Consider the following 922,746-nt stretch of genomic DNA (forward strand, 5'->3'; position numbering starts at 1 on the left):
GTACCCGCGCATCGGCTTCGAGCCGAACTCACCGATCCACTTCTACAACGTGGCGGAGTAAGCCGTCGAGGTGGTGCCCCCGCAACCGGGGGCTCGGGTTGGATCACGGCGCAGACACCGTCCGGGCCGGGCGGGAGCCGTGGGGGCCCGCGGCGGATGCCCTCCGTACGTCAGATCTGGTTCTCACCTCCGTCGACGTACAGGTTCGCGCCGAGGATGAAGCTGCTCTGGTCGGAGGCGAGGAACGCCACCAGTCCGGCGACCTCCTCCGGGCGTCCCATCCGGCCGAGCGCCGCGGTCCGGGCGAGCTGCGCCCGGGCCTCGGCCGCGTCCTCCTCGCCGAAGAGGCTGGTGATGCCGGGGGTGTCGATCGGGCCGGGTGAGATCGCGTTGACCCGGATGCCGCGGTCCTTGAGGGTGTTGGCCCAGGTCCGCGCGAAGGAGCGGACGGCGGCCTTGGACGCCGCGTACAGGGTGAACGCCTCCCTGCCGTGGTCGGCGGCGGTGGAGGCGTTCAGGACGACCGAGGCACCGTCGTTGAGCAGCGGCAGCGCCTTCTGCACGGTGAACAGCGTGCCGCGCACGTTGATCCCGAAGACGTGCTCGAAGTCCTCCTCGGTGATCTGTCCGAGGGTCCCCAGCGAGGCGGTCGCCGCGTTCGCGAACAGCACGTCCAGCCCCTGGCCCCGGGCGCGGACGGCGTCGTACAGCCGGTCCAGGTCGGCCGGGTCCGCGATGTCGCCCGCCACCGCGGTGGCCCGGGTCGAGCCGATGGTCTCGACGGCCGCGTCCAGCTCGGCCTTGCGTCGGCCGGTGATGAAGACATGCGCGCCTTCTTCGGCCAGCCGTACGGCGGCGGCCAGACCGATCCCGGTGCCGCCGCCGGTGACAACGGCGGTCCTGCCCTCCAGCTGTCCCATGTGAATGACCTCCCTCTATTTAAGTACCGATCGGTACTGAACGAGACCGTAGCACTTCCGCACCGGTCGGTACAGAAGAGGTAGGATCAAGGGCATGGAGACGCAGCGGAGGGCGGAGACGCAGCGGAGGGCGCCGGTCGGCCGCCCGAGGGGATTCGACGCCGACGAGGCCCTCGAACGGGCCATGCGGGTCTTCTGGGAGCGGGGCTACGAAGGCGCCGGCCTCACCGACCTGACCAGCGCCATGGGCATCACCCGCACCAGCATGTACGCGGCGTTCGGCAACAAGGAGGACCTGTTCCGCAAGGCCCTGGAGCGCTACTCGGAAGGCCCCGCCTCGTACGGGGCGCGGGCCCTGCGGGAGCCGACCGCCCAGCAGGTGGCCACCGCGTTCCTCGACGGCTCCGTCCGCGCCACCACCCGCCCCGGCTGCCCGGCCGGGTGCTTCGGCGTCCAGGCCTCGCTCGCCGCCGGCGGCGCCGCGCGCGCTGCCCGGGACGCCCTCACCGCCTGGCGCAACGAGGGCACCGCCCAGCTCCGCGACCGGTTCCGGCGAGCCGTCGACGAAGGCGACCTGCCTCCGGACTCCGATCCCGGGGTGCTCGCCCGCTACATCATGACCGTGGCGAACGGCCTCGCCGTCCAGGCCGCCAGCGGCGCCACCCGCGACGAACTCCAGCAGGTCGCCGACGCGGCCCTGCGGAACTGGCCGCCCGCCTGAGGGGGCAGGTCACCGGAGAAACCACGGGCCCTGTGAGAACGGACAACGGACGCGCACCTTCCTGTGAGGATCAGCCGAACAAGCGGGTGCTTCCACAGGGCACTCTGGGCTGTCCGGGCAGCGGCCCGGCCGAGTCGGTTCGATGCGGTGAGGAGCACCTGTGGACGCCTGCACGCTCGGCGACCTGATCGACGCCGTGGGCAGCCCGCCCCTGCGGCTGCTCACCGCGCCCAGCGGGACCGCCGTCCCGGTCACCGAAGCGCTCCTGTACGACGCGCACGCCCCCCTGCCCCATGCGTCCGGCGCCCTGCTGCTCGCGGTCGGCGTGCGGGCGGCCGCGGCCGGGCCGCTGGTGCGGGCCGCGGCGGAGGCCGGGATGGCCGGGGTCGTGGTGCGGGGTGCGGACGGGCCGCCGGCCGGCGAGGCCGAGGCGTACGGCATGGCGCTGCTCACCGTCGACGAGGACGCGGCCTGGCACCACGTGCACCTGATGCTGGCCTCGGCGATCGGCGCGCGGGCCGCTCAGGGCGGCGGACTCGCCGACCTGTTCGCGCTGGCCGACGCGATCGCGGCGGCGACCGGCGGGGCGACGGCCGTGGAGGACCCCCACCAGCGGATCCTGGCCTACTCCACCGTGCCCGGTCAGCCGGTCGACGAGGACCGCCGCCAAGGCATCCTCGGCCTCCAGGTCCCGGGCAGCGTGGACAACACCGAACAGGTCCGGCGGGTGGTGGCCGCGGACGGGCCGGTACGGCTGCCCCCGCTCACGGCGGGCGGGCTGCCGCGGCTCGCCGTCGCGGTACGGGCCGGCGGCGAAACCCTCGGATCGGTCTGGGTGGTCGACGGCGGCACGCTCGCTCCGGACGCCGAACAGACCCTCGCCCAGGGCGCGTCCACGGCGGCGCTGCTCCTGCTGCGCGCCCGCGCGGCGAGGGAACTGGCCCGCCGTCAGAACACCGATCTGGTGCGCCGGCTGCTGGACGGTTCGGCGGACGCTCCGACGGCAGCGCACCGCCTGGGGCTGGACGCGGTCCGCGTGGCCGCGTTCACACTGGACTTCGCGGCGAGCGCGCCGGACGCCGAGCGGGCCTGCCTCAGGCTGCTGGACGTCGTACGTCTCCAGTGCGAGGCACGTTACGGGCGGCAGGCGTGCGTGCTTCTGGACGGGGTGGTGTACGCGCTGCTGCCCGCGGCCGGGGAGAACGGCGGGGCAGCGCGCGCGGCGCAGGAGCGCAAGTCGGTCCACCAGCGGCACCGGCAGCTGGCCGAGGACATCGTCCGCCAGGCCGGGCAGTCGCTGCGCGCGCCGGTACGGGCGGCGCTCGGCGAGGTGACGCCGGACCTCGGCGGGGTGGCGGACTCGCGCGCGGACGCGGATGTGGTCCTGCGCCTGCTGCACGACGCGCTGCCGGTGGCCACGATCGACGAGGTACGTCCCCGGGCGACGCTGCTGCGGCTTGCCGAGGTGGTGCAGGGCCGGCGGGAGTTGCGGGCGGGCGCCTGGCAGCGGGTCCTGGCGGCGGACGCCGAGCAGGGCACCGACTACGCCCGCACGCTGGTGTCCTGGTTCGACGCGGGCTGCGATGTGGCGGGCGCGGCGAAACTGCTCTCCGTCCATCCCAACACCTGCCGCTACCGGCTCAAACAGGCCGGGCGGCAGCTGGGGATCGATCTGGAGGATCCGGATGAACGGCTTGTGCTCTGGTTGCAGTTGAGGGTGTTGGCGGGGGTCGGGGGCGCGGACGGTCGTCGCAATTCTTGAGGCTTACCGTCGGCGTCATCCCCCCGCCCGCGTGGTGTGCGGGGCGCCGGATTTTCGGACCGTGCCCGGGGGCACGGTGGAATTCCGCCGTGCCCCCGGGCAGCACCGCCGTCCTGCCCGGAAACCGTTCCGTTTCCGGTCAGCGTAGGTCGCGGATGAGGTCGCCGATGATGGCGTCCACCCGGTCCGAGTCGAACGTTTCCGAGCCGATCAGCAGGGTCACGGCCCGTCGGCCGTCCTCGGTGACGGCATTCCGGAATTTGTGGCCGCTTTCCATATGGCCGCTGTGTCCCCAGGTGACGAAACCCGGCACGCGCTCGTAGCGCTCGACTCCCAGGCCGTACCCTTCACCCGACGAGACGTCCGGGACGGTCTTCTTCAACTCCGCGAGCTCGGCCGGGGCCAGCAGTTTCCCGGTCATCAGCGCGGTCCAGAAAGTGGTCGCGTCGGCTCCGGTGGAGACCAGTGCCCCCGACGCGTCGGCCCCGGAGGTGTTCCATTCCGTCCTGTCCCGCAACGCCCCGTTCCGCTCCGCGTAGCCTCGCAGGTCCGGCTTGGGGAGCTCGGTCCGGTCACCGGGCCAGTAGGTCTCGCGCAGCCCGAGGGGCTCGATGATCCGCTGTTCGATCTCGGTGCCGATGTCGCGGCCGGTGACCGCGGTGACGATCAGGCCGGCCAGGTTGTAATTGGTGTTGGAGTAGGAGAAGCCGGATGGAGTCCGGTCGTCGGGCGGGGGCAGCGTGAGCGCCTGCTCGACCGTCTGCAAGGGTTCCACGTGATCCCAGCGGCGTGCGTCCAGGTCGTGCCAGAACGGCGCGTCCAGGTAATCGGGCAGGCCGCTGGTGTGCTGCAGGAGCTGCCGGACCGTTATCTTGCGTCCATCGTGGTGACCGGTGCGGATGAGGCCGGGCAGATAGTGGTCCACGGTGTCGTCGAGCTTGATGCGGCCTTCGCCGACGAGTTGCAGCACGACCGTCGCCGTCCAGGTTTTGGTGTTGCTGGCGATACGGCTGTGCTCATTGCCGACGACCTGACGGCCCGTCTTCAGGTCGGCGAGACCGACACCGCCGTTCCAGACACCGCAGCGGGGGCTTTTCACCGTCACGCTGATACCCGAGGCGCCGACTTCCTTCAGCGCCTTGAGCGCTGTCCGGATCGGCTTGCTGTCACACCGCGGTGTCCCGGCCGAGGCGGCGGGCGCCGTGGCGGACACCATCGCCAAGGAGGCGGTAACGGCCAAGGCCGCGAGAATACTCGTCCTGCATCGCATGCTTTCTCCTTCGCAGAATGGATTGGGGGCTTACAGCGGGGGCTTACAGCGCGATCCATTCGCTGGAGGTGGTGACCTCCTTGAGTACGTCGGACAGCGGCTCGACACCGAGGCCTGGCCCGGTGGGTACCTGAAGGTGGCCGTCGGCCAGGACGAACGGCTCCGTGATGTCGGTGGCGAAGTAGCGGCTGGAGCCGGAGGTGTCGCCGGGAAGGGTGAAGCCGGGCAGGGCGGCCAAGGCGACGTTGGCGGCGCGGCCGATGCCGGTCTCCAGCATGCCGCCGCACCAGACGGGAATGCCGTGGGCGCGGGCGAGGTCGTGGATGCGACGTGCTTCGAGGTAGCCACCGACACGGGGCGGCTTGACGTTGATGACCGAGCAGGCGCCGAGGGAGACGGCCGCCGCGGCGTCGGCGGCGGATTCGATGGACTCGTCCAGGCAGATGGGGGTGCGCAGCAGCTTGGCCAGTGCGGCGTGCTGGACCATGTCGTCGTTGGCCAGCGGCTGTTCGATCAGCAGCAGGCCGAAGTCGTCGAGCTTGGTGAGCTGCCGGGCGTCCGCCAGGGTGTAGGCGGCGTTGGCGTCGACCTGGAGGAGCAGCTCGTCACCGTAGCGCTCGCGGACGGCGCGTACGGGCTCGACGTCCCAGCCCGGCTCGATCTTCAGCTTGATCCGGACGTAGCCCTCGGCGAGATAGGCGGCCACGGCGTCGAGGAGTTCGGGTACGGAGCCCATGATGCCGACCGAGACGCCGCACGGAACCCGGTCCCGCGCGGCGCCCAGACAGGAACCGAAGGACTCGCCCGCGCCGCGGAGCTGGGCGTCCAGCACCGCCGTCTCCAGCGCGGCCTTGGCCATGCGGTGGCCGGTGAAGGGCTGTAGGACGCGCCCCACCTCGTGCACGTCCACGCCGTCCTTCGGCAAGGCCGGTACGAGGAACCTGCGCAGGACGTCCTGAGCGCCGTCGACGTACTCGGAGCAGTAGCGGGGCTCGGACATGGCCGCGCACTCGGCCCACCCCTCCCCCTCGGAAGTGACGACGCGGACCAGCAGCACATCGCGGCTGGTCTCCACGCCGAAGGAAGTGCGGAACGGGGCGACGAGCGGCATCGCTATCCGACGCAGCTCGACACCGGTGATCTTCGTGCTCACGGCTGGTGGCTCCTCTTGGGGTGGGGTGAGGTGGGGGTGGGGTGAGGTGGGTGGGACCGGTCAGGCGGGGGGCGGGGTGGTCGGGTCGGTCAGGCGGGGGTGGAGGTGCGTTGGATCACGTAGCGGCGGCGTTCGTGGAGGCCCACGACGCGGGCGCCTTCGGTGAGCAGGCCGCCCAGCGATTCCCGCACGGCCAGCCGCCAGGCCCGGGCGGCGCCGGGATCGGTGCGGCGCAGGACCTCGATGTCGTCGGGCAGGTCGACGAGCACGGTCTCGGCGTCGGTCTCGGCGACCTCCGGACGGCCTTCACGGTTCCGGACGCCGTGCGCGGCGCCGGCGGGAAGCTCGACCACCTCAAGCGGCGAAGGCGCGGGTTCGAGCGGAGCGGGTGCGGTTTCGGGTGGGACGGGTGCGGTTTCGGGTGGGACGGGCGTAGGGCCTGGCGGGAAGGGCGTTGTGCCCGGCGGGGCGGGCGCGGTCCCGCAGGGGGTGGGCGCGGTCCCGCAGGGGGTGGGCGCGGTCCCGCACGGAGTGGGCGCGGTGAGGTCCCAGGCGGCCAGCACCCGGTCCGACTCGTCGCCGCCGTTGATGGCGTCGTCCATCGCGCCGTAGAAGGAGGTCAGGTACTCCTCCGGGCGAGCGCCGAGTTTGACCAGGTTGAAGTAGGCGTTGCGGCGGATGAGCGGATCGTAGGTCCAGGTGATGCGCGTCAGCCGGCGGGCTAGCGCCCACTGCCGCTGGTGCGACTTGAGGGCGAGGCCCACGCCACGTCCCATGACGGCGCCGGTGATGTGGGAGTGCAGACCGGTGCCGATGGGGTCGCCGAGGAAGGCGACGGACGCCCCCACCAGGCGGCCGCCCTCGTACGCTCCGGCCACGTAGTTGCCGGCGTGCGAGAGGGCCCGCATGACCTCGGCGGAGATCGGCGAGCTGCCGGGCTCGCTCCCCCAGATGCCGGCGTAGAGAAGGCTGACGGCCTCGAAGTCCTCCATGCGGTGGAGTTCCCGGACGGTCGTCCCCTTCACCGCAGTGCTCCGACGAGCTGGGCCAGCAGCCGGGCGCGGGCCGGCATGGTGGCGGTGACGACGTGTTCGTGGTCGGCGTGCGCGCCGTCGCCCACCGCGCCGAGGCCGTCGAGCGTGGGGCAGCCGGCCCCGGCGGTGTAGTTGCCGTCGGAGGCACCGCCGACGGCCGCCTGCCGCAGCGGTCCGAGGCCGAGCCGTACGGCCTGCTCGGTGGCCAGGGCGAACAGCTCCCGGGAGGCGTCGGGGTCCAGGGGCGGCCGGTTGGGACCACCGTCGACCTGGATGCGGGCACCGGGGACCCGCGGCTCAAGAGCCCTGATGAGCTGGTCGGCCGCCTCCTGCGCGGCGGCGTTCGGCACCCGGACGTCCACGCTCAGCCCGGCCCGCGCGGGCACGGTGTTGTTGGAGGTGCCGGCCCTCATCAGGGTGGGCGTCACGCTCGTCCCGGGCCCGGTGGAGGCGGTGACGGTGTCGGCGACGCCCTCCAGGGCGAGGAGCTGGTGGGCGAGTTCGGTGGCCGCGTTGACGCCCTTCTCCGGTTCCAGCCCGGAGTGGGCGGCGCGCCCGTGGACGGTGATGTCGTAGAGGGACACGCCTTTCCGGCTGGTCTTCAAGGCCCCGCCGGGCGCCGAAGGCTCCAGGACGAGCGTGGCCGAGCACTGGCGCGCGAGGTCCTCGATGAGCGCGCGGGAGGTGGCCGAGCCGGTCTCCTCGTCGCCGGTGACGAGCACGCACAGCCCGTCGAGAGAGGGCAGTGAGGCGAGGGCGTGGAACATCTGGACCAGACCGGCCTTCATGTCGAACACGCCGGGGCCGCGGGCGATGCCCTGCTCCACCGACCAGGGGTGGGTCCTGAGGGAGCCGATCGGCCAGACGGTGTCGTGATGGCCCAGCAGGAGAATGCGCGGGGTACCGAAGGCCCACTGCACGTGGGTGACGCCCTCGACGACCAGCGTCCGGGGCGCGGCGCCGAGCAGCCTGTGGCCCTGCGCGGCGACCACCTGGCCGCTGCGGGCCACGGCCGCGTGGTCGTCCGAGAAGGACTCGTGGGAGACGAGTTCTTCGAGGTCGGCGAGCATGGTGTCCAGGGACGGGGTGGGTGGGGTGGGAAGGGCGGACGGGGCGGACGGGGCACGGTCCGCGGTCGGAGCGGGGTGGTGTGGCACGGGTGAGCTCTCCGGGGAGTGAGGTGTTCAGGCGCAGTGGTTCGGCGGGGCGGTGAGGTGGTGGGGTGCTGGGGCGGTGGGGCAGAGGGACGGAGGGGCGGAGGGGCGGAGGGGCGGAGGGACGTCGCAGGAGCACACGTACGTCTCACAAGGCCGCGTACTCGCTCATCAGCCCACGTGCTCGCTGGCTTCAGCCCGCGTGCTCGCTTGCTTCAGCCCACGTGCTCGCATCCCCAGCCCACGTGCTCGCTGGCTTAGGGCCCCATGTACTTGCTCACCAGCCGCCGCATGTTCCCGCCGAGTACCGCCAGGATGTCCTCCTCGGGCAGCCCCCGGCGGACCATCGCCTCGGTGACCAGCGGCATACCGGCCGGACCCGCCAGCCCGGGGAAGTCGAACAGAGGGTCCTCGTCGTCGGCGTTCTCGCAGCAGGGCGGGGTGACGTCCGCCGTGACCTCGCGGATGAAGTCCGAGCCGAGGCCGACGTGGCCGATGCCTGCCACGGAGATGATGTGTTCGATGTGGTCGACGACCAGGTCGACGCTCACCTTGGCCTGGTCGTCGGTGAGAAAGTCCGGGACGAAGTTCACGCACACCATGCCGCCGGTGCCGGCCACACCCCGGATCTGGTCGTCGGTGAGGTTGCGGTGGTGGTCCCGCAGGGCGCGGGCGCAGGAGTGGGTGGCGATCAGCGGGCGGGTGGCGAGCTCCAGGACGTGGGAGACGCCGCTCGCCGACAGGTGGGAGATGTCGAAAAGCATGCCCAGGCGTTCCATTTCCCGCAGCGCCCGGACACCGGGGGCGGTCAGCCGGCTGCCGGTCGCGTCCTCCCGGCTGCCGTCCGCGAGCGGAGTACGTCCCCAATGGGCGATCGAGGCGATCCGCACGCCGAGCCGGTACAGGGTGGAGAACAGTTCGACGGAGGCGTCGATGCCCGGCGCGCTCTCCAGAGCGAGCACCAGGGCGATCTTGTTCTCGGCGAGGGCCGCGTCGATGTCGGCACCGTTGCGGCACAGAGCCACCTGATCGGCGTTGGCCTCGGCAAGGACGTGGGCGCACTCGATCATGCGGAGGGTCTGCCGGAGCGCCCCCTCGGGCCGGTACTGATCGTCGATGAACACCGGCAGGACCTGGATGTCGATGCCGCCCTCGCGCAGCTGTGGCAGCCACCGCGCCCGGAAGAAGCGGCCCCAACGCGCCGGGGGGGCGGGCGGCAACGGCCATGAGGAGGTCGTTGTGGGCATCGGCGACGATGGCGCGGTGGTGCAGGTCCACGGACACGACGAAGCCTTTCGCGTGGAAGTGGGCAAGTGTGGGCAGATGTGGGGCAGGTATGGGCAGGTGTGGCCCGGCGGCTCGCCCGGGTACGAAACCCGTGCCGCACGGGAAGGGGCTTCAGGCGGGGCAGGGAGACAGGGGGTCGAACCGGAACGCTGACTTCCGGGCGACTCGGTGAACTGCGTCGCAGCGTATGCAGAGCTGACCCCGGGTACTTGGTCCGAGGGAACGAACTTGCAGGCCACCCTTTGGCCATACGGACAAGGCCGACCCGCGGCCCGCGGTCCGCGGGGCGGCCGTCGGTGCTGACTCTTCCGATGCCGACGCGGCAGCAGCCGAGTTCGGACAGGACCGATCATCAGGGGCGCCGAGCGCCGTCAACGCGGGCCGGACCTACGGTGTATCAACCGCCGGACTCGGACTCGCGGCGGTTCAACCGCCAGACCACGCGGATGCCGCTGCCCGAGGGAGCCACCGGCGGCGCCGCCCGTTCCCGCCGGATCTCGGTGAAGCCCAGACGGCGCGGTATGGCGGCGCTGGACGTGTTGGCCAGGTCGTGCGCGATTTCCACATACGCCACGTCCGGCAGGGCGAACATTTCGGTGACCAAGGCCGTTGTCGCTCGCGTGGCGATGCCCTGGCCGGTGGCGTCAGGGTGCAGCCAGTACCCCATGCGCCGGCCCTGGGGCTCGGGCCCGCGGTAGGTCTGGCACATACCGATGAGCGTGCCGTTCTTCGCGATGGCGTAGTTGTACACGTCTCCGCTTGCCCATTGCGCCCCGGTTTTCGCGAGGAACGACCGGGTGCTCTCTTCGCTGTGCCCGGCGGCCCACGGCTCCCAGGGGCGCAAGTGGTCCAGAGACTCCTCGATCAGCCTGAACGCCGGAGCGAAATCCGCCTGCCCCCGCCAGCGCCGCAGGACGAAGTCTCCGCATGCGATGTGCTGCCTCGGTCGCGCCATGACGGCATGATCGGCCGCACCACGACCCGCTGCAACGGGTCCGGCGTGCACGAGGACTTCTTCGTGGGACGCCAGGGCCGCCTGCGGGGCCTCCTTCGTGCCGTGGACCTACTTCTCGTACCCGCCCTCGGCCGCGCCGAGTACAGCCGGGTCTTGTGCTCCTGTACCGCTTCGGTCACGAGCGGGTGGCGCTCGTGACCGTGCCCGCCGAGCGATGAGGTCGTCTCGGCCGAAGAAGCGGTCCTGGTCACCTGTTTCGTGGCGTGCCGGCCCCGGATACGGCGCCTGGTCGGCGGTGTTTCGGACCATCACGGTGGCGGAATCGAAGGGCGCGTAATCTTCCCGCCGTGCGACCGTGATGCTTCGATACCTGATAGCGGCTGGGCGAAGCCGTGCGGGAGTGACGACGCTCCGAAGGGGGACCGCGTGCCGGGATTCGACTTCGTCATCGTGGGCGCGGGGACGGCCGGCTGTGTGCTGGCGGCGAGGTTGTCGCAGGACGTGAACACGCATGTCCTGCTGATCGAGGCGGGTGGCTCGAAGGTGCTGCCCGCGCAGGCCTCGCCCCCCGCATGGCCGACCCTGCTCCAGACGCCCGCGAACTGGGGAGACTTCACCGTCGAGCAGTCGGCCACCGGCACATCCATACAACTGCCGCGAGGGCGCGGGCTCGGCGGATCCTCGGCGATCAACGGCATGGTCTTCGCCCGCGGCCACCACTGCGGCTACGACCGGTGGCCCGGCCAGGGCGCCAAGGGCTGGGGCTTCGACGACCTGCTGCCGTACTTCCGGCGCAGTGAGACCGCGGTGGGCCGCGATCCGGCACTGCGCGGGATCGACGGCCCCCTGACCGTGGGGCCCGCCAACCCGCCGCATCCGGTCATCGAAGCGTGCCTGGAAGCGGCCGCGGAGACGGGGTACGCCAGGGCCGCCGACATCAGCGGCGGCCTGGAGGAGGGCTTCGGACTGACGGACCTCAACATCGTCGACGGCAGGCGACAGAGCGCCGCCGACGCCTATCTCGCGCCGGCCCTGGAGCGGCCCAACCTGAGCGTGGTGACCAACGCCCTGGTGCGGCGGCTGCGCATCAGCGGCGGGCGCTGTGTCGGCGTGGAGTACCGCACCGGCAGCGACGAGGTGACCGTCGACTGCGCGGGGGAAGTCGTCCTGACTGCCGGTGCCATCGGCTCCGCGCAGCTGCTGCTCCTGTCGGGGGTCGGCCCGCAGGCCCATCTGGCCGAGGTGGGCATCACGACCGTCCTCGACCTGCCGGGCGTCGGCGCCCGGCTCCACGACCATCCGATCGTCAGCGTCACATCGAGCGCGGCCCGCCCGCTGCCGCCACGGCGCAACAACCACGGCGAAGCCATCGGTCTCATACGCAGCGATCCCGCTGTCGAAGAGCCGGACCTCCAGGTCGTCTTCGTCGACTTGCCTTCCCATCTGGCCTCGGCCAACCCCGAGGACGGCTACACCATCGCTGTCTCCGCGATCCGCCCGTACAGCCGCGGCACGCTGCGGCTGGCAAGCGGCGATCCCGGTGCGGCGCCGGTGCTCGATCCGGGTTTCTACACCGACGAGCGCGACCTGGCGGCGGTCGTCGCCGGTGTGCGGCTCGTCCGGGAGATCGGCCACGCCCCGGCGCTCGCGCCGTGGCGTGGCCGGGAGGTGGTTCCCGGGCCGGACGCGGACGACGACGATGCCGTGCGCGGGTTTGTGCGCCGGACCCTCACCTCGTACTCCCATCCGGTGGGCACCTGCCGGATGGGGGCCGATCCCCTCGCTGTCACCGGGCCCGACCTGCGGGTCCACGGCATCGACGGACTCCGGGTCGCCGACGCCTCGGTGTTCCCGTCCATTCCGTCGGCGAATACGGTCGCCACGGTGTACGCCGTGGCCGAACGAGCCGCGGACCTGCTGCGCGGCACCGACTCCAGGAGGACATCGTCATAAGCGCGCTGTCCACCCGGCTGACGGAGCGGTTCGCCGTCCCCCCACCCGTACGAGCCGTCACCGCACCGCCTGCCTGCCTGCCTGCCGCCGGATACCTTCCTGGGCGGACCGCGTCGGGCCGGGTGCGCGGCCACCCACCGGGCCGCGCACCTTGTTGGCCCGCAGGACGGAGATGAACTGTGGGCTGTCGGCGGCCTGCCCGGGGTGAGCACGAAGGCCAGCGGACGGCAGCGCCGTTCGGCCGCCAGGTGCACCTTGCTGGTCAGCCCACCCCGCGAGCGCCCCAGGGCGACGGCGCATCACCCTCTCCGCGCCCTCACCACCCCACCGGTATCCCGGCCGCCATGATCGCCATACGGTTCGGGTGCCAGGGGACCTCGGCCGGTGGCACCGCCAGGTGGATGCCGGGCAGGCGGTCGAGGAGGACGCGGAAGGCGACGTCGGACTGGCGGCGGACCAGGTGGGCGCCGGGGCAGTGGTGCCGGCCGTAGCCGAAGCGCAGGTGGGGGTTGGGCGAACGGGCGGGGTCGAAGGTCTTCGGGTCGGGGAACGCGGCGGAGTCGTAGTTGACCGCGTCCAGGGAGAGCAGGACCATGTCGCCCTTCTTGACCTGGGCCGGGCCGATCCGCGCGTCGGCGGTGACGAAGCGGGGGATCGCGTTGCCCAGGACGACGCTGCACCGCAGCAGCTCCTCCACGCACTGCGGCATGGTCTCCGGCTCGGCGCGCACCGCGCGGATGGTCTCGGGGTGCTGGAGCAGATTGAAGGCCGCGACGCCCAGGAAGCTGGCGAAGTCCTCGTAACCGCTGACGAAGAGGACGGACACGATGTTCGACAGCTGCCGCTCCGTCAGCCCTCGGTGCGGGGCGTTGAGGTCGGCGAGGCGGTCCACGAGGCCGCGGGGCTCACCGGGGCGGCGGGCGGCCATGTGCGCGGCCATGTAGCCGCGGATCTCCTCCCAGTTGCGGGCTATGTCCTCGGGGGTGGGGGTGACCATGGTCAGGTCCAGGTCGGCCCGTACGGCGAGCCAGTCGCGGTCCTCGAAGGGCAGGCCGAGGAGCCGGCACATGCACTGGGCGGCGACCCACTCCGCGAAGTGGCGCTGGAGGTCGCCGGGGGCGCCTTCGCGGACCATCGCGTCCAGCCCTTCGCCGGTGACCCGCGCGACCCAGTCGGCGGGCAGGTCGGGCTGGTCGCGGCCGAGCGAGCGGAGCACTTCGGCGCGCAGTCCGGCCCGGTGGAGGTGGTTCATGGCGTCGAGCAGTTCCGGCGCGAGGATCGGGACGTCCTGGGTGGGGCTGTCGGCCTCGGCCAGCACGGAGCGGGCGAACGCGCGGTCCCGCAGGATGTGCTGGGCCAGCCCGTAGTCGGTCACCAGCCACGCCTGTTCACCGGAGTTGGTGCTGACCCGGGCCACGGGGCAGCGGCCGCGCAGCTCGTCGAGTTCGGGGGCGAGCCGGTCGCCCCGGGTGCTGAAGGGGTAGTGCGGAAGGGGCTCGCCGTGCGGGGCTCCGTCGGACGCGGGCGCTTGGGGCTGCGCGGTGTGGTTCTCGGCGGTCACGTGGTGCGGTCCTCGTTCCTGAGTCGCTGAAGTCGCTGAATTCTCTGGAGTCGGTGGAGTCACCGGAATGGCCGGGGCCGCCGGTGGACGGCCGGCCGTACGGGGCCTACCAGCGCACGGGGAGCCGGGCCGGTGCGCGCAGCGGGGTGGACTCGTCCCAGGGGATGGTCTCCGCCGCGACGGCCAGTTCGATGCCGGGCAGCCGTTCCAGCAGCACCTGAATGGCGATACCGAGCTGCATGCGGGTCAGGTGTCCGCCGGTGCACGCATGGGGGCCGTGCCCGAACGCGATGTGCGCGTTGGGGGTCCGTGTCAGGTCGAGGCGGTCGGGTTCGGCGAAGGCTTCCGGGTCGCGGTTGGCGGACGCCGGTACGGGAACGACCGCGTCCCCGGCCCGGATGTGCTGCCCGTGGAGGGTGAGGTCCTCGGTGGCGACGAGGATGTTGATGGCGTTCATCAGCGGGACGTACCGCAGCAGTTCCTCCACCGCGGTGCCCGTCCGCTCGGGCGCCTCGCGCAGCGTCTTCAGCTGTTCGGGGTGGGTGAGCAGTGCGAGCAGGGCGTTGCCCGTGTGCTGGATGTTGGTCTTGTAGCCGGCCATGAGCATGGTGACGACGAAGCTGACGACGTCGTCGCGGGTGATCTCGCTGTCCGGCCGGCGGGCCTCCGCCAGCAGCAGCCGGATGTAGTCCTCGTCCTCGCCGCCCGCCTCCTTCCCTCCGTCCGTCCGCTCCTTGCGGGAGATGAGGTCGCTCGCATAATCCTGCAACGCGTACAGGGCCGCGAGTACCTCCTCCATCGTCAGGCCGGAGGCGCCCAGGAGCGCGAGGGTGTGCGGCAGGTAGATCTCGCGGTCCTCGTAGGGCAGGCCGACGGTCGCGCACAGCACCCGCAGCGGCAGCGGCTCGGCGTAGGAGGCGACGAGGTCCGCCACTCCCCCGTCGGCCCCGGCCACCATCGTGTCGAGGAGTTCCTCCGCCATCGTCCGGACGCGGGGTTCCATGAAGGCGAGCCGCCGCCTGCCGAACAGCGGCAGAACGGTACGGCGCACCCGTTCGTGGTGGGCGCCGGTCATCTCCAGGAAGGTCGGCAGGCACGGCGGCGGGGCGTCGCTGCCCTCGCGGGGCGGCCAGGCCGACAGCAGCGGCCGTACGAGCCGGGGGTCGGCGAACGCGGCCCGCGCGTCCTCGTATCGGCTGATCAGCCAGCCGGTCTCGCCGTTGGGCAGCCGCGCCTTGACCACCGGCGCCTCGGTCCGCAGGCGGGCGTAGGCGCACGGCGGTCCCGCGGTGCCGGGCTCGACCTCGGGAACCGGGATGAGGGCTTCGGCGTGGCTCATGCGGTGTGCTCCGATCCCGGTGTGTCGGTGTGGGACGCGGTGTACGACTTGCCGTGGACCGGCGCGGGCTCCGGACGTGTGAGGTAGCCGGAGGTGAAGAAGTACTCCAGGTACCGGTCCAGCAGTGTGGCGTCGACCGGCGGGCAGTGCAGTCCGCTGCCGGCCAGCGCCTCCTCGGCGTTGCGCCGCCCCAGGGCCGGGAAGGTGCCCGCGAGGTACATCTCCTTGACGGACATGTCGGCGTTGCGGCTGCGGTCCACGCACAGGGACACGAAGGGCGCCGTGGCGCTCGTCGGGTTCTCGGCGACGTGCCGCACCAGCTCGCCGACCCACTGGTCGTACGGGAGTACGCGCAGGCCGAAGCCCGCGGCGCGCATCCGGTCGAGGACGTCGGACAGCATGGCCGGGCGGGGGTTGGTCAGGTGGTACACCCGGCCGTCGGCGAGGCGGCGGGTGGCGATGTGCACCACGGACTCGGCGAGGTGGTCGACGGGGACGAAGTCCATCGGCAGCTCGATGTCGGGCGCCAGCCCGGTCTCGGCGATCATCTTGATCAGCGAGCAGATGGCCGTCTCGGTGTTGCACGCGCCGTGCGTGCGGTCGCCCGTCACCTCGTACGGCCGGTACACGGCCACCGGCAGTCCCTGCGCCGACGCGTGGCGCAGCACCCCTTCGCCGACCCACTTGCTCTCCGCGTAGCCCATCGTCAGCCCGTCGGCGTGGTCGAGCGGCAGGTCCTCGTCCACCTCGGTCACCCCGGCGGTGCCGAAGCCGGCGACGACGGCGACGGTGGAGATGAAGTGCACCGGCACCCGGCGGGGCGCCGCGATCCGGATGACCTCGCGGGTGCCGTCGACGTTGGCCGGGCGCAGCTGCTCGTAGGGGTAGAGGAAGTTGACCCGCGCGCCGTTGTGCACGATCAGGTCCAGGTCGCGGGCCAGGGTCTCGGCGTGGTCGGCGCCGAGACCGAGCCGCGGCTGGGTCAGGTCGCCGGGGAAGCACTCCACGCGCTGCCAGTCGGCCTCGTCGAGGTGCAGCCCGTAGCGGGCGAGCGCGGTGTGCACCCGCTGCCGGGCGTGGGCCGGGGTCGTCGCCCGTACGGGGCAGTGGACGCGGGCGGCCGTCGCGCGCAGCAGTTGGTGCAGCAGGAAGCCGCCGACGAACCCCGAAGCGCCGGTGAGCAGGACGTTCTTCGGGTCGTGCGGGTGCGGTTCGGGGCCTTGGGCGGGCGGGAGGGCGAAGCCGAGTTCGCTTTCCCGGACGAAGTCGACGGCCGGTCGCCCGTCCGCTGTCCCGCCGGAGCCGCCCCGGGCCTCGTCCACGGCGGCGGCGAAGCTTTCGAGTGTGGGTGCGGCCAGCAGGGCCCTGATGAGCGAGGAGCCGAGGGCGGCGTCGAGGCCGAGCACGGCGAGGGTGCGGGTGACGGTCTCCGAGGCGAGCAGGGAGTCGCCGCCGAGGAGGAAGAAGTCGTCCTGGGGCGTGGGCCGTACGCGCAGTACCCGCTGCCACACTTCGGTCAGGACGCCGAGCAGTCCCTCGGCCTTCGGCTCGTCCGTGGCCTGCGCCGCCACGGCGCCGCTGCCCGGGACCGGGCGTGGTGCGGCGGACTTCAGGCGGGCCCGGTCGATCTTTCCGCCGCTGGCCACCGGGAAGCGGTCCAAGGGCACCAGCTCGGGGACGGCCTGCGGGGGCAGCCACTGGGCGCAGTACGCGCGCACGGCGGACAGGGGCAGCAGGCCGCCGGGGGCGGTGGCGGTGAGGTACGCGGTCAGGGCGCCGGCTTCGGCCTCGACGGCCGCTTCGCCCACCTCGGGGTGGGCTCGTAATCGGGCTTCCACCTCGTCGAGTTCGATGCGTACGCCGCGCAGCTTGACCTGCCGGTCGGTGCGGCCGCGGTACTCCAGCCGCCCGTCGGCGTGCCGTACGGCGCGGTCGCCGGTCCGGTACAGCGGGCCGTCCGGCTCCACGGCGGGGAGGGATATGAACCGTTCGGCGGTCAGCTTCGGGTCGCCGAGGTAGCCCAGGGCCAGCCCGTCGCCGCCCACGTACAGCTCCCCCTCCTCCCCCGGTCGTGCGACCGAGCCGTCGGGGCGCACGACGTGGCAGGTTGAGGCGCCGAAGGGGCGCCCCAGGGGGACGTGCGCCGCGTCGTCGGGCAGGAGGCCGAGCACGTGGGCGGTGGAGACGACGGCGTTCTCGGTCGGCCCGTAGAAGTTGACGACGGTGGTGCCGGGGCACGCCGCGAGGACGGCGTTCGCCAGGCGCGGGTCCATCGCCTCGCCGCCCGCGGAGACGAAGCGCAGCCGGGCCAGGGCCTCGGGGCGGGTCCGGGCCACCAGGTGGAAGACGCTCGTCGTCAGGTACGCCACGGTGACGCCGTGCTCATGGATCAGCCGCTCCAGGGCGGCAGGCGAGAGCAGTTCCTCCCGGTCGGCGAGGACCAGGCAGGCGCCGGTGAGCAGTGCGCCCCAGATCTCGATCGTCGAGGCGTCGGAGGACAGGCCGTAGGCGTGCAGCACCCCGTCCCCCGGGGCGGGCGGGGAGAGTTCGGCGTCGGACAGGACCAGGCGGACCACACCCCGGTGGGAGATCGCGACGGGCTTGGGGCGGCCGGTCGTACCGGAGGTGAACGCCACGTAGGCGCAGTCGGTGGCGGAACCGGGGCGGGGCGCTTCGGTGCCGGGCGGAGGGCCGCCGGCGGGCCGGTCGAGGGTGCCGGCCTCGACCGACGCGCGTAGCCCGCGTACCCGGCGGGTGCTGCCCGGCAAGGTGACCGCGACCCGCAGTCCCGCGTCCTCGGCCATGGCCCGCAGGCGGGCCGGGGGCAGGTCCTCGTCCAGCGGTACGTACGCGCAGCCGGCCTTGAGGATGCCCACCAGCGCCACCAGCGCTTCCAGCGAGCGGCTGCCGCACACGCCGATCAGGTCACCGGGCCGGGCTCCGCAGGCGGTCAGGCGCGCCGCCAAGGCGTCGGCGTGGGCGTCGAGCTGCCCGTAGGTCACGGTGCGCTCCCCGTGCCGGGCCGCCGGGGCGTGCGGCCGAGCCGCCGCCTGCGCCTCGAACAGCTCCTGGATACGGCTGTTCCGCGGGTAGCCGGACGCGGACGTGCCGGCGGCCGCCGGTGCCGCGGGCCGGAACAGCGGGCGTATCGGAGCGTAGACGTCGGTCATCAAGTCCCTCTCGCTTCCAGACTTTCGTACGGTGCGTACGGTGCGGCGACGCGCGGGCGGGCGCGCTCAGCCCGCGGCGCCGCTGCCGCCGGGGCCCTCGGCGGCGGCCCCCTCGGCGAAGTCCGCCGCGAAGGCGGCGAAGTCGGCGCTGCGCCAGCGCTCCGGGCGCATACGGAAGAGGACGTCGTCCTTGAGCTGGTCCGCGGTCGCCGTCAGGTAGGCGCGCGCCTCCTCGGCGTCCAGGTACCGGTGGGCCAGGGCCTCGCGCACGGCCGGGTCCACCGGGTCCTCCGCCGTGATGGGGCCCTCGACGCTGACGTACCGGTACGGACGCCCCTCGTCCTGCGCGCACAGGCTGAACCGCCCGGCGGAGCGCAGCAGCCGGGCCTTGACGGTCCCGCGGCCCGTCTCCACCACGACCTCGCCGCCGGGCTCGTAGCCGTACCAGACCGGCACGATCAGGGGCGCCCGGTCCCCGCTTCTGGTGTCGGCGACACCCAGGACGCCGACGCGCGGTTCGGCGAGGAAGCGTTCACGGTCGTGGCGCGCCATGGCGGGCAGCATGGAAGGGCTCCTCCGAGTCGGGAAGTGCGGCCGAAGTGGTCCTGTTGCGAGGGGACCGCCGCGAGAACAATCTTGAGAACGAGGAGATCACTCCCCGACCGAATAGCCGCCAAACATACGCTTTGGACGGTTTCAAGCCGCTTCGCGGGGGCGCCGCGGGAGGGCCGCGCGGGGCGCCGAGCGGCCGGAAATCGCGGCTTCGGAAGTGCCGCGATCACCCCGTCCGGCGCGGGTGTTACCGACGGTGCGGCCCCGTCCCGCACGAGGCGGGAAAGTCATCGGACCGGCGGACGGCGCGTCGAACGGCGGAGCGGTCGGGGCCGAAACGCGTGCCCGGCGCGGTCCCGCCGAGCGCGCCGAGGACGGCTCGATCGGTGCCGTCGGGGGACGTGAGAGGCGTCACGCCGGATACGGGCCGAACCGCCCCCACCCGTCGGTGCGGCCTGCGTGGCCCCGTAGCCCTGAAGTCCCGTAGCTCCGTACCTCCTGTAACCCTGTTACCGCGTAACCCCGTACCCCCCGACCCCCGTAACCCCGTAACCCCGTAGCCACCCGTAGTACACCGCCCACAACGCGGCGCCCCCCCGTAGCGCTCAACTCGCGGAGCAGGCGGGGCAGGCGGCCCGGTCCGGGTTGCGCCGACGGCGTCGGCAGGCGCACCAGGGCCAGTCGAGGCATTCGGGACACTGCGTGTGCGGCGGTGCGACGGGCCGTCCGCAAGTGCCGCCACGGCCGGCGCATTCCTGGATCGGGGGCCGGTAGCCGACGGCGTCGGCGAGCGAACGCGCCGCGGCCGGCCGCGGCCCGTCCCCTCGTCGTCCGCGTCCCGCTCGTCGCGCCGGGCGGACAGCAGCCACCCGCCCCGGCAGACCGGGCACGGTTCGTCGTCGCGGTCGGGCCGCTCCGGCGGAGCCGGCAGCCAGCCGTCCTCACACGGCCGTTGCAGGCGGCCGGGGTCAGCAGCCACACCGCGACGTCGTCGGGCCCGTAGCCGTCGCGGCGCGCGTCACCGTCGCGCCGGAGCGGACGACCGGCCCAGCTCCGCCACCAGCGCCGCTCGACGCGGGCCGCGATCCGGGCGGCGGGATACCGCTGCAGCTCGTCGTGGATGAGGTCGACGACGCGGGCGGGACGCCGCCCCCGCAGGCGAGCACGAGCTTGTCGGGCAGCGCGGCCAGCACCGCCCGCAGCGGATCCTTCGCACTCGCCGCGGTCTGGCACGCGTCGCACTGGTCCCGGTCCCAGGAGCGGGGAAAGTAGGTGCGCGCCCACTTGCGGCGGCGGTCCTTGCGCTTCCCGGGCTCGACATGCGTGATGCCGGAGGCGTACTCGGGACGCTGCGGCAACGGCCCGGCACAGGTACGGCAACGGTCCCGGCAGGCGCGGCAGCGCTCGCCGTCGGAGGTGGGCGCCTGGCAGCCGGGGCACTCCCTGCGGCACACCGCGCACAGGTGGTCCTCGGGATGGGGCAGGGCCAGCCACCGGTGCTCGCCCTGGCAGCGTACGCAGCGGCGGGTGTCGGTCTCCTCCCGGTGGGTGGACAGGACGGGCCGCCCGGACACTGGTCGCAGCGGATGACGGCCCGGTCGGCGGACGGACGCAAGAACGTGCTCATGCGGCACTCCCGGCATCGGAGTGGGCGAATTGACCAGCGTAGCGGGTGGTGGGGCGGGCGACGGTGGGCGGGCGCGGGTTGCGGCGCGCGGGCGCGGGTTGCGGTGTACGGGGGCGGGTTGCGGTGTACGGGGGCGGACAAGGGCGCGCGGGCTGCGGGCTGCGGGCTGCGGGCTGCGGGCTGCGGGCTGCGGGCTGCGGGCTGCGGGCTGCGGGCTGCGGTACACGGGCGCGGGCTGGGGCGCGGTTACGGCCGGAAGTCGGCGGCTGTTCACGTACGGATCGGGAAGTGCGCCGGGAGCCGGGGGGCGAGTCCCACCATCGCGAGAGGGCCGGCCTCCGCCGTGCCACGAACACCCCGAACCGGCCGCTCGACCGCCGCGATCGTGTCCGGGAGGAGCGCGCCGCGGCGCAGCGGCTCAAGAAGCGCCCGGAGTTCCGGTGTCCCCGCTGGTCCGTCCGTGGCGCCGAGCCCCGCACCGCGAGTCGACCGTCGGCTCACGGGACCGAGGCACCGGGAGCCCACAAGCACCGGCCCCACCGCTTCCGCTGACAGCGGAACGGGGAGCGAAGGGCGAGCCCGTGGCGTTGTCGCGGCAGTACCACGGCCACCCCACCAGTCCTGGCCACCGTCCCGCACACGAGACGTGACAAGGAGTCACATGACCGCGCCCACCGCCCTCCCCGCGACCCACCGCGAGGTCCACCTCACCGCGCGCCCCTCGGGCACCCCCTCCGAGGAGCACTTCACGCTCGTCACGGCTCCGGTGCCCGTGCCCGGCCCCGGGCAGGTGCTGATCCGTACCACGGTGCTGGGTGTGCCCGTCGTGCTCAGCGAACTGGTCCGCGGCCGCGACGACCTGCCGATGCCGCCGTTCGACCTGGGTGCCTGTGTGCCGGGGCCCAGCATCGGCGAGGTCGTCGACCCGGGCGGCAGCGGTCTGCGGGTGGGAGACCTCGTCAGCACCCGGACGGGCGGCTGGCGGGAGTACGCCGCGCTGGGCACCGACGCCGTCCAGCGCCTGGACCTCGACGCGCTGCCCGACCCGGCCGCTCATCTGACGCAGGGCGCCGCCGCCTACCTGGGCGTCGTGCGCGCCGGTGAAGTCCGCGCGGGCGACACCGTGTTCGTGACCAGCGCGGCCGGGGCGGTGGGCTCGCTGGCCGGGCAGATCGCCAGGCTGCGCGGCGCGGGGCGGGTCATCGGCTCCACCGGTTCGCAGCGCAAGGCCGACACCCTGACCAAGGAACTCGGCTACGACGCCGCGGTCCTGCGCGGTGCCGGACCGGTCGAGGAGCAGCTGCGCGCGGCGGCGCCCGACGGGGTCGACGTGGTGATCGACCAGGTGGCCGGCGACCAGCTGAAGGCGGCCGTGGCCGTGGCCCGGAGCGGGGCGCGGATCGCGCTGATCGGGGCCCTGGCCGGACAGCTCGGTGACACGCCCACCATCGACCTCGACCCCGTGGCCCTGATCACGCGCAGCATCACCCTGCGCGGCGCGACCCTGTTCGACCACCTCGACATCGTCCCCGAGTGGACCGAGTTCTTCGGGCGTGGGCTGCGCGACGGCACCCTCACCTTCCCCCGTACCGTGCTGAAGGGTCTCGACCAGGCCCCGCGCGCCCTCCGCGAGCTGATAGCGGGCCGGCACACCGGCACCGTCCACGTCGAGCTGTGAGCGGCGGCCACCAGTCGGCCGACAAGCCTCCTCAGTCCCGGTCAGGCTCGCTCGGTCCCGGCCGGACCCGGGTCAGGCCCGGGTGAGGATCAGTACGGCGTTCTGCCCGCCGAAGCCGAAGGAGTTGCTCAGCACCGCTTCCACGCCCTGCGGACGGGGCGTACCGGCCACGACGTCGAGGTCGATACGCGGATCGAGGCGCGTGAGGTTCGCCACCGGCGGGATCAGCTGGTGCTGCAGGGTCAGCACGCCGCACGCGGCCTCGATGGCGCCGGCGGCACCGATCCCGTGGCCCAGCGCGCCCTTGTTCGCGGTGACCGGCGGCGGCCGGTCGAAGACCCGGTTCAGGGTGCGGGCTTCGAACAGGTCGTTGAAGTCGGTGGCGGAGCCGTGGGCGTTGACGTGGTCGATGTCGCCGGTCCGCAGGCCGGCCTCGGTCAGCGCGGCGTCGATGGCGGCCGCGGCGCCCTTGCCCTGCGGGTCGGGCGTGGTGGGGTGGTGGGCGTCGGCGGAAGCACCGTAGCCCGCCAGCCAGGCCTGTACGCCGGCCCGGCGGGCGCGGGCGTGCCCGGCCTTCTCCAGTACGAGGACCGCCGCGCCCTCCCCCAGCACGAACCCGTCCCGGTCCGCGTCGAAGGGCCGGGAGGCGCGCCCTGGGTCCTGGCACCGCCGGGACAGCACCGACATCCGGGAGAAGCACAGGGCCACCATCTTCGACGCCCTGGGGGATTCGGCCCCGCCGGCCAGCACCACATCGCAGCGGTCGGCGGCCAGCAGGTCCTTGGCCACGCCGAGCGCGCTGGCTCCCGAGGCGCACGCGGTGGAGACGGTCAGGTTGGGGCCGGTCACCCCCAGGTCCAGGGCGACCTCTCCGGCGGCCATGTTGGGGATGGAACGCGGCAGCGCCAGCGGGGAGACGCCACGCAGCCGCCCTTGGAGCAGCTTCTCGCTCTCGCCGGGCCAGTGCTCCATGCTGGCGGCGCCGACCCCCAGCACGACGCCGATGCGGCGCCGGTCCCACCGTTCCGGCGTCAGCGCGGCGTCGGCGACCGCCATCCGGGCGGCCACCACCGCCAGCTGGATGAAACGGTTCGTACGCCATGCGATGGCCTTCACACCGGCCGGGTCGAAGCCGGGCACCCGGCAGGAGAAGTCGACCGGCATGTCCTTGAGGGCGGGGTCGGTCGCCGCGGTGGACCGGCCCTGGCACAGGCATTCCCACATCGCCCGGCCTCCGGCGCCGGCCGGTGTGAGCAGGCCCATCCCGGTCACGGCCACGGGCTCGCTCATGACGGCGTGCCCCCGGTGGGCCGGGGCGTCCGGTGTTCGTCGGGCAGTGCCTGTTCGAGTACGGCGCAGATGTCGGCGAGCGTCGACGTGGTGCCCAGCCGGCCGTCGGCCGTGTCGGGCAGCTCGGCGCCGTGCTCGTCCTCGTAACGCACCACCAGTTCCATCAGCGCCAGCGAGTCCAGGCCCAGCGCTTCGATCGTGGTCTCGGGCGTGGCGGCCGCACGGTCGATGCCGAAGGCCTGCTCCAGCTCGCTGGCCAGGTGCGGAAAGAGGCGGCTGGTCATGTGATGCTCCTTTGCGTGTGGGGGACGGGGCACGACGGCTCGGCGCAGGTGGCCGTGCCGCCGGCCGGAAGGTGCGGGGGCCGGTCCACGGGCCGGTCCGGCCGGGTGACCGGCACGCTGCGCAGACCGCGTACGACGACGCCTTCGCCGTATATGCGGGGCGCGTCGTGCAGCCTGGGCGGGCAGGTGGCAGGTCCGGACAGCACGCTGCGGTCGGTCAGCCGGGCCAGGGCCGCCCCCCGTCAGAAATGCGCGACCGCTCCGAAAGCCGAATGCCGCGCCGGTGCTTCTCCTTGGGCGGCCGAGGCAAAACAGCGCCGGGGCCGGAAGGTGTGCGGACTGTCGAAAGCGTCCGGGTAGTGGTTGGCCGCTCTCGGCAGAGGCAGCACGATCGTGCCGCGGGTCACCGGCCTTCCGTGCAGGGCAGTGTGGTGCACCGGTCAGCTAGAAAAGATGGATTCCTCGGCGCCCCCGCCGAGCGACCGTGCCCTTTCCACCGTCGCCAGACGGATCGGCTCATCGAGGTGTATCGACTCATCAATGTGTGCAGCCACAAGCCTCCTTGGTCGCGCTCCGCAGGGATGACGTTTCCGCGCCGCGGGCAGCTTCCGGCAGCCGGCACCGGCCCGGCGTCCCGCCGTGGAAATCGCACGCCCTCGTCGGCGGCACGGATACGCCATTCGCGCAGCACAGGCGCTGTCCGCGTGCGGGACACCACGCGCCGAAGGCCCCGTCTGCTCCATACCGCGCAGCGGACCGTTCTGACGGATTACCTGGCGACCCCGGACTCGCCGGGCGGGGAATCGCCGTCCGGTCCGGGCGCGTCAGCCGAAATGCCGGTGCGGGGAAGGGAATGAGCCGTAACTCGATCGCTGTTTCCGGGCCCGGGGCGGAACACCCCTGCACCAAGAAGCATTTCCATTTTCCACGTCATCATGACATTCCCGGAGACGCGCACCCCAACGTGTCATCCGTAGAACAGGGAGCCGATCCGGCTGTCGGCCGGACAGTTCCAGCGGCGGAGGGCAGTGACCGTTCACGCTGACGGTCGCCCGTCCCACAGTTCCCGCAGGGCCGCGTTGACCGCGGCAGGTTCCTGGGTGTGCGGGTAGTAGCCGGGCACGCGCAGGAGCCGGGCGCCGACCGCGTCGGCCACGGCCTCGGCGCAGGCGGTCAGCGCTTCGCCCACGTACGTGCGGTACAGCTCCGGCGCATGCTGCCAGGTCCCGCAGATCACCAGGGTCGGCCACGGTGCGGCCCGCAACGGTTCCAGGGGCACCGTCGCTTCCCACACCGGACGTTCGCGCATCGAGGTGGCCACGGCACGGAGGCGCTGCGGCGTGGGGTCGGGCATGGGCATGCCGATGCCCTCCGTGGAAGCACGCAGATACTGCTCCGCCGTCACCGATTCCGGCACTCCGGCGCTGCCCCGCACCCGTTCCAGCATGGCCTCGATGGCCGGGTGGCCGGCGGCCGCGGAGAACGCGGAGGGCTGGATCAGCGTCAGGGACCGTACGAGGTCGGGACGGCGTCCGGCGGCGAGCATGGCCGCCAGGCCACCGTTGCCATGGCCGACCAGATGCGCGCCTCCGTCCTGCCGCGCCAGCAGGTCCACCAAGTCGTCGGCGTCGGTGTCGAAGTCGCTGCGGGGCGTGTCGGGGCTGCGGCCGTAGCCACGGCGGTCCACCAGCAGCAGGCGGTAGCGGTCGGCCAGCGGCCGCTGGGCCGCGAACCCGTACGTCTCGTCGCTCCCCCACGTGAAGATGTTGTGCACGAAGACCGCCGGGGCCCCCTTGCCGCCGGTCTCGTCCCACACCGTCATGTGTATCGCGGTCATCGGCGATCCATCCTCTCCCCCAGGTCCATCCTTTCCCCCGGCGATGTCCGTTGTCCCGGACCTCACCGGCCCTCAACATACTCATCGGGCGTGACAGACCGGCGTGGCCACCTCACCCGCCCCGTTCCACCCGGGAAGGTGACATCGGTACGTAACGCCGCGCGGCCTCCCTCCCCGGAGCTATCAAGGCGGCGACGGCGCACCCGCCCACGGACCGACGTACCGCTGACGCGTCGCGTGGCCGGAGCGCCGGGATACCGCGCAGCCCACGCCCGGGAGGACCGAATGGAAACCGCGCTGATCGGGCGGGAGCACAGCGTACGGATGCTGCGGTCCCGTCTGGAGCGGGCGCGTGCCAGTCATGGCGGCCTGGTGCTGGTCACGGGTGAGGCGGGCATCGGCAAGACGTCCTTGGTGCGCAGTGCGGTGGACGAGGCGCGGGAGTCCGGCGGCATGCTGGTGGTGCACGGAACTTGCTGGGACTCCGACAGCACGCCCGGTTTCTGGCCGTGGACGCAGGCCGTACGGAGCTTGCGGCGCGGCGCGTCGGCCGCAGAGTGGGAGGCGGCGGCGACAGCAGCCGGTGGAGCGCTCTCCGTACTCCTGGGTGAGGGCGCGAGCGCCGGGGAAGCGCTGCGGTTCGAGCTGTTCGACGCGGTGACGACGCTGCTGACCGTCATGTCGCAGAGTCGCCCGGTGACCGTGGTGCTGGAGGACCTGCACTGGGCGGACGCCGCGTCGCTGAGCCTGCTGGAGTTCACGGCGCAGCACACCTGGTACGAGCGGCTGCTGGTGATCGGGACGTACCGCGACGTGGAGGTGCAGCGCCCCGACCATCCCCTGCGGCCGTTGCTGCCGCGACTGGCGGCGAAGGCCACCACACTCGCGTTGACGGGTCTGACCCCGCCGCAGGTCGCGGAGTTGGCCGCGCGTACGGTCGGTGTCCGTCCGGACGCCGCCACGACCGCGGGGATGTGCGAACGCACCGGCGGCAATCCGTACTTCGTGGAGGAGACGGCCCGCCTGTGGTCGGCCGGGCAGCCCGTGGCCGCGGTGGCGCCCGGCGTGCGCGCCGTGGTGCACCGGCGGCTGGCACTGCTCGGCGAGCCCACCGTGCGGCTGCTCGGCGCCGCCGCCGTGCTGGGCCGCCGGTTCGGGCGGAGAACGCTGGCCCGTACGGCCGGGTCGACGGAGCCCCAGACCACCGGTCTGCTCGGGGAGGCGGTCGCGGCCGGGCTGCTGGAGCCGTCGGCGGCGGACGCGTACGTCTTCACCCACGACCTGGTACGGGAGACCCTGTACGACGGGCTGGCCGAGGACCGGCGCCGCCACCTGCACGCCGCCGCCGTACGCGCCCTGCGGGACACCGCAGGCGCCGGGGACCGGGCGCGGCCGACCGATCTGGCCCGGCACGCGTACTTCGCGGGCCCGGACCTCGACGCCGACGAGGCGGTGGACATCCTGGTGGCCGCGGGCCGGCACGCGGTGAGCAGGCTGGCGAGCGAGGAGGCCGTGGCGCACTACCGGCGCGCGCTGGAACGGCTCGGGACCGCCGACCCACGCCGCCACGTGCTGCTCGCCCTCGACCTCGGTGCCGAACTCCAGCTCCTGGGCGAACACGAACGCTCCTGGCTGGTGTACGAGGACGCCGCCACGCTGGCGTCCGGCACGGGCGACGCCGGGCTCGTGGGCCGGGTGGCGCTCACGCTGCACCACGCGGACGGCCGGGGCGACGGGACGGGGCTCAAGACCCGGGCCCTGCGCGAGGCGCACCGCGCGTTGGTTCCGGGGCCTCGCCCCGCCGCCGACGGCCCCGGCAACCCTGACGCGGGCCCGGTGGACGAGGTGGCCCGCCGCGTCGTGGCAGCCGCCCGCGCCGCCGGGGACGACGACGCCCTCCACTTGGGGCTGTGGGCGCGCCTGCACGCGGTGTGGGCACCCGGCACGGCCGAACAGCGGGTCCGGGTGGCCGGGGAGCTGATGGAGGTGTCCCGCCGCCGGGCCGATGTGTGGATGGAGCATCTGGCGGCGTCGATGCGCTGGGTCGCCCTGCTGGAACTGGACGACCCCGGCTTTCTGCGGCAGTTCTCCGACACGGTGGCCGGAGCGGACGCCTGCGGGCTACCCCGGACCAGCATGATCTCGGTTATCGACCGCAGCGTCGTGTACGCGTTCATGGGCCGCTTCCCCGAGGCCGACGACCTGCTCGCGCAGACGCTGGCCCTCAGCGGCACCCACGCCAACTACTACCAGTACTTCGTCGGCCACCACCGCTGGGCGCTGGCCGTCCTCCGGGGCAGCTTCCCGGAAGCGGAGCAGGCATACCGCGCGATGCGCGGACAGGACCACCTGTACACCGAGGTGCTGGCGGGCATCACCGCATTGGAACGGGGCACCGCCCCGCACGGCCCGGTGCCATGGCCCGGGGGCGGCCCGTGCGACGACAGCGTGCTGGAACGCGGCATCGCTCCCCTGCGGGTCCGGCTCCAGGCGCAGAGCGCGGCGGCGTCCCGGGACCCGGCGCGCTGCGGGCAGGCGCACGCCGTCCTGGCGCCGTACCGGGGGCAGTGGCTGGTCTCCTTGTTCGGCTGGGACATCAGCGGCCCGGCAGCCCTGTGGTCGGGCCTGCTGCACACCGCCGAGGAGCAGTGGGACGCGGCGGTACGGGACCTCACCACGGCCGCGCGCTCCGCCGACCGGCTGCACGCCCGCCCCTGGTCGGTACGCGCCCGTACGGAACTGGCCCGCGCCTTGCTCGCCCGGGCGGGCCACGACGACACGAACCGGGCCGCCGCTCTCCTTCACGAGACGGAAGCGGAGGCCCGCGAACTGGGCATGCCACACCTTGCCGAACGGGCTCGAAGCCTCGCCCCCTCCCCCGCCCCGCACCCTGGCCGCCAACTCGACCATCCGGAGCGGGAGTTCGTACGCAACGGAGCCGTGTGGCGCCTTCGCTACGCGGGCCGCACCGTCCACGTACCCGACGCCAAAGGACTCGCCGACCTGCACACGCTGCTCGGCCTCCCGGGCCAGGACATCCCGGCCGTCCGCCTGCTGTACCCGGACAGCGCGCCCCTGGCAGCGGCTGCGGGCGCCCTCGGAAGCGACCTGGTCCTGGACGAGGAGGCGAAGACCCGCTACCGGCAGCGTCTGGAACTGCTCGACGACGAGATCGACAGGGCGGCCGTACGCGGCGACGGCCACACGGTCGCGGAGTACGACAGCGAGCGGAAGGCCCTGCTCGCCGAACTCCGCAAGGCTTCCGGCCTGGCGGGGCGCTCCCGCCGCCTCGGCGACGAGACCGACCGCGCCCGCAAGAACGTCACCGCCCGCATCCGGGACACCCTGCGCCGCCTGAAAGAGCACCACCCCGAACTCGCCTCCCATCTACAGGCGACCGTGTCGACCGGCGCGATGTGCCGCTACGCACCGGACTGTGAGGTGCGGTGGCGCCTGTGAGCGCCGGACGGCTGCTCGCCCTGCCCCGCCATGGGCTCCGAACGGCCGCCCCGCACCCCCGTTGCAAGCGGGGCGGCCGTCCGGCGGTGCCGGCGGTCAGGCCGGCGCCGGGGAGGTGGCTGGTGTGGTGATCCCGGCCTCGGGCGGGTCGCCGGTCAGGTTGCCCTCCATGTCGGCCCAGGTGTCGTGCCACGCGTAACCCTGCTCGGGGCCGCGCTGCCAGGTGTGGGTGACACGGCCGTCCGGCCCGCGGCCGAAGACGGAAAGAGTGCCGTGCGGGTTGAGGACCACGGCCGGGTCATGGGTGAGACGCCCGTGGAGCGGCGTCCAGACCGACCACGGCCCACCGGTCCCGGTCTGCCAGCGGTGGTGGAGGGCGTCGTCCGTACCGCGCCCGAACAACACCATCCCGCCGTCCCGACCGACGACCACCGCGGGCCGCCCCCGGACCGAACCTCCCATGTCCACCCAGGTGTCGTTCCAGGCGTACCCCTGCTCGGGCCCGCGCTGCCACGTATGCGTCACCCGGCCCGCCGGATCCCTGCCGAAGACCGACAACGCGCCGTGCGGGCTCAGCACGACCGCCGGATCACCGGCCAGCCGTCCGTGCAGCGGCGTCCAGGCGGACCACGGCCCACCCGTACCCGTCTGCCAACGATGATGAAGACCGCCGTCCGTGCCGCGCGCGAACAACACCATCCCGCCGTCCCGACCGACGACCACCGCGGGCCGCCCCCCGACCGAACCTTCCATGTCGGCCCAGCCGTCATTCCAGGCGTACCCCTGCTCCGGCCCCCGCTGCCACGTATGCGTCACCCGGCCTTCCGGCCCCCGGGCGAACACGGACAGCGCACCATTCGGGCTCAGCACCACCGCCGGATCACCGGCCAACCGCCCACCCAGCGAAACCCACTCGGGCGCCCACTCCCCCGCCTCCGACTGCCAGGTATGCCACAGCGCGCCGTCGTCACCACGAACGAACACCGCCAACTTGCCGTACCGGCCCACCAAAGCCCACGGCCGCCCCACCGCGCCCCCCGCAGGACGCCCCAGCCCCGTCCACGCCGACCACGCCCCACCAGGCGCGTTCTGCCAGCGATGCGTGATCCCGCCGGACGCCTCGACACCAAGGACCACCATCCCCGAACCGGTGTCCACCACCGACGGCACCCCCACGCTCACCCGGGGGTTGGTCCTGGGGGCCGCGCCCGTCCACCAGGTGGTCTCCTTGCGGGCGCCGGGCCAGGAGAAGCTGAAGTGGATGTGGTTGGTGTGCGGGTTGCTGCCTCGGTAGGGCTGCCAGCCGGCGTCCGGGCGGTTCGCCATCCAGATGCGGCGGTTCCAGATCATGTACATGATGCCCAAGCGGCGGGCCGGCGCATGGGGGTTGCCGTGCCGGTCGGTGGCGTGCAGCCAGTTGATCAGGTCGTCCGCCAGGTGGGCCTGGCCGTTGACCTCGACGCCCCAGTCCCAGGCCCGGCCTTCCTTGTGTTCGCTCTGGCCGCCGCTGCCGCAGGACCGGCTGATGCCGAGGTCCCGGGTGCCCGGGTAGGCGGCGAAAACAAGGTCGCGGAAGCCGGCCACGCCGGGCTTGGCGGCGGGGTCGCAGTCGCGCTGCGGGTCGTACGGCGCGTACGGGTCGATGCGCGGTCCGAAGTCGGGTGTGGGCGGTGCCATGGGGCCTCCCCCGGCCTGGCCGCCTCCTCGTGAGGCGGCTCCGTCCTTGAAGCGCGCGCTGCGAACTGGCGGGTGCCAGAAACGATCGCGCGCCTTCGAGAGAAACGGCGTTTCGGCCCGATGCGTGTGCGATGCGTAGCCCAGAAGGGTGGCCGCCTGGAAGACGGCTGGGGCGCACGTATCCGCATGGCCGTCACCGCCGTTGCCGTGTCGTCGGTGAGAGGAGAACAGGCCATGGGGATGCGGAGAGGGCGGAGGAAGCTGGCCGGCGCCACGGTGGCGCTGGCGTTCCTGAGTGCGGGCGCCGCCGCCTCGCCGGTGCCCGCCGGGGTACGGCCGGGTGACGACGGCGCGACGGCGGAACGGGTGACCGTACGGACCGACGCCGGTCTGGTGCGCGGCGTACGGTCCGCGCGGCACCGGATCTTTCAGGGCGTTCCGTATGCCGGGGCGCCCGAGGGCGCTTACCGGTGGGCGGCCCCGCGGCCGGTGCGGCCGTGGAAGGGGGTGCGGGACGCCACCGTGCCGGGCGCGCTGTGCCCGCAGGTGCCGTCCCCGTACGCGCAGGTCTCCAGCGAGGAGGAGGACTGCCTGTTCCTGAACGTCACCGCGCCCGCGGCCGTACGGCACCGCCCGGCCCCCGTACTGGTGTGGATCCACGGTGACGGGTCGGTCGGCGCGGGCAGCTTCTTCGACGCGCGCCGGCTCGCCGACCGCGGCGTCGTGGTCGTCACCGTCAACTACCGGCTGGGGATCTTCGGCGGCTTCGCCCACCCGGGCCTGAAAGGGTCGGGGACCTTCGGGCTCCAGGACCAGCAGGCCGCGTTGCGCTGGGTGCGGCGCAACGCGGCGGCGTTCGGCGGTGACGCGGGGAACGTGACCGTGGCGGGCTCCTCGTTCGGCGCCGCGGCCATCACGGGGCATCTCACCTCACCCGGGGCGCGCGGCCTGTTCCACCGGGCCGTCCTGTCGAGCGGCGAGGGCATGATGGACCTGCCGGCCGGGACGATGGGCCCGGACGTGCCCGGTTACCCGTGGTTCGTCTGGCGGACGGCCCGGGAGACCGAGGACATCAGCGCGGAGATGACCTCGTCGCTGGGCTGTACGGCGCCCGACCCGGCGCGGACGCTGCGGTGTCTGCGCGCCCTGCCGGTCAAGCGGATCCTGAAGGTCCCGTACATCATGAACGCCTTCCAGGTCTTCGCCTACGGCAACGAGACGCTGCCGCGGCTGCCGGCCAAGGCTTTGCGCGCGGGGCGATTCCACCGTGTGCCGGTGCTCTCGGGGGCGACCCGCGACGAACACCGTACGTTCGTGGGCATGTTGTACGACGCCGTCGGCAAGCCGTTCACCGGCGACGATTACGGCCGGGCGCTCACGAAGGCGTTCGGCGGCCGGGCGGACGCGGTGCGCGCGCGGTACCCGCTGACGCAGTTCCCGTCCCCGGCCATCGCCTGGTCGGCCGTCGTCACGGACCGGCTGTGGGCCCGGGGCACCCAGGCGCAGCACGTGGCGCTCGCACGGCACGTACCGACGTACGCCTACGAGTTCGCCGACCGGAACGCGCCCATGTACCTCCCGCTGCCGGGCCGCTTCGACTTCGGCGCCTACCACGCGGGCGACACGCCCTACCTGTTCGAGGAGCCGGAGGTGAGCAAGCGCTTCACGGCGGCGCAGCGGTGGCTGTCGGACACCATGACGGACCAGTGGGCCGCCTTCGCCCGTACCGGTACGCCCAACGGGTCCCGTCTGCCGGTCTGGCGCCCGTACCGGTCCGCGGACGACCGTCCGTTCACCCAGTCGCTGGCACCGGACCGGATCGCCCCGGTCGACTACGCCCGTGAGCACGCCCTCGACTTCTGGCGCCGGTTCCCGTGAGGGTGCGCGGTACGGGGAGTGGCGGGGCCGCGTCGAGCGCGCGAAGTGCTCGGCGAGACCGGGCGTGCCTGCTCAGCGGAGGTTTCCGGCGGTGGACGCCAGGGCCGGATCTTGCAGGTACGTGCCGAAGCCGTGGGTGGCGCGGGCGTCCGTACGGCCGGAGGTGAGGACGGGGCAGCGGTCCGTTCTGAGGATGCGGGCGCCGACGCGTTCCCGTGCGGCCGCCAGCGCGTGGTCCTCGCTCCCCGCCCATGGATCTCTTATACGACGATCTCGCCGGACCGGTTCCGGAGCCTGGGGCGCGCGACGCCCCTCCTGGCCTGCATCCCTTGCTCTCCCATCACAGCTGGTTATAGCTTCTAACTCAAGCGAGATGCCCTATCTCGCCATCCCGCTATCCGGCTATTCCGCCGGAGCGCGCGACGCACCTCCGCCACGCCCGCGCCCGCTGACTGTTCGTCACGCCGCCTCACCCAGCACCCAGCACCCAGCACCCAGCACCCCAAGGAGAACGCCATGTCCGCCATTCGCAGCACCAGCACCCGCGCCGCCCTGCTCGCCCTCCCGCTCGTCATCGGCCTCCTCGGCACCGCCGCCGCACCCGCCGGAGCCACTCCCCGTCACCCCGCCGAGTCCCTGACCTGCCGCGGCAAGGGCGTCGATCCCGACGCCCGCATACGGCAGAAGACCGAGACCGTGATCCATGCGCCGCTGAGCACCATTTGGAAGCTCCAGACCGACGTGGAGCGCTGGCCGTCCTGGCAGTCCCCTGTCGAAACCGCGGAACGCCTCGACCACGGCCCCCTGCGACAGGGCTCGGCCTTCCGCTGGGCGACTCCGGCGCCCGCCACTCCCACCACTCCCGCCACCACGCTGGAGATCACGTCGACCGTCGAGCAGCTCAAGCGCAACTCCTGCATCCGCTGGACCGGTCCCGCGATCGGTGACGGACTGCGCATCGACAGGGGCGTCCACGTGTGGAACTTCACCAAGGTCGACGGCGGCGTCCGCGTGAGCACCGAAGAGACCCACCGCGGCGCCCAGGTCGAATCCAATGTCCCCCTCGCCACGGAAATCCTCCGCAGGGGCCTCGAACAATGGCTGAGCGAACTCAAGGCCGCCGCCGAGGCCTGCGCCCACGGCCGGACGCACTGATTCACGACGCCTTCGGCGGCCACGACGGCCACAGCGGCGGTCAGAGATATCGAGGGCGCGGCGCACTTCCCCGCCGCGCCCTTCAGCCGATGCCGCATCAGGCGTCCGCTGCTTCGGTGTTCAACCAAGCCTCGGCCGCTGCCGGTTGCAGGAATTGCCGTACGGCGCTCCGTCCCCCACTCGCCGCGAGAGACCGCCGACGGCCCCGACACACCAGACGGAACTACCCCAAGTGAGGATCATCATTTCTTCCGGTGACGCCTCGGGGTAACCTTTCACGAATTTGCCGTACGGCAAGGTCATGAGGGGCCGGCCCGGGACACGGGTGTGTGTGCCTCCGGCGGCGGAAACCATAGCGCCGCCGCGCCTTGCGCTGGCAGTCTGTTCAGGGGAACGAGGGTGGGTCATGGCTGCTGGAACGGCGGGCGAAAAGGCGCGTCCGGTGTCGCGCACGAGGACGCCGCGCACCGAGGTGAAAGTCGGGGAGCCGGAGCTGCGGCAGTTGCTCGCGGGGCTCACGGCCGTACGTGACGGGAATTTCGGGACGCGTCTGCCGGGCGACGCCGACGGGCTGCTCGGCGAGATCGCGACCGTCTTCAACGGCATGGTCGACCAGCTGTCCCTGTTCACCTCGGAAGTGACCCGGGTGGCCCGCGAGGTCGGCAGCGAGGGCCGGCTCGGCGGGCAGGCGCAGGTGCCGGGCGTCTCGGGCACCTGGGCGGATCTGACCGACTCGGTGAACGCCATGGCCGGCAACCTCACCTCCCAGGTGCGCGACATCGCGCAGGTGGCCACCGCCGTCGCGAAGGGCGATCTCTCGCAGAAGATCGATGTCGATGCCCAGGGCGAGATCCTGGAGCTGAAGAACACGGTGAACACGATGGTGGACCAGCTGTCCGCCTTCGCCGACGAGGTCACCCGCGTCGCCCGCGAAGTCGGCAGCGAAGGGCGGCTGGGCGGACAGGCCCAGGTGCCCGGAGTAGGCGGAACCTGGCGCGACCTGACCGACTCCGTCAACTTCATGGCCGGCAACCTCACGTCCCAGGTACGCAATATCGCGCAGGTCACCACCGCGGTCGCCAAGGGCGACCTGTCGCAGAAGATCACCGTGGATGCCCGGGGCGAGATCCTGGAGCTCAAGACCACGGTGAACACGATGGTGGACCAGCTCTCCGCCTTCGCCGACGAAGTCACCCGCGTCGCCCGCGAAGTCGGCACCGAGGGGCGGCTGGGCGGACAGGCCCAGGTGCCCGGAGTAGGCGGAACCTGGCGCGACCTGACCGACTCCGTCAACTTCATGGCCGGGAACCTGACCTCGCAGGTGCGCTCCATCGCGGCGGTCGCCACCTCGGTGGCGCAGGGCGATCTGTCGCAGAAGATCACGGTGGACGCCCGCGGTGAGATCCTGGAGCTGAAGAACACCATCAACACGATGGTGGACCAGCTCTCCGCCTTCGCCGACGAGGTCACCCGCGTCGCCCGCGAGGTCGGCACCGAGGGCAATCTCGGCGGTCAGGCCACCGTGCGGGGCGTGTCGGGCACCTGGAAGGACCTGACCGACAACGTCAACGTGATGGCGTCCAACCTGACCGGCCAGGTGCGTTCCATCGCCCAGGTGGCCGCCGCGGTCGCCAAGGGCGACCTCTCGCAGAAGATCACGGTCGAGGCGAAGGGCGAGGTGGCCGCGCTCGCCGGTGTGATCAACACGATGGTCGACACGCTCTCCGCGTTCGCCGACGAGGTCACCCGGGTGGCCCGCGAGGTCGGCACCGAGGGCATGCTCGGCGGCCAGGCCCACGTACCGAACGTGGCCGGTACATGGAAGGACCTGACCGACAACGTCAACTCGATGGCCAACAACCTGACCGGTCAGGTGCGCAATATCGCCCAGGTCACCACCGCGGTAGCCAACGGCGATCTGTCGAAGAAGATCGACGTCGACGCCCGGGGCGAGATCCTGGAGCTCAAGACCACCATCAACACCATGGTCGACCAGCTCTCCTCGTTCGCCTCCGAGGTGACCCGGGTGGCCCGCGAGGTCGGCAGCGAGGGGCGGCTCGGCGGGCAGGCGGAGGTCGAGGGCGTCTCGGGTACCTGGAAGCGGCTGACCGAGAACGTCAACGAGCTGGCCGGCAACCTCACCCGGCAGGTACGGGCCATCGCCGGGGTGACCAGCGCGGTCGCCGAGGGCGATCTCACCCGGTCCATCACGGTGGACGCGTCCGGCGAGGTCGCGGAGCTCAAGGACAACATCAACTCCATGGTGCGGTCCCTGCGCGAGACCACCCGGGCCAACCAGGAGCAGGACTGGCTCAAGAGCAACCTGGCCCGTATCTCCGGGCTGATGCAGGGCCACCGTGACCTCGCGGTCGTCGCCGAGCTGGTCATGGACGAGCTGACGCCGCTCGTCTCGGCCCAGTACGGCGCCTTCTACCTGGCCGAGGAGACCGAGCGCGGCACCGTACTGAGCCTCGTCGGCGCGTACGGCCGTCCCCCCGGCAGCACGGCGCCCGACCGGTTCGAGCTGGGCGAGTCCCTGGTCGGCCAGGCCGCGCGCAGCCGCCGTACGATCGTCGCGGACGGCGTGCCGGGCGACTACATCAGCATCTCCAGCGGCCTGGGCCGGACGGCGCCGGGCAGCCTGATCGTGCTGCCGATCATCGTGGAGGACCAGGTCCTCGGCATCATCGAGCTGGCGTCCTTCACCTCCTTCACCCCCGTGCACCGGGACTTCCTCGAACAGCTCATGGAGATGGTGGGCGTCAACGTCAACACCATCGTCGCGAACGCGCGTACCGACGAGCTGCTGAAGGAGTCGCAGCGCCTGGCCGGGGAGCTGCAGGCCCGCTCCGGGGAGCTGACGCGGCAGCAGGAGGAACTCCAGCGCTCCAACGAGGAGCTGGAGGAGAAGGCCGAACTGCTCGCCTCCCAGAACCGCGACATCGAGACCAAGAACCTGGAGATCGAGCAGGCCCGGCAGGAGCTGGAGGACCGGGCACGGCAGCTGGCCCTGGCGTCGAAGTACAAGTCGGAGTTCCTGGCCAACATGAGCCACGAACTGCGCACCCCGCTCAACAGCTTGCTCATCCTGGCGCAGCTGCTCGCGCAGAACCCGACGCGCAACCTCACGCCCAAGCAGGTCGAGTACGCGGGCATCATCCACTCCGCCGGCTCGGACCTGCTCCAGCTCATCAACGACATCCTCGACCTGTCGAAGGTCGAGGCGGGGAAGATGGACATCAACCCGGAGCGGGTGGCGCTGCGGCAGCTCCTGGACTACGTCGAGGCGACGTTCCGGCCGATGACCACCCAGAAGAGCCTCGACTTCACGATCAGCGCCGCGCCCGGTGTCCCGGTGGACCTGCTGACCGACGACGCACGGCTGCGTCAGATCCTGCGCAATCTCCTGTCCAACGCGGTCAAGTTCACCGAGGAGGGCAGCGTCGAGCTGCGCATCGAGCCGGCCGCCGACAGCGAACTGCCCGACACGGTCCGCCGCGGCGGCCCCGTCGTCGCCTTCCGGGTCAAGGACACCGGTATCGGCATCGCCGAGCAGCAGCTCGCGGTGATCTTCGGGGCGTTCCAGCAGGCGGACGGCACCACCAGCCGCAAGTACGGGGGCACCGGCCTCGGCCTGTCCATCAGCCGCGAGATCGCCCACCTCCTGGGCGGCGCGGTGACGGCCGAGAGCACGCCGGGACAGGGCAGCGCCTTCACGCTGTACCTGCCCGTGGCCCGCGCCGACTTCCAGGAACAGGCCGGCGGCCCGGTCGCCGTCGAGGCACCGCCGGGCGAGCGGGGTACGGAGCACGTCAGCCCACCGCACTCCCCCGTCGCCGCGCCCGCGCCGCCGCGCCGGCTGCTGGTGATCGAGGAGCGTCCCCGCGGGCTGCTGTCCCACGTGGCCGAGAGCGCGGTCGCCGAGCTGGCCGGGGGCGGCCAGGACCTGGGCGACCGTCCGGAACCCATCGAGGTGATCTCCGCGGCCGGTGCCCAGGAGGCCGCGGGCGCGCTGGCCGCGGAACCCTTCCACTGCGTGGTCCTGGACCTGGACATGACGGGCGGCGAAGCCCTGCGGTTCCTGGAGGCGATGGACGGCGACGCCGCCGTCCGCACCGTCGCCGTCCTCGCGCACAACAGCAGGCGCCTGGAGGCGGAACAGGAGCGCGCCCTCCAGGCACGTGCCCGTACCCAGCCGCTGGAGGTCCTCTCCAGCCTGGACGAGCTGCGCGAACGCATCGCCCTGCACCTGTCCGCCGAGCAGCCCGGTGACGTGCTGCCGCTGGTGCGCCCGGAGGAGCCCCAGGCCCCGCGGCCCGTCGACGACAGCCTCAGCGGCCGCACCGTCCTGGTCGTGGACGACGACGCCCGCAACCTGTACGCGCTCAGCGGCATCCTGGAGCTGCACGGCATCCACGTACGGCACGCGGAGAACGGCCGTGAGGGGATCCAGGCGCTCGCCGAGCACCCGGACATCGACCTCATCCTGATGGACGTGATGATGCCCGAGATGGACGGTTACACCGCCACCGCGGAGATCCGGCGGATGCCGGAACACGCCGGGCTGCCCATCATCGCGGTCACGGCCAAGGCCATGCCCGGCGACCGGGAGAAGAGCCTCGCCTCCGGGGCCAGTGACTACGTCACCAAGCCGGTGGACACCGACGACCTGATCGCCTGCGTCCGCCGGTGGCTGACCGCTTGAGGAGCGGCCGGGCACGTCCGGGCCCCGCTCACGAGACGCATTCACCGCAGCGAGGAATCGACACGATCATGAGCTCTTCCGAGCACGTCGGAGCCCCGTCCGGGGACGACGGGCCGCCGGCGTCCGAGGGCGGGCCGGGCCGGGAACCGTCCGTAGCGGGAGGCGGCCCGTCCGCACCGGCAGGCCCGGCGCGGGACCCCGGCCCCTCGGGCGACCGGCCGGACCGGGCGTCCGCCGTCGGCCGGCTCGCCGCCACGGTCGAGCGCCTGCGCAGCGAGGTCCAGGCAGCGCATGCGGCAGCCGACGGGCGGGCTCTGATCGAACTCGCCAAGGGCATCATGGTCGAACGCCTGCGGTGCGGACCGGCCCAGGCGACCCGGCAGCTGGCCGAACTCGCGGAAAAGGCCGCGGTCTCCCAGCTGGAACTGGCCGTGGACATCATCAACCAGGCGGCGCGCGACCGGGTGGCGGAGATCGCCGGTGACTTCCTGCGGCGCACCCGTACCGACCCTGCCGGGACGGACGCGGCCGCCACGACGGACGCGGCCGTCGGAGTGCGCCTGCGTACGGCCGAGAGCGCCGCCCTGGCCGCCGGTGACGCGCAGGCCGTGGCCGACTCGCTCCTGCAGCACGCGCTGGCGCCCCTGGGTGCCACGGCCGTCGCCATCTGGACCGCGGGATCGGACACGTCCCTCACCCTGGCCGGTCATGCGGGGTTCCCCGCCGAAGAGGCGGTGCGCTGGCGGTACGTGCCTCCCGGTGTGGTCACCGTCGCCCGCCAGGCGCTGGCCGAACGTGACACCGTACGGTTCGTCTCCCTGTCCGGGACGGGCATGCCCTCGATCGGCCGTACCCACCATCCGCACGGCGGCCGCGTGGCGCTCCCCGCCGGCACCGGCGGCCGTATCCACGGTGTGCTGGAGATCTGCTGGCAGCAGCCGCTCCCCCCGCAGCCACCCGTGATCATGCGCCAGATCGAGGCCCTGGCCGAACTGTGCGCCCACGCCCTCGAAGCCACCCCCACCTCGTACGGGCACGGCCCCGCGCCCGCCCAGGGCGTCCCCGCGGTGGCCGAACTGGTGGACCTGGCGGACGGCCTCTACGACCCCGCCCTCGTCCTCACCCCCCACCTCGGGCCCGACGGCGAGCTGACCGACTTCCGCATCCACCACGCCAACGGCCGCTTCATGGACCCGGCGGGCCGCCCCCGCAGCTCCGTCAACGGTGCCCTGCTCCTGGAGGCCTACCCGATGGCCGCCGACGAGAGCGAGCTCTTCGACAAGGTCCTGCGCGTCTACGCCACCGGAGAGCCCTTCCGCGCCCAGCGGATGACCCTGACCGCCCTGGTGGACCAGGTGCCGCTCGCCGCCGTCGCCGACATCAGCGTCAGCCGCCACGGGGACAGTGTGCTGCTCATCTGGCGCATCGAGGACGAGACCGCCCGCCTCGCCAGTCTGCTCCAGCACGCCCAGCGCCTCGGCCGCATCGGCGGCTTCGAGGAGAACCTGCTGACGGACGAGATCACCTGGAACGGGCAGCTCTTCGCCCTGTACGGACGGCCGCCCAACGGCACCCCCGTTCCACTGCGCGACCTGGCCGCCCACGCGCACCCGGACGACGGCATAGCCATCGGCCGCTTCCTGCGCGCCGTGCTGCACCACCAGCGCTCCGCCTCGGCCGCCTTCCGGCTCCGGCGCCCCGACGGCGTCACCCGGCACATCCGGGTGATCGCGGAGCCGGTGCACGACGCCGAAGGCAGCCTGCTCGCGGTACGGGGTGCCTACCAGGACATCTCCGCCCAGCACTGGACCGAGGTGGCGCTCGCCGCCACCCGCGACCGGCTCGCCCACACCGAGCAGGAGTCGGCCGAGCGCAACCGTCTCGCGCTGCAGCTCCAGCAGGCCATCATGCCGCCGACCCGGGGCCCGATCGCCGCGCCCGGCCTGCAGATCGCCGTACGCTACCGGCCCGCGGAGACCGAGTCCCTGGTGGGCGGCGACTGGTACGACGCGGTGGTCCTGCCGTCCGGACGCGTCCTGCTCTGCGTGGGCGACATCGCGGGCCACGGCATCGAGGCGGCCACCGGCATGGTGGTCCTGCGCAACGCGCTGCGCGGCCTCGCCATCACCGGAGCCGGCCCGGCCCAGCTGCTGTCCTGGCTGAACATCGTGGCGCACCACCTGACCGAGCAGGTCACCGCCACGGCCGTCTGCGGCCTGTACGACCCCGGCACCCGCACCCTGCGCTGGGCCAGGGCCGGCCATCTGCCACCGGTCCTGGTGCGCGGCCGTGAAGCGGCCAGGCTGCCCCTGGTGGGCGGCCTGCTGCTGGGAGCCGTCGCGCAGGCGGCCTACGAGGAGGCCGAACTGCAACTGGAGGCGGACGACACCCTCCTGATGTACACGGACGGCCTGGTCGAGCGCCGCGACACCGCCATCCACGACTCCCTGACCCAGTTGCTCGCCACCGCGCAGTCCCCCGCGTCCACGCTGGAACACCGGCTCGATCAACTGCTGACGCACAGCAAGTCGGACACGGACGACGACACGTGCCTGGTGGGCATTCAGGTCGTGTGACGAGCCGATTCGCCAGCGAGGTCAGGCTAACCTAACCATCCAGGGCCGACGGTCGGCAGGCTGACCACACGACGGGGAGACGGACAGCACATGACCGCAACCACAGACGCCGTGACACACATTCAGGGACGTACGGAGTGGGTCCCCACCCGCGACGGGCGCAAGCTGCACGCCATGGTCCTGCCGGGTCCGCGCGGCGGAACGCACACCGGAGCCGATGCCCACACGGAGACCGGACCCGCCATCCCGACCGTCGTGTTCGAGGCGGGCGCCGCCGCCACCCGTTCATCCTGGGCCCTGGTACAGCCCACGGTGGGCACCTGGACACGCGCCATCGTCTACGACCGCGCCGGACTCGGCCGGAGCCCCGCCGATCCCGCCTCCCGCACGATGCGCCGCATGGCGGACGACCTCCAGGACCTGCTCGACCACTTCGGCCCCGGCCCGTACGTCCTCGTCGGGCACAGCGCGGGCGGCCCGCTGGTACGCCTCGCCGCGGCCGGCCGCCCGGACCGGATCCGCGGCCTGGTACTGGTCGACCCGACCGACGAGAGCGCGGACCTGCTGTTCAGCCCCCTGTTCCGGCGGGCCGAGCGGACGTCCATCGCGGTCAAACTCCTGCTGGCCCGCCTACGGCTGCTCGGCCTCGCCTACCGCTGGACGGCCGCACCGCTGCCCGAGGACGCGCGCCGCGACATGAAGCACGACGGATTCACCACCGGCCTGATCAAAACCCAGCGCGCCCAGGCCCGCACCTTCCTCGACGAACTCTCCGCGTTCCGCGGCGCCCCGCCCGAACTGGGCGACATCCCCGTCACCCTCATCTCCGGCGCCCTCCCCGGCAACGGCATGAACAAGGCCACCCGCCGCGCCGCCAACAACTCCCATGCCCATCGCGCGGCCAGAACCACACACGGCAAACACGTCATCGCTCCCCGGTCCGGGCATTACGTACCGCTCACCGACCCGGACCTGATAGCCGAGGAAATCCGGCTGATAGCGACCAGCAAGCGTTCGGTGACGTGATACACCGACTGTTACGCGGCAGGGCCGGGGGCCTTCGTGTCTGGATCTGGAATACCTCATTCGCCATCTCGGCGGCCGACTTCAGCAGGCAGTACGCGGTACACCCATTCCGGGGCAATGGCCGGCGCCCGGCTGCCGGTACGCTACGTCAATGCCTTACGGGATCACCTTCTTCCGCCGGCTCCCGGGCCGTACCCTCTCGGAAACGCTCGATCACCGGGCCGCGGCCTGGGAGGGCTGGGACGGTGATGCGGAGGCCGAGCGGGAACCCATGAACCTCACGCCGGGCCGACGCGCCGATTGGGAGGAGATCGTGCGCCGGGTGGGCACAGAGATCGGTCCCGTATCCGTCGAGGAGTACCCGCACAACCTGACCCTGGAACGCAACGGGCCCTTCGGCCGCATTCAGCTCGACTACGACGGCGAGTCGGCCGACATCGAATTCGCTCACCACCATGTCGGCGAGGCGGCGCGGCAGATCGTCGCGGAGGCGTATCGCCTCGCGGCCATGGTGGAGGACATCACCGGGCTCGAAGGCTTCGACTGCGAGACGGAACTGCCCACGGCCGAGGGCCACGTCGAAGCGGCCGTCGCCAGGCTCGGCACCGTCTCGCACTGGGCCCGGACCGAGATTCCCCGCATGTTGGCGAAAGACCGGCCGAGTACCGCCCCGTAGTCGTGAGGCGCCGGATATTCACGTGCTCCCTACAGGCCGAGGTCCAGCGCCAGGCAGGAGAAGTGGTTCCACGCCCCCTCGGGGTTGTACGTGTTCTGTGCGCGGTTTTCCGTTGCGGCCTTCTCCGTGACCATGTCCTCGTACGGGATGCGCTCGGGCAGCTTGCCGAACTTCGCTTGCCGGGCCGCCGCCGCGCCGTCCGGCGTGTTGTCGATGTGCTGCACTGTCGGCCTCCGGGATTTCAGTCAGGGGCAGTTAGGGGCAATCACGGGTGATTACGGGAAATCAAAGGAAGTGAGGAGTGATCGGCGACGGCCAGGGGTGGCCACGGGCCGGGATCGATCAGAAGTGATCCACGTCCACCACCGCCTGGGCGAAGGCGGTGGGGGCTTCCTGCGGCAGGTTGTGGCCGATGCCGAGCAGGGTGCGGTGTTCGTACGCGCCGGTGAAGCGGTCGCGGTACGAGGAGCCGTTGCCGGGCGCGGTGAACGGGTCGCGTTCGGGGTCCAGGGTGATGGTCGGCACGGTGATCACCGGCCGGTGGGCCAGCCGCTTCTCGTAGCGGTCGTAACGGCGTTCGCCCCCGGCCAGGCCCAGCCGCCAGCGGTAGTTGTGAATCACGATGTCGGCGTAGTCGGGGTTCTCGAAGGCTTTGGCGGTGCGCGCGAAGGTGGCGTCGTCGAAGTCCCACGTCGGCGAGACGGTTTCCCAGACCAGGCGGCACAGTTCACGGCGCTTGTCCTCGTTCTCCATGGCGCGCCGACCGCGCTCGGTGGCGAAGTAGTACTGGTACCACCAGGTGTGTTCGGCCTGCGCGGGCAGCGGTTCCCGCTGTGCCGCGACGTCGGTGATCAGGTATCCGCTCACCGACACCAGCGCCTTGACGCGCTCGGGCCACAGGGCGGCGACGACATCGGCCGTCCGGGTACCCCAGTCGAAGCCGGCCAGTACGGCCCGGTGGATTCCCAGGGCGTCCATCAGGGCGACGAGGTCCAGGGCGACCGCGGACTGCTGGGCGTTGCGGAACGTGGCGGCGGAGCGGAAGCGGGTCGTGCCGTGACCGCGCAGGTACGGCACGATCACCCGGTAGCCATGTGACGCCAGCAAGGGGGCGACGTCGACGAAGCTGTGGATGTCGTAGGGCCAGCCGTGCAGACAGATGACCACCGGGCCGTCCGCGGGGCCCGCCTCCGCGTAACCGACGTTGAGCAGGCCCGCGGTGACGTGCCGCATCCGGTCGAAGGACGCGTGCGTACCGGGGGCGATGTCGGGGAGGGCGGAAGCGCTCGTACGGCGTGCAGCGCTCGGGCCCGGCCGAGGAGCGGCGGCCGCGGGTGCCGCCTGCGGGCCGGTCAGCGACACGGCGGCCGCGCCGGCGCCCAGCGCAATGGCCTTGCCGAAGGTGCGCCTGTTGATCATCGGGGCCTCCGTGTGCTGTCCGTCCGCGTCCGTGGTCCGCAGGCGAGTCGGAAGTGGAGTGGTGCCGGGGGTACGGATGGCGGGCTCGCCCAAGTCATCGCGTGCCGGGTACGCCATGACTTTTGCAGGCTTTGCGTCACCGGTCAAGGCGGTGACGCACACGATCGCCCGCCAACTTCTCCCCCGCACGGGCGCGTTCGGTTCGGAGGTCGAATCCAGCCACCCACGCACACCCGACCCGGACGCCAGGAGCATCACCCGCGCCACCTCCCGAGGATCGACGCCGCACACCCCGTCTGACGTGCACTCACACACCCACCGACGCCCCGGCCCCCGAACCCGCGCACCGCGGCGCAAGCCGGCCACACACCAACCCGCTGAGCCATGAACGCCAGGTCACGGCGTTCCCTCAGCTGACCGAAGTCCCACCTGTACGGGACGGTCGCGGGCTGCGTACCGTAGCGACCAGGCAGAACGAACGTTCTTTCTGCCGGAAAGGCGACCCCATGCTCGACCACCGCTCCCCGCTGCACTCCGACAGCACCACGGCGACCACCCCCGATCCCCCACCGGCCACCGCCACATCCCCCGGCGATCCGACAAGCGGAGTCACCCGGACCGAACTCCAGCGGCACCCGTCGCCGGCCAAGGGCTGGCTGACCGTGCAGACCGTCGTGGAGATCCCCCGGCACAAGGAGTCCGGGCGCCACAGTCACCCGGGCGTCGAAGTCGGGTACATCGTGCGCGGCGACGTGCTGATGGAGTTCGACGACGGCCCCGCCCAGCGGCTGCGCACGGGCGACCCGTTCTTCATCCCGTCGGGCGCGATCCACAACGCCCGCAACGTCGGCACCGTGACGACGATGATGCTCTCCACCTATGTCATCGACGAGACGAAGCCGCTGGTGACGACGTACTGAGGCCGTATCGACGGTGCGTGGCATGCGTGTGGACAGCGCGATGACGGCATTCCGACGATGCGCTGACGACGTACCGGCGTCCTACTGAGGTGACGGGCCGACCCGCGCCGGTGGGCCGTCCGTACGCTGGTGGTCATGACTTCGAGCGCCAGTGGGACGATCCATCCGCGTGAGCGGCTGCTGAACATCGCGGGAAAGCTGTTCTACGCGAACGGAATCCACACCGTGGGAGTCGAACAACTCGTACGGGAGGCAGGTGTCACCCGGGCCACCTTCTACCGTCATTTCGGCGGCAAGGAGGGTCTGGTGATCGCCTATCTGCAGGAGCGGGACGCCCGGGTGAAGCGGGCGGTGGAGGCCATCCTCCGTGCGCACCGGGGGCGCGACGCCCTGCTGGAGATCGTCGCCATGATCGCCGACAGCATTCTGCGGCCGGAGTTCCGCGGCTGCGGATTCCTCAACGCCGCCGCCGAGTACCCCGATCCACGGCATCACGTACGCCGCTGCGTGGCCGAGCACCGCGACTGGTTCCGCGGCGTCCTGCGCGATGTCGCACGCGACGCCGGTCACCCCGACCCGGACCGGGCGGCGCGGGCGCTCATGGTGCTGCGCGACGGAGCGATGGCGGCCGGATACCTCGACGACCAGCACGAGGTCGCCCGCACACTGCGCGAGGCCGCCGAAAGCATCCTGGACGCCTGACCGGGCCGGCTCTTCGCACGGACCAGCTCCGGACCAGCTCTTCGCCCGGATCAGCTCCGGACCAGCTCCTGGCTCCGGCCCGGTCCCGACCCCGCGCCCCCATCCCCCGACCCACATCCCTCATTCCTCGTTCCTCATCCCCAAGGCGGAGACATGACCACAAAGCTCACCAGATACGCGGCCGTCGCCGGCGGAGTCCTCGCGAGCGGGCTGCTGATGCTCGGCGCCGCCGGCTCGCCCGCCGGCGCGGCCGGACTTCCCGGAGTCACCTTCTACACCGGCGCCAACGCCACCGGCAGCGCCATCAAGGCCGACCTCGACAAGGTCGGCGTCTGCCAGGAACTGACCACCCCTGTCCGTTCCTTCCGCGCCATCGCCGACCGGAGTGTGGAGGTCTACTTCAACGCCGGCTGCCGCCCGGGCGCCCCCGGTACGAACGGCGACCTGGTCTTCGTGGTGGGCTCGCTGAACTCCGGCGATCTCCCCTACCCCGGAGTGAGTTACCGGGTGCGCGGGACCGCGAGCTAGCCGGCGGCAGGCCGAGGCCCGGACCGACGCCGACGGCCGTCAGCTGTCGGCCGTCGCGGGCGCGCTCTTCTTCCGCGCCCGGTACGCAGCGGCCTTGATCTTGTTGCCGCACGACTCCATGCCGCACCAGTGCCGCCGCATGCCCCGCGAGCGGTCGATGTAGACGCGGGTGCACTCGGGGTTGCCGCACTCCTTGAGCAGCGGCACGTCCGGGCCGCTCAGCAGCTCCACCGCCTGCCGGGCCACGGCGGACAGCGCCTCCTGCGAGGTGGCGTCGGTCCGGCGCCCGGCCCTGGTGAGCTGCGGGGCCGCGGCGGGTTTGCGGGCGGCCCCGTTGAGCACCTCCAGGGCGGGGTCGCCGAAGGCCTCGCCGAGGCGGCGTGCGGTGATCAGCTCGTAGACCGCTTCCCGTACGGCCTTCGCACGCTCGACGTCGGACGGCCGGCTGGGCGCGACAAAGTCCACGATCCCGGACTCCACGTACCACGCGTCCAGCCGGTCCGGCGTCGCGAACATCTCGAAGCGCAGGGAGCGCCGGGCCCGGAGCGTCGCGGCGAAGTCGAGGGCCGGATGTCCGCAGACGAAGACGTGATCGAGATTCACGGTCACCATTCTGACGGGTGACCGAGGGCGCGGCAAAGCCCGTCAGAGATGCGGTGGGCGCCTCCTCGGTGGCGCTTCGCCGATCTCGTCCGAGTGCGCCCGGCCGGAGCGCAGGTGCAGCCGTCGGCCGTTCCAGCGTCCGCGCAGCCACCGGTCGTGGCTGGCCACGACGATCGTCCCCGGTCCGGCGCCGAGGGCGTCCTCCAGCTCGTCGCACAAGCGCGGGGACAGGTGGTTCGTCGGCTCGTCGAGCAGCAGGAGGTGCGGCGGGCGGGCCACCAGGAGGGCCAGCGCGAGCCTGCGGCGCTGACCCACCGACAGCTGCCCCACCGGTTTGCCGAGATCCGCGGCGTGCAGCAGCCCCAGTGAGGCGAGCGGCACCGCTTCCGCCCGCTCGGCGCCCAGTGCGTACGTGTAGGTGTCACGCACCGTACGGTCCGGGCGTTCGAACGTGGTGTCCTGCGCCAGCAGCCCTACGGAAAGGCCCGGCCGCCTGCGTACCCCGCCCTCGGCGCGGAGCCGCCCGGCCAGCAGCGACAGCAGCGTCGATTTTCCGGCGCCGTTGTCGCCCGTGACCAGGAGCCGGTCTCCGGACGAGATGTCCAGATGGGCGAGCTGCAACCGGTCGGGTACGCATACGTCCCGCAGCGCCACGAGAGCGTCCCTCGGCTCCACCGTCTCCACCGGTCCCGCCGGCTCCCCCGCCTTCGCCGTCCCGTCCGACTCCAGTGCCAACGCCGTCCCGTTCGCCTCAGCCGTCCCGTCCGCCTCCAGCGTCTCCGCCTTCGCCTGCTCGACGGCGACCGCCGCAACTCGCAGCCGCAACGGTCGCGGCGGCTCGCCCACCCGCGTCCGCTCCAGTTCTTCGAGCCGGCGGGTGGCGTTGCGCACCCGCCGGGAGATCTGCTGCTGGACCCGGCCCGCCCGGTGGCCGTAGCCCATTTTCTCGTTGTCCCGCCGCCCGCGGTCCGGGGCGACGCGGTGCGCGGTCACCCCCGCCGAACGGCGCAGGGCCTCCAGCTCCTCCTGCTCCTCGGCGTATCTGCGCTCCCAGCGCTCGCGTTCATCGCGCTTCTCCGCCTGGTAGGCGCTGTAGTTGCCGCCGAAGCGCACGGGACCGTCCATGGCCGGATCGAGATCGATCAGTTCCGTACAGACGGCGTCGAGGAACGCCCGGTCGTGGCTCGCCGCCACGACGACCCCGGGCAGTTCCCGGAGCCGGCTTTCCACGAAGACGGCCGCTTCGTCGTCGAGGTGGTTGGTCGGCTCGTCCAGGAGGAGGGCCGCCGGGCGGCGTACGAGGAGCGCGGCCAGGGCGAGGCGGCCGCGCTGCCCGCCGGACAGGGAGCCGAGCGTCCGGTCGTGCGCGATGCCGCCGAGCCCGAGCCCGTCGAGGACGACCGCGGCCCGGCGGTCGGCGTCCCAGGCCCCGCGTTTCTGGGCCTGTTCGAGCCGCTGCCCGTACGCCGCCAGCAGCTCGGCGTAGGCGGGGCGGTCCTCGGGGGTGTCGGCGAGCAGCCGGCTGAGCCGGTCGAGTTCGGCCAGGTCGGCGCGGGCTTCCCGGAGGGCGTCGTCCAGCACCCGGGCGATCGTCGCGTCACCGGCGAACGGCATCTCCTGGTGCAGGAAGCCCAGGTCGTGCGGGCGGGTGACGTAACCGGCGTCGGGTGTGTCGACGCCCGCGAGCAGGCGCAGCAGTGTCGACTTGCCGACACCGTTCTCGCCGATCAGCCCGACGCGGTGGCCGGGTGCGGCGGTGAGGGAGACGCCGTCCAGGACCCGTCGGGTCCCCAGCGTGCGGACGAGGTCGTGGGCGAGCAGAGCTGGTCGGGGCATGGTGGTCCACCTGGTGTGTGAGGAGGTACGCGGCCCGCCGGGTGAGACACCTCGGACGCGGGCCAGGGCGTATCCGGTCCTCACACCTCGGGGGCCGCCGTCTCCCGCAGCTCGCCGTCGGCCAGCCGCAGCCATCGGTCGATGCCGATCCGGCCGAGGAAACGCTCGTCGTGGCTGACGACGACGAACGCTCCTCGGTAGGAGGCCAGCGCGCTTTCCAGCTGCCCGGCGCTGACCAGGTCGAGGTTGTTCGTCGGCTCGTCCAGCAGCAGCAGTTGCGGGGCCGGTTCGGCGCACAGCACACACGCCAGGGTGGCGCGCAGCCGCTCGCCGCCGGACAGTACGCGCACCGGCAGGTGGGCCCGGGGTCCCCGGAAGAGGAAGCGGGCGAGCAGGTTCATCCGCTCCGCCTCCGTACGGTGCGGGGCGAACGCGGTGAAGTTCTCGGCCACCGTCCGCGACAGGTCGAGCAGGTCGAGGCGTTGCGAGAGGTAGGCGATCCGGCTGTCGGCCCGCTTGATCCGGCCCGCGTCGGGTTCCAGGTCGCCGTTGAGCAGGCGCAGCAGCGTGGTCTTGCCGGCGCCGTTGGGGCCGGTCAGCGCGATGCGTTCGGGGCCCCGGACCGTCAGGTCGACGCCGTTGCCCGCGAACAGGGGCCGTTCGCCGTGGCTGACGAGCAGGCCCTCGCCGAGGAACAGGTTGCGTCCCGCGGGCACCTGGGTGGCGGGCAGGTCCAGCGTGATGCGCTGCTCGTCGCGTACGGCGCGCCCCGCCTCGTCCAGGCGGGCCTTGGCCTCGGTGACCCGCGAGGCGTGCATCTGTCCGGCCCGGCCGGCCGATTCCTGGGCGCCGCGCTTCATGTTCCCGGCGAAGATACGGGGCAGGCCCGCGTTCTTGAGGTTGCGGGAGGCGTTGCTCGCACGGCGTTCAGCACGCTCGCGGGCCTGCTGCAACTCCCGCTTCTCGCGCTTGAGTTCCTGCTCGGCGTTGCGGACGTTCTTCTCGGCCACCTCCTGCTCGGCCTGTACGGCTTCCTCGTACGCGGTGAAGTTGCCGCCGTACACGCGCAGCGCGCCGCGGTCGAGTTCGGCGATGCGGTCCATGCGGTCCAGGAGCGCGCGGTCGTGGCTGACCAGGAGCAGGCAGCCGTTCCAGTCCCCGAGCACGTCGTAGAGCTTGTGCCGCGCGTCCAGGTCGAGGTTGTTGGTCGGCTCGTCGAGCAGCAGCACGTCGGGACGCTTGAGGAGCTGCGCCGCCAGGCCGAGCGAGACGATCTGACCGCCGCTGAGCGTGCTCAGGCCGCGGTCGAGGGCCAGCCCCGCCAGGCCGAGCCGGTCGAGCTGGGCACGGGTGCGCTCCTCGATGTCCCAGTCGTCGCCGATGGTCGCGAAGTGCTCCTCGCTCACGTCGCCGGACTCCACGGCGTCCAGGGCGCGGATCACCTCGGCGACGCCCAGCACCTCGGCCACGGTGAGCCCCGCGGCGAGCGGAAGGCTCTGCGGGAGGTAGCCGAGGACGCCGGAGACGGACACGGAGCCCGCGGTGGGGCGCAGTTCACCGGCGATCAGCTTGAGCAGCGTGCTCTTGCCGGACCCGTTGGGCGCCACCAGGCCCGTGCGGCCGGTGCCCACGGTGAAGGAGAGGTCCTGGAAGACGGGGGTGTCATCGGGCCAGGAGAAGGACAGGTTCGAGCAGACGACGGAAGCGTCGGACATGGGAAGACCTCGGAAAAGCACAACGGGCGGCCCGGCGGACACCGGTGCCCGGGAACGGGTGGAGGGCATGACGAGGCGGCCACCACGGCGGTGCTCCTGTGCACCGGCCGGCGGCCGTCAGGTCCGGGTATCACCCGGAGATGTCGTCGTCACCCACCACGGCTGCGTCTCCTCGATCCGAGATCACGTTCGTCCGCCAGGGTAACACCACGGGTCGGGTCCTCTGCGGCATTCGGCCCTCTGCGGCTCGTACGGGCCGTGACGGGGCCGCTCGTACCGGCCACGACGTGTGCCCGTGGAGGCCGGGCTCGCGCCCCAAAAAAACTGGACTTGCGGGTCCATTTTTGCCTCCATACGCTGCCCGCAGCCGAGGCTCAGGACCCGGTAATCCTTTGGGAAAGGAGCGCTTGATGCGCGCGATATCCATCGACCGGCACGGTGGTCCCGAGGTCATGCAGTGGACCGAATTACCCGACCCGGCACCCGGAAAGGGCGAAGTGCTGGTGCGGCTCGCCGTCGCCGGCGTGAACTTCATGGACGTAGGGGCCCGGACGTCCGGTGGCCCCGGTTGGGCCGCTCCCACGATTCTCGGGGTCGAGGGCATGGGATATGTGACCGCTCTCGGCGAGGGCGTCCAGGATTTCGCCGTGGGCGACCGCGTGGCCTGGTTCTACCACGTCGGCAGTTATGCCGAGTTGCTCGCCATTCCCGCGGCCTCGCTGGTCGAGGTTCCACGCGAGGTGTCCGACGAGACCGCGGCCGCGGTGATGATGCAAGGCCTGACGGCCCATCACTTCATTACCGAGACGTATGCCGTCAGGCCGGGTGACACCGCCGTCGTGCATGCCGCGGCCGGCGGCGTCGGTCTGCTGCTCACGCAGATGATCAAAGCCCGTGGCGGACGGGTGATCGGGCTCGTGTCGCGGGAGGAGAAATCCGCCTTGGCCCGGGAGGCCGGAGCGGATCACGTTCTCGTCTCCAGCGGGGGCGGTTTCGAGGAGAAGGTCAGGGAATTGACGAGCGGTGAGGGCGCCCACGTGGTGTACGACGGTGGCGGCGCCGCGACCTTCCGGTCCTCGCAACTGGCCCTGCGCCCGCACGGCGTGCACGCCTATTACGGGCCGTTCATGGGCGTCCCGTCCCTCACCCCGACCGACCTGCCCCAGAGCACCTTTCTGACGTACCCCGTGGTCCACCACCACCTGCCCACGCGCGAGGCCCTGGTCGAACGCAGCGGAGAGGTCTTCGACATGGTCCGCGAAGGTCGGGTGATCCCGCGTATCGGAGGGCGCTACGCCCTGTCGGACGCCGCGCGCGCCCACGCCGATCTCGAATCCCGCAGGACCACGGGCAAACTCCTGCTCGTGCCCTGACCGGGCCGCCGATCGAGGAATGGGTGAGCAGCACATGCCGTTGACACGTAAGGGAACTGCCACCAGGCAGCGGATCATCGAGGGCGCGGCAGCCGAGATTCGCCGGGAGGGCGTTTTCGCCGTCACGCTCGACGCGGTCATGCGGCGTACCGCGACGAGCAAGAGCCAGCTCTTCCACTATTTCCCCGAGGGAAAGGACGAGCTGCTGCTGGCCGTGGCGCGGCATGAGGCCGACGGTGTGATCAGCGATCAGCAGCCGGAACTGGGCGCGCTGAATTCCTGGCCCGCGTGGCGGAGCTGGCGTGACAAAGTGGTCGACCGGTACCGGAAGCAGGGCCCCAACTGCCCGCTCAACGCGGTGATGGGACAACTCCGACCGTCGACGGAAGGCGCCCGGGCCGTGACGGCGGAACTGCTCGCCCAGTGGCAGGGGGAACTGGCCGCAGGCATCCGCAGTATGCAGGGCCAGGGTGAGATCGATACGGGCCTGGACGCCGACCGCAGCGCTCAAGCCCTCTTGGCCGGTATTCAGGGCGGCGTGCTGATCCACATCACGACCGGCAGCCTTGCGCACCTGGAGGCCGCGTTGGACCAGGGGATCGAGTTCCTTCGGGGTTCGGTCGCGCCTCCGAAAGCCGCGCGCCAATCACGAGATGCCGCGAACCAGTCCGGACGGTCTGCCGAGGGTGCCACGGCATGAACGCCGCACGCGGGGCACGTCCGACGGACAGGTGAGGCGTTCCTGCCCGGCCGGACCGGCGCGAGCGGCCTGGGCCGGCCGCTCGCCCGGACCGAGGACCTCGGCGTCCTGGCCACCGCCCGGGCGGCGGTTCGTCCGTCGTGCCGGGCCGTCGCGTCACCCTCCGCGGAATTCGGCCATCCGCTCCGCCATTCCGGGCCAGTCTGGCCGAATATGCCCGCGTTTTCCGGACAGTTGGGCCCAGTGGGGGTTGTGAGGCGCACGCGGTCCATGGCACTGATGGTTCTGAGAGCGCTCTCAGAACCGTCGTACCTCAAGTCCGCGCCCGGCGTGCCGGGCGCGCGCCGACACCGGCACCACCCCGGATGCACTCGGACGAGGAGAACCCATGCGCACTTCCCGACGCTGGAGAACGCTGGTCTGCGGCGTGATCGCCGCCACCGGCGTCGCCCTCGGCACGGGTACGGCCCAGGCCGTACCCATCGGCCAGACCATGAACGGCAAGATGACCTACTACAACGACCGGGGCTACGGCGCCTGCGGCACGCCCATCGACGCCACCTCGCAGGACCTGGTCGCCGTCTCCGCCGCCTGGTGGACCTCGCCCAACCCCAACAACGACCCGCTCTGCGCGGGCGTGAAGGTGCAGGTCACGTACAACGGCAGGACCATCACCGTGCCGGTCAGGGACAAGTGTCCCTCCTGTGCCTCGACCCACATAGACCTCAGCCAGGCGGCCTTCCGCAAGCTGGTGCCGGCGGGCACCGACATGGTCCCGCAGGTCAGCTGGAAGTTCGTCCGCTGAACCTGCCTACGGGCCATCGGTTCCGCTGAGCGGGACGCTTCGGGCAGCCGTCGATGACGCGACGGCTGCTCGGGCGCCCGGCCCGGTCCGCCCGCCCAATCCCGTACGCAGACAACGCAAACGGCTTGCAGTGCTTGCGCTAGCCTTGCGCAGATGACGCGACGACTTGCGCAGGTGGCGAAGAAGGTGGGCGTCTCCGAGGCGACCGTCAGCCGGGTGCTGAACGGCAAGCCCGGAGTCTCGGAGGGCACCCGGCAGGCGGTCCTCACGGCCCTGGACGTGCTCGGGTACGAGCGGCCGACCCAACTGCGCGGGGAGCGCGGCAAGCTCATCGGCCTGGTGCTGCCCGAACTGTCGAACCCGATCTTCCCCGCCTTCGCCGAGGTCGTGGGCGGCGCCCTCGCCCAGCGCGGGCTGACGCCCGTGCTCTGCACCCAGACGCCGGGCGGCATCCAGGAGACGGACTACGTGGATCTCCTGCTCCAGCAGCAGGTCTCCGGTGTGGTGTTCGCGGGCGGGCTGTACGCCCAGGCGGACGCGCCGCACGACCACTACCGGCTGCTGCACGACCGCAACCTGCCGGTGGTACTGGTCAACGCGCCGATCCCGGGGCTCGACTTCCCCTGTGTCTCCACCGACGACGCGGTCGCGGTGGAACAGGCCTGGCGCCACCTCGCCTCGCTCGGACACGAGCGGATCGGTCTGGCGCTCGGCCCGTCCGACCATGTGCCCTCGCGGCGCAAGCTGGCCGCCGCGCAGGCCGTGGCGCGGGCCGCGGGCGCCGGGTTGCCGGAGGAGTGCGTGGTGCGCGGGATGTACTCGATGGAGGGCGGCCACGCGGCGGCCTCCCGGCTGCTGGACGCCGGGGTGACCGGCATCATCTGCGCCAGCGACATCATCGCCCTGGGCGCGGTGCGCGCCGCGCGCCGGCGCGGACTGCGGGTTCCGCTGGACGTGTCGGTGGTCGGGTACGACGACTCGCCGCTGATGACCGTCACGGAGCCGCCGCTGTCGACCGTACGGCAGCCGATCGACGCGCTGGGCCGCGCCGCCGTACAGCTGCTGACGGCGCAGATCGACGGCGGGGAAGTGGTCCGCGACGAGATTCTCTTCGAGCCGGAACTCGTCGTACGGGGGTCCACGGGGCCCGTTCGGGCGGGGTGAACCGACGCGTCGCCGAGGGTGCGGGAGTTCACACCCCCTACTGTCAATTTTTTTCAGATAACGCGCTGGATATTGCACTCGTTTGACCCCGGTGCTTGAGTGTGCGCCGTCACTCCGTACGCCTCGCTCACGCCCGGAGGGGTCCACCGATGTCATCCACGAGAAGCCGCCCCATCGCGCTCGCCTCCGCCGCCGTCGTGTCCCTGGCCGCGCTCACCGCCTGCGGCACCAGCAGCGACGGCACCGGGAGCGCGCCGGGCGGCAAGGTGACGCTCGCCGTCAACGGGCAGCCGCCCACCACGCAGGCGTTCGAGCGCAAGCTCTTCGACCGGCACGTGGCGCAGTTCGAGAAGACCCACCCGGACATCGACATCGTCCCGCACGAGGGCTTCATGGACCCGAAGACGTTCAACGCGAAGCTGGCCGGCGGCCAGTTGGAGGACGTCTTCTACGTCTATTTCACCGACACCCGCGGCCTGATCGAGAAGCACCAGGCGGCCGACCTCACCGGCCGCCTCAAGGGCATGCCGCACCGTGGCGATGTGCAGGACGCGTTGATGAAGGTGTTCCAGGACGCCGACGGCCGCCAGTACGGGCTGCCGACCGCCAACTACTCGATGGGCCTGCTCTATAACCGCACACTGTTCGCGAAGGCCGGACTCGACCCCGACAAGCCGCCGAGGACCTGGACGGAGGTCCGCGCCGCGGCCAAGAAGATCGCGGGGCTCGGTGACAACACCGTCGGCTACGCCGACTTCTCCAAGAACAACCAGGGCGGCTGGCACTTCACCGCCGGGCTGTACTCGCGCGGCGGCCGCATCGCCACCGAGCGGGACGGCAAGTGGAAAGCGGCGTTCAACTCGGCGGCGGGCAGGGCCACCCTCCGCGACCTGCACGCCATGCGCTGGCAGGACGGCTCGATGGGCAGCAGGCAACTGCTCCAGGCCGAGGACGCGCAGCGGATGATGGGCAGCGGCAAGCTCGGGATGTACCTCTCCGCCGCCGACAACATCACCGTCATCGCCAAGCAGTTCGGCGGCGCGTACCGGGACTACGGTCTCGCGCCCGTCCCCGACGCCAGGTCGACCCTGATCGGTGGCGAGGGCTACATGATCAACCCCAAGGCGTCGCCGGAGAAGATCGAGGCCGGCCTCAAGTGGCTCCAGTGGAAGTACCTCAACCCGGACCTCGTCGAGCAGAACGTCCGGGACAACGTCGCGTCCGGACTGCCCGTCGGGCTCCCCATGCCGCCCACCCCCGACATCTGGAAGGGCACCGTCCGCGAACGGGTGGAGCAGGCCAAGCGCAAGTACGCCAACGTCCCCGTCCGCAACTACCAGCCCTTCATGGACGCGGCGCCCCACGTTCCGGGCGTGGTCGAGCCACCGGAGGCCCAGCAGGTCTACGCGGTGCTCGACACCGTGATGCAGGCGGTGCTCACCAGAGAGGACGCCGATATCGACGCGCTTCTCGCCGCCGCCGAGAAGCGGGTCGACCAGATCTACAGCGCGCTGTGATGGCCACCGCGCCCTTGCTGGAGAAGCCGGCGCCCTCGCCGCCAACCCCTGCGGAGCGGCAGCGGCGCGCCGCCCGCCTCCGCCGCTCCGTCCACGAGCAGCTGACCGCGTACGGGTTCCTGTGCGCCGCAGTGGTCCTCTTCGCGCTGTTCTCGTGGTGGCCGATCATCCGCAATGTGCTGCTGAGCTTCCAGCACGTCAACTTCGCCACCGGCGGCACCTGGGCGGGCACCGCCAACTTCGAGAAGCTCCTCAGCGACCCGCTGCTGGCCACGGCCTGGCGCAACACCGCGCTGTTCACCGCGTACGCGCTGATTCTGGGTTTCTTCGTACCGTTCCTGACCGCGGTGCTGCTCAACGAGTTCCGGCACGCCCGCGCGTACTTCCGGATCCTGATCTATCTCCCGGTGATGCTGCCACCGGTGGTCGTGGCGCTGCTGTGGAAGTGGTTCTACGACCCGGGCCCCGGACTGTTCAACGAGGTCCTGCGCACCCTCCACCTGCCGGCCGCCGACTGGCTGGACTCCTCGTCGACCTCACTGATCTCCCTGGTGATCGTCTCCACCTGGGCCAACATGGGCACCGCCACCCTGATCTACCTGGCCGCGCTCCAGACCATTCCCGGCGAACTGTACGAGGCGGCGGAGCTGGACGGCGCGAACCTGTGGCAGCGGCTGCGCCACGTCACGATCCCGCAGACCCGGTTCGTGCTGCTGGTCCTCCTGCTCCTCCAGGTCGTCGCGACGATGCAGGTGTTCACCGAGCCGTATGTGATGACCGGCGGCGGGCCCGAGGACTCCACGGTCACGGTGATGTTCCTCATCTACCGCTACGCCTTCGTCTACAACGACTTCGGCACCGCGAGCGCGCTCAGCCTGCTGCTGCTCCTCGTCCTGGCCGCCTTCTCCGCCCTCTACCTGCGTGTCACACGCCACGCCAAGGAGGACTGATGGCCGCCTCGACCCGTACGCTGGTCCGCCCCGCCGTACTGCGCACCCGCAAGGGAAAGCTGGTCTACTGGTCGGTGCTGGCCGTGGCCCTGGCGCTGTTCACCGTCGCCTTCCTCGTACCGCTGTACTGGGCCGCGACAGGCGCGATGAAGTCCTCGGCCGAGCTGGCGCAGAGCCCGCCCACGTACGTCCCCGCGCACTGGCACCCGGAGAACTACGCCCGCGCCTGGCGCGAGATGGACCTGACCCGCTACTTCCTCAACACGGTGCTGCTGGCGGGCGGTGCCTGGCTGATCCAGCTCGCGGTGCAGGTACCGGCCGCGTACGCGCTGTCCAAGCTGCGGCCCCGGTTCGGGAACGTGGTGCTGGGGCTGATGCTGGTCACCCTGATGATGCCCGCCACCGCGCTGCTGGTGCCCGCCTACCTCACGGTCGTCGACGTCCCGCTCGTCAACCGCAACCTCGTCAACAGCCCGAGCGCGATCTGGCTGCCCGCCGCCGCCAACGCCTTCACCATCTACATCCTGAAGAACTTCTTCGACCGCGTCCCCGACGAGCTGCTGGACGCCGCGCGGATCGACGGCGCCGGCCCGCTCGGCACGATGTGGCGGATCGTGCTGCCGCTGTCCCGGCCGATCCTCGCCGTGGTGTCGATCCTGTCGGTCGTCGCCGCGTGGAAGGACTTCCTCTGGCCGCTGCTGGTGCTGCCGGACCCGGCGAAGCAGCCGCTGAGCGTCTTCCTCCAGCGCATCGCCCAGGACACCCCGCTCAACAGCCTGGTGGCGGGCCTGGTCATGGCCTCGCTGCCGCTGATCGCGCTGTTCCTGGTCTTCCAGCGGCAGATCGTCGCCGGGCTCGGCGCGGGCGGGCTCAAGGGCTGACGCCGCCGGTCCGGCCGCCTCGCCCACGCTCCGCCCGGCCGCTCCCCGTACCTTCCGCACGCCCCGTACGAAAGGACCTCTCCCTTGTCCCGCACGGACTGGTGGCGCACCGCGGCCATCTACCAGGTGTACGTTCGTTCCTTCGCCGACGCGAACGGTGACGGGACCGGTGATCTGGCCGGGGTCCGCGCCCGGCTGCCGTATCTGGCGGAGCTCGGCGTGGACGCCCTGTGGTTCACCCCATGGTACCTCTCGCCGCTCGCCGACGGGGGGTACGACGTCGCCGACTACCGCACCGTCGACCCGGCCTTCGGCACCCTCGCCGAGGCCGAGGCGCTGCTCGCCGAGGCGCGCGAGCTGGGCCTGCGCACCATCGTGGACATCGTGCCGAATCACGTCTCGGACCAGCACCCATGGTTCAAGGCGGCGCTCGCCGCCGGTCCCGGATCGCCGGAGCAGGAGCTGTTCCACTTCCGGCCGCCCTCCCCCGGGCCGCCGAACAACTGGGTGGGCGAGTTCGGCGGCGTGCCCTGGTCCCGCACCGGGAGCGGGCAGTGGTATTTGCACCTGTTCACTCCCGAGCAGCCGGACCTCAACTGGAACCACCCACAGGTGCGCCAGGAACACGAGGACGTGCTGCGCTTCTGGTTCGAGCGCGGCGCGGCGGGCGTGCGGATCGACTCCGCCGCGCTGCTCGCGAAGGCCGACGGACTGCCCGACATGCCCGGCGACGGCGGCCCGCATCCCTTCCACGACCGGCCGGAGCTGCACGGCATCTACCGCTCCTGGCGGCGCCTGGCCGAGGAGTACGGGGCCGTACTGATCGGTGAGATCTGGCTGCCGGACGCCGAGCGCTTCGCCCGCTATCTGCGCCCCGACGAGCTGCACACCGCCTTCAACTTCGACTTCCTGGCCCGCCCCTGGGAAGCGGCCGAGCTGCGCGCGTCCATCGATCTGACGCTGGCCGCGCACGCCCCCGTGGGCGCTCCCGCCACCTGGGTGCTGGCCAACCACGACGTGACCCGTACGGTCACCCGCTACGGCCGGGCCGAGGACACCGGATTCGCCTTCGAGCGCAAGCGCTTCGGCGTACCCACCGACCTCGCCCTGGGCACCCGCCGAGCGCGCGCCGCCGCGCTGCTCACGCTGGCCCTGCCCGGTTCCGTCTACCTGTACCAGGGCGAGGAGCTGGGCCTGCCGGAGGCGGAGATCCCGCGCGAGCTGATTCAGGACCCGATGCACGCCCGTTCCGGTGGGGTGGACCCGGGCCGGGACGGCTGCCGGGTTCCGCTGCCCTGGCGCGCCGAGGGCGAGAACGGCCCGAGCTGGCTGCCCCGCCCGGCGGACTGGAAGCGGTACGCGGCCGAACGGCAGGCCGCCGACCCGGATTCGATGCTCACGCTCTACCGGACCGCGCTGCGGCTGCGTCGTTCCTTCCGGGACGCGGGGCCGCTGCGCTGGCTGCGTACGGAGGAGCCGGAGGCACTGGCGTTCGCGCGGGCGATGCCGGACGGCGACCACGACGGTGGCACCTTCCTGTGTGTGGTCAACTTCGGGCCACAGGGCATGCCTCTTCCCGCCCACCGCGAACTTCTCCTCGTGAGCGGCCCCCTGACCCCTGAGGACGCGCTGCCGCAGGACACGGCGGTCTGGCTGCGGGCCTGAACCGGCACGGCAGCCGTCCTGTCCCCATCATCTCCCGCCTCCCTCCATCTCCCCATCCCCTCATCTCCCCACAGAAGGGAACATCATGAGCACAAGCGACCGCATCTTACGGCGCACCACATCACACAGGAGAGCCTGGCGGCCCGTACTGGCAGCCGTGCTCGGCACCGGACTGTTGCTGAGCGGCTGGCAGACCGCTTCCGCCGGAACCCCGGCGGGCGGCGGAAGCGCAGGCCCCCTCCCGGCCACCTTCAGCGGCGACGGGGCCGCCCGCGCGCACGACGGCGACCCCGGTACGTATGCGAAGGGCAGCGCCTCCCGCTGGATACGGGCCGACCTCGGCGCGACCCGCCGCCTGGACCGGGTCGAGCTCACCTTGCCCGGCGCCGCCCAGCGGGTCCAGCTTCAGGGATCCACCAACGGCCGTGACTTCGTGGATCTGTCCGACGCGCAGGTCCGCAAGGGCAAGGTCGCACTGCGCCTGGATGGCGCCCCCGTACGCTATGTACAGGTCGTCGGCGCACAGCGGGTCGGCGAACTCGCGCTGTACGGGGCGGCGTCGGGCGACACCACACCTCCTCCGGCACCAGGCGGCGTACGTCTGACCGGCGCGACGCTCGGCTGGGAGCGCACGGCCGGGGCCGTCGGCTACGACGTCTACGCCGACGGCCGGCTGCGCGCCGGACTGCCCGCGACGGCGACGCGTTGGCAGGACACCACGGCACCCGGCGGCACCGCGCGGAAGACCGTCTACACCGTGCGGGCCCGGGACGCGGCGGGCAACCAGTCGCCGGACAGCCGCACGGTCACCCGTACCGTCGCCGCGGGCAAGGGCTCCTCGCGCGCCGCCTTCGCTCCACCGGCGGCGAAGCCCCGGCCCACACCCCAGCGCGCCACGGCCGCCCCCGGCGCCACCATGCCGTACACCACCGTCGAGGCCGAGTCCGGCGCCGTCGGCGGGGGCGCTCAGGTGGTCGGCCCCAACCGCAAGATCGGCGACGTGGCGGGCGAGGCGTCGGGCCGTAAGGCCGTGACGCTGAAGCAGACCGGCCAGTACGTGGAAGTCACCACCCCGGTGGCGACCAACACCCTGGTCACCCGCTTCTCCATCCCGGACGCCCCGGGCGGCGGCGGCACGAACGCGACCCTGAACGTGTACGTGGACGGCGCGAAGGCGAAACCGCTGAACCTGACCTCCAAGTACGCCTGGCTGTACGGCCCCGAAGCGTCCCCGGTGAACGATCCGGGGGCGGGCCCGGCCCGGCACATCTACGACGAGGCGCACCTCGACCTCGGCCGCACCGTACCGGCGGGCAGCAGGATCCGGCTCCAGAAGGACGCCGACAACGCCTCTTCCTACGCCATCGACTTCGTCGACTTCGAGAAGGTCTCCGCAGCGCCGAACCCGGACCCGCAAGCATTCGTGCAGCCGACCGGCTTCGGTCACCAGGACGTACAGAACGCCCTGGACAGGGCCCGCATGGACACCACCGGCAAAATCCGGGGCGTCTATCTGCCGCCGGGCGACTACGAGACCTCCGGCAAATTCCAGGTGTACCTCAAGCCGGTGAAGGTGATCGGCGCCGGGCCGTGGTTCACCCGCTTCCACGCCCCCGCCGGCCAGCAGAACACCGATGTCGGCTTCCGCGCGGACAACGGCGCCAACGGCTCGACGTTCTCCGGTTTCGCGTACTTCGGCAATTACACCTCGCGCATCGACGGCCCCGGCAAGGTCTTCGATTTCCAGAACGTCTCCGGCATCACCATCGACAACATCTGGGCCGAGCACATGGTCTGCCTGTACTGGGGCGCCAACACCGACCGGATGACGATCAGGAACAACCGTATCCGCGACACCTTCGCCGACGGCCTGAACATGACCAACGGCTCCACCGACAACCTGGTGACCAACAACGAGGCCCGGTCCACCGGCGACGACTCCTTCGCCCTGTTCTCCGCGCTCGACGCGGGCGGCGGCGACCAGCGGAACAACGTCTACGAGAACCTCACCTCCAAGCTCACCTGGCGGGCCGCGGGCCTGGCCGTCTACGGCGGCCAGCTCAACACCTTCCGGAACATCCGCATCGCGGACACCCTGGTCTACTCCGGAGTGACCATCTCCTCCCTGGACTTCGGTTTCCCGATGAACGGCTTCGGCCCCGGCCTGACAACGTTCGACAACCTCCGCGTCGAGCGGGCCGGCGGCCATTTCTGGAACGGCCAGACCTTCCCGGGAATCTGGCTCTACTCCGCCTCCAAGCCCTTCCGGGCGATCCGGGTGAACGGCGCGCAGATCACCGACCCGACGTACCACGGCATCATGTTCCAGACGAACTACGCGGGCCAGCAGCCGCAGAACCGGATCGAGGACACGGAATTCACGGACGTGACCGTCACCGGTGCCAAGAAGAGCGGCGACGAGTACAACGCCAGGTCCGGCTTCGGCATCTGGGCCAACGACATGCCGGAACCGGGCCAGGGACCGGCCGCGGGCAAGGCAACCTTCCGCAGACTGACCCTGCGCGACAACGCGGAGAACATCCGCAACACGACGTCCACGTTCCAGATCAGCGTGGAGTGAGACAGCGGTGAGTTCAGGGCCGGGCCGCTGCCGGGGCGGCGGCCCGGCCGCATTATGCGTGACCGGCAGCTCACCCTCGTCTCCATCGCGACCGCTGCCGCCTACACCGTCTCCTCGTAGACCCTCACTTCCACCGGCTTGAACGCACTGATCGTTGCCCAAGCAGCTCGGCTGGTCACTTCCTCGGCCCAGTGGTCGAGATTCGTTCCCGAGTCATGAAAGAACCACGACGTGCGACTGCCCAGGGCGTGTAGAGCGGAAGGAAGTCCATAGTCGAGCTCGCAGTGAATCTGTATGTAGTGATCGTGATCGCCTTCGCGGTCGACGACCTCGAACTGCCGGGTCAGGTCCACCGTGAAAGCCGCCGGGCCGTCGAAGGAATACGTGCCGTGCTGGAACAGCAGGCCGTCGGCGTCGGGGGTGCTCGGCGTGTCAAAGCGGCGTCGGCCGAAGCGAATGTATGCGCGCCAGGCTTGTTCTGTGTCCAGGTCGACGAGCGCCTGCCGCTCTGCCCGCAATTCGGCGTTGAGCAGGCGCAGGGCCTCGTCCGGCAACGACCTTTTCGACATGCGGGGGCTTCCTTGTTTCTCCGAGCGGAGGTCAGAGTAGCGTCAGAAGCGGATCATCCCGTACGGCGCCGTCGGGCAGGCCTCCTGTCGGTCAGCCGCCGCTCCCCTCCAACCCGCCGCAGCAGCCGTCACACCTCCCAGGGACGAGACCGGTGCCCCGAACGTCACCCGGCGCAAGCCGACCGGCGTGTCCGAATGTGACAGTCAATCGTCATTGCGGCCACCGGTGGCGGCGGTGAGGATCAGTGCATGTCCGCTTCACATCGTGTCGTCATCGCCGTCTTCCCCGATGTCGACCTCCTCGATGTCACCGGCCCGGCCGAGGTCTTCGCGCTGGCCAACCGGGAGACCGGAGGCCGGGCCGGCTATGAGGTGCGCCTCGCCGGGCCGGTCGCCGGTGCGGTGCGTACGTCGGCGGGGGTGCAGCTGGTCGCCGACGTGGGCTTCGAGGACGTGCGCGGGCGGGTGGACACCCTGGTGGTTCCGGGCGCGGTCGACATGACCGAGGACGGGCCCGTCGCCCGTATCGATTCCGATGTCGTGGCGTGGGTGCAGCAGACGGCCCCGCACGCACGGCGGATCGCGTCGGTGTGTGTCGGCGCGCATGTGCTGGCCGCGGCCGGACTGCTGGACGGGAAGACGGCGACCACCCACTGGTCGACCGCCGCCCAGCTCGCCGCCGACCACCCGGACGTCGTGGTCGACGCGGACCCGATCTTCGTCCGTTCCGGCTGCGGACGGCTGTGGACCGGGGCCGGGATCAGCGCCTGCCTGGACCTCGCGCTGGCTCTGGTGGCCGAGGACCTGGGCGAGCAGACGGCCCTGGCGGTGGCCCGGCAGCTGGTGATGTACCTCAAGCGGCAGGGCGGCCAGAGCCAGTTCTCCGTACCGCTCAGCCGCCCGGCCGCCGAGCGCCGCGACATCGACGAGCTGCGTCTGTGGATCGCCGACCACCTCGACGAGGACCTGTCCGCGCCGGCACTGGCGGCCCGTATGTGCCTCAGCGAACGGCACTTCGCCCGCGTCTTCAAACAGGAGACCGGCAGCAGTCCCGGCGCCTACGTCGAAGCGGCCCGGGTCGAGATGGCCCGTCGTCTGCTGGAGACCACCGACTGCCCGCTCGACCAGGTCGCGGCCACGGCCGGACTCGGCTCGGCGGAAACCTTGCACCGGGCCTTCAGGCGCCAGCTCGCCACCACCCCGGCGGCCTACCGCCGCCGTTTCCGGGCTCACCCGGCCTGAAGTGCCGTTCCTGAATCGGCCTACTTCCTGGTGCCTGCCTACTTCCCGGCACCTGCATGTTCCTCAGCTGTTCCTCCCCCTCCGAAAGGTTCTCCGATGACCGGCATCGCCCCGTCGCCGTCCACGCCCCTGCGCACCGTGATCGGGCTGGACAACCAGCCCCCTCGGCTGAGCGAGTCCGCCCTGCTCATGATCGACTTCCAGAACACCTACCGCACCGGCGTCATGACCCTGGACGGCGCCGAACCGGCCCTCACGGCCGCCGCCCGCCTGCTGGAACGTGCCCGCGCCGCGGGTGTCCCCGTGGTGCACGTCGTCAACGACGGCGGCGAGAACACGCCGTACGACATCCGTGCCCACATCGGTGCCATCAGCGACGCGGTGGCCCCGGTCGACGGTGAACCCGTCGTGGTCAAGCAGTTCCCCGACGCGTTCCACGCCACGGAGTTGGAGAAGACCTTGAGCGGTCTGGGCGTCGGGCCGGGCAGCGGCCGGGATCTCGTGCTGGCCGGGTTCATGACACACATGTGCGTGACCTTCACCGCGCAGGGCGCCTTCCGCCTCGGCTACCGGCCCACCGTCGTCGCCGAAGCCACCGCCACCCGCGCCCTCGCCGCTCCCGACGGCACGGTCCTGACCGCGGCCGCCCTCCAGACCGCCGCCCTGACCACCGTCACGGACCTGTTCGGTCTCGTCGTCCCGACCGTCGGCAGCCTCCGCGACTGACGGGGTGGTCCGGAAGTCGATGGTGATCGGCAGCGCCGCGATGCCGATCACCGCGCCCCGAGCCCAGGTGGCCGCCGTGGACGGGCCGAGACTTCGGGCGCATGGCGTCGGGCGGCCGACGGCCGGTGGGTACGGCCTCCGCGCCCCGGTCCGACGCACCGTCCCGTATCGCACGGCCCCCTATCACGCCGCCCGTGTCTCACTCCACCCCCGCCACTCCCGTCCCCACGTCCATGCCCTCCGTGTCCCCGAGCCGTTCCAGCAGCTCACGCAGCTGCCGCGTCTCCTCGTCCGGCAACGGCAGCAGTGGCGGCCGCGGCCACCCGACCCCCCGGCCCTGGATCTCCAGGCCGGCCTTGACGGCCCGGGGCAGCCCATGGCCGACGATGAACCGTAGGAACGGCAGGAGCTCCGCCAGGACCGCGTCCGCCCGTTCCTCGTCCCCGCGCGTCGCCGCGGCGTACAGCTCGGTGCACCACCGGGGGACGAGGCACGGCGCCGCGGTGCACCAGCCGACGGCGCCGGAGCGGAAGGCTTCGAGTGCGACCGGATTGCTCCCGTTGTAGACCGACAGCGTCCCGTCGGACAGGTCGCGGAGGGCCCGGAAGCGGGCGACGTCGCCGGAGCTCTCCTTGACCATGGTGAGGTTCGGGATCTTGCGCGCGAGCGCGACCACCTTTTCCGGCCGGAGGTCGACTCCGGTGGTGCCCGGGTTGTTGTAGAGCATCACCGGGAGGCCGGTCGCCGCCGCGACCGTGGCGAAGTGCTGTTCGAGTTCCGCTTCGGTCAGTTTCCAGTACGTCTGCGCCAGCACCATGAGCGCGGTGGCTCCGTGGCGGGCGGCCACGCGGGCGCGGCGTACCGTTTCCGCGGTGCTCCAGTGCGAGACGCCGACCAGGGTGGGCAGCCGTCCGGCGACGGTGTGGAGGGTGGTCTCGCAGACGGCGTCCCACTCGCCCTCCGTGAGGTACGCGCTTTCGCCGGCGCTGCCCAGCGGAGCGATGGCGTGGCTGTCGGCGTCGACCAGTTCGCCGACGAGCCGGCGCAACGCGGCCAGGTCGACCTCGCCGGTGTCCGTGGCGAAGGGGGTGACGGGGTAGGAGATGATGCCGCGTAACGGTATCGGCGCCGTTGTCATCAGAGGTTCACCTTGCCCGTGATGCAGTCGGGGTGGTTGCGGAGTGCCTTGCGCGCGTAGTAGGCGAAGTTCGCCTGGTTGCGCCGGTCCGTGGAGGTCCAGTCATGGGCCTCGCGGGCGAGGGCCGGGTCCAGCGGCCGGATGGTGCCCGCCGCCATGGCGAGCAGTTGGAGGCGGGCCGCGCGCTCGATGAGCAGCGCGAGGTTGCAGGCTTCCTCGACGGTGGCGCCGGTGACGAGCTGGCCGTGGTGGGCCAGGAGGATGGCGCGCTTGTCGCCGAGGGCGGCGGAGATGATCTCGCCTTCCTCGTTGCCCACCGGTACGCCCGGCCACTCCTTGAGGAAGGCGCAGTCGTCGTACAGCGGTGTGGTGTCCACCTGGGAGACCACGAGGGGCACTTCGAGCATCGCGAGGGCGGCCGTGTGCAGGGCGTGCGTGTGGATGATGCAGTGGACGTCAGGACGGGCCCGGTAGATCCAGGTGTGGAACCGGTTCGCGGGGTTGGGCATGCCCTCCCCTTCCAGCACCTGTAGGTCCTCGTCCACCAGCAGGAGGTTGTCCTCGGTGATCTCGTCGAAGCCGAGGCCCAGGCGCTGGGTGTAGTAGGTGCCCGGCTGCTGTCCGCGGGCGCTGATCTGTCCGGCGAGACCGGAGTCGTGCCCGCCGTCGTAGGCGATGCGGCACGTCAGGGCCAGCTTCTGCCGGGTGGTCAGGTCCGAGTCCGCGAAATGCTCGTCCATCTGCCGCTCGGCGCGGTCGATGAGTACGTTCTTCGGGTCGTGCAGGGTGTTCGCCACTTCTGCTCCCGTTCCGGGGCGCCGGTCCGCGCCGGCGGCCCCGTCTTCCGGTGCCGCTCGTCCCGTGCGACACTGCGAGGAAACTTGGTTCACCGTAGGACACCGTGTGTCATGCCACAAGGTGTTGCTCGCACCGGGGCGCGCGTGGCGGAAAGCGGTCGGTGACCGGGCAACAAGGGTTCACGGACGTGGTCGGTGACCGGGCAACCAGGGTGCGCGGACGTGGTCGGTGATCGGTGATCGGGGGAAGCGGCCGGTGTTCAATCGGGTGCGGCAACTGCGCAAGGAGCGGCTGATGACGCTGGAGGCGCTCGCCGAGCGCTCCGGCGTCACGAAGAGCTATCTCTCCAAGGTCGAACGCGGTCGGAGCGTCCCCTCGATCGCCGTCGGCGCCTCGCTGGCCAGGGCCCTGGACGTCCCGCTGGACCAGTTGTTCACCGATACGCAGGAGCTGACCGAGGTCACCGTCACCCGGGCCGGGGACCGGCGGCCGCTCACCTCCGAGGACGAGCCCGGGACCCGTTACGAGGGCATAGCGCTCCGGGCCGGCGCCAAGAAGATGACCCCGTTCATGCTGTATCCCCCGCACGACACCGGCCCGGTGCCCTTCCGGGACCATCCGGGCGAGGAATTCCTCTTCGTCCATCAAGGGCGGGCCGAACTGCTCTTCCCCTCCCGGACCATCACGCTCGGGCCGGGCGATTCCGCGTACTTCAAGGCGACCGCGCCGCACAAGGTCCGCTCCTTGGGTGCGGAGCGCGCCGCCGTACTGCTCCTGGTGTGTGACGACCTGGACGGGGCGGAGCCGCCCCACCCGCGGCTGCCCTGAACGGGCGGGCCGGCTCCGCGCGGTCTCCCGGCCGTCGGCCGGCCGCGCTCAGGAGGCGGCCAGCGGCACCGTGATCTCCTTCAGCCAGGCGCGGCGGGCGAAGTCGCGGGCCTTGATGACGACCGCGTCGTGGCGCACCTCGACCTGGAGGCCCTGGTTGAAGGTGCCGCCGACGGAGACTTCGCCGCCCTTGCCGTCGTCCCGGTAACCGGTCTGGATCGCACCGGTGTTGACCACCGTGAACCCGCTGAGATTCGCGGTGCCGGGCACCACGCGGCGCACCACCCAGTCGGAGAGTTCCAGGTCCCAGTGGGTGTGGCCGCAGAAGAGGAACACGTCGGGGTGGCGGCCGAGCAGGCCCAGCAGGCGGTCGGCCTGGAGGTAGTCGCTCGCGTAGAGCTTGTTGCGGGTGCCGGAGACCGTGTTGGGCAGGGGGTGGTGGGTGATCACCATGACCGGCCGGCGGCGGCGCGACCAGTACCAGAGCCGGTTCTCCAGCCACGCGAACTGCGCCTCGCTGATCCAGACCTCGTCCCAGAGCTTGGGGTCGTGGTAGTGCATGTACCGCTCGGTGCCGAGGGTCAGTACGGGGACGCCGCCGAAGGAGGTCTCCGCGTGGACCGTGTTGCGCCGGGCGAAGCGGTGGAAGCTGCGGAAGAGGGAGTCCTCGGTGGTGTCGTTGGGCCAGGTGTCCTGCGACAGGGTGCCGGGATCGCGCCACTTCGGTACGTAGAACTCGTGGTTGCCGATGGCCCAGGCGATGTCGCGCGGGTGGGGGTGGCGCTCCAGTTCGGCGCCGACCTGCGCGTACTCGGCGTCGTAGCCGCGCGGCGTGATGTCGCCCGCGACGGCGAGGCCCGCGCTGCGCGGATTGACGGCCGCCATGTCGTCCAGGGCCCGGCCGAAGTCGCGCAGGTCCCCTTGGATGTCGCTGATGACGTTGAACCGTACGGGCTGACGGCCGGGCCACCGTCCGAGGGGCCCCGGGGCGGTGGCGTGGGCCTGCGGGGCACCGGCGGCGACCGCCAGTGCGGCGCCTCCACCGGCGGTGAGAAGGGATCTGCGGTCCATGTGCGGCTCCGTGTCCGTGCGACGTGCGGCATGCGGCATGCGGCATGCGGCATGGGAATGAGGCCATGCCGTTGGTGAAGATCACGGAGCTGGGTGCATCACGGCGAACGCTCGGGGGTCGGGTACGTGAGCAGGGCATGAACAAGGGCGCGGGCCGATCCGCGCCTTACGAGCAGTCCTCAGGGCCGCCCTCAAGGCCTTCTGCCGAGCCGTCCTCCGGGCCGCCCGCAGGGCCGTTTGCCGAGCCGTCCTCAGGGCTCAGGGCCGTCCCCCGATCCGCCCGCGCTCCGGTCCGACTCCCCCATGTTCCGTACCGGTTCCCCCGTGTTCCGTACCGGCTCCCCAGCGCTCCCCTCCGCTTCCTCCGTGCTCCCCTTCCGTACGCCCGTACTCCCTTCGGCCTCTCCCCTGCCGCCCACCGGTTCCGGAGCAGGAGCCAGGACCAGTGGCAGATACACCTCATCGACGATCTCGATGACGGTCTCGTCCTCGACGGGGGCCCCGAACAGCAGGAATTCGTTGCGCAGCAGATCGGTGGCGACGGTGGCCCGCCGGGAGCCGAGCACCCAGGGCTGCACCTCGCCGCGCTCGACGGCGCGTTGCAGGATGCCCCGGATGCCCACCGGCCCCACCGTGTGGACCCGTTCGCGGATCAGCCGGGCGAACTCGGGGTCGCGGGTCATCTCCCCGAGCAGGCCGCGCAGGATGCCTCCGATCGGCGTGGCCATCTTCGCCGACATCAGCCGCAGCAGGGCGATCACATCGCCGCGCAGCGTGCCGGTGTCGGGCAGGTCCAGCTCGGAGAAGCCGCGCACTTTGCAGGCGTCCAGCACGAGTTCGGCGCGGCCGGTCCAGCGGCGGTAGAGGGCGGCCTTGCTCGTACGGGCGCGGGCCGCGACGCGCTCCATGGTCAGCGCGGCGTAGCCCACCTCCGTCAGCTCCTCCAGCGCCGCGGTCAGGATCGCGTTCTCCAGCTCCTCGCCGCGGCGCCGGGGCCCTTTGCGGTGGTCGGCGGCGGGTGGGGCGGTCCGGTCGGCGTGCGGTGACAGCGTGACTCCTCGAAGTTTACCGAGAGGACGTTGCGTTCTCTAAGTGCGCAGTCTAGCCTCCAAGTTAGAGAACTCACCGTTCCTTAAAGCGAGTGTCAAAGACTTCGAGGGGACCGATGACCGAGACCTCCAGCACCCTCCCCGCCCAGGACGCCCCCGCCTTCCCCAGCGACCGCACTTGCCCGTACGGGCTGCCCGGGACGTACGCCCGGTTACGCGACAGCCAGGACGCGCTGCGCCCGGTGACCCTGTACGACGGCCGCACCGCCTGGGTCGTCACCAAGCACGAGGCCGCGCGCCAACTGCTCGCCGACCCGCGGCTCTCCTCGGACCGCACCCACCCCGACTTTCCGCTCACCTCCCCGCGCCTGGCGGGCCTGCGCGGCCGCCGGCCCGCCTTCATCAGCATGGATCCGCCCGAGCACGGGGCCCGCCGCCGGATGACGATCAGCGAGTTCACCGTCAAGCGCATCAAGGGCATGCGGCCGGACATCGAGCGGATCGTGCACGGCTTCCTCGACGAGATGCTCGCCGCGGGCCCGCCCGCCGACCTGGTGAGCCGGTTCGCGCTGCCGGTGCCCTCCATGGTGATCTGCCAACTGCTCGGCGTGCCCTACGCCGACCACGACTTCTTCCAGGACGCCAGCCGGCGCCTGGTGCAGTCGACGGACGCGGCGGAAGCCACCGGCGCGCGCGACGACCTGGAGCGCTATCTGGACGGGCTGATCACCACCCTGGAGTCCGAGCCCGGGCCCGGACTCCTCGGGGCGCTGGTCACCCGGCAGCTCGCGGACGGCGCCATCGACCGCGACGAGCTGATCTCGAACGCACTGCTGCTGCTCGTCGCCGGTCACGAGACGACCGCGTCCATGACCTCCCTCAGCGTCATCACCCTGCTCGAACACCCCGAGCAGCACGCCGCCCTGCGCGCCGATCCGGCGCTGATCCCGGGCGCGGTCGAAGAGTTGCTGCGCTACCTCGCCATCGCCGATGTGGCGGGCGCCCGCCGTGCCACCGCCGACATCGAGATCGACGGGCAGCTCATCCGGGCCGGCGACGGCGTGATCGTCGTCCACTCCATCGCGAACCGCGACGCCGGGGTGTTCGAGGACCCGGACACCTTCGACATCCACCGTTCGGCCCGCCACCACCTCTCCTTCGGCTACGGCGTCCACCAGTGCCTCGGCCAGAACCTGGCCCGCCTCGAACTGGAGATCATCCTGACCGCGCTGTTCGAGCGCATTCCCACCCTGCGGCTGGCCACACCGGTCGAGCGGCTGACCCTGCGGCCGGGCAGCACCATCCAGGGCGTCAACGAACTCCCCGTCACCTGGTGAGCGGGGCGAAGGGAGCGACCATGCACGTGACCGCCGACCGGGACGTGTGCGTCGGCGCCGGGATGTGCGCGCTGACCGCGCCCGGCGTCTTCGACCAGGACGACGACGGGCTCGTCACCGTCCTGGCCTCCGACATCGAGGAGGGGAGCCGGGACGCCGTGCGCGAGGCCGGCATGCTGTGCCCGTCCGGAGCCCTTCGCGTCACGGAGTAGAACGGCACGGAAGGCACGGCCGAAGCCGGGCCGGGGCCGTACGCGAGGATCCCGCACGGGAGACCGCGTACGGGCGCGGCCCCGGCGGCCGTCGTGCGATCATCTCTGCTCACCCGTCCGTCCCTCTCGGGTCAGCGCTGCGGAACGGTACCGGTGTCCTTGATCAGCTCCCAGGTGTCCACGGCGAAGTCGAGGGTCATGCCGTGCCGCTCGTACAGCGCCGGCGCGCCACTGCTGTTGTCGGTGTCGACGCCGAGGCCGATGCGGTGGCGGCCGAGCGCCGCGTAGTGGCCGAAGGCGTGGCGCAGGAGGTGACTGCCGAGGCCGTTGCCGCGGGCCTCGCTCAGTACGCCGAGGGAGCTTATCCAGGCCATCGAGGCGCGGGCGTTGTGACTGCGCAGCGCCCCGGCGTCGCCGAGGCCGCGTACGTGGGCGATCCATATCAGCGACCAGTCGGCGCGCTCGGCGTCGATGTCGTCCAGCCACTGTTCGTACGTCCGCGGCTGGAAGTCGAAGTGGTCGGCGAAGGACGCCTGGAGCAGTGCGTGGGCGCTCCGCCGGTCCGGCTCGGTCAGGCAGGAGCGCAGCGTCACGCCGGGCAGCGGCGGCGGGAGCCGGTCGGTGGCGGCCGACAGGGGTCGGTGCAGCACGTGGTAACGGCGCACCGTACGCCAGCCTCGCGCGCGCAGCGCGTTCAGGTCCATGGTCGGGGCGGCGTTGAGGTGGAGGTGAACCACCGCGCGCGAGGCTCCGTTGGCGGCCGCCCGTTCCGCGGCCCGCGCCTCCATCAGGTCGTACAGATGCAGAGCGCCGGGCAGCCGGCCGGGCAGGGTGTAGTGGTCCATGTCGATCCGCTCACCGCCGGACTCGTCCCAGAGCAGGCCGAAAGCGATCAGCCGGGCCCCCTCGAACAGCAGCCAGGAGTCCTTCTCCAGGTCCGCCTCGGGGTGCTTCAGCTCCGCCTGCACTTCGGTCAGGTCGGTGTCGGCACGTCCGATTTCCCACCTGTCGATCTCGTTGAGCAGCGCGCACACCGCCGTCGCGTCGTCGAGCGTCGCCGGCCGTACGGTCAGACCGGGCGGCGGAGTGCGGGGTGCGGTCGCGGTCATGCGACCACTGTCCGGGGGCCGGGTCCGGCCCGCAACTGACTTTCCTGGTACGGGAGTTGTTCATCGGTGGTATGGAAGTGGCCGTCCGCCGGGCGTCACGCCGCGCTGCGCGTGCTCGCCCCGGAAGCGCCCGGCAGGGAAAGGTGGGGCCATGACGTCATCACGATCGTTCCTTTCCCGCCGTGCGGTCCTGGGGCTGGCGGCGGCGCTCGCGCCGTTGGCCGGATGCGCGAAGGGGCGGGCGCCGGAATCCGCGCCGCCCAGCCGTTCGCCCGCCCCGACGCCTCCGTCCGCTTCCACTGCGGGCGACCGCCACCGGCGCCTGGCCGAGTTGGAGCGGAAGTACGACGCACGGCTCGGGGTGTACGCCCTCGCCACCGGTACGGGTGCCACCGTCGCCCACCGGGCGGACGAACGGTTCGCGTTCTGCTCGACGTTCAAGGGGCTGGCGGCAGCGGCGGTTCTGCACCGCCACCCACTGTCGCACCTGGACACGATCGTCACGTACACCGAAGCGGATTTGATGAAACACGCCCCCATCACAAGGAAACACGTGACCTCGGGCATGACGGTCGGCCAGGTCTGTGACGCGGCGATTCGCTTCAGTGACGGTACGGCGGGCAATCTGCTGTTACGTGAAATCGGCGGACCGGGACAGCTGACGGCGTTCACCCGGAGCCTCGGCGACACGGTCACCCGGATGGACCGGACCGAGCCGGCGATCACGGAAGCCACCCCCGGGGATCCGCGCGACACCTCCTCCCCCCGGGCCTTCGGCACGGATTACCAGAAGGTCGTGCTGGGGAATGTCCTGGCGGCCGACAAGCGCGCTTTTCTCCGCGATCTCCTGGAGCGCAACGAAACCGGCGCCCGGCGCATCCGCGCCGCCGTTCCGCGCGGATGGACCGTGGCCGACAAGACCGGCACCGGAGACTACGGAACGCTCAACGACATCGCCGTCGTGTGGCCCGCCAAGTCCGCGCCGCCGCTGCTCATCTCCATCATGTCGAGCAAATCGGCCGAGGACGCCGCTTACGATCAGGCGCTCATCGCCGAGGCCGCCGAATATGTGGTGCATACGCTCCACTAGACGTGGAAGCGGGTCGTTTCCGCCAGTTCGGCCCGGGGGACGGTGATGTTGTTGATGGGCGCGGCGGAGTCCGCGAAGCCGAAGGAGACACCGAAGAGGATTTTCCTGTCGCTGACGATGCCCAGCGATTCCCGGATGGTGTCCGCGTAGAAGCTCAGGAGCCCTTGGGGGCAGCTGGCGATACCGTAAGCGGTCAGGGCCAGCAGGAGCGTCTGCCCGTACATACCGACGTCGGCGGCCATGCGCTCTTCCGCGTTGGGCGGCAGGAACAGCAGCGCCACATGCGGTGCGCCATAGAAATTCAGGCTCTCGGCGTTGAACGCCGCGCGCCGCTCGTGGTCCTCGCGGCCGATCCCCAGGGCGCCGTACATCGCGGCGCCCGCCGCGTGGCGCCGCTGCGCGTACGTACCGGTGTAGAGATCGTCGCGGTAAGGGAAGTCCAGCGTCATGCGCTGGTCCGTGTGCGCGGCGATCAGGTCCTTGCTCAGGCGGTCCCTGGCCGCCCCGCTGACCACCTCCACGTGCCAGGGCTGGGTGTTGGAGTTGGAAGGAGCCGCGCCGGCCAGGGAGAAGACGGCCCGGAGGGTGTCTTCCGGCACGGGGTCCGGCTTGAACGCGCGGGTCGCGCGGCGACCGCGTATCAGCTGCTCGGCGTAGTCGGGGAAATGCGGGGCAGTGGTGGCAGGCACGGCTGTCTCCATTCGCGTGGGGAACGGGCGGGAAAGCGGTGGGAGGGCGACGGGAACTACCGCTCCAGGTAGGAGTCGATGAGGCGGTCCGCCGCTTCCTTCAGTGCGGTGGCGGATTTCTCCGCCTCGTAGATCTGGGTGGTGACGCTGGCGCCCTCCACCAGCATTTGCAGCATGTAGGCCAGGGTGCGGTGGTCGCGTACGGGGAGCCGGGAGACCAGCTCGGCCAGCAGTTCCAGATACTCGGCCTTCAGTTCGTCGACGGCCACACGCACCGGATGGTCACGGTCGGGGAACTCGACGGACGCGTTCACCAGTGCGCAGCCCCGGTATCCGGGCGCGCTGATCTGCTCCGCTATTTCGGCGATGACGTGCCGGAGCTGCCCCAGCGGATCGTCCGGACAGGCGGCGCGCGCGGCTTCCAGCCAGCGGCGCGGAGGTACCGCCTTCGCTTTCACATAGGCCAGCGCGAGGCCGTCCTTGGACTCGAAGTTGCGGTAGATGCTCGGCTTTCCGACGCCCGAGCGTTCCGCGATCTCGGCCACGCCCGCCGAGCGGATGCCTTCCCGGTAGAAGAGGTCGCACGCGGTCTCCCACACGCGCTGCCCGGCCGGCGAGTGCCGCGGTTGCCCGTCCGCCATCAGAACTCCTCAGAAATGACCGCCGCGGGCCGCCGGTTCCGGAAACGGAGGTGACGCCCACGCACGCGTACCGATCGGTACGCGTGTGACAGTACCGATCGGTACGCGGAGCGTCAAACTCAGGAAGTGGCGGTGAGCCGGGTGAGATCCACGGAATCCGCACCCTGGTCCGGTGCGGGAAGGAAGAGGCAGGCGGCGGCCACGGCTGCCAGTGCGGCGACAAGGCAGACCGTTCCCGTACGGCCCCGGGCCCAGCGGGCCTTGAAACGTACGGGGTCCTCCACCAGCACCTTGGACAGGAAACCAGCCGCGAGGGAGAGGGGGACCAGAACCGCCGTACGGCCCCAGCCGCCGAACCCGAGGAATTGCTCGGAGAGCAGCAAATAGATCGGCCAGTGCCAGAGATAGAGGCTGTAGGAGATGCCGCCCAGCCATCGCAGGGGCCGGCTGCCCAGGAGACGGCCGACCAGGCTGGACGGGGTGTGCGCGAGAAGAGCGATGAGGAGGGCGGCGGCCAGGGCGTGGAGGAAGAGGCCGCCCCTGAAGAGAAAGGGTGAACCGGGGCCGTCGGTGAGGAACCAGTAGGCCCCGAGGCCGCACACCAGGACGGCGCAGAGGCCGCCGACCAGGCGGCCGGGCACCCTGGCCAGCAGGCGGCGGGCCGGGACGGTGGCCATCAGGGCGCCCAGCAACAGCGAAAAGGCGCGGGTGTCGGTGCCTTCGTACACGCGCGTGGTGTCCGGACCGTGCGCGAGCGCGATCATGACCGTAAGGGATATGACGGCACCGGCGGCGGCGATCACGGGCACGAGTCGGCGCGTGGTCCGCCCCCGGGCGAGCAGGGCGACCACCACCGGCCAGACGACGTAGAACTGCCACTCGACACCGATGCTCCACAGGTGGCTGAAGACGCGGGTGTCGGCGTCGTTCCAGTAGCCGACCTGCTCGCTGACGAAGTGCCAGTTCGTCGCCTGGAGCGCGGCCCACGGGCCGTCCTCCAGGGCGAAGCCGAGCAGGTACGGCGGCCCCGCGGCCCCTACCAGGAGCAGCGTCCCGACGATCATCACCGTCAGCGCGGGCAGCAGGCGGCGGGCCCGGCGTTCCCAGAAGGCGGCGAGATCGATACCGCCCCGGCGGTCCGCGGCTTCCTTAAGCAGCAGGCCGGTGATCAGGAAGCCGGACAGGACGAAGAACAGGTCGACGCCGAGGAAGCCGCCGCCGAAGTGTCCGGCGTGGAAGAACAGGACGCCGAGGACGGCCAGACCGCGCAGGCCGTCCAGGGGTGCGATGTGCCCGGCCGTCGCGCGCGGGCGGCCGCGTCGGCCGGCGCGGTGGGAGGTCGGCGTGGTCGTGGGCGTGGTCGTCGGCATGTACGGGTCCTCGGGGCAGCAGGGCGGCAGGAGCGTGGGAGGCGGCGACCGAGGGCGCTGCTCCGGCTGCCGGAGCGGCGCCCTCGACGCGTTGGCGGGCGATGCGGCCCGCTCACCGCCGTCGTTCCCGGTGCACCTCCGTACGTACGGAGGCAGCGCCCGGGTGACGGCGTACGGACATCAGCCGCACTTGAGCTGGCCGTAGACCTTGGAACCGGTCCAGGCGCCCTTGGCCCACTTCTCCGGGGACGCGGGCGTGAAGGAGTAGTGCCGGCTCAACTGGCCCCCGAACCAGTTGGCGAACGCCGCGGCCCCCTGCTGACAGGTGTGGATGCCGTCCTGGCTGCGCTGGGCCTTGGCCGCGGCACTGTCGGTGCCCCACAGACCGGCGGCGTCGAAGAAGCGGACCCGGCCCGCGTTCTTGGCCGCGGCGTCCTCGGCCGCCTTCGGCGCGGACTTGATGGCGGCCTCGTGGCTCTTGTAGAAGTCGTCGATCTTGAAGGGCGGCGCGGAGACGAGGACGAGTTCGGCGCCGGCGTCCTTCGCGGCCTTGGCGAGGTGCTCGTACGAGCTGGTCTGCTGGGCGGTGGTGCCCCAGTCGTAGGTGGTGACCTGATAGGCGATGACGTCCGGGTGGAAGGTCTTGACCGCGTTGGCCAGTTCCTTGTAGGTGTCCTCGGCGAACTGGGCGGTCGGGCCTTCTCCCTTGACGACCGTACCGCCGCCCGCGGAAGCGATGGACTTGAATTCCGCGCCGCCCGCCTTGACGGCGGCTTCCAGGGCGGGCGCTTCGGCCTCGGCGATCGAGTCGCCCATCCAGAGCAGCTTCGAGAGCTGCTTTCCGCCGTTCTTGCCCGCGGCCGGGGCGGACGCGGCGGAGTCGGCGCTGTCGCCGTCGCCGGACGCCGAGTTGCCGCAGCCGGTGAGGGCCACGAGCGATACCCCCGCGATCAGGAGGGCCCCGGCGGCCAGTGCGGGACGCCCGCGCCGTCCGGGACGGCGCGGGGAAGTGGCGGGGGCGGGGAACGCCTGGGCTGACGACGGGCTGTCCGTGCTGTGCTTGCTGTGCATGTTTTCGAGGTAAGCACGGTGCACGGACCGTGCGGAGGCCTGTCATCTTCCGGTCACATACCGCGGAAAACGCCGTCATAAGGCGGTCACGGCGCGGCGGAATTCCGGCTCGGACGGCCCGTCCGAAGCGCGTCGGACCCGCTGTCCGCGCTTGGTCAGGTCTCCGTGCCGGAGCACCTCCGCGCGGGGTCCCGATGGCGGTCCGCCGCCGACGAGGTCATGGCCTACGGCACCCGTGGCCGCATCCGGTGGTGACACGGCTCGACAGGTCGTCGGCCAGGCCGAGTGTGGGGGGCGCCATGATGCGGACGGCGGCGTCGCCGTGGACCGCCTTCGCTGCGCCGTGGATGTGCGGATCGTTCCCGGCCACGCTTCCCCCTGAGCGACGTGGTTGCTCAGATCGCCCCCAGCGCGGTCATCATGCCGAGCCCGTCCGAGGTGACCCAGTACTCCGCGAAACGGCCGTCGGCGACGCGGAAGATGTCCTGGCCCGCGAAGGAGACGCGGGTGCCGGGCTCGGCGGTGGCGCCGGGGATGCCGCCACGGTACGCGCCGTGGAAGGTCCAGCGCGCGGCCACCAGGCCGTCGCCGATGACCGGTCCGACGTCGAGGGTGTTGCGGATGTCGGTGAAGTACTCGTGCGACCGGCGGATCTGGTCGGCAGCCCCCTCGGGCCCGTGCACGTCCATGGTGGGCCAGTGGCCCAAGAAGTCGGGCGTGAGGATCTCCTCGGCCACGGCGAAGTCGCCGTGCCACAGGTCGAAGAGCCAGCGGCGGTAGAGCGAGTCGATGACGTTCATGGCGCCATTTTGTGTACGCGTACGCAACAGGTCAACCACCGGCACCCGGGCGCGCCGCGCAACGGTGCGGCAGCGTCGCCGTCAGCGCGGTCACCAGCCTGGCCAGGTCGTCGGCGAAGTGGTCGCGGCGGTCCGGGGACAGCCAGTACGGGCGCAGCGCGGCCACCGTGGGATACCGGTCGGCGTCGGCCTCGGCGGGCATGCTGTCCTGATACGGAGAGCGGCCCTCGGGGCGCGCGGCGTGCTGGGCGAGGCCGCCGAGGAGGAAGTTCCAGACGATCCGGTTGGCCGTGGCCGCCTCCTCCGGCGACAGGCCGCAGGCCTGCCAGGCCGCGTAGATCTCCTCCAGCAGCCACAGGGCCGACGGAGCCATCAGGTCGCCGCGGGCCAGTACGTCCACGATCCAGGGCCGGGCCGCCAGCTCGTCGCGCTGCCAGGTCAGCAGCGCCAGGAGGCGGGCCCGGGGCTCGTCGGGCAGGGTGGGCCGGGGCAGGTCGGTCACGATGCGGTCCAGGAGCAGCACCAGCAGTTCGTCCTTGTCCCGTACGTGCCGGTAGATGCTCATCGGGGAGCTGCCCAGGGCCTCGGCGACCCGGCGCATGGTCAGCGCCGCGCTGCCTTCCCCGGTGACGATGTCGAGGGCCGCTTCGATGATCCGGTCGCGGGAGAGGCGGGCCGGTCGCCCCCGGCGCGCCGGCCCCCGCCCGGTGGTCGTGCTCCGTTCCGTGCCTGCTGTGCTGTGGTCACTCACGGGAGCAGTCTGGCATTGGGGGACGGCGGGGGCGGTTCGCGAGGGTATGGCTTACGGGGCGGAGGCGGGCGACGTCCGTGGCGGGGAACGCCGGCCGGTCCTCCGGCTCAGCAGGACGCCCCCTGCCCGGGCGGCGATCACGCCCAGACGGATTCGCCGGCCTGGCGTTCCGCCGCGCGCTGGGCCAGTTCGGACCAGTTGTCCGAGCAGGCGCGGGCCAGCTCGGCGATGGTGCGCCGGCGGTCCGCCGGTACGTCCGCCGTGATCCGCTCCCACTCCTGCGGGCTGACCGCGTGGATGCCGAGCAGCCGCAGCAGCGTGCGGCCGGTGTCGCTGTACCGCAGTGCCGGGTCGCCCTTGAGCCGCTGCACGGTCTCGTTCCGGTCCGCCACGGGCATCCGTCCGGGCGTCACCGCGGCGGCGGTCCCCCGGCGCCTGCCGGCGGGCCGTCCGGGCCTGCGCTGTCCGTCGCGCTGGCCGCGCGGGCCACTGCGCCGCCCTGTCAGCAGGGGTTCCTCGCCCCGGCGGATCCGGTTGCGTACATCGCGCGCGGTTTCCGGGGAAATGCCCGTCGCCCGGGCGATCTGACGGAGCGAGAGGTCAGGGTTCTCGGTGATGAGGTCACCGGCGAGCTTGCGGCCCGCGGCGCCGTCGAGCGGCCGGAACCGGCCGTCCTGGCCGACGCGTCCGCGCTCCGGCTCCGCGCCGGCCGGCAGCTGCCGGCGGACCTTGGCCACCGTGGCCGGGGCCAGGCCGACGGTCGCGGCGATCATCCGGTTGGACCAGGTGGGATGCGAGACGATGATGCGCTCGGCCGCGCGCTTGCGGTCCGCCTTGGTCAGCGGCAGCCCATGGGCGATGTTGGACTCGACGGCGAGGACGAAGGCGTCCGCTTCATCACCGTCGAAGAAGCGGACCTCGATGGTCTCCTGGCCGCGCCGCCGGGCCGCGCGCAGCCGGTGCATGCCGTCGATGACCCGCAGCGTGTCCCGGTGGACGAGGATGGGGGGCAGCGGCCCGTCGGCCACGGCCAGCATTTCGACGTGCTCCCCGCTCTCCCCCGCGGTCCTCGGCGAATCGCTCACCGACAGGGCACTGATCTCGACCTCGACGACCGTGTTCAGGTCGACCTGCGACTGCCCGGGTTCCAATGTGTCCTCCTAGGCTCGCGTCCGCCATTGGCTGCCCTTTTCGCTGCCCTTGTTCCTGTCCTCGTCGCTGCCTTTGTCGCTGCCCTTGTGCTGGAATACCGGACGGCTTACGGGCCGCTTTCGGCTCTCCTGTTTCCGGGCGGGGCCGACGGCGGTGGACGGTGTTTCACCTTGCGTCTGCGGATGACCGGGCAGCGGAAATGAGGAATCGCGCGGTACGGCGCGTCCGTCACGTACGTCCCCCGCTTCGGCACCGCTCGGCGCGACGGGGCCGGAAAACGGCGGCCCGTCCCCAAGCCGATGGCCGCCGCCGCGCCGCCACGGCCGGTCGTCGCCGGCCGGCCGTGGGTGCCCGGCGACTCCGGCCGGCACGGGTGCGGTTTCCGTACCGTGCGCATCTGGCTCGAAGTCGCCGTCGTGCTGCCGATGCTGAAGCGGTGGGCCGGGCCCGGGAAGAGGGCGGTTGTCCAGGACTTGTCCAGGACTTGTCCGGCCTGCTCAGCCCGGGGACGGGGCTGGGATCCGGACAATTCCGACCGGGTTTGTTCGGGGGGAATTCTCCGGGAAAAGCGTCGGAGCGCGCGGGAAGCCGGCGGCCGCGTGGACCGGTCACGGAAGCGGTGCCACGCGGCGGACCGTTGCGCGGTACGGCAGTTCCGCACCGCGCAACGGCCGTCCTCTCCCCCGTTAGCCGCGAGCGCCGAACACCTGCGTCCACGTCGGTCCGCCGGGCCCCTCGTGGGTGCCTATGCCGATTTCCTTGAAGGAGCAGTTGAGGATGTTCGCCCGGTGGCCCGGGCTGTTCATCCAGCTGTTCATCACCTCGGCGGCGGACCGCTGTCCCCGGGCGATGTTCTCGCCGTAGGTGCTCCACTGATATCCGGCCGCCTTGATCCGGTCCCCCGGGTCCGTGCCGTCCGGACTGGTGTGGTCGAAGTAATGGCGCGCGTCCATGTCCTGCGAATGGCGCCGGGCCGCGGTGTCGAGCCGGCCGTTGCCCTGTACGGGCGCACAGCCCTGCTTGGCACGTTCGGTGTTGACCAGAGCGGTGACCTGCTGCGCGAAAGGCGACTGGCCGCTCGCGGAACCGGCGGCCGGGGCGGGCGCCGCGGAGGACGGGTGCGGAGCCGGGGTCGCCGATTCGGATGGGGTCCGCTTCTTCCGGGGGGTGTGCGGCTCCTTGGAGGGGGAGGCCGAGGCGGACGGAGTGGGCGTCGGGCTGTTGCTCTTCCCGGAGGGCGACGGGCTCGCGACGGGGGTTTGCGGCGGCTGCCCGGCCAGCGGCACCGACTCGGGCTCCGTGGCGGCGCGGGAGGGGCCGGGGTCCTTGTCCGGGCCGGAGAGGATCAGGGGGAGGGCGCCGCCCACGGTGGCGAGGGCGGCGGCGGCCACGGCGGCCGCGGTGACGGCGCGCCGGCGGCGGACGCGGCGGCTCTCGCGCAGTGCGTCACGGAGCTGGGCGCGTCCGCCGGCCGCGGTGGAACCGCCCACCGAGGGAGCCGTCGTCCCGCCCGCCGCCGTGGACATGGCGGGCTGCTGGGTGGTGGCGCCCGCGAGGACCGGGGACTCCAGGGTGTCCGGCGCGAGCGTGGCGGCCAGCGGTACCAGCGCCAGACCGACGAGCAGCTTGTCCGCGGGAACCAGTCCGGAGGAGAAGGCGGAACAGACCGTGCACTCGCGGGCGTGCCGCGCGATGCGCTTGCGCCACAGCGCGGAGGGCACGCCGTCCCACTGCTCGACGACGGTCTCCAGCAGCACGCACCGCGGGTTCGCGGACAGCGCGCGCACCACCACGCGGGAGGCTTCGAGTTGGGACTTCATGCGCTGGACGCGTACGGCCGTGTGCTGGGGCGTCAGCTCCATGGCGGTGGCGACCTCGGCGCGGGTCAGTTCCCCGGCCGCCTCCAGCCACCACAGGGACAGCAGCGCCCGGTCGGCCTCGTCGAGCCAGCGGGTGGCTTCGGCGACTTCGCGGCGCTGCCCGGACAGGCCCAGGCGGACGATGGTCAGCCCGACGAAGTCGGCGCGGGGGTCGGCCACGTCGTACGCGACGTCCAGGCCGCCGTCCACGGGCGCGGTCTGGTCCTGGCGCCAGTGCGCGCGTATCTGGTTCATCGTGATGGCCACCAGCCAGGACCGGAAACTGCCCGGGTCGCGCAGTTCGCCGAGGCCGGCGAGGGCCCGGAGCATCGTCTCCTGCGCCACGTCGTCCACGTCCGCGTGGCCGTGCAGCGCGCGTCCCACGATGTTGTACACCAGGGGCATGGACTCGGTGACGATCCGGTCCCTGGCCTGCCCGTCCCCCGCCTGCGCGGCGGCAATCACCGCAGGGTCGAGTTCGCTGCTCACGCTGTGTCCACTCTCTTTCGACTAGGGCCTCTTGCGTCCCACACTCAGGAGATGCTGCGACGACCGGGCGGATAACAGAAATCGAGCAGGCGTCCGCGGAAATCGTACGGAGCAGCGATACGGCGGGGGTGGCGGGCGCTGCCGCACGGGCCGCCCGAGGCGGTGCGCATTGCCCGCACCAAGCCTGTGACCAGGGGCGTAGTGGCGAAGCCGGCGGCCGGGCCGGTCCTTTCACCGGCGGTGCATCAGCTCGGCACCGGCGAGAATTTCCCGCGCGGCACACATCCTTCGGCAAGCCTCCCGCGTCTCATGAGCGAGCCACTTCCTCATGTGGCCGCACTACTGGTACATTTGGAGAATTTGCCTTGAAAACTGGCATTAAGGGCGTGCGCCGCCTGTCCGCGACGGCCGTGACCGCCGCGGGAGCCGTCCTGGCGGCCGGAGTGTTCGCCGCTCCGGCACAGGCCGAGACTCCCGGGGCCGCCACCTTGAGGGCCGCGGCGGTCAAGGCCGCCCAGCAGGCCGCGGCGAAGGCCGGAACGCCGCAGGCACCCACGATCACCGCGGCGGGCGGGTTCGTGATGAACAACGGCACCGGCACGGCCGCGTTCACCAAGGCGGCGGACTCCCGCCGTTCCATGGGGTCCACGACCAAGATCATGACCGCACAGGTGGTGCTGTCGCAGCGGAACCTCAACCTGGACGCCCAGGTCACGGTCGACAAGGCGTACAGCGACTACATCGTCGCCAAGACCGCCTCGTCGGCCGGCCTGATCGTCGGGGACAAGGTCACCGTCCGCCAGCTGCTGTACGCGCTGATGCTCCCGTCCGGCTGTGACGCGGCGTACGCGCTCGCCGACAAGTTCGGCAGCGGGTCCACGCGGGCGGCGCGGGTGCAGTCGTTCATCGGCCAGATGAACACCGCGGCCAAGAACCTCGGCCTGAACAACACCCACTTCGACTCGTTCGACGGCATCGGCAACGGCGCGAACTACTCGACGCCGCGCGACCTGACGAAGCTGGCCTCCCACGCGATGAAGAACGCCACGTTCCGCACCGTCGTGGGGACCCGGTCGACCAAGCAGAAGGTCACCACGAAGAACGGCGGCTACCGCTACATGTCGTGGAACAACACCAACAACCTGCTGGGCAGTTACACCGGCACCATCGGCGTCAAGACCGGTTCGGGTCCGGAGGCCAAGTACTGCCTGGTCTTCGCCGCCACCCGCAACGGCAAGACCGTCATCGGTACGGTCCTGGCCTCCACCTCGGTGGCCAACCGCACCGCCGACGCGAAGAAGCTGCTGGACTACGGCTTCGCGAAGTAGCGCGACATAGCGCACGGCAAGGGCCTGCCCGTGGCATCCGGCCACGGACAGGCCCTCGTCGTTGCCGCGGGTCGGCGGCGCCCGGCCCCTCCTCCTGCCGCCGGCCGGGAGGTTACGGCTGCTGAGTGCCGAACCGGGGTGCAGAAGTCTTCAGTCCGAAACGGTGGAATACCGCATTCCCCGGGCCACCGCGGGTCTCTAGCGTCATAGCCATGACCCATTCCCTGCGAACCCTGTCCCCGCCGCCCCTGTCACCGCGCCGCCGCGGACTGCTGGTCTTCCTCGGTGTGGCCTACCTGGGCATGTGGGTGGCCATGACGCCGCTCCTGGCCACCGGGTTCCAGCGGGAGAGCGCCCGGTCGGGCATGGGAACGCTGGAGCAGGTCTGCGTCTCGGCCGCGATGTTCGCGCCGGCCCTCGCCGCGCTCCTCGTGGTCAAGTACGTGGAGCCCGCCGGCCGGATACGGGACGTCCTCGCCCTGCGGCCGTCACGGCCCTGGGCCCACGTCGCGCGCTCGTGCCTCCTCGCCCTCGTGGTCCCCGCCCTCCTGACCGTCGCCGCGCTCGTCATCGGGGCCACGACAGGGCACTACCCCTTCCACGTCCCCTGGAGCGGGCTCGGAGCCTGGGTGATCGCCCTGCTGCTCAAGATGCTGGTGTCGCTGCCGCTGTTCTTCGGCGAGGAACTGGGCTGGCAGGGCTATCTCTTCCCCCGTCTCGCCGGACGCGGGAAGGGCGCACGTCTGACGTGGGCGTATGTGGGCACCGGTGCCGCCTTCGCGCTGTGGCACCTGCCCACGCTCCTGATGGGCGGGCAGTACCCCGGCCGCCACTGGTATGTGTCGGTGTTCGCGATAGTCGTCAGCTGCGTCCTCATCCTGCCGGTCTTCACGTGGCTGCGCCTGCGCTCCGGGTCGGTGGTGCCGGCGGTCGTCGGCCACGCCTTCGTCAGCACGGCGAGCGTGAGCATGGTCAAGGAGTTCGCCGCGCCGAACGCCCCGGTGGACCCGTTGCACATGGGAATGACCGGCTGGCCCGGCTGGATAGCCACCGGCGCGTTCGTCGCCTTCCTCGCGCTGACGGGGCGGCTGCGGCCGTCGGCGTATGCGTAGGGGGCGGGGCACCATACAGAGGCACGAGCGGCGAGACGCTCGCGTACCCCGCAAGGAAGTACACCGGCGTCCCTGAGTCCGGACCGAGCGGGCGCGGGCCGCGCGGCAGTGCACCGGCGCGGCTGTCGCCGGAGCACGGACCCGTCAGCCGACGGGGGCCGGAACGGCGAGCACCGTCACTGATCGGTCGCGGGCGAACCGGACACCGCGGAGCAGCCGGAAACGGCGGGAGGAGGGACGGCCGCAACGGAAACGGCAGCCGCACGCGTACCGGAGACTGCCGTGGCGGCGGTTTTCGCGCGCTCCTCGCCGTAATTCTCCCAGTCGGCGGGCGGCCACGTCGCCGTGCGGGCCGCGAGCGCCTTGTCGATGTTTTCCCGCAGTCCCTCTTCGAAGAAATCGGAGACCTGGCGCACCAGTTTCAGCGCCTCGACGGTGCCGGAAGTGAGAGGCCTGGCCATACGGTCGGTGCCGCCGGGCACACTGCGCGGGGAGACGTGCGCGCGTTTCGTCGCCCGCAGCGCGTGCGCGTGCAGACCGGCGCAGGCGTATCCGATCGCCAGGGCGATCCGCCGCACCGCGTCATCCGCACCGCGCGTCAGCTCTCCGGCACCGAGAAGTGTCTGATTGGGGCTGCCGGGGCCTTCGTCCCCGTCGGCCGTCCGGGGCGGCAGCTTTTTCTCCTCGGCGACGAGCAGCCGGTGCGCCCGTTCCATGACGGCCGCCACAAAGGCCAGTTCTTCCAGGTCGATGGACTGGGTCATTGCGATCCTCCCCTGCCGTGTGCGTACAACGGCACCGTAGGTTCGACCGGTCCCATACATGACCCGATCCGGCAAAAGCAGACCCATTGGAGTTACGGGCCGGACTGCCACCGGTACGTCAATCCTTACGTCAGTGCGCGATGGAGTCGATCAGGTCGCGCGCCCCCTGGCGCAGCAGCGCGACCGCGACGGACGTGCCCAGGGTCGCCGGGTCGAGCGGCCCGGCCCACTCGTGGGCGTTGAGCACCGTCTTGCCGTCCGGGGTGAAGACGCAGGCCCGCAGCGACAGTTCGCCGTTGCGCTCGGTCTTCGCGTATCCGGCGATCGGCGAGTTGCAGTGCCCCTGGAGGACATGGAGGAACATCCGCTCCGCCGTCGCCTCCCGGAAGGCGTTCCGGTCGCCGAGCGCGCTGACCGCGTCAATGGTGGCGGTGTCGTCCGCACGGCACTGCAGGGCCAGAATCCCGGCGCCGATGGGCGGGCACAGCGTCTCGGCCGGCAGGATCTCGGTGATGACCTCGCGCCGGCCGATGCGCTCCAGCCCGGACACCGCGAGCAGCAGGGCGTCGGCGTCCCCGGCGTGGAGTTTCTCCAGGCGGCGGTTGGCGTTGCCGCGCATCGGTACACAGGTGAGGTGCGGGTGGGAGGCGGCGAGCTGCGCGACCCGGCGTACGGAGGACGTGCCGATGCGCGTACCGGCGGGCAGCCGGTCGAGGGGGAGACCGCCGGGGTGGACGAGCGCGTCGCGGATGTCGTCGCGCTTGAGGAACGCGGCGAAGGTCGTGCCGGCGGGCAGCGGCCGGTCGGCCGGCACATCCTTGACGCAGTGCACCGCGAGGTCCGCCTCCCCGGCCAGCAGCGCGGCGTCCACCTCCTTGGTGAAGGCCCCCTTGCCGCCCAGCTCGGACAGATCACCCATCCAGCGGTCACCGGAGGTGGTGACGGGCACCACCTCGGTGCGCATCGTCGGGTAGCGGGCGGCGAGTTCGACCCGTACGCGCTCCACCTGAGCGAGTGCCATGGGCGAGGAACGCGAGACGATGCGGATCAGTTCAGGGGCGGACATGGCGTACACCATAGGGCGTGGGGGCAGCGGTCAGGACACGGTCACTTGGACGCGGGCGAGCCGTCCGAGCCGTGGTGGCCGCGGCGCGGCCGCTTACCTGGGAGCCGACAGCCGTACGCGCGCCGGTGGCGTCCGGTGGTGAGGCCCCACGGCGGCACCTCGAAGCGGGCGGTGGAGGGCGGCGTCACCCCGTTCGCCCGTCCCGGCGTGCGGACCGGCGGGGGCTGGGTCAAGGTCATCTCGTCAGGTCCACCTACATCATCTTCAGGAGAGTCACATGCTTCGTAACGTCGCGATCACCCTCGCCGGTGTCACGGCGGCCGGTTTCCTGGCCGCCGGGCCCGCTGCCGCCGACCCGCACGGCGGCGGTGCCGCGGGCGGCGCGTACGGCTCCGGCGCCTACGCATCGCAGAACACGCTCGGCGGGTACCGCCACTACAACGTCGGCGGCCCCACGGGTGTCACCGCCACCGGCGCCGAGTACGCCCACAGCAAGGCCGCCGGCCAGTTCGACTACGGCCGCTACTTCAAGGCCGTCTGGCACTGAGCCCGGCCCCGCTCGCGTCGGCCCGCCCGACGGCTGCGCCCCGCGTCCGTGCTACGGCGCGGGGGCGCGTCCGTGCCGTCCGGGCGTCCGCCGACGGTCCCCTGGCAGCAGCCGCCCGTCACCCCTCCCCTTCTCGCACGCACGCCGATGCCTGTCGTCGAGGCATCGCGACGGCGGTCGCTGCCCCGCACGAAGCCTGTGCCACGGCTCCGGCGCTCCGTGGCGAATGACGGAACGCAGACACCGAACGGCCCCCTGCCCGGCAGCACGTGGGCGGGGGGCCGTTCCGGTGGCTCCGGTGGGCCGCCCTGCTGGGCCGCCCTGCTGAACTGCCGGAACCTGGTGCCGAAGCCGACGACCGGTGTCAGTTGTGGCTCGTCTCCGGGGCCTCCAGGACGAAGACGGGGATCTCGCGGTCGGTCTTCTTCTGGTAGTCGGCGTAGTCGGGGAACGCCTCGACCGCGCGGCCCCACCACAGGGCCTTCTCCTCGCCCGTCACCTCACGGGCCACCAGGTCCATGCGAACCGGGCCGTCCTGAAGCTCCACACGGGGGTCCGCCACGACGTTGTGGTACCAGACGGGGTGCTTGGGGGCGCCGCCCAGGGAGGCGACCGCGGCGTAGGTGCCCTCGTGTTCCACCCGCATCAGCGGAGTCTTGCGGATCTTCCCCGACTTGGCGCCCCGGGTCGTCAGGACGATGACGGGCAGGCCGCGCATCGTCGTCCCCTTGGTGCCGCCGCTGCTCTCGTACAGCTCGACCTGGTCGCGTACCCACTTCTCCGGGCTCGGCTCGTACTCGCCCTCAAGTGGCATGGCATCCGTCCCATCGTCGTTCGTCCGTGGTGTCTGGTGTCGTACGGTCCCGGTCACGGCTCAGCGGCCGTCCGCGACCGACCTGACCTTTTCTCAACACGAGGGGCGTACGCAATCATCCCGGCGGGTGTCGTGGCTGGTGACGGACGTGAAGAGGGGGCGAGCGGTGCCGCGGAGCCGGGCGCGGCACCCGTTCTACCGGCCCGGCGCGCCCGCTCCTGCCATGGCCGCCTTGTGCTGACGGCCTGCCAGACGGGAACCGGACTCCCGGCGGGTCGTTCTGCGAAGGAGGGGCACGGCCAGGAGGAAACCGGCGATGGCCCATATGGCCAGCACCAGGGCGACCATGGGGAGTTCCCAGGAACCCGCCGGCTCGGCGGCCAGTGCGCTGTCGGGAAGGAGCGCTGATCGCAGGCCCTGCGCCATCCATTTGAGCGGGAACAGGGAGGCGATCTGCTGCACGATGTGGGGCATGCGGGTGATGGGGAACATCGTCCCGGAGGTCACGAGCAGCGCCATGGCGGGCAGCATGATCAGGGCGAGCGCTTCGCGGGGGTTGGGCAGGACGGCGCCTATGGCCGCGCCGAGCGGTACGACCGCGAGCAGTCCCAGGCCGGTGACCCAGAGCAGGGTGAGCCACTGGGCGGGGGTGGCCGGCAGCGGGCCGTCGGCCAGCAGCGCGCCGGCCGTGAGCAGCAGCACGAGGGTGCCGACGGCCAGGCCGAGGATCAGCAGCGCCTTCGCCACCAGATAGGCCGGTATGCCGCCCGGCGTGGCGCGGAGCCGCAGCAGCGCGCCCTCTTCGCGCTCGGTGACGAGCATCTGCGGGATGTTCAGCACACCGAGCTGGAAGAGCAGGTAGGCGGCGAATCCGGCCATCATGAGGTGGCCCATGGGCAGCTCCGTGCCGGGTACGGAGTCGCTGATCGTCACGGCGAGCACGATCGCCACGACGATGTTGACGAGATGTCCGCTCAGCTCCTTTCTCGTGCGCAGGAGCTGGCGCAGTTCGATGCCTCCGCGCCGGACCCCCGCCCGCAGATATCGCTGCGGTCCCGTCCCCCTCATGCGGCTTCGTCCTCTCGGTTCCGGGCGTGCGCCGGGTGTGCGTGCCGGCTCTCGGCGTTCACCATGTGCAGGTAGGTGTCCTCCAGCGTCGGGCGGCGCACCTCCAGGTCGGCTATCGGTCCCCCGGCTGCGCGGTGGAGTTCCCACACCAGCCGGGAAGGGTCGTCGGTACGTTCCCGTCGCGGCGTCCCGTCCTCGGCCGTCCAGCGCACCTCCGCACGCGCCGCTGCCCGGCGGGCCAGTTCGGCCGGGCTGCCGCAGACCCGTATGCGGCCGTCGACCAGGACGGCGATACGGTCGGCGAGGCGCTCGGCCTCGATGAGGTCATGGGTGGTGAGCAGGACCGTGACGCCTTCGTCGCGGGCCAGCTTCCCGACGAGGACGTGGAAGTCGTGGCGCGCCTCCGGGTCGAAGCCGGTGGTGGGCTCGTCGAGGAAGAGCAGCTCGGGACGGCCGACGATGCCGAGGGCGACGTCGAGGCGGCGGCGCTGGCCGCCGGAGAGCCGGCCCACCTGCTGGTCCGTCTGGCCGGTCAAGCCGACCAGTTCGAGCAGCGCGGCGGGATCGCGCGGGTCGGGGTAGTACTCGGCAAAGTGGCCCAGGAGTTCGCCGACCCGCCATCTGGCGTGGTCGCGCCAGGATTGGAGGACGAGGCCGAGCCGTCCGCGCCACGCGTCGTCGCCGCGCAGCGGGTCCGTGCCGAGTACGCGGACCTCGCCGGACGAGCGCCGGCGGAAGCCTTCGAGGATTTCGACGGTGGTGGTCTTCCCGGCGCCGTTCGGGCCGAGCAAGGCGAAGATCTCGCCGCGGTGGATGTCCAGGTCGACGCCCTGGAGCACGTCTTTGGAGCCGTAGGACATCCGCAGGTCGCGGACCCGTACGACGGGTTCGGTCGCGGTCACCGGCGGGCCTCCTTACCGGTCGGGGCCGTTTCCGTCCCCGTGGCACCGCGGCGCCCGGCCGGTCCGGATCGCGCGTGGGCCGAAGCCGTGTCGGACCGGGACGACGGTGTGCTGCCCGGTGGCGGGCCCTTGGCGGCGCCTTCGACGATCGCGCGCAGGGCCGCCACGTGCCCCTCGAACGCGGTTCTCCCCCGGTCGGTGAGCCGCACTTTGGTGCGGCGCTTGCGCCCGCCGCCCTCCTTCTGGATTTCCAGGTACCCGGCCTCCTCCAGCGTGTGGAGCTGTTTGGAGAGCGCCGAGTCGCTGAGCGAGAGGCTGTCCCGGATGAAGGGGAAGTCGGCCCATTCCGTGGCGGCGAGCAGCGCGACCACCGAGAGCCGTGTGGACGGGTGGATCAGTTCGTCGAATCCGGAAGGGGTGCTCATCGGCCGCTCCCGTCGTAACTGCGCACGGGGGCGAAGGCCCACCGGTTGGCGGGCGCCGTGACGAGCAGGAAGAGACCGGCGCACACGGTGGCCTGCACCAGGCTGCCGTACGCCAGCTCCGCCCACTCGACGAGCCAGCCCGTGACCAGGATGCTGCTCCCGCCCACGATGGCGCTCGCGAAGAACACGACGGTCGTGCGCCATGTGTAGCGCGAGCGGTGCAGCCGCATGCGGGACTTGCGGGCCGCCCGTACGCCTATGGCGCCCAGCGCGGCCATGTACGCCGCGAGCACCGCCCAGACGGCCCATCCGGGCAGGTCGAGTCCGCTGACCGCCACGAAGACCCACATGGCGGCCGCGATCGGCAGGTACGAACGCCACCCGCTCGCGGAGCAGCGCTCCAGTTCGTCGTAGACCCGCTCCTGCGGGACCCGGATCCGTTGCAGATCCGCCCAGGCGCGTTCGGCGTCGACCGGTGCGCTCATGCCCATCGCCTCCCCAAGACGTTGACGTGCCGAATCCGGGTCCTCGGTGGCCGCCCGGCGCCGTCGACTTTCCCACCAGGAAAGTTAGCGCAGACTTTCCCGTCGGGCAAGTGGAAAGTCGGCGCGCCGGGCGGGAGCGGAAACCAGCGCTGGAGCGGGCGCCGGGAGCGCGGACGCGGGACGGAAATGCGGCGGCGGGGCCGGAGCCGCACCGGCACCGCTCTCAGGCGATCCAGTGCGGGCGTCGGCCCGTGGACGAAGGGGTCGGACCGCCGGCGAGAGTGGCGGCCATGCGGTGCACGGCCTCACGGAGGGTCTCCGGCGGAGTGGTGTACGGAATGCGCAGGCGCTGTTCGAAGATGCCAGGGTCGGTGGCGAAGCAGGCGCCTCCTTCGATCGGTACCCCGTGGTCGAGTGCCCGCTCGGCCAGCGCGGCGGCGACAGGCTCGCCCAGGTCCGCCCAGAGGGACAGGCCGCCGGGCGGCAGGTGCCAGGTCCATCGCGGGAGGTGTTCGGCCAAGGCGGAGGTCAGGGCGGCGCGCTGACGGCGCAACTGTTCCAGGCGCCGGGGCAGCAGTTCCTCGGAGCGGTCCAGCAGGTCCAGGGCGAGGAGCTGGTCCAGGACCGAACCGCCCATGTCGGTGGCGACCCGCTGACCGGCGAGTTCGGTGACGAGCCGGGCCGGGGCGCGCAGCCAGCCGACGCGCAGGCCCGCCCAGTGGGTCTTGCTCATCGAGCCGGTGGTGATGACCTGGCCGGTGCCGCCCGGCGAGGCGTGGCAGGCGAAGGGCGGCGGGGCGGGTACGTCGAGGGCGAGTTCGGTCAGGGTCTCGTCGACGACCAGCCAGGTGCCCGAGCGTTGCGCGGCGCGCAGGGTGCGGGCGCGCTGCCGCTCGGGCATCAGGCGGCCGGTGGGGTTGTGGAAGTCGGGGATCAGGTAGGCCAGCCGGGGTGCCGAGTGGCGCAGGGTCGCCTCGATGGTGCCGGTGTCCCAGCCGGTGTCGGTCACGGGGACCGGGACGGTACGCAGCCGCGCGCGCCGGATGGCCTCCAGGGCGTTCGGGTAGGACGGGTTCTCGACCATGATCCGGTCGCCGGGCCGGGCCAGCAGCCCGAGGACGAGGGTGAACGCGTGCTGGGCCCCGGAGGTCACCAGGATCTGTTCGGGCACGGTGGCCAGGCCGCGCCGGGTGAAGCGTTCGGCGATCGCGGCGCGCAGTTCCGGCAGGCCGTAGGGGTGGTAGCCGGGGGTGTCGACGTGTTCGGCCAGCTGCGGGGAGATTCGGGCGAGGGCGTCGGTGAGCGTCTGCCGGGGCAGGCCGGGAGCGGCCCTGGCCAGGTCGATCGCGGTCTCGTGCGGGCCGAGGAGCCGCGCGACGCCCCGGGGCGTCCGGCCTTCGGGGAGGGCCGTCCAGGTGCCGGAACCCTGGCGGCTGTGCGCGTAACCGCTCTCGCGCAACAGGTCGTAGACGGCGGTGACGGTGGCGCGGCTGGTGTTCAGGGCCGCGGCCAGCTCCCGTTCGGCGGGGAGCTTGACGTGCAGGGCGATGCGTCCGTCCAGGATCAGTGTGCTGATCGCTCGGGCCAGGTGGCGGTAGGCGGGCCGGGCTTCCGCCGGATCGGGCAGCAGCGCGGCCAGTTGCCCGCTTCCCAGGGCCCGGTCCATTCGCCCGGTACGGTCCGGTCGCCCGGTACGGTGCGCGGGTTGCGCCCGCTTCGTCTGCGCCATGCCACTCCCCCGGCCGTTCCGAACCGCGCCGCCCCTGGTCGCAGCGCTTTCCCGCCGTCCCCTCGCCACGAATCGGCCGCGGTTTCCAGGCCGATCACCCTACAGAGTCACCTCAATGGCCTGGTCGCCGCCGTTCACGTATGCGCTTTCCGGTCCCGGCCCCCGAAGCGGTCCGACGACCGGCGCTGCCGCTGTGACCGGGCGCGCCCTTTGGTCCTTCCGCTTGTCCGAGCACGGCCGAGCACGGCCGAGCAGCGGATTCCGCACCCCGGATGTGTCGCGGCGCCCGTTCGCGGCTACTCCGGTAGTTCCCGTACGTGGATGATCACCGACCGGACCGTACCCGCGCCCGGCGCCCCTCAGGAGACACGGAATGAGCAACGAACCGACCATGCGCACGATCACCCAGGACCGCCTCGGCGGCCCCGAGGTGCTGTACCTCACCCGGGCTCCCCGGCCCGCGCCGCTGCCCACCGAGGTGCTCGTCCGGGTGCGCTCCGCCGGGGTGAACCCGGTCGACTGGAAGACCCGGCAGGGCGGCGGGATGGCGCAGGTCCTCGGAGACCCGCCGTTCAGCGTGGGCTGGGACGTCAGCGGCGTCGTGGAGGAGACCGGCTTCGGCGTGCACACGGTCGAGGTGGGTGACGAGGTGTACGGGATGCCGTGGTTCCCGCGGCAGGCCGGCGCGTACGGCGAGTACGTGACCGCGCCCTCGCGGCACTTCGCCCGCAAGCCCGCCACGCTCGACCACGACCACGCGGCCGCCGTGCCGCTGGCCGCGCTCACGGCCTGGCAGTCCCTGGTGGACGCGGCGCGTGTCGAGGCGGGGCAGCGGGTGCTGATCCACGCGGCGGCGGGCGGTGTCGGGCACTTCGCCGTGCAGTTCGCCAAGCACCTGGGCGCGCACGTCATCGGTACGGCGCGGACGGCGAAGCACGACTGGCTGCGCTCGCTCGGCGCGGACGAACTGGTCGACTACACCAAGGAGCGCTTCGAGCAAGCGGTACGGGACGTCGATGTCGTCATCGACCTGGTGGGCGACGAGCACGAGGAGACCAGTACGCGGTCCCTGCGCACGCTGCGGCGGGGCGGCACGCTCATCGCCGTGCCCTCCGGCGCCTCGCCCGGACTGGTGGAGAAGGCCGGTGCCCAGGGGCTGCGGGCGAGCGGCTTCCTGGTGGAGCCGGACGGCGCGGCGCTCGCCCGTATCGGTGACCTCATCGATGCGGGGGTGGTCACGGTCGAGGTCGAGGACGTACTGCCGCTCGCCGAGGCCGGTACGGCGCACCGGCGGGGCGAAGAGGGCCGCACTCGGGGGAAGCTCGTGCTGCGGGTCGCCTCCTGAGGGTGTGCCCGTCGCCCGATCGGGCTGTTCCCTGCCCTTTCGTGCGGTTCCTTCACCGACCGTCCCGACGCAGCCGCCGCGCGCCGGGGAAACAGCGGCTCCCCCTATTTCCCTCGCGTTTTACCCGGGTGCCGGGTCCGCGGATATCGTTCGACCGCCATTCCGGGAGCGGAATATGCCGGGCACCTGACCGGCCGCGGCCGTATGCGACGGGGCGCCGGGGCGCCGGCCGAGCCGAATGCGCTGCGGCCCGGGTCCCGCGGAAGCGGCGGCTTTACGCGTCGACCCACTCGTGGGACTGGGCCTGCTTGAGGAGGCGCTGGCGGGCCTGGAGGATCTGCTCGCCGGTCATGCTCGGAACGCCCGTCACGAGGAGTTCGGTCACCTCGTCGAGAAACTCCTGTGCGGAGAGCGTGTCGCAGAGCACGCCGTCCTCGAAAGGCCCGTCGGAGAGCGCGTTCTGGGAGCGGTGCACGCCGCCGGAGCGGCCGGGAGCACCTTCCAGGAAACGCACGTTGGACGCCTTGGGCCCCCGGTCGCCCTCGTCCACCAGGAATTCGACCTTGACGCCGGGAGCCATCAGTCCCTTGTCGAATTCGAGATCGTTGACGTGCACGAAGACGTCTTCTCCACCGTGGTCGGGAACGACGAATCCGTAGCCGCGTACCTCGTCGAACCGGATGACCTTGCCCGAAACCATCACAGTGCCCCAAACCCCAATTCCACAACTGCCCGCAATTTCGCATGCACCCCGCCGCCGTTCGGGGCGGCGCCGTCCCGCCGGGCGCACTGGCAGAGGTAATCGCCGAGGGCGGGGACGATTCGGTGGATGTCCCGCCCATACTATTGCCGAGCCACGGCGGAACGTCCAGCCCGGTGCCGACCATGACTCCTACCGGCGTACGCGGGGCGGCACACGCCGGTACGGGCGACGGGACGGCACCGGTCCGACGGGACGGCGCCGTTCCGTCGGACCGGTGCCGTCCCGTCGCGGGCCGATCATTCGGCCAGGGCGGTCCGTACCTCCTCGGCCAGCAGGGTCACGTAGTCGGCGGCCCAGCCCTCGATCGTGGCGTGGTCCCACAGATCGGTCGAGTACTCGACGTATCCGGCCAGCGCGTCGCCCGCCGGGACGAGGCCGAGGTTGAATTCCGACCGGGAGGCCGGAACGGCCAGGTCCTCGACGGCGGCGGTCACACCGGGCAGTTCGATGTCCGTCTCCAGGGAGTTCTGGAACTGGAACCCGAGCGGCACCCGGTCCGGTATCCCGACCCCCAGCTCTTCGCGCAGCGCCTTGGCCAGCCTCCGCAGCGGCATGACATGGTCGATGCCCTCGGTGGTGGCGAGCGTGACCCGGCGGACCAGACCCGTGAAGGTCTCCTCCGCGGCGGTCCGTACGCGCAGCGGGAAGCCCGCGACCGTGCAGGCCATCAGCGACTCGAACGCACGACGCTCGCGGTTGGCGTAGGACACGAAAAGGACGGTTTCCGGCTTGCCGGACAGTTTGCCGACCAGCCGCCCCAGAGCCGAGATGGTGACCGCGTACGGAGTCGTGCCGTGCTTCCTGGCCAGCCGTTCCACGTCGGCGCGTACATCGGCGCCCACCGTGAACAGGACGACGCGTCCCTGTCCGCTGAGGGTTTCCGGACGCGGCCGGTCCAGGGGCAGGCCATGCGGGAAGGAGGCCCCTTCCAGTTCGCGCGCCCAGTACTTCAGGACGCGCTCGTCGGCCTTGTCCCCGATGGTCTCCCGCTGCCAGCGCGCGTACTCGGTCGGCTGCGGCACCGTACTGGCCAGGGTGTGGGGCTCGCCGGTCACCGCGGCTCCGTAGAGGGCCGCGAAGTCGCTCAGCAGGATGCTGACGGCCCAGCCGTCACAGGTGGAGTGGTGCAGGAGGAAGAGCAGTACCCAGCTCGACGGGCCGGTGCGCAGCAGGCGGAGCTTGGGCGCCACGCTTTCGGTGAGATCGAACCGGGTCTCGGCGACCTCCGCGCTGATCCGCTTGACCTCGGCGCCGATCTCTTCGGCCTCGGCGCCGATCTCTTCGGCCTCGGCGCTGATCCGCTCAGGCTCGGCGCCGATCCGCCCGGACTCCGCACTGATCCGCTCGGACTCCGCGCTGATCCGTGCGGCCTCCGCGCTGATCCGTGCGGCCTCCGCGTCGTCGGCGTCCGTCACGGTGGAGGGCCCGTCCGCGGGGTCGCCTCGGCCGGTCAGGTCCTCGACGGGCAAGTCGACCGGCCGGGGCCGGAGCACTTCCTGCCACCACTCCTCGCCGTCCTTCACGAAGCGCGTACGCAGCGACTCGTGGCGGGCGCAGAGCTGGGTGAGGGCGACACGCAGCGCCGGTATGTCCAGATCGCCGGTCAGGGTGATGCGCAGGGCGACGTTGAAGACCTGCGGCAGCGCGTGGCGGTGGTGCTGATTGATGAAGTTCTGCTGCTGGAAGGTGGCCGGGGCTCGCCCGACCACTTTGGGAGCGGCGTCGGCGGAGCCGGCCGGGTCCCCGCCGTCCCCGGCGTCCGTGGCCTCCCCGGCTCCCGTGGCTTCCCCGGCCAGGTACGCCGCCATGGCCCTTACGGTCGGCTCCTGGTAGAAGCGCACCATCGGGTATTCCTGGCCGAACACCTCCCGGACCCGGTTGACCAGCCTGATCGCCGCTATCGAGTGGCCGCCCAGGTCGAAGAAGGACGTCTCCGGGCCGATGGCGTCGGCCGCGAGGTCGAACGCGTCGGCCCAGAGGGAGCGGAGGCGGTCCTCCAGCCGGGCGCGAAGGCCGGCACCCGTGGCCGTGCCGGAACCGGTACGGGTAGTCCCGGGACCGGCATGGGCAGTTCCGGAACCGGTACGGGCAATCCCGGAACCGGTACGGGCAGTCCCGGAACCGGTACGGGCAGTCCCGGAACCGGTACGGGCAGTCCCGGAACCGGTACGGGCAGTCCCGGAACCGGTATGGGCAGTCCTTGAACCGGTACGGGTGGCCCCGGAAGCGGTACCTGCGATGCCGGACTGCCCGGCCCCGGGCGGGGCGGCCGTAACGATCTCGGGTTCCGGCAGCGCCGCGCGATCCAGCTTCCCGTTGCCCGCGAGCGGCAGCGCGGTGAGCACGGCCCAGGACCGCGGTACGAGGTATTCCGGCAGCCGGGAGGCGAGTTCGCGGGCCAGCCGGTCGGCGTACGCCTGGCGGCCGGCCGCGGTGGCGGTGTCCCCGGCGTCCCGGTCCGCCGGTACGGCGTAGGCCGCGAGGTACGCCTCGCCCCTGCTGGTGCGGCGTGCCTGGACGGTGGCCTCGCGCACGCCGTGCAGGGCGCTGAGCACGCGGCTGGTCTCCTCCGGCTCGACCCGGTACCCGCGGATCTTCACCTGGTCGTCGAGGCGCCCGCGGAACTCCAGCGCCCCGTCCCCTCTCCAGCGCACGAGGTCACCGGTGCGGTAGTACGTGGTGTCGGCGGGCTGCCCGGCGGCGGCAGGTCCGCCCCCGTCCATCCCGGCCGCCCGGCCGCACGGATCCGCGCCGAACCGCTCTTCCGTCAATTCAGGCGCGCCCAGGTACCCACGCGCCACACCCGGCCCGCCGACGTACAGCTCCCCCACCTCGCCCTGCGGCACCGGCGCGCCCGACGCGTCGAGCACCCGCAGGCGTACGTTGTCGACCGGCCGGCCGATCGGGATGGCGTCGGCGCCGGTCTCCGTCGCGTCCGCCGTCCGGGGGCCGACGGTCTCGGTGGTGCAGAGCACGGTGGTCTCGGTCGGCCCGTATACGTTGACCGTTTCGTACGCCACGTCCGGATGCGGCCGGGTGCGCAGCACGTCACCGCCCAGCAGCAGGTGGCGCAGCGGCGGCTGCTCGGTGGGCGGCAGGGCGAGCAGGGCCTCCCCCAGGGCCGTGGGGAGGATCGAGAAGGTCACCCGTTCCCGCGCGTACCAGCGGGCCAGCGTGCGCGGGTCCGCGCGGACCGTGTCGTCGGCGATGACGACCGAGGCCCCCGCGGTCAGCGCGGGCCAGATCTCCAGGACCGACGCGTCGAAGCTCTGGCTGCACACCAGCGCGCTGCGGTCGGCCGAGGTGAAGGCGAAGCGTTTGTGGTGCCACTGGCAGAGGTCGACGACGCTGCGGTGCGGCACCGCGACGCCCTTGGGCGTGCCCGTGCTGCCGGAGGTGTAGATGACGTAGCACAGGGACTCGGGGCCGGGGGTGGCCGGCGGTTGCTTCTTCGGGTGCGGTGTTCGGTCGGCCCTGATGGTCCCTCCGCCGGTCTGACCCGCGCTGCCGATCCGGCCCCTGCGCTCCGCACCGGCGCCGGCGTCATGAGCGACGTCGATGACGGTCACCCCGTCGGGCAGGTCGAGCGCGCAGGCCCCGGATCCGGTGCTCAGCAGGAGCCGGGCCCCGCATTCCGCGATCACGGTGGCGGCGCGGGCCCGGCCCAGTGACGGGTCCAGCGGCACATACGCCCGGCCGGACTTCAGCACCGCGAGCATGGCCACGACGAGGTCGGTGGAGCGGGGCAGCCACAGGGCCACCACCTCTTCCGGACCGCCGTCCGCCGGTGCCGGGGTCGCGGCGCGGTGTTCCTGGATGACCGCGGCCAGCCATTCGGCCCGGGTGTCCAGCTCGCGGTAGCCGAGCCGGTCCTCGCCGCAGCGGACGGCGGTGCGGTACGGGGCGTCCGCGGCGCGCCGGGCGACGAGTTCGTGGACGGTGGCCCGGGCCACCGGGCGGGCCGGGCCGTGCTGCCACTCGGCGGGCACCGGCCCGTCGGCGGGCGCGGTCGTCGCGGCAGGATCCACGGCCCGCCGCGTCTGCGTGACGCCGAGGCGGGACAGTGGCGTCCCGGGGTCCCGTACGGCGGCTTCGAGCAGGTCGCGGAAGGTACGGAAGAACCCGTCCACGGTGTCCGCGTCGAACAGGTCGGTGTTGTACTCCAGGTGGCAGCGGATGCCCTCGGGCTGGTCCGTGAAGTACACGGCGAGGTCCGTGAGGGCCTTGTCCGGGCCCGCGTCGAGCACGGTGGCCCGGACGCCGGGCAGGTCGAAGCGGAACGGATCGCCGCTCTCGAACTCGGCGAGCACCTGGAAGACCGGCGTGCGGTCGGTGGTACGCGCCGGGGCCAGCTCCCGCACCACCGTCTCGAAGGGCACGTCCGCGTGGTCGTACGCGTCCAGGGCGACGCCCCGCACCCGGTCGAGGAACGCGCCGAAGTCCGGGTCGCCGGACAGGTCGAAGCGGAGCGCGAGGGTGTTGACGAAGAAGCCGAGCAGGTCCTCGGTGCCCTGCGGGCGGTCCGACATCGGGGTGCCGACGACGATGTCCCGCTGCCCGGTGACCCGGTGGAGCATCGCGGTGAAGCCGGCCAGCAGCGTCATGAAGAGGGTGCCGCGCCGCTGTCTGCTCAGGTCCCGCAGCCGGGCGGACAGCTCCGGGGCCAGGCGGTGGAAGACCGCCCGGCCGTTGGACGTCATGGTCGCGGGGCGCGGGCGGTCGCAGGGCAGCTCCAGGACCGGCAGTTGGCCACCGAGCGCGCCGAGCCAGTACTTCAGGTCGGCGGCGGCGCGGGGGTCGTCCAGCGTGTGCAGCCGGTCGCGGGCGTGGTCCGCGTAGGTGCTGGTGAGCGCGGGGAGGCCTGGGTCGGAACCGTCGTGCGCGGCCCGGTAGAGGGCGGACAGGTCGCGGGCCAGGACGGCGGCGGAGGCCGCGTCCACGACGATGTGGTGCAGGGAGAGGACCAGGACGTGCCGCTCTTTCCCCAGCTTGATCAGCCGGGTGACGAACAGCGGCCCGTCCACGAGGTCGAAGCGCCGGGCACTCTCCTCCTCCAGGACGGCACGGACCGCGGCGTCCTCACCGGCCGGGCCCGCGTCCGTACGGTCGAGCACCGCGAAGTCGGGTGCGGACGGCGGCCGGACGAGCTGGCAGGGCTCGTCGTCGATCTCGCGGAAGACGGTCCGCAGCCCCTCGTGCCGCGCCACCAGCCCGCGCAGCGCGGTGCGCAGCGCGGGGACGTCGAGCGGGCCGTCGAGGCGGATGGCCTTGGTCTCGTTGTAGGCGGTGCGGCCCGGCAGCATCCGTTCGAGGAACCAGATGCGCTGCTGTCCGGGCGAGAGCGGGGCGACGCTCTCGTGTACGGGTTCCCCGGCCGCCGTACGGGCGGAAGCGGCCGGCTCCCCGGCCGCCGCCGGACGGGCGGGCGGTGCGGGCGTGCGGGCGGACGGCCGGGGCGCCGTGCGGAGGTCCGCGCTCGGCTCGTGGTACCGGCGGCGCAGCGTGTCGATGTGTGTGAGGCCGGTGCGCAGCACGTCGGGGGCCACGCCGAAGTCGACCAGCGAGACGATCTCGTCGGCGCCCGCCGCGCCGACCGCGTCCACCACCGGGGCGACCGTGTCGGCCGTGCCGATGAGCGCCCGTTGGTCGCAGTAGCGGTCGTAGGCGCGGTGGAAGAGCACGTCGAGATCGTCCTCGCTGAGCGCGGCCAGGTCGACGTTGTGGCCGAGGCTGTTGGCGACGTTGCCGAACAGGGAGAGCGAGGCCCGCATGTAGCGCGCCAGCGGCTCGTAGGCCTCGGTGCGCGCGGTGCGGTGGTCGGCGGCGAGGTAGGTGTGCAGCAGCACGGCCACCCGCCCGGCGTCCGGGTCGAGGCCGTGTTCGGCGCGGGTGCGGCGGTACAACGCGATGTTCTCGGCGAGCTGCTCGACGCTCTGGGTCATCAGGTTGGTGACCACGCCGACGTCGTTCCGGGCGGCGGCCGCGTACGACGCGGGGTTGCCGACCACCGCCGTATACATGGGCGGGGTGTCCTGGACGGGGCGCGGGAACAGGCGGACCTCGGTCTCGCCGTCGCCGCCGGCGCGCCGCAGGGCCTCGCCGCGCCAGAGCCGGCGGACCTGCGCCACCTGGTCGTACATCATCTCCTTGTGCCGGCCGAAGCGCTCGGGGAAGAAGACGAAGTCGTTGGCGTGCCAGCCGCCGGCGCAGCCGATGCCGACGCGGCCGCCGGAGAGGTTGTCGGCCATCGACCACTCCTCCGCGACCCGGACCGGATCGTGCAGGGGCAGCACGACGGAGCCCGCGTTGAGGCGGATGCGCCGGGTCTCGCGGGCGAGGGCGGCGACGAGCACGACGGGGTTGGGGAACAGTCCGCCGAAGGAGTGGAAGTGCCGTTCCGGCATCCAGAGCGCGTGGAATCCGTGCTGGTCGGCGAAGCGGGCGGTCTCCAGGATGTGGTCGTACTTGCCCTGGCCGGTGGCCGGTGCCGTGTCGTCCTGCGGGTAGTCGCCGAAGAAATAGATGCTGAAGTCGGGAGCGCGGCGGGCGGGCACGGAGGGGACGGCGGCCGTACGGGCGGCAGCCGCGTTCCAGGCCACGCCGGGTGCGGCGTCCACCACGCGCTTCTCGGGCCGGGGCTCCGGCGCCGTCGCCGTCGCCGGCGCCGGAGCAGTCACCTGCTTCGGCCGCGGAGCCGCCGCCACCGCCTTCGGCCCGCCGGGAAAGAACCCCGCCCCCCGCAGTTCCCGCAGCGAGCCCCGCACCGCGTCGGCGATGAATTCGATGTCGCCGTCGGAGTGGGCGGTCGACAGGAAGAAGTTGCGCCATTCCCAGACGTGCACCCCGCGCAGCATGAGGTGGTGGTACAGCAGCTCCATGTCCGCGCGGTGCTCGAAGCGGAACTGGGAGCCGAAGTGGCTGACCCGCAGCGGGAACTCCTCGTCCTCCAGGAAGCGGTTCAGGGTGCCCGCCAGCTCGTCGGTGCGGGCGTTCAGCCGCTCCTGGAGCCGGGGGCTGTGCTCCTTGAGGTGGGTCAGTACCGCGCGGGCGGCGACCATCGACACCGGGTGCTGGATGTAGGTACCGCCGAAGAACGTCGTGTCGGCGGGCGGGTAGCTGGCGTCCCCGTACTGCCAGAAGCCGCCGTCCACCCCGTCCATGATGTCGGCGCGGCCCGCGATGGCGCCGATCGGGAAGCCGCCGCCGAGCAGCTTGCCGTAGGTCGCGAGGTCGGGGGTGACGCCGTACAGCTCCTGGGCGCCGCGCGGCGCCGGGCGGAAGCCCGTCAGCATCTCGTCGAACATGAGCACGATGCCGTGGCGGCGGGTCAGCTCGCGCAGCTGCCGTACGAACTCCACGGGCCGCAGGGACGGGTGGCGGCTCTGTACGGGTTCGATGATGACGGCGGCGATGTCGTCCGCCTGCTCGGCGACGGCCTCCAGGCTCGCGGGGCTGCCGTAGTCGAGCACCAGCAGGTCGGCGACGCTGTTGTGCGGGATGCCGGTGGAGACCGGGACGGTGGTCCGGTCGGCGCCGGTGCCGGCGGAGCGGCCCAGGACGTTGTCGGCGTGGCCGTGGTAGGCGCCGTGGAAGGTGACGATACGGCTGCGGCCGGTGGCGGCGCGGGCGAGCCGGATCGCGGCGGAGTTCGCCTCCGTACCGGAGTTGGCGAACGCGACCCGCTGCATGCCGGTCAGCTCCGCCAGCAGTTCGGCGGCCTCGCCGGTCTCGACGTTGCGCGGGCCGAGCTGGATGCCCCGGGACAGGTGCTCGCGGACCGCCTCGCTCACGAACTCGGGCTCGTGGCCGAAGAGGAGCACGCCGAAGCCCATGGTGATGTCGACGTAGCGGTTGCCGTCGACGTCCTCCAGCCAGGAGCCACTCGCCCGGCGGCCGGCGATCGGGTACAGCATCTCCTTGGTCCTGCTGCGGAAGCCGACGACGGCGCGGCTGTCGGCCAGCACCCGTCGGTAGCGCTGGGCGATCTCCTTCGAGGTCGCGGTCTTGGCCGTGTAGCGGCGCACCAGGTCGTCGAGGTGTGCCTGCTGGGCCTCGGAGGCGGAGCCGCCGACCATGCCGGAGGTCCGGGAGACGGTCACCCGGGGGCCGTGCACGCGCTGCCGCCGGTCGGCGGCCGGTTCCTCGTGCGCGGCCGGCCGCTCCGCGTGCCCTCCCCCGGCCGCCGCCTCGATCCGCTGCGCGATCTGCCGGGAGAGGTCGGCCATGGCGGCCAGGTCCTGGTCCACCGCCGCGGTCGCGGCGCTCGGGCCGGTCACCGGCCGCCCGCCTTTCCGTTGGCCGCCGTGCCGCCGGTCGGGGCGCTCGTCGCCTGTGCGGTCAGCAGTTGGGAGAGCTGGTGGATCTGGGACATCATCTGAAGCTGGATCTGGGAGAGCTGCCGCACCTGCCGGGCGAGGTCGGCCAGTTCGGCGCGCGTCACCGGGTGTTCGGGTCCGGACGGCTGGGCGGGCGTGGGCTCGGGGGCCCGTACGGGCTCGGCGGGCGTCGCCGCCGCGGCCGGCTCGTACCATACGGGTTCTTCGGCGACCGGCGGCTCGTCCCGCACGGCCTCCACAGCGGCGGCCGGCGGCTCGTACCGTACAGGTTCCTCGACGACCGGCGGCTCGTACCGTACGGGCTCCACAGCGGCGACCGGCGGCTCGTACCGCACGGCCCCTCCAGCGGAGGTCGTATCCGCGCCTCCCACCATCCGCCCCACGATCAGCTCCGCCAGCTGCCCCGGAGTACTCGCCTCCTCGAACAGTTCCCGCATCGCGACCTTGACCCGGTGTTCCTGCTCCAGTTCGCGCAGCACGCTGATCATTTGCAGGGAGTCCGCACCGAGGTCGAAGAAGGAGGTGTCCCCGGTGATCGCGGCCGCGTCGTGCCCGAGGTGCTTGGCCACCAACTCGATGACGTGCGCGAGCACCCGCTCGAACACTGCCTCGTCCTGTGCCACGTCTTCCTCTTCTCTCGATGGTTCCCGCTGGGGTTGAGCGGCCGGGACGACGGTGAGTTCCGGTCCCGTCCAGTGGTCGGTGTGCTGGAAGCGGTAGCCGGGCAGGGCGGTTCTGCGGCCGCCGGTGCCGGCCAGCAGGACCGGCCAGTCCAGGTCCGCGCCCGCGCAGTGCAGTTGGACCACCGCGTCCCAGAAGGGGCCGGTCCCGGCCCCGCGGCGCAGCGTCGGCACCGCCCTTACAGTGGGCAGGGCGGTACGGGCGAGTCCGCTGAGCGTGGTGTGCGGGCCGATCTCGACCAGTGCCGCGGGGCCCGTGCCGCGGAGCGTGCGCAGCACCGCGTCGAACCGCACCGGCTCGCGTGTCTGCCGTACGAGGTAGTCGGCGTCCGGCACCCAGCCGGGCTCGCGCAGCCGCCCGTCGAGGCCGCTGACGAAGCCGGTCGTGACGGGCCGGAAGGCGACGCCGTCGAGCAGTTCCCGGAACTTGTCCAGGACCGGGTCCATGAGCGCGGTGTGGAAGGCGCGCGTCACCGGCAGCCGCTGCCCGGGGATGCCGCGCTCCTCCAGGAGGGCCAGCAGCCGGTCCACGGCCGTGACGGGTCCGGCCAGCACGTACCGCTGCTCCCCGTTGACGACGGCGAGTTCCAGACCGGGGACCTCCGCGGCGAGATCCTCGGCGGTCCGCGGGTCCGCGGAGACCGCGGCCATCGTTCCCGGGGCGCAGTGCTCCTGCATCAGCCGGCCGCGTTCGGCGGTGAGCCGCAGGCCGTCCTCGGCCGACAGGGCGCCCGCCGCGCACAGGGCCGCGTACTCGCCGACGCTGTGTCCGGCGACGGTGTCCGGCACGATGCCCGCCTGGCGCCAGAGTCCGGTGAGCGCGTATTGCAGGGCGAAGAGGGCCGGTTGGGCGACGTGGGTGTTCTCGGTGGCGGCGCGGTCGGCGATGGGGTCGAGGAGTACGCCGAGCAAAGAGCTGCCGTACAGCCGCTGGTGGTGGCGCTCGCAGGTGTCGAGCAGGTCGCGTACGACGGTGAAGCGCTCGTACAGCGGCTGTGCCATGCCGGGGTACGGGCTGCCCTGCCCGGTGAATTGGAAGGCGATGCCCGCGCGCGCTTCCCGAGGGGCCTCGCCGGTCGTCACGGGGGCCGGCCCGGCCTGGGCGCCGGTGCCCGCGAGCCATCTGTCCAGGGCCGCGGCAAGGGTCGCCGGGTCCGTGCCCCGGACCGCCAGGCGGTGCCGGTGGTGGACGCGTCCTGCGGTGGTGGTCACCAGGTCGGCGAGGTCCGTGTCGGGATGGCGCGTCAAGTGGTCGCGCAAGGCCTCCGCGTTGGCCGTACGGGCCGCCTCCGACTGGCCGGACAGCAGGACGATGTCCGGAGGGGCCACTGTGGCGGAGCGGGGCGCGGGCTCGGGGGCCTGTTCCACGATGACGTGCACGTTGGTGCCGCCGACGCCCAGCGAGGTGACGCCCGCCCGGCGCGGCGTGCCGCCCTGCGGCCAGGGGCGGGCGGTCCTGGGGATGTAGAAGGGGCTGTTGTCGAGGTCGAGCGCGGGGTTGGGCTCGCTGAAGTTGGCCATCGGCGGGATGACGCCGTGCTTCAGGACGAGCAGTGCCTTGATGAAGCTCGCCAGGCCCGAGGCCACGTCGAGGTGGCCGATGTTGGCCTTGGTCGAACCGAGGGCGCAGTAGCCGGTGCGGTCGGTGTCGGCGCGGTACGCGGAGACCGCGCCGTCGAATTCGATCGGGTCGCCCTTGAACGTGCCCGTACCGTGGGTCTCCAGGTAGCCGACGGTGTCCGCGCCGATGCCCGCGTGTTCCAGCGCGCGGCGGATGGCGGCGCGCTGGCCGGCCGCGCTCGGCGCGGTGTACGCCTGCTTGGACGCGCCGTCGTTGGTGACGCCCCAGCCGCGGATGACGCCGTGGATCGTGTCGCCGTCGGCGACCGCCCGGTCCAGGCGCTTGAGGACGACGGCGGCGACGCCGGTGCCGCCCACCGTGCCGTCCGCCCCGGCGTCGAAGGCGCGCAGGCGGCCGCTCTTGGAGAGGATGGAGCCCTTCACGTGCTGGTAGCCCAGCACCTGCGGTACGTGTACGGCCGTGGCGCCCGCCAGCGCGATGTCGCTGTCGCCGGTGACCACCGACTGTGCGGCCATCTGGAGGGCGACCAGCGAGCTGGAGCAGCCGGTCTGGACGCTGACGGCCGGGCCGGTGAGGTCGAGGCGGAAGGACACGCGGGTCGCGGTGAAGTCGGTGTGGTTGCCGACCATGACCTGCATCCTGGAGAGCCAGTCGTCGCCGACGGAGCTCTTCAGGACGTTGTTCTGGAGGTAGTTCTCCATCATGTACAGGTGGTATCCGGTGGTGGCGAAGACACCGGTGCGCAGCCCGTCGCGTTCCCGCGGGTGTCCGGAGTCCTCCAGGGCGTGGTAGGCGCACTCCAGGAACATCCGGTGCTGCGGGTCGGTGAGCCGCGCCTCCCGTACGCTCATGCCGAAGAACGGGGCGTCGAACCCGGCGATGTCGTGCAGGAGGCCGCTGGCGCCGACGAAGCCGTCCGCCCGGTACTTCTCGGCCGGGACGCCGGCGGCCGCCAGTTCGGCGTCGGTGAACCGCCGTACGCAGTCCCGCCCGTCGCGGACGACCCGCCAGAACTCCTCGGGGGTGTCGGCCCCCGGGAAGCGGAAGGCCATGCCGATGACCGCGACGCGCGAGTCGGCCGGTGCGTTCATGAGGTGCCGCCCTCCGCGGCGGTCACTTCCCGGCCGGGCGCCGGGCCGCCGCTCTCCCGGACCGGTGCTTCCTTCGGGAACAGCGCGCGTCTCCGGGACAGCACGACGAGCAGGGCGGCGCACAGGACGATGGCCAGGCCCTGGAACGCGCCGACGACCTGGAGCGGCGAGTAGCGTTCCAGCAGCGCGGCGCTGACGATCATGCCCAGGCCGAAGCCGCTGTTCTCGGCCGAGGCGGAGAGGCCGAAGAGGCGGCCGCGCTGCTCGTCGGGGGCGGCCTGGAGCCGGGAGACGTACGCGATCTCCGTGAACCCGTCGGCCATGCCGGCGACGAGCGCGGCGACGGCGGCGGGGACGGCGGGCAGGCCGCTGAAGACCACGATGAACGCCGCCGACATGACGCAGGAGCCGATGGCGAAGGCGCGCTCCCCCGGTGACCACCCGGTCTTGCGGGTGCGGCGGGAGCAGATCTGCTGCGCGACGATGCTGCCGATCGCCCAGGTCGCCCAGAACTGGCTGACGAAGGTGGCCGGGTGCGACGGGTCCAGGGCGCTGGAGTAGACGGGCAGCGCGACGTTGTGCGACGAGGAGCCGAGGCCGTCGGCGGCGCGGACCGCGACCATCACCGCCAGCAGCGGCGCCGCCTTCAGCAGGGCCAGGGAGGCCCAGCGGCCGGTGCCCGCGGCGTCCGGCGCCGTCCCGTCGGCCGCGCCGTCCGCGGACGCGGCCCGGGTGCGGACGGGCAGCAGGAACAGGATCGTCGCGGAGACCGCGAAGGTACAGGCGTCCAGCGCGAAGGCCGCGGTGTAGCCGAACTGCGCGACGACCACGCCCGCCGACGCGAAGCCGGCGATCATGGCCAGCGAACGGCCGGTCACCAGCAGGCCGTTGGCCCGGGCCCGCAGGCCGGCGCCGACGATCTCCGGGACGCTGCTGCGCAGCGCCACCTGGGAGAGCGTCGAGCAGGCCCCGGTTGCCACGGCCAGCGCGAAGAGCAGCGCGAGGCGTGCGCCGTCGGGCGCGAGCAGCAGCAGGACCAGGGCCGTGGCCTGGGTCAGGTCGGCGCACACCATCAGCCGCTTGCGGTCGTACCGCGACACCAGGCGGCCGCTGACGAACCCGGACAGCACGTTGGTGGCCAGGCGTACGGCCATGAACAGACCGGCGGCCAGCGCGCTGCCCGTCACCTGGTAGATGAAGACGTTCAGCGCCACCATGTTCAGGTAACTGCCGTACGCGGAGACGGCGTTGCCGACGACGAGCAGCCGGAAGTGCCCCACTCTGGTTGTCCTCCTCAGCACCCCGGGCCGGCCCCCGGCCCCACGCCGGGGCGGCGGCGTCTTGAGAGCCCGTGTCATCGCCCCGGCCGGGTGACGACACAGGCTCTTACCGTCGCCCGGTTGGCGGGGCGCCTGGAGACGCATCATCCGGTGACTTGACCCGCGCTTTACCCTGCGTGTAGGGGCCGGCCGGACGGGCCGCCGGACTCCTTGCGTTTTGCCGCGTCCATGGTTAGATCAATTCGCATGTCACGGGGGGTGTGCCGCCCCGCGCGACACCGTCGGCAGTTCCGCTCCGCGACGCGCGGGAGGGCGCACCATGGCCGGTCCGGCACGGGCCGCTCCCCCTGGCGACAAGCCGACGAGCCCGTATGGGCCCCACCGGGCGGCGGCCGTACCACGGCCTCGTCCCGCCCCGCCCGCGCCGCCGGACCGACCGTCCTGAAGTCCGCGGGCCGCCGGACCTTCCCTGCTCCTCCGTCACCCCTTGGGAGAAGAGATGTCGGATCACAGTGCGCACACCATGTCACCGGTGCTGTCCCCGCGGGAGCGGGAGGTGCTGTCGTACATCGCGGACGGTCTGACGTACGACCAGACGGCCAGGCGGCTGGGCATCAGCGTCCACACGGTCAGCACGTATCTGCGCCGTATACGGGCCAAGCATCCGGCGCCGACGCTCGCCCACCTCGTACGGCTGGGCCTGGCGCAGCACCGCGGCTGAGCGCCGACGGCCGGGCGGGCATCCCGACACGGGGGTTGGCCGAGTTCCGCCCCTTCAATGGCCGGTATCCGGACAACCTCATTCATGGCCGATCACCGCCTGTCGGCGCGCCCCGGGCGCGAACCGTCGGTGGCACCGGGTTTCCCCCGGCCGCGGTGGGTACCCGCTGCCGGACGCTGAACCCGACCGAAGGGGCGCCTGTTGGCCACGTGTTGCGCGGCGCCGGTGCCGCAGGCCCGGCCTGCCCGTACCGGCGTCCCCCGAAGGGACCAGGCCCGGACGTGGCGTCCCGGTGGCGTGCCGGTCCCGTGGTGAACTGCGGGCACGGCGCCGGCGGCGCGGGACGCGCGCCCGGCCCGTCCGGCGGCGCGACCGTCGGGTGGCTGCGGTCCGGCCGCATCAGCGCCCACCGGCCGGTTCGACGGAAGGACGTGTGATGCGCCGAATCCGGGCGCGGGATCCACATGACGCGTTCGGGGCTCACGCCGTGGACGCCGATGTCGCGGGCGCTGTCGGGCGGACGCTCGACGAGGTGCTCGGCGAGCGGCTGGCGGACGCCACGGCGGCCGACGCCCTGTTCGCCCGCGATGTCGCCGAACGCGTCGCCCGTTTCACGCTGGGCGGCGGCAAGCGGCTGCGCGGGCAGTTCGTGTGGTGGGGGCTGCGGGTCGGCGGGGGCGGCGATGACGCGGCGGAGGCGGCACTGCGGCTGGCCGCCGCGCTGGAACTCCTCCAGACCTGCGCGCTCGTGCACGACGACGTGATGGACGGAGCCGAACTCCGCCGGGGCAGACCGGCTCTGCACGCCGAGGTGCGGGCGCAGTACGGGCGCCGCACCGGGAGCGGTGACGGCGGCCCGTCCGCCGCGGCGTTCGGCCGGTCCACGGCGATCCTGGCCGGCGACCTCGCGCTGGCCTGGGCCGACGACACCGTCCTGGACACCCGTGTCCCCGGCCACGCCCGGTCCGGGGTCCACGCGCTGTGGCGCGGCATGCGGACCGAGATGGTGGCCGGCCAGTACCTGGACCTGCACGCCCAGGTCACCGCGTCCCGCTCCCCCGCCCGGGCGCTGCACACCGCCCGCCTCAAAAGCGCCCGCTATTCGGTCGAACGGCCGCTGCTGCTGGGCGCCGCCCTGGCCGGCGCGGACGACCGGACCACCGGCGCCCTGCGTGCGGCGGGGCGCTGCGCGGGGCTCGCCTTCCAGCTGCACGACGACCTGCTGGGGGTGTTCGGCGACCCGGCGGAGACCGGCAAGCCGTCGGGGGACGACATCCGGGAGGGCAAGCTGACCTACCTCACCGCCGTCGCCCGCGCCCGCGCGGAAGCCGCCGGCGATCACACGGCGCTCGGCGTCCTCGACGCGGCGCTGGGCGCCCCGGACCTGACGGCCGCCGGCCTGGACCGCGTACGGGAGGTGCTGGTCTCGACCGGGGCCCGGGCCGCGCTGGAGGACAAGGTCGCGCTCCTCGCCGACCGGGGCACGGCCCATCTGGCGGACCTGCGCACCGCCGACCCGTCCGCCCTCCGCTCCCTGCACGGCCTGCTGCGCGCCACCTCGGGTGCCCGCACGGCGGCGCCGGTGGCGGCCCACGGACACGGAGGTGAGCGGTGAGGACCGTACCCGGACCCACCGACCACGTCGTCGTCATCGGCGCCGGCCTGTCCGGGCTGTCCGCCGCGCTGCACCTGCTCGGGGCCGGGCGGCGGGTGACCGTCGTGGAGCGCGACCCGCGGCCCGGCGGCCGGTGCGGCCTCCTGGAGCGCAACGGCTACCGGATCGACACCGGCCCGACCGTGCTGACCATGCCGGACCTGGTCGAGGAGGCGTTCGCGGCGGTCGGCGCCTCGATGGCCGGGCGGCTGGACCTCGTGCCCCTGCACCCCGCCTACCGCGCGCGGTTCGCCGACGGCAGCGCGCTGGACGTGCACACCGACGCGGCGGCCATGGAGGCCGAGATCGAGCGGTTCGCCGGGGCCCGGGAGGCGGCGGGCTACCGGCGGCTGCGCGCCTGGCTCGGCCGGCTGTACGCGGTCCAGATGCGGCGCTTCATCGACGCCAACTTCGACTCGCCGCTGCAACTGCTCCATCCCGACCTCGCCCGCCTCGCGGCGCTGGGCGGCTTCGGCCGCCTGGACGCCCGGATCGGGCGGTTCCTGACGGACGAGCGGGTGCGCCGCGTCTTCTCGTTCCAGTCCCTGTACGCGGGGGTGCCGCCGGCCCGCGCCCTCGCCGCGTACGCCGTCATCGCGTACATGGACACGGTGGCCGGGGTGTACTTCCCGCGCGGCGGGATGCACGCGCTGCCCCGGGCCATGGCCGGCGCCGCCGCCGAGGCGGGCGCGGAGTTCCGGTACGGACACCCGGTACGGGCTCTGGAACGTTCCGGCGGCCGGATCACCGCCGTCGTCACCGACGCCGGGCGCCTGCCGTGCGACGCGGTGGTGCTCACCGCCGACCTGCCCGAGGCGTACCGCCTGCTCGGGCGCCGGCCGCGCCGCCCGCTGCCGCTGCGCCGCTCCCCCTCGGCCGTCGTTCTGCACGCGGGCACACCCGGGACCTGGCCGGACCCGGGTCACCACACCCTCTCGTTCGGCGCCGCCTGGCACCGTACGTTCCACGAACTCACCCGGACCGGCGCCCTGATGAGCGACCCCTCGCTGCTGCTGACCCGGCCGACCGCCACCGACCCGTCGCTGGCCCCGCCGGGCCGCCATCTGCACTACGTCCTGGCGCCCTGCCCCAACACCGACGTCGGGCCCGGCGCGCACACCTGGCGCGACCTCGGCCCCCGCTACCGCACCGCGCTGCTCGCCGAACTCGAACGGCGCGGCTTCACCGGCCTGGACGCGGCGGCCGAGGAGGAATGCCTGGTCACCCCGGCCGACTGGAGCCGCCAGGGGCACGGCGCTGGCACCCCGTTCTCGGCCGCGCACACCTTCGCGCAGACCGGTCCGTTCCGGCCCCGCAACCTCGTACGGGGCACCGAGAACGCCGTACTGGCCGGGTGCGGTACGACGCCGGGCGTCGGGGTGCCGACCGTGCTGGTCTCGGGGAAGCTGGCCGCCGCCCGGGTGACCGGCGGCAGCGCCGCGCGGCGCGCCCGGGTGAGCGGCCCCGGCGCGCGCCGCCGCTCCCGTACGGCGGAGGCGGGACCGTGACCGCCCGGGAACTCGACGCCGCGGGCATCACCGAGCCCGCGCTGCGCGCCGCCTACGCCCACTGCCGCCGGCTCAACGCCCGCCACGGCAAGACGTACTTCCTGGCCACCCGGCTGCTGCCGGCCGCCCGGCGGCCCGCCGTGCACGCGCTGTACGGCTTCGCCCGCTGGGCCGACGACATCGTCGACAGCCTGGACGACGACGCCACCCCTAAGGAGCGTGCGGCGGCCCTGCACGCGCTGGAGGCGCAGCTGCACGCCGGTCTCGCGCAAGGCGGCGGCGACGAGCCGGTGGTACGGGCACTGGCGCACACCAGCGCCGCCTACGGCATCGACCCGGCGTACTTCACCGCCTTCATGGCCTCCATGCGCGCCGACCTGGAGGTGACCGACTACCCGACCTACGCGGACCTGCGCGGCTACATGTACGGCTCGGCCGAGGTGATCGGCCTCCAGATGCTGCCCGTCCTCGGCACGGTCACACCGCGCGAGGAGGCCGCGCCGCACGCCGCCGCGCTCGGTGCGGCCTTCCAGCTCACCAACTTCCTGCGGGACGTGGGCGAGGACCTGGACCGGGGCCGGATCTACCTGCCCGGCGACCTGCTGGCCGCGCACGGCGTGGACCGCGAACTGCTCCAGTGGAGCCGCCTGACCGGCAGCGAGGACGCGCGGATCACCGCCGCGCTGCGGGCCGCGGCCGACCTCACCCGTGGCGTCTACCGCCTGGCCGCGCCCGGCGTCGCCATGCTCGCCCCGGCGTCCCGGCCGTGCATCCGTACCGCGTTCATCCTCTACCGCGGCATCCTGGACGCCGTGGAGGCCGACGGCTACGCGGTCCTGCACCGCCGCGCCGTCGTGTCCCGCCCGGTCCGCGCGACCGTGGCCCTCGACGGGCTGGTACGGGTGACCGCGGCCCGTACCCGTGCCGGAACCGTCGCACCGGAAGGAAGCACCGTGGACGACGCCCCCCGCCCCGCCGGACGCGGCCGGTACCCGCTCAGCCTGCGGCGGCGGCCCGTGGCGTGGGAGCGCCAGCGGCCCACCTGGCGGGACGCCGCGCCGGGCGTGATCGCGGGCGCGCTCGAACGCGCCAAGGCCCGGCCGTCCGGCAACTGGTACGCCGTGGGCGCCTCCCGGCAGGTCGGCCGGGACCGCCCCCTGGGCCGGACCGTCGCCGGGACGGAGGTGGTGCTGTGGCGCGCGGCCGACGGGCGGCTGCGCGGCGGCCCGGGGGCCTGCCCGCACCTGGGGGCGCCGCTGAAGGACAGCCCGGTGCGGTGCGGCACACTCGTCTGCCACTGGCACGGACTCGCCCTGGACTGCGGCCCGTTCGCCGGGTGGGAGCCGTATCCGGTGTACGACGACGGGGTGCTGGTCTGGGTGCGCCTGGATCACGCGGGCGGCGAGGAGCCGCTGGACCGGCCACGCGTCCCGGAGCGCCCGCTCGCGGCCGCCGCCATCGCGGCCGTCCACACCGGTGTAGGGCGCTGCGAGCCGGACGACGTGGTCGCCAACCGGCTCGACCCGTGGCACGGCGCGTGGTTCCACCCGTACTCCTTCGTCGACCTGACCGTGGCGGACGGCCCGGCGGGGCCCTCGGACGCCTTCACCGTGGACGTGTCCTTCAAGGTCGCCGGGCGCCTGGTCGTGCCCGTGCGCGCGGAGTTCACCGCTCCCGGACCGCGCACCGTGGTCATGCGCATCACCGAGGGCGAGGGCGCGGGCAGCGTGGTGGAGACCCACGCCACCCCGCTCGGCACCGACGCGTCCGGCCGGCCGCGTACCGCCGTGGTCGAGGCGGTCGTCGCCACCAGCGACCGGCCGGGCTTCGCGGTGGCCCGCGCGGCGGCCCCGCTGCTGCGCCCTGTGATGCGGGCCACGGCGGGGCGGCTGTGGCGCGACGACATGGCGTATGCGGAGCGGCGGTGGGAGCTGCGGCGGGCGGGGAGGTTTCCGGGGTGAGCCGTGCGCGGCGCACACGCCGGTGACGTGCGAACGCCGGTCGTCACGCCCGTACGACCCCACGCGCCCCCCGAATCACTCGTCAGGGGCAACGGCAAGCAGGCGTTGACGCTGGCAGCATCGCTTCCGGACGCACCGCGCAGCCCGCCGGGCACCGCCTGTGTCCTTCGGTCGCGCGGTACTTCTTCGGGAAGGAGACGCATGCCATGCCGGAAATCCAGGAGCAGCACGAGACGGTCGAGTACGAGGCGCCGGAGCTGGCCGAGGTCGGCGACTTCACCGAGCTGACGCTCGGTTTCCACGGGCCTTTCTGGGACGTGTTCGGCGGACGCGGCCGTGGGTGGTGGTGATCCCGAAAGCCGCGCGACCGGGGCCCCGTCGCGGCGCGGCGGGGCCCGCGCCCGTCCGGCCGGGCGTCCGCCGGTCGGTCAGTCCCCCATCACCCGTGCCACCCCCCGCAGCACCGCCGACCGCCCCCGGTCCGGCACCGTCCACAACATCTGGCCGCGTACGCCCCACCGCTCCAGCAGCGCGTTCGCGGCGAGGAAGCCGGTGGTGGCCGCGCGTTCCATGAGGGCCACCGGAAGTTCCGTGCGCACGAGGTCGCCGGCCACCACCACCGCCGGGTCGGGCGTGCGGACGGTGGGGCGGTCCTGGTAGCCGCCCACCGGGAACAGCGGGCAGTCGGCGCGCCATTCATGCTGCGCGTCGACCACCTTCGCCTCGCGGGTCTCGGGGTAGACGTGCGCCAGCTGGTCCAGCAGCCGGTCCTGCTGGGCCCGCCGGTCGGTGTCCGTGCGCAGCGCGTACGCGTGCAGTTCGACCACCGAGCCGCCGGTGCGGGACGCCCACCGGGCCGCCTCCCCCTCCCAGCGCTCCAGCACGCTGACGTTGTCCAGCGCCCCGAAGCCGCTGGTGCCGAGGAAGCCCGGCCGGTCCCGGGCCACCGGCCGGTCGAGCCAGAGCCGCGAGACGAGGAACGGCGGCGCGGTCCGCAGCCGCCGCACCCGCTCGCGCCAGTCCCGGTCGCCCAGCCGGGGCGAGGCGGCGACCAGGCCGCGCAGTCCGGCGGTGTCGAGGGCGAGCACCACGGCGTCGTGGCGCGCCGCGCCGTGGGAGCCCAGTACGGTCACGCCGCCGTCCGGGCGGGGCTCGACCGTCTCCACCGCGCAGCCGGTGTGCACCGCGACGCCGTGACCGGTCAGGTAGCGGCCCAGCGGCTCCCACAGCGCCTGCGGGAACGGTTCATCGGGCACGTCGAACAGCAGCCCTTCGCTGGAGCCGAGGAAGTAGATGTGGAACATCGACGCCATCTCGGCGGCGGACAGTTCCCCGGGGTCGGCGAAGAAGCTGCGGGAGAACACCTCGAACGCCAGGTGGTGTGCTGCTTCGGGGAAGCGGATGCGGTCCAGGAAGTCGCGCGCGCTGACGCCGTCCAGGCGCTCGTAGACGCCGGGTGTCCGCACGTCGAGCAGGGGCAGCGCGGCCCGCGGGTTCATCCGGGCCATCTCGCGCGGGGTGAAGGTCGGGCTGAGCAGGGCGAAGCCGAGCGCGCTCCACGGCGGGGTGCGGGGCACCCGCGCGAAGCTGTCGCGCAGGCCGCTGCTGTGGCGCAGCGGGTAGTCGGGCAGCCCGGTGAGCATGCCCAGCGCCGGGTCGGCCCGGCGCAACAGGCCCCGCAGGTTGTAGTACTGGCGGAAGAAGGCGTGGAACCCCCGCGTCATGGTGGCCCGGAAGCCGTCGGCGAGCTGGACCTGGCGGCCGGAGAGCCGGCCGCCGAGGCCCGCCTCCCGCTCGTACAGCGTGACCCGTACGCCCCGTTCGGCGAGCGCGGTGGCCGCGGCGAGCCCGGCGATGCCGCCCCCGATCACCGCCGTGTGCGGCGCCTCGCCGCCGATCCGGGCCCGGCCCGGCGGGGGCGGGACGACGCGGGCCCGCCGGTCCCGGCCCCGGCGCGGTACGGCGGGGCGGGCGGGGCGGCGGGAGCGCCCGGCGGCGGTCGGTGCGGCGTCAGACGGCGGGGTCGTCATCGGGCGGTCTCTTCCTGTCGGGGTCGGGCGTGAGGTACGAGTGGGCGTACGGGCGTGTTACGCACGGGCCGGGCGCACGGACGGGCGGCGGCGCAGCCGGGGCAGTTCCGCCACGGTGCGCAGCATGGGCAGTACGGGAGTGTGCAGGCCGATGGACAGGTCCTCGCGCAGGCGGGTGCCGCCGTCCAGGAAGCGCAGCAGCCGTTCCATCGGCACACCGCGGAACAGCCCGGTGAAGAAGTCGGCGCCGTCGACGCGGCCGCTGTCCAGGGCCCGCAGCAGGACGGCGTCCATCAGCCGCGACCGGGCGGAGTGCGGGGGCGGCGGGACCGGGGTGCGGCCTTGGTGGAAGGCGGCGGCGATGGCCCGGGTCTGGCGCTGGACGGCGGCGAAGGTGTAGCCGGTGGACGGCCGGGTGGCGCCTCCGGCGGCGCCGATGCGGAAGACGCGGGGCCCGGCGGCGCGCGGGAAGCGCGCGTCGGTCATCGGGATGACGCCCTGCTCGGAGGCGGTGACGCGGTACGGGCCCAGCGCGCGGACGTCTGCCAGGTAGTGGCGCAGGGCGCGGTGGTAGGCGGCCTCGTCGAGCGGGGCGGCGGAGAACTCGGTGTACTCGGCCAGCGCTTCGTACGGGCTGAGCGGGAGGACGTAACCGAACGACAGGCCGTGGTCCGGCTGCGGGGTGCGGAAGTCCATCAGGTCGGCGGTCGCCGGGTCGAACTCGGGCCGTTCGGTGCGGATGAACCAGCCGTGGAAGTGCTGGAGGAGGGTGGTGCGGGCGGGCGGCAGGGCGGGCAGCGGCCGGGAGTCGAAGACCCAGCGGGCGCGCAGCCGCAGCGGGCCGCCTTCCGGTGTCGTACCGCGGACCTCGGCGCCGCCCGGCAGCGCGCGCACGTCCTCGACCACGGCCGTCAGCCGGTGTGCGGCCGGAGCGGCGGCCAGCCGCGCGCCCATCAGCCGTTCGAACGCGCCGGAGCGCATCATCTTGTACCGGAGCGGTCCGGGGCGCCCCGTCACCGGGGCACCGTCGGCGCCGTGCACGCGCAGCCGGTCCCAGGAGGCCGCCAGGACGCCGTCGTACTCGCCGCCGGGCGCTTCCCAGTAGCACCAGGTGCGCTCGGGGGGACGCAGGGGGCCGGGCGGTGCGTCCACGACGGTCACCCGGGGGCGGCGGGCCCCGGGCGGCGGGGCGCAGAGCCGGTGGGCGAGGGACAGGCCCGCGGCGCCGCCGCCCACGACGGCCACCTCCGTGTCGTACACGCCGACTCCCTCCCGTCCCGCCGGACACCGTGTCGGTGCCCGCGCCGCGCCGACGGGCACACCGGGTGTCCGGGTGCCCGCCCGGACGGTTTCTACCGGGGGAAACGCCGCCACGGCCACTACCACGCCGGTCACCGGGCGAAGCCGCCCGATCGGAAGTCCGGCAGGTGCGGGGGCGGGCGCCGGCCGTGGAACGGAGAAAGCCCCGGCCAGACGGGGGGAGCTGGCCGGGGCAGTCGGGGCACGGGCGGGACGCCGGTCACCTGGACGGCGCGGGTCCGTCGAGCCCGTGATCAATTGAACGATAAACCACCGAACGCCATTCCGCCAAACCGGACGGATGTGACGCATATCGCGCAACACCGACCGGCCCCGACGCGCGCGCTCCGGCGCCCGCGGTCCGCGTACCTCAGCGCCCCCGGTGCCGGGCCTTCGCCTTCGCGCGCGCCCGCGACCTGCGCCGCTCGTCCTCCGCCGCCCGCCGCCGCTTGGCCGCGGCCCGGTTCTCGGTCTTCGCCTGCGCGAAGCTCCGGGCGAGCGCTTCCTGCGCGGCGGTACTCACCGGCCGGGCCGCCTGCTCCCGGGCGGCGGCGCGGGCCAGCCGCTTCGGGTTCGGGCGGTACGGGCGCGCGGCTGCCGTCGCCTGCACGGCGGGCGCGGCGAGCGCCCGCGCGATCAGGGCGTCCGCCCCGCGGAGCGCGAAGGCCAGCAGCTCGGGGCCGGTCGGTTCGGCGCCGAAGACATGACGGGCGGCCCGTACGCCGTCCGGCCCGGCGATCTCCAGAACGCCGACCCAGTAGGGGTCCTCGAAGAACACGGTGAACGTGCTCGGCATGGCGTTGTCCTCCCATGGTGGTGCGTGAGAGGACGAACCGGACACCCTGGGAGGGAGGTTACTGACCCGCCTCCCCCACGAGGGGCGACGGGCGCCCGGACTACCGACCGGGCCGTGTTTTCGTTCGTCCTGTGCTTGATCCGGCCACCGATTGTCCGGGGGCCCGCCTCACCGGGCAACCGGTTTTCGGGTGGCCGCAGCCGTACGGCCGCCGCGCGGCAGGTACTGCCCGCCGCGCGGCGGCCGTCAGGGGATCAGGGGGTCAGGCGATCCGGGGGCGGGCGCTCAGGAGGCCGGGGCCGGCTGGGCCGCGATGCCGTTGCGCCACAGGGCGTCCACCCGGGCGCGCTCCTGCGCGTTCGGGTTGGCGTTCTGGCAGGAGGGGCCGGGGCCGCCACCCGACATCAGCTCGCTGCAGGGGCCCGAGTAGTGGTCGGGCAGGCCGAGGACGTGGCCCGTCTCGTGGGCCGTCACACGGGTGGAGTTGTACTGCTGGTTCTGCCGGTAGTCGAGGAAGATGTAGCCCCGCCCGTGGCCGTCGGTGCTCGCGTAGGAGCCGCGGGAGTCGTTGCCCTCGTAGTACCGGAAGTCGGCGTTGGAGCCTTCCTGGAGCTTCACGTTGCGCACGGAGCTGTTCCAGATCTGCGTGCTGCGCGCTATCTGGCTGCGGAAGGTGGGCGCGCTGGAGGCGTTGTACGTGACGGTGACCGCCAGGACGCCGGGGTTGGCGGCGCGCTTGGCGGCGGCCGACTTCATGACGGCCTGGAAGAACGCCTTGTTGGCCTTGGCCTCCTCGGCGGAGCCGGCGTACTTGGCTATGGAGGCCGGGGTGGAGACGCTCGTGCCGGAGGGGGCGGCGGGAGCGGAGGCGGCGGTGGCGGGGACGGTACCGAGGGAGGCGGCCAGACCGAGGCCGAGCACGGTGGTGACAACCGTACGCATGGGTCTCATGGGGGAACCTCTTCATCCGTGGGAGGGATTTGGTACCGGGATTGTGAAGGAATCAAGGTCCCCATGGATGACAGCTATTGGCGATAGTGCCGTGACATCGCCCCCTCCCGCCCGACCGTTCGGCAGGTCTCAACGGCCGTGTGACGGCGCAGTGTTGTGGGTGCGGAAGGCGTCGTTCACCTCCGCGGCACGGGAATGTGGCACGTGCCCGCGTCATCATCGCCCCCGTCGAATGACGTAGGCGGCCTACGCTCAGCACTGATGTGGCCGCCGATGCGCAGGGGAACCGGCGCCCGTCAGCGCGGCAGCGGCCGGGCGCGGTTGAGGTTGAGCAGCGGCGCCAGCAGATCGCCGTCGCGTTCGCGGCGCGCGGCGACCTCGTCGAACAGGAACGTGAGCTGCTCCGGGTCCGTACAGCCTTCGATCTCGTCCCAGGTCACGGGCGCGGAGACGGTGGGCAGCGCGCGGGCGCGCACCGTGTAGGGCGCGGCGGTGGTCTTCGACGCCGAGTTCTGCGAGAAGTCGATGAAGACCTTCCCCGGCCGCAGCGCCTTGGTCATCCGGTGCACGACGTGGCCGGGCAGGGCCCGCTCGGCCTCGACGGCGACGCTCTTCGCGTACGCGGTGACGTCCTCCGAGGGCGTCGGCTCGATCGGCACCAGAAGGTGCAGGCCCTTGGAGCCGCTGGTCTTGGCGTACACGTTCAGGCCGTCGGCCAGCAGGCGCTCGCGCAGCCACCGGGCCACCCCGCAGCACTCCACGATGGTGGCTGGCTCGCCGGGGTCGAGGTCGAGGACCAGGCGGTCGGCGACGCGCGGCGCGTCGGCGGTCCACTGCGGGGTGTGCAGCTCCACGACGAGGTTCGCGGCCCACATCAGGGTCGGCACGTCGCGCACCAGCACCTGCCGGCGGTTCTTGGCCGTGCTGCCCGGTACGTCGCAGGTCTTCACCCATGCGGGCGTCCCGGGCGGCACGTTCTTGGTGAAGAACGTCTCGCCGTCGGGTCCGTCGGGATACCGCAGGAAGGAGACGGGCCGGTCGTGGATGTGGGCGAGCAGCGCGCCGGCGGTGGTGGCGTAGTAGTGCAGCAGCTCGCCCTTGGTGGTGCCGGTCCGCGGATACAGGACCTTGTCCAGGTTGGTGAGCGGCAGCCGCCGCCCCTCCACGACGGTGATTGGCGACATACCATGACAATCCCATACAGAACCCATGCAAGGGGATGAGACATGCGATCGGTGTGGAACGGGTCGATCTCCTTCGGGCTGGTCAGCATCCCCGTGAAGACCTACAGCGCGACCGAGCGCACCGCCTCGGTCTCGTTCGTCCGCATCCACGCCAAGGACGGCGGCCGGATCCACTACCGCAAGGTCTGCGAGCTGGACGGGGAGGAGGTCCCCACCGAGGAGGTCGGCAAGGGCTACCAGGCCGCGGACGACACGATCGTGCCGATCACCGACGAGGACCTGGCCAAGCTGCCGCTGCCGACGACCAAGACGCTGACCATCCTGGCCTTCGTCGGCGCGGACGAGATCGACCCGCTCCAGCTGGACAAGTCCTACTTCCTGGGGCCCAACGGCGTCGCCGCCACCAAGCCGTACGCCCTGCTGCGGGACGCCCTGGAGCACCAGGAGAAGGTCGCGATCGGCAAGGTGGCCATGCACGGGCGGGAGACGCTCGCCATGCTGCGGGCGCACGACGGGGCGATCGCCATGCACACGCTGCTGTGGCCGGACCAGATCCGCTCGGCGAACGCCGTCGCGCCCAGCGAGAAGGTGGAGATCCGGGAGAACGAGCTGACCCTCGCCGAGACCCTGATGGACTCGCTCGGCGACCTGGACGAGTCGGAGCTGCACGACGACTACCGGGAGGCCGTCGAGGAACTGGTCACCGCGAAGCTGGAGGGCGGCGAGCCGGCCGCGCCCAGGGCCGCCCCGCGCGGCGGCAAGGTCATCGATCTCATGGCCGCGCTGGAGAACAGCGTGCGGGCGGCGCGGGAGTCGCGCGGGGAGGGCGGCGGGGCCGCCGGGGAGGACGCGGACGAGGCGGACCAGGCCTCGGTCACGCCGATCGGGAGCCGCAAGACGGCGAAGAAGGCCGCGGCGAAGACGGCGTCCGGCGGCGGCGCCAAGAAGGCGGCGGCCCGCAAGACGTCCGGGTCGGCCGCCAAGAAGTCCGCCTCCGGCAAGACGGCCGCCTCCGGCGGGAAGAAGACGGCGGCGGGCGGGGGCTCGGGCGGGAAGAAGACCGCGGCGAAGTCCTCGGCGGCCAAGTCCACCGCCAAGAAGAGCGCCGCCAAGAAGACCGGCAGGCGGGCGTCGGCCTGAGCGGCGCGGTGCGGACGGGCCCGGAGCGGGGCCCGGCAGGCTTAGAGTCGGTGCATGGCTTCAGACGAGACGACCGTACGCGTCGACAGCTGGATCTGGTCCGTCCGGCTGACCAAGACGCGTTCGATGGCCGCGACGGCCTGTCGCGGCGGGCATGTACGGGTCAATGGCGAGCGGGTGAAGGCCGCCCACGGGGTGCGGCCGGGCGACGAGGTACGGCTGCGGCACGCCGGGCGCGAGCGCATCGTCGTGGTCTCGCGCCTCGTCAGCAAGCGGGTCGGCGCCGCGGTCGCCGCCGAGTGCTTCGTCGACAACAGTCCCCCGCCGCCGCCCCGCGAGGTGATCGCCGCGGTCGGACAGCGCGACCGGGGAACCGGCCGGCCCACCAAGCGCGACCGCCGCGAGATGGAGCAGTTGCGGGGCCGCTGAGAGCCCGGCGGGCGTTCCCGTACGGGCGGGCCGGCGGCCGTACGGGAACGCCCGCCGCCCGTGCGGGCCGCCACCCGTACGGCCGCCCCGCCGCTCACAGCTCGCTCAAGTACACCCACGCCCCCTCGTCCCGTACGAAGCGGCTGTTCTCCTCCTGCACGCCGGGCTCGCCGCGCAGCGTGTAGTGCGCGCGGAACTCCACGGTGCCCTCGCTGTGGAACGCGCTCCCGCCCGTCGTACCGACGATCTCCAGGCGCGTCCACCGCTGCCCGGGCTCGAAATCCACGCCCGCCGGGCGCGTCGCGGGGTGCCAGGTGCGCAGCAGGTACGGGGCGTCACCGGCCGCGAAGGCGCTGTAGCGCGAACGCATCAGCCGCTCGGCCGTGGGCGCGGCGGCCTCGCCCCGGTGGAAGCGGGCACAGCACTCCCCGTAGGTCGCTGCCAGGCCGCAGGGGCAGGGGGAGGCGGGGTCGATCGCCGGTCGCCGGCGTGCGTGGTTCTTGGACACCTCTCGATTGTGACCGCTTCGGGTGCGCGGCCGGGCGGCGGGGGCCGGGGCTGCGAACCGGGCGATCAGCCGGTGGCGCCGCGCAGCCAGCCGTCGACCGTGGCCGTCACGGCGCGGGCGAAGCGGTCGATGCCCGGCGAGCGTACGGGGCACGGGCGGGGCGTGGTGGTGGTCGGTGCCAGGCAGAAGTGCAGGGCGTCGTCGGTGCGGTGCAGGTCGGTGGTGCCGCCGCCGGGGGCCGGGTGGGTGCAGTACGCGGGGTGGGCGCGTTCGTAGGCGTCGCAGGGCAGTTGGCGGGTCCAGCGGTAGCGGTCGCCGGCGGGGCCGAGCGTGCGGCCCGCGTCCGCGTAGAGGTCACCGTCCGCGGCGGCCCGCGCGGCGTACAGGGCGTTGATCCGGCGCACGCGGTCCGGGTGGAAGGCGTCGGGTGCCTGGGAGACCCAGACGATCTTCGGCCGGGTGAGGCCGGCGTCCCGTGCCGCCGCGGCGATCTCCCCGGTCAGCGCCCGCGCATCGGCCGCGTACCGCTCGTAGTAGCCCGCCGAACCGTAGGTGGCACCGGCCATGCACGGCGTGTAGCCCCAGGCGTTTCCCCAGAACTGGAGGATCACGACGCGCGGCCGCACGGTCCGCACCAGCGTCGCCGCCTTGTCCCGGGCCGGGACGAGCGACTTCCCGCGCCGGGCCGTGAGGTAGTCGCACAGCGTCGTGCCGGAGTGCGGGGCGGCGTGCAGCTTCGCGCGTCCGGTCGCGGCGAGCCGTTCGGCCAGGACGTCCTGGTTCTCCATGGCCAGGGAATCGCCGAGGTACAGCACGGGGACGGCCGGGCCCGTCGGTTTGCGGCCGGGGTCGGCAGCGGTGGCGGTGGGGTCCGGCGGCGGTACGGACGTACCGTCGCCGGGTGCCGGTGCGGTCGACGCCGGGGGCGGGGCGTTCTCGGGACCGGACGGTGCGTCCGTGGGGTCGGAGGCGAGGACGACGCCCCAGCCGAAGGCCCCGACCAGGGCCAGGACCAGCACGGCCAGCAGGGGTACCACCCAGCGCTGGATCATCGGACCGCCCCTGGTCGCGTCGCGCGGACGGCCGGTGGCTCATGTCAGGTGCACTACACACCGGCACGGGCAGACCAGGGAAGCACACCGGGACCCGGGTGAGAAGACCACCGGAGGACGACCGCCCCGCTACTCGGCAGGCGCGGGCGGCAGGTTTCCGTGCCGTCGGCCGTCCGGCGCCGGGGTCCTGCCGCAGAACTCCGCTTCGATCGCGTTGAAGTAGAGGGCCCCGTCCGCCGACCGGTCGCCGTTCATGTTGAAGGTGAGCCGGTGGCCGCCGTCCCGCGCGGCGACCGTGGCCGACACCGGCCCGTTGTGCGGCCGGTCTTGCCCACCACCGGCACACCGCAGGACAGGGTGGTGGCCTCCACGCCGAGCCCGAAGGCGAACCCGTCGCCCGTCGGCACCACGTCGAGCAGCTCCCTCGTCTGCGCACGGGCAGCAACTCGCCGCGCAGCAGCGCACGTTGGAAGGTGTTGAGGTCCCCGAGGGTGGAGATCATGCCGCCGGCCGCGCCCGGCGCGGCGGCCGGCGGATGCTTCAGCGCGATGGCGCACAGCGCTTCGGGCGTGCGGTTGTCGTAGCGGTGCTCCGGGAAGCCGCGGCCGGAGGAGTTGGTCTGGAGTTCGCGGTTCCCGGGCGGTGTCTCCGGCGTCTTGAGGGAGCCGGGCGCGTCTCTGTGGCACGCAGGACGCCGGGGCCCGGATCGGGATTGAGGCGCTGGTGGGAAGGGCGCCGCCGTGCGGTGGCGCGGGACCGGCCCCATGATGGAAGCAGCGGAGGCACTGCCGGCCCGGTGGTCCCTCCGGACCCGAGCGATCTTTCGGGAGGCGCCATGGGCAAGGACAGCACTCCGGATTCCGACGCGACCCCCGCCGCGCGGCAGCGGGAGTTCTACACGGGCGGCGAGCGCCCGTTCGACCCGGAGGACCTGGTCATGGCCAGGGGACTCGAACCGACGCCGGAACGGGTCGAGGAGGCCCGCAGGCTCATCGAGGAAAAGGGGGCGGCGGCCATCGAGCGGTACCTGCCGTAGCCCGCACGGCGGTGGGCGGCCCCGGCGGCTCAGTCGCGGTGCGCCAGGGCCGCGATGCGCTTGCGGTAGGCGGCGCTGTCCGCCTCGCTCAGCGGCAGCCGGCCGTCGCCCGCGAGGTGCGACGGGAGGTAGGTGGCCTGCTTGACCGCCTGGTGGAGCGGGCCCGGCAGGTTCAGGAGGAACTGGCCCCGCTCGGCGGTCTCGATGACCATCCAGGAGTCGGAGCCCCGGTCGTCCGGGGAGGTCGGCTCGATCGTGCTCACCGCCGTCACGGTGAGGGTGGGCGGCACGTCGGTGGTGGTGGGGTCGGCGGCGGTTCCGGTCCGGCTGTCGTGCTGCGTACTCATGTTCCCTCCCTAACAACCGGGCGCGGGTCGGGGCCAGCCGTCCCGCCGAGTCGTGTCTCACAGTGGCCGGGGGAATGCGGGCCGGGACCGCGGAAGGAAAGGTGGGCGACGGAGATGGGCCGCAGAAGAGACTTGGCCAAAGTGACCCGTCCGGTGCGCGCCGCGGGGCCCGGATCACCGATCATGGCCGGCATGAGCGAGGAGACTCACACCACGGGGCCGGTGCCGGACGCGGCACGGCGTACGCATGACCGGGAGCGACGGCGGGCGCGGCTGGTGCTCGCCGGGCGCGCGGAGAGCGCGGAGGATTTGGCGATGCTGATCGACGCCCTGGGGCTCGATCCCCGGGAGGACCAGGAGACGCCGCCCGGCCGGAGCGGCTGAGCGCTCGCGGCGAGCGGCGTCGTCGGGAAAAAGCCGGGCCCGCACGAAACCAGCCGGGGCCGGCACGGGAACCGCCGGGCCCGCCGTCTTCACCGGAAGCGGCGGGTCCGGCTCTCGTGCCGCGGTCGCCGCGGCCCGCTTCCGGCGATTTTCGGTCAGGTGTCCCCCTCCATCGCCTCCACCAGGGATTTCGGCCGCATGTCCGTCCAGCGTTCCGAGACGTGGTCCAGGCAGCCCTGGCGCGTGTCCTCGCCGTGGACGACGGTCCAGCCGCCGGGGAGTTCGGCGGCCGCGGGCCACAGGGAGTACTGGAGCTCGTCGTTGACGAGGACGAGGTAGGAGGCGTCCGGGTCTTCGAACGGGTTGGTCATGTCCGGCTCCTGGGAGGTGTCGGCGGGACGGGTTCGTACGGGGGTGTCGTGCCGGCCAGTGCGGCGGCGAGGACCGGGCCGATGCGGTCCAGGGCGTGCGGCTGCATCATGTGGCCGTGTTCGCACCGCGCGTCGTGGGTGTGGACGGTGCCGGAGACGTACGGCTGCCACGCCTCCGCCGGCCAGGGCGCTTCGCCGCGTTCGGGTTCCGCCTTGAACAGCAGCAGGTCGCCCTCGTAGACGGCGGGCCGGAAGGTGTACCAGCGCAGGCGGGTGTTGTCGGTCAGGGTCTGTGCCACGGCCGTGACGAGGGGTTCCTCCAGCAGGGCGGCCAGCGCGCTGCCCTGTCCGCGGAGGAGTTCCGCGGCCCGGGCGGGGTCGAGGCCGCGGTGGGCGGCGCCGGGGCTGACGGCGTCGGCGAACAGGTAGGCCACGTCGCGTGCGGTGTGGCGGGGCAGGACGCGGTCGGGGTCGACCTGGAGGGGCGCGGTGTCCAGGAGGGCCAAGAGCGCCACTTCTTCGCCCTGTTGCTGGAGGCGGGTGGCCATCGCGTGGGCGACGGCGCCGCCGAAGGACCAGCCGAGCAGGTGGTAGGGGCCGTTCGGCTGGACGGTGCGGATGCGGTCGAGGTAGTCGGCGGCCATGGCGTCGATGGTGGCGGGGCGGGCGCCGGGTTCGGTCAGGCCTCGTGCCTGGAGGCCGAGGACCGGGCGGTCGTGGAGGTGGCGCAGCAGTCCGGCGTACGGCCAGCTGATGCCGGAGGCGGGGTGGACGCAGAACAGCGGCGGGCGGCTGCCGTGCGGGCGCAGCGGCAGCAGGACGTCCAGGGCGTCCGCCGTCGTGGTGGACGCTTCGTGCAGGGTCCGTACGAGCCCGGCGGGCGTCTGCGTCTCGAACAGGGCGCGGATCCCGGGGTCGGCGCCGAAGACCGTACGGACGCGGCTGATGAGGCGGGCCGCCAGCAGCGAGTCGCCGCCGAGGTCGAAGAAGCCGTCGTCGGCGCCCACCGCGGGCAGGCCGAGGATTTCGGCGAAGAGCGCGCCCATCAGTTCCTCGGGCGGGGTGCCGGGTGCCCGGCCGCCCTCCGGGGCGCTGAAGCCGGGGGCGGGCAGCGCGCGCCGGTCCAGCTTGCCGTTGGCGGTCAGGGGCAGTGTGTCCAGGAGGACCACGGCGGCGGGGACCATGAAGCGGGGCAGCCGCTCGCGCAGGAACCGGCGCAGCCGCGCGGGGTCCGGTTCGGTGCCGGGCGCGGGGACGGCGTACCCGACGAGCTGCCTGCGGCCGGGGGTGTCCTCGCGGACCGCCACGGCGGCGCGGTCCACGTCCGGGTGGGCGAGCAGCGCGGCCTGCACCTCGCCGAGTTCGATCCGTACGCCGTGGATCTTCACCTGGTCGTCCACCCGGCCGAGGTACTCCACGACGCCGTCGGGGCGCTGCCGTCCCAGGTCGCCGGTGCGGTACATGCGCTCGCCGGGCGCGCCGTACGGGTCGGCCACGAAGCGTTCGGCGGTGAGGGCGGGGCGGTGCAGGTAGCCGCGGGCCAGGCCGGTGCCGGTGAGGTGGATCTCGCCGGGTACGCCGGGCGGCACCGGGCGCAGTGCGGCGTCCAGGACGTGGACGTGGGTGTTCCAGATGGGTGTTCCGGCGGCCACGTCGGGTCCGTCGGCGACGGCGTGCAGGCTGTCGCCGCTGGCTTCGGAGGCACCGTAGAAGTTGACCAGCCGGGCGTGCGGGAGGGCGTCGGCGAACCGCTGGGAGAGGGCGGGCGGCAGGGCTTCGCCGCTGGTCACCCACAGGGTGCAGGTCGACAGCAGGCCGGTGTCGCCGTCGAGGAGGGCGGCCAGCAGGCTGGGCACGACGGTGATGCGGGTGGCGCGGTGCCGGGCGACGAGGGCCGCCAGGTCCGCCGGGCTGCGGGCGGTGAGGGAGTCGGCGAGGACGACCGGAGCGCCGTGCAGCAGGGCGCCCAGCAGTTCGGTGGTGCCGTCGATGAAGCTCAGGGTGGTCTTGGCGAGCACCGGCTGCCCGGCGTGCCAGGGATAGGTGCGGGAGCACCACAGAAGCCGGTTGACGCATCCCCGGTGCAGGCCGACGACGCCCTTGGGGGTGCCGGTGGAGCCGGAGGTGTAGAGGACGTAGGCGGGGTGCAGCGGCCTGAGGGGGACGCGCCGGTCGGCATCGGTGAGGTCGGTGTCCGGCAGGGTGCGCAGCGCCTCGTCCGTGGTGTCCGCGTCCAGGACGAGGCGGGGGACGTCCGTGGCGGGCAGGGCCGGCGCGGTGGCCCGGTCGGTGACCAGCAGGACGGGCCGGGTGTCGCCGAGCATGAAGGCCAGGCGCTCGGCGGGGTAGTCCGGGTCCAGGAAGAGGTAGGCGGCGCCGGCCTTGAGGACGGCGAGGACGGCGGTGACCATGGCGGGCGTACGGGGCAGGGCCAGCGCGACGACGCTCTCGGGCCCGGCCCCGCGGGCGGCGAGCAGGCGGGCGAGGCGGTTGGCGGCGGTGTTGAGTTCCGTGTAGGTGAGGGTCAGGTCGGCGTAGTACAGGGCGGGGGCGTCGGGACAGGTGGCCGCCCGGTCCTCGAAGAGGCGCGGGAGGACGGTGTCGGGGACGCCGTGCGCGGTGTCGTTCCGTTCCCGCAGGGTGCGGCGTTCCTGGCGGGAGAGGATGTCGGCCTGGCTGATGCGCTGTCCGGGGTCGGCCGTCGCGGCGTCGGCGATACGGAGCAGCCGCGCCACGAACGCCTCGACGGTGGGCCGGTCGAAGAGGTCGCTGCTGAACTCGACCGTGGCCCCGACGCCGGCGGGGGTTCCGTCGGGCGCGCGGTGTTCGGTGGCGTTGATCTCCATGTCGAGCCGGGCCGTGCCGGTGCCGACGGGCACCGGGGTGACGGTCAGACCGGGCAGTTCCAGGTCGCGGCCGGCGGCGGACTGCCAGGTCAGCAGCGTCTGGACGAGCGGGTGGCGGGCGGCCGTACGGGGCGGGTTGAGGGCTTCCACGAGGCGTTCGAAGGGGACGTCCTGGTGGGCGTGGGCGGCGAGGTCGACGTCCCGTACGCGTTCGATGAGCTCGCGGAAGGTGGGGTCGCCGGAGGTGTCGGTGCGCAGGACGAGGGTGTTGACGAAGAAGCCGACCACCTCGTCCAGCGCTTCGTCGGTCCGTCCGGCGGCGGGGGTGCCGAGGGGGATGTCCGTACCGGCGCCCAGCCGGGTGAACAGGGCGGCCAGCGCGGCCTGTACGACCATGAACACGCTCGCCCCGCAGTCCCGGGCGAGCGCGGCAAGCCGCTGGTGCGCGGCCGCGTCCCAGGAGAAGGTCAGACACGCGCCGCGGCCGCCGGGCCGGGCCGGGCGCGGCCGGTCGGTGGGCAGCGTCAGCTGGTCGGGCAGGTCGCGCAGGTGCGCGGTCCAGTACCTGAGCTGTTCGGCGAGGAGGCTGTCCGGGTCGTCCGGGTCGCCGAGGAGTTCGTGCTGCCAGAGGGCGTAGTCGGCGTACTGGACGGGCGGGGGCGGCAGGTCGGGGGTGCGGCCCGCGCGGCGTTCGGTGTAGGCGTGGGCCAGGTCGCGCCACAGGGGGCCGAAGGACCAACCGTCGGCGGCGATGTGGTGCACGACGAAGAGCAGCAGGTGTTCCTCCGGGCCGAGGACGAGGAGTTCGGCGCGCAGCGGGAGTTCGCGGGTCAGGTCGACGGCCCGGCGGGCGGCGGCGCGGACGCGCGCGCTCACCTCGTCCTGGCCGGCGCCGGTCAGGTCGGTGCGGGTGACGGCGGCGTGCGCGGCGTCCCGGCCGAGCACCATCTGCCGGGGTACGCCGTCGGTCTCGGGCAGGACCGTGCGCAGCACCTCGTGCCGGTCCATGACGTCCACCAGCGCGGCGCACAGCGCCGGGGCGTCCAGGGCGCCGGTCAGCCGCATGGCCAGCGGGACGTTGTAGGTGGCGCTCGGTCCTTCCAGGCGGTGCAGGAACCACAGGCTGCGCTGGGCGTGGGACAGCGGCACCGGGTCCGGCCGGGCGGCGGGGCGGAGCGCGGGCCGGGGCCGCCGGGCGGTGCGCAGCCGTCCGGCCGTAGCGGCGACGGTCGGTGCGGTGAACAGGGCCCGCAGGTCGAGTTCGGTGCCCAGGACGGTACGGATGCGGGCGGCCAGCCTGGTGGCCAGCAGGGAGTCGCCGCCGAGGTCGAAGAAACTGTCGTCCACCCCGACCGAGGGCAGCCGCAGCACCTCGGCGAACAGGCCGCACAGCACCTCTTCCTCGGGCGTACGGGGCGCGCGGCCGGCCGTCGACGGGGTGAATCCGGGGTCGGGCAGGGCACGCCGGTCGAGCTTGCCGCCGACCGTCGTGGGCAGCGCGTCCAGTGTGACGACGGCGGCCGGGACCATGTGCTCCGGCAGCCGGGCGCGCAGGAACTCCCGTACGGCGCCCGGTGCGGGGGCGGCGGCTTCCGGTGCGGCGACCACGTAGCCGACGAGCCGTGCGGTGCCCGACGCGTCGGTACGGACGGCGGCCGCGGCGCGGGCGACGGCGGGGTGGGCGGTCAGGACGGCTTCGATCTCCCCCGGCTCGATACGGAAACCCCGCAGCTTCACCTGGTCATCGGCCCGCCCGACGAACTCCAACTGCCCGTCCGCCCGCCACCGCACCAAGTCACCGGTCCGGTACATCCGCTCCCCCGGCGTCCCGTACGGACACGCCACGAACCGCTCCGCCGTCAACCCCGGACGCCCCACATACCCCCGCGCCAACCCGGCACCCGCCACATACAACTCCCCCGTCACACCCGGCGGCACCGGCCGCAGCCCCACGTCCAGCACGTACACCCGGCTGTGGGTGACGGGCGCGCCGATCGGCGGGGTCCCGGCGCCGTGCAGGGGTTCGCTGAGCGTGACGCAGATGGTCGCCTCGGTCGGCCCGTACGCGTTGATCATGCGACGCCCCGGCGACCAGCGGGCCACCAGCGCGGCGGTGCCCGCCTCACCGCCGATGACCAGCGTCTCCAGGTCCGGCAGCGCCGCCTGCGGAACGCCGGACAGCACCGTCGGCGGGATCAGGCAGTGGCTGATCCGCTCGTCGGCCAGGAAGCCGGCGAGCGCGTCCCCGGCCAGCGGCCCGGCCGGCGGCACGACCAGCGTGGCGCCCGAGGCGAAGGCCATCAGCGTCTCCATCACGGAGGCGTCGAAGCTGGGCGAGGCGAACTGGAGCACCCGGCTGCCGGGGCGCAGCCCGAAGCGGGCCACCTGGGCGGCGGCGAGGGCGTGGACGCCGGTGTGGGTCACCGCGACGCCCTTGGGCGCGCCGGTGGAGCCGGAGGTGTGGATGACGTACGCCGGGTGTGACGGCCTGAGGGGCGCGAGCCGGTCGGCGTCGGTGGGGTTGTGGTCCGGCTGCCCGGGGAGCAGGCCGGCCGTGTCCCCGGCGTCCAGGACCACGCACGGCGGACCGTCCGGCGGCAGTGCGCGGGCGGCGTCGGCGGTCGTCACGACGAGGACGGGCGCGGCGTCGCGCAGCAGGTACGCGATGCGCTCCTGGGGCAGTGCGGGATCGACGGGGAGGTGGGCGGCGCCGGTCTTGGCCACGGCGAGCGCGGCCCGGACGGCCGCGGCGGACCGGGGCAGGCAGAGCGCGACGATCCGCTCGGGCCCCGCGCCGCGGGCGATCAGGAGGTGGGCGAGGCGGTTGGCGTCGGCGTTCACCTCCGCGTACGTCACCGACCGCGTCCCCTCCACGACGGCGGGCGCGTCGGGCCCCCGGACGGCCCACCCCTCGAAGAGCGCGGGCAGCAGGCCCGTCGGCAGCCCCTGCGCCGGACCGCTCCACCGGTTCAGCAGCAGACGGCGCTCCCCCGGAGAGAGGATGTCCGCCTGCCCGATGGGGTGCCCGGGCCGCGCGACGGCCGCTTCCAGGAGCCGCCGCAGCCGTACGGCCAGACTCTCGGCGGTACCTCGGTCGAACAGCGCGGCGGCGAACTCGACCGACCCGTCCACCCCGGCGGGCTCGCCGCCCGGCGCCCGGCGCTCGGTGAGCCGGAAGGACAGGTCGAACTTGGCGGTGCCGGTGTGTGCCTCTTCCTGCTCGACCGTGACGCCCGGCAGGGACAGCAGGCCTCCGGAGGGCGTGTCCACGGCCAGCGCGACGTTGAAGAGCGGGTTGCGGTCGGCGGAGCGGTCCGGGTTCAGCGCCTCGACCAGCCGCTCGAAGGGAAGGTCCTGATGCGCGTACGCCCGCAGGTCGGCCTCCCGTACCCGCCGCAGCAACTCACGGAACGACGGGTCACCGGAGGTATCGGTACGCAGGACGAGGGTGTTGACGAAGAAGCCCACCACCTCGTCAAGGGCCGCGTCGGCGCGGCCAGCCACGGGGGTGCCCAGCGGAATGTCGGTACCCGCCCCCAGCCGGGTCAACAGCGCCGCCAACGCGGCCTGCACCACCATGAACACACTCGCCCCGCACTCCCGGGCCAGCGCCACCACGCGGCCGTGCAACTCCGCGTCCCAGCGGAAGGACACGATCGCGCCCCGGTGATCGGGGGTGGCGGGACGCGGACGGTCACACGGAAGCACCAACTCGCCCGGCAAGTCGGCCAGTTCGGCGGACCAGAATTCCGCTTGTCCCCTGTCCGGCAGTTCTCGCTGCCACAGCGCGAAATCCGCGTACTGCACCGGCAACGGGCGCCACTCCGGCACACCACCACCCCGCCGCGCCTCATACGCCACCACCACATCCCGCCACAACGGACCCAGCGACCACCCATCCGCCGCGATGTGATGCACAAGCACCACCAACACCGACTCGCCCCCACCCCCCACGAACAACTCGGCCCGGAACGGAATCTCCGACGCCAGATCGAACCGATGCCGTGTCGCGCGGCGCACCGCGGCCGTCATCGCGTCGGCGGTCCAGTCCGCCGCCGGTGTCCGCACGAGGAAGGGGCCGTCCGCCGGGCGCACCACCTGGTACGGCTCGCCGTCCGCCCCCTCGGCGTACACCGTCCGCAGCACCTCGTGCCGCGCCACCACATCCCCCAGCGCCGCGTCCAGCGCGTCGGCGTCCACGGTGCCGCGCAGCCGCAACACCAGCGGCACGTTGTACGCCGCGCCCGGCCCGGTCATGCGGTGCAGCGTCCAGAGGCGCCGCTGCCCGGACGACAGGGGCACCCGGCCGGGGCGGGGCCGCGGGCGGAGCGGCGCGGGGCGGGTCCGGGCCGTGGTGCCGAGGCGGGCGGCCAGGGCGGCGGGGGTGGGCGTCTCGAAGACGGCGCGGAGTTCGAGTTCCGCGCCCAGTACGGCGCGGACCCGGTTGACCAGCCGGGTGGCCAGCAGCGAGTGACCGCCGAGCGCGAAGAAGCCGTCCTCGGGGCCGGCCCCGGCCACGCCCAGCACCTCGGCGAACAGGCCGCACAGCACCTCTTCCTCGGGGCTGCGGGGGGCGCGGCCGACGGGCCGTCCGTCGATGTCCGGCGCGGGCAGCGCGTGGCGGTCCAGTTTTCCGTTGGCCGTCAGCGGCAGGGCGTCCAGGAACACCACCGCGGCCGGGATCAGGTGGCCGGGCAGCCGGGCGCGGAGGAAATCCCGTACGTCCGCGGGGGCGAGGTCGGAGCCGCTGTTCTCCGCATGCCTGATGGCCCCGTCCGCGGGCACCGCGTAGGCCACCAGGCGCCGGTCCCCGGGCCGGTCCTCACGTACGACGACCGCGGCACGGGCGACGGCGGAGTGAGCGGTCAGGACGGCCTCGATCTCCCCCGGCTCGATACGAAAACCCCGCACCTTCACCTGATCATCGGCCCGCCCGACGAACTCCAACTGACCATCCGCCCGCCACCGCACCAGATCACCGGTGCGGTACATCCGCTCCCCCGGCCCCCCGTACGGACACGCCACGAACCGCTCCGCCGTCAACCCCGGACGGTTCAAGTAGCCCCGCGCCAACCCGGCACCCGCCACGTACAACTCCCCCGTCACACCCGGCGGCACCGGCCACAGCCCCATATCCAGCGCATACACCCGCGTGTTGGCGACCGGAGTCCCGATCGGCGGTACGCCGCCGTCCGTCAGCGGCCCGGACATGGTCGCGCAGACCGTGGTCTCGGTCGGTCCGTACGCGTTGATCATGCGGCGGCCGGGCGACCAGCGCGCCACCAGTTCGGCGGGGCAGGACTCTCCCGCCGCCACGAGGGTGATGCCTTCGGGCAGGCTTCCGGGGGCGAGCGCCGCGAGAGACGAGGGCGGCACGGTCAGATGTGTGACGCCGTACGCGGTCACGGTCCCGGCGAGCGGCGGGCCCGGCAGCAGGCGGTCCGCGGGTACGACGACGAGACGGGCGCCCGTCAGCAGGGCCATGCACAGGTTCCAGAACGACGCGTCGAAGCCTGGTGAGGCGGAGTACAGCACTCGGCTGTCCACGCCGAGGTCGAAGCGCTCGCGCAGGGTCGCGGCGAGGGAGGCGATGCCTCTGTGCGAGACCACCACGCCCTTCGGGGTGCCGGAGGACCCGGAGGTGTGGATCACGTACGCGGGGCCGTCGGGGAGTGCCGGGGCCCTGCGGTCGGCGTCGGTGAGGTCGGTGTCCGGCAGGGCCGCGAGGGCGCGTTCCGTGTCGCTCGCGTCCAGGAGGAGGCGGGGCACGGCCGTGTCCGGCAGCGTGCCGCCGGTCGCCTCGTCGGTGACCAGGAGCACGGAGGACGCGTCACGGAGGAGGTAGGTGATGCGCGCGGCCGGGTGATCGGGGTCGACGGGGAGGTAGGCGGCGCCGGTCTTCAGGACGGCGAGCATGGCCGTGATCAGTCCTGCGGAGCGCGGCAGCGCCAGCGCCACCACGCCTTCCGGGCCGACGCCCCGGCCGGCCAGCAGCCGGGCCAGGCGGTTGGCGCGGGCGTTCAGTTCGGCGTAGGCGAGCCGGGCGTCCGGGGAGTCGAGGGCCACCGCGTCGGGAGTACGGGCCACCTGCGCCTCGAAAAGGCCGGGCAGCGTCGCGGCGGGCAGCGCGCGGGACGTGGCGTTCACGGTCTCCAGCAGCGCGTGCCGCTCGGCGGAGGTCAGGATCTCCAGGTCGCCGATGGCGCGCCCCGGGGCCGCGACGGCCGCTTCGAGCAACCTGCGCAGGCGCGCGAGCAGGATCTCGACGGTGGCCGCGTCGAACAGGTCCGTACGGAACTCCGCCTCGCCTTCGAGCCCGCCCGGCGCCCGCCCCGCGCCCCGGCGCTCGCGTACGGCGAAGGTGAGGTCCACCTTCGCGGTGCCGGTGGAGACGTGCATCTCCTCGGCCTCGACGCCGGGCAGGCCGTATCCGGTGTCGGCCGTGTTGTTCATCGTGAGGGCGACGTTGAAGAGCGGGTTGCGGTCGGCGGAGCGGTCCGGGTTCAGCGCCTCGACCAGCCGCTCGAAGGGAAAGTCCTGATGCGCGTACGCCCGCAGGTCGGCCTCCCGTACCCGCCGCAGCAACTCACGGAACGACGGGTCACCGGAGGTATCGGTACGCAGCACGAGGGTGTTGACGAAGAAACCCACCACATCGTCAAGGGCCGCGTCGGCGCGGCCAGCCACGGGGGTGCCCAGCGGAATGTCCGTGCCCGCCCCCAGCCGGGTCAACAGCGCCGCCAAAGCAGCCTGCACCACCATGAACACACTCGCCCCGCACTCCCGGGCCAGCGCCACCACACGGCCGTGCAACTCCGCGTCCCAGCGGAAGGACACGATCGCACCCCGGTGATCGGGGGCGGCGGGACGCGGACGGACACACGGAAGCACCAACTCGCCCGGCAAGGCGGCCAGTTCGGCACGCCAGAATTCCGCTTGTCCCCTGTCCGGCAGTTCCCGCTGCCACAGCGCGAAATCCGCGTACTGCACCGGCAACGGGCACCACTCCGGCGCACCACCACCCCGCCGCGCCTCATACGCCACCACCACATCCCGCCACAACGGACCCAGCGACCACCCATCCGCCGCAATGTGATGCACAAGCACCACCAACACCGACTCGCCCCCACCCCCCACGAACAACTCGGCCCGGAACGGAATCTCCGACGCCAGATCGAATCCATACCGCGCTGCCCTCTCCACCTCGGGCGATGCGGCCCCGCTCGATGTCACCGTCAGATACGACCGGCCCGCGTCGTGGTCGCGCACCACCTGGTACGGCTCGCCGTCCGCCCCCTCGGCGTACACCGTCCGCAGCACCTCGTGCCGCGCCACCACATCCCCCAGCGCCGCGTCCAGCGCGTCCGTGTCCACCGCGCCGTGCAGCCGCAGCACCAGCGGCACGTTGTAGCCCGCGCCCGGGCCCGCCAGCCGGTGCAGGAACCACAGGCGCCGCTGTCCGTGCGACAGGGGCGGCCGGGCGGGCCGTTCGGCGCGTACGACGGCGGGGCGGGCGGCCGCCGCGCCGTCCACGCGCCGGGCCAGCGCAGCCGGAGTGCGTGCCTCGAACAGGGCGCGGATGGTCAGCTCGCGGCCCAGCGCCGCGCGGGCCAGGCCGGCGAGCCGGGTGGCGAGGAGGGAGTGGCCGCCCAGGTCGAAGAAGTCGTCGTCGGCACTCACTTCGGGCAGGCCCAGCACGTCGGCGAACAGGCCGCACAGGATGTCCTCGCGGGCGTCGCGGGGGCCGCGTCCCGTGGCGGTCCGCCCGGGTTCCGGCAGCGCTCGCACGTCCAGCTTGCCGTTGGGGGTGAGGGGCAGCGCGTCCAGCACGACGACCGCGGAGGGCAGCAGGTGGGCGGGCAGGCGCTCGCTCAGGTATCGCCGCAGTTCCGCGGGGAGCGGGGTGGCCCCGTCCGCGGGCACCGCATAGGCCACCAGGCGCCGGTCCCCGGGCCGGTCCTCACGTACGACGACCGCGGCACGGGCGACGGCGGAGTGAGCGGTCAGGACAGCCTCGATCTCCCCCGGCTCGATACGAAAACCCCGCACCTTCACCTGATCATCAGCCCGCCCGACGAACTCCAACTGACCATCCGCCCGCCACCGCACCAGATCACCGGTCCGGTACATCCGCTCCCCCGGCGCCCCATACGGACACGCCACGAACCGCTCCGCCGTCAACCCCGGACGGTTCAAGTAGCCCCGCGCCAACCCGGCACCCGCCACGTACAACTCCCCCGTCACCCGCGTCGGCACCGGCCGCAGCGCCGCGTCCAGCACATACACCCGCATGCCGGCGATCGGCGATCCGATCGGCGGCACACCGTCGCCCGCCAGCGGCGCGGACATCGTCACGCACACCGTCGCCTCGGTCGGCCCGTACACGTTGATCATCAGGCGGCCCGGTGCCCACCGTGCCGTCAGCCCGGCGGAACACGCCTCGCCCGCCACCGCGAGCGTGGTCTCCGGGGGCAGCGCGTCGGCCGGCAGCCCGGCCAGGACGCTCGGCGGCAGCTTCAGGTGTGTCACGCCGAACCGGGCGACGGCGTCGGCCAGTTCCCGGCCGGCGAGAAGGGTGTCGGCGGGTGCGACGGCGAGGGCGGCTCCGGAGAGGAGGGCGGTGCACAGGTCGGACACGGAGGCGTCGAAGCTCAGCGAGGCGAAGAGCAGGACGACGCTGCCGGGGCCGGTGCGCAGGCGGGTGATCTGCGTGGCGGCGAGCGCGGCGACGCCTTCGTGCGTGACCTGCACGCCCTTGGGCTCACCGGTGGAGCCGGAGGTGTGGATGACGTAGGCGGGGTGGCGCGGTTTGAGGGGGGCGATCCGCTGGGCGTCGTGGAGGGCGGTTGTCGGAAGGCCGGTGAGCTGGGCACGGGTGGCCGGATCGTCCAGTACGAGCCGGGGTTCGGGGCCCTGCGGCAGCAGTCCGGCCGTGGCGCTGTCCGTGAGCACCAGTGCCGGGCGGGTGTCGCGGAGCAGGGCGGTCGTGCGCTCGGCCGGGTAGGACGGGTCGAGCGGGACGTAGGCGGCGCCGGACTTCAGGACGGCCACCAGCGCGACGATCAGTTCGGCGGAACGGGGCAGCGCGAGGGCCACCGCCCGCTCGGGGCCCGCGCCGTGCGGGACGAGCAGGCGGGCCAGCCGGTTGGCCGCCGCGTCCAGTTCGGCGTAGGTCAGCGCGGTGTCGGCGCTGCGTACCGCCGTGGCGCCGGGGGTCTGGGCCGCCTGGGCCTCGAAGAGGGCGGGCCAGGTGCGCGGTGCGGGGACGGGGCCGGGGGTGGAGCTCCACGTGTGCAGGGCGCGGGTGCGTTCCGGGGGCGAGAGGACCGGGAGGTCGGCCACGGGGCGGTCCGGGTCGCCGGCTGCCGCCTTCAGGACGCGGACCAGGCGGTCCAGGACGGCTCCGGCGGCGTGTGCGTCGAACACGTCGGGGCGGTGGCCCAGTTTGAGGCGCAGCCGTTCGCCGGGGAGGACGCACAGGCTCAGCGGGTAGTGGGTGCCGCTGGTGATGCGGGGTTCCGTGGCGCGCAGCGGACCCTCGGTCCCGGCCGGTTCGGCGGGCTCGGCCGGTTCGGCGGTCCCGGCGGTCCCAGCGGCCCCAGCGATCCCGGCGGGCTCGGCGGGCTCGGCGGGCTCGGCGGGCTCGGCGGGCTCGGCGGGGAGGTTCTCGAAGACGAGGAGGGTGTCGAAGAGCTGGTCGTGGCCGCAGAGGCGGTGCAGTGCGGAGAGACCGAGGTACTGGTGGGGCAGCAGTCCGGCCTGCTCGTCCTGAAGGCGGGACAGGATATGGGCGAGGGGCTTGGCGGCGTCGAGCCGTACCCGTACCGGCACGGTGTTGTTGAACATCCCGACCATGTCCTCGACGCCCGGCACCCCCGGGGGCCGTCCGGCGACCGTGGCACCGAAGAGGATGTCGTCCCGGCCGGTCAGACAGCGCAGCACCACGGCCCAGGCGCCTTGGAACACCGTGTTCAGCGTCAGGCCGTGACGGCGGGCGAGCGTGCGCAGGTCCGCGGTCAGGCCGGCGGACAGGGTGGCCCTGACGCGCCGGTGCTCCACGGTGCCGTCGGCGGCGCGCCCGGCCGCCACGAGGGTCGGGCCGTCCACGCCGGACAGTGCCCGCCCCCAGGCGGCTTCGGACGTCGTACGGTCCTGGGAGGTGAGCCAGCGCAGGTAGTCCCGGTACGGGGCGGGGGCGGGCAGGCCCGTGGGGTCGCCGCCCGCCGCGTGGACGGCGAGCAGGTCCCGCAGGACCAGCGCCCCGGACCAGCCGTCCATGATCAGGTGGTGGACCGTCAGCAGCAGCCGGTGGCGGCCGGGGCCGAGGCGGAGCAGGGTGAGCCGCAGCAGCGGGCCGTGGGCGGGGTCGAAGCGGGCGGCGCGTTCGCGGGTCGCGACGCGCGCCGCGCGGACGGCCTGTTCCTCTCCGGACAGATTCGCGAGGTCGTGTTCGGCCCATGGGAGGACGGCCGCCCGCGGTCGCGGCACCACCTGTACGGGCGTGCGCAGGCCGTCGTGCCGGAAGGCGACGCGGAGGGCGGGGTGGCGTTCCAGAACGGCCTGCCCCGCCGCGTGCAGCGCCGCCGGGTCGAGGGCGCCGCGCAGGTCCACGGCGAGCTGGCTGGTGTACACGTCGGGGGTCTGCTCGTCGTACAGCGTGTGGAAGAGCAGCCCTTCCTGGAGCGGTGTCAGGGGCCAGACGTCGGCCAGGCCGGGGCAGTCGCGCGTCAGCCGGGCGGTCTCGTCCTCGGTGAGGGCGACGAGGGGGAAGTCGGCGGGGGTGCGGCCGTCGGCGTCCGGCGCGGTGGTCCGGTCCGTGAAGGCGGTGAGCAGGCCGAGCCAGGTGTCCGCAAGGTCGCGTACCTCGTCCTCGGTGAACAGGGCGCCGGGCCAGGACCAGGCCGCCGTCAGGACCGGACCGCCCGGCCCGTCCTCCGCCAGCGCGTCCAACTGGACACAATGGGCGGCCGGCAGCGCGGGGTCGGCTCCGCCGGTGATGCCGCCGGAGCCGGGCACCGGTGCCCAGTCCCCGGCCTTCCCGGTGAGGCGGCCGAGGTAGTTGTAGCCGACCAGGGGGCGGGCGCCGCGGGCGAGCGCCGGACCGGTCTGCGGGTTGAGGTGGCGCAGCAGGCCGTAGCCGATGCCGTTGCCGGGGACCGCGCGCAGCTGCTCCTTGACGCGCCGGTAGGCCCGGTCGAGCGCGGACCCGTCGGAGCGCAGCCGGGCGGCGTCGGCACTGCCCGCGTCCAGGCGTACGGGGTGGACGCTGGTGAGCCAGCCGACGGTCCGCGCCAGGTCGGCGCTTTCCGCCGTACCGGGGCCGGGTTCCGTGCCGGTGTCCGATCCCGTACCGGTGTCCGATCCCGTACCGGTGTCCGGTTCCGTGCCGGTGTCCGGTTCCGTCCCGCCCCCCGGGTCCTCACGGCCGTGCCGTTCGATGTCGAGCAGGACGGCGGTGTCCGGGCAGCCCGTACGGCGGCGGCGCCAGTCGGCGACGGCCAGGCCGAGGGCGGTGAGCAGGATGTCGTCGGTCCGGCCGTGCAGGGCGGCGGGCACCGGGCCGAGCAGCGCGGCCGTCCGGTCCGGCGGCAGGGTCACGCGCAGCTGCCGTACGGTGCCGGACAGGTCGCGGGCGGCGTCGTACGGAACCTGGCCCAGGGGCGGTTCGGAGGTGTCGAGCATGTCGGCCCACAGGGGGAGTTCGGCGATGCGGTCGTGGTGTTCGGCCAGGGCGGTGAGCCTTTGGGACCAGGCGCGCAGCGAGGTGCCCACCGGTTCGAGGGCGGGCGGGCGCCCGGCCGTGGCGGCTTCCCAGGCGGCCTTCAGGTCGGGCAGCAGCACGCGCCAGGACACGCCGTCCACCGCGAGGTGGTGGACCGTCAGAAGCAGCCGTCCCGGCCGGTCGGGCCCGGCGTCGAACCAGACGGCCTGGACGAGGCCCGCGGCCCGGCCCGACTCCGGGTCCAGCCGGTCCCGGGCGGTGTTCCGGTGGTGGCGTACGGCGTCGTCGAGCGCGGCGGCGTCCAGGCCGGTGGCGTCCACCCGGTGGACGAAGTCCAGGTCGGGAACCGGGCCGGAGCCCGAACCGGAGTCCAGACCGGAACCACAACCGGAGTCCAGACCGGAATCCTGACCGCAATCCGAACCGGTATCCGCGCCCGGCGGGGCGATGTCCAGGGTCCAGACCACGCCGCCCACCCGGGTCAGCCGCAGCCGCAGCGCGTCGTGGTGGTCGATCACCGTGCGCAGCGCGGTCGCCAGATGGCTGAGGCCGAGGGCGGGGGGCACTTGGAGCAGCACCGACTGATGGCAGCCCGCGACCGGACCGCCGGTCTCCCGGAGGGCGTGCATGACCGGGGTGAGGGGCAGCGGGCCGCTGTCATGCCCGGATGGCCCGGTGGGCACTGCGGGAACCGTGGGCGCCCCGGGTACGTCGGCCGCGCTCCCCGCCCGCGCGGCGAGGGCTTCGACGGTGGGGTGGCGGAAGACGTCGCGCGGGGTCAGGGCGAGTCCGTCCCGGCGGGCCCGGCTCACCAGCTGGATCGCGGTGATGCTGTCGCCGCCGAGGTCGAAGAAGCCGTCGTCCACGCCCGCCGCGCCGTCGTCCAGGCCGAGCACCTCGGTGAAGAGGCGGCACAGCGTCCGCTCCCGCTCGTCGCGGGGCGCGCGGCGTGCGGAGGCGGCGGCGTAGTCGGGCAGCGGCAGGCGGGCGCGGTCGAGTTTGCCGGCGTCGGTCAGCGGCAGCGCGTCCATGGCGACGACCGTGGCGGGCACCATGTGTTCCGGCAGCCGTTCGGCGGCGTACCGGCGCAGCTCCCATGGGTCGGCGGCCCGGCCCGCCGCGGGGGTCACGTACGCCACCAGGCGCCGGTCCCCTGGCCGGTCCTCGCGTACGACGACCGCCGCCGCGCCGACCTGCGGGTGCGCGGTCAGCGCGGCCCGCACCTCGCCCGGCTCGATGCGGAAGCCCCGCAGCTTCACCTGGTCGTCGGCCCGCCCCACGAACTCCAGCCGGCCGTCGTCCCGCCACCGCACCACATCGCCGGTCCGGTACATCCGCTCCCCCGGCGGCCCGTACGGACACGCCACGAACCGCTCCGCCGTGAGCGCGCTCCGGCCCAGGTAGCCGCGCGTCACCCCGGCACCCGCGACATAGAGCTCCGCCGCGACGCCGGGCAGCACCGGGCGCAGCGCGTCGTCCAGGACGTACGCGCGAATGCCGCCCAACGGCCGGCCGAGAGGCGGGGCCTGGCCGTCCGGCAGGGGCCCGTCGAGGAATCCGGCGACCACGAACACCGTGGTCTCGGTGGGGCCGTAGGCGTGTGCGAAGCGCGCGCCGGGCAGCAGCTCGCGGCCTTCGCGCGCGGTACGGGCGGGCAGGACGTCCGCTCCCAACTCGACGCGTCGCAGAGCCAGTTCCCCGGCGAGGCCGGGGTTCTCCCGCAGCGCGTGCGTCAGCTGCTCGAACGCCGTCGGGGTGTGGTGGAGCTGGGTGACACCTTCGCGTACGAGCAGCCGCAGCAGCTCGGCCGGTGCGCGGCTCTCCTCGTACGGCACCACGACCAGGCGGGCGCCGTGCAGCAGCGGTCCCCACATCTCCCACACCGAGAGGTCGAAGGTGTGGGAATGGAGCAGCGGCGTGACATCGCCGGGGCGGAAGTCGAGATCGGGCGCGTCGGTGAACAGGCGGGCCACGGCGTGGTGCGGGACGACGACGCCCTTGGGCGCGCCGGTGGAGCCGGAGGTGTGGATGACGTACGCCGGGTGGGCGGGGAGCAGCGGTCGGATGCGCTCGTGGTCGCGTACGGGGGTGTCGGGGCAACGGCGGAGGGCATCGGCGAACTCCGGGCCGTTCCAGGGCAGATACGGGACAGCGGGTGCCGCCGTCGATGTGCGGGTGGTGAGCAGCAGCACCGGGCGGGCATCGCGCAGGATTGTGTCGTTGCGTTCGGCGGGCTGGCCGGGTTCCAGGGGGATGTAGGCCGCGCCGGTCTTCAGCACCGCGAGCACGGCGGTGACGAGGTCGGCCGAGCGCGGCAGTTCCAGCGCCACGAACCGCTCGGGCCCGGCGCCCCGTGCGATGAGCAGCCGGGCCAGCCGGTTGGCCGCGGCATCCAGTTCGCCGTAGGTGAGGGTGGTGTCCTGGAAGGTCAGGGCCGGAGCTTCGGGCGTACGGGCCGCCCGGGCCGCGAACAGCTCCGGGAGGAGGGGCGCGGATGCCGGCTCGGTGGTGAGTGCCGACTCGTCGGGGGTGAGGAGTGCCGGCTCGGTGGTGACTACCGGCTCAGTGGTGACTACCGGTTCGGTGGCGAGTGTCGGCTCGGTGGCGACTACCGGTTCAGTGGCAAGTGCCGGTTCAGTGATGACTGCCCGCTCGGGCGGCGGCTCGTCCGCCGGACCGGTGTGGGCCGCTTCCCCCGGACCGGTGTGGGCCGCCTCCCCCGGACCCGTGCGGGCCGCCTCCCCCGGACCCGTGTGGGGTCCCGGGCCGGTACGGGGCCCGCCCGCCGACGCCGTCTCCCGTTCCCCCGCCGTCCGCGCGTCCAGGCCGCCGACCGGCCGGTCCGGGTCGGCGGTCACGTCCGTCAGCAGGCGCCGCAGCTCGTCCAGGAACTCCTCGACGGTGGCGCGGTCGAACAGGTCGGCGTTGAAGTGGGCGGCCCCGGTCAGCGTGTCGGCGCCCGCGACGCGGCCGGGTGTCTCCGTGACGCTGATCTCCAGATCGGTGACGAGCCTGCCGGTGTGCAGTTCCCGCGCCTCGGTGGTGACCCCGGTCAGCTCGGGCGCGGCACCGGGCGTGTTCTGCCAGACCAGCAGGGTCTGGAACAGCGGGTGGCGGTCGTCCGGGCGCTCTGGGCGGAGCGCGTCGACGACCCGCTCGACGGGCACGTCCTGGTGCGCGTACGCCTCCAGGCCGGTTTCCCGTACGCGGGCGAGCAGGGTACGGAAGTCCGGCGCGCCCGAGGTGTCCACGCGCAGTACCAGCGTGTTGACGAAGAAGCCGACCAGGTCGTGCAGCGCCTCGTCGGTACGGCCGGCGACGGCGACGCCGATCGGGATGTCCCCGCCCGCGCCCAGCCGGGTCAGCAGCGCGGCGAGCCCTGCCTGCACCACCATCGACGCGGTCGCGCCGCACTCCCGCGCCAGGTCGCGTACGGCCTCCAGGAGGGCGCCGTCCCACCGGAAGCAGCAGGTTCCGCCGCGTCCGGTGGGGTTCTGCGGGCGCGGCCGGTCGTAGGGCAGCGCGATCCGTGTCGGCAGTCCGGCGAGCTTCTTCGTCCAGTAGGCGAGTTGCGCGGCGGCCGTGGTGGTGCCGGTCCCGTCGTCGGCGTCGAGCAGGTCGCGCTGCCACAGGGTGTAGTCGGCGTACTGGACGGGCAGCGGGTCCCAGTACGGGGGGCGTCCCTGGACGCGCTGCCCGTAGGCGTGCGCGAGGTCACGCCACAGGGGGCCCAGCGACCAGCCGTCCGCCGCGATGTGATGCAGCGTCAGGGACAGCAGGTGCTCCTCCGAGCCGAGCGCGAACAGGCGGGCCCGCACGGGGAGTTCGGCCGCGAGGTCGAAGCCCCGGCCCGCGAAATCCCGCACCTGGTCCGGCAGGGCTTCCCGAGTGGTCTTGGTGACCGACACCTCCAGCCGTACGGCGTCCGGCGGCAGCACGGACTGGCACGGCCCGTCGCCGTCGTCCGGGAAAACCGTGCGCAGGACCTCGTGGCGCGCCACGAGATCGCGCAGCGCGGCCGCCAGTGCCCGTCGGTCGAGCGGGCCGGCGATGTCGAGGGTCAGCGGGACGTGATGGGTGAAGCGCGGTCCTTCCAGGTGGTGCAGGAACCACAGGCGGCGCTGCGCGAAGGACAGCGGCAGCGGGTCGGGGCGGCTCTCGCGGGCCGTCGGCGCGGGCCGGCGGTGGCCCGCGGTGGTCACCCGCGCGGCCAGGCCCGCCGGGGTCGGCGTCTCGAACACCGCGCGCAGGCCCAGCTCCGTACCGAAGACCGAGCGGACCCGGTTGACCAGTCCGGTCGCCAGCAACGAGTGCCCGCCGAGGTCGAAGAAGTCCTGGTCGGGGCCGACCTCGGCGAGGTTCAGGGTTTCCGCGAACAGGCCGCACAGGATCTCCTCGCGGACGTCGCGCGGGGCGCGGGCGCCGGGGTCGCGGAGCGTGGCGGCGCCCCGGTCGGGCGCGGGCAGGGCCTGCCGGTCCAGCTTCCCGTTGGCGGTGACCGGCAGCGCGTCGAGGACCAGGACGGCGGACGGGACCATGTAGTGCGGCAACCGGGCCGCGACGGACTTGCGGACGGCGCCGCCCAGCGCGGCGGCGGCCCGGCGCCTGGCCGGTTCGCTGGTCAGCGCCCGCAGGGACCGCGCGTCGCCCCCGGCGCGTACCGGCGGGAGGTGGACGTCGGTGTACGCCACGGGTTCCGCGTCCTCGTCCGTGCGCCGCGCCGTACCGTCGCGCTCCGGCTCGGGCAGGAACACGGCGTCCAGACTGCCGTCCTCCGCGTCGGACCAGGTGACCAGCGCGCGGTAGCCCACGCTGGCGGCCAGGTCGTACAGGTCGTCCGGGTCGGCGCCCGGTGCGGCGCCGACCGCGCCGGCCTCCGCCCAGCGCGCGTTGGGGATGCGGCTCACGCGCAGGGCGCCGGGCAGGCCGGTACGCAGCCGGTGCACCAGCGACGGCAGGCCGGGCATCTCGCTCCCCCACCGCACGCGGGGCGCGTCGGCGAGGGAGACCACCTGGACCGGGCTCTTGCGCAGCACCAGGTCATAGCGGTACCGGCTCAGCTCGTTGCGGTACCGTCCGCGTTTGACGCGGATGTCCACCGCGCTCACCCCGGGCAGGGCGCCGTCGGCCAGGGCGGTGAAGAAGGCGGGGGCGACGAGCAGTTCCTTGTCGCCCGCCATGCTCCGCCGGACCGCGGCGGCCGACACGGCGTCGTCGGCCGCGCCGCGCGCACCGGTGCGCTGCCGGTGCAGTGCGGTGTGGAAGCGACGGGCCAGCCGGAGGTCGCGTACGTCGCCGACGAACAGGGCGCCGCCGGGCGCGAGGCGGTCCAGGGCGCCGCGCAGGACGGCGAGGAGGTAGCCGGTGTCGGGGAAGTACTGCGCCACGGAATTCAGCACCACGACGTCGAACGCGCCCTCCGGCAGGCCCCGCGTGTCGTGGGCGGCCTGGCAGGTCAGCGTGGTGCGGGCGGCGAGGGCGGGGTCCGCCGCCAGCTTGCCGCGCAGCCCGTCGACGGCCTCCGCGGACAGGTCGGTGCCCCAGTAGCTCTCGCAGTACGGGGCCACCCCGGCCAGCAGGAGGCCGGTACCGACGCCGATCTCCAGGACCCGGCGCGGCCGCAGCGCCCGCACCCGCCCCACCGCGGCGTCCCGCCACTCGCGCATCTGCGCCGGCGGGATCGGCCGCCCGTCGGCGCTGCTCCGCCAGCCCGTGAAGTCCTCGCCCAGGGCCACGGGCCGGTCCGCGGACCCGGCGTACAGGTCGTCGTAGACCTGCTGCCAGACCGCCAGCGCCTCGCCGGTGCCCGGCGTCCGCCCGCCCGTGGGGTCGGCGGGGGCGGGGTCCGGGCGGGGTACGACATAGCCGACCAGGCCGGGGCCGCCGTCCGCGTCCCGGTGGACGGCCACCGCCGCCTGCGCCACGTCCGGGTGGGCCGCGAGCGCGGCTTCCACCTCGCCCGGTTCGATGCGGAAGCCGCGGATCTTGACCTGGTCGTCGGCCCGGCCGACGAACTCCAGCCCGCCGGGCCCGCGCCGCACCAGGTCGCCGGTGCGGTACATGCGCGCGCCGGGCGGGCCGGACGGGCAGGCCACGAAGCGTTCGGCGGTCAGCCCGGGACGGCCCAGGTAGCCGCGCGCCAGCCCCGCGCCCGCGACGTACAGTTCCCCCGTCCCGCCGGGCGGCACCTCCCCCAGCCGGTCGTCCAGGACGTACAGCGCCAGGTCGGGAATGGCTTCCCCGATGACGCTCGCGGCGCCGGGCCGGGCGATGTCGCGGCCGTAGGCGGCGTAGGTGGCGTGCACGGTGGTCTCGGTGGTGCCGTACATGTTGACGATCCGCGGCGCGTCCTCCGGGTGCCGGGCGTACCACTCGGCGAGCCGGGCGGGATCGAGCGCCTCGCCGCAGAGGACGACCGCCCGCAGCGTGGTGTCCCGCAGCAGCCCGGGGTGCTCCCGGTCGGCGGCGAGCAGCGCGGCGAAGGCGGTCGGCGTCTGGGACAGGACGGTGACCCGCTCGCGGGCGAGCAGGGCCAGGAACTCGGCGGGCGCGCGGCTGACCCGGTACGGGACGACCACCAGCCGGCCGCCGCTCAGGAGCGCGCCGAAGAGCTCCCACACCGACACGTCGAAGGCGTGGGAGTGGAAGAGGGTCCAGGTGTCGTCCGGGCCGAAGCCGAACCAGTGGGCGGTGGAGGTGAGCAGGCGGACGACGTTGCGGTGGGTGATCACCACGCCCTTGGGGGTGCCCGTGGAGCCCGAGGTGTGGATGACGTACGCGCAGTCGTGCGGGTCCGGCCAGCCGCCGCGGTCGACCGAGGTGAGGGACAAGGGCGAGGCGTCGGCCAGCAGCAGCCGGGTCGCGTCGTCGTCGAGCAGGACCACGGGCACACCGCCCGGACCGGCCTCGGCGGGCAGCCCGCCGCAGACCTCACGCGCCGTCAGTACGACGACGGGCGCGGTGTCCCGCAGCAGCAAGGCGATGCGCTCGGCCGGGTACGCGGGGTCCACCGGCACATAGGCCGCGCCGCACTTGAGCACCGCGAGGACGGCCACGACCAGGTCCGCGGTGCGGGGCAGCGCCAGCGCCACCTTCCGCCGCGGGCCGGCGCCGCGGCGGAGGAGGACCCGGGCCAGCCGGTTGGCTGCGGCCTCCACCTCCTCGTACGTCATCCCCACGTCCCCGCACACCACGGCGACCGCGCCGGGTGTCCGGTCCGCCTGCCGGGTGAACAGCTCGTCCAGCGTCGCGAACAGCAGGTCTCGGGCGGTGCTGCCAGGGGCGTGGTCCACGGGGATCAACTCCAGTACTGCAGGGGCTCGCCGGGGCCCTTGCAGGCGATGAACGCGGCCATGCCGACCCGGTGCCCGCCGCGGGCCGGGGTGACGGCGTGCAGCATCCGGGAGCTGAAGACGACGAGGTCGCCCGCCTGCGGATGGATCACATGGACGGGAGGTTCCACGGTGGCCGGGTCCAGTCCCTCGACCTCCAGGATGGTGCGGGCCTCCGCGCTCGTGGGATCCCGTCGCCACAGCTGGAGGTCGCCGCCCTCCTCGGGCACCTGGAGGTAGACGTTGGCGACCAGCTGCTCGGTCACCCCGGCGATCTCCGGGGCGTCCGTCTCCTGCTCGATGCGGTCGTTGTGCGGGTGGAACACCGAGGTCGTCGGCTGGAACACCCGCAGAGCGCCGACGAAGCACGGCCGGCCGCGCAGGCGCAGCAGGTTGGCGCCGGACGGCCAGCACTCCTGAAGGAGCAGCCGTACGTGGTCCACCGGGGACAGGTAGGGCGCGAACAGGGCGCGCACCGCGCTGATGGAGGGCAGCGCGGCGTCGTGGTAGCGGGCGGTCAGTTCCGGGTCCCACGCCGTGTCGATGTGCGGCATGAACACCCGCCCCACCGTGCTCGTATATTTCTTGTGATAATTTCCCAGCGCCTTGTGCCGGATGGCTTTCCCGGCCACTTCACCGGCGATCCGGCGGTCGCAGAAGCCGGGGACGTGAATGGCGGCGATCTCGCGGCGGGCCAGCCGCAGCAGGGATTCCCGGGTCAGCTCGCGGGCGAAGTCGTCGTCCTCGGAGACGGCGCCCGCGCCGCGTACGCCCGGGTCTGAGGCAGTCGAAGTCACGTCGTCACACTCCACTCGACGGTGCACGGCAAGGAGAATTCCGGGCGGCCGCCGGCACCTCACCGCGCGACCGCCTCCGGACCCGGGGACGGGAAAGCCGAGGTGTTGCCGGAGGATATGAGCAAAACCCCGCCCCTTTCCGCTCCCGGTCGTGTGCGCACCGCTTCCGGAAACCGCGGGCACGTCCGGGACCAGACTCCCGCACCGGACCGCCCGCCACACCACACTCGCGCCCGGCCCGTCCCATTGAGGGAACGCGGGAGCCGGCCATGGACGGATGCCGCTGGAAAGACCTTCCGACTGGAAAGACCTTCCGACAAACTGCGGAAATGAAGGAAGCCCCGGAAAGGCGCCCTCGGCCCGCTCCCGGCGTCTCAGCCGGTGCCGCTGGGCACCACGCAGTCGGCGGGCTGCGGCTTCTTCTCCGGCCAGCCCAGTCCGACGAACGCCACGCGCCGGGTGGCCGGGTCCAGCTGCACCACGGCCACCGGCTTGTCGTAGGCGTTGCCCGCGTTGGTCAGGCAGATCCAGCCGCTGGTGCCCACCACCCGGTAGCGGGCCTCCAGCCGCGGCCACTGGGCGGCGACGCGGGTGCGGGCCGGCACCGTGCCGGCGGTCTGGGAATTGGCCAGGAAGACGGCGTCGGCGATGGTGCGTACGCCGTCGTGGACCAGCATCGTCCGGGAATCCTCCAGGTCCACCTCCCCGATGTCGCCCGCCGCCTGCCGGTCGATCAGACCGCGGAGTTCCCGCAGCTCCTTCTGCGGTTCCGTCAGATACCTCGGCCGGTCACCGGCCGCCGGCGCGCGGCCCGTGGCCGCCCGCCGTTCCTTCTCCCACTGGCGCAGGGACACGTTCCAGGCATTCGGGTGGCCGGGGGCCGCGTACTGGACGGTGACCGTGGCCCCGCCCCCGTCGCCGCCCCGCAGTTTCTCCCAGTCGGCCACGCTCATGTACCGGTCCAGCGTCGCTGCGCCCGACCCGCTGACGACGGTGTATTTCTTTCCGTGGCACGGCACCTGGGCCAGTTTCAGGGCGAACAGCCGCAGATGGACCGGGCGTCCCGCGAAATAGACCACTTTCGCGTCGGATTCACAGATGTTCTGCCCGATCGTCGTGAAGTCGTTTCCGGTGTCGCCCGGGTCGTTGATGCCGGGCGAGGTGAACGGCTGGTCCTGCGGGCCGGGCGGGCCGGGTTCCGGCCGGCTGAACGCCTTGGCGAGCGATTCGTCGTAGATGTCGTTCGGGCGCAGGTCCTTGACCAGCACGGTCTCCGCGTCCCGGAGCCCACCGTGGAAATTGGCGAGCGCGGCCGCCTGCTTCCGGTTGGTGGGAATGATCCGGGCCAGTCCCGGATACTTCAGATCGCCGTCGCTGTTGTCGGCGTTGGCGATCTCGTCGGCGCTGACCCGGCTGGCGAGCACCGGGATGTGGAGCTTGTTGGTCAGCCGGTCGATGGCCAGCTTGGTGTTGTCGAGGCTGAGATTGAAACCGGTGACGGCCCGCAGATTGTCGCGCGGGGAGTCCGCCATCGCCGCGAGCCGGTCCACCACTTTCCCCTGCTGGGCGTAATCGGCGCCGGGGTTGGCCAGCACCAGGCGCAGCAGCGGTTTGTTCTCCGTCCGGTTGGCCCGCCACTGCGCCAGGTAGGCGCCCTGGAGTTCGCTGCGGAGCTGTTTGCGTTCGGCGGCGGCCTTCGGTTGCAGGGGCAGCATCATCGCGATGGTGACCAGGTCCTTCTCCTGCTCGGAGACACGCCTGTTCTCCTCGCCGATCGCATGGGCCACCTCCCGGATCTCCGCCGTCCCGAAGTCGTAGCCGGAGGCGCTGACGCCGATGCATTCACCGGCGCTCCGCTCGACCCCTTCCGCGCAGTATTCGGGCGCGCCGATCCGTCCCGGGACGAAAATCGCGAGGGATACGACGACGGCCAGTACGACGAGCACCGTGCAGACCTTGCGGATCAAGGTGGCCCAGAACATGTTGTACAGCCAGTTCAGCACCGCCGCACCCTCCCCTGTCCCCTACCCGATGTGTCTCGTGCACGTACACGGTCTGAGCGGCTGCTTGGTGGCGAGCCGGTCGGCGAAGTCGCGGGCCGTGCGCGTCAGTGTCCCCGCACCCGCCGCGGGCTCCTCCCCGAGCCGCTCCAGCAGCTTGGGCAGGGTGTCGGCCACCGCGTCGTCGAGGGATCGCGTACGGTCCTCGCAGAGCCGTACGGCGTGCAGCAGCCGGTCGATGCGCTTGCGCCGCACGTCACCGGCGATCTCGACGTCGCCCAGAGCGCGGGCCTGCCGGTCGTCGGGGCCGCCGAGCAGCGGTGCCTCCGCGATGGCCAGCAGTTCGACGCACCACTCCCGCGCGCTGCGGGTGAGGAAGGTGCGGTCGAGGTAGTCCGTGACCGTGTCGGCGTCGCCGGCGGCCAGGTGGTGATGCATGCCGTGGGCGGCGGCGGAGCCGAAATACTCGTCGGCGGTCTCGTCGTCCAGGGCGCGGTAGTGGTCCCGCAGCAGCAGGTGATCGCCGCGCCAGTCCGCACCGTCCGGCCGCATGCGGTGGAGGCGCCGCATGAGCAGACGGCGCAGGCCGAGGTCGCCGATGAAGTGGCGGGGACAGTGCGGCCAGCCGCTGTCGCCGAGCAGTTCGGCGATCCGGTACGCCGACAGGCGCTCGTCCCGGCCCGCCTGCACCTCGCGCATCAGGACCTGCGCGCATTCGGCGTCGTGTGCCACCGACAGATGGCTGAGCAGGTCGAGCCAGTGTCCGCGCTGTTCGGGGGAGAGTTCCTCCGGCGGCTGCTGGACGATCAGCTCGTCCAGCAGGAGGTCCGCCACCGGGCGGCCCTCGGCCTCCTCGCCCGCGCGCACCCGGGCGTTCAGCAGGGCCCAGTCGGTGCCGTCGTCGGGTTCCCGCAACGACAGGGACGCGGTGGCCTCACCCAGCCGGGACACGAACAGCGGGCGTCCGCCGCTCAGCCGGTGGATGCCGGTGTCGATACGGAACTGCCCGGCGTCGGCGCCCCGCGCCGGCTGCATCCGCAACCGGGCGATCTCCCGCGACTGCTGGTCCCGGGTCAGCATGGGCATCCGCACCAGGAGGACGCCCCGCGACAGCGGGGTGAGGCCGGGTATGCCGCCGGCCGGGCGGCTCCACCGGGGCAGCCCGCCGTCGGTGGGCCGCCAGCTCACCGGCGCGTCATCACCCGTGTCACCGGCGTCCCCGACGTGGTGCAGGAACCGTCCGCCGTCCGCGCGCCGGGCGGTCGCCATGACGACCAGCCGGTCGTACAACCCCAGCTCGCGGTCTTCCAGTACGGGCTTCAGCAGCCGCCTGCCCAGGGCGTTGTCCGCACGGTCCAGGAGCAGGGCCGGGCGGCCCGCGCGGGAGAGGCGGCCGAAGAGCGACACGTACGCGGCCTCGATGTCCTCCCGCAGCGCGCGGAACAGGAAGCCCTCCGCGGCCTCCCGCGCCTCGCCGCCCTGCTGGAAGTGCGAGGCCAGGGAGTGCAGGCCCAGCTTGGGGTGGCCGCCCGCGCCGGTGTACTCGCCGTAGCACGCCGCCAGCAGGGCCTTGCCCTCCTGGGAGGTGCGGGCGAGCAGTTCGTCGATCACGGCGTTGATGAACGGCACGGCCCCGGGGTGGGCCACCAGCCCGGCCACGACCCCCGCGTAGGCCCGGCCCGCCCGGTTGAGCACGCCACGCCAGAAGGAGCCGCGCGGCAGCAGTCCGTCGTGCCGCTGCACCTCGCTGACCAGGGTGGCCGTGTCGGCGAGCGGATCGCTGGCCGCGACCGCCGCCAGCCCCGCGTACAGGCGCGGTGTGGCGACCGGCCCGCCGTCGCCCTGCCACGCGCCGAACTGCCGGGCCACCTCGCGCAGCACCTCGGTCGTCACCGAGCGGGTCCGCGCCTGCTGCTCCGCCTGCTCCCGGTACACCGTGAGGCCGCAGTCCACGTGCGCCGTCGGGATGTGGCGGCCGAACTCGCCGCGTACGCACCGCAGCAGCCGCCCCTTGCCCATGCCGGGCCCGCCGACGAGCAGGACCACGGGCAGGTCCGGGCCGTAGAGCGGCTTGCGGTTGCGTCCGGCGCGGGTCTTGCCCAGCAGCCGGGCCAGCAAGCCGTCGTCATCGAGCAGCTTGTCGAATCCGAGATCGTCAGGCACGGGCCCCCCGAGGCGTTCTGTCCGTACCGCTGTGATGACACGTCAGATTAGTGCAGCACTCCGGCCTTTAGGGAGAGATACTCCCGGCCGAACCGAGGGCCATGGCTCGGTTCCCGGTTATTCCTCCCCGGTTTCCCCCTCGGCGCGGATCCGGCCGGCCAGCCGCTCGTAGCGCTGCCGGGCCGCCTGCGGAGTGCCCAGCCCCAGCCCGAAGGCCACTTCGGGCCAGGTCATGCCGCGTCCCCGCGCCATCCGCAGCAGTCCGGCCTCCAGCTCGTCCAGTTCCCCGCGCACCAGCGGCAGCAGGCTCAGCGCCGCGGTGACGTCCGCCCGGTCCACCTCCGGTTCGCCCTCGTCCCGCCGCGCCGCGCCGCTCATCAGGAACGCCACCAGCCGGACGGCTTCGTGCGGCGCGAGGACCGTCGGATGCACCTGCCGCGCACGCTGTGCGTCGGTCGCCGCGTGCCGCTCCGCGATCCGGAACAGCGACGCGTGCACCCGCTGGGCACGCGCCTGCTGCGCGTCCGGCAGCGAGAAGGGGTCCGTGCCCGGGGCGTTGCCCGGGCCGGCGGCTTCAGGGGTTTCGGGTGTCGAGGACATGCGATGAGCATGGAGTTCAGTACAGTCGCCTGTCAATGATTTATTGTGAACGCTTTGTTTGCTCTGGTGGGCACGGGGAGACGGCTGTGCCACCCGGGGCCCGCCGGAAGGGCTGGAGGGTTGGGGAAGACGTGGTAGGTACGGATACCGGACAATTCCGCTCTGCGGTCTTTCCGCGCTTCCGGTACGAAATCCGGCAGCGGCGGTCGCCCGGTCCGGGAAAGCTCGTGGTAGGCGTCCGTGGCCCCGGCCGAGCCGGTTCCCACGGCCCCCCGCGGGAAGGCCCGAAGCCGACGGCACGGCCGTCGACGGCGCCCTGACTCCTGGACTCCGCCTGTCGGCGCTCCTAGCGTCCGGGGCGACGGGCGGCAGCACGGTACGGCAACCGGGCTGTGCCGGACACCCCGCCCCTGGCGTCTTGGAGGATCCATGACGATCCAGGCCACCTTCAACCGTTCCCAGCTCAAGTGGGACACGTACATGTTCCTGGGTGACCAGTACCTGCTCTACAGCCTCACCGACAACGTCGTGCGCGTCGGTCCGCGGGCCATCGACGCGGGCTGGCCGGGCCTGCGGGACACCCAGTTCGCCGGTGCCATCGACGCGGCCGTCCCCTTCTCGTGGCGCCTCAACCCCTTGGCGATGGACCTGCCGATCGAGAAGGACTACCTGTACATCTTCCGGGGCGACCAGTACGTGCGCTACGACGTGGCGAACGAGCAGATCCTCTACGGCCCCTTGGAGATCGCTCCGCTGTGGCCCGGCATGAAGGACGCCGGGTTCGAGCGGGACCTGGACGCCGCGTTCCTGGACCAGGCGGACGTCCCCTTCGGGACCGTGGACACCTACTACTTCTTCAAGGGCGACAAGTTCGTCACCTACGACAGCCTCACGGACCGGGTCAGCGGCGGCCCCTACAGCATCGCCGCCAAGTGGCCCGGACTGAAGGAGGCCGGGCTCGACCGGGACCTCGACGCGGTGGTCTACCAGATCATTCCGCCCGCGGTGCTGGCCGGGACGAAACGCCGGCTGTGCTACTTCGTCAAGGGCGACCAAGTGCTCCAGTTCGACCTCGACGACTGGAAGCCGCTGAGCGGCGCGCGCGGCATCTCCGACATGTGGCCCGGCCTCAAGGGCACCCAGTTCGCCGCCGCCTCGCCCGCGCCGCCCTTCCAGCCGGTCAAGGCGCGCGCCGACCTCAGGATCACCTTCGTCAACGCCGGCGAGTACGAGCCCGAGCCCTACGGCGCGATCACGCTGGACCTCAAGGACGGCGGTCACTTCCGCGTCTGGACCCAGAAGAACCTGGGCAACTCCACCCCGACCCGGAACAGCGTGGCCACCTCGATGAACCTGCCCTTCACCGCGAACGACATCGCCAAAGTCGCCTGCTGGGTCGACGAGTACGACCTGACCAGCGGTGACGACTTCCTCGCCCGCGGCACCAAGGACTTCACCGGCAACGGCTCCTACACCGTGAGCAGCGACGACGGCCACGTCACCGTCGACATCGCCATCACTCCGGCCGGCTGACCCCCGGCCTTCCGGCCCCGGCCGGCAGCCCCGACGGTGGCCCGGCCGTCACCGGTCCCGGCGCCGTACCGCGCCCGGCCGGTCCCCGCCGCGGGGTGCTCACGGCGGGGACCGGCCTTGCGCTCTTCCGCCTCCGCTTCTGGAGGGGGGCGGGCCGGGGCGCCGTCGTCACCGGCCTTTCACCGCCGAACGACCCCGGCCCGCCTGCGCCTCGTTCGTCTTCCCCGAGGAACGAGGCGAGTCGATACTGCCCGCCCCGGATGCCCCCATGCGCACCGCGGCGACGATCACCCGGACAGCCCAGCCGGGTCGTGTGACGGGGCGCCGACGGCCCGCGCCGGGGCCGTCAGAAGGGTGCACCACACGGTCTTGCCGGCCAGGCCGGGGCGGGTGCCCCAGGCGTCGGCCAGCGCCTCGACCAGCATCAGGCCGCGGCCGTTCTCCTCCGCGTTGTCCGCCAGCCGGGCCCGGGGCCGGGGCGTGCTGCCGTCCGAGACCTCCACGCCCAGCTCGCGGGCGCTGTGCCAGACGCGCAGCGTCAGCTGCCCGGTCGCGTGGCAGACCGCGTTCGTCAGCAGCTCCGAGGCCAGCAGCAGCACGGTGTCGGCGAACTCGGAAAGGCCCCACGACCGCAGCGTCCGCCGCACGAAACGACGCCCTTCGGGAACCGAGGACGGCCGGCCGGCCAGTCTCATCTCCGCGGTGTCCAGCGGGGCGGCGGGGAAGCCGACCAGCAGCAGGGTCACGTCGTCGGAGTATGTGGCGGTGTCGGGAAGCATCGTCTGCAGGACGCGGTCGGCGGCTTCCTCCAGGTCCGGTTTGGCGGCGAAGACCTCCCGCAAGGTGGCGGCGAGCAGGTCCAGTTGCGCGTCGATGTCGTTGTGGGGCTTCTCCACCAGGCCGTCGGTGTAGAGGGCCAGGGTCGTACCGGCGCGCAGGGGCAGGCGTACCTGCTGGTGCGGTACGCCGCCCACGCCCAGCGGGATGCCGGTCGGCACCGGCAGCTCGCCGACCGTCCCGTCGGGTTCGACGAGCCAGACCGGCAGGTGTCCGGCCGAGCAGGCGGTCACCTCGCCGAGCGCCGGGTCCGCCTCCAGGTAGGTACAGGTGACGAATTGTTCCGGCAACCCGCGCGTGAACGTGTCCAGCGTCTGGATCAGCTCGCACGGCGGCGTTCCGGCCAGCGCCAGCGCGCGGGCCGCGGAGCGCAGCTGGCCCATGACCACGGCCGCGTCCAGGCCGCGCCCCATGACGTCCCCGATGAGCACGCCGACCCGCCCGGCGCCGAGGTCGACCAGGTCGAGCCAGTCGCCGCCCACCCCCTGCCCCTGGGTGGAGGGCAGGTAGCGGGTGGCGGCGCGGGCACCGGGGATCTGCTCGGAGGCGCCCATCAGGCGCAGGGCCAGCGCGATGTGCCGCTGTTGCGCGTACAGCTCGGCCAGTTCCCGTTCGGCCTTCTTGCGCTCGGTGATGTCGCGCATCGTGGAACAGGCGCCGGTGATGACGCCGTTGCGGTTGCGGATCGGCCACAGCGTCACGTCCACGTCGAGGATCCGGCCGTCACCGGTGACCCGCCGGGTCTCGTAGTGCTCGATCCGCTCCCCCCGCCCGATCCGCCCCAGCAGCTCCGCCTCCTCGTCCTTCAGATCCGGCGGGATCAACATCCCGATGTGCCGCCCCACCACCTCCTGCGCCCGATACCCGTACAACCGCTGCGCCGCCGCGTTCCAGAACGTGACCTGCCCGTCCAGCGTCTTGATCAGAATCGCGTCCTGCGCGGACTCCACCACCACGGCCAGCTCGTCGATGCGCGCCTCGGAACGTTTGCGCTCGCTGATGTCCCGCGTGATGGAGCAGGCCGCTTCGATGACACCCTGCCGCGTACGGATCGGCCACAGCGACACGTCGACGTCCAGGATCCGGCCGTCACCGGTGACCCGCCGGGTCTCGTAGTGCTCGATCCGCTCCCCCCGCCCGATCCGCCCCAGCAGCTCCGCCTCCTCGTCCTTCAGATCCGGCGGGACCAGCAACCCGATGTGCCGCCCCACCACCTCCTGCGCCCGATACCCGTACAACCGCTGCGCCGCCGCGTTCCAGAACGTGACCTGCCCGTCCAGCGTCTTGATCAGAATCGCGTCCTGCGAACACTCCACCAGCCCCCGGAACAACTCCTGCTCGCCCGCGGCGTTCCGCAGGGCCTCCACTGCCGTCATCGGTGCCTCACCTCGCATGACGCATCCGGGCCCGGGCAACGGATGTGGCACCTCGCCGTCACAGCACCCGCGGCCGGTCCCTCATACGTCCCCGCCGTCCCCGCAGACCCATGCCTGCGGAGGGTGCGGTCATTGGAGCATGCCCGGTGCGGCCTCAACGGGTTTGTTCACTTTTGGACGTGACCAGCCCGAGTCCTGCCCACTTCTCGCCCGATTCCGCATGAACGGGGACCGGCGCGGCAGGCAGGTTCAGGACGGGGAGCGGTCCTGCGGCCGGAGGCGGTAAATGTTCTCCGCCCGGATCCCCTCGAAGTCCTCCACGAGGTTGAAGGAGACACTCTCCCCCGACAGCAGCGTGCGGGCCCCCTCGGCCCCCTGGATCGCCGAACGGTAGGCCAGGACGTCCGGGCCGCCGCCGCTCTGGGCGACCAGACCGGCTCCCCGTTCGTGGTCGAACCACTTGACGATGCCATGGGGCACAGCGATCACCTCTGCCGGGCGGAGCGGTCGGTACACCACACGCGTGCCCCCTCACCGGTGGTTAAGGGAGCGCACTCACCGGCGCACGTAGCTCGTACCCGGCGCCCGGGCGGGCCCTCGTCCAGGCGTACGGCGTCTCCGCTCCGGAGCCTGTGCCCGGTGCCCGGTGCGCCCGCGCCCGCGCCGGGGGCTCTCTGGCGGACCGTGGCCGGACTCTTGCCGACGGCCGCGCCCGCGCCCGGGGGGGGTGTGCCCCGTGCCCGAGGGATGCCCCGTGCCGGGGGGTGTGCCCCGCGCCCGGGGGGCCTGTGCCCTGCGCCCGCGTCCATGCCCGAGGCCGCACCGGCGCCGCCCGGCCGGCCGCCCCGGGGTGTCCGTTCAGGAGCGGTCGCTGTCCCGGCGGTGGTCCACGACGCTGTCCGGACCGGGCGTCATGATCGTCTCGTGCCCATTCTCCGCCCGGACCCGGTACGGCGGATTGCCGTCCCTCCCCAGCACCTCGACGATCTCCACCACGCGGTCGCTGTTCCCGACGGCCCGCCCGTGGACCACCAGGCGGTCACCCTTACTGGCGTGCATGCGGCACCCTCTCTGCGAAGTCCGAACCATCTGACGAAAACCGTGGTTCCGGGGAAAACACTAGTGGCCCGTGCAGAGCGGTGAAACGAGCACGGCGTGAGGCATTCAGGTGGTTGCGGCAGAATTCCGCTGCGTCCCACCACGGACCGTCGAAACCGTGAACCGCCGAAGAGGAAAGCCCGGATTCACGGTTCAGCCGGTGAACAGGTTCCTGCCCAGCGACGCGTCGGGCGCGTCTTTCACCGGCGTGCTGTCCGGCCCGAGTACGCGCGTGCCGGGAACCACGGCCGACCTGTCCACCCGACACAGGAGCACCGCCTCGCCCCTGGCCCAGATACGGCGATAACCGTGCGCCAGAAGCAGTTCCTGACGCTGCTTCAGCTGCGCGGGCGCGGTGAACGGGAAAGTGGTCTCCGCGCTTTGCAGGACGACGTAGTCGGCGCCGCGCGGCACCGCGTCGAGAATCATCGTACGAGTACGCGCCGTCAGCCGTACGGCGACATTGTTGTCCGCCTCCACCGTCGCGCCGTCCGGTACCCGGTCGGCGGCCTCGGCCAGATTCTGGCCGCGCGCGGAGGGCACCCAACGATGCGGGGTCACCAGCGCGACGAGGCCGAAACAGCAGGCGACCACCGCGCTGAGCGCCACCGCGCACACCCCGCCCACAGCCACCCGCCGCCGAAGCGCCCGTCCTTTCCCCCGCGCCGCGCGGTGAACGCGCGCGGCGGTCTCCACCGCCGCCGTCAGCAGGACCGGCCAGGCGAAAGCGTCGTAATGGTGGATCACCGACCAGTGGTTGGGGTTGTCCGACAGAACGCGTTCGGCGATCAGCGGGAGAGCGCACAGCGAGGTGGCCGCGCCGAGTGGCAGGAACAGCAGCGTGGCCACCAGCCAGAGGATCAGCCCGGCTTTCACCGGAGTGCCGAATGCGACGGCGAGGAAGGCGCCCGGGTCGGTGACGGCGCGCTGCGCCAGTCCGGCGAAGTCGGCGCCGAGTTGACCGTAACTCCAGTAATACTGCCGGGGCCCGCCCATCGCCGGTATCAGCACGCCCACCGTCATGGCCACCATGGCCGGCCCGAGCACCAGGAGAGCCGCGCCCGTCAGCCGGGCGCGGCCCCCGCCACCGCGCCGGTTGCGCCACAGCAGGACGGCGCCGTACATACCGACGACGAGGCCGAGGTCCTCCTTCGTCAAGCACAGGAGGGCGGCGCAGACGCACACCGCGCCGTAGCGCCGGGCGAGGCCGCGCTCCAGCATGAGGAGCGTGAGCGGAACCGCGAAGGCGACCTCGTGGAATCCGTTACGGGCCGCCGACAGCAGCGGCCATCCGACCGCATAGGAAAAGGCGGCCAGAAAGGCCACCCGATCGCGCGCCGCCGGTACCGCATGAGTGAAACAGCGCAGGGCGATACGGCGGACCACGGGTGTTCCGGCGGCGAACAGCGCGGACTGGGCGATTATCAGCGTCCGCGGGTCGTCCCACACCCAGTACAGCGGGGCCGGCAGCGCGAGGACCGGCGAGAAATGGTCGCCGAGAAGGGAGACCAGCGGCGGGAACTCGTGGTGCACGTTCTTGATTGCGGAGCGCGGCAGCTCGAACCGGGCGTACGAGCGCACGCCCTGGTCGAAGATGCCGAGATCGAATCCGCCCACGCCCACCGTGTGCCATATCTGAAGGCCCAGCGCACAGGTGACGGCGAAACACAGCAGGGTCGGCCCACAGGACGCGGGGAGACGGGTGCGGAGTTTCCCGCGCAGGCCGAGAAGACCGGAATACCTGTGCTGGTGGCCGGTTCTTTCCGGAATGACGATCGGCTCGGTGATCACCAGCGCACTTTAATGATCGAAACTGGCGGAGCGGCACGTTCCAGGCAGCGATTTCCGGACGTTGTTTCTTGCACTGGGCGAAGCCGCCCGACGCCGCCTCCGGCTCCCGGTACGAGCGGCCCGAATCGCCACCGCCCGCACCACCCCACGCCCCCGGAGATACAGCCCTGCCCGCCGCCCTCCGCCCGACCCTTTCCTCCCGGCCCTCACCCCACCTTCGGTGCCGCCCGCATCGCCACGTATGCGCACGGCGTACCGTCCCGCAGGTTCGCGAAAACCACCGGCATCCAGTCCTCGCTGACGGAGGACCCGTCGCCGCGCGCCGCGAATACCGTCTAGATACGGTGTTGCGTCCACCGCGGGAGGCGTCCGGCGCCACACCGCCGTCGAGGTGCGGTCTCGCCGGCCGTACGACATCGGCGGCATCGGCGACGACCTCTCCGCTCACCCCGGCCGTTCCGCGCGGTAGACGTAGTGGGCGCGGCCGGCCGTGGGGCTGTCCGGTTCGAGTTCGCCTTCCGCGACGCGGCGCAGACCGGCCTTCTCCAGGGCGCGCCACGATGCCCGGTTGGCGGCCGGTACGGGGATCAGGACGGCCGGGGCGAGCGGGTGGTCGTGCCACGTCGCCCGTACGACCGCCCGGATCATGCGCGGACCGATTCCCCGCCCCACCCGGTCCGGATCGCCGATGAGGTAGTCGAGCGTCATCGCCTCCGCGGGCACCTCGGTCAGGGCGGTCAACTCGGCCCGGTAGTCGGGGTAGTCGGCGAACCGGGAGCGCTGGACGAGACCGAGGGGCCGGCCGTCGAGAAGGACGAGCAGGTCCTCCGACGGCTCCTCGCCCCTGGCGGCCGGGCCGAAGTCGCGTGCCACCGCCTCCGGCGACGTCTCGTGGTTCCACCAGCGCGCCACGTGCGGCTGCTCCAGCCAGCACCGCAGCAGCGGGAAGTCGTCTTCGGCGAGCCGACGCCAGGTGATCATCGCATGCTCCGCCCCTCGTCCCGGGGCCCCTCTTTCCGGGGTGCCGCGGGTTCCCTCGTCCCCGGTGGCCCTCCGTCAGGTCGCGGACGGCTCCTCCCCCTCCGCGTCCTCCGTATCGGCCCGTGGCAGTACGACGATGCCCCAGGTGATCATGACCGCCCCGACCGCCTCGGGCACCAGCCACCATCCCGCACGCACCCCCTCCCCGTACACCGCGATGCCGAGAGCCAGGCTGACCAGCGCCTCGCCGAGGGTGAGGGCGGGCTGGGAGGCCACCAGCGGGCCCGACTCCATGGCGTTGGCCAGCAGGAACAGCGCGCACGCGCCCGCCGCGACGAAGGCGTACGTCTGCCAGCTGGTGAAGAACGCGCCCGGCCCGTGCCGGTCGAAGGTGTCGGTCGCGGCCTTCATCAGCGTCGCGGTCAGCGCGTAGCCGATCGCGGAGGCGGAGCTGAAGAGCGCGGCGCGCGCCTTGCCCCGTGGCCGGGGTAAAGCGGCCAGTACGCACGCGGCCATGGCGCCCACCGAGGCCACCAGGGTGAGGACCCACTTCCCGGCGGAGACCTCGGTGCTGCCGCCGGACGGCGCGGCGGCGGCCAGCCCCAGACCGAGCCCGGCGGCCACCATGACCGATGCCGCCCAGCCGATCGCGGGCAGCCGGCGCCGCGCCACCGCGCAGGCGATGAGCAGCGTGAACGGCAGTTCCAGGACGAGGATGGGCTGCACCAGGGACAGCGAGCCCAGGGTCAGGGCGAGCGCCTGGCACGCCGCGGCGCCGACGATGACGGCGATGCCGCCCAGCCATGCCGGGCTGCGCAGCAGGTGCCGGACCAGCCGGACGCTGAACGCGTCGCCGGGCGGCACCTTGCGCGCCGCGATCCGTTGCAGCACGGTGCCCGTGGCGTTGGCCGCGGCCGTCAGCAGGGCGAACAGCGCGGCGAGCACGGCTGACACAAAGGGCTCCTGCGGTCCGGCGCAGCGGTCACCGGCCGCCGCTGCTCCCACCGTGCCAGACCCGCCGCCAGCACCGGAACCGCACCACCGCGACAAGCCGAGGATCACACGATCGGCTCTCCGTGCCACGGGCGCTTCGCCGCACCGCGCGGTCAGGGGTGACGGCGGAGGCCGTGGTCGGGGGAACGGTTCCTGGCGCGCACCCACCGTTTTGCCCTCGATCCGCGCGCCTCGTGCCCCTCGTACTCCCCGCGCGCCTCACTGTCGTCCGCCGCCGACAACGACCTGACCTGCAATTATGTGGCCCCGAGGAGGGCCGGGACAGTTCGGTTGCTCCGGGTGGGGGGTTTACCCGTTGAATCACCCGTTCGCAGCTTTTTGCGGCTTGGTACTTGCTGTGAGGCTGGAAGGACTCATGGTGACCGTCCCCACCACCGAGGAGAGAACCCCATGATTCTGTCCATCTCCGGCGTCGTTCTGCTCGGCATCATCGTCTTTCTGTTCTTCCGCAAGGACGGGCTGAAGGTGTCCCACGCCCTCGTCTGCGCGCTCTTCGGGTTCTACCTCGCGGGTTCCGCGATCGCCCCGAGCATCAAGGCCGGCGGCGCCAGCCTGGCCAACCTCCTGGGCGGCCTCAAGCTCTGACCGCGGCCCCGTCCCCCGCGCACCCACCGCACATCCGCGTCCCGAACCACCAGGAGATGATGTGGCCCGGCGCCCACTGCCCCGCATCCTGACCGACAGCGCGCCGGTCGCCCGCGGCCGCGAGTTCGCGCGCAGCGCCGCGGACAGCGCCGCCGACGTGTTCCACCCGCTGATCGTGATCAGCCGGGGTCTGCGCCGCCTGCTGGCCGCCGGACGGCGGCGCTGGTCCGACACGCCCGAGGACCGGCGGGGCACGCTGCTGTTCATGGCCGTCGGGAGCGTCCTGGCGGTGGTGCTGGTGCCGTACGGACCGCTGCTCGCGCTGGTCACGGTCATGGGCGCGGCGGCCTGGGCGGGGCGGGAACGGCCGGCGGAGGAGCCCGCCGGTCCGGCGGACGCGGAGACCGACCGGTTGCGGGCGCTGTACGAGGCCCTGGTGCCGTACTTCGCGATCGAGGGCGACCCCACTCCCCTGTACGCCCACGACGGGGACTGGGAAAGCGTCTTCACCGACTACGAGTTCGACGAGGCCGGGCGGCCGTCCAGGTTCACCCTGAAGTACCCGCCGTACTTCACCGACGGCGACGCTGCGTCCCGGGCCCGCATCGAGCAGGTGCTGTACGCGAAGTCGGGCCGCGGCCGGGAGTACCACTTCGCCTGGAACGAGGAGGCGAACCAGCTGACCCTGTCGGTACTGCCTCCGCTGCCGACCGATATCGCGGCGCAGCAGTTCGTGACGACGCACGGGGAGACCGTCCTCGGGTTCACCGACCCGGACGCCGTGCAGCGGACGCTGCCGGTGGCGGCCGGGGACGGTACGCGGGACGAGCCGCCGGTGGTCTGGCGGACCGGTCTGCGATCGACCGAGCCGCACCTGCTCGTGCTCGGCCGGCCGGGCGCGGGCACCACGACGCTGCTGCGGTCCATCGCGCTCCAGGCCCTGTTCCACGGCGATGTCCTGGTGATCGACGGCAGCGGCACCGGCGAGTACGCGTGCCTGGCGGGCCGGACCGGCGTCATGGGCGTCGAGACCGGGCTGTCGGGGGCCATGGCGACGCTGGAGTGGGCGGCGCACGAGACCGAGCGGCGGCTGATCACCGCCAACCGCGCGCGGCAGGCCGGGCGGCAGGCCCCGGACGACATCCGCTGGCCCCTGTGGATCATCGTCGACCGGCCGACCGCGCTGGCCCACCTGGCGGCGGCCGAGGGCCGGGAGGATCCGCAGCAGTTGCTGCACGTGCCGCTGCGGCACGGCCGGGCGGCGTATGTGACGGTGGTGGTGGCCGACCAGATCGACAGCGCCGGGATGCTGAGCGAGCCGGTGCTCACCCACACCCGGGCCCGGGTCGTGCTCGGACCGGCCGCGCCGGAGGAGGTGGAGGCGGTGCTCGGGGCTCCGCCGCACACCACGCCGGCCGCCGACGTACCGCCGGGCCGCGGCTACGCCCGCCTCGGCAGCGGCCCGGTGCACCGCCTCCAAGTCCCGGTCACGCCCGACCCGTTCGACGACGCCACGAGCGAGGCGCACCGGCAGGCCGTACTGTCCCTCCTCCCGGAACGCGCCGCCATGGCGGGGCCGGCGCCCGAGGAGAGGAGCGAGACGATCAGGACGGCGGATGCGGGGGCGGCGGAGGCGGCGGGAGCTGCGGAGGCCGCGGGGTCTGTGGAGGCGGTGGAGACCGCGGAGACCGCGGAGACCGCAGGAGTCACAGAGGCCGTGAGGGGCACGATGGGCACGACGGTCACAGGGGACACGGCGGGCTCGGATCGTACGGCCGGCTCGGACCGTACGGCGGAGACGGGTCGTACGGCGGAGACGGGTCGTACGGCAGACACGGACCGTACGGCGGACATGGAGGACGCCGACGATGGAGCCGTTACGGCCGGCACAGCCGCCCCGGACAGGACGGCCGCCCCGGACAGGACGGCCGCCCCAGCCGTCCCGACCACTACGACTGCCCCAGCCACCCCGTCCGCCACAACCACTCCAACCGCCCCGGCCGCCACCGCCGACACCCCCCGCACCACCAAAGCCATCGGCGTGGACGTGCTCTTCGGTGGCGTCGCTCCCGCCCCGTCCAGCGCTCAGCCCGCCTCCCGGGAGGCCACGGTCCCGTCCGAGCCCGCGTGACCGGGCCGCAGGGGTCGCACGGATGACCACGGCCACCCCGGGCCAGCTCCCTCAAGCCACAAAGCTCTGCGGCATCTCGGCCTCCCCCGCAGCCGCCCCCAGGGCCACATGGCGGGCCGCGACGGCCAGCCGGGAGGCGGCCTCTTCGGCGACGGCGCCGTTGACCGTGAACGGCAGGCGGACGAAGCCCTCGAACGCGCCGTCCACGCCGAAGCGGGGGCCCGAGGGGACCCGTACACCCAGCCGCTCCCCCGCCTCCGCGATCCGGGAGCCGGAGAGGCCGCCGGTGCGCGCCCACAGGGTGAGGCCGCCGGGCGGCACGCTGAACTCCCAGTCGGGCAGGTGGCGGCGGACCGCGGCGACGATCGCGTCGCGGTTCTCGCGGGCCTGCGCGCGGCGGATCTCCACCGCCTGCTGCCAGCCGTCGCCCTCCAGGAGCGAGACGATGGCGAGCTGTTCGATGACCGGCGAGCCCAGGTCGGCGAAGGCGCGGGCGGCGACGAGGCTGCGGATGATGTCGGGGGCGGCCCGTACCCAGCCGATGCGCATCCCGGCCCAGAACGCCTTGCTGACCGAGCCGACCGTGATGACGGCGCTGCCCGCCGGGTCGAAGGCGCAGACGGAGCGGGGCAGTTCGACGTCGTCCAGGCGCAGTTCGGCCATGGTCTCGTCGGCGACCAGGACCGTACCGGCCGCGCGGGCGGCGTCCACCAGGCGGCGCCGCTGGTCCTCGGTGGCGAGGGTGCCGGTCGGGTTGTGGAAGTCGGCGACGACGTACGCCATGCGGGGCGCCGCGTCCCGCATGACCTGCCGCCAGGCGGGGATGTCCCAGCCCGCGAGCCGGTCGGCGAGGGCGACGGGCACCAGCCGGGCGCCGGCGTCGCGCATCAGCTGGAGGATGTTGGCGTACGACGGGGAGTCGACGGCGACCCGTTCGCCGGGCCGGGTGAGCAGGCGGCAGATGGCGGCGACCGCGCCCATGGCCCCGGTGGTGACCATGATCTGCTCGGGCATGGTCGGGATGCCGCGCGCCGTGTAGCGGTCGGCGAGCGCCTGGCGGAGGGCGGGCAGCCCGGCCGGGTAGTCGCCGTGGGTGTGGGCGTACAGCGGAAGGCTCTCCATGGCGCCCTGCACGCTGCGGGTCAGCCAGGGTTCGGGCGCCGGGAGGGCGGCGCAGCCGAGGTCGATCATGGAGCCGGCGGCCTCCGGCGGCAGCGGTTCCAGGCCGCGGGTGGGCAGCGGGTTCCCGGCGGGTACGGCGGTCCAGCTGCCCGAGCCGCGGCGGGATTCCAGGAAGCCTTCGGCGCGCAGCGCCTCGTACGCCGCGGCGACGGTGGTACGGCTCACGGAGAGCGCGGCGGCCAGCTCGCGTTCCGCGGGCAGACGGGCGGCGACCGGCACACGGCCCTCCAGGACGAGCAGGCGTACGCCGTCCGCGAGGCCGCGGTAGGCGGGGATCCGCCGGCCGGCCGGGGTCACGGTGTCGCGGGAGTCCTGCGACCGGAGCAGCCGGGCGAGTTGCGACGCGCCTACCGCCGAAGTCCACTGCGCCATCGTGAGCAGTCCACCTTTCGCGAATTGGCCATGGAATCTGATCAACTCCGAGCCACAGAGTGTCACGCGTCAGTCCAATCATGCCAGGAGGGGGACGATTTTGTTCAGCACGCGACGCTCGGGGGCCACTGAGGACAAGGGCGGGGAGAAGGGCGCCCGAGCGGGTCGGCCGGGCGGACGGCGGCTACCGCGCCGCCTCGTCCACCTCTATACCGGGCTGGTCCTCTACGGCCTCAGCATGGGCCTGCAACTGCGCGCGGGCCTCGGCCTGGAGCCGTGGAGCGTCCTCAACCAAGGGATCTCCCGCCATACGGGCCTGTCGATCGGCACCATCACCATCGTCTCCGGCGCGCTGATCCTGCTCCTGTGGATCCCGCTGCGGCAGCGCCCCGGCCTGGGGACGGTCTCCAACGTCGTGATCCTGGGCCTGGTGATGGACGCGACGTTCGCGCTCACGCCGGACATCTCGGCGCTCGCCTTCCGCATCCCGCTGCTGGTCCTGGCGATCCTGCTGAACGGCATGGCGACCGGGCTGTACATCTCCGCCCGCTTCGGCCCCGGGCCGCGGGACGGGCTGATGACCGGCCTGCACCAGCGCACGGGCCGGCCGCTGCGCCTCGTGCGGACGTGCATCGAGATCACCGTGCTCGCCGCCGGCTTCGCGCTCGGGGGCTCGGTCGGCGTGGGCACCGTGCTGTACGCGCTGGCCATCGGCCCGCTGGCCCAGTTCTCGCTGCGCTTCTTCACCATCGACGGCCCGGGCGGGCGGATCGTGGCGTCGTCCACGCCCGCCCCCGAGCCCGCGCCGCTCACCCACGGCTGAGTCCAACTCCGGTGCTCCGGTGCCGGTTCGTCACCGTACGCCCCATCCCGACACCGTTCCTCCGCACCGTTCCCCCGCACCGTTCCCCCGCCCTTTCCCGCTCCTTCCCCCTCCCTTCCGGACTCCCTGCCGACTGTTAGGCTCGCCGCGTCAACCGCCCTCCTGAGCTGGCCTTTTGCTGCCCTCGGGAGGGCACCGACCAGAGGGAGCGCATGGTGAAGATCGGGGTCAACATCCTCAACTACGGGGCGGACACCACCCCCGAGGGCATCGAGACGTGGGTGCGCGGCGCCGAGGAACTCGGCTACCACCTGGCGATGATCTCCGACCATGTGACCCAGCCCCCGGAGGTCGCGGGCGTCTTCCCGGCGCCGTTCTACGACCCGTTCACCACGCTGGCCTGGCTCGCCGGGCGGACGACCACCATCGAGCTGGGCACCACGGTGGTGGTGCTCCCGTACCGGCATCCGCTCCAGACCGCCCGCGTGACGGCCAACCTGGACCGGTTCAGCGGCGGCCGGCTCGTGTTCGGGGTCGGCGTCGGCTGGTCGCGGCAGGAGTACGAGGCGCTCGGCATCGACTTCGCCGCCCGCGGGCGGATCACGGACGAGTACCTGACCTGCATCAAGGAGCACTGGACGCAACCGGTCGTGTCCTTCCGCGGCGAGCACGCCGCGTACTCGGACATCACCACCGGGCCCGCCCCGGTGCGCCGTCCGCATCCGCCGGTCTGGGTCGGCGGCCTCAGTGACGCCGCGCTGCGCCGCGCCGGGCGCTTCGGGGACGCCTGGCACCCGTACACACTGGGCGCGGACGCGATCCGCGAGCGGCTGCCGGTCCTGGAGGCCGCGGCCGAGGCGGCCGGCCGCCCGACGCCCGCGGTGACGCCCCGGATCGCGCTGCACCTCACGGAGCGGCCCGTGGACCCGGCCTCCCGCCTGCCGGGGCACGGGTCGGTCGACCAGGTCCGCGCGGACCTGGCGGCGCTGGCGGAGCTGGATGTCCCGTACGTCGTCCTCGACACGTTCCTGTCGAGCTACGCCGGGCCGGTCCCGCCGGAGGAGAGCCCCCGGCACGACCTCGCCCAGCTGGAGACCGCGGCCGAGCGGATCTTCGACCTGCCGGGCGAGACGCTGCGCTGAGGCCGGGCGGGACGGGCGGAACGGACGGGTCCGAGGGGCCGGAGGGGCCGGGCGGGCCGGAGGGGTCGGCGGGCCGGATCCGTCCCGCGCACACCGGTACGGCCTCGCCGCCGTCCAACTGGTCACGGCCGCGCCGCTCCCGCCGGTCACGGCCGCGCCGTCACCCCGCTACCGCCGATCACGGCCAAGCCGCGTCCCGCACGCACCGGACCCGCCCCGTCTCTTCCCCGAACCCGCCCCGTCTCTCCCCCGAACCCGCCCCGTCTCTCCCCCGAACCCGCCCCGTCTCTCCCCCGGACCCGCCCCGGCCTCCACCCCGTGGCCGGTTGCCGTCCTGCCGTACACCCGCCCTGTATATCCTCTGGCCAATGCGCTCCCAGCAGTTGACCGGCCGCGGCTTCCCCGTACGGCATCCCTTCCTCGACCACCCGACCCCGCTCGCCTTCGCCCACCGGGGCGGCGCGGCGGACGGGCTGGAGAACACCGCCGCCGCCTTCCGTAACGCGGTGGCGCTCGGCTACCGCTACCTGGAGACCGATGTGCACGCCACGTCGGACGGCCGGCTCGTGGCCTTCCACGACGCGACGCTGGACCGGGTCACGGACAGCGGCGGCGCGATCGGCCGCCTCCCCTGGCAGGCGGTCCGCCGGGCACGGGTGGCCGGGCGGGAGCCGCTGCCGCTCTTCGAGGAGCTGCTGGAGGAGTTCCCGCAGGCCCGCTGGAATGTCGACATCAAGGCGGAGGCGGCGCTGCGGCCGCTGCTGGATCTGCTGCGCCGTACGGACGCCTGGGACCGGGTGTGCGTCGGGTCGTTCTCGGAGGCCAGGGTCGCGCGGGCGCAGCGGCTGGCCGGTCCTCGGCTGGCGACCTCGCTCGGGACGCGCGGCGTCCTCGGGCTGCGGATGCGCTCGTACGGCCGGGGTGTGCCCCTGGACCGGCTGCTGGGGACGGCGGTCCGGCGCAACGCGGTCTGTGTGCAGGTGCCGGAGCGGCAGTCCGGGATCCGGGTGGTGGACCCGTTGCTGATCCGGGCCGCGCATGCGTGGCATTTGCAGGTGCATGTGTGGACGGTGAACGATCCGCGGCGGATGGCGGCGCTGCTGGACCTCGGGGTCGACGGGATCATGACCGACGACGTCGCGGCCCTGCGGAAGGTGCTGACCGCCCGGGATTCCTGGCCCGTGGAGTGAGGCCCGCATGCCGGGCGGGGCCGGCCCGTCCGGTCCGCGGAGTGCGGTCCCCGTGGTCCGCCGCGGGCGGCCGGCGCCGCTCTGACGAGCCGTTACCAGAGCCTCGCGGTCCCGGCGATGGGGACCCTGATTTACGGATGGCGGCTGCGGGCCGGTAGTGTACGCCTTTGGCTCACCAGGCGGACCGTTACTGCGCGCTGAACTGTGGAAAGCGCTGGGTGACATCTGCTGCCAGATGTGACAAACCGGGCATTGGTGGGTACAACAAGGGGCGGCACGAAGGAAGGCAGCGGCGCGCAGCGCCTCCATCAGGCGGTGGTGGGCGACGGGTGGGCACATATCCCGGTATCGGGAATCTTCACCGCCGACCGGACGTTGACCGGATGACGACGACAGCGACACCTGTCCTGTGGGCGACAAGCCCGGGAGGCACGATTCATGAGTGAGCGAGCTCTTCGCGGCACGCGACTTGTGGTGACCAGCTACGAGACCGACCGCGGCATCGACCTGGCCCCGCGCCAGGCGGTGGAGTACGCATGCCAGAACGGACATCGATTCGAGATGCCGTTCTCGGTAGAGGCCGAGATTCCGTCGGAGTGGGAGTGCAAGGTATGTGGTGCACAAGCCCTCCTGGTGGATGGCGATGGCCCTGAGGAGAAGAAGGGCAAGCCCGCGCGTACGCACTGGGACATGCTCATGGAGCGGCGCACCCGCGAGGAGCTGGAGGAGGTGCTGGCCGAGCGGCTGGCCGTCCTGCGCTCCGGCACCATGAACATTGCCGTGCACCCGCGCGACAACAACAACAGTCGCAAGTCCGCCTGACAAACGGACGCGCGACCGCGAACGGGCCGGGGCCACTGCACCACGCAGTGGCCCCGGCCCGTTTCCGTACGCCCGGCCGCCGCTTTCCGCACTCCGCGGCCCCCGCGAGACGGCTTCGGCACTCCGCAACCCCAGCGAGACGGCTTCGGTACTTCGCGGCCCCGGCGGGACGGTTTCCGCACTCCGCGACCCCGGCGGGACGGTTTCCGCACTCCGCGACCCCGGCGGGACGGTTTCCGCACTCCGCGACCCCGGCGGGACGGTTTCCGCACTCCGCGACCCCGGCGGGCTGTGCGCGAGGTCACTCCCGGCCCCCGGAATCATCCGCGCCGCCATAGCGCTGTACCCCTCGCGGGTGCCGGTGGGACAGTGTCCCCGGGCCTCACCATTCGCCCGTGGGGACGATCGTTCGGCTGAAGCCCCACGGTGCCTTTCGCCGAGAGGCGACCGCCATCGGTATCCGCACCCACAGACCGCCCCGGCCAGTACCCCCGACTGGCCGGGGCTTTTCCGTACGGCGGACCCGTACGCGTACCCGGTTCGCGAGCGGCCCCGGGGGGCGTCGCTACGGAATGCCACACGTCGCGCGCGCAGCGTACGCCTTCCGCGCCGGACCACCCTCCCGCACCGAACCGCCCTCCCGCACCAATCCGCCCTCCTGCGCCCTCAGTTACCGCTTCCTCAGCGCGGCAGCTGGGGGTCGTCACGGCGCGGGGACGGCGGCTCGTCCTCGCGGATCACCTCGCCCTGGACGATCTTGCCGTCCTGCTGGTGCATACGGGCCTGCTGGAAGGCGTCGCCGAGCCCGCCCGGGGTGTGGCGCACCCGTCGGGTCAGCAGGCGCTCAGCACGGCGGTGGAGCAGTTTGCGGGTGGGCGGGAAGAGGCAGAGCAGCCCGGCGGCGTCGGAGAGCAGGCCGGGGAACATCAGCAGCAGGCCGCCGAGCATGGGCAGCGTGTTGCCCCCGCCCTGGGTCTTCGACTCCCCCGGGCCGCCTTCGGGCGCCCCGGAGGCCGCCGGGCCGCCCGGCTGCATGCTCTCGGTGAGGTTCTTCCAGGCCCGGCGGCCGGCCCGCTTGATCACATAGCCGCCCGCGACCACCCCCGCGACCAGCAGCAGAAGTACCGTCAGTCCGCCCGCAGCGTCGGCGACAAGGGTGAGCAGCCATATCTCCAGCACCACCCAGGCGGCGACGCCCAAGGGGACGAACCGGCGGGCGCGCGAGCGCTGGGGCGGGCGGGACCGGGGCGGCGGCGTGGCTGCGAACGTCATGTCTCAAGTGTGCCTGGCCCCGGCCGCCGCGCCCGCCCGCGGGTGCGCCTCCGGGCGCCCGCGGGCCGGTCCCCGCACCCGCCCGCGAGCCCATCCCCGCACCCGCGCACGGTCCGCCCGGACGCCTCAGCCACCGTCGAAGACGATCAGGCAGAACTCGTTGCCCTCGGGATCGGCGAGCACCGTGGTCGGGCAGCCCGCGTCGTCGAACGGACCGCGCAGCACCCGCGCGCCGAGCGCCGTCACCCGGCTCAGCTCGGGCTCCATGGCCGGCACCCGCAGGTCGATGTGCATGCGGTTCTTGCCCCGCTTGGGCTCGGGCACCTCCTGGAGCAGGAGTTCCGGGTGGCGTCCGGCCGGGTCGGTCAGGGCGGTGTACGGCGGTGTCGTCCGCGTGATCCGGTAGCCGAGGACCTGGCTCCAGAACTCCGCGAGCACCTTCCGGTCGGCGCAGTCCAGCACCACGACCATCTCCTTCGGCGCCGCTTCGGTCATCGCGCTCTCCTCCCGTCCGTGGCCCTGGTCGAACCCCTGGTCATGCCGCTGGCCGGGCCCCTGGTCGTACGCGTACTCCCGGTCGTCGCGGAACGCATGCGCCCCCGGCCGTCGGGCACCCGTACCGGACATCCTTTCCCGAATTCCCACGAGGAGGCCGAACGCGATGGACAAGCGCAGCGAGACGCCGGAACAGGGCGGCAGCGCCATCCCCCGGGACCTGCCGGACCAGCAGGCGGACCCGCGGGGCGCCCCGGACCCCTGGGAGGGCCGCAGCCCCGACGACGGGGACGACGAGGAGGAGCACACGGACGTCCCCGACACCGACGTCTCCGGTACAGGCCGCCGCGGCACGCCGCACGCACGCGACGCGCAGAGCGACGAGCCGACCCCTGACGAGCCCGCCGACTGATGCGGCCCACGGGTCTCCCCCGCGGGACCGGACCCGGCCGCCGCGACCGCTCCCCGTGCCCGCGGGGACGCGCGGCGGCGCCGTCCCCGCGGGGCGCACGGTCCGGTTTCCGGCCCGGGCTACAGCTCCCGCAGCGCGGGCAGCAGCTTCTTGCCGGCCCAGTCGAAGAATTCCCGCTGGTGGTCGCCGCCGACCTGAACGACGGCGATCTCCTGGAAGCCGGCCTCGGCGTACGGACGCACCGCCTCGACGAAGTCGTCCACGTTGTCCCCGCAGGGAATCGTCTCGGCGACGTCCTCCGGCCGTACGAACTGGGTGGCCCCGGCGAACCCGTCCGGGTCCGGCAGCTCGGAGTTGACCTTCCAGCCGCCGGCGAACCAGCGGAACTGGTCGTGGGCGCGCTTGACGGCGGCGTCCCGGTCGGGGTCGTAGCAGATGGGCAGCTGGCCGACGCGCGGCTTGCCCTTGCCGCCGTGCTTCTCGAAGGAGCTGATCAGCTCGCCCTTGGGTTCGGTCGCGATGACCAGGTCGGCGAGGCGGCCGGCGATCTCGCAGGACCGCTCACCCGAGACGGCCACGCCGATCGGCGGAGCCTGCTCGGGCAGGTCCCAGAGCTTGGCGGCGTCCACCTCGAAGTGGTTGCCGTGGTAGGTGACCTTGCCGCCCTCGAAGAGCGCCCGGATGATCTCCAGGGCCTCGGTGAGCATCTCGTGCCGGGTGTTCTTGCCCGGCCAGCCCTGCCCGACGACGTGCTCGTTCAGGTTCTCGCCCGCGCCCAGTCCGAGCCGGAAGCGGCCCTCGGAGAGCAGTTGCAGGGTGGCGGCCTTCTGCGCGACGACCGCCGGGTGGTAGCGCACGGTCGGGCAGGTCACGTACGTCATCAGCGGGATGCGGGAGGTCGCCTGCGCCGCGGCGCCCAGCACGCTCCAGGCGTACGGGGCGTGGCCCTGGGAGGCCAGCCACGGCGCGTAGTGGTCGGAGGTCACCGAGAAGTCGAAGCCGGTTTCCTCGGCCCGGACGACGTGGTCGACGAGATCACGCGGGCCCGCTTGCTCAGTCATCATCGTGTAGCCGATTTGCACCATATGCCGCGAGTTTCCCGATCATGCGACCGCAAAACTCGGCCCCGCGACGATCACCGGCCGGGCCCCGGCACTCCGCCCGACCGGCCTAGCGTGTGCTTCCGCGAACGTCCGGAGCACCCGAGCCGCCGGTCCGGGCCGGCGGCGATGGGCGGGGGCCCGGTGGCCCCCGCCGCCCCTCAGCGTCCGCGCAGCTTGTTGACCCGGGAGCCGACGCCCCAGCCGGTGACCCGCCACAGGGCCTCGACGACGATGTCCTTGCTCATCTTGCTGTCGCCGCGCTCGCGCTCGACGAAGGTGATCGGGACCTCGACCACGTGGAAGCCGCCCTCGACGGCACGGCGGGCCAGGTCGACCTGGAAGCAGTAGCCCTGCGAGGCGACCTCGTCCAGACCCAGCCCCTCCAGCGTCTCCTTGCGGAAGGCCCGGTAGCCGCCGGTGACGTCGCGCAGCGGCACGTCCAGCATGGCGCGGCAGTACGTGCTGCCGCCGCGCGAGAGGTACTCGCGGTGCTTGGGCCAGTTGACCACCCGGCCGCCGGGGACCCAGCGGGAGCCGAGCACGAGGTCGGCGCCCTTGAGGGCGGTGAGCAGCCGCGGCAGCTCCTCGGGGCGGTGCGAGCCGTCCGCGTCCATCTCCACCAGGACGCCGAAGCCGTGCTCGATGCCCCACCGGAAGCCCGCCAGGTAGGCGGCGCCGAGCCCTTCCTTGCCCTTGCGGTGCAGCACCTGGACGTGGTCGTCCGCCGCCGCCAGCTCGTCGGCGATCTTGCCCGTTCCGTCCGGGCTGTTGTCGTCCGCGACGAGGATGTGGGCCTCCGGCACGGCGGACCGCACCCGCGAGACGATCGGCCCGATGTTCTCCGCCTCGTTGTACGTCGGAATGATCACCAAGGTGGTCCCGAGCGGACCGTACTTCCGCTGACCGCCGTCTGTCACTGCTGCCCCTTCTCGTCCTTGCCACGCCCGCGCCGGCCCACGACTGCCGCGGCGACGCAGGACAGAAGTCCCACGATAGCGAGCACCCACTCGGGAACGGCACCGACGCGGTCGGCCACGGTCTTTTCGTCCCGCAGCGGGATGCTCGCCCGCAACACTCCCTGGGTGAACTCCGGGATCTTGTGGGTGACCGTACCGTCCGGGGCCACCACCGCGCTGATCCCGCTGGTGGCCGCCGTGACGACGGCACGGCCGTGTTCGACGGCGCGCAGTTTGGACATGGCCAGCTGCTGCTCGGGCTGTCCGGTGCGGCCGTAGGTGGCGTTGTTGGTCTGTACGACGAGCGCGCGGGCGCCCGCGTTCACCGTGTCGTGCACGATCTCGTCGTAGGCGACCTCGAAGCAGATGACGTCGCCGAGCCGGGCGGGGCCGACGGCGAGCACCCCGGTGTGGTCACCGGGGTAGAAGTCGCGCGGCACCCGCTGGAAACGGGTGATGACCTTGCTGAGCTGCTCGCGGAAGGGCACGTACTCGCCGAACGGCACCGGGTGCTGCTTGGTGTACGAGGTGCCGGGGCCCTTCACCGGGTCCCACACGATGCCCTGGTTGAAGACATAGCCGCGCTTGTCCGGGTGGTCGACGAGGGCACCGACGAGGACCGGCACGCCGATCGCCCTGACCGCCTCGTCGATGCGGTCGTACGCCTGCGGGTAGCGGTACGGGTCCAGGTCGGAGGAGTTCTCGGGCCAGATCACCAGGTCGGGCTTCTTCGCCTTGCCCGCCTTCACGTCGGCGGCCAGCTGCTCCGTCGCCGTGGCGTGGTTGTTCAGGATCATCATCGGGCGGCCGAGGAAGTCCATGCCGGGCTTTTGCACATTGCCCTGCACGATGGCGATGTCGACGCTCTCGTCCGCGTCGGTGTGCACCGGCACCAGCAGTCCGGACACCGTGACCGCGGCGGCCAGGCCGACCGCCTCCACGGCGGGCAGCGCCGCCCGCACCGACTTCCCCTTCCCGCGCAGCCGCCACAGGACGACGGCCGCGGCGGCCAGCAGCGCGCCGCTGAGAGCGACGGCGAAGGTCACCAGCGGCGCTCCGCCCAGGGCCGCGAGCGGGGTGAAGGGGGAGCCGGTGTTGGCGAAGGCGAGCCGCCCCCACGGGAAGCCGCCGAAGGGGACGCGGTCGCGCGCCCACTCCTCGGTGACCCACAGACAGGCGGCCCACAGCGGCCCGTACTTCAGACGGGAGGTACGGGCAAGACCCGCGCCCAGCAGCGCCACGTACAGCGCCTGCACCAGGGCCAGCCCGAACACCGCGTCCCAGCCGACGACGTGCAGCCACTTCAGCAGCAGGAAGAAGAAGGGCAACCCGAACGCGAGGCCGGTCCAGGCGCCCTGACGGGCCGTCCGGCCACGGGTGAGCAGACCGAGGGCCGCGACGCCGACGAGGGACAGCGGCCACAGGTCGTACGGCGGGAAGGCCAGCGCGAGGGCGAGGCCGCCGAGGACGGCGAGTCCCGTCCGCGGCGCCTCGCGGCGGACCAGCGCCGCGAACCGGCGGCCGCGTCCGGGCCGCGCCGGTGCGTCGGTGTCGGTGCCCGATGGCACGGTCCCGGCCTTTCTTGCAGGTCGTGCGGTGGTGTCGGGCACGGTCGGCCTTCCTTGCAGGTCGTGCGGTGGTGTGCAGCAGACCGTACATCGGGGCCGTGGAATTGCGGACCGGGGGTGCGTGCGGGTATAAGCTCCGTCGCCAGGCGTACGTGGCCGGGAACCGCGGCGCCGCCGTACGGCGCGAAACGCGCGCCCCAGGGGGCGCGTCGGCGGGCGGCACGGGTCGGGGCGCACCACCGTGCGCTGCGGATCGGGGCCCGGCGCCCTTCGGGCCGACCTGGGACCCGCTGGCTGCGGGTCGACCGAAAGCCGTTGTCTACTGAGCAACCGGGCCCCACCCGGGTCGCACCTTCCCCCTGGCTCTCGACGAGCAGGGAGGGACCCCCATCCGGCCGAAACCTTCCGTCGTCCCCGTGCCGCAGGGGCTGGACCTGGCTCCCAGTGGCGGTGTGCCGGTGCGGCACCCCGTCCCATGGCCCAGTTGCGTTCGACGACCGCGCGGAGGTCTCCCGGTCTGACGTCCTGTGGTGGACTCGGCCGAACCTACCGGCCGCCGACCGTCTGCTGTCAACAGTTGCCCGGCCTGCGTGGTTTTCGCGTCGCCCCAGGCCGGCGCCCGCTCTCCCAGGTGGGGCGGGCGCCCTCGGGCGCGTTCCGCCGTGGCACGCGCCCCCGTGAAGTCACTCGTTCGGCCGTCCGTACACCGTGCGACCGCCGACCACCGTCCGCAGGCATACCGGCAGGTCCCGGCCGGGCGTGAGGTCGGGCAGCCCCGGGGTGCCGGAGCGGGGGTCGGTGGACCAGCGTTCGACGCGCTCGTCGGGGGCCTGGACGACGAGGTCGCCGGTGCGCCAGACCGCGTAGTCGGCGGGCGCGCCGGGCGCCAGGACGCCCGCGTCGTCGCGGCCGATGGCGCGCCAGCCGCCACGGGTGTGCGCGGTGAACGCGGCGCGCGCGGAGATGCCGTGCCCGCGGGTGCGGTGGAAGACGGCGGCGCGCAGGGTGCCCCACGGGTCCAGCGGGGTGACGGGGCTGTCGGAGCCGAGGGCGAGCGGCACGCCGGCGCGCAGCAGGGCGGCGTACGGGTTGAGGGTGCGGGCGCGCTCGGCGCCGAGGCGGGCGGCGTACATGCCGTCGTCGCCGCCCCAGGCCGCGTCGAAGGCGGGCTGTACGGAGGCGGTCAGCGCGAATTCGGCGAACGCGGCGACGGTGGCCTCGGTGAGCATCTCGGCGTGCTCGACACGGTGCCGGGCGGCCCGGACGCGGGCCGGGCCGACGCGGTCGGCCGCGGCGCGTACGCCGTCGGTGACGGCGGTCAGCGCGGCGTCGCCGATGGCGTGGAACCCGGCCTGGAGCCCGGCCTCGGTGCAGGCCGCCACGTGGGCCGCGACGGCGTCGGCGTCCAAGTGGGCGGTTCCGGTGTGGTCCGCGTCGGCGTACGGCGCGTGCAGATGGGCGGTGTGCGAGCCGAGGGAGCCGTCGGCGAACAGGTCGCCGGCCGCGCCGATGGCGCCGAGCGCCCGGATCCGGTCGGCGTCCTTCGCATTGGTGACGATCTCCGCCCAGTAGCCGACGACGCGCGGGCCGGGTTCGCGCGCGGCCCGGGCCAGCAGGGCGGTGAGGTCGTCCTCGCTGGAGATGTCGGGTCCGGCGCACTCGTGGAGGGTGCCGATGCCCAGCGACGCGGCGTGTGCGAGCGCCGCGGCCTGGGCGGCGTCGCGCTGGGCGGGGGCGACGGTGGCGTGCGCGGCCTCGCGTACGGCGTGGTGCGCGTCCCCCGTCAGCGGCTGCTCGGCGTGGAATCCGGGCAGGTCGCGGACGCCGGGTACGAGGTCGAGCAGGGCGGTGGTGACGACCGCGGAGTGCACGTCGACGCGGGTCAGGTAGAGCGGGCGGCCGCCGGTGGCGGCGTCCAGTTCGGCGCGGGACGGCGGCCGGCCCTCGGGCCAGGCGGTGGCGTCCCAGCCGTGCCCCAGCAGGACCCGGTCCGCCGGGCGGGCCGCGGCGTGCTCCCGTACGCGGGCCAGCGCGTCGGGGAGCGTCCGGGCGCCGGACAGGTCCAGGCCGGTGAGCGCGAGGCCGGTGGCCGTGGTGTGCACATGTGCGTCCGTGAACGCCGGGGTGACGAGTGCGCCGTCGAGGTGGACGACCTCGTCCACGCCGTCGGCGAAGGAGTCGGCGGCGCCCTCCTCGCCGACCCAGGCGATGCTGTCGCCCTCGACCACCATGGCGGTGGCGAAGGGGTCGGCGGGGCTGTGCACCTCCCCGCCGCGCAGCAGGACGGTACGGGGCCGGGCCGGGTCGGGGGTGCGCTCACTCATAGCGGACAGTTTGACCCCTGGGCGCGGCCGCCCCGCACGCGGGGTCGGGATCTTGCCACGGGTGCGCCGGCCTGCGGGAGTAGCGCGCACCACCTCCGCGCGCCGCACCTCCCTACGTGCGCCGCGGCGCCTCCACGCGCTCCGGACCGCCCCCCGCGCCCCGTCACCCGCGGGCGCGCCCCGGCGCCGTCAGATGCGGGGCGGCCGGGCCTCGTACGGCGTGGACAGCACGACCGTGGTGCGCGTGGAGACCCCGGCCAGCGTGCGGATACGGGTCAGCAGGTGCTCCAGCTCAAGGGGCGTGGCCACCCGCACCTTGAGGATGTAGTTCTCGTCACCGGCCACGCTGTGGCACGCCTCCAGCTCGGGCACCTCGGCCAGGCGGTCGGCGATGTCGTCCGGAGCGCTGGGGTCGAAGGGTTTCACCGAGATGAAGGCGGTGAGCGGCAGCCCCACCGCCTCCGGGTCCACGATCGCGGCATAGCCGCGGATCACACCGCGCTGTTCCAGGCGGCGCACCCGCTGGTGCACCGCCGAGGTCGACAGGCCGGTGGCCTTGCCCAGGTCGGTGTAGCTCATCCGCCCGTCCTTGACGAGCAGCTCCACGATTTGTCGGTCCAGCTCCTCCACGCGATCAACCTACTGTGCTCGGGCGCGCGTGCGCACCGTACGCCGGATCGTGGACACGCTCGCGCCGGGTGTGTGACCAATGCCACACGCGTGACCCCGTATCCCTCAGGACTCGGCGATTATGCGCGGGGCATGGGGGGAATTGCTGCTGTTGGCCGGAGCCGCCCGTCACAGGAAGCCGGCGGCCCGCGCGGCCCACCCGAGGGGGAACAACATCATGCGACGTCAGAAGACCGATTCCGCGCCGCTCAGCCACGACGCCCAGGAGGGCGACAGTCTCGGCTTCGCCATCGAGGACGAGCTCGACGACTCCTTCGAGACCATGGAGATCTTCCGGGTGACGTGCCCGGACTGCGCCCAGCCGATCGCGCTGCTGGCGGAGGAGGACGTCCTCCCCGAGCACGCGCTGTGCCCCACACCCTGGAACCCCTTCTGCCTGACCGTGTGCGAGGGCTCCGGACGGCCGGTGTCCGACGCGTCCGCGACGGACGACTCGCTCCGGGCCCAGGAGCGGGACACCGCGGTGCTGCTGACCCTCCCGGAGGGCCTGGACTGGCGCCGGCAGCCGTTCTCGCACGTGGGCGGCGAGGCCACGCGTCCGACGCGGGTGCCGCGGATGCGCCGGCCCTGAATCCCGGCGGCGCCCTTCACCAGTAGCGGCCCTCGATCATCGCCTCCAGCGCGGCCCGGTGCAGGATCAGTGCGTCCGGGTCGGCCGGCGCGGGCACCTCGCCGAAGTGGACCCGCCGGTAGGCCACGCGCAGCATGACGACGGCGTGCCGCAGGGCCGCGTAAAGGGTGTGGAAGTCCATCGCGCGCGGTGTGTGGCCGGTGAGCCGGGCGTAGCGTTCCTCGACGCGGTCGCGGCGCAGGAGGTCCGGCAGGCCCTGCTGCCCGCCGCTCACCGCCAGGTCCTGGAAGAACCGGTGGAGGTAGATCATCCAGCCCAGGTCGAGTTCGCGCGGACCGGGGACGGCCATTTCCCAGTCCAGTACGGCCGCGGGCCGGAAGCCGTCGTAAACGATATTGCCGATGCGGGCGTCGCCCCAGGTCAGCACGGTGTCGTCGGAGTCGTCGGCCTCCGGTGGCCAATGATCCGCCAGCCAGGCGAAACCGCGCTCGATCAGCGGTGACGGATCGCGCCCCGCGACGACCCAGTCGTAGTACGCCCGTTGGGCCGCCACATGCCGCCGCAGCGCGCTCCCGCGGCCCGGCAGAGCGAGGAACCGCGCCTCCTCGGCGGGCACTTGGTCATGGATCCGGGCGAGCACCGAGACCGTGTCGGCCTCCAGTGCGGCACGCTCCGCGTGGGTGGCGGCGTGCAGCCAACTCCCTTCGTACGTGTACGGCATGACGTCCGGCGGCACGCGGCCCTCCACGCGCTCCATCACGAAGAACGGCGCGCCCAGCGGCGCCGGGTCCTCTTCGAGCCAGAGGGTGCGCGGCACCGGCACGTCCGTGTGCTCGGCGACCAGGCGCATCGTCCGGTACTGACGGGCCATGTCATAGGTGGGGAATACCGTGTAAGCGGCGGGGTCGGCGGCGAGGCGCAGCGCGCAGGAGCGGACGGGCGGACGGGGGTGGTCGATGTCGAAGAGCAGGGTTTCGCTGGACATGCCGTTGGAGGCGGGGACGGTCGGGGCGACCGCCCGCGCGCCGGGCAGGCGGGTGCTCAGCCAGGCGGACAGGCGCCGGGCGAGTTCCCCGGGGTCGCGGGTGGTGGTGCGGGGCCGGGGTGTGCCGCTCATGGCCGTTCCTCGCGCGGCCGCGGGGTGGCCGGCCGGTGCTGCGGAGCGGCCGGCCGGGCCGGTGCCGTGTCGCCGTGACCGGTGAAGCCGCTGGGATCGTGGCGGCCGAAGCTGCCGTGCTCGAAGATCCCGTAGCCGGTGCGGCCTTCGAGGGTGAAGCGGGCCGCGTGGTCGGTGACGCCGTAGGCGGCGAGCGGATGGGCGGCGGGGTCGCCGAGGTCGTAGGTGCGGCGGTCGGTCCAGCCTCGTCCGCGCCAGGTGCCGTGCTGCCAGTCGTTGGCGGGCGGATAGCCCGCGCCGACGGCCAGCGGGGAGGAGGTGAGAACCTCGGCGGCGAGTTCGAGGGGCTTGCGGGCCGGGTCGGTGAGGTGCAGCACGGCCCGCTCGGGCTGCCGGGTTCCCGCCCGGTAGGTGATGTCGGCGTAGGGCCAGCCGAGTTGGACGTCGGGGACCCCGTCGCGCACGAGCAGCGCCTCGTTGAGCGTACGGTGCCCGTCGGCGTCCTCCTGGACGATGACCATCACGAAGCGGTCGTCGAAGCGGACCGGGCACCAGATCCAGTGAAAGCCCTCGGGCCGCGCCTCCTCGGCGGCGCGCCCGCCGTCCTCGCCGGGGATCGGGCGCACACCCCAGCTGCGGTCGCGGGTGCCGGTCCACTCCCCCGCCGTGACGGCCAGTTCCGTACCGGCGGCCCGTACGGTGCCGACGCAGGTGCCGGCCTGGACGAAGCGGCGGCCCTCCAGGGTGAGCCGCCCGCCGCGGTACTGGGTGTGGTGCGGTTCCCAGACGGCGGGGAAGGCGGCGTGCCATTCGAGGTCGTAGGAGAGTCCGCCGGGGTCGGCCGGGTCGGCGGCGCAGCGCAGCCGGAGCCGTTCCAGGGGCCGGTCGACGGTGATGGAGAGCGGGCCGACGGTGAGCGCGAGGCGGTCGTCGCCCAGCGCGTCGGAGGCGCGTACGGCGTGCAGGCGGTCACCGAGGCGGAGCGTGGCGTAGGCGTCGATGACACCGGTGTTGGGGTAGACGCCGAGGCCGGCGATGAGCAGCGCGCGGCCGGTGTGGTCCATTACGTGGAAGATGCAGCGGTCGTAGGCGTTGCGGTCGCCGGTGGCGACGTGCCGCATGGACAGCGGCACTTGGTGGATCGGGTATTCGTCGAGCGCGATCGGGCGGTCGGTCACGGGACACCTCCTGGACGCGCGGGCGGGTACGGTCCGGTGGCCGCGGCGTCCGCGGGCCCGCCACCGTACGGCCGTTTCCGGGCCAGGACTTGACGGTACGTCAGGTGTATGCGCGGGACCATAGCCGTACCCGCCCGCGGACGTGAAGGGCTCCCGCACCGCCCCGGCACCGCTCCCCCGCCCGACGAAGGGCACGGGCGCGGCGGCCCGGCTCCGCTGTACGGCGTACACGGCACCGTAGAGTGTGGGCACGAAGGTCATCACGCACGCCGGCGACGCGGCGGCGACGGAACGAGGGGACACCATGACGACGGCAAGCTCCGTACCGGACCCGAGCGGCCTGCACTGCCTGCGCTGCGGCCTGGAGGTCGGGGGCTTCGCCGGCTGCCCCCGGTGCGCGGCGGACGGGATCGGCGTCAACGCGCTGCCGCCGCTCGCCGACCTGGACGGCCTGGAACTGGCCGGATATCCGGGCGGCCCGTGGGGCTGGCCGGAGACACTGCCGGTCAGCGGCCCGCCGGTGACGCTCGGCGAGGGCGGCACACCGAACATACGGCTGCGCACCGATCCGGCCGCGCTCGGCGACGGGCGCGCGCCCGAGTGCGGCAGCGAGTTGTGGGTCAAGTACGAGGGCGGCAACCCGACCGGCTCACACAAGGACCGGGCGATGGCGGTGGGCGTGGCCGCGGCGGTGGAGACCGGCGCCGACACGGTGTGCGCCGCGTCGTCCGGCAACGCGGGCGCGGCGGCAGCCGCCTACGCGGGCCGGGCCGGGCTGCGGTGCGTGGTCTTCACCACCGAGAACGTGCCGCCGGCGCTGGCCGCGCAGATCGATCTGCTGGGCGCCGAGCAGGTGCGGTGCGCGGGCGGTTTCCCGGAGCGCAACGCAGCGATGGCGCGGGCCGTCGCGGAACACGGCTGGTATCCCCTGACCAGCTACTCCGCGCCGTCACCGGGCGGGAACCCGTACGCCAACGAGGGCTACAAGTCGGTCGCCTACGAGCTGGCGCGGGACTTCGCGGGGCGCCGGATCGGCGCGGTGGTCGTGCCGACCAGCCGCGCGGACCTGCTGGCCGGGATCGAGCGCGGCTTCCGCGAGCTGGCCGCGGCCGGCCTGGTCTCCGCGGCGCCGCGCATGATCGCCGCCGAACCCGCCGGGGCGGCCCCCTTCACCGCCGCGCTGCGCCACGCCGACCGCGCGGCCCAGGAGCGTACGCGGGTGGAGAGCCGCCCCACCGCCGCCTTCTCGCTCGGCGAGAACAGCCCGTGCTGGCAGGGGCTGGACGCGCTGTGGCGGTCCGGCGGCACGGCCGTCGCGGTGGCGGAGAAGGAGTTCCTGGCCGAACAGCACCGCCTCGCCCAGCAGGGCCTGCTGCTGGAGGCGTCGTCCGCCGTCGCGGTGTCCGTGGCCCGCCGCGTGCTGCGCGAGCGGCCGGAGCTGGTGGTGGCGATCGGTACGGCGACGGGCATGAAGGGGCTGGGCCCGGCGGCGGGCTGAGCAGCGGCGGCGGACGGCACCCCGCCCGCCGCCCCGCGCCGGTCAGCGGGACTCCGGTCCCGCCAGGTGGCGCGCGATGACCATGCGCTGGATCTGGTTGGTGCCCTCGACGATCTGGAGGACCTTGGCCTCGCGCATATAGCGCTCGGCCGGGAAGTCGAGGGTGTAGCCGTACCCGCCGAGGAGCTGGACGGCGTCGGTGGTGACCCGCATCGCGGTGTCGGTGCAGAACAGCTTGGCCATCGCCGCCTCCTTGGCGAACGGCAGGCCGGCATCCCGCAGCCGGGCGGCGGTCAGATAGAGCGAGCGGCCCGCCTCGATCTGGGTCGCCATGTCGGCGATCATGAAGCGCAGGCCCTGGAAGTCGGCGATCGGGCGGCCGAACTGCTGCCGGGAGGCGGTGTACGCCAGCGCCTCGTCCAGAGCGGCCTGGGCGACGCCGATCGCGCAGGCGGCGATGCCGAGGCGCCCCGAGTCCAGGGCCGACAGGGCGATCGCGAAGCCCTGGCCCTCCTCCCCGATCCGGCGGGCGTCGGACACCCGCACACCGTCGAAGTGCAGCTGGGCCGTGGGCGAGCCCTTCATGCCCATCTTGCGCTCGGGCGCCGCGGCGGTCAGGCCGTCCGCGTCGCCCGGCACCAGGAAGGCCGTGATGCCGCGCGGTCCCTTGTCTCCCGTGCGGGCGAGCACCGTGTAGAAGTCGGCGACGCCGCCGTGGGTGATCCACGCCTTGGTGCCGTCCAGCGTCCAGACGTCCCCGTCGCGGACCGCGCGGGTGGTCAACGAGGCGGCATCGGAACCGGAGGAGGGCTCCGAGAGGCAGTAGGCGCCGAGCAGGCCACCGCCCAGCATGGCGGGCAGGTGCGTGGCGCGCTGCTCCTTCGTACCGAACTCGGCCGTCGCGTGGCAGGCGAGGGTGTGCACGCTGACGCCCAGGCCCACGGTCAGCCGGGCGGCCGCCAGTTCCTCCAGCACCTGGAGGTAGACCTCGTACGGCTGGTCACCACCGCCGAACTCCTCGCTGTACGGGAGGGAGAGCAGCCCGGATCCGGAGAGCAGCGTGAAGGTCTCCCGGGGGAAACGTCCCGCCTCCTCCTGCTCGGCGGCGGTCGGCTTGATCTCACGCTCGACGAGATCCCGTACCAGCGTCAGCAGATCGCGGGCCTCCTCCGTGGGCAGCCTGCGGTCCACCGGCCGGGGTCCGTACTCGGTCATGCGGCGCTCTCCTCCCTGTCGGGCGCTGCGACGGCACACCCGAGGGTCGAGGCGGCGCCGCCGGTTGATCACACAGTGCTCAGCAGATGATCGCGCACCGGGTCGCGGAAGGCGGTGACCTGCAGCTGTGGCGCTAGGAGTATGCCCGATCGGCAGCGCCACGTCACGGGTTGACCTGCATCTCGTCCGGGGTCCACGCCGACTTCGTCACCATCGGCGCCGGAAGCCCGGGCACCGCCTGCGCCCTCCACCGCACCCCCGCCCCACCCGGCACGGCAGCCGGACCGCCGCGGCGACGGGAAGCTGTACGCGACAGGAAATTGGTCCAAACCATTGACCACACTGGTCTAGTCCTTCTACCTTTCCCCGCAACGCTCAACGCGTCCATGCCAATTCGGAACGCGTTTTCCGTTCGCTCCACCTCGACCCCCCTCCGAGGAGACGACATGTCCAGAACGCTCCGTACGCGCTCGCCGCGCCGGATGACCGCCGCCACCACCGCGCTGTGTACCGCGGCCCTGGCCGGCACCCTGTTCGCCGGCACGGCCGCCGCGGACCCCGCCGCCTCCGCCGCCCCCACAGCGGCCTCCGCCCCCGCCGGCACCCAGGCCGCGGCCGGGAACAAGGTGGTCGGCTACTTCACCAACTGGGGCGTCTACGACCGCAATTACCACGTCAAGAACATCCAGACGTCCGGCTCGGCCGACAAGCTCACCCACATCAACTACGCCTTCGGCAACGTCCAGGGCGGCAAGTGCACCATCGGTGACGCCTACGCCGACTACGACAAGGCCTACACCGCGGACCAGAGCGTCGACGGCAAGGCCGACACCTGGGACGCGGGCGCGCTGCGCGGCAACTTCAACCAGCTGCGCAAACTCAAGAAGCTCCACCCGAACCTGAAGGTCATCTGGTCCTTCGGCGGCTGGACCTGGTCGGGCGGCTTCGCCGAGGCCGCCAAGAACCCGGCCGCGTTCGCGCAGTCCTGCCTGGACCTGGTCCAGGACAAGCGCTGGGCCGATGTGTTCGACGGCATCGACATCGACTGGGAGTACCCCAACGCCTGCGGCCTGACCTGCGACACCAGCGGCCGCGAAGCGCTCACCAACGTACTGAGGGCGCTGCGCGCCAAGTTCGGCGGCAAGCTGGTGACGGCGGCGATCCCGGCCGACGCCTCGGCCGGCGGCAAACTGGACGCCGCCGACTACAAGGGCGCCTCCCAGTACGTCGACTGGTACAACCCCATGACGTACGACTACTTCGGCGCCTGGGACGCCAAGGGCCCCACCGCCCCGCACTCCCCCCTGACCGCGTACAACGGCATCCCGAAGGCCGGCTACAACACCGCCGACACCATCAAGAAGCTCAAGGGCATGGGCATCCCCGCCAACAAGCTCCTGCTGGGCATCGGCTTCTACGGCCGCGGCTGGCAGGGCGTGACCCAGGACGCGCCGGGCGGCACCGCGACGGGCGCCGCCCCCGGCAAGTACGAGGCCGGCATCGAGGACTACAAGATCCTCAAGACCCGCTGCCCCGCCACCGGCAAGGTCGGCGGCACGGCATACGCCAAGTGCGGCAACCAGTGGTGGAGCTACGACACCCCGGAGACCATCGGCTCGAAGATGACGTACAAGAACCAGCAGGGGCTGGGCGGGACGTTCTTCTGGGAGTTGAGTGGGGACACGGCCAATGGGGAGCTGATCAAGGCCATCAAGTAGGCGGTCGCGGCATCGCCTGCTGATTCTCCCGGTTCGGGCTGCCGCGGCCTGTCCGTCGCCGTTCGTGGCGGTGGACAGGCCGCGGCGCTGCGAGAGAGGCCAGGTCGGGGCGGTGCGGTGCGGTAGCAGCGGATGCGCGCGCTGACGAAGCCCGGGCCGTACTGCGGGGCCGGGCCTCGTCACCGTATCCACGCACACGCACGGCAGTTCCTCGCGGATGCCGACAACCACCGGCAGAAGATCGCAGAGGCCTGCCGTGCCGGTCTCCCCTATTTCAGGCGGAACACCCACTTCATGGACTCTTGGTGGTTGCCCCAGACACGTAGGCGGGTTCCATCGGCGAACGAATACTGCTCCGAATTGACGTGCCCGCCGCTCCCGACGTTCTTGATGCTGAACGACCCGCCATCGGCTGGTACCAGCTTCCACAGCAGTTGCGCGCTGTTCTCACCGCATTCACGGGTCCCGACGTACTGGTCTGCTTCCTGGCTGAGACAGCGGTTGGTGCCCTTGCTGCTCAGCAATTTGTGATTTCCGTTGGAACCGTCGATCAGCTTCCAGTCCTGGGCCGCGGTACCGTTGCTGTGCCACAGATGGATCAGGCTCGCGTCGGCCCCGGCATCAATGTTCGCATTGCCGAAGTGCTTATTGGACACCCGGTAGGTGCTGCCCGTTGCGATCGGATCGCTTCCCGGCCAGTCATGGACCGTGGGACTGGCGTTCTTGATGGTCGAGTCGCACTGCCACGTACCCGCGTCGAAGGTGACGCTGGAGTAGGCCGAGGTGTACCCGTGGTATCGGGCCTCTTTGAAGCGGATGTTCATCGTGCCGTAAGGGAGCCGGTCCACGATTCCCTTGTCGCTTGCGGGCACCGTGCCCCACAACCGGCCGTCTTTCCAGACTTCGGCCTTCAAGTCGTCGGGGGCGTGCCGGGGAAGGTCCCAGCGCACCGTTCCATGCGTCCAGTGGTGGATGGTGCAGTCGGCGTTGCGCAGTGCCGGGCCGGAGGTGAGCTTGTGGTGGGCGCCGGGGTTGTTGCCCGTGTTGAGGAAGTCCAAGGTGTCTTTGAGTACCTGCCTCTTCCGCGTGATCGATGTGTGAACGGCGCTGCCTCCCCGTACCGTCTCGGCAGCCTCGGCCACGTGCCGGTTGTCGGCACCGCTCAGCTTGACCGAGTGGGCGGACACCTGCTCGTCCCCTTCGATCGAGTACGTGAGCGTGGTGTCCGGCGCGTATGCCGCCTTCTTCTCGGTGTCGCGGTTGAGAGCTTTGAGGAAGTGCGAGTCGGTTTTCATGTCCTGAACAGCCGCGTTGCACAGACCGGCGGCGACGTTCGGACATAGGTCCGCCTGGTGGGAGCCGTGGTTCGGGGACGCCAAGGTGACCAGGGAACCGACGGTGAAGCCCGCCGAGTGATCGAGCGCTGCTTTGCGGGCGACGAGTCCGCCCATGGAGTGGCCGACGAGGTTCACCCTCTTCCCGGCGAGGCCGTTCTTCTTCATCCACTCCCAGAACCGGTCTGCGTTGTCAGGGATGCGGTCGTGGGTCGTTCCGCTGTAGTCAAACCGGTGAATCTTCCCGGCGTAGTGGTTGTCGTGGAAGTACTGATCCGCGGTCTTCCATACGCCCGGGCCGTCGTTCAGTCCGTGGAGGAAGACGACGGGATCGCCGGTCGCCGCGGTGGCCTGAGTACCCGCTGTCAGCATCGCACCCGAGGTCAGGGTTGCGACCGTAACGGTCAGCGCTACGGGGCGCCCAATTATGAAGCGAAGTCTGGCTGCCGTCATCATGTGCCCTGCCCAACCTTCGTCGATGTGCCTCACTGAAAACCGCGCGGACGCGTCACTACGCAAAGTGAGCACTCGGTCACGGTTGCTCGGCATTTGCAGTATCGCCTCATGCCGTACACCGCGCATGTCGATAACACCTCGCCCTGACGAAGCGCTCACAGGCGGACAAGCAAGCACTCCAAGCGGGCCAATGCTCGATCGCGCGTCACTTCAGCGCGCTGGGCACTCCGGCGCTCGACACCACGGCACACCGCAGGTCACGACCCAACGCTAGCTGCACGCGCAACATCCGCCGCCGTTCCTTTTCCGCGGCGACGCCAACCACGGCAGCGACCTCAACGGGGGATTGAGGGGCGCCCCTTCGCACTGCGCCGCAGAATGATGGGCCGTAAAGGGAATAGCAGACGACAAAGACCCGACGCCCGGGGAGCGTTCGAGGGTTCCTGTATGACTCAGACTGCGGGGGCACCCTTGCCGCAGGCACTCTGGGCATTGTTCTGCCCGGCCGGCGGATAGCCGCACGGGCGCCTGACGCGAAGCACGACTCCGCCGTCAGCAGGCGGCCCGACGACGACCCGCCGGGCAGGCCTCAACGGCCTGACAACAGCGGCCTGTAGCTCCGCCGCTGGAAACCCTCAGACGGGATGTGATCTGTCCCGCTGCACGAATCCAGGCCGACACCCTGGCGGGGCGTCGGCCTCGGCCGGGCCGGGCCCGATCCGTTCCCCTTCCGCACGCCGACCGCGCGCCCCTGGACGACCCCGCACGCCGGTCAACCTCCCTATGTGCCAACTGTGTTGACGCTTACAGTCGATCACACTTCCAAGCCCTTGGGAGCAGCGATGCTGTGACCCGTCTGGGGCATACGGCGCACGAAGGAGTCCAGCTCATGAATGCGTGGAAAAGGATCGTCCCGGGAATGGCGTTGGCAAGCGTCCTGGTGATCGCAACGGGAACCGGGACCGCCGCTGCTTCACCGGCCGCCGGGAAAGCAGCGAGCGCCAAGCGGCCGAGCGCTATCTATCACTTCAACCAGCTCAACGGATACGGAGCCAGGGGCTGGGTCAAGGACAACGCCAATGACGGATGGTGCGTCCAGATGATGGTGCGCTGGTACAAGAACGGCCAGCTGCGTGACACCGACCTGTCCGCGAGGGTGTGCGGCCAGGGCCGGTGGACCGGCTTCTCCTTGAGGCCCGGCGACCGGTACCACTTCAAGGCGAGCGCCTGGAAGGTGTACCTCCGCTACACCAGGTAGCTCCCGTCCCCGCCGCTTTGGCGACGCGTTGCGACGCCGTAGCGACCTCACCCCCGGCGCGGAAGCTGAGCCGCCGGAAGGGCCCGGGGAGGGAGCGGCCGAACGTCCGTGCTGTCGGTCAGCACGGTCGAGGCGTGCAAGTCCGGCGAGGTGGGGTACTGGGCAAGGGACGGAGCGGATGGCCGCCACGTCCGGGACCGGCTCCTCTCCGGTCCCGGACGGGCGCCTCGCCGGTCGTGGCAGGAGTCGCGGTACGCTCCGTTGCCACGGCGGCGGGCGGCCGGATCCGTGCGTCCGCTGCTCAAGTGCGGATCCGGCGGCTTGCCCCATCGTCTGCGACCGTCCGGACGTGCGGCAACACTCAGCCGTCGGAAACAGGCTCGGCCGGCACCAGCGTAGATCTGCCGCTGACACCGCTCAATCGCCTGCCGCCGAGGGGTCTGCGGCATCCCTTGGGGCCGAGGTCACCGAGAGGTCCGGGCCTCGTCCCGGCCGCCATGTGACGGTTTGGGGCAGGCAGTGGCAGCACGGCGATGACCGTCTCTCCCTCCGGCCTGATGCGGAATTCCACGACGGCAGGCAACGCCACTGTCCCAGCTCCCGCCAGGGGCTGTACAAGAAGCCACTTGGGCAGGAAAAACGCAACTTCGACATGGCCCGCAGGGGCAGCTACCTTCACCTGGCGTTCGGCAGTCGCACGGGGGTTCCTTCAGGCTGAGCCACCCGCGGGCGGGATGAGTTGGTCACGCCCCCGCGTCCTCGCCCCCATGCGCAAGCCACCGAACCGGGTCCACATCAGGCACCCTCAGCCAGGAAGAGACACATGCCCCGTCTTGCTCTGTACACATTCGGCGTCCTGAAGTCACCTCTCGCCGATCCCGCGCCTCTCACGCGCGAGTTCTACGACATTGGTGAGACCGTCTACCGGGAGATCAGTCAGCACCCTGGATATCTCGCACACGCTGAAGCGGCAGTCGGTGACCGGGGTTCACACTTCGGCGCGGACTGGGGCGCATGGGGCGAGTTCACCGTACCGACCTGGTACAGCAAGGGCCGTACGGTCGAAACCACCGCCCTGGCCACCACCCTCTCACTCTGGACCGGCCTGCGCCCCGCCTTCGACGCCGTCTACACCGGTCTGCACCGTGAGGCGCTGAACAGGCGTTACGACTGGTTCGAGAGGACGGAGCACCCGAATTACGTGTTCTGGTGGGTCTCCGACGACGTGATTCCCACCTGGCAGGACGGGGTTTCCAGGCTGGAGCACCTCCACGACCACGGCTCCGCGCCGCACGCCTTCACTTATCACCACGCATTCGCCCCGGACGGAACTCCGACCGGAGTGAAAGGCATCGGGCCGCAGAGCAATCAGGTTCGCTGACGAGGAAAACTGAACGACTGGGTTCGCCGTCAAACGACCGTGCTGTCCAAGCAGCCTCGACCGCGCGTGAGCGGCAACCCTGGGGGCCGGTGCCGTCACGGCTCCCGCCACGCTCCGCGGGTTCGCGGATCTCGACTCCCTTTCGATCCGCGACGGCGGATTCTCGGTTCACGGCTGGACATTGAGGACGGGCATTCGGCCGTGACCGGGCGGAGAACAGCTCAGGCACGACCAGGTCCAGGTCGGCACCCCCTCCACGGCCCCGTTTCCGAACCCGATCGCCCCGGGTGTTGCAACCGCCTCAGATGCCCCATGGACAGCCGCTCCCGACCGGTACGGGCTGTCGGGTGGTCACTGCCGGGTGGACTGGGGACGTGAACTACCTTTGCTGCCCGGCCCGTTGACTTGGCGCAAGGCTTAACGCGCCTTGTTGGGCGCTGGCGGCGGTGGTGGCCGGACTGGTGATAGCCCAGTCGTTGTTGGACTGGTGGGTACGGCAGGTCGACCGGCAGGGCCGCCGCGGCGTTGCCGCGCCGGGCGGCCCTGCCGGTGCGGCTCGGCCGGCGCACCGTACTCTCACCCGGTCGTGGCCGACGACGAGGTCTCGCTGACCGCCGACGTCATGCCGGCATCGGCACCGATGAGGCCCTCCGTATCGTACGAGCGGCGCTGGCCAACGGGCTCGCAGCACCGCCCTCGTCGTGACGGGTCACTCGCACCTGCCGGACGGCAACGGCACGATGCGGGCGTGGCATCGACCCGGACCGTACCGGACGACGACGAGGTGCTCGTCGACGTACGTGCCGTCGGCCCGGGCCCGCCGTACCTCGTCCGTCTTCTTCGGCGGACGAGGTGGGCCGATCCTGCCCGCCGTCGAGCCGGCATGGGATGACTCCCGACGCCGGCCACCGGTCCGGCGACGGACATGCCTCGGCCACCCACTCAATTTCTCGGGACCACGCCGCGGGTGGGACGGCGGCTGACGCGTACGAAAAGAACAAGACTGCCGCCGGGAAGCTGATTGCGGGACCCTGGCTGCCCCACCCCACCGCAGGAGACCGCAGATGACCATGCCATCGGGTTCCCCCGCACCCCTGCACCTCTCCGGCAACAACGCGCCGATCGCGGCCGAAGTCACCCTCCGGCCGAGCGCGGTGACCGGTACCGTCCCCAAGGAGCTGTGCGGCCAGTACTTCCGCAACGGGCCCAACCCGCGCACCGGCTGGTCGCCCCACTCCTTCGCCGGTGACGGCATGCTCCACACCGTCGCGCTGGCCGACGGCCACGCCGCCTGGTACCGCAACCGCTACGTACGCACCCCGCTGTACGCCCAGCCGGGCGCCTCACGCCTCGCCCTCGCCTACGACCCGGCCACCGCGCGGATCGACTACCGCGTCACCACGGCCAACACCCACCTGATCGCCCATGCCGGCCGCCTCTTCGCCCTCGAAGAAGGCGGCTTCCCCTACGAGGTCACCCCCGATCTGGCGACCCTGGGCGCCTTCACCTTCGACGGGGCGCTCACCACCCCCATGACCGCCCACCCCAAGACCTGCCCCCTCACCGGAGAGCTGCACTTCTTCGGGTACCGCCTCCGGCCGCCGTACCTGACCTACTACCGGGCCTCCGCAGCGGGAGAGGTGCTCCGGAAGCAGACCGTGGACCTGCCGCGGGCGGTCATGATGCACGACTTCGCCCTCACCGCCCACCACGTCGTCTTCATGGACCTGCCCGTCGTCCTCGACGCCGACCGGGCCGCCGCGGGCGGCCCGCCCTGGCGCTGGGACGACGGGCACCGCGCCCGCTTCGGCGTTCTGCCCCGGACCGGGGAGACCACCCGCGTACGGTGGTTCGACATCGCTCCCTGCTACGTATGGCACACCATGAACGCCTTCGAGGCCGACGGGACGATCACCCTCACCGGCACCCGCGTCCCGGCCCTGTGGCGCCAGGGGCCACAGGACCTCAGCGGCGGCCTGCCCGCCCTGCACCAGTGGGTGCTCCACCTGGCGACCGGCAAGGTCACCGAGACCCCGCTGGACGACACGCCCAGCGAATACCCCCGCATCGCCGACGCCGGCATCGGTCTGCCCCACCGCTACGGCTACACCGCCGGATTCACCCTCGACGCCGAGCCCCGGCACACCGAGATCTACAAGTACGACCTGGCCCACGGCGCCCGACGCAGCACCCACCGCTTCCCCGCCGGCCATACCTGCGGAGAGCCCGTCTTCGTCCCCCGCTCCCCCACCACTCGCGGCCGGGAAGACGACGGATATCTCCTGACGTTCGCCCACGACCGCTCCCGCGGCACCAGCTATCTGGTCATCCTGGACGCCTCCGACCTCGGCGCCGCCCCGGTCGCCGAAGTCCACGTGCCCGTCCGCATTCCGGCAGGCTTCCACGGCAACTGGGTCCCCGGCTCTCCGAACGGCACGGGATTCGAAAGCCGGGACGCTCGACGGCTGGGGTGAGAAGGCCTGCACACCAACCCAGACTCTTGGTCGCCTTCTCCTGTCCGGCCTGTTGCTCACGGCCGCCGGGATCCTCCACGGCCTGGCCATGGGCGCCTACCGGCCCGGCCACGGACTCAGCTCTCCGCGTCGGAGAACTTCCGCGCGAGGTCGCGATGCCAGTCCGCAACCAGCTTCCCCTGGGCCGGGGTGATGATCGATCCCAGCATGCGGCTCAGGCGTTCGACCTCCTGCGCGAGGCGCAGGTGTTCGCGCTGCGCGTGCTCCCGGCAGGCAAGGCAGGTGACACGATCCGGACGCGGCGAGGTCATCGCATACGGAACCCGCAGCCCGCAGCCCGTGGTGACTTGGCTCGGCAGGTCGCCGGCCAGGCCGAACGTGGATGCCAACGCGTTGCGGACAAGGGCATCGCCGTGCAGCACTTTCACTTCGACATGGATGTGCGGATCTCCCCCCATGAGGCCTCCCTGCCCCCGCGACCGGACAGAGCGGGAGTGCTCCCGCCCGGTGGCGCCCTGCAATTCGAGTCTGCCCCGCTTTCTCGCGAGCCGCAGCCCCGAACGGCACCGCCCCGTGGCCCCGGCAGCGCCGGGTCCACGGGGCGATATGCGGCAGGACGAAGGGGTCAGACCACGAACCAGACCCGCTCGATGCGCTCGTCACCCACTTCGTAGAGGGCCACGGCGGCGCGTTCCTCGCCGCCCATGAAGCCGGTCACGCGCTCCTGGTCGATGACGATGCGGCCCTGTGTGACGCGCGAGACGAGTTCGGCGTGCAGGTCGGGGCTGGAGGCGAAGAGCTTGGCGTAGCGGTCGCGGAAGGCGGGGCCCGACCGGTCGGTGAGGACCTCGCCCGAGGGGAAGGCGTACACGGGTACGTCCTCGATGTAGTAGCTGAGGAACTTCTCCAGGTCGCCCGCGTTGTAGGCGGCGAGCTGACCGTCGACGATCTCCTCCGGGGTCATGGGGAACTCCTTCTCTCACCCGACCGGCACGAGCGTGCGGCGGGTGCGTGTGCGGATGACGAGCAATGAACCGGCGAGCGCGATGCCGCCCAGGACGTGGGCCAAACCGAGCAGCATCAGGCCGGACTGCAATTCCAGCAGGAGGCCGACGAGCTGCTCGCCGACACCGAATACCAGACCGAGGTAGAAGATCATACTTGCTCGGATCTGGCCGATCCTGGCGGCGGGTGCCGGTTCGAGCACCCGTGCGTTGGTGAAGTGGATCCAGTAGGCGTTGACGAAGGTCAGCACCACGTAGAGGACCATGTGGACGGGGAGGGACCCGTGCCCGGCCAGCGCTCCGGCCACGCCGGACACCGCGAGCACACCCGCGAAGACCAGCGCCCACCGCGCCGCGCGCTCGCGGTCGCGCAGCAGCGGGGCGGTCAGCCAGAAGGCGAGCCCGTAGAAGAACCACGCCCCCGAGAAGGCCATGCCCGTCGGCACCAGGTCCTGCGCCTCGGCGATCACGCTGGCATAGACCATCATGCCGGACAGGCTCACCAGGAAGCCGATCTGGATGAGGTTCCACGGCCACAGCTCGGGCAGCCAGTAGCTGCGTACGGCCTCGGCGCCGCGGCTGACGACCTTGCGCCACTCGAAGCCGAACTCGCCCTCGCCCTCCTCCGGCCTGGCCAGCAGCAGCCCGATCACCAGCACCGCGGTGACGATGTCGAACAGCAGCGCCGCCAGGAGGGTGTGCGCGGTCCAGGCCGGCACCGCCGCGCAGATGACGGCGGCGAACACCATGGCTCCCTGGGGTGAGGTCACCATTTGCAGGACCGCGCCCTGGGCGCTGGACCCGGAGGCGTCGGCGAGCAGCCGGTAGGCCAGCACCGAACTCGCGCCCACGAACGTGAAGCGCAGCGCCGTCCACACCAGGACGAAGTCCGGGCCCGCCGACCCCAGCCACGTCATCGCCAGGAACACCACCGCGAGGATCAGCTGCGCGCCCTGGAGCAGCGCGAACTTGCGGCCGATGCGGCCGCGGTCCGCCCAGACACCGACCAGCAGCGCGCCCACCACGCCGAGCACCTGCCGTTCCATGCCCAGCAGGCCCACCAGCCCGTCGGAGTGCGTCTGGGCCGAGAAGCTGGGCACGAGCAGCAGCCACAGGACCGTCGATCCCAGTGAGCTGAGCAGGATCGTCGAGAAGATCGCTCGCATGTCACAGCCCCAGGGTGGTCAGGCCGCCCGCGAGCAACGCCGGCAGCGGAACGCTCACCCCGAAGCGGTCGCGGACGGCGTGGACGATCCGCAGCGCGGTCAGGGAGTCGAGGTGCAGGCCGGCGGCGCCCTCGCTCAGCGGGTCCGCCCCGTCCGTGCCGGCGATGTCCGCGAGGACGCCGGTCACCAGCTCCCGCAGGGCCGCCGCGTCGACCTTTTCGAGGCCCTCGACGTGCGCCGGGGACTGCGCGGTGCCGCGGTCGTAGCCGTCCGGCTCACGGTCGGCCGCCGGGGGCAGCTGCGCCAGCAGGTCGGCCATGCCGGGGCCGTCCCAGGGCTCCTCCAGGAGGTCGGCCAGCACCGCCCGGTAGACCTCGGAGACCGTGCGTACGGCTTCCTGGCCGAGCACCTGCGCGGCGGCGTTGAAGTTCACCCGCATCCGGCGCGTGAACAGGTCGGCGTTGAAGGTCACGAGCAGGGCGAAGTCGGCGTGCTCGAACCACTTCAGATCGCCGATGACCTGCTCGCCGTCGTCCCCCAGCTGGTCGGAGTAGGCGGTGAAGTTGACGAAGTTGAACGCCGTCTCGACCAGCCGCCGTCCTCCGGTGGCCTCCTGGATCGAGGCGTAGGAGTAGCGGCGGTGCGGCAGGTGCTCGTGGCCGACCCGGTTGACCGCGCCGATCAGTTCCTCCCAGGTGCCGTCGGCGGTGGCGCGCAGCGGCACGATGTTCAGGAACAGGCCCACCATGCGGTCGGCCTCCACGTGCTCCGGGCGGCCGTGGCCGAAGACACCGGTCGTCACGTCGGCGGTGCGGGCGATGAGCGACAGGGCCCGGAAGTGCGCGGCCAGGCACAGGTGCTTGACGGACACCTGGTGGTGCGCGGCGATCTTCGCCAGGCGGTCGTAGCGGTCCTCCTCCAGCAGCAGTTCCGCCTCCGCCCAGCGGCTCGCCGGCTCGGGCAGCCGGGGCAGCTTGGTGTACGGGGCCCCTGCCAGCAGACCGGTCCAGTAGTCCCGGGACGCGGTGTCCTGCTGTGCCGCCAGGTCGAGCCGTACGTAGTCGCGGTAGGCGAGCGGGGCGGGGGCCGGCTCGGTGCGCGGTTCCCCGGCCAGGGCCCGGCGGTAGTCCTCCAGCAGACGGGCCATCAGGCCGGAGAAGCTCCAGCCGTCGATGATCGCGTGGTGGAAGCTGACCGACAGGTGGAAGGACGCGTCGTCCGCCCGGTGCACGAAGAAGCGCATCTGCGTGGGTGCGCTCCACTCGAATCCGGTGCTCTTCTCCGCCTCGAACCACTCGTCGAGCAGTGCGGTCCGCTCCGCCTCACCGAGGTGCGACAGGTCGTGCACCGTGAGGTCCGTCCGGCCGCGGGCGTGCACGAGTTGCAGCGGCCGGGAGTAGCCGCTCAGCGCGAAGGAGGTGCGCAGGATCTCGTGGCCGTCCGCGTCGACCATGGCGGTGAGCAGCCCGGTCAGGACGTCCTGGTCGAAGGGCAGGTCGATGCGGTAGCGGATCAGGTCGTGGAAGACCGCCTGCGCGGGTTCGACATCGGTGTGGAAGACCATGCCGAGCTGCAGTTGGGTGGCGGGGTAGGCGTCCACCACGTCGGCCGGCAGCAGTGCGCGGTCCGCCTCGTCCAGCAGGTCGAACGGCTCACCCGCGAGCACGGACCGGTCCTCGGTCGTGGTCACCAGCGCCTGGTCGGTCAGCGCGCGGATGGTCTGCGCCCGGAACAGCTCGTGCAGAGGTATCTCGAAGCCGTTGCGGCGCAGCGCGCCGATGAGCCGGATGCCCTGGAGGGAGTCGCCGCCCAGGTCGTAGTAGGAGTCGTCGATGCCGACCCGGTCGACGCCCAGAACCTCCTGCCAGACGGCGGCCAGCCGGGCCTCGGTGGTGTCGCGGGGCGCGGTGTACGCGCGGTTCGTCCCGTCCGCGTGGTCCTCGGGGTGGGGCAGCGCCCGGCGGTCGGTCTTGCCGTTGATCGTCAGGGGCCAGCGTTCCACCTCCACCAGGAAGCTGGGCACCATGTAGCCCGGCAGGCGGTCGGCGAGGTGGGCGCGCAGGAGTGCGCTGTCGATCCGTTCGCCGCCCACGGGCACGTAATAGCCGGCCAGGGCCTTGCCGCCGGTGCGGCGGGTGAAGGCGACGACGAGCGCGGAGTCGACCTCCGGGTGCGCGGCCAGGGCGGACTCGATGTCGCCGGTCTCGATGCGGTAGCCCTGGATCTTGACCTGGGCGTCCTCCCGGCCGAGGTACTCCACCTCGCCGTCGGGCAGGCGCCGGGCCAGGTCACCCGAGCGGTAGGCGCGCGTCGTGCCGTGGCCGAGGTCGAGTTCCACGAATCGCTTGGCGTTCTCCTCCGGCCGGTTGAGGTAGCCGAGGGCGACGCCGCCGCCGGTGACCGCGATCTCTCCGGGGGTGCCGAGCGGTACCGGACGGCCGAGATCGTCGACGAGGTACAGGCCGAGGTCCGGGATCGGCTCACCGATCATGCTGCCCTTCGCGCGGACGTCGGCGGCGCTGACCGGACGGTAAGTGACGTGCACGGTGGTCTCGGTGATGCCGTACATGTTGACCAGCCGCGGGCGGGCGTCGCCGAAGTGGTCGAACCAGTCGGCCAGCGAGGCGAAGTCCAGTGCCTCGCCGCCGAAGACGACGTGGCGCAGGGGGACGTCGTCCGGGCCCGTGCGGTCCATCAGGGCCTGCTTGATCTGGCCGAAGGCGGACGGCGTCTGGCTGAGGACGGTGACCCGCTCGGCGACGACCAGGTCGGCGAAGTCCTCGACGGACCGGCTGACCCAGTACGGGACGACGACCAGGTGACCGCCGTACAGCAGCGCGCCCCACAGCTCCCACACGGAGAAGTCGAACGCGAAGGAGTGGAACAGGGACCAGGTGTCCTGGTCGGAGAAGCCGTACCAGTGCTCCGTCGCGCCGAACAGGCGCAGGACGTTGCCGTGGGTCACCACGACGCCCTTGGGCTTACCGGTGGAGCCGGAGGTGTAGATGATGTACGCGGGCGAGTCCGCCGTCAGGTCGCGGGCGGGGCCCTGGTCGGCGCCGTCGCCGACGAGGGCGTCGAGCGCGTCCCGGGTGCCGGTCAGGGTGGCCCGTTCGGGGAAGAGGGCGCACACCTCGGCGGTGGCCACGACCAGCCGGACGTCCGCGTCCTCGACGGTGGTGCGGATGCGGTCCTCGGGGTAGCCGGGGTCGATCGGTACGTAGACGGCACCGGCCTTGAGGGTGGCGAGGATGCTCACGACCATCTCCACCTCGCGCTCCAGGGCGAGCGCGACGAGGTCGCCGGGGCGCACGCCACCGTCGGCGAGGTGGTGGGCCAGGGCGTTGGCGCGGCGGTCCAGCTCGCGGTAGGTCAGGCGCCGGCCGTCGCAGGAGACGGCGACGGCGTCGCCGTGCCGGCGGGCCATGGCCTCGAAGCGGTCGACGAGGGTGCGGCTGCCGTCGAGTTCCCGCACCGTGGGGCGGGCGACGGCGGGCAGCAGCGCGGCGCGCTCGCCGTCCGACAGGAGGTCGGTGTCCGCCCACGGACGCTCGCCCGCGTCGGCGAGAGCGTGGAAGCAGGCCAGGTAGTAGCCGAGGTAGCGGTCGATCTGTTCGGCGGTGAACTGGCCGGGGTCGTAACCGATGCGGTATTCCCAGCCGCCGGCGTAGGCGTTGGAGCCCACGTAGACGACGAGCGGCGCGTTGGTCTGCTCGAAGTAGTCCACCGCGTCGACGGCGGGCTCGTTCTCCAGGGTGCCGCCCTGCTCGTGGACGTGGAAGTTCGTGAAGTTGAACAGCACATCGAAGGCCGGGCCACCGTGCAGCTTCTGGATGGCGGGCAGCGGATACCAGCGGTGGGGCTGGAGCCGCTGTTCCAGCTCGAAGCAGCGCTCTGCGAGCAGCCGCCAGCTCTGCTCCGGGTCCAGTCGGACCCGGAACGGCAGCGTGTTGAGGAACATGCCCAGCGCCTGATCGGCTCCGTCGACTTCCGGGCGGCCGTTGGTGACCAGTCCGGTGGTCACGTCGCGCTGGTTGGCGATCAGTGACTGGACGCGCAGGTGGGCAGCGAGGAAGACGCTCTTGAGCGGTACGGACCACTCCTGGGCCCGGCGCCGCAGCGTCTCCATCAGCTCGGGGGCCAGCTCGCGGGCGTGGACGACGACCTCGGCCGTCACCGCGTGGCCGCGGGCGCCGGTGCCGAGCCGGGGAACCTCGGGGATCCGGGCGCCGTCCAGCTCGGCCGCCCAGAACGCGTGCTGCCGCGGGTCCTCCTCGGCACCCCGCTCCAGCTCGGCGTACAGCTTCTGGAGCGGTACGACGGGGCTGGCGCCGGGGGTACGGCCGTGCAGCAGGTCGCCGTAGGCACGCACCCACTCCTCGACCAGGGTGGCCACGCTCCAGCCGTCGAGGATGGCGTGGTGGAAGCTCAGCCCGAGGACGACGCGCCGGGGTCCCGTGACGAAGAACCGCAGGCGGTAGGCGGGGGCGACGGCCGGATCGACGGGACGCCGCTTCTCCTGCTCGGCCCAGTCCGCGACGACGGCGGCCGGGTCGGGCTCGGCGAGCAGGTCGACCACCTCCACGGGCAGCGGAGGGGCGTCCTCGACGACCATGTGGGGCCGCTCGAAGGACGCGGCGTCGAACCGTGCCCGCAGCACGTGGTGCCGCTCGGCCACCTGCCGCCAGGCGGCGACGAGGGCCGTCTCGTCGGCGCGGGGCACGTCCACGTGGTAACGGAAGATGTCGTGGTAGACGGGCACGTCGGTGTCGACACTGCTGTGGTAGATCATGCCCTGCTGGAGGGCCGAGGCGGGCCAGGCGCGGGCGTCACCGGCCGCCGGCTCCGCGGCCGGCGGGTTGTCGGCCCGGCGCACCACGGCGGCCAGGTCGCTCAGCCGCTGGTGGGCGAAGACGTCGCCGACGGTGACCTCGTAGCCCGCCTGGCGCAGTGCGGCCACGACCCGGATACCGATGATGGAGTCGCCGCCGAGGGCGAAGAAACTGTCGCGGACGCCGACCCGGTCCACGCCCAGGACGTCCTTCCACACGGCGGCCAGCAGCCGCTCCACGTCGGTGGTGGGCTCCACGTGGTCGTGCTTGTCGTCCTGCTTCTCCGGCCGCGGCAAGGCGGACACGTCCCGCTTGCCGTTGTGGTTGGTGGGGATGGCGGGAACGGTGATGACGAACTGGGGGACCATGTACGAAGGCAGCTCGGCGGCCAGCGCGGTGCGCAGCGCCGCCTCGTCGAAGTCCGGACCGGCCACCACGTAGGCGCACAGCGACTTCTCGCCGCGGTCGCCCGGCACGGCGGCCACGGCGCACTCGGTGACGCCGGTGAAGCCGCTCGCGAGGTGCTCGATCTCGCCCAGTTCGATCCGGTATCCGCGGATCTTGACCTGGGTGTCCAGGCGGCCGAGGTATTCGATGACGCCGCCGGGCAGCCAGCGGGCCAGGTCCCCGGTGCGGTAGATGCGGCCGAAGCCCTCGGGGCCGGCCACGAACCGCTCCGCCGTGAGCTCCGGCGCGTGCAGGTAACCGCGGGCCAGGCCGACGCCCGCGATGCACAGCTCGCCCGGCACACCGATGGGGGCGAAGCCGCCGTTGGCGGTGCGCACGATGAGCTTGATGTTGTCGATGGGGCGGCCGATGGGCACGGAGCGGGTGGAGTCCACGGCGTCGCAGTCGAAGTAGCTGACGTCGACGGCGGCTTCCGTGGGGCCGTACAGGTTGACCAGCAGGGCCTGCGGCAGGGCGGCGCCGAAGAGCTCGACGTGGCTCACGGCCAGGGCCTCACCACTGGCGAACACCCGGCGCAGCGAGCCGAGCTTGCCGGCCGTGCCGGAGGCCTGGGTGTACGTGAGGAAGGCGTGCAGCATGCTGGGGACGAAGTGCATGGTGGTGGCCCCGCTGCTCGCCACCCGCTCGGCGATCTGCTCGGGGTCCTTCTCGGCCCCGTTGGGCAGGGTGGCGACCGACGCGCCCGCGATGGACCACCAGAAGATCTCCCACACCGACACGTCGAAGGTGAAGGGGGTCTTGTGCAGGATCACGTCGTCCGCGCCGAGCGGGTAGCCGCGCTGCATCCACCACAGCCGGTTGACGATGGCGCGGTGTTCCACCACGACGCCCTTGGGGCGGCCGGTGGAACCCGAGGTGTAGATCACGTAGCAGGGGTCGTCGGGACCGGTGACGGGGGCGAGGTCGCCGTCCTGCTCGTGCCGGTTGGCGGGGTCGTCCAGGTCGAGCACCGGGCGGGAGCCCAGGACGGGCGCCGTCTCGGCGGTCGCGAGCACGAGCTGCGTACCGCTGTGGTCGAGGAGGTACTCGATGCGGTTGCCGGGCAGCGTGGGGTCGACCGGCAGATAGGCGCCGCCCGCCTTCAGCACGGCGTAGATCGCGGTGAGCATGGCCGCGGACCGGGGGACGCAGACACCCACGATGCTGCCGGCGGTCACACCGCGCTCGCGCAGGGTGCGGGCGAGCCGGTTGGCGTCCGCGTTGAGCTGGGCGTAGGTGGTGCCCGTACCGTCGGCGACCGCGATGCGGTCGCCGTGCTCGCGGGCTCGCTCCTCCAGGAAGGAGTGCAGCAGCCGGGTGTCCGGGAACGCGGCGTCGGTGTCGTTGAACACGCCGGTGATCTGGGCGAGTTCGGACTCGCTGGGCGCGCGCAGCGCGTCCGTCGTCGTGGCCGGGGCCGTGGTGACCGTGTGCAGGATCGCGCGGTAGGCGTCGAGGAGCCGGTCCGCGGTGGCCTCGGTGAACAGCGTCGGGTCGTAGCGCAGTTCGAGGCGCGGGGCGGAGCCCGTCACGAGCGTGAACAGCAGCGGGGTGCCGGCGCGGTCGGCGTCCTCGGGGCCGAGGTCACCGTCGACGGCGACCATGAAGTCCGTCGGCCGGCTGTCGGCGCGGTCGAGGACGAACGCGACGGGCACGTCGAGGTGGTCCGCCGCCCGGATGTACGCGGCGCGGACGGCACCGAGGAGCTGCTTGGCCTCGGTACCGGCCGGGACGGCCACCTCGACGGGGATCGCCCGGTTGGGCGTGCCGAAGGCCTGCGGCGGGGCCGGCAGGAAGACCACGATGTCGTCCCGGTCAGTGGTCCGGGCGGCGAGCAGCGCCAGCACCGTGGCGGCGACGGTGCGCAGGAGCACCGGGTCGCCGGAGGTGATGCGGGCGAGTGCGGCCGTGGTGGCGGCGTCGAGGTCGGTGCGGCCGACCCGGTGTCCACCGGCGTCGGGACGCAGATGGTCCCTGATGACCTGGACGGGCTCGGTCCAGGTCTGCTGGAGGTTCTCCCAGTAGGCCTGCTGCGCGGGGTGGTTGCTGAGTGCCTGCTGGGCCTGCAGTGCGCTGGTCATCGGATCCTTCTAGAAAGAGAAATCGGCGTAGGCGGGGGTGACCGCGTCCTGGACTGCCGAAGGGCCGAACAAGGGGGTGTGCGGCGCTGTGTCGAGGTCGTCGATCAGCTCGGCCACACGGTGGAGCAGGTATTCCGCCGATGAGGCGGCGAACAGCGCGGTGCTGTACTCAAGTTCGAGCACCGTTCCCTCGGGGCGCTGGTACGCCTGCAGATTCAGGTCGAACCGGCAGGAGCCCGCGTGCAGGAGGTCGACGTCCACCCGTAGTCCGTCGCGGGTGAAGGTGTGGAAGTCGATGTTCTGGAGGGCGAAGAAGGCGTCCAGCAGCGGGAGCCGGGAGGTGTCGCGCGGCAGCCGCAGCCCGGTGACGACCCGCTCGAAGGGGTACGCCTGGTGTTCCAGGGCTTCCTGGTGCCGCTGGTGCGTGACGGCCAGCAGGTCGGCGAGCGTGGCCGGTTCCCCGGCGGTCAGGCGCAGGGCCGCGGTGTTGACGAACATGCCCACGACCGACTCGAACTCGGGGTGCGTGCGGCCGCTCATGGGGCTGCCGATCACGATGTCGCGCTGTCCGGAGAGCCGCATCAGGGCGGCGCTGTACGCGGTGAGGAGCACGGCGAACGGGGTGGTGCCCGCACGGCCGGCGATCCGGGTGACCGCGTCGGCCCGCTCCGGCGTCAGGGCCAGGCGCAGCACGTCGCCCGTCTCGGCCCGGACGGCCGGCCGGGGGTGGTCGGTGGGCAGTTCCAGGCGGGGCGGGTCGGCGAGCGTGGTCAGCCAGTAGTCCTCGTCCGCCTCGAAGAAGCCGTCCGCGAGCCGGTCGGCGAACCACCGCGAGGCGTCGGCGTACCCCCACTTGGGCTCCGGCACCGGTGCGCCGGAGAGCAGGTCGGTCAGCTCCTCCGCGACGATCCGCAGGGACACCCCGTCGAAGACGATGTGGTGGATGTCGAGGTAGAGCCGGTGGTGCGTGTCGTCGGCGCGTACGAGCAGCGCGCGGATCAAAGGGGCGTCGCCCAAGTCGAAGGGGCGCACGAACGCCTTCCGTACGGCCTGGTCGTCGCCGTGGGTGAGGGCGTCCGCCTCGGTCAGCCGCACCGTTGCCCCGGGGAGCACTTCCTGGCGCACGCCCTCGTCGGTGGTGACGAAGCGGGTGCGCAGGGCGTCGTGGCGGCGTACCAGCTCGGCCAGGGCGGCCCGGACCGCGTCGGCGGACAGCGGGCCCGAGATGTCCAGCCGGAGGGGGACGTTGTAGGCGACCGATGACGCGGAGACCTGGGCGTGGGTGTGCAGCCCGTGCTGCTGGGGGTGGAGAGCCGACGGCACACCGACGGGTGCGGGGTCGATGGGCGGCAGGCCGGGAGCGGGGGCGTCTCCGGCGGCCCGGCGTACGGCGTCCGCCATCTCGGCCAGGGTGCGGTTCGCGAACACCTCGGAGAAGGCGAGGTGCACGCCGTCGCGTACGGCCAGCCGTCCGATCAGCGCGCCGACGGACAAGGAGTTGCCGCCGAGGGCGAAGAAGTCGTCGTCGGGGCCGAGGTTACGGCCCTTCAGGCGCAGCACCACATCCCAGAGTTCGGCGAGCTCCCGCTGTCCGGCGGGCAGGTCCGACCGGTCCGGGGCGTCGGCGGACGACGGCCCCGTGGAGTCCGGTGCGGGCAGGGCGGCCTTGTCGACCTTTCCGTTGGCGTTGAGCGGCAGCCGGTCCAGTACGACGAGCCGCTCCGGCCGCAGGTAGGCGGGCAGCCGCTCGGCGAGTGCGGCCTCGACGTCCTCCGCCGCCGTGCCTTCGGCGAGGACGGCATAGCCGAGCAGGTACCGGCCCGCCTCGTCGGAAGCGGCGACCACACACCCGTCGAGGATGCCGGGGCAGGCCATCAGGGCCGCCTCGACCTCCTTGACCTCCACCCGGTGGCCGCGGATCTTGACCTGGTCGTCCACCCGGCCGTGGAAGTGCAGCAGCCCTTCGGCGTCCTGGCTGACCCGGTCGCCGGTGCGGTAGCAGCGTTCGCCGTCGACGGTGACGAAACGTTCCTTCGTCATATCGGGGTTGCCCAGGTAGCCGCGGGCCAGCCCGCTGCCGCCCGTGTACAGCTCGCCCGTCGCGCCGACGGGCACCGGCCGGCGCTCCTCGTCCAGGACCACGACGGTCGTGCCCGCGATGGGACGGCCGATCGGAATGGCGCCCGGCTCGTCCCCGCTGACCTCGTACGTGGTGGTGAAGGTGGTGTTCTCCGTCGGTCCGTAGCCGTTGATCACCCGCAGTCCGGGGTGTGCGGCCCGCACCGTACGCACGTGCCGCGCCGACAGGACGTCGCCGCCGACCACCACGGCGGACAGCCGCGCGAAGACGTCCGGGTCGGCGTCGACGGTCTGGCTGAACAGCGGGGCCGTCATCCACATCACGGTGATGGCGTTGTCGTGCAGGACCGCCTTCAACGCCGACGGGACGAGCAGCGTCTCCTTGTCCGCCACGTACAGCGTCGCGCCGTTGAGCAGGCAGCCCCAGATCTCGAACGTCGCCGCGTCGAACTCCAGGGCGCCGGTCAGCAGCAGCCGCTCCCGCTCGGAGAACCGGAAGAAACCGTTGTCCTTGACCAGCCGCACGATCCCCGCCTGCTCCACCATGACGCCCTTGGGACGCCCGGTGGAACCGGAGGTGAACATGACATAGGCGAGGGGCGATCCACCCTCGGCCGCGGGCCGGGCGGCGGGACCGGCCGGCGGGGTGGAGCCGGCGCGGGCCCCTTCGGCGACGAGCGTGTCGGGCGTGACGACACACATTCCGTCGGGCACCGCCGGCGCGATCGCCTCTTCCAGCCCGGGTGCGCACACCAGTAACGGGGCACCGCTGTCACCGAGCATGTGAGCCAGGCGCTCACCGGGGAAGTCCGGGTTAACCGGCAGGTAGGCGCCGCCGGCGAGCACGATGGCCAGGGTGCAGACGATCGCGTCGGCCGACCGCGGGAAGGCCATCGCCACCAGCGTCTCCCGGCCCACACCCCGCGCGACGAGTCCGGCCGCCAGCCGGCCCGCACGCTCGCGGAGTTGACGGTAGGTCAGCCGGGTGTCGCCGTCGACCAGCGCGAGGGCGTCGGGACGGCGTTCGACCTGCTCCTCGAAGAGGTCTTCGATCAAGGGGTGGTGTGGACGGTGCGGCGTAAACGTCGCGGACATACGGAAGGACCTTTCCTGTCACCTGCCGTGCGACCGCGTGCCGGGGGTCCCCCGGACGCTGACGCGATGGTGCAGAAGAGACGAAATGAGGAGGTCGAGACGGGCATAACGGCATTGCCCTCCAGGGTCCGCGGCAGCGGACGCAGGACAGGCATGCAAAGAAACGGTGAACGCAACGCGGCCGGATGCCCCACGGCATCTCGGGCGTTACGGGAAAGCGCTAGTGCTCGGTAGGTGAACCACAACACAGCGCATTGCGTGCTACGGGAATGTTGCCGCCACGACAAGATTTCGACAACGGTTTGTGCGCCCCCCTCGGTCGCCCAGAAATCGCTATCAACTTAACAGTCACACGGCGTCGCGCAATGTGATCGAAGACACACGCACCGCTCGGAGGGGCACCCGGGCGCCGGTTCGCCCGCCCCCGTCCTCCACCACGCCGGGCGAGCGGGCGCGACCGACTCGTCTCGCACCGGAGGCGACTTCGTGAAGTGAGGGGGGCGCAATTCCTTGCCGCCTCCTTGCCAACTCCTTGCCGACTCCCTGCCGCCCCCTGCCGGCGCTCAATTCCCGGCCGGTCCGGGACTGGAGCAGCGCTCCGACCAGGCCTTCCGCCGGACCGGCCGGCCGAGCGGCGCGCGGGCCGGGCCGTGCGGTACGGCGCCGGATCAAGTTACTGTCCAGTCCGTGGATTCCGCCCGGCCCGCGGTCACCGCTCGGCTCGCGAATCGTGTCGTGACGTCCGGCCGTCCCCTTGCCCGCTGTCGCACAGACCCGGGAAATCGGTGGGTGCACGGCGGCCTTTTGCCGTCCATTCAGTTGGCCACTTGCACTCTTTAGAGGGGCCTGTCATTACGCGCGGGTAACCGGTCGCCGGAGTTCTTGGGCTGATCGATGACGGTGGCTTGTGGCGAGGGGCGCCGTTCGCCCTATGTCCAGAAGGTGGGTCTTATCGGAATCGCCGGTGGAGACCATCCGTTCAGCCTGCCGTCCAGGCCCCGGAGGAATGGGGTTCACGATGTTGCTCGCCCATTTGCCTGCCCGATTTCCCGCCCATTCGCTCGCCGTTTTGCTCACCCCGTTCGGTTGCGCTGCGCCGCCGGGAGACCGGGGCGGCCCGGAAGGCCGTCGCCGAGCAATCTGGGATGGAACACCATGGGGTGGATCGGAGCGGGACCGGTGTCCTGCTCGGTGGGCTGTCCTTGCCGACAGTGGGGTCAGCGTCGCTCGGGGCGCTCCGCCGAGGAGCCGACGCGCGCCACCGACGGGCCCACCCGTAATGCGTCCTGGCCAAATGTGTCGGTCGGGGACGCGGCCGCGAAGCGGGTCGATACCGTGGCCTCGGTACGCACGCCAGGGTTCATTTCCTCTGCCCCCGACTGCCGGCCGACGCTCGTCAAGCCACTGTCGAAGTTACACAGGGCGCGCACGAGGAGTTCCGTACCGTGAGCGGAAACTCCCTTCATCGCCCGAAGCAAGGCGGAATCGCGCCACCTACGGAAACCGGTTCTTCCGCGACGCACGACTGCCGAAGCTGGCGAATCCGGCAGAATAACCCGACGGCGCCGCCGAGTTCGCGGCGCCGCGAAAAGACCGGCACATTCATGGCATGTCCGATCCGGATCCGTGCACGGGTGCCTCGAAGTATTTCCGCGCGTCCCGGCCACGGTCGGGCGCCCCGGTCCTGGTCGCACGTCCCGGGCCCGGTCGCGCATCCCGGGCCCGGTCGGGCGGCCCGGGACGCGCGGGGCGGTCAGCCTCCCGCCGCTGCTCCGGCGGCGATGACCTCGCGGTTGACGGCGCGGACGCGGGCGGGATCGACCTTGAGCTTGCGCCGGTCGTACGTCCAGAAGCCGTTGAGTTCGTTCTCCAGGTCGGAGACCTGCGTGTAGATCGAGCCGGACAGGTTCCCGCCCGCCTGGCGCAGGTAGAAGGTGCGGGTGTTGTCGACGTACTTCCGGGTCAGCGCCTCCGTGTCGGCCACCCCGCTGTAGATCACGGTCGGGGTACCGGGCCACATGTGGCCGGGGGTGCGCAGGGTGAAGCCGCCGTGTTCGCCGTCCATGGCGGCCCGGCGGTGATCGGGCACGGGCGGGTCGTCGTTGTTGTAGTCGTGATGATCGATGATGTCGCCCTTGCCCGCGTCGCCCTTGGAGTTACAGCAGTTGACGCCGCTGTGCGCGTTGACGACGCGCGAGGGGTCGGCGGCCTTGACGGTCTCGGCGAGGCGGCCGGTGGCCTCGCGGTCCCACTCGCCCCAGCCCTCGTTGAAGACGATGTAGCCGCCGACGGCCGGGGAGTTGTGCGTCTGCTGCATCATCTCCCGGCCCTGGTCGACGAACGCCCGCTGCCCCTGCTCGCCGGTGATGTCGCCGGAGACGAAGTCCTGCCACACCAGCAGTCCGAGCCGGTCCGCGTGGTAGTACCACCGGGGCGACTCGACCTTGATGTGCTTGCGTACCGCGTTGAAGCCGAGCCGCTTCTGCCCCTCCAGGTCGAAGCGGAGCGCGTCGTCGCTGGGCTGGGTGTAGAGGCCGTCCGGCCAGAAGCCCTGGTCCAGCATGGCGAGGGAGAAGAAGGGCTTGCCGTTCAGTACGAGCTTGGGGTGGCCGCCGACCTTCTGTACGCCGATGGAGCGCATCCCGAAGTAGCTCTTGACGACATCCTTCGGCCCGCTGTCGCGCAGGGTGATTTCGAGGTCGTAGAGGTAGGGGTCGTCGGGTGACCACAGGTGCTGGTTCCGCACCTTCAGGCCGAGGTCGGCGTTGGCCGCTCCGGTGACCCTGCCGACCTCCCTGCCCTTCTTGTCCCGCGCCACCGCCGTGACCTTCGCCCGCGCGGAGGCGTTGCGGGATTCCGCCCGTACCGTGAGGGTGCCGCTGCCGATGTCGGGGGTGCTGACGATCCTGTCGACGGCCGTTCTGGCGACGGGTTCCATCCAGACGGTCTGCCAGATGCCGGAGGACTGGGTGTAGAAGATGCCGCCGGGGCTCGGCGTCTGCTTGCCCTTCGGCTGGTCGCGGCCGCCGGTGTCGGTGACGCCGACGATGATCTCCTGCTTGCCGCCCCGGGTCAGCGCGTCGGTGATGTCGGCGCCGAAGCCGGTGTAGCCACCGGTGTGCTCGGCCACCAGGGTGCCGTTGACCCACACCCGCGCCGCGTAGTCGACGGCGCCGAAGTTGAGCTTGAGGCGCTGCGTCCTGCCGATGTGCCAGCTCTTGGGGACGGTGATGAGCCTGCGGTAGAACATGTGGTCCTCGTGCCGTTCGATCCCGGAGAGCTGCGACTCGACGGGGAACGGCACCGTGATCTTCTCGGCCAGTTCCTTGCCGAACGGGGGCTGCTCGCCCTCACGCGCACCGGCGAACTCCCAGCGCCCGTTGAGGTTCTTCCACTTCGCCCGCCGCTCCTGCGGACGGGGGTACTCGGGCAGCGGATGGTCCGGATCGGCCTTGTCACCCCAGGTGGTGGTCAGCCGGTGGGTGGAGAGGTTCCCGGCAGAGCGGATCACCATGGGCACCCGCTTCCCACCGCTGGTCAGCCCGCCCTGGCCGTCGTACACGAAGCGCACCCGCTGGCCCTTCTGGACGGGACCGGCCGGCGTGAGCACCACGGAGCGCGGGTCGTCCGCATCCCGGACGGCCGACGCCACGGGCATGTCCGTGGAGTCGACCTCCAGCGTCAGGTGGTCCTTGAGTGCCCCGGTCACACGGGCCTCGTCCTCGAACGTCGCCCGCAGCCGGCGCCCGTCGGTGCCGACGGTGAGATCCACCGGGTACGGTTCGAAGCCGTCCGGGGGCGTGAAGGCCGACTCCGGGACCGGCTCCCTCTTGACGTCCGGCCCCTGCCAGCTCAGCACCATGTTGGAGCCGCCGGTGTCCTGGAACATCTCGAACCGGAAATCGTGCTGCCGGCCGGCGGCGAGTTCGACGGGTTCGCCCTTCACCTCGACGTCCCAGTCGGGCACCCAGTGGTCGATGACCGGCTTGCCGTCGATCAAGAGCCGGAAGCCGTTGTCCCCCTTGGCGAAGAAGGTGTACTTCCCGCTCCTGGGCACCTCGATCCTGCCGCTCCACCGCGCCGTGGTGTGCTCGGTACGTCCCGTGGTGATCCGGAAGGTGGAGCTCAGGTCGGGGAAGTCGACGGCCGGCTCCAGGGTCGTCCCGCCGAGCTCGGCGAAGTCACGGGCACCGGGCTTGGACATCCGGAAGTACTCGCCCTTGAGGCCGTGTGTGCTTGCATGCAGAGCCGCTGCCGGTTTTGCCGGTTCTGTCGTTTCTGCCGCGAGACCTGCAGCCTTGCCCACCGCCCGCGCGGGAGGCGCGAGGCTGCTGACGGGTAATGCGGCGGCGAGAACGAACAGCAGGGCGCAGAGCAGCAGTTGAGGAGTGGTGTGCAGGGAGCGTCTCACGCGGTGTCTCCCGTGCGGGGCGCCTCTGGCGCGCAGGCCCAGGCGATACGAAGAAGGAAACATAGTCAAACAGTTAGGCACAGCTGTCACCGCAAAACAACAGTTCTGCACGGGAATTGGCTGATGGCCGGGCCAGGCCGGGCTGGGCTGGGCCAGGGGCTGGGTGTACTTCGGGCCTTGCTCGCCCTCACTGCCCCTGGCCGGTTCCGGGCGGTCCCGACCCGTCACACACCGCACGGCAGGCATGCCGGAGGGGCGGGAGGCCGTGACCTCCCGCCCCTCCGGCATGCATCCGGCACACCTCCGGCGTATCTCCGGTACATCTCCAGCACACCCCGTCGAAGAACGGAAATCCCCGAACCGTCAGGGAATGGGCGGCCGGGTGGGCGCAGGACAGGCCGGCTCGTACTCCTCGATCAGCCGCAGGGTGTCCCCCAGGCCCCGGACGAGCAGCGAGCAGACCGTGCCCCGGCCCAGTTCCCGCCGCGCGATCCATTCGAGGGTGACGCCCTCGACGCTGGAGAGCCAGCCGACCAGTGCGGTACGGGCGAGCGCGGGTATCTCCGCGCGGCCCCAGGCGGCGTGCGCGATGGTGCCGAGCAGCTGCTCGCGGACCGCCTCGCGGATGGCGAGCACCTGCGCGTCGAAGCCGACGCCGCCGGTGACGATGGCGCGGTAGGCCGTCTGGTGGTGCTCGGCGTACCGCAGGTAGCCGTCGATCGTGTGCTGGACCCGCTCCATGGGTGGCAGATCGTGGGTGCTGGAGGCCCGTTGGACCAGCCCGGCGACCGCGTCCTCGATGATCGCGAGGTAGTAGCCGCGCTTGTTCCTGAAGTAGTAGTAGATCAGCCCCTTCGCGACACCGGCCTGGCGGGCGATGTCGTCCATGGACAGGGCGTCGTAGGACGTATCGGCGAAGAGCTTGCTTCCGATGGCGATCAGTTCGGCACGGCGCGCCTGCGAGCGCTCGGTGGCGCGGGCGGTCCGTGGGGTACCTGGTCCACGCTGTTGACTATTATTCAATTCGAGCCCTAGTCTCCAACTGCCACGGGTTTTCCGCAGTATGGCAGACGTACGTCACCTGCGGCTTCGTCCCGTAGCCGCTCCACACAGGCACTTCCCTCGCGCGCTCGCACGTGTCCACGGCTGCGCTCGCAGCCGGTCCATCGCTGCCCCGGGGAGGAAGCAGTGAGCAAGAACAAGCGGCCGTTGCCTCAGGGACGCACTTCCTGGAGAAAGACCGCGGTGACGGCGATCCCCGCGGTGCTCGCCGTCGGCGCGATGGCCTCGGTGATGGCCGAGGGCGCGCTGGCCGCCTCGTTCGCCGTCTCGGGCACCAACTTCCAGGTCGCGTCGGGCAAGCTGACCAGCCAGGGCCTGGCCTCGTACGTGCACACCGACCGCGACGCGGGCGGCACGGGGCACCCGGTGGCCCTGCTCGGCCTGGGCAAGGCCGTTCTGAGCGACATCTGCCAGGCGGCCGAGGTCAAGACGCCCATCGGCACGGTGGTGTTCAAGCTGACCGCGGGCGGCGACGCCGGCCAGGTCACCGCCGACAACCTCGTCATCGACGGCGAGGACCTGGTGGGCGACGCCCGCTTCGGTACGGCCCAGATCGGACGGGACGCCTCCACCCTCGACCAAGTGCCCGGGGTGCAGGGCGAGAAGGGCAAGTTCGGGCTCCAGGCCGGGAACATCGAGGTCGCCGGGGTCAGGTCGCACGCCTGGTCCGCCACCGGCGGCAACTTCCGCCTCAAGGGCCTGCGCCTCGACGTGAGCCTGGGCGGCAAGAAGTGCTTCTGAGCAGCCGCCGCCTGATCGCCCGGCGCCTGCCCGTCCGGCGTCCGGCCACCCGGCGCCCGGCTGCCCGGCGTCTGGCCGCCCGACGTCCGGACGTCCGGCTCCCCTGGCCCGAGCGGCGGGCGGCGTTCCGTGGCTGGCGGCGGACCCGGCCGTTCTGGGCCGGGCTGCTGCTGATCCTGGGCGGCGCGGAACTGCTGCTCGTACCGCTGTCTCCGCTGACCGTACTGATCAACCTCGGCCTGGGCGGACTGGCCGCGATCGGCATCGGCCTCGCGCTGATCGTGGCCGGGCTGTTCCTGTGGCTGCGCCCGGCCGCCCACCACTACGTGAGCCTGCACGCGCTGATCCTGTCCGTCCTGTCCTTCGCGGCGACCAACCTGGGCGGGTTCCTGGTGGGGATGGGGCTGGGCATCGCGGGCAGCGCGATGGGGTTCGGGTGGACGGTGGTGGAGGAGGACGACCGTACGGGAGAGGCCGGGGTTGGACCGGCGGGCGGGGCCGGGCCGGCGGGCGGGGCCGGGCCAGAAGCCGGGGCCGGGCCGACGGGCGGCGCCGGGCCAGAAGCCGGGGCCGGGCCGACGGGCGGGGCCGGGCCAGTAGCCAGGGCCGGGCCGACGGGCGGGGCCGGGCTCACATCCGCCGCCGACACACCCGTCTCGCCCGTCTCGCCCGACACACCTGACTCGCCCCGCTCACCCAACTCCCCCATCCCTCCCGGCTCACCCGACACACCCAACCCCCGAAACCGAGCCCTCGCCGTAGCGTTGCCGGTAGCGCTCATCGCGGTCATCGGCACCCCGGCCCCGCCCGCGCGCGCGGCGGCCGGCATCCCCGCGGCGCCCACTCCGCCCACCGTGACCACCACCATGTTCGCGCCGAAGGGCTTCACGCTCGCCGGGGTCACCGAGGTGCCCACCGTCAACGGCCCCGTCAAAGCGATGGTCCTGCGCATGAAGGCCGCCTCGCTCACGGACTACCGACTCATCACTCGCGACGCGGGCGGCCCTCAACTCGGGCTCGGAGCCCGCACCTTGGACCTGAGCGGCAACGTAACGCTCTACCTGACCAAGTTCAGCGGCTGCCTCCAAGGCATCCTGTGCCTGACCTTCACCCCCGACACGCTGCCGGTGCCACCGGTCGTACCGCCGTTCGTCTTCATGACCAACGTCGACGCCGAACAGGCCCTGGTCACTTCGGACCTGATCGTCGCGGACGGCCTGACGTTGAACGCCGGAGCGAGCACGGCAACGAGAACCGGAGCGAGCACGACAACGGGAGCGGGGGCAGAGACGGGAACGGCCACAGGAACGGGAACGGGAACGACATGATCGGGCTGCCGGCCGCGCTGTTCTGAGCGTACGGCATCGGGTCGACGTTCGCTCTCGCCGCCGCCCGGCAGCTGCATTTCCTCGAACGCCGCGCCGCCGACCGTACCGGGCTGCCCCGGCTGCTCGCCCCGCGCCTCATCAGCCGCGCCGCGAACCCGTACCTGTGCCTGACGCTCCTGTACGCCGCGGTGCTGCTGGTGCCGACCGGGCTGTTCCTGATGTGGCAGAACCCGTCCTGGTCGACGATGCACATCGCGGACGGCCATCGCGGCATCTGGGCGGGCTTCCCCCTCCTCTACGCGGGCGGCGTCGTGACCGCCACCCTCCTCGGCTTCCTGCTGGCCCAGGCCCTCTGCCTGGTCGGCGCGGGCTACTGGGCGTACCTGAACTGCGTGGCCGGTCACTTCCTGCTCTTCGGCACCCTCGTGCACGGCTGGGACGGCCAGGGCTACCGCCGCTTCCTCAGTACGGACGGCGCCGCCCTGCGCGCCTGGCCGAAGGACAGCATCGTCAACAACGTCCTGCGCTTCATGACCTCCGGCACCTTCCTCGCCCTCCTGGTCCTCGGCACCGCCGTCATCGGCACACTGCTGCTGACCGAGATCGGCTGGCTCGCCGAGGGCTGGCTCCTGCCGGGCGGCGCACAGGCCCTGAAGGTCCCGCGTTTCCTCGCCGTCGCCATCGCGGGCGCAGGCCTGTACGGGCTGCCGCTGCTCGGCGCCCTTTTAGCGAGCACCCTGGTCCGCTTCCTCGGTTATCCCGCCGGTCTGGCGGTCTTCGCCGCCTTCGCGGGCGGGCTCCTGCTGCCGCGCCACTCCCCCGTCCGGTGGCTGTACGGCCTGGTGGGCCTCCCGAAGGGGCATTGGCGGGCGACAGCGGACCTGCTCCCGGAAAACGGGACACCAGCGGCACACTCCCGGCACCGCAGCGTGCGCGGCTGAGCAGACCCGGCGACATACCCGGCGTACCCCCACGCCACCCTCCAGCGGCCTTTACTGCCCCGCCCCGTACGAGCACCATCGGCTACAGGACGGGGCAACGGCCATATGAGAGCAACGGCCATACGGAGGCAACGGTCATACGGGGGGGGACGGCCACATGGAGGCAACGGCCATACGGGGGAACGGCCGCACGGAAGCAACGGTCGTACCGAGGCAAAGGCCCAAACCATTGCCACCGTCAATTGGCAAGAGTCGAGTCGCCGGCAGCAGCCGCAGCCGCATCCGCATCCGCAACGGAGAGGTGACGCGTGGTCAACCCTTGGCTGGCTATGGAGTCGGGTGCCGACCCCGTGGAACGCACCCGTAGGGTACGGCGCGCCCACGAGGAGTTCCTGGCGGGCGGGCCGGTGGTCCAACCGGTGCGCCAGGTGGTGGCCGACTCGTGGCGCCGGTCGGCGTCCGCGCGCGACACTCGACGGACCGGCCCCGATCGACCTCGACGAGTCGGAGCTGCGCGCCTACCGTGACGCGCACCCGCTGGCCCGCGCCATGCCGGTCTTCCGGGAGCTGCTGGGCACCATCGCCCACGACGGCGCCCACCTGCTCGCCGTCTGCGATCCGCAGGGGCGGCTGCTGTGGGTGGAGGGCCATCCCGGCGTACGGCGGCACGCGGAGCGTATGAACTTCGTCGCCGGGGCGCGCTGGGACGAACGGCACGCCGGTACGAACGCGCCCGGCACCGCGCTGGCCGCCGACCACGCCGTACAGATCTTCGCGGCCGAGCACTACAACAAGCGCGTCCAGCAGTGGACCTGCGCGGCGGCTCCCCTGCACGACCTGCGGACGGGCCGGCTGCTGGGAGCCGTGGACATCACCGGTGGCGACCACCTCGCCGGCCCGCACAGCCTGGCCCTGGTCCAGGCCACCGCCCGCGCCGCCGAGGCCCACCTCGCCACGTCCCCGGAACGGACCCGGCCCGCCGCCCACCTGACCGTCCTCGCCCGGGACGAAGCCGTCCTGATCACGGACGGCCGGAGTCTGCGGCTCGGCCCCCGGCACAGCGAGATCGTGCTCCTGCTGGCCCGGCATCCGGAGGGGCTCACCGGCGACCGGCTGGCCGCGCTTCTGTACGGCGAACGTGAGGTCCGGCCGGTGACCTTGCGCGCGGAACTGTCCCGCCTGCGCCAAGTGGTCGGCCCCTTGCTCGACTCACGCCCGTACCGCCTGACCAGAGCGGTGGAGACGGACCTGGGCCTGGTGGAGACGGAGCTGGCGGCCGGCGATGTGCCGGCAGCGCTGCGCGACTACCGGGGCCCGCTGCTCCCCTCCTCCGAAGCCCCCGGTGTACGACGCCTGCGCTCCGTACTGGAAGACCGGCTACGGCGGGCCGTCCTCACCCATCGCGCCCCGGAGACCCTGCGCCTATGGGCCGATGCGCCCTGGGGCGAACACGACCTGGAGGTCTGGGAGGCGCTGGAGGAGGCCACGTACCCGGGAGATGTCCGAGCAGCGTCCACGGCAACCCGCCTCCGTACCGCATACGCCCTCCCACCGACCCGGCAGCACCGAACTCCACCTTCGCCCACGTCCCCGCCCCCGCTCCCGTCCTCGCCCTGGTCCCCGTCCCCGCCCTCGCCCTCGCCCTCGCCCTCGCCCGCAACCTTCGTGCAACGTCCCCGCCCCTAGCCTGCGCACCGGCGCCCCGCCGCGGGAGCGGAGGCGCGAGCCGAGAGCGATTGGGAGCCCCCATGGCCCGTTACGCGAACCCTGGTGCCGCCGACGCCCTGATGTCCTACCGGAGCCGTTACGACCACTGGATCGGCGGCGAGTACGTACCGCCGGTCAAGGGCCGGTACTTCGAGAACCCCACCCCCGTCAACGGGCAGCCGTTCACCGAGATCGCCCGTGGCACGGCCGAGGACGTGGAACGCGCCCTGGACGCCGCCCACGCCGCCGCACCGGCCTGGGGCCGTACGTCCCCGGCCGAGCGCGCCCGGATCCTCAACCGGATCGCCGACCGCATGGAGGACAATCTCGAAGCCCTCGCGGTCGCCGAGAGCTGGGAGAACGGCAAGCCCGTCCGCGAATCCCTGGCCGCCGACCTGCCCCTCGCCATCGACCACTTCCGCTACTTCGCGGGCGCCATCCGCGCCCAGGAGGGCACCCTCTCCCAGCTCGACGAGGACACCGTCGCGTACCACTTCCACGAACCGCTCGGCGTCGTCGCCCAGATCATCCCCTGGAACTTCCCCCTCGTCATGGCCGCCTGGAAGCTGGCCCCCGCCCTCGCCGCGGGCAACGCCGCCGTCCTCAAGCCCGCCGAACAGACCCCGGCCTCCATCCACTTCTGGATGAGCCTGATCGCCGACCTGCTGCCGCCCGGCGTCGTCAACATCGTCAACGGCTTCGGCGCGGAAGCCGGCAAGCCGCTCGCCGCCAGCCCGCGCGTAGCGAAGATCTCCTTCACGGGAGAGACCACCACCGGCCGCCTGATCATGCAGTACGCCTCGGAGAACCTGAAGCCGGTCACCCTCGAACTGGGCGGCAAGAGCCCCAACCTCTTCTTCGACGACGTCTCCGCCGCCGAGGACGACTTCTACGACAAGGCCCTCGAAGGCTTCACCATGTTCGCCCTCAACCAGGGCGAAGTCTGCACCTGCCCGTCCCGGGCCCTCATCCAGCAGGGCCACTACCAGGACTTCCTGGCCGCCGGCGTGGCCCGCACCGAACAGATCGTCCAGGGCCACCCCCTCGACACCGACACGATGATCGGCGCCCAGGCCTCCAACGACCAGCTGGAGAAGATCCTCTCCTACCTTGACATCGGCCAGAAGGAAGGCGCCCGCATCCGCACCGGCGGCACCCGCGCCGAACTCGGCGGCGAACTCGAAGGCGGCTACTACGTCACCCCCACCATCTTCGAGGGCACCAACGACATGCGCGTCTTCCAGGAGGAGATCTTCGGCCCGGTCGTAGCCGTCGCTCCCTTCACCGACTTCGACCACGCGATGACCCTCGCCAACGACACCCTCTACGGCCTCGGCGCCGGCGTCTGGACCCGCGACACCAACACCGCCTACCGCGCCGGCCGCACCATCCAGGCCGGCCGCGTCTGGACCAACTGCTACCACGCGTACCCGGCCCACGCGGCCTTCGGCGGGTACAAGCAGTCGGGCATCGGGCGGGAGACGCACAAGATGATGCTGGATCATTATCAGCAGACGAAGAACTTGCTGGTGTCGTACTCACCGAAGGCTCTCGGGCTCTTCTGAGCCCACAGAAAAAGGCGCCTGACCTGGTCTTTCGCCCGTCAGGCGCCTTCTTCTCATCTCACTCTGCGCGAGGCCCGTTTTGCGTGGCGCCTCCCAGTTTCTCCCACCGCTACACCCCTTCTGACCAGCTCTTCCGGACCAGTCACGGACCAAAACCTTGGTTCAGGAAGCAGCGGAGGCTCCTCCGCTGACGCGGTCCCACTCCTGCATGGACTGCTCATGAGCCGGTTGGCCTGCTCCCGGACGCCGCCCAGGAACTTGGCGTAGTGCCGGAAGAGCACCTGGATGCTCTGCCCCGCAGGTCGTGCGGCCGCTTGGCCAGGACGGTGGCACGTTCCGTACGGGACAGGGCCAACTCGCGGGCCCGCGCCCACGTCGCTCCGTAGGAGCGAGTGCACCTCGTGCGCCGCGCCGTCGTCCGTCCACTCCTTGCCCGAAGTGACCACACCACCGGACAGGTTCAGCAACCCCAGCCGTTATCGGGCAGATGACACTGATCGAGCCGGAGATGAATGACCTCCGCCGGCCTCATGGCCGCGCAGTACATGCACCCGAAGAACGCCTCCAGATGAGGGCCGCGCCCGCCGCGCCCGCTCTACTGTGCAACCGCCGCGAGCAGCCGGGCGACCTGGGCCGGATCGGGGGCGGCGGCCGGGTCCACCTCCTCGGTGACCGCCGGAGCGTTCCACCGGAGGCCGAGAAGCGGGTTCTCCGCGAAGAACCTCTCTCTACCGCTGTGTTGATGACTTCGTTGAACGCGGCCCTCTTGCGCCGTGCCGTCTTGGCCGCAGCCGCTTTGCCGTCCAGCTTCCGCACAGGGCGTCCAGCGCCCCGCGCAGCCCGTCGGCTTCCGTCAGGGCACTGACGGGCAGGGAGTGGCTCTTGATCCAGTCGAGGGCCTTGCGCCACTCCTCGGCCGACTCCTGGTCCCACGCGTTCTTGTTGAAGGCCCACGAGTACAAAGCGCGCCGCAGCACCCTGGGCTCCGGGTAGACCACGCCAGGCAGCACCAGAGCAGGCGTGATGGTGGCGAATGCGTCGGCCAGAGTGCGGCGGGTGTTTCCGGGTGTGCGGTCCCACCGCTGGTCGAGGTATTCGTGTGCCAGGTCGTACCACATCGTGCGCTGCTTGATGGCGCGCAACTCGGACGCCGGCGACCCCGGTCGTCGAACGGCCCGCCGTCGCGTGCCGCTGTCACCAGCTTCGAGCGTCGACTGTCGGCGAGCCCGGAGGCATGAAAGACTCCGACTTTTCACGTCCATTGACCGTCCACCGGACCATGAACGGCTTGCGCCGATCAGTGCGCTCGCGTATGCCCCAGACGCGGACGTTGTAACTCATCGCCAAGCGTCAAAATCCCTTCCGCACGCCTCCCACCAGGCATCCAAATCAGCGCGACGACACCGGAGTTCCCCATTCGGCAGCTTGATCATATGGGGCGCCTGCCCGCGCGCACGCAGACGGTAGAACGTCGAGGGCCTCATGCGGATTTCCGCCAGAACCTAGGCGAGTTTGAGCGCAGGGGGGCGAGCCACGAATACTTCATTCGTTCTGAGATACATCGATGACGTGCCGACGCGATGCATGGCGCGCCAAAAAATTTCCCGTAAGCCGACGTGTCCCACTGGGCGTTCGGCGAGACGTATCGCGACTGGCGCTACAAGGCAGCGGTAGCCGCATCCGCACGCTCCACCGCCAGTGCAGAAATAAGGACTTCAGTAATGCGAATGATCCCCGGTTTGGCTAACCGGCGGTCGTCGGCTAGGTTCCGCCCGTTCTGCCCCGGCAATGCCTACCTGTCACCAACGGTGACAACCGTTAGCCCCTCACGTTACGAGTCCGCCTGCTCGCCGATCAGTCAACCTGCCCCTCGGGAGCGTTCAAGCCGCGCGAACAACGATTGGACGGACCGCGCCGCACAAAAACGCCTCCGAAGAGACCAGCCCTGCAGACGCCCAGACAGGCAGAGCACGAAAGAGCACCACAGTCCGATTGCATCTGAACGAACACAGAAAGGCTGCTGCGGTTACTCAAGCAGATCGGAAAATGCGCAGAAACAGAAGAGACTCCTCATCAGTTACTCAGCGATCCGCTTTATGGAATTGCGGGCCGGGGGTGTCGTACGTTGACATAGCCTCCGGAGAGGGTTCCACTCCTTGCGAAGACTTTCTCGTCTGCCGTGGGCGAATGCGTGACGGAGAAGCCGCAACAAGCCAAGGTCGCGGATCACCCCGTTGCCACTTTGTACTACCTGACCGCCCACCAACTAAAGCTGCCCACGTCCGCCGCGCAGCTGCGGCCCGGACTGCTCATTCCCAGCTCAAGGCGGCGGCACCACGACGGACCCGAACGGGCAGTGCATTCGGGGGTTAGGGACTTGTAGCGGTGGGAGAAGCGGTCGTCGACGGCCAGGGCTCCGTAGTGCCGGGCGACCCGATTCCTGGCCGGAACGCACTCTCTCTTCTACCTCCGCCTCGCAAGAGAAATCGGGTGGGGTATTGACAGGCTCCCTACCGTCAGCATCTCAGGAATCCTCAGGAAAAAACCTCGCCACTATGGCATCCATTTTAGGTTTTCGCATTCCGTGCGGGCTCAAATAGTAGTAGCGCCACTCTTCGCGCCATTCCATAAGCACGCACAGCATGTTCACGTTGACACACAAATCTCTCACCTCCAAAGCTTCGCGTGCCTGCTCCAAGGCGCTATCGATTTCCGCAGGTCGATTGAATGATGTCGCCAGTTCTGTAGCGAAATCGGAGCCACTATCAAAACGCTGAAACGCGATGCCGGACACCGTTCCGCGATCCAGTAGAGACCGGTAGACCGCATCGGGATATACCCGGCCGAGATTTAGGGCAAGAAGCAGGTTCTTGCGAAGGCTGCCCCTGTACTGCGAGGAGACAGGGTGCCCTAGTCTGGCGACGACCTGATCGACAAGGTGATCGGCCTGGCACTCGCGACGCATCTCGTTCTGATGGCGCCATCGAATCAAACCCGCTACGCCGAGACCGACAAGCAGTGAAATTAAGCCGCCAATGATTCCACTAAGCAACTGAGAAGCACCGAAAAACAGAGCTGCGAAATAGCTGGCAGCAAACAGCCCTCCGACCCCCAAGGGGATAAGGAGGATTCCGCAATTAGTGTCAACATCCTCGCGCCCAAAAATCAGCAGCGCGAGGACGATAAGCAGCGCGACAGAGACGGCGACGATGATGCTCAACAGCTGAGAAGCACCGAAAAACAGGGCCGGGAAGTAGCCGACAGCGAACAGCACCCCGACCCCAGTCAAGACCAGCAAAAGGCCGACAAACGTGCCGGCGCAACTTTCCATGAACTGATCCATGAGCGCAGGTACCACATAAATAAAGAAGACCAGAACCAGGATAGCGCCGATTCCTGTAATCCACCCCACTACTTCATGTTAAGGATGGCTGCGCATTCTGGGAAGACGGGAGGATGGATACATAATGCACCTGTCGCCACATGAGTAGCATCTTCACCTCACTTCGCACACATTCCTTCGAATTGCGAGACCAGTGGACTACGTCCACTATCGCGGCAGGAAGAGCATTGTTCGCGCTGCCCGCGTTGCTCCCTTCCCGGCTCCGGTGGGGCCCACGGCCCGGACGGCGCCAAGGCCACTCCGCGACGCGACCATGGTCGACTCGCCCACCCCACCCCCGCCCGGAGCCCGGTGCCTGTTGCTGGCCCATACCTGCTGCATCATCGGCCACGTGCCCTACCAGGTATGTGGACACTGCGCCTGCGGCGTCACCCTCCACACCGAGCTCACCTCTCCCCTTCACAGCTGACTGTGGCGGTGACGCTGGGCTCTGTCACAGATCTTGGGGAGCCGTCGCGGAGGATCACTGAAGCAGGATCATCTTGCGGAGCAGTTCGAATCCGGCACGTCCGTACAGCTGCCGCTTCATCTTTTTGATGCGCGTCACGGCGCCCTCGACGCTTCCAGAGTTCCAGGGCTCGGTCAGTCCGGCGACCACGGGCCTCCAGATCGAGAGTCAGCCCATTGACAAAGCCGGTGATGCCTGGAATTTGTGCGGCGCGGGCCGTGTTGATCCACTCTGGCAGCAGAGCGCCGGCACGTGAGGCAACGTCTCCGCGAAATCACTTACCAGTTGATGGGCCTCGTCCAGTTCGGGACATGCGCTCAGCACGGCCTTGAGATGCTCGATCCCGTCGTGGGTGAGCGTCGCTGGGTGGCGGGTGAGCCAGCCGACGACGGTCCGGACGGACGGTGCCGCGGTGGGCGGGGCAGGGACGTCGGGCCGGGCGGGCCATTGGAGACGGGTGCGGGCCCAGTCGCGCAGGCTGGTGTAGGGCACCGGCTGGCCGCGCTTCGCGAGATTCTCGCGCAGTTCCTTGATGGTGACGTGATCCCGTCGGCCGTGTGCTGGACCACACCAGCGGCGGGTCAGCCGACGACAAGGGCACAGCGGGCTCGCGCCGTCTCCAGAGGGGATCGGCGTCGGCAGGGATGCAGCAGCGCTCCGGGCATGGGCCAAGGGGCCGGGCTGCACGTTCAACGAGCATGGGCCGCGATGACGCCAAAGCTCACTGATCCCGATGGGGGCGTCGGCGCTCTACTACCTACACGCCCTGTCCGGCGAAGCGGCACATCAGTGATCACCAACGAGCCGAGCATTTCGGGTTCAAGATCACCGGGCGCCCGGAGGGCGCCTTCCGTTCGGCAAAGCGGGACGGCCCGCCATCCCACCGCCCGTTACTGCGCCGTCGTCGCCACCAGGCCCTCCACGGGCGACCGGGCCGTTCGGCCCGACCGTTCCGGCGAATGAGGTATGCCACCCGGGATGCGTTCCCCGGGCGCATACCCCGCCACCGCCTTTCGTCCTCACGGGTCAGAGGGGCGAGCAGTCGGCCTTGTCGGTCCATCCTGCCGTGCACTGGTAAAGGGGGACGGAGATGTTGTAGCCGTGGGCGGTGCCCAGCTTGGTGTACTCGGCCGCGGTGATGCGCCGGGCCACGTAGTGGTCGGTCGTGGTGCCGATGACGGTGTCGGAGTAGGACGGGGGTGTGCTGCTCGGCGTCGGCGTGCTCGTGCCGGTCGGTGTGGGCGAGGCGCTGTCGTCGATGCCCCAGAAGCGGACGAGGTGGTAGGCGGAGCAGATGTTCATGTCCAGGATGTAGGGGGCTGGGGTGCCGCACTGGGCCGGACCTGTGCCGGGGTCGACGGGCTGGCCGTGCCCCATGCCGGTGACCTGGTAGGTCTCCACGGTGCCGCCGTAGACCCGGTGGGGGTAGCCTCCGACCGTGTCGGTGGTGTCCGGTGCCTGATCGGTGCCGTTGGCGTTGGTGAACTGCTCCATGAGCTCGGTGGCGTTCACGGGTTTCACGGTCGAGTCCGCGGTGCCCTGCCAGATCGAGACCTTCGGGCGTGGCCCGGAGTACGACGGGAAGGCGGCCCTGACTTTGTCTCCCCATTCCTTGGGGCTCTTGTTGACGCCGGGGCTCATGCAGGTGAAGGCGGAGGCCACCGAGTTGGCGCAGCCGTAGGGCAGCCCGGCGATGATCCCGCCGCCCGAGAAGACGTCGGGGTAGGCCGCCAGCATGGCCGAGGTCATCCCTCCTCCCGCTGACAGGCCGCTGACGTAGGCGCTCGTCGAGCCGTTGTCCCGTTTCGTGCGGTCGACCATCTGCTTGACCGAGAGTGCTTCTCCGGAGCCTCGCCGGGTGTCACCGGCTTCGAACCAGTTGAAGCACGCGTTCATGTTGTTCGTCGTCTGCTGCTGAGGGAAGACCACGGAGAACTTGTAGGTGTCGGCCAGCCGCATCCAGCCGGTGTTGGCCGCATAGGCGGCGGCGTTCTGGGTGCAGCCGTGCATGGCCACGACGACGGGGCGTCCGCCGGCCAGTCCCGGGGGCACGTAACGGAACATGCGCAGGTTGCCCGGGTTGGAGCCGAAGCCCGTCACTTCTTGAGGTGTTGCCGCCGCGCGGGCCGGGCTGGACATGGCTACGACGGACAGCGCGGCGAGCAGGAGAACGGCCACTCCGGCGGCCACTGTGGCGGTGAGTGCCGCGACGGGCCGGCGTCGGGCCTGGGGCCGCGACGGACCGGCGACTCGCCGGGTGGGCCCGCTTGGGGGCTGTGCTGCGGGTTTCATGAAAGGTGACGGCATGGCGGCTCCTTCGGGTGACATACGAGGGGGCCGGGACCGCTTCCGGCGCGTGGGGACGGAAGCGGCCCGGTGTCCGGAACCGTAGGTGGCGGGATTGTGTCGATGACATGGCCGGGAGCACCACAGTCGGCTCGGATCCTGATGGGCCTCCGAAGGGTTGCTTCATCGGCCTGGTGGTGTTATCAGCTCAGGCCGTTGGCCGCGAAGCGAGCCGCTCAGGCACGCTCAGCCGGGCTGCCGTAGCCGCCTGGACTTCCCGGGCCGTCACGCCGGGCGCAAGCTCCGCGAGCCGAAAGCCCTCGGGTGTAACGTCGAGGACGGCGAGGTCGGTGATGACGCGCTGGACCACCTGTCGCCCGGTGAGCGGCAAGGTGCATTCCGGCACCAGCTTGGGGGTGCCGTCCTTGGCGGTGTGTTCCATGAGAACGATGACCTGTCGGGCTCCGTGCACCAGGTCCATGGCGCCGCCCATGCCTTTGACCATCTTGCCCGGGATCATCCAGTTGGCGAGGTCGCCCGTGGCCGATACCTGCATGGCGCCGAGGACGGCGGTGTCGATGTGGCCGCCGCGGATCATGCCGAAGGACAGCGCGGAGTCGAAGAACGAGGCGCCCGGCAGCGTCGTCACGGTTTCCTTGCCCGCGTTGATCAGGTCGCTGTCGATCTCGTCCTCGGCCGGGTAGGGCCCTACGCCGAGAATGCCGTTCTCCGACTGGAGGACCACCTCGACTCCGGGCGGCAGGTAGTTGGGGATCAGTGTGGGCAGGCCGATGCCGAGATTGACGTATGTGCCATCGGCCAGTTCCCGGGCGGCCCGGGCAGCCATCCGCTCACGGGTGAGGGCCATGTCAGGCACCGCCTCCCTGCTCGGCGCGGACCGTACGGCGTTCGATGCGCCGCTCGGCCGCGGGGTCGCCAGGGTGGACACGGACCACGCGCTGGACGAACACGCCGGGCAGGTGAACCTCGTCGGGGTCGAGTTCTCCGGGTTCGGCCAGGTGCTCGACCTCCGCGATGGTGATACGTCCGGCCATCGCCGCCAGGGGGTTGAAGTTGCGGGCCGAGGAGCGGAAGACCAGGTTGCCGTGGCGGTCGCCGATGGTGGCGCGCACCAGTGCGAAGTCGGTGGTGATGGCTTCCTCCAGGAGGTACTCCCGGTCATCGAAGACACGGGTTTCCTTGGGCGGTGAGGCGATCGCGACGCTGCCTTCCGCCCCGTACCGCCACGGCAGGCCGCCCTCGCCGTGCTGGGTGCCGACCCCGGCCGGTGTGTAGAAGGCGGGGATTCCGGCGCCTCCCGCGCGCAGCCGCTCGGCGAGGGTGCCCTGCGGTACCAGTTCCACCTCCAGCTCACCGCTGAGGTACTGCCGGGCGAACTCCTTGTTCTCTCCCACATACGAGCTGGTCATCCTGGCGATGCGGCCCGCGCGCAGAAGCAGGCCCAGCCCCCAGTCGTCCACACCGCAGTTGTTGGACACGACCGCCAGCCTTGAGGTCGTCCGGTGCAGCAGGGCTTCGATCAGCGCGCTCGGTATGCCGCACAGCCCGAATCCGCCGACGGCCAGTGACGCCCCGTCGGGGATATCCGCCACTGCCTCGGCCGCGTCCGCGACCGTCTTGTCCAGACCCATCCGGTCCCTCTCCGTCGGGGACACCAACCGCCCTCGTCGCCAGCGGCATGGCTCGACGGACTTCGACCGCTGCCAGGACCGGTGTCCACTCGGCCAATTGGCGTCGACCCTAGGAAGGGGCCAACGCCCTCTGCCATGGAAGCGCCCCACACATCGACCGGTACCTGTATGGGCGTTGCCGCCGCAGTGCCGCAGAGAACCTGGAGAAGTGACGAGCCGTTTGTCACCGATCCGGCTGTATCCATGCCACACGGCCGGGCGCTCGACATGGTGATCGCCTACGTACGTTGCCGTGTCCTGTACGGCCCGGGCATTGAGACCGATAGGGACGCATGTTCTGGTGTCGCGTATCCCCCGGAGGATGAAGGGCTCTGACTGGCATGCGGCGGATGGACTGGCGGGCTGGCGGGCTGGCGGGCTGGGAGCGGTGATACCTCACACCATGGGCCCGGTATCCGCGGACCTCGGCGCCCTCGACATCATCCCTGGCATGGGTCCGCAGCGGCTCGACCGGGTTCAGCTCCGGTGTGTATGAGGGGAGTTGGTGAGCTGGACGGTGGTGAGCTCTGGAACTCGGGCCGGAGCTGTCGCGTTCGACCAGCTCAAAGCCTGACCGTCGGCCGCGACCAAAGCCCGGCGAGTGGAGCCCGTCCCTCACCCTGACTCTCAACCTGGTGCGGTGGCACTGCCTCCGGCGGTGCCACCGCACAACAGCATGTGTGAACACGCGCCTCGGTCCCTAAGGAGGAGGTTCGCATCATCACCGCCCCTGCCCCTTCGTCCTGCTAGTGGCCGATCTTGTCCAGTTCGGCGAGTTCCTCGTCGGAGAGCGAGAGCCCCGCGCCGACGACGTTCTCACGCAGGTGTGCCACCGAGGAGGTGCCGGGGATGAGCAGGATGTTCGGTGACCGCTGCAGCAGCCAGGCCAGGGCGACCGACATCGGCGTTGTTTCCAGCCGGGTGGCCACGGCGGAGAGCGCCGTGGACTGCAGCGGGGTGAAACCGCCGAGGGGGAAGAAGGGCACGTAGGCGATGCCCTTGGCGGCGAGGTCGTCGATCAGCTCGTCGTCGTGCCGGTGGGCGAGGTTGTACATGTTCTGCACGCACACGATCGGCGCGATCGTCTGCGCCTCGGCGACCTGTTTCACCGTCGCGTTGCTCACCCCCAGGTGCCGGACCAAGCCCTGCTGCTGGAGTTCGACGAGGGTTTCGAAGGGCTCGGCGAGCGAGCCGGGCCGGGGGCCCTGGGCGTCACCGAGCCGGAGGTTGACCACATCGAGCACATCGAGGCCGAGGTCCTCAAGGTTCTCGTGGACGGTGCGGCGCAGGTCCTCGGGCCGCCGGGCGGGGGGCCAGCCGCCCTGCTGATCGCGGACCGCACCGACCTTGGTCACGATGTGCAGCGCTTCGGGATAGGGGTGCAGTGCTTCACGGATCAGCTGGTTGGTGACGCGTGGCCCGTACGCGCCGGCGGTGTCGATGTGGGTGATCCCGAGGCCGACGGCCTCGCGCAGGACGGCGAGCGCACCGTCGTGGTCGGCCGGCAGGCCCATGACGGCGGGGCCGGCGAGCTGCATGGCGCCGTAGCCGAAGCGGGTGACGGTCAGATCGCCCAAGGTCCAGGTGCCGCCGGGCAGCGGTGCGGAGGGTGTGTTCATGGTTTCGCTCATGTGTCGATGCTCGCTCGCGGACAAGTGGCGCATCCAATACCGTTGCAGTGCGCTGTGATACTCGGCAGGTATCACAGAGGTATCTTGTGCCGTGGACACCTTGGAGACCCGCGAGCTGAAGTACTTCCTGGCCGTCGCCGAGGAGCTGCACTTCGGCCGCGCCGCCGAACGCCTCGGCATGGCCCAGCCACCGCTGTCCCGGGCGATCCAGCAGCTCGAACGGCGCCTCGGCGTCCGCCTGCTGACACGCAACCGCCGCGGCGTCGCCCTGACCGGCGCCGGCGAGGTGCTGCTGCACGAGGGCCGCGCAGCCCTCGACGCGACCACCGCCGCCGCTCGCCGCACCCGTCGCGCCGGTGGCCCCGACAGCCCGGGCGGCTCCCCCAACCGCCTGGTGCTGGCGGTGAAGGCCGGCGCGTCCCACGAGCTGCTGCACAAACTCCTCGACGCCTACGCGGCCGAACCCGACGCCGCCGAGATCGACGTGCTGCCGAGCGGCAGTTGCGAGCAGGAAGCGATGCTGCGCGACGGCCGCGCTGATGTGGCGCTCATGCACAAGCCGTTCAACTCCCTCGCCGGGTTCGACAGCGAGGAACTGATGACCGAGGGGCAGATCGCCATCCTGCCCGCCGGACACCCCCTCGCCGCGCACAAGACTTTGTCCCTGGCCGACGTCAGCGACATCCCCGACCTTCCGCTCGCCCGCTGGCCCCGCCGCGGCACACACCCACCCGGCCCTGGCCCAGAGATCCACGACCAGACACAGCTGGCCCAACTGATCGCCCTCGGACGCACCATGGCCGTCTTCCCCGACTCCGCCCGCGCCTGGCTATGGGCCGAGCACACCGCCGTCCCCCTGACCGACGCACCCCCCGTCGTCACCCACATCGCCTGGCCCGCCCACAGCCGCTCCCTCCCCCTCGCCGGACTGATCCGCGCAGCCACACGGCTCTGACCCGCCCTCGCCTTCCGCCACCCGACGCGGTACCGGCCGCCGGAGCAGATCGGCCCGGCCCGGCGGGGACTCGGCGAGCAGGCGGGCTCCACTTGGGATGGCGATCGCATGCTGCCGATGGCTCCCGCGTCACCGGCCCGAAGCAGAGGCTGCCGAGATCCGGGGGGGGGGCGACACCGGCGTCATCCCGTCGCTCCGCATGGGGCTGGAACCCGTTTCGACCGCCGCGACCGTGGTGGGCGCACCCATGTCGCAAGCCGGCCGTGGCCGCCTACCCTCCGGCCCGTCACTGCCTTCGGAACCAGAGGTACCGCATGCTCTCGCACCTCACCACCATGGCGCACCCTTGCCTGCGCGCCGCTTCGGTCCTTCTGTCCCTGGCCTCTGTGGGCCTCACTGTGCCTGCGGCCGCGGCCGCATCGGCTACCGCGGGCTCGGCACCGGGTGGCCACTGCGCCGGTCTGCAGCGCGTCATCGTCCCCTCAGCCGCGCACCAGCGGGCATCCTGCCTGGCGGATCTCACGACAGCCGGAACGGTGGCATCCGGCCACACCGACCCTGCCGACTGGGCAGGACTGACCCCCAAAGCCCTCGCCGTCCCGGCCAGCGCGCCCGGTATCCAGATCGACGGCTACTTTCCCGACACCTCGGCCACCAACACCAACCACGGCTGGAACCACGACGCCCAGTTCGTCATCCGTCTGCCCGACCGCTGGAACGGCGGCCTGGTGGTGGCGGGCACCCCCGGCAACCGTGAGCAGTACGCCAATGACCGGGCCATCTCCGACTGGGTTCTCTCCCGTGGCTACGCCTATGCCGCCACCGACAAGGGCAACACCGGGCCCGCCTTTTATCGCGACGGTGACCGGCCGGGTGACGCCATCGCCGAGTGGAACTGGCGCCTGACCCAGCTCACCCGTGCGGCCCGTGCGGTGGTCGCCCAGCGCTACCACCGGCCGCCCGCCCGGACCCTGGCGACCGGCATGTCCAACGGCGGCTACCTGGTGCGCTGGCAGTTGGAGAACCACCCCGAGCTGTACGACGGCGGAGTGGACTGGGAGGGCGCCTTGTGGCGCGCCGACGGGCCGAACCTGTTCACGTTTCTGCCGCCCGCGCTGCGCCACTACCCGGTGTACGCGGCCCACGGGCCCGCCGCCGAGCAGGCACGCCGGGCGATGCACGCCGCCGGCTACCCGGCGGGATCGGAGTTCCTGTGGCCGTACCACCACAAGGTGTACTGGGACCTCACCCAGCGCATCTACCGCGAGGAGATGGACCCCGCCTTCGACGGACCGGCGGAGGCAGGCACCCCGTACTGCACCCCGGGAAGCCCGGCCTGTGACGCGGACTACGACTACGCCGCCCGCCCGGCGCAAGTCCGCCGGGCCGTGCAGCGGATCGCCCTGACCGGCCGCATCGGCAAGCCCTTGATCACCATCCACGGCACCCTCGACGTCCTGCTCCCCATCGGCCAGGACTCCGACGTCTACGCCCGGATGGTTCACCGGGCGGGCCGCGGCGGACTGCACCGCTATTACCGCGTCGAGGACGGCACCCACACCGACTCCCTGGTGGACGCCTTCCCCGGCCGGCTCAGGCCGCTCGTCCCCTGCCACCGCTCGGCCTTCACCGCCCTGGAGGAATGGCTGGCCCACTCCCACCTGCCCCCGGCCAGTGGCACCGTGCCCCGTCCGCCCACAGCCGACGCAGCCACGCTCCTGACCACCTGTCCGCTCGGCCGCTGACATGCCGCGGCCCGCCGCGAGCGACGTCGCGACGGGCCGCGGTGGATCTCCAGGAAAGCGGTCCGGAGCGACAAGCCTGCCCTCCGGGCACCGACGCAGAGGAATCCACCACCCGCAGGCAGGTCAGTGTGGTGGTCACCCCCATAGGCGAGCTGGCGCGGTGACCCTACTGTTTCCGGCCATGACCAGCGAATCCACCTCCCCGCACACGCCGCGGCCGGCCGTCTCACCCCCCTCGGCCACGCACGGCGTAGACCTGTCGGGCCGCACCGCCCTGGTGACCGGCGGCGGCAGCGGCATCGGCCGGGCGTGCGCCGCCGCCCTCGCAGCGGCCGGTGCCAAGGTCCACGTGGTCGACCTGGACGCCGAGAAGGCCGCGGCGGTCGCCGACGCCATCGGGGGAACAGCACACATCGCCGACCTGGCCGACCCTGCGGTGCCCGACACGCTGCCCGCGGACGTCGACATCCTCGTCAACAACGCCGGGCTCCAGCACGTCGCTCCCCTCCCCCAGTTTCCGCCGGAACGCTTCGCCCGCATGCAGCAGGTGATGGTCACCGCGCCGTTTCTGCTGATCCGCCGCGTGCTGCCGCACATGTACGCCGGCGGATGGGGCCGGGTGATCAACATCTCCAGCGTCCACGGACTGCGCGCCAGCGCGTACAAGTGCGCCTACGTCACGGCCAAGCATGCCCTGGAGGGCTTGAGCAAGGTCACCGCCATCGAAGGCGCTCCGCACGGTGTGACCAGCAACTGCATCAATCCCGGCTACGTCCGCACCCCGCTGGTCGAGAGCCAGATCCACGATCAGGCCGCGGCCCACGGCATCAGCGCCGGCGACGTCCTCTCCGATGTCCTGCTCTCCCGCGTCCCGGTCAAGCGGCTCCTCGAAGCCGAAGAGGTCGCCGCCGCTGCCCTGTGGCTGTGCGGACCGCACACCAGCTCCGTCACCGGCGCCTCCCTGCCCCTGGACGGCGGCTGGGGAGCGACTTGAGCCCCGCTCCTCCCTTCTCCCACTCCACATGCCCCACCCCGCACAGGAAACTGGTGACACATGTCCGAGACACCGGCCACCGGCCCAGCCGCTCTAGGCCGCTCCCCCGGGATCGCCCGCATCGTCGGTGCGAGCCTCATCGGCACCACTATCGAGTGGTACGACTTCTTCCTCTACGGCTCCGCAGCCGCGCTGGTGTTCAACATCCTCTTCTTCCCCGCCGCCGACCCGCTCGTGGGCACCCTGATCGCCTTCATCACCTATGCGGTCGGATTCGCCGCCAGGCCGCTGGGCGGTGTGGTCTTCGGGCACTTCGGCGACAAGGTCGGCCGCAAGAAGCTGCTCGTCATCAGCCTGCTCATGATGGGCGGGGCCACTTTCGCCATGGGACTGCTGCCCACCTACGAAACCCTCGGCGCGGGCGCACCGATCCTGCTCACCGTGCTCCGCCTCGTCCAAGGCTTCGCGTTGGGCGGCGAATGGGGCGGCGCCGTCCTCATCGTCTCCGAGCACGGCGGCGACCAGCAGCGGGGCTTCTGGGCCTCATGGCCGCAGGCCGGAGCCCCGGGCGGCAACCTCCTGGCCACCGGTGTCCTCGCGCTGCTCGCCGCCGTCCAGTCGGAGGAAGCCTTCACCGCGTGGGGCTGGCGTATCCCGTTCCTCCTGTCCGGCGTTCTGGTGCTGCTGGGCCTGTGGATCCGTGTCTCCGTCTCCGAGTCCCCCGTCTTCCTCGCCGCCCAAGCCGAGGCCCAGGCCGACGCCGCCCGCGGCATCAAGGAGAAGGCCCCGGTGCTCGAGGTGTTCCGCCGCAGCTGGAAGGAGGTCCTCACCGCCATCGGCACCCGATTCGGCGAGAACATCTCCTACTACGTCCTCACCGCCTTCCTCCTCGTCTACGTCACCACCCATCTCGAACTGCCCAAGGGCACCGCGCTGAACGCCGTACTGATCGCCTCGGCGGTCCACTTCGTCACCATCCCCCTGTGGGGCGCGCTCTCTGACCGCATCGGCCGCCGGCCGGTCACCCTGATCGGTTCGGCCGGCATGGCCCTGTGGGCCTTCGGCTTCTTCGCCCTGCTCGACTCCAAGTCGTTCGCCGTGATCACCCTCGCGGTGACAGCCGGCCTGCTGCTGCACGGCGCCATGTACGGCCCACAGGCCGCCTTCATCTCGGAACTGTTCGACACCAAGGTCCGCTACTCCGGCGCGTCGATGGGCTCCCAGCTCGCCGCCATCCTCGCCGGCGCACTGGCACCGGTCATCGCGGTCGAACTCCTCAAGGAATACGACTCCGCCACCCCCGTCGCCCTCTACCTCTGCCTGGCCTCGATAATCACCACCGTGACCGTCGCCCTTGCCAGGGAAACCCGCGGCCGGGACCTCACCACCACCGTCGCGGCCGCCTTCCCCCACCCGGCGCGCCGGTCCTTGCCGACGGCCATCGGCAAGGACACCGTGTGAGGCCGCCTTCCCCGCCCACCGCCAGGAAGAGACCCGGTGGGCAACCGGCGCCCCCGTAAGCCGTACCCGCACCCCACCGGACCGCATCCCGCACACGTCCGACTCCCCCCACCCCGGCCGGAAGGAGACCGGCATGGCCGGCGAAAACGACCGCACCTACCGCGCAGCAGCGCACAGCGCGATGGTGGCCCTCGGACAGCTGCTGACCATGCTGGCCTCCGGAGCACCCACCGAGCAGTTCCCCCGCCCGTCGGCCGACCCCTCCACCGAGCAGCTCTCACCCGGGGAGCGCTCCCTGCTGGAGGAAGCAGCCCAGGCCGCGCTGGATATCCGGCGCACCCTCGATCAGCACCGCAAACGAGAGGCCGAACTGGCCGCACTCTTCGACACCGCGAGTGACCTCGCCGCACTGCGCGACCTCGACGCGGTCCTGCGCGCCATCGTCCACCGCGCCAGGACCCTGCTCGCTACCGACGTCGCCTACCTCTCCCTCAACGATCCTGCCGCCAAAGACACCTTCATGCGGGTCACCGACGGCTCCGTCTCCGCCCGCTTCCAGCAACTGCGGCTCGGCATGGGCGAGGGCCTCGGCGGACTGGTCGCCCAGACCGCCCGCCCCTACGCCAGCACCGATTACCACACGGACCCCCGCTTCACGCACACCCGTCCCATCGACGAAGCGGTCCTGGAAGAGGGACTGCGCGGCATCCTCGGTGTCCCGCTGCGTGTCGGCAAACGCGTCATCGGCGTGCTCTTCGCCGCGGACCGCACCACCCGGGACTTCCCTCCGGACGCCATCGCCCTGCTCACCTCACTCGCCGACCACGCGGCAGTCGCCATCGACAGCGCCCGCCTGCTGGAGGAGACCCGCTCCGCTCTCGTAGAGCTCAACACCGCCAACGAGACCGCCCGTGCCCACAGCACGGCTCTGCGCCGCGCCGCCGACGCCCACGACCGGCTCACCGACCTGGTTCTGCGCGGCGGAAGCGTCGACGATCTGGTTCGCGAGATCGCCGCCCTGCTCGGCGGCGGCCTCGCCCTCCACGACTCGGACGGCACCGAAATGGCACGTGCCGGCACCGACCCCGTCACCCCCTCCGCCCAGGGCATCAGCGCCTCCCGCACCGGTGGCCATGCCGTCCCGGTGGACGGCACCTGGGTGTGTGCCGTCCTGGCCGGCTCCCAGCTCCTGGGCAGCATCGTCCTGACCGGACGCGCGGACCTGGCCGACGCCGACCGGCGCCTGTTCGAACGCGCAGCCCTGGTCGCCGCCCTCCTGCTGCTCCTGCGCCGCACCGTCGCCGAAGCGGAGGACCGCGTCCGCGGAGAACTCCTCGACGATCTGCTCAGCTACGAACAGCACGGCGTGCACCACGATCCCGCAAGCCTCACCATCCGTGCCCGCAGGCTCGGCCTCAACCTCTCCCAGCCCTACGCCGTGCTCACCCTGGACACCGACAACGAGCCCCGTGCGCAGTTGCTCGCAGAAGCCGTACGCCGGGCCCGCTCACTCGGCGGGCTCGCGGGAACCCGCGACGGCCACGTCGTCCTCCTCATACCGTCATCCGAGCCCGGCCCACTCGCCGCGCAGCTGGCCCGAGACCTCGGCCAGGCAGCCGGAGCACTGGTCACCGTGGGATCCGCCGGGCCGGCCACCGGCCCCCAACAGCTCCCGGGCACCTACGCCGAAGCCTGCCGCTGCCTCGACGCCCTGCACGCACTCGGCCGCACCGGAGACGGCGCGGACATCGCCGCACTGGGATTCCTCGGGGTCCTGCTCGGCGACCGGTCGGACATCAGCGGCTTCGTGAACCGCTTCCTCGGTCCCGTCCTCGCCTATGACCAGCAGCGTGGCACCGAACTGGTCCACACCCTCGACGCCTACTACACCCATGGCGCAAGCCTGTCCAAAGCCAAAAAAGCCCTCCACGTGCACGTCAACACCGTGGTGCAGCGACTGGACCGCGTGGCACAACTCCTCGGCCCCGACTGGAACAGCCCCACAAAAGCCCTCGAACTGCAGCTTGCCCTGCGACTCCACCGCCTGAACAGCCACAAGGAACCACCCGGTGCGTAGGAGATTTTCTGGATCCGTCAGCGGTCGCTGCGGCGGGCGAGGAGCCAGTGGCGGCGGTCCGGCCGGTGCCAGGACCTGGCCCCACCCATGCCTTCGCCGCCCCCGCCCCAGCGGGCGCTCCGGGGCAAGCGGCACCACCCACTCGAACAGTTCCCGCAGATCATCCCGGCGCCATCCGCTTAACAAGCGAAGAAGTCACCGTTCCAGGCTGCCGCAAGATCACACCAACGAAATAGCGTCCAGCCCTATACCCGCTGACCGACCGCGACATCGATCCCCCAGCGGACACCACGTGGTTGGGCGCCGGCTCCGAACGGCTCCTGCCCCTTCTGCACCACCGCCGACGGCCGCCGATCTCGACCCGGAATGCTCACAGCCACTGCCGGTGCCCCCAGCACCGCAGCAGCGCCTGGACCGCGACACCGTCGCCCGGCTGGTGCGCCTGACCGTCCAAGCCCCTGACAACTCCCCCCACGACGACCAGCACACCTTCCCCCGAAGGGAAGGGAACGCACACCCACCGCCCGGGACCTGCGGCTGCTGCCCCATCCGTCGCCGGGGACGGCTCCATCGGTCGTACGAACCCCCAGCACACCCGTCTGCCGACGGCGCGGTACACGTGAGCGGCGCCCGCTCCGCTCGCGAGTCGGTCCCGTTCGGTCTCGCCCCGGGCCCGCTCGTCACTGGCCACGGCGTCGGCTGCGGAGTGCGACCACGGCCTCTCGTGGGGTCCGGCATTGGTCAGTGCTCCTTCAAGATCCAGGCGGGAGGTCGGAGACGCCTGTGAGCATGGGGCTGGAAAGCGTCGTTCTCGTCCCGTGCGTCATTGCCGTGCCGGCGGGCAACGCGCTTGCATGCCCCGGACCGGTTATGTGACGGAGGGGGATGTCGTGCACGGATTGGGAGCACGTGGTGCAAGAACGAAGACAGGCGGTGCGGATCAGGCGCGCCGCGCGCGGAGCGCGGGCCGGGCGGGAACGATGAGAGGGCGGCGGGGCAGCATGGCGGGCACGGCGGCGCTGCTGGGCGTCGCCGCTCTGGCCGTTTCGGCGGTGCCGGCGGGTGCGCTGCCGGCCGGAGCGGGCGGGGTGGTCGCTGCGCAGCGCAGCGCCGTCCCGGCGTTGGTGGAGAGCGTCCGGGAGCCGACGCCGGGAACGGACTTCGACGTGCTGCTGGACCGGGTCGATGCAAACGAGAGATTCGGGGCCGGTGGCGGCTGGTGGGCTGCGTCCAAAACGGACGACGGCGCTGGGCAGGCGGCCGTGTGGGCCGGCCGGGCCGACGGCACCGGCGCTCCTGAGCGGATCAGTCCGGACGACGGTCGCTCGCACGTGAGCCCGGTCACCGACGGCAAGACCGTGGTGTGGCTGACGCACAGCAGGCGGACCACATCCATCCTGGCCAGGTCGGTCGACGGCGGACCGGTCACCACGCTGTGGTGGGGCCGACGGGCGGTGGTCAGACTCGCGGTGGACGGTGACCTGGTCGTCTTCGAACCCGGCTCCACCCCCGGCGGACGCACCCCGCACTACATACGGCTGAGCGACGAGAACCACACCCGCCACCGGGTCCTGCCGGAGAACGGCGGTAAGCAGGGCTTCAATCCCTCGGTCAAGAACGGGCGGATCGCCTACACCATGTACTACCGGACCGAACCCGGCGGCCCCCTGATCTACGGCACCGAGGTCTTCGACACCACCACTGGCACGTTCACCATGATGGGGCAGCTCAGTCGCCCCACGAGCTACCGACCGACCGCGATTACCGGCAAGCACGTCTACTGGCTGGTGCAGGAGGAGCGCGACAGCAGGGAGACCGCGGTGCGCCGCGCGGACCTGGACGGCACGAACGTGGTGGACCTCAGCCCCGGCTCGGGCCCCGAGGCGCTGCAGGCCGACGCCCTGGCGGCCTCCGAGGAGGCGCTGAACGTCTCCGCCCAGGGCAAGCTCTGGCAGTTCTCGCTCGACGGCACCAAGCACCACGTCTCCTGCGCCGCCGGCGGACAGACCGGGGTCGCCACCCCCGGCGGCCGGCAGGTGATCTGGGTCGACAGCACCTCCGGGACCCCACAACTGGTCACGCGCACACGGCCGGTGGAACGCTGCCGGTGAGCCCAGCGGCTCTGCGACGGCGCTGATCGAGCGGCCGGGCCGGGGAGGAGGCCGTGGGTGGCGCGGGCGCGGGTCATGAGCCCGATCGCGGCCCGGGCGATCAGCGCTTCGCTCGTCACCCGCAGGCGTTGCTGGTCGCGGCAGTGCCCGCGGGTGCGGCGGAGGGCAGCGTAGCTGGACGATCCTGTCGCCGGAGGGCCTGGCGGGGTGGCTGGGTCACACAGCGGGTCATCAGGGTGATCGCCGTCCAGGTGATCATGGTTTCGCTGTGCTGGACGAGGCGTTCGTAGGCGCGGACCAGGCAGCGGGGCATGATCCACGCGAGGGAGCATTCCGCGACCCACCCGCCTGCCCGGCGCGCCGGGCAGGCGGGTGGGTCGCGATCAGGGTGAGCCGGAGAAAGTCCTGGGCTCACGTGATCAAGGTGCCGGCACAGGCGGCATCCGCCCAGACGACGGTCACCCTAGGGTGCAGAAGGCCCAGGCGGACCAGGACCTCCTTGGCCGCGCGGGCACCGTGTAGGTCGGCCCGGGGTGACCACGACCAGCAGGGGTAGCTCCTTGGTGTCCACGACCAAGTGTCTCTCCCTGCCGTTCATCAGTTTCCGTCCTCCTGGCTTCGTTGATGTCTAAGGGCTCTGGTGCTCGTTCTGTGGAAGGTGACGCCGCGTGTGTGACCTGGCCGGAGTTGTAAGCCGGTTGACGGTGGCGGTCGCGCACGCGGCCGGGGGCGGTCGCGCACGCGGCCGGGGGCGGTCGGCAGCGACGAGTGCCCGGTTCACGTCCGGGTGGTGAGTCGCGCGAGCGCCGCGTCGTAGCGTGCCTGGAGTGCGGCGTCGGCGGATACGCGCAGCAGAGCGCCGAGTGCCCGTACCGCTCCGTCGTCGTAGCCGGAGGACTCCGCTTCCCGGGCCGCCAGGTCGAGTTGCCTGGTGCCCTCGGTTTCGTTTCCGAGCCCCAGTAGTGCCTCTCCTTTCACCATGAGCAGCAGGACGTAAGGGATGTCGGTCGTGGCCGGCCGGTCGTGGAGAGCCAGGGCCTGGGTCGCGGTGTCGAGGGCCTGGTGCCATTTGCCGGCGTCGGCGAAGTGGCGGGCGAGGTGCTGCAGGATCAGTTTCTCGAGTCTGCGGTCGCCGGCCCGGCGCGCCAGTTCCAGTGCCCGCTCGCAGTCTTGCGTGGCCTCGTCCAGGCTGCCGAGCGCCGCGTGTGCCATGGCCACAACGATCAGGGTGTTCGCCTCGGCCACCGCGTCACCTGTTTGGGAGGCGAGGGTGCGGGCGGCCTCCAGGTGGGTGAGCGCCTGCGGGATGCGGCCTTCCTCGATCAGGATCCAGCCGAGGACGTTGAGTACCCGTGACTCGCCGTGCTGGTCGGCGTCGGTCCGGGCGGCTTCGAGCGCGGTCTCAAGGAGCGGGGCCCAGCCGTCGCGCACGCGCCAGACGATCAGCGGCCACAGTGTCAGAACGATCCGCCAGGTCCTGCCGTGCAGTGCGGCGGCGTGCGCCGCGGCCACCGCCAGGACGAGGTCGTCCCGCTCGGCCGCGTACCAGGCCACGGCCGCGTCCCGGTCGCCGAACTCCCATACGGCGGCGGGTGGCAGGTAGTCGTCGGGCAGCGGGAAACACTCCTCATTGCCGGGCTCGGCCGCGGCCACCGCCGCGAGGCCGGTGGCGAGGTAGTGGTCGAGCACGCGCTTGAGCGCATCGGGCCCTGCGTCCAGGCTCTGTGCGTACAGCCGCACGAGATCGTGCATCGTCCAGCGGCCGGGCGCCGTCTCCATGACGAGATGCGCGACGGCCAGCCGCTCCAGAGAGGTCTCGGCGGCTGCCGGGTCCGTGTCCGCCAGGGCTGCCGCCGCGTACCGGTCGACGTGCGTGCCGGGGTGGCGACCGAGATGGGCGAACAGGCGGGAGACGGGCCCCGGGAGCTGTTGCAGTGTCACCCGCAGCGCCGCTCGCACGCCGATGTCCTCCACGTCCAGCAGGCTCAGCCGGCGGGTCTCGTCCGACAGTTCGGCGGCCAGCGCGCCCAGCGACCAGGTGGGCCGTTGCGCCAGGCGGGCGGCCGCCACCCGCAGCGCCAGGGGCAGCCCGCCGCACAGCTCGGCCAGCCGTCGTGCAGCCGCCGGCTCTGCGCGGACCCGTTCGGCTTCGAGGACCTTGGCGAGGAGCATCGTGCTGTCCTCTGGCCCGAGCACGTCCACGGCGACGGGCCGGGCGGTGTCGGTGACGATCAGCCCCGGCAGCCGGTGTCTGCTGGTGACGACGGTGACGCAGTGGCGCCCGCCGGGCAGGAGCGGCCGGACCTGCCCGGAGTCGCGCGCATTGTCGAGCACCACAAGGAGTTGGCGGTCGGCGGCCAGCGACCGGAACAGCGCGGCCGCGCCGTTGACCGACTCCGGTATCCGGCTGTGCGCGACACCGAGCGCCAGCAGGAACTCGCGCAGCACCTCCACGGAAGAGGGCTCGCCCTGGTCGCCGAAGCCGCGCAGGTCGGCGTAGAGCCGCCCGTCGGGGAATCCGGCACAGCCCTGGTGGGCCCAGTGCAGCACGAGCGCCGTCTTGCCCACCCCGGCGGGCCCGATGACCAGGCAGACGGGCGCCTCGCCCGCGGCGGCCCGGGACACAGCGGCCAGCTCCGCCGCCCGCCCGAGAAAGCCGCGCGGCGCGCGCGGCAGCAGATCGGGCACACCCGCGGGTGCAACGGTCTCCGGGACAGCGGCAGGCGGCGGGACCTCCGCCGCGGGGGCCCGGCGGGGCCGTCCCAGGCTCGCCAGGCGCTCCAGTTCCCCCGCGTCCTGCGGGCTCAGGCGCAGGGCCGTGGCCAGGGCTTCCACGGTCCGGCGCTGCGGCCCGCGCGAGCGGCCCCGCTCCATGTACGACAGGGCCCGCACACTGATCCCCGCCGCCTGCGCCAGCTCCTCCTGCGTCAGCCCAGCACTCCTGCGCAGACCGTGCAGCAGCGCGCCGAAGCCGCCCACGGCCGGTGTTCCCGTACCCATGCTCCAAGCCCCCACAACAACAGGGCCCACCGGATGCGCAACCCCACCCGCAAAAGTATGCAGCACCCTACTTTTGCCGGTGGATTTTCCTGTTGCGTCCAGGTTCCGTCGGGTTGACTCAAGGGCGCACGAACGCGGGGCCGGCCCCACCCGGCCGCCGCGCTCCGTCACTTCACGTACCGCGTGTCCGCCGGTGATCCCCGTGCCGAACACCACCGGGAGTGGACCCACCGGCGTCAACAACGCGCCTTGCCCGCGCTGCGACACCCACCTCTCCCCGGGCTTCGCGCACACCGACGAACCCACCCAGGAAAGGCCTGATCCGATGTCATTCACCCTGTCCGAGGCGCGAAGAAGGGTCCCTGCGCTAGCCGTGGCACTGGCCGTTCTGCTCGGCCTGCTCATCGGATATCCCGCTCCGGCCGCACATGCCACTCCGCCCGACGAAGAGACGGTGGCGACGTACAACTCGCAGGGCTACAGAGTGGATGATCTGAGGACTCTCACCCGGCGCAACACCATCGTCATGGTCCAGGAGGCGGGTCCCCGCCCGACGCAATGGAACTACGCAGGCGTCCACACTCGGGGCGCCTACGAAGTTCACCAGTACGAATGGCGTCTGGGCGGCAGGGACGGGGTCCGGCATGTGTACTGGCTGTCGGGCGCCTCGACCGGCGGAGGGACCGGCGGCCGGGTCAATCTGATGATCATCACGCACCGGCTCGCGGATGATGTGTACGTCGCTCCCCCCGGACGGAACGGGGCGCGGCCCGCCCTGGGCCTGCGGTTCAACAACGACATCTACTACTCCGTGCACGCACTGGCGTCCGGCACCCAGAACGAGGCCCCCGATCTGCTCGCGAACATCGCGAATCAGGCACGCCAGCAGGGGCGCTACGCTTGGACGGCGGTAGGAGACTGGAACCGTGACCCGAGCGCGATGAGAGGGGCGGTCGCCCTGCAGGCCGGGTTCATGTACAGAACCGCGGATTCCACTCAGCAGAGCGGCGGGGAACTGGACTACATGGTCACCTCCCGCCCCATGTCCAACTACTTCGCGCAGCGGGCCGCGGGCATGGGTTCGGACCACTACCCGGTGGAATTCCGCAGCCACGCCACCCGCGACGTGTGGATGGGCCTCGCGAGCGCCAGCGACAGGGACCGTGTCCTGGGCATCGAGGGACGCAGCGAGGTGAACGGCACGCGGATCGTTCCGGTCACCGACAGTCACATGGCCGACGTCACCTGGCGCACGCGGGGCGCCGCGCACGGCAACGTCAATCTCGTCAACAACCAGAGCCAGAAATGCATCGATGTCTCCGGCGGCAATGACGCCACCAGTGGAAGCTCCCTCAACGAATGGGACTGCTCCGGACAGCTCAGCCAGGAATTCGTGGTCCGGCAATATGGCGGCGGGGCTCTCCAATTCCTGCACGCGAGGACCGGCCTGTGCGTGACCATGATGGGCGGCAGCGGCCACAGATACCCTGCCTTGTCCAACTGCGACAACCCGAAGTACGACTCCCAGAACTTCATGCCGAAGTTCCGCGACTGACCAGTGGCACGCGCGCGGCCAGCAGCCCTCGCTGCGGGCCGCGCGCTCCAGCAGGCACTGCTGCCCGGCGGCGTCAGGGTTCGCTGGGTCAAGGCCGGCGGGGCCGAGGCAGAGCGTGACCGTTCCGTCGACGAGTGCGGGCTCGCCCCAGCCGAGCGGCAGATGAACGGAGCCGAAGCAGAGGACTTCGCCGCGGCCGCCGACGACGGACAGCAGGCCGGTGTGCGACTGTTTATAGCGGTCACAGCATTCCAGCCACCACTGACAAAGGTCATGAAGCGAGGAGTACTCGCTTGCGCAAGAGCGCGAAGCTGGCTCGGCCGAACATCTGCCGCTTCAGCGTCTTGATGCGGTTGACGTGGCCTTCGACGACCCCGGAATTCCACGGCAGGGTGAGCCCGGCTCGCGTGTGATGCCGGCGTAGGCGGTCAGGCCGGTGAGACCGAGGACGCCGAGGTAGGCGGACAGCGGGGCGAGGCGCGGATCGACGGAGGTGCAATGGTCGGCGTCGAGCAGGGCGTGTTCACGCCAGCCAAGGGTGTGCAGGATATGGGTGCCGACTGCGGCCGTATCGGTGCGGGAGGCGATGACCTCCCCGACCGCCGGGCCGAACATCGGCTCCCCTGGCGCGTATGGGAGCAGTTCGGATGTGGGGTTGAGCGGGCCGCGAATGCCGAGTTGCTGGGCGAGTTCGTCTCCCCGCATGCAGCCGAGCATGTGCGGCTCGACGGACAGGTACTGGTTGCGGACCAGGGCCTGCCCGTCACCGGGCGGCGGAACCGCGACCTCGCGCAGGGCGAAGTGTTCAGGTCGGGGCTGGTCGGTCGGCCGGCTGGTCAGGTACCAGGCGCGGCTGTGCTGGGTCGGGCTGGCCATGATCCGCTCCCTCTCCTCCGTGTGGCTGGCGAAGTGCGTGCAGGGCCGGGTGACGTGCGCTCAAGCGGTGATGGCCGGGCGCTTCGGCGGCGTAGCCGGGTGCGGCGGCCGGCCGCACCCGTCGGTGCCGATCCGCTGGTGCGTCATTCGGCGATGTAGGTGGTGTGGGTCCAGCGGAAGACCGGCAGGAGGCAGCCGTCGACGGTGCGGCGGGTGCCGGTGAACGTGTAGTGCTCGTAGCCGTTGAGGTGGGGAATCTTCAGATCCTCCAGGGTTCCGGTGCTCGGCAGCGCCTGCCGAGACGGGATGCCGCGGGGGCCGCCGTCCAGCAGAGCCTCGGTGACGGTCTGCTGCGGTGTCGGGGGCAGGGAGTCCGGCATGGCGTTCACCCTTTCTCGGGCAGTTGGCCGAGGAGGTAGTCGGTCAGGGAGGAGAGGGTGGGCTGGGTCCACATGACGTTGCGGGGGATGTCGGTCTGCAGGCTGCGCTGGAGCCGGTTGCGCAGCTCGATGGTCAGCAGGGAGTCCAGGCCGAGGGAGACCAGCGCGGTGTGCGTGTCGAGGCGGCCGGTGTCCCGGTTCAGGACGCTGCCGAGGGCGCCGGCGATGTGAGCCTGGAGCAGATCCCGCCGTTGCTGCGGATCGGTGGCCGCGTTCAGGTCGGCGAGCAGGCCGTCCGCCGTGTCCTGCACGGAGCGGCCCTCGGAGGACAGGAGCGGGGCCAGGTACGGGAGTTCGGCGGTGTCGGGGTATGCCTCCAGCCAGCCCGGCAGGTCCAGGGCGATGTAGCCGGTGCGGGTCCGGTCGTGGGCCAGGATATGTTCCAGGGCGTCCAGGCCGTCAGCGGGAGCGATCATGTCGTAGTCCCGTGCTCCCATTGCGGCGCCTCGGCCCGCTTCGGCCCAGGGGCCCCAGTTGATGCCGGTGGTCGGCAGGCCCTGGGCGCTGCGCCAGGAGACGAACTCGTCCAGCCAGGCGCCGGCCGCGGCGTATGCGCCTTGCCCGGGCGAGCCGACGAGGGAGACGAACGAGGAGAAGGCCACCCACCAGTCCAGCTCGCAGGCGGAACTTGCCTGGTGCAGGTGTAGGGCACCGGTGGTCTTGGGCTGCCAGACACGCTCCAGCAGGCCGTCGTCGATGCGGTCGACGACGGCGTCCTCCAGGACCAGGGCGGCATGCAGGACACCGCGCAACGGGTGGCCGTGGGCCTGCGCCGCCCGGACGAGGCGCTCGGCGGTGCCCGGGGCGGCGATGTCGCCGCGAACGACTTCGACGCGGCTCCCGTCTGCCCGTAGGCCGTCGATGATGCGGGCTGCCTCGGGCCCGGGTGCGGACCGGCTGTTGAGGACGATGGTCCCGGCTCGCTTCCGGGCCAGCCAGCGGCACAGCAGCATCCCCAGCCCGCCGAGCCCGCCGGTGATCAGGTAGCTGCCGTCCGGCCGGACGAGGGGCACCTGATGCGGAGGGACGACGGCCTCGGCACTCCCGCAGGCGGGCCAGGCGAGGATCGGAGTGCTGGTGTGCGCGGGGTCGGCGAGGGCACGCAGGGCTTGCCCGGCGTCGGTGACCGGGACGGCGGTGGTGGTCGGCAGCAGCGGCAGCCGGCCGGCTGCCCGGGCCTCGGCTGTCTCGGCCAGGAGGCCCGCGACCCGTTCGGGATCGGTGGCCAGCAGATGTGCCGGATCGAGGCGGCTGGCGGTGATGCTCGTGGCCGGCAGGGGCAGGCGTTGCCCGGGGGCGTCGTTGCGGGCGCCGAGGATTTCGACGTACCGGCCGCCGGGTGCGAGCAGTTCCGGCCCCAGGGGTGAGGCAGCCGCGGGCTGTGGTGTGAAGACGATGTCCATGCCGCGTCCGCCGGTGGCTTCGCGGATGTGGTCGGCGACGGTGTCGGGTGCCTGGGAGTCCACCAGGTGTTCCACCCCCAGGCGGCGCAGGCCGTTGTGGTCGCGGCCGGGGGCGGTGGCCCGGACGGTGGCGCCGAGGGCGCGGGCGACGTGTACGGCGGCCAGGCCGGTGCTGTGCCCGGCGCTATGGATCAGCACATCGTCGCCAGGGGCCAGGCGGGCCAGGTCCCGCAGGCCGTACCAGGCCGTGAGGTAGGGCAGCGGCAGGGCCGCGGCGTCTTCGAAGGCCACGTCGCCGGGAACAGGCAGGGTCCAGTCGGCGCGGGTGACGGTCCGGCTGGCAGGCACACCGTCGGGTAGCAGCGTGGCGACCCGGTCCCCGACGCGCGGGGTGCGTACGGTGTCGTGCACCGCGGTGACGGTGCCCGCGCCGGAAACCACCGCCTGCGTCCGGCCCTCGCGGGTGGTGGGGCCCGCCGGGGGCAGCCCGGTGGCGCGTAGCTGTATCTCCACCTCGCCCGGGCGGAGTGGGCGCAGCCGGCCGCGGGTGAGCTCGGCGGTGTCGGGGGCGGCAGGGTCGCGCAGCTGGAGGGTGAGCAGGTCGGCCTCGTAGCGGCAGCGGACCCGGCGGCGTTCGTGAGGCTGCAACGGCGCCCGGACCAGGCGGGCCACCAGGCGTTCACTGCCCCGCCAGGCCACTTCGTCGGCCTCTCCGTCACTGAGCAGTTCGGTCGCTACGGCGTCGGCGGAGGTGTCGGCGTCGACATCAAGGACGGTGGGGTGGAGTTCCGGGTGCTCGTAGGAGAGCACCCGCACCAAGCCGCGCAGGCCGGCGCAGGCCAGCTCGGGCCCTTCCCCTGGGCTGACGGCTTGGCCCCGGTCGGTGATCACCCAAAGGCGCGGCGCGGTCTCGGCCACCCTGCTCTGTGCTTGGGCCAACGCCTGCACGACACGTATCAGACGGTGGACGCGCCGATGGGCCAGGTTCGCCTGCTCTGCTGGATCGGTGGTGGGGCTCGGGCGGGAGGGCAGCAGGGCGATGCCGCTCCAGGCTTGCTCTTCCGGTCGTACGGCGTCGGACAGGGCACGTACGGCGTCCGGGGAGCCCGGAGGAACGGTGATGGTTCGCGTCTCGGCGCCGCTGTCCTTCAGGACGGCGGCGAGTTCGGCCGCGCGGGGGTCGCCGTCGGCCTCGGTGAGCAGCAGCCAGCGTTGCCCGTTCGGCGCACTGCCCGCGGGGAGCGCTTCGGCCTCCCAGGTCTGCTGGTAGAGGCGGTGGTTGAAGCGTTCTTCGGCGCCGGCGGGGGCGGTGTGGGCGAAGCGGACGCCCTCGGCCTCGGCGAGCACCTGGCCCTCGGCATCGAGGAGTTGCAGGTCCCCGGTGGCCGAGCGGGCCTCGGCGGCGGTCAGCCGAATGTGGCACCAGCGGCCGCGTGCGGTGTCACCGTAGCGTCGCAGGGCGGTCATGCTGCGGGGGTAGGTGTGGCCGTCGTCGACTTCTTCGGCGTGGGTCCACAGGGCGAGGAAGGCTTGCAGGCAGGCGTCGAGCAGCGCCGGGTGCCAGTGGAAGGAGCTGGTGCCGGGGCGGGCCTCGTCGGGGATGCCCACTTCGGCAAGCGCGGTGCGGGACTCGGCCTTGGGGACGCGGAAGGTGGTGAGCCCGCTGAAGCCCGATCCGTAGTCGACGGCGTGGGCGGTGTGCCAGCGCCCTTGGAAATCGGCGAGGTCCAGTTCGACGGGATGGTCGGCCGCCAGCCGGGTGAGGTCGGCGGGTGCGGGCCGCGTGTTCTCCTCGGATGGGTGCAGGCGGGCCGTGGTGTGCCGGGTCCAGGGTTCTTCGCCGGTGCGGGAGGACATCTCCCAGCGGGCGGCGTGGTCGCCGGCGCGGTCCGCGGTCGCGGCCACGGTGGTGTCGTGTTCGTCGACGGACAGCAGTTCGAGGAAGGTGATGCCGCTGACCTGTGCCGGGGCGGGGCTGTCGGGGAAGAGCTGTGCGGCGGCGGCCAGTGCCGCCTCGCAGTAGCCCGCGGCGGGCAGGACCGGCAGGCCGGCCAGGCGGTGGTCGGCGAGCCAGGGCAGGCGCTGGGTGTTCAGCTGGGTCTGCCACAGGCTGCGGCCGTGCTCCTGGGGATCTCGGGCGTGCGGTCCCAGCAGGGGGTGGGCGGGGGCCGGGTCCTGGGTGAGTGGGGAGGGGTTCACCCAGTGGTGATGGCGTTCCCACGTGGTGGGCGGGACCTCGGCCAGACGCCCGTGTCCGTACCACCGGCTCCAGTCCACGGCGTAGCCGGCGCAGTGGGCGGCGGCGAGCTGGGTGGCGAAGCCCAGGTGTTCGTCCTGCTCGCGGTAGAGGCTCGGCAGGACAGCGATGTGGTCCTTGCCGTCGGCGGCGAGCGTGGCCAGCGCGGGACGGACCAGCAGAGGGTGGGCGTTGATCTCCAGGAAGAGGCTGTGGCCGTCCTCGGTGGCCGCGCTGACTGCCGAGGAGAACCGCACCGGCCGACGCTGGTTGGCCACCCAGTATCCGGCGTCGAAGGACACCGCCTGGCGCGGGTCTTCCAGCACCGTGGTGTAGAAGGGAACGCCGGGTGTGCGGGGGGCGAGGTCGTTCAGGGCCGCGCGCAGGTCGTCCAGGACCGGGTCCATCTGCGCGGAGTGCGAGGCGACGTCCACCTGGACCCGGGCCACGGCGATCTCCCGTTCCTCCCAGGCCCGCAGCACGTGCTCGACCTGGTGGGCGTCACCGGAGATCACGGTGCTGCGCGGGGCGGCCACGACGGCGACCGTGACCTCGTCGGCTCCCAGGGCGTCGAGTTCCTGTTCCACTTCGGCGGCGCCGAGTTGGACCGAGACCATCGCGCCCCGTCCCGCGGTGCGTTTCAGCAGGCGCGCGCGCCGACAGATGACCCGTACGCCGTCCCTCAGGCTCAGCGCCCCGGCGGTGACGGCGGCCGCCACTTCGCCCATCGAGTGACCGATCACCGCGGCGGGCCGTATGCCGCGGGCCCGCCACATCGCGGTCAGCGCGATCTGGAACGCGAAGATCACCGGCTGGACGCGATCGACACCTGTGACCACCTCGGGCGCGGTCAGCACCGCCCGCAAGGAGAAGCCGCCTTCGGCCCGCAGCAGCGGCTCCATTTCATCGACCGCGGCGCTGAAATCCGGGTCGGACCCCAGCAGGCCCTGCCCCATCGTGGCCCACTGCGAACCGTGTCCGGAGTAGATGAAGACCGGCCCGGCGCCCGTGTCCCGGGCGGTGCCGGTGGCGATGCCGGGGGCGGTCCGGCCCTCGGCATGCGCGCGCAGCCGCTCGACCAGGTCGCCGCGGTCACCGGCCACGACGCCCAGGCGGTGCCGGGCGTGCGAGCGCCGTACGGACAGGGTGTGGGACACGTCGCGCAGCGGCACCTGCGCGCCGTCCGTCTCCAGCCAGTCGGCCAGCCGGGCGGCGGCCGAGGCCAGCGCCGCAGGCGACCCGCCGCTGAGCAGGGCCGTCTCCAGAGGTGTGGCGCGGTGCCGCCTGCTGCTCCGGCGGCCTGCGCGGGCCGGGTCCGCCACTCCCGGCGCGTACCGTCGCCCGTACGCGGGGGCTTGCTCGACGATGAGGTGGGCGTTGGTGCCGCCGACGCCGTAGGAGGAGACTCCGGCCAGCCGGGTCCTGCCGTTGACCGGCCAGGGTGTCATCGCGGTGGGGACGAACAGCCGGGAGCCCTCGGCGTCGATCTGCGGGTTCCACCGCGTGAAGTGCAAAGTAGCGGGCACGGTCCCGCGCTGCAGACTCGCGATCGCCTTCAGCAGGCCGGCCACCCCCGACGTGGGCTCGGTGTGCCCGATGTTCGACTTGAGCGAGCCCAGGGCACACCGGCCAGGTCCCGGACCGTATACGGCGTTCAGCGCCGCGAACTCGATCGGGTCGCCGACCGCCGTACCGGCGCCGTGGGCCTCCACCATGCCCACGTCCGCCGCAGCCACGCCGGCCCGGGCCAACGCCTGCTCGCACACCTGCTGCTGGGCCTGCTGGGAGGGGGCGGTCAGCCGGGTCGAGCGTCCGTCCTGGTTGACGGCCGAGCCGCGCAGCAGCGCGAGCACCTGGTCCCCGTCACGCCGGGCGTCCGAAAGACGTTTCAGGACGACGACGCCACAGCCCTCGGAACGGACATATCCGTCGGCCGCGGCGTCGAAGCAATGGCAGTGCCCGGTGGGGGAGAACATGTCCCACCGGGCCTCGGAGGCCATCGGTTCCGGCGAGAGGATGACCGAGGCACCCCCCGCCAGAGCCGCGTCGCACTCACCCGACCGCAGGCTCTGGCAGGCCAGGTGCACGGCCACCAGCGAAGACGAACAGGCCGTGTCCACCGCCAGGCTCGGTCCGTGCAGGTCCATCAGGTACGACAGCCGCCCCGCTCCCACACCGTGCATCGCGCCGGTCATCCAGTACGGCTCGGTGTGCAACGGGGCACGGTGGCTGCGCACCAGGTGGTCGGGCACGTACATCCCGGTGAAGACCCCGGTGGCCGAGCCGCGCAGCACATCGACGGGGATGCCCGCGTGTTCGCACGCCTCCCAGGCGACTTCCAGCAGCAGCCGGTGCTGCGGATCGAGCCACGCGGCCTCCGGCCTGCTGATCCCGAAGAAGTCGGGGTCGAATGCCGCGATGTCGCCGTCCAGGAACCCACCGCGGCAGATCCGGTCCGCGATCCCCGGCGGCAGCTCCGCTTCGACCTTCCCTGTATCCCATCGGTCCGGCGGCACCTGCGTGACGGCCTCCCGCCCGGCCTCCAGCAGAGCCCACAGCTGGGCCACGGAATCCACTCCACCGGGCAGGCGGCACGCGGCCCCCACAACAGCCACCGGCTCCACCGGGCTAGCGATCATGGTGTTCTCTTCGCGGGTTGCGTGCACATCAGCTCCCAAGGCCGTGTCAGCGTCCTGATTTCGTGTGACTCCGCCGCTCATCCGGCACACCCGGTGCGAAGCCGCGTGGACGTGCAGCCCGGTTGCACGAGCGACGATTCGATGCCGCAATCGGCCGCAGCCGGTACATCCCAAGACCGAGCCGCCGACGAGCGTCGAGGTATCGCTCGCTTTTCGCCCGGCGTGGTCCTGCCGGCCCGGACCGAGCCCTGGGCCGGAGCCGTCCAGCTCCCGCAACGGCGGGGTGTCAGCGGGGTATGTCCTTACCGAATCGCCAATTCCCCTGTCGGAAAACCGCCCGTCAGTGATCCACCTGAACACGCGCCCAACGCTTGTGAACATGTGATTCCCGGGTGGTGCGAGCTGGAGGAGATGTGACACGCCGCCACCCCAACCACCGCCTGGCCGCCCTGCTGTCCGAAGCAGGCTGGACGGCCGCGGCCTTGGCCCGTGAGGTCAACGCCCTCGGTGCCACGCAAGGACTCCCGTTGCGCTACTCCCGCAACTCGGTCAGCCACTGGCTCAACGGATCCCAGCCCCGTGCCCCCATCCCCGCCCTTGCGGCGCAAGCCCTCGGCCGCCGCATCGGCCGCTCGCTGACACCCGAGGACACCGGCCTCGCCCGCCTCACCCCGCTCCAAGCAGCCACCGCTGCGGACCCCCCGTCCCTGCGAACCGATCCGCTGCGCCACCTGATCCTGCTCACCCGCAGCGACGCCGACCCCATACGCCGCAGCGCCCTGTACCGATCCGTCTATGCCCCGGCCCCCGCTGCCCCCTGGCCCGCGAGACCCGCAACACCACCCTCTTCGCAACGCTCAGGGCGCCCCGCCACCTCAGCAGACGTCCACACCCTCACTTGCGTCCTGAACGCTTTCGCCCACCTCGCCGCAGGCAACGGCGGAATCCATGCCCGCACCGCCCTCGCCACCTACCTCACCGACGACACCGGCCCGCTACTCAACCGTCCCGCCCCGCGCTCCGTACAGCGAGACCTGTTCACCCGCACCGCCCACCTCACCTTTCTCCTGGCCACCATGACCGACGACGCCGGCTACCACCATCTGGCCCACCGCTACTTCACCGCAGTCCTGGGGCTGGCCCGCCAGGCATGCCACCGCACCACTTACGCCATCACTCTGCGCGCCATGAGCGTCCAGGCCCTGCGGCTGGGGCACCCTCACCACGCCGCCGCTCTCGCTGCCGCCGCCGTCGCCACCGCACCGCGCAATGCCACTCCGGGCGTCAAAACGTTTCTGCTCATCCAACACGCCCGCACCAGCGCCCACGGCCAGCACCCTCGCCAAGCCCGGGCCCTCATGCACGAGGCCGAACGCCACCACGACCCCACCCCCACCTCCCGCGACCTCTTCGCCTACTACTCACAGGCCTCGCTGGACTACCAGCGCGCCGCCACCTTCCACGCCATGCGACAGCACACCGACGCCCTCACCGCCCTCGAAGCATCAGCACACCATCGCCCCGCAGACGAACGCCGGCCGCTCGCCCTCACCCACGCCCTCTTGGCCGAACTCCACCTGACCTACGGCCACCTCGACATCGCGTGCACCCATTGGCACCGCTTCCTCAGCCTCTACCCCCACCTGCACTCCACGCGCGCCAACCAAGCCCTCACCCGCCTCAGCCAAGACCTCCACCCCCACAGCCGCTACCCCGCCGCACGAACCGCACTTCAACGCGCACACTCGCTGAGTCCCGCAGGCGGGCCGGGCTGATGTCATGCGCGCGGACTGCGCAAGTCCCTCCGCGGATCTCGTTCAGGGGCGTTGCGTGCCATGCCGGGAGCAAGTCGGAGGAAGAGTTATACATGCAGTCCCGATGACCCGCTGCGGCTGTCCGCCGCGCGGAGCGATGAAGGTACCCAGCCGGGTTAGTACTCCAGCAGGACTTCGCTGTCTGACCTGTGGGTTTGGCTGGGCGGCTGGAGTGTAGCGGGCCGGAACATGGTCAGGGACGGTCATACGAAGGCCGCCCCTCGAACGTGTGATCCCGCCGTCGGTAATGACAGCGACGAGGGCAAGGTTTCCTCGTGATGACAGAGCGGGCTGCCGCGCAGTGGGACCTGGAACTCGATGACCTTCTCATCACCATCGGCCATCGTTTCGGCCGGGTGGAGCTTCGCCGCCGCATGCGTGACTACGTTCGCGGGCTGCTTGCCCCGGTCGCCCGGAAGAACAGCTGGCAGCTGGCCGAGCAGGCAGGCCACGCCACTCCCGACGGTCTGCAGCACTTGCTGGCCGGCGCGAAGTGGCAGCCTGACGACATCCGTGATGACCTGCAGCAATACGTCGCCGACCAGCTCGGCGAGGATGAAGGCGTCCTCATCGTCGACGACACCGGCTTCCTCAAGAAGGGCAGCACCTCCGCCGGGGTTCAACGCCAATATTCCGGCACCGCCGGCCGTACAGAGAATTGTCAGATCGGTGTCTTCGCCGCCTATGCCTCTCGCCGCGGACGGGCCCTGGTAGACCGGGAGTTGTATATCCCCAAGTCCTGGGCCGAGGACGAAACACGCTGCCGCGCGGCCAAGATCCCCGAGGCCCAGGCGTTCGCCACCAAGGGGCAACTGGCGCGGCGCATGGTGCTGCGGGCCCTGGCCTCAGCACTGCCTGTCACCTGGGTCACCGCGGATTCCGCCTACGGACAGGAAGACCGCTTGCGCCGGCTGCTGGAACAGTCCGGCGTCGGCTACGTGCTCGCCGTGCCCAAGTCCCAGTCCACCGTGGGCTGCCCCCGCATCGACCACCTGTTCGCGCAGGCCCCGGCCGAGGCATGGCAGACGCTTTCCTGCGGCGACGGCGCGAAGGGACCGCGCATCTACCACTGGGCGGCCGTGCGGCTGCCGGCCGTTGCCGAGTTCGACTACCAGGGCGACGTCCCGTTCCGGATGCGGTGGGCGCTGGCCCGCCGCAGCATGTCCCGCCCAGATGAGATCGCCTATTACCTCGCCTACGGCCCCCTGGAGGCCACCGTCCGGGAACTGGTGCGGATCGCCGGGTCGCGGTGGGCCATCGAGGAGTGTTTCCAGGCGGCGAAGAACGAGTGCGGGCTGGACCAGTACGAAGTCCGCCGTTACGTGGGCTGGTATCGGCACATCACCCTGGCCATGCTCGCCCACGCCTTCCTGGCCGTCACCGCCCACCAAGCGAGCGAAAAGGGGGCGCCACCGGTGAGAGAGTCGGGGCCACCGCGCTCACCGTGGCGGAGGTTCGGCGACTCCTGGCAGCTTGTCGTCCCCGGCCCCCGCACCTACACGGACACCGAGGCAGACACCACGCGGTGAACTGGTCGAACTGGCGCCGTCGGCGCCAGGCAGTCGCTCGTCGCTGTCATTACCGACGGCGGGATCACACGTTCGAGGGGCGGCCTTCGTATGACCGTCCCTGACCATGTTCCGGCCCGCTACACTCCAGCCGCCCAGCCAAACCCACAGGTCAGACAGCGAAGTCCTGCTGGAGTACTAGCCCTCTTACCGTCGCCCTGTGGACTTCAACGTCACGGCGGAGGAAGAAGCTGGCCGCAGCTCGCGCAGCTGCGCGGCGAACCGCAGCAGCGCACTGTCCTCCTGGTCAAGGAGACGCTCTCTACGAGGCATCACCCCACCCCTCGCAAATTCATCCCCAGCGGCACAGGGCTTGGTCTCCTACGGCGCCCTGAGACTCCTTCACCTACGTGCTCCTTGAGGCCCGCATTGTTCACGAACTGTTTGTTCACCGCCAGGGTCCAGACACTGAACAACGCATCACTGCTAGAACGCGGTCATCAAACGACCGGAGAGGAGGGCCATCGATGACCAAGGCCAAAAGAAGGCACCTGGTAGCGGCGGCACTGACCGCCATGGGTGCAGGCGGGCTCGCCCTCGCCCCGGCAGCCGGCGCAGTTCCCTCCGCCAGCGCCGACACCCGTAATGTCACCGCCTACGTATGGGCCAGCAACGTCAACGTCCGCTATGCCCCATACCTCTCGGACCGGATCCTCGGGAAGGTAGGCCCGGGCAACGTCAGCGCTACCTGTCAGAACACCGGCGAGCAGGTGACCTATGGCCGCTACACCAACCACTGGTGGACGTACATCACCGCCCACGGCGGCGGTTGGATCAACAACGTCTTCATCCGGGGCGGCAACAACAACGAACCCGTTCCCGGCATCGGCATCTGTCCCTGAAGGAGCCACGCACATGCCCAGCGCATACAGCGCGAGACGCCGCGCCGGCCTGCTGGCGATGGCGGCAGTGGCAGGCGCACTCACCGCTGTCCCGACAGCCCAGGCGGCCGCCCCTGCCGTCCTGGGCACCCGGGACGTCACCGCGTACGTGTGGGCCGGCAAGGTCAACGTCCGCTGGGGACCGAACGTATGGCAGCCCGCCTTGGGGCAGGTCGGCCCCGGCAACGTGTCCGCCCGATGCCAGACCCCCGGTGATCAGGTGACCTACGGCCGTTACACCAACTACTGGTGGGCGCTGATCACCATTCCCGGCAGCGGAGAAATGGGCTACATCTCCGATGTCTTCATCCGGGGCGGCAACAACAACGAACCCGTTCCCGGAGTTCCCATCTGCTGAGGTCACGGCCCGGCTCTGCCCAGGGCGCCGTGGCCCGAGCACCAGGGGCGCCGCGGCCCACTCCCTGAACCGCTGGACAGCACAGCTCCACTCCCTGGCCGAACAGACGTCTAGCCGCCACCTGTCGGATGTGCATGCCAGCAGAGTGTCCTGATCGGCCTACCGGTCCCCGGGGGCGCCCTAATCGAGGGCGCGTTGCTGCGGCAGCCGCCTGCGTAACAAGCCAGCACGCTGGCGGCACCGGGCCGCGCGCCTGCGGCCCCGGCGAGGAGTCAGATTGACTCACGGCTCCGCACCCCCGCAGCAGAACGACCAGATGTCATCCGGCGGGCCGGCGCGCTCGCGGGGGCCGTCACCGCCGCGCACCCCTGATCGGGGCAACACCCGCCCCGGCGGCCGCGCCACCGGTCACGTCCGGCGCCCCCGTTCCAGGGCAGCGGCACACCGGTGCCCCGTTCCAAACTGAACCGCAAAGGGACGGCCCAAAAGCCAGACAGGAGAAACGATGAAGGAAATCCGTCGGTACACCAGCGGCGCCCTGGTCGCCGCAGTTCTCAGTGTCATGCCCCTCTTCGGAGCTTCCCCCGCCGCCGCCGGCAACCATGTCCCCAACAAGCCGCCGACGGAGGTAAGCAGTGGGGCGTTCGTCGAGGAGCCGGGCGACAAACCCCAGTGCAGCGGAGGATGCGCGCAGACCTCAGCAGAAGCACGAGGCAACCACTCTCCCAATGCCTCAGCCCCGGCTATCGTGCCGAGCGCAGCCAGCGTCTCCGTACCACTCAGCGGAGCACGCGGCCTCTGCCACGTGCCGCACACCTGCTGGGTGCAGGAGAACAACGTCAACTTCCGCACCGGCCCGGGAACGAACTACCCCTCGTTGGGCCAGGTGCACAGGGGACAGGGATTCGATCCCACCGAATGGAGAGACCCCTGGTTCAAGGGGAATCTGTGGGGCGGACCACGCAACGTCTGGATCCACGGCCAGTACCTGGACGAGCGGCGCCCTTAGTTGGATCACCCGCCACGCCACCGGCATCCACACCTGAAGGCCGTACTGCGAGGTCGGAACGGATCCTCGGCCAGGTGGGCACCGGCAACGTCACCGCCGCCTTCCGGAACATCGGCGAGCAGGTGGCGTAGGGCCGGTCCACCAACCATGGGTGGACGTACATCACCGCCCACGGCGGGGATGGACCGATAACGTCTTCATCCGGGGCGGCAAGAACAACAAGCCCGTCCCCTGCACCCCCCAGTGCTGAACAGGCCATCCACTGCCTGATTTCCCCCGAACACGGAATCAGCACGAGCACCGGATCTTCGCGGCGTGCCCATTCCGGCGCGCCGCACCGGTCGCCTCCTCGTACCACCCAGGCCACCAAGGCGAGCAGGCCGCCGGCCCGCATCGTCCTGGTCGTGATCTCGTCGGGCGGAGAAGACGATGACGTACCCCCAGCGCCCCGCCACGGAGGGCCACCGGATGCCCGGCCGCCGCCCATGGCGTCGGCACGAGCGGCACAAGGCCAAGAGCGCCCGCCGCCCGCTGTGCCTGCCGGTCACCGCCCGGTCCGGCCTGACAGGGGCGCTGGTCGCGGCCGTGCTGGCCGGCTGCGGCCCTGGGCCGGCCGGCCCACCAGCGCCTGGACGCGCACCGACAGTCCCGGCGCGCGAGCCGAGCCCAGCCCAGGTCCGTTTGCTGGAACGGGCCGAACTACTGCTCGTCCAGCGGTGCATGCGGGCACGCGGCATCCCCTACAGCGTTGCCGCCCCCGTGCCCGACTCCTGGCAGCGCTCGTTCCCCTATGTGGTCGACGAGGCCGACTGGGCCCGTCGTTACGGCTACGGCGCCCCACTGCAGCGAAGGCTCCAGGCCCTGAAGGAAGCCGACCCCAACCAGCGGTACTTCACGCGGCTGTCCGCCGACGGACGTGCCACCGCACGCAGCGCGCTCATGGGACCGGCACCGGTGGGCCTGTCCGCCACCACACCCACCGGCGTCACCATCACCGCCAGCACCCAAGGCTGCCTCGCGCACGCCCAACGCGCCCTGTACGGCGACCTGGGCGCCTGGTTCCGTGCCAAGGTCATCACGATGAACCTGCAACCGCTGTACGTGGCGCAGGTACGTGCGGACCCACGCTATGCGGCCGCCGTGCGGCAGTGGTCCGCCTGTATGCGGACGCAGGGCCACCCGTATGCCACCCCGGCCGCCAGCCGGAAGGCCGCCGTCACCTCCACCCGGAGACTGCCCGTTGCCCAAGCGGACGCCCGGCAGGCGCGTATCGCCGTCGCCGAAGCCCACTGTGCCACCACGACTTCCCTCAGCCGCACCGTCCGCGACCTGGACCGCCACTACAGCGACCAGGTCCGTGTCCGCTATCGAAAGGAAATCACCGTCCGGCACACCCTCCAGCACGCGGCCCTGGCGACGGCACGCCGCCTCGTGACCGAGGCCGGACAATGACCGGCGTTCTGGGCCGCTGAAAACCTCAAGGAGATACCGTGAGAACCCTACGCACCCTCATCAGCACCGGGGCGGTCATCACCACCCTGTGCGCGGGTCTGGCCACTGCCCCCGCGGCCGACGCAGCCGACTCCCCTGGACCGCTCCCGGCTGGGAAGGCACTGGCCGAACCCGGTTACTACCATGTATGGGAGCACACCAACCGCGGCGGACGAGAGTGCCGGTGGCGGGCCAACGACGACGACTGGCGGGACTGTGGCTACTGGCCTGCTCGCTGGAACGTCAACGACAAAGCATCCTCCTGGTGGAACAACGGCTACAGCGGGACCCTGGCGGACGTGCGGGTGTACGAGCACATCGGCTACGGAGGTGCCAGCACCTGCGCCCCCAACGGATCAGCAGGCAACATTCCGTGGGAATGGAACGACCGCATCTCCTCCCACAAATGGGTGACCAACTGCGGCTTCTGACCGCACCCCCGCTCCGCCCGCGTGCAGGCACACGGCCGACGGTGGCCGACCCGCCCCCGTCGGCCACCTTTAGCACAGCGCAGCGACCGGTCGCCCTGCGGACTGAGCTTGCCCGTCCGCAGGGTCCCGGTGACTGGCACCGAGATCCGGACCACACGCGGACCAACGCCCCCTCGGTAACCGTGGGCAGCCGCCAAGGCCGCAGGTCAACACCACCGCGAGCGCCGTACCACCAGCAGACGAAGAACCTGCTGGTGTCGTACTCGCTGAAGAGGCTGGGGTTCTTCTAGAGACTCGGAAAGGGCGCCTGACCTGCACTTATGCAGGCCCGGCGCCCTTCGCGGCCCTCCCCCAGAGGGGACGACCAAATGCAACCCCTTCTCCCCCCTATGTCCCACCCATACACCCGTCCTGACCAGCCGTTCCGGGCCATACGCGGGCCACATTCCCGTTCAGTCCCCGGCTGCTGCCTCCGTGCTGCCGGCCCACCGGCGCATCGATTCCTCAATCAGATGGTTGGCGTGACTACGAGCCCCAGCGAGGAACTTGGCGTAGTAGCGGAACAGCACCTGAATGCTTTGCCCGGCCCAGCGAGCGCACTCGGCGGGATCGACGCCGGACGCCAACCATGCCCGCCTGGTTGCGACAGAGACGGCCGTCGAGCGCCACGCCGAAGCGTTCGATGTGTCCGCGCAGCACGGCGACGAACGACGGTGGTATCGGGACCGGCCGGGTGGCCTTGGCCGCACGCCGTTCAAGGAGTGGATTTCATAGGAACTCCCGTCGTTCGTCCACTCCTTACCCGCTGTGACCGCGCCACCTCTGGGGTTGAGCAGGCCCCAGCCGGTCGCCGGGGGCGCAGCACTGCGCTTCTCCGAGGTGGATCGCCTCGACCGGCCGCGTGGCGGCGTAGTACATGCAACCGAAGAATGCGTGCAGATGAGGGCCTCGTCCCGGCTGTGCGGCGACCGCTGCCAGCAGCCTGGCCACCTGCGCCGGATTCGGCACACAGCCGGGATCCACTTCGTCGGCGACCGCCGGCGCACCCATCGCAAACCCCTGACGAGCGTGAAGCCTTCGGCTCAAGGGCGCGTCGATGACCGCCCGGGTGCCTTCAGCGATCACGGGTCGGACCGTGGCGGCGCCGATACCCTGCGCGGACTCGTCCCCGCGGCCACGTTCTTCCGCAATCATGCTGTCGACGCATGGTCTGCGTGCGGCTTCCCGCTGGTCCGTGAAGCCGGTGCGGAGCACCGCCACCAGCCTTGCCGGACAGCAAGCCAGTGCACGGCAACACAGCCGGCGTGGGCGCGGGCGTGCGGGGCGGCCAAGCTGTCGTGGAAGGTGGCGGGGCGACGACCCGGCGGCGGTTGCGGCCGCAGGATGGGTATAAGCGGTCGTAGCGGTAGTACCGGGTGTGGTCGAGGAGATCGGCGGGCGTCATCGTGTGCCAAGGGGCCAGCGGGGTGTGGAGGCCGGGTACGTCACGTGTGTGTTCCAGCGGAAGGTAGTGGGGGACATCGGGGTGCCGGTGCTGCCAGTCGGCCCATATCTTGTCGATGAAACAGTGGTGGAGGTAGAACACCGGGTCGTTGGGCGAGCTGAGATACCCCATGTGGCCGCCGACGAATCTGTGGGCGGAGCCGTGCAGCTTGGCGAAGTCCCGCTCCCACGCGAACTTCGCGTAGCCCTCCAGGTGGTTGCGGAAGCTGCGGTAGGGAGGGTCGTCACCGCTCTCGTGGTTCCAGGGCGGGCAGTCGTAGACGGGCAGCGCGAGGGCGTCTTCCAGCTGGCGGGCCGTCGAGAGGGTGCTGGGCGGGCGCAGGGCGCGGGTGAGGTAGTCCCGGTCGTCCTGGGTGTAGTGGCCGTTGGCCCACCACACGTCGTGACCGGTGGGCCGTACGTCGACCCGGAGCCGCCAGCCGTTGCGCCGGGCGAAGGGGCCGGTGGTCACCTCCCGGTCGCCGGGTCGCCCGTCACCGCCCATGAAGTCGTCGGCCCACAGCGGCGAATCATGGCCGCGATCACGCGTCCAGTCCCAGTACGGGAGGGTGACACCTGGATCGACCGCCCGCAGTGCCTGCTCGAAGTACAGCAGGAACTGCCGGTGCCAAGGCAACAGGGACGGGGTCAGATGCGCGGTGCGCAGGCCGTGGTCACGGTGGAGGTAGTCGTGGGAGTTCGCCCGTACGTGGATGGCGACCAGCGCGTCGTAGGCACCGCTTCGCTTGGTCTCCAGGACGGCCTGGATGAAGCGGTGACGTTCCTGCGCGGTCAGCGCCAGGTAGTTCTTGCGGACGTGCGGGTGGGCCGGGGCCGTGGGAGCGGGCGGTATCACAGGCTGCGGCCATGAGCGGGGCGAGGGGAACGGCAGCAACTGGGCGCCGCGCAACTGCCGTACAGCACGGCGTGCGGCGGCCAGCGGGGACCGGTCGAAGTCGTAGTGGCACAGCGGGGACAGGTAGGCGCCCTCGCCCATGCGTATCAATTGCAGCTCACGGCCGTCGATGTGCACCCGGGGGACGCCGTGCACGGCTTCGATGCGGATCGTGCGGCCCAGGTACCGCTCGGTGTACGGCCGGGGGCCGCGTGAATCGGCCGCCGCGGGCAGCAGCGCGGCGGCCCCGGCCGTCACAGCACCCATGATCACGTCGCGTCGTCTCACCGGGCGCCCCTTCATTCGCCGGCCGCGGGCCCGACCGCAGCTCCACTTCCCGTGCACCAGGGCGTCACCGCAGGGCGCCGACGCCAGGGGCTGCGCTGTGGCCCGGGGTGCCGGCAATGCCTCGGACCGCGCTCGCCTCCTCCAGTGGACCGTGGGCGGCAGCGTCCCGCCCGGCGCGGTAGCCCGTTCGAGGTATCGCCGAGGTATGCCGACAGCGCGGCCCGGGAGTCTCGGGCCGGGCCGGTGCGGCGCCTTCGCCGGCAGCAACATGGGAGTGGTACGTGCGCCAGCGGCCGACGGGGCCTTCCTGAGGTGGCGACGGTTGCCGTCTTGTCGCAAGGCTCGAATCTCAGGCCCTGCCGTGACAAGGATGTCGGCCACCGGCACCGTCGTCTGAGCTGCGGCCAGCGGTTTCCCGGCCCGCCAGTACTTCTCCTCGTCAGTGAGAAGCAGCAGCGCGTGACCAAGGAGGCGGCGGCTTCCAGGACGGCCCGCTCACTGCCCGAGCACGAAGCCGGCGCCCCGGGCAGCAGCAACAGCGCGACCGAGTCCCGGTTCACCGAACGGCGCGTACCGCTGCGGACGAGCACCGGCCGGCCATGGTCATCAATGCCTGCTCGTCTTTCGGGCTGTTGCCGTGCCCGGGCCGACGGCAACAGCCGCAGACGCACGGCGGTCCCCCGGTTGGACTGCGGTACACCTCCTCAGCAGGCAGTACGCACGGTGATGGCCCTGAGTAGGTGTGGGGCCCATTGAGTGACGCGACCGGCGGTTCTACTCTGGTGGGCGCCTGTCCCAGCCCCGGCCGGCGCGTCCTTCGCCCAAGCGGTCACGGTGACAGAGCCGACCGCCGGATCCGCCTTCGCGCAGCGGACACACGGATCCGGCCTGCCCACCGCCCCGTTGCCCGGGGTCGCTCGTGCGGTCCCTGCGACGGTCGGCGAGGCGTCCGTCCGGGACCGGAGAGGAGCCGTGTCCCGGACGCGGCGGCTGAGCGGCACGGCCCTGTCCTTTCCCCGGCACCCGGCCCGTCCGGCCTTTCCCCGGCACCCGGCCCGTCCGTACTTTTCCCAGTACCCGGCCCGTCCGGGACTTTCCCCAGTACCCGGCCCGTCCGGCCTTGCACGGACGCCGGCCGTTGCCGATGTCGGCTGCTGCCGGCAACACCGCCTCCAGCGGTGTTGCCGGCTCTTTCGCTGCCCGGCGTCGGCTGCCGGGGCCGGACCGGAAGCGGGGTGGCGCCGGGACCGATGGCCCTGATGAAGGCCTGGCAGGCCCTTTGTGCGCGGGCCCGCCGACCCGGTGGCAGGGACTTGCGGCTTCCGCTCGGGGCGGGGCACCGGTGACACGGTTCAAGTGTTCAACCGGCGCTCCTGTCACAGGAGTTACCGGGACCACCAGGGCTGAGGCATTCGTGATCGGGTGCGGCGCCCGTTGCTCCGTGCAGGAGAGTCATGAACTTCCACGTGGATTCCGAGGCAGGCAGGCTCCGGCAGGTGATCCTGCACCGCCCGGGTCTGGAGCTGAAGCGGCTCACGCCGACGAACAAGGACGACCTGCTCTTCGACGACGTGCTGTGGGTCAAGCGGGCGCGCGAGGAGCACGACGCGTTCGCCGACACCCTCCGCGACCGCGGAGTGCGCGTCCACTACCTGACCGACCTGCTCACCGAGGTCCTCGCCAAACCGGCCGCCCGCGCCCTGGTCCACGACCGGGTCTTCGACGAGCGGGAGTGCGGGCCGCTGGCCACCGACCGGATCCGGGCCGCGTTCGACGCGATGGAGCCGGCCGAGCTGACCGAGTACCTCATCGGCGGGATGACCAAGCAGGAGCTGACGTACCGCACCGCCGCCGTGCCCAGTGTGCGGCTGCACACCATGGCCGACGACGACTTCGTCCTGGCCCCGCTGCCGAACCACCTGTTCACCCGGGACACCTCCTGCTGGGTGTACGACGGGGTGAGCGTCAACCCGATGAACAAGCGGGCCCGGCGGCGCGAGACCGTCCACTTCGAGGCGATCTACGGCCACCACCCGCTGTTCGAGAAGCAGGAACACCACCTGTGGTCCCCGGGGCAGGCCGGATACCCGTCCACCATCGAGGGCGGCGACGTCCTGGTCATCGGCAACGGGGCCGTCCTGGTGGGCATGAGCGAGCGCACCACGCCGCAGGCCGTCGAAGCGCTGGCCCTGCGGATGTTCGCGGCCGGCTCGGCCCGGCGCGTCGTGGCCCTGGAGATGCCGAAAAAGCGCAGCTTCATGCACCTGGACACCGTGATGACCATGGTCAGCGGGGACACCTTCACCCAGTACGCCGGGCTGGGACCGCTGCCGTCGTGCACCATCGAGCCCGGCACCGACCCCGGCACCCTGTCGATCACCGAGCACCCCGCCGGCGACATGCACCGGGCGATCGCCGACGCGCTCGGGCTGGCCTCGGTGACCGTGCTCACCGCCACCCAGGACGTCCACTCGGCCGAGCGCGAGCAGTGGGACGACGGCTGCAACGTCCTGGCCGTCGAGCCCGGGGTCGTCGTCGCCTACGAGCGCAACGTCACCACCAACACCCACCTGCGGCGCAGCGGCGTCGAAGTGATCACCGTCCGCGGCAGCGAGCTGGGCCGGGGCCGGGGCGGCCCGCGGTGCATGAGCTGCCCCGTCGAACGCGACAGCGTCTGACCGTCCGCGCCCTCACCTGGCGCGCCTCCCCGCGAAGGAGCACACCGTCATGGCTCTCAACCTGCGTCACCGCAGCTTCCTGAAGGAACTCGACCTCACCCCGGCGGAGTTCCGCTTCCTGCTCGACCTGTCCGCCCGGCTCAAGGCCGCCCGCGCCGCGGGCACCGAGCAACAGCGCCTGTGCGGCAGGAACATCGCGCTGATCTTCGAGAAGACGTCGACCCGCACCCGCTGCGCCTTCGAGACCGCGGCACACCAACAGGGCGCGCACGTCACCTACCTGGAACCGACGGGATCGCAGATCGGGCACAAGGAGTCGATCAAGGACACCGCCCGCGTCCTGGGGCGTTTCTACGACGGCGTCGAGTACCGGGGCAGCAGCCAGCGCATCGTGGAGGAACTGGCCGAGTACTCCGGAGTCCCGGTGTGGAACGGCCTGACGGACGAGTGGCACCCGACCCAGTCCCTCGCCGACGCGCTGACCATGTGGGAGAACACCGACAAGCCGCTGCACGAGATCTCCTTCGCCTACCTCGGTGACGCCCGCAACAACGTGGGCAACTCCCTGCTGGTCATGGGGGCCATGCTCGGGATGGACGTCCGCATGGTCGGTCCGGAGAGCCTGCGCAACGCCCCGGAGGTCGTCGCGGAGGCCCGCCGGATCGCCGCCGGGACGGGCGCGCGGATCACGCTCACCGAGGACGTCACCGAAGGGGTGGCGGGCGCGGACTTCGTCTACACCGACGTGTGGGTGTCGATGGGCGAGCCCCGGGAGATCTGGGACGAGCGGGTGGCCCTGCTCGGCCCGTACCAGGTGACCATGGACGTGCTCAAGGCGACGGGCAATCCCCGGGTGAAGTTCCTGCACTGCCTGCCGGCCTTCCACGACAGCGACACCACCGTGGGCGCCGACGTACTGGCCCGGACCGGCATGTCGGCCCTGGAGGTGACCGACGAGGTCTTCGAGTCGCCCCACTCCGTCGTCTTCGACCAGGCGGAGAACCGGCTGCACACCATCAAGGCGGTCCTCGTCGCCACGCTCGGCGACTGAGGCACCGCCCCGCTCACCCACGGCACCCAGGAGACATCATGCGCGTCGTCGTCGCCCTCGGCGGCAATGCCCTGCTGCGCAGGGGGGACTGCCCGGACGCGGCCGTCCAGCACGCCAACGTCAAGGCGGCCGTGGCCGCCCTGGCGCCCCTCGCCCACCAGCACGAGCTGGTGATCACCCACGGGAACGGACCGCAGGTCGGCCTGCTCGCCCTCCAGAGCGCCGCCGACCGCAGCCTCACCTCGCCCTACCCCTTCGACGTCCTCGGCGCCGAGACCCAGGGAATGATCGGTTACTGGCTGCTCCAGTCGCTGCAGAACGCCCTGCCCGGGCGCCAGGTGTGCGCCCTGCTCAACCAGACCCTCGTCTCCAGCGCGGATCCCGCCTTCACCCGCCCCACCAAGTTCGTCGGCCCCGTCTACGGCCGCGAGGAGGCCGAAGCGCTCGCCGCCTCGCGCGGCTGGACGGTACGGCAGGACGGGACGCACTGGCGCCGGGTGGTCCCCTCCCCCGACCCGCAGCGCGTGGTCGAGACCCGGCTGATCCGGCTGCTGCTCTCGTCCGGGGCCGTCGCCGTGTGCGCCGGTGGTGGCGGCGTCCCGGTCATCCGCGACGAGAACGGACAGCTCACCGGCGTGGAGGCGGTCGTGGACAAGGACCTGACCGCCGCCCTGCTCGCCGAGGCCCTGGACGCCGACGCGCTGCTGCTGCTCACCGACGTTCCCCAGGTCGTGCGCGGCTACGGCACGAAGGAGGCGGATCCCATCGGGCACACCACTCCCCCGCGGCTGCGGGCCGAGCGGTTCCCGGCGGGCTCGATGGGGCCGAAGGTGGAGGCGGTGTGCCGGTTCGTGGAACTGACCGGCGGCATGGCCGCCATCGGCTCCCTGGACGACGCGGCGGCGCTCCTCGACGGCACCGCCGGCACGGTCGTCACCCCCAGCGGCCGCCCGTTCCACAACGGCGCCGCGACTCCTGAGGACCGGCCATGACCACCCGCGTCCCCGCCCCGGCGCAGCCCGGACCGGGCGGTGCACCCGCCGCCCCGCCGGAAGCGGGCCCCAAGCGCCGGCTCCGGTTCCCCTCGGCGTTCACCGTCCTGGCGCTCGTCACCGTCGCTGTGTGGGCCCTGACCTTCGTGATCCCAGCCGGGCGGTACGAGACCAAGGACGGCGCGCCCGTCCCCGGCACGTACCACCGGGTCGAGCTGCCCACGGGTTTCGGGGACCGGCTCAAGGACCTGTTCCTGTCGCCCGTCAACGGGCTGTACGGCGTCACGGACGCGGGCACCGGACTGACCGCGCCGGGTGGCGAGGGGGCCTTCTTCGGTGCCGCGGGCGTCTTCCTCTTCGTTCTCGCGGTCGGCGCCTTCATCACCGTCACGCTGCGCACCGGCGCCCTGACCAGCGGAGTGGCTCGCCTGGCCGAGCGCCTGACCCGGCACCGCACGCTCCTGCTCGTGGTCCTGACGGCCCTGTTCTCCCTCGGGGGCACCACCTACGGCATGGCCGAGGAGACCCTCGGCTTCTACGGGCTGATGATCCCGCTGGTGCTCAAACTGGGCTACGACCGGATGGTCGGCGCCGCGGTGATCATGGTGGGGGCCGGGGTGGGCACCCTCGCCTCGACCGTCAACCCCTTCGCGACCGGTGTCGCCTCCGACAGCGCCGGCATCGGCACCGGTGACGGCATCGTGCTGCGGCTGCTGATGTGGGCCGTCCTGACGGCGCTGGCCGCCGGTTACGTGGTGCGCTACGCCAACCGGGTGCTCAAGGAGCCGGCCCGCTCCCTGGTCGCCCCGCTGCCGGAGGACGCCGGGCTGCGGAGGGAGGGATCGGCCGCCGAACCGCTGACCGGGCGTCAGCGGGCCGTGCTCGCCCTGTTCGCGGCGACGTTCCTCTTCATGATCTTCGCCGTCATTCCCTGGGCCGGCCTGCACCTCGGCTTCCTGCCGACGCTCGGCTGGTACTTCCCCGAACTGGCGGCGCTGTTCATCGTGGCGTCCGTCGTGGTCGGCCTGATCGGCGGGCTCGGCGAGAAGGGCACGACCGGCGCCGTCGTGGCGGGCGCCGGTGACTTCATCGGAGCGGCGATGATCATCATGCTGGCCCGCGGCGTGACCGTCATCATGAACAACGCCAGTGTCACCGACACGATCCTCAACGCCCTCCACAGCGCGGTCTCGGGCACCTCCTCGGGCTTCTTCACCGTGCTGATGTTCCTGGTCAACCTGCCGCTGGCGTTCTTCGTGCCCTCGTCCTCCGGACACGCGGCCCTGGCCATGCCCATCCTCGCCCCGCTCGCCGACTTCGCCGGCGTCGGCCGGGCCATGGTGGTCACCGCCTACCAGTCGGCCTCCGGCTGGATCAATCTCATCACCCCGACCTCCGCCGTCGTCATGGGCGGCCTCGCCCTGGCCAAGGTGCGCTACGACCGCTACCTGCGCTTCGTGGCCCCCCTCATGGCCGTCCTGCTGGCCGCGGTCATCGGGTTCATGCTGCTCGGAGCGGTCCTCGGCTGAGGACCGCGGACAACCACCTGACGGTGGCGCCCCCGGCCGCGGGGTGGCGCCACCGTCACATGCGGACGCGTGAGGAAACCGTCACCGTTCCCAGCACCAGTCGGCGACTTCCGGCAGGTCCGTACCGTGTTCGCAGATCCAGGCGTGGTGGCGGGTGCGGGTGTCCTCCATTTCCTGGCGTACGGCGGCGGCCCGGACCGCCAGGCCGGGAACGCGGTCGATGACGTCCATGACCAGGCGGTAGCGGTCGAGGTCGTTGGTGACGACCATGTCGAAGGGCGTCGTAGTGGTGCCGATCTCCTTGTAGCCGCGCACGTGCAGGTGGGCGTGCCCGGTGCGGCGGTAGGCGAGGCGGTGGATGAGCCAGGGGTAGCCGTGGTAGGCGAAGATGACGGGCTTGTCGGGGGTGAACAGGGCGTCGTACTCCGCGTCGGACATGCCGTGCGGGTGTTCCTCCTTCGGCAGCAGCCGGGCCAGGTCCACGACGTTGACGACGCGTACGGAAAGCTCCGGCAGGTACTGCCGCAACAGCCCGGCGGCGGCCAGCACTTCCTGGGTGGGGACGTCGCCCGCGCAGGCCAGGACCACGTCCGGCTCGCGGGTGCCGTCGTCGGTGCCCGCCCAGTCCCACATCCCCGCCCCACGGGCACAGTGCGCGCGGGCCGCGTCGAGGCTCAGCCAGTCGAAGCAGGGCTGTTTGCCGGCGACCACGACGTTGACGTAGTCGCGGCTGTGCAGGACGTGTTCGGCCACCGAGAGCAGGGTGTTGGTGTCCGGCGGCAGGTAGACGCGCACGACTTCGGGGCTCTTGTTGAGGACGTGGTCGATGAAGCCGGGGTCCTGGTGGGAGAAGCCGTTGTGGTCCTGACGCCACACGTGGGAGGTCAGCAGGTAGTTCAGCGAGGCGATGGGGCGGCGCCAGGGCAGGCGGCGGGTCACCCGCAGCCACTTGATGTGCTGATTGACCATGGAGTCGACGATGTGGACGAACGCCTCGTAGCAGGAGAACAGGCCGTGGCGGCCGGTGAGCAGGTAGCCCTCCAGCCAGCCCTGGCAGGTGTGCTCGGACAGGATCTCCAGGACGCGGCCGTGCCGGTCGAGGTGTTCGTCGGTGTCGGCCGTCGCCGCCTGCCACGCCTTGCCGCTGGCCTCGTAGACCGCCTGGAGGCGGTTGGAGGCCGTCTCGTCGGGTCCGACGATGCGGAAGTCGCGGCGGCCGGCGGTGTCCGCCATGACCTTTTGCAGCAGGCTGCCGAGAATCCGGGTGGGTTCGTGGAGGGTCGCGCCGGGCTTGTCGACGGGCACGGCGAAACGTTCCAGGGCCGGTACGGGCAGGCGGCGCAGCAGCAGACCGCCGTTGGCGTGCGGGGTGGCGCCGAGCCTGCGCCGCCCTTCCGGCACGCACTCCAGCACCTGCGGCCGGGGCCGGCCGTCGGCGTCGAACAGTTCCTCCGGGCGGTACGAGCGCAGCCAGTCCTCCAGCTGCCGCAGGTGGTCGGGGTGGTCGCGGACGGTGGCCAGCGGTACCTGATGGGAGCGCCAGGTGCCTTCGACGGGCAGCCCGTCGACCTCGGCGGGGCCGGTCCAGCCCTTGGGGGTGCGCAGCACGATCATGGGCCAGGCGGCGCGCTCGCTGGTGCTTCCGTCGCGGGCCGCGCGCTGGATGGCCGCGATGCGCTCCACGGCGGTGTCCATGGCGGCGGCCATGGCCCGGTGGACGGGCAGGGGCTCGTCACCGGCGACGAAGATCGGCTCATGGCCGTATCCCCGCAGCAGCGCGTCGAGTTCCGGTTCGGGCAGCCGGGACAGCACGGTCGGGTTGGCGATCTTGTAGCCGTTCAGATGCAGGATCGGCAGCACGGCGCCGTCGTGCACCGGGTCGAGGAACTTGGTGGAGTGCCAGGACGCCGCGAGCGGCCCGGTCTCGGCCTCACCGTCGCCGACGACACAGGCGACCAGGAGATCGGGGTTGTCGAAGGCGGCGCCGTAGGCGTGCGCCAGGGAGTAGCCCAGCTCGCCGCCCTCATGTATGGAACCGGGCGTCTCGGGCGCGACGTGGCTGGGCACGCCACCGGGGAAGGAGAACTGTTTGAACAGCCGTGCCATGCCGGCGGCGTCCCGGCCGATGTCCGGATACGTCTGGGTGTAGCTGCCCTCCAGCCAGGAGTTGGCCAGCACCGCGGGCCCGCCGTGTCCCGGACCCCAGACGCACAGCGCATCCAGGTGCCGGGCCTTGATGACCCGGTTGAGGTGGGTGTGCACGAGGTTGAGGCCGGGTGAGGTGCCCCAGTGGCCGAGCAGCCGCGGCTTGACGTGTTCGGGCCGCAGGGGTTCGGCGAGCAGGGGGTTGTCCATGAGGTAGATCTGGCCGACGGCGAGGTAGTTGGCGGCGCGCCAGTGGGCGTCGAGCGCGTGGAGTTCTTCGTCGGTGATGCCGGGCGCGGGGGACATGCGTGCCTCCGGGGATGAGGGTGGGCTTCCCGTATCGCGCGCACCAGCCTGTCCCGTACGGCCCGGGCCCACCAGAGCCGTACGGGCCGAGTCGGCCGTTTCCACGCGCCGGAGGACGGTCGGCCCGGGGCGGGGACCTGCGGCCCCTCCTGCGGCGAGCCGGTGGCCGACAGGGTGAACATGTCACTCCCGCCCCGCCCTGGAGGATTCCATGTCCCGTGCTGTCACGGTCGGCCTCGACGGTTCCCGGGAGAGCGTCGCGGCCGCGGCCTGGGCCGCCGACGAGGCTCTGCTGCGGCGTCTTCCGCTCCGGCTGCTGCACGTGTGGGACCTCGGGCCGGACGTTCACACGCCGCTGCTCGGCCCCGACGTCCGGCCCTACTGGGCCGAGCGCATGCCCCGCAAGGTCGCGGAGCGGATGCGCGAGACGCATCCGGACCTGGAAACGCGGACGCACCAGAAGTGCGGCGAGCCCGCGGCCGTACTGTGCGAGGCGGCGCAAGAGGACGAACTGCTCGTTCTCGGCTCACGCGGCCTCGGTGGCCTGGCCGGCGCCATGGTCGGGTCCGTCGCCCTGTCCGTCGTCGCCCGTACGCGGTTCCCGGTGATCCTCGTACCTGTTTCGGACCCGGAATCGGAAACGGCCGAAAGCCGCATCCGTGGCGGGGGTTCCGGTGACGTCGTACTCGGCGTGGACCTCGCCCACCGGAGCGACGAAGCACTGGACTTCGCGTTCGCCCACGCCGACCGGCGCGGTGCGGCACTGCGGGTCCTGCACACCTGGAGCCCACCGCCTCTCTACGGCACTTCCCCCACAGCGGCCACGGCCGTGGTCGAGTCGGAGGTGACGGCCGTGAAGGAGGCGGCGCTGTCGGAGTTGCTGGAGCCGTGGCGGCGCAAGTATCCGGAGGTACCGGTCACCGTCCGGTGCCGGCCCGGCCGGGCGGCACGCGACCTCGTGGAAGCCGCCCGCGAGGCAGGACTCGTGGTAGTCGGCCGCCGCGCCCGCCGTGCGCCCGTCGGCCCCCGCATCGGCTCTGTCGCCCATGCCGTGCTGCACCGTTCCCCCGCTCCCGTGGCCGTTGTGCCCCACCCGTAAGAGCACCGTCTGTGGGGCTGGGTCCCGCGTCCGTCCTGTGGGTCCGTTCGGCCCAGGTCATCACGATCCCGCCCGCGGGATGCTGCCGGTCAGGCGACGAGTGCCCGGGCGAGCGCCACCGAAGCAGAGGGCGTGCATGATGAACGGCGCGGGGACACGACGGCCGGAGGGCTCGCCCGAGACTGTGGAACCCCGGCACAGGAAGCTCCGTCCGGCCGTTGACGGCAGCTGGCCGTAGCCCGGTGCCCCCTCGTGCGGCCTCAAGCACTTCTTCCACAGCGACGAGGTCGCCTACAGCCCCTCCCCGTAGAACTCCGGCTGCCCCTGCGTCTACGCGAAACGGCCCGACCGACCCGAACAGCCGGTACCTCACCGTCGCCGCGGGCACCGGGGCGAGGAAGGAACGGCAGGTCGTCCGGCCCTGTGCCTGCCCCACCCGGCACCTGTCGCGCCCGGGAGCACGGCGGTGCACTGGACACGTAGGTGCACACATCGCCTTCGCGGAGAGGGAGGCAGCACCATGAGGTCAGCACGCGCACGCACCACCCGCCGTATCGCGCTCGCCGTCCCGGTCCTCACCCTGGCGCCGGTCGCGTCCGCCACCGCCACCCCCGTCCCGGCCCAGCCGACCTCCCGAGCCGCGGACGCGGCCATGCCCGCCACCCGCAGCGGAAGCCCGCAGTCCGTGGTCGACCGCGTCGCGCACTTCTACGGCGCGTACGTCGACGCCCGTTACGACGGCCGGCCCGGCCCGCTGCCCGGCAGCCTGCGGCAGCACTACCTCACCCGCGACGCCCTGACGCGCCTGGCCGTGTGGGAGAAGAAGCACCACCTCGACGGCGTCCTGCGCGCGAAAGGAACACCGCTCGCCTGGCGCGTCACCTATCAGGACAGTGCCATGGGGCACTGCTGGTCCCGCGTCCGTCTGACCTGGGGCCCGCCCCAGCACCGGCACCACAGCTACCTGAGTGTGCAGTCGGACCTGAGCACGCGGCTGATCTCGGACATCAAGACGACGAAGTAGCGCCACCCGCCCGGGCCGGCTGCACCAGGCCGCCCGCGCGGGCCGACCGCGCGTGGCCCGGTGGCAAGCCGTCGAGCCACGCCGATCGGCCCCGGTGACGCACGCACGACGCCGTGGCCAGGAGGTCTTCCATGAAAACGCACCACACTACGAACCGCCGTCACTCCTCCGGCCCGCCCCTGCGGCCGTTCAGCGCCGTGCTGATCGACGTCGATCTGGTGCTCACCGACTTCGCCACCGTACGGGCCGCCGCGTGGAAACGTACCTTCGACACGTTCCTCAAGGAGATCGTCCCACCCGCTCCCGCGCGCATCCGGCCTTTCGACGCCGCGGAGGACTTCCGGCTCCACGTCGACGGCCGAACGTCCCTCGACGGCGCCCTGGCCTTCCTCGACGCACGAGGCATCGACGTGCCCGTCGGCGCCCCCGCCGCCCCTGCGGGCTGGTCGTCGGTGCACGCCTTGGTGGCCCGCGCCGACCAGGTGCTCGAAGGCTATGTGCGCCGCTACGGGGTGACGGCGCGGCCGGGCACGGTCCGGCTGGTCCGGGCCCTGCGGACGCGCGGGATTCCCGTGGCGGCGGTGTCGGCCGTACGGCATGCCGGTGACCTGCTGGACCGCGCGGAGGCCGGGGACGTCTTCTCCGCTGTCCTCGACCCCGGCAAGCACACAGCGCCCGGCCTTCCGGGACCGCCGTCCCCGGACCTGCTGGTGGAATGGGCCCACCGCTTGAGCGTAGCCCCCACCCGCACGGCGGTACTCGAACGGTCTTTGCCCGGCGTACGGGCCGCCCGGCGTGGCCGGTTCGGCATCACCGTGGCCGTCGACGAATCCCGCGCCATGCGGCACGCAGCGGAGCTGCGGCAGGCCGGCGCCGAACTCGTCGCCCGCTCGCCAGACGAGTTGTCGGGCACCCTGACGGCCCTCGCCGAGGGGCGATACGCCGCCTGACCCTGACGCGACGAAGAGAGCCCAACGGGCCGTTCGCCCCCGACATGCCCCGGTCGGCCACTGGCCGGACACCGGCTGGTGAACCGGTTCCGGTGGGCATGCCGAGCTGCTTGGCCGGCTTCCCCCCCTCGTTGCCAGCCAAGCCCCCGGGCCCCGTCGGCACCGCACGAAACGGTCGCCGGGCCCCGGAGTTCATGCCACGCCCACAGCTGCCCGTCACCGGGCCGTGGCGACGTCAGCACGCGACTGCGGGCCGGCACTCACGCGGGTCCGCAGGTTCCGGAACTGCCGCAGCTGCATCAGCAGGTGCACGGGTTCCCACAGCAGCAGGTCCAGGGGCCGGGTGAGCGGCCGCGGGCGGCTTTGGCCGCGCGTCCGGACGACGAGCCGGGTACCGCCCTGGGCGGTCCGGCGCAGATGGAAACCCCAGACGGCATCCGTGTACGCCCCGGACAACGGCCCGAACCGCGCGTCGAAGGGATGACCGGACGGCAGCTCCAGGGACATCCGCAGCACCAGAGTCCGTTCCGGCTCGACGAGCGCGGCCGTGAACCACGCACCGCCCTCGGGCACCGCCTCCAGACGCTGGCCCTCCTTGAGGTCCTGCCACCGGTCGACGATACGCTCGGCACTCGGACGCCCGGCGTTGTCGAGCCGGTCGAAGCTGTACCAGCCCGCACGGTTGCAGCCCATCTGCACCAGCCAGGGCCAGACGGCATCCGGCGGCGCCGGCAGCGTCGTCGCCATGGTCGACTGCCCGTCGTACCGGGCAATCAGCTCATCCCCGGGCCACTCGCCGGCGGCCTCGGCCCGGGTGGCACCCCAGGCCAGCAGACGCGGACGGATGACGACACCGTAGGCGACGGCCGCCACGAGCGCGCCCGCGCGAGGCAGGGACCGCAACACCGGTCGGTTTCCGCTCATGGCGCCAGCGTCTTCCCACCGCCCTGCCGGGCCCAGGGGCCGGCCGGCCCAGAACGGGGCCGTTCGGCACCTGGCACCGTCCCGGCACACCGGGCCGACGATGAAGGTACGAACACGCCTGCCCGACTGGCGGGCCAGGTGCCTGCCGGGTCCTGGGCGTGGTCCCCAGCCGTACCCACGAGCACGGGGAGGAACGATGAACTGGCCCACCGCGGTGGTCATCATCGCCGCGCTGTTCACCCTCGCAGCCATCCTCAGCAGCTACTTCGCAGCGAAGAAGCGATGAGGGCCGGCACCAAAACCATGAACGCGTGACGCAGCGGAGCGCAGTGTCGGCGACTTCCGGCGCTGCGGCGCTTTCCGGCCTTCCAGGATATCGCCCACTACTGAGCGCGGTCTTGAGAGTAACGCCCGACAGGCTTCGGCCGAGGAGGATCCATGACCAACCGCATCGATCAACCGCACAAACTCGACCTGGTCGGCAACCCGGTACGGATCAGCGGTATCGGCACCGGCCACGAGGCCACGCTCCAGTACCGCGTCGGCGACGGGCACGACGAAGTGACCGGCCACTTCAGCGTCGGCGGCGGCGCGGGAGAACACGGACAGTTCCAGGTCCAGGCCGACGTCGGACGCGCAGCATTCAAGCTCGACCGGCTGCTCGTCCAGGTCTTCGAGAAAAGCCCCAAGGACGGCAGTGAGATCAACCTGGTGTCGGTACCCGTGATCTACGGGCCGCGCATCGTGAAGGGCTACTACGGCTACCGCGAACACAAGGTGGTGAAGGGCGACACCCTGTCGTCCATCTCCAAGGCGTTCTACGGGGACGCGTCCCTGTTCAACCGCATCGTGCGGGCGAACCCCGACCAGATATCGGACCCCGACAAGATCATGCCGGGTCAGGTGCTGCGCATTCCCATCGGCTCCTGACGGCCAACCGGATACCTGGAAAGCGGCACCCAAAGGGCCTCGCCCACGCATCCGGCCCTGGTCCGGCCGTCCCATCGTCCCCGGCCCGCATAGCGGGCCGGGGACGATCCCGTTGGAAAGAAAACACCAGCCGGGCCTTGGGATGAACGGCCGTTCCGCGGGTCGTTCGGCCCCTCCCAGAGTGCTTCTCCCGCCTGTGCACTTGGCTATGACGGCACTCGACGTACTGATGGCCACGGGTGCTGCTGCCGCAAGGAGGCAGGGTCATGAACGGCTTCGACCCCGAACACATTCACTGGGACCCCGTGCCTTTCGTCGGCTGGCCGCTCGTGGGAGCCGTGCTGGCCCTGTCCGCCGCCGTGCTGGTGGCTCTGCTCGCCCGGTTGCGGCACACATGCCGCCGACCGCCCCGACCAGCCGTGCACGTCACCCCGTCCTGCGGCGCCACAGAGGCCCGATCTCGGCCCACTCCTTGTCCCAAGCGTCGAGACGTCGGCGATCCAGCGCGCGGCGTGCCCACCACGCGGCCGAGAGGACGACGGCGCCCGATCCGACGCCGGCCCACACCCCGGTCGCCGTGGCAGCCGACAGTACGTCGTCGTGATCGAGGGGTTTCCTGGTGAGCCGGCCGTCGTTCAGGACCCACACGGTGATGTGTGCCCCTTTCCGCTTGCCGACTTCCACTTGCGTCTCGCCGGTGCGAGCCGATCCGTCCGGCGCGTTCCACCGGACCCTCGCCGGGAAACGGCCACCGACTGTGCCGTCCCGCTGAGCCACGGCCTCCGGTACGTCCTGCATCAGCTCCGCTGTCACCGGATGACGCGTCCTCTGCTGTTCCCGCATGACCTGGTTCTGCACCTCGTAGGACCAGGACGCGGCGCAGAATCCGGCCGTCGGAGCGCCGGCGACCAGCAGCAGCGCCGCCACCAGGCCGAGCCAGCCGTCGACCGCGTCGACCTTGCGGCGTAACGGGCTACGCCGCCAGCGCCACCACCTGTTCGCAGCGCGCATCAGACGACACCTCCTTCGCCTCACCGCGCAACCTCCCACCCCACGCTCGGCCCCGGGAGGGACGACACGGGCACGACGGGGGCCGTCCGGCCCGTGGCCGGCGGCGGAAGACGTCGTCCTTGCGGCCGTCCGGGCGCTCCGTCGTCCGGGCGAGGCGGTCTCACCAGGGCTGTTCGGCCCCTGCTCTGCGAAGCGCACCGGGCGGACGCTACGAGGACGAGGACGGCAGGAAACAAGAATGCGCGAACACCGCGCGTTCCCTGGAACGTTCTCGGGAACGGCGAAGGAGGGACACCATGTCCTGTCCGTCTTATCCGTCCCGTCAGCCCTACCCGGCCCGCCTGGAAGCGGACTTCCCTTCGCGGGTGTCCCGCTGGCTGTGGCTGGTGAAATGGCTGCTCATCATCCCGCACGCGATCGTGCTGTCACTGCTGTGGATCGCGTTCCTCGCCGTCAGCGTGGTGGGGTGGTTCGCGATCCTGGTCACGGCCCGGTACCCGCGGGCCCTGTTCGACTTCCAGGTCGGAGTGCTGCGCTGGACCTGGCGGGTGTCGTTCTACAGCTACTCCGCTCTCGGAACGGACCGCTACCCGCCGTTCCGCCTGGCCGACGTACCCGACTACCCGGCACACTTCGACGTGACGTATCCCAAGCACCTGTCCCGCGGCCTGGCCCTGGTCAAGTGGTGGCTGCTGGCCCTGCCCCACTACGCGCTCGTGGCGCTCTTCACCTCCGGGTACGGGAACTGGGGCGGGCTCATCGGGCTGCTCGTGCTCTTCGCCGCGGTCGCGGTTCTGTTCACCGGGCGCTATCCCGGCGGCATCTTCGCCCTCGTCATCGGGCTCAACCGCTGGGTGATGCGGGTGGCCGCCTACGCCGCCCTGCTCACCGACACCTACCCGCCGTTCCGGCTCGACCTCGGCGCCGGGGAACCTGCCGACGACAGCCGGCAGGCCGAACGGAAGTCCAGGAGCGACCAGGACGCCAGGGCCCCGCACCGGACCGCTCAAGGCATCGGGGAAACAGCCGGCTGACACGGTCGCTTCCCTGCCACCGTCTTACGGGCACACCCTCAGGAGGTTGCTGCGCCCGGCCGTACGACCGGTCTCGGATGCGCGCTGCGTGCCCCTCGGGTCCATGCGTCGGTGATGGCTGACCTTCATTGGCGTACCGCAGTGCGCACCCACCGCTCTGGCGTTGCTGCTCGCCGCCGGCACAGCGGCCCTGTCCGAACGGCGGCGACTGGACAGGGGCCGCGAGGCCCTCCCTCGGACGGCGGGGGCTTGCGGCCCTGTGAAACGCCGTGGCCGCACTCAGGAGCGGCGGCGGTTGGCGGCCATCTTGCGCATCGAGAGAGGTATCGGCACGAAGTGCAGCTCGGTGGTCCCGGCGGCCGAGTCGTGACCGAAGACGACCCGGACCTTGCCGATTCCGAACCGGGACAGATCAATCCGGAATATATAGGGATCATTTTCGTCGTCGGGGCAGAGCGGGATGCCCCGGAGCATCGTGGGAACGGGTGTCAGGCTGCGCAGCATGAGCCGGCCGCCGCGGACGAAGACCTCGGCCGCGGACCCTGCCATGGCCCGGGCCCGTACGTCCGTGATCCGTCCGGCGAGGGCGTACCACCCGCACAGCTCGCCCCAGATCTCGGGGCGCTGCGGCACGTCGGTGCGGAGCGTTTGCTCCGGGAGGCCGATCAGCCGGCGCAGGAGTGCCTCGGTCTCGGCGGGCAGCCACAGCAGGGCGCGATGGGCGGCGTTGGTCAGAGCGATCACTCCGATCCCGTCGTCCGGGGCCACGAAGAGCTGTGAGGTGAAGCCGGGCAGGATCCCCTGGTGCTCGACGAACCGGTGGCCGTCCGCCGCACCGCGGAAGAAGGCCAGCCCCATCCCCGGCACGCGGGGATCGGGCTGGTAGTGGGGGGCGAACATCATGGCCAGCGTCGAGGGTTCGACGGCCGCACCGTGCTCGTTGGTCCCGCCGTTCAGGAGCGCGGAAACATAGCGGGCCATGTCCCGCGTCGTGGAGCAGACGGAGGAGGCGCCCGGGGTCGTCCGCTCCCGGTCGGTGACCGCTTTCAGGCCCCGGGCGCGCAGTTCGTACCCCGTCGCCAGGCGGCCGCGGATCCGTTCGGACCGCACCAGATCGGTGTCGTGCATACCCCACGGCGTGAAAACGTGTTCGCGCAGGTAGCGGTCGAACGGCTCGCCGCTGACGTCTTCGACGATCTGGCCGAGCGTGGCGAACCCGTGGTTGGCGTACGTCCACTGCGTACCCGGCTCGGCGTCCACCCGCAGGCCGCGGCGGTAGTACTCGGCGAGGGACGGCAGCGGCCGGCCGGGCTTGACGCCTTCTCCCGCGTTGGCCCGCAGCAGGTCGGCGGGCCCGCGCAGTTCGCCGATTCCGGCGGTGTGGGTGAGCAGGTGCCGCAGCGTGGCCGGCCGGAAGCCTTCCTTGGCCGGCGACAGCCGGAACGCCTTGAGGTAGCTGCCGGCGGGTGCGTCGAGGTCCACCATTCCTCGTTCCCACAATTGCATCACCGCGACGGCGGTGAACGTCTTGCTGATGGAAGCGATGCGGAAGGCCGTATCCTCGCTGATCGGTGTGCGCGCGGCCAGGTCGGCGAAACCGTGCCCCACGAAATGTTCGACACGGCCGTCGCGCACCACTCCCAGCGCGAGCCCTCCGACGGAGTGGCGGTTGAGCATCTCGGCGACCCGGTGTTCCGTCACGGCCGCGATGTCCTGGAGCACGGCTCCTCCTCACCGCGCCTCTCCCGGAGGCGCTGTGCGCCGCCTACGGACGGCGGCTGTCACTGGCCCGGACCACCGAGACTGCCGGGCCCGCTGCCCGTGGGCGAGACGGGAACGCGCCGGATCGGGGCACTGCCCCACCCCGCGGCTTTGTTCCCTTCCGGATCGCACCGGTCGACTCGGTCGTCAAGGCGGGGGCCCGGCAGTCGCAGGAAGGCGAGCACACGTCCGTCAAGGGGCCGTACGGGCCACGGCTGGAGACGGCCGGCCCGATGTGACGTGGATGCCCGCATCGCCACAGTGGCAGGGCCAACGGGTCATGAACCCAGGCGAAGGAGGGGATCTTCCTGGAGACGGCACGCGACGCGCTCTCGCGCCCCTCCAGGAAAATCCCGGATACCGAGACGAAGGCCGGGCAAGCGGTGGGCAGGAGATCCGAGTCCGACGCGGAGGCCGCTGTGCGTCAGGCCCGGCGGCCGGGTTCCCTCCCCCGGGCCGCGTACCAGCGCGAGTTACTGCATCTGCAGACCGAGCTGGTCAAGGTCCAGGAGTGGGTGCGGGCCGAGGGCGCCCGGCTCGTGGTCGTCTTCGAGGGGCGGGACGCGGCCGGCAAGGGCGGTGTGATCAAGCGGGTGGCCGAGCACCTCAACCCGCGGGTCGCGCGGATCGTCGCGCTGCCCGCGCCGTCCGGCCGGGAGCGGGGGCAGTGGTACTTCCAGCGGTACGTGGAACGGCTGCCGACCGCGGGCGAGATCGTGTTGTTCGACCGCAGTTGGTACAACCGGGCCGGTGTCGAGCACGTCATGGGCTTCTGCGACGACGAGGAGTACCGGCGCTTCCTGCGCCAGTGCCCGGTGTTCGAGCGGATGCTGGTGGAGGACGGCATCCTGCTGCGCAAGTACTGGTTCTCGGTGAGCGACGCCGTACAGGAGCAGCGCTTCCGCAGCCGCCTGGAGGACCCGACGCGGCGCTGGAAGCTGTCGCCCATGGACCTGGAGTCCGTCACCCGGTGGGAGGCGTACTCCCGCGCCAAGGACACGATGTTCGCGCACACCGACATCCCCGAGGCCCCGTGGTACGTCGTCGAGAGCGACGACAAGCGACGGGCCCGCCTCAACATGATCGCGCACCTGCTGTCCACGCTCCCCTATCACGAGGTGCGGCAACCGGAACTCACGCTGCCGCCACGGCCGCCGTCCACCGGCTACCGGCGCCCGCCGAGGGAGTCCCAGACCCGTGTACCGGACCACCCCGTCCCTGACTGACGGTCCGGGCCGGTGACGGCGTGACCTGCGCCGAGTAACCCTCCGGCCGGGCCGAACGGCCCCTCGGCAGACGGGCCGCGGCGGCCCACTCTGAGGGGACAGGGACAGCGGACGGAGTTCCGCACCCGTCCCTGGTGAGGGGCAGGAGGCAGCCATGTGGGTCATCGGATTCGGTATCGGCGCCATCCTCTGGGGCGGCCTGACCATCATCGGCGGAACCGACAGCGCCGCGTTCCCGTGGCTCCTGATCTTCGTGGGCGTCATCGCGCTCACCGCCTCGGGCCTCTGGTACGGGCCGCACCGCCACCCCGGCGAGAGCGGGACGGTCCTTGAGGAGCGGCACTACTACAGTGACCCGCCCACTCATCACCGCCGGTGACTCCCGGGCCGGGCGGCGCGCACCAGGGCCGTTCGGCCCCCTCCCGGCCGGAGTTCTCCGGCCGACGATGAGGACACGGACCCCATGGGACGCTGCCGAGGAGGCGCTGATGTCCCGGAGTGCAGTTGCACCGGATGCGGTGATCTCGGCGACGGACGGGCTGGCCACGCTGGTCGGTGTCCTCGCCGAGGAACACACCGTCATCGGCCCCACCCCCCGCGACGGCGCGATCGTCCTCGCGGAGCTCTCCACGGCGGACGAGCTGCCGCACGGCTGCGGTGTGGAGACGGCGGCCGGCCGGTACCGGCTGGTGCGCCGCCCGGACGCGATGATCTTCGCGCACAGTGCCGGGCCGCAGTCGTGGAAGGCGTACCTGCACCCGCAGCGCGAGCGGCTGTGGACGGTGGACCGGGACGCGCGGGGCCGGCTCGCCTTCCGTGCGGAGGACGGCGAGCCGCCCGCGTACGCGTTCCTGGGCGTACGGCCGTGCGATCTGCGGGCCATTGCCATCCAGGACCGGGTGCTGGGCGGCGGACCGCACGCGGACACCGCCTACCGGCGCCGCCGCGACCGTACGTTCATCGTCGCCGTGGAGTGCACCGATCCCGGCGCCACCTGCTTCTGCACGTCGATGGGCACGGGCCCGGGCGTCGGGGAGGGCGGTCCGCCCGCGTACGACCTGGCGCTGACCGAGGTGCTGGACGAGGACGGGCACCGCTTCCGGGTACGGGCGGGGAGCCCGGCGGGTGAACGGGTACTGGCCCGGCTCCCCCGCCGTACCTGCGACCCGGCGACCCGGACCGCCGCCCGCGCGGCCGTCACGGCCGCCGCGGAGCACATGGAACGCGCCATGCCGCCGGTCGACCTGCACACCCTGATGGCCGGTTCACACGACGCCACCCGCTGGGACGACGTCGCCGCACGCTGCCTGACCTGCGGCAACTGCACGATGGTCTGCCCGACCTGTTTCTGCACCACCACCGAGGACGTCACCGATCTGACGGGCGACCACGCGGAGCGGTGGCAGCGCTGGGACTCCTGCTTCGACCTGGACTTCACCCACTTGCACGGCGGCCCGGTCCGCGCGTCCGCGCGCAGCCGCTACCGGCAGTGGCTCACCCACAAGCTCGGCACTTGGCACGACCAGTTCGGGGAGTCGGGCTGTGTCGGCTGCGGGCGCTGCATCGTGTGGTGCCCGGTCGGCATCGACATCACCGAGGAGGCCGCCGCCCTGCACGCGGAGGCCCGCAGCTCGCACGCCACCGATGAGGAGGCACCGTCATGACCACCAGGACCGGACTGAAGACCATGCTGTGTCAGCTGGACGCCCTCAGCGACGACCAGCGTGTGCGGCTGATGGGCCTGGCCCGCGAGGTGTCCTTCCGGGCGGGTGCGCGGCTTTTCGAGGAGCGCCGCGCCGCCGACCGGTTCTGGATCGTCCGGACCGGCAGCGTCGTCCTGGACCTCCACGTGCCCGGCCGCCGGGCCGCGGTGATCGAGACCCTGGGCCCCGGGGACCTGGTGGGCTGGTCCTGGCTCTTCCCGCCGCGCAACTGGCACCTGGGCGCCGAGGCTCAAAGCCCCGTACGAGCCTGGGAGTTCGACGCCGAGGCCGTGCGCCGGCTGTGCCGGGAGGACCCGAAGCTGGGGTACGCGCTGGTGCTGGCGGTGGCCGAGGTCATCGGGCACCGGCTGGAGTGCGCCCGTACCCGGCTGCTGGACCTGTACGGGCCGTACGGAAGCGGGCTGCCACGATGACCACGGCCCCCGCCTCTTCCGTGCCGGTGCCCTACCGGGTCACCTGGCGTCGGCGGGAGGCCACGGACACCGTGACGATGAAGATCCGTCCGGTCGGCCGGCCGCTGCCGGAGTTCCGGCCGGGGCAGTTCGCGATGCTGTACGCCTTCGGGGTCGGCGAGATACCGGTCTCCGTGTCCGGTCTTCCGGTGGGTGAGAACGCGCTGGTGCACACCGTGCGGGCGGTCGGCGCGGTGTCCCGGGCGCTGTGCGGGCTGGGTGTGGGCGACACCGTGGGGGTGCGGGGGCCGTACGGCACCGGTTGGGACCTGGAGACGGCCCTGGGCCGGGACGTTCTCGTGATCGCCGGTGGGATCGGTCTGGCGCCGCTGCGCCCGCTCGTGCTGCGGATGCTGGCGGAGCCCGGACGTCACGGGCGGATCAGCGTCCTGATCGGTGCCCGCACGCCGAGCGATCTGCTGTACCGGCTCCAGGCCCGCGCGTGGCGTACGGCGGCGCGGGTGGCGGTCACGGTGGACCGGCCGGAGGCCGGCTGGCAGGGCGACGTGGGCGTGGTCACCCGGCTGCTGCCGCGTGTCCGATGGACACCCGCCGATACCACCGCCTTCGTCTGCGGCCCCGAGCCGATGATCCACGCCACCGCGCGTGACCTGGTGCGGGCAGGCGTCCCGCCGCACCGCGTCCACGTGTCGCTGGAGCGCAACATGCGCTGCGGCGAGGGCAACTGCGGCCACTGCCAGCTGGGCCCCCTCCTGCTGTGCCGGGACGGGCCGGTCACCGGCTGGGACCGCGCCGACCCCCTCCTCGCCGTGAAGGAGCTGTGAGATGAGCGCCCCCCGACCGGCCCCCCGCAACGGTGCGGCACCACGCCCGACGCTCGCCGTCTTCAAGCTCGCCTCGTGCGACGGCTGCCAGCTGACCCTGCTCGACTGCGAGGACGAACTCCTCACCGTGGCCGGGCGGGTGGAGATCGCGCACTTCCTGGAGGCGTCCAGCGCCGTCCGGCCCGGCCCGTACGACCTCGCCCTCGTCGAAGGGTCCGTCACCACACCGCAGGACGCCGAGCGCGTTCGGGAGATCCGGGCCGCCGCGCGCTTCCTGGTCACCATCGGCGCCTGCGCCACGGCCGGCGGCATCCAGGCACTGCGCGACTTCGCCGACGTGGAGGAGTTCCGCGCCACCGTCTACGCCCGCCCCGACTACATCGCCACCCTCGCCACCTCCACCCCCGTCTCCGCCCACGTTCCCGTCGACTTCGAGCTGCGCGGCTGCCCCATCGACCGCGGCCAGCTCCTCGAAGTGATCACGGCTTTCCTCGCAGGCCGCAAGCCGGACGTGCCCGACCACAGTGTCTGCTTCGCCTGCAAGCGGCGCGGCACCGTGTGCGTGACCGTCGCGCACGGCACGCCCTGCCTGGGACCGGTCACCCATGCCGGGTGCGGCGCCATCTGCCCGGCGTACGGGCGCGGCTGCTACGGCTGCTTCGGGCCGTCCGGCTCGGTCAACCTGCCCGCGCTGATCCCGTTGCTGCGGCGGGACGGCATGAGCGAGGACGACGTACGGCGCGCCCTGCGCACGTACAACGCCGCGTCCTTCGTCGAGGTGGAGGGAGCCGGGGCCGGGGGAGCCGGAGTGAAGGGAGCGCCGTCATGACGCACCGCGGCTCGCGCGTGCTGCACGTCGGCCCGCTCGCCCGGGTCGAGGGGGAAGGCGCCCTGCACCTGACGGTCGACGACGGCACGGTCACCGGCGCCGAGCTGCGCATCTACGAGCCGCCGCGGTTCTTCGAGGCGTTCCTGCGCGGCCGCTCCCACACCGAGCCGCCGGACATCACCGCGCGGGTGTGCGGCATCTGCCCGGTGGCGTACCAGATGAGCGCCTGCCGGGCCGTCGAGGACGCCTGCGGGGTGACGGTCGACGGGCAACTGGCGGCGCTGCGGCGGCTGCTGTACTGCGGTGAGTGGATCGAGAGCCAGATCCTGCACATCCACCTGCTGCACGCCCCGGACTTCCTCGGCGTCGACGGCGCGGTCGAACTCGCCCGCACCCAGCGCGCGCACGTGGAACGCGGACTGCGCATCAAACAGGCGGGCAACGCGATCCTCGAACAGCTCGGCGGACGCGCCATCCACCCGGTCAACGTGCGGCTCGGCGGCTTTCACCGCGTACCGGCCACCGGGGAACTGGGGCCGCTGGCCGAACGGCTGCGCAGAGCCCGCGACGACGCGTGGCAGACCGTGTGCTGGGTCGCCGGCTTCGACTTCCCCGACGCCGGACTGGACCACGCCCTGCTGGCACTGGCCGAACCCGGCCGCTACGCCATCGACTCCGGCACCCCCACCGTCATGGCCGCCCCGCACACCCACGGGCTGCCGTCCGGAACCGCCGCTCCCCTGCCCCTGCGGCAGTTCCCCGTGTACGCGTTCCCGTCCGAGGTCACCGAGGAGCAAGTTCCCTACTCCACCGCCCTCCAGGCCGCCTTGGACGGCGAGCGCTACCTCACCGGCTCGCTGGCCCGCTACGCGATCAGCGGGCGCTGGCTGTCCCCGCTCGCGCAGGAGGCGGCGCGGGCGGGCGGGCTCGGCGATCCGGCGGCCGGGAAGGTGTGCCGCAATCCGTTCCGCAGCATCGTCGTCCGGGCCGTCGAGGCGCTGTACGCGATCGACGAGGCGCTGCGGATCATCGACGCGTACGAGCCGCCGCCCCGCCCGTACGTGGCCGTGCCGCCGCGCGCCGGGACCGGCCACGGCGCCACCGAAGCCCCCCGCGGCCTGCTCTACCACCGCTACACGCTGGACGCCGCCGGCCTGATCACCGCCGCCACCCTCGTGCCGCCCACCTCCCAGAACCAGGGCGCCATCGAGGACGACCTGCGCCGCCTCGTCCAGGCCCGCCTGGACACCGGCGCGGGGGACACGGAGGCGGAGCTGACCGCCCTGTGCGAGCGCGGCATCCGCAACCACGATCCGTGCATCTCCTGTTCCGCCCACTTCCTCGACCTCACCGTCGACACGGTCGACCGTGCCCGAAGGAGCCCGCCATGCCCGTGACCGACCCCGGCAACCCGCAGGAACACGGTCTGCACACCGTGAGCGACGTGATGACCCACACCGTCGTGGCCGTCGGCCGAGACGCGTCGTTCAAGGAGATCGTGCAGATGATGGAGCAGTGGAAGGTCAGCGCCCTGCCGGTGCTGGAGGGCGAGGGCCGGGTGATCGGCATCGTCTCCGAGGCCGACCTGCTGCCCAAGGAGGAGTTCCGCGACAGCGATCCCTCGCGGTTCGAGCAGCGCCGGCGGCTGGAGGACCTGGCCAAGGCCGGTGCGCTGACCGCGGGGGAGCTGATGACCGCGCCCGCCATCTGCGTGCACGCCGACGCAGCCCTCCCCCAGGCCGCCCGCATCATGGCCGTACGGCACGTCAAGCGCCTGCCCGTCACCGATGCCCAGGGGCTGCTGCAAGGTGTGATCAGCCGCAGCGATCTGCTCAAGGTCTTCCTGCGCTCCGACGCCGACATCGCCGACGAGGTACGCCGCGTGGTGATCGACCAGGTCTTCCCCGGGCAGCACGTGGGCGTCACCGTGGAAGACGGCGTGGTCGAGCTGAGCGGACGGGTACGCGACAGTACGTTCGTGCCCGTCGCGGCCCGGCTGTGCCGTGCCGTCGAGGGCGTCGTCGACGTCACCTGGGAACAGGACGAGCGCGCCCACGGCAGCGTTCCCCCGTCCGGCCCGACGGGACCGTGATGCGCTATCTCGACGAGTACCGCGATCCCGAGCTGGCCCAAAGCCTGCTGGACCGGCTCCGGCGCGTCGCCACCCGCCCGTGGCGCATCATGGAGGTCTGCGGCGGACAGACCCACACGCTCGTGCGCCAGGGCATCGACGAACTGCTGCCCGCCGGCCTCCGCATGATCCACGGACCGGGGTGTCCGGTGTGCGTGACGCCGCTGGAGACCCTGGACCGGGCCATGGCCGTCGCCGCCCGGCCCGAGGTGACCTTCACCAGCTTCGGGGACATGCTGCGCGTGCCCGGTACGCACACCGACCTGCTGTCGCTGCGGGCGCGAGGCGCGGACGTACGGGTCGTGTACTCCCCGATGGACGCCGTACGGATCGCCGTCGCCGAACCCGACCGTCAGGTCGTCTTCCTGGCCGTCGGGTTCGAAACGACCGCCCCGGCCAACGCGATGGCCGTCCTGCACGCCCGCCGGCTGGGCCTGGCCAACTTCTCCGTGCTGGTCAGCCACGTCCTCGTGCCACCGGCCATGACCGCGTTGCTGGCCGATCCGGACTGCGAGGTGCAGGCGTTCCTCGCCGCCGGGCACGTGTGCGCCGTGATGGGCTGGCGGCAGTACGAGCCGATCGCCGCCCGCTGGCGCGTGCCCATCGTGGTCACCGGCTTCGAACCCCTCGATCTCCTCGAAGGCGTCCTGATGGCGGTCGAACAGCTGGAAGAGGGCCGCGAGGAGGTCGAGAACCAGTACGCGCGCGCAGTCCAGCGTGCCGGGAACCGCCACGCGCAGCAGGTTGTGGCCGAGGTCTTCCGGATCACCGACCGCACCTGGCGCGGCATCGGACCGCTTCCCGCCAGTGGCCTCGAACTGGCCCCGGCGTTCGTCTCCTACGATGCCGCGCGCCGCTTCCGCGTCATGGACGTGCGCTCCGCCGAGCACCCCGAATGCATCACGGGCGCCATCCTCACCGGCGCCCGGGAACCGACCGACTGCGGCGCCTACGGCGTCCGCTGCACCCCACGCACCCCGCTCGGTGCCCCCATGGTCTCCGCCGAGGGCACCTGCGCCGCCTACTTCGCGGCCGGGCGCACCCGTGCCGCCCCCGCAGGGAGCCCACCATGACGATCCAGTGCCCCACACCACGACACGAGGACGAGCGGGTCCTGCTCGGCCACGGCGCGGGCGGCCGCCTCACCGCGGAACTCCTCGACACCCTTCTGCTTCCGGCGCTGGGGGTGCCGCCCGGCCCGCTGGAGGACGCCGCCGTACTGCCTCCCGTGGGCCTGCCGGTCATCAGCACCGACAGCTTCGTCGTCAGCCCGCTGTTCTTCCCCGGCGGTGACATCGGCTCCCTCGCCGTCCACGGCACGGTCAACGACCTCGCCATGCGTGGCGCCGAACCGGTCGCCCTGGCGGTGGCGCTCATCATCGAGGAGGGCCTGCCGCTGGCCCAGCTGCGGTCGGTGGTGGAATCGCTGGGCAAGGCCGCCGCCGAGGCGGAAGTGCCGGTGGTCACCGGGGACACGAAGGTCGTCGGGCGTGGCGCCGCCGACCGGCTGTTCATCACCACCACCGGCGTCGGGCGGCGCATCCCCGCTCTCCACCCCTCGGCGGCGCGCGCCCGGCCCCACGACGCGATCCTGCTCTCCGGCCCCCTCGGTCTGCACGGTACCGCCGTGCTCAGTACCCGTGAGGGTCTGGGCTTCGAGGCCGACATCGCCTCCGACTCGCGTCCTCTGCACCGCCTGGTACGCGCCCTCGCCCCACTCGGCGGCGACATCCACACGCTGCGGGACCCGACGCGCGGCGGGCTCGCCGCCACTCTCAACGAGATCGCCGCGGCGTCCGGCACCGGAGCCCTGATCGAGGAGAGCGCCGTTCCCGTCCCCGGGCCCGTCGCCACCGCGTGCGACCTGCTCGGACTCGACCCCCTGCAGGTCGCCAACGAAGGCTGCCTGGTCGCCTGCGTACCGGAAGCCCGGGCGGACGACGTACTGGACGCGATGCGCGGCGTGCCCGAAGGAGCGGCGGCGGTACGCATCGGGCGAACCACCGCCGCGCACCCCGGACGCGTGGAGCTGCGCACCCGCGTCGGCTCCCACCGCGTCATCGACATGCCGCTGGGCGAACAACTGCCCCGCATCTGCTGACCACTGTTCGAGGAGGAAGCATGCGCGTGTTCATCGGTCATGCGGGAGAGCACGGATCCACCCGCGGCATCGCCGAACGCATCGCGGCCACGCTCACGGAGCAGGGGCTCCGGGCCGACCTGACGGACCTGGCCGACGAGCGTGCCGCCTCCCCCGGCCACGACGCCTGTGTGCTCGGCAGCGCCGTCCACAGCGGCCGCTGGATGCCCGCGGCCGCCGAGTACGTACGCCGCTACACCCCCGAACTCGCCCGGCAGCCCCTGTGGCTCTTCAGCGTCGGCCTGGCCCGCGTCTTCGGCGGTCCTCTCGAACGGTGGTCCCGGAACCCGGACCCGCTGCCCGCCGTACGCGACCTCCTCTCTCCCGTGGAGCACCGGCTGCTGGCGGGCGCCTTCGAGCGGGAGCACACCTCCCTGCTCGGGCACGTGATCTTCCGGGCGATGGGCGGCCGCTACGGGGACCACCGGGACTGGCAGGAAATCGACGCATGGGCGGAGGACATCGCCCACCGACTTCTGTCGGCGCCGTCCGGGAAGGAGCACCATCGGAACGGAACCGCGCCAAGCCTCCGTGTCCTCTGACTCGGCGGGCCGGGTCGGGCGCGGTAGCGGCCCGCCGACGCTCATGGACGGAGCGATGCCTCATGCACGCACCAGCCGCCCCGCACCCGATCCGCGTCTTCCTGCTGGACGACCACGAAATGGTCCGCCGGGGCGTACGCGATCTGCTCGACGGCGAACCGGACATCGAGGTGGTGGGCGAGGCCGCCGACCAGCGCGAGGCCCTGGCCAGGGGCCCTGCGGTACGTCCGCACGTCGCGCTGCTGGACGTACGGCTCGGCCCGGGCAGCCCCGAAGGCGACCACGGGGGCATCGAGGTGTGCCGCGAACTGCGCGCCCGTCTACCGGGCCTGGCCTGCCTGATGCTGACGTCCTTCGACGACGAGGCCCTCTTCGACGCCATCATGGCCGGCGCCGCCGGCTACGTCCTCAAGCAGATCAAAGGCTCCGACCTGGTCTCGGCCGTCCGTACCGTGGCGGCCGGCGCGTCCCTGCTCGACCCGGGCGCCACCGCGCGCGTCATGGCCCGGGTCCGCGGCGAAGAAGATCCCGTACCACCCGAACTGGCCCGCCTCTCCCCCAGGGAGCGGGAGATCCTCGAACTGATCGGTGAGGGCCTGACCAACGGCCAGATCGCCCAGCGGCTGTACCTGGCGGAGAAGACCGTCAAGAACCGCATCTCCTCCATCCTCGGGAAGCTCGGGGTCGGGCGCCGCGTCCAGGCCGCGGTCCTGGCCGAGAAGCTCCGCCACCGCGATACGGAACACGACGAACCGGGATGAGCACCGGGGCGGTCCGGCCGTCCGGCGTCACCCCTCTTCGGGCCGGACGGGCCCCGCTACGTTCGGGGTACGACGGCCACCGGGCAGTGCGCGTGGTGGAGCACGGCGTGGTTGACCGGTCCGAGTTGCAGGCCGCGCGTGTGCCGGTGGCGTTCGGCGCCGACCACCAGGAGGTCAGCGCCGGCCGAGGCGGCGAGAAGGACGTCGCGGGGGTTGCCTTCGGCCGGGCGAGGCGTCACGGGTGTCCCCGGGTGCTCGCACGCCACGGGAGCGAGGGCGGCTTCGAGGGTGTCCGAGGCGCGGCGGACGTGTTCCTCGCGGCGCTTGTTGTACGGTCCGCTCTCCTCGGCGAGGCCACTGCCCGGACACCGCCAGGCGTGTACGGCCTCGATCTCGCCGCGGCGCAGGACCGCCTCGCCGTACGCGAAAGCGACCGTGGCCTCGCTGCCGGTACCCTCGCCGACGCCCACGACGATGCGGCCGCCCCGGCCTGATGAGGACCGGGTCCGGCCATGTCCGCGTACGACGATGACCGGGCAGTGCGCCCGTCCCGCCACCGTCAGGCTCACCGTCCCCAGCAGCAGGGATGCCAGTTCGCCGCGGCCCCGGTGTCCCACGGTCAGCAGCACGGCGGTTCGGGACTCCGCGATGAGTGCCGCAGCGGGCTCCTCCGCTACCGCCCGGGCCGTCACCTGCGAACGGGCCATCCACCGTGCGGCCCGCTCGACCGAGTCGGACAGCACCCGCTCCTCCGCTTCGCCCTCCTCGGCAGCCCCTTCCCCGTAACGCTCCCAGAGCGAGGCGTACACCATGCGCAACGGCAGGCCGCGCAGCCGGGCCTCTTCTGCTGCCCAGTCCAGCGCGTGCATGCTGTCGTCGGATCCGTCCACACCCACCACGACAGGTCGTTCCACCTCAGCCACCGCCTTTCCGGAATCCGGCTGCCCGCAGCATGGGCCCGCGTGCCGGCGCCGCGCAGGGGTGGTTCGGGGCACGTCGAGGGCCGTTCGGCCCCAAGCGGGCAGCGGTGCGGGGGCGCACTCTGGCGGAGAAGGGCCCAGAGCCCTGGTGTGCCGGTGCCCGGGAACCGGGCTCCGGCCCACCGACCGGCCGCTTCCCGGACAGGAGAGTCCCGTGATGAAGGCGCCGCCCCGCATCGCCGTGATCGGCGTCGGCAACGCGTTCCGCCACGACGACGGCATCGGTCCGGCCGTCGTGCGACGGCTGCGCGAGCGGGCCGTGGACCGTCCGCTGCCGCCGTCGGTCGCCCTCGTCGACTGCGACGGTGAGACCGGACGGCTGATATCCGTATGGGAGGGTGCGGAGCTGGCCATCGTGATCGACGCCGCCCACGCCCACCCCGGCCACCCCGGCCGCGTCCACCGCTTCGACCACGAAGGTCCCTACGCCCGTCCGGCCGCCACCAGTTCGCACGGCCTGGGCCTGGGGGAAGCCGTCGAGTTGTCCGACGCGCTCGGCCGCCTGCCGGGCAGGCTGATCGTCTTCGCCGTCGAAGGCGCGGACGCGTCCCTGGGCACCGGCCTGTCACCGGACGTCGCCGCCGTCGTCGACCGTCTGGCCGGGACCGTGGAAGCGGAGATCACCCGGCACCGGGACGAACGCGCGCGGAACGCGGGCCATCGGGCCGGCGGCGCGCCCCGCTCGGCGGACGGGTGAGTGCCATGGACGGCGACCGGGAGGCACGGCGCTTCGAGGTGTACGGGACGGTGCAGGGCGTCGGCTTCCGCCCGTTCGTCCAGCGCCTCGCCTCCGGGCTGGACCTGGACGGCTGGGTACGCAACGTCGACGGCCATGTCGTCATCGACACCGCCGGGGCCCCGCACTCACTGCGCCGGTTCGCCGCCGCCCTGCGCGCACAGGCCCCGCCGCTGTCCACCGTACGCCGCATCCGCAGTTCCGCCGATGTCCCCGAACACCCCGCGGTGGGCGCCGGGTTCACCGTGCGCGCCAGTGCCGCCGCCGATGCCCGGCCGACGCCGCGCGAGATCCCGCCGGACGCGGCGACCTGCGACGCCTGCCTGGCCGAACTGTTCGACCCGGCCGACCGGCGCTACCGCTACCCCTTCATCAACTGCACCGACTGCGGCCCACGTGCCACCGTGATCACAGGGCTTCCCTACGACCGGCCCCGCACGACGATGCTCTCCTTCCCGCTGTGCCCGGCGTGCGCGGCCGAGTACCGCGACCCGTCCGACCGGCGCTTCCACGCCGAGCCGCTGGCCTGCCCCGTGTGCGGGCCCCGGTTGTCGTGGAACGCCGGCGGTCGGAGCGCGACCGGTCCGGCCGCTCTCCGGTCCGCCGAGGAACTGATCGCGCAGGGCGGCATCGTCGCCGTCAAAGGGCTGGGCGGCTACCAGCTCGTCTGCGACGCGCGGCAACCGGCGGCCGTTCTGCTGCTGCGCCGGCGCAAGCACCGGCCGCACAAGCCGTTCGCCGTGATGGTCGCCGACCTGGCCGCGGCGCACCGCATCGCCCGGCCCACCCGTACCGAAAGCCGTCTGCTCACCTCGCCCGCCCGACCCGTGGTGCTGGTCGCGGACGGACCGTCCGGCAGGGCGAGCGCCGGGGCCGTGCACCCCGGCACCGGACGCATCGGGCTCTTCCTGCCCACAACCGGTCTGCACCATCTCCTCCTGCGCGACCTCGACCGGCCGCTGGTGGTCACCAGCGGCAATGTCGCCGACGAGCCGATCGCCGTCACGGACGCCGACGCGCGCGAGCGTCTGGCGGAGGTCGCCGACGGCTTCCTGGCCCACGACCGCCCGATCGCCGCCCGCTACGACGATTCCGTGACGCAAGCCGTACGGGGGCGGGTCCTGACCATCCGGCGGGCCCGCGGGTACGCCCCCGCTCCCCTGCCGCTCCCGGTGCCGGCCCGTACGCCGGTCGTGGCGGCCGGTGCGCAGAGCAAGCACACCGTGACGGTGGCCTGCGGCGACCGCGCCGTGACAGGCCCGCACACCGGCGACCTGTCCGACGCCCGCACCATGGAAGCCTTCGAGCGCTGCTACGCGGACCTCGTGGCCCTCACCGGTGTGGCGCCGCAGGCCGTGGCACACGACCTGCACCCGGGTTACCTGTCCACCCAGTGGGCGGCTGCGCATTTCGCCCCCGAGCGGCGCGTCGCGGTCCAGCACCACCACGCGCACATCGCCGCCTGTGCGGCAGAGCACCGGCTGCGCGGCCCGTTCCTGGGGATCGCCTATGACGGCCTGGGGTTCGGTGACGACGGCACCTTGTGGGGCGGGGAAGTCCTGGTCGCCGACTACACCGGCTATCGTCGCGTCGGCCGCTTCGCCACCGCGCCGCTGCCCGGCGGCGAGGCCGCGGTGCGCCACCCGGCGCGGATGGCGCTCGGCTACCTGTACGGCCTCGAACCGCTCGGGGTGCCGCCCCCGTCGCCCGAACTCGCCCGCACGTTCACCGGGCGGATGGCCCCGCACGCGGTCGCGACGGTGCGCACCATGGTCCGGCGCCGCCTCAACTGCCCCCGCGCCTCCAGCGCCGGCCGCCTCTTCGACACCGCCGCCGCGCTGCTCGGGCTCGCCGACGACATCTCCTACGAGGGGCAGGCCGCCGTAGCCCTGGAGAACGCGGCCGGTGCCGCGCGCCGGGCCGCGCTCCCCTGGCGCCTGGTCCGCGCCGACGGGCTGTGGGTCTACGACCCGGCGCCCACCCTGACCGCCCTGCTCGGCCGGCTCCGTGACGGAACGCCCGTACCCTGGCTGGCCGCCGCCTTCCACACCACGATCGCCGAAGTCACCGCCGCGCTGGCCGAACGGGCGGTAACCGCCGGCGCCCCGCGCACCGTCTGCCTGGCCGGCGGCTGCTTCGTCAACCGCCGCCTGCTGACGGACGTGTCCCGGCTGCTGCGCGCCCGGGGGATGCGGGTGCTGGTCGGCAGCGCCGTGCCCGTCGGGGACGGCGGCATCAGCTACGGCCAGGCAGCGGTCGCCGCCGCCCGCCTGAAGAGGGGGTGACTCCGATGTGCCTGGGTATCCCGGGCCGCGTCCTGGAGACGTACGAGGACGCCGGACTGCGCATGGCCCGCGTGGACTTCGGCGGCATCCGCCGCGAAGCGTGCCTGGAATACACCCCCGAGGCCGCCGTCGGCGACCACGTCGTCGTACATGTCGGCTTCGCCATCACCACCGTCGACGAGGCCGAGGCGGCCCGCACGCTCGCCGTACTGCGGGCGATGGCGGACGCCGTGGCGGGCGAACTGGGCGAACCACTGCCTGCCGAGCAACCCACCGAGGAGGCAGGACGATGACCACCGTCTCACCCCAACAGGGCCGGCCCTCAGTTCCCTGCGGACCGACCGCCCGTCGAGGCGTCCGGGAGACGCCCACTCCGGTCGAGGCCCGTCCTACGCCGCTCACCCGGTACCACGCGCTGATCATCGGCATCGAGGGTGTGGTCACGGACACCGCGCGCATCCATGCCACGACCTGGCAACGAGCCTTCGACGCCTTCCTCCGGCAGGCCGACCGCCTCCCGCGGCACGCCACCCGGCCCTTCGACCCGGACCGGGACTTCCGGCGGTTCTTCCAGGGACGCGCCCGCACCGAAGGCGTCCAGGCGTTCCTCACCGCGCGAGGCATTCCACCGCCGGAGGACGAAGGTGCCTGGACACCGGAAAGCCGTACCGTCCGGACGCTCGTCGCCCAGGAGGACCAACTCTTCACCGCGTACATGCAGCACAACGGTGTGCCGGTCTGGCCGGACAGCCTGCGGCTGGTGGGGGCCGTGCGCCGGCACGCGGTACCCGTCGCCGCGGTGTCCGCCTCCCGCCACGCGCACACCCTGCTGGCAGCGGCGGGCGTACGGCACCGCTTCGACACCGTGGTGGACGGGCGCGACCGGGTCCGTCTGCACCGCTCCGCCGGCCCCGACCCGATCCTGCTGCAAGAGGCGGCCAGGCGGCTGCGGGCCACGCCCCTGCGCACCGCCGTGGTCGTCGCCGCGCCCGCCTGGGTGACGGCGGCCCGGCGGGGCGGCTTCGGCACCGTCGTCGGCCTGGACCGGGCGGGCCGGGCGGAGCACGCCGTCGAACTCTACGAGCGGGGCGCCGGCCACGTCGTACGCGGACTGGTCGAACTGCTGCCCGACACCTGACATGCGGCCTCAAGAAGGCCCGCACGCCCGAGCGCGGACCATCCCGTCACGGTCTTCGCCAGGACCAGCGGTCCGGGCCCATACGGCCCCTGGTGGAGCCGTCACGCGCCGCGGAACCTGCCAGCAGCCCCTTCTCCCCTCGAGGAACGGTCATGACGAGCATCGAACAGTCCGGAAGCGGTGTGTACGCGTTGTCGTCCGACGGCACGACGGTCTGCATACGACCCGCCCGCCCGGAGGACCGGGAACGGGTACTGCGGATGTTCACCGGCATGTCCCCCGAGAACCTGCGGCTGCGATTCTTCACCGTGGGAACGAAGTCCGGCGCAGCGGCTGCGGACCGCATCAGCACCCGAGGGGACACCGGCGGCCATGCCCTGCTCGCACTGGTAGGAGATGAGGTCACCGGCACCGCCGAATTCCACCGCTCCCCTGCCGACCCGGACACGGCGGACATCGGCCTGGCGGTCGCGGACGCCTGGCACGGTCACGGCATCGGGACGCTGCTGTTGGAACACCTGGCCCATGCCGCCCGCGCGGCCGGTATCCGTTCCTTCACCGCCGACGCCCTGACCGAGAACCACCTCATGCTGAAGGTGATCGCCGACCTCGGCCTGCGCACCGCGCGGCGCTTCGACGGACCGGAGGTCCACTGCACCATCGAACTCAGCGAGGACGAACCGTACCTGACCGCGGTGGACGAGCGGGGGCGCACCGCCGATGTGGCCAGTCTGGAGCCGTTGCTGCGGCCCGCTTCCGTCGTCGTGATCGGCGTCGGCCGGTCCCCGTCCTCGGTCGGCCGCGCCCTGCTCGGCAACATCCGCGCGCACGGCTTCACCGGGCAGCTCGCCGCCGTCAACCCGCACGCCGACGCCATCGACGGCACGCCCTGCCACCCGTCGGCCGAGCAACTGCCCTACGTGCCCGACCTGGCGGTCCTGGCGGTACCCGCCCCCGCCGTGCCCGATGCCGCCGAACAGTGCGGCAAACACGGCGTCAAGGCCCTGGTCGTCGTCACTTCCGGACTCGGCGACGGGCAGGCGGCGGGACTGCTGGCCGCCTGCCGGCGCCACGGAATGCGGCTGGTGGGCCCCAACTGCCTGGGCCTGGCCAACACCGAGCAGGCCGTACGGCTGGACGCGACCTTCGCCGCGGCGCCGCCCCGTGCGGGCACCGCCGGGGTCGCCGTGCAGTCCGGCGGAGTGGGCATCGCGCTGCTCGGCGCACTGTCCCGGCTCGGCATCGGCGTGTCCTCCTTCGTCTCCCTCGGCGACAAGTACGACGTCAGCGGCAACGACCTGTTGCAGTGGTGGGAGAGCGACGGAGTCACCGACCTGGCGCTGCTGCACCTGGAGTCGTTCGGCAACCCGCGCGCCTTCTCCCGTACCGCGCGCCGGGTGGCCCGTACGATGCCCGTCCTGACCGTGGACGCGGGCCGGTCGGCGGCCGGGCGACGCGCCGCCGCCTCGCACACCGCGGCCATCGCCACTCCGACCATGACCCGCCGGGCCCTGTTCCAGCAGGCCGGGATCATCGCCACCGACAGCGTCGGCGACCTCGTCGCGACCGCCGCGCTGCTGCGTGCCCAGCCGCTGCCGGCCGGCGCCCGGGTCGCCGTGGTCAGCAACGCGGGCGGTGTCGCCGTCCTGGCCGCCGACGCCTGCGCGGAAGCCGGGCTGACGCTTCCGGAGCTGCCGGGGCCGCTCATCGCCGACCTGCTCGCCGTCCTCCCGCCCGGCGCGAAGGCCGCCAATCCGGTCGACACCACCGCCGTCGTCTCCGGGAAGCAAATGGCGGGCTGCCTGGACCTGCTGACCGGACACGGCACCGTGGACGCCGTGCTCGTGGCGCTGGTCCCCACCGCCCTGTCCGCCGCGACCGGCGACGACCCGGCCCGGGCCCTCGTCCCGCCGTCCGGGACCAGGCCCCGGCCGGTCGCCGCAGTACTCCCCGGTCAGGACGTGTCCGTACGGCTGCTGCACAGCGGCGGCGCCGCCGTCCCCGCATACACCGAACCGTCCGCTGCCGCCCGGGCTCTCGCCCACGCCGTCTCCTACACCCGCTGGCGCGCCGAGCCCCCGGGCACGGTCCCGGCCCTGGAGGGCATCGACAGCGGAACTGCCGCCGCGCTCGTGTCGGGCTTCCTGGACCGCCATCCCGACGGCGGCTGGGCGGACCCCGGCCTGTGCGCGGCGCTGCTGGAGGCGTACGGCATTCCGCAGTCACCGTGGGAGTGGGCCGCCGACGCCGACGCGGCGGTGGCCGCGGCCGAACGGCTGGGCGGCGGCCGGATGGCCCTCAAGGCGCACTGGCCCGGACTGCTGCACAAGACCGATGTGGGAGCGCTGCGCCTGGACCTGGAAGGGCCACAGCACGTCCGTGACGCGTACGCGGACCTGGCAGCACGCTTCGCCGGTGTGATGACGGGGGCGGTGGTGCAGCCGATGGCCGCGCGCGGCGTCGAACTGGTCGCGGGCGTCGTCCAGGACCAGGTGTTCGGCCCCCTGGTGCTCTTCGGCCTCGGCGGCACCGCCACCGAGGTGCTGGCCGACCACGCCGCCCGTCTCGCGCCGCTCACCGACCTGGACGCGCACGCCCTGATCACCGCACCGCGCTGCGCGCCCCTGCTGTTCGGCCACCGCACCGGCCGCGCCGTGGACCTCGAAGGGCTCGAACAACTGCTGCTGCGCCTGTCCCGCATGGCGTGCGACCTCCCCCAGCTGGCCGAGGCCGACCTCAACCCCGTACTCGCCCGCCCGGACGCCGTCCTCCCCCTGGACGTCCGCATCCGCCTGCTCCCGCACACCGCGCAGAGCCCGTACCTGCGCCGCCTGCGCACACGCTGACCGACTCCGTGCCCAACGCAACAAGCCCCACCGCGTCCAGGAGGCTGTGATGACCCGAGCACCGACCCCGTTCCCCGGCCGGGTGGTCGTCGGATTCGACGGTTCCGACCACGCCGTACGGGCCCTCGACCGCGCCGCCGACGAGGCCGCGCGCCGCGGCACTTCGCTGGAGATCGTCTGCGGCTGGCCCTGGGGCAAGCATCCGCTGCCCGACTTCGGCGTCACCGACGACACCGGCAAACTGCTCTACAGCAGCGCCCGCCGGCTGATGGACGCGGCCACCGAACGCGTCCGGGCCCGCGCTGCGCAGGTTGCCGTCAGCGAGTCGCTGACCACGGAATCGGCGGCGCGCGCCCTGCTGCGCTGCGGGCGCGACGCCGCGCTCACCGTGGTCGGCACCCGCGGCCACGGCGGCTTCGCCGGGCTGCTGCTGGGCTCGGTGAGCCTGCGCGTGGCGGCCCACTGCACCACACCCCTGATGGTCGTACGCGGCGACGGCGCCGAACGACACCACCGGGTCCTCGTCGGCGTCGAATCGGAAGCGGACGACGACGCCCTCCACTTCGCCTTCCAGGAAGCCCGGCGGTGCGCTGCCGAGCTGCGCGTACTGCACGCCTGGCAGTACCCGGCGGCCCCGCACGGGTCGCACGCCGCGTCGTACCACCTGACCTGGGACGAACTGGAGCAGCTGCGCAAGGGAGCCGAAGCGGTTGCGCAGTACGCCGTCGCGCCGCTGCGCGAGATCTACCCGGACGTCGCAGTCCACACCGACACGGTCTGTCAGCAGCCCGGCAAGGCCCTCGTGGAGGCCGGCCGGAACGCCGATGTGACCGTGCTGGCCGCCCACCGACGCCCGCGCCGGGTGGGCCTGCAACTGGGGCCGGTCACCCACGCGATGCTCCACCACGCGCACTGCCCGGTCGTCCTCGTGCCGGTGGACTGAGCAGCGGGACCACCTCCGAGAGAAACTCGAAGCCGGAAGGAAGACCGAAGATGAAGCACCGGCTGATCGACCAGGTCATGAACCGCGAGGTCGTCAAGACGCTCCCCGAGGCGCCGTTCAAGGAGGTCGCCGACCTGCTGGCACGGCACGACATCAGCGGGGTGCCCGTCGTGGACCCGGACGACAAGGTACTGGGCGTCGTCTCGGAGACCGACCTGATATACCGGCAGGCCGGTCAGGAGGACGCACCGCACCGGCGGTACGTACCGGTGCCGCGCTCCAAGCGCGCCCGCACCGCGCGGGCCAAGGCACGTGCGCGAACGGCCCGTGCCCTGATGTCCTCCCCCGCCGTCACGGTCGGTCCCCGCCAGACCGTCACCGAGGCCGCCCGCACCATGGCCGCCCACCACGTCGAACGCCTCCCGGTCATTGACGAAGAGGGACGGCTCATGGGCATCGTCACCCGCAGCGACCTGCTCTCCGTCTTCCGCCGCCCCGACGAGGAGATCCGCGACGAGATCATCGAAGACGTCCTCGTCCGCACCCTGTGGCTCGCCCCGCACACCATCGGCGTGATCGTCCAGGACGGCGTCGTCACCCTCACCGGAAAGCTCCAGCGGCGCAGCGAAGTCCCCATCGCCGTACGGCTGGCCGGCCGCGTCGACGGTGTCGTCAGCGTCATCGACCGCCTCGGCTACCAGGAAGACGACTCCCACCTGCGCCCCACCGAACAGGCCCTGCACGGCATCACCGAGGAATGGCTGCGGAAGATCTGACCGACCCCGCGGCCCCGGACCTTCGAACGGAGCTGAACGCCCATGACCGGCAAGCGCGTCCTCGTCGCCTACGGAACGCAGAACGGCGGCACCGCGGGCATCGCCGAAGAGATCGCGGCAACACTGGAAAAGGACGGCCTGGCAGCGGAGCCCCGCCCGGCGGCGGACGTCACCGATGTGACCGCCTATGACGCGGTCGTCCTCGGCGGCGGGCTGTACGCCGGCCGCTGGCACCGTGACGCCCGCCGCTTCGCCCGCAGGCTCAAGTCCGCATTGCTGGAACGCCCGGTGTGGTGCTTCAGCAGCGGCCCGCTCGACGCCACCGCCACCCAGAAGGACATCCCGCCGACGCGGGCGGTGCAGCGCGACATGTCCCGCATCAAGGCACGCGGCCACACCACCTTCGGCGGCCGCCTCGACCCGGACCCTCAGGGCCGGCTCGCCCGCTCCATGGCCAAACGGGGCATGGCCCACGACTGGCGCGACTTCGACCAGATCCGCGCCTGGGCCCACACCATCGCCACGGACCTGGACAAACAAGCAGTGATATGAGGACGGACGGGTGAGGACCGGGCCGAACCCGGTCCTCACCCCTGCCCGCCCGTACCGCCGCGCATGTCCCGCGCCGGCCCGGTCAGTCGTGTGGCACGACGACCACCGGGCACCTCACGTGATGGATCGCCGCGTGCGCCACCGGACCCAGGTGCGCACCGATCGCGGACCGCCGGTTCCGGCGCCCGATCACCAGCAGTTCCGCGCCCTCGGTGAGTGCCACCAGGTTCCGGGCGGGCTTACCGGTGCGCAGCAGCTCGGTGATCTCCTGTTCGGGGTACTTCTCCCGCCACAGCCGTAGCGCTCCGGAGACGGCCCGGCGGGCGCGCGCCTCGGACTCCGCGTAGGCGGTCGGTCCGGGTGCCGCCACCGCCGGGTCGGCGGACGAAGGCGGTGGCTTCCAGGTGTGGACGACGCTCAGCGGCGCCCCGCGGCGGGCGGCGGCGTCGAAGGCGAACTCGATCACGGGATCGCATGGACGGCGGGCGTCCAGCCCCAGCGTCACCGCGCGGCAGGACGTCCGCGACGGGGCCTGTCCGTGCCCGCCGGGTCCCTCCTCGGCCTGCGCGCGGTACCCGGCCCTGACGAGGGCGACCGGCCGGACCGCGTGCGCCACGGTGGACATCGCCACCGACCCGACCAGGAAACCGGTCACCCCGCCCAGCCCCCGTGATCCGAGCACCAGCAGTTCCGCCTCCTTCCCCGCCGCGGCCAGGGCGGCCACCGGCGGTTCGGCCACCAGGTCCGCCACGATCCGCAGGTCCGGATACCGCAGGTTCAGGTCGTTCTCGGCGGACCGCAGGATGCGGCGCGCCCAGTGCCTGGGTACGGCCAGCTCCGGCAGTACCGGCTCTTTGAGACCCGCGTCCCGGTCCGGGCAGGTCAGCCCTTCCCAGGCGTGCACGAGTCGCAGCGACAGCCCGCGAAACCGTGCCTCTCGGGCCGCCCAGCCGGCGGCGGCCAGGCTCTCGCGTGAACCGTCCAGTCCGACGGCTATGTGACCGGTCACGGAAACCCACCCCCAAGACGGATGCGCTCAAGTCGGTCTCAGCGTGCCGCCAGGACGCGGTGCCCCGCCTGGGGCCGTCCGGGGCGGTACAAGGCCCGTACGGTCCCTGGCGCACGCCGCCGACGCTCAGAGCCCGGCGGCACGCGCACCAGGACGATCAGCTCACGCCTACGCCCCGCGGTCCTCGTCCCGGTCCGCTGACGGCAGTGCTGCCCGTGCCGCTTCCAGACGTGCGCCGGGAACACGGAACGGGGAGCAGGAGACGTAGTCGAGTCCCGCGGCGTGGAAGAAGCGGATGGAGTCCGGTTCTCCGCCGTGCTCGCCGCACACACCGATCTTGATGTCGGGGCGGGCGCCCCGCCCCTCGTCCACGGCCGTGCGGATCAGGCGGCCGACACCGTCCTCGTCCAGTTTCTCGAACGGTGAGGCCGGCAGGATGCCCTGGTCGAGGTAGGGGGCGAAGAAGGACGCTTCCGCGTCGTCCCGGGAGAAGCCCCAGGTCGTCTGGGTCAGGTCGTTGGTGCCGAAGGAGAAGAAGTCGGCGTACCGGGCGATCCCCGCCGCGGTCAGCGCCGCCCTCGGCAGTTCGATCATGGTGCCGACCGGGCAGTTCACCGCGCATCCCGCGGCCGTGAAGACATCGGACAGCGCCGTCTCGATCTGCCCGCGCATCACGCGCAGCTCTTCGTGGGTACCCACCAGCGGCACCATGATCTCCGCACGCGGGTCACCGCCGGCCCGTACCCGGGCGACCACGGCCTCACCGACAGCCCGCACCTGCATGGCCGTGAGCCCGGGGACCACCAGCGCCAGACGTACTCCCCTCAGGCCCAGCATGGGATTCTGCTCGCGCATCCGCTCGACGGCCTCCAGCAGCCGCACCTCGCGGGCGTCCGGAACGCGTCCGGCCGCCTTCGCCGAGGCGATGTCCACCGCCAGTTCCGTACGGTCGGGCAGGAACTCGTGCAGGGGCGGGTCCAGCAGCCGGATGGTGACCGGCAGACCGTCCATCGCCGCGAGGATCTCGGTGAAGTCCGCCCGCTGGAGCGGAAGCAGCGCATCGAGCGCGCTCTGCCGTTCACCGCCGGTCCGGGCGAGGATCATGTCCTCGACGAGGTGCCGCCGCTCCCCCAGGAACATGTGCTCGGTGCGGCACAGCCCGATGCCCCGCGCTCCGAACCTCCGGGCCCGTGCGGCGTCCTCGGGAGTGTCGGCATTGGCGCGCACTTCCAGCCGGGCCACGGCGTCCGCCTGTCGCAGCATCCGGTCCACCGCCTCGGCCGGGCCCGCGGTCCGTTCGCCGGTCTCCAGATACCGCATCACGGGTGAGTCGACCAGGGGCAGCGCACCGAGGTGCACCGTGCCGGCGGCTCCGTCGACGGAGACGACCGTGCCCTCCGTCACTTCCTGCCCGTCGCCGGTGGTGAACCGGCGCCGAACGAGGTCGACCCGGATGTGCTCGGCGCCGCACACGCAGACCTTTCCCATGCCGCGGGCGACGACCGCGGCATGGCTGGTCTTGCCGCCCCTGCTGGTGAGCACGGCCTGCGCCGCGATCATTCCGGGCAGGTCGTCCGGGGTCGTCTCCTCCCGTACCAGGACGACCTGCTCACCCGCCGCGGCCCGGCGGACCGCCTCCGCGCTGTCGAACACCACCTGGCCGACCGCGGCGCCGGGCGAGGCCGGGATGCCGCGCGTGAGCGGCCGCGACGCGGCCCGTTCGTCGAAGCGGGGGAACATCAACTGGGTCAGCTGTCCGCCGCCGACCCTGCGCAGGGCATCGGCCCAGGTGATCCGTCCTTCGTCGACGAGTTCCGCGGCGATGCGGAACGCCGCTTGCGCGGTGCGTTTGCCGATACGGGTCTGGAGCATCCACAGGCGCCCGCGCTCGATGGTGAACTCCACGTCACACAGATCGCGGTACTGCTCTTCCAGAAGTGCCATGTGTGCCAGCAGTCGCTCGTAGGAGAGCGAGTCGATGTTCCGCAGTTCCTGGAGCGGCACGGCGTTGCGGATGCCCGCGACGACGTCCTCGCCCTGGGCGTCGGGCAGGTATTCGCCGTAGACACCGGCGCGGCCGGTGGCCGGGTCCCGGGTGAAGGCCACTCCGGTACCGGAGTCGGGGCCCAGATTTCCGTAGACCATGGTCTGGATGTTCACGGCGGTGCCCAGGTCGTCGGGGATGTGCTCACGCCGACGGTAGACACGGGCGCGTTCACCGTTCCAGGAGCGGAAGACGGCGAGCACGGACTGCTCCAGCTGCTCGTCGGGGTCCTGCGGGAAGTCGGCGCCGGTCGCCCTTCGCACGATGGCCTTGAACTCCCTGACCAGTCCCACCAGTTCACGAGTTCCGAGGCCGAGGTCGTCCGTCGTGTCACGCTCCCGCTTGGCGCGGGTCAGAGCCTCTTCGAAAAGCGCCCCGTCGACGCCCATGACCGTGCTGCCGTACATCTGGATCAGCCGCCGGTAGGAGTCCCAGGCGAAGCGCTCCCGGCCGGAACGCTTGGCCAGACCGTGCACCGTCGTGTCGTTCAGCCCCACATCGAGGATCGTGTCCATCATCCCCGGCATGGAGAAGCGGGCTCCCGAGCGTACGGACAGCAGCAGCGGATCGTCCGCCTGGCCCAGACGGCGTCCGGCCCGCTCCTCCAGCCTCCGGAGGTGAGCGACGACCTGCCGGGTCAGTTCCTGCGGCAGCTCACCCGTGGCCAGGAACGCCCGGCACGCCTCCGTGGTGATGGTGAACCCCGGCGGCACGGGCAGCCCCAGGCGTGTCATCTCGGCCAGGTTGGCACCCTTGCCGCCGAGCAGGCCGGCCTCGTCACGGGAGCCTTCGGTGAAGTCGTACACATACGCGACCATGGTGAAGCACTTCCTTCCGAAAGGCTGGCGACGATGTGCCGGGGTGCGTCAACGGGAGGGGGTGAGCAGGCGGAATTCGTGTGTGCCACCGGGCGGGACCGTGACGGCGCGATCGTCGAAGACCACCTTGACGGGGCTTTCGGCGGAGTCCGGTACGGAGACCCGCAGACGGTCGGCCGTGATGCGTACGCCAAGGTCCCAGTGGCCCCGGTAGCGCAGCCGGTAGCCGAAGCTGGAGAGTTCCGGGAGGGGCGCGGGGTCGAACCTCAGCGCCTCGTCACGGGTCTCCAGGCCGGCCAGGCCGCGCTGGACGAGGTCGAGGGTGCCCGCCATGGCGCCGAGGTGGATGCCCTCGGCGGTGGTGCCGCCCTGGATGTCGGCCACGTCACCGCGCAGTGCCTCCAGGCAGTGCTGCCAGGCGTCGCCGCGCCGGGCGCGGGCCAGCACCCAGCCGTGCACCAGCCCGCTGAGGGTCGATCCGTGGCTGGTACGCCGCAGGTAGTAGTCGACCGTCGTCCGCCACGTCTCGTCGTCCATCGAGCAGCCGAGCAGCCGGAACAGCTCCGCCAGTTCGACGGGCGAGAAGAGATAGCCGAGCATCAGCACATCAGCTTGTTTGGACGCCTGGTAGCGGTTGGGGCTGTCGCCCTCGCTCTCCAGGATGCGATCCAGCCGCCGGATGTCGCCGTAGCGCTTGCGGTAGTCGTCCCAGTCCAGCTCCGCGAGGTTGCCGTAGCCCTCGAACTGGCTGACGACACCCGCGTGGAAGGGGACGCGGAGCCCCCGGGAAACCTCCTCCCAGCGGTCGAGTTCCGCGGCGTCCAGGCCGAGTTGGCCGAAGAGGTCGGCGCGCCGGGGAACGGGCAGCGTGCGGGCCAGCTCCAGGGCGCGGCGCAGCACCCAGGCCGCGGTCACGTTGGTGTACGTGTTGTCGTCCAGGCCGGGGGTGTCGGCGTCCGGGTACGCGTCGTGGTACTCGTCCGGGCCGACGACCCCCTTGATCCGGTACCGGCCCATACCCGGATCGTGAACAGCGGTGTCCGCCCAGAAGCGGGCGATCTGCATCACCATCTCCGCGCCCTTGGTGTGCAGGTACTCGGTGTCACCGCTGGCCTCGCAGTAGCGCCACACGTTGTAGGCCACGGCCGAACCGACGTGGTGCTGGAGGCGGGTGTGGTCGGGCAGCCAGCGCCCGGAGCGCGGGTTGAGGTGCAGGGTCTGGGTCTCCTCCCGCCCGTCGCTGCCGCTCTGCCACGGGTACATGGCCCCGCTGCGGCCCGCGTCCTCGGCGGCCCGGCAGGCCCGCTTGAGCCGCCGGTGGCGGTAGTTCAGCAGACCGCGGGATACCTCCGGGAAGTGCAGGTTCAGGTACGGCAGGACGAACAGCTCGTCCCAGAAGACGTGCCCGCGGTACGCCTCGCCGTGCAGCCCCCGGGCGGGTACGCCCACGTCCAGCTCGGCCGTGTGCGGGGAGAGGGTCTGCAGCAGGTGGAACAGGTGCAGCCGCAGGACGCGGCCGGCCTCGCCGGGCACGTTCAGATCGGCCCGCCGCCACAGCCGGTTCCAGGCCGCGGTGTGCGAGGCGAGGAGTCCGGCGTAATCGGGAGCCCGGGCCACATCGTCGATGGCGGCCAGCGAAGGGTCGCTGATCGCCAGGTCGCGCGAGGTGTGCAGGGCCACGACCTTCTCGACCACGCTCGCCTCCCCGTCCGTGAGGGGAATCCGCAGCCGGTGGGCGGCGCCGCAGGAGCCCAGGACGGTCCGCATCCCGTCGGCCCGGCCCGCCGTGACGCGGGTCCGTGCCGCGCACGCGATGCGGATGTCGGAGGTGGAGGTGCGGCAGCGCAGCCACAGGGTCGCCGGGTCCACGGCTCCGGTGTGCATCCGGGTCAGATGCTGTCCGGCGAGCGCACGGTAGCGTTCGACGCCCGCGTTGCGGACGTCACCGTCGAGCGCCGACTCCACCTCCAGCTCCCCCGACCAGCCGTCAGGCGTGAACTCCGTGCGCAGGACCGCCAGATGCGGGTCGGCCATGTGGACCAGCCGGTGCTGGACGACCACCAGACTCCGTTGGCCGGACGTATGGACGCGCATGCGCCGGGTGAGTGTCCCGGCCCGCATGTCGAGTATCTGCCGGTACTCCAGCGGATACCCCTCGTCGGGGGTGAACCACCGTGCGGCGGAACCGCCTTCTCCGGGAAGGCGGAAGCGCAGCGGCAACCAGTTGGGCAGGTTGACCAGGTCCTCGTTCTCCACCTGCCGCCCGGCCACTTCCGACAGCAGCCGGTTGTAGCAGCCGGCGGCATATGTACCGGGGTAATGGTGCTCTCCGGCCGCTGCCTCGGGTGCGGCTCCGCGGGCGGCGAAATACCCGTTGCCGAGCGTGCACAGGGATTCCCGCAGACGTTCCTGCGAGGGGTCGTAGCCTTCGTACTGCCAGATCCACTCACCCGTCGGCTCGGCCGGTCCGGAGGACGTCCCGAAGGACACGGGCGGCGCGGACGGTGTGGCTTGTCGACGTACGGTCATCCCGCTTCCTCTCGGTCCGGCCGTCCGAGCACGGCTCACAGCCGGGCGGCAACGTGCTCGGTCAAGTCCAGGAGCCGGTTCGCGTAGCCCCACTCGTTGTCGTACCAGCCGAATGCCTTCACCAGGTCGCCGTGCGCCTGGGTGAGCCCCGCGTCCACGACACAGGAAGCCGGGTCGCCGACGACGTCCCGGGAGACGAACGGCGCGTGGCTCACCCGCAGCACCGAGCCGAGCGGCCCGGCGGCGGCCCGCTCGAAAGCCCCGTTGATCTCCTCCGCGGTGGTCTCCTGCCCCAGCAGGACGGTCAGGTCCGTCAGCGACCCGTCTTCCACCGGCACCCGCACCGCCAGCCCGTCCAGGGCCCCTTCCAGCTCCGGCAGCACGACTCCGACGGAACGCGCGGCACCCGTGGTGGTGGGGATGATGCTCACGGCAGCCGACCGGGCCCGCCGCAGATCCTTGTGCGGGCCGTCGAGCAGAGCCTGATCGTTGGTGTATCCATGGATCGTGGTCATCATCCCCTTGCGAACGCCGAAGGCATCGTGGAGGACCTTGACCATCGGTACGACGCAGTTGGTCGTGCACGACGCGCAGGAGACCACGTGGTGCCGGTCCGGCTCGTACTCGTCTTCGTTGACGCCCATCACCACAGTCGCGTCCGCGTTCCTGCCCGGGGCCGACAGCAGCACCTTGACCGCGCCGCTCTTCAGATGCAGCGCGGCGGCGTCCCGGTCGCGGAAACGCCCCGTCGCTTCGATGATGACGTCCGCGCCCGTCTCCCGCCAGTCCAGGCCGGCCGGATCCCGCTGCGAGGACACGGCTATCCGCCGCCCGGCGACGAGCAGCGCGCCTTCCTCGGACCCGACCGGCCGACCGAGCCTGCCGTACGTCGAGTCGTACTCCAGCAGATGGGCCAGGGTCGCCGCCGGCGCGATGTCGTTGACCGCCACCACCTCCACCGGTGTCCCCCTCCCCTCCGCCCGCTCCAGAACGCAACGGAGGTAGTTCCGTCCGATCCGCCCGAACCCATTGACCGCTACCCGTACCACCATGCCGTGCCGCCTTCGTCGTGGCTTTTTCACAGACACGTACACGCGCCGCCGGCTCCCGCGGGGACCGTTCGCGGCACGCGGACCACCTTCCCGGGTGGCGGCCCGTCGGGGAGGGGGCCGAACGGCCCTCGTGCCGACGGGCCGGGCGAACAGCACGACACCCGCTGCCCGCGGCCGCCTCGCCCGCTGACAGAACGGCAGCCATTGGGGACCATGAGGACAGTCCGGTACCTCAAGGAGGAACCATGCCGGAAGACGGGGGAACCCGCAGTGCACCGCTGGCCGTCTCCCTCGCGCTGATCGGCGCGTCAGCGACCGTGATCGCCGCGCTGATCACCACCTGCGGGCATGGCTCCGGCCCCGGCGACCGCGCGACGTCCGCCCCGGACCCGCCGACGACGGGGGCGTCCTCGTCCGCCCCCGCCCCGGCAGGTTGGCAGAAGACCTTTTCCGGCTCCGTGCTGATCCCATCGAACAGACGCGGCATCGACATCGATGCCGACACGCCCCGTACCGTGCCGCTCTTCACCCAGGAAGACATCTACGCCGCCGACACGCTCCAGCCGGACGGCAGCGTGAAATTCTTCGACGGCGCCGGAATAGCCGCCCTGCCGGAAGATGTCCCGCCCGGCCCCGCCACATGCCTGCGACAGCTCGACAGCGACGGGCGCACACAGGCCTCGGTGCGGCTGAACGGTCGCTTTTGCGCACGCAGCCCGAACGGAGCCGTTCTGGCGGCGACCATCCGCGATGTCTCCCTCGTCCGAGGCGGGGCCTCGGTCGAAATGACCCTGTGGAGACAACGGTGACCCGGCCTTCGGCTCGGCGAAGCGGTCACAGCAGCCGGGGCCGACGGCCGGACCGTGCGCGTTCCCAGTTCGTCGTTCCCGTGTCCATGGGCCAGGCTTCCAGCCTCCACGGGCATACGGGCCGTCGTCCACAGATCTCTGCACCGGCCCGGCGCCCGACCGTACGTCACGGCCCCGCACCAGTTCGTCCAGGCCCCGGGCGACGTCATCCCCAGGGGACGCCGTCGCCCCCTCTGAGGACCAGCGTGGCGGCCGGCATGGTCATCCCCGACGCGGCCGCCCCCACCATCGGCATGTTTCGCTACGGCCCGGTGATGTCGGCCGGCCATGACCGGAGGACCGTCCGCCCGCGTCACCCGGATGGCTGCCGGTCCTCAGCCGAGGGCGTGGTACAGCGCGTCGCACGCCTGCTCGCAGCGACGGCAGGCTTCGGCGCAGACACGGCAGTGCTCGTGCACGCCGGCGTGCCGTTCGCACTCGTCGGCGCATGCCCGGCAAGCCGTGGCGCACGCCTTCAGCTGGGCCCGGACCAGGTCGGCGTCACGGCCGGTGTGGCGGGACAGCACCCGGCCGGTGGCCGTGCAGAGGTCCGCGCAGTCCAGGTCGGTACGGATGCACCGGGCCAGCTCGGCAACCGTGTCCTCGGACAGGCAGCAGTCCGCGCAGGCCGTACACGCCTGGGCGCAGCTCTGGCACTCCTCGATGCAGCGGACGAGTTTCTCCCGGTCCACGTCACCGAGTTCGCCCGGGAAAGCCAGCAGCATGTCCTTGGCCACCAAGGTCATCGCGTTTCCACCTTTCGTCTTCCCGGCCGCACAGCCGGTCCCGGCTCACGCTCCGTGGCCCGCACGAACGACGATCGGTCATCGGCGTTCCCTCTGCCACTCACGCCACGCAACCGGCCGTACCGCCATCAGAAATGGTCTCGCCTCTCGGCTGACCCGCGCATGCTCAGGAAAACCCCGGCAAGGGAACGATTCGCCGGGCGAGCGTCACCGATGGCCACGTGCCCGGCGCGCTGGATAACCACCCGACGGACCGCTTCGCGTACCGCTTTCACTTTTCGACCGGCCGACTCGCCACCTGGCGCACCGCCGGCTCCTCCGTCCGGGCCAGGGATTGCGCACAGACGGCCGGGGAACCCGCTCGGCCGTGAAGCGACGTCGCCGGGAGAAGGGCACACCGATCATCATGATGGCGCTTGCGCGAAGGGCACTCCGGTCGGCCGTCGGACCCGCGCAACCGCCGGCGGCGGACGCCCGGACGTACCCGGCCAGGGGCACCACACCGGTTCTGGGGCGGGCGCTGGTGCGTCTGACCAGGACGACCGACCACAAGGCGATCGGGAACATGTACCTGGTCACGGCCTTCTGCTTCTTCGTTGTGGCCGGGGTGCTCGCAATGCTCATGCGGGCCGAACTGGCGCGTCCCGGGCTGCAGATCGTGGACGCGCACACGTACAACCAGCTGTTCACCATCCACGGCACGATCATGATGCTGCTCTTCGCGACGCCGCTGTTCGCGGGCTTCGCCAACGCGGTCATGCCGTTGCAGATCGGCGCCCCCGACGTGGCCTTCCCCCGGCTCAACGCCCTGTCGTACTGGCTGTACCTCTTCGGCGGCCTGGTCGTGGTCAGCGGATTCCTCGCGCCGGGCGGCGCCGCCGCCTTCGGCTGGTTCGCCTACGCGCCCCTCAACTCCTCCCTGCGCTCCCCGGGAGCGGGCGGCGATCTGTGGACGATGGGACTGGTCATCACCGGTGTGTCCACCACGCTCGGCGCCGTCAACTTCATCACCACCATCCTGTGCCTGCGCGCCCCCGGCATGACCATGTTCCGGATGCCGATCTTCACCTGGAACGTGCTGTTCACCTCGATCCTGGTGCTCCCGGCGTTCCCGGTGCTCACCGCGGCCCTGCTGGCTCTGGAGGCCGACCGGAAATTCGGGGCCCACATCTTCGACCCGGGCAACGGCGGGGCGATCCTGTGGCAGCACCTGTTCTGGTTCTTCGGCCATCCCGAGGTCTATATCGTCGCCCTGCCGTTCTTCGGCATCATCACGGAAATCCTGCCGGTCTTCGCGCGCAAACCGGTCTTCGGATATCTGGGCCTGGTCGGCGCCACCATCGCCATCACCATGCTGTCGTCGGTGGTATGGGCCCACCACATGTTCGCCACCGGTGCGGTACTGCTGCCGTTCTTCTCCCTGATGTCCTTCCTGATCGCCGTGCCGACGGGCGTGAAGTTCTTCAACTGGATCGGCATCATGTTCAAAGGGTCGTTGTCCTTCGAGACGCCGATGCTGTGGGCGGTGGGCTTCCTGGTGACGTTCCTGCTCGGCGGTCTCAGCGGAGTGCTGATCGCCTCACCGCCCCTGGACTTCCATCTGACCGACTCCTACTTCATCGTGGCGCACCTGCACTACGTCCTGTTCGGCACCGTCGTGTTCGCGATGTTCGGCGGCTTCTATTTCTGGTGGCCCAAATTCACCGGCAGAATGCTCGGCGAACGCCTCGGGAAAGTGCACTTCTGGACGCTCTTCACCGGCTTCCAGGTCACGTTCCTCGTCCAGCACTGGCTGGGGGAGAGCGGAATGCCCCGGCGATACGCCGACTATCTGGCGGCGGACGGCTTCACCCTGCTCAACACCGTCTCCTCCATCGGTGCCTTCCTGCTCGGCGCCTCCACCCTCCCGTTCCTCTACAACGTCTGGAGGACGGCGAAGTACGCGCCGAAGGTGCGGGTGGACGACCCGTGGGGCTACGGCCGTTCCCTGGAATGGGCCACCTCCTGCCCACCGCCACGGCACAATTTCGTCGCGCTGCCGCGCATCCGCTCGGAATCCCCCGCCTTTGATCTGCACCACCCGGAAAAGGAGTGGCGCACATGAGGACCGAGGCGCTGCTGTTCGCCGGTGTGACGCTCTTCTTCGCCGTCACCGGGGGTGTCTACGGGCGCTACGGCGATGACCCGGCCGGTACCGCCGTCCTGCTGGTGGCCTGCCTGATGGCGGCGCTGGTCTCCTTCTACCTGGCCGTGCAGTACCGCAAGCGCGGGCGGCGTCCGCAGGACCGCGACGACGCCGAAGTGATCGAAACGGCCGGGCCGGTGGCGTTTTTCCCGGCCGCCAGTTCCTGGCCCATCACCGTCGCCGCCGGCTCCACCGGGGTGGGGCTCGGCGTGGTCTTCGGCCTGTGGCTGGCTCTGCTCGGCGCAGGACTTCTGGCGCTCGGGGTCTTCGGCCTGGTCTTCCAGTACGCGCGGCATCAGGAGCCGGAGGCGTCACCGCCGGACCGCTCGCACGGCTGAGATTCGCCTCCCGCCGGCCGGGGCCGCGGGACCGGGGAGCCGGTGAACCAGTGACGGAGCCTGCCGCGTGCCCGCCGCACGGCTGTCCCGTCGTCCGGCGCGTCATCCGGCTCCCGCGGAACCGCCGGCAGGCTGCCGTGGAGCGCCGCGTACCGCTGCTCCTCGTCGGCCGGCCGGTGCGTCTCCTCGTACCCGCCCGAAATCGTCTGGCGCACCTGCCCGGTCTCCGTCCCTTCGGCCAGCCGCTCGTGTTCAGCTTCCCGCAGGGCCAGGCACACCCCTTTGGCCACCCGGAACGCCACCACCGGCAGCACCACCAGCGCCACCCGCAGGACCCACGTCAGCGCGTTGAGGGAGATCCCGAAGGTGTGGGCCACCACATCGTTGCCTCCGGCCAGCAGCAGCACGCCATACCCGGTGACGGCCGCGACGCCCAACCCGGTACGCACCGGCCGGTCACGTGGCCGGTCGCACAGGTGGTGCTCCCGGCGGTCGCCGGTCACCCACGCCTCGACGAACGGATAGGCGTACAGCACGGCGAACAGGGCCAGCGGCAGCACCACCGCCGGCAGCAGCACGTTCCACATCACGGTGTGCCCCGCCAGCGTGGTCTCCCACGGCGGCACCAGCCGCAGCGCGCCCTCCAGGAAGCCGACGTACCAGTCGGGCTGGGCACCGGTCGACGCCTGGTCGGGCCGGTAAGGCCCGTACACCCACACCGGGTTGACCTGGGCCAGACCACCCAGCGCGGCCAGCAGGCCGAAGACCACGCAGAACAGGCCCCCGGACGTCGCGGCGAAGTGCGGGAAGAGCGGCTTGCCGACCACATTGCTGTTGGTGCGGCCCCGGGCCGACCACTGCGTGTGCTTGAGGCGGAGGACCAACAGCAGATGGAGGGTGACCAGGGCCAGGATCAGGCCGGGCAACAGCAGGACATGCAGCGCGTACAGCCGTGCAACGATGTCCTCGCCGGGGAATTCGGCGCCGAACGCGAACATGCTGAGGTACGTGCCCGCCACCGGGACCGACAGCATGATGCCCTGCGCGATACGCAGCCCTGTCCCCGACAGCAGGTCATCGGGCAGCGAATAGCCGGCGAACCCTTCGGCCAGCGCCAGCAGGAACAGCGTCACCCCGACCATCCAGTTCACTTCCCGCGGCTTGCGGAAGGCCCCGGTGAAGAAGACCCGCAGCAGATGCACGCCGATCGCCGCGACAAAGACGATCGCGGCCCAGTGATGCATCTGGCGGATCAGCAACCCGCCCCGTACGTCGAAGCTGATGCGGAGCGTGGAGCTGAACGCATGCGACATGCGCACGCCGGACAGCGGCTGGTACGAGCCGTCGTACGTGACCTCCCGCATTTCCGGCTTGAAGAAGAGCGTCAGGTACACACCCGTCAGCACCAGGACCAGCAGGCTGTACAGTGCCAGCTCGCCCAGCAGGAACGACCAGTGGCCCGGAAACGCCTTGCGCAGCAGCCCGCCTCCTTCGGCCACCGGCAGCCGGGCGTCCAGGGCGCCGACGGACCGCCCGGCCACGCGCCGAGCACCGCGCTCGGCGGCGCCCACCTTCAGCCGGGAGCGCCGGAAAAAGATCATCACCTGCTCCTCACGACGTCCGCACACAGCGCTGCACGCCCGGGTACCCCCACGGCCCGGTACAAAAATCCGGGACATGTCACCCGGCCCGCCGCACCCGCGCACCAGGCCGGCCCATCCCGCATGGCATGGGTGGAACACGCGCGGAAGAATCGGATACCGGAAAACGAACCACCGGCAAGAGACCCCGCCTCACGAATGACGGACGCGCGGATGCGCACAGGAGAAGGCGCGATGACGGCGAAGAGCGGCGAAAAGGCACAGAAGACGGGCGACTTCTACTGCACCAGGTGCCACGAGAAAGTGCACGTGCGGCAGGGTGAAAAAATCCCGCCGTGTCCCAACGGACACAAAGAGTTCGGAGCCCGGCGCAACGAGCCGGGAAACGCGTCCTGAGGCCGTCGCGGATTCAGGTGGAGAGCGCCGCCCCGCGCATGACCCAGTAGGTGGCGGGTACCCGGCCACCGCCTGATCCACAGGCGAAGCTTCACACATGCCCCCCGCCCCACCCCACCGATCCGCCCCCACCACCGACGGAAAGGAGCTCACAATGCCCACCCCTGACCCGCACTCGCTGCCCTTGGCTGATTACGACCATCTGTCCGTGGGAGAAATCGAATCCCGCGTCCGCTCGCTGACCTCCGAGGAACTGGAAGCGGTACTACGCCACGAGCGGTCCCATGCCAATCGCCCAGCAGTGCTGGCGGCGCTCACCGCACGACGCGACCAGCTCGCGGCCGGGGCTGAGCCCACCCAGGGAGACCCCGACGCCGTACGGCCGCAGGAGCGCCCCGGCCAACAGGGCGGTTCCCCGGTCTCGCCTTCGACCGCCGCGCCTCCCATCCACCCTGCGCCCCACGGCACCCCCGACCAGCCGGCGAGGCCGAAGGGCAATCGTCCTTGAAGGGTGCTTGCCGACCGAGCCCGCGGCCGGGTGATCTGGCCCGCTCGCGTCCCAGTCCGGCAGGGTGTCATCGCGGTTGCCGGCGGTGCCGCGAGTGGGGCGCCGCGCCCGTCGGTGTACTGGTCCGGTGCCCCATGGCGCCGGCCGGGTGCGGGCGTCCGGTCCCGACTTCACACCCGGCGTCCCGCACAAAAAGGCGTCTGACCTGGGGTTTTGTCCGTCGGACGCCTTCCGCTCGCCCCACCAGCACGGCGAGCGCATTCGACCGGGCCCACACCCGAGTGCCCACGTCGTTCCGTAGGCCGCAGCGTCCACGGAGTTGCCCGCCCTGTTGCGGAACAGCCGCCCGTCCGACGTCACGCCGAAGCGTTCGATGTGCGCTTTGAGCATGCGTACGAACTGCGGTGGGATGCCGGTGAAATGGGCACCGGCCGGATCGCGGTGGCCGCGCGCCGCTTGAGCGAGTGCACCTCGTGCACCGCGCCGTCGCCTGTCCATTCCTTTTCCGAGGTTACGACACCTCCCCGTCCACCTTGCGGCACAGGGCATCCAGCGCCCCGCGCAATGCATCGGCTGCCGCCAGAGCGTTGACGGGTGGCGCTTCATCCAGTCCGGCGTCCGGTCCCATCGCTGGTCGAGGAGCGACAGAAGCATGAGGAAAGCGACCACGGGGACTCACAGGGGCGTGGACGGACGAATCGGCGTCTACTTCTGGGCTTGCTCACCGAGCAGGCCGACCACGTAGAGAAAGCCATAGGCGAAGAAGACGAAGAAGAACACCCGCAATGCGACGCCCTTCACCTTCCACCGCTCTCTCGCCCTGTCCGTGTCGTATCGCTCGCTGCTCAAAGCGGGCTTCCTTCCTGGCGGTCCGGGAGGTCCTGGGGGTCCGGGAGGTCCCTGAGGGTCCGGGAAGTCCTGGACGTCTTTGGGAAAATCGATGTCAGCGCCCCAGACTCGCGAGGACCGCCCTTGCCGCGTTCTCGCCCGAAGTAGCCGCGTCGGCGAGCGAAGGCATGTCGAGCTGGTAGTCGCCGGCCAGGTGGATCGGTCCCAGGGGGTTCCGCAGCGTTGGCAGCGACTCGCGCCTACCGGGAGCCCAGAAAGGCACAACACGGTGGTGCCGCCGCACCACTCCCTCCCCGAGCTTCCCTTCGAGCTGAGGGTAGATCGACAGGAGATCCTTGGCGAACCGGGCCACGATCTCTTCGTCGGAGAGCTCGAACAAGTCGTCGGCGACGGCACCGCCGGCGAAACACGCCAGCGCACCGCCAGGCTTCCGTGAGGCGCCCTTCCGAATGGCGGCGGCGTGGTTGAACATCGCCTGAAAGGAAAGCTGCGGTGTGGACACACCGAAGAACTCGTCCCACGGCTGCGGCCCCTCCTCCTCGGTGAAGAAGCCGACGATCACGTACCGGCCGTAGCGAATATCGCCGAACGCGTTGCGGTATTTCTGCGGTAGTCCCGGAAGGATCTGCAACGCGACGTCGCCGGGAACCGCGACGACGGCTCGCTGCGCGCGCATCCGCACCGGGCCGTCCCCGTCGACATAGTTCACGGCGACCCCGTCTCCGTCCGGTTCCACAGAGCGGACGGCCGACCGAAGCCGGAGGCGTTCGCCCAGATCGGCGGCGAGAATATCGGTCAGCGTCTGATTACCCCCTACCGGCAGGGCGAAGTTCGGCACCTTCGCCGGGTCCGCGAGGGCGAGCCCGATCGACGTCACAAGCTGGGTCGCTGCCGTCTCTCCGGGCTCGCATCCCATCCACTGACCCGACCACGATCGGACCATGTCGTGGACCAACTCGGAGCGAACGCCGCGTAGAAGGTCCGAAGCGAGACGCTTGTCGAGCCTGGCCCGTACCCTTTGCGCCACGCCGCTGTCCGACTCCAGGAACGGGACGGCCGAGACGATACGGGCGCCGACCATCGCCATGCCGACCCGGTCCAGGAAGCTCATCCGCGTGCGGAACATGAGCGCGAAGAGGTTGGACGTGTCAACCAGTCCCCCGTTGAGGACCAGCGCCACGCTCTTGCCTGCCAGCGACCCCATCTCGATGCCGTGGTGATGGAGCGCGTCGATCAACGGCCCGGTCCCCTCGGTGAACTGCGTCCCGACGTTGATCCAGTAATCGCCCTTCCGGACCGTCTCGACGCGCCCGCCCGCCCGATCCGCGGCCTCGAACACGACGACGTCGGTCTTGCCGGCGAGCGTCGTGGCTGCCGTAAGCCCCGCCATCCCCGCACCGACGACGGCCACATCGCAGGTCTCCTCGCGTACGGGTTGCGCTGCGCTCGTCACATCCGATTCGGGCTTCGCCTGCGTCATCTTCTCGGCTCCCCACTTTCTCGATCTCGAATCGAGTTTGAGTTTACAGCACGACCGCGGCCCCAGTTCGTTCGAGTGCCCTCCGGGATCCGGCCCGACCACCCGTCAGTTGCTGTCCACGGGAGACACCTGGCTCGGGCCGCGACGGCGTTCAAGACGAACGCGATACCCGGGTGCGCCGTCACAGCCCGGCGCACCTCCCGGACGTCACCGTGACGCCCCGGGAGGCGCCGAACGCCGTCGTGACCGAGCAGGCGAAACAGACGTACTCGGCTCAGACAGGACTGTCCTCACCGGGAAATCCAGCGCCCGCTCGTCTTCCACGAGGTTGTCCGCCTGGAAGGCGACCGTGTCACAGGCCGCCGACGTTGCCGTGCGGGTCTCGCAGTCCGCGGGACTGGCCGTCATGCCGCGCAGCGCGTCACCGTGGCCGTCGGCATGGCCGAGACCCCCGTTGCGGTCGACGGTGAGGCGCTGCGGATGCCTACCCCGGTCGTGTGCACGCTACGTCCAGGGGGCGCTGCGGGTCCTGGTACCGCGTGACCGCCCGGGTGCGGCGGTACCCGTGCCGCCCGCGGCTAACGACGGATCATTGACCTCGCATTCGACCGCTCCGCGGGGACCGGCTCACCTACGCACAACTGAGGCGGCGCGCCACAAGGGTGGCCGGCGGGCGGCGGGCCCGCGGAGTGGAGCGAGGAGACCGGGTGGCCGTGAGGTACCCGGCGGGCACGAATTCGGCCCTCGCCTTCTGGGCCCCTGACGGCCGGCGGCATCGCCGTGGCAGTCAACACCCGGTCCGCTCAGCCGGAAGTGGAGTTCGTCCTCGGCGACACCGGCGCGGAGGTCGACCTGCCGGACGACGCACCGTTGCCGGACGGCGACCCGTACGTCACGACGGATCTGGGACCCACCGACGTGGCGGCGCTCTTCTACACATCCCACCGACGTGGCCGCGCTCTTTTGCACATCGGGAACGACCGGGTGCTGCCCCAAGGGAGTGCCGACCACGCAAGAGGCGTTCGTGACCAACGCCGAGAACCTGATCCGCTGCCTCGGCATACCCGGGAGGCCGGGCCACATTCACGGACTCTGATCTCGGTCCCTCTGTTCCATGTCACGGGCCGCAACGCGCAGTTCATCGTCGCCGCCCACCTCGGCGGCACCTCGGTGATCATGCCAACGCCCGATCTGTCGCGGTTGGTGGCTGCGTTGGCCGAGGAGCGGTTCCCCTTCCTGGTGACCGTCCCCACGGCGTACTTCCTGCTGCTGCGCCATCCGGGCTTCACCGGTGCCGACGTCTCCGGGGTGCGCTGGCTGGCGTACGGCGGGGCCACGGTCGCGCCGTCACTCGTGCGCGCGGTGAAGGAGACGTACCCGCGGTCCACAGTGATCAACGGCTACGGCATGACCGAGACGGCGTCGCTGTTCAGCGTCCTGCCGGACCGGATGCCGCCAAGCACGCGGACTACGGATAGACGTCGCAGATGTAATCGCGCACTGCCGAGACGGCTCGCCGATTCCAAGGTTCCGCAGTACGCCACGGTCGTCACCGAGGCGCGAGGCGCTGCCGCGTGACGCCGGAGGCAAACTGCTCAAGAACTGGTTACGACCAGGTGCGGTGGGACGGCCCGCTGCGTCAGCCGGCCGCGCGCGGCCGGAGGACAGCCGCGCGGTGGTGACAGGGCGCGTCGGACCGGCTCGGTGCGTCGGCCGATTCACCGTTTCTCTTCGGAGGCATACGTCTCCAGGTACGCGGTGACGAGGCGGCGCACCTCGTCGATCGTGGCGTCGTCACCGGTCGGCGAGCGCCGGAAAGCGGTGTCGAACAGCCGGGTGCCCACCTCGAAGGCGAGAAGCAGGGCGAGCAGCGGTGTGTCGGCGGGTACCAAGCGCTGCTCGACGAGGTGGCGCCAGAGCCGTTCCGCCTGCGCCTCGTCGAAGGCGCGCACCAGTTCGTCGAGTGTGGCGTGACGGCCCGCGAACCAGAGTTCCGTGCAGCTCCGGTGGCGGCGGAGGTAGCCGAGAAGCAGGTCGACCATGACGTCGACGGCCTCGCGCAGGGTCTGCGCCCCGGGTTCGGCCAAGGTGTCGCCGATGAGCCTGTCCAGCTCGTTCAGGTGCCGTTGCAGCAGCTCGGCATCGACCTGGTACCGGTCGGCGAAGTAGTGGTACATGGAGGCGATCGGGATACCGGCGCGCTCACCGGTCGCCTTCAGAGTGGCGGCCTCGTAACCCCGCTCGGCAAGCACGGCCTCAGCGGCATCGAGGATGGCTTTCCTGCGCTCCACCCCGCGGCGCTGCGTTGCCGACCGAGCCGGGGTCCGAGTTGTCGCACTTTTATCGAACACGATTCGAGATCGTATCAGCCGCGATGCCACACCTCCCGTTCGTTCGTATCGACAGGTCCCGTTCGGCACGTATCAACAGGCCCCGAATGCGTCATGAACACGAACACGACGTCATCGGTTCGACGGGTGGCGCGGCCGCTGTCCCGGAACATCTCGGCAGCGCAGACCGCCGGCCGTCAATGACCTGCGCCAACCCGTCGAGGAGAAACCATGGCCGAGCGATTCGCGGGACAGACCGCGATCATCACGGGCGACGGCCGCGGAATCGGGCTCGCAACCGCCTAGCGTCCGATCACCGAGGGCGCGAAGGCGATGATCATCGGACGCCAGCCCGACGCCCTGGCCGCTGCCGTCGCCGCGCTCGGCGCCGCGGACACGCACTCGGCAACAACACCGGCATCAACCCGTGTACGGGCCGCGATGGAACTTGAACTCGGCTCGCCCGCAATGTGGTCGAGGTCAGCGTCCTCTCCGCGCTGTCGCCGCTGTCATGGGTTCAGAAGATCAACACAGCGTGGATGCGCCGACACGGCGGCGCGATCGTCAAACGTGACGTCCCCCGGAGGTATCCGGCCGGAGACCGGCATCGCGATGTACGGGGCCGGCAAGGCGATACTGATGCGCCTCACCAATGCGCTGGCCATCGAACTCAGCCCTCGATGACCGGCCCCGCAGGCACGTTCCGTCCGGGACAGGACCGACTCGCGCGCCCGCGCCCACGTCGTTCCGTAAGCCGCAACCACCACGTCTTTCCCGAATCTTCCCCACCCCGACCGGCCGCCGCGCCCCTGGGGACGTGTGGACGTACGGGACCTCACCCTCCGCCGAGATCCCGTTGAGCCGGACCATGCTGCTGATGCCCACCGAGCTGGTCCGGGCCGCCGGGGGCCACGGCGGCCCGGACCAGGCCGGGGACTTCCTCATGGTCAACGGCGTCACCACCCTGGCCGCATGCCCTCGTGTTACGAGCGTCCTTGGCCGACCATGAGCAGCTTCGGGTGGGTAGTCGCTGGAGCCGGGATTCCGTCCTTCGCCCGCCGTCCTTCGCGTCCGCCGTTTTTCGGAAACCGGTCTGCTGTGCCGACCACCTGTCGATTCACCGAGACGAGCCGCCGTGCCGCCGTCGACGAGGCGCTCGATGTGGGACGGAGAGCCGTTAGCAAAAAGCCCGTTCGGCCGCCTCCCGGATCGTGTCTGCCAGCATGTCGGGGGCTGTGAGGTGAGCCGCGTGTCCTTGCCCGGCGAGTGTGACGACCCGCGCGTTCGGCAGGGCGTCCGCCAGGTCGGCCACTCGCTCCCTCAGGTGGAGGGGGCTTCGCTCGCCCTCCACCAGGGTGGTCGGTACGCCGAGCCGCCGGAAGCGGTCGACGCCGACCCCGAGCGCGTCGATCGCGTCGGTGTCGGCCAGCGCCCCGGTCGCCTGCGCAGTGAACACAGCAAGCGCCTTCGGGTTCGCGATGAGCGTTTCCACCAGCTCCGCGGGTTCTTGGGAGATGTCACGCAGGTGAATCCGCATGGCCTCACGAGGGTTCCCAGCGGCGAGGGCCTCGCGAGCGCGCCGGGCCGCCGTTCCCCCGACCAGTGACCGGGTGGGCACCGGCGGGTCGTAAAGGACCAAGCCCGCCAGCCTCTCAGGCGATTGCACCGCGGCTTCCAACGCGGCGACCGCACCCGAGGAATGCCCGACCAGCAGCACGGGGCGGCCGAGGAGCCGGGCGATCGTCAGCACGTCCGCCGCCTCGACGGCCATGGAATACCCGGGCGGGACACTCGCTCCGGGCACGTAGACGCGACGGGCGATTCTGACCACCCGGAAGTCGCCGGCCAGAGACCGTATGACGCCGTCCCAGCATCCGGCGCTTCCACCGCCCCAGTGGACGAGGAGCAGCGGCGGCCCTGCGCCGTCGTCGAGAGCGGTCACCATCGCGCCGTCCGCGGACGCTGCCGCAAGCTCTGCCATGCGCCCAGTCTGCGCCGCCCGGCCGACAGCCCACCAGCAGCCCGTCGACGGGCGCGCGCAGAGGGGCGGACCCGCGCCTCACCAGAAGCTGCCGTCGCCACCAAAGCGTCAGCGATCGGAGCGGGGCGGCATCGCGCTTCCGACGTCCCGCCATGCACTGCGAGGACACCAGCGCTTCCCGCGGTTGGCCTGTTGGTCGGCCGGTTCGGCGATGTTCGCCTTGATGTTCCGGCGGCGCAGGTAGGCACGGTCGGCACAGTTCCTGCCCGGCCCGCCACGCCGAGCCGGATGCCGAGAGTGCGTACTGCCCCCGGACTCCACCAGGCGCGGCGAGACATCCTCTCCCGTGACCTTGAGGGCGGCGGCCGCCGACGCCGGTAGACGCCGCTCCCTCACCACCGATCCCGTCCGCACCCGGGAAAACGCCTCGGACGGCTACCACCGCGCACTCGCCGCGCACCCGGAGGCGGCCCCGCCGCACGCCGGTGGACCCGGCCGTCGCGGAAGCGGTGCAGCGGCAGACCGCCGCGATGCGCACGCTCAGCGTCCGTGTCGTTCCTGAGTGCCTGGCGGAATGGGGCGTAGAGCGAGCAGGGCGATGTCGTCGGTGCTACCGGCGCCGAGGCTGAGGATCAGTTCGTCGCAGAAGACGTCGAGGGGTGCCTGGGCGAGGGCGGCGGTGTGCCGGCGCAGGCGGTCCAAGGCGTCGCTGAGGGATTCTCCCGGGCGTTCGATCAGGCCGTCGGTGAACATGAGCAGGGTGGAGTGGGCCGGCAGCAGGTCGCGGGCGGTGGTTCTGGGAAGGGTGCTGTCCATGCCGATGAGGAGACCGGAGGCGGAGTCCAGGTAGTCGGTATCGCCGTTGGGACAGGTCAGCAGCAGGGGGAGGTGTCCGGCGGATGAGTGGTGCACTTCCCGTGGGTCGTTGTTGTGGGGACCTTTGACGACGGCGTAGGCGCAGGTCGCGGTGGAGTGTGGGTACAGGGTGAGGGTCGCGAGGTCGAGGCGGCGCAATACCTCCGACGGCCGGTCCTGGCAGTCGACGGCGATGCCGCGGAGCATGTTGCGCAGTTGGCTCATCGTTACGGCGGCGTTCAGATCATGTCCGGACACGTCTCCGATGACCAATGCCGTGTCGCCGTCGGGCAGAGTGAAGGCGTCGAACCAGTCGCCGCCGACCTGGGCGGTGGTACTGGACGGGGCGTAGCGGGCGGTGATCTCCATGGACTGGATGTGCGGGAGGCGGGGCAGCAGGGAGCGCTGAAGGCGCTCGGCCGTGGTACGGGTGTGCTGGTGCAGACGGGAGTTGTCGACGCTCAGCGAGATGCTCTGTACGAGGTCGGCGACGAGGAGCGCGTCCTGTTCGGTGAAGGGGGCGTCGTGGCGGGTACGTACGACGATGAGGGCGCCCAGCACCTCACGTCGGGCCCGCAGTGGAGCCATGATCGTGCTGCCGGCGCCCAGTTGCTCGAACAGCCTCAGCTGCCGGGCGTCCAGGGCGCTTTCCGCCTGGTCCGGTGAGGGGATGTCGGTGATCAGCAGGGGGCCCGCGCCGTTCAGTACCCGGGCCAGCGGTCCTCGCGCGTTCTCGGACACCGGGGGCAGCCTGCCGAGGTCCACCCCGACACTCAGCGCCCGGGGCTCGCGGTGGACGACGCAGACCCGTTCGGCGTCCCCGTGCTCGTCGAGCAGGTCGACCACGCACCAGGCGGCCATCTGCTGGGTGAGGACGTGGCACACTCGGCGCAGTCCCTCGCGCAAGTCGAGTGTGCTCGACAGCGCGGTGGTGGTGTCGGCCAGCAGGCTCAACCGCTCCCAAGCCCGTGTCGCCTTCTCATCGCCGGCCCGCGGCGCTGCTGCCGCGCCGGCATGCAGCCGGACCGAGGGTCCGTGATCGGGACGTGATACCGGCCGGTCCTCCCCGGCGGCCGTCGCTGTGGGCTTGAACTGGCCGACCCGTACGGCGCGGCCGTCCACCGCCTCCTGACTCTGGACGTGCAGACGCACATGGACCAGGCTGCCGTCGCGGTGCAACGCCGGCAGCGGGATGGACCGGCCCATGATGCGGGACCGGCCGGTCAGCCGGAGCGCGGTGAACCCAGCCCGATGACGCTCGCGCAGATGTTCGGGAATCAGTACGGTCAACGGTCGGCCGATGAGCTCGTCGGCCTGCCATCCCAGCAGGTCGGCCAGAGCGGCGTTGGCCGCGATGATCCAGCCGTCCTCGTCGGCCGCGACAGTCGGAACACTGCTGTCCTCCACATCGCCGGCGTCCCACGGCGCCAGCTCGACAAAGGTCGTGTCCGGCACGCCGGGCAGCAGCGTCCACGCGGTGGGCGGACCTCCGGAGAGTTGAGTGACCAGCTGGTCGAGCATCCACCGGTCGTGGCTCCGCACGTGCGGCGGAGCCGGCAGGGTGAGCAGGGACTCCAGCTGCGCCGCCACGTCGCCTTGTTCGAACACGTGCCGCAACGTGTCCACGGCGGGCGCGGCGTCCAGCGGGAACGCGATGTCCAAGGTCACCGTGGCGCCGCTGGTGACCGTCTCCGCCAGCGCGGATGTCATGCACGCGTTGATCACATTGGCCACGTCGTTGGCGATGAGCAGTTCGGCGCCCGACACTCCGGCGCGCTCCTCGACGCGTGGGGTCAGCATCAGTTCGCGCAGCAGCTCGTCACCGTGCTGTTGCGCCGCACGGAACACGATGTACGGCATGTCGATCAGTGTCACGGTCGCGGTTCGCCCGTACATGGGCATGGATCCCCACCCGGACGTCGGCGGCACCGGGGCCTTCGGCCATAGCTCGAACCAGACCGTCTTGCGCCCCTCCCCCACGTGGGCTCCATGACTGGAAGCCAGCCCAGCGACCACGGCAAGGCCCCTTCCGGCACCGGCATACGGCCTGGACTCCCGCGGCACGAGCGGGCGGTCCGGTCGGCCGTCGCCGACCCGCACGCGCACATGTCCCCCGTGCGACCAGATCCGCACCTCCACCTCGGTACGCGCGTGCAGCACCGCGTTGGTCACCAGCTCACTGGTCAGCAGCTCGGCGGTGTCCACCACCTCCGGCGCAACACCCCGCAACGCCGACCGCACGAACCGCCGGGCCAGCGGCGCACTGCGCGCCTCCGGAGGGAAAAGCCGAAAGAGGACTCCGGGTGGACTGGAGCTATCCATAGCACCATCAATCCCTCTAGGGAGCGAAAATCTAACGGGTCCGTGCGGTGTGATCCACCGGGTCCGGGGGCCCGGGGACGTCTCCCACCTTGAGGTCGTCTTTGATGGTTCTTGCCGGCGGGTTGGGTCATGCTGCCCGGATCCGGGCAGGCGTCGGACATGGTGTGGCGGCATGAGCTGACCGATGTGCGGTGGTGGGCGATCGAGTCGCGGTTGGCGGTTGAGGGCCGGTCGGGCGGGCAGGGGCGGAGCATCGCACGGTGGCAAATGGTGTGCCGTACCCGGGCCTGTACGGGGGGTGCCGTACCGGGCCTGCCCGAACGGTACGGGCCTTGGCAAACCGTCTACGAGCGGTATCGGCGCTGGTCAGCGGACGGCGCCTGGCAGCGCATCCTGTGAGGTGGTCAGGTGCTGCCGGACAGGCGCCACCACTTCGCCCTCGCCCGGGACGTGCGTACCCAGCCCCGCCTCCACCGGTAAGCGGCGCTACGCCTCCCTGGCCGGTCGGTGAGCCGTCTCCGCGTAACCGCGGTCGTTCTTCTCCACCACGCTCCGGGAGTACCGGGTCTGGTCGAGTGTTCGGCGGCAGGGCGGCCGCGGTACGGCTTGACGCTGACGCAGCGGCAACTTGGACGATGACGCCGTACGGCAGGCACGGCCACCCCACCGGAGGTATTCGTCATGTTGCGCGGCAAGGGCATCCACTACGACACCGGCACCTTTCCCAACGGCGACACGTCGCGCCCCGTCTTCGACGTTCGGGACGTCCAACGGGACATGCGTGTCATCGCGGAAGACCTGCACTGCACCGCGGTCCGTATCACCGGGGGCGATCCGGACCGTATCGAGACCACTGCGCGGTACGCGGCGGAGGCGGGGCTGGAGGTCTGGTTCTCGCCGTTTCCCTGCGAGCTGTCGAACGCCGAGATGCTGCCGCTGTTCACCGACTGCGCCGAACGGGCGGAGCGACTGCGACGTGACGGCACCGAGGTCGTCCTCGTCACCGGCTGCGAAATCAGCGTGTTCGCCCGCGGCTACCTGCCCGGTGACACCCTGAACGAGCGCATTCCGGTCCTGGCGGGACCCGGCCGCGAAGCCGCGCTCCAGGGCGTCCCCGACAAGGTCAACGCCTTCCTGGGGGAGGTCGTGGATGCCGTGCGGCCCCTCTTCGGCGGCCGCGTGAGCTACGCCTCCTGCCCTCTGGACGGCGTGGACTGGGCCCCGTTCGACATCGTCGGCCTGGACGCCTTCCGTAGTCTGCGCAACGCGGCGACCTACCGCACCGACCTGCGCAAGGAATGCGGCCACGGCAAACCCGTCGCCATCATGGAGGCCGGCTGCTGCACCTACCGGGGAGCGGGAGAGTACGGTGGCGCCGGCTGGTACATGGCGAAGGAGGCCGACGGCGTCACCCTCAAACCCGGCCTGGTGCGCGACGAGAGCGAGCAGGTCCGCTACCTCGACGATCTCATGACCGTCTTCGAGGAAGAGGGCGTCGACTCCGTCTTCTGGTTCAGCTTCGCCGGTTTCAGCACACCCCACCGGACATCCGGACCGGACGAGGACCTCGCCTCCTACGGCATCGTCAAGGTCCTCGACGAGCACAGCGGCTATCCCGCCGACAAGCGCGCCTGTCCCGGCATGCCCTGGGAACCGAAGCAGGCGTTCCACGCACTCGCCACCCGCTACGGGACCCGCTGAGCTTCTTCTCGATGGTCACCGATCGGACTCGTGACACGGGTGCACGGCACACGGGTGTACGGCACACGGGTGCACGACGAGCGAGGCCCCGGGCCGGTTGAGCGAGGTACCTGAAGTCTCAGATCGCCTTGCTGAAAGCGACGGGCGTTGACATGGCCGTCACCGGGTGTCGGATCGAGGGCCCAGCATCGTCTGCGCACCCGGCGAGGTTGTCCGACGAGGTTGTCCGACGAGGTTGTGATCAGAGCCGACAGTTGCTTCGCTACGACCGGACTGCCTCCACAACAACACACCGGCAACATCACTAGCAGGCGAGTTGGCGTCGGTCAGCTTTCCGTGAGGTCGAGGTCGAAGGGGGCGGGCGGACGGCCCGCCCAGATCCGGCGCGAGGTGTGCTCGGGATAGGGAACGGTCTGCGATTCGGCGGCCAGGATGCGCGTGAGCTGTTGGTCGGGGTGGTAGGCGGGCCATCCGGGGTCACCGGTGGTGACGAACCGGACCCATGCCTGCCGGAGTTCCCGGGAGACCGCGACGGCCTCGGGAGGCGGCTGGTCGCCGAAGAGCTGCTTGCCGATGGGGCTGTCCATCGTGCCGAACGCCAGGGGCACGTCGAGACTGTGACAGGCACCCAGGCTGCCTCCCAGCGCCGGGGAGGCGAGACCCAGCTCGAACAGGTACGAGCTGCCGCCGGCTGTGGCGTTCGCCTCGGCCAGCAGCAGCGACGGCATCCGGAAGGTGGCGTCGGAGAACACTGTTTCCAGCAGTTCTTCCGGGGTGGCGCGCGGGTGGGCGGCGCGGTAGGCGTCCGGGCCGCCCGGTGCCGGGGCGAGCAGGTCCAAGGCGGTGCGGGCGTCCTCGTCGGTGAACGTGCCCCGCCGCCCGGTCATGACGCTGAACAGCCGGAATTCGTCGCGCATATGGCCGGCGAGGAGTTCGATGCCGCTCGCACGGCCACTGGACAAGGCGGTCCAGGGTGTTTCGCCCAGGACTTCGCCGTCGACCACGGGGCACACGGCGATGCCGACGTGGGCGAGCCGTCCCCAGCTCTGCTGGTGGCGGGGGAGGTCGGCGCCCAGGGCGGTGACCTCGTCGGCCAGGCGTTGCGGGGCGATGTCGCCGAAGGCCTCGGCGGTGGGCGCGGTGCCGAGCCGGTCCGCGAGCGCGGCGGCGACCTGTCGGGCAAGCGCGGGGGTGCAGTGGAAGCCCGGCACCGAATGGGTGATGGCCCGGCGGAACAGAGGGCGCGCCGGCTTCATCGTCAGCAAGGCGGCGACCGATCCCGCCCCGGCGGACTGTCCGGCAACGGTGACCAGGTCAGGGTCTCCTCCGAAGCGGGCGATGTTGCGCTGTACCCAGTGCAGCGCCGCGATCTGGTCGAGGAAGCCACGGTTGGGCGGGGCGCCGTCGAGCAGGGCGAAGCCCTCCGCGCCCACCCGGTAGTTGACGCTGACCACGACGAGACCGGCCTCGGCCAGTGCCGTCGGGTCGTACATCGGGTCGCTGGAGTCCGCCGTCATGTAGCCGCCGCCGGGAAACCACACCAGCACCGGCAGCCCCGCCGCTGACGGGTCCGGGGTACAGACGTTGAGCGTCAGCCAGTCGGTGCCTTTCGCCGAGGGTGCGCGCACCGGCACGGACTGCGGTCCCAGGGGCCCGAACCGAGCCGCCTGCCGTGTCCCCTCCCAGGGCCGGGGCGGGGCCGGTGCGGCGAACCGGAGCCGGCCCACGGGCGGCTGGGCATACGGGATGCCGCGGAAGGCCACCTGCCCGCCGCGCCGGCGGCCCTCCACCACGCCCTCCGTCGTACGCACTCTTGGCTGCTCAGACATGCTGCTGCCCCTCCCCGGCCGGCCGGTCGGCCGGTCGTCACGTCGAAGGGCCCCAGCGTTATCGGCCAACTGTATTATGTCAACTGTATGGCAACGCGGGCGGACCGCGGGCACCGAGACGACCAGCTACAGAGAGGCCGACCATGCCGAAGCAGGTGGACCACCGTGAACGCCGCGAGACGATCGCCCGGGCGCTGTGGCGTGTGGTCGAGCGGCGCGGCGCGATACACCTGACGATGCGCGAGGTCGCACAGGAGGCCGGCCTCTCCCACGGGGCGGTACAGCACTACTTCGCCTCCCGCGAGGCGATGCTGACCTTCGCGATGGACTTCGCGGCCGAACAGACCGCACTGCGCGTCGGCCGGGGCGTACAGGAACTCGGCGACCGGCCGCACCCCCGCGCCGTGCTCCGGCTGATGCTCACCGAAATGCTCCCTTTGCATGCCGACGCCCGTGCGACCAGCCGGATGAGCGCGGCCTATGTCCTGGAGGCGCTGCACGACGAGAGCGTTCACGCACGGGCGCGCGACGGGATGCTCCAGGGGCGCGCCACCGTGGAGCGGCTGGTCCGCCAGGCCATCGCCGACGGGCACATCAGCCCCGACCGCGACCCGGCCACCGAGACCAACCTGCTTCTCGCCCTGACCGGCTTCACTCCCCTGCTCGAACTGAACGTGCTCGACCCCCAAGAGGTCCTCACCGCCGTCGACCGCTACCTGGACCGGCTGTTCACGCAAGAAGAGCATCGCCCGGGGACGAAACGGGGAACCGGTACGACAAACCGCCTTCCCGAACCCGGCACCGCCGCTGCACCGGACAGAAACTGATCCGCAGAGGCTGCGCGAACACGTCGTTGACCTGCCGGGCGGCGGGCATCCTGGCCGCATTCGCCGGGGAATCGCGCGAAAGGCACGGCCCTGGCGGCAGGGCTATGGCAGGGGCTATGGCAGGCGCTATGCCTTGAGGTGGCCGCTCATCCACTCCAGGGCGGCGGGTATCTCCCGGCGCCAGGTGTTGAAGCTGTGGCCACCGCTGTCGAGGATGATCGACGCGATGCGGCCAGGGGACTTGGTCTGCTGGATGAACTTCAGCGTGTCCCGGTAATTCGGCTCGCCCTGCTTGCTGGAGGTGACGAGGAGGTTCACCGGCGCAGCGGGAAGGTGTTTCTGCCGCCACAGCAGGTTGTTCTCCCGCTCCAGCTGCTTGTCGCCGCCGAACAGGTCGCCGGTCTTGGCGTCGCGGGGGGCTTTGTAATCGGCGGAAAGGGCCACGCCGGTGGAGAACGCCTTCGGGTGGCGCATGGGCATCTTCAGGGCGCAGTAGCCGCCCGTGGAGTCCCCTATGACGCCCCAGTTCCTGGCCTCGGTGCCCACCCGGTAGTGGCCGGCTATGTCGTGGCGTACGTCGTCGGTGAAGAAGGCCTCGGTCTGCGGGCCCTTCGGGACGTCCACACACTCCGTGTCGCGGCCCGGCACGACGGCCGGGCTCATCATCACCAGTATGGTCGGCTGCATCTTGTTCTTGCGGACCAGGTCGTGCTGGGTCTGCGGAAAGTGCAGCTTTTTGTAGAGGTTCTGCGCGATGCCCGGGTAGCCGGTCAGCACCACGGAGGCCGGGAACCGCTTGTTCGCGTACTTGGCCTGGAAGTATTCCGGCGGCAGATACACGAACGCCGGGCTGTTGATCTTGGATTTCTCGCCCTTGAGCACGACCTTCTCGATCCGGCCGGCGGCCTGGGGCCGGGAACCGCCGGGCAGACCCGATTGCTCACTGCCGAGCACCTTCACCTTGGCGCCGTTCGGACCGGTGCTCACGACATCCTGCTTCTCGCCGAGCAGTTCCCCCCAGGAGCCGAAGAAGAGGTGCGCATTGTTCGCGAGAAGACCGACCACCGCGAAAATCGACAACTGGGTCGCCAGCAGCAGGCCGACACGGCCGACGACCGCGCGCCAGTTGCGCTTGGACAGGCGAGGCCACAGCCAGATGGTCAGGGCGAAGAGCCCTACCGCGAAAAGGACGGCCAGGAGCAGCACGTTCTTACTGGTGAGACCCATGTGGCGCTTTCTTACGGGCGGCCGGTCAGCCGGGCCGCGGGCGCCGCCCCGGGCTCTGGTACACCGTCGTACAGGGCACAGCAGTCCGGAGATCGCGACGCACACACGCACGTTCTCCCGACCGGGGCGACGGGGAAACAACGTCTGACAAGCTAGATGACGAAAAGTCCGGGACGGTTGTGTGGCCTCCGCCACTCCGGTCACGCGGCCCCGCCCGGAAACGGTCCCGCCATGGGTGGCGATCGTGGTGCTTACGTCCCTGGGCTGCGGTTTCGATGCCGTCGGTCTGTAGGTAGTACGTATAGCCGCTACGGATTCCGTTGGGTGTCCTGGGGCCGTTCCGGCTCCCAGACCTAGAGGTCGATGCCGTACAACGATGCCGCGTTGGCCGAGGTGAACTGTCGCCGTTCCGCGTCTGATGTGAAGTGGGCCAGGAAGGAATCGATGTCCCCTCCGGTCGGCCGCTGGAAAGGGTAATCGGTTGAGAAAATCAAACGGTCCACGGAGGTGACGGAGAGGGCATGCCGCAGAAGTGCCGGGTTCAGCATGCCGGAGGCGGTGAAGTGGAAGTTCGATCGGATGCAGTCCTTTACCGAGCGCTGCAAACCGGCGGTGCGGGAAAGGCTGTCGGCCCGGTCCAGCCAGAACAGCAGCATCTCTCCCCAGTGACCGAGCACGATCTGGAGCTCGGGGTGACGGTCGAACGTTCCCCGCAGGATCAGCCGCAGTGCCGCTGTCGCGGCGTCCAGGTGCCACCCCCACCCGTAGGTGGCGAGGGCGAGATCGGTCATGGAGCCGAACCCGCGATAAGAGGCGTCACGGATGGCCGCAGAGGGCATTTGGGGGTGGATGAAGACCGGCTGACCGAGTTGCGACGCGACGCAGAAGAAGTCGTCGTAGGCGGGATCGTCGAGGAACAGGTCTCCTGATCTGCCGTACACCATGGCACCTACGTGTCCCGTGCCCGCGGCTCTTTCGAGTTCGCCCGCAGCGTCCTTCGGCGACGACAGGGGCAGCGTGGCCAGCGAGCGAAAGCGGTCCGGATGCCGGGCGACGGCCGCTGCGGCCATGTCGTTCGCGGCCCGGCTCAGCGGCAAAGCCTCATTGGGCGGTAGCGGCTGCGTTCCCGGCGGGGTCAGGGCGAGGATCGACACAGCAATGCCCTGGGCATCCATGGCTGCCGTGCGGCCGTCCCCCAGGTCCTCCAAACGGTGCTGATGGTCACCCGTCTCATTGAAGAGCAGGCTTTCGTCGGGGTGCCGCATGGCACGAAGGGCGGACGTCAAGTCCGGCATGATCCAGTGTGTTTCGATATCGAAGAGAGGCATGAGAGGGGATATGAGTCCTCGTCTGTGCGGTCTTTCGGGCGACGGCGACCGATTCCTCGACGCGGTCGGAAACGCGGTGAACAGGCGCCGGTCGCGACGCGAGGTGAGCGGTCGAGTGGCAGCCAGGGGGTGCGAGGAGGCCGGAGGGAGGGTTCGGGTGACGGCCCGCTGGTCCCCGCGGATCGGCCGGAGAGTTCGAGTGATGGCCCACCGGTAGGTCCCTGCGGGCCGGCCGGAGGATTCGAATGGTGGCCCACCGGTAGGTCCCTGCGGGTCGGCCGGAGGATTCGAATGGTGGCCCACCGGTAGGTCCCTGCGGGCCGTCCGGAGGGTTCGAATGGTGGCCCACCGGTGCGTTCTCGCGGGCCGGTGGTGGGGTTCACCAGGGCACGGTCCGGCCCCAGCGGTCCAGATACTCCAAGCCGGGCGTGCCCAGCTTGGACAGCAGGACATCCACCAACAGCGGGACGCTCTCTTCAACGGTGTACGGTGCGTCCGGCCCTCCGAGCGCGGTACGAATCCAACCCGGGGCGAGGAGGACGAAGCCGCGCTGTGTCTCGGCCTGCCTGACCGCGAAGCTGCGCATGAACATGTTCAGCGCCGCTTTGCTTCCGCGGTAGACCTCGCGGCCCGCGGTCGTGTTGTTCGTCATGCTGCCTTGTCCGGACGACATCACGCCGATGAGCCCGGTGGGAGAGACGAGGTCTTCGAGCGCTTCGATGGCGCGCATGGGGCTCAGGGCATTGGTGACCATCACCTCGATGAAATCGTCTGTCGGAACCGCGCCGATCGGGACCGGCTCGTTGTTCGTGGTGCCCGCGTTGACGAAGAGGAGGTCGAGCCGGCGTTGCGCGAGGCGTTCGCGCAGGGGTGCCAGTTGTCCGGGCTCGTTGATGTCGAGGTGCTCGATGGTGATGCGTCCGTCAGCCCGGCCCGCGAGATCGTGCAGGGGTGTGTGAGCGGCGGTGTCGCGGACCGTGCCGAGGACGTTCCAGCCCCGGTCCAGGAATTCGGCCGCCATCGCACAGCCGAGACCGCGTGAAGCCCCGATGATGAGAGCGGTCGGCGTGTTCTGACCTATATCAGTCGATGACATCCGGCGTCATCTCCGTTCCTTACGTGCTTTACGCGCTTTACATGCCTTACGTGGTGAGCTTTTCGTGTGTCACCGAGACCTGAAGGCGCCGTCGGCCGGTGGCACTGATATGGCGGCTCTGCGCCATGCGTGATCAGTGTGTCCACCGGGCCGGCGCTGGATCGAGCCGAAGGGGCGGATTTGTAGGATTCCTCGTATGACAGGCGCAGCTACGTCGGAATCCCCCGCTCTCCAGCCAGATGATGTGCGCATCATTCGCGCGCTGCAGATCGCTCCGCGGGCTTCTTTCGTCTCGATGGCGGTCGCGCTGGGCCTCACCGAAAGCGCCGTCAACCGCCGGTACCGGCGCCTGCGCGCCGACGGCGTCATCCGCGTCGCCGGCATGCTCAATCCGGGGGCGCTGGGACAGAGCCGGTGGCTGGTGCGGCTTCGCTGCCGTCCCGGCAGCGCCGCAGCGATCGCCGACGCGCTCGCCAAGCGCGACGATGTCAATTGGGTCGCCCTGAGTGCGGCGGGTTGCGAAATCACCTGCGCGACCCAGTCACGGACACGCGAGCAGCGCGAGAATCTGCTCGGCCAACGGCTTCCGCGCACTGCGGCGGTGCTCGACATCAACGCCTTCGCGATGTTGCGTCAGTTCGTAGGCGGCCGCGGCCATTACTGGACCGCCCTGCACGGCGTGTTGTCCCCGGAACAGGAAGCCATGCTCGGGAGCGACGGTTCCCCTTTCGCCGAGGTCCCCGTGGTCACTCGCGATCCCGTGCACCTCACCGACGAGGACGAGCGGATTCTCGACGCCCTCGCCACAGACGGCCGCGCCAGCTTCGTCGACCTCGCCGCAGCGGCGGACTCCACCCCGGGACGCGTGTCACGCCGCCTTGACGCCTTGCTCCGGCGCCGCGTCGTTCACATCGATGTCGAGATCGCCGCGGCCGCTTTGGGATATCACGCCAGGGCGAATCTGTGGCTGCGCGTGCATCCGTCGGCGGTGAAGACGGTCGGACGCACCCTCGCGCAGGAACCCGAAATCGCTTTCGCCGCGGCCGTCTCCGGGCCCTACAACATTCACGCCGTCGCGCACTGCCGGGACCTCGACGAGCTATTCGAGTTCACGTCCGATCGCATCGGCTCCATGGCAGGCCTGCAGAGCATGGAGGTCTCGCCTGTACTCCAGCACGTCAAGCAGGCCGGCACGCTGCTGTCCGGCGATCGCCTCGTCGATCCGTCGCGCAGGAGAGCGTGATGCCTCCTCCCTGCCCCGGCGCGCCTCCGATCCGTACGTCGGGTGGCCCCGTACGCGGGGCCCGGTTGACCGGGCAGGCCGCGCATCGGGGCGACCGGCCTACCTGTCGACCGGCTTACCTCTCGCCCGGCATACCTCTCGCCCGGCGGAGAAGGGGTCCTGAGGGCGTACCTACGTCCGCCCGGGATTTACGTCGCTTCGAGCAGGGAAGGCTGAGGGGCCGACCACTGCTGTGGCCCGTGTCCGTCACGCGTTTCCGCAGGTCGCGGAACTGTCGCAGTTGCATGAGTACGTGTACGGGTTCCCAGAGCAGCCGGTCCAGGGGCCGGGTGAGCAGCCGGGGCCCGTACCCGTACCGGTACCCGTACCACCGGCGGCGAGAACGGAGCGTGAGTGCACCGCGGCGTCCGCCTGCCGACCACCACTCCCGCGGGCGAGACGGCCTGGCGGGCAGGTACGGGGCCAAGCCCGTCGGAGGGCGCTGTCAGCCGGTCAGGGCCGCGAGGGTGGCTTCGAGATCGGTGGTCCTGGGCCGGTTGTGCGGCAGTTTGGCGAGTGCCCTGGCCATGCCGCAGGTGTCGGTGAGAGCGGAGAAGACCAGGCCGCCGGCGATACCCGCGGACAGCCGACGGGCGGCGGGCCAGCGCCGGCCGGCCAGCAGTCCGGTCAGGATGAGGGAGCCGGCGGCGAGGCGGACCTGGCGTTCCATGGCCCACACGGCGCGCGTGCCGTCGGCGCGCTGGACGGCGTGGCCGAGCTGCTGCCAGGCGGTGGTGCCGCCGGTCAGACTGGCGGCGGTGATGCCGTGCTCGGCCAGGCGTTCCCTGGCCTGGGCGGAACGGGTGCCGGAGGCGCACACGAGGAGCAGGTCACCGCGGCCGGCGGCGGTCTTCAGGGCGGGCACGGCCGCGTCGAGACGGTCCAGGGGGATGTTGTGGGCGCCGGGCAGATGGCCGGAGGCGTACTCGCCCGGGGTGCGGACGTCGACGACGGTCAGCTCGTGGAGGCGGGCGTGCGCCTGGGCGGCGGTGAGGGAAGCGGTGACTGCCACGGGGGATTTTCCTTTGCTGTTCATGGGTTGCCCCTTCGGTAGGGTAGCGATACCCGCAGGGGTATTCGTGAAGGAGTGTGGGCTGTGGAACTCTCGATGGCGGCCGAGGAGCTGAAAGCGGTGGTCAACCGGCTGCGCAGGGCGCAGGGCCAGATCGCCGGTGTGATCAGGATGATCGAGGAGGGACGGGACTGCGAGGACGTGGTCACGCAGCTGGCGGCCGCTTCCCGGGCCCTGGACAAGGCAGGCTTCGCGATCATCGCCACCGGTCTGCAGCACTGCCTGACCGATGCGGACACGGCCGCCCCGGAGGACCGGGAGGAGATGCGCGCCCGTCTGGAGAAACTGTTCCTGTCGCTGGCCTGATCTCCCGCCGCCGGCCTGATCCAGAGTACGGGGAACGGGGCTCGCGGGGTCAGGGGGTGAGGGCGTCGACGAGCATCCAGGCGGCGACGGCCAGCAGTACGGCTGCGAACACGCGCCGCAAGAGGGTGCCGGAGACCTTGGCCGCCAGGCGTTTGCCGTCCCACGCGCCGAGGATCGCGGCCCCCGTGAAAGGGGCGATCACCGGCCAGTCGGCGCCCGCCGTGGTGGCGCCGCGGGTGGCGAGCGAGGCGAGCGAGTTCACCGAGATGACCAGCAGGCTGGTGCCGACGGCGGCCTGCATCTCGAATGCCAGCACCGTGACCAGGGCGGGGACGACGAGGAAGCCCCCGCCGACTCCGAGCAGTCCGGTCAGCGCCCCCAGCCCCGCGCCGGTGCCCGCGGCCGCAGCCGGGCGCACGGTCGGCGGGTGGCCGGTGCTCGGCCGCCCGGGGCGCAGCATACGTACGGCGGCGAGGGCGGCGACGACGGCGAACGCGGTGGTCAGGATCGGTTGCGGCAGGCGGGAAGCGGCGGCGCCGGCCGCGGCGGCGGGCAGGATTCCGGCCGCGGCGAACAGGGCGCCGGCCTTCCAGCGCACATGGCCGGTACGGGCGTGGGCGCACAGCGCGGTGAACGAGGTGGCGGTGACGATGATCAGGCTGGCGGTGGTGGCGGCGGCCGGGGTGAACCCGAGCAGATAGATCAGCGCGGGCACCGCCAGGACGCTGCCGCCTCCACCGAGCGCACCGAGCGCGAGCCCGACCACGGCCCCGGCAGCCAGGGCCAGTATCAGCGCGCTCATGCCACGCCACCGCTGTTGTCGCTGTTGTCACTGTTGTCGCTGTCGTAGTTGCCGCCGGTACCGCCGGTGCCGCCACTGTCGTAGCTGCCGTAGTGGCCGTAGTGGCCGTAGTGGCCGTAGTGGCCGTAGTGGCCGTAGTGGCTGCCCGCGACGGGCAGGTCCTCGCGGGCCCAGGCGGTCAAACCTCCGATGCCGCACCTGCCGTCCACGCCTCGGCCGGTCAGCATCTCACCGGCCCGCCGGGAGCGGTCCCCCGAGCGGCAGAACACGGTCACCGGCCTGCCGCGCGCGGCCTCGGGCAGCAAAGCTCCGGCAGCCAGGCGGTTGAGCGGGAGGCGCAGCACGCCGGGCGCGTGCCCGGCCTGCCCTTCCCATTCCGGCGCTTCGCGCACATCCGGCAGAACGGCCTGCCCGTCGCCGACTCTCCGGTGGGCTTGGTGCGGGGCCGGGCGGCCGGGGCCGCGGCGCAACAGCGGAAACATGGTTCGATCACTCCGTGCGGTGGTGCGGGTAACGCGTTCAGGCGGTGCCGTCGGGCGTGGTGAGGGTGAGACCCGCGGCAGCGGCGGCGTCGAAGCCGTCGTCGACGGCGACCACGTCGCGTCCGGCGGCGTCGAGCAGGGAAGCGGCGATCGCCGCCCGCATTCCGCCGGCGCAGTGCACCCACACCGTCCCGTCCGGCACCTCCCCGACGCGGCCGGGCAGCTCGTGGACGGGAATGTGGACCGAGCCGTCGACATACCCGCGCGCACGCTCGGAATCGCGCCGTACGTCCAGGACCACCACCCGTTCGCCGCGCTCCCGTACCCCGGTGAGGTCGGCGAACCGGGCGCGGGGGAAGGAGGCGAGCCGTTCGCCCGCGCGGACCCAGCCGGACGGGTCGCCGGTGGCGGCGGCAGCCGGGCGGTCGATGCCCACCCGGACCAGTTCCCGCTGCGCATCGGCGATCTGCTCGGGCGACTCGGCCAGCAGCGTGACGGGTTTGCCCCACGGGATCAGCCAGGCCAGGTACGTGGCGAGTTTGCCCTCGCCCTCGAAATTGAACGATCCGGCCACGTGCCCCTGGGCGAAGGCGACCCGGTTGCGCAGGTCCACCACCCACTCCCCCGCGGCCAGCCGGGCCGCGATCTCCTCGGCGTCGGCCGGGCGGGGCGGGGTGAGGTCGACGGGGACGGGGCCCGCGGCGTTGGCCGGTCCCATGTGCGCGTAGTAGGCGGGCACGTCGTCCAGACCGGCGAGCAGTTCGGCGACGAAGGTGTCCACGTCCTTGGTCAGGGCGTCGTTGACCTTGCGCTCCTGACCGATCGTGGTCGCGTCCCCCTCCGCCTGGGACGAGGAGCAGAAGCTGCCGAAGCCGTGCGTGGGCAGCACCGGCACCTCGTCGTCCAGCTCATCGGCCAGGCGGTGGGCCGAGGCGTACTGGGCACGGGCCAGCTGCTCGGTCAGCCGTGGCTCGACCAGGTCCGGCCGGCCGACGGTGCCGATCAGCAGGGACCCGCCGGTGAACGCCGCGATCCCCCGGCCGTCCTCCTCCAGGACGTAGGAGGTGTGGTGCGGCGTGTGACCGGGAGTGGCCATCGCCCGCAGCACCAGGCCCTCGTCCACTTCGAACACGTCGCCGTCGGCGACCGGGGTACGGGCGAAGGCGACCGACGCCCCGGCCGGCACCAGGTAGCGGGCCCCGGTCACGCGGGCCAGCTCCAGGCCGCCGGTGACGTAGTCGTTGTGCAGGTGCGTCTCCGCCACCAGGGCGATACGCACCCCGCGCCGCGCCGCCGCGGTGATGACCTGATCGATATCGCGGGGCGGATCCACCACCAGCGCGGTACGGACTCCGCCGGCCAGGTAGCTGCGGTTGCCCAGGCCCTCGAATTCCAAGGTGTCGACGAAGAACACGACTACAACTCCTCATGAACGGTGTACCCCGGGGGGTATCGACATCACCATAACCCCATGTACCCCCGGGGGTATTCCAGGGGGTGAGGGCGCTCTCTCGACGGAGAGCGGCCGCCCTCGACCGGGTACCCAGAGGGGTATAGGGAAAGCCCGCCATTCCGCGCCGGCCAGGAGCCGGCCGCGCCCTACGACCGCACCGTCCACCACGGCACCGACTTCGACATCACCGCCACTGCTGTCCGCAAGGCCTGTCCGACCAAGGCTTCGGCATCCTCCTGCTCTGCAACGTCGTCGTCCGGCGCGCCGGCGACCGGCCAGCCGCCCGTCACGGCTTTCATCTACGGCCCCGAGAACAGCGTGTGTTCCTGCCGCCAGGGGGATACAGGCCGAGTTTGAGCGTCGGGGGTCAAGCCGCGCAGCATCAGCGGGCCGCCGCGGATGGAACCTCGGCGGCGAAACCCGCCACGGCCCGGGCCCGTACGCCCGCGATCCGGCCCGCGAGAGCGCACTAGTCGCACAACTCGCCCCATATACAGCCGTTTGGCCGTCCAGCATGCCGCGCAGGGCATCCAGTGCCCTGCGCGGCGCATCGGCTTCATTCAAAGCGCTGGCGGACAGGGAGTGGCGCTTCATCCAGTCGAGGGCTCTGCGCCACTCATCTTCTTGCGCACGATGTAGCTGAGCGATTCCTCGCGGTCGGCCACCGAGACCTCCAAGACCAGGCCGAAGGAATCCAAGCGCCCACCGGCCGCATCGGGTCGTTCCCGGTCTTGTTGCAAGCGCCGGTCGGCGGGAATGATTCGGTGCGGCTGGCGGGGAATGATTCGGTGCGGCCAGCGCGGAAGAACCCGGTGCGGCCGTCAGTCCTTCTCGATTCAGCCACTTTCCGTGGTTCACGACTCCCCCGGCAACCTAATGCCTTCCACCGGCAACCTCTGGCAAGGGCACCCCGTACCGGAATCAACAGACCAGAGGAGAGGCGACGTGACACAAGACACGTACGACCCCGTGAGCGGCGAGCGGAAGCCGCCGAGCCGGAGAACCGTCCTGGCGGTGGTGGGGGCCCTGCCGGTCCTCACGGCCACGACCACGGCCACAACCACAACCACGGCCACGGCCGCGGCATCGGCCAGGGGAACCTCGTGGTCCTCGGGGACCGCGGCCGCCACCACGGTGGTCGTCGATCCCTCGGCGCGGCGGCAGACGATCCGAGGGTTCGGCGGCATGACGCACACAGCCTGGATCGGCGACCTGACAGCCGCCCAACGGGACACGGCGTTCGGCACCGGGGAGGGCCGGCTCGGCTTGTCCGTCCTGAGAATTCCCGTTCCGGAGAACCGGGCGGACTGGAGCCGTGACATGGCGACGGTGAAGCGCGCGGCCGAGCTGGGAGCGACCGTGTTCGCGTCACCGTGGAATCCGCCCGCCCACATGGTCGAGACCTTCGTCCACGGCGGTCAGACCAACGCGAGGCGTCTCAGGCACGACATGTACGGCGCTTATGCCCGGCATCTGAACGATTTCAACGGTTTTGTGCGCAACAACGGAGTCAACCTGTACGGCATATCCGTGCAGAACGAGCCCGATTACGCGCACGACTGGACGTGGTGGACCCCCGGCGAAATGGTCCGGTTCCTGCGGGAGAACGCCGGCTCTATCGGCACCCGGGTCATCGCGCCCGAATCCTTCAACTACACGAAGAACACGTCGGACCCGATCCTCAACGACCCCGCTGCGCTCGCCAACGTGGACATCGTCGCCACCCATCTCTACGGCACGCCGTTCAGGAACTTCCCCTACCCCCTCTTCAAGAAGAAGGGCGCAGGCAAGGAACTCTGGATGACCGAGGTCTACTATCCGGACAGCACCAGTTCGGCGGATCTCTGGCCGCAGGCCCTCGACGTGGCCGAGCACCTCCACCACGCCATGGTGGACGCCGAATTCCAGGCATACGTCTGGTGGTACATCCGCCGCGGTTACGGCCTCCTGCGGGAGGACGGCCGCCTCAGCAAGCGAGGCGCCTGCATGGCGCAGTTCGCCAGGTTCGTCCGTCCGGGGTACGTACGGATCGAGGCGACGGCAGCCCCGGCGCCGAACGTCTACGTCTCGGCGTACCGGGGCGGCAGTTCCCTCGTTGTCGTCGCCACCAACAAGTCGGCGTCTGCGGTGAGCCAACAGTTCACCCTGAAGAACGGCACCGCGTCCCGCGTCTCGTCCTGGCTGACCGACGCGAGCCGGAACGTCGCTCTCCAGGGCACCACCGGCTTGTCGAACGGCTCTTTCACCGTCACGCTTCCCGCTCGAAGTGTGACGACCTTCGTCACGGCATAATCGGGAGCCCAGGCGTGAATTCGGCCGTCACAGCCAGCATTGCGACAGGTCAGACACCACTATGAGCGCCGTACCACCAAAGGGCCGTATCCCGATAGCGGTGGCTTGACAGCCGACGCCGCCGGCCACGGCCGACCAATCGCGACCGCCTCGACCGAGGTGCCGCCAAGGCCTTTGCACGGGCTTCACCGAGACCGACTACGCCCGCCTGCTGGGTATCGCACACCGAAAGCTCGGCGGCCCACCGTTCTGTTCGGGACGACTTGTACACACGCGGCTGCCAGGGCATGCATGATCTGATCGCCGCATGGAGCCGGTGGATTGGCACCACTCACCGCCCGGGCAGCCGTTCGGGCACTCCGGATCGGCCACGACTTGCGGTCGTTCTCAGAAAGAGTCGCGTCGGGCTTTCAGCGGGTGATCGAGATGGCGAAGGGCGCGAATCCGCTGGATCGGATCACGTGCGGTACGAAGAGGATCGCGGCCTCGGCGGCCCGCGCGGTCTCGATCCCGCCGAGGTCCGTGATCCATTCCTGCTGCCAGCCGAGGTCGGCGAGGAGCCCGCGTACGGCCTGTTTGGCCTCCGGTTCCTCGCCGGAGAGGAAAGCGGTCGGTGTCTGGGTGAGCGCGGCGGGCGCGGTCATCACCGTGTAGAGCATCGTGTTGAGCGTCTTGACGACGCGCGTGTCGGGGAGTGCTTCTTGCAGTTGCTCCGCGAGGCTTGAGCCGGGGTAGAGCAGGTCGGCCGGCAGTCCGTCCGGTCCGTCGACGGTGGCGTTGGAGACGTCCACGAGAATCCTGCCGCGCAGTTCCGCGCGCAGCGCGGTGAGCCGCTCCAGCGATCCGGCGCCCGGGGTGGCGTTGATGACGATCTGCGCTGTCCGGGTGGCTTCGGCGGCAGAGCCCGGTGAGCGGTCCGCCACGGTCACCTCGTGTCCGGCCTCGGTGAGGGCCAGGGCGAGGCTGCCGCCGACGCGGCCGTTTCCGAGAACGGCGATCGTGGTCATGGTGGTGTGATCCTTCCGGCGTTGGTGGTTGTGGTGGGAGTCAGCGGGAGAGCGTGGTGACGGCTTCGGTGTGCACGCCGGGCGCGGCGGCCAGGAAGCTCTCGCTCCGCGGGGTCCAGGGGCGGCCCTCTGCGTCGGTTATCCGCCCACCGGCCTCGGCGACGAGCAGCGCCCCGGGAAGCAGGTCCGCGCGGGCCCCGGCGAACTGCCAGAAGGCGTCGATCCGGCCGGCGGCCACGTGCAGGAGGTGCAGGGTGGCGGGCACGGAGGTGCGCACCACGAGCGCGTCGAAGAGCATCGCGGTGATCGAGGAGCCGATGCGCCGCACGACCTTCTCGTCCTCGTCCGGCCTGGCCTGGCTCGTGGCCACGAGGCTCAGGCCGAGGTCCGTGGTCCGGGACACGTGCAGCGGGCGGCCGTCGAGCCGGGCTCCGGCGCCGGCGCGTGCGGTGTAGGTCTCACCGGTCAGCGGCAGGTGAACCGCGGTGAGCACCGGTTGGCTGTCGCGCACGAGAGTGGCGGTCACCGCCCACTCCGGCAGGGCGTGCAGGTGGTTGACGTTGCCTTCGGCCGGATCCAGGACCCACCATTCGCCGGGTGGCAAGGCGCCGCCCGCGAGTTCGTCCTCGACAAAGCGGGCGTCCGGGCGCAGGAGGGCGAGGCGGGGGCGCAGGACGTCGAGGGCCGCGTCGTCGTTCGCGGCGAGCGCGCGCATCAGTTCTTCGCGGGACCGGTAGCGGACCACGTCGCCGAACCGTTCCCGCAGCACCGAAGCCGCCGCGCGCACGGCGATCGCGGTCTGCGTGAGCAGGTCGGCGTCGGTCGTGGAGCCGGTGATTGCAGCGATTCCGGTGGAATGGATCGGCTCGGGCATGGCGGTGCTCCCAACTGGCAGGGGGGATGTGGCGGAGGCGGAACAGGCGAGAACCGTGCTTCTTTCGCGCTCGCAACGAAGGTAGGAGGGCCGGTCATTAACAGCAAGTGCATGTATTGCACGACTAGGATGAGTCACATGCAATTGGATTTGAACCTGCTCGCCGCGCTCGATGCGCTCCTGGAGGAAGGCAGCGTGGCCGGAGCCGCTGAGCGCCTGCACGTCACCGCCCCCGCGATGAGTCGAAGCCTCGGCCGGATCCGGCGCTCGACGGGAGATCAGATCCTGGTGCGCACCGGGCGCACGATGACCCCGACGCCGTACGCGATCGCCGTCCGGGAGCAGGTGCACGAGCTGCTGCAGCAGGTCCAGGGCGTGCTGGCACCGAGCCGCGAACTCGACCTCACGACACTCGAACGCACCTTCACGCTCCGCTGGCACGATTCACTCGTCGCCCGCAGCGGCCCCGCGCTTCTCGCGGCCGTACGCGAGCAGGCGCCGGGCGTGCGTTTGCGTTTCATCGCTGAATCGAGCGTCGACACCCCCGAGTTGCGTCGCGGCGAGGTCGACCTGGAGGCGAACGCGAACCGCCCGACCGCACCCGACATCAGCGCCGATCGGGTGGCCGAGACCCAGCACGTCATCGTCGTACGGCAGGGCCACCCGTTCACCCGGGGCGAGGCTGTCACCGCCGCGCGGTACGCCGCGGCCGAACACATCACCGTCTCGCGGCGCGGAAAGCTCGGCAACGCCCTCGACGACGCTCTCGCGCGGCTCGGCCTCACCCGAAGGGTCGTGGCAACCGTGCCCACCGAGGGCGCCGCGTTCGAGTTCGTGCGCGACTCCGACCTCCTCGTCACAGCCCCCGAAGCGACGACGCGCGCACCGGCCACGGCCCTCGGCCTGGCCCTGCTCCCCCTGCCGTTCGAACTGCCGTCGGCCGCGGTGTACCTGTCATGGCATCAGCGCTATGACACCGACCCCGCACACGTCTGGCTGCGCGATCTGGCGCGAACCGCGTTGGCGCCCCCGACGTAACCTCTACCGCCGAAGATGTCCGCCCCCGGAAAAGGGCGCCAAGCGGTCCGGGGTCAGGGCCCCGCGGCGGTCGGCTTGCCCCCCGGACGGCGACAGGGCCCCGGGCTACCACCAGCCCGGGGCCCCGTGAACGCGGCTCGTCGGCGTCAGCTGCCCAGTTCCTTGCGGTCACCGCCGCCGCTGATGGCGATCTTGCGCGGCTTGGCCTGCTCGGTGACCGGGACGCGCAGCTTCAGCACGCCCGCCTCATAGGAGGCTTCGATCTTCTGGGTGTCGAGGGTCTCGCCGAGGAATAGCTGCCGGCTGAACATCCCCACGGGCCGCTCGGTGATCACCGTCTCGGTGTTCTCGCCGTACGTCGGCTTGCGTTCGGCCTTCACGGTCAGGACGTTCCGCTCGACATCGAGATCGATGGACTCCGGGTCCACACCCGGCAGGTCCAGCTCCACGAAGAAGCCGTCTCCCTCACGCCAGGCGTCCAGCGGCATGCCGGCCGGATGCGCGGCCGTGCCCCGGACACGCTCGACGAGCCGGTCGAGCTCACGGAAGGGATCCGTACGCATCAGCATGTCCCGTCCCTCCTTCGACAGCGTCATTCCCGCGTAGTTCGGGTCTTCTTCTTATGTACATCGCGGGCCGGAAAGTTGACAAGCCCAGGCTCAATTTTTTGCCACCCTCCTGCCCTGCCGCAGCCTGGACGCATCGCCTCCCGGGCCCAGCAGCAAAGAGGCGACCGGAAGGCCGCAGGAGACGCCGCAGCCGAAGGCCGGGCACCACTCCGACCAGCACACACCCCCAGGAACAGGGCGATGAGCACCGCGCCGGCATCCGGGCACAGCCGCAACAGCGCAGCCGCCGCCACATGCCAAATTGAGTTCTTCGCTATCAACTTGCTCTAGTCGTGACTTGTCAGAGTTGCTGCGGTGCGTTATATGAGTAAGCAGCTGGGACAAGCGGCTGTCTCAAGGTGTCAAGCCCCGCCCGCGCGACAGCTGCGAGATCAGAAAAACGGAGGGAGAAAGAGGAATGCTTGCGCGCAACGGCGCCCTGGACGGTCTCGACCGGCTGGTGCACCAGCTCGCACACACCGCCGCGACCTCGGCGGGCGCCGTCATCCCGGCGGATGCCTGGCGCGACGACGACGCGCTCTACGTACAGTTCGACCTGCCGGGCATGGACCGCTCCAGCATCGAACTGACCACGGAGCAGAATGTACTGACCCTCCGTGCGCAACGCCCCTCGCCGGTCCCGGCCGACGCCCGGGCCGTGCTCACCGAACGCCCCACCGGACCGTTCTCCCGGCGCCTGTCCCTGCCCGACGCCCTGGACACCGCAGCCGCCGAAGCGGCCTACGACAACGGCGTGCTCACCTTGCGCATCCCGCTGGCCGCGCACGCCAAACCCCGCAAGATCACCGTCTCCGGCGGTACACCCAAGCAGCTCACGGCCTGAGAAGCCGCCCATCCCGCCCCACCGAAGGAGGTTGAACCGTGAGCGCCCTGCTGTGGCTGCTCATCCCGCTGACCACCGGCATCGCCGCCAGCACCTGGGCCTGGAACGCCGGACGCCACCACCCCGGCCCGCCCGACCGCGACATCTTCGAAGACCTCGACCACCACCAGCGGCTGCGGACCGCCCTCGGCAACCACTGACCACCACCGCCGCCGCCATCGTCCCTGCCCGGCCCTGTCGCCACACGGCGAACAGACCTCTACGGGCGCGACTCGCTGACGGAAGTAGTGGGTCCGCCGGGCGGGGGCGGCGCCGGGCAGATGATCGCGAGCCACGTCAGCAATCAGCTTCGTGGCGGCGAGAGGACCGTGTCCCGGTGGGCCGGCTGCCGACGCTCGCACCGCCCCGTTACGAGCGCGAGGCCGAGCACGTCTCGTCCTCACCGGCTTCCGTCGGATCGCCGGTTACTGCCGCCGTTCCCCGCGGTGTACGGCATCGGCACGCGTGACCCGTGTGAGTGAATTGCTTGCCGGTCGGCTGTCCGCGGCCAACGGTTTGCCGTCTCCTGGGGCGAGGCGCTCGCGTGCCTGGATGACGCCTCAGCCCCGGACTTCGGGCTTCGGGCTTCGGGCTTCGGGCCCATTCGTTGGCCCGGAAGCTCCCCTTGGGCATCGCGCGCCGTGTCGCTACGAGGCTGGAGGAACGCATGGACACAGCAGTGGTCGCGGTCGATGTCCAGGCGGGGGACGTGCTGTGCTCCGCGCTGGATCCGGGCGACTCCACGACGCTGACCAGGGCAACGCCTGCTGCGCTGGCCGCGGGCACGATGGTCACCGGGGTCGCGGCCACCGCGGCCGCGGCCGGCACGAAAGTGAGTTATTACCGGCAGCCCGAGGTCATGCCTGCCCGGACCGCCGGTCTCGGTACCGGGCAGCCGTCCGCCGTGGTCGTCGATGCGCAGGGCCGGTGCGCGCGCCAGTTACCGGTGGCCGAAGGCGCCTTCGTCGTCGGCGAGTGCGACGCGCAGGGAAACGTGACCGTGGTGCCGAAGCACGACTTCGCGAACGTCCTCGACTTCGGTGCCAAGGGCGACGACCAGAGCGACGACTGGGACGCCATCACCCGTGCCATGCGCTCCCTGCACCCGCTGCGGCCCGGCGTGGTCTATTTCCCGGCGGGTTACTACCGCATCCGCCGCCCGCTGGTCGTCGGCCGCGAGCAGGGGAAGATCGAGCTGGTCGGCGAGAGCGAGCACACCACCACCATCAGGCTCTTCGGCGCGCACGGTCCGGCGCTGTGCGTCTCGCCGAAGTCGCTCGGCCACCTGCCCACGTCGGACGCCCTGCTCACCGGGGCGGGCAAGGCCGGCAGCCTCAGCGCGACGAACAGGAGCACCGTCAACCTCCGCGACAGCCCGGCGCTCGACATGGACGGCGCGGCGTCGTTCTCGGTCTCCTGCACGGTGCGCCCCGAGGCACTGCCGGGCGGAGGCGGAGAGCCGGTCATTTCCAGTTCCGGCCGCCGGCTGAACAGCGAAGCGGCCACCTGTGCTTTCGGAATCTTCCTCGGTGGCACGACCGGGCAGGTCACCGTCACCGCCACGGCCCGGCTCGACGGCGTGGACCACGTCGTCTCCCATCCCGGCAGCTTCCCGGTCGGGCGGACGCTCCACCTTTCCCTGGTCTGGGACGGCACCCACCTCGACCTCTACGCCGGTCCCCCCGGGACGGTACTGACACCCGCGGAGCCGCGGGAGGGGCAGCGTCCCCCGGCCGGCGCAAAGCTGACCCAGCCCGTCGAAGAAGGCGTCTACCTCGGTGTCAGAAGCCGGCAGCGCTGGCCCGAGTACCTGGATTTCACGCGTCCGTTCACCGGGCGCATCGACTCCGTCCGGATCAGCGACTTCGTGATCGACCGGGACGCCGGTACGCGTACGCTCACCGCGCCCACCGCGAAGTTCCCCTCCGACTCCGCCGCCAACGTCAGGCCCGACCCCGCCCACCCGGACCAACGGCTGGTCACCCGGATACTGATCAACTTCGACCGTGACGTCGACGCCTTCACCGTCGGGTCGACCTGGATCCGACGGGCTCCGGACCCCGACCCCGTCTACCTGATGTACCAGTGGGGCGGGCCGCCGGTCGCGGCCGCGATCACCACGGTCCGGCGGCTGGAGTTCCAGTGCCCGTCGGGCGCGGGAATCCATGGCCAGCTCTCGAACAGCTCGGTGTTCCGCGACATCCGCGTCACCGCCGCACGCGACGGGATGAGGCTGCGGAACAACTCGTACCTCTGCGAGGTCGAGCATCTCTTCATCAGCGCCACCCGGCTCGGCCTGGCTCTGGGCGGCAGCGGGCTGGCCAGGGTCAACCGGTTGCAGACCGTCGGAACCCAGTACGACTTCGTGGCGACCGACGTCGTCGGCGTCACGGCCCGTGACTGGTACATCGGCGGCCACCGCTCCGTCGTGCCGCTCCTGCTGACCACGGCGGCACCGTACGGGACCTTCCACGGCATCGGAATCGCCATCAGCTCGGAGGCGACGCAGGAGCACCCCGAGACGTGGCAGTCCGCGGTGGCCACCTCCGATCTGCACCATCTCGTGCTGGAAAGTTCGGTACTGGAAACCAGCTTCCTGAAGCAGACCGACTGCCCACCGGTGCTCATCGACAACTCCCTGCTCTTGGTCGCGCAGGAACCGCCCAAGCCCCCGCTGGAGATCCCCACCGCGTCGACATTCGTGAACTGCGAGTTCCGCCCCAGCGCGAGTACCCGCGCGAACATCGTGTTCGCCGGCAGGCGGGGGCCGGCACCGGTCCGGATCATCGGCAGCACCACGAATCCCGCGAAACCCTGGACACTCCCCCAGGACGAGAACAGGGTGTCCCACCTCGGTGGCTGTGTATCCACGACCGACCTCGGCCAGACACAGTGGCACGGCGGGCGGGACTGGGTGTTCGCCCTCGACACCGCGACGGGGCGGGTCGGGGCCCGCGAGCGGGAGGCGCAGGGCTGCGGCGTCGCGGCATCGAATCCCCTCAGCCTGGCCGCGGTGCCCCTGGCCGCCGGGGCGAGCCGCTACCGGGCCGAGGTCATGGCGACCGACCCGACGGGCCGGGCCGCGACGTGGGTCGTCGAACAGGGCCTGAGCGCCATCGGCGGTACGGTCACCGCCTGGGCGCCCGAGAGTCGTGTGCTCGACTCCTTCGGATCCGCCGAGGGCTCGGTACCGGCCGGGTGGGACCCGCCACAGATCGTTTCGTCGGACGGGAGCGCCGTGGTGAAGTGCTCGCCGCCGCGAGGGCTGACGCTGGCCTTCACGGTCAAGCTCCGGGTGCTCGAAGGGCTGGCCCCCTCCTGACCGGCCGACTGCCCACGGCTCAGCGGCGGCCGTCCTGCTCTGCCCCCTGAGCCGTGGGGTCACCTCCGACGAGTCCTCACGCCGGGCCCGACGGACGGTCTGCACTTCGCCCGTCCCCCTTGCCGCGGTCACGGAAATCCGGTCTCACCCCCACGGCAACCTTTTGTCCGCCGACGGCAACCTTCCCGGGCAGGCGTTCATCGACATCCAGGGCGGTTGAGCACGTACATGACTGCATCCAACGACGGGGAGCGCCGCGCACGGCACGCAAGGCGCGACGCCGACGTTCGCGAGGGGATGTCGGTGGCTGCCCCGCAAAGTGGCGGGCCCGGTCAGCGACGGGCCGTTCCGGGAGGCCTGCGGGGAACCGGCGCGACGTCCACCGCACCAGGGCAGATCCGCATCCCGGAGTCACGGCCCGCCGCCCCTCCGCGGCAACTGTCCCGGGCTCGAAGCGGACGAGCCCGTCACCTTCTCTTATCCATCGCCCGCGTGAACCACGCTGTGGTCCGGCGCACTTGATAGTTGCGGCACCGACGTGCTGCGGCTCCGGAAGAGCGGCGCCCGTTCCCGGCCGGTACCCGCCTGCCGATCCTCCGTATGCCGTCGCGCGGGCCGACGAGGGCGGGGGCGGCTTTGTGATGCGCTTCGTCGGCAATGCCCTGTTCCCCTGCGGCGCATGACTCCGTTGGACGACTGATGGGAAAAGACAGATGGCGCGTCGGCCGGCCGGCGTCGCGCTCCCGGCCGGCGAGGGCCCCTCCGCGGCCGCACCGCTCCCCGCTCATGCTCAGCTCCCCGACGCGAAGGCCCCCACACATGAACTGCCGTCCATTGCGTACGCGACTTCGTCCTCCCTCCTTTCCGATGACAACTGCACACCGTTCGACCGCTCGGGGTGAACACGGAGGGAACGGAGCCATATGAGTGTGGGAATGACGTCAGTGGAAGAGGTGTCCCGCCCGGATGACTCCGCGGATGCTTCGCGCCCGGATCTCTCCGCGGTGGTCGCCCGCCGTCCCGAGATGCGTCTGCTGCGCCGGGCCCTGGCCGACAGCGGTGCCGGCCAGGGCGGCCACTGGGTCGTGTACGGAGAAACCGGCGCGGGAAAGACCGCTGTTCTGCGCGCCCTTCGCGAAGAAGCGCGTGTGCTCGGCCACTTGGCCGTGGAACTCAGATGCACGCCGATGGAAGGACGCGTGCCTTTCGGCACCGCGCGAAAGCTCATCGCCCTGTTCGGTGAATCGCTCCCGGTGGGCGGAACGGCCGAGGAATCCCTGCGCCGGGCCGGGGAGGCGCTTCCGTCCCGGGAAACCTCGGCCGCGGGCCGGGAGTCGGTCCTGGGCGAGGTGCTCGCCGGGCTCCAAGAGGCGGCCCAGGCCCTCACCACGGCGGCCCCGCTGCTGATCACGGTCGATGACATCGGCTGGTCCGACGCCGCCTCGCTGGACTGTTTCTCCTACCTGCTGAGCCAGTGCGATGGAGTGGGCCGCTTCCTCCTCGTTCTGACGCTGGCCGACGGTGAACCGGTGCGGGTGCCCGCCGCTCTGGAGGAGTTGCGTCTGAGTGCCCGTGGACGTATCGACCTCGGCGGTCTCGACCTGCCGGGCACGGCCGCACTGGTGACGGCCGTCACCGGCCGGCCGTGCGACGACAGCCTGGCGGCGGCCTGCCGCGCGGCGACGGCGGGAAACCCGCTGTTCCTGCGGGCGCTCGCGCGGTGCCTGCCGACCCGGCGGGCCGCGACCGCCCGTGACGTCGCCGGCCTGGGGCCGCGGGCCGTGGCCGACCATGTGCTGACCCGGCTCGCGCGGGTCTCGGAGCCGGCGTCGGCCATGGCCCGTACGGTCGCCGTGCTGGGTGACGGTGTCGATCCGCTGATGGTCGCGGAGCTGGCGAACCTGGACTGCTCGACGGTCGCGGAGGCGGCGGATGTCCTGGTGCGCACGCGTCTGTTCCGTGACGGGGGGCGGATGTCGTTCCGTCATCCCGTCGTGGCGGCGGCCATCCGCGAGCAGACATCCACCGTGGTCAAGAACACCGCTCATATGCAGGCCGCGGAACATCTGCAAAGCCGTGGGGCCCCGGCCGAACAGGTGGCAGGGCACCTGATGGCGACCACCCTCCCGCTGACGGCCTCCTGGATGGTGGACACGCTGCGGTCGGCGGCGCGTTCCGCCCTGGTACGGGAGGAGACGGGCGAGGCCGTGGAGTACCTGCAACGAGCCGTGCGGGACGCACGGGGAGGGGACTGGCGGCGAGCCGCCGCCCAGCTCGCGGACGTGCAGTTGCTCACCGACCCCTCCGCCGCCATCGGCCGGCTCTCGGACATGGCGCGCCGAGGGGTGACGGCGGAAGAGCACCCGCAGCTCCTGGCCCGGCTCGCGGACGCCTCGTTCTTCTTCGCCACGCGCCCCCGCGTACGGCGCGAGCTGGCCGAGGCCGTCGAGACGGTCGCGGTCTCGCAGCCGCACTACACCGCCGATACGCAGCTGTACCGGGTGCTGCATTCTCTGTCCGAGTTGTCCACGAAGGAGGCGTGCGAACTCGGACACCGGTACCTCGCGTCCGATCCGCAAGAAGGCGTGCTGCGCAGCGCGGCCGGGGCGCTGAGCGCCGTGAGCGCCTATGCGGCGGGCCGGAGCCGGGAGGCCGCGCTGGACCTGGTGAAAGAGTCACTACGCGACCCGGACCTCTACGAACTCCCCAATACGGCGCCCTTGTGCGTCGGGACGGCCCTGCTGGTGCACGAGGGCTACCTCGGTCTCGCCTCGGAGTACTGCCGGCACGGCATCGCCGTCGCGAAGAGAGAAGGGCGGCGGCTCCAGGTCGCCGCGCTCCTGCCGCCCCTGGCGGGAATCGCCCGGATACGCGGGAATCTGCGCGAGGCGGAAGGCCTTCTGCGGACCTGCTTGAAGACCTTCGGGCGGTACGGGGTGTGGCGGGGCAACCCGTCCGCCGTATGGGCGGGTGCCGAACTGATCGGGGTGCTGGTCGATCTGGGGGAATCCGCCGCCGCCCGCACGGTGCTCGGTGAGAGCGGCTGCCACGGTGACATGCCGACGATGTGGTCGACGCAAGCCATGCTGACGCAGCGGGCCCGGGTGCGCATGGCGGCCGGGGAGCTCGACGATGCGCTGGAGGATCTGCGTGAGTGCGGGCGGCGGTCGGCGGCGCTGGGCCTGCTCAGTGTCGAGTTCGGGGGTTGGCGTCGGCTGGCCGCCGAGGTGGCGCATCAGTTGGGGCGTCACCAGGAAGCGCGGCGCTTGGCGGAGGAAGAGCTGGAAACCGTACGGGACAAGGCCACGGACCGTACCCAGGGAGCCGCCTTGCGTACGGCAGCGCTGGTCATCGGCGGCGAAGCCGGCCTCGGGCCGGCACGGGAGGCGGTGCGGATCCTGACGGGGACCCCCGACGTTCTGGAGCTGGCCCGTGCGCAGTTGACTCTGGGCACCCTGCTCCGGGGCACCGGTGACCGCGTCGCCGCCCAGGGGCCCCTGGCACAGGCGCATGCGCTCGCGAGCCGCTGCGGTGCGGCGCCGGTCGAGGCACAGGCTCGCGAGCAGTTGCACGCCCTGGGACGGCACCAGGACGACCGGTCCGTGACAGGACTGCTGTCCCTGACCAAGCGGGAGCGGCAGGTGCTCTCCGACGCCGTGCGCGGCCGCAGCAACGGTGCGATCGCCGACGCGCTCTTCATCACGCGGCGCACCGTGGAGATTCACTTGACCCATGCCTACCGCAAGCTCGGCATCCAGGGACGCAAGGAGTTCGCCGAACTCTACAAACGGCAGGAGTTGTGGGCCTTGCTGACGGAGGAAACAGCCAACGGATAACGCCGGACGGGCCCGGACCATTTCCCGTACGGGCGGTACTCACCCGCCCGGTCAGGCGGTCGAAGCATTGCGCTTCGGCCGCCTTCCGGTGTTCCGGAGCCGAACGGCAGGCAGGTGTTTCCACGTGCCGGAGCCCGCGGACGAACCTTCGGTGCGGACCGAGAGGCCCGCGCTTTCCCCGGCGTCGATGATGAAAGCGAACCCGGTCCCCGGCCGGAGCGGAGGTCACTCGCCGGCCGGGGACCGGCGCACCGCTCGTTTCCCTTTACTCGAAGGATGAGTCCGTTGGGATTCCGTATCAGTAAAGAGTTCCACTTCTCCGCCAGCCACCGTCTGGACCACCTCGACGAGGGCCACCCCTGTTCCCGTATGCACGGCCACAACTACGTCGTCGAACTCGAACTGTCCGCCGACGGCGACGCCCTGACCAAGGCCGGCTTCGTACGGGACTACGGGGAGCTCTCGGCCTTCAAGCAGTGGCTCGACGCCGAACTCGACCACCGTCACCTCAATGACGCGGTCGACGGACTGAACCCGTCCGCCGAGAACCTGGCGCGGTGGATCCACGAGAAGTGGCGCACCGACCTGCCGGAGCTGACCGCGGTCCGGGTCTCCGAGACGGACAAGACGTGGGCGGAGTACCGGGCATGACCCCACGGTCTGCCGGGTCCGGGCGCGGGCGGGAAGGGGGTGACGCCGCGGTGGGACCGAAGCTCGTCGTGAACGAGATCTTCGGCCCCACCTAGCACCGTGCAGGGCGAAGGCCCGTCCGCCGGCCGGCGGTGCGCGTTCCTGCGGCTCGGCGGCTGCAACCTCTCGTGCCGCTGGTGCGACACCCCGTACACCTGGGACTGGTCGGGGGTCGGCGACTCCGGCGTCGCGTACGCGCCCAAGGACGAGCTGCACCCGATTCCCTGGCGGGAGGTACTGGAGCGGCTGCTGGCCTACGGGACCGACCTCGTCGTCGTCTCGGGCGGCGAACCGCTCAGCCAGCAGAACCGTCTGCTTCCCCTGGTGCGCGCGCTCCGCGACCACGGACGCGACGTGGAGATCGAGACCAACGGCACGATCGCGCCGGACACCGGTCTGGTCGCCGTCGGCGTGCGGTTCAACGTCTCCCCCAAGCTGTCCCATTCCGGGGACCCCGAGGACCGGCGGATCGTGCCCGGGGCGCTGCGGGCGCTCGCCGCGGTCCCCGGCACCGCCTTCAAATTCGTCTGCCGCGGCGAGGAGGACCTGGACGAGGTCGCGTCCCTCGTGGACCGCTGCGGCACCCGGCCGGTCTGGATCATGCCCGAAGGCCAGACGTCCGAAGCCACCCACCGACATCTCGCACAGCTCGGCGATCACGTCGTAGCACGCGGATGGAACCTCACCACACGCCTTCACGTGGCCGTGTGGGGCGACAGGAGAGCCATATGACGATGAGCGCCGAAACCCGCACCCTGGAGATGCCGCGCGAGCACACGGAGCCGGCCCAGGACCCTCTGGAGGCGCTGGCGCGGCAGCTTCTCACCGAGATCGGTGAGGATCCGGAGCGCTCCGGCCTGCGGGACACGCCGGCCCGCTTCGCGCGGTGGTGGAGGGAGTTCACGCAGTACGACGCGGGCAAGGTCGAGACCGTCTTCCCGCTGCGCACCACCGGGCAGCTGGTCACGGTCTCCGACATCACCGTGTGGTCGCTGTGCGAGCACCATCTGCTCCCGTTCTCGTGCTCGCTCACGATCGCCTACCGGCCGGCCTCCCATGTGCTCGGGCTCTCGAAATTCGCCCGCATCGCACACCGGCACGCGCACCGGCTGCAGATCCAGGAGCGCCTCGTGCACGACATCGCCGCCGAGATCTCGGCCGTGACCGGGTCCCCCGATGTGGCCGTGATCGGCAAGGGCGAGCACCTGTGCATGACCATGCGGGGCATCCGCACGCCGGCGCTCATGACCTCGTCGGCGTTCACCGGCGTCTTCGAGGACTTCGGGCCCGCGCGCGACGAGGTCGTCGGCGTGGCCGGCGGAAACCGCTGACCCGGCGGGAGCTTGTTCCGCTCCGTTCACCCGTACCGGAAAACCCACCGAAGGAAGGTGAGAGCTTTGCGTGAAATTCCCACCGGGCTCGGGCTCGACGACATCCTTCTCGTTCCCCGGCGCACCTCGGTCACCAGTCGCGCGCACACCGATGTCGGCACCGAATTCGTCCCCGGCCTGCGGCTGTCCGTCCCGGTCGTCTCCGCCAACACCCCGTGGTGCACCGGCGCCCGGATGGCCACCGCGATGGCGCTGGCGGGCGGTCTCGGCGTCATCCACCGGATGCAGACGGCGGAGGACCAGGCTGCCGAGGTGTCCGCCGTGAAGAAGAACGGTCAGGAGGGGTCCGCCGCATCGGGCGCCACGGTCGACGGGCAGGACCGGCTCCGCGCGGCGGCCGCCGTCGGTGTGACCGACGACTACCTCGACCGCGCGGCCCTTCTCGTCGCGGCCGGGGCCGACGCCCTGGTGGTCGACGTCGCACACGGCCACGCCGACTACGTCCTCAAGGCCGTGGAAACGCTGAAGTCCCGCTGGCCCGACGTGCCCGTCGTGGGCGGCAACGTCGCGACTCCGGAAGGCACCAAGGATCTGATCGACGCCGGGGCGGATGCCGTCAAGGTGGGCATCGGGCCCGGCGGCATCTGTACCACACGTCTGGTGGCCGGCAGCGGTGTGCCGCAGTTCACCGCCGTACTGGAGTGTGCGGAGGAGGCCGCGGGGCACGGCGTACCGGTCATCGCGGACGGTGGTGTCAAGGAGCCGGGCGACATCGCGAAGGTGCTGGCGGCCGGTGCCCGGACGGCGATGCTGGGCAGCGCGCTCGCCGGCGCCGAGGAGAGCGCCGCCCTCCTGGTGGAGCACGACGGACGGTCCGCGAAGGTGAGCACCGGGTTCGTGACGTTCGGCATGCGGCTCACCCTGAAGCGGGCCCGCGGTGAGGCGGTGACCAAGGAGGAGCTGGCGCGGTACACGCCCGAGGGCGTGGAGGCGACGTGGCCCTTCAGCGGGCCGGTCGCCGACACGGTGAACCGTTTCGTCGGGGGGTTGCGCTCCGGGATGAGCTACTCGGGCGCGCACACGCTCCCCGAGTTCCGCGAACGCGCGCGCTTCGTCCGCGTCACGCCCGCCGGCCTGGCCGAGAACAAGCCGCACGCCCTCGGACGCACCGAACAGGTCCCGCTCGACTACGCGTCGGAGGCGGTGTGACGACCCCGATCGACACCGGCCGGTACGGCAGTCCGCGGATGCGCGCGCTGTTCACCGACCGGGCGCGCTACGAGACGTTCGTCCGTGTGGAAGGCGCGCTGGCGACGGCGCAGGGGCGCCACGGCGTCATCCCGCGGGATGCGGCCGAAGCCATCGCCGAGCGCGCCCGCACCCACCGGTGCTCCCCGCAGCGTGTCGCCGAGCTCGAAAAGACCAGTCGGCACGAGTTGTTCGCCGTCGTACAGGAATTCGCCGAGTCCTGCGGCACCCACCGCCCATGGGTCCACTACGGGGCGACCAGCAGTGACATCCTCGACACGGCGCTCGCCCTCCAGCTCGGCGAGGCCATCGCCCTGCTGGAGGAGGACCTGCGCGACCTCCTCACCGCGCTGACGGCACGCATCCGCGCGGTCGGCGACCACGTCATGATCGGCCGCACCCACGGCCAGCAGGCACAGCCGGTGACGCTGGGATTCAAGCTGGCCGTCGTGCTGGACCGGTTCGTCCGCTGTCTGGAACGCCTGACCCAGGCCAGGGAACGGATCGTCATGGGCAAGGTCGCGGGGGCGGTGGGCTCGCTCGCCGGGATCGGCGCGCACGGGCCCGAGGTGCAGCGGGAGACCCTGCGCGAGCTGGGCCTCCCGGAGCCGGCCGTCTGCGCCCAGGCCGTGGCCCGGGACCGGATCGCCGAATTCTTCTGCTGGGCGGGGCTGACGGCCGCCTGCCTGGAGGACCTGGCGACCGAGGTACGCAATCTGCAGCGTACGGAGATCGGCGAGGTCGCCGAACCGTTCGCCGAGGGCGGTCAGATCGGCAGCTCCGCCATGCCGCACAAGCGCAATCCCGTACAGAGTGAGCGCATCTGCAGCCTGGCCCGGCTGGTGCGCTCGCTCGTCGGGCCCGCGCTGGAGAACGTGACGAGCTGGCACGAGCGGGACCTGGCCAATTCCGCCAATGAACGGTTCACCCTGCCCGAAGCGTGCGTCCTGCTGGACGAAATGCTGACCACCGCCACCTACGTGATCGACGGTCTGCGGGTCTTCCCCGACCGTATGCGGCACAACCTGGAGCACTCGCGCAACGAGCACCTCAGTGAAGCCGTCCTCCTGCTCCTCGTCCAGCGCGGCGTGGACCGTCTGGAGGCGTACCGCCTGATCCAGGAGGCCACCGTCCGGGCCGTGGGCGAGGACACCGACATGGTCGACGCCCTACTGGCCCATCCGCGCCTCGCCGGCCGGCTCGACGCGGAGGAGGTCCGCCGGATGGCCGCCGCGGGGGCCGATACCGGGCACTGCCGGGAGCTGGCCGCCGAGGCCGTCGAGCGCGCCGAGCGCCTCGTCCAAGGAGGATGACATGACCTGCACCATCATCGTGGGCGGCCAGTGGGGTGACGAGGCCAAGGGCAAGATGGCCAGCCACCTGGCGCTCAAGGACGGTGTGGACCTCGCGGTGCGCGCCGGGCTCGGCCCGGGGGCCGGGCACACCATCGTGCACGCCGGACGGACGCACAAACTGCGTCAGGTCCCGAGCGCCGTGGTCAACAGCCGGACGCGGCTGCTGCTCGGCGCCGGTGTGCTCGTCAACCCCGCCGTGCTGCTCCGGGAGATCGAGGAACTGGGGGTGGCCGACCGCATCGGCGTCGACTTCCGGGCGACCGTCATCGACCCCGGGCACATCGAGGCCGAGGGGCGCGACCGCAACCTCACCGACACAGTCCGCAGCACCGGCAGCGGGCACGGTCCCGCTCTGGCGGCGCGTGCGCTGCGCAACGCGCGCCGGGCGCTGGACGTCCCCGAACTGGCCCCGTACCTGGCGGACGTCGCCGTGGAGGTCAACGGCGCGGTGGACGCGGGCGCGCAGGTCCAGGTGGAGGGGACGAACGGGTTCGGCCTGTCCGTGCTGTACGGGACCTACCCCCACACGGTGGGCAAGGACAGCACGGCGAGCACGGTGGCCGCGGACGCCGGGCTGGGTCCCCTGGCCGTGGACGACGTCGTCCTGGTCTTCCGGGCCTACCCGACCCGGGTCGGGGCCGGCGCGTTCCCGACGGAGCTGCCCGAGCAGGAGGCGGAGCGCATCGGGGTCGAATACGGCACGGTGACCGGACGGCGCCGGCGCATGGGCCGCTTCGACCTGGAACAGGCACGCGAAGCCGTACGGATCAACCGGCCCTCGTGCATCGCCGTCAGTTTCCTCGACTACGCGGCCCCGGAGGTCCGGGGGCTGCGGGAGGGCCCGCTGCCGCCCGGCGCGGCAGCCGACCTCATCGGTGAGATCGAACAGGAACTGGGCGTACGGGTCGAGCTCATCGGCACCGGACCGGGCACGGACGAGGTCATCGACCTCAGGTCCGCCCCCGCCGGCACCGGCACCACGGCCCTCCTCCCCCGTACAAGGAGCAACGCATGACCGCCGGCCCGCCCCTGTGGAAGCGGCAGAGACTGCTCACCATCAGCTGGCAGACACTCGGTACGCTGCTGACCGACCTCGCCGAGGAGATCCGCGCCGCGGGTCCTCTGCCGGACACGGTCGTCGGCATCACCCGCGGCGGCCTCACCCCCGCCGTCGCCCTCGCGCACCGGCTGGAGGTCCCCGAGTTCCGGATCATGGGAATCCCCCGGAACTCCTCCAACAGCCGGTACAGCGAGCGCGGCGCGGCGGCACTGGAATACGTCGTCCCGGACTCCCCGCTGACCGGGAAGCGCGTGCTCATCGTCGACGACATCATGGGCGACGGGGGCACGATGGAGACCGCGGTCGGCGCGCTGCGTGCCCTGGGCGCCGCGGAGATACGTACCGCGGTCCTGGTACGCAACCAGAACTGCGCCGGGCGGCCGGATCACCAGGCGCTCGAAGTCGACGACTGGACGGTCTTCCCCTGGGAGGCACCACCGGGTCCGGCGGAGGCGACCGTGCCGCTGGAGGCCGTGCGGTGACATCGCCCGACACGTCCGGGGCGCGGGTCTCCCGCGCCCCGGCGCCGCTTTCCCCCGCGACGGTCGTCTTCGACCGCGACGGCACCCTGCTGGACTTCTCCGACATGTTCCACCGCTTCATCGTCGATCTGCACCGCACGCAAGGGGTGGTTCCACCGTCCAGGGAGGTGATCCTCGGGTACGAGTACTGGCAGGCGATCATCAGCGGGCGGCTGCGCATCGGCGACGCGGTCGTCCGCGACCACGTGGACGACGTCGTACACCGCTACATGCCGCACGGCCGGCTCTTCCCCGGCACCGCGGAAGCCGTACGTGATCTGGGCGCGGCAGGCGTACGCATGGTGCTGGTGAGCAGCTGGGTCGGTGCCACGGCGACCGGGAAACTGCTCGAACGCTACGGACTGCACGATGTGTTCGGTGCCGTCCTCACCCGTGAGGAACTGGCGGCCGACGAGGCCCACGCCACGGACGCTGCGTGCAAGACGCTGCTCGCCCGCCGGGCCCTGGCCGAGGTGGGACACCGGCCGGGCGACGCCCTGTACATGGTCGGGGACACCCCCGCGGACATCGCCTCGGCCAGGACTCTCGGGGCCCGGGCCATCGGCGTACGCACCGGGAACGGCGGCCGGCTGTCGTCGGTACCGGGCGCCGGGCCGGACCTTCTCGTGACCGGCGCCGCCGAGGCTGCGGCCGTCATTCTGCGGGAAGTGCGCGCCAGGTAGTCCGCTACACCGAAAGGTGCCGGCGTTTTCGCGGGAACACGACGCACCGCTCTCCCCATCCGGCCGCTCCGGGCCGGATGGGGAGAGCGGTGCGTTGTTCCCTTGCCGTCCGCTCGCTCACACAGGTGCCGTGCCGATGAGTCCCGCCCGGGTCACGAGCGCGGCGAGCCGCTCTTCGTCCAGCTGCTCCGTCCCCACGGGACGACGGGGCAGCACCATGTACCGTGCCTCGGCGCTGGCGTCCCAGACCCGGACGTCCACCTCTTCCGGCAGGACGGTCCCGAACTCGGCCAGCACGGCGCGCGGCTCGCGTACCACGCGCGCCCGGTACGCGTCGCTCTTGTACCAACTCGGTGAGGGGCCGAGCAGCAGCACCGGATAGCAGGAGCACAGTGTGCACACCACGACGTTGTGCACGGTGGGTGTGTTGGCGACGACCCGCAGATGCTCGTCGTCGGCCAGCAGCCCGTCGAGACCCAGCTCCCGCAGGGCCATGGCCGGCTCCCCCAGCAGCAGTTCCCGGAAGTCGAGGCTGCACCAGGCGCGGGCGACCAGGCGGGCCCCGTTGAACGGCGTGGCGCGCGAGAGATTGCGCTCCAGGATGGCGTCGAGCTGCTCGTCCGTGACGAGCCCGGCCGCGATGACGCGTTCTTCCAGCCTTCGTACCCGGGCGGCGATGGGGAGGCTGACGTGTTCGGAACTCATGATGTTTCTCCTCGGAGGTCCCGGGCCGCCTCTCCGGCCGGCTCCAGGTAGCACTCCCAGAGGTCGGTCAGGACGATGTGCGCCCCGCTCCCCCACAGGTCGCGTGCTGCGAAACGCACGGTGTAGACGGGGAGGACCCGGAAGGGATCCCGACGCCGGGCGACGTCATCGGGGAGCGGGCAGGGCGGTTGTACGACTACGACGTGCCCGACGTGTCCCCGTACGTACCGGGGCACCCGGGTGTGGTGCGGTGGGTCCGCCGGACGCACCCGGACCGGTTCCCCGACGGAATACCGCCGTTCACCCACCGGAGACGGCCTCCTTCTTCTCGGCGATCCCCTTCTCGTCGAGGAGGAGTTCCATGCCCATGAGGACCCGCTCGTAATAGCCGGCCGCGAGATACTCGCCGGGCGGGACGCGTTCTTCGGCGTCGCGGAGTTCGGAGGCGGTCCAGACGCCCGCCATCGCCAGACCGATCAGCACGGCGAACACCCGCGCCTCCCAGTCGTGCCGCCACGGGTGGGGAGGGTCCTCGCCGTCCACGGGAACGGCGCCGTAACCATAGGTGCCGCCGATGTCGTTCATACGCGCCATGAATGCCCTCCTCCTTTCACGGCGCCGCGAACTCGGTGACACCGTCGAGGTATTCCGTCGGGTCCGGAACCTCCGCGTCACGGAACGCCTCCCGGCGTTCGTAACACGTGCCGCAGGTACCGCAGTGGCGCTCTCCCCCGCGGTAACACGACCAGCTCTTGTCCAGGGGGGCTCCGAGCCGGTTCCCGTACTTGGCGATGTCCGTCTTGCTCCAGGTGATGAACGGCGTCTCCACACGCGGCGTGGGGAATCCCTCGTTCGCGACCTGTACGAGTTCATCGAGCGCCCTGACGAACGCCGGCCGGCAGTCGGGATAGATGAAATGGTCGCCGGCGTGCATACCGAGGGCCACGACACCGGCCCGCCGCGCGACCGCGGCGCCCACCGCCACATTGGCCAGAATGGCATTGCGGTTGGGGACCACGGTGGCGCGCATCGAGTCCTCGGCGTAGTGCCCCGACGGAACGCCGACCTCGCTGTCGGTCAGGGCGGAGCCGCCCAGCAGGACACCGATTCCGCTCAGGTCCACCACATGGTGTTCCGCGCCGTAGTGCCCGGCGATCGTCCGGGCCGACTCGATCTCCCGGCGGTGGCGCTGGCCGTAGTCGACCGTCACCGCGGTGAGCCGGTAGTGCAGCATGGCGTAATGGGCGAGCAGCGTCGTGGAGTCCATGCCTCCGGACAGCACGACGACAGCGCTGAACGGGTCGGTCTTCGCCGGTGATTCGGGCAAGACGCACCTCCTGGGGTACCGGGGGAACGGCGTGCCTCGTAGCCGGCCGCCGTCTGCGATCAGGCTCCAGCGTCCCGGCAGGTACCGGCCCGGTCCTCACGGTGCCGTCCGAGAATTCGGGGACGGGACCGAGAGAAAGCGTCGGGAAAGCGCCCGTGATGCCATGACCGGCGCCCACGGGAGCCGCTCGGCCGGCGTCCGGCGGTGTGACGAACCGGGAGTGGATGGGCCCGGGTGCCCGGGCCGGCGCCGGGTGGGCGGCGAAAAGGCCGGCGGCGGCTCCCGGTTCGTCACTTCGTCCGGTCTAGCAGGTGTGTGCTTCTTCCCGGCACGGCTTGAGGAGGGGGGTGGGGTCGAAGAAGCGGGCCGAGGGCTTGGCGCGGACATCGCCGGTGGTGATGTCGCGGATCACGGTGCCCTCGTCCTCCGTGAAGCTGGGATCCGCCTTGTAACCGCCGAGGTAAATGCCCTCAGGGCCGGATTTGTTGGCGCTGACGATGTGCAGGTAGTCGCTGGTGCGGCTCTTCCAGAGGGCGCTGCCGACCGGGTCGCGCCAGTCGCTGTTCATCGCGACGACGTCGACTCCCATGCGGGCCAGGACCTGCGCGGTCTCGGGCGGCATCATGTCGACGTCCTGCATGAGGGCGAGCCGGGCGTAGTCGCGGTCGATGACCAGGTAGTCGTCGGACAGCCGGCCCTTGGGGAGGGTCTCGCCGCGCTTGTGGTGGGTGCGCCTGTAGTCGTACGACTGCCCCGTCGAGGCGATCAGGGTGCTCTTGGGTACCTCGGTGCCGGTGGCCGGGTAGTGGAGGAGCAGGTCGGTCCGGTTGCTCGTGGCGAACGAGGTCAGTTTCGCGAGGCCCGCCGTGTCCGGAGCGGGGAAGTAGCCGGCCGGAAAGACGATCAGGCGCAGTTTCTTGCCGGAGGACCCGGCCCGGGACGCGGCCTTGGCCGCGGCGTCGAGGGCGGCCTGCCAGGGTGTCGTGCTGGGGCCGGGGTCGACGGCGGCGGCGGTGAACGTGGCCGGCTCGGGCTGGTGGAACTGTTTCTGCGTGTACGGCTCCAGGGTGTCCTGGCCCAGCAGGGAGTACATCGCGGGTTTGCGCTCCACCGGGAAGGTCCGTGACGCCCGCACGGGGATCTCGCCGTAGCCGATCTGGTCGGACCGGCCGCTCACGTCCGCGAGGACCTTGCCGTCATGGGTCATGATGACGCTGCGGGAGCCCAGGTCGAAATCGTAGGGGAACGGCGACGGCACGGTGAAGGTGTTCTGCGTGAACACCTCGGGTTTCGTTCCCTTGGTTCCCTTGCCCCAGCGGTTCGCGACGATCATGGAGAAGTCGTTCTCGAAGGTCCGGACGCGGACGAAGTCGGTGTCGATTCCGACGTTGGCAGGAGCGATCAGGATGTCCGCTCCCCGCACCGCGGCCGCCCGGGGGAACTGGGAGTTGAACATGTCGGAGCAGATGACCAGCGCCATCCTGCCGTATTCCGTGTCGAAGGACGGGATCTGCTCGAAGCTGGAGGCGTTGTACGAGGATTCGATCAGGTGATTGCGCTTGTGGTAGACGCCTCGGATCCTGCCGTCCGGGCCGAGGAGTACGGCCGAGTTGTAGTACCGGTTCGTGTCCGGCTCGTAGACGGGCATGCCGAACGCTATGTAGGCACGGTGCTGTCTCGCGACCGCGCCGAGCGCTTCGGTCGACTTTCCGGGGACCTGCTCCGCGGCCCGGGACATCTCCGCACGGCTGAAGAAGGAATAGCCGCTGGTGGCCATCTCCGGCAGCACGATGAGTTTGGCGCCCTTGCCTGCTGCCTGGCCGGCGAGCTCGACCATCCTGGCGCGGTTGTTGTCGACCTTCCCTTCCTCCGGGGCGAAGTGAATGGTCGCGGTCTTGAGGGAGGTGGGTACCGGTAATGCGTCGGATGCGGCGGCGCTCCTGAGTTCATGGCCCGGCAGCAGGGTGATCAGCCCTGCCAGCACAGCCGCCACCGCGACCGACCGGAACCGGCGGCGGCGGAACAACGCGAGGCGTTTCACGGACTTCTCCGATCTCATACGACGGGCACCTTCTTCGCGTACCTCAGAGCAGCACCCAGGAAATCGCGCGGGATTTCCGGGTGCGTGCCGAAGTGGAGGTGGATGTAGCTGGCCGCCACGTTGTCCAGCGCGAACCCCGCACGGCGGCGTTCGCCCGTGCTGGTCGTGACCTCGTACAGATTCGGCTCGATCTCGGCGGCGGTGATGCGGGACTGGTGGAATTCCTGGCCGCGGGCCCGCCGGCCCGCCTCGCCGAGCGGGGACGGCACCTGTGTGCGCACCTCGACGTAGTGGATGGAGAGGTACTGCCGGTCCATCACCACATCGATCGGGAGGATGCCGGTCATGGCCGCGCCCTTCCCGTCGAAGCCGGTCAGTGACCGGGCGAGGTACATCATCCCGCCGCACTCCGCGTAGACCGGCATTCCGTGCCCGGCACGCGCCTTCAGCCCGTCCGCCAGTGAGCGGTTGGCGGCCAGCTCGGCGGTGAAACTCTCCGGATAGCCACCGCCGAGGTAGACCGCGGCGACATCGTCCGGCAGCCGGGGATCCACGGTGGGCCGGAACGGCACCAAGGTGAACCCGGCGTCCTCCAGTGCGCGGAGGTTCTCTTCGTAGTAGAAGCAGAACGCGGCGTCACGGGCCACCGCGAGCCGTACACCGGGGCCGGTCCCGCGTGGCGGCTGGTGCGCGGAGGTTCCGGCAGGGTCGGGCCATGCGGTACGAGTGGCCGCCAGCAGCCCGTCCACATCCACCGTGCGGCCGGAAGCCATCTGCGCGGCGGCCCGTTCCGCCGCACCGGTCGGGTTCTCCTCGACCGTGGTCAGCCCTAGGTGCCGCTCATCGACGCGCAGGTGCTCGCTCCGCTCGACCCAGCCGGCCACGAGCTCTCGCAGGTGCTCCGGAAGCGCGGTGAGCACCATCTCGGCATGGGTGCGGCTGCCGACCTGGTTCAGGACGCACGCCGCGATGCGCACATCGGAGTCGAAGGCCATCAGGCCGCCCAGGACGGCTCCGGACGTGCGCGTCATGCCCCACACGTCCATGACGACCACGACAGGAAGCCCGAGAAGCTTGGCGATGTGCGCCGCGCTGCCTTTCTCGGTGCCGTTCTCCCCGTCGTACAGCCCGCCCATGGCCTCGATGACACAGACGTCCGCCCCGGCGGACCAGCGGCTGAAGGAGCGGCGCACTCCCTCGGCGCCCATCATCCACAGGTCGAGATTGACCGACGGGCGTCCGGTGATCTCCCGGTGGTATCCGGGGTCGATGAAATCAGGGCCGATCTTGAAGGCTTGCACCTTCAGCCCGCGCTCACGCAGGAGGCGCAGCAGAATGGCCGTAACGGTCGTCTTGCCGGCGCTGCTGTGCGTCGCGGCGACAACGAATGCGGGCCGTGGTGCGGGGTCGGCGTCGGCCGTGTTCTTCACTGCTGCCCCTCCAGAACGAGCCTGATCTCCAGTGCAGGGACGCAGAGTACAGCCCCGGTCACGGGCAAGGGCTGCCGGAAGCGGCCCGTCGGACATCCTGCGCTCCGAAGCGATTTGCCCGGGCCCAATACCGCGATCAGGCGGTGGCCGGCGCCCTCGATGAGGGCCCGCAACGCCTTGGCGGCCGGCTGCCTACACTTCCCTTCCGGCACGCGCACACACCTTGCAGTCCCCCCGAGTCACCCCCACTCCGCAGCGGGCCGCCCCCGGCAGAGGAAAGACACACGGTGAAACACAGCCTCGGACCCATCAGCCGCAGCCTGGCCGCGGTCGCCACCGCCGGCATGCTCGCGCTGGCCTCCGCAGCGCCCGCCCACGCCGACGACTACCGCTACTGGTCGCTGCGGCACGGGGAGAAGGGCACCTGGCGCACCACGGCAGAGGGTCCGGGTACCTACCGCCCGGCCGACGGCGCGGTGGAAGGGTTGCGCTTCGCCGTCTTCCACGCGGACACGAAGGAATCCGTCGTCCCCCGTGCTCCCGCCGACTTCGAGGCGATCTGTGCCTCCACCCCGGCGGAGGCGGGCACCAAGCGGGTCGCCCTGGTGCTGGATTTCGGTACGGCGCGGGACGCCCCGTCCGGGGAGAAGCCCCCGGCGGTACGGTCGCACTGCGTGCAGTTGCCGCCGGAAGCCACCACCGCGGAGGCGCTGGCCAAAGCTGCGCCACCCCTGCGGTACGCCCCCTCGGGCCTGCTCTGCGCCATCGCGGGCTACCCGCGGCACGGCTGCGGAGAAGCGGTGACCGACAGCTCCGAGCGCGCGAGCGGCACCGGCAGTCCTCGCAGCGGCAGCGGCAGCGGCTCAGGCGGCGGGCCGTCCGCAGGGCTCTTGCTCGGTGGAGGCATCGTCGTCGCGCTGGCCGGCGCGGCCGTGTGGCAGGCCAGGCGTCGGCGCCGTGCGGGCGGCTTCACGGAGCGGTAGCGGGTCACGGTCGGATTCCTCTGACGCGCCTACCCCGTTGCCGCCCGATAGGCACCGCGAAGAAGCCAGGCACGTGCTGGCTCAGGGGGAGTCGCGTCGGTCTCGCACCGGCAACGTCACGCGAGCCCGGCAGGCCGCGGCGGGGTGTGGGTGAGTTATCGCATTGCACGGACGCCGGAGGGTCCTTTACCCTGTTTTGCGTTCCGCCTGTGCCCATCCGGGGCCCCGGCGCTGTGTTTCGAGGTGACGACTTATCTCCCAGGCCAAGTAGCCGTCCGCAGTTCCCCCACGTTCTGATCGTTTGAACGTGTCCGGGGGCGGACGTCGCGCTGGTCTGAGTTGCGTCACCCACCCCCGTATTTCCCTGTCATTTTCCGGGTGCAGCTCTGCCGTCTGCCCCGGTTTTCGTGTTTTCCGGCCCGGTGCGGCTGACGGCAGGGCTCCCCGGTTCCTTGAATCAGGAGCCTCACAGTGTCTTCCCCCGCGCTCGACAACGAGCCGCAGCACACCACCCAGCCTCCAGACCACCTCACACCCGGCCTGTCGAAGATGGGCCTGGCCGCCTGGATCGCCCTCTTGGTGCTGCTGGGCGCCGAGCTGATGGACATGATCGACCAGTCGGTCGTCCTGACCGCCCTGCCCGCGATCCAGGAGTCGACCGGAGCCGGACCGGACGCGGTGCAATGGCTGACCACCGGCTATTCCCTGCCCGTCGCCGTCGGGCTGATCACCGGCGGTCGCCTCGGCGACCTCTACGGCCGGCGAAAGGTCCTTCTCATCGGCACCGTCGTGTTCACCACGGCCTCGCTGCTGTGCGGTCTGGCTATCGGACCGGGCGTGCTGGTCGGTGCCCGCGCCCTCCAGGGCGTGGGCGTGGCCATCATGATCCCGCAGGTCCTGGCCACCCTCCACGTCACCTTCGACGGGCAGAACCGCAGCAAGGCGTTCGGTCTGTACGGGGCCATCATGTCGCTCGCCAACGTCCTGGGCCCGGTGACGGGCGGTCTGCTCACCGAGGCCGACCTGTTCGGGCTGTCCTGGCGGCCGATCTTCCTGGTCAACGTGCCCGTCGGCCTCGCCGTGCTCCTCCTGGGACGCCGATACATCCCCGAGTCGACCGTGAAGAAGGCCGACCGGCCCGATCTGACCGGCATGCTCCTGTCCGCACTGGCCATCGTCCTGACCGTCTTCCCGCTCAGTGAGGGACACCTCCATCACTGGCCACTGTGGTGCTTCGCCATGCTCGCCTCCGGCCTCCTCACTCTGTGCGCCTTCCTGCGCCACCAGCAGCGCAAGCAGAACAAGGCGCCCCTCGTACCCCTGTCCCTCTTCCGTGGCAGGCAGTTCTCCGGCGGCACGGCCGCGCAACTGGTGCACGGCCTGCTGTGCGGGCTGTTCTTCATGACCTGGACCCTCTACCTCCAGCGCGGGCTCGGCATGAGCCCCTTCCACGCGGCCCTGGCCTTCGTGCTGCTCTCCCTCGGAGAGCTGGCCGGCGCGACGCTCGCGGCGAAGAGCGGCGGGCGCTTCGCCCGCCGCCTTCCCCAGGCCGGAGTCCTCATCGCGGCCGCTGCGATGGCCGCCCACGGGCTCCAGGCCGCCGGCGGTCAGGCGGAGCCGGCTCTGCCGGCGATGACCGCTCCGGTGGTGCTGATCGGGTTCGGCCTCGGCATGGTCAGCGGCCCGCTCACCGACCTGTCCCTCGCCAAGGTCCCGCACGAGAACGCCGGAGCCGCCTCCGGGCTGTTCAACACCGCCATCCACCTGGGCATCGCCCTCGGCACCGCGCTGACCGCCCTGGTGTTCTTCTCCACCACCGGCGGCTCGCCCGACGCCGGACTCAACCGCGACGCGTTCATGACCGTGCTGTGGTGGGTCGGCAGCCTCCTCGTCTTGATGTGGGCCCTGATGTTCTGCCTGCCCAAGCACACGAAGAACCGGACCGGCTGAGCCGGTTACCCCAGGCGGCGGCACCTTCCGGTGCTGCCGCCGCTCCCCGTACCCCTCACACAGCCACGGCGGCTGACACGGTACCGACGGGGGCCGGTTGGCGGCCAGACAGGCGCATTACGGCGGTCCGTCGGCTCTTATGGGCCGACCGCCCGCGTTCGCCACGTGTACAGGCGGGAAGGAGGCCGATTCGTCGTTGATGCCTCACCAGGGGGCACGGCACCACGCCCCCCTAAATGCGCATGTTAGATTCACATTTTGTGGTGACCCGGGTCGCGTGGCGTCGCCACGGTTCCGGCTCCAGCACTGCGTACCGATGGTGACAACTGATGGTTGACGCGCATGACGCGCCCTTTGCCCGTCCCGACTCCGCCGCTCCTGCTCCGGCTCCCGCTTCCGCTCCGCAACTGCTCTGCGACATCAACACGCTCGTCGCGGAGGACTCCCTGTCGGCCGGGGCGCTCTGGCGGCTGGCGGAGCCCGGCCGTCAACTCGACGCCAATCTCATCCATCTCCGGCCCGAGGAAGTCATCGGCACCCACACCGAGCCGGACCTGGACGTCCTGGTTTTCGTCGTCGCGGGTCACGGCACGCTGGGGACGGCGCACGGCACGCAGCCGCTCGCCCAGGGCAGGGTCGCCTGGCTTCCCCGCGACACCTCCAGGAGCCTCGCCGCGGGCAAGGAGGGCATGTCGTACGTCACCGTCCACCGCCGTCGACCCGGCATGCAGATCCGCACCCGGTCCGCATCGTGCGGCGCATGAAACCGTGACCGCAGCGCGGCTCACGCGCGCGGCACGGCGGGCACCGGGCAGCGGGCAGCGGTTGTGGTGCGGCACGGCGGGGCTGACCGGGCCCGGTCGCAGAGGGCGTCGCCCGGCGGCGCCGCGGGCGGGCCACCACACCCGGCCCGGTACGAAGTGCTCCCTCGGCACGGTCAAGAACGCCTCGCGCAGCCGGCCGCAGCCGACGAACCCGCGGGGATGGCGGCTCATCTCCTCGGCACAACGCTCGGGCGGTCCGCTCGGCCGTCTCGTGTACCGGCCGCCGGACGGCGACGCCGTTCGCTCATGTCCTCACGGGGCTGCCCTGGCGACGGCCAGGCCCGTCAGGAGCGCCGTACGGGTGTCGAGTTCCTCCCACGTTCCGCGCCAGGCCAGCAAAGCGATCGCGGCGGTCGGGAACTTCTTCTGGACCTGCCGGACGCGCCGGCCGACTCCGTCACCGGCCGTCACCAGGATCGTGTCCCGCAGGCTCGGGTTGTGGCCGATCACCAGTAGCGTCGAGATGTGGGCGGGCACTTCGTGCACGACGGCCAGGAGTTGCGGCACGGGCGGGTGGTACAGCCGCGGCTCGAAGCGCACCGGCGGCAGCCCCGCCAGTTCCGCCGCGGCCAGCTCCCACGTCTCCCTCGTACGGTGAGCCGTGGAGCACAGCACCAGGTCGGGCAGCCAGTCTGCCTTCGCCAGCACGCGCCCCGCGGCCCGCGCGTCCCGGCGGCCTCGCCCGGACAGTGGCCGCTCGTGGTCCGCCGTCCCCGGAGGGCGGGCGGATTTGGCATGGCGCAGCAGCAGCAAGCGCCGTAGAGGCGGGATCGTCACACCGGGACACCTCACGTCGAGAGTGCCGTAAGTCCTGACGGGACGCGCCCCGGCGCGGGTCCGGTGCGCGACGGCGCGGGCCCCGGCCCCGGTCCCCGGGAGCGTCCGAGCATTGCAGGTGAAGCACACAGTACTCGTAGCCCGGACGCGCCGACCCCGCCAGAGGCGTCCCCTCGCGTCTTTCGGACAGCGATCGAGCCGCCGCGCGCTGCACGCGTGCGTGCTCCGTGTACTCACCTCCTACGGGCCGACCCGCCCGGTCTGTTGCTGAAGGACGGGGAATTCCTCGCGAGGGAGAACGCATGACCACCGCGACCGGCCCCATACAGCTGCTGACGATCGCGTTCGGCCCGGACACGCCGTTCGAGGGACGGATCGTCGAGGAACTGGAGCCCGCACCGACCACTCCGATCGGCACCACCGCCCCGCGTGCGCTGCGCTTGAGCGTCGCAGCGTCCGGCCCACGTCCGCCCAGGTGTCTCCGGCCCGGAGCGACAGCCCCAGCGGCAACGCGCTCACCGCGACGGCGGTCGGCATCCTCCGGACAGCGGGCCGGTACGCGCCCGGCAGCCTCGGCGACGGGCAGCGCATCCACCACCCACCGCCGAGGGACTCAGCGTGCCGGGCGGGTGTGCCACCGCGCGGAAATCGCCCCGGACGACCGCCGCGCCACCGCGCGGAGACCGGTTCAGATGATGATGACGCGGCGTCCGCGCGTATGGCCGGCCTTGCTGTCGATGTGGGCGGCCGCGGCGTCGGCCAGGGTGTACGACTTCTCGACCGGTATGTGGAGCTTGCCCCGCGAGATGAGGCCGACGGCCTCGTTGAGTGCGTCCGGCACGCTTCCGGCCGTGCCGGAGAAGCGGACACCGAGGTCCGGCGCGCCGAGATCGGCGATGGAGACCACCTTGCGCGGGTCCCCGGTCAGCTCGACGAGTTCGCGGATGACGCCCGAGCCGGCCAGATCGAGAGCCGCGTCGACCCGGCCGAGCTGCCGCACCCGCTCGACCCAGCCGTCGCCGTAGGTGGTGGCGAGGGCGCCCAGGCTGCGCAGATAGTCCTGGTTGGCGGCCCCGGCCGTGCCGATGACCGTGATGCCGCGGTCACGGGCGATTTGCAGCACCGCCGATCCGACGCCCCCGGACGCGCCGCTGACCAGCAGCGTCTGCCCGGGCCGCACACCGGCCTGGCCGATGATGCGCAGGGCGGTCTCCACCACGGAGGGGTACCCGGCCGCCTCCTCGAACGACAGGCCTTCGGGCATCCGGGCCCAAGCCGTCAGCACGGCGAACTCGGCGTAGGTGTCCACCCCTTCACCGAAGACGCGGTCGCCGATCTCGATGCCTTCGACGCCGTCACCGATCTCGTCCACCACCCCCGCGGCGTCCAGCCCGACTCCGGAGGGCAGCTCGGTCGGATGCGCGCCCAGGACCTGGCCTTCCCGGATCCGCCAGTCGACGGGGTTGACGCCCGCCGCGCGTACGGCGATGCGGAGGCGGCCGGGGCCCGGGTGGGGCTCCTCGGCGTCGATGAGGTGCAGCACGTCGGGACCGCCGAACTCGGCGAAGCTGATTTTCTTCATGCGGCCGACCGTAGCACTAACGGTTAGCGTTTTGAAACGGTTGCGGTTTTGGATTTGTTAGCATCACGGCATGACCGTGCCGCCCGGACGCCGTGAACGTAAGAAGGCCGCGACCCGCCAGAAGATCGCCGACGCGGCCCTGCGGCTCTTCCTGGAGCGCGGGTACGACGCGGTGGGCATCCGCGATGTGGCCGCCGAGGCCGACGTGGCCGTCACCACGCTCTTCGCCCACTTCGCCGCCAAAGAGGCGCTGGTGTTCGAGCAGGACGCCGACTTCGAGCAGCGCCTCACCCGCGCGGTCACCGACCGGGCGCCCGACGAGCCGCTCATCCCCGCACTGCGCAGCGAGGTCCTGGCCCTGGTGCGGCACTGCACCGCGGACGGCGCCGCCCCGATCCGGCGCATGATCGACACTTCGCGCGCCCTGCGGGAGTACGAGGAGTCGATGCGGCTGCGCCACGCGGAGTCCCTGGCCACGGCCATCGCCGCGGCTCCCGGCCCGGCACCGACCACCACGGCCGGCCGGACGATCGCGCGGTTCGTCGTCGACGCCTATTTCCTGGCCCGCGAGGCGGCCGACCCGGAGGCCGCGGTGGACGAGATCTTCCGGATGATCGAGGCCGCCTGGGAAGTCGCCCGCCCCTCCCCGCGCGAGTGAGGAACGGCTTTCCAGCCGGGTGAGCCGGGGCCCGGCCGGGCGCCCGTGACCTCACCGGCCGAGCGCGACGATCCGCCGGCGGTCGAACGGGCGGCTCGGAGGGCCCGTCGACCACGGCCGCGTCAGCTGCGGGTGTGGTGGTCCAGCAACCGGGTGAGCAACTGGACGAACTGGTCGCGTTCGGCGGGACTCAGCGGGGCGAGCAGCAGGTCGTGGAGGTCGTCGAGGACCTTGTCGAGGCGGTGGAGCCGGCGGCGGCCGCGGGCGGAGATCGTGATGATGTTGCGGCGCCGGTCCCCGGGGTCGGGTCCCCGCTCGACGAGGCCACGCTCCGTCAGTTCACCGAGCACGCCGACCATGTCGCTGCAGTAGATGCCGGTGCGCCGGCTCAGCTCCGCCTGGCTGCCCGGCCCGTGTTCGAGCAGCGCGGCGAGAACCGCGTAGTGCCACTTGCGGGCGTCGGCCTCGGCCAGCCCTTCGGCGATCAGCCGGTCCGACCGCACGGTGAGCTGCGACAGCAGCCGGCTCGCGCGCCGGCGCAGCCTGTCGGGCGTCCGGGGCGCGCCGTCGTCGGACATGTCCGCTGCTTCGGCTCTGACCATGGCGCCATCCTATGCATTGTGTTAGTCCGACTAACGATGTACGTTCACTCGCGCACACCGTCGGAGCGGCCATCGGCGCATGATGACGGAGTGCACTCCGAGAAAGGAAGACCTTGCCCACCAAGACGCTGCGGATTCCCACCGCCGACGGCCAGGCCGACGCTTTCGCCGCCTATCCCGACGGCGGCGGGCGGCACCCGGGGGTGCTGCTGTACATGGACGCCTTCGGCCTGCGGCCCGAGCTGGAGAACAAGGCCCGCGAACTGGCCGGGCACGGGTACTACGTACTCGTCCCCAACCTCTACTACCGGCACGGCCCGGCCCCGGTGGTCGAACTTCCCGAGCACATCGACGAAGAGAACCGGTCCGCGGTCTTCGCCCGGCTGATGCCGCTGGTCGAGGCGCTGACCACCGACCAGGTCCTGCGCGACGCCGACGCCTACCTCGGCTTCCTCACCGCCCAGCCCGAGGTCGCCGCCGGGCCCGTCGCCACGATCGGCTACTGCCTGGGCGCCGCCCTGGCGATGCGCGCCGCGACGGCCCACCCCGGCCAGGTGGCCGCCGTCGCCGGATTCCATCCCGGTTTCCTGGTCACCGACGCGCCCGACAGCCCGCACCGGCTCGTCCACCGGCTCACGGCCCAAGTCCACCTCGGCCTCGCCGAGGGCGATCTGACGCCCGAGGCCCTGAGCGAACTCAACCAGGCCCTGGACGCCGCGGGTGTCGAGTACACGACGGAGGTCTACCCGGACTCCGTCCACGGCTTCACCATGAGCGACACCTCCGCCTTCAGCCCCTCCGCCCTGCAACGCCACTGGGACCGCCTGCTTCCCCTGCTCGACCGCACGCTGACCGCCGGCGGTCGATAGCCAGGACGGCGGAACCGTTCAGCGTGGCCGCGGAACCGGCCGGAGCGGTGAGATCCCCGTGCCGGGATCAAGCCCCCGGCCACATCCGGCCTGCTCGCTCGCCGCTTCGGGCGTTGCCGCTCGGCTTGCGGCCGTCGGCGTCGCAGGGCAGGTCGGCGCCGGGGGCTTCGGCGTGGAAATCGCGGGTGGCCTGGTGCTCTACGTCGGCGATGGCGGTGGAGGGAACGGAGATGGTTCCGCCGAAGGGCCACTCGGCGTCGTGGACGAGCAGCAGGGTGGTGGTCAGCAGGGCGGTCGCCATGGCCAGGGTGGCGAGCTGGGGCCGGTTGCGGCGTCTGGGGATGCACAGGCACAGGGAGATGACGGTGATGGAGAGCAGGACGAGCATGCACCAGTAGATCGACGCGGGAACCGCCGCGGTCGACTCCGTCAGCCGTGCCTGGCGGGCCTTGGCCCGGGTGTCGTCCGCCCCCAGGAGCATGCCAAAGACGCCCTGGTCCGTGCCGATGTCCTTGAAGGCGGCACGCAGGTCGGCGGTCCAGACGCTGGGCGCCGGAGAGCCCTGGCCGTGGGCCGTGGTCGGCCATTCGTAGTGACGTACGGCGCGGGTGTAGCAGATGACGTCGGCCTGCACCCGGCGGCGTTGTGCGGCGTTGGGGAGGAAGTCCGCCGTCTCCTCCAGGTGGTCGACCGCGTTGGCCTCGTTCTCCTCGGCTCTGTTGCAGGAGCCGGCCGCGGTGGCCAGGACGAAGGCGAGAATTAGTACGGTCAGGGTCTGTACCGGGCTGGTCAGGTCCCGTACCGACAGGCCTTCGTCGTCGGCGTCGGTGTCGTGGCGGCGCAGGAAGTGGTGGGCGACCAGGCCGAGGAGCAGGGCGGCCACGGCCACCACGATGGTGACGGTCGTGAGTGCGTCTCCGGGAGCGGGGGCGGGGCCCGACGCCGGCGGACTCTGTCCCGGTGCCTTTGCCTGGTGGCGGGACCGGCATACGGGATCGCCCGCCAGGCCACCCGTACGAGCGGCGTCCCTGCGCCGCCTGGAGGCACCGGGCCGTGGGTCAGCGCCCGGCGCTCTGGCCGCCGTCCACCTGGAGGATCTCCCCGGTGACGAACGGGGCGTTCTCCAGGTACAGCACCGCGTCGGCGATGTCGCCGGGCGCGCCGAGCCGGCCGGCCGGGAGCAGGCCGCTCAGGCCTCGGGCTCCTCCGCCCGGTGCATCGGGGTCCTGATGACGCCCGGCGAGACGGCGTTGACGCGGATGCCCCACGTCGCGTACTCGATGGCCACCGCCTTGGTGGCGGAATGCCGGCCACCCTTGGTCAGCGAGGTGAGTACGGAGGGCACGCGGGCGTCGGCGATGTCGACCAGGCCGGAGGTGAGGGTGACGATGTGGCCGCCGCCCCGGCCGAGCATGTGCCGGACGACCGACCGGGTGAGGTGGGAGAAGCCGCTCACATCCACCCCGATCACCGAGGCGAAATCCTCCGGGGTGCAGTCGGTGAACGGCTTGGCGAGGAAGACGCCCGCGTTGTTGACCAGGGTGTCGATCCGGCAGAACCGCCGCACGCCCGAGGGGACGATCCGTTCGGCGGTCGTGGGGTCGGCGATGTCGCCGCGGACGGCGATGACGTCCGGGGACCGGGGCGCGGCGATGGTGCGCGAGGTGGGCACCACGCCCTATCCGAGCGCACGGCGGGCGGCCGCCAGCGCGGCGCCGATGCCCTGCGACGCCCCGGTGACGAGGCGGTCTTCCGGTCCCGCGCGGTCATGGCGCGCCTTCGGCCCGGAACCGGCCCAGGACCCGCTCGGCCCCGTCCATCATCTCCCGGACGATGTCCCCGGCGGGGCGCACGGTGTGGACGAGGCCGACGCCCTGCCCCATCAGCCAGGGCATCTCCTCCCAGTCGCCCTCCGTCTCCGGCACCGGCGGGAACACGTTGAACTTGCGCAGCACCATCCGTTCGCCCTGGAAGACCGTGACGCCGATCTCCTCCAGGGCGTGGCGGTCGGCCGGCACCTGGTCCGGCCGGTCGTGCCACTCGGACACCACACGGTCGCGCTGCACCCGCATCGGGTTGAAGTCCGGCCATTCCGGGCCGAACACCGCCGTACGGACCGTGTCCTCGCCCCGGGAGGCGACCAGGCGGCGGTGATGTTCGGGGTGCACCCGCGCCTGCGGCGAGGCGAGCAGCCGGGTGCCCACCCATACGCCGTCGGCGCCCAGGCACAGGGCCGCCGCCACCTGGCGCCCGTCGGTGATGCCGCCCGCGGCCAGGACCAACGCCCGCTCCCCCACGGCGTCCACGACGGCGGGCACACCGACCATGGTGGGCAGGCCGCCGTAGTTGTGCCCGCCCGCCTCCCAGCCCTGGGCGACGACGACCTCCACCCCGTCCGCCACGGCGCGCCCGGCCGCCTCAGCGGAGCCGACCTGTTCCCACACCGACACCCCGGCCGCCCGCAGCCGCTCGATCTGCCCGGCCGGCGGATGCCCCCAGTGGTACGAGACGATCGGCACCCGCTCCTCGGCGCAGACGCGGACGTGCTCGGCGTTGTCGAAGTACGTGACCAGATTGACGTTGAACGGTGCTTCCCCCACGCCCGCGCGGATCTCGTGGATGAGCTGCCGCAGGTGGTCCGGGTGCATGAGCGCGGCCCCCACCGCGCCGATGCCGCCCGCGGCGGTGACGGCGACCGCCAGCTCGGCGGTCCCGCCCGCGAAGGCCATACCGGCGCAGGCGAACGGGTAGGGAACGGCGAACCTTTCGGTGAACCTGTTGGACAGCGCCTCCATGACGGCTCCCCCTCCTGCCTTCGGGAAAGCGGATGCCCCACGCCCCCGATGAGGGAGCATCGCCCCATCCGGCAGGTTCCCACCGGGGCCGGTACGGGGCCAGGGGCCGGTACGGAGCCAGGGGCCGGTGCGGAGAAGCGCGGACACGGCCGCTTCGTCGGCCGGTCCCGGCCCGGCGGTGTGTCCCTCTGTTACGTAGGACTGCGCCTACGTGGTTCTCGCCGACGCGGCACCGCCCTTCCCGGCGGCATGGTCGACGGCACAGTCACGTACCGGACAGGGAAGAGGAAAGCGCTTGCCCAGCACGCATCCGGCCGTCATGGCTCCCGTGCCCACCGTGGGCCGGGTGCGGGTGGCGGTCACCGCACCCGACCCGAACAGCCACGAGGGGGCGTCGGTCAGCTGGGCCGCCACCCGGAGGTCGACCTCTGCGCGGACTCCGGGTCCGCCTCCGTGGTCGTGCTCGTCGAGGACGTCCTCGACGAGAGCGCGCTCGCCCGGCTGCGGCGGGTCGTGCGCGGCGGAGATGTGCGGGTGGTCCTCGTCGTGGGGACGATCCGGGAGAACGAGCTGCTGGACGTCATCGAGTGCGGCGCGGGGGCCATCGTCTGGCGCCGCGAGGCCACCGCGCACCGGCTGGTGCAGGCGGTGCTGACCGCGGCCGAGGGCGGCGGCGATCTGCCCGCCGGCCTGCTGGGCCGGCTGATCAGCCAGGTGGGGCGCCTGCACCGGGGCGGCGACCATCCGGCGTCGTTCCCCGGGGCTGACGCCGCGCGAGGTGGATGTCGTACGGCTGGTGGCCGAGGGGCTCGACACCACGGAGATCGCCGGCAAGCTGTCGTACTCCGAACGCACACATGCTCGTGCTGGGTGTGGTCTGGTGGGGACTGCGGCTGCTGCCCGGTCTGCTCACCCGGGTCACGGTGCCGGCGATGGCGGTGGGCGCGGTCTGCACGACCGTGCTGGGGCTGCTGGCCGGACAACTGCTGCATGCGGCGACGGACGGCACCGTCGGGATATGGGGGCCTGCGCACCTGTTCTCGAAACTCGGTGAAGGGGTGCCCGCCGCCCTCACCTTCGGCATCACCGCCGGGGTGGCGGCTCTCGTGACGCTGCGGCTGGCCGGGGGCCGTGACGCCACTCGGTGAGGGAGCGGGGCCCGGCTCCCCGGCCCGGCGCACGACGGAACGGCGCTCGGCAGCCGAGCGCCGTTCCGGTGCGGACCCGCTCCCCGGAATCCGCCGGTGGCGTCAGTCCACCCCCACCACCGTCGGAGCAGGCGGCACCCAGCGCTGGTTGCGGCGCTGCTGCGAGCGCACCCCGAAGTCCGTCTTCAGTTCCTCCGGGATCGCGTACTGCATGACCCGGCCGCGGGTGAGGGAGCCCAGCTCGAAGGCGGTGAGGAGGCTGCCCGCCTTGTCGAGGGCCCACTCGCCCAGCGGGCTGCTGTCCTCGATGGTCTCCAGTACGCCGAGGAGGACGGGTACGGCCTTGGCCGCCGTGTCCCAGGGGCTGCGGGGGATCCGGAGCCAGTCGGCGATGGTCGGGCCCACCAGGAAGCGGATGGTGGCCGGCACGATCGGGTCGAAGAGGGTGCCGGGGACGACGTCCTCGTACATCCGCATCAGCTGGTCGTTCAGCCGCACCCCGTCCTCGGACGGCCCCAGGTTGCGGGTGAGGTAGGTGTCGGCGTACGCGCGAGCCTCAGTGAGGTTCTTCGGGGCGGCCGCCGTGTCGCAGCCCAGCATCGCCCCGACGACACGCCAGGCGTAGTAGTACGCCTCCGCTCCTTCCTCGCTCATGTGGATGCCGAGGCGGTGCATCGCGTCCAGTACCAGGATCGAGAAGCAGATCTGCCCGCCGATCATGTCTTCCTGGCACAGCGGTGTGCCGTCGCGCTCCGTGTCCCAGCGGCCCGATGTGGTCAGGTGGCGGCGCACCGCGGCGTGCAGCAGGCGGACCTTCTGGGCGGCCGGGATGAACTTGCTGCCTTCCTCGAAGGCGTTGGTGCGCATCAGGTACGTGACGAACTGGCCCGTGTTCGCCATCCGGCGCGAGGGGTAGTCCATGGAGTGCGTCGAGGCGAGCAGTTTCGCGACGCGCGGTACGGCGTAGGTGGCGGGCATGGCCGCGAAGGAGAGCCCCGTGTTGATGTGCGCGGCGTTGTCCATGAAGAACAGCCGCGCGCGCTCCATGATGTCCCAGTCCACCCACTTGGGCGGCATGCCGGTCGCTTCCAGGTAGGAGGCCACCGAGGGCGGCAGCCCTTGCGGCAGCTTGTTGCCGGCGGTGGTGAAGAAGCGCATGAGGGTGTTGAAGTCGCGTACCTCTCCGCGCTCGAACATGGCCGCGACGGTTGCGTCGGCGAGCGGATCGCCTTGCCCGCGCAGTTCGTCCAGTGTGGTGTCGGTGTACCGCACGGTGGTCTCGGTGGTCTCGGTGGTCACAGGCTCCTCGTTTCTCGTGCTGTCACAGGGACCGGTTGGTCGCCGAGTCCGCGAGCGTGCCGAGCGCCGTGCGGACCTCCGGGGGCAGCGCCACGGAGTCCAGTGCCGCGCGGGCCCCCGCGATCCGCTCCTGGATCATGTCCTCGATGCGCCGGCGGGCGCCGCTGCGCTCCATCCACTGCCGTACGCGTGCGGCGTCGGCCTCGTCCAGCGCGGGTTTGCCCAGCGCCTCCCGCAGCTGCCGCCCCTCATCCGCGGACAGCAGCGAGGCGGTCACCGCCAGCAGCGCGGTGGGCTTCTTGTCCCGCAGGTCGTCGAGGTTCGACTTGCCCGTCTCGGCCGGGTCGCCGAAGACGCCCAGCAGGTCGTCGCGGAGTTGGAACGCCTCGCCCAGCGGCATTCCGTACGCGGTGAAGGCGGCGAGCACCTTCGGGGACGCGCCGCCGAGCGTCGCGCCCATGTGGAGGGGCCGCTCCACGGTGTACTTGGCCGTTTTGTAGCGGGCCACCTCCAGTGATTCGGCGACTTTGGGCACGACGCCTCCCGTCCGCAGGACCTCCAGGAATTCGCCCGCGATGGTCTCGCGCAGCAGCGACGACCACAGGGGCACCGTCCGCGCCACATACGCCCCGGGCAGGCCGCAAGTGGCGAAGACCTGTCCGGCGTATCCCATCAGCAGGTCGCCGAGCATCATGGCCAGCGCGGCGGAGCGTTCCCGGCGCGTCTCGTGGGGCACTCCGGACGTGCCGCCCCAGGTGCCGGCACCGCTCTCCGCGAAGGCGGCATGGGCCGTCGGGGCGCCGTGCCGCAGGCGGCTGTCGTCGATGATGTCGTCGTGGGTGCACGCGGCGGCGTGCACCAGTTCCATGGCGGCCGCGGCCTTGACGACGCCCTCGCAGTCCGGCTGGCCGGCGGCCCGCCAGCCCCAGTACAGGAAGGCGGCGCGCAACCGCTTGCCGCGCGTCAGCGAGGCACGCAACTGGCGGCACAGCGGCGCCAGTTCACCGGAGACGCGGAGCAGTTCGGCTTCCTCCTCGTCGACCAGCCGGCGCAGGCACGTATCGATTCTCTTCTTGAGCTCCCCCGTGTCACTCATGCGGCCGGCCGGCCCGCTGCACGGCCCGGCAGGCCATCAGCTCCAGGTAGTTGTCGGTGTCCGGGGTGATGCGCCGGGTGGCCAGCTCGCCGCGGGTGCGCAGTTCGCCGACGCCGTCGGCGAGGATTTCCCGCAGATCGGAGCGGCGCAGCAGACCTTGGCCGCGCTCGGCGGCCTGACGTACGTGATCGAGCACGAGGTCGGCGACGCCGACCGCGAGCAGGAGGGCTTGTTCCAGTCCGGCCGCGGCGTTCGGCACGGCTGCGCCGAGGGGCGCGGTGTCGCGTTGTTGTGCCTGTTCAGACATGTCCGGTGCTCCTGTGCGAGGGAGTCCTGCGGGGAGCTTCCAGTGAACCGGCCGGCGCCGTGGCGGAGCGGGCTTTGGGCGCCCCGTCCCCCGTGCGAGATCATCGTTTCCTGCGAAAGAGTGATGATCGGCCCACTGTTCGGGCATCATCGGCCTGCCGCCGGGGGCCACCCGGCCGCGGGGACCATGGACCCGGCCGACCCGGTGCCCGTACGGGCGGGAAGCGGGCAGCGGTACGGGCACGGCGGACACCGGGGCGCGTGCTCCGGGCACCGCCTCGCTCGCCCGGTCCGCCGGATGGCACGTCGGCGTGCGAAGCGGACGCGGGCGGTCCCGCCAACTCGGTCACGCCGCCCGCCCACACGGGCGCCCCGGTACCGCTCCCCCGGCGATACAACGTCTTCAGTGGTGCGTCTGCCCCGCGCCCAGGGCCAACGCCCCAGCTCACAGCACGTGATCGTGAGGAGTCACACCGTGGAGACACCGCTGCCGCCGGCCCGGCTCACCATGGATTCCCGTACCGTACCGGGCCGTTCGGCGCAGCAGGCCGAGGAGTTCCTGAATGCCTTCTACGAACGGCACGGGGCGGTCCTGCTGGGCTTCGCGGCCCGGCTGCTGGACGGCGACCGGCACCGTGCGGAGGACATCTTGCAGGAGGTGGCGTTCCGCGCCTGGCAGCGCGCCGATGCCCTCGATCCCACGACGAACGCGCTGCGCCCCTGGCCGTTCACCGTGGTCCGCAACCTGGTCATCGACGGTTACCGCGCGCGCCGGGCCCGGCCCGCCGAGGTCGGCGTCGCGGAGTTGCCCGTCTCGCCCGTGCCCGACGGGACCGACCGCGCCCTGACCCGGCGGGTGGTGGTCGACGCGCTACGGGAGCTGACGCCGAACCACCGCGAGGTGCTGGTGCACGTGTACTTCATGGGCCGCAGCCTCGCGCAGACCGCGGAGTTGCTGGGGGTGCCGCCCGGTACGGTCAAATCGCGGGTGTACTACGCGATGCGCGCGCTGCGCGACGGGCTCAGCAGCCGCGGCCTGACCGCCGCCTGACCGGCGGTCGCTCCCGGTCGCGGGCGCGGCGCGCCGTCACACGCGCACAACCTGCGGGCCCAGCAGCGAGTAGCGGTGGGCTTCGCCCTGTGGCAGCCGGGTGTCGGTGACGATGGCCTCGAAATCCGCCGGCTCGGCGAAGCGGCACAGGCTCACCGCGCCGAACTTGGCGTGCACCCCGGAGAAGATGCGGCGCCGCGACACCCGTACGGCCTGCCGTTTGACCTGGCTCACCGCCGGGTCGGGGGTGGTCAGGCCGTACTCCCGGGAGATGCCGTTGGCGCCGATGTACGCCAGGTCGACGACGAACTCGGACAGCATGCCCGCCGCCCAGTGGTCGGCCGTGGCCACGGTGGCGCCGCGCACCCGGCCGCCCAGCAGCACCACGGTGACGTTGGCCCGGGCGGCCAGCAGCGCCGCGGTGGCCAGGGAGGCGGTGAGCACGGTGAGGGGGCGGTCGGCCGGCAGCGCGGCGGCGATGAGCTGCGGGGTGTAGCCCTCGTCGATGAAGACGCTCTCCGCGTCGCTGAGCATCGACGCCGCGGCGGCCGCGATCCGGATCTTCTCCGACGGGTGCATGGTGGTCCGGAACGCCAGGGTGGACTCGTAGCCCGCGCTCTCCACCGGGTAGGCGCCTCCGTGCGTACGCCGCACCAGTCCGTGCTCCTCCAGCACCCGCAGGTCCCGCCGTACGGTCTCCTTGGCCACCCCGAGATCGGCGGCGAGCTTGCCGACGTCCACCGATCCCGCCTCGCGGGCGGTCTCCACGATGCGGCGCCGGCGTTCCTCGGCCTCCACTGCGCACCCCCGGTCCCGGGCGCCGGCGACCGGGCGTGCTCCGCTCGCGCCGACTGCTCAACTGGTCCCTGTCATCCCTGTCCGACTTCCCCCGTGCGGTCCTGAACCCCACTTCTTACCGGCATCCGGCCCTACCGGCCACGCCCGTCGCACCGCACAACGTGCCCGATCGTGCCCGTTTCGGTGCGGGCGGGGCCGCTGTTCGGCCCGCGTCGGGCCCGGGCGGCCCGAACCGGGCGTGCCCGTTTGCCCCGTACGGACGGCCACTTGCGGTCCGAAGGGCGCGAGCCGCCCGGCTGTCAGGCGGCGCGGCAGCGCAGCATCTCCAGGGGGCGGTTGGCGAGGAAGTCGGCCCAGTAGTCGGCGCCGAATGCGCGTACGCCGGCGTCGGACACCTCAAGCGGGACCCACGTCACGTCGGCGAATCCGGCCGCCCGCAGGCACGTCTCGTAGACCTCGCGGCGCGGGCAGGTGCTGACGAAGGAGATCGGCGGGTCGAGCAGCGCGGTGGTCCGCACGCGCGGCCCGGCCTCGGCCTCCTCGCCGGTCAGTTCGGTGTGGAAGCCGTACTTGCGCGGGGACGGCCCGTCGAAGCGGTAGTCGGGCGTCTGGGCGAGGACGAAGAACTCGGCGCCGGGCGCCAGGCTGCGGCGCACGTTGCGGCACATCCGCTCCATGGCGGCGATGTCCGCAGCGTAGTTGAGCAGCTGGACCGCCGTGGCGATGTCGAAGCGCTGCCCCAGGGGCCGCAGTTCGCCGACATCGCCCACCTCGTAGCGCACCCCCAGCGGATCGCGCTCCTCCGCTTTCCGGGCCGCGGCGACCATCTCCCCCGAGATGTCGATGCCCAGCACGTCCGTGGCGCCGCGCCGCTTGAACTCCCTGCTGTAGAAGCCGGTGCCGCAGGCCAGGTCGAGGACCGACTTGCCGCGTACGTCTCCGACCATGGCCAGGAAGCCGGGCACCTCCGCGTAGAGCGCCAGCGGCAGGGACTTGAAGCCCTCGAACGCCTCACCGATCTCGTCGTACTGCTGCACGCCCACCGTGTCGTCCTCTCGTGCGCTCGGTCATGTCCGGGCCCCGGCTCCCGTCCTCGGGGCACGCGGCGGCCCGTGGCGGGCAGTCTCTCCGCACCCCGGCGGACGGGCGTACTGGCGGAAGCCACGAAGATTGGGCTCGCTTCCTGGTCTCCTGTACGGGCCGGCCGGCTGCCCCCTCACGGCCCGGAGCGCCGGGCACGAGCCCGTCAGCGCGCCGCTCCGGGATCGGTGCCGGACTCGTCGCCGCCGCCGTCCGCGGCGCCCGGGCGGCGCAGTGCGAAAGGCTGCACGCCGGCTTCGACGACGCGCTGCGGAAGTTCTGCTTCGACGCCTGCGCATTCCGTCCGGCGAACGCGGGACTCATCGCGCTCCGAGCACGCCCGGCCGGGCGGAAAGGTGCGGAGGATTCCGTTTTCCGTAAGGAGGGATTCGGAACGTGCCGTACCGGGCCACCGGCTTACCTGCGGGAACACTAGGCGTTCTTCTAGAGCCTCCCGGTCATGATTGGCCCGTCTTTCCGTGCTCCCGCCGGGCGGGTTTTCCGGGGTTCCCCGGAGATGCCGAGGGGATTACGGGGAGACAGTGACTCCTCACGCACGGAAATGGTGATCACGCGGCCGGAGTCGCCTCACCCTTACCGCTGCATGTACCGACTCGCCTTTTCCGGAGGCTCCCGTGAAGGAAATACTGACCGCAATTCAGGCACCGGACACCACGGCTGCCGACTTCGCGGCGCTGCCGCTGCCCGAGTCGTACCGCGCGATCACCGTCCACAAGGACGAGACCGACATGTTCGAGGGGCTCGCGGGGTGCGACAAGGACCCCCGCAAGTCGCTGCACCTCGACGAGGTGGCCGTGCCCGAACTCGGCCCGGGCGAGGCTCTGGTGGCCGTCATGGCCTCCTCGGTCAACTACAACAGCGTCTGGACCTCGATCTTCGAGCCGCTGCCGACGTTCGGTTTCCTGGAGCGGTACGGCCGGCGCAGCGAACTCGCCAAGCGGCACGACCTGCCGTACCACGTCATCGGCTCCGACCTCTCGGGCGTCGTCCTGCGCACCGGCCCCGGCGTCACCGCCTGGAAGCCCGGTGACGAGGTCGTCGCGCACTGCCTGTCCGTGGAGCTGGAGAGCGCGGACGGTCACGGCGACACGATGCTCGACCCCGAGCAGCGCATCTGGGGATTCGAGACCAATTTCGGCGGTCTCGCCGAACTCGCGCTCGTGAAGTCCAATCAGCTGATGCCCAAGCCCGGACATCTCACCTGGGAGGAGGCGGCCGCCTCCGGACTGGTGAATTCCACCGCGTACCGCCAGCTCGTGTCCCGCAACGGCGCGGGCATGAAGGTCGGTGACAATGTGCTGATCTGGGGCGCGAGCGGTGGGCTCGGTTCGTATGCGACGCAGTTGGTGCTGGCCGGTGGCGGCACCCCCGTCTGCGTGGTGTCCAACGAGCAGAAGGCGGAGATCTGCCGTTCCATGGGCGCGGAGGCGGTCATCGACCGTAACGCCGAGGGGTACGCATTCTGGAAGGACGAGCAGACGCAGGACCCGCGCGAGTGGAAGCGGTTCGGCAAGCGCATTCGCGAACTGACCGGCGGCGAGGACGTGGACATCGTTTTCGAGCACCCGGGCCGCGACACGTTCGGGGCCAGCGTGTTCGTCACGCGCAAGGGCGGCACCATCGTCACCTGCGCCTCCACCTCGGGCTACCAGCACCAGTACGACAACCGCTATCTGTGGATGTCGCTCAAGCGCATCGTGGGCTCGCACTTCGCCAACTACCGCGAGGCGTGGGAGGCCAACCGCCTGATCGCCAAGGGGAAGATCCACCCGACGCTGTCCCGGACCTATCACCTGAGGGAGACCGGGCAGGCGGCGTACGACGTGCACCGCAATCTCCACCAGGGCAAGGTCGGCATTCTGGCGCTCGCGCCCGAAGAGGGCCTCGGCGTACGGGACGCGGAGTTCCGGGCGCGGCACGTCGACGCCATCAACCGCTTCCGCGGGACGGTGGAGGACTGACCCGCACCACGCACGACGGTTGAGGGGCCGGCCCTTTACGGGGCCGGCCCCGATGTCGTGGAAGGCGGGTGCGGGTGCCCCGGAAAGCACCCGCACCCACCCGTCAGCGTTCCGCGTCCATCAGCCGGAACAGGTCCTCGTCGCTGGCCGACGTCAGGTCCAGGGGCCCGCCGGTGCCGGTGTCCGTGTCGCCGTCGCGCCCTGCCGTGATCGCCTTCAGCCGCGCCACCGCTTCTGCCGGGACCTCCGCGCCGGAGGTGAGCAGGGACTCCAGCTCGGCCACGACCGTGTTCACATCGCGCGGGGCGGTGGACGCGGGCGCGAGGCGTTCGCGTACGAGGCGGACGACCGCGTTCGGCGTGGGGTGGTCGTAGACGAGGGTGGCGGGGAGCCGTACGTCCGTGGCCGCGATGAGGCGGTTGCGGAGCTCGACGGCGTTCACCGAGTTGATGCCCATCTCCTTGAACGTGTGGTTGCCCTCGTTGTCGAGCGGCTCCTGGCCGCCGAGCACGGCCGAGGTCTCGGCGAGCACCAGGGAGCGTACGTACGCGTCCTGTTCGGCGTCTTCGAGACCGGCCAGGCGGGCTTCCAGCCCGGACGGCTCCGCGTCGGCCGACGGCGCGGCCGCGCCGATCGCGGCGCCCACGAAACCGCCCCCGGCAGCCGCACCCGCCGCCACCGGCCCCGCCGCCAGCCAGAACCGCCGCCGCTGGAACGCGTACGTCGGCAGGTCGGCGGGCCGGGCCCCGGGCAGCACCGCGTCCCAGTCGACGGGTGCGCCGTGGGCGTGCACCCGGGCGGCAGCGGAGAGCAGGGACTGCCGGTCCGGTACCCCGGAGCTCAGGCTCGGCACCACCGCGGTCCCCTGCTGCGGGCCGGCCGTCTCCAGGCACTCGTCGATCATGGGAGTGAGCAGCGGCTCGGCGCCCAGCTCCAGGAAGCCGGTGACGCGCTCGTCCCGGAGCCGGTCGATCGCGTCCTTGAAGCGCACGGGCTGCCGTACGTGCCGTACCCAGTGGTCCGGGTCGCGCGCCTCCTCGTCGGTCAGCGGGCGGCCGGTGACGGTGGAGACGAGGGGGACGGTGGGCGTGCCGTAGGCCAGCGTGCGCACGACCGCGCGGAACTCCTCCAGAATGGGGTCCATCAGCGGCGAGTGGGCCGCGACCCTCATGGGGATGCGGTGGGTCTTGTGCCCGGCGGCGCGGAGCCGGTCCGTGAGGGCGATGAGCGGTGCCTCGGCACCGGAGAGTACGAGGGAGTGCGGCCCGTTGACGGCCGCGACCGACACGGAGCCCGAGGCGTCCTCGGCGAGCCACTCCCGCACCTCGGCCTCCGAGATGCGCACCGCCACCGTCGCGCCGCCGGTCGGCAGCGAGCTGATCAGCCTGCCCCGGGTCGCCACCAGGGTGCAGGCGTCCTGGAGGGAGAGGATGCCGGTCACGTGCGCAGCGGCGATCTCGCCGGCCGAATGGCCCGCCAGCAGGTCCGGGGCCATGCCCCAGGACTCGTACAGCCGGTAGAGGGCGACCTGGACGGCGAACAGCGAGGGCTGCGAGTACTCGGCGTTGTGCAGGAGCGTGGCCTCGTCGGAGTCGGCGTCCGCCCACATCACCGAGGTCAGCGGCCGCGCCAGCAGCGGATCGAGGGTGGCGCACACCTCGCGCAGCGCCTGCCCGAAGACGGGGAACGCCTCGGCCGCCGCGCGCCCCATGCCGGGGTGCTGGCCGCCCTGTCCGGAGAAGACGAAGGCCAGGCCGCCCGGCGCGGAATCGTGCGGGGTGACCTCCGCGCTCCGCTCCCCGCGCCCGAACGCGGCCGTCGCGGCCAGCATCCGGGCCCGGTCGGAGGCGCTGACGACGGCCCGGTGCCGGTGCCGGGTACGGGTGGTGGCCAGGGCGTGGGCGATGTCCCGGGTGCGCAGGCCGGGGTGGGCGGTCACGTGCTCGGCCAGGCGGCGGGCCTGTGCGCGCAGCGCCGTCCGGCTCCGGGCGGACAGCACCCACGGTACGGCGGTGTCGTCGGCCGGGTCCGTTCCGTGCCCGCCCTGCGCCTCTTCCGGCTGCTCGCCCGGAGCCTCCTCCAGGATCACGTGCGCGTTGGTGCCGGTGAGCCCGAAGGACGACACTCCCGCCCGGCGCGTGTGTCCGCTCTCCCGTGGCCAGGAGCGCGGCTCGGTCAGCAGCCGTACCGATCCGGCGGACCAGTCCACCTTGGTCGAGGGGTCCGCCACGTGCAGCGTCCTGGGCAGGATGCCGCGGCCCAGCGCGAGCACCGTCTTGATGACCCCGACGACCCCGGCGGCGGCCTGTGTGTGCCCCAGGTTCGACTTCACCGACCCGAGCCACAGCGGCCGTCCCTCCGGCCGCTCCCGGCCGTAGGTGGCCATCAGGGCCTGGGCCTCGATCGGGTCGCCGAGCGGAGTGCCGGTGCCGTGCCCCTCCACCGCGTCCACGTCCCGCGGCGCCAGCCCGGCGTCGGCCAGGGCCTGGCGGATGACGCGCTGCTGGGCGGGGCCGCTCGGGGCGGTGAGCCCGTTGGAGGCGCCGTCCTGGTTCACGGCGGAGCCCCGTACGAGGGCCAGCACGCGGTGTCCGTTGCGGCGGGCGTCGCTCAGCCGCTCCAGCAGCAGCAGTCCCGCTCCCTCCGCCCACGCGGAGCCGTTCGCGGTGTCCGCGTACGCCTTGGCGCGCGAGTCGGGGGCGAGCGCGCGCAGCCGGGCGAAGTGCGTGAAGGGCGCCGGGGTCGCCATGACGGTGACGCCGCCGGCCAGCGCCAGGTCGGTCTCGCCCGACCGCAGGGAGCGGCAGGCCAGATGCAGGGCGACGAGGGAGGACGAGGAGGCGGTGTCGACCGTCAGCGCGGGGCCTTCGAGGCCGTAGGTGTAGGCGATGCGGCCGGAGATCGCGCTGTTGGCGGTCCCGGTGCCGAGCATGCTCTCCCACTCGCCGGGCGCGCCGGACGCGGTGGCGCCGTAGCCGCGCTCCATCGCGCCCGTGAACACGCCCGTACGGGTGCCCTTCAGGGTCGCCGGGTCGATGCCCGCGCGCTCGAAGGTCTCCCAGGCCGCCTCCAGGAGCAGGCGCTGCTGCGGGTCGGTGGCCGTCGCCTCCTGGTCGGACAGGCCGAAGAAGCCCGCGTCGAAACCGCCCGCGTCGGGCAGGAAGCCGCCTTCGCGTGCGTAGCAGGTGCCCGGGCGGTCGGGGTCCTCGTCGAAGAGGCGCTCCAGGTCCCAGCCGCGGTCGTCCGGGAAGGCGCGCATCGCGTCGGTTCCGCCGGCCAGCATCTCCCAGAGGGCGTCGGGAGAGTCGGCGCCGCCCGGCAGCCGGCAGGCCATGCCGACGATCGCCACCGGATCGGCCTCGTCGGCCGGCCGTCTCCGCGGCTCCTCCGGCGTCTTTCCCGGCGCCTTCGCCGCGGCGGGCCCGTCCGGTGCGGCCAGTACGTGCGCGACGGCCCGCGGGGTCGGGTGGTCGAAGGCCAGCGTGACCGGGAGGGACAGCCCGGTCTCCTCCCGCAGCAGGTTCCGCAGCCGCACCGCGAGGACGGAGTCGAGGCCGAGCCGGCGGAATTCGGTGTCGGGGAAGTCCGTACCGGACGGGGTGGGGCCGGCCGGGGCGCCGCTGCCGCCGAGGATCTGGCCGACGCAGTCGCGTACGAGGTCCAGCGCCTCCTCGGCCGTGTCCGGCGGGACCGCGCCGAGGCGGGCCGCGACGGGCGCCGCTTCCGGGCCGGTGCGCAGCTGTTCCTTGAGGGCCCGGCGGTCGAGCTTCCCGGCCGGGGTGAAGGGCAGCTCGCGGACGGTGACCAGTTCGAGGGGGATCTTGTGGTCGGCGAGCCCCAGCCTGCGCAGGTAGGCGGTCACCTCGGTCAGCCCGATCGTCCGGTCCGCGCGGTCGGTCACGACCAGGCACGGGTACTCGCCGAGCCGGTCGTCCGGGGCGCCCGAAACGGCCAGCGGGCCCAGGCCCGCGAGATCCGCGAGCAGGCTCTCGACCTCGGTGGCGCTGAACTTCCGGCCCCCGGTGGCGATCACCTCGGCCGCCCGGCCGTGCAAGGCGACCACGCCGTCCGCGTCGACGGCGGCGATGTCGCCGGTGCGCAGCCAGCCGTCCTCGGTGAGGGCCGAGCGCGTCAGCTCCGGCTCGCGGAAGTAGCCGCGGAACATCGCCGGGCCCCGGTACTGGAGTTCGCCCGTCGCCCCCGCCGCGCACTCCTCGCCACGCTCGTCCACGACCCGTACGCGCGCACCGTCGACCGGCTCTCCCACGCTGCCGCCGGGGTGGTGGGCCCGGGTCCGCGTGCCGGTGCCGATCTCGGACATGCCCCACACCACGACGAGTTCGCAGTCGAGGGCGGCGCGTACCTGTGCGGCGAGCGCGGGCGCGAGGGCGGCGCCCGCCGTACGCACCTGGTGCGGCGCGAAGCCCGCCGGCTCGTCCGTTCGGGCCAGCCGGTCGACGATTTCCCGCAGTTGGGCGGGTACGGCGAAGACGACGCGGGGGTCGTGCTCCCGCGCCAGGGCCAGGAAGCGGTCCGCGTCCCAGCCGGTGAGCAGGACCTGCGTCCGGGCGGCGAACAGCGCCGTGTGCAGGGACTGGAGCCCGAACAGGTGGGTCATCGGGCAGGCGGTCATGACCGTGCCGTCGAAGGCGCCGGCGGCGTCGGCCACGACGGCCGCGGTGTTCGCCAGCAGTCCGTCGTGGGTGTGCACGCACAGCTTGGGCCGCGCCGAGGTGGTACCGGACGAGAGGATCAGGGCGAGCGGCATGTCGGGGGTCAGGCGCACCTGCCGGGGTTCGCTGCCCGTCCAGGCCGCCAGCAGCCCGTCCAGCGCCCCGATCCCCGGCTCCTCGCCCGCAGCCTCCGACGCCCCGGCCAGCAGGACGCCGCGCAGCGTCGGCACGCCCTCCAGAAGCGAGCGGGCCGTTTCCCTGTCCTCGCTCCCGGAAGCGGCCAGGACGAGGAGTACGGGCTCCGCGCGGGTCAGCAGCGCGTGGACCTCCGCGGTCGGGGTGCCCTGGTGGATGGGCAGCAGTACGGCGCCGACGGCCGCGACGGCCAGGTGCAGGGTCGGGAACTCCCAGCGGTTCGGCAGCCGCACCGCGACCACGTCACCGGGCTCGACACCCGACTCCTGAAGGCCACGGGCCAGCGCGCCGACGTCCGCCCGCCACTGCGCCCAGGTCCACGAACGGTCCCCGTCGACGAGGGCCACCGCGTCGGGGTCGGCCTCCGCGGCGGCCTCGAACACCTCGGGCAGCGTGTGGCCGCCCCGTTGGTCCGCCGCGTCGGTGGGCGGCTGGATCACGTAGTCATCTGTGTGGACGGGCACCATCACTCCCGGATCGCTTTGAGCACTTTCATCGGTTGGGGGGCGGGCCGGGGTTCGGACACGAGCTCCTGCCCGGGCGGGCGTCAGCCCTCGTGCACGGTGATGGCCCGGGACGGGCACAGGGCGCCTGCCAGCTTGGCGGTGGCCTCCTGGTCGGCACCGGGCTCGGCGATGAGGGTGACCAGCCCGTCGTCGTCCTGGTCGAAGATCGCGGGCGCGTTCAGCACGCACTGGCCCGCCCCGACGCAGCGGTCGGGGTCAACGGTGATACGCATCTCGGTTTCTCTCCTGCGGTGGATGGGGGCCGCCCGGCGGCCGGTGGTGCCGTGCCGCCGGGCGGGCGGGGCCGGGTACGGTCACCAGCGGACGGGCAGCTCGTGCAGGCCGTAGAGCACGCCGTCGTACTTGATGTTCAGCCCGTCTTCGGGCACGTCGAGCCGGAGGTTGGGAATGCGCTCGAAGAGCTTGCGGTAGGCGACTTCCATCTCGACCCGTACCAGGTTCTGCCCCAGGCACTGGTGTACGCCGTAGCCGAAGGCCACATGGCCCCGGGCGGAGCGGGAGGGGTCGAACGCATGGGGGCACGGGAAGAGGTTCTCGTCGTAATTGGCCGCGGCGACCAGCGGCACGATGCCCTCCCCCGCCTTGATGCGCTGCCCGGCGATCTCCACGTCCTCGACGGCCACGCGCAGGGACACCAGGTCGGCGACCGAGTGGAAGCGCAGGGTCTCCTCCACGGCCCGCTCGTCGCCGATCCACTGGGGGTTCTTCAGCAGGGTGACCACACCGAGCGCGATGTTGTTGGCCGTGGTCTCGTGCCCGGCGATGAGCAGCAGCATCAGCACGCCGGACATCTCGTGCGCACCGATGGCGCCGGTGGCCAGCAGCCGGGTGACGATGTCGTCGCCGCCCCACTTCTGCTTGATGTCGATCAGCCGGTTGATGTACCGCAGGAGGTCCTTGGCGGCGGCCGTGCGCTCCTCGTCGGTGAAGGCGCGGAAGGAGACCAGGACCCGCGTCCGGGACTCGAAGAATTCGCGGTCGGCGGGCGGCACGCCGAGCAGCGCCGAGATCACCAGGGAGGGCACGGGCAGGGTGAAGTCGGCGACGAGGTCGGCGGTGTTGCCCGCGGCCAGCATCGCGTCCAGTTGCGCGTCCACGGTGCGCTCGATCGCGGGCTTCAGCGCGCGGACGCGCCGGACGGTGAACTCCGGGATGAGGGCCTTGCGGAACCGGTCATGTTCCGGTGAGTCCATGCCCACGAACCAGCCGGGAACCTGGTCCTGCTTGGGTACGCCGATCGTCTCCCCGACATTGGGGAAGCCCGCGTGTTCGGGGTTGGAGCTGATGCCCGGGTTGGTCAGGACGGCGCGCACGTCCTCGTGCCGGGTGACCAGCCACACCCGTTTGCCGTCGGGCAGGTGCGAGAGCACCAGGCCTTCCCGGTCGCGGTATGCGGCGTATTCGGGCGGCGGGAAGGGTATGCCCGGCGCGCGCAGCGGGAAGTCGACGACCAGCGGGTCCGTTCCGTGCCCGGTCGCCCCGTCCGCGTCCGTGGCCGCGGCCGTTCGCCCCGTGACCGGGCAGGTGGCCTGCGTGGCCGGTTCGGTGTGCGTCATGAGTGGAGATCCCCTCTCGGGCGGGCCGTCAGCCGGCGCCGTAGAACGCGCGGACCCGGTCGATCACGAAGTCCTGGTCGGCGGCGGTCAGTCCGGTGTGGGTGGGCAGGTACAGTCCGTCCTCGGCGAAGGCGTTCGCCTTGAGCGAGGGCCAGTCGGGGTGGAAATACATGGGCTGCCGGCTCATCGGCTTGAAGAACAGCCGGGTCTCGATGGACTCCCCGGCCAGGAATTCCCGCAGTTCCTCGCGGCGTTCGGCGCGCAGGTCGTACATCCACAGCACGTCCCGCGGCGGCATCAGCGTGATGCCGGGGACATCGGCCAGCCCCTCGTCGTAGCGCTTCTCGATTCCGCGGCGCACTTCGAGGATGTCGTCCAGGCGCTCGGTCTGGGCCAGCGCGACGGCGGCCTGCATGGCCGTCATGCGGTAGTTGTAGGCCACTTTCTTGTGCAGGAAGCTGTGGTCCTTCGTGAACGCCATGGCCCGCAGGTGCGCCAGCTGCCCGGCGAGTTTCGCATCGTCGGTGAGGCAGATGCCGCCCTCCCCCGCCGTGATGATTTTGTTGGCGAACAGCGAATAGCACGCGATGTCACCGACCGGGCGGATGCCGTGCGCTTCGGCGCTGTCCTCCACGACCCGCAGGTTGTACTGGTACGCGATGTCCATCACCGCGTCCATGTCGCACCGGCGGCCGTAGATGTGCACCGGCATCACGGCCTTCGTCCGCGCCGTGATCTTCTCCTCGATACGGGCGACATCGATGTTGAGGTCGTCCGCGCAGTCCACGAACACGGGCGTGGCGCCGGTGTACGTGACCGCCCACGCGGAGGCGATCATCGTGAATTCCGGCACGATCACCTCGTCCCCCGGACCGATGCCCAGCGCCCGCAGCGCGAGGGTGAGCGCCGCCGTCCCCGAGGAACAGGAAACGCCGTGCGCGATGCCGTTGTAGTCGGCGAAGGCACGCTCGAACCGCCCGACCATCGGGCCCTGGGACGATATCCACCCGTCCTCGACGGCACCGGTCAGATACGCCAGCTCGTTGCCCTCCAGAGCGGGCCTGGACACGGGATACTTGAACGACATCCGCTGTCTCTTCCTTGCCTTTTCGTGGTCCACGGACAGAAATGCGTGCGGTCTTACGCCCGGGCCAGGGCCGGGTGTCCGAGGATCACCTCGGCAGCGGTCCCACGGCCGCCCGCCGCACGCTGCAGGGCACCGAGCCGCTCCGCGTTCTCGCGGAAGGAAGGGGTGTCGAGCACCCGGGTGAGCTTGTCGAGCACATCGTCGACGTCGAGGTCCCGCGGCCGGTCGAGGGTCAGGCTGATGCCGAAGTCGTGGCCGCGCACGGCCTGGTCGTAGCAGTCCACCCACAGCGGCCGTACCACGAGCGGCTTGCCGAAGTACACGCCTTCGTTGTAGCCGTTGCCGCCGGCGTGGGTGAAGAACAGCTTCACGTTCGGGTGCGCGAGGACGTCGAGCTGTGACGGGACCCAGCTCTCGATGCGGAGATTGTCCGGCAGGGATTCCTTCGGCGGCAGCAGGTGCTGCTGTTCCGAGGGCAGTTTCCACAGCATCTGGTGCCGCCCCCGGAGCCGGCGGGCCACCTCCACCATGGAATGGACCTGTTCCCGGGTGAGCCGGGTGATGGTTCCGAATCCCGCGTACACGACCGAGGACTGTCCGTCCAGCCACCGCGACAGTTCGTCGTCCTGCGAGGCCTCCGGCAGGGGCGGCACCATCGCGCCGACCATCCGGAACTTCTCCGGGATGTCGAAGGGATAGTCCAGCTCGGGGATCGAATTGCACAGCACCACGTCGGCGTGGTCGATCCGCGCCATCGGGCTGAGCTGCCCGAGCCCGTGCGCCTTGCGCCGCCGGCTGTCCTCGGCCAGCACCTTGCTCATCGTGGGCGTGCAGAACATCGCGAACGTCCGCAGTTTGAAGAGCAGGTTGCGCATCCGCTGCGGGAAATTCATCGGATACGGCAGGCCCGTGTGCGGTACGGGGAAGTCCCGCGGGGTGTAGCCCTTGGCGAAGGGGGTGAAAGCCGTCAGCACATTGCTCGGGGTGAACGGCACACTGAGCACGAACGGGATCTTCCGCGCCATGGCCAGCTCGACGCCGAACGAACTGATGCAGTCGACGACGATCAGCGCCGGCCGGACCTCGTCGACGACGGCCGCGAGCTTCTGGAACTTCTCCTCCTGCACGCCGGGCACGTACGAGTGCCGGATCACCGCGCGGTGCGCCTTGAACCGCGACGACTGGGTGACTTCCCGGTACACCTCGTCGTCCCAGGTGACGGCCGATAGTTCGGAGACGACCTCGCCCAGTGAGGCGAATTCCACCGGGGATCCCACCGAGATCTTCTTCACGTCCTCGCGCCGCGGCTCGTCGGTGGCGAACCAGAGGTCCGGCACGTCCCGGCGGGAGAGCTCCTCGGCCAGGACGAGCAGCGGATTGGCCAGCCCGGCCTCCGGAAGACTGACGAAGAGGATCGGCCGTCGGGCGGATTCCATGGATTCCCTTTCGCGCTGGTGAACAGGGTTCGGTGAGCACACCCCGTGCGGATCGACCGGCCGCACCTTCCATTGATCTCACGCCGCGCACCGGAAAATCCTTAGAGGCTGAGCGGCGTCGTCCGGGGCGGCGGTGGGTTCCGGGACAGCAGCGAACCGGCCCTCCGCGTGCGAGGAGGGCCGGGGCGCGGACGCGCACGCCGGGGCGGGGCCGTGGCCGGAGCCCGTTACGCGGCCTTGACGTCCTCCGCGATGATCCGCTCGATGTTGCGCTCGGCCAGGGCCGTGATGGTCACGAAGGGGTTGACGCCGATGGAGCCGGGCACGAGCGCGCCGTCCATGACGTAGAGGTTGCGACAGCCCGCGACGCGGCCGTAGAGGTCGGTGGCCTTGCCCAGGACGCAGCCGCCGAGCGGGTGGTAGCTGAAGTCGTCGGAGAAGTTCTTCAGCTGCGACCCGAACAGGTCGTAGCGGTACATCGTCGTGTTGGCCTTGTTGATCCGGTCGAAGAGCGACTTCGCGGCCTCGACCGCCGGGGTGTTCTGGTCCCGGGTCCAGCGCAGCTTGGCCCGGTCGGTGGCCTTGTCGTAGACGAAGGTGCCGCGCTCGGGGTTCTTGGTGATCGCCAGGTAGAGGCTGACCCAGGTCTCCAGACCGGCCGGCATCGGCGCGATCTCCGCGAAGACCGGTGCGGCCGGGTTGTCCCAGTCGTCGATGCCCAGGGCGGGGATCGAGGACTGGTGGGCCCCGGTGGGGTTCCAGACGTGGTTGGCGCGGCCGGTCATGATGTTGCCGTTGGGGCCCCAGCCCGCGCCGACCTCGGCGTTCAGGTCGGGCAGGGCGCCGGTGTCGCGGGCGCGCACCAGCAGTTCGGTGGAGCCGAGGCTGCCCGCGCCGAGGAACAGGTGGCGGCAGCCGATCTCCTTCTGCGCGACGGTCTTCCCGTCGGCGTCGCTCTGGACCACGGACAGCACATAGCTGCCGTCCGGCTGCCGGCGGATCGCCTTGACCTGGTGCAGCGTCTCGATGGTGACCTTGCCGGTGCCCAGCGCGGCGGCCAGGTAGGTCTTGTCCAGGCTCTGCTTGCCGTGGTTGTTGCCGTAGATCACCTCGCCGGCCAGCGCCGACTTGGGCGCGGTGCCGTCCGCCTCGCGCCGCATGTGGCCGAAGTCGTAGACGTTGGGCACGAAGGTGGTGCTCAGGCCCGCCTTGCCCGCCTGTTCACGCGAGACCCGCGCGTACTTGTACCACTCCGTGTCCTCGAACCACTGCTTGTCGATGTGGTTCACCTTGAGCATGGAATTGGCGCGCGGGAAATACCGGTCGTACATCTCGCCGGCGTTCACCCGCGGGAGGACCTCTTCGAAGTACGAGCGCTTCGGCACGACGGCCATGCCGCCGTTGACGAGCGAGCCGCCGCCGACGCCGCGTCCCACGTACACCGACATTTCGTCGAAGTGCACCTTGTCCAGCACGCCCGCGTACGGGTCGATGTTCCGGTTGATGACATCCAGCCACAGGAACGAGCCGAGCGGGGCCTCGGTACGCGACTTGAACCAGCTGGACCGGCGGTCGGGCTTGAGCATTCCGCAGAACACATTGCCGTCGTCGGCCGGCTTGTTCCACAGCTGGCCCATTTCGAGCATGAGCGTCGGAATTCCCGCCTCGCCGAGCCGCAGCGCGGAGACCGCCGCGCCGTAACCGGTGCCGATGACCACCGCCGGTACGAAGGAGCCGTCACCGGCCCGCGGACTTCCCTGGCCGGCGGCCGCGGCGCGCGGGGCGGCGGAAATCGTGGTCATTCCGGCGACGGCGGCGCCGCCGAGGGCGGCCAGTCCGAGCAGACGGCGCCGTGACAGATGCTGGTTCTCGAACACGCTTGTAGTACCCGACCTTCGCCACAGGATCTTTTCCCCGCAGGGCTGCTCCGCGGCGCCGTTCCCAGGGGATTGCGAGTCCGGTCCACCGGCCCCGGGCCGCCGCGCGCCCCCATCCTGATCGCGAAAGACTAAGGGAAATGTTAAAGGTACGGTGTGCCCGGGTCGCCTTTGAGCCCCGCGCCGCCCGCCTCGCACCCTCTAGGAAATTCCGCGCTGTTTCCGGCCGTACGGTCCGGCTATGAACTCACCATCCACGGCGGCCGTGCTGACCGCCCGCCGCATTGCCGTGTCGTTCGTCGCCACCGTTTCGGCCGTGGGGGTCACCGCGTCCTTCGCCTCCGCCGAGCCCCTCGCCGCGCCGACCGCCGAATCAGCCCGCCACGCGGCGCGGGCGGCTCAGGCCACGCGCGCGATTCCGTTCACCCATGCCACGGTCGCCCAGCAGCAGGACGGTTCCTTCACCGTGTCCTGGAAGGCGCCCGGAGCCGGTTCGGTGACCGTCTACGCCGACGGCAAGGTCGTCGCGTACGGCGGGACCGAGGCCACCGTCACCGTACGCCGGCTGCCCGCCGCCGATCGCCGGTGGTTCCGCCTCGTGCCGGACGAGGGCGACCCGCTCACCCTCGCCGACCGCTCGCTGCACCTGGAGGGTGCCGCCAACTTCCGTGACGCGGGCGGCTACCGCACCGCCGACGGCCGGTGGGTGAAGATGGGCGTGCTGTACCGCGCCGACGCCCTGCACGCCCTCACCGACGCCGACCTGGCCAAGCTACGGCGCCTGGGCATCCGTACGGACTTCGACCTGCGCACGCCGAGCGAGCGGGCCAAGGCCCCGGACCGGGTACCGGCGGGCGCACGCTATGTCGTCGCCAATGTCATCGGCGAGGACAGCGCCGGCGAGCTGCCCCCCACGGCCGAGGCCTCCGAGCGGCTGATGACCGACTCCTACCGGCAGCTCGTCACCAGGCCCTCGGCCGCCAAGGCCTACCGTTCGCTGCTCCGCACGGCCATCGACCCCGGCACGTACGCGCTGGTCTACCACTGCACCAGCGGCAAGGACCGTACGGGCTGGGCGACCGCCGCCCTCCTCACGGCGCTCGGCGTGGACCGCGAGACGGTCATGCGCGACTACCTGGCCAGCAACGACTACCTCGCCGCGAGCAACGCCGCCGAACTGGCCAAGCAGCCGCCGGAGATCGCCGCCCGCCTCAAGCCGGTCCTGGACACCAGGGCCGCGTACCTGAACGCGGCCCTCGACGAGGTCCAGGCGCGCTTCGGCAGCTTCGACGCGTACTTGCGGGAGGGACTGGGACTGAGCGCGCAGGAACTGGAGCGGCTGCGGGCGGCGCTGCTCACCGACTGAGGGGCTGACCGGCGGGTCGGCTGTCGGCTGGTCCGGCCGCGTGGAACGGAACGCCCCCTCCCCGACGGGATGTCGGGGAGGGGGCGTTCTGTCAGTTCAGGCCGAGCTCGTTGTCGAGGAGGTCGAAGACCTCCTCGTCGGAGGCGGACTCGAAGTCGAAGTCCTCGTCGGCCGGGGAGCCGTCGCGCCCGGCCGCCGGAGCGGTCTCCCGCAGGGCCTGCCACTTCGCCCGGAGGACTTCCAGGCGTCCGGCTATCTGCTCGTGCACCTCCTCCGTGACGGAGAGTTCGCCGAAGCTCTTCTCCAGTTTTTCGAGTTCGCCCAGGAGTGCTTCCGGGCCGGAGGACGGCTCGGGTGCGATGCGGGCGTGGAGGTGGTCGACCAGTTCCGCCGGTGTCGGGTAGTCGAAGAGCAGGGTCGCCGGCAGGCGGATTCCGGTGAGGGCGCTCAGGCGGTTGCGGAGTTCGACCGCGGTGAGCGAGTCGAAACCGATGTCCAGGAAGGCGCGGTCCTCGTCGATCTCCGTGGCTCCGCTGTGCCCGAGGACCGCCGCGACCTGGCCGCGTACGGCATCGAGTACGACCTCACGCCCCTCAGCCGCCGACAGGCCGGTCAGCCGCTGGGCGAAGGCGGCCGCGGCATCGCCGTCGGTCGCGGTCGCCGCCGTACGCCGGCCCGAGATCCTGATCAGACCGCGCAGCAGCGGGGGCACCTCACCCTGCCGGCGCAGGGCCGCCAGGTCGAGGCGGGCGGGGACGGCCGTGGGCTCGGGGCCGCCGACGGCGGCGTCGAAGAGGGCCATGCCCTCCTCGGCCGACAGCGGCGGCATGCCCGAGCGGGTCATGCGCTGGAGGTCGGCGTCGGTGAGGGTGCCGGTCATGCCGCTGCTCTGGGACCACGGGCCCCACGCCAGGGATACGGCTGGGAGGTCCGCTGCCCGGCGGTGGTGGGCCAGCGCGTCGAGGAAGGCGTTGCCCGCCGCGTAGTTCGCCTGACCCGCGCTGCCGAAGGTTCCGGCGACGGAAGAGAAGACGATGAACGCGTTCAGGTCGAGAGACTTGGTCGCCTCGTGCAGGTTCCAGGCCGCGTCCACCTTCGGACGCAGGACGGCCGCCAGCCGCTCCGGGGTCAGCGACTCCACCACACCGTCGTCCAGGACACCGGCCGTATGCACCACAGCGGCCGGCGTGTGGCGGGAGACCAGATCGGTGACAGCCGCCGCGTCGGTCACATCGCACGCCTCGACCACCGCCTCGGCACCGAGGTCCCGCAGCTCCGCCACGAGATCCTCCACGCCCTCGGCGGCCGGACCGCGCCGGCTGACCAGCAGCAGACTCCGCACCCCGTGCTCCGCCACCAGATGCCGCGCCACAATACGGCCCAGACCACCCGTACCACCGGTGATCAACACCGTGCCGGACTCATCCCAACTCAGAGGCTGCCGGGCCTCGGTACGCGCCAGCCGCGCCGCCAGCACCTCACCATCACGTATCAGCAACTGCGGCTCATCCGATCCCAACGCCCGCCGCACCAGCGCCGCATCGGCCTCGTCCTCCACATCCAGCAGACCGAAACGGCCCGGATGCTCCGACTGCGCCGACCGCACCAGACCCCACACCGCCGCACCCGCGAGATCCGCACCCGCCACCGCACCCCGCGTCACGAACACCAGACGCGACGCCGCGAACCGCTCGTCCGCCAGCCACGACTGGATCGTGTCCAGCGCTTCCGCCGTCACGGCGTGCACGGACTCCACCGTTCCGGCGGCCCCGGCCGTCAAGGGGACGAGCACGGTGTCGTGGCCGTCGGCCTCCGCGAGGTCGTCGAGGTCGGTGCGGGGCTGGAGCGCGAGTCCGTCGAGGATGCCCGCGGTGTCCTTGCCGAGCAGGACGAGGGAGCCCGTGGGCTCGCCGGTGAGGGGCGTGCCGGTCCAGTCGACCTTGAAGAGGGCGTCGCGGTCGCCGGTCCGGAGCTGTCCGGTGGTGATCGGGCGCACGGTCAGGGACCGTACCGAGGCCACCGGGGCGCCGGCCGTGTCCGCGACGGCGATCGAGCTGCCGTCCTCGGTGGGACGGATGCGTACCCGCACGCGGGAAGCGCCGGTGGCGTGGAGCGTCACTCCGTTCCACGCGAAGGGGACGGCTCCTTCGTCCGCTCCCCCGGCGCTCGCCAGGGAGGCGTGCAGCGCGGCGTCGAAGAGGGCGGGGTGCAGGCCGTAGGCGTCACCGTCGGTGCCCTCGGGGAGCGCCACTTCGGCGTAGATGTCCTCGCCCGCCGTCCAGACCGCGCGCAGGCCCCGGAAGGCCGGCCCGTATGCGAACCCGGCTTCGGCGAACCGCTCGTAGCAGCCCGCCACATCAAGCGGCTCGGCGCCCTGCGGGGGCCACACGGTGGCGTCGAACGGCAGCGTCTCGGCGGGGGCCGGGGTCAGGGCGCCGCTGGCGTGCAGCGTCCACGGGCCCTCCCCTTCGCGGGAATGCACCGACACCGTTCGGCGGCCGTCGTCGTCGGGTTCGCCGACCCCGACCTGCACCTGGACCGCGCCGCCCGAGGCGGGCAGCACCAGGGGCGCGGCGAGCGTCAGCTCCTCCACCGCACCGCAGTCCACCTCGTCGGCCGCCCGCAGCACCAGTTCCACCAGCGCCGTACCGGGGACCAGTACGGACCCCAGCACCACGTGGTCGGCCAGCCACGGATGCGAGGAGGTGGACAGCCGCCCCGTGAACAGCAAGCCATCGGAGCCTGCCAGTTCCACGGCCGCGCCCAGCAGCGGGTGCCCCGCCGAGCCCAGGCCCGCCGAGCGCACATCACCCGCACGCGCCGCCCCGCCCGCGGGCCAGAACCGCTCGTGCTGGAACGCGTACGTCGGCAGATCCACCCACCGCGCACCCGAACCCGCGAAGACGGCGGACCAGTCGACCGGCATGCCGCAGGTGTGCAGTCGCGCCAGGGCCGTGAGCAGTGCCGGCGCCTCGGGCCGGTCCTTGCGCAGGACGGGGGCCAGTACCGCATCCTCCGTGGCGGACTCCGCGGCGAGCGCGGAGAGGGCGCCGTCGGGGCCGAGTTCCAGGAAGGCCACGACGCCCTGCGCGTGCAGCGCGCCGACGCCGTCGGCGAACCGTACCGCCTCGCGGACATGGCGGACCCAGTACTGCGCGGAGCACAGCTGTTCCGCGGTGGCGGGTTCGCCGGTGACGTTGGAGATCACGGGGATGCGTGGCGTTCCGTACGTCATACCGTCGGCGACGGTCCGGAATTCCTCCAGCATCGGTTGCATGAGGGGCGAGTGGAAGGCGTGCGAGACACGGAGACGGGTGGTCTTGCGGCCCTCGTCCTCGAAGTGCTGCGCGAGGGCGAGCACGGCGGCCTCGGCACCGGAGATCACGACCGAGGACGGGCCGTTGACCGCCGCGATCGACACCTCGTCCGTCAGCCGCGGAAGGACTTCCTCCTCCGTGGCACGGACCGCCACCATCGCGCCGCCGACGGGCAGCGCCTGCATCAGCCGGCCGCGCGCCGCCACCAGCGCACAGGCGTCGGGGAGGGAGAACACCCCGGCGACATGTGCTGCGGCGATCTCGCCGACGGAGTGCCCCAGCAGTTGGTCCGGGTGTACGCCCCACGACTCCAGCAGGCGGAACAAGGCCACCTCGATGGCGAACAGGGACGCCTGGGTGTACGCGGTCTGGTTCAGCAGTTCCGTGTCCTCGCCCCAGACGACCTCCCGCAGGGGGCGGTCCAGGTGCTCGTCCAAGGCGGCGCACACCGCGTCGAAGGCTTCCGCGAACACCGGGTAACGGCTGTGCAGTTCGCGGCCCATGCCCAGACGCTGCGAACCCTGCCCCGAGAACAGGAACGCCAGCTTGCCCGAGCGGGCCCGGTCCCGGACAACGACGGCCGCTTCGACGCGGCCCTCGGCCAGGTCGGACAGCGAGCGCAGCAGTTCCTCGCGGTCCGCGGCCAGCAGCACCGCGCGGTGCTGGAAGGCCGAGCGGCCGGTCGCGAGCGAGTAGGCGACATCCGTGATCCGCGGGCCCGGGTCGCCGTCCAGGCGGGACAGCAGCCGTGCTGCCTGGGCCCGCAGTGCCGACTCGCTGCGGCCGGACAGGAGTACCGGAACCGGTACGCCGGAGTCGGCCGACCGGCTTTCGGCATCGTCCGGTTCATCGCCCGGTTCGGTGTCGGGCGCGACCGGTTCGGGCTGCTCCAGGATCACATGTGCGTTCGTTCCGCTGATGCCGAAGGAGGACACGCCGGCGCGGCGCGGCCCGTCGCCCTGCGGCCACTCGGCCGCGGAGGTCAGCAGCTCGACGGCGCCCGCGCTCCAGTCCACGTGCGTCGAGGGCGCGTCGACGTGCAGCGTCCGGGGAAGTACGCCGTGGCGCATGGCCAGCACCATCTTCACGATACCCGCGACACCCGCGGCGGCCTGCGCGTGGCCGATGTTGGACTTCACCGACCCCAGCAGCAGCGGACGGCCCTCGGGCCGTTCCTGGCCGTACGTGGCCATGAGCGCCTGTGCCTCGATCGGGTCGCCGAGCGTCGTCCCCGTACCGTGCGCTTCCACCGCGTCGACATCGGCCGCGGACAGGCCCGCGCTCGCCAGCGCCTGCCGGATCACCCGCTGCTGCGACGGGCCGTTGGGCGCCGTCAGACCGTTGGACGCGCCGTCCTGGTTGACGGCGGAGCCGCGGACGACGGCCAGCACCTGATGCCCGTTGCGGCGCGCGTCCGACAGGCGCTCCAGCACCAGGAACCCGGCGCCTTCGGACCAGCCGACCCCGTCGGCGGCATCGGCGAACGCCTTGCAGCGCCCGTCCGGGGAGAGCCCGCCCTGACGGGTGAACTCCACGAAGGTCAGCGGCGTCGACATGACCGTCACACCGCCCGCGAGTGCCAGCGAGCACTCCCCCTGGCGCAGCGACTGCGCGGCCAGGTGCAGGGCGACCAGCGACGACGAGCACGCCGTGTCCACCGTGACCGCGGGCCCCTCGAACCCGAAGGTGTACGACACCCGGCCCGAGGCGACGCTGCCCGCGCTGCCGCTGCCCTGGTAGCCCTCGAACTCGCGCCCGGAGAGCAGCGACGCGTAGTCGTGGTACATCACGCCCGCGAAGACGCCCGTCCGGCTGCCGCGCAGGGTGGCCGGGTCCATGCCGGCGCGCTCCAGCGCCTCCCAGCCCGTCTCCAGCAGCAGCCGCTGCTGGGCATCGGTGGTGAGGGCCTCCCGGGGGCTCATGCCGAAGAACTCGGGGTCGAAGTCGGCCGCGTCGTGGAGGAATCCGCCGGAGCGGGTGGCGATGGCGCCCTCGCGGTCGGGGTCGTAGGTGTCGTCGACCTCCCAGCCGCGGTCGGTGGGGAAGCCGGAGACCGCGTCCACCCCTTCGGAGACCAGGTGCCACAGGTCCTCGGGCGAGGCGACGCCGCCGGGGAAGCGGCAGCTCATGCCGACGATCACGACCGGGTCGTCCGTCAGGGACGGGAGCGCGGACACCGGCAGTGGCGCCCCGGCCTCCGCGCCGAACAGCTCGTCCAGGAGGTGGTCCGCCAGGGCGTCGGCCGTCGGGTAGTCGAACACGGTCGTCGCCGGGAGCCGCAGGCCGGTGGCCTTGCCCAGCAGGTTGCGGAGTTCGATCGCGGTCAGCGAGTCGAAGCCGAGGTCCTGGAAGGCGCGGTCCGGGGCGACGGTCTCCGGGCTCGCGTGGCCCAGGACCGTCGCGATCTGCGTCCGTACGACATCGAGCAGCGCCTCGCGCCGCTCCACCGGGGACAGCCCGGACAGGCGCTGCGCGATGCCGGAGGCCGCGGCGGCGCCGGTACGGCGGGTCCTCGTACGGATCAGGGCGCGCAGCAGCGGGGCCGCCTCGCCCTGCTCGCGCAGGACCGCGAGGTCCAGGCGGACGGGGAGCGCCAGGGGCTCCGGGCTGCCGAGCGCGGCGTCGAAGAGGGCGACGCCCTCCTCGGTGGTCAGCGGGGGCATGCCCTGCCGGGCGATGCGCTGGACATCGGCGTCGGTGAGGGTGCCGGTCATGCCGCTGTTCTGGGACCACGGGCCCCATGCCAGGGATACGGCCGGGAGGCCCTGGGCCCGGCGGTGGTGGGCCAGTGCGTCGAGGAAGGCGTTGCCCGCCGCGTAGTTCGCCTGACCCGCGCTGCCGAAGGTCCCGGCGACGGAAGAGAACACCACGAACGCGTTCAGGTCGAGAGACTCGGTTGCCTCGTGCAGGTTCCAGGCCGCATCCACCTTCGGACGCAACACCGCCGCCAGCCGCTCCGGAGTCAGCGACTCCACCACACCGTCGTCCAGGACACCGGCCGTATGCACCACAGCGGCCGGCGTGTGGCGGGAGACCAGATCGGTGACAGCCGCCGCGTCGGTCACATCGCACGCCTCGACCACCGCCTCGGCACCGAGGTCCCGCAGCTCCGCCACGAGATCCTCCACGCCCTCGGCGGCCGGACCGCGCCGGCTGACCAGCAGCAGACTCCGCACCCCGTGCTCCGCCACCAGATGCCGCGCCACAATACGGCCCAGACCACCCGTACCACCGGTGATCAACACCGTGCCGGACGGGTCCCACGTCACTTCCTGCCGGGACGGCGACCGGACCAGCCGTGCCGCCAGCACCTCACCGTCGCGCACCAGCAGGTCGGGCTCGTCGGTCGCCAGGGCCTGCGGCAGCAGCGTCACATCGGCGTCGTCCGCCAGGTCCACCAGGCCGAAGCGGCCCGGGTTCTCCGACTGCGCCGATCGCACCAGACCGCGTACGGCCGCGCCCGCGAGGTCCGCTCCGGCGACCGCCCCGCGTGTGACGAACACCAGACGCGAGGTGGCGAACCGGTCGTCGGCCAGCCACGACCGGACCGTCTCCAGCGCCCAGGCGGCCGCGGCGTGCACGGCGTCCACTGTGGTGGCGGTGTCGGCGGGCGGCGCGACCAGGACGGTCCCGGGTACGGCCGCGCCGGTCAGCGTCTCCAGGTCCGCGTAGGTGCGCAGCGGCTCGCCCGCCGGGCCGGTGCCGGGCTCGACGCGCTCGTCCGTGAGCGGGACGGGGGTCCATCCGACCGTGAAGAGGGCGTCGCGGTCGGTGGTCCGCAGCTGCCCGGTCGAGAGCGGACGTATCACCAGCGCGTCCACGGAGGCGACCGGCGCGCCGGACGTGTCCGCGATCGCGACCGACATCGCGCCGGACGTGCCGCGCAGGCGGACGCGCAGGTGGGAGGCGCCGGCGGCGTGCAGGGACACCCCGGTCCAGGAGAACGGGACGGCGCCCGCTTCGCCGCCGCCCAGCGCTGCCGCGTGCAGCGCGGCGTCGAAGAGGGCGGGGTGCAGGCCGTAGGCGTCACCGTCGGTGCCCTCGGGGAGCGCCACTTCGGCGTAGATGTCGTCGCCCGCCTTCCAGGCCGCCCGAAGGCCCTGGAAGGCCGGCCCGTACGCGAGCCCGGCGTCGGCGAGTTCGTCGTAGCAGCCCGCCACCTCCAAGGGCTCGGCGCCCTTCGGAGGCCATACGGCGGCGTCGAAGGCGGCCGTCGCGGACCCGGTGGTGACCGCGCCCTCGGCGTGCAGGGTCCAGGGGTCCTCGCCCTCACGGGCGTGCACCGACACCGGTCGGCGGCCCCCGTCGTCGGGTTCGCCCACCCACACCTGCACCTGGACCGCGCCGCCCGAGGCGGGCAGCACCAGGGGCGCGGCCAGGGTCAGTTCTTCCAGCAGGTCACAGCCGACCTCGTCGGCCGCCCGCAGCACCAGTTCGACCAGCGCCGTACCGGGGACCAGTACGGACCCCAGCACCACATGGTCGGCCAGCCACGGATGCGACGACACCGACAACCGTCCCGTGAACAGCAGACCACCCGAGCCCGCCAGTTCCACGGCCGCGCCCAGCAGCGGGTGCCCCGCCGAGCCCAGGCCCGCCGAGCGCACATCACCCGCACGCGCCGCCCCGCCCGCGGGCCAGAACCGCTCGTGCTGGAACGCGTACGTCGGCAGGTCCACCCACCGCGCACCCGAACCGGCGAACAGCACCGCCCAGTTCACGTCAGCACCCCGGACGTACAGCTCCGCCAAGGCGCCCAGCAGCGTCGTCTCCTCGGGCCGGTCCTTGCGCAGGACGGGGGCGAGGACGGCCTCGTCCGGTGCCGACTCCCGGGCCATCGCCGTCAGGACACCGTCCGGGCCGAGTTCCAGGAAACGCGTCGCCCCTGCCGCCCGCAGCGCCCCGATCCCGTCCGCGAAGCGCACCGCCTCGCGGACGTGCCGGACCCAGTAGCCGGCGTCGGCGAGCTGTCCGGGCTCGGCCAGTTCGCCCGTCAGGTTGGATCCGACGGGGATCGCCGGCGTGCCGAACGACAGCCGGGCCACGACCGTACGGAATTCCTCCAGCATCGGTTGCATGAGGGGCGAGTGGAAGGCGTGCGAGACACGCAGGCGGGTGGTCTTGCGGCCCTCGTCCTCGAAGTGCTGCGCGAGGGCGAGCACGGCGCCCTCGGCACCCGAGATCACGACCGACGACGGGCCGTTGACCGCCGCGATCGACACCTCGTCCGTCAGCCGCGGAAGAACTTCCTCCTCCGTGGCACGGACCGCCACCATCGCGCCGCCGACGGGCAGCGCCTGCATCAGCCGGCCGCGCGCCGCCACCAGCGCACAGGCGTCACCCAGCGAGAACACCCCGGCGACATGCGCCGCCGCGACCTCACCGATCGAATGCCCGGCCACGAAGTCCGCGTGCACACCCCACGACTCCGCCAGCCGGTACAGGGCCACCTCGATGGCGAACAGCCCGGCCTGGGCGTAGGCCGTCTGGTTCAGCAGCTCCGCGTCCTCGCCCCAGACGACCTCCCGCAGGGGGCGGTCCAGGTGCTCGTCCAAGGCGGCGCACACCGCGTCGAAGGCCTCCGCGAACACCGGGTAACGGCTGTGCAGTTCGCGGCCCATGCCCAGACGCTGCGAACCCTGCCCCGAGAACAGGAACGCCGTCTTCCCCGCTCCGGCCGGTCCTTCCGCCAGGCCGGGGTCGGCCTCGCCCGCCGCGAGCGCGGACAGGGCACGCACCAGTGCGTCGCGGTCCTCGCCCCACACCACGGCGCGGTGGGCGAACGTCGACCGGCCCGTGACCAGCGAGTGGCCGATGTCCCGTGCGGACAGCGTGTCGTGGCCGGTGACCAGGGGCAGCAGGCGTGCTGCCTGGCCGCGCAGCGCGGCCTCGTTCCTGCCGGACAGCACCCACGCGAGCGCGCCGGGTTCGGCCGCGGGGACGTCCGTCCCGGCGTCGGCCGCGACGGGCTCCGGCTGTTCCAGGATGACGTGCGCGTTGGTGCCGCTGATGCCGAAGGAGGAGACACCTGCGCGGCGCGGCGCGTCACCCTGCGGCCACTCGGCCGCGGAGGTCAGCAGTTCCACGGCGCCCGCGCCCCAGTCGACGTGCGTCGAAGGCGCGTCGACGTGCAGCGTCTGCGGGAGTACGCCGTGGTGCATGGCCTGCACCATCTTGATCACGCCCGCGACACCCGCGGCGGCCTGCGCGTGGCCGATGTTGGACTTCACCGACCCCAGCAGCAGCGGACGGTCCTCCGGCCGCTCCTGGCCGTACGTGGCCAGCAGCGCCTGCGCCTCGATCGGGTCGCCCAGCGCCGTCCCCGTACCGTGGCCCTCGACCACATCCACATCCGCCGCGGACAGGCCCGCGCTCGCCAGCGCCTGCCGGATGACCCGCTGCTGCGACGGGCCGTTGGGCGCCGTCAGACCGTTGGACGCGCCGTCCTGGTTCACCGCGGAACCGCGCACCACCGCCAGCACCCGGTGCCCGTTGCGGCGCGCGTCCGACAGGCGCTCCAGCACCAGCATGCCGACGCCCTCGCCCCAGCCGACCCCGTCGGCCGCCTCGGCGAACGCCTTGCAGCGGCCGTCCGCGGCCAGGCCCCGCTGCCGCGAGAAGTCCACGAACGTCGTCGGCGTCGACATCACCGTCACACCGCCCGCCATGGCCAGCGAGCACTCACCGGACCGCAGCGCCTGCGCCGCCAGGTGCAGGGCGACCAGCGACGACGAGCACGCCGTGTCCACCGTGACCGCAGGGCCCTCGAACCCGAACGTGTACGACACCCGGCCGGAAGCGATGCTGGCCGCGCTGCCGTTGCCCCGGTAGCCCTCGTACTGGTCACCGACCATGATCTCGCTGTAGTCGGTGTACATCACGCCCGCGAAGACGCCCGTACGGCTGCCCCGGAGCGTGACCGGGTCGATGCCCGCCCGCTCGATGGCCTCCCAGGTCGTCTCCAGCAGCAGCCGCTGCTGGGCGTCCGTCGCCAAGGCCTCCCGGGGGCTCATCCCGAAGAACTCGGGGTCGAAGTCCCCCGCCTCGTGCAGGAACCCACCGGAGCGGGTGTACGAGGTGCCGAGCGTCTCGGGGTCGGGGTTGTAGAGCGCGTCCACGTCCCAGCCGCGGTCGGCGGGGAAGTCCGAGACGGCGTCCACGCCGTCCGACACCAGCCGCCACAGGTCCTCGGGCGAGGTGACCCCGCCCGGGTAGCGGCAGCTCATCCCGACGATCACCACCGGATCGTCGGCCGCGGCCGCCGTCATCCGGGCCGGCCCCGCCTCGTCCGCCGCCGTCGGCGCGCTGAACAGCTCGTCCAGCAGGTAGTCGACGAGCGTACCGGCCGTTGGGTAGTCGAAGACGGTGGTCGCGGACAGGCGCATGCCCGTCGTCTTGTTGAGCCGGTTGCGCAGCTCGACGCCGGTCAGGGAGTCGAAGCCGAGCTCCTGGAAGGCCCGGTCGGGGTCGACGGTCTCCGGGCTCGCGTGGCCCAGGACCGTGGCGATCTGCGTCCGTACGACATCGAGCAGCGCCTCGCGCCGTTCCGCCGGGGACAGCCCGGACAGGCGCTCCACCAGCCCGGCGGTCGCGGCCGAGCCAGCGACCACCGAACGCCGCGCACGGGTCCTGATCAGGCCGCGCAGCAGCGGGGGCACCTCGCCCTGCTCGCGCAGGGCCGCCAGGTCCAGGCGGACGGGGAGCGCCATGGGCTCGGGGCCGCCGACGGCGGCGTCGAAGAGGGCCATGCCCTCCTCGGCCGACAGCGGCGGCATGCCCTGCCGGGCGATGCGCTGGACATCGGCGTCGGTGAGGGTGCCGGTCATGCCGCTGTCCTGGGACCACGGGCCCCACGCGAGCGACGTGGCCGGGAGCCCCAGTGCCCGGCGGTGGTGGGCCAGCGCGTCGAGGAAAGTGTTGCCCGCCGCGTAGTTGCCCTGCCCCGCGCTGCCGATCGTTCCGGCCACGGAGGAGAACACCACGAACGCGTCCAGGTCGAGGGACTCGGTCGCCTCGTGCAGGTTCCAGGCCGCATCCACCTTCGGACGCAACACCGCCGCCAGCCGCTCCGGAGTCAGCGACTCCACCACACCGTCGTCCAGGACACCGGCCGTATGCACGACGGAGGTGGGAGCGTGCCGGGTTATCAGGTCGGTCACGGCCGCCGGGTCGGTCACGTCGCACGCCTCGACGATGGCCTGAGCGCCGGACTGCTCCAGCTCGGCCACCAGCTCCGCTACGCCCTCGGCGGCCGGACCGCGCCGGCTGACCAGCAGCAGGCTCCGCACCCCGTGCTCCGCCACCAGATGCCGGGCCACAATGCGGCCCAGACCACCCGTACCACCGGTGATCAACACCGTGCCGGAGGAGTCCCAGCTCAGAGGCTGCCCAGCCTCAGTACGCGCCAGCCGCGCCGCCAGCACCTCACCACCACGTATCAGCAACTGCGGCTCATCCGACGCCAACGCGCGCCGCACCAGCGCCGCATCGGCCTCGTCCTCCACATCCAGCAGACCGAAACGGCCCGGATGCTCCGATTGCGCCGACCGCACCAGACCCCACACCGCCGCACCCGCGAGATCCGCACCCGCCACCGCACCCCGCGTCACGAACACCAGACGCGACGCCGCGAACCGCTCGTCCGCCAGCCACGACTGCGCCATCTCCAGTGCCCGGGCGGCCGCGGCGTGGACGGCGTCCACCGTCGCGGCGGTGTCGGCGGGCGGCGCGACCAGGACGGTCCCGGGCACGGCCGCGCCGGTCAGCGCCTCCAGGTCCGCGTGCTGCTCGAACGACGCGTCCGCGAGGGAGCCGACCACCGCGACGGTCTCTTGGGCCCCGGCCGGGGGAAGCCGTACGGGATTCCACCGGAGCCGGAACAGCGCGTCCCGGCCCACCGTGTTCGTACCGCTTTCCCACTGGTCCGCGGAGACCGGCCGTACGACGAGAGCGCCGATGGAGGCGACGGGCCCGCCCGTGGTGTCGGCGATGTCCACGGAGACCGTGTCGCCGCTGTGCCGGGTGATCCGCACCCGTACCGCCGCGGCGCCGGAGGCGTGCAGCGAGACGCCCTCCCAGGAGAAGGGCACCACCTGCCCGTGGGTTCCGTCGACGTTGACGATGTGCAGGGCCGCGTCGAACAGCGCCGGGTGCAGGCCGTAGTCGGGCGCCTCGCCCTCGGCCTCGTCGGGCAGGGCGACCTCGGCGAACACCTCGTCGCCCCGGCGCCATGCGGCGCGCAGCCCCTGGAAGTGCGGGCCGTAGTCGAAGCCGCGGGCGGCGAGGCCCGGGTAGAGGCCGGTCAGGTCGACGGGCTCGGCGTCGGCGGGCGGCCAGGCAGCGGCGAAGTCGATGTCGGTCGCGGCCGGCTGCGGGCCGGTGGCGAGTGCGCCGGTGGCGTGCTGCACCCACGGGTGATCGCCGTCGCCCTCCGCCCTGGAGCGCGCGCTGAACGCGCGGCGGCCCGTCTCGTCGGCGGGGCCCACGCGCAGTTGCAGGTGCACGCCGCCGTGCTCGGGCAGGACGAGCGGTGCGGCCAGGGTCAGTTCGTCCACGCGGTCGCAGCCCGCCTCGTCGGCGGCGCGGATCGCGAGTTCGGCGAAGGCCGTGCCCGGCAGCAGCACCGAGCCCATGACGGCGTGCCCGGCCAGCCAGGGGTGGGTGGCGAGCGACAGGCGCGTGGTGAACAGCAGGCCCTCGCCGTCGGGCAGTTCCAGGGCGGCGCTGAGCAGGGGGTGCCCGGCCGCTTCGAGGCCGGCGGCGCCGAGGTCTCCGGTGCGGGCCGGGTCGGGGGTCGGCCAGAACCGCTGGTGCTGGAAGGCGTACGTCGGCAGGTCGACGGCGCGCGCGTCCCGGCCGGAGAGGTCGGGGCGGCCGGAGAGGAAAGCGGTCCAGTCGATGCCGGCGCCGTGTACGTGCAGTTCCGTCAGAGCCGCGAGGAGCGTCGCCTCCTCGGGGCGGTCCTTGCGCAGTACGGGGACGAGCAGGGCGTCCTCGGGAGCGCTCCCGTCGGCGGTGCCGTCCGGCAGCGACTCGCGCGCCATCGCCGAGAGGGTGCCGTCGGGCCCCAGTTCCAGGAAGCGCGTCACGCCCTGAGCGTGCAGGGTGCGGATGCCGTCGGCGAACCGTACCGCCTCCCTGACGTGCGTCACCCAGTACTCGGGCGTGCGCAGTTGGTCCGGGGCGGCGAGTTCACCGGTCACGTTCGATACGACGGACAGCTCGGGCTCGCCGTAGGACAGGCCCTCGGCGACGGCGCGGAAGTCCGCCAGCATCGGGTCCATCAGCGGCGAGTGGAAGGCGTGCGAGACACGGAGGCGAGTGGTCTTGCGGCCCTCGTCCTCGAAGTGCTGCGCGACGGTGAGCACGGCGGCCTCGGCACCCGAGACCACGACCGACGACGGGCCGTTCACGGCCGCGATCGACACGCCTTCCGCCAGCAGCGGGCGGACCTCGTCCTCCGTCGCCCGGATCGCCACCATCGCGCCGCCTCCCGGCAGCGCCTGCATCAGCCGGCCGCGCGCCGCCACCAGCGCGCATGCGTCGGGCAGCGGGAACACCCCGGCGACATGTGCTGCGGCGATCTCGCCGACGGAGTGCCCGGCCACGTACTGCGGCCGTACGCCCCAGGACTCGACGAGCCGGAAGAGGGCCACCTCGATGGCGAACAGCCCGGCCTGGGCGTAGGCCGTCTGGTTCAGCAGCTCCGCGTCCTCGCCCCAGACGACCTCCCGCAGAGGGCGGTCCAGGTGCTCGTCCAAGGCGGCGCACACCGCGTCGAAGGCTTCCGCGAAGGCCGGGCAGAGGCCGTACAACTCCCGGCCCATGCCCAGGCGTTGAGAGCCCTGGCCCGCGAAGAGGACGGCGTCCGGGCCGGTCCGGGCGGTGCCGGTGGCCACGGCGGGGTCGGGCTCGCCCTCGGCCAGTGCGGACAGGGCGCGCAGCGCGGCGGCGTGGTCGTCGGCGCGCACGGCCGCGCGGTGGGGGAAGGCCGTACGGCGCGTCATCAGCGTGTACGCGGTGTCCGTGAGCCGGGGTGCGGGCTCGCGGTCGAGGTGGGCGCGCAGCCGGGCCGCCTGGGCGCGCAGGGCGCTCTCGGTCTTGGCGGAGAGCAGTAGCGGCGCCGGCCCGTCGGGAGCGGTGCCGGACGCCTCGGATTCCGTGTCCGAGGGCAGCTCCAGGACCACGTGCGCGTTGGTGCCGCTGATGCCGAACGCGGAGACGGCGCTGCGCCGGGGGTGGCCGGTCTCGGGCCAGTCGGTGTTCTCGGTGAGGAGTTCGACGGCGCCCGCGGTCCAGTCGACGTGCCCGGTGGGCTCGTCCAGGTGGAGGGTGCGCGGCAGGACGCCGTGCCGCATCGCCAGGACCATCTTCATCACGCCCGCCGCACCGGCGGCGGCCTGGGTGTGGCCGAGGTTGGACTTCACCGCGCCCAGCAGCAGCGGCCGCTCGGCCGGCCGGCCCTGGCCGTAGGTGGCGAGCAGTGCCTGGGCCTCGATCGGGTCGCCGAGGGTGGTGCCGGTGCCGTGCGCCTCCACGGCGTCGACCTCGGCGGCGTCCAGCTGGGCGTTGGCCAGTGCCTGGCGGATGACCCGCTGCTGGGACGGGCCGCTGGGGGCGCTCAGGCCGTTGGACGCGCCGTCCTGGTTGACGGCGGAGCCGCGGACGACGGCCAGGACCTGGTGGCCGTTGCGGCGGGCGTCGCTGAGCCGTTCCACGAGCAGCAGGCCGACGCCCTCGCTCCAGCCGGTGCCGTCGGCTGCGGCCGCGAACGGCTTGCAGCGGCCGTCGGGGGACAGTCCGCGCTGGCGGGCGAACTCCACGAAGGAGGACGGGGTGGACATCACCGTGACGCCGCCCGCGACCGCCAGGGAGCACTCGCCCTGGCGCAGCGCCTGCGCCGCCATGTGGAGGGCCACCAGCGAGGAGGAGCACGCGGTGTCCACCGTGACGGCCGGTCCTTCGAAACCGAAGGTGTAGGAGACGCGGCCGGAGACGACGCTCATCGCGTTGCCGGTGATGCGGTGGCCGCCGGAGTCGTCCTGGGCCGCGTCCAGGACCGTGCCGTAGTCCTGGGTGTTGGTGCCCGCGAAGACACCGGTGCTGCTGCCGCGCAGCGTCTCCGGGTCGATACCGGCCTGTTCGAGGACTTCCCAGGTGGTTTCCAGGAGCAGCCGCTGCTGCGGGTCCATGGTGAGGGCCTCGCGCGGCGAGATGCCGAAGAAGTCCGCGTCGAAGCCGGCCACGCCGTCCAGGAAGCCGCCGTCGCGGGTGTAGCTGGTGCCCTGGTGGTCGGGGTCGGGATGGTAGATCCGGTCCAGGTCCCAGCCGCGGTCGGCGGGCATGCGGGTGATGGCGTCGCCGCCCTCGGCCAGCAGGCGCCACAGGGCCTCGGGCGAGTCCACCCCGCCGGGGAAGCGGCAGGCCATGCCGACGATCGCCACGGGTTCGTCGAGGGCGGCGGCCGACGCCCGTACGACCGTGGCGGGGCCCGCGGCGCCCAGGGCCTCGGAGCGCAGGTACGCGGCGACCGCGACGGTGGAGGGGTGGTCGAACAACAGGGTGGCGGGCAGCCGCAGGCCGGTGGCGGCGGAGAGCCGGTTGCGCAGGTCGACCGACATCAGCGAGTCGAAGCCCTGCTCGCGGAAGGCGCGCTGGACGTCGACGGTGTCCGGGGCGGGGTGCCCGAGGACCTTCGCGGCCTCTTCCCTGACCATGGTCACCAGCGCCTGTTCCTGCTCGGCGGGCGGCAGGGTGGCGATCCGGTCGCGCAGGGGGGAGCGTTCGCGGCGCGGGCCGTCCGCGGGGCCGAGCGCGCGGCGGGCCTCGGGCAGGTCGCCGATGAGGGGGCTGGGGCGGACGGCGGTCAGGGCCGGGGCGTAGGCGCTCCAGTCGATGTCGGCGACGGTCACGTGCGTCATGTCCTGGGCGAGGGCCTGGCGCAGGGCGGCGAGCGCGGGGGCCGCGGCCATGGGCGGCAGTCCGTCGCGGCTCAGCCGGTCGGCCGCGTCGCTGTCGGTGGCCATGCCCTCGCCCGCCCAGGGGCCCCAGGACACGGAGGTGGCCGGGAGGCCCTGTTGGCGGCGGTGTGCGGCGAGGGCGTTGAGGTGGGCGTTGGCGGCGGCGTAGCCGGCCTGTCCGGCGTTGCCCAGGACGCCGACGATCGAGGAGAACAGCACGAAGAGGTCCAGGTCCAGGTCCCGGGTGAGTTCGTGCAGATTCTGCGCGGCGGTCGCCTTGGGGCGCAGTACGGTCTCGAAGCGCTCGGGGGTGAGCGCGGCCAGTACGCCGTCGTCCAGGACGCCGGCGGCGTGCACGACGCCGGTCAGCGGCAGCTCCGGCGGGATGTCCGCGAGGACGGCCGCCAGCGCTTCGCGGTCGGCGGCGTCGCAGGCGGCGAGGGTGACCTCGACGCCCCGCTCGGTGAGGGCGGCCGCGAGTTCCCGGGCGCCGGGGGCCTGCGGGCCGCGGCGGCCGACGAGCACCAGGTGTTCGGCCCCGGCGTCGGCCAGCCAGTGGGCGAGGTGGCCGCCGAGGGCGCCGGTGCCGCCGGTGACCAGGACGGTGCCGTGGGTGCTCCAGCGGGCTCCGGTGTCGCCGCCGGGGGTGATCCGTTCCAGGCGGCGGGCGAAGGTCCCGGCCGGCCGGACGGCGACCTGGTCCTCTTCCGCGGCGAGGGCGTTCAGCAGCGCGGAGACGGTGCGCCGGTCCAGGTTTGCGGGGAGGTCGACGAGGCCGCCCCAGGTCTGCGGGGACTCCAGCGCCGCCACCCGGCCCAGGCCCCACACCTGTGCCTGCACGGGGCTGTCGAGCGCGTCGTGCCGGTCGACGGCGACGGCGCCACGGGTCACGCACCACAGCGGCGCCTGGACGCCCGCGCTCTCCAGGGCGTGCAGCAGGGTGGTGGTGGCGGCCAGGCCGCGGGGTACGGACGGCAGGTCCGGGTGGGGCCGCTCGTCCAGGGCCAGGAGGGAGAGCACGCCGTCGGCCGGGGTGTCGGGCCAGGCGAAGGGGGCGTCCGGCGCGTGGTCGGCGGGCAGTTCGCGTACGTCGGTGTGCAGGCCCTGGTCGTGCAGCGCGTCCAGGAGGCGGGCGGTCCACGGGTCGTCGGTGCCGCCTTCGGGCAGGACGACGAGCCAGTTGCCGGTGGCGGCGGGGCCGCCCGAGGCGGTGCGCGGGGTCCAGTGGACGCGGTAGCTGAAGCGGTCCGCGGCGGCCTGTGTCCTGCGCTGCCGGTGCCAGGAGGAGAGGGTGGGCAGGAGGCTGCCGAGGGAGTCCGCCTCGCTGCCGTCGATGGCCAGGACGGCGGACAGTTCCTGGAGGTCCTCGCGTTCGACGGCCGCCCAGAAGCCGGCCTCGCCCGCTTCGGCGGGGGCCGTTTCCTCCTCGTCGCGGCCGGCCGGGTCCAGCCAGTACCACTGGCGCTGGAAGGCGTAGGTGGGCAGTTCGACGTGCGCGGTGCCGGGCGCGCCCAGGCGGGCGGACCAGTCGACGCGGGCGCCGTGCGCGAAGGCGGTGGCGACGGCCTCGGTGAGGGCGGGTGCCTCGGGGCGTCCGGTGCGCAGCAGCGGGACGAGCACGGGCGCTTCGAGGGCGGTCAGGCTGTCCTGGACCATGGGCGTCAGGACACCGCCGGGCCCGATCTCGACGTACGTGGTGACGCCCTCGGCTTCGAGGGTGCGTACGGCGGCGCAGAAGCGCACTGCTTCGCGGACCTGCCGTACCCAGTAGTCGGGCGAGCGCAGGTCCTCCTCGGCGGCGAGGGCGCCGGTCACCGTGGACACGACGGGGATGCGGGGCGTGTGGAAGGCCAGGCCGCGCGCGACGCGCCGGAAGTCCTCCAGCATGCCGTCCATGTGCGGGGAGTGGAAGGCGTGGCTGACCCGCAGCCGCTTGGTGCGGCGGCCCTGTGCCGCCCAGTGCTCCGCGATCTCGGCGACGGCCTGCTCGTCCCCCGAAATCACGGTGGAATCAGGGCCGTTGGCGGCGGCGAGGGCGACGTCCTCGCGGTCCGCGAGGTGGTCGCGCATCTCTTCCTCGGTGGCCTGGACCGCCACCATCGCGCCGCCTTCGGGCAGCGCCTGCATGAGGGTGCCGCGCGCGGCGACCAGCCGTGCGGCGTCCTGGAGGGTCAGCACGCCGCTGACGTGGGCGGCGGTCAGCTCGCCGATGGAGTGCCCGGCCACGTACCGGGGCGCCGTGCCCCAGGATTCGACCAGCCGGAACAGGGCGGTCTCCAGGGCGAAGAGGGCGGCCTGGGTGTAGGCGGTGCGGTCGAGCAGGGTGGCCTCTTCGCTGCCTTCCTCGGCGAAGACGATGTCGCGCAGCGGCCGGTCCAGGTGCGGGTCGAGTTCCGCGCACACCGCGTCGAAGGCCGTGGCGAACTCAGGGTGGGCCGCGTACAGCTCGCGTCCCATGCCGGCGCGCTGCGAGCCCTGCCCGGCGAAGAGGAAGGCGGTGGGGGCCGTGGCGGCGACGCCGCTGACCAGGCCGGTGGCGGTGCGGCCCGCGGCCAGCGCGTCCAGGCCGCTCAGCAGCGCCTCCCGGTCGTCCGCGACGACGACCGCGCGGTGCTCCATGAGCGTACGGCTGTCCGCGAGGGCGTGGGCGACCGCGGCCGGCTCCAGGTCGGCCCGGTCCCGCAGGTGGCGGCCGAGCCGTTCGGCCTGGGCGCGCAGGGCCTCTTCGGTGCGGGCGGACAGGATCCACGGCAGCGCGCCCGGCCGGGCGGCGGGTCCGGGGGCCGGTTCGGTGTCCTGGGCGGGTGCCTGTTCCAGGATGACGTGGGCGTTGGTGCCGCTGATGCCGAAGGAGGAGACGGCGGCGCGGCGGGGGCGGTCGGCGCCCGGCCAGGGCTCGGGCTCCGCGAGGAGTCTGGCGTTGCCCTCGCTCCAGTCGACGTGCCCGGTGGGCTCGTCCAGGTGCAGTGTCTTGGGCAGCTGCCCGTGCCGCATGGCCAGGACCATCTTCATCACGCCCGCGATGCCGGCGGCGGCCTGGGTGTGCCCGATGTTGGACTTCATGGCGCCGATCAGCACGGGCCGGTCGGCGGGGCGCTGCTGCCCGTACGTGGCCAGCAGGGCGTGTGCCTCGACGGGGTCGCCGAGGGTGGTGCCGGTGCCGTGCGCCTCCACGGCGTCGATGTCCGCGGCGGCCAGGCCGGCGCCGGTCAGCGCCTGGCGGATGACACGCTGCTGCGAGGGGCCGTTGGGGGCGGTCAGGCCGTTGGACGCGCCGTCCTGGTTGACGGCCGAGCCCTTCAGTACGGCGAGTACGGGATGGCCGTGGCGTACGGCGTCCGAGAGCCGCTCGACGAGCAGCATGCCGACGCCCTCGCTCCAGCCGGTGCCGTCGGCGGCGGCCGCGAACGGCTTGCAGCGGCCGTCGGGCGCCAGGCCGCGCTGGCGGGAGAACTCCACGAAGATCTTCGGCGTGGACATCACGGTCGCGCCGCCCACCAGGGCCATGGAGCATTCGCCGCGCCGCAGCGCGTGCGCGGCCAGGTGCAGGGCGACCAGCGAGGAGGAGCAGGCCGTGTCCACGGTCAGCGCGGGGCCTTCCAGGCCCAGCACGTAGGAGATCCGGCCGGAGGCGATGCTGATGTGGTTGCCGGTCAGCAGGTGCCCGCCGACCTCGTCGGCGCGCCGGCCGGCCTCGGCGTCGTACTCCCCGTGGCCGGTGCCGACGAACACGCCGGTACGGCTGCCCGCGAGGGATTCCGGGTCGAGGCCGGCGCGCTCGACGGCCTCCCACGCGGTCTCCAGCAGCAGCCGCTGCTGGGGGTCCATGGCCAGCGCCTCGCGCGGGGAGATCCCGAAGAAGCCGGGGTCGAACTCCCCCGCGTCGTGCAGGAACCCGCCCTCGCGGGCGTAGGTGGTGCCCTGGTGGGACGGCTCGGGGTGGTAGAGCGCGTCCAGGTCCCAGCCGCGGTTGCGGGGGAAGGAGGAGATCGCGTCGACGCCGTCCCGCAGCAGGTCCCAGAGGTCTTCCGGGGAACGGACGCCGCCGGGGAAGCGGCAGGCCATCGAGACGATCGCGATGGGCTCGCGCTGCTTCGCCTCGGTCTCGTCCAACTGCTGACGGGTCTCGTGGAGGTCCGCGATCGCGCGCTTGAGGTACTCGCGCAGCTTCTCCTCGTTCGACATCAGGACGCCAATCTTTCGGTGGGATGCCGGCCCTGGGACCCGACACGCACGTTTGACCGTTGCCCCGCCATCTTCGCCGCGGTGGACTGCGGGTTTCCCTAGAAGCGTGCCCGGATACGCCGCGGCGGGCGGCCGGGTGGCCGCCCGCCGGGGCGCTGGTCGGCACTGCCGGATCACTCCTGGCCGAGGGTGGCCAGCCAGTCCTTGACGATCTGCGCGGTCTGGGGGGCGTGGTCGCGGACGATGGAGAAGTGGTCCGCGTCCACGGTCCGGATCTCGGCCGACGGGAAGGCGGCGCTCTTCGGGTCGTCACCCACGACGGCCGCCGCGCCCGTTGTGGCGAAGTCCTCCCTGGTGGCGCGGACGATCAGCACGGGCGAGGTCGGGTGCTGCACGTCGAGTTCGCCCAGCAGGTTCATCCACCGCCCCATCCCGGACAGCCGGGAGTTGGTCATCCGCACCGCCGACTCCGCGTCGGCCGTGAAGTTGCGGTGCATCAGACGGTCGAAGTTGATCTCCTCCATGTCGTCGTGCCGGATGCTGACGGAGTCCAGCAGCAGGACCGCCTCGGGCCTGATGCCCCAGGTGTTCTCCAGCAGCCCGGCGGCGACGTAGGCGTACGACCCCGCGGAGGAGTGCCCGACCAGGACGAAGGGATTGCCGCCGCTCGCGCGCAAGGCGCTCTCCGCGATGGACCGGACGGCGCTGTTGGCCGTGGCCGGCAGCCGCTCCCCGGCGGCGAACCCGACCAGGGGCAGCGCGCTGACCTGCCGTTCGCCCCGGAAGGACGCGGCGAACCTGGCGTATTCGTGGACGCCGCCGTTGGCGGTGGGCGTGCTGACGCAGATCAGCTGCGGCAAGGCGGGGCCCTCGGCGAGCGTGGTCGGCAGCGGCAGCTCCTCCAGTTCGGCCGTGTTCTCGAAGCTCGGGCGCAGGGCCGTCAGGGCCGACAGCATGCGCCGGGACTCCGTGAACCTGCCCTGGTCCAGGGCGTCGAGGAAAAGCCGCTCCAGCGAGTCGGGCTCCGGCCCGGCCAGCAGGAGACCGCTGTCCGGCAGGGAGCCGCTCAGGCCGGGCTGAGCGGCGAACTCGCTGCGCAGCCGGGCGCCGAGGTCGGCCGGGTTCTTGGTGTCGAAGACCAGCGTGGCCGGCAGCTGGAGTCCGGTGATGGTGGCGAGCCGGTTGCGCAGCTCGATGGAGGTCAGCGAGTCGAAGCCCATCGCGAAGAACTCCTGGCGGGCCTCGATCTGCGCACCGGCGGCGTGGCCGAGGACGTCGGCGGCCTCGGTGCGGACCAGATCGACGATGTGGCGTACGCGCTCCGCCTCCGGCAGTTCCAGCAGCTTCTGGGCGAAGGTGGCCGGGGTGTCCGACGTGGCCGCGGCGTTCGTGGCGGTCCGCCTGCGGTGGCGCACCAGGCCCCGGAAGAGCGGCGGGATCTCCCCCTCCGGCACCCGGGCACCGGGGACCAGGCCCACCGCCATGACGACGGGCTCGGTGTGGCCGCGGGCGCTGTCGAAGAGTTCCAGGCCCTCTTCGATGGAGACCGCCGCCATGCCGTTGTGCCGCATGCGCGCCACCGTGGCCTGGTTCAGCGAATCGGCCATGCCGCCGCCGTCCCAGTGGCCCCACACGTGCGACTGGCCGGGCAGGCCCTGGGCGGCGCGGTGCCGTATCAGGCCGTCGAGGAAGGCGTTCGCGGCGGCGTAGTTGGCCACGCCGGGGGCGCCCGTCACACCGGAGACGGAGGAGAACATGATGAACGCGGCGAGGTCGAGGCCCTTGGTGGCCTCGTGCAGGTGCCAGGCGGCGTCCACCTTCGGCCGCAGCACCGGCGTCAGGCGCTCCGGCGTCAGCGCGGTGACCACGCCGTCGTCGAGGACCCCGGCGAGGTGGACGACCGCGGTCAGCGGGTGCTCCGCCGGGATGCCGGCCAGGAGACCGGCCAGGGCGTCCGGGTCGGCGGTGTCGCAGGCCGCGATCGTGGGCAGCGCGCCCATCGCCCGCAGCTCGTCGGCCAGTTCCCGCGCGCCGGCCGCGGCCGGGCCGCTGCGGCTGACCAGCAGCAGGTGCCGGGTGCCGTGGGCGGCCAGCCACCGGGCGAGTTCGATGCCCAGACCGCCGGTGCCACCGGTGATCAGCACCGTGCCCTCGGGGTCCCACTGCGGCGGCGTGCCGGTGTCGGCGGGCAGCCAGGCCAGCCGCCCCATGAGCACGGTCTTGTCGCGGACGACGAACTGGGTCTCGCCGGAGGGCAGCAGGCCCGGCAGCGCGTCGAGGAGCGTGCCGAGGCCACCGTCGTCGTCGCCGGTCCCGTCCGGTTCCTCGATGTCGGCCAGGGCGAAGCGGCCGGGGTGCTCCGCGATCGTCGAGCGCAGCAGGCCCCAGACGGCGGAACCGGCCAGGTCGTCGCCGTCGACGGCGCCCTGCGTCACGAACACCAGGCGGGACGTGGCCGTGCGCTCGTCGGCGAGCCAGTCCTGTACCAGGAGCAGGGCCTGCGCGGTCCGCTCGTGCACGGCCTTGGGGAGGCTGTCCGCCGTACGGGGGACGGGGACCGCGACCAGGTCCGGGACGCCGGTGAGGTCGGCGAGGGACGCGGTGCCCAGGGGCTCCAGGACCGTGTTCCGGGCGCCCGGCACGTCCTCCGTACGCGGTGCGGGGACCCACTCCAGGCGCAGCAGCCGCTCGTTCCGGCTGCGGACGGCGCGCTTGGGAGCCGCCGTCCGGGCGCGCAGGGTGAGTTCGCCCACCGACAGCACGGGTTCCCCGGCGGCGTCGACCGCGGTGAGGCGGACGGAGTCCTCGCCCGTCCGCGTGACGCGTGCCCGTACCGCCGAAGCGCCGGAGGCGTGCAGCGTCACATCGTGCCAGGAGACGGCCTCGGAGAGGTGCTCCTCGTCGCCCGCGCCGCTGAGGGCGGCACCGTGCAGGACCGCTTCGAGCAGCGCGGGGTGCAGGCCGAAGGACGGCGCTTCGGAGGCGACGCCGTCCGGCAGTTCGGCTTCAAGGTACGTCTCGTCGCCGCGGACCCAGGCCGCGTGCAGCCCGTGGAAGGCGGGTCCGTACTCGGCCGCCTCGTAGTGGTCGTCCACGGCGATCTCGGACGCGTCGCCCGGCGGCCAGGCGGACACGTCGAGGGGCTCGGTGTGCCGGCCGGTGGCGAGGGTACCGGTGGCGTGCCGGGTCCACGGTTCGTCCGGCGTGTCCTGAGGCCGCGAGAAGAAGCGGATCTGCCGGTGGCCCTCGTCGTCCGGGGCGCCGAGCCACACCTGGAGTACGGGGGCCGCGCCGTCGGTGAGCACCAGCGGGGCGTCGAGGACGAGTTCGGCGATCCGTTCACAGCCGAACTGGTCGCCGGCGCGCACGGCCAGCTCGACGAAGCCGGAGGCCGGGAAGACGGTTTCGCCGCCCGCCACGTGGTCCTTGAGCCAGGAGTGGGTCTCCGCCGACAGCCGGCTGGTGAACAGCATGCCGTCGTCGTCCGCCAGCGGCACCGCGGCGCCGAGCAGCGGGTGCTCGGTGGGCAGCAGGCCCGCGGAGGTCACATCGCCGGTCAGCGCCCTGCGCTTCGGCCAGTACCGCAGGCGCTGGAACGGGTAGGTGGGCAGGTCGACCCGGCGGGCGCCGGTGCCGTCGAAGACCCGGACCCAGTCCGCGTCGACGCCGGCGACGTGCAGCTGCGCCAGGGTGGTGAGCAGGGCCGTCTCCTCGGGGCGGTCCTTGCGCAGGGCGCTGACGGCCACGACGGTGCCGTCCACGTTGTGCGGGACCATCCCGGTCAGGGTCCCGTCAAGGCCCAGCTCCAGGAAGGCCGAGACCTCCTCGGCGGCCAGGGTGCGTACCGCGTCGGCGAACCGGACGGGCTCGCGGACGTTGCGCACCCAGTAGTCGGCGGTGCGCATCACCTCGTCCGAGACCCGCTCGCCGGTCATGGTCGAGACGAGGGGGATCTTCGGCTCCTGGTAGGAGAGGCCCTCGGCGACCCGGCGGAACTCGTCCAGGATCGGGTCCATCAGCGGGCAGTGCCCGGCGACCTGCACCGCCACCTGCCGCGTCTTGCGGCCCTCGGCGGCGAACGCGTCGGCGATGCGCTGGGTGGCGGGCCCGTCGCCGGCGATGACGACGGACTGCGGGCCGTTGACCGCGGCGATCGAGACGCCGTCGACCAGCCGCGCGGCCGCCTCCTCCTCGCTCGCCTGGACCGCCACCATGATGGCGCCGCGGCCCTCCAGAGTGCCCATCAGCCGCCCGCGGGCGGCCACCAGGGTGCAGGCGTCCTTCAGCGAGAGGATCCCGGCGACATGCGCGGCGGCGATCTCGCCGAACGAGTGCCCGCCGACGAAGTCGGGCCGTACGCCCCAGGATTCGACGAGCCGGAACAGCGCCACCTGGATGGCGAACATGGCCGGCTGGGTGAACTGGGTGCGGTCCAGCCGTTCGGCGTCGGCGCGCATCACCTCGCGCAGTTCGTCGTCGAAGTGGGCCAGCACCGCGTCCAGCGCCTCGGCGAACACCGGGAACCGGTCGTACAGCTCGCGGCCCATGCCGGCCCGCTGCCCGCCCTGGCCCGGGAAGAGCATCGCCAGCGAGCGGTCCTCGGCGGTGCCGCGCGCGATCTCCGTACCGTCCAGCAGCACCGCGCGGTGGCCGAACACCGGGCGCCCGGCGGCCAGGGAGAAGCCCACGTCCACCGGAGCGAGTTCCGGCCGCTCGCCGACCCAGATCCGCAGCTGCTCGATCCCGTCGGCCAGCGCTTGGGACGACTTGCCCGAGACGAGCCACGGGACGGCGTGCGGCTCGGCGGAAGGCGTGTGCCGGTCCGGCCGCTCGGTGCTCTCCGGGGCCTGTTCGAGGATGGTGTGGGCGTTGGTGCCGCTGATGCCGAAGGAGGAGACGGCACCGCGGCGCGGACGGCCGGTGTCCGGCCAGTCGGTCTGTTCCGTGAGGAGCTTGACGTCTCCTGCCGTCCAGTCGACGTGCGAGGAGGGCGTGCCGATGTGGAGGGAGCGGGGCAGCACGCCGTGCCGCAGCGCCATCACCATCTTGATGACACCGGAGACACCGGCCGCGGCCATGGTGTGGCCGATGTTCGACTTGATCGAGCCCAGCATCAGCGGCTGTCCCGCGGGCCGGTTCTGGCCGTAGGTGGCCAGCAGTCCCTGGGCCTCGATCGGGTCGCCGAGCGCGGTGCCGGTGCCGTGCGCCTCGACCGCGTCCACGTCGCCCGTCGACAGGCCGGCGTTCGCCAGCGCCTGCTGGATGACCCGCTGCTGGGAGGGGCCGTTGGGCGCCGTCAGACCGTTGGAGGCACCGTCCTGGTTGACGGCCGAACCCCGGACGACGGCGAGGACCTCGTGCCCGTTGCGGCGGGCGTCGGACAGGCGCTCCAGTACGAGGACGCCGACGCCTTCGGCCCAGCTCGTGCCGTCGGCGTCGTCGGAGAACGCCTTGCACCGGCCGTCCGTCGCCACCGCGCCCTGCCGGCTGAATCCGGCGATGCTCATCGGCGTGGACAGCACGGTCACGCCGCCGGCCAGCGCCAGCGAGCACTCGCCGTCGCGCAGGGCGCGAGCCGCCAGGTGCAGGGAGACGAGCGAGGAGGAGCAGGCCGTGTCGATGGTGACGGCCGGGCCCTCCAGGCCGAAGGTGTACGAGAGCCGGCCGGACAGGACACTGTCCGCGAGTCCGGTGGGGGCGTGGGCCTCGACGTCCTCGCCGGAGTTCATCAGGATGCTGGCGTAGTCGGAGCCGGCGGTGCCGACGAAGACGCCGGTCTCGGTGCCCCGCAGGGACACCGGGTCGATGCCGGCCCGCTCGATGGCCTCCCAGGAGGTCTCCAGCATCAGCCGCTGCTGGGGGTCCATGGCCATGGCCTCGCGGGGCGAGATGCCGAAGAAGGGGGCGTCGAAGTCGCGGAAGTCGTCCAGGAAGCCGCCCATGGACGCGGAACTGCGGCCCTGATCGCCCTCCGTACCGCCCAGCAGGCTCTCCAGGTTCCAGCCGCGGTCGGTCGGGAAGGCGGAGATGCCGTCGCGCCCGTCGACGACGAGCTGCCACAGGTCCTCCGGGGACCGCACGCCGCCCGGCAGGCGGCAGGCCATGCCGACGATGACGACCGGGTCGTCGGCGGACGCCGTGGCGACCGCGGCGGGGGCGATTTCGGCGTACTCGTCCAGGAGTTCGGCGATGAGGTGGTCGGCGAGTGCGGTGGGGTTGGGGTAGTCGAAGACGAGGGTGGCGGTCAGCCGCAGGCCCGTGGCGGTGGACAGACGGTTGCGCAGTTCGACGGCGGTCAGCGAGTCGAAGCCCAGGTCGTTGAAGTCCCGCCGGACGTCGATCGACTTGGCCGAAGCGTGCCCGAGCACCGCGGCGGCCTCGGTCCGCACCAGCTCGCTCATCAGACGCGTACGCTCCTCCGGCCGCGCCTCCCGCAGCCGCTGACCGAGCGTCGCGGCCGCCTCACCACCGGCCCCACCACGCGCCGCCGTACGCCGGGCACCCTTGAGCAGACCGCGCAGCACCGGCGGTACGGTGCCGCGGTCCCGGGCGCCGGCGGCGAGCGGGCCGACCGGGACGAGGTGGGTCCCGTCGGCCGCGGTGGCCGCGTCGAACAGCGCCAGGCCCTGCTCGACGGTCAGGGGCGTGGTGCCGGAGGACGCCATCCGCTGGACGTCGATGTCCGACAGGGTGGCGGTCATGCCGCCGCTCGGGGCCCAGGCTCCCCAGGCCAGGGACTGGGCGGGCAGGCCGTGGGCGGCCCGGTGTCCGGCCAGCGCGTCGAGGAAGACGTTGCCCGCGGCGTAGTTGCCCTGGCCGGGGCCGCCGATGACGCCGGAGATGGACGAGTACAGCACGAACGCGGCGAGGTCGAGTTCCTTGGTGGCCTCGTGCAGGTGCCAGGCCGCGTCCACCTTCGGACGCAGGACGGCCGACAGCCGCTCGGGGGTCAGTGCCGCCACGACACCGTCGTCCAGGACACCGGCGGTGTGGATCACGGCGGTCAGGGGGTGCTCGGCGGGTACCGCGGCCACCGCGGCGGCCACCGCCGCCCGGTCCGCCACGTCACCCGCGAAGACGGTCACCTCGGCACCGTGCCCGGCCAGCTCCGCCCGCAGTCCGTCCGCGCCCGCCGCGTCCGGACCGCTGCGGCTGACCAGCAGCAGATGCCGTACGCCGCGCTCGGTCACCAGGTGCCGGGCCAGGTCGCTGCCCAGCGCCCCGGTCCCCCCGGTGATCAGGACCGTGCCGTCCGGGTCCCACGCCCGCGGCAGTGTCAGCACGATCTTCCCGATGTGCTGGGCCCGGCTCATGTACCGGAACGCCTCCGGCGCCCGCCGCACGTCCCAGGTCACCACCGGCAGCGGCCGCAGCGCGCCCTGGGTGAACAGTTCCAGCAGCTCGCCGAGCATCTCCTGGATGCGGTCGGGGCCCGCTTCGCCGAGGTCGAACGCCCGGTACCGCACCGGGGCGGCGGAGCCGGGCTCACGGATGTCCGTCTTGCCCATCTCCAGGAACCGGCCGCCGGGGGCGGTCAGCCGCAGGGACGCGTCGACGAACTCGCCCGCCAGGGCGTTGAGCACCACGTCCACCCCGCGGCCACCGGTGACCTCCCGGAAGCGCTCCTCGAACTCCGTGGTGCGGGACGAGGCGATGTGGTCGTCGGCGACTCCCAGCTCGCGCAGGGTGTCCCACTTGCCCTCGCTGGCCGTGGCGAACACCTCGGCGCCCAGATGCCTGGCCAGCTGGATGGCCGCCATACCCACGCCGCCGGCGCCGGCGTGCACGAGGATCGACTGGCCGGGCCGGAGGTCGGCGAGGTCCTTCAGGGCGTAGAGCGCGGTCAGGAAGACCAGCGGTACCGACGCCGCCTGCTCGGGCGTCCAGTTCTCGGGGATGTGCGTCAGCAGCCGCTGGTCGGTCACCGCGACCGGGCCGTAACCGCCGCCGACCATTCCCGTCACGCGGTCTCCCGGGCGCAGCCCACGGACGCCGGGGCCGGTGGCGGTCACCACTCCGGCGGCCTCGGCACCCAGGACCCCCGCCTCACCCGGATACATGCCCAGGGCGTTCAGTACGTCGCGGAAGTTGACGCCGGCGGCCTCGACCCGGATGCGGACCTGGCCCTCGGTGAGCGGCTCCAGGACCTCCGGGCAGGGCGCGAGGACCAGTTGGTCCAGGCTGCCCTTGGCGGCGCTGTCCAGCCGCCAGGGCGTCCCGGTGGGCGGCAGCAGTCCCGCACCGTCGCCGAGGGGGGCCAGCCGCGCCACCCGGATGGCGCCGTCGCGCACCACGAACTGGGTCTCCCCGGTGGCCAGCAGGCCCGGCAGGTGCGCGAGCACTTCGGCGGTGTCCTGGTCCGGATCGGCTCCGAGGTCCAGGAGCGCGATCCGTCCGGGGTTCTCCGTCTGCGCCGAGCGCACCAGCCCCCACACCGCGGCGGCGGACACGTCCACGACGGGCTCCCGCTCGTCGGCGGCCACGGCGCCGCGGGTGACGAACACCAGGCGTGCGGTGGTGGATTCCTCCCGGCCGGCCCAGTCCTGGAGCACCTCCAGGGCCCGGGCCGTCACCGCGTGCGTGACGGCGGGCACGTCCTCGCCGGTACCGGACACGGGGACCACCACGAGGTCTTCGTCGCCCGTCAGGTCCGCCAGGGAGGCGACCGACGCGCCCACGCCCAGCTCGTCGCCGCCCAGCGACACGCACCGCGTTTCGGCCGGCTGCACCTCGGGCGCCGGCACCCACTCCAGCGACAGGAGCGCGCCGTGCTCCGCACCACGCCCCGCGGGCCGGCCGGTGTCGGACTCCTGGTGGCCCCGCATGACCAGCGCCTCGGCGGACAGTACGGGGGCGCCTTCGACGTCGACGGCCGCGATGGACAGCGAGTTGTCGCCGGTCTTGCGCACCCGGACCCGCAGTTCCGAGGCGCCTGCGGCGTGCAGCGACACGCCCCGCCAGGCGAACGGCAGGAGCAGGTCGCGCTCGCCGCCGACCCCGGCCATCCGGTGCGCCTGGAGCACCGCGTCCAGCAGCGCCGGGTGGAGCCCGAAGGAACCGGCTTCCTCGGCGCCCCCGGCAGGCAGCGACACCTCCACGTACGCGCCGTCCGCGCACGGCCACACCGAGCGCAGCCCCTGGAAGGCGGGGCCGTAGCCGGTCCCGTCGTAGAAGCCCGTCAGGTCGACGGCCTCCTCCGCGTCCCGCGGCGGCCAGACCGGGGAGCCGAAGTCCGCGATCCGCTCGCCGCTGGTCAGGGTGCCGTGGGCGTGCTGGAGCCACTGCTCATCGGTGGCCCCGTCGGCGCGCGAGTGCACGGAGACCGTACGGGCGCCCGTCTCGTCGGGGGCACCGACCAGCACCTGGACCTGTGCCGCGCTCTCCTCCGTGAGCACCAGAGGAGTCAGCAGCAGGAACTCCTCGACGCGGTCGCAGCCGGCCTGGTCACCGGCGCGCAGCGCCAGTTCCAGGAAGCCGGTGGCCGGGAAGAGGACATTGCCCTCGATCTGGTGGTCGGTCAGCCACGGGTACGTCTGCAGCGACAACCGGCCCGTGAACACCATCTCGCCGGAGTTCGCGAGGGTCAGCGTCACCCCCAGCAGGGGGTGCTCCGCGGGCTGCACACCGGCGCCCGTGACGTCCCCGGACAGCGCGGCGGGCTTGGGCCAGTACCGCTCGTGCTGGAAGGGGTAGGTCGGCAGATCGGCGCGGCGGGCGCCGGTGCCGTCGAAGAGCCGGGTCCAGTCGATGCCCACACCGGCGACATACAGCTGCGCAAGCGCGGTGAGCAGGGCAGTCTCTTCGGGGCGGTCCTTGCGCAGGGCGCTGGCGAACACCGCGGCCTCGTCCGCACTGTGCTGGGCCATCGCCGTCAGCACCCCGTCCGGACCCATCTCCAAGAACACCGAGGCACCCTCGGCTTCCAGCGCGCGGATGCCGTCGGCGAACCGCACCGTCTCCCGCACGTGCTGCACCCAGTACCCGGGCGTGCAGAGCAGTTCCGCGGTGGCCAGCTCCCCCGTCACGTTGGACACCAGCGGGATACGCGGCGCCTCGTACGACAGCCCCTCGGCCACCTGCCGGAAGTCCGCCAGTATCGGGTCCATCAACGGCGAGTGGAAGGCGTGGCTCACCGCCAGACGCCGGGTCTTGCGGCCCTCGGCGGCGAACTCCGCCGCGATCCGCAGGACTTCATCTTCGGTGCCGGAAAGCACCACCGCCTGCGGCCCGTTGACCGCCGCGATCGACACTCCCTCGGCCAGCCGCGGCCCGACCTCGCCCTCGGTGGCCTCGACGGCCACCATCGCACCGCCCTCCGGGAGGGCCTGCATCAGCCGGGCACGCGCCGCCACCAGCACACACGCATCCGCCAGTGAAAACACCCCGGCCACATGCGCCGCCGCGATCTCACCGATCGAATGCCCAGCCACGAAATCCGGCCGGACGCCCCAGGACTCCATGAGCCGGAACAACGCCACCTCGACCGCGAACAGCGCCGGCTGCGTGCGGCCGGTCTCGTCCAGGCCCTCCGCCTCACCGAAGATCACATCCCGCAACCCGGCATCGAAGTGCGCCAACACCGCATCCAATGCCTCCGCGAACACCGGGAACCGGCCGTACAACTCCCGGCCCATCCCGGCGCGCTGCGCACCCTGACCCGAGAACAGCAGCGCGACCCTGCCGTCCGTGTCCTCGGCGAAGCCGCGTGCCACCTCGACGGTCCGGTCGCCCTCACACAGCAGGACCGCGCGGTGCTCCAGATGTGCCCGGGTGGTCGCCAGCGAGAACCCCAGGTCGAGCGGCGACGGGCCGGCCAGCGCGGTGATCTGGGCGAGCTGCGCCGTCAGCCCTGCCTCGGACCTGCCCGACACCGGCCACGGCACGACCGCGGGAACGGTACGGGGCTCGTTCTCGTCCTGCTCGCCGGATTCCTCGGCCGTCGGGGCCTGCTCGATGATGACGTGCGCGTTGGTGCCGCTGATCCCGAACGACGACACCCCCGCCCGCCACGGCCGGTCGGCCTTGGGCCACTCCCGGGACTCCGTCAGCAGCTCCACCGCGCCGGACGACCAGTCCACGTGCGACGACGGCGCGTCCACGTGCAAGGTCTGCGGCAGCACACCGTGCCGCATCGCCAGCACCATCTTCATGATCCCCGCCACCCCGGCCGCCGCCTGGGTGTGGCCGAGGTTGGACTTCACCGAACCGAGCAGCAGCGGCCGCTCGGGATCCCGGCCCTCGCCGTAGGTGGCCAGCAGCGCCTGGGCCTCGATCGGGTCGCCGAGCGTGGTGCCGGTGCCGTGTGCCTCGACCGCGTCCACGTCGCCCGTCGACAGGCCGGCGTTCACCAGGGCCTGCTGGATGACCCGCTGCTGGGAGGGGCCGTTGGGCGCCGTCAGGCCGTTGGAGGCACCGTCCTGGTTGACGGCCGAACCCCGGACGACGGCGAGGACCTCGTGCCCGTTGCGGCGGGCGTCGGACAGGCGCTCCACGACGAGGACGCCCGCGCCCTCGGACCAGCCGGTGCCGTCGGCCGCGTCGGCGAACGCCTTGCACCGGCCGTCGCCCGCGAGGCCCCCCTGCCGGCTGAACCCGGCGAAGCTGATCGGCGACGACATCACCGTCACGCCGCCGACCAGGGCCAGCGAGCACTCGCCGGTGTGCAGCGCGTGGGCCGCCAGGTGCAGGGAGACGAGCGAGGAGGAGCAGGCCGTGTCGACGGTGAGCGCCGGGCCCTCCAGGCCGAAGGTGTACGAGAGCCGGCCGGACAGGACGCTGCCCGCGAGACCGGTGCTGCCGTGTCCCTCGACGTCCTCACGGGAGTTGAGCACGACGTTGGTGTAGTCGACGCCGTTCGTGCCGACGAAGACGCCGGTCGCGGTGCCGCGCAGGGACGCCGGGTCGATGCCGGCGCGCTCCATCGCCTCCCAGGAGGTCTCCAGCAGGATGCGCTGCTGGGGGTCCATGGCCATGGCCTCGCGGGGCGAGATGCCGAAGAAGGAGGCGTCGAACTCGGCTGCGTCCACGAAGCCGCCTTCGGCCGTCGTGCTGCTGCCGCTCCCGTCGCCGGTGAGCAGGTCCAGGTTCCATCCGCGGTCCGTGGGGAACGCCGTGATGCCGTCACGTCCGTCGCTCAGCAGCCGCCAGAGGTCCTCCGGCGATCGCACTCCGCCCGGCAGGCGGCAGGCCATCCCGACGATGGCGATGGGCTCCTGCTTGACGGACTCAGCCTCCCGAAGCCGTTGGCGGGTCTTGTGCAAGTCGTTCGTGACCCACTTCAGGTAGTCAACGAGCTCGTTGTCGTTCGGCATGACGAGGAACCTTTCGTGAAAAAAACGGGCCGGACTTCAGCGATCGCTGTGACGCCCGAGTTCGTTGTCGATGAAGGCGAAGATCTCATCGGTGCTGGCGGCCTCGATGCGCTCGGCGACCTCGTCGCCGTGCTCCGGCTCCTGGGCCCCTCGCCACGTGTCCAGGATCTGCGACAGGCGTTGGGCGACAGCGTCTTTGGTACGGGCGTCGGGCGCGCCGGCGGCGAGTGCTGCGTCGAGTCGTTCGAGCTCCGCGAGGAGGGCCGGGCCCGTGGCGGCCCGGGCTTCGGCCACCAGTTGGGGGACGAGGTGGTCGGCGAGTGCGGTGGGGTTGGGGTAGTCGAAGACGAGGGTGGCGGTCAGCCGCAGGCCCGTGGCGGTGGACAGACGGTTGCGCAGTTCCACGGCGGTCAGCGAGTCGAAGCCCAGGTCGTTGAAGTCCCGCCGGGCATCGATCGACTTGGCCGAAGCGTGCCCGAGCACCGCGGCGGCCTCGGTCCGCACCAGCTCGCTCATCAGACGCGTACGCTCCTCCGGCCGCGCCTCCCGCAGCCGCTGACCGAGCGTCGCGGCCGCCTCACCACCGGCCCCACCACGCGCCGCCGTACGCCGGGCACCCTTGAGCAGACCGCGGAACACCGCCGGAACGACGCCACGGACCCGGGTGCCGGTGGCGACCGGGCCGACCGGGACGAGGTAGGGCTCGTCCGTCGCGGTGGCCGCGTCGAACAGCGCCAGGCCCTGTTCGGCGGAGAGCGGCGGCATGCCGGTCGCCGAGATCCGCTGCATGTCCACCTCGGACAGCGTCCCGGTCATTCCGCTGGGCTGTGCCCACGCGCTCCACGCGAGGGAGTGGGCGGGCAGTCCCTGGGCGGCCCGGTGCCGGGCCAGCGCGTCGAGGAAGACGTTGCCCGCGGCGTAGTTGCCCTGGCCGGCGCCGCCGATGACGCCGGAGACCGACGAGAAGAGGACGAACGCGCCGAGGTTCATCTCCCGGGTGAGTTCGTGCAGGTGCCAGGCCGTGTCCACCTTGGGGTGCAGCACCCCGGACAGCCGCTCGGCGGTCAGCGACGTGACCACGCCGTCGTCCAGCACACCGGCCGTGTGCACCACCGCGGTCAGCGGGTGCGCCAGCGAGTCCAGCACCCGCCCGAGCGCGGCGCGGTCGGCGGAGTCGCAGGCCGCGATCGTCACGTCGGCGCCGAGCGCGGTCAGCTCCGCACGCAGTTCCGCGGCCCCCGGCGCGGCCTCGCCGCTGCGGCTCATCAGGACGAGGTGCTTGACGCCCCGCCCGGTCACGAGATGCCGGGCCAGGAGGCGGCCCAGGCCACCCGTGCCTCCGGTGATCAGCGTCGTGCCGTCCGGGTCCCAGGCGGGGAAGCGGGGCTCGGCGCCGTCCGAAGCGGCCAGCCGGGCCAGCCTGCCCACGTGCACTGTGCCGTCGCGTACGAGGAACTGCTCGTCACCGGCGGCGAGCAGGCCCGGCAGGCGCGGCAGCAGGGCGGTGAGGTCCGCGTCCGGCGCGTCCACCAGGACGAGCCGGTCCGGGTTCTCCGTCTGCGCCGAGCGCACCAGTCCCCACACCGCCGCGGCGGCCAGGTCGGCGCCGGACACCGCACCGCAGGTCGCGAACACCAGCCGGGACGCGGCGAACCTCTCCTCCGCCAGCCACTCCTGCATCAGCGTGAGTACCCGTGCGGTCAGTTCGTGCACCGCTTCCGGGTTTTCGGCGCCCGCGCCCGACACCGGCGCCACGACCAGTTCGGGAACGTCCGTCAGGGACGCCAGCCCGCCGGCTCCGAGCAGTACGCTCCGGGCCTCGCCGCCGGTCGGCGCCTCGGCGGCCGGCACCCAGTCCATCCGCAGCAGTCCGCCCTGGTCCGCTCCGCTTCGTCCGGCCGGGCGCGGAAGGGGCTTGCGGTCCTCCAGGACCAGTGAGGCCGCCGTGAGTACGGGCGCGCCCACCGCGTCCGCCACGGCGACGGAGAAGGTGTCCTGGCCGGTCCGCGCGATGCGTATCCGCACCTCCGAAGCCCCGCCGGCGTGCAGGGTGACCCCGTGCCACGCCGAGACCGCGCGGTCGCCGTCGGGTCCGGCCGCCCGGGTCACCGCTTCCAGCAGTCCCGGGTGCAGGCCGAAGTCCGCGGCGTCCGCCACCTGGCCGGGGAGCACGGCCTCGGCAAAGGTCTCGTCGCCGCGGTGCCACAGGGCGCGTACGGTCCGGAACACCGGGCCGTACGCGACGTCCTCGGCGAAGTCCGCCGGATCCGCCGCTTCGGCGCCGCTCGGCGGCCACACCGAGGCGTCGAACTCCGCGGCGCCGGGCGCTGTTCGCTCCGCCGCCTGTTCTCCGGAGGCCAGCGTGCCGCCGGCGTGCTCCGTCCAGGGCCGGCCGGCTCCGTCCGCGGCCCGTGAGGAGATGCGTACCTCGCGTGCGCCTTCCGCGTCGGGAGCGCCGATCCGCACCTGGAGGAGTACGGCGTCGTCGCCGTCCAGCACCAGCGGCTCGGTGAGGGTGAGTGCGTCGACCCGGTCGCAGCCGACCTGGTCGCCCGCGTGGACAGCCAGTTCGAGGAAGACGGCGGCAGGGACGACGTGCGCCCCGTCCACCAGATGGTCCAGCAGCCAGGGGTGGGTCCGCGCCGACAGCCTGCCGGTGAGCAGCAGCCCGTCCGGGTCCGTCAGCGGCACCGCCGCGCCCAGCAGGGGGTGCTCTACGGGCAGGAGCCCGGCGGCGGAGACGTCCCCGGCCGACGCGGTGGTCTTGGGCCAGTACCACTCGTGCTGGAAGGGGTACGTGGGCAGGTCCACCCGGCGGGCGCCGGTGCCGTCGAAGACCCCGGACCAGTCGACGCCCACACCGGTGACGTACAACTGCGCCAGCGCGGTGAGCAGGGCGGTCTCTTCGGGGCGGTCCTTGCGCAGGGCCGGGACGGCCACGGCAGCATCGTCCAGGCTGTGCTGGGCCATCGCCGTCAACACCCCGTCCGGACCCACCTCCAGGAAGACCGAGGCACCCTCGGCTTCCAGCGCGCGGATGCCATCGGCGAACCGCACCGTGTCCCGCACGTGCTGCACCCAGTAGCCGGGCGTGCAGACCAGTTCCCCGGTGGCGAGTTCGCCCGTCACGTTCGACACCAGCGGAATCTGCGGCGCCTCGTACGACAGTCCCTCGGCCACCTGCCGGAAGTCCGCCAGCATCGGATCCATCAACGGCGAGTGGAAGGCATGGCTCACCGCCAGACGCCGGGTCTTGCGGCCCTCGGCGGCGAACTCCGCCGCGATCCGCAGAACCTGGGACTCCTCCCCGGAGATCACCACCGCCTGCGGGCCGTTGACCGCCGCGATCGACACTCCCTCGGCCAGCCGCGGCCCGACCTCACCCTCGGTGGCCTCGACGGCCACCATCGCGCCGCCCTCCGGGAGGGCCTGCATCAGCCGGGCACGCGCCGCCACCAGCGCACACGCATCCGCCAGCGAGAACACCCCGGCCACATGCGCCGCCGCGATCTCACCGATCGAATGCCCGGCCACGAAGTCCGGGCGGATACCCAGCGACTCGGCCAGCCGGAACAACGCCACCTCAACCGCGAACAGCGCCGGCTGCGTGGACCCGGTCTCATCCAGGCCCTCCGCCTCACCGAAGATCACATCCCGCAACCCGGCGTCGAAGTGCGCCAGCACCGCATCCAGTGCCTCGGCGAACACCGGGAACCGGCCGTACAACTCCCGGCCCATCCCGGCGCGCTGCGCACCCTGACCCGAGAACAGCACCGCCAGCGAGCGGCCCGTCTCCGCACGGCCCCGGGCCGCCTCGGCGAGTTCGCCGCCGGAGCACTGCGCCAGCAGCACCGCGCGGTGCTCGAAGACCGAACGGCCCGAGGTGAGCGAGAAGCCGACATCCACCGGTGCCGACGAGTCCTTCAGCGACGAGATCCGCTCGATCTGCGCCGCCAGCGCCTCCTCGGTCCGGCCCGACACCGGCCACGGCACCACGGTGGGCACCACATCCGGTTCCGGTGCCGGCTCCGGATCCGCGGCCGGCACCGCCTGTTCCACGATCACGTGCGCGTTGGTCCCGCTGACCCCGAACGACGACACCCCCGCCCGCCACGGGCGGTCGGCCTTGGGCCACTGCCGGGACTCCGTCAGCAGCTCCACCGCGCCGGACGACCAGTCCACGTGCGACGACGGCGCGTCCACGTGCAGGGTCTGCGGCAGCACACCGTGCCGCATCGCCAGCACCATCTTCATGATCCCCGCCACCCCGGCCGCCGCCTGGGTGTGGCCGAGGTTGGACTTCGACGAGCCGAGCAGCAGCGGCCGCTCGGGTTCCCGGCCCTGGCCGTAGGTGGCCAGCAGGGCCTGCGCCTCGATCGGGTCGCCCAGGGGGGTACCCGTGCCGTGTGCCTCGACCGCGTCCACGTCCGAGGCGGACAGCCCGGCGCTCGCCAGGGCCTGGCGGATCACCCGCTGCTGGGAGGGCCCGCTGGGCGCGGAGAAGCCGTTGGAGGCGCCGTCCTGGTTGACGGCCGAGCCCCGGACGACGGCGAGCACGGGGTGCCCGTTGCGGCGGGCGTCGGACAGACGCTCCAGGACGAGGACGCCGACGCCCTCGGACCAGCCGGTGCCGTCGGCCGCGTCGGCGAACGCCTTGCACCGGCCGTCGCCCGCGAGGCCCCCCTGCCGGCTGAACTCCATCAGGGAACCGGGGGACGACATGATGTTCACGCCGCCGACCAGCGCCAGCGGGCACTCGCCGGCCCGCAGGGCGTGGGTCGCCGTGTGCAGGGCCACGAGCGAGGAGGAGCACGCCGTGTCGACCGCCACCGCCGGGCCCTCCAGGCCCAGCGTGTAGGACAGCCGGCCGGCGGTGGCGCTGGCGGCGATGCCGGTGCCGATGTCGCCGGTGGCGTCGGCCAGGGAGCGCACCAGCAAGTAGGCGTAGTCGACGCCGTTGGTGCCGACGAACACGCCGGTGCGGCTGCCGCGCAGGGACACCGGGTCGATGCCGGCCCGCTCGATGGCCTCCCAGGAGGTCTCCAGCAGGAGCCGCTGCTGCGGGTCCATGGTGACGGACTCGCGCGGTGAGATCCCGAAGAAGTCGGCGTCGAAGTCCCCGACGCCGTCGATGAAGCCGCCTTCCTGGCTGACGGCGTTGCCCCGCTGGTCGACGCCGGCGTCGCGCAGGGCGTCGAGGTCCCAGCCGCGGTCGGTGGGGAACGCGCCGATGGCGTCCTTGCCCGCGGCCAGGAGTTCCCACAGGTCCTCGGGCGACTTCACGCCGCCGGGGTACCGGCAGCCCATCGACACGATCGCGATCGGTTCGGTGGCGGCGGCGACCAGCTTGCGGTTCTGCCGGCGCAGGTGCTCGGTTTCCTTCAGCGAGGCGCGGAGGGCCGCGACGATTTCTTCACTGGATGTGGTCATGGTTCGCTCCTCAGCGCTCTTGGGAGGAATGGCCGTCAAGTGCGGCCTGCACCAGGCCGGCGATGTCCATCGCGTCGATCGACTCCTCGTAGGCGTCTTCTGCCGCGGTGGCGGCGGTCTCGCCGGCGGCTGCCGCGGTCTGCTCGGCGGCGAGCTTCATCAGGGGTTCGAGCACGCCGATCTCGCGCAGCTGGTGCAGGGAGACGGAGGCGAGCAGGGCCCGGATGCCGGAGGCGTCCAGGTCGTCGCCGTCCTCCTCCCCCGGTGCCTCGTCGGGGACGAGCAGGCTCAGGACGTGGTCCGCCAGGGCGGCGGGGCTGGGGTGGTCGAAGACGAGCGTGGCGCTCAGCCCCAGTCCGGTCGCGGCGCCGAGCTGGTTGCGCAGTTCGACGGCGCTGAGGGAGTCGAAGCCGAGGTCGCGGAAGGCCCGGTCGGCACCGACGGTGTCGGCTGTGGGGTGGCCCAGTACGGCCGCGGCCCGGGTACGGACCAGGTCCAGTACGGCTTCGGAGCGCTTGGCGGGCGGCAGGGCCGCCAGCTCGGCGCGCAGCGCGTCGCCGGTGGCTTCCTCCCCGGCGTCTCCCGCCGCCCCGCTCCCGGCGGCGGCCGGCTCGCCGAGGAGCGGGCTCGGCCGTACGGCGGTGAAGGAGCGCACGAACCGGTCGCGGTCGAGGTCGGCGACGACCTCGGTGGGGCGGCCGGCCGTGACGGCCCGGCGCAGCGCGTCGACGGCGAGGTCCGGGTCCAGCGGGCGGATTCCGGTGCGCTGGACCGTGTCGGCCGTCCAGGAACCGGCGGCCGTGCCACTGCCGCCCCACACGCCCCAGGCGATCGAGGTCGCGGGCAGGCCCTGGGCCCGGCGCTGTTCGGCGAGGGCGTCCAGGAAGGCGTTGGCGGCGGCGTAGTTGGCCTGGCCCGCGTTGCCGACCGCTCCGGAGAGCGAGGAGAACAGGGCGAAGACGTCGAGGTCCAGGTCCCGGGTGAGGCTGTGCAGCGCCAGAGCCGCGGCGGCCTTGGTGCGGAAGACGGTTTCGTAGCGGTCCGGGGTGAGGCTGTCCAGGACACCGTCGTCCAGGAGGTCCGCCGTGTGGATCACGCCGGTCAGCGGCGCTTCGCCGGGGATCGCGGCGAGCACCCCGGCGAGCGCGTCACGGTCCGCCGCGTCGCAGGCGGCGAGGGTGACCTCGGCGCCCAGGGCGGTGAGTTCGGCCCGCAGTTCGTCCGCGCCGGGCGCGTCCGGGCCCCGGCGGCTGACGAGCAGCAGGTGCCCGGCGCCCGCCTCGGCGAGGCGGCGTGCCACGTGGGCGCCCAGGTCCCCGGTACCGCCGGTGATCAGGACGGTGCCGGTGGGGTCCCACTGCGCCGTGCCGCGCCCGGCCGGTACGGGTACCAGCCGGCGGCCGAGGGCGGCGGCGGGCCGGACCGCGATCTGGTCCTCGCCTCCGGGGGCCGCGAGGATCTCGGCGAAGCGGGCCGTGGACCGCTCGTCGAGGGTGTCGGGCAGGTCGACCAGGCCGCCCCAGCGCTGCGGGTGCTCCAGCGCGGCGACCCGTCCCAGGCCCCATACGGCGGCCTGGGCGAGCCCGGGCACCGGCTCGGAGGGCGCGGCGGCGACTGCGCCGCGGGTGACGCACCACAGGGGTGCGGCCAGCTCTGCGTCGCCGAGCGCCTGGATCAGGGCGGTGGTCAGGGCCAGCGCCTCGGGGGCGTCCGCGCCGGGCGCGGGCGCGGTGGCGAGGGCGAGCAGGGACACCACTCCGGTGAACGCGAGGCCGTCGGCGGCCAGCGCGCGCAGTTGTCCGGCGAGCGCCGCCCGGTCGGGTCCGGTCACTTCCAGGCGTACGGTGTCCGGTCCCAGCGCGGCGACGGCGTCGGCGGCCCAGGGGTCGTCGGCGTGTCCGGCCGGGAGTACGGCGAGCCAGGTGCCGGCCGGGGTGCGGGCGGGCTGCGGGTTCAGCGGCTGCCAGGTGATCTGCTGCCGCCAGCCGTCGACGGTGCTCTCCTCGCCGCGCCGGCGGCGCCAGTCCGCGAGCGCGGGGAGGACCTTGGCCAGTGCCTCGCCGTCGACGTTCAGCGTCGTCTCCAGCGAGGCGAAGTCGGCCTCCCGCACCGCCGTCCAGAACCCGTCGTCCTCGCCCTCCGGCGCGGCGTCGGCGCCCGGCTGGGTGGCGGGCCAGTACCGCTGGTGCTGGAAGGGGTAGGTGGGCAGGTCGGTACGGCGGGGCCCGGTCGCGGCCCCGGCGAGCAGGGCGTCCCAGTCCGGGGCGGCGCCGTCGGCGTACAGCCGGGCGAGGGCGGTGACCGCGGCTTCCTGCTCGCCGCGGTCCTTGCGCAGCACCGGGACGGTCAGGGCCCGCGACGCCAGGGCGTCGAGGGTTTCCTGCGCCATGGCGCACAGCCCGCCGTCGGGGCCGAGCTCCAGGAAGGCGGTCACGCCGCTGTCGGCGAGGGTGCGGACGCCGTCGCCGAAGCGGACCGCCTCGCGGACGTGGCGCACCCAGTAGTCCGGGGAGCACACCTGCTCCTCGGTGGCCGCCTCACCGGTGACGTTGGACACCAGCGGGATGCGCGGGGCGTGGTAGTCCACGCTCCGGGTGACCCGTCGGAAGTCGTCGAGGATGGCGTCCATGTGCAGTGAGTGAAATGCATGGCTGACCCGCAAACGCCTAGTCTTGCGCCCGTCGGCGGTGAGTTTGTCCGCGATGTCCAGGACTGCGCCCTCGTCGCCGGAGAGCACCACCGACCGTGGCCCGTTGACCGCGGCGATCGACACTGCCCCGGTCAGCAGGGCCGTCACCTCCTCCTCGGTGGCCTGGACGGCGACCATGGCGCCGCCGGACGGCAGGGAGTCCATCAGCCGGGCCCGCGCGGCCACGATCTTGCAGGCGTCCTCCAGGGAGAAGACCCCGGCCACGTGGGCGGCCGCGATCTCCCCGATCGAGTGCCCGGTGGCGAAGTCCGGGCGGACGCCCCAGGATTCGACCAGGCGGAACAGCGCCACCTCGATGGCGAAGAGCGCGGGCTGGGTGAATCCGGTCCGGTTCAGCCGCTCCGCGTCCTCGGAGATCACGTCCCGCAGGGGCCGGTCCAGCTCGGTGTCCAGGTGCGCGGTCACCGCGTCGAAGGCCTCGGCGAACGCCGGGAAGCGGGCGTACAGCTCCCGTCCCATGCCCATCCGCTGGGTGCCCTGGCCGGAGAACAGCACCGCGAGCTTGCCCCGGCGGGCCGCCGCCTCGCCCTCCACGACCTGCGGTGTGGTGCGGCCGTCGGCGAGCGCGGCCAGACCGGCCAGCAGCTCGTCGCGGTCGCCCGCGAGGACGGCGGCGCGGTGGGGGAAGACCGAGCGGGTGGTGACCAGCGCGCGGGCCAGGTCGGCGGTGGTGAGTCCGGGCCGGGCGGTCACGTAGGAGTGCAGCTGCCGGGCCTGGGCCCGCAGGGCCTCCGGCGCGGCGGCCGACACGGGTACCGGCAGCGGTCCGTGGCCCTCCCCCGCGGGCTCGGGCTCGGCCGCCGGCTCCGGCTGCTCGAACTGCTCGATGATCACGTGGGAGTTGGTGCCGCTGGCGCCGAAGGCCGAGATGCCGGCCCGCCGGGGGCGGCCCGTGCGCGGCCAGTCGGCGGCTTCCGTCAGCAGCTGCACGGCGCCGGAGGCCCAGTCGACATGCGCCGACGGCGCGTCGACGTGCAGGGTCCTGGGCAGCACGCCGTGCCGCATGGCCTGCACCATCTTGATCACGCCGGCGACGCCGGCGGCGGCCTGGGTGTGGCCGATGTTGGACTTCAACGAGCCGAGGTACAGCGGCAGTTCACGCTCCTGCCCGTACGTGGCCAGCAGCGCCTGCGCCTCGATGGGGTCGCCCAGCGTGGTGCCGGTGCCGTGCGCCTCCACCGCGTCCACGTCGCCCGGTGCCAGCCCGGCGTCGGCCAGGGCCCGGCGGATGACGCGGCGCTGCGAGGGGCCGTTGGGCGCGGTGATGCCGTTGCTGGCGCCGTCCTGGTTGATCGCCGAGCCGCGCAGTACGGCGAGGATCTCGTGCCCGTTGCGCCGGGCGTCCGAGAGCCGCTCCAGGACGAGCACGCCCACGCCCTCGGACCAGCCGGTGCCGCGCGCGGAGTCGGCGAAGGCCCGGCAGCGGCCGTCGGGCGCCAGGGCGCCCATCTCGCCGAACTCGACGAAGTTCACCGGGCTGGACATCACCGTCACACCGCCGGTGAGCGCGACGGAGCACTCGCCGTTGCGCAGCGCCTGGGCGGCCAGGTGGAGGGCCACCAGGGACGAGGAGCAGGCCGTGTCGACGCTGACGGTCGGGCCTTCCAGGCCGAAGTGGTAGGCCACCCGGCCGGAGAGCAGGCTGGCCGACTGCGCGGTCTGCGCGTGGCCCAGCTGGCCCGCCTCGGGCCGGTAGTCGCCCGAGCCGCCGCCGATGAACACGCCGGTGTCGCCGCCGCGCAGCCCGGCCGGGTCGATGCCGGAGCGCTCCAGCGCCTCCCAGGCGGCTTCCAGCAGGATGCGCTGCTGCGGGTCCATCACCATGGCCTCGCGCGGCGCGATCCCGAAGAAGCCGGGGTCGAAGTCGGCCACGTCGTAGAGGAAGCCGCCTTCGCGGACGGCGGTGCGGCCGCGGCCGTCCCGGTCGCCGTTCAGCAGCCGGTCCAGGTCCCAGCCGCGGTCCACGGGGAAGCCGCCGATGGCGTCCACCTCGCCCATGGCCAGCTCCCACAGGTCCTCGGGCGAGCGGACCCCGCCCGGGTAGCGGCAGCTCATGCCGACGATGACCACCGGGTCGTCGGCCGTGCCCCGCGCCCGCAGCGCCCCGGCGGCGGGCAGCGCGTCGCCGTCCTCGCCGAAGAGTTCGCTCCGCAGGTGCCCGGCCAGCGCCTCCGCCGTCGGGTAGTCGAAGACGAGAGTGGCGGGCAGGGTCAGTCCGGTCGCGGTGGCGAGCTGGTTGCGCAGGTCGACGGCGGTCAGCGAGTCGAAGCCGAGGTCCTTGAAGGCCGGTCCGGACGGGACGGCGTCGGCGTCGGCGAAGCCGAGCACCGTGGCCACCTCGGCGCGGATCAGGTTCAGCAGCGCCTCGGTCCGCTCCGCGGCCGGGCGGCCGGCGAGCCGGGCCCTGAGTCCGGTCGCGGTGTCCTGCTCCGCGCTCGCGGGTTCGGCGAGCGCGGCCCGGGCCTCGGGCAGGTCGGCGAACAGGGCGCCGCGCCGGTTACGGGTGAAGGCCGGCGCGAACCGGTCCCACCGTACGTCGGCGACCGTCACCGAGGCCGTGTCGGCGCCGGCGGAGCGGGAGAGCGCGGACAGGGCCCGGTCGGCGTCCATCACCGGCAGGCCGTTGACCCGCAGGTGCGCGGCCAGGCTGTCGTCGGTGGTGTCCGCCCAGGCGCCCCAGGCGACGGACAGGGCACGCAGGCCGCGTGCGCGGTACCGCCGGGCCAGGGCGTCCAGCAGGGCTCCGGCCGCCGCTTCCGCGCCCCGGCCGCCGGCACCCCAGGTACCGGCGATCGAGGAGCACAGGACGAACGCGTCCAGGGGCCGCTCTCCGGCCGCCGCTTCGGCGACGGCCGCCAGGTTCTCCACGGTCGTGCGCAGTGCGGCCAGGGCGGCGCCCGGCTCGCTGTCGCCGGACAGCGCCTGCGCGTCGGCGTGGATCACGGCGGTCAGCGGTGCCGTGGGCGGGAGTGCGGTGAGGGCGGTCAGCAGCGCCTCGCCGTCGGCCGGGTCGCAGGCGATCCGCGTCAGCTCGGCGCCCAGGCCGCCGAGTTCAGCGGGCAGGGTGTCCGTCCCGGGTGCGGTGGGTCCGGCGAGCAGGATGTGCTGGGCGCCCTGTCCGGCGAGCCAGCGGGCGCAGTGCTCACCGGTGCCGGACGCGCCGCCGACGACCAGGACCGTGCCGGTCGGCTGCCACGGGGCCGACGAGGCGTCGGCCGTGGCCCGTACCAGCCGGCGTCCGAAGGCGCCGGAGGACCGCAGTGCCACCTGGTCCTCCTCGCCCGTACCGGACAGCACGGCACGGAACCGGTCCGCCGAGCGCCGGTCGAGGACGCCCGCGATGTCGACGAGACCGCCCCAGTGGTCGGGGTGGTCGAGGGCCGCGACACGGCCCGCTCCCCACACGGCCGCCTGGGCGGCGTCCGTGTCCGTCTCCGAGCGGCCCACCGCCACCGCGCCACGGGTGACGTACCAGAGGCGGGCGCCGATACCGGCGTCGGCCAGGGCCCGCACCGCCTCGTCCGGCCAGACCGCCCCGGCGGCGACGCCTTCGGCGGACCCGGTGGCCAGCAGCGAGACGACTCCGGCGAACTCCTGCTGCTGCGCGGCGAGTTCGGCCAGGCGGGCGGTCAGCGCGGGAGTGTCGGCCGGGTCGGTCTCGACGCTCACCGCGTCGTCGCCGAGGGCCGCGACCACGGAGGCGGTCCACGCGTCGTCGGCACCGCCCACCGGGACGAGCGCCAGCCACGGGCCGGAGAGCGTGCTCGCCGAGGCGCCGGTGAGCGGCTTCCACGTCACCTGGTAGCGCCAGCCGTCGACGGTCGAGCGCTCGACGCGCTTGCGGCGCCAGGCGGACAGGGCGGGTACGAGGGCGCCCAGCGCGGCGTCGTCCAGGTCGAGGTCGGCGGAGAGCGACGTCAGGTCCTCGCGCTCCACCGCGTCCCAGAACTCGGCGTCCACCGGGGCCTGGGCACCGTCCGGCAGGCTTGCCGCGGGCGCGGTCTCCGGCCAGAACCATTCCTGCTGGAAGGGATACGTGGGCAGGTCCACCCGGCGGGCGCCGGTACCGTCGAAGATCCCGGACCAGTCGACGCCCACACCGGCGACATACAACTGCGCCAACGCGGTCAGCAGGGCGGTCTCTTCGGGGCGGTCCTTGCGCAGGGCCGGGACGGCCACGGCAGCATCGTCCAGGCTGTGCTGGGCCATCGCCGTCAACACCCCGTCCGGACCCACCTCCAAGAACACCGAGGCACCCTCGGCCTCCAGCGCGCGGATGCCATCGGCGAACCGCACCGTGTCCCGCACGTGCTGCACCCAGTACCCGGGCGTGCAGACCAGTTCCCCGGTGGCCAGCTCCCCCGTCACGTTCGACACCAGCGGGATACGCGGCGCCTCGTACGACAGTCCCTCGGCCACCTGCCGGAAGTCCGCCAGCATCGGATCCATCAACGGCGAGTGGAAGGCATGACTCACCGCCAGACGCCGGGTCTTACGGCCCTCCTCGGCGAACTCCGCCGCGATCCGCAGAACCTCATCCTCGGCTCCGGAGATCACCACCGACTCCGGGCCGTTGACCGCCGCGATCGACACCCCGTCGGCCAGCCGCGGCCCGACCTCACCCTCGGTGGCCTCGATCGCCACCATCGCACCGCCCGCCGGCAGCGCCTGCATCAGCCGGGCACGCGCCGCCACCAGCGCACACGCATCCGCCAGCGAGAACACCCCGGCCACATGCGCCGCCGCGATCTCACCGATCGAATGCCCGGCCACGAAGTCCGGGCGGATACCCAGCGACTCGGCCAGCCGGAACAACGCCACCTCAACCGCGAACAGCGCCGGCTGCGTGCGGCCGGTCTCATCCAGGCCCTCCGCCTCACCGAAGATCACATCCCGCAACCCGGCATCGAAGTGCGCCAGCACCGCATCCAACGCCTCGGCGAACACCGGGAACCGGCCGTACAACTCCCGGCCCATCCCGGCGCGCTGCGCACCCTGACCCGAGAACAGCACCGCCAGTTTGCCGTCGGTCTCCTGGGCGATGCCGCGGGCGAGTTCCCGTACGCCCGTGCCGTCGGCCGCGAGGACCGCGCGGTGGGTGAACGCCGACCTGCCGGTGGCGAGGGAGTGGCCCACGTCGGTGGGCCGGAGGCCGGTCAGCGCCGTGACCCGCTCGATCTGCGCGGCCAGCGCGGCCTCGGACTTGCCCGACACCGGCCAGGGCACGAGGCCCGGCACCGTGGCGGGCGCGGCGGGCTCGGCCGCCTCGGGCTCCTCCTGCGGCGCCTGCTCGATGATGACGTGCGCGTTGGTGCCGCTGACGCCGAAGGCGGATACGCCGGCCCGCCGGGCGTGGCCGGTCTCCGGCCACGCCTGCTCCTCGGTGACGAGCGAGACCGTGCCGTCCGACCAGTCGACGTGCGAGGACGGGGCGTTGACGTGCAGGGTCTTGGGCAGCACGCCGTGGCGCATCGCCAGGAGCACCTTGATGGTGCCCGCGACGCCCGCGGCGGCCTGGGTGTGGCCCAGGTTGGACTTGACGGCGCCGAGCAGCAGCGGGCGCTCCCGGTCCGGCCCGTAGGCGGAGATGAGGGCCTGGGCCTCGATCGGGTCGCCGAGGGTGGTGCCGGTGCCGTGCGCCTCGACGACGTCGACGTCGGCCGGGGCAAGGCCCGCGTCGGCCAGGGCCTGGCGGATGGCGCGCTGCTGGGCCCGGCCGCTGGGCGCGGTCAGCCCGTTGGAGGCGCCGTCCTGGTTGACGGCGGTGCCGCGCACGATGCCCCACACCTCGTGGCCGTTGCGGCGGGCGTCGGAGAGCCGTTCGAGGACCAGGACGCCCACGCCCTCGGACCAGCTGGTGCCGTCGGCCGCGTCGGCGAAGGGCTTGCAGCGGCCGTCGGGGGCGAGCCCGCCCTGGACCGTGAACTCGGTGAAGGAGTCGGGGCTCGACATGACCGAGACGCCGCCGGCCAGTGCGAGGGTGCACTCGCCGCTGCGCAGGGCGTTCGCGGCCATGTGCAGGGCGACCAGCGCGGAGGAGCAGGCGGTGTCGACGGTGACCGCCGGGCCCTCCAGGCCGAAGGCGTAGGAGAGGCGGCCGGACAGGACGCTGGCGGTGTTGCCGGTGGCGACGTGGCCGCGGATGTCGGTGTTGCCGGTGCTGCGGCGCAGCAGTGTGGCGTAGTCCTGGCCATTGGTGCCGACGAAGACGCCGGTGCGGCTGCCGCGCAGGGTGGCCGGGTCGATGCCGGCGCGCTCGAAGACCTCCCAGGAGGTCTCCAGCAGCAGGCGCTGCTGGGGGTCCATGGCCAGGGCCTCGCGGGGCGAGATGCCGAAGAAGGAGGCGTCGAAGAGGCCGACGCCGTCGAGGAAGCCGCCTTCGAGGGTCGCGGAGGCGCCCCGGGCGAGGGCGTCCAGGTCCCAGCCGCGGTCCGCGGGGAAGCCGGAGATGGCGTCCTCGCCCCGGCCGAGCAGCTGCCACAGGTCCTCGGGGGACCGGATGCCGCCGGGGAAGCGGCAGTTCAGGCCGACGACGGCGATCGGGTCGTCGTCGGCGGCGCGGCCGCCCGGGGCCGGGGCGAGCCGGTCGGACTCGGGCAGGTCGCCCTGGAGTTCGGCGAGCAGGAAGTCGGCGAGGGCGGTCGGGGTCGGGTAGTCGTAGACGAGGGTGGCGGGCAGTTTCAGGCCGGTGGCGGCCGTGAGGGTGTTGCGCAGTTCGACGGTGGTCAGCGAGTCGAAGCCGAGGTCGCTGAAGGCGCGGTCGGCGCCGATGCCCGAGGTGCCGGTGTGGCCGAGGACCGTGGCGACCCGGGTCCGTACGAGGTCCAGGACGAAGCGCGGGCGCGCGGCCGGGGAGAGCCCGGCGAGCCGCTGGCGCAGGGCCGGTTCCCGCAGGGCGGCTTCCGGTGCCCCGGCGGACGCGGTGGCCCGGCGCAGCTCCGGCAGATCGCCGACGAGGCGCGTCGCGGTGAAGACCTCCGCGTAGCGCTGCCAGTCGATGTCCGCGAGGGTGAGCGCCGCGGTGTCCTGCTCGATCACCTGCCGCAGGGCGGTGAGGGCGAGCCTCGGCGGCAGCGGGGTGTAGCCGCCGCGGCGGATGCGCGCCTGGACGTCGGTGCCGTCGGCGGCCATGCCGTCCTCGGCCCAGGGGCCCCAGGCGACCGAGGTCGCGGGCAGGCCGTGGGCGCGGCGGTGTTCGGCGAAGGCGTCGAGGAAGGCGTTGGCGGCGGCGTAGTTGCCCTGGCCGGGTGCGCCGAGGGTGCCGGCGACGGAGGAGAAGAGCACGAAGGCGCTCAGGTCCAGGTCGCGGGTCGCCTCGTGCAGGGCGCGGGTCGCGGTGACCTTGGCGCGCAGGACGGAGGTGAACTGCTCGGGGGTGAGCGTGTCCAGGGTGCCGTCGTCGACGGTCCCGGCGGTGTGGAAGACCGCGGTGAGCGGGTGTTCCTCGGGGATCGCGGCCAGTACGGCGTCGAGCGCGTCGCGGTCGGCGATGTCGCACGCCGCGAGGGTGACCCGTACGCCCGTGTCCTCGATCCGCGCGGCCAGTTCGCCGGCGCCGGGGGCGTCGGCGCCACGGCGGCTGACCAGCAGCAGGTGCTCCGCGCCCGCTTCGGCCAGCCAGCGGGCGACGTGCCCGCCGAGGGCGCCGGTGCCGCCGGTGACGAGCACCGTACCGGTGGGGCTGAACGTGCCCGCCTCGGAGTCCGGCGTGACGCGGTGGTGCGCCAGGCGGCGGGCGAAGGCCGCGGTGGTGCGGACGGCGACCTGGTCCTCGCCGCCGCTGTCGGCGAGGACGGTGGCCAGGCGACGCAGCGTGGTGCTGTCCAGCTCGTCCGGGAGGTCGACGAGGCCGCCCCAGCGCTGCGGGTGCTCCAGCGCGGCCACCCTGCCGAGGCCCCAGACGGCGGCCTGGGCGGGCCGGGCCGGGTGTTCGGCGCGGTCGACGGCCACGGCGGTGCGCGTCACGCACCACAGGGGCGCCTCGATTGCGGCGTCTCCCAGGGCCTGCACGGCGGTCGCCGTGAGCAGCAGGCCCTCGGGCGTGGCGTCGTCGGCGTCGTCACCGGCCGTTGCCAGCAGGGACAGGACGCCCGCGAACCCGCCGTGCCCGGCGGCCAGTTCGCCCAGCCGATCGGCCAGGTCCTGGCGCTGCGGCGCGGTGACGTCGACGCGTACGGCATCGGCGCCCAGGACGCCGACGACCGACTCGGTCCACTCCCCCGCGCCGTCGGCCGGTACGAGCGCCAGCCAGGTGCCGGACGGGCGTCCGCCGGCGGCCGGGCCGGTGAGGGCCTTCCAGGTGGTCCGGTAGCGCCAGCCGTCGACGGTGGAACGCTCCCGGCTCTTGCGCCGCCAGGAGGACAGGGCGGGCACCACGGCGGTGAGGGTGTCGTCGTCCAGGTCCAGCGAGGAGCCGAGGGATTCGAGGTCCGCGCGCTCCACGGCCGACCAGAACTCCGCGTCCGCCTCGTCGGCGGGCTGTGCGGGTACGGCCGTTCCGGCGGTCGCCTCGGGCCAGAAGCGCTCGCGCTGGAAGGGGTAGGTGGGCAGGTCGATCCGGCGGGCGCCACTGCCCGCGAACACGGCCTCCCAGTCGACCCGTACCCCGTGGAGGTGGAGCCGGGCCAGCGCCGTGGTCAGCGCCGGGGCCTCCGGCCGGTCGCGGCGCAGGGCCGGTACGGCGGTGACCCGGTCCTGCTCGCCGGCGCCCTGACGGACGGCACCGCTGAGTACGGCGTCCGGACCGAGCTCGAAGAAGGTCGTCACGCCGTGCTCGGTGAGGTGCCGTACGGCGTCGGCGAAGCGGACCGTGCCGCGGACCTGTCCGGTCCAGTACTCCGGCGCGGCCAGTTCCTCGTGGGTGAGGAGGGCGCCGGTGACCGTGGAGACCAGCGGCACGGTGGGCGCGTGGCAGGTGACGGAGCCGACGGCGCGGGCGAAGTCCGCGAGCATCGGGTCCATGTGCGGCGAGTGGAAGGCGTGGCTGACGCGCAGCCGCTTGGTGCGGCGGCCGAGTTCCTCGAAGTGCGCCGCCACGGCGAGGACCGCGTCCTCGTCGCCCGAGACGGTCAGGGAGCCGGGGGTGTTGACGGCGGCGATCGCGGCCCGTCCCTCGTACGCGGTGAGCACGGCGGCCACCTCGTCCTCGGTGGCCTCGACGGACGCCATGGCGCCGCCCGGGGGCAGTGCCGCCATCAGGCGGCCGCGGGCCGCGACGAGGGTGCAGGCGTCCTCCAGGGAGAGGACCCCGGCGGCGTGCGCGGCGGCGAACTCGCCGATGGAGTGGCCCGCGACGTAGTCGGGGCGCAGGCCCCAGGACTCGGCGAGGCGGAACAGGGCCACTTCGAGGGCGAAGAGGGCGGGCTGGGTGTAGCCGGTGTCGTCCAGCAGCGCGGCCTCGGGGGTGCCCGGCTGCGCGAACAGGATCTCCCGCAGCGGCCGGTCGAGTTCGAGGTCGAAGCGGGCCAGTACGGCGTCCAGGGCCTGGGCGTAGACGGGGTGGGTGTCGTACAGCTCGCGTCCCATGCCGGGGCGCTGGCTGCCCTGGCCGGTGAAGAGGAAGGCCAGCCGGCCGCGGTCCGGGCTGCCGGTGAGCAGCGCACCGTCGGCGTCCGCGTCGCGCAGCGCGGTCAGGGCCCGGGTGAGGGCGTCGGGGTCGTCGGTGACGACGGCCGCGCGGTGCTCCAGGGCGGAGCGGGAGGTGGCGAGGGAGAAGGCGAGGTCGGTGAGGGGCAGGCCGGGGTGGTCGGCGAGGTGGGTCAGCAGCCGTCCGGCCTGGGCGCGCAGGCCCGCCTCGGTGCGTCCGGACAGGACCAGCGGTACGGGAGCGGGCTCGGCCGGGCGGACCGGCGCGGTGTCGGTGGCGTCCTCGGGTGCCTCGCGCGGGGCCTGTTCGAGGATGGTGTGGACGTTGGTGCCGCTGAGCCCGAAGGAGGAGACGCCCGCGCGGCGCGGGTGACCGGTGTCCGGCCAGGCCAGCGGCTCGGTGAGCAGGCGGATGGCGCCGGAGCTCCAGTCCACGTGCGAGGAGGGCCGGTCGATGTGCAGGCTCCGCGGCACGGCGCCGTGGCGCATGGCCATGACCATCTTGATGACGCTGGCCACGCCGGACGCCATCTGGGTGTGCCCGATGTTGGACTTGACGGAGCCCAGGAGCAGCGGGTGCTCGGGGTCGCGGTCCTGGCCGTAGGTGGCGAGGAGGGCCTGCGCCTCGATGGGGTCGCCGAGGGCGGTGCCGGTGCCGTGGCCGTCCACGACGTCGACGCTGTCCGGGTCCACCTTGGCGTTGGCCAGGGCCTGCCGGATGACGCGCTGCTGGGACGGGCCGTTGGGCGCGGTCAGGCCGTTGGAGGCGCCGTCCTGGTTGACGGCGGAGCCCCGGATGACGGCGAGGACCTGGTGTCCGTTGCGGCGGGCGTCGGAGAGCCGTTCGACGAGGACCAGGCCGACGCCTTCGGCCAGGCTCATGCCGTCGGCCTGGTCGGAGTACGCCTTGCAGCGGCCGTCGGCGGCCATGGCGCGCTGCCGGCTGAAGCCGACGAAGGCGCCGGGCGTGGACATGATGCTGACGCCGCCCGCGAGGGCCAGGGAGCTCTCGCCGTTGCGCAGCGACTGGCAGGCCAGGTGCAGCGCGACCAGGGACGAGGAGCAGGCGGTGTCGAGGGAGACGGCCGGGCCCTCGAAGCCGTAGGTGTAGGAGAGCCGGCCGGACAGGACGCTGGAGATGGTGCCGGTGATCAGGTGGCCCTCGGCGTTCTCCGGGCTGCCGGCCCCGGCGCCGTAGTCCTGGTAGCTGGCGCCGATGAACGTACCGGTGCTGCTGCCGCGCAGGGTGGCGGGGTCGATCCCGGCGCGCTCCATGGCCTCCCAGGAGGTCTCCAGCAGCAGGCGCTGCTGGGGGTCCATGGCCAGGGCCTCGCGGGGCGAGATGCCGAAGAAGGAGGCGTCGAAGTCGGTGGCCTCGTGGAGGAAACCGCCACGGGTCGAGTAGGTGTGCCCGGCCCGGTCGGGGTCGGGGTCGTAGAGGCCCTCGGCGTCCCAGCCGCGGTTGGTGGGGAACTCGCCGGTGGCGTCGCCGCCCTCTTCGACGAGTCGCCACAGGTCCTCGGGCGAGCCGACGCCGCCGGGGTAGCGGCAGCTCATGCCGATGATGGCGATGGGCTCGTCGTCGGCGGCGGTGGCGGTGCCGGTGGCCGCGGCGGTGGTGCCGGTGGCGGACCCGGCCAGGGACTCGCGCAGGAAGGCGACGAGGGCGAGCGGGTTGGGGTAGTCGAAGACCATGGTGCTCGGCAGGGCGAGCCCGGTCACGTTGGCGATCCGGTTGCGCAGATCGACGGCGGTCAGCGAGTCGAAGCCGACATCGCGGAAGGCGCGCTGTTCGGAGAGCACGTCGGGTGAGGCGTGGCCGAGCGCGGTGGCCGCCTCGGTGCGTACGAGGTCCAGCAGGAGCCGGTCCTGCTCGACCGGGGCCAGTCCCAGGAGCCGGGTGGCGAACTCGCTGCCGCTGTCCGCGGCCTCGGTGGTGTCCTCTTCGAGCCGCTGGACCTCGGGCACGTCCTCGAAGAGCCGGGTGGGCCGGGCGGCGGTGAAGACGGGGTGGTAGCGCTCCCAGTCCACGTCCGCGACGGCCAGCACCGTCTCGTCGCCGTCCAGGGCCTGCCGCAGGCCGGTGAGGGCCAGCTGCGGGTCCATGAAGACCAGTCCGCTGCGGCGGATCTGGCCGGGGTCGACGCGGCCGAGCTTGAGGTCGTCGGCCCAGATGCCCCAGGAGACGGCGGTGGCGTGGGCGCCGCGGGCGCGGCGGTGCTCCGACAGGGCGTTCAGGTAGGCGTTGCCGGCGACGTAGGCGGCGTGCGCGCCGCTGCCCCACATGCCGGCGGTGGACGAGTAGAGCACGAAGGCGTCGAGGTCGTCGCCGAGCAGTTCGTCCAGGTGCCGGGCGCCGGTGACCTTGGCGTCGATGACCTTCGCGAACGCTTCGTGGGTGGTCTCCTCCAGCGTCGCCAGCTCGATGGTGACGGCGGTGTGCACGACGGTCCGCACGGTACGGCCCTCGGCCGCCAGGCCGGCGAGCATCCGCGCGACCGCGTCGCGGTCGGTCAGGTCGCAGGCGACGACACCGGCCTCGCAGCCCGACTCGGCGAGTTCCCGGACGAGTTCGTCCATGCCGGGTGCGTCCGGGCCGCGGCGGCTGGTGAGGACGACGTGCTCGGCGCCCTGCTGGGCGAGCCAGCGGGCCAGGTGCGGGGCGAGGGTGCCGGTGCCGCCGGTGACGAGGGTGGTGCCGCGCGGCGTCCAGGGGCGGGCGGGGGCGGCGTCCGCGGGGGTGGCGCGTACGACGCGGCGGGCGAGGACGCCCGAGGCGCGCAGGGCGAGCTGGTCCTCACCCGTACGGCCGGTAAGGACGGCGGCCAGGCGCTCCCCGGCCCGCTGGTCGAGCTGCTCGGGCAGGTCGACCAGGCCGCCCCAGCGCTGTGGGTGTTCGAGGGCGGCGGTCCAGCCGAGGCCGAGGACCTGGGCCTGTTCGGGGTGGGTCAGCCGGTCCGCGCGGCCGGTGGAGACGGCGCCCCGGGTCAGGCACCACAGGGGTGCGTCGATCCCGGCGTCACCGAGTGCCTGGACGAGCGCGAGGGTCAGCGCGATGCCCCGGGTGAGCGCCGGGTGCGTCGCGCTCTGCTCCTCGGCCTCGGCCAGCAGCGACACCACGCCCGTGAACTCCGCCTCGCCGAGGCCGGTCAGGCGCTCGGCCAGGAGCGCGCGGTCGGCGCAGGCGTCGTCCAGGACGAGGGTGCGCGGGCCGGCGCCGTGGGCGGCGAGGACGCCGGTGAGGCCGTCGGTGTCGGTCCCCTCGGGGGCGACGACGAGCCAGCTGCCGGTCAGGGTCGCCGTGGGCAGGCTGGTCAGCGGCTTCCAGGTGGCGCGGTAGCGCCAGGAGTCCACGGTGGACAGGTCGCGGCGGTGCTTGCGCCAGTGCGAGAGGGCCGGGAGGACCGGGGCCAGGGCGGCCTGGTCGAGGCGCAGGCTGGAGGCGAGGGCATCGACGTCCTCCTGCTCGACGGCCGTCCAGAACTCCGCGTCCGCGGGGTCCGTCTCGGCCTTGGCCCCGGTCCGTTCGGGGATCGCCCACAGGTGTTCACGCTGGAAGGCGTAGGTGGGCAGCGGCACGCGGCGGGCGCCGGTGTCCGCGAGGACGGCGGCCCAGTCGGCGTTCGCGCCGCGTACGAAGGCCTCCGCGAGCGAGGTCAGGAAGCGGTCGGTGCCGCCCGTGTCGCGGCGGAGCGTGCCGAGCACCGCGGCCGCGCCGCCGGTTTCCTCGACGGTCTCCTGGATGCCGATGGACAGCACGGGGTGGGAGCTGACCTCGATGAAGAAGTGGTGGCCCTGGGCGAGGAGTTCGCCGATGCCGTGCTGGAAGCGGACGGTCTGGCGCAGGTTGGTGTACCAGTAGTCGCCGTCCATGGCGGTGGTGTCGAGCCAGTCGCCGGTGACGGTGGAGAAGAAGGGCACCTCGGACGGGCGCGGGCGCACCGGCGCGAGGACGGTGTGCAGTTCGTCGCGCACCATCTCGACCTGCGCGGAGTGCGAGGCGTAGTCCACGGCGATGCGCCGGGCGCGGATGTCCTGGCCGACCAGCTCGGCCTGGAGGGCGTCCAGCGGGGCGGTGGCGCCGGAGACGACGGTGGAGCGGGGGCCGTTGACGGCGGCGATCGACAGGTGCTCGTACGCGGCGAGGCGCTGTTCGACCTCGGCGGCGGGCAGCGGGACCGACATCATGCCGCCGGACCCGGCCAGCCCGCGGGCGATGGCCTGGCTGCGCAGCGCGACCACCCGGGCCGCGTCCTCCAGGGACAGCGCCCCGGCGACGGCGGCCGCGGCGATCTCGCCCTGCGAGTGGCCGATGACGGCGTCGGGGGTGATGCCGTGGGCGGACCACAGCGCGGCCAGGGAGACCATGACGGCGAAGGAGGCGGGCTGGACGACGTCGACGCGGTCCAGCGTCGGCGCGCCTTCCACCTGGCGCAGCACGTCCAGCAGGGACCAGTCGGTGAATTCCGACAGGGCGGTGGCGCACTCGGTCAGCCGCTCGGCGAAGACCGGGGACTCCTCCAGGAGCCGCGCGCCCATGCCGGCCCACTGGGAGCCCTGGCCGGGGAAGACGAAGACGGTCTTGCCCTCGGTGTCGGCCGTGCCCTGGACGACGCCGGGCGCGGAGCCACCGGTGGCCAGGGCGTCCAGGGCCGCCCGCCGGGTGGCGTCGTCGGTGCCGACGACGACGGCGCGGTGGTCGAAGAGCGTGCGCGAGGCGACCAGGCTGTGGGCGACGTCCAGCGCGCCGGGCGCCCGCTCGCCGTCGAGGTGCGCGGCGAGGTTGGCCGCCTGGGCGCGCAGTGCGCCCGGGGTACGGGCGGACAGCACCCAGGGCACCGCGTCACCGGCCGGGGGCACCGGCTCGGCGGGAGCCGTCTCCTGCGGCCGGGGGGCCTCTTCGAGGATGGTGTGGGCGTTGGTCCCGCTGATGCCGAAGGAGGAGACCGCGCAGCGGCGCGGGCGCTCGCCCTCAGACCACTCGGCGGGCTCGTTCAGCAGGGCGAGGGTGCCGGGCGTCCAGTCGATGTGGCCGGAGGGGGTGCCCGCGTGCAGGGTGCGCGGCAGCACTCCCTCGCGCAGGGCCATCACCATCTTGATGACACCGGCGACACCGGCCGCCGACTGGGTGTGGCCGATGTTGGTCTTGACGGAGCCGAGCAGCAGCGGGCGGTGCGGGTCGCGGTCCCGGCCGTAGGTGGCTTGCAGGGCCTGCGCCTCGATCGGGTCGCCGAGGGCGGTGCCGGTGCCGTGGGCCTCGACGGCGTCGACGTCCGCCGGGTCGAGCCCCGAGTTGGCCAGGGCCTGGCGGATGACGCGCTGCTGGGAGGGGCCGTTGGGGGCGGACAGGCCGTTGGAGGCGCCGTCCTGGTTGATGGCCGAGCCGCGGACGACGGCGAGGATGTCGTGCCTGTTGCGCTGTGCGTCCGACAGGCGCTCCAGGACGAGGATGCCGACGCCCTCGGCGAGGGTCATGCCGTCGGCGCCGTCGGCGAACGCCTTGCAGCGGCCGTCGCCGGCCAGGGCCCGCTGGCGGCTGAAGGCGACGAACGGGTTGGGGTTGGTCATGACGGTCGCGCCGCCGGCCAGCGCCAGGGAGCTTTCGCCGTTGCGCAGCGACTGGCAGGCCAGGTGCAGGGCGACCAGCGACGAGGAGCAGGCGGTGTCGACGGTGACCGCCGGCCCTTCGAGACCGAAGAGGTAGGCCAGGCGCCCGGAGAGGACGCTGGGGCTGGTGCCGGTCACCAGGTGACCGGCGGAGCCGTCCTCGATGCCGAGTCCGTACTCCTGGTAGGTGGAGCCGATGAAGGTGCCGGTCGCGCTGCCGTGGACGGTGGTGGGGTCGATGCCGGCGTACTCGAACGCCTCCCAGGTGGTCTCCAGCAGCAGCCGCTGCTGGGGGTCCATCGACAGGGCCTCGCGCGGCGAGATGCCGAAGAAGGAGGCGTCGAACTCGCCCGCGTCGTGCAGGAAGCCGCCCTGGCTGGAGTAGGTGGTGCCGGGGTGGTCGGGGTCGGGGTGGTGGAGGCCGGTGTCCCAGCCGCGGTTGACGGGGAAGTCGCTGATCGCGTCGACGCCGTCGGAGATCAGCTCCCAGAACTGCCGCGGGGAGCGGACGCCGCCGGGGAAGCGGCAGCTCATGCCGACGATGGCGATGGGCTCGTCGTAGCCGCCCGAGGAGGCGGCCACGGCCGCGGCCTGCGCGCCGCCGGTGCCCAGGATCTCCTCGCGCAGGTGGCGGGCGAGGACGGTGGGCGTCGGGTAGTCGAAGACGAGGGTGGCGGGCAGGTTGAGGCCGGTGAGGGCGGCCAGCCGCTTGCGCAGTTCGACGGCGGTCAGCGAGTCGAAACCGGCGTCGCGGAAGGCCCGCCGCTCCGGGATGGCGTCGGCGGAGTCGTGGCCGAGGGCGACGGCCGCCTCGGCACGCACCAGGTCGGCCAGCAGCCGCTCCTGCTCGTCCTCGGCCAGGCCCCGAAGGCGGGCGGCGAACTCCGGCGCCGCGCTCTCGGCGGTGCTCTCGGCGCGCGCCAGGGCCTGGACCTCGCCGAGTTCGTCGAAGAAGACGTTGCGGCGGGTGGAGGTGAAGACGGGGTGGTAGCGCTCCCAGTCGATGTCGGCGACCGTGACCGTGACGTCCCGCTGGACGACGGCGCGCCGCAGTTCGGTCATGGCGGTCGCGGGCACGAGGAAGCGCAGTCCGCGCCTGCGCAGGTCCTCGGTGACGGCCTCGTGGGTGGCCATGCCGGCCTCGGCCCACGGGCCCCAGGCCACGGAGGTGGCGGGCAGCCCGCGCGCCGCGCGGTGCTCGGCGAGGGCGTCGAGGTAGGCGTTGGCGGCGCTGTAGGCGCTCTGCCCGGCGCTCCCCCACACACCGGCGATCGACGAGACGAGGACGAAGAAGTCCAGGTCGTGGCCGTCCAGGAGGCTGTCGAGGTGGGCCGCGCCGAGCATCTTGGCGGCCATCGCCGCGGCGGCCCCGTCCAGCGGGGTGTCGGCGAGGGCGGCGTTCTGGCCGACGCCTGCCGCGTGCACGACGCCGGTCAGCGGGTGGTCGGCGGGTACGGCGGCCAGGACGGCGGCGAGCGCGTCGCGGTCGGCGGTGTCGCAGGCCGCGATGGTGACCCCGGCACCCAACTCCTCGATCTCGGCCGCCAGTTCGGCCGCACCGGGGGCGTCGGGGCCGCGGCGGCTCGTGAGGATGAGGTGGTCGGCGCCGCTGCGGGCGAGCCAGCGCGCCGCCTCGGCGCCGAGGGCGCCCGTACCGCCGGTGACGAGCACGGTGCCGCGCGCGGTGAACGCGTCGGCCGGGGGAAGTTCGGCCTGCGGGTGGCGTACCAGGCGCCGGCCGAGCGCGCCGGTGGCGCGGATCGCGAGCTGGTCCTCGCCGCCCCGCGCGGCCAGCGCGCTGACGAGGTGCTGGGTGGCGGGGGCGTCGAGGGTGGCCGGCAGGTCGATCAGGCCGCTCCACAGCTGCGGGTGCTCCAGGGCGGCGACGCGGCCCAGTCCCCAGACCGCTGCCTGGAGGGGGTTGGTGAGCGGGTCGTCCGGGCCGGTGGTGACCGCGCCGCGGGTCAGGGTCCACAGGGGCGCGTCGAGCGGGGTGTCGGTGAGCGCCTGGGTCAGTACGAGGCTGAGCGCGAGCCCGGTCGACGGTTCGGCGTCCAGCTGCCGGTCAGGCCCGTCGGCGAGCGGAAGGAGGGACAGGATGCCGGAGAAGGCGTGCTCCTCCGTGCGTACGGCGTCGAGCCGGGCCGCGAGTTCCGCGCGGTCGCGGCAGGCGGCGGCGTCCAGGACGAGGGTTTCGAACTGGGCGCCGTGGCCGCGCAGCGCGTCCAGGATCGCGTCGCTGTCGATGCCGTCGGCGGTGACGAGCAGCCAGGTGCCGTCGAGTACGGGCGCGGCGGCGGCGCGTGCGGGCCGCCAGGCGACCCGGTAGCGGGTGGAGTCGAGCAGTGCCTTCTCGTGCCGCTGCTGGCGCCAGGACGACAGTGCGGGCAGCAGTGCGTACAGGGAGGCGTGCTGTTCGTCGCGCAGCCCCAGGAGGGCGGCCAGTTCGGCGGCGTCGCCGCGCTCGACGGAGCCCCACAGCTCGGCGTCCGCCGGGTCGGCCGTGCTCGGTGCGGGGCGGGCCGGGCCGGGCTCGGGCCAGTAGCGCTCGTGCTGGAAGGCGTAGGTGGGCAGGCCGACCGTACGGGCTCCGGTGCCGGCGAGGTACGCGGGCCAGTCGACGGCCGTACCGCGTACGTGCAGGCGGGCCAGCGCGGTGGCCGCGCAGCGCTCCTCGCCGCGGTCGGCACGCAGCAGCGGCAGGAAGTCGGCGTCCGCGTCATCGCCCAGGGCGTCCTGGGCGGGTGCGGACAGGGTGCTGCCGGGGCCGAGTTCGAGGAAGGTGCCGGCCCCGTTGGCGTGCGCGGCGCGCACGGTGTCGGCGAAGCGGACGGTGCCGCGCGCGTGCGCGGCCCAGTAGTCCGGGGAGCGCAGTTCGTCGTCGGTGACGGGCCGTCCGGTCAGCCCGGAGACGATGGTCACCTCCGGCGTACCGTAGGTGAGCTGCGCGGCGACCTCGCGGAGGCCGTCGAGTACGGGCTCCATGAGCGGCGAGTGGAAGGCGTGGCTGACCTTCAGGCGCTTGGTCTTGCGGCCCTGCGCCGCGAAGTGGGCGGCGATCTCCCCGGCGGCGGTCTCGTCCCCGGCGACGACGACGGAGCGGACCCCGTTGACGGCGGCGAGCGACACCTCGTGCTCGCGCCCGGCGAGCAGCGGCGCGGCCTCCTCCTCGGTGGCCTCCAGGGAGATCATCGCGCCGCCGGCGGGCAGTTCCTGCATCAGCCGTCCGCGCGCGGCGGCCAGGCGGGCCGCGTCGGGCAGCGAGAGGACGCCCGCGACGTGCGCGGCGGCGATCTCGCCGACGGAGTGGCCCATCAGGATGTCGGGGCGTATCCCCCAGGTGCCCAGCAGCCGGTGGAGCGCGACCTGGAAGGCGAACAGGGCGGGCTGGGTCCATTCGGTGCGGTCCAGCAGTTCCGCCTCGGGGCTGCCCTCCGGTGCGAACAGGACGTCCTTGAGGGGGCGGTCCAGGTACGGCGCGAGCGCGGCGGACACCTCGTCCAGGGCCTGCGCGAACGCGGGGAAGCGGGCGGCGAGTTCCCGGCCCGCTCCGGGGCGCTGGCTGCCCTGCCCGGAGAACATCACGGCCAGCTTGCCGGCGCCGCCGGTCTCGCCCTCGGTGAGCGCGGAGTCGGGGCGGTCGGCGGCCAGGCTGGCCAGCGCGCGCAGCAGTTCGTCCCGGTCGCCGGTGACGACGGCGCGCTGGTCGAAGGCCGAGCGGGTGGTGGCGAGGGAGAGCGCGATGTCGGCCGGGTCGGCGGTGGGGCGCTCGTCGAGGAAGGAGAGCAGGCGGGCGGCCTGGTCCCGCAGCGCGGCCCGGCTCTTTCCGGACAGGGTCCAGGGCACCACGGCCGGGCTGAGCGCGGGCTGTTCGCGCTGCTCGGGGGCGGCCGGGGGCTCCTCGACGATGAGGTGGGCGTTGGTGCCGCTGAAGCCGAAGGAGGAGACGGCGGCGCGGCGCGGCCGGCCGGCCTGCGGCCAGGGCGTCTCCTCGGTGAGCAGGCGCACCGCGCCGGAGTCCCACTCCACGTGCGAGGACGGCGCGTCGGCGTGCAGGGTGCGGGGCAGCACGCCGTGCTCCATGGCCATGACCATCTTGATGACACCGGCGACACCGGCCGCGGCCTGGGTGTGGCCGATGTTGGACTTCACGGAGCCCAGCAGCAGCGGGCTCCCGGGGTCGCGCTCCTGGCCGTAGGCGGCGAGCAGGGCCTGGGCCTCGATGGGGTCGCCCAGGGTGGTGCCGGTGCCGTGGCCCTCCACGGCGTCGATGTCCGCGGCGGACAGTCCGGCGGCGGCCAGCGCCTGCCGGATCACCCGCTGCTGGGAGGGGCCGTTGGGGGCGGTCAGCCCGTTGGAGGCGCCGTCCTGGTTGACGGCGGAGCCGCGGACCACGGCCAGGACCTTGTGCCCGTTGCGGCGGGCGTCGGAGAGGCGCTCCAGGACCAGGACGCCGACGCCCTCGGACCAGCCGACGCCGTCGGCGCTGTCGGAGTACGCCTTGCAGCGGCCGTCCGGGGACAGACCGCGCTGCCGGGAGAACTCGATCAGGGCGCCCGGTGTGGACATGACCGTGACGCCGCCGGCCAGCGCGAGCGAGCACTCCCCCGCGCGCAGCGCCTGCATCGCCCAGTGCATGGCGACCAGCGAGGACGAGCACGCGGTGTCGACGGTGACGGCGGGGCCTTCGAGGCCGAGGGTGTACGAGATGCGCCCGGAGGCGACGCTCGGGGCGGTGCCGCTGCCCTGGTGGCCCTCGAACTGCCCGCCGCCGAGCACCGTCCCGTAGTCGTTGTACATGACGCCCGCGAACACGCCGGTCTGGCTGCCGCGCAGCGACACCGGGTCGATGCCCGCCCGCTCGACGGCCTCCCAGGACGCTTCGAGGAGCAGCCGCTGCTGGGAGTCGGTGGCCAGCGCCTCGCGGGGGCTCATGCCGAAGAAGGCGGGGTCGAAGTCGGCGGCGTCGTGCAGGAATCCGCCGAAGCGGGAGTACGAGGTGCCGATGCGGTCCGGGTCCGGGTCGTAGAGCGCGTCCAGGTCCCAGCCGCGGTCGGCGGGCAGGCCCGAGATGGCGTCCGTACCCTCGCTGACCAGCCGCCACAGGTCCTCGGGCGAGGCGACGCCACCCGGGTAGCGGCAGCTCATGCCCACGATGACGATGGGGTCGTCGTCGGTGGCCGCACGGGGGCCCTGGACCGCCGCGGCGGCTTCGGAGCCCATGAGCCCGTCGAGGATGTGGGTGGCGAGGGCGTCGACGGTCGGGTGGTCGAAGATGACCGTCGCGGCGGTGCGCAGGCCGGTGGCGGCGCTGAGCCGGTTGCGCAGTTCCACGGCGGTCAGCGAGTCGAAGCCCAGCTCGCGCAGCGGGCGCCGGGCGTCGATGTCGGCGGTGCCGGCGTGGCCGAGGACGGCGGCCACCTGACCGGCCACCAGGTCGAGCACGACCTCGCGCCGGTCGGTCTCCGGCAGCCGGGACAGCCGCTGGACGAGGGTGACGGCGGCCTCCGAACCCGAGACCACCGCGCGGCGGGCCGGGGTACGGACCAGGCCGCGCCACAGCGGCGGCAGCTGGTCCTGGAGGCGCAGGACGGACAGGTCGAGCCGGGTCGGCAGCAGGACGGCGGCGTCCGTGGCGGTGGCCGCGTCGAACAGGGCGACGCCCTGCTCCTCGGTGAGCGCGGGGGTGCCCATCCGGGCCAGCCGGTCGAGGTCCTCGTCCGTGAGGCCGCCGGTCATCCCGGCGGTGGGCGCCCACGGGCCCCAGGCCAGGGAGAGGCCCGGCAGGCCCTGGGCGCGGCGCAGCTGGGCGACCGCGTCGAGGAAGGCGTTGGCGGCGGCGTAGTTGCCCTGGCCCGCGGCGCCCACGGTGCCGGACAGGGAGGAGAAGACGACGAAGGCGGCCAGGTCCAGGCCGCGGGTGGCCTCGTGGAGGTGCCACACGGCGTCGGCCTTGGGCCGCAGCACCGCGCTGATCCGCTCGGGGGTGAGCGATGCGAGCACGCCGTCGTCGAGGATTCCGGCGCTGTGCACGACGGCGGTGACGGGGTGCTCCGCGGGCACACCGGCCAGCAGCCGGTCCACGGCGGCGCGGTCGGCCAGGTCGCAGGCCGTGATGGCAGTCTGCGCGCCGAGCCCGGTCAGTTCGGCGACGAGCTCCGCGGCGCCGTCGGCTTCGGCGCCGCGGCGGCTGGCGAGCAGCAGGTGCCGTACGCCGCGCTCGGCGACCAGGTGCCGGGCCAGTACGCGGCCCAGTCCGCCGGTGGCGCCGGTGAGGATCACGGTGCCCTCGGGGTCCCACTCCGCGGCGGTCCGCGGCGCCTGGGCGCGGGCGAGCCGCGCGGTGAGCACGGCGGTGCCGCGTACGGCGGCCTGCGGCTCGTCCGCGGACAGGTCCAGGGCCCGCGACAGCGGTTCGGCGGCGGGCTCGGTGGTGCCGGGGTCGAGGTCGAGCAGCGCGAAGCGGCCGGGGTGCTCGCTCTGCGCGGCCCGTGCGAGGCCCCAGACGGCGGCGGCCACCGGGTCCGGTGCCTGCTCGGCGTCGGTGGCGACCGCACCACGGGTGACGAGGACGAGCCGGGATGCGGCGTACCGCTCGTCCGCCTGCCAGGTGCGCAGGAGTTCCAGGGCGTGGGCGGTGCGGGCGTGGACGGCGCCGGTGACCTCGTCGCCGTCCGCACCCGCGATGGGCGCGAGGACCACGTCCGGTACATCGGTGCCGGCGTCCAGGCCGGGCAGCTCCGTCACCGTACGGTCCGGCGAGGCGAGGGCCTGCTCCAGGCCGAAGACGTCCTGGCCGAGGACGGCGACCGTGGCGGACGCCGCGGGGGCGGTCTGGTGCGCCTCGGTCCAGCGCAGTTCGAACAGCGCGTCCCGGACGAGGGCGTCGGCGGCGGCGAGCTGCTCGTCGGGCACGGACCGCAGGACCAGCGAGCCGATGGAGGCGACCGGCGCGCCGGTCGTGTCGGCGACGGCGATCGACACGGCGTCGTCGTCGGCCGGGGTCAGCTTCACACGGACCGTGCTCGCCCCGCTCGCGTGCAGGGTCACGTCCTGCCACGCGAAGGGCAGGCCGCCGCGGGCCTGCTCGCCCAGGTCGGCGAAGGCCGCGGCGTGCAGCGCGGCGTCCAGCAGGGCCGGGTGGATCCCGAAGGAGGTGGCGGACGCGGCGTCGGCGCCGTCGGCCCCGGGCAGGGTCACCTCGGCGTAGACGGCGTCGCCGCCGCGCCAGGCGGCGCGCAGGCCCTGGAACAGCGGCCCGTATCCGAAGCCGGAGTCGGCCATGCGGTCGTAGAAGCCGTCGAGGTCCAGCGGACGCGCGTCGGCGGGCGGCCAGACCGTGGCGTCGAAGTCGGTGCGGTGCTCACCGGCGACGAGGGTGCCGGTGGCGTGCTGGGTCCAGGGCAGTTCCTCCGGCCCGTCGGGGCGCGAGTGGACGCTCACGGCGCGGCGGCCCGATTCGTCCGGGCTGCCCACCCACACCTGCACCTGGACGCCGCCCTCCTCGGGCAGGACCAGCGGGGCGGCCAGGGTGAGTTCCTCGACGCGGCCGCAGCCGGCCTCGTCCCCGGCGCGTACGGCCAGTTCCAGGAAGGCGGTGCCCGGCAGCAGCACGGTGCCGCGTACGGCGTGGTCGGCGAGCCAGGGGTGGGTGCGCCGTGACAGCCGGCCGGTCAGCAGCAGGCCGTCGGAGTTGGCGACCGACACGGCCGCGGCCAGCAGCGGGTGGTGGGCCGCGCCCAGGCCCGCGGCGCGCATGTCACCGCCGGTCGCGGGCACGTTCCGGGGCCAGTAGCGGCGGCGCTGGAAAGCGTACGTGGGCAGGTCGGCGCGCCGGGCGCCGGTGCCTTGGAAGTAGGGCTCCCACTGGACGGCGACGCCGCGGGTGTGCAGGCCCGCCAGCGCGGCGGTGAGGGTTTCGGCCTCGGGGCGGCCCTTGCGCAGTACGGCGAGCGTCGCGGGGACGCCGTCGGCGGCGTCGTCGGCCGCGGCCAGGCAGGTCTGGGCCATGGCGGACAGGACGCCGTCGGGGCCCAGTTCCAGGTACGTGGCGGTGCCGTGGCCGTCGAGCCAGGCGAGGGCGTCGGCGAACCGTACGGTGTGCCGGGCGTGGTCCGCCCAGTAGTCCGGGGAGGCCAGCTGCTCGACCGTGGCGAGGGTGCCGGTCAGGCCGGAGACGACGGGGATCACCGGCGTCTGCGGGGTGAGCCGGGAGACGACCGTACGGAACTCCTCCAGCATGGGGTCCATCAGCGGGGAGTGGAACGCGTGCGAGACGCGCAGCCGCTTGGTCTTGCGCCCCAGCGCGGCGAAGTGCCGGGCAACGGTCTCCGCTTCGCTCTCCTCCCCCCCGATCACGACGGCGGCGGGCCCGTTGACCGCCGCGATCGACACCCGGTCCCGCCGGTCCTCCAGGAGGGGCAGGACCTCTTCCTCGGCGGCTTCGAGGGAGATCATCGCGCCGCCTTCGGGCAGCGCCTGCATGAGGCGGCCGCGGGCGACCACCAGGGCCGCGGCGTCGGCCAGCGAGAAGGCGCCGGCCACGTGCGCGGCGGCGATCTCGCCGATGGAGTGCCCGGCGAGATGGTCCGGCTTGATGCCGAAGGACTCGGCGAGCCGGTAGAGCGCGACCTCGACGGCGAACAGCGCGGGCTGCGCGTAGCCGGTCCGGTCGAGCAGGGCCGCCTCGGGCGTGCCCTCGGCGGCGAACAGCAGTTCCTTCAGCGGCCGGTCGAGGCCCTGGTCGAGGTGGGCGATGACCTCGTCGAGGGCGGTGGCGAAGACCGGGAAGCGGGCGGCGAGTTCACGGCCCATGCCCGGCCGCTGGGAGCCCTGCCCGGTGAAGAGGAAGGCGAGCTTGGAGCGGGTCCGCGCGGTGTCCTGCACGAGGCCCGGGTCCGGCGTGCCGTCGGCCAGCGCGGTGAGGGCGGCGCGCGCCCGGTCCAGGTCGGCCGCGGTGAAGGCGGCGCGGTGCTCCATGCCGGAGCGGGCGGTGGCCAGGGAGTAGGCCACGTCCACCGGCGCGGCGCCGGGGGCGGACGTGAGGTGTTCGAGGAGTTGCGCCGCCTGGGCGCGCAGTGCTTCGCGGGTACGGCCGGAGATCAGCCACGGGACGGCGCCCGCCGCCACGGGCTCGGGCGCGGCCGGCTGCTCGGTGTCCTCCTGGGGCGCGGCCGGGGCCTCCTCCAGGATGGTGTGCGCGTTGGTGCCGCTGAGCCCGAACGAGGAGACGCCGGCCCGGCGCGGCCGTTCGCCCCGCGGCCACGGGACCTGCTCGGTGAGCAGGCGTACGGCGCCCTGCGTCCAGTCGACGTGTGAGGACGGCGCGTCCACGTGGAGCGTGCGCGGGAGCAGGCCGTGCCGCATGGCCAGCACCATCTTGATGACACCGGCCAGGCCGGCCGCCGCCTGGGTGTGGCCGAGGTTGGACTTGACGGAGCCCAGCAGCAGGGGACGGTCGGCGTCGCGGCCCTGGCCGTAGGTGGCCAGCAGCGCCTGGGCCTCGACCGGGTCGCCCAGCGTGGTGCCGGTGCCGTGCGCCTCGACGGCGTCGATCTCGTCGGCCGAGAGCCGTGCGCTGACCAGCGCCTGTTCGATGACCCGCTGCTGGGAGGGGCCGTTGGGGGCGGTCAGCCCGTTGGAGGCGCCGTCCTGGTTGACGGCGGAGCCGCGGACCACGGCCAGGATCTCGTGCCCGTTGCGGCGGGCGTCGGAGAGGCGCTCCAGGACCAGGACGCCGACGCCCTCGGCCCAGCCGGTGCCGTTGGCGGAGTCGGCGAAGGAGCGGCAGCGCCCGTCCGGGGAGAGCCCGCCCTGGCGGCTGAACTCCACGAAGGTGGTGGGGCTGGACATCACGGTCACACCGGCGGCCAGCGCGAGGGAGCACTCGCCCTGGCGCAGCGAGTGGGCTGCCAGGTGCAGGGCGACGAGGGAGGACGAGCAGGCGGTGTCGACGGTGACCGCCGGGCCCACGGCCCCGAAGAAGTAGGCGAGCCGGCCCGAGATGACGCTGGTGGTGGTGCCGGTCAGGGCGAAGCCCTGGACGTCGTCGTCCGGGCCCACCCGGTACTCCTGGGGCATCGCCCCGACGAACATGCCCGTGCGGGTGCCCCGGACCCCCGCCGGGTCGATGCCGGACCGCTCGAAGGCCTCCCAGGAGGACTCCAGCAGCAGCCGCTGCTGCGGGTCCATGGCGAGCGCCTCACGCGGGGAGATCCCGAAGAAGGAGGCGTCGAAGTCGGCCGCTTCGTGCAGGAAGCCGCCGGAGAACTCCCCCGCGTCCTCGGCCGCCAGTTCCCAGCCGCGGTCGGTGGGGGCCGTGGTGATGCCGTCCCCGTCGGCGGCGAGCAGGGACCAGAGCTCCTCGGGGCTGCGTACGCCTCCCGGGAAGCGGCAGCTCATGCCCACGATCGCGATCGGCTCGCGGGCCGCCGCCTCCAGCTCGCCCACCCGCTGGCGGGAGCGCCGCAGATCGGCACTGGCCCGCTTCAGGTAGTCGCGGAGTTTCTGTTCCTGGTCCATGTTCGCCACGTTCAACCCAACCCATCTCAAGACCGGCGGACAGCAGAGGATTTCGTTGTGGGCATCCGGCACTGGGGACGGCTGTTCCACAGCGACTGATGAGATATCTGCGTGCCCGGCACGAGGCAGCTCGACTTCCCGCACGCCACCTGGCCAGTCTCGACAAGGGCGGCCATGGAATTCCCTAGAATCGTCCGGGACGCGGGCGCGGCCGCACGACGAGGCGCCGGGGTACCGCGATGCTCCGCGGTACCCCGGCGCCTTGTGTCCCGTCGGCTCGCATTCGGACCATGGGCCGGGCACGGGGCGGGGACCGGCCCGTGAGTCCGCGCTCGGCGAGCTCCGGGATTACGGGTATGTTGCCGGTGCGTTACTTGATGAAGCCCTCCACGACACGGGGCGGCCAGGTTCCCACCGTCAGTACGCCCATCGCATACGCGCGGGACACCAGCGCCGCGCGGTTGGGCACCTTCAGTTTCCGCAGCAGTCCGGTCACGTGATACTCCACGCCCTGCCGGCTGAGATACAGCCGGGAGGCCAGTGGAATCGTGGACAGGCCCGCCGCTATTCCCTCCAGGATTCTCGCGTCGATCTCACTGAGTAATTTCTTGCGGGGCGCCACCACCGCTTCGCCCTCCGCGCTCTGCCCCGGCCGCATCATCACGAGGACCGCTGCCGGGTCGGGGGCGTAGCCGCTCACCGCGGTGGCGGTGAGGCTGCCGGTGAACGCGTCGCCCTCCGACCGCAGCGCCACGACGTGCGCGGAGAACCGGTCGCAGCGGCCGCTCAGCAGCCGTTCGAACTGCCGCATGAGCGGCTGCCGCACGCTGGGGTGCACCAGCTCGCGGAAGTCGCGGCCGCAGGCGTCGGGGGCCGTGGTGGTCGAGGAATCGGAGGGGGCGCCGGCCAGTACGTCGGCACCGGCCCCGTCGGGGGTCGCGAAGTTGCGGAAGAACTCCTGTGTTGCCTGACGGATCGTCAGCGTCGGGTCCAGTACGGCCATGCACACGCCCTGCCGGTCGGACGGCGGCCGCGCCTCCCGCCGGACCGGGGCGACGGCCGTCGCGACCGCGCCGGCCGCACTCCGGCCTGTCGAAATCTGCGGGGAATCCACCAGAGCGGAAAACTTCAAGGGACCGACATCCTTTCCAACCCCCGTCTGTAACCAGAAGTGCACGAGCAATCAAGCGAGGTGGGGAAATCATCCGGAGAATGAAACGCCCCGGGCCGACCGAAGGCCCGGTAGCCGCGGGAGGCAATTCCGACCTCTCCGACGCATTCGACACTAGGGAGAGGTCCAGACAAGCGTCAACGTCCACCCGGCCCGGTACGGCTAAACCTGTGGTCGCCCTCCGGAGGGGTACGGTCCCGCACCACTCTTTCGGTCCCCCCGAACACCCCGTACCGTTTACCGCCGGTAAGCCGTACGCGCCACGGCGGACTCAGCCCGCGGCCAGCGCGGCGCTCGCACTTCGCCCTCCCGGCAACTCGCGTCGCCCCGCCACGCCCAACTTCCGGTAACACGAGGTCAGATGCTTCTCCACCGCCCGGGTACTCACACCGAGTTCATCGGCGATTTCCTGGTTGGTCAGTCCCTTGCCCACCAGGGAGACGACCTTGCGCTCGCTGTGGGTGAGTGACGCGTCCACGCTCGGGGAGGTGGTCCCCAGGGCCGCGTAGGCGCGTTCGGCCACCCAGGGGGCGCCGCAGGCGGTGGCGAGATCGGCGGCCTCGCGCAGGACGGCCTTCGACTCCTTGCCGCTCTCCAGCGCCCGGCCCAACTGGAGCAGTGTACGGGCCCGTTCGAGCGCGTTGGCCGACGCCCGCAACACGTCGGCGGACTCGCGCAGGGCGGCGACGCCCCCTCCCCCGGGCAGCAGGGCTCTCAGCCGCAGGGCGCGGCCGAGCGAGGCGGGGGCCGCCCACTGCCGCGCCCAGGCCAGCTCCTCCTCCGCCAGTGCCAGGGCCGCACGGGGCTCGCCCAGTCGGTGGTGGAGGGCGATGGCGCGGGGCCGCCAGGGGTAGAGGGCGGAATTGCGCCAGCCGGCCGCTTCCAGCTGGCGCCCGCAGCCCAGCAGCGACTCCAGCGCGTGGACGCCCCTGCCGCGACGCGCGTCGAGCGAGGCTTTGAGGAGTTGCAGCATGGCCGTCAGCGCGAGGCCGCCGCTCCAGCGCTGTCCGGCGTCCCGGAGGAGGTGTTCGATCACCTGGACGTCGCCGGTCTCCATGGCCACCGCGGCCCGGACGGCGGTGGTGGACTCGCGCCAGTCCGCGTCCGCCAGCTCGGCCGCCAGGTCGGCTTGTTCGCGGGCCTGGGTCAGACGGCCGCAGGCGAGCTGGACCAGGGCGTTCTCGGCGTGCACGACCGCGTCCGGGCGGCCGGCGTGCTGCGCGCCGGACAGGCGGGTGTTCAGTCCCTCCACGGTGTCGGCGGCGTACAGGGCCACCGCGACCAGCGGCAGCGCGATGCAGGCGCGCGCGGCGGTCACCGGCTCGCGTTCCAGGATCTTCCCGGCCAGGGCGGCGACCTCCGGCGCGGGCAGGGCGCTGGAGAGGGTCGCCGCGTTGGTCAGCACGGCCGCCAGTTCGCGGTCGCCGCCGGTGTCCAAGGGGGGCGGGGTGCCCAGTGCGCGCAGGCGTTCCACCGCGCCGGTCAGTTCCGTCGGGTTCTCGTGCCCGGCGTGCCACAGCCGCGCTTCCAGCCGCAGGGCGATCTCACGGGCGGTGCCTCGGTGCGCGGCCGTGGGGTCGAGGTCCTCGGACGCGCGGCGCAGCAGGTCCACCGCTGAGGCGGGCGCCTCGCCCAGGAAGGTGGGCGGGATGAGCAGGGTGGCGGCGGCCCGGTCGGTGGCCGACGGCAGCAGGCGGACGGCCTGGCCGATGTGGCGTTCGCAGGCGGCGGGGTCGGTGCCGCGTTCGGCGCCGGCCAGCTCGATCAGCAGGCGCGCGCGCTCGAAGGAACCGGTGCTCCCCAGCAGGGCGCGCCGGAGATAGCGGGCGGCGGTGTCGGGTGCGCCGCGGCGCAGCGCGGCCTGCGCGGCTGCCCGCAGGACCGCCACGGCCCACGGGTGGCGGGTGGCGGTGACGGTCATCAGCAGGTCCGCGACGTGTTCGGCGGGCCGGCCCGCCTGGTGGAGGAGTTCGGCCGCGGCCTCCCGGGAGCGCTCGCGTTCGGCGACGGTGAGAGCGGAGTCGACGGCGTCGCGGACCACGGGGTGGATGAAGCGCGGGGCGCCGCGCGAGGCGAGCAGGCCGAGGTGGTGCAGGGTGCGCAGGGCCTGCTGGAAGCCGATGGTGTCCAGGCGCGCGTGGCGCCGGAAGAGGTCGGCGTCGCCGTGGTCGCCGAAGGCGGCGATGGCCGCGGCCAGGTCGCGTACGGGACCGGGCTGGGTGCACAGGCAGCCCGCCAGGCGGTCGCGGAACTGGGCGGGTCCCTGCACACGGACCTGCTCCGCGTGTGCGGCGGTGGGGCGGTGGCCGGTCGGGGCCAGCTCGCGCAGGACGGCTTCGAGGAAGAGAGGGTTGCCCTCGCAGGTCTCCTGACAGGCGTGGGCGTAGACGTCGTCGGCGGATTGGCCCAGGTGGTGCTGGATCATGGCCCGGGTGCCGTCGAGCGAGAGCGGGGCGGGGCGCAGGATCTCGGCGGCGTCCGCGAGGTCGCGGATGAGCGGGTGCTGGGCGCGGGGGTCGCCGTCGCGCAGGGTGCACACGAGGGCGACGCGCAGTCCGTACGGACGTCGGACCAGGTAGGCGAGCCAGCGCAGGGAGGGCACGTCGGCCCACTGGAGGTCGTCGACGAGGAGGAGTACGGGGGCGGTGGCGCAGGCTTCGTCCAGTACGGAGCGCAGGTCGTGCAGAACGGCTTCGGTGGCGGGCGTGTCCTGGTCGCCGGGGGCCGGGAGGCGGCCGGTGGGGCACGGCCGTGCGGCGCCGCCCGCGCCCTGGCCGGCGGGGTCGGCGCACAGGGTGGGCCCCAGGAGCTGGTGGACGATGCCGTAGGCGAAGTCCTGCTCCATGGGCGCGGCGTTGGCCCGCAGGACCCGTACGGTGTCGGGGGCCTGGGCGCCGGCCTCCTGGAGGAGCGTGGACCGGCCGATGCCCACGGGGCCGGTGAGCATCAGCGCGCACGAACGGCCCGCCTCCGCCCGGTGCACTGCGGTATTGATGCGGGCCAGTTCGGACTCCCGCTCATACAGCATCCGTTACGTCCCTTTCCGTCGACCGGCTCCGCGCGCGGAGTTCCTTGCGTGAGGTGATACGCAATTTCTTGTAGGTACTGCTCAACCGGTGCTCGACGGTTCTCCGGCTCACCACGAGCTGCTCCGCTATCTCGCGGTTGCCCAGGCCGCGGCGGGCCAGTTCGGCGGTCTGCCGCTCGGCCGCCGACAGGGCGTCCCATCCCTCGGGAAGGGCGTCGTCGTCGGGGGCGGGGGGCTCGTCCAGCTGGGCGGTCAGCCACCGGACGCGTTCGGCCAGCCGGCTGGAGGTGCGGGTGACGGTGAGGCGGGACAGTTCGGACAGCAGGCGGGACGCGGTGGCACGCTGTCCCTTGGTGACCTCCTCGGTGACCAGGTCCGCCAGGACCCAGGCGTAGGCGAGCCGGGTGGGCACCTCGCCCAGGTCGCGGTAGGTGGTCCCGCGGACGCCGTCGGCCGGGTCCCGGTGATCGACGCTTTCGGCGCCCAGCTGGGCCAGGCCCAGTGCGCTGGGGGCGCCCCACTGGCGCGCGAGGGTGAGTTCCTCGCGGATCAGGCGCTGGGCCTGTTCCTGGTCGCCGAGGGTGAGGCAGGCCCGGGCGGCCATCGACCGCCAGGGCAGCACGATGGGATTGGCCCACCGCCGCCGCAGCAGCCAGCGGCCGGTCTCCTTGAACAGTTCGGCGCCCTCGGCCCAGTGCCCCTCCTCGATGGCCACGCGGGCGCGGGCGTACAGCAGGTAGGGCCAGTGGAGGCCGTGTTCGGCGCCGGGCGGCAGGGGGGTCCGGGCCAGGGCGCGGGCCTCGTCGCACCGGCGGTCCTCCTGGGCGATGGTGCTGCGTACGGCGATGAGGTGCGGGGCGGCCAGGGGGTGCCAGGAGGCGAGGGGCAGGGCCCGTTCGGCGGCGTCCGCGGCGCGGTCGGCGGCGTCCAGGCGGCCGCCGCGCAGATGCAGTTCGGCGGACAGGGCCAGGGCGCGGGCCAGCGTGGGGTGGCTGTGGCGGCGGCGCAGTTCCGTGATGATGGCGGCGAGCCGGTCCTCGGCCTCGTCGGCGGCGTCGGTGGACCACAGCGCCCAGACGGCGGCCAGGCGGGGCAGGGCGGGGGCGGCGTTGCCCGCGTCCAGGGCGCGGCGGGCCAGTTCCGCGGTCCGCCCGCGGTGCCGGCCGCGGGCGGCGAGCTGCCAGGCCCGGATGCCGGCCTGGGCGGGCGCCAGCGGATGTTCGGGCAGGGCGGGAAGGTCGGGCGCGGGCAGGTCGCGGAGTTCGGGAGCGCTCTCAGCCGCATGCCAGTACAGCGCGATCAGGTCGTCGCGCTCGCTGCCGTGTGCGGTGGCGAGGGCGTGGGCGGCGGCGCGGCGGCCCCAGGCGTCGTCGCCGCGGGCCAGGCCCGTGTCCAGGGCCCGTAAGCGCAGCTGGGCCCAGGGTTCGCCCTCGTGCGGAGCCTGGACGAGGGTGGTCAGCCTGCGGTCGCCGGCTTCGGGAGCGGCCACGGCTTCGGCGTCGGCCAGGTCGAGGCTGATGTGGGCGCGCTGCAAGGGGTCCTGGGGCTCGTCCAGGGCGCGGCGCAGGTAGGTGGCGGCGCTGGCGAAGTCGCCGCGGCGCAGCGCGGCGCCGGAGCCGCCGCGCAGGGTGTGCACCGCCCAGGGCTCGCCGATGGGCGGTGCTTCCAGGAGGAGGCGCGCGATGTCCTCGTCGTCGGCCACGATCTGGTACGCGAGGTGGGCGGCGCGGGCGTGCAGGGCCGCGCGTTCGGCGGCGGGCATGTCCTCCAGGATGCGGGCCCGCACGATGGGCATGCGGAGGCGTTCGTAGGTGCCCTCGGGAACGGTGAAACCGGCCATCTCCAGCGCCGCCCGCAGCCGCGACTCGCGTACGGTGCGCAGCCCGGCCAGGGAACAGATCAGGGGGAAGTCCAGCAGGTCGCCGCCGACGGCCAACGCGCGTAGCACGGCGGTGGCCTCGTCGGTCAGTCCGCGCAGGGCGCGGCCCGCGCGGTCGCCGACGATGCCGAGGATCAGGGTGTGCAGCTGCGGGACGCGGTCCTCGGTCGGGCGGTGCCCGGCGTCGGCGAAGCAGCGCAGGGCCGCCTGCAGAACGGCGGGGCTGCCGTGGGCCGCCTCGGTGGCCGCGACGGCGAACGCCTCGTCGCAGGGGGTGCCGCAGATCCTCTCGGTGAGGGCGGCGACCGCGCGGGGGCTCAGCGGGTGGACGGTGAGGCGGCGGGTCAGCCGCGCGGAGGGGGCGGCGTCGTCCAGCCAGTCGGGACCGCTGGGGTACAGGCCGGTGCGTGCGACGAGCAGGACCAGGGGGACGCCGTTGGACAGGCGGCGCACCAGGGCCTGCAGCCACTGCACGGAGGCCGGGTCCAGCCACTGCGCGTCCTCCACCGTCACCAGCGTGGGGGTGCGGCGGGCGGTGTGCAGGAGTTCGGGCAGGCCCGGCAGGCAGGCCGGTTCCTGGTGCCCGCGCAGGTCCCGCAGCGAACGTTCGGCCACCTCGCCCAGCAGGCCGAGCAGCTGGGTCACGGCTCCGTAGCGCAGATCTCGTTCGGCCAGGGAGCCGCTGACGCGCAGGACGCGCACCGAGCGCTCCTCCGCGAGGCGGCCGGCCCAGCGCAGCAGGGCGTTGTGGCCGAAACCGGGGTGGCCGGTCACGGAGACGACGGCGGGGCGGCCCTCGCCGAGCGCGGCCACCACCCGGCCCAGCTCGGCCTGTTCCTCCTCGCGTTCGAGCAGGGGCGGATCGGCGCGCCGCCGTCCCGCCCGTATGAACCCCGCGTATAGTTGCTCGTCCTTCAGCCCGGTCACCGCCATCACCCCGGCCGTCTCAGTGCTGTCCGCGCGGCCGCGACGCCTGCCGTGGCACCCGCGCCCCGCGGACGCCCGGGGTGCGCAGGACCGCGGCGAGCCGGGCACGCTCGGTGATACCCAACTTGCGGTACACGTTCGTCAGATGCATCTCGACCGTACGCACGCTGACGTGCAGCGACTGGGCGATCGAGCGGTTCCTGGCGCCCCCGGCGGCGAGGCCGGCGACCTTGCGCTCCATGCTGGTGAGCAGGTCCAGGGGCGAGCCGGTCATCTTCCGCATGCGGCCGCCCGCCGCGAGCAGGGCGCCGCGGGCGTTCTGCCCCAGCATGAGGGCGCCGCAGCGCTGGGCGAGGTCGGCCGCGGCGCGCAGGTGTTCGCGCGCGGCGCGCCGGTCGTCGGCCGCCAGCAGGGTCTGTCCCAGGACGAGTTCGGCGCGGGCGTGCTCCACGCGGGCCGGTGAGGCGGCCAGCTCCCGTACGGCCTCGCCCAGCAGGGCCACGCCCTTCGCACCGGGGGTGGCCACGCCGCGGGCCAGGGCGGCCAGGCCGAGGGCGCGCGGGGTGCCCCAGCGCCGTGCGAGCCGCGTGCCGTGCGCCGCGAGGTCCCCGGCCTCCTCGGCACGGCCGAGTTCCGCGAGCACACAGGCCGCCTCCGCCCACCAGGGCAGATACAGCGCGTTGCGTACTTCGTCCGCCTCCAGCGACCTGCCGCATTCGAGGAACAGTGCCAGCGCGCCCTCGGGGTCCCCCAGGGCATGACGGGCACGGCCGTGGGCCATCAGGTACCGGTGGCAGGTCCACACGTACTGGTCGCGCCATACGGGGTCGATGCCGGCCAGCAGCTTCTCGGCGCGCGCGGCCTCGCCCCGGTCCACCAGCACGCCGGCCAGGGCCAGGCGGGGCAGGGCCACCGTCTCGCCCCACCGTTCCGCTTCGCTGATCTGCACCGCCCTCCGGGCGTCCGCGAGCGCGTCCGGGAGGGAGCCCAGGCCGTGCAGGACCAGGGCGCGGATGGACAGGGCCAGGGAGTAGGTCCACACGGCGGAGTTCTCCCGGCCGTGGCGCAGGAGACGGTCCAGCGCGCGCAGCGCGTCGTCGGTACGGTCGGCGAGGGCCAGTACGAACCCGGAGTTGATCAGCGACCAGTTCTTCAGGGGCAGCTGGGGCGAGCGGGCCGCGCGCAGGGCGCACTGCACCGCCGGTCCGGGATCGGCCTCGTCGTCGAACACCCTCAGTATGGCCATCGCCCCCAGCTTCTGGTGCTGGGCCGGGGTGTCGCCCTCGGGCACGGTCATCGCCGCGGCGCGCTTCCGCGCCCCGGCGAACGTACTGCGGCTGTGGCTGCCGACGATCAGCAGTACCGACTCGACGAGCGTACGCAGTTCCCGGTCGGCGGGCAGGGGGTCGGGGCCGAGTTCGGCGTCGAGGGTGTCCAGGACCTCTTCGAGCATGCCCAGGGCGGCGGAGCCCTCGCGGGCGGCCAGGCAGGTCGTACCGAACTGCGCGGCGATCCGCGCCCTGGTCCGGATGTCCACGCCGGGCGCCAGCGCTCCGCGGAGCAGGCGCATGGCCTCGGGCGGGTCGGTCTCGGCGAGCGCCGCGGCCAGCCGGGCGCGGACCTCCACGCTGCCCGGGTCCACTTCCAGGACCCGGTACAGGTAGCGGGCCGCGGCCTCCGGGGCGCCGCGCGCCCCGGCCCGTACGGCGGCCTCCCGCAGGACACCGGGCATCCAGGGCTCGGACACCGAGGGCAGCACCAGGAGGTGGCGGGCGACCTCTTCGGCGGGCCGTCCCGTGTCGCTCAGGAGCAGGGCCGCCCGTGTGCGCAGGCACACCAGGGCGTGCGCGTCCAGTGGCGCCAGCACCGCCGCGCGCACCGCGCCGTCCGTGAAGTGCCTGCCGCCGGGCGCCAGCAGCCCGGCCCCGCGCAGCACCGTCAGGGCGTCCTCGACGACATCGGCGGGTACGGCGGCCAGGGGCCCCACGAGGTCGGCGCCCTGCTCGCCGAGGACCGCCACCGCCCGCGCGACCTCGCCGACCCAGGCCGGCCGGCGGTCCAGGAACGTGTGCGCCCAGCGTGCCAGGACACGTCCGCCGACCTCGGGGATCCGGTCGGCGCCGACCACTCCCGAGCCGACGCCCTCGGCCCGCAGCTCCCGCAGGAGGTGGTCCAGGAGGCACGGGTTGCCCCGGGACACGGCCCAGGCGCGGGAGACGAAGACGGGGGCGACAGGGGCGGGGAAGGACTGCCGTACGGCCTCGGCGACGTCCGTCTCGGTCAGCGGTCGCAGGCGCAGTGTCGTGGTGCGGCGGTGGGCGGTGAGGTCCGCCAGGGCGCGGTGGGCCGGGACGCCGCGCGCGGGAGCCGTGCCCTCGGCCTGCTGGGTGAGGACGACGAGAAGGGGGGTGCCGTCCGCCCTGCGCAGCAGGAAGTCCAGCCAGCGGAGGGAGAGTTCGTCGCAGTGGTGGACGTCGTCCAGGGCCAGGACGAGGGGGCGGCGGCTCAGTTCGTTCGCCGCGAGGCGGTACAGGTCGTGGAATGCGCGCTGGACGACGGGGGCGTGCGGCGGCTCGTCGGCCAGTGCGCCGGGGGTCAGGGCGAGGAGGGCGCGGCAGGCGGTGTCGTCGCGAGAGGCGTCACGCGCGGCCGGTCCGAGCAGCGTGCGCAAGGCGTATAAGGATTCGCCCGCGGTGCTCTCCTCGCAGGTGCCGCGGAGAACTGTGGCGTGCCGGCAGGCGTCCCCGTCCAGGAAGGCACGGAGCAGGGCGGACTTGCCGACACCGGTCGGACCGGACACGACGACCGAGCCCGCGGTTCCCCAACGGGCATCACGGGCGAGGCGGCCGAGCAGCCCGATCTCCTCGGCCCGGCCGACCAGACCGCTGTCCGCGCACGGTGTGACGCTCCGGCGTTGCACCATAGAGCTCCTCGCACCCCAGAGACACAACATATGTGACGGGGCGTCACCACGTCATGTTGTAAATCACCCTAAAGAGTGATGTCCGACGTGCGCTACAGTACATGATCGGCAGTCTGCGTGGCCAGGGTCGCCTTAGTTGGTGAACTCCTCTCCGCTGGTGAGGTGTTCACGCAGCAGCGCCAGGACGGCGGGAGCCTGCGAGCTGAGGAAGAAGTGGCCTCCCGGATACACCTTGAGGTCGAACGCGCCCGTGGTGTGCGCGCGCCAGTCCCCGGCCTCCTCCAGTGTGGTCTTGGGGTCGTCGTCCCCCGTCAGCGCGGTGATCGGCGCCTTGATCGCCGCCCCGGGGTCGCAGCGGTAGGTCTCCACCGCGGTGTAGTCGCTGCGGATCGCCGGCAGGATCATACGCAGCAGTTCCTCGTCGCCGAGCAGCGCGGCGTCCGTACCGGACAGCAGCTTCAGCTCGGCCACGATTCCCTCGTCGTCGCGCCGGTGGACGCTCTCCGCGCGGTAGCGCGAGGGCGCCCGCCGCCCCGAGGCGAAGAGGTGCGTCAGCTCGCCGCCGTCGGCCTCCAGCCGCCGCGCCACCTCGAACGCGACCATCGCGCCCATGCTGTGTCCGAAGAACGCCGTCGGCCGCGATCCGAGCCGCTCCCGCAGGGCCGCGTACACCAGGTCGGCCATGGTCCCGATGTCGTCGGGGCTGGTCTCGGTGCGCCGGTCCTGGCGGCCCGGGTACTGCACCGACAGCACCTCCGCCACGGGCGCCAGCTGTGCCGACACGGGGAAGAAGAACGAGGCCGAACCGCCCGCGTGCGGGAAGCAGACCAGTTGGCGCGGACGGTCCGGCGCCGGGTGGTAGCTCCGGGCCCAGAGGCCGTCCGCCGTGGTCGTCGTCATGGTGCTGGTTCCTCCTCCTCGCGATGGCACCGGGCCGGCGCCGGTGTGCGGCGGCCGGACACCGGCCCGGTGGTCCTGGGTTCCATTCCACAGGGGGGAACGCGGGAAATCACCTAGTGTTCGCGCTCCGCGCGACGGCGGTCCCGCCGCGCCGGAGCCGTACGGGACACCCACCGCCCCGGGGTGTCCCGTGCGTCCGGCTACCAGCTGGCGGCCAGCAGCAGGTCGCCGTACTCCCGCTCGCGGGACGCCTGGCGCAGGTCGGAGTCGACCATCATGCGCATCAGCTCGGGGAAGTCGACGGTGGGCTCCCAGCCCAGCTGGGTACGGGCGCGCTCGGCGTCCGCGCACAGGATCTCCACCTCGGCCGGGCGCACCAGCGAGGGGTCGATGCTGACGTAGTCCTCCCAGTTCAGGCCCACGTGCTCGAAGGCGATGCGGACGGCGTCGCGGACCGAGTGCATCTCCCCGGTGCCGATCACGTAGTCGCCCGGCTCGTCCTGCTGGAGCATCAGGTGCATGGCGCGGACGTAGTCCCCCGCGAAGCCCCAGTCGCGTACGGCGTCGAGGTTGCCCAGGGACAGCTTGTCCTGGTAGCCCAGCTTGATGCGGGCCACCGCCAGGGAGATCTTCCGGGTCACGAACTCCGCGCCACGGCGCGGCGACTCGTGGTTGAACAGCATGCCGGAGACCGCGTACATGCCGAAGGACTCGCGGTAGTTGCGGGTGATGAAGTGCCCGTAGGTCTTGGCCACGCCGTAGGGGCTGCGCGGCCGGAAGATGGTGGTCTCGCACTGCGGGGTCTCGGCGACCTTGCCGAACATCTCCGAAGAGGACGCCTGGTAGAAGCGCATCTGGCTGCCGCCGGCGCTGCGCGAGCCGTTCAGACCGCTGACCATGCGGATCGCTTCGAGCATGCGCAGCACGCCCATGCCGTTGATCTCGGTGACGAGTTCGGCCTGCTGCCAGGACATCGGCACGAAGGAGATCGCGCCGAGGTTGTAGATCTCGTCGGGCTGCACCTTGTCGACCGCGGAGACCAGGCTGGCCTGGTCCATCAGGTCGCCGTCGACGAAGTTCAGCTCGGAGACGAGCCGGCTGACCCGCGACTTGCGGGGATTCGCCTGCCCCCGCATCAGGCCCCACACCTGGTATCCCTGCGCAAGCAGGTGCTCGGCCAGATAGGAGCCGTCCTGCCCGGTGATTCCGGTGATCAGCGCACGCTTGGACATCTCATTCCTCTCCTCCGCATGAAACACACCGCCCAAACGCAGAGCCGAGTCGGCTGCTTGACCTCTTGGCTACTGGGTCCCGAAAGGGCACCGGATGACATCGGATATGCCGTGGTCCCGGACGCTGGGTAATCGGCACGCTGGCAAGCGGCCGGTCACGGTGTCAAGGAATTCCGGGCACTCTAGGGAATTCCCGAGTGCCGCCACCGCGCGTTCGTGGCCCGTTGCCACCGGTGCCACCGGCCCCGACGCGGTCCGTGGCGCCCGGCCGACCGGCACACTAGGGATTTTCCGGTGGGCGGTGCGCTGCACTGTCGGGTGTACCCCCACCAGGCCCGGCCGGCCCTCTCGTCCCTGGCGCCGACCGGGCCTGCCCGTCTCCTGGAGCGTCGCCCGGTGCTGCTCAGCCTCCTGCCCATCCGCCCGCGGCCCCACCGGCGTTCCGTCGCGCCGCCGGCGCTGCTGCGACCGGCGCGGTTCCTGGCCGCCCCCCGGGCCCTGCCCGCGCCGGGCGCCGCGGTCGTCGGCGACCGCGTGGTCACGTCCAGCGCCGTCACTCCGCCCGGCTGTTCACGCCGACCGTTCCGGCCGTTGTGCCGGGGCGGGTTCTCCACCCGTACGCGGAAATACCCGGACCGCGCGGGCGGTCCGCTGCGCGAATAGATCGACGGAAACCACAGCATTCGGGCTTTTGTGCGCGACACCCATGAGGGCGCGGAATTAGACCGCGCCCATTCCGAATTGCATGAACGCCGCCGGCTCCGAATGTCTTCATGGTGGCTTCGTACCGCGACGGCGGCTCCGTTGGGCACGGCACCCACGACCGGCGCCTGACAGCCGGAGGGGGCGCCGCCGCCCCGTGCCGGAAAAATCTTCGGGGGAAGTGCCCCCAACGGCCCCCTCTGCGCGCCCTTCTCCTTCGACCGTCTCTCACCCTGAGCGTACGAAGGAGAAGGACCATGAAACGGAGGCTGGTGCCGGGCGCGGTGCGGGTGGCACTGCTGGGCCCGGTGATGGCCCTGGCGAACCTGTTGCTGCCCCCGGGCACACCCAGGGACCTGCTGGTGTTGTGCGCCGACGCCCTCGTCGGCGCACTCGCGTTCCGTCCGCGCCCCTCGCACTACCATGCGTACTGCGCGCCCGCCCGTGCGCCCCGCCCGTGGCGGATCGCCGAACGAGCCCGCGTGCGACGCTCGTGTTCCGGCCGCGGCTCGGAACAGACGGACGGGGTGAAGCAGTGACCGTACTCTCCGGCATCAGCGCACCGGTGGCCGACGCGGACGACGCCGCCCTGGTCAGGCGTTTCCAGTCCACCACCGACCGGCGGACCCGCAGCGCCCTCTTCGAGAGGCTCTACGCGACCCACCGTCAACGCCTGTACGGCTTCTGCCTCAAACGCCTGCTTCCCGACCGGGACGCCGCGCGCGAAGCCTTACAGGAAACCTTCCTCACGGCCTGGGCGGAGCTGGAGAACCTGGAACACCCGGAGGCCCTGGAGGCCTGGCTCCACCGGATCGCCTGGCGGCGCTGCGCCCAGCAGCGGCGGAAGCGGGACCGGGCCACCGGGGCCCCGTTGGACGGCTGGGAGGAGACCACAGGCCGGAAGACGGCCCGCCGGCAGCGGCAGATCGCCGCGGACGACGCCGACTTCGCGGCCCGGCGCCACCGCGCCCTGACGCTCATCAGGAACATCGCGGTGGCACAGGGTCCCGGCAGGCAGCGCTTCCACGACCTGTACGTCGGCGAGGAACTGACCGGCGACGCGCTGGCACACCGGCTCGGGCGCGCCACCGGAGCCACCAAGGAGGACAACGAGGCGCTGCGGAAGGCGTTCAGGTCCAATGTGCTGGCCAAGGATCCGCGCAACCGGGAGGCGTGCGGCCGGCTGGCGGAGATCCTGACGTCAGCGGTGGCGTACTGGACCGCACAGGCCGCGGCCGCCGAGAAAGCGGGGCGCCCCGCGGCAGCCGACCGGGCGCGGCGCACCAAGGACGCTCTGGAGCGCTTCCTCGCCGACCCGGACCGCGACAGCACCACAGCCCTGCCGGACGCCGTGTGCCGCACCGTCACCCGGCACACGGGCCAGTGCCTCACCTGTGGGGGCAACGCCAAGCGCAGCGTCGCCCGCTGGTTCCCGGCGGTCGCGCCCTTCGCGTTCACCGATGTGGTCATGGACGCGGTGCGGGACAGGTTCGACCTGGTGTCCGCGAGCCGCCCCGCCGACGGCGGGGCCGTGACGGAGGTCAAGGGCGGGCGGAGCAGCCGGTCCGGCAGCGGGCCCGGTGGCCGGTCCGGAGGTTCGTCCGGCCGCCCGGGCCGACCGGGCAACGCGCCGGGCCTCGGGCGCCGCATCACGGTGAACAGCCTGGTGGCGCTCGCGCTGAGCCTCGGTGTCGTGTACGGAAGCGGCGGCGCCGAGATCCCGATGGCGCAGGTGCCCTGGAGTTCTCCGGCTTCGTCGGGGGCCTCGTCGGGAGAGCACCGCGGCGCTCCCCCGGCGTCCGGTGGCGCCCCGTCAGGCCGTGCGCCCGCCGACCGTACGGGTCCGGAGCGCGCCGCCCCCGCGCCGTCGAACGGCTCAGCCGCCACGAGCCCGGCCACCCGGCCCGCCCCGAGGACGGAGACGGCAGAGACGGCGCACCGGTCCAGCGGCCCCGCGGACAGCTCCCCGCCCCCGACACCGACACCGACACCGACACCGACACCGACACCGACACAAGCCTCCACCGAGGAACAGGCTGTGGACGAGAAGCCCGCGGGCACCCAGCCGTCCGAACAACTCCCGGCAAACCCGGGTTCAAACCCTGCCCCTGCCCCTAACCCGAACCCAGGTACCGGGAGCACGGATACGCAGGCGTCCACGTCCCGGTCGACGTCCCAGTCGTCTTCGTCCAGCCCGTCCGCCACCGGCCCCTTCGTCCAGCGCCCCTCCGCCTACGAGGGCTCTCTCGTCCGGTCGACCACCACCGACGAGCCCGGGTAGCAACTCCGCCGGAAGCCACCTTCCGGGGCCGGGCGGCGTCGCCGTCGAAGGTGGCGGTCCGGCCCGCTTCGGCGGTGTGGTCGGGCAGATAGTCGGCGGTGACCGTGCGGATGGCATACGGCACACATAGGGGTTGTGTGACGGTTGTTGCGCGGCATGGCGTTCATGGGCGAGGAGTAGCAGGCTGATGCGGAATGACAACCGCGAAGGAGCTGACATGCCAAGCACGTTCGGCGACAACGGTGACGAAGCCACTCGCCGTCGGAAGGCGGATGACGAGTGGTGGGCTCGCCGCCGGAGGGAGGAGGAAGAGGAGGAGAAGAGGCGGGCTCAGCAGTCGGCGGATGATGACGCTCAGCGCCAGCGCCAGCAGCAGGATTCGGCGTACGCTGATCAGCAGCGGTATGAGGCTGAGCAGCAGTATGCAGCGCAGGTCGCAGCAGACGCTGCCCAACAGCAGCAAGCAGCACAGGCAGCAGCAGACGCACAAGCCGCAGCAGACGCACAGGCAGCGGCAGACGCTGCTCAGCAGCAGTGGTAGCAGGGCGGACTCGAACCGCCTTTTACCGCCCCCGCCGACGACGAGCGTGGCCACGTTGGCCTCTTTCGCGTGGACGGTCGCCGGTGTGTCGAAGTGGTCGAAAGCCTTCAGCCCGTCCTGGGTAAAAGACGATGCGGCCGGTCTCCCTGGGCCTTTCGACGCGGGGTGCGTGCAGGGCGGTGCTGGCGGTGTGGGAGTCGGACTCGGGATTGCTCACATGGACAGTGGTGGTGAGGTGGTGAGGAAGTGCTTCTGCCCGCTGGGGGAGATCGCCACCAGGGTATAGGTACTGCCACGACTCGGAGCGTCGCGGCGCTCGGCTTCCACCGGGATTGCCCCGCCGGATCCTTCTCGTCTCTTCCGCGCCAAGTCGGCCAGGCCGCTCGCATCCGACCAGCCCACGGAACCTGACCCATGGTGGCACATTGGCAGCAGAGCGGTGCACGGGCGCTATCCACGGTCGGTGGTCGCAGTCGGCCGGCCCGGAGAGGACGAACCCGGCCCCGATGGCGGAACCGGGCCGTGTACCCCGACCGTTGACAGCCGACACGTACGTCAGCAGGAGCCGATGTCCTGCCAGACGCCCCATTCGCCGGTGCTGCCGGGCTCCTCGCCCGTCGTCCACCACTTGGCCTTCCAGGTGTGGCCCTTGTGCGACACCTGCTGACCGGCGGTGTAGACGGTGCCGGCGGCCCAGGGCGCGGCCGTGCACCGGCCGCCGCTGCCGCCGGTGATGGTCAGGGTGTACGTCGCCGTGTGGCTGCCAGCGGGTCCGGTGCCGGTGACGGTGACGCGGTGGGTGCCGGACTCCGCCGCGGCGGTCGTCGCGAGGGTCAGGGTGGCGGAGCCGCCCGCCGTGACGGAGTCCGGGCTGAGCGCGGCGGTGACGCCCGCGGGGACACCGCTGACGGTCAGATTCACCTTCTGCGCCTCGCCCGCGGTCACCGCGGTCCGCACCGTGGTGGTGGCCGTACCGCCGGCGGTCACCGACCCCGCGGCGGGTTCCGCCGTCACCGAGAAGTCGTTCTGCGGGGTGCTGGAGCCGCTGGTGAAGGGCGCGAAGATACGGGTGAAGTCCCACGTCTGCTGCTCGATGCCGGAGCAGTTGTCCGAGGCCGGGCCGCCGGGGCAGCCGCCGTTGTCGCGCTGGAGCGCCCAGAACGACAGGGTGTTGATCTTCTTGGCGGTGGCCCAGGCGTAGACCTGACGCGCGTTGGCCAGGGTGAAGGTCTCGGCCGGGCCGAAGTCGTCGACACCGGGCATCTCGGTGACGCCGATCATGCCCCAGAGCTGGGCGTCGCTCTTGTCCGGGTAGAGGCGCGCTAGGTGGTCGTGCAGGCCCTGGGCGGCGGTCTCGGTGTCCTTCGCCATGTCGTGGGCGGCGTTGTCGTAGTAGTCGAACGTCATCAGGTTGACCACGTCGACGCGGGTGCCGTTGCTCACCGCGTTCCGCAGCAGCGCGACTCCGTTGGCCGCCGGGCCGCGCGTGGTCGTCGGCAGGGTGTAGGAGATCTCCAGCTTTCGGCCGTTGGCCGCCGCCCAGTCCTGGACGAGCTTGACGGCCTTGTTGCGCCGGTCGATGCCCGCGGTGTTGTCCAGCGCGTCGACCTCGATGTCCATGTCGAGGCGGCTGATGTCGTAGGTGGTGATGACCTTCTCGTACGCGGCGGCGATCTGCTGGACGTCGGTGCAGCTGTCGGCGATCTCGGTACCGGTGGTGTCCGCGGTGTACCCGCCGAACGACGGGATGACGTCGCCGCCCCTGGCCTGGATGGACTTGATGTCGGCGCCGAAGGTGGCCGGGGAGATCGGCATGCTGGTGCTGCCGTTCCACAGCGGTGTGCAGGAACCCTTCCGGGCCGTCTGGATGAAGGCCATCGTCAGGTGCTTGGCACCCGACTCGGCGGCCATCGCGGCGGGGCTCTGGCCGGTCCATGCCTCGAAGTAGGGGGCGAAGACGTGGGCCGGGAGGGGCGTCGCGGCCGACGCTCCGCCGGCACCGGTCACGGCGAGGCCGAGCGCCGCGACCGCGGTGACGGCGGCGGTGAACGCCGCGCGCAGGGAGGGGATGCGTCTCATGGGTGTTGTGTCCAACCGACGAGGGGGATGACCACGGGTCCCGTACCGACGACGGGACCGGCCCGTACGGATGACGGAGCCGGAAAGAAATTCCCGCACGGACAGGAGCATGTCAATGGTCTGGACCAAGATGGGACTAGACCAATCTCCCCGGGCCGGCGGCCGCCTCCGCGCGGAGAGCGGTGGCGCAGGCGCCGGCCCTGACCATCCATGGCGACGCCGTCGCCTCAGCTCCCATCGGCCGGTGCGGGCGCCTCCTGGCCCAACTGGTGCCGGACACCGCCTATCAGGCGTACGCCGGAGCAGAACACGGCATCTTCATCTCGCACGCCGAAGGCCTCATCCCCGATCTGCTGGACTTCACCGCGGCCCCTTCCTCCCGAAGGCGTCGCTTTCCGATCGCACGGGGAGAATCGCACACCCCCGCCCGCACCCCGGCCCGGCCCGTAACCGATCGGATCCGGGCCGGGCCGCGGTGCGGTGCGGTGCGCCTGCCGGTCAGTCCGTCAGCCCGGCGAACATGCCGGGCTCATAGGAGCCGCCCTTCTGGTGCACGATCACGGCGAGCCGGTTGGCCGCGTTGACCAGGGCGACCAGGGAGACCAGCGCGGCGATCCGGTCGTCGTCGTAGTGCTTGCGCACCTGGTCCCAGGTCTCGTCGGAAACGCCCTGGTGGGCGTCGGCGAGCCGGGTGCCCTCCTCGGCGAGCGCCAGCGCGGCCCGCTCGGCCTCGGTGAACACGGTGGCCTCGCGCCAGACGGCGACCAGGCTGAGCCGTACCGCGGTCTCACCGGCGGCCGCGGCCTCCTTGGTGTGCGCGTCCACGCACCAGCCGCAGCCGTTGATCTGGCTGACGCGCAGCGCCACCAGTTCCTGCGTGGACTTCGCCAGCGGCGACCGGTGGACCACCAGGCCGGTGTTGGCGAACCGCTTGGCGAACTTGGCGGCGAGCTCGTTCTCGAACAGGTTGAACCGGGCGTCCATGATGTCGTCCTCACTCGTGGCTTCGAACCGAACACCCACCAGATGCCGGCGCGCCGCTCCTTGTGACAGCACGGCCGTGTGACGCGCGCCACCGCACTCCGGTGTCACAGAACCGCGGGGACCGGCGTCTTGTGCGCGTAACGCAATCGAGAACGGACAGACAGGAGCAAGCGGTGGCCAGCGAGCCCGGCAAAGGCGCGGACCAACACGGCGAGGGCGAAGCGAACCCGGCCGGGCGGCCCTCAGGCGGCGGGGAGGTGGACCCCGCCACCGAGGCCTTCATCGCCCACCGGAACCTGCTGTTCACCGTCGCCTACGAGATGCTCGGTTCGGCCGCCGACGCCGAGGACGTCCTGCAGGAGACCTGGCTGCGGTGGACCGGAGTGGATCTCGACTCGGTACGGGAACAGCGTGCGTACCTGGTCCGGATCACCACCCGCCAGGCGTTGGGCCGGCTGCGTACGCTCGGCCGCCGCAAGGAGTCCTACGTCGGCTCCTGGCTGCCCGAGCCGCTGCTCACCACGCCGGACGTGGCCGAGGACGTCGAACTGGCGGACAGCGTGTCGACGGCGATGCTCCTCGTGCTGGAGACGCTCGCGCCGACCGAGCGGGCGGTGTTCGTGCTGCGTGAGGTGTTCGCCCTCGGATACGACGAGATCGCCGAAGCCGTCGGCAAGAGCCCGGCCACGGTCCGCCAGATCGCCCACCGGGCCCGGGCCCACGTCGCGGCCCGCCGGCCACGCGGCGCCGTGTCCCCGGCCGAGGCCCAGGGCGCGCTGGAGGCGTTCCGGCGGGCGGTCGAAACGGGCGACCTCCAGGGCCTGTGCGACCTGCTCGCACCGGATGTCGTCCTCCTGGGCGACGGCGGCGGTATCCGGCAGGCCGTCCTGCGGCCGATCGTCGGGGCCGACAAGGTGGCCCGCCTGCTGGCCGCCGGACTGGGCAAGATGGCCGCGGGGTCACTGCGGCCGGCCCAGGTCAACGGCCACCCGGCGCTGGTCCTCCGGCTGGACGACGAGATCGACACGGTCGTGACGGTACGCGTCGACAACGGCCTGATCACCGGGCTCTACGCCGTACGCAACCCCGAAAAGCTCTCGCACATGCACCAGGAGACCGCCCTGCGCCGCTGAGCCCCGGCCCCGGCGGGCCGATGCGGCCGGCGTGCCCTCCGCCGCCGTCTCCGTGACCGGCCAGCCGTGGGTGAGGTGGACCAGTGCGTGGGAGTGCGGGGCGAGGTGGAAGCCGTGCGGAATCCAGCCGCCGCCGTGGGGTGTCTTCGGCGCTCGCGGCGACGGTCGGCGGGTTTCCGGCACCGGGCGTCCGCCTACCGGCCGAAGGCACTGGTCCCGGTGGCTTTTCCGGTGGAGCTGAGTCCGTACCCGCTCCGCCGTCTCACTTCCCGTGTGTGTCGGCTGCTTGGTAGATGCTCCGGTACGCGTTGCCGATGTCCCGCATTCCTTCGCTGATTTCGTTGAGGGAGGTGGTGAAGAGCCGTTCGCGCTCCGCGGGTGTTCGGGGTGGGCTGCCCTTGGGCGGGACCGAGACCGTTCGGCAGTTCCGGGCTCCGTGGCGCAACCGGCTCAGCGCCTCCGACCATGGTCCTTGCAGGTCCTGTACGGGTACCGGGAAATAGCCCGCAGCCTCTGCGGCCCGTTCGTCCAAGGCGCCGCACAGACGGTTGAACGTCTTCTCGTCCGCGTCGACCTTTCCGTTCGCGTGCCGTTTCTTCGCGGCGGTCCTCAGGATTTCGGTGTTGAGGGCCAGCACGGCGCGGGTGATCCGCTGTGCGTGCACGGCGCCGCCGTTGTTCAGCCAGGACCAGGTCTGCCAGGAACGCAGCTTGGACGACTCGGAATTCGGCGGGGTGCGGTCCGGCTCGTTCCCGCCCGGATGCCTGCCCGGTTGCTTGCCCGGTTGTTTGGCCGGTTCGGTCGACTCCTGGAGGAGCCGGGACGCCATGGCCGAGGAGGCCGGTGACGCGTTCGTCGCGACAGCGGCCAAGAACACGGCGGGTGCGCCGAGGGCCAGGACCGTACCTGCTCTGAGGAATATCGAGGCCCTGCGTGCCGGCACGTCCGCCGCAAGGGCCGGGACGGGGACATCCGCCCGGGCGGAACCGCCCACGGCCGCCCGCCGTCCCCGCACCCTCCCCCTTGCCCGCGCCCGCATGCGCACCCGCCGGACCGCTTCCGCCGCCCCCATCCCCACCAAGGCAGCACAGCCCGCCCCCAGGACAGTGCTGATGAAAGTGAGCAGGACGACCGTGCGACCGACGCGCAAGCCGTTCCCGGCATGCCACTGGCAGCCGTCGAACACCGTGTTCAGCGGGCCGAGACAGCCGTCGGCCGCGTACAGGAGGAAGACGCCCGCGTACGCCGTCAGCTGGGTGACCTGCGCGGCGATCAGTGCCCGTACCAGTTGGTGCCGCCGGGAGAACGCCGCCACGAGTGCGGCGGTCAGCAGACTGGCCGCCATGACCGCCACGATCGTCCACCACATATGGACGACGAGGAAGGGGCCGGCCCGTTCCTTGGGCGTGCCGGGCCGCTGGAGGTGGAACATGAACGACGCCAGGGCCACGCCCGCCCAGGCCATGAGCCCGCCCGCGAGACCGGCGCCCAGCGTCCGGCGCACCCGTGGGCGCGTGCCCGCGCGCTGGAGGAGCAGGAGCACCAGCGGTACGAGCCACATCAGGATCGCCGCGGCGCCGGCCGGCCGTTCCCGGTGCAACGGCGTGATCAGCGCCATCCCCCAGGAGAGGCCCGACAGGTCCATGGTGTAGTCGTGCCAGAAGCCGGGGACGGTCCTGGCGTAGAACCCGGCCAGTCCCCCGCCGATGTCGCCGCCGCCCAGCGCGATGCGCCTGCCGCCCAGTTCCCACCACCACAGACCGCTCCACAGCACCGCGGCGGTCACGGCCGCGCAGAGCACCGCGGCCGCCCGGCGCTGCACCCGCTTGGGCAGGCCGAGGCACAGGCGCAGGGTCTGCGACCACCACACCGTGGGGACGGCCGCGATGGCCAGGAACGCCAGCAGGTACTGCGGTTGTGGCAGGAACCAGTCGACGCGGTAGCGCCCGCTTTCGACCAGCTCGCCGACGAGCAGTCCACAGCCCAGCCAGAGTCCGGCGGCCGCGCCGGAGCCGGCGCGCGCCCAGGAAGGTGAGCGTCCCGAGCGAGCTGACCAGCAGTGCCGCCGAGGCGCCGGTCAGGAACATCTCCAGCGGGCTGACCCGGGCGAGGCGGCCGGTGTCGGCAAGCACCCGTCGGCGTTCCGCCCAGCCCGGGTGGGTGCGCAGCGGCGCGGTCAAGCGGTACAGCAGGGGTGTCACGGACGCGGTACCGGGCGGATCGGGCCGGTTCCAGGTCGCGGGGTGGGCACCCCATTCGACCGCCTGGATGTCGGCGTAGAGCTCGCGCCGCCGCAGCAGGTCGGCCCGGGCCAGGTGGACCAGCCCGGCGAGCAGCAGCCCGGACCCGACGGACGCGAAGATCACGTTCGCGGCGTCGGGCCACCACGGTGAGTCGGTGCCGGACAGGGCGAGGACGGTGGTCCAGGCGTCCACCGCGAACGTGGGCAGCAGGGCGAACAGGACGAAGACCCGCCACAGGGCCGTACTGGCATAGGCGTGATCCACGTCGCGGTGGTGCACGTGGGCGAGTTCGTGGAGGACCACGGCGCGGAAGCCCTCGGGGTCGGTGCCGCGCCGCGCCAAGAGGCCCGCGTGCAGGCAGACGGTGTACCTTCCGGTACGGCCGTAGACGGCGGCCCCGGACGTCATCCGGGCCGGGTCGACACGGAAGCGCAGGGCCGAGCGGATTCCGGTGCGCTCGTGCAGCGCGGCCAGCTCCGCGCCCAGCGTGCCGTCGGCGTCGACCTCGCCGACCGCCACGGTGCGGCGCCGACGGTCGCGTACCGCGGGCAGGAACCAGTACACCAGCGCGGCCAGGACGAACAGCGCCAGGGTCGCGAGCAGTCCCGGGTAGGGCCGTTCGGCGTGTTCCGCGAGGCACTGTGACAGGAGCCCGCCCCGTCGCATGGTCGCCAGGAGGTTGTCCAGGTCACCGCGCGTCGGGTCGAAACCCGCTGCGTACAGGCAGCCCATGGTGCCGCGCAGCTGGGACGCGCCCTTGTCGTCCCGGTCCCGGACGTTCGACAGGAGGATGTTGAAGGTGGGGACGCTCGACGCCGTCACCAGCACCATCAGCAACGCGAAGCGGGCCCCGGTTCCGGTGACGCTCCTGGGCGCGGTGAACGCTCTCATGAGGCGCCGGGTGGTCGGCGGGTGCCGGGGGTGGTGGGCGCGGTGGGGTCGGTAAGGGCGGTGGGACCACTGAGGGCGGTGGGGGTGGCCGGTCCGTCGGCCGCCGCCGGCTGTTCCCCGCCGGCCATGGCGATCCGCGCCACGACGCCGTCCGCGAGGGCCTCCGCCTCCCGGCGGTCGATGCCGCGCTCGGCCGCCCGCTCCAGGATCTGTCGCCGTACGAGTGCCAGCTCGGCGGGCTCCAGCCCGGCCGGCACCCGGTCGGGAGCGGCCGGCGTCCGGGTCCGCGTCCGGCGCAACAGTCTGCGCATCCCCGCCCGGCCGCGCGCCGTCACGTTCTCCATGGCCGCGTCGACGGTACGGCGGGCCGCCTGGTCGAGGACCAGCCAGACCACGGGCGTGACCAGCGCGGTCAGTTCCGCGTATCCGAAGCCGAGCGGTTCGCGCCGCCGTCCCCGGCCGGTGAGGACGCGGATGACCCGCTCGTCGTCCAGCTTCCGCAGGCTGTCGACGAGCGGCAGTTCGTGTGCCGCGTGCTCCGCCACCACTTCGCGCACCAGATCACGTACGTACACGGTGAGCAACCCCCGATACCCAGCAGTCAGTTGAGACCATTGGAGCAGCACTTCACCACAGGGGAAACAGGGTGCGTGGGAACCGGTTCCTCCGGGGCCGGGCCGCGACCGTGGGCAGGGAGGGGCGCCGTTCACGGGCCTCGTCCTTGTGTTTCCCGTTCAATGGGTCCTTGTGTCTCCCCTTACTGGAGACACAACCGCCGCGCACACTGGAACCGACGCTGGTCGCCCGGCACGTAACGGCGGACTGCAGCGCCTCGGCGTGAAGCTGCCTGTCAGCTAGGAGGCGAGACGTGGGCACGCGCATCCCTGGTCCCGAGCCCCGGGCGGACGGTGGGTTGGGCGCCGTCGCGGCGGCGGGTGGGCTGCACCGGTATCAGTTGCAGTTGCATGCCGCATATGGCCCCGTGGTGCGGTTTCAGCTGCCGGGCGCGGACATGGCGGTGTCGGTGGCGGATCCGGTGTTGTTGGAGGCCACGGCACATATCGACAAGCGGCCGGAGCGGTTGTTCGAGTTTCTGGCGCCGCTGTGCGAGGCGGGCAATTTGCAGGTGTTACCGGCCGAGGAGCACACCCCGTGGCGTCGGCTGCTGTTGTCGGTGCTGGCCGGGCGGCCCTCGCACGAACGGCACTTCGGGCGGTTCACCGAGCTGGTGACTTCGCTCGCGGACCGGTGGGCCGGGCAGGGCGGGCACGAGCCGGTCGCGTTGCAGAAGGATCTGACCGAGCTGTCGTTGCGGATGATCGGTGCGTACGCGTTGGGAGGCGAAGCGGCGGATCCGGAGAAGGTGGTCGCGGCGTTCGAGGAGGTGCTCACCGAGTATCTGGGGCGGCTCTATCAAGTGCCCGTGCCGGGTACGGAGGAGGAGCGCGCCCGGCGGGCGGAGCAGGCCCTCGCTTCTCTGCGGGCGACGGTCGACCGGGTGGTGGCGGCGCACCGGCCCGGCAGCGGTACGGATGCCGACCGGAGCGATCTGATCGGGGCGCTCGTGGCGGCCGGGGAGAGCGCGGCGCGGATCCGCGACACCGTGATGATGACGATGCTGGCCGCGCACCACACGACCGGGGTGGCCGTCTCGTGGACCCTGCATCTGCTGGGGCGCCATCCCGAGGCGGCCGGACGCGTCGCGGAGGAGCTGGACCGCGTGCTCGGCGACCGCGCGGTGCCCGAGTACGCCGACCTGCGGCGCCTCACGTATCTGGGCATGGTCCTGAAGGAGGCCATGCGGCTGTTCCCGCCCGGGCCGTACGGTGCGCGGGAGACGACCGAGGCGCTGGTCCTGGGCGACCACGAGGTCCCGGCCGGGACGGTGATCTTCTATCCGTTCTGGGCCGTCCACCTGAACCCCGACCACTGGCCCGAGTCCGAAAAGTTCGTACCCGAGCGGTTCCTGCCGGACGAGGTGGCCAAGCGGCCGAGGCTGGCGTACATCCCGTTCGGGTTCGGGCCGCGCAGCTGTGAGGGTGCCGGTCTGGCCACGGTCGAGGCCGAACTGGTCCTGGCCGTCCTGCTCAGGCGCTTCCGCTTCCGGCCCGTGCCGGGGCACGAGGTGACGCCGGTCGAACGGTTCGTGCTGTGGGCGGCCGACGACATCCGTATGTTCGTCAGCCCTCGGGAGGCGGGGGCGGGGAGGCCGTGAGCCCGTACTCCCCCGCCCCCACCCGGCTCAGCTCTTCTTCGCCAGCGCCTTCTCGACGTCGGTGAGGACCGCCTGTGCCGCGAGCGGGCCGCCCGAGCTGTTCCAGGCGGAGCCGTCGATCACCACGACGTGGTGCTTCTCGACGGCCTTGAGCTTGGTGAAGTTCGGTACGGCGGTGGCCTCCCTGAGTGCCTTGTCGCCCGCGGCCCGGTCGCCGAGCGCGCCGAGGAAGAGCCAGTCGCCGTCGACGGTGTCCAGGCGCTCCAGGCTCACCGGTTCGCTGTGGCCGGAGCTGGCGCCCTGCTGGCCCTCGGGCCGCTTGAGGCCGAGGGCGGCGAGGGTGTCGCCGACGTGGCCCTTGCCCTTGCCGACGACCGAGGGCGCGCCGTTCTGCCAGCGGATGACGCTGGCGACCGCCCCGGCGTTGGGGCCGAGCCCGTCCTTCACTCTCTTCAGGCGGCTGTCGAAGGTGGTGAGCCACTTCTCGCCGTCCGCCTTCCTGCCGAGGGCGTCGGCGGTCGCGGTGAAGGCGTCCCGCCAGGGGGCGTTCAGCTTGGCGGTGAGCACGGTGGGGGCGATCCGGCGGAGCTTGTCCTGTACGCGCTTGGCGCCCACCGTCTCGTCGAGCAGGATCAGGTCCGGCCGCAGGGCGGCGAGCTTGTCCAGGTCGGGTTCGGCGGTGTTGGCGACGATCTCGGCGGACTCGGCCCGGGGGGCGAGGTAGCCGGCCACGCCGGACTGGCCGCGGCCGCTGGTGGCGCCGATCGGCCGGGTGCCCAGGGCGAGCGCGGCGTCGAGGGTGGGCTCGCTGAGCGTGACCACCTTCTTGGGGGCGGCGGGCACCCGCACCTTCTGGCCGTTGGCGTCGGTGACGGTACGGGTGCCGGAGCCGCCCGCCTTGCCGTCGGCGCCGTCCTTGCCACCGCCGCCTCCGTCCCCGCAGCCGGCGAGGGTCAGGGCGCCGGCCAGGGCGGCGGCGAGCAGGGCGGCGGGGCGGCGGTAACGCATCGGGGGTGCTCCTCGGGTGTGCGGAAGGGGGGTGGTCAGCGGGATCCGGTAGCCGGCGGGGGTTCGGTGGGCGCGGGTGGGGCGCCCGGCCCGAGAAGGGCGATCAGCCCCTGGGCCAGGGCGATGGACCAGCAGGCATAGTCGTGGCCGCCGTTGAAGTCGGCGCCGGTGACGGTGTGGCCGCCGGCGCGGAGCGTCCGGCGCAGGTCACGGGTCTGTTCGAGCATGCCCCACTCGTGGAGCCCCACGTCCAGGTGCACGCGCAGCGCACGCGGCGCGCCTTCGGCGTAGCGCCGGGTGATCCACGCCGTCTCCCCGGCCTGTTCGCCCGGCGGGTGCCACCACAGGGAGGCGGACTGGGCCAGGACGTTGCCGAAGCGGTGCGGCGCGGCGTACCCGGCGTACAGGGCGGTGAGCCCGCCCAGGCTCTGCCCCGCGACGACCGTGCGCGCCGGGTCCGTACCGACCGGCAGGTGTCCGGCCGCCCAGGGCAGCAGCTCCCCGGCGAGGAAGTCGACGTACGCGGGGCGGCCGCCGAACTCGCGGGCGCGGGTGGCGTTGTCGACGGCGTGCGGGGCGAGCACCGTCAGCGGCGGGATCGCGCCGTCGGCGATCAGGCCGTCGAGGATGTCTTCCAGGCGCAGCTGGCCGAACCACATGTCGCCGTCCAGGAGGACGAGGGTGTGCCCGTCGGCGCGGTCCCTGTCCGGCGTGACCGGCTCGTACGTCCACACCTCGCGCTCCGTGCCGAGCGCCGCGCTGGGCATCCGGTGGCGCCGGACCGTACCGCGCGGGGTGCCGGGACGGGGAGGGTGCGGCCAGGGGCGGGCCGGGGCGTGCGGGAGTTCGAAGACGGAGCCGGGCGGGCCGTGCCAGCGGGTGGCGACGGTGTGCGGGTTGAGGGGGTCGCGGACGCCGGTGGCGGCCAGTCGGCCGAGGTCACCGGGCGGCCGCCCTTCGGTGTCGGGGGCGATGCGGTACGAGCCGCGGTGGTCGGTGCGCAGGCGGTAGGTCAGGTGCCACACGTCCGTGCCGGGCAGGTGCCGCATCAGGCTCGTGGTGAGGTCGGTACGGTCCATCAGCCGGTTGACCAGCAGCAGCACCTGACGGGTCGCGGGGTCGCCGCGCCACAGGAAGGTGACGGCGCGGTGCTCGGGGTCGCCGTCGAGCGGTTCGGTCAGCGGGGTGCCGGCGGCCGCCGCCTCGGCCCAGAACCGGGCCAGCTCGGCGGCGTGCGCGCGGGGCGAGCCGGCCGCGGCCAGTTCGGCGGCCAGGCGGGTCAGCCGCGGGCTCTGCGCGGTCTCGGCCGGGTGGGGGCGGGGCGTTCGGGGCGGGGTGGCCGGGGAGGCGGCGGGGGCGCCGCCGTTCGTGCGGGTCATCAGGGCGCTCCGTGCGCGAGGGCCAGCTCCACCAGCCGGTGCGCCGTGTCCGCCGGGCTGGGCATGGCGGCCATCTCCTCGGCCGTCTCGCGGGCGGCCGTGGCCAGCGTCTCGTCCTCCAGGAGCCGCCGGACCAGCTCGCGTCCGGGGCGGTCGGGGCCCGCGAGGGCGGACGGGTCCGCCGGGACGAGGCCGCAGCCGCGGGCCTGGACCGCCGCCGCGTTGGCCGGCCGGTCGGCGCCCTCGCCGAGGACGAGCTGCGGCAGGCCGGAGTCCAGGGCGGTGAGGGTGGTGCCGGCGCCGCCGTGGTGGATGGTGGCGTCGCTGCCGGCGAGCAGCGCGCCGAGCGGTGTCCACTCCACGGGGCGTACGTTCTCGGGCAGCGGCCCGAGCCCGGACAGGTCGGCGCCGCCGAGCGCGAGCACGAACTCGGCGTCGGTGACGCGCGCGGCGTCGATGACCCACTCGATGGGCGAGACGCCGTCCACGACCGGGCGGACGGTGCCGAGGGTGACCGCGATCCGGGGGCGTTTGCGCTGGTCGAAGAGCCAGTGGGGCAGTTCGCCGCCGCCGTTGTACGGGATGTACCGCAGATGGCGGCGGTGCGGTTCGACGGTGACGCTCATTCCGGGCGGGGTCACGTCGAGCCAGGCGGCGATCGGCGCGGGCCCGGCCAGGCCGTGGCGGGCGTACCCGTCGGCGAGGGCGTCGTTCATCATCGCGACGTGCCGGCCGGTGTGGCCGAAGCCGACCGCGTGCAGGACCGAGGGGATGCCGAGGGCGGCGGCCACGAGCTGCCCGGCGACGCCGTTGGGGGTGTGGACGACGAGGTGGGGCCGCCAGTGGCGGGCGATGCCGACCATGGTGTCGGCCATCTCGTCGCTGAAGAAGGAGAAGCCCTTGCCCTTGGGCGGGGTGTTCCGCTCCCCCGGGGCCGGCGGCTTGCCGCGGCGGTTCTTCTCCATGGCGGTGTACAGGGCGTCGGGGTCGGTGCCGGGCGCGCAGTCGACGGCCGGGAGTCCGGCCGCGGCGGCGTGGCCGACGGCCCGTCCGCAGGTGGCGACGAGGACCTCGTGGCCCGCGGCGCGGAACGCCTGGGCCAGCGGAACCATCGGGTAGAGCAGCCCGAAGAAGGGCGGCCCGGCGAACAGGACACGCATCGACAACCTGCTTTCCTCCCCGACGGGCCGTCAGGAGGCCCGCGGGGTACGGGTGGTGTGGCGAGGGGCGGGGAACGTCGGGTGTGGGACAGGTCACGCAACCAGGGTGGCGACCCGTACTAAGGTAAGCCTAAGCTAACCACGTGCTCAGCAGATCAACAACGCCCCCCGGCTGGCTGCGCAGGCTCGGCGCCGCGTGCCGCCACCACCCCCGACTGCTCTTCGCGGTCGCCGTGAGTTCCGTGTGCGGCACGGGCCTTGAGGCGATCGGACCGCTCCTGGCCCGGCTCGGTGTCGACGACGCCGTGGCCGGGCACACCGGCCGCATCGGCTGGCTGGCCGCCGCCATGGCGGGGCTGGCCCTGGTCCAGTTCGGTGCCGAGTTCACCCGCCGGTACGCCGCCGGAAAACTCGCCCTCGGTGTCCAGCACCGGCTGCGTACCGAGGTGTTCGACTCCCTCCAGCGCCTGGACGGCGTCAAACAGGACGCGCTGCGCACCGGCCAGGTGGTCTCGCGCGCCAACAGCGATCTGACGCAGGTGCAGATCATGCTCGGGATGCTGCCGATCCCGCTGGGCACCTCGGCCCTCTTCCTCGTCGCCGTCGGCGCGATGCTGTGGCTGTGCGCCCCGCTCGCCCTGGTCGCGCTGACCGTGGTGCCCGCCACCGCGTGGGCCGCCGCCCGCAGCCGGGCCCGGCTCGTCCCCGCCACCCGCGACGCGCAGGCGGGCGCGGCGCACCTCGCCGAACAGGTCGAGGAGGCCGTCACCGGCGTCCGGGTGGTGAAGGGGTTCGGCCAGGAGGACCGCGAGGTCGGGCGGCTGGCCCGGGCCGCCCGCGGCCTGTTCGGGCGGCGGATGCGGGTGGCCCGTATCCAGGCCGGAGCCACCGCCACGCTCTCGGCGCTGCCCGCGCTCGGCCAGGTCGGTGTCCTCGCCCTCGGCGGGTGGCTGGCGCTGCGCGGCACCATCGGCCCCGGCACCTTCCTCGCCTTCGCCGCCTACCTGGCGCTGCTGGCCGGACCGGCCCGGCTGTTCGCGAGCTTCCTGGTCACCGCGCAGCAGGCGCGCTCCGCCGCCGAGCGGGTCTACGAACTCATCGACGCCCGGCCCGACATCACCGAACCGGCCGACCCGGTCGCGCTGCCCGCCGGACCGGCCGGCCTGGAACTGCGCGACGTGCGCTTCGGCTACGCGCCCAGCGACCCGGTGCTCGACGGCCTGTCCCTGACCGTCCGGCCCGGCGAGACGCTGGCCCTGGTCGGCCCGTCGGGCTCCGGCAAATCCACCGTGTCGCTGCTGCTCCCCCGCTTCTACGACCCGCAGGCCGGCTCCGTGCGCGTGGGCCCGCCCGGCGCGGCCGTCGACGTACGCGACCTGTCGCTCGCGGAGCTGCGCTCCACCCTCGGCGTGGTCTTCGAAGAGCCCTTCCTGTTCTCCTGCTCGGTCCGCGACAACATCGCCTACGGCCGGCCGGACGCCACCGACGCGCAGGTCAGGGCGGCGGCCGAGGCCGCCGAGGCGCACGGGTTCATCGAGGCGCTGCCGGACGGCTACGCCACCGAGGTCGGCGAGCGCGGCCTGACCCTCTCCGGCGGGCAGCGCCAGCGCGTGGTGCTGGCCCGGGCCCTGCTGGCCGACCCGCGGGTGCTGGTCCTGGACGACGCGACCTCCGCCGTGGACGCCGGTACGGAGGCCGCCATCCACCGCACCCTGCGCGCCGTCACCGGCGACCGTACGACCCTGCTGATCGCACACCGCCGCTCCACCCTCCGGCTCGCCGACCGCATCGCCGTCCTGGACGAGGGCCGCGTGGTGGACACCGGCACCCAGGAGGAGCTGACCGGGCGCTGCCCGCTGTTCCGCGAACTGCTGGCCGGGCCCGGCGACTCCCTCGACGTACGCGTCACCGCCGCCCCGCACACCACGGACCAGGGCGTCACTCCGGAGCTGTGGCCGGAGCCCCCGACCGGTGCGGCCCCGGACGCCGCGATGGACGAGACCGCCGAGGACCCGCGCCTGGACGAGGCCCGGCTGCGCGCCCCCGACCCCGACGCCCGCTTCCGGCGGCTGCTCGCCCCGGTCCGCGCCGCGCTGCTGCTGGGCCTGCTGCTCGTCGTCGCCGACTCCCTCGCCTCCCTCGCGCTGCCGCTGCTCGTACGGCACGGGCTGGACGCCGGGGTGGGCGCGGGCGACGGCGCGGTGCTCGCCGCCACCGCCCTGATCGCGCTGCTCGTCGTCGCGGCGGGCTGGGGCGTGCTCACCTGCCAGGCGCGGGTCACCCGGCGGGCCGGGGAACGGGTGCTGTACGGACTGCGGGTGAAGACCTTCGCCCATCTCCAGCGACTCGGGCTCGACTTCTACGAGCGGGAGCGCGGCGGCCAGATCATGACCGCCATGGTCAACGACATCGACGCGCTCTCCGCCTTCCTCCAGACCCACCTGCTGACCTCCGTCGCCGCCCTGGCCACGCTGTGCGGCGCCGTGGCGGCGATGCTCGCCGTGGACCTGCCGCTGGCCCTGACCGCGCTCGCCCTGGTCCCGCTGATCGCGGTGGCCACCGCCGTCTTCTGGCGGCTGTCCTCCGCGGCGTACACCGACGCGCGCAAGCGCATCGGCGAGGTCAACTCCAGCCTCCAGGAGAACGTCTCGGGGCTGCGCGTCGCCCAGGCCCAGACCCGCGAGGGCGAGACGGCCGAGGCGTTCGGCAAGCTCTCCGAGAACTACCGCACCGCCCGGCTGCGGGCCCAGCGCTACGCCGCCGTGTACTTCCCGTGCGTCAACCTCACCGCCGAACTCGCCAAGGCCGCCGTGCTGCTGGCCGGTGCCCACCGCGTCGCGGACGGTGGCCTCAGCCCCGGCGTCCTGGTCGCCTTCACCCTGTTCCTCGGCATGTTCTTCTCACCCATCCAGCAGCTGTCGCTCGCCTTCGACAGCTACCAGCAGGCGTCGGTCAGCCTGCGCCGCACCCTCGCCCTGCTGCGCGTGACGCCTTCCGTGCGGCCCGCCGCCGAGCCGGAGCCCGTACCGGACCGGCTGCGCGGCGCGATCGAGCTGCGCGAGGTCACCCACCGCTACCCGGGCGCCGAGCGGCCCTCGCTGGACCGGGTGAGCCTGCGCGTCGCGCCCGGCGAGACGGTCGCGCTGGTCGGCGCGACCGGGGCCGGGAAGTCCACCGTCGTCAAGCTCCTCGCCCGCTTCCACGACGCCACCGAGGGCCGGGTCCTGGTCGACGGCACGGACGTCCGCGCCTACGACCCGCCCGCCTACCGGCGGCGGCTCGGCGTCGTCCCCCAGGAGGCCCACCTGTTCACCGGCGACATCGCCGGCAACGTCCGCTACGGCCGCCCGGAGGCCACCGACCGGGAGGTCGAGGAGGCCGTCCGGGCGGTGGGCGCGCTGCCCGCGGTCGCCGCCCAGCCGTACGGCTTCCGCCAGCCCGTCGGCGAGCGCGGGCAGCACCTGTCGGCCGGGCAACGCCAGCTGATCGCGCTGGCCCGCGCCCACCTCGTGGACCCCGGGCTGCTGCTGCTCGACGAGGCCACCGCAGCCCTCGACCCGGCCACCGAGCGCGCGGTGCTCGACGCCGGGGACCGCCTGGCCACCGGGCGTACCACCGTCCTGGTCGCGCACCGCCTGGCCACCGCCGCCCGGGCCGACCGGATCGTCGTCCTGGACGGCGGGCGGATCGCCGAGGAAGGCACCCACCAGCAGCTCCTCGCCGCCGACGGCCCGTACGCCCGGCTGTGGCACCACCACTCGTCCGCCGAACCCGCGCCCCTCACCCCGCAAGGATGACCCGCTCATGAAGGCACTTGTCCTCTCCGGAGGCACCGGCAGCAGACTGCGCCCCATCACCCACACCGCCGCGAAGCAGCTCGTCCCCGTCGCCAACAAGCCGGTGCTCTTCTACGGCATCGAGTCCCTGGTCGCGGCCGGTGTCACCGACATCGGCATCATCGTCGGGGACACCGCGGCGGAGATCCGCGCGGCCGTCGGCGACGGCTCCCGCTTCGGCGCCCGCGTCACCTACCTCCCGCAGGAGCAGCCCCTCGGCCTCGCGCACGCCGTCCTGATCGCCCGCGACTGGCTCGGCGACGACGACTTCGTGATGTACCTCGGCGACAACTTCGTGGTCGGCGGCATCACCGAACTCGTCGAGGAGTTCCGGCGCTCCCGCCCCGACGCGAGCATCCTGCTCACCAAGGTCGCCGACCCCAGCGCCTTCGGCGTCGCCGAACTCGGCCCCGAAGGGGGCGTGCTGCGCCTGGAGGAGAAGCCGCGCGAGCCGCGCAGCGACCTGGCGCTGGTCGGCGTCTACCTGTTCACGCCCGCCGTGCACGAGGCCGTACGGGCCGTCTCGCCCTCCGCGCGCGGCGAACTGGAGATCACCGACGCCCTCCAGTGGCTGGTCGACGCCGGGCGCGCCGTGCGGTCCACCGTCATCTCCGGCTACTGGAAGGACACCGGCAACGTCACCGACATGCTGGAGGTCAACCGGACGGTGCTGGAGGACCTGCCGTCCGCCGTCCTGGGCGACGTGGACGGCGACAGCGAACTGGTCGGCCGGGTCCGTATCGAGGCCGGTGCCAGCGTCGTACGGTCCCGGATCGTCGGGCCCGCGGTCATCGGCGCGGGCAGCGTCGTCCGCGACTCCTACATCGGCCCCTCCACCTCCGTCGCCGACGGCTGTGTGATCAGCGGCAGCGAGGTGGAGTTCTCCATCGTCCTGGACGACTCGCGGATCGAGAACGCCGGCCGCATCGAGGGCTCGCTGATCGGCCGCATGGTCCGCATGAGCGGCGCCGCCCGCGCGCCCCGCGCGCACCGCCTGGTGCTCGGCGACCACAGCCAGGTGCAGATAGCGCCCTGAGGCCGCGTCCGCACACCCACCCCCGTTCGTTCCCCTTCTTGGACTGACGCCTTGAGAATCCTCGTCACCGGCGGAGCCGGCTTCATCGGCTCCCATTTCGTCCGTACCCTGCTCGGCCCCGACGCCGCCGAAGGCCCCGGCGGCGGGCCGTACGTCACCGTCCTGGACGCGCTGACCTACGCCGGCAACCGCGCCAGCCTCGCCCCCGTGGAAGGCGACCCGCGGTTCTCCTTCGTCCACGGCGACATCCGCGACCGGCCGCTGGTGGACTCCCTGCTGGCCGCGCACGACGCGGTGGTGCACTTCGCCGCCGAGTCGCATGTGGACCGGTCCATCGAAGGCGGCACCGAGTTCGCCGCCACCAACGTGCTGGGGACGCAGGTCCTGCTGGAGTCCGCCGTCCGGCACCGCATCGCCCGCTTCGTGCACGTCTCCACCGACGAAGTGTACGGCTCGATCGCGGACGGCTCCTGGACCGAGGACGAGCCGCTGGCCCCCAACTCGCCGTACGCCGCCTCGAAGGCCGGTTCCGACCTGCTCGCCCTGGCCCACCACCGTACGCACGGCCTGGACCTGTCGGTGACCCGCTGCTCCAACAACTACGGCCCCTACCAGCACCCCGAGAAGGTCATCCCGCTGTTCACCACCCGGCTGCTGACGGGCGGGCGCGTCCCGCTGTACGGCGACGGGCTGCACGTGCGCGACTGGCTGCACGTCGACGACCACTGCCGGGCGCTGCGCCTGGTCCTGGAGGGCGGCCGTCCGGGCGAGGTCTACAACATCGGCGGCGGCACCGAACTGAGCAACCGGGAACTCACCGAACGGCTGCTGGCCGCCTGCGGCGCCGGCTGGGACCGGGTCGACCACGTCACCGACCGCAAGGGCCACGACCGGCGCTACTCGGTGGACTGGACGAAGATCCGCACCGAGCTGGGCTATGTGCCGCGGCACTCCTTCGAGGACGGGCTCGCCGAGACCGTCGCCTGGTACCGCGACCACGCCGACTGGTGGACCCCCGCGGCTCCCGCCCTGGGAGGTGCCGCCCGGTGAACCGCTGGCTGATCACCGGCGCGAGCGGGATGCTCGGCCGCGAGGTGTGCCGGCTGCTGGCCGCCGAGGGCGAGTGCGCGCTGCCGCTGGACCGCCGGTCCCTGGACCTGACCGACACCCGGGCCGTGGAGTTCACCCTGCGGCGGGCCCGGCCGACCGTGGTCGTCAACTGCGCGGCGTACACGGATGTGGACGCGGCCGAGGCCGACGAGCAGCAGGCGTGGCGCGTCAACGCCGACGCGGTGCGCGGCCTGGCCCTGGCCTGCGCCCGCCGCGGTGCCCGGCTGCTGCACGTCTCCACCGACTACGTCTTCGCGGGCGACGCCACCACCCCGTACGCGGAGGACGCGCCGACCGCCCCGCGCACCGCGTACGGCCGCAGCAAGCTGGCCGGCGAGCGCGCCGTCCTGACCGCGCTGCCGCACACCGGAACCGTCGTGCGGACCGCCTGGCTTTACGGCGCCCACGGCCGCAATTTCGTACGGACCATGGCCGAGCGCGCGCTGCGCGGCGCCACCGTGGAGGTCGTCAACGACCAGACGGGGCAGCCCACTCCGGCCCGCGACGTGGCCGGGCGGCTGCTCGCGCTGGGGCGCGGGCCCGCTCGCCCGGGCGTCTTCCACGCCACCGCCGGCGGGCTGACCACCTGGTACGACCTGGCGCGCGATGTCTACCGGCTGGCGGGCGCCGACCCGGACCGCGTACGCCCCACCGGCAGCGCCGCGCTGAACCGCCCCGCCCGCCGCCCCTCCTGGAGCGTGCTGGGCCACGACCGCTGGGCCGCCGCCGGGCTGCCCGCGCCCCGGCACTGGCGCGTCGCGCTCGCCGACGAGTTCGCCGCGGTGACCGCGACGCTGGAAGGAGCCGTCTCGTGCGCCCGCTGAGCATCGAGGGAGCCTGGGTCCGGGAAGCGCTCGTCCACCGGGACGAGCGGGGCTCCTTCCACGAGTGGTTCACCCAGCCGGAGTTCACCGGCGCGACCGGCCTCGCCCCGGCGCTGGCACAGGCCAACTGTTCCGTCTCGCGCCGCGGTGTGCTGCGCGGCGTGCACTTCAGCGAGGTGCCGCCCGGCCAGGCCAAGTACGTCACCTGCGTACGCGGCGCCGTGCTGGACGTGGTGGTGGACCTGCGGACCGGCTCCCCCACCTACCGCGCGTGGGAAGCCGTGCCGCTGGACGAGGACGGGCCGAGCGCGGTGTACCTGTCCGAAGGGCTCGGGCACGCCTTCATGGCCCTGAGCGACGACGCCACCGTCGTCTACCTGTGCTCCACCGGCTACCAGCCGCGCCGCGAGCACGGCATCCACCCGCTGGACCCGGACCTGGGCATCGACTGGCCGGCCGGTGCCGCCCCGGTGCTGTCCGCGAAGGACGCCGCCGCGCCCACCCTGGCGGAGGCCGAGCGGCTGGGGCTGCTGCCCTCGTACGAGGAGTGCGTGCGCCACCGGGCCGCCCGGGAAGGCAGCGCCGCGTGACGACGACCGTGAGCGCGCCGGTCACCGCCCCGCCCGCCCCGGCCGCGCCGCCCGCCGGGCGCCGGGCGGTGCGGGCCGGCGGGCTGCTGCTGGGCCTGGCGCTGCTGGCCGCCGTGGTGCTGGCGAGCATCGCCGTGGGCGCCAAGGCCATCCCGCTCGACCAGGTGTGGCACGGCCTGTTCGGGTGGACCGGTACCGCGGACGACCGGATCGTGCGGGAGTTGCGGCTGCCGCGTACGGCGCTGGGCGTCGCGGCGGGTGCCGCGCTCGGGCTGGCCGGGGCCGTGATGCAGACCCTCACCCGCAACCCGCTGGCCGACCCCGGGCTCCTCGGTGTGAACGCGGGCGCCTCGGCCGCCGTGGTCACCGCGATCAGCGTGCTGGGCGTCACCTCGTTCACCGGCTACCTGTGGTTCGCGCTGGCGGGCGCCGGGGTGGCGGCCGTCCTGGTCCACGCGCTCGGCGGCAGCCGGGCCGCCACCCCCGTACGCCTGGCCCTGGCGGGCACCGCCGTCAACGCCGCCCTGTTCGGCTACGTCAACGGGCTGCAACTGACGGACCTGGGCGCGCTGGAGACCATGCGGCACTGGTCCGTCGGCACGCTCGCGGGCCGCCGCGGCGACCTGCTGCCGACCGCGCTGCCGTTCCTGCTCGCGGGCGCCGTCCTGGCGCTGGCGGTGGCCCGCCCGCTGAACGCCATGGCCTTGGGCGAGGACACCGCCCGCTCCCTGGGCGCGCGGCTGGGCCGGACCCGGGTGCTGTCCATCGTGGCCATCACCCTGCTGTCCGGTGCCGCCACCGCGGTCTGCGGCCCGATCGGGTTCGTCGGCCTGATGATCCCGCACGCGGTCCGGGCCTTCTGCGGCCCGGACACCCGGTGGCTGTTCCCGTACTGCGCCGTCTTCGCCCCGGTCCTGCTGCTCGGGTCCGACATCGTGGGCCGGGTACTGGCCCCGCCGACCGAGATCGAGGTCGGGGTGGTCACCGCGTTCTGCGGCGGCCTGGTGTTCATCCATCTCGTCCGGCGGCGCAAGGTGGCCCAGCTGTGAACACCGTCCGTATCCCCGCCGTACGCCGGACCGCGCCGCGCCCCACCGTGCTGCGCACCCGCGGCGGGCTGTCCCTGCGCCTGGGCCGCCGGGCCCTGCTCATCTGCGGGCTGCTGGCGCTGACCGGCGCCGTCGTGGCCGTCCTGTCCCTGGGCACGGGCAGCTACCGCCTCACCCCCGCCGAAGTCGTCGCCACTCTCTTCGGTGACGGTCCGCCCGGCGCCGACTTCGTCGTGACGGACCTGCGGCTGCCCCGGGTGCTGGACGGCCTGCTGGCCGGCTTCGCCATGGGCATGAGCGGCGCGGTCTTCCAGTCGCTGGCCCGCAATCCGCTCGGCAGCCCGGACGTCATCGGCTTCGGCAGCGGCGCCTCGGCCGGCGCTCTGGTCTCCGTCATCCTCCTGGAGGCCGGCACCGCGCAGATCGCCCTCGGCGCGGTGCTCGGCGGCCTGGCCACCGCCGCCGCGGTCTACCTGCTGGCCTGGCGGCGCGGTGTGCACGGCTACCGGCTGGTCCTCGTCGGCATCGGCGGCTCGGCCGTCCTCGGCTCGCTGACCAGCTATCTGTACGTACGGGCCGACCTCGGCAAGGCGGCCGAGGCCGCCACCTGGATGATCGGCAGCCTCAACGGACGCGGCTGGTCCGACGTGAGCGTGGCCGCGCTCGGCGTCGCCGTCCTGGCGCCCGCCGTACTGGCCCTGACCCGCCGCCTGGGCCTGCTGGAGATGGGCGACGACACGGCGGCGGCACTCGGCGTGGCCCCCGAACGCAGCCGCCTGGCCCTCCTCGCCACCGGCACCGGCCTGACGGCCCTCGCCGTCGCCGCCGCGGGGCCCATCCCCTTCGTCGCCCTCGCCGCCCCCCAACTGGCCCGCCGCCTCACCCGCTCCCCCGGCCCCAACGTCCTGCCCGCGGCGTGGATGGGCGCCGTCCTGGTCACCCTCGCCGACTGGACGGCCCAGCGCGTCTCCGGCACGGGCATCCTGCCGGTGGGCGTGATCACCGGGGTGGGCGGCGGCGCGTATCTGGCCTGGCTGCTGTTCCTGGAGCGGAGGTCGGGGAAGGTGTAGCGCAGCGGGCGGGCCGTCGGCCCGGTGCACGGCGTACGCCGGGGGCGCCATACGCGCAAGGTGCGCCAACCGGCGACACGGCGGGCCCGTCCGTGTCGTTTGCCGTCCGCCGTCCCACGGAAGTGGCCAAGTATCAGGTGGCCGGGCCGCGGGGACCACAGGGAGGGATCGTGTTCGACCTCAGGGCGGAAGCGGAGATGCGCCTCTTCTCGGAAAAGCTGGCCAGGGAACTCGCCGAAAAACGGCGCGCCGCCATGGACAGTACGACCGACAGCGCCGGTGGCGGGCCTTCCGGCGCCGGAACGGAGCGCCGGGGACCGGCGGCCCCGGACGGAGACGCGCCTTCTGCCGCATAGCCGCGCACGCGCCGCGGGACGGTACGCACCGGCGCGTCGCGGCGGCGGACGGGATGGCCTGAAAGAGCAGGGGCTCTCCGTCACCGGCGGTGCGAGGGTGTTCCGGGGCACTCCGGTGCGGGGCCGGGGGCCGGTCGCTCTGGGGGGATCATGGGTGGCAGAGCCGTGCTGTTCTCGGGGCTGGCGGCGGTCGTGGTGGCGGCCGGCGGTGTGACGGCCGCGATGGCTCCGGCAGCGGCGGCCGGTCCGCCCCGTATCGAAAGGATCAGTGTCACCGCCAACGGCGCCCAGGGGGACGGCCGTTCGTACGCCCCCTCCCTCAGCGCCGACGGCCGCATCGCCGCCTTCACCTCGCAGGCCACCAACTTCGCGCCGGACAGCAGGAAGTACCGGCCGCAGGTCTTCTGGAAGGACCTGCGCACCGGCGTCCTGAACCGGGTCGGTGCCCGGGACGTGGGCGCGCCCGCCGACGCGTGGACGGATGATCCCGCGCTCAGCGCCGACGGCCGCCATCTCGCCTTCGCGTCCGTCTCGCACACCGACGACGGGCGGCCCGGCCCGCCGGGCGAGGTCGCGGACGTCTACGTACGGAATCTGCGCACCGGCCGCACCGTCAAGGCGAACGTCGGCCTGGACGAGGGCTACGGCATCGTCTCCCGGAGCCCGTCCCTCAGCGCGGACGGCCGCTACGTCGCCTTCGTGGCGGACGACGAGCCGTGGTACCCGCTCGGCGTGCTGGGCGAAGTGCGCATCTACGTGAGGGACTTGGTCAAGGGGGTCACCGAGCGGGTGAGCGCCCCGCCGGCCGACTGGGCCCGGGCCGCCACCAACCCGAAGATCAGCGCGGACGGCCGCTTCGTCGCGTACGGGATGTACGTGTCGAAGGTGTCCGGGCCGCCGGTGCAGGACGTGTACGTGACCGACCGGAAGACCGGGCGGACACAGCAGGCCGATGTGCCGTACGACGGAGCCGGGCCCTCGGACCGGATGTCCACCCTGGCCGGCATCGGCCCCGACGGCCGTCACGTCCTCTTCCAGACCCGCTCCGACAAGATCACACCCGGTGACACCAACCAGGGCCACAACGTCTTCGTCCGCGACCTGCGCCGCGCCACGACCCGGCGGCTGGACGCCACCGAGCCCGGCGGGAGCACATCGGCGGGCGTCTTCAGCGCCGACGGCCGGCACCTCGTCTTCCACGACGGTACGGGGATCAGCGTGCGCGACCTCGCAACGGGCCGTACGCGACGGGTGCTGGCGCCGGGGACCGGACGGCACGGGCCGCCCGCGCCCGACGCGCACGCCCGGCGGATCGCCTTCTCCTCCTGGGCGACGGACCTGGTGCCCGGTGACACCAACGGCACCGAGGACGTGTTCCTGCTGCGCCGGTGACGCTCGCCTCCCCCGCGGGCGGGCGTCACCGGGTCAGCTGTCCCGTACCGCGCGGAAGCGGAACCGGCCCTTCGCGGAAGTGACGTCCACCCGCCCGAACCCGGCGGCGCGCAGCCGTCGCGGCAGCGTGTCCGGCGGTACGGGCACGTACGTGTCGCCCAGGTGCAGCAGGCGGAACCCGGCACTCGCGCGGCCGTCGCAGCCCGCGAAGACGCCGCCGGGGCGCAGCACCCGCCCGGCCTCCGCGAAGAGGCGGTCCTGCTGTTGTGGGGACGGCACGTGGTGCAGCATGGTGAAGCACACGACGCTGTCGAAGCCGCCGTCGGGGAACGGCATCGACGCCCCGTCACCGTGCACCACTTCGACCCGTTCCCCGTACGTCTCCTGGAGGTCCTTCGCGAAGTCCGCGTCGACTTCCAGGACGCTGAGACGGCCGGGCACACGCCGTTCCAGCACGCGTGTGGTGGCGCCGTAGCCGGGGCCGATCTCCAGGGTGGCGGCGCCGAGTTCCACGCCGTCGAGGGCCCATGGCAGCAGGCTCTGCTCGACCCCGCGGGCCCACTTGCCGGAGCTGCAAATCCACTGGTGCAACCGATTCATGGAGGTCATACGGCGATGCTAGGAAGCGCGGAGGATGTCCACCACGAGGTAGGGGGACATGTCCTGTCGCGATACGGACAGCTGACGCCGCGCGCCGGGTATCCGCAGGCCGCCGTCGTCGTCGGCAGCCACGCGGTCGACGACGGCCAGTGGTACGGACGGCACTGGCACACGGCCCACCAACTGGCCTGGGCCGAGCGCGGGGTCATCGCCGTGCGCGCCCTGGGCAACACCTGGGTGCTGCCGCCGACCATGGCGCTGTGGATACCGGCCGGCACCGAGCACGCGACCGGGGCGTCCGGCCCGGTGCTGGGCCGCAGCCTGTGGTGCCGGCCCGACCGCTGCCCGGTGGACTGGTCCGTGCCCACCGTCGTGGGCGTCTCGCCCCTGCTGCGCGAGCTGATCACGCACCTGGCCGACGACGGTCTGAGCCCGGCCGCCAGGCAGCGGGCCGAAGCGGTCGCGCTCGACCAGTTGGTGCCGCTGTCGGTGGCGACCGTGCTGGCGCCGCTGCCCCGGGACCCGCGGGCGTGCCACGTCGCACGTGCCCTGCGCGCGTGTCCGGCGGACGACCGGACGCTGGCGCAGTGGGGTACGGAGGTGGGCGCGAGCGCCCGGACGCTGGCCCGCGCGTTCGCCGCGGAGACGGGGCTGCCGTTCGGGCAGTGGCGCACCCGGGTGCGCCTCCAGGCCGCGATGCCGCTGCTGGCGGGCGGCGCGACGGTGGCGGCCACGGCCGCGCGGGTCGGCTACGCGTCGCCGAGCGCGTTCGTGGCGGCGTTCCGGCGGGTGGTGGGGGTGCCGCCGGGGGCCTACTTCTCGCCGTGACGGCCCCTGAACGGGGCGGGCGGGAGCGGGTGTCCGACAGGGCGCGGGGCGCGCCGTGCCCAACTGGGGGCGCACGGCGGCCGCGTGGGCCTCGGAGGCAACCCGACCCCGCCCCGCCGTCGAAGATCATCGAGGTGCAGAATGACCCGTATGTCGATGACGAACACGCCGACGGCAGCGACGCTCGACGACGCTCCGCAGATCAGTCGCGCTCTGGCCCGCGCCTTTGACGACGACCCGATGATGCACTGGTTCCTGCCCGGCGAGGACGCGCGCGAGGAGCGGCTGGGCCGCTACTTCACCACGATCTTCACCAAGCAGTACGCCCACCACGGTGTGTGCGAGCGGACCGGGGCCGCGGCGGCCTTCTGGGTGCCGCCGGAGGCGCGGGACAAGGCCGTTCCCGACGAGGAGACGCTGCGGGAGCTCGACGGCCTCCTCGGCGACCGCGGGCCCGTGTTCCGGGAGATCGTCGGAGCCGCCGCCGAGCACGCACCCCAGGAGCCGCACTGGTATCTGGCGGTGATCGGCGCCGACCCGGCCACCCAGGGCCAGGGGCACGGGGCCGCCCTGCTGCGCTCGGGGCTGGCCAAGGCCGACGCGGCGGGCCTGCCAGTCTATCTGGAGTCCTCCAAGGCGGCCAATCTGCCCTTCTACGAGCACTTCGGCTTCACCGTGCTCCAGGAGGTGCAGCTGCCGGAGGGCGGGCCGACGCTGTGGATGATGCGGCGCGCGGAACGATAGGACACGAAACGATAAGGTAAGGCTCGCCTTACCTTATCGACCGCCCGCCATCGCGCCCCGGACACGGAGACCGCCCCGATGATCGCAGCCGCCCCGCCCGCCGACACGCCGCGCCGTCCTCCCCGGGTACCGCGCCCCTCCCCCGTGCCGCGGGTCACGGACGAGCGGACCGTCCGCCGGGCGGCCGCGATGTCCGGGGCGGACTTCTGGCAGGCGGTGCGGCGGGACGGCACGCCGCTGGTCGGGCCGGACCCGCTGGGCGCCGCTGACCACGCGCTGGTCACCTTCCTGTGGCGCGGCTCCGCCGCCACCCGCGCGGTCCTGGTGTCGCCCAACAAGCTCGCCGACCCCCGCGATCCGGCCGGCAACCTCATGGACCGCGTGCCCGGCACGGACGTGTGGCACTGGTCCGTACGGATGCGCCGCGACTGGCACGCCACCTACACGCTGTGTGTGGACGAGGGCGACGGCCCCGCCGCCGACGACGAGGCGTACTGGCCGTGGTTTCGCACGCAGCGGCGCCTCGATCCCCTCAACCCGCAGACGCTCGCGAGCCGTTGGGGCGGGCCCCCGGCCTCCTGCGTCACGCTGCCCGACGCGCCGCGCGGCGAGGAGTGGCGGGAGCGGCCGGGCGTGCCCCGTGGCAGCGTCTCCGTGCACACGGTGCACAGCGCCCGGCTCGGCAACGCGCGCCGGGTGTGGCGGTACGCGCCCCCGGGCGGCGCTGAACCGGGCGCCGAACTGCCCGTGCTCGTCCTCCTGGACGGAGAGATGTGGCAGCCGGGGCTCGGGGTGGCCACCCTGCTGGACAACCTCATCGCGGACGGCCGGATCCCGCCGCTGGCCGCGCTGCTGCCGGAGTCGCTGGGCGCGGACGCCCGCTGGGCCGAGATGACCTGCGACCCGCGGTTCGCCGGGTTCCTCGCGGACGAGCTGCTGCCGTGGGCCGCCGCGGACCTGCCGCTGACCGCCGACCCGGCCCGTACCGTCGTGGCGGGCCAGAGCCTCGGCGGCCTGACCGCCGCGTACGCCGGGGTGTCCGCGCCCGGCCGGTTCGGCTGCGTCCTGGCGCAGTCCGGCTCCTTCTGGTGGCCGGACGGGCCGGGCGCCCAGTGGCTGACCGACCGGATCGCGGCGTCCCCGCGGCTGCCGGTGCGGTTCCGGCTGTCGGCGGGCGAGCAGGAGTGGGTCGCCCTGCCCGCGAACCGGCGGCTGCGCGACACCCTGGCGGCCAAGGGCTATAAGGACGCGGTCTACCGCGAGTACAACGGCGGCCACGACTACCTGTGCTGGCGTACGGAACTGGCCGACGGGCTGTGCGCGCTGCTCGGCCCGGGGGCGGCGGCCGGGACCGCCGCCGGCTGACGGGGACGCGCCCGGGCCGCGTACAGCGCCCGTAGGTGGCGGATCAGCGCGACCGCGGCGAGAAGCGCGGCGAGCGCGCACACGCCCCACCACCCGGCCCGGCTCCAGGCACGCGTCCCAGCCAGGAACCCGCGCTGCCGCCCAGATAAGCGCAGGCCATATAGGCGGTGTTGAGCCTGCTGCGGGCGTCGGGGCGCAGCGCGTGGACCCGGGCCTGGTTGGCGACCAGGCCGGATTGCATCGCCACGTCGAGGAGCAGGGTGCCGAGGATCAGCGCGGCCAGGCCCGGCGTGCCGCCGCGGGCGCCCACGGCGAGGATCGCGGCCGAGACGAGGACGGCGGCCAGGCACACGGCGTTCACCGGGTCGGGCCCGTGTCGATGCAGCGTACGGCTTGATGATCAGCTTCGCGCTCGGCGTCGAGGATCTCGCGGACACCCGGTTCGCCGTGTCCCCTCTGCACGAGACCGTGTTCAGCCTGCGGGTCCTGCACGGTCCGGGCCTCTTCGCACTGCATCTCCCGTGGCGCCGGTCCGTTCTCGGCGGACTCGGCACGCTGGACACGGCCCTGCTGCTCTCCCTGGTGGCACGCCGGCTGACCCTGCCGGACTTCCCGACCCCCAGGCCCGCGGGCTTCGCCCCGGCCTTCGAAGAGGAGCTGGCCCGCGTCCGCGGGACACCGGCGGACGCGGTGCGCCGTGACCTGCCGGCCACCCACACGCCGGACCCGCTCCCCGAACCGCTGCGCGATGCCGCCTCGGCCGACGACGCGCCCGTCGTCCGGCTCCGGAACGCCGTCTGTCAGCTTCTGCGGGATTACTGGGAGATCGCGGTACGGCCGTGGTGGCCGCAGCTGCGGCTCGTGGCGGAAGCCGACATGACGTACCGCGCGCGGCAACTGGCCATGGGCGGCGCCCGGCTGCTCTTCGCCGACATGCACCCCGACCTGCGGTGGCACAACGGGGCCCCAGAGCAAGGCTGCTCGCCCTCCTGGAGGAGTCGCTGCCCACCGTCGAACTCGCCCGCCGCCTCCGGGTGACGCCCAGCGCCGTGTCCCAGCACCTGCGCGTCCTGCACGCGACCGGGCTGGTCACCCGGGCCCGCCACGGACGGCAGGTGCTGTACCGGCGGAGCGCTCTCGGCGAGCAGCTGACGGGGAACGCCCGGCGGCAGTGACCGCCGTACGCCCGCGGCCTCAGCGCGAGCGCGTGAGGCTGATGCGGTGCACCGAGTCGACGCGGTCGGCGCCGGCCGCGGACTTGTCCACGACGTAGGCCGTGCCGCGGCGGACCGTGACGTGGTTCGGGTTGGGGCCGGTGGCCAGGTCGGCCAGGACGGTGCCCTTCTTCGGGTCCACGACGGTCGTGGTGCCGCTGCCCCGGTTGGCGACGAAGACCCGGCCGGAGCGGTGGTCGGCGGCGACGGAGAGGGCGCCGGCGCCGGTGCGCACGGTCCGGGTGACCTCGCCCTTGCGCAGGTCGACGACCGAGAGGGTGCCCGCGGCCTGGTCGGCGGTGTAGGCGGTGCGGCCGTCGGCGGACAGGTCGATGCCGATGGGGGTGTCACCGGTGGGGATGAAGCGCGGCTCGGCCTTGTACGGGCTGACCGCGATGATCCGGTCGTTGGTCAGGTCGGTGGCGTAGGCGGTGCCGGTGTGCGTGTCGACGGCGAGCCCGGCGGTGCCCGCTCCCTCGACCTTGACCCGCTTCTTCTCCTTGAAGGTGCGGGTGTCGAAGGCGACGACGGAACCGTCGCCGAAGCCGCTGGCCCAGGCGAGGTCGTGGCGCTTGTCGATGACGACCTCGCGGGCGTGCGCGACGCCCGGCAGGGTGGCGAGGTGCTTGCCGGTCCGCTGGCTGTAGACGGCCACCGAGTTGTTACGGGTGTTGGTGGTCCACACGGTGTCGTGCTCGTCGTCCACGGCCACGCCGTAGACCGCCTCGACCGCGCCGGTGGCCTGGTCGGTGACCGGCGGGGTGTAGGCGGCCTCGGTCTTGAGCGTCTTCGGGTCGACCTTCAGCAGTCTGGACTGCGTGACGGGGGGCCGGCCGACGGCGGTCGTCGCCCACAGGACGTGGTGCCGCTCGGAGTAGGCCGACTGGTAGAGGCCGGTGGCCAGTGGGGCGGTGTCCACGCGGTACGACGGCTGGTGCGCGGCTCCGCCGTGCGGGTGCCGGTCGTGCGCGACCGCGGTGCCGCTCACGGCGAGGACGCTGCCCGCGGCGACGGCGAGGGCGGTGGCGCGGCGGACGAGCCGGCGCGAAGCGGTGCGGGACCGCGGCGTCTTGGTGGCGTTCATGGTCTTCACTCCTCGTAGGGAGGCAGGCGGGAGGGAGGTCGGGGAGGATCCACCCGACACGATCAAAGGTTAGCTTAGCCTTACCTAAGTTGCGTACTGAGGGCGGGCGTCCCGGCCGGAGCGGCACCGCCCCCAACGCGCGCGCTGTTCGGGCCGGTTGAGCCGTCCAGCTCGGCCAGCCGCGCCGCGACCACCGTCGCGATCCGGTCCATCCAGCGCGGCTGCGTCATCTGCGGGTGCAGGCAGTCCACGTCGTGGTTGGCCAGCTCGCCCTTCACGTACGGCATCCACGCCCGCCGGGACAGCCAGTCCTCGGCGCGCGGTGCGGCCGCGGTGAAGAACAGCACGTCGCCGGTGAACACCCGGTGCCGGTGCTCCCGCATGAGGCGGGCGTTGTTGACGACGATGTCCACGACGGCGGACAGTGTCCGGTCGGACAGCCCGGCCAGCGCGCTGCCCTCGCGGCGCAGCGTCTCCAGGACGTCCTCCCGCGTCAGCTCGTCCGTCCGCTCGAAGCCCGCCATCCGCAGCAGGGCGGTCAGCGCGTCGGTCTCCTTGGGTACGGCCTGGTCGCGCCACTGGTCGGACGGGTAGGCGTCCAGCAGGGCGAGCAACTCGACCTCCTCACCCGCTTCCTGGAGCCGCACCGCCACGGTGTGGGCGAGGACGCCGCCCACGGACCAGCCGAGCAGCCGGTAGGGGCCGTGCGGCCGCACGGTGCGCAGCTGCCGTACGTAGTCGGCGGCCATCTCCTCCATCGTCGCCGGGAGGGGTTCCTCGCGGGCCAGGCCGCGAGCCTGGAGGCCGTACACCGGCTGCGCCGGGTCGAGCCGGGACAGCAGGCCCGAATAGCACCAGCTGATGCCGCCCGCCGGGTGCAGCACGAACAGCGGCGGACGGTCGCCGGCCTGGCGCAGCGGCAACAGCACGTCCAGCGCGTCCCCGCCGGAAGCACCGGAACCGACGGAACCGCCGGTCCCGTCGCCGTCCAGGCGGGCGGCGAGCGCGGCCGGGGTGCGGTCCTGGAAGAGCGCGCCGATGGCCAGCTGCACGCCGAGCGTGTCACGGACCCGCCCCATCAGGCGGGCGGCCAGCAGCGAGGTACCGCCCAGGTCGAAGAACGCGTCGTCCACACCGACCCGGGGCAGGCCCAGCACCTCGGCGAACAGCCGGGCGAGGGTTTCCTCCCGGTGGGTGCGCGGGGCGCGGCCGGGCCCCGACGTGAAGGCGGGGGCCGGAAGCCGCTTGCGGTCCAGCTTGCCGTTCGGGCTGAGCGGGAACGCGTCCAGCACGAGCACGCTGTTGGGCACCATGTGCTCCGGCAGCGTGCGGGCGAGCGCGTCGCGCAGCTCCTCCGGGTCGGGCGGGGCCGCGCCGTCGCCGCTCTCGGGCGTGACGTAGCCGGTCAGCCGCTGGTCGCCGGGCCGGTCCTCGCGCACCACCGCGCAGGCCGCGCCGACGGCGGGCAGGGCGGCCAGCGCCTCCTCGATCTCGCCGAGTTCGACCCGCTGGCCGCGCAGCTTGACCTGGTGGTCGGTGCGGCCGAGGTAGAGCAGTTCGCCGCGGTCGGTCCAGCGGGCCAGGTCGCCGGTGCGGTACATACGGCTTTCCGCGGGCCCGTACGGGTCGGCGACGAAGCGGGTCGCGGTCAGGCCGGGCCGTCCCAGGTAGCCGTCGGCGAGCTGGGTCCCGGCGAGGTACAGCTCGCCGGGGACGCCGGGCGGGCACGGTTGCAGGGCCGCGTCCAGGACGTACAGACGGGTGTTCCACACGGGTGCCCCGATGGGCACCGGTCCGTCGCCGTCGGGCGCGCAGGCGTGGTACGTGACATCGACGGCGGCCTCGGTGGGGCCGTACAGGTTGTGCAGTCCGACGCCGGGCAGCGTCCGGGCGAACTCGCGGGCCGTCTCGCGCGGCAGCGCCTCACCGCTGCAGAACACCCGGCGCAGCCCCGTGCAGGTCGCCGCGTCCGGTTCGGCGAGGAACACCTGGAGCATGGACGGGACGAAGTGGCATGTGGTGGCGGCCTGTTCACGGATGACGCGGGCCAGGTAGGCGGGGTCGCGGTGGCCGCCGGCGTCGGCCACCACCAGCGTGGCGCCCTGGCGCAGCGGCCAGAAGAACTCCCACACGGACACGTCGAAGCCCGAGGGCGTCTTCTGGAGCACCCGGTCGCCCGGTTCCAGGCCGTACTGCCCCTGCATCCAGCGCAGCCGGTTGTCGATGGCCCGGTGGCCGACGACGACGCCCTTGGGGCGGCCGGTGGAGCCGGAGGTGTAGATGACGTACGCGGGGTGGTCCGGGGTGAGCGGGCGCGGCGGGACGGTGCCGGGGTAGGCGGTCAGGTCGAGGCCGTCCAGGACGACCACCGGCACCTGCCCGTCGCCCGGTACGCGGCCCTCCCGGTCGGTGATCACGCACACCGGCCGGGCGTCGTCGAGCATGTACGCGAGCCGGTCGGCGGGGTAGTCGGGGTCCAGCGGCAGGTAGGCGCCGCCCGCCTTGAGGACGGCGAGCAGGACAAGGACGAGGTCGGCGGAGCGCGGTACGGCGACGGCGGCCAGGGTGCCGGGGCGCACGCCGAGGGACGCCAGGTGCCGGGCCAGCCGGTTGGCGCGGGCGTCGAGTTCGGCGTAGGTCCACACGGTGTCGCCGTGGACCAGCGCGGTGGCGCCGGGGGTGCGGACGGCCTGGGCCTCGATGGGGCCGATGAGGGTGGTGGGCGGCAGGGAGCGGGAGGTGGCGTTGAACGTCTCCAGTACGAGGTCCCGTTCGGCCGCGGTGGCGATGCCGTGTGTGCCCAGGGGCTCGTGCGGGTCGGCGTGCGCCAGCCGGGAGAGCAGGTCGAGGAACCGTTCCTGGTGGTGACCGAGGTCCGCCTCCTCGTACAGCGCCGGGTTGGCGTCGTAGTCGAGGCGCAGACCACGGCCGTCGGCGCGGTCGTAGACGTTGACGGTCAGTTCGTCCACCGGTCCGGTGGACAGGTTGTGCGCGGTGGCCGGGGCGCCCGCGAAGTCCAGGCCGTAGTCGAACGGCATCACGTTGACCAGCGGCCCGACCAGCGCCCGGTCCGCGCCGAGCAGTCCGAGGTCGCGGCGGATGTCCTCGTACCGGTAGCGCTGGTGGCGGCGGGCCGACCGGATGCCGAGGACTACCTGGCGCGCCAGTTCGGCGAAGGTGGCGGCCGGGCTCACGGTCAGCCGCAGCGGCAGTACGTTCATGACCATGCCGGGGACGCGCAGCGCCACCGAGCCCATGCGGCCCATCATGGGCAGCCCGAGGACGACCTCCTCGGCGCCGGTGGCCCGGGACAGGTACAGCGCCTGGGCGGCGAGCAGCACATCGGGCCAGGTGGCGCGGACCGAGGAGGCCAGTTCCTTGAGCCGGTCGGTGGCCTCGGGGCCCAGGTGCGCGGTGCGGCGCAGGTGGGTGCGGGAGGGCAGCGCGGTGCGCCCGGCCAGGTTGACGGCCTCGGGCCGGTCCGCGAACGCCTCGTTCCAGTGCCGGCGGTCGGCCTCGTACGTGTCCGACGCGCGGTACGCGACGTCCTCGGCCACCAGGTCGGTCAGCCGTCCGAACGGGCTGGGGCCCACGGGTTCACCGGCCGCGAGCGCCGTGTAGGCCTCGGCGGTGCGGCGGGCCAGCAGCGAATAGCCGAAGCCGTCCATGACGACGTGGTGGACGCGCTGGTACCACAGCCAGCGCTCCTCGCCGACCCGGAACAGCGCGTGCGCGAACAGCGGCCCAGCGGCCAGGTCGAACGGCTCGGCCAAGTCGGCCCGCATCCAGGCGCGTGCCGCGCCGTCGGGATCGTCCTCCGCGCGCAGGTCCGCCAGGTGCAGCGGCAGCGGCGCGGGGCAGGTGGTCAGCGGTAGCTGACGGGGCCCTCCGTCGGTATCGACGATACGGACCCGCAGCGCGTCGGCCTCGGCGACCACCTGGTGCAGCGCGTCGGAGAACAGCGCCGGGTCCACCGGCCCGTGGATCTCCAGGTATTCGGCGGTGTTCTGCGCGGGGCTCGCCGGGTCCAGGGCCTGTGCGTACCACAGGCCGGTCTGCGCGGCCGTCAGCGGCAGGCCGTCGGCGGTGTCACGGCTGCTCGTACCGGCGCCCGGGCCGTCCGTGCCGGTGCCACGGCGGTCCGCGGCGGAGGCCGTGCCGGTGTCCGTACCGGTGTCGACCGGCGCCGTCACGAGGCGACGCCCAGAATGCGGGCCCACGCCTCGATGGCGGGCTGCTCGGCGAGGTCCACGAAGCCGGCCCGGGTGTCGTGGTCGCGCCGCCATCGTTCGAGGAGCGCCATGATGCGGACCGAGTCCATGCCGTAGTCGACGAGGTTCTCGTCCACGGGGATGTCGGCCGGGTCCTCCCCGAGCACATCGGCGACATCCGCGCGCAGGTGATCGATGGTCAGTGCCATGGCGTGTCGGTTCTCCTTGAGCGTGTGGCCGGCGGGGCCGGCCGGGAAGGGGCCGTACGTCGGCGGACGGCCGGGGGCGGGCACCCGGCCGGGGCGCTTCCCCGGCCGGTGGCGGTGCCGTCCGTTACTGGGTCACGGCCTTACCGGGCCATGGCCTTGCGGATGTCCTCCAGGACGGACATGGCCGCCAGACCGCCGCCGAGACTGGTCCACTTGGAACCGTCGATCTCGGTGGCGTGGCCGTCGCGGACGGCACCGAGCTGCCGGTAGGCGGGCTTGTCCTTCAGCTCGGCGAACAGGTCGGCGTCCTTGCCCTTGGCGGCGAGGGTGCCGATGAACAGCCAGTCGGCGTCGATCTGCCGGATGTCCTCGTCGCTGATCGGGGTGGAGTGGCCCTGGCCGCGCTCGTTCTGGATGCCGGGCCGCTTGAAGCCGAGGTCCTTCAGGACGTCGCTGATGAAGACGCCCTGCTGCATCACGGCGGTGCCCTTGGCGGAGTAGCGGGCGACGGAGACGGTGGCGCCGGCGTGCGCGCCCAGCTTCTTCTTCAGCTCGGCGACCTTGGCGTCGTAGCCCGCCACGAAGGACTTGGCCTCGTTCTGCTTGCCGAGGGCCCGGCCGGTGAGGTCGAGCGCCTTCTTCCAGTCCTTGTCCTTGCCGATGGTGACGACGGTCGGCGCGATGGCCTTCAGCTGCTGGAGGACCTTCTGGTCGGCGAGCTGTCCGGCGAGGATGACGTCCGGCTTGGCGCGCAGCACCTTTTCGATGTCGGGACCGGTGACGGCGCCGACGACCGGTATGCCGGCCGCGCGTTCGGCGAGGTATTCGGGGGCGCCCTTCTGGCCGCGGCCCGCGGTCAGACCGATCGGCTTGACGCCGAGCGCCAGCGCGGAGTCGAGGTCCATCTCGCTGAGCGCCACCACCTTGGCGGGCTTGGCGGGCACCTCGACCTCGGCGCCGGTGGCGTCGGTGACGGTGACCTTGCCGGCACCGCCGGTCTTCGCCTTCCCCGAACCGCCGGCCTGGTCCCCTCCGCAGGCGGTGAGGGCCAGCGCCAGGGCGGTGGTGACGGCGGCCGCCGCGGTCAGGCGGACGCGCGGCGAGGAGTGCGTGGACATGTCTGTGGTCTCCGAAGGGTGAAGTCCGGCGCCGGAGCGGCGTGTGACGGAACGGTGGTTTCGGGGCATGCCGGAAGTGCCGTGGCGTTCGGTCCGGCGGGCGACCGAAGCCCCGATTGAGCCTTAGGTTAGGCTAACCTTATGTTGGTTGCGCAAGAGACCGGGGCCCCCGTGGGCGGCACCGAGCCCCCTTCGACCCGGCCGCCCGGCCCCCGCCGGCGCATCCTGACCGCCGCCGTCGCCCTGACCGCGCTGCTGGCCGTCCTGATGGTGCTGTCCCTGCTCATCGGCACCGGCTCCAGCCCCGTCGCGCGCGCCTGGGACTTCCTCATGGGTGACCCGTCCGCCCGCGCCGACGCCCAACTCCGGCTCGCCGTGCTCGACGTACGGCTGCCGCGCACCCTCGCCGCCGTCCTCGTCGGCGTATCCCTCGGCGCAGCAGGCTGCCTCCTCCAGGCCGTCACCCGCAACCCCTTGGCCGAAACCGGACTGCTCGGCGTGAACTCGGGCGCCGCGCTCGGCGTCGTCATCGGCCTCACCTACTTCGGGGTGCGGTCCTCGTACGCCCTGCTGGGCTGGGCGCTCGCCGGCGGGATGACCGCCAGCGCGGTGGTCCTGCTGCTGGCGGCCTCGGGCCGGGCCGCGGCGTCACCGCTGCGGCTGGTGCTGGCAGGCTCCGCGCTCGGCGCCACCTTCCACGGCATGACCTCCTACGTCCTGCTCAGCACCCAGTCGACCTTCGACACCTTCCGCTACTGGACCATCGGCTCCCTGGCCGGCGTCAAGACCTCCGACACCTACCCGCTGATCCCGCTCGTCGTCACCGGCCTGCTGGTCGCCTTCGGCTCCGCCCGTCCGCTGGCCGCCCTGGCGCTCGGCGACGACGGCGCGCGGGCGCTCGGGCACCGCCCCGGCCTGATCCGCGTGGTCGTCGCCGGGGCGGTGACGTTGCTGGCCGGATCGGCGGTGGCGATCGCCGGGCCCATCGCCTTCCTCGGCCTGCTGGCCCCGCACGCCGCCCGCGCCGTCACCGGCCCGCGGATGGCCGCGCAGCTCGCCCTCTCCGCTCTGATCGCCGCGGACGTGATGATCGCGGCCGACATCTTCGCCCGCGTCGCCATCCGCCCCTGGGATACCCCCGTGAGCGTCCTCCTCGCCTTCGTCGGCGGCCCGTTGCTGATCTGGATCGCCCGCTCCCGGCGGCTGTCCACGGCGGGAGGCACGGCATGACGGACCCGATCGCGGACGGCGGGACGGCCGCCCGTACCCCCTCCCCCACTTCCTCGGCGGCTCCGGACGTCACCCCGCCCGACAGCCTCGTCCTGCGGACCGGCGCCCTCTCCTGGCTCTTCCCCCGCCGCGGCTCACTGGTCGCCGTGGCACTGGGCGCGCTCATCCTGGTCCTCGTCGCGCTGGGCACGTTCGCCAGCTCCACCGGCATGGGCTTCACCGAAACGCTCGCCGGCCTGTTCGGTACCGGCGATCCCGCCACCGTGATACTGGTCCAGGACTTCCGGCTGCCGCGGATCGCCGTCGGCGTCCTGGTCGGCGCGGCACTGGGCATCGCCGGCTGCCTCACCCAGACGCTGGCCGGCAACCGGCTCGCCACCCCCGACATCATCGGCGTGAACGAGGGCGCCACCGCGGCCGTCGTCGCCTCCGTCGTCGGCTCGTCCACCGGCATGATCGGTGAGTGGTGGCTCGGACCGGTCGGCGCCGTGCTGGCCGCCGCGCTGGTCGTCCTGTGCGCGGGCGGCGCGGGCCACCGGGGCCACCGCGTCCTCGTCGTCGGCATCGGCGTCTCGACCGTCGTCGGCGCCGTCACCGACCTCGTGATGTCCCGCCAGAACGACAACACCGCGGGCGGCGTCTTCCTGTGGACGGTCGGCAGCCTCAGCGGACGCGACTGGTCGGTCGGCACACCGCTGCTGCTGCTCCTGCTCGTCCTGCTCCCGTTCGCCCTCGCCGCCGGGAACCGGCTGCAACTGCTGCGCTTCGACGACGACACGGCCGCCGGACTCGGCGTGCCCGTCCGCCGCGTCCGCGCCCTGGCGCTGGCCCTCGCGGTGGTGCTCTCCGGCGCGGCGGCGGGCATCGGCGGCCCCATCGCCTTCGTCGCGCTGGCCGCCCCCGTGCTCGCCGACCGCCTCGGCGGCCGGTCGCGGGTACCCGTACTGGCCTCCGGACTGGTCGGCGGCGCCCTGATCGCCGGGGCGGACGCGCTGGGCCGGGTGATCGCCCCCGTCGAGATCCCCGTCGGCGTGGTCACCAGCGTGCTCGGCGGCCCCTTCCTGCTGTGGGTGCTCTTCCGGCCGGAGCGGGGGGCGGGGCGGGGGTGAGCTGGGGGTTGGGGGGATGCCTCCGTATGGGCGGGGCGCCTTCGTATGGGCGGGACGCCTCCGTACGGGCGGGGCGCCTCCGTACGGGCGGGACGCCTCCGTACCGACGGACCGGCTCCGTACCGACGGACCGGCACCGTACCGACGGACCAGCTCCGTACCGACGGGCCGACTCCATACCGACGGACCGGCACCGTACCGACGGACCAACTGCGTACCGACGGACCGGCACCGTACCGTCGGACCGGCTCACAGAGCACGGCGCTCAGGGGCGTGGCGCTCGAAGGCGTGGCCTCAAAGGCATGACGCTCAGGGGCGCGTGCCCCCGCGTGGCGGTGTGAAGGGCTGCCGCTCGTCGGTGGCGCGGACGACTTCGACGTCGTCGAAGCCGTGCGCGGCGAGCCGGTCCAGGGCCTCGGCGACCAGGATCTCCGGCACCGACGCGCCGCTGGTGAGCCCCACGGTGGACATCCCGCGCAGCCAGGCCGGGTCGATCTCCTCCGCGCAGTCGACCAGATGGGCCGTGGGCACACCGGCCAGGACCGCCACCTCGGCCAGCCGGGCCGCGGCGGACGAGTTCCGGGAGCCGATCACGAGCACCAGGTCGCAGGCGCCGGCCAGCCGTCGCACCGCCGCCTGCCGGTTGCGGGTCGCATAGCAGATGTCGTCGCCGGGCGGGCCGAGCAGCGCGGGGAACCGCGCCTTGAGCGCGTGGACCGTCACCGCCGTCTCGTCCACCGACAGCGTCGTCTGCGACAGCCAGACCACCCGCCCCTCGTCCGCGACCTGGAGGTACGGGACGTCGTCGGGGCCACCCACCAGATGGATGCGGTCCGGCGCCTCGCCCATCGTGCCGATCACCTCCTCGTGGCCCTCGTGGCCGATCAGGAGGATGTCGTAGCCTTCGCGGACGAAGCGCCGCGCCTCCATATGGACCTTGGTGACCAGCGGGCAGGTCGCGTCGACGGTGGTGAGCCTGCGCCGCGCCGCCTCGGTGTGGACCTCGGGGGCGGCGCCGTACGCCGAGAAGACCACGACCGCGTCCTCGGGCACCTCGTCGGCCGCCTCGACAAAGACCGCGCCCCGGCGTTCCAGGGCGCGGACCACATGCGTGTTGTGGACGATCCGCTGACGGACGTACACCGGCGGCCCGTACCGGTCGAGGGCCTTCTCCACGGTGACGACGGCGCGGTCCGATCCCGCGCAGTAGCCGCGGGGCGAGGCGAGCAGGACCCGCCCGGGGCCGGCGGCCGCGTCGGCGGAACGGGCGGCGGACGATCCGAAGTACGTCATCAGGTCCTCACGGTGCTCACGGTGGCGACGGTGGCGGGCTGGTACAGCGCGGCCCGTACGGCCGACGCGAACGGGGAGCCTTCGAAGGGGCCGGCGGCCTTCCGACGGCTCTCGCGGTTCATTTGCTCGACGGTGCCGAGCGCCGCGGTGGCCCGCGGTGGCCCGCCATGGTCCACGGAACCCCGCGCCCCCCGGTCTCCGGCCGCGTCCCGTGGGGCGGCCGACGCGGCCGGAGGGTCTTCGCGACCTCCTGGGATGCGCCGGACGGACGCACTCACCACAGCTACATCGCTCGCTCGGCATACTTGCTTGCTTCGTTTGTTTCGCTTGCTTCGTTTGTTTCGCTTGCTTCGCTTGTCCCGCTTACGCGTGGGGCGAGCTGCCGCTGTTTCCACGACGGGACGAACTCCGGCTGTTTCCGCGTCTCGTGATCCCGGCGGGCGTCCCGGATCTCGCGCTCCGGCTCGTCGGCGTCGTCCAGTACATGGCGCGCAACCTCTCTGGCTCATCGGCGGGAAATCCGGCGCCCCCTCCATGAGTTCACGTCCCGAAAGGCGCTCACTCCGAATCGGCGACCGCGGGGTGTTGAACGTGTTGTGCGGCAAAGGCGCGTCAGCGGGCGCCCGTACGCCGGAAATTCACCCGGCGTTCCGCATCACCGCGTCCATCCGGCGCAACAGGGACCGGGCCGGTTGGCGCGTGGCGTGCACCCGCAGTTCCCCGCGCAGGTCGGCGAGAATGCGGTCGGCGCGGCCGGAGCGCAGATGAAGGTAGTCGTCGAGGAACCGGTGCCAGGTCGCACACGCCTCCTCCAGCCGGCCGTCGGCGAGGAGCAGCCGGGCGATCTCCGCGCGGGTGAGCGCGCAGGGAAGATACGCGGTCGCCGAACGCTGCTCCAAGGACGCGCGCAAGGCGGCGATCGCCGCCGCCCGGTCCCCCAGGAGCGCCAGCGTCCGCCCCTTCCGGCAGGTGAGCGCGGCCTCGGAGGAACCGGGTACGCAACGCTCTGACGTACGCGGATCGGGCATCTCGTGCTGCTGTCGCGCCATCTTCGCCAGGGAGGCGAGCGCACGGCGCCGGTCCCCGACGGCGGCCTGGGCGAGCGCGAGTTGGGCCAGCAGCGGTGCCCGGACCTCGGGCGGCGCGTCGGCCGCGGCGATGGCCAGGGCCGCCTCGGACAGGCGGAGGGCCGGACGGCGGTGGCCGAGGTCGAGGGCGTGGCCGCTCATGCTCCGCAGCACGACGGCGTACGTCGTACGGTCACCGGCCTCGGCGGCCAGGAGGAGAGCGGCGCGGTGATAGCGCTGGGCCGCGCCGTTGCGCACATCGTCGACGTACATGCCGGCGAGCACGTGGACCAGCCGCGCCGCCTCGGCCAGCAGCGGCAGGTACGTGCTCGCGTGGCCTCCCGCGTGCAGCCGGGGGACGACATCGTCGTGGAGGTAGGACACCAGGGCCGAACGGGCGTGGCGGCCGCCGAAGTCACCGGCTCGGCGGAAGAAGTCCGTGGCGCTGCGCAGCCCCGCGGCGCCTCCCGGCCGGCCTGGGCTTTCCCGCGACGAAGGCCGTTCGGCTGCGGAGCTTCCGGCGCTCCTTCCCGGCCACCCGGTTGTGTCCGCGTCGATTTCCGCGGCGATGTAAACGGACTCCTGCACCAGGCACCGGCGCACCGGATCGGCGTCCATTCCGCACAGCACGGCCAGCAGCGTCACCGCGCGCGTTTCCCCGTCGGCGCCCTTGCGCCCGTACACATCGACGCTGTCGAGGACATCGGGGGCGGCTGATTTCCCCATGCCCAGTGCCCCGAGCGGAACGGGGCGGCGGAGTTTGCGGGCGAAGGCCTCGGCGATCAGGGCCCGGGTGCGCGGGCGGGGAACCGATCCGGCCAGCCAGTGCGCCACCGAGGTGCGGTCGTAGCGCAGCCGCATGCCGTTCTCGGCGCCGAGCGCGTTGACGTTTCTGGCCAGGGCTTCATAGGTCCAGCCGGCTGCCGAGAGCAGCGCCCGCAGGTCATCGTTGGCTGCACGACGGTCGGCGGCCATCCCCCTCCTCCAACGCGTGGAAACGCTCACCAGGATTTCGCCGCGACCCGGGCAGCGTCGTCCAGCTGAACGCCCGGCGTCTTGGCAGGTGTCCCGCACTTCCGTGTCCGTCCGGGAGGGCTTCACGAGCCGTCCCGCCGGTGCGCGTGCACCGGTCGGCGGGGACTCGGCGGCGGCGCGGGTGGCATTCGCGCGACGCCTGCCGACCAGGCGGATGCAGGGAGCACTCTTTCGTTTGGCGCGATGCCCAAGAGAGATGAGCGATATCCCTACATTCGCTCTATCGGGCAATTACTAATATGAGATGAGACCACCGGTCTTCTCGCGCGCGGAGAAGGCGCCCGCACCGGCCTTCCGCCGGTCGGTCGCCGTACTCCCACGTCCGCCCTCTCAGAAGATACGGGGCTGTCAGAGGCAAGGGCCGTCAGAAGCTACGGGGCGGTGGAAGTTACGGGGCGTCAGAAGATACGGGGCGTCAGAAAATACGGGGCTGGCCGGACGACGCGCTCAGACCGCCGTCGACGGGGATGTGCACGCCGTTGACGAACCGGGCGTCCTCGCTGGCCAGGAAGGCGATGACATCGGCTACCTCGCCGGGCTCGGCGGGCCGCCGCATGGGGATGCGCTGCTGGAACGCGGCCACCAGGGACTCGTCGGCGAGCAGGGGAGCGGCCATCTCCGTGGCGGTGAGACTCGGGTGTACGGCGTTGACCCGTATGCCCTCGGCCCCGTGGTCGAGCGCCATGGCGTTGGTGAGGTTGGCCACCGCGCCCTTCGCCGCGTTGTAGGCGGCCAGGCCCCAGTCCCCGCCGAGGCCGGAGACCGAGCCGACGTTGACGATGCTGCCGCCGACGGCGCGCAGGTGCGGTACGGCGGCCCGGGACATGTAGAAGGTGCCGTCCACGTCGACGTTCATGGTCTGGCGCCAACTGGCCGTGTCGGTGTGCTCGACGGTGCCGCCGGTGGCGACGGCCGCGTTGTTGACCAGCACGTCCAGCCGGCCGTGGTCGCCGATCACCCCCTCGACGAGAGCGGCGACCGCCGATTCGTCGGAGATGTCCGCCACGCGCGCGACGACGGCCGAACCGCCGGGCGCCTCGGCGACCGTCTTGCGCAGCTTCTCCTCCGTACGCCCGACCGCGACGACGGTGGCGCCCTCGCGCGCGAAACGGTGTGCCGTGGCGGCCCCGATACCGGATCCGGCGCCGGTGACGATGACGACCTTGCCGGCGAAGCGGCTCTCGCTGCTCATGAACAGTGTCCCCTCAAGCGGTCCAGGCCTCACGGCTGTTGACCGGGGAACTACTGGGGTCGGCTTTCCGTTCCCGCCCGCCGCCGAGCACCACGGCCGCACCACACGCCGAGGGACGCCGGCGCCGAGGAACCACTGACGCCGGCGTCCCCGAACGGGGGAACGCCCGCTCAGCCGAGGCGGGTCAGCCGAGGCCGGTCATGATGCGCCCGACGAGTTCCCGGTTGCCGGCGGGAACCGCGGCGAAGCCCGGATCGGGAGCGCTGCCCGTCGCCGTGTCCGCGGCCGCCGTGTCCCTCTTCGTATCGGTGGCCGCCGGGTCCTTCTTGGTGTCGGTGGCGGCCGTGTCCTTCTTCGGGGTGGCAGCCGCCGTGTCCTTCTTCGGGGTCGCGGCCGCCGTGTCCTTCTTCGGGGTCGCGGCCGCGGTGTCCTTCTTCGGGGTCGCGGCCGCGGTGTCCTTCTTCGGGGTGGCAGCCGTCGTGTCCTTCTTCGGAGTGGAAGCCGCCGTGTCCTTCTTCGGAGTGGCCTGACCGTTCGTCTTCGGCGGTACCCCGGGGTCGTCGGCCGCTCCGGCGACGGGGGCCCCGGCGACCACGGTGACCGCGGCCAGCGCCGCGCCGGCCAGGCTGAGACGTATACGCATGCGAATCGCTCCTAGATCGTGAATCAGCTACGTACGTCTTCAGCACACCCGCTCCCGGCGACCGCCGCATGCTGACGGAGGCACCTGGGTGGCCGGGGCGCAGTCCCCGGACGGCGGCGAAGGATCAGGCGGTCTTACGGGCGACCGCCCCGTACATGGCGATGTCCCGGTCGTCGACCTCCTCCTGGTCGGCGTCCGGGCGCCAGTGGTGGACCTGCGTCAGCCCGGGGGCGACCAGGTCCATCCCCGCGAAGAACGCCTCGGCCTCGGCCCGCGTCCGCAGCTTCATGGGCATGCCCCGGCGCGCGTACTCGTCGGCGACCCGGTTGACCTCGTGCGGCGCGAAGTCGGCGGTGCCGATCGTCATGGCCACGAAACTGCCCGCGGGCAGCGGCTCCAGGAGGCGCCGCACCAGGCTGTGGTCGTTGGGCGGGAGGATGAAGTGGAGGATGCCGATGATCATCAGGCCGACCGGCTTCCGCAGGTCCAGCAGCTCCTGGAACTGCGCGGAGCCGATGATGGCCTCGGGGTCGCGCATGTCCGCGTCGACGTACGCCGTCCGGCCCTCCGCGGAGCCGGTCAGCAGCGTCCGCGCGTGGGTCAGCACGATCGGGTCGTTGTCGACGTACACCGCCCGCGCGTCGGGCCGTATCCCCTGGACCACCTCGTGCAGGTTGGGCGAGGTGGGCAGCCCGGTGCCGATGTCCAGGAACTGCCCGATGCCCTCCTCCTGGGCGAGGTAACGGGCCGCGCGGTGCATGAACTTGCGGTTGGCCCGCATGTGTACGGGCAGCGCGGGCCACTCCCGGCACATCGCGTCACCGGCCTCGCGGTCCACGGCGTAGTGGTCCTTGCCGCCGAGGATGTAGTCGTACACACGCGCCGAGTGCGCCGTACCGGTGTCGATACGGTCCGCCGGGTATCCCTGGTCCAACACCCTTGCTCCTTACGGTCATACGGCACCACGACGGTCCGGTGCCAGGGGGAGTCTAGGCGCGGCCGTTCGACACCTCTCCAGTGGCCTGCTGTTTCACCGGTCGTTTGGAGGTGGAGAGGTGGAGAGGTGAACACGACTCCCCGTAGCAACGGGCGAGCCCGGAACAACGGGTGAGCGAGGAGCACCCGTCGGCGACCGCCCCACCGGGCCGCCCCCTCAGCGCCCGGCATCCCATCCGCGGTCGCCGCTCCAGTCCACCCACGTCGGGTCATCGAGCAGCGCCACTCCTTCCGGCAGGCCGGCACGCCGCAGGAACTCCTCCACATCGGCGTCCGAGTACGCCACACCCAGGTCGGCATCGAGCCCTGCCGTACGCACGGAAACGCGCCGTCCGCCACTCGCGGACGGCCGGTGCACGGTGATCGGCGCGGCCATACCCCCACCCTGGGCCCGCTCCACGGCGACCGCGACCCGACGCCCGCCCGAATACGGCCAACCGGCCGTCGGTACGCATACGCGATCCGTCGGTACGCATACGCCATCGACGGCGGGCGTCACAAACCGCCCCACCCTCAAAACCGCCCCCCGCCCTCACCCTCGCCCTCACCCCCGACAGGATTGACGGTCACGGCGCGCGAAGGGCGAAATGGAACTTCCGATCCAAAACCCGAGGAGGTCCCGCGTTGCCACCCGCCGACCGCCCCCGCTCGTTCGACATGGCGACCGCCCTGGAGGCCGCGATGCCGCTGCTCTGAGAAAGACGGAAGAGGCCGGGCCGGGTGGGCGGGGACGGGGTCAGGGGTGCTCACCTGTGCCGCTCACCGGGTGACCTTCAACCACCGTACGGCACCCCGACGAATTCCCACGCGTACCAGCTGTACTGGACGTCGTTATCGAGCTCAGCATGCTTGCCCTTGGTCTTGTCACCGTGCGGAATGTGCAGATACCGTCCGAGATTGTCCTGGTAGAGCAGGAACCCCTTTCCGTCGGTCTTCTTGATCTGCCAGAAGTGGTAGCCGAAGGCGGAATCTCCCGAGGTGGCTCCTTGCCCCGGCGCGCATCTGAGGTAGCGAGGCCCGCGGTAATAGTTGTTGCGCAGGGTATAGATCCCATCGGCATAACCCTGCTCAAGCGTCCACTTCTGCTGCCTGCTGGTCGTCTTGGGCCACTGGACCACGAAATCCTGCGCGGTACCGGCATCCAAGGCCATGCCTGTCGCCATGTTCATGAGGAGATAGGTCCCGCCGATGGCAGGGAGCGCCGGATCGTACCTGTTGGACGTTTCCTGGATGAACTTGACCACGCCCGCCTTGACGTCCGAATTGTTGGGGACCCCGTCGTGTGACGCACCGTGGATGACCCGATTCTCGGCCCCGTCGAGCTTCATCGTCCAGTCCTCAAGCTGTTCGTCCGAGGTCGATCGGTAGGTGAGGTAGCGCGTGGGGCCGGGAGCGTGGGTGCCGGAGTTCAGATTCTTCATGTACTGGTCGGAAGGCGTCATGTCATTCAGGCAGGGATACCAGACACCGCCGACACTCGCACCGTAGTTTCTCGTGCCATAGTTGAGACCTGCGAGACCGACCCAGACGCGGATCTGGTCCCCCAAAGGGTCGAGAAGGTTGTACTCGTGGTCGGTCAGCATGTGCCGGTAGCCTTTGAGGGCGTATCGGGTGATCGCGGCACCGGTCGAATGGGAGACAACGTCCACCTCGCCCCGCGCTTTCTCGCGCACGAAATCACGGAATCGCTTGGCTACCGGGGTGAGCCGCTCCTTCGCGCTCCAGCCGAAGTCGTGGAACTTGGAGTCGGAGTAGCCCGCCTTTCTGAGTTCGTCCTTCAGTCCGCCGAAGATGCTGTTGTGGCCTCGGAAGCCGTGGACGAAGAAGACGTCTCGCTTGTCGGCGCGGGAACCGACGGATCCGGCCCGGCCTGAGGGGTGAGCCGCGGCACTGGCCAGATGGGCGGGGAGGGCAGGTCCGGCTCCAGTCGCTGCTGTGTTCGCTTCAGTGCGCCGGAGGGAACGTCGGTGGTCCATAGTCGTCCTTTCGACTGCGGGGACCAGCTCAATGAGGCATTTCGGCCATGAATACACTGACACAGCCCGCGGCGCGATAACCGATTGCCCTACCACAGCCCTGGTGGTCTCATGCGCGCATGGACCAAGACGCGATGCTCGCGGTGTTCGACGACCGGATGAGGAAGAACGCACCACCGGATGCCCCCGGCGCGTACGTCGAACGGGTAGGGGACGTGGTGCGCCAGACCGGCCCGGACACCGCCTGGAACGGAGTGCTGTGGTCCGCGCTGGACCGGTCCCGCGTGGACGGGGCCATCGCGGAGCAGACAGGCCACTACACTGCGCTCGGACGGGAGTTCGAGTGGAAGCTGTACGGTCACGACCAGCCGCACGACCTCGCCGATCGGCTGGAGGCCGCCGGTTTCGTCCCCGGGGAACCGGAGACCCTCATGGTCGCCCCGATCGCCGGCCTTCCCGCCGGTGGCGCGCTCCCCGCGGGCATCGAGCTGCGCCCGGTGACGGACGCCGCCGGCGTGGAGCTGATGGCGCGGGTCCAGGCAGCGGCGTTCGGTACGGACGGCACCAGGCACCGGCAGCGGCTCCTGGCGCAGCTCACCGAGCAGCCGGACACGGTCGTAGCCGTGGTCGCCATGGCCGGCGACGTGCCGGTGAGCGCGGCCCGCATGGAACTGGTCCCGGGCACCGGCTTCGCCGGGCTCTGGGGCGGCGGGACGGTGGCCGCCTGGCGCGGCCGCGGCATCTATCGCGCCCTGATCGACTTCCGCGCCCGCATCGCCGCCGAGCGCGGCTACCACTACCTCCAGGTCGACGCGTCCAGCCAGAGCCGCCCCATCCTGGAGCGCCTGGGCTTCACCGCTCTCACCACCACGACTCCGTACACGTACCGGCCCCGCCTCGCGATCGATACCTGACGGACTCGGTGCGGCCGCGGGCCATGCCGGCGAGGCGCTGGAGTCCGTGGCACCTGACCGCGCCGCTCAGAGGGGCGCAAGGATCATGAGAACCTCGTCACGGTCGTCTCCGGGGGCCAAGCGCAGGGCGTCGGGCCAGCGGCCTGTCTCCTTCCAGCCGAGCCGGCCGTAGAAGCGTTCCAGCCCCACTCCGCCGCGTGCGGCCAGGTGCAGATGCTCCAATCCCATCTCGTCCCGGGCTATTTGCCGAGCCTGTTCCATCAGCGCGGCACCGATACCCCGCCCGCGGACGCGGGGGTGAGTCTGGACGTGGTGCAGAGTCCCCCAGTGCGCGATCAGGGCGAAGGGGTCCCGGCGCAGGTTCAGCCAGCCCGCCACCTCTCCTCCGATCAGGGCCACGAGCAGGCGGCAAGTGTCAGGGGCGAGGCGGGTGAGAATGGCATCGAGGGCGGGCGCTGCCTGCCGGGCGTCGATGGGCGGGAACGGGAAGCCGGCCGCCCCACCGGCGTTGGTGACATCGACCCAGCAGCCGATCAGGGCCTGACGGAGCCGGGCGTCGACCATCCGGGGCGATGTGAGCTGGCGCAGTTCGAGGGAGTCGTGGTGCATCCCGGGAGTGTGGCACCAGCCACTGACAACGGGCCTTCACCCCACCCACGGACGCCACCGACCGTCCGCGTCCACCGTGCCCAGTTGCTGGTCGGCGAAGTGGGCACCGAAGCCGAGGACGCCGTCCTGGGTGAGGTGTGCGATGAGGCGGCGCCGTGAGCGTTCGACCTCCCGCCGGTCGTGGTCGAGGAGCACTTGCCAGTCCGGGTGCTCCGTCTGGACCGGTGTGTGCAGGTCGTCGCCGAAGGCCACGGCCTGCCGTCCGTCGCCGGTGTCGAGGAGCCAGGCCGTTCGGGGTGCGGGCCGCCGCCCAGCGCTTCAGACCTGCGGCACCGGCCGGATTGCCAGCAGGGCGATGTCGTCGGCGCTGTCGGCGCTCAGCCCGATGAGGAGTTCGTCGCAGAAGACGTCGAGGGGTTCGCCGGCCAGGGCCGCGGTATGCCGGCGGAGCCGGTCCATGGCGTGGTCGAGGGATTCGTCGCGGCGCTCGATGAGACCGTCCGTATACAGCAGGACGGTCGAGTGGGCCGGGAGGGCGTCGGTGGCGCTGGGACGGGGCAGGTCCGGGTCCATGCCGAGCAGCAGGCCCGAACCGCCGTCGAGGTAGCGCGTGTCGCCTTCGCGCGTGGTCAGCAGCGGCGGCAGGTGCCCGGCGGAGGAGTGCTTCAGCTCCCAGGGACCGTCGGGGGGACCCGTGACGAGGGCGTAGATGCAGGTGGCGGTGGCCTCCTGGGACAGGGTGTGGTTGGCCATGTCCAGGCGTCGCATCACCTCTGCGGGCGGCTCCTGACGGTCGATGGCGATGCCGCGCAACATGCTGCGCAGCTGGCTCATCGCGACGGCCGCCTCCAGGTCGTGCCCGGCGACGTCACCGATGACCGCGGCCGTCTGCCCGCCGGGGACCACGAAGCTGTCGTACCAGTCGCCGCCGATCTGCGCGGTCGTGGAGGACGGCGCGTAACGGGCGGCCATCTGCAGATGCCCGATCTCGGGTAGTACGGGCAGCAGGGAGCGCTGAAGGCGTTCGGCGATGTGCCGGGTCTCCTGGTAGAGGCGCGCGTGCTCCACACCGAGGGCGAGGCTGCGGACCAGATCGCCGATCAGGGGCAGCGAATCCTCGGTGAACGGCCGGTTCCGGCCGGCTTGGACGAGGGTCAGGGCGCCGAAGACGGCTCCGCGGGTCCGCAGCGGTGCGACGACGGCGCTGTTCGCGCCCACCCGCTCGAACAGCTCCGCGTAGTGCGCGTCGAGCGGGCTTCTGACCTCGCTCGGCGCCGGCGGCTCGGTGAGCAGCAATGGCCCGGCGCCGCGCAGCACCCGGGCCAGCGGCCCCCGCGCGGCCCCCGTCACCGGCGGGAGCCTGCCCGCGTACGCCTCGGCCGGAAGGGGCGTGGGGCCGTGGTGCGCGACGCAGAACCTCTCCAACTGGTCGAAGTCGTTGAGCAGGTCCACCATGCACCAGTCGGCCAGCCGCCGTGTGAGGATCTTGCAGACCCGTTGCAGTCCCTCGTCCAGGTTCGGTGTGCTGCTCAGCGACTCCCCGATGTCGGCCAGCAGCCTGCGCTCCAGTGCCGGCCCGTCGCCCGCGTCGCCGCCCGCGCTCGTAGCGACGCGCTCCGGCTCCTCCAACAGGTCCGGCCCGTGCGGCTGTTCCGGCGACGCGGCCCGGTCCTCCCCTGGGGACAGCGGCGCGGGTACGGGAGGAGCCGTTCTGGGGGCGAGCTGCGCGACGAAGACCGTACGACCGTCCGCGGTGCCCTGGCTCTGGACGAACAGCCGTACGGGAACCAGCCGGCCGTCCCGGTGCAGCGCCGGAAGCGGTACCGAGCGGCCCAGGATGTGCGGCTGCCCGGTGCGCAGGAGTCGGGTGAACGCCGCCATGTGGCGCTTCCTCAGATGCTCCGGGATGAGCACGGTCAGCCGCTCACCCACCAGCTCGCCCGTCTGCCAGCCGAGCAGGTCCGCGGCCGGCCCGTTCGCCACGATGATCCGGTTCTCGTCGTCGGCGGCGATGGTGGGGACCCTGCTGGCCCAGGCGTGGCTGGCGTCCCAGGGCACCAGCTCCGAGGGGCTGGCGCTCGGCTCGCGGGGGATCACGGTCCACGCGGTGGGCGGCCCGCCGGCGAACTGGCCGGCGATCTGGTCGAACAGCCACTGGCGGAAGACCCGGTTGTGCGGCAGCGACGGCCAGGCCAGCAGGCGTTCGTTCCGGGCCAGCCGCTCGGCGGCGTCCAGCACCTGACGGAGCGTCGGCAGGGCTCGCGCGGCGTCCGCCGGAAGGGACAGGTCCAGGGAGTGGGTGTGGGCGACCGACGACTGTTCCTCCAGCGCGGCGGTCATGCCGGCGCTGAGTACGTTGTTCATGTCATGCGCGACGGCGAGGTCTTCCGGGCGCACGCCGGTGTCCGTTCCGGCGAAGGCGGCGAGGGTCAGTTCTCGCAGCAGTGCGTGCTGATGCCGCTGGGCCGCCAGGTAGAGCGCGCCCGGCAGGTCGACGAGGGTCACCGTACGAGTCGGGCCGCAGGTACGTGCGGTGGTGGTCCGCCAGCCGTGCGGCGGGGGCGGTCGCTCGTCGCGCCGCAGGGCGAACCACACCGTCTTGCCCTCGTCGCCGTTCTCGACCCCGTAGGCGGACGCCAGCTCCTCGACCAGCGCCAGCCCCTGCCCGGGGCCGGCGTACGGGAGAGACCGCTGCGGCACCAGCGCGCGGCACGGCTGCCGGTCGCCGATCCGTACCCGGACCTCCCCGTCCACGGCCCGGGCCGACACCGCGATCTCCGTGCGCGCGTGCAGCACCGCGTTGGTCACCAGCTCGCTGGCCAGCAGCTCGGCGGTCCCCACCGCGTGCGGATCAGCCCCGGCCAGGGCGGCGCGCACAAAGCGCCGGGCCGATGCCACGCTCTCCGGCCGCGGCGGGAAACTCCGCGAGGACGCCTCCTCCGGCTGACTGCTGTGATCCATGCCGCCAGTGTGCTGCACACGGCTTCCCGGGGCCCTGCGCGCCGGAGCGAGTCCCGCAGACCCGCCCGCGGGAATCCGCCGACCGGGTGAGCGGGGCCGGCGCCCGGCCGCCCGGGAGGCCCCTGCCGTCACCCCGGCAGGGCCCGGCAGCCACTCCGCCGGCCCCTCACCTAATCCCGCACGACCCCGCCCATCACCGCGGCCACCACCTTGCGCACCGCCTCGGCCCCCGGCCGTTCCCCCATCCGGTCGGCGAAGAGCAGATGGCCGCTGCCGATGAGTGTGGGGGCGAGGCTGTCGATGTCGGCGTCCGGCGCGATGCGGCCCCGTTCGCGTTCGGCGGCGAGATAGCAGGCCAGGGCGGCGGCGGCTTCGGTGAGCAGCGGGATGCCGGCCGGCGTGGTGCGGCGCAGCCGTGCGCGCAGTTCGTCCCGGGAGGTGACGAGGCCGACGATCGCCACCGCGACCGGCCCGAACAGGTCCGTCAGCGCCTCGGCCAGACGGTCGACGACGGTACCGGTCCCGGCGGCGTCGCGCAGCGCGGCGGCGCGGCCGTCCATCCGGGCGATGCGGTCCCGTACGAGTTCGGCGAGGAAGGCGTCGAAGTCGTCGAAGTGCCGGTGCAGCACGCCTTTGGCGCAGCCCGCCTCCGTGGTGACCGCGCGGCTGCTGAGCGCGCTCGGCCCGTCGCGGAGCAGGACGCGTTCGGCGGCGTCGAAGAGCTGCTCGCGTGCGTCGCGGATGGCCACCCCTGTCGGCACCGTGTGTCTCCTTCTCCGTACGCCGGAGTGCGTCCCGCGCACCCCGTTGACGAGTGGGCACTCGCCCACTCATAGTGGGCACATGCCCACTATACCGTCGGAGGGCTCGCTCCCTCCTGCCCGGGAACCGGCGCGCCAGCCCGCTCCGGAGCCGCGCCACCCCGCTCCGGCGCCGCACCGGCACCGAGAAGTGGCCGAGTCGTTCGGCGCGGACGCCGAACGCTACGACCGGGCCCGTCCCCGCTACCCCCGGGCCCTGATCGACCGGATTCTCGCCGCCGTGCACGACACCGCCGTCCACGACACCGCCGCGCCCGACACCGTCGCGCGCGGCACCGATGTACTCGACGTCGGCTGCGGTACGGGCATCGTGGCCCGGCAGTTCGCGGCGGCCGGATGTCAGGTGCTGGGCCTCGACGTGGACGCGCGGATGGCCGCACTGGCGCGGCGGCACGGGCTCGAAGCCGAGATCACGGCGTTCGAGGCCTGGGAACCGGCCGGCCGGACATTCGACGCCGTCGTCTCCGGGCAGACCTGGCACTGGGTGGACCCGGTGGCCGGGCCCGCCAAGGCGGCGCAGGCGCTGCGGCCCGGCGGTCTGCTGGCCGTGTTCTGGAACGCGGGCAGCCCTCCGCCCCAACTGGCGGCGTCCTTCGCCGAGGTCTACCGCCGGCTGATGCCCGACTCGCTCGCCGCCCGCCAGTGGTCGGTCCCGGCCGCGGACGCGTACGGCGCACTGTGCGACCAGGTGGCCGACGGCATACGGAAGGCGGGCGCGTACGGCGCTCCGGAGCACTGGCGCTTCGACTGGGAGCACACGTACACCCGGGACGCGTGGCTGGACCAGGTCCCCACCACCGGCGGCCACATCCGGCTCTCCCCCGCCGAGCTGGAGAAGGTGCTGTCGGGCATCGGGGCGGCCGTCGACGCGGTGGGTGGCGGCTTCACGATGCGGTACAGCACGCTGGCGGTCGCCGCGACGCGGAACGGCATCGGCTGACCGGACCGTTGCACGCGGGACGTTCGGTGGCGCCGCCGCTCACCCCAGCAGCGGCACCAGCGCGTCCCTGCGCAGAGGGGCGCCCGTGTCCCCGCACGAAGGCGGCGTCCCAGCACGGAGGCACGCCCGCGTCCCCGCATGAAGGCGGCGTCCCTGCATGAAGGCGCGCCCGTGTCCCTGTACGAAGGCGTCCCCGTATCCATATCCAGGGCACGTGAGCGCGCCACCCGTCCCCCGGCCCGCCAACTCCCCTCCCCCATCCCCCAACCCCACTCGTCCGCTCACGACCTGAAGGACACGGAGCGCCCTTCTGCCATCAGGACCCGTTGGCCCGGAACGCCGAGCGATACGACTGCGGCGTCACCCCGACGACGCGCTTGAACCGTTCGCGGAACGCGGTGGGCGAGCCGAAACCGGCCTGGGTGGCTATGCGTTCGACGCCGTGGTCGGTGGTCTCCAGCAGGAACTGCGCCTGGCGTACCCGGGCACGCAGCAGCCACTGCAACGGTGTGGTGCCCGTCTGCTCCCGGAAGCGGCGGCTGAACGTCCGCTCGCTGAGCCCGCTCAGCGCGGCCAGCTCGGCGAGGGTCACCTCCTCGGCGAGGTGGTCCTCGATCCACTTCAGCACCGGCTCCAGCAGCGAGCCCCGCGGCACCGGCGGCTGCGCGTGCACGATGAACTGCGCCTGCCCGCCCTCCCGTTCCAGCGGCATCACCGCCAGCCGCGCCGAGTCCGCCGCGACCGCCGAGCCGAAGTCCCGCCGGATGATGTGCAGGCACAGGTCCATCCCGGCGGCGGCCCCGGCGGAGGTCAGGATCTGGCCGTTGTCGACGTAGAGCACGTCCGGCTGTACGTCGACGCGCGGGAACCGTTCGGCCAGCAGGTCGGCCGCCACCCAGTGCGTGGTCGCGCGCAGCCCGTCCAGCAGTCCGGCCTCGGCGAGGATGAACGCGCCCGTGCAGATGGAGGCGATGCGGGTGCCCGCGGCGGCGGCAGCGCGCAGCGCGTCGAGCACCTCCGGGCCGGGCGGCGCGGCGGCCTCCGAGCAGCCGGGCACGACGACCGTGTCCGCGTCCCGCAGCGCCTCCAGGCCGTGCGGCGCGACGATCGTGAAGGCCTCGGAGTCCACCTGGGGCTCCGGTGCGCAGACCCGGACCCGGTACGGGTTGCGCCCGTCCGCCAGCCGGGCGCGCCCGAACGCGTCGATCGGGCAGGCCATGTCGGCCGCCACCACCTGGTCCAGCACCAGGACCGCCACCGTATGCATGCCGGACACGGTAAACGAGAAGCCGCCGGTCGCACATGCCCAGGTCGTGGGGGTGGGCCGACGGTCGTCCCAGGCGGGACCGAGTGGCGGGAACCCGTTGGAAATTGTCATTTCAGCCCCTGGGGTGCCGGTCCGGGCCCGGCCTAGCCTGACGCGGCACGTTCCCGGGCGGTGGCGCGGCAGCACGCCGCCCGTCCTTGCCTGAGCGACGAGAAAGAGCACCCCGCCATGTCCCAATCTGTCGACGAAGCCACTCGGCGGTCCGGAGCCGTCCGGTGACCAAGTTCCTCCTCGCCGTCCACGTCCTGGCCGCGATCATCGCGGTCGGGCCGGTGACCGTGGCGGCCAGCATGTTCCCCGCGGCCGTCCGCCGTGCGCAGGCGGCCGGGCCGGACGCCGCCGGCCGGTCCGGCGTACGGCTGCTGCACCGCGTCTGCCGCGTCTACGCCGCCCTCGGCATGGCCGTGCCGGTGTTCGGCTTCGCCACCGCCAGCAGCCTCGGGGTCCTCGGGGACGCCTGGCTGATCGCCTCGATCGTGCTGACCGCGGCCGCGGCCGGGGTGCTGGCCCTGCTGGTGCTGCCGGGCCAGGAGCGGATGCTCGGCCGGCTGGAGGGCTCCGGGCCTCCCGTGGACCGCGGCGCCACCGCGCGGCTGGCCATGCTCACCGGCACGTTCAACCTGCTGTGGGCCGTGGTGACGGTCCTGATGATCATCCGTCCCGGCTCCACCACGGGGGTGTGACCGTGCGCCGCGACCGCCCGGCCCTGCGCATCGCCGCCGCCGTCGAACTCGCCTCGCTCATCGTCCTGCTGGGCAACCTCGCCACCGCGCACCTGCCCGCCATCTCCTCCCTGGCCGGCCCGCTGCACGGCTGCGCCTACCTCTTCACCGTGGTCGCCACCGCCCGTGATCCCCGGCGTACCGCGACGGCCGTCGGCCTGGCCCTGCTGCCGGGCGTCGGCGGCATGCTCGCCGTACGGCGCCTGACGCGGGGCGCGGAGCGGGGTGACGCGGTTCCCGTACGGGAATGACCGTCCGCCGGAGTGGTACCCGGTCACGGGTGATCGTCCGCCCTAGGGTGGCGAGTCACGCCATGGAAGGCGACGTCCCCAGCAGCGCGATCACCTCGTCATCGCTCACCTGCCCGAAGTCGTCGTACCACTCGCCGACCGCCCGGAAGTGGTCCGGCTGGTGCAGGACGAGCACCCGGTCGGCCTCCTCGGACAGTTCGGTGGCGGCGTTGCGGGAGCCGACGGGTGCGGCCAGGGCCAGGTGGGCGGGCTGCCGGCGGCGCAGATGGCGCAGTGCGGCGAGGGCGGTGAGGCCGGTGGCGAGGCCGTCGTCGACGAGGAGCACGGTCCGGCCGGTGATGGCGGGCTCCGGGCGGCCGCGGCGGTAGAGGTCCTCGCGGCGGTGGAGTTCGGCGCGTTCGCGGGCCACGGAGGGGGCGAGTTCGTCCTCGGACAAGCCCAGGAACTGCAGGGCCCGCCGGTCGAAGACGGGCGGTTCCTCGGCGACGATGGCGCCGATGCCGGTCTCGGGCGAGCCGGGTACGCCGATCTTGCGCGCCACCAGCACGTCGAGGGGTGCCCGGAACTCCCGGGCGACCTCCGCGGCCACCGGGACGCCGCCGCGCGGCAGTGCGAGGACGAGCGGGTCGGCCGCCCCGTACGGCCACGCGGCGGCCTCGTCGGCGTCGGCCGTGTCGTCGTCCGGCGAGCGCAGCCACTGGGCGAGGGACCGGCCTGCGTGCCGGCGGTCGGTGAAGCGCATGGTTGCTCCTTGCCCTCGGTCGGGAGGGGCGTTCGGGGGCGGTGGCGGCGGGGCGCGGGTCACTGGCCGGTGGGCCAGGTCTCGGCCTCACCGGTGGCGGGCGGCTCGGCGTGCAGCGGAGTCAGGGCGTGGGTGCGGTCCAGGTGGATGAAGGCGTCGTAACGCTGGTCGAGCGTGGTCGGCACGTAGTTGGCGAACGCCTCGCGTTCCGGCCGGTAGACGACGCCGATGGCCCGGTGGTCACGTCGTGTGCCGGACCAGCCGGCCGGGCGCGGGACCTCCGGGTGCCGGCCGGTGGCTGCGTCCCGCGGCGGGAAGACGAACAGGGCCCGGTCCTCGGGGAAGACCTGGTGGAGCAGTTCCTCCACGCTGCCCGGCCGGGCCTCGGGCACGGTCACGGCCCGGGGTGTCGCTCCCCACTCGCTGCCGGCGACGACCGTGCCCTGGTACGAGCCGAAGCCGACGAGCACGACGCCGTCCGCGGAGTGCCGCTCCCGTACGAGCCGGCCGATGTTCACCAGTCCGGCGGCGGCCATGTCGGTGGCCCGGGCGTCGCCGACGTGGGTGTTGTGGGCCCACACCACCGCTTTGGCGCCGGGGCCGTGGTGGGTCGTCAGCCGGTCGAGGGTGTCGGCCATGTGGTGGTCGCGGATGTTCCACGACTCGGGTCCGCCGTGGACCACCGACCGGTAGTACCGCTCCGCCCCGGCGAGGGTTTCGGCGTTCTGGAGCGCGGCGAGTTCCGCGACGGACGAGGCGCCCTCCGGGCGCCGGGCGCGTTCGCGCAGCGACACCAGGAGGCGGACCACCTCGGGTTCGCACCCGGAGGGCAGCATCCGGGTCGCCAGGGCGTAGCTCTGCGGGTCCTGCTCGTACGGTTCCAGGCAGCGGTACGCCTCCACCGCCTGCTCGACGTGGTCCGGGTGGTGCTCGCGCAGGTAGGCCAGCACCGCGTCCAGCGACTCCCACATGCTGTAGACGTCGAGGCCGTAGAAGCCGACCCGCTCCCGGGGCGCGAGGCCGGTGTTGTGCTCGCGCAGCCACCGGGCGAAGCGGGCCACGTCGGTGTTGGCCCACATCCAGCGCGGCCAGCGGCGGAAGCGCTCCAGGACCTCCCGCGGGTCCTCGGGCGCGCCGGGCTCGGCGGTGACCGAGCAGTGCAGGTCGAGGCAGTCGGGCCAGTCGCTCTCGACGGCGACGAAGGAGAAGCCCTTCTCCGCGATCAGCCGCTCGGTCAGGCGCGCCCGCCACCAGTAGTACTCGGCGGTGCCGTGCGACGCCTCGCCGAGGAGGACGTAGCGGGCGTCACCGATCCGGTCCAGCAGTGGGTCCAGCGCGCCGGGGTCCGGCAGCGGTACGGCCGCCTCACGGATCGTTTCCAGGCCGGACGCCGCCGGTTCAGCGGACATCGCCGCCGCTCCTGTGGTGGCCCGCGGGCTCCGGCGGGTGCAGGAACCAGTTCCGGGCCGACTCGGTCACCCGCTCCAGGGTCCCGGGCTCCTCGAAGAGGTGGCTCGCGCCCGGCACGATCTCCACCTCGCAGGGCGCCCGCAGCCGGGCCGCCGCCTCGCGGTTCAGCCGCAGTACGTCGGTGTCCAGCTCCCCGACGAGCAGCAGCACGGGCGCCTGTACGTGTTCCAGCGATTCCTCCGCCAGGTCGGGCCGGCCGCCGCGGCTCACCACGGACCGGACCCGGGCGGGCCGCCGCTCCGCCGCCACCAGGGCCGCCGCCGCGCCCGTACTCGCGCCGAACAGGTGCAGCGGCAGTTCCCGGGTCGCCGGGTGCTCGCTCAGCCAGTCGACCGCCGCGACCACCCGCTCGGCCAGCAGGGGGATGTCGAAGCGGTGCTGCCGGGAGACGGCGTCCGCCTCGGCCTCCTGCGGGGTCAGCAGGTCCGGCAGCAGCGAGGCCAGACCGGAATGGCGCAGCGCGAGGGCGACCGCGCGGTTGCGCGGACTGCGCCGCGAGCTGCCGCTGCCGTGGACGAACAGCACCACGGCACGCGGTGAGTCCGGCAGCTCCAGATCGCCGTCGAGCACCACCCCGCCTGGTGCGGACACGGTTTCCTGCGTTGTCACTGCATCCTCCTTCCGGCACGCACTCCGGACAGCGCCGGCCGCACACGCGCGCACCCGGACCGAACCGTTCCTCCTCGGCCCTGAGGGTTCCTCACAACCCACCGGGCAAACCCATGCCCACCCGCCCTCGTCAGGTACCGCGCCACGCACTTCTTATCCTGTACGCCCCACCGGGTTCCGCCTATCGGCCGAGCGCCGTACGGCCGGGGCCGCCGTACCGGCACGGGCCGGAACGCCACCGTCCCGCCCGCCTCCCCGTCAGCCCGTATCCAGCCGATGCGCGGTCCGCCCCAGCCACTCTCGCCGAGCGAGCCGGCGGTGACGACCGTCGTGCCGTACACCGCGAGCGGGGCGGCGTGTCCCGGCCGGGGAAACGGGGACCGAAGTCCCAGGTCGTGTCTTGTGGATCGGCCTGGAGCAGCCCGCGGCGTCTGGTGATGTGGGCACCTCCCAGCGGTAGCCGGGGGGGGGAACGTCGCGGGCCCAGGATGATCCGAAAACGCGGCCTAGCTGTATTGCTCATGAGCGTTGTTGACAGTCCGCTCGGCGACCCGCCGCCCCTCGCCCGCCTTCTCGGGAACGAGCGCCGTGCCCTTCCGCCGGGCGAGCCGTCCGTGCAGCGCGGCGAGCACGGCGCCCGTCAGCAGCACCAGGGCGCCCACCGTCTGTACGGTGCCGAAGGTCTCGCCGAGGAACAGGACGCCGCACACCGTGTTCACCACCGGCACGGTGAACATCATCAGCGAGGCCGAGGCGGGGCCCACGGCCGCGACGCCCCGGTAGTACAGGAGGTTGGCGACGGCGGCGGCGCCCAGCGCCAGGTAGGCGGCGTTCAGCCAGACGGCGGACGGCAGACCGCCCCAGTCCACGTCCGGAAGGTCGGGGGCCGCGACCACGCCCAGCAGCAGGGCCCCGGCGCAGGTGGCGTACGTGGTGGCGCGCAGTGGGTCGATGCCGGCAAGGACGCGGGGGCCGGCGAGGGTGTAGGCCGCCCAGCACACCGCGCTGAGGAGGAACAGCGCGTCCCCGGCGAGCCGTGTCGGACTGCCGTGGGCGCTGCCGCCCGCGCCCAGGAAGAAGATCGCGGCACCGGCCAGTCCGAGGCCGAGTCCCGCCAGGCGCGCCTTCGATGCCCGTTCCCGTCGGGTCAGCAGGAGGAAGAGGCTGGTCAGTACGGGGCTCATGACCGGGATGAGAATGCCCGCGTCGAGCGACGGCGCCAGCGACAGCCCCCAGAAGAAGAACCCGTTGTAGGCGAACACGCCGACGATGCCTGCCAGGGCGGCGCGGACGGCGGCCCGGGACGAGGGCTCGGCCTTCGCTTGGCCGAGCCGCTTCCCGAAGAGCGCCACCCCGACCAACAGCGCCAAGGCCGCACCCCCGAACCGGAGGAGCGCGGCCACCGAGTGCGGCACGTGCTCCACCACCGACTTGGAGCTGGAGAAGGCACTCCCCCACAGCACCATGGTGATCGACAGCAGCAGATACGGGCTGTTCCGGCCCCTCGTCCTGATCATGGGACGACTGTGGCAGCGGTGGGCTCCACACGTCTTGAACGCTGGTTCGCCTGTCAGAGCTTGGCATGACCACCGCCGTCGGTCGGGGGCCGTTCGGGCGCGGCGGCAACGCAGCCGGCGGGTGACGAACGGGCCCGGAGATATGTACCGTGCGTCCGCGCACACACGACCGTTCCGCGCTGTTTCTAGCAGCTCGCGGTGGTTGCTCGTCGCACCATGCCGCGTCGATTTCCCAATCTTTTCCCAGTTGATCACGCGGTCCGGTTCCGGGCCGCCCAGGGGAGAGGCGGATCCGGCGGCCTTGGACCGGCGTTCAGGAGCGCGTCACGGTACTGATGGGGCTGAGCCTTCCGGCCCTGGCCAACGACAACGGCACCCTGTGCCTGGTCGTCCCATGAGTCGTGCGGCGAACTTTGAGCTGTGGATCGTGGTACCCCAGCGTGGAGCTCTGCGAGGTCAAATTCTGGCGATCAGCACGTGTAATGACAGCTATCCGAAGATGAGGGCCCCCACGCCTGATGGAAGGGGCAATAACACTGCCAGGCCCACCACGGGGCACACGAGGACCAGACACGGCTGTCCGGTCCCGCCAATCACGTGGTAGGCCCCGAGCCACTGTGTCCAGCCGTGACGGCGGCGGAGGGCCGCAGCCCACCGCACGGCCGCGTCGAGCTGCGTCTCGGGCCACGGATCCGTGCCGGTGCCGCGGTTGACCAGTTCCAGGCCGTAGAAGCGGACGTTGCCGTCTGTGGTGGCCTGCCGGTGCAGCGGGAGCGGGGACCGTTCTGCGATCACCGTTTGCAGGACGAGGGGTCCCCCAAGCCCGCGTGATTGACGTGGCCGTGGCCCACCACGCAGATCAATCCGTCCTCGGTGCCCACGCTGTGGCACAGCGGGCCCGGCAGACCGGGGCGGCCGTCGTAGCACAGTTCCACAGAGGCCAGAGGGCCGGATGAGGCGGTGTGGTGGATCATCACGCCGTGCACACTCCCGGCGGTTTCGGTGGTGGGTCCGCCAGCTGCGGTACTCCCGTACCTGGCAGCCCTCGGCGCGCAATGCCGCGAGGAACTGGTCTGCCGTCATGGGCAATGTCATGAGGTCTCGCTCTCTCACTGCGCAGCAAACGGCCATGTAGTGCCGAGGAGTTCCGGCCACCCTGCGGTATATGAACACGACTGATTACTTGAGCAGTGAACGTCTTCCAGTAGAAGCGACTGAAGCGTTGTCAGTGGCTCGCGATAGGTTGTGGGAACACGCGAAAGCACAGTTTCTGGGGGGACCTATGGCCGGTGACGGCTTCGACGTAGACACGGACCAGCTCAAATCCGCGGCACCGCGTTTCCACCGGGAGGCGGACGCACTGGCGAAGGCGACGCAAAAGCTGAAGGGGTCACTGGACGGGCTGGGTTCGCCGTGGGGGAATGACGAACAGGGCCAGAAGTTCCAGCACGTCTACGCCCCGCACCGCGAGCAAATAGAAAAGGCCGCCCAAGCCCTGGTCAAGGGATTGGAAAGTATTTCCAAGTCCATGAAGGACATGGCGGACAACCACGAAGAGGCGGACCGCTCCTCATCCTCCGGCTTCCGGGACGGGGGTGGGCGATGAGCGCGGCGGACAAGGCCAAGGAGATCGTCCAGGACCTGACCGGCATGTGGTGGCCGGAAGGAGACGAGGACGAGCTGCGAGAGGCCGCCCGGGCCTGGCGGACGTTCGCCGACGATGTCGAGGACGTCACTGCCGCGGCGCACAAGCCTGCCCAGGACGTCATCGACAACAACAAGGGCCCGGGCATCGAGGCGTTCGGTGAGTTCTGGCGCAAGTACCACGGCGGCGGCAAGGGCTACCTGGACGATGTGGCGTCCGCAGCACGGGACATGGCCAAGGCGCTGGACAAGTTCGCCGACCAGATCGACGAGGCCAAGACGAAGATCCGGCATGAACTGGAGATCGCGGGGGCGGTACTGGTCGCCGGGACGGCGCTCGCGCTGTTCACCGGCGGCATCAGCGAGATCGCGGCGGCCGGTGCCACCGAGGCGATCATCGCCGCGGCCGGCATGGCGGGGGTGGCCGTCTCCGCCACGGTCGCCGAGATCGCCGGGACGGTGCTGGCCACCGCCGCCATCGGCAGCGTCGAGGCGATCACCGTGGACGTGGTGGTGGCCCAGGGCGGCCGCAACCTCCTCGGCGACCAGCACGGCATCAACCTCGCCGAGATCAAGGACGCCGGCACCTCCGGCCTGCTGTTCGGCGGAGCCTTCGGCGGGGCCGCCCGCGGCGCCAGGGCCGTGGCCGACGCAGGCGGCATCAAGAACGTCCTGAGCGGCATGAAACTGGACGGCCTCCAACTCCGCCCTGCCCTTGACCAGATGGGCAAGCGGCGCACCTGGGAGCTGTACCGGGCGGAGAGCTCGGACGCCATGGCCCCGCCCGCCAGAGCAGGTGACGATGTCTTGCCGTCCGGTCATCCGATCTACCACGGAAAGCAGACGACCACCATTGGCTACGACACCCGCACCCTGTCGAACGCCGAGCGCGTGCGACGTGTGCCGGGCCTTCACGACATCGTGGTGCACGGGACGGATGAAGGTACATTCATCGCCGGGCACATGAACCCAGCGGGTAAAATGAAGACCACTTACCACATCAGCCCGCATCAGGTAGTGGAAGCAATCCGCAACAACCCGAACTACACCGGCGGTCCTGTGCGACTGGTCTCCTGCCACTCGGGTGCTGGAGCCGAGCCGCTGGGGCAGTCAGTGGCGAATGAACTGGGTGTCCGTGTTTATGCGCCGACTAACCGCATGGGAGTGGACCGCAAGCTGGGGATTCAGGAACCCGTCATCGACAAGGGCGGATACTGGCGCATATTCCTTCCCATCACTGACTGACATCCACGATTGCGAGGAACGATGATCCGCCGAGTAGGGTTTTTCGCAGAAGGCAACGAGGACGGCGACCCCGCTGTCTACAGCGAGTCACTGACCTTGGCCATAGAAGGCCCGCCAGCGCCTGACGAGGACCGGGTCCTGTCCTACCTCAAAGGAGGTGAGGAAATCTACAGCACCATGGGCGCGGAGCGTGACGCCATTTCCGGAGACGAGTGGATCGGTGGCGCCGGGTCGCTGATGACGGATGGCGAATGGGTCTGGCCTGTCGATCTCGTGCACTACCTCTCGCGTTACCACATTGCCCTTCCAGCCGATTTCCTCGACCATGTGCGGAAATCCGGGTACCAGGCTCCCCAAGTACCGGACGAGCGCTCCCGAGAAATCATGGCAGAAATCTTCCCCCGGCGGCCTTCCCCCTGGCAGTAGCACCCAGCACGCCGCCCGGCCCACACAGCGCTCAGTCGAGGAAAAACTCGATGCTATTGAGGTTGATCCACGTCGGCGCGAAGGCGTTGCTGTCGTGACTGTGCGAGCTGCCACCATCCAAACCGGTGGCCGCCGTACCGTCCCAGCCTCCGGAGACTGAGAGTGGTCCCCGCGCGTGCGGGGCTGTTCCCACTTCGGGGTCGGCCTGGGCACAGATCGCCTCGTGGTCCCCGCGCGTGCGGGGCTGTTCCCTGGCTCGGCAACCCCTTCGGGCTCGGCTGGGCGTGGTCCCCGCGCGTGCGGGGTTGGTCTCGGTGCAGATCCACGGGTACGTGACGAACCTGTGTGGTCCCCGCCCGCGCGGGGCTGCTCGAGCTGTGTTCCGCGCGGATGCGGGGGTTAGCCCCAAACGGGATCGCGCGGTCCCCCGCGCTCAGGGCGAACTCCGCATCCGGGCCTCTATCACCACCGAGATCTGGGTGCTTCCCGCCTGTCCGGATCCCCTCGCCGCTCGCAGGCGGCGGTCGCGTCGGCAGTTGCCGGGGTCGCCCCCGTACTGCTCAACGGGCCCCTTCAAGCGAATGCACAAATCGGTGTCTGCCACGCGTCACCCGCCACCAGCCAGTCCCTGCGGCGGCCGTTGTAGTCACCGCCAGAGCGCTTCCACACGGCCGCCAGTGGGATTTCAACCCCGCGCGGCGGGGACCACCTAGGCGATTTAGCCGAGGTCGGAACACCCCTGGCCCGTTCAGGGACGGCACATGCATCATGCCGTAGTCCCGTCCATAAACAAACGCCGCTCCGGGGCACCTACAGCACCCCACGTATTCCTAGTACGTCATCCCCCAAGGGGCGCCCTCTTACCTACCACCGACCAGGACACTGCATGGAACACCTCAGCTAACGACGGATTGTGGAGCGGCACCTGCGATGACAAAGCATGCTCACACCAAACCCAACCATCTGAACTTATCGATTTCAATGCCCTGCTTCCCCGCCTGGAGCTTCATGGCCAGCAGTGCCTGCGCTATCCGGATCATGCAGGAGCAGATGGCGCCCACCACCGTCTGGTCACTGACAGTCCTTGGCTCCGTCGCTATGGTCTGCGAGACGCTTGGAGCCGCCCTCAACAAGCATGAGCTCTGACGAAGTCGCCATCATCCAGCTGCCACGCCCTTGATCGGCGCCAAGGTCAACAATCCGCACCCGTATGCCTTCGCTGGGCCAATGCCGTTCAACAAGTGGTGCGTCAGCGCCTCAGCGTTGGTGACCCGGAGGCGGCCCTCGAAGGTGACGCTGTTGATGACGACCCGTGGTCCGCGGCCGTTCTTCGCGAAGGTGCGTCGGTGGCGGGCCGTGATGCGTACCTCGCGGGGGACCGCGTCGGCCCGGTCGGGGGGAGCCTGCGTGGCTGTGCGGCCCAACGCGGCCGAGTTGGCATGTTCGACCTCCATGCCGGCCGCCGGGGGGTCCGTGCGCGAAACCGGTACGGCGAAGCCCCAGCGTTCGGTTCGCTGGAGGAACCAGCGGAGTTGTTCGGTAGCGGTACGGTGAGCCATCCGGAATCCGCGCCGGCGGACGGGGGCCTGTTCCGCGGCGATGCGCTTGCGCTGCGCGGCCGTGGGAGAGATGGGCGTCGGTGAATTCTGCACGGGGTTGGCCGTGAGGCGGAAGGAGAACTCGCGGCCCGGCTCGATGAGGGCGAGCAGGGGGGCGTAATCACGTACCAGAGCGTGTTCCCCGTCCGCGTCCGGCCAGCCCGCCCGCTCCACGATGTGCGACCAGTCTGGGCGGGCACGGGTGAGGACGGTCAGGTGCGGACGGTGCGGGTCGTCGGAGTCCATCCTCCACAGTGGCCGCTCGTCGGTCGCCGTGCCCGGCAGGCCTCCCATGACGGCTCCGTGTACGGTGTGCGGGCTCTCCAGATAACGTCGGCTCTCCGCGCGCAGCGGGTTGATGCGGATACGGGACAGGTACGGCATCTGCTCACCGGCCCAGGAGTTCGAAGGGGTCGTGTATGTCCTCGCCCGCCTCGATCTCCGTGGTGGCGTCGGGGTGGGAGAAGCCGGTGGGGATGCGCAGCCATTCCTGGCGTACCCTGCGCCCCACGAACGCGCGGTCGTGCGGGTCGAAGGACAGTGGTACGTCCTGCAGCACGTCGTCACCGTCAGCGTGTTCCAGCGTCACCGAGCACGGCACGGTCGCGGGGCGGAACGGTCCGTCGAGGCCGCGTCGGCGCCCCAGCTTGTAGGCATAGTTGCTCTTCGCCCGATCCGATGCCTGCCAGGGCAAGTCGCGGAGCACGCTCTCCAGGCGTCCACTCTCGATGCCGAGGACGATGGGCTGTGTAGGCGGGCACGATCGACGGCCGAGGGCGAGAAAGAAGCGCGGTGCCCGCACAGCCGCGACAAGCCGGTGCAGCAGCTCGGGCCTGCCCTCCAGCGCCACGACGAACAGTGCGTCCTGGAGGTAGTAGCGGGATGTGACGTGGGTGTACTTGGCGGGTGCAGTGGACCGCTGCGTGCCCTTGGCCGAGACACCGGCCTGGGGCAACGGCGTTCCGCGGAAGTCACTGACGACGTGGTAGTCCCGCAGCAGAGTGCCCGGGACATCGGCTCGCACGCCCATGCGGAGGGCGGTCAGCTCGTCCAGTGGCGCTCCACGAGGAAGGCCCAGAGCCGCCGCGAGAAGTCCGGTGACACCGGATTTGGTGGGTTCGGGCCTGGTGTCGCGGACGTTGAAGGCACCTTGAGCGCCCCAGGACTGAAGAGGCCCCGCCAGCCGCAGCACCAGGACGGACCGGTCGTCGGGAGCGGTGCGGCCGGGTTCGTCGGTTGCGGGGAGAGTCATCGTCCCGCCTCGGCGATCGCGCTGGACAGGTGCTCATCCAGGCCGTTGAGCAGCTCCGGGAAAGTGCCGGCAGGCCCGAACGCCTCTTCCAGTGCTTGCGCCGTCTCGTCGCGGAACGCGTGGCAGACCGCGGTGAAGGCAGGAGAGTCGCCCCAGCCGTCGACGGCGGTGCGGTGCTCGGCGGCGAGGCGGCGAGCGGACTCCGCGGCAATTCCGGCGGAGGGAGCGACAGGGTCCTCGTACGCAGTGACGAGATTGACCGGCTGGTCGGGCCGTACGACGACCGACACCAGGCTGGGCAGCGTCTGGTGCGCGAAGGAATTGCGGTACCCGCTGGGCACGGAGCGGGCGAAGGAGGTGACGAACTTGCGGATTCCCTCGATGGCGGCGGTATCGTCCCCGAGGTTCTCCCGGAGCTGCGGGAGACTGACGGTGGCGTACCGGTAAAGCGTCGCGGAGTTGAATCCGATGGTACCGATCATCCCGGCTCCGGTTTCCCGTTCCTCCTCGGCGAGGTCATCGACGGCGGTGAAGTAATCGAACTCCAGGGACACTGCATGGGTGGAAAGGGCATGGGCGACCTGGACCGCGGCGTCGACGCGCAGTGTGGCGATGTCGGCCACCATCCGGCCGAAGAGTGCCACGTCCAGGGGATGACCGCTGCTGAATTGCTCCTCCACCGCCAGCTTCTCGACCTCGGCCTGCAACTCCTTGTCGTCGAGGGCGGCAAGTTCGGCGGCACGGTCGCTCACCAGTCCCGCGACGTTGTCGAGCTGGCGGCGCCCGTAGAAGAGCAGATAGGCGGTGTCGCCCTTCTTGCGCCCCGCGCTGATCTTCAGCGGTGCCAGCAGGGCGTCCGCGAGCCTGCTCGCGGGCTCCTCGGCCAGTCCGGTGCGTACCTTGAGGACGCTGGTCAGAGCGCTCGCGACCCGGCGCGTGCGGGTTGCGAGGTCGTCCGCGGGCATGTGCTCGGTGAAGTGCATGCGGGTGGCGCGCTTCCATGCTTGCGACGAGACTCGCGAACGGCGCGTGCCCCCGTAGTAGGCCTCCTTGGGGTTGCCCTGGTCATCGCGGTTGAGATTGGCCGGAGGCACGGTCTGCAGGATGTGTACGTCGACGTACAGGCGGGGTGGGAGAAGCGTCACGGAGGCTCCGGTCGGGTCGGACGGATGGTCGGTCGGTCGGGGGCAGCGGGACGGTCAGCTTCCGGGTGGCACGGTCGAAGTGTTCCGGTCCGCCTCGGTTGCTGCCGCGGCATCGCGGTTACCGGTGCTCTCTTGGCTGCCGCGCGCGTAGTAGTTCAGGCCCCACCGGCTGCGGACCCACTTCCGCGGTTCCGCCTTCTCCCACATGCTCAGATCGCGCATGAGTTGGTCGTAATCCAGCGGTATGGCCTGCCCGCGCAGTTGGGTGATCAGGCCGCGGAGCCGGTAGAGCAGGGCTGGGACGGAGGTGGTGGTCGCTGCGGCCTCGACTCTGCGGTCGAGGGCGCTGTCGAGGAACTTCCCGCTGTCGCGCAGCCTGCGTAGTGCTTGACCAAGATTGACGTGCCTCCGATGCATGGGGTGTCTCTGGCCCTGCTGATGAAGGCCGTAGAGCGTCACCGCACCGTGCTCCGCATGGAGCTCGGGAGTGAGATCACCGTCCGTTCTCGTGGCGTAGTACGGCCACAGCGCCATCACCGAACCGGCCGGCTGACCGAGCCCCGACCTCAGATCCGCCAGTTCCTCACCGGGCGGACCGTTGTCTCGCACCGACGGAATCCAGTTGCCGTCGGCTTGAAGATAACGGTGCCAATAGGGCAGTCGGTCCACTGCGGTGTTCTTCGGGGCGGGGGGTGGAGGGTTGGTCACGGTGGTCACTGCTCCGTGGTCAGCGAGTCGTCGGTGGTGTCCTCCCGCGCCTGCCGGCGGGCAGTGCGGCGGAAGAGAATTCTGTAGAGGTTGGCCCTGAAAAAGGCTTCGGCGCTGCTCTCGCGCGCGATCCGGTTCTGGCCGTCTCTGCCCTTGACCTCCCGGCCGGTGAAGGCGGATGCCGCGTTGCTGGCCGAGAGCAGGTCGTCAGCGATTCGCCAAGCCTCTCGGTAGGCCCGCTCCTCCCATGCGAGCAGACCTTCCTCGGTACGGTCGAAGTCTTCTTCGCCTACTTCGCGCAGTCCCACCAGGAGCCGCCGTACCAGTGGGTCGAGGGCGTGCAGCAATGTCTCGCCCGGGTACTGCCATGCGCCAAGGGGCGGCGGTGGCGCTCCGGCTGCACGGCGCAGTTCAGCGGCCAGGGCATTGACGGCTCGGGCGAGCTCTTCAGCCTGTTCGACGACCCCGAGGAGAGCGCCGCGGACGTCGCTGTCAGGCCGCAGCGCGGCGAGCGGCAGCGGAATCTCGTCGTGGTAGACGTCTTCGATATTGCCGAGCTTCGTCCCGTAGCGGGTACCGGTCAGCTCAACCTGCGCGCCGTAGCCCACGGGAAGGTAGTCGGACACTTCGACGAGCTGGCTCAACAGGATGCTGGTGTGGAAGCCGTCGGTCTCCTCTTTGGCGTGCTCCTCCACGGTGGACTTGCCCACCGCCAGCAGCGCGTCCAGTCCGCGCCAGGCCGCTCGCCCCGCCCGGTGCCGTACGGGACGGAAGTGACTCTCCTCCCCCTTCCGCTCTCTACCCTCCCCTTTCCGCTCTCCCCGCTGTGCGGACCGTCGGGCCCGGGTGCGCGCGCTGTCGACATGCCAGGCCGTATGGGGCTCGTGATCCACGTCGAGGAGCAGCCGGTCACCGGCGGCGACGACGGCCCGCGAAACGCGTAGTTCCCCTTCGGACGTCGTCTCGGGGACGAGGCGTACGCGCCGTGCCTGCCAGGTCCACACGTCGAGCAGGCCTCGGGCGGCCCGGGTGGTCCAAGCGGGTGTCGCACAGGAAAGTGTCGTCGTCACGTCTCCCTCCTTGGCGCGACGCCGCCACTGCGGGAGGTCGTTCCTGAGGGGCTGCCTGCCGTACGGGATGTTGAGCAGAAGGGTCTCGTAGACCGTCGTGCCCAGAGGCATGACGACTCCCAGCTGGCCGAGGGGTCCGACGGGATTGCCGGTGGTCTTCCCCGCCTTGGCGTCCGGGTCGCCGCTCGCTCCGGTCTTGATCGCACCGGTGTCCCAGCAGTGGACGTGCAGCAGCCAGCGCGCTGCCTGGGCCGGGGTCAGTGCCAGGCGATCGCCCTCGGTACGGGAGGAGAACAGCGGTACGTTGTTCCCCAGAGCCGCGGTGGCGACCAGCACGGCGGCACTCTTGGTCGCATCCCCCGAAGTGGTGAGACCGGCCACTTGGGCGAAGGGGTCATCGGGGGAGAAGAGGTCGAAGAGGTGGTGGTGGGCGTCGAGGTAGGCGGTCAGACGCTCTCGCTGCGCCTCGCTGAAGCGGCCGACGGTGAACATGTGCCCCCACGCAGTCGCGTCCTCGGGAAAGCCGAGGGCATCCACGACCAGGGGCAACAGTAACTGGCGGTAGATCGCCGGTCGTTGTGTCGTGAAGTCGACCAAGAGCTCGGCGTAGAGATCGGCACCGAGCAACAGCTCACGGACACTGATGTCGGACGGGCGCGCGGACAGATGGTTCCCGGCCTGCTCGGCATCCGGGCGTCTGCGCACAGACAGCCACGGTTCGTCCAGCAGATTCCACAACGCGCATCCCCCTCGACACGGCCGTCACCGCCCGAACTGCGGTGCCAAGTCAGCTTTCCACATCTCCGGCTCACATCACGGGCAAATGAGCGATTGCACCGGATCTACCGCCCATCCGCGGGGCCCTCGTCGACCAGGCCCAGGTCAGCGTCATACCGCAGGCGGCGTCCTGCGAGCACCACGCGGTGCCGGGCGTCCAACACCAGTGCGTTACGGTTCTTGAGTCGGCCGTGCTTGTCCTTTACCCACGCGGCCAACGGGCGCAGCACGACCGGCTCCGTGGGGGCGTACTTCGCGGGAAGCTCCATCGTGTGGGTGAGGAGCTCGTCGACAAGCTCTGCGGGCACGCCTCCGCCGTCGCCCAAGGCCGTACCCGACAGCATGCGGTAGGCCCCGGCCTCCCGGACCACCACCACAGCTTCCGCCGACGGCTGCTCACCGCGCACGAGTGCCGACAGGCCTCGGCCACCACGCAGCACGGGTGCCGCCACGTAATGCAGACCTGCCAGAGTGCCTCCCTCGCCGTTGCCGCGCCGGGACAACAGCAGGCGGCGCGCTTGGTCGGCACGGCGATCCCGTACGTCCCGCCATTCTCGTTGCGCTGCTTCTGCCGCCTCACGCCAGGTGTCAGGCAGGGGCGGCGGGTCGTCATACCCCATCGCCACCAGGTCCGGGGTCCGGCTGGGCAGTTTCCAGGGCGTGCCCGTGCCACGCGCTGCTTCCAGGGCCAGGTGGGCGGCGATCAGAAGCGGGTACCTGCCGTACCGCTGCTCACAGTCACCCAGGAGCCGGGGCGGGCCTGAGGCGTCCCCCACCCCGCTCGACGACGCGTCGCCGGTGGCCATCCCGGTGATCAGAACGCGCGGCGTACGCAGCCGCGCGGGCCGCTCGCGGTGCGGGGCGCGGTGCAGCCGGCCGATCCGCTGGAGCAGCAGATCGACCGGAGCCAGGTCCGTGACCAGGAGGTCGACATCGACGCCGAAGGACTGATCGGCGACCCTCGTGGCGACCACCACCAGCCGATACGGCCTCTCGCCACCGTCACGCGGGGAAAGGACACGCAGGCAGTGGTCCGTGCGCTGCGCGCGGTCCCGTGCGGTCATCTGCTCGTGCAGCAGGACGGCACCGTCCAAGCCGACGTGGTCACGTACCGCCTGGTAGAGGGCCTGGGCGCGCGACGGTGTCTCGCGTACCACCAGTGCACAACCGCCGGCCGACAGTTCCTCCGCGAGCCGACCGGCGAGAGCCGCGTCGGCGGCCTCGGTATCGGGGTGGGACACGTCTTCGGAACAGATCTCGACGGCGTACACCCGGTCGGGACGGACGCCTCCACAGCCCCTCACCCCTATGACGGGAGACGCCCCATCGCCAGGCGACGTGCACACCGCTGTGACGCGGGCACGGCCGCCCGAGGGGGCGGGCTCCGCCACGCCCTCTGATTCGGGGAGCGGCCCGCCCTCATACTCCGCTCGGCCGGTCGTCCCTGCCAGGTAGGCGTCCGCGACCTGCCGGCGCTGCCCGGCTGCCAGCGCCGCCGACACCAGCACCACCGGGACACGGGCTTGCCCGAGCCAGCGCAGTCCTTCCTGAAGGAACTGGAAGCCGTGGACGTCTGTCGCGTGCACCTCGTCCAGGACCACCACCTTGCCCAGCAGGCCGGCCATCCGCATGGACGCCCAGTTGCTGCGCGCGGCGGCGTACAGCAACTCGTCCACCGAGCTGACCACGAACGGGCACAGCAGCCCGCGCCCGGTGCCGAAGAAGAAGGAAGAAGGACCCTGCTCGTCAGCCAACTCCCCCTGTTGGCCAGCGCGTTCTTCGCCGCAATCGCCGATTGCCGCCGCTCGCTGCTCCGCGGTCGCGTGGTACAGAGCCGTCCACTCGGGAGCGAAGTTGTCCCACAGGTGCAGCAGAGCGACTTGTGCGCCCAGACCCGCTTGCGTGGTCTCAGCCCACTCCCGGACGTCACGGAACGTGGGGTCGGCCGTCGACCAGCGCGGCATACCGACGAATACTCCGTCGAAGCCGAAACGAGCCGCCATGATCTCCGCGCCCATGAGACCCGCCCGGGTCTTTCCCTCCCCCGCGGCAGCTTCGATGATCAACATTCCGGCAGCGGGCATCGTCCGTGCCGTCTCGGCCACCAGTTGCTGTACGGGCCGCAGCGGCTCCCCGTACCGCCGCTCGAACCCCTCGGCGTCAGGTACGGAGAGACCGTCCCAGCCACGCCGCAGGCCCAGAGCCCTCCATGCCTTGGCCGCACGCTCACGTGCCCCGTCGAGGGTCACCTTGGCAGGGTCGTCGATACCGACGAAGTACTCCTTACTGCTGGCCATTTGGTCAGCCATCGCGATGAGGCCGGCGAGGTGCAACTGGAGAGCGCGCGTCGGCACTTCGGCAGGCACCAGTTGGCTCACCGGCTCCAGTCCCAGCAACTCACCCACCAGCCGCAGCAAGGCGCTCTGGACCACGGGCCACCGCCCGCGCCCCTCCGCCTGGCCGCGCGTCGGCGGGGGCGGCCTGAGCGCACTGGGCAGTGGGAAGAAGCCGTGGTGTCCGGCGGTCAGTGGCCAGACCCATTCCACGTGCTCAGCCGGCCACCCTTCGCCAGTCAACAGGCGTCTCAGGAGAAAGCCACCGGCACGCTCATGTGCCCACTGGTAGCGCGTGACAGTCGGCTCATGCCAGGTGAGCCCGGCTTCTCGGGCCCTCTTCGCCGCCGAGGGGTACTTGCCTTGCCATGCCGGGGTCGCCTTGCCCAGGTCGTGCAGGGCGGCGAGCCACATGAGCAGCTCGCGCCCCTTACCGGCCCCTCCGGCCGTCCGGTCCAGCATGTCGCGGGTGGCAGGCGCGAGGAAGTCGTCCCAGATGCGTTCCGCGACCGCAGCCGTATCGAGCATGTGGGAGAGGAGCAGATTCTCGGTTCCGCCCGCGTATTTCGCGGTCTTGCCGATCAGTGACCACACCTGCCGCTCGACGTTCCCGTCGCACGGGTCGCCGGTTTCTCCGGTCACCACTCCCCCACACAGTTTCGGCGTTCCGCGGCGAGAAGGCCGCTGCGATGCCCCTAACAGGGTGTGCCATTCTGCCTCCATGACGGAGGAGACGCTCCCGGTACCAGCCCTTCCCGCCGCCTTCGACGGGGACTTGCTCACGGACTACGTACCGGACGCGCTCGGCGCCGCAGACGTCCGCCACCTCCTGTCCATCGGCCGGCCGCTCGACGACGAGCCGCTCCACGTCGGCCGCCTACGGGTTCCGCTCACTCGGCGCGTGGAAGTCGTCCCCATCATCTCGTGTGCCGCTCGTGCCCGCATGCTCCATCTCGCCGAGCAGGCACTGAGCGTCCATGTGCCGCGTCCCGAGGTGTTCAGCTACCGCTCACTGAGCTGGCAGTACCGACCCGCCTACCAGGCGCGGCAGCGCCACCTGCGAGCGTTGGCCGCCCGCGCCGACCTCCCCTTGGTTCTCGCCCTCGACGTGCATCGGTTCGGCCGGTCCGTCCCACTGGACGCCCTGGTTCAGGCGCCTTGGATGACCGAGGGACTGGCCGACGCCCTCACTGCCCTGCACGCCGTCGCCGGTCGTAGCCTGCTGCCGGGGCACCGTTGGGCCAATCGACTCGCTACGGCGGTGCTCGCCCCCCTGGACGACACGGTGGCGGCCCTCGCACCGGGCCGCTGGGCGCGCTGGGGCGACGACCTCCACGTCTTCGTACGCGACCAGGCCGAGGCCGACGGCATCCGCGCTGCTGCGGCGAACGCCCTTCAGCGACTCGGACTACGCCTCTCGGCAGAGAAGAGCACGGTCACGCCGGCCGCGTCCGTGCTCGCTGGGTCCGCCCGTGTCATCGAGGGAAGCGCCGAAAAGATATGGCAGGCCGGTCTGGCCGACGGCGATGTCCGCGCTCTGCGCTTCGCGCTGTCCCGTACCCCGCCGGCTGACACAGTCAGCCGGACGCTCGTCAACGCGGTCCGGGATCGTCCTGGTCTCCTTCCGCGCGCCGTCCACTACATCGACCGGGCGGTCCACTCACCTCTGGGACAAACGGCCGCCAAGGAGCTGCTGGGCGCTTCGCCACCCGACGCGTTCACAGCCGCCCGCCTGCTGCCCCTTGCGGTGCGACATCCGGGACTTGTCCCCGCTGTACCCGACACGTTGACGGCGGCCGGTAACCGATCCGCGTTCCTCCCGCTCCGCGAAATCGCCTTCCGGGTCGACGTGTTACGCGGACAGCAGCACACCCACCCGCCCACACCGCGCATGCGCCGCTGGCTGGCTCAAGGCGCCCCTCGCCACAGCCATCTGCCGCAGGTGACTACCCTGTTGTGACGTGGAAGCAAGGGAGTACCAGACGACGTCACACGACATGTGCGGCTCCGGCCTCGGCGCTGGCTGGGGCTCCCGTCCCCTCGCGGACCGTCACCATGTGCTGGCCTTCGCGATCACCTTGCACAGCCTCCGCACGGCGCTCGCCTCCGACAGCTGGTACCTCAAGGGCTCCGCGGCGCTGTCCGCGTGGATCGGTCCGGCTTTCCGCCTTCCCAACGACCTCGACCTTGTCGTGCCGGCGAAGGCAGCAGCACAACGTCTTCTCGTACCGAGCATGCTGCCGCCCGGTCCGCGCGGAGAGTCGCTGCACGTGGTCCGCCACGAGCCGGTCGTGTTCAGCTCCGGCTCGTCGCCCGCGGTGCACCGGGCGCTGGTGGAGATCAGGGGGCCGCAGATGCTGCCGCCCGTACTCCTCGGCCTGAATCTCGCGCAGAAGGCAGAGGGACTGACCCGGGAACAGATCACGTGGCTCGACTTCCCTGGTCCGGCAGGGGCCGTCACCGTGCCGTCGATCACCGGAAACCGCTTCTTGACGCAGAAACTCGTGCGCTACAGCCGACTGCGCAGCGGCGGCCGCATCAACACCCACTGGCGTGACCTTGCCGACATGCTCCTCGCCGTCGCTCACCCCGCCTTCCCTCCCCTGCGGCTGGCCGCACTGCGCCGAGACCTGGTCACCGAGATGACGGAGCACGGCCGCACTCCCCCCGACCGCCTCCCGACGCCACCCGCCGAGTGGCTCGACTTCTGGGACACGGCCACGTTCGTGGATCGGCTTCCGTTCGGACGCCTGCCTGAGGCGGCGGGGAAACTGGCGCGCTTCTGGGAGCCCGTACTGCGTTGCCCGGAGCCCGTGCCGGGGGGAAAGACCGATCCGATGGACGCGGTATGGAGTCCCGACGCGTGGCGCTGGAACGCCCTCTGCCCTTCCAGCACCCCCTGCTGAGCGAACACGGCCGCCCTCTGCGGGCCTTCGGCGCTGCACCACCGGCAGCGCGAGCCTGCGATCTACCTCAGCACAAGCGTGAGAAGGCGCGGTGGGCCGACAGCGGCAGGTGCTCCAACCACCAGTCACGCCACCGCCGGGCGTGGAGCAGGTGGTGATGACCTGGCTGTCCTTCTCCCGCACGCGCGAGGCCGGTGAGAAAGTCCATCGCGTACGTGGTCGCCTCGGCGTCCAGTGACTGTCCGAATGCATGCGTCTCGGCCTGCGGGACCGCGGCCCCCTTCAACGTCTTGGTCACATGGAGGCTGAAGTGAGCGCGCTCGCGCACTGCGGTGACATCCATAGAGGTCATGGGGGCCATGCCGGCACCGCTGTGCATGCGCCCCACGGTGCGCCGGTTGGCCAGGGAAACGGCCGTCCGGAGTGTCGCCTCGTCCGGGACCAACCCGCTGAGTCCGTCGCCCAGGGTCGCGTACAGGCGGCCGTTCGGCCGTACGGCGTCACTCAGAGCGCGCAGGTGTTCCGCCAGGTCCGTCTCCCGAGCCAAGCGGAGGCGGTACGCCGTACTCAGAACCGCGGACGTGTCCAGCCTTCCGGCACACCAGGTCTCCGCCAGGGGCAGGAGCTGTTGGGCGTTGCCCTCGGTGAGACGCCCGCCGTCAGCGCGACGCATGGTGCCCCACTCGATGTCGTGCACGTCCGTGACCGCGTAATGATCGGCGGGCGTGCGCGCCGCGACGGCTCCGGCCCAGCCGTCGGCCGACGGCACGCCTGGCAGCCGTGGATCCTCGCCGGGTGCGGCGCCGCCTGCACCGCCAGCGCCGCCCAGAGGCCGTACCAGCACTCCGGCCAGCAGCGACGCGGCCTGCACCGGGCTCAGTGCGTGCCGAGCCCGGTCGATCACCGGTGCGCTGCGAGCCTCCCTCAGGTCGGGGCGGTCACGCCGCAGCCGGGCAGCCATCGACACCTCGTAGCAGGCGGACAGCAAGGACTCACGTCGCTGCCCGACATCGCCATCCAGCCGCACCCGCTTCCATGCCCACCCGTGCCGCACCGCCTGACCGAACCGCAAACGGGGAGGCCCCGCCGCGCCGGGACACGTGAGCACCAGGTCCTTGCCGTAGTACGAGGCCATCCACCGGCCGGTCCGCGTACCGTCTGCCACCAGCGCAAGACTGTCTCGCACCCGGCGCAGACCGGCGTCGTGGTCCCCGCTGTCCTCCACAGTGGCGCGCAGCGCGCTGGTCACGACGGCCATGGTGACCACGTGCCCACGCCCACACTCCTCGGCGACCCGGCCGAGGACATCCCCCGCGTCCGGGCAGCCCGTCGGAAATCCCGGCGCGTGCCGGGGCGGCCAGAGGAACGCGGGCCTCACCGCCGCCGCCTGCGGCGGTGGAAGAGAGAAGTGAACAGACGTCGCAGGCCAGGAAAGGCGATCATGAGCAGCACCGTGGTCAGACAGGTGATGCCCAACGTGCGGTACAAGGATGCCGCGTCCGCCTGCGACAGGCCCTGCCAGATCGCCAGCCCGGTCGCCAGCGGGAGGCCGATCGCGGCCAGCAGGCCGAGGATGGCGTTGGTCGTCTCGGTCTCGGCCGCCTGCACCTGCCTGGCCAGCTCGCCCAAGTCAGTGACCAGGCTCTGCAGGGCTTCGGGCAGCCCGCAGCCTCGCCGCACGTTCCGCACGATCGCCGTGCACGCGGCCTGACGTCCGAAGTCCGCGGCCCAGTAACTGCGGCGGAAGATGAGCAGGTCCCGTTCCATCTGCCCCACCTTGCGGCGCAAGGGCTCGCTCTCCCCCATACGGGCCACTTCCCGCCCGAACGCGTCGAGGACGATCTGCTGCAGGCCGGCCAGTGCCAGCGCGTCGGCGTACAGAGTCGACAGGTGATAGCTGGAACCGTCGTAGTACTGGTAATCCGACGCCTGCTCCGGGTTGGGGTCAGCCGCAGTCCCCACCATGCACAGCCCCCGCGCACCCGCCACCCCCCGCACATGGGCCGGGAGCCGGAGCCGTGACTCCTCCAGTTCTTCCCCCGCCTCGATCGGGAGCGCGTACTCCGTCGTGTTGAGCAATTTCCAGAGCCATTGCCCGGCCGCGTCAAGTCCCGAATTCTCGTCCAGACGTGGCAGTTCACGCCGTGCGGTGACGAACACACCGTGGTTCATCTTGCGCTGCGTTTCAGCGATGCGACAACCGTTCGGCAACTGCCCGGAGACCCATTGACGCTGCGCGCCATGACGGTGCTGCCTGTCGATGTCCACACAGAACTGCAGAGCCTTGGGTAAGTCCGCCGGTCGAACAGCAGGAAGCGTGCCGTGCAACAGGGCCACGCCATTCGCTGCCGCAGGCGTCTCCATATCCATGAGCGCGGCGTTCATCGAGCCACCGAGCCTGACCAATTCGATGGCGTTGAGTCGGAAGCCGGCGGGAGACACCGCCGCCTCCTCCCACTCCCTGTGCCACCGCACATCAGGCGCCCACAGCAGGGGTACGAGTTGGGGGCTGGTGTACGCGGTACGCCTATCGGCATGTGACACGACCTCGTTAGGGCGCCCTACCCGCCAGCGGCGTTCGAGCGGCCCAGGGGTGTACGTGTCATTCGGCGCTTGATCGATGCGCACAGCCGCGACCAGAACCGCCTCCCGACGGAACAGCGCGTCCGGCTCCTCGGGCCCGGGGCCGGAGGAACCAGGGCGCCCCGGAAGCGGGCCACTCACCGCAACACCGCCAAGGCATCGCGCAAGTGCTGCCGTCTTTCATCGTGGTCAAGGCAACGCCACGGCTTCATCGCGGGAAGCGGTGTCTCGCCATCCGACAACACGCGGGAGTACTGCCGTTGCGGTGCCCCTCTGGCCACAAGCGTCATGGCACCGGCCAGGGCATGCGCCCGATGAAAGACGAATGCCTCCATCCCGTAATTCCGTCCGGCGGAAAGGACATGAGTATTCCTGCGATCGACGACTGCAGTCTCCCCGCGTGACATGTCGAAGCAATGCCTGCCGCCGACAAGCCTGTAACGAGCCACAGGGAACGCCCTCTCGACGCCCTCGTCATCCCTCTTACGGCCAGCACCACCGGAGGTGACAGTCACGTCTGTCAAGGTATGGGAGACCTCGCCGCGTAATACGAGGGAAGAAAATGCCCATCGATGGTCATGTACGTCGGCATCCATACTGTCCGCGTGCCACACATGCAAAAAGAACCTGGTGGCACCGTCGCCGGTCTGCGCAAGCGGCAACTTGACGAAACCGTTCGGATGAATGATGGCCTGCGGCTCGCGAGGCGGAACAAGCCCCTCGACAAAGCGCTGTTCCAGGGCTGCCAGCAGGGCGATACCGCTCAGTTCCTCACAGACATCCGGAGGGCCAGGGAACACACCCGGTCCTAAGGGCCGAGCGTCATCTGCACGGGCGGGCACCTCCGCCATGAGCCCTCCCCTTGCCTCTACTCTCCCTTGGAGTGATGAATCACCATAGTCGAGGAAGAGTTGGCCGGCCTACCGCTGCGTGGGGTTGGTCCCCTTGGAGCTGTTGTCATGGCGCACGGCCCCTCGGTGGGCCCCGTGCGGAGCTGGTCCCGGGTCGCCCGGGTGGCGAAGGATGGGGCAAGTCCAAGGCGTACGGCTGCGGCCTGATGACGCTGGCCGCGGCAGGCGGCCGATGAGCACCGTCAGCCGCCGCAGCACCTCCACCCCACGCGAACTGGCCCGGGTCGGCGACCGGCTCTCCTTCATCTATCTGGAACGGTGCACCGTGCACCGCGACGACAACGCCATCACCGCCACCGACACCGACGGCACCACCCACATCCCGGCCGCCACCATCGGCACCCTCCTGCTGGGCCCCGGCACCCGCATCACCCACCAGGCCATGTCCGTCCTCGGCGAATGCGGCGCCGGCGTGCTCTGGGTCGGCGAGCACGGCGTACGGTTCTACGCCGGCGGCCGCGCCCTGACCCGCTCCTCGGCCCTGGCCGAAGCCCAAGCGACGGCCTGGGCCAACCAGCGCACCCGGCTGGAGGTGGCCCGCGCCATGTACCACCTGCGCTTTCCCGACGAAGACCCCACCGGACGCACCCGCCAGGACCTGCTGTCCATGGAAGGCCGCCGCCTCAAAGACTGCTACCGCCGCGAATCCGCCCGCACCGGCGTCCCCTGGAAGCGCCGCGACTACCACCGCGACAACTTCGCCGCCGGCGACGCCCCCAACCAGGCCGTCACCGCCACCGCCCAGTGCCTGTACGGCATCGCCCACGCCGTCGTCACCGCCCTGGGCTGCTCCCCGGCTCTCGGCTTCGTCCACTCCGGCCACGAACGCTCCTTCGTCCTGGACATCGCCGACCTCTACAAAACCGACACCGCCATCCCCGCCGCCTTCGACGCCGCCGCCGACGGCCTCGACGACGTGGCCTCCCGCACCCGCCGCGCCCTGCGCACCCGCATCAACGACACCAACCTCCTCGACCGCTGCGTCAACGACATCAAAACCCTCCTCCACCACAACGACGCCCCCGACGCCATGGATCGCGAAGACCGCATGACCCTGCAGTCGGACGGCGACACCCGCCTGGACAGCGGCCGCAACTACGGCGACGAGGTGCTGTGGTGACCGTCATCATCCTCGCCAACTGCCCCGCCGGCCTGCGCGGCTTCCTCGCCCGCTGGCTCCTGGAAATCTCCCCCGGCGTCTTCCTCGGCTCCCCCACCGCCCGCATCCGCGACCTGCTGTGGGACGAAGTCCGCCAGTACTCCGACAAAGGCCGCGCCCTCCTCGTCCACCAGACCGACACCGAACAAGGCTTCACCTTCCGCACCCACCACCACGCCTGGCACCCCACCGACCACGAAGGCCTCACCCTCCTCCACCGCCCAGCCCCCCGAACCACCCCACCGGAAACCGGCCGCCCGCCCCAGCCCCCGAAACAGAACTGGAGCAAAGCCGCCCAACGCCGCAAATACGGCCGCCGATAACCACCCCAGCCCGCGTCCCACATGAATGGAGCAGCCCGCCAATGCCAGAATATATGCCTGTTATGTCGGAATCCCTGGAAGTAAGTAAAAACCCGTCCCTCGCCTGACAAAGCCGCTGGTCACGGCCTGTGGTCCCCGCGCGTGCGGGGCTGTTCCCTGCTCCTGGCTCCGGTGTGCACGTGTCCTGTCGTGGTCCCCGCGCGTGCGGGGCTGTTCCCGTCGCGGAAGCGCCGGACCTCGTCGAGCGTGTGTGGTCCCCGCGCGTGCGGGGCTGTTCCCAGTGCGGGCAAGGCGGGTGTCAACGCGCAGATGTGGTCCCCGCGCGTGCGGGGCTGTTCCCGCGCCACCAGGGCGCAAGAGGCGGAAACCATCGTGGTCCCCGCGCGTGCGGGGCTGTTCCCTGGCCCGCTGTGCCGCCCCGGTAGCGCTTCCACGCCGCGGCATCGTGGTCCCCGCGCGTGCGGGGCTGTTCCCGACCCCCGCTTCGCCCACATGGCCCGCCACCGGTGGTCCCCGCGCGTGCGGGGCTGTTCCCCATCCGACACGCTGGTAGGCCACGACGATTGCGTGGTCCCCGCGCGTGCGGGGCTGTTCCCCCGATCGTCCTGATCAGCATCGCGATCGCCGCGTGGTCCCCGCGCGTGCGGGGCTGTTCCCGGCATCGACCCCCACACGGTGGCCCTGCGTTGGTGGTCCCCGCGCGTGCGGGGCTGTTCCCGCCGGGTGACGGCGCCCGGCCCACGCGAGGTTGTGGTCCCCGCGCGTGCGGGGCTGTTCCCCGAGACCGTAACCCGTGACGGTCGCCGTTTCGGTGGTCCCCGCGCGTGCGGGGCTGTTCCCGGCCAACGCCACCAAAATGATCACGAGGTACGGTGGTCCCCACGCGTGCGGGGCTGTTCCCTGGACGTCGAAGACCGCGCGCGTCACCGCCAAGTGGTCCCCACGCGTGCGGGGGTGCCCCCTGGGCCTTGTGTTGCGCCGAGCGAATAGCCCAGTGGTCCCCGCGCATGCGGGGCTGCTCCCGGAGGCGCCGCATAGCGCAGGAGGGAGACCCCGTTGATTCCGCGCGTGCGGGGGTTGATGCCTTTTCGGAGCGCGTCGTCGCACTCTTTAAGGAGTGGTCCCCGCCCGCGCGGGGTTGATCCCCCCTGTTCGGGGAAGATCATCGCCACGCAGTGGCCCCCGCCCGTGCGAGGCTGTGCCCGCGTCACCGTCCTGTACCGCGTCCACTCCGGAGTGGTCCCCGCACGTGCAGGACCGTTCCACCACCGAGCGCGGGCAGCATCTCCGCGCGGATGTGGTCCCCGCGCGTGCGGGGCTGTTCCCGAACCCACCCCCCTGCGCCTGGACCACATCCTGTGGTCCCCGCGCGTGCGGGGCTGTTCCCTGATCGGCGATCCTCTCGCCGACGCGGCGGCCGTGGTCCCCGCGCGTGCGGGGCTGTTCCGCCGTCGCCAGGGTTTGCCGGTCGATGTCCTCGTGGTCCCCGCGCGTGCGGGGCTGTTCCCGGGAACCAGGTCACGGTGCCGTGCGACGCGTGGTGGTCCCCGCGCGTGCGGGGTTGTTCCCTGAACTCGGTCGGGTGTAGCTCGTTTCGAGTGAGGGCGAAGAGGCTGGTCAGCGCCGGTGTCAGTGGTAGCGCATAGCATCCGGATCATGCGTGAGTTCTTCATGGCCGGTGGGCGGCGACTGTCGTATGTGGACTTCGGTGGGCCGGGGGCCCCGCTGCTGGCCTTGCACGGGCATTACAACGAGGCGTCGGCGTTTGCGCCTTTGGCCGAGGCGCTCGCGCCGCGGTGGCGGGTGATCGCTCTCGATCAGCGTGGTCACGGTGAGTCTGATCGTGGCGAGAGTTACGACCGGGACGACTACGTGGACGATGTCGCCGTCTGGCATCGGCATTTGGGCCTGGGTGCGGTAGCGGTGCTGGGCCACTCGCTGGGTGGCGTGAACGCGTACCAATACGCCGCTCGGCATGCGGACCGGGTCTCCGCGTTGATCGTCGAGGACATCGGCGCGGTCGTGGACAGCGACTGGTCGTTCACCTTGCGCCTGCCCCGCCAGACGCCGTCGCGGCAGGAGTTGGTGAGCGCGCTCGGGCCGGTGGCGGTCTATCTGGAGTGTTGCTTCCGCCGCGCGGGCGATTGCTGGGGGGTTCTCCTTCTATGTCGAGGACACGGTGGCGTCGCAGAAGGCACTGAGCGGAGAGCACTGGCGGGACTGGGCAGCGGTGGCTTGCCCCACCCTGCTGATCCGGGGAACCAGTAGCGAGGAGCTGGCCGCCGGCCATGCCCGGGAGATGATCGCCCGGCGTGCCGGCAAGGCGCATCTGCTTGAGCTGCCCGCCGGGCATGTCGTGCACCACGACGCTGCGGAGCAGTTCGCCGCCGCTGTCGAGGACTTTCTGGAAAATCCCGGCTGAAGTCCGGGCTGTCTCACGCCGCGAGGGTGTATCCGGCCTGGTCGGGGGCGTCGTGGACGCGATGGTGTTCGCGCCTGAGGTGTCCCGCTCCTGCGTCCTGGCCCTGATGGGCGTGCGCGCCGACGGCAGCAAGGAGCTGATCGCGCTCGCCGAGGGGCTGCGCGAGTCGACCGAGTCCTGGGCCGGCCTCCTGCGGGACTGCCGTCGGCGCGGCATGCGCGATCCCGAGCTCGTCGTCGGCGACGGGGCCATTGGGCTGTGGCGGGCCCTGACCCAGGTGTTTCTGCAGGCCAGACACCAAAGGTGCTGGGTTCACAAAACTCGGAACGTGGTCGACGCGCTGCCGAAATCGGCCCAGCCCGGCGCGAAGAGGGCGCTGCAAGAGATCTACAACGCCGAGGACCGCGACCACGCAGAGAAGGCGGTGAAGGACTTCGGGCGCGCCTACGGCGCGAAGTGGCCCAAGGCCGTCAAGAAGATCACCGACGACGTCGGTGAACTCCTGGCGTTCTACGACTTCCCGGCCGAGCACTGGGTCCACCTGCGCACGGCAAATCCGATCGAGTCGACCTTCAGCACAGTAAAGCTGCGGACCAAGGTCGCCCGCGGCGCCGGCAGCCCGGCTGCGACCCTGGCGATGGTGTTCAAGCTCGCCGAGTCCGCCCAGGCCCGCTGGCGCGCGATCACCGCACCCCACCTCGTCGCCCTCGTCCGATCCGGAACCATCTTCGAACGCGGTCAGCTCTTCGAGCGTACCGAGGCGGTCGTGGCCTGACCGATCGTGAAGGTGGCACCAGGGGCTGCGTAGTCGACAGGACCGTCGAACCGGGCCGAGGCGCGTGCCACCGCCTGCTGCGGGGTGAGGAAGCGGCCGACATGTGTGACGACCAGCCGGTCCGCCCGGGCCGCGCGGGCAGTGTCGCCGGCGTCCTCGGGTGTGTGGTGCACCTGGTCACCCTCGGCTGGCGCCTGTGCGCTCTCGGCCTCGCACAGCAGCACGTCGCATCCCTCGGCCAGCTCTGTGAGACTCGGGCACGGCGCGGTGTCCCCGGAGTACACCAGCGACCTGCCGGCCGCCTCGATGCGCACGGCGAACGCCGGGATGCCGTGCGCTACCGCCCGGCTGGTCAGCCGCAACGAGCCGATGGTCGCCTGATGCCCGTCGTGCAACTCGGTAACAGCGAAGGCGGATTCGATCGGACTGCGGGCCGATGTGTTGGTGAGGAATCCGGCCAGCCGGTCGGCAGTTCCCGGCGGGCCGAAGAGGGGAATCGGCGCTGCCAGGCGGATGTCCGCGTAAAGGGCGCCGTAGTACGCGGTGAGCAGGTCCGCGCTGTGATCGGCGTGCAGGTGGGAGATCCAGATCGCGTCGAGCTCGTCCAGCCGCACGTGCCGTTGGAGCGGGCCGAGCGTCCCGCTCCCCGCGTCCACCCAGATCCGGCTGTCGCCGTTCGACACCAGATAGCCCGAACACGGGTTGTCCACGCTCGGGTACGGCGTCGCGCACCCCAGGATCGTAAGTCGAAGAAGCTCATCACTCATCCCGGGATCCTAGAGGCTGTCCCGTAACTGCCGGTCAGAGGTGAGACGATCTTGCCGTGGCTGGTGTGATCAAGGCGTCGGATCCCTCGTGGATAGGTCCGTTCACCGGGCTGAGCCCACGGCAGTTCAACAAGCTGATCACCGCGTTGCGGCGCGAGGGCGCCGATCCGGTCCGCAAGGGCCGGCCGTGGTCGTTGCCGCTTGAGGACCGGGTGCTGCTGGTGGCCGCGTACTGGCGCACCAACCTCACCCTGCGCCAACTCGCCCCGCTCTTCGGCATCTCCAAGTCCGCGGCCGACCGGATCGTCGGCCACCTCGGACCGGCTCTCGCCCTCCAACCCCGGCGGCGGTTCCGCAAGAACACCGTGCTCATCGTGGACGGCACGCTGGTCCCCACCCGCGACCGGGCCGTGGCCGCCTCCAGCAAGAACTACCGTTACTCCACTAACCATCAGGTCGTCATCGACGCCGACTCCTGCCTGGTCGTCGCCGTCGGCAAGCCGCTGCCCGGCAACCGCAACGACTGCCGGGCCTGGGAGGACTCCGGCGCGAAGGCTGCCGTCGGCACCACCCCCATGGTGATCGCAGACGGCGGCTACCGCGGTACCGGCTTGACCATCCCGCACTACCGCCGGCGCAAGGACGAAGAACTGCCCGCCTGGAAGGAAGAGCACAACGCCTCCCACCGCAAGGTCCGTGCCCGCGTCGAGCACGCCTTCGCTCACATGAAGAGCTGGAAGATCCTGCGCGACTGCCGCCTCAGAGGCCACGGCGCCCACCACGCCATGCTCGGCATCGCCCGCCTGCACAACCTGACCCTCACCGGATGACAAGCAAACGAGCAGCTCAACCTGCACGTCCCTGGTGATTTACGGGACAGCCTCTAGAACGCACGATCCACAGGTTTGACAGTTTTCCGACGATCAACGCACCGCCGCCGACCGGGCCTGCCACTACCTGGCCAACAACACCGACTTCACCCACTACGACCAGTCCCTGGAAGCTGGCTGGCCGATCGCCAGTGGCGTCATCAAGGGAGCGGCACGCCATTTCATAGCGGGCAGACTCGACATCACCGGTTCCCGCTGGAGCATCCCCGGCGCCGAAGCCGTCCTCACCCTGCGGGCCGTGATCCGCAACAGGGAGCCTCCCGGAGTACTGAACATTCCATGTCGAGAGGGATCGCGAACGCCTCTATCCCCATACCGACCAGCACAACTACAAGCTCACGGCCTGACCGACGACCTCACTGCGCGAGAGCCACACCCAACTCGGTCTGCCCTGGGAGGCGTTGTTCGGTGGTCCCCGCGCGTGCGGGGCTGTTCCCCGCGCTAAGGAGGCCGCGGTGTCGTACGTGCCGTGGTCCCCGGGCGTGCGGGGCTTTCCCCAGACCCGACGTGTACGCCGCGACCTGGTGGCGCATGGTCCCCGCCCGCGCGGGGTTGCTCCCGCACCACCGCCACGTACACCGGACGCAGGTACCGGCGGCGCGCGGGTGTATACCCGGTGCCCGCGGGAGGCAGCGAACCCCCATCAGGGGAACAGGAGCATCGGTCGCGGCACGAACCAGCTCTGCAGGGCACGCTGTCTCGCGGGGTGGTGGAGAAAGTCTGTGGATGCTGTCGTGTGCGCCGCGGGCTGACGTTGCGCAGCGAATGGTCGTTCGATCTGGGTCGTTAAACCGCGGTTAAGCAGCGGTGCAGGGCTGCCTCAGCGTCCTTTAGGTGTCTGCTGGCGGTTTCTTGGCGCTGGTGGCGTGTGCTGTGGCTGTTCTGCTGCCCGTGCCGAAGGAGGCTTCCGATGGCCGCAGCCCGTCGAACGCGCGATCGGAGGTACCGGCGTCTGCCGCTGGATCTGGTGCGGGAGGAGTTCGCCCGCCTGGCGGGCGGGTCCGGCCCGCTGGCGGTGGACGGGACGGCCTTCGCCGGTCTGCCCGACCGGGTGCTGGGGCTGGGCGAATTGCGGGGACTGCTGCTGCGGCCGGAGTGCCCGGCAGCGGTGCGTGATGCGGTGTGGGCGCATCTGGTCGCGCGGGCCCGGGCCGAGGGCGGGTGCTGGACGGTGGCGTGTGCGGGGATGGCGCTGCCGGCGCTGGTCCGGGTGGCGGCCTGGGTGGCGGCGCGCTACCCCAGTGATGTGCAGGACGCGGAGGCGGAGGTGCTGGCCGGGTTCTTCGCCGCCCTGGCCACCGTCGACATCGGCCGGTCCCACGTCCTGCTGCGGCTGGTGTGGGCGGCGCGGCGGGCCGGATTCGCCGCACTGACGGAGGCGTTGGCTGCGCCGGTGCCGGTGGCGCCGCGCTTCGGTCCGGCCCCGCCCCGGCCGGGGTGGGGGCATCCGGATCTGGTGCTGGCCCGGGCGGTGGGCGCCGCGGTGCTCACTCCCGCCGAGGCCGAGCTGATCGGGGCGACCCGGCTGGAGCGCACGCCGGTCCTCGTCTGGGCACAAGAGCACGCGGCTGCGGTGCAGGGCGTGTATGCGCGGCGCCGCCGGGCCGAGCGCCGACTGGTCACCTACCTGCGGGACGGACCCCCGCCACCGGCCACGATCCCTGGCACGAGGCCGGTGCCGGGACGCGCCGCCTGCCCAGGGGCCCCAAGAACCGCGTATCGCCCCGCACGTTACGACGGCGGCGAGGATTCCGAAGAATCTTCGGTGCCGGTGCATAAATCGGCGGCGTTTTCCGGCCTTAGGAGATGAGGGGTTTCTCAGCCCCGCCCGCCGCTCCTGGAGGAGGCCATGCCGCCCGGTTCCCGTCCGCACCCGTCGCCTCGGCGGCGCGCGGCGTCCCGCCGCGGCCGCCCGGTGCCGCGGCAGCGGTGGTGGGCGATGGTGGGCGCGGTCGCAGCGGTGGCGGTTCTGGTGGCGGCGGCGCCGGCCGCGGAGCCGGGGCGGTGGGTGTGGGCGCTGGCGACGGTGGGCCAGGTGCTGTCCAACCTCCGGACCTGGCTGATGGGCATCCTGGCCGGGCTGGCCACGGTGTTCTTGACGGTGGGCGGGGTGCGTTACCTGCTGGCCGGCGGGGATCCGGGGGAGGTGGCGAAGGCCAAGTCGGCCTTCCGCCACGCCGGTCTGGGCTATGCGCTGGCCGCGCTGGCGCCGATCGTGGTGCAGGTTCTCAAGGTCTCCCTGCCCCGGGCCAAGCGCAACAGCACCGCCCCGTACACCCTGCCCGACCTGGCCTACCTCGCCGTGCGCGAGCACCGTCCCATCTCGCTGGCCGCCGCCTTCGAAACGCCCGTGACCGCCGATGGCCGCGGCGGGTTCTCCCCCGCCTCGCGCACCGCGCTGGCCTCCTACGCGACGCAGATCAACCGGCTGACCGGCCAGCGCCGCCGGCGCTTCCACGGCCACACCACCATCGCCCCCGACGAGCAGCTGGCCGGGATCGGCGACGCCCACGACTCCTTCGACCAGCTCACCCAAGCCGCGGTCGACAGCGCCCTTCCCGCCCCCGGGCAGCCGGCATGAGCGCACTGATCCTGCGCCTGGCCGGACCACTGCAGTCCTGGGGGGAACGCTCCGCGTTCGCCCCGGTGCGCGACACGGCGCCGTTTCCCACCCGCTCCGCCCTGACGGGGATGTTCGCCGCCGCCGAAGGCATCAGCCGCGACGACAGCGGCGCCCTGCACCGCTACCGGCCGCTGCGGTTCACCATCCGCATCGACCGGCCCGGCGTCCCGCTGATCGACTACCACACCGCCGGCGGCGGCCGGCCCACCTCCCGTACGGCGGCCACCAGCGGCGGCAGCAACAAGGGCGCCGCCGTCATCACCCGCCGCCACTACCTGGCCGACGCGGTGTTCGTCGTCGCGGTCTCCGGACCCGACCCCACCATCGACCGCCTGGCCCGCGCCCTGCGCCGCCCCTGCTGGGCCCCCTACCTCGGCCGCCGCTCCTGCTGCACACCCACGCCGCCAACCCCCAGACCGAACTGCTCACCCGCGTCCCGCTCAGCCGCACCAACCAGCCGACCGACCCCGACACCACCACCCTCGCCGTCCCCTTCCTCTACGAACACCCGCCCACCAACGGACAGCCCGGCGCCGAGGCCGACATTGTCAGCGTCAACGACATCCCGCTCAGCTTCTCCCCCCAGGCCCGCGCCTACGGCTCGCGCACCCTGCACCGCACCACCGAACAGCTCCCCGCCGCCCTCGCCGGCCCCCAGCACACCCTGCTCCCCCGACTGATCGACTACGCCCGGGACCACGCATGACCGACCACCCCCTGCTCGCGCGCATCCGGCTCAACCCGCACAGCCGCGACGTCCAGCGCGACCTGCGCGACGCCACCGAAATGCACCGCACCGCCATGCGCCTGGTCCCGGACCACCTCGGCCACAGCGCCCGCCAGCAGGCCGGCCTCCTCTACCGCATCGACGAAACCGACACCGCCAGCACCCTGCTCGTCCAGGCCCGCCACCTCGACCTCACCCGCCTCCGCGACGGCTACGGCCACGGCGAGGTCAAAAGCCTCGCCCCCATGTTCCAGGCGCTGCGCGAAGGCCTCACCGTCCGCTACCGCATCGTCGTCAACCCCTCCAAACGCGAACTCCTGCCGAAGTCCGCCGGCAGCAAACGCGGCCGCATCATCCCCCTCGCCGGAGCCGACGCCGACCAGTGGTGGACCCGCCGCGCCGCCGACGCCGGCCTCCACCTGAACACCCTCATCCCCACCCCGCTGCAGCCCGTGCGCCCGCACGGCAAAGACGCGTCCTCCATGCGCCACAGCCTCCTGCGCTACGACGGCACCGCCACCATCACCGATCCCGCCGCCCTCACCCACGCCCTCACCACCGGCGTCGGCCGAGCCAAACCCTACGGCGCCGGCCTCCTCAGCCTCGCCCCCGCAACCACCCGATGAGCACACCCCGCAACGGCGGTGACGCCCGCAGACGGCTCGCCGCCCCCACCCTGGCCATGCTGCCGCGCGTCGCTGACTCCCTGTCCTTCCTGTATCTGGACATGGTCCGCGTCGTCCAGGACGACACCGGTGTCTGCGCTCAGATCCAGGCCGGTGACCGCACCGACCTCGTCTATCTCCCCACCGCCGCCCTCTCCTGCCTCCTCCTCGGCCCCGGCGTCTCCATCACCACACCCGCCCTGACCACCCTCGCCCGCCACGGCACCACCGTCGTGTGCGTCGGCGCGGCAGGCGTTCGCACGTACGCCGGCATCCTGCCCGACTCCCTGACCACTCACTGGCTCGAACTCCAGACCACCGCCTGGGCCGACTCCGACCGCCGCCTGCACATCGCCCGCCGCATGTACGAAATGCGCTTTGCCGACGCCGACCTGCCCACCACCGTCGACCTCGACCAACTACGCGGCATGGAGGGACAGCGCATGAAGGCCCTCTACAAAATCCTCGCCCAGCAGCACGGCATCGGACGCTTCCGCCGCAACTACCACCCCGACCAATGGGATACGCAAGATCCCGTCAACCTCGCCCTGTCCGCCGCCAACAGCTGCCTCTACGGCATCGTGCACGCCGCCCTGCTCGCCCTCGGCCTCTCCCCCGCCCTCGGCTTCGTCCACGCCGGCACCCAGCACGCCTTCGTCTACGACATCGCCGACCTCTACAAAGCCGAAACCACCCTTCCCCTGGCCTTCGCCCTGCACCAGTCGCCCCACCCGGAGCAGGAAGCCCGCCGCCGCTTTCGCGACAACCTCCGCCTCTTGCGCCTGCTGCCCCGCATCGTCCGCGATACCCAGCATCTGCTCACCCCAGAAGCCACTACCGCCGCTGACCACAGCGAACGCCACGACGTCGACATGGTCCACCTCTGGGACCCCAAAAAGGGCACCCTGCCCGCCGGAGTCAACTACGCCGGCGGCGACCGCTGATGCCTTCCCTGCTCGTCATCGCCACCACAGCCGTCCCCGACCATCTCCGAGGCGCCCTCAGCCGCTGGACCAGTGAAGTCGTCCCAGGCATCTTCGTCGGCGCCGTATCCGCCCGCGTCCGCGACCAACTCTGGCAAGCCGTCACCGAAACCGTCGGAGACGGCGCCGCCCTCCTCGTCCACCCTGCCGACACCGAACAGGGCTACGCCCTCCGCACCGCAGGCACCCGCCGCCGCGCCCCCATCGACTTCGACGGCCTCACTCTCATCCGCATGACCGGCACACAAAAGGCAAAGAACGAGCAAAGCCCCCTTTAAGTCGCAGGTCAGGAAGAGTCCTCCCCGCAGGCGCGGGGGTGTTCCGCCCAGTGACACCCCGGATCAGGCGACGCTCACGTCCTCCCCGCAGGCGCGGGGGTGTTCCGCCGACGCCGGCGGCGGGGCGAACTCGGCATGAGTCCTCCCCGCAGGCGCGGGGTGTTCCGCCACCGACCCGGCCAACCCGGTCTACCACTTCGTCCTCCCCGCAGGCGCGGGGGTGTTCCGCAGGCGGGGCACCATCGCGGTTCCACCTTAGGGTCCTCCCCGCAGGCGCGGGGGTGTTCCGGCCGACGACGGAGGCGCCACGTGAACCTGATCGTCCTCCCCGCAGGCGCGGGGGTGTTCCGACCTCGCGGGGACTGGCCTTCTCGCCGCCGAAGTCCTCCCCGCAGGCGCGGGGGTGTTCCGCCATATGGGTCCAGGGCGACGTGTTCGATGTGGTCCTCCCCGCAGGGGCGGGGGTGTTCCGGCAGAGGCCCGGTGGAAGAGGCAGGAGCAGGAGTCCTCCCCGCAGGCGCGGGGGTGTTCCGACGGTGGAGAACCGGTCCGTGCGGTGGCGGCCGTCCTCCCCGCAGGCGCGGGGGTACTTCAATGCCGAACTGATCGCCGTCGGCGGACGGATGGTCTTCCCGACAGGCTCGGGGTGCTTCATAGTGCTCGGCGAGCTGCGCGGCGGCTTGGTCGTCTTCCCCGCAGGTGCGGGGTGCTTCGACGGCCCGGCAGTCGCGCTGCAGCCGCTCCAGTCCTCCCGTAGGCGCGGGGGCGCTTCGTAGACGGTCTTGGTCAACTGGGAGACGATCCCGTCTTCCCCGCAGGCGCGGGGGTGTTCCGACGGCCGTCGCCATCGCCCGCGCGATCCTCGGGGGTCCTCCCTGCAGGGGCGGGGGTGCTTCGATCCGCGCCCGCGTTCTGGCCCGGGATCCGATGTCCTCCCCGCCGGCGCGGGGTGTTCCACGGGCAGCGACGCCCACGGACGTGGCCGGAGCGTCCTCCCTGCAGGCGCGGGGGTGTTCCGGTCCGGGAGGCACACGAGGTGGCCGCGGAGCGGACCTCCCCGCAGGCGCGGGGGTGTTCCGGTCTTGTCCTTCGCCGTCAGCCCGGCCTTGGCGTCCTCCCCGCAGGCGCGGGGGTGTTCCGACGATGTCTCGCGGGTCGTCCGGCGCGGGGGGGCCTCCCCGCAGGCGCGGGGGTGTTCCGACGCCGGTGGACGGCCCGGAGGACACGGTGGAGTCCTCCCCGCAGGCGCGGGGGTGTTCCGTTGGCGCATGATTGGCGCGGCGGCAATCAGGCGTCCTCCCCGCAGGCGTGGGGATGTTCCGTGATCGGCCGCGACCTCCAGGACGTCGCCGACGTCCTCCCCGCAGGCGCGGGGGTGTTCCGCAGGCCCGCGAGACCTACAAGGTCGCCAAGGCGTCCTTCCCGCAGGCGCGGGGGTGTTCCAGCGTAGGAGGTCCGGGTGCTACTGCACGGGCGTGTCCTCCCCGCAGGCGCGGGAGTGTTCCGAAGAGGGGCGTCGGGGAACTCCTCCGCTCGCCGTCCTCCCCGCAGGCGCGGGGGTGCTTCGGCTGTGGCCGCCGCGAAGCAAGGACATGGCCTGTCCTCCCCGCAGGCGCGGGGGTGTTCCGGTGAGGCACGCGTGAATCCTGACTTCCTGCCCGCCCTCCCCGCAGACGCGGGGGTGTTCCGGCCGACGTGGGGGTGCTGCGCCGAACTTCGAGGCCCTCCCCGCAGGCGCGGGGGTGTTCCGACCACCGACAGCCGCTTCGGGTCGGACACGTCGTCCTCCCCGCAGGCGCGGGGGTGTTCCGGCCGACGTGGGGGTGCTGCGCCGAACTTCGAGGCCCTCCCCGCAGGCGCGGGGGTGTTCCGACCACCGACAGCCGCTTCGGGTCGGACACGTCGTCCTCCCCGCAGGCGCGGGGGTGCTTCGTCGGCGGTGTAGGTGAGCTGGTCCGGCGCCGGGCCTTCCCCGCAGGCGCGGGGGTGCTTCGCCGGGCCCGTCCGTGAGTCTCACGGCTGCCGAGTCCTCCCCGCAGGCGCGGGGGTGTTCCGTCGGCCAGGAACGTCTCGGTCTCCCAGTACCGGTCCTCCCCGCAGGCGCGGGGGTGTTCCGTCCGAGGCCATCTCCTGGGCTTCGGTGGCTAGGTCCTCCCCACAGGCGCGGGGGTGTTCCGGACAGCCGGGCTTCCCCGCCGAACGCCTGGAAGTCCTCCCCGCAGGCGCGGGGGTGTTCCGTTACCGGGCGTGGCGTGGGACTTTTTTGTGACGTCCTCCCCGCAGGCGCGGGGGTGCTCCGGCCACCTTGGTCGTGGAACACGCGGAGATCACGTCCTCCCCGCAGGCGCGGGGGTGTTCCGCCAGGCCGCACAGGCGGGGGCCACTTCTTCCAGTCCTCCCCGCAGGCGCGGGGGCGTTCCGCCAATCGCGCGCTCCTCCAGGTGCCCCGTCTTGTCCTCCCCGCATGTGCGGGGGTGTTCCGCATCGTTGCAACACTTAGGCCGTGGCCTTCTTGTCCTCCTCGCAGGCGCGGGGGTGTTCCGGCGGCCTACCTGCGAAGCCGCGTTCCTGTTCTGTCCTCCCCGCAGGCGCGGGGGTGCTTCGGTGGTGGAGCATCGTGGATTCCTTTCGCTCGTGTCCTCCCCGCAGGCGCGGGGGTGCTTCGATCGCGAGAGGGCTCATGCTCTGGTGATCTCCGTCCTCCCCGCAGGCGCGGGGGTGCTTCGCTCACGGTGGGCGTCACGTCCAGTACGGCGAGGTCCCCCCCCCCGCAGGCGCGGGGGTGCTTCGGCGGTAGGGCGGTAGGTAGGGGGCCGGTAGGCGTCCTTCCCGCAGGCGCGGGGGTGTTCCGCAGGCGATCCGTACGACCCGTGCCATGGGCCAGTCCTCCCCGCAGACGCGGGGGCGTTCCGCCCTCCAGGGATGGGCTCATGCCGTCGTACGAGTCCTCCCCGCAGACGCGGGGGCGTTCCGCCCTCCAGGGATGGGCTCATGCCGTCGTACGAGTCCTCCCCGCAGACGCGGGAGTGTTCCGCCGGTCCCGCGCGAGTGGTGGTTCGCGTTCCGGCCCTACCCGCAGACGCGGGGGCGCTTCGGAGCTGACCTGATGGCGGCCGCCGTCGTCAAGATCCTGGTCCTCCCCGCAGGGGCGGGGTGCTTCGTCGAACACCACGGTGGTGGTCGTCTTGCCGGGGCCCTCCCCGCAGACGTGGGGTGTTCCACGGGTGTCAGGCATGTGAGGCATGTGGCCTGTGTCCTCCCCGGAGACGCGGGGGTGTTCCGGCGTTCTCCATGAGCGCGACCTCGGTCATGGCGTCCTCCCCGCAAGCGCGAGGGTGTTCCGCGCGGGCGTACACCGAGTACAACCGGGCGCGGGTCCTCTCCGCAGGCGCGGAGGTGTTCCGGCCACGGTGATGGTGCGCTTGTGCGGGGTGGCATCCTCCCCGCAGGCGCGGGGGTGCTTCGGCATCGAGGGGCGTTGCCTGGGACACGTACCGGCCTTCCCCGCAGGGGCGGGGGTGTTCCGCCGTGGCGGTCGCGTCCGCGCCAGTCCGTGAGGTTCTTCCTGCAGTCGCGGGTGTTCCGGCCACGAGAACGGCGTTTCGGCTGGCGTCGGAGACCTCGCCAGACACCCTCTGGCATGACGGTGACCGGAACGCGCCCCAGGCGCGATGCTGTAGGGCTACGCGATACCCCGAGCGCCTTCCCCTCATCACCCGAGCGGGGGAAAGCCGCGGTCTCGGGCACACCGACGAGCGAAACCCGCGCAGCTTAGGAGGGCCTAACGGTCACATGAGGTATCGCACAACCCAGCGCCAACCAGGGTCGTACGTCAGAGCAGCTCAGAGCCCAAGGTCCCAACCGTATTTGCTGCTGATGCGGCCGGTGGCGATGTGGCGCAGCGCGGCGGCGTGGTAAGGGACGGTCTGCTCAGGGATGCCGTCGAAAGGAAACCAGGACAGTCCGCCGCATTTGTCGGGCTCGGCGTTGTACGGTTCGCCGTCCCAGGAGTGGGCCCGGTAGAAGATGCCGAAGCGGGGGTCTTCTCCGGGGGCACGGTGGTCGATGACGTGGGCCAGTTCGAGGTGGCCCGGGTCGACGCGTACGCCGATCTCTTCCCATCCCCCGCGGACGGTGCCGTGGTCGGTGGGTTCGTCTGCTTCGAGGTGGCCGGAGGGGACCTGCGATTGCCCGGAGGCGTATCCGCCTTGGCGCAGGGTGAGCAGGACCTGGCTGTCGCGGATCAGCAGGAGGTGGACGTCGATGATCCGGCGGTGGCGCTGGACGGTGAGGGGTGCGGTCACGGTGAGGGCGTCTCTCGTGAGTCCGATGGGGCAGGCCGCCCGCAACGCCCGTCTACCGGGCTCGTTTTGAGCTGCCCATTCGTCCCTAAGGATCCCGTACGTGATGGAGCCGCGCCACGCTTCCCGGACATAGACGTGCCCGCGGATGTGCCCTTCTTCGACCATGCCAGCGGCGAACCGTGTCTTGGCGAGTGCCTCGTTGCGCGGGGCCCGCGCCGCCCACTCGCGGTGGAGCCCGAGATCGGTGTAGGCTAGGTCGAGGGTCAGCCGTACGGTCTCCCGGCCGTAGCCGACCTTCCACTTCCAGGAGTCGGGCCGCAGGGCGAAGCTCATGGTGGCGGCCTTCTGCTGGTGCGGGTCGGTGGCCAGACGGGTGATGCTGATTCGACCCCGTCGCCTTGGCGTGATGATGGCGCAGTCGCAGCTATGCCCCGGTTCACGGGCATTCGCCGAGAACATTTCATATTGGGTGGTCTGATGTAGGGCAGGTGGTCGGCACCCCCGGCTCCATGGAGCCGTTCCCGTCGGCCTCGCCTCGACCGCACCGGTTGCCGTTGTCGCATTGATCAAGCCGTCCCGCACGAACGCCCTGCGTGACGCACGTATCACAGCAGTCCGCCGCGGACCTCCTCGTGCCGAGCGCACCGGCACTTTCCTCCGGGCGGTATACCGTGGGCAGCACGAAACGAGACCCCGCTGGCCCCCTCAGCGCCCCGGAGGCGCAGGGCTGTCAGCGCAGCGGTAGCACCTCGGGCAGCCAGTGCTGCTGTCCGTCACCGCGGAGGGGACTCGGAGTGGGTGGCGTCTGCGACCACCCAGCAGGTTCGGGGGCGGCATGCCGTACGTCGAATGGCGCGGGAACAAATGCCGGGTCAAATGGTGGTCCGGCGAGTACCTGGAGAACGGCAAGAAGAAATACGAAAGCAAGAGCGGCTTCGACAATGAGGAAACCGCATACAACTACGGTGCGGACCGTGAGTACGAGGTCCGTCACGGCACGCGCGTGGCCAAGAGCCGCGGCGACATCCTGATGCACACATACAGCCTGGAAATCTGGCTGCCGGACCAGGACCTCCGCCACGGGTCCATCAGAACATACCGGTCCATTCTCACGGCTCAGATCAACAAGCAGTGGGGCACGCACCGCGTCAACGAGATCGAAACCCCGGAGTACATCGCGTGGAAAAACGCGCTCAACCAGAAGGTACGGCACCACGAACTGGCCCGAACCTACGTCGATGACATCCTCATGGTCTTCGGCATGTTGATGACCGATGCCGTGCAGCGATACCGGCTCCGGACCGACACCCCCATCCCGCCGGCCACTCCTCGCCGCGGCCGGTATGTCAAGAAGGTCCGCAAGAAGAAGCGTCCGCTGGCCATGGGCCCGGTCTACCAGCTCGCCGTGAACGCGTACACCGTGTGGGGTTTCACCGGCTGGACCTACATCTGGCACGCGGCCTTTCAAGGGATGCGCCCCGGCGAGATGTACGGCCTGCAGAAGATCTACGCCTCCCCCGCCTGGCCGGCCTCCGATCCCGACCCGGAGCAGCGCGAAGAATCCCGGGAGCGCTACGCGACGATGCCCGCTACCCGGGTGCAGTTCCAGCACCAGTGGGTGGACGGGAAGAAGGCGCTCACCGCCCCGAAGTACGACTCCCACCGCACCCTCGTCCAGGCGCCCTTCCTGACGGCGATGCACGAGGCGCTCGCGGCGTCGCACCCCTCGCCGTGGTCGTTCCCCGCGATGAACGGCGGAGACCTCCTGGGCGCCCACTTCGGCCCGGACTACTGGTGGCCGATCCGGGACGGGTCCCCCGCCCGCGCGGCCCGCCGGGACCGCGTGCGGCCGGCCATCCCGCCGGTGCAGGAGTTCTCGGTGGGAAAGTGGCCGATCTACCGGCTGCGGCACTGGATGAAGGAGTGCCTCGAAGAGGAGGGGCACTGCGACACCGCCATCGAGACCCGCATGGGGCACGAGATCGCCGGTGTCCGGGGCCTGTACGGCAACCTGACCCCGAAGATGGAGCAGGACATCGTCGAGGCGCAGCAAGAGCGGTGGGACCGATTTTTACCAGGCTGCGGAGGGCCTCTGGAGGCCCCCGTTTCCCACTCCTCTCCCAGTTGACCAGGTGGTGACGCCGTTTCCCCAGGTCGGAGGGCAAGTTCTCCGAGGGGTCACACCAGTACGGGGCTCATGACCGGGATGAGGATGCCCGCGTCGAGCGACGGCGCCAGCGACAGCCCCCAGAAGAAGAACCCGTTGTAGGCGAACACGCCGACGATGCCTGCCAGGGCGGCGCGGCCGGCGGCCCGCGGCGGAGTCTTTGTCCGCCCGCCCCCAGCCGTTTCCCGAAAAGCGCCACCACCACCAGCAGCGCCAGCGCGGCGCCTCCGAAGCGCAACAGGGCGGCCACCGTGTGCGGCACGTGCTCCACCACCGACTTGGAACTGGAGAAAGCACTCCCCCACAGCACCATGGTGATCGACAGCAGCAGATACGGGCTGCTCGGGCCCTTCGTTCTCGTCATGGGACGACTGTGGCGGCCATGGCCCCGACGGGTCTTGAACGCTGGTGCGCCTTCAGCGGCCGGGGGGTCGCAGTGCTCGCCGACGGGCCTTTGACGATCTCGCGGAATACTGGCGGAAGGGGGTTACCGGGCTACCGGGTCACCACGGTCGTGCCCCGTTCCGGCCTTGGGGCCGGGCTCGGAGCAGGGACGCGAAGGGCCCCGCACGAAACCCGGGGTCCGGGGTTCACGTGCGGGGCCGCTCACGGGATGCGGGCCGTCAGACTCCGATCAGGGTGTACGTACCCGTACCGTCCTGCCGGCCGCTGGAGTACTGGCGTATGAACTCCCCGTCCGCATACCGGTCGTGGCCCATCATGGAGCCGGTGTACTTGTTCTGCACACCGATCTTCGAGCTGCCGGGCACGTCACGGTAGATGTAGAAACGCTGGAGGTCGTCCTCCGCGCAGGTGGCCGTCTGAAGGACCGCCCGTTCGGTGCCCGCGTTCTGCCCGGCGATGGTCGCGCACCCGCCGTTGCCCCAGTTCCACAAGGACGCCTCGATGACCCCGTTGCGCTCCGTCACATTGCACAGGCGCCAGTTGTCCAGGTGGGCGCTGAAGATCGACGAGGGTCGCAGGCGGACACCGTCGGACGCCAGGAGCGGCGCGCCCCAGGACAGGGGCTTGCCGGGTACGGCGATCTTGTAGACCTCGGCCTGGCAGTCGAGAGCGGCCCGCGCGCCGCGCCCGGTGGCCTTGAACTGTTCGGCGGACGTGCCGCCGGCGAGCGCCGGGCGCTGCACGAGGCGGTCCCGCACCTGCTTCGCCGTCGGCGCCACCGCACCCGCCGCGTGCGCGGCCTTCGCGGCGGCCGAGCCGCAGTCGAGGAGGCTTTGCGCCTTGGCCATGATGCTGCCCGCGGGCACCTTGTCCTGGCAGCGCACCGCACCTTCCTCAAGGGTGGTGTAGGTGGTGAAGTTGCCTCCGTCGGGCCCCTCGATCCACTTCAACGCCCACCTGCCGTCGCCCTGTTGGACACGGTTGCAGTTGAGGCTCGTGTACGTACCGGTGACCTTCTTGGTGCCCTTGTAGGCGCCGTAGTAGCCGGGCTGGTTGAAGTTCCACGTGACCGCATTCGACTCGGTGCTGGTGGAGGTGTAGTCGGCCTTCACGTCAAAGCCCAGGCTCGCGCCGACCTTGCCGAGGGCCTCGGTGCCGAAACCGCCCTCGATTTTGCCGCTGAGGCCGACGGAGACCGTGATGGTCGTCTGGGTGGTGGTGGTGACGGTCTGGGTGCCGGTGGTGCCCTCGGTGACGTACCAGCCCTTGAAGTGGGTGATCGTCGGGGACACTTCGGTGGACTTGATGTACGGGTGGCGTGTGCCGAGGTCGGCCGCCGTACAGGTATCGCCGGGCGCGGGCGTCTGCGCCGTCGTGCTGGTGGGCGCTGCAGCCGCCGGTGAGGCGGCAAGGCCCATGGCGGCGACCGCGCAGGCGGCCGCCGTAGCGGTCACCGCCATGAGTGATCTGCCGGTGCGACTGACGGGTCTTATGGGGCGCATCGCTGCCCTTTCCCCCTGGTCGTGTGTTCGGTCAAGGGGTGAACGTAGCGGCCACGGGGGTGGCGGCGGGAGCCCAGAACTGGCCAAAAATGATCACAGAAGGGCTTATTCCGCCCCTGGCGCACAGGACCCGGACCGGTTCTGTCCCGGCGGACCTGTACGCCATCGGACAAGGGGCCCCCTTGGAAACACGCCGCATGCCTGCTCGCGGCGGACCCGCCGAGCCCGCATCGCTCCCACCCAACGCCGACGCGCCGCCGAAACGATGACAAGTACTCCCGACAGCCCGTCGGGGATCCAGCAGCCTCCCGCCCGATTGCCCACGGGCACACGGTTCCGCTCCCTTATGAGCATTCTTGCGCGTCACTAACGAAATGTGCGTTTTCCATGCTTTCCGTGGGTATCTTCACGACTGAAAAGCCATGGAAGCAGCCGGGAGGAAGCGCCGTGCCCCATCCCCTGTCCGACTCTCCGCAGCACCGGATCTTCGCCATGCTGGACGTGGACGGTGACGGTGCCATCACCCGTACGGAATACCTCGCCCGGGTCGACCGCGTGGCGGCGGCCATGGACCGCGACGCCCACCATCCGGTCGTCACCGCCGCGCGGGCCGCCCACGAGGCGGTCTTCGCGGACATGGACGCCGACCACGACGGCCGCGTGACCTTCGAGGAGTACCGCGCCTGGGTGGGGCACGAGACCTTCGAACGCTCTTGCCGGCCGGCGCTGGGTTCCTTGTTCGACATCGCCGACGCCGACGCCGACGGGCGCCTGAACCGCGACGAGTTCATCCGCCTGCGCACCGCGGCGGGAAACGCCGGGCCCGATGCCGCCGCGGCCTTCGACGCCCTCGACACCGACGGCAGCGGGCTGATCGACCGCGACACGTACCTGGCGGGCATCAAGACGTTCGTCACCGCCGGCAGTTCCCCCATGGCCGCGGCTTACGGCGCCGGGCGCCCGGTGCTCGAAGCCCGCCCCTGACTACGTGCGCCCCCGCAGCCGGGGGCGTCGACCGTCACCCCGGCACCACCGCCAAGCTCGTCGGCCCACTGGCGCGGCACACGCCCGTCGGCCGCGACGTCGAGGTGATGCGGAACCCGTCCCGAGCGTCAGGCGGGAACCGCGTCACCACGGCGCTCTCACTGCACCTGAACCCGTTCGTCGAACACCCAGCGGCACTCGTCTTGCGTCCCGTTGCTGCCGAGGCTCGGCTGCACGCCGCTGCCCTTGTTGTTGCCGGGAGTGTGGAGATACGTACCCGTGGTGTCCAGCTTGAGCTGGAAGCCGTCGCCGTCGGAGTGGGGGGTGATGTGCCAGGTGCAGTGGTAGCCGTTTTCCTGGGTTGCTCCGCTACCGGGGTGGCAGGTAAGGCACTTGCCGCTGCGCTCGCAGCGCAACCGGTAGGTGCCGTTGTCCGCCCTTTCGAGTGTCCACCGCTGCTGGGGATATCCGCTGTAGGTCCACTGGACGACGGACGTCTGGGCAGTTCCCCCGTCGAGGGCCTTTCCGGTTCCCCGGTTCCAGATCACATAGGACTTGCCGACCTGGAGGGTCGGGCGCTTGAAGGTGTTCAGGCGGATCACCGAGGCGGTCATGTCGATGTCGCCGGCGTCCCAGTTCGCGTCGGGACTGTCGACATAGTCCATGGCGATCACCCCGGTCCGGTGCGTCTTGTAGTAGTACTGCCCTTCGAGGAGCTTGCGTGTCCAGGGGTTGAGGTCCTTGACGTAGCTCCAGGGGGTCCACGTGCTGCCACCCACGCCGTTGGCGCTGAGGTGGTTGACGTACATCTTGTTTCCGTTGAACTGCCAGATGGCGGCCCGCAAATGGGCGTCGATGGCGTTCTTCTTCTTTGCCAGGGTGGGGTCCTTGTACAGGTCTTGGACGGAGAACTGGCTGTCGTCCGAGAACCTGAGGCCTTCTTCCACCCACGGCCAGCCGGTCATCAGCACGATCTTTCCCCGCGCCGTCTTCAGCGTCGGGAAACCGCTGCTGATGTGGAAGTACGAGCGCCACCCCTTCTTGTCCAGATAGTCCTTGAAGATCCTCTTGTACCTGTCACTGTCGGTCGAGTGTTCCTGTTGCACACGCATCAGGACCGTTTCCGTCGGATACTTCTTGAGGAAATCGGCGCAGATCTGCAGAACCTGCCCGAACACCATCTCCTGGTAGTAGCGACCGTGGTGGATCGTGAAGTAGTCGTGCCAGTTCTGGCAGCGGATGTCGATGTAGCGCACTCCTGCGCGCAGTTGCCAGTCGAGAGGCCGGTTCTGGCACTGGGCGAAGCCCGCGCTGCCGCCGGCGTAACGGGCGCAGGACTCGTGTGTGCCGGGGATCGACATGCCGCGGATGTCGGTGTCGTCCGGGATACGGCTCATCCACTGGACGGTCGCCGCGCGCACCCCGCCCAGGTCGCCGGAGCGTGGGAGCGCTTCCCGTGCCTCGACGGGCGGGCGGGTCAGTGACTCGGCCCACGCCGAGGAACGGCCGGAGAATGCCAGCGGCATCCCCGCCCCCACCGTCAGGGCCGCGTCTCGCAAGAACCGTCGCCGGTCCATCTCGGTCATTTCCTGTACCTCTTTCTTCGGCCGGAACCAGCCGAGTCGGGGTGGCGGGGAGTTCCCGCCGTGGAGCGGGAATTTCCCGCCGTATGGCTGCGCCTGTGGCTCGTGTGATTGGGGTGCCGGTTTCCGCGGGAAAGGACGGGACCGCTCCCTGCTGGACGATGACCCCTTCGCCCTTCGCCTGGGCGGTGTCGGTCACGGTCTCCGTCGTGTGGCTGCGCATGTCAGTACGGGCACGTCCCTGCTTTGCAGGGCAGTGTCACCTGGTGGCCGGTGCGGCGGACTCTGAGCGGGCAGTGGCCGCAGCCCTTCGCAGGCAGCAGTGGCGGCCGGGCCCTGGCTGGACCCCGGTCGTCTGAAGAACACGCCGCTGTTCCTCGGCAGAGAGCGGTTCGGTCGCAGGACCGTCCGACCGCTACGAACGAGAAGGGGCCGTCCCCCGTGCTCCGTTGCCGTTACCGGTCAGGGCCGTCGCCTGGCCGGGGCGGGGTTGACGACCATGGAATCGTTTTGGTGGCTGGCCTGGAAACCGAATGCGGAGAGGATCGTGCCGGTGGCGTCGACGACTCCATCAATGATGTCCGGCACGGGGTTTGCTTTCCTGAGGTGACGTCAACCAGTGCGTTACCCCACCTGGTGCAGCGCGCAATCCTGACCCGACCGGTAAGCACTGAACGAGTGACTTGGCCTATTGTCGGACTTGGCTGGGTTGCCTCATCGCGGTGTTGGTGTCAGCGGTTCGCAGGGCGATGGCGACGCTATTGGTCACGAGCGAGCGCTGCGGGGGCCTTGGAGCTTTGCGTGCTCTTGTCGTGGGCGCCGCAAATGCCGCCGAAGTGATCAACCGGTAGATCTCGGTGCCCTGGTGCGGGGCGTACTCGATGGTCCGCATGTCCTGCGGGTCCGCGCCCTGGCAGTGCTCAGCAGAGATGAAGGTCTACGACAGTTACGAGCCTTCGGCCACCTCTCATAACCAGCCGGCGCACGGACGTCATCGCCGCGGGCGCGGCCTCCCGCGGTCCTCGGCCTTCGTCACCCGAACCGAGCACTGCGCAGGTGCGCCGATGCGGTATGTGAGCTACTTGCAGAGCGGGCGCAAGCCAGCTGGTTCTCCCGCTTCCGCGCGCCTGTCTGCGCGTTACGCGCTGTCTTCGGAAGGAAAGGCGATGAAAGCTCTTCGCTGGTCACGCATCACCGCGGGCGTCATATCCGTCGCGCTGACGGTCTTCGGCGGGGCCACCGCCCCGGCCTACTCTGCGCATACGGGTACCCTGCCGCGGCACGACTCCCGCGCACTGCCCCTCGACGGGGAAAAGGACCTGTACGGCCCGTTCAAGCTCTGCGGCCCCAAGGGCGTCTGTTACAAGGGCCCCGCACAGACGGCGCAGGAAAACGAGGCCGTGACATGGCGGGTTTCCGTCGTGAAGCAGGAGGCAAGGTACGCCACGGTGAAACTGACCCACTACAGCCCCGCTTCCCAGTTTCTGCGGATCGACGATCGCTCGGTCAGCGATTCGAAAGAGGGCAGCGAACTGCTGCTGGAAGACACCGGATCCATCTGGACCGAGACGAACCACAAAGACCCCCTCGGCAGGTTCCTCATCGGACGGAACGGGCGTCTGGCGGTCCAGAGCGGGAAAAGGCAGCACGAGGAGGTGAGACTGCTCCACGGGTCCACGGAGATCAACTCGAAGAACATCTCCAGCTACTCGCTCCCCACCAACACCAAGGTCCCTGCGATCGTCTTCGTCCACGGCATGAACGACAGCGCCGGTGCTTTCAGCAACATGAAGAAGAGGTTCCTGGACGCAGGCTGGAAGGAAGGCGACCTGGACGCCTGGGAGTACGACTGGCGCGACGAGCTCACGGGAACCGCGGCAGACCTGCACCAGGAAGTCCAAGGAAGGTTCGGCGGCCGACGCGTGGTGCTCGTCGGACACTCGCTCGGCAGCATCCCCACGCGGCTGATGGCCAGAGGAGTCAATCTGCAGAGCTGGATCTCCCTGGGCGGCCCGAACAACTTCGGCGGCAAGAAAGACCTGGTGGAGGCGCTCCTCAGCCTGGGGAAGGTGGCGAACATCGCCACACTGGGCCAGTCGCAGAAGTACTGCTTGGCGGGCACTCTCATGGCGACAGGCAAAGCATGGGCATCCGTATGCGCGCTCTTGGACTCCGACTTCGTCAGGGAAGTGGACAGCGCGAGATTTGCGCGCGCGCATTCCATCTGCTCGAAAGCGGACACACTGATGGGCTGCTCGACACCCCATCTGAACTGGGGCACCAATCACGAGGTCCAGGGCGTGACCCACCCGAACCTCCCCCGCGACACCACGGTGATCGGCAAAGTGCTTGAGATCGTCGGGAAGAGCATGAACTGCCAGAAGAACATCGCCGTGGACGCATCCGAGATCCAAAAAGGCACCTGTCACGTCTGAGAGCCCGTCGTCGACGTACCCGGCGCGAAGAGGGGCCCGGCCCGCACCGGCACGTCAGCACTTCGCCACCAAGCGCAGCGAGTCCCCTGCTGCCAAGAGCCCCGTGCTGCGAGCCGGTTCAGTGGTCGAGGTCCTGGCGTACTCGGTCGGCGGGCGAGGCCGCGCTCGAAGCCCACTCTGCCGCCGGTACGGGAGCCGGTCCGGCGGGGGCCGTCCGGCGGGGGCCGCGGGATGAGGAAGCCGGGTACGCAGCCGACGGACCGGATCAGCACGGCAAACCATGCCCGGTCCGGCCCGGCGGCCACCACGCGTGGCCGCACCTGCGCGAGATCACTCGGCGAAAACGCCGCGAACCGACCGTCGTCCCGGGTCCCTGGAACCCCACACGTCGCCAACGAGGCGCGTCTTCCATAATGCCTGCATGACGAGGGCCGACGGCTGGGTGCGCTACTGGCGGGACGGGGACCGCCCCGTGGAGGCCATGCACGCGCACTTCTTCGATCACGTCTATCCGCCGCACAGCCACGACACCTATTCCTTCGGCATCACCGACGCCGGCGCACAGCGCTTCCGCTGCCGGGGCGGCCAGCACACCAGCGGCGCCGGGATGGTGATGGCCTTCAACCCGGACGAGGTGCACGACGGGCGGGCCGCGGCGGAACTGGGGTACCGGTACCGCATCGTGCACATCGGCCCGTCCGTGGTCAGCGACATGATCAGCGACGCCACGGACGGGCGTACCGGCGCCCTGCCGCTGTTCCCGGACCCCGTACTGACCGATCACGCGCTCGCCGGGGCCCTCGCCCGGCTGCACGCCGCGCTGGCCGGTCCCGCGGATCCGCTGGTGCGCGACGAGCGGCTGGCCGCGGCCGTCACCGCCATGGCGCGGCGCGGCGCGTCCGCGGTCGCCGCTCCCGTACGCGTCCGGACCCCGGCCGACCGCGCGCGCCGCCAGGCCGCCCGGCGGGCCCGCGCACTCCTGGACGACGCCTACCTGGAGCCGCTGACCGCCGAGCGCCTGGCGGAGGCTGCCGGGTGCAGCCGGTTCGCCCTCTACCGTGCCTTCCGCGCGGAGTACGGCCTGGCGCCCAGCGACTACCAGCGGCAACTGCGTCTGCGTCACGCGCGCACCCTGCTCACGAGCGGTGTCACGCCCGCCGACGCGGCCTCGGTCAGCGGCTTCGCCGATCAGGCGCACTTCGGCCGGTGGTTCCAGCGCGTGTACGGCATCACGCCGGGGGCTTTCCGGCGCGCCTGACCGCCGGCACGGCTCGGCGCACGGCGGTCTGCCCAACGTCGTTCCAGGCCGGGGCCGGCCCGGCCGACCGGAGTTCGCGGATCAGCGCCCGTACCGCCGCCGACTCGGCCGCCTCGGGCGTGGTCACGTAACCGACTTCCCGCCGGGGCGGCCACGGTGTCAGGGGGGTGACGGTGACGTCGGCGGGCGCGCCCGCCAGGGTCAGCATGGGCATGATCGACATGCCCATGCCGCGGGCGATCATCGACAGCACCACGGTGTCGTCCTCGGCCCGGATCGTGGCCGGCGGTATCCAGTCCTGGCCCGCCCACCACTCGCGGGTGTACGAACCGCAGTTCTCGTCCCAGTCGATCAGCGGCAGGGTCCGCGGGTCGACGTGCGCGCCGCCCGCCGGGTGCGCCAGCGCGTACGGCTCCTCGAAGAGCCGGGCACCGACCAGGCCCGGCGGCGGGCCCGCCCCGTCCAGGGTGGCGATGCCCAGGTCGGCCCGTCCGTCGGCGACTTCTCCCGCGGTGCCCCGGCCGATCTCCCGCACGATCCGCACCTCGGGCGACAGGCCCGGGTGGCGGCCGGTCAGCCGCTCCAGTACGGCGGGCAGCAGGTGGGCGGCGGCGCTGCGGAACGCCGCGATGCGCAGCGGGCCGGTGACCGCCCCGTCGCCGGCGCCGCGCACCTCGTGCCCCATCGCCTCCAGCAGTCGCACGATCCGGTGCGCGTAGGCGACCGCCCGGGTGCCCGCGGCGGTCGGGCGGGCGCCGTGCCGGCCGCGGTCGAAGAGCACGGCCCCGAGCTTGCGTTCACAGGTCCGTACGGCATGGGAGACGGCGGACTGGGTCATGCCCAGGCTCGCGGCCGCCGCGGTGAAGCCGCACTCCCGCTCGACGGCGATCAGGATGCGCAGCTCGTGCGGCGCGAGGTCGTTCATGCCGCGAGTATTCCATGAGCGGCATTCATGGAAAGCGCGCTTCCATCGACGCGGACCCCTGCCCACGGCGGCCACGGCTCCTTACGGTGAGCGGAGCGCGGCCGAAGATCATCCGCGTACCACCGCCTCGTACCCCCTTCCCCTCCCAGGAGCCCCCATGACCGGCACGGCCGCCCGCTTCGTCCACCAGATCTCGCGCCCCGACGGCTTCCCGACCGCCGAGAACTTCGCCTTCACCGAAGAGGCCGTCCCCGACCCCGCCCCGGGCCAGGCCCTGGTGGAGAACGTCTATCTCTCCGTCGACCCGTACATGCGGGAGCTGATGGACGGTGGCTGGGACCTGCACGCCCCGCTGGAAGGGCGCTCCATCGGGCGCGTCACCGCGTCCCGTGCGCCGGGCCTGAGGGAGGGCGATCTCGTCTTCCACCGCAAGGGATGGCGCACCCACGCCCTGGTGACGCCGGACGAGATCCGCGTCCTGCCCGATCACCGGGGCGTACCGGCCCGCTCCTACCTGGGCGTGCTCGGCGGTACGGGCCTGACCGCCTACGTCGCGCTCACCCGTACGGCACTCCTGAAGCCCGGTGAGAGCGTCTTCGTCTCCGCGGCGGCGGGCGGCGTGGGCAGCGCGGCGGGCCAGTTCGCCCGGCTGCTGGGCGCGGGCCGTGTCGTGGGGAGCGCGGGCTCGCCGGCCAAGGTCCGGCGGCTGACCGAGGAGTGGGGTTTCGACACGGCCTTCGACTACCACGACGGCCCGGTCGGCGACCTGCTGGCCAAGGCCGCTCCGGACGGCATCGACGTCTACCTGGACAACGTCGGCGGCGACCACCTGGAGGGCGCCATCCGGGGCCTGCGCGAATTCGGCCGCATCGCCTGGATCGGCGCGATCGCGCAGTACCACAGCGCCCGGCCGCCCGCCGCGCCCCGCAACCTCTTCGACATCGTCGAGAAGAGCCTGCGCCTGGAGGGCGTCCTCGTCCGCAACCACCGCGACGCCCAGCGCGAACTGGAGGACTTCCTCGTCCCCCACCTCCAGGCGGGCCGCGTCGTGGACGTGCAGACGGTGGTCGACGGCTTCGACCACGCCGTGGACGCCTTTCTCGGCATGCTGGGCGGTGCGAACAGCGGGAAGATGATCGTGCGGGCGGGGGCGGAGTGACCTCAGGGCCGACCGCAGCGGCCTTCAGTGGCACGGTCTCCCCCACGGCTTCCCCCTCCGGGGCGGGGATCAGCCCTACGGGGCGGAGATCAGCTCTCCGGAACCGGAGCCGAAGGGCCGTGACGCCGGCGGAAGGCGATCAGCTGTGTGCTCGCCCATTCGGCGTACAGGGAGTCGTGCGCCATCAGTTCGGCGTGGGTTCCCCGTGCCCGCACCCGGCCGGCTTCCATGACCAGGATGCGGTCGGCAGTGGTCACGGTGGACAGGCGGTGGGCGACGACCAGGACGGTGGTGCGACGTGCGGTGTCCGTGACGGTCGCACGCAGGGCGGCCTCGTTGGCCGCGTCGAGCTGAGAGGTGGCCTCGTCGAGAAGGAGCAGCCGCGGCCGTCGGAGCAGGGCCCGGGCGATGGCCACCCGCTGCCGCTCGCCGCCGGAGAGCCGACTGCCGCGGTGGCCGACCTGGGTGTCCAAACCGTGCGGCAGACGGCCCGTCACGGTGTCGAGCCGGGCCAGGCGCAGGACGTGGGCGATCTGCTCGTCGGTGGCGTCGTCCGCGCCCAGCGTCAGGTTGTCGCGCAAGGTTCCGGCGAGGACGGTCGGGTCCTGTTCGACGTAGCCGATGGCGGCGCGGAGCTCGGCGAGAGGCCACCGGCGTATGTCCCTGCCGTCGAGCAGCACGCGGCCGGCGTCCGGCTCGTAGAAGCGCTCGATGAGAGCGAAGACGGTGGTCTTGCCCGCGCCGGACGGTCCGACGATCGCCGTCACGCCTCCGGCCGGAACGGCGAAGGAGACATGGCGGTGAACCGCGGGGAGACCTGGCCGGTAGGCGAAGCGCACCTGCTGGAAGGCCACGGTGGCGGGGTGCCGGTCCCGGTGCCGTTCATGAGAGCCGGGAGACCGCTTCGGGGCCGGGACGGCCTCGTCGCCACGCCCCTCCGCTCCCTCGGTCCCCGCTTCCCCGCCCTCCGCTGCCTCGGCCTCCAGCATCTCGGCCTCCCGGATACGTACGGCCGCGGCCGCCCCGATCTGCAACTGCCCGACTCCTTCGACCAGTTGGCCGATCCTGGGGGTGAGGGCGAAGAGGTAGAGCAGGAAGGCGACGAGCGTGGAGACGCCGATGGAGCCGGAGGTCACGCGCGCACCGCCCACTCCGAGCACGACCAGGAAGCAGACCTGGAGGACGACGGCCGACAGGGTCGCGGACACCGCCTCCCACGCGGCGGCGCGGACGCCCGTACGGCGGGCGTGTTCGGCCGCACGGTGCAGTGCCGCGGTCTCCCGCTGTTCGGCGCCCGCCGCCTTGACGGTGCGCAGCGCGCCCAGCGTCCGTTCGAGCCCGGCTCCCATGCGGCCGACGGCTTCCTGCGTGTGCCGGGTGGCCCGGCCGATGTGCGGCGTCACCACCATGACGACAAGGCCGACGAACGCGATCACGGTGAGGGTGACGCCGAGCAGGACGGCGTCCAGCAGTCCCATCATCACGACGGTCGCCACCGTGATCAGAGTGCCGGTGACCGCGGCCGACACGGCCTGGGGGGCGGTGCGTCGCAGCAGTGCGGTGTCGGAGGTGACGCGGGCGATCAGATCACCCGGCTCGGTGTGTTCGATCACCGGCACGCGCAGGCGCGGAAGCAGGTGGGTCAGCCTGCGCCGGACGGCGCAGACGACGGACTCGGCGGAGCGGTCGAGCACATAGTGGCCGAGGCCCGCGAGAAGTCCGCCGGCCACCACCAGCGTACTGAGGACGGCCACAGGCCCGGCGGTCGGCTGCCCGTGGCCGACGAGGTCCATGACGTGCTTGGCCGCCAGCGGCTGGACCAGCCCCAGGACGCTGCCCAGCAGGCCGAGCGCGACACCGGCGAGCATGCGTCCGCGCTGTGGCCGGAGGTGGCCGGCGAGAGCCCGGAGGCCGGACCACGCGGAGCCGTGGCCTGCGAGGCCGGCCGACTGTTCCGCCGGGTGCGCCGGGTGCGCCGGGCCGTCGGTACAGCGGGTGTCGGCCGGGGGCGCGGTGGTCACGGCCTCACTCCACGGTGAAGAAGCGCTGGAAGTAGGAGGCCGGTACGTTCTCGCCGACGAGTTCCCCCTCCGCTTCCACCCAGGCGTGTGCGGCGAACGGCGGGCGGGCGCGGACTCCTACGCACCAGGCGGGCCACTGCCCGTGAAGACGGCACAGCAGCACCGTGGCCAGGGACCGTGGCAGGCATCCCTTGCTCCCTCCGGCGGCCAGGCTCACCGCGAGGACCGTCTGCCGGGCGCGGGCGGCCTCGGCGAGCGTGGCGGGCTTCGCCCCGCGCCGCAGCCAGCCCAGAACGACGCGGATACGGCCGGGCGGCTGGGTGGCCAGTACATGGGCGCAGCCCACCGCCACCCGGGCCGTGAGGCGGCGGGCCAAGGGGACGGAGCGAGGGCGGTAGGGGACCGCTTCCGGCGTCGACATTGCGTACCTCTTCCCTGGGGGCCGGACGTGTGCCCGGTGCGGTGGCTACGGTGCGATGAGGCCCGCCGAGCGCAGGTCGTCGATGATGCGGGTGACGTCCTGAGTGGCCAGGTCGGTGTCGACACCCTCGTAATGTCCGGTCAGTTCCTCCACCGCCTGGTCGATGCCGCAGCCGTCCAGCAGGGTCCGGAGGACGACTGCTGCCGTGGGGTTGAGGGTCCAGTACTCGGCGCTCTTCTGGTCGAGCAGTGCCATGCCGTACTCGGTCTCGGTCAGCAGAACACCGGGTTTCAGCGCGTACATCGCCGTCACCTCTCCTGTTCGGTCAGGGGCCGGGCGGTGCCGGTGTCATGTCGCGGGAGCGCAGCCACACTTCACAGGCCACGGTCGGATGCAGCAGATAGCTCTCCGTCTCCGCGGACAGCGAGCGGCGGCACCATTCCCGCAGGACACCCACGTCGACCAGGCCGAGCCGGCCCAGCCGGGATTCCTCGCAGAGTGCCAGCAGCCGGGCGCGGTGGCGCCGCAGCCCGGTCTCTTCCTCGAAGGTGGCGTTGGCCTTGGTGTCGCGGGTGCGGACGGCTTCGGGCACGATGCCGCGCATGGCCTCGACGATCAGCGGTTTGTACCGCCAAGGGGTGATCCGGTCCGGTGTCCGGACCGCGAGGCAGGCTTCGATGACACGATCGTCGTAGTACGGTGCCGCCACGGTGATCCCCAGGGGTGCCGCCATCTGCCCGATGTGCCGGGTCCACTGGGAGATACCGTCCATCGCGGCCAGTTCCCGGTGTTCACCGTGGCCCCTCCCCCGCGGCTCGGCGTCCGGCAGGCAGGCGGACAGCAGCTCGCGCGCCGCCGCGACGGCCTCGGGCGTTGCCCAGGGCGGCATCCGGGGCGGTACGGACCAGTCGAGCAGCGGTTCGTCCGCGGCGGCCGCCGGCTCCGTCAGGTCACGGGCGACCCGGGCGAGCCAGGACCGGTAGGAGCGGCGGTCCAGGAGTTGGCTCAGCACCTTGCGCCGGGGCCACTGGTACTTGGCCGCGTATCCCCGCAGGTCCCTCAGGGTGAGGAAGGGATGAGCGGATATCGAGGCGTGCAGCCGGGCAGGCGTTCCGGCCAGGAGTTCATCGCCGCCCAGCCCGGTCAGGTGCAGTCCGGACCCCCGGACGGCCGCCCGGCCCAGGAGGTGCATGCGGCGGTTGCGGTCGACCGTGAGCATGCTGGGCGTATCCAGAATGTCCTGGAGCGTATCGATACCGTCGAACGTCAGGGCCGTGTCCTGGGCGGGTACGACGTGATGCTCGACCGCCCCCAGGGCCCGGACGGTCTGCCGTGCCCAGTGCACGTCGTCACCGAGTTCGTCATGGAGTGCGGCGGTGTACGCGACGACCTTCGCCTCCCCGCGCGCCGCGGCGCAGCACACGGCGGTCGAGTCCAGGCCGCCCAGGTCCGTCGTCACCAGGTCACGTCCCCGCGTCCGCACATCAACGGCGGCGGTCAGCACCTCACGCAGGCGCACGGCGCCCTCCGTCAGCGGAACGTCGGGGTCGGGTGGTGACCACCACCGGCCTGCCCGCGCTCGTCCGCCGGCATCGAGCATCAGACAGTTGCCGCCGCGCAGCGCGTGGACGCCGCGCCACTGCGGTGCTCCCGACAGCGGGTGCGGTACGCCCAAGGTGAGCAGTTCCAGGGCGATACGGCGTTCGTCCAGCTCCGCACCGACCAGCTCGGCCAGCACGTCGGCCCGGTCGGCCGCGACGCTCACCCGGGCCGACAACGGAGGCGTGGTCTCGGCGTGGAACACCCGCCGCAGATCGACGACTCCGCCCTGCACCCGGACGTGTCCACCTGAGCTGGCCACGAGGTGGAAGCTGCCCGCCCATGTGCCGCTGTGCCGGTCCAGGGCCGTCAGCGACGCGGCGGTGGCTGCTGCCGCGGCGGCGCGCCGGGCTTCCCGGAGGGTGACGGAATGCTCCCCGATCACGGCGACGCGGGTCCTGCCGTGCACTCCCACGACGGCCGACTCGTCGGTCCACCGGCCCACCAGCCAGGGCCTGCCGGACGCGTGTCGCAGGCTGTGCGTCGCGTGGGAAAGTGCCTTCGCGGCGACCGCGGCGGCCGCGTCGGTGTCGGGCAGGACGACGAACCAGCTGGGCAGGGCCGACAATGACAGGGACTCTTCCACGGCTACGGCCTTCGGTCGAAGTGACGTCGGTAGCGGGAGGGGGCATCGGCGGGCGGGCCCGGTCGGTCGCAGGCCGGGCCGGCGCGGAGGCCGGCCCGGTCCGGGGCATGGTGCGGATCCGCTCAACGGCTCCGCACAACGGGTCCGCTCAATGGCTCCGCACCGGTCGCGTCAGAGGAGCTGCTTGCCGCCGAGAACGTCCTTGGGCCCGGTGTTCTTGACGCCCGTGACCTTGCGGAAGCCGCCGGCCCTGGTGAGTGTGGGGCGCTCGTACGTCATGGTCGCACTCCTTTTCCCGGAAGGGTTAACGCGGATCACGGGACCGGACCGACGCCATGCGAAAGCATTTGCGTCTTCGCTCCCGCGAGCGGTTGATGCCGCGCCGCAACCGTAAGAGTGCTGAGCGCATCATCACAATGATGGGCTCGCGGTGACGTGTGGTACGCCGGGGGCGTGAATTCCTGTGGCGAAAGCGCGGTGTGATGCGCACGCTCCCGAGTTATGACACGCACCGGTTTGAAGGCACCGGTTCCGTGATGCGCAGGCGAGTGGGACGGGCAGGCGATCGCCTGCCTCTGGCGCGCAGAAGACCCTGCCGCCGACTGTACGGGAAGCCGCCCCCGGGACGTTGTCACACCCCGGCCCTAGCATGCACAGCGTGAACGTCGAACTGTGCTTGCCTCGTGCAATCGTGCTCCCACCCGGCCGGACGGTCGCCTCCGAAGGTGACGGTGACACAGCGGCCCTGTGGCTGAGCGACGACGCCGTGTCCGGAGCGGGTGAGCTGTGGACGCGTCTGCGCGCGGAGCACGCCGGGTCCGGGCTGTGGCCGCTGCTGCTCGAACCGCTCCGGCCGGACGACGAGGGCGAGTTCCGGCCCTGGGCCACGGGCGAGCTGTATCCGGACGACATGTCCTCGCCGCAAGTCCATGGCCCGGCCGCGCTCCTCGCGGCCTGGTGGGACACGTACGCGAAGGAGGAGTGGCCCGGTCTCGCGCCCGGCCGGGAGCCCGCGCGGCATCCCGACGCAGTGGCCGCCGAGTTCGCCGGGGCCTTCGCCGCCCGCAGGCCGTACATACGCCTGGGGCTCGTCGCCGCGGGCCGGGGCGCCGATGCGCTCGCCGCCGTCGGCTGGAGCGGCCCCGCCAATCACGACAACGACACGGGCAAGTACGCGGCGGTCGTACGGGACTGGGAGCGGCGGTTCGGGGCGCGCGTGGTGGCGGTCGGCTTCGACACCCTTCACCTCAGCGTCGCCGCACCGCCGATATCCACCGATGAAGCGCTCCTCGTCGCCGCGGAACACTTCGCCTTCTGCCCGGATCTCGTGTGGCAGGGCTCCACCACCCTGGCCGCTCACGCCGAAGGTCTCGTCGGCGCCGGGCACTGGGACTTCTGGTGGGACTGACCGGGCGGCCCGCCGTGCCGGAGACGCGACGTCCGGCACGGCAGGCGGCCGGCCTCACTTCCAGCGGAGATTGAAGTCGGCCCCGGTGACACCGGTCGTCGTGCAGTCGATGCCGCGGTACCGGTCGACGAACGTTCCGTAGAGGTAGGCGTAGGAGTCGTAGGACTGGTCGTCCGACAGTCCTTCGCGCACCCGGAACCGCAGCTGTACGTGCACGGACTCGCGCTGCTTGAGCGTGCCGGGCCCGGGGATGCGGCCCGTGGCGGCGTCGCCCTGGCGCAGGGTCTGCCACTCGCGCTTCCCGGCGTCCCAGTACTGGAGGTCGGCGTAGGGGCTCAGGCCGTGCTCGCCGTCGTTGTAGACGTTGCTGTCCACCCTGGCCCGCAGGCTGAAGGACTTCAGTTCCTTCTTCGAGACGTTGGTGAGCGTGGCGGTGAAGGCGTGCCACTGGTCCCCGAGGCGAACGATGTCGGGTGCGCCGAAGGACCGGCCGGCGAAGAAGTTGTTGTGGTACTGCCCGTAGGCCGTGTCGACGTCGTAACACGTCGGCATCTTCGGGGCGGGGGCCGCCTGGGTGGCCGGGGCGGCGGCCACCGCCATCGGGATCAGGGCGGCCGTCACGGCCGAGACGGACAGGGTGCGACGCAGTTTCATGGGGACTTCTTTCTCATGGCTCGGCTCGGAACCGGGCTCGCGGTACCGGTCGTAACCCGGTCCCGATCCCGGCTCGCAGCGCGGTCGGTCAAGAGGAACGAGGAAACCGGCGGCGATCGCTCAGGCCGTGGCGTCCGTGGCGCCGGTGCCGGTGGTCGCGGGCTCGCGGCGGCGTACGGCGAAGACCGCACCCGCGCCCACGGCGACCGCGGCCGCGCCGGCCAGGCCGATCGCCGGCAGCGCGGAGGACGAACCGGTCGCGGCGAGGTGGCCGCCGCCCTGCGCCGAGAGACCGCCGCCCGACCCCGAACCGCCCGCGGTTCCACCGGGGGTCGCACTCGCGCTGGGCTCGGCCGAAGCGGTCGGTTCGGCCGTGCCGCCGCCCGGCTTGCCCGGCTTGCCCGGCGTTTCGGTCGGCTTCGCGCCGGCGGGCAGGATGGTGAAGTCGTACCACTCCTCCTTGGCCGAGCCACAGGAGCCGTCGCGGTTGCGGAAGTCGCCCGCGGCGAGCACGTACCCGGTGCCGGGCTTGGCGTCCTTGACCACGCGGGTGCGCAGCGTCAGCGTGACGACACTGCGCGGGCCGATCGCGAAGGAGCCGAACAGGGTCTGGGGCGACGCGTCGTGGAACGTCTTCCACTCCCCCGTCCTACGGTCGCGGTACTCGGTGTCCAGCTCCCAGTACGGCCGGTCGACGTCCTCGGCCGAGGCCACGTACAGGAACGGCTGCACCTCCGACAGCGTCTTACCGGTGGTGTTGGTGAGCCGCATGGTGAACGTGGTCCAGGGGCCGCCCGCCGCCAGCCGGGACGGCAGGCCGTTGACCGTCACCCGCAGCTGGTCGGACTCGAAGTCGCAGGTCCGGCCCTCGGTTTCGCCGGAGGTGCGGCCACCGCCGGTGACCGTCCCCGTACCCTTGTCCGTACCTCCCGTACCGGTGGAACCCACCGTACCGACGGAACCTCCCGTACCGGCAGTCGAACCGCCCTGACCGGCAGGTGAACCGCTCGTAGCGGCAGTCGAACCCCCCGTACCGGCGGTCGAACCGCCCGTTCCCGTCCCCTCGGTGGTGCCGCCCGAACCCGTCCCACCGGTGTCACCGGCCCGACCGGGACGCTGCGCCTCCTCCGAGGCGCCCGCGGAACCCGTCGTAACGGAGCCCGTGGTACCAGCAGCACTCGTACCGGAACCCGTCCCGGACCCCGCCGCTCCGGTCGCGAACGCGGCGGTGGGCACGGTCAGTACGGCGGCGGGCGCTATCAAGGCAGCCGCTGCGGCGGCCGTCAGGGCGCGGCGAATCTTCATCCAGCAGACCTTTCGGGTCCCACGTGCCGTTCCGCCGGAACGGCACGCTCGTCGATTGTCGTGCGGTGGTTCACGCTTCGGCTCGTACGGCGCAGGTACATGCTCATGCGTGTACTCGCACATACTTGCGCCTCATAGGTGACCACCGGCGCGGCGAAATGGTTGCCCTCTTGATCTCTTGGTGTCCGTCGGAAGCAGGCGGCGGTCCCGGACGTCCGTACGATCTTGCGTATGCGTATACGTCGAGTACGTCGAGCCGGTACCGCCGTCGGTGCCCTGCTCGCCGCCCTGCTCACCGTCGCCGGGTGCGGCCCGTCGCCAGCGGGAAGCGAGGGCGGGAAGACCGCCGGGGCCGAGCCGGCTTCGGCCTCGCCCACCAAGAAGGGGCCGGGCGGAGCGGGCGGGCTGCTGATGGGGGCGCGCTGGATGGTCCAGTGGGTCACCGTTGACGGCCGGGAGATCAGCGCGCCGCCACACGCCGCCTCCTGGATGGCGTTCGACTACGACAACACGGTCAAGGGCAACGACGGCTGCGTGCCCTTCCGCAGGTCCACGACCCTGACCGACAGTGCGCTGACCTTGGGTGGGGAGTGGACGCAGGCGGCGGAGGACGGCGGGTGCCCGGCGAAGAACCGCGCCTTCGCGGAGCGGTTGCGGAAGGTCTTCGACGGTCCGCTGACGATCGCCCATCGGGTCGACAACCTCACGCTGGACCTGAAGAACCAGCAGGGCGACTACGTGGCGATCAAACTCCAGCAGCCCGAGGGGTTCTACGGCCGGCGCTGGCAGGTGCTCAGGCTGAGCGTGGGCGACAGCTACGGTCCGGACCTGCCGAAGAGCGCGTATTTCATTTTCCACGAGGACGGGACGGTCATCGGGAACCTGGGCTGCAACGACTTCACCAGCAAGGCCGTCTTCGAGGGCGACACACTGACCATGTGGGAGCCCACCCGTCTCAGCCAACGCACCTGTTCCCCGGACATCATGAAGGGAGAGGGGTACCTGCTCTCCATGAAGCGGAACCCGCAGACATTCACCTACTCGGTCACCCACGACACCATGAGCGCCTCCGACGATTCCGAGGGTCCGCTGCTGCGCAACGGCTACGAGTTCACCGCGCTGCCCGGCTGATCCCGGGTCAGCGCGGCCTCGGCCGTGGCGAGGATGTTGCCGAAAGTACGGCTGAGGACCGGCCTCATGAGGAGGCGGGTCAGCGGGGCGCCGAGCAGCGGGAGACGCACTTCGGCGCGGGTGGTCCAGCACACCCGGGTGCCGCCGTCGGCCTCGGTGAACGTCATCCGGCCGAGTTCGTGCCGGGACGGCGGCCAACTGCGCTCGACGACGTACTCGGTGGCGTACGGCGGCTCGTACCGGGTGATCCGCTCACGGAACCAGCCGATCGCCCAGAGGTGGCTGCGCACCGCGCCGACCCCATAGGGCGCGCCCGCGCCGTGCCGGGTCAGCCGGCAGCGGAGTGCCAGCGGTGAACGCGTGTAGTGGGTGGTCGTGGTGAGCCAGGCGAACACCTCGTCCACCGGGGCGGCGATGACGCGTTCCACGGTCACGGTTTCCACGGCCGGGGTCCCTTCCTGTCGAGCGGGCGCACCGCGTCGGCGCGGTGCAGCTTGTCGGGGTTGCGGATGCCGTAGAGGCCGGTGATCCGTCCGTCGTGGATCTCGACCGTCAGCAGCCAGTCGAGTACGCCGTCGGTCAGGAACCGTGCCGCGGGCATGCCGTTGTAGGCGGCGGGTTCGATACGGGTCCCCTTGAGGCTCGTACGGGCCACGCGCACGATGAACCGGGCGACCTCGTCGCGGCCGACGATGGGGCGGCGCGCGGCAACCGCCTTCCCGCCGCCGTCGGAGATCTGCACGACATCCGGCGCCAGCAGGTCCATCAGCACCTGTACGTCGCCGGTCGCCGCCGCGTCCAGGAACCGCCGCACGATCTCCCGGGCGGCGTCGGAGTCCGGCTCGAAACGGCGGCGCCGCGCGTGGACGTGGCGGCGGGCGCGGTGGGCGGTCTGCCGCACGGTGGCCTCGCTCTTGCCGACCGACGCGGCGATCTCACCGTGGGTGTAGCCGAACACGTCGTGCAGCACGAACACGGCGCGTTCGGTCGGATTCAGCGTCTCCAGGACGAGCAGCATGGCCATCGACACCGATTCGGCCAGGAGCACGTCGTCGCTCGCCTCGGGCGCGGTACGGATCGGCTCGGGCAGCCACGCGCCCACGTAGTCCTCGCGCCGTGCCCGGGCCGCGCGCAGGTGGTTGAGGGCCTGCCGGGTCACCGTACGGACCAGGTAGGCGCGCGGGTGCCGGACCGTGGCCGGATCGACCGCGCGCCAGCGCAGGTAGCTCTCCTGCAGCACGTCCTCGGCGTCGGTGACACTGCCCAGCATCTCGTAGGCGATGGTGAACAGCAGTCCGCGGTGCTCGGTGAACGTGTCCCCGGCGTCCGCAGGGCCCTCGGCGTCCCCAGCGTCCTTGGTGTGCTCATCCATGTCCCGCCCCCGACCCGACCGCACCGTGACGAACCGACATCGCCCTGCCTTTCTCTTCGCCTGCCCATCGGGACACTTCGCGGCGGCGAAACGTGACAGGGGCGGCCCGGCTGTTCTCGGCCGTCCGCCGGCCGCGGCTACTCGCCGGCGGCCGGGCGCGACGGAGCCGCCCTGGCCTTGGCCACCGCGGCCGCCAACTGCTCCTGTACCGCCTCCGGCAGCGCGCCCCCTTGCACACTGTCCACCAGGTCCCGGGCCAGGAAGTGCAGCTTGGTGTTGGTGTTCTGGGAGGCCGTGACCAGCACGGCCCAGGCCGCCTCGGGGCTGAGCGTGAAGGTGGCCATCAGTATGCCGCGGGCCAGGTCGATGACCGGGCGGGTCTGCATGGCGCGGCGCAGCTGGGCGACTTCCGCGGGCAGCCCTTGGCGGGAGTCCTCGTGCGCGTCCTGTTGACGGTCCTGGTGCGGGACCGCGCCGTCGACGGTGGGACACGGGACGCACGGACCGTACGGCCGCGGGGAGATGAACAGCTTCCGGGCTCCGGTCAGGTCCAGGAGCCTTTCGACCGCGCGGCTGCTGGAGCGGACGACGACGGTCTTGCCCTGCGCGAGGGCCCGCGTGCGCAGACGCAGCAGCATGTTCAGTCCGGCGCAGTCGAAGAACGGGACCGCGTCGAGGTGGAGGTCGAGCCCCCGGACCGACCGGCTCAGGGCCTCGTACAGGTCGTGTCCGATCTCCTCGCAGGCGTCCAGGTCCAGTTCACCCTGCACGGCCACCCTGGTCCGGCCGTCGCCGGGGAAGGCGTCGAGCCGCGTCAGACGGGGCGGGTACGCGGCCGGCGGGCCGCCGTTCCCGTCGGCTCCGGTGACGGCCTCGGGGGGAGGAGACGCCCAGGGCGCAGCTTCCGGCATGGCCATTCCTTCCCGTCATCGGCTGGGCCGCTTCCCTCCAGACTTGCCGACCGAGGGACACACGTCAACTAATACACGAAATACTGTACGTGTTTAGGGACACGTGAACGCAAGGTCGCTAGACTGGCGCCATGGATGGACTGTCCGAGTCGCAGAACGGAGTGCCCGAACCGCACACGGGGTGGACGTTCGTGACCAACCACGCCCGGGTGCTGGCGGCCATCGCGGACAATCGCCACGCCCGCATCCGGGACATCGCCGCCCACTGCAGGCTGACCGAGCGCGCTGTTCAAAAGATCATTGCTGACCTGGAGCGCGACGGGTACCTGTCCCACACCCGCGAGGGCCGCAGCAACATCTACGAGATCGATCCCGGCAAGGTGCTGCGCCACCCCGCCGAAGCCGGCCTGACCGTCGCGTCGCTGCTCTCCCTGCTCGTCCAGGACGAAGCGCACCGCACGCACCCCGACGACGAGCGGCGGCGTCAGCGCACGGGCTGAGCGCGCCCTCGGGCCACCGGACGCTCCACGGCATCTCTTGGTTGTACGGAAATCGGCTGATTGCCCGGGGCGTCCGGTGCCTCTTTGATGAGCGGGTCCCGTGTGCGCGGGCGGACGTGACCTCCTCTTTCGAAGGGTGACCATGAGACGGCTCTTACGCGCGGGGCGTACGTCCCGCGTGACGCGTGCGGCCGCTGCCGCGGTCGTGACCTCGGCCTGTGCCGCCGCCCTGCTGCCGGGCACGGCACAGGCCCGGCCCACAGCAGGCGCGGCAAGCACGGAGCGGGTGAGCACCACCTCGGACGGGGGCCAGGCGGACGGCCTGTCGGACGGGGCGTCGATCAGCGCGGACGGGCGGTACGTCGCCTTCTGGTCGGCCGCGCCGAACCTGGGCGCCGACCACTACCGGGCCCTGCTGCTCAAGGACTTGGCCTCCGGGCAGGTCACCCGGGTGCCGGGGGCCAAGTCGTACGGCGGCAGCCATACGGCGATCAGTGACGACGGCCGGTACGTCGGCTACGGGTCGGGCACCCGCTACGCGTCGGCCTACGTCCACGACCGGGTCACCGGCCGCAGCACCCAGGTCAGCAGCGCCGAGCTGAGCAGCGTCGACTCGCTCGGCGCCGACGGCCGCTACGCCGCCGTGACGATCGGCAGCCGCAACCCGGACAGGCCCGCCCGGCTGCTCGTCCGGGACCTGACCGACGGCACCGACGAGCGGATCGACCCGCAGCAGACCCCGACGGGCCATCCGTCCGTCAGCAACGGTTCGCTCAGCGGCGACGGGCGGCTGCTCGCCTTCGCCACCGGTCCGCGCGGCGGCGCGTACGACATCTTCGTCAAGGACCGGATCGACGGGACCGTCCGGCAGGTGGACGTACCGCTGGACGGGGTACAGGACGACAAGCGGAGCCGGCTGGCGCAGATCAGCCGGGACGGCCGCCACGTGCTCTTCGATTCCGAGTCCGGCAACCTGGTCCCCGGGACCACCGCGCCCGGCCGGCACGCCTACCTCCGCGATCTGCGGACCGGCACCACCGTACGGCTCGCGCCGGCCGGTGCCTCCGCGGTGGCGGTCAGCGGCGACGGGCGGAAGGTGCTGCTGTCCGAGGAGGACCGGCTCACGCTGCTGGACGTGCGTACCGGTAGACGTACCGCGGTCGGCCCGGCCGCACGGGCCGTTCCGGGCTCGGTCACCCGGGGCGGCGAGGCGGTGGCCTTCACCTCCGAAGCCGCCGACCTCGTGCCCGGTGACACCAACGCGGCCGCCGACGTGTTCGTACGCCGCCCCGGCTGACCGTCCGGGGCGGCCGTGGCTCAGGTACGGCGCCGGACGAGAGCCACCGCGCCGCAGCCGAGCGCCGCGGCCACGGCCGCCGCGGTGATCATCCGGGCGTCGCGGGGGCGCACACCGGGCCGGGGGACCTTGCGTTCCGGGTGGTGGGCGGGCGCGGCGCCGTCCAGGCCGAGGGCGAGCGCCTCGGCCAGGTGCAGGGCCCGCCGCCCGGTGCCGGACTGCTCGATCTGGGTGCGGCAGCTGAAGCCGTCGGAGATGACCAGGGCGCTGGGGGCGGTGGCGCGCACGGCGGGCAGGACGCCCTGTTCGGCGACGGCCATGGACACGTCGTAGTGGTCCTTCTCGAAGCCGAAGTTGCCGGCCAGGCCGCAGCAGCCCTCGTCCAGCACGTCGGCGTCGATCCCGGCGCGGCGCATCAGCTCCCGGTCGGGGTCGGCCTTCATGACGGCGTGCTGGTGGCAGTGCGTCTGTACGGTGGCGGCGCGGGCGAGTCGGGGCGGCTGCCAGTCGGGGGCGCGGCGCACCAGCAGTTCCGCGAGGGTGTGGAACTGGTCGGCCAGGCGCTGCACGTCGGTGTCGTGCGGCAGCAGTTCGGGGGCGTCGGCGCGGAAGACGGCGGTGCACGACGGTTCCAGGCCGACGATGGGCGTACCGGCTTCGAGCCACGGCCGCAGGATCCGGGTCGTGCGGTGCAGCGTGCGTTTGGCGGTGTCCAGCTGGCCGGTGGAGATCCAGGTCAGCCCGCAGCACACGGCTTGAGTGGGCACCGTCACCCGGAATCCGGCGTCCTCCAGGACACGGACGGCCGACCGGGCGATGTTCGGGTGGAAGTACGTGCTGAAGGTGTCCGGCCACAGCACGACGGTGCGGGGGTCGGCGGGGTCGGGCTCGGGCCGGTTCTGCGCGCGCCACCACTGGAGGAAGGACTGTTCCGCGAAGACGGGCGCGTCGCGCCGGGTGGCGACACCCGCCAGGCGCTTGCCGAGGCCGCCGATCACGGGAGCGTGCAGGGCCGCGTTGACCAGCCGGGGCGCGGCGCGGGAGGCCAGGGCCCACAGGGGCAGCCAGCCCAGCGCGTAGTGCGCGGCCGGGCGCAGCCGTCCCTTGTAGTGGTGGGCGAGGAATTCGGCCTTGTATGTGGCCATGTCCACGCCGGTCGGGCAGTCGGACTTGCAGCCCTTGCAGGCCAGGCACAGGTCGAGGGCGTCCTTGACCTCGGTGCTGCGCCAGCCGTCGGTCACCGCCGAGTCCGCGTGGCCGCCGAGCATTTCGAACAGCAGCCGGGCGCGGCCGCGGGTGGAGTGCTCCTCCTCGCCGGTGGCGCGGTACGAGGGGCACATCACGCCGCCGCGGTGGCTGCGGCAGTTGCCGATGCCGACGCAGCGCAGGACGGCGCGGGTGAAGTCGTGGTCGTCCTCCGGGTAGCCGAAGTGGGTTTCGCCGTACGTGGGGCGCCAGTGCGAGCCCAGGCGCAGGTTCTCGTCGACGCGGTAGGGGCTGGTCACCTTGCCGGGGTTCATCCGGTTGTCCGGGTCGAAGAGGGCCTTCAGCTCGCCGAAGGCCCGGACCAGCCGGTCGCCGAACATGACCGGCAGCAGTTCCGCGCGCGACTGCCCGTCGCCGTGTTCGCCGGAGAGGGACCCGCCGTAGGAGGTGACGAGTTCGGCGGCCCGGAAGAGGAAGTCGCGGAAGTCCCGGATGCCGTCGGCGGAGGTCAGGGCGAAGGGGATCCGGGTGTGGACGCAGCCCTGGCCGAAGTGGCCGTAGAGGGTGGCGTGCTCGTAGCCGTACTCGCGCAGGAGGGAGGTGAGGTCGCGCAGGTAGTCGCCCAGCCGCTCCGGGGGTGCGGCGGAGTCCTCCCAGCCCTCCCAGGTGTCGCGGCCGTCCGGCGGGCGGGCGGTGACGCCGAGCCCCGCCTCCCGGGCCCGGAGCATCTTCTGTTCGCGCTTCGGGTCGTCGGAGAAGGCCACGTTGTCGTCGTCCTCGTCGCGTCCCATGGCCTTCAGCAGGCCGTGCGCCTGCTGGTCGACCTGCTCGCGGGAGTCCCCGGCGAACTGGATCAGCAGCCAGCTCTCCCCGGCGGGCAGGTTGTCGAGGGAGTCGGTGTGGGCGTTCTCCTCGCGCATGAGCTGGGCCATCCGGCCGTCCAGGGCTTCGAGCTGGCTGGGCTCGCAGTGCTGGAGGGCCTTCGGTACGTCGTCGGCGGCGGAGGCGATGTCCGGATAGCCGATGACGAGCAGCGCCTCGTACTCGGGGACCGGCACCAGCTCCAGCTCCGCGTGCAGCACGGTGACGAGGGTGCCCTCGCTGCCGACGAGGGCGCGGGCGACGTCGAACCCGTTCTCCGGCAGGAGCGAGTCGAGGTTGTAGCCGGAGACGCGGCGCGGGATGCGCGGGTAGCCGCGGCGGATCTCGGCGAGGTTGCGGTCGGCCAGGTCGCGCAGTCCCCGGTGGATCTCGGCCCGGCGCCCGCCCTCGGCGACGATCCGCTCGTACTCCTCGTCCGAGGTCGGGCCGACCCAGAAGCGGGCGCCGTCGTAGGTGAGGACCTCCAGCCGCCGCACGTTGTCGACCGTCTTGCCGTACGCCTGCGCCGACGCGCCGCAGGAGTTGTTGCCGATCATGCCGCCCAGCGCGCAGTGGCTGTGCGTCGAGGGTTTGGGCCCGAACTGCAACCGGTGGTCGGACAGTTGGCGGTTCAGTTCGTCCAGGACGATGCCGGGCTCGACGACGCAGGTACGTGCTTCCGGGTCGACCGAGACCAGGCCGTGGCAGTACTTGGTCCAGTCGATCACCACGGCGGCGTTGGCGCACTGCCCGGCCAGGCTCGTACCGCCGCCGCGGGAGAGCACCGGCACGCCGTGTTCGGCGCAGACCGCGACGGCGGCGACGGCCGCGTCCACGGTGCGCGGTACGACCACGCCGATGGGCACCTGGCGGTAGTTCGAGCCGTCGGTCGCGTACGCGCCGCGGCTGCCGGCGTCGAAGCGGACCTCGCCGTCCACGCGCCGGCGCAGCGCGGCCTCCAGCGCGGCCGGGTCCGCGCCGCCGTCCCGGCCCTCCGCGCCGCCCGGCGCGCGCGTGCGGCGGCCTGCGTCCGGTTCCTTGTCCACGAGGCGTCCTCCTGTTCCCTGACGTCCGACGGCGGCTCCAGCGTCGGATTCCGCTGCTCATCGGGTACCGCGCCACGCGGGCTCTACCCTCTTTGCCGCATCTGTTCCGTTCTCCCGGTCACCGTGACCGTGCCGTTCTCCCGGCAGCCGTTACGCCGTTCGGTGGATGGCCGCGCCCCGGGCCGGGGCCGGGTCAGGCGGCATCCGGCCCGTTCAGGCGGGCCCCCGCTTCGAGGAGCAGGGCGTGCACGAACGCCTGCGGCAGATTCCCGCGCAGCTGGCGCTGCTCCACGTCGTACTCCTCGGCGAACAGGCCCGGCGTACCGCAAGCGCTGCGGGTCCGTTCGAACCAGCGGAAGGCCCCGACCCGGTCATCTCCGGCATGCGCGGCCAGCGCCATCATGAACCCGCAGAGCAGGAACGCGCCCTCGGCCTCGCCCAGCGGCCGGTCGTCGTGGCGGAACCGGTAGAGGTACCCGTCGTGGGCCAGCCGCTCCTCGATGAAGCGCCGGGTGCGGTACGTACTGGGGTCGTCCGGGCGCAGGCAGCCGCGGGCCATCGGCAGCAGCAGGGCGCCCTCGGCGCCCGCGTCGTCCTCCGCGCGCCGCCACACGCCGTCGGGCCCCAGGCAGCGCCGTCGCGTCTCCGTCTCCACGGCGTCGGCCAGCTCGCTCCGGCTCCGCGCCGCCGGGCCCGGAACGCTGTCGGCCAGGGCGCGCAGCCCGGCCACGATGCTCAGCCGTGAATGCGTCCACCAGCGCTTCTCCAGCTCCCAGATCCCGGCGTCCGGTCGCCGCCAGTCCTGTTCGACGCACCGCACCGCGACCTCCGCCGCCCGCTGCCCGTCCCGGTCCAGCCGGTCGTGCCGGGCCGCCGCCGCGAACAGTTGCAGCGCTTCCCCGTACGTGTCGAGCTGGAACTGCCGGCCCGCGCGGTTGCCGACGAAGTCGCTGCCGCCCGGATAGCCGACCAGGGGCAGCGGGCGTTCGTCGGCGACCGGGGCGCCGTCCACGGTGTAGGCGGGCCGGAGCCGGTCGCCGTCCTCCAGCAGACGCGCGCTGACGAACCGCACGGCCTGGTCCAGCAGCGGGTACGGGCCGTGGGCGGCCACCGCGAGCCCGGCGTAGCACTGGTCGCGGATCCAGGTGTAGCGGTAGTCGTAGTTGCGGCCGGCCTTGGCACGCTCGGGCAGGGAGGTGGTGGCCGCGGCGACCATGCCGCCGGAGCCGCTGGTCAGTCCGTGCAGTACGGCGTAGGCGTGCCGGGCGTCGCGGGGCGCGGCGGTGTCGAGGCAGCGGGGTACGGCCTCGCGCCACGCCGCTTCCGTCTCCCGCCACAGCCGCCGCGGATCCGGCGCGGTGTCCGGCGGCCGCCGGCCGATGTACAGGACGAGGTCGCGCTCCTGCCCCTCCGGAACGGTGAAGGCGGCCTGCCGGCCACCGCCGGGGCGGCGCTTCAGGGCCGCCCCGCCGAACCACACGTGCAGGCCGCCGCCCTGGGCGGTGTGGCCGTCCGGCGTGTCGCGGCCCTCCGTCAGGGTCCCGGCACCGAACCCCGGCCGCGGGTCGAGCACGAGGTGGACGCGGGCGTCACCCCGCACGGCGCGCACCCGGCGCAGCAGCATCAGGCCGTCGCGGGCGGCGGGCAGGGCCAGGGCCTCCCGGCTCTCGATGACGGCCTCGTCGGTGACCCAGCGGCTGACGTGGATGAGCGTGCCGTCCTCGTAGTGGCCGCCGCGCACCCGCCAGGCGCTCCGCGGCCGTACGGTGTAGTGACCCGGCCCGCCGATCAGCGCGGAGAAGACCGCGTCGTCGTGCCAGCGCGGCGCGCACAGCCACACCACCTCGCCCTGCGGGCCGACGACCGCGCCCCGTTCGCCGTCGCCGAGGAACGCGTAGTCGCGCAGCACGGCGGGGGCGGGCACGGCCGCGGAGAGCAGGTCTTCCATCTCCGCCTTTCGTCCGGTGCGCACGGCCGGGGTCCGGGCCCCGGCTCTCGTCCGTTCCGTACGCGCACCGAACGCGTACGGACGCCACACCAGTACCCCGTCGCACACGCGGCATGACCAACGGCCGCCCGAACGCCTCGCTCGCAGTCCCGCTTGCAGCCGTTCGAGGGCCCTGTCGGCTTCTGCTGCGACATCTCACCGTAGGGTTCCGCCCTCGCCGTTCAGCCTCCTCGTGTCCGATGGCACCAGGAAGGTGGGAGTCACACCTTCCTGGTCTTCGACAAAGGTGTGCGGCGATGGTTGCGCCTCGGCATGCGGAAACGGCTCTGGAAGCCGTCGATCTGATCAGGACCTACTCCATGGGCAGGAAGGAACCCCCGGTCAGGGCCGGGGCCGGCCGGAACACGGTCCAGGGACGTCTGGCCCTGCTCGCGGCGGCGGTCGCGGTGATGGGATTCGTGGCGACACGGGCGTTCCGGGCTTACCGGGAGTCCGTGTAAGGGAGGCTGCCAGTCTCTCCGTGCGGGGGCCGGACCGCCGACTCCGGCCCCCGCCGACCGCCTTCCGTACGGTGCGGCCCCAGCCGCACGGTAGTTGAATTCCCACTTTCCTGTCCCCCTCCCCCGGCACCGCGCTTGCGGCGATTCCGCCTTGCCGTCACGAACCCTTCCGGGAATTGGAACGGGCTTGTTCGGGCGCGCTCAATCGTCTCACTGTCCGCCCCCTCACCTCGCAGCCGTTACGACCCGGTGGTGCCATCGCATTCCGGAGCCGGCACGGGCCGCGTGCGGGCCTGCGGTGAAGGCGGAGCGTCATCGGCGGCAGCACCCCGCGCCGCCGGTTCCCCAGGCGGCAGGGCATCCGGCGGGCGGACGGACACCCTCCGTATCCGTCCCGGCGGCCCGGTGACGGCGTAATTCCACCGCCCTCGCGTGTTCTTCCGGCCGGTCCGCCACTGGCCGGATTCCGTGATTGACGCCGCTATTCGCCGTGCCTAGGTTCCCTGTCGCAACGGGGGGAGGAACACACCGGAACCAGACGTCGAGAACAAGGGGTGGACATGCCAAAGCAGTACGTCACACCGGAATGGGAATCCCCTGGCGAGTGGTACGGCACCATGAAGGCCACGGTCTGGAATTTCGAAAGCGAACCACTCGTCAACCCGGAGATCTCCTTCCGCGTGCAGTCGGACCAGAACGTCACCAACGTCTACGGGCTCGTCTGGCAGCGGCAGGGCAACATCATCACCGGGCGCCTGGTGCCCGAGCGGCAGACCGTCCCGTCGAACCGCGGCGTCCAGGAGTTCCGGCTCGGCTTCTCCCGGTCCAAGCCGGGCCCCGGCCCGCTGCCGACCGAGTTCAAGATCGACGGTCAGCCGGCCGATGTGCCGGACGACCGGACGCCGCCGGGCACGCCGGGCAACGTGCACACGCAGACGCTCGGCCCGACGCAGGTCACGCTCTCCTGGAACCCGTCCACCGACAACATCGGCGTGCGGGGCTACGAGGTGGCGTACGGCGGCGCGCAGCCGCTGCGGGTCAAGGACGAGACCGCGGTGATCTCCGGGCTCACCCCGACGACCAAGTACACGGTCCGGGTCACGGCCGTGGACCTGGCGGAGAACCGCTCCGAGCCGTCGCAGCCGCTGGAGTTCACCACGACCGACAAGCTCCCGGACGGCGGCCCCTGGGACATGCCGCGCGCGCCGTACGTGGACTACATGGCCTGGCCGAACCCGAGCCTGCCCCAGTACGCCCAGGAATCCGGCGTGGACGGCTTCATGCTGGGCTTCATCGTCGCCAACAACAACAAGAAGCTGGCGTGGGCCGGGCAGGACGGCCCCGACTGGGAGGTCGACCAGAGCTCGTACGGCAAGAAGGACATCGAGCAGCTGGCCGCGAGCGGCGGAAGGGTCGCCTTCTCCTGCGGCGGCGCCTCCGGCCGGCCCCTGGAAGCCGTCGAGACGAGCGTCCCCAGGATCGTCGAGCAGTACGAGGCGTTCCTCCGCAACTACGGGGTGGCGCGCATCGACTTCGACTTCGAGGGCGACTTCCTGTCCGACGAGGCGGCGCACCTGCGGCACACCGCGGCGATCTCCCAGCTCCTCGTCAAGCACCCCGGCCTCAAGATCTCCTACACCCTCCCCGCCGACGCGCAGCCCGGTGAGGGCTCGGCGGGCTTCAGCCCGGTCGGCGTCAAGTTCCTGGCGAAGGTCGCCGCCGCCGGCATCGAGCCCGGCCTGATCAACGGCATGCTCATGGAGTTCGGCCAGAGCGCGCCGCCGGACATGTACGAGTGCTGCGTCATCGGTCTGAAGGCCATGCACGGCCAGATCGGTTCGCTGTGGACCGCCTGGGACGCCGGGAAGGTCTGGCACCGTACGGGCGCCACCCCGATGTTCGGCTGCAACATCAACAAGCGGGTCTTCACCCTCGACAACCAGCGCAGCCTGGTCGAGTTCGCCCACGAGCACCAGCTCGGTGCCCTCTCCGGCTGGGACGCCACCCGCGACCACAACCAGGGCAACCCCGACGTCCAGCCGCCGTGCACGGTCGGCTGCGACGCGTGTGACACCTACCGCTGTACCTGCGTGGACCAGCGGCCGTTCGACTTCAGCAAGCTCATCGCCCTCTACAAGAACGGCGCCGCGCCGACCATCGGCACCCAGACCCGGGTGTAACGGGCCCCGCCCCAGCGAACGGCCGCACCCGGTGCGGCCGTTCGCCTGTCCGGGCTGCCCCTCAGCTCATCCGGGCCGCCGCATACGCCTCGATCGCGTCCCGCTGGTACGCGGCCAGGCCCGGCGCGATCGACTCGTACGCGGCGCGCCAGTGCTCGTTGTCCACGCAGGCGCGCCCGATCGCGCGGTACTCCTCGGCGCTGACCTCCCGTATCCGGACCAGCGTCCGGTGCTGCCGGCCGATCTCGGCCTGCACCGGCTCGGCGCCGGCCGGCACACCGGAGGCCAGCAGCTCGGCCAGCCGGACCATCTGTGCCGTGCGCTCGCGCTGGTCGGCCTCGATCCCGGCCTCGCTCAGCCCCGCGTTGTGCCGCTCGACGGCGGCCGCCAGCTCGGGGAAGTCGCGCAGGGTCTTCAGGTACTGCGGCGGCCGGATGCCCTCGAACAGGTTCTCCGGCCGGTTGATGCTCACCATGGCGGTGCCGTCCTTCCTGGACTCCTCCAGTTCGCCGATCGTGCGGGAGACGGTCGCGGCCAGGGCGTCGAGCCGGTCGCGCTCGGCGAGCAGCCGGCGGTGGTGGCCGCGCAGCGCCGCCAGCTCGTCGACCTGCGCGGCCAGCACCCGGCCGATCTCGGCCAGCCCCAGGCCCAGCTCCCGCAGGACGAGGATCTGCTGCAACCGGAGCAACTGCCGCTCCTCGTAGTAGCGGTGACCGTTCGCGGCGGTCCCCGCGGGCGGCAGCAGGCCGATGTGGTCGTAGTGACGCAGGGTCCGCGCCGTCACACCGGACATCCGCGCCACCTCGGCGATCGGCCAGGCCATCGGCGTTCCCTTCACGCATCTCTCGGCTGGGCCGGCTTTCCGGCCCTGGGCAGGACGGTAGCGGCTGCCGCTGCGGCAACTTCAAGGACGGCACCGGGCCCCGTGGACCGCCGCAGGCCCGGAAGCCTCCGACTCGGCCTGTCGCGGAAAACATATATCCGGCGTCATTCTCCTCTCGAAACAAACAGGCATTCGCTCTCTGCATATGCGTGCGGCATGTAGAGCAAAGCAGATGGAAGCTTGTGTATAACTCTGTCCAATTGTGCCCGGCGATGTGGTTCGAGGAACGATTCCAGGTTCAAAATTGGGCCGGAAATGCGCCCTGCCCACTGAACGGTCACAGGGTGCCGCTACGGAGAGAAGGGACGTCGGGCCGTGGCGCATCGCGGATCACGCAGGACAACGGAACGTGTGGCGGGCGCGGCGGCGGATCGGTTGCTGCGGCTGGGACGGCAGTTGCAGGGCACCACGACGACATCGGACCAGCGGGCCGTCTTCCGTACGGACCAGGAGGTCAACGACGCGCCGTACCGTGAGCGGTGGGCGCACGACAAGGTGGTGCGCTCGACCCACGGCGTGAATTGCACGGGCTCCTGTTCCTGGCAGGTCTTCGTCAAAGACGGACTCATCACCTGGGAAACGCAGCAGACGGATTACCCGTCGGTGGGCCCCGACCGCCCCGAGTACGAGCCCAGGGGATGCCCGCGCGGAGCGTCCTTTTCCTGGTACACCTACTCCCCCACGCGGGTGCGCTATCCGTATGCGCGCGGCGTGCTGGTGGAAATGTTCCGGGAGGCACGGGACCGGCTCGGTGACCCGGTGGCGGCCTGGGCCGAGATCACCGAAGACGCGGACAAGCGCCGCCGGTACCAGCGGGCGCGCGGCAAAGGCGGCCTGGTGCGGATCGGCTGGGACGAGGCCCTGGACATCGCGGCCGCCGCCCACGTCCACACCCTCCGGCGCCACGGGCCGGACCGGATCGCCGGGTTCTCCCCCATCCCCGCGATGTCGATGGCCTCGCACGCGGTCGGCGCCCGCTTCATGGCCCTGCTCGGCGCGCCCATGCTCTCCTTCTACGACTGGTACGCGGACCTGCCGATCGCCTCCCCGCAGGTCTTCGGCGACCAGACCGACGTCCCGGAATCCGGCGACTGGTGGGACGCGGCGTATCTGATGCTGTGGGGCTCGAACGTGCCGGTCACTCGCACCCCGGACGCCCACTGGATGGCCGAGGCCCGCTACCGCGGCCAGAAGGTCGTGGTGGTCTCCCCCGACTACGCCGACGCCACCAAATTCGCCGACGAATGGCTGCACCCCCACCCCGGCACCGACGGCGCACTGGCCATGGCCATGGGCCACGTCATCCTGCGCGAATGCTTCGTCGACCGCCAGGTCCCCTACTTCACCGACTACGTCAAGGCCTTCACCGACCTCCCCTTCCTGGTCGAACTGGAGCCGCGCGGCACGTCTTTCGTGCCGGGCAAGTTCGTCACGGCGGCCGCCCTGGGACTGTGCGAGGACGAGCAGGACGGGACGGCCGGGCAGTGGAAGCCGGTGGTCTTCGACGCGGGGCGGGGTCTTCCCGTGGCACCGCCCGGCACGCTGGGAGAACGGTGGTCCGAGCAGGGCGCGGGCCGCTGGCATCTCGGCCTGGGCGACGTGGACCCGCTGCTCAGCTTCCATGGAGAGCAGGGCGCCACCAGCGTGGAGGTCGTTCTTCCGCGCTTCGACCGGGGCGCGGAGAGTGACACCGGTACCGTGCGCCGGGCGGTGCCGGTGCGCGAGCTGGGCGGCCGCCGGGTGGCGACCGTCTTCGATCTGCTGCTGGCCCGGTACGGAGTGCACCGTCAGGGCCTGTCGGGGCAGTGGCCCCAGGGGTACGACGACGCCGCGGTGCCGTGCACCCCGGCCTGGCAGGAGACGCTGACCTCGGTTCCGGCGGGGGCTGTCGTACGGGCGGCGCGGGAGTTCGCACACACCGCGGAGAAGACGCGCGGTCGCTGCATGATCGTGATGGGCGCCGGTACCAACCACTGGTTCCACTCGGACACCATCTACCGGTCCTTCCTGACGCTCCTGCTGCTGACCGGCTGCCAGGGCGTCAACGGCGGCGGCTGGGCGCACTACGTCGGTCAGGAGAAGGTGCGCCCGTACGCCGGGTGGCAGCAGTTGCAGAGCGCGGCGGACTGGGTGCGGCCGTCGCGGCAGATGGCCGGGACACCGTTCTGGTACCTGCACACCGACCAGTGGCGGTACGAGTCCTACCGCGCCGACGCGCTGGCCTCCGCGACGGGTCGCGGTCTGTTCGCGGGCCGGCACACCGCTGACCTGGTGGCGCAGTCCGCCCGCCTGGGCTGGATGCCGTCCGCTCCCACGTTCAGCGAGAACCCTCTGACCCTGGGGGAACGCGTCCGCGCCGCCGGGAGCGAACCGGGGCAGTGGGTCGCCGGCCAACTCCGGGACGGGCAGCTCCGGTTCGCGTGCGAGGACCCGGACGACCCGGCGAACTGGCCCCGGGTGCTGACCGTATGGCGGGCCAACCTGATCGGTTCCTCCGCCAAGGGCAACGAGTACTTCCTGCGGCACCTGCTGGGCGCCGACGACAACGCGAGCGCCGAAGAAGCGCCTCCCGGGGCCCGGCCGCGCGACGTCACCTGGCACGAGCAGGCGCCGCGCGGCAAGCTCGACCTGCTGCTGGCGCTGGACTTCCGGATGACCTCCACGACCCTGATGGCGGACCTGATCCTGCCCGCCGCCACTTGGTACGAGAAGCACGACCTGTCCAGTACGGACATGCACCCGTACGTACACGCCTTCTCGCCCGCGATCATTCCGCCCTGGCAGGCCCGTACCGACTTCGAGATCTTCCACGGCCTGGCGTCGAAGCTCAGCGAACTGGCCCGTGGGCGCCTGAACACCCGGCACGATCTGGTGGCCACCGCGCTGATGCACGACACGCCCGGTGAGACGGCGCAGCCCGGCGGAGCGGTGCCCGACTGGCGGGAGGCGGGTCCGCCCCGGCCCGGGCACAACCTGCCGGCGTTCGCGCTCGTCGAGCGGGACTACACCGCCGTGGCCGCGAAGCTGGCGAGCCTGGGGCCGCTGGCCGAGGAGGCGGGCATGACCGTCAAGGGTGTGACCGTGTACCCGCGGGCGGAGGCCAGGTGGCTGGCGGACCGGTGCGGGACGGCCGCCGACGGCGCGGCGGGCGGCCGCCCGCTGCTGGACACGGACGTGAAGCTGTGCGAGGCGATCCTCGCCCTGTCGGGCACCACGAACGGACGGCTGGCCGCCGAGGGGTTCGCGCGCCTCGCCGAACGCTGCGGTCCCGACAGCGGACTGGAGGAGCTGGCCGCCTCGGTCGCCGAACGGCGCGTGGTCTTCTCCGACACCCAGGCGCGCCCGGTGCAGGTGGGAGCCAGTTTCGAGTGGTCGGGCAAGGAGGGCCCCGAGCGCCGGTACGCGCCGTTCACGATCAACACCGAGCACCGCAAGCCCTGGCACACCCTCACCGGCCGCCAGCACTTCTACCTCGACCACGACTGGATGGCCGAACTCGGCGAGCAGCTCCCCGTCTACCGGCCGCCGCTGGACCTGGCCGCACTGGGCGAGCACCCTCCGGCGGGGGGCGAGAGCGAGCGTTCGGTGACGGTCCGCTACGTCACCCCGCACTCGAAGTGGTCCATCCACTCCGAGTACCAGGAGAACCTGCTCATGCAGACGCTGGCCCGCGGCGGCCCGGTCATCTGGCTCAGCGTCCAGGACGCGGCGCGGATCGAGGTGGCCGACAACGACTGGATCGAGGCGGTCAACGCCAACGGCGTGGTCGTCGCACGGGCCGTCGTCTCGCACCGGATGCCGCCCGGCACCGTGTTCATGTACCACGTACAGGAACGCCTGGTGAACGTGCCCAAATCCCAGGCCACCGGCCGGCGCGGCGGAGTGCACAACGCCCTCACCAAGCTCCTGATCAAGCCCACCCACCTGATCGGCGGCTACGGCCAGCTGTCCTTCGCCGCCAACTACTACGGCCCCACCGGCAACCAGCGGGACGCGGTCACCACCATCCGGCGCCGCTCGCAGAACGTGGAGTACTGACATGCCTCGCGGCACACCCCCCACCCGCCGGGTCATGGCCCAGGTGGCCATGGTCATGAACCTCGACAAGTGCATCGGCTGCCACACCTGCTCGGTCACCTGCAAACAGACCTGGACCCATCGTTCCGGCACCGAATACGTCTGGTTCAACAACGTCGAGACCCGGCCCGGCCAGGGCTACCCCCGCGCCTACGAGGACCAGGAGCGCTGGAAGGGCGGCTGGCGGCTCAAGGGCGACCGCCTCGTACCCCGCAGCGGCGGCCGGGCCCGTCGGCTGGCCCGTCTCTTCGCCAACCCCGAACTGCCCGCCCTGAGCGACTACTACGAGCCCTGGACGTACGACTACGCGAACCTCACCACCGCGCCCCTCGGCGACGACCTGCCCACCGCACCGCCCCGTTCCCTCATCGACGGCCGCCCCACCGACATCACCTGGGGTCCCAACTGGGACGACGACCTCGGCGGCGGCCCCGACCACCTCGCCGACGACCCCGTACTGAAGAAGATGAACGAACGGGTCCGCCTCGAATACGAGCAGGCCTTCATGTTCTACCTCCCCCGCATCTGCGAACACTGCCTCAACCCCTCATGCGTCGCCGTCTGCCCCTCCGGCGCCCTCTACAAGCGCATCGAGGACGGCATCGTCCTCGTCGACCAGGACCGCTGCCGCGGCTGGCGCATGTGCGTCACCGGCTGCCCCTACAAGAAGGTCTACTTCAACCACCACACCGGCAAAGCCGAAAAGTGCACCCTGTGCTACCCGCGCATCGAAGCGGGCCAGCCCACCGTCTGCTCCGAAACCTGCGTCGGACGACTGCGCTACCTGGGCGTCATGCTCTACGACCCCGACAAAGTCGGCGAAGCCGCCCGCGTCACCGACGAAAAGGACCTCTACGAAGCGCAGCTCACCTGCTTCCTCGACCCCACCGACCCCGGCATCGCCCGCGCCGCCGAGGAATCCGGCATCCCGCACGACTGGATCACCGCCGCCCGCCGCTCCCCCGTGTACGCCCTGATCAACACGTATCGCGTCGCACTGCCCCTGCACCCGGAATACCGCACCATGCCCATGGTCTGGTACGTGCCGCCGCTGTCCCCCATCGTCGACTCCCTGACCCGCAGCGGCCACGACGGCGAGGACCCGGCCAGCCTCTTCGGCGCCATCGACGCGCTGCGCATCCCCCTGGACTACCTCGCGCAGCTCTTCACGGCGGGCGACACCGCCCCCGTCGAAGCCGCCCTGTGCCGCCTGGCCGCGATGCGTACCCACATGCGCCGCATCAACCTCGGTGACCCCCGGGACCCCGCGATCGCCCGGAGCGTCGGCCTGGGCGAGCGGGACATCGAGGACATGTACCGGCTGCTGGCCCTCGCCAAGTACGAGGACCGTTACGTGATCCCCACCAGCTACACCGGAACCGTTCCCCCGGACACGGCGGACGGCGGGTGCAGTCTGGACGGGGACGGCGGTCCGGGCATGTACGACGCGGGCCTGCCGGGCATGGACTCCTTCCATGCCCCGCCGGCCCCCGAACCCGTCGCGGCGTCGGACGGACTGCGCGGCCGGGTCAATCTGCTGAACTGGGACGGCAAGGGCCTGCCCCGCGGTCTGTTCCCCCGCCGCCGGGAGAGCGAACGGTGACCGCCGTCCGTCCCGCCGTCCATCAGGCGGCCTCCCTGCTGCTGACGTATCCCGACGGCGACTGGCCCGTACGGCTGGCCGCCGTCACCGAGGCCATGCGCGCGCTGCCGGGCGAGCCACCGGCCGCGCTAGTGCGCTTTTGCGCCTACGCCCGGACCGTACCGCCACTCGACCTGGCGGCCCGTTACGTCCTCACCTTCGACCGCAGCCGACGCCGCACCCTGCACCTGACGTACTACACCGACGGCGACACCCGCCGTCGCGGCGCGGCCCTCGCCCGACTCAAGGGCCTGTACCGCGCCCACGGCTGGCAGCCGGGCGGCGGCGAACTGCCCGACTTCCTCCCCGCCGTACTGGAATTCAGCGCGCGCTGTCCCGAACCCGGACTGGCCCTGCTGCGCGAGCACCGGCCCGCCCTCGAACTGCTCGGCCGCGCTCTGGAAACGCACCGGAGCCCCTACGCGGAGGTGCTGCGTGCCGTGCGCGGCACCCTCCCGGCCCCGGCGGCCGCCGACCGCGCCGCCGCCCTCGGCCTGGCCCGCTCCGGGCCACCCACCGAGAACGTGGGCCTCGACCCCTTTCCCGCCGCCGGATCGCCGCGTACCGAAGGAGCCCGCAGGTGACCCACGTGCACATCGCCCTGTGGGGAGTGCTGCCCTACCTGGTCCTGGCCATCCTGATCGCCGGCACCGCCTGGCGCTACCGCTACGACCGCTTCGGCTTCACCACCCGCTCCAGCCAGCTCCACGAGTCCCGTCTGCTGCGCATCGGCGGGCCGCTCTTCCACTACGCCCTGTTCCTGGTCGCCGGCGGTCATGTCATGGGCCTGCTCGTTCCCGAGGCGCTGACCGAGCGGCTGCGCGTCAGCGAGCATCTGTACCACCTGACGGCCCTGACCATCGGCGGCCTGGCGGGCGTGGCCGCCGTCGCCGGTCTGGCGGTCCTCCTCCACCGCCGCCTGCGCGTGCCCGCCGTCCGCGCCGCGACCAGCCGCAGCGACCGCCTGGTGTATCCCCTGCTGGCCGTCGTCCTGCTCGCCGGTCTGCTGGCCACCGCCTCCACGGTCACCAACCCCTACGACTACCGGCTGGGCGTCTCGGTCTGGTTCCGCAGCCTCTTCGCCCTCGACCCCGACGTCGGCGCCATGGCCCGGGCGCCCTTCGTCTACCAGCTGCACGCCCTGCTCGGCATGGCGCTGTTCGCCCTGTGGCCGTTCAGCCGCCTGGTCCACGCGTTCACCGCGCCCCTCGGGTACGTCTTCCGCCCGTACATCGTCTACCGCTCCCGTGGCCGGAGTCCTTCCCGCCGCGCCGGATCCGGGCAGCTGGAGTATCGATGGGCCACGAGGCCGTACCCGGGCGGGGCACCCGCCGGACGCGCGCGGGGGAAGCCGTCGGGCGCCTCCCACCGGGACGTTTCACCTCGGTGATGACCGCGGGCCTCGTCTCCCGCGCGGCGGACGCCATCGGCGCGCGGGTGGCGTCCCACGTACTGCCGGGTGTGGGCGTGCTCCCTACGCGGTCCGGTCGGTGCGGCCATGGTCGTGGAGCGGGCGCGCCGTTGGCGCCCGAGTGAGGTGACAGGCCCCGGGTGCCCCGTCCCAACTCCCTTCGCAACCTTGGCAGAACCCGGCCGGAAGATTCGCAAAGGTTGGCATGCGTACCCCCTTGTTGGCACTCAGTGCCAGTGCCAGGGTGGTGTCCACGCGGCCCGCCGGGCCCGGCGGCAGCCGCCCGGAACCGGGGCACGATTTCCGCCCTGACGTCGGAGACCCCGGCGTGGACGGCAGCCCGCACCGGCAGCATTGCTCACCTCGCCGCACGGCACGACGGCGGGCCGCTCCCCAATAGAGACACGCAGTGCCATTTCCGTGGCGGCGCGACACACGGATTGGCAGACGAAACAGCACGAGGAGACGGTCATGGCAGAGGCGAGCACGCAGGCGGCCGTGGAACTGGCGCGGCGGTGGGCGTCCGATCCGCGGTGGCGGGGTGTGGAGCGGACCTTCGGCGCGCAGGACGTGGTCCGGCTGTCGGGCAGTGTGCGGGAGGAGCACACGCTGGCGCGGCGGGGTGCGGAGCGGCTGTGGCGGCAGCTGCACGAGCGGGACTACCTCCATGCGCTGGGCGCGCTGACGGGCGGCCAGGCGGTGCAGCAGGTCAAGGCCGGGCTGCAGGCCGTCTACCTGTCCGGCTGGCAGGTGGCCGCCGACGCCAACCAGGCCGGGCACACCTACCCCGACCAGAGCCTGTACCCGGCCAACTCCGTCCCGCAGGTCGTGCGCCGCATCAACAACGCGCTGCTGCGCGCCGACCAGATCGCCACCGCCGAGGGCAGCGGCGACGCCACCAACTGGCTGGTGCCGATCGTCGCGGACGCCGAGGCCGGCTTCGGCGGCCCGCTGAACGCCTTCGAACTGACCAAGGCCATGATCGCCGCCGGGGCCGCCGGGATCCACTACGAGGACCAGCTCGCCTCCGAGAAGAAGTGCGGCCACCTGGGCGGCAAGGTCCTCGTGCCGACCTCGCAGCACATCCGCACCCTCAACGCGGCCCGGCTGGCCGCCGACATCGCCGACGTGCCGACCGTCCTGATCGCCCGCACCGACGCGCTCGCCGCCACACTGCTGACCAGCGACGTGGACGAGACCGACGCCCGCTTCTGCACCGGCGAGCGCACCGCCGAGGGCTTCTACCGGGTCGAGAACGGCATGGCCCCGGCCATCGCCCGCGGCCTGGCGTACGCCCCGTACGCCGACCTGCTGTGGATGGAGACCGGCACCCCCGACCTGGCCCAGGCCCGCGAGTTCGCCGAGGCCATCCACGCCGAGTACCCCGACCAGCTGCTGGCCTACAACTGCTCGCCGTCCTTCAACTGGAAGGCGGCCCTGGACGACGACCGGATCGCCAAGTTCCAGCGGGAGCTGGGCGCGATGGGCTACCGCTTCCAGTTCATCACCCTGGCCGGCTTCCACTCCCTCAACCACGCCATGTTCGACCTCGCCCGCGGCTACGCCGAACACGGCATGACCGCCTACGTCGACCTCCAAGAACGCGAGTTCGCCGCCCAACAGCAGGGCTTCACCGCCGTCAAGCACCAGCGCGAGGTCGGCACCGGCTACTTCGACCTGGTCGCCGGCGCCATCCACCCCGCCTCCGCCACCACCGCACTGACCGGCTCCACGGAGGAGGAGCAGTTCCACTGAGCGCTCCACGCGGCCGGTCCCGGCCGGGCCCCGGCGGCCCGGCCGTCCGCCCGGACCGGCCCTCCGCCCGGGCGCAGAGGCGGGCGGTCGTCCCCGTCCGCCCCTCCCCTCCCCCTTCCCCAGGAGAACCGATGCTCACCAGCGCACTGACCCACCGTGTCCGTGTCCTCGCCGCTCCGGGGCACCGGCACGACGAGATCCTGACCCCCGCCGCCCTGGACTTCGTCGGCCGGCTGGCCGACGCCTTCACGGACCGCCGCCGGGACGTTCTCAAGGAGCGCCGCAGGCTGGCGCTGCGCCTGGCGTCGGGCTCGCCGCTCGACTTCCCCCTGGTCACCTCCGCGGTGCGCGCCGACCCGTCCTGGCGCGTCCCGCCGCCGGCCCCGGGCCTGACCGACCGGCGGGTGGAGATCACCGGCCCGCCCGAGCGCCGGACGACCGTCGACGCGCTCAACTCCGGGGCACAGGTGTGGACGGCGGACTTCGCGGACGCCACCTCCCCCACGTGGGAGAACATCGTCGGCGGCCAGCTCAGTCTGCTCGACGCCGTCGAGCGCCGGATCGACTTCGTGACGCCGGAGGGCCGGGAGTACCGGCTCGGAGAGCCCGCACGGCTCGCCACCGTCATGGTCCGCCCGCGCGGCTGGCACCTCGACGAGGAGCACCTGGAGTACGGCGGCCGGCCCGTACCCGCCGCCCTCGCCGACTTCGGTCTGTACTTCTTCCACTGCGCCCAGCGGCAGATCGACGCCGGACGCGGCCCGTACTTCTGCCTGCCGAAGCTGGAGAACCGGCACGAGGCCCGGCTGTGGAACGACATCTTCGTCCTCGCCCAGGACCTGCTCGGCATACCGCGCGGCACCATCCGCGCCACGGTCGTCGTGGAGACGGTCACCGCCGCGTTCGAGATGGAGGAGATCCTCCACGAGCTGCGCGAGCACAGCGCGGGTCTCGGCGCCGGCCGCCGGGACTACCTCTTCAGCCTGATCAAGACGTTCGGGCACCGCACCGACTTCCTGCTGCCGGACCGGGCGAAGGTGACGACGACCGCGCCCTTCCTGCGGGCCTGCACCGAACTGCTCGTCCGCACCTGCCACCGCCGCGGCGCCCATGCCATCGGCGGCCTGGCCGCCCACGTCCCCGGCGAGGACCCGGCCGCGAACGAGGCCGCGCTCGCCAAGGTCCGGCTCGACAAGGAGCGGGAGGCGGAGGACGGCTTCGACGGGTCCCGGGTGGCCCACCCCGGCCTGGTGCCGGTGTGCCGCGAGGTCTTCGACGGTGTGCTCGCCGGCCGGCCCCACCAGCTCGACCGCACCCGCGACGACGTGCACGTGACGCCCGCCGACCTGCTGTCGGTACGCCGGATCAGCAGCCCGCCCACCCCGGAGGGCGTGCGGACCGGCATCGCCGTCGCGCTGCGCTACTTCGCCGCCTGGCTGCGCGGCGAGGGTGCCGTCGCCCTGTACGGCCTGACGGAGGACGCGGCCGCCGCCGAGTTCGCGCGGGCGCAGATCTGGCAGTGGCTGCGGCACCGGGTGATCGACCGGGAGACGGTGCTGCGGCTGCTGGACGAGGAGGCCGCCGCGCTGGGTACGGAGTACCCGTGGGCGCCCGTGGAGGAGGTCCGCGCGCTCTTCGAACGGACGGCGCTGGCGGGCGAACTGCCGCTGTTCTTCACCCCGGACGCGTACGCGCGCCACCTCGTGCGGCGGACGGAGGCCGGGGCATGAGCCCGGACATCCGGCGGGTCGGTGTGGTCGGCGGCGGCCAGATGGGGGCGGGCATCGCCGAGGTGTGCGCGCGGGCCGGGCTGGACACCGTGGTGTGCGAGGTGGACGCGGTCGCGGCCCGGGCCGCCCGGGACCGGGTGGCGGCGTCGCTCGACCGCGCGGTGCGGCGCGGCAGGCTGGCGGAGTCCGCGGCCGGGGACGCGCTGGCCCGCCTGGTGTTCACCGGCAGTCTGGAGGACCTGGCCGACCGGCAGTGCGTCATCGAGGCCGTGGTGGAGAACCCGGACGCGAAAACCGAGGTCTTCGCCGCGCTGGACAAGATCGTCGAAGATCCGGCCGCCGTGCTGGCCACCAACACCTCCTCCCTCCCGGTGATGCGGCTCGGCATGGCGACCGGCCGCGCGGACCGGGTCGTGGGCCTGCACTTCTTCCATCCCGTTCCGGTACTGCCGCTGGTGGAGGTCGTGACCTCGCTGCACACCTCGGCGGCGACGGCCGCCGCGGCCGAGGACTTCGCGACCCGGGTGCTCGGCAAGACCGTGATCCGCTCCAAGGACCGGGCGGGCTTCGTCGTCAACGCGCTGCTCGTCCCGTACCTGCTGGCCGCGATCCGGATGGCGGAGTCCGGCTTCGCCACCGCCGCGGACATCGACACGGGCATGGAACTGGGCTGCGCCCACCCCATGGGTCCGCTGAAGCTCGCGGACCTGATCGGCCTGGACACCGTCGCCTCGATCGCGGAGTCCCTCCACGCCGAGTTCCGTGAGCCGCTGTACGCGCCACCGCCGCTGCTGCACCGGATGGTGGAGGCGGGGCTCCTCGGCCGGAAGACCGGCCGGGGATTCCACCCCTACGGCCAGGGCTGAGGGACCTGGTGGCGCGGGCTGAGGGGCCCGTGCGGCGGCCCGGGGGCGGCCGGGAAGCGGGCACGCTACCCGGCCGCCCCCGGCACCGCCCGCTGGTTCGGTCCCGCGTACGAGGCGAGGGGCCGGATCAGCGCGTTGTGGGCGAGTTGTTCGGTGATGTGGGCCGTCCAGCCGGTGATCCGGCTCATCACGAAGATCGGCGTGAACGCCGGGGTGTCGAAGCCCATCAGGTGGTAGGCCAGGCCGGCCGGGTAGTCCAGGTTCGGGTGGATGCCCTTGCGGCCGGTCATCGCGGTGCGGAGCGCGCTGTGCAGGGTGGCCAGCCGGGTCGTCTCCGGGTCGGCGGCGCGGGCCACCAGGCGGTCCAGCGCGTCCTGCATGACCGGCACGCGGGAGTCGCCGTGCTTGTACACGCGGTGGCCGAACCCCATGATCTTGCGCTTGGCGGCCAGCGCCTCGTCCAGCCACTCCGCGGCGCGCCGCGGGTCGCCGATCTCCTCCAGCATGTGCATGACGGCCTCGTTGGCACCGCCGTGCAGCGGCCCCTTGAGGGCGCCGATCGCGGCGGTGACCGCGCTGTAGAGGTCGGAGAGGGTGGAGGTGACGACGCGGGCGGTGAACGTCGACGCGTTGAAGCTGTGTTCGGCGTAGAGCACGAGGGAGATCTCGAAGCAGCGGACCACCTCGGGGGCGGGCACGCTGCCGAAGCACATCTGGAAGAAGTTCTCGGCGTAGCCGAGTTCGGGGTCGGGCGGGAGGGGGACGAGTCCCCGGCGGCGGCGCTGGTCGGCGGCGACCACGGTGGGCAGCTTCGCCAGCAGGGTCAGGGATTTGGCGCGGTTGGCGGCGGGGCTGCCGTCGTCCTCGGTGGGGTCCTCGGCGCCGAAGAAGCTGACGGCCGTACGGAGCACGTCCATCGGGTGGCAGGTCTCCGGCAGCCGGGCCAGCAGTTCGGAGGTGGTGCGGTCCAGGGGGCGCAGGGCGCGTTCGCGGGCCTGGAACGCGCGCAGCTGGGCCGCGTCGGGGAGTTCGCCGTACCACAGGAGGTGGGCGACCTCCTCGAAGGAGCACCGGACGGCCAGGTCCTGGACCGGATAGCCGCGGTAGGTCAGGGAGTTGGTCTCCTGGATGACGGTGGAGATCTCGGTGGTGTCGACGACGACACCGGCGAGGCCGCGGTGGACCGCGGGCGCGGTGGTGGACATGGGGGTGCCTGCCTTCGTGGGTCAGGTGCCGGGGATCAAAGGCCGGGGGCCGCCCAGGGCCTCGGATTCGGGGCCCTGGGCCAAGGACCCGGGGTCAGGTGCCGGGCGGGAGGGTGAAGTCGAAGACGGCCGAGTCGAAGGCCGCGTAGTCCTCGTAGCCGAGGAGTCCGTACAGACGGGAGCGGGTCTGCATGCGCGGCAGCAGGGATTCCTGGGTGCCCTCGGCGGCGAGCGTGCGCAGGCCGTCCTCGACGGCGCCCATCGCCAGGCGCAGCAGGGTGACCGGGTACAGGGCGATGTCGTAGCCGAGGTTCTCCAGGGTGCGGGTGTCCAGCAGGGGCGTCTTGCCGAACTCGGTCAGGTTCGCGAGCAGCGGTACGTCGACCGCCTTGCGGACCGCCTCGAACTCGGCAGGCGTACCGAGGGCTTCGGGGAAGACCGCGTCGGCGCCGGCGTCGACATACGCCTTCGCCCGGTCGATCGCCGCGTCCAGCCCCTCCACCGCGCGGGCGTCGGTACGGGCCATCAGCAGGAAGTCCGGGTCGCGGCGGGCGTCCACGGCGCCCTTGATCCGGCGGACCATCTCCTCGCGCGAGGTGATGGTCTTGCCGTCGAGGTGGCCGCAGCGCTTGGGGTTGACCTGGTCCTCCAGGTGCAGCCCGGCCAGCCCGGCGTCCTCCATCAGCTGCACGGTGCGGGCGGCGTTCACCGGCTCGCCGAAGCCGGTGTCGGCGTCGATGAGGACGGGCAGATCGGTGACCCGGGTCGTCTGCTGGGCGCGGGCGGCGATCTCGGTGGACGTGGTCAGGCCGATGTCGGGCAGGCCCAGGTCGGCGGCGAGGACGGCGCCGGAGAGGTAGGCGGCCTCGAAACCGGTGTCCTGGATGAGGCGCGCGGAGAGCGGGTTGAGGGCGCCGGGCACGGTCAGCAGGCGGCCGGTGGCCAGCCTTTCGCGCAGCGCGCGGCGGCGTTCGGCGGGGGTGGTGCGGGTGTGCAGCATCAGAACAGGCCCTTCGGCAGGCTCGCGTCGTACGCGGCGACGGCCTCGGTGTCGACGGCCGGGAACAGGCCGTCCAGGCCGGGGGCGGTCAGCTCGGCCAGGTGCTCGGCGGCGGCCAGGAAGCGGTCCTGGCCTTCCGGGGTGACGGCGTTCCCGGCGAGGGTGCGGAACTTGTCCGCGTAGGCGGGGCGGTCGAACGGGCGGGCACCGGCCGGGTGCGCGTCGGCGACCGCGAGCTGGTCCTCGATCACCGAACCGTCCGCCAGGGTGATCACCGCGCGGCCGCCGAAGGCGCGGCGGTCCGGGTCGGGGTCGTGGTAGCGGCGGGTCCACTCCGCGTCCTCGACCGTGGTGATCCGCCGCCACAGTTCGACGGTCTCCGGGCGGCGGGCGCGCTCGGGCGCGTAGGAGCGTTCGTGGTGCCAGGTGCCGTCCTGGAGGGCGACGGCGAAGATGTACGGCACCGAGTGGTCGAGGGTTTCCCGGCCGGCCGTGGGGTCGTACTTCTGCGGGTCGTGGGAGCCGGAGCCGATGACGTGGTGGGTGTGGTGGCTGGTGTGCAGCACCACGGAGCGGACGCGCTCCGGCGAGGGGATCTTCTCGCGCAGCCGCCGCGCCAGGTCGATGATCGCCTGGGCCTGGTATTCGGCGGAGTGCTCCTTGGTGTACGTGTCGAGGATCGCGCGCCGGGGCTCGCCCGGCTCCGGGAGCGGGACGGTGTAGTCGGCGTCCGGGCCGTCGAGCATCCAGGCCAGGAAGCCGTCCTCGCCCTCGTAGACGGGCGACGGGGACGTCTCGCCGCGCATCGCCCGGTCGACCGCCTCGATCGCCGCCTTGCCGGCGAAGGCGGGGGCGTACGCCTTCCAGCTGGAGATCTCGCCCTTGCGGGACTGCCGGGTCGCGGTCGTGGTGTGCACCGTCTGCTGTACGGCCTGGTAGACGGTCTCCGTGGGCAGGCGCAGCAGGGCGCCCAGGCCGCAGGCGGTGGCCGCGCCGAGGTGGGCCACGTGGTCGATGCGGTGCTCGTGCAGGCAGATGCCCTTGACCAGGGCGACGTGGATCTCGTAGGCGGTGATGATGCCGCGCAGCAGGTCGGCGCCGGTGCGGCCGGTGTGCTGGGCGACGGCGAGCAGGGGCGGGATGTTGTCGCCGGGGTGCGAGTAGTCCGCGGCGAGGTAGGTGTCGTGGAAGTCCAGTTCCCGTACGGCGGTGCCGTTGGCCCAGGCGGCCCACTCCGGGGAGGCCCGGACACGGGTGCCGAAGACCGAGGCCCCGGGGGCGGCTCCGCGGTGCGCGGTGGCCTGCGCGCGGGCCACCGCGACCGGGCGGCGCAGCAGGGCGGCCACGGCGACCGAGGCGTTGTCGATCACGCGGTTGACGGCCATGGTGACACTGTCGGCGTCCAGTTCCCCGGTGGCGGTGGCCACGGCCGCGAGCTTCCAGGCGAGCTGGTCCTCGCGCGGCAGCCGGTCGGCGCTGGGGTGGACTCGGACGTGGTGCTCGAACACGGGACTCCTCGTGCGCTGCCGGACGGTGCTGACGTATCCGAGGCTGCCCCTCCCGCGTCCGCCGGACCACCGTTCCAATCTGCGGAATCCGTACAGCGCGCACGGGTGAATCCGCGAAGACTGCGAATTCTGCGGATGCTATGTTCGCAAGAACCGCCGCTCCGGCACCGCTGCCGGCGGCCCGCCACGGGAGGTGCGGCATGGCCCGACGAGCGGCCGACCGCAAGGTCTACGCCCATGCCCGGCTGCGCCGGCTGCGCCGCGAGCACGGCATGAACCAGGTCGAGATGGCCCGCGCCCTCGGCATCTCGACGAGCTACGCCAACCAGCTCGAACAGAGCCAGCGCCCGCTGACCGCCCCGGTGCTGCTGCGCATCGCGGAGGTGTTCGGCGTCGACACGGAGTTCTTCTCCGAGGCCGGTGAGGACCGGCTCGCCACCGATCTGCGGGCCGCGCTCTCCGACGAGGCGTGCGGGGTGCCGCTGCCCGCCCCCGAGGAGATCACCGAAGCCGCCCGCGACCACCCGGAGGTGGCCCGCGCCCTGGTCGCGCTGCACCGCCGCTACCGGGACGCCGCCGAGCAGGCCGCCGCCCTCGCCTCCCCCGGCTCGGGCAGCGCACTACTGCCCCCTGCCGAGCCGCACGACGAGGTACGGGACTTCTTCTACGCCCACCACAACCACTTCGAGCCCCTGGACACCGAGGCCGAGTGGACGGCGGAAGCCCTGGGCCTGCGGCCGGGCCGGACCGCCGACGCGCTCGCCGTACGGCTCGCCGAACGGCACGGCGTCCGGGTGGTCGAGGCGGCCGCGGGCCGGACCGCCGACGCACGGCGCTTCGACCCCGGCACCGGGCTGCTGTTCCTCTCCCCCTGGCTCAGCGAAGGCCGGCGCGCCTTCCAGCTCGCCACCCAGCTCGCCCTGCTGGAACACGGGCCGCTGCTCGGTCAACTGGCGGACGGTGCCGCCGACTTGACCTCACCGGAGTCACGGGCGCTGGCCCGCATCGGCCTGGCGAACTACTTCGCGGGAGCCCTGCTCATGCCCTACGCCTCCTTCCACCGGTCCGCCGAAGAAGTGCGCTACGACATCGAGATGCTGTCCGCCCGCTTCGGGGTCGGCTTCGAGACGGTGTGCCACCGCCTGAGCACGTTGCAGCGCACCGGCCGCCGGGGCGTGCCGTTCTCCTTCCTGCGGGTCGACCGGGCCGGCAACATCTCCAAACGCCAGTCCGCCACCGACTTCCACTTCTCCCGCCTCGGCGGCACCTGCCCGCTGTGGACGGTGTACGAGGCGTTCTCCGCGCCCGGCCGCATTCTGACCCAGGTCGCCGAAATGCCGGACGGCAAGCGGTACTTCTGGATCGCGCGGACCATCACCCGCGGCGGGTTCGGGCACCACGCGCCGCGCGCCGAGTTCGCCGTGGCGCTCGGCTGCGAACTGCGCCACGCGCACCGGCTGGTCTACGCCGGGGGCGTCGCCCTGGACGATCCGCGGGCCGCGACACCGATCGGCCTGGGCTGCCGGATCTGCGAACGGCGCGACTGCGCCCAGCGGGCGCGGCCCCCGGCCGGCGGGCGGCCGGCCATCGACCCGGACCGGCGTACGTACGTGCCGTACCCGGTCGAGACCGGCGGGCCGTGACAATGGCGGTCCCCGGGCGGCGAAACGGTCTCCGACGGAACCCTCCCGAAACCCGGGTCTTCGCGGGAATCTAAGGACGAATGCCGCGCCCGACGGGGCGGCACCCACCATCCGGACGACACCCGCGAGGCTGCGATGAGCGATTCGGTCACGGAGGCCGTGGGGCCGGGCCAGGACGAGGAGGACCGGCTCCCGACGGTCACGCTGTACGTCAACCACCAGGAGCGGCGGCTCGCGGTGGACCCGCGGACCTCGCTGCTCGACGCGCTGCGCGAGCGGCTGCGCCTGGGCGGCACCAAGAAGGGATGTGATCACGGGCAGTGCGGCGCCTGCACGGTGCTGGTCAACGGCCGGCGCGTCAACTCCTGCCTGACGCTCGCCGTGATGCACGAGGGCGACGACGTGGTGACGATCGAGGGGCTGGGCGGCCCCGATGACCTGCACCCCCTCCAGGCCGCCTTCATCGAGTGCGACGGTTTCCAGTGCGGCTACTGCACGCCCGGCCAGATCGTCTCGGCCGTCGGCATGCTCGGCGAGGTGGCGGCGGGCTGGCCCAGCCACGCCACGGCCGACGTGGCCGCCCCGCGGATCGCGCTGACCGACGAGGAGATCCGCGAGCGGATGAGCGGCAACCTCTGCCGGTGCGCCGCCTACCCGAACATCGTCGCGGCCATCCGCGGCGCGGCGGAAGGAGGCCCGGGTTGAGGTCCTTCACGTACGAGCGGGCGACCGAGGCCCAGGCCGCCGTCGCCGCGGTGGCCAGGGACGGCGCCACGTTCATCAGCGGCGGCACCAACCTGCTCGACCTGATGAAGCTCGGCATCGAGCGTCCCGCCCACCTGGTCGACATCAGCCGCCTTCCGCTGCGCGACATCGAGGAGCTGCCGGACGGCGGCCTGCGGATCGGCGCCCAGGCGGCCAACTCCGATGTGGCCGCCGACGCCCGCGTGCGCACCCGCTACCCGGTGCTGACGCGGGCGCTGGTCTCCGGCGCCTCGGGCCAGCTCCGCAACAAGGCGTCCACCGGCGGCAACCTGATGCAGCGCACCCGCTGCCCGTACTTCTACGACACGGCCGCGGACTGCAACAAACGGCAGCCCGGGAGCGGGTGTTCGGCGATCGGCGGGTTCAACCGTATCCACGCGGTCCTCGGTACCAGCGACTCCTGCATCGCCACCCACCCCTCGGACATGGCCGTCGCGCTGACCGCGCTGGAGGCGGAGATCGAGCTGCTCGGTCCCGGCGCGTCCGTACGCCGCGTCGGCATCGCGGACTTCTACCGGCTGCCGGGCGACACCCCGCACATCGAGACCGTGCTGCGGCCCGCCGAAATGATCACCGGCGTGCTGCTGCCGCCCCCGCCGCCGGGCCGGCAGCTCTACCGCAAGGTGCGCGACCGGGCGTCCTACGAGTTCGCGCTGGTCTCCGTGGCGGCCGTCGTCGCGGCCGACCGGGGCACGGTCGAGGCGGCGCGGGTGGCGTTCGGCGGGGTGGCGCCCAAACCGTGGCGCTCCTTCGAGGCGGAGGCCGCGCTGCGGGGCCGGCCGGCCACGACGGCCACGTACCGCGCCGCCGCCGAAGCGGCGATGCGCGACGCCGTCGGGCGGGGACACAACGACTTCAAGATCGAACTGGCCCGGCGCACACTGTGCCGGACGCTGGCACAGGCGGCCGGGCCGGGGCGTCCGGCCGAGGAGGCGAAATGATCACCGGGCGAGCGTGGAACCGCGTCGACGGCCCGCCGAAGGTCACCGGCCGGGCCGCCTACGCCTACGAGCGGTGGGAGGCCGGACAGCCGCTCTACGGGGTCGTCGTCGGCGCTACGGTCGGCAAGGGCCGCATCACCCGGATCGACACCGCCGAGGCCGAACGCGCTCCCGGCGTACGGATGGTGCTGACCCATCGCAACGCCCCGGCGCAGGGGCCCCGCGACGAGTCCGTGCAGTTCGAGTACTGGCGGGCCCAGCCGGTGCTGACCGGCCCGGACGTCCGCCACCACGGCCAGCCGGTGGCGTTCGTCGTGGCCACGGCCTTCGAGCAGGCCCGCGGCGCGGCCGGCCTGATCCACGTGGAGTACGCCGAGGAGCGCGGACGCTTCGACTTCGCCGCGCACGCAGCCCAGGCGTACGCCCCCAAAGCGGTCAACGCCGGGCTCCCCACCGACACCGCGGTGGGGGACTTCGCCGCCGGGTTCGCCGGCGCGCCGGTCCGCATCGACCGGCGCTACACCACGCCGTACGAGTTCTCGATGCCGATGGAGCCGCACGCGTGCCTGGTGGAGCCGCGGGGCGAGGACCTGATCGTGCACGTCAGCTGCCAGATCGTCGACGCGGCGTGGGCCTCGGTCGCGGCCACGCTCGGCATCGCCCCGGAGCGGGTCCACATCGTCTCGCCGTACGTCGGCGGGGGCTTCGGCTCCAAGCTGGGCGTCCACGCCGAGACGATCCTGGCGGCGCTGGCCGCGCGCGATCTGCGCCGGCCGGTCAAGGTCGCACTCACCCGGCAGCAGCTCTTCCAGCTCGTCGGCCTGCGCCCCACGTCCAGCCAGCGGGTCCGGCTGGGGGCGGGGCGCGACGGGCGGCTGGCCGCGATCGGCCACGACGTCACCCTGTACACCAGCCCCGACGTGGAGTACGCCGAGCAGACCGCCGCGACCAGCCGCAGCCTGTACGCCGCGCCCCACCGGGCGACGAGCCACCGGCTGGTGCCGCTCGACCTGCCGCGCGGAGCGGACGTCCGGGCCCCGGGCGAGGCGCCCGGCCTGCTGGCGGTGGAGTCGGCGATGGACGAACTGGCCGACGCGCTCGGCATGGACCCGGTCGAACTGCGCATCCGCAACGAGCCCGCCGTCGATCCCGAGCGCGGCGTGCCGTACAGCGACCGGCACCTGGTCGACTGCCTGCGCGAAGGCGCGCGCCGGTTCGGCTGGGAGCACCGCCCCGCGGCTCCGGCGAGTGTGCGCGAGGGGCGGTGGCTGGTCGGCTACGGCATGTCGGCCGCCATCCGCGGGCACTTCCAGGGGCCGACGGCGGTACGGGTACGGCTGGAGGCGGACGGCACCGCCGTCGTCCGCACGGACATGACCGACATCGGCACCGGCACGTACACCGTCCTCACCCAGGTCGCGGCCGACGGGCTGGGACTGCCGCCCGACGGGGTGCGGATCCAACTGGGGCGTTCCGGCTACCCCCGCAGCTGGGGGTCCGGGGGCTCGTGGGGCGCCGCCAACTCCTGCACCGCGGCGGACCGCGCCTGCGCGGCCCTGCGTACCCGACTGCTGGACGCGGCACGCTCCGACCCGGACTCTCCCCTGTACGGCCTGCCCCCGGCGGACGCCGTGTTCACGGGCGGCCACGTACGCGTCGGCGACGCGTCCGAGCCCCTGGGCGCGCTCGTCCGGCGCCACCACCCCGAAGGGCTGGAGGCGGTGGGCGAGACCCGCTTCATGGGCGACGAGCCGGACTACGCGGCCTACTCGATCCACACCTACGGGGCCCACTTCGCCGAAGTGGGCGTCGACGCGGACACCGCCGAGATCCGGCTGCGCCGGATGCTCGGCGTGTTCTCGGTGGGCCGCGCGCTCAACCCGAAGACGGCCCGCTCGCAGCTGATCGGCGGCATGATCTGGGGCGTCGGCGCCGCCCTGGAGGAAGAGGCCGTCGTCGACCCGCGGTCCGGCGCCTTCGTCACCCGGGACCTGGCGCACTATCTGGTCCCGGTCCACGCCGACGTCCCCGACGTCGACGCCGTCATCCTCGACGGCCACGACGCCCGGGCGAACGCCCTCGGTGCCAAGGGCGTCGGCGAACTGGGCATCTGCGGAGCCGGCGCCGCGGTCGCCAACGCGGTGTACAACGCCACCGGCATCCGCGTCCGCGACTTCCCCATCACCCTGGAGAAGCTGCTGCCCGGGCTGCCGGTGGATGTCTGAGCCCGGTACGTGCCGGTCTGCCGTCCGCACCCGGCCGGTGGGGGCCGGGTGCGGGGCGTGCCGGCACGGTCCTGGACGCGGACGGCGGCACAGCTTCCTCGCGTGGCCCGAACGATTCGGCCGGAGAGGCGCAATGCCGCCAACCCTGACCAACCTCACCTCCCGCCCTTTTCGTTCGGGCTACACAGGGATGCGCGGACGTGTCCGTCCGACGGGAGGAGCTGCCGGTGCTGACGATCAACGTGGCGGTATTGCTCGCCGTCATCGTCTTTCTGCTCATACGCCGACGTGTACAGGCCAGAAGCCGGGTCGACCAGAGCGTGACCGTGGCGCTCGCCCTGACACTGGGCGTGCTGGTCGCCCAGACCGGGTTCGGCCGCTGGATCCTGGAGGTGGTGGGCAGCCTCGCGAACGGCATCTCCCAGATCGGCCAGTGAGGTCACCGCCCCTCCCCCTCAAGACGCCGACCTCAGCACCTCCTCCTGCGCGCGTTGCAGGTCGTGCGAGGGGTCGAGGCCGAGTTCGTCGCGGAGGAGGCGGCGGACCTTGTGGTAGACGTGCAGGGCCTCGCCGCGGCGGCCGGCCTTGCCGAGGGCCAGCATGAGCTGGGCGTGGAACCACTCGTCGTACGGGTACTCCATCACCAGGGAGCGCAGGTCGGTGATCAGCTCGCCGTAGCGGCCGAGGCCCATGGCGGCCTGGATGCGGAGTTTGCGGACCGAGACGCGCCGTTCGTCGAGGTTGCTGACGTAGTCCCGCAGCGCCCGGCCGCAGGGCACGTCGGCGAGGGGGGTGCCGCGCCACAGGGCCAGCGCCTCCTCGGCCCAGTGGAGCGCGCCGTCGGCGTCGCGGGCGGCGTAGCAGGCCTGGGCGCGGTCGGCGAGGCGTGCGAAGTGGTGGGTGTCGAGCGATTCCTCGGGGGTGTGCAGCAGGTAGCCGGGCGGCGCGGTGACGATGGCGCGCTCCTGCGGGTCCACGCCCAGTTCCTCGATGAAGTCCTTGCGCAGCTGGTAGATGTAGGTCTGCGCGGTGGTGACCGCGGTGCGCGGCAGGGCGTCGCCCCACAGTTCGTCGAGGATGGATTCCAGGCTCACGATCTGGTTGGCCCGCATCACGAGCAGGGCGAGCACCTGCTTCACTTTCGGGGCGCTCGGGGTGTAGGCCAGCCGGCCGTTGACGGCCCGGATGGGGCCCAGTGCCTTGAAGTCCATGGTCTCTTCCGCCTCCGCTGAATCTGTGGTCACACCGTCGGCCGAACGGATCCAGACGCTAATGGCGGCGGAACGGGGGCCCAAGCGAAGGCAACGGAAGTGCAGCCCGGCAGCGGAAACCGGAAGGAAAAACTGCAACCTTGGTGGCAGACCGCCCCGGCACGGGCGGCCGGGAGCCGGGAACCGGCCGTTCCGGTGCGGGGAATCGGACGTTCCCCGCACCGGAGCGCGCCGTACGGGCGCCGCGGCCCGTCTTCGTACGGTCAGGCGTCCGACGCGGGCAGCGGCCCGTTCTTGGCCCCGGCGCCGCTCTCGGCCGGCCGCTCCTCCTCCGGCGCGGTCTCCTCCTGGAGTTCGCGCAGGAACCAGGTCATGACGAAACCGGCCAGCAGCACCGCGCCCCCGGCGAGGAACATGACGTGGAAGCCGTGGGCGAAGGACTCCGTCACCGGCTGCATCAGCCGGGCGTCGATGCCGTCCAGCAGGGACGTGTCGTCGAGGTTGATCCCCGCGCCCTGCCCGGACCCGGCCATGTCCAGGAAGCGATGGTTGGCGGGGTCGCCGGTGATCGCCGGGTCCGTCAGGAGGCGCTCGTAGCGCGGGGTGTGCAGCAGGTCGGCGAGGCGGCCGAGTGCCACCGCGAACATCACGGAGAACAGGACGGCGATGCCGGTGGAGCCGCCGATCTGCCGGCACAGGCCGGAGGCGCCGTTCGCCACGCCGAGCTGGCTCTTGGGGGCCGAGGCCTGCATGGCGAGGGTGATGACGGTCTGGGACAGGCCGATGCCGACGCCGAGCCAGAGGACGATCAGGACGATGACCCACATGGGGGTCGTCGCACCGGTGGTGGCCATGGTCAGCAGCGCTCCGGCCATCGAGCCCAGGCCCACGACCGCCAGTTTCTTGAACCGGCCCGAGGACGCGATGAGCTTGCCGGAGACCACCTGGGAGGCGATGGTGCCCAGCATGAACGGGATGACCACCAGCCCGGCCTGGGTCGGGGTCCGCCCCTGCACCATCTGGAGGAATAGCGGCAGGGTGGTGACCGTGCCGAAGATGCCGACGCCGATCGTGAAGTTGACCGCGGAGCACAGGGCGATGCCGCCGCGCCGGAAGAGCCCCAGCGGCAGGATGGCCTCGTCGCCGCGCCGCAGCTCGACGGGGATGAAGACCGCCAGCCCGGCCGCGCCCAGCGCGAACAGGACGAGGGCGGCCGGCGAGCCCCAGCCCCAGGTCCGGCCCTGTTCGGCCACGATCAGCAGGGGCACCAGGAACAGCGCCAGCGCCGCCGCGCCCAGCACGTCCATGCGGTGCTCGCGCCGCTCGTGCGGCAGGTTCAGGGCCTTGCGCACGGTGACCAGGGCCAGCAGGCCCAGCGGCACGTTGAGCAGGAACACCCAGCGCCAGCCGTCGACGCCGAACACCTGGCCGGCCTCCGCGAAGAAGCCGCCCGCCAGCGGGCCGACGACGCTGGCGACCACCCACGCCATCTGGAGGAAGGCGAAATAGCGGCCGCGCTCGCGCACCGGGGCGAGGTCGGCGACCACCGCGGTGGGCAGGGACATCAGCCCGCCGCCGCCCAGTCCCTGGATCGCCCGGAAGAGGGCCAGCTCCCACATGGAGCCGGCGGTGCCGCACAGCACCGAGCCGCCGATGAACACCACGATGGAGATCAGGTACATGGGCTTGCGCCCGTAGATGTCGGACAGCTTGCCGTAGAACGGCATCGCCAGGACGGAGGCGATGAGATAGCCCGTCGTCGCCCAGGCCTGCTCGGTCTGGCCCTGGAGGTCGTCCGCGATGGTGCGCATCGCGGTGGCGATGACCGTCTGGTCCAGCGCCGCGAGGAAGACGGCCAGCAGCAGTCCCGACATGGCCGTCAGGATCTGCCGATGCGTGAACGCCCCGCCTGCCTGGTCCGCCGCGCCCGCCGGGCCCGGATTTGCGGATGACACGGTTCCTCACTCTCCAGGCCGGCGGTTCCGGCCCCGTACCCACACGTTGTTCACCATCGGCGCCGAGGCCGGGTGCCGAGCGTAATCACCGCGCGAGGTTTTGACAAGGCCTTGTCGTTCTCGGGCGAGGACATACGCTGTGGCCATGGATTCCTCAGCCCCTGACCTGGACGCCCTGATCGAGGTGACCGCCGAGGTCTTCGCGGTCAACGGCCGCCTGCTCCGCGAAGGCGACAGCCTCACCGCCCACGCGGGGCTGACCTCGGCACGCTGGCAGGTGGCCGGACTGCTGCTGAGCGGTCCCTCGACGGTCGCCCGCCTGGCCCGCGAGCGGGGGCTGCGGCGGCAGGCGGTCCAGCAGACCGTCGAGCGGCTGAAGGCCGAGGGCGTCGTCACGACCCGGCCCAACCCGCAGGACCAGCGCAGCCCGCTGGTCGAGCTCACCGCGCGCGGCCGGCAGGCGCTGGACGGCCTGCGTCCCCTGGAGCGGCGGTGGCTGGAGTATCTGGCCGAGGACATCCCGGTCGAGGACCTGCGCGTCGCGATCTCGGTGCTGCGACGGCTGCGGGAGAAGCTGGACGCCCGTCCGGCGACGGAGTTCGCGGCCGGGCGGCAGTCCGCCTGAGGCACCGCCGCCACGCCCCGGCCGGGTGCCCGGCCCGCCCTCCGGAGTGGCCCGGGCGTCGAATCCGCCTCCAAACCGCCTTGAGGTCCGAAGGTCACGCTGTGCCTCGACGCGCTCGTGCCGCCCCCGGTGGCGCGACGACGGCAGAGGAGACTCAGTGTCCAAGACCCATGACGCGCGACGCGTCGTAATCACAGGGATCGGCGTGGTGGCTCCGGGAGACGTGGGCACCAAACCGTTCTGGGAGATGCTCACCGCGGGGCGCACCGCCACCCGCCCGATCTCGTCCTTCGACGCCTCGCCCTTCCGCTCCCAGGTGGCGGCCGAGTGCGACTTCGACCCGGCGGCGGAGGGGCTGAGCCAGCGGCAGGTCCGCGCCTGGGACCGCACCATGCAGTTCGCGTACGTGGCGGCGAGGGAGGCGCTGGCGGACAGCGGTGTGACGGGTGAGGCGGACCCGCTGCGCACCGGTGTCATGGCGGGCACCGCCTGCGGCATGACGATGAGCCTGGACCGCGAGTACGCGGTGGTCAGCGACGAGGGCCGGCTGTGGCAGGTGGACGACGCCCACGGGGTGCCGTATCTGTACGACTACTTCGTGCCCTCGTCGATGGCGGCGGAGATCGCCTGGCTGGCCGAGGCGGAGGGCCCGGCCGGGGTGGTCTCGGCGGGCTGCACCTCGGGCATCGACGTGCTCACCCACGCGGCGGACCTGGTCCGCGACGGCGCGGCCGACGTGATGGTGGCCGGGGCGTCCGACGCCGCCATCTCCCCCATCACGGTGGCGTGCTTCGACGCGATCAAGGCCACCACGCCGCGCAACGACGAGCCCGCGACCGCTTCCCGGCCGTTCGACCGCACCCGTAACGGCTTCGTGCTGGGCGAGGGCGCGGCGTTCTTCGTGCTGGAGGAGTACGCGCACGCCAGGCGGCGGGGGGCCCGCGCGTACGCGGAGATCGCCGGGTACGCCGGGCGGTGCAACGCGTACAGCATGACCGGGCTGCGCTCGGACGGGCGGGAGCTGGCCGAGGCGGTCAGCCGCGCGCTCGACATCGCGCGGCTGGATCCCTCGGACGTGGACTACGTCAACGCGCACGGCTCGGCGACCAAGCAGAACGACCTCCACGAGACGGCGGCGTTCAAGCGGAGCCTGGGCCCGCACGCGTACTCCGTCCCGATCAGCTCCATCAAATCGATGATCGGCCACTCGCTGGGGGCCATCTGCGCGCTGGAGGTCGCGGCCAGCGCGCTGACCATCGAGCACGGGGTGATCCCGCCCACCGCGAACCTGCGGGAGCCGGATCCCGACTGCGACCTGGACTATGTGCCGCTGGTCGCCAGGGAGGCGGCGGTGTCCACCGTGGTGTCCGTGGCCAGCGGGTTCGGCGGCTTCCAGAGCGCGATCGTGCTCACCGAGCCGGGGAGGCAGTGGTGACCGGACAGCTCGCCCCCGCTCCCGTAACCGGCACCGGCCGTCCCGGCGGCGGTGTCCGCCCGGTGGTCACCGGCCTCGGTGTGGTCGCGCCCAACGGGCTGGGCACCGAGCGGTACTGGGCCGCGACGCTGCGCGGCGACAGCGGCATCGGCCGGATCACCCGGTTCGACCCGTCCGGCTACACCTCCTCGCTGGCCGGGGAGATCACGGACTTCGACCCGGCGCGGCTGCCGAACCGGCTGCTGCCGCAGACCGACCTGATGACCCGGCTCGCGCTGGTCGCGGCCGAGGAGGCGCTGGACGACGCGGGCGCGGACCCGCGGACGATGCCCGACTTCGCGGCCGGGGTGGTCACCGCCGCGTCGGCGGGCGGCTTCGACTTCGGCCAGCGCGAGCTGGAGGCCCTGTGGAGCAGGGGCGGCGCCCATGTCAGCGCGTACCAGTCCTTCGCCTGGTTCTATCCGGTCAACTCCGGTCAGATCTCGATCCGGCATGACATGCGGGGTCCCGGCGGCGCGCTGGTGGCCGAGCAGGCCGGCGGGCTGGACGCGGTGGCCAAGGCGCGGCGCCACGTACGGGACGGGACGCCGCTGATGCTCACCGGCGGTGTGGACGGTTCGCTGTGCCCGTGGGGCTGGCTGTGCATGACCCGCTCCGGCGGGCTGACCACCCGGACCGATCCGCGCCGCGCGTACCTCCCCTTCTCCCCCGACGCCTCCGGGTACGTACCGGGCGAGGGCGGGGCGCTGCTGGTCCTGGAGGATCCCCGGGCCGCCGCGGAGCGGGGTGCGCCGCGGGTCTACGGGCGGATCGCCGGGTACGCGGCCACCTTCGACCCCCGTCCGGGCTCGGGCCGGGAGCCGGGGCTGCGCAGAGCGCTCCGGCTGGCGCTGGAGGACGCCGGGATCGGACCGGCGGACGTGGACGTGGTCTTCGCCGACGCGATGGGCGTCCCGGCGCTCGACGCGGTGGAGACACAGGTGCTGGCCGCCGAGTTCGGCCCGCGCGGGGTGCCGGTGACGGCGCCGAAGACGATGACGGGACGCCTGCTGGCCGGCGGCGCCTCGCTGGACCTGGCGGCGGCGCTGCTGTCGCTGCGCGACCAGGTCGTCCCCCCGACGGTGCACGTGGACGGCGCCGAGGTGCCGGACACGCTGGACCTGGTGACCGGCGCTCCCCGGCCGGCGCGCCTGCGGCACGCGCTGGTGCTGGCCCGCGGTCACGGCGGGTTCAACTCCGCGATGGTGGTCGGCGGCCGGGACTGAGCCGCCGCTCCCCACTCTCTTTCACGCTTTCGCGGCCCGGCATCCGCGCCGGCCGCTGTCCCCCTCGTTCTCCGTTTCCCGGAAGGTAGGACTGTCATGACCCTGCTCACCATTGCCGATCTGCTCACCCTGCTGCGCGAGTGCGCGGGCGAGGAGGAATCGGTCGACCTGGGAGGGGACGTCGAGGACGTCGCCTTCGACGCCCTCGGCTACGACTCGCTGGCGCTGCTGAACACCGTCGGACGCATCGAGCGTGACTACGGTGTCCGGCTCGGTGACGACGCGGTGGAGAAGGCCACCACACCGCGCGCCCTGATCGAGATGACCAACGCGGAGCTCACCGGCGCGTCCCCGTCCGCGGGCGGCGCCGCGCGGGACAAGTGAGGACCGGCCGATGTGCGGAATCGCCGGCTGGATCGATTTCGAACGCAATCTGACGCAGGAGCGGGCGACGGCCTGGGCCATGACGGACACCATGGCCTGCCGGGGCCCGGACGACGCGGGCCTGTGGACCGGCGGCCACGCGGCCCTCGGCCACCGCAGGCTGGCCGTCATCGACCCGGCGCACGGGCGGCAGCCGATGCACAGCACGCTGCCGGACGGCACGAGCCAGGTCATCACGTTCAGCGGGGAGATCTACAACTTCCGTGAACTGCGGGCCGAGCTGGAGTCCCACGGGCACCGCTTCCGCACCCACTGCGACACGGAGGTGGTGCTGCACGGCTACACCCGGTGGGGCCGGGGCCTGGTGGACCGGCTCAACGGCATGTACGCGTTCGCCGTGTGGGACGAGGCCCGGCAGGAACTCCTGCTGGTCCGCGACCGGATGGGGGTCAAACCGCTCTACTACCACCCCACCGCCACCGGTGTGCTGTTCGGCTCCGAGCCGAAGGCCGTCCTCGCGCACCCGTCGCTCCGGCGCCGGGTGACGGCCGAGGGCCTGTGCGAGGTGCTGGACATGGTCAAGACCCCCGGCCGGACGGTCTTCTCGGGGATGCACGAGGTGCTGCCCGGCGAGCTGGTCACCGTCGGGCGCACCGGCGTCACCCGCAGGCGGTACTGGACGCTCCAGGCGCGGGAGCACACCGACGACCTGGAGACCACCGTCGCCACGGTGCGCGAGCTGCTGACGGACACGGTGCACCGGCAGCTGGTCTCCGACGTGCCGCTGTGCACCCTGCTCTCCGGCGGACTGGACTCGTCGGCCGTGACGGCGCTGGCGGCGCGGGCGGGCGAAGGACCGGTCCGTACGTTCTCGGTGGACTTCTCCGGCGCGGGCACCCGGTTCCGGCCGGATGCCGTACGGGGCAACACGGACGCGCCGTATGTCCGGGAGATGGTCCGGCACGTGGCGGCGGACCACACCGAAGTGGTGCTGGACAGCGCGGATCTCGCGGCGCCCGAGGTGCGCGCCGCCGTCCTGGGGGCCACCGACCTGCCCCCGGCCTTCTGGGGCGACATGTGGCCGTCGCTGTACCTGTTCTTCCGGCAGGTGCGGCGGCACTGCACGGTGGCCCTGTCGGGCGAGGCGGCGGACGAACTCTTCGGCGGCTACCGGTGGTTCCACCGGTCGGCGGCCATCGACGCCGGTACGTTCCCGTGGCTGACCGCCGGCTCGGCCCGGTACTTCGGCGGCCGGGGCCTGTTCGACCGCAAGCTGCTGGACAAGCTCGACCTGCCGGGCTACCAGCGCGACCGGTACGCGGAGGCCCGCGCGGAGGTGCCCGTGCTGCCCGGCGAGGACGCGCGGGAGGCGGAGCTGCGCCGGGTGACCTACCTCAACCTCACCCGCTTCGTGCAGACCCTGCTGGACCGCAAGGACCGGATGAGCATGGCGACCGGTCTGGAGGTGCGGGTGCCGTTCTGCGACCACCGGCTGGTCGACTACGTCTTCAACGTGCCGTGGGCCATGAAGTCCTTCGACGGCCGGGAGAAGAGCCTGCTGCGGGCCGCGGTGCGCGACCTGCTGCCGGAGTCGGTGGTCACCCGGGTCAAGACGCCCTACCCCGCCACGCAGGACCCGGTCTACGAACAGCTGCTGCGCGACGAACTGGCCGCGCTGCTCGCCGACACCGGTGCGCCGGTCCGCGAACTGCTGGACCTCGGACGGGCGCGCGACCTGCTGCGGCGGCCGGTCGGCGCCGTCAGCCAACCGTACGACCGCGGCAGTCTGGAGCTGGTGCTGTGGATGAACACCTGGCTGGCCGAGTACGGCGTCAGCCTGGAGCTGTGACCGGCCGCGCGGGGCCGCCGGCCGACGACACGCACGCCGATGTGTGCGTCGTCGGCGGCGGCCCGGCCGGGCTGACCCTGGCGCTGCTGATGCTGCGCTCGGGGGCGCGGGTGACGCTGGTCGAGCGCAGCCGCTCGCTGGACCGCGCCTACCGGGGCGAGATCCTCCAGCCCGGCGGGCAGGCCCTGCTCGACGCGCTCGGCGTCCTGGAGGGAGCCAAGCGGCGCGGCTGTCACGAGCACGACGGCTTCCGGCTGGAGGAGCACGGCAGAACCCTGATCAACGGGGACTACCGGCGGCTCCCCGGCCCGTACAACTGCCTGCTCAGCCTGCCGCAGCAGCACCTGCTGACCGATCTGCTGGAGCGCTGCCGGGCCCACCCGCGGTTCACCTGCCTGACCAGCACCAAGGTCAACGGGCTGGTGGAGGAGGGCGGCGTGGTACGCGGTGTGGTGTGCGGCGGCGGGGCGGACGGGCACGTGGTGCGCGCGGACTGCGTCGTCGGCGCGGACGGGCGGTACTCGACGGTCCGCAAGCTGGCCGGCATCCCGTACGACCGCATCGAGCTGTTCGACCAGGACGTGCTGTGGTGCAAGCTCACCGCGCCCGCCACGCGCACGGTGCGCATCTTCCGGGCCGGCGGCAGCCCGGTGCTGGCCTACACGTCCTTCCCCGACCGGGTACAGCTCGGCTGGACGCTGCCCCACAAGGGCTACCAGGCGCTGGCCGAGCGGGGGTTCGCGCACGTCAAGGAGCGCGTCCGGGCGGCCGTGCCCGAGTACGCGGACGAGGTGGAGCAGCAGGTGAACAGCTTCAAGGACGTGTCCTTGCTGGACGTGTTCGCCGGCTCCGCACGGCGGTGGGCGCGGGACGGGCTGCTGCTCATCGGGGACAGCGCGCACACCCACAGTCCGATCGGTGCCCAGGGAATCAACCTCGCCGTCCAGGACGCGGTCGCCGCGCACCCGGTGCTGTGCGAGGGCCTGCGGCGCCGTGACCTGAGCGAGCGCGTCCTGAACGCGGTCGCGGCACGGCGCCGCCCGGAGACCGAGCGGGCGACCCGCGTGCAGGTGATGCAGAGCCGGATGATGCTGTCGACCGGACGCGTCTCCGCGGTCGTCCGGCCGAAGGCGGCGATGCTGGTCTCGCGCACGCCCGCGTACCGCTCCGTCCTGCGGCGCATCGCCTACGGCGACCAGGCCCTGCGGGTCCGCTCCGACCTGTTCGAGGAGGGCGAGCCCGCCGCCGTCTGAGATCCGTACGACGAGACCCCCGGCCTGGATACCCGGCCGGGGGTCTCGTCGTACAGCTGCCGTACGGATGGCGACTACGCGGGAACCCTGCTCACGAACATGTGCAGGTAGGAGTTGACCGGGCGGACCTCCTCCAGCTGGAGCCCCGCCTGCTCCACCAGCGCGCTCAGCCCCGCCTTGGTGTGCTTCTTGCCGCCGACGTTGAGCAGCAGCATCAGGTCCATGGCGGTGGTGAACCGGGTCTCGGGGCTGCCGTCGACCAGGTTCTCGACCACCACGACGCGCGCCCCGGCCGGGGCCGCCTTGGCGACGTTGCGCAGGGTCCGCACCGTGCTCTCGTCGTCCCACTCCAGGATGTTCTTCAGCAGGTACAGGTCGGCGCCCTCCGGCACCGACTGCCGGCAGTCACCGGCCACCAGCCGCGCGCGCCCGGCGAGCGCGCCGCCCTCGCGCAGCCGCGGGTCGGCGTCGGCGACGACCTTCGGCAGGTCGAAGAGGGTGCCGCGCAGCGCCGGGTACTTCTCCAGCAGGGTGGCGAGCACCATGCCCTGGCCCCCGGCGATGTCCACCATGGCACCGACGCCGTCCAGGTCGAGCACCTCGGCGATGGCCTTCGCCGACAGCACGCTGGACTGGGTCATGGCCTTGTCGAACACCTCGGCCGACTCGCGGGCCTCGGCGGTGTGCAGCCAGTCGAAGAACTCGGTGCCGTACAGGCCGGTGAACTCCTCCCGCCCGGTGCGCACGGCGTCCGCCAGGTGCGGCCACAGGGCCCAGGTCCACGGCTCGGTCGCCCACAGCGCCGAGTAGCGCAGGCCGCGCGGGGCGTCCTCGCGCAGCAGCCGGGAGGCGTCGGTGTGCTCGAAGCGGCCGTCCGGGAGTTCGGTGAAGACGCCGTACGAGGCCAGGGCGCGCAGCAGGCGCTCCAGGGCGCCCGCGTCGGCCCGTACCGCCTTCGCGAGGGTGCCGGCGTCCGCGGGTTCGTCCCCGAGGGCGTCCGCGACGCCCAGGCTCGCCGCGGCGCGGACGGCGGCGGCGCAGGCGGCGCTCAGCGCGAGTTCGCGCAGCCGCATGACGGCGGGGGGAAGCGCCGTGGGAGAGGTGCTGGTCACGGTGGACTGCCTTTCTGTGGCTGTGGGTGGGGTCGGCGCGGCGGTGTGCCGTCAGCCGGCCGCGGTGACCGGGACGAACGGGGCCGGGTCGGCGCTCGCGAGCTTCTGCACCTCGCGTACGGCCTGCTGGAACGTCTCGGTGCGCACCGCGCGGCCGTGCGACTCGGCGTCGTCCCACTCGGCGATCTCGACGTAGACCTGCGGGTCCTTGGCGGAGCGGAGCAGGCGGTGCGAGTGGAAGCCGGGCTGCCGCGCCATGTGGGCGGTGATCTCGCCGACCCGCTTCTCGAACTCGGCGGCGTCGCCCCGGACCGTGAACCGGTTGATGAAGGTGAACATGGTGGAGGTGCCCTTCGTGTGGTGGGTGGCGCTCGGGGTGTGCGGCCGGGTGCCGCCGAGGGTCCGCTCCCGCAGGTCGCGGCGCTGGATCTTGCCGGTGGGCGAGCGCGGGATGTGCCGTACGACGTCGAGGTACTTGATGTGCTGGTAGTAGGGCAGCTGATCGTTGACGAAGCGGACGACGGCGTCGCGGTCGGTGGCCTCGTCGGCCAGCACCACCAGCGCGTGCGCGACGGCGCCGCTGAACTCGTCCGGGTGGTCGAAGACCGCGCAGTCCGTCACGCCGGGGCAGCGGGCCAGCACGTTCTCGATCTCCAGGGGCGAGACCAGCCAGTTGTCGCACTTGAAGACGTCCTTGACCCGGTCGACGACGAACAGCCGCCCCTCGGCGTCCGTCTCGCCGATGTCGCCGGTGGAGAACCAGCCGTCCGGGTCCACGGACTCCTCCCGCGGCCGGCCGAGGTACCCCTTCATCAGCTGGGGCCCCTTGACCTGGATCTCGCCGCGGCCGCCCACCGGGAGGACGGCCCGGGTCCGCAGGTCCACGATCCGGCAGGCGGTGCCCGGTACGGGCCTGCCGGACGACCCGGCCACCGGGTGGTCCAGGTCGTCGAAGTGCGTGGACGGCGCGGTCTCGGCCAGCCCGTACCCCTGGACGACCGGGACGCCGAAGTGCTCGCCCAGGACGTCGGCGGTCCGCGCGGGCAGGGCCGACCCGCCGGAGAGCACGGCCCGCAGGGTGGGCACGGACAGCTCCGGCAGCCGGTCGTCCGCCGCCAGCCGGGCCAGCCGTACCGGCAGGCTGTAGAGGTGCGTCGCGCCGTGGCGGGCGCTCTCGCGCAGCGCGGCCACGGTGTCGTCCCCGGGCCGCAGCAGGTGGGTGGCGCCGACGGTCACCGCGATGTTCAGGTGCATCAGGTGGAACGACGGCAGGGTGTTGAGCAGCACCGACTCGGGGGTGAGCCGGTGGGCGTACGCGGTCTGGGCCGCGTTCACCGTCAGGTTGCGGTGGGTGAGCATGACGGTCTTCGGAGCGCCGGTGGTGCCGCTGGTGAACTGGAGGTTGGCCACGGTCTCGGGGTCGCGGCCGGCGGACGGCGCCGTGGCCGGGGCCGCGTCGATCAGTTCGTCCAGCGCCGGCACCTCCGCCGTGGCCTCCTGGAACCCCGCCTCGCGGTGGGTGAGCACCACGGTCCGCAGCGCCGGCAGGTCCCCCCGTACGGCCTGGATCCGCGCGTACATCTCCGGCGGGACGAGCACGGTCCGCGCCCCGGCGGAGCGCAGCACATGCGTCAGGCGCTCCTCGCGCAGCAGCGGATTGAACATCGCGCTGACGTGCTGGGCCCGGGAGGCACCGAAGTACGCCACGGCGAACGACGTGTCCAGTACGGCGGCGATGCCCACCACCGCGCCGGGCCCGCCGGCCAGTTCGCGCAGCGCGGCGGCGCACCGTGTCGCCCGCTCCTCCAGGGCCGCGTAGGTCAGGTCCCCGGAGGGGCCGCTCAGCGCGAGCCGCCCGGGGGCGCGGCGGGCCGCCCGCGACAGCAGGTCGTCGATGCGGGGGCCGCCCGTCAACTGCGCCAGCACGTCGAGCGGCGGCCCCTCGGCGGTGCTGTCCTGCGGGGCGTCGGGGTGGCGCTCGGCCATGGGCCCGGCTCCTCTCTCGCTCGCGGGTCGGGGCTGCACTACTCGGGCCGCAGATCGTCCCGGCGTACCTCGCGGTGCCGTACGCGCAGTTGGCCGTCCTCCCGCACGAGCACGTCGTCGCAGCTCGTGCTCAGGTGCACCGCCGCCTGGCCGCCGCGCGGCGTGCTGATGATCAGGGCGTAGGTGCGGGCGCGGACGGTGCCGTCGTCGCAGGCGTCGGCCTCCAGCATGCCGAGCCAGTGGCGGCGCTGGACGCCCTGCTCGGCCAGCAGGGCGGCGGCCTTGCGGGCCCCGGCCGCGATGGCGGCCCGCCCGACGGACGGCTCGGGATGGGCGTTGGCGACGAAGACGCCGTCCTCGGTGAAGGTGCCGGCCCACTCCTCGACCCGCGCCTCGTCCAGGTAGCGCATCTGGCGTCCGTAGAAGTGCTGGATCTCCTGGTGGAGCGCGGCGTCCACGGGGACGCCGGACGGCTGTTCCGGGGCGGTCATACGACTCTCCTCTCCGGCGGCCGGGCTGGGGGCGGCCGCTCGGCGTGAGCGTGGCAGCCGGCCTTCGACCGTTCTTCGAGCCGTGTTCGGTCCGTGATCGCCCCGCCGGGCCGCACGGAGACGGCCCCAACCGCGGTCGGTCCAGCCTCGAACGGGCCCTTGCAGGCTGGGGCGTACGGGACGGGCGAGGCGAAGCCTGTGTCCGCACCCGGCCGGACGGGCGTCGCGCGAGCGCGCCCACCGCAGACCACAACACCGGAGGACAAGGCCATGACTACCAGTGCCACGCCCAGGACCGCCCTGGTGACGGGCGGCACCAGCGGCATCGGGCTCGCCGTGGTGAAGACGCTCGCCGCCCGCGGGCTGCGGGTGTTCCTGTGCGCCCGCAGCCGCGAGAACGTCGACGCCGTGGTCAAGGAATTGCGGGACGAGGGGCTGGAGGTGGCCGGGTGCGAGGGGGACGTGCGCTCCCGTGAGTCGGTGGAGCGGGTGGTGCGCTCCGCGGTCGACCGGTTCGGGCCGCTGAGCGTCCTGGTGAACAACGCGGGGCGCAGCGGCGGCGGAGTGACCGCGCGCATCCCCGACGAGCTCTGGTACGACGTGATCGACACCAACCTCAACAGCGCCTTCCTGGTCACCCGGGAGGCCCTGACCACCGGCGGGCTGGACCGGGCGGGCGCCGCCGGGCGGATCATCAGCATCGCCTCCACCGGCGGCAAGCAGGGCGTGCCGCTGGGCGCCCCCTACTCGGCCTCGAAGGCGGGCCTGATCGGCTTCACCAAGGCGCTGGCCAAGGAGCTGGCCCCCACGGGGGTCACCGTCAACGCCGTGTGCCCGGGTTACGTGGAGACGCCGATGGCCGTCCGCGTACGGCAGGCGTACGCGTCCACCTGGGACACCACCGAGGAGGACGTGCTGTCCCGCTTCAACGACAAGATCCCGCTGGGACGCTATTCGACCCCCGAGGAGGTGGCCGCCCTGGTCGGCCACCTGGTCGGCGAGGAGGCCGGCTCCATCACCGCGCAGGCCCTCAACGTCTGCGGCGGGCTGGGCATCTACTGACCCGCCGCCCCGTCACCGCCCTGCTCCGCTGTTGCGAACACCCGAGAGGAACCGACGACGCATGCCCGCACCCACATCCCACCGCGCCGTGCACCGCACGGAGATCGACGCCCCGGCCGACCGGGTGTACGCGCTGATCCGGGACGCCGCCGAGTGGCCCCGGCACTTCACCCCGACCGTCCACGTCGAGCGCACGGAGCTCGACGCCCACAGCGAGCGGCTGCGGATCTGGGCCACCGCCAACGGCGAGGTCAAGCACTGGACGTCGCACCGCGCCCTGGCCCCCGACGGGCGCAGCGTCCGGTTCCGGCAGGAGGTCTGCTCCCCGCCGGTGGCCGCGATGAGCGGTGAATGGGTCCTGGAGGAGCGGCCGGGCGGTCGCTGCGAGCTGACGCTGCACCACACGTTCGCCGCGGTCGACGACCGCCCGGAGGACGTGGAGTGGATCACCACCGCGACCGACCGGAACAGCCGTACCGAGCTGGCGAACATCAAGGCGCTGGCCGAGGCCGCGGGGTCCGACGCGGAACTGCTGTTCTCGTTCGAGGACTCCGAGACGGTGCACGCCCCCGCCGAGGCGGTGTACGCGTTCCTCGCGGAGGCGGGGAAGTGGCCCGAGCGGCTGCCGCACGTGTCCCGGCTCGACCTCACCGAGCCGTCCGAGGGGGTGCAGGTGATGACCATGGTCACCCGCGCCAACGACGGCTCGGAGCACACGACGGAGTCGGTGCGGGTGTGCTTCCCCGACGAGCGGCGGATCGTCTACAAGCAGATCGGCACCCCGCCGCTGATGACCCTGCACACCGGCGAGTGGTCGATACGGGACACCGGGGACGGGCTGCTCGTCACCTCCCGGCACACCATCCGCATCAACGAGGCCGCCGTCCCCGGCATCCTCGGCGCGGACGCCACGGCGGCCGACGCGCGGGCCCGGGTGCGCGCGGCGGTCGGCGGCAACAGCGCGGCCACCCTGGCGCTCGCCAAGCGCTTCGCGGAGGCACCGCATGCCGCCTGAGGCGGACGGCCCGGAGGTGCTGATCGCCGGCGCCGGGCCGGTCGGCCTGACCCTGGCGCACGAGCTGACCCGCCGGCGCGTACGCGTCCGGGTCATCGACCGGGCGGACGGCCCGGCGACCACCAGCCGGGCGCTGGCCGTGCATCCGCGCACCCTGGAGGCGTGCCACCAGATGGGCCTGGCGGACGCCCTGGTGGCGCGGGGCCGGCCGGTCGTCCACTTCACCGTGCACCTGCGCGGCCGGGAGCTGATCCGCTTCGACACCAACTACGGCAGGCTGCCCACGGCCTACCCGTTCAGCCTGATGCTCGACCAGGTCCGTACGGAGGAGATCCTGCGCGAGCGCCTGGCCGGGCTGGGTGTCGGCATCGAGTGGGGCGTGGAACTGGCCGACTGCGCGCCCTCCGGCGACCGGGTCGACGCCGAACTGCGCCGTGACGGCCGCTCCGAACAGGTCACCGTGCCCTGGCTGGTGGGTGCGGACGGCTCCCGCAGCACCGTACGCGAACGGCTGGGGCTGCGGCTGGTCGGTGACGCGACGCAGACCTGGCTCAACGCGGATGTGGTCCTGGACGCCGATCTGGCCCGCGACAGCAACCACCTGGTGCACACCGGCTCCGGGACCGTGCTGCTGGTGCCGTTCCCCGACCCCGGCAAGTGGCGCGCGGTGGACACCGAGTACGCCGGTCAGGGAGCCGATCCGGAGGCGGTACGGCGCGGGCTCGGCAGGTCCCTGGCGCGCGGTCTCGGGCGCCCGGTGGCGGTCTCGGAGCCGACCTGGGTCTCCGTCTTCCGCGTACAGCAGCGCATGATCACCGCCATGCGCTCCGGCCGCTGCTTCGTGGCCGGGGACGCCGCGCACGTCCACAGCCCGGCCTCCGGCCAGGGCATGAACACCGGCATGCAGGACGCCTACAACCTGGCGTGGAAGCTGGCGGACGTGGTGCGCGGACACGCGCGGGAAGCCCTGCTGGACACCTACGCCGCCGAGCGCGTCCCGGTGGGCGGCAGGCTGCTGTCCTCGACGCGCACGGCCACGGCCCTGGTGGCGTTGCGCAACGCCGTGGCGCCGGTGGCCATGCCCGTGGGCCTGTCCTTCCTCAAGGCGGTGCGCCCGCTCAAACGGCGCGTCGAGCACCGGATCATGGCGGGGATGTCCGGCCTCGCCCTGCACTACGCGGACGGTCCGCTGACGTACGGCACGGCCGACGGGGCGGCAGGGGTGCGCCCCGGGCACCTGGTCGCGTGCACGGAACAGGACGTGGCGCGCCACCCCGGCCACCGGGCGCTGCGGCAGGCGCTGACCGATCCTCGGTGGCTGCTTCTGCTGTTCGCCGATGACGGAGGTGCCGCGGAGCTGGCACCGCGGTACGGCCGGGCCGTACAGATACGCACCGTCGTCCCCCACGAAAGCCAGGACGGCCCCGCTCTCGCCGACCCCGACGGCGCACTGCGGCAGGCCCTCGGCGTACCTTCCGGCGGCTGGGCGCTGATCAGGCCGGACGGCTATCTGGCCGCGAAGGGGCAGCGGTCCGGCACCAGCACCCTGGCCGCCCGGCTCCAGGCACTGCACCTGCTCCCGGAGGACACCGCGCCCGGCGCCGGTGACCCGGCCGGCCGGCCCGCGCCGGACGGCACGCACCGGGGCGTGACGACCGAATGACCAAGGAGGACACGCGTATGACAGCGATCAACGGCGCACCGGCGGCGAGCGGTTCGGTGGCACTGGTCATCGGCGGCACCCGCGGCATCGGACTGGCCGTCGCCCGCAAACTGAGCGCGGCGGGCAGCGAGGTGCTGCTCAACTACGCGCACGACGAGGACGGCGCGCTGGCGGCCGAACGGCAACTGTCCGAAGCGGGCGGCAAGGTACGGCTGATGCGCGCGGACATCGGCCGCCCCGCCGGTGTGGTGCGGCTGCTGGAGGACGTCCGGCGCACCCACGGCCGGCTGGACGTCCTGGTGCACGCCGCGGGTTCCTTCCACCCGGCGCCGACCGCGTCCCCGCACATCGGCAAGTACCTGGGCGACGGCGCCGTGGCGGTGGGGCCGCTGCTGTACGGGGCGGCGCGCCTGGGCACCCTGATGACCGCGGACACGGGCCGCATCGTGGCCGTCTCCAGCATCGGCGCCCGGACGGTCGTCCCCGGCTACGCGGGTCTGGGCATGGCCAAGGCGGCCCTGGAGACGCTGGTGCGGTACCTGGCCGTGGAACTCGCCGGGAAGGGCGTCGCCGTCAACGCGGTGGCCGCGGGGAAGATCGACGGCGGCGCGTCCGACCCCGTACCGGCCCCGGTGCTGGAGGGCCTGCTGCGGCGGACCCCGACGGGCCGCCTGGCCACCGCCGCGGAAGTGGCCGACGTGGTGGCGCTGCTGTGCCGCCCCGAGGCCGGCGGCCTGCACGGACAGGTGCTCACCGTGGACGGCGGGGCCTGCCTGCGGTAGGCGTCCGGAAGGGACCGACATGCGCATCATCGATCTGTCGACAACCGTGGACGCCGGCCGGTGGGAGGTCGACCCGGTCGAACACGAAGTCCTCACCCCGGCCGAGGGCGGCCGGCACATGGCCGAGGGGATGCGGCGCCACCACGGCATCGAGTTCGACCCGGCCGACCTCCCGGACGGCGAACTGCTGTCCCTCGACACCCTGCGGCTGACCACCCACACCGGCACCCACGTCGACGCCCCGTCGCACTACGGGTCCCGCGCGCGCTACGGCACACCGCGGCACATCGACCAGATGCCGCTGGACTGGTTTCTGCGGCCGGGCCTCAAGCTCGACCTCACGGACGAGCCGGTGGGCGCCATCGGTGCCGACCGGGTGCGGCGGGCCCTCGACGAGGCGGGCCGCGACCCGCGTCCGTACGACATCGTGCTGCTGCACACCGGCGCCGACCAACGGGCCGGAAAGCCGGAGTACTTCACCGAGTTCGCCGGTCTGGACGCCGCGGCGACCCATTTGCTGCTCGACTTCGGCGTCCGGGTCATCGGCACCGACGCCTTCAGCCTCGACGCCCCGTTCGGACACATGATCAAGGAGTATCAGCGCACCGGCGACCGCGGTGTGCTGTGGCCCGCCCACTTCGTGGGGCGGGAGCGGGAGTACTGCCAGATCGAGCGGCTGCACAACCTCGGCGCGCTGCCCGGACCGGACGGGTTCCTGGTGTCCTGCTTCCCGTTCAAGATCGCGGGAGCGGGGGCGGGGTGGACGCGGGCGGTGGCGGTGGTGGAGGAGGAGTAGGCACGCACGGGTGAGCGGGCGCCCCGGGAGCATCCCGGGGCGCCCGTCCGCACGGCTTTCGCGGAACCCGCCACGGCCCGCCCGCGACGGCGGTCGAATGGCGGCATGCGCGACCGACGGACTCACCAGCTGCACCGCGTGGTCCGGCGCTCCTCCCGGGCCGGGAGCGGCCCGCCACCGGCCGGGGTCCGCCGGCGTCCGCAGCCGGACCGGCCCCGCCTGGTCGAGCTGGCGCCGGTCCTGCTCGCCTCCGTCGTCGCCGTGCTGAGCCTGTGGTTCTCCGACCGCCAGGTGAGCAACCAGTTGCGGATCGCCCGGGACGAGCCGAGCGCCACGAAGGAAGGGCAGATCACCGGGCGGTACACCGCGGCCGTGGGCCGGCTCGGCGAGGATGCGGTGGACGTGCGCCAGGGCGGCATCCACGCTCTCCAGCGCATCATGGAGGACCGCCCCCGCGACCACCCCACCATCGCCGACGTCCTGGCCGCCTACATCCGCACGCATGCCGGCACCCCGCCGAAAGGCGGCAAGCAGGTGCCACCCGATGTCCTGGCCGCGCTCGACGTGATCAGCGGCCGGAACCCCGCCCACGACGGCTCCTTCGTCCCCGGCCTCCGCTCCACCCACCTTCCCGGTGTCGAACTGGGCCGGGACCCCACGTCCCCCGTCGCCGCCGACCACCGGCGGGCCCAGTTGCGCAGGGCGACCCTCCGTGACGCCGGCCTGAGGGGCGCGCATCCGAGCGGCGCGGACCTGCGGGGCGCGCGGCTCGCGCGCGCCGACCTGGCCGACGCGGATCTGCGCGAGGCGGACCTCCGGGAGGCCACGCCGGCCCGGGCGAACCTGCGCGGCGCGGAGCTGTCCGACGCCGGCCTGCGCATGGCGGACCTGCGGTTCGCGGACCTCCGCGACGCGGACCTGTGGGGCACCGACCTGTGCGGCGCGGACCTGTACCGGGCGAACCTGGCCGGCCTGGAGCTCAGCGAGTCGGACCTGGACGGAGCCGACCTGCGCGGTGCGGATCTCACGGACGCGGCGGTGGCGACGAGCCAGGTCCTCGCGACCCGCATCGACGCGAGGACCAAGCTCCCACCGGACATCGCCGACGATCCGGACGTACGGGCGCGGATCGCTCAGGCCGAGGCGGAGGACGACGGCTTCTGACCGGTACCGGCCGTCGCTCCGCACCCCTCAGGGAATGCGGTACCCCTCGGCCCGCAGGGCGTCCATCGCCTCTCCCAAAGCCACCCGGTCGTCCTCCGGCCCGCCCGCCCGCTTCGGCGACAGCGGTACGACCGCGCAGTCCCCGCGGCGTACGGAGGGGTGCCGCAGAGCCAGGCTGGACAGCGTACGGCCGGGTCCCGCCTCGACCACCACCAGCCCGCCGGGCGACAGCAGCCCGTCCAGAGCGGGCCAGAAGCGCACCTGGTCCACCGGATGCGCCGCCCAGTACGCGGGGTCGGCGACCTGCTGTGCCGTCAGCGGTGCCGCCGTGTAGCAGGAGTGCACCACGGTGCGCGGCGGCCGGCGTTCCACCGTCGCGAGCACCGCCTCGGCGCCCTTGGCGTGCGGGGCGATCGCCGGACTGTGGAACGGGCTGAGCGCCGGGACCCGCTGGGCGGCGATGCCGCGGGCCCGCAGGGTCTCCCCCACGGCCCGCAGCGCGTCCTCCGGTCCCCCGAGCACGGTCTGCCGCGGCGCGTTGACGGCGCCGACCACCACCCCGCCGCCCAGGAAGGGTTCCAGCGACGCGGCGGACTCCGCCACCGCCAGCATGCCGCCCGGGGGCGCCGCCGTCAGCCGCGTCACCCGGTCCAGCACCACCCGCGCGGCGTCACGCACCGAGAACACCCCGGCGAGCGTCGCGGCCGCCATCTCGCCGATGCTGTGGCCCAGCAGCGCCACCGGGCGGATGCCCCAGCTCGTCACCAGCCGGCCCAGCGCGTGATCGACGGCGAACAACAGCGGCTGGGCCCGCAGGACGTGGTCCACCGGCAGGTCCGGCCGCTCGGCCAGCCAGTCGGCGCGCATCCGGGCGCCCTCGGCGCCCATCGCGCCCAGCACCTCGTCGACGGCCTCGGCGAAGACCGGCTCGGCCGCGTACAGCCCCGCCGCCATCCGCCGGTACTGGGACCCCTGGCCGGGCAGCAGCAGCGCCACCGGCCGGGGCGCCCGTGCGGCGGGCACCCCGGCGGCCTCCGTGTCCGCCGTCACGTCAGCCGGGCGGCGGCCGCGGCGATGCGTTCGTCGGTCGCGGTGAACGCGATCCGTACGTACCGCTCACCGGCCTCGCCGTAGAAGGCACCGGGTGCGACGAGGATGCCGAGGTCGGCCAGCTTCTGTACGGCGGGCCAGCACTGCTCGCCCCGGGTGGCCCACAGGAACAGGCCGCCTTCGGAGTGCTCGACGCGGAACCCGGCCCCCTCCAGGGCCGTGCGCAGCACGCGCCGCCGGTGTGTGTACCGGTCCCGCTGCCGCTCGACGTGGGCGTCGTCCTCCAGGGCGGCCACCATGGCCGCCTGTACGGGCGCCGGGACGGCGTGCCCGGCGTGCTTGCGCACCTGGAGGAGGCGGGCGACCAGGGCCGGGTCGCCCGAGCAGATGCCCGCGCGGTAGCCCGCGAGGTTGGACCGCTTGGACAGCGAGTGGACCGCCAGCAGGCCTTCGTGGCTGCCGCCGCACACCGCCGGGTCCAGCAGCGACACCGGCCGCCGGTCCCACCCGTACTCGATGTAGCACTCGTCGTTGACGAGGACGGCGCCCCGGTCCCGCGCCCAGGCCACGATCTCGCGCAGTTCGGGGACGGACAGCACCCGGCCCTCCGGGTTGGACGGCGAGTTGAGCCAGACCACCTTCACCGGTTCGCCGCCGAGCTCCAGCGGTGAGTCCACCGGCCGGCCCCGCGCGCCCGCGAGGCGCGCGCTGACGTCGAAGGTGGGGAACGCCAGCCGCGGAAAGGCCACCGTGTCGCCCGGGCCGGTGCCCAGCATCGCCGGGAGCCAGGCGATCAGCTCCTTGGTGCCGACCGCGGGCAGTACGGCCGAGGGGTCCACCGGCACGCCCAGGCGGCGGCGCAGCCAGGCGGCCGCCGCTTCGCGGAGCGCGGGCGTCCCCTCGGTGGGCGGGTAGCCGGGCGCGTCGGCCGCCGCCGCGAGCGCGGCGCGCACCACGTCGGGGGTGGCGTCGACCGGTTCGCCCAGGGCCAGGTTGACCAGCCCGTCGGGATGGGCCGCGGCCCGCCGTTTGTACGGCAGGAGCACGTCCCACGGGAAATCGGGCAGTTCCCTCATCGCCGTCCTCCGTCCTCGGCCGTGACTTTGCGTGCGTGGACCCCGGTGGACAGGTCCCCTTCGATCCCCCAGGTGACGATGCGCCGGGGGTGGATGCGGATCATCTCGTCGGCGCAGTGCGGCCGGTGCTCCCGGCCGCCGGTGGGCAGCGCCTCGGCCGTGCCGTGGATGACGACGGCCCGGACCACCTCCGGGTCGCGGCACGGCACGTCGTCCACGACGAAGGCGACCTTGTCGTTCTTGGCCACGTTCCGGAACTTGCGGCTGCGGCCCATGTCCCGGCCGGTGATCTCGATGGTGCCGCGCTCCTCGTCGATCTCGAACGAGACGGGCACGTTGTGGGGTTCTCCGTAGGCGCCGACCGTCGCCAGACGGCCGTAGCCCTGCGCGCGCAGGTAGGTGATTTCCTTCTGGGTGAACGGCATGGGCGTCCTCGGTGTCCGTAGGGTCCCGGACACGCTACGAACCCCGCTTCGAGCCCACTTCGAGCCTCCCGCTCCGGATTCCGGCTGGACGGTGCCTTGAGTGCGCGCGGTCAGCATGCTCGGCGGCAACCCACTGATCCGAGGAGCGTGTATGCGGTACGACGTGGTGATCGCCGGCGCCGGGCCGACCGGCCTGATGCTCGCCTGCGAACTGCGCCTGGCCGGTGCCAGGACCCTGGTGCTGGAACGTCTGGCGGAGCCGGTCGACTTCTCCAAGGCCCTCGGTGTGCACGCGCGCACCGTCGAGCTGCTGGACATGCGCGGCCTGGGCGAGCAGTTCCAGGCCGACGCGCCGAAGCTGCGCGGCGGGAACTTCGCCAGCCTCGGAGTCCCCCTGGACTTCTCGTCGTTCGACACCCGGCACCCGTACGCGCTGTTCGTCCCCCAGGTGCGTACCGAGGAGCTGCTGACCGGGCGGGCCCTGGAGCTGGGGGCCGAGCTGCGGCGCGGGCACGCGGTGACGTCGCTGGCACAGGACGCCGACGGCGTGACCGTCTCCGTCACCGGGCCCGAGGGACCGTACGAGGTCGAGTGCGCGTACCTGGTGGGCTGCGACGGCGGCGGCAGCACCGTACGCAAACTGCTCGGCATCGACTTCCCCGGGCAGGACCCGCACATGTTCGCGGTGATCGCGGACGCCCGGTTCCGCGAGGAACTGCCGCACGGGGAGGGCATGGGCCCGATGCGGCCCTACGGCGTCATGCGGCACGACCTGCGCGCCTGGTTCGCCGCCTTCCCGCTGGAGCCGGACATCTACCGGGCCACGGTCGCCTTCTTCGACCGGCCCTACGCCGACCGCCGGGCGCCGGTCACCGAGGAGGACGTGCGGGCCGCGCTCACCGAGGTGGCCGGCAGCGACTTCGGGATGCACGACGTGCGCTGGCTGTCCCGGCTCACCGACACCTCGCGCCAGGCCGAGCGGTACCGCGACGGCCGGGTCCTGCTGGCGGGCGACGCCTGCCACATCCACCTGCCCGCGGGCGGCCAGGGCCTCAACCTGGGGTTCCAGGACGCGGTGAATCTCGGCTGGAAGCTGGGCGCGACCATCGCGGGCACGGCTCCGCCGGAGCTGCTGGACACCTACGAGGCCGAGCGCCGCCCGGTCGCCGCGGGCGTGCTGCGCAACACCCGCGCACAGGCGGTGCTGATCGACCCGGACCCGCGTTTCGAGGGGCTGCGGGAGCTGATGATCGAGCTGCTGCACGTCCCGGAGACCAACCGCTATCTGGCGGGCCTCATCTCGGCGCTGGACGTGCGGTACTCCATGCCGGGCGAGCACCCGCTGCTGGGGCGCCGCGTCCCGGACCTGCCGCTGGTCACCGAGGGCGGCACGCGGCAACTGAGCACGTACTTCCACGCGGCGCGCGGCGTCCTGCTGACGCTCGGCTCCGACCAGGCGCTCGGCGACGAGGCCGCGGCGTGGAAGGACCGGGTGGACCTGGTCGCGGCCGAGGGTGTCGCGGAGCCCGGTTCCGCGGTGGACGGGCTGGCCGCGCTGCTCGTCCGGCCCGACGGCTACATCTGCTGGACCGCGGCCCCGCAGACGGGTGCGGACGGGCTCACCGACGCCCTGCGCACCTGGTTCGGGCCGCCCGCCGTGTGAGCCCCCGGCCCGCCACGGGAGATGCCCGGCCCTCCGTGCGCGCCGCCCGGCTCCCGGTTCCCTGCCCCGTCCCCCTTCCAGGCCAAGGAGATTCATGACCACCGCACCGCTCGCACCCGTGGCCCAGGCCCGCTCGCTGCTGCACCTGACCACCGCCTACCACCAGGCGAAGGCCCTGCACAGCGCCGTGGAACTGGGCCTGTTCGACCTGCTCGCCGACGGACCCGCGACCGTCGGGGAGGTGAAGGACCGGCTGCGGATCGTCCATCCGCTGGCCAAGGAGTTCCTCGACGCGCTCGTGGCGCTGGAGTTGCTGGAGACGGACGGCGACCGCTACCGCAACGCGCCCGCGGCCCAGGCGTTCCTGGTGTCCGGCGCCCCCGAGTACCTGGGCGGCACCGTCCTGCAGCACGCCCGCAAGCACTACCACGTATGGGCCGGGCTGACGACGGCGCTCCAGGAGGGCGAGGCGGGTTCCGGCGCCGAGGCGCACGGGCCCGAGGCGTACCCCAAGCACTACGAGGACCCGGACCGCGCCCGTCAGGTCATGGCGCACTTCGACACCTTCAGTTCCTTCACCGCCGAGGAGCTGGCGCGCCGCGTCGACTGGAGCGGGTACGGGTCCTTCGTCGACATCGGCGGCGCCCGGGGCAACCTGGCGACGCGGGTGGCGCTGGCCCATCCGCACCTGAGCGGCGCCGTGTTCGACCTGCCCGCGCTGGCGCCGCTGGCCGGCGAGCTGATCCGTGAGCGCGGCCTGGAAGGCCGCGTCCGCTTCCACGGCGGCGACTTCCTGACCGATCCGCTGCCGTCCGCGGACGCCGTGGTGACCGGGCACGTCCTGCCCGACTGGCCCGTACCGCAGCGGCGCAAACTCCTCGCGCGCATCCACGAGGCGCTGCCCTCCGGCGGGGCGCTGGTGGTCTACGACCTGATGACGGACCCGGCCACCACGACGGTGCACGATGTGCTGCAACGCCTCAACCACGGCCTGATCCGCGGCGACAGCTCGTCCAGCAGCGTGGCGGAGTACCGCGCGGAGATCGAGGAGGCCGGCTTCCGGGTGCGGCAGGCGGAGCGGATCGACAACCTCCTCGGCGACTGGCTGATAGTCGCCGTCAAGCCCTGACCCTCCGTGGCGGCCCTTGCTACCGTGATCATGCCCGTGGGTGTGTCCCCACCGGGCGGATCAGAGCTACGTCAGAGAGGGCGGAACGATGCGGCAGGCGACCACGAATCCGGCAGGAAAGGTCCGCATCACGACGCAGAGGAATCCGAACCCCCTCCATGAACAAGCTGAATCTGGGCATCCTGGCCCACGTTGACGCCGGCAAGACCAGCCTCACCGAGCGCCTGCTGCACCGCACCGGAGTGATCGACGAGGCCGGCAGCGTGGACGCCGGCACCACGACGACCGACTCGATGGAGCTGGAGCGGCAGCGCGGCATCACCATCCGGTCCGCCGTGGCCACGTTCGTCCTGGACGACCTCAAGGTCAACCTCATCGACACCCCGGGGCACTCCGACTTCATCTCCGAGGTCGAGCGGGCCCTCGCGGTGCTCGACGGCGCGGTCCTGGTCGTCTCGGCCGTCGAGGGCGTCCAGCCGCAGACCCGCATCCTGATGCGGACCCTGCGCAGGCTGGACATCCCCACGCTGGTCTTCGTCAACAAGATCGACCGGGGCGGCGCGCGCCCCGACGGTGTGCTGCGGGAGATCCGCGACCGGCTCACCCCCGCCGCGGTGGCGCTGTCCGCCGTGGCGGACGCCGGCACGCCGCGGGCCCGCGCGACCGCGCTCGGACCGGACACCGACCCGGACTTCGCCGTCCGGGTCGGTGAGCTGCTGGCCGACCACGACGACGCCTTCCTCACCGCCTACCTGGACGAGGAACGGGTGCTGACCGAGAAGGAGTACGCGGAGGAACTGGCCGCGCAGACCGCGCGCGGTCTGGTGCACCCGGTGTTCTTCGGGTCCGCGCTGACCGGCGAGGGTCTGGACCACCTGGTGCGCGGGATCCGCGAGTTGCTGCCGTCCGTGCACGACTCGGGGGACGAGCCGCTGCGGGCCACCGTGTTCAAGGTGGACCGCGGTGCGCGCGGCGAGGCCGTCGCGTATCTGCGGCTGGTCTCCGGGACGCTGGGCACCCGCGATCCGGTGACACTGCACCGCGTCGACCACACCGGCCGGGTCACCGAGCACGGCGGGCGGATCACCGCGCTGCGGGTCTTCGAGCACGGGTCGGCCACCCGGGAGGTCCGGGCGACCGCCGGGGACATCGCGCAGGCGTGGGGCCTGAAGGACGTACGGGTCGGCGACCGGGCCGGGCACCTCGACGGGCCGCCGCCGCGGAACTTCTTCGCCCCGCCCAGCCTGGAGACCGTGATCAGGCCGGAGCGTCCGGCGGACGCCGGGCGGCTGCACGCCGCGCTGCGCATGCTGGACGAGCAGGACCCCTCGATCGATCTGCGCCAGGACGAGGAGAACGCGGCCGGCGCGGTGGTCCGCCTCTACGGAGAGGTGCAGAAGGAGATCCTCGGCAGCACGCTGGCGGAGTCCTTCGGCGTACGTGTGCGCTTCGACCCGACCCGTACGGTCTGCATCGAGAAGCCCGTGGGGACGGGCGAGGCGCTGATCGAGCTGGACACCCGGACGCACAACTACTTCTGGGCGACCGTGGGCCTGCGCGTCGGGCCGGCCGAGCCGGGCGCGGGCATCACCTTCCGCCTGGCGGTGGAACTGGGCTCGCTCCCCCTGGCCTTCCACAAGGCCATCGAGGAGACGGTGCACACCACCCTGCGGCACGGTCTGTACGGCTGGCAGGTCACCGACTGCGCCGTCACCCTGACCCGTACCGGCTTCGCCAGCCCGGTCAGCGCGGCCGACGACTTCCGCAAGGCCACGCCGCTGGTCCTGATGGACGCGCTCCGGCAGGCCGGTACCGAGGTGCACGAGCCGGTCAGCGCCTTCGAGCTGGAGGTGCCCGCCACCCGGCTCAGCCCGGTGCTGGCGAAACTCGCCGAGCTGGGCGCGACTCCCGGCGTGCCCACGGCCGAGGGGGACGTCTTCCGGCTGGAGGGCACGATGCCGACCAGCCTCGTGCACGACTTCAACCAGCGGGTTCCCGGACTGACCCAGGGAGAGGGGGTGTTCGTGGCCGAGCACCGGGGCTACCGGCCCGCGGCCGGACGGCCGCCCGTGCGGCCGCGGCCCGAGGGGCCCAACCCGCTCAACCGGGACGAGTACATCCTGCACGTGCTCAAGCGCGTCTGAACCGGCACCGGACCGTGCCCCGCGGCGGTTTCCCGTCGCGGGGCACGGTCCGGTGTTTTCAGGTGCCGGCCTGTACCTGGAGGCGGACCTCCGGCCGTGGGTACGGGCCGTCCTGCCGTGCGTACGGGCCGGTGTTCCGGGAGAATCCGAGGATCAGCATGGATTTCGCCTTGTTCACGGCATCGATCCGGGAAACCGCTCCGAGCTTTTCGAAAACATTGCTCAGATGACGTTTCACGGTGGCTTCGGTGATGGTGAGCCGGGCGGCGATCTGGCTGTTGCTCAGGCCGCGCGCCACGTTCTCCATTATCTGTAGCTCGCGGGCGGACAGACGCGCCGTGGAGGTATGCGGCAGCGCCGCCATGCTTTCCTTTGGTACGGACATGAATATCTGCCCCGGATGACTGGTCACACTACGGATCGCGGCCAGCACCTCAGCCCGCCGTAAATTCTTCGTGAGGAATCCGCTCACGCGCAGTTGCAGCGCCTGCTGAACGAGTGCCGGATGGTGGAACGAGGTCAGAATGATGCACTGGGAACGCGGCGACACCCGGTGCATGGCCTCGACGCCGCAGACGACTCCGTACGGCTCCGACCCGTCCAGCAGGATGACATCGGGGCGCAGCTCGCCGGCCATGTGCACCGCCGCCTCCCCGTTGGCCAGGCCGCCGACCACCTTGATGTCCGGCTGGGCGGCGAGCACGTCGCACAGCGTCTCCCTGAGCAGGGTCTGGTCGTCGACGACGAGGACGGTGATGACTTTGTTATCCATTCGCCCCTCCAGCACACAGAAACATTTCTGCATTCTTTGGTCGGACCTGTCGGAAAATTCGGCCGAGGCCGTTCCGTCAGGACAAGCGGAGAGGGGACGATCGAGGAGATGGCGAGCCGCACGGTCCATGCGAGCATCGGCACCAGAATGACGGAACCTAAAAGCTTCCCCCGTGTCACCAGAAGCACCCCCACGCACCCTTTTGGCGAGCAAAAGATTTCGCATACGCCATTTACAACAGTACAGGCTGAAGCGCAGACGGGGGCAAGCACGATCAGGTAAAAAGATCTTCCGCGCAGAATAAAGTAATGGCAAACACCACAAATGAGAACCTGATTGCACGGTGGTCCGTGGTATAAGTTGGTCGCTTCCCCCGGTACGGCTGATGTATAAGCGTCCGACGCCCCGTACCGCCGAATCAGGGCCGTTCGGCCCTTGCCTTTGCACCGCACCGCTGTCCCGGCGCGGGCGCCCGACACGCACCTGACGTGTGCCGGAGTGTGCTCACAGGCCTGCGACACCCGCCCGCGGCTGGGTATGTTGGACGCCCTGGCGGCACGCTCACCTCCCATGGGAGCGGCCGGCCACGGCGCCTCGGCGGGGTGCCCGGACGACGGGAGAGCAGGGAATGAGTCAGGACGCGCGGCCGCTGGCCGACACCATCGACGTCACCATCCCGAGCGTGGCGCGGATGTACGACTACTACCTCGGCGGCAAGGACAACTACGCCGTGGACCGTGCCGCGTGCGAGGAACTGGACCAGGTCGTGCCGAGCACCCGGGCCCTGGCGGTCAACAACCGCCGCTTCCTGCGGAGGGTGGTCCGCTGGCTCGCGGAGGAACAGGGCGTACGGCAGTTCATCGACCACGGTTCAGGTCTGCCCACCCAGGACAACGTCCACGAGGTCGCCCAGCGGGTCGCCCCGGACGCGCGGGTGGTCTACATCGACAACGACCCCATCGTGCTGGCACACGGCCGGGCGCTGCTGGAGGAGAACCGCAACACCGCGGTCATCCAGGCCGACATGCGCGACACCGACGGCATCCTGGGGCACCCCGAGGTGACCCGCCTGATCGACTTCGACCGGCCGGTGGCCGCCCTGTTCGTGTCCGTCCTGCACTGCATCCCCGACGAGGACGACCCGGCCGCCCTGATCAGGCGGGTCGCGGAGCGCCTGGCCCCCGGCAGTTTCCTGGTCGTGTGCCAGCTCGTCAGCGAGGACCGGGCCACCCGCGACTTCGTCACCGAGTTCATGCGGGTCAACACCCACGGCCAGTGGGGCCGGGTGCGCACGGCCGCCGAACTCGCCGCGTTCCTGGACGGATTGGAAATCCTCGAACCGGGCCTGGTCGAAGTCTCGACCTGGAAGCCGGACGCGGACATCGGCCCGAAGCAGCTCACCCAGGAGTGGATCGAGTACGGCGGGGTGGCGCGCAAGCGCTGAGGCGTGTGGCACACGGCGGTGATCAAGGAACTGCGTGCGGATCAGCGCTGCAGAAGGTGGTACGTGAACGCGCCGACGACAGCGCCTTGATGGACCGACCGCATCCGGTGCCGCTCACCACGCCCGGCAATTCGCCTTTGCCCCGCACGCCGAGCACCGGCGACCGCGTCGCTCCCCGAGGCCGGTGCTCAGTCCCGTTCCGCGCCCTCGATCAGCTGCTCCAGGAGCTCCTGGCTCGCCCGGGGGGATTCGGCCTGGGCGCTGAGGCGGTCCATCACGGCGAGGTAGTGGTCCACGTCGTCGCGCTTGTCGAGGTAGAGAGCGCTGGTCAGTTGCTCCAGGTAGACGATGTCGGGCAGGTCCGGCTCCTGGAAGCGCAGGATCGTGATCGGGCCGCCCGCCGCCGCGTGTCCGCCGAGGTGGAACGGGGCGATCTGTACGGTGACGTGGGGCAGGCGGGTCAGCTCCAGCAGGTGCCGCAGCTGCCGCGCCATCACGTCGGGGCCGCCGAGCGGACGCCGCAGGGACGCCTCGTCGATCACGGCCCACAGCCGCGGCGCGCCGGGCGCGGTGAGCAGCGCCTGCCGACGCAGCCGCAGTTCCACCCGGCGTGCGACCTCCCGCTCGGAGAGGTTCCCGAGCCGGCACACCGCACGGGCGTACTCCGCCGTCTGCAACAGCCCGGGAATGAACTGCACTTCGTAGGTGCGGATGACGGCCGCGGCCTCCTCCAGGCCGATGAGCGTCTCGAACCAGCCGGGCAGGACGTCACTGTACTGGTGCCACCAGCCGGGCGTGCTGGTGCCGCGGGCCAGCGCCAGGAATTCGGCGCGCTCGGCCGGATCGGTGACCTGATACAGCGTCAGCAGATCGGCCACATCGCGTTCCTTGCAGCCGACCCGGCCCAGTTCCAAGCGGCTGATCTTGGCGTGGGAGCCGCGGATGGCGTCCCCGGCCGCCTCGCGGGTGATGCCCGCCGCCTCCCGCAGCCGGCGCAGCTGGGTGCCCAGGACGATCCGCAGCACCGTCGGTCCGCCCCGCGGGTGCTCGATGTGCGGGCGCGGCGGCGGGATGCGGCCTGGCTGCGCGGCGGTCATGCTGGCTCCCCTGTCGGTAGGGCGGACGTCCAGTGTTCCATCGCGTGCAGGGCTCGTACAGCCGAGGTAACTATCCGGCCGACATATGCGTCAGCCGAGCCCGGCCAGGTCGTCGAAGTCCCCGTCCTTGGCCCCTTGGACGAAGGCCGCGATCTCGTCACGGGTATAGATCAGCGCCGGTCCCCCGGCATCCCGGGAGTTGCGCACCGCCACCCCGCCGCCGGCGAGAACGGCCAGTTCAACGCAGTTGCCGTTGGGGTTGCTACGGCGGCTCTTGCGCCACACCGCGCCGTCGAGGGCACTGGCGCGGGTGCCGTTGGGCCATGTCTCCACTTGGTTCTCCCCTTGCCGGAGGTGTTCCTGGGACCGGTACGGGCCCGTGCGCGTATGGCGTGAAACAGGCGCCGTGCGGCCGTACTTACCGCTGCAATTGCAGATGTACTTGCAGTGGAACACGGCCGACCGCGATATTAACCCTCCCCGACAGCGCGGCCCAGCCCCCGACGAGCCCTCTCGCGGAGATCGTGATGACGACACATCCGGCACCGACCGTGCACGACGTCCTCCACACGGAGCCGGGTCCGGAGCGGCACTTCGCCGTGTGCGCGCTCAGCGGGGCCTACCGCACCATCGCGGAAGCCCGCCGCTTCACCGCCACCACGCTCGAAGGGTGGGGCATCCGCGCGTCGGTCGTCTCGGACGCGGCCCTGGTGGTCTCCGAACTCGTCAGCAACGCCCTGCGGCACGCCCCTCCCGTCCCCACGGCCGCCGAAGGGCCGGGGTCGGACGTGCTGTGCGCGGCCTGGCTGGCGCTGGCGCACGAGGACGCCGGCATCCTGTGTGCCGTCTCCGACTCCAGCCGCACGGCTCCCGCCCTCTTGCCGCCGGATCCGCTCGCGGGACGGGGCCGGGGCCTGTGGGTCGTCGACCGGCTCAGCGAGTCCTGGGGCTGGACCCCTCCGGACGCCCTGGGCAAGACGGTCTGGGCCCAGCTCCCCGCGTCAGGGCCCGTAGGTGAGTAGCCGTCCTGCGGGCGGCCCGCTCCCGCCGTGGGAGCGGGCGCCCGGTGCGGTGGTCCGCGCACCCGGGACCCGCCCTCTCCGGAACGGGGAAACCGGTTCGTCGGAGTTCATCCTGTTCGGCCTTGAGTTCACGTCCTGGCCGGGCTCCCTCGAACAGGACTGGTCGGCACCCGGACAGCTCCGGGAGATCGTGCAGATCGGAGCCTTGCGCCTGAACGACGACTGCTGTGTCGTCGAGGAGTTCGAAGCACTGGTCCGGCCGGTGGCCAACCCCCGGCTGTCGCGCCATTTCACCGGCCTGACCGGGATAACCCAGGAGGACGTGGACCACGAGGGCCGCGCCCCGGCGGAAGCGCTCGGCGACTTCCTGGGTTTCTGCCGGGGGATGCCGGTTCTCTCCTACGGCAACGACATGGTCGTCCTGGGAGAGAACGTCGGATGGGCGCGGGCCCGGGGCGACGAGGTGAAGAACGGCTTCCTTTTCGCCACGTTCCTCAACATCCGGCCGTGGCTGAACTCCATCGCCCCGGAAACGGCGTCCGCCGACGCGGGACGCCTGTGGGAGGTGCTGAACCTCCCCAAGCCCGCTGCCGGCGAGGAACATTCGGCCCTGTCCGACTGCTATTCCTTCGCCGCGGCCCTCCGCCACCTGCACGCCATCGGGCACTGGCTGCCCACAGGTTTCCTGTGAAGGCCACGCGTCGTGCTCTTCGGCGGCGGGCGGGTCACGGCGTATCGCCGGGAGGCTCCCCGGCGGGCTCCGCCCAGTGCATGCCGTCCGCGGTGGCGACCAGGCCGCCGGGGAACTGCGGAGTCTTCTCCGCGAAGTCGCCGCGGGCGACTCCTTGTCCGGCGAGCGCGTCGCTCTGGGCGAAGGTCTCACCGAGCATCGGGCTCTCGTCCCACGGGTCGCCGGCCGGGTCCGCCTGATAGCCGTCGGCGGACTCGTCCAGCACCCGTGAGGCGGTGGCGAGGCGGCCGGTGAGCTGGTCCGCGTCGATGAGCGCCCGGTCGCCCGAGGACAGGCCGCCGACCAGGTTGATGAAGGAGGCCAGCGCGCCCGCTTGCCCGCCGGTCACCTTGTGCGCCTGCCAGAAGTAGGTGTCCTTGGGTGCCTGCATGCTGTAGAAGGCGGCGAGGAAGTCGTGGAAGACGGTGTATTCCCGCCGGTAGCGCGCCTCGAATTCCCCGAAGGCCCGTCCCTCGTCCATGCCTGCGCCCAGCACGCTGTTGACCGAGCGGGCCGTGAGCATGGCGGAGTAGGTCGCGAGGTGCACTCCGGAGGAGAAGACGGGGTCGATGAAGCACGCGGCGTCGCCGACCAGCGCCACGCCCGGCGCCCAGAACCGGGTGTTGCAGTAGGAGTAGTCCTTGCGGACCCGCACCCTGCCGTACGTCCCCTCGGTGACGCGCCGCGCGTCCGCCAGGTGGTCCCGGATCAGCGCGCACTGGTCCACCAGCTTGGCCAGCGCCTGTTCGGGGTCCCCCTGTACCTGGTCGGCGTGTTCGCGGTGGACGACGGCGCCGACGCTGGTGAGGCGGTCGGTCAGCGGGATGTACCAGAACCAGCCGGTGTCGAAGGCGGCGCACAGGATGTTGCCCTGGTTCGGCGGCGGCAGCCGGCGTCCGCCCTCGAAGTAGCCGAAGACCGCGATGTTGCGGAAGAACGGGGAGTACACCCGCCGGCCGCCGGCCGCGGTGTGCAGGCGGCCGGTGTTGCCGGAGGCGTCGATGACGTAGCGGGCGCGGACCTCGGCTTCCGTGCCCTCCGGGCTGCGGTAGGTCAGGCCGGTGACGCGGCCGTCGTGGTGGTGGACGGCGCGTACGGCGCATTCTTCGCGTACGTCGGCGCCGACCCGCCGGGCGTGGTCCAGCAGCAGCGCGTCGAACCGCATCCGCTCCACCTGGTAGGCGTAGCCCCCGGTCTCGCCGAGGCCGGGGGCGTCCGCGAAGGAGAAGGTCCACGTTTCCGGTGCCGAGCCCCAGCGGAAGGTGCCGCCGCGCTTGCGCATGAAGCCGGCTTCGTGCAGCTCGTCCTCCACCCCCAGGAGGCGCCCGATGCCATGGATGGTCGACGGGAGGAGGGATTCCCCGATCTGGTAGCGCGGGAAGCGTTCCCGTTCCAGCAGCAGTACGCGGTGTCCGGCCATGGCGATCAGGGCGGCGGCGGTCGACCCGCCGGGTCCGCCGCCGACCACGACGGCATCGAACTCCTCGGAGGATACGGGCATGTGCGGCTTCCTTTCGCGGTCGCGTGCGAGCGGGCGGGACGGTCACCACGTCACCGGGAGGGTGAGCGGGGACCGGATGGGTGAGTGGTCTTCCCAGGCCGGGGGCTCTCCGGTCAGGCGGAGCCGGGGCAGGCGGTCCAGCAGCGCTTCCAGGCCCACGCTCATCTGCGCACGGGCCAGGTGGGCGCCGATGCAGTTGTGCGGGCCGCGGCCGAATGCCAGATGCGGGTTGGACGGCCGGTCCAGCAGCAGCCGGTCCGCCTCCGGGAAGACGCGCTCGTCACGGTTGGCCGCGGCCAGTACGGGCAGTACGGCCTCGCCGGCGCGTACGGTCCGCCCGTGCAGCGCGACATCCCGCTGGGCCTGGAGGACGATGACACCGTTCTGTACGGGGAGGAAGCGCAGCAGTTCTTCCACGGCGGCCGGCAGCAGCGCGCGGTCGCGCAGCAAGCGCGCGTACCGCTCCGGCTCGGACAGCAGGGCCAGCGCTGCGTTGGCCAGGAACATGGTGGTGGTGCGGTATCCGGCCACCAGCATCGACAGTCCGAAGGCCAGCACGCTCTCCCGGTCCACCGCGCCGCGGTCACAGGCGCGGGCCAGCATGCTGAGGATGTCGTCGCCCGGTGTACGGCGGCGGCGGTCGAGCAGCGACTCCATGTAGGCGCGCAGCTGGTGGGTGGCCTCGCGGCCTTCCGGCAGGGTGATCAGCGCGCCGAGCGCGGCGTCGGCCGGCGCGAGGAAGAAGTCGCGGTCGTCGTACGGGATGCCCACCAGCTCGCATGTCACCAGCAGTGGGAAGGGTTCGCAGAAGCCGCTCACCAGGTCGCCGGGAGGCCCGGTGGTGGTGAATTGCTCCAGCAGGTGGTCGGCGGCGGCACGGAGGGCGGGCCGTCGTCGCCGTACGGCACGGACGCTGAACGGCCGTGCCAGCGCTTGGCGCAGGGCCGCGTGCCGGGGCCCTTCGAGTTCCATCATGGTGAGCAGGCCAGGACCGCGGTCGGCATCCGGGCCGGGCGGCCAGTCCTCGATGGTCGGCCGGATGAACCGGTCGTCGGCGAGCAGATCGCGTACGTCGTCGTAGCGCGTGGCGTACCACGCCGGAGCGCCGAACGGGGTGGCGACCTTGGCCAGTGGGCACTCGCGGCGCAGCCGCGGATACTGCGGCGGCGGCCCCATGCTGCCCGGCGGGGGCATCGGGAACGGCTGGGGATCTTCCTCGGGTCCGGTGGCGGCCGTGTCGGACGGGTGCGGCATCGGTTCACCGCCTCGCGCAGGGTGGTCTCGTTGCGGCCGACGGCTGCTCCCGTGCTTCCGGCCGTCGCTGCCGGACGACCCGTCCCCGAAGGCAACGGCGCCACCTCGGCTACCGGAACAGTGCCCGGAAGCCGGCGGCGGAACCGGCGGCGCGCGGAAACTCACCGGCGCCGGTGAACAAGGCGTGCGCGGCGCGCGCCGCCGGACCGCGCACGCCCCGGGACGCGCGACGGCGCGAACGTCGCGCCGCCGGTGGTCCGGCCCGGAGCGCGAAGGCCCCGCCGGGCGGCGCGCGGCCGGCCCGGCGGGGCTCCGGAACGTCTCTCAGACCCGGTCGGCGGCGATCAGCAGATACTGGAAGCTGCCGTTGCGGTACGCGGTCAGAAAGGTTTCCTCAATGCCCGTGACCAGGTGGTCGGCCCGGCTGCGCAGTTCCCAGTACGGGATGGTGGCCGCGGTGAGGTCCTGGACGTGTACGGGGACCAGCCGGTGGCGGGCCATCGCGCGGAAGTACGCCGACCGCGGATGGATGTCGCAGATGTAGTGGGCGTTGATCAGGGACACCTCGCGGGAGGCGCGCCCGTAGGCGTCGTTGTAGCAGCCGGTGATCACCACATACCGCCCGCCGCGCCGCAGCAGCCGCGCGTGCTCGGCGAACAGCAGGTCCAGCTCGACGTACATCGTCGACTCGTTGTTCCAGGACGCCGCGTACGCGCCGGTGGCGAAGCCGGTGTCGAGCATGTTGCGGTGGTGGTAGCGCACCTTGTCGTCGATGCCGCGCTTGCGGGCCTGCTCGTTCGCGAAGTCGGCCTGCTTGGCGGAGATGGTGGCCCCGTCGGCGTGGCAGCCGTACCGCAGGTGCGCGACCACACTGCCGCCGCCGCGTCCGCACCCGGCGTCGAAGACGCGGTCGGCGGGCGACAGCGCGCCGAGGTGGGAGGCGAGCAGCTCGGCCTGGGCGTGTTCGAGGCGGTGCAGTTCGCCGGTGATGCGCTCGCGGCGCCGGACGGGATCCGGCTCGTCCAGTACGGACCGGTCGGCGTCCCCGATGCCGTAGTGGTGGTGATACAGGTCGTCGATCTTGCCGAGTTCCAGGTTGACCGGGTTCTCCTCGGTGTTCCAGTACTCCGCGACGCGGGCCTGGTACGTGGACTGGGTCGGCAGGGCGGGGCGTGCGGTGGGGACGTGCGCGGTGGTCAACGGTGACTCCTTGCCGTGGTGCACTGGATCGGTCTACCAGTAGTTGGGCAGGTGGTAGCGGTCGGAGTTGGTGGCGTGCCACTCGTGGTTGCCGGCCACCCAGTCGGACAGGCTCCGGGTGTACCGCTCGACGAGCGGAGACGTTTCGGCCAGCTCGGCCGCCTCCGTCTCGTACGCCTCCATGATCTGGTTGTGGATGTCGACGCTCTTCAGGTACGCGGCCTTCAGACCGCGCCGGTCGTTGGCGGCGACCACCTGGGGCAGGTTCAGATGGTCCGGGTCGCTCGCCAGCTCCTTCGTGAAGGAGTAGAGGTCGTTGACGATGGTCGTGGCGTTGCAGGCCAGGGCGGTGATCCGCTGGATCTCCGGGCGGGCGTACACAGCCTCGGGCAGTTCGTAGCCGTCCACCGCGTCGACGATCGACAGACAGGGACGGAAGTTGTTGAACTGCCGCATCACCAGGTACTCCCACACGCGCGGCATGTGCCGCGCCTCCGCCCAGGACGCCTCGGCGAGGTAGCCGAGGTGCAGCCGGGCCATGTCGTGGACGAACCGGTCGGTCTGGCTGGGGGTGGCGAGGGCCGCGTAGTCCTTCAGGGCCCAGTAGTACGAGCGCAGGGGCCCGTCGGCCTGCACGCCCCGGCGCCACTCCTCCTCCGTGTCGCGGGTGCCGTGGAACGGGTCCAGGGCGGACTGCGCGATGATCAGGCGGCCGCCCAGACCACGGCGTGCGCCGCCTTTGCCCTCGTCCTCCTCGCAGTAGCAGGTGTCGACGATGTTCTCGGCCAGCAGCAGTTTGCCGGCGGCGGTGAGGCGTTCGAGGTCGGCCGCCGCGGGGTGTTGCAGGACGACGGCCCGGCCGAACTGGAAATCGGTGAAGTCGCCGGACCACTGCGCGGGGAACAGGTCCAGCGTCCGGGCCCAGTCCTCCAGCCTGCGGTCGATCTCCGCGGCCTTCTCCGGGTCGGCCGGGGCGACGGGCCGGTACCTCAGCCCCGGGACGGCGCCGCCGCGCCGGGTCGGCCGGGCGCGGGCGAGGCTGGGCGGGCCGGGCAGCCTGAACGGGGTGGCGGTTTCGGTGGCGGGCGTGGGTGTGTTCATGGTCCGTACCTCACGGGTCAGTCGGCGGTGCGGCCGAGCTGGACGTTCTCCAGGACACCGGCGGCGTCCGGCACGAGGATGGCCAGCGAGTAGTAGGCGGTGACCAGGTAGTTGATGACGGCGGCCTGGTCGATGCCCATGAACCGGACGTTCAGGCCGGGCTGGTGCTCATCGGGGAGGCCGGTCCGGTGCAGGCCGACGACGCCCTGGTCGGCCTCGCCGGTGCGCAGCGCGATGATGCTGCTGGTATGCGTCTCGCTGACGGGGATCTTGCCGCACGGAAAGACCGGCACTCCGCGCCAGGCGGGGACCTGGTGCCCGTCGACGTCGGCCGAACCCGGCACCAGACCGCGCTTGTTGCACTGCCGGAAGAAGGCGGCGATCGCCTTCGGATGGGCCAGGAACAGCCGTGTCTTGCGGCGCATGGACAGCAGCTCGTCCATGTCGCCGGGGTGGGCGGTCCGGTGCAGGTGCTGATCCGCTGCCCGTGGTCGACGTTGTGCAGCAGCCCGAACTCCCGGTTGTTCACCATCTCCCACTCCTGGCGCTCGCGGATCTCCTCCACGGTGAGCCGGAGTTGCTGCTGCGTCTGGTCCATGGGCTCGTTGTAGAGATCGGCGACGCGGGAATGCACGCGCAGCACGCTCTGGCTCAGGGAGAGTTCGTACTCGCGCGGGGTGAGGTCGTAGTGGACGTAGCCGCTGGGCAGCGTCGGCTCGCCGGCATGTCCCGCCTGCACCGGTACGTCCGCCTCGCCCCGGCGGTTCATCGGACGCCGCTGCCGTTCCGCGTACGCGGTGAGATGCTCGGCCAGGGACGGCACGCGGTCGGTGAACTCCCGGATCACGTCCCAGGGCAGCGTCAGCAGGACGCCCGCGGTCTCGGCCCGGACCGACGTCAGCCACCGCGGGTCGGGGCGGCCGATCGCCTCGTCCCCCATCTGGTCGCCGTCCGTGACGACACCGACGACCTCCTCCTCGCCGTACTTGCCGGCCGCGTAACGGACGAAGCGGCCGTGCACCACGAGATACGTCTCGGTGGCGGGCTGCCCCGCCTCGAAGAGCACCTGACCGGCCCGGACCTCCCGGACCCGGAAGCGGCCGGCGAGCTCCGTGAGAACCCCGATGTCCGGGTAGCCGCGCAGGGCGGGCAGCTCGGTGAGGGTCCGCGGGATCACCTTGATGTCGTCCGCGCCGTTGTGCTCGAACTCCACGCGCCCCCGCCCGACCCGGAGTTAGAGACGCCGGTTGACCCGGTAGGTGCCGCCCTTGACGTCCACCCACGGCAGCATCTTCAGCAGCCATCGGGAGGTGATGGCCTGCATCTGGGGCTGGGTCTTGGTGGTGGTCGCCAGTTGGCGCGCGGCCTGCGTGCTCAGGCTGGTGAGCGCGCTGTCCGCGGGCGGGTCGGAAGCGTTCTCCGCCACGTCGGGACCGGGGTCGCGGTCGGGGGCACGGTCCGGTGCGGGCACGTTTCCTCCGGAAGATGAACAGGTGGGAGATGAAGGGCACTTGGTGAACAAGAGGGCCGTGTGCAGCCATAAGCGAAACAGGTGCACGTGCGCCGCCGGTACGGCGCGAAAGGGAGCGCCTTTGCGTTCAGGGGGCGCAAACATCGAATGGTTGAGAGAAAGGGCGCGCGGGTGTGTCGTGCGCCCCCGGGGCGTCGGAATTCGGTCGCGGGGATTCGGCCACCGGGGGAGCACGGGTCAAGCGGGGGGAGGGCGTTGGGGCACGGGGAAGGCACTGCATGGGGCATGGGGAGGGCACAGCGCGGGGCGCGGGGAGGGCACAGCGCGGGGCGCGGGGCGCGGGGCGTGGGGAGGCCGGCCCATCGGCGTATGGGTCTTCGGTTACGGCCACGAGATAACGGCCGCCCAGACAGCAGCGTGCGCACCCGCCTCGCAAGCCTCTCCGCGAAAGGGGTCGGAGCCGTGGTCGCTTGGCACCACGAGAACAGCGGTGGCCGACCACGGGATTTGCCCCGAACGGCAAAAAATGAGAACCGGTCTTAGAAATGCCCGTTACGCTTGCCGACCGGCAGGCGAAAACCCCGCAGCCAACCTGAACGGGCCCGATCGGGCTCAAAAGGCGAGCCGAAGGCTCAAGTCCTTTTCCCGCGTCCTACAAGGACGGGATTGCCCGGCGGCCATGGCCGCTTCGACCGCTTGAGAAGTGATGCGACCGGCGAGTGTGCGGGACGGTGTCCAGCACGCGCCAGGGGGACGCCCATGCTCCGAACCGTTTGCCTGCTGTTGGCCATTGGCGCGATGGCGGCGGCAGCCGGACTGGTGCCGTTGCTTTTCGCCTCTGATATCGGAACCGGTCCGGCGCTACAGACCTCGGTCGTCACCACGCCGCACGGCCACCGTTCGCACCCGCCTCCCGGCTGCCGCCACCGCATGGCCTCACAACGCGAGCTGCGCGCGCCGACGGGCTCACCTTCGTGCCGGTGCCGTCATGTGGTCCGCGACTGCCACCCACGCCGCTGACGGAACACCCGCACATCACGGAGATCTTCTTACGTTGCACGACGGCAAGACAGCCTGGCCGCCTCGCCTCCCCAGGCTCAAGGCACCGGCCGACGCCCGCCGTCCGTCCCCGAACCGGCGGCCCCGGCACCATCCCACCCTCCGGCCGGGGCCGCCACCACATCAACACGCGCCACGAGGCGCGAGCCGACGGTTCAGTCGGTCACGGGGGGCTGAGCGGACGGCTTGACGGCCGCGGGCGCCGGCGCGCTCGGGGAGTAACGTTTCGCCCCGGGATGAACGGCTCGGTATATGGCGCGGGATATGGCCTCTATCGTCCCGATGCCGTAATTCATTCCGTCCGCCGTGGGGCGCCCTTCCGGAACCCGGTTGTTCTCGGTGAGGACGACCAGTCCCGAGTCGTAACCTTTCCCGGTGAGAACGGCCATGCTGTTCACCTTCCAGTCCCCCTTGTCGAAGTCCGGGACGTCGGGATTCCTGCTGCGTTGCAACCAGCCGTTCTTCACCTGGATCACAGCGTCGGCCGGAGCGCCGGCGGTGGCCCCCCACCGCTGGTCGCTCTGCACCTGCCGCATGAGGCCGAGTGCGTAGGAGCGGGCCCCGGCCCGGAGGACCGAGTCGTCGTCGCCGGACAGAAGACGGAGCAGCTTGTCCTGGTCGGCCGCGGTGACCTGGGTCAGGCCCCAGTTCCCTTCCTTGTCGAGGACGGTGTCACGCATCCCGGCCTTGTCGAGGAATTTCTGCACCTTGACCGGGTCCGGCTTCTTCGGGTCCGTCAGGTCGGACAGCTGCCGCCACAGGGTGGTTGTGGCGGCATTGTCCGAAACAGTGATCATTTTGCGGGCGAGGGCGTCTTCCGTACCGGTGAGCGTTCCGCCCTTCTCGTACAGCAGCGCGCCGAGGATGACGGTCTTCACCACGCTGGCCGAGTCGTACTGTTTGTCGGCGTCGAAAGTGCACTTGGTGGCGGTCGGCCGGTCGTAGAAGGAGAGCGACGCCATGCTCTTCCGGCCGGCCAGCGCCTTGGATATGTCGCCCGCCAGTTTCCGGGCCAGTTCGGCATTCTTCGATGTGCAGTGCACCGACGGGCCGGCCGTTACGGCCCGTTGCGTGGCGGCGGACGGCGCGGCCGCCACGGCCGGCCCTGCGGCCGCTCCGGTTCCGAAGACCGCTACGACCCCTACGGACAACCATCTCATGTCTGACTACTCTTCTCTCGGGGCGCCGGGACGCCGGGCGCCGGACGCTCGTGAGCGGACGGCCCTGTTTATGGGCAACTCCTCGCGGATACCGCTCAGTTATGTCACGCGAGGGCACCGGTGGGGAACTACGGGAAGGAATACCAGGGTATTTTCCATGCATGAGCTGTGGACGGCCGGGGTTCACGAGAAAACGTGAGACGGCCCTTGACTACGCGGCCCGGCCAACACCGTTATTTCGGCGGCCGATTCAGGCCGCTCGCCGATGCCGATCAACACCTGGAACGCCCGCCGGGCGGCGGTGCTGTCGTGGCTGGGCTGGTGTGAGTCGCGCAGCTACGACGGCCCGACCGTCCCGGCCTGGGGTGAAGCGGCCGGCGGTGCCGGGCTCCGCGGGTGCGGTCCTTCACCAGGCGGGGAAGGATCCGGGCGTTCCTGGCGTCCCACGGCCCCGGGCAGCGGTGAGTGACGAACACCGGCCGGAGAAAGTGGTCAGCCCGCGCGACGTGTGCCCGGACACCGGCCTGGCCCGCCTTTTCTACGGGCAGGCCCGCGCGCCGCTGCATGAGCACACCGCCGTGCGCGGGCCAGGTACGGGCTGGGACCTGCACGCGTACCGCCATTCCGCCCTGACTCACCTTGGTGGCAGGACGCGTCGCTGCTGATGCTGATGGCGAAGTCACGCCACAAGAATGCGGAGAATGTCCGTCGCTACTTCAAGCCCTCCCCGAGACGATCGCCGAGGTCACTTCCTTGCTCGCCCCCGGCGACAGCAGACGCTGAGCGTTCCCCCCTTTCCGAGCCCGTCTTCAACTCCCCGCTCGGCTAAGGTGATAGCGGGCCGTGACTGGCGCTGGGGTGGAGCACCACCGGGAAGCGGCCTGACATCCACGTCACTGCCGCGCGCCTGGGCGACTCGTGCAGAGCTCAGGAGTGAGACGTGACTGACATCCACCCGGCGCGGCTGATGAACGGCGTCGACCTTGCACGACGCATCACCGGGACCGGTTCGGCAGCCGCTGCGGACATGCGTGAGCGCGCTGGGACAGCGCCCTGTCTGGCGACCGTGCTGGTGGGAGACGACCCGGCCTCGGTCACGTACGTCCGGATGAAGCGTTCCCGGTGCGAGAAGGCCGGCATCCTGTCACGCCACGTGTCCCTGCCCAGCTCGGTGAGCACTGCCGGCCTGGTCGAGACCATCAGCGCCCTCTCCGCGGATCCGAAGGTGCACGGCATCCTGCTGCAGCATCCCGTGGGGAAGCACATCGACGAGCGCGCCGCGTTCGAGGCGATCGCCCCGGACAAGGACGTCGACGGGGTCACCATGCACTCCTTCGCGGCGATGAGCTTCGGCCTGCCCGGCTTCGCCTCCTGCACCCCCGGCGGGATCCTGCGCCTGCTGGACGAGTACGGAGTCGACCTCGCGGGCAAGCACGCCGTCGTGGTGGGGCGCAGCGCCATCCTGGGCAAGCCCGTCGGCATGCTCCTGCTCGGGCGGGACGCCACGGTGACCTACTGCCATTCCCGCACCGTCGGCCTGCCCTCGATCGTGCGCGAGGCCGACGTCCTGGTCGCCGCCGTCGGTCGTCCGCGCTTCATCGCCGGATCGGATATCAAGCCCGGCGCCGTGGTGGTCGACGCGGGCTACAACCCTGGCAACGTCGGTGACGTCGACTTCGAGACCGCCCGGCACCGGGCAGGCCTGATCACTCCCGTCCCCGGCGGCGTCGGCCCCATGACCATTGCCGTTCTCCTCGCGCAGACCGTCGAGGCTGCCGCGCACCAGCTCGGCCTCGGCTGACCGGTCGGGGTCGTGCGGAAGGAGAAGACTCCTCCGGGGATCCCCGACCCGGCTTCCTTACCCCTCGGCAGCGTCAGGGTCGCGCAGCGGCCGCAGGCCGCCGGCCAGGTCGGGGAGGTGAAAGAGGTAACGGCCGAGCATGTTGATGTGATGCCGAACGAACGGCGAGAGACGGGACACGTCCCCGTCTCGGACGTCAAAGCCGTCCGCACGCAGCTGGTTCACCGCGGCGTCCATGTACCGCGTGGTGAACAACACGAGGGCGTTGAGCACCAGGCCCAGCGCCCCGATATGGTCCTCCATGCAGTCCTTGCTAGCGCTGGCCACCGAATCTCTGACTCAGATCACTAGCGGGCCCGTCCCAAACGAATATTCTGGGTCCAGGCGTTCGTGCCGCCCTTTGGTGTGGTCTTGCAGGCCGGGGCATAGCAGCGCCAGACCCAGGTGCCGTTCTGTCTGCGGCGGATCTCGATCTCCTTGCCCCTGCAACGGTCGCAGCGAGGCGGAGCCGCGAAGGCTGCCGCGTGCTCGTGTTCCAGCAGCTTCCGGGCGAAGTGTGCGCCCCGCATCGTCAGCATGACTTCACGGGTCCAGCTCTGCGAGAGGACGTTGAGGCTGCCGAGCATGACCGTTCGCTCGTCGATGACCGCGATCTTCTGGTGCATGACGTTCATCGGTACGACCACATCCACGATGGTTCGCAGGTCGGCGATGAGTTTCTGGTTGGCCGGCTTCTTCTGGAGCTGGTCGGTGTCGTCCCGGATGAAGACGCGGATGCGTACCCCGCGGTCGGCCGCCTTGCGGAGCTCGGGCAGCAGGGAGCTGACCCGCTTGGCCACCCAGGGTGCCCAGAGCCACAAGGAATGCCGTGCGTGACGGATCTCCTCGGTGAACGTGCGGTAGAAGTCGCGTTCATCGTCGATCTCCGTCACTTCGACGTGCCGGCTCAGCACCTCGGCGAGCGCGGTGCCGAACTCCCCACGGAACGCAGGGGGCGCGGTCGGTGGGGTGATCAAGGACTTGGCTTGGAGGACGCGCACGCCACGCCGGGTGCCGATGAGTGCCGCGAGTTGTGCCAGGGCGCTTCCTGGTTTCGCGTTCTTGACGCGTTCGCCGCTGGCGATGACGTACAGGCGGGTCTTGACCCGGGTGACAGCGACGTTGAAGAGGCGGACGCCGTCCCGGGGCCAGCTGCTGGCCGCGGGCTGGAGGTGTGCGCAGGCCATCCACAGCTCGCGGCTGCCCGCTCCGCCCTCCACCGTGTCGAAGACGACGATGTCGAACTCCCGGCCCTGGAACTTGTGCGCGGTGCCGACCTCTGCGAGCGCGCCCCCTCCCGGGCCTTCCACGTCGCGCAGTGCCTCCAGGGTGGCATCGGACTGGACGCGGTAGGGCGTGACGATGCCCGTCTCCTCGCCCAGTTCGTGGTGCAGTTCCACCAGTGCCCGTGCGATCAGTGAGCCTGCCGGCCACCAGCCGCTGCGGCTTCCGGTCAGGTGCGCCCTGGCCAGCTCGTGCAGCCCGTCCGTGTCGATCAGCACGATCTCCGGGTCGTCGGCCGGGCGTGCCGCCTGTGTCTGGCCGCCCCCGGTGAGCACACCGCCGTACGCGAGGCGATTGGCCAACCCCATGACGGCGGGCCCGAAACGGTGCTGTTGGGTGAGGGTGATGCAGGCCGGGTGGGCCTGGGCGTCGGACGGTTCCGCGATCCCGCAGTGCTGGAAGACGTCCGGCAGCAGCCAGCGCTTGATGTCCGCGCGTTCGTGTGCCTTGAGTTCGGGCGGGATGACCGCACCCAGCTGCATGAAGTCCCCGAGAAGGACCGCGGTCCGACCGGCCTTTCCCGTGGCGAGCAGGACTTCGGGCAGGGTGGCTGCGCCTGCCTCGTCCACGAGGACGACATCGTACGGCCCCTCGAAGACTGCCCGGTTCGTCCGGAACCGGGCCAGGGTCGTGGCGACCAGCTTGGCGCTTTTGATGATCTCGCTCTGTGCGTCGCGGGCGAGACGCTCGTACTCCTCCTGTACTTCCTGGTATTGCTTCTCCAGCTCAGGCCGCCGGGCCGAGTCGGCGACCACGACCGGGCGCAGCCGGCCGGCCAGGGCGAAACGGGCCGGCCAGCCCTGCTGCTCGGCCCGCTCCGTCAGTTCACTGGCCCGCTGAGCCCGCTCTGCGGCCTTCTCCGCCCGGGCCTTGTCCTCTTTGCACCTGTCGTAGTGGCGTCCGGCCTCCCGCTCTGCCGCCAGTCGGGCCTGTACGTCGGCCGCCAGGTCAGCGGCCTGTTCCCGGGTGAGCGCGATGGTGTCGGCCAGGGCTGCGATCCGAGCGTCGAGGGCCTCGATGTGGGTGGTGGCCGTGGCGCGGGCTGCGGTCGCCGACCGCTCGGCGGACGCGGCTGCCCGCTCGGCGTCGGCCAGCTGCCGCTGCAGCTCGCCGGTCTTTTCGCGCAGACGCCATTTCTTCACAGCGCCCTTGTCCGCTATCCCCGCCAGCTCCTGGCGCAGGGAATCGCAGGCGCCTTCCGCCAGCAGCGCAGCCGCCTCACGGTGTTCCGCCGCCTTCCGTACCTGGACCGCTTCCTCGGACAGCCGGTCGACCTCGCGCCACTGCGCACGCGACGCCTCCGCAGCCTTGTCGCGGGCCGCGGCCGTCTCGGCTGCGGTCAATGCGTCGCGGTATGCGCTCTCGGAGTCGGCCAGACGCCGACCGGCGGCTTCGCATCGTGCTCGCGCCGATGCGAGATCTTCACCGGGTGTGCGGAGCAGCTTCAGCGCTGCGAAGTAGGCAGCGGAGTCGAACCCGGCCAGGCCACCGTCCAGGGTGGCGAGCTGTTCGGCTCGATGCTTGATCTCGACGAGTTCGGCTTCGAGGGCGCTGCGCCGGGCAGCCGTGTCCGCCAGACGTGCCTTGACCATCAAGGGCAGCGACACCGAAGCGTCCTCGGCCACCTCCCGTAGGTGCGGTGGGCCCACCCGGACGATGTCGCCGGGGCCGTGCTGCTTGGCCCGCACCACTCCGAGCAGAGCATTGTCCACGGCGATGTTCGTGGCCGAGACCAGCAGCACCCGGTCGCCTCTGGCGATGAGATCACCGATGGCACGCTTCAGGACGGTCGTCTTTCCCGTGCCCGGAGGGCCCCACACCAGATATATCCCCTCTCCGAGGCAGGCCCGGTAGGCATCGCATTGCGCGGGGTGGAATCCGGGCGGGTCTGCCTCGTGGGCCGGTGCTCCGCCGAGGCGGCCGGCCGCAAGGGCTGCCGCCAGGGGGTGCTCGGCGAGGCCGGAGATGCCGTCCCGCAGGGCCTCGACGAGGAACGTGGGCGGCTGCTTCAGCATCCACAGGTGCGGGTCGGCCACGTCGGCGAACTCGGCCACCCGTAAAGTCAGCAGAGAGCCGTTCTGGATCATTTCCGCGACCGCGAAGCCGTTCGTCTCGACACTGTCGTTCTCCGGTCCGGCAAGCCGCAGGCTGTCGAGCTGATCGGGCCCGATGTCGGAGCCGCGGAGATCGACGGTGTACTGCCCCGCGTCCCCGGTGCGTGCCGCCCGGCCGATGCGCTGCCAGCGAGGCTGCTTGCCCGCACCGCCTTCCACATTGACCCACTCGCCGAGCGCCGTGACGATCTCGTCGCGCCAGCCCACGTGCCAGTCCCCCGTCCCCGTCTGTGGTCCTCGTGTCCCCGGCGGCAAATTTACCCACGCCGACGAAGTGACATACGGCGGAGCCACCAGCGGGCAGCCAGAACTGGATGGATCTCACCGGAGCCGGCTCCAGTCAGCCGGTGCCCTGGCAGAATCGCGGGTTCTCGGGACGCACGTCATCCGGCCAGGTCCTCCCGGCCGAAGTGTCGACCAGGTCCTCCCGGTCGAAGTGTTGATGGCCTGCTGCTTCGTGAGCGGCTCCTTTGAAGGGGCCATCGGCGCAACTTCGCGCGCGTGCGGAGCTACCCCGTCATCGGGCCCCTCTTCCCCCCACCGGACTGTCGGTCCCCGCGTACGAAGCCGAACCCCTGGACCACCAGCAGACGAAGAGCCTGCTCGTGTCGAACTCGCCGAAGAAGCGTGAGCTTTTCCGGGCCTCCAGAAAGAGGCGTTGGCGTCTGACCTGGGCTTTGGACCGTAAGGCGTCTTCCGGTCGCCCTACTCAGAACCGTCCCGGCCGACATCCGAAGCTGTCCGGGCGGAACAAGGCTGCATCCTCGCTCCACTTCCGCACGCCTCGCAACGGCAAGCGCACGCACCAGGGCCCCGGCCTCCCTGCGGGAAGCCACCCCTGACTCCCGGAAGACACGGAGCGAAACCATGAAGCTGCGCGGGTGACACCACAGCCGCCCGGGTCGGACGATCCCCCGCGTCGCCCGACCCGGGCAGCTCGACCGGAGTCCTGGCCGCGTCGGGGCGGACATCCGGAGACCCGCTGAGTATATTGGCTCCCAGCCAGTCAACGCAGGAGTTAACAGCATGTCCCCCCGCAGCCCCTCGGTCAATGAAGAGTTGCGGCGGCGTTCCCGGGAGCGCTTGTTGCAGGCGACCGTCGAGCTGGTGGACGAGCGCGGGTACGAGGCGACGACGCTCGGGGACATCGCCTGCCGTGCCGGTTCGGCGCGCGGGCTGATCTCGTACTACTTCCCGGGCAAGCGGCAGCTGCTGCAGTCCGCCGTGCACCGGCTGATGCACCGCTCGCTGCAAGCGGCCCTGGAGCGCGAACCCGTACCGACGGGCGAGGACGCGGGCCGGGAGCTGCTGGCGCGGGCGATCGACGCGATCCTGGGGCTGGCGCAGGAGCGTCCGCTGCTGATGCGTACGCACATGGCCGGGATTCTGACGGCGGAAGGTTTCATCCAGTGTCCCGAGCAGCAGCGGCTGGCGTTCCTGCTGCGTGACACGGTCGAGCGGTACGGCTCGAAGGACGCGGACACGGACTACCGGCTGCTACGGGCGTTGCTGATGGGGTCGGTGGTGGCGGTGCTGCTGCCCGGGGCGCCCATGCCCGCCGCGCGGCTGCGGGCCGAGCTGTTCCAGCGGTACGGCCTCGACTGGGAGCTGGGGGTGCCGCCGAGCGAAGGTCCGGAGCCGCCGCTGGAAGGCCCGCCGCCGCTGCTGACTCCGACGCCGGCGGGTCCCACGCCGCTGCCCGGCCCGCCACCGGCCGGTCCGCCCACGCCGCCCGGCCCGTCGACCGCCGCTTCTCGGACACTTCCCGGCCCGCCCCCGGCCGATTCGCCCGCCGCGGCGGAGGGGTAGAGCAGGGGGAGGGAGAAGGGGGCCGGTTTCGCGCGCGCCCGCCTCGGACTCGTGCTCTCACCTCCGGGGTGGGCAGCTCAGGTCGCTCTCGCGGTCGACGAACGTTTCCCGTACGAGCCGCACCCGGCCGACGCGCCCGGCCCGAACCCCTCGCATGCCCGTCCGCCAACCCCGGCAGCACACCTCCCGCGCCTCCCACGCCGGTGCGATCCTGGGAGTATTCCGCGGGAAGGGGCCTCTCGTGCTTCGTGTCGCAGTGATCGGGTCGGGACCCAGTGGCGTCTACACCGCTCAGGCGCTGGTCGGGCAGGAAGCCGTGCCGGACGTCGAGGTGTATGTGCTCGACCGGCTGCCGTGCCCGTACGGGCTGGTCCGCTACGGGGTCGCGCCCGACCACGAGAAGATCAAGTCGTTGCAGCACAACCTCCGTACGGTGCTGGAGCATCCGCGCGTGCGCTTCCTGGGCAACGTCGACGTGGGAGCCGGCGGGCTGGACCCGCGGGAGCTGCGGCGGCTGTTCCACGCGGTGGTGTACTGCGTGGGGGCCGCCACCGACCGGCACCTGGGCATCCCGGGCGAGGAACTGCCCGGCAGCCACTCCGCGACCGGCTTCGTCTCCTGGTACAGCGCGCACCCGGACGCGGCGGGCGACAGTTTCCCGCTGGCCGCGCGCTCGGCGGTGGTGATCGGGGTGGGCAACGTCGCGGTGGACGTGGCGCGGGTCCTCGCCCGTGGGGCGGACGAACTGGCGCGTACGGACGTGCCGCAGGCGGCGCTCGGCGCGCTCGCGGAGAGCCGGATCGAGGAGGTGTGGATGGTGGGGCGGCGGGGGCCGTCGCAGGCCAAGTTCACCACCAAGGAGCTGCGGGAACTGGGCACGCTGCCGGGCGCGGACGTGGTCGTACGGCCCGAGGAGCTGGCACTGGACCCGGCGTACGGCGACTCCGCCGGGCTGCCCGCGGTGAACCGCCGCAACGTGGAGGTGCTGCGCGGCTGGGCCGGACAGGCGGGCGGAGAGGTGAGAGGAGAAGCGGAAGGAGCGGAGGTGGGGGCGCCGGGGGGTGGGTACGGCAAGCGCCGCCGGATCCACCTGCGGTTCTTCCTCCGGCCCGTCGAGATCCTCGGCGACCCGGTGTCGGGGGTGCGCGGGGTGCGCTTCGAGCGGACCGTGCCGGACGGGTCGGGCGGGGTCATGGGTACCGGGCAGTACGAGGAGATCGCGGCGCAGTTGGTGCTGCGCTCGGTCGGGTACAAGGGGACGCCGCAGCCGGGCCTGCCGTTCGACGCGGCGACCGGCACGGTGCCACACGCGGAGGGGCGGGTGCTGCGGGACGGCGCGCCCTCCCCCGGTGAGTACGTGGCGGGGTGGATCAAGCGCGGCCCGACCGGGGTGATCGGCACCAACCGGCCGTGCGCGAAGCAGACCGTGGCCGCGTTGCTGGCGGACGCGGAGGCCCTGGCGCGCCGGCCGCTGCCGGACGATCCGGTGGCCGAGCTGCGGCGGGCGGGGCAGCGGCCGGTGCGCTGGCCCGGCTGGTTGCGCATCGAGGCGGCGGAGGCCGCGCTCGGCCGCGAGCTGGGGCGGACGACCGTGAAGATCGCCGACTGGCCGGGGCTGCTGGTGGCGGCCGCGGACGGGGAGCGCTGAGCGGGTGCCGGACGGGACGGCGACGGCGAGCGCTGAGCGGGCGATGGGCGGGACGGCGGTCACCGAGCGGGCCGGACGCGACGAGCACGCAGTGGACGCCGGACGGGGCGGCGCGGGCGGGCGCGGCCGCTCAGTCGCCCAGCCGCTCGTCCTGGAGTTCCGCCGCCTCCAGGACCCGTTCGAGCAGGCCGGGGAAGAGCGCGTCCAGGTCGGCGCGGCGCAGCCCGTTCATCTTGGCCGTACCGCGGTAGATCTGGCTGATGACGCCGTGTTCGCGCAGCACCCGGTAGTGGTGCGTACAGGTGGACTTGCTGACCGGCAGCTCGATGCCGGCGCAGGACAGTTCGCCCTCGGCCGCGGCGAGACAGCGGACGATCCGCAGCCGCATCGGGTCGGCCAGCGCGTGCAGCACGTCTTCGAGGCGGATCGCCGTGACGTCCGGGTGGTCCAGGACGCGGGCACCGGGCCGGTCGGCTGATGGCGTCGTGGTGGTCGTCATGGCAGCTCCTGGAAGTCGGCTCCGGACGGTCGATCCGCAGCCGCGGATCTATGGGGTTCTCGGGCGGGATCTCTATTGTACGAGGAACGTCGTATTTTGACATCCTCCCAGGACGGAGGCGGTGCGCCGGGCCATGGCCGGGCGGATCCTCGGGGCGGCGGGCTGACGCGCGCTCAGCCGCCGCCGTACCGCTGACATGTACGCGGTCTTGCGGGGCACCCGTGGCGAAGGGGTGAACTGCCCGGCGCCGCCGGGCCTCCGGAGCCGTTCGGGGGAACGAGTGAGCAGCGAACGAGGAACGACCGATCACGATCGCCGGACCGCGACGCCGTCGCCGGTTACCGTCGGAGGCTCGATGACACCCAGGACCCACCCGTGACCGGCGCGTGGTGGCCCCTTCCGCGCAGGGACCGGGCCCTGCCGGGGCCCGAACGGCATCCCGCCCTCCGGCGGCTTTCCCGCCGGCCGCTCTCCCCCCGGCGGCTGTCCCGTACGCAGCCGTCCCGTATCCAGCCTTCCCGCACGCAGCCTGCCCGTACGCAGCGCTCCCGTACACCGTCGCCCCAGCCGCGACCGCCGCACCGCCCGGCACCTCGTCCGCCCGCCTTCGGCCACCCGACCGCCGCGCCGGGCGACCGCGCGGCGCACGACCCCGCGCCGGGCCCGGCCGCACGCGTGGGACGGTCCCTCCTCGCGCAGTGGCGCCGCGTCGCCGGCCCGACCTGGGCCGCGTTGCGCCGTCGCCGGCTGGCCGCCGTACCGCTCACCACGGCCTCCGTACTCCTCGTGATCACCTGTCATGCCCTCGTCCTGACGGACACCGGCTCCCGGCTGGTCTGGGCGCTCGGCGGGGTGCGGGGCGACGTTCCGCTCTGGCTGGTGCTGCCGCGGCTGCCGCTGTCGCTCTTCGCGCCCGCGCCGGGGCTGCCGTGGTGGGGCGCCCTCGCCCAGGTGATCGTGATCTTCGGGGTGGCCGAGTGCGTCCTCGGTACGGTGCGCACGGCGGCCGTCTCCCTGGTCGTCACGGCGGCGGCGACGCTGTTCGCCCGTTTCCTGCTCACCCTCGGCCCCGGCCACCCGCTGGCGGTCCCCCCGGACGAGGCGATGCTGGCCGACACGGGGCCGTCCGCCGCCGTGGTGGGGCTGCTGATCTGTGTCGGCTGGGCCTGCCGGGCCCCTCTGCTGATCTACGGAACGGTGCTGACCTTCTCCCTGGAATGCGCGCTGACCTCCACCCTCTCCAGCCGCGCCCACCTGGGCGGCATCGCCGCCGCGCTCCTGTGCGCCGCGGTGACCTGCCGTGCTCACGCCCGCGCGGCCACCGCTCCCCCCGCGGCCGCCCCCTCCTCCGCGACCGCCCCGAGCGGACGCGACGCCTGACGGCCCGGCCCGTACACAGAGGGGTGCCCCGGAGGCTAGACTCGAACATGTGAGCGAACTGCCCCCTGACCTGCCGCGCCTCCGCACCTTGGAGACGTGGCTGCGCCTGCAGCTCACCGCGGTCCGGGCCCGTATCCAGTTCCTCGAACAGCAGGAGCGGAACCGTCCCGCGCCGGTGCGGCCGCCGCGGCCCGACTGGCTGCTGGAGACCGAGCGGCTCGGCGGCCGCAACGGGCGCCCCGTCCGCGTCCATACGGGCGGGTGCGGCCAGGCGCGCGGCCGGGCCATCAGCCGCGAGCAGGCGGTGGACGCCCTCGGGCAGGGTGTGGAGGCGTGTTACGGCTGCCGTCCGGACACGGAGCTGGGGATTCTGGGCTGAGAGCCCGTGCCATACCCCCGGCCCGGCGGCGACCGCCGTGCACGGTCGGCTTCGGCCGGCATGCCGTTACGGGCGCGGGCGGGCGCGCACGGTGGCGATCAGCGGCACGGCCGGCTGGAGGACCAGGCCCACGCGAGGCGGCACGTCCTTCGGCGTGACGTCCAGGCGGAAGCGCTGGGCCACGGCGGCGACGAGCAGAGTCGCTTCCATCTGGGCGAACCGGGCGCCGATACAGCCGCGGGAGCCGCCGCCGAACGGGAACCAGGCGTGTTCGGGGATGATGTCAGGGGCACCGTCGCCCCAGCGTTCGGGACGGAACGCCGTGGGGTCGCGGAACCAGCGCGGATCCCGGTGGGCCGTCCACTGGCTGCACCACACCACCGTACCGGCGGGGATGGCGCGGCCGCCCAGGACGACGCCCTGCCCGGCCTCGGCGGGGACGAGCCAGACCGGCGGATACATCCGCAGGCTCTCCTTGACGATCTGCCGGGTCCAGACGAGCTGTTCGCAGTCCTCGGCGGTGGCCGGCCGGCCGCCCAGGACGCGGTCGAGTTCGTCCTCCAGCCGGGCCCGCGCCCCCGGCGACCGGGACAGCAGGTACCAGATCCACGTCAGCGCGGTGGAGGTCGTCTCATGGCCGGCCGCCCAGAGCGTCACCGCCTCGTCCCGTACCTCCCTGGCGGACAGCGGGCGCCCTTCCTCGTCCCGCGCCGCGAGCAGCCGGGTCAGCAGGTCGCCGTCCCGGCCGGGCCCGCCGTCCGCGCCGGCGCCGTCCCCGGTGTCCGCCCCGGCCCGCCGCGCGCCGATCAGCCGCCGCATCTCGGCGTCGATGACGGCGACGGCGTCGAGATGCCGTCGGCGGTAGGGCAGGGGCACCCAGTCCGGGAGGACGAGCGGAAGGCCCCGGATCTCGGTGGCGATCGCGCGTTCGGCCGCCGCCATCGCGGCACCGAGGTCACGGGTCCGGTCCCCGAGGTCGCTGCCGAACAGCGTACGGAGCACGACGCGCTGGGTGACGAGCGTCATCTCCCGTTGCAGGTCGAAGCGGTCGCCGTCGCGCCAGCGGCCGACCGCCCCGAGGGCGCTGTCGACCATGACGGGGGCGAAGCGGCGGACCTGGCGGGGGCGGACGGCCGGCTGGACCATCCCGCGCTTGCGGCGCCACTCGGGCCCCGCGGTGAGCAGGACGCTGTCGCCGACGAGTTGCCGCACGGCCCAGCCGATCCGCAGGACGTCGAAGGCGCCGTCCCGGGAGCGGAGGAATTCGGCGATGTGCTGCGGGTGGGAGAGGAACAGGCTGCGCCGCGGGCCGAGGGACCAGGTCACGGCGTCGCCGAACTCGTCCCGCAGCCGGGTCAGGAACGTCAGCGGGTCCTTACCGAAGGCGGGCAGGTTTCCGAGCCACGGCAGGCCGCGCGGGCCGCGCACGGGACGGAGCGGGAGGGTCTGCGCGGGCACGGTTCCTCCAGACGTGGCGAGGCCGGGAGACTTGGCGGCTCCTCGACGGCGGCGCCGGGCGGGAACCTGTCCGCCGCCGGTCTCCGCGGCGAAGTGCGGAGCGCGCGGGCCGACGCCTGGATGTTTTCCCGGGCGCATGTCACCGACACCCCGGGGCCGCACCTCACTTCCACCGGGGGACGACATCCGGTCCCACTCGGCGCCCGCGCCCGCCAGGGACGCGGTTCCTCCGGAACGACGAACGGCTCCCGTGGCGCGAAACTCACCCGTTCGACGACATGCGCGGACAGTAATCGATTCACTACTCTTCGCATATGAGCCATGGGGGACGCCGCTCGGCCCACGATGGCCGTCCGAGGCGCCGGACCCGGCTGCGGGCCGGTGTCCTGATGCTGGTCGCCGTGCTGATGGCGCTGTGCGGTACGGCGCCCGCGGCGTGCGCACCGGCCCCGGGGCAGTCCGAGGTCACCGCCGCTTCGGCCGAACTCGCCGCCGACGACAGCGTTCCCCAGGCGGCCGGCCCCCGGGCGGCCCGGGCCGGACGTACGGACCGCTCCCCCACGGCGCAGGCCCTCACCCCGTCGCTGCCGCACCGCCCCGCGCCTGCCGACCTCCTAGCCCGCCGGGCCGATCCGATGCCGGGCGTACGCAACGACGCCAACGCCCGCGCGCACCACACCGTGCTGCGCTGCTGACCGCGCCACGTTCCCGCCACGCTCCGAAGCCACCGGTCCATACGGAACCCGTCGGCGCGGCGCGCCCTGACGGCGCGCACCGGAGAGGCGCGAACGCTCCCGCACACCGCAGCAGCGATCAGCAGGAGAGGTGCGTCATGCCCATCAATCCCCAACGCGCGCTGGAAGGCTACCTGCGCGCCCTCGCGTACGACTCGGACGACTTCGGACCGGCCCCCGGCCCCGGCCGCCCCGCGACCACCGCCGGCGCCGGTTCCGAGCCCGCGCCCGCGCCCGCGGCCGCGGCCGCCCGCGAGACGGCTTCCGTCCCCGAAACCGCCCGGCCCAAGGCTTCCGTCCCCGGAACCGCCCAGACCAAGGCTCCCGTCCCCGCCCCGGAGCAGGCACCGCCCGCCACGCACCCGGCCGGGCTGCTGCTCCGGCTGCTCTCCCTGCGCCGTGGCCCGGCGGCCGCCGAGCGGGCGCGCCGGGCCTGAGCCGTACGTGGGCATCCGGCCGCGATACGCCGGTGTCCGCCGTCGTACGGTCCCGCACCGGTGCCTCCCCGGGGGCGCCGGTGCACCCTTCCGGGTGGCGGCGGGCCGCCCCGCCCCGTGGGGCACCGGGAATCCCGGCCGTGCCGATGCCAGGCTGTCCCAGGTGCCGGGCGAGCGGTCGCGTGTCGGCCCGGCGCGCGCGTGCGTCGCGGTACGTGTCGGCGTCCCCGTGCCGGGTTCCGGCGCGGGCCGGGCGGAGGTTGCTGGTGGTCCAGGTCGAGCAGGTCATGCGTACGGAGGCCGCCGCGGCGCCCCGCAACACGGTGGGCCGGGCCGTGCGCCGCTGGCTGACCACGACCGATCACAAGGTGATCGGGAACCTCTATCTCGTCACCGCGTTCGGCTTCTTCCTGTTCGCGGGCGCGCTGGCGATGCTGATGCGTGCCGAACTGGCCCGCCCGGGGCTACAGATCGTCAGCGCCGAGCAGTACAACCAGCTGTTCACCATCCACGGCACGATCATGATGCTGCTGTTCGCGACGCCCATGTTCGCCGGGTTCTCGAACGCGGTCATGCCGTTGCAGATCGGCGCCCCCGACGTGGCCTTCCCCCGGCTGAACGCCCTGACGTACTGGCTGTTCCTGTTCGGCGGCCTGATCGTGGTGTCGGGGTTCCTCACGCCGCAGGGCGCCGCGTCGTTCGGCTGGTTCGCCTACGCGCCGCTGAACAGCGCGCTGCGCACGCCGGGCGCCGGCGGCGACCTGTGGACCATGGGACTCGTCGTGTCGGGCCTCAGCACCACCCTGGGCGCGGTCAACTTCATCGCCACCATCATGTGCCTGCGCGCCCCGGGCATGACCATGTTCCGGATGCCGATCTTCACCTGGAACGTGCTGTTCACCTCGATCCTGGCGCTGCTGGCGTTCCCGGTGCTGACCGCCGCGCTGCTCGCCCTGGAGGCGGACCGCACGTTCGGCGCGCACATCTACGACCCGGCGAACGGCGGGGCGGTCCTGTGGCAGCACCTGTTCTGGTTCTTCGGGCATCCGGAGGTCTATATCGTCGCCCTGCCGTTCTTCGGCGTGATCACGGAGATCCTCCCGGTGTTCAGCCGCAAGCCGGTGTTCGGGTACATCGGCATGGTGGGCGCGACCATCGCCATCACCATGCTCTCGGCGACCGTGTGGGCGCACCACATGTTCGCCACGGGCGCGGTGCTGCTGCCGTTCTTCTCCCTGATGTCCTTTCTGATCGCGGCGCCGACCGGGGTGAAGTTCTTCAACTGGATCGGCACCATGTGGCGCGGCAGCGTGTCGTTCGAGACGCCGATGCTGTGGGCCGGCGGATTCCTGGTCACGTTTCTGCTGGGCGGTCTGAGCGGGGTGCTGATCGCGTCGCCGCCGCTGGACTTCCACGTCACCGACTCGTATTTCATCGTCGCGCACCTGCACTACGTCCTCTTCGGCACGGTGGTCTTCGCGATGTTCGGCGGTTTCTACTTCTGGTGGCCGAAGCTCACGGGGCGCCTGCTGGACGAGCGGCTGGGGAGAATCCACTTCTGGTCGCTCTTCACCGGATTCCAGCTGACGTTCCTCGTGCAGCACTGGCTGGGCTCCAGCGGAATGCCCCGGCGTTACGCGGACTACCTGGCGGCCGACGGGTTCACCGTACTGAACTCGCTCTCCTCGGCCGGCGCGTTCCTGCTGGGGCTTTCCACGCTGCCTTTCCTCTACAACGTGTGGCGTACGGCGCGCCGCGCGCCCAAGGTGACGGTGGACGATCCGTGGGGCTACGGCAGGTCGCTGGAGTGGGCGACGTCCTGCCCGCCGCCCCGGCACAATTTCCACACGCTGCCCCGCGTACGGTCCGACTCCCCCGCCTTCGACCTGCACCACCCCGAAGCACTGCGGCTGCCCGCGCCGCAGCGCGGCAGTACCGAACCGACGCCCGATCCGCACAGAGAGCGGCACATGTGAAGACCGAGGCAATTCTCTTCGCCGGAGTGGCGGCCTTCTTCTTCGTGGCGGGCCTCGGCTACGCCTTCTGGTCGCGGGAACCGGCCGGTACGGCGGCGCTGGCCGTCTCTTTCCTGATGTCCTCGCTCGTGAGCGGATTCTGCACGCTCAACCACCACAAACGGGGAATGCGGCCGGAGGACCGCAAGGAGGCCGAGGTGCGCGAGCGGTACGGCGGCCTGGGGTTCTTTCCGCCGCGCAGCGCCTATCCCCCGCTGACCGGTCTGGCGGTGGCGCTGACCGCGCTGGGCGTGGTCTTCGGCCTGTGGCTGTTCGTCATCGGGGCCGGTCTGCTGATCGCGGGCGTCGTCGGCATGGTGCTGGAGTTCTCCGGCCACGCGTAGCCGGGTCAGTCGTCCGGGCCACGCTGCGGACCGGCCGTACGCTCGGCGACGCGGGCCCGCTGCTCGGGGGTGGCCGGCAGGTCGACACGGTCGCGGTAGTACCAGTTGCTCAGCGCCAGGCGGACCCGCTGCCGCCGGGCCAGGCGCGCCGGGCCGCCCTCGGGGGGCCGCAGCGGCTCGGGCACGTCGCGGACGAGCAGCCGGTAGCGGCGGTCGGCGCAGAGGCCGCGCCGCCCCTCGCCGAGCCCGCCGCTCGGGTCCTGTGCCACCTCGCCCGTCTCCTCCCCCTCCAGCAGCGCGTCGCGGTCCTCGCTCTGGAGGGCGAGGCAGATCCGCTTGGTGAGCAGGAACGCGAGCACCGGGCCCGCCACCAGGGCCACGCGGAAGAACCAGGTCAGGGCGTTCACCGAGACGCCGAAACCGAAGGCGGTCACATCGTTGCCGCCGGCGGCGAGGAGCACGGCGTAGAAGACGATGCCGGCGACGCCCAGTCCCGTCCGCGTGGGCCGGTTCCGCGGCCGGTCGCACAGGTGGTGTTCGGTGCCGTCCCGCGTGACCCACTTCTCGCAGAACGGATAGAGGTACAGGACGAGGAAGAACAGCGCGGGCAGGAGCACCGCCGGGATCAGGACGCTCCACAGGACGGTGTGGCCCCACACGTCGGTTTCCCACGGCGGCATGAGGCGCAGGGCGCCTTCCAGGAATCCGACGTACCAGTCGGGCTGGGCACCGGTGGCGACCTGGTCCGACCGGTACGGCCCGTATTCCCATACGGGGTTGATCTGGGCCAGTGCGCCGAGCAGCGTCAGCACACCGGCGGTCATGAAGAACAGGCCGGCGGATTTCGCGGTGAAGTGCGGGTACATCGGCCGCCCGACGACATTGCGGTTGGTGCTGCCGCGCCGGCTCCACTGGGTGTGCTTGAGGTACACCACGAGGATCAGGTGCACCGTGATGAGCGCGACCATGATTCCCGGAACGAGCAGGATGTGCAGCCCGTACAGGCGGTTGACCAGCTCCGTGCCGGGGAATTCACCGCCCCACAGGAAGAAGCTCAGATAGGTGCCGGCGACGGGGACGGACATGACGATGGTGTTCGCGGTGCGCAGGCCCGTCCCGGACAGTGAGTCGTCGGGCAGTGAATAGCCGGCGAATCCCTCCAGCATCGCCAGCAGGAAGAGCGTCACACCGATGACCCAGTTGACTTCCCGCGGCTTGCGGAACGCGCCGGTGAAGAAGATGCGGAGCAGATGGACGCAGAGGGCGGCGATGAAGACCAGGGCCGCCCAGTGGTGGATCTGCCGGATCAGCAGCCCGCCCCGGATGTCGAAGCTGATGTGCAGGGCCGAGGCGTAGGCGTGGGACATCGGCAGGCCGGACAGCGGGGTGTGCCGCCCGTGGTAGACCGTCTGCGCGGTCACCGGGTCGAAGAACAGGGTCAGGTACGTGCCGGTGAGCACGAGCACGAGGAAGGCGTAGAGCGCGAGTTCGCCGAGCAGGAACGACCAGTGGTCGGGGAAGGCTTTGCGCAGCAGCGCCCGGCCCCCTTCGGCCATCGGCAGCCGCCGGTCGAGCGCCTCGAAGCCGGTGCGCGCGAACTGCCCGGCGCGGACGCGCGCCCGTGCCGTACGCCTGCGGAACACCATCGGCGTCCCTCAGCCGTTGCCGAACGAGCCGCCTTTTCCCTCGTCCCACGGTGGCGGTTGGCCGGAGTTCCCCGGGCGGGTCCCGTATTCGCCCATGTCCCGGACCTCGGACGGCGTCCCGTCGTGGCTGTCCCGGGACACCCCGTCGGTCTCCCGCGCCGAGGTGCCCTTGCGGGCGGCCCTGCCGCGGGGCCGGGCGTGGGCGCGCGGCGGGCGGTCCTGGTTGCGCGCGCGGCGCCGGTAGCCGTACACGACGGCACCGATCAGCAGGAGCACGATGGCGATGCCCGCGATGAGGGGGCCGATGCCGATGGCCAGGTGGGAGGCGGCGGTCGGCGGTTCGACCGGCCGGGGCGCGGCCGTCGTGGGCGCAGCGAGGAACATGGGAGCTGACTACCCGATGTGTCCGGTTCGTCATCACCGGGGCCGCCAATCGGGTGGCCGGGCGTACGGCGGGGCGTGGGCGGGCCGCTCCGTCCGTCCATGCCCCAGCCGTACGGGGCGGCCATGCGGGTCTCTCCGCACGGGCCCGTCGAGGGCCTACTCCTCCCCGGCGTGCGCCCTGCGGACGGCGGCGAGGTCGATCTTCTTCATACGGAACATCGCCTCGGTGGCCCGCTTCGCCTTCGCCGGGTCGGAGTCGCCGACCAGGCTGAGGAGTTCGGCCGGGAACACCTGCCAGGACACGCCGAACTTGTCCTTCAGCCAGCCGCAGGGCCCTTCTTCACCGCCGTCGCTGAGCCGCTCCCAGTAGTAGTCCACTTCCTCCTGGTCGGCACAGCGGACCTGGAACGACACGGCCTCGTTGAACTTGAATTCAGGGCCGCCGTTGAGCCCCATGAACTTCTGGCCGTTGAGGACGAATTCGACGGCCATCACCTCACCGGGCGTCCCGGGGCCGGCCTCGTTGTAGCGCCCGATGTCACCGAGCCGGGAGTTCTTGAAGATGGAGAGGTAGTGGTGCGCCGCTTCCTCGGCCTGGCCGTCGAACCACAGGCAGGTCGTGAAACCGTCGATGGTCATGGTGTGCCTCCCGTCGTCTGGGCCCGTGTATACCCGTACGGCGGGGGCGGCGCCATAACCGGACCCGTGTTCGAACCGGTCTTCACGGTGATTTACGGACGTGCGCTCGCGCCGCGTACACCATCGTGCCTACGGTCCGCGTGGTCCGGCGGGGCCGGGTGGGCGCGGGCGGCGCCGTCAGTCGGTCGAGAGGGCTTCGAGGAGGTCCCCGGCCTTGGCGTCGGGCAGCGAGCGGGCCACGTCGGCCAGCGCGACCATGCCGACGAGGCGGTGGCCGTCGATCACCGGCAGGCGCCGGACCTTGTGCTGCGCCATGGTCGCGAGGATCTCCTCGGTGCCGTCGTCGGCCCCGATGGTGACCGCCTCGCCTTGCGCCAGCTCGCCGGCCTTGGTCTGCGCGGGGTCCTTGCCCTGGCCCAGCACCTTGACCACGATGTCACGGTCGGTCAGAACGCCCTTGAGCTTCTCGTCCGTACCGCAGATGGGCACCGCGCCGACACCGAGGTCGGTGAGCTTGCGGGCCGCGTCGAGGACGCTGTCCTCGGCGCCGATGCACTCGGCTCCGGGGGACATGATCTCGCGTGCAGTGGGCATGGGTTCCGCCTTTCTCCCTGCGTCGCATGGGGACGTATGTGAGATGTACGTACTGGTCGGCCGGCCGTGACCGGAGCCGCCGACGGGCGCCGGCGGGCGCCGCGGAGGTCCGGGCTCCGGCCGCCGGCTCACGGGTTCCCGGCTGTTGCGGGCCCTAACGTCCGATCCGCTGGATTGCTCCGGATGCCGCCGGGGAGCCCCCGGCCCCCGTCCGGGCGAGCGGCCGGTGGACCAGCCGGGACATGTGCGTCTGGGACGGGCCCGTCCCCGGCCGCGATGGCGCTCTGTGTCATGTCCTGGAAGAACCGCAGGTGGAGGATGCGGCGTTCGCGCCGGGGAGCCGGGCCGGGGCGGGTCCGGCCGCCCTCTCGGGATGTGGCCGCGGCGCACCGTTGCTCTACTGGGAGGGCCGGCCGCGCGGCTCCGCGCGGCCGCTGCCGAACCGGGAGGAGACGGCGTGGCCGAGGCGACGGAACGCAGCGGACCGGGGCGGCCCGAACGGGTGGACGCCCTGGTCGTCGGCTCCGGTTTCGGCGGCTCGGTGACGGCGTACCGGCTGGCGGAGGCGGGGCTGTCCGTCGTCGTCCTGGAGCGCGGCCGGGCGTACCCGCCGGGCAGCTTCCCCCGTACCCCGGCCGAGCTGGGGCGGGCCCTGTGGGACCCGAGCGAGGGGCTGTACGGGCTGTTCGACGTCTGGCGGTTCGGGGGCTGCGACTCCCTCGTCGCCAGCGGGCTGGGCGGCGGCTCGCTGATCTACGCCAATGTGCTGCTCCGCAAGGAGGCGCGCTGGTTCGTGCGGCGGGAGGAACTGCCCGGCGGCGGCCACGAGTCCTGGCCGCTGTCCCGCGCGGACCTCGATCCGCACTACGCCGCGGTGGAGGCGGTGCTGCGCCCGGTCCCGTACCCGGTCGAGGCCGAGCCCTACGCCCGCACGCCGAAGACCCGGGCGCTGCGGGAGGCGGCCGGACGGGCGGGGCTGCCGTGGTCCCCGGCCCCGCTCGCGGTCAGCTTCGCGCCCCGCGCCGGGGCGCCGCCCGGCCCCGGGCTGCCGCTCGCGGACGAGCCGTACGGCAACCTGCACGGTGTGCCGCGCGGCACCTGCCGGCTCACCGGGGAGTGCGACCTCGGCTGCAACAACGGCGCGAAGAACACCCTCGACCACACCTACCTGTCCGCCGCGCGCCGGCACGGTGCCGATCTGCGGACCGGGCACCAGGCCGTGACGGTGGAGCCGCTGGACGGGGGCGGCTACCGCGTCGGCTACGTCGTGCACGACACGGACGGTACGGACGGCACCGATGGCACGAACGGCACGGGACGCCCCACGCGCACCGCCGACCTGCCGCGGCACCACATCGACTGCGACCGCCTGGTGCTGGCGGCCGGCACCTACGGCACCGTCCACCTGCTGCTGACCAACCGCGCGCGGCTGCCCGGGCTGGGCCCCGCGCTGGGCACCCGGTTCTGCGGCAACGGCGACCTGCTGACGTTCCTGTACGGGCGCGAGGGCAGACCGGTACCGCCCCCCGACCAGGGGCCGGTGATCACCGGGGTGGTCGGGGTGCCGGACGGGGCGGGTGAGGCGGGTGACGGTACCGGGCGCGGGCACATCGTCCAGGACGGCGGCTATCCGGGCTTCCTGAACTGGCTCGCGGAGGGCGTGCGGCTCGCCGGGGGCGCCGGGCGGCTGGCCACGCTCGCCGCCGGCCTGGCCGTGCGGCGCGCGCTCGGCTCGGCGGACAGCAACCTCTCCGGCGAGATCGCCGCCCTGCTCGGTTCCGGCAAGGGCTTCCCCGGCGTGCTGCCGCTGCTGGGGGTGGGCCGCGACGTGCCCGACGGGGTGATGGGGCTGCGGGACGGGCGGCTGGACGTACGGTGGACCACCGCCACCAGCCGGGCGTACTACGAGGGCGTCCGCGCCACCATGCGGCAGCTGGCCGACGGGATGGGGGCGGGGTACCTGGACAACCCCATCTGGTGGTGGCGGCGGGTCGTCACCGTCCACCCGGTGGGCGGCGCGCCCATCGGCGACCGCCCGGAGGAGGCCGTCTGCGATCCGTACGGCGAGGTGTACGGGCATCCCCGTCTGTACGTGGCGGACGCGGCCGCGCTGCCCGGACCCGTCGGTGTCAATCCGTCGCTGACGATCGCGGCGCTGGCGGACCGGATGTGCACCCGCCTCCTGGAGAACCGGCCGCCCCGGCAGGCGCACCGGCCGGCTGCGGCGCCCGCCACGGCCCTGACGTTCGCCGAGGTCATGCGCGGCGCGCTGACCGACGGCCCGGCGCTGACCCTGCGTCTGACCATCACCGTCGACGACGTGGACGCCTTCGTCGACGAGCCGGACCACCGGGCCGCGGCGCGCGGGACGGTGGACTGCGAGCCGCTGGGCGGCCAACTGCCCGTACGGAACGGCTGGTTCAACCTCTTCCTGCCGAGCGGTCTGCCGGGGCGCCGCCGGATGCTCTACCACCTCCATCTGGACGGGCCGCGGGGCCGTCCGCTGACCCTCACCGGCCACAAGGAGGTGGGCGACGACCCTGGCCCCGACCTGTGGGCGGACACCACCACGCTGGCGGTCGAAATCCGCCAGGGGCGGCACGAACCGGGCGAAGAACCCGGGACGGCGCCACTATGCACCGGCGTCGTGCGCGTGGGACGCCTGGACTTCGTCCGGCAGCTCACCACCATGCGCGCCACGGGAGCCGCTCCGCTCGCCGGGCTGGTCCGGTTCGGGCGGTTCTTCGCCGGGGAGCTGTGGGACGCGTACGGTCCGGGGCGGTAGGCCGCACCGGGGGGCGCACCTCAGTCCTCAGTTCTCAGGAATGTAAACGCTAGCTTAGCCCTAAGCTAATCTACCTCACCGCTAAGGCAGCAGTTAGCCTGAGCGGATGACCGACCACGTAGACCGCGTCCTGGCGCAGTGGGCCGAACAGGCCCCCGGTCTGGACGCGTCCCCCATGGCCGTCGTCGGCCGCGTCAAGCGGCTCGCGCACATCATCGAGACGGAGTTGCGCGCCGCCTACAAGAGCCACGACCTCGACGCCGCGGCCTTCGACGTCCTCGCCACCCTCCGCCGCAGCCCCCCGCCGCACCGTCTGACCCCCGCCGCGCTGATGCACGCCTCGATGGTCACCTCGGGCGCCATCTCCCAGCGCCTGGACCGCCTGGAGGAACGCGGCCTGATCACCCGCACCCGCCGGACCCACGACGCGCGCAGTTTCGACGTCACCCTGACCGCAGCGGGCCTCGAACTCGTCGACAAGGCCCTCCTCGACGACATCGCCACCCGGAACCGCCTGCTCGCCGGCGTCACCCGCGCCCAGCGCGACCGGATGGCGAAGGATCTGCGGACCCTGCTGGAATCGTTGGGGGACATCGACCGGATGCGGTGAGATGGGGCTCATGACGGCACCGGCATCCTTCACCTTCGTGCGCCACATCGACGGGCTCCGCCACCACTTCGAACGCCACGGCGAGCGCAACGGCCGCCCTGCCTACCGCCGGGCGGACGGGAACGTGTGGTGCGTCTGGTCACCGGCCGACGGCTGGCACTGCGAGGTCGCCGGCGGCCTCGTCACCGCCCGTCCCCTCGACAGCCGCGCCGATGCCCCCGAGCCCCCGGCCACCGTCTGGCGCAGCTTCAAGAACGACCGTTCCTACCTGTACGACCTCCGCCCTAGTCGTGCGGCGGCAGCTGTCCGATCTTGTGATCGGCGACGTTGAGCGCCTCGGCCACCAGGCGCTTGAGGTGGCCGTGCTGGAGGCGGTAGACGACTCTGCGGCCGTCCTTGCGGGTGGCCACCAGGCCGGCCAGGCGGAGTTTGGCCAGGTGCTGGCTGACCGAGGGGCGGGCGGCGCCGGTCGCGGTGGTCAGGGTGGCCACGTCCGCCTCGCCCTCGGTGAGGTGGTGGAGCAGGGCCAGGCGGGTGCGGTCGGCGAGCAGGGCCAGGACCGCGGCGGCGGTGGCCAGCCGTTCGCTGTCGTCCCGTTGTTGCGCGGGATGTGCAGGTGCGGTGTGCACGCGTGCGCTCATGCGCACATGGTAGGCGTTACGGACCGTCAGTCGGCGGCGGTCCGCGTGGGCCAGCGGCGGTGGAGGTCGTCGATGACGTAGGCGTGGGCGTGCCGCCAGCCGTCACCCGTATGGCGCGCTCCGGCCAGGTGCGGATGGCCGTGGGCCAGGGCGGTGTGGACGTGGGTGAGACGGTCGGGGTCCGGGGCGGGCCACAGGCGCCGGGCGGCCAGTGCCGCCGCCAGGGCCACCGTGCCGAGGGCGAGGGCGGCGGCCGGCAGGCCGGCTCCGGCGCCCAGCCAGCCGGCGAGCGGGTACGTCAGCAGCCAGCAGCCGTGCGAGAGGGAGAACTGCGCGGCGAAGGCGGCGTTCAGGTCGCCGGGGGCGGCCGAGCGGCGCACCAGGCGGCCGGTCGGGGTCATGATCAGTGACTCGGTGGCGCCGAAGGCGGCCCAGGCGGCCAGCAGCGCCGGCCAGGCCCAGCCGCCGGGCGCGGCCCGGGTGGCGGCGGCCAGCGCGAGGAGCAGGCCCGCGGAGGTGAAGGCGGCGGGCAGCATCAGCGCGCGGTCGCCGGTGCGGGCGAGGAGGCGGGGCAGCAGGAGGGCGGTGAGGATGGAGCCGGCGCCGTAGGCGCCCAGGGCCAGCGGTACGTCGGAGATGGCGCGGCCCAGATGGTCGCGTACGTAGACGATCGTGTTGACCATCACCGTCGCGCCGCCCGCGGCCACCGCGAGGGTCAGCGCCAGGAGGGCGCGCAGGCGCGGGGTGGCGAGGAAGAGCCGCGTCCCCCGGGTGGTGCGGTGCAGGAGGCCGGGGCCGTGGCGGGCGGGTGCGGGGGCGCGGGTGGCGGCGGGCAGGGCGGCGGACAGGACCAGGACGGCGGAGCCGAGGAAGCCGGCCGCGGTGCCGGTGAACAGCCGGTTGTAGGTGATCCAGGTGAGCAGCGCGGCGGCCAGCGCCGGGGAGAACAGCATCTCCAGGTCGTACGCGAGGCGGGAGAGCGACAGGGCGCGGGTGTAGTCCCCTTCGCCAGGCAGCACTTGGGGGATCAGGGACTGGAAGGTGGGGGTGAAGGTGGCCGAGGCGGCTTGCAGCGCGAAGATCAGGGCGTAGACCTGCCAGACCTCGGTGACGAACGGCAGGCCGCACGCCACCGTCGCGCGGACCAGGTCGGCGCCCACCAGCACCGGCCGCGGCGGCAGCCGGTGCGCGAGCGCGCTGATGACGGGGGCGAGACCCACGTACGCCACCATCTTGATCGCCAGCGCCGTCCCCAGCACCGACCCGGCGTTCGGACCCGCGATGTCGTGGGCGAGCAGGCTGAGGGCCACCGTCGCCAGGCCGGTGCCGACCAGCGCGATCACCTGCGCGGTGAACAGCCGGCGGTAGGTGCGTTGACGGAGTACGGACAGCATGTGCCCTCCGGAGCGCGCGAGACGGCCGAGGCGCCGGAACGTCTGGGGGTGCGGCGGTGTGCGGTCGCTCCCACGGTAGCCAATGCGTGCGCATGAATGCACCTGTTGACGGAAAGCGGTTCGGCGGCCGTCCGGACGCCGCCCTCACCCCGCGTGCGCGTCCAGGAACGCGGTCAGGTGCGGGAAGACGTCCCGGGCACTGTCCTTGCCCATGAAGACGTCCTGGTGGCCGTAGCCGGGGAAGATCCGCAGCCGGGAGACCCCGGGCGCGCGGGCCGTCAGTTCGCGGTGGCAGACGGGGTTGGAGTCGGCCATGACGTGGTTGCGGTCGCCGGTGGTCAGCAGGAGGGGGGTGGTCAGGCCGGCCGCCGCCTCCAGGTAGTCGTCGGGCAGGTCGCGGTACGCCGGGTCGCCGGGCCGGTATTTGACGACCCGGCCGGCCCGCACCATCGCCCGGATGTGCCGGTAGTAGTGCACGCCGGTCGCGCCGAACAGGTCCGCGATCCGCTCGTGGGTCACCGGCGGCAGGTGCGCGTGCTCGTACAGCGCGGGCCGCCCGGAGCCCCACATGGCGCTCACCATGTGGCAGGGGCCGGCGCGGCATTCGGGGTGGAAGAGCGACACCAGGCGGGCGATCATGCGGCCGCGGGTGTACGGGGCGTCGTGCGGCCAGGCGGGGTTGAGGTAGGGCAGGCCGAGCACGTACTCGGTCAGACCGGGGACCGCGTACAGCTTGCAGCGCGACCACCGGGGCACCCGCAGGACGAGCGCGGAACTGTTGACGACCGCGCTGGTGACGCCGCCGACGAGGCCCGCGGCCAGGCTCATGGCGAAGGTGACGCCGCCCAGGCAGTGCGCGATCACGTGCAGCCGGGCCGCCGGGCCGATGTGCGCGCGGATCTCGGCGAACGCGGCGGGGAAGTCGTGCAGGGCGACGTCGTCGAGCGTGAAGCGGTGGGACGCCATGTCGTACGGGAAGCGGTTGCTCATCCGGCTGTCGAGGGCCCAGACGTCGGGGTAGCCGTGGTCGAGCAGGTAGCTGGTGAGGTCCTCGTGCTCGGGCATGACGAACATGTCGCTGGACGTGGTCAGGCCGTGGACGAGCAGCACCGCGTCGCGCGGCGCGGACGCCGGGGCCGCGGCGGCCGGTGCGCGGCGGTAGCGGGTCAGGGTGAGGCCCAGTCCGTCACCGGCCGCGAACGGGTGCACGGTGACCTCGGCGTCCCGGACGCCTTCGCCGGTGAACAGGGGAATGCGGCGCTGCATACGGCACCCGCCTCCTCCTCCCCCGCCGTCGGCCCCGTCATTCCTGAGCCGCCACGCCGCGAGAGATTGCCCGAAAAGTCGGTATATACCAAAATATTCCATTGGGGCACCATCCGCCGTCCATCCGTCCGCCCACCCGACCGAAACCGGCCCGCCCGATGTCCGACAGTTCCCCCACCCCCGACGGCAGCCGCGCGCTCGTCGGCCGCGCGGAGGTCGTGCGGCTCCTCGGCGCGGAGGCGGAGCGGGCCGCCAAGGGCGACTTCCGGCTCGTGGAACTGACCGGCGACCCGGGCGCGGGCAAGACCCGGCTGCTCGGCGAGGCCGCCGGGGCCGCGCTCCGGCACGGACTGACCGTGCTGCGCGGCCGGGGCACCGAGTACGAGAACGACGTACCGCTGTCGCTGGCCGTGGACGCCCTGGACGACCAGGTGGACCGCCGGGCCGAGCAGGTGCGGGCGGCCCTGGACGCGGAGAGCGCGCGGCTGCTCGCCGAGGTCTTCCCGTCCCTGTCGGACGGCGGCCCCGGGCCGGGCCCGGCGGCGGCCGGGACCACCGGCCTCAACCGCTACCGCCTGCACCGCGCCGTACGCCTCCTGCTGGAAGCCCTCGCCGACCCCGGCGGCCTCGCCGTCCTCCTGGACGACGTGCACTGGGCCGACGAGGGGTCGGTGGAACTGCTGTCCCACCTCGCCCGGCACGCGCCCCGGGGCCCGATCCTGCTCGCCGTCACCTACCGCACCCGGCAGGCGGGCCCCCGGCTCACCGCGGCGCTCGCCGACGCCGCGCCGGGCCTGCGCACCCGCATCCAGGTCGCGCCGCTCACCCTTCAGGAGGCCGGGGAATTCCTCGGCCCGTCCGTCGGCGTCCGGCGGCGCCGCGCGCTGTACGAGGCCAGCGGCGGCAACCCGCTCTACCTGGAGGCGCTGGCCCGCTCCGCGCCGGCCGGCGCCGCACCCGCCGGGAGCGCCGCCCCGGCCGAGGCCGACGACGGCCTGCTGCCGGCCGCCGTACGCGAGGCCCTGGCCGCCGAACTGGCCGCGCTGCCCGACGGCGCGCGGCTGGCCGCCCAGGCCGCCGCCACGCTCGGCGACGAGTTCGAACCGGGCATGGTGGCGGTGGCCGCCCCGGCGACCGAGGCGGAAGCCCTCGCGGCCCTGGACGAGCTGGTGGTACGGGACGTGGTGCGCTGCGCGCCCACGCCGGGGCGGTTCCGCTTCCGCCACCCCGTCGTACGGCACCTCGCGTACGCCTCCTCGGGCGCCGGCTGGCGGGTCGCCGCGCACGCGCGGGTGGCCGCCGCCCTGGACGAGCGCGACGCGCCCACCGTCACCCGCGCCCGCCACATCGCCCGCTCGGCGCGCTTCGGCGACCTGCTGGCCGTCGGCGTGCTCGTCGAGGCGGCCCGCGCGACCGCGTACCACTCCCCCGTGACCGCCGCCCAGTGGCTGCGGACCGCCCTGGACCTGCTTCCGGAGAATCCCGCCGGTACGGCGGCCGGGTCCGCGCCCGACCGGCTCGCCCTGCTCGTCGAACTGGCCCGTCTCCAGGGCGTCGGCGGACGGCTCGTCCAGGGCCGGGACACCGCGCTGGAGGTGCTGCGGCTGCTGCCGCCGGACGCCTGGGCGCAGCGCGCCCGCGCCGCCCGGTTCTGCGCCATCCTGGAGCGGCTGCTGAACCGGCAGGCGGAGGGCCGGGCGCTGCTGCGCGCCGAGCTGGGCCGGGTGCCGCCGGAGCACCAGGCGGACGCGGTCCCGCTCCACCTCCAGCTGATCGGCGACAGTCTCATCCGCGCCGACTACCCGGCCGCCGCCGAGCAGCTGGACCGGCTGGCCGCCGTACTGGCCCGGTCCGGGGGCACCGCCGAGGGCGCCGGCGCCGCGCCCGACGACTGGGTGCCGCTGGTGACGCTGCGGCTCGGCCACGCGTACGGCTCGGGCGACCTGGACGCGGCGCGTGACCTCGCGGGCCGCGCCGAACGGCTGACGCAGGAGGCCACCGACGCCGAACTGGCCCCGTGGCTGGAGTCGCTGTCCTTCCTGTGCTGGATCGACGCGATGATGGGCCGACTGCCGCAGGCCGCCGCCATGGTCGAGCGGAGCCTGGCCATCGCCGACGCCACCGGGCAGAGCTATCTGGCGCCCTGGATGCTGACCGCGCAGGCGTTCACGTACGGGCGGACCGGGCGGCTCATGGAGGCCGTGGACCGGGCCGAGGACGCGGTGGACGCCGCGCGGCTGCTCGGCTCCGACGAGTGCGTGGCCCTGGCCCTGGCCGTCAAGTCGCTCATGGTCCGCTGGACCGGCGACCACGCGGCGGCGCTGGCGCTGGCCGACGAGGCGATCCGGCACGCCGACGGCCGCCGGGAGTGGTGGGCGCGGCTGGGCGTCCTCGGGCGCGGCCTGGCCCTGGTGGGGCTGGACGAGGTGGACGCGGGCGGGAGCGAGGTACTGGCCGCGTGCGACGAGTTCGTGTCCCCCCTGCTGGAGCGGAGCTGCCTGCTGGTGGGCTGCGAGGCGATGGCCGACGCGGAGGCCGAGCGCGGCCGGCCCGGGGCGGCGGCGCGCTGGGCGGACCGGGCCGAAGCGGTGCCGGGCGGCGGCGCGGCGTCGGGGCACGGGGCGCTGGCGCGGGCGCACGCGGAGCAGGAGGAGGGCCCGGCCGCGGCGGCGCGGGACGCGGGCCGGGCGGCGGAGCTGTTCGAGGCGGCGGGCGAGCGGCTGTTCGCCGCGCGGGCGTGGTTGCGGGCGGGCACCGCGCACGGCCGCTGCGGGGAGAAGGCCGCGGCCCGTACGGAGCTGGCGCGGGCGGCGGAGGTGTTCGGCGCGTGCGGGGCGCTGGGGCTGCACGCCCGGACCGTGCGCGAGCAGCGGCGCCTGGGCGTGCGGACCGGGCGTACGGCGGCGCGCGCGGACGGGCGGCTGTCGCGGCGGGAGGCGGAGGTGGCCGAGCTGGTCCGGCAGGGTTTCAGCAACCAGCGGATCGCGGAGCGGCTGTTCCTGAGCCCGCGGACGGTCGAGACGCATGTGGCGCACGTCTTCGCGAAGCTCGGGGTGTCGTCGCGGGCGGCGGTGGCGGGGAAGCTGGCGGGGGCGGGGAGCCCTGAGGAAGCGGGACCCTGAGGGGTGCGGGGCCGCCCGGCACTCAGTGGCGCGGGCCTCGGTATCCGTACCGGTTCAGTAGTCGGGCACGTGTTTTCCCCGATGTGGCGCGGGGCCGCCGGGGCGCACGGTGAAGAAGTCATCTTCCCACCGAGCGGAAAAGAGCCCCCGAAATGCCCGAGCTCATCGAACCCCCCGCCGAAGCGGCCACCGTCACCGAAACGGCACCGACCGGACCGGCCGCACCGACCGAGCCGGTCGCCCTGGCCGAACCGGCACCCCCGGCCACCCCGGCCGCACCGGCCGAGGCCCCGCCGATCCGGCAGGTCCCACAGACCCCGCCGGTCCCGCAGGCCCCCGCCGCCCCCGCTCCCCCGCCCCTGACCCCCTTCCTCGACCCGCTGCGCGTCCCGCCGGTCCTGCGGCCCGAGACCGACCCGGAAACCGGGCGCGCCGAGCTGACCGTACGGACGCGTCCCGTCCGCATCCCGTTGCACTCGCAACTCCCCCCGTCCCTGATGTGGGCCTACGAGGGCCAGGTCCCCGGGCCGACCATCGAGGTACGGCGCGGCACCCGGCTGCGGGTGTCCTGGGCCAACGGGCTGAGCGGCCCGTATCCGCTGATCAAGGTGGAGACGCGGGTGCCGGCGAACACCATGCGCCCCGGCTTCGACCACGGGGCGGACACCTTCGACCGCAAAGTGGCCGCGCTGCCGCCCTGGACGGTGGTGCACCTGCACGGCGCGCGCACCGGCGGCGTCAACGACGGCTGGACCGACAACGCGGTGCCGCCCGGCGAGACCCAGCTCTCCGAGTACCTCAACGACCAGGCGGCCTGCACCCTCTGGTACCACGACCACGCCATGAACATCACCGCGCTGAACGTGATGACGGGGCTGGCCGGCATGTACTGGATACGCGACGACGAGGAGGAGGCGCTCGGCCTGCCGGACGGCGTCCACGAGGTCCCGCTCGTGCTGTGCGACCGCAACGTGGACACCGACTGGGACGGCCGGCCGACCGGCCTGCTCATGCACAAGGTCCTGCGGGACGACCAGGACGTGCCCCGGCCCTTCTTCGGGCCGTACAACGTCGTCAACGGCGTCGTCCAGCCGCACCTGGAGGTGGCCGCGCGCTGGTACCGCTTCCGGATGGTCAACGGCTCCAACGCGCGCTTCTTCACCCTGCGCCTGTGCCACGAGGACGGGACGCCGGTGGACCGGGAACTGGTCGGCCGGGCGTTCCACCAGATCGGTACGGACAGCGGGCTGCTGCCCGCGCCGGAGCCGCTGCCGGAGCAGGGCCTGACCCTGGCGCCCGGCGAACGCGCCGATGTGCTGGCCGACTTCTCCGTCCTGCGCGGCCTGCGCGTGCACTGGGCCGATGCCGCCACCAATCCGCCCGGACCGGCGCCCTCCCCCGAGGTGCTCCAGTTCCGGGTCGCGGACGAGGCGGTGGACGACCCGTTCACGCTGCCCGCGCGCCTGAGCCCGTCGTACGTACGGCTCAGCCACGCCACGGCCCCGGACCACGAGCACCGGTGGATCGTGCTGACCCCGCCGGCCGCGACCGGCATGCCGATGATGTGGGAGATGGAGACCGTCGAGGACGCCTCGGCGGTGGAGATCCCCAGTGACGGCATCGTGCAGGTGCGGATGCCGGGGCGGCCGCTGCTGACGCTGCGCCGGGTCGCGGAGACGTTCAACGACACCACGACGATCATGGCGCGCGAGGGCGGCTGGGAGCAGTGGAACGTCCTGAACCTGGGCGGTCCCGTGCACCCCTTCCACATCCATCTGATCCGCTTCCAGGAGACCCGGCGGCAGAACTACGACGCCCGCGGTTTCCAGCGGCTCGTCAACGGCGACGGCACGGTCCGCGGATACGGCACCGTCACGCCCGTCACCTTCACCGGTGAGCTGCCCGTCACCGGCGCCGACCGCGGCTGGAAGGACACCGTACGGGTCGGCGACACCACGCCGGCGCCCGCCGGGTCCGGCCAACTGGTCTCCGTGCTGGGGCAGTTCGACGGCGGCTCGGGCCGCTACATGTACCACTGCCACATCCTCGAACACGAGGACGAGGCGATGATGCGGCCGTTCACCGTGATGCCCGGACCGGTGATGGACATGCACCCCGGCATGGCCGGCGGCGGCCACGGCTCCGGGCACGGCTCCGGCCATGGAGGTCACGCGTCATGACGCCCTTCGACCCGGCCCGGCCGAACCGTTCCACCCCTGAGGAGCGAACCACCATGACCACCCCGATCCCCGCCCCGGAAACCCCCCGCATCCGCCACCACGACGGACGCCGGGTGCGCCCCACCGGCGGCCAGACCCGCGTGCTGGCGGCGGAGAGCCCGGCCCAGCTGGCCGAGCGGCTGCCGCTGACCTACCACGCGGCGCACACCGCCCTGACCGCCCGGCACGACATCGTGCGGGTCCTCGACGGCCGGGACGACCGGCTGCTCGCCATCGTCGGGCCGTGCTCCGTGCACGACCGCACGGCGGCCCTGGACTACGCGTCCCGGCTGCGGGACGCGGCCGCCGCCCTGGCCGACGACCTGCTCGTGGTGATGCGGGTCTACGTCGAGAAGCCGCGCTCCTGCCTCGGCTGGCCCGGCCTGGTCGGCGACCCCGGCCTGGACGGCGGCGCCGACGTCGGCCGCGGCCTGGCCGAGGCCCGGTCCCTGATGCTCGACATCGCCGAGACCGGGCTGCCGGTGGGCTGCGAATGGGTCAACCCGGTCACCTCGGCCTATCTGTCCGACGTCGTCGCCTGGGGCTGCGTCGGCGCCCGTACGGCGGCGAGCCAGGTGCACCGTGACCTGGTCAGCGGCCTGTCGATGCCCGTCGGCATCAAGAACGGCACGGACGGCTCGGTCCAGGTCGCGGTCGACGGCGTACGGGCCGCCGCCGCGCCGCACGCCTTCCTCGGCGCGTCCGCCGCCGGGCCGGTGGCGCTGCTGCGCACCAGCGGCAACCCGGACTGCCACGTCGTCCTGCGCGGCGGCGCGGACGGCCCCAACTACGGCGCGGCACACGTCCGCCGGACCGCCGGGCTGCTGACCGACGCCGGACTGCCCGCCCGCGTGCTGGTGGACGCCAGCCACGGCAACAGCGGCAAGCAGCACGAGCGGCAGCACGCGGTCGTCGGAGACCTCGCGGTGCGCGTCGCCGACGGCGAGACCGCGGTGCGCGGGGTGCTCCTGGAGAGCTTCCTCGTACCCGGGCGGCAGGACCCCGGCGGCCCGTCGCTGGTCTTCGGACAGAGCGTCACCGACGCGTGCCTCGGCTGGAGCGGCACCGCCCGGCTGCTGCGGGAGCTGGCCGGCGCGGCACGCGCCCGCCGCCACACTTCCTGCCCCCGCCCCCGCCAGGTGGCGGACCCCGGTTCCGCCGCCCTCATGGAAAGGACCTGACCGTGTTCACCCCCCTGCGGTACCCCAGTACCGAACGCCCTCTGCCGGACGGCTGCGCGGGCACCGGCGACCGGTCCCCGGACCGGCCGGCCCCGCGCCCCTTCGACCTCGGGGACGTGGCCCGGTTCGCCAGTCCGCTGGCCCGGATGCTGCTCGCCAGCGACGGACTGACCACCACCCTGCTGGAGTCCGCGCTCGCCACCCCCCTGCGGCTGCGCGTGCTGCACCAGGGCACCGCGCCCGCCGCCGCGCAGGACGCGCTGACCCGCCGCTGCCTGAGCCTGGGCCGCGACGAACAGGTCCTGGTGCGCCGCTCCGCGCTGGCCGACGCCGCGCTGACGCCCGTCTCGCTCAACACCGTCGTCGGCCTCGTCCCGGACGACCCGGCACTGACCGCGTGCCTCACCAGCCCCCGTACGCCGATCGGTTACGGGCTGCGGGCCACCGGCGCCATGCGCAGCCGGCGGCTGGTCGAGGTGGGCGTGGCCGGGTGGGAGCAGGACGGGCGCGTCCGGCCGGCCGTCTTCAAGTCGTATGTGGTGCTCGACGGCGAGCGCCCCTGGCTGTTCATCCGGGAGCTGTTCAACCCGCGGCTGGTGCCCGCCGGGCTCGTGGACGACGGGCGGGCGGACGACGCGCGGCCGGACAGCCGGCGGAGCGGCCGGGCGCCGGACGGCGAACCGGCTCCCGTGCGGCCGCAGCCGGTCGTCGTCCCGGCACCGCCGCCGCGGCAGCGGCTGCTGGGCCGTCCGCGTCCGCTCACCGAGGAGATCCAGGCCACCGGGTCCGCCGCCGAGCCGCACCGCGCGCTGGCTCCGACGGCGGACGGCGAGGCCTTCCTCCTGCATCTCGGACGCCATGCGACCGGGGCGCTGACGGCGGCGGCCGCCGGGCTGGTCCACTACGCGGCCGGCGTGCCCGTCACCGTCGTCACCGGCGGCCATCCCCCGCCGGGCGTACTGCCGCGCGAGGCGCGGTGGATCGCCGAGGAGTACCGCTCCTCGGCCGGCTCCCCCGCCTGGCTGGACGACTTCCCGCAGCTGATGACGTTCCTCGACGCCTGCCCGCCCGCCCTCGCGGGCCAGGTCCACTGGACGGCCGACGGCGAGCGCGTCCCGCGCCCCGGCGCCGTGGCCGGGCTGCGCCCGCGGCCCGGCTGCCACCCCCGCGAGGTCGCCGCGCGCTGTGCGGCGCTCAACCCCGGTCGCGTGCCCGGACGGCTCGTACTGGCCGTACGGCTCGCCCCGGACCGGATGCTGGCCGAACTGCCCGCGCTGATCGAGGCGGTGGCCTGCACCGGCACACCGGTCACGTGGGTCTGCGCGCCCCGGCCCGGCACGGACACGGCGGCGGCCGAGATCGGCACGTTCTTCGACACCCACTACTCGGTGGGCAGCCGGCCGGGTGGCCTGCTGCTGGACGAGTACGGCCGTACCCCCGCCGAGGTGCTGCGGACGGTGCACGCCGCCGCGGACGCCTGGCGGCCCGCCGCCTGACACCGCCTCTCCCCCCACTAACCATGAAAGCGAGCCCGTCATGTTCCGCCATCACCATCCCGGCGTCGCCCTGATCGACGAGCAGGGCCCCCTCACCCGCCGCGCGCTGCGCGCCGCCGTCACCGACCGGGCAACCGAGCTGGCCACGGCGGGCCTGCGCCCCGGCGACCGGGCCGTGCTCTGCCGCCCCAACGGCCGCGACTGGGTGATCGATTACCTCGCGCTGGCCGAGCTGGGCGCCGTGAGCGTGCCGCTGAACGCCGCCTCGGCGCCGGACGAGGTCCGCCACGCGGCCCATGACAGCGGCTCCGTCCTCGTCCTCACCGCGGACGGCCCCGGCCCGCCACCATCCGGGCCACCGCACTCCCCCACCGCCGACTTCACCGGCATCGCCACCCTCGCCTACACCTCCGGCACCACGGGCCGCCCCAAAGGCGCGTTCCAGTCCCGGGACGCGGTCCGGCTCGGCGGCGAGAACATCGCACGGCGCCTCGCGCTGGGGCCCGGCGACACGGTGCTCAGCCCGCTGCCGCTGGCGCACACCTACGGCACCAACGTGCTGAACGCCGCGCTGTGCGCCGGGGCCGCCCTCGTCCTCCTCAGCCGCTTCACCGAGGACACGGTCGCCGAGGCGCTGCGCCGTCACCGGCCCTCCGTGCTGGCCGGGGTGCCGACGATGTACCGCAGGCTGCTGGCCCGCGCGGACCTGCCGCTGGGGTCGGTGCGCTGTTCGCTCTCCGCGGGCCAGCCCGCCGGGGAACAGCTGGCGCGCGACTGGCAGGACCGGTCCGGCGCCGTCTTCGCCGAGGGCTGGGGCATGACCGAACTGGCCGGTCTGGCCTCGCTCACCGCCGCCGACGACCCCGACCACCCCGGTACGTCGGGCCCGCCCGTACCGGACGCGGAGATCCGTACGGGCGAGGACGGTGAACTGCTGGTCCGCGCGCCCTTCGTGACCTCCGGCTACCTCGGCTCCCCCGAGGGCACCGCACGGGTCCTGACACCCGGCGGCGAACTGCGCACCGGGGACGTCGGGGAGGTGACGGCCGACGGCGGGGTCACCGTGCTGGACCGCCTCAAGGACGTGATCCTGTGCGGGGGTTACACGGTCTACCCGGCCGAGGTGGAGCGGGTGATCGCCGCCCATCCGTCCGTGGCGGCGGTCGCCGTCACCGCCATGCCGGACGCGGTACGCGGCGAATCGCCACGCGCCTGGATCGCGACCGGACCCGGCCGGGCCGCCGACGAGGCCGCCATCCTCGCCCACTGCCGGGCGCACCTGGCCCCGTACAAGATCCCCCGCCGTACGACGTTCCTGCCCGAACTCCCCACCACCGCGGGCGGCAAGGTCGCCCGCGGACGACTGCCCCGCTAGGGCGCGGGCTCTCAGGAGGCCATCATGGACACCGTCCCGACATCCGTCATCGTCGTGGGCGCCGGCCCGGTCGGGCTGGCCACCGCGCTGCTGCTGCGGGCGCGCGGTCTGGCCGTCACCGTCCTGGAGGCGGCGGCCGAACACGCGCCCCGGCCCGGCAGCCGGGCGATCTTCCTGCACCGGCAGTCGCTGGCCACGCTCGCCGCCGCCGATCCCGTACTGGGTGCCGGGCTGGTCGGCAGCGGGCTCGTCTGGGGCGCTCGGCACACGAGTTACGCGGGCCGGGAGGTCCACCACCGTACGTACACGCCGCCTCCTGCGGACCGCGCGCCCTTCTCCAGCCTTCCGCAGCCGGTCATGGAGGAGCTGCTGCGGGACGCGTGCCGCCGCGCGGGCGCGGAGCTGCGCTGGCAGACCCCGGTCGCCGGCGTCACCGCGTCGTCCGGCGGCGTGCGGGTCGGCACACCGGACGGCGTGCTCCGGGCCGCGTACGCCGTCGGCTGCGACGGCGCCCGGTCGGCCGTGCGGCGGGCCATCGGCGTACGGCTGCACGGGCCGCGCTCCCCGCACGCGTTCCTCGTGCTCGATCTCGCGGACGACCCGGGGCATCCGCTGCCCCAGGAGCGCGCCTTCCATTACCTGGACCCGCGGATGGCCGGGCGGAACGTGCTGACCGTGCCGTTCCGCGGCGGGCTGCGGGTGGACGTGCAGTGCCGGCCGGACGACGACCCCGACGCGCTCGGCGGGGCCGCGGCGGACTGGCTGCCCGGCCTGCTGCCGGACGGGCACGCCTGCTCCGTGACCTGGTCCTCGCACTACCGCTTCCAGCAGGTGGTCGCCGACCGCCTCACCGACGCGTACGGCCGGGTGCTGCTCGCCGGGGAGGCGGGGCACCTCTTCGCCCCGTTCGGCGCGCGCGGCCTGAACTCGGGCATCGCCGACGCGGCGGCGGCCACGGACGCGCTGGCCACCGGCGACGTGTCCGGCTACGCGCGCGCCCGCCACCGGGCCGCGCTCCTCAACCGCCGCGCCGCGGGCCGGGCCCTGGCCCACCTCACCGCCCCCACCCCCTGGCACCGCGCCGCCCAGCGGCTGGCCGCCGCCGCTGCGCCCCGCTCGGACCGCGCCGGGCGCTGGCTGGACGCGGCGCCGTACGGCCCGCGCGACGCCGGGATTCCCGGGAGCCGCTACTGACAGGGGCCTGTCCCTTTCGGCCCCGTCCTTGGCCAGTCCCCCCGAACCGATTGATTTTCGATAGAAAGCGATCGAGAATCGATACATGCATCGTTTCCTCATCGCCACCCTCCAGGTCGGCATCGGCGCGGCGTTCCTGATGGGCCTCTTCGGCCAGGTCGTGGTCATCCCGGCGACGGCCGCCGACGAGGTCGCCGGCTTCCCGCCGTACGCCCCGTACGCGGTGCCCTACTCGGCGGTGGCGATCGCCGTCGTCGCCTGTGTCCAGGCCGGGCTCGTCGCCCTGTGGATGCTGCTCACCATGGTCGAGCGCGACGCGATCTTCACCCCGCGGGCCTTCCGGTGGGTCGATGTCATCATCGGGGCCTCGGGGGTGGCGACCCTGCTGGCGCTCGGTGTCACCGGGCATCTCGCGGTGGCGGAGATCCCCTCTCCGGACGACGGCATGGACGTGGTCGGCGCGCTGGCCGCCGCGGGCGCGGTCACCGTCGTGGGCGCCGCGTTCGCGATGCTCGTCGTCGTCCTGCGCGGCCTGCTGCGCAAGGCGACGGAGCTGCGGACCGAGATGGCCGAGGTCATCTGATGGCGATCGTCGTCGACCTCGACGTGCAGCTCGCCCGGCGCCGGATGTCGGTCGGCGAGTTCGCCGAGGCCGTCGGCATCACGCCCGCCAACATCGCCGTGCTGAAGAACGGCCGCGCGAAGGCGGTGCGCTTCACGACGCTCGACGCGATCTGCCGGACGCTCGGCTGTCAGCCCGGGGACGTGCTGCGCTGGGTGCCGGACGAGGAGGGGGACGGCGGGTAGGCGGTGCGCGGGCCGCCCGCCGCGCCTCAGTGGCCCCACGGACCCCACGCCTGTCCCCCACTCCTGAAACCCCTTGCGCGCCCCGGGAATTGCTGCATCCTGGTCCTTCACGACGGTGACCACGAGGGGGACACGGGTGCAGTCCCGACGTGATGTGATGATCCGCACGTTCGTCGGGCAGCGGCTCGTCCGGGCCCGCGGCGAGCACGCCCGGTATCCCGTTCTGCTGCTGCTCGGGCCCCGCGGCAGCGGCAAGACCGCGCTGGCGGGCCGTCTGGAGGCCTGGGGCCGCCGCGCGCCGACGGCCGCCCTGGACCTGGCGGCGCTCGACGACGGCGTGCACCACCCGGTGGACGTCCTGGCCCGCATCGCCTTCCAGCTCAACGCGCGCCGCCGCGACTTCCCTCCGCTGGCCCTGCCGTCCTTCGCCGTACTCCTGATGGCGCTGTCGGCCGAGGCCGACCCGGAGAGCCGGGACGCCGCCCTGGGGCAGATGCGCGAGGCCCTGCGCGCCGGCCGCGCGGAGGACCATTCGCTGGAGGTGCTGCGGGACCTGGTCACGTCGGTCGGTGTGCCGATGGGGCTGCCCGGCTGGTCGGCGGCGATCGTCCCGCTGATACAGGGCTGGCAGCGGGCCCGGGTGTGGTGGAGGCTGCACCGGCGGCTGGGCCGGGTCCCGCGCGGCGGCTCGCGCGCCCAGCTGCCGGCGGACGCGCTCGTCGAGCTCAACCAGCACTTCCGGCACGGCACGGCGGCCCAGCGCGAACGGGCCGAGTCGGTGCTGTTGCAAGCGTTCCTCGCGGACCTCCAGGGCGCGTACACGAAGCACGGCGGCGACCGCGCCCGCACGCTGCGCTGCCTGGTGCTGCTGGACAACGCCGACAGCGAGCTGGGGGACGCGTTCCTCCAGGCGCTGGTCGAGGCGCGGGCCGCCGCTCCGGGACAGGCGGACCCCCTGGTGGTCGTGGCGTGCGCGCGCCGTACGCCGGAAGTGCTGCGGCAGTTGGAGCTGGGCCCCCGGCCGCTCGGCGGCTATCTCTCGTGCTGGCGGCCGCCGGAGCGGGAGGACGGGCCGGAGCTGTTCGTGCCGCGGGTGGTGACCCGGCCCGGCGGCGGCGCCCGGCTGGAGGTGGCGCAGCTGCGCCCGCTGGACCGGGCGGAGGTGCAGGAGCAGGCCGGCCCGTATGTGAAGCGGATGCCGCCGGCGGCGCTGGCCGGGCTCACGCATCCGGTGGCGTGGCTGGGCCGTACGGTCCACGAGCTGACGCGCGGCCACCCGGCGGCCGTCCGCGCCGTGCTGGAGGCGCTGGAGGACTTCGCGCCGGAGGTGCCGTGCGGGCGGCGGCTGCGCATGGTGATGGCGCCGGAAGGACCGCACTCCGTCGCGGACACGTTGCTGGAACTCCTCCTCCAGGACGTACCGCGGGAGCTGTTCGACGCGCTGCCGCGCGCCGCCGCGGCCGTCACTCTCGGCCAGGCCGCGAGCGCCGGCGACCTGTGGCGGCAGGGCGACGCTCCACCGCGGCTGCTGCGCCGCCTCGCGCACGACGACCGGTACGCCGAGCGGATCGCCTTCGACGGCCACCAGCACAGCATCCTCCCGGACGTCGTCCGCAGGCTGCTGCTCGGCAGGCTGTCGCTGGCTCCGGCGCCGCCGGACGGCATCTCGCCGTGGGACTCCGCCCACGACGTCCTGGGCGCCGCCGCCGAGTCGGGACGCGTGGCCGCGTACCACCGGCTGGCGGGCGGCGACGTCCAGAGCGCGGCGGCCTATCTGCACGACTGCTTCCTCGCCGTGTGCGGGGGCGACGGGTCGGCGCGGACATGGTGCGAGGAGCTGTCCTGGATCCAGCGCGCGCCGCGCCGCTGGGAGGCGGAGGCACAAGGGCGGTCGGCGGGCGCGGAGTTCCAGCACCGGATCGCGCGGGCGCCGGGCCCGCCCGACCTGGTGATGGTCACCCGTCTGCTGGTCGCCGGATGGATCACCACCCACCCGGCGACCGACCCGTACGCGGCGCTGTGGTCCGACCCGCTGGGCGATCCGGCGGCCGAGCTGTACCCGAAGATTGTCGATGCACTCCAGACCCTGAGCGGCCGGCTGAGCGACGAGACGGACCACGACGTGCTGTGGCAGCGGGCGGCCGCCTACGAGAGGAAGCCCTGGTGAGCGTGGGATGAGTGACGACGACCGGCCTCTCGATGTGCCGAAGCCGCAGCCCCGCAGGTGGCTGCGGGCCGCCGTCGCCCTGTGCACCGCGGGCGCGCTGGCCGCCGGCGGGTACTGGCTCTACGACACGGTGTTCGTACGGTGTGCCGACGGCGTGCGCGAGGAGGGGGCGCGCGGCGAGTGCGTGGGGGTGACCGACGGGTCGTATGTGTTCGACGCCGCGCTGCGCGACATCTCGGGGCAGATCCTGGCCGAGAACCGGCGGGTGGCGAAGTCCGGCAAGCCCTGGGTCTCGGTGGCCTACCTCCAGCCGATGACGCCGGGCCCCGACGACAAGGGGCGCGACATCATCCGGCGGGAGCTGGAGGGCGCCTATCTGGCCCAGCGCGAGCTGAACGACCCGCGGCGCGGCGGGCGCGGCGACTCGCCGCAGATCAAGCTGCTGCTGGCGAACAGCGGCACCGGGTCCGAGCAGTGGCGGCCGCTGGTCGACCGGCTCAAGGAGCTCAAGGACGGCGACCAGCACCTGGTCGCGGTGGCCGGGCTCGGACAGAGCCGGCAGACCACCCAGGACGCGATCGACGCCCTGCGGGCCGCCGGCATTCCCATGATGGGCTCGACCGTGACCGCCGACGCCATCAACCGGCCGGGGCAGACCGGGTTCTGGCGGGTGGCGCCGCCCAACGCCGACCAGGCGTCGGCGGTGGTGCGCCATCTGCGGACGCTGCAGAAGCAGGCCGGCCGGCGGCCCTACCGTGTGACGACCATCAAGGACCGCAGCGAACAGGACACCTACAGCGCGTCCCTGAACCGGGGCTTCACCGCGGCCGCCGCGCGCCAGGGGCTGGAGCTGACCGACATGGGGCTCGCCTACAGTTCGGCCGACCGCGCCACCGCCAACGCCTTCTCGGCGCTCGCCGACCGGGTGTGCACCGATCCGCCGGACGCGGTGTACTTCGCGGGCCGCGGGCGCGCGCTGCGCGGCTTCATCGAGGCGATGGCCGCCGCCGGGCGGCGCTGCCCCACCTCGGTGTACACCGGGGACGACGTGGTGGGCGTCTTCGACGTACCGGAGAGCTACGAGGCGCGCAAGGCCTTCCAGAAGGTCTGGGAGCGCAGCCGGCTGACCGTGCACCACACCGTGCTGGCCCACCCCGACCAGTGGCTCACCACCTATCCCGGCGACGGGAACCCGCTGCCGGAGTTCCGCGAGGCCTACCGCAAGGACATCCACCGCTCGGTCGGCGAACTGTCCGACGGGCAGGCCATCATGGGCCATGACGCCCTGCTCACGCTCGGCGTGGCCATCCGGGCGGGCGCCGACCGGCAGGGCAGCGGCCCGGTGACCACCAGCAGCACCCGCCAGATGCTGTATCTGATCGGTGGCAGCAAGCCGGTGTACGGGGTCAGCGGGCCGATCCGGTTCGACGAGCAGGGCGACCCGGAGGGCAAGCCGCTGGCGCTGGTCGAGCTGAAGCCGGACGGCTCGTACGCCTTCCGGCAGGTGGTGTGGCCGTGACGGGCGGTCGCCTCACAGGCCGGTGAGGAGAGCGTCGAGCGGGGCCGGTGTCTGTTGGGGGCCGAGGGCTTCGACGAGGAGGCGGCCGTAGCGGATCTTGCGGCCCTTCTTCGTGCCGAGGAAGCGCCGCACCTGCTGCTGCCGGGGCCGGCCGTGCTGTGCGGGCTGGTGCAGGAAGGTCCGCCAGGCGCGGAAGTCGCCCTCGGCCCGCACGATGTCCTCGACCCGTGCCGTGCCCAGCGCGCGGATCAGTTCCTCCTCCAGGTCCCGCACACACACGTGGATGCCCTGGCGTGACGCCTGCGCGCGCTCCAGGGCACGGTCGTAATAGCGCTGCTCGTTCTCGTCGCACAGCCCCGCCAGACGCAGACCGAGGCCGGGCGGCCCGAGGAGCCCGGCGTAGCGGCCGACGCTCATCGCCCCTCCCATGGGCAGGACGCACACCCCCTCGGCGGTCAGATCCAGGCCACGCCGTACGGCCAGTGCCTCCACGGCGGCCAGGTCGCTCGGCCCTTCGAGCAGCACCGCCGTCCGCACCCCCAGCCGCGCCGCCAGCTCGCCCGCCGGTCCGCCGGGGCCGCCGGCTGCCCAGCTGCCGACCGCCTCCCGGAACGCCCGCATGTCCGCCATGGAGTGAGTGTGCACCGCTGCCGACGGCACGGCACGGGAATATCGCCCGGCCCCTCCTCATGCGGTCCGCACAGTGGGCGTCCGGGCACGCAGACTTACCCCGTAGCGGCGCAGGAGCAGGACGGCCGTGGTGGCGAGGCCGGTGAGCAGGCCGAGCCAGATGCCGAGGGTGTGCAGCCCGGCGGCGTAGCCCAGGAGCCAGGCGGCGGGCAGGCCCACGGCCCAGTAGCCGACGAGGGTGATGCGGAAGCCGCCCGCGGTGTCGTCGAGGCCGCGCAGGAGGCCGACGCCGATGTTCTGCGCGCAGTCGAAGAACTGCAGGACCATGACGACGAGCAGCAGGTGGGTGGCGATGGAGAGGGCTTCGGCGTCGCGGGGGCCGGCGGTGGTGAAGAAGGGGCTGAGGACCAGGCCGGGCAGGGTGGCGTAGACGACGGCGACGAGGGTCATGACGGCGCCCGCGCAGGCCAGTGCGGTGTTCTTGATGCGCAGGGCGGTGTCGGTGCGGCCGAGCGCGAGGGCGCGGCTGACGTTGACGGACGCGGCGTGGGAGAGACCGACGGCGACCTGGAAGACGAGGTAGACGAGCTGGTTGACGGCGGTGTGCGCGGCCAGCGCGGCGCTCCCGAACGAGCCCGCCATCAGGGCGGTGACGGAGAAGAAGCCCGCCTCGGAACCGTATGTCGCGGCGATGGGCACACCGAGCCGGACGAGGCGGCGGACGGTGGCGCGGTCGGTCCGGGCGATGGTGAGGCTCAGCAGCGGCGCCAGTACGGCGTCCCGCTTGGCGGCGGCGTACAGCGCCAGGAAGGAGAGGAAGTACACGAGCGTGGTGGCCGCCCCCACGCCGGGCAGGCCCAGTTCGGGCAGCCACCAAGTGCCGTGTACGAGGCCCCAGTTGAGTGACGCGTTGACGGCCACGGAGGCGAGGGTGATGCGCAGCAGCGCCTGCGGCCGCCGCATGCCCACGGTGAACTGGCGCACCGCTTGGAACCACAGGCACGGCAGCAGGCCGGGCGCGAGGGCGAGCAGCATCGGCTGCGCGCGGCCGGTGATCTCCGCGTCCTGGCCGAGCCAGGTCAGCGCGCGGCCGATGAGGAGCATCAGCGCGGCGCCCGCCAGTCCGGCGAGGGTGGCGACGGCCAGTCCGGCGCGGACGGTCGCACGGACCTCCTCGCCGCCCTCGCGCGCGTCGGCGCCCGTCCCCTCCGCCCGCGCGGCCGCGGCGGCCGTGCGGTTGCCGATGGAGGTGATGAGGCCGACGCCCATGGTGCGCAGCTGGTTGAAGAGGACGACGGCGAGCCCGCCCGCCGCCAGGTCGGTGGTGCCGAGCAGGCCCATCATGACGGTGTCGGTGGTGGTCAGGGCCACTTGCGCGAGCTGGGTGAGGACGAGGGGGACGGCGAGGGCGGCCAGCGCGCGGCTGTCGCGCAGCAGCGTCGCGGGCTGCATGGCGGGCCTCACCTCCTGCGGAGCTTGGTGAGGGTTTCGTCGGTCTCGCGTTCCAGCGCGCGGTCGACGAGGCCGCGGGCGTGCATCCAGTCGTCGTTGAAGACGGTGTCCAGGTACTTCTCGCCGCCGTCGTTGACCAGCGCGACCATGGTGGAGCCCGGTGCCAGGGCGGGGAGCCGGGCCAGGGCCTCGTGGACGACGCCGCCGGCCGAGCCGCCGATCAGCAGCCCGGTGGCGCGGGCGACGGCGCGGGCGGTGGCGAAGGCTTCCACGTCGCCGACCTTCACCCCCTCGTCGATCAGGTCGAAGTCGACGAGCGCGCCGATCCCGGCGCCTTCGGGCGTGCCGGTGCCGGACTGGTAGTAGTCGTGGGCGGGGCCGCCGAAGGCGATGGAGCCCTTGGGTTCGACGCCGACCGTCGTACAGCCGGGTACGAGCGTGCGCAGGGCGCGGGCGGTGCCGCAGAGCCCGCCGCCGGTGCCCACCGCGCCGATCAGGACGTCGATGGCCCCGTCCAGGGCCTGGTGCAGTTCATGGGCGACGGGGAAGTAGCCGACGCCGTTGCTGGGGTTGTTGTGCTGTTCGGTGAAGAAGGTGTCGGCCCGGCCGCGGGCCAGCTCCGCGGCCAGTTCCTCGCGCGCGGCGGTGGCCAGGTCCGCGCTCCCGTCGTCGGCCACGTGGACGAGTTCGGCACCCAGGGCTTTCATGGCGCGTAGTTTGTCGGAAGAAGCCGCGTGGTCCACGACCGCCGTGAAGGAATAGCCCCGTTCGGCCGCGATGACCGCGAGCCCCAGTCCGGTGTTGCCGGACGTGGATTCCACGATGCGCCCGCCGGGCCGCAGGTCGCCGCGGGCCTCGGCGTCCAGGACCATCTGCCGGGCCATCCGGATCTTGGCGCTGCCGGTGGGGTTGAACATCTCCAGCTTGAGCAGCAGCCGGCTGCCGGTCCCGGTGCGGCCCAGCTCGAACAGCGGCGTGGCGCCGATGAGATCGGAGACGCGGGAGACCACGGCGGGGCGCCCGAGGGCTTCGTTCATGGGTGCGCTCCTGATGCAGCGGGGCTGCGTGTGAGGGGTCAGCGGGCTGTGGCCCGGTCGAGGCGCCAGCGCGGCCGGGCGGCGTCCGGCCGGTCCACGACGACCTTGGGCGGCAGCGGGAGGCCGTGGAACGGGGACTCGTTCGAGTCCATCTGGTATCCGGCCGTGTTGGGGTAGACCAGCAGGTCGCCGACGCGCGGCCGGGCGGGGAACGGGACCTTGCGCCAGGTGAGCAGGTCGGATTCCAGGCAGGTCGCACCGCCGACGCACGCGGGGTGCGCCGCGTCGCCGCGGGCCCGCCCGTCCCGGGTGACCAGGTACGGATCGGGCAGGTACTCGCTGTTGAACCACTGCTCGGACAGGCTGAGGCTGGTGCCGTCGACCGTCAGGACGTGGTAGCCGTCGCGTTCCTTGACGCCCTGGACGCGGAAGACGGACGCGCCGGCGCCGTCCAGCAGGGCCCGTCCCGGCTCCGCCAGCAGCAGCGTTCCGGTCTCCTTCAGGCGTGCGGCCAGCGTCGTACGGCCTCCGTCGGGGACGGTGCCGAGGACGGTGCGCAGCGCGTCGGCACCGGCGACCGGCGAGTGGTACGGGTAGAAGCCGTCGGCGTCGAACGCCTTGTGCGCGTGGTAGTGCTCGGGCCGCTGGGCGGCGAGGAACGCGTGCCAGTGGCCGCCGCTGCTGTAGTCCACGGCGAAGCCGCCGCCGATGCTGATCCGGTCGGCGCGCAGGCCCAGTTCCCGTGCGCGCAGGCAGGCGTCGACGAGCTGGGCGGCGAGGTCGGCGCGCGGCCGGGTGGCGTATCCGGACAGGTGGAAGCTGAAGCCCTCCATCCGTACGGCGTCCCCGGCCCGTACGCACCGGTCCAGCGCGGTGTCCGCTTCGCCCGCCGTCATCCCGAAGCGGCTGTGCGGCTGGGCGGGCGGCAGGCGGCGCAGCAGCAGGCGGGCGGGGCGCACGGTGCCGGTGAGGGCGAGCGTGGTGAGCAGGTCGAGTTCGTCCAGGGCGTCGACGGCGACGAGGCAGCCGTGCAGGACGGCCAGCCGCAGCAGGGCGTCGTTCTTGGCCGGGCCGGTGACGACGATGTGCTCGCCGCGTACGCCGTGGCCGAGGGCTGCGCGCAGTTCGGGGACGCTCGCCACGTCCACGCCCGCGCCGTGGGCGGCGCAGCGTTCCGCCCAGACGGCGGCCTTGTTGGCCTTCTTGGCGTAGTACACGTGCCCCGCCACCCCGGCGTCGTCGAGCGCGGCGCGGAAGGCCGCGAGGTTGGCGTCGAAGCGGTGCGGCAGCAGGAAGTGGAACGGTCCGTCGAAGGCGTGGGACAGTTCGTGCAGCAGGCCGCTGTCCATGATCCGTTCGGTGCCGGGGTCGGTGTGGGCGGGCAGGGTCGGCAGGTCGGCGGGGCGCGATCCGGTCAGGCCCACAGCGCCACCCGCGTTCCCAGCCCCTGGTCGAGGGCGAGCCGGGCGAAGCGGTGGCCGAGCGCGATGTCGGTGACGACCAGACCGCTGTTGTACGCGAAGACGCGCTCCTCGGCGGCGCCGCGGCCGGTGGCCGTACCGGCGAGGACGGCCGGGAACTCGGCGTCCGCGGCGGGCAGCCGCCCGGCCTCGCCGGCCATGTCCGTACCGGTGACCCGCATCTGTGCCTCGCTGGTCGCCACGACGCGGTCGGCGCGGTGCAGGGTGGAGGGCGCCAGGCCGTGCCCCACGAGGACGGACAGCGCGCCGGGCCTGAGCCAGTCGGCCTCGACGGCCGCCGGGGTGTGGCCGCCGGCCGTGGCCACGAGGACGTCGGCGTCGCCCGCGGCGGCCCGCAGGTCGGTGACGGTCTCCACGTCCCGGCCGGGGAAGTGGGCGCGCAGCTCGTCCCGTACCGCCGCGATGCCCTCGGGGTGGGTGCCGGACAGCATCAGCCGTTCCAGGTCCGGCAGCGTCGTGAGCAGGAACGGGAGGGCCAGGCGGCCCTGGGTGCCGGTGCCGATGACCAGGGCGCTGCGGGCGCCGGGCGGCGCGCACTCGCGGGCCAGCAGCGCGGAGACGGCCGGGGTGCGCAGCGCGCCGACGCGGCCGCAGTCCAGCATCGCGACCGGCAGGCCGGTGGTGTCGTCGTAGAGCGTGAGCGTCGTGTAGTAGTGCTGCTCGTCGCGGCCCCGGTCCAGGCCGTGTTTGTACGAGGTCTTCACGGCGACCACGTCACGGGAGCCGTCGCGGCCGAGCATCGCGTACGCGACGGAGTGCCCGTCGGCGGGTTTCACGGTGAGTTTGCGGGGGTTGTCCGAGCGGCCCGCCGCCAGGGTGCGGTAGGCGTCCTCGACGGTGCTCACGACATCGGCGCAGTCGATGCGCAGACCGGCCAGGTCGCTGGTGGACAGGAGGGTCAGGGTCCGGTCGTCGGCGGATATGGAGCGGGTGCGGTCGGCCACGGTGCGGTCGGTCATGTCCGTCCTCGGGGAGGTGCGAGCGGTCATCCGGCGTGCGGTCATCCGGCGTGCGCTTCGATGGCGGCCTGACCGTAACCGTGCTCGGATGCCTCGGCCAGGGGGCGTGAACGGCGCGCGGGGACACGGACGGAGGCACGCTTGAGCCAGCGGTCGGTGCCGTCGTAGCGCGCCTGGAAGGGCACCCGGCCGTGCACGACCAGATCGTTGTCGATGGCGAGCACATCGCCCGGTTCGAGGCGCACCGCCACCGAGACCCGGGCCAGTTCGGCCTCCAGGCGCCGGTAGGCGGCGCGATGCGCGGGCGTGGCCTCGTCCAGGGGCGTGTAGGCGGGGTCGAAGCGCAGCGTCAGGCCGTCCTCGGCGCGGAAGAGCGTCGGGACGGCGGGCGGCGGGCCGCCGTCGAAGTGCCGCGCCTCGGCGTACGCGTCGTCGGGCAGGATCGGCAGCAGCGGCCGGCTCAGCAGCTCGACGTCGGCCGCGCCGAGCCGTACGCGGCGTACGCCGGCCGCGGTGGTGGCGATGCGGTCGTGGTTGCGCATGCAGCTGAGCAGGAGCAGGTGGGCGCGGCCGGGGTGGAAGGCGTCCTCGGTGTGCGGGCTGAGGAGCACCGCGCTGCCGGCGCCGGTCTGTTCGGCCTCGTGGCCGGGGGCCGGGACGATGTTGTGCACGAAGCGGCCGCCCTGCTGTCCCTCCCAGGCGATGGGGTTGCCCAGGGCGGTGGCGAGCAGCAGCAGGATCACGTCGTGTACGGCGCCGCTGTCCCCGGCGGCGGCCCAGCCCGCGGGTGTGGGACCCAGCTCCGTGTCGTCCACGTCCAGGCCGCGCAGGACGAAGAGGCCGTCGTCGGGACCGGCCGGGCGCAGCTGCCACCGGACCGGAGCGGGCAGCGCGGCGGCGGCTTCCGCGACGCGGGCGAGGAGCCGGGGAGCGGCGGAGGTACCGCGGCCGGACCCGGCGAGGATCTTCTCGGCGGTGCGGCGCAGTTGTGCGGCGTCGGCGGGGGTGAGCTGGCGGACGGGTGCGGCTCCCGTGGTCATGTCAAAGCAGTCCGTTTCCGTTGAAGTCGGGGATCGGGTCCCGTACGACGCCGCGCGGGCAGGGCGCGGCGCGCTCGACGGTCCGGGCGCGGCGCGTCATCGCTGCCGCTCCGTACCCGGGGTCCGGCGGACAGTAACGACGCTACTCAGCCCAGTTAGGTTAGGCAAACCTCACTTTGCTTTGCCCGCGCCTGCCCGGCTTCGCTCAACTCCCGCCCGATAAAGCCCAGTTGACACCGGCGCACGGAAGCACTCGACAGGGAGCCCCCTTGCGGCAACCCCTCGCATGAGGGTAGGCAAACCTAAGTGGACCACCGATCGGAGCGAGGCGGCATGGACTTCAGCAGGCGGCAAGCGCTGTGCACCGGCGGGGGTTTGGGAGCGGCGGCGTTGCTCGCGGCGTGCGGGGGCGGTGCCGGTACGGCGCCCGCCGCCGGCGGCTCACCACGCCGGGGCGGCACCCTGCGCGTCGGCGCGCTCGGCCGCACGTCGGCGATCACCCGGGACCCGCACGGCACCCAGGGCAACGAGAGCGACTACCTCGTCATCGCGCTCGTCCACGACACGCTGACCGCGCCCGGCGGCAAGGACAACAACACCGTCGCCCGCCTCGCCTCCGCCTTCACCCCCTCGAAGGACCTCAGGACCTGGCGCTTCACCCTCGCCGAGGGCGCCGCCTTCCACGACGGCACACCGGTCACCGCGGACGACGTCGTCTGGTCGCTGCGCCGGCTGCGCGGCACCCCCTCCGGAGCGGCCCGGCTGCCCGGCATCACGGCCGGTCACATCACCGCCGACGGCAAGCGCACCGTCGTCCTGGTCTCCGACTACGCCAACGCCGAACTCCCCCTGCTCACCCGGCTGTCCACGTTCGTGCTCAAGAAGGACACCCCGGACAAGGAGATCCCCGGGGCGCCCGGCACCGGCCCCTTCAAGCTCGACTGGTACCGCGGCGGCAACGCCCGGCTGCTGCGCAACACGGACTGGTACGGCGGCGCGGTCCACCTCGACGCCATCGAGGTCACCATGTTCCAGAGCCCGCAGGCGATGGCGAACGCGATGCTGTCCGGCCAGATCGACGTGGCGTCCAACGCCGGCGCCGTCGCCGCCCGTACCGCCCGGGCCCGCCGGGACGTCCAGGTCGTCCGCCGCCCCGACGACATGGCCATGCCCATCGTGATGCGCACCTCCGGCGGCCCGTTCGCCGACGCCAGGGTGCGGGAGGCGATGAAGCTTCTGGTGGACCGCGAGGCGATGGTCCGGCAGGTGCTGTCCGGGTACGGGTCCGTCGCCAACGACATTCTCGGTACGGGCGATCCCGCCTACGCCGGTGATCTCCCCCAGCGGCGGCGCGACCTGGCCAGGGCCCAACGGCTGCTGACCGACGCCGGGTTCGACTTCTCCCGTACGTACCAGCTGGTCACCACGGAGGACGTCGCCGGGCTCGCCGAGTCCGCCACCCTCTTCGCCTCCCAGGCCCGGGAGGCCGGCGTCAGGATCGAGGTCGTCAAGCAGGAGTCCGGCGCCTTCTACCAGAAGACCTGGCTCAAGGGCGACTTCTACACCAACTACTGGGGCACCAACGACTCCGTCGTCTTCTTCGCCTCCAAGACCCTGACCACCGGGGCCGGGCAGAACGAGACCGACTGGTCGGACCAGGAGTTCGACGCCGCGTACCGCAAGGTCCTGGCCACCGCCGACCGCACGGCCCGCACCGCGGCCCTGCGCGACCTCCAGCGCATCGAGCACGACCGGTCCGGCTACCTGCTGTGGGGCATGGCCGACGGCATCGACCTGGCCGCGCCGAAGGTCCGCGGACTGCCGAAGCTGCCCGGTTACGGACGTGTGCAGCTCGAAAACGTCTGGCTCGCCCCGTGACGGGGAGCGGCGCCCTTGAGGACACCACCCGGTCCGTACCGGAACCGGCCGTGCGGCGGGCGGTTGGCCTCGCCGCGCGGCTGGCGGCCGTACTGGCCAAGCGCGTCGCACTGCTGGTCGTGCTGCTCGCGGTGGTATTCGCCGCGATCGAGCTGCTGCCGGGCGACGCGGCCTCCGCCACGTCGGAGCGGGGTGAGGGCGCCGCCGGAGTCGCCGCGCGCCGTCGTCTGCTCGGCCTGGACCGGCCGGTGTGGGAACGCTTCCGGGACTGGCTCACCGCGCTGCCCACCGGCGACCTCGGCACCTCGGCGCGCGGCGAACGCGTCTCCGACCTGCTCTCCGCGCCGCTGCCCAACACCCTCCTGCTGGGCTCCACCGCGTTCGTCCTGACCGTCCTCGCCGCGCTCGCCCTGGGCACCTGGGCCGCCGCCCGGCCGAAGGGCGTCGTGGACCGGGTGGTGGACCTGACCTCGACCGCCGCCTTCGCGCTGCCCGAATTCGTGGTCGCCGTCGGCCTGTTGCTGGTGCTGTCGCTGTGGACGGGCTGGCTGCCCGCCGCCACGGTCACCGGTGCCGACGGCACGCCCGCCGGGTGGCACATGCTGGTGATGCCGGTACTGGCCCTGACCGTTCCGCAGACCGGCTGGAACACCCGCATCGTCCGCGGCGCCCTAGCCGACCAGGCCGCGACCCCGCACGTGGCGGCGGCCCGTCTGGACGGACTGCCCACCCGGCAGGTGCTGCTCCGGCACGCGCTGCCGGGCGCCTGGCCCGCCATCGCCACCGGTGTGGCCACCTCCACCGGCATGCTGCTCGGCGGCACCGTCGTCGTGGAGACCCTGTTCAACTACCCGGGGATCGGCACGGTGCTGGCCGGAGCCGTCGCCGACCGGGACACCCCGGTCATCGCGGCCGTCGTCGCCTGCTCGGCCGCCCTGATCACCGTCGTCCTCCTGCTGGCCGACCTGATACGCGCCCGCACGCTCGGAGTCCGCGCATGACCTGGGGAGCCCGCACATGAGCACCACCGCGAAGGCCGCCCGGCCGCGCACCCGCCGCCCGCGGCCGCGTGCCCTCGTACCCGCCGTCCCCGCCCTCCTCCTGGTCCTGCTGGCGCTGACCGGTCCGCTGCTCGCCGCGCACCCGGTGGACCGGCCGGTCACCGCTCCGTACGGGGAGGCGGGGACGGGCGGCGCGCCGCTGGGCGGCGACCAGCTCGGCCGGGACGTGCTGAGCCGGCTGCTGCACGGCGGGAGCGCGCTGATCGGGAGCGCGCTCGCGGTGGCCGCCGTGGTCACGTTCCTGGCGACCCTGCTCGGCTGCTTCGCCGTGCTCGGTCCGCGGCTGGGGCGGCTGGTCGAGCGCGCGGCGGACACCGCGATCCTGCTGCCGTCGGTGCTGGGCATCATGCTCCTCGCGCTGGCCTGGCCCGGCGGCGGCCGGCTCGCGGTCAGCGCGGCCGCCGTCGTGCTGGGGACCCCGTACGCCGTACGGATCGTCGCCGGCGCGGCGGCCCCGCTCGCCGCCACCGGGTTCGTCGAGGCGGCCACCGCGAGCGGTGAGCGCCTGGCCCACCTGGCGCTGCGCGAGATCCTGCCCAACCTGCGCGCCACCGTGCTCGCGCTCTTCGGCCTGCGCTTCGTGGACGCGGTGTACGTCATCGCCATGGCCGGGTTCCTCCAGCTCGGCCCCCGCCCCCCGGAGGCCGACTGGGCACTGATGATCCGCGAGAACGGACCCGGCATCCTCCTCAACCCGTGGGCGGTCCTCGCGCCCGGCCTGGCCATCGGCCTGCTCGCGGTCGGCGTCAACCTCGCCGCCAACGCCCTGGCACCCGCCACCGTCCGCAGGGCCGCCCTGCGATGATCCCGGCCGCCCCGCGCCCGTCTCCGGAGGACAGCGAATTGGCCCCGACCGACTCCCCGCCGCCCGTGACGGTCACCGACCTCGAAATCGGCTGCGGCACCGGGCCCGTACTGCTGCGCCGCACCAGCCTCGGCCTGCGACGCGGCCGGATCACCGCCCTCACCGGGCCGTCCGGCTCCGGCAAGACGACGCTCCTGCACGCCCTCATCGGCGACCTCCCGTACGGCGCGCGCGTCGTCTCCGGCAGCGTCGAGGTGCTGGGCCGGGACGTGTTCTCGCTTCCGCCCGCCGCGCTGCGGAACCTGCGCCGCCGGCAGGTCGCCTACGTCGGCCAGGACCCGGGCTCCGCCCTCAACCCCCGGATGACGGCCCGGCGCCTGATCGCCGAACTGGCCGCCGACCGCTCGCCGGAGGCGATCGGACAGGTCATGGCCGACTGCCGGTTGCCGGGTGCCCTCGCCCACCACCGTCCGGGCGCCCTGTCCGGGGGCCAGCAGCGGCGGCTCGCGCTGGCCCGCGCGCTGGCCCGGCGTCCCGAGGTACTGCTGCTGGACGAGCCCACCGCGGGCCTGGACGCCGCCCTCCGCGACGAGATCACCGCCCTCCTGCGGCGGCTCGCCACCGAGCACGGCCTCGCCGTCGTGATGGCGAGCCATGATCCGTACGCCGTCGAGAGCTGCGCCGATACGGTGGTCACCCTCGCCACAGGGCCCGCCCCGTACGCGCCGCCCACCCCCGCACGCCCCGTCACGGGCCGCCGGTCTCCCGCCGCCCCACCGCCGGAGCCATCCGCAGCGGCTCCAGGCCTGCGCGCCGAGAACCTGCACGTCGCCTTCACCCACCGGGGCCACACCCATCAGGCCCTGGCGGGCGCCGGGTTCCACGCCCCCACCGGCTCCGCCACCGGCATCACCGGCCCTTCCGGCTGCGGCAAGACCACCCTGCTGCGGACGCTCGCGGGCCTCCAGGTCCCGCAGTCCGGCACCCTCACCTGGGACGGGCGGCCCCTGCCCGCGCCCGTACGCAAACGCGGCCGCGACATGCAGCGGCGCATCCAGTTCGTCCCGCAGAACCCGCTCGGCGCCCTCAACCCGGCGCGCACCATCGGCGCCACCCTCGGCCGCCCCCTCCGGCTCCACCGCATCGTCGGCGCACAGGAGACGCCCGCCCGGGTCGGCAGCCTCCTCGAAGCCGTCGGGCTGCCCGGCGACTTCGCCCACCGCTACCCCCACGAACTCTCCGGCGGACAGCGCCAGCGCGCCTCCATCGCCCGCGCCCTGGCCACCGAACCGGACCTCCTGCTGTGCGACGAGATCACCTCCGCACTCGACCCGGCCACCGCCGCCGCGGTCCTGGACCTCCTCGCCCACCTGCGCGCCACGCGGCGGCTGACCCTCGTCCTCGTCAGCCACGAAGTCGACCTGATCGCCGCGTACACGGACACCGTCCACGTGTTGCGCCACGGGCGCGTCGACCGGCCCGCGGCACCGCGCGAGGGCGCGGCGTCGGCCTAGCGGGACGGCGGGGCAGGGCAGCCCTGATCCGGTTACGGGCCGCTGCGCGTGTCCGGATCCGGTGGTGGCGGAGGGCTGTTCGGCCGGGCCGCAGGGCTGATCGGCCCCTGCCGGGCCCCCGGCGCGCGGCGGACGCTGATGGCATGGGAACCGCCGGTGCCCGGCGGCCCGCCCCGGACGGCCGCAGGCGCCGGCGCGGCGGAGGAAGCGGAGGTGGAGCGGTGAGGACGATGACCGGACGGCTCGGTGCGCTGCCGGCGGAACACCGCGAGCGGCTGATGACACGGGCGCGGGAGGTCTCCTTCCCGGCCGGCGTGCGCATCTTCGAGGAGGACCGTAGGGCCGACCGCTTCTGGATCGTCCGGACCGGAGCGGTCCAGCTCGACATCCGGGTGCCCGGCCGCCGCGCCGCGGTGGTCGAGACCCTGCACCCGGGCGACCCGCTGGGCTGGTCCTGGCTCTTCCCGCCGTACACCTGGCAGCTGGGCGCGGAGACGCTGAGCCCCGTGCGGGCCTGGGAGTTCGACGCGCAGGAGGTCCGGGCCCTGTGCCAGGAGGACCCGGTGCTCGGCCACGCCCTCGTCCTGATGTACGCCGAGGTGATCGGCGACCGGCTGCGGTGCGCGCGCACCCGGCTGCTGGACCTGTACGGACCGTACGGCAGCGGGGTGCGCTGACCACCTGTGTCCGGGCCCCGGCCGGGCGCCCGGGGCCCGGGCACGGGTACCGACTGCCGTGCCCGGCAGGGACGGTGTGTGGTGCACGGGCCCGCGAGGCACAACCCTGGGGGAAGAGCCCGCGCTGGAGGAGTCCGTGATGCCCGAGCCCGAGACGCAAGGGAACAGCCCCCGCACCGTCGGCGACGTGATGACCCGCACCGTGATCAGCATCGGCCGCGCCGCACCGTTCAAAGAGATCGTCCGCACGATGGAGCAGTGGAAGGTCAGCGCCCTGCCCGTGGTCGAGGGCGAGGGCCGGGTGGTCGGCGTGGTGTCCGAGGCGGACCTGCTGCCCAAGGAGGAGTTCCGCGACCACACCCCCTCGCGCATCGAGCAGCTGCGGGTCCTGGACGCCCTGATCAAGTCCGGTGGTGTCACCGCCGACGAGCTGATGACCGCGCCCGCCGTCACCGTCCACGCGGACGCCACCCTGGCCCAGGCGGCGCGCACCATGGCCTGGTACCGCATCAAGCGGATGCCGGTGGTGGACGCCGTCGGCCGGCTCGAAGGCGTGGTCAGCCGCAGCGACCTGCTCAAGGTCTTCCTCCGGGAGGACGCGGAGATCGCCGAGGAGGTCCGCCGCACGGTCATCGGCCAGCTCTTCGCCCACCGTGAACACGATCTGACCGTGCGGGTCTTCGAGGGCATCGTCACGCTCTCCGGCACCCTGGCCGACACCGCGCTGATACCGGTGGCCGCGCGGCTGGCCCGCGCGGTCGAAGGGGTGGTCGAGGTCGACATCCAGCTGCGGGGCGGCTCCGGACGGTCGTGAGGGGCGGGGCGGCACGGGCGCGGCGTGACGGACGTCCCGCCACCGGGCCACGCCCGTACCGCCCAGGACGCGTGGCCGCGCGCCCGGCAGACCCGTACAGCACGGGCAAGGACGACACGCCAGCCGCTTTTCAGACATCACGTGCTGTTCATCGGCACGACACCTTCATACGGCAACCGGTTGTTAGCTTACCGAGAAGTAGTAATCGCCTACATCCGTAGGGAGAAATACTTCATGACCACTGAGGCCGACACCGCCGCCGTTGAGGTGAATTCCCCCACGACCGCATTCCGTACCTATGTCGAATCGATCCTCGACGTATTGTCCGCCGCGCCGGACCGCCCCGTCATCACCGCCGCGGACGGCCGGCAGACAACCGCCGGGGAATTCCGCGACGACGTGTACCGGTTCGCACGCGAATTGCGCGGCTGGGACATCGGGCGCGGCAGCACCGTCTCCCTGCTCTCCGGCAACCGGCCGGAGGCGCTCGCCGCCCGGTACGCGGCCAACCTGCTCGGCGCCCGCGCCGTGTTCCTGTACCAGGGCATGGCCCCCGAGACGCTGGCGCACATCGCCCGGAGCGTGGACACCGCGCTGCTGCTGGTGGACCCGGAGCTGCCGGACGCGACCGAAGGCCTGCAGGCCCACGCGCGGCCCCCGTACGTCCTCTCCCTCGGCCCCGGTCCGCACGGCCAGGACCTGCGGGCGCGCGCCGCTCGGCACGCTCCCCGCCCCGTACGGAGCGCGGCCCGCCCCGAGGACGACTGGTGCATCCGCCACACCGGCGGCACCACCGGCGTCCCCAAGGGCGTCCGGATGCCGCACGGCCCCTACGAGGCCATGCTCGCCTTCGGCTCCACCGGCGCCGGCGAGCCGCCCCGCTTCCTGGCCTGCACCACCCTCGCCCACGTGGCCGGCAACATCGCCGACGCCACGTTGCTGGCCGGCGGCTCCGTGGTCCTCCAGGACTCCTTCGACCCCGGCCGGGTGCTCGCCACGGTCGAGCGCGAGCGGATCACCCACCTGTGGCTGCTGCCCCCGCTGATCTACCGCCTGCTCGACCACCCCGCCCTGGCCGGCACCGACCTGTCCAGCATCCGGCGGATCTCCTACGGCGGCTGCGCCGCGTCGCCGACACGGCTGCGGCAGGCGCACGAGACCTTCGGCGCCGTCCTGTTCGGCGGCTACGGCCAGTCCGAGGCGGGCCATGTCACCGTCGTCGGCCCCGACGAGCACGCGAAGATGCCCGAGGACGGGCAGGCCACGGTCGGCCGTGTGATCCCCGGCGTCGAGGTCGCGATCCACGACGAGCGCGGCGCCCGGGTGCCCGCCGGTACGGTGGGCGAGATCCGGGTGCGCTCCGGCCAGGCCATGACCGGCTACTGGAAGCAGCCCGAACTGACCGCGCAGGTGCTGCGCGACGGATGGGTGCACACCGGGGACCTCGGCTACCTCGACCACGAGGGCCGCCTCTACATCGTCGACCGGCTCAAGGACATGATCATCGTGGTGGGCGGCCACGTCTACACCGGCGAGCTGGAGGACCTGCTGCTCACCCACCCGGACATCGCCCACTGCGCGGCGTTCGGCGTGCGCGGCCCGGACGCCGGCGAGGAGGTGCACGTCGCGGTCGTCCCCGTACCGGAACGCCCGCTCGGCCTGGAACAGGTGCGGGAGTTCGTCACCCGGCACAAGGGCACGATGTACGCGCCCGCCCGGCTGCACCTGGTCACGGAGATCCCGCTGACTCCGGTGGGCAAGCCCGACAAGAAGCGGATCCAGGCGATGCTGGGCGGTTGAGGGAGTGCGCCGGAAACGGCCGCCGACCGGTCCCCGGCTCCGAAGGCGGTGCGGCACTCCCCCGTCCTCATCACGCCACTCGGTGGCCGCCCGACCCCTTGTGCCGTGCCGCGCGAACGTCTCCTATGGCAGCAGGCCCGAAAACCCGTCCTGCTGGCCGTCGCCGGTCGAGAGAGGCTGTCGTATGCGGAGCGTGGGTGTGGAAGAAGAACTGCTCCTGGTGGATCCGTGTTCCGGGCAGCCGCGGGCTGTCGCCGGAACCGTACTGGCCTCGACCCCGCACGATTCCACCCTGGACAAGGAACTGCACCGCGAGCAGCTGGAGATCGCCACCCGCCCCAGGACGCTGATCGAGGACCTGGCCGACGAGGTCGGGCACTGGCGCGGCGAGGCGGCGCACCGGGCGCGCCGGGCCGGTACGGAACTGGTGGCCCTGGCCACCTCGCCCCTGCCCGTCACACCGTCCCTCAGCGGGGACGAGCGCTACCAGAGGCTGGTGGAGGAGTTCGGCCGGACCGCGCAGGAGCAGCTGGCCTGCGGCTGCCACATCCACGTGTCCGTGGAGTCCGACGACGAGGGCGTGGCCGTACTGGACCGCATCCGCCCCTGGCTCCCGACCCTCCTGGCCCTGAGCGCCAACTCGCCCTTCTGGCAGGGCGAGGACACCCGGTACAGCAGCTACCGGAGCCGGGTGTGGGGCCGCTGGCCGTCCTCCGGGCCCATGGAACCGTTCGGGAGCGCGGAGAACTATCACCGGCGGGTGCAGGAGATGCTGGCGACCGGCACCCTGCTCGACGAGGGCATGATCTACTTCGACGCCCGGCTGTCGCGCCACTACCCCACCGTCGAGATCAGGGTCGCCGACGTGTGCCTGCAGTCCGACGACACGGTGCTGCTCGCCGCGCTGACCCGGGGGCTGGTCGAGACGGCCGCCCGCGCGTGGCGCGCGGGCGAGCCGCCGGACTCCGCCGGGATCGGCCTGCTGCGGCTGGCGACCTGGCGGGCCGGCCGGTCGGGCCTGTCCGGCCCGCTCGTCCATCCGCTCACCTGGACCCCGGCCCCCGCCGAGGCCGTGGTCCGGGCCCTGCTCGACCACGTCGGCGAGGCCCTGGAGGACATCGGCGACCTGCCGCTCGCCAAAGAAGGCCTCGACATCCTGATGGACCGCGGCAACGGAGCACAGGTACAGCGGGAACTGCTGGAGCGGACGGGGGACCTGCGGTCGGTCGTCGGGGAGTGCGTGCGGCGTACTGCGGTTTGACGGGACCGAGTTGGCGTTCGGGGACGAGCATTCCTTCCCGCCCGGCCTTCTGACCGCCGCTCAGTCAATGCATTTCCACCACCGCCATTTCCCGCCGCGCGGCGCCGCGATGGCAGTCCTTCAGCGCGGCCATGCGGCTTCGCAATGCTTCCTGAGGTCACCGTGGAATTCTCCGGAATCACAGACGGTGGCCGCTGAAACAGCGTCGGAGGGAAGATCCCGCAAAAGGCTGCCGATGCCGATGGCCGATGACCACCAAGCGCCGCGCCATTTCCGTTACTACGGGCTGTTGGGATCCAGCACTTCCTCGTCGGTGTAAGAGGCGGGGATCACCGGAGGCCGGACGCGCCTTCGGCGTGCGGTGGGGAAGGCGTGTCCCGGTCGCCCGCGTACGCGCTCAGCGCCGCCAGCTGTCCGGCCGTCGCGTCGTCCGACGGCATGCAGGAGACGAGCGTGACCCCAGGCGTGTCGACCGGGGTGAGTTTGACGTAGTCGAAGGTCAGGCGGCCCAGGCGCGGGTGGTCGAAGACGCGGCGGGTGGGGCGGAACTCCGCGATGTCATGGGTGTCCCACCAGGTGCGGAATTCCGGACTGCGGGTGCGGAGGTCGGCGGTCAGGCGGGTGAACGCCGGGTCGCCGGTGTGCCGGTCGGCGCTGGCGCGGTACTGCTCCAGCAGCGTACGGGCCTGGTCGGGCCAGTCGGTCAGGAGCGTACGGATACGGGGGTCGGTGAAGACCAGGCGGAGCAGATTGCGTTCGGGATCGCCCCAGTGGGCCGGGTCGCCGATGAGGCCCGCCTCGGCGCGGTTCCAGGCCAGCAGGTCCCAGTTGGCGGCGACCACGTACGCCGGGTGCGGGTCGAGCGCGTCCACGAGCCGCTGCAACGGCCGGCCGCCGGCCCGTGCCGCGTCGGGTGCCGGCAGCGGATGGCCGGCCAGGGCGAACAGGTGGCGCGTCTCGGCCGGGGACAGGCACAGGACCCGGGCCAGGCTGTGCAGGACCTGGCGGCTCACGGTGATGTCCCTGGCCTGTTCGAGCCAGGTGTACCACGTCACGCTGACACCCGACAGGGTCGCGACCTCCTCGCGGCGCAGGCCGGGCGTACGGCGGCGCGGGCCCGCCGGGAGGCCTGCGTCAGCGGGGGCGAGGCGTTCCCGGCGGGAGCGGAGGAAGGCGGCCAGCACCCGGCGCCGCTCCGGACCGGCCGCCGTTGCCTGCTCCGCGCCGGTCGTTGATGCCTGCTCCGGTCCGGCCGCCGGCGTCTGCTGCTCCCGGCCGGCCACCGTCGCCTGCTCCGGGCCGGTCATCGATGCCCGCACCCGGCCGATCGCCATCGCTTCCCCGCCCGGCGCGGCCCCGCGCCCTCCGCTTCCCCTGGCTTCCCGCCCGCTCATCGCGGTTCTTCCCCACCCGTCCATCCGCTCGCGGTGCGTCCTCCTACGGCACACCCCAAAGGGGTACCGCCGCCACCAGCATAAACGGCCTCTGTACCGCGGTCCGGGCCCCAACGAGGGTCGGGATCATGACGTACACCAGGCCACCGGCAGACCCCGGAAACGGCGTCCGCGCAACGGAAGCGGACCATGCCCCTACGCACGCCCACGCCGCGCCGTCCCCCTGGCGCGCCCTCTCCGTCGTCCTCATCGGCATCTTCGTGGCCGTACTGGACACCTTCATCGTCCTGGTGGCCACCCCGGCCATCCAGCGGGACCTGCACGCCTCGGACGCGGACGTGCAACTCGTCCTCGCCGGATACCAGCTCGCCTACGCCGTCGCCCTGATCACCGGTGCCCGTCTCGGCGACCTGATCGGCCGCAAGCGGTGCTTCCTGATCGGCATGGCTCTCTTCACGCTCGCTTCGGTGGCCTGTGCCGCCGCGCCCGGCGCCGGGGCGCTGATCGGCGCGCGGCTCGTCCAGGGGCTCGGCGCCGCCGTGATGTCGCCGCAGGTCTTCTCGACCATCCAGGTGCTGCTGCCGCCGGAGCGGCGCGCGCGGGCGTTCGGTGTGCTCGGCGCGGTCATCGGTACGGCGGGGGTCGCCGGGCAGCTCCTCGGTGGCGTGCTGGTCTCCGCCGACCTCTTCGGTACGTCCTGGCGCCCGATCTTCTGGGTGAACGTACCCGTCGGCCTGCTCACGCTGGCGCTGGCGGCCGTCCTCGTACCCGAGTCGCGGGCCCCGGAGGCCCGCCGCCTCGACCTGGCGGGCACGGCCGTACTGACGCCCGCGCTCTTCCTCCTCGTCGTACCGCTAGTCGAGGGCCGGGAGGCCGGCTGGCCGCTGTGGACGTGGCTCAGCCCGGTCCTGGGGGCACTCGCCCTCGCCGCGTTCGCGCGCGTGGAACGCCGGGTGGAGGCACGCGGCGGTTCCCCTCTCGTACGGCTGCGCCTGCTGCGGTCCCGCGCCTTCGCGGTCGGGATGCTCCTGGTCCTGCTCACCTACTTCGGGATCAACTCCTTCTTCCTGGTCCTGTCCGTCACCTTGCAGGACGGCCTCGGCCTGGACACCCTCGCCGCCGGCGCCTTCTACCTGCCCTTCGCGGCGGCCTTCTTCGCCGGCAGCCTCGTCGCCGGACGCCTGGCCTCCTACGGGCGGCGCCTGTTGCGGGCCGGGGCGCTCGTCCTCGCCCTCGGTCACGCAGGCGCCATCGCCGTCGTCCTCCAGGCCGGTGCCGCGCTGACCGCCCGGCTCCTCGTCGTACCGCTGCTGGTGATCGGCGCGGGCACCGGCGCGCTGGTCACACCGCTGCTCAATGCCGTACTCGCCCGCGTACGGCCCGCGGAGATCGGCATGGCCTCCGGCATCCTGTCCACCGGCCAGCAGGTGGGCGGCTCGGTCGGCGTCGCCGCCGTCGGCGTCATCTTCTACGGCACGCTGGGCGGCGCCGCACCCCACGACCCGAGCGCGTACGGGTCCGCCCTGGCCGCCGCGCTGGCCTTCTGCCTGGCACTGGCCGTCACGGTGTCCGTCCTGCTGCGGGCGCTGCCGCAGCCGCCCAGAGCACCCGGGGCATAGCGAAAGGCGGCACATCAGCGGGCGTTTGAGTCGCCGGGACCGCGGAGGGCCACCGGACCCGGCATGGAAAGATCACCCCATCACGCATGGACAGTTTCGGTGACGGAGGACGCTGATGTTCGCGATATCCCTGGGCGACGACGGTGCGGAGCTGTGTCCGCTCGAACCCTGGCAGGCCGGGGAACTGCTGGCCCACATCGACCGGGGGCGGGAGTTCATCGGGCAGTACAACCAGCTGCCGGAGGTGCTCCACGACCTGGACGCGTGCCGCGCGTTCCTCCGTACGTACGCGGAGAAGGCCGCCTCCGACACCGGGCGCCTGTACGGGATCCGGACCGACGGGACGCTGGTCGGCACGGTCTTCTTCCGGACGATGGACGTCGCGCAGGGCACCGCCGAGCTGGGCTGCTGGCTGGAGCCTGCGGCGGCGGGCAAGGGACTGGTGACCCGGGCCGTACGGCTGCTCGTCGACTGGGCCGTGGAGGAGCGGGGCATCCACCGCGTGGAGTGGTGGGCCGCGGCGGAGAACGTGCCCAGCATCGCGGTGGCCCGGCGGCTGGGGATGACGCGGGAGGGGGTCGCGCGCCAGAGCTACCTGTACCGGGGCAAGCGGCACGACATGGAGCTCTGGTCGGTGCTGGCGCCGGAGTGGCGGGCGCGGCGGACGGCGGACCGCTGACGCCCGGCCGGCCATCCGGCCGAGCCCCGTAGGTCCTTCCGGAAGGGGCGCCACCAGGCAAACCTTCCGGGCGGGATACCGCGGAAGTTGTACAACCCGCGTCGCTACCACCGTTGATGGAGCGCGGATGTCAGCTCCTGGTTGCCCCGAACTCCCTTCGTGGGTTGACGAAGAGCACCCCTCCGTGCGGATAGCTTCTCCCCGTGCCGCGCTGAGGCGGACGGGGCCGTCACCACCGGAGTCGCCCCAGCGCTGTACGGCCATCAGTGGGCGCACCGGTACGGCCGACGGCGTGCATGCCGGCCGGGCCGGTGGCGCCCCACGACCCGAAGGGGGAACGCAATGCGACCGAACGTCATGACGAGGACCCTCGTCAGTGTCGCCGCCGCCGTCGGCATCGCCGCCGGGGGCCTGGCGGGGGCGGGCACCAGCTTCGCGGCGTCCGCGCCCGCGGCCCAGCCGGCGGTGAGCGCCGAGTCCGTCACCGTGCTGGCGGTGAACAACCTCGGCCTGTCCGCCGCGGAAGCCAAGAAGGTCCAGCGCTGGCTCAAGACGTACTGGAGCTACACCGGGGCGATCGACGGGCAGCTGGGCACGGGCAGCTGGAAGGCGTTCCAGCGCTGCCTCAAGGCGAACTGGGGCTACACCGGGGCGATCGACGGAAAGGTCGGGTCCGGCACCATCAAGGCGCTGCAGCGTCTGCTGAAGAACTGGGGCTACAACGGGGCGGTCGACGGTATCTGGGGCTCGGGCAGCAAGGCCGCGTTCAAACGGTTCGCCAACGGCATCTAGTTGCTGACCGGCAGCTGACCCCCAGGGGGGAGAGAACCGCATCGGGCGGCGCGCATCATCTGCGCGCCGCCCGATCGCTGTTGGTGCGGGCGCTGTCGCCGGGCCGCGTCACCGGCACCGCGGGGCGCACGGCGGCGTGGACGGTGGTACACCGGCTCCCGGCAGGCTCGCGTTTGCTCACCAGAACGTTCCGCATCATCCGCATGAGTGAACACCGACGGCGAATTGCTGGGTAATTGCCTAGTGCACCCGCTTTTCCGGGTGACCTGGAGGACAGGGCGACCCGCCCGGCCTGCCCCGCGGTGCCGGCCGCGCACCGGTCGCACGGGCCGGGCGCGGTACGCGGCACCCGGCCGGCCGCCCCTCGGCGGCGTCCCGCCGGACGCGCCGGCCGGCCCTTCCCGCCCGGCCGCTCCCCGCGTTCCCGCTCCGTTCTCCTGCACACGATTCCTCCTGCACACGATGGGGTTGATCCGACATGTCCCTTGCGATGAACGCGGCCGGCCGGGAGGCGTTCCTCGCCGGTGCCCACGTGGCCGTGCTGGGCGTCGGCGCCCCGGACGGCCCGCCGCTGCTCGTGCCCGTCTGGTACGCCTACCGCCCGGGCGGCGAGATCGTCGTCCTGACCGGCCGGAAGTCCGTCAAGGCCCGGCGCATCCGCGCGGCGGGCCGGCTCTCCCTCTGCGTCCAGCGGGAGGCGGCGCCGTACAAGTACGTCAGCGTCGAGGGCCCGGTGACCGCCTTCGAGGACCGGGTGGACGCGGCCGAGCGGGCCGCGCTGGCGCACCGCTATCTGCCGCCGGAGACCGCCCGCGCCTACCTGGCCGCCACGGCGGACCAGCTCACCACCGACGTGACCGTACGGATGCGCCCCGAGCGGTGGCGCACCGCCGACTTCGCCTCCTTCGCCGCCGCGTTCAGCTGATCCGGGCCGCCCCGCCCCAGGGCTCCCCCTCCGCCGACCTCCCCTTTCGCTGCCCGCCCGGCCGTGCCGGGCCGTCGACCGTTGCGAGGTACTGACATGCCGCGACCCGCCCAGACGTCCGGCCGGCCGGACCGGACCGGACCGTGGAACGACACGGTGACGCCGTATCCACGCGACCACTGCCTGCACGAACTGTTCGAGGAACGGGCGCGGGCCGCGCCCCGCGCGCCCGCCGTCCGGCACGGCGACCGCACCCTGACCTACGGTGAACTGAGCCGGTGTTCCGACGCCCTCGCCCGGCGGCTGCTGACCGCCGGTGTCCGGCCCGGCAGCACCGTGGGGGTACTGGGCGGCCGGTGCCCCGAGGCGCTGGTGGCCTTCCTCGCCGCCCTCAAGTGCGGTGCGGTGTACGTGCCGTTGGACGACGCCTACCCGCCCGCCCGGTTGCGCGCGATGGCCGAGGAGGCCGATGTACGGGTCGCCGTCGCGCTGCCGGGCAGCACCAGCCGGGTGCGCGGACTGCGCGCCTGTATCGAGGGCGATCTCACCGCGCCGGCGCCGGGGGCGGGCGCGTGCGACCCGACCGGGCCCCCGGCGCCGCGGGCCGCCGCCCCGGAGGACTGCGCGTACATCATGTTCACCTCCGGCTCGACCGGCCGTCCGAAGCCCGTCGCGATCCCGCACCGCGGCGTGGTGCGCCTGGCCTCCTCCGGCCCCTGGCTGTCGCCGCCCGCGCCCGGGGAGCGGGTGCTGCACGCGTACAGCTGCTCCTCCGACGCCTCGACGATCGAGATCTGGACGGCGCTGCTGTCCGGGGCCTGCCTGGTGGTCGCGGAGCGGGAGCAGCTGCTGTCGGTGGACGCGCTGGAGCGGCTGCTGCGCGAGGAGGGCGTGGCGGTGGCCTTCCTGACCGCGGGGGTGCTGCACCACGTGGCCCGCAACCGGCCCGAGGCGCTGCGCGGCCTGCGGTTCGTCTCGGCGGGCGGCGAGGCGCTCGATGCCCGGCTGTGCCGCCGGGTGCTGGCCGCCTGCCCGGGGATCACCCTCGTCAATTTCTACGGGCCCACCGAGAACAGCGTCGTCTCCAGTGCGTACGTCGTCCGCGACCTGCCCGCCGACGCGGCCACCGTGCCCATCGGGCGCCCCTTCCCCAACTCCACCTGCCACGTGCTGCGCGCCGACGGCACGCCCGCCGGGCCCGGTGAGGAAGGCGATCTGCTCGTCGGGGGCGACGGCATCGCCCTCGGCTACCTCAACGACCCGGTCCTGACCGCCGAGCGCTTCCTCGACGATCCTTTCGGCCCCCGCCCCGGCGGGCGCCTGTACCGCACGGGCGACCGGGCGCGGTGGCGGCCGGACGGCGTCCTGGAGTACCGGGGGCGCCACGACCGGCAGGTCAAACTGCGCGGCTTCCGCGTGGAGCTGGACGAGATCGAGACACGGCTGCGCTCCCACGAGGCCGTCGGGGAGGCGGTCGTCGAGCTCGACGGGGAAGGGGCACGCGCCCGGCCGGTGGCCTTCGTGACACCGGCGCGCCCCGGCGGGGCGGTCGCGGTCGGGCAGGTGCGCGCGTATGTGGCGTCCTGGCTGCCCGCACCCGCCGTACCGGCGCGCATCCACGTCCTGGACCGGTTCCCCGTCACCGGTGCGGGCAAGGTCGACCGGCGCGCCCTGGTGGCCCGGACGATGGCGCCCGGGGGCCGCGACGACTCCCGCCCGGACACCGCCGTACGCGCCGGTTCCGGGCGAACCGGCACCGGGCCGTACGCGGGCGGGTCCGCCGGGCAAACGGATGCGACCGGGAACGGCGACGCGAACGCAAACGGGCAACGCCCGGCGTCCGCGGCGGGTTCCGAGGCCGGGGGCGGCGCGACGGGAGACGGTTCCGGTCTGCTGGGCGTGCTCGCCGACGTCTGGGAGCACATCCTGCGCGTCCGCCCGGCGCCCGCCGACAGCTTCTTCGACCTCGGCGGCGACTCGCTGCTCATCGCCGAGGCCACTACGCGGACGATGACCGCGCTGGGCATGGACGCCGCGCACGGCACCTCCCTCGTCCGCGGTCTGCTGCGGGAGCCGACGCTCGGCGCGTACGCGGCGGCGGTGGACCGGGCGCTGCGGGCCGACCGCGCCGGACGCCGGACCGGTTCCGCGCCCGCCGCGGAGGCGGACTTCCTGCGCGAGGCGCGCCTGGGGCTACGCCCGCCGCCCGTCCGCGGCCCCGTCCCCCGCTGGCGCGACCCGGCGCGCGTCCTGGTCACCGGCGCGACCGGCTTCGTGGGCGCCTTCCTGCTGGACCGGCTCGCCCACGCCACCGGCGCCGAGCTGCTCTGCCCCGTACGGGCACGGGACGCGGCACACGCGCGGCGCCGGGTGTGCTCCAACGCCGCCCGCTACGGTCTCGACACCGCCCCGTACCGACAGCGCCTGACCTGCTTCCCCGCCGACCTGGCCGCGCCGCGCCTGGGCCTGTCCGAGGAACGTTTCACGCGGCTGGGCGGGACCGCGGACCTGATCCTGCACGCCGGGGCGCGCGTCAACTTCCTCTATCCGTACGCCGCGCTGCGCCCGGCCAACGTCGACGGCACGCGGGAACTGGTGCGGCTCGCCGCCGGACGGCGCATACCCCTGCACTTCCTGTCCACCATCGCCGTCCTGGCGGGCTTCGGCACCGCGGGCGTGCGGCAGGTGGCCGAGGACGCGCCGCTGGCCCACGCCGACCGTCTGACCATGGGGTACGCGGAGAGCAAGTGGGTCGCCGAGCGGCTGCTGAAGGAAGCGGCCCGGGCGGGGCTGCCGGTGACGGTGCACCGTCCGTACGAGGTCACCGGCGAGCAGCGGACCGGGATCTGCAACACCGAGACGGCGATCAGCTCCCTCTTCCGGGTGATCGCGGAGACCGGTGTCGCGCCCGACGTGCCGCTGCCGCTGGACTTCGTACCGGTCGACCACCTGGCCGCCGCGGTGGTGCACCTGGCGACCCACGAGCCGGCCGACGGCCGCACCTACCACCTCACCAACCCCCGGCCGGCCCGCCTCGCCGACATGCTGACCCGGATGCGGGCGGCGGGCTACCGCATCCGCGAACTGCCCTACGACGCCTGGGTGGCGGAGCTGGTGCAGCATGTGGCGCGGCACCCCAGCAGCCCCACGACCCCGTTCGTCTCGCTCTGTGTGGACCGCAGCAACAAGTCCGACATGAGCGTGAAGGAGATGTACCTCGACGGTGTCTTCCCACGGCTCGGACGCGCGAACACCGAACGGGGCCTGGCGGACAGCGGACTCGTCTGCCCGCCCACCGACGCCGCCCTTCTCGACCGCTACCTCACCTTCTTCCGGTCCAGCGGCTTCCTGCCGCCGCCGCTCCCCCACCACGACACCTGAAGGTGTCCTGGCCCGGGAGCGGGCCCGGGCGGTGCCGGCGGTCCCGTGTCCTGCCCGGTCGTACGACGGGTGGCGCTGCCCGGCGCGTCCTCCGGCACGGACACGCCTCACCGCCCGTCGCCCGCGGGGGCGTGGTTTTCGGCCAGGCCGGCGACGAACGCGTCGATGTCCGCCAGGGAAACGAAAATGTTGGAGAGCAGTTCGTCGTCCGTGTCGCGCAGCGCGAAGTCGTTCTCGATGAAGGACATGAGCTGGATGTAGCCGAACGAGTCGATGACGCCCGCCTGGAAGAGGTCGGTGTCGGCCGTCACCTCGCCGCCGAATTGGACGAGGAAGCGCTCTTCGATGAACTGCTGGATCTTCTGGGTCCGGTTCATGTCTCGGTCCTGGTTCCGTGGGGAGAAGGCAGGGCGGTGTCCGGTCGCGCGCTCGGCGTGGAGGGGTCGACGTACTTTCCGTACGGCCGGTGGCGTGCACGCCGGTCGCCGGGATGTGGGCCGCGAAGCTGAGATTCCGTAAAAATTCCCCGGGTCCGGCGTGGACGGGAGAGCAACGGGGAGGCGGCGTCCCGGAGCGGCGGGCAGCGGAGCTTCCTCGGCCCGTCGCCGCGCTATCGCGCCACCGGAGGCCTCGGCCGCGGGTCCGCCGGGGCCACGCCCGGGGCGGCGGCGGGCCTTCCGGTCCGCGCGCCGGGCGCGTTCGAGTGGCCTTCAAAGTGCATGTCGTCCCTGTTCGCGAGGTGGTTGCCGGTCGGTGCGAGGTACCCGCCCTGGCCCGTCGACGGTCGTCGGCCGGGCCGGCGGCCATCGTGCGTCAGCCCCCTTGCGGCCCCCTTGCCGGGACGCTGGCGCACGCTTGCCGGCCACCTGGCCGCACCTTGCCGCTTCCTTGTCGTTCCGCTTGCCGAACGCTTGCCGATGGCTGGTTGCCGATCTTTGAACGACTCGCCACATATGCCATGATCACTTTCCGGATGGACCCCGTTACGGCCCGGCACGTCCCCCCTGGCCCAACCGCCGGCGTGAGAACGATTGGGACCCGCATGCCCACACCCCACACCCCGCCCCCCGCCTCCGCTCCGCGGCACGCGGCCCTCCCCGGGCCCGTACTGCGCGTCCTCGGCCCGATGTCGGCACGGCTCGACGGAGCGGACCTGCCCCTCGGCCCGCCCAGGCGGCGGGCGCTGCTCGCCCTGCTGCTCATCCGACTTGGCAGAGTCGTCCCCACCGAGCTGCTCATCGAGGAGCTGTGGCACGAAGACCCTCCGCGGCACCCCGTCGCCACCCTGCAGAGCCACCTGTCCCACCTGCGCCGGGTGCTCGCCCCGGCAGCGGGCCAGGGCGCCTCGTCCGTCCTGCGCTACCAGGCGCCCGGTTACGTGCTCCAGCTCGCCCCGGAGCAGATCGACGCCCACCGCTTCGAGCGCATGGTCGCCGACGGGCGGCACTTACTGGACCGGCGTGACCCCCGCGGCGCCCGCGACCGGCTCACCGAGGCGCTGGAGCTGTGGCAGGGCTCGCCGTACACGGAGTTCGGCGCCCAGCCGCCGCTCTCCGACGAGACCGCCCGCCTGGAACAGGTCCGGCTCACCGCCCTGGAAGCCAGCGCGGAGGCGCGGCTCACGCTCGGCGCCCCCGAGGAGGTGGCGGCCGAACTGGGCCCGGAGGTACGCCACCACCCGACCCGCGAACGCCTCGTCGGCCACTTGATGACGGCACTGTCCCGCCTCGGACGGCAGGCCGAGGCGCTGGAGGTCTACGAGCGGACGCGCTCGCACCTGGTGGAGGAGTTCGGCGTGGACACCGCCGCCGAGCTCCAGCGGGTGCACACCGCCATCCTCCGCCAGGAGCTGGACGACGGCGGCCCGGCGCGCGGCGCCGCCCCCGCCGCTCCCCCGGCCGCGGACCCGCCACCGGCCGGGCACACCCGGGCCGATCCGCCCACGCCTACCGAGGCAGCCGCGGCGGCACCGGCCCGGGCCACGGGCGTACGGAGTCCGGCCCACGACCCGGACACGGGGGCCGCGGCCCGGGGCACGGCGGTGACGGAGCCGGCCCGGGGCGCCCGGGCGGACTCGCGGCCGGTGCGCGGGGCCGGCCGGGACGCACCCTCCGGAACGGTGCCCGCCCCGGACGACGGCCCGGCCGCCGAGGACACCACGGCGCCCTGGCCGTTCATCGGACGCGACCAGGAACTGCACCGCCTGGTCACCGCCGCGGCCGGCGCCGTCACCGGTGAAGGCCACGTGGCCTGCGTACTGGGCCCCGCCGGGGTCGGCAAGACCCGACTGCTGATGGAGCTGGCCCCCGCGCTGGAGGACGGCGGCGACACGCTCGAAGTGGTCTGGAGCCACTGCTTCCCGGGCGAGGGCGTGCCGCCGTACTGGCTGTGGACACAGGTGCTGCGGCGCGTGAGCTCCACCCGGCCGGACGCGTTCCGCAGCGCCACCGCGCCCTTCGGGGCGCTGCTCGCCCCGCTGATGCCGGAGCGGTCGGCGGGCCCCGGCGGGCAGGACCACGAGGACGACTGGGCGCAGGCGCGGTTCCTCACGCACGACGCGGTCTGCGAGGTGCTGCTCACGCTCGCCGCCGAACGCCCGCTGGTGCTGCTCCTGGAGGACCTGCACTGGGCCGACGCCGCCTCCCTCGACCTGCTGCGGCTGCTCGGCACCCGCCGCCAGGGGCAGCGGATCAGCATCGTGCTGACCGCCCGGGACTTCGAGGGCGACTCCGACGCCACGTTCCGCCGGACCCTGGCCGAGGTGCTGCGCAGCCCCCGCACCGAATCGCTGCGCCTCGGCGGCCTGGACCGCAGCGCCGTCGCCGCCCTCGTGGAGGCCCGGGCCGGGCGCGGGGTGGGCGCCGACGTGATCGACGTGCTGCACGAGCGCAGCAAGGGCAACCCGTACTTCGTCATGCAGCTCCTCTCTCTCCTCGGCGACGTGCGGCGGCTGCACGACGCGGGCGCCACCGACGTCCTGCTGGCGCAGATACCGACCGGGGTACGCGAGGCGCTGCGCCAGCGCTTCGCCGGGCTGCCGGAGCCCGCCCTGCGGGTGCTGCGGCTGTGCGCGGTCATCGGCACCGAGGTCGACACGGACCTGCTGCACCGCACCGCCACCGAGGACGAGCCGGTCGCCCCGGCCCTGGAAACGGCCATCCGGGCGGGTCTGCTGGGCGAGGACCCGCACCACCCCGGGCGGCTGCACTTCGTGCACGCCCTGGTCCGCGAGACGCTCGTCGACGTCCTCCCGCGCAACGAACGCCAGCAGCTGCACGCCCGGGTGGCCGGTGCGCTGTGCGAGCGCGGCGGACAGCTGGGCGACGACGAGTACGAGCGGCTGGCACACCACACGTGGCACGCGCAGGACGCGCTGCCCGCCCGGCGGGCCCTCCCCCGGCTGCTGCGCGCCGCCGAGCAGGCCGAACAGCAGTTGGCGTACGAGAAGGTCGAGACGTGGCTGCGCCGGGCCGTCCACCTGGCCGGGCTGCTGCCGCGCGACGACGTGTCGGCCCGCGCCCTGGAGCAGCGGCTGTACGTCCAGCTGGGCCAGCTGCTGGCCACCGTGCGCGGCTACGGGGACGCGGAGGCGGAGGCGGCGCTGAGCCGGGGCCGTGCCCTCGGGGCGGTCACCCACACGCCCGAGGACCCGTCGGTGCTGTGGGCGCTGTGCGCGGCGTACCTGGTCACCGGCCGTTATGACGAGTCCGGGCAGTTCTCCCGGCTGCTGCGGGACATCGGGTCCCAGACCCGGCATCCGGTGGCCCAGCTCGGCGCCGCGTACGGCAAGGGCGTCGCGCTGCACGTACGCGGCAGGCTGCCGGAGGCGCTCGCGGAACTGGAGCGCGGCGTCGGGCTGGCGGACCGTTTCGCCCGGGAGGGCCGCAACCTGGCCCGCACCTTCCAGCACGACCCGCGCGTCTCCTGCCGCTCCTACGACGCGTTCACCCACTGGATCCTCGGCGACCGCGCCACCGCCCTCGGGCGCCGCCGCCAGTTGCAGGCTTTGACCGCGTACGAGAGCAGGCCCTCCGACCGGTGCTTCGCCCTGTACGTGGACGCGGTCCTGGCGGCCTGGGAAGGCGACCCCGACACGGCGCGGGCCTCCGGCGCCGAGGGCGCGCGGGTGGCGGAGGAACACGGGCTCCTGTACTGGAAGGCGATGCTGCGCCTGACCGAGGGCTGGTCCCTGACCCATCTGGGCCACGACGCCACGGGTCTCGACCTGATGCAGACCTCGATCGCCGAACTCCGCCCCTCCCGCTCCCACTTGCGCCTGCCCCTGCACCTCGGCCTGCTCGCCCAGGCCCAGCACCACGCCGGCCGCCGCGACGACGCCACGGCCACCCTGCGCACCATGCTCGCCGTCATCCAGCACCGCCGCGAACACGTCTACCTCCACCCCGCCCTGCCCGCCACCGTCCTGCTGCACGATCTCCTGGGCCGGCAGATCACCGATACCGCGCTGTCCGGCTGACCGCCCGTCGCCGCCCGTCCGGAAGTCGTCCATCGACTTGCCGGATTCGTTGTGGTGGTGCACCGGTGCCGCTTGCATATGCCTGTCCGTGTCAGTGACGGCTGCCAGGCATGTGGCAGAAGGCGGGAGGGGTCACCTTGCGTGAACGAAGAACGCGGGACGGGAGAGCGAGCGGCGAAAGACCCGGCGGGCCGGGCGGGTTACGGGGGACGCGGGCGACGCCCGTGGTGCGGGGAAGTCTGACGGGTGCGGCGGCGCTGGTGGGCGTCGCCGCACTGCTGGTTCCGGCGGTGCCGGCCGGCGCGGCGCCCGCCGGCCCGCCGCCCGGGCCCGGCCAAGTGGTGCCGGGGCAGCGCACCGCCACCCCCGCCCTGGTGGCGGGCATCCGGGAACCGGCCGAGGCCGCCGGCAGCCCGGCGGACGCGGCGCGCGGCCACCTCGCGGCGAAGGAGGGCCGCTACCACATCGCCGAACCGGCGCGCGACCTGCGGCCCGTACGGACGGTGGACTCGGGCGCCCACGAGGTCGTCCGGCTCCAGCAGAAGCACCGGGGCGTGGACGTCCTGGGCGGGCAGTACGTGGTGCGGATGGAGCACAAGGGCGGCGAACGGGTCGTCACCGGCACCTCCGGCAAGTACTTCACCGGGCTGACGGCCGACGTGGAACCCGAGGTGGACGAGGCGCTCGCGATCGAGCGGGCGGTCGACGCGACCACCGAGCGGCTCCTGAACAAGCGCCTGCCCCGCACGGACGCGCCGACGCTGACCGGCACCGCGCGCGGCCTGGTCGTGATCCCGCGGGGCACGGGCGTGCTCACCCGGCACGTGACCGTCCGGGGCACGCATCCGGTCACCGGCGAGCCGGTGCTGTACGAGGTCTACGTGGACGCGCGAGCCGGGTATCCGGTGCTCCAGTACAGCGGGATCAAGACGTTCCGGGCCCCGGCGGGCGGTACGGCGCCCGGCGCGCGCAAGACCGGCCGGGCGGGCGCCGCCCGTACGGCGGCCGGGGAGAAGGGCATCCAGGGCTCCGGAGTCAAGTACGACGGCAAGACCGTCGAACTCCCCGTGGTGTACGAGGAGTCGCGCAAGGCGTACGTACTGCGCGACGACACCCGGATGGCGGACTCCAGCAAGAACACGCTGTCCACGTGGGACGCGCGCGGCAAGGACGTCAGCGAGGTCACCCCCTCCTGGCCGTACGACGTCCAGGAGTTCGGCTCGCCCACCCCGGCCTTCGGCCCGGAGGCCACCGAGGCGGGCGCGGTCGACGCGCACTGGGCGGCCGGCAAGGTCTACGACTACTACCGCCAACAGCACGGCCGCGACAGTCTGGACGGCCGGGGCATGGCCGTGAACTCACTGGTGGGCGTGACGCAGTTCGGGCAGCCGTACGTCAACGCCTTCTGGGACGGCTCCAAGATGGTCTACGGCGGCGGCGACGCGGAATACCGCGCGCTCTCCGCCGGCCTGGACGTGGTCGGGCACGAGATGACCCACGGCGTCGTGGAACACTCCGCCAACCTCGTCTACGCGGGCCAGTCCGGCGCCCTCAACGAGGGCATCGCCGACTACTTCGGCAACGCCGTCGAGACCGACACCTACGGCATCCCCATGGACAGCCCCGACTCCGGGCTGCTGGGCGAGACGCTGTGCCGGACCAAGCCCGCGCGCGAGTGCGCGGTCCGCGACCTCAACGACGGGCGGACCACCACCAAGTCCTTCCTGGGCGTGTCGTTCTCCGAGGACAACGGCGGCGTCCACCTGAACTCCACGATCTTCGCCGGCGCCCTGTGGGACCTGCGCGAGGACCTCGGCAAGACGCTCGCCGACAAAATCGTCTACAAGGCGCTGACCGAATACCTCACCCCCCTGGACGGCTTCACCGAAGGCCGCGCCGCCGTCCTCGCCGCCGCTCGCGACCTGCACGCCACCGACACCCAACTGCGCGCCGCCGAGCGGGCGTTCAACGCCCACGGCATCGTCCCCGGCTGGGAACTGGCACTGGGCGTCGACTCCGACCCGCTCCTGGGCCGGGTCAACACGGACGGCTCGACCACCGGCGCGGGCGGCGGCTGGTGGGCCGCGGCCAAGTCCAACGACGACGGCACCGAGCCGTACTCGATCTGGGCCGGCCGGGCGGACGGCACCGGCGCGCTCAAGCTGATGAGCCCCAACGACGGCCGCTACCACGTGCACCCGGCGACCGACGGCAAGACGGTGGTCTGGCAGGCGTACAACCGCCGGAGCACGGACATCCTCGCGCGGCCGCTCGCGGGCGGGCCGGTCAAGAAGCTGTGGTCGAGCCGGCGCGGCGCCACGGACGTACGGGTCGAGGGCGACGTGGTGGTCTTCGAGGCCCGGTCCCGGCCGAGCACGCGGAAGGTGCGGTACGTGCGGCTGAGCGACCCGACGGTGGTGAACGTCACCGACGAGAGCGGCGTGCGGACCGGCAACCCGTCCATCAGCCATGGCCGGATCGCCTACAGCACCGCCCGCGGCTTCGGCTCCCCCACGTACGGCGTCGAGACGCTCGACCTCAAGACGGGGCAACGCACGCAGATGGGCCAGCTCGGGACACCGGCGGGCGCCGGGGCGACCGCGATCACCGGGCAGCACGTCTTCTGGCTGGTGCCCGCGGGCGGCGAATCCGACCGCGCGGCGCTGCGCCGCGCCAACCTGGACGGCACGGGGGTGACCGACCTCAGCCCCGCCGAGGGGCCGGACGCGCTCAACGGCTACGACATCGTGGCCACGGACGAGGCGGTGACCGTCGCCACCTGGTCGCCGACCGTCGTGTACACCAACGAGTCGCTGTTCAAGCTCTGGCAGTTCTCGGCCGACGGCAAACAGCGCAGCCGGGTCTCCTGCAACCGCGGCCAGCAGGGCTGGCCCGCGATGCCCGGCGGCCGGCAGGTCGTGTGGGTGGACGGCACGACCGGCTACACCGACCTGGTCACCCGGACGCGGCCCGCGGGGCGCTGCGGCTGAGCCGGGACGGACGACGGGCCGGTTCCGCAAGCGGCGGAACCGGCCCGGTTCCGGCCCGGACCAGGCGAATTAATACGCTGATTCGATACACCCTAAATAGAGTGAACACCTTCCGATACCCACGACAGACAGCACCGAGATCGGGTTGATTGGTCACAGCGGCCCACCAGCCGGGACAGCGGGCACCCCATGGCCCCTGTCAGGCCGCCTGTCCAGATTTCTCACATTCCGAGGAGCAACAATCCATGTCGCGTGTCAAGAAGACTGCCGCTGCCGCCGTGGGAACCTGCGCCATCCTCCTGGGCGGAGCGGGCCTCGCGGCTGCCGACTCCGGCGCCCAGGGCGCGGCGCTCAACTCACCGGGCGTGGTGTCCGGCAACACCGTGCAGGTCCCGGTGCACGTGCCGGTCAACGTCTGCGGTAACAGCATCAACATCGTCGGCCTGCTCAACCCGGCGTTCGGCAACACCTGCGTCAACGACTGACGCCGAATCCCTGACGCGCCCGCGACGGCGCGACGCTTGAACCCCGGTGCGGGGCAGCCGTTTCGGCTGCCCCGCACCTTTCGCCGCGTCGGCGCCCCTGGGCCACGTCCCCGAAGGGGGCGGCAGATCAGTACGGTGGAAACGGCCGCCCGCGCGGGCCGGGCCCGTGCGTCTCAGTCGAGCGTGCGGCGTACGCATTCGGTGACCACGCCTTGGAGGCTGCCGGTGCGGCGCAGCAGTCGCCGTTGGACGTGGGCGCCGTTGCCCGTCTTCAGGAGGGCGGCCAGGGCTTCCTGCACGGGCAGGATGTCGCCGGTGTCCTCCAGCGCGTCGCGTACGTGGTCGAACAGGGCCCGTACGACGGCCTCGGCCGGGGCCGGCCGCATCGTGGCGGGGTGGATCAGCTCGCCGTCCAGGCCGGAGCGGGCGGCCCGCCACGCCGCAAGGCGCAGCAGCGCCACCGCGTGCCGGGCGGGCGGCACCCCGTCGCGCCACTGCCGTACCGCCGTCTCGACCAGTCCGCGGATCAGGGTCGCCAGCAGCACCGTGGTGGACGGGTCCAGGCACACGTCGGCGACCCGTACCTCCACGGTGGGGTACGCCTGGGACAGGCGGGCGTCGAAGTAGACCATGCCCGCGTCCTTGAGGACGCCGCTGGCCGTCATGTCGCGTACCTGCTCGTGGTACCGGTCGGCCGACCCGAACACCTCGACCGGCCCGGCCGACGGCCACCGTCCCCAGACCCGGTTCCGGTAGCTGCTGTAGGCGGTGTCCTCGCCCTGCCAGAAGGGAGAGTTGGCGCTCATCGCGAGGAGTACGGACAGCCAGGGGCGCATCCGGTCCAGTACGGCCACGCCCTCCTCGTCCGAGTCGACCGCCACGTGGATGTGGCAGCCGCAGGTCAGCTGCTCCTGGGCGGTGAGCCCGAAGTGCTCCGCGAGCCATTGGTGGCGCTCGCCGGCGCCGATGGACGGGCTCACCTCCAGCGGCGAGGTGGCCAGCGCCACGACCGCCGCGTCCAGCCCTTCGGCGTGGCGCGCCGCCTCCGCCCGGCACCGCCGGATCTCCTTGTCCAGGTCGCCCATGTCGGTCTGGGGCCGGGTGGCGAACTCCAGCTGCTGCCGGTGCAGCTCGCTCTCGAAGACCTCCTCGTTGCCCTGCGGATCCCGCGAAGCCGCCGCGAGGACCGCCGCCGACAGGGCGCGCGGCAGTCCCGTCCGGGCGTCCACCAGCAGCAGTTCCTCCTCCACACCCACACTGCGCACGTCGTCCACCCTTCCTCGGCATCCGGACCTTCGGAACCGCTCACGTACCCCCGCCCGGGCGGCTCACGCGCGCGTTCAGCCGCTCGCGCGAGCCGCCCGGCACCGGTCCCCCGCCGGTGGACGGTCCTTCGGCCGGGGTGGGTGGCGACGGCGTGCGCGGCTCAGGCCGAGCGCACGGCGGTCAGCCGGTCGGGGGCGAGCAGACCGTCGCCGTGCAGGCCGTCGCCGTAGCGGTCCCGTAGCCAGGTGGGCTGGTAGACCGTGTCGAGGTAGCGTTCGCCGAGGTCGGGGGCGATCGCCACCGCGGTCAGGCGGTGCGTGCGGTGGCGGGTGAGCCAGCTCGCGGCGCCGCTGACGACGGTGCCGGTGGAGCCGCCGAAGAGGAAGCCGCGGCCGGCCAGGCGGTGGCAGGCGCGGACGGTGTCCGCCTCCTCCACGTGGATCACCTCGTCCACGTACGACGTGTCGAGCAGCTGCGGCGGGACGCTGGTGCCCAGGCCCGGGATCACCCGGCGGCCCGGGGCGCCGCCGAAGGAGACCGAGCCGACGCTGTCCACCGCGACGATCCGCACCGGCCGGTGCCAGGTGCGGAAGTACCGGGCGCAGCCCATCAGGGTGCCGGTGGTGCCCGCGCCGACGAACAGCACGTCCAGGTGCGGGAACTGGCGGGCGATCGCGGGTGCCGTACGGCGGTGGTGCGCCTTCCAGTTGTCCGGGTTGGCGAACTGGTTGAGCCAGACGTAGCGGTCGTCCGAGGCGGTCAGGCTGCGGACGTAGGCGATGCGCGCGCCGAGGAAGCCGGACTGCGCGTCCGGCTCGGTGATCACGTGCACCCGGCTGCCCAGCGCCTCCATCATCCGCCGGGCCGACAGATTGCAGCGGGCGTCCGTGACGCACAGGAATCCGTAGCCCTTACTGGCCGCGATGATGCTCAGCGCCACCCCCAGGTTCCCGGACGAGGATTCCACCAGGGTGGCTCCGGGCGTGAGCACCCCGTCGCGTTCCGCCGCCGCCACCATTTCCGTGGCGGCCTTCAGTTTGATCGAGCCCGCGAAATTGAAGCCCTCGCATTTCAGGAAGAGCGGATGCCCGAACGTCGCCCGCAGGTCGACATAGAGGTCCTCCTCGTTGAAGTCGAGCGGCATGGATATGACCGGCACTTGTTTCCCCCCTGGTTACGCAATGCACTCAGTCGTTCGCCGGGGCCGACGCGGTCGGCCCCTTCGTCACCGGCGGCGCGTTCATCCGTACCGGCGAAGTTCGTGGAAGAAGTCGTCGATGACGTGCAGTTCGCCGGAGCGGGCGATTTCGCCGTGGACGAAGTCGCCGACGGCGAGGTCGAGCACCCCGAGCCCGAAGGGCGAGAAGATCACCGTCCGGTCCTCCGGTACGCGCACCCGCCCGGCCAGCACGTCCGCCAGCGTCCCGTCGATGAAGTCCCGGCGCCCGGTGCGCTGTTCGGCCAGGTGCGGTGAGGTGTCGGCCTTCAGGCAGTGCTCCACGTCGTCGACGAAGTTGGCCGAGGCGAGCACGATCTCGGGTGCCAGGTCGCGCAGCGAGATGTGCAGCACCAGCGGGTGGTGCGCGAACCAGGCCGGGTCGACGACGTGCGGCCGGGCGGCGACGGTGGCGAAGACGACGAGGTCGCTGGTGCGGATCAGCCGTTCGGGGTCGGTGTGGAGGGTGATCCGGCCGCCCGGCGCGGTCCCGGTGTGGTCCGCGTCCGGTTCCCCCTGGCGTTCGAGGTACGTGCGGAAGCCATCCGCGCTCTCGGCGGACACGTCGTACACCCCGGTCGCCTCGAACCGCCAGCCGGTGGCGGTCAGGAAGGTGTGGACGTAGCGGGCGATCAGGCCGGCGCCGAAGAAGCCGGCGCGCCGCGGGCGCGGCCGGCCGCGGCTGAGCCGGTCGGCCGCCGCTGCCGCCGAGGCCGCCGTCCTGGTGGCGCTGATGACCGAGCTCTCCAGGCAGGCGTACGGATAGCCGGTGGCCGGGTCGTTGAGGATCAGCACGGCCGAGGCCCGCGGGATGCCCGCCGCCACGTTCCGCGGGAAGCTGGAGATCCACTTCAGGCCGTCCACCGGGCGCGGTCCGCCGAGCGAGGCGGGCAGGGCGATGATCCGGGAGTCCGGGCGGTCGGGGAAGCGCAGGAAGCAGGACGGCGGGTTGAGCGTGTGGCCGTCGCCGTGCAGCCGGTAGGTGTCCTCGACCAGGCGGACGAGCTGCCGCTCGCGGCCGCGCAGGACGCGCTGCACCTGGGCTCCGGAGACGGCCGCGAAGGGCGGCACCGCGCCCGGCCGGTCCGGTGTGCCGGGCGCGTTCCCGGCCCCGGTGGTGGGCGTGCCGGTCATGAGGCCATCGCCTCCCCCGTGGGCGCGCCGGCGGACAGGTGCACCGCGTCGGTCATGCCGACGAGGACCTCGCGCGGCCCTTCGTACGGCTCCCTGCTGTGCGCCGTACGGACGTTGTCCACGAGCATCAGATCGCCCGCCTGCCACGGTTCGCGCGCGGTGTGCGCCTCGTAGACGGAGTTGAGCAGCCGTACGACGTCCTCGCCGATCGGGTCGCCCCCGCCGTAACGGGTGGTGAACGGGAGCGCGTCGGCGCCGTACACGTCCGTCAGGTACTCGCGCACCTCCGGGTCCATCGTCCATTCGTTGAGGAACGCGATCTGGTTGAACCAGCAGCGGCGGCCGGTGACCGGGTGGCGCAGCACGGCGGCGCGCCGCTGCCGGGTGCGCAGGGCGCCGTCCGGCTGCCAGGCGTACTCGATGGCGTGGCCGCGGCAGTAGCGTTCGACGGCGCGGCGGTCGTCGGTGCCGAACGCCTCGGTCAGGGTGGCCCCGATCTCGTCGTTGTAGGTCCGGGTGAGCAGCCAGCCTTCGGCCTCGAAGCGCGCGGTCAGCTCGGCCGGCAGCGCGTCGAGGACGGCGGCCGCGTCGGCGACCCCGGTCGCGCCGCCGCTGTCCGGCGCGCCGAGGCACGCGAAGAGCAGCAGGCCGGGGGCCGCGAGCGTGTAGCTGAGTTCGTGGTGCATGCACATCGGCTGGTAGGGCGGCCACTTGGCGGAGGAGTACACGCGGTCGGCGTACTCGCGGCGCGGCGCGAAGGCCTCCCGCTCGGTCAGCAGACCGGTGCCCAGGTGCCGGAAGACGGCGGCGGTCTGGTCGGCGTCCCGCAGTCCGAGGCCGCGGACCAGGACGCAGCCGTGCTCGACGGCGAGGGCCCGCAGGGTGTCCCGGTGGCCGGCGGCCCAGCTCGCCGCGTCGCCGGTGGGCTCGGCCAGGAGGACCGGGGGCGTGCCCGGGACGAGGTGGAGGCCGACGGGTGGTGTGAAGGGTGAAGGTGGCATGGGGTGGTCGTCCTTTCGGTGGTACGGGCAGTACTTGCGGATGGTTCGGCCGCGGCTCCGGTGTCCCTCTCAGGAGGGCGCCCGCAGTCCGGCGGCGCGCAGCACCGCCCGCGCCGTGTCGTCCGGCCTGGTGAGCGGGAGACCGTGGCCGCCCGCCGTCAGCTCGTACAGCTCGACGTGCTCGGCCAGCAGCTCCCAGGCGCGGTACCGGTGCCGGAACGGGGCGGTGCGCGGGTCGTCGGCCGCGACGACGAGGGTGACCGGGGTGGTCAGCTTCGCCGCCGGCGGTGCGGATGGTGGGTGGATGTCATCGGGCACGTGCCCGGCGATGAACAGCCGTCGGGCGCGCTTCCCGCGCTTCTCCAGCTGCCTGGCCGCCTCCACGGCGTGGGCGGCCCCCGAGCCGTGTCCCCACAGCAGGAGTTCGTCCGGGGCGAGCCGGGTCAGCTCGGCGACGAGGTGACCGACGCGTTCCGTGGCGGTCACCGGTCCGGCCCCGTACACTCCCCACCCGCTCCCGCGCAACGCCTCGGCCAGTGGTTGGAAGGCCGCCGTGTCGCCGCCCTCCCCGGGGAAGCAGACCAAGGCGCCCTCGTGGGCGGCGTCCGGTGCGGACAGTGGGCGCAGCAGCCGCGTACCCGTATCGGTGTCCGTGCCCGACCTGCGGTCGAGCAGCCCTGCCAGGTCGGTGAGGACCGGCCGCCGGGTGACGTCCTTGAGGGAGACCGCGCGGTCCAGGAGGATCGCCAGTTTCACCGCCGCGAGCGAGGTGCCGCCGCGGTCGAAGAAGTGGTCGCGGCGGCCGATGCGGTCCTCGGGTATGCCGAGCACCGTGGCCCACGCGGCGGCGAGGCGCCGTTCGGTCGGTGTGCGCGGTGTGTGGCGGTGGTCGTCGGTGGCGTCCGGTCCGGCGGCGAGTGCGGTCAGGGCCTTGCGGTCGGTCTTGCTGTTGGCGGTCAGCGGCAGTCCGTCGCCGCGCCAGTGGAAGGCCGACGGGACCATGTACGCGGGCAGCGACCGTGCCAGGCGGCCGCGCAGGGTGTCCGCGCCGACCGGCCGCGGACCGCTGTAGAAGGCCACCAGGCGCGCGGCCTGTCCGGCCGGTTCGCCGACGACCACGGCGGCGTCGCGGACGCCGGGCACCCGTAGCAGCGCGTTCTCGACCTCGCCGGTCTCCACGCGGAAGCCGCGGACCTTGACCTGGGTGTCGCGGCGGCCGAGGAACTCCAGCTTCCCGTCGGGCCGCCAACGGCCGAAGTCACCGCCCTGGTACAGCCGTTGGCCGGGCCGGTGGGGGTCGGTGCCGAAGCAGGCGCGGGTGCGTTCGGGGTCGTTGACGTAGCCGCGGCCCACGCACACGCCGGAGAAGACGATCGCGCCGGGCGCGCCGAGCGGGACCGGCGCGAGGTGTTCGTCGACGACGTACTGGCGGACATTGGCGACCGGCGGGCCGAGCGGGACCCGCGGCCCGTCCGGCGCGCGGCGCATGACCTCGTGGTTGGTGTCGTCCGAGGTCTCGGTCAGTCCGTACGCGTTGACCAGGGCGACGCCGGGCCGGGCGGCGAACCAGCGCTGCGCCAGCTCGGGTTTGAGCGCCTCGCCGGTCGCGGACACGTACGCGAGGTCGGGCAGTTCGCGGGGGTGCTGCTCCAGGTAGGACAGGACGGCTTCCAGGTACGACGGTACGACCTGGAGGACGCTGACCCGGCCGTCGGCGAGCCGGTCGACGAAGCGGGGGACGTCCAGGACCGCCTCCTGCTCGATCAGGAGGGTGCGGCCGCCGACGAGGAGCGCGGCGATCAGCTGCCACAGCGAGATGTCGAAGCACTGGGGCGCGGTCTGGGCGACCACCTGGCCGGGGCCGATCTCCAGGTCGTCGATCTTGGCGTAGAGGTGGTTGAGCAGGCCGGCGTGCTCGCACATCGCGCCCTTGGGCTCGCCGGTGGACCCGGAGGTGAAGTAGATGTAGGCGAGTTGGCCGGGCGTGACGCGGACGCCGAGGTCGTGACCGGGGTGGTCTTCCGCGTAGGCCGCCTCCACGGTCAGGCACCGGGTCCCGGGCAGGGACTCCAGGGCCTCGTCGAGGGTGGCCGTGCTGCCGTGTTCGGTGAGGACGAGGCCGCAGCCGGCCCGGGTGAGGGTGGTCGCGACGCGGTCGGCGGGGAAGTGCGGCTCGATGGGCAGGTAGACGCCGCCGGCCTTCAGGACGGCGAGGACGGCGGCCGTCCAGTCCAGGTTGCGTTCGGTGACCACCGCGACGACTCCCTCGCGGCGCAGGCCCCGGGCGAGCAGGGCGCGGCCGATCCGGTTCGCGCGGGCATTGAGTTCGCCGTACGTCCAGCGCCGGTCGCCGTGGACGGCCGCGACGGCGTCGGGGTGCGCAGCCACCCGCTGTTCGAAGATCTCGTGCGCGCGGCGGTCCGGGAGTTCCCTGCGGGGCCCGGCGAGCCCTTCGAGCTGGAGGGCGCGTTCGCCGGTGGAGAGCAGGCTCTGCCGGTCGTGTTCGGCGTACGGGTCGGCGGCGATCAGGGCGAGGGCGGTCAGGTGGTATCCGGCGATCCGGGCGGCGCACTCCGCGTCGAGGGCGTCGGTGCGGTGGCGCAGCCGTAGGGCCGGGCGGTCCCGGTGCAGGGCGGTGCCCGTGGTGAGGACGGTGGCCGGAGCGAGGCCGTCCTCGGTGTCGTGCGGGTCGAAGACCGTCTCGTGGAGCGGGCCTTCCAGGCCCAGTTGCCGTGTCAGGTCCTCGACCGGCGCGTCCTGGTGTGCCAGCAGCCGGGATTCGGCCCGGCGGGTGTGCAGGACCAGCGCCCGCCAGGTGCCGGGGGCGGCCGTCAGCCGGCACGGGAGCGGCCGGGCGCCCGCCGTCGCGGCGTAGCCGAGGGTGACCTCGCGCTCGCCGGTCAGTGCGGCGAGCACCTTGACGTGCGCGGCCAGGAATACGGAGCGGAGCGGCACCGCCAGTTCGTCCGCGACGTGTCGCAGGGCCTCCAGGAGGTCGCCGGGGAGCGTGGCCGTGTGCTCGGCCAGGCCCGGTACGGGGTCGCGGGTCCACCTCGGGATGGCGGTGAAGCCACCGCCGCCGAGCACGCCGCGCCAGAACTCGCGGTCGGCTTCTGCTGCTGACCTGGCCATCGTGGGGTCCTCACTTCTCGGTCATGGTGTCGGGCATCTCCCTGGCGGGATTGCCGCCCCACCGCGCGTGCCGGGGCACGTCCTCGCCCTTCATGAGGAAGGAGTCGGGCGCGAGCACCGCGCCGTCGCCCACCGTGGCGCCGTAGTGGACGAAGGCTCCGGTGCCGAGGGTGCAGCCGGCGCCGAGGGTGGTGCGGTCGGACTTGAACGTGCCGTCCTCCTGGGAGTGGCACTGGATGACGCTGCCCACGTTGAGCGTGGCGTGGTCGCCGATCGTGACGAGGGAGCGTTCGGGCAGGAAGCAGCCGTCGTCAAAGACGCGCCGGCCGACCCGGGCGCCCAGCAGCCGCCAGAACAGGCTCTTGAACGGGGTGCCGTTCAAGAAGCGCAGGGGCATCGCGTGGAGCTTCCAGAACCGTTCGTGCCGCCAGAAGTACGGCGCGTAGATCGAGCAGTAGCGCGGGGCCTGGCGCCGGAACCCGGTGGCCGCGCCTTCGACGCACACGGAGTGGCCGACGGAGAAGAGCAGCGCGAGGACGGATCCCAGCGCGACCGCCACGGCGCCGAGCACCGCGTAGAGGTCGGCGGCGGCCCAGGCGATCAGTGTGACCACGAACAGCTGCGACCACCGGACCAGCAGGAACAAACCCATCGTGCGCAGGTTGTAGGCGTTCTTGGCGGCGAGGTGGCGGCGCAGCTCATCGCCGCTGCGCAGGTGGTCGAAGGCGGCGTCGCGCTCGACGGACCGGGGGATCTCGAAGCAGGGCGAGCCCAGCAGGCCGACGCCTTCCCGGACGGGCCCGTCCACGGGGACCGCGACCTTCGTGGCGAGGAGGCAGTTGTCGCCCGTCCGGCCCTGTGGCGGGTAGTGGACGGCGTTGCCGAGGAAGTTGCGCGGTCCGATGGTGACGCGGGACAGGCGGAAGGAGGTCCGGGAGTAGTCCGCGTTCATGATCGACAGGCCGTCGGCGACCATCGTGCCGCTGCCGACCGTGCTCAGGTGCGGCGATTCCTGCCGTACCTCCGTGCCGAAGTTCGAGCCGGTCTGCTCGACGCGGGACAGGTCGTACCCGAGGCGCCCGAGGTAGGGGACGACGTAGGAGCTGTCGCCGAAGAGCCTGGTGTAGAACTTGACGTTGGTCATCCGGGCGATGGCCCGGTGCAGCGAATAGTGCAGCCCGTAGAGCCGGTAGACCTTGCCGGGCACGAGGAAGAGGTGGAGCAGCCGGGGCACCGTGGTCACCGCGAGCAGGCCGACGAGCGTTCCGCCGAAGAACAGCACGAACGAGGTGACCAGCGCTTCGCCGTAGAACGACCAGGTCGTGAAGGCGAGCGGTCCGGTGTCCAGAAGCGTAGCCGGCCGCGGGACTTCGGCCAGCAGGATGCTCACCCCGCCGATGCTCAGCGGCAGGTACACGAGCAGCGCGCTCAGCAGTTGCAGCACGCTGTAGGTGACGCGCGGGCCGCCGCGTCCGGCCGCGTCGAGCGTCCGGTAGTCCACGTCGGTACGCTGCGCGGGAGAGCCGTGCCAGTGTTCGCCGGCGGGGACGTTCTGCCCCGGGTGGAGGGAGGACGCGTGGCCCAGTTGGGCCCCGTCGCCGAGCGAGGTTCCGATGTCGAGCACCGTCGCCTCATTGATGAGCACATCCTGCCCGAGGGTGACCGGGCCGGTCCGGATCACTCCGGCGCGGGCCCGGTAGCAGGTGAAGTACGCGTCCTTGCGGATGACCGTGCCCGCTTCGACGGTCAGCAGGTCGGTGCAGACCGGCAGGTGCTTGGACAGGATCGTGACGTCCCGTCCGATCTTCGCGCCCAGCGCCCTGAGGTAGCCGACGTAGAGCGGCGACCCCACGAAGAGGACCAGCGGGCTGACGTGCATCAGCGTCCTGACGGCCCAGAAGCGGAAGTACGCCGGGCCCCAGATGCGTATCTCCCGGGGCCGCCACCGCCCGATGAGCACCCACTTGGCGAGTACCGGCAGGGCGCACAGGCCGAGGAAGACCGCGGCGCCGAAGGCGACCGCCCGCAGGTAGACGCCGCCCGGGCCCGGCGCGGCGGACATCCAGTCGTATCCGGTGGCGGTGACGGCCGCGACGAGGAAGGAGCAGCCGAGGAGCGTCAGGAGCTGGAGCGTTCCGCACAGGAGGTACGCGGGGGTGCCGACGGGGCGCGCCGCCCCGGACGGCGCGGGGTCCGGCGGCGGCACCGGCGCCCGGGCGGCCGGTCCGGGCGCGGCTTCGGCGAGTGCCGTCGCCAGGGCACTGATCGTCGGGTACCGGTAGATGTCCTTCATCGACACCGACGGGAGGTCGGCACGCTTCCTGACGCGGGCACAGAAGTGGGCCATGACCAGCGAGTCGGCGCCCAGGTCGGTGAAGAAGTGGGCGTCGGGCGGCACCCGCTCGACGCGCAGGACGTCCGCCAGCGTCGCGGCGAGCACGGCATCGGCGCCGGCCGGGGCGCCGGGACGGTCATCGGGGGCGGACGGGGTGGCGGGCGGGCCGATCGGCGGTGCGGCTGCCGGGGCGGGGGACGGGCCGGCTGCCTGCGCCTCGACGGATTTTCCCAGCACGTGGGCTCCTTCGGATGCGGAAGAGACGGGGACGCACCGGGCGTCCGTCCGCCGACGGGGCGGTCCCCGGTGCCGGCGGAGCGGTTCCCGGCGCGCCGACGGCTCGGGGCTCTTGCCGGCAGAGGCGTGAACCGCGGCGGAACACCGTGAAAATTCAAGTAACACCGGGAAGACCACGCCCGGCCGGGCAGCCCGCGGGGGTCCGTAATCCGTAGGGCCGGTACGTTCACGGGGGCCGCGGCCCCCTCGCGTTCATCCGCCCGGACGCCCGCTCCGGCGCCGCTCACCGACCGCCGCGGCCAACTCGCCGTCCGCGCCCCGCTCACCGGCGACGCCACCTGCCCCACACGCCACCGGCAGCGATGCCACTGCCGTGGACAACCGCCTGGTCGGTACGGGTGAGCTGCGGGGAATCAGCCCGCTTTCGGTTGTTCCGGCGCCGGAGGCGAACCTATCCTCGCGGCGGGGGGTGCACCACGATGCGCCACTCGGTTGGAGCGTCGAAGATGGTGTCAGCCGCAGGACCCGAAGGCTTCCCCGCAGCACTGACCACCTTCGTGGGCCGCCGTCAGGAAGCCGCCGGAGTCGGGGCGCGCCTGGAGCGCGGCCGGCTGGTCACGCTGACCGGAGCCGGCGGCGCCGGCAAGAGCCGGCTCGCCATCGAGGTGGCCATGAGCCGCGCGCCCCGCCACCGGGACGGTGTGCGCTTCGTCGAACTGGCCGTCCTCGCCGACCCGCTGCTGCTGGCGCACGCCGTGGCGGCCGGTCTCGGCGTGCAGGAACAGGCGGGCCGGACCCTGCCGGCGGTGCTGGTCGAGCGGCTGCGCGACGCGGACATGCTGCTCGTCCTGGACTGCTGCGAGCACCTCGTGGAGGCGGTCGCGCAGTTCGTCCTCACCCTGCTGTCCGCCTGCCCGAACCTCCGCGTCCTGGCGACGAGCCGGGAACGCCTGGGCGTCCCCGGCGAGGTCCTCTGGCCGGTGACGGGCCTCGCCACTCCCCCGGCGCACGCCGACGGGGCCGAGGTCCTGCGGTACGACGCGGTACGTCTGTTCGCCGACCGGGCCGCCGCGGTCGAGCCGGGGTTCGCGGTCACCGACGCCAACGCGGCGGCGGTGGCGGAGATCTGCCGCAAGCTGGACGGACTGCCGCTGGCCATCGAGCTGGCCGCGGCGCGCACCAACGCGCTCGACGCGGCGCAGCTCAGCGGGTGGCTGGACGGCCGCTTCCGGTTCCTGGCATGGGAGACCCGGGCGTCCTCCCCCCGCCACCGCACGCTGGACAGCGTCGTGGAGTGGAGTTACAACCTGCTCAGCGAGCCCGAGCGGAGGCTGTTCGAGCGGCTGGCGGTGTTCGCGGGCGCCTTCACGCTGGACGCCGTCGAGGCCGTGACCGCCGAGGGGGCCGGCACCGCGGACCTCGGGGAACTGCTGCTGCGGCTGGTCGACAAGTCGCTGGTGACGGTCGTACCGCGGCACACCCCGGCCCGCTACCGGATGCTGGAGACCCTGCGCGCGTACGGGCTGGCGCGATTACGGGAGCGCGGCGGCCTCGCGTCGCTGTCCGCGCAGCACGCCGCGTACTTCCACGACCTCGCCGAGCAGGCCTGGGAACGCTTTCGCGGGCCGCACCAGGCGGTGTGGCTGGAGCGTCTCAGGGCCGAGCACGACGACCTCCGGGCGGCCCTCGAATACCTGCTGGCCTCCCACGACATCGACAACGCGGTGTGCCTGGCCGGTGCTCTCGCCTCGTTCTGGGACGTGCAGGGCCATTACGCCGAGGGGCGCGTCCGGCTCGAACGGGCGCTGGGCGCGGACCGCGATGCCACCGCCAAAGGCCGCGTACGGGCGCTGAACGGACTGGGGCTCCTCGCCGTGATCCAGGGGGACGTGGAGCGCGCCCGGCAGTCCTGTTCCGAAGCCGAGCGTCTGTCCCGGCGCAACGGCGACCTGCCCGGCCTGGCGTGCGCCCTCCAGTGCCTCGGGTTCGGCGCCCTGCTCAAGGGCAATCCGGACGGTGCGGCCGAGGTGCTGGGCGAGTCGCTGGAAGTCGCCCTGAAGACCGACGAACCGTGGCTGGAGGGCTGGTCGTACCTGCTCCTGGCCATGGTGGAGGTCGTACGGAGCGACTTCACGCGGGCCTCCCGGCACGGCAGGACCGCGTTCCGCCTGCTGTACGAGGCGGGCGAGCCGAAAGGCATCGCCTGGGCCCACCTCACCCTCGCCACCGCTTCGTGGGGCCAGGAGGACGTCCGGGACGCCCGTGCCCGCACGGGAGAGGCGCTGCGGCTGTTCCACCGGCTCGACGCGCCGTGGGGCCTCGCCGAGGTCTTCCAGATCGCGGCCATGCTGGCCATGTCCCGTCAGCACTGGGACCGGGCCGCCGCGCTGTTCGGAGCCGCGGACACGGCGCGGAAGAAGTCCGGTGCCGCGCTGCCGGCCTTCCTCAAGGGGTGGCGGGCGGCCGGTATCCGCAAGGTGCGGGCGGAACTGGGCGACCGGCGTTTCGGCCCGGCGCGGGAGCACGGGCTGCGGTGGCCGCTCGATGCCGCCGTACTGGCCGCCGCCGCGGAACTCGGTACGGCACCGCCGCCGCTCCCCCCGGCCCGGAGGGAGACACCGCGTACGGGAGCCCTCCGCGGGGAGGTGTCCGCCGCGGAGGCGCCTCGCAACGGCGCGGCCGGAGGCGGCACCCGCGCCCTCGTGGAATCCGGGACAGCGGTGCCGCACCAGGCCGCGCTGCGCAGGAAAGGGGACTACTGGACCCTGGACCACGACGGCCTGGTCGTGCACCTCAAGCACACGGTCGGTCTCGGCTACCTGGCCCGGCTGCTCTCCGAACCCGACCGGGAGTTCCTGGCCCGCGAACTGGCGGCGGCCGACCGCGGTCCGGCCGCCCCCGGCTACCCGGGCGTACGGGAATGGCCTTCCTCCCCGGGCACCGGCGACGCCGGTCCGGCCCTCGACGCCCGCGCGAAGACGGCCTACCGCAGGCGCCTGCGCGAGCTGGCCGAGGAACTGGAGGAGGCCGAGCGCTTCCACGACACCGGACGGGCCGAACGGGCCCGCGTCGAACTCGACGCGGTGACCGAGCAACTGGCCGGCGCGGTCGGCCTGGGCGGCCGCGACCGCCGGGCCGCCTCCGACACCGAGCGGGCCCGTCTGAGCGTCACCAAAGCCCTGAAGGCCGCGGTGAAACGCGTTGCCGTGCACGACCCGGTGCTCGGGCTGCACCTGCAACGCAGCGTACGGACCGGGGCCTACTGCTCGTATGCGCCGGATCCGGCCACGCGCATCGTCTGGCGCTGAACCCGGCCGGGGCGCACGGCAGGAGAGGTACTGGCCGAAAGTGATCCCCAGATCAGGACAAGTCGTCTACGGTACGACTGCCGGTGGGGCCGTTGACACCGTGACGGACAGTGGAGGCCCCTGCGGCATCCCCCCTCCGAAAGGACGCGCCCCCTTCCGGACATTCTCCGAAATAACGGCGTGCTGATGTTGTGATGGGTGTACTCGGGCTGCACGCGGGGTGGTGTGGTTTCGAGGAGCTGCTATGTACTGCAACCGGTGTGGTGCCCAGGTCATCCAAGGACCGGACGGCGGATGGTCCTGCAACTGTGGAGCGTCCGGATGACGGAGGCTGAACCAAGGCCCGGCAGCGCGGGCGTCGGAGAGCCGGCCGTACGGCGGCCGGAGTACTTCACCACGGCTCCGTGCCCGCGCTGTCAGACCGCCAACGACGGACTCAACGGCCGCTTCGCGTGCGACGCCTGCGGCCACGCGTACTCCTTCCTCCCCTCGGCCTGACGGCCCGTAAGGCATACGGCCGCCTACCCCGGGCCTTCGCTGGATTCCCGCGGAGCGGGTAGAAGGCAGAGGTGGAGTATCTGGTGGTGTTGCTGCTCGCGTCCGTACTGGTCGGCGGGCTGGTGGTGTTTCTCGTGGAAGCCGGTGTCCGGCGCACTCGGTCCTCGGCCACCCGCGACGAGCAGGAGGTCAACGAGCTGTACCGGCGCTACGGGGAGGGACGGTGGTGACGGTCCGGGCCCCGGACCGGACGCCGGGCGGCGCCGGCAGCCACCCTGCCCGCCGGGGTACGGCGGACAGGGGGCGGTGCCGGAGTGTCAGCTCACCGGGGCCGGGTAGGTCGGGTACTCCACGCCGGAGACGTACTGCACGACGCGGATGACCTGGCACGAGTAGCCGAACTCGTTGTCGTACCAGAGGTAGAGGATCGCGTTGTCGCCGTCGACCTTGGTGGCGCCGGCGTCGATGATCGAGGCGTGGCGCGAGCCGATGAAGTCGCTCGACACCGCGTCGGGCGCGCTGATGAAGTCGATCTGGCGCTTGAGCGGCGAGGTCAGCGACACCTTGCGGAGGTGGTCGAGGACCTCCTCGCGGGTGGTCTCGCGCTCCAGCTGGAGGCTGAGGATCGCGATCGAGACGTCCGGCACCGGGACGCGGATCGAGCTGCCGGTGATCTTCGCGTCGAGGTCGGGCAGCGCCTTGGCGACGGCGGAGGCGGCGCCGGTCTCGGTGATGACCATGTTGAGCGGCGCGGAACGGCCGCGGCGGTCCGCCTTGTGGTAGTTGTCCAGCAGGTTCTGGTCATTGGTGAACGAGTGGACGGTCTCCACGTGACCGCGCCGTACGCCGTACTCGTCCGCCATCGCCTTCAGCGGCGGCACGATCGCGTTGGTGGTGCAGGACGCGCAGGACAGAATCGTTTCGTCCGGCTTGATCATGTCGTGGTTGACGCCGTGCACGACGTTGGGGACGTCGCCCTTGCCCGGCGCGGTCAGCACGACCTTCGCGACGCCGGGGCGCAGGTGCTTCGACAGGCCCTCGCGGTCGCGCCACTTGCCGGTGTTGTCGATGAGGATGGCGTCCTTGATGCCGTACGCCGTGTAGTCCACCGCCGACGGGTCGTCGGCGTAGATCACCTGGATCTCGTTGCCATTGGCGATGATCTTGTTGTTCGCCTCGTCGACGGTGATCGTGCCCTGGAACTGACCGTGGATCGAGTCCCGGCGCAGCAGCGAGGCGCGCTTGACGATGTCCTGGTCCCCACCGCCCCGTACGACGATGGCCCGCAGCCGCAGACCGTTGCCGGAACCGGTCTTCTCGATGAGCAGACGGGCCACGAGGCGGCCGATGCGGCCGAACCCGTAGAGGACGACATCGCGTCCGGCACGGCACTCGATCTTGTTCTCGCCCGTGGCACCGGCGACGGCCTCGGCGGTGAACTCCGCCACGGACAGCCCGCGGTCGTCGGTCCGGTACGTCGCGGCCAGCATGCCGATGTCGATCTGGGAAGGGCCGAGGTCCAGCGCGGTGAGCGCCTGGAGGAACGGCAGCGTCTCGGTGACCGAGAGCTCCTCACCGGCGATCTGCCGGGCGAATCGGTGCGTCTTCAGGATGCTGACCACCGACTTGTTCACCAGGGAGCGGCTGTGGAGCAGGACCGTGACGTCCCGCTCGCGGTGCAGCTTCCCGATGATCGGGATCATCGACTCCGCGATCTCCTCGCGGTTCTTCCAGTTTGTGAACGAGTCCTCGTTGACAGTCACAGGTCCATCTTTCGAGCTAGGCGGTGCTCAGATGCTAACCCCACCGCTCTTTCGTTGCTCAGGGGGTGGGTCGATGGGGCACTTTGCCGGATACGTGTGTCTGGTATGCGGGATTTCGGGCCGGTAGCTGTCGCCGACCGCTGCGCACGCCAGGAAGCCGGCGTCCGTCGTAGGCTGCGTTCCGACCGGAAGGACAGGAGGCCGCGGTGGGCGAGACCACGGTGCCCGAGGTGATGGCCGAGCTGGCCGGGCTGGCGGATCCGAAGACACGCGAAGTGAACGCGAGGCACGGCGACGATCACGGCGTGAACCTCGGCAAGCTGCGCGCGCTCGCGAAGCGGCTGAAGACGCAGCAGGAACTCGCGCGCGGACTCTGGGCGACGGGCGACAGCGCGGCGCGGCTGCTGGCGCTCCTGATCTGCCGCCCGAAGGCCTTCGGGCGCGACGAACTGGACGGCATGCTGCGCGAGGCGCGCACACCCAAGGTGCACGACTGGCTCGTGAACTACGTGGTGAAGAAGAATCCGCACGCCGAGGAGCTGCGCCTGGCCTGGTTTGCCGATCCGGACCCGGTGGTCGCGAGCGCCGGCTGGGCGCTGACCACCGAACGCGTGGCGAAGAAGCCCGCGGGCCTCGACCTGGCGGGGCTGCTCGACACCATCGAGGCGGAGATGCGGGACGCCCCGGACCGCCTCCAGTGGGCGATGAACCACTGCCTGGCGCAGATCGGGATCGCGCACGCGGAGCACCGCGCCCGCGCGATCGGCATCGGCGAGCGCCTGGAAGTGCTCACGGACTACCCGACCTCTGCGGGCTGCACATCGCCGTTCGCACCCGTCTGGATCAACGAGATGGTGCGCAGGCAGGGCGGTACGGCCGGGGGCTGACCAGCGACGGTTGCCGTACGGGCCGACGGCGCGCGGAAGCCGGGACCGGCGCGCACCGCACATGCGGACGCGCCGTGCCGGGCGGTCCGGCACGGCGCGTCCGCACGGTTCAGGAGCGGTGGTACGGGTTGGGGATCCGAAGGTCGGCGCCCAGCTCGCGGGCGGCGTTGCGGGCGAAGTACGGGTCGCGCAGCAGCTCGCGGCCGATGAGGACCGCGTCCGCCCGGCCGTCCACGACGATCTTCTCGGCCTGCTGCGCCTCGGTGATCAGGCCGACCGCGCCGACCGGCAGCCCGGTCTCCTTCTTGACCCGCTCGGCGAACGGCACCTGGTAGCCGGGCTCCACGGTGATCTTCACGTCGGGGGCGTTGCCGCCGGTGGAGGTGTCCAGCAGGTCCACCCCGTGCGCCTTGAGGTCCGCGGCGAAGCGCACGGTGTCGTCGGCGGTCCAGCCCTCGCGCTCGTCGTCCGCGTTCTCCGACAGCCAGTCGGTCGCCGAGATGCGGAACAGCAGCGGCAGCTCCTCGGGCCACACGGCCCGTACGGCGTCCACGACCTCCAGCGCGAAGCGGGTGCGGTTCTCGTAGGAGCCGCCGTACTCGTCCGTGCGCCGGTTGGTGTACGGCGAGAGGAACTCACCGATCAGGTAGCCGTGCGCGCCGTGGATCTCGGCCACCTGGAAGCCCGCCTCCAGCGCCCGCCGCGCGGTCGCGGCGAACTGCCCGACGATCTCCTCGATCTGCGCGGCCGACAGCTCCTCCGGGGTGGCGGAGGCGTCGTCGAACGGCAGCGGGCTCGGGCCCACCGGCTGCCACCCGTGGCCCTCGCCCGGGGCGATCGGGGCACCGCGGTCCACCCACGTGCGCTCGGTCGAGGCCTTGCGCCCGGCGTGCGCGATCTGGATGCCCGGGACGGACCCGTGCGCCTTCAGGAAGTCGGTGATCCGCCGGAACGCTGCGGTCTGGGTGTCGTTCCACAGCCCCAGGTCGTACGGGCTGATGCGCCCCTCGGGGCTCACCGCCGTCGCCTCGGTCAGGATCAGCCCCGTACCGCCGGCGGCCCGGGAGGCCAGGTGCTGGAAGTGCCAGTCGTTGGGCGCGCCCTGCTCCGGCCCGTCCGGCGCCGCCGAGTACATGCACATGGGAGCCATCCATATGCGGTTGGGGATGGTCAGCGACCGGAGGGTGAGGGGCTCGAACAGTGCGCTCACGACGGACTCCCGCGTTTGGGGTTGCTTCAACTTGACGCCTCGTACGATACCCCTCGTACTACGGAGGCTGTCAAACTACGAAGGGTTTCGTACATGCGGGGTGGGTGCGGCAGGCGGGCGGGACGGCCAGGCGGGGCGGGGTGATCGCGGGGGCGGGGGCAGGGAAGGGCGGGGAAGCGTGGGAGGGCGGCGCACCCAACGGCATGTGCGGGGATCGGCGCGTACGGGAATCGGGGCGCACGGGATGCGGCGCGCACGGGGGATGCGGCGCGTACGGAAACGGGGCGTACTGGACCGTGGCGTACGGAAACGGGGCCGGACCCCATGGGTCCAGCCCCGCACGTCGTACCGCGGCGCCCGCGTCGGCCGCCGCCACACCGCCGGGCCCGCGGCGTACCCCCGTATCGCCGCGGCCGACAGCTCGGCCCCCGGGCGACGCCCTGGGCCGGTCGGCTCACGATAGGACGCCCGCCGCCGCCCGTACGAGCGAATTTTGACGCCTCGGGCGAAGGCGCAGGTGAGGCGCGGCACGGCCGACGCGGGAGCGGTTCCACCGCCCAACAGCCGGAGAAGGACGCACTCATGGCCACCCGCGGCATCGGCCCGCAGGCGCCACGGTTTCCGGCATCGACGCGGCGACGGGGTTCTTCGCGACGGCGGCCGCCGTGCCGCCCGGATCACCGTGGCCCGGACGCCCGGCGGACCACGCGCCGACGCCGGCGGCGGCCCCGAGGCGGCGGTCGGCGCGCGCACGGTCGCACAGACATCCTGACCGCTTGCAGTGTTTCGATCCGCAAAACCGGGAAACACCAGAGTCGAAGCGTTTTGATCTTATTTGTGAACGAGGTGAGCTGCCATGGGAATCATCGCGTGGATTCTGATCGGGTTGCTGGCGGGTGCGATTGCGAAGGCGCTGATGCCCGGTAAGGACCCGGGCGGATGCCTCGTCACCATGCTGATCGGCATCGTCGGTGGCCTGCTGGGCGGCTGGCTGGGCAAGGTGATCTTCGGGGTGGAGTCGATCAACGGGTTCTTCCACCTCTCCACGTGGATCGCGGCCATCATCGGCTCGGTGATCGTCCTGGCGATCTACCGGGTGACCATCGGCCGCAACCAGCAACGCTGACCGGCGCGGCGGGACAAGGGAACACGGCGCCGCCGGAGAAACGGCGGCGGAAAGGGTGGAGGCCCCCTGGCGGCAGGGGGCCTCCACCCGTTTCGCCTCCACCCGTTTCGCCGCCGTCCTTTCCGCCGCCGTCCTTTCCGCCCTCGCCCTTTCGCTGGCCGCCCTTCCAGCAGCTGCCGGAAAACGGCCCTGACCTGCGCGGACAGTGCACCGGAGGGCCGTTGTCAGTGGTCGGGTGCAGACTGAGCGGTATCGGAGACAACGGCGTCCCGGAGGTGTTCCGACATGGCATCCGACACCACAGACGTGCTCCTCGCGGTGGGCACGCGCAAAGGGCTCTTCATCGGCCGGCGACGGCGCGGCGACTGGGAGCTGAGCGGACCGCACTTCGCCGCGCAGGCGGTCTACTCGATCGGCATCGACACCCGGCGCTCCACACCCCGGCTGCTGGCCGGCGCGGACAGCGCGCATTGGGGCCCCTCGGTCTTCCATTCCGACGACCTCGGCGAGACCTGGCGGGAGCCCTCCCGCCCCGCCGTCAAATACCCGCCCGACACGGGCACTTCCCTGGAGCGGGTGTGGCAGCTCCACCCCGCCGGACCGGCCGCTCCGGACGTGGTCTACGCCGGTACGGAGCCCGGCGGGCTGTTCCGGTCGGCGGACGGCGGCGAGACGTTCGAGCTCGTACGGCCCCTCTGGGACCACCCGACCCGCGAGCAGTGGGTGCCCGGCGGTGGCGGCCTCGCGGTCCACACGGTGATCACGGATCCGCGGGACGCGGACGCGGTGACGGTCGCGGTGTCCGCCGCGGGGGTGTTCCGCACGACGGACGGCGGCGCGAGCTGGGCCCCGTCGAACAGCGGCGTGAAGGCCGTGTTCCTGCCGGACCCGGACCCGGAGTTCGGGCAGTGCGTCCACAAGATCGCGCAGGATCCCGTGAACCGTGACCGGCTCTATCTGCAGAACCACTGGGGCGTTTACCGCAGTGACGACGCGGGCGCGCGGTGGACGGACATCGGCGGGGGCCTGCCCTCCGACTTCGGGTTCGCGACGGCGGCCCACCCCCGCCGGGCGGACGTCGCGTACGTCTTCCCCATCACCGCGGACATCGACCGGGTCCCGGCGGAGCACCGGTGCCGGGTGTTCCGCACCGAGGACGCCGGCACGACCTGGGAGCCGCTCGGCGACGGCCTGCCCCGCGAGGACCACTACGGCACGGTGCTCAGGGACGCGCTGTGCGTCGACGACTCCGACCCCGCGGGCGTCTATTTCGGCAACCGCAACGGAGAGGTCTTCGCCAGTGCCGACGACGGCGACACCTGGCGGCAACTCGCCTCGCACCTGCCGGACGTGCTCTGCGTACGGGCAGCCGCCGTCGGGTGACCGCCCGGGTGCGACGGGCCCGGCGACAGGAGGAAGAAGGGAGGTGAGCGGCTGGAAGAGCCGGCCGGGATCGGGCCATCGGTTGAAGTGGATCACCCTGCGGCCAGTAGGGTGACGTCGTGGCTGCACGACCTCTTCATGAAATCGTCGAACCCGGCTGGGCCAAGGCACTTGAGCCGGTCGCCGGGCAGATCGCCAGAATGGGCGAGTTCCTGCGGGCGGAGATCGCCGCGGGACGTACCTATCTCCCGGCCGGCAGTAATGTGCTGCGCGCCTTCCAACAGCCCTTCGACGACGTACGGGTGCTCATCGTCGGGCAGGACCCGTATCCGACCCCGGGGCACGCGGTGGGGCTGAGCTTCTCCGTCGCGCCGGACGTCCGCCCGCTGCCCGGAAGCCTGGAGAACATCTACCGCGAGATGGCCTCCGACCTGGGGCTGCCGCGGCCGTCCAACGGCGACCTCACCCCGTGGACGCGGCAGGGTGTGCTGCTGCTCAACCGGGCCCTGACGACGGCGCCGCGCAAGCCGGCGGCGCACCGGGGCAAGGGCTGGGAGGAGGTCACGGAGCAGGCCATCCGGGCCCTGGTCGCGCGCGGCCGCCCGATGGTTTCCATACTGTGGGGCCGTGACGCGCGCAATCTGCGTCCGCTGCTCGGCAACCTGCCGGCGGTGGAGTCCGCGCACCCCTCCCCCATGTCGGCCGACCGGGGTTTCTTCGGCTCGCGCCCGTTCAGCCGGACCAATGACCTGCTGGCGCGGCAGGGGGCCCAGCCGGTGGACTGGCGACTGCCCTGAGGCTCTCCGAGGCCGCGGGAGCGGCGGGATAGTGTGCCCGCATGACGAACGCGAACATCCCTGCGGGCTGGTACGCCGACCCGCAGGGCACGCCCGACCGGCTGCGCTGGTGGGACGGCTCCCGGTGGACCGAGCACACGCACCCGGGACAGCAGCCCCGGACTCCGGGTCCGAATGAGGGGCAGGCCGCCCACCAGGCCCCGGCCCAGGGTCCCGGACAGGCACACGCGGCCCCGGCTCAGCAGGCACCTCAGCAGGGCGGCCAGCCGTACGGGCAGCAGGGGTACGGGCAGCAGGGCCCCGGTCAGCAGATGCCGCAGCAGTACGCGCCGCAGGCGGCACAGCCGGTGGCAGTGGGGCAACAGGCGGCCGGTCAGCAGATGCCCGGCGGACAGCCGATGGCGCAGCCGATGCCGGGTGCGCAGCCCGGGTACGGACAGCCGGGCGGCGACCCCGGCAGGGTGCAGCACCAGGTCCAGCAGCAGGCCGGTGTCGCTCCCACCGCCCAGGGCGGCGGGACGCTGTTCACCGAGCCGGTCCTGGTGGTGAACCAGAAGGCCAAGCTGATCGAGGTGACGAACGAGTACAGCGTCTTCGACCAGCACGGCAACACCCTCGGCACGGTCGTCCAGGTCGGCCAGAGCACCGCGAAGAAGGTGCTGCGGATCGTTTCCAGCCTCGACCAGTACATGACCCACCGGCTGGAGATCCGGGACGCCTACGGGCAGCCGCAGCTGGCGCTCACCCGCCCCGCGAAGTTCATCAAGTCGAAGGTGCTGGTGGAGCGGCCCGACGGGCAGCCGGTCGGCGAGATCGTGCAGCAGAACGCCATCGGGAAGATCAACTTCGCGTTGATGGCGGGCGGGCAGCAGATCGGCGCCATCAAGGCGGAGAACTGGCGCGCCTGGAACTTCGCGATCGTCGACCACACCGACACCGAGGTCGCCCGGATCACCAAGACCTGGGAGGGGCTGGCCAAGACGATGTTCACCACCGCGGACAACTACGTCCTGCAGATCCACGTCCAGCTCCCCGAACCGCTGCGGAGCCTGGTCGTCGCCACGGCCCTGACCGTGGACACCGCCCTCAAACAGGACGCGCGCGGGCTTGGCTGAGTCCCGGGGCGGTGCGGCAGGTCCGGTGTCCGGCCATGTTCTCGGCGTGGACTCCGGCGGCTCCGGCCTGCGGATCGCCGTGGCCCGCGCGGACGAGGGGGACGCGCGGCCGCTCGCCTCGTACACCTCTCAGGAGCCCGTCGGCACCGGCCCGAAGGGCATGGACGCCCACCAGCTGCTCAAACAGCTGGTGCCCGCGGCCCAGGACCTGATGCGGGACACCGGTGCCCGGCAGCTGGACGCGGTGTGCGTCGGGGCGGCCGGCATGGCGACGCTCGGCGACGACCTGCGCGCCGAGCTGCCCGCGGCGCTGGCCGAGGCGTTCGGCGTACGGCGCCTGGCGCTGGCCGCCGACGCGGTGACCGCGTACGCCGGGGCGCTCGGCCAGACGCCGGGCGCCGTCGTCGCCGCCGGTACCGGCGTCATAGCGATGGGCACCGACCTCACGCCGACGGGCGGCTGGCGCCGTGCCGACGGCTGGGGGCACCTGCTGGGCGACTGCGGCAGCGGCGCCTGGATCGGCCGGGCCGGGCTGGAGGCCGCGCTGCGCGCCCACGACGGGCGGGCGGGCGGCTCGGCCGCGCTGCTGGCCCGTATGGAAGCGGTGTTCGGCCCGGCGGCGGACCTGCCCGGGGCCCTGTACCCGCGCACCGACCGGCCCGCCGTCCTGGCGTCCTTCGCGCCCGAGGTCGCCGCCTGCGCCGGACATGACACCGTGGCGACGGCGATCCTGAACGAGGCGGCACGCCACCTCGTGGAGGCGGCAGCGGCGGTCTGTCCTCCGGCGGCGGGCAGCGCGGTGGCCTTCACCGGCGGCCTGCTGCACCTGGGCGAGCCCTTGCTGACGCCGCTGCGCACCGCGTTCGCCGAGCTGCTCCCGCACGCCCGGCAGGTCCTGGCGGCGGGCGACCCCCTGGAGGGAGCGCTGCGCGTCGCCGCGGCGCTGGCGACGGACGGGTTGCGGCTGCCCAGGGACGAGAAGTTGCTGCGGGTCACGGAGTAGGCGCGGCCCCGACGGCGCCCGGTCCGGTGCAGGACGGCCGACGCTCTCCGGTGCAAGCCGGCCGACGCTCTCCGGTGCGGCCTGGCCGACGCCCAAGGGGTCCGGCCGCCACCGGACAGCATCCTCCGGTCCAATACGCGGACGAAGCGTTCACCCAGCGAGATCAGCACAGCAGCCCAGGACGTACTGCACCGCCCGCGCATATCGGAAGCGACACCCCGCGCGCCCCATAAATCCCGAAGTTGTCACGGTTCACCCGATACCCCGGGCGCACTCCTCCGCCTCCACAGGCCATGCGGCAGCACACCCGCCCCAGCGCGCGCAAGGCGCACTCCGAGGGCGCGGGACAACACGGGAGGCGCGGGCGTGCGGGCAGGCGTGCGGTCGGGCCGGAACCCCCCGCGCCGAGCCGTCGGGCATGTCGCCGTTCGCCGCCCGATCCGGCCTCTGACCTGGCCATACGCCGCGCGGGACAATTCGGGACGGATACCTCCCGACCGAACCCTCCCGCCGCGCGGGGGACCTATGAGGCGTTAGCATGCGACGCCATGAGTTCCCCCACTGGGCCCGCACCCGGCTCGCCCCGCTTTGACGAAGTTTCTCCGAGCTCGGGCGCCGCTCCCGGCCTGCCTGTACGAATGCCGCGTCCCCGGCAGTCCGGTCGGCACCGCCGCCCGGAGCCCGTCGTCGCGCCCGAGGGCGCGCCCGCCCTGGTCCTCGCCGTACCCGGCGCCCCCTCCGCCGCCGCGCGCGGCCTGGCGTCCGAGGTGACCAGCATCGCGCGCTCCGAGCTGCCCGGCCTCGACGCCCGGGTCGGCTACGTGGACGGCGGCGACGAGGAGTACCCGTCGCTGGAGGCCGTGCTCGCGCAGGCCGCCGCCGAGCAGAAGGCCCGCGTCGGCGACGGTGCGCGGCCCGAGCAGCAGGGCCCGCCCGCGGTGGTCGTCCCGCTGCTGGCCGGACCGGACAGCGCGCTGCTCCGGCGCATACGCCAGGCCATCATGAACAGCGGTTCGGCCGCCGAGCTGACCGATGTGCTCGGCCCGCACCCGCTGCTCGCCGAGGCCCTGCACGTACGCCTCTCCGAGGCCGGTCTGGCACGCGCCGACCGCGCCCGCCTGTTCACGGTCGCGACGGCCGCGGACGGCATCGTCCTCGCCACCGTCGGCGGCGACGAGGCGGTACAGGCCGCCGGGATCACCGGCATGCTGCTGTCCGCGCGCCTGGCCGTACCGGTGCTGGCCGCGGCGCTGGACGAGGAGGGCGCCATCGCGCGTACGGCCGACGAACTGCGCTCCTCGGGCTCGCAGCAGCTGGCCCTGGCCCCGTACCTGATCGGTCCCGAGATCGCCGACGGCCTGGTGGGGGCGGCGGCAGCGGAAGCGGGCTGCTCGGCCGCGGAGCCGCTGGGCGCGTACGGCACGGTCGGCCGCCTGGTGCTGTCGAACTACGCGTCGGCGCTGGGCATCAAGCTCCAGTCGGCGGGCCAGGGCACGCCGGTACGGTGACCGCCGCATGACGCCAGGGCCGCTTCCCGGTACGGGGAGCGGCCCTGCGGCTTACCGGCGGCTTCGGACTGCCGGCGGCCCGGACTCACCGGGCCCGCCCCGCCCGCCCCCTCTCAGACGAACACCACGCAGGAAGCAGCCGGCGCCTCGATCGCCCCGCCGCGTTCCGGCACGCCGGTGCGGGTGTCGACGGCGAACCAGGTCACGTCGCCCGAGCGCTCGTTGGCGGCGTACAGATGCCGTCCTCCGGGGTGCAGCGCCAGGTCGCGGGGCCAGTGTCCGCCGCACGGAACAGTGGTGACCAGGGAGACCCCCTCCATCGACGGGTCGATGGTGAGGACCGAGATGCTGTCGTGCCCCCGGTTGGCCGCCCAGGCGAAGCGGCCGTCGGGCGAGACGACCAGCTCGGAGGGGTAGTTGTCCGCCGCCTCCGCCTCCCCGGCCGTGTCCGCGTGCGCATCCGCGTCCGTGTGCGCGTCCGGCGGCAGGATCGCCGTCTCGGTCAGCGGTGTGAGGGTGCCGGTGGTGGCGTCCCAGCGGCAGGGCGTGACCGTGGAGGCCAGTTCGTTGACGACGTACGCGTGGCCGCCGCGCGGGTGGAAGGTGAGGTGCCGGGGTCCGCTGCCGGGCCGCAGCGGCACTTCGTGGCGTACGGCGAGCTGCCCGTCGGCCGTCGGGGGTTCGCAGACGCGTACGGAATCGGTGCCCAGGTCGACGCTGAGCAGCCAGCGGCCGGTGGGGTCGGGCACCACGGCGTGCGCGTGCGGGCCCTCCTGGCGGCCGGGGTGCGGGCCGCTCCCTTCGTGCCGGACCACGGCGGCCGGTTCGGCGAGGCCGCCGTCGGCCCGTACGGGCAGCGCGCTGACGCTGCCGGAGCTGTAGTTGGCCGTCATCAGGTGCCCGGCCCAGAGGGCGAGGTGGGTGGGGGCGGCGCCCCGCACCGGCACGGGCGCGCCGAGCGGCCGCGGCCCGTCCTCCGTGAGCGCGAAGGCGGCGGCCGCGCCGTCGGACGTCTCGCTCACCGCGTACAGGTGGCGTCCGTCGGGCGCGGGGACGAGGTAGCTGGGGTCGTCGACCTCGTCCGTGGCGTGCAGCGGGCTCAGGGCCCCCGACTCCGGGTCGACCGCCGCCGTGACGATCCCGCGCCCGCCCGCCGACGTGAACGACCCGATGTACGCCCGCCGCCCGTTGCCTGTCGTGCCCATCGGCTCCCCGCCTGCCCTTCGTCCGCCCTACACACCGTACGGAGTTGTACGCGTACGCGCCGACGCTAACAGCCCGCCGGGGGCGCCAGGAGGGCTCGCCCGGCCTCAGGCGTCGGCCAGCGGTGCCCGTGGGTGGCTGCGCAGCGGCGCGGCGAGTTCGGCCAGCGCTCGTTCCAGGCCGTGGAGGTGGGCGAGGGCCGGCTCCAGGGCGGGCGGGTGCGGGGCGGCGGCCGGGTTGGCGGCCGCCGCTTCGCGGGCCTGCTGAGGCGTGGTGAGCGCTTCGACGGCGGCTTCCACGCGCTGGCAGGCGGCGGTGAGACGGGCGTCGTGCGAGGCCTCGGGGTCGGCGGCGACGGCCGCCAGACCGCGTACCTCGCGGGCACAGTCGTCCAGCAGCGCCAGCACCCGCCGCGCCCGCTCCTTGCGCGCGCGCATCGGAGCCAGCGGGTGCACCAGCGGCGAGAGCGAGAGGCGTACGCGGCGCAGCAGCAGCTCCAGCTCGGCGACGAGCGGGGCCGGGTCGGCCGTGGCGCTGCCGGCGATGCGCGCGGCGGCCTCGGCGGTGCAGCGGTGCACACAGCGCAGGGCGCGCTGGATCCAGGCGTCCGTCGTGGAGTGCGTGGTGACGGGCAGCACCACCAGGACGGCCAGCATCACGCTCAGCACACCGACGCCGGTCTCGGCGAGGCGCAGCGCGAGCAGGCCGGGGTCCAGCACGCCGAGCAGCCCGTACAGCAGGGCGACCAGCAAGGTCACCGCGAGCATGTTCCAGGTGTAGGAGACCGGCGACGCGTAGAAGATCGAGAAGACGCAGACGGCGATCAGGGCGGCGGTGGGCGCCACGGCGCCGTGCAGCGGTACGGCGATCAGCAGCCCGGCGGGGATGCCGAGCAGCGTGCCCAGCATCCGGCGGAAGCCACGGACCACGGTCTCACCGCGCGAGGCGGTGTTGACGAAGATCCACCAGGTGGCGCCGACGGCCCAGTACCAGCGTTCGTGGGAGATCAGCTGGCCCGCCAGCAGGGCGAAGGCCCCGGCGGCGGTCGCCTGGAGCGCCTGGCGGGTCGTCGCCCGGGCGAGTCCCCTGCCGCCGGAGAGGGCCGGTGCGGCGGGCGGGGGCGTACGGCGCTCGTAGCACCACAGGCCGAAGCGGACGACCGAGCAGGCCACGAGGGAGAGCGCGGTGGCGGCGTACAGCTCGGGCAGCTGCTCCGGGACCGTACGCAGGAACTGCGCCTCGAAGAACGACATGAACGCGAAGATGCCGAGGGCGTTGCCGCGCGGCCCCCACCGGCGGGCGTAGACGCCGACGCCGACCATGGCGAGGAAGGCCACGTCCCGGACGACGGGGTGATCGTGCAGTAGCGCCGCCGCGGCGAGGACCGGGAAGCCGGCCAGGGGCAGCAGGGCCGTGGTGACCATCTGGCCGCGGACCGTCGTATCCGCCACGGTGAACAGGGCGAGCAGCGCGGCGAGCCCGCCCACCACGGCGCCGACCAGCGAGTGCCCGACGAGGCCGCACACGGCCACCGCCGCCGCGACGCCCAGGACGGCCCGGGTGGCGCTGCGCAGCCGCAGCCGCCCCGGATCCGGCGCCATGAACACCCTCTTCACCACGGTTTCCCACCCTTCTGCGAGTCAGCTCGGTATGCCGGCCGCGGACCGGCGGCGCCGCGCGGCGCCGGTTTTCCGCATCAAAAAAGCGCCGCGGGATCGGATCCGCAGCGCCATCGACCGGCCTATGACAACATCAACACTACCGTTGGCTCAACAGAGTCCCTGAACACTGAGCCATTGGCCCAGGAGAGACGGGTGGTCTCGGGCCAGAAGGTGGCCAATGGCGCGGCTCATTGCCCGGTGCACGCATCGCCCACGCTCACCGCCGCCCCGCCGCAGCCCTCACCGCTGCCCCGCCGCCGCCCTCACCGCCTCTGCGCCACCGCCTTCCCGTCGCTGCCCTCGCCACCGCCCCGTCCGCACCTCTCCGCCCGCGCCTCCCCGCACCGAGCTCCGCCTCACTCGCGCCCCGCTCGCGCCCCACGCGTCTCATCCGAGCGTCCACATCGCGGAACACCCTGACCGCGTGCATCCCCCACGCATTACCCTCGTCGTCATGTCCGCACCCGCACGCCTCCTCTGTCTCGCGCTCTTCGCGAACTCGGCCTGGTGCGTCGACGACGGGCTCTGTCGCGGCTGAAGCCCGCCGCCTGGGCCTGCCCGCCGAGTCCCGCCCGCCCGTGCCGTACGGCACGGTGTCGGCGTAGGTGAATCCTCCTCCGCTCCCCCGGAGACCTTCCCGGGGCGACGTGCGCCCGAGGCACCCCGGAAACCTCCGCCCGCCGTTCTCTTTCCCCGCTCACCTTCACGGAGCCCGCTGTGACCACAGCACCCCCTGATCCGATCGTCGAGGCCCCCCGCCCGGCCCCGGCCCTGCTCGCCCCCTCCCCCACCTCCGTGCCCCGCCCGGCGGCCCCCGAGGCGCCGCCGGTCCGCCGGGTGCCGCTGGTCGTCGGCCTGCTGATCGCCACGGCGCTCACGGGCTTCGTCTTCGCCTCGTACGGCGCGAAGCCGGGCGTCCTGCTGCTGCTCGGGCTCGGCCTGGGAGTGGCCCTGTTCCACTCGCGGTTCGGGTTCACCTCGGCGTGGCGGCAGTTCGTCGCCGTGGGCAACGGCTCCGGGCTGCGGGCCCACGCGCTGCTGCTCGGTACGACGGCGACGCTGTTCGCCCTGGTCATCGGGACGAGCACCGGGCTGTTCGGCGCGACCCCCGCGCCGTCCGGCGGGCCGCTGGGCGTCGGGCTGCTCCTCGGCTCGTTCGTGTTCGCCGTCGGTATGCAGCTGGGCGGCGCCTGCGCCTCGGGCACGCTGTTCGCGGTGGGGTCCGGACAGACGTCGATCGTGCTGACCCTGGGCGGGTTCATCGCCGGTTCGACGCTGGCCGCCTGGCAGTTCGACCTGTGGAAGGACCTCCCCGCGTACGAGCCCGTGGTGTTCGCCGACCACATCGGCTGGTTCGGCTCGTGGGCCGTCACCCTCCTGGCGCTGGCCGTCATCGTGGTCGTCAGCCGGGCGGTCCAGGCGCGCCGCAACCCGCCGCCGACCGGCCCGGTGCCGTCGGCGAGGACCACGGCCGCCCGGGTGCTGCGCGGCTCCTGGCCGCTGGCGGCCGGTGCCGTGGTACTGGCGGTGCTGGGCGGCGGCGTCCTTCTCGTCTCCGGTGGCGCGTGGGGTGTGACCAGCGCGTTCAGCCTGTGGGGCGCGAAGCTGGTGAGCGCGCTCGGCGGGCATCCGGAGACCTGGTCGTACTGGCAGAAGCCGGCGAACGCGCACGCGCTGTCCGGGCCGGTGCTGGCCGACAAGACGAGCCTCACCGACATCGGCATCATGATCGGCGCCGCGGTGGCCGCCGCGCTGGGCGGCACCTGGGCGCTGCACCGGGGCACCCCGTGGCGCACCGCGGTCGCGGCCGTCGTGGGCGGCGTGCTGATGGGCATCGGTGCCCGGCTGGCCGGCGGCTGCAACATCGGCGCCTACCTCGCCGGCATCGCCTCCGGCAGCCTGCACGGGTGGATCTGGGGCGCGACGGCCCTGCTCGGCACCTGGGCGGGCCTGAAGCTGCGGCCCGTCTTCCGGCTGGCCAACCCGAAACCGGGCGACGGTGTCTGCTGAGGGGTGAGGGGCTGGGGTGAGGGGTGAGGGGCTCTGAGGTGAGGGGTGAGGGACTACGGGCGCGGGCTACGGACTACGGGGGCGGGCTGCGGGGGCGGCCTACGGACTACGGGCGCGGGCTGCGGGCTGCGGGCTGCGGGCTGCGGGCTGCGGGCTGCGGGCTGCGGGCTGCGGGCCAACGGCTCACCTCGTCCCTCGCCACCAGGCCATTGGTACAGTCACCGGACCCCGCCCCGCCCCCCGAGGAGGCCGTTGGCCCATGGCCGTGGACACGCTCGACGCGAAGATCCTCCGGCTGCTGCTGGAGCAGCCCCGCACCAGCGTGCGGGAGTACGCCCGCATCCTCGGCATCGCCCGGGGCACCGTGCAGGCGCGGCTGGACCGGCTGGAGCGGGACGGGGTGATCACGGCGTACGGGCCGCGCCTGTCGCCCGCCGCGCTCGGCCACCCCGTGCTCGCCTTCGTCCACATCGAGGTCACCCAGGGGCACCTGGAGGACATCGCCGAGGCGCTGGCCGAGGTGCCCGAGATCATCGAGGCGTTCTCCACGACCGGCGGCGGTGACCTCCTGACCCGGGTGGTCGCGCGGGACGCGGCGCACTTGGAGGACGTGATCCAGCGGTTGATCAGCATGCCGGGCGTGGTGCGCACACGGACCGAGGTGGCGCTGCGCGAGCGGGTGCCGCACCGGATGCTGCCGCTGGTCGAAGCCGTGGGCGGCACCGCCGGGCAGCGCTGAGGACGCCCTTGGCATGCTGGGGGCCATGAGCATTTCCGCCAGCACCTCCCCCGCCTCGGCCGCGTCCGGCCCCGGCTCTCCCACCCCCGGCTCCCCCGCCTCCGTGATCTTCGACCTGGACGGCACGCTCGTGGACAGCGAGCCGAACTACTTCGAGGCGACGCGCAGCGTGCTCGCCCGGCACGGCGTGACCGGCTTCACCTGGGAGGACCACACCCGCTTCATCGGCATCGGCTCCCGCGAGACGCTGGAGACGCTCAAGCGGGAGCACGCCATCGCCGCGCCCCTCGACGACCTGCTGGCCGACAAGAACCGCGCCTATCTGGAGCGGGCTCGGGCGCACACCGAGGTCTTCCCGGAGATGCGGAAGTTCGTGGAGTTGCTGCACGCCGCCGGGCATCCGCTGGCGGTGGCCTCCGGCTCCTCGCGCCATGCGATCGAGGCGGTGCTCGGCAGCACCGGCCTGGACGCGCAGTTGACCGTGCTCGTCTCGGCCGAGGAGGTCGGGCAGGGCAAGCCCGCGCCGGACATCTTCCTGGAGGCGGCGCGCCGGCTGGGCGCGCCGCCGCGGGAGTGCGTGGTGCTGGAGGACGCGCCGCCCGGCGCGGAGGCCGCGCACCGGGCGGGCATGCGGTGCGTCGCGATCCCGTACGTACCGGAAACGGCGACGGACCGGTCCTTCGGCAGCGCCGGGCTGTTCTTCCCGGGCGGGCAGCGGGAGTTCACGGCGGAGGCCGCGTACCGGTGGATCACGGCGGCCGAGAGCTGACGGCCGGGGACTGTGCGTCCCCGGCCGGGGGCTGCCCGCCCTGGCCGGGGACCGGCCGAGGCTGCTCGCCCTGCCCGGGGTCACCGGCCAGGCTGCTCGCCCTGCCCGGGGTCACCGGCCAGGCTGCCCGCCCGCCGCGGCCACCGCGATCCGCACCACCGACCCGGTTTCCAGCGCCGCCCACATCGCGCCGTCGGGGCCGAGCGCGATGCCGTGCGGCTCGGACGCGGGGTCCGGCAGGTCGTAGCCTTCGACGCGCCCGCTGGTGGTGATGCGGCCGATGCGGCCCGCGCCCCACTCGGTGAACCACAGGGCGCCGTCCGGTCCCGCGGCGATCGCGTGCGGGCGGGACGCCGGGTCCGGCAGCGGGAACTCCTCGACCGAGCCGTCCGTGGTGATGCGGCCGACCCGGCCCGCCGCGATCTCCACGAACCACAGGGCGCCGTCCGGACCGGGCGCGAGCCCGACCGGACCCGCGCCCGGCGTCGGCAGGTCGTGGAGCACGGTGTCGCCGTCCGGGTCGATACGGCCGATCGCGTTGGCCTGGTTGGCGGTGAACCACAGGGCGCCGTCCGGGCCCGTCGTGATCACCGAGGCGAAGGCGCCGCGTACCGGCAGCGGGTATTCGGTGACCGTGCCGTCCGGCGTGATGCGGCCGATGCGGTCGGCGGCGGATTCGGTGAACCAGACCGCGCCGTCCGGGCCCGCGGCGATGCCGAGGGGCCCGGCGTCCGCGGTCGGCAGGGTGAAGGACACCACCTCCGCACCGCCCCCGGCGGCGTCGCCGGGCATCAGACGGGTGACACGGTGCTCCTTGAACTCGGTGCACCACAGCGCGCCGTCCGTCCCCGTGGCGATCATCGTGGGTCCGCCGGTGGGGGTCTGCAAGGGGTAGGTGGTCACGTCTCCCGCCGTGGTCACCCGCGCGACGCACCCCTGGTGCACGAGCGTGCACCACAGCGCGCCGTCCGGCCCGGCGGTCAGCGCGTACGGGCCCGCCTCCGGACCGGCCACGACGTACTCCTGCAAGGTCACCTCTGGGCGGGACGACATGCGCTGGATCCTTTCGGCACGGTTCGGCATGGTGCGGTGCGGGGTGGTGCGGTGCGGGATGGTTCGATACAGGCGGTTCAGTGTGGTTCGGTGTGGCTCGTGCGGTCCGATACCGTTCGGTACGGCGAGGCCGGACGGTCCCCGTACGGTACCCAGGCCCCGCGGGCGACGCTCCGCCGCACCTCCGGCGGAGGACCGCACCGTCCCGCAACCATCCCGCAACCGACGCCCCGTCACCTCCGCCGTGTCAGCCGACGTTCACCTCATACGCGGACGTATCCAGCTGCGCCTTGCCCGTGAAGGCTTCCGTACCGGCTTCCACCCCGCTGAGATAGTCGGCCGGAGCCACCAGATCCCGCCGGGCGAGTGCCTGGAGGAAGTCGTTCAGGTCGAAGTCCGAGGCCGTGGTGTTGCCGACGCGGACGAAGGAGTACACGTTCCAGTCGGTCCGGCCGGCATACAGGTCCCAGGTGGCACCGGCGATCTTCACCCGCTGCTGCCGGGTGCCCAGGGGCGCGGCGCCGCCGCCCTTGGCGAGCCACACCATGACCTCGTGCTTGGGCCGGCTCCGCCAGTCCGTGTCCGGCCGGTCGTGCAGCCACAGGTCGTACGCGACGTTGTACGCGCCCGGCCTGCTCTCCTTCACCTTGTACGACCACTTCGCGCGGACCGGGGTCTTCGCGGACACCCGCACGGGCAGCCCGGTGGCGTTGGACTTCCAGCCCCAGTGCCAGCCCAGCACGCTGCTCGCGTACGACTTCACCGATTCCGGGGCGCCGGTCCAGTCGTGGTTGGTTCCCCAGCCGATGGTGTTCCCTGACTGGTACGTGGCCCAGGTGCAGGTCCAGCCGGAGCCGCTGCCCGCTCCCCAGGTGTTGTTGTTGAGCCAGTACTTGCCCATCGGCGTGGACTCGTTCGGCGCACAGCCGTCCGCCGCCCGTGCGGGCTGGGCGGCGGTGTCGAGCGCGAAGAGGGTTCCGCCGCCGAGCGTGGCGGCGGCGAGCAGCGCGACGAGGAAGCGCTTGCGGGACGAGCGGTGACGGCCAGGTGCTGCCATGGGACGGCCTCCCTTTCGGTCCGGGTTGGTGCTCCCTGGTTGCCGCCGCTCGGAAAAGGGTTGCCCGTACGGCGGCCGCGCCGCGCCGCGAGCCGTCCGCCATCCGTCGCCTTCCACCTTCCGCCCGCCGTCCGTCTACCGTCCGCCGTCCGCCGTCCGCCGTCCGCCACCAACCGACAGCCGACAGCCGACAGCCGCCGACGGGCCCCGGCAACCGCTCCGCCCACAGAAAAATCCGCGCGCCCCGGCAACCTTCTCCGGACCGGCGGCAACTGAGGGGCTGACAGAGTGTCCCCGATCAAGGAAGCCCGCCCCGTGCCCACCCTTCTCCCCCGCCCCGGTCACCGGCCCTCACCGCCGCACGCGGAAGGGCCGGCATGAGCCCGTCCACTCTCCCGATGAGCATGAACACCCCACGCAGCGCCGCCACCACCGGCCCGGTCCCCGCCACCGGTGACGCGTCGGCCGAGTTCCACGCCTTCTTCGAACGCCACCACGCGGAACTGGCCCGCCTGGCCCACCTGCTCACCGGCGAGGCGGACGCCGCCGACGACCTCGCGGCGGACGCGCTGCTCGCCCTGTGGCACCGCTGGGACCGGGTGCGCGGCGCGGACCACCCGGTGGCGTACGCCCGGGGCGTGGTCGCCAACATGGCCCGCGGCCGGATCCGCAGCACCGTGCGCGAGCGGCGCCGGATCGCCCTGTTCTGGTCCCAGCGCTCCGAGCGCGCGGACGGCCCCGACGTGGCCGCGGTCGTGGACGTACGCCAGGCGCTGGAACGGCTGCCGTTCCGCAAGCGCGCGTGCGTCGTGCTGCGGCACGCCTTCGACCTGTCGGAACGGGACACCGCCCTGGCCCTGGGTGTCTCCGTCGGTACGGTGAAGAGCCAGACCTCCCGGGGCATGGCGGAACTACAGCGGTACCTGGGTACGGGTGCCGCGGACGACCTCTCCGGGAGGGGGAAGTGATGGCGGAAGAGAACCTGCGCGAGCGGTTGCGCGAGGCGGCGCGGGCGCACGAACCGGACCGCGCACGGATGCTGGCGCGGGTGGAGCGCGGCATGGCGGACTCCGCCGACACCGGTACGGAACGACGGCGCCGCCCGGCGCGGGCCCGCCCGTGGTCACGGACCGCCCTCGCGGCCGCCGCGGCGGTGGGGGCCCTTGTGGCCGGTGGTTACGCGGTGACGACCGCCGTACGGGGCCCGGAGCCGCCGGAGAAGGTGACCGTCCGTCCGCTGCCCCCGGCCGGACCCGGCGAACAGCAGCGCCCGGCCTCGCCCTCCGCACCGGCCGGCCCGGACGGCGGCGCGCCGCGTACCGAGGACGGCCCGCTGTGGTCGGACGGCCTCGTGGACCCGCACAGCAACGCCTACTGGGCGCAGAGCAACGTCACGGTCCAGACGAAGCGCCCGCTGACCGCGCTCACCGTGGAACTGCGGATCGCCCAGACCGGCGGCGTGCACGACACGGGGAACTGGAGCACGCTGCCCCCCGCCGACTTCACGGTGTCCGTGGGCGAGCGCGACGGCGTACTCGTCTACCGGTGGACCCTCAAAGCGGGGCGGACGGTGCCTGCCGGGCGGCATGTCTTCGCGGGCCAGTACAACCACGCGCAGGGCGGGCGCGACGCCAAGGACGACGCGTACACGGCGACGGCGGAGGGGCCGGGTGGCCCCTGGTGCGTACGAGGGGCCTTTTGACAGGCGGGGGGCTTTCCGGCGGGTAGGGGGCTTCTGATGGGCCGGAGGCCTTTTGGCAGACCGCGAGAGGCCTTTGGGCAGGCCGCCGAAGGCCTTTGGGCAGGCCAGAAGCCTTTTGGCGGGCCAGAAGTGTTGCGTCACGCAGATGGCCTTCTGGCGGACCGCCCCGGAGCCTAGCCGAAGCCGGAGCCGAGGCGGGGCCGGACCAGAGCCGAGCCGGGGCCGGAGCCGGACCGGAGCCGAGCCGCGTCACTTCTTCGCGCGGCTCGGCTGTACCCGCTTCGGTTCACCCTTCATCTTCGGGTGCTCCGGCGGGTACGGGAGGTCCTTCAGCCCGTGTTCGCGCTCGTCGCGGTCGGCGAGTTCGAGCGCGGCCTCCAGGCGGCACGGGTGGGCGTCCATACCGGCGTGCAGGTCGCCCAGCTCGGCGAAGCGGGCCGGCATGGTCGCCAGGTCGAAGTCCTCCGGTACGGCGTCGGGCAGTTCCGCCCAGCGCAGCGGCGCGGACACCGGCGCGTGCGGGAAGGGCCGTACGGAATAGGCGCTGGCGATGGTGCGGTCCCGGGCCGTCTGGTTGTAGTCCACGAAGATCCGGGCGCCGCGCTCCTCCTTCCACCAGGAGGTGGTGATCCGCTCCGGGTCGCGCCGTTCCAGCTCCCGGGCCACCGCGATGGCCGAGCGGCGGACCTGGGTGAAGGTCCACTCGGGCGCGATGGGCACGAAGACGTGCAGGCCGCGGCCGCCGGAGGTCTTGGGCCAACCGGTGAGGCCGAGGCCGTCGAGGACGTCGCGCAGGGCGAGGGCGGCCCGTACCGCGTCCGCGTAGTCCGTGCCCGGCTGTGGGTCGAGGTCGATGCGCAGCTCGTCCGGGTGCTCGGTGCGGTCCCGGCGCACCGGCCAGGGGTGGAAGGTCAGACAGCCCAGGTTGGCCGCCCACAGGACGGCGGCGGGCTCGGTGGGGCAGATCTCGTCGGCGTACCGGCCGCTGGGGAAGGCGATCCGGCCGGTGGGGATCCAGTCGGGGAGGTTCTTCGGCGCCCGCTTCTGAAAAAACGATTCGCCTTCCACTCCGTCGGGGTAGCGCTCCAAAGTGGTGGGCCGGTTCTCCAGGGCGCGCAGGATGCCGTCGCCGACACTCAGGTAGTAGCGGACGACATCGGCCTTGGTGAAGCCGCGCCGCGGGAAATAGACCTTGTCCGGGTGCGACACCCGGACCGTCCGCCCGCCCGCGCTCAGCTCCAGCGACTCTGCCATGCACCCACGCTAGGCCGTACGGGCAGGCCCCGCCCGTCGGCGGGCGCGGTGCCGCCGTCCGCTCCCACCGGTCACCGCACAATCGCCCCCATGGACCTTCCCGTGATGCCCCCGGTGGAGCCGATGCTGGCGAAGGCCGCCCCGGACATTCCGCCCGGCATACAGTACGAGGCCAAGTGGGACGGCTTCCGGGCCATCGTCTTCCGCGACGGGGACGAGGTCGAGCTGGGCAGCCGGTCGGGCAAGCCGCTCACCCGGTACTTCCCCGAGCTGGTCGAGGCCCTGCGCACGGAGATCCCGGCGCGCTGCGTGCTGGACGGGGAGATCGTCATCGCCCGGGAAGGGCGCCTGGACTTCGACGCCCTGCTGGAGCGCATCCACCCGGCCGACTCCCGGGTGCGCCACCTGGCCGAGGTGACCCCGGCCTCCTTCGTAGCGTTCGACCTGCTGGCCCTGGGCGACGCGTCGCTGATGTCCACGGCGCAGCGGGACCGCCGCGAGGCCCTGACGACGGCGCTGCGCGACGTCGCCGCCCCGGTCTTCACCGCGCCGGTCACCCACGACCTGGACGTGGCCCGCGAGTGGTTCGAGCAGTTCGAGGGCGCCGGGCTGGACGGCGTCGTGGCGAAGCCGACCGGCATGCCGTACCGGCCGGGCCGGCGGGTCATGGTCAAGACGAAGCACGAGCGGACCGCCGACTGCGTGGTGGCGGGCCTGCGCCCGCACAAGAGCGGCCCGGTCGTCGGGTCCCTGCTGCTGGGCCTGTACGACGCGAACGGCCGCCTCCAGCACGTCGGTGTCTGCTCGTCCTTCCCCATGCGCCGGCGCGAGGAGCTGATGGAGGAGCTGGCGCCGCTGCGGATGGAGTCCGTCGCGGGCCACCCGTGGGAGGAGTGGACCAGCGAGGAGGCGCAGGCGGCGGGCCGGCTGCCCGGCGGCCCCAGCAGGTGGACCGGGAAGAAGGACCTCTCCTGGATTCCCCTGCGCCCGGAGCGCGTACTGGAGGTCGCCTACGACCACATGCAGGGCGACCGCTTCCGCCACACCGCCCAGTTCCGCCGCTGGCGCCCCGACCGCGAACCGGAACAGTGCACGTACGCACAGCTGGAGGAGCCGGTGCGGTACGACTTGTCGGAGGTGCTGGGGGCCTGATCGCGGCTCACCGCTGTGCCGCCGAACGCTGTACCGCTGTACCGCCGAACGCTATGCCGCTTTGCCGCACTACGGCCGCCATCAACCAAGTCAGAACTTGGCCGTCTTCTCCGGTCAGAACACTTTCTCCTTCGCCGGTCAGGACGCGGCCGACTTCTCCAAGCTGCCCACCAGCCCGTCCGCCAGCCGCCCGTACGCCGTACGGCACCGCTCGTCCTCCTGGCCGTCGGCCACCTCCCGATTGGCCTCGGCGAGCGCGTAGGCGTGGACGTACGCGCCCGGATACGCCTCGGCATAGGCCCGCGCGTCCTCGTTCGCGTACGCCGCCGCCACCGCCCGGGAATTCGCCAGGGCGTGGGCGTCGGCGAACGACCGTGCATGGGCACCGGTGTTGAGCTCCTCGTAATACGCGGCGAACTCCTCGGCCTTTCCCTCGCTCTTCTCCCCGGCCCTCTCCTCGGCCCTCTCCTCTCCGTAATCATTGACCGCCGCATAAGCACGGGCATTGGCCGCCGCCGTGGCGAAGGCGTCGGCAAAGGCATAAGCGAGCCGGTAAACCTCCCGCAACGCCGGTTCCAGTGCCGCGGCCCACTCGCTTTCCGTGCCCGGCTCCCCCGCCAAGGCCCGCTCGTGCAAGTCGCGTACGGTTTCCAGCTCCGCGCCCGTACCGCCGCGCCGCACGCTCGCCGCCACCAGCATGGGCAGCACCGTCCGCGAGTGCCAGTCGTGCACCACGCCGAACGGAATCCGCCCTTCCAGGCGCTGGACCTCCCCGTACACCCGGCGCGCCCAGTCCGTCGCGGCCTCGACGGGCTGCCCGTCGAACAGTGCCGCGACCACCGGCATGAACCACGCCGGCGCGTTCCCCGCGCCACCGTCCGGCGCGCCGCCCCCGTCCGTCCCGGGCCCCCCGGCTTCCAACTGCGCGAGAAAACACGTAAACGCCTCGGTGGCGACCGGGGACGAGCTCATCAGCCTCTCCTCTTACGTTCGCGGGAGGGCTTTACCGTATCCCGGCGTACGGTCGGCACCCATTTCGCAGGACCGTCACAACCCCGCTACAAACACCGGCGGCCACCGGCGGACACGGTCGGCCCAATTCCCGGCCGTGCAATGCTGAGAGACGTCGGCAGTTCGTGGTACGGACGGGAGAGTACGGAAGCGTGGGGGCAGTGATACGACGGGGCCTGACCGGTGTGTGGGACCGCTTCGCGGCATCCGACCCGGGACTGCTGCGGCTGATGGCGGGACTGCGGACGGTGGCGGCCATCGCGCTCACCCTGATCGTCCTCGCCGTCCTCGGCACCGACGTCACCCACCTGGTCGCGGGCGCCATGACGGCGATGGTCGCCACCTTCGCGATCAAGGAGAAGCAGGTGCGCGGCCAGGCCGTCACCCTGGCGCTCGGCCTGCCCGTGGCGCTCGCCGCGGTCTCCCTCGGCGCGCTGCTGCACAGCCAGGTCATCGCGGGCGACGTCTTCTTCGTGGCCCTCATCTTCGGCGCCGTCTACTGCCGCCGGTTCGGCGACCGCGGCACCGCCCTGGGCCTGATCGGCTTCCAGACCTACTTCGTCTCCCTGTTCGTCGGCGTCACCGCGTCCGCCCTGCCCCTCCTGGCCCTGACCCTGGCCATCGCCTTCGCGTGCAGCGCCGTCGTCCGCTTCACCGTCGTACCGGAGACGCCCCAGCGCATCCTGCAATGGCTGCGCGGCGCCTTCCGGGCCCGGGTCGCCCAGCTGGTGGCCACCCACATCGAACTGCTCGACGCCCGCCCCGACCAGCTGGACAAGGTCCTGGACGACCTGCGGCGGCACACCGCCCGGCTGCACGAGTCGGCCCTGATGATCCAGGGCCGCCTGGAGGACGGCACCCGCGACCCGGCCACCGCCTCGCTGCTCCAGCGCCGTATCGCCGACGCCGAGATCGCCACCGAGCGACTGGGCGTCCTGCTCCTCAACGCGCGCACCGCCGAACGCGCCGACACCCTCACCCTGCACCTGCCCCAGGCGCCGCTGCCCACCGCGAAGAACGAGATGCCGGCCGAGGACGCCGCCACCGTCACCCTGCGCCGCGACCTCAACGCCCTGCACCTCCTCGTGTCCCGCGGGGCGTCCGACCACTCCGGCACGGCCGTCGCCCACGTACGCAACCGGCTGCTCGGCTACCGCGACGAGGACAATCTGCCGCGCGCCTCGATCGCCGTCCAGGACGTCTTCCGCGGCATCGGCGAGGCCGCCCGCTCCGTCCTGGGCCTGCGGCTCGCGCTCGACGGCCCCCAGGACGAGTCCGACGACACCCCCGCCACGACCCGGTCCCGCGAGGAGTTCGACGCCGAGGACGTCGCGCTGGCCGGCGCCGAGAAGCCCGAGGAGGACGACCGCACCGGCCTGCGACGACCCACCACCCGGGCCGCCTTCCAGATCGCGGTGGGCTCCACGCTCGCCATCGTCGGCGGCGAGTTCCTCTCCGCCCAGCGCTGGTACTGGGCCGTGCTGACCTGCTGGGTCGTCTTCCTCAACACCGCCTCCACCGGCGAGATCATCATCAAGGGCTACCGCCGCCTGGTCGGTACGGTCCTCGGCGTCGTCGCCGGTGTCGCGCTCGCGGGCCTGGTCGGCAACCACACCTGGACGGCGTTCGCGCTGATCCTCCTCTTCGTCTTCGCCATGTTCTTCACGGCGCCGCTCTCCTACGCCCTGATGTCCTTCTTCGTCACGGCGATGCTCGGCCTGCTCTACACCCTCCTGAACACCTACAGCCTCGACGTCCTGATCCTGCGCATCGAGGAAACCGCCCTGGGCGCCGCCTGCGGCATCATCGCCGCCGTCCTCGTCCTGCCGGTACACACCGACCGCCGCACCGACGACCTCCTCGGCACGGTCCTGACCAAACTCGACGAGGTCGTCGCCGCCTCCGTCGACCAGCTCAGCGGCGGCCCCGCCACCGACCTGCTGGGCCTCTCCCGCGACCTGGACACCGCCCTGGACGACCTCCGCGCCTCCACCCACCCCCTGACCCACCCGATCAGCCCGCTCCGCGTCCGCCGCCAGACCGTCCGCTACCTCGTCGCCCTCCTCGAAACCAGCGCCTACCACGCCCGCTCCCTCGCGGCCACCGCCGAACTCCTCCCCTACAGCAAGACCATCGCCGCCGACCCCCGCCTCCAACGCGTGGGCCGGCGCATAGCCCACAACATCGAAACCATCACGGCGCACGTACGGGGCGAGAAGACGGACGCGAAGGTGACCTCCGGCGCCACCATCATTTCCCTCCTGGAATCGGACGGCTCCGGCGCACCGCACCCGAGCACGGTCACCTATCGCGTGCTTCGGCATTTGCAGCGGCTGGACGAGGGGGTCTCGGGGTTGGCCCGGCCGTTGGGGGTGCCGGTGGAGGGGCGGTCCGAGGGAAGGCAGAAGGCCGGGCGGAAGTAGCGGCAGCCGTCGGAGTGCCGCCTGCCGCAGGCAGCGGCCACGGCCAACAAGGCGGCCTGGGGCGAGCTCGATGTCGTCTACGCCGCGTCAGCGGCCCCCGCCGCGTCCGAGAGCCGAAGCAGCCGGGCCAGTTCCTTCCGCCCGCGTCCGATCAGGTCGAGCACCATGGCCGGGTCCGAGTCGAGTGGCAGCGGGATATCGGTGAGGACATCCGTCAGGGTGTACCGGCCGTGCAGCCACTGCTGCAACGCGCGCCAGTCGGTGCCCCGGTCGAGGGGCAGGTCATCCGACCATGGCGAGGCCTCGTACCGGGTGCCGTCGGTGCCGTTCGCGTGGAGCAGCCCGGAGCGGCGCACCAGGCACGGGAAGCAAACGCCGCAGTTCGCGAGGGGTGGGCCGCCGCTGCGGCGGGCGGGCGGCCTGCCGCAGCTCAGAGTGGATTCCAGGTCGGCCGGGGCAAGGCCCGCGGCGCGGCCGGTCATGCACACCTCGCCTTTGGTCAACCGCGCCAGGGGATTGACCACCTGCACCGCGCTGTCGGCGTCGCCCACGGCGGCTGTCAGGGCGTTCAGGCGGTCCAGCGTCCACGGGTGCACGGAACGGGTGGAGCAGGCGGCCGAACGTGCGGGCGTCAAGGGTGGGTTGATGGCGAGCTGGCCGTTCTCGGGGATGTGGACGGTGTCCACTCCGTGCGCGGCCGCGGCGCGGATCGCACCCGCCGCGTAGAGCAGACCGCGGGTGCGGGAGGAGGTCTCCAGCCGCAGGCCGGAGCCGTCGCCCGTCGGAGTCTGACTCATTGGCAGCAGCATCACCGGCCGTGGCCCGTCCAGTCGCTCCACGGCCTCGTACACCCGCTGTTGGAGACGCAGCAGGCCGATCTCGCGGAACATCACGAGCAGCAGCGGACGGGGATCATCGGCGCGCGAGCGAGTGGCGGCCCAGCCGAGGGAATCCAGTCCGCCGGAGAACAGCGCGACTTCCGATGCCCGCGGGTAGCCGGGAAAGGGCATCGCTTCCTGGACCTGGTAACCGGTGAGAGGGCGGAAATCCACGTTCCAGAGGTCCCCGGTGAGGATCTGGAGCAGTGCGGTGAGGTGGGTACGGACCGTTGCGCTGTGCCACCGTTCGTGTTCCGTGACGGGCACGCCGAGGCTGATGCGGCGGGTCCAGCGGTCCCGGACGCCGGTCCTGCGGACGTACTTGTCGGCGATGAACGCGGCTCTGGCGACGCGGAACAGGTCCTCGGCCCAGTCGGGGACCGGGCCGGGCAGGCGATGCCGGCCGGTGATACGGCGTTCCTTCTCCTGGAAGGCTTCCTCGCCGATCTCCCTCCAGTGGTCACCGCGAGGCCGGTCCCCGCGGTGACCACGCCACCACAGGAAAGCGTCGTGACCGGTCATGCCGCGGCCTCCGGCTCTCCGGTGATCCCGCCGGTGATCAGGCCGAGTACCTTGCCGACCGCCTTCGGCACCAGCGACTCGGCGCCCCCGGGCAAAACGGCCGACGGTTCCCGCGCGGTGTCCGCGGCCTGCGCGAGGTCCGTCGCTCCGGCGTACTCCTCGCAGGGATTCGGCACCAGGCCTACGACGGCCTCCGCGACCCAGTCGGCGATTCTGCCTTCCGGATCGGTCGCGACAAGCACCGGCACGGCCGATGTGACGTGCTCGGCGACAACGGACCGGAGGAATTCCCCCACCATGTCGGCGAAGAACCACTGGTAGAGATCGCACAGGATGTCCCAGGCGAAGCCGCCATCCGCGACGCCCGCGTCCATGGCGTCGCCCCATTCGGGATGCGTGTCCCGGGTATCGCGGACCGCCGCGGCCACCCCTCTGCGCACCGCGGCGTCGGCGAGCGTGCCACCGTCTCCGCCCACCTCCCGTACGAGACGTGCGACGAGCGCGTCCATCGACTCCGCGCCCTCGACGGCCAGCGAGCCCAAGGCACCGGCGAGCCGTTCACCGGCCGCACGAGCCGTGTCGTACAACCCGAAGACCGATCGGTCGGCACGAAGCGTCTCGTGCAGCACACGCAAATAGTCCGCGGCGATCTCTTCCAACTGCTGGTCCGCGTTCTGCGAGTCCGCTCGCCAGCGCGCCAGCCGCCTCGCAGCGGAGCTCCACCGCTCGCCGTTCGGTCCCTTCCATCGCGTGGATGTCCCCACAGCGCCCCCTACCCGGTGGTGTCGCAATCCGGTCTTTCAGCCATGGCATCAGACCGGACGCCCCCCAGGTAGGGCGGGACTCGGCCAGGGCGGCATCCACGGCTCCGGCGGCCGAGCAGCCAGGAATGTCACCTTCTGCGACATGTGCGGCACACGCACCTGGGACTGTGCGGTATGCAGCGCCGGGTCAAGGACGTCGCGCAGGTCCCGGCGCAGGCCAACTCAGAGGACGGCGGAATCGGCCCTTGCGGGTCACCGTCCCGTCCTACCCATCAGCCGAGGAAGCTGAGGCGCACCTGCCGCTCCGGGTTGTCCCGGTTCGTATCCACGAAACACACCGACTGCCACGTCCCCAGCGCCAGCCGCCCGTCGATGACAGGAAGCGTGGCGTGGGGCGGGACGAAGGCCGGGAGGACGTGGTCGCGGCCGTGGCCGGGGCTGCCGTGTTGGTGGCGCCAGCGGTTGTCGGCGGGAAGGAGGTCGGCGAGGGCGGTGAGGAGGTCGTCGTCGCTGCCTGCGCCGGTTTCGATGATGGCGATGCCGGCGGTGGCGTGCGGGACGAAGACGTTCAGAAGGCCGTCGGCGCCGTGCGCGACGTCGCGGAGGAAGGCGGCGCAGTCGCCGGTGATGTCGGCGACCGCTTCCTGGGTGCCGGTCGTGAGGTCCAGGGTCCGGGTCTTGAATGCGTTGCTCATGAGTCCATTTTCGTACGGGTGGGGCGTGGATGCGGGCAGCCGGGTGTTCGCGGCGGGAGCAATGTCGGCGTAACAAAGGTCCAGCCAGTGAGACGATGTTTGACCGGCTTTCAGGTGCGCCGCTACGTTCGGCGACATGTCTACGTCAGCCCGGCTCACCACGCGCGGTCACATCGACCTGCTGCGGGTGGCGTCCGCCGCGTGTCGGCGCGGTTGCTGCGGCTGAGGTCATCGCGTCGCTGACGTCTGCGGGACTCGTTCAGCGGCGATATGCGCCTCTTGCATTTCTTTTCCCTCCCTTTTTTCCGTGCCGGATGTACGGCGCGTTCACGGCGCGTTTTCCTTTTCCGTCCTCCGGGTTCCTCGTGCTGCCTCGCGGCGTGCGCCGATTCCGGGACAGACGTACGGCGGAAGGGGGCGCGCATCTTCTGATCTGGAGCTTTCATGACTGTTGTGCAGGCCGCGCCTGTCCATGCGCCGCCCGACGCGCCGCCGCCGCGCACGAGGCAGCCCGACCTCGTTCCCGTCGTCCCCCTGTCGGTCCGGCGCCGGACCGTGCCCCGGTGGCTCCGGCGCACCGTGGTGCCCGTGCTGTTGCTCGGGTTGTGGCAGGTGCTCAGCGCGAGCGGGGCGCTGCCGGGGGACATTCTGGCCTCGCCGGGGACCATCGCCCGTACGGCGTGGACGCTGATGTCCGACGGGACGTTGCCGTCGGCGATGCTCGTGTCCCTGCAACGGGTCGCCGTCGGGCTGGCGGCGGGGGTGGTCGCCGGGGTGGCGCTCGCGCTCGTGTCCGGGCTGTCGCGGCTTGGGGAGGACCTTGTCGATCCCGTGGTGCAGATGTTGCGGTCTGTGCCGTGGGTGGGCGTTATTCCGCTGTTCATTATTTGGCTGGGGATCGGTGAGGCGCCGAAGGTCGCGTTGATCGCGCTGGGGGTGGCCTTTCACCTGTACCTGAATGTGTACGCCGGGATTCGTGGTGTGGATGCGCAACTGGTGGAGGCCGGCACCTCGCTGGGCCTCGGGCGCTGGGGGCTGATCCGGCACGTCGTACTGCCCGGCGCGCTGCCGGGCGCCATGACCGGGCTGCGCTATTCCCTCGCCACCGCCTGGCTGGCGCTCGTTTTCGGTGAGCAGGTGAATGCCGATGACGGGCTCGGGTTCCTGATGAACCAGGCCCGGGAGTTCTTCCGTACCGATGTGATCGTGGTGTGCCTCGTGGTGTACGCGGTCCTCGGGCTGCTCGCCGATTTCATCGTCCGCACTCTGGAAAGGCTGCTGTTGCAATGGCGACCGACGTTCACCGGACAGTAGAAGAGGTGGGGAAAGAGGGGCGGTTCGGGGTGGGCGAAGTAGCCGACGGAGGTGCTGCTGTACGGGTTCGGGGGCTGCGGCGGGCCTTCGGTGGGCGGGCCGTCATCGATGGGCTGCGGTTGGATGTGGCACCCGGTGAGTTCGTGGCGCTACTGGGGCGGAGCGGGTGCGGCAAGTCCACGCTGTTGCGGGTGCTCGCCGGGCTGGACCGGGAGATCGAGGGGCAGGTGCTCGTACCGGAACGGAAAGCTGTCGCCTTCCAGGCTCCCCGGCTGATGCCGTGGAAGCGGGTCTGGCGGAATGTACTCCTCGGGCTGCCGGGCAGGACCGAACGCATCGTGGCCGAGCGGGCGTTGGAGGAAGTGGGGCTGGGGCATCGGGCGGACGCGTGGCCCAAGACGTTGTCCGGCGGTGAGGCTCAGCGCGCTTCGCTGGCCCGTGCACTCGTACGCGAACCCGATCTGCTGTTGCTGGACGAGCCGTTCGGCGCGCTGGACGCGCTGACGCGCATCAAGGCGCAGCGGCTGGTGGCCGAACTGTGGCGGGAGCGCGGCTGCGCGGTGCTGCTCGTCACGCATGACGTGGAGGAGGCCTTGTTGCTGGCCGATCGGGTGCTGGTGATGGAGGACGGCGTGATCGCGTACGAGGAGGAGGTCGGTCTGCCGCGTCCACGTGCCGTCGACGACCCGCTGTTCGCCTCCCTGCGCGCACGGTTGCTGGACCGCTTGGGGGTGGAGGCGGATGAGGAAGAAGGCGATGAGGGGAAAGGCAGTGAGGTGGAAGGCGACAAGGCAGGGGCGGGGGCGGACGCGGCGGCGGTGGCCGTTGCTTGACGACGGTTGCCGTTGCTGTAGACGCGGCCCGTACAGGCCCGCGTGCGCTCGTACGCCTTGATCACCATCCATGACCAACCGGAAACGGACCACCCCATGCAAGCAGCACCATCCCCACCTACTCCACCCCGCGCCTCTCCCCTCCTCTCCCTCCTCATCCTCCCCCTCCTCCTGCTCACCGCCACCGCCTGCGGCGGAGCCTCCCGGGCGGACGGGAGCCACGGTGGCACCCGCGGCGGCACCGACGGGAAGGGACCGGTGACGCTGAACGTCGGTGACCAGAAGGGCGGTTCGGAGTCGATCCTTCGGGCGGCCGGGGAGCTGGACGACCTGCCGTACCGCATCCAGTGGTCGACTTTCACCTCCGGGCCGCCGCTGTTGGAGGCGGTCAACGCCGGGGCGGTCGACGTGGGCGGGGTCGGCAACACGCCGCCGGTCTTCGCCGCCGCTGCGCACTCGAAGATCAAGGTGGTGGCGGCTACGCACGGTTCCTCCGCGGGGGAAGCGGTCCTAGTGAAGAAGGACTCGCCGATCAGGCGGACCGCTGAGCTGAAGGGGAAGTCGATCGCGGTGGCGCAGGGCAGCTCCGCGCACTACCAGCTCATCGCCTCTCTCCGGAAGGCCGGGCTGTCGCCGCAGGAGGTGACGCTCAACCACCTTCAGCCGGCCGATGCGCTGGCGGCTTTCACCCGCGGGCGGGTGGACGCCTGGGCCGTGTGGGACCCGTACACCTCGCAGGCTCTCGACCAGAGTGACGCGCGGGTGCTGACCACCGGGGAGGGTGTCGTCAACGGGCTCAGCTTCCAGGTCGCCGCGCCCGCCGCGCTGGCCGACGGGAAGAAGTCGGCCGCGCTCAAGGACTACGTGGACCGGCTCCGCAGGGCGCAGGACTGGGTGCACCGGCATCCGGACGCCTGGGCGAAGGCGTGGGCCAAGGAGACCGGGCTGCCGCGGGACGTGGCGCTGGCCGCGGTAAAACGTACGCGGGGTACGGCGGTGACGGTCGCCCTGGACCGGCCGGCCGTCGCCTCCGAGCAACGGATCGCCGACACCTTCGCCGAACTGAAGCTGGTCCCGGGCCGCTTCGACTTCTCGTCCTTCGTCGACACCCGGTTCAACGCCGGCCTGCCGCCCTCGGGCACGGCGCCGCGCACCTACCCGTACAGCTCTCAAGGAAAGGCCGGCTGAACACCGTGACCGTGCATCTTCATTGGTTCCTGCCGACCGGCGGCGACGGGCGCACGCTCGTCGACCGGCACGCGTACACCGACGGCGGGGTACGGCGTGAGCGGATCACCCCGGTCAGCGGGGTGCGGGCGCCCGACATCGACTATCTGGCGCAGATCGCCAAGGCGGCCGAGCAGCTGGGTTTCGAGGCGGTCCTCACCCCGACGGGCACGTGGTGCGAGGACGCCTGGCTGACGACGGCGGCGCTGACCCAGGTCACCGACCGGCTGAAGTTCCTGGTCGCCTTCCGGCCCGGGGTGATCTCGCCGGTACTGGCCGCGCAGATGGCCGCGACGTACCAGCGGATCTCGGGCGGCCGGCTGCTGCTGAACGTGGTGACCGGCGGCGACTCCACCGAGCAGCGGCGGTTCGGCGACCGGCTGGACCACGACCGGCGCTATGCCCGCACGGACGAGTTCTTGCAGGTCGTACGGGGTGTGTGGGGTGGCTCGCCGTTCGACTTCCACGGGGAGCACTACCAGGTGGAGGGCGGGCTGACCGCGCTGCCGCCGGACCCGCTCCCGGAGATCTTCTTCGGTGGCTCGTCGGCGGCGGCCGGGCCGGTCGCCGCCCGCAACGTGGATGTGTACCTCACCTGGGGCGAGCCGCCCGAGCAGGTGAAACAGAAGATCGACTGGATCGCGGGGCTGGCCGCCCGAGAGGGCCGCACGGTCCGCTTCGGCATCCGGCTGCACACCATCTCGCGCGACTCGGCGAAGGAGGCGTGGGCCACGGCGGACCGGCTGCTGGACGACCTGGACCCGGACACCGTGGCCGCCGCGCAGCAGGCGTTGGGCCGGAGCGAGTCGGTGGGCCAGCAGCGGATGCTCGCGCTGCACGGCGGCTCACGCGACAGCCTGGAGATCGCGCCGAACCTCTGGGCCGGGGTCGGTCTCGTACGCGGCGGTGCGGGGACGGCGCTGGTCGGCAGCCACACGGAGGTGGCCGATCGCATCGAGGAGTACCACGCGCTCGGCATCGAGCACTTCGTGCTGTCGGGCTATCCGCATCTGGAGGAGGCGTACTGGTTCGGGGAAGGCGTACGGCCCGAGCTGGCCGCCCGGGGTCTGCTGCCCGCCGCTCCCCCTCCGTGGTCCGGCATCCCGGCGGCCAACGGTCGTCCGGCCTCCGCGCCGGGCGGGGCGCCTTTGCTGACCGCCGGGGGCCGCTGAGCGGGACCGCGGTACGGGCAGGAGGACCGCGGTAGGGGCAGGAGGACCGCGGTAGGGGCAGGGGGCCGCGGTAGGGGCAGGGGCCCCGGCAGGGATAGGGGTGCCTCGGTACGGGCAGGGGACCGCGATAGGGCAGGAAGATTCCGGCCCGTACCGCGGTTGGTAGAAGCATGAACTACACCGGGGTGCGGGAAGCCGAGGTCGTGGTGGTCGGTGCCGGGCAGGCGGGCCTGGCCGCCGCTTTCCACCTGCGGCGGGTGGGGTACGAGCCGGACCGGGACTTCGTCGTACTGGACCACGCGCCGCGGCCCGGCGGCGCGTGGCAGTTCCGCTGGCCCACCCTGACGTACGGCAAGGTCCACGGCATGCACGCGCTGCCCGGCATGGAGCTGACCGGCGCGGACCCGGACCGCCCGTCCGCCGAGGTGATCGGCGCGTACTTCGACACGTACGAGGAGACCTTCGGACTCCGGGTGCACCGCCCGGTGGACGTCCGGGCGGTGCGCGACGGCCCGGGCGGGCGGCTGCTGGTCGAGTCCTCGGAGGGTACGTACGCGACCCGGGCCCTGATCAACGCGACCGGCACCTGGGACCGCCCCTTCTGGCCGCGCTTTCCCGGCCAGGGCGACTTCCGCGGACGGCAGCTGCACAGCGCGCAGTACCGGGGGCCGCGGGACTTCGCGGGGCAGCGCGTGATCGTCGTGGGCGGTGGCACATCGGCCGTCCAGCAGCTGCTGGAGATCGCGGAGGTCGCCGCCGCGACGACCTGGGTGACCCGCCGCCCGCCGGTCTTCCGCGAGGGCCCGTTCGACGAGCAGCAGGGCCGCGCGGCCGTCGCACGGGTCGAGGAGCGGGTCCGGCGGGGGCTGCCGCCGCAGAGCGTGGTGTCGGTCACCGGACTGCCGATGACGGAGGCGATGCGGCGGGCGCGCGAACGGGGTGTGCTGGAGCGGCTGCCGCTGTTCGACCGGCTCACCCGGACCGGCGCGGCCTGGGCCGACGGCCGTACCGCCGAGGCGGACACGGTCCTGTACGCCACCGGCTTCCGCGCCGCCATCGACCACCTGGCCCCGCTCAAGCTGCGCGAGCCCGGCGGCGGCATCCGTATGGAGGGCACCCGCGCGGTACGGGACCACCGCGTCCATCTCGTCGGCTACGGTCCCTCCGCCAGCACCATCGGCGCCAACCGCGCGGGACGCGCGGCGGTGCGGGACATTCGGCGGTTGCTCGGGGAGGACGCGGGCGAAACGGCGGGGGCGAGGCCAGGGACAGAGGCAAGGGCAGGGGCGGGAGCAAGGGCTGTGACGGCCAGGACTGCGGAGGCGTTCCAGCCCGTTCCGGGCTGAGGAGTCCCGCCACGGGTGTACGGATGCGGGCCCGCGCCGGTCGGGCGTGGGCCCGCCGTACCGCCACGGGGTACGCGTGCGGACCCCCACCAGCCGGACGTGGGCCCGCCGTTCAGCGGCCGTCGGCAGTGCCGCCCCCGGTCACTGCGACACGTCGAGCGTCTGCTGAGCCGGGCGCTGAGTGTGCGACGGCTGCGGTGCGCGCACCTCCATCGAGCCGACGCCCTCGAAGAGCTGGTCGCCCGACTTGACCGGCGCGGCTCCGAAGGCGCTCTTGAAGGACGCGGCGCCCTGGTCCGTCAAGGTGAACACGATACGGCCGGAGTTGACCTTGCCGGAGGCGAGCCGGATCTGTTCCCGGTCCAGTTTGAACGCCAGGAACGCCGTCCTGGCCGGGCGGGCGCCCCGGACGTCCCCGGAGACCCGGCCCGTGGCGAGGTCGGCCTTCAGGTGGTTGACCCGCAGGTGGCGGGCGCCGCGCGTGAAGTCGAAGCCGCCGTCGAAGTACATCTCGCCCCGGGTGAGGGCGCGGTTGACGGCACCGCCGGTGATCGGCGTGGTGACGCACGGCCGCTCATGGGTGCCGGTCGGCCGGGCCGGGCGGATGGCGGTGAGCCGTACGTGTGCCGTGGCCAGGGCGCGGGTGGCGCCGGGCGTCAGGCAGAAGTTTCCGGTGCCCTTGCCCAGCCGGGTCAGCTCCTCCTGGGGCGCGGGCACCGGGCGCGGGCCGTCCGGGGCTCCGGCCAGCGCGAGCCCACCGCCCACCGGCCCGGTGAGGGCGAGCGCGGTCACACAGGCCGTGGTCAACAGGCGGCGCGGTGCGGACATGGAAGCGTCTCCTTCGCGTGCGGCTGCGGTCGGCCGCGGCGGACCGGCAGCGTTGCTGTGTTTGCTACAGGTATTGACGCCCCGGCCCCGGTGGTGACGGCCGCGCCCGCTAATCACCCGTTCGCCCGATGTCTCACGGGTACGTTCCGGGCCTACCTTCCGGGCGTCTCCCGGACGTCTCCCCGGGTGTCTCCCGGATGCCTCCCGCTGCGTCGGCTCAGGCCGATGGCCCGGGCAGCGCAGAAGGCGCGCGCCGCGGCCCCGCACCCTAGCAACCGCCTTTGGCCACAGCCGTTCTTTGTCGCTTTGGTGCCAACAATGCGGAGGCGGCCCGGCCCGGCATTAGCGTCCCTTTCCCATCCCCGGAGAAGGAGGGCGCGGTGCGCGACGTCGGACGGCGGCGTTCGGTGACCGGCGGTGTACGGTCGCGGTTCTCGGTGGGTACGGGTCTGGTCGTCGCCGGGCTTTCCCTGACGGCCGTGGCCATTCTGCTGCCGGTGCAGTTGTTCGCGAGCAGCGGCAGCGTGGCGGGGAGTTCCGCGCCTGCCGCGCAGGACGACGGGCTGGGGGTGTGGAACACGCCGTCGGGCCCTTTGTCACCGCTCGACCGGGAATTCGTCAGAAAGGTCCGGCAGGCCGGACTGTGGGAACTGCCCGCGGGCCGGCAGGCGCTGCGACGCGGCACACGGCAGGCCGTCAAGCACGCGGGCCGGCATTTGATGGAGGGGCACACCGATCTCAACCGGCGCGCCGCCGACACGGCCCGCGCCCTGGACATCACGCTCCCGGGACAGCCGACGCCCGAGCAGCAGGGCTGGCTCGCCCAGCTCGACGCGGCCGAAGGGGACACGCATGAGCGGCTGTTCACGAATCTGGCCCGCCGGGCGCACGGCACAGTGTTTTCCCTGGTCGCACAAGTGCGGGCGAACACCCGGAATGCCATGATCCGGGATTTGGCCACCCGCGCCAATTCCGTCGTGCTCGATCACATTACGGCCTTGGAACAGACCGGACTGGTCGACTTCGAAGCAATTGCCGCAGGACAAGCGCCCGGTGGGCCCGGCTCGGCCACGGTCGCGCCGCCTGTACGGCCGTCGGCCGGCCCTGCGTACAGCACCGGCGACCAGCGATGAGCCACCGTTTTCCGGTTCCCGTGAAACGGCCGCGTCGGGCGTACGTATTACCGCGAGACCGCGTTGCCGCGAAGAGGCACGGCCACAGGACCATCCCGCGATCAGAAGCGAAGTGATGACATGAAACGGCACAAACGGATAGCGGAGCGAACGGCGCGTCCGCACAAAAGGACCCGCCTTTCCAAGCGGAGCGGCGCCCTGATCCTCACGGCGCTGGCCGCGTGCGGCGGTACGGCGGTGATCGCAGCCCAGGCGCTGGCGGGCCCCGGCGGGCGCGGGGCCGACGGCGCGGAGGCCCCGGCGGGCGGCGGCACGGGCACGGTGGCCGGACGGACGATCAGCTGTCCGGACGTGGGGCAGCGGCTGCGCAGCCTGCCGGATGCGGCGGCACCCGAAGTGAACCGCAATCTCGGGCAGTTGGACGCGCAGGTCGCCCAGGCGTTCCGGCGGTGGTCGGCCGATCCCGGTACGCAGGACGAGGTGCTGCGCGGCCTGGCGCGGGACCGCAAGGCCACCATCGGGCGGATCACGGACGCGCTGCGCCGGGCCGGTGAGCGGCCGGACGCGCTCGACCGGCTGAGCGCGTGCCGTACGACGGCGGGGAATTCCACCACCGCGCAGAATGCGCCCCAGGCCGCCCGGGGCGGGAGCGGGAACGGAGACGGGAGCGGGACCGGGACCGGGAACGGCACCGGCACCGGCACCGGCACCGGCACCGGAAACGGGAACGGAAACAGCGCGGACAACGGCCCGTTCCCCGATGACTTCGTCGACATCAGAACCGTACGGCCGAACACGCGCGGCGACGGCCGAGGGGGACGCGGCGCCGGCTCCGGTTCGTTCCGCTCGGAATGCGGGCGCAACGAGAACCGGCACAACAACCCGGACAACCTGATCGTGGCGCCTGGCGTGAGCAACGGCGCCCACCATATGCACGACTACGTCGGCAATCTGGCGACGAACGCGTTCTCCTCCGACCGGGAACTGGCCGGAGCCGGTACGACCTGCGGCAACGGGGACCGGTCCACGTACTACTGGCCGGTGCTGCGGCAACGGGACAACGGGCGGGAACGGGACGCCGACGCGCCCGGTGGCGGACAGGACGGCAATGTCGGCACCATCCTGCGCCCGGCCGAGGTGTCGCTGGAATTCGACGGGACCGGCACGGAAAAGGTCACGGCCATGCCCCGGTTCCTGCGGAACCTCACCGGTGACGCGAAAGCGCTGACGAACGGACCGGCCAACGCGAACGCCTCCTGGAGCTGCACCGGTTTCGAGGACCGGCAGCTGAAGAACAAGTATCCGATCTGCCCCCGGGGCAGCAATGTCGTACGGTCGCTGGCGTTTCCCAGCTGCTGGGACGGGCGCAACATCGACAGCGCCAATCACCGGACGCATGTGGTGTTCCCGGACGGCGACGGACGGTGCCGCGACGGGTTCCGGGCCGTTCCCCGGCTGGTGCAGCGGCTGACCTACGCCGTTCCGACGAACGCGCGGTACGCGGTGGACAGTTTCCCCGACCAGTTGCACAACCCGGTGACGGACCACGGGGACTTCATCAACGTGATGCCGCAGCGGCTGATGCGTACGGCCGTGGACTGCATCAATTCCGGCCGCGACTGCCGGTGAGAGAGGGGAATTCCGGCATGAGGTTCCCCTCCGGCCCGGGGCTGCTCCTTGTCGCGGCAGGCGGCCTGTCCTGCGCGATCGTGGTGACCGGTTACGCGAACGGAGGTCCGGCACCGGCCGCCCCGCGCCCCGCGCACGCGGCCCCCTCCCCCGGCGTGACCGGCCCGCCGGTCTCCCTGGCGCGGATCGCCGCCGCGCTCGGCTGCCGCGCCGAAGTCATCGTCGACGCCCAGGAGATACGCGAGGGCGGCTGCACCACCGGCGCCGGCACGTTCCGCCTGCTGACCTTCAGCAGCGACGCCAAGAAGCGCGCCTGGCTCACCGAGGCGCAGGCGTACGGGGGGACGTATCTCGTCGGCACCCGCTGGTCGGTCACCGGTCCGTCCCGGAGCGCGCTGGCCCCGCTCCGGGCCGCGCTGGGCGGCAGCCTGGAAACGGGCGGCGGGCATGGCCGTCCCTCCGGGCACGACCATGCCCCCTGACATGGGTGATTGTCCCGAAGCCGCCGGAAACGGGCACCACGGTGCCCGTTTTCCGTGTGTGACGGCCCCCAGGCGGTGGTAGTGATCACGGATGCGGACGTATGTTCGCGTCCGTGAACCCCTGCTGCGGTTCCCCCGCACGTCCCCCGCAGCACTCCCATAGCGATCCCTGGAGGCATCCCATGGCATCCCCGCACCCCGTCGCGCCGACCGCGTCCCCGCTTCCGCTGATGCAGTTAGCCACCGGGTTCTGGGCGTTCAAGACGCTGGCCACCGCCGACGAGCTGGGCCTGTTCGGCATGCTCGACCGGCTGGGCGGCGGCACGGTCGAGGAGTGCGCCGAGGAGCTGGAGATCGGCACCCGGCCCGCGGGGATGCTGCTGACCGGCTGCGCGGCCCTGGACCTGCTGGAACGCCGCGGGGACGGCCGCTTCGTCAACTCGGCGCTGGCCGACGCCTATCTGGTGCCGGGGCGCCCGTACCACTTCAGCGGCTGGCTGCGGATGCTGGACCAGCGGCTCTACCCGGGCTGGGGCCGGCTCGGCGAGGCGGTGCGCACCAACCGGCCCACGACCTGGGACCCCGACAAGCAGCTGCACCTGTTCGACACCGAGGACCCGGGGCTGCTGTCCGTCTTCTGGGAGGCGATGCACGCGGTGTCGTCGTGGACCGCGCAGCGGCTCGGCGAGGTGGTGGACCTGACCGCCGGGACGCGGCTGCTGGACGTCGGCGGCGGCTCCGGCGCGTACGCCATCGAGCTGTGCCGGCAGCATCCGGGCCTGAAGGCGACGGTCTACGACTTGCCGAAGGTGTGTCCGGTCGCGGACCGCAACATCGCCGACGCCGGGCTCGCGGACCGGATCGGCACCCACCCCGGCGACTTCCTCGCCGAGCCCGCGCTGCCCGGCGGCCACGATGTGATCGTGCTGTCGATGATCCTGCACGACTGGGACGAGGACACCAACCGCACCCTGCTCGGCAAGTGCTGCGCGGCGCTGCCGCCCGGCGGCACCCTGGTGATCAGCGAGCTGATGGTGGACGACGATCTGACCGGGCCCGCGCCGGCCGCCCTGATGAGCCTGAACATGCTGGTGGAGACCGAGGGCGGCCGTAACTACACGGCGGCGGAGTACAGCTCCTGGCTGCGGGACGCCGGGTTCTCCGAGGTGTGCAAGGTGCCGTTCGAGGCGCCCGGCGCCAACGCGGCCGTCGTCGCCCGCAGGTGACGCCCGGACCGTGATCCTGCGGGCGGGCCGTCCCGCCCCGGTGCGCGCGGACTGCCGGCGGCCCGCGCGCACCCGTGCCTCAGGTGTCCAGCTTCTGCTTGGCGGTCTCCGGCAGGGTCAGGTAGACGACGAAGGAGACCAGGCAGAGCACGGACACGTACCACGGGAACAGGTCCGGGTGCCCGGCCTGCTTGAACCAGGTGCCCACATAGGGCGCGGTGCCGCCGAAGAGCGCCACGGTCAGGGAGTACGGGAAGCCGATGCCGGCGGCCCGTACGCGGGCCGGGAAGACCTCGGCGTTCACGGCGGCGGCCACCGCCGTGTAGCCGGTCAGCAGCACCATGCCCGCGCACTGCACCAGCAGCAGCGACCAGAACGCGTCGGTCACCAGGTGCAGCAGCGGTACGGCCAGCACCGCGAAGCCCAGCGCGAAGCCGAGCAGCAGCGGCTTGCGGCCGATCCGGTCCGAGAGCATGCCGCCGAACGGCTGGAGCACGGTGAAGAAGAGCAGCGACAGGGTGCCCACGGTGAGCGCCTCGCCCTTGTCGAAGCCCGCGTTGACCTGCGCGTACGTGGGCAGGTAGGTGGTCCAGGTGTAGTACGCGAGGGTGCCGCCCGCGGTGATGCCGCAGATCAGCAGGGACTGCCGGGGGTGGCGGCGCAGCGCCTCGAAGAGGCCGGGGCGGGCGGCGGCGCGCTGTTCCGCGCTGCGCGTCTCGCGCGCCCCGCTGCGCACCCACAGGCCGATCAGGCTGAGCACCGCGCCGATCAGGAACACCACGCGCCAGCCCCACTGCCCCATCTGGCCCTCGGTGAGGACGCCCGCCAGCAGGGCGGCGGTGCCGGACGCCAGGAGCTGGCCGGCGGTGGTGGAGACGTACTGGAAGCTGGAGAACAGCCCGCGCCGCCCCGGGCCCGCGGATTCGACGAGGAACGTGGTGGAGGCGGCGAACTCCCCGCCGACCGAGAGCCCCTGGACGAGCCGGGCGACGACGAGCACGACCGGCGCCAGCACGCCGGTGGCCGCGTAGGTGGGGACGACGGCGACGAGCAGGCTGCCGCCGCCCATCAGCAGGATCGTCACGGTCAGCGCGGCGCGGCGGCCCCGGCGGTCGGCGACCGCGCCCATCAGCAGTCCGCCGATCGGGCGCATGAAGAAGCCCACCGCGAAGACCGCGAAGGTGGACAGCAGCGGCACCAGGGAGTTGCCGGTGCCCTTGGGGAAGACCCGGTCGGCGATGTAGACGGCCAGGAAGGAGTACGCGTACCAGTCGTACCACTCCACGGCGTTGCCGACCGACGCCGCGGCCAGCTGCCGCAGCTGCGACACCCGCCGCGGCGCGCCGTCGGGTCCTTGTGCTCTCGTTATGTCCGGGGCCTGCTGCGCACGTGTCATGGTCCTCCGCTCCGGGTCCTTCTCCTCGGCCCGCCGCTGGGGCAGGATGAGCCGACAGGTGATCATGTACCGGTGGGACGGCCCGCCGCCAGCGCTCCCGACGGCCGAAAGGAGATGGCAACGTGCGTGTAGCACTGTTCGTCACCTGCATCAACGACACGCTCCACCCGGACACCGGCCGGGCAGTGATCACGCTGCTGGAACGCCTCGGTGTGGAGGTGGGATTCCCCGAGGAGCAGAGCTGCTGCGGCCAGCCGCAGTTCAACACCGGCTACCGGCACCTGACGGAGCCGCTGGTGCGCCGTTTCGACCGGGCCTTCCGGGACTACGACTACGTGGTCACCCCGTCCGGCTCGTGCGCGGCGATGGTCCGCGACAACTATCCCCGGATCGCGGAGCGGGCCACGGCCGAGGGGCGGGACGGCCGGGAGCTGGCCGAGGCCGCGGCGCGCGCCGTACCGAAGACGTACGAACTGACCGAGTTCCTGGTCGACGTGCTGAAGGTGACGGACGTGGGCGCGTACTACCCGCACACCGTCACCTACCACCCCACCTGCCACGGCCTGCGGATGCTGCGTCTGGGTGACCGGCCGCGGCGGCTGCTGGAACAGGTCAAGGGGCTGGAGCTGCGGGAGCTGCCGGGCGCCGAGGAGTGCTGCGGCTTCGGCGGCACCTTCGCGGTGAAGAACCCGGCGGTGTCGGCCGCGATGGGCGCCGACAAGGTGCGGGCCGTCCGGGAGACGGGCGCGGAGGCGGTCTGCACGGTCGACAACTCCTGTCTGCTGCACATCGGCGGCATGCTCAGGCGGGAGGGCGCGGCGGCCCGGCCCGTGCACATCGCGGAGATCCTGGCCGCCACGGAGCCGGATGCCCGGAAGCCGGCCGGTACGGAAGGGAGCCCGCGGTGAGCGGCACATATCTCGGCATGCCCGCTTTTCCCGCGGCGGCCGCGTCCTCCACGCAGGACACCCGGCTGCGCGCGAACCTGCGGTACGCCACCCACACCATCCGCGACAAGCGCGCCAGGGCGGTCGCCGAGCTGGACGACTGGGCACGGCTGCGGGCCGCGGGCGCCGCCGTCAAGGACCGTACGCTGCGCCATCTCGACCACTACCTGGAACAGCTGGAGGAGGCGGTGACGGCGGCCGGCGGGCAGGTGCACTGGGCGGCGGACGCCGCCGAGGCCAACGCCATCGTCGCCCGGCTGGTGCGGGAAACCGGCGAGCGGGAGGTCGTCAAGGTCAAGTCGATGGCGACGCAGGAGACCGGGCTGAACCGGGCGCTGGCCGAGGCGGGCATCAGCGCGTACGAGACGGACCTCGCGGAGCTGATCGTGCAGCTCGGCGACGATCTGCCGTCGCACATCCTGGTGCCCGCGATCCACCGCAACCGCGGTGAGATCCGGGACATCTTCCGCGAGCGGATGGGCCGTTGGGGCCGCCCGGCGCCCGAGGGGCTGTCCGACGCGCCGAACGAGCTGGCGGAGGCGGCGCGGCTGCACCTGCGCGAGAAGTTCCTGAACGCCAAGGTCGGCATCTCGGGCGCCAACTTCATGGTGGCGGAGACCGGCACGCTCGTCGTCGTGGAGTCCGAGGGCAACGGCCGGATGTGCCTGACCCTGCCGGAGACGCTGATCTCCGTCGTCGGCATCGAGAAGGTGGTGCCCACCTGGCAGGACCTGGAGATCTTCCTCCAGCTGCTGCCCCGCTCCTCGACCGCCGAGCGGATGAACCCGTACACCTCGATGTGGACCGGGACGGCGGACGGGGACGGCCCACGCACCTTCCACCTCGTGCTGCTGGACAACGGGCGCACCGACACCCTCGCCGACACGGTCGGCCGCCAGGCGCTGCGCTGCATCCGCTGCTCGGCCTGCCTGAACGTGTGCCCGGTGTACGAGCGGGCCGGCGGGCACGCGTACGGCTCGGCGTACCCGGGCCCGATCGGCGCGATCCTCACCCCGCAGCTGCGCGGTACGGCGAGCGAGCTGGACGCCTCGCTGCCGTACGCGTCGTCGCTGTGCGGCGCCTGCTACGAGGTGTGCCCGGTGGCCATCGACATCCCGGAGGTGCTGGTGCACCTGCGGGAGCGGGTGGTGCAGGGCGGCAAGGTGACGCGGCGCGGGGTCAAGACCGTGCTCAAGCCCGCCAAGGGACACGCCGCGGAGCGGGCCGCGATGCGCGCGGCGGGGTTCGCCTTCGGCCATCCGGGGGTGCTGCGGGCGGGCCAGCGGCTGGCGGGCCGCACCCGGCGGCTGCATCCGCGCCGGCTGCCGGGCCCGGGGCGCGCCTGGTCGGACACCCGGGACCTGCCGCCGGTGCCGGCCGAGTCGTTCCGCGACTGGTGGCGGCGTACGCGTGGAGAGGAGCGGGGCAAGTGAGCAGCCGGGACGTGGTGCTGGCGCGGGTGCGCCGGGCGCTGGCGGACGTACCGCGCGACGAGGGGCCCGAGGACGTGCCGGTACCGCGCGACTATCTGCGCGCCCATGGTTCCCGTACGGCGGAGGAGCGGGTGGCGCTGTTGGCGGAGAACCTGGCGGAGTACCGGGCGCTGGTGCACCACACCGCAGCGGACGGTCTGACGGCGCTGGTCACGCGCCTGCTGGACGAGCACGGCGCGCGCTCCGTACTCGTACCGTCCGGGCTGGATCCGACGTGGCTGCCGTCCTCCGGTCCCACCCGCGTCGATGACCGGGCGGCGAGCACCACGAGCCGACTCGACACGGTGGACAGCGTCGTCACCGGCTGCGCGGTGGCCATCGCGGAGACCGGCACGATCGTCCTGGACGGCTCGCCCGACCAGGGGCGCCGCCGGATCTCGCTCATCCCCGACCACCACATCTGTGTCGTCCGGGTCCCGGACCAGGTCGTCGACTCGGTGCCGCAGGCGCTCGAACGCCTCGATCCGACGCGGCCGCTGACGTGGGTCTCGGGTCCGTCGGCGACCAGTGACATCGAGCTGGACCGGGTGGAAGGGGTGCACGGGCCGCGGAAGCTGGAGGTCGTGCTGCTCTCGGAGTGAGGCGGGCGCGGCCCGGTGCCGGGGCGCGGGAAGTGGCGTGAAGGGCGTCTTGTGCCGCACCCCTCGCTGTTCGATCCTGACGCTTCCTGTTGCCTTACGTTCGGAGCCGACTCCATGAACGTACGTCGCGTCAACCGCCGGTCCTTCCTCGCCACCGGCGCAGCGCTGGCCGGGTGGGCCGCGTTCTGCGCACAGAAACGGTCCTTCGCCGCCACGGCCGGTGCCGCCGCACCCGGCACCGGGTGGGACGCCGACCCGCGGATCTTCCAGATCAACCGCGAACCGGCCCGCGCCCGCCTGATCCCGTACGGCGACGCCCGGGCCGCACGGGCCGGAGAGTTCCGCGCGTCCCCGTACTACCGCTCCCTCAACGGCAGTTGGCGCTTCCACTGGTCCAGGAACCCCGACGAGCGGCCCCGCGACTTCTTCGCGCCCCGGTACGACGACAGCGGCTGGGACCGCATCACCGTGCCGTCCAACTGGGAGATCGAGGGCTATCCGGAGCCGATCTACCTCAACGTCGAGTACCCGTGGACCGGGTACGAGGACCCGCGGCCGCCGCACGTCCCGCACGGCTTCAACCCGGTCGGCTCCTACCGGCGCGACTTCACCGTCCCCGGGAGCTGGGACGGCCGCCGCACCCTGCTGTCCTTCCAGGGCGTGAAGTCCGCGTTCTTCGTGTGGGTCAACGGCGAGCGGGTCGGCTACAGCGAGGACAGCTACACCCCGGCCGAGTTCGACATCACCGAGCGGCTGCGGCCCGGCACCAACGTGCTGGCCGTCGAGGTGTACCGGTGGTCGGACGGCAGCTGGCTGGAGGACCAGGACATGATCGACCTGTCCGGGATCTTCCGCGACGTGTATCTGTACTCCATCGCCCCGGTGCACCTCCAGGACCTGCACGTACGCACCGCGCTCGACGCCGCGCACCGCGACGCGGAGCTGACCGTGGCCGCGACCGTGCGCGACCGGAGCGGGGCGGCGGCGGGCGGACACCGGCTGAGAGCGGAGCTGTACGACGAGCGGGGGCGGCCCGCGCTGCCCGCCCCGCTGACCGCCGAGGTCCGCTTCGGGGACGGGCCGGAGGCCACGGTCGAGCCGAAGGCCACCGTCCGCGCCCCACGTCTGTGGTCCGCCGAGACCCCGCACCTCTACACGCTCGTGCTGACCCTCACCGATCCGGCGGGCCGCACCGTGGACGTGCAGAGCAGCCGGGTCGGCTTCCGGTCCGTCGCGTACGGGCCCGGCAGGCTCACCGTCAACGGGCGGCCGGTCGTCCTCCGCGGCGTCAACCGGCACGAGACCGACCCCGACCACGGGCAGGCCGTCCCCGAGGAGCGGATGCTCCAGGACATCCGCATCATGAAGCAGCACAACGTCAACGCCGTCCGCACCTCCCACTACCCGGCCGATCCGCGCTGGCTGGAGCTGTGCGACGCGTACGGCCTGTACGTCGTCGGCGAGGCCAACCTGGAGTCGCACGGGGTCCGCGACCACCTGCCCGGGAGCCTGCCGGAGTGGCGGGACGCCTGTCTGGACCGGATGCGCTCCATGGTCGAGCGGGACAAGAACCACCCGTCCGTCATCATCTGGTCGCTGGGCAACGAGGCGGGCCAGGGCAGCACGTTCCGGGCCATGGCGGACTGGACCCACCGCCGCGACCCGTCCAGGCCGGTGCACTACGAGGGCATGAACGCGGTCGCCGACATCGAGAGCCGGATGTACGCCAAGCCGGACGAGGTGGAGCGCTACGGGAAGTCCGGCAACCCCAAGCCGTTCCTGCTGTGCGAATACGCGCACTCCATGGGCAACAGCACCGGCAACTTCCAGGAGTACTGGGACGTCTTCGAGCGCTACCCGAACCTGTACGGCGGCTTCATCTGGGACTTCGTCGACCAGGCCATCCGCCTGCCCGTGCCCGGCGACCCGAAGCGCACCTACCTGTCCTACGGCGGCGACTGGCACCCCGGCTACCCCACCGACTGGAACTTCAGCTGCAACGGCATCGTCTCCGCCGACCGCGTGCCGCACCCGGCCATCCACGAGGTCAAGAAGGTCTACCAGGCCGTCCGGATGGCCGCCGCCGACCTCGCCGCCGGCACGGTACGGATCACCAACCGGCAGCTGTTCGTCGGCCTGGACGGCTACGAGCTGCGCTGGGAGGTCACCCGCGACGGCGAGCGGATCGAGCACGGCACGCTGCCCGCACCGCAGGCCGCGCCCGGTCAGCAGACGACCGTACGGATCCCCTTCACCCGGCCCGCACGGCCCGCCCCCGGAGCCGAGTACTGGCTGAACCTCTCCTTCGTGCTGCGCCACGCGACCTCCTGGGCCGACGCGGGCCACAGCGTCGCCGCCGAACAGCTCGCGCTCCCCTGGCACGCCCCCTCGCCCGCCGAGCCCTCCCCCGCCACGCTGCCGCCGCTGCGCCACACCGAGTCGGACCGGACGGTCACCGTGACCGGGCGCGACCTCGAACTCGTCCTGGACAAGGCGAGCGGCACCCTGTCGGCCTACCGCCACCGCGGGCGGGCGCTGCTGACCGCCGGCCCCGTGCCCAACTTCTGGCGCGGGCCCACGGACAACGACATCGGCCGCGACGCGCACAAGACGCTGCGCACCTGGCGCGAGGCGGGCGCCCGGCGCACCGTGACGCGGGTGAGGACCGCGCGGCCGTCCGCCTCGGAGGTGACCATCGAGGTCACGGCCACGCTGCCCACCCGGCCCACCGCTTCCCGCTGGGACACCGTCTTCACCGTGCGCGGTGACGGCGAGGTACGGGTACGGCACACGCTCACACCGGGCCACGGGCTGCCCGACCTGCCGATGGTGGGCGCGCTGCTGACCGTACCGGCCGGGCTGGAGACCCTGAGCTGGTACGGGCGGGGGCCGCACGAGAACTACTGGGACCGGCGCACGGCGGCGTTCGTCGGCCGCTACCGCAGCAGCGTGGACGCCCAGTTCGGCCCGTACGTCCGGCCGCAGCAGACCGGCAACGTGACCGATGTGCGCAGCGCCTCGCTGACCGGCCGCGACGGTACGGGGCTGACCGTGCGCGCGGAGCCGGGCGACGGCGCGCCGCTGCTGGAGCTGAGCGCCCTGCACTACGCGCCGTCCGACCTGGAGAGCGAGCGGCACGAGCACCCGTACCAGCTGAAGCGGCGCCCGGAGACGGTGCTCGGCGTCAACCACCGGCAGACGGGTGTCGGCGGGAACGACTCGTGGGGCGCGCCGCCGCTGGACAAGTACGTGCTACGGGCCGACCGGACCTACAGCTACGCGTACCGGCTGCGGCCGGCGTGAGGCGGTGCGAGCGGTGCCCCCGTGCCGCCACGGCGGGGGCGCCTACTCGTACATCACGTACTCGGGCTGCGGGCGCAGGGCCAGGACCTCCTCGTGGGTCATCAGGCGGCTGCCCTTGGGGTCCTCGTCGTAGAAGAGCTTGAAGCCGGTGTGCATCCCCCGGGGCAGGTCTTCGACCAGGTGGTTCCAGGTCTCCCGCTTCAGGTCCGGCGAGCCGATGCCGTCGGCGCACTTGACGGCGGCGACGCCGGGCTGCGGCCGGAACGCGTGCTGGTCCCGGACCACCGAGGAGGCCACCTGGTGGAAGACGAAGGGCTTCTCCGGCAGGTCGTGCTCGCGGACCAGGCCGGAGAGGTAGCGGGCGATCTCGGTGAGTTCCCGGCCGCTGGTGCTCCCGTAGGTGTCGCCGGGCGTCTCGTCGGGGCCCATCTCCCATTCCGGGTCCAGGGCGATGCCCACATCCGGGTGCACCAGCCATTCGCGCAGCGCCTCGACCTCGCCCAGGGCCGGGGCGCGGCCCGGCTGGATGTTCAGGAGCAGCAGCGCGCGGTGCTTGCGTGCGGCCGCGTGGAAGCGGCGGACGGTGTCGGCGTCGGTTCGGGAACGGTAGGTGCCGTCGGGACCCGCCTCCGCGTTGGCGACCGTGGCCAGCAGTTCCAGGACGGGCAGCGGTTCGCGGTCGCCGGCGTAGGTGTGGGCCAGTTTCTCGATCTCCCGGGCACGTTCGTCCAGGTCACCGGTGCCGAGGCGGCCGAGGGCCGCGAATCCGGGCAGGCCGCAGAAGCCGGCGAGCCGGTGACGGGGGAACAGCTGCCGGCCGCCGCGCGGCAGCTGGGGCCGCTTCCTGGTGGCCTTGGGCGAGGTGCCGGGCGTGGCTCCGGCGGTACGGGGCGGTGCCGCGCCGGGCGGTGACGCGTCGCCGTCCGCCTTTCCGGCGCACGCGGTGAGGAGGCCGAGACCGGCCGCCGCGGTGGCGGCCAGGACGCCGCGGCGGTCCGGCCGGCGCACCGCGTGCCCGCTCGGTCCCGTCGTGCCGGTGGGTGCGCTGTCGACCACGTCGCCTCCGTGAGTGCGTAGGGGTGGGTGCTGTGGGGTGAGGTGGGTGCGCCGTGCGCCTTGCCGGGTGTGATCGAGTGAAACTCCACTCGGCACGCTCTCCGCCTTATCACGATCAAGATTCCGCCAACTTCGACCGGCCGGGTGGCACCGCGCCTCTCACCCGCTCGCCATCCCCGGCTCCCGCCTTCGGACGCAGGGTGACCCTGGCGTTGGTAGGCATCCGCTGCGTACGCAGCCCAAGGGGCTGGGTGGCCGGGCGCCCGCTCAGCAGACTCGTGGGCACCGCAACCACGGAAGAGAGCGAGCGAGCGTCATGAACGACACCACCGGGTGGCAGGCAGGCTGGAGCACCGCCGTCCAGCGCCCCAGCAGCGGCTTCGACAAGAACTGGGCCGAGGAGGGATTCGCCGGTCAGACGGTGCGTCAGGTCGTCCGGGTCACCGGCTCCGGCACCGCGGCCCGGGTGAAGTTCTCCAACCGCTACGGCACGGCCCCTCTGGAGATCACCGGCGCCGCCCTCGCCCGTACGGACCGGGGCGCGGCCGTCCGGCCGGGCACCACACGCCGCCTGACCTTCGCGGGCGCCGAGACCGTCCGTGTCCCGGCAGGCGGTGAGATCTGGAGCGACGCGGCCGAGCTGCCCGTGGCCCCCTTCGACAAGCTGACGGTGAGCCTGTACTTCGCGCGGCCGACCGGCCCCGCGACCTTCCACGCCCAGGCGTTCACCACCGCGTACCGCGCCGCCGGCGACCAGTTGTCCGCCGCCGACCCGGCGGTCTTCAGCGAGACCACGGTTTCCTGGTACTTCCTCGCCGACGTGCAACTGGCCGGCGGCCCGGCCCGCCGGGACACCGTGGTGACGTTCGGCGACTCGATCACCGACGGCTTCTCCTCCACCACCGACACCGACCGCCGCTATGCGGACGCCCTCGCCGAACGCCTGGCGGAGGCCGGTCTGGCACGCCCCGTGCTCAACTCCGGAATCGGCGGAAATCTGCTGCTCAGCGACGCACCCTGGTTCGGCGAACGGTCCGTCGCGCGCTTCCGGCGGGACGTCCTGGACAAGCCCGGGGTGCGGACCGTCATCGTGCTCGCCGGCCTCAACGACATCGGCTTCAGCGAGGTGGACCCGGCCGCGTACCCGACGTACCGGCCGAATCCGGAGCAGTCCGCCGAGGCGGTCATCGCCGGCTACCGCGACCTGATCGCCCAGGCCCGCACGGCGGGAGTACGGATCATCGGCGGCACGCTCCTGCCCTTCGAGGGCGCCGAGTACCACACTCCCGCTTCCGAGGCCAAGCGCCAGGAGGTCAACGCGTGGATACGCGACTCCGGCGCCTTCGACGCGGTGGCCGACTTCGCCACGGCCCTCGCCGACCCGTCGAACCCGTACGCCCTCCTGCCCGCGTACGACAGCGGCGACCGCAAGCATCCGAACGACGCGGGGTACCGGGCGATGGCGGGGGCGGTGGATCCGGGGGCGCTGTGAGCGCTGGTGCCGGCCTACAGGCGCTCGACGACCCGGAACCGTTCCGTCACGACCAGCGTGTCGTCGTCCACCCTGAATTCCGGGTCGCCCAGGGCCTCGCGCATGTCCGGGCCGTGCCAGAAGGTCTCGTGGTCGGCCCGCCAGTCGGCCAGCGTCCGGTGGCCCTCGCCCTCGTCGACGGCGTGTCGCAGGTCCACGTCGGCCAGGCGCAGCACCCGTACCTCCGTCACCTCGATGACGGCCACGGGGCGGCCGTCGGAGTCCGGTACCTGGTAGCGCTCGCCTGCCTGCGGGAGGGGGTCGCCCTCGTGTTCGTAGTCGGCCAGCAGGCCCGTGGTGGTGGTCTTGGCGCCGGAGAGGACGGCGGCCACGAGCCGGTCCCGCAGGGGGCCCGGGAAGGCGAACTCGAAGGCGGGAAGCTGCTCTTGAGGAGGCATGCGGGTCAGATTAGAGGGGTGCGCGCTCCCGGGGTCAGGGGCGGGACGCGGCGCGGGCCGTGTGGAGGGCCCAGGCCACCATGGGGAGTTGGAGCGGGAGGCGGCCGTAGGCGATGGCCCGCAGGGGCACGGGGCGGTGGCGCCAGTCGCGGGCCATCTTGATGTTGGCGGGGAAGACGGCGGCGAACAGACCGGCGGCGGCCAGCGCGCCGGCCCGGCGGGTGCGCGGCAGGGCCACCGCGGCGGCGACCGCCAGTTCCGCGGCGCCGCTGGCGTACGTCCAGGTGCGCGGGGAGCCGGGCAGCGCGCGCGGCACGATCGCGTCGAACGGCTTGGGGGCGAGGAAGTGGAGCGCCCCCATGCCACCGAGCATCCGGGCCATCGTCAGGGCGGAACGGTCCGTCGAGCGGTTCGCGGAACGGTCGGTGGTGCGGTCGGCGGCTGCCACGGGCGCTCCCGAGGTCGGTCCGGTGCGGTCGGAGCCGACCTTACCCGTGGGTCAGGTCGGCGGACAGGGGCTGATCGCCGTTGGGGGCGAGGTGTGCGTCACGCCGTACGAGGGCCGCGTACCGGCCGTCGGCGGCGAGGAGTTCGCCGTGGGTGCCGCGTTCGGCGATGCGGCCCGCGTCGAGGACGACGATCTGGTCGGCGTCGCGGACGGTGGACAGGCGGTGCGCGATGGTGATCGTCGTACGGCCCTTGGAGAGCGCGTCCATGGCCTGCTGCACCGCGTGTTCCGTACGGGTGTCCAGCGCGCTGGTGGCCTCGTCGAGGACGAGGACGGGCGGGTCGCGCAGGATCGTGCGGGCGATGGCGAGCCGCTGCTTCTCGCCGCCGGAGAAGCGGTGGCCGCGTTCGCCCACGAGGGTGTCGTAGCCGTCCGGCAGGGCCGCGATGTGGTCGTGGATCTGGGCCGCGCGGGCGGCGGCCTCCAGTTCGTCGTCGGTGGCGTCCGGCTTGGCGAAGCGGAGGTTGTCGGCGACGGAGGCGTGGAAGAGGTACGTCTCCTGGGAGACCACGCCGACCGCGCGGGCGAGGGAGTCGAAGTCCAGGTCGCGTACGTCGACGCCGTCCAGGGTGACACGGCCGGCCGTCACGTCGTACAGCCGCGGCACCAGGTAGCTGAGGGTGCTCTTGCCGCTGCCGGTCGCCCCGACGACGGCGAGGCTGGTGCCGGCCGGGACGGTCAGGTCGATGTCGCGCAGGGTGGCGCGGGCGGGTGCCTCGCCCGGTGTACCGGCCGCGTTCTCACCGCTGTCGTACGAGAACGTCACGCCCTCGAAGCGGATCTCGCCGCGCGGCTCGGCCAGGCGTACCGGGTGTGCCGGTTCGGTGATGGTCACCGGCAGGTCGAGGTATTCGAAGATGCGCTGGAAGAGCGCGATCGAGGTCTGCATCTGCACGCCGGTGGACAGCAGCGAGACGGTGGGACGCAGCAGGCCCTGCTGGAGCGTGACGAAGGCGACGAGGGTGCCGAGGGAGAACGCGGGGCCGCCGATCTGGAGGACGAGCCCGGCCGACCAGTAGATGAGGGCGGGCATGGCGGCCATGACGATGCCGATGGTGGCCATCCGCCAGCGTCCGGCCATGTTGGCGCGGACCTCCAGGCCGACCAGCCGCTCAGACTCGATGGCGAAGCTCTTGGTGAGCGAGTCGGCGCGGCCCATGGTGCGGCCGAGCAGGATGCCGCTGACCGACAGCGACTCGGTGACCATGGCGGACATCGCGGCCATCTGCTTCTGCCGGGCCGTGGTGATCTTCTTGCGCTCGTTGCCGACCCGGCGGCTGATCCACACGAAGAGCGGGAGCAGCAGCAGGGAGACCAGGGTCAGCCGCCAGTCGAGGGCGATCATGGCGACGATGGTGGCGACCACCGAGGTCAGGTTGGAGACCAGGGAGGTGGCGGTGGAGGTGACGGTGGCCTGCATGCCGCCGATGTCGTTGGCGATGCGGGACTGCACCTCGCCGGTGCGGGTGCGGGTGAAGAACGCCAGCGGCATGCGCTGGAGCTTGGCGTAGACGGCGGTGCGCAGGTCGTGCATGACGCGCTGCCCGACCGTGGTCGATATCAGCGTCTGCAGGACGCCGAAGACGCTGGTCAGCACGGCGGTGGTGATCATGCCGACGGCGAGCAGGGTCAGCAGGCCGGTGCGGCGCTCGGGGATCGCCACGTCCAGGACGGCGCGGAGCAGGAACGGGGAGGCGACCGAGACCAGCGAGGAGGCGGCCACCAGCAGGCCCACCGTGGCCAGCCGGCCGCGGTAGGGGCGGAAGAGGGCGAGGATGCGCCGCACCTGGGCCGGCTGGGCCGGGTCCCGGGGCGGCGGGGTCCACTCGGGTACGTCGGGGCGCATGGCTCCTTCGGATGAGGTGTCGGAAGCGGTACGGGGTCGTAGATGTGACGGCGATCTTGATCTTGATCGTCGGAAGCGGCACGGGCACGCGGCAGCCGAGCATAGTTCATTGTTACCTATATTCACAATGAACTAGGTCCTGATATCCTCCGGCCATGCCCTCCCCCGACCCCGCCGCCACCGAACCCGACCTGGCGGAACAGCTGGTGCGCCTCACCCGCCGCATGCACCGCGCGCAGCAGCGGCACATGGAAGACCTCGACATCGCCCTGACCCCCGCGCAGACCCGGCTGCTGCGCATCGTGGACCACTACCGCGACCAGGCGCCGCCCCGCATGGCCGACCTGGCCGCGCGCCTGGAGGTCGTGCCGCGGGCGGTGACCACGCTGGTCGACGCGCTGGAGGCGAAGGACGCGGTGCGCCGGGTGCCGGACCCCGCCAACCGCCGGGTCGTACGGATCGAGCTGACCGACACCGGCCGTTCGACGCTGCGCGCGTTGCGCGGCGCGCGCCGGGCCGCCGCACGGGACATCCTGGCCCCACTGACCGCCGAGGAGCGGGACGTGCTCGGCGGCCTGTTGTCCACCCTCGTCGACGGGGCGGCCACCCACTGCTGAAACACTGGCCGGGGTGGCCGCTGCGGACGCCGGAGCGGCCGTCCGAGCGAGCCGAGCGGACCGGAGGTACGTCGTCATGCCCCTGCTGGAACCGAAGCCCGCGGCCCTGCGTCCGGCCGCCACCGAGGGCCCGTACCACGACCGGGTGACGGACCGGCAGGCGTCCGGCACGCCGGAGCGGCTGCGCGACGACCTGGTGGCGCTGCTCGGCCCGGACAAGGTGCTGCACACCGTCTCCGACCTGGTCCGGTACGCCTCCGACGCCAGCCCCTACCGCTTCCTGCCACAGGTCGTCGTGCTGGCCGAGGACGTCGACGACGTGTCCGCGGTCTTCTCCTACGCGCACGGCAAGGGCCGTCATGTCGTCTTCCGGGCCGCCGGGACCTCGCTCAACGGACAGGCGCAGGGCGAGGACATCCTCGTGGACGTGCGCCGGCACTGGGCGGGCGTCGAGGTGCTGGACGACGGCGCCCGCGCCCGCGTCCGGCCCGGCACCACGGTCGTACGGGCCAACGCCGCGCTCGCCCGGCACGGCAGGCTGCTCGGCCCGGACCCGGCCAGCGCCATCGCCTGCACGCTGGGCGGCGTGGTGGCCAACAACGCGTCCGGCATGACGGCGGGCACCACCCGCAACTCGTACCGGACGCTGGCCTCGGTCACCCTCGTGCTGCCCTCCGGGACGATCGTGGACACCGGCGACCCGGCCGCGGACGGGGAACTGGCGCGTGCCGAACCCGAACTGTGCCGCGGGCTGCTGGCGCTGAAGGCGGAGATCGAGGCGGACCCGGAGCTGGTGGCCCGGATCCGCGCCAAGTACGAGATCAAGAACACCAACGGCTACCGGCTGGACGCTTTCCTGGACGGCGCGACACCGGCCGAGATCCTGCGCGGGCTGGCGGTGGGTTCCGAGGGCACCCTCGCCTTCATCGCGGAGACCGTCTTCGAGACGCTGCCGCTGAACCGGTACACCTCCACCGCCCTGCTGTTCTTCCCGTCGCTGAGCGCCGCCGCGGCGGCCGTACCGCTGTTCAACGAGGCGGGCGCGATCGCCGTCGAGCTGATGGACGGCAACACGCTGCGCGCCTCGGTGAGCGTGCCCGGGGTGCCGGCCGACTGGGCGGAGCTGCCGAAGACGACCACCGCGCTGCTGGTCGAGTTCCGCGCGCCCGACGAGGCCGCGCGCGACGCCCGGGAGGAGGCCGCGCGGAAGGTGCTGGCGGGGCTGGAACTGGTCACCCCGGTCGCCTCCGTCACCAACGAATTCACCCGCGACCCCGCGCTCATCGCCGGGTACTGGAAGGCCCGCAAGGCGTTCGTCACCGCGGTCGGCGGCTCCCGCCCGTCCGGTACGACGCTGATCACCGAGGACTTCGCCGTACCGCCGTCCCGGCTCGCCGAGGCCTGCACGGCGCTGCTGGAGCTCCAGGACCGGCACGGCTTCGACGCGGCGGTGGCGGGCCACGCCGCCCACGGCAACCTGCACTTCCTGCTCGCCTTCGACGCCGCCCGGCCCGCCGACGTGAAGCGCTACGCCGCCTTCATGGACGAGTTCTGCGCGCTGACCGTCGAGCGCTTCGACGGCTCGCTGAAGGCCGAGCACGCCACCGGCCGCAACATCGCGCCGTTCCTGGAGCTGGAGTGGGGCCCGCGCGCCACGGAACTGATGTGGCGTATCAAGCGGACCCTGGACCCGCACGGCATCCTGGCCCCGCGCGTCCTGCTCGACCGCGACCCGAAGGCGCACCTGCGCGGCCTGAAGACCATTCCGCAGGTCGAGGCGGTCGCCGACCCGTGCATCGAGTGCGGCTTCTGCGAACCGACCTGCCCCAGCCAGGACCTGACCACCACACCGCGCCAGCGCATCGTGCTGCGCCGCGAGATGATGCGCCAGCCCCCGAGGTCGCCGGTCACCGGCGCCCTGCTGGACGCCTACGGCTACGACGCGGTGGACACCTGCGCGGGCGACTCGACCTGCAAGCTGGCCTGCCCCGTCGGCATCGACACCGGCGTGCTGATGAAGGAGTTCCGGCACCGGCGCCACTCCCCCGCCGAGGAACGCGCCGCGGCCCTGACGGCCCGGCACTTCAAAGCGGTGGAGCGGTCGGCGCGGCTGGCGGTGGCCGCCGCCGCGAAGATCGGCGACCGGATCGGGGAAGGGCCGGCCGACCGGCTGCTGAAGTCCCTGACGGGCGCCGCGCGCAAGGCGGTACGGCCCGATCTGGTACCGGAATGGCTGCCGCAGATCCCCGGCGCCGCAGCCCGCAAGCTGCCCGCCACCCGGCGGGTGGGAGCCGGCGCGGTCTACTACCCGGCCTGCGTCAACCGCATCTTCGGGGAACCGGACGGCTTCGACGGGCCCTCCCTGCCCGAGGCGGTCGTGGCGGTGTCCGCGCGCGCGGGAAAGCCGGTGTGGATCCCCTCCGATGTGCAGGGCACCTGCTGCGCCACCATCTGGCACTCCAAGGGCTACGACGAGGGCAACGCGGTGATGGCCAACCGCATCGTGGAAGCGGCCTGGGGCTGGACCGCGGGCGGACGGCTGCCGCTGGTCGTGGACGCGTCCTCGTGCACCCTGGGCATCGCCCACGAGGTCGTGCCGTACCTGACCCCCGGCAACCGGGAGCTGCACGCGGAACTGACCGTCGTGGACTCGGTGGTCTGGGCGGCCGAGGAACTGCTGCCGCGCCTGGAGATCCGTCGTACGGTCGGCTCCGCCGTACTCCACCCGACCTGCTCCATGCGGCACCTGGGCGACGAGGCACAGCTGCGCGCCGTCGCCGAAGCGTGCGCGACGGAGGTGGTCGTCCCGGACGACGCGGGCTGCTGCGCCTTCGCGGGCGACCGCGGCATGCTGCACAAGGAACTGACCGAGGCGGCAACCGCGAAGGAGGCCGCGGAGGTGACGTCCCGCCCCTTCGACGCGCACCTGTCGGCGAACCGGATGTGCGAGGTGGGCATGGACCACGCGACGGGCGGCCGGGGCTATCACTCGGTGCTGCTGGCGCTGGAAAAGGCTACGCGGCCGGGGGTGGGACGACCCGGGTCGGGACGGCCGGGGGTGGGACGGCCGGGAGTGGGACGACCGGGGGCGTGAGGCCAGGGGCGTGAGGCCAGGGGCGTGAGGCCAGGGGCGTGAGGGCCCACAGCGGCGGCTGCGCGGGTCCTGGCGTAGGCCCTGTACGGAGCCGGGCGTGAAGCCCTGCGCGGAGCCCTGCATGGGTCCTGGCGTGGCCCCTGCGCGGATCCTGGCGTGAGCCCTGCGTGAAGACCTGCGTGTGCGCTGCGCGAAGACTTGCATGAGCCCTGCACGGAGCCCTGGGTGTGCCCTGCGCGGAGGCCTGGGTATGCCCTGTGTGGAGGCCTGGGTATGCCCTGCGTGAGCCCTGCACGAAGCCCTGCGTGAGCATCTACGGGGCGAATCGAACGCCCTCGTCCCCCCAGCGGGGGGATACCCGGGCGCGGGCTGCGCGAATCAGATCGGGCCGCGGCCGCCCGAGCGGAGGCGTTCCGTCCGGGCGGCCCTCTTGTGCCCCGTGCCGCTCACCCGCCAAGGTCCTCTGCGAGGTTCACGCTTCCGCCACGCACCATCCGTTCCTTTGGAGGACCGATGAACGAGGCACCATCGCAGCGCCACGAGCCCCACGAGCACGACGGCCAGGAGGAGGGCCCCGGGCACGACGGGCCGAGACCCAGCAGGCGTTCCGTCCTGTGGACCGCCGGGGCGGCGGGGGCCGGCCTCGGTATCGCCGGGCTGGGCAGCGGCAGCGCCGCGGCGGCCGGGACCGGACAGGCGGCCGGAGCGGCGGCGGCAGCCTGGGAAGCGGCGGCTCCGCGGCGCAAGCACAAAACCATGATCGGCGTACCGTTCGAGCGGCGCAGCACGGTACGGGTCGGCATCATCGGCCTGGGCAACCGCGGTATGGGCATGCTGCCGCTGTACCTCGACATCCCGGGCGTACGGGTCGTGGCGGTCTGCGACCCGGTCAAGGACAAGGCGGCCAAGGCCGTCCGGCTGGTCACCGGCGCCGGACAGCCGGCACCCGCCGTCTACAGCAAGGGCGACCACGACTTCGAGAACCTCGTCGAGCGCGGCGACCTCGACTTCGTGTACATCGCCACCCCGTGGGACTGGCACTTCGAGATGGCCAAGGCGGCGCTGCTGGCCGGCAAGCACGTCGGCGTGGAGTGCCCGGCCGCCATGCGCATGGACCACCTCTGGGATCTGGTCGACCTCTCCGAGCGCACCCGCCGGCACTGCATGCAGGTGGAGAACTGCTGCTACGGCCGCAACGAGATGCGCGTCCTGCGGATGGCGCACGCGGGCCTTTTCGGCAAGCTGCTGCACGCCGCCGGCGCGTACAACCACGACCTGCGCCAGCTGATGTTCGACCCGACGTATTACGAAGGCCCGTGGCGGCGGCTGTGGCACACCCGGCTGCGCGGTGACCTCTACCCGACCCACGGCTTCGGTCCGATAGCCAACTACATGGACATCAACCGCGGCGACCGGGTGGTACGTATGTCCAGCTACGGCACGCCCGCGCTGGGGCTCGCCGAGTACCGCGCGGCGCACATGCCGCCGGGCGACCCGAGCTGGAAGGAGTCGTACATCGAGAGCGACCGCACCTTCAGCCTCCTGCAGACCGCCAAGGGCCGGGTGCTGCGGCTGGAGCACGACGTGTCCACGCCCCACCCGTACAGCCGCATCAACAGCCTCGGCGGCACCAAGGGCGTCTTCGAGGACTACCCGGAGCGGATCTACATCGAGCCCGACCAGAGCAACGACCAGTGGGGCGACTTCGGCCAGTACGCGGAGTGGGACCACTGGCTGTGGAAGGAGCACGCCAACCCGCCCGGCGGCCACGGCGGCATGGACTACATCATGCTGTTCCGGATCATGCAGTGCTTCCAGCTCGGGCTGGTGCCGGACTTCGACGTCTACGACGCGGCCACCTGGAGCGCGCCGGTGATGCTGAGCCACGCCTCGATCAAGGCGGAGGGCGAGCCGCAGGAGTTCCCGGACTTCACCCGGGGTCTGTGGCGCAAGCCGCGGCAGGGGGTGGACTCCCCCAGGCCGAAGGCGTGACGGAGCGGGGCCGGGCGGACGCGCGGACGCGCCCGGCCCCCGCACCGCTCCGGCGGCGCGGTGCCGCCCGGGCCACTCGGAAGCACCGTCCGGAAGCGCCGCTCAGGCCGCCAGGTGACCGGTGTCGCCCATGACCACCACGGGGTGCTGCCGCGGGTCGAGGGTGCGCAACAGCGTGACCAGGCCCGCCTTGGAGATGCTGACGCAGCCGGACGTACCGCTGCCGTGGTCCAGGTGGAGCCAGATGCCACCGCCCTTCTTCTGTCCCTGCGGCCGGGTCGGGTCCAGGGGTGAGGTGCCCTTGACGCGGTTGTAGTCGACCGCGATGACGTGGTCGAAGTCGTGCCGGGTCTTCTTCTCCCAGTACGGGGGTGGGGTGAAGGCCGCCGAGTGGGTGTACGGCAGCTTCGCGCCCGGGTCGGGCAGCACGCCGCCCGCGTCGGTGAGGCTGTAGACGCCGACCGGACTGCGCAGATCGTCCTCGTGGTGGTCGGTGGTCCAGCCCTTCCTGCCGTTGTGCGCGGGCCAATCGGCCGTACGGTGCCACCCCTTGGCCGTCTTCGTGTACAGGGCGAGCGTGGCGTCGGGCGAGTCGGCGCCCTTTCCGTACACGGCGACGACCTGCCGTGTGTCGGCGGGGATGCGCGCTCTGAGCCGCCCGCCCACCCCGGGGATGTCCTTCGGGTACGCGGCGGCCTCGGCCTTGCGCCCGCCCTCGCCCTTCCCTTCACCGTCCGTCGATCCGCCGCCTGTGCCGCAGCCTGCCAGCAGGGCCAGCCCTGCTGCCGCCACCGCGGCCTTCCGTACCATGCAGCCCGCAGTTCGCATGATGCCCATGGTGGCACCCGGGCGGCGGTCACGGGCCCGACCGACATGGCCTGTTGGGGGCGCTCTCGCGGAAAACCTGTTGAATCAGGGCGCCGTGCCGCGCCAGTCTTCCATGGCCCTCCCACGGCGCGCCCCGCCCGCTGTCCGCGCGCGGCCCCGCCGCGGCACGACGACGCGGGCCGGCCACCGGCTCCCGGCCCAGCCCGACGCCCGTACACCCGAAGCGCCGCATGTCGGCCCTGACCTTGGGAAACCATGCACATTCGCGACCTTCCCCATGCCGATCCGGGAGTCCCGGACGTCCGTTCCGGCGGCCGGCTGCTGCGGTGGCTGTACCGGCAGCAGCTCGGCGGCCAGACCAAAGCGCTGTGCTGGGGGCTGGTGCACACCGGCGGCGTGGCGGCCTTCCCCGTCCCGGTCGGTATCGCGGTGCAGGCCGTGGTGGACCGCTCCGGCTCCCGGCTGCTGCTCGCGGGCGGCCTGTTGCTGCTGCTCGGCGGCCTGGTGGCGGTCGGCGACGTGATGCTGCACCGGGCCGCGATCACCAACTGGATCACGTCCGTGGCCCGCATCCAGCAGCTGCTGGCGCGCAAGACCACCGAACTGGGCGCCACCATGACCCGGCGGGTCGCCGCCGGAGAAGTGGTGGCGGTCTCCACGGGCGACCTGGAGAAAATCGGATGGTTCGTCGAGGCGGTCTCGCGTTTCGGAGCCGCGGCGCTGACCTCCGTCGGCGTCAGTGTGGCGCTGGTGGTCTACCAGCCCGCGCTGGGCGTGGTGGTGGCCGCCGGCGTGCCCGTACTGGCACTGGCCGTCCTGCCGTTGCTGCCGCCCGCCGCCCGCCGCGCCGACGAGCAGCGCGAGAAGGCGGGCCGGGCCACCGAACTGGCCTCCGACACCGTCGCCGGCCTGCGCGTCCTGCGTGGCATCGGCGGCGAGGAACTCTTCCTCGGCCGCTACCGGCGCGCTTCCCAGGACGTCCGCCGGGCCGCCGTGCGCAGCGCCCGCATGTGGTCCACGATCTCCGCCGTACAGGTCCTCCTCCCGGGGCTCCTGCTGATCGCGGTGGTCTGGTACGGCACCGGGCTCGCCCTCGACGGCCGGGTGCGGGTCGGTGAACTGGTCACCGTCTACAGCGCGGTCACCTTCCTGCTGTACCCGCTGAGGCACTTCGAAGAGATCGCCATGGCGTATGCGTTCTCCCGGCCGTCGGCCAAGCGCGCCGCCCGCGTGCTGGCGCTGCGCCGGCCCGCCGACGGGCGGATCGCCGCGCCCGGCACGCTCGGCGGCGACCTGGTCGACCCGGCCAGCGGGGTGCGCGCACCGGCCGGACGGCTGACCGCCGTGGTGTGCGGCGACCCGGACGCGGCCGGGCGGCTCGCCGACCGGCTCGGCGGCCACCCCGCCGACGCGCCCGAGGGCACGCCGTCGGTCCTGCTCGGCGGTACGCCGCTGGACGACGTGCCGCGCGAGGCCGCCCGCACCGCCGTACTCGTCCAGGACAAGGACCCGGTCCTGCTCTCCGGGACGCTCGGCGAGCTGCTGGACATCCCGGCGTCCGGGTCCGTACGGGCCGAGGAGGCGCTGGCGGCGGCGCAGTGCGGCGACGTGCTGGCCGCGCTGGCACAGGGCTCGGCCGACGGCTCCGGCGACCCGATGGCCAGTCACATCACCGAGCGCGGCCGGTCGCTGTCCGGCGGCCAGCGGCAGCGGCTGGCGCTGGCCAGGTCGCTGGTCGCGGACCCCGAGGTGCTGGTCCTGGACGAGCCGACCAGCGCCGTCGACTCGCACACCGAGGCCCGGATCGCGGACGGGCTGCGCGCCCTGCGCACGGGCCGTACGACGGTGGTCTTGACCTCCAGCCCGCTGCTGCTGGACCGCGCCGATCACGTGGTCCTCCTCGACGAGGGCCGGGTGGCCGGCACCGGCACCCACCGTGAACTCCTGCGCGGCAGCGCGGCGTACCGCGCCGTGGTCACCCGCGAGACCGACGAGGACGACGGGCCGAAGGCCGCCTCCCTGGCGGGCCGGGCCGCGTCCGGCGGGCACTTCGCCCGTACCGGCACCGACCAGATCGAGGAGACCGCATGATCGGCCTGGCGCCACCGGAGCACGATCCGGACGCCCCGCGGACGGCCGCCACCCTGCCGGTCGGCTCGCCCGCGACCGTACGCGCCTACGTGGGCGGGCTGGTCCGCCGGCACCGCCGGGCCTTCGTCCTGCTGGTGACCGTCAACGCGGTCGCCGTCCTGGCCTCCATGGCCGGACCGTTCCTGCTGGGGAATGTCGTGGAGGACCTGGGCAACGGCGTGCGCGACCTCCACCTGGAGTGGACGGTCGGGATGTTCGTCCTCGCGCTGGCCGTCCAAACCCTGTTCGTCCGCCTGGTACGGCTGCGCGGCGCGGTACTCGGCGAACAGATGCTGGCGGACCTGCGCGAGGACTTCCTCGTACGGTCCGTCGCGCTGCCGCCGGGCGTGCTGGAGCGGGCCGGGACCGGCGATCTGCTGTCCCGTATCACCACCGACATCGACCGGCTGTCGGAGGCGATGCGGGAGGCCGTGCCGCAGCTGGCGATCGGCGTGGTCTGGATCGCGCTGCTGCTCGGCGGGATGACCGTCACCGCGCCGCCGCTGGCCCTGTCCGTGCTGATCGCGCTGCCCGTGCTGCTCGTCGGCTGCCGCTGGTACTTCAAGCGCGCCCCGCACGCCTACCGCTCGGAGGCGGCCGGGTACGCGGCGGTCTCGGCCGCGCTGACCGAGTCGGTGGACGCGGGGCGCACCATCGAGGCGCACCGGCTGGGCGGGCGCCGCGTCCGGCTCTCCGAACGCCGCATCCGCGAATGGACCCAGTGGGAGCGCTACACCCTCTACCTGCGCTCGGTGCTCTTCCCGGTCGTCAATGTGACGCATGTGCTGATCCTGGGCGGGGTGCTGCTGCTCGGCGGTCTGTTCGTGCTGCGCGGCTGGCTCACGCCGGGACAGCTGACGACGGGGGCGCTGCTCGCGCAGATGATGAGCGAGCCCGTGTCGATCATTCTGCGCTGGTACGACGAGCTCCAGGTGGCCCAGGTCTCCATCGCGCGGCTGGTGGGCGTACGGGAGATCGAGCCGGACGCCGCCGACGAGCGGGCCGAGCCCGACGGCCGGGACGTGCGGGCGGACGAGGTGCGCTTCGGCTACCGGGCGGGCGTGGACGTGCTGCACGAGGTGTCGCTGCGGGTGCGGCCCGGCACGCGCATGGCGCTGGTCGGCCCGTCCGGGGCGGGCAAGTCGACGCTCGGGCGGCTGCTCGCCGGGATCTACGCGCCGCGCACCGGGGAGATCACGCTCGGTGGCGCGGAGCTGTCCCGGATGCCGGCGGAGCGGGTGCGCGCGCACGTCGCGCTGGTCAACCAGGAGCACCACGTCTTCGTGGGCTCGCTGCGCGACAACCTGCTGCTGGCCCGTACGGATGCCGAGGACGCGGAGCTGTGGGCCGCGCTCGGCGCGGTGGACGCGGACGACTGGGCACGGGCCCTGGAAGCGGGCCTGGACACCGAGGTCGGCTCGGGCGGCCACGCCCTCACCCCGGCCCAGGCCCAGCAGATCGCGCTGGCCCGGCTGGTCCTGGCCGACCCGCACACCCTCGTGCTGGACGAGGCGACCTCCCTGCTGGACCCCCGCGCGGCCCGGCACCTGGAGCGCTCGCTGGGCCGGGTGCTGGACGGCCGTACGGTCGTGGCCATCGCCCACCGGCTGCACACGGCCCACGACGCGGACGTGATCGCGGTGGTCGAGGACGGCCGGATCAGCGAACTCGGCAGCCATCAGGAACTGGTCGCGGCGGACGGGGCTTATGCGGCGTTGTGGCGGTCCTGGCACGGGTAGGGGGACGTGGCAGGGCGGGGTCCGGTCCGGCCCCGCCCGGCCGCGGCGCCCGAAGGGCGGCCCCGCTATCCGAGGTACCCCAGCGCCCCCAGCCCGCCGATCCCGCCCAGCAGCATGAACACGGGCATCAGGACCTTGATCTCCACCCAGCTCCCGGCCCGGAAGCGCATGCCCTTCGGCGGGCCCACCGGGTACCAGCGCTTGCGGCCGATCGGGATGGGCCACAGGACCGGGCAGCCGGAGACGGTCAGCGCGTCCCCGATGTCGTGGACCAGCGCGCCCAGGACGATCGGCAGGCCCAGCCACAGGTACTCCTGGCCGGGGTCGGTGAACAGCCAGTTCGCGCCGTTGCCCGGCTCGTCCAGGACGCCGGCGAGGATCCAGGCCGTCGCGGCGCCCAGCAGCCACACCAGGACGTCGCTGGAGACCCGGGCCGCCCGCCACAGCAGGCCTTCGATCGCGAGCACCATGTGGACGAAGAGGATGCCGAGCACCGCCCAGCGCCCGCCCTGCACCGCGAGGAGTGACATGCCGCCGCCGACCAGGACCGCCCACACCCACGTATGGGTGAGGGTGCGGTGGCCGCCGGAGCGGTGGGCGTCGCCGCGCATCTTGGTGGCCTTGTAGACGGCGTGCGACAGGGCGTCGACCACGCCGCACAGCGACCGCGAGAGCGGCCCGAAGGCGCGCGATATCGTCGCCGACTTGTGGTCCAGGTCGGGGGCCAGCGCAGCGCCGGCGCAGATCAGCGCGCCGACGACCAGGACCGGCCAGGGCATCGGATACCCCGCGGCCGCCGTCGCCGCACCCACCCCCAGCCAGGCCGCGGCCCCGGACAGCGAGTGCGCCGGTCCCATCATCGTCGTTCCCCATCCCGGATTGACTGGACACCGGGCCCGGCGTCCGTCGAGGGGCAGCGGGCCCGCGGCCCGGATTCCTGACGCCGGGCCGGCGACACAGCGTAGCCTTTGTTGATCTAGGTCCGACCCGCCGGTTGTCGGATCCGGACCCGGCCAAGGCAGTATGGGGGCGTGACCCTCATCGATCATCTCCCGAACGACGCCGACCCCGATGCCCTCTTCGAAGCCTTTTCGAGCTGGGCCGAACAGCAGGGCATCGCGCTCTACCCTGCTCAGGAGGAGGCGCTGATCGAGGTGGTCTCGGGGGCGAACGTCATCCTGTCCACCCCCACCGGATCGGGAAAGAGCCTGGTCGCGGCGGGTGCGCACTTCACCGCGCTGGCCCGTGACGAGGTCACCTTCTACACCGCGCCGATCAAGGCGCTGGTGTCGGAGAAGTTCTTCGACCTGTGCAAGCTCTTCGGTACGGAGAACGTCGGCATGCTCACCGGCGACGCCTCCGTGAACGCGGACGCGCCGGTGATCTGCTGCACGGCCGAGGTGCTGGCCTCCATAGCGCTGCGGGACGGCAAGGACGCCGACATCGGCCAGGTCGTCATGGACGAGTTCCACTTCTACGCCGAGCCGGACCGCGGCTGGGCCTGGCAGATCCCGCTGCTGGAACTGCCGCAGGCGCAGTTCGTACTGATGTCGGCAACGCTGGGTGACATGTCCCGTTTCGAGGAGGATCTGACCCGGCGCACCGGCCGGCCGACGGCGGTCGTACGGTCCGCGACCCGGCCCGTACCGCTGTCGTACGAATACCGGGCGACCCCGCTGACGGAGACCCTGACCGAGCTGCTGGAGACCCGGCAGGCCCCGGTCTACATCGTGCACTTCACCCAGGCCGCGGCGGTGGAGCGGGCGCAGGCACTGATGAGCATCAACATGTGCACCCGCGCCGAGAAGGACGAGATCGCGGCGCTGATCGGCAACTTCCGCTTCACGACCAAGTTCGGCCGCAACCTGTCCCGCTACGTCCGGCACGGGATCGGCGTCCACCACGCGGGCATGCTGCCCAAGTACCGGCGGCTCGTCGAGAAGCTCGCCCAGGCGGGCTTGCTGAAGGTCATCTGCGGCACGGACACGCTCGGGGTCGGCGTCAACGTCCCCATCCGTACGGTGCTGTTCACCGCGCTGACCAAGTACGACGGGACGCGGGTGCGCACCCTGCGGGCGCGGGAGTTCCACCAGATCGCGGGCCGCGCGGGGCGGGCCGGGTTCGACACCGCCGGGTTCGTCGTCGCGCAGGCGCCCGAACACGTCGTGGAGAACGAGAAGGCGCTGGCCAAGGCCGGCGACGACCCCAAGAAGCGCCGCAAGGTCGTGCGCAAGAAGGCGCCGGAGGGCTTCGTCAACTGGGGCCAGAACACCTTCGAGAAGCTGATCGCCTCCGAGCCGGAGCCGCTGACCTCACGGTTCCGGGTCACCCACGCGATGCTGCTGTCCGTGATCGCGCGGCCCGGCAACGCCTTCGAGGCGATGCGCAAGCTGCTGGAGGACAACCACGAGCCGCGCCGCAACCAGCTGCGGCACATCCGCCGCGCCATCGCGATCTACCGCTCGCTGCTGGACGGCGGGATCGTCGAGCGCCTCGACGAGCCGGACGGGGAGGGGCGGATCGTCCGCCTGACCGTCGACCTCCAGCAGGACTTCGCCCTCAACCAGCCGCTGTCCACGTTCGCGCTGGCCGCGTTCGACCTGCTCGACCCGGAGTCGCCCTCGTACGCGCTGGACATGGTCTCGGTGGTGGAGTCCACCCTGGACGACCCGCGGCAGATCCTCGCGGCCCAGCAGAACAAGGCCAAGGGCGAGGCGGTGGCCCAGATGAAGGCCGACGGCGTCGAGTACGAGGAGCGCATGGAGCGCCTCATGGACGTCGAGTACCCGAAGCCGCTGGAAGAGCTGCTGCTGCACGCGTACAACCTCTACCGCAAGAGCCACCCCTGGGTCGGCGACCACCCGGTGTCGCCGAAGTCGGTCATCCGCGACATGTACGAGCGGGCGATGACCTTCACCGAGTTCACCTCGTTCTACGAGCTGGCGCGCACCGAGGGCATCGTCCTGCGCTACCTGGCGAGCGCGTACAAGGCGCTGGACCACACCGTGCCGGACGACCTGAAGTCCGAGGACTTCGAGGACATCGTCGCCTGGCTGGGCGAGATGGTCCGCCAGGTGGACTCCAGCCTGCTGGACGAGTGGGAGCAGCTGGCCAACCCCGAGGAGGAGACGGCCGAGGAGGCCATGGAGCACGCGGACGAGGTCAAGCCGGTCACCACGAACGTGCGCGCCTTCCGGGTGCTGGTCCGCAACGCCCTCTTCCGGCGGGTCGAGCTGGCGGCGCTGGACCAGGTCGAGGAGCTGGGCGAGATGGACGCCGAGTCCGGCTGGGACGCGGACGCGTGGGGCGAGGCCATGGACGCGTACTGGGACGAGTACGACGACCTGGGCACCGGTCCGGATGCGCGCGGCCCCAAGCTGTTGCAGATTCAGGAGGAGCCCGAGCACGGGCTGTGGAAGGTGCGGCAGACGTTCGCCGACCCCAACGGCGACCACGACTGGGGCATCTCCGCGGAGGTGGACCTGGCGGCCTCCGACGAGGAGGGGCGCGCGGTGGTGCGCGTCACCGATGTGGGGCAGCTCTGAGCTGGCGGAACACCTGACGGAGGACATACGGTCATGACCAACCCCGCCGAGCGCCTGGTGGATCTGCTGGACCTGGAGCAGATCGAGGTGAACATCTTCCGCGGCCGCAGCCCGCGGGAAAGCCTCCAGCGCGTCTTCGGCGGGCAGGTGGCCGGGCAGGCGCTGGTCGCGGCCGGGCGGACCACGGAGGGCGACCGGCCCGTGCACTCGCTGCACGCGTACTTCCTGCGCCCCGGACGGCCCGGGGTGCCGATCGTGTACCAGGTCGAGCGGGTGCGGGACGGCCGGTCGTTCACCACCCGCCGGGTCGTCGCCGTCCAGCAGGGACGCACGATCTTCAACCTGACCGCCTCCTTCCACCGGCCCGAACCGGGCGTCGAGCACCAGCTGCCGATGCGCCGCGAGGTGCCGCCCCCGGAGGAACTGCCGACCGTCGCGGACGAGGTGCGCGGCCACCTGGGCGGGCTGCCCGAGGCGCTGGACCGGATGGCCCGCCGTATGCCGTTCGACATCCGCTATGTCGACCGGCTGCGCTGGACGCCGGAGGAGATCGAGGGCGCGGAGCCGCGCAGCGCGGTGTGGATGCGGGCGGTCGGGCCGCTGGGCGACGACCCGCTGGTCCACACGTGCGCGCTGACCTACGCGAGTGACATGACCCTGCTGGACGCCGTCCGCATCCCGATCGAGCCGCTGTGGGGCCCGCGCGGCTTCGACATGGCCTCCCTCGACCACGCCATGTGGTTCCACCGCCCGTTCCGCGCCGACGAGTGGTTCCTCTACGACCAGGAGTCCCCGATCGCCACCGGGGGCCGCGGCCTGGCCCGCGGCCGCATCTACGACCGCAAGGGCGACCTCCTCGTCTCCGTCGTCCAGGAGGGCCTGCTCCGCCCCCACACCAACGCGCCGAGCCTGGAGCGGCCGTATGCGGAGGGGGCGGACGGATGAGGCGCTTCGGGCGGGCGTTCGACGGCGACGGTCAGCGGTGGTCACCAGTGGGTTCAGCGGTGGTCACCAGCCGGTGAGGTCGACCACGCGGGAACAGTGCGGGTCGTCGGTGTCGGTCTTTGTGAGCCGCTGTTCGTCGAGCAGTGACGGCAGGGCCGCCAGCAGCGCGGTGAGGGCGCCACCGGGACGTACGTCGGCGGCTGTCGTCCCGGGGAGATCCGGTTCGGTCCCGAAATAGAGCCGGAGCCGGTCCGGGGCCAGGAACAGAAAGCCGCACAAGCGCGCCGGCGGGTATTCCTCGGTGGACGGGGAGGCGAGACAGCGCAGGAGCGTGAAAGCCCAGTCGTCGTCGGTGAAGGGGGCCGGCGTCACGGTCGCGGGGTCCACGGTGAACAGGGTCATTCCCATGACGGTGCCGACCTTGTCGCGGGGATAGATGTGGGTTCCCGTATGAACAGCGCGCAAGAGGGCAGCGACATCGTGCGGGGTGCGCGGTTCATCGCCCGCGCGCAGGGGGATTTCATAGGCGGTGAGCCGGTCGGGCGCGAACTCGCCTTTGTCGCCGAGGACGACGCGCACGGCATCCGTGGCGGGGGGTGCCGGGAGGACGCCCCGTACATGCTGGTCCTCGACGAGAGGCGCGTAAACGTGGTGGAGCAGCAGGTCCGTGACGTCGGCCTGCTGCTCCACCATCTCTTCATGGTCGTACGTCACTGATTGACCCAGTTCGGGCACTTCTGCATGCCCTTGCAGTATGCGGTGATCACACCGATCGTATTCCCCTTCCCGGCGTCGTAACGCTTGTCATCCGTCTTCCGCGCGTAGCGGGCCTTGACGATGATGGTCACCCGTCCGTACTGGCGGTTCGAGGCGATGCCCTCGTATTGCAGGTTGGCCCCGTTCTTCTTGTCGACCTTGCCGCCGATCGGAATGTTCAGCAGGTCGCACTTGCGGATGTTGTGCCGACCGGTGAAGTGGTTCCAGCCCAGCTCCGCGTTGCCGATGCGCGTCGGTATCTCCCGGCCGTCGGGGTCGACCGCGCTGCACCTTTCCTTCTTGTTCCACCATGGTGCCGCGTTCGCGGGCGCAGCGGCTCCGGCGACGAGGACCGTTGCTGCCGCGACGGGCGACAGAAGCGCCGTGATCTTCTTCATGACCTGACTGTGGCATGCCACACCCGCGGAATGCCACGCTCTCCCTGTCAGCAAATAACAAGGCTTCATGGGGCATTTCGTGGGCATGTCGTGCGGCATTTCGCAGGGCATTGTGTTGAGCGTCACTGTGGGGGTGGTTATCCGTGCCGCGGGTTCAGGCGCACGCAGCCGGTGCCCGCAGGCAGGGTGACTCACAGAAGGGACCACCAGGCGGCCTCTTCACCGAAAGGACGACTGTAAACAGCGGCACGTGGTCGAGTGCGGGATCAACCGCCTCAAGACATACCGCGACGTCGCCACGCGATACGACAAGCCGGCGTTCCGCTAGGAAGCGGCCGTCCTCATCGCCGCCATCAACGAGTGGCTGATCAGCGCTTCCCCTGACGCCGTCCTACGCGACCCTGACCACGTACTTGCCCTGGACGCCGCCCGCCTCCAGCGCCCGGTGTGCCGCTGCTGTCTCCTCCAGAGGGAAGACGGTGTCCACCGCGGGGCTCAGCTTGCCCTCGACCACATGGCGGGCGAGGTCGTCGAAGTCCGCCCGCGTGGGGTTGCCGCTGAAGAAGCGCACCCGGCCGTGTCCGTGGACCGTGCCGGCCGCGAGGTAGCCGAGCGACGCTACGGGCCGTTTCGGGTCGAAGGCGATGGTGACCATGCGCCCGCCGGGATTCAGGAGGCGCCGGAAGGCCCGCAGGTCGGTCCCCGCGGTGTCCAGGACCACGTCGAAGCGGCCCAGTCGAGCCGGCGGCACGGACCGGTGGTCGACGGCTTCGTGCGCGCCGAGCCCGCGGACGAAGTCGAGGTTGGCTGCGCGGGCGAGGGCCGTGACCTCGGCGCCGTACGCCCGTCCGAGCTGGACGGCGGCGTTGCCGACACCGCCCGCCGCGCCCCGGACGAGGAGTCGTTCCCCGGGACGCAGCCCGGCTTTGTCCCGCAGCGCGGTGATGGCCGTGGTGGCCACCGGTAGCGCGGCGGCGTCCACCGGGTCGAGCCCGTCGGGGAGCCGGCCGACCCGCTCGGCGGGCACCGCCACGTACTCGGCGGCGCTGCCGAAGCCGGAGGTGCGGCCCAAGATGCCCCATACGGGGTCGCCGGCCGCGAGCCGTGTGACTCCGGCACCCAGTGCGGCGACCTCGCCGGTGAAGTCCAAGCCGACGCGCTTGGGGAATCTCCGGCCGCTCAGGAGGCGGAACCGGCCGGCGCGGACTGTCAGTTCACCGCCGTTGACGCTGAACGCCCGCACTTTCACAAGGATCTCGCCGGGGGCCGGCTCGGGGCGTGGCAGGCGGCCCACGTAGAGCACATCGGGGCCGCCGTAGCGGTCGTAGAGCACTGCCTTCATCATGCGGTCGTTCACCGTTCCGCCTTTGCCGCCGGGGCCGTACAGGGATCTGGCACCGACCGTAAGCTCTTGAACGGACGCGATCGTCCGATTGGACCGGAAGCGAGAGACAGTGATGGCGGAATCGTCTCGGATCACAACCCGGGACCGGGTGCGGGCGGACGCCCGGCGCAACCGGGAGCGCGTCCTCGTCGCCGCCCGTGCGGTCTTCGCGGAGCACGGGATCGACGCCCCGATGGCGACCGTGGCCCGTCGGGCCGGGGTCGGCGTGGCGACGCTGTACCGGCATTTCCCGACCCGGGACGCTCTGGTGCGGGGCGCGTTCGCGCAGCAGATGGAGGCCTGTGAGCGGGCGCTCACCGAGGCCCTGGCCGACCCTGACCCGTGGCAGGGCTTCCAGCGGCTGGTCGAGACGGTCTGCGCTCTGCAACGGGAGGAACGCGGGTTCCCGGCCGCGTTCGCCGCGGCCTTCCCGGAAAGCACGTCCGAACACGCGCAGTCCCGGCGGCGAGCCGAGCGGGACTTCACGACCCTGGTACGCAGGGCCCAGGCGTCGGGCGCGCTGCGGGCGGACTTCCGCCCTTCCGACCTCGCCGTGGTCCTGCTGGCGCACTGTGGTCTGGTGACCGCCCTACCGGATGACGGTGCAGCGTCCCGGCGCCTGGTGGCCTACCTGCTCCAGTCGTTCCGCACCGACCCGGCCAACGAACCGCTGCCCCCGGCGACCGCGCTGTCACTGCGCAGCCTCCCGATGGCAACCGACAGCCCCCAGGGGCGGCGGCCCCGCAGAGCCTGACATGAGCGGTACCTGCCGCAGGGCATGCCCAGTCCGACAACTCCGCTTTCGCGACGGGTCCTACCCCTCATCGACCTCCTCAGCGGCGGCGTCATTGGCCCGGTCGATCTCGGCCATGTGCTCCTCCGCCCAGTTCCGCAGTACCGCGAGCGCGGCCTCCAGCGACAGCCCGAGTCCGGTGAGCCGGTAGAAGACCCGCGGCGGCACGGTCGGTTCGACCCGGCGCGACACCAGCCCGTCGCGGGTGAGGCTGCGCAGCGTCACGGACAGCATCTTCTGCGAGACGCCGGGCATCCGGCGTCTCAGCGCCGCGAAACGCACCTCGTCCGGTGCGGCATCGGCGAGCGCCTTGACGGCCATGGACGTCCACTTCGTGCCGATACGGTCCAGCAACTGCCGCGTCGGGCACTGAGGGTCGAACAGGTCGCCGCGCACCTCACGGCCGGTGGCCGGGGCCTCCCGGGCGCCCCGATTCCCTCGGGTGGTCACCTGTGGCTCACCACCTTTCTCGAAAGTGCCGCCTGGAAAGCGGGCGGGCGGTTACTTATCGTGTCGTGGTCACCAATGGTAACCATCCGAGGAGCTGTCATGCCCGTCACCACCGCACATCAACTGCGCCGCGTCACCACGAACGGCGTCCAACTCAACGTCGCCATCGCCGGGGACGGGCCCGCGGTGCTCCTGCTGCACGGCTTCCCGCACACCTGGCAACTCTGGAGCGGCATCATGGACCGGCTGGCCGGGCAGTACCGGGTCATCGCCCCGGACCTGCGGGGCTTCGGCGCCAGCACGCGTGCCGCCGAGGGTTACGACGCGGGCACCCTCGCCGCCGACGCCGAAGGACTGCTCGGCGCACTCGGCGAGCCTTCGGCGGCGGTGGTCGGCATCGACGCGGGCACCGCCCCCGCCGTCCTGCTCGCGCTGCGCCGGCCCGGCCTCGTCCGGCGCCTGGTCGTGATGGAGGGACTGCTCGGCCGCCTGCCCGGGGCCGAGCAGGTCTTCGCGGGCGGCGCCCCGTGGTGGTTCGGCTTCCATGCCGTCCCCGGCCTCGCCGAGACCGTCCTGGCCGGCAACGAGGCCCCGTACATCGACTGGTTCCTCGACGCGGGGACGCTGGGGCGAGGAGTACCCGACGACATCCGTGCGGCCTTCGTTCGCGCGTATACCGGGAGCGAGGCCCTGCGCTGCGCGTTCTCCTACTACCGGGCCCTGCCCATCAGCGCGCAGCAGATCCAGGACGCCGTCGCGACGGCTCGGCTGACCATGCCCACCATGGCCATCGGCTCGCACCCGATCGGCACCGGGCTCGAACGCCAGCTCCGTCCCCTCGCGGACGACCTGGTCGGACACCACCTCCAGGACTGCGGCCACATCATCCCTCTCGACCGCCCCGACGCATTGTTCGCGCTCCTCGCCCCCTTCCTCTCCGCCGATCTGCATCGATGACAGTGACGAGACGCGACGCTCGTAGCACCAACGGCCGTGCGGGCCTCGGATGGCACCCGGCCGGGCCGACCCCCGCCGCCCGGCCTTCGGGTGTTCGGCGGCTCGCCAGGCAGCCTCGCACGTCAGGCCCGCGGCCTATCGCCTGCTCATGACGTCCATGAATCTTGTCGCGTTCGACATCTCCGCTACCCGTCGGGCTCGATCCGGAAGGGTGACGCTGTGCGGGATGTCTGGATCGGAGCCGACGCCGGGGCGGTCGGGCGGAGGGGTGCGGGCGGGGTCGCGGAGGTTCGGATGTGGGTGGGGGTGAGGCGCGGGCCCGGAAGGGTGGCGGGCCTCGTCGGGTGACGCAGGCGGTTCGCGGCTGGTTGGTGGCGGCGAGCCTGGTCCAGGGCACGCGTGAGGTTCACGCGATACCAGAGGACCTCGTCGAACTCCGCCGCCACGGTCGCCCACTCCACCGCCTGCTGCGCCGTCGGGCTGATCGCGGGCGGGGCCAGGGACGGGCGGAGGCGGCGGAGCACGGAGCGTTCCATGGGGTCTTCGGCGATCGAGGCCAACTCCTCCGGCGGCAGGACGGCGGCGATCACGGCGGCCGACTGCCAGCCGTCCGCCGCCCGGCCCATCAGCTGGGCGACCCGGCGGCTGCGCCACTTGCGGCCGCGCCAGTCCTGGCCGCCGTCGAGCATGACCCGCATCACCGCGGGGATGCGGCCCCGCAGCAGCTCCGGCTCGCGGTCGGCGAATTCCGTCAGCTCCGACGCCAGATAGAGCCAGACCACGACGCCGTAGCGGTTCACGTAGAAGCGGGCCGGGGCGAAGCAGCCCGCGCGGGCCAGTCGCAGGAATCGGCCCGGGCCGATGTCGAGCAGTCCGGCGGCTTCGGTCGCGCCGACCGTTCGCAGGCGCTCACGCAGCGTGTCGGGAAAGCCCTCCTCCGACCGCAGCCGTCGGACCTCCTCCACCGGCACCCGGCGCCGCCCCCACGGTCCGGTCGGGCCGGGCCGCGCCTCGGGATCGGGCGCGACCGTGGCGATCTCCCCCAGCTGCACCGCCAGCTCGAACTCGCCGCCGCGAAGCTCCAGTTCGCGAGCAGCCTGCCCCGGCGAGAGCGTCTCCCCCGCGCCCGGGAGTTCGTCCGCCGCGGCCAACCGCCGCCCGTCACACATCACCGTCATGGCACACTCCCCCGTCATCGTCCGTCACGGAATCCGGTGCGGATTCCCGCCGGTTCATTACCGACAGTGACGACGATAGCCGTGGGGTACGACAGTCCGTCAAGCCCCGGCTTCAGGGCTGTGGACAACCCTCCGGCCGGCGGGACGCGACCCCCAGGTGTTCCCCCACACGGTTGACCAACAGCGCCATTTCGTAAGCGATCTGTCCCATATCGGCCTCGGGACCCGCCAGCACACACAGGCAGCTGCCGGCCCCCGCCGCCGTCACGAACAGCACACCGTCCTCGAACTCGACCATCGTCTGCCGCACCCGCCCGGCCCCGAAGTGCCGTCCCGAACCCTTGGCGAGGCTGTGCAGGCCCGAGGCGACCGCCGCCAGGTGCTCGGCGTCCGCCCGCGCCAGCCGCTCGCTCGCGCTCGTCACGAGCCCGTCGTTGGACAGCACCAGGGCGTGCCGCACCTGGTCCACCCGCTCGGTCAGATCGTCCAGCAACCAGTCGAGCCCGCTGCTCGCCGCCATCCCGTTTCCTCCCCGTGTCCCCGTGGGCAACTGCCGTGCCAGCCTGGCCCACCGGTGCCGTCCCGGCAAGCATCCCGGCCCTGCAGCGCGGTTCGCGGGGCCTGTTCGCGCCGGATGGCGCAGGATGGCGGCATGGCACGCAAAATGAGCAAGGACGAGTGGCAGGGCTTCCTGTCCGAGGGCACCCGCACCGGCAAGCTCTCGACCGTACGGGCCGACGGCAGCCCGCACATCGCACCGGTGTGGTTCCTCCTGGACGGCGACGACCTCGTGTTCAACACCGGCGCCGACACGGTCAAGGGCCGCAATCTCGCCCGGGACGGCCGGGTCGCGCTCTGTGTGGACGACGACCGGCCGCCGTTCGGCTTCGTGATCGTGGAGGGCCGGGCCGAGACGAGCGACGACCTCCCCGAGGTGCGCGCCTGGGCGACCCGTATCGCGGCCCGTTACATGGGCCAGGAGCGCGCCGAGGAGTACGGGGCGCGCAACGGCGTCCCGGGGGAACTCCTGGTGCGGGTCCGGATCGGCAAGGTCGTGGCGGTCGCCGAGCTGGCCGACTGACGTTCCGGTCGCGCTGCGGCCGCGGCGCCGGGACGCGGCACCTCCTCACCCGACCGAGTCCAGCAGCCGGGCGGTGTACACCCGCCCGGCGTGTTCGACCAGCCGTATGAGCACTTCCTTGCCCGAGTCGCGGTCGCGCGCGTCGCACAGCACCACGGGGGTGCCGCGGTCCAGGTCGAGCGCCCGCGCCACCTCGCCGGCCCCGTACGCGCGGGTCCCGGCGAAACAGTTGACGGCCACCAGGAAGGGGATGGAGCGGTTCTCGAAGTAGTCCACGGCAGGGAAGCAGTCCTCCAGCCGGCGCGTGTCCGCGAGCACGACGGCACCCAGGGCGCCGCGCGCCAGGTCGTCCCACAGGAACCAGAAGCGGTCCTGTCCGGGCGTCCCGAAGAGGTACAGGGACAGCCCGGACCTGATGGTGATGCGGCCGAAGTCCATCGCCACCGTGGTGGTGGTCTTGCGCACCACGTCCCCGGCGTCGTCCAGCGCGGCGCCCGCCTCGCTGAGCAGTTCCTCCGTACGCAGCGGCCGAATCTCGCTCACGGCTCCCACGAGGGTCGTCTTGCCGACCCCGAAGCCGCCCGCCACCAGGATCTTCAGGGCCATGAAGGTGTCGTCCGGGGTGTTCGCGGACTCGTCGGCAGGCGGTAGGGATACGTCGTGGGCTTCGTCGCGCGACTCGAAAACCATGGCGAGGACCGTACTCCGTTCGCTACACAGCGTGGCGTGGAGTTGACAACTTCGTACGCTTCGGGGGCGAGCCCCGGCCACGTCCGGCCGGGCGCCTCCAGCGGGAAACCCGCGCCGCCCGCCGGTCGCCGCACCGGCGGGACGCGAGAAAGAAGGCTGATGATGTCCACCCATGAGGCCACCGGTACCGGCGAGGACATCGCGGCCGTCCCCGCCGCGGGCGACAACGAGGCCGGTCCCTGGCACAACGTCTGCCGGATCTGCCACCCGCGGGAGTCGCCCGTACGGCCGCTCGTCGCCATCTGCGGCGAGCCGCTGCTCGGCATCAGGGCCGCCCGTGACGCACCGCGGTGCGAGCTGTGCGACCACCTCACACCGCTGCACGTACAGGGACACCGGACGTGACGCCGCGCCGGGGCGGGGCGGCAGCAGGTCCGCTCGGCATCGGGTGTGATCCGATTTCACCCCGACAGCCGCACCCACCCTGCTAGTTTGATTAGCGAGTCTAACTAGACAGGCGAAGGGGCCGTATGTCTCAGCAGCAGTGGAACACCGTCGACGACTACTTCAACTCCCTGCTCGTCCCGTCCGACGACGCACTGGAGGCCGCGCTGCGCGACAGCGAGGCGGCCGGTCTGCCCCGGATCAACGTGACGCCCACCCAGGGCAAGCTGCTCCAGTTGCTCGCCCAGATACAGGGCGCCCGGCGCATCCTGGAGATCGGTACGCTCGGCGGCTACAGCACCATATGGCTGGGCCGCGCCCTGCCCGCCGACGGCCTTCTGATCTCCCTGGAGGCCAACGCCTCCTACGCCGACATCGCCCGCGTCAATCTGGCCCGCGCCGGGCTCGCGGAGCGTACCGAGATCCGCGTCGGCCCGGCACTGGACAGCCTCGCCCAGCTGGCCGCCGAGGACACCGAACCGTTCGACCTGGTCTTCATCGACGCGGACAAGGCCAACAACCCGCACTACCTGGAGCGGGTCCTCGGACTGACTCGCTCCGGCAGCCTGATCGTCGGCGACAACGTCGTACGCCACGGGGACGTCGCCGACGCCGGCAGCACCGACCCCTCGATCCGCGGAATCCGCCGCTTCCTGGAACTCATCGCCGAACACCCGAAACTGACCGCGACCGCCGTGCAGACCGTGGGCGCCAAGGGTTACGACGGCTTTTCCCTGGCCCGGGTGACCGGCTAGCCGGCCTTCACCGCAAGCTGATCCTGTTTCCGGCGGACACCTCGGCGCCGACGATGCCCGAACCGGCGTAGCGGATGTTGTTGCCCGTGGCCGTTCCGCCGGAGCAGGAGGTGAACCGTATGGCGGCGCCGTCGCCCCCCTGGCTGTATTTCACGACGTTTCCGGTGACCACACCCTCGTGGACGTATTGCAGCGCGATGCCGTTCGAGCTGGCCCAGTCGCGGATGATGTTCCCGGTCACGACGACGTTTTCCATGGGGGTGTCCGACATTCCGTAGACGCCTATGGTGGCGTACCGCGGCCCTTGTCCCGGCTGGTTCGTCAGGCCCATGTGGGTCAGGACGTTGTGCGCGACGATGATGTCCTCGGTCTGCGACCAGAACCATGACTGGTACTGCGCGGACGGGTCCACCTGTACCTGTATTCCGCTGTTGCAGTCCGCCATGATGTTGTTCGCGATGACCGCGTGGCGCCAGTTCTGGGCGCGTACCGCATAGTTCTTGGCGTTGGTGATGCGGTTGTTCACCACGCGGATGCCGTCGTGGAACCGGCCGGGGAACGTGGCCGTGTGCGTGCCCACCAGGGCTCCGAAGCCGTCCGCCGAGCAGCCGTCCACGACGATGTTGGTGCTGTGCGTCCCGTCGGGCGCCTCCTGCACCTCTATCGCCTCGGAGAAGAACCGTGTCGGTGTGGTGGCCTTGAAGCGGCGGAAGACGCAGTTGCGTGCCGTGCCGTTGCGGATCCCGTGGAACTCGATCGCGTGCCAGTCGGGGATGTTCTCCACCACCAGGTCCTCGTAGAGGATGTTCTCGGCGGAGCAGAAGGCGAACATGTCGAGGTGCCGCGCATTGTTGGCGCCGCCGTCCCACAGGCCGCCGCGGATGCTGATGTCGGACGCGCCGTTGTATCCGTCGTGCGAGAAACCGCCGCCCCAGAGCGTGTCGATGGTGGACGTGTCGCTGCGGAAGACATGGGCGCCATGGGCGACCACGGTCAGGTTTCCGGAATCCGGTACCAGCACTCCCGTCCCCCGTACCGCCGTTCCCGGACTGTGCATCCGATAGCGCCCCGGAGGAATCACCAGCGTTCCGCCGCCGGCGTCGCAGATGGTGGTCACCGCGTGCTGCAACAGAGGCGCCGCGTCGGCCAGGCCCTGGGGATCGGCACCGAAATGGTCGACGAAATTCCACTTCCCCGTGTCCGTCATGCCAAGCATGATTACGCCGGGCGGCCGGGAGCGTAAGACACCGAAAGGCAACGGTTGCCGCGCTGCTCCCCAGCCGTTCCCGGCACCACCGGCGGCCCGTGTCACCCGCGGCCCCTACAGTTCCGGTATGAGTGACGACACCGCCGGCCCGCCCGGGCACGCTGATCAGGTCCATGACGTGCGGGAGTTCTTCGGCCCCCGCGCGCACGACTGGGACGCGCGGTTTCCCGACGACGGGCCCGCCTATCAGGCCGGCGTCGCCGCGCTGGGACTGCGCGCGGGTGACCGGGTGCTGGACGCGGGCTGCGGGACGGGACGGGCGCTGCCCGCCCTGCGGGCCGCCGTGGGTGCGGGCGGTACGGTGCTGGGCGCCGACCTGACGCCCGAGATGCTGGAGGCCGCCGTGCGGGCCGGACGGGGACGGCTGGCGCCCCTCCTGCTCGCGGACGCGCACCGGCTGCCGCTGCCGGACGCCGCGCTCGACGCGGTCTTCGCCGCCGGGCTGCTGTCCCACCTGGGCGACGCCGGCACGGGCCTCGCCGAGCTGGCCAGGGTCGTACGGCCCGGAGGGCGGCTGGCGCTGTTCCACCCGGTCGGCCGCGCCGCGCTGGCGGCGCGGAAGGGGCGCCCGCTCACCCCCGACGACATACGGGCCGAGCCCCGTCTGCGGCCCCTGCTGGCGCGTACCGGGTGGGACCTGGTGCGGTACGTGGACGAGGACGCGTGCTACCTGGCCCTGGCCGTGCGCCGGGACACCTGAGCGGGCCGGCTCAGTGCGGCACGGGGCAGCCTCCCGTAGGGCGTCCCTGGGGGAAAGTGCCGAGGTCGGCGATGACGTAGCCGTTCGGGTAACCCTTGATCTCAGGGTTCTGGCGGGCGTAGTGCGGGCGGCGGCGCGGCGGGAGCAGGCGGACGGACTTGGCGCGCAGCCGCAGCGCGCCGCGCACCGCGGCGCGGACGGCGGGCCTGGGACGCTCGTACCGGAAGGCGTCCAGCAAGGTGTCGTCGAGCAGGGCCATGCTCGCGCCGCGCACCACCGGGGCCAGCGGGCCGTACCAGCCCGCCATCATGCCGAGCGTGGCGTCGGAGACGCGCCGCCCGCCCTCGTCCCAGCCGAAGTGCGCGTGCTCGTAGTCGTCCAGGCAGCGCTCGAACTCCTGGAAGTTCTGCGGAATGCCGGTGATGCCCATGTGGCGCCCGAGCGTGCGGTAGTAGACGGCCGTGGCGTGCTTCTCGTGCTCGCTCAGCCGCCGCCATCCGTACAGGTCCAGCCAGCGCTTCGGGGTCACCACGAAGGTGCAGAGGACATACCGCATGTCGTCGTTGGTGATGTCGTAACTGCGGTGCATCTGGTTGATGCGGCGGATCGCCGTACGGCCGTCCTCGGAGTCGAAGCCGTGCTCGATCACCGTGTCCAGGAGGAGCGCGGTGTCGTCGTAGCGTTTTTGCGTACGGTCGGTCAGCTCCGCGGTTTCGGCGAGCAGGCGGCCGATGGCGGGAACGGCGTAGGTGCGGTAGAGCGCCAGTTCCAGGGCGCGGGCGACGTCCCACGGGAATTCGTACGTCGTGGTGATGCGGTGGATGCGCAGGAAGTCCCGCTCCGGGTCCAGCCGCTGGATTTCCCTCAGCCAGTCATATCGCCGCACCGAGCACCCGCCCTTTCGTCGTCGAAGTTCCCATCGTAAGCGTCCGGTGCACACTGGAACGACCGGAACGGGCACCGGGAATGGGGGACACGATGACCGACTTCTTGCGCGGAATCTCCGATTTGTTCCGTGGTTTTCGGAACTTCTTCACCCGCGTCCGCGTCGCCGTACACCTGCCGGGCACGGACCCGCCCAGGGCACCCGGCACGATGCGGCGGTACAACATCTTCGAGGCCGCGGCGGCCCATGTGGCGGCGTGCGCGGAGGACGACGACGAACGCACCGCCGAGACGGCCGAGTGGGTCTCCCCCGAGGCGCTCGCCTTCGGCATCAACGAGCTGGCCTGCCGGGCGGTCATCGCGCTGGCCCGGGAGCGCAGCGAGTCACCGCAGACGGTGGCCCGGGACCTGCTCAACCTGCCGGTGGCCTGAGGGCCGCACGGTACGGCTGGTGACAACCGGCTCCGGGCCAACTAGGGTGCGCCGACGACTGATCGCATCGATCGGGCCGGCCACGGACCCGGCGCCCCGGCCCGGAAGAGGGCCGACGGCGACGTGCCCGGCCGGGCGGAGCGCATCGCATGGGGAGGCCCCGAGTGTCGACCGAGAGCGCCGGTACGTCCGCGGCAGGGTACCCGGGCGGGGCCGCGCCCCACAGCGCCGACGACGACCAGTTGCTGGTGCTGACGGCGGTGCTGCTCACGCCCGCGCGGTTCCCGGGCGTGCTGGGCGACGACTACCCCGAGGTGTGCGCCGGTCTCGGCCTGGAACCGTACGAGCAGGGCTACGGGCTCGTGCTCGGCCAGGACGGGCGGGGCGCGCGCTGGACGGTGGTGACGGACGACGTCTCGCTGGTCGCGTGCGCGATCGCGGCCTGGGACTGCGGGATGGAGTACGACCTGTCGCCGCACGAGGACAGTGTGGTGGAGGCGCTCCCCGGCTGGCCGCTCGCGCTCGCCGTCGCCGCGCCGGGCGTGCCGGCGCCGCACGATCCCGAACCGGAGGAAGGCGGTCCGGCCGTGCTCAGGCCGCCGGACGCCGGGCGGTGGGGTCCCGCGCAGCGGCGGCTCGGCGCGGACGAGATCGCGCTCCAGTGGGCGGCCTGGCGCGAACAGGTCGCGGACGGGGTCACGTTCGTCGAGGCGGGGACCCGGCCGCACGCCGGGGTGCAGCGGGCGCTGGCCGAGGCCCGTGCGTACGTGGCGGCTCCTCCGCCGCCGGGACGAATCCGCTCGGCCTTCGCGGCGGGTGAGGCCCGTACGCTGCGGGTGGACGGGCCCGGCTGGAGCATGGTGGCCCGTACCGACGACATCGCGTTCGTCCTGCTGGACGACCGGCCGGGCGAGGTCCTGCCCGTCGGGCGCGGGCCCGAACTGCCCGGACTGCTCCGGTCGCTGGAGGCGCTGGCGGTACGGCCGGCCTGAGACGGCACGGCACCGCCACCCGCGTGGGTCGTCGCCGTCTCCACGGGTGCGCTGACGGGGACGTCGTCGCGGCCTGCCGGCCGGGCGGCTCACGCCGCGGGCGCACGGTCACCGACCGGCTGCGTATCTGACGCTGGACCCCTCGCAGCGGAGCAGGCTGCGACGCTTGGCCCGTAAGGAGGTAAGGGAAGGCGATGTGACGCACTCCGGTGCTGCCTACGCGCTCTGCGAGAGCGTGGTGCCCGACCTGCTCGGCCGCCGTCGACGGGTGGCTGCCGAGACCGAGGCCGACCGTTGGCCAACGCCTCGCCCAGCGGGCCGCCAGCGCTTCATGGCGCGCTGGTGTCCCGCGCCACCAGTGTGCGGCCTATTGCTGGTTGTCGGATCGTCAACCGGCGGCCCGCTTTCTGCGCCTCATCCCGGTGTGGTGATCCGGACGTGAACTCCCGTGCCTTCGCGCGGAAGCTCTCAGTCCGCTGCGGCACGATTTTCCGCCAGGCTGCGGGGCGGGGCGGCCTCCAGCCGAACCAGCGAGGACTTCCGAGCCGATCACGATCGAGTCACCAGCCTGTCGATGCGGGCGGCGAGATCGGGGTGGGCGGCGGCCAGGTGGGGGCGGGCAGCGGTCAGGGGGGCGATGAGGCAGAAGGGGTCGTCGTGGGCGAGGGCCGCGTGGAGTTCGCCCAGGGGATGGCGGGCGGCCGGGGGAAGGTCGGTGAGGGCGGTGATCTGGCCGGCGAGGCGGCGCAGGTCGGCGGCGTTGGCGCGGGCCCGGGCGGCGGTCGTGCGCGCGGCGGCCCGGGCCTGGCGGGTGGCCGTCACGCGCTGCTCGCCGGTGGTTCCGGCCGGGCCGGGACGGCCGCGCAGATAGCGGCGCTCGGCGGCCTGGCGGCTGGCGACGCCGAGGGGACGGGCGAGGTCCGCCCAACTGGCGCCCGCGTTCCGGGCCGTTTCGATCAGACCGGTCTCCCACCCGGCGAGTTGCTCGCGCACCTGCCGCAGCAACATCAGGGAGGCCAGCGCCTGCTCCGGTCCCGGTCCGGGGTCCTCGGGCGCGTCCGGGGACTCTCGCTGGGCGTCGCGCAGGGCGTCGTCTATGGCGCTGAGAGCCGCCGCGGCGGCGAGAAATGACGCCGGGCTGTGGGCGTTCGTGCTGGTGGCGGACGGCTGGTCGGCTGCGGTCACGGGCACCTCCCTCGGGTTGTCATCGTGATGACGACATCATGTTTGTCATCCATTGGATGACATGTTACAACGGTGTCCGTGAGGCGCATTGGCAGCAACGGCCTGGACTCGCTGGAGGTGTTTTCACGATGTTGATGCGCACTGACCCCTTTCGTGAGCTGGACCGGCTGGAGCAGCAGCTGATGGGCCCGGGCACCTGGTCCCGGCCGTGGGCGCCGCCGATGGACGCCTACCGAGAAGGCGACGAGTTCGTGATGGCCTTCGACCTTCCGGGCGTCACCGCGGACGCGATCGACATCGACGTCGAGCGGAACAGGCTGTCCATCAAGGCCGAGCGGCGGCCGGTGGCGGAGGCCGGCGACGTGCGGACGGAGGTGTCCGAACGGCCGCTGGGCGTCTTCTCCCGCCAGATCGCGCTCGCCGACACCCTCGACACCGAGCGCATCCAGGCCGACTACGACGCGGGCGTGCTCACCCTGCGCATCCCGATCACCGAGCGCGCCAAGCCCCGCAAGATCTCCATCGGTGCCGGATCCGGCCGCAAGGAGGTCTCCGGCTGACATCAGCCGGACGGGTGCGGAGGGCGGGCACCTGATCTCCCCCTCACTCCGCTCTCCGCACCTCCGTGAGCAGTCCGAAGGAAAAGGGGTGGCGGCCGAGATGACTCTGCGATGCGAAGCGTTCCTCGGCCACGTCAAGGAACGCGGCGAATACGACACCTTGAAGGAAGCCGAGCGCGCGGCCCGTGTGGTGCTCGCCCTCCTCGGCGCACATCTGATCGGCGACGTCCGCGCCCAGCTGGCGACGCGCCTGCCCGAGGCGTTCGCCCTGATCCTGCTCAACCCGCTGCAGAGCGCCGAGCCGCTGTCCCCGGAGCGGTTCGTCCGGGCGACCGCCGCGTGGATCGAAGGCGCCACCGAGCAGACCGCGGCCTGGGACGTCAGCGCCGTGCTGTCCACCGTCGCCGACGCCGCCGGCGAGGACCTGCTGCGCCAGATCCTGCTCCAGCTCCCGGACGGCTACGACCTGCTCTTCGGCCGCCCCCAGCCCATCTGACCATCCCGCACGCCGGTGCCCGGACACCGGCCACAACAAGAAAGGCAACCACTTCAGTGCTCTCCGACCAGTGCGCACCGCCCCAGCAGCTGTACGGGACGGCATACGTGCAGATGCTGGAGAAGGTCCGTTACGAGGGCGCCTACCCCACCCGCGAGCGAGCCGACCAAGCCGTCCGCCTGGTTCTCGCCGGACTGGGGCGCCAGCTCACCGGCGACGAACGCGTCGATCTGGCCGCCTGCCTGCCCTGGGAAGCCGCACGCGTGCTGACCGAACAGATCCCCGACCCCCAACCGCTGACCGGCTGGGCCTTCGTCAAAGACCTCGCCGCCCGCACCGGCGCCTCCCTGGCCACCACCCGCTGGGACACCGGCTCCGTCTTCTCCGCCGTCGCCGCCTACGCCGGACCCGACCTGATCACCCGCGTCATCCAGCAGCTACCCACCGGTTACGCCCTGCTCTTCGGCCGCGCCGAACTCACTCCGGCCGCGTAGACGGCGGCGTGCGTGCCCGGGGGGGCCGCGACGCCGCCGCGTCGCGGCCCGCCCTGGATGCTTCCGGCGAAATGCGGCCACACGAAGGGCGCGCCACATCGAAGGCAGGCTGAACCCACTTCCTCCGCTGCTGCTTCCAGGACGAGCACTCGGCGCACGTGCCGTCCGTAGCCGCGCCAGGGACTTCGCCGACCCGGTTCGCGACGCTGAACACCGGCATTGAGGCTGCACGCCAGCGGCTCCGGCAGTTGGTGGAGCCGGACGAGCCGGAGGCGGACCCGGCCGCGACGGCGTCCGCGCTCGCCCTCGCCGCGCTCCGGCCGTGGAGCAGGCCCTGCCGGAAAACAGCAGCAGCACGCCGACCGGGCCGGGCCGAGCCAGACCGAGGAGGCCGGAACCGAGGCGCGGCGGGCGAACCAGACCGAGCAGGGGCGCCGTTGGCGCCGGTATAGCCCGAAGGGCGCGGAGCCGGGGCGCGGGCGCCGATGGTCGGGTGGTGGTGGGGAGCGGGAGGGAAGCCGGTTCCGGGTGGTGGTGAGGTGTTGTTTGGGACCGCGGTGGCCAGGGCGCTCCGCGTGACCCGACGACCCTGTCTTTGATATGGACATGCTCAAATCGTCGGGCTAGCCTCGAACTTGGTCTAGACCGCGTCGGACGTGTGCCTTCCGGTTGTCCCCCGTTGCCTCCGTTGTCTCCGTGGCGCGACCTCGTCACCGTCCGCCCCGGCAGTGCATCGAGGTGCACGTCCGTCCCATCCGTACCCCCGGAACTTGGGAGCCCATCATGCGCAGGAAGCTCACCTCGTTACTCCTCGGGCTCGGCCTCGCCGGAACGGCCCTGCTCGCCACCAGCGGCAGTGCTCAGGGCCACGGCTACACCGACTCGCCCGTCAGCCGCCAGCAGTTGTGCGGCAACGGCACCGTCCGAAACTGCGGACAGATCCAGTGGGAGCCGCCGAGCGTGGAGGGGCCCAAGGGGTTCCCCGCGCGCGGGCCCGCCGACGGGCGCATCTGCGCGGGTGGCATCGGGCGCTTCTCCGAACTGGACGACCCGCGGGGCGGCAACTGGCCGGCCACCAAGCTGACCGCGGGCCAGAGCCACAACTTCACCTGGCGGATCACCGCCCGCCACGCCACCACCGACTTCCGCTACTACATCACCAAGGACGGCTGGGACCCCACCAAGCCGCTGACCAGGGCCGACCTGGACCCGCAGCCCTTCCTCACGGTGCCCTTCGGCGGCCGTCTGCCCGGCTCCACGGTCACCCACGCCGGCGTCCTGCCCCACAAGACCGGCCGGCACCTCATCCTCGGCGTCTGGACCATCGCCGACACCGGCAACGCCTTCTACGCCTGCTCCGACGTGCGCTTCTGACCCGCCCCCGGGCCGGGGTGCACACGGCACCAGCCACCTTCCCGCCCTTCCCGGCCCGGAAGGCGAACGCCAGGACCTGGTCCCGGGCCGGCTGCCGGCCCGGGACCGGCGCGGTACGAGCACGGTGCCGACTGCACCAGGTGTTGGGTGCCTTTGCCCTGCCCAGGGAGTCAAACGTGCTGTTTACCAGCATTTATGATCTTGGGCATGGGACGGATACCGGAAGTGGTGTTGCGGGGGCGAGGCATCGACTTCCGACTGGAGGCGTATGTGGTGCGGGTGGTGCGCGGTCGCACCACTTGGACGGTGCCGCTGGCGGCGATCGACCGCGTCGAGTACACGGGTCGGCGCGTCCTTCTGGAACTGTCCGGCGATGCCACCCAGGACGGCGCTTTCACGCTCATCACGCGCAACGCCACCGCCGCCGATGCCTTCGTCCGGCGGCTGCGTACAGCCCTGACGCGCCTGCCGGCTCCGGGGCAGGGCCCCACCCACGTGGTGAGAGAGACCGTCGGCCGTCGCATTCCGCGGCTGTCGAACCTGCCGACGGGCGCGAAGATCGCCCTGGGTGTCGTCCCCTATCTCGCGTTCTTCTCCGTGGCCGGGGACAAGGGCGCCGAAGCCGGGATCGGCGACCTGGTGGGCTTCATCATGCTCTACGGCCCTGCGGGCTGGCTGATGCTGTACTTCGGCTGGACCGAGGTGGTGCGCGACGCCCTGATCCTGCGACGACGCGGCATCACCGTCCCCGGCCGCATCCGCGACTACACGTGGCGCAGCGCCGGGGAGGACTCGGGAGAGTGGCACCCCGTGTACGAGTTCCGGACCCTGGAGGGCCAGCGCATGGTCGTCACCCAGACGGCCGGCCACGGGCGCAAGGGCGAAAGAGGGCCGGTGGACGTGACCTACGACCCGCTGTCCCCGACCCGCGTCAGGGGACTGCGCGACAAGTGGCTCACCGTGCGCGGCATCGTGCTGACGTTCTTCGGTGTTCTCTCGGTCCTCTTGATGCTCATCCCGCTGTGGCTGTTCATCTCCGCGCTTCTGACGGCCTGACACGGGCCCGGCCCGCTGCCTCGACAACCGTTGGTCCTCTCCTGAGCCACCGCGCAGCCGATCAGGATCACCGTGACCGGCGCACGAGACGCTGCCGCTGTGACAGCAGTTCGGACCGGCGGATCGAGGTCTGCGGCGGCAGTGAGTCCGCGCGGCGGCCCCCGGCCGCCTTCTTCTTCACTACCGTCTTCTTCGCCATGGTCTTCTTGCCGCCGTCCTCCCTCGGCGTGTGGGCGCTTCCATCGGCGTCGGCGAGCGGAGCGGTGGGCTGCGGGGGGGCGTTCGCCGTTACGCCCGGTCATGCTGTACCCTCGGGCGGCCCGGTCGCAGTAGTCAAACTTGAGGAGCTAGCTGCACGTGGTCACCCTTCCCGCTGCACCATCCGCTCCGCCGCCCGCGCTCGCGCGCCGGGCCGCGGTCTTCCTCCCGGCCGATCCGCCCCGTACGGGACGGATCGCGTTCTGGCGGCCGGACGGCGGACCCGTCGACGTCAGCACCCATGCCACCGGAAGCCCCCGGACCACCGAAAGCACCGGGACCGCCGGGCCGCCGGTGCAGTCGCTGACCGTCGCCGTGCCCGTTCCCGGCGCGGGAACCACCACCGGAAGCACGGACCACCGCACGGGCCACAGCACCGACCACCGCACGGACCACGGCATCGAACTCCGTGACGTACCCGCCGTCGTCCTGCCCGTCGCCGCCGCCCTGCCCGTCCTCACCCGCGCCCGTACGGCCGCCGCCGCCGACCCGGCCGCGGCCTTCTGGGGCTCGGCCGCCGTGCTGGCGCTGCAACTGGCCGCCCGTGGGCGGCTGCTGCCCGGAGTGAGCCGTTCCGGTCACGACGCCTGGCGTGTGGGCCCGCTCGACCCGGCCGACACCGAGCGGCTGCGCGAGCTGGCCGCGTCGCTGCCGCCCCAGGCGCACGCCGTACCGCTCCCGGGCACCACCGGTCCCGTACTGCTGCCGGAACCGGAGCGCCTGGTACGGGAGTTCCTGGACGCGGTGGCGGACGGGCTGCCCCGCTCCCCCGCCGCCCCCTTCGTCACCGGCGGGCCGGCCTTCGCCGCGCCGGAGCCGCAGCACATCCCCGAACAGCGCCCGTGGGCGGCGGACGTGGCGGCCGGGCACGACGCGGGCGTACGGATCTCCCTGCGCATCGAAGTCACGGGCCTGTCCGGGCCGGACGGTGACCGGCCCACCGTCCCGGAGAACGTCGGCTTCACCGCCGTCCTCCAACTGCACGACCTCGCCGACCCCGCCCGGGTCGCCGACGCGTCCGAGGCGTGGGCGGGCACCACGCCCGCGGGGCAGGCGTTCGGCCCGCGGGCCCGGATGGACACCCTGCTCACGCTGCGCCGCGCCGCCGCGGCCTGGGCGCCGCTCACGCCCCTGCTGTCCGCCGCCGTACCGGACTCCGTCGGCCTCGCGGACGAGGAGATCGCCGAACTGCTCGGACCGGCGTCCCGCGCGCTGGCCGCGGCCGGTGTGGAGGTGCACTGGCCCACGGATCTGGTACGCGGGCTCAGCACCCGGGCCGTGGTGGGGCCGCCCGATGAGGATGGCGCGCCGTACGGCACAGGAGGAAGCGGGAATCGCACCGATCCGGAACCCGGCTCCGACCGTACGGCGTCCGACACTCCGTCCTTCCTCTCCGCCGACGCGCTGCTCTCCTTCAGCTGGCGCTTCGCCGTCGGCGACCAGGAGGTCAGCAAAGCGGAACTGGACCGGCTGGCGGAGGCGGGGCGGCCGCTCGTACGGCTCCGCGACCGGTGGGTGCTGGTCGATCCGGAGGCGCTGCGCACGGCCCGGGACCGTCAGGACCGCAAGGTGACGCCCATCGACGCGCTCGGCGCGGCCCTGACCGGGACCGCCGAGACCGACGACGGCGCCCGGGTGGAGGTACAGGCGTCCGGCTGGCTGGCCCGCCTCCACTACCGGCTCACCGCGGCGGACACGGCCGGTCCGGCGGTGGCGGACGGGGACGCGGCCGGCCGTACGCATCCGGAACCCCCCGTCGCCCAGCCCCCCGCCCTGGCCGCCACCCTGCGCGACTACCAGTTGCGCGGCCTCGGCTGGCTGCACCGGATGACTTCGCTCGGCCTCGGCGGCTGCCTCGCCGACGACATGGGCCTGGGCAAGACCGTCACCCTCATCGCGCTGCACCTGCACCGGCAGGGCGATCCGGCCGCCGCCGGCCCCACGCTCGTCGTCTGCCCGGCGTCCCTGATGGGCAACTGGCAGCGGGAGATCGAGAAGTTCGCGCCCGGCACACCGGTCCGGCGCTTCCACGCGGACCGGCGCAGCCTCGACGGTCTGGCGGACGGCGAGTTCGTGCTGACCACGTACGGCACGATGCGGCTGGACGCGGCGAAGCTGGCGGGCACCCGGTGGGGACTGGTCGTCGCCGACGAGGCCCAGCATGTGAAGAACCCTTTCTCGGCCACGGCCAGGGCGCTGCGCACCCTCCCGGCGGGCGCCCGGGTGGCGCTCACCGGCACCCCGGTCGAGAACAACCTGTCCGAGCTGTGGGCCGTCCTCGACTGGACCACGCCGGGCCTGCTCGGCCCGCTGGGCCGCTTCCGCAAGCACTACGCCACGGCCGTCGAGGGCGGCGCCGACCCGGCCGCCGCCGACCGGCTGGCCCGGCTGGTCCGGCCCTTCCTGCTGCGCCGCCGCAAGTCGGACCCGGGCATCGCGCCCGAGCTGCCGCCGAAGACGGAGACCGACCGCGCGGTGGCGCTGACCGGCGAGCAGGCCGGGCTGTACGAGGCGGTGGTGCGCGAGGGGCTCGGCGAGATCGCGGCGGCGGACGGTCTGGCGCGGCGCGGCCTGGTGGTCAAGCTGCTGACCTCCCTCAAGCAGATCTGCAACCACCCGGCGCAGTTCCTGAAGGAGGAGCGGCCGCGGATCGCGGGCCGGTCCGGGAAGGTGGAGCTGCTGGACGAGTTGCTGGAGACGATCCTCGCCGAGGACGACGCGGGCGTGCTGGTGTTCACGCAGTACGTACGGATGGCGCGGCTGCTCGAAACGCACCTGGCGGCGCGCGGGGTGCCGACGCAGCTGCTGCACGGAGGCACCCCGGTCGCGCGGCGCGAGGAGATGGTGCGGCGCTTCCAGGGCGGTGACGTACCGGTGTTCCTGCTGTCGCTGAAGGCGGCGGGCACGGGCCTGAACCTGACCAGGGCGTCCCATGTCGTGCACTTCGACCGCTGGTGGAACCCGGCGGTCGAGGCGCAGGCCACCGACCGCGCGTACCGCATCGGCCAGACCCGTCCGGTGCAGGTCCACCGGATGGTCACCGAGGGCACGGTCGAGGACCGGATCGCCGGGATGCTCGCGCGCAAGCAGCGGCTGGCGGACGCGGTGCTCGGCTCCGGCGAGGCCGCCCTGACCGAACTCACCGACGCCGAGCTGGCGGACCTGGTCGCACTGCGAGGGAGCGAGCGATGACCGAGACGAACGGCATGCGGGGGAACCCGGGCCGCCAGGAGGACGCGCACCGGGACGCGCGCCGGCCGGAACCCGCCCGGGAGCGCACCTTCGCCGCTCTGCCGCCGGCCCGCGGCCGTGCGTTCGCGCAGACCTGGTGGGGTCTGGCCTGGCTGAAGGCGCTGGCCGACAGCGCGCTCGACGGCCAGCAGGTCAAGCAGGGCCGCCGGCACGCGCGGGCGGGCGCGGTGGGGGCGGTGTCCGTACGGCCCGGCCGCATCACCGCGGTCGTCCAGGACCGCGACGGTACGCGGCACCGCTGTGACGTGCTGCTCCAGGAGCTGGACGGTGCGGACTGGGACCGGTTCCTGGACCTGGTCGCGGACCGGGCCGGGCACATCGCGGCGCTGCTGGACCACGACATGCCTCCGCACCTGGTGGAGGACGCGACAGCGGCTGGCATCGAACTCCTGCCGGGAATCGGCGACTTGGAGGCGGAGTGCGGCTGCGGGGCATGGGACCACTGTGCTCACACCGCCGCGCTCTGCCATCAGGTGGCGCGCTTGCTGGACGAGGACCCGTTCGTGCTGCTGCTGATGCGCGGACGAGGTGAACGGGAGCTGCTGGACGAGCTTCAGGCCCGTACCGCCTCGCGCGCGCGGGAAGCCGCGGAGGAGTACGCGTCCAGTGGGGAGGCCGCGGAACCGGCGGAAGCCGACGGCATACCGGCGGCGGAGGCGTACGCGGCCCGGGACATCCTGCCGCCGCTGCCCGCGCCTCCGCCCTATGTGGACGAGCCGGGCACCGCGCCCGCCCTCGGTGGCGGAACCGATCCCGCGCCCGGAGTGGAGGTGGCGGCGCTGGAGTTTCTGATCAGCGATACGGCGGCGCGCGCTCAGCGCATGCTCGTCGGCGCGCTGTCTCCCGGCCATGCCGACAGCCCACCGCAGGCGCCGCTGACCTGCGCGCAGGACGCCGTACGCCTGGCTGCGGCCGGTCCGGACCCCCGGATCGCGGCGCGACTGGCGGCCGGTTCCGGACGTACGGCTAAGGGGCTGGCTCTGGCCGTACGGGCGTGGGAGTACGGCGGCGTCAAGGCACTCGCGGTCCTGGAGGAGGAGTGGACGCCGGAGCCGGCAGTCCTGGCGCGCGCCGCGGCCCAGCTCACCGCCGCCTGGGAGGACGAGCCGCCGCCACGCCTGCGCCGCGACCGCAACCGGTGGACCGTGACCGGCGACGACGCCCAGCTCAGGTACGGGCGCGACGGGTGCTGGTGGCCGTACCGGAAGGAGCGCGGACAGTGGGCACCGGCGGGCCCGGCGGCCGAGGATCCGGCCGCCGCGCTCGCGGCGCTGCGCGGCGGGACGGAGGACTCCGCGGGCTCCCCGTGAGAGGGCCGCTGCCCGTGCACCCGTACGGCTGACTCTCCGCGCGGCGCGGCGCTACGCTGCTCGGCGTCAGGGGGCCGGCGCACGGACCGCCGGCCCGGTGTGCGGCCGATCGGAGGGACCGTGCCTGCTGTGAGCCCCTTGGACGTTCTGGAACAGCGGCGCGCCGCCGTCACGGGGCAGGACGCGGACGCCTTCGCCGACCTGTTCGCGCCGGACGGAGTGATCGAACTGCCCTTCGCGGGCCCGGACGTGCCCGACCGCATCGAGGGCCGGGAGGCGATCCGGGCCTTCGCGCGGGCCGCGATGGGCGCGCTGCGCGTCGACACGCTGGTGACGCTCGCGGTGCACCGCACCGAGGACCCGGAGGTCGTCGTCGCGGAGACGCTCAGCAAGGGGGTGGGGCGCGGCGACGCGTTCGAGGGCCGCTCGGTGCAGTTCTTCCGCATTCGGGACGGCCGGATCCTGCTGTTCCGGGACTACACGGGACCGCTGCGCAAGCCGTCCGCCTGACGCGGGCGCGCCGCGGCCGGGTGCGTACCGTACGGTCCGTGCCCGGCTGCGGCGGCTCGGCGGCCTACGCGCCCCAGATGCGGGCGATGAAGAAGGCCGCGACGAGGACGACCACGACGGCGAGCACCAGCAGCGGCCCCTTGGACCAGCCCCGGGTCGGGTTGTGGGTCTCCAGCGGCCCGGCGTCCGGGGTGCTGCCCTCGGCGGGCGGCGTCTCGCCCGGCGGCACGCCGCCGCCCGGCTCCAGGCCGGCGGTGCTCTCCGGTGCCGGGTCCGGGTTCTTCGGTGAATCGTTCATGCTGCCCGGGTGCCCGGGGACGGCGAATTCTCACGCCGGGTGCGGAACGAGCCGGTCGGGTCCGTACCGCCGGGTACGCGACGAGCCGGTCGGGCCCGTACCGCCGGGTCCCTGACAAGTCCGTCGGCCCGTACCGCCGGGTCCCGGCCGGGTCGGTTCCGCCGGACTCCGGACCAGCCCGACGGCCCCGTACCGCCGGGCTGCCGGACCCCGTCCGACGGCACGAATGCGGGCGCTCGGGACAAGGTACGCCCCCGTACGAATACTTCACCGGTCAATCACCCGTATCCGGTCGCGGCGACGGCGCCGCGCGTGGATCGCTGGCGTGATCCCCCACGCCCCTGCCGTGCCACGCAGCGAGGAGGACCCTTGCCCCCGCCCGACGCCGAGCACGTCGGCCGCCGCTCCGCCGCCGGCGCCGAGCACCCCGTCACCGGAACACCGCACCCCCTCCCGTACTACGAGGACCCGTCCCCCGGCAGCGGCTGCCGTCCGCCGCGCGCCTGGACGCCCGCTCCGACGCGCGGCGGACGTCGCTGCACGGGGCGTGGCGCTTCCGGCTCTCGCCCACCGCCCGCGGCGCGGACACCTCCTTCGCCCGGCCCGACTTCGACGACGCGGACTGGGACGACCTGCGCGTACCGGGTCACTTGCGGCACCGGGTGGCGGCGGTCGAATGCGGACGGGACGCGCTGGTGGTACGGACCCGGGTGGCACCGGCCGGCTCCGGGCCGGCCCTGGACGCGGACTACCGGTGGAGCGCGGACGGCGGGCGGCTGCGGCTGGAGGTGTCGGTGCGGCCGTACGGGGACTGGCCTTGCCCGCTGCCCCGGCTCGGCGTCCGGATGGGCCTGTGCGGCAGCCTGGTGACGGCGCGGTGGTACGGCGGCGGGCCGGGCGAGGCGTACCCGGACACCAGGGCGGCGGCGCGGACCGGGCTGTGGACCATGCCGGTGGACGCCTTGCAGACGCCGTACGTGCGTCCGCGGGAGAACGGGGCGCGGATCGGCACCCGGTGGGTGGAGCCGGCCCGCAGCGACGGCTCGGGACTGCGGGTCGAGGGCGAGCCGGCGTTCTGGTTCACCGCGCGCCGCTGGACGGGCGAGCAGCCGGACGCGGCCCGGCACACCACCGACCTGACGCCGGGCGACCGGGTCCGGCTCCACCTCGACCACGCCCAGCACGGCATCGGCAGCCGGTCGTGCGGTCCCGGAGTGCTGCCGGAGTACGAGCTGACGGTGGCGCCGGCCCGGTTCGCCGTCGCCCTGCGGACGATGCGATGAATTTCACGTTTTGGCGGGTATTGACAGGTGTCGTCCTCAGCGGTCTAAACCAATGACAGGATGGAGATGCACCTTTTTCGACACAACTGACCGAGAGGCCCCGTCCTGCCATGGCGCTCGCCATCCTCACCCGCCTTCGTGACCGCTCCGCCCGCAGTGCCCCCGCCCCGGCCCCGATCCCGCGCGGCGCCGGGGCGCTGGACCTGAGCGTCCAGGACCCCGTCGGGCTGCCGATGGCCGGGGCGGGCATATCGGTGCGCAACGCCGAGGGCACCGAGGTCACCCGCGGCCAGACGGACCCCAACGGCATGTTCACCGCCACGCTGGCGCCCGCCGCGTACCACGTGGTGGTCACCTGCGACGGCTTCCGGCCCGAGCGGTTCGACAGCGTGGTCACCGCGGGCGAGCGGACCGCGCCCCGGACGCTGGAACTGGAGCCGGCCCCGGTGCCGTCGCTGCCCGCCCCTGGGCAGTGGCGGCTGGACCCCGACCATTCGTCGATCCGCTTCACCGCCCGGCACATCGGGCTGGCCGAGATCCACGGCCGCTTCAACCACTTCGAGGGCGGCCTGTGGATCGCGCCGGACATGCGGAACTCGCGGGTGGAGGTGACCATCGACGCGGCGAGCATCGACTCGGGCGTCAAGATGCGCGACGACCACCTGCGCTCGGCCGAGTTCCTGGACGTGGCGCGCTTTCCGTACCTCCAGTTCGCCGGGGACCGGTTCGTGCACAAGGGCGGCTCCCGGTGGGCCGTGCAGGGGGTGCTGCACCTGCACGGCGTGAGCCGGTCGGTGCAGCTGGACACCCGCTACCTGGGCATCGGCACCGGGATCGGCGGCGAGACGCGGACGGCGTGCAGCGCGGTGACCGAGCTGCACCGCGAGGACTTCACGCTCGACTGGCGCAAGATGCTCGCCCGGGGCATCGCCGCCATCGGCGCCACGATCCGCGTCGAGCTGGACATCCAGGCCGTACCGGCGGAGTGAGCCGGGCGGGGTGAGAGGCTGGGCGGCATGAGCACCGCTGCCGCCCCTTCGTTCACCGACGCCCTCGCCGCGGGCCCGCTCGTCCTGGACGGCGGGCTCTCCAACCAGCTGGAGTCCGCCGGACACGACCTGAGCGACGCGCTGTGGTCGGCCCGGCTGCTGGCCGAGGACCCGGCCGCCGTGGTCGCGGCGCACCGCGCGTACTACGAGGCGGGAGCGCGCGTGGCGATCACCGCCAGCTACCAGGCGACCTTCGAGGGCTTCGCCGCGCGCGGCGTCGGGGCGGCGGAGGCGGCCGAGCTGCTGCGCCGCAGTGTGGAGCTGGCGCGCGAGGCGGCGCGGCAGGCGATGGCGGCCGGCGCCGCGGGACCCCTGTACGTCGCCGCGTCGGCCGGTCCGTACGGCGCGATGCTCGCCGACGGCTCCGAATACCGGGGCCGCTACGGGCTGTCGGTGGACGGCCTGGAGCGCTTCCACCGCCCGCGCCTGGAGGTGCTGGCGGCCGCCGGGCCCGATGTGCTGGCGCTGGAGACCGTACCGGACGCGGACGAGGCGCGCGCGCTGCTGCGGGCGGTCCGCGGGCTGGGCGTACCGGCCTGGCTGTCCTTCAGCGCGGCCGGGGAGCACACCCGGGCCGGGCAGCCGCTGGCGGATGCCTTCGCGCTCGCCTCGGACGTCCCGGAGGTGATCGCGGTGGGTGTCAACTGCTGCACCCCCGAGGACGCGGACCGGGCCGTGGCCGTGGCGGCCCGCGCGTCCGGCAAGCCGGTGGTCGTCTACCCGAACAGCGGCGAGAGCTGGGACGCGCAGGCACGCGCGTGGTGCGGCACGCCCGCCTTCACCGCGGACCGCGTCGCGTCCTGGACCGCCGCGGGGGCCCGGCTCGTCGGCGGCTGCTGCCGGGTGGGGCCGGACGCGGTGGCCGCGCTGGCCCGGCAATTGGCGGGCTGATCCCCAAAGCCGTACGCCCCTGGACGGCGGCGGGTCGTTACCCGGTCGCAACCGCCGGTGGCGGCGACAGCGGCCCTGGTCGGTGGCAGGATGCAGCCAACTCACCACCGACCGGTAGGTGTTGGCCGCGTCCTGATCCGGAGGACCTGTGTCCGTTCGCGCATCGATGTCCGCCACCGCCGCGCTCGTCGCGGCCACCGCCCTCCTCGCCGCGGGGTGCACGAGCACCAAGGCTCCGGCGGGCTCCAGCGGGAAGTCGGCCTCCGGCATCCAGCTCGTCTCCCCCGGCACCCTCAAGACCTGCACCCACCTGCCGTACGCGCCGTTCCAGGTGAAGAAGGGCGGCAAGATCGTCGGCTTCGACGTGGACCTGGTCGACCTGGTCGCCAAGGAACTGAAGGTGCCGCAGGAGATCGTCAACACGCCCTTCGAAGGCATCGAGACCGGGCAGGACTTCAACATCCGCAAGTGCGACCTGGCCGCCGCGGGCATGACGATCACCGACCGGCGCAAGAAGGTGATGGACTTCTCCGACCCGTACTTCGAGGCCACCCAGGCGCTGATCACCAAGAAGGGGAAGTCCTACAAGAAGGTCGAGGACCTCAAGGGCAGGAAGCTGGGCTACCAGAAGGCGACCACCGGCGCCGAGTACGCCAAGAAGCACGGACAGGGCGTCGACCTGGTGGAGTTCGAGGACCTGGGGCTGCTGCTGACCGCCGTGAAGACGGGGCAGGTGGACGCGGGCATCAACGACAACGGGGTGCTGTTCGACTATGTCAGGCAGAACCCGGACACCGCGGTGACGGCCGAGTTCCACACCGGCGAGCACTACGGGATCGGCGTGCGCAAAGGTGACGACGCGCTGCGCAAGAAGATCAACGAAGTGCTCAAGAAAGCACGCGCGGACGGCAGTTACGACAAGATCTACAAGAAGTGGTTCGGTACCGCGCCCCAGCAGGGCTGACCGCAGCCAGGATGAGGAGCCGCACACCGATGCCCCTGTCCCGACGCAAGCGGGCCCGCCTCGTGCGCGGCGTCCAGTACGCCGTGCTGGCCGCCGCCGTGCTCGTGCTCGCCCTGGTCGCCGACTGGGGAACGCTGCGCCACGCGTTCTTCGACATCGACGTCGCCAAGGCGCTGTTCCCCGACATCATCACGACCGCACTGGTCAACACCGTCAAGTACACCCTGCTCGGCTTCGGGTTCGGGCTGGGGCTCGGACTGGTGCTGGCGCTGATGCGGCTCTCACAGGTGCCGCCGTACCGCTGGCTGGCCATCGTCTACATCGAGTTCTTCCGCGGGGTGCCGGCGCTGCTGGTGTTCATCGCGCTGGGCTTCGGTGTGCCGCTCGCCTTCGAGGTCGCGCTCGACATGAACATCACCGTGATGCTGTCGCTCGGCCTGGTCGGCGCCGCGTACATGGCGGAGACCATCCGGGCCGGCATCCAGGCCGTGCCCAAGGGGCAGACCGAGGCGGCCCGTTCGCTGGGGATGTCGCCGGGCCGCGCGATGCGGTCGATCGTCATCCCGCAGGCGTTCCGGATCGTGCTGCCACCGCTCACCAACGAACTGATCCTGCTCACCAAGGACTCCTCGCTGGTCTATCTGCTGGGCCTGTCGCTCGGCCAGTTCGAGCTGGCCAACTTCGGGCGGGACGCCCTCAACGAACACAAGAGCCTGACGCCGATCCTCATCGCCGGCCTGCTCTACCTCGTCATCACCCTCCCCCTGGGCCACCTGGTCCGGCGGCTGGAGGCCCGTACCGCGAAGGCCAGGTGACCGCCGTGCACACCGACCAGGAGCCGGTGACGGCACGCCGGGCGATCGAGGTCGAGGGGCTGCACAAGTCCTTCGGCGCGCTGGAGGTCCTCAAGGGCATCGACTTCTCGGTGGACCGGGGCGAGGTGGTGTGCGTCATCGGCCCGTCCGGGTCGGGCAAGTCGACGCTGCTGCGCTGCGTGAACCTGCTGGAGGAGCCGACCGCGGGCCGGGTCACCGTGGCGGGCACCGAGGTCACCGACCCGGACGTGGACATCGACCGGGTCCGCCGCCGTATCGGGATGGTCTTCCAGTCCTTCAACCTCTTCCCGCACCTGACCGCGCTGGAGAACCTGACGATCGCGCAGCGGCGGGTGCTGCGCCGCGACCGGGCGGCGGCCGAACGGGTGGCGCGCGCCAATCTCGAACGGGTGGGTCTGAGCGACAAGGAGTCCGCGTATCCGGCGCAGCTCTCGGGCGGCCAGCAGCAGCGGGTGGCCATCGCCCGCGCCCTGTCCATGGAGCCGGAGCTGATGCTCTTCGACGAGCCGACCTCGGCGCTCGACCCGGAGCTGGTCGGCGACGTGCTGGCGGTGATGCGCGGGCTCGCGCAGGAGGGCATGACGATGCTGGTCGTCACGCACGAGATGAGCTTCGCGCGGGAGGTCGCGGACCGGGTGGTGTTCATGGACGGCGGGGTCATCGTCGAGGAAGGCGTGCCGGAGCGGGTGATCGCCGATCCGCAGCACGAGCGGACCCGGACGTTCCTGGCCCGGGTGCTCGATCCGGCGGCCGCCGGGATCAGCGAGGTGGCGGAGCCGGAGACCGGGGAGCAGCAGCCGTAACCCTTCGACGGTTCCGGACCGTGACTCACCGACAGGTTGCACGCCCGGTACGCGGCGGGGCCGGGCGGTTCCCCTCCCGCCGCACGCACCCGACCTGGAGGCACCGCTTGTTCGTCGACCTGCCCCTGGACCAGCTGCGCGCCTACCGGCCCCCGCTGCCCGAGCCCGAAGACTTCGACGCGTTCTGGCGGCGCACGCTGGACGAGACCGCCGCGTACGGCCTGGACGCGTGCTTCACGGAGACCGACGCGGGCCTGGCCCTGCTGCACACCTGCGACGCGGAGTTCTCGGGCTTCGGCGGGCACCGCGTCAAGGGCTGGTTCCTGATGCCGCGCGCGGCGGACGGGCCGCTGCCGTGCGTCGTGCAGTACCTCGGGTACGGCGGCGGCCGCATGCACCCGCACGACTGGCTGCTGTGGCCGGCCGCGGGCTACGCGACGCTGGTCATGGACACCCGGGGTCAGAGCGGCCCGAACCGCCCCGGCGACACGCCCGACCCGGTCGCCGCCGCCAACCCGGGCGTGCCCGGGAAGCTGACCGAGGGGCTGCTCGACCCCGAGGGCTACTACTACCGCCGCGTCTACACCGACGGCGTACGGGCCGTGGCGGCGGCACGCGGGCACGCGGCGGTGGACGCCGGGCGCGTCGTGGTGGCGGGCGGCAGCCAGGGCGGCGCCATCGCGCTGGCCGTGGCCGGGCTGGTGCCGGGGCTCGCGGGCGCGCTGATCGACGTGCCGTTCCTGACCCACATCCGGCGTGCCGTCGAGATCACCGACGAGGGCCCGTACGGCGAGCTGACCCGCTACCTCGCGGGCGCCCGCACCGAGGTGGACGCCGCCCTGCACACGCTCGACCACTTCGACGGCCTGAACTTCGCGGCGCGCGCGAGCGCCCCCGCTCTCTTCGGGACCGCGCTGCGCGACCCGGTCACGCCCGCCTCCACCGGCTTCGCCGCGTACCACCACTACGCGGGCGCGAAGGAGCTGCGGCTGTGGCGGTTCAACGGGCACGAGGGCGGGGGCGGGCACCAGCGGGCGGCGGAGATCCGCTTCCTGCGGGAGCTGTTCGGGTGAGTCCGCCTCGCGCGCCGATGGGCTCCCAGGCGGTCAGCGCGCCCGCAGCAGGTGGTCCATCGCGAGCTGGTCGAGCCGTTCGAAGGCCATTCCGCGGGCGGCGGCCGCTTCCGGGTCGAAGGACTCGTACGCCGTACGGTCCGCGAGCAGGGCGGCGAGCCCGTCACCGGCGGTGGGCCGGGCCAGCTCGTCCAGCCGGGACGCGCGCAGCGCCTCCTGGACGGCCGGGTCGGCGCGGAACGCCGCGGCGCGCTCCTTGAGGATCAGGTATGTGCGCATGCAGCCGGCCGCGGAGTCCCACACGCCGTCCAGGTCCTCGGTGCGCGGCGGCTTGAAGTCGAAGTGCCGCGGGCCGTCGTAGCCCGCGGTCTCCAGCAGGTCCACCAGCCAGAAGGCGGCCCGCAGGTCGCCGGCGCCGAAGCGCAGGTCCTGGTCGTACTTGACGCCGGACTGCCCGTTCAGGTCGATGTGGAAGAGCTTGCCCGCCCACAGGGCCTGCGCGATGCCGTGCGGGACGTTCAGCCCGGCCATCTGCTCGTGGCCGACCTCCGGGTTGACGCCGTACAGCTCCGGCCGTTCCAGCCGCTCGATGAACGCGAGGGCGTGGCCGACGGTCGGCAGCAGGATGTCGCCGCGCGGCTCGTTGGGCTTCGGTTCGATGGCGAACCGCAGGTCGTAGCCCTGTTCGACGACATACTGGCCGAGCAGGTCGAACGCCTCCTTCATCCGGTCCAGGGCCGCGCGCACGTCCTTGGCCGCGCCGGACTCCGCGCCTTCGCGCCCGCCCCACGCCACAAACGTACGGGCGCCCAGCTCGGCCGCCAGGTCGATGTTCCGCAGGGTCTTGCGCAGCGCGTAGCGCCGCACGCCGCGGTCGTTGGCGGTGAAGGCGCCGTCCTTGAAGACCGGATGGGTGAAGAGGTTGGTCGTCGCCATCGGGACGGTCAGCCCGGTGGCGTCCAGCGCCTGGCGGAAGCGCTTGACGGCCGCCTCGCGGGCGACGTCGCCGGACCCGGAGGGGATCAGGTCGTCGTCGTGGAAGGTGACGCCGTACGCGCCCAGGTCCGCCAGCCGGTGGACGGTCTCGACCGGGTCGAGCGGGCGGCGGGTGGCGTCCCCGAACGGGTCGCGGCCCTGCCAGCCGACCGTCCACAGACCGAAACTGAACTTGTCCTCGGGCACGGGCTGGTAGCTCATCGCTGCTCCCTCGGCCGGTTCACCAATTCGTCATGGCGCTTTACAAATTGCGGCGGGCCCAAACTAATATGCGGCAGCACGCCGGGAAAGCCCTCCGACGGGCGTGCTGCCCGGCGACCGGCGAGGCCGCCCCGCGGTCCGGAAGGAGAACGCGATGGGCACACAGGCAGCGGGACCGCTGGTCGTCGGCGTGGACAGTTCCACCCAGTCCGCCAAGGCGCTCGTGGTGGATGCCGCGACCGGCGAGGTCGTCGCCCGCGGGCAGGCGCCGCACGTGGTCGGCGGCGGTACGGGCGCCGGTGGCCCGGACTCCGGCGCGGGTTCCGGCGGCGCGGGTTCCGGCGCGGGCAAGGAGAGCGATCCCGAGCAGTGGTGGCAGGCGCTCGGCGAGGCGCTGCGCCAGTGCGGTGACGCCGCGCGGCAGGCGGCGGCCGTCTCCGTCGGCGGCCAGCAGCACGGCCTGGTCACCCTCGACGCGTCGGGGCGTCCGGTGCGTCCGGCGCTGCTGTGGAACGACGTACGGTCGGCGCCCCAGCAGCGGCGCCTGCTGGCCGAGTTCGGCGGGCCCCGGGCGTGGGCGCGGCGGGTGGGCAGCGTGCCGCTGCCCGCGTTCACCGTGACCAAATGGGCCTGGCTGCGCGAGACCGAGCCCGCGGCGGCCGACGCGACGGCCGCGGTACGGCTGCCGCACGACTACCTCACCGAGCGCCTGACCGGCGAGGCGGTCACCGACCGCGGTGACGCGTCCGGTACGGGCTGGTGGTCACCGGCCGACGAGGCGTACGACGAGGAGATCCTGCGGCACGTCGGCCTGGACCCGAAGGCCCTGCCGCGGGTGGCGCGGCCGGGCGAGGCCGCGGGCACCGTACGGTCCGGTGAACTGCCGCTGCCGAAGGGCGCGTTGGTCGCGGCGGGTACCGGCGACAACATGGCGGCGGCGCTGGGGCTCGGCCTGCGCCCCGGCCGGCCCGTACTGAGCCTGGGCACCTCGGGCACGGTCTACGCGGTGTCCGACCGGCGCCCGCCCGGCGACCCCACGGGCACGGTCGCCGGATTCGCCGACGCGCGCGGCGGCTGGCTGCCGCTGGCCTGCACCCTGAACTGCACGCTGGCCGTGGACCGGGTCGCCGCCCTGCTCGGCCTGGAGCGGGAGGACGTGGAGCCCGGCGGATCGGCGGTGATGCTGCCCTTCCTGGACGGCGAGCGCACACCGGACCTGCCGCACGCGTCCGGGCTGCTGCACGGCCTGCGGCACGACACGACACGCGGTCAGGTACTCCAAGCGGCGTACGACGGAGCGGTTTTCGCGCTGCTCCAGGCGCTGGACCGGATCGTGGACGAGGAACTGCCGGCCGATGTGCCGCTGCTGCTGATCGGCGGCGGGGCGCGCGGCCGGGCCTGGCGGGACACCGTACGCCGGCTTTCGGGGCGCCCTGTGGTGGTGCCCGAGGCCCGCGAACTGGTCGCTCTGGGCGCGGCGGCGCAGGCGGCGGGGCTGCTGCTGGGCGAGGACCCGGCGGCGGTGGCCAGGCGGTGGGGGACGGCCCGCGGTGCCGAATACCCGGCGGTGCCGTGCGACACGGCGGCTCGGGAACGGCTGGCGGAGACGCTCGCTGCGGGAGAAGGGCTGCTGGGGATGTACGGGACCGGTGATGGGCCCGCTGCCGGAGCATGACAGGTTTCGGGCTCCGCCCGCCGCCAGGAGCATGACGGATTCCGGATTCCGCCTGGAGAACGGTGGCCGGAAATCCGGATCCGCAGAACGGATTCGGACGCCGCCGTACCGCCGGCGCGGGAGTTGTGATGGGGTGCCGGGCATGAGCATCTTTGTTCGTGCCCGGTTCGATGTCCGCGACCGCCGGCAGGACGGCATCGAGCGGAGTGCCACCGCGCTGCACGAGGCGGCCGGACCGGAGCCGGTGAGCCCGACCTACCGCTGGTTCACCCTCCCCGAGCCCGGCGCCTACCTGGTACTGGAGGAGTACGCCGACCCCGCCGCACCCGGGGCGGCCCCGGAGAGCTGCACCGGGCTGCTGACGAGCCTGGGAAGGTGTGCCGACATGACGATCGCCGAGATGTACGGGGCGCTCGGGCCCGGGCGGCCGGATGCGGCCGGCTGACGGCCGTTCCGCCCGCCTACCCAGCTCTCCTCACCCGACGTCCCCGGGAGAACCCCGACCCACATGATCGACACGCTCGCCCCGTCCATACCGCCCGTCACAGCTGCCCCGTGACCGCTCCCGGCGCCGACACACAGCACGGCATCCGCCGCCGCAACCTGGCGCGGGTCCTGGGAGCCGTGGCCGCCGACGGGCCCGTGTCGCGGGCGGGTGTCGCGGCACGGGTCGGGCTGACCAGGACGGCCGTCTCCACGCTGGTCGACGCCCTGCTGCGGGCCGGTCTGCTGGTCGAGACGGGTCCGGCGGCGACCGGCGGACGCGGGCGGCCGGGCAGCGGACTGGCCGTCAGCGGCACCGGGCCCGCGGGGATCGGCGCCGAGATCGGTGTGGACCACCTCGCGGTGTGCGCCGTCGACCTGCGCGGGCGGATACGGGCCCGGGTGGCGGCCGATGCCGCCGACGGGAGCGGCGAGCCGGGGCCCGTACTGCGCCGTCTGGCCGGGATGATCACAGAGGTCACGGACCGGATCGCGGCGCTGGACCTGCGGCCCGCCGGACTCACGGTCGCGGTTCCGGGGCTGGTGGCGCGCGGTACGACGACCGTGGTGCACGCTCCCAACCTCGGCTGGCGGAACGTCGATCCGGCTCCGGTGCTCCGTGCCCTGGCCGACGCGCCCGAGCCGCTCACCGTCGAGAACGAGGCCAACCTCGGCGCACTGGCCGAGCTGTGGCTCGGCGGCGGACCGGATGGCGATGGAGCGCCGCCGCCCGGCTTCCTCCACGTCTCGGCGGAGGTGGGCATCGGCGCCGCGGTTGTCGTGGACGGTCAGCTGCTGCGCGGGGTACGGGGTTTCGCGGGCGAGCTGGGGCACGTACCGGTGTATCCCGGTGGGCGGCCGTGCGGCTGCGGTGCGCGGGGATGCCTGGAGCAGTACGCGGGGGAAGCTGCGGTACTACGGGCGGCCGGTCTCGACCCCGGGCGTGCGGCGGCCGGCCACCCCGGTCCGCGGGCGCGCGTCGAACTCCTCGCCCAGCGCGCCGCCGCCGGTGACCGAGCCACCTCGGCCGCCTTGCGGGACGCGGGGGCGGCGCTCGGGATCGCGCTCGCGGGCGCCGTGCAGCTCCTCGACCCGGAGGCGGTGCTGCTCGGCGGGGCGCTGGCGCGGCTGACGCCCTGGCTCCTGCCGTCGCTGGAGGGGGAACTGACGGCCCGTACGGCCCTCGCGCCGCACGCGGGGGCCGCGCCGCGGATACGGGTGGCCGCCGCCCGCCACGGCGCCGACGGGCCGCTGCTCGGCGCGGCGCACACCGCCCTGCGCGCCGTCCTCGACGATCCGCTGGGCCGGCCCTGGTCACCCGCCGTTTCCCGGCAGCTCTCCGGAGAATAACCCGGTCCGTCACCTCGACGCCTTTTCCCGCCGCTGGCCGACGGGTGCGCGACCGGAATCACCCCGGCACACTTTCCAGCAACGGCTTCCATTAAACCTGTCCATCTCCATTATTTTTCATGCCACTCGTTCGAGTGATTGCCCGGATTAAAACGACACGCCTATGTTCAGTGCGACGAGCGGCACGGACCTCGTCTCGCGAACGGCCGTGGCCCCGGCCGCCGTCCTCTTTCCAACCTTCCAAGATTGGTGGCACAGCCGTGACGGTTACGGACGAGACCATTTCCGGCCCCGAGGGCGAAACGCAGAATTCCAGCCTCACGACGGCCGCGGCCCGCAATCTGGCCACGACCACCAAGACCGTGCCGCAGATGCAGGGCGTCTCCTCGCGCTGGCTGCTGCGGCTGCTGCCCTGGGTGCAGGTCTCCGGCGGCACGTACCGCGTCAACCGGCGGCTGACCTACACGGTCGGCGACGGCCGGGTGGACTTCGCCGTCTCCGGCACCGCAGTAACGATCATCCCTGACGAACTGCGCGAACTGCCCGCGCTGCGCGACTTCACCGACACCGCGGTGCTCGGCGCGCTCGGCGAGCGCTTCGTCCAGCGCGAGTACGCGCCGGGCGACGTGATCGCGGCCGCCGGCACGCCCGCCGACCGCCTGGTGCTGATCGCGCACGGCCGGGTGGACCGGATCGGCGCCGGGAAATACGGCGACGAAACGGTCCTGGAGGCACTCGCCGGCGGCGACCACCTCGGCGACGCTCCGCTCACCGACACCGCCGCGTCATGGGAGTACACCTACCGCGCGGTGACGCGGGTGACCGTCATGGAGCTGCCCCGGCAGGACGCGCAGGAGGTCACGGACGGCTCGCGGGAGCTGCGCGACCACCTCGCGACGGCCGGCGCGGGCAGCGCTCCGCCGCGCAACGCCAGCGGCGAGTCGGCCATCGAGGTCGCCTCCGGCCACCACGGCGAGCCGCGGGTGCCCGGCACCTTCGTCGACTACGAGCTGAAACCCCGGGAGTACGAACTCAGCGTGGCGCAGACGGTGCTGCGGGCCCACACCCGGGTCGGCGACCTCTACAGCGACCCGATGAACCAGGTCGAGCAGCAGTTGCGGCTGACCATCGAGGCGCTGCGCGAGCGTCAGGAGCACGAGATGGTCAACAACCGCGGGTTCGGCCTGCTGCACAACGCCGACCTGACGCAGCGCGTCCGTACCCGCAGCGGCCCGCCCACCCCCGACGACCTGGACGAGTTGCTCGCGACGGTGTGGAAGGACCCGACGTTCCTGCTCGCCCACCCGAAGGCGATCGCCGCCTTCGGCCGGCAGTGCAGCGCCCGTGGCCTGTATCCGACGGCGGTCGACTTCATGGGGCATTCGCTGCCCTCCTGGCGCGGGGTCCCGATCTTTCCGTGCAACAAGATTCCGGTCGGCGCGGACGGCACCAGTTCGTTCCTGGTGATGCGTACCGGCGAGGAGAAGCAGGGTGTCGTCGGGCTGCACCAGACGGGAATCCCGGACGAATACGAGCCGGGGCTCTCGGTCCGGTTCATGGGCGTCAACGACCAGGCCATCGCCAACTATCTCGTGAGCGCCTATTACTCCACCGCGATCCTGGTGCCGGACGCGCTGGGAATTCTGGAGGACGTGCAGACCGGCCAATGAACCACCCCCGTTCGAGCCATGGGAATCGGTTGAAGAACCGTTTGCCGAGAAATGACGCTCCCGCGTTTCCCATGGCCGACACCCCGTGAATCCCGGCGCGACCTCCGCGGCCCCGCGCGCGGTCCCCGTGCCCTCCCCGGCCGCGTACCGCGGGACGGTCGCGTCCGTCCCGCGGCCCTGACCGTCCCACGACCCACAGGAACAGGTGAAACCCCCATGACCACATCGGCGGACCCGACGTCCGGACCCGGCGCCACCCCGGACACCGACCCGGCGCGCACCAGCCTGGCGACAGCCGCGGCACGCAATCTGGCCACCACGACCAAGACCGTGCCGCAGATGCAGGGGATCTCCTCCCGCTGGCTGCTGCGCGTGCTGCCGTGGGTGCAGGTCTCCGGCGGCACGTACCGCGTCAACCGGCGCCTGACGCACACCCTCGGAGACGGCCGGGTCGAGTTCACCAGCACCGGTTCCGACGTCCGGGTCATCCCCGCGGAACTGCGGGAACTGCCGCCGCTGCGCGACTTCGACGACCAGGAGGTGCTGGAGGCGCTGGCCGGCCGATTCGTCCAGGAGGAGCACGCGCCCGGTGACGTCCTGGTGGAGCAGGGGCGCCCGGCCGACCGGGTCGTCCTGGTCGCGCACGGCAAGCTGAACCGTATCGGCACCGGCAAGTACGGCGACGAAACGGTCCTCGGCGTCCTCGCGGACGGCGACCACCTGGGCGAAACGGCACTGCTGGCACCGGACGCGGTCTGGGAGCACACGGTCCGGGCGGTCACGCGGGTGACCGTACTGACGCTGCCCCGCGCCGCGTACGAAGAGTTCGCGGACCGCTCCCCCGGCCTGCGCGACCACCTGGAGCGCCACCGCGGTGCCCAGATCCCGCCGCAGAACAAACACGGCGAGGCGGCCATCGACGTGACCTCGGGCCACATCGGCGAGCCCGCGCTGCCGGGCACCTTCGTCGATTACGAAGTGGCGCCGCGGGAGTACGAACTGAGCGTCGCGCAGACCGTGCTGAAGATCCACACCCGGGTCGCCGACCTCTACAACGACCCGATGAACCAGCTGGACCAGCAGCTGCGGCTGACCATCGAGGCGCTGCGCGAGCGCCAGGAGCACGAAATGGTCAACAACCGCGAGTTCGGCCTGCTGCACAACGCCGACCTCAAGCAGCGCATCCACACCCGCAGCGGCCCGCCCACCCCCGACGACCTGGACGACCTCATCTCCCGGCGCCGCAAGACGCAGTTCCTGCTGGCCCACCCGCGCACCATCGCCGCCATCGGCCGCGAGTGGAACGCCCGCGGCATCTACCCCGCCACCACGGAGCTCGGCGGCACCGCCGTGCGCGCCTGGCGCGGCATCCCGCTGCTCCCCTGCAACAAGATCCCCGTCAACCCCGACCAGACCAGCTCGATCATCGCCATGCGCGTCGGCGAGGAGAACCAGGGCGTCGTCGGCCTCCACCAGACCGGCATCCCCGACGAGTACCGCCCCGGCCTCTCCGTCCGCTTCATGGGCATCAACGAACAGGCGGTCATCAACTACCTGGTGAGCGCCTACTACTCGGCAGCCGTACTCGTCCCGGACGCCCTGGGCGTGCTGGAGGACGTGGAGATCGGCCACTAGCCGACGCCGCCGACCGACATCCGCCCGCCGCCCCGCCACCGTGGTGGGGCGGCGGGCGGCGTGCGTCGGTCCCGGCTCGTCTTCAGGCCGTCGACGACCTGACCCGTAAGGCGCGTTGAGCCTGGAAGACCATGTCGCACGGAAGGTGACGGGGTGTCAGGAGAGGGGGGTGGGGCAGGAGACCGCGGTTTCCGGCTCTGTGGTGTGGTGGGTTTCCGCCAGGCCGGGTGAGGCCCCGGGTGTACCGGTGGGCGGACAAGGGTTCATCGGTCCACCGCGCCTCGGCTTCCGGTGCCGCCGCGCTGCGCGGGTGCGGTGGTGTGGGGATGTGGCGGAGGCTGTCACTCACTGTCGCGCGTCCGGTGCTGTCGCTGTAGGCCCGCTCGGCACACCGGACACATGCGTCACAGGCGGAGCGGCGTTGCCGCGTACGGCCTGGGATTTCGCCTTGGCCGGTGGGCGCAACGGCGATGCCGGGTCTGGGTGCTCACCGTCGCTGTCCGTTCAGGGAGGCTCGGTTGCGGAGCGTCCGGCGCGCTTCGGGGGATGGTGTGCCGCGCCCGGTGGTGGCCGTTCCGGTCGGCGGTGCCCGGCATCCGTATTCGGCCGCTTCGCGGAAATCCAGCCGCGACCACGCCATTTGGGGCATGGCCAGAGCTTTTCGGTCGAAAAAACAGGTTCTCCCGGAACCGCCCCAAAGAGCGGATCACGCCTTACGCTCCCTGGTCATGCGCAGAACAACGAGCATCTTCAGCAGGGCCGGCCTCGCCGCCCTCCTCGCCCTCGTCGTCTCCGTCCTCGGCCTGGGCGCCGCCTCCCCCGCGTCCGCAGCCGACACCCCGGCGCTGGCCTTCACCGTCGACAAGACGCAGGCCACGCCCGGCTCGGACGTCACGCTGACCATGACGTTCACCAACACCGGCACCGCCGATGTGCGCTTCGTGTGGCAGTCCTTCCAGCCCACGTGGGAGACCTCTTCGACGAGCGGTCTGAAGTACACCTGGAAGACCTGTACGGCCGACCCCGGTGTGACCTGCAAGGCGGGCGCGGGCGCCACGTACTCCGTGCCGATCGCCCCCGGTGCCACCCGTAAGGTCACCATGACCTACACCATCGGCGCCGACTCCTCCTGCGGCTACCCCGACGTCGCCTTCTACTCGTACATCTACACCGAGTTCGCCGGCGGCCTGCCCGCCAAGGAGGGCACCTTCTTCACCCCCGCCACCCGTGTGATCTGCCCGACCACCCCCCCGGCGGGTGCCCAGGCCTGACCCGGGCCGCACCACCCGCGCGTTCCGCACGGTCCGGCCCCGCCGCGCCGGTGCGGCCCCCCAGACGCGCCCCGTCCCCGTTCAGCTTCCCGCTCCTTCGGTCCAGGGCCGTGGCCACGCCCCTGGACCGGAGGAGCGGTCGTCGTTCCCGGCGCGAACGTGCGGCATCCGGGTGACGGGAGGCGACACGGCGACCGTTCGGTGGTTGTACGGATTTCTGATACCCGGGGGCCATAGTGGGCGTCTCGCACCCATGGGACCGTTACCGGAACGTCTGGGGGGATCGTGAAGAATCGATTCGTTCGCGCACGGGCGGTACTGACGGCGCTGACGGCATGGGGCGTACTGGCCGGAAGCGGAGTGGCGGCCGGTGCCACCGCCACGCACGGCGGCGCCCCGCGCCTGGGGCCGGCAGTCGGCGTCGCGCCCGGGGTGACGTACCGCGCCTTCGACGTAGCGGTGGGGCGGGGCACCGCGCACGGCCACCTCGTGGAAGTGGATCTGACCGACCGCCGGGTCAGGGTGGACCTGCTGTACCCCGGTGCGGTCGGGGCGCGCTCCCCGGTCTCCCGGCTGGCCGACGCGCGGGCCGCGGTGGCCGCCGTCAACGCGGACTTCTTCAACATCTCCGAGGCCCAGCACCCCGGTGTGGAGGCGACCGGCGCCCCGGTGGGCCCGGCCATCGCCGCCGGGCGGCACCTGAAGGCGGCGGTGCCCGACGGACAGCGCTTCGGCCCGGCACTGCCGCCCGGCACCGACACCCGGGACGTCATCGGCGTCGGTTACGACCGCCGCGCCCGGCTGGACCGGCTGTCCCTGCGCGGCTCCGCGCTGACCGCCGACGGCGCGCTGCCGCTGAAAGGCCTGAACCAGTACGCGCTGCCGGTGAACGGCATCGGCGCGTTCACCGACAAGTGGGGGACCACCTCGCGCGTCCGGGCGACCTGCGGCACGGACACCGACCGGGCGGCACCGTGCAGTACGGAGACGTACGAGGTCACGGTCCGGCGCGGCCGGGTGGCCGGGGTCGCGCAGATCCCGGGCCGAGGCGGCATCGCCCGGGGTACGACGGCGCTCGTCGGCCGGGAGGAGGGCGCCCGGCAGCTGCGCAAGCTGCACGTCGGCGACCCGGTGCGGATCAGCCACCGGCTGACCGCCCGTCGGCCCGTACCGCTGCGCTTCGCCGTCGGCGGCTTCCCCATCGTCCGCGACGCGGAGCCGCTGGCCGGCCTGGACACCGTCACCCCGGCCGTCCGCACCTCGGCGGGCGTCGGCGCGCACGGCCGCCGGCTGCTGCTGCTCGCACTGGACGGCGCGCCCGGGCGGGCGGGTATGACCGTACGCGAACTGGCCGACCTGATGGACCGGCTGGGCGCCCGGGACGCGGTCAACCTGGACGGCGGCGGCTCCTCCACCCTGGTCACCCGCGAACCGGGCAGCCCCGGCGCGACGGTACGCAACCACCCCTCGGGCGGCGCGGAACGGCCGGTACCGAACGCCATCGGGGTCTTCGCGCGAGGCTGACGGGGGCACGGGGCACGGGGTGCGGGCGCGCTCGGGGCGTTCGGGGGGCGGCCCGGCTTTCGATCACACGCGTACAGGCTCGGCGGGGCGCTCAGTAGGATCACGGCCATGAGCAAGTCAAAGGGGCGGTGGCCCGAGCTCGACCCCGACAGCGGTGTCGAGGAGGTGACCCTGCTCATCCTGGAATGGCTCGGCGAGCAGGGTGTGGGGGCCATGATCCGGGTGGATGCGGAGCGCCTGCGGGAAGGTCGGCCGGCGTGGACCTTCGCCGCCGGTGGTGGCCCGTTGTCCATGGGGCTGCGGGCCGACGGGGCCTCGGCTGCCGCATGTATGAACCTGGCGCTGCTTCGACTGCGCGAGGCCGGGCTGGCCGTTCCGTTCTGAGCCTGTTCCGCGCACCGGTCGGGCGGCCCGGAGCCCTCGTCGGACGTGACCTCGCGGAACAAGCTCAGGGCCGGACGCTGCTGACCACGTCCGCCGCGCCGGACAGGCCGTTCTGGATGTCCGGGGCCAGGCTGCTGCCCGCCAGGTAGAAACCGAGCAGCATGCAGACGAGGGCGTGTGTGAATTTCAGCCGCCCGCTGCGCAGGAAGACGACGGTCAGCACGACGAGCAGCACGACGACCGAGATCGAAATTGCCACGACAAACCTCCTCACCCGCCGCCCGAACGGACGACAACGGGCGCCAGTTTGGCGTATTCGGGCCCTTTTCCCCGGTTTTCGCGGGTGCGCCATACAGGTGATCACTGCGGGTCACCGGGCGGCGGCCGTCGTTTCCGGGCGCATTCCGCTTTCCGTACGGGCCGGTGACGGGGGCCGATCGTGGTCTTCCGAGGCGGCCGACCTCGGATTTCGGGCCGTTGGTCCCGGCCCTTCGGCAGCCCGGCCCGGCTTGCGCACCCCATATATTCGTGGCATGAGCACATCGCGGGGGCGGCGCGTGCTGCGCCGCTGGATACCGAACCAGCACGGCGCCTGGGCCATGCTGCTCGTACCTTTCCTGGCAGGCGCCCTGCTGGGCGGGTTCGTCGGTTGGCACGCCCTGCTGTTGCCCGCGTGGCTGCTGGCCTATTGCACGGCGTTCCACGGCCAGCAATACGTGCGGCTGCGCCGCCTTTCCCGCAATCCCCGTGCGCCGCGCCGGCACCTGGCGCCGCTGGCCGGATTCGGTACGGCATTCGTCCTGTGCGCCGTGCCGCTCGCCGTGGCGCATCCCTGGCTGTTGCTCGCCGCGTTGTGCGCGGCACCGTTCTTCGCCGTGAATATCGTGTACGCGTACCGCAACGAGGAACGCGCCACGGTCAACGGAATCATCGCGGTGGTGCCCGCCTGCGGAATGCTGCTCGTCTCGTACCGGCTGGGCAGCGGCACGATCGATTCCGGCGCCTGGCCGGCCGCCGCGGCCTGTCTGCTGTATTTCACCGGGACCGTGCTCTACGTGAAGACGATGATCCGCGAGCGCGGGAGCGAGGCCTTCCGGGTGGCGTCGGCCGTCTACCACGGGCTCGCGGTGGTGGCCGCCGTCTTCCTGGGCCCGTGGCTGGCGGTGCCGTTCGTGGTGTTCCTGCTGCGGGCCGTGGTGCTGCCCGGGCGCGACGTGCGGGTGGCGGTGGTCGGTGCGATCGAGGTGCTGTGCTCGGTGCTGCTGTTGGCCTTCATCGTGTGCGGTGATCTGTTTCCCTGCTGAGGTCCCGTGGCGCGGGCGCGGGGGAAGGCGAGGGGGAAGGCGCCTGCCGGGCCGGGGTGGTCTCTTCGGCCGTCCGCCGGTCCTCTGCCGTCCGGTCCTCCGCCGTCCGGTCCTCCGCCGTCCGGTCCTTCGCCGTCCGGTCCTTCGCCTGCTTGATCTGCGCGTAGACGTGGGCGCGCAGCTCGGCGAAGCGCGGGGCGGAGCGGGTGGTGATCTGGTCGCGGTCGGCCGGCAGGTCGACGGCGATGTCCTCCTGGACGACGGTGGGCGCCGAGGACAGTACGATCACCCGCCGCCCCAGATAGACCGCCTCGTCGATGTCGTGGGTGACCAGCAGCGTCGTCACCCCGAGCCGCCGCCACAGGGTGAGCAGCAGATCCTCCAGCTCGGCGCGGGTCTGCGCGTCCACGGCGGCGAACGGCTCGTCCATCAGGAGCACCTGGGGCTCGTACGCGATGGCACGGGCGATGGCGACACGCTGCTGCATGCCGCCGGACAGCTGCCACGGGTGGGCCGCCGCCGCGTCGGCCAGGCCGACGGCGGCCAGCGCCCCTTCGACCAGTTCGCGGCGGCGCGGCGCGGGGACCTTCTTCTCGCGCAGGGGGAGTTCGACGTTCTTGCGCACCGTCAACCAGGGGAAGAGGCTGCGTCCGTACTCCTGGAAGACGACGGCCAGGCCCGGCGGCGGGCCGGTGACGCGGCGGCCCGCGACCCGCACCTCGCCCGTCGTCGGCGACAGCAGCCCGGCGACGCACTTGAGCAGGGTCGTCTTGCCGCATCCGGACGGCCCCACGACACAGACGAGGTCGCCGCCGTCGACCCGGAAGCCGATCTCGCGCAGTGCCTCGACGCCGCCGCGCCCCTCGTACGTCTTGCCCAGGCCGGTGATCTCAAGCATGCCGCCCCCGCTCCTCGCCGCGCGCCAAGTGCCAGAACAGTATGCGGCGTTCGGCGGCCCGGAAGGCGAGCGAGAGGCCGAATCCGAGCAGTCCGAGGACGACGATGCCGCTCCACATCTCGGGGATGGCGAAGCCGCGCTGGAAGAGGACGACGGTGTGGCCGATGCCCGAGGTGCTGGCGAACATCTCCCCGATGACCATGAGGATGATGCCGATGGACAGGGCCTGCCGCAGGCCCGCCATGATCTGCGGGCTCGCCGCCGGCAGCACCAGGTGGCGCAGCCGGGCGGGCCCGCGCAGCCCGAAGCAGCGGCCGGTGTCGGCCAGCACCTCGTCCACGGCGCGGACGCCCTCCACGGTGTTCAGCAGGACGGGCCATACGCAGCCGGAGACGATGACCAGCACCTTCATCGTGGTGTCCAGGCCCGCGAGCAGCATGATCAGGGGCACCAGGACCGGCGGCGGCACGGCGCGGAAGAACTCCAGGACGGGTTCGGCGGCGGCCCGCAGGGGGCGCGAGGAGCCGATGGCCACGCCGAGACCGACGCCGAGCAGCCCCGCCAGCGTGTAGCCGGTGAGCAGCCGGCCCACGCTGGGCAGCACGTCCTCGGTGATCCGGGCGGAGAACCACACCTCGGTGAAGGCGGTGGCGACCCGGCCGGGCGTCGGGAGATAGAAGGTGGGCTCGGCCACGCTGTAGCCCCACCAGCCGAGGATCAGCAGCACGGGCAGGCCCAGGACGCGCAGCAGGCGCCGGGCCGCGCGTTCCAGCAGCCCCGCACGCCGCGGCGAATCCGCGCGCCTCGGCAGACTTTCGCGCCGCAGCGGGCCCGCACGCCTCAGCAGCCCCGCGCGCCGCAGCGAGCCCGCGGACCGCTTCCCTGCCGCGTTCCCCGGCCTCTCCGCGCTCCCCGAACTCCCCGAACTTCCCGCGCTCGCCGAACTTCGCGAACTTCCCGCGTTCCCCGAACTTCCCGCGCCCTCAGGCCCCTCCGCGCTCCCCCGACTCACCGCGCCACCTCGCCCCGTACGGACGGATGCCAGGCCAGCACCCGGCGCTCCACCGCGCGGACCACCCCGTTCACCGCGACCCCGACCAGCCCGGCCAGCACGATCAGCGCGTACACCTCGGTGACCGCGCCGCCGGACTGGGCGAGCTGGATGCGCAGCCCGAGCCCCGGACTGCCGATGACCAGTTCGGCGGTGACGGCGAGGATGAACGCCACCGCGGCGGCCAGCCGTACGCCGGTCATCACGTACGGCAGGGCCGTCGGCCACACCAGGTGGCGCAGGTGGGCCCAGCGGCCGAGGCGGTAGCTGCGGGCGGTCTCCCGGGCGACCGGGTCCACGTCGGCCACGCCGTACAGCACCTGGATGAGCACCTGCCAGAAGGAGGCGTAGACCACCAGGAGCAGGGTGGAGCCGCTCTCGGCGCCGAAGAGCAGGGTGGCCAGCGGGATCAGCGCCACGGACGGGATGGGGCGCAGGAACTCGATGGTGGAGGCGGTGGCCGCGCGCAGCCCCGGTACGGCGTCGATGAGCACGCCGAGGGCGACGGCCAGGCAGCAGGCGAGGGCGAGTCCGACGGCCCAGGACCGCAGGGTCTCGCCGAGCGCCGTCCACAGCGCCGCGTCGCCCAGCTCGGTGACCAGGCGGCGCACGATGGCGGTGGCCGGCGGCAGGTGGCGCGGGTCGACCAGGCCGAGCCGGGGCACCGCCTCGGCGACGGCGAAGAGGCACGCCAGGCCCAGGAGCCCGAGCCCGGCGGCGCGCGGCGCGCTCATCGGCGCCCCGGCGCGCGCCTCGCGACGGGTCACGGCAGCAGGGCGCCGACGTCGGCGGGCCGCTTGAGGATGCCGTCCTTACGGGCCAGGTCGGCGACGGTCTGCACGGAGGCGCGGTTGATCTCGGTGGGCCACTTCGGCAGCACGATGCGGTGGATGACCGAGGGCGGGATCTTGGTGTATTTGCGGAGTTCCTCGCGTACCGCCTCGGGGTGCGTCCGGGCGTGGGACAGTGCCTGGTTGATGGCGGTCGTGAAGCGTTTGACCAGGTCCGGGTTCTCGCGGAGCAGCTTTTCGCTGGTGAAGTACATGGCGACGGAGAGGTTGTCGACGGCCTCGGCGAAGGGCCAGCACACGGCCCGGGCGCCCTGGTCCAGGGTCTGGGTCTGGAACGGCTCGACGGTCCAGATCGCGTCCACCCGTCCGGCGGCGAGCGCGGCGGCCATGTCGGGCAGCGGGATCTCGGTGAAGCGCAGCTTGCCGGGGTCGCCGCCGGCCTTGCGCACCGCGGCCCGGATGGTGGTGTCGCCGATGTTCTGGAGCTGGTTGACGGCGATGTTGTGGCCGGGCAGGTCCCTGGCGGACCGGATGGAGCTGTCCTTCGGGACGAGGATGGCGCTGTAGTCCTTGCCGGGCCCGGCCTGCCCGGTGGAGGACACGCCGTTGGCCACGGCCTTCAGCGGCAGTCCCTGTTCACGGGCGGTGAGCAGGGTGGTGGTGTTGCTGAAGCCGAAGTCGAACTGGCCGCTGACGACGCCGGGGGCGCTGTTCGCGCCGCCCTGGACGGGAGTGATCTTCGCGGAGATGCCGTTCCTGGCGAAGAAGCCGTGCGACACCGCGAGGTGGACGGGGGCGGTGTCGACGATGGAGAGCGCGCCGATCTCGATGCTGTCGGGCCCGTCGCCGCCCGCCTTGGCGCCGTCGTCCCCGCACGCCGTGAGAGTGAGGAGGAGTGCTGCTGTCGCCGCCAGAGCGGCCCGTAAGCGATACACGCGGGAACCGTAGGGGCGGGCGGGGTCGTCGTCAACGGTGCGGGAACAACAGGACGCATGGGGTACGGGGACAACAGGACGACCGACGGAGCGGTGGACGGGAGGAGCCGACGGGAGCGCGCCGAAGACACCGGACAGGATCACGCCACCGCGCGGACGCGCCGCGCGCCGGTGGCGCGGGCGTGTCGTGGATCACGTCACGCAGCGCAACGCATCGGCGATGGTTCGCGTCTTAGCGGCCGACATCGCCGGACCCGCTCTCCGAAAGCTCCCCCCATGAGTCCTGCCCCCACTCCGCACCGCCGTCGGCCGCCGCGCGCCGCGCGGGCCGCGCTGGCACTGGTGCCGCTGCTCGGCGTCGGTGCGCTCGCCGCCTGCGGGGGCCCGGCGGCGTCCGCGTCCAAGGGCGCTCCGGTGCGGGTGACGCTGGGCGCGGCGAACGGTACGAAAACCGTGCAGGCGGGCGACAAACTCCAGGTCAGCGCGGCCGGCGGCAGCCTGACCAAGGTGGTCGTGACCGACCCGAAGGGCCGCCGGCTGCCCGGCGGGCTCGGCGACGGCGGCCGGGTGTGGACCTCCCACGAGCCGACCGCGCCGGACACCAGGTACTCCGTCGCGGCCGAGGCCCGCAACGCGCGGGGCGGCACGAACGAGGTCAAGGAGTCACTGACCACCGCCAAGGCGGACAAGCTCAACAAGGTCGTGCTCAGCCCCGGCTCGCAGGGTGCCGTCGTGGGGATCGCCCAGCCGGTCTCGATCACCTTCGACTTCCCGGTGACCGACCGGGCCGCCGTCGAGAAGCACCTGAAGGTGACCACCGACAACGGCACGCCCGGCGCCTGGGGCTGGGTCAAGGACTGGTCCGGCAAGGACCGGGTGGACTGGCGTCCGAAGGAGTACTGGAAGCCGGGCACCAAGGTGGGGCTGCGCGCCGACCTGAACGGCGTGGACTCCGGCGGCGGCCGGTACTTCGCCAAGGACTACGACCTGAACTTCACCATCGGCGCCGGCCATGTGATCAAGGTGGACCTGGACAGCAAGCGCCTGACGTTCACCGAGAACGGAAAGGAGGTGAAGACCATGCCTTTCTCCGCCGGGCGGCCGGACGCGCAGCACTCCACCTGGACGGGCGTCTTCCCGCTCATGGCGAAGGAGGGCACGATCAACATGAACTCCGAGACCGTGGGGCTGGGTGACGCGTACGACAAGACGGTCCGCGATTCCATGAAGCTCACCGACTCCGGGACCTATGCGCACGCCGCGCCGTGGAACGCCGGCAAGGTGGGCCGGGTCAACGACAGTTCCGGCTGCATCGGGCTGACCGACGCCGACGCCGACTGGCTCTACGCCAGGGTCCGCGTCGGCGACCCGTTCGAGGTCACCGGTTCCTCCGTACGGGGGAGGGCGGCCGAGAACAACGGTCTCGGGGACTGGATGGTCGACTGGACCCAGTGGCAGAAGAAGAGCGCTTTCCCATCGAGCACCTGACCCCCTACAGAGCCTAATGTGACGGAATGAGCACCGTGCAGGACCAGGACCAAATAACGGCGTGGGCGCGCTTCAGTCGCCGCGTGCCCAACGGCTTCGCCATTTTCTTCAGCCTTCTGGGGCTGTTCTGCGCCGTCACGGCGCTGATCGGGCCGCTGCGCCGCGGCCTGAAACCGGTCATCTACTGGCTGGACACCCTGACCATCGTCGTCGAGCCGAACCTCGCGTACGCGGTCTTCCTCTTCCTGCTGGCCGCGGCCATGACCGCGCGCAAACGGGTCGCCCTGTGGTTCGCCGTCGTCTACATGGTGCTGGTGACGCTGACCGACGCGCTGCTCGTGCTCGACGGCTACCCGGAGTACTACTTCTCCCTGGTGCTGTGCACGGCCGCGCTGGTGCTGCTGCTGGTCACGCACCGCGAGTTCTACGCGGTCACCCGCCGCGGCGCGTTCTGGCGCGCCGCGGGCGTACTGGTCGCCGGGCTCGCGGTGTCGATCCTCGTCGGCTGGGGTCTGGTCTCGCTCTTCCCGGGCAGCCTGGAGCACGGCGCCGCCAACCGGCTGCTGTGGGCGGCCGACCGGGTCTGCGGCGGTACGCTCAGCGGCCGGCAGTTCCACGGGCACCCGCCGCACTGGATCATCTTCCTGCTCGGACTGTTCGGCGCGCTGGCGCTGCTGAACGCGGCCCTGACGCTCTTCCGGTCGCAGCGCATGGAGGCCGCGCTGCACGGTGACGAGGAGACCCGTATCCGGGCGCTGCTGGCCCGCTACGGCGGCCGGGACTCGCTCGGCTACTTCGCCACCCGCCGCGACAAGGCCGTGGTCTTCTCCCCCAGCGGCAAGGCCGCCGTCACCTACCGTGTGGAGGCCGGCGTCTGCCTGGCCAGCGGTGACCCGGTCGGTGACCGCGAGGCGTGGGGCCCGGCCATCGAGGAGTGGCTCAAGGTCGCCGGGCGCTACGGCTGGCAGCCGGCCGTCATGGGCGCCAGCGAGGACGGCGCGAAGGCGTTCGCGCGCAGCGGTCTGAGCGCGCTGCAACTCGGTGACGAGGCGATCCTGCACGTCAAGGAGTTCGACCTGGACGGCCGCGAGATGCGGGTGACCCGGCAGGCGGTCAACCGTGTCGAGCGCACCGGCGCCACCTTCCGGGTGCGCCGCCACTCCGAGCTGTCCGACGCGGAGATGCAGGAGGTCATCCACCGGGCCGACGCGTGGCGCGACACCGAGACCGAGCGCGGCTTCTCGATGGCGCTGGACCGGCTCGGCGACCCCGAGGACGGCGACTGCCTGCTGGCCGAGGCGTTCGACGGCGACGGCAACATGATGGCGCTGCTGTCGTTCGTGCCGTGGGGCAAGGACGGCATCTCGCTGGACGTGATGCGCCGGGACCGCAGCGCCCCGAACGGCGTGATGGAGTACATGGTCGCGCAGCTGTGCGCGCACGCCGGCGCGCTCGGCGTGCGCCGCATCTCGCTGAACTTCGCGGTCTTCCGGTCCGCCTTCGAGGAGGGCGCGCGCATCGGCGCCGGGCCGATCCTGAAGGTCTGGCGCAAGCTGCTGCTGTTCTTCTCCAAGTGGTGGCAGCTCGAAGCGCTGTACCGCTCCAACGCGAAGTACGCCCCCGAGTGGTACCCGCGCTTCCTGTGCTACGCGGACACCGGCGCCCTGGCCCGGATCGGTCTGGCCTCCGGCATCGCCGAGGGCTTCGTGGCCGTGCCGAGCCTGGGCAAGCTGTGGGGCAAGGGCCGCAAGAAGCGGGTGCTGACCCCGGCGACCACCGCCCACCTGCCGTCGCTGGACGAGCTGGGCCTGGTCGAGCAGCCCCCGGCGACCGAGGAGGAGCTGCGTCAGCGGGAGCTGGCGGCGCTGCCGGAGCAGGTGCGCGTGCGGCACCGCAAGCTGGAGCGGCTGCGCGACGAGGGCGTCGACCCGTACCCGGTCGGTGTGCAGCGCACCCACACGCTGGGCGACGTCCGCGACGAGCACCCGGACCTGGAGTCCGGTACGCGTACGGGCAAGGTCGTACGGATCGCCGGCCGGGTGCTGCTCACCCGGGACCACGGCGGCGTGCTGTTCGCCGTGCTGCGCGACTGGTCGGGCGACCTCCAGGTGGCGCTGACCCGTGAGGGCACCGGCGCCGACGAGCTGGCGCGGTTCGGCTCGGACATCGACCTGGGCGACCACATCGAGGCCGAGGGCGAGGTCGGCGCGAGCGACCGCGGCGAGCTGACGGTCTTCGTGACCCACTGGCGGCTGACGGCCAAGTGCCTGCGCCCGCTGCCCGACAAGCGGCGCGGTCTGTCGGACCCGGAGGCCAAGGTCCGCCAGCGCTACGTGGACCTGGTCGTCTCGCCGGACTCGCGGGACAACCTGCGGGCCCGCAGCACCGCGGTGCAGGCGCTGCGCCAGGGTCTGATCGAGCGCGGCTACCTGGAGGTCGAGACGCCGATGCTCCAGCAGATCCACGGCGGCGCCAACGCCCGCCCGTTCCAGACCCACATCAACGCCTACGACCTCGATCTGTACCTGCGCATCGCCCCCGAGCTGTATCTGAAGCGGCTGTGCGTGGGCGGTATGGAGAAGGTCTTCGAGATGGGACGCACGTTCCGCAACGAGGGCATCTCCTACAAGCACAACCCCGAGTTCACGATGCTGGAGGCGTACCAGGCGTTCGCCGACTACGACGTGATGCTCGACCTGACGCGGGAGCTGATCCAGGGGGCGGCGGTCGCCGCGTTCGGCAGCGCCACGGCGCGCAAGGCGGACGCGAACGGCAAGCTCGTCGAGCACGACATCTCGGGCATCTGGCCGGTCAAGACGGTCTACGGCGCGATCTCCGAGGCCCTGGGCGAGGAGGTCGACGCGGACACGAACCCGGACACGCTGCGCCGTCTGTGCGGGCGCTCCGGGGTGCCGGTGAAGCCGGAGATGGGCCGCGGTGACATCGTCCTGGAGATGTACGAGCGGCTGGTCGAGGAGAAGACCACGCTGCCCACTTTCTACAAGGACTTCCCCACCGACGTCTCGCCGCTGACCCGCCAGCACCGCAAGGACCCGCGGGTCGCCGAGCGCTGGGACCTGGTGGCGTTCGGTACGGAGCTGGGCACCGCCTACTCGGAGCTGACCGACCCGGTCGAGCAGCGGCGCCGGCTGACCGCCCAGTCGCTGCTGGCGGCGGGCGGCGACCCGGAGGCCATGGAGCTGGACGAGGACTTCCTCCAGGCCCTGGAGTACGCGATGCCGCCGACCGGTGGTCTGGGCATCGGCGTGGACCGGCTGGTCATGTTCCTCACCGGTCTGTCGATCCGCGAGACGCTGCCGTTCCCGCTGGTGCGGCGCCGGTAGGCACGCCGACACGAAAGGAGGGCCGTCCCCTGGCGGGGGCGGCCCTCCGGCGTATCCAGGTCAGTTGCCCAGCACCGCCGGGTTGGCGCAGTGGGCGAGGGGTTCGCCGCGCAGGAAGCGGGCGGCCTCGGCGGCGACGATACGGGCGGCCTTGTGCGCGACCTGGCGGCTGCCGCCCGCGATGTGCGGGGTGAGGACGACGCCGGGCGCGGTCAGCAGGCGGGACGTGGCCGGGACGGGCTCCTCGGGGAAGACGTCGAAACCGGCGCCCCTGAGGTGGCCCGATTCCAGCGCGTCGCAGACCGCCTCGTAGTCCAGGAGCGCGCCGCGGGCGCAGTTGACCAGGACGGAGCCGCGCGGCATGGCGGCGAGCTGCGCGCGGCCGATCATGCCGCGGGTCTCGTCGGTGAGGCGGGCGTGCAGGGAGACGATGCGCGAGCGGCCGAGCAGTTCGTCCAGGCCGACCTGCTCGGCGATGCCGGCCAGCGCCTCGGGGGCGGCGTACGGGTCGTGGACGAGGACGTGGGCGCCCATGGCGGCGAGCACCTTCGCGACGCGGCTGCCGATCGCCCCGTAGCCGATCAGGCCGACGGTGGTGCCCTCGATCTCGATGCCGCACTTGTCGTAGTCGTAGTAGTCGCCGCGCCAGACGCCCTGCCGCAGGTCGGTGTGGGTGTCGCCGACGCCGCGGGCGGCCGCGAGGAGCAGGGTCAGGGTGTGTTCGGCGGTGGCGGTGGCGTTGCGGCCGGGGGCGTAGCAGACGGCGACGCCGTGCCGGGTGGCGGCGTCCAGGTTGGCGTTGACCGGGCCGCCGCGCCCGACGCAGAACAGTTCCAGCTCGGGGCAGTGGGCGAGGATGCGCTCGGTGAGCGCGGCGTGCTCGGTGACGCAGATCCGGACGCCCCGGAGCGCCTCGATGAGCTGGTCCTCCGTACCGGACGCCTCGTCGACCTCGGCGACCTTGCCGAGCGGGGTGTGCGGCCAGGGCAGTCGCAGCTCCCGGATCTGTCCGGCGGTCACCGCGCCGCCGGTGGCCTCGGTGACCGCCTCGGTGAGCAGGCTCGGGAGGATGAAGTGGTTGCCGGCGGCGAGGACGGTGGGGCTGCTCATGGGGTGTTTCTCCTGGGGTGTGTGCGGGGGCGGTGCGGCTCAGTGCAGCGGTGCGGTGACCGGCGCGGGGACGGCGGGAACGTTCAGGCGCAGCAGCGCCGCCTGGCCGTCGCGGAGGCGCAGTTCGGTCAGCGCGCCGTTGAGGAGCTGGGGGAAGACGCGCCGGTAGTCGGCGAGCGGGATGCCCAGCAGGTGGCAGAGGAGGACCCGGACGAGGGTGGAGTGGGCGACGATCAGGACGCGGCCGTCCGGGTGGTCGCGCTCGATGTCGGCGAGGCAGTCGGCGGCGCGTACGGCGGCGGCCCGCGGGTCCTCGCCGCCGGGCAGGTGGTGGCCGACCGGGTCGGCGAGGAACGCCGCCAGCTCCTCGGGGAAGCGGCGTCGCATCTCGTCCCTGGTCAGGCCCTCGCCGCGGCCGAAGTCCACCTCGTAGAGGCGTGCGTCGACGTGCGGGGTCAGGCCGCAGGCCGCGGCGGCGGGCCCGGCGGTGCGGCGGGCGCGGGACAGCGGGGAGCACCAGACGGCGTCCAGGCGGGCGGTGACGGCCCAGTCGGCGAGGGCCGCCGCCTGTGCCTCGCCGCGGCCGGTCAGCGCCACGTCGGTGAGCCCGGCGTAGCGGTTCTCGGCGTGCCACTCGGTCTCGCCGTGGCGTACGAGGATGAAGTCGGTCACTGTGCGGTCCTCCTGCGGGCGTGGTCGGCCACGGTCTGGTCGAGCCAGCCACGGCGGGTCAGTTCGTCGAGGAAGCGGAGGTAGGCGGGGAGCAGGCGGGCGGTGCGGGCCGGGTCGGGGGTGACGGGGGCGCCGGTGCGGACCATGGCCGCGGCGGCCTCCTGGAGGGTGACGCCGCCGGAGGTGGCGGCGAGGACGGCCATGCCGAGGGCGCCTTCGGCCTGTTCGGGCAGGTGGACGGGGCGGCCGAGCAGGTCGGCGCGCAGCTGCGACCAGTACGCGTTGCGGGCGCCGCCGCCGGTGAAGGTCAGCGGTCCGTCGACGGGGGCGCCGAGGTGGTCGAGGTAGTCGAAGCAGAGGCGTTCGACGCAGGCGACGCCGAGCAGGAAGGCGTGGAATTCCTGGGCGCGGGTGGGGACGTCGCCGAGGGTGAAGGGCTCGGCGTCGGGGGCGCGGAAGGGGAAGCGCTCCCCCGCCGACACCAGGGGGTAGGTGATCGCGTCCCAGTCCTGTCCGCGGCGCTCGGCCTCGGCGGTGAGCGCGTCGAGGTCGTCGCCGTTCTCCGGGGTGAAGTGCCGTGCCAGCACACCCGCGCCGGAGCTGGAGGCGCCGCCGGGCAGCCAGGTGCCGTCCGGGCCGCGGTGGCAGTAGACGACGCCGTGCGGGTCGCGGATCAGGTGCGGGCTGACGCCCTTGAGGACGAGTGTGGTGCCCAGGACCGAGTTCCAGGCGCCGGGGGCGAGGGCGCCGGCGCCGATCTGGGCGGCGCAGCCGTCGGTCGTCCCGGCGACGACGGCGGTGCCCTCGGGGATGCCGGTGGCTTCGGCCGCGGCGGCGCAGACCGTACCGAGGACGGTGCCGGGCCGTACGACCTGCGGCAGTACGCGCTCGGGCACGCCGAGCCGGGCCAGTTCGGCGGACGGCCAGCGCTCCTCGGCGAGGTGGTAGCCGGTCTTGAGGGCGTGGCCGGCGTCGGAGGGGACCTGGCGGCCGGTCAGCCGCCAGGTGATGAGGTCGGGCTGGTGCAGCAGCCGGGCCCGCCGGCCCCGTTCGGGGTCCTGCCGCAGCAGCCACAGCAGTTTCGGCAGCGCCCAGGAAGGCTGCATGCTGCGGTAGCCGAGGTCCCGCCACACCGCTCCCCCGGCCTCGTTGACGGCCGCGGCCTCGTCGGCGGCGCGGCCGTCGTCGTACATCAGGCCGGGCGTGAGCGGCGTCCCGTCGGCGTCGGCGAGGAGGATCGTGCCGGAGGTGGCGTCGAGGGCGAGGCCGCGTACGCGGGACGGATCGATGCCGTCGAGGGCTTCGCTGCAGGCGGCCGACAGCGCGCTCCACCACTCCTCGGGCCGCTGCTCGTGGCGCCTGCCGTCGCGGTGGCCGGTCAGCGGCCAGGAGGCGGCGGCGAGCAGCTGCCCGGTCCCGTCCACGGCGACGCAGCGGGCGCTCTGCGTACCGAGGTCGAGACCGAGCCAGACGGCGTCGGCGGTCAGGGCGTCAGACACGGTGCGGAACTCCTAGGGCGGGGGTTTCTGGTGGTGCGACTGTCCGGGGCGGCAGGGCCGGGGGCCGGTCGGGTGCTGCCGCGGTGCGGCCGGCCCGGGGGCGCCAGCCCGCCTCGCGGGCGAGGGCGCGCCAGTGCAGGAAGTCCTCGTACAGCTCGGCGTACTGGGCGGTGCGCTCCGGGTCGGGCTCCCAACTAGCGCGCATCCGTACGTACTTGGAGGCTGCGCTGTGCATGCTGGACTCGGCGCCGGACAGCACCAGGCCGGTGAGGAAGGCGCCCTTGGCGCCCAGTTCGGTGTCGCCGGAGCGGGCGGTCGGCACGCCCGTCGCGTCGGCGATGAGCGCGCACCACGCGTCGCTGTTGGCGCCGCCGCCGCACAGCCGCAGCTCGGTGACCTCCGTACGGGAGGCGGCCAGCGAGTCGCGCAGCACCAGCGACAGGCCGTCGAAGACCGCGCGGGCCATGTCGGCGCGGGTGTGTTCCAGGGACAGGCCCCAGAATCCGCCGCGGGCGTGCGCGTCGAGGAACGGCGCCCGCTCGCCCGCCGGGGAGAGGTACGGCAGGAACATCAGCCCGCGGGCGCCCGGCTCCGACTCGAAGGCCAGCCGGGCCAGTTCCGGCGGCCCGGACAGGTGCAGGGTGCGCGCGGCCCAGCCGAGCACCTCGGCGCCGTTGAGGGTCGGGAAGGCGCGCAGGACGCGTTCCCGGCCGCGGTAGGCGATGTTGATGCCGGACGGCTCGCCGGTGGTGTCCACGCTCGTACGGACGATCTCGGTGCACAGCGTGGTGCCGAGGATGCTGCACGCCTGGCCGGGGTTGACGACGCCGACGCCGCGCGCCGTGGCGGCGATGTCGTACGGGGCCATCACGACCGGCAGCCCGGCGGGCAGCCCGAGCTGGCCGGCCGCCTCGGAGGTGATCTCGGCGATCCGCTCGTGCTCGCCCAGCACCTTCGGCAGCAGCCGCTCGTGGGCGGTCAGTCCGAAGAGTTCGAGGAGGTACGGGTCGTACGCGCCGGTGGCGTGGTCGAGGAAGGGCGCCGAGGCGTCGGACTCGTCGATGGCGGTGACCCCGGTCAGGCGCAGGAAGAGCCAGCCGGCGGCGGTGAGCGCGGAGCGGGAGCGGGCGAGCCGGTCCGGGTCGTGCCGGGCCAGCCAGGCGAAGATCGCGTTGGGCATGCCGGCGCAGGTCAGCGAGCCGTTGCGGCGGAAGGCCGTCTCCAGGACGCCGTCCTGCTGCCACCGGCCGACGAGGTCGCCCGCGCGGCCGTCGGACCACAGGATGGCGGGGCCGGTCGGGCGGCCGCGGTCGTCCACCAGCCAGGCGCCGTCGCCCTGGGCGGTGAAGGAGACCAGCCACACCGGGTCGGCGGGGCCGGGCCGGGCGGCGAGTTCGGACAGCGCGTTGCGGACGGTGAAGACGACGGCGTTCCAGACGGCGTCCATGTCCTGTTCGGCCCAACCCGGGCGGGGGCGCAGCACTTCGGTGGCCAGCCGGGAGACGGCGATCTCCCGGCCGCGGTCGTCGAAGACCACGGACTTGATCATCGTGGTGCCGACATCGATGGTCAGTACGGACATCGGGTGCGTCCTTTCACGCCGCTGCCGAGGCGGACGGCGCGGTGGCGGCGGTGGGCGCCGGTGCCGGGCCCGGCTCGTCCGGCAGCTTCAGGAAGACGGTGAGCGCGGTACTGACCGCGTACATCCCCGCGAAGATCCAGACCACCCCTTCGACGCCGAGCGGCCCGGCGAACGCCGCGACGACGGCCGGTCCGACGAAGGTGCTGGCGCCCGCGCCCAGGTTGAGCGCCGCCAGCGCCTGGCCCTTGTGCCGCGGCTCCAGGGAGGGCATCAGGGCCGATATCGGGACGTACCCTGCCAGCGTAGCGCCGTAGAAGGCGGCCACCGCCAGGGCCAGGGGGAAGTTCGCGCCCGCCGCCTGCGGTACGTAGAACAGCAGCAGCGTGCTGACCGTGCAGCCGGCGCCGCCGAACCAGGCGATGGTGCGGCGCCAGCCGATCCGGTCGCCGATCAGGCCGCACAGCAGGTTGGCGACGATGTTGGTGGCGAACATGGCGCTGAGCAGGTGCAGCCACTGGGTGAGGGTGAAGCCGACGGTGCGGGTGAAGTGCACCGGCATGATGACGAAGAACCCGAACTGCGAGGCCGTGTTGATGGTCCGCACCAGGGCGCCGGTGCCGACCCGGGGGTTGCGCCACAGGATGGTGACGCTGCCGGCCAAGGTGGCCAGCGGGCCGTCGCCCTCGGTGCGGGGCCGCTTGCCGCCGTGCTCGTCGCGGACCAGCAGTAGGGCGATCAGGCCGCCGGCGGCGACCAGGACGAGGGCGGCCCACAGCGTGGCGTACGCGCCGATGTGCGGGATGAGGCCGCCGGCGACCAGCGAGCCGAGGGTGGGCAGGCCGCCGGTGAAGGCGAACCAGAACCAGCCCATGGCGGTGCCGAGCCGGGCCCGCGGCGCGACCCCGGCGATCCACACGAGGAACCCGTACGCGAACAGCGGGTATCCCAGGCCGCGCAGGCCGTAGCCCAGCATCATCAGCGGATAGCTGCCCAGCGGGACGGCCGCGGCGAGGAAGACGATCTGGAAGGCGCCCCAGATGACGAGGCCGGCCCACATCACGCGCCGCGGGCCCCACAGCTCGGCCAGCACACCGGAGAGCCAGGCGGCCACGGCGGCCGCGATGCCGTAGACGGTGAACAGCAGCGCCACCCGGGGCTCGGGGACGCCCCGGTCGATCAGGTACGGCGAGAGGTAGCCCGACTCGACCCCGTCGCCGATCATGAACAGCAGCAGGCCCAGGTAGCCCCGGGCGAGGGTCGGCGGGATGCCCACACGGGTGATCACCCGTGTGATCGGTGAACGCGGGAGAGGGTTCTTCATCGAATCTCCCCTTTCTACGGCGGCAGGAGGCCTGCGTGCACGGCGGCAGGCGGTGGCAGGAGGGCTGCGGAGCGGACGCAGCCGATGCAACAGTCCGGCCGAAACCATGGTCAATGGTGGCCGGAAATCTTCGCATCGGGCCGGTGGCCTGCCATGTTGCGTCGTACGGGAACCGCTTGTGGGGGCCGCGTCCGGCACGCGCGCCACGTTAAGTCCGTGCGAACATAACGCGGCGAATTCACACGGCTTGACGGTGCGCGCCGCCCGCCACGCGCACCCGTACGGCACCGGAAGGGGCACCATGGACCGGCTCGAAGTCCAGGAGGAGCGGCGGCGGCGCCTGCGCGAGGCGGTCATCGCCCGCGGTTTCGTGCGCACCGCGGACCTCGCCGAGGAGTTCGGGATCAGCCTGATGACGGCCCACCGCGACCTGGACGCGCTCCAGGCACAGGGCTGGCTGCGCAAGGTGCGCGGCGGCGCCACGGGGTTGCCGTCGGCGCAGTTCCACGGGAGCGTGGCCGACCGGATGGCGGTCATGGCGCCGGTCAAACAGGCCCTCGCGCGCGCGGCGGCGACGCTGCTGGTGCCCGGCCAGACCGTCCTGCTCGACGACAGCACCACCTGTCTGCTGCTGGCGCACCGGTTCGCCGAGCACACGCCGCTGACCGTCATCACCAACTCGCTGCCGGCCGTCACCACCCTCGCCAAGGAGCCCGGCATCTCACTGATCACGCTGGGCGGCGCCTACTTCCCGGCGTACGACGCGTTCATGGGCCCGCACACGGCGGACGCGGTACGGGAGTTCCGCGCCGATGTGCTGTTCCTGTCCACCACCGCCGTCACCAACGGCCGCTGCTACCACACCTCGCCGGAGACCGTGCAGGTCAAGCGGGCGATGATGGCGAGCGCCGGGCGGCGGGTGCTGGTCGCCGACCACACCAAGTTCACCAAGGGCGGGCTGTACGCGCTGGCGCCGCTGACCGACTTCGACCTGCTGGTGGTGGACGACGGGCTGCCGGCGTCGGAAGTGCGGGCCGTACGGGCGCGCGGCACCGAGGTGATGGTGGTGCCGCGGCCCTGAGACGGACGGTCAGCAGGCGCGGTCGAGCACGTCGGCGGCTTCCCGTACGGACACCGCCCACGGCCGGTCCGGCGCCACGGTCGGTTCGAGGGCGTCCAGGAGGCGGGCGCAGGCGTCGGCGGTGGGGCGCCGGGCACCGACGCGCACGGCCTGGTACAGGGCGACGGCGAGCGAGCCGTGCAGCAGGCGCAGCGTCCGGGCCTGCCGGAGCGCGGTGAACGCGGCCTGGATGCCGAACGGGACGATGTCCTGGTTGTGCCAGTTGGTGGGGACGCTCTGCATGGCGGCGGGCGTGGCCGCCCGGCGCATCGCGACGACGAGGGAGGTCGCGGCGAGCTGGACGCCCTGGACGCCGTGGTCGCGGCCGGGGTCCTCGGCGAGCATGGGGTTGAGGCCGCCGTTGCGCCGGGTGTCGATCAGCAGGTCCAGCTGGCGTTCGGCGAGGTTGGCCAGCTGGGCGGCGGTGATGGACATCAGGTCGGCGACGAAGGCGACCTGCTGGCCGAAGAAGTTGCCGCCGTGGACGACGACATCGCGCTCGGGGAAGAAGAGCGGGTTGTCGCTGATGCCGTTGAGGTCGTCGGTGACGACCTGGCGGGCGTGGCGCAGACTGCTCTCCGCCGCTCCGAGGATGTGCGGCGCGCAGCGCAGGGTGTACGGCTCCTGGAGCGCGCGGGTTCCGCTCGGCTCATGGCCGGTGAGCCGATCGCGCAGGTCGGCGGCGCGGTGCGCGGTGTCGTCGTGGCCCAGCGCCTCGAAGATCTCGGGGGCGGTGAAGTCGGGGCGGCAGCCGAGGACACCGGCGAGCAGGGCGGTCAGCGCGGTTCCGGCGGCGACCGAGCGGTGCAGCGAGGCGAGCGCGAGGCCGGCGCCCGCCACGGTCACGGAGGTGCCGTTGACCAGGCCGAGGGCGTCCCGGCCGGTCAGCTCCAGCGGCCGCAGCCCGGCCGCGGCGAGGGCCTCGGCGGCGGGCATGCGCATGGCGCCGAGATAGGCGTTGCCGCGCCCCTGGAGGGAGCGGATGGCGTGGGCCAGGGGCGCGAGGTCGCCGCTGGCGCCGACCGAGCCGTACTCGGGCATGACCGGCGCAAAGGACGTGCCGAGCATGTCCACCAGGGCGTCCACGGCGGCGGGGGCCACGCCGGAGTGGCCCCGGGCCAGGCTCCACAGGCGGGCGAGCAGCGTGGCCCGGGCCACCGGCGGGTCCAGGTCCGGGCCCTGGCCGACTTCCAGGTGGCTGAGCACGTTCTCGCACTGGTCCGTGCCCTCGTCCTGGCCCGCGAAGACGACCAGGGGCCCGAAGCCGGTGGTGGTGCCGTAGATCTCACGGCCCTCGTTCATGCAGGCGTGTAGGTAGTCGTGGCAGCGCGCGACGGCCTTACGGGAGTCGTCGTCGAGCCGTACGGTGACGGGCCCGGCGGCGGTTTCGAGCGCCTCGGGGGTCAGGCGCGAGGGGAACGTCAGCTCGGCGGTGGGGGGTCGCAGGGTCGAGGGCATCGTCTTCCTTGGAGAGGTTCGGTGCGGGACGCCGGGACGGTGGGGTTCAGGGACCGCCGGTCGTGTACAGGCGGGCCCAGGCCCTGCCGGGTGCCTCCGGGCTGTCGGCAGGGTCGGCGGCGATGGCCAGGACCTGGCCGGCGTCGCCCGTCGCGAGGAGGCGGGCCGCGGTCGCACGGGCCGCGGCGAGCGGGTCGCCGATGGCGAGGGTGGCGACGAGCGGGCCGGTCAGGCCCCATACGACGCTGAGGTGGCCGAGCGCCGTGGAGGGCACGTTCTGGAACAGCAGCGGTTTGGGCACCTGGCGCCGTTCGGTCACCGCGTGGTCGATGGCGGCCTGGGTGACCAGGTCGCCGCGGGTGGCAGCGAGGACGAGCGCGGTGCGCGGGCCGGTGTCCGGGGGCAGCGGGGGCGTGCCGTACCGGTCGGTGAGGCAGCGCTCGCCGACGGCCACCAGCAGCGGCGCGAAGGCGGAGGTCTCGAAGCGCGGCACCTCCGGCAGGCGGGCCTCCGGGTCGTCCGGGGGCGGCCACTGGGCACGGGTTTCGACGGTCGGTTCCATGGCGTCCTCGGGGGCTCTGCCCGCACGCATGACGTCGTGCGGCACGGGGCGGACTTCGGTCACGGCATCGCCAGGAGGAGGGCCGTGCAGACGCCGCCGAAGCCGCTGTTGAGGCTGAGGGCGTAGCGGGACTGCGGGGCGCGGCCCGGGTCGAGCACGAGGTCGAGGGGGCAGTCCTCGTCCGGGCCGAGGTGGTTGGCGTTGACGGGCAGCTCGCCGTGGCGGAAGGCGAGGGCGCAGACGGCCAGTTCGACCAGGCCGGAGGCTTCCAGGCAGTGCCCGTGCAGGGCCTTGGTGGAGCTGACCGGGATCCGTGCGCCGTGCGGGGCCAGCGCGCCGACGATGGCGGCGGCCTCGCCCGCGTCGAAGGCCGGGGTGGCGGTGGCGTGGGCGTTCACATAACCGATCCGGTCGCCGGTGAGCCCGGCGCGGCGCAGCGCGGTGGCGACGGCCGCGGCGGGGCCCCGGCCGTCGGGGTGCGGGCGGCAGATGTGGTGGGCCTCGGCGGCGTTGCCCCAGCCGCGGACGACGGCCCACGGCGGTGCGGTGCCGGTGCGTTCGAGGACCACGGCGGCGGCGCCGTCGCCGAGCACCGGGCCGTCGCGGCCCGCGCTGAAGGGGCGGCAGACACCGCTGGGGGCGAGGATGCCGGCGCTGTCGAAGGCGGCGAACATGCTCGCGTCGACGAAACTGGCGCCGGCCACCACGGCCCGCCGCTCGGCGGTGGCCGCGATGAGATGGGACGCCTCGGCGACGGCGGTGTTGGAGGCCGCGCAGGCGGCGGTGTGGACGGTGAGCGCCTCGCGCAGGCCGCAGGCGCCCGCCAGCTCGACGGCCAGGGCCGCCGTGTCGGGGCCCGCGTGCAGGGCGAGGACCAGGGGTGTGGCGGCCCGGTCGGCCGGGGTCAGCTCCGCCTGGTCGCAGGCCTCGCCGATGAGGTGGGCCAGCTCCGCGAACGGGTCGGGGGTGCCGGGGACGGTGGCGGCGTGGTGGGCGCTGTGCCGTGCGGTGTCGAAGCGGGTGACCGGTGTGGTGGCGGGGGTCGCGGAGGTCAGGCCCTTCCAGAGGGCGTCCGGGCCGTGGCCGTACGCGGTGAGGACCGACAGGCCGGTGACGCGCGCCATCAGGAGGCCACCGCATGCCGGGGCTGGAAGGTGACGGGCAGCTCCGTCAGGCCCGCGGTGACGTGCAGGTGGGTGATGCCGCCCGTGGAGCCGCGCTGCCAGGGCAGCGTGTCGAGCGGCCGGGCGGCGGCGAGCCCGGGCAGGCGGCGCAGCACGGCGCCGAGGGCCGTACGGCACAGTCCGGCCGCGAACTGGCTGCCGAGGCAGAAGTGCGGGCCGTGCGCGAAGACCAGGTCCTGGCCGGGGTCCCGGTCGAGGTCGAGGCGGTTGGGGGCGGTGAAGCGGCGGGGGTCGCGGTTGGCGAGGGCGAGGTGCACGATCACCGCGTCCCCCGGCTCCAGCCGGGCGCCGTACAGCTCCGTCGGCCGGGTGGCGAAGCGCGGCATGGTGGCGGCCAGCGGGGAGGTGTAGCGCAGCAGTTCGCCGAGTCCTCCGGTCACCCGGTCGGGGTCGGCGAGGAGGTCGGGGCGGTGCCAGAGCGCGTACAGGCTCGACGTGAGGAAGTCGGCGACCGGTTCGTAGGCGGAGACGAGGAGCAGGAAGAGGGTGGAGGTCAGCTGCCCTTCGTCCAGGCCCGCGGCGTCGGCGTGCGCGATCATCGCGCTGACGGCGTCGGCCCCGGGGCTGTCGCGCCGGAAGGCCACCAGGTCGCGCATCAGCTCGCTCATGGCCGTACGGTCGGCGGCGTACCGCACGCGGTCCGGGGAGCCGGGGGGATCGAACAGCGGGGACGGGCCCCAGCGCCGCAGCTCCAGGGCGCGCCGGACGAAATCGGGCGGATAGCCGAGGTGTCCGGTGATGGCCCGGACGGCGAAGGGGTGGGCGAACTCGTGGACGAGGTCGGCGCGGCCGCGGCCGGCGATCTCGTCGAGCAGGGTCTCGGCGAGTGCTTCCGCGCGGTCGGTGGCGGCCCGCACACGGTCGGGCGTGAACGCCGACGCGCCCAGTTCACGCAGCTGCCGGTGGAGGTCGCCGTCGTTGTTGAGCATGCTGCGGACGATGGTGTCGGTGACCTCCTTGTCGGTGAAGGCCAGGTAGTCCGTCCAGCGCTCGCCGCCCCGGACGGCCGGTTTCGCGAAGCCGGTGTCCGTCAGCACCTCGCGCGCGGCGTCGTAACCGGACGCGACCCAGGCGGTGGAGCCGTCGGGCAGCTCCGCGCGCCACACCGGGGGTTCGCCGCGGGTGTCGATGCGCTCGGCCTCGGGGCTGTGGCGGATCCGCGCGTCCATCAGAAGTGCCGTACCGGGCCCTGCGGTCACCGCAGCCTCCCCACTCGTCGAACACATAGCGTCACTATTAAATTACCATCGGTGATATCTCGTCACTACGCGCCTCACCCGCACGGGTGAGGCACCCCCTCACCACCCCCGAGGCGAACGGAGCGGAACCGGCACATGGACGACGAAGGCATCGGCACCTGGGCCCTACGGCGGGCCCGGCGCACCCCGCACCGCACGGCGCTCGTCCACGACGGCGCACCGGTCAGCTACGCCGGCCTGTACGAACACGCCGCCCGCATCGCCCGCGTCCTGCGGGAACACGGCGTGCACCACGGCGACCGGGTGGGCTTCCTCGGCCCCAACCGGCCCGGTTTCCTGGCGTCCCTGTTCGCCGCGGGCCTGACGGGCGCGGTGTTCGTCCCGTTCAACGTACGGCTCACCCCACCGGAACTGGCCTGGCAGCTGGCCGACTGCGGGGCCCGGGTGCTGCTGCGGTCCGGGAGCCGGGTGAGGGTTGCGGGCGTCGAGGGGGTGACGGTGGTGGACGTGGACGAGGCGGCCGTACCGAACGCGGACGAAGCGGCCGTACGGAACGGAGGGGCACCCCGCGAACGGCCCGCGACGGTGGCGGCCGACGACCCCTGCCTCATCCTCTACACCTCCGGCACCACCGGACGGCCCAAGGGCGCCGTCCTCAGCCACGCCAACCTCACCTGGAACGCCGTCAACGTCCTGATCGACGAGGATCTGACGGCCGACGAGGTCGCCCTGGTCGCGGCGCCGCTCTACCACGCCGCGGCGCTGGGCATGCAGGCCCTGCCGGTGCTGCTGAAGGGAGGTACGTGTGTGCTCATGGAGTACTTCGACGCGGGCGCGGCGCTCGGGGCGATCGAGCGGCACCGCGTCACGTCCCTGTTCGGTGTGCCCACCATGTTCCGGTGGATGGCCGATCACCCACGGTGGCCGCACGCCGACCTGTCGTCCCTGCGCACCCTGGTGTGCGGCGGCGCGCCCGTACCCGAAGCCCTGACGGCCACCTACGCACAGCGGGGACTCACGCTCCGTCAGGGATACGGGCTGACGGAGGCGGCCCCCGGCGTCCTGCTGACGCAGCACGGGCGTGCCGACGCCGGACCGGCGCACGCGGGAGCACCCCGCGCCGGAGTGCCGCACTTCTTCACCGACGTGCGCGTCGCGGCCCCCGGCCCGAGCGGTCCCGCCGGGGCGGACCCCGCCGCCGGCCGGACCGGCGAACTCCTCGTACGCGGCCCGAACGTCATGACCGGCTACTGGAACCGGCCCCGGGAGACCGAGGCCGCGCTCGCGGACGGCTGGCTCCGCACGGGCGACGTCGCGCACCTCGACGCGGACGGCGGGCTGACCGTCATGGACCGCCTCAAGGAGGTGATCATCTCAGGCGGCGAGAACGTCTACCCGGCCGAGGTCGAGCACGCGCTGCTGGCCCACCCGGACGTCGCCGACTGCGCCGTGATCCCCGTACCCGACGCGGAGTGGGGCGAGGTCAGCCGCGCGGTCCTGGTGGCGGCACCGGGCGTGGCCCTCGACCCGGAAGCGGTCCTCGCCTCCCTCAGGGGCCGCCTGGCCGCGTTCAAGATCCCCCGCTCCGCCGTGATCGCGCCGGACCTCCCCCGCACCGGCACGGGCAAGGCCGTACGCCGGCAGATCCAGGCGCGCTACGGCTCGGCGTGAGGCCCGGCGGACGTTCAGCGATGGCTCACCACATTCACCACCTTCCCGTTCGGGTCCCGCACGAAGAACCGCCGCACCCCCCACTCCTCGTCCCGCGGCTCCCGCACGACGGTCGCCCCACCGGCCACCACCGCGGCGTACACGGCGTCCACGTCATCCACCTCGACGCTCAGGTCCGGCGGGGTGTCGGGCGCACCGCGGTCCTCGGTCATGAGGATGACCTGCGCGGTGGGGTTCTCCGGCGACGCCATCGTCAGCACCCACCCCAGGTCCATCACCGCCTCGAACCCGAGCAGCCCATAGAACTCCCGGCTCCCCTCCATGTCCTGCGAATGGATGTCGGGCACGACTCTTCGGACGGACATCAGCGGCTCCTTCTCGGACGGAACGAGGGACGGGTGGAACAGACGGAACGGAAGGACCATGCGTCGCCACTGCCCCGACTATCGCAGCGGGCACTGACAACGGGCCGGATCCCGTACCGGATTTCCGCTGCGCCTGTCTCCCCGGCCGCTCCCCCGCTAGCGTCGGATCCATGATCGTATGGCTCAACGGCACCCATGGCGCGGGCAAGACGACGACCGGCGCGCTCGTGCAGCAGCTGATCCCGGATTCCCGGGTGTTCGATGCCGAGAAGGTCGGCGAGACGCTGATGGACATCAGACCGGGGCTGCCCTGGACGGGCAACTTCCAGCACTGGCCGCCGTGGCGGCCGCTCGTGGTCGAGACCGCCCGCCGCGTGCTCGACTACACCGGCGGCACCCTGGTGATGCCCATGACGGTCCTGGTCGAGGAGTACTGGCGGGAGATCAGCACGGGCCTCGCCGAACACACCGTTCCGGTACGGCACTTCGTCCTCCACGCCGACCAGGACACCCTCCGCCGGCGCATCGAGGGGGACACGGTCATGGGCCCGTCCCCGTTCCGTCTCCAGTATCTTGAGCCCTACGCCGAGGCGGCCCGCACGTGGCTGCACGCCGAGGCCGAGGTCATCGACACCACGCACCGCACGCCCGAGCAGGCCGCGCTGCTGATCGCGGAGGCCGTCAAGAGCTGACGTCCGCCCGCACGGTGGTCACCCGCGGTCCAGCTCGTCCCACCCCACCGTCCGGCCGCACCACCGCTCCAACAGCACCCGGTCGTGCCCCACCGCCAGCAGTCCCGCCCCCGACTCGCTGCGGTAGTCCTCGACCACCGCCACCAGGGCCGCCGTGGTCGACGCGTCGAGCATGGCGGTCATCTCGTCGCAGATGAGCCAGCGGGGGCGCAGGACCAGGGCGCGGGCCAGGCAGGCGCGTTGCAGCTGGCCGTCGCTGACCTCGTGGGGGCGGCGGGTCAGCAGGTCGCCGGAGAGACCGACGGCGGGGGCCAGTTCGGCCAGGCGGGCGGGGGCCTCGGCGCGGCGGCCGGTGGCGCGCAGGGGTTCGGTGATCAGGTCGGCCAGGCGGAGGCGGGGGTCGGCGGACAGGCGGGGCTGCTGGAAGACGACGCCGTACGCGGTGCGCTGGGCGCGCGAGGCGCGGTGCCGGTAGCCGGTCGCGGGCTCGCCGTCCAGGACGACGGTGCCGGCGTCCGGGCGGTGCAGCAGGGCCGCCACCCGGGCCAGCGTCGATTTGCCGCAGCCGCTGGGGCCGAGCAGGCCGACGGCCTCGCCGGGCGCGATGCGCAGCGACACGTCGCGGACCACGGGGTGGTCGCGGTCGTAGCCCGCGGTGATCGAGCGGAGTTCAAGCACGGGCTGCTCCCCCGGGCGCGGCGGCCGCCGGTGTCTTCAGCGGGTGGTGGCAGGCGGTGCCGTCGGTGAGGGCGGGCACGGTGGTCGCGCACACGTCCGTACGCCGGTCGCAGCGGGCGGCGAAGGCACAGCCCGGCGGGAGGGCGCCCAGCTCCGGCGGCATGCCGGGGATCGGGGTGAAGGCGCGGTCCGGGAGGGCGTCGAGCAGGCCGCGCGCGTACGGGTGGCGGGGACCCGGGGTGCCGAAGAAGTCGGCGGCGTCGGCGAGTTCGACGATCCGGCCGGCGTACATGACGGCCACCCGGTCGGCGATCCGCTCGGCCGCCGCCAGATCGTGGGTGATCATGAGGAGCGCCCGGCCGGCGCCGTCCCGTTCGTCCCCGGGCGCGTCGATGTGGCGGCGCAGTTCGTCGACCGTGCGGTCCACGAGGTCGCGGTCGAGGCCGGTCGTCGGCTCGTCGGCGAGCAGCAGCGGGGCGTCGCCGACCAGCGCGAGGGCGGTCGCGGCGCGCTGGGCCAGGCCGCCGGACAGCTCGTGCGGGTGGCGGTCGAGGTGCCCGGCGGGGAAGGCGGCGCGCTCCGCGGCCTGCTCCGCGGCGGCCCGGAGGGCGTGCTTGGGGGTGCCGGTCAGTTCCCGGACGGTCTCTTCGAGCTGGGCCCGTACGGTGCGTACGGGCGTGAGGTGGGCGGCCGGGCTCTGCGGCACCAGGCCGATGCGGCGGCCGCGCACCGAGCGGGACAGTTCGCGTTCGGAGGCGGTGAGCAGTTCCACGCCGTCCAGGTGCGCGGCGCCGGCGGTCTCCGCGTTGCCCGGGAGGAGCCCGAGCAGGGCGGAGGCCAGGACGGACTTGCCGCAGCCGCTCTCGCCGACGAGGGCCAGGCAGTGGCCGGGCGCGAGGTCGAAGGACGCGTCGGTGACGGCGGCGACGTGCCGCCCGCCGCGCATCCGGAACCGTACGGACAGGTTGCGGACGGACAGGACGGGCGACGGGACGGTGGTCGGCGGGGTCACAGCATCAGCTCCGATCGGCGGCGCGGGTTGATGCGTTCGCGCCAGGCACCGGCCAGGCCCGCGATGGCGAGCGTGGGGACGATGATGAACAGGCCCGGGAAGAGGGTCGGCCACCAGTCGCCCGCGAGCAGCGAACTGCGCGCGCTGTTGACCATGTTGCCGAGGCTCGCCTCGTGGGCGGGCAGTCCGAGCCCCAGGAAGGAGAGCGCGGACTCGTGCCAGATGGCGTGCGGCACCATCAGGACGGCGGCCAGCCCGGCCTGCGGCAGGACGCCGGGCAGCAGGTGGCGTACGGTCACCCGCCACCGTGAGGCGCCCCCGGAGACGGCCGCGTCGACGTACGGGCGCGACCGCAGGGAGAGCACCTCGGCCCGCACGATGCGGGCGGTGGAGAGCCAGTGGGTCAGCGCCACCGAGATGATCACCGGCCAGACGCCGGGCCGGAACATCGCCACGATGAAGATGCCCAGCAGCAGGTGGGGCACGGAGGAGAAGAGGTCCACGACGCGCATCACGGCCCGGTCCGCCCAGCCGCCGAGCGCCCCGGCCAGCGCGCCGACGGCGGTGCCGATGACGGTGGCGGCGAGCGCCGCGACCACGCCGACGAGCAGCGAGACGCGCAGGCCGTAGACGCAGCGGAGCAGCAGGTCGCGGCCGACCTCGTCGGTGCCGAACGGGTGGGCGGCGGACGGCGCCCGGAGCTTGGCGGCGAGGTCGACGGCCTGCCCGTCCAGGGGGAACAGGAGGGGCACGGCGACGACGGCCAGGACGATGGCCGCCACCAGGACGGCGGAGGTGCGCACCCGCAGGGTGCGGGTGCCGCGCCCGCCGCGCCGGGCGGTGCGCTGGTGCCAGTGGGGGGCGGCGGGCGGCGCGGCCGTCTCCCGGTTCGTCCTCAGCGTCTCAGCCATCGAAGCCCACCCTCGGATCGGCGAGTCCGTACAACAGGTCGGACAGCAGGTTGCCGACCAGCACGGCCGCGGTGGCGAGCACCGTGAGCGCCGCCAGCAGCGGGAAGTCCACGCTCGTCGCCGCCTGGACGGTGGCCGCGGCGATGCCCGGCCAGCTGAAGACGGTCTCCACCAGCAGCGCGCCGGTGATCAGTTCCGGTACCCGGGAGCCGATCAGGGTGAGGACCGGCAGCAGGCCGGAGCGCAGGGCGTGCCGGAGCAGGACGGTGCGTTCGCTCAGGCCGCGGGCCCGCGCGCCCCGCACCGGATCCTCCTCCAGGGCGTCACCGACTCCCTGGCGTACGTAGAGCACGAACCACGGGAGCTGCGAGACGGCGAGCACCAGCGCCGGGAGGACCACGTGGCGCGCGATCTGTCCGGCCGTGGCGACCTCGCTGCCGGTGTCGGTCAGCCCGCCCGCCGGCAGCACGCCCAGCTTCAGCGCGAACAGCCAGACCGCCAGCAGCCCGAGCCAGAACGGCGGAGCGGCCTCCAGGGTGTACGCGGCGGAGGTGACGGCGCGGTCGAGCAGCGAGCCGCGCCGCCGGGCCGCCAGCACGCCGAGCAGCGTGCCCACGATGATCGCGATCACGAACGCCAGCGCGCACAGCAGCACCGACCAGCCGATGCGCTCGCCGATCACCTGCGAGACGGGCGCGCGCAGCGTCGCGGAGTCGCCCAGGTCGCCGGTCAGCGCCCCGGTCAGCCAGTGCCACCAGCGGCCGAGCAGCGGCTGGTCGACGCCGAGGTTGTGCCGGATCTGGTCCAGGTTCTCCTGGGAGGCGGTCAGGCCGGCGGTGCCCGCGTACGCCTTGACGGGGTCGAAGGGCGCGGCGGCGGCGACGGCGAACACGCCGAGGGTGACGGCGAGGAGGACCGGCACGGCGAGCAGCGCCCGCCGGCCCGTCATCCGCGCCATCGGCTCCCAGGGCAGCTGTGCGAGGCGGCTCACTTCGCGGGCTGCCAGTCCTCTACGTTCCACCACGGGCCGGAGGCCAGGCCGTGGTCGTGCGGCTCGACCTGGGTGGTGAGGTCCTTCCAGCGGTCCTTGACCACGTACAGGTGGTCGATGTGGGTGAGGAAGATGTACGCCGGGTCGTCGGCGAGTTCGCGCTGGACCGTGTCGTACCCGGCCTTGCGCGCGGCCTTGTCGTCGGTGCGGCGGGCGTCCACCAGCGCCTTGTCGACCTTGGGGTTGTCGTAGCGCGACATGTTGTTGAAGCCGTCGCCGGCCAGCGAGGAGTGCAGCAGCAGGTACTGGTCGAAGTCCGGGTCGGCGGGGCTGCCGCCGCCCGCGAGGACTGCGTCGGTCTTCATGTTCGGCTGGATCGCCTCCCACGGGCCGGACTCCACCTTGACCTCGATGCCGGCCTTCTTGGCGTCGGAGGCGAAGGCGAGCGCGTGCTCCTGGCGGAGCTTGTCCCCGGCGAGGTACCAGAGCTTGAAGGAAGCGGGCCTGCCGTCCTTCTCGCGGATGCCGTTCTCCCCCTTCTTCCAGCCGGCGTCGTCGAGGATCCGCTCGGCCTTCTTCAGGTCGTGGACGCGCTCGGTGCCCTTGGCGAACCAGGGGCTGTCGGTCGGCACGGGTCCGTAGGCGGGCTTGCCGGCGCCGTCGAGGATGCCGTCCACCATGGCCTTGCGGTCCACGGCGATGTCCAGGGCCCGGCGGACCGCCTTGTCGCCGGTGACCTCGTTCGCGGTCGGCAGGGTGACGTTGCGGTAGTCGAACGTCTTGGCCGAGAGGGTCTTCATGTCCTTGGCGGACTTGAAGGTGGCGGCGAGGTTGGGCGGCAGGATGGCGCCGTCGAGGTCGCCGGAGCGCAGCCGGGTGGCGCGCACGTCGTCGTCCTTGATGATCGCCATGGTGAAGTTCTTCACCTTGGGCGCGCCGCCCCAGTAGTGCGGGTTGGCCTTGAAGGTGAGCTTCTCGCCCTTGGACCAGTTGGTGAGGATGTACGGGCCGGTGCCGACCGGATGGGTGGTGAAGGACCCGGTGTTCACGTCCTGCTTGCCCGCGATGTGCTTCGGGGCGATCGGCAGGACGGTGCGCTCGGCGAACGGCGCGTAGGCGTACTTCAGGTGGAAGACGACGGTGCGGGCGTCCTTCTTCTCGACCTTCTCCAGGGCGTCCAGCTCGGCCTTGGAGGCGTTGTTGGTCTTCTCGTCGAGGATGGTCTCGTAGGTGAAGACCACGTCGTCGGCGGTGAAGGGCTTGCCGTCGCTGAAGGTCACGCCGTCGCGCAGGGTGTACGTGTACGTCCTGCCGTCGTCGGAGACCTCGGGCAGCTTCGCGGCCAGCGCGGGCCGGAGCTTCATGTCCGCGTCGTGGGTGAGCAGCCCGTCGAAGATCTTGGAGTTGCCGTCCTTGCCGTAGCCCAGCAGCGGGCTCAGCGACTCCGGCTCGTAGGCGATGCCGACCACGGCGGAGTCCTGGGCGCCGGCCGCGCCGCCCTTGCCGTCGGACGGCGTGGAACAGGCCGCCGCCCCGAACGCCATGGTTCCCGCCAGTGCGGCGGCCGCTGACCGTATCGACCGGGCCGTCATGCCCACTCCCTGCTGAAGATCGTCTGTTGTTGCAAAGCGCAGGCAATTAAACAACATGTGAGAAACGGAGGTCCCGCCGCCCCTGCCCGGCGGGCGCCCGCCATCATGAGCGGATGCCTTCCGACCGCCTGCCGGGCCTGCCGTCCGATCCCTTGTCGCGCCTGCCCGCCGCCCTCCGGGACGTGCCGTACGCCGGTGCCCGGCACCCCGGCGCGGCCCCGCTGCCCGGCCGCCGTCCGCACGACGTGACCGCCGGGGCGAACTGCCAGCTCTACGCGTACGCCGTGCTCCGCCACTTCGGGCACACGGTGCCGCCGCTGCGCTCCGCCGAACTGTGGGCGGACACGGCGGCGACCGTGCGGGCCGCGCCGCCGCGCCCGCTGGACCTGGTGCTCTTCGACGCCGGGGAGGTGCCGGGGCGGCCCGCCGGGTACGGGGCGCACGTCGGCGTGCACCTGGGGCCCGACCAGGTGCTGCACCTGTGCAAGGAGGCCGGGCGGCCCGCCGTGTGGTCGTACGCGGACTTCGCGGAGCGGGCCCGGTACGCGCGGTTCCTGGGCGCGAAGCGGGTACGGGAGGCCGCCGTCGGCCGGCCGTAGCCCGCTCCGGAGCCGTCACCAGTCCCCGCCGCCGAACCCTCCGCCGCTGTCGCCGAAGCCGCCGCCACCGCCGAAGTCGCCGCCGCCGAAGCCGCCGGAGAAGTCGTCCGGGTTGAAGTCGGAGCCGGAGACGTCGCCGCCTTCCGCGCCGGACGGGCCGCCGCCGAAGTCGGAGGCGTAGGCGGCCGGGCTCATCAGGACGCTGCCCAGCATGGTGCCCACGAGCAGGCCCGGCAGCATGCCGCCGCCGAAGTAGCCGCCCGCCCAGGGGCCGTAGGCCGGTCCGGCGTCCCAGTACGGACGCTGCCCGTACTCGGTCTGCACCGTGCGGGCCATCGGCTCCTGCCCCTCCTCCAGGCGCGTCCGGTCGGCGGCGCACACCGGGACCGTACGCGGCGCCGCGCCGTTCGGGGCCCATTGCGCGTCGGCGACGGACGGGCCGTGCCGCGGGTCGAAGAAGCACGGCACCCGGCGTTCGGGCAGCGGCTCGCCCTTGCGCCGCGCGGCCAGGGTGGCCAGCGCGAACCGGCCGTCCTCCAGGGCCTTGGTCACCTGCTCGACGTCGCCGGGGCGCTCGGCGCGGGCCATCGCCGACTTGGCGTTCTCGTACGCGTCCAGCGCGTGGGTGTAGTCGGCGCGCATCGCGTCGTCGGCGCCGGGCTCGCCGGGGTGGAAGTCGAGGCGGTCCAGCTCCTCGCCGAAGGCGGTGATGTCCTCGTCCACCACGACCCGCAGCTGTTCCAGCGCGGCCCGCTCCTCCTCGGCGCGCTTCTTCTTGTTGCGGCGGACCAGCGCGAACGCGCCACCGCCGCCGATGACCGCGAGTGCGCCCAGACCGACGAGCGCGCCGGTGCTGACGCCGGCGCCGTCGCCGCCCCAGGAAGCGGGCTCGTGGCCGGACGCCTGCTGGGTCGCGGTGTCCACGAAGCTGTCCAGGCGCTCCTTGGTGCTGCCGTAGTCGGAGCGCTGGGTCGCGCCGACGAGGTTGCGTACGGCGTTGCGCGACATTACCCGCCCGTCGGCGGCGGCGTTGAACCGGTCGCCCAGCTCGACGGCGTAGACGCCGCTGATGCCGGTCTTGGTCCGCAGGTCCCTCAGGAGGGTGCTGGGCCGGTACTCCGGGGCCTTGGGCAGTACCGCGACGAAGACCGGCTTCCCGGAGTCCTTGATCTTCTTGGCCAGGGCCCCCGCGTCGGCGGCCGACAGTTCGGCGGAGGCCCGCGGATCCACGTACACCGGCCCCTTCTTCAGGGCCGCCGCGGCCTCGTCCAGCCCGCCGGCGGCCCGCGCGCCGGGAGCCGCGGCCGTGAGCACCGCCAGGAGGACGGCCGCCAGGAAGAGCGCTGGGCCGGCCTGCGGACGCTGGAGGAGCGCCGCTCGGGAGACCGGGGAGCGCCGGGTTGCGATCTTCATGAGTACGACGCTACCGGAACCCCACTTTCGACACATAACGGATACGTAACGGACACCGGCGGCCGGTCCGCCGCCTGGACGGCACCGCCACGCGGACACAGTGTCCCGCGGATGCGGCGCCGTGTCCCTTCAGACACCGCCGGTCCGGTGGCCGTCGCGCCGGGCCCGGTGATGATCTCGCCGCGCGGGCAGGCTCCGCACCGACCGCCCCCGACACGACGGAGGTCATCATGCGTACGGCCAAGTCCAGGGCGACAACCGTCGCGGCCGCCACCATCACCGCGGCGGCCGCGCTCGCGGCCGGACCGGCCGCCGCCCCGGCCGCCGCCGACCCGCCCCTGAAGGTGCGGACGCCGGCCGCGGGCTCCAGCGCGAAGGTGGCGGGCAGCCTGCTCGTGCAGTGGACGAACACCACCGGGAAGGAGGTGGACGTCTGGCTGAGCGCCCGCACGCCGTCCGGCGGGCACGACCGGCTGTCGCTGGTCGCACCGAAGGCGGGCAGCAAGCGGGCGGGCGAGGCCCTGGCCACCCTCCCCGTGGTCCCGCCGGGCACCTCGTACACGGTCGAGGTGACCACCCAGGACGGCGCGGAGAGCGACGTCAGCGGACCCCTCGGCCTCATCGGCTGACCGCCGCCCGTGTACGGTCGAGGACCGACCGGCGTACGAGGAAAGGCAAGGGTGGCGACGCGATGGCCCCGCGGGCGGACGGTACCCCGACCTTCACGGAGCAGGCGCGCCGCCGGCAGCTCGTGGACTGCACCATCGACCTGATCTCCACCCGGGGCTATCCGGCGACCTCGCTCGCCGCGATCGCCGAGCGGGCCGGCCTCTCCAAGGCCGCCGTGCTGTACCACTTCTCCTCCAAGGACAACCTCACCCGGGCCGCCCTGGCGCACGTGCTGGCGGAGTTCACCGCGTACGTACGGGAGCGGGTGGACCGCGCGGCCGGGCCGCGGGCCGCCGTCGTCGCCTACGTCCGCGCGATGATCGGCTACCAGCAGGCCAACCGCCGGCATGTGCGCGTCATCACCGAGATGCTGCTCGACGACGCGGGCGGCACCAGGCTCAAGACGCCGGGCCGGCACGACACCGGAAACCGCTGGCAGGAGCTGGCCGCGCTGCTGACGGCCGGTCAGCAGGCGGGCGAGCTGCGGGAGTTCGACACCCGCACGGTGGCGCTCGCGATCGGCGGCGCGATCGACGGCGTCGTCTCCCACTGGCTCGCCCACCCCGATTACGACCTCGACGCGGCGGCCGACGAGCTGGAGGCGTTCACCCTGGACGCGATCACGCGCCGCGACCCGTAACCGCCCGCACCCCGTAGGACCGCCCGCGTCCGGCAGGACCGCCCGCGCCCGGCCGCGTCACCCCCGCGCGAAGGCGGGCGCGCGCTCGGGCCGGATGCCGATGCCGCCGAGATACCCCGTCACGGTCCGCAGCACGGGCAGCCGTTGGAGGAGACGGAGCGGAACCGGCAGGCGGTCCGGGTCGAGCGTGCCCTCCAGGGCCGGGCGCAGCAGCGACTCGTGTTCGGCGATCTGGCTCTTCTGCACCACGGCGGCGGGCAGCTGCCGCCGCCGCTGCACCCGGGCCAGGTCGCGTACGCCGACCGTGCCGCGGCGCAGCGGCCCGGCGAGGAGGCGGGCCGCCGCGACGGCGTCCTGCACGGCGAGGTTGACGCCGACGCCGCCGGTCGGCGACATGGTGTGGGCGGCGTCGCCGAGGCAGAGCAGGCCGGGCCGGTACCAGCGGCGCAGCATGCCCATCGACACGTCGAGCAGCTTCACGTCGTCCCAGGAGCCGATCGCGTCCGTCACCTCGGGCCCCCAGCCGAAGAGCGCCCCGAGCCGTTCGCGGAACCACTCGATGCCGTGGGCGCGCAGCGCGGCGTCCGTACCCTTCTTGATCAGGTAGGAGGTCTGGCAGTAGTCGCCCCGGTCCATGGTGACCGCGAACTGCCCGTCGCCCGCCCGCATGAAGACCCGGCCGTCCCCCGGCGCGGGGACCCGGACGTTCCACACGTCCATCGGCACGTCGAAGGCGCGCTGCCGCAGTCCGGCCAGTTCGCGCACCACCGAGTCGCGGCCGTCGCAGGCCACGGTGAGGTCGGCGGCCAGTTCGTGTTCGGTGCCGTGCTCGTCCCGGTAGCGCACCCCGGTCACCCGTCCGCCTTCGGTGCGCAGGCCCGTACAGGCGGCGCGCATGCGCAGGGTGAAGGCGGGTTCCGCGGCGGCGGCGTTCGCGAGGAGGTCGAGGAAGTCCCACTGCGGGACCATGGCGATGTACTTGTGGCGGCCGGGCAGGCGGCGCAGATCGGCCGCCACCACGGTCCGGTCGCCGAGGCGCATGCGCACCTCGTCCAGTCGGCCGGCGGGCAGGCGCGCGAAGCGTTCGCCGAGGCCGAGTTCGTCGAGCAGGCGCAGGGTCGAGGGGTGCACCGTGTCCCCGCGGAAGTCGCGCAGGAAGTCGGCGTGCTTCTCCAGGACGGTCACCCGTACCCCGGCGCGGGCCAGCAGCAGCCCGAGCATCATCCCGGCCGGTCCGCCGCCCACCACACAGCACGTCGTGCGTTCCATGCCATACCCCCTTGTCGTCGTGCGCCACCCTGTGCCGCGGCGCGTCGACAGCAGACTAACCGATCGGTCAGTTAGCTGACCGATCGGTTAGTCACCCTCGGCGGCATCCACGACGACGCCCCGTACAGAGCGGTACGAACCGGTCTGTACGGGGCGTGGCTGCGCGCGGGCGGGGCGGTTACGGAGCCGGGATGTCCACCAGTTCCGCCAGCGCCGCGCGGTGCCGTCCCGGCGTGCCCAGGGCGATCTCGTCGGCCTTGGCGCGCTTGAGGAACAGGTGCGCGGGGTGTTCCCAGGTCATGCCGATGCCGCCGTGCAGCTGGATGCACTCCTCCGCCGCGCGCACCGCGACCGGCGCGCAGTACGCCTGGGCGACCGCCACCGCCACCGGCGCGTCCGGGCCGCCGGTGGCCAGCGCGTCGGCGGCGTTGCGGGCCGCCGCGCGGGCCGAGGCCACATCGAGCCAGAGGGCGGCCATCCGGTGCTTGAGCGCCTGGAACGAGCCGACGGGGCGGCCGAACTGGGTGCGCTGCGCGGTGTACCGGACGGTTTCGGTCAGACACCATTCGGCGATGCCGAGCTGCTCGGAGGCGAGCAGGCCCGCCCCGGTCAGCAGCGCCCCGGTCACCGCCGCACGGGCCGTGTCCTGCCCGGCCAGCAGCCGCCCGGCGGCACGGTCGAGGGTGATCCGGGCCGGTACGCGGGTCAGGTCGAGCGGGACGCCCGGTGCGACGCGCACGCCGCCGGCCGACGCGTCCACGGCGTACAGCGCGTATCCGTACGGGCCGTCGGCCGGTACGAGCAGCATGTCGGCGGCGGCCGCGTCCGCGACGCCGGTCACCTCACCGGTCAGCAGGCCGTCCGCGTCGGCCCGTACGGACGGTTCCGGCAGGGTGCCGGGGGCCGTCGGCAGCGGCACCGCGAGCACCCCGACGCCGCGCCCTGCGGCGAGCGCGGCGAGCGGCGCGGTCACCTCCGGGCGGTCGGTCTCGCAGCCGAGCAGCGCCGTCACGGCCAGCACCGCGCTGGTCAGGTACGGGACGGGGGCCACCGCGCGGCCCAGCTCCTCCAGGACGACGGCGGCCTCGCGGGCGCTCGCGCCCTGCCCGCCGAGCTTCTCCGGGACCAGCAGCCCGGCGGTGCCCATGCCGGCGGCCAGCGGCCGCCACAGCCCGGTGTCGTACGCCCGGCCGCTCTCCAGGTCCGCGAGGACGGCGGCCGGGCCGCCGCGGTCGGCGAGCAGCGAGCGGACGGCGGCCCGCAGGTCCTCCTCGGGCTCCGAGTAGAGGAGGTCGGGGTCGGTGCCGGGCTGCGCGGGGGCCGGTTCGGTGGGGGCCGCGGCCCCGCTCGGAGCGGTCATCGGGGAAGGTCCTTCCAGGCGGCGTCCTTGTCGGTGCGCGGCTCGGGCGGCAGGCCCAGGACGCGTTCGGCGACGATGTTCAGCAGCACCTCGGAGGTGCCGCCCTCGATGGAGTTGCCCTTGGCGCGCAGGTAGCGGTAGCCGGCCTGGCGTCCGGTGAAGTCCACGCCCTCGGGGCGGCGCAGCGTCCAGTCGTCGTAGGCCAGCCCGTCCTCGCCCAGGAACTCCACCTCCCAGCCGCTGATCTGCTGGGCCAGCCGGGCGAACGCCAGCTTCATCCCGCTGCCTTCGGGCCCGGGGTGCCCCTTGGCGAGCTGCTGGCGCAGCCGCTCCCCCGTCAGGCGGGCGACCTCGGCGTCCACCCAGTGGCGCAGCAGCCGCTGGTGGAGGTCGTGGGTACGGGCCCCGGGGCGTTCGCGCCAGGCCCGGGCGGCGACGCCGATCATGCCGCCCTCGCGCGGCTGCCGGGCGCCGCCGATCGCCACCCGCTCGTTCATGAGCGTGGTCTGCGCGACCTTCCAGCCCTCCCCCACCGCGCCGAGGCGGTGCGCGTCGGGGATCCGTACGCCGGTCAGGAAGACCTCGTTGAACTCGGCCTCGCCGGTGATCTGCCGCAGCGGCCGCACCTCGACGCCGGGGTCGGTCATGTCGCACACGAAGTAGGTGATGCCGCGGTGCTTGGGCAGCTCCGGGTCCGTACGGGCGATGAGGATCGCCCAGCGGGCCTGGTGGGCGCCGGAGGTCCACACCTTCTGGCCGTCCACCACCCAGCCGGTGCCGTCCTCGTCCCGTACGGCGCGGGTGGCGAGCGCGGCCAGGTCCGACCCGGCGCCGGGCTCGCTGAACAGCTGGCACCAGACCTCTTCGCCGGTCCACAGCGGGCGCAGGAAGCGCCGCTTCTGCTCGTCCGTGCCGAAGCGGAGGATGGTGGGCGCGGCCATGCCCAGGCCGATGCCGATGCGGCGCGGATCGTTGTCCGGCGCGCCCGCCGCCTCCAACTCGGCATCCACCACGACCTGAAGCGCGCGCGGCGCGTCGAGGCCGCCCAGCCCCTGGGGGAAGTGCACCCAGGCCAGCCCGGCGTCGAAACGGGCCCGCAGGAAGTCGAGCGGGGCGGTCTCCGCCGGCGGGCACGATACGAGCAGGTCGGCCGTGCGGCGGCGCAGTTCGCCGGCGTCCAGGCGTCCGCTTTCCCTGGTCCTGTCGGTCATGCCGCGTCGCCCTCCAGCCCCGGGACGACGACCAGACGCCCGGTGGTGGTGCCGTCGAAGACCCGCTGCACGGCCTCGGCCGCGCCGGACAGCGGCACCCGGCCGCCGATCAGCGGTTTGATGACGCCCTGCGCGGCCAGCTTGGCCAGTTCCTCGTGGCAGGCGTCGACCGCGGCCGGGTCCTTGGTGTTGTACAGGCCCCAGTGGAGGCCGAGGATCGTGTAGTTCTTCACGAGGGCGTGGTTGAGGCCCGGGGTCGGTACGGCGCCGCTGGCGAAACCGACGACCACGATGCGGCCCTCGAAGGCCACGCACTTGACGGACTTGGCGTACGCGTCGCCGCCCACCGGGTCGTAGACCACGTCCGCGCCCCGGCCGCCGGTCGCTTCCTTGACGGCGGCCACGATGTCGTCCGTACGCCGGTCCAGCACCAGGTCGCAGCCGAGCTCCCGGGCGACGGCCGCCTTCCCGGAGCCGCCCACCACGCCGATGACCCGCGCGCCCGTTGCCTTGCCGAGCTGCACGGCGGCGCTGCCGACGCCGCCCGACGCCGCGTGCACGAGCAGGGTCTCGCCCGCCTGGAGGCGGGCCCGGCGGTGCAGGCCGAACCAGCCGGTCTGGTAGCCGATGTGCAGCGCGGCGGCCTCCGCGTCGTCCAGGGCGTCCGGCGCGGGACGGACCGCGGCCGCGTCCACGAGGACGCGTTCGGCGAAACCGCCGTCCGGCAGCGGGGGCTGGGCCAGCACCCGGGCGCCCGCCTCGGCGGACGCGCCCTCGCCCGCTTCGAGCACCTCGCCGCAGATCTCCACGCCCGGCGTGAACGGGAACGGCGGGCGCACCTGGTACTCGCCGCGGCACAGCAGCGCGTCCGGGAAGTTGACGTCGGCGGCCCGCACGCGCAGCAGCAGCTGCCCCGGCCCGGGCTGTGGGTCCGGCACTTCTTCCAGCCGCATCACCTCGCGAGGCTCGCCGTTCTCGTGTACGCGCCATGCCTTCACCGGTGCCTCCAGAGCCCTCGGGTACGCGGGGAGCGCGGGGCGCCAACCCCGCGGCCATCGGCATACTAAGCGGTCGGTATCCGTAGGGGAACAGTCGATGTTCCGGAGGAACCGGCCGTCCGCCGTCCCGGGGGAACCAGCCACCCGTCGCCCCGGGGGAACCAGCCGTCCGCCGTCCCGGAGGAACCGCCCGCCGTCCGGATCCTGGTACCGGCAGGGTCAGGCTCAGCACGCGCCGGTGTACGACACTGGCGGCCATGGACACACCTGCCGAGCTGGGCAACTTCCTGAAGACCCGCCGCGCCCGCCTCCAGCCGGAGGACGTGGGCCTGGTCTCCTACGGGGGCCGCCGCCGCGTGCCGGGCCTGCGCCGCGAGGAGCTGGCCCAGCTGGCCGGGGTGAGCGTCGCGTACTACACCCGGCTCGAACAGGGCCAGAGCCACAACGCCTCGGACGGCGTCCTCGACGCGCTGGCCCGCGCCCTGCGGCTGAGCCCGGACGAACGCGCGCACCTGCGCGATCTCGCCCGCCCCGCCAAGGCCCGCCGCCGCCCGGCCGTACGGCCCGACAAGGCGCGCTCCGGGGTGCTCCAGCTGCTCGCCGCCCTGGACGGGGTGCCGGCCGTGGCGCTCGACCGGCGCTTCGAGGTGCTGGCGTGGAACCCGCTGGGGCACGCGCTGCTGGCCGGGCACCTGGACCACGCGAGCCCCGGGCGTCCGCTGGACCGCCCCAACACCCAGCGGCTGCTGTTCCTCGACCCGCACACCCGCGAGCTGTACCCGGACCGCGAGACGGAGACCCGGCGGGCCGTCGCCGCGCTGCGCATGGCGGCCGGGCAGTACCCGGACGACGGGCAGCTGGCCGCCCTGATCGGCGAACTGTCCATGAAGAGCGCCGAGTTCAGCACCCTGTGGGCCCGGCACGGGGTCAGCAACTGCACCTTCGGCACCAAGCTGTTCCACCATCCGCTGGTCGGCGCGATGGAGCTGGACTTCGAGCTGATGCAGACGCCGGACGGCTCCGGGCAGGGCCTGCTGATGTACAGCGCGCGGCCCGGTTCGCCGTCCGACGCGGCGCTGCGGCTACTCGCCGCGCAGCACCTTCCAGAACCCCGGGTCCTCGAACCCGAGCGCCCATAGACCGGCGTTGCGCACACCGTACTTCCGCAGCAGCGGCAGGTGCGCCGCCACACCGCGCGCGTCCTGGTACCACACGTCGTGCACGGCCCGGCCCGCCCGGTACGTGAAGTGCGGTGTGCCCGACTTGGTGTCGAAACGGTAGGCCACGCCCTTGCGGCGGCGCAGCGCCTCCGCCTCCTTCCAGGTCAGGTGCTTGGCGCGGGCCTTGACGCCCCGGGTCCAGTCCCAGCCGTAACCGGGAAAGGCGATTTCGAGCTTGTCGCGCGGCACGGTGCCGGTGGCGTAGCGCAGGAACTCCTCGTACCAGGCGAGCGAGGACAGCGGCCCCGGGGAGCCCTCGGCCCAGTGCAGGTCGTAGCCCATGATCCGCACCCGGTCGGCGGCCTTGCCGAGGCGCGCGTAGTCGTAGGCCTTGCCGGAGTTGGCGGTGCGCGCCATGACCGTGATCACGCAGCTCTTGCCCCGGGCGTGCAGCCTGGCGCACAGCTCGTCGGCGAACAGCGCGTAGCCGGTGCGCACGCGGTCCCGCATCCGGGCGGTGCCGGTGGTCGCCATGGTCTCGTAGTCGAGGTCGATGCCGTCGTACGCGCGCGAGGCCACCAGCCGCAGCAGCGCCCTGACGTGCGCGCCGCGGCGGGCCCGGTCGTGCAGCAGGGCGGCCATGGTGGCGGCGTTCATGGACTCGTTGACGGTGGGCACGACCTTGATGCCGGCTTTGTGCAGCCCGGCGACGACCTGCCGGTCCCCCGCGCCCGGCTGGCCCTTGATGGTGGTGGCGGAGGTGGCCCGGTACCAGAAGGGGCTGACGGTGTGCAGCTGCGCGGCGTGCTGGAGGGCGTCGCGGTAGGCGCCCCGGGTGTCGCCCCAGTAGGGCAGCCAGGCGGAGACGGTACGGCCGGTCTCTGTGGCGGGCGCCTTGGCTCCGGACGCGTCTCCGGTGGCTCCGGATGCCTCTTTGGTGGTGCCGGGCGCGTCTCCGGCGGTTCCGTGTACCCCTCCGGTGGTTCCGGACGCCCCTCCGGTGCCGTCGGTCCCGCCGTCCCCGGTGGCGGGCGGCGGCATGGTGACGGGCGCCCGGTGCGCGGCCGTGGCACCCGTACGGCCCTGGGCCGCGGCGCCGGGCGGCAGCGCGGCGGCCACCCCGGACGCCGCCAGCAGGAACGCGATCCCGAGCCGCGCCCGGGCAGCCGATGCAAGATCCATGCCCCGAGCCTGTCCCGGCTGTCGCCCGCCTGCCGCGCGGAATGCGCCGAACGGCCGCTTCCGGGCCCGCCGTCCGGGTGTACGGCGAACGGTCAGCGACGGCGGTCCCCGGCCGCCTCCGCCGCCCGGCCGCCCGCCCCCAGCAGGCCGGACGCCGTGAGGTCGGCGCGGCCGGCCAGGCGCAGGAACACGCGGCGCGAGCCCTCGGTCACGATCCCCGGCAGGACGGCCCGCACCGCCTGGCCCGCCCGCAGCCACGGCTGCGCGTAGACCGCGGCGGACCGCCGCTCGATGCCGCGCACCAGGCGGTCGGCCACCGGCGCGGCGTCGTACGTCTTCGAGGCGGGCCAGGGCAGGTGCGCGCGCAGTTCCCGCAGCGCCGCCCGGCGGTCGGACGCCCGCACCATCTCGGTGTCCGCCCAGCTCAGGTACCCGACCCCGACGCCCACACCGCGGTGCGCCAGCTCGGCGCGCAGCACCTGCGCGAAGGTCTCCACCCCCGACTTCGAGGCGCAGTACGCCGACAGCATCGGCGCCGGGCCGAGCGCCGCGAGGGAGGCGACCTGGAGGAAGTAGCCACGGGTGCTCAGCAGCGCGGGCAGGAAGGCACGGGCGGTCACCGCACTGCCGATCAGATTGACCTCGACGACCCGGCGCCACACGGCCGGGTCGGTGTCGAGGAAGGGCCCGCCCGCCACCACCCCGGCGTTGGCGACGACGACGGAGGGCGGGCCGAAGCGGCGCTGCACGAGCGCGGCGGCGCGGTCCATCGCGTCCTCGTCGGTCACGTCCACCGGCCAGTGGGCGGCGTGTCCCGGCAGACCGGCCGCGACCCGCTCCAGCTCGTCCTCCTCCAGCCCGAGCAGGGCCACGTCGGCACCCCGCCGGACGAGTGAACGCGCCATGTGCGCTCCCAGGCCGCGCGCCGCGCCGGTCACCACGGCCGTGCGCCCGAGCAGGGGAAGGTCGCGGCTCATGTCGGTCCTCCACGGTCTGCGTGCGGTGCCCGGCCGGTACGGGGACGGCCGGTGCGGGGACGGTCGGTGCGGGACGGCCGGTACGGGAGAGAGCGGAACAGGACTGATCGGTACGGGACGGCCGGTACGGGAACGGTCGGTCCAACGTAACGCCGTGGCAGCGGGAAGGCCTGTGTGATCCGGCGAGCCGTGGGCACCCGGAAGCGGTGTCCCGGAGCCCGCAGCGCAAGGACGTGGCCGGGCCGGCCGGCGACGCCGGTGCCCTTCCCCCGACGTTGGAGACCGCATGGCGGTAAGACATCAGCTGATCAAGACGCGTCCCGACGCGGTGTGGGCGGTGCTCGCCGACGGCGGCCGGTACCAGGAATGGGTGGTCGGTCCGTACCGGTCGCGGCCGTGCGAGGGGGTCTGGCCGGAGCTGGGCTCGGCGATCAGCTACAGCGTGCACGTGGGGCCGTGGTCGCTCAGCGGCCGGACCGTGGTGCGGCGCTGCGAGCCGCCCAGGGAGCTGGAGCTGGAGGTGGACAGCGGCGCGCTGGGCACCGCGCGGATCGCCATCGAGATCCGCCCCTGGGGCGACCACGCCCTGGTGATCATGGACGAGCACCCGCTCCAGGGCCCCGGCGGACTGCTGCACAACACCGTCCTGGACGCCCTGTTCCAGCTGCGGCACCGCAGCATGCTCCGGCGGCTGGCCAGGCTCGTGGAAAGCGGCGCCCGGCAGCCGCGGGAGGCGGCCCGATGACGGGACACGCGGGCGTACGGGCTCCGGCCGCGGCGGGAAGGAGGCGGCCGTGCCGGACGCGGTGGTGATCGGCGCGGGCCCGAACGGGCTGGTGGCCGCCAATCTGCTGGTCGACGCGGGCTGGAGCGTGGAGGTCCTGGAGGCGCAGCCGGAAGCGGGCGGCGCGGTCCGCAGCGACCGCGGCGTCCACCCCGACTACGTCAGCGACCTGTGCAGCTCCTTCTATCCGCTGGCAGCCGCCTCCCCGGTACTGGCCGCGCTGCGCCTGGAGGACCACGGGCTGCGCTGGAGCCACGCGCCCAGTGTCCTGGCCCACCCGCTGGCCGACGGCCGGTGCGCGGTGCTGGAGCGCCGGATGCCGGCCACCGCCGACGGACTGGAGCGTTTCGCGCCGGGCGACGGCGACGCCTGGCGGCGCCTGTGCGAGATCTGGGACCGGGTGGGGCCGGACATCCTGAACGCCCTGTTCACCCCGTTCCCGCCGGTGGTGGCCACGGCCCGGCTCGCCGCCCGGCTGCACAGCGCGGGCGGTCTGCGGCTGGCCCGCACACTGGTGCTGCCCGTGCGGCGCCTGGGTGACGAGGAGTTCGGCGGCGAGGGCGGCCGGCTGCTGCTCGCGGGCAACGCCCTGCACGCCGATCTCGCGCCGGAGGCCGCGGGCAGCGGCGGTTTCGGCTGGCTGATGTCCATGCTCGGCCAGGCGTACGGCTTCCCGGTGCCGGTCGGCGGCGCGGGGGCGCTGACCGAGGCCCTGGTACGGCGGCTGGAGGCGCGCGGCGGTGTGCTGCGCTGCGACGAGCGCGTCACCGAGGTCGTCGTACGGGCGGGCCGCGCCGTGGCGGTGCGCACCGCGGGCGGCGAGGCGGTGCCGGCGGGCCGTGCCGTGCTGGCCGACGTCTCCGTACCGTCCCTCTACGGCGAGCTGATCGACGCCCGGCACCTGCCCGCCCGACTGCTGGCCGACCTGCGCCGCTTCCAGTGGGACTTCGCGACGTTCAAGGTCGACTGGGCGCTGGACGGGCCGGTGCCCTGGACCGCGCCCGAGGCGGCGACCGCGGGCACCGTGCACCTGGCCGACGGCGTCGACGAGCTGACCCGGTTCGCGGCGCAGCTGGCGGCGGGCCGGGTGCCGGACCGGCCGTTCGCCCTGTTCGGGCAGATGACCACCGCCGACGCCACCCGTTCACCGGCGGGTACGGAGTCGGCCTGGGCGTACACCCACGTACCGCACGACGTGCGGGCGGACGCCGGGGACGACGGCATCACCGGCGCCTGGCACGACGGCGAGCGGCAGGCGATGGCGGACCGGGTGGAGGAGCAGGTGGAGCGGTACGCGCCGGGCTTCCGCAGCCGTATCCGGGCCCGGCGCATCCTGGCGCCGCCCACGTTGCAGGCCCTCGACGCCAATCTGCACGGCGGCGCCATCAACGGCGGTACGACCGCCATGCACCAGCAGCTCGTCTTCCGCCCCGTACCGGGTACCGGGCGCCCGGAGACGCCGGTCAAGGGCCTCTACCTGGCGTCGGCCGGTGCGCACCCGGGCGGCGGTGTGCACGGCGCGCCCGGCGCCAACGCAGCGCGCGCCGCCCTGCGCAAGCGGTCACCGAGCAGCGCGCTCAGCCGTCTCCAGCGGTCGCTGACGAGCCGTAACCGGCTCGGCGAGCGGCCGGACGACCCGACGGAGTGACAGGCGCCGGGAAGCCACGAGGAGTACCGCGCGCCGGGGTCAGGCGGTGGCCGACAGCGTCCCAGCAGGCCTACGGGCCTCCTCCGCCGTCTCGTACGGCACCGCGTCGTCGTCCGGGACCAGGCCCCACCACCAGGAGATGACCGGGATGTCCAGGGGCGCGCGGCTGTTGTCGGTGGGCGTGGAGCGCAGCGTCGAGGGCAGCCGGGCCGGGTCGTCCGGAGTGGTGTAGCGCCGGGAGGTGATGCCCCAGTCCTGTGACCCGCGGATGAATGTGCCCAGGTTGTGCAGGTACTGGCGCAGCTGCGGGCTGCCCTGCTGCCGCAGGTGCGCGCTCAGCCGCATGAACAGCGTCATCACACGGTCCCGCTGGGCGATCGCCGCGGTCAGCGCCTCGTCCTGGGAGATGCCGTACTCGTTCTGCAGCACCTTCAGGACATTGAGGTAATAGCCCGTCCCGCGGCTCTCCTTGTGGTGGGAGAAGATGTCGTTGTCCCAGGTGATGATGAAGGAGGCCATCTCGGCGGCGGCGCGCACGGAGGTGTGCTCGCGCTCGTGCGGCTGGAGTTCGTAGCCGTGCCCCATCTCCAGCATCGGCAGCACGACCGAGGTCGCCCCGTCGTACAGGCGCATCAGGGTGTAGTCGGGCAGGCTCGGCACGGCGCCGGAGCGCCGGTAGGACGCCTCCCACACGACCGAGAAGAAGTACTCGCGCAGGGCGTCGATCCAGCGCGCGGCCTGGCCCGCGGTGCCGTACCGGGACACCCGGTGCCGCAGGTCGCGCAGCCCCTCGGCGAGGCTGTCGCCCGGCAGGGTCGGCGACTCGGGGTTCTGTGCGACGCGCAGCAGCCGGTGCAGTACGCCCGTCAGCTCCCCCGGGTCGTGCCCGAGGTCGCTCTCCTCGCAGTAGCCGTCGTCGACGCCGAACAGCCACAGTACGAAGTCGGCGAGCAGGGAGACGACCTCCTCGCGGCCGTCGGGCAGGATGCGCGCGGCGAAGCCGCCGATCCCATGGGTGACCAGGCGCCCGCGCAGTTCGTCGGAGCCTATGGAGAACCGTTTCGCCCAGGCCGTCGTGCGGGCTTCGATCTCCAGGTGCCGGGGATGGAGGGCGGGGGGAAGGGGCGACCAGGTCGGCGGAACGGTCAGCTCGGGTCCCACGCGTGACCACCTCTCAGCATCGGCACGGCACGGTCGACCAGGATACGGAATCAGGCAGTCCGATTCTTGACTGATCAACTATGGCGCATAGTACGCACCCCGGGGTCCTGATCCAATAGCGTCTTGGTGTCTATGACAAGTTTCTGGAGGGCCGGCATCCGGTTCCCTCGGCACCGGCCTTCCGCACCACTCACAGCGGGCCGGGCGGCCCGTATGCCGGGCAGCGGGCCCACGGGCCCTGACGGGGCATCGGCCGCGGACCGCGCACGGACGGAGGCACTGTGACGATCTCCACGCCCTTCGACGAGGCGGAGCGCCGGGCCTGGGCCGGGCGGGCCGCGGCGTACGAACGGAGCTTCGCCCCGCTCTGCGCCCACCCGGTACCCGCGCTGCTCGACGCGGCAGAGTTGCGCCCCGGCCTGCGCGTGCTCGACGCCGGAACCGGAACCGGCGCCGCCGCCCGTGCCGCTGCCGACCGGGGCGCCGCGGTGACGGCCGTGGACGCGGACCCCGGCATGGCCGCTCGCGCGGCGGAGACCGCCCCGGACGCGGCCGTGTACGTCGCCGCGCTGCCCCGCCTCCCCTTCGCCGACGGCCGTTTCGGCGCCGTGGTGGGCAATTTCGTCCTCAACCACGTCGGACGCCCCCGCGCGGCGCTCACCGAACTGCGCCGGGTCACCCGGCCGGGCGGCCGGATCGCGCTCACCGTCTGGGCGACCCCGCCGGCGCCCGGCCAGGCCCTGTTCGGCCGCGCCCTTCAGGCCGCGGGCGTCTCCCGGCCCGCCGGACTGCCCACGCTCGCCCCCGAGGACGACTTCCCGCGTACGGAAGGGGGCTTCGCCCGCCTGCTGAGCGAAGCGGGCCTCACCGGCGTCCGCTGCGAGACCCTTGCCTGGGAGCACCGGACCACGGCCGAGCAGTGGTGGAGCGGGCCCGCCGCCGGGGTGGCGTCGGTTGGGCGGATCCTGGTGAGCCAACCGCCCGAGGTCGTCACCGAGGCCAGACGTCAGTACGACGCTCTGTGCGCGGAGTTCACGGGCCCGGACGGGCTGCTCGCGCTCCCCCACACCGCCCTGCTGACCTGCGGGCGGACATGAGCACAGTCCCGGCGCCACATCACGCGGCCCCCGGCAGGAAGTCCCGCAGATGCGCGAGCAGCGCCTCCGGCGCCTCCTCCGCGATGAAGTGCCCGCACTCCGGGATCTCGGCGCCGGTGACCTGCTCCGGACGGGCCGAGTGGTCCCGCCAGATGTCCAGCGTCGGCAGTCGCGCGGGCAGGCCGGCCGCTCCCCACAGGGCCAGTACGGGTACGGTCAGCAGCCGCCCCTCGGCGAAGTCCGCGTCGTCCAGGGCGGTGTCGGCCTCCACGGCCCGGTAGTCGTCGAAGCCCGCGCGCAGCGCGCCGGGGCGGGAGAACGCCGCCACGTACGCGTCCACGGCCTCGTCGGTCAGCGCGTGCCGGTTGTAGGTCCAGCGCTCGAAGAAGTACTCCAGGTAGCCGCGCACGTCCTGGCCGGCCAGCCGCTCGGGCAGGTCGGGCTGGAGGTGGAAGAACCAGTGCCAGTACCCGGAGGCGATGGTCGCGTCCACCCGGCGCATCACCTCGCGGGTCGGCACGATGTCCAGGACGGCGATCCGCTCCACCTGTTCGGGCCGGTCCAGCGCCCAGCGGTGGGCGACCCGCGCGCCCCGGTCGTGCCCCACGACACTGGCCCGGCCGAAGCCCAGCGACTCGACGAGACCGGCCATGTCGGCGGCCATCGTCCGCTTGTCATAACCGGCCGTCGGCTTGTCGCTGCGGCCGTAGCCGCGCAGGTCGGGCGCCACCACGGTGTGATGGCGGGCCAGTTCGCCGAGGACCGGCCACCAGCAGCGGGAGGTCTGCGGCCAGCCGTGCAGCAGCACGACCAGCGGCCCGGAGCCCGCCCTCGTGTAGTGCAGCCGTACGCCGTTCACCTGGGCCACGCCCGTGGTCGTACCGCCTGCGGTCGTACCGTCCGCCACCTGTTGCCTCCCACGCAGTTCCACAGCCGACAAAGCGCCGGGCCGCTCCCCGGCCCGCGCCGCACTAACCCTCTCAGGGGGTTAGTACAGTGGCAAGCATGTCGAGCGATGACGTGTGGTCGCGGTGCGGCGGGCGGCTGTGCCTGGATTTCGTCAACACGCTGCGGGACCGGGCGCGCGTACCGCGCGAGACGCTGGCCGTGCCGCAGGACCTGCGACGGTGGCTGGAGTGGACGGGAACGACCGCCCCGGCCCGCCCGGCGGCGCGGGACGCGGACGCGCTCGACCTGGCGCGGAAGCTGCGCGACGCGCTGGACCGGGCGGTGCTCGCGGCGGCCGACGGCGCGCTCCCCGCCCCCGCCGACCTGGCCCTCCTCAACAGCACAGCGGCCGCCCACCCACCTCCCGCCCCTCAACTCACCGTGCTCAACGGCAAGTTGATGCCCACCACCACACCCGCCCCGGCCTCCGCCGACCTGGCCGCGGGCCTCGCCCTGGTCGCGCAGGACGCGGTGGCACTTCTGCCCTCGCCCGAAGTCCGGCGGGTGCGCGTGTGCGGCGCGGACGGCTGCGCCCTGCGCTTCGTCGACCGCTCCCCCGCGCACAACCGCCGCTGGTGCTCCATGGAGCGGTGCGGCAACCGCGCCAAGGCCCGCCGCCATCTGGCACGGACGGGGCGTTCACCCCGCGCGGACGGCGGTGGATGACGGCGCGATGGAGACCTCCGTGCTGGTCCCGGCCGGACCGGTGCTGCTCGTCGGAGCGCCGGCCGCCGGGAAGAGCGCCTTCGCCGGGGCACTGGTCGCCCAGGGCCGGCTGCCCGCCGCGGCCGTGGTGTCGAGCGACGCCATCGCCGAGGAGCTGTTCGGCCCCGGTGCCGACCGGGGCACGGTCGGCGCGCAGGTCTTCGAGGAGCGCGACCGCCGGGTCGCCGAGCGGCTGCACGAGGGGCGCACCGCCGTGATCGACGCGACGAACGTCCTGCCCCGGGGCCGCGAACGGCTGCCGGCCATCGCGCGAAAGTCCGGCGCCCCGGTCACCGCACTGCGCTTCGCGCTCCACGAGCCGGTCCTGCTCCTCCAGAGCCGCGAACGCGCCACACGCATCCCGGACGCGCGGATCCACGTCTACGCGGCCCTGCTCCGCGACACCGCCGACGCCCGCCGTCTCCTGACGGAGGGCGTCAGCGCCGTCCACGAGGTTCCGGGCCGCGCGCAGGGCGTGAGGGCGGCCGAGGCCGCGCGGCGGTTCCGGTTCGAGGGGTGCGAGTGGCGCGAGGAAGGACGACGGCCGGCGGGCACGGCGAATGACGCCGATACGCCACCGTAGCGACGCGACCGGTAAACCGTGCACCGCCCGGGACGCGCCGCCTCCCTACCGCCTCAGGTCCGCCCCTCCCGCTCCTGCGCGTCCTTCAGTTCGGCGGAAGGCGCCGCCCAGCGGGCCCGTACGACCGGGAAGCCCGCCTGTTCACAGGCGGCACAGACCAGTTCGTCGTCGTCCACGACATGGCGTACGTCGCGGCCGCCCGCGAGGCGGCGCAGCAGTTCCAGCTTGGTGTGGCGGGCCGGGCGCCGGTCGTTGTCCGGGCGCATGTACAGGCGGCCCCCGGGCAGGCCGTGCCGGTCGAGCCAGGCCAGGGTGTCCCGGCGGCAGCGCTCGGGACGGCCGGTGAGGTAGACGATCTCGCAGTCCTCGGCGCTCTCCCGGGCCAGCGCCACGCCCGGCGCGAGCGGCGGGTCGTCGGGCGCCGCCGCGAAGAAGCCGTTCCAGTCGCGTGGCCTGCGCTCCAGGAAGTGCTGGCGGTGCGCGGTGTCGGCGAGCGTGCCGTCCAGATCGAACACCGCCAGGGGCCGCGCCCCCGCGCCGCGCCCGCCCCGTCCCGTTCTCGTCATCGCGCCCCTTCGTTCCCGTACCGGCGGCCGAGTGGATCGTACGGGAGGCCGGCCGGCGCGGCACTCTTCTGCTGCGCGTGGGCATTGCCCTGGCCGGGGCGGTCCTTGACGGGACGGTCCTGGCCGGGGCGGTCCTCGACGGGACGGTCCTGGCCGGGGCGGTCCTCGCCGTCCAACTGGCGGTGGAGGCCTCCTGATGTCGTACGGCTTGTGGGGGGAGGCCGGGCGCGATGGACACCGTACGCCCGCAGAGGGGCGCCGACCGGGTGGACACCGTACGACCCGCAAAGGGACACCGGCGATGGAGACCGTACGGCTCGTAAAGGGACACCGGCCGGTGAAGGCCGTACAGCCGAAGCGACACACCGGCCCGGTGGAAGCCGTACAGCTGAAGCGACACACCGGTCCGCACCTGACCGCATCTCAAATTCGCACAAAGAATCGAAGCAATCGCACCTTCTTCCTCCCCGAAAACTCCCAGGCAGCAGTGGCCGCAGCGGCCCTCCGGGCGGCCCGGCACCGGTATGTGCCCTCGCGCGCGGACGCCGGGCCGACGAGAATGTGCCCTTGAGCGCACCGCCCGCACCCGATTGGGTGGAGGGCGGCCATTCCGCCGCCGGACGGCAGCCGCCGTCCCGGCCCGAAGGAGTTGGAGCCCATGCCTGCACGTCCGTCGGTCACGGAGGCGGAGCTGGAGGCCCACTTGCGGGGCATCTGCTTCAAGACCGGACCACCCCGCCACATAGGCGTCGAGATCGAATGGCTCGTGCACGACGCCCGCAACCCCCGATGTCCCGTCGACCCCGTACGACACCGCGAAGCGGCCACCGCACTGCGTGCCCTCCCCCTGCGGTCGGCCCTCACCTTCGAACCCGGCGGACAGCTGGAGCTCAGCTCGCTGCCCGCCGCCTCCCTCACCGCCTGTATCGAGGCCGTCTCGGCCGACCTGGCCCTGGTGCGCCCCGCCATGCGGGAGCTGGGCCTCGGCATGGCGGGCCACGGCCACAACCCCTGGCACCCGCCCCGGCGGGTCCTCACCGATCCCCGGTACAACGCCATGGAGGCGTACTTCGACCGCTGGGGCCCGGCCGGCCGGTCCATGATGTGCGGCACCGCCTCCGTACAGGTCTGCGTGGACGCCGGCCACGAGGAGCCGGGCCCGCTGGGGCTCGGCCGCCGCTGGAGACTGGCCCACCTGCTGGGTGCGGTGCTGGTCGCCGCCTTCGCCAACTCGCCGGTCAGCGAGGGCTGCCCGACCGGATACCGCTCCACCCGCCAGGTGGTGTGGTCGCAGATGGACCCGGCCCGCACCCTCGCCCCGCCGGACGGCCCCGACCCGCGCACCGCCTGGGCCGGGTACGTACTGGACGCGCCCGTGATGTGCGTACGCAGCGACGACGGCCCGTGGGACGCGCCCGAGGGGCTGACGTTCCGCGACTGGATCCGCACGGGCGCGCCGCGCCCGCCCACCGAGGAGGATCTCGACTACCACGTCACCACGCTCTTCCCGCCCGTACGCCCGCGCGGCCACCTGGAACTGCGCATGATCGACGCGCAGCCGGGGGACGGCGGCTGGATCGTGCCGCTGGCCGTCACGGCCGCGCTGTTCGACGACCCCGGGGCCGCCGAGAGCGCGTACCGCGTGGTCAAGCCGCTCGCGGAGACGGCCGGCGCGCGGCCGGCGCCGCGCAACCCGCTGTGGCGGCACGCCACCCGTGGCGCGCTGAGCGACCCCGAGCTGCACGCCGCCGCGCTCGCCTGCTTCACCATCGCGCAGGAGGCGCTGCCCCGGCTGGGCGCCTCGGCCGAGGTGACCGGCGCGGTCGCCCGGTTCACCGAGCAGTACGTGGCGCGCGGACGCTGCCCGGCGGACGACCTGCTGGACGGGGCGTACGCGGACGGGGCGTACGCGAACGAGGCGCACGCGGACAGCACGCATGCCGACGAGGCACACGCGGACAGCACGCGCGCGAACGAGGCACACGCGGACAGGACGCGCGCGAACGAGGCGCACGTGGACGAGGCCGCCCCCGCCGCGCCGCAGGCCCGGCCACCCGTGCCCGCGCCCGAACCGCCCGTGCCCGCGCCGCCCGCCGGGTCACCGGCAGCGCCGTACGCCGCGTACGAGGACGAGCTCACCCCTGGGAAGGACAGCCTGTGACCCACGATCCCGAATCGCTCCGGGAACGCGCGGCGCGAGCGCTGCTCGCCGCGCGCGACCGCACCCGCCTGCTGACCACTTGCGTCGACGACCACGACCTCACCGCGCAGCACTCGCCCCTGATGTCTCCGCTGGTGTGGGACCTGGCACACATCGGCAACCAGGAGGAGCAGTGGCTGCTGCGCGCGGTCGGCAAGCAGGAGGCGCTGCGCCCGGACATCGACTCCGTCTACGACGCCTTCGAACACCCGCGCGCCGAGCGCCCGTCCCTGCCGCTGCTGCCGCCCGCCGAAGCACACGGCTACGTCACGGACGTACGCACCCGCGTACTGGACGTCCTGGAGAGCAGTCCACTGCGCGGCGCGCCACTGCTCGACTCCGGCTTCGCGTTCGGCATGATCGCGCAGCACGAGCAGCAGCACGACGAGACCATGCTCATCACGCACCAGCTGCGCCGCGGCCCGGCCGTGCTCACGGCCCCCGAGCCGCCGGTGACATCGGACGGCATCCTGCCCACCGAAGTCCTCGTACCCGGCGGCCCGTTCACGATGGGCACCTCCACCGAACCATGGGCCCTGGACAACGAGCGCCCCGCGCACCGCCGCCTCCTGCCGGCCTTCCTCATCGACACCACGCCGGTGAGCAACGGCGCGTACCAGGACTTCATCGAGGACGGCGGGTACGACGACGAGCGCTGGTGGTCCCCCGAGGGCTGGGACCACGTACGCGAACACCGGCTGCACGCGCCGCTGTTCTGGCACCGGGAGGGCGGGCAGTGGCTGCGGCGGCGCTTCGGCGTCACCGAGCCGGTGCCGCCGCAGGAGCCGGTGCTGCACGTGAGCTGGTACGAGGCCGACGCGTACGCGCGGTGGGCGGGACGGCGGCTGCCCACGGAGGAGGAGTGGGAGAAGGCGGCCCGGCACGACCCGGCCACCGGCCGGTCGCGGCGCTACCCGTGGGGCGACGAGGACCCCGGCCCCACTCACGCCAACCTGGGCCAGCGGCACCTGCGCCCCGCTCCCGTCGGCAGCTACCCGGACGGCCAGTCGCCGCTCGGCGTACGCCAGCTGATCGGCGACGTATGGGAATGGACGGCCAGCGACTTCCTCCCCTACCCCGGCTTCGCCGCCTTCCCCTACCGGGAGTACTCGGAGGTGTTCTTCGGCGGGCCGTACAAGGTGCTGCGCGGCGGCTCCTTCGCCGTGGACCCGGTCGCCTGCCGGGGCACCTTCCGCAACTGGGACCTGCCGGTACGGCGCCAGATCTTCTCCGGCTTCCGCACGGCGCGGGACGCCGGGACGGCGGGCGCATGAGGGGCCCGGCACCGGCACCGGCACCGGCACCGGCACCAGCTTCGGCACCGGCCCCAGCTCTGGCCCTGGCCCTGTCTCGGGCCCTGGCCCTGTCTCCGGCCCCAGCCCTGGCCCCGGGCCCGGCCCTGTCTCCGGCCCTGGCCCCGGGCCCGGCCCCGGCGGGGGACACGCCCGCAGGCCCACACGCCCCCGGGAGGCGATGCTGATGTGCCGTCACCTCGCCTACCTGGGCCCGGAGGTGCCGCTCGGCCACCTCATCACCGCACCCTCCCACGGCTTGTACCGCCAGTCCTGGCAGCCCCGGCACCAGGTCCACGGCACGGTCAACGCGGACGGCTTCGGCGTCGGCTGGTACGCGCCCGGCGACCCGGTGCCCGCCCGCTACCGCAGAGCCGGGCCCATCTGGGCCGACACCGGCGTCCTGGATCTGTGCCGGGTGGTGCGCACCACCGCGCTGCTCGCCGCCGTACGGGACGCCACCTTCGCCGGCGCGGACGCCGAGGCGGCCGCAGCTCCGTTCGCCGACGGGCCGTGGCTGTTCAGCCACAACGGCGCCGTACCCGGCTGGCCCGATTCCCTGTCCGGCCTGGCCGCCGGACTTCCCCCGCACCGGCTCCTCTCCCTCCAGGCCCGCTGCGACTCGGCCTTCATCTGGGCCCTGGTGCACCACCGGCTCAGCGCCGGCATGGACCCCGCCGAAGCCCTGGCCGACACCGTCACGGAAGTTGCCGCCGCCGCGCCCGGCGCCCGGCTGAACCTGCTCCTGACCGACGGCGCTACCATCGCCGCGACCACCTGGGGCGACTCCCTGTTCCACCTCGCCGACCCCGGCCGCGGCATCACCGTCGCCTCCGAGCCGTACGACGCCTCCCCCCACTGGACCGAGGTCCCGCCGTACACGCTGCTCGCGGCCACGCCCACCGACGTCCTTCTCACCCCGCTCAAGGAGCCCGCCGAGTGAGTCCCCTCACCGTCACCCGCACCCTGCCCGCCGACGCCACCACCGCCGCGCTCCGCGCCGACGTCGCCCACGGACTGACCCGCACACCGAAGCAACTCCCGCCCAAGTGGTTCTACGACGCCCGCGGCAGCGAACTCTTCGACGAGATCACCACACTGCCGGACTACTACCCGACCCGCGCCGAACGCGAAATCCTCACCACCCGTTCCACCGAGATCGCCGCCGCCACCGGCGCCCGCACCCTGGTCGAACTCGGCTCCGGCTCCTCCGAAAAAACCCGCCACCTCATCGCGGCCCTGACGGACCTGCACACCTATGTCCCGGTCGACGTCAGCGAATCCGCCCTCACCGCCGCCGGTGCATCCCTCCTGGCCCTCCACCCCACCCTGACCGTCCACGCCTTGGTGGCCGACTTCCAACAGGGCTTCGCCCTCCCCGGCACCCCCGGCCCGCGCCTCCTCGCCTTCCTGGGCGGCACCATAGGCAACCTCCTCCCCGAGGAACGAGCCACGTTCCTCCGCGCCGCCCACGACCTGTTGTCCCCCGGCGACGCGCTGCTCCTAGGCACCGACCTCGTCAAGGACGAGGCAACCCTCGTAGCCGCCTACGACGACCCAACAGGCGTAACCGCCGAGTTCAACAAGAACGTCCTCAACGTCATCAACCGAGAACTGGAGGCCGACTTCGACCCGGCGGACTTCGAGCATGTGGCGTTGTGGAACGCGGAGCAGGAATGGATCGAGATGCGGCTGCGCGCAAAGAAGGAATTGACCGTGAAGGTGCCGGCGCTGGATCTGGCGGTGCCGTTCGCGGAGGGTGAGGAGATCCGGACGGAGATCTCGGCGAAGTTCCGGGAGGAAGGCGTACGGGGGGAACTGGGCGCCGCCGGGTTCAAGATGAGCCGGTGGTGGACAGATGAGGCGGAGAGGTTCGGGGTTGCGTTGGCTGTGCGGGGCGGATGAGACGAAGGGTGGGGTGATGGGCGAACTTGGACGGTGGCCGACCTCTATCGTCTGCATACCTTGCGCATGACGTTGTCGCACCAGCATGACGGGACCTGCCGAAGGGGCTTCGGCAGGCTCCTACGCCATACCGCCGATCCGTCGGCTCGCCGTAATCAAGGAACTAGCCGACCACGCTTGCATCGGCATCACCGCCACCATCTATGCACAGGTCCCGCCTACTCCGCCGCCCACGCAAGCCGTACGCACTCTGACAGCGCCCTCAGCCGTTTCGAGACGCATCGACGACCGCCCGCCACAGCAGCCGTCCGCTGATATTCCCGTCACACACCGCAGAAGCCCCACCGGAAGCGGTCCGATGGGGCTTCTGCATTCCACGGCTCTTACACCATCTGACTCGGACGGTGCTGATCCCGGCGGCGCCGGGACCGTTCTGACTCGTAGATCTCAGCTAACAGGCCGGTTCGAGAATTCCTCAAGGAGGTCAAGCATCATCTCGATCAGGCCATTCTCCAACTCGTGAGGGATTCGATCGATGGACATGTTGCCATCAGCCATCCCGGGCACCTGAGCGGAGGCGAGTACATACGCCCAGTGACGAGAAGAGTACCCGCCGACCATCCGCCTGCACACCCATTCCTGGAATCCGTTCAACGGATTTTCGTCATGGGCCGCGCTGAAGCCTTCGACGAAGGCGACCGCGGTTGAGAATCGATCATCGAGAAGATACATCCGACGACGTTTCCTCAAGTGAAAGCAGAGCTCCCGAACTTCCATCCCTTACCCCAGATCCGGCCGCTTGTCCAGTTTGATGTATTCCCAGTATTCCCACTGACGGCGATAGGCGTCCAGATCCATGCCGTCCGCCCCGGTGAAAGCATCGTATGCTTTACCGTCCTTGACCACTACAAAGTGTTCGTGCCACGTACCATGAGGATCACGCTTGGACGGCCCGAGTTTCGCTCCGAGAGAATCCTTCATCTCATATATTTCGCCACCGATTATTTCCTTGATCTTCTTCGCGCACTCTTTACAGTTGTCCATGGTCGCGATAGGCCAACCACGGGAATCGAGTTCGCAAGCGGTCGAATTGTGCACCAGGACCGGCGTTTCACCCGCCAGCGCATAGTACGTGTGAATACCCGCCACAGAGAGGTTGTATACCTTCCGCGCCTCAGTCCAGGCACGATGGCCAACAACCTCACGCAGGACACCGTCAGAGGCGCGAAGCTTGTCACCCGTCTTGAGGTCCTTGGCGTCCACCCACTCCCCTCGGTTGGCGACCCAGAATGGGTGGCCATCGGTGGCCTTGAGCGTTCCCGTGGCATCGCCCGCTGCGCCATCACTGTCGACGGTGACCTCTACCAGGTTCTTCATGCCTTCACCGACGATCACATCGGTGACTGCTCGCGCCTCAGTCCGGCCGGCCATCGGGTCGGTGGCCAGAACCTGCTGGCCGACCTGAACATCCTTGATCTTCTTACGCGAACCGTCAGCCATCACCACCAAAGTTTCCGGCGTGAAACTGTTCTTCTTCTGCCCCGCAAAGCAGGGTGACCCGCTGAGCTTCGCCAGAATGTCCTTGCTCTTGCGGATCAGCTTCTTCGCCTTGTCGGACCCCTCGATGAACTTGCCGATACCCGTAACAGTCCGGTAGAGGGCCTTGCCGATTGCCGGGGCTTCCTTGATGGCCTGGAAGGCCTTGCCCCAGGGAAGCGCACCGATGAGCGTCCAGACGCAAGCCTCGATGTCTCCCTTGGTGAAGCATGCCTTGACGTCGTCGAGGCCGAGGAGGGAGACCAGGATCTCGGCGCCGTGTTCCTTGAGGAAGCCGAGGAACCCCTTGTCGTCGAGTTCGAGAGCTGCCTTGTACTCCTCAGGCGTTATGCCGGCGGCCTTGAGAGCTGCTTGCTCGCCCGCACTCAGCTGCTCGGATTCACCCTTGCCGCCTTCCTCCTTCAACGCTTCCTCGCGCCGCTTCCGCTCCTGCTCCCGCTCGTACGCCTCCGCCTTTTCTGCGGATTCCTTCGCTTCCTGGGCGTACTTGTTGGCGTTCTTCGCGAAGGCTTCGGCCGACTTGGCGTGTTCTTCGGCGGAGTCGGCCAGCTTGCTGGCGGCGGCTGCGTCGTTTTCGGCCTGGGTGGCGGCGCTCTGGGCGACCGAGGCCTCGTGTTCGGCCTTGGAAGCGGCGGCGGCGGCAGCGTTGGCGTGCTGCGTGGCCTCGGCTGCGGCGCCGCGGGCGCGGGCTGCTTCGGCCTCGGCCGCGTTGGCTGCGGCGCGGGCTGCCTTGGCATCCGCGTAGGCCTGGTTGGCGGCCTGGCGGGCGGCCTTGGCGTCGGCCTGGGCCTGGGCGTCGGCCTTGTTGGCGCTGGCTGCCGCGGCGCGGGCCTTGGCGCCGTCGTCCGCCGCCTGGGCGGCGGACTTCATGGCGTTGGCGGACGAGCGTGCGGCGTTCGCCGCGGAGGTCGCCGCCTCGGCGGCGGCCTTGAAGGCGGGTGCCACCTGGGCGTTGGCGCGCTTGGCGGCGTCCTCGGCGGCCTTGGCGGCCTTGAGTGCCTCGACGGCCTTGGCCTCGGCCGATTCGACCTGCTCCTTACCGGTCTCCAGGGCGGCCTTGGCCACCTGCGTGGCGAAGTCCGCGTCGACGTCCGAGCCGGTGAAGGGCGCGGTCAGCTCGATGGCGGTGTTGGCCGGGTCGGCGATGCCGGCGGCGGTGCTGCGGGCCGCCGCGGAGGCCTGCACCGCGGTCGTGGCCTGGAGCCTGGCCATCGCGGCCTCGCGGACCGCTCCGTCGGCCTCTTCCTTGGTGCGGTTGGCTGCCTGGAGGGCGTTGTTGGCCTCCATCGCGGCCAGCCCGGCCAGGCGGGCGGACTCGTGGGCAGCGATGCCCGCGCGCGCTTCCTGGGCGGTGGCTTCGGCGGCCGCCGCGTTGGCGCGCTGCGCCGCAGCGTGCGTGAGGGCGGCTTCGGACTCCGCCTTGTTGGCTGCGGCATTGGCCGCGGCAGCGGCAGCTTCGGCCTTGTTGGCTGCGGCGTTGGCCTTGGCGGCGTGCGCGCCGGCCTCGGCCGCGGCTGCACGGGCCCGGGCGGCGTGCCCGGCGGCTTCGGTGGCGGCGGCACGGGAACGTACGGCCGCACCGCTGGCGCCGTCGGCGGCGCTGCGCGCCTGACCGGCCGCCGCGCCCGCGGCATTGGCGTCCTGGCGGGCGCCGTCCGCCGCGGCACGGGCTTCAGCGGCGTTGAGGGTGCCGCGGCCGGAGGCGGCGATCGCCTCGGTGGCCTTGGCCTTGGCCTCCGCGGCCCGGTGATTCTGCTCGGCCTGGAAGGCCTTGTCCCGGGCCTCGTGAGCTGCCCGCTCATCGCTCCGGGCCTTCTCGTCGGCCTTGGCGGCGATGCCCTCCTTCTCGGCGGCGCTCGCGCGCGCCGAGGCGGCGGTGGCGGCGGCCTCCTGGGCCTGGGCCCGAAGGGCGGAGGCGGTACGGGCCTCGGCTTCTGCGCGGGCCCGTGCCGCGGCGGCGGCGTCGCGCTCGCGCTCGGCGCGGGCGCGGGCCTCGGCGGCCAGCTTGCGCTCACGCTCGGCGATCTGGCGCTGCTCGGCAGCGATCTTCGCCTGACGCTCGGCTTCGAGGCGGGCCGCACGGGTCTTCTTGGCGTGCTCCCACGCCTCCGCTTCGGCCTTCTCCGCCTCGACACGGGCCGTCTTGGCCCGGGCGGCCGCATCGGCCGCGACCTTGGCCTGCTTCTCGGCGGCCGCGGCCATCGCAGCCGCCGCCTTGGCGTGCTGCTCGGCGTTGGCACGCCACTGCTTGGCCTGCTGCTCGTGCGCCTCGGCCGCGTTCTTGGAGTTGAGCGCGGCTGCGTCGGCGGCCGTGGCGTCCACGGCGTGCTGGGCGGTCTCGCTCGCCTTGACCGCCGCGTCCGCGGCGGCCGCCATACCGGAGGCGACCTCGGACCACTGGACGCCGTGGGTCAGCCCGGTGTCCACCAGCTCGTCGGCCTGGATCTTGGCCTGGGCGGCCGCGACCTGGGCGGCCTTGGCCGCGTGGGTGGCGTACTCCACCTGGCGGGCCGCTTCGGCCTTGACCTGCTCGTACGAGGACAGGCGCTTGCCGGCCCGGTCGGCCGAGAGCATCCGGTCGGCCTCACGCGCGGTCGCGGCGGCCGACGTCATGGCGTTGGACGCGTCCTTGAGGGCCTTGACGGCTTCCCCGTGGTGGCCGATCAGCTTGGTACGGGCCTCGGCCGCGCGAGCGGCCTTCCGAGCCAGGTCCCGAAGCTTCTCGGCGGCTTCCTGGGCGTCCTTCAGGGCCTTTTCGTGGGCCGCCTGGTCATCGGCGTCCTTGCGCGCGGCGACCAGGTATCCCTTTTCCAGAAACTCCGCGATGACCGCGTCGTCGTTGGAGGCGAGTGCGGCCTTGGCCGCTGCCTTCACCTGCGGACCGCCGACCGTGGCGAGCATCTCCACACGCTTGCGGAGTTCGGCCGCCCGCTCCTTGGCGGTCTTCTCGTCCTTCGCGTCCTGGTCACGCGCGATCTGCGCGCCGAATGCCAGGAAGTTCGCGCGGTCGGTGGCGGTGGCCTTGGCATCCAGTACGCGCTCGACCTCGGCGTTGAAGTGCGGCCCGCCGGTGCCGCGCATCGCCTCGATCTTCTTGCGGTTCTCGGCGTCGTCGCCGTTCTTCTTGTCCTTGGCCCGCTTGCGGGCCTCGGCCTCGCCGTGCTCCAGGAACTCCCGGATCGCGTTCGGGTCGTCGCTCTCCAGGGCCTTCTTGGCGGCCTCGCGGACTTCCTCTTCCTCGTCGAATTCCGCGAAGTCCTCGACGAGTTGACGGTCACGGTCCGCGCTCATCCGGTCCAGCCGGGACGGGCCGGGCGCTTTCGTCGTGGCACCGGGCTTCGGCAGCGACGCGGTGGCCGCGTCGAGCGTCGCCATCGCCTGGGCGAACGACGACTTCTCGGTGGGCTTGGCGGGAACGGCAGCCACGGCTTCGGTCGCCGTCGTGCCGAGCACCGCCATGGCGACCACCGCGGAGACGGCCTTGCTCATGGTTGCGGTCACGCGCGTGCGTGACCGTCCGGCTCTGGGCCGGAATCTGGCTATCAAGGGAAGGTCCCCCCTCGGTCAATGGATACAGAAATGAACCCTGCCCTGCCCGGATGCAGGGAGCATCCGGGCAGGGCAGGAGCACGAAAGCCGGGAATGGCGGCATGGAGGGAGCGGAAGGGACGGTCAGCCCTTGGACCGGCTCTCGCCTTCCTTGGCCCGGTCGAACATGTTCTGCCAGAAGGCGGCCGACTCGGCGGCGTCGGCCTGCTCCTTGGCCCACGCTTCACGGTTGGACTCGGCCGGCTCGTTGATGTTCTTCCAGATGCCGTCGGCGGAGTTCCTGGCCCGCTCGGCGACGGCCCGCCAGTTCTCCGTCTGGGTCTGGGCGGCACCCTGCTCGGCCAGCCACGCCTTGCGTGCGGCGTCGGCGTGCTCGGCAACCGCCTGCCAGGCCCGTTCGGCTTCTGCCCTGGCCTTC

The 922,746-nt window shown here is 72.4% G+C and carries 672 protein-coding genes, 18 pseudogenes, 2 CRISPR repeat arrays and 1 riboswitch (2 of these 693 running past the window's edge); of the genes and pseudogenes, 354 read left to right on the top strand and 336 right to left on the bottom strand.

Annotation, left to right across the window (positions count from 1 at the left end):
• On the top strand, positions 1-61 hold the 3' end of the coding sequence (locus tag CP973_RS21760; protein ID WP_150244080.1) for a GNAT family N-acetyltransferase. Its footprint begins 740 nt before the window's first position; only the last 61 of its 801 coding nucleotides appear in the window; its start codon lies off the left edge, out of view; its stop codon occupies positions 59-61.
• A 109-nt stretch (positions 62-170) separates the two neighbouring features.
• On the opposite strand, the gene CP973_RS21765 is transcribed toward CP973_RS21760, so the two are convergent.
• The gene (locus CP973_RS21765) at positions 171-920 is read right to left on the bottom strand and encodes an SDR family NAD(P)-dependent oxidoreductase (RefSeq protein ID WP_150244082.1); all 750 of its coding nucleotides are present in this window, start codon (positions 918-920) and stop codon (positions 171-173) included.
• 94 nt (positions 921-1,014) lie between these two features.
• Between CP973_RS21765 and CP973_RS21770 the strand changes: the two genes are divergently transcribed.
• A complete protein-coding gene (locus tag CP973_RS21770; RefSeq protein ID WP_150244084.1) occupies positions 1,015-1,641 on the top strand; it encodes a TetR/AcrR family transcriptional regulator in 627 nt (208 codons plus the stop codon).
• Between the two features lie 160 nt (positions 1,642-1,801).
• Positions 1,802-3,403 carry a PucR family transcriptional regulator gene (locus CP973_RS21775; protein WP_150244086.1) on the top strand — a complete coding sequence of 534 codons (1,602 nt, stop codon included), beginning with the start codon at positions 1,802-1,804 and terminating at the stop codon, positions 3,401-3,403.
• A 139-nt stretch (positions 3,404-3,542) separates the two neighbouring features.
• Here the strand turns inward: CP973_RS21775 and CP973_RS21780 are convergent, their stop codons facing one another.
• The 6 genes and pseudogenes from CP973_RS21780 to CP973_RS21810 all read right to left on the bottom strand — a co-directional run bounded on the left by CP973_RS21780 (position 3,543) and on the right by CP973_RS21810 (position 10,256).
• The gene (locus CP973_RS21780) at positions 3,543-4,673 is read right to left on the bottom strand and encodes a serine hydrolase domain-containing protein (protein WP_244409927.1); all 1,131 of its coding nucleotides are present in this window, start codon (positions 4,671-4,673) and stop codon (positions 3,543-3,545) included.
• A gap of 43 nt (positions 4,674-4,716) precedes the next feature.
• Complete coding sequence (menC, locus tag CP973_RS21785; RefSeq protein ID WP_150244088.1) at positions 4,717-5,826, bottom strand: o-succinylbenzoate synthase; 1,110 nt, start codon at positions 5,824-5,826, stop codon at positions 4,717-4,719.
• Between the two features lie 89 nt (positions 5,827-5,915).
• Positions 5,916-6,851, bottom strand: coding sequence for a GNAT family N-acetyltransferase (locus CP973_RS41020; protein WP_244409928.1), 936 nt, complete (start codon positions 6,849-6,851; stop codon positions 5,916-5,918).
• Positions 6,848-7,930 (bottom strand): M20 family metallopeptidase, encoded by a 1,083-nt coding sequence (locus CP973_RS21800; protein WP_150250032.1) that lies wholly within the window; start codon positions 7,928-7,930, stop codon positions 6,848-6,850. The genes CP973_RS41020 and CP973_RS21800 overlap by 4 nt, the downstream gene beginning before the upstream one ends.
• A 341-nt stretch (positions 7,931-8,271) precedes the next feature.
• Positions 8,272-9,298: pseudogene (locus CP973_RS21805) on the bottom strand (dipeptidase).
• 400 nt (positions 9,299-9,698) lie between these two features.
• The gene (locus CP973_RS21810) at positions 9,699-10,256 is read right to left on the bottom strand and encodes a GNAT family N-acetyltransferase (RefSeq protein WP_150244090.1); all 558 of its coding nucleotides are present in this window, start codon (positions 10,254-10,256) and stop codon (positions 9,699-9,701) included.
• 426 nt (positions 10,257-10,682) lie between these two features.
• On the opposite strand from CP973_RS21810, the gene CP973_RS21815 reads away from it, so the two are divergent.
• The gene (locus CP973_RS21815) at positions 10,683-12,209 is read left to right on the top strand and encodes a GMC family oxidoreductase (RefSeq protein WP_150244091.1); all 1,527 of its coding nucleotides are present in this window, start codon (positions 10,683-10,685) and stop codon (positions 12,207-12,209) included.
• A 70-nt stretch (positions 12,210-12,279) separates the two neighbouring features.
• Here the strand turns inward: CP973_RS21815 and CP973_RS21820 are convergent.
• From CP973_RS21820 to CP973_RS41025, 6 genes and pseudogenes are all read right to left on the bottom strand, one after another.
• Positions 12,280-12,496 (bottom strand): annotated as a pseudogene (locus CP973_RS21820) (IS5 family transposase); the annotation flags it as partial.
• A 29-nt stretch (positions 12,497-12,525) separates the two neighbouring features.
• The gene (locus CP973_RS21825; protein WP_150244093.1) at positions 12,526-13,770 is read right to left on the bottom strand and encodes a cytochrome P450; all 1,245 of its coding nucleotides are present in this window, start codon (positions 13,768-13,770) and stop codon (positions 12,526-12,528) included.
• A gap of 106 nt (positions 13,771-13,876) precedes the next feature.
• Positions 13,877-15,109 (bottom strand): cytochrome P450 family protein, encoded by a 1,233-nt coding sequence (locus CP973_RS21830; RefSeq protein ID WP_150244095.1) that lies wholly within the window; start codon positions 15,107-15,109, stop codon positions 13,877-13,879.
• A complete protein-coding gene (locus tag CP973_RS21835; RefSeq protein WP_150244098.1) occupies positions 15,106-18,279 on the bottom strand; it encodes an amino acid adenylation domain-containing protein in 3,174 nt (1,057 codons plus the stop codon). The genes CP973_RS21830 and CP973_RS21835 overlap by 4 nt, the downstream gene beginning before the upstream one ends.
• Before the next feature lie 66 nt (positions 18,280-18,345).
• Complete coding sequence (locus tag CP973_RS21840) at positions 18,346-18,843, bottom strand: pyridoxamine 5'-phosphate oxidase family protein (protein WP_150244100.1); 498 nt, start codon at positions 18,841-18,843, stop codon at positions 18,346-18,348.
• Between the two features lie 956 nt (positions 18,844-19,799).
• A complete protein-coding gene (locus CP973_RS41025; protein ID WP_244409929.1) occupies positions 19,800-20,405 on the bottom strand; it encodes a hypothetical protein in 606 nt (201 codons plus the stop codon).
• Positions 20,406-21,119: 714 nt separating this feature from the next.
• Here CP973_RS41025 and CP973_RS21855 point away from each other — a divergent pair.
• A complete protein-coding gene (locus tag CP973_RS21855; protein WP_150244104.1) occupies positions 21,120-22,136 on the top strand; it encodes an MDR family NADP-dependent oxidoreductase in 1,017 nt (338 codons plus the stop codon).
• Positions 22,137-22,208: 72 nt separating this feature from the next.
• Here the strand turns inward: CP973_RS21855 and CP973_RS21860 are convergent, their stop codons facing one another.
• The 3 genes from CP973_RS21860 to CP973_RS21870 form a co-directional block, all read right to left on the bottom strand.
• Positions 22,209-23,426 carry a beta-ketoacyl-[acyl-carrier-protein] synthase family protein gene (locus CP973_RS21860; protein ID WP_150244106.1) on the bottom strand — a complete coding sequence of 406 codons (1,218 nt, stop codon included), beginning with the start codon at positions 23,424-23,426 and terminating at the stop codon, positions 22,209-22,211.
• The gene (locus CP973_RS21865; protein ID WP_150244108.1) at positions 23,423-23,710 is read right to left on the bottom strand and encodes an acyl carrier protein; all 288 of its coding nucleotides are present in this window, start codon (positions 23,708-23,710) and stop codon (positions 23,423-23,425) included. Before CP973_RS21865 ends, CP973_RS21860 begins: the two co-directional genes overlap by 4 nt.
• Before the next feature lie 1,036 nt (positions 23,711-24,746).
• Complete coding sequence (locus CP973_RS21870; RefSeq protein ID WP_150244110.1) at positions 24,747-25,547, bottom strand: alpha/beta fold hydrolase; 801 nt, start codon at positions 25,545-25,547, stop codon at positions 24,747-24,749.
• Between the two features lie 285 nt (positions 25,548-25,832).
• Between CP973_RS21870 and CP973_RS21875 the strand changes: the two genes are divergently transcribed.
• Entirely contained in the window at positions 25,833-29,006 is a 3,174-nt protein-coding gene (locus CP973_RS21875) for an ATP-binding protein (RefSeq protein ID WP_150244112.1), read from the top strand.
• 96 nt (positions 29,007-29,102) lie between these two features.
• On the opposite strand, the gene CP973_RS21880 is transcribed toward CP973_RS21875, so the two are convergent.
• Entirely contained in the window at positions 29,103-30,683 is a 1,581-nt protein-coding gene (locus tag CP973_RS21880; protein ID WP_150244114.1) for a PLL family lectin, read from the bottom strand.
• 234 nt (positions 30,684-30,917) lie between these two features.
• On the opposite strand from CP973_RS21880, the gene CP973_RS21885 reads away from it, so the two are divergent.
• The 6 genes from CP973_RS21885 (at position 30,918) to CP973_RS21915 (ending at position 42,699) form a co-directional block, all read left to right on the top strand.
• Positions 30,918-32,561 (top strand): carboxylesterase/lipase family protein, encoded by a 1,644-nt coding sequence (locus CP973_RS21885; RefSeq protein ID WP_150244116.1) that lies wholly within the window; start codon positions 30,918-30,920, stop codon positions 32,559-32,561.
• Between the two features lie 516 nt (positions 32,562-33,077).
• Positions 33,078-33,716, top strand: a complete 639-nt coding sequence (locus CP973_RS21895) for an SRPBCC family protein (RefSeq protein ID WP_150244118.1) — start codon at positions 33,078-33,080, stop codon at positions 33,714-33,716.
• Between the two features lie 406 nt (positions 33,717-34,122).
• Positions 34,123-38,421 carry a HAMP domain-containing protein gene (locus CP973_RS21900; RefSeq protein WP_150244120.1) on the top strand — a complete coding sequence of 1,433 codons (4,299 nt, stop codon included), beginning with the start codon at positions 34,123-34,125 and terminating at the stop codon, positions 38,419-38,421.
• Between the two features lie 68 nt (positions 38,422-38,489).
• Entirely contained in the window at positions 38,490-40,997 is a 2,508-nt protein-coding gene (locus CP973_RS21905; protein WP_150244122.1) for a SpoIIE family protein phosphatase, read from the top strand.
• Between the two features lie 90 nt (positions 40,998-41,087).
• Positions 41,088-42,023, top strand: a complete 936-nt coding sequence (locus CP973_RS21910; RefSeq protein WP_150244124.1) for an alpha/beta fold hydrolase — start codon at positions 41,088-41,090, stop codon at positions 42,021-42,023.
• A gap of 151 nt (positions 42,024-42,174) precedes the next feature.
• The gene (locus tag CP973_RS21915) at positions 42,175-42,699 is read left to right on the top strand and encodes a hypothetical protein (RefSeq protein ID WP_150244126.1); all 525 of its coding nucleotides are present in this window, start codon (positions 42,175-42,177) and stop codon (positions 42,697-42,699) included.
• Between the two features lie 29 nt (positions 42,700-42,728).
• Here CP973_RS21915 and CP973_RS21920 read toward each other — a convergent pair whose 3' ends face one another.
• Both CP973_RS21920 and CP973_RS21925 read right to left on the bottom strand, forming a co-directional pair.
• On the bottom strand, positions 42,729-42,923 hold the full coding sequence (locus CP973_RS21920; protein ID WP_150244128.1) for a hypothetical protein: 195 nt from the start codon (positions 42,921-42,923) through the stop codon (positions 42,729-42,731).
• A gap of 118 nt (positions 42,924-43,041) precedes the next feature.
• On the bottom strand, positions 43,042-44,118 hold the full coding sequence (locus CP973_RS21925; protein WP_150244130.1) for an alpha/beta fold hydrolase: 1,077 nt from the start codon (positions 44,116-44,118) through the stop codon (positions 43,042-43,044).
• Positions 44,119-44,624: 506 nt separating this feature from the next.
• Here CP973_RS21925 and CP973_RS21930 point away from each other — a divergent pair.
• The 3 genes from CP973_RS21930 (at position 44,625) to CP973_RS21940 (ending at position 46,268) form a co-directional block, all read left to right on the top strand.
• On the top strand, positions 44,625-45,038 hold the full coding sequence (locus tag CP973_RS21930) for a cupin domain-containing protein (RefSeq protein WP_150244132.1): 414 nt from the start codon (positions 44,625-44,627) through the stop codon (positions 45,036-45,038).
• Positions 45,039-45,173: 135 nt separating this feature from the next.
• Positions 45,174-45,740 carry a TetR/AcrR family transcriptional regulator gene (locus tag CP973_RS21935; RefSeq protein WP_150244134.1) on the top strand — a complete coding sequence of 189 codons (567 nt, stop codon included), beginning with the start codon at positions 45,174-45,176 and terminating at the stop codon, positions 45,738-45,740.
• Positions 45,741-45,893: 153 nt separating this feature from the next.
• The gene (locus CP973_RS21940) at positions 45,894-46,268 is read left to right on the top strand and encodes a hypothetical protein (RefSeq protein WP_150244136.1); all 375 of its coding nucleotides are present in this window, start codon (positions 45,894-45,896) and stop codon (positions 46,266-46,268) included.
• Between the two features lie 39 nt (positions 46,269-46,307).
• On the opposite strand, the gene CP973_RS21945 is transcribed toward CP973_RS21940, so the two are convergent.
• From CP973_RS21945 to abc-f, 3 genes are all read right to left on the bottom strand, one after another.
• On the bottom strand, positions 46,308-46,871 hold the full coding sequence (locus tag CP973_RS21945) for a CGNR zinc finger domain-containing protein (RefSeq protein ID WP_150244137.1): 564 nt from the start codon (positions 46,869-46,871) through the stop codon (positions 46,308-46,310).
• 42 nt (positions 46,872-46,913) lie between these two features.
• Positions 46,914-48,707, bottom strand: coding sequence for an ABC-F family ATP-binding cassette domain-containing protein (locus CP973_RS21950; protein ID WP_150244139.1), 1,794 nt, complete (start codon positions 48,705-48,707; stop codon positions 46,914-46,916).
• A gap of 80 nt (positions 48,708-48,787) precedes the next feature.
• Positions 48,788-50,422 (bottom strand): ribosomal protection-like ABC-F family protein, encoded by a 1,635-nt coding sequence (abc-f, locus tag CP973_RS21955; protein ID WP_150244141.1) that lies wholly within the window; start codon positions 50,420-50,422, stop codon positions 48,788-48,790.
• Positions 50,423-50,832: 410 nt separating this feature from the next.
• Between abc-f and CP973_RS21965 the strand changes: the two genes are divergently transcribed.
• From CP973_RS21965 to CP973_RS22005, 10 genes and pseudogenes are all read left to right on the top strand, one after another.
• Positions 50,833-51,795 carry a quinone oxidoreductase family protein gene (locus CP973_RS21965; protein ID WP_150244145.1) on the top strand — a complete coding sequence of 321 codons (963 nt, stop codon included), beginning with the start codon at positions 50,833-50,835 and terminating at the stop codon, positions 51,793-51,795.
• Between the two features lie 34 nt (positions 51,796-51,829).
• A complete protein-coding gene (locus CP973_RS21970) occupies positions 51,830-52,495 on the top strand; it encodes a TetR/AcrR family transcriptional regulator (RefSeq protein WP_150250036.1) in 666 nt (221 codons plus the stop codon).
• 388 nt (positions 52,496-52,883) lie between these two features.
• Positions 52,884-53,300, top strand: coding sequence for a cysteine/serine endopeptidase inhibitor (locus CP973_RS21975; RefSeq protein WP_150244147.1), 417 nt, complete (start codon positions 52,884-52,886; stop codon positions 53,298-53,300).
• A 153-nt stretch (positions 53,301-53,453) separates the two neighbouring features.
• On the top strand, positions 53,454-54,464 hold the full coding sequence (locus tag CP973_RS21980) for a LacI family DNA-binding transcriptional regulator (RefSeq protein ID WP_150244149.1): 1,011 nt from the start codon (positions 53,454-53,456) through the stop codon (positions 54,462-54,464).
• Between the two features lie 149 nt (positions 54,465-54,613).
• Positions 54,614-55,981 (top strand): ABC transporter substrate-binding protein, encoded by a 1,368-nt coding sequence (locus tag CP973_RS21985; RefSeq protein WP_150244150.1) that lies wholly within the window; start codon positions 54,614-54,616, stop codon positions 55,979-55,981.
• Positions 55,981-56,931, top strand: coding sequence for a carbohydrate ABC transporter permease (locus CP973_RS21990; protein WP_150244152.1), 951 nt, complete (start codon positions 55,981-55,983; stop codon positions 56,929-56,931). Before CP973_RS21985 ends, CP973_RS21990 begins: the two co-directional genes overlap by 1 nt.
• Positions 56,931-57,812 carry a carbohydrate ABC transporter permease gene (locus CP973_RS21995; RefSeq protein ID WP_150244154.1) on the top strand — a complete coding sequence of 294 codons (882 nt, stop codon included), beginning with the start codon at positions 56,931-56,933 and terminating at the stop codon, positions 57,810-57,812. Before CP973_RS21990 ends, CP973_RS21995 begins: the two co-directional genes overlap by 1 nt.
• A gap of 84 nt (positions 57,813-57,896) precedes the next feature.
• The gene (locus CP973_RS22000) at positions 57,897-59,477 is read left to right on the top strand and encodes a glycoside hydrolase family 13 protein (protein ID WP_150244156.1); all 1,581 of its coding nucleotides are present in this window, start codon (positions 57,897-57,899) and stop codon (positions 59,475-59,477) included.
• Between the two features lie 85 nt (positions 59,478-59,562).
• A pseudogene (locus CP973_RS41835) lies at positions 59,563-59,991 on the top strand (discoidin domain-containing protein); the annotation flags it as partial.
• 393 nt (positions 59,992-60,384) lie between these two features.
• A pseudogene (locus tag CP973_RS22005) lies at positions 60,385-62,058 on the top strand (glycosyl hydrolase); the annotation flags it as partial.
• A gap of 101 nt (positions 62,059-62,159) precedes the next feature.
• On the opposite strand, the gene CP973_RS22010 reads toward CP973_RS22005, so the two are convergent.
• Positions 62,160-62,627 carry a hypothetical protein gene (locus tag CP973_RS22010; protein ID WP_244409931.1) on the bottom strand — a complete coding sequence of 156 codons (468 nt, stop codon included), beginning with the start codon at positions 62,625-62,627 and terminating at the stop codon, positions 62,160-62,162.
• 249 nt (positions 62,628-62,876) lie between these two features.
• Between CP973_RS22010 and CP973_RS22015 the strand changes: the two genes are divergently transcribed.
• Both CP973_RS22015 and CP973_RS22020 read left to right on the top strand, forming a co-directional pair.
• Positions 62,877-63,869 carry a GlxA family transcriptional regulator gene (locus tag CP973_RS22015; RefSeq protein ID WP_150244157.1) on the top strand — a complete coding sequence of 331 codons (993 nt, stop codon included), beginning with the start codon at positions 62,877-62,879 and terminating at the stop codon, positions 63,867-63,869.
• Positions 63,870-63,965: 96 nt separating this feature from the next.
• Positions 63,966-64,595: a cysteine hydrolase family protein gene (locus tag CP973_RS22020; RefSeq protein ID WP_150244159.1), complete on the top strand. Its 630-nt coding sequence runs from the start codon at positions 63,966-63,968 to the stop codon at positions 64,593-64,595.
• 199 nt (positions 64,596-64,794) lie between these two features.
• On the opposite strand, the gene CP973_RS22025 is transcribed toward CP973_RS22020, so the two are convergent.
• Positions 64,795-65,733 carry a dihydrodipicolinate synthase family protein gene (locus CP973_RS22025; RefSeq protein ID WP_150244161.1) on the bottom strand — a complete coding sequence of 313 codons (939 nt, stop codon included), beginning with the start codon at positions 65,731-65,733 and terminating at the stop codon, positions 64,795-64,797.
• The gene (locus tag CP973_RS22030; RefSeq protein WP_150244163.1) at positions 65,733-66,530 is read right to left on the bottom strand and encodes an aldolase; all 798 of its coding nucleotides are present in this window, start codon (positions 66,528-66,530) and stop codon (positions 65,733-65,735) included. The genes CP973_RS22025 and CP973_RS22030 overlap by 1 nt, the downstream gene beginning before the upstream one ends.
• A 256-nt stretch (positions 66,531-66,786) precedes the next feature.
• Between CP973_RS22030 and CP973_RS22035 the strand changes: the two genes are divergently transcribed.
• Positions 66,787-67,359: a helix-turn-helix domain-containing protein gene (locus CP973_RS22035; RefSeq protein WP_150244165.1), complete on the top strand. Its 573-nt coding sequence runs from the start codon at positions 66,787-66,789 to the stop codon at positions 67,357-67,359.
• Positions 67,360-67,407: 48 nt separating this feature from the next.
• Here the strand turns inward: CP973_RS22035 and CP973_RS22040 are convergent, their stop codons facing one another.
• Together CP973_RS22040 and CP973_RS22045 are read right to left on the bottom strand one after the other, a co-directional pair.
• Complete coding sequence (locus CP973_RS22040; protein ID WP_150244167.1) at positions 67,408-68,430, bottom strand: metallophosphoesterase family protein; 1,023 nt, start codon at positions 68,428-68,430, stop codon at positions 67,408-67,410.
• A 251-nt stretch (positions 68,431-68,681) separates the two neighbouring features.
• Positions 68,682-69,479 carry a TetR/AcrR family transcriptional regulator gene (locus CP973_RS22045; protein ID WP_208853388.1) on the bottom strand — a complete coding sequence of 266 codons (798 nt, stop codon included), beginning with the start codon at positions 69,477-69,479 and terminating at the stop codon, positions 68,682-68,684.
• A gap of 116 nt (positions 69,480-69,595) precedes the next feature.
• Between CP973_RS22045 and CP973_RS22050 the strand changes: the two genes are divergently transcribed.
• Complete coding sequence (locus CP973_RS22050) at positions 69,596-70,816, top strand: cytochrome P450 (RefSeq protein ID WP_150244169.1); 1,221 nt, start codon at positions 69,596-69,598, stop codon at positions 70,814-70,816.
• 20 nt (positions 70,817-70,836) lie between these two features.
• The gene (locus CP973_RS22055; protein WP_150244171.1) at positions 70,837-71,028 is read left to right on the top strand and encodes a ferredoxin; all 192 of its coding nucleotides are present in this window, start codon (positions 70,837-70,839) and stop codon (positions 71,026-71,028) included.
• Between the two features lie 131 nt (positions 71,029-71,159).
• Here the strand turns inward: CP973_RS22055 and CP973_RS22060 are convergent, their stop codons facing one another.
• A complete protein-coding gene (locus CP973_RS22060; protein WP_150244173.1) occupies positions 71,160-72,137 on the bottom strand; it encodes a GNAT family N-acetyltransferase in 978 nt (325 codons plus the stop codon).
• Between the two features lie 151 nt (positions 72,138-72,288).
• On the opposite strand from CP973_RS22060, the gene bla reads away from it, so the two are divergent.
• The gene (gene bla, locus CP973_RS22065) at positions 72,289-73,227 is read left to right on the top strand and encodes a class A beta-lactamase (RefSeq protein ID WP_150250046.1); all 939 of its coding nucleotides are present in this window, start codon (positions 72,289-72,291) and stop codon (positions 73,225-73,227) included.
• Here the strand turns inward: bla and CP973_RS22070 are convergent.
• The 8 genes from CP973_RS22070 to CP973_RS22105 form a co-directional block, all read right to left on the bottom strand.
• Positions 73,224-73,916, bottom strand: coding sequence for a nitroreductase (locus CP973_RS22070; RefSeq protein ID WP_244409934.1), 693 nt, complete (start codon positions 73,914-73,916; stop codon positions 73,224-73,226). The two genes, bla and CP973_RS22070, sit on opposite strands and share 4 nt — an antisense overlap.
• 56 nt (positions 73,917-73,972) lie before the next feature.
• Positions 73,973-74,557, bottom strand: a complete 585-nt coding sequence (locus CP973_RS22075) for a TetR/AcrR family transcriptional regulator (RefSeq protein ID WP_150244177.1) — start codon at positions 74,555-74,557, stop codon at positions 73,973-73,975.
• Between the two features lie 119 nt (positions 74,558-74,676).
• Positions 74,677-75,927: an acyltransferase family protein gene (locus tag CP973_RS22080; RefSeq protein WP_150244179.1), complete on the bottom strand. Its 1,251-nt coding sequence runs from the start codon at positions 75,925-75,927 to the stop codon at positions 74,677-74,679.
• Positions 75,928-76,107: 180 nt separating this feature from the next.
• The gene (locus CP973_RS22085; protein WP_244409935.1) at positions 76,108-76,998 is read right to left on the bottom strand and encodes an SGNH hydrolase domain-containing protein; all 891 of its coding nucleotides are present in this window, start codon (positions 76,996-76,998) and stop codon (positions 76,108-76,110) included.
• 395 nt (positions 76,999-77,393) lie between these two features.
• A complete protein-coding gene (locus CP973_RS22090) occupies positions 77,394-77,798 on the bottom strand; it encodes an ester cyclase (protein WP_150244183.1) in 405 nt (134 codons plus the stop codon).
• Positions 77,799-77,829: 31 nt separating this feature from the next.
• Positions 77,830-78,549 (bottom strand): TetR/AcrR family transcriptional regulator, encoded by a 720-nt coding sequence (locus CP973_RS22095; protein ID WP_150244185.1) that lies wholly within the window; start codon positions 78,547-78,549, stop codon positions 77,830-77,832.
• 137 nt (positions 78,550-78,686) lie between these two features.
• Positions 78,687-79,700, bottom strand: a complete 1,014-nt coding sequence (locus CP973_RS22100; protein WP_150244187.1) for a ParB/RepB/Spo0J family partition protein — start codon at positions 79,698-79,700, stop codon at positions 78,687-78,689.
• Between the two features lie 687 nt (positions 79,701-80,387).
• Positions 80,388-82,049, bottom strand: a complete 1,662-nt coding sequence (locus tag CP973_RS22105) for a sigma-70 family RNA polymerase sigma factor (RefSeq protein ID WP_150244189.1) — start codon at positions 82,047-82,049, stop codon at positions 80,388-80,390.
• Between the two features lie 365 nt (positions 82,050-82,414).
• Between CP973_RS22105 and CP973_RS22110 the strand changes: the two genes are divergently transcribed.
• The gene (locus CP973_RS22110) at positions 82,415-83,377 is read left to right on the top strand and encodes a D-alanyl-D-alanine carboxypeptidase family protein (protein WP_150244191.1); all 963 of its coding nucleotides are present in this window, start codon (positions 82,415-82,417) and stop codon (positions 83,375-83,377) included.
• A 212-nt stretch (positions 83,378-83,589) separates the two neighbouring features.
• Complete coding sequence (locus CP973_RS22115) at positions 83,590-84,489, top strand: CPBP family intramembrane glutamic endopeptidase (RefSeq protein WP_244409936.1); 900 nt, start codon at positions 83,590-83,592, stop codon at positions 84,487-84,489.
• 176 nt (positions 84,490-84,665) lie between these two features.
• Here the strand turns inward: CP973_RS22115 and CP973_RS22120 are convergent, their stop codons facing one another.
• From CP973_RS22120 to CP973_RS22130, 3 genes are all read right to left on the bottom strand, one after another.
• On the bottom strand, positions 84,666-85,253 hold the full coding sequence (locus CP973_RS22120; RefSeq protein ID WP_150244193.1) for a hypothetical protein: 588 nt from the start codon (positions 85,251-85,253) through the stop codon (positions 84,666-84,668).
• Positions 85,254-85,383: 130 nt separating this feature from the next.
• On the bottom strand, positions 85,384-86,319 hold the full coding sequence (hemC, locus tag CP973_RS22125) for a hydroxymethylbilane synthase (RefSeq protein WP_150244195.1): 936 nt from the start codon (positions 86,317-86,319) through the stop codon (positions 85,384-85,386).
• Positions 86,320-86,360: 41 nt separating this feature from the next.
• Positions 86,361-86,558 carry a hypothetical protein gene (locus tag CP973_RS22130; protein ID WP_150244197.1) on the bottom strand — a complete coding sequence of 66 codons (198 nt, stop codon included), beginning with the start codon at positions 86,556-86,558 and terminating at the stop codon, positions 86,361-86,363.
• Between the two features lie 38 nt (positions 86,559-86,596).
• Here CP973_RS22130 and CP973_RS22135 point away from each other — a divergent pair, with 38 nt between their 5' ends.
• On the top strand, positions 86,597-86,866 hold the full coding sequence (locus CP973_RS22135) for a hypothetical protein (RefSeq protein ID WP_150244199.1): 270 nt from the start codon (positions 86,597-86,599) through the stop codon (positions 86,864-86,866).
• Positions 86,867-87,230: 364 nt separating this feature from the next.
• Here the strand turns inward: CP973_RS22135 and CP973_RS22140 are convergent, their stop codons facing one another.
• The 6 genes from CP973_RS22140 to yczR form a co-directional block, all read right to left on the bottom strand.
• Positions 87,231-87,680, bottom strand: a complete 450-nt coding sequence (locus CP973_RS22140; RefSeq protein ID WP_150244201.1) for a nitroreductase family deazaflavin-dependent oxidoreductase — start codon at positions 87,678-87,680, stop codon at positions 87,231-87,233.
• A 195-nt stretch (positions 87,681-87,875) separates the two neighbouring features.
• A complete protein-coding gene (locus CP973_RS22145) occupies positions 87,876-88,748 on the bottom strand; it encodes an ABC transporter permease (protein ID WP_150244203.1) in 873 nt (290 codons plus the stop codon).
• A complete protein-coding gene (locus CP973_RS22150) occupies positions 88,745-89,608 on the bottom strand; it encodes an ABC transporter ATP-binding protein (RefSeq protein ID WP_150250052.1) in 864 nt (287 codons plus the stop codon). Before CP973_RS22150 ends, CP973_RS22145 begins: the two co-directional genes overlap by 4 nt.
• A 38-nt stretch (positions 89,609-89,646) precedes the next feature.
• A complete protein-coding gene (locus CP973_RS22155) occupies positions 89,647-90,075 on the bottom strand; it encodes a transcriptional regulator (protein WP_150244205.1) in 429 nt (142 codons plus the stop codon).
• Positions 90,072-90,560, bottom strand: coding sequence for a DUF4175 domain-containing protein (locus tag CP973_RS22160; protein WP_150244206.1), 489 nt, complete (start codon positions 90,558-90,560; stop codon positions 90,072-90,074). Before CP973_RS22160 ends, CP973_RS22155 begins: the two co-directional genes overlap by 4 nt.
• 223 nt (positions 90,561-90,783) lie before the next feature.
• The gene (gene yczR / locus CP973_RS22165; RefSeq protein WP_244409937.1) at positions 90,784-92,226 is read right to left on the bottom strand and encodes a MocR-like transcription factor YczR; all 1,443 of its coding nucleotides are present in this window, start codon (positions 92,224-92,226) and stop codon (positions 90,784-90,786) included.
• Between the two features lie 436 nt (positions 92,227-92,662).
• Between yczR and CP973_RS22170 the strand changes: the two genes are divergently transcribed.
• Positions 92,663-93,634: an NADP-dependent oxidoreductase gene (locus CP973_RS22170; RefSeq protein ID WP_150244210.1), complete on the top strand. Its 972-nt coding sequence runs from the start codon at positions 92,663-92,665 to the stop codon at positions 93,632-93,634.
• 274 nt (positions 93,635-93,908) lie between these two features.
• Here CP973_RS22170 and CP973_RS22175 read toward each other — a convergent pair whose 3' ends face one another.
• The 4 genes from CP973_RS22175 to CP973_RS22190 form a co-directional block, all read right to left on the bottom strand.
• A complete protein-coding gene (locus CP973_RS22175) occupies positions 93,909-94,334 on the bottom strand; it encodes a cold-shock protein (RefSeq protein WP_150244212.1) in 426 nt (141 codons plus the stop codon).
• Positions 94,335-94,633: 299 nt separating this feature from the next.
• Positions 94,634-102,673: a non-ribosomal peptide synthetase gene (locus CP973_RS22180; protein WP_150244214.1), complete on the bottom strand. Its 8,040-nt coding sequence runs from the start codon at positions 102,671-102,673 to the stop codon at positions 94,634-94,636.
• Positions 102,670-106,086, bottom strand: a complete 3,417-nt coding sequence (locus CP973_RS22185) for a type I polyketide synthase (protein WP_150244215.1) — start codon at positions 106,084-106,086, stop codon at positions 102,670-102,672. Before CP973_RS22185 ends, CP973_RS22180 begins: the two co-directional genes overlap by 4 nt.
• A complete protein-coding gene (locus CP973_RS22190; RefSeq protein ID WP_150244217.1) occupies positions 106,083-107,366 on the bottom strand; it encodes an MFS transporter in 1,284 nt (427 codons plus the stop codon). The genes CP973_RS22185 and CP973_RS22190 overlap by 4 nt, the downstream gene beginning before the upstream one ends.
• Before the next feature lie 499 nt (positions 107,367-107,865).
• On the opposite strand from CP973_RS22190, the gene CP973_RS22195 reads away from it, so the two are divergent.
• The 6 genes and pseudogenes from CP973_RS22195 (at position 107,866) to CP973_RS22220 (ending at position 113,560) form a co-directional block, all read left to right on the top strand.
• Positions 107,866-108,087 carry a helix-turn-helix domain-containing protein gene (locus CP973_RS22195; protein ID WP_003980256.1) on the top strand — a complete coding sequence of 74 codons (222 nt, stop codon included), beginning with the start codon at positions 107,866-107,868 and terminating at the stop codon, positions 108,085-108,087.
• 436 nt (positions 108,088-108,523) lie between these two features.
• On the top strand, positions 108,524-109,702 hold the full coding sequence (locus CP973_RS22200) for a polyprenyl synthetase family protein (protein WP_150244219.1): 1,179 nt from the start codon (positions 108,524-108,526) through the stop codon (positions 109,700-109,702).
• Positions 109,699-111,249: a phytoene desaturase family protein gene (gene crtI / locus CP973_RS22205; protein ID WP_150244221.1), complete on the top strand. Its 1,551-nt coding sequence runs from the start codon at positions 109,699-109,701 to the stop codon at positions 111,247-111,249. Before CP973_RS22200 ends, crtI begins: the two co-directional genes overlap by 4 nt.
• Positions 111,246-112,232: pseudogene (locus CP973_RS22210) on the top strand (phytoene/squalene synthase family protein); the annotation flags it as partial. The gene crtI and the pseudogene CP973_RS22210, both read left to right, overlap by 4 nt.
• 18 nt (positions 112,233-112,250) lie before the next feature.
• A complete protein-coding gene (locus CP973_RS22215) occupies positions 112,251-113,210 on the top strand; it encodes a DUF5914 domain-containing Rieske (2Fe-2S) protein (RefSeq protein ID WP_425282068.1) in 960 nt (319 codons plus the stop codon).
• Positions 113,211-113,416: 206 nt separating this feature from the next.
• Entirely contained in the window at positions 113,417-113,560 is a 144-nt protein-coding gene (locus CP973_RS22220) for a lasso RiPP family leader peptide-containing protein (RefSeq protein WP_150244223.1), read from the top strand.
• Positions 113,561-113,638: 78 nt separating this feature from the next.
• Here CP973_RS22220 and CP973_RS22225 read toward each other — a convergent pair whose 3' ends face one another.
• From CP973_RS22225 to ligD (CP973_RS22245), 5 genes are all read right to left on the bottom strand, one after another.
• The gene (locus CP973_RS22225) at positions 113,639-115,240 is read right to left on the bottom strand and encodes an FAD-dependent oxidoreductase (RefSeq protein ID WP_150244225.1); all 1,602 of its coding nucleotides are present in this window, start codon (positions 115,238-115,240) and stop codon (positions 113,639-113,641) included.
• Between the two features lie 57 nt (positions 115,241-115,297).
• Complete coding sequence (locus CP973_RS22230) at positions 115,298-116,500, bottom strand: lycopene cyclase family protein (protein WP_150244227.1); 1,203 nt, start codon at positions 116,498-116,500, stop codon at positions 115,298-115,300.
• Between the two features lie 409 nt (positions 116,501-116,909).
• Positions 116,910-117,335 (bottom strand): YjdF family protein, encoded by a 426-nt coding sequence (locus tag CP973_RS22235; protein WP_150244229.1) that lies wholly within the window; start codon positions 117,333-117,335, stop codon positions 116,910-116,912.
• A gap of 285 nt (positions 117,336-117,620) precedes the next feature.
• A complete protein-coding gene (gene snpA / locus CP973_RS22240; RefSeq protein WP_150244231.1) occupies positions 117,621-118,286 on the bottom strand; it encodes a snapalysin in 666 nt (221 codons plus the stop codon).
• Between the two features lie 296 nt (positions 118,287-118,582).
• Positions 118,583-119,470, bottom strand: coding sequence for a non-homologous end-joining DNA ligase (ligD, locus tag CP973_RS22245; RefSeq protein ID WP_150244233.1), 888 nt, complete (start codon positions 119,468-119,470; stop codon positions 118,583-118,585).
• Positions 119,471-119,512: 42 nt separating this feature from the next.
• Here ligD (CP973_RS22245) and ku point away from each other — a divergent pair, with 42 nt between their 5' ends.
• Positions 119,513-120,610: a non-homologous end joining protein Ku gene (gene ku / locus CP973_RS22250; RefSeq protein ID WP_150244235.1), complete on the top strand. Its 1,098-nt coding sequence runs from the start codon at positions 119,513-119,515 to the stop codon at positions 120,608-120,610.
• A 54-nt stretch (positions 120,611-120,664) separates the two neighbouring features.
• A complete protein-coding gene (locus tag CP973_RS22255) occupies positions 120,665-121,039 on the top strand; it encodes an RNA-binding S4 domain-containing protein (RefSeq protein ID WP_150244236.1) in 375 nt (124 codons plus the stop codon).
• A gap of 94 nt (positions 121,040-121,133) precedes the next feature.
• Here the strand turns inward: CP973_RS22255 and CP973_RS22260 are convergent, their stop codons facing one another.
• From CP973_RS22260 to CP973_RS41635, 3 genes are all read right to left on the bottom strand, one after another.
• Complete coding sequence (locus CP973_RS22260; protein WP_150244237.1) at positions 121,134-121,547, bottom strand: YchJ family protein; 414 nt, start codon at positions 121,545-121,547, stop codon at positions 121,134-121,136.
• Positions 121,548-121,612: 65 nt separating this feature from the next.
• Positions 121,613-122,599 (bottom strand): SGNH/GDSL hydrolase family protein, encoded by a 987-nt coding sequence (locus CP973_RS22265; RefSeq protein WP_150244238.1) that lies wholly within the window; start codon positions 122,597-122,599, stop codon positions 121,613-121,615.
• Positions 122,600-122,728: 129 nt separating this feature from the next.
• Complete coding sequence (locus tag CP973_RS41635; protein ID WP_208853281.1) at positions 122,729-122,905, bottom strand: hypothetical protein; 177 nt, start codon at positions 122,903-122,905, stop codon at positions 122,729-122,731.
• Positions 122,906-123,434: 529 nt separating this feature from the next.
• Between CP973_RS41635 and CP973_RS22275 the strand changes: the two genes are divergently transcribed.
• A complete protein-coding gene (locus CP973_RS22275) occupies positions 123,435-123,635 on the top strand; it encodes a hypothetical protein (RefSeq protein WP_150244239.1) in 201 nt (66 codons plus the stop codon).
• 29 nt (positions 123,636-123,664) lie between these two features.
• Here CP973_RS22275 and CP973_RS22280 read toward each other — a convergent pair whose 3' ends face one another.
• On the bottom strand, positions 123,665-123,982 hold the full coding sequence (locus tag CP973_RS22280; protein ID WP_150244240.1) for a hypothetical protein: 318 nt from the start codon (positions 123,980-123,982) through the stop codon (positions 123,665-123,667).
• A gap of 192 nt (positions 123,983-124,174) precedes the next feature.
• On the opposite strand from CP973_RS22280, the gene CP973_RS22285 reads away from it, so the two are divergent.
• Positions 124,175-124,366, top strand: a complete 192-nt coding sequence (locus CP973_RS22285) for a hypothetical protein (RefSeq protein ID WP_150244241.1) — start codon at positions 124,175-124,177, stop codon at positions 124,364-124,366.
• A gap of 155 nt (positions 124,367-124,521) precedes the next feature.
• Here the strand turns inward: CP973_RS22285 and CP973_RS22290 are convergent, their stop codons facing one another.
• The 8 genes and pseudogenes from CP973_RS22290 to CP973_RS22315 form a co-directional block, all read right to left on the bottom strand.
• The gene (locus CP973_RS22290; RefSeq protein WP_150244242.1) at positions 124,522-124,737 is read right to left on the bottom strand and encodes an MbtH family protein; all 216 of its coding nucleotides are present in this window, start codon (positions 124,735-124,737) and stop codon (positions 124,522-124,524) included.
• The gene (locus CP973_RS40125) at positions 124,734-139,781 is read right to left on the bottom strand and encodes a non-ribosomal peptide synthase/polyketide synthase (RefSeq protein WP_483025203.1); all 15,048 of its coding nucleotides are present in this window, start codon (positions 139,779-139,781) and stop codon (positions 124,734-124,736) included. The genes CP973_RS22290 and CP973_RS40125 overlap by 4 nt, the downstream gene beginning before the upstream one ends.
• Positions 139,776-142,130: pseudogene (locus tag CP973_RS41935) on the bottom strand (non-ribosomal peptide synthetase); the annotation flags it as partial. The gene CP973_RS40125 and the pseudogene CP973_RS41935, both read right to left, overlap by 6 nt.
• Positions 142,119-146,597, bottom strand: a pseudogene (locus CP973_RS41940) (amino acid adenylation domain-containing protein); the annotation flags it as partial. The pseudogenes CP973_RS41935 and CP973_RS41940, both read right to left, overlap by 12 nt.
• A 5-nt stretch (positions 146,598-146,602) precedes the next feature.
• A complete protein-coding gene (locus tag CP973_RS22300) occupies positions 146,603-147,433 on the bottom strand; it encodes a 2OG-Fe(II) oxygenase (RefSeq protein ID WP_244409938.1) in 831 nt (276 codons plus the stop codon).
• Positions 147,434-147,807: 374 nt separating this feature from the next.
• Positions 147,808-149,436 (bottom strand): ABC transporter substrate-binding protein, encoded by a 1,629-nt coding sequence (locus CP973_RS22305; protein WP_150244246.1) that lies wholly within the window; start codon positions 149,434-149,436, stop codon positions 147,808-147,810.
• A gap of 21 nt (positions 149,437-149,457) precedes the next feature.
• The gene (locus CP973_RS22310; protein WP_150244248.1) at positions 149,458-151,596 is read right to left on the bottom strand and encodes a hypothetical protein; all 2,139 of its coding nucleotides are present in this window, start codon (positions 151,594-151,596) and stop codon (positions 149,458-149,460) included.
• Positions 151,597-151,713: 117 nt separating this feature from the next.
• Positions 151,714-152,196 (bottom strand): DNA-binding protein, encoded by a 483-nt coding sequence (locus tag CP973_RS22315; protein WP_150244250.1) that lies wholly within the window; start codon positions 152,194-152,196, stop codon positions 151,714-151,716.
• Between the two features lie 429 nt (positions 152,197-152,625).
• Between CP973_RS22315 and CP973_RS22320 the strand changes: the two genes are divergently transcribed.
• Positions 152,626-153,729, top strand: a complete 1,104-nt coding sequence (locus CP973_RS22320; protein ID WP_150244252.1) for a hemopexin repeat-containing protein — start codon at positions 152,626-152,628, stop codon at positions 153,727-153,729.
• A gap of 287 nt (positions 153,730-154,016) precedes the next feature.
• On the opposite strand, the gene CP973_RS22325 is transcribed toward CP973_RS22320, so the two are convergent.
• The 6 genes from CP973_RS22325 to CP973_RS22350 form a co-directional block, all read right to left on the bottom strand.
• Positions 154,017-155,942 (bottom strand): SpoIIE family protein phosphatase, encoded by a 1,926-nt coding sequence (locus tag CP973_RS22325; protein WP_150244254.1) that lies wholly within the window; start codon positions 155,940-155,942, stop codon positions 154,017-154,019.
• 249 nt (positions 155,943-156,191) lie between these two features.
• Positions 156,192-156,422: a cold-shock protein gene (locus tag CP973_RS22330; RefSeq protein WP_003985015.1), complete on the bottom strand. Its 231-nt coding sequence runs from the start codon at positions 156,420-156,422 to the stop codon at positions 156,192-156,194.
• A 378-nt stretch (positions 156,423-156,800) separates the two neighbouring features.
• Positions 156,801-157,001, bottom strand: coding sequence for a DUF1918 domain-containing protein (locus tag CP973_RS22335; RefSeq protein WP_150244256.1), 201 nt, complete (start codon positions 156,999-157,001; stop codon positions 156,801-156,803).
• A gap of 192 nt (positions 157,002-157,193) precedes the next feature.
• Complete coding sequence (locus CP973_RS22340) at positions 157,194-158,831, bottom strand: DUF2079 domain-containing protein (protein WP_244409939.1); 1,638 nt, start codon at positions 158,829-158,831, stop codon at positions 157,194-157,196.
• Between the two features lie 444 nt (positions 158,832-159,275).
• Complete coding sequence (locus CP973_RS22345) at positions 159,276-159,812, bottom strand: GNAT family N-acetyltransferase (protein ID WP_150244258.1); 537 nt, start codon at positions 159,810-159,812, stop codon at positions 159,276-159,278.
• Between the two features lie 75 nt (positions 159,813-159,887).
• Positions 159,888-160,766: a DMT family transporter gene (locus CP973_RS22350; protein ID WP_150244260.1), complete on the bottom strand. Its 879-nt coding sequence runs from the start codon at positions 160,764-160,766 to the stop codon at positions 159,888-159,890.
• Positions 160,767-161,216: 450 nt separating this feature from the next.
• Between CP973_RS22350 and CP973_RS22355 the strand changes: the two genes are divergently transcribed.
• Positions 161,217-161,411: a hypothetical protein gene (locus CP973_RS22355; RefSeq protein WP_003985007.1), complete on the top strand. Its 195-nt coding sequence runs from the start codon at positions 161,217-161,219 to the stop codon at positions 161,409-161,411.
• Between the two features lie 61 nt (positions 161,412-161,472).
• Positions 161,473-163,161, top strand: a pseudogene (locus tag CP973_RS22360) (ATP-binding protein); the annotation flags it as partial.
• 432 nt (positions 163,162-163,593) lie between these two features.
• Here the strand turns inward: CP973_RS22360 and CP973_RS22365 are convergent.
• Complete coding sequence (locus CP973_RS22365) at positions 163,594-165,096, bottom strand: SCO1417 family PLP biosynthesis transcription factor (RefSeq protein ID WP_150244264.1); 1,503 nt, start codon at positions 165,094-165,096, stop codon at positions 163,594-163,596.
• A 100-nt stretch (positions 165,097-165,196) separates the two neighbouring features.
• On the opposite strand from CP973_RS22365, the gene yczE reads away from it, so the two are divergent.
• The 4 genes from yczE (at position 165,197) to CP973_RS22385 (ending at position 169,073) form a co-directional block, all read left to right on the top strand.
• Positions 165,197-165,919, top strand: coding sequence for a membrane protein YczE (gene yczE, locus CP973_RS22370; RefSeq protein WP_150244266.1), 723 nt, complete (start codon positions 165,197-165,199; stop codon positions 165,917-165,919).
• 212 nt (positions 165,920-166,131) lie between these two features.
• Positions 166,132-167,061, top strand: coding sequence for an LLM class F420-dependent oxidoreductase (locus tag CP973_RS22375; protein WP_244409940.1), 930 nt, complete (start codon positions 166,132-166,134; stop codon positions 167,059-167,061).
• A 368-nt stretch (positions 167,062-167,429) separates the two neighbouring features.
• Positions 167,430-168,251: a glycerophosphodiester phosphodiesterase family protein gene (locus tag CP973_RS22380; RefSeq protein ID WP_150244268.1), complete on the top strand. Its 822-nt coding sequence runs from the start codon at positions 167,430-167,432 to the stop codon at positions 168,249-168,251.
• 438 nt (positions 168,252-168,689) lie between these two features.
• On the top strand, positions 168,690-169,073 hold the full coding sequence (locus CP973_RS22385; protein WP_003984999.1) for an RNA polymerase-binding protein RbpA: 384 nt from the start codon (positions 168,690-168,692) through the stop codon (positions 169,071-169,073).
• Between the two features lie 681 nt (positions 169,074-169,754).
• On the opposite strand, the gene fxsA is transcribed toward CP973_RS22385, so the two are convergent.
• Together fxsA and CP973_RS22395 are read right to left on the bottom strand one after the other, a co-directional pair.
• Positions 169,755-170,345, bottom strand: a complete 591-nt coding sequence (fxsA, locus tag CP973_RS22390; protein ID WP_150244269.1) for an FxsA family membrane protein — start codon at positions 170,343-170,345, stop codon at positions 169,755-169,757.
• 126 nt (positions 170,346-170,471) lie between these two features.
• A complete protein-coding gene (locus tag CP973_RS22395; RefSeq protein WP_244409941.1) occupies positions 170,472-170,972 on the bottom strand; it encodes a VOC family protein in 501 nt (166 codons plus the stop codon).
• Between the two features lie 34 nt (positions 170,973-171,006).
• On the opposite strand from CP973_RS22395, the gene CP973_RS22400 reads away from it, so the two are divergent.
• Entirely contained in the window at positions 171,007-171,252 is a 246-nt protein-coding gene (locus CP973_RS22400; RefSeq protein WP_150244271.1) for a hypothetical protein, read from the top strand.
• A gap of 119 nt (positions 171,253-171,371) precedes the next feature.
• Here CP973_RS22400 and CP973_RS22405 read toward each other — a convergent pair whose 3' ends face one another.
• From CP973_RS22405 to CP973_RS22425, 5 genes are all read right to left on the bottom strand, one after another.
• On the bottom strand, positions 171,372-172,337 hold the full coding sequence (locus tag CP973_RS22405; protein WP_150244273.1) for an LLM class F420-dependent oxidoreductase: 966 nt from the start codon (positions 172,335-172,337) through the stop codon (positions 171,372-171,374).
• Positions 172,338-172,513: 176 nt separating this feature from the next.
• The gene (locus tag CP973_RS22410; protein WP_150244275.1) at positions 172,514-173,272 is read right to left on the bottom strand and encodes a polyprenol monophosphomannose synthase; all 759 of its coding nucleotides are present in this window, start codon (positions 173,270-173,272) and stop codon (positions 172,514-172,516) included.
• Complete coding sequence (gene lnt, locus CP973_RS22415) at positions 173,269-174,921, bottom strand: apolipoprotein N-acyltransferase (protein WP_425282010.1); 1,653 nt, start codon at positions 174,919-174,921, stop codon at positions 173,269-173,271. The genes CP973_RS22410 and lnt overlap by 4 nt, the downstream gene beginning before the upstream one ends.
• Positions 174,922-175,562: 641 nt before the next feature.
• Positions 175,563-177,203, bottom strand: a complete 1,641-nt coding sequence (locus CP973_RS22420; protein WP_150244276.1) for an amidohydrolase — start codon at positions 177,201-177,203, stop codon at positions 175,563-175,565.
• 189 nt (positions 177,204-177,392) lie between these two features.
• The gene (locus CP973_RS22425) at positions 177,393-177,833 is read right to left on the bottom strand and encodes an Lrp/AsnC family transcriptional regulator (RefSeq protein WP_003984197.1); all 441 of its coding nucleotides are present in this window, start codon (positions 177,831-177,833) and stop codon (positions 177,393-177,395) included.
• Positions 177,834-178,050: 217 nt separating this feature from the next.
• On the opposite strand from CP973_RS22425, the gene CP973_RS22430 reads away from it, so the two are divergent.
• Positions 178,051-178,464, top strand: coding sequence for a hypothetical protein (locus CP973_RS22430; protein WP_150244278.1), 414 nt, complete (start codon positions 178,051-178,053; stop codon positions 178,462-178,464).
• A 16-nt stretch (positions 178,465-178,480) separates the two neighbouring features.
• Here CP973_RS22430 and CP973_RS22435 read toward each other — a convergent pair whose 3' ends face one another.
• Together CP973_RS22435 and CP973_RS22440 are read right to left on the bottom strand one after the other, a co-directional pair.
• Positions 178,481-179,581: a phosphotransferase family protein gene (locus CP973_RS22435; RefSeq protein ID WP_150244280.1), complete on the bottom strand. Its 1,101-nt coding sequence runs from the start codon at positions 179,579-179,581 to the stop codon at positions 178,481-178,483.
• Positions 179,578-180,759, bottom strand: coding sequence for an Rv3169 family protein (locus CP973_RS22440; RefSeq protein ID WP_150244282.1), 1,182 nt, complete (start codon positions 180,757-180,759; stop codon positions 179,578-179,580). The genes CP973_RS22435 and CP973_RS22440 overlap by 4 nt, the downstream gene beginning before the upstream one ends.
• Before the next feature lie 304 nt (positions 180,760-181,063).
• On the opposite strand from CP973_RS22440, the gene CP973_RS22445 reads away from it, so the two are divergent.
• Complete coding sequence (locus CP973_RS22445) at positions 181,064-182,257, top strand: pyridoxal-phosphate dependent enzyme (protein WP_150244284.1); 1,194 nt, start codon at positions 181,064-181,066, stop codon at positions 182,255-182,257.
• A gap of 42 nt (positions 182,258-182,299) precedes the next feature.
• On the opposite strand, the gene CP973_RS22450 is transcribed toward CP973_RS22445, so the two are convergent.
• Positions 182,300-183,472, bottom strand: coding sequence for an acyl-CoA dehydrogenase family protein (locus tag CP973_RS22450; RefSeq protein WP_150244286.1), 1,173 nt, complete (start codon positions 183,470-183,472; stop codon positions 182,300-182,302).
• 446 nt (positions 183,473-183,918) lie between these two features.
• Between CP973_RS22450 and CP973_RS22455 the strand changes: the two genes are divergently transcribed.
• Positions 183,919-185,190: a glycoside hydrolase family 18 protein gene (locus CP973_RS22455; RefSeq protein ID WP_150244288.1), complete on the top strand. Its 1,272-nt coding sequence runs from the start codon at positions 183,919-183,921 to the stop codon at positions 185,188-185,190.
• A gap of 269 nt (positions 185,191-185,459) precedes the next feature.
• Here the strand turns inward: CP973_RS22455 and CP973_RS22460 are convergent, their stop codons facing one another.
• Positions 185,460-186,980 (bottom strand): alpha/beta fold hydrolase, encoded by a 1,521-nt coding sequence (locus tag CP973_RS22460; RefSeq protein WP_167538484.1) that lies wholly within the window; start codon positions 186,978-186,980, stop codon positions 185,460-185,462.
• A 919-nt stretch (positions 186,981-187,899) separates the two neighbouring features.
• Between CP973_RS22460 and CP973_RS22465 the strand changes: the two genes are divergently transcribed.
• From CP973_RS22465 to CP973_RS22475, 3 genes are all read left to right on the top strand, one after another.
• Positions 187,900-188,238: a hypothetical protein gene (locus tag CP973_RS22465; RefSeq protein WP_150244292.1), complete on the top strand. Its 339-nt coding sequence runs from the start codon at positions 187,900-187,902 to the stop codon at positions 188,236-188,238.
• Between the two features lie 823 nt (positions 188,239-189,061).
• A complete protein-coding gene (locus CP973_RS22470; RefSeq protein WP_150244294.1) occupies positions 189,062-189,619 on the top strand; it encodes a DUF3291 domain-containing protein in 558 nt (185 codons plus the stop codon).
• A 1,064-nt stretch (positions 189,620-190,683) separates the two neighbouring features.
• Positions 190,684-192,093: a carotenoid oxygenase family protein gene (locus CP973_RS22475; RefSeq protein WP_150244296.1), complete on the top strand. Its 1,410-nt coding sequence runs from the start codon at positions 190,684-190,686 to the stop codon at positions 192,091-192,093.
• A gap of 116 nt (positions 192,094-192,209) precedes the next feature.
• Here the strand turns inward: CP973_RS22475 and CP973_RS22480 are convergent, their stop codons facing one another.
• The 7 genes from CP973_RS22480 to CP973_RS22510 all read right to left on the bottom strand — a co-directional run bounded on the left by CP973_RS22480 (position 192,210) and on the right by CP973_RS22510 (position 210,231).
• Positions 192,210-192,551: a hypothetical protein gene (locus tag CP973_RS22480; protein WP_150244298.1), complete on the bottom strand. Its 342-nt coding sequence runs from the start codon at positions 192,549-192,551 to the stop codon at positions 192,210-192,212.
• Positions 192,552-192,718: 167 nt separating this feature from the next.
• The gene (locus tag CP973_RS22485) at positions 192,719-193,057 is read right to left on the bottom strand and encodes a nuclear transport factor 2 family protein (RefSeq protein ID WP_150244300.1); all 339 of its coding nucleotides are present in this window, start codon (positions 193,055-193,057) and stop codon (positions 192,719-192,721) included.
• Between the two features lie 15 nt (positions 193,058-193,072).
• Positions 193,073-194,263, bottom strand: coding sequence for an MFS transporter (locus tag CP973_RS22490; protein WP_150244302.1), 1,191 nt, complete (start codon positions 194,261-194,263; stop codon positions 193,073-193,075).
• A gap of 1 nt (position 194,264) precedes the next feature.
• Positions 194,265-201,623, bottom strand: coding sequence for a non-ribosomal peptide synthetase (locus CP973_RS22495; RefSeq protein WP_150244304.1), 7,359 nt, complete (start codon positions 201,621-201,623; stop codon positions 194,265-194,267).
• A gap of 9 nt (positions 201,624-201,632) precedes the next feature.
• On the bottom strand, positions 201,633-204,758 hold the full coding sequence (locus CP973_RS22500) for a non-ribosomal peptide synthetase (protein WP_167538485.1): 3,126 nt from the start codon (positions 204,756-204,758) through the stop codon (positions 201,633-201,635).
• 1,792 nt (positions 204,759-206,550) lie between these two features.
• Positions 206,551-209,208 carry a PA14 domain-containing protein gene (locus CP973_RS22505; RefSeq protein ID WP_150244308.1) on the bottom strand — a complete coding sequence of 886 codons (2,658 nt, stop codon included), beginning with the start codon at positions 209,206-209,208 and terminating at the stop codon, positions 206,551-206,553.
• Between the two features lie 363 nt (positions 209,209-209,571).
• The gene (locus tag CP973_RS22510; protein ID WP_150244310.1) at positions 209,572-210,231 is read right to left on the bottom strand and encodes a TetR/AcrR family transcriptional regulator; all 660 of its coding nucleotides are present in this window, start codon (positions 210,229-210,231) and stop codon (positions 209,572-209,574) included.
• A gap of 222 nt (positions 210,232-210,453) precedes the next feature.
• Here CP973_RS22510 and CP973_RS22515 point away from each other — a divergent pair, with 222 nt between their 5' ends.
• The 5 genes and pseudogenes from CP973_RS22515 (at position 210,454) to exaC (ending at position 216,552) form a co-directional block, all read left to right on the top strand.
• Positions 210,454-211,011: a DUF6230 family protein gene (locus CP973_RS22515; protein WP_150250079.1), complete on the top strand. Its 558-nt coding sequence runs from the start codon at positions 210,454-210,456 to the stop codon at positions 211,009-211,011.
• The gene (locus tag CP973_RS22520) at positions 211,002-212,339 is read left to right on the top strand and encodes a DUF6114 domain-containing protein (RefSeq protein ID WP_244409942.1); all 1,338 of its coding nucleotides are present in this window, start codon (positions 211,002-211,004) and stop codon (positions 212,337-212,339) included. The genes CP973_RS22515 and CP973_RS22520 overlap by 10 nt, the downstream gene beginning before the upstream one ends.
• 197 nt (positions 212,340-212,536) lie before the next feature.
• Positions 212,537-213,280 carry a hypothetical protein gene (locus CP973_RS22525; RefSeq protein WP_244409943.1) on the top strand — a complete coding sequence of 248 codons (744 nt, stop codon included), beginning with the start codon at positions 212,537-212,539 and terminating at the stop codon, positions 213,278-213,280.
• A gap of 308 nt (positions 213,281-213,588) precedes the next feature.
• Positions 213,589-214,966: pseudogene (locus CP973_RS22530) on the top strand (GAF domain-containing protein).
• 62 nt (positions 214,967-215,028) lie between these two features.
• On the top strand, positions 215,029-216,552 hold the full coding sequence (gene exaC / locus CP973_RS22540; protein WP_150244312.1) for an acetaldehyde dehydrogenase ExaC: 1,524 nt from the start codon (positions 215,029-215,031) through the stop codon (positions 216,550-216,552).
• Positions 216,553-217,280: 728 nt separating this feature from the next.
• Here exaC and CP973_RS41035 read toward each other — a convergent pair.
• The 8 genes from CP973_RS41035 to CP973_RS22580 form a co-directional block, all read right to left on the bottom strand.
• Positions 217,281-217,694 carry a hypothetical protein gene (locus CP973_RS41035; RefSeq protein ID WP_244409944.1) on the bottom strand — a complete coding sequence of 138 codons (414 nt, stop codon included), beginning with the start codon at positions 217,692-217,694 and terminating at the stop codon, positions 217,281-217,283.
• Between the two features lie 195 nt (positions 217,695-217,889).
• On the bottom strand, positions 217,890-218,051 hold the full coding sequence (locus CP973_RS22550) for a helix-turn-helix transcriptional regulator (RefSeq protein WP_341874881.1): 162 nt from the start codon (positions 218,049-218,051) through the stop codon (positions 217,890-217,892).
• Between the two features lie 1,025 nt (positions 218,052-219,076).
• Positions 219,077-219,964, bottom strand: a complete 888-nt coding sequence (locus CP973_RS22555) for a hypothetical protein (protein WP_150244314.1) — start codon at positions 219,962-219,964, stop codon at positions 219,077-219,079.
• Positions 219,965-220,418: 454 nt separating this feature from the next.
• Positions 220,419-220,553, bottom strand: coding sequence for a transposase (locus CP973_RS41440; protein WP_208853282.1), 135 nt, complete (start codon positions 220,551-220,553; stop codon positions 220,419-220,421).
• Between the two features lie 876 nt (positions 220,554-221,429).
• Positions 221,430-222,581 carry an extracellular catalytic domain type 1 short-chain-length polyhydroxyalkanoate depolymerase gene (locus CP973_RS22565; RefSeq protein ID WP_244409946.1) on the bottom strand — a complete coding sequence of 384 codons (1,152 nt, stop codon included), beginning with the start codon at positions 222,579-222,581 and terminating at the stop codon, positions 221,430-221,432.
• A 316-nt stretch (positions 222,582-222,897) separates the two neighbouring features.
• Positions 222,898-223,557 carry a 3-oxoacid CoA-transferase subunit B gene (locus tag CP973_RS22570; RefSeq protein ID WP_060728353.1) on the bottom strand — a complete coding sequence of 220 codons (660 nt, stop codon included), beginning with the start codon at positions 223,555-223,557 and terminating at the stop codon, positions 222,898-222,900.
• Between the two features lies 1 nt (position 223,558).
• Complete coding sequence (locus CP973_RS22575; RefSeq protein ID WP_150244316.1) at positions 223,559-224,341, bottom strand: CoA transferase subunit A; 783 nt, start codon at positions 224,339-224,341, stop codon at positions 223,559-223,561.
• Positions 224,342-225,126: 785 nt separating this feature from the next.
• Complete coding sequence (locus CP973_RS22580; protein WP_167538609.1) at positions 225,127-225,999, bottom strand: aldo/keto reductase family oxidoreductase; 873 nt, start codon at positions 225,997-225,999, stop codon at positions 225,127-225,129.
• Positions 226,000-226,102: 103 nt separating this feature from the next.
• Here CP973_RS22580 and CP973_RS22585 point away from each other — a divergent pair, with 103 nt between their 5' ends.
• The 6 genes from CP973_RS22585 (at position 226,103) to CP973_RS22610 (ending at position 235,354) form a co-directional block, all read left to right on the top strand.
• A complete protein-coding gene (locus CP973_RS22585) occupies positions 226,103-226,966 on the top strand; it encodes a LysR family transcriptional regulator (RefSeq protein WP_150244320.1) in 864 nt (287 codons plus the stop codon).
• A gap of 314 nt (positions 226,967-227,280) precedes the next feature.
• On the top strand, positions 227,281-228,711 hold the full coding sequence (locus CP973_RS22590) for a 3-hydroxybutyrate oligomer hydrolase family protein (protein WP_150244322.1): 1,431 nt from the start codon (positions 227,281-227,283) through the stop codon (positions 228,709-228,711).
• Between the two features lie 181 nt (positions 228,712-228,892).
• On the top strand, positions 228,893-229,705 hold the full coding sequence (locus tag CP973_RS22595; RefSeq protein WP_150244324.1) for a 3-hydroxybutyrate dehydrogenase: 813 nt from the start codon (positions 228,893-228,895) through the stop codon (positions 229,703-229,705).
• A gap of 60 nt (positions 229,706-229,765) precedes the next feature.
• Positions 229,766-231,166, top strand: a complete 1,401-nt coding sequence (locus tag CP973_RS22600) for an MFS transporter (protein ID WP_150244326.1) — start codon at positions 229,766-229,768, stop codon at positions 231,164-231,166.
• Positions 231,167-231,299: 133 nt separating this feature from the next.
• On the top strand, positions 231,300-233,243 hold the full coding sequence (locus CP973_RS22605; RefSeq protein WP_150244328.1) for a helix-turn-helix domain-containing protein: 1,944 nt from the start codon (positions 231,300-231,302) through the stop codon (positions 233,241-233,243).
• A gap of 1,001 nt (positions 233,244-234,244) precedes the next feature.
• Entirely contained in the window at positions 234,245-235,354 is a 1,110-nt protein-coding gene (locus CP973_RS22610) for a TolB-like translocation protein (RefSeq protein ID WP_150244330.1), read from the top strand.
• A gap of 777 nt (positions 235,355-236,131) precedes the next feature.
• Here CP973_RS22610 and CP973_RS22620 read toward each other — a convergent pair.
• Positions 236,132-238,354: a helix-turn-helix domain-containing protein gene (locus CP973_RS22620; RefSeq protein WP_167538487.1), complete on the bottom strand. Its 2,223-nt coding sequence runs from the start codon at positions 238,352-238,354 to the stop codon at positions 236,132-236,134.
• Positions 238,355-238,556: 202 nt separating this feature from the next.
• Here CP973_RS22620 and CP973_RS22625 point away from each other — a divergent pair, with 202 nt between their 5' ends.
• Positions 238,557-239,909 (top strand): RICIN domain-containing protein, encoded by a 1,353-nt coding sequence (locus CP973_RS22625; protein WP_167538488.1) that lies wholly within the window; start codon positions 238,557-238,559, stop codon positions 239,907-239,909.
• A 336-nt stretch (positions 239,910-240,245) separates the two neighbouring features.
• Here the strand turns inward: CP973_RS22625 and CP973_RS41040 are convergent, their stop codons facing one another.
• The 3 genes from CP973_RS41040 to CP973_RS22645 form a co-directional block, all read right to left on the bottom strand.
• Complete coding sequence (locus tag CP973_RS41040; RefSeq protein ID WP_150244335.1) at positions 240,246-240,785, bottom strand: MDR/zinc-dependent alcohol dehydrogenase-like family protein; 540 nt, start codon at positions 240,783-240,785, stop codon at positions 240,246-240,248.
• A 143-nt stretch (positions 240,786-240,928) separates the two neighbouring features.
• Positions 240,929-241,165, bottom strand: coding sequence for a DUF5988 family protein (locus tag CP973_RS22640; RefSeq protein WP_150244337.1), 237 nt, complete (start codon positions 241,163-241,165; stop codon positions 240,929-240,931).
• A gap of 5 nt (positions 241,166-241,170) precedes the next feature.
• Entirely contained in the window at positions 241,171-247,884 is a 6,714-nt protein-coding gene (locus CP973_RS22645) for a type I polyketide synthase (RefSeq protein WP_150244339.1), read from the bottom strand.
• Positions 247,885-247,916: 32 nt separating this feature from the next.
• Here CP973_RS22645 and CP973_RS22650 point away from each other — a divergent pair, with 32 nt between their 5' ends.
• From CP973_RS22650 to CP973_RS22680, 7 genes are all read left to right on the top strand, one after another.
• Complete coding sequence (locus tag CP973_RS22650) at positions 247,917-249,278, top strand: tetratricopeptide repeat protein (protein WP_150244341.1); 1,362 nt, start codon at positions 247,917-247,919, stop codon at positions 249,276-249,278.
• A gap of 317 nt (positions 249,279-249,595) precedes the next feature.
• Complete coding sequence (locus CP973_RS22655; RefSeq protein WP_167538286.1) at positions 249,596-250,846, top strand: IS701 family transposase; 1,251 nt, start codon at positions 249,596-249,598, stop codon at positions 250,844-250,846.
• 506 nt (positions 250,847-251,352) lie between these two features.
• Complete coding sequence (locus tag CP973_RS22660) at positions 251,353-251,727, top strand: SH3 domain-containing protein (RefSeq protein ID WP_150244343.1); 375 nt, start codon at positions 251,353-251,355, stop codon at positions 251,725-251,727.
• Between the two features lie 13 nt (positions 251,728-251,740).
• Positions 251,741-252,124 (top strand): SH3 domain-containing protein, encoded by a 384-nt coding sequence (locus CP973_RS22665; protein ID WP_150244345.1) that lies wholly within the window; start codon positions 251,741-251,743, stop codon positions 252,122-252,124.
• A 505-nt stretch (positions 252,125-252,629) separates the two neighbouring features.
• A complete protein-coding gene (locus tag CP973_RS22670) occupies positions 252,630-253,133 on the top strand; it encodes an SH3 domain-containing protein (protein ID WP_150244347.1) in 504 nt (167 codons plus the stop codon).
• 429 nt (positions 253,134-253,562) lie between these two features.
• Positions 253,563-254,585: a hypothetical protein gene (locus CP973_RS22675; RefSeq protein WP_150244349.1), complete on the top strand. Its 1,023-nt coding sequence runs from the start codon at positions 253,563-253,565 to the stop codon at positions 254,583-254,585.
• Between the two features lie 38 nt (positions 254,586-254,623).
• Positions 254,624-255,055: a peptidase inhibitor family I36 protein gene (locus CP973_RS22680; protein WP_150244351.1), complete on the top strand. Its 432-nt coding sequence runs from the start codon at positions 254,624-254,626 to the stop codon at positions 255,053-255,055.
• A 1,114-nt stretch (positions 255,056-256,169) separates the two neighbouring features.
• Here CP973_RS22680 and CP973_RS41640 read toward each other — a convergent pair.
• On the bottom strand, positions 256,170-257,720 hold the full coding sequence (locus CP973_RS41640) for a tyrosinase family oxidase copper chaperone (protein ID WP_341874850.1): 1,551 nt from the start codon (positions 257,718-257,720) through the stop codon (positions 256,170-256,172).
• A 1,454-nt stretch (positions 257,721-259,174) separates the two neighbouring features.
• On the opposite strand from CP973_RS41640, the gene CP973_RS22695 reads away from it, so the two are divergent.
• The 4 genes from CP973_RS22695 to CP973_RS22710 are packed head-to-tail and all read left to right on the top strand — an operon-like array spanning position 259,175 to position 263,970.
• Positions 259,175-260,398, top strand: a complete 1,224-nt coding sequence (locus CP973_RS22695; protein WP_150244353.1) for an arginine deiminase — start codon at positions 259,175-259,177, stop codon at positions 260,396-260,398.
• 49 nt (positions 260,399-260,447) lie between these two features.
• On the top strand, positions 260,448-261,449 hold the full coding sequence (gene argF / locus CP973_RS22700) for an ornithine carbamoyltransferase (protein ID WP_150244354.1): 1,002 nt from the start codon (positions 260,448-260,450) through the stop codon (positions 261,447-261,449).
• A gap of 38 nt (positions 261,450-261,487) precedes the next feature.
• The gene (locus CP973_RS22705) at positions 261,488-262,441 is read left to right on the top strand and encodes a carbamate kinase (protein WP_150244357.1); all 954 of its coding nucleotides are present in this window, start codon (positions 261,488-261,490) and stop codon (positions 262,439-262,441) included.
• Positions 262,438-263,970: a YfcC family protein gene (locus CP973_RS22710; protein ID WP_150244359.1), complete on the top strand. Its 1,533-nt coding sequence runs from the start codon at positions 262,438-262,440 to the stop codon at positions 263,968-263,970. Before CP973_RS22705 ends, CP973_RS22710 begins: the two co-directional genes overlap by 4 nt.
• A gap of 81 nt (positions 263,971-264,051) precedes the next feature.
• Here CP973_RS22710 and CP973_RS22715 read toward each other — a convergent pair whose 3' ends face one another.
• Positions 264,052-266,421 (bottom strand): phosphoketolase family protein, encoded by a 2,370-nt coding sequence (locus tag CP973_RS22715; protein WP_150244361.1) that lies wholly within the window; start codon positions 266,419-266,421, stop codon positions 264,052-264,054.
• A 211-nt stretch (positions 266,422-266,632) separates the two neighbouring features.
• Here CP973_RS22715 and CP973_RS22720 point away from each other — a divergent pair, with 211 nt between their 5' ends.
• From CP973_RS22720 to CP973_RS22730, 3 genes are all read left to right on the top strand, one after another.
• Positions 266,633-267,520, top strand: coding sequence for a universal stress protein (locus CP973_RS22720; RefSeq protein WP_150244362.1), 888 nt, complete (start codon positions 266,633-266,635; stop codon positions 267,518-267,520).
• A 520-nt stretch (positions 267,521-268,040) separates the two neighbouring features.
• The gene (locus tag CP973_RS22725) at positions 268,041-268,544 is read left to right on the top strand and encodes a hypothetical protein (protein ID WP_244409948.1); all 504 of its coding nucleotides are present in this window, start codon (positions 268,041-268,043) and stop codon (positions 268,542-268,544) included.
• 131 nt (positions 268,545-268,675) lie between these two features.
• On the top strand, positions 268,676-269,494 hold the full coding sequence (locus CP973_RS22730) for an HAD family hydrolase (protein WP_208853283.1): 819 nt from the start codon (positions 268,676-268,678) through the stop codon (positions 269,492-269,494).
• A 216-nt stretch (positions 269,495-269,710) separates the two neighbouring features.
• Here the strand turns inward: CP973_RS22730 and CP973_RS22735 are convergent, their stop codons facing one another.
• Positions 269,711-270,418, bottom strand: a complete 708-nt coding sequence (locus CP973_RS22735; RefSeq protein ID WP_150244364.1) for a hypothetical protein — start codon at positions 270,416-270,418, stop codon at positions 269,711-269,713.
• A gap of 438 nt (positions 270,419-270,856) precedes the next feature.
• Between CP973_RS22735 and CP973_RS41445 the strand changes: the two genes are divergently transcribed.
• A complete protein-coding gene (locus tag CP973_RS41445; protein WP_150244366.1) occupies positions 270,857-271,348 on the top strand; it encodes a Gmad2 immunoglobulin-like domain-containing protein in 492 nt (163 codons plus the stop codon).
• 426 nt (positions 271,349-271,774) lie between these two features.
• Here CP973_RS41445 and CP973_RS22745 read toward each other — a convergent pair whose 3' ends face one another.
• Positions 271,775-272,359: an Rv1733c family protein gene (locus CP973_RS22745; RefSeq protein ID WP_150244368.1), complete on the bottom strand. Its 585-nt coding sequence runs from the start codon at positions 272,357-272,359 to the stop codon at positions 271,775-271,777.
• A gap of 296 nt (positions 272,360-272,655) precedes the next feature.
• On the opposite strand from CP973_RS22745, the gene CP973_RS22750 reads away from it, so the two are divergent.
• Positions 272,656-273,393 (top strand): DUF4389 domain-containing protein, encoded by a 738-nt coding sequence (locus tag CP973_RS22750; RefSeq protein WP_150244370.1) that lies wholly within the window; start codon positions 272,656-272,658, stop codon positions 273,391-273,393.
• A gap of 279 nt (positions 273,394-273,672) precedes the next feature.
• On the opposite strand, the gene CP973_RS22755 is transcribed toward CP973_RS22750, so the two are convergent.
• A complete protein-coding gene (locus tag CP973_RS22755) occupies positions 273,673-275,115 on the bottom strand; it encodes a serine hydrolase domain-containing protein (RefSeq protein WP_244409949.1) in 1,443 nt (480 codons plus the stop codon).
• A gap of 458 nt (positions 275,116-275,573) precedes the next feature.
• On the opposite strand from CP973_RS22755, the gene ppk2 reads away from it, so the two are divergent.
• From ppk2 to CP973_RS22815, 12 genes are all read left to right on the top strand, one after another.
• A complete protein-coding gene (gene ppk2, locus CP973_RS22760) occupies positions 275,574-276,380 on the top strand; it encodes a polyphosphate kinase 2 (protein WP_150244372.1) in 807 nt (268 codons plus the stop codon).
• 154 nt (positions 276,381-276,534) lie between these two features.
• Complete coding sequence (locus CP973_RS22765) at positions 276,535-276,759, top strand: hypothetical protein (RefSeq protein WP_150244374.1); 225 nt, start codon at positions 276,535-276,537, stop codon at positions 276,757-276,759.
• Between the two features lie 109 nt (positions 276,760-276,868).
• A complete protein-coding gene (locus CP973_RS22770; RefSeq protein WP_150244376.1) occupies positions 276,869-278,044 on the top strand; it encodes a 4Fe-4S dicluster domain-containing protein in 1,176 nt (391 codons plus the stop codon).
• Complete coding sequence (locus CP973_RS22775) at positions 278,041-278,517, top strand: cyclic nucleotide-binding domain-containing protein (RefSeq protein ID WP_150244378.1); 477 nt, start codon at positions 278,041-278,043, stop codon at positions 278,515-278,517. Before CP973_RS22770 ends, CP973_RS22775 begins: the two co-directional genes overlap by 4 nt.
• Complete coding sequence (locus tag CP973_RS22780; protein WP_150244380.1) at positions 278,514-279,341, top strand: FAD/NAD(P)-binding protein; 828 nt, start codon at positions 278,514-278,516, stop codon at positions 279,339-279,341. The genes CP973_RS22775 and CP973_RS22780 overlap by 4 nt, the downstream gene beginning before the upstream one ends.
• A gap of 1 nt (position 279,342) precedes the next feature.
• Positions 279,343-280,170 (top strand): NADH-quinone oxidoreductase subunit B family protein, encoded by an 828-nt coding sequence (locus CP973_RS22785; protein ID WP_150244382.1) that lies wholly within the window; start codon positions 279,343-279,345, stop codon positions 280,168-280,170.
• Complete coding sequence (locus CP973_RS22790) at positions 280,167-281,567, top strand: Ni/Fe hydrogenase subunit alpha (RefSeq protein ID WP_150244384.1); 1,401 nt, start codon at positions 280,167-280,169, stop codon at positions 281,565-281,567. Before CP973_RS22785 ends, CP973_RS22790 begins: the two co-directional genes overlap by 4 nt.
• Positions 281,558-282,262 carry a CBS domain-containing protein gene (locus CP973_RS22795; protein ID WP_150244386.1) on the top strand — a complete coding sequence of 235 codons (705 nt, stop codon included), beginning with the start codon at positions 281,558-281,560 and terminating at the stop codon, positions 282,260-282,262. The genes CP973_RS22790 and CP973_RS22795 overlap by 10 nt, the downstream gene beginning before the upstream one ends.
• Entirely contained in the window at positions 282,262-283,374 is a 1,113-nt protein-coding gene (hypD, locus tag CP973_RS22800; RefSeq protein ID WP_150244388.1) for a hydrogenase formation protein HypD, read from the top strand. Before CP973_RS22795 ends, hypD begins: the two co-directional genes overlap by 1 nt.
• Positions 283,371-284,402 (top strand): hydrogenase expression/formation protein HypE, encoded by a 1,032-nt coding sequence (gene hypE / locus CP973_RS22805; protein ID WP_150244390.1) that lies wholly within the window; start codon positions 283,371-283,373, stop codon positions 284,400-284,402. The genes hypD and hypE overlap by 4 nt, the downstream gene beginning before the upstream one ends.
• 20 nt (positions 284,403-284,422) lie before the next feature.
• Entirely contained in the window at positions 284,423-284,983 is a 561-nt protein-coding gene (locus CP973_RS22810) for a flavodoxin domain-containing protein (RefSeq protein ID WP_150244392.1), read from the top strand.
• A gap of 62 nt (positions 284,984-285,045) precedes the next feature.
• Entirely contained in the window at positions 285,046-285,744 is a 699-nt protein-coding gene (locus CP973_RS22815; protein WP_150244394.1) for a response regulator, read from the top strand.
• Between the two features lie 56 nt (positions 285,745-285,800).
• On the opposite strand, the gene CP973_RS22820 is transcribed toward CP973_RS22815, so the two are convergent.
• On the bottom strand, positions 285,801-286,658 hold the full coding sequence (locus tag CP973_RS22820) for a universal stress protein (protein WP_167538490.1): 858 nt from the start codon (positions 286,656-286,658) through the stop codon (positions 285,801-285,803).
• 223 nt (positions 286,659-286,881) lie between these two features.
• Between CP973_RS22820 and CP973_RS22825 the strand changes: the two genes are divergently transcribed.
• The 8 genes from CP973_RS22825 (at position 286,882) to CP973_RS22860 (ending at position 296,000) form a co-directional block, all read left to right on the top strand.
• Positions 286,882-287,421 (top strand): hydrogenase maturation protease, encoded by a 540-nt coding sequence (locus CP973_RS22825; protein WP_150244398.1) that lies wholly within the window; start codon positions 286,882-286,884, stop codon positions 287,419-287,421.
• A gap of 5 nt (positions 287,422-287,426) precedes the next feature.
• Entirely contained in the window at positions 287,427-289,745 is a 2,319-nt protein-coding gene (hypF, locus tag CP973_RS22830) for a carbamoyltransferase HypF (protein ID WP_150244400.1), read from the top strand.
• Between the two features lie 5 nt (positions 289,746-289,750).
• On the top strand, positions 289,751-290,038 hold the full coding sequence (locus CP973_RS22835; RefSeq protein ID WP_150244402.1) for a HypC/HybG/HupF family hydrogenase formation chaperone: 288 nt from the start codon (positions 289,751-289,753) through the stop codon (positions 290,036-290,038).
• A complete protein-coding gene (locus CP973_RS22840) occupies positions 290,035-290,883 on the top strand; it encodes an HAD family hydrolase (RefSeq protein ID WP_150244404.1) in 849 nt (282 codons plus the stop codon). The genes CP973_RS22835 and CP973_RS22840 overlap by 4 nt, the downstream gene beginning before the upstream one ends.
• Before the next feature lie 152 nt (positions 290,884-291,035).
• Positions 291,036-293,729, top strand: a complete 2,694-nt coding sequence (locus tag CP973_RS22845) for a bifunctional acetate--CoA ligase family protein/GNAT family N-acetyltransferase (protein WP_150244406.1) — start codon at positions 291,036-291,038, stop codon at positions 293,727-293,729.
• A 49-nt stretch (positions 293,730-293,778) separates the two neighbouring features.
• Entirely contained in the window at positions 293,779-294,672 is an 894-nt protein-coding gene (locus CP973_RS22850) for a universal stress protein (protein ID WP_150244408.1), read from the top strand.
• A gap of 50 nt (positions 294,673-294,722) precedes the next feature.
• A complete protein-coding gene (locus CP973_RS22855) occupies positions 294,723-295,448 on the top strand; it encodes a CBS domain-containing protein (protein WP_150244410.1) in 726 nt (241 codons plus the stop codon).
• Positions 295,449-295,490: 42 nt separating this feature from the next.
• Positions 295,491-296,000: a flavodoxin domain-containing protein gene (locus CP973_RS22860; RefSeq protein ID WP_150244412.1), complete on the top strand. Its 510-nt coding sequence runs from the start codon at positions 295,491-295,493 to the stop codon at positions 295,998-296,000.
• An 82-nt stretch (positions 296,001-296,082) separates the two neighbouring features.
• On the opposite strand, the gene CP973_RS22865 is transcribed toward CP973_RS22860, so the two are convergent.
• From CP973_RS22865 to gap, 4 genes are all read right to left on the bottom strand, one after another.
• Positions 296,083-297,009 carry a universal stress protein gene (locus tag CP973_RS22865; RefSeq protein ID WP_150244415.1) on the bottom strand — a complete coding sequence of 309 codons (927 nt, stop codon included), beginning with the start codon at positions 297,007-297,009 and terminating at the stop codon, positions 296,083-296,085.
• Between the two features lie 168 nt (positions 297,010-297,177).
• Positions 297,178-299,871, bottom strand: coding sequence for a pyruvate, phosphate dikinase (gene ppdK, locus CP973_RS22870; protein WP_150244418.1), 2,694 nt, complete (start codon positions 299,869-299,871; stop codon positions 297,178-297,180).
• Positions 299,872-299,919: 48 nt separating this feature from the next.
• Positions 299,920-302,400, bottom strand: coding sequence for a glycoside hydrolase family 65 protein (locus CP973_RS22875; protein WP_150244421.1), 2,481 nt, complete (start codon positions 302,398-302,400; stop codon positions 299,920-299,922).
• A 35-nt stretch (positions 302,401-302,435) separates the two neighbouring features.
• A complete protein-coding gene (gene gap, locus CP973_RS22880) occupies positions 302,436-303,452 on the bottom strand; it encodes a type I glyceraldehyde-3-phosphate dehydrogenase (RefSeq protein ID WP_150244423.1) in 1,017 nt (338 codons plus the stop codon).
• A gap of 245 nt (positions 303,453-303,697) precedes the next feature.
• Between gap and CP973_RS22885 the strand changes: the two genes are divergently transcribed.
• On the top strand, positions 303,698-304,261 hold the full coding sequence (locus tag CP973_RS22885) for a hypothetical protein (protein ID WP_150244426.1): 564 nt from the start codon (positions 303,698-303,700) through the stop codon (positions 304,259-304,261).
• A 374-nt stretch (positions 304,262-304,635) separates the two neighbouring features.
• Here CP973_RS22885 and CP973_RS22890 read toward each other — a convergent pair whose 3' ends face one another.
• Positions 304,636-305,046 carry a four-helix bundle copper-binding protein gene (locus CP973_RS22890; RefSeq protein WP_150244430.1) on the bottom strand — a complete coding sequence of 137 codons (411 nt, stop codon included), beginning with the start codon at positions 305,044-305,046 and terminating at the stop codon, positions 304,636-304,638.
• A 409-nt stretch (positions 305,047-305,455) separates the two neighbouring features.
• On the opposite strand from CP973_RS22890, the gene ctaD (CP973_RS22895) reads away from it, so the two are divergent.
• Together ctaD (CP973_RS22895) and ctaF (CP973_RS22900) are read left to right on the top strand one after the other, a co-directional pair.
• Positions 305,456-307,150: an aa3-type cytochrome oxidase subunit I gene (gene ctaD / locus CP973_RS22895; RefSeq protein ID WP_167538611.1), complete on the top strand. Its 1,695-nt coding sequence runs from the start codon at positions 305,456-305,458 to the stop codon at positions 307,148-307,150.
• Positions 307,147-307,569, top strand: coding sequence for an aa3-type cytochrome oxidase subunit IV (gene ctaF, locus CP973_RS22900; protein ID WP_150244432.1), 423 nt, complete (start codon positions 307,147-307,149; stop codon positions 307,567-307,569). The genes ctaD (CP973_RS22895) and ctaF (CP973_RS22900) overlap by 4 nt, the downstream gene beginning before the upstream one ends.
• Here the strand turns inward: ctaF (CP973_RS22900) and qcrB (CP973_RS22905) are convergent.
• A complete protein-coding gene (gene qcrB, locus CP973_RS22905; protein WP_150244436.1) occupies positions 307,527-309,170 on the bottom strand; it encodes a cytochrome bc1 complex cytochrome b subunit in 1,644 nt (547 codons plus the stop codon). The genes ctaF (CP973_RS22900) and qcrB (CP973_RS22905) overlap by 43 nt on opposite strands.
• 550 nt (positions 309,171-309,720) lie before the next feature.
• Between qcrB (CP973_RS22905) and CP973_RS22915 the strand changes: the two genes are divergently transcribed.
• Positions 309,721-310,074 carry a DUF8129 domain-containing protein gene (locus tag CP973_RS22915; protein ID WP_150244443.1) on the top strand — a complete coding sequence of 118 codons (354 nt, stop codon included), beginning with the start codon at positions 309,721-309,723 and terminating at the stop codon, positions 310,072-310,074.
• Positions 310,075-310,779: 705 nt separating this feature from the next.
• Here the strand turns inward: CP973_RS22915 and CP973_RS40150 are convergent.
• On the bottom strand, positions 310,780-310,923 hold the full coding sequence (locus CP973_RS40150) for a hypothetical protein (RefSeq protein WP_167538491.1): 144 nt from the start codon (positions 310,921-310,923) through the stop codon (positions 310,780-310,782).
• 94 nt (positions 310,924-311,017) lie between these two features.
• Complete coding sequence (locus CP973_RS22930; RefSeq protein ID WP_150244446.1) at positions 311,018-312,403, bottom strand: flavin monoamine oxidase family protein; 1,386 nt, start codon at positions 312,401-312,403, stop codon at positions 311,018-311,020.
• Between the two features lie 780 nt (positions 312,404-313,183).
• Here CP973_RS22930 and CP973_RS22935 point away from each other — a divergent pair.
• Entirely contained in the window at positions 313,184-313,981 is a 798-nt protein-coding gene (locus tag CP973_RS22935) for an AMP-binding protein (RefSeq protein WP_208853284.1), read from the top strand.
• A gap of 140 nt (positions 313,982-314,121) precedes the next feature.
• Here the strand turns inward: CP973_RS22935 and CP973_RS22940 are convergent, their stop codons facing one another.
• Positions 314,122-314,823: a TetR/AcrR family transcriptional regulator gene (locus CP973_RS22940; RefSeq protein WP_341874851.1), complete on the bottom strand. Its 702-nt coding sequence runs from the start codon at positions 314,821-314,823 to the stop codon at positions 314,122-314,124.
• A gap of 787 nt (positions 314,824-315,610) precedes the next feature.
• Between CP973_RS22940 and CP973_RS41450 the strand changes: the two genes are divergently transcribed.
• On the top strand, positions 315,611-315,742 hold the full coding sequence (locus CP973_RS41450) for a hypothetical protein (RefSeq protein WP_280119026.1): 132 nt from the start codon (positions 315,611-315,613) through the stop codon (positions 315,740-315,742).
• 168 nt (positions 315,743-315,910) lie between these two features.
• Here CP973_RS41450 and CP973_RS22945 read toward each other — a convergent pair whose 3' ends face one another.
• Both CP973_RS22945 and CP973_RS22955 read right to left on the bottom strand, forming a co-directional pair.
• Positions 315,911-316,714 carry an alpha/beta fold hydrolase gene (locus tag CP973_RS22945; protein WP_150244452.1) on the bottom strand — a complete coding sequence of 268 codons (804 nt, stop codon included), beginning with the start codon at positions 316,712-316,714 and terminating at the stop codon, positions 315,911-315,913.
• A gap of 540 nt (positions 316,715-317,254) precedes the next feature.
• Positions 317,255-319,891, bottom strand: coding sequence for a SpoIIE family protein phosphatase (locus CP973_RS22955; RefSeq protein WP_150244455.1), 2,637 nt, complete (start codon positions 319,889-319,891; stop codon positions 317,255-317,257).
• Between the two features lie 159 nt (positions 319,892-320,050).
• Between CP973_RS22955 and CP973_RS22960 the strand changes: the two genes are divergently transcribed.
• Positions 320,051-320,290, top strand: coding sequence for a transposase (locus CP973_RS22960; protein ID WP_425282070.1), 240 nt, complete (start codon positions 320,051-320,053; stop codon positions 320,288-320,290).
• A 282-nt stretch (positions 320,291-320,572) separates the two neighbouring features.
• On the top strand, positions 320,573-321,592 hold the full coding sequence (locus tag CP973_RS22965; RefSeq protein ID WP_150244469.1) for a hypothetical protein: 1,020 nt from the start codon (positions 320,573-320,575) through the stop codon (positions 321,590-321,592).
• A 326-nt stretch (positions 321,593-321,918) separates the two neighbouring features.
• Here the strand turns inward: CP973_RS22965 and CP973_RS22970 are convergent, their stop codons facing one another.
• A complete protein-coding gene (locus CP973_RS22970) occupies positions 321,919-323,421 on the bottom strand; it encodes a carboxylesterase/lipase family protein (RefSeq protein ID WP_150244472.1) in 1,503 nt (500 codons plus the stop codon).
• Between the two features lie 143 nt (positions 323,422-323,564).
• On the opposite strand from CP973_RS22970, the gene CP973_RS22975 reads away from it, so the two are divergent.
• Positions 323,565-324,248: a TetR/AcrR family transcriptional regulator gene (locus CP973_RS22975; protein WP_150244475.1), complete on the top strand. Its 684-nt coding sequence runs from the start codon at positions 323,565-323,567 to the stop codon at positions 324,246-324,248.
• Positions 324,249-324,374: 126 nt separating this feature from the next.
• Here CP973_RS22975 and CP973_RS22980 read toward each other — a convergent pair whose 3' ends face one another.
• The 3 genes from CP973_RS22980 to CP973_RS22990 all read right to left on the bottom strand — a co-directional run bounded on the left by CP973_RS22980 (position 324,375) and on the right by CP973_RS22990 (position 327,899).
• Entirely contained in the window at positions 324,375-325,475 is a 1,101-nt protein-coding gene (locus CP973_RS22980) for an alpha/beta hydrolase (protein ID WP_150244477.1), read from the bottom strand.
• 353 nt (positions 325,476-325,828) lie between these two features.
• Positions 325,829-326,803 carry an amidohydrolase family protein gene (locus tag CP973_RS22985; protein WP_150244481.1) on the bottom strand — a complete coding sequence of 325 codons (975 nt, stop codon included), beginning with the start codon at positions 326,801-326,803 and terminating at the stop codon, positions 325,829-325,831.
• Positions 326,804-327,182: 379 nt separating this feature from the next.
• The gene (locus CP973_RS22990; protein WP_150244484.1) at positions 327,183-327,899 is read right to left on the bottom strand and encodes an SDR family NAD(P)-dependent oxidoreductase; all 717 of its coding nucleotides are present in this window, start codon (positions 327,897-327,899) and stop codon (positions 327,183-327,185) included.
• A 196-nt stretch (positions 327,900-328,095) separates the two neighbouring features.
• Here CP973_RS22990 and CP973_RS22995 point away from each other — a divergent pair, with 196 nt between their 5' ends.
• Entirely contained in the window at positions 328,096-329,142 is a 1,047-nt protein-coding gene (locus tag CP973_RS22995) for an Lrp/AsnC family transcriptional regulator (RefSeq protein WP_150244487.1), read from the top strand.
• A gap of 484 nt (positions 329,143-329,626) precedes the next feature.
• On the opposite strand, the gene CP973_RS23000 is transcribed toward CP973_RS22995, so the two are convergent.
• On the bottom strand, positions 329,627-330,193 hold the full coding sequence (locus tag CP973_RS23000) for a rhodanese-like domain-containing protein (RefSeq protein WP_150244490.1): 567 nt from the start codon (positions 330,191-330,193) through the stop codon (positions 329,627-329,629).
• Between the two features lie 84 nt (positions 330,194-330,277).
• On the opposite strand from CP973_RS23000, the gene CP973_RS23005 reads away from it, so the two are divergent.
• Positions 330,278-330,559, top strand: coding sequence for a metal-sensitive transcriptional regulator (locus CP973_RS23005; RefSeq protein WP_150244493.1), 282 nt, complete (start codon positions 330,278-330,280; stop codon positions 330,557-330,559).
• A gap of 49 nt (positions 330,560-330,608) precedes the next feature.
• Here CP973_RS23005 and CP973_RS23010 read toward each other — a convergent pair whose 3' ends face one another.
• The 4 genes from CP973_RS23010 to CP973_RS40155 all read right to left on the bottom strand — a co-directional run bounded on the left by CP973_RS23010 (position 330,609) and on the right by CP973_RS40155 (position 333,595).
• Positions 330,609-331,361: a sulfite exporter TauE/SafE family protein gene (locus tag CP973_RS23010; protein ID WP_150244496.1), complete on the bottom strand. Its 753-nt coding sequence runs from the start codon at positions 331,359-331,361 to the stop codon at positions 330,609-330,611.
• Positions 331,358-331,843 (bottom strand): rhodanese-like domain-containing protein, encoded by a 486-nt coding sequence (locus CP973_RS23015; protein ID WP_150244498.1) that lies wholly within the window; start codon positions 331,841-331,843, stop codon positions 331,358-331,360. Before CP973_RS23015 ends, CP973_RS23010 begins: the two co-directional genes overlap by 4 nt.
• Before the next feature lie 37 nt (positions 331,844-331,880).
• Complete coding sequence (locus CP973_RS23020; RefSeq protein WP_150244501.1) at positions 331,881-333,257, bottom strand: MBL fold metallo-hydrolase; 1,377 nt, start codon at positions 333,255-333,257, stop codon at positions 331,881-331,883.
• 185 nt (positions 333,258-333,442) lie between these two features.
• Positions 333,443-333,595 carry a hypothetical protein gene (locus tag CP973_RS40155; protein ID WP_167538493.1) on the bottom strand — a complete coding sequence of 51 codons (153 nt, stop codon included), beginning with the start codon at positions 333,593-333,595 and terminating at the stop codon, positions 333,443-333,445.
• Between the two features lie 715 nt (positions 333,596-334,310).
• Here CP973_RS40155 and xynC point away from each other — a divergent pair.
• Both xynC and CP973_RS41840 read left to right on the top strand, forming a co-directional pair.
• The gene (gene xynC / locus CP973_RS23025) at positions 334,311-335,588 is read left to right on the top strand and encodes a glucuronoarabinoxylan endo-1,4-beta-xylanase XynC (RefSeq protein ID WP_280119027.1); all 1,278 of its coding nucleotides are present in this window, start codon (positions 334,311-334,313) and stop codon (positions 335,586-335,588) included.
• Positions 335,589-335,707: 119 nt separating this feature from the next.
• Positions 335,708-335,832, top strand: a pseudogene (locus CP973_RS41840) (IS630 family transposase); the annotation flags it as partial.
• A 166-nt stretch (positions 335,833-335,998) separates the two neighbouring features.
• Here the strand turns inward: CP973_RS41840 and CP973_RS23030 are convergent.
• Positions 335,999-336,595, bottom strand: coding sequence for an NADPH-dependent F420 reductase (locus CP973_RS23030; protein ID WP_150244507.1), 597 nt, complete (start codon positions 336,593-336,595; stop codon positions 335,999-336,001).
• Between the two features lie 40 nt (positions 336,596-336,635).
• A complete protein-coding gene (locus CP973_RS23035; RefSeq protein WP_150244510.1) occupies positions 336,636-337,469 on the bottom strand; it encodes an inositol monophosphatase family protein in 834 nt (277 codons plus the stop codon).
• 138 nt (positions 337,470-337,607) lie between these two features.
• On the opposite strand from CP973_RS23035, the gene CP973_RS23040 reads away from it, so the two are divergent.
• A complete protein-coding gene (locus CP973_RS23040; RefSeq protein ID WP_150250102.1) occupies positions 337,608-338,507 on the top strand; it encodes a LysR family transcriptional regulator in 900 nt (299 codons plus the stop codon).
• 146 nt (positions 338,508-338,653) lie between these two features.
• Here the strand turns inward: CP973_RS23040 and CP973_RS23045 are convergent, their stop codons facing one another.
• Positions 338,654-339,076 carry an Hsp20/alpha crystallin family protein gene (locus CP973_RS23045; protein ID WP_150244513.1) on the bottom strand — a complete coding sequence of 141 codons (423 nt, stop codon included), beginning with the start codon at positions 339,074-339,076 and terminating at the stop codon, positions 338,654-338,656.
• Positions 339,077-339,533: 457 nt separating this feature from the next.
• Here CP973_RS23045 and CP973_RS23050 point away from each other — a divergent pair, with 457 nt between their 5' ends.
• The 12 genes from CP973_RS23050 to CP973_RS23100 all read left to right on the top strand — a co-directional run bounded on the left by CP973_RS23050 (position 339,534) and on the right by CP973_RS23100 (position 354,044).
• A complete protein-coding gene (locus tag CP973_RS23050; protein WP_150244516.1) occupies positions 339,534-339,959 on the top strand; it encodes an Hsp20/alpha crystallin family protein in 426 nt (141 codons plus the stop codon).
• A gap of 38 nt (positions 339,960-339,997) precedes the next feature.
• On the top strand, positions 339,998-340,159 hold the full coding sequence (locus CP973_RS40160; RefSeq protein WP_167538470.1) for a hypothetical protein: 162 nt from the start codon (positions 339,998-340,000) through the stop codon (positions 340,157-340,159).
• 506 nt (positions 340,160-340,665) lie between these two features.
• Positions 340,666-343,320 carry a glycosyl hydrolase family 28-related protein gene (locus tag CP973_RS23055; protein ID WP_150244519.1) on the top strand — a complete coding sequence of 885 codons (2,655 nt, stop codon included), beginning with the start codon at positions 340,666-340,668 and terminating at the stop codon, positions 343,318-343,320.
• Between the two features lie 935 nt (positions 343,321-344,255).
• Positions 344,256-347,156 (top strand): AAA family ATPase, encoded by a 2,901-nt coding sequence (locus tag CP973_RS23060; RefSeq protein ID WP_167538494.1) that lies wholly within the window; start codon positions 344,256-344,258, stop codon positions 347,154-347,156.
• Between the two features lie 285 nt (positions 347,157-347,441).
• Positions 347,442-347,807, top strand: coding sequence for a 6-pyruvoyl trahydropterin synthase family protein (locus tag CP973_RS23065; RefSeq protein WP_244409951.1), 366 nt, complete (start codon positions 347,442-347,444; stop codon positions 347,805-347,807).
• 99 nt (positions 347,808-347,906) lie between these two features.
• The gene (locus CP973_RS23070) at positions 347,907-348,578 is read left to right on the top strand and encodes a 7-carboxy-7-deazaguanine synthase QueE (protein ID WP_150244528.1); all 672 of its coding nucleotides are present in this window, start codon (positions 347,907-347,909) and stop codon (positions 348,576-348,578) included.
• Entirely contained in the window at positions 348,575-349,177 is a 603-nt protein-coding gene (gene folE / locus CP973_RS23075) for a GTP cyclohydrolase I (protein WP_425282011.1), read from the top strand. The genes CP973_RS23070 and folE overlap by 4 nt, the downstream gene beginning before the upstream one ends.
• A gap of 57 nt (positions 349,178-349,234) precedes the next feature.
• Positions 349,235-350,386, top strand: a complete 1,152-nt coding sequence (guaB, locus tag CP973_RS23080) for an IMP dehydrogenase (protein WP_208853285.1) — start codon at positions 349,235-349,237, stop codon at positions 350,384-350,386.
• Positions 350,383-351,738 (top strand): adenylosuccinate lyase, encoded by a 1,356-nt coding sequence (gene purB, locus CP973_RS23085; protein WP_150244534.1) that lies wholly within the window; start codon positions 350,383-350,385, stop codon positions 351,736-351,738. The genes guaB and purB overlap by 4 nt, the downstream gene beginning before the upstream one ends.
• 1 nt (position 351,739) lies before the next feature.
• Positions 351,740-352,795 (top strand): adenylosuccinate synthetase, encoded by a 1,056-nt coding sequence (locus tag CP973_RS23090; RefSeq protein WP_150244537.1) that lies wholly within the window; start codon positions 351,740-351,742, stop codon positions 352,793-352,795.
• Positions 352,792-353,322, top strand: a complete 531-nt coding sequence (locus CP973_RS23095; protein WP_150244540.1) for a phosphoribosyltransferase — start codon at positions 352,792-352,794, stop codon at positions 353,320-353,322. The genes CP973_RS23090 and CP973_RS23095 overlap by 4 nt, the downstream gene beginning before the upstream one ends.
• Complete coding sequence (locus tag CP973_RS23100; protein WP_150244542.1) at positions 353,319-354,044, top strand: HAD family hydrolase; 726 nt, start codon at positions 353,319-353,321, stop codon at positions 354,042-354,044. Before CP973_RS23095 ends, CP973_RS23100 begins: the two co-directional genes overlap by 4 nt.
• Before the next feature lie 117 nt (positions 354,045-354,161).
• On the opposite strand, the gene CP973_RS23105 is transcribed toward CP973_RS23100, so the two are convergent.
• From CP973_RS23105 to CP973_RS23130, 6 genes are all read right to left on the bottom strand, one after another.
• A complete protein-coding gene (locus CP973_RS23105) occupies positions 354,162-354,749 on the bottom strand; it encodes a nitrile hydratase subunit alpha (RefSeq protein WP_150244545.1) in 588 nt (195 codons plus the stop codon).
• On the bottom strand, positions 354,746-355,057 hold the full coding sequence (locus CP973_RS41645) for an SH3-like domain-containing protein (RefSeq protein WP_150244548.1): 312 nt from the start codon (positions 355,055-355,057) through the stop codon (positions 354,746-354,748). Before CP973_RS41645 ends, CP973_RS23105 begins: the two co-directional genes overlap by 4 nt.
• Positions 355,050-355,343: an SH3-like domain-containing protein gene (locus CP973_RS41650; protein ID WP_150244551.1), complete on the bottom strand. Its 294-nt coding sequence runs from the start codon at positions 355,341-355,343 to the stop codon at positions 355,050-355,052. The genes CP973_RS41645 and CP973_RS41650 overlap by 8 nt, the downstream gene beginning before the upstream one ends.
• Before the next feature lie 16 nt (positions 355,344-355,359).
• Positions 355,360-356,076 carry a 7-cyano-7-deazaguanine synthase QueC gene (queC, locus tag CP973_RS23120; protein ID WP_150244554.1) on the bottom strand — a complete coding sequence of 239 codons (717 nt, stop codon included), beginning with the start codon at positions 356,074-356,076 and terminating at the stop codon, positions 355,360-355,362.
• Positions 356,077-356,380: 304 nt separating this feature from the next.
• Positions 356,381-358,135: a nitrilase-related carbon-nitrogen hydrolase gene (locus tag CP973_RS23125; RefSeq protein WP_150244557.1), complete on the bottom strand. Its 1,755-nt coding sequence runs from the start codon at positions 358,133-358,135 to the stop codon at positions 356,381-356,383.
• Complete coding sequence (locus tag CP973_RS23130) at positions 358,132-359,547, bottom strand: cobyrinic acid a,c-diamide synthase CobB (protein WP_150244560.1); 1,416 nt, start codon at positions 359,545-359,547, stop codon at positions 358,132-358,134. Before CP973_RS23130 ends, CP973_RS23125 begins: the two co-directional genes overlap by 4 nt.
• Before the next feature lie 287 nt (positions 359,548-359,834).
• On the opposite strand from CP973_RS23130, the gene CP973_RS23135 reads away from it, so the two are divergent.
• From CP973_RS23135 to CP973_RS23145, 3 genes are all read left to right on the top strand, one after another.
• The gene (locus CP973_RS23135) at positions 359,835-360,530 is read left to right on the top strand and encodes an SCO2322 family protein (RefSeq protein WP_208853286.1); all 696 of its coding nucleotides are present in this window, start codon (positions 359,835-359,837) and stop codon (positions 360,528-360,530) included.
• A gap of 471 nt (positions 360,531-361,001) precedes the next feature.
• Positions 361,002-362,480, top strand: a complete 1,479-nt coding sequence (locus CP973_RS23140) for an MFS transporter (RefSeq protein ID WP_150244563.1) — start codon at positions 361,002-361,004, stop codon at positions 362,478-362,480.
• 329 nt (positions 362,481-362,809) lie between these two features.
• Positions 362,810-363,244: a cupin domain-containing protein gene (locus CP973_RS23145; RefSeq protein ID WP_208853287.1), complete on the top strand. Its 435-nt coding sequence runs from the start codon at positions 362,810-362,812 to the stop codon at positions 363,242-363,244.
• 312 nt (positions 363,245-363,556) lie between these two features.
• Here CP973_RS23145 and CP973_RS23155 read toward each other — a convergent pair whose 3' ends face one another.
• Both CP973_RS23155 and CP973_RS23165 read right to left on the bottom strand, forming a co-directional pair.
• A complete protein-coding gene (locus CP973_RS23155) occupies positions 363,557-364,081 on the bottom strand; it encodes a SixA phosphatase family protein (RefSeq protein WP_150244566.1) in 525 nt (174 codons plus the stop codon).
• Between the two features lie 688 nt (positions 364,082-364,769).
• On the bottom strand, positions 364,770-365,663 hold the full coding sequence (locus CP973_RS23165; protein WP_150244569.1) for an NADP-dependent oxidoreductase: 894 nt from the start codon (positions 365,661-365,663) through the stop codon (positions 364,770-364,772).
• A 70-nt stretch (positions 365,664-365,733) separates the two neighbouring features.
• Here CP973_RS23165 and CP973_RS23170 point away from each other — a divergent pair, with 70 nt between their 5' ends.
• Positions 365,734-366,321: a TetR/AcrR family transcriptional regulator gene (locus CP973_RS23170; protein ID WP_150244572.1), complete on the top strand. Its 588-nt coding sequence runs from the start codon at positions 365,734-365,736 to the stop codon at positions 366,319-366,321.
• A gap of 122 nt (positions 366,322-366,443) precedes the next feature.
• Here CP973_RS23170 and CP973_RS23175 read toward each other — a convergent pair whose 3' ends face one another.
• Positions 366,444-366,923 carry a MarR family winged helix-turn-helix transcriptional regulator gene (locus tag CP973_RS23175; protein ID WP_150244575.1) on the bottom strand — a complete coding sequence of 160 codons (480 nt, stop codon included), beginning with the start codon at positions 366,921-366,923 and terminating at the stop codon, positions 366,444-366,446.
• 113 nt (positions 366,924-367,036) lie between these two features.
• On the opposite strand from CP973_RS23175, the gene CP973_RS23180 reads away from it, so the two are divergent.
• On the top strand, positions 367,037-367,792 hold the full coding sequence (locus CP973_RS23180; protein ID WP_150244577.1) for a dienelactone hydrolase family protein: 756 nt from the start codon (positions 367,037-367,039) through the stop codon (positions 367,790-367,792).
• A gap of 67 nt (positions 367,793-367,859) precedes the next feature.
• On the opposite strand, the gene CP973_RS23185 is transcribed toward CP973_RS23180, so the two are convergent.
• The 3 genes and pseudogenes from CP973_RS23185 to CP973_RS23195 all read right to left on the bottom strand — a co-directional run bounded on the left by CP973_RS23185 (position 367,860) and on the right by CP973_RS23195 (position 370,587).
• Complete coding sequence (locus CP973_RS23185; protein ID WP_244409952.1) at positions 367,860-368,675, bottom strand: bestrophin-like domain; 816 nt, start codon at positions 368,673-368,675, stop codon at positions 367,860-367,862.
• A gap of 175 nt (positions 368,676-368,850) precedes the next feature.
• Positions 368,851-369,512: pseudogene (locus CP973_RS23190) on the bottom strand (SDR family NAD(P)-dependent oxidoreductase).
• 46 nt (positions 369,513-369,558) lie between these two features.
• Complete coding sequence (locus CP973_RS23195) at positions 369,559-370,587, bottom strand: NAD(P)H-dependent flavin oxidoreductase (RefSeq protein ID WP_150244581.1); 1,029 nt, start codon at positions 370,585-370,587, stop codon at positions 369,559-369,561.
• 319 nt (positions 370,588-370,906) lie between these two features.
• On the opposite strand from CP973_RS23195, the pseudogene CP973_RS41845 reads away from it, so the two are divergent.
• Positions 370,907-371,500: pseudogene (locus CP973_RS41845) on the top strand (helix-turn-helix transcriptional regulator); the annotation flags it as partial.
• The gene (locus CP973_RS41070) at positions 371,445-371,735 is read left to right on the top strand and encodes a hypothetical protein (RefSeq protein ID WP_425282086.1); all 291 of its coding nucleotides are present in this window, start codon (positions 371,445-371,447) and stop codon (positions 371,733-371,735) included. The pseudogene CP973_RS41845 and the gene CP973_RS41070, both read left to right, overlap by 56 nt.
• Before the next feature lie 102 nt (positions 371,736-371,837).
• On the opposite strand, the gene CP973_RS23205 is transcribed toward CP973_RS41070, so the two are convergent.
• The 3 genes from CP973_RS23205 to CP973_RS23215 are packed head-to-tail and all read right to left on the bottom strand — an operon-like array spanning position 371,838 to position 374,437.
• A complete protein-coding gene (locus CP973_RS23205) occupies positions 371,838-373,034 on the bottom strand; it encodes an oxygenase MpaB family protein (protein WP_425282012.1) in 1,197 nt (398 codons plus the stop codon).
• 22 nt (positions 373,035-373,056) lie between these two features.
• Positions 373,057-374,130, bottom strand: coding sequence for a polyprenyl synthetase family protein (locus tag CP973_RS23210; protein ID WP_150244582.1), 1,074 nt, complete (start codon positions 374,128-374,130; stop codon positions 373,057-373,059).
• Complete coding sequence (locus CP973_RS23215; protein ID WP_150244583.1) at positions 374,123-374,437, bottom strand: hypothetical protein; 315 nt, start codon at positions 374,435-374,437, stop codon at positions 374,123-374,125. Before CP973_RS23215 ends, CP973_RS23210 begins: the two co-directional genes overlap by 8 nt.
• A 474-nt stretch (positions 374,438-374,911) precedes the next feature.
• On the opposite strand from CP973_RS23215, the gene CP973_RS23220 reads away from it, so the two are divergent.
• On the top strand, positions 374,912-375,487 hold the full coding sequence (locus CP973_RS23220) for a sigma-70 family RNA polymerase sigma factor (protein ID WP_244409953.1): 576 nt from the start codon (positions 374,912-374,914) through the stop codon (positions 375,485-375,487).
• Between the two features lie 36 nt (positions 375,488-375,523).
• Here the strand turns inward: CP973_RS23220 and CP973_RS23225 are convergent, their stop codons facing one another.
• Both CP973_RS23225 and CP973_RS23230 read right to left on the bottom strand, forming a co-directional pair.
• The gene (locus tag CP973_RS23225) at positions 375,524-376,285 is read right to left on the bottom strand and encodes a DeoR/GlpR family DNA-binding transcription regulator (RefSeq protein ID WP_150244584.1); all 762 of its coding nucleotides are present in this window, start codon (positions 376,283-376,285) and stop codon (positions 375,524-375,526) included.
• 299 nt (positions 376,286-376,584) lie between these two features.
• On the bottom strand, positions 376,585-377,328 hold the full coding sequence (locus CP973_RS23230; RefSeq protein ID WP_150244586.1) for a class I SAM-dependent methyltransferase: 744 nt from the start codon (positions 377,326-377,328) through the stop codon (positions 376,585-376,587).
• Between the two features lie 672 nt (positions 377,329-378,000).
• On the opposite strand from CP973_RS23230, the gene ccrA reads away from it, so the two are divergent.
• Positions 378,001-379,347 (top strand): crotonyl-CoA carboxylase/reductase, encoded by a 1,347-nt coding sequence (ccrA, locus tag CP973_RS23240; protein WP_150244589.1) that lies wholly within the window; start codon positions 378,001-378,003, stop codon positions 379,345-379,347.
• 103 nt (positions 379,348-379,450) lie between these two features.
• On the opposite strand, the gene CP973_RS23245 is transcribed toward ccrA, so the two are convergent.
• The 6 genes from CP973_RS23245 to CP973_RS23270 all read right to left on the bottom strand — a co-directional run bounded on the left by CP973_RS23245 (position 379,451) and on the right by CP973_RS23270 (position 390,698).
• Complete coding sequence (locus tag CP973_RS23245; protein WP_150244592.1) at positions 379,451-384,682, bottom strand: type I polyketide synthase; 5,232 nt, start codon at positions 384,680-384,682, stop codon at positions 379,451-379,453.
• An 80-nt stretch (positions 384,683-384,762) separates the two neighbouring features.
• A complete protein-coding gene (locus CP973_RS23250) occupies positions 384,763-384,954 on the bottom strand; it encodes a ferredoxin (protein ID WP_150244596.1) in 192 nt (63 codons plus the stop codon).
• A gap of 81 nt (positions 384,955-385,035) precedes the next feature.
• Entirely contained in the window at positions 385,036-386,298 is a 1,263-nt protein-coding gene (locus CP973_RS23255) for a cytochrome P450 (RefSeq protein ID WP_244409955.1), read from the bottom strand.
• Between the two features lie 28 nt (positions 386,299-386,326).
• Entirely contained in the window at positions 386,327-387,385 is a 1,059-nt protein-coding gene (locus tag CP973_RS23260; protein WP_150244599.1) for a DegT/DnrJ/EryC1/StrS family aminotransferase, read from the bottom strand.
• A 53-nt stretch (positions 387,386-387,438) separates the two neighbouring features.
• On the bottom strand, positions 387,439-388,821 hold the full coding sequence (locus tag CP973_RS23265; RefSeq protein WP_150244602.1) for a glycosyltransferase: 1,383 nt from the start codon (positions 388,819-388,821) through the stop codon (positions 387,439-387,441).
• A 227-nt stretch (positions 388,822-389,048) separates the two neighbouring features.
• Positions 389,049-390,698 (bottom strand): GMC oxidoreductase, encoded by a 1,650-nt coding sequence (locus CP973_RS23270; protein WP_150244604.1) that lies wholly within the window; start codon positions 390,696-390,698, stop codon positions 389,049-389,051.
• A gap of 241 nt (positions 390,699-390,939) precedes the next feature.
• Here CP973_RS23270 and CP973_RS23275 point away from each other — a divergent pair, with 241 nt between their 5' ends.
• On the top strand, positions 390,940-392,064 hold the full coding sequence (locus CP973_RS23275; RefSeq protein ID WP_167538495.1) for a tyrosine-protein phosphatase: 1,125 nt from the start codon (positions 390,940-390,942) through the stop codon (positions 392,062-392,064).
• 91 nt (positions 392,065-392,155) lie between these two features.
• On the opposite strand, the gene CP973_RS23280 is transcribed toward CP973_RS23275, so the two are convergent.
• The 10 genes from CP973_RS23280 to CP973_RS23325 form a co-directional block, all read right to left on the bottom strand.
• Positions 392,156-412,525: a type I polyketide synthase gene (locus tag CP973_RS23280; RefSeq protein ID WP_150244607.1), complete on the bottom strand. Its 20,370-nt coding sequence runs from the start codon at positions 412,523-412,525 to the stop codon at positions 392,156-392,158.
• 173 nt (positions 412,526-412,698) lie between these two features.
• On the bottom strand, positions 412,699-424,836 hold the full coding sequence (locus CP973_RS41080) for a type I polyketide synthase (RefSeq protein WP_150244610.1): 12,138 nt from the start codon (positions 424,834-424,836) through the stop codon (positions 412,699-412,701).
• A gap of 36 nt (positions 424,837-424,872) precedes the next feature.
• Positions 424,873-430,266: a type I polyketide synthase gene (locus tag CP973_RS23290; RefSeq protein WP_150244613.1), complete on the bottom strand. Its 5,394-nt coding sequence runs from the start codon at positions 430,264-430,266 to the stop codon at positions 424,873-424,875.
• A 10-nt stretch (positions 430,267-430,276) separates the two neighbouring features.
• Positions 430,277-458,689: a type I polyketide synthase gene (locus CP973_RS23295; RefSeq protein ID WP_150244615.1), complete on the bottom strand. Its 28,413-nt coding sequence runs from the start codon at positions 458,687-458,689 to the stop codon at positions 430,277-430,279.
• Between the two features lie 370 nt (positions 458,690-459,059).
• Positions 459,060-459,821, bottom strand: a complete 762-nt coding sequence (locus tag CP973_RS23300; RefSeq protein WP_150244618.1) for a response regulator transcription factor — start codon at positions 459,819-459,821, stop codon at positions 459,060-459,062.
• Positions 459,822-460,131: 310 nt separating this feature from the next.
• Positions 460,132-462,888 carry an ATP-binding protein gene (locus CP973_RS23305; RefSeq protein ID WP_150244621.1) on the bottom strand — a complete coding sequence of 919 codons (2,757 nt, stop codon included), beginning with the start codon at positions 462,886-462,888 and terminating at the stop codon, positions 460,132-460,134.
• Entirely contained in the window at positions 462,878-465,694 is a 2,817-nt protein-coding gene (locus tag CP973_RS23310; protein ID WP_244409956.1) for an AAA family ATPase, read from the bottom strand. The genes CP973_RS23305 and CP973_RS23310 overlap by 11 nt, the downstream gene beginning before the upstream one ends.
• Before the next feature lie 19 nt (positions 465,695-465,713).
• The gene (locus tag CP973_RS23315) at positions 465,714-468,617 is read right to left on the bottom strand and encodes a helix-turn-helix transcriptional regulator (protein ID WP_150244625.1); all 2,904 of its coding nucleotides are present in this window, start codon (positions 468,615-468,617) and stop codon (positions 465,714-465,716) included.
• A 132-nt stretch (positions 468,618-468,749) separates the two neighbouring features.
• Entirely contained in the window at positions 468,750-469,517 is a 768-nt protein-coding gene (locus CP973_RS23320) for a thioesterase II family protein (RefSeq protein WP_150244628.1), read from the bottom strand.
• Between the two features lie 200 nt (positions 469,518-469,717).
• The gene (locus CP973_RS23325; RefSeq protein ID WP_150244631.1) at positions 469,718-470,749 is read right to left on the bottom strand and encodes a GDP-mannose 4,6-dehydratase; all 1,032 of its coding nucleotides are present in this window, start codon (positions 470,747-470,749) and stop codon (positions 469,718-469,720) included.
• 396 nt (positions 470,750-471,145) lie between these two features.
• Between CP973_RS23325 and CP973_RS23330 the strand changes: the two genes are divergently transcribed.
• The 3 genes from CP973_RS23330 to CP973_RS23335 all read left to right on the top strand — a co-directional run bounded on the left by CP973_RS23330 (position 471,146) and on the right by CP973_RS23335 (position 473,732).
• Positions 471,146-471,412: a hypothetical protein gene (locus CP973_RS23330; protein WP_150244633.1), complete on the top strand. Its 267-nt coding sequence runs from the start codon at positions 471,146-471,148 to the stop codon at positions 471,410-471,412.
• 296 nt (positions 471,413-471,708) lie between these two features.
• The gene (locus CP973_RS40165; RefSeq protein WP_167538496.1) at positions 471,709-471,990 is read left to right on the top strand and encodes a hypothetical protein; all 282 of its coding nucleotides are present in this window, start codon (positions 471,709-471,711) and stop codon (positions 471,988-471,990) included.
• On the top strand, positions 471,987-473,732 hold the full coding sequence (locus CP973_RS23335; protein WP_167538497.1) for an RNA polymerase sigma factor: 1,746 nt from the start codon (positions 471,987-471,989) through the stop codon (positions 473,730-473,732). The genes CP973_RS40165 and CP973_RS23335 overlap by 4 nt, the downstream gene beginning before the upstream one ends.
• A gap of 163 nt (positions 473,733-473,895) precedes the next feature.
• Here the strand turns inward: CP973_RS23335 and CP973_RS23340 are convergent, their stop codons facing one another.
• The 3 genes from CP973_RS23340 to CP973_RS23350 form a co-directional block, all read right to left on the bottom strand.
• The gene (locus CP973_RS23340; protein ID WP_150244639.1) at positions 473,896-474,327 is read right to left on the bottom strand and encodes a hypothetical protein; all 432 of its coding nucleotides are present in this window, start codon (positions 474,325-474,327) and stop codon (positions 473,896-473,898) included.
• A 501-nt stretch (positions 474,328-474,828) separates the two neighbouring features.
• Positions 474,829-476,352: a chitinase gene (locus tag CP973_RS23345; protein WP_150244642.1), complete on the bottom strand. Its 1,524-nt coding sequence runs from the start codon at positions 476,350-476,352 to the stop codon at positions 474,829-474,831.
• A gap of 498 nt (positions 476,353-476,850) precedes the next feature.
• A complete protein-coding gene (locus CP973_RS23350; protein WP_150244644.1) occupies positions 476,851-477,336 on the bottom strand; it encodes a carboxymuconolactone decarboxylase family protein in 486 nt (161 codons plus the stop codon).
• A 173-nt stretch (positions 477,337-477,509) separates the two neighbouring features.
• Here CP973_RS23350 and CP973_RS23355 point away from each other — a divergent pair, with 173 nt between their 5' ends.
• Positions 477,510-478,469 (top strand): RNA polymerase sigma-70 factor, encoded by a 960-nt coding sequence (locus tag CP973_RS23355; RefSeq protein WP_150244647.1) that lies wholly within the window; start codon positions 477,510-477,512, stop codon positions 478,467-478,469.
• 262 nt (positions 478,470-478,731) lie between these two features.
• Here CP973_RS23355 and CP973_RS41085 read toward each other — a convergent pair whose 3' ends face one another.
• On the bottom strand, positions 478,732-480,339 hold the full coding sequence (locus CP973_RS41085) for a hypothetical protein (RefSeq protein ID WP_244409957.1): 1,608 nt from the start codon (positions 480,337-480,339) through the stop codon (positions 478,732-478,734).
• 316 nt (positions 480,340-480,655) lie between these two features.
• A pseudogene (locus CP973_RS41090) lies at positions 480,656-481,054 on the bottom strand (M48 family metalloprotease); the annotation flags it as partial.
• Between CP973_RS41090 and CP973_RS41095 the strand changes: the two are divergent.
• A complete protein-coding gene (locus tag CP973_RS41095) occupies positions 480,968-481,357 on the top strand; it encodes a hypothetical protein (RefSeq protein ID WP_244409958.1) in 390 nt (129 codons plus the stop codon). The pseudogene CP973_RS41090 and the gene CP973_RS41095 sit on opposite strands and share 87 nt — an antisense overlap.
• A 242-nt stretch (positions 481,358-481,599) precedes the next feature.
• Here the strand turns inward: CP973_RS41095 and CP973_RS40500 are convergent, their stop codons facing one another.
• The gene (locus CP973_RS40500; protein WP_244409959.1) at positions 481,600-482,178 is read right to left on the bottom strand and encodes a hypothetical protein; all 579 of its coding nucleotides are present in this window, start codon (positions 482,176-482,178) and stop codon (positions 481,600-481,602) included.
• A 293-nt stretch (positions 482,179-482,471) separates the two neighbouring features.
• Here CP973_RS40500 and CP973_RS23375 point away from each other — a divergent pair, with 293 nt between their 5' ends.
• On the top strand, positions 482,472-483,818 hold the full coding sequence (locus CP973_RS23375; RefSeq protein WP_150244651.1) for a cytochrome P450: 1,347 nt from the start codon (positions 482,472-482,474) through the stop codon (positions 483,816-483,818).
• A 27-nt stretch (positions 483,819-483,845) separates the two neighbouring features.
• Here the strand turns inward: CP973_RS23375 and CP973_RS23380 are convergent, their stop codons facing one another.
• The 3 genes from CP973_RS23380 to CP973_RS23390 are packed head-to-tail and all read right to left on the bottom strand — an operon-like array spanning position 483,846 to position 487,365.
• Positions 483,846-484,826 carry an ABC transporter substrate-binding protein gene (locus tag CP973_RS23380; protein WP_150244653.1) on the bottom strand — a complete coding sequence of 327 codons (981 nt, stop codon included), beginning with the start codon at positions 484,824-484,826 and terminating at the stop codon, positions 483,846-483,848.
• Positions 484,827-484,861: 35 nt separating this feature from the next.
• Positions 484,862-486,205 carry an enterochelin esterase gene (gene fes / locus CP973_RS23385; RefSeq protein WP_150244656.1) on the bottom strand — a complete coding sequence of 448 codons (1,344 nt, stop codon included), beginning with the start codon at positions 486,203-486,205 and terminating at the stop codon, positions 484,862-484,864.
• A complete protein-coding gene (locus CP973_RS23390; protein ID WP_150250132.1) occupies positions 486,205-487,365 on the bottom strand; it encodes a nucleotide disphospho-sugar-binding domain-containing protein in 1,161 nt (386 codons plus the stop codon). The genes fes (CP973_RS23385) and CP973_RS23390 overlap by 1 nt, the downstream gene beginning before the upstream one ends.
• Positions 487,366-487,508: 143 nt before the next feature.
• Here CP973_RS23390 and CP973_RS23395 point away from each other — a divergent pair, with 143 nt between their 5' ends.
• From CP973_RS23395 to CP973_RS23430, 8 genes are all read left to right on the top strand, one after another.
• The gene (locus CP973_RS23395) at positions 487,509-491,162 is read left to right on the top strand and encodes an ABC transporter ATP-binding protein (RefSeq protein ID WP_150244659.1); all 3,654 of its coding nucleotides are present in this window, start codon (positions 487,509-487,511) and stop codon (positions 491,160-491,162) included.
• Positions 491,163-491,169: 7 nt separating this feature from the next.
• Complete coding sequence (locus CP973_RS23400) at positions 491,170-492,237, top strand: glucose-1-phosphate thymidylyltransferase (RefSeq protein WP_150244662.1); 1,068 nt, start codon at positions 491,170-491,172, stop codon at positions 492,235-492,237.
• 51 nt (positions 492,238-492,288) lie between these two features.
• Positions 492,289-493,287, top strand: a complete 999-nt coding sequence (rfbB, locus tag CP973_RS23405; RefSeq protein WP_150244667.1) for a dTDP-glucose 4,6-dehydratase — start codon at positions 492,289-492,291, stop codon at positions 493,285-493,287.
• The gene (gene rfbD, locus CP973_RS23410) at positions 493,284-494,171 is read left to right on the top strand and encodes a dTDP-4-dehydrorhamnose reductase (protein ID WP_150244671.1); all 888 of its coding nucleotides are present in this window, start codon (positions 493,284-493,286) and stop codon (positions 494,169-494,171) included. Before rfbB ends, rfbD begins: the two co-directional genes overlap by 4 nt.
• On the top strand, positions 494,159-494,761 hold the full coding sequence (locus CP973_RS23415; protein WP_150244673.1) for a dTDP-4-dehydrorhamnose 3,5-epimerase family protein: 603 nt from the start codon (positions 494,159-494,161) through the stop codon (positions 494,759-494,761). Before rfbD ends, CP973_RS23415 begins: the two co-directional genes overlap by 13 nt.
• Positions 494,758-495,810 (top strand): FecCD family ABC transporter permease, encoded by a 1,053-nt coding sequence (locus CP973_RS23420; protein WP_244409960.1) that lies wholly within the window; start codon positions 494,758-494,760, stop codon positions 495,808-495,810. Before CP973_RS23415 ends, CP973_RS23420 begins: the two co-directional genes overlap by 4 nt.
• Positions 495,807-496,880 carry a FecCD family ABC transporter permease gene (locus tag CP973_RS23425; protein ID WP_150244676.1) on the top strand — a complete coding sequence of 358 codons (1,074 nt, stop codon included), beginning with the start codon at positions 495,807-495,809 and terminating at the stop codon, positions 496,878-496,880. Before CP973_RS23420 ends, CP973_RS23425 begins: the two co-directional genes overlap by 4 nt.
• Positions 496,881-497,386: 506 nt before the next feature.
• Positions 497,387-498,628 carry a TolB family protein gene (locus CP973_RS23430; RefSeq protein WP_150244679.1) on the top strand — a complete coding sequence of 414 codons (1,242 nt, stop codon included), beginning with the start codon at positions 497,387-497,389 and terminating at the stop codon, positions 498,626-498,628.
• A gap of 33 nt (positions 498,629-498,661) precedes the next feature.
• Here CP973_RS23430 and CP973_RS23435 read toward each other — a convergent pair whose 3' ends face one another.
• Positions 498,662-499,237: a class I SAM-dependent methyltransferase gene (locus CP973_RS23435; RefSeq protein ID WP_150244682.1), complete on the bottom strand. Its 576-nt coding sequence runs from the start codon at positions 499,235-499,237 to the stop codon at positions 498,662-498,664.
• A gap of 6 nt (positions 499,238-499,243) precedes the next feature.
• Here CP973_RS23435 and CP973_RS23440 point away from each other — a divergent pair, with 6 nt between their 5' ends.
• The 3 genes from CP973_RS23440 to fes (CP973_RS23450) all read left to right on the top strand — a co-directional run bounded on the left by CP973_RS23440 (position 499,244) and on the right by fes (CP973_RS23450) (position 502,165).
• On the top strand, positions 499,244-500,056 hold the full coding sequence (locus CP973_RS23440) for an AraC family transcriptional regulator (protein WP_341874853.1): 813 nt from the start codon (positions 499,244-499,246) through the stop codon (positions 500,054-500,056).
• 141 nt (positions 500,057-500,197) lie between these two features.
• Positions 500,198-500,800, top strand: coding sequence for a GNAT family N-acetyltransferase (locus CP973_RS23445; protein WP_150244685.1), 603 nt, complete (start codon positions 500,198-500,200; stop codon positions 500,798-500,800).
• A gap of 78 nt (positions 500,801-500,878) precedes the next feature.
• Positions 500,879-502,165, top strand: a complete 1,287-nt coding sequence (gene fes, locus CP973_RS23450; protein ID WP_150244688.1) for an enterochelin esterase — start codon at positions 500,879-500,881, stop codon at positions 502,163-502,165.
• 43 nt (positions 502,166-502,208) lie between these two features.
• Here the strand turns inward: fes (CP973_RS23450) and CP973_RS23455 are convergent, their stop codons facing one another.
• Positions 502,209-502,526, bottom strand: coding sequence for an MFS transporter (locus CP973_RS23455; RefSeq protein WP_341874854.1), 318 nt, complete (start codon positions 502,524-502,526; stop codon positions 502,209-502,211).
• Between the two features lie 35 nt (positions 502,527-502,561).
• Here CP973_RS23455 and CP973_RS23460 point away from each other — a divergent pair.
• Positions 502,562-503,340: pseudogene (locus CP973_RS23460) on the top strand (ArsR/SmtB family transcription factor).
• 19 nt (positions 503,341-503,359) lie between these two features.
• Here the strand turns inward: CP973_RS23460 and CP973_RS23465 are convergent.
• The 4 genes from CP973_RS23465 to CP973_RS23480 all read right to left on the bottom strand — a co-directional run bounded on the left by CP973_RS23465 (position 503,360) and on the right by CP973_RS23480 (position 510,001).
• Positions 503,360-504,463: a YncE family protein gene (locus CP973_RS23465; protein ID WP_150244691.1), complete on the bottom strand. Its 1,104-nt coding sequence runs from the start codon at positions 504,461-504,463 to the stop codon at positions 503,360-503,362.
• Positions 504,464-504,543: 80 nt separating this feature from the next.
• Entirely contained in the window at positions 504,544-508,656 is a 4,113-nt protein-coding gene (locus tag CP973_RS23470) for an amino acid adenylation domain-containing protein (RefSeq protein WP_425282014.1), read from the bottom strand.
• Positions 508,653-508,883: a phosphopantetheine-binding protein gene (locus tag CP973_RS23475; protein WP_030589087.1), complete on the bottom strand. Its 231-nt coding sequence runs from the start codon at positions 508,881-508,883 to the stop codon at positions 508,653-508,655. The genes CP973_RS23470 and CP973_RS23475 overlap by 4 nt, the downstream gene beginning before the upstream one ends.
• Before the next feature lie 140 nt (positions 508,884-509,023).
• Complete coding sequence (locus CP973_RS23480; RefSeq protein WP_150244694.1) at positions 509,024-510,001, bottom strand: ABC transporter substrate-binding protein; 978 nt, start codon at positions 509,999-510,001, stop codon at positions 509,024-509,026.
• 141 nt (positions 510,002-510,142) lie between these two features.
• Between CP973_RS23480 and CP973_RS23485 the strand changes: the two genes are divergently transcribed.
• Complete coding sequence (locus CP973_RS23485; protein WP_425282015.1) at positions 510,143-511,231, top strand: FecCD family ABC transporter permease; 1,089 nt, start codon at positions 510,143-510,145, stop codon at positions 511,229-511,231.
• Positions 511,228-512,340: a FecCD family ABC transporter permease gene (locus CP973_RS23490; protein ID WP_208853288.1), complete on the top strand. Its 1,113-nt coding sequence runs from the start codon at positions 511,228-511,230 to the stop codon at positions 512,338-512,340. Before CP973_RS23485 ends, CP973_RS23490 begins: the two co-directional genes overlap by 4 nt.
• 309 nt (positions 512,341-512,649) lie before the next feature.
• Here CP973_RS23490 and CP973_RS23495 read toward each other — a convergent pair whose 3' ends face one another.
• The 8 genes from CP973_RS23495 to CP973_RS23525 all read right to left on the bottom strand — a co-directional run bounded on the left by CP973_RS23495 (position 512,650) and on the right by CP973_RS23525 (position 520,542).
• Positions 512,650-513,633 (bottom strand): 4-hydroxy-3-methylbut-2-enyl diphosphate reductase, encoded by a 984-nt coding sequence (locus CP973_RS23495; RefSeq protein WP_150244696.1) that lies wholly within the window; start codon positions 513,631-513,633, stop codon positions 512,650-512,652.
• Positions 513,633-513,755 (bottom strand): hypothetical protein, encoded by a 123-nt coding sequence (locus CP973_RS41455; protein ID WP_280119028.1) that lies wholly within the window; start codon positions 513,753-513,755, stop codon positions 513,633-513,635. Before CP973_RS41455 ends, CP973_RS23495 begins: the two co-directional genes overlap by 1 nt.
• A 516-nt stretch (positions 513,756-514,271) precedes the next feature.
• Positions 514,272-515,675: an NsdA family TPR-like regulatory protein gene (locus tag CP973_RS23500; protein WP_150244699.1), complete on the bottom strand. Its 1,404-nt coding sequence runs from the start codon at positions 515,673-515,675 to the stop codon at positions 514,272-514,274.
• A 475-nt stretch (positions 515,676-516,150) separates the two neighbouring features.
• A complete protein-coding gene (gene budC / locus CP973_RS23505; RefSeq protein ID WP_150244701.1) occupies positions 516,151-516,927 on the bottom strand; it encodes a meso-2,3-butanediol dehydrogenase in 777 nt (258 codons plus the stop codon).
• A gap of 184 nt (positions 516,928-517,111) precedes the next feature.
• The gene (locus CP973_RS23510; RefSeq protein WP_150244704.1) at positions 517,112-517,570 is read right to left on the bottom strand and encodes a hypothetical protein; all 459 of its coding nucleotides are present in this window, start codon (positions 517,568-517,570) and stop codon (positions 517,112-517,114) included.
• Positions 517,571-517,694: 124 nt separating this feature from the next.
• On the bottom strand, positions 517,695-518,504 hold the full coding sequence (locus CP973_RS23515) for an SAM-dependent methyltransferase (RefSeq protein ID WP_150250141.1): 810 nt from the start codon (positions 518,502-518,504) through the stop codon (positions 517,695-517,697).
• Positions 518,505-518,723: 219 nt separating this feature from the next.
• Positions 518,724-518,942, bottom strand: coding sequence for a hypothetical protein (locus CP973_RS23520; RefSeq protein ID WP_150244707.1), 219 nt, complete (start codon positions 518,940-518,942; stop codon positions 518,724-518,726).
• A gap of 397 nt (positions 518,943-519,339) precedes the next feature.
• Positions 519,340-520,542, bottom strand: coding sequence for an RICIN domain-containing protein (locus CP973_RS23525; RefSeq protein WP_150244710.1), 1,203 nt, complete (start codon positions 520,540-520,542; stop codon positions 519,340-519,342).
• Between the two features lie 119 nt (positions 520,543-520,661).
• Between CP973_RS23525 and CP973_RS23530 the strand changes: the two genes are divergently transcribed.
• Positions 520,662-521,456 (top strand): GNAT family N-acetyltransferase, encoded by a 795-nt coding sequence (locus CP973_RS23530; protein ID WP_150244713.1) that lies wholly within the window; start codon positions 520,662-520,664, stop codon positions 521,454-521,456.
• A 66-nt stretch (positions 521,457-521,522) separates the two neighbouring features.
• Here CP973_RS23530 and CP973_RS23535 read toward each other — a convergent pair whose 3' ends face one another.
• The 4 genes from CP973_RS23535 to CP973_RS23550 all read right to left on the bottom strand — a co-directional run bounded on the left by CP973_RS23535 (position 521,523) and on the right by CP973_RS23550 (position 525,787).
• The gene (locus tag CP973_RS23535) at positions 521,523-522,065 is read right to left on the bottom strand and encodes a GNAT family N-acetyltransferase (protein ID WP_150244715.1); all 543 of its coding nucleotides are present in this window, start codon (positions 522,063-522,065) and stop codon (positions 521,523-521,525) included.
• A 36-nt stretch (positions 522,066-522,101) separates the two neighbouring features.
• Positions 522,102-522,317, bottom strand: a complete 216-nt coding sequence (locus tag CP973_RS23540) for an MBL fold metallo-hydrolase (protein ID WP_150244718.1) — start codon at positions 522,315-522,317, stop codon at positions 522,102-522,104.
• Between the two features lie 66 nt (positions 522,318-522,383).
• Positions 522,384-525,026, bottom strand: a complete 2,643-nt coding sequence (locus tag CP973_RS23545) for a SpoIIE family protein phosphatase (RefSeq protein ID WP_150244721.1) — start codon at positions 525,024-525,026, stop codon at positions 522,384-522,386.
• A 170-nt stretch (positions 525,027-525,196) separates the two neighbouring features.
• The gene (locus CP973_RS23550; protein WP_150244724.1) at positions 525,197-525,787 is read right to left on the bottom strand and encodes a TetR/AcrR family transcriptional regulator; all 591 of its coding nucleotides are present in this window, start codon (positions 525,785-525,787) and stop codon (positions 525,197-525,199) included.
• An 82-nt stretch (positions 525,788-525,869) separates the two neighbouring features.
• On the opposite strand from CP973_RS23550, the gene CP973_RS23555 reads away from it, so the two are divergent.
• Positions 525,870-526,787 (top strand): class I SAM-dependent methyltransferase, encoded by a 918-nt coding sequence (locus tag CP973_RS23555; protein ID WP_150244727.1) that lies wholly within the window; start codon positions 525,870-525,872, stop codon positions 526,785-526,787.
• A gap of 316 nt (positions 526,788-527,103) precedes the next feature.
• On the opposite strand, the gene CP973_RS23560 is transcribed toward CP973_RS23555, so the two are convergent.
• Positions 527,104-528,054, bottom strand: a complete 951-nt coding sequence (locus CP973_RS23560) for a GlxA family transcriptional regulator (protein WP_150244730.1) — start codon at positions 528,052-528,054, stop codon at positions 527,104-527,106.
• 275 nt (positions 528,055-528,329) lie between these two features.
• Here CP973_RS23560 and CP973_RS23565 point away from each other — a divergent pair, with 275 nt between their 5' ends.
• Together CP973_RS23565 and CP973_RS23570 are read left to right on the top strand one after the other, a co-directional pair.
• On the top strand, positions 528,330-528,797 hold the full coding sequence (locus CP973_RS23565; RefSeq protein ID WP_150244733.1) for a DUF2269 family protein: 468 nt from the start codon (positions 528,330-528,332) through the stop codon (positions 528,795-528,797).
• Positions 528,794-529,087, top strand: coding sequence for a DUF3817 domain-containing protein (locus tag CP973_RS23570; RefSeq protein ID WP_150244736.1), 294 nt, complete (start codon positions 528,794-528,796; stop codon positions 529,085-529,087). Before CP973_RS23565 ends, CP973_RS23570 begins: the two co-directional genes overlap by 4 nt.
• 55 nt (positions 529,088-529,142) lie before the next feature.
• Here the strand turns inward: CP973_RS23570 and CP973_RS23575 are convergent, their stop codons facing one another.
• The 5 genes from CP973_RS23575 to CP973_RS41660 all read right to left on the bottom strand — a co-directional run bounded on the left by CP973_RS23575 (position 529,143) and on the right by CP973_RS41660 (position 534,556).
• Positions 529,143-529,829: a phosphoribosyltransferase gene (locus CP973_RS23575; RefSeq protein WP_150244739.1), complete on the bottom strand. Its 687-nt coding sequence runs from the start codon at positions 529,827-529,829 to the stop codon at positions 529,143-529,145.
• A gap of 59 nt (positions 529,830-529,888) precedes the next feature.
• Positions 529,889-531,238, bottom strand: a complete 1,350-nt coding sequence (locus CP973_RS23580; RefSeq protein ID WP_208853289.1) for an erythromycin esterase family protein — start codon at positions 531,236-531,238, stop codon at positions 529,889-529,891.
• Positions 531,228-531,908 (bottom strand): dienelactone hydrolase family protein, encoded by a 681-nt coding sequence (locus CP973_RS23585; protein ID WP_150244742.1) that lies wholly within the window; start codon positions 531,906-531,908, stop codon positions 531,228-531,230. The genes CP973_RS23580 and CP973_RS23585 overlap by 11 nt, the downstream gene beginning before the upstream one ends.
• A gap of 506 nt (positions 531,909-532,414) precedes the next feature.
• Positions 532,415-533,425, bottom strand: coding sequence for a DMT family transporter (locus tag CP973_RS23590; RefSeq protein WP_150244745.1), 1,011 nt, complete (start codon positions 533,423-533,425; stop codon positions 532,415-532,417).
• Positions 533,426-533,914: 489 nt separating this feature from the next.
• A complete protein-coding gene (locus CP973_RS41660; protein WP_341874882.1) occupies positions 533,915-534,556 on the bottom strand; it encodes a peptidoglycan recognition protein family protein in 642 nt (213 codons plus the stop codon).
• 34 nt (positions 534,557-534,590) lie between these two features.
• On the opposite strand from CP973_RS41660, the gene CP973_RS23600 reads away from it, so the two are divergent.
• Genes CP973_RS23600 through CP973_RS23610 form a run of 3 tightly spaced genes read left to right on the top strand, consistent with a single transcriptional unit; the run spans position 534,591 to position 536,740 of the window.
• Complete coding sequence (locus CP973_RS23600) at positions 534,591-535,031, top strand: WXG100 family type VII secretion target (protein WP_244409961.1); 441 nt, start codon at positions 534,591-534,593, stop codon at positions 535,029-535,031.
• The gene (locus CP973_RS41100) at positions 535,028-536,314 is read left to right on the top strand and encodes a WXG100 family type VII secretion target (RefSeq protein WP_244409962.1); all 1,287 of its coding nucleotides are present in this window, start codon (positions 535,028-535,030) and stop codon (positions 536,312-536,314) included. Before CP973_RS23600 ends, CP973_RS41100 begins: the two co-directional genes overlap by 4 nt.
• A gap of 21 nt (positions 536,315-536,335) precedes the next feature.
• Positions 536,336-536,740: a hypothetical protein gene (locus CP973_RS23610; protein ID WP_150244748.1), complete on the top strand. Its 405-nt coding sequence runs from the start codon at positions 536,336-536,338 to the stop codon at positions 536,738-536,740.
• Between the two features lie 1,157 nt (positions 536,741-537,897).
• Here CP973_RS23610 and cas6e (CP973_RS23615) read toward each other — a convergent pair.
• The 6 genes from cas6e (CP973_RS23615) to CP973_RS23640 all read right to left on the bottom strand — a co-directional run bounded on the left by cas6e (CP973_RS23615) (position 537,898) and on the right by CP973_RS23640 (position 546,265).
• Positions 537,898-538,722 carry a type I-E CRISPR-associated protein Cas6/Cse3/CasE gene (gene cas6e, locus CP973_RS23615; protein WP_150244752.1) on the bottom strand — a complete coding sequence of 275 codons (825 nt, stop codon included), beginning with the start codon at positions 538,720-538,722 and terminating at the stop codon, positions 537,898-537,900.
• A gap of 4 nt (positions 538,723-538,726) precedes the next feature.
• Positions 538,727-539,590: a type I-E CRISPR-associated protein Cas5/CasD gene (cas5e, locus tag CP973_RS23620; protein WP_150244755.1), complete on the bottom strand. Its 864-nt coding sequence runs from the start codon at positions 539,588-539,590 to the stop codon at positions 538,727-538,729.
• A complete protein-coding gene (gene cas7e, locus CP973_RS23625; RefSeq protein WP_150244758.1) occupies positions 539,587-540,735 on the bottom strand; it encodes a type I-E CRISPR-associated protein Cas7/Cse4/CasC in 1,149 nt (382 codons plus the stop codon). Before cas7e ends, cas5e (CP973_RS23620) begins: the two co-directional genes overlap by 4 nt.
• Before the next feature lie 54 nt (positions 540,736-540,789).
• Entirely contained in the window at positions 540,790-541,452 is a 663-nt protein-coding gene (casB, locus tag CP973_RS23630; protein ID WP_150244761.1) for a type I-E CRISPR-associated protein Cse2/CasB, read from the bottom strand.
• Complete coding sequence (gene casA, locus CP973_RS23635) at positions 541,449-543,251, bottom strand: type I-E CRISPR-associated protein Cse1/CasA (RefSeq protein ID WP_150244764.1); 1,803 nt, start codon at positions 543,249-543,251, stop codon at positions 541,449-541,451. Before casA ends, casB begins: the two co-directional genes overlap by 4 nt.
• A 104-nt stretch (positions 543,252-543,355) precedes the next feature.
• The gene (locus CP973_RS23640) at positions 543,356-546,265 is read right to left on the bottom strand and encodes a CRISPR-associated endonuclease Cas3'' (protein WP_244409963.1); all 2,910 of its coding nucleotides are present in this window, start codon (positions 546,263-546,265) and stop codon (positions 543,356-543,358) included.
• A 79-nt stretch (positions 546,266-546,344) separates the two neighbouring features.
• Here CP973_RS23640 and CP973_RS23645 point away from each other — a divergent pair, with 79 nt between their 5' ends.
• Both CP973_RS23645 and CP973_RS23650 read left to right on the top strand, forming a co-directional pair.
• Positions 546,345-547,583 carry a hypothetical protein gene (locus CP973_RS23645; protein ID WP_150244767.1) on the top strand — a complete coding sequence of 413 codons (1,239 nt, stop codon included), beginning with the start codon at positions 546,345-546,347 and terminating at the stop codon, positions 547,581-547,583.
• A gap of 97 nt (positions 547,584-547,680) precedes the next feature.
• Positions 547,681-548,529: a nucleotidyl transferase AbiEii/AbiGii toxin family protein gene (locus CP973_RS23650; RefSeq protein ID WP_167538498.1), complete on the top strand. Its 849-nt coding sequence runs from the start codon at positions 547,681-547,683 to the stop codon at positions 548,527-548,529.
• A gap of 67 nt (positions 548,530-548,596) precedes the next feature.
• On the opposite strand, the gene CP973_RS23655 is transcribed toward CP973_RS23650, so the two are convergent.
• The 3 genes from CP973_RS23655 to CP973_RS23665 all read right to left on the bottom strand — a co-directional run bounded on the left by CP973_RS23655 (position 548,597) and on the right by CP973_RS23665 (position 551,963).
• Entirely contained in the window at positions 548,597-549,787 is a 1,191-nt protein-coding gene (locus CP973_RS23655; RefSeq protein ID WP_244409964.1) for a hypothetical protein, read from the bottom strand.
• A 116-nt stretch (positions 549,788-549,903) separates the two neighbouring features.
• Positions 549,904-550,971, bottom strand: coding sequence for a hypothetical protein (locus tag CP973_RS23660; RefSeq protein WP_244409965.1), 1,068 nt, complete (start codon positions 550,969-550,971; stop codon positions 549,904-549,906).
• A gap of 278 nt (positions 550,972-551,249) precedes the next feature.
• Positions 551,250-551,963: a hypothetical protein gene (locus tag CP973_RS23665; protein WP_150244779.1), complete on the bottom strand. Its 714-nt coding sequence runs from the start codon at positions 551,961-551,963 to the stop codon at positions 551,250-551,252.
• A gap of 232 nt (positions 551,964-552,195) precedes the next feature.
• Between CP973_RS23665 and cas1e (CP973_RS23670) the strand changes: the two genes are divergently transcribed.
• From cas1e (CP973_RS23670) to CP973_RS23685, 5 genes are all read left to right on the top strand, one after another.
• A complete protein-coding gene (gene cas1e, locus CP973_RS23670; protein WP_150244782.1) occupies positions 552,196-553,143 on the top strand; it encodes a type I-E CRISPR-associated endonuclease Cas1e in 948 nt (315 codons plus the stop codon).
• Positions 553,140-553,505: a type I-E CRISPR-associated endoribonuclease Cas2e gene (gene cas2e, locus CP973_RS23675; RefSeq protein WP_150244785.1), complete on the top strand. Its 366-nt coding sequence runs from the start codon at positions 553,140-553,142 to the stop codon at positions 553,503-553,505. The genes cas1e (CP973_RS23670) and cas2e (CP973_RS23675) overlap by 4 nt, the downstream gene beginning before the upstream one ends.
• A 128-nt stretch (positions 553,506-553,633) precedes the next feature.
• A CRISPR array of direct repeats spans positions 553,634-554,529; the repeat unit is 29 nt; unit sequence GTGGTCCCCGCGCGTGCGGGGCTGTTCCC.
• A 632-nt stretch (positions 554,530-555,161) separates the two neighbouring features.
• Complete coding sequence (locus tag CP973_RS23680; protein ID WP_341874855.1) at positions 555,162-555,773, top strand: alpha/beta fold hydrolase; 612 nt, start codon at positions 555,162-555,164, stop codon at positions 555,771-555,773.
• A gap of 31 nt (positions 555,774-555,804) precedes the next feature.
• Positions 555,805-555,927 carry a hypothetical protein gene (locus CP973_RS41665; RefSeq protein WP_341874889.1) on the top strand — a complete coding sequence of 41 codons (123 nt, stop codon included), beginning with the start codon at positions 555,805-555,807 and terminating at the stop codon, positions 555,925-555,927.
• A 61-nt stretch (positions 555,928-555,988) separates the two neighbouring features.
• A complete protein-coding gene (locus tag CP973_RS23685) occupies positions 555,989-556,702 on the top strand; it encodes an IS256 family transposase (protein WP_208853395.1) in 714 nt (237 codons plus the stop codon).
• Here the strand turns inward: CP973_RS23685 and CP973_RS23690 are convergent.
• On the bottom strand, positions 556,666-557,469 hold the full coding sequence (locus tag CP973_RS23690) for an MBL fold metallo-hydrolase (protein WP_150244788.1): 804 nt from the start codon (positions 557,467-557,469) through the stop codon (positions 556,666-556,668). The genes CP973_RS23685 and CP973_RS23690 overlap by 37 nt on opposite strands.
• 56 nt (positions 557,470-557,525) lie before the next feature.
• Between CP973_RS23690 and CP973_RS23695 the strand changes: the two genes are divergently transcribed.
• From CP973_RS23695 to cas2e (CP973_RS23725), 7 genes are all read left to right on the top strand, one after another.
• A complete protein-coding gene (locus CP973_RS23695) occupies positions 557,526-558,299 on the top strand; it encodes a transposase (RefSeq protein ID WP_150241238.1) in 774 nt (257 codons plus the stop codon).
• 970 nt (positions 558,300-559,269) lie between these two features.
• On the top strand, positions 559,270-560,169 hold the full coding sequence (locus CP973_RS23700) for a hypothetical protein (protein ID WP_150244791.1): 900 nt from the start codon (positions 559,270-559,272) through the stop codon (positions 560,167-560,169).
• A gap of 129 nt (positions 560,170-560,298) precedes the next feature.
• Complete coding sequence (locus tag CP973_RS41460; protein ID WP_280119029.1) at positions 560,299-560,940, top strand: type I-E CRISPR-associated protein Cas7/Cse4/CasC; 642 nt, start codon at positions 560,299-560,301, stop codon at positions 560,938-560,940.
• On the top strand, positions 560,937-561,662 hold the full coding sequence (cas5e, locus tag CP973_RS23710; protein WP_244409967.1) for a type I-E CRISPR-associated protein Cas5/CasD: 726 nt from the start codon (positions 560,937-560,939) through the stop codon (positions 561,660-561,662). Before CP973_RS41460 ends, cas5e (CP973_RS23710) begins: the two co-directional genes overlap by 4 nt.
• A 22-nt stretch (positions 561,663-561,684) precedes the next feature.
• Positions 561,685-562,335, top strand: a complete 651-nt coding sequence (cas6e, locus tag CP973_RS23715; RefSeq protein ID WP_150244798.1) for a type I-E CRISPR-associated protein Cas6/Cse3/CasE — start codon at positions 561,685-561,687, stop codon at positions 562,333-562,335.
• A 56-nt stretch (positions 562,336-562,391) separates the two neighbouring features.
• Positions 562,392-563,318 (top strand): type I-E CRISPR-associated endonuclease Cas1e, encoded by a 927-nt coding sequence (cas1e, locus tag CP973_RS23720; RefSeq protein WP_150250149.1) that lies wholly within the window; start codon positions 562,392-562,394, stop codon positions 563,316-563,318.
• Complete coding sequence (cas2e, locus tag CP973_RS23725; protein ID WP_150244801.1) at positions 563,318-563,635, top strand: type I-E CRISPR-associated endoribonuclease Cas2e; 318 nt, start codon at positions 563,318-563,320, stop codon at positions 563,633-563,635. Before cas1e (CP973_RS23720) ends, cas2e (CP973_RS23725) begins: the two co-directional genes overlap by 1 nt.
• Before the next feature lie 201 nt (positions 563,636-563,836).
• Positions 563,837-564,230: a CRISPR direct-repeat array (repeat unit 27 nt; unit sequence CCTCCCCGCAGGCGCGGGGGTGTTCCG).
• A gap of 3,247 nt (positions 564,231-567,477) precedes the next feature.
• Here the strand turns inward: cas2e (CP973_RS23725) and CP973_RS23730 are convergent.
• The gene (locus CP973_RS23730; RefSeq protein WP_341874856.1) at positions 567,478-568,590 is read right to left on the bottom strand and encodes a GNAT family N-acetyltransferase; all 1,113 of its coding nucleotides are present in this window, start codon (positions 568,588-568,590) and stop codon (positions 567,478-567,480) included.
• A gap of 184 nt (positions 568,591-568,774) precedes the next feature.
• Here CP973_RS23730 and CP973_RS23735 point away from each other — a divergent pair, with 184 nt between their 5' ends.
• Complete coding sequence (locus CP973_RS23735) at positions 568,775-570,067, top strand: integrase (protein WP_150244807.1); 1,293 nt, start codon at positions 568,775-568,777, stop codon at positions 570,065-570,067.
• Positions 570,068-570,729: 662 nt separating this feature from the next.
• Here the strand turns inward: CP973_RS23735 and CP973_RS23745 are convergent.
• Positions 570,730-571,971: a hypothetical protein gene (locus CP973_RS23745; RefSeq protein ID WP_425282016.1), complete on the bottom strand. Its 1,242-nt coding sequence runs from the start codon at positions 571,969-571,971 to the stop codon at positions 570,730-570,732.
• A 489-nt stretch (positions 571,972-572,460) separates the two neighbouring features.
• Here CP973_RS23745 and CP973_RS23750 point away from each other — a divergent pair, with 489 nt between their 5' ends.
• On the top strand, positions 572,461-572,997 hold the full coding sequence (locus CP973_RS23750) for an EF-hand domain-containing protein (RefSeq protein ID WP_244409968.1): 537 nt from the start codon (positions 572,461-572,463) through the stop codon (positions 572,995-572,997).
• Between the two features lie 158 nt (positions 572,998-573,155).
• On the opposite strand, the gene CP973_RS23755 is transcribed toward CP973_RS23750, so the two are convergent.
• Together CP973_RS23755 and CP973_RS41465 are read right to left on the bottom strand one after the other, a co-directional pair.
• Positions 573,156-574,583, bottom strand: coding sequence for a phosphatidylinositol-specific phospholipase C domain-containing protein (locus CP973_RS23755; RefSeq protein WP_150244813.1), 1,428 nt, complete (start codon positions 574,581-574,583; stop codon positions 573,156-573,158).
• 459 nt (positions 574,584-575,042) lie between these two features.
• Positions 575,043-575,168 carry a hypothetical protein gene (locus CP973_RS41465; RefSeq protein ID WP_280119031.1) on the bottom strand — a complete coding sequence of 42 codons (126 nt, stop codon included), beginning with the start codon at positions 575,166-575,168 and terminating at the stop codon, positions 575,043-575,045.
• Positions 575,169-575,746: 578 nt separating this feature from the next.
• On the opposite strand from CP973_RS41465, the gene CP973_RS23760 reads away from it, so the two are divergent.
• Together CP973_RS23760 and CP973_RS23765 are read left to right on the top strand one after the other, a co-directional pair.
• Complete coding sequence (locus tag CP973_RS23760; RefSeq protein ID WP_150244816.1) at positions 575,747-577,015, top strand: esterase/lipase family protein; 1,269 nt, start codon at positions 575,747-575,749, stop codon at positions 577,013-577,015.
• Between the two features lie 421 nt (positions 577,016-577,436).
• On the top strand, positions 577,437-578,273 hold the full coding sequence (locus tag CP973_RS23765) for an AraC family transcriptional regulator (protein WP_167538499.1): 837 nt from the start codon (positions 577,437-577,439) through the stop codon (positions 578,271-578,273).
• Here CP973_RS23765 and CP973_RS23770 read toward each other — a convergent pair.
• Positions 578,245-579,198, bottom strand: a complete 954-nt coding sequence (locus CP973_RS23770; protein WP_150244819.1) for a LysR family transcriptional regulator — start codon at positions 579,196-579,198, stop codon at positions 578,245-578,247. The two genes, CP973_RS23765 and CP973_RS23770, sit on opposite strands and share 29 nt — an antisense overlap.
• A gap of 157 nt (positions 579,199-579,355) precedes the next feature.
• Between CP973_RS23770 and CP973_RS23775 the strand changes: the two genes are divergently transcribed.
• Positions 579,356-580,357 carry an NADP-dependent oxidoreductase gene (locus CP973_RS23775; protein ID WP_150244823.1) on the top strand — a complete coding sequence of 334 codons (1,002 nt, stop codon included), beginning with the start codon at positions 579,356-579,358 and terminating at the stop codon, positions 580,355-580,357.
• An 89-nt stretch (positions 580,358-580,446) separates the two neighbouring features.
• On the opposite strand, the gene CP973_RS23780 is transcribed toward CP973_RS23775, so the two are convergent.
• The 5 genes from CP973_RS23780 to CP973_RS23800 form a co-directional block, all read right to left on the bottom strand.
• Positions 580,447-582,378: an ABC transporter ATP-binding protein gene (locus CP973_RS23780; protein WP_150244826.1), complete on the bottom strand. Its 1,932-nt coding sequence runs from the start codon at positions 582,376-582,378 to the stop codon at positions 580,447-580,449.
• A 4-nt stretch (positions 582,379-582,382) separates the two neighbouring features.
• Positions 582,383-582,799 (bottom strand): lasso peptide biosynthesis B2 protein, encoded by a 417-nt coding sequence (locus tag CP973_RS23785; RefSeq protein ID WP_150244829.1) that lies wholly within the window; start codon positions 582,797-582,799, stop codon positions 582,383-582,385.
• A 45-nt stretch (positions 582,800-582,844) separates the two neighbouring features.
• On the bottom strand, positions 582,845-583,102 hold the full coding sequence (locus CP973_RS23790) for a lasso peptide biosynthesis PqqD family chaperone (RefSeq protein WP_150244832.1): 258 nt from the start codon (positions 583,100-583,102) through the stop codon (positions 582,845-582,847).
• A gap of 22 nt (positions 583,103-583,124) precedes the next feature.
• Positions 583,125-584,984 (bottom strand): lasso peptide isopeptide bond-forming cyclase, encoded by a 1,860-nt coding sequence (locus tag CP973_RS23795; protein WP_150244835.1) that lies wholly within the window; start codon positions 584,982-584,984, stop codon positions 583,125-583,127.
• A gap of 171 nt (positions 584,985-585,155) precedes the next feature.
• Complete coding sequence (locus CP973_RS23800) at positions 585,156-585,263, bottom strand: keywimysin-related RiPP (RefSeq protein ID WP_106982451.1); 108 nt, start codon at positions 585,261-585,263, stop codon at positions 585,156-585,158.
• 379 nt (positions 585,264-585,642) lie between these two features.
• On the opposite strand from CP973_RS23800, the gene CP973_RS23805 reads away from it, so the two are divergent.
• Positions 585,643-586,392: a DUF4253 domain-containing protein gene (locus CP973_RS23805; protein ID WP_244409969.1), complete on the top strand. Its 750-nt coding sequence runs from the start codon at positions 585,643-585,645 to the stop codon at positions 586,390-586,392.
• A gap of 54 nt (positions 586,393-586,446) precedes the next feature.
• Here CP973_RS23805 and CP973_RS23810 read toward each other — a convergent pair whose 3' ends face one another.
• Together CP973_RS23810 and CP973_RS23815 are read right to left on the bottom strand one after the other, a co-directional pair.
• Entirely contained in the window at positions 586,447-587,046 is a 600-nt protein-coding gene (locus CP973_RS23810; protein ID WP_150244841.1) for a hypothetical protein, read from the bottom strand.
• Positions 587,047-587,166: 120 nt separating this feature from the next.
• A complete protein-coding gene (locus CP973_RS23815; RefSeq protein ID WP_244409970.1) occupies positions 587,167-587,994 on the bottom strand; it encodes a hypothetical protein in 828 nt (275 codons plus the stop codon).
• A 588-nt stretch (positions 587,995-588,582) separates the two neighbouring features.
• Here CP973_RS23815 and CP973_RS23820 point away from each other — a divergent pair.
• Positions 588,583-589,482 carry an META domain-containing protein gene (locus CP973_RS23820; protein WP_150244847.1) on the top strand — a complete coding sequence of 300 codons (900 nt, stop codon included), beginning with the start codon at positions 588,583-588,585 and terminating at the stop codon, positions 589,480-589,482.
• Here the strand turns inward: CP973_RS23820 and CP973_RS23825 are convergent.
• The 3 genes from CP973_RS23825 to CP973_RS23835 form a co-directional block, all read right to left on the bottom strand.
• Positions 589,455-589,925 carry an SRPBCC family protein gene (locus CP973_RS23825; protein ID WP_150244850.1) on the bottom strand — a complete coding sequence of 157 codons (471 nt, stop codon included), beginning with the start codon at positions 589,923-589,925 and terminating at the stop codon, positions 589,455-589,457. The genes CP973_RS23820 and CP973_RS23825 overlap by 28 nt on opposite strands.
• Positions 589,913-590,854, bottom strand: coding sequence for an RNA polymerase sigma-70 factor (locus CP973_RS23830; RefSeq protein ID WP_150244853.1), 942 nt, complete (start codon positions 590,852-590,854; stop codon positions 589,913-589,915). The genes CP973_RS23825 and CP973_RS23830 overlap by 13 nt, the downstream gene beginning before the upstream one ends.
• A gap of 137 nt (positions 590,855-590,991) precedes the next feature.
• Positions 590,992-591,765 carry an ANTAR domain-containing protein gene (locus tag CP973_RS23835; protein ID WP_150244857.1) on the bottom strand — a complete coding sequence of 258 codons (774 nt, stop codon included), beginning with the start codon at positions 591,763-591,765 and terminating at the stop codon, positions 590,992-590,994.
• Positions 591,766-591,896: 131 nt separating this feature from the next.
• Between CP973_RS23835 and CP973_RS23840 the strand changes: the two genes are divergently transcribed.
• Positions 591,897-592,265, top strand: a complete 369-nt coding sequence (locus CP973_RS23840) for a helix-turn-helix transcriptional regulator (RefSeq protein ID WP_150244860.1) — start codon at positions 591,897-591,899, stop codon at positions 592,263-592,265.
• A gap of 142 nt (positions 592,266-592,407) precedes the next feature.
• Positions 592,408-593,562 carry a WD40 repeat domain-containing protein gene (locus CP973_RS23845; protein WP_150244863.1) on the top strand — a complete coding sequence of 385 codons (1,155 nt, stop codon included), beginning with the start codon at positions 592,408-592,410 and terminating at the stop codon, positions 593,560-593,562.
• A gap of 20 nt (positions 593,563-593,582) precedes the next feature.
• Here CP973_RS23845 and CP973_RS23850 read toward each other — a convergent pair whose 3' ends face one another.
• Together CP973_RS23850 and CP973_RS23855 are read right to left on the bottom strand one after the other, a co-directional pair.
• Positions 593,583-596,591, bottom strand: coding sequence for an FAD-binding and (Fe-S)-binding domain-containing protein (locus CP973_RS23850; RefSeq protein WP_150250155.1), 3,009 nt, complete (start codon positions 596,589-596,591; stop codon positions 593,583-593,585).
• A gap of 277 nt (positions 596,592-596,868) precedes the next feature.
• Positions 596,869-598,623 carry a glycoside hydrolase family 15 protein gene (locus tag CP973_RS23855; protein ID WP_150250157.1) on the bottom strand — a complete coding sequence of 585 codons (1,755 nt, stop codon included), beginning with the start codon at positions 598,621-598,623 and terminating at the stop codon, positions 596,869-596,871.
• Between the two features lie 1,060 nt (positions 598,624-599,683).
• Here CP973_RS23855 and CP973_RS23865 point away from each other — a divergent pair.
• Positions 599,684-601,303 (top strand): fibronectin type III domain-containing protein, encoded by a 1,620-nt coding sequence (locus tag CP973_RS23865; protein ID WP_150244869.1) that lies wholly within the window; start codon positions 599,684-599,686, stop codon positions 601,301-601,303.
• Positions 601,304-601,364: 61 nt separating this feature from the next.
• On the opposite strand, the gene CP973_RS23870 is transcribed toward CP973_RS23865, so the two are convergent.
• On the bottom strand, positions 601,365-602,126 hold the full coding sequence (locus CP973_RS23870; RefSeq protein WP_150244875.1) for a MerR family transcriptional regulator: 762 nt from the start codon (positions 602,124-602,126) through the stop codon (positions 601,365-601,367).
• A 411-nt stretch (positions 602,127-602,537) separates the two neighbouring features.
• Here CP973_RS23870 and CP973_RS23875 point away from each other — a divergent pair, with 411 nt between their 5' ends.
• The 7 genes from CP973_RS23875 to CP973_RS23905 all read left to right on the top strand — a co-directional run bounded on the left by CP973_RS23875 (position 602,538) and on the right by CP973_RS23905 (position 613,667).
• Positions 602,538-606,224, top strand: a complete 3,687-nt coding sequence (locus CP973_RS23875; protein ID WP_150244878.1) for a nitrate reductase subunit alpha — start codon at positions 602,538-602,540, stop codon at positions 606,222-606,224.
• 1 nt (position 606,225) lies between these two features.
• Positions 606,226-607,866, top strand: coding sequence for a nitrate reductase subunit beta (gene narH, locus CP973_RS23880; RefSeq protein WP_167538500.1), 1,641 nt, complete (start codon positions 606,226-606,228; stop codon positions 607,864-607,866).
• On the top strand, positions 607,863-608,489 hold the full coding sequence (gene narJ, locus CP973_RS23885) for a nitrate reductase molybdenum cofactor assembly chaperone (protein WP_150244881.1): 627 nt from the start codon (positions 607,863-607,865) through the stop codon (positions 608,487-608,489). Before narH ends, narJ begins: the two co-directional genes overlap by 4 nt.
• Positions 608,486-609,295: a respiratory nitrate reductase subunit gamma gene (gene narI, locus CP973_RS23890; RefSeq protein WP_150244884.1), complete on the top strand. Its 810-nt coding sequence runs from the start codon at positions 608,486-608,488 to the stop codon at positions 609,293-609,295. Before narJ ends, narI begins: the two co-directional genes overlap by 4 nt.
• Positions 609,296-609,787: 492 nt before the next feature.
• Positions 609,788-611,071, top strand: a complete 1,284-nt coding sequence (gene aceA, locus CP973_RS23895) for an isocitrate lyase (protein ID WP_150244887.1) — start codon at positions 609,788-609,790, stop codon at positions 611,069-611,071.
• 131 nt (positions 611,072-611,202) lie between these two features.
• Positions 611,203-612,801: a malate synthase A gene (gene aceB / locus CP973_RS23900; RefSeq protein WP_150244890.1), complete on the top strand. Its 1,599-nt coding sequence runs from the start codon at positions 611,203-611,205 to the stop codon at positions 612,799-612,801.
• Positions 612,798-613,667 carry a 3-hydroxybutyryl-CoA dehydrogenase gene (locus tag CP973_RS23905; protein WP_150244893.1) on the top strand — a complete coding sequence of 290 codons (870 nt, stop codon included), beginning with the start codon at positions 612,798-612,800 and terminating at the stop codon, positions 613,665-613,667. Before aceB ends, CP973_RS23905 begins: the two co-directional genes overlap by 4 nt.
• Positions 613,668-613,732: 65 nt before the next feature.
• Here CP973_RS23905 and CP973_RS23910 read toward each other — a convergent pair whose 3' ends face one another.
• From CP973_RS23910 to CP973_RS23920, 3 genes are all read right to left on the bottom strand, one after another.
• Entirely contained in the window at positions 613,733-614,872 is a 1,140-nt protein-coding gene (locus CP973_RS23910) for a bifunctional 2-methylcitrate synthase/citrate synthase (RefSeq protein ID WP_150244896.1), read from the bottom strand.
• A 94-nt stretch (positions 614,873-614,966) separates the two neighbouring features.
• The gene (prpB, locus tag CP973_RS23915; protein WP_150244899.1) at positions 614,967-615,872 is read right to left on the bottom strand and encodes a methylisocitrate lyase; all 906 of its coding nucleotides are present in this window, start codon (positions 615,870-615,872) and stop codon (positions 614,967-614,969) included.
• Positions 615,872-617,380: an MmgE/PrpD family protein gene (locus CP973_RS23920; protein ID WP_150244902.1), complete on the bottom strand. Its 1,509-nt coding sequence runs from the start codon at positions 617,378-617,380 to the stop codon at positions 615,872-615,874. Before CP973_RS23920 ends, prpB begins: the two co-directional genes overlap by 1 nt.
• 200 nt (positions 617,381-617,580) lie before the next feature.
• Here CP973_RS23920 and CP973_RS23925 point away from each other — a divergent pair, with 200 nt between their 5' ends.
• The 5 genes from CP973_RS23925 to CP973_RS23945 all read left to right on the top strand — a co-directional run bounded on the left by CP973_RS23925 (position 617,581) and on the right by CP973_RS23945 (position 623,391).
• Positions 617,581-619,023 carry a short-chain fatty acyl-CoA regulator family protein gene (locus CP973_RS23925; RefSeq protein ID WP_150244905.1) on the top strand — a complete coding sequence of 481 codons (1,443 nt, stop codon included), beginning with the start codon at positions 617,581-617,583 and terminating at the stop codon, positions 619,021-619,023.
• 135 nt (positions 619,024-619,158) lie between these two features.
• Complete coding sequence (locus CP973_RS23930; RefSeq protein WP_150244908.1) at positions 619,159-619,728, top strand: 2Fe-2S iron-sulfur cluster-binding protein; 570 nt, start codon at positions 619,159-619,161, stop codon at positions 619,726-619,728.
• The gene (locus CP973_RS23935; protein ID WP_150244911.1) at positions 619,725-620,729 is read left to right on the top strand and encodes an FAD binding domain-containing protein; all 1,005 of its coding nucleotides are present in this window, start codon (positions 619,725-619,727) and stop codon (positions 620,727-620,729) included. Before CP973_RS23930 ends, CP973_RS23935 begins: the two co-directional genes overlap by 4 nt.
• Positions 620,726-622,954: a xanthine dehydrogenase family protein molybdopterin-binding subunit gene (locus tag CP973_RS23940; protein ID WP_150244914.1), complete on the top strand. Its 2,229-nt coding sequence runs from the start codon at positions 620,726-620,728 to the stop codon at positions 622,952-622,954. Before CP973_RS23935 ends, CP973_RS23940 begins: the two co-directional genes overlap by 4 nt.
• 200 nt (positions 622,955-623,154) lie before the next feature.
• Entirely contained in the window at positions 623,155-623,391 is a 237-nt protein-coding gene (locus CP973_RS23945; protein ID WP_425282017.1) for a hypothetical protein, read from the top strand.
• 18 nt (positions 623,392-623,409) lie between these two features.
• Here CP973_RS23945 and CP973_RS23950 read toward each other — a convergent pair whose 3' ends face one another.
• Both CP973_RS23950 and otr(B) read right to left on the bottom strand, forming a co-directional pair.
• Positions 623,410-624,165, bottom strand: coding sequence for an AfsR/SARP family transcriptional regulator (locus CP973_RS23950; RefSeq protein ID WP_150244916.1), 756 nt, complete (start codon positions 624,163-624,165; stop codon positions 623,410-623,412).
• Between the two features lie 263 nt (positions 624,166-624,428).
• On the bottom strand, positions 624,429-626,120 hold the full coding sequence (gene otr(B), locus CP973_RS23955) for an oxytetracycline resistance efflux MFS transporter OtrB (protein ID WP_150244918.1): 1,692 nt from the start codon (positions 626,118-626,120) through the stop codon (positions 624,429-624,431).
• A 145-nt stretch (positions 626,121-626,265) separates the two neighbouring features.
• Here otr(B) and CP973_RS23960 point away from each other — a divergent pair, with 145 nt between their 5' ends.
• From CP973_RS23960 to CP973_RS23985, 6 genes are all read left to right on the top strand, one after another.
• Positions 626,266-626,745 carry a MarR family winged helix-turn-helix transcriptional regulator gene (locus CP973_RS23960; protein ID WP_150244922.1) on the top strand — a complete coding sequence of 160 codons (480 nt, stop codon included), beginning with the start codon at positions 626,266-626,268 and terminating at the stop codon, positions 626,743-626,745.
• Between the two features lie 157 nt (positions 626,746-626,902).
• Positions 626,903-628,180 (top strand): tetracycline polyketide synthase beta-ketoacyl synthase subunit OxyA, encoded by a 1,278-nt coding sequence (oxyA, locus tag CP973_RS23965; RefSeq protein WP_150244925.1) that lies wholly within the window; start codon positions 626,903-626,905, stop codon positions 628,178-628,180.
• Positions 628,177-629,445 carry a tetracycline polyketide synthase chain-length factor subunit OxyB gene (oxyB, locus tag CP973_RS23970; protein WP_150244928.1) on the top strand — a complete coding sequence of 423 codons (1,269 nt, stop codon included), beginning with the start codon at positions 628,177-628,179 and terminating at the stop codon, positions 629,443-629,445. The genes oxyA and oxyB overlap by 4 nt, the downstream gene beginning before the upstream one ends.
• Before the next feature lie 96 nt (positions 629,446-629,541).
• Positions 629,542-629,829: an acyl carrier protein gene (locus CP973_RS23975; RefSeq protein WP_150244931.1), complete on the top strand. Its 288-nt coding sequence runs from the start codon at positions 629,542-629,544 to the stop codon at positions 629,827-629,829.
• A 10-nt stretch (positions 629,830-629,839) separates the two neighbouring features.
• Positions 629,840-631,678 (top strand): asparagine synthase (glutamine-hydrolyzing), encoded by a 1,839-nt coding sequence (asnB, locus tag CP973_RS23980; protein ID WP_150244934.1) that lies wholly within the window; start codon positions 629,840-629,842, stop codon positions 631,676-631,678.
• Positions 631,675-632,931: an FAD-dependent monooxygenase gene (locus CP973_RS23985; protein WP_150244937.1), complete on the top strand. Its 1,257-nt coding sequence runs from the start codon at positions 631,675-631,677 to the stop codon at positions 632,929-632,931. Before asnB ends, CP973_RS23985 begins: the two co-directional genes overlap by 4 nt.
• 74 nt (positions 632,932-633,005) lie before the next feature.
• Here the strand turns inward: CP973_RS23985 and CP973_RS23990 are convergent, their stop codons facing one another.
• Genes CP973_RS23990 through CP973_RS24000 form a run of 3 tightly spaced genes read right to left on the bottom strand, consistent with a single transcriptional unit; the run spans position 633,006 to position 636,520 of the window.
• Entirely contained in the window at positions 633,006-634,043 is a 1,038-nt protein-coding gene (locus CP973_RS23990; RefSeq protein WP_150244941.1) for a methyltransferase, read from the bottom strand.
• Positions 634,044-634,094: 51 nt separating this feature from the next.
• The gene (locus tag CP973_RS23995) at positions 634,095-636,029 is read right to left on the bottom strand and encodes an AMP-binding protein (RefSeq protein ID WP_150244945.1); all 1,935 of its coding nucleotides are present in this window, start codon (positions 636,027-636,029) and stop codon (positions 634,095-634,097) included.
• A gap of 38 nt (positions 636,030-636,067) precedes the next feature.
• Positions 636,068-636,520 carry a nuclear transport factor 2 family protein gene (locus CP973_RS24000; RefSeq protein WP_150244948.1) on the bottom strand — a complete coding sequence of 151 codons (453 nt, stop codon included), beginning with the start codon at positions 636,518-636,520 and terminating at the stop codon, positions 636,068-636,070.
• 270 nt (positions 636,521-636,790) lie between these two features.
• Between CP973_RS24000 and CP973_RS24005 the strand changes: the two genes are divergently transcribed.
• The 6 genes from CP973_RS24005 (at position 636,791) to CP973_RS24030 (ending at position 643,002) form a co-directional block, all read left to right on the top strand.
• Positions 636,791-637,582: an SDR family NAD(P)-dependent oxidoreductase gene (locus CP973_RS24005; protein WP_150244951.1), complete on the top strand. Its 792-nt coding sequence runs from the start codon at positions 636,791-636,793 to the stop codon at positions 637,580-637,582.
• 61 nt (positions 637,583-637,643) lie between these two features.
• Positions 637,644-638,597, top strand: a complete 954-nt coding sequence (gene oxyK, locus CP973_RS24010; protein WP_150244954.1) for a tetracycline nonaketamide D-ring cyclase/dehydratase OxyK — start codon at positions 637,644-637,646, stop codon at positions 638,595-638,597.
• Positions 638,587-640,260, top strand: a complete 1,674-nt coding sequence (locus tag CP973_RS24015) for an FAD-dependent monooxygenase (RefSeq protein ID WP_150244957.1) — start codon at positions 638,587-638,589, stop codon at positions 640,258-640,260. Before oxyK ends, CP973_RS24015 begins: the two co-directional genes overlap by 11 nt.
• A gap of 17 nt (positions 640,261-640,277) precedes the next feature.
• Positions 640,278-641,042: an SDR family oxidoreductase gene (locus tag CP973_RS24020; protein WP_150244962.1), complete on the top strand. Its 765-nt coding sequence runs from the start codon at positions 640,278-640,280 to the stop codon at positions 641,040-641,042.
• A 19-nt stretch (positions 641,043-641,061) separates the two neighbouring features.
• The gene (locus CP973_RS24025) at positions 641,062-641,838 is read left to right on the top strand and encodes a cyclase family protein (protein ID WP_150244965.1); all 777 of its coding nucleotides are present in this window, start codon (positions 641,062-641,064) and stop codon (positions 641,836-641,838) included.
• A 105-nt stretch (positions 641,839-641,943) separates the two neighbouring features.
• Entirely contained in the window at positions 641,944-643,002 is a 1,059-nt protein-coding gene (locus tag CP973_RS24030) for a pentapeptide repeat-containing protein (protein ID WP_150244967.1), read from the top strand.
• A 27-nt stretch (positions 643,003-643,029) separates the two neighbouring features.
• Here the strand turns inward: CP973_RS24030 and CP973_RS24035 are convergent, their stop codons facing one another.
• The 3 genes from CP973_RS24035 to CP973_RS24045 are packed head-to-tail and all read right to left on the bottom strand — an operon-like array spanning position 643,030 to position 645,553.
• Positions 643,030-644,025 (bottom strand): acyltransferase domain-containing protein, encoded by a 996-nt coding sequence (locus tag CP973_RS24035; RefSeq protein WP_244409971.1) that lies wholly within the window; start codon positions 644,023-644,025, stop codon positions 643,030-643,032.
• Positions 644,026-644,048: 23 nt separating this feature from the next.
• Positions 644,049-645,128, bottom strand: coding sequence for a 4-dedimethylamino-4-oxo-anhydrotetracycline transaminase OxyQ (oxyQ, locus tag CP973_RS24040; RefSeq protein ID WP_150244973.1), 1,080 nt, complete (start codon positions 645,126-645,128; stop codon positions 644,049-644,051).
• On the bottom strand, positions 645,125-645,553 hold the full coding sequence (locus CP973_RS24045) for a PPOX class F420-dependent oxidoreductase (RefSeq protein ID WP_150244977.1): 429 nt from the start codon (positions 645,551-645,553) through the stop codon (positions 645,125-645,127). The genes oxyQ and CP973_RS24045 overlap by 4 nt, the downstream gene beginning before the upstream one ends.
• Positions 645,554-645,704: 151 nt before the next feature.
• Here CP973_RS24045 and CP973_RS24050 point away from each other — a divergent pair, with 151 nt between their 5' ends.
• The 3 genes from CP973_RS24050 to otr(A) all read left to right on the top strand — a co-directional run bounded on the left by CP973_RS24050 (position 645,705) and on the right by otr(A) (position 650,489).
• Positions 645,705-647,216, top strand: coding sequence for an FAD-dependent monooxygenase (locus tag CP973_RS24050; protein WP_150244980.1), 1,512 nt, complete (start codon positions 645,705-645,707; stop codon positions 647,214-647,216).
• 94 nt (positions 647,217-647,310) lie between these two features.
• Positions 647,311-648,345: a methyltransferase gene (locus tag CP973_RS24055; protein ID WP_150244983.1), complete on the top strand. Its 1,035-nt coding sequence runs from the start codon at positions 647,311-647,313 to the stop codon at positions 648,343-648,345.
• A gap of 158 nt (positions 648,346-648,503) precedes the next feature.
• The gene (otr(A), locus tag CP973_RS24060) at positions 648,504-650,489 is read left to right on the top strand and encodes a tetracycline resistance ribosomal protection protein Otr(A) (RefSeq protein WP_150244986.1); all 1,986 of its coding nucleotides are present in this window, start codon (positions 648,504-648,506) and stop codon (positions 650,487-650,489) included.
• A gap of 58 nt (positions 650,490-650,547) precedes the next feature.
• Here the strand turns inward: otr(A) and CP973_RS24065 are convergent, their stop codons facing one another.
• Positions 650,548-651,276 carry a LuxR C-terminal-related transcriptional regulator gene (locus CP973_RS24065; RefSeq protein ID WP_167538501.1) on the bottom strand — a complete coding sequence of 243 codons (729 nt, stop codon included), beginning with the start codon at positions 651,274-651,276 and terminating at the stop codon, positions 650,548-650,550.
• Between the two features lie 613 nt (positions 651,277-651,889).
• Here CP973_RS24065 and CP973_RS24070 point away from each other — a divergent pair.
• Positions 651,890-652,705, top strand: a complete 816-nt coding sequence (locus tag CP973_RS24070; protein WP_150244992.1) for an SAM-dependent methyltransferase — start codon at positions 651,890-651,892, stop codon at positions 652,703-652,705.
• Positions 652,706-652,893: 188 nt separating this feature from the next.
• Here the strand turns inward: CP973_RS24070 and CP973_RS24075 are convergent, their stop codons facing one another.
• Both CP973_RS24075 and CP973_RS24080 read right to left on the bottom strand, forming a co-directional pair.
• Positions 652,894-653,802 carry a helix-turn-helix domain-containing protein gene (locus tag CP973_RS24075; protein ID WP_150244995.1) on the bottom strand — a complete coding sequence of 303 codons (909 nt, stop codon included), beginning with the start codon at positions 653,800-653,802 and terminating at the stop codon, positions 652,894-652,896.
• Between the two features lie 90 nt (positions 653,803-653,892).
• Positions 653,893-654,135 carry a DUF397 domain-containing protein gene (locus CP973_RS24080; RefSeq protein ID WP_150244998.1) on the bottom strand — a complete coding sequence of 81 codons (243 nt, stop codon included), beginning with the start codon at positions 654,133-654,135 and terminating at the stop codon, positions 653,893-653,895.
• Positions 654,136-654,329: 194 nt separating this feature from the next.
• Between CP973_RS24080 and CP973_RS24085 the strand changes: the two genes are divergently transcribed.
• Entirely contained in the window at positions 654,330-654,824 is a 495-nt protein-coding gene (locus tag CP973_RS24085; RefSeq protein ID WP_150245001.1) for an ATP-binding protein, read from the top strand.
• A gap of 49 nt (positions 654,825-654,873) precedes the next feature.
• Positions 654,874-655,515: a 3'-5' exonuclease gene (locus CP973_RS24090; RefSeq protein WP_150250161.1), complete on the top strand. Its 642-nt coding sequence runs from the start codon at positions 654,874-654,876 to the stop codon at positions 655,513-655,515.
• 34 nt (positions 655,516-655,549) lie between these two features.
• Here CP973_RS24090 and CP973_RS24095 read toward each other — a convergent pair whose 3' ends face one another.
• The 6 genes and pseudogenes from CP973_RS24095 to CP973_RS24125 all read right to left on the bottom strand — a co-directional run bounded on the left by CP973_RS24095 (position 655,550) and on the right by CP973_RS24125 (position 664,300).
• Positions 655,550-657,055 carry a tryptophan 7-halogenase gene (locus CP973_RS24095; RefSeq protein ID WP_150245004.1) on the bottom strand — a complete coding sequence of 502 codons (1,506 nt, stop codon included), beginning with the start codon at positions 657,053-657,055 and terminating at the stop codon, positions 655,550-655,552.
• A 42-nt stretch (positions 657,056-657,097) separates the two neighbouring features.
• Complete coding sequence (locus tag CP973_RS24100) at positions 657,098-658,309, bottom strand: cytochrome P450 (protein WP_150245007.1); 1,212 nt, start codon at positions 658,307-658,309, stop codon at positions 657,098-657,100.
• A gap of 324 nt (positions 658,310-658,633) precedes the next feature.
• Complete coding sequence (locus CP973_RS24105) at positions 658,634-659,509, bottom strand: geranyl diphosphate 2-C-methyltransferase (protein ID WP_150245009.1); 876 nt, start codon at positions 659,507-659,509, stop codon at positions 658,634-658,636.
• A 33-nt stretch (positions 659,510-659,542) separates the two neighbouring features.
• Entirely contained in the window at positions 659,543-660,610 is a 1,068-nt protein-coding gene (locus tag CP973_RS24110) for a family 2 encapsulin nanocompartment cargo protein terpene cyclase (protein ID WP_150245012.1), read from the bottom strand.
• 17 nt (positions 660,611-660,627) lie between these two features.
• Positions 660,628-662,036: pseudogene (locus CP973_RS24115) on the bottom strand (family 2B encapsulin nanocompartment shell protein).
• A gap of 1,259 nt (positions 662,037-663,295) precedes the next feature.
• Complete coding sequence (locus CP973_RS24125) at positions 663,296-664,300, bottom strand: serine hydrolase (RefSeq protein WP_150245019.1); 1,005 nt, start codon at positions 664,298-664,300, stop codon at positions 663,296-663,298.
• 265 nt (positions 664,301-664,565) lie between these two features.
• Between CP973_RS24125 and CP973_RS41115 the strand changes: the two are divergent.
• Positions 664,566-665,083 (top strand): annotated as a pseudogene (locus CP973_RS41115) (hypothetical protein).
• 50 nt (positions 665,084-665,133) lie between these two features.
• Positions 665,134-665,220: riboswitch (ZMP/ZTP riboswitch) on the top strand.
• 47 nt (positions 665,221-665,267) lie between these two features.
• A complete protein-coding gene (locus CP973_RS24130) occupies positions 665,268-666,101 on the top strand; it encodes a bifunctional 5,10-methylenetetrahydrofolate dehydrogenase/5,10-methenyltetrahydrofolate cyclohydrolase (RefSeq protein ID WP_150250164.1) in 834 nt (277 codons plus the stop codon).
• Between the two features lie 57 nt (positions 666,102-666,158).
• On the opposite strand, the gene CP973_RS24135 is transcribed toward CP973_RS24130, so the two are convergent.
• Both CP973_RS24135 and CP973_RS24140 read right to left on the bottom strand, forming a co-directional pair.
• A complete protein-coding gene (locus CP973_RS24135; protein ID WP_280119032.1) occupies positions 666,159-666,428 on the bottom strand; it encodes a Tn3 family transposase in 270 nt (89 codons plus the stop codon).
• Positions 666,429-666,448: 20 nt separating this feature from the next.
• Complete coding sequence (locus tag CP973_RS24140; RefSeq protein ID WP_150245022.1) at positions 666,449-669,745, bottom strand: AAA domain-containing protein; 3,297 nt, start codon at positions 669,743-669,745, stop codon at positions 666,449-666,451.
• Positions 669,746-670,564: 819 nt separating this feature from the next.
• On the opposite strand from CP973_RS24140, the gene CP973_RS24145 reads away from it, so the two are divergent.
• Positions 670,565-671,347 (top strand): TetR/AcrR family transcriptional regulator, encoded by a 783-nt coding sequence (locus tag CP973_RS24145; protein ID WP_167538502.1) that lies wholly within the window; start codon positions 670,565-670,567, stop codon positions 671,345-671,347.
• 241 nt (positions 671,348-671,588) lie between these two features.
• On the top strand, positions 671,589-672,995 hold the full coding sequence (locus tag CP973_RS24150; RefSeq protein ID WP_150245025.1) for an FAD-dependent oxidoreductase: 1,407 nt from the start codon (positions 671,589-671,591) through the stop codon (positions 672,993-672,995).
• A gap of 130 nt (positions 672,996-673,125) precedes the next feature.
• Here CP973_RS24150 and CP973_RS24155 read toward each other — a convergent pair whose 3' ends face one another.
• Positions 673,126-673,494 carry an ArsR/SmtB family transcription factor gene (locus CP973_RS24155; protein ID WP_150245028.1) on the bottom strand — a complete coding sequence of 123 codons (369 nt, stop codon included), beginning with the start codon at positions 673,492-673,494 and terminating at the stop codon, positions 673,126-673,128.
• 675 nt (positions 673,495-674,169) lie between these two features.
• Here CP973_RS24155 and CP973_RS24160 point away from each other — a divergent pair.
• Positions 674,170-674,874 carry a hypothetical protein gene (locus tag CP973_RS24160; RefSeq protein WP_150245031.1) on the top strand — a complete coding sequence of 235 codons (705 nt, stop codon included), beginning with the start codon at positions 674,170-674,172 and terminating at the stop codon, positions 674,872-674,874.
• A 49-nt stretch (positions 674,875-674,923) separates the two neighbouring features.
• Entirely contained in the window at positions 674,924-675,253 is a 330-nt protein-coding gene (locus tag CP973_RS24165; protein WP_150245034.1) for a DUF6233 domain-containing protein, read from the top strand.
• Between the two features lie 66 nt (positions 675,254-675,319).
• On the opposite strand, the gene CP973_RS24170 is transcribed toward CP973_RS24165, so the two are convergent.
• Positions 675,320-676,711, bottom strand: a complete 1,392-nt coding sequence (locus CP973_RS24170) for a cytochrome P450 (RefSeq protein ID WP_244409973.1) — start codon at positions 676,709-676,711, stop codon at positions 675,320-675,322.
• A 314-nt stretch (positions 676,712-677,025) separates the two neighbouring features.
• On the opposite strand from CP973_RS24170, the gene CP973_RS24175 reads away from it, so the two are divergent.
• The 4 genes from CP973_RS24175 (at position 677,026) to ctaF (CP973_RS24190) (ending at position 680,241) form a co-directional block, all read left to right on the top strand.
• Positions 677,026-677,406 carry a hypothetical protein gene (locus CP973_RS24175; protein ID WP_150245040.1) on the top strand — a complete coding sequence of 127 codons (381 nt, stop codon included), beginning with the start codon at positions 677,026-677,028 and terminating at the stop codon, positions 677,404-677,406.
• A 137-nt stretch (positions 677,407-677,543) separates the two neighbouring features.
• Positions 677,544-677,882, top strand: a complete 339-nt coding sequence (locus tag CP973_RS24180) for a hypothetical protein (RefSeq protein WP_150245042.1) — start codon at positions 677,544-677,546, stop codon at positions 677,880-677,882.
• A gap of 287 nt (positions 677,883-678,169) precedes the next feature.
• Complete coding sequence (gene ctaD, locus CP973_RS24185; RefSeq protein ID WP_150250166.1) at positions 678,170-679,858, top strand: aa3-type cytochrome oxidase subunit I; 1,689 nt, start codon at positions 678,170-678,172, stop codon at positions 679,856-679,858.
• Positions 679,855-680,241, top strand: coding sequence for an aa3-type cytochrome oxidase subunit IV (gene ctaF, locus CP973_RS24190; RefSeq protein ID WP_150245046.1), 387 nt, complete (start codon positions 679,855-679,857; stop codon positions 680,239-680,241). The genes ctaD (CP973_RS24185) and ctaF (CP973_RS24190) overlap by 4 nt, the downstream gene beginning before the upstream one ends.
• Positions 680,242-680,246: 5 nt before the next feature.
• Here the strand turns inward: ctaF (CP973_RS24190) and qcrB (CP973_RS24195) are convergent, their stop codons facing one another.
• From qcrB (CP973_RS24195) to CP973_RS24210, 4 genes are all read right to left on the bottom strand, one after another.
• Positions 680,247-681,887, bottom strand: coding sequence for a cytochrome bc1 complex cytochrome b subunit (gene qcrB / locus CP973_RS24195; protein WP_150245049.1), 1,641 nt, complete (start codon positions 681,885-681,887; stop codon positions 680,247-680,249).
• A 9-nt stretch (positions 681,888-681,896) separates the two neighbouring features.
• Positions 681,897-682,271 carry a DUF6479 family protein gene (locus CP973_RS24200; RefSeq protein ID WP_150245052.1) on the bottom strand — a complete coding sequence of 125 codons (375 nt, stop codon included), beginning with the start codon at positions 682,269-682,271 and terminating at the stop codon, positions 681,897-681,899.
• A gap of 156 nt (positions 682,272-682,427) precedes the next feature.
• Entirely contained in the window at positions 682,428-682,910 is a 483-nt protein-coding gene (locus CP973_RS24205; protein WP_150245055.1) for a VOC family protein, read from the bottom strand.
• Between the two features lie 177 nt (positions 682,911-683,087).
• Positions 683,088-683,504: a CBS domain-containing protein gene (locus CP973_RS24210; protein WP_150245058.1), complete on the bottom strand. Its 417-nt coding sequence runs from the start codon at positions 683,502-683,504 to the stop codon at positions 683,088-683,090.
• A 457-nt stretch (positions 683,505-683,961) separates the two neighbouring features.
• Here CP973_RS24210 and CP973_RS24215 point away from each other — a divergent pair, with 457 nt between their 5' ends.
• The 3 genes from CP973_RS24215 to CP973_RS24225 all read left to right on the top strand — a co-directional run bounded on the left by CP973_RS24215 (position 683,962) and on the right by CP973_RS24225 (position 687,230).
• On the top strand, positions 683,962-686,289 hold the full coding sequence (locus CP973_RS24215) for a GMC oxidoreductase (protein WP_208853290.1): 2,328 nt from the start codon (positions 683,962-683,964) through the stop codon (positions 686,287-686,289).
• Between the two features lie 106 nt (positions 686,290-686,395).
• Positions 686,396-686,899 carry a MarR family winged helix-turn-helix transcriptional regulator gene (locus CP973_RS24220; RefSeq protein ID WP_150245063.1) on the top strand — a complete coding sequence of 168 codons (504 nt, stop codon included), beginning with the start codon at positions 686,396-686,398 and terminating at the stop codon, positions 686,897-686,899.
• 10 nt (positions 686,900-686,909) lie between these two features.
• Positions 686,910-687,230: a hypothetical protein gene (locus CP973_RS24225; RefSeq protein WP_150245066.1), complete on the top strand. Its 321-nt coding sequence runs from the start codon at positions 686,910-686,912 to the stop codon at positions 687,228-687,230.
• Here the strand turns inward: CP973_RS24225 and CP973_RS24230 are convergent.
• From CP973_RS24230 to CP973_RS24240, 3 genes are all read right to left on the bottom strand, one after another.
• On the bottom strand, positions 687,184-687,540 hold the full coding sequence (locus CP973_RS24230; RefSeq protein ID WP_150245067.1) for an ArsR/SmtB family transcription factor: 357 nt from the start codon (positions 687,538-687,540) through the stop codon (positions 687,184-687,186). The genes CP973_RS24225 and CP973_RS24230 overlap by 47 nt on opposite strands.
• A gap of 26 nt (positions 687,541-687,566) precedes the next feature.
• Positions 687,567-688,934 (bottom strand): MFS transporter, encoded by a 1,368-nt coding sequence (locus tag CP973_RS24235; protein ID WP_150245070.1) that lies wholly within the window; start codon positions 688,932-688,934, stop codon positions 687,567-687,569.
• A gap of 144 nt (positions 688,935-689,078) precedes the next feature.
• A complete protein-coding gene (locus CP973_RS24240) occupies positions 689,079-690,200 on the bottom strand; it encodes an alpha/beta fold hydrolase (protein WP_150245073.1) in 1,122 nt (373 codons plus the stop codon).
• A gap of 158 nt (positions 690,201-690,358) precedes the next feature.
• Between CP973_RS24240 and CP973_RS24245 the strand changes: the two genes are divergently transcribed.
• The 10 genes from CP973_RS24245 to CP973_RS24290 all read left to right on the top strand — a co-directional run bounded on the left by CP973_RS24245 (position 690,359) and on the right by CP973_RS24290 (position 705,280).
• Positions 690,359-693,322, top strand: coding sequence for a helix-turn-helix transcriptional regulator (locus CP973_RS24245; protein ID WP_150245076.1), 2,964 nt, complete (start codon positions 690,359-690,361; stop codon positions 693,320-693,322).
• Positions 693,323-693,474: 152 nt separating this feature from the next.
• The gene (locus CP973_RS24250; protein ID WP_150245079.1) at positions 693,475-695,502 is read left to right on the top strand and encodes a multicopper oxidase family protein; all 2,028 of its coding nucleotides are present in this window, start codon (positions 693,475-693,477) and stop codon (positions 695,500-695,502) included.
• A 53-nt stretch (positions 695,503-695,555) separates the two neighbouring features.
• Positions 695,556-696,722 carry a 3-deoxy-7-phosphoheptulonate synthase gene (locus CP973_RS24255; protein WP_150245082.1) on the top strand — a complete coding sequence of 389 codons (1,167 nt, stop codon included), beginning with the start codon at positions 695,556-695,558 and terminating at the stop codon, positions 696,720-696,722.
• 2 nt (positions 696,723-696,724) lie between these two features.
• A complete protein-coding gene (locus CP973_RS24260) occupies positions 696,725-698,218 on the top strand; it encodes a 3-deoxy-7-phosphoheptulonate synthase (protein ID WP_150245085.1) in 1,494 nt (497 codons plus the stop codon).
• Between the two features lie 40 nt (positions 698,219-698,258).
• A complete protein-coding gene (locus CP973_RS24265; RefSeq protein ID WP_150245088.1) occupies positions 698,259-699,593 on the top strand; it encodes a class I adenylate-forming enzyme family protein in 1,335 nt (444 codons plus the stop codon).
• Positions 699,594-699,617: 24 nt separating this feature from the next.
• Positions 699,618-700,787 carry an FAD-dependent monooxygenase gene (locus tag CP973_RS24270; protein WP_150245091.1) on the top strand — a complete coding sequence of 390 codons (1,170 nt, stop codon included), beginning with the start codon at positions 699,618-699,620 and terminating at the stop codon, positions 700,785-700,787.
• Between the two features lie 85 nt (positions 700,788-700,872).
• Entirely contained in the window at positions 700,873-701,370 is a 498-nt protein-coding gene (locus CP973_RS24275) for a DUF2975 domain-containing protein (protein WP_150245094.1), read from the top strand.
• Positions 701,370-701,594 carry a helix-turn-helix domain-containing protein gene (locus tag CP973_RS24280; protein WP_150245097.1) on the top strand — a complete coding sequence of 75 codons (225 nt, stop codon included), beginning with the start codon at positions 701,370-701,372 and terminating at the stop codon, positions 701,592-701,594. Before CP973_RS24275 ends, CP973_RS24280 begins: the two co-directional genes overlap by 1 nt.
• A gap of 136 nt (positions 701,595-701,730) precedes the next feature.
• Positions 701,731-703,761 carry an ATP-binding protein gene (locus CP973_RS24285; RefSeq protein ID WP_150245100.1) on the top strand — a complete coding sequence of 677 codons (2,031 nt, stop codon included), beginning with the start codon at positions 701,731-701,733 and terminating at the stop codon, positions 703,759-703,761.
• Between the two features lie 7 nt (positions 703,762-703,768).
• Positions 703,769-705,280 (top strand): ABC transporter substrate-binding protein, encoded by a 1,512-nt coding sequence (locus tag CP973_RS24290; RefSeq protein ID WP_150245103.1) that lies wholly within the window; start codon positions 703,769-703,771, stop codon positions 705,278-705,280.
• A 12-nt stretch (positions 705,281-705,292) separates the two neighbouring features.
• Here CP973_RS24290 and CP973_RS24295 read toward each other — a convergent pair whose 3' ends face one another.
• From CP973_RS24295 to CP973_RS24320, 6 genes are read right to left on the bottom strand one after another with little or no spacing between them, the layout of a single operon-like run.
• Positions 705,293-705,910: a TOPRIM nucleotidyl transferase/hydrolase domain-containing protein gene (locus tag CP973_RS24295; RefSeq protein ID WP_150245106.1), complete on the bottom strand. Its 618-nt coding sequence runs from the start codon at positions 705,908-705,910 to the stop codon at positions 705,293-705,295.
• 57 nt (positions 705,911-705,967) lie between these two features.
• Complete coding sequence (locus CP973_RS24300; RefSeq protein ID WP_150245109.1) at positions 705,968-707,362, bottom strand: MATE family efflux transporter; 1,395 nt, start codon at positions 707,360-707,362, stop codon at positions 705,968-705,970.
• 8 nt (positions 707,363-707,370) lie between these two features.
• Complete coding sequence (locus CP973_RS24305) at positions 707,371-708,399, bottom strand: cysteine synthase family protein (protein ID WP_150245112.1); 1,029 nt, start codon at positions 708,397-708,399, stop codon at positions 707,371-707,373.
• A gap of 38 nt (positions 708,400-708,437) precedes the next feature.
• Positions 708,438-709,823, bottom strand: coding sequence for a type III PLP-dependent enzyme domain-containing protein (locus CP973_RS24310; protein WP_244409974.1), 1,386 nt, complete (start codon positions 709,821-709,823; stop codon positions 708,438-708,440).
• Positions 709,814-710,839 (bottom strand): ornithine cyclodeaminase family protein, encoded by a 1,026-nt coding sequence (locus tag CP973_RS24315; protein WP_167538503.1) that lies wholly within the window; start codon positions 710,837-710,839, stop codon positions 709,814-709,816. The genes CP973_RS24310 and CP973_RS24315 overlap by 10 nt, the downstream gene beginning before the upstream one ends.
• 41 nt (positions 710,840-710,880) lie before the next feature.
• The gene (locus tag CP973_RS24320) at positions 710,881-711,879 is read right to left on the bottom strand and encodes a TauD/TfdA family dioxygenase (RefSeq protein WP_150245117.1); all 999 of its coding nucleotides are present in this window, start codon (positions 711,877-711,879) and stop codon (positions 710,881-710,883) included.
• Positions 711,880-712,212: 333 nt separating this feature from the next.
• Between CP973_RS24320 and CP973_RS24325 the strand changes: the two genes are divergently transcribed.
• The 8 genes from CP973_RS24325 (at position 712,213) to CP973_RS24360 (ending at position 721,689) form a co-directional block, all read left to right on the top strand.
• Positions 712,213-713,757: an ABC transporter substrate-binding protein gene (locus tag CP973_RS24325; RefSeq protein WP_150245120.1), complete on the top strand. Its 1,545-nt coding sequence runs from the start codon at positions 712,213-712,215 to the stop codon at positions 713,755-713,757.
• A complete protein-coding gene (locus CP973_RS24330; protein WP_244409975.1) occupies positions 713,754-714,758 on the top strand; it encodes an ABC transporter permease in 1,005 nt (334 codons plus the stop codon). The genes CP973_RS24325 and CP973_RS24330 overlap by 4 nt, the downstream gene beginning before the upstream one ends.
• Positions 714,759-714,774: 16 nt before the next feature.
• Positions 714,775-715,623: an ABC transporter permease gene (locus CP973_RS24335; protein WP_150245123.1), complete on the top strand. Its 849-nt coding sequence runs from the start codon at positions 714,775-714,777 to the stop codon at positions 715,621-715,623.
• 38 nt (positions 715,624-715,661) lie between these two features.
• Positions 715,662-717,137 carry an ABC transporter ATP-binding protein gene (locus CP973_RS24340; protein WP_244409976.1) on the top strand — a complete coding sequence of 492 codons (1,476 nt, stop codon included), beginning with the start codon at positions 715,662-715,664 and terminating at the stop codon, positions 717,135-717,137.
• A 230-nt stretch (positions 717,138-717,367) separates the two neighbouring features.
• Positions 717,368-717,814 carry a cyclic nucleotide-binding domain-containing protein gene (locus CP973_RS24345; protein WP_150250172.1) on the top strand — a complete coding sequence of 149 codons (447 nt, stop codon included), beginning with the start codon at positions 717,368-717,370 and terminating at the stop codon, positions 717,812-717,814.
• A gap of 139 nt (positions 717,815-717,953) precedes the next feature.
• On the top strand, positions 717,954-718,628 hold the full coding sequence (locus CP973_RS24350) for a CBS domain-containing protein (protein WP_150245129.1): 675 nt from the start codon (positions 717,954-717,956) through the stop codon (positions 718,626-718,628).
• A 234-nt stretch (positions 718,629-718,862) separates the two neighbouring features.
• Positions 718,863-720,428 (top strand): AMP-binding protein, encoded by a 1,566-nt coding sequence (locus CP973_RS24355; RefSeq protein WP_150245132.1) that lies wholly within the window; start codon positions 718,863-718,865, stop codon positions 720,426-720,428.
• Between the two features lie 184 nt (positions 720,429-720,612).
• Positions 720,613-721,689 (top strand): glutamate--cysteine ligase 2, encoded by a 1,077-nt coding sequence (locus tag CP973_RS24360; RefSeq protein ID WP_150245135.1) that lies wholly within the window; start codon positions 720,613-720,615, stop codon positions 721,687-721,689.
• A 329-nt stretch (positions 721,690-722,018) separates the two neighbouring features.
• Here the strand turns inward: CP973_RS24360 and CP973_RS24365 are convergent, their stop codons facing one another.
• On the bottom strand, positions 722,019-723,083 hold the full coding sequence (locus CP973_RS24365; protein ID WP_244409977.1) for a helix-turn-helix transcriptional regulator: 1,065 nt from the start codon (positions 723,081-723,083) through the stop codon (positions 722,019-722,021).
• 128 nt (positions 723,084-723,211) lie between these two features.
• Here CP973_RS24365 and CP973_RS24370 point away from each other — a divergent pair, with 128 nt between their 5' ends.
• From CP973_RS24370 to CP973_RS24390, 5 genes are all read left to right on the top strand, one after another.
• A complete protein-coding gene (locus CP973_RS24370; protein WP_150245139.1) occupies positions 723,212-724,702 on the top strand; it encodes an MFS transporter in 1,491 nt (496 codons plus the stop codon).
• A 115-nt stretch (positions 724,703-724,817) separates the two neighbouring features.
• A complete protein-coding gene (locus tag CP973_RS24375; RefSeq protein ID WP_150245142.1) occupies positions 724,818-725,381 on the top strand; it encodes a GNAT family N-acetyltransferase in 564 nt (187 codons plus the stop codon).
• Positions 725,382-725,723: 342 nt separating this feature from the next.
• Positions 725,724-726,173 (top strand): peptidoglycan-binding domain-containing protein, encoded by a 450-nt coding sequence (locus tag CP973_RS24380; RefSeq protein WP_150245145.1) that lies wholly within the window; start codon positions 725,724-725,726, stop codon positions 726,171-726,173.
• A gap of 478 nt (positions 726,174-726,651) precedes the next feature.
• Positions 726,652-727,098, top strand: a complete 447-nt coding sequence (locus CP973_RS24385; protein WP_244409978.1) for a TIGR03618 family F420-dependent PPOX class oxidoreductase — start codon at positions 726,652-726,654, stop codon at positions 727,096-727,098.
• Positions 727,099-727,194: 96 nt separating this feature from the next.
• Positions 727,195-730,479 (top strand): amino acid adenylation domain-containing protein, encoded by a 3,285-nt coding sequence (locus CP973_RS24390; RefSeq protein ID WP_150245148.1) that lies wholly within the window; start codon positions 727,195-727,197, stop codon positions 730,477-730,479.
• A gap of 107 nt (positions 730,480-730,586) precedes the next feature.
• Here CP973_RS24390 and CP973_RS24395 read toward each other — a convergent pair whose 3' ends face one another.
• On the bottom strand, positions 730,587-730,856 hold the full coding sequence (locus CP973_RS24395) for an acyl carrier protein (RefSeq protein WP_150245151.1): 270 nt from the start codon (positions 730,854-730,856) through the stop codon (positions 730,587-730,589).
• A gap of 665 nt (positions 730,857-731,521) precedes the next feature.
• Between CP973_RS24395 and CP973_RS24400 the strand changes: the two genes are divergently transcribed.
• The 3 genes from CP973_RS24400 to CP973_RS24410 all read left to right on the top strand — a co-directional run bounded on the left by CP973_RS24400 (position 731,522) and on the right by CP973_RS24410 (position 738,431).
• A complete protein-coding gene (locus tag CP973_RS24400; RefSeq protein ID WP_150245154.1) occupies positions 731,522-734,956 on the top strand; it encodes an ATP-binding protein in 3,435 nt (1,144 codons plus the stop codon).
• 260 nt (positions 734,957-735,216) lie between these two features.
• Positions 735,217-737,946: a M4 family metallopeptidase gene (locus CP973_RS24405; protein WP_208853397.1), complete on the top strand. Its 2,730-nt coding sequence runs from the start codon at positions 735,217-735,219 to the stop codon at positions 737,944-737,946.
• Between the two features lie 245 nt (positions 737,947-738,191).
• The gene (locus tag CP973_RS24410; RefSeq protein ID WP_150245160.1) at positions 738,192-738,431 is read left to right on the top strand and encodes a chaplin; all 240 of its coding nucleotides are present in this window, start codon (positions 738,192-738,194) and stop codon (positions 738,429-738,431) included.
• A 173-nt stretch (positions 738,432-738,604) separates the two neighbouring features.
• Here the strand turns inward: CP973_RS24410 and CP973_RS24415 are convergent, their stop codons facing one another.
• The 6 genes from CP973_RS24415 to CP973_RS24440 all read right to left on the bottom strand — a co-directional run bounded on the left by CP973_RS24415 (position 738,605) and on the right by CP973_RS24440 (position 748,749).
• Complete coding sequence (locus CP973_RS24415) at positions 738,605-739,696, bottom strand: glutamate--cysteine ligase 2 (RefSeq protein WP_150245163.1); 1,092 nt, start codon at positions 739,694-739,696, stop codon at positions 738,605-738,607.
• A gap of 161 nt (positions 739,697-739,857) precedes the next feature.
• A complete protein-coding gene (gene sbnA, locus CP973_RS24420; RefSeq protein WP_150245166.1) occupies positions 739,858-740,856 on the bottom strand; it encodes a 2,3-diaminopropionate biosynthesis protein SbnA in 999 nt (332 codons plus the stop codon).
• A gap of 81 nt (positions 740,857-740,937) precedes the next feature.
• Positions 740,938-742,047 carry a 2,3-diaminopropionate biosynthesis protein SbnB gene (gene sbnB / locus CP973_RS24425; protein WP_150245169.1) on the bottom strand — a complete coding sequence of 370 codons (1,110 nt, stop codon included), beginning with the start codon at positions 742,045-742,047 and terminating at the stop codon, positions 740,938-740,940.
• Positions 742,044-743,048 carry a TauD/TfdA family dioxygenase gene (locus tag CP973_RS24430; protein ID WP_150245171.1) on the bottom strand — a complete coding sequence of 335 codons (1,005 nt, stop codon included), beginning with the start codon at positions 743,046-743,048 and terminating at the stop codon, positions 742,044-742,046. The genes sbnB and CP973_RS24430 overlap by 4 nt, the downstream gene beginning before the upstream one ends.
• Positions 743,049-743,117: 69 nt before the next feature.
• Positions 743,118-746,180, bottom strand: coding sequence for a non-ribosomal peptide synthetase (locus CP973_RS24435; RefSeq protein ID WP_150245174.1), 3,063 nt, complete (start codon positions 746,178-746,180; stop codon positions 743,118-743,120).
• Positions 746,181-746,190: 10 nt separating this feature from the next.
• Positions 746,191-748,749, bottom strand: a complete 2,559-nt coding sequence (locus tag CP973_RS24440) for a Pls/PosA family non-ribosomal peptide synthetase (RefSeq protein WP_150250177.1) — start codon at positions 748,747-748,749, stop codon at positions 746,191-746,193.
• Positions 748,750-749,258: 509 nt separating this feature from the next.
• On the opposite strand from CP973_RS24440, the gene CP973_RS24445 reads away from it, so the two are divergent.
• The 3 genes from CP973_RS24445 to CP973_RS40175 all read left to right on the top strand — a co-directional run bounded on the left by CP973_RS24445 (position 749,259) and on the right by CP973_RS40175 (position 752,788).
• A complete protein-coding gene (locus CP973_RS24445) occupies positions 749,259-752,060 on the top strand; it encodes an ATP-binding protein (RefSeq protein ID WP_150245177.1) in 2,802 nt (933 codons plus the stop codon).
• A gap of 321 nt (positions 752,061-752,381) precedes the next feature.
• The gene (locus tag CP973_RS40170) at positions 752,382-752,558 is read left to right on the top strand and encodes a hypothetical protein (protein ID WP_167538504.1); all 177 of its coding nucleotides are present in this window, start codon (positions 752,382-752,384) and stop codon (positions 752,556-752,558) included.
• Positions 752,559-752,629: 71 nt separating this feature from the next.
• Positions 752,630-752,788, top strand: a complete 159-nt coding sequence (locus tag CP973_RS40175) for a hypothetical protein (RefSeq protein WP_167538505.1) — start codon at positions 752,630-752,632, stop codon at positions 752,786-752,788.
• A gap of 87 nt (positions 752,789-752,875) precedes the next feature.
• Here the strand turns inward: CP973_RS40175 and CP973_RS24450 are convergent, their stop codons facing one another.
• Positions 752,876-754,321 (bottom strand): glyceraldehyde-3-phosphate dehydrogenase, encoded by a 1,446-nt coding sequence (locus CP973_RS24450; RefSeq protein WP_150245180.1) that lies wholly within the window; start codon positions 754,319-754,321, stop codon positions 752,876-752,878.
• Positions 754,322-754,554: 233 nt separating this feature from the next.
• On the opposite strand from CP973_RS24450, the gene CP973_RS24455 reads away from it, so the two are divergent.
• Entirely contained in the window at positions 754,555-755,208 is a 654-nt protein-coding gene (locus tag CP973_RS24455) for a DNA alkylation repair protein (RefSeq protein ID WP_150250180.1), read from the top strand.
• Between the two features lie 109 nt (positions 755,209-755,317).
• On the opposite strand, the gene CP973_RS24460 is transcribed toward CP973_RS24455, so the two are convergent.
• The gene (locus CP973_RS24460) at positions 755,318-756,418 is read right to left on the bottom strand and encodes an NADH:flavin oxidoreductase/NADH oxidase (protein WP_150245182.1); all 1,101 of its coding nucleotides are present in this window, start codon (positions 756,416-756,418) and stop codon (positions 755,318-755,320) included.
• A gap of 856 nt (positions 756,419-757,274) precedes the next feature.
• Here CP973_RS24460 and CP973_RS24465 point away from each other — a divergent pair.
• The 6 genes from CP973_RS24465 to CP973_RS24490 all read left to right on the top strand — a co-directional run bounded on the left by CP973_RS24465 (position 757,275) and on the right by CP973_RS24490 (position 763,350).
• Positions 757,275-757,544 (top strand): GlsB/YeaQ/YmgE family stress response membrane protein, encoded by a 270-nt coding sequence (locus CP973_RS24465; RefSeq protein ID WP_030370086.1) that lies wholly within the window; start codon positions 757,275-757,277, stop codon positions 757,542-757,544.
• A 285-nt stretch (positions 757,545-757,829) separates the two neighbouring features.
• On the top strand, positions 757,830-758,927 hold the full coding sequence (locus CP973_RS24470; protein ID WP_150245185.1) for a WD40/YVTN/BNR-like repeat-containing protein: 1,098 nt from the start codon (positions 757,830-757,832) through the stop codon (positions 758,925-758,927).
• A 119-nt stretch (positions 758,928-759,046) separates the two neighbouring features.
• On the top strand, positions 759,047-759,724 hold the full coding sequence (locus CP973_RS24475) for a uracil-DNA glycosylase (RefSeq protein ID WP_150245188.1): 678 nt from the start codon (positions 759,047-759,049) through the stop codon (positions 759,722-759,724).
• A gap of 41 nt (positions 759,725-759,765) precedes the next feature.
• Positions 759,766-760,839: an LURP-one-related family protein gene (locus CP973_RS24480; protein ID WP_150245191.1), complete on the top strand. Its 1,074-nt coding sequence runs from the start codon at positions 759,766-759,768 to the stop codon at positions 760,837-760,839.
• 25 nt (positions 760,840-760,864) lie between these two features.
• On the top strand, positions 760,865-761,842 hold the full coding sequence (locus tag CP973_RS24485; protein WP_244409979.1) for an N-acetylglucosamine kinase: 978 nt from the start codon (positions 760,865-760,867) through the stop codon (positions 761,840-761,842).
• A gap of 638 nt (positions 761,843-762,480) precedes the next feature.
• Positions 762,481-763,350 (top strand): sirohydrochlorin chelatase, encoded by an 870-nt coding sequence (locus CP973_RS24490; RefSeq protein WP_150245195.1) that lies wholly within the window; start codon positions 762,481-762,483, stop codon positions 763,348-763,350.
• A 113-nt stretch (positions 763,351-763,463) separates the two neighbouring features.
• Here CP973_RS24490 and CP973_RS24495 read toward each other — a convergent pair whose 3' ends face one another.
• Entirely contained in the window at positions 763,464-764,555 is a 1,092-nt protein-coding gene (locus CP973_RS24495) for a lactonase family protein (protein WP_150245197.1), read from the bottom strand.
• A 105-nt stretch (positions 764,556-764,660) separates the two neighbouring features.
• Positions 764,661-766,172, bottom strand: a complete 1,512-nt coding sequence (locus CP973_RS24500; RefSeq protein WP_150245200.1) for an FUSC family protein — start codon at positions 766,170-766,172, stop codon at positions 764,661-764,663.
• Between the two features lie 759 nt (positions 766,173-766,931).
• Here CP973_RS24500 and CP973_RS24505 point away from each other — a divergent pair.
• The 3 genes from CP973_RS24505 (at position 766,932) to CP973_RS24515 (ending at position 769,732) form a co-directional block, all read left to right on the top strand.
• Complete coding sequence (locus CP973_RS24505; protein ID WP_150245203.1) at positions 766,932-768,224, top strand: YeeE/YedE family protein; 1,293 nt, start codon at positions 766,932-766,934, stop codon at positions 768,222-768,224.
• A 259-nt stretch (positions 768,225-768,483) separates the two neighbouring features.
• Complete coding sequence (locus CP973_RS24510) at positions 768,484-768,963, top strand: Lrp/AsnC family transcriptional regulator (protein ID WP_150245206.1); 480 nt, start codon at positions 768,484-768,486, stop codon at positions 768,961-768,963.
• Between the two features lie 25 nt (positions 768,964-768,988).
• Positions 768,989-769,732 (top strand): HAD family hydrolase, encoded by a 744-nt coding sequence (locus CP973_RS24515; RefSeq protein ID WP_244409980.1) that lies wholly within the window; start codon positions 768,989-768,991, stop codon positions 769,730-769,732.
• Between the two features lie 111 nt (positions 769,733-769,843).
• Here the strand turns inward: CP973_RS24515 and CP973_RS24520 are convergent, their stop codons facing one another.
• Both CP973_RS24520 and CP973_RS24525 read right to left on the bottom strand, forming a co-directional pair.
• Complete coding sequence (locus tag CP973_RS24520) at positions 769,844-770,785, bottom strand: Vgb family protein (RefSeq protein WP_150245209.1); 942 nt, start codon at positions 770,783-770,785, stop codon at positions 769,844-769,846.
• Between the two features lie 247 nt (positions 770,786-771,032).
• Positions 771,033-771,842, bottom strand: coding sequence for a GH12 family glycosyl hydrolase domain-containing protein (locus tag CP973_RS24525; protein ID WP_150245211.1), 810 nt, complete (start codon positions 771,840-771,842; stop codon positions 771,033-771,035).
• Between the two features lie 404 nt (positions 771,843-772,246).
• Between CP973_RS24525 and CP973_RS24530 the strand changes: the two genes are divergently transcribed.
• Positions 772,247-772,810, top strand: a complete 564-nt coding sequence (locus CP973_RS24530) for a SigE family RNA polymerase sigma factor (RefSeq protein ID WP_150250184.1) — start codon at positions 772,247-772,249, stop codon at positions 772,808-772,810.
• Positions 772,810-773,544: a hypothetical protein gene (locus tag CP973_RS24535; protein ID WP_150245214.1), complete on the top strand. Its 735-nt coding sequence runs from the start codon at positions 772,810-772,812 to the stop codon at positions 773,542-773,544. The genes CP973_RS24530 and CP973_RS24535 overlap by 1 nt, the downstream gene beginning before the upstream one ends.
• 249 nt (positions 773,545-773,793) lie before the next feature.
• Here the strand turns inward: CP973_RS24535 and ligD (CP973_RS24540) are convergent, their stop codons facing one another.
• Positions 773,794-774,798, bottom strand: coding sequence for a non-homologous end-joining DNA ligase (gene ligD / locus CP973_RS24540; protein WP_150245217.1), 1,005 nt, complete (start codon positions 774,796-774,798; stop codon positions 773,794-773,796).
• A gap of 90 nt (positions 774,799-774,888) precedes the next feature.
• Here ligD (CP973_RS24540) and CP973_RS24545 point away from each other — a divergent pair, with 90 nt between their 5' ends.
• Positions 774,889-775,950, top strand: a complete 1,062-nt coding sequence (locus CP973_RS24545) for an ATP-dependent DNA ligase (RefSeq protein ID WP_150245220.1) — start codon at positions 774,889-774,891, stop codon at positions 775,948-775,950.
• A gap of 138 nt (positions 775,951-776,088) precedes the next feature.
• On the opposite strand, the gene CP973_RS24550 is transcribed toward CP973_RS24545, so the two are convergent.
• Entirely contained in the window at positions 776,089-776,922 is an 834-nt protein-coding gene (locus CP973_RS24550; protein WP_150245223.1) for a SpcZ, read from the bottom strand.
• Positions 776,923-777,191: 269 nt separating this feature from the next.
• Between CP973_RS24550 and CP973_RS24555 the strand changes: the two genes are divergently transcribed.
• Positions 777,192-779,384: an FUSC family protein gene (locus tag CP973_RS24555; RefSeq protein ID WP_244410263.1), complete on the top strand. Its 2,193-nt coding sequence runs from the start codon at positions 777,192-777,194 to the stop codon at positions 779,382-779,384.
• Between the two features lie 77 nt (positions 779,385-779,461).
• Here CP973_RS24555 and CP973_RS24560 read toward each other — a convergent pair whose 3' ends face one another.
• From CP973_RS24560 to CP973_RS24570, 3 genes are all read right to left on the bottom strand, one after another.
• The gene (locus CP973_RS24560) at positions 779,462-780,784 is read right to left on the bottom strand and encodes a 7-cyano-7-deazaguanine synthase (RefSeq protein ID WP_150245230.1); all 1,323 of its coding nucleotides are present in this window, start codon (positions 780,782-780,784) and stop codon (positions 779,462-779,464) included.
• Positions 780,781-781,548, bottom strand: coding sequence for a hypothetical protein (locus CP973_RS24565; protein WP_150245233.1), 768 nt, complete (start codon positions 781,546-781,548; stop codon positions 780,781-780,783). Before CP973_RS24565 ends, CP973_RS24560 begins: the two co-directional genes overlap by 4 nt.
• Positions 781,549-781,820: 272 nt before the next feature.
• A complete protein-coding gene (locus tag CP973_RS24570; protein WP_150245236.1) occupies positions 781,821-782,243 on the bottom strand; it encodes a secondary thiamine-phosphate synthase enzyme YjbQ in 423 nt (140 codons plus the stop codon).
• 136 nt (positions 782,244-782,379) lie between these two features.
• Here CP973_RS24570 and CP973_RS41670 point away from each other — a divergent pair, with 136 nt between their 5' ends.
• The 6 genes from CP973_RS41670 (at position 782,380) to CP973_RS24595 (ending at position 788,135) form a co-directional block, all read left to right on the top strand.
• Positions 782,380-782,469, top strand: coding sequence for a putative leader peptide (locus CP973_RS41670; RefSeq protein WP_341874857.1), 90 nt, complete (start codon positions 782,380-782,382; stop codon positions 782,467-782,469).
• Positions 782,470-782,687: 218 nt separating this feature from the next.
• Entirely contained in the window at positions 782,688-783,557 is an 870-nt protein-coding gene (locus CP973_RS24575) for an ABC transporter permease (protein ID WP_208853291.1), read from the top strand.
• Complete coding sequence (locus CP973_RS24580) at positions 783,530-784,390, top strand: ABC transporter ATP-binding protein (RefSeq protein WP_244409981.1); 861 nt, start codon at positions 783,530-783,532, stop codon at positions 784,388-784,390. The genes CP973_RS24575 and CP973_RS24580 overlap by 28 nt, the downstream gene beginning before the upstream one ends.
• Positions 784,391-784,486: 96 nt before the next feature.
• Positions 784,487-785,578, top strand: a complete 1,092-nt coding sequence (locus tag CP973_RS24585; RefSeq protein WP_150245239.1) for an ABC transporter substrate-binding protein — start codon at positions 784,487-784,489, stop codon at positions 785,576-785,578.
• Positions 785,579-785,583: 5 nt separating this feature from the next.
• Positions 785,584-786,789 (top strand): LLM class flavin-dependent oxidoreductase, encoded by a 1,206-nt coding sequence (locus tag CP973_RS24590; RefSeq protein WP_150245241.1) that lies wholly within the window; start codon positions 785,584-785,586, stop codon positions 786,787-786,789.
• A 170-nt stretch (positions 786,790-786,959) separates the two neighbouring features.
• Positions 786,960-788,135, top strand: a complete 1,176-nt coding sequence (locus CP973_RS24595) for an NAD(P)-binding domain-containing protein (protein WP_244409982.1) — start codon at positions 786,960-786,962, stop codon at positions 788,133-788,135.
• A gap of 141 nt (positions 788,136-788,276) precedes the next feature.
• On the opposite strand, the gene CP973_RS24600 is transcribed toward CP973_RS24595, so the two are convergent.
• Positions 788,277-788,963 (bottom strand): hypothetical protein, encoded by a 687-nt coding sequence (locus CP973_RS24600; protein WP_150245244.1) that lies wholly within the window; start codon positions 788,961-788,963, stop codon positions 788,277-788,279.
• A gap of 380 nt (positions 788,964-789,343) precedes the next feature.
• On the opposite strand from CP973_RS24600, the gene CP973_RS24605 reads away from it, so the two are divergent.
• From CP973_RS24605 to CP973_RS24620, 4 genes are all read left to right on the top strand, one after another.
• The gene (locus tag CP973_RS24605) at positions 789,344-790,096 is read left to right on the top strand and encodes a DUF4142 domain-containing protein (RefSeq protein ID WP_244409983.1); all 753 of its coding nucleotides are present in this window, start codon (positions 789,344-789,346) and stop codon (positions 790,094-790,096) included.
• Positions 790,097-790,216: 120 nt separating this feature from the next.
• Entirely contained in the window at positions 790,217-791,725 is a 1,509-nt protein-coding gene (locus CP973_RS24610) for a DUF1996 domain-containing protein (protein ID WP_150245247.1), read from the top strand.
• Positions 791,726-791,742: 17 nt separating this feature from the next.
• Entirely contained in the window at positions 791,743-792,207 is a 465-nt protein-coding gene (locus CP973_RS24615; protein WP_150245250.1) for a hypothetical protein, read from the top strand.
• Between the two features lie 230 nt (positions 792,208-792,437).
• Positions 792,438-793,433 (top strand): methyltransferase, encoded by a 996-nt coding sequence (locus CP973_RS24620; protein WP_167538507.1) that lies wholly within the window; start codon positions 792,438-792,440, stop codon positions 793,431-793,433.
• 79 nt (positions 793,434-793,512) lie between these two features.
• On the opposite strand, the gene CP973_RS24625 is transcribed toward CP973_RS24620, so the two are convergent.
• Positions 793,513-794,829, bottom strand: coding sequence for an MFS transporter (locus CP973_RS24625; protein ID WP_150250188.1), 1,317 nt, complete (start codon positions 794,827-794,829; stop codon positions 793,513-793,515).
• Positions 794,830-794,951: 122 nt separating this feature from the next.
• Between CP973_RS24625 and CP973_RS24630 the strand changes: the two genes are divergently transcribed.
• The 4 genes from CP973_RS24630 (at position 794,952) to lacZ (ending at position 801,153) form a co-directional block, all read left to right on the top strand.
• On the top strand, positions 794,952-795,737 hold the full coding sequence (locus CP973_RS24630; RefSeq protein ID WP_150245256.1) for a (Fe-S)-binding protein: 786 nt from the start codon (positions 794,952-794,954) through the stop codon (positions 795,735-795,737).
• Positions 795,734-797,209 (top strand): lactate utilization protein B, encoded by a 1,476-nt coding sequence (locus CP973_RS24635; RefSeq protein WP_150245259.1) that lies wholly within the window; start codon positions 795,734-795,736, stop codon positions 797,207-797,209. Before CP973_RS24630 ends, CP973_RS24635 begins: the two co-directional genes overlap by 4 nt.
• A complete protein-coding gene (locus CP973_RS24640) occupies positions 797,206-797,850 on the top strand; it encodes a LutC/YkgG family protein (RefSeq protein ID WP_150245262.1) in 645 nt (214 codons plus the stop codon). The genes CP973_RS24635 and CP973_RS24640 overlap by 4 nt, the downstream gene beginning before the upstream one ends.
• Before the next feature lie 114 nt (positions 797,851-797,964).
• Positions 797,965-801,153, top strand: a complete 3,189-nt coding sequence (gene lacZ, locus CP973_RS24645; RefSeq protein WP_150245265.1) for a beta-galactosidase, LacZ type — start codon at positions 797,965-797,967, stop codon at positions 801,151-801,153.
• A gap of 42 nt (positions 801,154-801,195) precedes the next feature.
• Here the strand turns inward: lacZ and CP973_RS24650 are convergent, their stop codons facing one another.
• Complete coding sequence (locus CP973_RS24650) at positions 801,196-802,209, bottom strand: hypothetical protein (RefSeq protein ID WP_244409985.1); 1,014 nt, start codon at positions 802,207-802,209, stop codon at positions 801,196-801,198.
• A 316-nt stretch (positions 802,210-802,525) separates the two neighbouring features.
• Between CP973_RS24650 and CP973_RS24655 the strand changes: the two genes are divergently transcribed.
• Positions 802,526-803,701 carry an SGNH/GDSL hydrolase family protein gene (locus CP973_RS24655; RefSeq protein ID WP_150245268.1) on the top strand — a complete coding sequence of 392 codons (1,176 nt, stop codon included), beginning with the start codon at positions 802,526-802,528 and terminating at the stop codon, positions 803,699-803,701.
• Positions 803,702-803,715: 14 nt separating this feature from the next.
• On the opposite strand, the gene CP973_RS24660 is transcribed toward CP973_RS24655, so the two are convergent.
• From CP973_RS24660 to CP973_RS24670, 3 genes are read right to left on the bottom strand one after another with little or no spacing between them, the layout of a single operon-like run.
• Positions 803,716-804,138, bottom strand: a complete 423-nt coding sequence (locus CP973_RS24660; protein ID WP_150245271.1) for an ASCH domain-containing protein — start codon at positions 804,136-804,138, stop codon at positions 803,716-803,718.
• A gap of 34 nt (positions 804,139-804,172) precedes the next feature.
• Positions 804,173-804,586 carry a DoxX family protein gene (locus tag CP973_RS24665; RefSeq protein WP_425282018.1) on the bottom strand — a complete coding sequence of 138 codons (414 nt, stop codon included), beginning with the start codon at positions 804,584-804,586 and terminating at the stop codon, positions 804,173-804,175.
• Between the two features lie 40 nt (positions 804,587-804,626).
• Entirely contained in the window at positions 804,627-806,492 is a 1,866-nt protein-coding gene (locus tag CP973_RS24670; protein ID WP_150245274.1) for an ABC transporter ATP-binding protein, read from the bottom strand.
• A gap of 155 nt (positions 806,493-806,647) precedes the next feature.
• Here CP973_RS24670 and CP973_RS24675 point away from each other — a divergent pair, with 155 nt between their 5' ends.
• The 3 genes from CP973_RS24675 (at position 806,648) to CP973_RS24685 (ending at position 812,195) form a co-directional block, all read left to right on the top strand.
• Positions 806,648-807,109, top strand: a complete 462-nt coding sequence (locus tag CP973_RS24675) for a MarR family winged helix-turn-helix transcriptional regulator (RefSeq protein WP_150245277.1) — start codon at positions 806,648-806,650, stop codon at positions 807,107-807,109.
• Between the two features lie 76 nt (positions 807,110-807,185).
• Positions 807,186-810,203 (top strand): FAD-binding and (Fe-S)-binding domain-containing protein, encoded by a 3,018-nt coding sequence (locus CP973_RS24680; RefSeq protein ID WP_150245280.1) that lies wholly within the window; start codon positions 807,186-807,188, stop codon positions 810,201-810,203.
• Positions 810,204-810,716: 513 nt separating this feature from the next.
• A complete protein-coding gene (locus tag CP973_RS24685; protein WP_150245284.1) occupies positions 810,717-812,195 on the top strand; it encodes a Gfo/Idh/MocA family protein in 1,479 nt (492 codons plus the stop codon).
• Positions 812,196-812,297: 102 nt separating this feature from the next.
• On the opposite strand, the gene CP973_RS24690 is transcribed toward CP973_RS24685, so the two are convergent.
• Positions 812,298-813,032: a L,D-transpeptidase family protein gene (locus CP973_RS24690; RefSeq protein ID WP_425282019.1), complete on the bottom strand. Its 735-nt coding sequence runs from the start codon at positions 813,030-813,032 to the stop codon at positions 812,298-812,300.
• A gap of 246 nt (positions 813,033-813,278) precedes the next feature.
• Between CP973_RS24690 and CP973_RS24695 the strand changes: the two genes are divergently transcribed.
• Both CP973_RS24695 and CP973_RS24700 read left to right on the top strand, forming a co-directional pair.
• Positions 813,279-815,114, top strand: coding sequence for an ABC transporter transmembrane domain-containing protein (locus tag CP973_RS24695; RefSeq protein WP_150245287.1), 1,836 nt, complete (start codon positions 813,279-813,281; stop codon positions 815,112-815,114).
• A complete protein-coding gene (locus CP973_RS24700) occupies positions 815,111-816,892 on the top strand; it encodes an ABC transporter ATP-binding protein (RefSeq protein WP_150245290.1) in 1,782 nt (593 codons plus the stop codon). The genes CP973_RS24695 and CP973_RS24700 overlap by 4 nt, the downstream gene beginning before the upstream one ends.
• A gap of 65 nt (positions 816,893-816,957) precedes the next feature.
• On the opposite strand, the gene CP973_RS24705 is transcribed toward CP973_RS24700, so the two are convergent.
• Positions 816,958-817,752 carry a metal-dependent hydrolase gene (locus CP973_RS24705; protein ID WP_150245293.1) on the bottom strand — a complete coding sequence of 265 codons (795 nt, stop codon included), beginning with the start codon at positions 817,750-817,752 and terminating at the stop codon, positions 816,958-816,960.
• A gap of 171 nt (positions 817,753-817,923) precedes the next feature.
• Between CP973_RS24705 and CP973_RS24710 the strand changes: the two genes are divergently transcribed.
• Positions 817,924-820,437 (top strand): DEAD/DEAH box helicase, encoded by a 2,514-nt coding sequence (locus CP973_RS24710; RefSeq protein WP_150245296.1) that lies wholly within the window; start codon positions 817,924-817,926, stop codon positions 820,435-820,437.
• Positions 820,438-820,470: 33 nt separating this feature from the next.
• Positions 820,471-821,382, top strand: coding sequence for an acyl-CoA thioesterase (locus tag CP973_RS24715; RefSeq protein WP_150245298.1), 912 nt, complete (start codon positions 820,471-820,473; stop codon positions 821,380-821,382).
• Positions 821,383-821,445: 63 nt separating this feature from the next.
• Here CP973_RS24715 and CP973_RS40505 read toward each other — a convergent pair whose 3' ends face one another.
• Positions 821,446-821,784, bottom strand: a complete 339-nt coding sequence (locus tag CP973_RS40505; protein ID WP_208853292.1) for a hypothetical protein — start codon at positions 821,782-821,784, stop codon at positions 821,446-821,448.
• Positions 821,785-821,832: 48 nt separating this feature from the next.
• Between CP973_RS40505 and CP973_RS40510 the strand changes: the two genes are divergently transcribed.
• Positions 821,833-822,099, top strand: a complete 267-nt coding sequence (locus tag CP973_RS40510) for a hypothetical protein (RefSeq protein ID WP_208853293.1) — start codon at positions 821,833-821,835, stop codon at positions 822,097-822,099.
• On the opposite strand, the gene CP973_RS24725 is transcribed toward CP973_RS40510, so the two are convergent.
• Positions 822,093-822,536: a hypothetical protein gene (locus CP973_RS24725; protein ID WP_244409987.1), complete on the bottom strand. Its 444-nt coding sequence runs from the start codon at positions 822,534-822,536 to the stop codon at positions 822,093-822,095. The genes CP973_RS40510 and CP973_RS24725 overlap by 7 nt on opposite strands.
• 391 nt (positions 822,537-822,927) lie before the next feature.
• Positions 822,928-823,893 carry an NAD(P)-dependent alcohol dehydrogenase gene (locus tag CP973_RS24735; RefSeq protein ID WP_150245300.1) on the bottom strand — a complete coding sequence of 322 codons (966 nt, stop codon included), beginning with the start codon at positions 823,891-823,893 and terminating at the stop codon, positions 822,928-822,930.
• 100 nt (positions 823,894-823,993) lie between these two features.
• Between CP973_RS24735 and CP973_RS24740 the strand changes: the two genes are divergently transcribed.
• Complete coding sequence (locus CP973_RS24740; protein ID WP_150245303.1) at positions 823,994-824,674, top strand: TetR/AcrR family transcriptional regulator; 681 nt, start codon at positions 823,994-823,996, stop codon at positions 824,672-824,674.
• A gap of 60 nt (positions 824,675-824,734) precedes the next feature.
• Here CP973_RS24740 and CP973_RS24745 read toward each other — a convergent pair whose 3' ends face one another.
• Complete coding sequence (locus CP973_RS24745) at positions 824,735-825,163, bottom strand: winged helix-turn-helix transcriptional regulator (RefSeq protein WP_244409988.1); 429 nt, start codon at positions 825,161-825,163, stop codon at positions 824,735-824,737.
• Positions 825,164-825,262: 99 nt separating this feature from the next.
• On the opposite strand from CP973_RS24745, the gene CP973_RS24750 reads away from it, so the two are divergent.
• Positions 825,263-826,120: an alpha/beta fold hydrolase gene (locus tag CP973_RS24750; protein WP_150245306.1), complete on the top strand. Its 858-nt coding sequence runs from the start codon at positions 825,263-825,265 to the stop codon at positions 826,118-826,120.
• Between the two features lie 185 nt (positions 826,121-826,305).
• On the opposite strand, the gene CP973_RS24755 is transcribed toward CP973_RS24750, so the two are convergent.
• Complete coding sequence (locus CP973_RS24755) at positions 826,306-827,298, bottom strand: DUF6397 family protein (RefSeq protein WP_208853294.1); 993 nt, start codon at positions 827,296-827,298, stop codon at positions 826,306-826,308.
• Positions 827,299-827,410: 112 nt separating this feature from the next.
• Positions 827,411-827,818, bottom strand: a complete 408-nt coding sequence (locus CP973_RS24760) for a roadblock/LC7 domain-containing protein (RefSeq protein ID WP_150245309.1) — start codon at positions 827,816-827,818, stop codon at positions 827,411-827,413.
• A 132-nt stretch (positions 827,819-827,950) separates the two neighbouring features.
• Between CP973_RS24760 and CP973_RS24765 the strand changes: the two genes are divergently transcribed.
• Positions 827,951-828,379 (top strand): PPOX class F420-dependent oxidoreductase, encoded by a 429-nt coding sequence (locus CP973_RS24765; RefSeq protein ID WP_150245312.1) that lies wholly within the window; start codon positions 827,951-827,953, stop codon positions 828,377-828,379.
• A 45-nt stretch (positions 828,380-828,424) separates the two neighbouring features.
• Here CP973_RS24765 and CP973_RS24770 read toward each other — a convergent pair whose 3' ends face one another.
• Positions 828,425-828,985 carry a GTP-binding protein gene (locus CP973_RS24770; RefSeq protein ID WP_150250198.1) on the bottom strand — a complete coding sequence of 187 codons (561 nt, stop codon included), beginning with the start codon at positions 828,983-828,985 and terminating at the stop codon, positions 828,425-828,427.
• Between the two features lie 246 nt (positions 828,986-829,231).
• On the opposite strand from CP973_RS24770, the gene CP973_RS24775 reads away from it, so the two are divergent.
• Together CP973_RS24775 and CP973_RS24780 are read left to right on the top strand one after the other, a co-directional pair.
• Positions 829,232-829,474 carry a hypothetical protein gene (locus tag CP973_RS24775; RefSeq protein ID WP_150245315.1) on the top strand — a complete coding sequence of 81 codons (243 nt, stop codon included), beginning with the start codon at positions 829,232-829,234 and terminating at the stop codon, positions 829,472-829,474.
• 125 nt (positions 829,475-829,599) lie between these two features.
• Positions 829,600-830,268, top strand: coding sequence for an O-methyltransferase (locus CP973_RS24780; RefSeq protein ID WP_150245318.1), 669 nt, complete (start codon positions 829,600-829,602; stop codon positions 830,266-830,268).
• 7 nt (positions 830,269-830,275) lie between these two features.
• Here CP973_RS24780 and CP973_RS24785 read toward each other — a convergent pair whose 3' ends face one another.
• Positions 830,276-831,475 (bottom strand): NosD domain-containing protein, encoded by a 1,200-nt coding sequence (locus CP973_RS24785; RefSeq protein WP_150245322.1) that lies wholly within the window; start codon positions 831,473-831,475, stop codon positions 830,276-830,278.
• Positions 831,476-831,602: 127 nt separating this feature from the next.
• Between CP973_RS24785 and CP973_RS24790 the strand changes: the two genes are divergently transcribed.
• Positions 831,603-832,235 carry a class I SAM-dependent methyltransferase gene (locus CP973_RS24790; RefSeq protein WP_150245325.1) on the top strand — a complete coding sequence of 211 codons (633 nt, stop codon included), beginning with the start codon at positions 831,603-831,605 and terminating at the stop codon, positions 832,233-832,235.
• 10 nt (positions 832,236-832,245) lie between these two features.
• Here CP973_RS24790 and CP973_RS24795 read toward each other — a convergent pair whose 3' ends face one another.
• The gene (locus CP973_RS24795) at positions 832,246-833,121 is read right to left on the bottom strand and encodes an oxygenase MpaB family protein (protein ID WP_150245328.1); all 876 of its coding nucleotides are present in this window, start codon (positions 833,119-833,121) and stop codon (positions 832,246-832,248) included.
• A gap of 92 nt (positions 833,122-833,213) precedes the next feature.
• Between CP973_RS24795 and CP973_RS24800 the strand changes: the two genes are divergently transcribed.
• Both CP973_RS24800 and CP973_RS24805 read left to right on the top strand, forming a co-directional pair.
• A complete protein-coding gene (locus tag CP973_RS24800; protein ID WP_150245331.1) occupies positions 833,214-833,552 on the top strand; it encodes a hypothetical protein in 339 nt (112 codons plus the stop codon).
• A 164-nt stretch (positions 833,553-833,716) separates the two neighbouring features.
• Positions 833,717-834,544 carry a hypothetical protein gene (locus CP973_RS24805; protein WP_150245333.1) on the top strand — a complete coding sequence of 276 codons (828 nt, stop codon included), beginning with the start codon at positions 833,717-833,719 and terminating at the stop codon, positions 834,542-834,544.
• A 549-nt stretch (positions 834,545-835,093) separates the two neighbouring features.
• Here CP973_RS24805 and CP973_RS24810 read toward each other — a convergent pair.
• Positions 835,094-835,729, bottom strand: coding sequence for a type III effector protein (locus CP973_RS24810; protein ID WP_150245336.1), 636 nt, complete (start codon positions 835,727-835,729; stop codon positions 835,094-835,096).
• A 128-nt stretch (positions 835,730-835,857) separates the two neighbouring features.
• On the opposite strand from CP973_RS24810, the gene CP973_RS24815 reads away from it, so the two are divergent.
• From CP973_RS24815 to CP973_RS24835, 5 genes are all read left to right on the top strand, one after another.
• Entirely contained in the window at positions 835,858-836,289 is a 432-nt protein-coding gene (locus CP973_RS24815; protein ID WP_150245340.1) for an Hsp20/alpha crystallin family protein, read from the top strand.
• 100 nt (positions 836,290-836,389) lie between these two features.
• Positions 836,390-836,785, top strand: a complete 396-nt coding sequence (locus CP973_RS24820) for a DUF2267 domain-containing protein (RefSeq protein ID WP_150245343.1) — start codon at positions 836,390-836,392, stop codon at positions 836,783-836,785.
• A 113-nt stretch (positions 836,786-836,898) separates the two neighbouring features.
• Positions 836,899-837,279: a DUF2267 domain-containing protein gene (locus CP973_RS24825; RefSeq protein WP_425282071.1), complete on the top strand. Its 381-nt coding sequence runs from the start codon at positions 836,899-836,901 to the stop codon at positions 837,277-837,279.
• Positions 837,280-838,062: 783 nt separating this feature from the next.
• Positions 838,063-838,653: a lytic polysaccharide monooxygenase auxiliary activity family 9 protein gene (locus CP973_RS24830; protein WP_150245349.1), complete on the top strand. Its 591-nt coding sequence runs from the start codon at positions 838,063-838,065 to the stop codon at positions 838,651-838,653.
• 207 nt (positions 838,654-838,860) lie between these two features.
• Positions 838,861-839,709 (top strand): DUF3592 domain-containing protein, encoded by an 849-nt coding sequence (locus CP973_RS24835; protein ID WP_150245352.1) that lies wholly within the window; start codon positions 838,861-838,863, stop codon positions 839,707-839,709.
• 67 nt (positions 839,710-839,776) lie between these two features.
• On the opposite strand, the gene CP973_RS41470 is transcribed toward CP973_RS24835, so the two are convergent.
• Positions 839,777-839,908, bottom strand: coding sequence for a hypothetical protein (locus tag CP973_RS41470; RefSeq protein ID WP_280119033.1), 132 nt, complete (start codon positions 839,906-839,908; stop codon positions 839,777-839,779).
• A gap of 158 nt (positions 839,909-840,066) precedes the next feature.
• Here CP973_RS41470 and CP973_RS24840 point away from each other — a divergent pair, with 158 nt between their 5' ends.
• From CP973_RS24840 to CP973_RS24850, 3 genes are all read left to right on the top strand, one after another.
• Positions 840,067-843,159: a DEAD/DEAH box helicase gene (locus tag CP973_RS24840; RefSeq protein ID WP_150245355.1), complete on the top strand. Its 3,093-nt coding sequence runs from the start codon at positions 840,067-840,069 to the stop codon at positions 843,157-843,159.
• Complete coding sequence (locus CP973_RS24845; RefSeq protein WP_150245358.1) at positions 843,156-844,529, top strand: SWIM zinc finger family protein; 1,374 nt, start codon at positions 843,156-843,158, stop codon at positions 844,527-844,529. The genes CP973_RS24840 and CP973_RS24845 overlap by 4 nt, the downstream gene beginning before the upstream one ends.
• A gap of 129 nt (positions 844,530-844,658) precedes the next feature.
• Complete coding sequence (locus CP973_RS24850) at positions 844,659-845,039, top strand: nuclear transport factor 2 family protein (protein WP_208853295.1); 381 nt, start codon at positions 844,659-844,661, stop codon at positions 845,037-845,039.
• 64 nt (positions 845,040-845,103) lie between these two features.
• Here CP973_RS24850 and CP973_RS24855 read toward each other — a convergent pair whose 3' ends face one another.
• Positions 845,104-845,337, bottom strand: a complete 234-nt coding sequence (locus CP973_RS24855) for a DUF6480 family protein (protein ID WP_150245361.1) — start codon at positions 845,335-845,337, stop codon at positions 845,104-845,106.
• Between the two features lie 611 nt (positions 845,338-845,948).
• Between CP973_RS24855 and CP973_RS24860 the strand changes: the two are divergent.
• The 7 genes and pseudogenes from CP973_RS24860 to CP973_RS24890 all read left to right on the top strand — a co-directional run.
• Positions 845,949-846,620, top strand: a pseudogene (locus CP973_RS24860) (beta-galactosidase small subunit-related protein); the annotation flags it as partial.
• A 110-nt stretch (positions 846,621-846,730) separates the two neighbouring features.
• Complete coding sequence (locus CP973_RS24865; protein WP_150245364.1) at positions 846,731-847,609, top strand: YceI family protein; 879 nt, start codon at positions 846,731-846,733, stop codon at positions 847,607-847,609.
• Positions 847,610-847,636: 27 nt separating this feature from the next.
• The gene (gene mmuM, locus CP973_RS24870) at positions 847,637-848,560 is read left to right on the top strand and encodes a homocysteine S-methyltransferase (protein WP_150245367.1); all 924 of its coding nucleotides are present in this window, start codon (positions 847,637-847,639) and stop codon (positions 848,558-848,560) included.
• A 166-nt stretch (positions 848,561-848,726) separates the two neighbouring features.
• On the top strand, positions 848,727-849,524 hold the full coding sequence (locus tag CP973_RS24875) for a basic amino acid ABC transporter substrate-binding protein (RefSeq protein ID WP_150250202.1): 798 nt from the start codon (positions 848,727-848,729) through the stop codon (positions 849,522-849,524).
• A 29-nt stretch (positions 849,525-849,553) separates the two neighbouring features.
• Entirely contained in the window at positions 849,554-850,339 is a 786-nt protein-coding gene (locus tag CP973_RS24880; RefSeq protein ID WP_150245371.1) for an amino acid ABC transporter permease, read from the top strand.
• Positions 850,336-851,163 carry an amino acid ABC transporter ATP-binding protein gene (locus tag CP973_RS24885; RefSeq protein WP_280119034.1) on the top strand — a complete coding sequence of 276 codons (828 nt, stop codon included), beginning with the start codon at positions 850,336-850,338 and terminating at the stop codon, positions 851,161-851,163. The genes CP973_RS24880 and CP973_RS24885 overlap by 4 nt, the downstream gene beginning before the upstream one ends.
• A 107-nt stretch (positions 851,164-851,270) precedes the next feature.
• The gene (locus CP973_RS24890) at positions 851,271-852,236 is read left to right on the top strand and encodes an acetylxylan esterase (protein WP_150245377.1); all 966 of its coding nucleotides are present in this window, start codon (positions 851,271-851,273) and stop codon (positions 852,234-852,236) included.
• A 33-nt stretch (positions 852,237-852,269) separates the two neighbouring features.
• Here the strand turns inward: CP973_RS24890 and xylA are convergent, their stop codons facing one another.
• Complete coding sequence (gene xylA / locus CP973_RS24895; protein ID WP_150245380.1) at positions 852,270-853,433, bottom strand: xylose isomerase; 1,164 nt, start codon at positions 853,431-853,433, stop codon at positions 852,270-852,272.
• A gap of 154 nt (positions 853,434-853,587) precedes the next feature.
• Here xylA and xylB point away from each other — a divergent pair, with 154 nt between their 5' ends.
• From xylB to CP973_RS24935, 8 genes are all read left to right on the top strand, one after another.
• Complete coding sequence (gene xylB, locus CP973_RS24900) at positions 853,588-855,108, top strand: xylulokinase (RefSeq protein ID WP_150245384.1); 1,521 nt, start codon at positions 853,588-853,590, stop codon at positions 855,106-855,108.
• Positions 855,109-855,250: 142 nt separating this feature from the next.
• Positions 855,251-855,553: a hypothetical protein gene (locus tag CP973_RS24905; protein ID WP_150245387.1), complete on the top strand. Its 303-nt coding sequence runs from the start codon at positions 855,251-855,253 to the stop codon at positions 855,551-855,553.
• A 110-nt stretch (positions 855,554-855,663) separates the two neighbouring features.
• On the top strand, positions 855,664-856,941 hold the full coding sequence (locus CP973_RS24910; RefSeq protein WP_150245390.1) for an ROK family transcriptional regulator: 1,278 nt from the start codon (positions 855,664-855,666) through the stop codon (positions 856,939-856,941).
• A 260-nt stretch (positions 856,942-857,201) separates the two neighbouring features.
• Positions 857,202-858,611: a family 2B encapsulin nanocompartment shell protein gene (locus CP973_RS24915; RefSeq protein ID WP_150245393.1), complete on the top strand. Its 1,410-nt coding sequence runs from the start codon at positions 857,202-857,204 to the stop codon at positions 858,609-858,611.
• 216 nt (positions 858,612-858,827) lie between these two features.
• Positions 858,828-860,246: a family 2B encapsulin nanocompartment shell protein gene (locus CP973_RS24920; protein ID WP_150245396.1), complete on the top strand. Its 1,419-nt coding sequence runs from the start codon at positions 858,828-858,830 to the stop codon at positions 860,244-860,246.
• A 728-nt stretch (positions 860,247-860,974) separates the two neighbouring features.
• Positions 860,975-861,517, top strand: coding sequence for a hypothetical protein (locus tag CP973_RS24925; RefSeq protein WP_150245399.1), 543 nt, complete (start codon positions 860,975-860,977; stop codon positions 861,515-861,517).
• Positions 861,518-861,802: 285 nt separating this feature from the next.
• Complete coding sequence (locus CP973_RS24930) at positions 861,803-863,041, top strand: phosphodiester glycosidase family protein (RefSeq protein WP_167538508.1); 1,239 nt, start codon at positions 861,803-861,805, stop codon at positions 863,039-863,041.
• 108 nt (positions 863,042-863,149) lie between these two features.
• Positions 863,150-863,425: a hypothetical protein gene (locus CP973_RS24935; RefSeq protein WP_150245402.1), complete on the top strand. Its 276-nt coding sequence runs from the start codon at positions 863,150-863,152 to the stop codon at positions 863,423-863,425.
• Positions 863,426-863,489: 64 nt separating this feature from the next.
• On the opposite strand, the gene CP973_RS24940 is transcribed toward CP973_RS24935, so the two are convergent.
• A complete protein-coding gene (locus CP973_RS24940; protein WP_030370182.1) occupies positions 863,490-863,684 on the bottom strand; it encodes a hypothetical protein in 195 nt (64 codons plus the stop codon).
• Between the two features lie 274 nt (positions 863,685-863,958).
• Here CP973_RS24940 and CP973_RS24945 point away from each other — a divergent pair, with 274 nt between their 5' ends.
• Entirely contained in the window at positions 863,959-864,729 is a 771-nt protein-coding gene (locus CP973_RS24945) for a YwiC-like family protein (protein WP_150245405.1), read from the top strand.
• On the opposite strand, the gene CP973_RS24950 is transcribed toward CP973_RS24945, so the two are convergent.
• The 4 genes from CP973_RS24950 to CP973_RS24965 all read right to left on the bottom strand — a co-directional run bounded on the left by CP973_RS24950 (position 864,698) and on the right by CP973_RS24965 (position 868,404).
• Complete coding sequence (locus CP973_RS24950) at positions 864,698-865,627, bottom strand: ABC transporter ATP-binding protein (protein ID WP_150245408.1); 930 nt, start codon at positions 865,625-865,627, stop codon at positions 864,698-864,700. The two genes, CP973_RS24945 and CP973_RS24950, sit on opposite strands and share 32 nt — an antisense overlap.
• Positions 865,620-866,360 carry an ABC transporter permease gene (locus CP973_RS24955; protein ID WP_425282072.1) on the bottom strand — a complete coding sequence of 247 codons (741 nt, stop codon included), beginning with the start codon at positions 866,358-866,360 and terminating at the stop codon, positions 865,620-865,622. Before CP973_RS24955 ends, CP973_RS24950 begins: the two co-directional genes overlap by 8 nt.
• Before the next feature lie 275 nt (positions 866,361-866,635).
• Entirely contained in the window at positions 866,636-867,412 is a 777-nt protein-coding gene (locus tag CP973_RS24960; protein WP_150250208.1) for an ABC transporter permease, read from the bottom strand.
• 29 nt (positions 867,413-867,441) lie between these two features.
• A complete protein-coding gene (locus CP973_RS24965) occupies positions 867,442-868,404 on the bottom strand; it encodes an ABC transporter substrate-binding protein (protein WP_244409990.1) in 963 nt (320 codons plus the stop codon).
• Positions 868,405-868,680: 276 nt separating this feature from the next.
• Here CP973_RS24965 and CP973_RS24970 point away from each other — a divergent pair, with 276 nt between their 5' ends.
• Together CP973_RS24970 and lysX are read left to right on the top strand one after the other, a co-directional pair.
• On the top strand, positions 868,681-869,892 hold the full coding sequence (locus CP973_RS24970; RefSeq protein WP_150245410.1) for a L,D-transpeptidase: 1,212 nt from the start codon (positions 868,681-868,683) through the stop codon (positions 869,890-869,892).
• Between the two features lie 26 nt (positions 869,893-869,918).
• A complete protein-coding gene (lysX, locus tag CP973_RS24975; RefSeq protein WP_150245413.1) occupies positions 869,919-873,236 on the top strand; it encodes a bifunctional lysylphosphatidylglycerol synthetase/lysine--tRNA ligase LysX in 3,318 nt (1,105 codons plus the stop codon).
• Between the two features lie 60 nt (positions 873,237-873,296).
• Here lysX and CP973_RS24980 read toward each other — a convergent pair whose 3' ends face one another.
• Genes CP973_RS24980 through CP973_RS25000 form a run of 5 tightly spaced genes read right to left on the bottom strand, consistent with a single transcriptional unit; the run spans position 873,297 to position 879,420 of the window.
• A complete protein-coding gene (locus tag CP973_RS24980) occupies positions 873,297-874,346 on the bottom strand; it encodes a 2-hydroxyacid dehydrogenase (protein ID WP_150245416.1) in 1,050 nt (349 codons plus the stop codon).
• A gap of 39 nt (positions 874,347-874,385) precedes the next feature.
• Positions 874,386-875,018, bottom strand: coding sequence for a histidine phosphatase family protein (locus CP973_RS24985; RefSeq protein ID WP_150245419.1), 633 nt, complete (start codon positions 875,016-875,018; stop codon positions 874,386-874,388).
• A complete protein-coding gene (locus tag CP973_RS24990) occupies positions 875,015-876,517 on the bottom strand; it encodes an FGGY-family carbohydrate kinase (RefSeq protein WP_150245422.1) in 1,503 nt (500 codons plus the stop codon). The genes CP973_RS24985 and CP973_RS24990 overlap by 4 nt, the downstream gene beginning before the upstream one ends.
• The gene (locus CP973_RS24995; protein ID WP_150245424.1) at positions 876,510-878,099 is read right to left on the bottom strand and encodes an FGGY-family carbohydrate kinase; all 1,590 of its coding nucleotides are present in this window, start codon (positions 878,097-878,099) and stop codon (positions 876,510-876,512) included. The genes CP973_RS24990 and CP973_RS24995 overlap by 8 nt, the downstream gene beginning before the upstream one ends.
• A gap of 13 nt (positions 878,100-878,112) precedes the next feature.
• Entirely contained in the window at positions 878,113-879,420 is a 1,308-nt protein-coding gene (locus CP973_RS25000) for an MFS transporter (RefSeq protein WP_150245427.1), read from the bottom strand.
• 301 nt (positions 879,421-879,721) lie between these two features.
• Between CP973_RS25000 and CP973_RS25005 the strand changes: the two genes are divergently transcribed.
• Positions 879,722-880,501 carry a DeoR/GlpR family DNA-binding transcription regulator gene (locus CP973_RS25005; protein ID WP_150245430.1) on the top strand — a complete coding sequence of 260 codons (780 nt, stop codon included), beginning with the start codon at positions 879,722-879,724 and terminating at the stop codon, positions 880,499-880,501.
• Positions 880,502-880,510: 9 nt separating this feature from the next.
• On the opposite strand, the gene CP973_RS25010 is transcribed toward CP973_RS25005, so the two are convergent.
• From CP973_RS25010 to CP973_RS25025, 4 genes are read right to left on the bottom strand one after another with little or no spacing between them, the layout of a single operon-like run.
• Positions 880,511-881,998, bottom strand: a complete 1,488-nt coding sequence (locus tag CP973_RS25010) for an aromatic amino acid ammonia-lyase (protein ID WP_150245433.1) — start codon at positions 881,996-881,998, stop codon at positions 880,511-880,513.
• 46 nt (positions 881,999-882,044) lie between these two features.
• A complete protein-coding gene (locus CP973_RS25015; RefSeq protein WP_150245436.1) occupies positions 882,045-882,623 on the bottom strand; it encodes a hypothetical protein in 579 nt (192 codons plus the stop codon).
• A complete protein-coding gene (locus tag CP973_RS25020) occupies positions 882,620-883,684 on the bottom strand; it encodes a beta-ketoacyl-[acyl-carrier-protein] synthase family protein (RefSeq protein ID WP_150245438.1) in 1,065 nt (354 codons plus the stop codon). Before CP973_RS25020 ends, CP973_RS25015 begins: the two co-directional genes overlap by 4 nt.
• Positions 883,684-884,943: a cytochrome P450 gene (locus CP973_RS25025; RefSeq protein WP_150245441.1), complete on the bottom strand. Its 1,260-nt coding sequence runs from the start codon at positions 884,941-884,943 to the stop codon at positions 883,684-883,686. The genes CP973_RS25020 and CP973_RS25025 overlap by 1 nt, the downstream gene beginning before the upstream one ends.
• Positions 884,944-885,078: 135 nt before the next feature.
• Between CP973_RS25025 and CP973_RS25030 the strand changes: the two genes are divergently transcribed.
• Positions 885,079-886,614 (top strand): acyl-CoA synthetase, encoded by a 1,536-nt coding sequence (locus CP973_RS25030; protein ID WP_150245444.1) that lies wholly within the window; start codon positions 885,079-885,081, stop codon positions 886,612-886,614.
• Positions 886,615-886,628: 14 nt separating this feature from the next.
• On the opposite strand, the gene CP973_RS25035 is transcribed toward CP973_RS25030, so the two are convergent.
• Positions 886,629-886,979, bottom strand: coding sequence for a VOC family protein (locus CP973_RS25035; RefSeq protein WP_150245447.1), 351 nt, complete (start codon positions 886,977-886,979; stop codon positions 886,629-886,631).
• A 170-nt stretch (positions 886,980-887,149) separates the two neighbouring features.
• On the opposite strand from CP973_RS25035, the gene CP973_RS25040 reads away from it, so the two are divergent.
• Entirely contained in the window at positions 887,150-887,671 is a 522-nt protein-coding gene (locus CP973_RS25040; RefSeq protein ID WP_150245450.1) for a P-loop nucleotide/nucleoside kinase family protein, read from the top strand.
• Positions 887,672-887,689: 18 nt separating this feature from the next.
• Here the strand turns inward: CP973_RS25040 and CP973_RS25045 are convergent, their stop codons facing one another.
• From CP973_RS25045 to CP973_RS25065, 5 genes are all read right to left on the bottom strand, one after another.
• Positions 887,690-888,349, bottom strand: a complete 660-nt coding sequence (locus CP973_RS25045) for an ABC transporter ATP-binding protein (RefSeq protein WP_150245454.1) — start codon at positions 888,347-888,349, stop codon at positions 887,690-887,692.
• A complete protein-coding gene (locus CP973_RS25050; protein ID WP_150250212.1) occupies positions 888,342-889,295 on the bottom strand; it encodes an ABC transporter ATP-binding protein in 954 nt (317 codons plus the stop codon). The genes CP973_RS25045 and CP973_RS25050 overlap by 8 nt, the downstream gene beginning before the upstream one ends.
• 62 nt (positions 889,296-889,357) lie before the next feature.
• Positions 889,358-890,272 (bottom strand): ABC transporter permease, encoded by a 915-nt coding sequence (locus CP973_RS25055; RefSeq protein ID WP_244409991.1) that lies wholly within the window; start codon positions 890,270-890,272, stop codon positions 889,358-889,360.
• Positions 890,265-891,230 carry an ABC transporter permease gene (locus CP973_RS25060; RefSeq protein WP_150250217.1) on the bottom strand — a complete coding sequence of 322 codons (966 nt, stop codon included), beginning with the start codon at positions 891,228-891,230 and terminating at the stop codon, positions 890,265-890,267. The genes CP973_RS25055 and CP973_RS25060 overlap by 8 nt, the downstream gene beginning before the upstream one ends.
• Positions 891,231-891,259: 29 nt before the next feature.
• Entirely contained in the window at positions 891,260-892,855 is a 1,596-nt protein-coding gene (locus tag CP973_RS25065) for an ABC transporter substrate-binding protein (RefSeq protein ID WP_150245457.1), read from the bottom strand.
• Between the two features lie 113 nt (positions 892,856-892,968).
• Between CP973_RS25065 and CP973_RS25070 the strand changes: the two genes are divergently transcribed.
• Complete coding sequence (locus tag CP973_RS25070; protein ID WP_150245459.1) at positions 892,969-893,454, top strand: CHAP domain-containing protein; 486 nt, start codon at positions 892,969-892,971, stop codon at positions 893,452-893,454.
• A gap of 15 nt (positions 893,455-893,469) precedes the next feature.
• Here the strand turns inward: CP973_RS25070 and CP973_RS25075 are convergent, their stop codons facing one another.
• Positions 893,470-894,867, bottom strand: a complete 1,398-nt coding sequence (locus tag CP973_RS25075) for a hypothetical protein (RefSeq protein ID WP_150245462.1) — start codon at positions 894,865-894,867, stop codon at positions 893,470-893,472.
• Positions 894,868-895,097: 230 nt separating this feature from the next.
• Here CP973_RS25075 and CP973_RS25080 point away from each other — a divergent pair, with 230 nt between their 5' ends.
• Both CP973_RS25080 and CP973_RS25085 read left to right on the top strand, forming a co-directional pair.
• On the top strand, positions 895,098-895,496 hold the full coding sequence (locus tag CP973_RS25080) for a hypothetical protein (protein WP_150245466.1): 399 nt from the start codon (positions 895,098-895,100) through the stop codon (positions 895,494-895,496).
• Between the two features lie 62 nt (positions 895,497-895,558).
• A complete protein-coding gene (locus tag CP973_RS25085) occupies positions 895,559-896,176 on the top strand; it encodes a TetR/AcrR family transcriptional regulator (RefSeq protein ID WP_150245470.1) in 618 nt (205 codons plus the stop codon).
• 57 nt (positions 896,177-896,233) lie between these two features.
• Here the strand turns inward: CP973_RS25085 and CP973_RS25090 are convergent, their stop codons facing one another.
• The 4 genes from CP973_RS25090 to CP973_RS25105 all read right to left on the bottom strand — a co-directional run bounded on the left by CP973_RS25090 (position 896,234) and on the right by CP973_RS25105 (position 901,014).
• On the bottom strand, positions 896,234-897,445 hold the full coding sequence (locus CP973_RS25090; protein WP_150245473.1) for an FAD-dependent oxidoreductase: 1,212 nt from the start codon (positions 897,443-897,445) through the stop codon (positions 896,234-896,236).
• Positions 897,446-897,623: 178 nt separating this feature from the next.
• Complete coding sequence (locus CP973_RS25095; RefSeq protein WP_150245476.1) at positions 897,624-898,805, bottom strand: acyl-CoA dehydrogenase family protein; 1,182 nt, start codon at positions 898,803-898,805, stop codon at positions 897,624-897,626.
• Complete coding sequence (locus CP973_RS25100) at positions 898,802-900,016, bottom strand: acyl-CoA dehydrogenase family protein (protein ID WP_150245479.1); 1,215 nt, start codon at positions 900,014-900,016, stop codon at positions 898,802-898,804. The genes CP973_RS25095 and CP973_RS25100 overlap by 4 nt, the downstream gene beginning before the upstream one ends.
• Entirely contained in the window at positions 900,013-901,014 is a 1,002-nt protein-coding gene (locus CP973_RS25105) for an NADPH:quinone oxidoreductase family protein (protein WP_150245481.1), read from the bottom strand. The genes CP973_RS25100 and CP973_RS25105 overlap by 4 nt, the downstream gene beginning before the upstream one ends.
• Positions 901,015-901,271: 257 nt before the next feature.
• On the opposite strand from CP973_RS25105, the gene CP973_RS25110 reads away from it, so the two are divergent.
• Entirely contained in the window at positions 901,272-902,153 is an 882-nt protein-coding gene (locus CP973_RS25110) for a helix-turn-helix domain-containing protein (RefSeq protein WP_150245484.1), read from the top strand.
• Here the strand turns inward: CP973_RS25110 and CP973_RS25115 are convergent.
• Positions 902,097-903,356: a glycosyl hydrolase family 18 protein gene (locus tag CP973_RS25115; protein WP_244409992.1), complete on the bottom strand. Its 1,260-nt coding sequence runs from the start codon at positions 903,354-903,356 to the stop codon at positions 902,097-902,099. The genes CP973_RS25110 and CP973_RS25115 overlap by 57 nt on opposite strands.
• Before the next feature lie 92 nt (positions 903,357-903,448).
• The gene (locus tag CP973_RS25120; RefSeq protein ID WP_150245487.1) at positions 903,449-904,333 is read right to left on the bottom strand and encodes a short-chain dehydrogenase/reductase; all 885 of its coding nucleotides are present in this window, start codon (positions 904,331-904,333) and stop codon (positions 903,449-903,451) included.
• Positions 904,334-904,619: 286 nt separating this feature from the next.
• Here CP973_RS25120 and CP973_RS25125 point away from each other — a divergent pair, with 286 nt between their 5' ends.
• Together CP973_RS25125 and CP973_RS25130 are read left to right on the top strand one after the other, a co-directional pair.
• Complete coding sequence (locus CP973_RS25125) at positions 904,620-905,078, top strand: SRPBCC family protein (protein WP_150245491.1); 459 nt, start codon at positions 904,620-904,622, stop codon at positions 905,076-905,078.
• A 49-nt stretch (positions 905,079-905,127) separates the two neighbouring features.
• Positions 905,128-906,765 carry a phytoene desaturase family protein gene (locus tag CP973_RS25130; protein ID WP_150245493.1) on the top strand — a complete coding sequence of 546 codons (1,638 nt, stop codon included), beginning with the start codon at positions 905,128-905,130 and terminating at the stop codon, positions 906,763-906,765.
• Between the two features lie 39 nt (positions 906,766-906,804).
• On the opposite strand, the gene CP973_RS25135 is transcribed toward CP973_RS25130, so the two are convergent.
• Entirely contained in the window at positions 906,805-907,926 is a 1,122-nt protein-coding gene (locus CP973_RS25135) for a selina-4(15),7(11)-diene synthase (protein WP_150245496.1), read from the bottom strand.
• Between the two features lie 281 nt (positions 907,927-908,207).
• Between CP973_RS25135 and CP973_RS25140 the strand changes: the two genes are divergently transcribed.
• Positions 908,208-909,023, top strand: a complete 816-nt coding sequence (locus CP973_RS25140) for a class I SAM-dependent methyltransferase (protein ID WP_244409993.1) — start codon at positions 908,208-908,210, stop codon at positions 909,021-909,023.
• 19 nt (positions 909,024-909,042) lie between these two features.
• Here CP973_RS25140 and CP973_RS25145 read toward each other — a convergent pair whose 3' ends face one another.
• The gene (locus CP973_RS25145) at positions 909,043-909,891 is read right to left on the bottom strand and encodes an alpha/beta fold hydrolase (RefSeq protein WP_244409994.1); all 849 of its coding nucleotides are present in this window, start codon (positions 909,889-909,891) and stop codon (positions 909,043-909,045) included.
• 137 nt (positions 909,892-910,028) lie between these two features.
• On the opposite strand from CP973_RS25145, the gene CP973_RS25150 reads away from it, so the two are divergent.
• Both CP973_RS25150 and CP973_RS25155 read left to right on the top strand, forming a co-directional pair.
• The gene (locus tag CP973_RS25150) at positions 910,029-910,637 is read left to right on the top strand and encodes a CGNR zinc finger domain-containing protein (RefSeq protein ID WP_244409995.1); all 609 of its coding nucleotides are present in this window, start codon (positions 910,029-910,031) and stop codon (positions 910,635-910,637) included.
• A 7-nt stretch (positions 910,638-910,644) separates the two neighbouring features.
• Positions 910,645-911,259, top strand: a complete 615-nt coding sequence (locus CP973_RS25155; RefSeq protein ID WP_150245501.1) for an AAA family ATPase — start codon at positions 910,645-910,647, stop codon at positions 911,257-911,259.
• Positions 911,260-911,312: 53 nt separating this feature from the next.
• Here CP973_RS25155 and CP973_RS25160 read toward each other — a convergent pair whose 3' ends face one another.
• The gene (locus CP973_RS25160; protein WP_150245504.1) at positions 911,313-911,825 is read right to left on the bottom strand and encodes a phosphatase domain-containing protein; all 513 of its coding nucleotides are present in this window, start codon (positions 911,823-911,825) and stop codon (positions 911,313-911,315) included.
• 77 nt (positions 911,826-911,902) lie between these two features.
• On the opposite strand from CP973_RS25160, the gene CP973_RS41120 reads away from it, so the two are divergent.
• From CP973_RS41120 to egtD, 5 genes and pseudogenes are all read left to right on the top strand, one after another.
• On the top strand, positions 911,903-912,022 hold the full coding sequence (locus CP973_RS41120; RefSeq protein ID WP_244409996.1) for a pentapeptide repeat-containing protein: 120 nt from the start codon (positions 911,903-911,905) through the stop codon (positions 912,020-912,022).
• A 461-nt stretch (positions 912,023-912,483) separates the two neighbouring features.
• A pseudogene (gene egtA, locus CP973_RS25165) lies at positions 912,484-913,722 on the top strand (ergothioneine biosynthesis glutamate--cysteine ligase EgtA); the annotation flags it as partial.
• Between the two features lie 260 nt (positions 913,723-913,982).
• Complete coding sequence (egtB, locus tag CP973_RS25170) at positions 913,983-915,299, top strand: ergothioneine biosynthesis protein EgtB (RefSeq protein ID WP_150245507.1); 1,317 nt, start codon at positions 913,983-913,985, stop codon at positions 915,297-915,299.
• A gap of 205 nt (positions 915,300-915,504) precedes the next feature.
• The gene (gene egtC / locus CP973_RS25175) at positions 915,505-916,260 is read left to right on the top strand and encodes an ergothioneine biosynthesis protein EgtC (protein ID WP_150245510.1); all 756 of its coding nucleotides are present in this window, start codon (positions 915,505-915,507) and stop codon (positions 916,258-916,260) included.
• Positions 916,257-917,222 (top strand): L-histidine N(alpha)-methyltransferase, encoded by a 966-nt coding sequence (egtD, locus tag CP973_RS25180; RefSeq protein WP_150245513.1) that lies wholly within the window; start codon positions 916,257-916,259, stop codon positions 917,220-917,222. The genes egtC and egtD overlap by 4 nt, the downstream gene beginning before the upstream one ends.
• A 447-nt stretch (positions 917,223-917,669) precedes the next feature.
• Here the strand turns inward: egtD and CP973_RS25185 are convergent, their stop codons facing one another.
• From CP973_RS25185 to CP973_RS25195, 3 genes are all read right to left on the bottom strand, one after another.
• Entirely contained in the window at positions 917,670-917,954 is a 285-nt protein-coding gene (locus CP973_RS25185; RefSeq protein WP_150245516.1) for a hypothetical protein, read from the bottom strand.
• Between the two features lie 48 nt (positions 917,955-918,002).
• Positions 918,003-922,280: a Hint domain-containing protein gene (locus CP973_RS25190; protein WP_150245518.1), complete on the bottom strand. Its 4,278-nt coding sequence runs from the start codon at positions 922,278-922,280 to the stop codon at positions 918,003-918,005.
• A gap of 171 nt (positions 922,281-922,451) precedes the next feature.
• Positions 922,452-922,746, bottom strand: the final stretch of a protein-coding gene (locus CP973_RS25195; protein WP_244409997.1) for a hypothetical protein. 818 nt of this gene lie beyond the right edge of the window; only the last 295 of its 1,113 coding nucleotides appear in the window; the start codon falls outside the window, past its right edge; its stop codon occupies positions 922,452-922,454.

This window comes from Streptomyces albofaciens JCM 4342 (genome assembly GCF_008634025.1).
Lineage (GTDB): Bacteria > Actinomycetota > Actinomycetes > Streptomycetales > Streptomycetaceae > Streptomyces > Streptomyces albofaciens.

Bases quoted from the DNA above. Each gene is read 5' to 3' on its own strand.
- CP973_RS21765 (WP_150244082.1), bottom strand. From the start codon at position 920: ATGGGACAGCTGGAGGGCAGGACCGCCGTTGTCACCGGCGGCGGCACC.
- CP973_RS21770 (WP_150244084.1), top strand. From the start codon at position 1,015: ATGGAGACGCAGCGGAGGGCGGAGACGCAGCGGAGGGCGCCGGTCGGC.
- CP973_RS21780 (WP_244409927.1), bottom strand. From the start codon at position 4,673: ATGCGATGCAGGACGAGTATTCTCGCGGCCTTGGCCGTTACCGCCTCC.
- CP973_RS21800 (WP_150250032.1), bottom strand. From the start codon at position 7,930: ATGCTCGCCGACCTCGAAGAACTCGTCTCCCACGAGTCCTTCTCGGAC.
- CP973_RS21810 (WP_150244090.1), bottom strand. From the start codon at position 10,256: ATGGCGCGACCGAGGCAGCACATCGCATGCGGAGACTTCGTCCTGCGG.
- CP973_RS21830 (WP_150244095.1), bottom strand. From the start codon at position 15,109: ATGAGCCACGCCGAAGCCCTCATCCCGGTTCCCGAGGTCGAGCCCGGC.
- CP973_RS21835 (WP_150244098.1), bottom strand. From the start codon at position 18,279: ATGACCGACGTCTACGCTCCGATACGCCCGCTGTTCCGGCCCGCGGCA.
- CP973_RS21840 (WP_150244100.1), bottom strand. From the start codon at position 18,843: ATGCTGCCCGCCATGGCGCGCCACGACCGTGAACGCTTCCTCGCCGAA.
- CP973_RS21855 (WP_150244104.1), top strand. From the start codon at position 21,120: ATGACCGCGCCCACCGCCCTCCCCGCGACCCACCGCGAGGTCCACCTC.
- CP973_RS21860 (WP_150244106.1), bottom strand. From the start codon at position 23,426: ATGAGCGAGCCCGTGGCCGTGACCGGGATGGGCCTGCTCACACCGGCC.
- CP973_RS21865 (WP_150244108.1), bottom strand. From the start codon at position 23,710: ATGACCAGCCGCCTCTTTCCGCACCTGGCCAGCGAGCTGGAGCAGGCC.
- CP973_RS21870 (WP_150244110.1), bottom strand. From the start codon at position 25,547: ATGACCGCGATACACATGACGGTGTGGGACGAGACCGGCGGCAAGGGG.
- CP973_RS21875 (WP_150244112.1), top strand. From the start codon at position 25,833: ATGGAAACCGCGCTGATCGGGCGGGAGCACAGCGTACGGATGCTGCGG.
- CP973_RS21880 (WP_150244114.1), bottom strand. From the start codon at position 30,683: ATGGCACCGCCCACACCCGACTTCGGACCGCGCATCGACCCGTACGCG.
- CP973_RS21885 (WP_150244116.1), top strand. From the start codon at position 30,918: ATGGGGATGCGGAGAGGGCGGAGGAAGCTGGCCGGCGCCACGGTGGCG.
- CP973_RS21895 (WP_150244118.1), top strand. From the start codon at position 33,078: ATGTCCGCCATTCGCAGCACCAGCACCCGCGCCGCCCTGCTCGCCCTC.
- CP973_RS21900 (WP_150244120.1), top strand. From the start codon at position 34,123: ATGGCTGCTGGAACGGCGGGCGAAAAGGCGCGTCCGGTGTCGCGCACG.
- CP973_RS21905 (WP_150244122.1), top strand. From the start codon at position 38,490: ATGAGCTCTTCCGAGCACGTCGGAGCCCCGTCCGGGGACGACGGGCCG.
- CP973_RS21910 (WP_150244124.1), top strand. From the start codon at position 41,088: ATGACCGCAACCACAGACGCCGTGACACACATTCAGGGACGTACGGAG.
- CP973_RS21915 (WP_150244126.1), top strand. From the start codon at position 42,175: ATGCCTTACGGGATCACCTTCTTCCGCCGGCTCCCGGGCCGTACCCTC.
- CP973_RS21925 (WP_150244130.1), bottom strand. From the start codon at position 44,118: ATGATCAACAGGCGCACCTTCGGCAAGGCCATTGCGCTGGGCGCCGGC.
- CP973_RS21930 (WP_150244132.1), top strand. From the start codon at position 44,625: ATGCTCGACCACCGCTCCCCGCTGCACTCCGACAGCACCACGGCGACC.
- CP973_RS21935 (WP_150244134.1), top strand. From the start codon at position 45,174: ATGACTTCGAGCGCCAGTGGGACGATCCATCCGCGTGAGCGGCTGCTG.
- CP973_RS21940 (WP_150244136.1), top strand. From the start codon at position 45,894: ATGACCACAAAGCTCACCAGATACGCGGCCGTCGCCGGCGGAGTCCTC.
- CP973_RS21950 (WP_150244139.1), bottom strand. From the start codon at position 48,707: ATGCCCCGACCAGCTCTGCTCGCCCACGACCTCGTCCGCACGCTGGGG.
- abc-f (WP_150244141.1), bottom strand. From the start codon at position 50,422: ATGTCCGACGCTTCCGTCGTCTGCTCGAACCTGTCCTTCTCCTGGCCC.
- CP973_RS21965 (WP_150244145.1), top strand. From the start codon at position 50,833: ATGCGCGCGATATCCATCGACCGGCACGGTGGTCCCGAGGTCATGCAG.
- CP973_RS21970 (WP_150250036.1), top strand. From the start codon at position 51,830: ATGCCGTTGACACGTAAGGGAACTGCCACCAGGCAGCGGATCATCGAG.
- CP973_RS21975 (WP_150244147.1), top strand. From the start codon at position 52,884: ATGCGCACTTCCCGACGCTGGAGAACGCTGGTCTGCGGCGTGATCGCC.
- CP973_RS21980 (WP_150244149.1), top strand. From the start codon at position 53,454: ATGACGCGACGACTTGCGCAGGTGGCGAAGAAGGTGGGCGTCTCCGAG.
- CP973_RS21985 (WP_150244150.1), top strand. From the start codon at position 54,614: ATGTCATCCACGAGAAGCCGCCCCATCGCGCTCGCCTCCGCCGCCGTC.
- CP973_RS21990 (WP_150244152.1), top strand. From the start codon at position 55,981: ATGGCCACCGCGCCCTTGCTGGAGAAGCCGGCGCCCTCGCCGCCAACC.
- CP973_RS21995 (WP_150244154.1), top strand. From the start codon at position 56,931: ATGGCCGCCTCGACCCGTACGCTGGTCCGCCCCGCCGTACTGCGCACC.
- CP973_RS22010 (WP_244409931.1), bottom strand. From the start codon at position 62,627: ATGTCGAAAAGGTCGTTGCCGGACGAGGCCCTGCGCCTGCTCAACGCC.
- CP973_RS22015 (WP_150244157.1), top strand. From the start codon at position 62,877: ATGTCCGCTTCACATCGTGTCGTCATCGCCGTCTTCCCCGATGTCGAC.
- CP973_RS22020 (WP_150244159.1), top strand. From the start codon at position 63,966: ATGACCGGCATCGCCCCGTCGCCGTCCACGCCCCTGCGCACCGTGATC.
- CP973_RS22025 (WP_150244161.1), bottom strand. From the start codon at position 65,733: ATGACAACGGCGCCGATACCGTTACGCGGCATCATCTCCTACCCCGTC.
- CP973_RS22040 (WP_150244167.1), bottom strand. From the start codon at position 68,430: ATGGACCGCAGATCCCTTCTCACCGCCGGTGGAGGCGCCGCACTGGCG.
- CP973_RS22050 (WP_150244169.1), top strand. From the start codon at position 69,596: ATGACCGAGACCTCCAGCACCCTCCCCGCCCAGGACGCCCCCGCCTTC.
- CP973_RS22055 (WP_150244171.1), top strand. From the start codon at position 70,837: ATGCACGTGACCGCCGACCGGGACGTGTGCGTCGGCGCCGGGATGTGC.
- CP973_RS22060 (WP_150244173.1), bottom strand. From the start codon at position 72,137: ATGACCGCGACCGCACCCCGCACTCCGCCGCCCGGTCTGACCGTACGG.
- bla (WP_150250046.1), top strand. From the start codon at position 72,289: ATGACGTCATCACGATCGTTCCTTTCCCGCCGTGCGGTCCTGGGGCTG.
- CP973_RS22075 (WP_150244177.1), bottom strand. From the start codon at position 74,557: ATGGCGGACGGGCAACCGCGGCACTCGCCGGCCGGGCAGCGCGTGTGG.
- CP973_RS22080 (WP_150244179.1), bottom strand. From the start codon at position 75,927: ATGCCGACGACCACGCCCACGACCACGCCGACCTCCCACCGCGCCGGC.
- CP973_RS22085 (WP_244409935.1), bottom strand. From the start codon at position 76,998: ATGCACAGCAAGCACAGCACGGACAGCCCGTCGTCAGCCCAGGCGTTC.
- CP973_RS22090 (WP_150244183.1), bottom strand. From the start codon at position 77,798: ATGAACGTCATCGACTCGCTCTACCGCCGCTGGCTCTTCGACCTGTGG.
- CP973_RS22115 (WP_244409936.1), top strand. From the start codon at position 83,590: ATGACCCATTCCCTGCGAACCCTGTCCCCGCCGCCCCTGTCACCGCGC.
- CP973_RS22120 (WP_150244193.1), bottom strand. From the start codon at position 85,253: ATGACCCAGTCCATCGACCTGGAAGAACTGGCCTTTGTGGCGGCCGTC.
- hemC (WP_150244195.1), bottom strand. From the start codon at position 86,319: ATGTCCGCCCCTGAACTGATCCGCATCGTCTCGCGTTCCTCGCCCATG.
- CP973_RS22130 (WP_150244197.1), bottom strand. From the start codon at position 86,558: ATGACCTTGACCCAGCCCCCGCCGGTCCGCACGCCGGGACGGGCGAAC.
- CP973_RS22135 (WP_150244199.1), top strand. From the start codon at position 86,597: ATGCTTCGTAACGTCGCGATCACCCTCGCCGGTGTCACGGCGGCCGGT.
- CP973_RS22140 (WP_150244201.1), bottom strand. From the start codon at position 87,680: ATGCCACTTGAGGGCGAGTACGAGCCGAGCCCGGAGAAGTGGGTACGC.
- CP973_RS22145 (WP_150244203.1), bottom strand. From the start codon at position 88,748: ATGAGGGGGACGGGACCGCAGCGATATCTGCGGGCGGGGGTCCGGCGC.
- CP973_RS22150 (WP_150250052.1), bottom strand. From the start codon at position 89,608: ATGTCCTACGGCTCCAAAGACGTGCTCCAGGGCGTCGACCTGGACATC.
- CP973_RS22155 (WP_150244205.1), bottom strand. From the start codon at position 90,075: ATGAGCACCCCTTCCGGATTCGACGAACTGATCCACCCGTCCACACGG.
- CP973_RS22160 (WP_150244206.1), bottom strand. From the start codon at position 90,560: ATGAGCGCACCGGTCGACGCCGAACGCGCCTGGGCGGATCTGCAACGG.
- yczR (WP_244409937.1), bottom strand. From the start codon at position 92,226: ATGGACCGGGCCCTGGGAAGCGGGCAACTGGCCGCGCTGCTGCCCGAT.
- CP973_RS22170 (WP_150244210.1), top strand. From the start codon at position 92,663: ATGAGCAACGAACCGACCATGCGCACGATCACCCAGGACCGCCTCGGC.
- CP973_RS22175 (WP_150244212.1), bottom strand. From the start codon at position 94,334: ATGGTTTCGGGCAAGGTCATCCGGTTCGACGAGGTACGCGGCTACGGA.
- CP973_RS22185 (WP_150244215.1), bottom strand. From the start codon at position 106,086: ATGAACGCACCGGCCGACTCGCGCGTCGCGGTCATCGGCATGGCCTTC.
- CP973_RS22195 (WP_003980256.1), top strand. From the start codon at position 107,866: ATGTCGGATCACAGTGCGCACACCATGTCACCGGTGCTGTCCCCGCGG.
- CP973_RS22200 (WP_150244219.1), top strand. From the start codon at position 108,524: ATGCGCCGAATCCGGGCGCGGGATCCACATGACGCGTTCGGGGCTCAC.
- CP973_RS22220 (WP_150244223.1), top strand. From the start codon at position 113,417: ATGCCGGAAATCCAGGAGCAGCACGAGACGGTCGAGTACGAGGCGCCG.
- CP973_RS22225 (WP_150244225.1), bottom strand. From the start codon at position 115,240: ATGACGACCCCGCCGTCTGACGCCGCACCGACCGCCGCCGGGCGCTCC.
- CP973_RS22235 (WP_150244229.1), bottom strand. From the start codon at position 117,335: ATGCCGAGCACGTTCACCGTGTTCTTCGAGGACCCCTACTGGGTCGGC.
- snpA (WP_150244231.1), bottom strand. From the start codon at position 118,286: ATGAGACCCATGCGTACGGTTGTCACCACCGTGCTCGGCCTCGGTCTG.
- ligD (WP_150244233.1), bottom strand. From the start codon at position 119,470: ATGTCGCCAATCACCGTCGTGGAGGGGCGGCGGCTGCCGCTCACCAAC.
- ku (WP_150244235.1), top strand. From the start codon at position 119,513: ATGCGATCGGTGTGGAACGGGTCGATCTCCTTCGGGCTGGTCAGCATC.
- CP973_RS22255 (WP_150244236.1), top strand. From the start codon at position 120,665: ATGGCTTCAGACGAGACGACCGTACGCGTCGACAGCTGGATCTGGTCC.
- CP973_RS22265 (WP_150244238.1), bottom strand. From the start codon at position 122,599: ATGATCCAGCGCTGGGTGGTACCCCTGCTGGCCGTGCTGGTCCTGGCC.
- CP973_RS22275 (WP_150244239.1), top strand. From the start codon at position 123,435: ATGGGCAAGGACAGCACTCCGGATTCCGACGCGACCCCCGCCGCGCGG.
- CP973_RS22280 (WP_150244240.1), bottom strand. From the start codon at position 123,982: ATGAGTACGCAGCACGACAGCCGGACCGGAACCGCCGCCGACCCCACC.
- CP973_RS22285 (WP_150244241.1), top strand. From the start codon at position 124,175: ATGAGCGAGGAGACTCACACCACGGGGCCGGTGCCGGACGCGGCACGG.
- CP973_RS22290 (WP_150244242.1), bottom strand. From the start codon at position 124,737: ATGACCAACCCGTTCGAAGACCCGGACGCCTCCTACCTCGTCCTCGTC.
- CP973_RS22315 (WP_150244250.1), bottom strand. From the start codon at position 152,196: ATGTCCTCGACACCCGAAACCCCTGAAGCCGCCGGCCCGGGCAACGCC.
- CP973_RS22320 (WP_150244252.1), top strand. From the start codon at position 152,626: ATGACGATCCAGGCCACCTTCAACCGTTCCCAGCTCAAGTGGGACACG.
- CP973_RS22325 (WP_150244254.1), bottom strand. From the start codon at position 155,942: ATGACGGCAGTGGAGGCCCTGCGGAACGCCGCGGGCGAGCAGGAGTTG.
- CP973_RS22335 (WP_150244256.1), bottom strand. From the start codon at position 157,001: ATGCACGCCAGTAAGGGTGACCGCCTGGTGGTCCACGGGCGGGCCGTC.
- CP973_RS22345 (WP_150244258.1), bottom strand. From the start codon at position 159,812: ATGATCACCTGGCGTCGGCTCGCCGAAGACGACTTCCCGCTGCTGCGG.
- CP973_RS22355 (WP_003985007.1), top strand. From the start codon at position 161,217: ATGATTCTGTCCATCTCCGGCGTCGTTCTGCTCGGCATCATCGTCTTT.
- CP973_RS22365 (WP_150244264.1), bottom strand. From the start codon at position 165,096: ATGGCGCAGTGGACTTCGGCGGTAGGCGCGTCGCAACTCGCCCGGCTG.
- CP973_RS22375 (WP_244409940.1), top strand. From the start codon at position 166,132: ATGGTGAAGATCGGGGTCAACATCCTCAACTACGGGGCGGACACCACC.
- CP973_RS22380 (WP_150244268.1), top strand. From the start codon at position 167,430: ATGCGCTCCCAGCAGTTGACCGGCCGCGGCTTCCCCGTACGGCATCCC.
- CP973_RS22385 (WP_003984999.1), top strand. From the start codon at position 168,690: ATGAGTGAGCGAGCTCTTCGCGGCACGCGACTTGTGGTGACCAGCTAC.
- fxsA (WP_150244269.1), bottom strand. From the start codon at position 170,345: ATGACGTTCGCAGCCACGCCGCCGCCCCGGTCCCGCCCGCCCCAGCGC.
- CP973_RS22395 (WP_244409941.1), bottom strand. From the start codon at position 170,972: ATGTCCGGTACGGGTGCCCGACGGCCGGGGGCGCATGCGTTCCGCGAC.
- CP973_RS22400 (WP_150244271.1), top strand. From the start codon at position 171,007: ATGGACAAGCGCAGCGAGACGCCGGAACAGGGCGGCAGCGCCATCCCC.
- CP973_RS22405 (WP_150244273.1), bottom strand. From the start codon at position 172,337: ATGGTGCAAATCGGCTACACGATGATGACTGAGCAAGCGGGCCCGCGT.
- CP973_RS22420 (WP_150244276.1), bottom strand. From the start codon at position 177,203: ATGAGTGAGCGCACCCCCGACCCGGCCCGGCCCCGTACCGTCCTGCTG.
- CP973_RS22430 (WP_150244278.1), top strand. From the start codon at position 178,051: ATGCGACGTCAGAAGACCGATTCCGCGCCGCTCAGCCACGACGCCCAG.
- CP973_RS22435 (WP_150244280.1), bottom strand. From the start codon at position 179,581: ATGAGCGGCACACCCCGGCCCCGCACCACCACCCGCGACCCCGGGGAA.
- CP973_RS22445 (WP_150244284.1), top strand. From the start codon at position 181,064: ATGACGACGGCAAGCTCCGTACCGGACCCGAGCGGCCTGCACTGCCTG.
- CP973_RS22450 (WP_150244286.1), bottom strand. From the start codon at position 183,472: ATGACCGAGTACGGACCCCGGCCGGTGGACCGCAGGCTGCCCACGGAG.
- CP973_RS22455 (WP_150244288.1), top strand. From the start codon at position 183,919: ATGTCCAGAACGCTCCGTACGCGCTCGCCGCGCCGGATGACCGCCGCC.
- CP973_RS22460 (WP_167538484.1), bottom strand. From the start codon at position 186,980: ATGATGACGGCAGCCAGACTTCGCTTCATAATTGGGCGCCCCGTAGCG.
- CP973_RS22465 (WP_150244292.1), top strand. From the start codon at position 187,900: ATGGCGTTGGCAAGCGTCCTGGTGATCGCAACGGGAACCGGGACCGCC.
- CP973_RS22470 (WP_150244294.1), top strand. From the start codon at position 189,062: ATGCCCCGTCTTGCTCTGTACACATTCGGCGTCCTGAAGTCACCTCTC.
- CP973_RS22475 (WP_150244296.1), top strand. From the start codon at position 190,684: ATGACCATGCCATCGGGTTCCCCCGCACCCCTGCACCTCTCCGGCAAC.
- CP973_RS22480 (WP_150244298.1), bottom strand. From the start codon at position 192,551: ATGGGGGGAGATCCGCACATCCATGTCGAAGTGAAAGTGCTGCACGGC.
- CP973_RS22485 (WP_150244300.1), bottom strand. From the start codon at position 193,057: ATGACCCCGGAGGAGATCGTCGACGGTCAGCTCGCCGCCTACAACGCG.
- CP973_RS22490 (WP_150244302.1), bottom strand. From the start codon at position 194,263: ATGCGAGCGATCTTCTCGACGATCCTGCTCAGCTCACTGGGATCGACG.
- CP973_RS22495 (WP_150244304.1), bottom strand. From the start codon at position 201,623: ATGACCAGCGCACTGCAGGCCCAGCAGGCACTCAGCAACCACCCCGCG.
- exaC (WP_150244312.1), top strand. From the start codon at position 215,029: ATGGCCCGTTACGCGAACCCTGGTGCCGCCGACGCCCTGATGTCCTAC.
- CP973_RS22570 (WP_060728353.1), bottom strand. From the start codon at position 223,557: ATGGCCCTCACCCGTGAGCGGATGGCTGCCCGGGCCGCCCGGGAACTG.
- CP973_RS22575 (WP_150244316.1), bottom strand. From the start codon at position 224,341: ATGGGTCTGGACAAGACGGTCGCGGACGCGGCCGAGGCAGTGGCGGAT.
- CP973_RS22580 (WP_167538609.1), bottom strand. From the start codon at position 225,999: ATGAACACACCCTCCGCACCGCTGCCCGGCGGCACCTGGACCTTGGGC.
- CP973_RS22590 (WP_150244322.1), top strand. From the start codon at position 227,281: ATGCTCTCGCACCTCACCACCATGGCGCACCCTTGCCTGCGCGCCGCT.
- CP973_RS22595 (WP_150244324.1), top strand. From the start codon at position 228,893: ATGACCAGCGAATCCACCTCCCCGCACACGCCGCGGCCGGCCGTCTCA.
- CP973_RS22600 (WP_150244326.1), top strand. From the start codon at position 229,766: ATGTCCGAGACACCGGCCACCGGCCCAGCCGCTCTAGGCCGCTCCCCC.
- CP973_RS22605 (WP_150244328.1), top strand. From the start codon at position 231,300: ATGGCCGGCGAAAACGACCGCACCTACCGCGCAGCAGCGCACAGCGCG.
- CP973_RS22610 (WP_150244330.1), top strand. From the start codon at position 234,245: ATGGCGGGCACGGCGGCGCTGCTGGGCGTCGCCGCTCTGGCCGTTTCG.
- CP973_RS22620 (WP_167538487.1), bottom strand. From the start codon at position 238,354: ATGGGTACGGGAACACCGGCCGTGGGCGGCTTCGGCGCGCTGCTGCAC.
- CP973_RS41040 (WP_150244335.1), bottom strand. From the start codon at position 240,785: ATGGCCAGCCCGACCCAGCACAGCCGCGCCTGGTACCTGACCAGCCGG.
- CP973_RS22640 (WP_150244337.1), bottom strand. From the start codon at position 241,165: ATGCCGGACTCCCTGCCCCCGACACCGCAGCAGACCGTCACCGAGGCT.
- CP973_RS22645 (WP_150244339.1), bottom strand. From the start codon at position 247,884: ATGTTCACAAGCGTTGGGCGCGTGTTCAGGTGGATCACTGACGGGCGG.
- CP973_RS22655 (WP_167538286.1), top strand. From the start codon at position 249,596: ATGACAGAGCGGGCTGCCGCGCAGTGGGACCTGGAACTCGATGACCTT.
- CP973_RS22660 (WP_150244343.1), top strand. From the start codon at position 251,353: ATGACCAAGGCCAAAAGAAGGCACCTGGTAGCGGCGGCACTGACCGCC.
- CP973_RS22665 (WP_150244345.1), top strand. From the start codon at position 251,741: ATGCCCAGCGCATACAGCGCGAGACGCCGCGCCGGCCTGCTGGCGATG.
- CP973_RS22670 (WP_150244347.1), top strand. From the start codon at position 252,630: ATGAAGGAAATCCGTCGGTACACCAGCGGCGCCCTGGTCGCCGCAGTT.
- CP973_RS22675 (WP_150244349.1), top strand. From the start codon at position 253,563: ATGACGTACCCCCAGCGCCCCGCCACGGAGGGCCACCGGATGCCCGGC.
- CP973_RS22695 (WP_150244353.1), top strand. From the start codon at position 259,175: ATGAACTTCCACGTGGATTCCGAGGCAGGCAGGCTCCGGCAGGTGATC.
- argF (WP_150244354.1), top strand. From the start codon at position 260,448: ATGGCTCTCAACCTGCGTCACCGCAGCTTCCTGAAGGAACTCGACCTC.
- CP973_RS22705 (WP_150244357.1), top strand. From the start codon at position 261,488: ATGCGCGTCGTCGTCGCCCTCGGCGGCAATGCCCTGCTGCGCAGGGGG.
- CP973_RS22710 (WP_150244359.1), top strand. From the start codon at position 262,438: ATGACCACCCGCGTCCCCGCCCCGGCGCAGCCCGGACCGGGCGGTGCA.
- CP973_RS22715 (WP_150244361.1), bottom strand. From the start codon at position 266,421: ATGTCCCCCGCGCCCGGCATCACCGACGAAGAACTCCACGCGCTCGAC.
- CP973_RS22720 (WP_150244362.1), top strand. From the start codon at position 266,633: ATGTCCCGTGCTGTCACGGTCGGCCTCGACGGTTCCCGGGAGAGCGTC.
- CP973_RS22725 (WP_244409948.1), top strand. From the start codon at position 268,041: ATGAGGTCAGCACGCGCACGCACCACCCGCCGTATCGCGCTCGCCGTC.
- CP973_RS22730 (WP_208853283.1), top strand. From the start codon at position 268,676: ATGAAAACGCACCACACTACGAACCGCCGTCACTCCTCCGGCCCGCCC.
- CP973_RS22735 (WP_150244364.1), bottom strand. From the start codon at position 270,418: ATGAGCGGAAACCGACCGGTGTTGCGGTCCCTGCCTCGCGCGGGCGCG.
- CP973_RS41445 (WP_150244366.1), top strand. From the start codon at position 270,857: ATGACCAACCGCATCGATCAACCGCACAAACTCGACCTGGTCGGCAAC.
- CP973_RS22745 (WP_150244368.1), bottom strand. From the start codon at position 272,359: ATGCGCGCTGCGAACAGGTGGTGGCGCTGGCGGCGTAGCCCGTTACGC.
- CP973_RS22750 (WP_150244370.1), top strand. From the start codon at position 272,656: ATGTCCTGTCCGTCTTATCCGTCCCGTCAGCCCTACCCGGCCCGCCTG.
- CP973_RS22765 (WP_150244374.1), top strand. From the start codon at position 276,535: ATGTGGGTCATCGGATTCGGTATCGGCGCCATCCTCTGGGGCGGCCTG.
- CP973_RS22770 (WP_150244376.1), top strand. From the start codon at position 276,869: ATGTCCCGGAGTGCAGTTGCACCGGATGCGGTGATCTCGGCGACGGAC.
- CP973_RS22775 (WP_150244378.1), top strand. From the start codon at position 278,041: ATGACCACCAGGACCGGACTGAAGACCATGCTGTGTCAGCTGGACGCC.
- CP973_RS22780 (WP_150244380.1), top strand. From the start codon at position 278,514: ATGACCACGGCCCCCGCCTCTTCCGTGCCGGTGCCCTACCGGGTCACC.
- CP973_RS22785 (WP_150244382.1), top strand. From the start codon at position 279,343: ATGAGCGCCCCCCGACCGGCCCCCCGCAACGGTGCGGCACCACGCCCG.
- CP973_RS22790 (WP_150244384.1), top strand. From the start codon at position 280,167: ATGACGCACCGCGGCTCGCGCGTGCTGCACGTCGGCCCGCTCGCCCGG.
- CP973_RS22795 (WP_150244386.1), top strand. From the start codon at position 281,558: ATGCCCGTGACCGACCCCGGCAACCCGCAGGAACACGGTCTGCACACC.
- hypD (WP_150244388.1), top strand. From the start codon at position 282,262: ATGCGCTATCTCGACGAGTACCGCGATCCCGAGCTGGCCCAAAGCCTG.
- hypE (WP_150244390.1), top strand. From the start codon at position 283,371: ATGACGATCCAGTGCCCCACACCACGACACGAGGACGAGCGGGTCCTG.
- CP973_RS22810 (WP_150244392.1), top strand. From the start codon at position 284,423: ATGCGCGTGTTCATCGGTCATGCGGGAGAGCACGGATCCACCCGCGGC.
- CP973_RS22815 (WP_150244394.1), top strand. From the start codon at position 285,046: ATGCACGCACCAGCCGCCCCGCACCCGATCCGCGTCTTCCTGCTGGAC.
- CP973_RS22825 (WP_150244398.1), top strand. From the start codon at position 286,882: ATGAAGGCGCCGCCCCGCATCGCCGTGATCGGCGTCGGCAACGCGTTC.
- hypF (WP_150244400.1), top strand. From the start codon at position 287,427: ATGGACGGCGACCGGGAGGCACGGCGCTTCGAGGTGTACGGGACGGTG.
- CP973_RS22835 (WP_150244402.1), top strand. From the start codon at position 289,751: ATGTGCCTGGGTATCCCGGGCCGCGTCCTGGAGACGTACGAGGACGCC.
- CP973_RS22840 (WP_150244404.1), top strand. From the start codon at position 290,035: ATGACCACCGTCTCACCCCAACAGGGCCGGCCCTCAGTTCCCTGCGGA.
- CP973_RS22845 (WP_150244406.1), top strand. From the start codon at position 291,036: ATGACGAGCATCGAACAGTCCGGAAGCGGTGTGTACGCGTTGTCGTCC.
- CP973_RS22850 (WP_150244408.1), top strand. From the start codon at position 293,779: ATGACCCGAGCACCGACCCCGTTCCCCGGCCGGGTGGTCGTCGGATTC.
- CP973_RS22855 (WP_150244410.1), top strand. From the start codon at position 294,723: ATGAAGCACCGGCTGATCGACCAGGTCATGAACCGCGAGGTCGTCAAG.
- CP973_RS22860 (WP_150244412.1), top strand. From the start codon at position 295,491: ATGACCGGCAAGCGCGTCCTCGTCGCCTACGGAACGCAGAACGGCGGC.
- ppdK (WP_150244418.1), bottom strand. From the start codon at position 299,871: ATGGTCGCGTATGTGTACGACTTCACCGAAGGCTCCCGTGACGAGGCC.
- CP973_RS22875 (WP_150244421.1), bottom strand. From the start codon at position 302,400: ATGACCGTACGTCGACAAGCCACACCGTCCGCGCCGCCCGTGTCCTTC.
- gap (WP_150244423.1), bottom strand. From the start codon at position 303,452: ATGGTGGTACGGGTAGCGGTCAATGGGTTCGGGCGGATCGGACGGAAC.
- CP973_RS22885 (WP_150244426.1), top strand. From the start codon at position 303,698: ATGCCGGAAGACGGGGGAACCCGCAGTGCACCGCTGGCCGTCTCCCTC.
- CP973_RS22890 (WP_150244430.1), bottom strand. From the start codon at position 305,046: ATGACCTTGGTGGCCAAGGACATGCTGCTGGCTTTCCCGGGCGAACTC.
- ctaD (WP_167538611.1), top strand. From the start codon at position 305,456: ATGGCGCTTGCGCGAAGGGCACTCCGGTCGGCCGTCGGACCCGCGCAA.
- ctaF (WP_150244432.1), top strand. From the start codon at position 307,147: ATGAGGACCGAGGCGCTGCTGTTCGCCGGTGTGACGCTCTTCTTCGCC.
- qcrB (WP_150244436.1), bottom strand. From the start codon at position 309,170: ATGATCTTTTTCCGGCGCTCCCGGCTGAAGGTGGGCGCCGCCGAGCGC.
- CP973_RS22915 (WP_150244443.1), top strand. From the start codon at position 309,721: ATGCCCACCCCTGACCCGCACTCGCTGCCCTTGGCTGATTACGACCAT.
- CP973_RS22930 (WP_150244446.1), bottom strand. From the start codon at position 312,403: ATGACGCAGGCGAAGCCCGAATCGGATGTGACGAGCGCAGCGCAACCC.
- CP973_RS41450 (WP_280119026.1), top strand. From the start codon at position 315,611: ATGCCCACCGAGCTGGTCCGGGCCGCCGGGGGCCACGGCGGCCCGGAC.
- CP973_RS22945 (WP_150244452.1), bottom strand. From the start codon at position 316,714: ATGGCAGAGCTTGCGGCAGCGTCCGCGGACGGCGCGATGGTGACCGCT.
- CP973_RS22955 (WP_150244455.1), bottom strand. From the start codon at position 319,891: ATGGATAGCTCCAGTCCACCCGGAGTCCTCTTTCGGCTTTTCCCTCCG.
- CP973_RS22960 (WP_425282070.1), top strand. From the start codon at position 320,051: ATGGTGTGGCGGCATGAGCTGACCGATGTGCGGTGGTGGGCGATCGAG.
- CP973_RS22965 (WP_150244469.1), top strand. From the start codon at position 320,573: ATGTTGCGCGGCAAGGGCATCCACTACGACACCGGCACCTTTCCCAAC.
- CP973_RS22970 (WP_150244472.1), bottom strand. From the start codon at position 323,421: ATGTCTGAGCAGCCAAGAGTGCGTACGACGGAGGGCGTGGTGGAGGGC.
- CP973_RS22975 (WP_150244475.1), top strand. From the start codon at position 323,565: ATGCCGAAGCAGGTGGACCACCGTGAACGCCGCGAGACGATCGCCCGG.
- CP973_RS22980 (WP_150244477.1), bottom strand. From the start codon at position 325,475: ATGGGTCTCACCAGTAAGAACGTGCTGCTCCTGGCCGTCCTTTTCGCG.
- CP973_RS22985 (WP_150244481.1), bottom strand. From the start codon at position 326,803: ATGCCTCTCTTCGATATCGAAACACACTGGATCATGCCGGACTTGACG.
- CP973_RS22990 (WP_150244484.1), bottom strand. From the start codon at position 327,899: ATGTCATCGACTGATATAGGTCAGAACACGCCGACCGCTCTCATCATC.
- CP973_RS22995 (WP_150244487.1), top strand. From the start codon at position 328,096: ATGACAGGCGCAGCTACGTCGGAATCCCCCGCTCTCCAGCCAGATGAT.
- CP973_RS23010 (WP_150244496.1), bottom strand. From the start codon at position 331,361: ATGAGCGCGCTGATACTGGCCCTGGCTGCCGGGGCCGTGGTCGGGCTC.
- CP973_RS23015 (WP_150244498.1), bottom strand. From the start codon at position 331,843: ATGTTTCCGCTGTTGCGCCGCGGCCCCGGCCGCCCGGCCCCGCACCAA.
- CP973_RS40155 (WP_167538493.1), bottom strand. From the start codon at position 333,595: ATGAAAGCCGTGACGGGCGGCTGGCCGGTCGCCGGCGCGCCGGACGAC.
- CP973_RS23030 (WP_150244507.1), bottom strand. From the start codon at position 336,595: ATGACCACGATCGCCGTTCTCGGAAACGGCCGCGTCGGCGGCAGCCTC.
- CP973_RS23035 (WP_150244510.1), bottom strand. From the start codon at position 337,469: ATGCCCGAGCCGATCCATTCCACCGGAATCGCTGCAATCACCGGCTCC.
- CP973_RS23040 (WP_150250102.1), top strand. From the start codon at position 337,608: ATGCAATTGGATTTGAACCTGCTCGCCGCGCTCGATGCGCTCCTGGAG.
- CP973_RS23045 (WP_150244513.1), bottom strand. From the start codon at position 339,076: ATGCTGATGCGTACGGATCCCTTCCGTGAGCTCGACCGGCTCGTCGAG.
- CP973_RS23050 (WP_150244516.1), top strand. From the start codon at position 339,534: ATGCTTGCGCGCAACGGCGCCCTGGACGGTCTCGACCGGCTGGTGCAC.
- CP973_RS23055 (WP_150244519.1), top strand. From the start codon at position 340,666: ATGGACACAGCAGTGGTCGCGGTCGATGTCCAGGCGGGGGACGTGCTG.
- CP973_RS23060 (WP_167538494.1), top strand. From the start codon at position 344,256: ATGACGTCAGTGGAAGAGGTGTCCCGCCCGGATGACTCCGCGGATGCT.
- folE (WP_425282011.1), top strand. From the start codon at position 348,575: ATGACGATGAGCGCCGAAACCCGCACCCTGGAGATGCCGCGCGAGCAC.
- CP973_RS23090 (WP_150244537.1), top strand. From the start codon at position 351,740: ATGACCTGCACCATCATCGTGGGCGGCCAGTGGGGTGACGAGGCCAAG.
- CP973_RS23095 (WP_150244540.1), top strand. From the start codon at position 352,792: ATGACCGCCGGCCCGCCCCTGTGGAAGCGGCAGAGACTGCTCACCATC.
- CP973_RS23105 (WP_150244545.1), bottom strand. From the start codon at position 354,749: ATGAGTTCCGAACACGTCAGCCTCCCCATCGCCGCCCGGGTACGAAGG.
- CP973_RS41650 (WP_150244551.1), bottom strand. From the start codon at position 355,343: ATGGCGCGTATGAACGACATCGGCGGCACCTATGGTTACGGCGCCGTT.
- CP973_RS23125 (WP_150244557.1), bottom strand. From the start codon at position 358,135: ATGAGATCGGAGAAGTCCGTGAAACGCCTCGCGTTGTTCCGCCGCCGC.
- CP973_RS23145 (WP_208853287.1), top strand. From the start codon at position 362,810: ATGGTTGACGCGCATGACGCGCCCTTTGCCCGTCCCGACTCCGCCGCT.
- CP973_RS23165 (WP_150244569.1), bottom strand. From the start codon at position 365,663: ATGAAGAAAATCAGCTTCGCCGAGTTCGGCGGTCCCGACGTGCTGCAC.
- CP973_RS23170 (WP_150244572.1), top strand. From the start codon at position 365,734: ATGACCGTGCCGCCCGGACGCCGTGAACGTAAGAAGGCCGCGACCCGC.
- CP973_RS23175 (WP_150244575.1), bottom strand. From the start codon at position 366,923: ATGGTCAGAGCCGAAGCAGCGGACATGTCCGACGACGGCGCGCCCCGG.
- CP973_RS23195 (WP_150244581.1), bottom strand. From the start codon at position 370,587: ATGGAGGCGCTGTCCAACAGGTTCACCGAAAGGTTCGCCGTTCCCTAC.
- CP973_RS41070 (WP_425282086.1), top strand. From the start codon at position 371,445: ATGCTCGTGCTGGGTGTGGTCTGGTGGGGACTGCGGCTGCTGCCCGGT.
- CP973_RS23210 (WP_150244582.1), bottom strand. From the start codon at position 374,130: ATGAGTGACACGGGGGAGCTCAAGAAGAGAATCGATACGTGCCTGCGC.
- CP973_RS23215 (WP_150244583.1), bottom strand. From the start codon at position 374,437: ATGTCTGAACAGGCACAACAACGCGACACCGCGCCCCTCGGCGCAGCC.
- CP973_RS23245 (WP_150244592.1), bottom strand. From the start codon at position 384,682: ATGGTGCCCGTCCACACAGATGACTACGTGATCCAGCCGCCCACCGAC.
- CP973_RS23250 (WP_150244596.1), bottom strand. From the start codon at position 384,954: ATGCGTATCACCGTTGACCCCGACCGCTGCGTCGGGGCGGGCCAGTGC.
- CP973_RS23255 (WP_244409955.1), bottom strand. From the start codon at position 386,298: ATGACGCACACCGAACCGGCCACGCAGGCCACCTGCCCGGTCACGGGG.
- CP973_RS23260 (WP_150244599.1), bottom strand. From the start codon at position 387,385: ATGTCGTTCAAGTATCCCGTGTCCAGGCCCGCTCTGGAGGGCAACGAG.
- CP973_RS23265 (WP_150244602.1), bottom strand. From the start codon at position 388,821: ATGGAATCCGCCCGACGGCCGATCCTCTTCGTCAGTCTTCCGGAGGCC.
- CP973_RS23275 (WP_167538495.1), top strand. From the start codon at position 390,940: ATGAACTCACCATCCACGGCGGCCGTGCTGACCGCCCGCCGCATTGCC.
- CP973_RS23280 (WP_150244607.1), bottom strand. From the start codon at position 412,525: ATGTCGAACGAGGAGAAGCTGCGCGAGTACCTCAAGCGCGCGATCGCG.
- CP973_RS41080 (WP_150244610.1), bottom strand. From the start codon at position 424,836: ATGCCGAACGACAACGAGCTCGTTGACTACCTGAAGTGGGTCACGAAC.
- CP973_RS23290 (WP_150244613.1), bottom strand. From the start codon at position 430,266: ATGACCACATCCAGTGAAGAAATCGTCGCGGCCCTCCGCGCCTCGCTG.
- CP973_RS23295 (WP_150244615.1), bottom strand. From the start codon at position 458,689: ATGGACCAGGAACAGAAACTCCGCGACTACCTGAAGCGGGCCAGTGCC.
- CP973_RS23305 (WP_150244621.1), bottom strand. From the start codon at position 462,888: ATGCTGTATGAGCGGGAGTCCGAACTGGCCCGCATCAATACCGCAGTG.
- CP973_RS23315 (WP_150244625.1), bottom strand. From the start codon at position 468,617: ATGGTGCAACGCCGGAGCGTCACACCGTGCGCGGACAGCGGTCTGGTC.
- CP973_RS23320 (WP_150244628.1), bottom strand. From the start codon at position 469,517: ATGACGACGACCACGGCGGACGGCCTCTGGGCCCGGAGCTACCACCCG.
- CP973_RS23325 (WP_150244631.1), bottom strand. From the start codon at position 470,749: ATGTCCAAGCGTGCGCTGATCACCGGAATCACCGGGCAGGACGGCTCC.
- CP973_RS40165 (WP_167538496.1), top strand. From the start codon at position 471,709: ATGAAACGGAGGCTGGTGCCGGGCGCGGTGCGGGTGGCACTGCTGGGC.
- CP973_RS23345 (WP_150244642.1), bottom strand. From the start codon at position 476,352: ATGAGACGCATCCCCTCCCTGCGCGCGGCGTTCACCGCCGCCGTCACC.
- CP973_RS23350 (WP_150244644.1), bottom strand. From the start codon at position 477,336: ATGGACGCCCGGTTCAACCTGTTCGAGAACGAGCTCGCCGCCAAGTTC.
- CP973_RS23380 (WP_150244653.1), bottom strand. From the start codon at position 484,826: ATGCGTTACCGCCGCCCCGCCGCCCTGCTCGCCGCCGCCCTGGCCGGC.
- fes (WP_150244656.1), bottom strand. From the start codon at position 486,205: ATGACCCGCACGAACGGCGGCGCCCCCGCCGCCTCCCCGGCCACCCCG.
- CP973_RS23390 (WP_150250132.1), bottom strand. From the start codon at position 487,365: ATGCGTGTCCTGTTCGCCGGGCCGCCCTTCTTCGGGCTGCTCTACCCG.
- CP973_RS23400 (WP_150244662.1), top strand. From the start codon at position 491,170: ATGAAGGCACTTGTCCTCTCCGGAGGCACCGGCAGCAGACTGCGCCCC.
- CP973_RS23430 (WP_150244679.1), top strand. From the start codon at position 497,387: ATGGGTGGCAGAGCCGTGCTGTTCTCGGGGCTGGCGGCGGTCGTGGTG.
- CP973_RS23435 (WP_150244682.1), bottom strand. From the start codon at position 499,237: ATGACCTCCATGAATCGGTTGCACCAGTGGATTTGCAGCTCCGGCAAG.
- CP973_RS23440 (WP_341874853.1), top strand. From the start codon at position 499,244: ATGCTAGGAAGCGCGGAGGATGTCCACCACGAGGTAGGGGGACATGTC.
- CP973_RS23445 (WP_150244685.1), top strand. From the start codon at position 500,198: ATGACCCGTATGTCGATGACGAACACGCCGACGGCAGCGACGCTCGAC.
- fes (WP_150244688.1), top strand. From the start codon at position 500,879: ATGATCGCAGCCGCCCCGCCCGCCGACACGCCGCGCCGTCCTCCCCGG.
- CP973_RS23465 (WP_150244691.1), bottom strand. From the start codon at position 504,463: ATGAACGCCACCAAGACGCCGCGGTCCCGCACCGCTTCGCGCCGGCTC.
- CP973_RS23475 (WP_030589087.1), bottom strand. From the start codon at position 508,883: ATGGCACTGACCATCGATCACCTGCGCGCGGATGTCGCCGATGTGCTC.
- CP973_RS23480 (WP_150244694.1), bottom strand. From the start codon at position 510,001: ATGTCCACGCACTCCTCGCCGCGCGTCCGCCTGACCGCGGCGGCCGCC.
- CP973_RS23485 (WP_425282015.1), top strand. From the start codon at position 510,143: ATGTTGGTTGCGCAAGAGACCGGGGCCCCCGTGGGCGGCACCGAGCCC.
- CP973_RS23490 (WP_208853288.1), top strand. From the start codon at position 511,228: ATGACGGACCCGATCGCGGACGGCGGGACGGCCGCCCGTACCCCCTCC.
- CP973_RS23495 (WP_150244696.1), bottom strand. From the start codon at position 513,633: ATGACGTACTTCGGATCGTCCGCCGCCCGTTCCGCCGACGCGGCCGCC.
- CP973_RS41455 (WP_280119028.1), bottom strand. From the start codon at position 513,755: ATGAACCGCGAGAGCCGTCGGAAGGCCGCCGGCCCCTTCGAAGGCTCC.
- CP973_RS23500 (WP_150244699.1), bottom strand. From the start codon at position 515,675: ATGGCCGCCGACCGTCGTGCAGCCAACGATGACCTGCGGGCGCTGCTC.
- budC (WP_150244701.1), bottom strand. From the start codon at position 516,927: ATGAGCAGCGAGAGCCGCTTCGCCGGCAAGGTCGTCATCGTCACCGGC.
- CP973_RS23510 (WP_150244704.1), bottom strand. From the start codon at position 517,570: ATGCGTATACGTCTCAGCCTGGCCGGCGCGGCGCTGGCCGCGGTCACC.
- CP973_RS23520 (WP_150244707.1), bottom strand. From the start codon at position 518,942: ATGGCCGCGCCGATCACCGTGCACCGGCCGTCCGCGAGTGGCGGACGG.
- CP973_RS23525 (WP_150244710.1), bottom strand. From the start codon at position 520,542: ATGGACCACCGACGTTCCCTCCGGCGCACTGAAGCGAACACAGCAGCG.
- CP973_RS23530 (WP_150244713.1), top strand. From the start codon at position 520,662: ATGGACCAAGACGCGATGCTCGCGGTGTTCGACGACCGGATGAGGAAG.
- CP973_RS23535 (WP_150244715.1), bottom strand. From the start codon at position 522,065: ATGCACCACGACTCCCTCGAACTGCGCCAGCTCACATCGCCCCGGATG.
- CP973_RS23545 (WP_150244721.1), bottom strand. From the start codon at position 525,026: ATGGATCACAGCAGTCAGCCGGAGGAGGCGTCCTCGCGGAGTTTCCCG.
- CP973_RS23555 (WP_150244727.1), top strand. From the start codon at position 525,870: ATGCCCACTATACCGTCGGAGGGCTCGCTCCCTCCTGCCCGGGAACCG.
- CP973_RS23560 (WP_150244730.1), bottom strand. From the start codon at position 528,054: ATGCATACGGTGGCGGTCCTGGTGCTGGACCAGGTGGTGGCGGCCGAC.
- CP973_RS23575 (WP_150244739.1), bottom strand. From the start codon at position 529,829: ATGCGCTTCACCGACCGCCGGCACGCAGGCCGGTCCCTCGCCCAGTGG.
- CP973_RS23580 (WP_208853289.1), bottom strand. From the start codon at position 531,238: ATGTCCGCTGAACCGGCGGCGTCCGGCCTGGAAACGATCCGTGAGGCG.
- CP973_RS23590 (WP_150244745.1), bottom strand. From the start codon at position 533,425: ATGATCAGGACGAGGGGCCGGAACAGCCCGTATCTGCTGCTGTCGATC.
- CP973_RS41660 (WP_341874882.1), bottom strand. From the start codon at position 534,556: ATGGCCGTTTGCTGCGCAGTGAGAGAGCGAGACCTCATGACATTGCCC.
- CP973_RS23600 (WP_244409961.1), top strand. From the start codon at position 534,591: ATGAACACGACTGATTACTTGAGCAGTGAACGTCTTCCAGTAGAAGCG.
- CP973_RS41100 (WP_244409962.1), top strand. From the start codon at position 535,028: ATGAGCGCGGCGGACAAGGCCAAGGAGATCGTCCAGGACCTGACCGGC.
- CP973_RS23610 (WP_150244748.1), top strand. From the start codon at position 536,336: ATGATCCGCCGAGTAGGGTTTTTCGCAGAAGGCAACGAGGACGGCGAC.
- cas6e (WP_150244752.1), bottom strand. From the start codon at position 538,722: ATGCCGTACCTGTCCCGTATCCGCATCAACCCGCTGCGCGCGGAGAGC.
- cas5e (WP_150244755.1), bottom strand. From the start codon at position 539,590: ATGACTCTCCCCGCAACCGACGAACCCGGCCGCACCGCTCCCGACGAC.
- CP973_RS23645 (WP_150244767.1), top strand. From the start codon at position 546,345: ATGACGGAGGAGACGCTCCCGGTACCAGCCCTTCCCGCCGCCTTCGAC.
- CP973_RS23655 (WP_244409964.1), bottom strand. From the start codon at position 549,787: ATGGCCGTCGTGACCAGCGCGCTGCGCGCCACTGTGGAGGACAGCGGG.
- CP973_RS23665 (WP_150244779.1), bottom strand. From the start codon at position 551,963: ATGGCGGAGGTGCCCGCCCGTGCAGATGACGCTCGGCCCTTAGGACCG.
- cas1e (WP_150244782.1), top strand. From the start codon at position 552,196: ATGAGCACCGTCAGCCGCCGCAGCACCTCCACCCCACGCGAACTGGCC.
- CP973_RS23680 (WP_341874855.1), top strand. From the start codon at position 555,162: ATGCGTGAGTTCTTCATGGCCGGTGGGCGGCGACTGTCGTATGTGGAC.
- CP973_RS41665 (WP_341874889.1), top strand. From the start codon at position 555,805: ATGATCGCCCGGCGTGCCGGCAAGGCGCATCTGCTTGAGCTGCCCGCC.
- CP973_RS23685 (WP_208853395.1), top strand. From the start codon at position 555,989: ATGGTGTTCGCGCCTGAGGTGTCCCGCTCCTGCGTCCTGGCCCTGATG.
- CP973_RS23690 (WP_150244788.1), bottom strand. From the start codon at position 557,469: ATGAGTGATGAGCTTCTTCGACTTACGATCCTGGGGTGCGCGACGCCG.
- CP973_RS23700 (WP_150244791.1), top strand. From the start codon at position 559,270: ATGGCCGCAGCCCGTCGAACGCGCGATCGGAGGTACCGGCGTCTGCCG.
- CP973_RS41460 (WP_280119029.1), top strand. From the start codon at position 560,299: ATGGTGGGCGCGGTCGCAGCGGTGGCGGTTCTGGTGGCGGCGGCGCCG.
- cas5e (WP_244409967.1), top strand. From the start codon at position 560,937: ATGAGCGCACTGATCCTGCGCCTGGCCGGACCACTGCAGTCCTGGGGG.
- cas6e (WP_150244798.1), top strand. From the start codon at position 561,685: ATGACCGACCACCCCCTGCTCGCGCGCATCCGGCTCAACCCGCACAGC.
- cas1e (WP_150250149.1), top strand. From the start codon at position 562,392: ATGCTGCCGCGCGTCGCTGACTCCCTGTCCTTCCTGTATCTGGACATG.
- cas2e (WP_150244801.1), top strand. From the start codon at position 563,318: ATGCCTTCCCTGCTCGTCATCGCCACCACAGCCGTCCCCGACCATCTC.
- CP973_RS23735 (WP_150244807.1), top strand. From the start codon at position 568,775: ATGCCGTACGTCGAATGGCGCGGGAACAAATGCCGGGTCAAATGGTGG.
- CP973_RS23745 (WP_425282016.1), bottom strand. From the start codon at position 571,971: ATGGCGGTGACCGCTACGGCGGCCGCCTGCGCGGTCGCCGCCATGGGC.
- CP973_RS23755 (WP_150244813.1), bottom strand. From the start codon at position 574,583: ATGACCGAGATGGACCGGCGACGGTTCTTGCGAGACGCGGCCCTGACG.
- CP973_RS23760 (WP_150244816.1), top strand. From the start codon at position 575,747: ATGAAAGCTCTTCGCTGGTCACGCATCACCGCGGGCGTCATATCCGTC.
- CP973_RS23765 (WP_167538499.1), top strand. From the start codon at position 577,437: ATGACGAGGGCCGACGGCTGGGTGCGCTACTGGCGGGACGGGGACCGC.
- CP973_RS23770 (WP_150244819.1), bottom strand. From the start codon at position 579,198: ATGAACGACCTCGCGCCGCACGAGCTGCGCATCCTGATCGCCGTCGAG.
- CP973_RS23775 (WP_150244823.1), top strand. From the start codon at position 579,356: ATGACCGGCACGGCCGCCCGCTTCGTCCACCAGATCTCGCGCCCCGAC.
- CP973_RS23785 (WP_150244829.1), bottom strand. From the start codon at position 582,799: ATGTCGACGCCGGAAGCGGTCCCCTACCGCCCTCGCTCCGTCCCCTTG.
- CP973_RS23790 (WP_150244832.1), bottom strand. From the start codon at position 583,102: ATGTACGCGCTGAAACCCGGTGTTCTGCTGACCGAGACCGAGTACGGC.
- CP973_RS23800 (WP_106982451.1), bottom strand. From the start codon at position 585,263: ATGACGTACGAGCGCCCCACACTCACCAGGGCCGGCGGCTTCCGCAAG.
- CP973_RS23810 (WP_150244841.1), bottom strand. From the start codon at position 587,046: ATGAAACTGCGTCGCACCCTGTCCGTCTCGGCCGTGACGGCCGCCCTG.
- CP973_RS23820 (WP_150244847.1), top strand. From the start codon at position 588,583: ATGCGTATACGTCGAGTACGTCGAGCCGGTACCGCCGTCGGTGCCCTG.
- CP973_RS23830 (WP_150244853.1), bottom strand. From the start codon at position 590,854: ATGGATGAGCACACCAAGGACGCTGGGGACGCCGAGGGCCCTGCGGAC.
- CP973_RS23835 (WP_150244857.1), bottom strand. From the start codon at position 591,765: ATGCCGGAAGCTGCGCCCTGGGCGTCTCCTCCCCCCGAGGCCGTCACC.
- CP973_RS23840 (WP_150244860.1), top strand. From the start codon at position 591,897: ATGGATGGACTGTCCGAGTCGCAGAACGGAGTGCCCGAACCGCACACG.
- CP973_RS23845 (WP_150244863.1), top strand. From the start codon at position 592,408: ATGAGACGGCTCTTACGCGCGGGGCGTACGTCCCGCGTGACGCGTGCG.
- CP973_RS23855 (WP_150250157.1), bottom strand. From the start codon at position 598,623: ATGGAAGACCTGCTCTCCGCGGCCGTGCCCGCCCCCGCCGTGCTGCGC.
- CP973_RS23865 (WP_150244869.1), top strand. From the start codon at position 599,684: ATGCCAAAGCAGTACGTCACACCGGAATGGGAATCCCCTGGCGAGTGG.
- CP973_RS23870 (WP_150244875.1), bottom strand. From the start codon at position 602,126: ATGGCCTGGCCGATCGCCGAGGTGGCGCGGATGTCCGGTGTGACGGCG.
- narH (WP_167538500.1), top strand. From the start codon at position 606,226: ATGCCTCGCGGCACACCCCCCACCCGCCGGGTCATGGCCCAGGTGGCC.
- aceA (WP_150244887.1), top strand. From the start codon at position 609,788: ATGGCAGAGGCGAGCACGCAGGCGGCCGTGGAACTGGCGCGGCGGTGG.
- aceB (WP_150244890.1), top strand. From the start codon at position 611,203: ATGCTCACCAGCGCACTGACCCACCGTGTCCGTGTCCTCGCCGCTCCG.
- CP973_RS23905 (WP_150244893.1), top strand. From the start codon at position 612,798: ATGAGCCCGGACATCCGGCGGGTCGGTGTGGTCGGCGGCGGCCAGATG.
- CP973_RS23910 (WP_150244896.1), bottom strand. From the start codon at position 614,872: ATGTCCACCACCGCGCCCGCGGTCCACCGCGGCCTCGCCGGTGTCGTC.
- prpB (WP_150244899.1), bottom strand. From the start codon at position 615,872: ATGCTGCACACCCGCACCACCCCCGCCGAACGCCGCCGCGCGCTGCGC.
- CP973_RS23925 (WP_150244905.1), top strand. From the start codon at position 617,581: ATGGCCCGACGAGCGGCCGACCGCAAGGTCTACGCCCATGCCCGGCTG.
- CP973_RS23930 (WP_150244908.1), top strand. From the start codon at position 619,159: ATGAGCGATTCGGTCACGGAGGCCGTGGGGCCGGGCCAGGACGAGGAG.
- CP973_RS23940 (WP_150244914.1), top strand. From the start codon at position 620,726: ATGATCACCGGGCGAGCGTGGAACCGCGTCGACGGCCCGCCGAAGGTC.
- CP973_RS23950 (WP_150244916.1), bottom strand. From the start codon at position 624,165: ATGGACTTCAAGGCACTGGGCCCCATCCGGGCCGTCAACGGCCGGCTG.
- CP973_RS23960 (WP_150244922.1), top strand. From the start codon at position 626,266: ATGGATTCCTCAGCCCCTGACCTGGACGCCCTGATCGAGGTGACCGCC.
- CP973_RS23975 (WP_150244931.1), top strand. From the start codon at position 629,542: ATGACCCTGCTCACCATTGCCGATCTGCTCACCCTGCTGCGCGAGTGC.
- asnB (WP_150244934.1), top strand. From the start codon at position 629,840: ATGTGCGGAATCGCCGGCTGGATCGATTTCGAACGCAATCTGACGCAG.
- CP973_RS23995 (WP_150244945.1), bottom strand. From the start codon at position 636,029: ATGGCCGAGCGCCACCCCGACGCCCCGCAGGACAGCACCGCCGAGGGG.
- CP973_RS24000 (WP_150244948.1), bottom strand. From the start codon at position 636,520: ATGACCGCCCCGGAACAGCCGTCCGGCGTCCCCGTGGACGCCGCGCTC.
- CP973_RS24005 (WP_150244951.1), top strand. From the start codon at position 636,791: ATGACTACCAGTGCCACGCCCAGGACCGCCCTGGTGACGGGCGGCACC.
- oxyK (WP_150244954.1), top strand. From the start codon at position 637,644: ATGCCCGCACCCACATCCCACCGCGCCGTGCACCGCACGGAGATCGAC.
- CP973_RS24015 (WP_150244957.1), top strand. From the start codon at position 638,587: ATGCCGCCTGAGGCGGACGGCCCGGAGGTGCTGATCGCCGGCGCCGGG.
- CP973_RS24020 (WP_150244962.1), top strand. From the start codon at position 640,278: ATGACAGCGATCAACGGCGCACCGGCGGCGAGCGGTTCGGTGGCACTG.
- CP973_RS24025 (WP_150244965.1), top strand. From the start codon at position 641,062: ATGCGCATCATCGATCTGTCGACAACCGTGGACGCCGGCCGGTGGGAG.
- CP973_RS24030 (WP_150244967.1), top strand. From the start codon at position 641,944: ATGCGCGACCGACGGACTCACCAGCTGCACCGCGTGGTCCGGCGCTCC.
- oxyQ (WP_150244973.1), bottom strand. From the start codon at position 645,128: ATGAGGGAACTGCCCGATTTCCCGTGGGACGTGCTCCTGCCGTACAAA.
- CP973_RS24045 (WP_150244977.1), bottom strand. From the start codon at position 645,553: ATGCCGTTCACCCAGAAGGAAATCACCTACCTGCGCGCGCAGGGCTAC.
- CP973_RS24050 (WP_150244980.1), top strand. From the start codon at position 645,705: ATGCGGTACGACGTGGTGATCGCCGGCGCCGGGCCGACCGGCCTGATG.
- CP973_RS24055 (WP_150244983.1), top strand. From the start codon at position 647,311: ATGACCACCGCACCGCTCGCACCCGTGGCCCAGGCCCGCTCGCTGCTG.
- CP973_RS24070 (WP_150244992.1), top strand. From the start codon at position 651,890: ATGAGTCAGGACGCGCGGCCGCTGGCCGACACCATCGACGTCACCATC.
- CP973_RS24075 (WP_150244995.1), bottom strand. From the start codon at position 653,802: ATGACCGCCGCGCAGCCAGGCCGCATCCCGCCGCCGCGCCCGCACATC.
- CP973_RS24085 (WP_150245001.1), top strand. From the start codon at position 654,330: ATGACGACACATCCGGCACCGACCGTGCACGACGTCCTCCACACGGAG.
- CP973_RS24095 (WP_150245004.1), bottom strand. From the start codon at position 657,055: ATGCCCGTATCCTCCGAGGAGTTCGATGCCGTCGTGGTCGGCGGCGGA.
- CP973_RS24100 (WP_150245007.1), bottom strand. From the start codon at position 658,309: ATGCCGCACCCGTCCGACACGGCCGCCACCGGACCCGAGGAAGATCCC.
- CP973_RS24110 (WP_150245012.1), bottom strand. From the start codon at position 660,610: ATGAACACACCCACGCCCGCCACCGAAACCGCCACCCCGTTCAGGCTG.
- CP973_RS24125 (WP_150245019.1), bottom strand. From the start codon at position 664,300: ATGAGATGGTTGTCCGTAGGGGTCGTAGCGGTCTTCGGAACCGGAGCG.
- CP973_RS24130 (WP_150250164.1), top strand. From the start codon at position 665,268: ATGAACGGCGTCGACCTTGCACGACGCATCACCGGGACCGGTTCGGCA.
- CP973_RS24145 (WP_167538502.1), top strand. From the start codon at position 670,565: ATGTCCCCCCGCAGCCCCTCGGTCAATGAAGAGTTGCGGCGGCGTTCC.
- CP973_RS24155 (WP_150245028.1), bottom strand. From the start codon at position 673,494: ATGACGACCACCACGACGCCATCAGCCGACCGGCCCGGTGCCCGCGTC.
- CP973_RS24175 (WP_150245040.1), top strand. From the start codon at position 677,026: ATGAGCCATGGGGGACGCCGCTCGGCCCACGATGGCCGTCCGAGGCGC.
- CP973_RS24180 (WP_150245042.1), top strand. From the start codon at position 677,544: ATGCCCATCAATCCCCAACGCGCGCTGGAAGGCTACCTGCGCGCCCTC.
- ctaD (WP_150250166.1), top strand. From the start codon at position 678,170: ATGCGTACGGAGGCCGCCGCGGCGCCCCGCAACACGGTGGGCCGGGCC.
- qcrB (WP_150245049.1), bottom strand. From the start codon at position 681,887: ATGGTGTTCCGCAGGCGTACGGCACGGGCGCGCGTCCGCGCCGGGCAG.
- CP973_RS24200 (WP_150245052.1), bottom strand. From the start codon at position 682,271: ATGTTCCTCGCTGCGCCCACGACGGCCGCGCCCCGGCCGGTCGAACCG.
- CP973_RS24205 (WP_150245055.1), bottom strand. From the start codon at position 682,910: ATGACCATCGACGGTTTCACGACCTGCCTGTGGTTCGACGGCCAGGCC.
- CP973_RS24210 (WP_150245058.1), bottom strand. From the start codon at position 683,504: ATGCCCACTGCACGCGAGATCATGTCCCCCGGAGCCGAGTGCATCGGC.
- CP973_RS24220 (WP_150245063.1), top strand. From the start codon at position 686,396: ATGACCGACCACGTAGACCGCGTCCTGGCGCAGTGGGCCGAACAGGCC.
- CP973_RS24225 (WP_150245066.1), top strand. From the start codon at position 686,910: ATGACGGCACCGGCATCCTTCACCTTCGTGCGCCACATCGACGGGCTC.
- CP973_RS24230 (WP_150245067.1), bottom strand. From the start codon at position 687,540: ATGAGCGCACGCGTGCACACCGCACCTGCACATCCCGCGCAACAACGG.
- CP973_RS24235 (WP_150245070.1), bottom strand. From the start codon at position 688,934: ATGCTGTCCGTACTCCGTCAACGCACCTACCGCCGGCTGTTCACCGCG.
- CP973_RS24240 (WP_150245073.1), bottom strand. From the start codon at position 690,200: ATGCAGCGCCGCATTCCCCTGTTCACCGGCGAAGGCGTCCGGGACGCC.
- CP973_RS24245 (WP_150245076.1), top strand. From the start codon at position 690,359: ATGTCCGACAGTTCCCCCACCCCCGACGGCAGCCGCGCGCTCGTCGGC.
- CP973_RS24250 (WP_150245079.1), top strand. From the start codon at position 693,475: ATGCCCGAGCTCATCGAACCCCCCGCCGAAGCGGCCACCGTCACCGAA.
- CP973_RS24255 (WP_150245082.1), top strand. From the start codon at position 695,556: ATGACCACCCCGATCCCCGCCCCGGAAACCCCCCGCATCCGCCACCAC.
- CP973_RS24265 (WP_150245088.1), top strand. From the start codon at position 698,259: ATGTTCCGCCATCACCATCCCGGCGTCGCCCTGATCGACGAGCAGGGC.
- CP973_RS24270 (WP_150245091.1), top strand. From the start codon at position 699,618: ATGGACACCGTCCCGACATCCGTCATCGTCGTGGGCGCCGGCCCGGTC.
- CP973_RS24275 (WP_150245094.1), top strand. From the start codon at position 700,873: ATGCATCGTTTCCTCATCGCCACCCTCCAGGTCGGCATCGGCGCGGCG.
- CP973_RS24280 (WP_150245097.1), top strand. From the start codon at position 701,370: ATGGCGATCGTCGTCGACCTCGACGTGCAGCTCGCCCGGCGCCGGATG.
- CP973_RS24290 (WP_150245103.1), top strand. From the start codon at position 703,769: ATGAGTGACGACGACCGGCCTCTCGATGTGCCGAAGCCGCAGCCCCGC.
- CP973_RS24295 (WP_150245106.1), bottom strand. From the start codon at position 705,910: ATGGCGGACATGCGGGCGTTCCGGGAGGCGGTCGGCAGCTGGGCAGCC.
- CP973_RS24300 (WP_150245109.1), bottom strand. From the start codon at position 707,362: ATGCAGCCCGCGACGCTGCTGCGCGACAGCCGCGCGCTGGCCGCCCTC.
- CP973_RS24305 (WP_150245112.1), bottom strand. From the start codon at position 708,399: ATGAACGAAGCCCTCGGGCGCCCCGCCGTGGTCTCCCGCGTCTCCGAT.
- CP973_RS24315 (WP_167538503.1), bottom strand. From the start codon at position 710,839: ATGACCGACCGCACCGTGGCCGACCGCACCCGCTCCATATCCGCCGAC.
- CP973_RS24320 (WP_150245117.1), bottom strand. From the start codon at position 711,879: ATGACCACGGGAGCCGCACCCGTCCGCCAGCTCACCCCCGCCGACGCC.
- CP973_RS24325 (WP_150245120.1), top strand. From the start codon at position 712,213: ATGGACTTCAGCAGGCGGCAAGCGCTGTGCACCGGCGGGGGTTTGGGA.
- CP973_RS24335 (WP_150245123.1), top strand. From the start codon at position 714,775: ATGAGCACCACCGCGAAGGCCGCCCGGCCGCGCACCCGCCGCCCGCGG.
- CP973_RS24345 (WP_150250172.1), top strand. From the start codon at position 717,368: ATGACCGGACGGCTCGGTGCGCTGCCGGCGGAACACCGCGAGCGGCTG.
- CP973_RS24350 (WP_150245129.1), top strand. From the start codon at position 717,954: ATGCCCGAGCCCGAGACGCAAGGGAACAGCCCCCGCACCGTCGGCGAC.
- CP973_RS24355 (WP_150245132.1), top strand. From the start codon at position 718,863: ATGACCACTGAGGCCGACACCGCCGCCGTTGAGGTGAATTCCCCCACG.
- CP973_RS24360 (WP_150245135.1), top strand. From the start codon at position 720,613: ATGCGGAGCGTGGGTGTGGAAGAAGAACTGCTCCTGGTGGATCCGTGT.
- CP973_RS24365 (WP_244409977.1), bottom strand. From the start codon at position 723,083: ATGAGCGGGCGGGAAGCCAGGGGAAGCGGAGGGCGCGGGGCCGCGCCG.
- CP973_RS24370 (WP_150245139.1), top strand. From the start codon at position 723,212: ATGACGTACACCAGGCCACCGGCAGACCCCGGAAACGGCGTCCGCGCA.
- CP973_RS24375 (WP_150245142.1), top strand. From the start codon at position 724,818: ATGTTCGCGATATCCCTGGGCGACGACGGTGCGGAGCTGTGTCCGCTC.
- CP973_RS24380 (WP_150245145.1), top strand. From the start codon at position 725,724: ATGCGACCGAACGTCATGACGAGGACCCTCGTCAGTGTCGCCGCCGCC.
- CP973_RS24385 (WP_244409978.1), top strand. From the start codon at position 726,652: ATGTCCCTTGCGATGAACGCGGCCGGCCGGGAGGCGTTCCTCGCCGGT.
- CP973_RS24390 (WP_150245148.1), top strand. From the start codon at position 727,195: ATGCCGCGACCCGCCCAGACGTCCGGCCGGCCGGACCGGACCGGACCG.
- CP973_RS24395 (WP_150245151.1), bottom strand. From the start codon at position 730,856: ATGAACCGGACCCAGAAGATCCAGCAGTTCATCGAAGAGCGCTTCCTC.
- CP973_RS24400 (WP_150245154.1), top strand. From the start codon at position 731,522: ATGCCCACACCCCACACCCCGCCCCCCGCCTCCGCTCCGCGGCACGCG.
- CP973_RS24410 (WP_150245160.1), top strand. From the start codon at position 738,192: ATGTCGCGTGTCAAGAAGACTGCCGCTGCCGCCGTGGGAACCTGCGCC.
- sbnB (WP_150245169.1), bottom strand. From the start codon at position 742,047: ATGACCGGCACGCCCACCACCGGGGCCGGGAACGCGCCCGGCACACCG.
- CP973_RS24430 (WP_150245171.1), bottom strand. From the start codon at position 743,048: ATGCCACCTTCACCCTTCACACCACCCGTCGGCCTCCACCTCGTCCCG.
- CP973_RS24435 (WP_150245174.1), bottom strand. From the start codon at position 746,180: ATGGCCAGGTCAGCAGCAGAAGCCGACCGCGAGTTCTGGCGCGGCGTG.
- CP973_RS24445 (WP_150245177.1), top strand. From the start codon at position 749,259: ATGGTGTCAGCCGCAGGACCCGAAGGCTTCCCCGCAGCACTGACCACC.
- CP973_RS40170 (WP_167538504.1), top strand. From the start codon at position 752,382: ATGACGGAGGCTGAACCAAGGCCCGGCAGCGCGGGCGTCGGAGAGCCG.
- CP973_RS24455 (WP_150250180.1), top strand. From the start codon at position 754,555: ATGGCCGAGCTGGCCGGGCTGGCGGATCCGAAGACACGCGAAGTGAAC.
- CP973_RS24465 (WP_030370086.1), top strand. From the start codon at position 757,275: ATGGGAATCATCGCGTGGATTCTGATCGGGTTGCTGGCGGGTGCGATT.
- CP973_RS24470 (WP_150245185.1), top strand. From the start codon at position 757,830: ATGGCATCCGACACCACAGACGTGCTCCTCGCGGTGGGCACGCGCAAA.
- CP973_RS24480 (WP_150245191.1), top strand. From the start codon at position 759,766: ATGACGAACGCGAACATCCCTGCGGGCTGGTACGCCGACCCGCAGGGC.
- CP973_RS24490 (WP_150245195.1), top strand. From the start codon at position 762,481: ATGCCGCGTCCCCGGCAGTCCGGTCGGCACCGCCGCCCGGAGCCCGTC.
- CP973_RS24495 (WP_150245197.1), bottom strand. From the start codon at position 764,555: ATGGGCACGACAGGCAACGGGCGGCGGGCGTACATCGGGTCGTTCACG.
- CP973_RS24510 (WP_150245206.1), top strand. From the start codon at position 768,484: ATGGCCGTGGACACGCTCGACGCGAAGATCCTCCGGCTGCTGCTGGAG.
- CP973_RS24515 (WP_244409980.1), top strand. From the start codon at position 768,989: ATGAGCATTTCCGCCAGCACCTCCCCCGCCTCGGCCGCGTCCGGCCCC.
- CP973_RS24520 (WP_150245209.1), bottom strand. From the start codon at position 770,785: ATGTCGTCCCGCCCAGAGGTGACCTTGCAGGAGTACGTCGTGGCCGGT.
- CP973_RS24525 (WP_150245211.1), bottom strand. From the start codon at position 771,842: ATGGCAGCACCTGGCCGTCACCGCTCGTCCCGCAAGCGCTTCCTCGTC.
- CP973_RS24530 (WP_150250184.1), top strand. From the start codon at position 772,247: ATGAACACCCCACGCAGCGCCGCCACCACCGGCCCGGTCCCCGCCACC.
- CP973_RS24535 (WP_150245214.1), top strand. From the start codon at position 772,810: ATGGCGGAAGAGAACCTGCGCGAGCGGTTGCGCGAGGCGGCGCGGGCG.
- ligD (WP_150245217.1), bottom strand. From the start codon at position 774,798: ATGGCAGAGTCGCTGGAGCTGAGCGCGGGCGGGCGGACGGTCCGGGTG.
- CP973_RS24545 (WP_150245220.1), top strand. From the start codon at position 774,889: ATGGACCTTCCCGTGATGCCCCCGGTGGAGCCGATGCTGGCGAAGGCC.
- CP973_RS24550 (WP_150245223.1), bottom strand. From the start codon at position 776,922: ATGAGCTCGTCCCCGGTCGCCACCGAGGCGTTTACGTGTTTTCTCGCG.
- CP973_RS24555 (WP_244410263.1), top strand. From the start codon at position 777,192: ATGGCGGGACTGCGGACGGTGGCGGCCATCGCGCTCACCCTGATCGTC.
- CP973_RS24560 (WP_150245230.1), bottom strand. From the start codon at position 780,784: ATGACCGGTCACGACGCTTTCCTGTGGTGGCGTGGTCACCGCGGGGAC.
- CP973_RS24570 (WP_150245236.1), bottom strand. From the start codon at position 782,243: ATGAGCAACGCATTCAAGACCCGGACCCTGGACCTCACGACCGGCACC.
- CP973_RS41670 (WP_341874857.1), top strand. From the start codon at position 782,380: ATGTCTACGTCAGCCCGGCTCACCACGCGCGGTCACATCGACCTGCTG.
- CP973_RS24575 (WP_208853291.1), top strand. From the start codon at position 782,688: ATGACTGTTGTGCAGGCCGCGCCTGTCCATGCGCCGCCCGACGCGCCG.
- CP973_RS24580 (WP_244409981.1), top strand. From the start codon at position 783,530: ATGGCGACCGACGTTCACCGGACAGTAGAAGAGGTGGGGAAAGAGGGG.
- CP973_RS24585 (WP_150245239.1), top strand. From the start codon at position 784,487: ATGCAAGCAGCACCATCCCCACCTACTCCACCCCGCGCCTCTCCCCTC.
- CP973_RS24595 (WP_244409982.1), top strand. From the start codon at position 786,960: ATGAACTACACCGGGGTGCGGGAAGCCGAGGTCGTGGTGGTCGGTGCC.
- CP973_RS24600 (WP_150245244.1), bottom strand. From the start codon at position 788,963: ATGTCCGCACCGCGCCGCCTGTTGACCACGGCCTGTGTGACCGCGCTC.
- CP973_RS24610 (WP_150245247.1), top strand. From the start codon at position 790,217: ATGAAACGGCACAAACGGATAGCGGAGCGAACGGCGCGTCCGCACAAA.
- CP973_RS24615 (WP_150245250.1), top strand. From the start codon at position 791,743: ATGAGGTTCCCCTCCGGCCCGGGGCTGCTCCTTGTCGCGGCAGGCGGC.
- CP973_RS24620 (WP_167538507.1), top strand. From the start codon at position 792,438: ATGCAGTTAGCCACCGGGTTCTGGGCGTTCAAGACGCTGGCCACCGCC.
- CP973_RS24625 (WP_150250188.1), bottom strand. From the start codon at position 794,829: ATGACACGTGCGCAGCAGGCCCCGGACATAACGAGAGCACAAGGACCC.
- lacZ (WP_150245265.1), top strand. From the start codon at position 797,965: ATGAACGTACGTCGCGTCAACCGCCGGTCCTTCCTCGCCACCGGCGCA.
- CP973_RS24655 (WP_150245268.1), top strand. From the start codon at position 802,526: ATGAACGACACCACCGGGTGGCAGGCAGGCTGGAGCACCGCCGTCCAG.
- CP973_RS24660 (WP_150245271.1), bottom strand. From the start codon at position 804,138: ATGCCTCCTCAAGAGCAGCTTCCCGCCTTCGAGTTCGCCTTCCCGGGC.
- CP973_RS24670 (WP_150245274.1), bottom strand. From the start codon at position 806,492: ATGCGCCCCGACGTACCCGAGTGGACCCCGCCGCCCCGGGACCCGGCC.
- CP973_RS24675 (WP_150245277.1), top strand. From the start codon at position 806,648: ATGCCCTCCCCCGACCCCGCCGCCACCGAACCCGACCTGGCGGAACAG.
- CP973_RS24680 (WP_150245280.1), top strand. From the start codon at position 807,186: ATGCCCCTGCTGGAACCGAAGCCCGCGGCCCTGCGTCCGGCCGCCACC.
- CP973_RS24685 (WP_150245284.1), top strand. From the start codon at position 810,717: ATGAACGAGGCACCATCGCAGCGCCACGAGCCCCACGAGCACGACGGC.
- CP973_RS24690 (WP_425282019.1), bottom strand. From the start codon at position 813,032: ATGGGCATCATGCGAACTGCGGGCTGCATGGTACGGAAGGCCGCGGTG.
- CP973_RS24695 (WP_150245287.1), top strand. From the start codon at position 813,279: ATGCACATTCGCGACCTTCCCCATGCCGATCCGGGAGTCCCGGACGTC.
- CP973_RS24700 (WP_150245290.1), top strand. From the start codon at position 815,111: ATGATCGGCCTGGCGCCACCGGAGCACGATCCGGACGCCCCGCGGACG.
- CP973_RS24705 (WP_150245293.1), bottom strand. From the start codon at position 817,752: ATGATGGGACCGGCGCACTCGCTGTCCGGGGCCGCGGCCTGGCTGGGG.
- CP973_RS24715 (WP_150245298.1), top strand. From the start codon at position 820,471: ATGACCAACCCCGCCGAGCGCCTGGTGGATCTGCTGGACCTGGAGCAG.
- CP973_RS40505 (WP_208853292.1), bottom strand. From the start codon at position 821,784: ATGACCCTGTTCACCGTGGACCCCGCGACCGTGACGCCGGCCCCCTTC.
- CP973_RS40510 (WP_208853293.1), top strand. From the start codon at position 821,833: ATGAACAGCGCGCAAGAGGGCAGCGACATCGTGCGGGGTGCGCGGTTC.
- CP973_RS24725 (WP_244409987.1), bottom strand. From the start codon at position 822,536: ATGAAGAAGATCACGGCGCTTCTGTCGCCCGTCGCGGCAGCAACGGTC.
- CP973_RS24740 (WP_150245303.1), top strand. From the start codon at position 823,994: ATGGCGGAATCGTCTCGGATCACAACCCGGGACCGGGTGCGGGCGGAC.
- CP973_RS24750 (WP_150245306.1), top strand. From the start codon at position 825,263: ATGCCCGTCACCACCGCACATCAACTGCGCCGCGTCACCACGAACGGC.
- CP973_RS24755 (WP_208853294.1), bottom strand. From the start codon at position 827,298: ATGACGGTGATGTGTGACGGGCGGCGGTTGGCCGCGGCGGACGAACTC.
- CP973_RS24760 (WP_150245309.1), bottom strand. From the start codon at position 827,818: ATGGCGGCGAGCAGCGGGCTCGACTGGTTGCTGGACGATCTGACCGAG.
- CP973_RS24765 (WP_150245312.1), top strand. From the start codon at position 827,951: ATGGCACGCAAAATGAGCAAGGACGAGTGGCAGGGCTTCCTGTCCGAG.
- CP973_RS24770 (WP_150250198.1), bottom strand. From the start codon at position 828,985: ATGGCCCTGAAGATCCTGGTGGCGGGCGGCTTCGGGGTCGGCAAGACG.
- CP973_RS24775 (WP_150245315.1), top strand. From the start codon at position 829,232: ATGTCCACCCATGAGGCCACCGGTACCGGCGAGGACATCGCGGCCGTC.
- CP973_RS24780 (WP_150245318.1), top strand. From the start codon at position 829,600: ATGTCTCAGCAGCAGTGGAACACCGTCGACGACTACTTCAACTCCCTG.
- CP973_RS24785 (WP_150245322.1), bottom strand. From the start codon at position 831,475: ATGACGGACACGGGGAAGTGGAATTTCGTCGACCATTTCGGTGCCGAT.
- CP973_RS24790 (WP_150245325.1), top strand. From the start codon at position 831,603: ATGAGTGACGACACCGCCGGCCCGCCCGGGCACGCTGATCAGGTCCAT.
- CP973_RS24800 (WP_150245331.1), top strand. From the start codon at position 833,214: ATGACCGACTTCTTGCGCGGAATCTCCGATTTGTTCCGTGGTTTTCGG.
- CP973_RS24815 (WP_150245340.1), top strand. From the start codon at position 835,858: ATGTTGATGCGCACTGACCCCTTTCGTGAGCTGGACCGGCTGGAGCAG.
- CP973_RS24820 (WP_150245343.1), top strand. From the start codon at position 836,390: ATGACTCTGCGATGCGAAGCGTTCCTCGGCCACGTCAAGGAACGCGGC.
- CP973_RS24825 (WP_425282071.1), top strand. From the start codon at position 836,899: ATGCTGGAGAAGGTCCGTTACGAGGGCGCCTACCCCACCCGCGAGCGA.
- CP973_RS24830 (WP_150245349.1), top strand. From the start codon at position 838,063: ATGCGCAGGAAGCTCACCTCGTTACTCCTCGGGCTCGGCCTCGCCGGA.
- CP973_RS24835 (WP_150245352.1), top strand. From the start codon at position 838,861: ATGGGACGGATACCGGAAGTGGTGTTGCGGGGGCGAGGCATCGACTTC.
- CP973_RS41470 (WP_280119033.1), bottom strand. From the start codon at position 839,908: ATGGCGAAGAAGACGGTAGTGAAGAAGAAGGCGGCCGGGGGCCGCCGC.
- CP973_RS24845 (WP_150245358.1), top strand. From the start codon at position 843,156: ATGACCGAGACGAACGGCATGCGGGGGAACCCGGGCCGCCAGGAGGAC.
- CP973_RS24855 (WP_150245361.1), bottom strand. From the start codon at position 845,337: ATGAACGATTCACCGAAGAACCCGGACCCGGCACCGGAGAGCACCGCC.
- CP973_RS24865 (WP_150245364.1), top strand. From the start codon at position 846,731: ATGGCGCTCGCCATCCTCACCCGCCTTCGTGACCGCTCCGCCCGCAGT.
- mmuM (WP_150245367.1), top strand. From the start codon at position 847,637: ATGAGCACCGCTGCCGCCCCTTCGTTCACCGACGCCCTCGCCGCGGGC.
- CP973_RS24875 (WP_150250202.1), top strand. From the start codon at position 848,727: ATGTCCGCCACCGCCGCGCTCGTCGCGGCCACCGCCCTCCTCGCCGCG.
- CP973_RS24880 (WP_150245371.1), top strand. From the start codon at position 849,554: ATGCCCCTGTCCCGACGCAAGCGGGCCCGCCTCGTGCGCGGCGTCCAG.
- xylA (WP_150245380.1), bottom strand. From the start codon at position 853,433: ATGAGCTACCAGCCCGTGCCCGAGGACAAGTTCAGTTTCGGTCTGTGG.
- xylB (WP_150245384.1), top strand. From the start codon at position 853,588: ATGGGCACACAGGCAGCGGGACCGCTGGTCGTCGGCGTGGACAGTTCC.
- CP973_RS24905 (WP_150245387.1), top strand. From the start codon at position 855,251: ATGAGCATCTTTGTTCGTGCCCGGTTCGATGTCCGCGACCGCCGGCAG.
- CP973_RS24920 (WP_150245396.1), top strand. From the start codon at position 858,828: ATGACCACATCGGCGGACCCGACGTCCGGACCCGGCGCCACCCCGGAC.
- CP973_RS24925 (WP_150245399.1), top strand. From the start codon at position 860,975: ATGCGCAGAACAACGAGCATCTTCAGCAGGGCCGGCCTCGCCGCCCTC.
- CP973_RS24935 (WP_150245402.1), top strand. From the start codon at position 863,150: ATGAGCAAGTCAAAGGGGCGGTGGCCCGAGCTCGACCCCGACAGCGGT.
- CP973_RS24945 (WP_150245405.1), top strand. From the start codon at position 863,959: ATGAGCACATCGCGGGGGCGGCGCGTGCTGCGCCGCTGGATACCGAAC.
- CP973_RS24950 (WP_150245408.1), bottom strand. From the start codon at position 865,627: ATGCTTGAGATCACCGGCCTGGGCAAGACGTACGAGGGGCGCGGCGGC.
- CP973_RS24960 (WP_150250208.1), bottom strand. From the start codon at position 867,412: ATGAGCGCGCCGCGCGCCGCCGGGCTCGGGCTCCTGGGCCTGGCGTGC.
- CP973_RS24970 (WP_150245410.1), top strand. From the start codon at position 868,681: ATGAGTCCTGCCCCCACTCCGCACCGCCGTCGGCCGCCGCGCGCCGCG.
- lysX (WP_150245413.1), top strand. From the start codon at position 869,919: ATGAGCACCGTGCAGGACCAGGACCAAATAACGGCGTGGGCGCGCTTC.
- CP973_RS24980 (WP_150245416.1), bottom strand. From the start codon at position 874,346: ATGAGCAGCCCCACCGTCCTCGCCGCCGGCAACCACTTCATCCTCCCG.
- CP973_RS24995 (WP_150245424.1), bottom strand. From the start codon at position 878,099: ATGTCCGTACTGACCATCGATGTCGGCACCACGATGATCAAGTCCGTG.
- CP973_RS25000 (WP_150245427.1), bottom strand. From the start codon at position 879,420: ATGAAGAACCCTCTCCCGCGTTCACCGATCACACGGGTGATCACCCGT.
- CP973_RS25005 (WP_150245430.1), top strand. From the start codon at position 879,722: ATGGACCGGCTCGAAGTCCAGGAGGAGCGGCGGCGGCGCCTGCGCGAG.
- CP973_RS25010 (WP_150245433.1), bottom strand. From the start codon at position 881,998: ATGCCCTCGACCCTGCGACCCCCCACCGCCGAGCTGACGTTCCCCTCG.
- CP973_RS25020 (WP_150245438.1), bottom strand. From the start codon at position 883,684: ATGGCGCGCGTCACCGGCCTGTCGGTCCTCACCGCGTACGGCCACGGC.
- CP973_RS25030 (WP_150245444.1), top strand. From the start codon at position 885,079: ATGGACGACGAAGGCATCGGCACCTGGGCCCTACGGCGGGCCCGGCGC.
- CP973_RS25035 (WP_150245447.1), bottom strand. From the start codon at position 886,979: ATGTCCGTCCGAAGAGTCGTGCCCGACATCCATTCGCAGGACATGGAG.
- CP973_RS25040 (WP_150245450.1), top strand. From the start codon at position 887,150: ATGATCGTATGGCTCAACGGCACCCATGGCGCGGGCAAGACGACGACC.
- CP973_RS25050 (WP_150250212.1), bottom strand. From the start codon at position 889,295: ATGCGCGGCGGGCGGCACGTCGCCGCCGTCACCGACGCGTCCTTCGAC.
- CP973_RS25055 (WP_244409991.1), bottom strand. From the start codon at position 890,272: ATGGCTGAGACGCTGAGGACGAACCGGGAGACGGCCGCGCCGCCCGCC.
- CP973_RS25060 (WP_150250217.1), bottom strand. From the start codon at position 891,230: ATGGCGCGGATGACGGGCCGGCGGGCGCTGCTCGCCGTGCCGGTCCTC.
- CP973_RS25065 (WP_150245457.1), bottom strand. From the start codon at position 892,855: ATGACGGCCCGGTCGATACGGTCAGCGGCCGCCGCACTGGCGGGAACC.
- CP973_RS25070 (WP_150245459.1), top strand. From the start codon at position 892,969: ATGCCTTCCGACCGCCTGCCGGGCCTGCCGTCCGATCCCTTGTCGCGC.
- CP973_RS25075 (WP_150245462.1), bottom strand. From the start codon at position 894,867: ATGAAGATCGCAACCCGGCGCTCCCCGGTCTCCCGAGCGGCGCTCCTC.
- CP973_RS25080 (WP_150245466.1), top strand. From the start codon at position 895,098: ATGCGTACGGCCAAGTCCAGGGCGACAACCGTCGCGGCCGCCACCATC.
- CP973_RS25085 (WP_150245470.1), top strand. From the start codon at position 895,559: ATGGCCCCGCGGGCGGACGGTACCCCGACCTTCACGGAGCAGGCGCGC.
- CP973_RS25090 (WP_150245473.1), bottom strand. From the start codon at position 897,445: ATGGAACGCACGACGTGCTGTGTGGTGGGCGGCGGACCGGCCGGGATG.
- CP973_RS25095 (WP_150245476.1), bottom strand. From the start codon at position 898,805: ATGACCGCTCCGAGCGGGGCCGCGGCCCCCACCGAACCGGCCCCCGCG.
- CP973_RS25100 (WP_150245479.1), bottom strand. From the start codon at position 900,016: ATGACCGACAGGACCAGGGAAAGCGGACGCCTGGACGCCGGCGAACTG.
- CP973_RS25110 (WP_150245484.1), top strand. From the start codon at position 901,272: ATGGACACACCTGCCGAGCTGGGCAACTTCCTGAAGACCCGCCGCGCC.
- CP973_RS25115 (WP_244409992.1), bottom strand. From the start codon at position 903,356: ATGGATCTTGCATCGGCTGCCCGGGCGCGGCTCGGGATCGCGTTCCTG.
- CP973_RS25120 (WP_150245487.1), bottom strand. From the start codon at position 904,333: ATGAGCCGCGACCTTCCCCTGCTCGGGCGCACGGCCGTGGTGACCGGC.
- CP973_RS25125 (WP_150245491.1), top strand. From the start codon at position 904,620: ATGGCGGTAAGACATCAGCTGATCAAGACGCGTCCCGACGCGGTGTGG.
- CP973_RS25150 (WP_244409995.1), top strand. From the start codon at position 910,029: ATGTCGAGCGATGACGTGTGGTCGCGGTGCGGCGGGCGGCTGTGCCTG.
- CP973_RS25155 (WP_150245501.1), top strand. From the start codon at position 910,645: ATGGAGACCTCCGTGCTGGTCCCGGCCGGACCGGTGCTGCTCGTCGGA.
- CP973_RS25160 (WP_150245504.1), bottom strand. From the start codon at position 911,825: ATGACGAGAACGGGACGGGGCGGGCGCGGCGCGGGGGCGCGGCCCCTG.
- egtC (WP_150245510.1), top strand. From the start codon at position 915,505: ATGTGCCGTCACCTCGCCTACCTGGGCCCGGAGGTGCCGCTCGGCCAC.
- CP973_RS25185 (WP_150245516.1), bottom strand. From the start codon at position 917,954: ATGTATCTTCTCGATGATCGATTCTCAACCGCGGTCGCCTTCGTCGAA.